This window comes from Sporichthya polymorpha DSM 43042 (assembly GCF_000384115.1).
Classification (GTDB): domain Bacteria; phylum Actinomycetota; class Actinomycetes; order Sporichthyales; family Sporichthyaceae; genus Sporichthya; species Sporichthya polymorpha.
In genome coordinates this window covers 3,422,766-4,329,003 of sequence record NZ_KB913029.1, presented here as the reverse complement: position 1 = coordinate 4,329,003, position 906,238 = coordinate 3,422,766, and the positions used below count along the sequence as shown (strand labels likewise).

The 906,238-nt window shown below is 71.8% G+C and carries 852 protein-coding genes, 9 tRNA genes, 3 rRNA genes, 9 pseudogenes, 2 riboswitches and 1 other annotated feature (2 of these 876 only partly in view); of the genes and pseudogenes, 323 read left to right on the top strand and 550 right to left on the bottom strand.

What is annotated here, in order from left to right:
- On the top strand, window positions 1-63 hold the end of the coding sequence (locus SPOPO_RS30890; RefSeq protein WP_019877051.1) for a glycosyltransferase. Its footprint begins 1,479 nt before the window's first position; 63 of the gene's 1,542 nt are visible here — the last part of the coding sequence; its start codon lies beyond the left edge, outside the window; the stop codon is at window positions 61-63.
- Between the two features lie 19 nt (window positions 64-82).
- On the opposite strand, the gene SPOPO_RS34510 is transcribed toward SPOPO_RS30890, so the two are convergent.
- On the bottom strand, window positions 83-253 hold the full coding sequence (locus SPOPO_RS34510) for a hypothetical protein (RefSeq protein ID WP_019877049.1): 171 nt from the start codon (window positions 251-253) through the stop codon (window positions 83-85).
- Between the two features lie 137 nt (window positions 254-390).
- Here SPOPO_RS34510 and SPOPO_RS0121065 point away from each other — a divergent pair, with 137 nt between their 5' ends.
- Window positions 391-2,139: an ABC transporter substrate-binding protein gene (locus SPOPO_RS0121065; RefSeq protein WP_019877048.1), complete on the top strand. Its 1,749-nt coding sequence runs from the start codon at window positions 391-393 to the stop codon at window positions 2,137-2,139.
- Here the strand turns inward: SPOPO_RS0121065 and SPOPO_RS30885 are convergent.
- A complete protein-coding gene (locus tag SPOPO_RS30885; protein ID WP_019877047.1) occupies window positions 2,076-4,673 on the bottom strand; it encodes an MMPL family transporter in 2,598 nt (865 codons plus the stop codon). The genes SPOPO_RS0121065 and SPOPO_RS30885 overlap by 64 nt on opposite strands.
- A gap of 98 nt (window positions 4,674-4,771) precedes the next feature.
- Window positions 4,772-5,272, bottom strand: a complete 501-nt coding sequence (locus SPOPO_RS0121055) for a GbsR/MarR family transcriptional regulator (RefSeq protein ID WP_019877046.1) — start codon at window positions 5,270-5,272, stop codon at window positions 4,772-4,774.
- Window positions 5,273-5,557: 285 nt separating this feature from the next.
- Here SPOPO_RS0121055 and SPOPO_RS0121050 point away from each other — a divergent pair, with 285 nt between their 5' ends.
- The 6 genes from SPOPO_RS0121050 to SPOPO_RS33110 all read left to right on the top strand — a co-directional run bounded on the left by SPOPO_RS0121050 (window position 5,558) and on the right by SPOPO_RS33110 (window position 15,130).
- Window positions 5,558-6,982 (top strand): hypothetical protein, encoded by a 1,425-nt coding sequence (locus SPOPO_RS0121050; RefSeq protein ID WP_020629235.1) that lies wholly within the window; start codon window positions 5,558-5,560, stop codon window positions 6,980-6,982.
- Window positions 6,979-8,724 carry a type 1 periplasmic-binding domain-containing protein gene (locus SPOPO_RS0121045; RefSeq protein ID WP_019877045.1) on the top strand — a complete coding sequence of 582 codons (1,746 nt, stop codon included), beginning with the start codon at window positions 6,979-6,981 and terminating at the stop codon, window positions 8,722-8,724. The genes SPOPO_RS0121050 and SPOPO_RS0121045 overlap by 4 nt, the downstream gene beginning before the upstream one ends.
- A gap of 34 nt (window positions 8,725-8,758) precedes the next feature.
- Window positions 8,759-10,951 carry an ABC transporter permease gene (locus tag SPOPO_RS0121040; protein WP_028984985.1) on the top strand — a complete coding sequence of 731 codons (2,193 nt, stop codon included), beginning with the start codon at window positions 8,759-8,761 and terminating at the stop codon, window positions 10,949-10,951.
- Window positions 10,948-12,816 carry an ATP-binding cassette domain-containing protein gene (locus SPOPO_RS0121035; protein ID WP_028984984.1) on the top strand — a complete coding sequence of 623 codons (1,869 nt, stop codon included), beginning with the start codon at window positions 10,948-10,950 and terminating at the stop codon, window positions 12,814-12,816. The genes SPOPO_RS0121040 and SPOPO_RS0121035 overlap by 4 nt, the downstream gene beginning before the upstream one ends.
- A 310-nt stretch (window positions 12,817-13,126) precedes the next feature.
- Entirely contained in the window at window positions 13,127-14,095 is a 969-nt protein-coding gene (locus tag SPOPO_RS0121030; RefSeq protein ID WP_019877043.1) for a hypothetical protein, read from the top strand.
- An 81-nt stretch (window positions 14,096-14,176) separates the two neighbouring features.
- Window positions 14,177-15,130 carry a VldE C-terminal domain-containing protein gene (locus SPOPO_RS33110; protein ID WP_156870103.1) on the top strand — a complete coding sequence of 318 codons (954 nt, stop codon included), beginning with the start codon at window positions 14,177-14,179 and terminating at the stop codon, window positions 15,128-15,130.
- Window positions 15,131-15,148: 18 nt separating this feature from the next.
- On the opposite strand, the gene SPOPO_RS0121020 is transcribed toward SPOPO_RS33110, so the two are convergent.
- The 3 genes from SPOPO_RS0121020 to SPOPO_RS0121010 are packed head-to-tail and all read right to left on the bottom strand — an operon-like array spanning window position 15,149 to window position 17,946.
- Window positions 15,149-16,072: a dienelactone hydrolase family protein gene (locus SPOPO_RS0121020; RefSeq protein WP_019877041.1), complete on the bottom strand. Its 924-nt coding sequence runs from the start codon at window positions 16,070-16,072 to the stop codon at window positions 15,149-15,151.
- Window positions 16,073-16,122: 50 nt separating this feature from the next.
- The gene (locus tag SPOPO_RS0121015) at window positions 16,123-17,145 is read right to left on the bottom strand and encodes a polysaccharide deacetylase family protein (protein ID WP_019877040.1); all 1,023 of its coding nucleotides are present in this window, start codon (window positions 17,143-17,145) and stop codon (window positions 16,123-16,125) included.
- 42 nt (window positions 17,146-17,187) lie between these two features.
- The gene (locus tag SPOPO_RS0121010; protein WP_028984981.1) at window positions 17,188-17,946 is read right to left on the bottom strand and encodes an SOS response-associated peptidase family protein; all 759 of its coding nucleotides are present in this window, start codon (window positions 17,944-17,946) and stop codon (window positions 17,188-17,190) included.
- Between the two features lie 405 nt (window positions 17,947-18,351).
- Between SPOPO_RS0121010 and SPOPO_RS0121000 the strand changes: the two genes are divergently transcribed.
- The 5 genes from SPOPO_RS0121000 to SPOPO_RS0120975 all read left to right on the top strand — a co-directional run bounded on the left by SPOPO_RS0121000 (window position 18,352) and on the right by SPOPO_RS0120975 (window position 23,012).
- Window positions 18,352-18,822, top strand: coding sequence for a hypothetical protein (locus SPOPO_RS0121000; protein ID WP_156870101.1), 471 nt, complete (start codon window positions 18,352-18,354; stop codon window positions 18,820-18,822).
- A 413-nt stretch (window positions 18,823-19,235) separates the two neighbouring features.
- Window positions 19,236-19,847: a hypothetical protein gene (locus tag SPOPO_RS33105; protein ID WP_028984980.1), complete on the top strand. Its 612-nt coding sequence runs from the start codon at window positions 19,236-19,238 to the stop codon at window positions 19,845-19,847.
- Window positions 19,844-21,472 carry a PEP-utilizing enzyme gene (locus tag SPOPO_RS0120985; protein WP_019877033.1) on the top strand — a complete coding sequence of 543 codons (1,629 nt, stop codon included), beginning with the start codon at window positions 19,844-19,846 and terminating at the stop codon, window positions 21,470-21,472. The genes SPOPO_RS33105 and SPOPO_RS0120985 overlap by 4 nt, the downstream gene beginning before the upstream one ends.
- On the top strand, window positions 21,469-22,467 hold the full coding sequence (locus SPOPO_RS0120980; protein WP_019877032.1) for an NAD(P)-dependent oxidoreductase: 999 nt from the start codon (window positions 21,469-21,471) through the stop codon (window positions 22,465-22,467). The genes SPOPO_RS0120985 and SPOPO_RS0120980 overlap by 4 nt, the downstream gene beginning before the upstream one ends.
- Window positions 22,464-23,012, top strand: a complete 549-nt coding sequence (locus tag SPOPO_RS0120975) for a DUF1697 domain-containing protein (protein WP_019877031.1) — start codon at window positions 22,464-22,466, stop codon at window positions 23,010-23,012. Before SPOPO_RS0120980 ends, SPOPO_RS0120975 begins: the two co-directional genes overlap by 4 nt.
- On the opposite strand, the gene SPOPO_RS0120970 is transcribed toward SPOPO_RS0120975, so the two are convergent.
- The 21 genes from SPOPO_RS0120970 to rpe form a co-directional block, all read right to left on the bottom strand.
- Window positions 22,999-23,874, bottom strand: a complete 876-nt coding sequence (locus SPOPO_RS0120970; RefSeq protein WP_019877030.1) for a metal ABC transporter permease — start codon at window positions 23,872-23,874, stop codon at window positions 22,999-23,001. The two genes, SPOPO_RS0120975 and SPOPO_RS0120970, sit on opposite strands and share 14 nt — an antisense overlap.
- A gap of 12 nt (window positions 23,875-23,886) precedes the next feature.
- Entirely contained in the window at window positions 23,887-24,657 is a 771-nt protein-coding gene (locus tag SPOPO_RS30870) for a metal ABC transporter ATP-binding protein (protein WP_019877029.1), read from the bottom strand.
- Window positions 24,654-25,673, bottom strand: a complete 1,020-nt coding sequence (locus SPOPO_RS0120960) for a metal ABC transporter substrate-binding protein (protein ID WP_019877028.1) — start codon at window positions 25,671-25,673, stop codon at window positions 24,654-24,656. The genes SPOPO_RS30870 and SPOPO_RS0120960 overlap by 4 nt, the downstream gene beginning before the upstream one ends.
- A 57-nt stretch (window positions 25,674-25,730) precedes the next feature.
- On the bottom strand, window positions 25,731-26,099 hold the full coding sequence (locus SPOPO_RS0120955) for a DUF2203 domain-containing protein (protein ID WP_019877026.1): 369 nt from the start codon (window positions 26,097-26,099) through the stop codon (window positions 25,731-25,733).
- Between the two features lie 32 nt (window positions 26,100-26,131).
- Complete coding sequence (locus tag SPOPO_RS0120950) at window positions 26,132-27,010, bottom strand: L,D-transpeptidase family protein (protein WP_019877024.1); 879 nt, start codon at window positions 27,008-27,010, stop codon at window positions 26,132-26,134.
- Between the two features lie 145 nt (window positions 27,011-27,155).
- Window positions 27,156-29,669, bottom strand: a complete 2,514-nt coding sequence (pheT, locus tag SPOPO_RS0120945) for a phenylalanine--tRNA ligase subunit beta (protein ID WP_019877023.1) — start codon at window positions 29,667-29,669, stop codon at window positions 27,156-27,158.
- Entirely contained in the window at window positions 29,669-30,790 is a 1,122-nt protein-coding gene (gene pheS, locus SPOPO_RS0120940; protein ID WP_019877022.1) for a phenylalanine--tRNA ligase subunit alpha, read from the bottom strand. Before pheS ends, pheT begins: the two co-directional genes overlap by 1 nt.
- 137 nt (window positions 30,791-30,927) lie before the next feature.
- Window positions 30,928-31,989, bottom strand: a complete 1,062-nt coding sequence (locus tag SPOPO_RS0120935) for a sensor histidine kinase (RefSeq protein ID WP_019877021.1) — start codon at window positions 31,987-31,989, stop codon at window positions 30,928-30,930.
- 407 nt (window positions 31,990-32,396) lie between these two features.
- Entirely contained in the window at window positions 32,397-33,215 is an 819-nt protein-coding gene (locus SPOPO_RS0120930; RefSeq protein ID WP_028984976.1) for a TrmH family RNA methyltransferase, read from the bottom strand.
- 11 nt (window positions 33,216-33,226) lie between these two features.
- Window positions 33,227-33,607, bottom strand: a complete 381-nt coding sequence (gene rplT, locus SPOPO_RS0120925) for a 50S ribosomal protein L20 (protein ID WP_028984975.1) — start codon at window positions 33,605-33,607, stop codon at window positions 33,227-33,229.
- A 105-nt stretch (window positions 33,608-33,712) separates the two neighbouring features.
- Entirely contained in the window at window positions 33,713-33,907 is a 195-nt protein-coding gene (gene rpmI / locus SPOPO_RS0120920; RefSeq protein ID WP_019877016.1) for a 50S ribosomal protein L35, read from the bottom strand.
- Between the two features lie 112 nt (window positions 33,908-34,019).
- Window positions 34,020-34,697, bottom strand: a complete 678-nt coding sequence (gene infC, locus SPOPO_RS0120915; RefSeq protein WP_084671381.1) for a translation initiation factor IF-3 — start codon at window positions 34,695-34,697, stop codon at window positions 34,020-34,022.
- Between the two features lie 187 nt (window positions 34,698-34,884).
- Complete coding sequence (locus tag SPOPO_RS0120910) at window positions 34,885-35,598, bottom strand: SseB family protein (RefSeq protein WP_019877014.1); 714 nt, start codon at window positions 35,596-35,598, stop codon at window positions 34,885-34,887.
- 38 nt (window positions 35,599-35,636) lie between these two features.
- Window positions 35,637-36,083, bottom strand: a complete 447-nt coding sequence (locus SPOPO_RS0120905; protein WP_019877013.1) for a PH domain-containing protein — start codon at window positions 36,081-36,083, stop codon at window positions 35,637-35,639.
- A 47-nt stretch (window positions 36,084-36,130) separates the two neighbouring features.
- Window positions 36,131-36,979, bottom strand: a complete 849-nt coding sequence (gene hisG / locus SPOPO_RS0120900) for an ATP phosphoribosyltransferase (RefSeq protein ID WP_019877012.1) — start codon at window positions 36,977-36,979, stop codon at window positions 36,131-36,133.
- 75 nt (window positions 36,980-37,054) lie between these two features.
- Window positions 37,055-37,318 (bottom strand): phosphoribosyl-ATP diphosphatase, encoded by a 264-nt coding sequence (locus SPOPO_RS0120895; RefSeq protein ID WP_019877011.1) that lies wholly within the window; start codon window positions 37,316-37,318, stop codon window positions 37,055-37,057.
- 11 nt (window positions 37,319-37,329) lie between these two features.
- Entirely contained in the window at window positions 37,330-37,815 is a 486-nt protein-coding gene (ribH, locus tag SPOPO_RS0120890; RefSeq protein ID WP_019877010.1) for a 6,7-dimethyl-8-ribityllumazine synthase, read from the bottom strand.
- A gap of 10 nt (window positions 37,816-37,825) precedes the next feature.
- Complete coding sequence (locus SPOPO_RS0120885; protein ID WP_019877009.1) at window positions 37,826-39,133, bottom strand: bifunctional 3,4-dihydroxy-2-butanone-4-phosphate synthase/GTP cyclohydrolase II; 1,308 nt, start codon at window positions 39,131-39,133, stop codon at window positions 37,826-37,828.
- Window positions 39,130-39,789, bottom strand: a complete 660-nt coding sequence (locus SPOPO_RS0120880; RefSeq protein ID WP_019877006.1) for a riboflavin synthase — start codon at window positions 39,787-39,789, stop codon at window positions 39,130-39,132. The genes SPOPO_RS0120885 and SPOPO_RS0120880 overlap by 4 nt, the downstream gene beginning before the upstream one ends.
- 3 nt (window positions 39,790-39,792) lie before the next feature.
- The gene (gene ribD, locus SPOPO_RS0120875; protein WP_019877005.1) at window positions 39,793-40,935 is read right to left on the bottom strand and encodes a bifunctional diaminohydroxyphosphoribosylaminopyrimidine deaminase/5-amino-6-(5-phosphoribosylamino)uracil reductase RibD; all 1,143 of its coding nucleotides are present in this window, start codon (window positions 40,933-40,935) and stop codon (window positions 39,793-39,795) included.
- Window positions 40,936-40,940: 5 nt separating this feature from the next.
- Window positions 40,941-41,648: a ribulose-phosphate 3-epimerase gene (gene rpe / locus SPOPO_RS0120870; RefSeq protein ID WP_019877004.1), complete on the bottom strand. Its 708-nt coding sequence runs from the start codon at window positions 41,646-41,648 to the stop codon at window positions 40,941-40,943.
- Between the two features lie 189 nt (window positions 41,649-41,837).
- On the opposite strand from rpe, the gene SPOPO_RS34505 reads away from it, so the two are divergent.
- Complete coding sequence (locus tag SPOPO_RS34505) at window positions 41,838-43,004, top strand: hypothetical protein (protein WP_019877003.1); 1,167 nt, start codon at window positions 41,838-41,840, stop codon at window positions 43,002-43,004.
- Here the strand turns inward: SPOPO_RS34505 and SPOPO_RS0120860 are convergent.
- The 8 genes from SPOPO_RS0120860 to SPOPO_RS0120825 all read right to left on the bottom strand — a co-directional run bounded on the left by SPOPO_RS0120860 (window position 42,955) and on the right by SPOPO_RS0120825 (window position 54,435).
- Window positions 42,955-43,683 (bottom strand): response regulator, encoded by a 729-nt coding sequence (locus SPOPO_RS0120860; protein ID WP_281168180.1) that lies wholly within the window; start codon window positions 43,681-43,683, stop codon window positions 42,955-42,957. The two genes, SPOPO_RS34505 and SPOPO_RS0120860, sit on opposite strands and share 50 nt — an antisense overlap.
- On the bottom strand, window positions 43,680-45,119 hold the full coding sequence (locus SPOPO_RS30860) for a sensor histidine kinase (RefSeq protein WP_019877001.1): 1,440 nt from the start codon (window positions 45,117-45,119) through the stop codon (window positions 43,680-43,682). The genes SPOPO_RS0120860 and SPOPO_RS30860 overlap by 4 nt, the downstream gene beginning before the upstream one ends.
- Before the next feature lie 21 nt (window positions 45,120-45,140).
- Entirely contained in the window at window positions 45,141-47,105 is a 1,965-nt protein-coding gene (locus SPOPO_RS0120850; protein WP_033387009.1) for an APC family permease, read from the bottom strand.
- Between the two features lie 111 nt (window positions 47,106-47,216).
- Complete coding sequence (locus SPOPO_RS0120845) at window positions 47,217-49,184, bottom strand: APC family permease (RefSeq protein ID WP_019876999.1); 1,968 nt, start codon at window positions 49,182-49,184, stop codon at window positions 47,217-47,219.
- 177 nt (window positions 49,185-49,361) lie between these two features.
- Entirely contained in the window at window positions 49,362-50,825 is a 1,464-nt protein-coding gene (locus SPOPO_RS0120840; RefSeq protein WP_019876998.1) for an RsmB/NOP family class I SAM-dependent RNA methyltransferase, read from the bottom strand.
- A complete protein-coding gene (gene fmt, locus SPOPO_RS0120835) occupies window positions 50,822-51,760 on the bottom strand; it encodes a methionyl-tRNA formyltransferase (protein ID WP_019876996.1) in 939 nt (312 codons plus the stop codon). Before fmt ends, SPOPO_RS0120840 begins: the two co-directional genes overlap by 4 nt.
- A 9-nt stretch (window positions 51,761-51,769) precedes the next feature.
- The gene (def, locus tag SPOPO_RS0120830; RefSeq protein WP_019876995.1) at window positions 51,770-52,315 is read right to left on the bottom strand and encodes a peptide deformylase; all 546 of its coding nucleotides are present in this window, start codon (window positions 52,313-52,315) and stop codon (window positions 51,770-51,772) included.
- 65 nt (window positions 52,316-52,380) lie between these two features.
- The gene (locus SPOPO_RS0120825) at window positions 52,381-54,435 is read right to left on the bottom strand and encodes a primosomal protein N' (protein ID WP_019876994.1); all 2,055 of its coding nucleotides are present in this window, start codon (window positions 54,433-54,435) and stop codon (window positions 52,381-52,383) included.
- A 196-nt stretch (window positions 54,436-54,631) separates the two neighbouring features.
- Here SPOPO_RS0120825 and SPOPO_RS30855 point away from each other — a divergent pair, with 196 nt between their 5' ends.
- Window positions 54,632-55,534 (top strand): poly(ethylene terephthalate) hydrolase family protein, encoded by a 903-nt coding sequence (locus SPOPO_RS30855; protein ID WP_019876993.1) that lies wholly within the window; start codon window positions 54,632-54,634, stop codon window positions 55,532-55,534.
- A 118-nt stretch (window positions 55,535-55,652) separates the two neighbouring features.
- Here SPOPO_RS30855 and metK read toward each other — a convergent pair whose 3' ends face one another.
- The 3 genes from metK to SPOPO_RS33100 all read right to left on the bottom strand — a co-directional run bounded on the left by metK (window position 55,653) and on the right by SPOPO_RS33100 (window position 58,316).
- The gene (metK, locus tag SPOPO_RS0120815) at window positions 55,653-56,846 is read right to left on the bottom strand and encodes a methionine adenosyltransferase (RefSeq protein WP_019876992.1); all 1,194 of its coding nucleotides are present in this window, start codon (window positions 56,844-56,846) and stop codon (window positions 55,653-55,655) included.
- Between the two features lie 63 nt (window positions 56,847-56,909).
- A complete protein-coding gene (locus tag SPOPO_RS0120810; RefSeq protein ID WP_019876991.1) occupies window positions 56,910-57,725 on the bottom strand; it encodes a maleylpyruvate isomerase N-terminal domain-containing protein in 816 nt (271 codons plus the stop codon).
- 33 nt (window positions 57,726-57,758) lie between these two features.
- Complete coding sequence (locus SPOPO_RS33100) at window positions 57,759-58,316, bottom strand: phosphatase PAP2 family protein (protein WP_019876989.1); 558 nt, start codon at window positions 58,314-58,316, stop codon at window positions 57,759-57,761.
- A gap of 101 nt (window positions 58,317-58,417) precedes the next feature.
- Here SPOPO_RS33100 and SPOPO_RS0120800 point away from each other — a divergent pair, with 101 nt between their 5' ends.
- Both SPOPO_RS0120800 and SPOPO_RS0120795 read left to right on the top strand, forming a co-directional pair.
- On the top strand, window positions 58,418-58,873 hold the full coding sequence (locus SPOPO_RS0120800) for a cupin domain-containing protein (RefSeq protein ID WP_028984972.1): 456 nt from the start codon (window positions 58,418-58,420) through the stop codon (window positions 58,871-58,873).
- Between the two features lie 4 nt (window positions 58,874-58,877).
- Window positions 58,878-59,705 carry an esterase/lipase family protein gene (locus SPOPO_RS0120795; protein ID WP_019876986.1) on the top strand — a complete coding sequence of 276 codons (828 nt, stop codon included), beginning with the start codon at window positions 58,878-58,880 and terminating at the stop codon, window positions 59,703-59,705.
- 5 nt (window positions 59,706-59,710) lie between these two features.
- Here the strand turns inward: SPOPO_RS0120795 and SPOPO_RS0120790 are convergent, their stop codons facing one another.
- The 12 genes from SPOPO_RS0120790 to SPOPO_RS0120735 all read right to left on the bottom strand — a co-directional run bounded on the left by SPOPO_RS0120790 (window position 59,711) and on the right by SPOPO_RS0120735 (window position 69,813).
- Window positions 59,711-60,520: an ABC transporter permease gene (locus SPOPO_RS0120790; protein ID WP_019876985.1), complete on the bottom strand. Its 810-nt coding sequence runs from the start codon at window positions 60,518-60,520 to the stop codon at window positions 59,711-59,713.
- Window positions 60,517-61,422: an ATP-binding cassette domain-containing protein gene (locus SPOPO_RS0120785; protein ID WP_028984970.1), complete on the bottom strand. Its 906-nt coding sequence runs from the start codon at window positions 61,420-61,422 to the stop codon at window positions 60,517-60,519. The genes SPOPO_RS0120790 and SPOPO_RS0120785 overlap by 4 nt, the downstream gene beginning before the upstream one ends.
- 8 nt (window positions 61,423-61,430) lie before the next feature.
- On the bottom strand, window positions 61,431-62,594 hold the full coding sequence (locus tag SPOPO_RS30845; protein ID WP_019876983.1) for a hypothetical protein: 1,164 nt from the start codon (window positions 62,592-62,594) through the stop codon (window positions 61,431-61,433).
- Window positions 62,595-62,642: 48 nt separating this feature from the next.
- On the bottom strand, window positions 62,643-63,881 hold the full coding sequence (coaBC, locus tag SPOPO_RS0120775) for a bifunctional phosphopantothenoylcysteine decarboxylase/phosphopantothenate--cysteine ligase CoaBC (RefSeq protein ID WP_019876982.1): 1,239 nt from the start codon (window positions 63,879-63,881) through the stop codon (window positions 62,643-62,645).
- 25 nt (window positions 63,882-63,906) lie between these two features.
- Window positions 63,907-64,182 (bottom strand): DNA-directed RNA polymerase subunit omega, encoded by a 276-nt coding sequence (gene rpoZ / locus SPOPO_RS0120770; protein ID WP_019876981.1) that lies wholly within the window; start codon window positions 64,180-64,182, stop codon window positions 63,907-63,909.
- Window positions 64,183-64,235: 53 nt separating this feature from the next.
- The gene (gene gmk / locus SPOPO_RS0120765; protein ID WP_084671373.1) at window positions 64,236-64,832 is read right to left on the bottom strand and encodes a guanylate kinase; all 597 of its coding nucleotides are present in this window, start codon (window positions 64,830-64,832) and stop codon (window positions 64,236-64,238) included.
- A gap of 2 nt (window positions 64,833-64,834) precedes the next feature.
- Window positions 64,835-65,152, bottom strand: coding sequence for an integration host factor, actinobacterial type (gene mihF / locus SPOPO_RS0120760; protein WP_028984968.1), 318 nt, complete (start codon window positions 65,150-65,152; stop codon window positions 64,835-64,837).
- Window positions 65,153-65,224: 72 nt separating this feature from the next.
- The gene (gene pyrF, locus SPOPO_RS0120755) at window positions 65,225-66,055 is read right to left on the bottom strand and encodes an orotidine-5'-phosphate decarboxylase (RefSeq protein ID WP_019876978.1); all 831 of its coding nucleotides are present in this window, start codon (window positions 66,053-66,055) and stop codon (window positions 65,225-65,227) included.
- A 30-nt stretch (window positions 66,056-66,085) separates the two neighbouring features.
- Window positions 66,086-67,069, bottom strand: coding sequence for a sulfate/molybdate ABC transporter ATP-binding protein (locus SPOPO_RS0120750; RefSeq protein ID WP_019876976.1), 984 nt, complete (start codon window positions 67,067-67,069; stop codon window positions 66,086-66,088).
- Window positions 67,066-67,872: a sulfate ABC transporter permease subunit CysW gene (gene cysW / locus SPOPO_RS0120745; protein ID WP_019876974.1), complete on the bottom strand. Its 807-nt coding sequence runs from the start codon at window positions 67,870-67,872 to the stop codon at window positions 67,066-67,068. The genes SPOPO_RS0120750 and cysW overlap by 4 nt, the downstream gene beginning before the upstream one ends.
- Before the next feature lie 4 nt (window positions 67,873-67,876).
- Entirely contained in the window at window positions 67,877-68,671 is a 795-nt protein-coding gene (gene cysT, locus SPOPO_RS0120740) for a sulfate ABC transporter permease subunit CysT (RefSeq protein ID WP_019876973.1), read from the bottom strand.
- A gap of 71 nt (window positions 68,672-68,742) precedes the next feature.
- Window positions 68,743-69,813 carry a sulfate ABC transporter substrate-binding protein gene (locus SPOPO_RS0120735; RefSeq protein WP_019876972.1) on the bottom strand — a complete coding sequence of 357 codons (1,071 nt, stop codon included), beginning with the start codon at window positions 69,811-69,813 and terminating at the stop codon, window positions 68,743-68,745.
- 138 nt (window positions 69,814-69,951) lie between these two features.
- On the opposite strand from SPOPO_RS0120735, the gene SPOPO_RS30840 reads away from it, so the two are divergent.
- Window positions 69,952-72,669 (top strand): M16 family metallopeptidase, encoded by a 2,718-nt coding sequence (locus SPOPO_RS30840; RefSeq protein ID WP_019876971.1) that lies wholly within the window; start codon window positions 69,952-69,954, stop codon window positions 72,667-72,669.
- Here SPOPO_RS30840 and SPOPO_RS0120725 read toward each other — a convergent pair.
- Genes SPOPO_RS0120725 through pyrR form a run of 6 tightly spaced genes read right to left on the bottom strand, consistent with a single transcriptional unit; the run spans window position 72,653 to window position 81,015 of the window.
- Window positions 72,653-73,693 (bottom strand): quinone-dependent dihydroorotate dehydrogenase, encoded by a 1,041-nt coding sequence (locus tag SPOPO_RS0120725; RefSeq protein WP_019876970.1) that lies wholly within the window; start codon window positions 73,691-73,693, stop codon window positions 72,653-72,655. The genes SPOPO_RS30840 and SPOPO_RS0120725 overlap by 17 nt on opposite strands.
- A gap of 13 nt (window positions 73,694-73,706) precedes the next feature.
- Entirely contained in the window at window positions 73,707-77,015 is a 3,309-nt protein-coding gene (carB, locus tag SPOPO_RS0120720; protein ID WP_019876969.1) for a carbamoyl-phosphate synthase large subunit, read from the bottom strand.
- Window positions 77,002-78,135, bottom strand: a complete 1,134-nt coding sequence (gene carA / locus SPOPO_RS0120715) for a glutamine-hydrolyzing carbamoyl-phosphate synthase small subunit (RefSeq protein WP_019876967.1) — start codon at window positions 78,133-78,135, stop codon at window positions 77,002-77,004. The genes carB and carA overlap by 14 nt, the downstream gene beginning before the upstream one ends.
- Window positions 78,132-79,418: a dihydroorotase gene (locus SPOPO_RS0120710; RefSeq protein ID WP_019876966.1), complete on the bottom strand. Its 1,287-nt coding sequence runs from the start codon at window positions 79,416-79,418 to the stop codon at window positions 78,132-78,134. The genes carA and SPOPO_RS0120710 overlap by 4 nt, the downstream gene beginning before the upstream one ends.
- Window positions 79,415-80,368 (bottom strand): aspartate carbamoyltransferase catalytic subunit, encoded by a 954-nt coding sequence (locus tag SPOPO_RS0120705; RefSeq protein WP_019876965.1) that lies wholly within the window; start codon window positions 80,366-80,368, stop codon window positions 79,415-79,417. Before SPOPO_RS0120705 ends, SPOPO_RS0120710 begins: the two co-directional genes overlap by 4 nt.
- Entirely contained in the window at window positions 80,365-81,015 is a 651-nt protein-coding gene (gene pyrR / locus SPOPO_RS30835; RefSeq protein WP_084671367.1) for a bifunctional pyr operon transcriptional regulator/uracil phosphoribosyltransferase PyrR, read from the bottom strand. Before pyrR ends, SPOPO_RS0120705 begins: the two co-directional genes overlap by 4 nt.
- A gap of 252 nt (window positions 81,016-81,267) precedes the next feature.
- Between pyrR and bldD the strand changes: the two genes are divergently transcribed.
- A complete protein-coding gene (gene bldD / locus SPOPO_RS0120695) occupies window positions 81,268-81,759 on the top strand; it encodes a transcriptional regulator BldD (RefSeq protein ID WP_019876963.1) in 492 nt (163 codons plus the stop codon).
- 83 nt (window positions 81,760-81,842) lie between these two features.
- On the opposite strand, the gene nusB is transcribed toward bldD, so the two are convergent.
- The 3 genes from nusB to SPOPO_RS0120680 are packed head-to-tail and all read right to left on the bottom strand — an operon-like array spanning window position 81,843 to window position 83,961.
- On the bottom strand, window positions 81,843-82,253 hold the full coding sequence (gene nusB / locus SPOPO_RS0120690; RefSeq protein WP_019876961.1) for a transcription antitermination factor NusB: 411 nt from the start codon (window positions 82,251-82,253) through the stop codon (window positions 81,843-81,845).
- A gap of 7 nt (window positions 82,254-82,260) precedes the next feature.
- Window positions 82,261-82,824, bottom strand: coding sequence for an elongation factor P (gene efp, locus SPOPO_RS0120685; protein ID WP_019876960.1), 564 nt, complete (start codon window positions 82,822-82,824; stop codon window positions 82,261-82,263).
- A gap of 42 nt (window positions 82,825-82,866) precedes the next feature.
- Window positions 82,867-83,961 carry a M24 family metallopeptidase gene (locus SPOPO_RS0120680; protein ID WP_019876959.1) on the bottom strand — a complete coding sequence of 365 codons (1,095 nt, stop codon included), beginning with the start codon at window positions 83,959-83,961 and terminating at the stop codon, window positions 82,867-82,869.
- Between the two features lie 193 nt (window positions 83,962-84,154).
- Between SPOPO_RS0120680 and SPOPO_RS0120675 the strand changes: the two genes are divergently transcribed.
- Complete coding sequence (locus SPOPO_RS0120675) at window positions 84,155-84,433, top strand: hypothetical protein (RefSeq protein WP_156870097.1); 279 nt, start codon at window positions 84,155-84,157, stop codon at window positions 84,431-84,433.
- A 22-nt stretch (window positions 84,434-84,455) separates the two neighbouring features.
- On the opposite strand, the gene aroQ is transcribed toward SPOPO_RS0120675, so the two are convergent.
- The 5 genes from aroQ to SPOPO_RS30830 are packed head-to-tail and all read right to left on the bottom strand — an operon-like array spanning window position 84,456 to window position 88,351.
- Window positions 84,456-84,884: a type II 3-dehydroquinate dehydratase gene (gene aroQ, locus SPOPO_RS0120670; protein ID WP_019876957.1), complete on the bottom strand. Its 429-nt coding sequence runs from the start codon at window positions 84,882-84,884 to the stop codon at window positions 84,456-84,458.
- Window positions 84,881-85,990: a 3-dehydroquinate synthase gene (gene aroB / locus SPOPO_RS0120665; RefSeq protein ID WP_019876956.1), complete on the bottom strand. Its 1,110-nt coding sequence runs from the start codon at window positions 85,988-85,990 to the stop codon at window positions 84,881-84,883. Before aroB ends, aroQ begins: the two co-directional genes overlap by 4 nt.
- Window positions 85,987-86,550 carry a shikimate kinase gene (locus tag SPOPO_RS0120660; protein WP_019876955.1) on the bottom strand — a complete coding sequence of 188 codons (564 nt, stop codon included), beginning with the start codon at window positions 86,548-86,550 and terminating at the stop codon, window positions 85,987-85,989. Before SPOPO_RS0120660 ends, aroB begins: the two co-directional genes overlap by 4 nt.
- Window positions 86,547-87,743, bottom strand: coding sequence for a chorismate synthase (aroC, locus tag SPOPO_RS0120655; RefSeq protein ID WP_019876954.1), 1,197 nt, complete (start codon window positions 87,741-87,743; stop codon window positions 86,547-86,549). The genes SPOPO_RS0120660 and aroC overlap by 4 nt, the downstream gene beginning before the upstream one ends.
- 44 nt (window positions 87,744-87,787) lie before the next feature.
- Window positions 87,788-88,351: a prepilin peptidase gene (locus SPOPO_RS30830; RefSeq protein ID WP_019876953.1), complete on the bottom strand. Its 564-nt coding sequence runs from the start codon at window positions 88,349-88,351 to the stop codon at window positions 87,788-87,790.
- A gap of 299 nt (window positions 88,352-88,650) precedes the next feature.
- Between SPOPO_RS30830 and SPOPO_RS30825 the strand changes: the two genes are divergently transcribed.
- Window positions 88,651-89,814, top strand: coding sequence for a L,D-transpeptidase (locus tag SPOPO_RS30825; RefSeq protein ID WP_019876951.1), 1,164 nt, complete (start codon window positions 88,651-88,653; stop codon window positions 89,812-89,814).
- A 14-nt stretch (window positions 89,815-89,828) separates the two neighbouring features.
- On the opposite strand, the gene SPOPO_RS0120640 is transcribed toward SPOPO_RS30825, so the two are convergent.
- From SPOPO_RS0120640 to SPOPO_RS0120610, 7 genes are all read right to left on the bottom strand, one after another.
- Window positions 89,829-90,698, bottom strand: coding sequence for a shikimate dehydrogenase (locus tag SPOPO_RS0120640; RefSeq protein WP_019876950.1), 870 nt, complete (start codon window positions 90,696-90,698; stop codon window positions 89,829-89,831).
- A complete protein-coding gene (mltG, locus tag SPOPO_RS30820; RefSeq protein ID WP_019876949.1) occupies window positions 90,695-91,843 on the bottom strand; it encodes an endolytic transglycosylase MltG in 1,149 nt (382 codons plus the stop codon). Before mltG ends, SPOPO_RS0120640 begins: the two co-directional genes overlap by 4 nt.
- Window positions 91,844-91,853: 10 nt before the next feature.
- Window positions 91,854-92,315 carry a Holliday junction resolvase RuvX gene (ruvX, locus tag SPOPO_RS0120630; protein ID WP_019876948.1) on the bottom strand — a complete coding sequence of 154 codons (462 nt, stop codon included), beginning with the start codon at window positions 92,313-92,315 and terminating at the stop codon, window positions 91,854-91,856.
- A 12-nt stretch (window positions 92,316-92,327) separates the two neighbouring features.
- Window positions 92,328-95,003 (bottom strand): alanine--tRNA ligase, encoded by a 2,676-nt coding sequence (alaS, locus tag SPOPO_RS0120625; protein WP_019876947.1) that lies wholly within the window; start codon window positions 95,001-95,003, stop codon window positions 92,328-92,330.
- A gap of 115 nt (window positions 95,004-95,118) precedes the next feature.
- Complete coding sequence (locus tag SPOPO_RS0120620; RefSeq protein WP_019876946.1) at window positions 95,119-95,382, bottom strand: hypothetical protein; 264 nt, start codon at window positions 95,380-95,382, stop codon at window positions 95,119-95,121.
- Window positions 95,379-95,843, bottom strand: a complete 465-nt coding sequence (locus tag SPOPO_RS30815; RefSeq protein ID WP_019876945.1) for a DUF948 domain-containing protein — start codon at window positions 95,841-95,843, stop codon at window positions 95,379-95,381. Before SPOPO_RS30815 ends, SPOPO_RS0120620 begins: the two co-directional genes overlap by 4 nt.
- Before the next feature lie 96 nt (window positions 95,844-95,939).
- Window positions 95,940-97,220 carry a replication-associated recombination protein A gene (locus SPOPO_RS0120610; protein WP_084671816.1) on the bottom strand — a complete coding sequence of 427 codons (1,281 nt, stop codon included), beginning with the start codon at window positions 97,218-97,220 and terminating at the stop codon, window positions 95,940-95,942.
- 154 nt (window positions 97,221-97,374) lie between these two features.
- On the opposite strand from SPOPO_RS0120610, the gene SPOPO_RS0120605 reads away from it, so the two are divergent.
- Complete coding sequence (locus SPOPO_RS0120605) at window positions 97,375-97,914, top strand: hypothetical protein (RefSeq protein WP_156870095.1); 540 nt, start codon at window positions 97,375-97,377, stop codon at window positions 97,912-97,914.
- Between the two features lie 27 nt (window positions 97,915-97,941).
- On the opposite strand, the gene aspS is transcribed toward SPOPO_RS0120605, so the two are convergent.
- Together aspS and SPOPO_RS0120595 are read right to left on the bottom strand one after the other, a co-directional pair.
- Window positions 97,942-99,675 carry an aspartate--tRNA ligase gene (aspS, locus tag SPOPO_RS0120600; protein ID WP_019876941.1) on the bottom strand — a complete coding sequence of 578 codons (1,734 nt, stop codon included), beginning with the start codon at window positions 99,673-99,675 and terminating at the stop codon, window positions 97,942-97,944.
- A gap of 4 nt (window positions 99,676-99,679) precedes the next feature.
- Entirely contained in the window at window positions 99,680-100,393 is a 714-nt protein-coding gene (locus tag SPOPO_RS0120595) for an MBL fold metallo-hydrolase (RefSeq protein ID WP_019876940.1), read from the bottom strand.
- Between the two features lie 165 nt (window positions 100,394-100,558).
- Here SPOPO_RS0120595 and SPOPO_RS35730 point away from each other — a divergent pair, with 165 nt between their 5' ends.
- Together SPOPO_RS35730 and SPOPO_RS0120585 are read left to right on the top strand one after the other, a co-directional pair.
- Window positions 100,559-101,485, top strand: coding sequence for a peptidylprolyl isomerase (locus tag SPOPO_RS35730; RefSeq protein WP_019876938.1), 927 nt, complete (start codon window positions 100,559-100,561; stop codon window positions 101,483-101,485).
- A gap of 39 nt (window positions 101,486-101,524) precedes the next feature.
- Complete coding sequence (locus SPOPO_RS0120585) at window positions 101,525-102,967, top strand: DUF349 domain-containing protein (RefSeq protein ID WP_019876937.1); 1,443 nt, start codon at window positions 101,525-101,527, stop codon at window positions 102,965-102,967.
- An 18-nt stretch (window positions 102,968-102,985) separates the two neighbouring features.
- Here the strand turns inward: SPOPO_RS0120585 and map are convergent, their stop codons facing one another.
- The 12 genes from map to pdxS all read right to left on the bottom strand — a co-directional run bounded on the left by map (window position 102,986) and on the right by pdxS (window position 114,809).
- Window positions 102,986-103,759, bottom strand: coding sequence for a type I methionyl aminopeptidase (map, locus tag SPOPO_RS0120580; RefSeq protein ID WP_019876936.1), 774 nt, complete (start codon window positions 103,757-103,759; stop codon window positions 102,986-102,988).
- A gap of 33 nt (window positions 103,760-103,792) precedes the next feature.
- Complete coding sequence (locus tag SPOPO_RS30810; protein ID WP_033385129.1) at window positions 103,793-106,132, bottom strand: RelA/SpoT family protein; 2,340 nt, start codon at window positions 106,130-106,132, stop codon at window positions 103,793-103,795.
- Window positions 106,133-106,175: 43 nt separating this feature from the next.
- Window positions 106,176-106,694, bottom strand: a complete 519-nt coding sequence (locus tag SPOPO_RS0120570; protein WP_019876934.1) for an adenine phosphoribosyltransferase — start codon at window positions 106,692-106,694, stop codon at window positions 106,176-106,178.
- A gap of 20 nt (window positions 106,695-106,714) precedes the next feature.
- Entirely contained in the window at window positions 106,715-107,884 is a 1,170-nt protein-coding gene (gene secF / locus SPOPO_RS0120565; RefSeq protein ID WP_019876933.1) for a protein translocase subunit SecF, read from the bottom strand.
- Between the two features lies 1 nt (window position 107,885).
- A complete protein-coding gene (gene secD, locus SPOPO_RS0120560) occupies window positions 107,886-109,616 on the bottom strand; it encodes a protein translocase subunit SecD (protein ID WP_028984964.1) in 1,731 nt (576 codons plus the stop codon).
- A 19-nt stretch (window positions 109,617-109,635) separates the two neighbouring features.
- Complete coding sequence (gene yajC / locus SPOPO_RS30805; RefSeq protein WP_019876931.1) at window positions 109,636-109,980, bottom strand: preprotein translocase subunit YajC; 345 nt, start codon at window positions 109,978-109,980, stop codon at window positions 109,636-109,638.
- A 132-nt stretch (window positions 109,981-110,112) separates the two neighbouring features.
- On the bottom strand, window positions 110,113-111,216 hold the full coding sequence (gene ruvB / locus SPOPO_RS0120550; RefSeq protein WP_019876930.1) for a Holliday junction branch migration DNA helicase RuvB: 1,104 nt from the start codon (window positions 111,214-111,216) through the stop codon (window positions 110,113-110,115).
- Window positions 111,216-111,842 carry a Holliday junction branch migration protein RuvA gene (ruvA, locus tag SPOPO_RS0120545; RefSeq protein ID WP_019876929.1) on the bottom strand — a complete coding sequence of 209 codons (627 nt, stop codon included), beginning with the start codon at window positions 111,840-111,842 and terminating at the stop codon, window positions 111,216-111,218. Before ruvA ends, ruvB begins: the two co-directional genes overlap by 1 nt.
- Window positions 111,839-112,378, bottom strand: coding sequence for a crossover junction endodeoxyribonuclease RuvC (gene ruvC / locus SPOPO_RS0120540; RefSeq protein ID WP_019876928.1), 540 nt, complete (start codon window positions 112,376-112,378; stop codon window positions 111,839-111,841). Before ruvC ends, ruvA begins: the two co-directional genes overlap by 4 nt.
- A gap of 121 nt (window positions 112,379-112,499) precedes the next feature.
- The gene (locus tag SPOPO_RS0120535; RefSeq protein WP_019876927.1) at window positions 112,500-113,252 is read right to left on the bottom strand and encodes a YebC/PmpR family DNA-binding transcriptional regulator; all 753 of its coding nucleotides are present in this window, start codon (window positions 113,250-113,252) and stop codon (window positions 112,500-112,502) included.
- 19 nt (window positions 113,253-113,271) lie between these two features.
- The gene (gene pdxT / locus SPOPO_RS0120530; protein WP_019876926.1) at window positions 113,272-113,901 is read right to left on the bottom strand and encodes a pyridoxal 5'-phosphate synthase glutaminase subunit PdxT; all 630 of its coding nucleotides are present in this window, start codon (window positions 113,899-113,901) and stop codon (window positions 113,272-113,274) included.
- Complete coding sequence (pdxS, locus tag SPOPO_RS0120525) at window positions 113,898-114,809, bottom strand: pyridoxal 5'-phosphate synthase lyase subunit PdxS (RefSeq protein WP_033385128.1); 912 nt, start codon at window positions 114,807-114,809, stop codon at window positions 113,898-113,900. Before pdxS ends, pdxT begins: the two co-directional genes overlap by 4 nt.
- Before the next feature lie 276 nt (window positions 114,810-115,085).
- Between pdxS and SPOPO_RS30800 the strand changes: the two genes are divergently transcribed.
- The gene (locus SPOPO_RS30800; protein WP_019876924.1) at window positions 115,086-117,347 is read left to right on the top strand and encodes an acyltransferase family protein; all 2,262 of its coding nucleotides are present in this window, start codon (window positions 115,086-115,088) and stop codon (window positions 117,345-117,347) included.
- Between the two features lie 24 nt (window positions 117,348-117,371).
- On the opposite strand, the gene SPOPO_RS0120515 is transcribed toward SPOPO_RS30800, so the two are convergent.
- Genes SPOPO_RS0120515 through pgsA (SPOPO_RS0120500) form a run of 4 tightly spaced genes read right to left on the bottom strand, consistent with a single transcriptional unit; the run spans window position 117,372 to window position 120,717 of the window.
- Window positions 117,372-117,911, bottom strand: a complete 540-nt coding sequence (locus SPOPO_RS0120515; RefSeq protein ID WP_019876922.1) for a LemA family protein — start codon at window positions 117,909-117,911, stop codon at window positions 117,372-117,374.
- 12 nt (window positions 117,912-117,923) lie between these two features.
- Window positions 117,924-119,108, bottom strand: coding sequence for a glycosyltransferase family 4 protein (locus SPOPO_RS0120510; protein WP_019876921.1), 1,185 nt, complete (start codon window positions 119,106-119,108; stop codon window positions 117,924-117,926).
- On the bottom strand, window positions 119,108-120,070 hold the full coding sequence (locus SPOPO_RS0120505) for a phosphatidylinositol mannoside acyltransferase (protein ID WP_019876920.1): 963 nt from the start codon (window positions 120,068-120,070) through the stop codon (window positions 119,108-119,110). Before SPOPO_RS0120505 ends, SPOPO_RS0120510 begins: the two co-directional genes overlap by 1 nt.
- Window positions 120,067-120,717 carry a phosphatidylinositol phosphate synthase gene (pgsA, locus tag SPOPO_RS0120500; protein ID WP_019876919.1) on the bottom strand — a complete coding sequence of 217 codons (651 nt, stop codon included), beginning with the start codon at window positions 120,715-120,717 and terminating at the stop codon, window positions 120,067-120,069. The genes SPOPO_RS0120505 and pgsA (SPOPO_RS0120500) overlap by 4 nt, the downstream gene beginning before the upstream one ends.
- A gap of 223 nt (window positions 120,718-120,940) precedes the next feature.
- On the opposite strand from pgsA (SPOPO_RS0120500), the gene SPOPO_RS0120495 reads away from it, so the two are divergent.
- On the top strand, window positions 120,941-123,094 hold the full coding sequence (locus SPOPO_RS0120495) for an elongation factor G-like protein EF-G2 (protein ID WP_019876918.1): 2,154 nt from the start codon (window positions 120,941-120,943) through the stop codon (window positions 123,092-123,094).
- Between the two features lie 118 nt (window positions 123,095-123,212).
- On the opposite strand, the gene SPOPO_RS30795 is transcribed toward SPOPO_RS0120495, so the two are convergent.
- From SPOPO_RS30795 to SPOPO_RS0120460, 7 genes are all read right to left on the bottom strand, one after another.
- On the bottom strand, window positions 123,213-124,589 hold the full coding sequence (locus tag SPOPO_RS30795; RefSeq protein ID WP_019876917.1) for a wax ester/triacylglycerol synthase family O-acyltransferase: 1,377 nt from the start codon (window positions 124,587-124,589) through the stop codon (window positions 123,213-123,215).
- A 102-nt stretch (window positions 124,590-124,691) separates the two neighbouring features.
- Window positions 124,692-125,276 (bottom strand): HIT family protein, encoded by a 585-nt coding sequence (locus tag SPOPO_RS0120485; RefSeq protein ID WP_019876916.1) that lies wholly within the window; start codon window positions 125,274-125,276, stop codon window positions 124,692-124,694.
- Complete coding sequence (gene thrS, locus SPOPO_RS0120480) at window positions 125,276-127,237, bottom strand: threonine--tRNA ligase (RefSeq protein ID WP_019876914.1); 1,962 nt, start codon at window positions 127,235-127,237, stop codon at window positions 125,276-125,278. Before thrS ends, SPOPO_RS0120485 begins: the two co-directional genes overlap by 1 nt.
- A gap of 86 nt (window positions 127,238-127,323) precedes the next feature.
- The gene (locus tag SPOPO_RS0120475; RefSeq protein ID WP_028984963.1) at window positions 127,324-127,758 is read right to left on the bottom strand and encodes a response regulator; all 435 of its coding nucleotides are present in this window, start codon (window positions 127,756-127,758) and stop codon (window positions 127,324-127,326) included.
- Between the two features lie 3 nt (window positions 127,759-127,761).
- A complete protein-coding gene (locus tag SPOPO_RS30790; RefSeq protein ID WP_019876912.1) occupies window positions 127,762-129,357 on the bottom strand; it encodes a sensor histidine kinase in 1,596 nt (531 codons plus the stop codon).
- Window positions 129,354-130,562, bottom strand: a complete 1,209-nt coding sequence (locus SPOPO_RS30785) for a PP2C family protein-serine/threonine phosphatase (RefSeq protein WP_019876911.1) — start codon at window positions 130,560-130,562, stop codon at window positions 129,354-129,356. Before SPOPO_RS30785 ends, SPOPO_RS30790 begins: the two co-directional genes overlap by 4 nt.
- A gap of 148 nt (window positions 130,563-130,710) precedes the next feature.
- A tRNA-Val gene (locus SPOPO_RS0120460) sits at window positions 130,711-130,782 on the bottom strand.
- Window positions 130,783-131,357: 575 nt separating this feature from the next.
- On the opposite strand from SPOPO_RS0120460, the gene SPOPO_RS0120455 reads away from it, so the two are divergent.
- The gene (locus SPOPO_RS0120455; RefSeq protein WP_033385126.1) at window positions 131,358-131,774 is read left to right on the top strand and encodes an SsgA family sporulation/cell division regulator; all 417 of its coding nucleotides are present in this window, start codon (window positions 131,358-131,360) and stop codon (window positions 131,772-131,774) included.
- Between the two features lie 131 nt (window positions 131,775-131,905).
- On the opposite strand, the gene SPOPO_RS0120450 is transcribed toward SPOPO_RS0120455, so the two are convergent.
- Both SPOPO_RS0120450 and SPOPO_RS0120445 read right to left on the bottom strand, forming a co-directional pair.
- Window positions 131,906-132,733 (bottom strand): aminotransferase class IV, encoded by an 828-nt coding sequence (locus SPOPO_RS0120450; protein ID WP_019876908.1) that lies wholly within the window; start codon window positions 132,731-132,733, stop codon window positions 131,906-131,908.
- The gene (locus tag SPOPO_RS0120445; protein WP_019876907.1) at window positions 132,730-133,776 is read right to left on the bottom strand and encodes a chorismate-binding protein; all 1,047 of its coding nucleotides are present in this window, start codon (window positions 133,774-133,776) and stop codon (window positions 132,730-132,732) included. Before SPOPO_RS0120445 ends, SPOPO_RS0120450 begins: the two co-directional genes overlap by 4 nt.
- 124 nt (window positions 133,777-133,900) lie before the next feature.
- On the opposite strand from SPOPO_RS0120445, the gene SPOPO_RS0120440 reads away from it, so the two are divergent.
- From SPOPO_RS0120440 to SPOPO_RS0120420, 5 genes are all read left to right on the top strand, one after another.
- Window positions 133,901-133,973, top strand: a tRNA-Gly gene (locus SPOPO_RS0120440).
- Between the two features lie 38 nt (window positions 133,974-134,011).
- Window positions 134,012-134,083 (top strand) — tRNA-Cys (locus tag SPOPO_RS0120435).
- Between the two features lie 16 nt (window positions 134,084-134,099).
- A tRNA-Val gene (locus SPOPO_RS0120430) sits at window positions 134,100-134,174 on the top strand.
- A 188-nt stretch (window positions 134,175-134,362) separates the two neighbouring features.
- Window positions 134,363-134,503 (top strand): hypothetical protein, encoded by a 141-nt coding sequence (locus SPOPO_RS34500; protein ID WP_156870091.1) that lies wholly within the window; start codon window positions 134,363-134,365, stop codon window positions 134,501-134,503.
- Window positions 134,503-135,135: a Fic family protein gene (locus tag SPOPO_RS0120420; protein ID WP_019876905.1), complete on the top strand. Its 633-nt coding sequence runs from the start codon at window positions 134,503-134,505 to the stop codon at window positions 135,133-135,135. The genes SPOPO_RS34500 and SPOPO_RS0120420 overlap by 1 nt, the downstream gene beginning before the upstream one ends.
- A gap of 229 nt (window positions 135,136-135,364) precedes the next feature.
- On the opposite strand, the gene SPOPO_RS0120415 is transcribed toward SPOPO_RS0120420, so the two are convergent.
- Entirely contained in the window at window positions 135,365-136,000 is a 636-nt protein-coding gene (locus SPOPO_RS0120415) for a class I SAM-dependent methyltransferase (RefSeq protein ID WP_019876904.1), read from the bottom strand.
- 74 nt (window positions 136,001-136,074) lie between these two features.
- On the opposite strand from SPOPO_RS0120415, the gene SPOPO_RS0120410 reads away from it, so the two are divergent.
- Complete coding sequence (locus SPOPO_RS0120410; RefSeq protein ID WP_156870089.1) at window positions 136,075-136,677, top strand: hypothetical protein; 603 nt, start codon at window positions 136,075-136,077, stop codon at window positions 136,675-136,677.
- A 72-nt stretch (window positions 136,678-136,749) separates the two neighbouring features.
- On the opposite strand, the gene SPOPO_RS0120405 is transcribed toward SPOPO_RS0120410, so the two are convergent.
- From SPOPO_RS0120405 to SPOPO_RS0120395, 3 genes are all read right to left on the bottom strand, one after another.
- The gene (locus tag SPOPO_RS0120405) at window positions 136,750-138,195 is read right to left on the bottom strand and encodes an HNH endonuclease signature motif containing protein (RefSeq protein WP_245541733.1); all 1,446 of its coding nucleotides are present in this window, start codon (window positions 138,193-138,195) and stop codon (window positions 136,750-136,752) included.
- Window positions 138,196-138,296: 101 nt separating this feature from the next.
- The gene (locus tag SPOPO_RS0120400) at window positions 138,297-139,952 is read right to left on the bottom strand and encodes an AMP-dependent synthetase/ligase (RefSeq protein ID WP_019876901.1); all 1,656 of its coding nucleotides are present in this window, start codon (window positions 139,950-139,952) and stop codon (window positions 138,297-138,299) included.
- Between the two features lie 94 nt (window positions 139,953-140,046).
- Complete coding sequence (locus SPOPO_RS0120395) at window positions 140,047-140,307, bottom strand: hypothetical protein (protein WP_019876900.1); 261 nt, start codon at window positions 140,305-140,307, stop codon at window positions 140,047-140,049.
- 103 nt (window positions 140,308-140,410) lie between these two features.
- Between SPOPO_RS0120395 and SPOPO_RS30780 the strand changes: the two genes are divergently transcribed.
- From SPOPO_RS30780 to SPOPO_RS0120375, 3 genes are all read left to right on the top strand, one after another.
- Window positions 140,411-140,746 carry a YnfA family protein gene (locus tag SPOPO_RS30780; RefSeq protein WP_019876899.1) on the top strand — a complete coding sequence of 112 codons (336 nt, stop codon included), beginning with the start codon at window positions 140,411-140,413 and terminating at the stop codon, window positions 140,744-140,746.
- 24 nt (window positions 140,747-140,770) lie between these two features.
- Window positions 140,771-141,205 (top strand): hypothetical protein, encoded by a 435-nt coding sequence (locus SPOPO_RS0120385; RefSeq protein WP_019876898.1) that lies wholly within the window; start codon window positions 140,771-140,773, stop codon window positions 141,203-141,205.
- A 374-nt stretch (window positions 141,206-141,579) separates the two neighbouring features.
- Window positions 141,580-141,834 (top strand): hypothetical protein, encoded by a 255-nt coding sequence (locus SPOPO_RS0120375; RefSeq protein ID WP_019876896.1) that lies wholly within the window; start codon window positions 141,580-141,582, stop codon window positions 141,832-141,834.
- A 103-nt stretch (window positions 141,835-141,937) separates the two neighbouring features.
- On the opposite strand, the gene SPOPO_RS0120370 is transcribed toward SPOPO_RS0120375, so the two are convergent.
- The 3 genes from SPOPO_RS0120370 to SPOPO_RS35320 all read right to left on the bottom strand — a co-directional run bounded on the left by SPOPO_RS0120370 (window position 141,938) and on the right by SPOPO_RS35320 (window position 146,050).
- Window positions 141,938-143,593: a molybdopterin-dependent oxidoreductase gene (locus tag SPOPO_RS0120370; protein WP_019876893.1), complete on the bottom strand. Its 1,656-nt coding sequence runs from the start codon at window positions 143,591-143,593 to the stop codon at window positions 141,938-141,940.
- Between the two features lie 121 nt (window positions 143,594-143,714).
- Window positions 143,715-144,758, bottom strand: a complete 1,044-nt coding sequence (gene rsgA, locus SPOPO_RS0120365; protein WP_033386983.1) for a ribosome small subunit-dependent GTPase A — start codon at window positions 144,756-144,758, stop codon at window positions 143,715-143,717.
- Between the two features lie 110 nt (window positions 144,759-144,868).
- Window positions 144,869-146,050 carry a YihY/virulence factor BrkB family protein gene (locus SPOPO_RS35320; RefSeq protein WP_211210934.1) on the bottom strand — a complete coding sequence of 394 codons (1,182 nt, stop codon included), beginning with the start codon at window positions 146,048-146,050 and terminating at the stop codon, window positions 144,869-144,871.
- 407 nt (window positions 146,051-146,457) lie between these two features.
- Between SPOPO_RS35320 and SPOPO_RS0120350 the strand changes: the two genes are divergently transcribed.
- From SPOPO_RS0120350 to SPOPO_RS0120330, 6 genes are all read left to right on the top strand, one after another.
- Complete coding sequence (locus SPOPO_RS0120350; protein WP_019876890.1) at window positions 146,458-148,161, top strand: nitrite/sulfite reductase; 1,704 nt, start codon at window positions 146,458-146,460, stop codon at window positions 148,159-148,161.
- 18 nt (window positions 148,162-148,179) lie between these two features.
- On the top strand, window positions 148,180-148,353 hold the full coding sequence (locus tag SPOPO_RS34490; RefSeq protein ID WP_156870085.1) for a transposase: 174 nt from the start codon (window positions 148,180-148,182) through the stop codon (window positions 148,351-148,353).
- Complete coding sequence (locus SPOPO_RS0120345) at window positions 148,350-149,090, top strand: phosphoadenylyl-sulfate reductase (protein ID WP_019876889.1); 741 nt, start codon at window positions 148,350-148,352, stop codon at window positions 149,088-149,090. Before SPOPO_RS34490 ends, SPOPO_RS0120345 begins: the two co-directional genes overlap by 4 nt.
- Window positions 149,087-149,632 carry an adenylyl-sulfate kinase gene (gene cysC, locus SPOPO_RS0120340; RefSeq protein ID WP_019876888.1) on the top strand — a complete coding sequence of 182 codons (546 nt, stop codon included), beginning with the start codon at window positions 149,087-149,089 and terminating at the stop codon, window positions 149,630-149,632. Before SPOPO_RS0120345 ends, cysC begins: the two co-directional genes overlap by 4 nt.
- A 16-nt stretch (window positions 149,633-149,648) precedes the next feature.
- Window positions 149,649-150,380, top strand: coding sequence for a sirohydrochlorin chelatase (locus tag SPOPO_RS0120335; protein WP_019876886.1), 732 nt, complete (start codon window positions 149,649-149,651; stop codon window positions 150,378-150,380).
- A 63-nt stretch (window positions 150,381-150,443) separates the two neighbouring features.
- The gene (locus SPOPO_RS0120330) at window positions 150,444-151,172 is read left to right on the top strand and encodes a VIT1/CCC1 transporter family protein (RefSeq protein WP_019876885.1); all 729 of its coding nucleotides are present in this window, start codon (window positions 150,444-150,446) and stop codon (window positions 151,170-151,172) included.
- On the opposite strand, the gene SPOPO_RS30770 is transcribed toward SPOPO_RS0120330, so the two are convergent.
- Window positions 151,165-151,680, bottom strand: a complete 516-nt coding sequence (locus SPOPO_RS30770) for a class I SAM-dependent methyltransferase (RefSeq protein ID WP_019876884.1) — start codon at window positions 151,678-151,680, stop codon at window positions 151,165-151,167. The two genes, SPOPO_RS0120330 and SPOPO_RS30770, sit on opposite strands and share 8 nt — an antisense overlap.
- Window positions 151,681-151,874: 194 nt before the next feature.
- On the opposite strand from SPOPO_RS30770, the gene glgX (SPOPO_RS0120320) reads away from it, so the two are divergent.
- Window positions 151,875-153,965: a glycogen debranching protein GlgX gene (glgX, locus tag SPOPO_RS0120320; protein WP_028984957.1), complete on the top strand. Its 2,091-nt coding sequence runs from the start codon at window positions 151,875-151,877 to the stop codon at window positions 153,963-153,965.
- Window positions 153,959-156,388 (top strand): malto-oligosyltrehalose synthase, encoded by a 2,430-nt coding sequence (gene treY, locus SPOPO_RS0120315; RefSeq protein ID WP_019876882.1) that lies wholly within the window; start codon window positions 153,959-153,961, stop codon window positions 156,386-156,388. The genes glgX (SPOPO_RS0120320) and treY overlap by 7 nt, the downstream gene beginning before the upstream one ends.
- Here the strand turns inward: treY and SPOPO_RS0120310 are convergent.
- On the bottom strand, window positions 156,385-157,719 hold the full coding sequence (locus SPOPO_RS0120310; protein ID WP_019876880.1) for a S8 family serine peptidase: 1,335 nt from the start codon (window positions 157,717-157,719) through the stop codon (window positions 156,385-156,387). The two genes, treY and SPOPO_RS0120310, sit on opposite strands and share 4 nt — an antisense overlap.
- 153 nt (window positions 157,720-157,872) lie before the next feature.
- Between SPOPO_RS0120310 and treZ the strand changes: the two genes are divergently transcribed.
- Window positions 157,873-159,624, top strand: coding sequence for a malto-oligosyltrehalose trehalohydrolase (treZ, locus tag SPOPO_RS0120305; protein ID WP_084671342.1), 1,752 nt, complete (start codon window positions 157,873-157,875; stop codon window positions 159,622-159,624).
- Window positions 159,621-160,364 carry a dihydrofolate reductase family protein gene (locus SPOPO_RS0120300; RefSeq protein ID WP_019876878.1) on the top strand — a complete coding sequence of 248 codons (744 nt, stop codon included), beginning with the start codon at window positions 159,621-159,623 and terminating at the stop codon, window positions 160,362-160,364. Before treZ ends, SPOPO_RS0120300 begins: the two co-directional genes overlap by 4 nt.
- Window positions 160,365-160,391: 27 nt before the next feature.
- Here the strand turns inward: SPOPO_RS0120300 and SPOPO_RS0120295 are convergent, their stop codons facing one another.
- Window positions 160,392-161,474 carry an ATP-dependent DNA ligase gene (locus SPOPO_RS0120295; RefSeq protein ID WP_028984954.1) on the bottom strand — a complete coding sequence of 361 codons (1,083 nt, stop codon included), beginning with the start codon at window positions 161,472-161,474 and terminating at the stop codon, window positions 160,392-160,394.
- Between the two features lie 71 nt (window positions 161,475-161,545).
- Here SPOPO_RS0120295 and SPOPO_RS0120290 point away from each other — a divergent pair, with 71 nt between their 5' ends.
- From SPOPO_RS0120290 to SPOPO_RS0120280, 3 genes are all read left to right on the top strand, one after another.
- The gene (locus tag SPOPO_RS0120290; RefSeq protein WP_019876876.1) at window positions 161,546-161,815 is read left to right on the top strand and encodes a hypothetical protein; all 270 of its coding nucleotides are present in this window, start codon (window positions 161,546-161,548) and stop codon (window positions 161,813-161,815) included.
- Window positions 161,815-162,132: a type II toxin-antitoxin system PemK/MazF family toxin gene (locus SPOPO_RS0120285; protein ID WP_019876875.1), complete on the top strand. Its 318-nt coding sequence runs from the start codon at window positions 161,815-161,817 to the stop codon at window positions 162,130-162,132. The genes SPOPO_RS0120290 and SPOPO_RS0120285 overlap by 1 nt, the downstream gene beginning before the upstream one ends.
- Window positions 162,133-162,206: 74 nt before the next feature.
- A complete protein-coding gene (locus SPOPO_RS0120280) occupies window positions 162,207-163,937 on the top strand; it encodes a S8 family peptidase (RefSeq protein ID WP_156870081.1) in 1,731 nt (576 codons plus the stop codon).
- A 3-nt stretch (window positions 163,938-163,940) separates the two neighbouring features.
- On the opposite strand, the gene SPOPO_RS0120275 is transcribed toward SPOPO_RS0120280, so the two are convergent.
- Window positions 163,941-165,005 (bottom strand): DNA polymerase domain-containing protein, encoded by a 1,065-nt coding sequence (locus SPOPO_RS0120275; RefSeq protein WP_033385125.1) that lies wholly within the window; start codon window positions 165,003-165,005, stop codon window positions 163,941-163,943.
- A 75-nt stretch (window positions 165,006-165,080) separates the two neighbouring features.
- On the opposite strand from SPOPO_RS0120275, the gene msrB reads away from it, so the two are divergent.
- The gene (gene msrB, locus SPOPO_RS0120270) at window positions 165,081-165,494 is read left to right on the top strand and encodes a peptide-methionine (R)-S-oxide reductase MsrB (protein ID WP_033386977.1); all 414 of its coding nucleotides are present in this window, start codon (window positions 165,081-165,083) and stop codon (window positions 165,492-165,494) included.
- Window positions 165,495-165,564: 70 nt separating this feature from the next.
- On the opposite strand, the gene hemQ is transcribed toward msrB, so the two are convergent.
- Complete coding sequence (gene hemQ, locus SPOPO_RS0120265) at window positions 165,565-166,332, bottom strand: hydrogen peroxide-dependent heme synthase (RefSeq protein ID WP_019876869.1); 768 nt, start codon at window positions 166,330-166,332, stop codon at window positions 165,565-165,567.
- A complete protein-coding gene (gene hemG, locus SPOPO_RS30765; protein ID WP_211210933.1) occupies window positions 166,329-167,735 on the bottom strand; it encodes a protoporphyrinogen oxidase in 1,407 nt (468 codons plus the stop codon). Before hemG ends, hemQ begins: the two co-directional genes overlap by 4 nt.
- A gap of 64 nt (window positions 167,736-167,799) precedes the next feature.
- Here hemG and SPOPO_RS30760 point away from each other — a divergent pair, with 64 nt between their 5' ends.
- The gene (locus SPOPO_RS30760) at window positions 167,800-169,185 is read left to right on the top strand and encodes a TolB family protein (protein WP_019876867.1); all 1,386 of its coding nucleotides are present in this window, start codon (window positions 167,800-167,802) and stop codon (window positions 169,183-169,185) included.
- Here SPOPO_RS30760 and SPOPO_RS30755 read toward each other — a convergent pair.
- A complete protein-coding gene (locus SPOPO_RS30755; RefSeq protein WP_156870079.1) occupies window positions 169,182-170,240 on the bottom strand; it encodes a hypothetical protein in 1,059 nt (352 codons plus the stop codon). The two genes, SPOPO_RS30760 and SPOPO_RS30755, sit on opposite strands and share 4 nt — an antisense overlap.
- Window positions 170,241-170,276: 36 nt before the next feature.
- Window positions 170,277-171,344 (bottom strand): uroporphyrinogen decarboxylase, encoded by a 1,068-nt coding sequence (hemE, locus tag SPOPO_RS0120245; RefSeq protein WP_028984951.1) that lies wholly within the window; start codon window positions 171,342-171,344, stop codon window positions 170,277-170,279.
- A 146-nt stretch (window positions 171,345-171,490) separates the two neighbouring features.
- Here hemE and SPOPO_RS30750 point away from each other — a divergent pair, with 146 nt between their 5' ends.
- The 3 genes from SPOPO_RS30750 to SPOPO_RS0120230 all read left to right on the top strand — a co-directional run bounded on the left by SPOPO_RS30750 (window position 171,491) and on the right by SPOPO_RS0120230 (window position 174,408).
- A complete protein-coding gene (locus SPOPO_RS30750; protein WP_019876864.1) occupies window positions 171,491-172,144 on the top strand; it encodes a DUF3000 domain-containing protein in 654 nt (217 codons plus the stop codon).
- Between the two features lie 301 nt (window positions 172,145-172,445).
- The gene (locus SPOPO_RS35945; protein WP_084671810.1) at window positions 172,446-172,991 is read left to right on the top strand and encodes a LuxR C-terminal-related transcriptional regulator; all 546 of its coding nucleotides are present in this window, start codon (window positions 172,446-172,448) and stop codon (window positions 172,989-172,991) included.
- A 115-nt stretch (window positions 172,992-173,106) separates the two neighbouring features.
- Window positions 173,107-174,408, top strand: coding sequence for an HRDC domain-containing protein (locus SPOPO_RS0120230; protein WP_019876862.1), 1,302 nt, complete (start codon window positions 173,107-173,109; stop codon window positions 174,406-174,408).
- Between the two features lie 56 nt (window positions 174,409-174,464).
- Here the strand turns inward: SPOPO_RS0120230 and SPOPO_RS0120225 are convergent, their stop codons facing one another.
- From SPOPO_RS0120225 to SPOPO_RS0120215, 3 genes are all read right to left on the bottom strand, one after another.
- A complete protein-coding gene (locus tag SPOPO_RS0120225; protein WP_019876860.1) occupies window positions 174,465-175,922 on the bottom strand; it encodes a protoporphyrinogen/coproporphyrinogen oxidase in 1,458 nt (485 codons plus the stop codon).
- Complete coding sequence (dxs, locus tag SPOPO_RS30745) at window positions 175,915-177,831, bottom strand: 1-deoxy-D-xylulose-5-phosphate synthase (RefSeq protein WP_051098413.1); 1,917 nt, start codon at window positions 177,829-177,831, stop codon at window positions 175,915-175,917. Before dxs ends, SPOPO_RS0120225 begins: the two co-directional genes overlap by 8 nt.
- Window positions 177,832-177,904: 73 nt before the next feature.
- Window positions 177,905-180,715, bottom strand: a complete 2,811-nt coding sequence (locus SPOPO_RS0120215) for an aconitate hydratase (RefSeq protein WP_019876857.1) — start codon at window positions 180,713-180,715, stop codon at window positions 177,905-177,907.
- 255 nt (window positions 180,716-180,970) lie between these two features.
- Here SPOPO_RS0120215 and egtA point away from each other — a divergent pair, with 255 nt between their 5' ends.
- The 6 genes from egtA (at window position 180,971) to SPOPO_RS35315 (ending at window position 188,366) form a co-directional block, all read left to right on the top strand.
- Complete coding sequence (egtA, locus tag SPOPO_RS0120210; RefSeq protein WP_211210932.1) at window positions 180,971-182,254, top strand: ergothioneine biosynthesis glutamate--cysteine ligase EgtA; 1,284 nt, start codon at window positions 180,971-180,973, stop codon at window positions 182,252-182,254.
- A 29-nt stretch (window positions 182,255-182,283) separates the two neighbouring features.
- On the top strand, window positions 182,284-183,711 hold the full coding sequence (gene egtB / locus SPOPO_RS0120205; protein ID WP_051098665.1) for an ergothioneine biosynthesis protein EgtB: 1,428 nt from the start codon (window positions 182,284-182,286) through the stop codon (window positions 183,709-183,711).
- Window positions 183,711-184,472: an ergothioneine biosynthesis protein EgtC gene (gene egtC / locus SPOPO_RS0120200; protein ID WP_019876854.1), complete on the top strand. Its 762-nt coding sequence runs from the start codon at window positions 183,711-183,713 to the stop codon at window positions 184,470-184,472. Before egtB ends, egtC begins: the two co-directional genes overlap by 1 nt.
- The gene (gene egtD, locus SPOPO_RS0120195; RefSeq protein ID WP_019876853.1) at window positions 184,469-185,461 is read left to right on the top strand and encodes an L-histidine N(alpha)-methyltransferase; all 993 of its coding nucleotides are present in this window, start codon (window positions 184,469-184,471) and stop codon (window positions 185,459-185,461) included. The genes egtC and egtD overlap by 4 nt, the downstream gene beginning before the upstream one ends.
- A 178-nt stretch (window positions 185,462-185,639) precedes the next feature.
- Window positions 185,640-186,677 (top strand): hypothetical protein, encoded by a 1,038-nt coding sequence (locus SPOPO_RS0120190; RefSeq protein WP_028984948.1) that lies wholly within the window; start codon window positions 185,640-185,642, stop codon window positions 186,675-186,677.
- 75 nt (window positions 186,678-186,752) lie between these two features.
- Window positions 186,753-188,366 (top strand): multicopper oxidase family protein, encoded by a 1,614-nt coding sequence (locus SPOPO_RS35315; RefSeq protein ID WP_211210931.1) that lies wholly within the window; start codon window positions 186,753-186,755, stop codon window positions 188,364-188,366.
- Window positions 188,367-188,388: 22 nt separating this feature from the next.
- On the opposite strand, the gene SPOPO_RS0120180 is transcribed toward SPOPO_RS35315, so the two are convergent.
- Window positions 188,389-189,690 (bottom strand): class I SAM-dependent RNA methyltransferase, encoded by a 1,302-nt coding sequence (locus SPOPO_RS0120180; protein WP_084671337.1) that lies wholly within the window; start codon window positions 189,688-189,690, stop codon window positions 188,389-188,391.
- 80 nt (window positions 189,691-189,770) lie between these two features.
- Here SPOPO_RS0120180 and SPOPO_RS0120175 point away from each other — a divergent pair, with 80 nt between their 5' ends.
- Window positions 189,771-190,433 (top strand): potassium channel family protein, encoded by a 663-nt coding sequence (locus tag SPOPO_RS0120175; protein WP_019876848.1) that lies wholly within the window; start codon window positions 189,771-189,773, stop codon window positions 190,431-190,433.
- The gene (locus SPOPO_RS0120170; RefSeq protein ID WP_019876847.1) at window positions 190,433-191,098 is read left to right on the top strand and encodes a potassium channel family protein; all 666 of its coding nucleotides are present in this window, start codon (window positions 190,433-190,435) and stop codon (window positions 191,096-191,098) included. The genes SPOPO_RS0120175 and SPOPO_RS0120170 overlap by 1 nt, the downstream gene beginning before the upstream one ends.
- A gap of 16 nt (window positions 191,099-191,114) precedes the next feature.
- Here SPOPO_RS0120170 and SPOPO_RS0120165 read toward each other — a convergent pair whose 3' ends face one another.
- Genes SPOPO_RS0120165 through dut form a run of 4 tightly spaced genes read right to left on the bottom strand, consistent with a single transcriptional unit; the run spans window position 191,115 to window position 193,601 of the window.
- A complete protein-coding gene (locus tag SPOPO_RS0120165) occupies window positions 191,115-191,828 on the bottom strand; it encodes a DUF3159 domain-containing protein (RefSeq protein WP_019876846.1) in 714 nt (237 codons plus the stop codon).
- A complete protein-coding gene (locus tag SPOPO_RS0120160) occupies window positions 191,825-192,211 on the bottom strand; it encodes an OB-fold nucleic acid binding domain-containing protein (RefSeq protein WP_019876845.1) in 387 nt (128 codons plus the stop codon). Before SPOPO_RS0120160 ends, SPOPO_RS0120165 begins: the two co-directional genes overlap by 4 nt.
- A complete protein-coding gene (locus SPOPO_RS0120155) occupies window positions 192,211-193,071 on the bottom strand; it encodes a DUF3710 domain-containing protein (RefSeq protein ID WP_019876844.1) in 861 nt (286 codons plus the stop codon). The genes SPOPO_RS0120160 and SPOPO_RS0120155 overlap by 1 nt, the downstream gene beginning before the upstream one ends.
- 2 nt (window positions 193,072-193,073) lie before the next feature.
- Window positions 193,074-193,601 (bottom strand): dUTP diphosphatase, encoded by a 528-nt coding sequence (gene dut / locus SPOPO_RS0120150; RefSeq protein WP_245541731.1) that lies wholly within the window; start codon window positions 193,599-193,601, stop codon window positions 193,074-193,076.
- A gap of 75 nt (window positions 193,602-193,676) precedes the next feature.
- Here dut and SPOPO_RS30740 point away from each other — a divergent pair, with 75 nt between their 5' ends.
- Window positions 193,677-193,961, top strand: coding sequence for a DUF4235 domain-containing protein (locus SPOPO_RS30740; protein WP_019876842.1), 285 nt, complete (start codon window positions 193,677-193,679; stop codon window positions 193,959-193,961).
- A gap of 58 nt (window positions 193,962-194,019) precedes the next feature.
- On the opposite strand, the gene SPOPO_RS0120140 is transcribed toward SPOPO_RS30740, so the two are convergent.
- The 4 genes from SPOPO_RS0120140 to SPOPO_RS0120125 form a co-directional block, all read right to left on the bottom strand.
- The gene (locus SPOPO_RS0120140; protein ID WP_019876841.1) at window positions 194,020-195,420 is read right to left on the bottom strand and encodes a phosphodiester glycosidase family protein; all 1,401 of its coding nucleotides are present in this window, start codon (window positions 195,418-195,420) and stop codon (window positions 194,020-194,022) included.
- A gap of 119 nt (window positions 195,421-195,539) precedes the next feature.
- Window positions 195,540-195,836 carry a DUF4193 domain-containing protein gene (locus tag SPOPO_RS0120135; protein WP_019876840.1) on the bottom strand — a complete coding sequence of 99 codons (297 nt, stop codon included), beginning with the start codon at window positions 195,834-195,836 and terminating at the stop codon, window positions 195,540-195,542.
- Between the two features lie 68 nt (window positions 195,837-195,904).
- Complete coding sequence (locus tag SPOPO_RS0120130; RefSeq protein WP_425424160.1) at window positions 195,905-196,771, bottom strand: inositol monophosphatase family protein; 867 nt, start codon at window positions 196,769-196,771, stop codon at window positions 195,905-195,907.
- A complete protein-coding gene (locus tag SPOPO_RS0120125; RefSeq protein ID WP_019876837.1) occupies window positions 196,768-197,841 on the bottom strand; it encodes a ferrochelatase in 1,074 nt (357 codons plus the stop codon). Before SPOPO_RS0120125 ends, SPOPO_RS0120130 begins: the two co-directional genes overlap by 4 nt.
- A gap of 18 nt (window positions 197,842-197,859) precedes the next feature.
- Here SPOPO_RS0120125 and SPOPO_RS34480 point away from each other — a divergent pair, with 18 nt between their 5' ends.
- Complete coding sequence (locus SPOPO_RS34480) at window positions 197,860-199,116, top strand: MFS transporter (protein WP_019876836.1); 1,257 nt, start codon at window positions 197,860-197,862, stop codon at window positions 199,114-199,116.
- A 90-nt stretch (window positions 199,117-199,206) separates the two neighbouring features.
- Complete coding sequence (gene sepH, locus SPOPO_RS33095) at window positions 199,207-200,382, top strand: septation protein SepH (protein ID WP_019876835.1); 1,176 nt, start codon at window positions 199,207-199,209, stop codon at window positions 200,380-200,382.
- Between the two features lie 235 nt (window positions 200,383-200,617).
- Here the strand turns inward: sepH and SPOPO_RS30725 are convergent, their stop codons facing one another.
- On the bottom strand, window positions 200,618-201,604 hold the full coding sequence (locus tag SPOPO_RS30725; RefSeq protein ID WP_156870075.1) for a polysaccharide deacetylase family protein: 987 nt from the start codon (window positions 201,602-201,604) through the stop codon (window positions 200,618-200,620).
- Between the two features lie 336 nt (window positions 201,605-201,940).
- On the opposite strand from SPOPO_RS30725, the gene SPOPO_RS30720 reads away from it, so the two are divergent.
- The gene (locus tag SPOPO_RS30720; protein WP_156870073.1) at window positions 201,941-203,980 is read left to right on the top strand and encodes a putative glycoside hydrolase; all 2,040 of its coding nucleotides are present in this window, start codon (window positions 201,941-201,943) and stop codon (window positions 203,978-203,980) included.
- Window positions 203,981-204,051: 71 nt separating this feature from the next.
- On the opposite strand, the gene kynU is transcribed toward SPOPO_RS30720, so the two are convergent.
- Both kynU and SPOPO_RS0120095 read right to left on the bottom strand, forming a co-directional pair.
- The gene (gene kynU, locus SPOPO_RS0120100; RefSeq protein ID WP_033386962.1) at window positions 204,052-205,323 is read right to left on the bottom strand and encodes a kynureninase; all 1,272 of its coding nucleotides are present in this window, start codon (window positions 205,321-205,323) and stop codon (window positions 204,052-204,054) included.
- Window positions 205,320-206,198: a sulfurtransferase gene (locus tag SPOPO_RS0120095; protein WP_019876831.1), complete on the bottom strand. Its 879-nt coding sequence runs from the start codon at window positions 206,196-206,198 to the stop codon at window positions 205,320-205,322. The genes kynU and SPOPO_RS0120095 overlap by 4 nt, the downstream gene beginning before the upstream one ends.
- Window positions 206,199-206,324: 126 nt before the next feature.
- Here SPOPO_RS0120095 and SPOPO_RS0120090 point away from each other — a divergent pair, with 126 nt between their 5' ends.
- Window positions 206,325-207,449 carry an alpha/beta fold hydrolase gene (locus SPOPO_RS0120090; RefSeq protein WP_019876830.1) on the top strand — a complete coding sequence of 375 codons (1,125 nt, stop codon included), beginning with the start codon at window positions 206,325-206,327 and terminating at the stop codon, window positions 207,447-207,449.
- 22 nt (window positions 207,450-207,471) lie between these two features.
- On the opposite strand, the gene SPOPO_RS0120085 is transcribed toward SPOPO_RS0120090, so the two are convergent.
- Genes SPOPO_RS0120085 through SPOPO_RS30715 form a run of 3 tightly spaced genes read right to left on the bottom strand, consistent with a single transcriptional unit; the run spans window position 207,472 to window position 209,793 of the window.
- Window positions 207,472-208,626, bottom strand: coding sequence for an alkaline phosphatase family protein (locus tag SPOPO_RS0120085; RefSeq protein ID WP_019876829.1), 1,155 nt, complete (start codon window positions 208,624-208,626; stop codon window positions 207,472-207,474).
- On the bottom strand, window positions 208,623-209,201 hold the full coding sequence (locus SPOPO_RS0120080; protein ID WP_019876828.1) for a DUF5998 family protein: 579 nt from the start codon (window positions 209,199-209,201) through the stop codon (window positions 208,623-208,625). Before SPOPO_RS0120080 ends, SPOPO_RS0120085 begins: the two co-directional genes overlap by 4 nt.
- Before the next feature lie 4 nt (window positions 209,202-209,205).
- On the bottom strand, window positions 209,206-209,793 hold the full coding sequence (locus tag SPOPO_RS30715) for a GNAT family N-acetyltransferase (protein WP_019876827.1): 588 nt from the start codon (window positions 209,791-209,793) through the stop codon (window positions 209,206-209,208).
- Window positions 209,794-209,936: 143 nt separating this feature from the next.
- On the opposite strand from SPOPO_RS30715, the gene SPOPO_RS0120070 reads away from it, so the two are divergent.
- On the top strand, window positions 209,937-211,670 hold the full coding sequence (locus SPOPO_RS0120070) for an AMP-binding protein (RefSeq protein WP_019876826.1): 1,734 nt from the start codon (window positions 209,937-209,939) through the stop codon (window positions 211,668-211,670).
- Window positions 211,671-211,799: 129 nt separating this feature from the next.
- Here the strand turns inward: SPOPO_RS0120070 and SPOPO_RS0120065 are convergent, their stop codons facing one another.
- A complete protein-coding gene (locus tag SPOPO_RS0120065; protein WP_019876825.1) occupies window positions 211,800-212,060 on the bottom strand; it encodes a hypothetical protein in 261 nt (86 codons plus the stop codon).
- 362 nt (window positions 212,061-212,422) lie between these two features.
- On the opposite strand from SPOPO_RS0120065, the gene SPOPO_RS0120060 reads away from it, so the two are divergent.
- Window positions 212,423-214,864 (top strand): DNA gyrase/topoisomerase IV subunit A, encoded by a 2,442-nt coding sequence (locus SPOPO_RS0120060; protein WP_019876824.1) that lies wholly within the window; start codon window positions 212,423-212,425, stop codon window positions 214,862-214,864.
- A gap of 29 nt (window positions 214,865-214,893) precedes the next feature.
- On the opposite strand, the gene SPOPO_RS0120055 is transcribed toward SPOPO_RS0120060, so the two are convergent.
- Window positions 214,894-215,538: an SAM-dependent methyltransferase gene (locus SPOPO_RS0120055; RefSeq protein ID WP_019876823.1), complete on the bottom strand. Its 645-nt coding sequence runs from the start codon at window positions 215,536-215,538 to the stop codon at window positions 214,894-214,896.
- Between the two features lie 88 nt (window positions 215,539-215,626).
- Window positions 215,627-217,744 (bottom strand): DNA gyrase/topoisomerase IV subunit B, encoded by a 2,118-nt coding sequence (locus tag SPOPO_RS0120050; protein ID WP_028984941.1) that lies wholly within the window; start codon window positions 217,742-217,744, stop codon window positions 215,627-215,629.
- A 364-nt stretch (window positions 217,745-218,108) separates the two neighbouring features.
- On the opposite strand from SPOPO_RS0120050, the gene SPOPO_RS0120045 reads away from it, so the two are divergent.
- From SPOPO_RS0120045 to SPOPO_RS0120020, 6 genes are all read left to right on the top strand, one after another.
- Window positions 218,109-218,339, top strand: coding sequence for a DUF7455 domain-containing protein (locus SPOPO_RS0120045; protein ID WP_019876821.1), 231 nt, complete (start codon window positions 218,109-218,111; stop codon window positions 218,337-218,339).
- A gap of 169 nt (window positions 218,340-218,508) precedes the next feature.
- Window positions 218,509-219,405, top strand: coding sequence for a DUF4394 domain-containing protein (locus SPOPO_RS0120040; RefSeq protein WP_019876820.1), 897 nt, complete (start codon window positions 218,509-218,511; stop codon window positions 219,403-219,405).
- Between the two features lie 118 nt (window positions 219,406-219,523).
- Window positions 219,524-220,315, top strand: coding sequence for an aldo/keto reductase (locus SPOPO_RS30710; protein ID WP_019876819.1), 792 nt, complete (start codon window positions 219,524-219,526; stop codon window positions 220,313-220,315).
- 62 nt (window positions 220,316-220,377) lie between these two features.
- On the top strand, window positions 220,378-220,533 hold the full coding sequence (locus SPOPO_RS34475) for a hypothetical protein (RefSeq protein WP_019876818.1): 156 nt from the start codon (window positions 220,378-220,380) through the stop codon (window positions 220,531-220,533).
- A 22-nt stretch (window positions 220,534-220,555) separates the two neighbouring features.
- Window positions 220,556-221,044, top strand: a complete 489-nt coding sequence (locus SPOPO_RS0120025) for a DUF456 domain-containing protein (RefSeq protein ID WP_019876817.1) — start codon at window positions 220,556-220,558, stop codon at window positions 221,042-221,044.
- A 151-nt stretch (window positions 221,045-221,195) separates the two neighbouring features.
- On the top strand, window positions 221,196-221,603 hold the full coding sequence (locus SPOPO_RS0120020; protein WP_019876816.1) for a VOC family protein: 408 nt from the start codon (window positions 221,196-221,198) through the stop codon (window positions 221,601-221,603).
- Between the two features lie 102 nt (window positions 221,604-221,705).
- Here SPOPO_RS0120020 and SPOPO_RS0120015 read toward each other — a convergent pair.
- The 4 genes and pseudogenes from SPOPO_RS0120015 to SPOPO_RS30705 form a co-directional block, all read right to left on the bottom strand.
- Window positions 221,706-223,070 (bottom strand): annotated as a pseudogene (locus tag SPOPO_RS0120015) (RNA polymerase sigma factor); the annotation flags it as partial.
- A gap of 203 nt (window positions 223,071-223,273) precedes the next feature.
- Entirely contained in the window at window positions 223,274-223,843 is a 570-nt protein-coding gene (locus tag SPOPO_RS0120005; protein ID WP_019876813.1) for an HhH-GPD-type base excision DNA repair protein, read from the bottom strand.
- Window positions 223,844-223,988: 145 nt separating this feature from the next.
- On the bottom strand, window positions 223,989-224,798 hold the full coding sequence (locus SPOPO_RS0120000; RefSeq protein WP_019876812.1) for an ABC transporter permease: 810 nt from the start codon (window positions 224,796-224,798) through the stop codon (window positions 223,989-223,991).
- Between the two features lie 3 nt (window positions 224,799-224,801).
- Complete coding sequence (locus tag SPOPO_RS30705; RefSeq protein ID WP_019876811.1) at window positions 224,802-225,929, bottom strand: ABC transporter ATP-binding protein; 1,128 nt, start codon at window positions 225,927-225,929, stop codon at window positions 224,802-224,804.
- 112 nt (window positions 225,930-226,041) lie between these two features.
- Here SPOPO_RS30705 and SPOPO_RS0119990 point away from each other — a divergent pair, with 112 nt between their 5' ends.
- Together SPOPO_RS0119990 and SPOPO_RS0119985 are read left to right on the top strand one after the other, a co-directional pair.
- Window positions 226,042-229,680 carry a hydantoinase B/oxoprolinase family protein gene (locus SPOPO_RS0119990; protein WP_019876810.1) on the top strand — a complete coding sequence of 1,213 codons (3,639 nt, stop codon included), beginning with the start codon at window positions 226,042-226,044 and terminating at the stop codon, window positions 229,678-229,680.
- 74 nt (window positions 229,681-229,754) lie between these two features.
- Window positions 229,755-230,186, top strand: coding sequence for a hypothetical protein (locus tag SPOPO_RS0119985; RefSeq protein ID WP_019876809.1), 432 nt, complete (start codon window positions 229,755-229,757; stop codon window positions 230,184-230,186).
- Window positions 230,187-230,257: 71 nt separating this feature from the next.
- On the opposite strand, the gene SPOPO_RS30700 is transcribed toward SPOPO_RS0119985, so the two are convergent.
- Together SPOPO_RS30700 and SPOPO_RS0119975 are read right to left on the bottom strand one after the other, a co-directional pair.
- Window positions 230,258-231,469 carry a hemerythrin domain-containing protein gene (locus SPOPO_RS30700; RefSeq protein WP_019876808.1) on the bottom strand — a complete coding sequence of 404 codons (1,212 nt, stop codon included), beginning with the start codon at window positions 231,467-231,469 and terminating at the stop codon, window positions 230,258-230,260.
- Window positions 231,469-232,125, bottom strand: coding sequence for a TetR/AcrR family transcriptional regulator (locus tag SPOPO_RS0119975; RefSeq protein ID WP_019876807.1), 657 nt, complete (start codon window positions 232,123-232,125; stop codon window positions 231,469-231,471). Before SPOPO_RS0119975 ends, SPOPO_RS30700 begins: the two co-directional genes overlap by 1 nt.
- 78 nt (window positions 232,126-232,203) lie before the next feature.
- On the opposite strand from SPOPO_RS0119975, the gene SPOPO_RS0119970 reads away from it, so the two are divergent.
- From SPOPO_RS0119970 to SPOPO_RS0119950, 5 genes are all read left to right on the top strand, one after another.
- Window positions 232,204-233,535 carry a DNA polymerase IV gene (locus SPOPO_RS0119970; RefSeq protein ID WP_019876806.1) on the top strand — a complete coding sequence of 444 codons (1,332 nt, stop codon included), beginning with the start codon at window positions 232,204-232,206 and terminating at the stop codon, window positions 233,533-233,535.
- A gap of 5 nt (window positions 233,536-233,540) precedes the next feature.
- Window positions 233,541-234,233, top strand: a complete 693-nt coding sequence (locus tag SPOPO_RS0119965) for a response regulator transcription factor (protein WP_019876805.1) — start codon at window positions 233,541-233,543, stop codon at window positions 234,231-234,233.
- A 14-nt stretch (window positions 234,234-234,247) separates the two neighbouring features.
- Window positions 234,248-235,723, top strand: a complete 1,476-nt coding sequence (locus SPOPO_RS0119960) for a sensor histidine kinase (protein ID WP_019876804.1) — start codon at window positions 234,248-234,250, stop codon at window positions 235,721-235,723.
- A gap of 82 nt (window positions 235,724-235,805) precedes the next feature.
- A complete protein-coding gene (locus tag SPOPO_RS0119955) occupies window positions 235,806-237,152 on the top strand; it encodes a S1C family serine protease (RefSeq protein ID WP_019876803.1) in 1,347 nt (448 codons plus the stop codon).
- 117 nt (window positions 237,153-237,269) lie between these two features.
- Window positions 237,270-239,303, top strand: coding sequence for a penicillin-binding transpeptidase domain-containing protein (locus SPOPO_RS0119950; protein ID WP_084671325.1), 2,034 nt, complete (start codon window positions 237,270-237,272; stop codon window positions 239,301-239,303).
- 29 nt (window positions 239,304-239,332) lie between these two features.
- Here SPOPO_RS0119950 and SPOPO_RS30695 read toward each other — a convergent pair whose 3' ends face one another.
- From SPOPO_RS30695 to SPOPO_RS0119935, 3 genes are all read right to left on the bottom strand, one after another.
- A complete protein-coding gene (locus tag SPOPO_RS30695) occupies window positions 239,333-240,115 on the bottom strand; it encodes an ROK family protein (RefSeq protein ID WP_019876801.1) in 783 nt (260 codons plus the stop codon).
- A gap of 42 nt (window positions 240,116-240,157) precedes the next feature.
- Window positions 240,158-240,463 carry a hypothetical protein gene (locus SPOPO_RS0119940; RefSeq protein WP_019876800.1) on the bottom strand — a complete coding sequence of 102 codons (306 nt, stop codon included), beginning with the start codon at window positions 240,461-240,463 and terminating at the stop codon, window positions 240,158-240,160.
- Window positions 240,464-240,551: 88 nt separating this feature from the next.
- Window positions 240,552-242,036, bottom strand: a complete 1,485-nt coding sequence (locus SPOPO_RS0119935) for a CoA-acylating methylmalonate-semialdehyde dehydrogenase (RefSeq protein WP_019876799.1) — start codon at window positions 242,034-242,036, stop codon at window positions 240,552-240,554.
- A gap of 257 nt (window positions 242,037-242,293) precedes the next feature.
- Here SPOPO_RS0119935 and SPOPO_RS34470 point away from each other — a divergent pair, with 257 nt between their 5' ends.
- The 4 genes from SPOPO_RS34470 to SPOPO_RS0119915 all read left to right on the top strand — a co-directional run bounded on the left by SPOPO_RS34470 (window position 242,294) and on the right by SPOPO_RS0119915 (window position 245,615).
- The gene (locus SPOPO_RS34470) at window positions 242,294-242,758 is read left to right on the top strand and encodes a hypothetical protein (protein ID WP_019876798.1); all 465 of its coding nucleotides are present in this window, start codon (window positions 242,294-242,296) and stop codon (window positions 242,756-242,758) included.
- Window positions 242,759-242,866: 108 nt separating this feature from the next.
- Window positions 242,867-243,673 (top strand): hypothetical protein, encoded by an 807-nt coding sequence (locus tag SPOPO_RS0119925; protein WP_156870067.1) that lies wholly within the window; start codon window positions 242,867-242,869, stop codon window positions 243,671-243,673.
- On the top strand, window positions 243,670-244,164 hold the full coding sequence (locus tag SPOPO_RS0119920) for a hypothetical protein (RefSeq protein WP_211210930.1): 495 nt from the start codon (window positions 243,670-243,672) through the stop codon (window positions 244,162-244,164). Before SPOPO_RS0119925 ends, SPOPO_RS0119920 begins: the two co-directional genes overlap by 4 nt.
- Before the next feature lie 8 nt (window positions 244,165-244,172).
- Window positions 244,173-245,615 (top strand): hypothetical protein, encoded by a 1,443-nt coding sequence (locus SPOPO_RS0119915; RefSeq protein WP_156870065.1) that lies wholly within the window; start codon window positions 244,173-244,175, stop codon window positions 245,613-245,615.
- Window positions 245,616-245,737: 122 nt separating this feature from the next.
- Here SPOPO_RS0119915 and iolD read toward each other — a convergent pair whose 3' ends face one another.
- From iolD to SPOPO_RS30685, 8 genes are all read right to left on the bottom strand, one after another.
- Window positions 245,738-247,618, bottom strand: coding sequence for a 3D-(3,5/4)-trihydroxycyclohexane-1,2-dione acylhydrolase (decyclizing) (gene iolD / locus SPOPO_RS0119910; RefSeq protein ID WP_019876795.1), 1,881 nt, complete (start codon window positions 247,616-247,618; stop codon window positions 245,738-245,740).
- Between the two features lie 61 nt (window positions 247,619-247,679).
- On the bottom strand, window positions 247,680-248,549 hold the full coding sequence (gene iolB / locus SPOPO_RS0119905) for a 5-deoxy-glucuronate isomerase (RefSeq protein ID WP_019876794.1): 870 nt from the start codon (window positions 248,547-248,549) through the stop codon (window positions 247,680-247,682).
- Window positions 248,546-249,490 (bottom strand): 5-dehydro-2-deoxygluconokinase, encoded by a 945-nt coding sequence (gene iolC, locus SPOPO_RS0119900; protein WP_019876793.1) that lies wholly within the window; start codon window positions 249,488-249,490, stop codon window positions 248,546-248,548. The genes iolB and iolC overlap by 4 nt, the downstream gene beginning before the upstream one ends.
- Window positions 249,491-249,500: 10 nt before the next feature.
- Window positions 249,501-250,415, bottom strand: coding sequence for a TIM barrel protein (locus SPOPO_RS0119895; protein ID WP_019876792.1), 915 nt, complete (start codon window positions 250,413-250,415; stop codon window positions 249,501-249,503).
- Entirely contained in the window at window positions 250,412-251,461 is a 1,050-nt protein-coding gene (locus SPOPO_RS30690; protein WP_019876791.1) for a Gfo/Idh/MocA family protein, read from the bottom strand. The genes SPOPO_RS0119895 and SPOPO_RS30690 overlap by 4 nt, the downstream gene beginning before the upstream one ends.
- A 218-nt stretch (window positions 251,462-251,679) precedes the next feature.
- Window positions 251,680-252,234, bottom strand: coding sequence for a rhodanese-like domain-containing protein (locus tag SPOPO_RS0119885; protein WP_019876790.1), 555 nt, complete (start codon window positions 252,232-252,234; stop codon window positions 251,680-251,682).
- Between the two features lie 98 nt (window positions 252,235-252,332).
- Window positions 252,333-252,923 (bottom strand): nucleotidyltransferase family protein, encoded by a 591-nt coding sequence (locus SPOPO_RS0119880; protein ID WP_019876789.1) that lies wholly within the window; start codon window positions 252,921-252,923, stop codon window positions 252,333-252,335.
- Entirely contained in the window at window positions 252,924-253,637 is a 714-nt protein-coding gene (locus tag SPOPO_RS30685) for a histidine phosphatase family protein (protein ID WP_019876788.1), read from the bottom strand. It abuts the gene before it with no gap.
- Between the two features lie 158 nt (window positions 253,638-253,795).
- Here SPOPO_RS30685 and SPOPO_RS0119870 point away from each other — a divergent pair, with 158 nt between their 5' ends.
- A complete protein-coding gene (locus tag SPOPO_RS0119870) occupies window positions 253,796-254,998 on the top strand; it encodes an acyl-CoA dehydrogenase family protein (protein WP_019876787.1) in 1,203 nt (400 codons plus the stop codon).
- 23 nt (window positions 254,999-255,021) lie between these two features.
- On the opposite strand, the gene SPOPO_RS0119865 is transcribed toward SPOPO_RS0119870, so the two are convergent.
- Window positions 255,022-255,318 (bottom strand): hypothetical protein, encoded by a 297-nt coding sequence (locus SPOPO_RS0119865; protein WP_156870063.1) that lies wholly within the window; start codon window positions 255,316-255,318, stop codon window positions 255,022-255,024.
- Window positions 255,319-255,350: 32 nt separating this feature from the next.
- A complete protein-coding gene (locus tag SPOPO_RS34895) occupies window positions 255,351-255,554 on the bottom strand; it encodes a hypothetical protein (RefSeq protein WP_169577128.1) in 204 nt (67 codons plus the stop codon).
- Between the two features lie 68 nt (window positions 255,555-255,622).
- Between SPOPO_RS34895 and SPOPO_RS0119860 the strand changes: the two genes are divergently transcribed.
- Window positions 255,623-256,414 carry a GNAT family N-acetyltransferase gene (locus SPOPO_RS0119860; protein WP_019876785.1) on the top strand — a complete coding sequence of 264 codons (792 nt, stop codon included), beginning with the start codon at window positions 255,623-255,625 and terminating at the stop codon, window positions 256,412-256,414.
- A 16-nt stretch (window positions 256,415-256,430) separates the two neighbouring features.
- Here SPOPO_RS0119860 and SPOPO_RS0119855 read toward each other — a convergent pair whose 3' ends face one another.
- The 10 genes from SPOPO_RS0119855 to SPOPO_RS0119810 all read right to left on the bottom strand — a co-directional run bounded on the left by SPOPO_RS0119855 (window position 256,431) and on the right by SPOPO_RS0119810 (window position 264,755).
- Window positions 256,431-257,024 carry a TetR/AcrR family transcriptional regulator gene (locus SPOPO_RS0119855; RefSeq protein WP_019876784.1) on the bottom strand — a complete coding sequence of 198 codons (594 nt, stop codon included), beginning with the start codon at window positions 257,022-257,024 and terminating at the stop codon, window positions 256,431-256,433.
- Window positions 257,025-257,220: 196 nt separating this feature from the next.
- On the bottom strand, window positions 257,221-257,835 hold the full coding sequence (locus SPOPO_RS0119850) for a TetR/AcrR family transcriptional regulator (protein WP_019876783.1): 615 nt from the start codon (window positions 257,833-257,835) through the stop codon (window positions 257,221-257,223).
- Window positions 257,832-259,124, bottom strand: a complete 1,293-nt coding sequence (locus tag SPOPO_RS0119845) for an AMP-binding protein (protein ID WP_019876782.1) — start codon at window positions 259,122-259,124, stop codon at window positions 257,832-257,834. Before SPOPO_RS0119845 ends, SPOPO_RS0119850 begins: the two co-directional genes overlap by 4 nt.
- Window positions 259,121-259,585, bottom strand: coding sequence for a hydroxyphenylacetyl-CoA thioesterase PaaI (paaI, locus tag SPOPO_RS30680; RefSeq protein ID WP_019876781.1), 465 nt, complete (start codon window positions 259,583-259,585; stop codon window positions 259,121-259,123). The genes SPOPO_RS0119845 and paaI overlap by 4 nt, the downstream gene beginning before the upstream one ends.
- Window positions 259,582-260,673 (bottom strand): 1,2-phenylacetyl-CoA epoxidase subunit PaaE, encoded by a 1,092-nt coding sequence (gene paaE, locus SPOPO_RS0119835; protein ID WP_019876780.1) that lies wholly within the window; start codon window positions 260,671-260,673, stop codon window positions 259,582-259,584. Before paaE ends, paaI begins: the two co-directional genes overlap by 4 nt.
- On the bottom strand, window positions 260,673-261,173 hold the full coding sequence (paaD, locus tag SPOPO_RS0119830; RefSeq protein ID WP_019876779.1) for a 1,2-phenylacetyl-CoA epoxidase subunit PaaD: 501 nt from the start codon (window positions 261,171-261,173) through the stop codon (window positions 260,673-260,675). Before paaD ends, paaE begins: the two co-directional genes overlap by 1 nt.
- Window positions 261,167-261,919, bottom strand: a complete 753-nt coding sequence (gene paaC / locus SPOPO_RS0119825; RefSeq protein WP_019876778.1) for a 1,2-phenylacetyl-CoA epoxidase subunit PaaC — start codon at window positions 261,917-261,919, stop codon at window positions 261,167-261,169. The genes paaD and paaC overlap by 7 nt, the downstream gene beginning before the upstream one ends.
- A complete protein-coding gene (paaB, locus tag SPOPO_RS0119820) occupies window positions 261,916-262,197 on the bottom strand; it encodes a 1,2-phenylacetyl-CoA epoxidase subunit PaaB (RefSeq protein WP_019876777.1) in 282 nt (93 codons plus the stop codon). Before paaB ends, paaC begins: the two co-directional genes overlap by 4 nt.
- Window positions 262,198-262,270: 73 nt before the next feature.
- Window positions 262,271-263,203, bottom strand: coding sequence for a 1,2-phenylacetyl-CoA epoxidase subunit PaaA (gene paaA, locus SPOPO_RS0119815; RefSeq protein WP_019876776.1), 933 nt, complete (start codon window positions 263,201-263,203; stop codon window positions 262,271-262,273).
- 385 nt (window positions 263,204-263,588) lie between these two features.
- Window positions 263,589-264,755, bottom strand: a complete 1,167-nt coding sequence (locus SPOPO_RS0119810; protein ID WP_019876775.1) for an aromatic ring-hydroxylating oxygenase subunit alpha — start codon at window positions 264,753-264,755, stop codon at window positions 263,589-263,591.
- Window positions 264,756-264,873: 118 nt separating this feature from the next.
- Between SPOPO_RS0119810 and SPOPO_RS0119805 the strand changes: the two genes are divergently transcribed.
- The gene (locus tag SPOPO_RS0119805) at window positions 264,874-265,440 is read left to right on the top strand and encodes a thioredoxin family protein (protein WP_019876774.1); all 567 of its coding nucleotides are present in this window, start codon (window positions 264,874-264,876) and stop codon (window positions 265,438-265,440) included.
- Complete coding sequence (locus tag SPOPO_RS0119800; protein ID WP_019876773.1) at window positions 265,437-266,402, top strand: lipase family alpha/beta hydrolase; 966 nt, start codon at window positions 265,437-265,439, stop codon at window positions 266,400-266,402. The genes SPOPO_RS0119805 and SPOPO_RS0119800 overlap by 4 nt, the downstream gene beginning before the upstream one ends.
- A 9-nt stretch (window positions 266,403-266,411) precedes the next feature.
- Here SPOPO_RS0119800 and SPOPO_RS30675 read toward each other — a convergent pair whose 3' ends face one another.
- Window positions 266,412-267,284: an esterase/lipase family protein gene (locus SPOPO_RS30675; RefSeq protein WP_019876772.1), complete on the bottom strand. Its 873-nt coding sequence runs from the start codon at window positions 267,282-267,284 to the stop codon at window positions 266,412-266,414.
- Window positions 267,285-267,389: 105 nt separating this feature from the next.
- On the opposite strand from SPOPO_RS30675, the gene SPOPO_RS33090 reads away from it, so the two are divergent.
- Window positions 267,390-268,040, top strand: a complete 651-nt coding sequence (locus tag SPOPO_RS33090; protein ID WP_019876771.1) for a TetR/AcrR family transcriptional regulator — start codon at window positions 267,390-267,392, stop codon at window positions 268,038-268,040.
- A 95-nt stretch (window positions 268,041-268,135) separates the two neighbouring features.
- Here the strand turns inward: SPOPO_RS33090 and SPOPO_RS0119785 are convergent, their stop codons facing one another.
- The 10 genes from SPOPO_RS0119785 to boxC all read right to left on the bottom strand — a co-directional run bounded on the left by SPOPO_RS0119785 (window position 268,136) and on the right by boxC (window position 279,160).
- Window positions 268,136-268,807: a potassium channel family protein gene (locus tag SPOPO_RS0119785; protein WP_019876770.1), complete on the bottom strand. Its 672-nt coding sequence runs from the start codon at window positions 268,805-268,807 to the stop codon at window positions 268,136-268,138.
- Window positions 268,800-270,188 (bottom strand): TrkH family potassium uptake protein, encoded by a 1,389-nt coding sequence (locus tag SPOPO_RS0119780; RefSeq protein ID WP_019876769.1) that lies wholly within the window; start codon window positions 270,186-270,188, stop codon window positions 268,800-268,802. The genes SPOPO_RS0119785 and SPOPO_RS0119780 overlap by 8 nt, the downstream gene beginning before the upstream one ends.
- A gap of 87 nt (window positions 270,189-270,275) precedes the next feature.
- Window positions 270,276-271,913, bottom strand: a complete 1,638-nt coding sequence (locus SPOPO_RS30665; RefSeq protein WP_051098651.1) for an MFS transporter — start codon at window positions 271,911-271,913, stop codon at window positions 270,276-270,278.
- Between the two features lie 109 nt (window positions 271,914-272,022).
- On the bottom strand, window positions 272,023-272,601 hold the full coding sequence (locus SPOPO_RS35310; RefSeq protein WP_211210929.1) for a DUF6158 family protein: 579 nt from the start codon (window positions 272,599-272,601) through the stop codon (window positions 272,023-272,025).
- A 39-nt stretch (window positions 272,602-272,640) separates the two neighbouring features.
- Complete coding sequence (locus SPOPO_RS0119765; RefSeq protein ID WP_019876767.1) at window positions 272,641-273,174, bottom strand: gamma carbonic anhydrase family protein; 534 nt, start codon at window positions 273,172-273,174, stop codon at window positions 272,641-272,643.
- On the bottom strand, window positions 273,171-274,043 hold the full coding sequence (locus SPOPO_RS0119760) for an amidohydrolase family protein (RefSeq protein WP_019876766.1): 873 nt from the start codon (window positions 274,041-274,043) through the stop codon (window positions 273,171-273,173). Before SPOPO_RS0119760 ends, SPOPO_RS0119765 begins: the two co-directional genes overlap by 4 nt.
- Before the next feature lie 9 nt (window positions 274,044-274,052).
- On the bottom strand, window positions 274,053-274,394 hold the full coding sequence (gene fdxA / locus SPOPO_RS0119755; RefSeq protein WP_019876765.1) for a ferredoxin: 342 nt from the start codon (window positions 274,392-274,394) through the stop codon (window positions 274,053-274,055).
- A 13-nt stretch (window positions 274,395-274,407) separates the two neighbouring features.
- Window positions 274,408-276,012 (bottom strand): benzoate-CoA ligase family protein, encoded by a 1,605-nt coding sequence (locus SPOPO_RS0119750; RefSeq protein ID WP_019876764.1) that lies wholly within the window; start codon window positions 276,010-276,012, stop codon window positions 274,408-274,410.
- A 24-nt stretch (window positions 276,013-276,036) separates the two neighbouring features.
- The gene (gene boxB, locus SPOPO_RS0119745; protein WP_019876763.1) at window positions 276,037-277,452 is read right to left on the bottom strand and encodes a benzoyl-CoA 2,3-epoxidase subunit BoxB; all 1,416 of its coding nucleotides are present in this window, start codon (window positions 277,450-277,452) and stop codon (window positions 276,037-276,039) included.
- Between the two features lie 19 nt (window positions 277,453-277,471).
- Window positions 277,472-279,160: a 2,3-epoxybenzoyl-CoA dihydrolase gene (boxC, locus tag SPOPO_RS0119740; protein WP_019876762.1), complete on the bottom strand. Its 1,689-nt coding sequence runs from the start codon at window positions 279,158-279,160 to the stop codon at window positions 277,472-277,474.
- Window positions 279,161-279,281: 121 nt separating this feature from the next.
- On the opposite strand from boxC, the gene SPOPO_RS0119735 reads away from it, so the two are divergent.
- The 3 genes from SPOPO_RS0119735 (at window position 279,282) to SPOPO_RS0119725 (ending at window position 282,794) form a co-directional block, all read left to right on the top strand.
- Window positions 279,282-280,703: an aldehyde dehydrogenase family protein gene (locus tag SPOPO_RS0119735; protein ID WP_019876761.1), complete on the top strand. Its 1,422-nt coding sequence runs from the start codon at window positions 279,282-279,284 to the stop codon at window positions 280,701-280,703.
- A gap of 10 nt (window positions 280,704-280,713) precedes the next feature.
- The gene (locus SPOPO_RS0119730) at window positions 280,714-281,571 is read left to right on the top strand and encodes a PaaX family transcriptional regulator (protein WP_019876760.1); all 858 of its coding nucleotides are present in this window, start codon (window positions 280,714-280,716) and stop codon (window positions 281,569-281,571) included.
- 83 nt (window positions 281,572-281,654) lie between these two features.
- Window positions 281,655-282,794 (top strand): acyl-CoA dehydrogenase family protein, encoded by a 1,140-nt coding sequence (locus tag SPOPO_RS0119725; RefSeq protein WP_019876759.1) that lies wholly within the window; start codon window positions 281,655-281,657, stop codon window positions 282,792-282,794.
- Here SPOPO_RS0119725 and SPOPO_RS0119720 read toward each other — a convergent pair.
- Both SPOPO_RS0119720 and SPOPO_RS0119715 read right to left on the bottom strand, forming a co-directional pair.
- Window positions 282,775-283,767, bottom strand: a complete 993-nt coding sequence (locus SPOPO_RS0119720) for an AraC family transcriptional regulator (RefSeq protein WP_019876758.1) — start codon at window positions 283,765-283,767, stop codon at window positions 282,775-282,777. The genes SPOPO_RS0119725 and SPOPO_RS0119720 overlap by 20 nt on opposite strands.
- Window positions 283,768-284,037: 270 nt before the next feature.
- Window positions 284,038-285,225, bottom strand: coding sequence for a lipid-transfer protein (locus SPOPO_RS0119715; protein WP_019876757.1), 1,188 nt, complete (start codon window positions 285,223-285,225; stop codon window positions 284,038-284,040).
- A gap of 90 nt (window positions 285,226-285,315) precedes the next feature.
- On the opposite strand from SPOPO_RS0119715, the gene SPOPO_RS30655 reads away from it, so the two are divergent.
- Together SPOPO_RS30655 and SPOPO_RS0119705 are read left to right on the top strand one after the other, a co-directional pair.
- Entirely contained in the window at window positions 285,316-286,476 is a 1,161-nt protein-coding gene (locus tag SPOPO_RS30655; RefSeq protein ID WP_019876756.1) for a TetR/AcrR family transcriptional regulator, read from the top strand.
- A gap of 96 nt (window positions 286,477-286,572) precedes the next feature.
- A complete protein-coding gene (locus SPOPO_RS0119705; protein WP_156870059.1) occupies window positions 286,573-287,433 on the top strand; it encodes a type IV toxin-antitoxin system AbiEi family antitoxin domain-containing protein in 861 nt (286 codons plus the stop codon).
- 63 nt (window positions 287,434-287,496) lie between these two features.
- Here SPOPO_RS0119705 and SPOPO_RS35305 read toward each other — a convergent pair whose 3' ends face one another.
- The 4 genes from SPOPO_RS35305 to SPOPO_RS0119690 form a co-directional block, all read right to left on the bottom strand.
- Window positions 287,497-287,808, bottom strand: a complete 312-nt coding sequence (locus SPOPO_RS35305) for an alpha/beta fold hydrolase (RefSeq protein ID WP_211210928.1) — start codon at window positions 287,806-287,808, stop codon at window positions 287,497-287,499.
- Window positions 287,805-288,341, bottom strand: coding sequence for an alpha/beta fold hydrolase (locus SPOPO_RS35300; RefSeq protein WP_211210927.1), 537 nt, complete (start codon window positions 288,339-288,341; stop codon window positions 287,805-287,807). Before SPOPO_RS35300 ends, SPOPO_RS35305 begins: the two co-directional genes overlap by 4 nt.
- A 4-nt stretch (window positions 288,342-288,345) precedes the next feature.
- Window positions 288,346-289,194 carry a 3-hydroxyacyl-CoA dehydrogenase family protein gene (locus tag SPOPO_RS0119695; RefSeq protein WP_019876754.1) on the bottom strand — a complete coding sequence of 283 codons (849 nt, stop codon included), beginning with the start codon at window positions 289,192-289,194 and terminating at the stop codon, window positions 288,346-288,348.
- A gap of 127 nt (window positions 289,195-289,321) precedes the next feature.
- Entirely contained in the window at window positions 289,322-290,485 is a 1,164-nt protein-coding gene (locus SPOPO_RS0119690; protein ID WP_156870057.1) for a hypothetical protein, read from the bottom strand.
- A gap of 71 nt (window positions 290,486-290,556) precedes the next feature.
- Between SPOPO_RS0119690 and mobA the strand changes: the two genes are divergently transcribed.
- The 4 genes from mobA to SPOPO_RS0119670 all read left to right on the top strand — a co-directional run bounded on the left by mobA (window position 290,557) and on the right by SPOPO_RS0119670 (window position 294,296).
- Entirely contained in the window at window positions 290,557-291,417 is an 861-nt protein-coding gene (gene mobA / locus SPOPO_RS30645; RefSeq protein ID WP_019876752.1) for a molybdenum cofactor guanylyltransferase, read from the top strand.
- On the top strand, window positions 291,410-292,600 hold the full coding sequence (locus SPOPO_RS30640; RefSeq protein ID WP_245541729.1) for a molybdopterin molybdotransferase MoeA: 1,191 nt from the start codon (window positions 291,410-291,412) through the stop codon (window positions 292,598-292,600). Before mobA ends, SPOPO_RS30640 begins: the two co-directional genes overlap by 8 nt.
- Before the next feature lie 46 nt (window positions 292,601-292,646).
- Window positions 292,647-293,660: a methyltransferase gene (locus SPOPO_RS0119675; RefSeq protein WP_019876750.1), complete on the top strand. Its 1,014-nt coding sequence runs from the start codon at window positions 292,647-292,649 to the stop codon at window positions 293,658-293,660.
- A gap of 69 nt (window positions 293,661-293,729) precedes the next feature.
- Window positions 293,730-294,296 carry an NADPH-dependent FMN reductase gene (locus SPOPO_RS0119670; RefSeq protein ID WP_019876749.1) on the top strand — a complete coding sequence of 189 codons (567 nt, stop codon included), beginning with the start codon at window positions 293,730-293,732 and terminating at the stop codon, window positions 294,294-294,296.
- A gap of 3 nt (window positions 294,297-294,299) precedes the next feature.
- Here the strand turns inward: SPOPO_RS0119670 and SPOPO_RS0119665 are convergent, their stop codons facing one another.
- Both SPOPO_RS0119665 and SPOPO_RS30635 read right to left on the bottom strand, forming a co-directional pair.
- Window positions 294,300-295,379: a carbon-nitrogen hydrolase family protein gene (locus SPOPO_RS0119665; RefSeq protein WP_019876748.1), complete on the bottom strand. Its 1,080-nt coding sequence runs from the start codon at window positions 295,377-295,379 to the stop codon at window positions 294,300-294,302.
- The gene (locus tag SPOPO_RS30635; RefSeq protein WP_019876747.1) at window positions 295,376-296,896 is read right to left on the bottom strand and encodes an NAD(P)/FAD-dependent oxidoreductase; all 1,521 of its coding nucleotides are present in this window, start codon (window positions 296,894-296,896) and stop codon (window positions 295,376-295,378) included. Before SPOPO_RS30635 ends, SPOPO_RS0119665 begins: the two co-directional genes overlap by 4 nt.
- 130 nt (window positions 296,897-297,026) lie before the next feature.
- Between SPOPO_RS30635 and SPOPO_RS0119655 the strand changes: the two genes are divergently transcribed.
- From SPOPO_RS0119655 to SPOPO_RS0119645, 3 genes are all read left to right on the top strand, one after another.
- Window positions 297,027-298,604 (top strand): PucR family transcriptional regulator, encoded by a 1,578-nt coding sequence (locus tag SPOPO_RS0119655; RefSeq protein WP_019876746.1) that lies wholly within the window; start codon window positions 297,027-297,029, stop codon window positions 298,602-298,604.
- A gap of 102 nt (window positions 298,605-298,706) precedes the next feature.
- Window positions 298,707-299,252: an MEDS domain-containing protein gene (locus SPOPO_RS0119650; protein ID WP_019876745.1), complete on the top strand. Its 546-nt coding sequence runs from the start codon at window positions 298,707-298,709 to the stop codon at window positions 299,250-299,252.
- A gap of 10 nt (window positions 299,253-299,262) precedes the next feature.
- Window positions 299,263-299,985 (top strand): alpha/beta hydrolase, encoded by a 723-nt coding sequence (locus SPOPO_RS0119645; protein WP_019876744.1) that lies wholly within the window; start codon window positions 299,263-299,265, stop codon window positions 299,983-299,985.
- A gap of 7 nt (window positions 299,986-299,992) precedes the next feature.
- Here SPOPO_RS0119645 and SPOPO_RS0119640 read toward each other — a convergent pair whose 3' ends face one another.
- The gene (locus tag SPOPO_RS0119640) at window positions 299,993-300,571 is read right to left on the bottom strand and encodes a TMEM165/GDT1 family protein (RefSeq protein ID WP_019876743.1); all 579 of its coding nucleotides are present in this window, start codon (window positions 300,569-300,571) and stop codon (window positions 299,993-299,995) included.
- A gap of 222 nt (window positions 300,572-300,793) precedes the next feature.
- On the opposite strand from SPOPO_RS0119640, the gene SPOPO_RS0119635 reads away from it, so the two are divergent.
- Window positions 300,794-301,012, top strand: coding sequence for a hypothetical protein (locus tag SPOPO_RS0119635; RefSeq protein WP_019876742.1), 219 nt, complete (start codon window positions 300,794-300,796; stop codon window positions 301,010-301,012).
- Window positions 301,013-301,122: 110 nt separating this feature from the next.
- Here the strand turns inward: SPOPO_RS0119635 and SPOPO_RS0119630 are convergent, their stop codons facing one another.
- Window positions 301,123-302,415 (bottom strand): ISL3 family transposase, encoded by a 1,293-nt coding sequence (locus SPOPO_RS0119630; RefSeq protein WP_028984897.1) that lies wholly within the window; start codon window positions 302,413-302,415, stop codon window positions 301,123-301,125.
- 170 nt (window positions 302,416-302,585) lie between these two features.
- Between SPOPO_RS0119630 and SPOPO_RS0119625 the strand changes: the two genes are divergently transcribed.
- The 9 genes from SPOPO_RS0119625 to SPOPO_RS0119585 all read left to right on the top strand — a co-directional run bounded on the left by SPOPO_RS0119625 (window position 302,586) and on the right by SPOPO_RS0119585 (window position 311,293).
- Window positions 302,586-302,771, top strand: a complete 186-nt coding sequence (locus SPOPO_RS0119625) for a hypothetical protein (protein ID WP_019876741.1) — start codon at window positions 302,586-302,588, stop codon at window positions 302,769-302,771.
- Between the two features lie 51 nt (window positions 302,772-302,822).
- Window positions 302,823-303,713, top strand: a complete 891-nt coding sequence (locus tag SPOPO_RS0119620) for an AAA family ATPase (protein WP_019876740.1) — start codon at window positions 302,823-302,825, stop codon at window positions 303,711-303,713.
- Window positions 303,713-304,888, top strand: a complete 1,176-nt coding sequence (locus tag SPOPO_RS0119615; RefSeq protein ID WP_019876739.1) for a vWA domain-containing protein — start codon at window positions 303,713-303,715, stop codon at window positions 304,886-304,888. Before SPOPO_RS0119620 ends, SPOPO_RS0119615 begins: the two co-directional genes overlap by 1 nt.
- A gap of 102 nt (window positions 304,889-304,990) precedes the next feature.
- Window positions 304,991-305,476: a (2Fe-2S)-binding protein gene (locus SPOPO_RS0119610; RefSeq protein WP_033385116.1), complete on the top strand. Its 486-nt coding sequence runs from the start codon at window positions 304,991-304,993 to the stop codon at window positions 305,474-305,476.
- Window positions 305,473-307,848, top strand: a complete 2,376-nt coding sequence (locus SPOPO_RS0119605; RefSeq protein WP_019876737.1) for a xanthine dehydrogenase family protein molybdopterin-binding subunit — start codon at window positions 305,473-305,475, stop codon at window positions 307,846-307,848. Before SPOPO_RS0119610 ends, SPOPO_RS0119605 begins: the two co-directional genes overlap by 4 nt.
- Complete coding sequence (locus SPOPO_RS0119600) at window positions 307,845-308,702, top strand: FAD binding domain-containing protein (RefSeq protein ID WP_019876736.1); 858 nt, start codon at window positions 307,845-307,847, stop codon at window positions 308,700-308,702. The genes SPOPO_RS0119605 and SPOPO_RS0119600 overlap by 4 nt, the downstream gene beginning before the upstream one ends.
- A gap of 143 nt (window positions 308,703-308,845) precedes the next feature.
- Entirely contained in the window at window positions 308,846-309,628 is a 783-nt protein-coding gene (locus SPOPO_RS35940) for an SRPBCC family protein (RefSeq protein WP_019876735.1), read from the top strand.
- A 433-nt stretch (window positions 309,629-310,061) separates the two neighbouring features.
- Window positions 310,062-310,601 (top strand): RNA polymerase sigma factor, encoded by a 540-nt coding sequence (locus SPOPO_RS30630; protein ID WP_051098649.1) that lies wholly within the window; start codon window positions 310,062-310,064, stop codon window positions 310,599-310,601.
- Window positions 310,598-311,293, top strand: a complete 696-nt coding sequence (locus tag SPOPO_RS0119585) for a hypothetical protein (protein WP_019876733.1) — start codon at window positions 310,598-310,600, stop codon at window positions 311,291-311,293. The genes SPOPO_RS30630 and SPOPO_RS0119585 overlap by 4 nt, the downstream gene beginning before the upstream one ends.
- A gap of 14 nt (window positions 311,294-311,307) precedes the next feature.
- On the opposite strand, the gene SPOPO_RS0119580 is transcribed toward SPOPO_RS0119585, so the two are convergent.
- From SPOPO_RS0119580 to SPOPO_RS0119570, 3 genes are read right to left on the bottom strand one after another with little or no spacing between them, the layout of a single operon-like run.
- Window positions 311,308-311,700 carry a type II toxin-antitoxin system VapC family toxin gene (locus tag SPOPO_RS0119580; RefSeq protein ID WP_019876732.1) on the bottom strand — a complete coding sequence of 131 codons (393 nt, stop codon included), beginning with the start codon at window positions 311,698-311,700 and terminating at the stop codon, window positions 311,308-311,310.
- The gene (locus tag SPOPO_RS0119575; protein WP_019876731.1) at window positions 311,697-311,921 is read right to left on the bottom strand and encodes a type II toxin-antitoxin system Phd/YefM family antitoxin; all 225 of its coding nucleotides are present in this window, start codon (window positions 311,919-311,921) and stop codon (window positions 311,697-311,699) included. The genes SPOPO_RS0119580 and SPOPO_RS0119575 overlap by 4 nt, the downstream gene beginning before the upstream one ends.
- A 41-nt stretch (window positions 311,922-311,962) precedes the next feature.
- Window positions 311,963-312,553, bottom strand: coding sequence for a hypothetical protein (locus SPOPO_RS0119570; protein ID WP_156870055.1), 591 nt, complete (start codon window positions 312,551-312,553; stop codon window positions 311,963-311,965).
- A gap of 135 nt (window positions 312,554-312,688) precedes the next feature.
- Between SPOPO_RS0119570 and SPOPO_RS0119565 the strand changes: the two genes are divergently transcribed.
- Entirely contained in the window at window positions 312,689-313,342 is a 654-nt protein-coding gene (locus tag SPOPO_RS0119565) for a hypothetical protein (RefSeq protein ID WP_019876729.1), read from the top strand.
- 79 nt (window positions 313,343-313,421) lie between these two features.
- On the opposite strand, the gene SPOPO_RS0119560 is transcribed toward SPOPO_RS0119565, so the two are convergent.
- Window positions 313,422-313,973, bottom strand: a complete 552-nt coding sequence (locus SPOPO_RS0119560) for a Uma2 family endonuclease (protein WP_019876728.1) — start codon at window positions 313,971-313,973, stop codon at window positions 313,422-313,424.
- A gap of 155 nt (window positions 313,974-314,128) precedes the next feature.
- Between SPOPO_RS0119560 and SPOPO_RS0119555 the strand changes: the two genes are divergently transcribed.
- The 3 genes from SPOPO_RS0119555 to SPOPO_RS0119545 are packed head-to-tail and all read left to right on the top strand — an operon-like array spanning window position 314,129 to window position 317,200.
- Complete coding sequence (locus SPOPO_RS0119555) at window positions 314,129-314,695, top strand: hypothetical protein (RefSeq protein WP_019876727.1); 567 nt, start codon at window positions 314,129-314,131, stop codon at window positions 314,693-314,695.
- A gap of 30 nt (window positions 314,696-314,725) precedes the next feature.
- Window positions 314,726-315,925, top strand: a complete 1,200-nt coding sequence (locus SPOPO_RS0119550; RefSeq protein WP_019876726.1) for a S8 family peptidase — start codon at window positions 314,726-314,728, stop codon at window positions 315,923-315,925.
- A gap of 6 nt (window positions 315,926-315,931) precedes the next feature.
- On the top strand, window positions 315,932-317,200 hold the full coding sequence (locus SPOPO_RS0119545; protein ID WP_028984933.1) for a WXG100 family type VII secretion target: 1,269 nt from the start codon (window positions 315,932-315,934) through the stop codon (window positions 317,198-317,200).
- 82 nt (window positions 317,201-317,282) lie between these two features.
- Here the strand turns inward: SPOPO_RS0119545 and SPOPO_RS0119540 are convergent, their stop codons facing one another.
- Both SPOPO_RS0119540 and ypfJ read right to left on the bottom strand, forming a co-directional pair.
- Entirely contained in the window at window positions 317,283-318,383 is a 1,101-nt protein-coding gene (locus SPOPO_RS0119540; RefSeq protein ID WP_019876725.1) for an ABC transporter substrate-binding protein, read from the bottom strand.
- 356 nt (window positions 318,384-318,739) lie between these two features.
- Window positions 318,740-319,627: a KPN_02809 family neutral zinc metallopeptidase gene (gene ypfJ / locus SPOPO_RS0119535; protein ID WP_019876724.1), complete on the bottom strand. Its 888-nt coding sequence runs from the start codon at window positions 319,625-319,627 to the stop codon at window positions 318,740-318,742.
- A 139-nt stretch (window positions 319,628-319,766) separates the two neighbouring features.
- Here ypfJ and SPOPO_RS0119530 point away from each other — a divergent pair, with 139 nt between their 5' ends.
- The gene (locus tag SPOPO_RS0119530) at window positions 319,767-320,102 is read left to right on the top strand and encodes a DUF8129 domain-containing protein (RefSeq protein WP_156870051.1); all 336 of its coding nucleotides are present in this window, start codon (window positions 319,767-319,769) and stop codon (window positions 320,100-320,102) included.
- Here SPOPO_RS0119530 and SPOPO_RS30625 read toward each other — a convergent pair.
- The 5 genes from SPOPO_RS30625 to SPOPO_RS0119505 all read right to left on the bottom strand — a co-directional run bounded on the left by SPOPO_RS30625 (window position 320,099) and on the right by SPOPO_RS0119505 (window position 322,608).
- Entirely contained in the window at window positions 320,099-320,650 is a 552-nt protein-coding gene (locus SPOPO_RS30625) for a nuclease-related domain-containing protein (RefSeq protein WP_019876722.1), read from the bottom strand. The genes SPOPO_RS0119530 and SPOPO_RS30625 overlap by 4 nt on opposite strands.
- 72 nt (window positions 320,651-320,722) lie before the next feature.
- Window positions 320,723-321,337, bottom strand: a complete 615-nt coding sequence (locus tag SPOPO_RS0119520; protein WP_033386937.1) for a M23 family metallopeptidase — start codon at window positions 321,335-321,337, stop codon at window positions 320,723-320,725.
- A 39-nt stretch (window positions 321,338-321,376) separates the two neighbouring features.
- Window positions 321,377-321,847, bottom strand: a complete 471-nt coding sequence (locus tag SPOPO_RS0119515; RefSeq protein WP_019876720.1) for a GNAT family N-acetyltransferase — start codon at window positions 321,845-321,847, stop codon at window positions 321,377-321,379.
- A 62-nt stretch (window positions 321,848-321,909) separates the two neighbouring features.
- On the bottom strand, window positions 321,910-322,311 hold the full coding sequence (locus SPOPO_RS0119510; RefSeq protein WP_019876719.1) for a PIN domain-containing protein: 402 nt from the start codon (window positions 322,309-322,311) through the stop codon (window positions 321,910-321,912).
- A 3-nt stretch (window positions 322,312-322,314) separates the two neighbouring features.
- Entirely contained in the window at window positions 322,315-322,608 is a 294-nt protein-coding gene (locus SPOPO_RS0119505; protein WP_019876718.1) for a hypothetical protein, read from the bottom strand.
- A 229-nt stretch (window positions 322,609-322,837) separates the two neighbouring features.
- Between SPOPO_RS0119505 and SPOPO_RS0119500 the strand changes: the two genes are divergently transcribed.
- The 4 genes from SPOPO_RS0119500 to SPOPO_RS0119485 all read left to right on the top strand — a co-directional run bounded on the left by SPOPO_RS0119500 (window position 322,838) and on the right by SPOPO_RS0119485 (window position 325,107).
- Window positions 322,838-323,713 (top strand): hypothetical protein, encoded by an 876-nt coding sequence (locus SPOPO_RS0119500; protein ID WP_156870049.1) that lies wholly within the window; start codon window positions 322,838-322,840, stop codon window positions 323,711-323,713.
- A 29-nt stretch (window positions 323,714-323,742) separates the two neighbouring features.
- Window positions 323,743-324,378, top strand: coding sequence for a hypothetical protein (locus SPOPO_RS0119495; protein ID WP_019876716.1), 636 nt, complete (start codon window positions 323,743-323,745; stop codon window positions 324,376-324,378).
- A gap of 73 nt (window positions 324,379-324,451) precedes the next feature.
- Window positions 324,452-324,706: a type II toxin-antitoxin system VapB family antitoxin gene (locus SPOPO_RS0119490; protein ID WP_019876715.1), complete on the top strand. Its 255-nt coding sequence runs from the start codon at window positions 324,452-324,454 to the stop codon at window positions 324,704-324,706.
- Between the two features lie 2 nt (window positions 324,707-324,708).
- Window positions 324,709-325,107 carry a type II toxin-antitoxin system VapC family toxin gene (locus SPOPO_RS0119485; RefSeq protein ID WP_019876714.1) on the top strand — a complete coding sequence of 133 codons (399 nt, stop codon included), beginning with the start codon at window positions 324,709-324,711 and terminating at the stop codon, window positions 325,105-325,107.
- Between the two features lie 149 nt (window positions 325,108-325,256).
- Here SPOPO_RS0119485 and SPOPO_RS0119480 read toward each other — a convergent pair whose 3' ends face one another.
- The 6 genes and pseudogenes from SPOPO_RS0119480 to SPOPO_RS33900 form a co-directional block, all read right to left on the bottom strand.
- Complete coding sequence (locus tag SPOPO_RS0119480) at window positions 325,257-326,531, bottom strand: vWA domain-containing protein (RefSeq protein WP_019876713.1); 1,275 nt, start codon at window positions 326,529-326,531, stop codon at window positions 325,257-325,259.
- Window positions 326,532-326,605: 74 nt separating this feature from the next.
- Complete coding sequence (locus SPOPO_RS33085) at window positions 326,606-327,286, bottom strand: DUF4190 domain-containing protein (protein ID WP_019876712.1); 681 nt, start codon at window positions 327,284-327,286, stop codon at window positions 326,606-326,608.
- Window positions 327,287-327,417: 131 nt separating this feature from the next.
- Window positions 327,418-327,783: a PIN domain-containing protein gene (locus SPOPO_RS30615; protein ID WP_084671304.1), complete on the bottom strand. Its 366-nt coding sequence runs from the start codon at window positions 327,781-327,783 to the stop codon at window positions 327,418-327,420.
- 524 nt (window positions 327,784-328,307) lie between these two features.
- Window positions 328,308-331,406, bottom strand: coding sequence for a DUF3427 domain-containing protein (locus SPOPO_RS0119465; RefSeq protein WP_019876710.1), 3,099 nt, complete (start codon window positions 331,404-331,406; stop codon window positions 328,308-328,310).
- Window positions 331,403-331,543, bottom strand: a complete 141-nt coding sequence (locus tag SPOPO_RS34465) for a hypothetical protein (protein ID WP_019876709.1) — start codon at window positions 331,541-331,543, stop codon at window positions 331,403-331,405. Before SPOPO_RS34465 ends, SPOPO_RS0119465 begins: the two co-directional genes overlap by 4 nt.
- Window positions 331,544-332,290: 747 nt before the next feature.
- Window positions 332,291-333,522: pseudogene (locus tag SPOPO_RS33900) on the bottom strand (IS3 family transposase); the annotation flags it as partial.
- Window positions 333,107-333,220, bottom strand: a sequence feature (AL1L pseudoknot). It overlaps the preceding pseudogene by 114 nt.
- A gap of 142 nt (window positions 333,523-333,664) precedes the next feature.
- Here SPOPO_RS33900 and SPOPO_RS0119445 point away from each other — a divergent pair.
- Window positions 333,665-334,597: a phosphorothioated DNA-binding restriction endonuclease gene (locus SPOPO_RS0119445; protein ID WP_156870047.1), complete on the top strand. Its 933-nt coding sequence runs from the start codon at window positions 333,665-333,667 to the stop codon at window positions 334,595-334,597.
- Between the two features lie 211 nt (window positions 334,598-334,808).
- Here SPOPO_RS0119445 and SPOPO_RS0119440 read toward each other — a convergent pair whose 3' ends face one another.
- Window positions 334,809-335,666 (bottom strand): helix-turn-helix domain-containing protein, encoded by an 858-nt coding sequence (locus SPOPO_RS0119440; protein WP_028984932.1) that lies wholly within the window; start codon window positions 335,664-335,666, stop codon window positions 334,809-334,811.
- Between the two features lie 184 nt (window positions 335,667-335,850).
- Between SPOPO_RS0119440 and SPOPO_RS0119435 the strand changes: the two genes are divergently transcribed.
- Both SPOPO_RS0119435 and SPOPO_RS35295 read left to right on the top strand, forming a co-directional pair.
- On the top strand, window positions 335,851-336,156 hold the full coding sequence (locus SPOPO_RS0119435; protein ID WP_019876705.1) for a hypothetical protein: 306 nt from the start codon (window positions 335,851-335,853) through the stop codon (window positions 336,154-336,156).
- 29 nt (window positions 336,157-336,185) lie between these two features.
- A complete protein-coding gene (locus SPOPO_RS35295) occupies window positions 336,186-337,319 on the top strand; it encodes a plasmid pRiA4b ORF-3 family protein (protein ID WP_019876704.1) in 1,134 nt (377 codons plus the stop codon).
- An 8-nt stretch (window positions 337,320-337,327) separates the two neighbouring features.
- On the opposite strand, the gene SPOPO_RS0119425 is transcribed toward SPOPO_RS35295, so the two are convergent.
- From SPOPO_RS0119425 to SPOPO_RS0119405, 5 genes are all read right to left on the bottom strand, one after another.
- Window positions 337,328-338,260, bottom strand: a complete 933-nt coding sequence (locus SPOPO_RS0119425) for a hypothetical protein (protein ID WP_019876703.1) — start codon at window positions 338,258-338,260, stop codon at window positions 337,328-337,330.
- A 15-nt stretch (window positions 338,261-338,275) separates the two neighbouring features.
- Window positions 338,276-339,166, bottom strand: a complete 891-nt coding sequence (locus tag SPOPO_RS0119420) for a hypothetical protein (RefSeq protein ID WP_019876702.1) — start codon at window positions 339,164-339,166, stop codon at window positions 338,276-338,278.
- A gap of 319 nt (window positions 339,167-339,485) precedes the next feature.
- The gene (locus SPOPO_RS0119415; RefSeq protein WP_019876701.1) at window positions 339,486-339,839 is read right to left on the bottom strand and encodes a DUF3140 domain-containing protein; all 354 of its coding nucleotides are present in this window, start codon (window positions 339,837-339,839) and stop codon (window positions 339,486-339,488) included.
- Window positions 339,839-340,030 carry a hypothetical protein gene (locus tag SPOPO_RS0119410; RefSeq protein ID WP_019876700.1) on the bottom strand — a complete coding sequence of 64 codons (192 nt, stop codon included), beginning with the start codon at window positions 340,028-340,030 and terminating at the stop codon, window positions 339,839-339,841. Before SPOPO_RS0119410 ends, SPOPO_RS0119415 begins: the two co-directional genes overlap by 1 nt.
- Window positions 340,031-340,099: 69 nt before the next feature.
- Window positions 340,100-342,043: a hypothetical protein gene (locus SPOPO_RS0119405; protein WP_019876699.1), complete on the bottom strand. Its 1,944-nt coding sequence runs from the start codon at window positions 342,041-342,043 to the stop codon at window positions 340,100-340,102.
- Between the two features lie 174 nt (window positions 342,044-342,217).
- Between SPOPO_RS0119405 and SPOPO_RS30600 the strand changes: the two genes are divergently transcribed.
- Window positions 342,218-342,622, top strand: coding sequence for a DUF2267 domain-containing protein (locus SPOPO_RS30600; RefSeq protein ID WP_019876698.1), 405 nt, complete (start codon window positions 342,218-342,220; stop codon window positions 342,620-342,622).
- Here SPOPO_RS30600 and SPOPO_RS35290 read toward each other — a convergent pair whose 3' ends face one another.
- Entirely contained in the window at window positions 342,623-343,261 is a 639-nt protein-coding gene (locus tag SPOPO_RS35290; RefSeq protein ID WP_019876697.1) for a dienelactone hydrolase family protein, read from the bottom strand.
- Window positions 343,258-343,887: a phosphoribosyltransferase gene (locus tag SPOPO_RS35285; RefSeq protein ID WP_019876696.1), complete on the bottom strand. Its 630-nt coding sequence runs from the start codon at window positions 343,885-343,887 to the stop codon at window positions 343,258-343,260. The genes SPOPO_RS35290 and SPOPO_RS35285 overlap by 4 nt, the downstream gene beginning before the upstream one ends.
- A gap of 118 nt (window positions 343,888-344,005) precedes the next feature.
- Here SPOPO_RS35285 and SPOPO_RS0119385 point away from each other — a divergent pair, with 118 nt between their 5' ends.
- Entirely contained in the window at window positions 344,006-344,242 is a 237-nt protein-coding gene (locus tag SPOPO_RS0119385; protein ID WP_156870045.1) for a hypothetical protein, read from the top strand.
- 5 nt (window positions 344,243-344,247) lie between these two features.
- On the opposite strand, the gene SPOPO_RS0119380 is transcribed toward SPOPO_RS0119385, so the two are convergent.
- Window positions 344,248-344,646: a four-helix bundle copper-binding protein gene (locus SPOPO_RS0119380; RefSeq protein ID WP_019876694.1), complete on the bottom strand. Its 399-nt coding sequence runs from the start codon at window positions 344,644-344,646 to the stop codon at window positions 344,248-344,250.
- 205 nt (window positions 344,647-344,851) lie between these two features.
- Between SPOPO_RS0119380 and SPOPO_RS0119375 the strand changes: the two genes are divergently transcribed.
- Both SPOPO_RS0119375 and SPOPO_RS30595 read left to right on the top strand, forming a co-directional pair.
- On the top strand, window positions 344,852-345,520 hold the full coding sequence (locus SPOPO_RS0119375; protein WP_019876693.1) for a VC0807 family protein: 669 nt from the start codon (window positions 344,852-344,854) through the stop codon (window positions 345,518-345,520).
- Between the two features lie 122 nt (window positions 345,521-345,642).
- Window positions 345,643-346,062: a hypothetical protein gene (locus tag SPOPO_RS30595; protein ID WP_019876692.1), complete on the top strand. Its 420-nt coding sequence runs from the start codon at window positions 345,643-345,645 to the stop codon at window positions 346,060-346,062.
- Window positions 346,063-346,133: 71 nt separating this feature from the next.
- Here the strand turns inward: SPOPO_RS30595 and SPOPO_RS35935 are convergent, their stop codons facing one another.
- The gene (locus SPOPO_RS35935) at window positions 346,134-346,265 is read right to left on the bottom strand and encodes a hypothetical protein (protein WP_019876691.1); all 132 of its coding nucleotides are present in this window, start codon (window positions 346,263-346,265) and stop codon (window positions 346,134-346,136) included.
- Between the two features lie 90 nt (window positions 346,266-346,355).
- Entirely contained in the window at window positions 346,356-346,838 is a 483-nt protein-coding gene (locus SPOPO_RS0119360; protein WP_019876690.1) for a hypothetical protein, read from the bottom strand.
- Between the two features lie 243 nt (window positions 346,839-347,081).
- Between SPOPO_RS0119360 and SPOPO_RS0119355 the strand changes: the two genes are divergently transcribed.
- Complete coding sequence (locus SPOPO_RS0119355; protein ID WP_019876689.1) at window positions 347,082-348,224, top strand: 2'-deoxycytidine 5'-triphosphate deaminase; 1,143 nt, start codon at window positions 347,082-347,084, stop codon at window positions 348,222-348,224.
- Between the two features lie 242 nt (window positions 348,225-348,466).
- Here the strand turns inward: SPOPO_RS0119355 and SPOPO_RS0119350 are convergent, their stop codons facing one another.
- The 3 genes from SPOPO_RS0119350 to SPOPO_RS0119340 form a co-directional block, all read right to left on the bottom strand.
- The gene (locus SPOPO_RS0119350) at window positions 348,467-348,847 is read right to left on the bottom strand and encodes a hypothetical protein (protein WP_019876688.1); all 381 of its coding nucleotides are present in this window, start codon (window positions 348,845-348,847) and stop codon (window positions 348,467-348,469) included.
- Window positions 348,848-348,945: 98 nt separating this feature from the next.
- Window positions 348,946-350,139, bottom strand: a complete 1,194-nt coding sequence (locus tag SPOPO_RS0119345) for a DUF2786 domain-containing protein (protein WP_084671298.1) — start codon at window positions 350,137-350,139, stop codon at window positions 348,946-348,948.
- 44 nt (window positions 350,140-350,183) lie between these two features.
- Window positions 350,184-350,987, bottom strand: a complete 804-nt coding sequence (locus tag SPOPO_RS0119340; RefSeq protein ID WP_019876686.1) for an ERCC4 domain-containing protein — start codon at window positions 350,985-350,987, stop codon at window positions 350,184-350,186.
- A gap of 150 nt (window positions 350,988-351,137) precedes the next feature.
- Between SPOPO_RS0119340 and SPOPO_RS30590 the strand changes: the two genes are divergently transcribed.
- A complete protein-coding gene (locus tag SPOPO_RS30590; RefSeq protein WP_019876685.1) occupies window positions 351,138-351,797 on the top strand; it encodes a PadR family transcriptional regulator in 660 nt (219 codons plus the stop codon).
- Between the two features lie 647 nt (window positions 351,798-352,444).
- On the opposite strand, the gene SPOPO_RS30585 is transcribed toward SPOPO_RS30590, so the two are convergent.
- The 3 genes from SPOPO_RS30585 to SPOPO_RS34455 form a co-directional block, all read right to left on the bottom strand.
- A complete protein-coding gene (locus tag SPOPO_RS30585) occupies window positions 352,445-354,205 on the bottom strand; it encodes a coiled-coil domain-containing protein (RefSeq protein ID WP_156870043.1) in 1,761 nt (586 codons plus the stop codon).
- A gap of 123 nt (window positions 354,206-354,328) precedes the next feature.
- Window positions 354,329-355,204 carry an RNA polymerase sigma-70 factor gene (locus SPOPO_RS0119325; RefSeq protein WP_028984930.1) on the bottom strand — a complete coding sequence of 292 codons (876 nt, stop codon included), beginning with the start codon at window positions 355,202-355,204 and terminating at the stop codon, window positions 354,329-354,331.
- Complete coding sequence (locus SPOPO_RS34455) at window positions 355,201-355,770, bottom strand: carboxymuconolactone decarboxylase family protein (protein ID WP_019876682.1); 570 nt, start codon at window positions 355,768-355,770, stop codon at window positions 355,201-355,203. The genes SPOPO_RS0119325 and SPOPO_RS34455 overlap by 4 nt, the downstream gene beginning before the upstream one ends.
- 136 nt (window positions 355,771-355,906) lie before the next feature.
- Between SPOPO_RS34455 and SPOPO_RS0119315 the strand changes: the two genes are divergently transcribed.
- On the top strand, window positions 355,907-356,476 hold the full coding sequence (locus SPOPO_RS0119315; protein WP_019876681.1) for a DUF4839 domain-containing protein: 570 nt from the start codon (window positions 355,907-355,909) through the stop codon (window positions 356,474-356,476).
- Here SPOPO_RS0119315 and SPOPO_RS0119310 read toward each other — a convergent pair.
- Window positions 356,473-357,198, bottom strand: a complete 726-nt coding sequence (locus SPOPO_RS0119310) for a VOC family protein (protein ID WP_019876680.1) — start codon at window positions 357,196-357,198, stop codon at window positions 356,473-356,475. The two genes, SPOPO_RS0119315 and SPOPO_RS0119310, sit on opposite strands and share 4 nt — an antisense overlap.
- Window positions 357,199-357,219: 21 nt before the next feature.
- Window positions 357,220-358,383, bottom strand: coding sequence for a YbfB/YjiJ family MFS transporter (locus SPOPO_RS0119305; protein WP_211210925.1), 1,164 nt, complete (start codon window positions 358,381-358,383; stop codon window positions 357,220-357,222).
- A 92-nt stretch (window positions 358,384-358,475) separates the two neighbouring features.
- Here SPOPO_RS0119305 and SPOPO_RS35930 point away from each other — a divergent pair, with 92 nt between their 5' ends.
- Window positions 358,476-359,393, top strand: coding sequence for a LysR family transcriptional regulator (locus tag SPOPO_RS35930; protein WP_019876678.1), 918 nt, complete (start codon window positions 358,476-358,478; stop codon window positions 359,391-359,393).
- A gap of 7 nt (window positions 359,394-359,400) precedes the next feature.
- Here the strand turns inward: SPOPO_RS35930 and SPOPO_RS0119295 are convergent, their stop codons facing one another.
- Window positions 359,401-360,159, bottom strand: a complete 759-nt coding sequence (locus SPOPO_RS0119295; RefSeq protein ID WP_019876677.1) for an SAM-dependent methyltransferase — start codon at window positions 360,157-360,159, stop codon at window positions 359,401-359,403.
- A gap of 71 nt (window positions 360,160-360,230) precedes the next feature.
- On the opposite strand from SPOPO_RS0119295, the gene SPOPO_RS0119290 reads away from it, so the two are divergent.
- Genes SPOPO_RS0119290 through SPOPO_RS0119280 form a run of 3 tightly spaced genes read left to right on the top strand, consistent with a single transcriptional unit; the run spans window position 360,231 to window position 362,853 of the window.
- Window positions 360,231-361,265, top strand: coding sequence for a TIGR03617 family F420-dependent LLM class oxidoreductase (locus tag SPOPO_RS0119290; protein ID WP_019876676.1), 1,035 nt, complete (start codon window positions 360,231-360,233; stop codon window positions 361,263-361,265).
- 26 nt (window positions 361,266-361,291) lie between these two features.
- The gene (locus SPOPO_RS0119285) at window positions 361,292-362,113 is read left to right on the top strand and encodes an enoyl-CoA hydratase/isomerase family protein (RefSeq protein WP_019876675.1); all 822 of its coding nucleotides are present in this window, start codon (window positions 361,292-361,294) and stop codon (window positions 362,111-362,113) included.
- Window positions 362,113-362,853, top strand: coding sequence for an SDR family NAD(P)-dependent oxidoreductase (locus tag SPOPO_RS0119280; RefSeq protein WP_019876674.1), 741 nt, complete (start codon window positions 362,113-362,115; stop codon window positions 362,851-362,853). Before SPOPO_RS0119285 ends, SPOPO_RS0119280 begins: the two co-directional genes overlap by 1 nt.
- A gap of 11 nt (window positions 362,854-362,864) precedes the next feature.
- Here SPOPO_RS0119280 and SPOPO_RS34450 read toward each other — a convergent pair whose 3' ends face one another.
- Genes SPOPO_RS34450 through SPOPO_RS0119260 form a run of 4 tightly spaced genes read right to left on the bottom strand, consistent with a single transcriptional unit; the run spans window position 362,865 to window position 365,514 of the window.
- Window positions 362,865-363,236 carry an Rv3103c transmembrane domain-containing protein gene (locus SPOPO_RS34450; protein ID WP_019876673.1) on the bottom strand — a complete coding sequence of 124 codons (372 nt, stop codon included), beginning with the start codon at window positions 363,234-363,236 and terminating at the stop codon, window positions 362,865-362,867.
- The gene (locus SPOPO_RS0119270; protein ID WP_019876672.1) at window positions 363,233-364,156 is read right to left on the bottom strand and encodes a mechanosensitive ion channel family protein; all 924 of its coding nucleotides are present in this window, start codon (window positions 364,154-364,156) and stop codon (window positions 363,233-363,235) included. The genes SPOPO_RS34450 and SPOPO_RS0119270 overlap by 4 nt, the downstream gene beginning before the upstream one ends.
- Before the next feature lie 7 nt (window positions 364,157-364,163).
- Complete coding sequence (locus tag SPOPO_RS30580) at window positions 364,164-365,189, bottom strand: NAD-dependent epimerase/dehydratase family protein (protein WP_019876671.1); 1,026 nt, start codon at window positions 365,187-365,189, stop codon at window positions 364,164-364,166.
- Window position 365,190: 1 nt separating this feature from the next.
- The gene (locus SPOPO_RS0119260) at window positions 365,191-365,514 is read right to left on the bottom strand and encodes a hypothetical protein (protein ID WP_019876670.1); all 324 of its coding nucleotides are present in this window, start codon (window positions 365,512-365,514) and stop codon (window positions 365,191-365,193) included.
- Between the two features lie 187 nt (window positions 365,515-365,701).
- Between SPOPO_RS0119260 and SPOPO_RS0119255 the strand changes: the two genes are divergently transcribed.
- From SPOPO_RS0119255 to SPOPO_RS0119245, 3 genes are read left to right on the top strand one after another with little or no spacing between them, the layout of a single operon-like run.
- A complete protein-coding gene (locus SPOPO_RS0119255) occupies window positions 365,702-366,118 on the top strand; it encodes a CBS domain-containing protein (RefSeq protein WP_019876669.1) in 417 nt (138 codons plus the stop codon).
- A 2-nt stretch (window positions 366,119-366,120) separates the two neighbouring features.
- On the top strand, window positions 366,121-366,870 hold the full coding sequence (locus SPOPO_RS0119250; RefSeq protein WP_019876668.1) for a DUF72 domain-containing protein: 750 nt from the start codon (window positions 366,121-366,123) through the stop codon (window positions 366,868-366,870).
- Window positions 366,867-368,360, top strand: a complete 1,494-nt coding sequence (locus SPOPO_RS0119245; protein WP_019876667.1) for an FAD-dependent oxidoreductase — start codon at window positions 366,867-366,869, stop codon at window positions 368,358-368,360. Before SPOPO_RS0119250 ends, SPOPO_RS0119245 begins: the two co-directional genes overlap by 4 nt.
- A gap of 149 nt (window positions 368,361-368,509) precedes the next feature.
- Here the strand turns inward: SPOPO_RS0119245 and SPOPO_RS0119240 are convergent, their stop codons facing one another.
- A complete protein-coding gene (locus tag SPOPO_RS0119240) occupies window positions 368,510-369,694 on the bottom strand; it encodes a zinc-dependent alcohol dehydrogenase (RefSeq protein ID WP_028984927.1) in 1,185 nt (394 codons plus the stop codon).
- Window positions 369,695-369,808: 114 nt separating this feature from the next.
- On the opposite strand from SPOPO_RS0119240, the gene SPOPO_RS0119235 reads away from it, so the two are divergent.
- The 5 genes from SPOPO_RS0119235 to SPOPO_RS0119210 all read left to right on the top strand — a co-directional run bounded on the left by SPOPO_RS0119235 (window position 369,809) and on the right by SPOPO_RS0119210 (window position 372,966).
- Window positions 369,809-370,624, top strand: coding sequence for a SigB/SigF/SigG family RNA polymerase sigma factor (locus tag SPOPO_RS0119235; protein WP_019876665.1), 816 nt, complete (start codon window positions 369,809-369,811; stop codon window positions 370,622-370,624).
- A gap of 18 nt (window positions 370,625-370,642) precedes the next feature.
- Complete coding sequence (locus tag SPOPO_RS0119230; protein ID WP_019876664.1) at window positions 370,643-371,653, top strand: DNA topoisomerase IB; 1,011 nt, start codon at window positions 370,643-370,645, stop codon at window positions 371,651-371,653.
- Between the two features lie 114 nt (window positions 371,654-371,767).
- On the top strand, window positions 371,768-372,016 hold the full coding sequence (locus SPOPO_RS0119220; protein WP_156870041.1) for a hypothetical protein: 249 nt from the start codon (window positions 371,768-371,770) through the stop codon (window positions 372,014-372,016).
- A gap of 85 nt (window positions 372,017-372,101) precedes the next feature.
- Window positions 372,102-372,728 carry a HemK2/MTQ2 family protein methyltransferase gene (locus tag SPOPO_RS0119215; RefSeq protein ID WP_019876662.1) on the top strand — a complete coding sequence of 209 codons (627 nt, stop codon included), beginning with the start codon at window positions 372,102-372,104 and terminating at the stop codon, window positions 372,726-372,728.
- Window positions 372,712-372,966, top strand: coding sequence for a CDGSH iron-sulfur domain-containing protein (locus tag SPOPO_RS0119210; RefSeq protein WP_019876661.1), 255 nt, complete (start codon window positions 372,712-372,714; stop codon window positions 372,964-372,966). The genes SPOPO_RS0119215 and SPOPO_RS0119210 overlap by 17 nt, the downstream gene beginning before the upstream one ends.
- Before the next feature lie 53 nt (window positions 372,967-373,019).
- Here SPOPO_RS0119210 and SPOPO_RS0119205 read toward each other — a convergent pair whose 3' ends face one another.
- Window positions 373,020-374,030: an iron-containing redox enzyme family protein gene (locus SPOPO_RS0119205; protein ID WP_156870039.1), complete on the bottom strand. Its 1,011-nt coding sequence runs from the start codon at window positions 374,028-374,030 to the stop codon at window positions 373,020-373,022.
- Between the two features lie 51 nt (window positions 374,031-374,081).
- On the opposite strand from SPOPO_RS0119205, the gene SPOPO_RS0119200 reads away from it, so the two are divergent.
- Complete coding sequence (locus SPOPO_RS0119200; RefSeq protein ID WP_019876659.1) at window positions 374,082-375,674, top strand: phytoene desaturase family protein; 1,593 nt, start codon at window positions 374,082-374,084, stop codon at window positions 375,672-375,674.
- 19 nt (window positions 375,675-375,693) lie between these two features.
- Here SPOPO_RS0119200 and SPOPO_RS30575 read toward each other — a convergent pair whose 3' ends face one another.
- Genes SPOPO_RS30575 through SPOPO_RS0119185 form a run of 3 tightly spaced genes read right to left on the bottom strand, consistent with a single transcriptional unit; the run spans window position 375,694 to window position 378,132 of the window.
- Window positions 375,694-376,140 carry an SRPBCC family protein gene (locus SPOPO_RS30575; RefSeq protein WP_019876658.1) on the bottom strand — a complete coding sequence of 149 codons (447 nt, stop codon included), beginning with the start codon at window positions 376,138-376,140 and terminating at the stop codon, window positions 375,694-375,696.
- A 35-nt stretch (window positions 376,141-376,175) separates the two neighbouring features.
- Window positions 376,176-377,633, bottom strand: a complete 1,458-nt coding sequence (locus tag SPOPO_RS0119190) for an aminotransferase class I/II-fold pyridoxal phosphate-dependent enzyme (RefSeq protein WP_019876657.1) — start codon at window positions 377,631-377,633, stop codon at window positions 376,176-376,178.
- 28 nt (window positions 377,634-377,661) lie between these two features.
- Window positions 377,662-378,132: a CinA family protein gene (locus SPOPO_RS0119185; RefSeq protein ID WP_019876656.1), complete on the bottom strand. Its 471-nt coding sequence runs from the start codon at window positions 378,130-378,132 to the stop codon at window positions 377,662-377,664.
- Between the two features lie 254 nt (window positions 378,133-378,386).
- Between SPOPO_RS0119185 and SPOPO_RS0119180 the strand changes: the two genes are divergently transcribed.
- Window positions 378,387-379,280 (top strand): magnesium transporter CorA family protein, encoded by an 894-nt coding sequence (locus SPOPO_RS0119180; RefSeq protein WP_019876655.1) that lies wholly within the window; start codon window positions 378,387-378,389, stop codon window positions 379,278-379,280.
- Entirely contained in the window at window positions 379,277-379,807 is a 531-nt protein-coding gene (locus tag SPOPO_RS0119175) for a flavin reductase family protein (RefSeq protein WP_019876653.1), read from the top strand. Before SPOPO_RS0119180 ends, SPOPO_RS0119175 begins: the two co-directional genes overlap by 4 nt.
- Before the next feature lie 94 nt (window positions 379,808-379,901).
- Here the strand turns inward: SPOPO_RS0119175 and SPOPO_RS0119170 are convergent, their stop codons facing one another.
- Window positions 379,902-380,816, bottom strand: coding sequence for a S1 family serine peptidase (locus SPOPO_RS0119170; RefSeq protein WP_019876652.1), 915 nt, complete (start codon window positions 380,814-380,816; stop codon window positions 379,902-379,904).
- A gap of 176 nt (window positions 380,817-380,992) precedes the next feature.
- Here SPOPO_RS0119170 and ku point away from each other — a divergent pair, with 176 nt between their 5' ends.
- Window positions 380,993-381,991 carry a non-homologous end joining protein Ku gene (ku, locus tag SPOPO_RS0119165; RefSeq protein WP_019876651.1) on the top strand — a complete coding sequence of 333 codons (999 nt, stop codon included), beginning with the start codon at window positions 380,993-380,995 and terminating at the stop codon, window positions 381,989-381,991.
- Between the two features lie 32 nt (window positions 381,992-382,023).
- Window positions 382,024-382,500 carry a pyridoxamine 5'-phosphate oxidase family protein gene (locus tag SPOPO_RS33080; protein WP_019876650.1) on the top strand — a complete coding sequence of 159 codons (477 nt, stop codon included), beginning with the start codon at window positions 382,024-382,026 and terminating at the stop codon, window positions 382,498-382,500.
- A 60-nt stretch (window positions 382,501-382,560) separates the two neighbouring features.
- Here SPOPO_RS33080 and SPOPO_RS34885 read toward each other — a convergent pair whose 3' ends face one another.
- The 4 genes from SPOPO_RS34885 to SPOPO_RS0119135 all read right to left on the bottom strand — a co-directional run bounded on the left by SPOPO_RS34885 (window position 382,561) and on the right by SPOPO_RS0119135 (window position 385,196).
- Entirely contained in the window at window positions 382,561-383,670 is a 1,110-nt protein-coding gene (locus tag SPOPO_RS34885) for a MauE/DoxX family redox-associated membrane protein (protein ID WP_084671286.1), read from the bottom strand.
- A 47-nt stretch (window positions 383,671-383,717) separates the two neighbouring features.
- Complete coding sequence (locus SPOPO_RS0119145; RefSeq protein WP_019876647.1) at window positions 383,718-384,395, bottom strand: hypothetical protein; 678 nt, start codon at window positions 384,393-384,395, stop codon at window positions 383,718-383,720.
- A gap of 78 nt (window positions 384,396-384,473) precedes the next feature.
- Window positions 384,474-384,692, bottom strand: coding sequence for a hypothetical protein (locus SPOPO_RS0119140; protein ID WP_019876646.1), 219 nt, complete (start codon window positions 384,690-384,692; stop codon window positions 384,474-384,476).
- A 63-nt stretch (window positions 384,693-384,755) separates the two neighbouring features.
- The gene (locus SPOPO_RS0119135; RefSeq protein ID WP_019876645.1) at window positions 384,756-385,196 is read right to left on the bottom strand and encodes a MarR family winged helix-turn-helix transcriptional regulator; all 441 of its coding nucleotides are present in this window, start codon (window positions 385,194-385,196) and stop codon (window positions 384,756-384,758) included.
- Window positions 385,197-385,302: 106 nt separating this feature from the next.
- Here SPOPO_RS0119135 and SPOPO_RS0119130 point away from each other — a divergent pair, with 106 nt between their 5' ends.
- From SPOPO_RS0119130 to SPOPO_RS0119120, 3 genes are all read left to right on the top strand, one after another.
- Window positions 385,303-385,641, top strand: coding sequence for a rhodanese-like domain-containing protein (locus SPOPO_RS0119130; protein WP_019876644.1), 339 nt, complete (start codon window positions 385,303-385,305; stop codon window positions 385,639-385,641).
- A 28-nt stretch (window positions 385,642-385,669) separates the two neighbouring features.
- Window positions 385,670-386,509, top strand: a complete 840-nt coding sequence (locus tag SPOPO_RS0119125; protein WP_019876643.1) for a PhzF family phenazine biosynthesis protein — start codon at window positions 385,670-385,672, stop codon at window positions 386,507-386,509.
- A 163-nt stretch (window positions 386,510-386,672) separates the two neighbouring features.
- Window positions 386,673-387,122 (top strand): CHRD domain-containing protein, encoded by a 450-nt coding sequence (locus tag SPOPO_RS0119120; RefSeq protein WP_019876642.1) that lies wholly within the window; start codon window positions 386,673-386,675, stop codon window positions 387,120-387,122.
- A 3-nt stretch (window positions 387,123-387,125) separates the two neighbouring features.
- On the opposite strand, the gene SPOPO_RS0119115 is transcribed toward SPOPO_RS0119120, so the two are convergent.
- Window positions 387,126-387,434, bottom strand: a complete 309-nt coding sequence (locus SPOPO_RS0119115) for a hypothetical protein (protein WP_156870036.1) — start codon at window positions 387,432-387,434, stop codon at window positions 387,126-387,128.
- 61 nt (window positions 387,435-387,495) lie between these two features.
- Between SPOPO_RS0119115 and SPOPO_RS0119110 the strand changes: the two genes are divergently transcribed.
- Both SPOPO_RS0119110 and SPOPO_RS0119105 read left to right on the top strand, forming a co-directional pair.
- Window positions 387,496-387,684, top strand: coding sequence for a hypothetical protein (locus SPOPO_RS0119110; protein WP_019876640.1), 189 nt, complete (start codon window positions 387,496-387,498; stop codon window positions 387,682-387,684).
- Between the two features lie 26 nt (window positions 387,685-387,710).
- Window positions 387,711-388,202: a CinA family protein gene (locus SPOPO_RS0119105; protein ID WP_019876637.1), complete on the top strand. Its 492-nt coding sequence runs from the start codon at window positions 387,711-387,713 to the stop codon at window positions 388,200-388,202.
- Here SPOPO_RS0119105 and SPOPO_RS0119100 read toward each other — a convergent pair.
- Both SPOPO_RS0119100 and SPOPO_RS0119095 read right to left on the bottom strand, forming a co-directional pair.
- The gene (locus SPOPO_RS0119100; protein ID WP_019876635.1) at window positions 388,189-389,325 is read right to left on the bottom strand and encodes an RNA polymerase sigma factor; all 1,137 of its coding nucleotides are present in this window, start codon (window positions 389,323-389,325) and stop codon (window positions 388,189-388,191) included. The genes SPOPO_RS0119105 and SPOPO_RS0119100 overlap by 14 nt on opposite strands.
- A 2-nt stretch (window positions 389,326-389,327) precedes the next feature.
- Window positions 389,328-389,735 carry a YciI family protein gene (locus SPOPO_RS0119095; protein ID WP_019876634.1) on the bottom strand — a complete coding sequence of 136 codons (408 nt, stop codon included), beginning with the start codon at window positions 389,733-389,735 and terminating at the stop codon, window positions 389,328-389,330.
- Window positions 389,736-389,891: 156 nt separating this feature from the next.
- On the opposite strand from SPOPO_RS0119095, the gene SPOPO_RS30555 reads away from it, so the two are divergent.
- Together SPOPO_RS30555 and SPOPO_RS0119085 are read left to right on the top strand one after the other, a co-directional pair.
- Window positions 389,892-390,479: a DUF305 domain-containing protein gene (locus SPOPO_RS30555; protein WP_019876633.1), complete on the top strand. Its 588-nt coding sequence runs from the start codon at window positions 389,892-389,894 to the stop codon at window positions 390,477-390,479.
- A 43-nt stretch (window positions 390,480-390,522) separates the two neighbouring features.
- Entirely contained in the window at window positions 390,523-392,121 is a 1,599-nt protein-coding gene (locus SPOPO_RS0119085; protein ID WP_156870034.1) for a hypothetical protein, read from the top strand.
- Window positions 392,122-392,124: 3 nt separating this feature from the next.
- Here SPOPO_RS0119085 and SPOPO_RS0119080 read toward each other — a convergent pair whose 3' ends face one another.
- Entirely contained in the window at window positions 392,125-392,787 is a 663-nt protein-coding gene (locus SPOPO_RS0119080; protein WP_019876631.1) for an alpha/beta fold hydrolase, read from the bottom strand.
- A 199-nt stretch (window positions 392,788-392,986) separates the two neighbouring features.
- Here SPOPO_RS0119080 and SPOPO_RS0119075 point away from each other — a divergent pair, with 199 nt between their 5' ends.
- Complete coding sequence (locus SPOPO_RS0119075; RefSeq protein WP_156870032.1) at window positions 392,987-393,181, top strand: hypothetical protein; 195 nt, start codon at window positions 392,987-392,989, stop codon at window positions 393,179-393,181.
- A 73-nt stretch (window positions 393,182-393,254) separates the two neighbouring features.
- Here SPOPO_RS0119075 and SPOPO_RS30550 read toward each other — a convergent pair whose 3' ends face one another.
- Complete coding sequence (locus SPOPO_RS30550; protein ID WP_019876607.1) at window positions 393,255-394,253, bottom strand: AraC family transcriptional regulator; 999 nt, start codon at window positions 394,251-394,253, stop codon at window positions 393,255-393,257.
- A 119-nt stretch (window positions 394,254-394,372) separates the two neighbouring features.
- Here SPOPO_RS30550 and SPOPO_RS0119065 point away from each other — a divergent pair, with 119 nt between their 5' ends.
- The gene (locus SPOPO_RS0119065) at window positions 394,373-395,611 is read left to right on the top strand and encodes an acyl-CoA dehydrogenase family protein (RefSeq protein ID WP_019876606.1); all 1,239 of its coding nucleotides are present in this window, start codon (window positions 394,373-394,375) and stop codon (window positions 395,609-395,611) included.
- A 10-nt stretch (window positions 395,612-395,621) separates the two neighbouring features.
- The gene (locus tag SPOPO_RS0119060; protein ID WP_028984921.1) at window positions 395,622-396,362 is read left to right on the top strand and encodes an SDR family oxidoreductase; all 741 of its coding nucleotides are present in this window, start codon (window positions 395,622-395,624) and stop codon (window positions 396,360-396,362) included.
- A 60-nt stretch (window positions 396,363-396,422) separates the two neighbouring features.
- On the opposite strand, the gene SPOPO_RS0119055 is transcribed toward SPOPO_RS0119060, so the two are convergent.
- Window positions 396,423-397,748, bottom strand: a complete 1,326-nt coding sequence (locus SPOPO_RS0119055; RefSeq protein ID WP_084671280.1) for an HNH endonuclease signature motif containing protein — start codon at window positions 397,746-397,748, stop codon at window positions 396,423-396,425.
- Window positions 397,749-397,957: 209 nt separating this feature from the next.
- Here SPOPO_RS0119055 and SPOPO_RS0119050 point away from each other — a divergent pair, with 209 nt between their 5' ends.
- From SPOPO_RS0119050 to SPOPO_RS30545, 4 genes are all read left to right on the top strand, one after another.
- Window positions 397,958-398,632, top strand: coding sequence for a nitroreductase family protein (locus SPOPO_RS0119050; protein ID WP_019876603.1), 675 nt, complete (start codon window positions 397,958-397,960; stop codon window positions 398,630-398,632).
- Between the two features lie 285 nt (window positions 398,633-398,917).
- On the top strand, window positions 398,918-400,210 hold the full coding sequence (locus tag SPOPO_RS0119045; protein WP_019876602.1) for an ABC transporter substrate-binding protein: 1,293 nt from the start codon (window positions 398,918-398,920) through the stop codon (window positions 400,208-400,210).
- A 22-nt stretch (window positions 400,211-400,232) separates the two neighbouring features.
- Window positions 400,233-402,926, top strand: coding sequence for a branched-chain amino acid ABC transporter permease/ATP-binding protein (locus tag SPOPO_RS0119040; protein WP_019876600.1), 2,694 nt, complete (start codon window positions 400,233-400,235; stop codon window positions 402,924-402,926).
- Window positions 402,923-403,603 carry an ABC transporter ATP-binding protein gene (locus SPOPO_RS30545; RefSeq protein WP_019876599.1) on the top strand — a complete coding sequence of 227 codons (681 nt, stop codon included), beginning with the start codon at window positions 402,923-402,925 and terminating at the stop codon, window positions 403,601-403,603. Before SPOPO_RS0119040 ends, SPOPO_RS30545 begins: the two co-directional genes overlap by 4 nt.
- 6 nt (window positions 403,604-403,609) lie before the next feature.
- Here SPOPO_RS30545 and SPOPO_RS0119030 read toward each other — a convergent pair whose 3' ends face one another.
- The 3 genes from SPOPO_RS0119030 to SPOPO_RS0119020 are packed head-to-tail and all read right to left on the bottom strand — an operon-like array spanning window position 403,610 to window position 407,005.
- Window positions 403,610-404,311, bottom strand: coding sequence for a hypothetical protein (locus SPOPO_RS0119030; protein ID WP_156870030.1), 702 nt, complete (start codon window positions 404,309-404,311; stop codon window positions 403,610-403,612).
- 17 nt (window positions 404,312-404,328) lie between these two features.
- Window positions 404,329-404,979, bottom strand: a complete 651-nt coding sequence (locus tag SPOPO_RS0119025; protein WP_019876597.1) for a helix-turn-helix domain-containing protein — start codon at window positions 404,977-404,979, stop codon at window positions 404,329-404,331.
- Window positions 404,980-405,034: 55 nt separating this feature from the next.
- A complete protein-coding gene (locus SPOPO_RS0119020) occupies window positions 405,035-407,005 on the bottom strand; it encodes a S9 family peptidase (protein WP_019876596.1) in 1,971 nt (656 codons plus the stop codon).
- 101 nt (window positions 407,006-407,106) lie between these two features.
- On the opposite strand from SPOPO_RS0119020, the gene SPOPO_RS0119015 reads away from it, so the two are divergent.
- Entirely contained in the window at window positions 407,107-407,928 is an 822-nt protein-coding gene (locus SPOPO_RS0119015) for an SCO6745 family protein (protein WP_019876595.1), read from the top strand.
- Window positions 407,929-407,935: 7 nt separating this feature from the next.
- Here the strand turns inward: SPOPO_RS0119015 and SPOPO_RS0119010 are convergent, their stop codons facing one another.
- Window positions 407,936-408,280 carry a metallopeptidase family protein gene (locus tag SPOPO_RS0119010; protein WP_019876594.1) on the bottom strand — a complete coding sequence of 115 codons (345 nt, stop codon included), beginning with the start codon at window positions 408,278-408,280 and terminating at the stop codon, window positions 407,936-407,938.
- A 46-nt stretch (window positions 408,281-408,326) separates the two neighbouring features.
- A complete protein-coding gene (locus SPOPO_RS0119005; RefSeq protein ID WP_019876593.1) occupies window positions 408,327-408,776 on the bottom strand; it encodes a type II toxin-antitoxin system PemK/MazF family toxin in 450 nt (149 codons plus the stop codon).
- Between the two features lie 103 nt (window positions 408,777-408,879).
- On the opposite strand from SPOPO_RS0119005, the gene SPOPO_RS0119000 reads away from it, so the two are divergent.
- From SPOPO_RS0119000 to SPOPO_RS30535, 3 genes and pseudogenes are all read left to right on the top strand, one after another.
- The gene (locus SPOPO_RS0119000) at window positions 408,880-409,101 is read left to right on the top strand and encodes a type II toxin-antitoxin system VapB family antitoxin (protein WP_084671276.1); all 222 of its coding nucleotides are present in this window, start codon (window positions 408,880-408,882) and stop codon (window positions 409,099-409,101) included.
- 642 nt (window positions 409,102-409,743) lie between these two features.
- Window positions 409,744-410,073: pseudogene (locus SPOPO_RS30540) on the top strand (type II toxin-antitoxin system RelE/ParE family toxin); the annotation flags it as partial.
- Window positions 410,070-410,432 (top strand): helix-turn-helix domain-containing protein, encoded by a 363-nt coding sequence (locus SPOPO_RS30535; RefSeq protein ID WP_019876590.1) that lies wholly within the window; start codon window positions 410,070-410,072, stop codon window positions 410,430-410,432. The pseudogene SPOPO_RS30540 and the gene SPOPO_RS30535, both read left to right, overlap by 4 nt.
- 118 nt (window positions 410,433-410,550) lie before the next feature.
- Here the strand turns inward: SPOPO_RS30535 and SPOPO_RS30530 are convergent.
- Window positions 410,551-411,231: pseudogene (locus SPOPO_RS30530) on the bottom strand (IS1380 family transposase); the annotation flags it as partial.
- A gap of 457 nt (window positions 411,232-411,688) precedes the next feature.
- On the opposite strand from SPOPO_RS30530, the gene SPOPO_RS34440 reads away from it, so the two are divergent.
- Window positions 411,689-411,907 (top strand): hypothetical protein, encoded by a 219-nt coding sequence (locus tag SPOPO_RS34440; protein ID WP_156870028.1) that lies wholly within the window; start codon window positions 411,689-411,691, stop codon window positions 411,905-411,907.
- 112 nt (window positions 411,908-412,019) lie between these two features.
- On the opposite strand, the gene SPOPO_RS0118975 is transcribed toward SPOPO_RS34440, so the two are convergent.
- The 8 genes from SPOPO_RS0118975 to SPOPO_RS0118935 all read right to left on the bottom strand — a co-directional run bounded on the left by SPOPO_RS0118975 (window position 412,020) and on the right by SPOPO_RS0118935 (window position 419,341).
- Window positions 412,020-412,922 carry a hypothetical protein gene (locus tag SPOPO_RS0118975; protein WP_156870026.1) on the bottom strand — a complete coding sequence of 301 codons (903 nt, stop codon included), beginning with the start codon at window positions 412,920-412,922 and terminating at the stop codon, window positions 412,020-412,022.
- 1,094 nt (window positions 412,923-414,016) lie between these two features.
- Window positions 414,017-414,910: a nucleotidyl transferase AbiEii/AbiGii toxin family protein gene (locus tag SPOPO_RS30525; RefSeq protein ID WP_019876585.1), complete on the bottom strand. Its 894-nt coding sequence runs from the start codon at window positions 414,908-414,910 to the stop codon at window positions 414,017-414,019.
- Window positions 414,907-415,491, bottom strand: a complete 585-nt coding sequence (locus SPOPO_RS0118965; RefSeq protein WP_028984918.1) for a type IV toxin-antitoxin system AbiEi family antitoxin domain-containing protein — start codon at window positions 415,489-415,491, stop codon at window positions 414,907-414,909. Before SPOPO_RS0118965 ends, SPOPO_RS30525 begins: the two co-directional genes overlap by 4 nt.
- A 54-nt stretch (window positions 415,492-415,545) precedes the next feature.
- A tRNA-Ile gene (locus SPOPO_RS0118960) sits at window positions 415,546-415,619 on the bottom strand.
- Between the two features lie 74 nt (window positions 415,620-415,693).
- Entirely contained in the window at window positions 415,694-416,572 is an 879-nt protein-coding gene (locus SPOPO_RS0118955; protein ID WP_211210921.1) for a hypothetical protein, read from the bottom strand.
- Window positions 416,573-416,688: 116 nt separating this feature from the next.
- Complete coding sequence (locus tag SPOPO_RS30520; RefSeq protein ID WP_019876580.1) at window positions 416,689-417,261, bottom strand: GerMN domain-containing protein; 573 nt, start codon at window positions 417,259-417,261, stop codon at window positions 416,689-416,691.
- Window positions 417,258-418,637 (bottom strand): sensor histidine kinase, encoded by a 1,380-nt coding sequence (locus SPOPO_RS0118940; protein ID WP_028984917.1) that lies wholly within the window; start codon window positions 418,635-418,637, stop codon window positions 417,258-417,260. The genes SPOPO_RS30520 and SPOPO_RS0118940 overlap by 4 nt, the downstream gene beginning before the upstream one ends.
- On the bottom strand, window positions 418,634-419,341 hold the full coding sequence (locus SPOPO_RS0118935) for a response regulator transcription factor (RefSeq protein WP_019876578.1): 708 nt from the start codon (window positions 419,339-419,341) through the stop codon (window positions 418,634-418,636). Before SPOPO_RS0118935 ends, SPOPO_RS0118940 begins: the two co-directional genes overlap by 4 nt.
- A gap of 123 nt (window positions 419,342-419,464) precedes the next feature.
- On the opposite strand from SPOPO_RS0118935, the gene SPOPO_RS30515 reads away from it, so the two are divergent.
- Genes SPOPO_RS30515 through SPOPO_RS0118920 form a run of 3 tightly spaced genes read left to right on the top strand, consistent with a single transcriptional unit; the run spans window position 419,465 to window position 421,660 of the window.
- Window positions 419,465-419,866 carry an STAS domain-containing protein gene (locus SPOPO_RS30515; RefSeq protein WP_211210920.1) on the top strand — a complete coding sequence of 134 codons (402 nt, stop codon included), beginning with the start codon at window positions 419,465-419,467 and terminating at the stop codon, window positions 419,864-419,866.
- Entirely contained in the window at window positions 419,863-420,066 is a 204-nt protein-coding gene (locus tag SPOPO_RS0118925; protein WP_019876576.1) for a hypothetical protein, read from the top strand. The genes SPOPO_RS30515 and SPOPO_RS0118925 overlap by 4 nt, the downstream gene beginning before the upstream one ends.
- Before the next feature lie 28 nt (window positions 420,067-420,094).
- Window positions 420,095-421,660: an FMN-binding glutamate synthase family protein gene (locus tag SPOPO_RS0118920; RefSeq protein WP_051098408.1), complete on the top strand. Its 1,566-nt coding sequence runs from the start codon at window positions 420,095-420,097 to the stop codon at window positions 421,658-421,660.
- 73 nt (window positions 421,661-421,733) lie between these two features.
- On the opposite strand, the gene SPOPO_RS0118915 is transcribed toward SPOPO_RS0118920, so the two are convergent.
- The gene (locus tag SPOPO_RS0118915) at window positions 421,734-422,231 is read right to left on the bottom strand and encodes a hypothetical protein (RefSeq protein WP_019876573.1); all 498 of its coding nucleotides are present in this window, start codon (window positions 422,229-422,231) and stop codon (window positions 421,734-421,736) included.
- A 242-nt stretch (window positions 422,232-422,473) separates the two neighbouring features.
- Between SPOPO_RS0118915 and SPOPO_RS0118910 the strand changes: the two genes are divergently transcribed.
- From SPOPO_RS0118910 to SPOPO_RS0118885, 6 genes are all read left to right on the top strand, one after another.
- Window positions 422,474-423,073, top strand: coding sequence for an RNA polymerase sigma factor (locus SPOPO_RS0118910; RefSeq protein WP_033386904.1), 600 nt, complete (start codon window positions 422,474-422,476; stop codon window positions 423,071-423,073).
- Complete coding sequence (locus tag SPOPO_RS33075) at window positions 423,073-423,969, top strand: hypothetical protein (RefSeq protein ID WP_019876570.1); 897 nt, start codon at window positions 423,073-423,075, stop codon at window positions 423,967-423,969. The genes SPOPO_RS0118910 and SPOPO_RS33075 overlap by 1 nt, the downstream gene beginning before the upstream one ends.
- Before the next feature lie 7 nt (window positions 423,970-423,976).
- A riboswitch (cobalamin riboswitch) is annotated at window positions 423,977-424,175 on the top strand.
- Between the two features lie 105 nt (window positions 424,176-424,280).
- On the top strand, window positions 424,281-425,822 hold the full coding sequence (locus SPOPO_RS0118900) for an ABC transporter substrate-binding protein (protein ID WP_019876569.1): 1,542 nt from the start codon (window positions 424,281-424,283) through the stop codon (window positions 425,820-425,822).
- Between the two features lie 12 nt (window positions 425,823-425,834).
- Window positions 425,835-426,773, top strand: a complete 939-nt coding sequence (locus SPOPO_RS0118895) for an ABC transporter permease (protein WP_019876568.1) — start codon at window positions 425,835-425,837, stop codon at window positions 426,771-426,773.
- Window positions 426,770-427,585, top strand: a complete 816-nt coding sequence (locus tag SPOPO_RS0118890; protein ID WP_019876567.1) for an ABC transporter permease — start codon at window positions 426,770-426,772, stop codon at window positions 427,583-427,585. The genes SPOPO_RS0118895 and SPOPO_RS0118890 overlap by 4 nt, the downstream gene beginning before the upstream one ends.
- Window positions 427,582-429,123, top strand: coding sequence for an ABC transporter ATP-binding protein (locus tag SPOPO_RS0118885; RefSeq protein ID WP_019876566.1), 1,542 nt, complete (start codon window positions 427,582-427,584; stop codon window positions 429,121-429,123). The genes SPOPO_RS0118890 and SPOPO_RS0118885 overlap by 4 nt, the downstream gene beginning before the upstream one ends.
- On the opposite strand, the gene SPOPO_RS0118880 is transcribed toward SPOPO_RS0118885, so the two are convergent.
- From SPOPO_RS0118880 to SPOPO_RS0118860, 5 genes are all read right to left on the bottom strand, one after another.
- A complete protein-coding gene (locus SPOPO_RS0118880) occupies window positions 429,083-429,340 on the bottom strand; it encodes a hypothetical protein (RefSeq protein ID WP_019876565.1) in 258 nt (85 codons plus the stop codon). The genes SPOPO_RS0118885 and SPOPO_RS0118880 overlap by 41 nt on opposite strands.
- Window position 429,341: 1 nt before the next feature.
- On the bottom strand, window positions 429,342-429,950 hold the full coding sequence (locus SPOPO_RS0118875) for a superoxide dismutase (protein ID WP_019876564.1): 609 nt from the start codon (window positions 429,948-429,950) through the stop codon (window positions 429,342-429,344).
- Between the two features lie 54 nt (window positions 429,951-430,004).
- Window positions 430,005-432,020, bottom strand: a complete 2,016-nt coding sequence (locus tag SPOPO_RS0118870; protein WP_028984916.1) for a bifunctional copper resistance protein CopD/cytochrome c oxidase assembly protein — start codon at window positions 432,018-432,020, stop codon at window positions 430,005-430,007.
- Window positions 432,017-432,574, bottom strand: coding sequence for a copper resistance CopC family protein (locus SPOPO_RS33070; protein WP_084671271.1), 558 nt, complete (start codon window positions 432,572-432,574; stop codon window positions 432,017-432,019). The genes SPOPO_RS0118870 and SPOPO_RS33070 overlap by 4 nt, the downstream gene beginning before the upstream one ends.
- A 67-nt stretch (window positions 432,575-432,641) precedes the next feature.
- Window positions 432,642-433,700, bottom strand: a complete 1,059-nt coding sequence (locus SPOPO_RS0118860; protein ID WP_211210919.1) for a helix-turn-helix domain-containing protein — start codon at window positions 433,698-433,700, stop codon at window positions 432,642-432,644.
- A gap of 171 nt (window positions 433,701-433,871) precedes the next feature.
- Here SPOPO_RS0118860 and SPOPO_RS30500 point away from each other — a divergent pair, with 171 nt between their 5' ends.
- Window positions 433,872-434,618, top strand: coding sequence for a hypothetical protein (locus tag SPOPO_RS30500; RefSeq protein ID WP_019876559.1), 747 nt, complete (start codon window positions 433,872-433,874; stop codon window positions 434,616-434,618).
- A 66-nt stretch (window positions 434,619-434,684) separates the two neighbouring features.
- Here SPOPO_RS30500 and SPOPO_RS30495 read toward each other — a convergent pair whose 3' ends face one another.
- Window positions 434,685-435,335 (bottom strand): TetR/AcrR family transcriptional regulator, encoded by a 651-nt coding sequence (locus SPOPO_RS30495; RefSeq protein WP_019876557.1) that lies wholly within the window; start codon window positions 435,333-435,335, stop codon window positions 434,685-434,687.
- 51 nt (window positions 435,336-435,386) lie between these two features.
- Between SPOPO_RS30495 and SPOPO_RS0118845 the strand changes: the two genes are divergently transcribed.
- Window positions 435,387-436,883, top strand: coding sequence for a carotenoid oxygenase family protein (locus SPOPO_RS0118845; RefSeq protein WP_051098406.1), 1,497 nt, complete (start codon window positions 435,387-435,389; stop codon window positions 436,881-436,883).
- Between the two features lie 35 nt (window positions 436,884-436,918).
- Here the strand turns inward: SPOPO_RS0118845 and SPOPO_RS0118840 are convergent.
- Window positions 436,919-436,991, bottom strand: a tRNA-Asn gene (locus SPOPO_RS0118840).
- Between the two features lie 199 nt (window positions 436,992-437,190).
- Between SPOPO_RS0118840 and SPOPO_RS35280 the strand changes: the two genes are divergently transcribed.
- A complete protein-coding gene (locus SPOPO_RS35280; RefSeq protein ID WP_019876555.1) occupies window positions 437,191-437,577 on the top strand; it encodes a YtxH domain-containing protein in 387 nt (128 codons plus the stop codon).
- A gap of 71 nt (window positions 437,578-437,648) precedes the next feature.
- Here the strand turns inward: SPOPO_RS35280 and SPOPO_RS0118830 are convergent, their stop codons facing one another.
- Together SPOPO_RS0118830 and dnaG are read right to left on the bottom strand one after the other, a co-directional pair.
- The gene (locus SPOPO_RS0118830) at window positions 437,649-438,716 is read right to left on the bottom strand and encodes a sigma-70 family RNA polymerase sigma factor (protein WP_019876554.1); all 1,068 of its coding nucleotides are present in this window, start codon (window positions 438,714-438,716) and stop codon (window positions 437,649-437,651) included.
- Between the two features lie 301 nt (window positions 438,717-439,017).
- Window positions 439,018-440,916 carry a DNA primase gene (gene dnaG, locus SPOPO_RS0118825; protein WP_019876553.1) on the bottom strand — a complete coding sequence of 633 codons (1,899 nt, stop codon included), beginning with the start codon at window positions 440,914-440,916 and terminating at the stop codon, window positions 439,018-439,020.
- 64 nt (window positions 440,917-440,980) lie between these two features.
- On the opposite strand from dnaG, the gene SPOPO_RS0118820 reads away from it, so the two are divergent.
- Window positions 440,981-441,481: a mycothiol transferase gene (locus tag SPOPO_RS0118820; protein ID WP_019876551.1), complete on the top strand. Its 501-nt coding sequence runs from the start codon at window positions 440,981-440,983 to the stop codon at window positions 441,479-441,481.
- A 91-nt stretch (window positions 441,482-441,572) separates the two neighbouring features.
- Here SPOPO_RS0118820 and miaB read toward each other — a convergent pair whose 3' ends face one another.
- Window positions 441,573-443,021, bottom strand: a complete 1,449-nt coding sequence (gene miaB / locus SPOPO_RS0118815) for a tRNA (N6-isopentenyl adenosine(37)-C2)-methylthiotransferase MiaB (protein WP_028984915.1) — start codon at window positions 443,019-443,021, stop codon at window positions 441,573-441,575.
- Window positions 443,022-443,294: 273 nt separating this feature from the next.
- Here miaB and SPOPO_RS35925 point away from each other — a divergent pair, with 273 nt between their 5' ends.
- The 5 genes from SPOPO_RS35925 to SPOPO_RS0118790 all read left to right on the top strand — a co-directional run bounded on the left by SPOPO_RS35925 (window position 443,295) and on the right by SPOPO_RS0118790 (window position 447,237).
- A complete protein-coding gene (locus SPOPO_RS35925) occupies window positions 443,295-443,825 on the top strand; it encodes a hypothetical protein (protein WP_019876548.1) in 531 nt (176 codons plus the stop codon).
- 171 nt (window positions 443,826-443,996) lie between these two features.
- Window positions 443,997-444,746, top strand: coding sequence for an ATP-binding cassette domain-containing protein (locus tag SPOPO_RS0118805; protein WP_019876547.1), 750 nt, complete (start codon window positions 443,997-443,999; stop codon window positions 444,744-444,746).
- A 30-nt stretch (window positions 444,747-444,776) separates the two neighbouring features.
- Complete coding sequence (locus SPOPO_RS0118800; RefSeq protein WP_019876546.1) at window positions 444,777-445,655, top strand: glutamate ABC transporter substrate-binding protein; 879 nt, start codon at window positions 444,777-444,779, stop codon at window positions 445,653-445,655.
- A gap of 32 nt (window positions 445,656-445,687) precedes the next feature.
- Window positions 445,688-446,335 (top strand): amino acid ABC transporter permease, encoded by a 648-nt coding sequence (locus SPOPO_RS0118795; protein WP_019876545.1) that lies wholly within the window; start codon window positions 445,688-445,690, stop codon window positions 446,333-446,335.
- A complete protein-coding gene (locus tag SPOPO_RS0118790; protein ID WP_019876544.1) occupies window positions 446,332-447,237 on the top strand; it encodes an amino acid ABC transporter permease in 906 nt (301 codons plus the stop codon). The genes SPOPO_RS0118795 and SPOPO_RS0118790 overlap by 4 nt, the downstream gene beginning before the upstream one ends.
- Window positions 447,238-447,321: 84 nt before the next feature.
- On the opposite strand, the gene SPOPO_RS30480 is transcribed toward SPOPO_RS0118790, so the two are convergent.
- The 8 genes from SPOPO_RS30480 to SPOPO_RS0118750 form a co-directional block, all read right to left on the bottom strand.
- Window positions 447,322-447,963 carry a regulatory protein RecX gene (locus SPOPO_RS30480; protein ID WP_019876543.1) on the bottom strand — a complete coding sequence of 214 codons (642 nt, stop codon included), beginning with the start codon at window positions 447,961-447,963 and terminating at the stop codon, window positions 447,322-447,324.
- A 20-nt stretch (window positions 447,964-447,983) separates the two neighbouring features.
- Window positions 447,984-449,024, bottom strand: coding sequence for a recombinase RecA (gene recA, locus SPOPO_RS0118780; RefSeq protein ID WP_019876541.1), 1,041 nt, complete (start codon window positions 449,022-449,024; stop codon window positions 447,984-447,986).
- A gap of 238 nt (window positions 449,025-449,262) precedes the next feature.
- Window positions 449,263-449,457 carry a DUF3046 domain-containing protein gene (locus SPOPO_RS0118775; RefSeq protein WP_019876539.1) on the bottom strand — a complete coding sequence of 65 codons (195 nt, stop codon included), beginning with the start codon at window positions 449,455-449,457 and terminating at the stop codon, window positions 449,263-449,265.
- A 97-nt stretch (window positions 449,458-449,554) separates the two neighbouring features.
- The gene (locus SPOPO_RS0118770; protein ID WP_019876538.1) at window positions 449,555-449,881 is read right to left on the bottom strand and encodes a hypothetical protein; all 327 of its coding nucleotides are present in this window, start codon (window positions 449,879-449,881) and stop codon (window positions 449,555-449,557) included.
- A gap of 91 nt (window positions 449,882-449,972) precedes the next feature.
- Window positions 449,973-450,542, bottom strand: coding sequence for a TIGR03086 family metal-binding protein (locus SPOPO_RS30475; protein WP_019876537.1), 570 nt, complete (start codon window positions 450,540-450,542; stop codon window positions 449,973-449,975).
- Window positions 450,539-451,351 carry an ABC transporter permease gene (locus tag SPOPO_RS0118760; RefSeq protein WP_019876536.1) on the bottom strand — a complete coding sequence of 271 codons (813 nt, stop codon included), beginning with the start codon at window positions 451,349-451,351 and terminating at the stop codon, window positions 450,539-450,541. The genes SPOPO_RS30475 and SPOPO_RS0118760 overlap by 4 nt, the downstream gene beginning before the upstream one ends.
- Window positions 451,348-452,133, bottom strand: coding sequence for an ABC transporter permease (locus SPOPO_RS0118755; RefSeq protein WP_019876535.1), 786 nt, complete (start codon window positions 452,131-452,133; stop codon window positions 451,348-451,350). The genes SPOPO_RS0118760 and SPOPO_RS0118755 overlap by 4 nt, the downstream gene beginning before the upstream one ends.
- The gene (locus tag SPOPO_RS0118750) at window positions 452,133-453,119 is read right to left on the bottom strand and encodes an ABC transporter ATP-binding protein (RefSeq protein WP_019876534.1); all 987 of its coding nucleotides are present in this window, start codon (window positions 453,117-453,119) and stop codon (window positions 452,133-452,135) included. The genes SPOPO_RS0118755 and SPOPO_RS0118750 overlap by 1 nt, the downstream gene beginning before the upstream one ends.
- Window positions 453,120-453,261: 142 nt before the next feature.
- Here SPOPO_RS0118750 and SPOPO_RS30470 point away from each other — a divergent pair.
- Window positions 453,262-453,459 (top strand): annotated as a pseudogene (locus SPOPO_RS30470) (DinB family protein); the annotation flags it as partial.
- Between the two features lie 60 nt (window positions 453,460-453,519).
- Here SPOPO_RS30470 and SPOPO_RS0118740 read toward each other — a convergent pair.
- Window positions 453,520-454,320 carry a class I SAM-dependent methyltransferase gene (locus tag SPOPO_RS0118740; RefSeq protein WP_019876532.1) on the bottom strand — a complete coding sequence of 267 codons (801 nt, stop codon included), beginning with the start codon at window positions 454,318-454,320 and terminating at the stop codon, window positions 453,520-453,522.
- Between the two features lie 103 nt (window positions 454,321-454,423).
- On the opposite strand from SPOPO_RS0118740, the gene SPOPO_RS0118735 reads away from it, so the two are divergent.
- The 3 genes from SPOPO_RS0118735 to SPOPO_RS0118725 are packed head-to-tail and all read left to right on the top strand — an operon-like array spanning window position 454,424 to window position 463,030.
- Window positions 454,424-459,061 carry an ATP-dependent helicase gene (locus SPOPO_RS0118735; protein ID WP_019876531.1) on the top strand — a complete coding sequence of 1,546 codons (4,638 nt, stop codon included), beginning with the start codon at window positions 454,424-454,426 and terminating at the stop codon, window positions 459,059-459,061.
- A 6-nt stretch (window positions 459,062-459,067) separates the two neighbouring features.
- Window positions 459,068-459,934 (top strand): Fpg/Nei family DNA glycosylase, encoded by an 867-nt coding sequence (locus tag SPOPO_RS0118730; RefSeq protein WP_019876530.1) that lies wholly within the window; start codon window positions 459,068-459,070, stop codon window positions 459,932-459,934.
- Between the two features lie 3 nt (window positions 459,935-459,937).
- Entirely contained in the window at window positions 459,938-463,030 is a 3,093-nt protein-coding gene (locus SPOPO_RS0118725; protein ID WP_084671259.1) for a GAF domain-containing protein, read from the top strand.
- A 35-nt stretch (window positions 463,031-463,065) separates the two neighbouring features.
- Here the strand turns inward: SPOPO_RS0118725 and SPOPO_RS0118720 are convergent, their stop codons facing one another.
- The gene (locus SPOPO_RS0118720; RefSeq protein WP_019876528.1) at window positions 463,066-463,905 is read right to left on the bottom strand and encodes a class II aldolase/adducin family protein; all 840 of its coding nucleotides are present in this window, start codon (window positions 463,903-463,905) and stop codon (window positions 463,066-463,068) included.
- A 143-nt stretch (window positions 463,906-464,048) separates the two neighbouring features.
- Between SPOPO_RS0118720 and SPOPO_RS0118710 the strand changes: the two genes are divergently transcribed.
- The 4 genes from SPOPO_RS0118710 to SPOPO_RS30465 all read left to right on the top strand — a co-directional run bounded on the left by SPOPO_RS0118710 (window position 464,049) and on the right by SPOPO_RS30465 (window position 466,911).
- Window positions 464,049-464,726, top strand: coding sequence for a VOC family protein (locus SPOPO_RS0118710; protein WP_019876526.1), 678 nt, complete (start codon window positions 464,049-464,051; stop codon window positions 464,724-464,726).
- A 30-nt stretch (window positions 464,727-464,756) separates the two neighbouring features.
- A complete protein-coding gene (locus tag SPOPO_RS0118705; protein ID WP_019876524.1) occupies window positions 464,757-465,365 on the top strand; it encodes a hemerythrin domain-containing protein in 609 nt (202 codons plus the stop codon).
- Window positions 465,362-466,171, top strand: a complete 810-nt coding sequence (locus SPOPO_RS0118700; RefSeq protein ID WP_019876522.1) for a family 1 encapsulin nanocompartment shell protein — start codon at window positions 465,362-465,364, stop codon at window positions 466,169-466,171. Before SPOPO_RS0118705 ends, SPOPO_RS0118700 begins: the two co-directional genes overlap by 4 nt.
- Before the next feature lie 161 nt (window positions 466,172-466,332).
- Window positions 466,333-466,911 carry a hemerythrin domain-containing protein gene (locus tag SPOPO_RS30465; RefSeq protein WP_019876521.1) on the top strand — a complete coding sequence of 193 codons (579 nt, stop codon included), beginning with the start codon at window positions 466,333-466,335 and terminating at the stop codon, window positions 466,909-466,911.
- Between the two features lie 53 nt (window positions 466,912-466,964).
- On the opposite strand, the gene SPOPO_RS0118690 is transcribed toward SPOPO_RS30465, so the two are convergent.
- From SPOPO_RS0118690 to rimP, 25 genes are all read right to left on the bottom strand, one after another.
- Entirely contained in the window at window positions 466,965-467,441 is a 477-nt protein-coding gene (locus SPOPO_RS0118690; RefSeq protein WP_019876520.1) for a Dps family protein, read from the bottom strand.
- A 96-nt stretch (window positions 467,442-467,537) separates the two neighbouring features.
- Window positions 467,538-467,858, bottom strand: coding sequence for a helix-turn-helix domain-containing protein (locus tag SPOPO_RS30460; protein ID WP_084671798.1), 321 nt, complete (start codon window positions 467,856-467,858; stop codon window positions 467,538-467,540).
- A 127-nt stretch (window positions 467,859-467,985) separates the two neighbouring features.
- Window positions 467,986-469,218: a CinA family nicotinamide mononucleotide deamidase-related protein gene (locus tag SPOPO_RS0118680; RefSeq protein WP_019876518.1), complete on the bottom strand. Its 1,233-nt coding sequence runs from the start codon at window positions 469,216-469,218 to the stop codon at window positions 467,986-467,988.
- The gene (gene pgsA, locus SPOPO_RS30455; protein ID WP_019876517.1) at window positions 469,215-469,883 is read right to left on the bottom strand and encodes a CDP-diacylglycerol--glycerol-3-phosphate 3-phosphatidyltransferase; all 669 of its coding nucleotides are present in this window, start codon (window positions 469,881-469,883) and stop codon (window positions 469,215-469,217) included. The genes SPOPO_RS0118680 and pgsA (SPOPO_RS30455) overlap by 4 nt, the downstream gene beginning before the upstream one ends.
- Before the next feature lies 1 nt (window position 469,884).
- The gene (gene rimO, locus SPOPO_RS0118670) at window positions 469,885-471,336 is read right to left on the bottom strand and encodes a 30S ribosomal protein S12 methylthiotransferase RimO (protein WP_028984910.1); all 1,452 of its coding nucleotides are present in this window, start codon (window positions 471,334-471,336) and stop codon (window positions 469,885-469,887) included.
- 154 nt (window positions 471,337-471,490) lie between these two features.
- Window positions 471,491-471,655 carry an MFS transporter small subunit gene (locus SPOPO_RS34435; protein WP_019876515.1) on the bottom strand — a complete coding sequence of 55 codons (165 nt, stop codon included), beginning with the start codon at window positions 471,653-471,655 and terminating at the stop codon, window positions 471,491-471,493.
- The gene (locus SPOPO_RS30450; protein ID WP_019876514.1) at window positions 471,652-473,166 is read right to left on the bottom strand and encodes an OFA family MFS transporter; all 1,515 of its coding nucleotides are present in this window, start codon (window positions 473,164-473,166) and stop codon (window positions 471,652-471,654) included. Before SPOPO_RS30450 ends, SPOPO_RS34435 begins: the two co-directional genes overlap by 4 nt.
- Before the next feature lie 225 nt (window positions 473,167-473,391).
- Entirely contained in the window at window positions 473,392-473,565 is a 174-nt protein-coding gene (locus tag SPOPO_RS34430; RefSeq protein WP_019876513.1) for a hypothetical protein, read from the bottom strand.
- Entirely contained in the window at window positions 473,565-476,177 is a 2,613-nt protein-coding gene (locus SPOPO_RS0118650; RefSeq protein ID WP_019876512.1) for an FtsK/SpoIIIE family DNA translocase, read from the bottom strand. Before SPOPO_RS0118650 ends, SPOPO_RS34430 begins: the two co-directional genes overlap by 1 nt.
- Before the next feature lie 165 nt (window positions 476,178-476,342).
- The gene (locus SPOPO_RS0118645) at window positions 476,343-478,028 is read right to left on the bottom strand and encodes a ribonuclease J (protein ID WP_019876511.1); all 1,686 of its coding nucleotides are present in this window, start codon (window positions 478,026-478,028) and stop codon (window positions 476,343-476,345) included.
- A 6-nt stretch (window positions 478,029-478,034) separates the two neighbouring features.
- A complete protein-coding gene (dapA, locus tag SPOPO_RS0118640; RefSeq protein WP_019876510.1) occupies window positions 478,035-478,958 on the bottom strand; it encodes a 4-hydroxy-tetrahydrodipicolinate synthase in 924 nt (307 codons plus the stop codon).
- A 223-nt stretch (window positions 478,959-479,181) separates the two neighbouring features.
- Window positions 479,182-479,955, bottom strand: coding sequence for an FAD-dependent thymidylate synthase (gene thyX / locus SPOPO_RS0118635; protein WP_019876507.1), 774 nt, complete (start codon window positions 479,953-479,955; stop codon window positions 479,182-479,184).
- 133 nt (window positions 479,956-480,088) lie between these two features.
- The gene (locus SPOPO_RS35275; protein WP_028984908.1) at window positions 480,089-481,624 is read right to left on the bottom strand and encodes a choice-of-anchor P family protein; all 1,536 of its coding nucleotides are present in this window, start codon (window positions 481,622-481,624) and stop codon (window positions 480,089-480,091) included.
- A gap of 240 nt (window positions 481,625-481,864) precedes the next feature.
- On the bottom strand, window positions 481,865-482,623 hold the full coding sequence (gene dapB / locus SPOPO_RS0118625) for a 4-hydroxy-tetrahydrodipicolinate reductase (RefSeq protein WP_019876506.1): 759 nt from the start codon (window positions 482,621-482,623) through the stop codon (window positions 481,865-481,867).
- A gap of 37 nt (window positions 482,624-482,660) precedes the next feature.
- The gene (locus tag SPOPO_RS0118620) at window positions 482,661-484,034 is read right to left on the bottom strand and encodes a M16 family metallopeptidase (RefSeq protein ID WP_019876505.1); all 1,374 of its coding nucleotides are present in this window, start codon (window positions 484,032-484,034) and stop codon (window positions 482,661-482,663) included.
- Window positions 484,031-486,256 carry a polyribonucleotide nucleotidyltransferase gene (locus SPOPO_RS0118615; RefSeq protein WP_019876504.1) on the bottom strand — a complete coding sequence of 742 codons (2,226 nt, stop codon included), beginning with the start codon at window positions 486,254-486,256 and terminating at the stop codon, window positions 484,031-484,033. Before SPOPO_RS0118615 ends, SPOPO_RS0118620 begins: the two co-directional genes overlap by 4 nt.
- A 191-nt stretch (window positions 486,257-486,447) precedes the next feature.
- Window positions 486,448-486,717, bottom strand: a complete 270-nt coding sequence (gene rpsO / locus SPOPO_RS0118610) for a 30S ribosomal protein S15 (RefSeq protein WP_019876503.1) — start codon at window positions 486,715-486,717, stop codon at window positions 486,448-486,450.
- A gap of 166 nt (window positions 486,718-486,883) precedes the next feature.
- Window positions 486,884-487,813 (bottom strand): bifunctional riboflavin kinase/FAD synthetase, encoded by a 930-nt coding sequence (locus SPOPO_RS0118605; protein ID WP_019876502.1) that lies wholly within the window; start codon window positions 487,811-487,813, stop codon window positions 486,884-486,886.
- A gap of 73 nt (window positions 487,814-487,886) precedes the next feature.
- Window positions 487,887-488,798: a tRNA pseudouridine(55) synthase TruB gene (truB, locus tag SPOPO_RS0118600; RefSeq protein WP_019876501.1), complete on the bottom strand. Its 912-nt coding sequence runs from the start codon at window positions 488,796-488,798 to the stop codon at window positions 487,887-487,889.
- 78 nt (window positions 488,799-488,876) lie between these two features.
- Window positions 488,877-489,332 carry a 30S ribosome-binding factor RbfA gene (rbfA, locus tag SPOPO_RS0118595; RefSeq protein WP_019876500.1) on the bottom strand — a complete coding sequence of 152 codons (456 nt, stop codon included), beginning with the start codon at window positions 489,330-489,332 and terminating at the stop codon, window positions 488,877-488,879.
- Window position 489,333: 1 nt separating this feature from the next.
- Window positions 489,334-489,627 (bottom strand): DUF503 domain-containing protein, encoded by a 294-nt coding sequence (locus tag SPOPO_RS0118590; RefSeq protein ID WP_019876498.1) that lies wholly within the window; start codon window positions 489,625-489,627, stop codon window positions 489,334-489,336.
- A gap of 23 nt (window positions 489,628-489,650) precedes the next feature.
- On the bottom strand, window positions 489,651-492,545 hold the full coding sequence (gene infB / locus SPOPO_RS0118585; protein WP_019876496.1) for a translation initiation factor IF-2: 2,895 nt from the start codon (window positions 492,543-492,545) through the stop codon (window positions 489,651-489,653).
- Between the two features lie 170 nt (window positions 492,546-492,715).
- Entirely contained in the window at window positions 492,716-493,000 is a 285-nt protein-coding gene (locus tag SPOPO_RS33875) for a DUF448 domain-containing protein (protein ID WP_084671256.1), read from the bottom strand.
- 87 nt (window positions 493,001-493,087) lie between these two features.
- On the bottom strand, window positions 493,088-494,242 hold the full coding sequence (nusA, locus tag SPOPO_RS0118580) for a transcription termination factor NusA (protein WP_019876495.1): 1,155 nt from the start codon (window positions 494,240-494,242) through the stop codon (window positions 493,088-493,090).
- Complete coding sequence (gene rimP, locus SPOPO_RS0118575) at window positions 494,242-494,715, bottom strand: ribosome maturation factor RimP (RefSeq protein ID WP_019876494.1); 474 nt, start codon at window positions 494,713-494,715, stop codon at window positions 494,242-494,244. Before rimP ends, nusA begins: the two co-directional genes overlap by 1 nt.
- Window positions 494,716-494,860: 145 nt before the next feature.
- Here rimP and SPOPO_RS0118570 point away from each other — a divergent pair, with 145 nt between their 5' ends.
- Both SPOPO_RS0118570 and SPOPO_RS0118565 read left to right on the top strand, forming a co-directional pair.
- Window positions 494,861-495,373 carry a hypothetical protein gene (locus SPOPO_RS0118570; RefSeq protein ID WP_028984906.1) on the top strand — a complete coding sequence of 171 codons (513 nt, stop codon included), beginning with the start codon at window positions 494,861-494,863 and terminating at the stop codon, window positions 495,371-495,373.
- Window positions 495,370-495,831: a ferritin-like domain-containing protein gene (locus SPOPO_RS0118565; protein ID WP_019876492.1), complete on the top strand. Its 462-nt coding sequence runs from the start codon at window positions 495,370-495,372 to the stop codon at window positions 495,829-495,831. Before SPOPO_RS0118570 ends, SPOPO_RS0118565 begins: the two co-directional genes overlap by 4 nt.
- A 135-nt stretch (window positions 495,832-495,966) precedes the next feature.
- On the opposite strand, the gene SPOPO_RS0118560 is transcribed toward SPOPO_RS0118565, so the two are convergent.
- The 16 genes from SPOPO_RS0118560 to SPOPO_RS0118485 all read right to left on the bottom strand — a co-directional run bounded on the left by SPOPO_RS0118560 (window position 495,967) and on the right by SPOPO_RS0118485 (window position 513,594).
- Window positions 495,967-496,701, bottom strand: coding sequence for an HAD family hydrolase (locus tag SPOPO_RS0118560; RefSeq protein ID WP_019876491.1), 735 nt, complete (start codon window positions 496,699-496,701; stop codon window positions 495,967-495,969).
- Window positions 496,702-496,763: 62 nt separating this feature from the next.
- Window positions 496,764-498,404 carry a YbaK/EbsC family protein gene (locus SPOPO_RS0118555; RefSeq protein ID WP_019876490.1) on the bottom strand — a complete coding sequence of 547 codons (1,641 nt, stop codon included), beginning with the start codon at window positions 498,402-498,404 and terminating at the stop codon, window positions 496,764-496,766.
- 37 nt (window positions 498,405-498,441) lie between these two features.
- Entirely contained in the window at window positions 498,442-498,972 is a 531-nt protein-coding gene (locus tag SPOPO_RS0118550; protein WP_019876488.1) for a hypothetical protein, read from the bottom strand.
- Between the two features lie 87 nt (window positions 498,973-499,059).
- A complete protein-coding gene (locus SPOPO_RS0118545) occupies window positions 499,060-499,611 on the bottom strand; it encodes a GNAT family N-acetyltransferase (protein ID WP_156870020.1) in 552 nt (183 codons plus the stop codon).
- Between the two features lie 55 nt (window positions 499,612-499,666).
- On the bottom strand, window positions 499,667-500,539 hold the full coding sequence (locus SPOPO_RS0118540; protein ID WP_019876485.1) for a GNAT family N-acetyltransferase: 873 nt from the start codon (window positions 500,537-500,539) through the stop codon (window positions 499,667-499,669).
- A 49-nt stretch (window positions 500,540-500,588) separates the two neighbouring features.
- Entirely contained in the window at window positions 500,589-501,725 is a 1,137-nt protein-coding gene (ispG, locus tag SPOPO_RS0118535) for a flavodoxin-dependent (E)-4-hydroxy-3-methylbut-2-enyl-diphosphate synthase (RefSeq protein WP_019876484.1), read from the bottom strand.
- A 31-nt stretch (window positions 501,726-501,756) separates the two neighbouring features.
- On the bottom strand, window positions 501,757-502,974 hold the full coding sequence (locus tag SPOPO_RS0118530) for a M50 family metallopeptidase (protein ID WP_019876483.1): 1,218 nt from the start codon (window positions 502,972-502,974) through the stop codon (window positions 501,757-501,759).
- Entirely contained in the window at window positions 502,968-504,218 is a 1,251-nt protein-coding gene (dxr, locus tag SPOPO_RS30445; protein ID WP_019876482.1) for a 1-deoxy-D-xylulose-5-phosphate reductoisomerase, read from the bottom strand. The genes SPOPO_RS0118530 and dxr overlap by 7 nt, the downstream gene beginning before the upstream one ends.
- Window positions 504,219-504,238: 20 nt before the next feature.
- On the bottom strand, window positions 504,239-505,174 hold the full coding sequence (locus SPOPO_RS30440; RefSeq protein WP_084671253.1) for an META domain-containing protein: 936 nt from the start codon (window positions 505,172-505,174) through the stop codon (window positions 504,239-504,241).
- Between the two features lie 77 nt (window positions 505,175-505,251).
- The gene (locus SPOPO_RS0118515) at window positions 505,252-506,715 is read right to left on the bottom strand and encodes an NAD-dependent succinate-semialdehyde dehydrogenase (RefSeq protein ID WP_019876478.1); all 1,464 of its coding nucleotides are present in this window, start codon (window positions 506,713-506,715) and stop codon (window positions 505,252-505,254) included.
- 9 nt (window positions 506,716-506,724) lie between these two features.
- Window positions 506,725-508,173 carry a gamma-aminobutyraldehyde dehydrogenase gene (locus SPOPO_RS0118510; RefSeq protein WP_019876477.1) on the bottom strand — a complete coding sequence of 483 codons (1,449 nt, stop codon included), beginning with the start codon at window positions 508,171-508,173 and terminating at the stop codon, window positions 506,725-506,727.
- A 55-nt stretch (window positions 508,174-508,228) separates the two neighbouring features.
- The gene (locus SPOPO_RS0118505) at window positions 508,229-509,068 is read right to left on the bottom strand and encodes an ABC transporter permease (protein ID WP_019876476.1); all 840 of its coding nucleotides are present in this window, start codon (window positions 509,066-509,068) and stop codon (window positions 508,229-508,231) included.
- Between the two features lie 10 nt (window positions 509,069-509,078).
- Entirely contained in the window at window positions 509,079-510,002 is a 924-nt protein-coding gene (locus SPOPO_RS0118500) for an ABC transporter permease (RefSeq protein WP_019876475.1), read from the bottom strand.
- Window positions 510,003-510,031: 29 nt separating this feature from the next.
- Complete coding sequence (locus tag SPOPO_RS0118495) at window positions 510,032-511,246, bottom strand: ABC transporter substrate-binding protein (RefSeq protein ID WP_156870018.1); 1,215 nt, start codon at window positions 511,244-511,246, stop codon at window positions 510,032-510,034.
- A gap of 33 nt (window positions 511,247-511,279) precedes the next feature.
- A complete protein-coding gene (locus SPOPO_RS0118490) occupies window positions 511,280-512,308 on the bottom strand; it encodes an ABC transporter ATP-binding protein (RefSeq protein ID WP_019876473.1) in 1,029 nt (342 codons plus the stop codon).
- A complete protein-coding gene (locus SPOPO_RS0118485; protein ID WP_211210918.1) occupies window positions 512,308-513,594 on the bottom strand; it encodes an aspartate aminotransferase family protein in 1,287 nt (428 codons plus the stop codon). The genes SPOPO_RS0118490 and SPOPO_RS0118485 overlap by 1 nt, the downstream gene beginning before the upstream one ends.
- Window positions 513,595-513,709: 115 nt before the next feature.
- On the opposite strand from SPOPO_RS0118485, the gene SPOPO_RS0118480 reads away from it, so the two are divergent.
- Complete coding sequence (locus SPOPO_RS0118480; protein ID WP_019876471.1) at window positions 513,710-514,450, top strand: FadR/GntR family transcriptional regulator; 741 nt, start codon at window positions 513,710-513,712, stop codon at window positions 514,448-514,450.
- Between the two features lie 56 nt (window positions 514,451-514,506).
- Window positions 514,507-515,274, top strand: coding sequence for a cache domain-containing protein (locus SPOPO_RS0118475; RefSeq protein WP_019876470.1), 768 nt, complete (start codon window positions 514,507-514,509; stop codon window positions 515,272-515,274).
- A 29-nt stretch (window positions 515,275-515,303) separates the two neighbouring features.
- Here SPOPO_RS0118475 and SPOPO_RS0118470 read toward each other — a convergent pair whose 3' ends face one another.
- Entirely contained in the window at window positions 515,304-517,184 is a 1,881-nt protein-coding gene (locus tag SPOPO_RS0118470; protein ID WP_019876468.1) for a propionyl-CoA synthetase, read from the bottom strand.
- A gap of 131 nt (window positions 517,185-517,315) precedes the next feature.
- On the opposite strand from SPOPO_RS0118470, the gene SPOPO_RS0118465 reads away from it, so the two are divergent.
- Window positions 517,316-519,025, top strand: a complete 1,710-nt coding sequence (locus SPOPO_RS0118465; RefSeq protein ID WP_156870016.1) for an AMP-dependent synthetase/ligase — start codon at window positions 517,316-517,318, stop codon at window positions 519,023-519,025.
- 36 nt (window positions 519,026-519,061) lie between these two features.
- On the opposite strand, the gene SPOPO_RS0118460 is transcribed toward SPOPO_RS0118465, so the two are convergent.
- The 5 genes from SPOPO_RS0118460 to rlmN form a co-directional block, all read right to left on the bottom strand.
- On the bottom strand, window positions 519,062-520,354 hold the full coding sequence (locus SPOPO_RS0118460; protein WP_028984897.1) for an ISL3 family transposase: 1,293 nt from the start codon (window positions 520,352-520,354) through the stop codon (window positions 519,062-519,064).
- Between the two features lie 152 nt (window positions 520,355-520,506).
- Complete coding sequence (locus tag SPOPO_RS30435; RefSeq protein WP_019876463.1) at window positions 520,507-521,784, bottom strand: DUF1501 domain-containing protein; 1,278 nt, start codon at window positions 521,782-521,784, stop codon at window positions 520,507-520,509.
- Window positions 521,781-523,232, bottom strand: coding sequence for a DUF1800 domain-containing protein (locus SPOPO_RS30430; RefSeq protein ID WP_019876462.1), 1,452 nt, complete (start codon window positions 523,230-523,232; stop codon window positions 521,781-521,783). The genes SPOPO_RS30435 and SPOPO_RS30430 overlap by 4 nt, the downstream gene beginning before the upstream one ends.
- Window positions 523,233-523,295: 63 nt before the next feature.
- Window positions 523,296-523,877 (bottom strand): suppressor of fused domain protein, encoded by a 582-nt coding sequence (locus SPOPO_RS0118445; protein ID WP_019876461.1) that lies wholly within the window; start codon window positions 523,875-523,877, stop codon window positions 523,296-523,298.
- Window positions 523,874-525,016: a dual-specificity RNA methyltransferase RlmN gene (gene rlmN / locus SPOPO_RS0118440; protein ID WP_019876460.1), complete on the bottom strand. Its 1,143-nt coding sequence runs from the start codon at window positions 525,014-525,016 to the stop codon at window positions 523,874-523,876. The genes SPOPO_RS0118445 and rlmN overlap by 4 nt, the downstream gene beginning before the upstream one ends.
- 49 nt (window positions 525,017-525,065) lie before the next feature.
- Window positions 525,066-525,150, top strand: a riboswitch (ZMP/ZTP riboswitch).
- A 34-nt stretch (window positions 525,151-525,184) separates the two neighbouring features.
- Here rlmN and SPOPO_RS0118435 point away from each other — a divergent pair.
- Window positions 525,185-526,441 (top strand): serine hydroxymethyltransferase, encoded by a 1,257-nt coding sequence (locus tag SPOPO_RS0118435; protein WP_019876459.1) that lies wholly within the window; start codon window positions 525,185-525,187, stop codon window positions 526,439-526,441.
- Entirely contained in the window at window positions 526,441-526,722 is a 282-nt protein-coding gene (locus SPOPO_RS30425; RefSeq protein WP_019876458.1) for a hypothetical protein, read from the top strand. Before SPOPO_RS0118435 ends, SPOPO_RS30425 begins: the two co-directional genes overlap by 1 nt.
- A gap of 85 nt (window positions 526,723-526,807) precedes the next feature.
- On the opposite strand, the gene SPOPO_RS0118425 is transcribed toward SPOPO_RS30425, so the two are convergent.
- The 5 genes from SPOPO_RS0118425 to rpsB all read right to left on the bottom strand — a co-directional run bounded on the left by SPOPO_RS0118425 (window position 526,808) and on the right by rpsB (window position 530,951).
- Complete coding sequence (locus tag SPOPO_RS0118425; protein WP_019876456.1) at window positions 526,808-527,653, bottom strand: phosphatidate cytidylyltransferase; 846 nt, start codon at window positions 527,651-527,653, stop codon at window positions 526,808-526,810.
- A gap of 9 nt (window positions 527,654-527,662) precedes the next feature.
- Window positions 527,663-528,220, bottom strand: a complete 558-nt coding sequence (frr, locus tag SPOPO_RS0118420) for a ribosome recycling factor (protein WP_019876454.1) — start codon at window positions 528,218-528,220, stop codon at window positions 527,663-527,665.
- A gap of 36 nt (window positions 528,221-528,256) precedes the next feature.
- Complete coding sequence (gene pyrH / locus SPOPO_RS0118415; protein ID WP_019876452.1) at window positions 528,257-528,955, bottom strand: UMP kinase; 699 nt, start codon at window positions 528,953-528,955, stop codon at window positions 528,257-528,259.
- Between the two features lie 152 nt (window positions 528,956-529,107).
- The gene (gene tsf, locus SPOPO_RS0118410; RefSeq protein WP_019876451.1) at window positions 529,108-529,929 is read right to left on the bottom strand and encodes a translation elongation factor Ts; all 822 of its coding nucleotides are present in this window, start codon (window positions 529,927-529,929) and stop codon (window positions 529,108-529,110) included.
- Window positions 529,930-530,084: 155 nt separating this feature from the next.
- Window positions 530,085-530,951 carry a 30S ribosomal protein S2 gene (rpsB, locus tag SPOPO_RS0118405; protein WP_019876449.1) on the bottom strand — a complete coding sequence of 289 codons (867 nt, stop codon included), beginning with the start codon at window positions 530,949-530,951 and terminating at the stop codon, window positions 530,085-530,087.
- Between the two features lie 144 nt (window positions 530,952-531,095).
- Here rpsB and SPOPO_RS36080 point away from each other — a divergent pair.
- Window positions 531,096-531,695 (top strand): annotated as a pseudogene (locus tag SPOPO_RS36080) (peptidoglycan DD-metalloendopeptidase family protein); the annotation flags it as partial.
- 127 nt (window positions 531,696-531,822) lie between these two features.
- Here the strand turns inward: SPOPO_RS36080 and whiG are convergent.
- The 36 genes from whiG to recG form a co-directional block, all read right to left on the bottom strand.
- Window positions 531,823-532,719 (bottom strand): RNA polymerase sigma factor WhiG, encoded by an 897-nt coding sequence (whiG, locus tag SPOPO_RS0118400; protein WP_019876448.1) that lies wholly within the window; start codon window positions 532,717-532,719, stop codon window positions 531,823-531,825.
- Entirely contained in the window at window positions 532,694-533,650 is a 957-nt protein-coding gene (locus SPOPO_RS0118395; RefSeq protein WP_051098400.1) for a tyrosine recombinase XerC, read from the bottom strand. The genes whiG and SPOPO_RS0118395 overlap by 26 nt, the downstream gene beginning before the upstream one ends.
- 93 nt (window positions 533,651-533,743) lie before the next feature.
- Window positions 533,744-534,883, bottom strand: a complete 1,140-nt coding sequence (dprA, locus tag SPOPO_RS32040) for a DNA-processing protein DprA (RefSeq protein ID WP_019876446.1) — start codon at window positions 534,881-534,883, stop codon at window positions 533,744-533,746.
- Window positions 534,880-536,427 carry a YifB family Mg chelatase-like AAA ATPase gene (locus SPOPO_RS0118385; RefSeq protein WP_019876445.1) on the bottom strand — a complete coding sequence of 516 codons (1,548 nt, stop codon included), beginning with the start codon at window positions 536,425-536,427 and terminating at the stop codon, window positions 534,880-534,882. Before SPOPO_RS0118385 ends, dprA begins: the two co-directional genes overlap by 4 nt.
- Window positions 536,424-536,780, bottom strand: a complete 357-nt coding sequence (locus SPOPO_RS0118380; RefSeq protein ID WP_028984893.1) for a YraN family protein — start codon at window positions 536,778-536,780, stop codon at window positions 536,424-536,426. The genes SPOPO_RS0118385 and SPOPO_RS0118380 overlap by 4 nt, the downstream gene beginning before the upstream one ends.
- Window positions 536,781-536,886: 106 nt before the next feature.
- Window positions 536,887-538,725, bottom strand: a complete 1,839-nt coding sequence (locus SPOPO_RS0118375; RefSeq protein ID WP_019876443.1) for a heparinase II/III domain-containing protein — start codon at window positions 538,723-538,725, stop codon at window positions 536,887-536,889.
- A gap of 153 nt (window positions 538,726-538,878) precedes the next feature.
- Entirely contained in the window at window positions 538,879-539,394 is a 516-nt protein-coding gene (locus SPOPO_RS0118370) for an LURP-one-related family protein (protein WP_051098632.1), read from the bottom strand.
- Between the two features lie 80 nt (window positions 539,395-539,474).
- Entirely contained in the window at window positions 539,475-539,783 is a 309-nt protein-coding gene (locus tag SPOPO_RS0118365) for a DUF2469 domain-containing protein (RefSeq protein ID WP_019876440.1), read from the bottom strand.
- Window positions 539,780-540,502 (bottom strand): ribonuclease HII, encoded by a 723-nt coding sequence (locus tag SPOPO_RS30415; protein WP_425424159.1) that lies wholly within the window; start codon window positions 540,500-540,502, stop codon window positions 539,780-539,782. The genes SPOPO_RS0118365 and SPOPO_RS30415 overlap by 4 nt, the downstream gene beginning before the upstream one ends.
- Window positions 540,499-541,662: a signal peptidase I gene (gene lepB / locus SPOPO_RS33060; protein ID WP_019876438.1), complete on the bottom strand. Its 1,164-nt coding sequence runs from the start codon at window positions 541,660-541,662 to the stop codon at window positions 540,499-540,501. Before lepB (SPOPO_RS33060) ends, SPOPO_RS30415 begins: the two co-directional genes overlap by 4 nt.
- Window positions 541,643-542,647, bottom strand: coding sequence for a signal peptidase I (lepB, locus tag SPOPO_RS30405; RefSeq protein ID WP_245541726.1), 1,005 nt, complete (start codon window positions 542,645-542,647; stop codon window positions 541,643-541,645). Before lepB (SPOPO_RS30405) ends, lepB (SPOPO_RS33060) begins: the two co-directional genes overlap by 20 nt.
- Window positions 542,640-543,494 (bottom strand): signal peptidase I, encoded by an 855-nt coding sequence (gene lepB / locus SPOPO_RS33865; RefSeq protein WP_019876436.1) that lies wholly within the window; start codon window positions 543,492-543,494, stop codon window positions 542,640-542,642. Before lepB (SPOPO_RS33865) ends, lepB (SPOPO_RS30405) begins: the two co-directional genes overlap by 8 nt.
- A gap of 79 nt (window positions 543,495-543,573) precedes the next feature.
- Window positions 543,574-543,933 (bottom strand): 50S ribosomal protein L19, encoded by a 360-nt coding sequence (gene rplS / locus SPOPO_RS0118340; RefSeq protein WP_019876434.1) that lies wholly within the window; start codon window positions 543,931-543,933, stop codon window positions 543,574-543,576.
- 66 nt (window positions 543,934-543,999) lie between these two features.
- Complete coding sequence (trmD, locus tag SPOPO_RS0118335) at window positions 544,000-544,812, bottom strand: tRNA (guanosine(37)-N1)-methyltransferase TrmD (RefSeq protein ID WP_019876433.1); 813 nt, start codon at window positions 544,810-544,812, stop codon at window positions 544,000-544,002.
- A complete protein-coding gene (gene rimM / locus SPOPO_RS0118330; protein ID WP_019876432.1) occupies window positions 544,812-545,333 on the bottom strand; it encodes a ribosome maturation factor RimM in 522 nt (173 codons plus the stop codon). The genes trmD and rimM overlap by 1 nt, the downstream gene beginning before the upstream one ends.
- Window positions 545,334-545,336: 3 nt before the next feature.
- Window positions 545,337-545,573, bottom strand: coding sequence for an RNA-binding protein (locus SPOPO_RS0118325; RefSeq protein WP_019876431.1), 237 nt, complete (start codon window positions 545,571-545,573; stop codon window positions 545,337-545,339).
- 2 nt (window positions 545,574-545,575) lie between these two features.
- Complete coding sequence (gene rpsP, locus SPOPO_RS0118320) at window positions 545,576-546,049, bottom strand: 30S ribosomal protein S16 (RefSeq protein WP_019876430.1); 474 nt, start codon at window positions 546,047-546,049, stop codon at window positions 545,576-545,578.
- A 126-nt stretch (window positions 546,050-546,175) separates the two neighbouring features.
- Window positions 546,176-547,264, bottom strand: coding sequence for an amidohydrolase family protein (locus SPOPO_RS0118315; RefSeq protein WP_245541725.1), 1,089 nt, complete (start codon window positions 547,262-547,264; stop codon window positions 546,176-546,178).
- A 9-nt stretch (window positions 547,265-547,273) separates the two neighbouring features.
- Window positions 547,274-548,848 carry a signal recognition particle protein gene (gene ffh, locus SPOPO_RS0118310; RefSeq protein WP_019876428.1) on the bottom strand — a complete coding sequence of 525 codons (1,575 nt, stop codon included), beginning with the start codon at window positions 548,846-548,848 and terminating at the stop codon, window positions 547,274-547,276.
- 135 nt (window positions 548,849-548,983) lie between these two features.
- Window positions 548,984-551,302, bottom strand: a complete 2,319-nt coding sequence (locus SPOPO_RS0118305; RefSeq protein ID WP_019876426.1) for a [protein-PII] uridylyltransferase — start codon at window positions 551,300-551,302, stop codon at window positions 548,984-548,986.
- Window positions 551,303-551,333: 31 nt separating this feature from the next.
- The gene (locus SPOPO_RS35270; protein WP_019876425.1) at window positions 551,334-551,672 is read right to left on the bottom strand and encodes a P-II family nitrogen regulator; all 339 of its coding nucleotides are present in this window, start codon (window positions 551,670-551,672) and stop codon (window positions 551,334-551,336) included.
- Between the two features lie 33 nt (window positions 551,673-551,705).
- A complete protein-coding gene (locus SPOPO_RS0118295; protein WP_019876424.1) occupies window positions 551,706-553,040 on the bottom strand; it encodes an ammonium transporter in 1,335 nt (444 codons plus the stop codon).
- A gap of 234 nt (window positions 553,041-553,274) precedes the next feature.
- Window positions 553,275-553,613 (bottom strand): P-II family nitrogen regulator, encoded by a 339-nt coding sequence (locus SPOPO_RS0118290; protein WP_019876423.1) that lies wholly within the window; start codon window positions 553,611-553,613, stop codon window positions 553,275-553,277.
- Complete coding sequence (locus SPOPO_RS0118285; RefSeq protein ID WP_019876422.1) at window positions 553,610-554,998, bottom strand: ammonium transporter; 1,389 nt, start codon at window positions 554,996-554,998, stop codon at window positions 553,610-553,612. Before SPOPO_RS0118285 ends, SPOPO_RS0118290 begins: the two co-directional genes overlap by 4 nt.
- A gap of 276 nt (window positions 554,999-555,274) precedes the next feature.
- Window positions 555,275-556,453 (bottom strand): signal recognition particle-docking protein FtsY, encoded by a 1,179-nt coding sequence (ftsY, locus tag SPOPO_RS0118280; RefSeq protein WP_019876420.1) that lies wholly within the window; start codon window positions 556,451-556,453, stop codon window positions 555,275-555,277.
- 87 nt (window positions 556,454-556,540) lie between these two features.
- Window positions 556,541-557,131, bottom strand: coding sequence for an HAD family hydrolase (locus SPOPO_RS30395; RefSeq protein ID WP_019876419.1), 591 nt, complete (start codon window positions 557,129-557,131; stop codon window positions 556,541-556,543).
- A complete protein-coding gene (gene smc / locus SPOPO_RS0118270) occupies window positions 557,131-560,703 on the bottom strand; it encodes a chromosome segregation protein SMC (protein ID WP_019876418.1) in 3,573 nt (1,190 codons plus the stop codon). Before smc ends, SPOPO_RS30395 begins: the two co-directional genes overlap by 1 nt.
- 867 nt (window positions 560,704-561,570) lie before the next feature.
- A complete protein-coding gene (locus tag SPOPO_RS0118265; RefSeq protein WP_028984890.1) occupies window positions 561,571-561,765 on the bottom strand; it encodes a hypothetical protein in 195 nt (64 codons plus the stop codon).
- Window positions 561,766-562,093: 328 nt separating this feature from the next.
- Complete coding sequence (mutM, locus tag SPOPO_RS0118260) at window positions 562,094-562,963, bottom strand: bifunctional DNA-formamidopyrimidine glycosylase/DNA-(apurinic or apyrimidinic site) lyase (RefSeq protein ID WP_019876415.1); 870 nt, start codon at window positions 562,961-562,963, stop codon at window positions 562,094-562,096.
- A gap of 21 nt (window positions 562,964-562,984) precedes the next feature.
- Complete coding sequence (gene rnc / locus SPOPO_RS0118255; protein ID WP_019876414.1) at window positions 562,985-563,737, bottom strand: ribonuclease III; 753 nt, start codon at window positions 563,735-563,737, stop codon at window positions 562,985-562,987.
- A 22-nt stretch (window positions 563,738-563,759) separates the two neighbouring features.
- Window positions 563,760-563,936: a 50S ribosomal protein L32 gene (rpmF, locus tag SPOPO_RS0118250; protein ID WP_019876413.1), complete on the bottom strand. Its 177-nt coding sequence runs from the start codon at window positions 563,934-563,936 to the stop codon at window positions 563,760-563,762.
- A gap of 76 nt (window positions 563,937-564,012) precedes the next feature.
- Entirely contained in the window at window positions 564,013-564,600 is a 588-nt protein-coding gene (locus SPOPO_RS0118245; protein WP_019876412.1) for a YceD family protein, read from the bottom strand.
- Between the two features lie 96 nt (window positions 564,601-564,696).
- Window positions 564,697-565,365 (bottom strand): hypothetical protein, encoded by a 669-nt coding sequence (locus SPOPO_RS0118240; protein WP_019876411.1) that lies wholly within the window; start codon window positions 565,363-565,365, stop codon window positions 564,697-564,699.
- A 14-nt stretch (window positions 565,366-565,379) separates the two neighbouring features.
- Window positions 565,380-565,877 carry a pantetheine-phosphate adenylyltransferase gene (gene coaD, locus SPOPO_RS0118235; protein ID WP_019876410.1) on the bottom strand — a complete coding sequence of 166 codons (498 nt, stop codon included), beginning with the start codon at window positions 565,875-565,877 and terminating at the stop codon, window positions 565,380-565,382.
- Window positions 565,878-565,881: 4 nt separating this feature from the next.
- Window positions 565,882-566,475 (bottom strand): 16S rRNA (guanine(966)-N(2))-methyltransferase RsmD, encoded by a 594-nt coding sequence (gene rsmD, locus SPOPO_RS0118230; RefSeq protein WP_019876409.1) that lies wholly within the window; start codon window positions 566,473-566,475, stop codon window positions 565,882-565,884.
- Window positions 566,472-568,757, bottom strand: coding sequence for an ATP-dependent DNA helicase RecG (gene recG / locus SPOPO_RS0118225; RefSeq protein WP_019876406.1), 2,286 nt, complete (start codon window positions 568,755-568,757; stop codon window positions 566,472-566,474). The genes rsmD and recG overlap by 4 nt, the downstream gene beginning before the upstream one ends.
- Before the next feature lie 166 nt (window positions 568,758-568,923).
- On the opposite strand from recG, the gene rpmB reads away from it, so the two are divergent.
- Complete coding sequence (gene rpmB / locus SPOPO_RS0118220) at window positions 568,924-569,109, top strand: 50S ribosomal protein L28 (RefSeq protein ID WP_028984888.1); 186 nt, start codon at window positions 568,924-568,926, stop codon at window positions 569,107-569,109.
- 690 nt (window positions 569,110-569,799) lie between these two features.
- Here rpmB and thiD read toward each other — a convergent pair.
- On the bottom strand, window positions 569,800-570,609 hold the full coding sequence (gene thiD / locus SPOPO_RS0118215) for a bifunctional hydroxymethylpyrimidine kinase/phosphomethylpyrimidine kinase (RefSeq protein WP_019876404.1): 810 nt from the start codon (window positions 570,607-570,609) through the stop codon (window positions 569,800-569,802).
- Window positions 570,606-571,580 (bottom strand): thiamine-phosphate kinase, encoded by a 975-nt coding sequence (locus SPOPO_RS0118210; RefSeq protein WP_033385103.1) that lies wholly within the window; start codon window positions 571,578-571,580, stop codon window positions 570,606-570,608. The genes thiD and SPOPO_RS0118210 overlap by 4 nt, the downstream gene beginning before the upstream one ends.
- Before the next feature lie 38 nt (window positions 571,581-571,618).
- On the opposite strand from SPOPO_RS0118210, the gene SPOPO_RS0118205 reads away from it, so the two are divergent.
- Window positions 571,619-571,852 carry an Lrp/AsnC ligand binding domain-containing protein gene (locus SPOPO_RS0118205; protein WP_019876402.1) on the top strand — a complete coding sequence of 78 codons (234 nt, stop codon included), beginning with the start codon at window positions 571,619-571,621 and terminating at the stop codon, window positions 571,850-571,852.
- Window positions 571,831-572,445, top strand: a complete 615-nt coding sequence (locus SPOPO_RS30390) for a DUF3515 domain-containing protein (RefSeq protein WP_019876400.1) — start codon at window positions 571,831-571,833, stop codon at window positions 572,443-572,445. Before SPOPO_RS0118205 ends, SPOPO_RS30390 begins: the two co-directional genes overlap by 22 nt.
- Here the strand turns inward: SPOPO_RS30390 and SPOPO_RS0118195 are convergent.
- Together SPOPO_RS0118195 and SPOPO_RS0118190 are read right to left on the bottom strand one after the other, a co-directional pair.
- Window positions 572,442-573,569, bottom strand: a complete 1,128-nt coding sequence (locus SPOPO_RS0118195; RefSeq protein ID WP_019876399.1) for a D-alanine--D-alanine ligase family protein — start codon at window positions 573,567-573,569, stop codon at window positions 572,442-572,444. The genes SPOPO_RS30390 and SPOPO_RS0118195 overlap by 4 nt on opposite strands.
- Before the next feature lie 45 nt (window positions 573,570-573,614).
- The gene (locus SPOPO_RS0118190; RefSeq protein WP_019876398.1) at window positions 573,615-574,361 is read right to left on the bottom strand and encodes a lysophospholipid acyltransferase family protein; all 747 of its coding nucleotides are present in this window, start codon (window positions 574,359-574,361) and stop codon (window positions 573,615-573,617) included.
- Between the two features lie 63 nt (window positions 574,362-574,424).
- On the opposite strand from SPOPO_RS0118190, the gene cofC reads away from it, so the two are divergent.
- Window positions 574,425-575,081, top strand: coding sequence for a 2-phospho-L-lactate guanylyltransferase (gene cofC, locus SPOPO_RS0118185; RefSeq protein WP_019876397.1), 657 nt, complete (start codon window positions 574,425-574,427; stop codon window positions 575,079-575,081).
- A gap of 87 nt (window positions 575,082-575,168) precedes the next feature.
- Here cofC and SPOPO_RS0118180 read toward each other — a convergent pair whose 3' ends face one another.
- The 3 genes from SPOPO_RS0118180 to leuC all read right to left on the bottom strand — a co-directional run bounded on the left by SPOPO_RS0118180 (window position 575,169) and on the right by leuC (window position 578,165).
- A complete protein-coding gene (locus SPOPO_RS0118180; protein WP_019876396.1) occupies window positions 575,169-575,861 on the bottom strand; it encodes an HU family DNA-binding protein in 693 nt (230 codons plus the stop codon).
- 270 nt (window positions 575,862-576,131) lie between these two features.
- Window positions 576,132-576,743: a 3-isopropylmalate dehydratase small subunit gene (gene leuD / locus SPOPO_RS0118175; RefSeq protein ID WP_019876395.1), complete on the bottom strand. Its 612-nt coding sequence runs from the start codon at window positions 576,741-576,743 to the stop codon at window positions 576,132-576,134.
- 12 nt (window positions 576,744-576,755) lie between these two features.
- Window positions 576,756-578,165 (bottom strand): 3-isopropylmalate dehydratase large subunit, encoded by a 1,410-nt coding sequence (gene leuC / locus SPOPO_RS0118170; RefSeq protein WP_019876394.1) that lies wholly within the window; start codon window positions 578,163-578,165, stop codon window positions 576,756-576,758.
- 124 nt (window positions 578,166-578,289) lie between these two features.
- On the opposite strand from leuC, the gene SPOPO_RS30385 reads away from it, so the two are divergent.
- On the top strand, window positions 578,290-579,093 hold the full coding sequence (locus SPOPO_RS30385) for an IclR family transcriptional regulator domain-containing protein (protein ID WP_084671247.1): 804 nt from the start codon (window positions 578,290-578,292) through the stop codon (window positions 579,091-579,093).
- Entirely contained in the window at window positions 579,093-580,208 is a 1,116-nt protein-coding gene (locus SPOPO_RS0118160) for a trans-sulfuration enzyme family protein (RefSeq protein ID WP_019876391.1), read from the top strand. The genes SPOPO_RS30385 and SPOPO_RS0118160 overlap by 1 nt, the downstream gene beginning before the upstream one ends.
- A 21-nt stretch (window positions 580,209-580,229) precedes the next feature.
- Here SPOPO_RS0118160 and SPOPO_RS30380 read toward each other — a convergent pair whose 3' ends face one another.
- The 3 genes from SPOPO_RS30380 to SPOPO_RS30375 are packed head-to-tail and all read right to left on the bottom strand — an operon-like array spanning window position 580,230 to window position 582,152.
- On the bottom strand, window positions 580,230-580,658 hold the full coding sequence (locus SPOPO_RS30380) for an ester cyclase (protein ID WP_019876390.1): 429 nt from the start codon (window positions 580,656-580,658) through the stop codon (window positions 580,230-580,232).
- A gap of 25 nt (window positions 580,659-580,683) precedes the next feature.
- On the bottom strand, window positions 580,684-581,544 hold the full coding sequence (locus SPOPO_RS0118150) for an oxygenase MpaB family protein (RefSeq protein WP_019876389.1): 861 nt from the start codon (window positions 581,542-581,544) through the stop codon (window positions 580,684-580,686).
- Window positions 581,541-582,152, bottom strand: coding sequence for a TetR/AcrR family transcriptional regulator (locus tag SPOPO_RS30375; RefSeq protein ID WP_156870014.1), 612 nt, complete (start codon window positions 582,150-582,152; stop codon window positions 581,541-581,543). The genes SPOPO_RS0118150 and SPOPO_RS30375 overlap by 4 nt, the downstream gene beginning before the upstream one ends.
- A gap of 109 nt (window positions 582,153-582,261) precedes the next feature.
- Between SPOPO_RS30375 and SPOPO_RS0118140 the strand changes: the two genes are divergently transcribed.
- On the top strand, window positions 582,262-583,161 hold the full coding sequence (locus SPOPO_RS0118140) for a haloalkane dehalogenase (RefSeq protein WP_019876387.1): 900 nt from the start codon (window positions 582,262-582,264) through the stop codon (window positions 583,159-583,161).
- Window positions 583,162-583,198: 37 nt separating this feature from the next.
- On the opposite strand, the gene SPOPO_RS0118135 is transcribed toward SPOPO_RS0118140, so the two are convergent.
- Window positions 583,199-583,651, bottom strand: coding sequence for a hypothetical protein (locus SPOPO_RS0118135; protein WP_156870012.1), 453 nt, complete (start codon window positions 583,649-583,651; stop codon window positions 583,199-583,201).
- Window positions 583,652-583,917: 266 nt separating this feature from the next.
- Between SPOPO_RS0118135 and SPOPO_RS0118130 the strand changes: the two genes are divergently transcribed.
- The gene (locus tag SPOPO_RS0118130; protein ID WP_019876385.1) at window positions 583,918-584,529 is read left to right on the top strand and encodes a restriction endonuclease; all 612 of its coding nucleotides are present in this window, start codon (window positions 583,918-583,920) and stop codon (window positions 584,527-584,529) included.
- A gap of 19 nt (window positions 584,530-584,548) precedes the next feature.
- Here SPOPO_RS0118130 and SPOPO_RS30370 read toward each other — a convergent pair whose 3' ends face one another.
- The 7 genes from SPOPO_RS30370 to SPOPO_RS0118095 form a co-directional block, all read right to left on the bottom strand.
- Entirely contained in the window at window positions 584,549-584,992 is a 444-nt protein-coding gene (locus SPOPO_RS30370; protein ID WP_169577218.1) for a HepT-like ribonuclease domain-containing protein, read from the bottom strand.
- Window positions 584,993-585,024: 32 nt separating this feature from the next.
- The gene (locus SPOPO_RS0118120; protein WP_019876383.1) at window positions 585,025-585,498 is read right to left on the bottom strand and encodes a nucleotidyltransferase domain-containing protein; all 474 of its coding nucleotides are present in this window, start codon (window positions 585,496-585,498) and stop codon (window positions 585,025-585,027) included.
- Between the two features lie 166 nt (window positions 585,499-585,664).
- Window positions 585,665-585,737 (bottom strand) — tRNA-Glu (locus tag SPOPO_RS0118115).
- An 81-nt stretch (window positions 585,738-585,818) separates the two neighbouring features.
- A tRNA-Gln gene (locus SPOPO_RS0118110) sits at window positions 585,819-585,890 on the bottom strand.
- Between the two features lie 65 nt (window positions 585,891-585,955).
- On the bottom strand, window positions 585,956-587,431 hold the full coding sequence (gene gltX / locus SPOPO_RS0118105) for a glutamate--tRNA ligase (protein WP_019876382.1): 1,476 nt from the start codon (window positions 587,429-587,431) through the stop codon (window positions 585,956-585,958).
- The gene (locus SPOPO_RS0118100) at window positions 587,428-588,204 is read right to left on the bottom strand and encodes a fumarylacetoacetate hydrolase family protein (RefSeq protein ID WP_019876381.1); all 777 of its coding nucleotides are present in this window, start codon (window positions 588,202-588,204) and stop codon (window positions 587,428-587,430) included. Before SPOPO_RS0118100 ends, gltX begins: the two co-directional genes overlap by 4 nt.
- 61 nt (window positions 588,205-588,265) lie before the next feature.
- Window positions 588,266-589,288 (bottom strand): DUF7064 domain-containing protein, encoded by a 1,023-nt coding sequence (locus tag SPOPO_RS0118095; protein ID WP_156870010.1) that lies wholly within the window; start codon window positions 589,286-589,288, stop codon window positions 588,266-588,268.
- 81 nt (window positions 589,289-589,369) lie between these two features.
- Between SPOPO_RS0118095 and SPOPO_RS0118090 the strand changes: the two genes are divergently transcribed.
- Both SPOPO_RS0118090 and SPOPO_RS0118085 read left to right on the top strand, forming a co-directional pair.
- Window positions 589,370-590,260 (top strand): hypothetical protein, encoded by an 891-nt coding sequence (locus SPOPO_RS0118090; RefSeq protein ID WP_019876379.1) that lies wholly within the window; start codon window positions 589,370-589,372, stop codon window positions 590,258-590,260.
- 89 nt (window positions 590,261-590,349) lie between these two features.
- Complete coding sequence (locus SPOPO_RS0118085; protein ID WP_019876378.1) at window positions 590,350-590,796, top strand: hypothetical protein; 447 nt, start codon at window positions 590,350-590,352, stop codon at window positions 590,794-590,796.
- 73 nt (window positions 590,797-590,869) lie between these two features.
- Here the strand turns inward: SPOPO_RS0118085 and cimA are convergent, their stop codons facing one another.
- The 8 genes from cimA to SPOPO_RS0118045 form a co-directional block, all read right to left on the bottom strand.
- Entirely contained in the window at window positions 590,870-592,477 is a 1,608-nt protein-coding gene (gene cimA / locus SPOPO_RS0118080) for a citramalate synthase (RefSeq protein WP_019876376.1), read from the bottom strand.
- Between the two features lie 183 nt (window positions 592,478-592,660).
- Window positions 592,661-594,046, bottom strand: coding sequence for a hypothetical protein (locus SPOPO_RS0118075; RefSeq protein ID WP_156870008.1), 1,386 nt, complete (start codon window positions 594,044-594,046; stop codon window positions 592,661-592,663).
- A gap of 153 nt (window positions 594,047-594,199) precedes the next feature.
- A complete protein-coding gene (locus SPOPO_RS0118070; protein WP_019876374.1) occupies window positions 594,200-595,294 on the bottom strand; it encodes a branched-chain amino acid aminotransferase in 1,095 nt (364 codons plus the stop codon).
- A gap of 158 nt (window positions 595,295-595,452) precedes the next feature.
- Complete coding sequence (locus SPOPO_RS0118065) at window positions 595,453-596,487, bottom strand: 3-isopropylmalate dehydrogenase (RefSeq protein WP_019876373.1); 1,035 nt, start codon at window positions 596,485-596,487, stop codon at window positions 595,453-595,455.
- A 100-nt stretch (window positions 596,488-596,587) separates the two neighbouring features.
- The gene (gene serA, locus SPOPO_RS0118060) at window positions 596,588-598,180 is read right to left on the bottom strand and encodes a phosphoglycerate dehydrogenase (RefSeq protein ID WP_028984886.1); all 1,593 of its coding nucleotides are present in this window, start codon (window positions 598,178-598,180) and stop codon (window positions 596,588-596,590) included.
- Between the two features lie 129 nt (window positions 598,181-598,309).
- A complete protein-coding gene (ilvC, locus tag SPOPO_RS0118055) occupies window positions 598,310-599,302 on the bottom strand; it encodes a ketol-acid reductoisomerase (RefSeq protein WP_028984885.1) in 993 nt (330 codons plus the stop codon).
- A gap of 83 nt (window positions 599,303-599,385) precedes the next feature.
- Window positions 599,386-599,910: an acetolactate synthase small subunit gene (gene ilvN, locus SPOPO_RS0118050; protein ID WP_019876370.1), complete on the bottom strand. Its 525-nt coding sequence runs from the start codon at window positions 599,908-599,910 to the stop codon at window positions 599,386-599,388.
- Window positions 599,910-601,691: an acetolactate synthase large subunit gene (locus SPOPO_RS0118045; protein ID WP_019876369.1), complete on the bottom strand. Its 1,782-nt coding sequence runs from the start codon at window positions 601,689-601,691 to the stop codon at window positions 599,910-599,912. The genes ilvN and SPOPO_RS0118045 overlap by 1 nt, the downstream gene beginning before the upstream one ends.
- A gap of 317 nt (window positions 601,692-602,008) precedes the next feature.
- Between SPOPO_RS0118045 and SPOPO_RS0118040 the strand changes: the two genes are divergently transcribed.
- The 4 genes from SPOPO_RS0118040 (at window position 602,009) to fahA (ending at window position 609,712) form a co-directional block, all read left to right on the top strand.
- A complete protein-coding gene (locus SPOPO_RS0118040; protein ID WP_019876368.1) occupies window positions 602,009-603,169 on the top strand; it encodes a PQQ-dependent sugar dehydrogenase in 1,161 nt (386 codons plus the stop codon).
- 454 nt (window positions 603,170-603,623) lie between these two features.
- A complete protein-coding gene (locus SPOPO_RS30365; RefSeq protein ID WP_019876367.1) occupies window positions 603,624-605,780 on the top strand; it encodes a beta-propeller domain-containing protein in 2,157 nt (718 codons plus the stop codon).
- A gap of 97 nt (window positions 605,781-605,877) precedes the next feature.
- Window positions 605,878-608,001, top strand: a complete 2,124-nt coding sequence (locus SPOPO_RS30360) for a beta-propeller domain-containing protein (protein ID WP_084671241.1) — start codon at window positions 605,878-605,880, stop codon at window positions 607,999-608,001.
- Between the two features lie 481 nt (window positions 608,002-608,482).
- Window positions 608,483-609,712, top strand: coding sequence for a fumarylacetoacetase (gene fahA / locus SPOPO_RS0118025; RefSeq protein WP_019876363.1), 1,230 nt, complete (start codon window positions 608,483-608,485; stop codon window positions 609,710-609,712).
- Here fahA and SPOPO_RS0118020 read toward each other — a convergent pair.
- The gene (locus tag SPOPO_RS0118020; RefSeq protein ID WP_019876362.1) at window positions 609,657-610,241 is read right to left on the bottom strand and encodes a DinB family protein; all 585 of its coding nucleotides are present in this window, start codon (window positions 610,239-610,241) and stop codon (window positions 609,657-609,659) included. The two genes, fahA and SPOPO_RS0118020, sit on opposite strands and share 56 nt — an antisense overlap.
- 84 nt (window positions 610,242-610,325) lie before the next feature.
- Here SPOPO_RS0118020 and SPOPO_RS0118015 point away from each other — a divergent pair, with 84 nt between their 5' ends.
- Together SPOPO_RS0118015 and SPOPO_RS0118010 are read left to right on the top strand one after the other, a co-directional pair.
- The gene (locus tag SPOPO_RS0118015; protein WP_019876361.1) at window positions 610,326-611,084 is read left to right on the top strand and encodes a MerR family transcriptional regulator; all 759 of its coding nucleotides are present in this window, start codon (window positions 610,326-610,328) and stop codon (window positions 611,082-611,084) included.
- Window positions 611,085-611,115: 31 nt separating this feature from the next.
- A complete protein-coding gene (locus SPOPO_RS0118010; RefSeq protein ID WP_019876360.1) occupies window positions 611,116-611,937 on the top strand; it encodes an Fpg/Nei family DNA glycosylase in 822 nt (273 codons plus the stop codon).
- 18 nt (window positions 611,938-611,955) lie between these two features.
- On the opposite strand, the gene SPOPO_RS0118005 is transcribed toward SPOPO_RS0118010, so the two are convergent.
- The 4 genes from SPOPO_RS0118005 to gatC form a co-directional block, all read right to left on the bottom strand.
- Window positions 611,956-612,867 carry a DUF7065 domain-containing protein gene (locus SPOPO_RS0118005; RefSeq protein ID WP_019876359.1) on the bottom strand — a complete coding sequence of 304 codons (912 nt, stop codon included), beginning with the start codon at window positions 612,865-612,867 and terminating at the stop codon, window positions 611,956-611,958.
- 131 nt (window positions 612,868-612,998) lie between these two features.
- On the bottom strand, window positions 612,999-614,516 hold the full coding sequence (gatB, locus tag SPOPO_RS0118000) for an Asp-tRNA(Asn)/Glu-tRNA(Gln) amidotransferase subunit GatB (RefSeq protein ID WP_019876358.1): 1,518 nt from the start codon (window positions 614,514-614,516) through the stop codon (window positions 612,999-613,001).
- Entirely contained in the window at window positions 614,513-616,006 is a 1,494-nt protein-coding gene (gene gatA / locus SPOPO_RS0117995) for an Asp-tRNA(Asn)/Glu-tRNA(Gln) amidotransferase subunit GatA (RefSeq protein WP_019876357.1), read from the bottom strand. Before gatA ends, gatB begins: the two co-directional genes overlap by 4 nt.
- Window positions 616,006-616,302: an Asp-tRNA(Asn)/Glu-tRNA(Gln) amidotransferase subunit GatC gene (gene gatC / locus SPOPO_RS0117990; RefSeq protein WP_019876355.1), complete on the bottom strand. Its 297-nt coding sequence runs from the start codon at window positions 616,300-616,302 to the stop codon at window positions 616,006-616,008. The genes gatA and gatC overlap by 1 nt, the downstream gene beginning before the upstream one ends.
- 114 nt (window positions 616,303-616,416) lie before the next feature.
- Here gatC and SPOPO_RS0117985 point away from each other — a divergent pair, with 114 nt between their 5' ends.
- The gene (locus SPOPO_RS0117985) at window positions 616,417-617,076 is read left to right on the top strand and encodes an ACT domain-containing protein (protein WP_019876354.1); all 660 of its coding nucleotides are present in this window, start codon (window positions 616,417-616,419) and stop codon (window positions 617,074-617,076) included.
- A gap of 9 nt (window positions 617,077-617,085) precedes the next feature.
- Here SPOPO_RS0117985 and SPOPO_RS30355 read toward each other — a convergent pair whose 3' ends face one another.
- Genes SPOPO_RS30355 through SPOPO_RS0117970 form a run of 3 tightly spaced genes read right to left on the bottom strand, consistent with a single transcriptional unit; the run spans window position 617,086 to window position 621,423 of the window.
- Window positions 617,086-618,264 carry a CapA family protein gene (locus tag SPOPO_RS30355; protein WP_019876353.1) on the bottom strand — a complete coding sequence of 393 codons (1,179 nt, stop codon included), beginning with the start codon at window positions 618,262-618,264 and terminating at the stop codon, window positions 617,086-617,088.
- Between the two features lie 24 nt (window positions 618,265-618,288).
- Complete coding sequence (gene ligA / locus SPOPO_RS0117975) at window positions 618,289-620,397, bottom strand: NAD-dependent DNA ligase LigA (protein ID WP_019876352.1); 2,109 nt, start codon at window positions 620,395-620,397, stop codon at window positions 618,289-618,291.
- Window positions 620,398-620,400: 3 nt separating this feature from the next.
- Window positions 620,401-621,423 carry a methionine synthase gene (locus SPOPO_RS0117970; RefSeq protein ID WP_019876351.1) on the bottom strand — a complete coding sequence of 341 codons (1,023 nt, stop codon included), beginning with the start codon at window positions 621,421-621,423 and terminating at the stop codon, window positions 620,401-620,403.
- A gap of 120 nt (window positions 621,424-621,543) precedes the next feature.
- Between SPOPO_RS0117970 and SPOPO_RS0117965 the strand changes: the two genes are divergently transcribed.
- Window positions 621,544-622,113 (top strand): hypothetical protein, encoded by a 570-nt coding sequence (locus SPOPO_RS0117965; protein ID WP_019876350.1) that lies wholly within the window; start codon window positions 621,544-621,546, stop codon window positions 622,111-622,113.
- A gap of 42 nt (window positions 622,114-622,155) precedes the next feature.
- Here the strand turns inward: SPOPO_RS0117965 and SPOPO_RS0117960 are convergent, their stop codons facing one another.
- Complete coding sequence (locus tag SPOPO_RS0117960; protein ID WP_019876349.1) at window positions 622,156-622,590, bottom strand: MarR family winged helix-turn-helix transcriptional regulator; 435 nt, start codon at window positions 622,588-622,590, stop codon at window positions 622,156-622,158.
- A gap of 71 nt (window positions 622,591-622,661) precedes the next feature.
- On the opposite strand from SPOPO_RS0117960, the gene SPOPO_RS0117955 reads away from it, so the two are divergent.
- Complete coding sequence (locus SPOPO_RS0117955; protein ID WP_019876348.1) at window positions 622,662-623,294, top strand: maleylpyruvate isomerase family mycothiol-dependent enzyme; 633 nt, start codon at window positions 622,662-622,664, stop codon at window positions 623,292-623,294.
- A gap of 125 nt (window positions 623,295-623,419) precedes the next feature.
- Here SPOPO_RS0117955 and SPOPO_RS30350 read toward each other — a convergent pair whose 3' ends face one another.
- From SPOPO_RS30350 to SPOPO_RS0117925, 6 genes are all read right to left on the bottom strand, one after another.
- A complete protein-coding gene (locus tag SPOPO_RS30350) occupies window positions 623,420-624,214 on the bottom strand; it encodes a PDDEXK family nuclease (protein WP_156870002.1) in 795 nt (264 codons plus the stop codon).
- A gap of 346 nt (window positions 624,215-624,560) precedes the next feature.
- Window positions 624,561-625,628, bottom strand: coding sequence for a tRNA 2-thiouridine(34) synthase MnmA (gene mnmA, locus SPOPO_RS0117945; RefSeq protein WP_019876346.1), 1,068 nt, complete (start codon window positions 625,626-625,628; stop codon window positions 624,561-624,563).
- A 21-nt stretch (window positions 625,629-625,649) separates the two neighbouring features.
- Window positions 625,650-626,837 carry a cysteine desulfurase family protein gene (locus SPOPO_RS0117940; RefSeq protein ID WP_028984881.1) on the bottom strand — a complete coding sequence of 396 codons (1,188 nt, stop codon included), beginning with the start codon at window positions 626,835-626,837 and terminating at the stop codon, window positions 625,650-625,652.
- Window positions 626,838-626,986: 149 nt separating this feature from the next.
- A complete protein-coding gene (locus SPOPO_RS0117935; protein ID WP_019876344.1) occupies window positions 626,987-627,946 on the bottom strand; it encodes an electron transfer flavoprotein subunit alpha/FixB family protein in 960 nt (319 codons plus the stop codon).
- Window positions 627,947-627,966: 20 nt separating this feature from the next.
- Complete coding sequence (locus SPOPO_RS0117930) at window positions 627,967-628,752, bottom strand: electron transfer flavoprotein subunit beta/FixA family protein (RefSeq protein ID WP_019876343.1); 786 nt, start codon at window positions 628,750-628,752, stop codon at window positions 627,967-627,969.
- Between the two features lie 139 nt (window positions 628,753-628,891).
- A complete protein-coding gene (locus tag SPOPO_RS0117925) occupies window positions 628,892-629,671 on the bottom strand; it encodes an enoyl-CoA hydratase/isomerase family protein (protein WP_019876342.1) in 780 nt (259 codons plus the stop codon).
- Between the two features lie 72 nt (window positions 629,672-629,743).
- Between SPOPO_RS0117925 and glgX (SPOPO_RS0117920) the strand changes: the two genes are divergently transcribed.
- Window positions 629,744-631,918: a glycogen debranching protein GlgX gene (glgX, locus tag SPOPO_RS0117920; RefSeq protein WP_033385100.1), complete on the top strand. Its 2,175-nt coding sequence runs from the start codon at window positions 629,744-629,746 to the stop codon at window positions 631,916-631,918.
- A gap of 1 nt (window position 631,919) precedes the next feature.
- Here glgX (SPOPO_RS0117920) and SPOPO_RS0117915 read toward each other — a convergent pair whose 3' ends face one another.
- Both SPOPO_RS0117915 and glgP read right to left on the bottom strand, forming a co-directional pair.
- Window positions 631,920-633,653 (bottom strand): serine/threonine-protein kinase, encoded by a 1,734-nt coding sequence (locus SPOPO_RS0117915; protein WP_019876338.1) that lies wholly within the window; start codon window positions 633,651-633,653, stop codon window positions 631,920-631,922.
- A 146-nt stretch (window positions 633,654-633,799) separates the two neighbouring features.
- The gene (gene glgP / locus SPOPO_RS0117910) at window positions 633,800-636,415 is read right to left on the bottom strand and encodes an alpha-glucan family phosphorylase (protein ID WP_019876337.1); all 2,616 of its coding nucleotides are present in this window, start codon (window positions 636,413-636,415) and stop codon (window positions 633,800-633,802) included.
- A gap of 147 nt (window positions 636,416-636,562) precedes the next feature.
- Between glgP and SPOPO_RS0117905 the strand changes: the two genes are divergently transcribed.
- From SPOPO_RS0117905 to glgB, 4 genes are read left to right on the top strand one after another with little or no spacing between them, the layout of a single operon-like run.
- On the top strand, window positions 636,563-638,572 hold the full coding sequence (locus tag SPOPO_RS0117905) for an alpha-1,4-glucan--maltose-1-phosphate maltosyltransferase (protein WP_028984880.1): 2,010 nt from the start codon (window positions 636,563-636,565) through the stop codon (window positions 638,570-638,572).
- Window positions 638,569-640,326, top strand: a complete 1,758-nt coding sequence (gene treS, locus SPOPO_RS0117900; RefSeq protein ID WP_051098396.1) for a maltose alpha-D-glucosyltransferase — start codon at window positions 638,569-638,571, stop codon at window positions 640,324-640,326. Before SPOPO_RS0117905 ends, treS begins: the two co-directional genes overlap by 4 nt.
- Window positions 640,327-640,335: 9 nt before the next feature.
- Window positions 640,336-641,799 (top strand): maltokinase N-terminal cap-like domain-containing protein, encoded by a 1,464-nt coding sequence (locus tag SPOPO_RS30345; protein ID WP_019876334.1) that lies wholly within the window; start codon window positions 640,336-640,338, stop codon window positions 641,797-641,799.
- On the top strand, window positions 641,796-644,006 hold the full coding sequence (gene glgB / locus SPOPO_RS0117890) for a 1,4-alpha-glucan branching protein GlgB (RefSeq protein ID WP_019876333.1): 2,211 nt from the start codon (window positions 641,796-641,798) through the stop codon (window positions 644,004-644,006). The genes SPOPO_RS30345 and glgB overlap by 4 nt, the downstream gene beginning before the upstream one ends.
- A gap of 243 nt (window positions 644,007-644,249) precedes the next feature.
- On the opposite strand, the gene SPOPO_RS0117885 is transcribed toward glgB, so the two are convergent.
- Together SPOPO_RS0117885 and SPOPO_RS0117880 are read right to left on the bottom strand one after the other, a co-directional pair.
- The gene (locus SPOPO_RS0117885; RefSeq protein ID WP_019876332.1) at window positions 644,250-645,278 is read right to left on the bottom strand and encodes a tetratricopeptide repeat protein; all 1,029 of its coding nucleotides are present in this window, start codon (window positions 645,276-645,278) and stop codon (window positions 644,250-644,252) included.
- A gap of 4 nt (window positions 645,279-645,282) precedes the next feature.
- A complete protein-coding gene (locus SPOPO_RS0117880) occupies window positions 645,283-645,606 on the bottom strand; it encodes a DUF3817 domain-containing protein (protein ID WP_019876330.1) in 324 nt (107 codons plus the stop codon).
- Between the two features lie 174 nt (window positions 645,607-645,780).
- Here SPOPO_RS0117880 and SPOPO_RS0117875 point away from each other — a divergent pair, with 174 nt between their 5' ends.
- Genes SPOPO_RS0117875 through SPOPO_RS0117865 form a run of 3 tightly spaced genes read left to right on the top strand, consistent with a single transcriptional unit; the run spans window position 645,781 to window position 648,796 of the window.
- Window positions 645,781-646,758, top strand: coding sequence for a hypothetical protein (locus SPOPO_RS0117875; protein ID WP_028984878.1), 978 nt, complete (start codon window positions 645,781-645,783; stop codon window positions 646,756-646,758).
- A gap of 11 nt (window positions 646,759-646,769) precedes the next feature.
- Window positions 646,770-647,816: an ABC transporter permease gene (locus SPOPO_RS0117870; RefSeq protein ID WP_019876329.1), complete on the top strand. Its 1,047-nt coding sequence runs from the start codon at window positions 646,770-646,772 to the stop codon at window positions 647,814-647,816.
- Window positions 647,816-648,796 (top strand): ABC transporter ATP-binding protein, encoded by a 981-nt coding sequence (locus SPOPO_RS0117865; protein ID WP_019876328.1) that lies wholly within the window; start codon window positions 647,816-647,818, stop codon window positions 648,794-648,796. The genes SPOPO_RS0117870 and SPOPO_RS0117865 overlap by 1 nt, the downstream gene beginning before the upstream one ends.
- A 40-nt stretch (window positions 648,797-648,836) precedes the next feature.
- Here the strand turns inward: SPOPO_RS0117865 and meaB are convergent, their stop codons facing one another.
- Both meaB and SPOPO_RS0117855 read right to left on the bottom strand, forming a co-directional pair.
- A complete protein-coding gene (gene meaB / locus SPOPO_RS0117860; protein WP_019876327.1) occupies window positions 648,837-649,793 on the bottom strand; it encodes a methylmalonyl Co-A mutase-associated GTPase MeaB in 957 nt (318 codons plus the stop codon).
- Between the two features lie 27 nt (window positions 649,794-649,820).
- Entirely contained in the window at window positions 649,821-651,005 is a 1,185-nt protein-coding gene (locus tag SPOPO_RS0117855; protein WP_019876326.1) for an acetyl-CoA C-acetyltransferase, read from the bottom strand.
- A 156-nt stretch (window positions 651,006-651,161) separates the two neighbouring features.
- Here SPOPO_RS0117855 and mce point away from each other — a divergent pair, with 156 nt between their 5' ends.
- The 4 genes from mce (at window position 651,162) to SPOPO_RS30335 (ending at window position 656,455) form a co-directional block, all read left to right on the top strand.
- Window positions 651,162-651,590, top strand: a complete 429-nt coding sequence (mce, locus tag SPOPO_RS0117850) for a methylmalonyl-CoA epimerase (protein WP_019876325.1) — start codon at window positions 651,162-651,164, stop codon at window positions 651,588-651,590.
- 218 nt (window positions 651,591-651,808) lie between these two features.
- Window positions 651,809-653,146 carry a crotonyl-CoA carboxylase/reductase gene (gene ccrA, locus SPOPO_RS0117845; protein ID WP_019876324.1) on the top strand — a complete coding sequence of 446 codons (1,338 nt, stop codon included), beginning with the start codon at window positions 651,809-651,811 and terminating at the stop codon, window positions 653,144-653,146.
- Window positions 653,147-653,430: 284 nt separating this feature from the next.
- The gene (locus tag SPOPO_RS30340; protein WP_033385097.1) at window positions 653,431-655,257 is read left to right on the top strand and encodes a DivIVA domain-containing protein; all 1,827 of its coding nucleotides are present in this window, start codon (window positions 653,431-653,433) and stop codon (window positions 655,255-655,257) included.
- Window positions 655,258-655,480: 223 nt separating this feature from the next.
- The gene (locus SPOPO_RS30335; RefSeq protein ID WP_156870000.1) at window positions 655,481-656,455 is read left to right on the top strand and encodes a coiled-coil domain-containing protein; all 975 of its coding nucleotides are present in this window, start codon (window positions 655,481-655,483) and stop codon (window positions 656,453-656,455) included.
- A gap of 87 nt (window positions 656,456-656,542) precedes the next feature.
- Here the strand turns inward: SPOPO_RS30335 and SPOPO_RS0117825 are convergent, their stop codons facing one another.
- A complete protein-coding gene (locus SPOPO_RS0117825; protein WP_019876322.1) occupies window positions 656,543-656,815 on the bottom strand; it encodes a hypothetical protein in 273 nt (90 codons plus the stop codon).
- A 118-nt stretch (window positions 656,816-656,933) separates the two neighbouring features.
- On the opposite strand from SPOPO_RS0117825, the gene SPOPO_RS0117820 reads away from it, so the two are divergent.
- From SPOPO_RS0117820 to SPOPO_RS0117810, 3 genes are all read left to right on the top strand, one after another.
- The gene (locus SPOPO_RS0117820) at window positions 656,934-657,683 is read left to right on the top strand and encodes an SIMPL domain-containing protein (protein WP_019876321.1); all 750 of its coding nucleotides are present in this window, start codon (window positions 656,934-656,936) and stop codon (window positions 657,681-657,683) included.
- 126 nt (window positions 657,684-657,809) lie between these two features.
- A complete protein-coding gene (ygiD, locus tag SPOPO_RS0117815) occupies window positions 657,810-658,694 on the top strand; it encodes a 4,5-DOPA-extradiol-dioxygenase (RefSeq protein WP_019876320.1) in 885 nt (294 codons plus the stop codon).
- 95 nt (window positions 658,695-658,789) lie between these two features.
- On the top strand, window positions 658,790-659,020 hold the full coding sequence (locus tag SPOPO_RS0117810) for an FmdB family zinc ribbon protein (protein WP_019876318.1): 231 nt from the start codon (window positions 658,790-658,792) through the stop codon (window positions 659,018-659,020).
- 2 nt (window positions 659,021-659,022) lie between these two features.
- Here the strand turns inward: SPOPO_RS0117810 and SPOPO_RS0117805 are convergent, their stop codons facing one another.
- Both SPOPO_RS0117805 and SPOPO_RS0117800 read right to left on the bottom strand, forming a co-directional pair.
- A complete protein-coding gene (locus SPOPO_RS0117805; protein ID WP_019876316.1) occupies window positions 659,023-660,237 on the bottom strand; it encodes a cytochrome P450 family protein in 1,215 nt (404 codons plus the stop codon).
- 86 nt (window positions 660,238-660,323) lie between these two features.
- Entirely contained in the window at window positions 660,324-662,099 is a 1,776-nt protein-coding gene (locus tag SPOPO_RS0117800) for a 3-hydroxyacyl-CoA dehydrogenase family protein (protein ID WP_019876315.1), read from the bottom strand.
- Between the two features lie 191 nt (window positions 662,100-662,290).
- Here SPOPO_RS0117800 and nucS point away from each other — a divergent pair, with 191 nt between their 5' ends.
- The 3 genes from nucS (at window position 662,291) to SPOPO_RS30330 (ending at window position 667,123) form a co-directional block, all read left to right on the top strand.
- Window positions 662,291-662,965 carry an endonuclease NucS gene (gene nucS / locus SPOPO_RS0117795; protein WP_019876313.1) on the top strand — a complete coding sequence of 225 codons (675 nt, stop codon included), beginning with the start codon at window positions 662,291-662,293 and terminating at the stop codon, window positions 662,963-662,965.
- 211 nt (window positions 662,966-663,176) lie between these two features.
- Window positions 663,177-666,530 carry a DEAD/DEAH box helicase gene (locus SPOPO_RS0117790; RefSeq protein WP_019876312.1) on the top strand — a complete coding sequence of 1,118 codons (3,354 nt, stop codon included), beginning with the start codon at window positions 663,177-663,179 and terminating at the stop codon, window positions 666,528-666,530.
- Window positions 666,531-666,577: 47 nt separating this feature from the next.
- Window positions 666,578-667,123 (top strand): AMIN-like domain-containing (lipo)protein, encoded by a 546-nt coding sequence (locus tag SPOPO_RS30330; RefSeq protein ID WP_019876311.1) that lies wholly within the window; start codon window positions 666,578-666,580, stop codon window positions 667,121-667,123.
- A 112-nt stretch (window positions 667,124-667,235) separates the two neighbouring features.
- Here SPOPO_RS30330 and SPOPO_RS0117780 read toward each other — a convergent pair whose 3' ends face one another.
- Window positions 667,236-669,257, bottom strand: coding sequence for a protein meaA (locus SPOPO_RS0117780; RefSeq protein ID WP_019876308.1), 2,022 nt, complete (start codon window positions 669,255-669,257; stop codon window positions 667,236-667,238).
- Window positions 669,258-669,320: 63 nt separating this feature from the next.
- On the opposite strand from SPOPO_RS0117780, the gene SPOPO_RS30325 reads away from it, so the two are divergent.
- Complete coding sequence (locus tag SPOPO_RS30325; RefSeq protein ID WP_019876307.1) at window positions 669,321-669,632, top strand: hypothetical protein; 312 nt, start codon at window positions 669,321-669,323, stop codon at window positions 669,630-669,632.
- A gap of 57 nt (window positions 669,633-669,689) precedes the next feature.
- Here the strand turns inward: SPOPO_RS30325 and murA are convergent, their stop codons facing one another.
- The gene (gene murA / locus SPOPO_RS0117770; protein ID WP_019876306.1) at window positions 669,690-670,970 is read right to left on the bottom strand and encodes a UDP-N-acetylglucosamine 1-carboxyvinyltransferase; all 1,281 of its coding nucleotides are present in this window, start codon (window positions 670,968-670,970) and stop codon (window positions 669,690-669,692) included.
- Between the two features lie 115 nt (window positions 670,971-671,085).
- On the opposite strand from murA, the gene SPOPO_RS0117765 reads away from it, so the two are divergent.
- The 3 genes from SPOPO_RS0117765 to SPOPO_RS0117755 are packed head-to-tail and all read left to right on the top strand — an operon-like array spanning window position 671,086 to window position 673,099.
- On the top strand, window positions 671,086-671,982 hold the full coding sequence (locus SPOPO_RS0117765) for an AMIN-like domain-containing (lipo)protein (protein ID WP_019876305.1): 897 nt from the start codon (window positions 671,086-671,088) through the stop codon (window positions 671,980-671,982).
- Between the two features lie 10 nt (window positions 671,983-671,992).
- Window positions 671,993-672,484, top strand: a complete 492-nt coding sequence (locus tag SPOPO_RS0117760; protein ID WP_019876304.1) for a hypothetical protein — start codon at window positions 671,993-671,995, stop codon at window positions 672,482-672,484.
- 45 nt (window positions 672,485-672,529) lie between these two features.
- The gene (locus tag SPOPO_RS0117755; protein WP_019876303.1) at window positions 672,530-673,099 is read left to right on the top strand and encodes a cob(I)yrinic acid a,c-diamide adenosyltransferase; all 570 of its coding nucleotides are present in this window, start codon (window positions 672,530-672,532) and stop codon (window positions 673,097-673,099) included.
- An 81-nt stretch (window positions 673,100-673,180) separates the two neighbouring features.
- Here the strand turns inward: SPOPO_RS0117755 and SPOPO_RS0117750 are convergent, their stop codons facing one another.
- From SPOPO_RS0117750 to SPOPO_RS30300, 26 genes are all read right to left on the bottom strand, one after another.
- The gene (locus tag SPOPO_RS0117750) at window positions 673,181-674,155 is read right to left on the bottom strand and encodes a serine hydrolase domain-containing protein (protein WP_019876301.1); all 975 of its coding nucleotides are present in this window, start codon (window positions 674,153-674,155) and stop codon (window positions 673,181-673,183) included.
- Window position 674,156: 1 nt separating this feature from the next.
- Entirely contained in the window at window positions 674,157-674,588 is a 432-nt protein-coding gene (locus SPOPO_RS0117745; protein WP_019876300.1) for a DUF2550 domain-containing protein, read from the bottom strand.
- A 33-nt stretch (window positions 674,589-674,621) separates the two neighbouring features.
- Window positions 674,622-675,008, bottom strand: a complete 387-nt coding sequence (locus tag SPOPO_RS0117740; protein WP_019876299.1) for a F0F1 ATP synthase subunit epsilon — start codon at window positions 675,006-675,008, stop codon at window positions 674,622-674,624.
- A 26-nt stretch (window positions 675,009-675,034) separates the two neighbouring features.
- Window positions 675,035-676,468: a F0F1 ATP synthase subunit beta gene (gene atpD, locus SPOPO_RS0117735; RefSeq protein ID WP_019876298.1), complete on the bottom strand. Its 1,434-nt coding sequence runs from the start codon at window positions 676,466-676,468 to the stop codon at window positions 675,035-675,037.
- A 15-nt stretch (window positions 676,469-676,483) separates the two neighbouring features.
- Window positions 676,484-677,428, bottom strand: coding sequence for a F0F1 ATP synthase subunit gamma (locus SPOPO_RS0117730; RefSeq protein ID WP_019876297.1), 945 nt, complete (start codon window positions 677,426-677,428; stop codon window positions 676,484-676,486).
- 3 nt (window positions 677,429-677,431) lie between these two features.
- Window positions 677,432-679,069, bottom strand: coding sequence for a F0F1 ATP synthase subunit alpha (gene atpA, locus SPOPO_RS0117725; RefSeq protein WP_019876296.1), 1,638 nt, complete (start codon window positions 679,067-679,069; stop codon window positions 677,432-677,434).
- A gap of 55 nt (window positions 679,070-679,124) precedes the next feature.
- The gene (locus SPOPO_RS0117720) at window positions 679,125-679,943 is read right to left on the bottom strand and encodes a F0F1 ATP synthase subunit delta (RefSeq protein ID WP_019876295.1); all 819 of its coding nucleotides are present in this window, start codon (window positions 679,941-679,943) and stop codon (window positions 679,125-679,127) included.
- Entirely contained in the window at window positions 679,940-680,536 is a 597-nt protein-coding gene (atpF, locus tag SPOPO_RS30320) for a F0F1 ATP synthase subunit B (protein ID WP_019876294.1), read from the bottom strand. The genes SPOPO_RS0117720 and atpF (SPOPO_RS30320) overlap by 4 nt, the downstream gene beginning before the upstream one ends.
- Window positions 680,533-681,030, bottom strand: a complete 498-nt coding sequence (gene atpF, locus SPOPO_RS30315; protein WP_019876293.1) for a F0F1 ATP synthase subunit B — start codon at window positions 681,028-681,030, stop codon at window positions 680,533-680,535. Before atpF (SPOPO_RS30315) ends, atpF (SPOPO_RS30320) begins: the two co-directional genes overlap by 4 nt.
- Before the next feature lie 6 nt (window positions 681,031-681,036).
- A complete protein-coding gene (locus SPOPO_RS0117705) occupies window positions 681,037-681,303 on the bottom strand; it encodes a F0F1 ATP synthase subunit C (RefSeq protein WP_019876292.1) in 267 nt (88 codons plus the stop codon).
- A gap of 72 nt (window positions 681,304-681,375) precedes the next feature.
- Window positions 681,376-682,215 (bottom strand): F0F1 ATP synthase subunit A, encoded by an 840-nt coding sequence (atpB, locus tag SPOPO_RS0117700; protein WP_019876291.1) that lies wholly within the window; start codon window positions 682,213-682,215, stop codon window positions 681,376-681,378.
- Window positions 682,215-682,616 (bottom strand): ATP synthase subunit I, encoded by a 402-nt coding sequence (locus tag SPOPO_RS30310; RefSeq protein ID WP_019876290.1) that lies wholly within the window; start codon window positions 682,614-682,616, stop codon window positions 682,215-682,217. Before SPOPO_RS30310 ends, atpB begins: the two co-directional genes overlap by 1 nt.
- A gap of 28 nt (window positions 682,617-682,644) precedes the next feature.
- Complete coding sequence (locus tag SPOPO_RS0117690; protein ID WP_019876289.1) at window positions 682,645-682,884, bottom strand: AtpZ/AtpI family protein; 240 nt, start codon at window positions 682,882-682,884, stop codon at window positions 682,645-682,647.
- Window positions 682,885-682,996: 112 nt separating this feature from the next.
- Window positions 682,997-684,118 (bottom strand): MraY family glycosyltransferase, encoded by a 1,122-nt coding sequence (locus tag SPOPO_RS30305; RefSeq protein WP_019876288.1) that lies wholly within the window; start codon window positions 684,116-684,118, stop codon window positions 682,997-682,999.
- A gap of 74 nt (window positions 684,119-684,192) precedes the next feature.
- Entirely contained in the window at window positions 684,193-684,813 is a 621-nt protein-coding gene (locus tag SPOPO_RS0117680) for an arsenate reductase/protein-tyrosine-phosphatase family protein (protein ID WP_019876287.1), read from the bottom strand.
- Entirely contained in the window at window positions 684,810-685,469 is a 660-nt protein-coding gene (locus SPOPO_RS0117675; RefSeq protein ID WP_019876286.1) for an L-threonylcarbamoyladenylate synthase, read from the bottom strand. Before SPOPO_RS0117675 ends, SPOPO_RS0117680 begins: the two co-directional genes overlap by 4 nt.
- 141 nt (window positions 685,470-685,610) lie before the next feature.
- Window positions 685,611-686,450 carry a peptide chain release factor N(5)-glutamine methyltransferase gene (gene prmC / locus SPOPO_RS0117670; RefSeq protein ID WP_033386813.1) on the bottom strand — a complete coding sequence of 280 codons (840 nt, stop codon included), beginning with the start codon at window positions 686,448-686,450 and terminating at the stop codon, window positions 685,611-685,613.
- A 16-nt stretch (window positions 686,451-686,466) separates the two neighbouring features.
- Window positions 686,467-687,531, bottom strand: a complete 1,065-nt coding sequence (gene prfA, locus SPOPO_RS0117665) for a peptide chain release factor 1 (protein ID WP_019876284.1) — start codon at window positions 687,529-687,531, stop codon at window positions 686,467-686,469.
- Between the two features lie 98 nt (window positions 687,532-687,629).
- Complete coding sequence (rpmE, locus tag SPOPO_RS0117660) at window positions 687,630-687,839, bottom strand: 50S ribosomal protein L31 (RefSeq protein WP_019876282.1); 210 nt, start codon at window positions 687,837-687,839, stop codon at window positions 687,630-687,632.
- 154 nt (window positions 687,840-687,993) lie between these two features.
- Entirely contained in the window at window positions 687,994-690,012 is a 2,019-nt protein-coding gene (gene rho / locus SPOPO_RS0117655) for a transcription termination factor Rho (protein WP_028984875.1), read from the bottom strand.
- A gap of 189 nt (window positions 690,013-690,201) precedes the next feature.
- On the bottom strand, window positions 690,202-691,122 hold the full coding sequence (thrB, locus tag SPOPO_RS0117650) for a homoserine kinase (RefSeq protein ID WP_019876278.1): 921 nt from the start codon (window positions 691,120-691,122) through the stop codon (window positions 690,202-690,204).
- A gap of 1 nt (window position 691,123) precedes the next feature.
- A complete protein-coding gene (gene thrC, locus SPOPO_RS0117645) occupies window positions 691,124-692,182 on the bottom strand; it encodes a threonine synthase (protein ID WP_028984874.1) in 1,059 nt (352 codons plus the stop codon).
- A gap of 34 nt (window positions 692,183-692,216) precedes the next feature.
- Window positions 692,217-693,521 (bottom strand): homoserine dehydrogenase, encoded by a 1,305-nt coding sequence (locus tag SPOPO_RS0117640; protein WP_084671238.1) that lies wholly within the window; start codon window positions 693,519-693,521, stop codon window positions 692,217-692,219.
- Window positions 693,522-693,597: 76 nt separating this feature from the next.
- Window positions 693,598-695,001 carry a diaminopimelate decarboxylase gene (gene lysA / locus SPOPO_RS0117635; RefSeq protein ID WP_019876275.1) on the bottom strand — a complete coding sequence of 468 codons (1,404 nt, stop codon included), beginning with the start codon at window positions 694,999-695,001 and terminating at the stop codon, window positions 693,598-693,600.
- A gap of 4 nt (window positions 695,002-695,005) precedes the next feature.
- Window positions 695,006-696,667, bottom strand: coding sequence for an arginine--tRNA ligase (argS, locus tag SPOPO_RS0117630; RefSeq protein WP_019876274.1), 1,662 nt, complete (start codon window positions 696,665-696,667; stop codon window positions 695,006-695,008).
- Between the two features lie 10 nt (window positions 696,668-696,677).
- Window positions 696,678-697,121, bottom strand: coding sequence for a response regulator transcription factor (locus tag SPOPO_RS30300; protein ID WP_211210917.1), 444 nt, complete (start codon window positions 697,119-697,121; stop codon window positions 696,678-696,680).
- A 194-nt stretch (window positions 697,122-697,315) separates the two neighbouring features.
- On the opposite strand from SPOPO_RS30300, the gene SPOPO_RS35920 reads away from it, so the two are divergent.
- The 3 genes from SPOPO_RS35920 to SPOPO_RS0117610 all read left to right on the top strand — a co-directional run bounded on the left by SPOPO_RS35920 (window position 697,316) and on the right by SPOPO_RS0117610 (window position 699,592).
- Window positions 697,316-697,540, top strand: a complete 225-nt coding sequence (locus tag SPOPO_RS35920) for a hypothetical protein (protein ID WP_019876272.1) — start codon at window positions 697,316-697,318, stop codon at window positions 697,538-697,540.
- A 167-nt stretch (window positions 697,541-697,707) separates the two neighbouring features.
- Entirely contained in the window at window positions 697,708-698,163 is a 456-nt protein-coding gene (locus tag SPOPO_RS0117615; RefSeq protein ID WP_019876270.1) for a hypothetical protein, read from the top strand.
- 121 nt (window positions 698,164-698,284) lie between these two features.
- Window positions 698,285-699,592, top strand: a complete 1,308-nt coding sequence (locus tag SPOPO_RS0117610; protein ID WP_084671235.1) for a tyrosine-type recombinase/integrase — start codon at window positions 698,285-698,287, stop codon at window positions 699,590-699,592.
- Here the strand turns inward: SPOPO_RS0117610 and SPOPO_RS35700 are convergent.
- Window positions 699,552-700,301 (bottom strand): annotated as a pseudogene (locus SPOPO_RS35700) (IS3 family transposase); the annotation flags it as partial. The gene SPOPO_RS0117610 and the pseudogene SPOPO_RS35700 overlap by 41 nt on opposite strands.
- 495 nt (window positions 700,302-700,796) lie before the next feature.
- Between SPOPO_RS35700 and SPOPO_RS0117605 the strand changes: the two are divergent.
- The 4 genes from SPOPO_RS0117605 to SPOPO_RS0117590 all read left to right on the top strand — a co-directional run bounded on the left by SPOPO_RS0117605 (window position 700,797) and on the right by SPOPO_RS0117590 (window position 705,759).
- Window positions 700,797-702,911, top strand: a complete 2,115-nt coding sequence (locus SPOPO_RS0117605) for a DNRLRE domain-containing protein (RefSeq protein ID WP_169577217.1) — start codon at window positions 700,797-700,799, stop codon at window positions 702,909-702,911.
- 9 nt (window positions 702,912-702,920) lie between these two features.
- Complete coding sequence (locus tag SPOPO_RS0117600; RefSeq protein WP_019874071.1) at window positions 702,921-703,214, top strand: transposase; 294 nt, start codon at window positions 702,921-702,923, stop codon at window positions 703,212-703,214.
- Entirely contained in the window at window positions 703,211-704,119 is a 909-nt protein-coding gene (locus SPOPO_RS0117595) for an IS3 family transposase (RefSeq protein ID WP_019874070.1), read from the top strand. The genes SPOPO_RS0117600 and SPOPO_RS0117595 overlap by 4 nt, the downstream gene beginning before the upstream one ends.
- Window positions 704,120-704,184: 65 nt before the next feature.
- Window positions 704,185-705,759 carry a hypothetical protein gene (locus tag SPOPO_RS0117590; RefSeq protein WP_019876265.1) on the top strand — a complete coding sequence of 525 codons (1,575 nt, stop codon included), beginning with the start codon at window positions 704,185-704,187 and terminating at the stop codon, window positions 705,757-705,759.
- Between the two features lie 47 nt (window positions 705,760-705,806).
- On the opposite strand, the gene SPOPO_RS0117585 is transcribed toward SPOPO_RS0117590, so the two are convergent.
- Window positions 705,807-706,883: a hypothetical protein gene (locus SPOPO_RS0117585; protein WP_019876264.1), complete on the bottom strand. Its 1,077-nt coding sequence runs from the start codon at window positions 706,881-706,883 to the stop codon at window positions 705,807-705,809.
- A 188-nt stretch (window positions 706,884-707,071) separates the two neighbouring features.
- On the opposite strand from SPOPO_RS0117585, the gene SPOPO_RS34420 reads away from it, so the two are divergent.
- The 5 genes and pseudogenes from SPOPO_RS34420 to SPOPO_RS30290 all read left to right on the top strand — a co-directional run bounded on the left by SPOPO_RS34420 (window position 707,072) and on the right by SPOPO_RS30290 (window position 710,483).
- Window positions 707,072-708,139, top strand: coding sequence for a hypothetical protein (locus SPOPO_RS34420; protein WP_156869996.1), 1,068 nt, complete (start codon window positions 707,072-707,074; stop codon window positions 708,137-708,139).
- Between the two features lie 81 nt (window positions 708,140-708,220).
- Window positions 708,221-709,111: pseudogene (locus tag SPOPO_RS32035) on the top strand (site-specific integrase); the annotation flags it as partial.
- Window positions 709,112-709,193: 82 nt separating this feature from the next.
- Window positions 709,194-709,613, top strand: coding sequence for a TIR domain-containing protein (locus SPOPO_RS0117575; RefSeq protein WP_211210914.1), 420 nt, complete (start codon window positions 709,194-709,196; stop codon window positions 709,611-709,613).
- Window positions 709,614-709,617: 4 nt separating this feature from the next.
- Complete coding sequence (locus SPOPO_RS36175; protein WP_028984872.1) at window positions 709,618-709,920, top strand: DUF7701 domain-containing protein; 303 nt, start codon at window positions 709,618-709,620, stop codon at window positions 709,918-709,920.
- Entirely contained in the window at window positions 709,920-710,483 is a 564-nt protein-coding gene (locus tag SPOPO_RS30290; protein ID WP_019876261.1) for a RipA family octameric membrane protein, read from the top strand. The genes SPOPO_RS36175 and SPOPO_RS30290 overlap by 1 nt, the downstream gene beginning before the upstream one ends.
- A gap of 754 nt (window positions 710,484-711,237) precedes the next feature.
- On the opposite strand, the gene SPOPO_RS0117560 is transcribed toward SPOPO_RS30290, so the two are convergent.
- The 9 genes from SPOPO_RS0117560 to SPOPO_RS0117515 form a co-directional block, all read right to left on the bottom strand.
- Window positions 711,238-711,585 (bottom strand): DUF7674 family protein, encoded by a 348-nt coding sequence (locus SPOPO_RS0117560; protein ID WP_019876260.1) that lies wholly within the window; start codon window positions 711,583-711,585, stop codon window positions 711,238-711,240.
- A gap of 418 nt (window positions 711,586-712,003) precedes the next feature.
- Window positions 712,004-712,840 carry an IS3 family transposase gene (locus SPOPO_RS30285; RefSeq protein WP_019876259.1) on the bottom strand — a complete coding sequence of 279 codons (837 nt, stop codon included), beginning with the start codon at window positions 712,838-712,840 and terminating at the stop codon, window positions 712,004-712,006.
- Between the two features lie 35 nt (window positions 712,841-712,875).
- Window positions 712,876-713,157: a transposase gene (locus SPOPO_RS0117550; protein WP_019876258.1), complete on the bottom strand. Its 282-nt coding sequence runs from the start codon at window positions 713,155-713,157 to the stop codon at window positions 712,876-712,878.
- A 408-nt stretch (window positions 713,158-713,565) separates the two neighbouring features.
- Complete coding sequence (locus SPOPO_RS0117540; RefSeq protein ID WP_019876256.1) at window positions 713,566-714,060, bottom strand: Imm26 family immunity protein; 495 nt, start codon at window positions 714,058-714,060, stop codon at window positions 713,566-713,568.
- Complete coding sequence (locus SPOPO_RS0117535) at window positions 714,060-720,929, bottom strand: RHS repeat-associated core domain-containing protein (RefSeq protein ID WP_019876255.1); 6,870 nt, start codon at window positions 720,927-720,929, stop codon at window positions 714,060-714,062. The genes SPOPO_RS0117540 and SPOPO_RS0117535 overlap by 1 nt, the downstream gene beginning before the upstream one ends.
- A 68-nt stretch (window positions 720,930-720,997) precedes the next feature.
- Entirely contained in the window at window positions 720,998-724,054 is a 3,057-nt protein-coding gene (locus tag SPOPO_RS0117530; RefSeq protein WP_169577216.1) for a LamG-like jellyroll fold domain-containing protein, read from the bottom strand.
- 545 nt (window positions 724,055-724,599) lie between these two features.
- Window positions 724,600-724,854, bottom strand: a complete 255-nt coding sequence (locus SPOPO_RS0117525) for a transposase (RefSeq protein WP_156869990.1) — start codon at window positions 724,852-724,854, stop codon at window positions 724,600-724,602.
- A 177-nt stretch (window positions 724,855-725,031) separates the two neighbouring features.
- Window positions 725,032-725,784 carry a COG1361 family protein gene (locus SPOPO_RS0117520; RefSeq protein ID WP_019876251.1) on the bottom strand — a complete coding sequence of 251 codons (753 nt, stop codon included), beginning with the start codon at window positions 725,782-725,784 and terminating at the stop codon, window positions 725,032-725,034.
- A gap of 451 nt (window positions 725,785-726,235) precedes the next feature.
- Entirely contained in the window at window positions 726,236-726,661 is a 426-nt protein-coding gene (locus SPOPO_RS0117515) for a hypothetical protein (protein ID WP_156869988.1), read from the bottom strand.
- A 465-nt stretch (window positions 726,662-727,126) separates the two neighbouring features.
- Between SPOPO_RS0117515 and SPOPO_RS0117510 the strand changes: the two genes are divergently transcribed.
- On the top strand, window positions 727,127-727,492 hold the full coding sequence (locus SPOPO_RS0117510) for a hypothetical protein (protein WP_019876249.1): 366 nt from the start codon (window positions 727,127-727,129) through the stop codon (window positions 727,490-727,492).
- Between the two features lie 266 nt (window positions 727,493-727,758).
- Here the strand turns inward: SPOPO_RS0117510 and SPOPO_RS0117505 are convergent, their stop codons facing one another.
- Window positions 727,759-728,214 (bottom strand): hypothetical protein, encoded by a 456-nt coding sequence (locus SPOPO_RS0117505; RefSeq protein ID WP_156869986.1) that lies wholly within the window; start codon window positions 728,212-728,214, stop codon window positions 727,759-727,761.
- A gap of 320 nt (window positions 728,215-728,534) precedes the next feature.
- On the opposite strand from SPOPO_RS0117505, the gene SPOPO_RS35915 reads away from it, so the two are divergent.
- Together SPOPO_RS35915 and SPOPO_RS32030 are read left to right on the top strand one after the other, a co-directional pair.
- A complete protein-coding gene (locus SPOPO_RS35915; RefSeq protein WP_281168175.1) occupies window positions 728,535-728,735 on the top strand; it encodes a CbrC family protein in 201 nt (66 codons plus the stop codon).
- Entirely contained in the window at window positions 728,717-729,064 is a 348-nt protein-coding gene (locus tag SPOPO_RS32030; protein ID WP_281168174.1) for a CbrC family protein, read from the top strand. The genes SPOPO_RS35915 and SPOPO_RS32030 overlap by 19 nt, the downstream gene beginning before the upstream one ends.
- A 129-nt stretch (window positions 729,065-729,193) precedes the next feature.
- Here SPOPO_RS32030 and SPOPO_RS0117490 read toward each other — a convergent pair whose 3' ends face one another.
- The 3 genes from SPOPO_RS0117490 to SPOPO_RS0117475 all read right to left on the bottom strand — a co-directional run bounded on the left by SPOPO_RS0117490 (window position 729,194) and on the right by SPOPO_RS0117475 (window position 732,376).
- Window positions 729,194-729,697 carry a hypothetical protein gene (locus tag SPOPO_RS0117490; protein WP_156869984.1) on the bottom strand — a complete coding sequence of 168 codons (504 nt, stop codon included), beginning with the start codon at window positions 729,695-729,697 and terminating at the stop codon, window positions 729,194-729,196.
- Window positions 729,694-730,497 (bottom strand): hypothetical protein, encoded by an 804-nt coding sequence (locus SPOPO_RS0117485; RefSeq protein WP_019876245.1) that lies wholly within the window; start codon window positions 730,495-730,497, stop codon window positions 729,694-729,696. The genes SPOPO_RS0117490 and SPOPO_RS0117485 overlap by 4 nt, the downstream gene beginning before the upstream one ends.
- A gap of 646 nt (window positions 730,498-731,143) precedes the next feature.
- Window positions 731,144-732,376: an IS110 family RNA-guided transposase gene (locus tag SPOPO_RS0117475; protein WP_028984871.1), complete on the bottom strand. Its 1,233-nt coding sequence runs from the start codon at window positions 732,374-732,376 to the stop codon at window positions 731,144-731,146.
- A gap of 818 nt (window positions 732,377-733,194) precedes the next feature.
- Between SPOPO_RS0117475 and mobF the strand changes: the two genes are divergently transcribed.
- Both mobF and SPOPO_RS30270 read left to right on the top strand, forming a co-directional pair.
- Window positions 733,195-736,296 carry a MobF family relaxase gene (mobF, locus tag SPOPO_RS30275; protein WP_019876242.1) on the top strand — a complete coding sequence of 1,034 codons (3,102 nt, stop codon included), beginning with the start codon at window positions 733,195-733,197 and terminating at the stop codon, window positions 736,294-736,296.
- Window positions 736,297-736,396: 100 nt separating this feature from the next.
- Window positions 736,397-736,624, top strand: coding sequence for a helix-turn-helix domain-containing protein (locus tag SPOPO_RS30270; RefSeq protein WP_019876241.1), 228 nt, complete (start codon window positions 736,397-736,399; stop codon window positions 736,622-736,624).
- Between the two features lie 170 nt (window positions 736,625-736,794).
- Here the strand turns inward: SPOPO_RS30270 and SPOPO_RS0117460 are convergent.
- Window positions 736,795-736,866: transfer RNA gene (locus SPOPO_RS0117460), tRNA-Arg, on the bottom strand.
- 88 nt (window positions 736,867-736,954) lie between these two features.
- On the opposite strand from SPOPO_RS0117460, the gene SPOPO_RS0117455 reads away from it, so the two are divergent.
- From SPOPO_RS0117455 to SPOPO_RS33050, 5 genes are all read left to right on the top strand, one after another.
- Complete coding sequence (locus SPOPO_RS0117455) at window positions 736,955-737,326, top strand: response regulator transcription factor (protein WP_019876239.1); 372 nt, start codon at window positions 736,955-736,957, stop codon at window positions 737,324-737,326.
- On the top strand, window positions 737,323-738,768 hold the full coding sequence (locus tag SPOPO_RS33055; protein ID WP_019876238.1) for a histidine kinase: 1,446 nt from the start codon (window positions 737,323-737,325) through the stop codon (window positions 738,766-738,768). The genes SPOPO_RS0117455 and SPOPO_RS33055 overlap by 4 nt, the downstream gene beginning before the upstream one ends.
- 25 nt (window positions 738,769-738,793) lie before the next feature.
- Entirely contained in the window at window positions 738,794-739,489 is a 696-nt protein-coding gene (locus SPOPO_RS0117445; protein ID WP_156870606.1) for a response regulator transcription factor, read from the top strand.
- A gap of 38 nt (window positions 739,490-739,527) precedes the next feature.
- Window positions 739,528-740,364, top strand: a complete 837-nt coding sequence (locus tag SPOPO_RS0117440) for a DUF5602 domain-containing protein (protein WP_019876235.1) — start codon at window positions 739,528-739,530, stop codon at window positions 740,362-740,364.
- Window positions 740,365-740,735: 371 nt separating this feature from the next.
- A complete protein-coding gene (locus tag SPOPO_RS33050) occupies window positions 740,736-742,454 on the top strand; it encodes an HNH endonuclease signature motif containing protein (RefSeq protein WP_019876234.1) in 1,719 nt (572 codons plus the stop codon).
- A 52-nt stretch (window positions 742,455-742,506) separates the two neighbouring features.
- Here SPOPO_RS33050 and SPOPO_RS0117430 read toward each other — a convergent pair whose 3' ends face one another.
- Window positions 742,507-744,117, bottom strand: coding sequence for an acyl-CoA dehydrogenase family protein (locus tag SPOPO_RS0117430; protein WP_019876233.1), 1,611 nt, complete (start codon window positions 744,115-744,117; stop codon window positions 742,507-742,509).
- Window positions 744,118-744,157: 40 nt separating this feature from the next.
- A complete protein-coding gene (locus SPOPO_RS0117425; protein WP_019876232.1) occupies window positions 744,158-744,472 on the bottom strand; it encodes a GNAT family N-acetyltransferase in 315 nt (104 codons plus the stop codon).
- Between the two features lie 44 nt (window positions 744,473-744,516).
- Here SPOPO_RS0117425 and SPOPO_RS0117420 point away from each other — a divergent pair, with 44 nt between their 5' ends.
- The 3 genes from SPOPO_RS0117420 to SPOPO_RS34875 all read left to right on the top strand — a co-directional run bounded on the left by SPOPO_RS0117420 (window position 744,517) and on the right by SPOPO_RS34875 (window position 747,385).
- Window positions 744,517-745,446, top strand: a complete 930-nt coding sequence (locus SPOPO_RS0117420; protein WP_019876231.1) for a pirin family protein — start codon at window positions 744,517-744,519, stop codon at window positions 745,444-745,446.
- A 47-nt stretch (window positions 745,447-745,493) separates the two neighbouring features.
- Window positions 745,494-746,357, top strand: coding sequence for an AAA family ATPase (locus SPOPO_RS0117415; protein WP_019876230.1), 864 nt, complete (start codon window positions 745,494-745,496; stop codon window positions 746,355-746,357).
- A gap of 122 nt (window positions 746,358-746,479) precedes the next feature.
- Window positions 746,480-747,385: a vWA domain-containing protein gene (locus SPOPO_RS34875; protein ID WP_169577215.1), complete on the top strand. Its 906-nt coding sequence runs from the start codon at window positions 746,480-746,482 to the stop codon at window positions 747,383-747,385.
- A gap of 37 nt (window positions 747,386-747,422) precedes the next feature.
- On the opposite strand, the gene SPOPO_RS0117405 is transcribed toward SPOPO_RS34875, so the two are convergent.
- From SPOPO_RS0117405 to SPOPO_RS0117390, 4 genes are read right to left on the bottom strand one after another with little or no spacing between them, the layout of a single operon-like run.
- Window positions 747,423-748,922, bottom strand: a complete 1,500-nt coding sequence (locus tag SPOPO_RS0117405) for an ABC transporter substrate-binding protein (protein ID WP_156869980.1) — start codon at window positions 748,920-748,922, stop codon at window positions 747,423-747,425.
- Between the two features lie 13 nt (window positions 748,923-748,935).
- Window positions 748,936-750,018 carry an LLM class flavin-dependent oxidoreductase gene (locus tag SPOPO_RS33045; protein WP_019876225.1) on the bottom strand — a complete coding sequence of 361 codons (1,083 nt, stop codon included), beginning with the start codon at window positions 750,016-750,018 and terminating at the stop codon, window positions 748,936-748,938.
- A complete protein-coding gene (locus SPOPO_RS0117395) occupies window positions 750,015-751,604 on the bottom strand; it encodes a PEP-utilizing enzyme (protein ID WP_019876224.1) in 1,590 nt (529 codons plus the stop codon). Before SPOPO_RS0117395 ends, SPOPO_RS33045 begins: the two co-directional genes overlap by 4 nt.
- Window positions 751,601-752,599, bottom strand: coding sequence for a DUF7065 domain-containing protein (locus SPOPO_RS0117390; RefSeq protein ID WP_019876223.1), 999 nt, complete (start codon window positions 752,597-752,599; stop codon window positions 751,601-751,603). Before SPOPO_RS0117390 ends, SPOPO_RS0117395 begins: the two co-directional genes overlap by 4 nt.
- Before the next feature lie 145 nt (window positions 752,600-752,744).
- On the opposite strand from SPOPO_RS0117390, the gene SPOPO_RS33040 reads away from it, so the two are divergent.
- Entirely contained in the window at window positions 752,745-753,269 is a 525-nt protein-coding gene (locus SPOPO_RS33040) for a TetR/AcrR family transcriptional regulator (RefSeq protein ID WP_019876222.1), read from the top strand.
- Window positions 753,270-753,294: 25 nt separating this feature from the next.
- Entirely contained in the window at window positions 753,295-754,098 is an 804-nt protein-coding gene (locus SPOPO_RS0117380) for a thioesterase family protein (RefSeq protein ID WP_019876221.1), read from the top strand.
- Here SPOPO_RS0117380 and SPOPO_RS33035 read toward each other — a convergent pair.
- From SPOPO_RS33035 to SPOPO_RS0117360, 4 genes are read right to left on the bottom strand one after another with little or no spacing between them, the layout of a single operon-like run.
- On the bottom strand, window positions 754,095-754,811 hold the full coding sequence (locus SPOPO_RS33035; RefSeq protein ID WP_019876220.1) for a hypothetical protein: 717 nt from the start codon (window positions 754,809-754,811) through the stop codon (window positions 754,095-754,097). The genes SPOPO_RS0117380 and SPOPO_RS33035 overlap by 4 nt on opposite strands.
- Window positions 754,812-754,820: 9 nt before the next feature.
- On the bottom strand, window positions 754,821-755,495 hold the full coding sequence (locus tag SPOPO_RS0117370) for a hypothetical protein (protein ID WP_019876219.1): 675 nt from the start codon (window positions 755,493-755,495) through the stop codon (window positions 754,821-754,823).
- Between the two features lie 20 nt (window positions 755,496-755,515).
- The gene (locus SPOPO_RS0117365) at window positions 755,516-758,902 is read right to left on the bottom strand and encodes an error-prone DNA polymerase (protein ID WP_019876218.1); all 3,387 of its coding nucleotides are present in this window, start codon (window positions 758,900-758,902) and stop codon (window positions 755,516-755,518) included.
- A 17-nt stretch (window positions 758,903-758,919) separates the two neighbouring features.
- Window positions 758,920-760,512, bottom strand: a complete 1,593-nt coding sequence (locus SPOPO_RS0117360) for a DNA polymerase Y family protein (protein WP_019876217.1) — start codon at window positions 760,510-760,512, stop codon at window positions 758,920-758,922.
- Between the two features lie 140 nt (window positions 760,513-760,652).
- Here SPOPO_RS0117360 and SPOPO_RS0117355 point away from each other — a divergent pair, with 140 nt between their 5' ends.
- Window positions 760,653-761,345, top strand: coding sequence for a hypothetical protein (locus SPOPO_RS0117355; protein WP_156869978.1), 693 nt, complete (start codon window positions 760,653-760,655; stop codon window positions 761,343-761,345).
- A 28-nt stretch (window positions 761,346-761,373) separates the two neighbouring features.
- Here the strand turns inward: SPOPO_RS0117355 and SPOPO_RS30240 are convergent, their stop codons facing one another.
- Together SPOPO_RS30240 and SPOPO_RS30235 are read right to left on the bottom strand one after the other, a co-directional pair.
- Window positions 761,374-762,186: a hypothetical protein gene (locus SPOPO_RS30240; RefSeq protein WP_156869976.1), complete on the bottom strand. Its 813-nt coding sequence runs from the start codon at window positions 762,184-762,186 to the stop codon at window positions 761,374-761,376.
- 83 nt (window positions 762,187-762,269) lie between these two features.
- Window positions 762,270-762,788 carry a VOC family protein gene (locus SPOPO_RS30235; protein ID WP_019876213.1) on the bottom strand — a complete coding sequence of 173 codons (519 nt, stop codon included), beginning with the start codon at window positions 762,786-762,788 and terminating at the stop codon, window positions 762,270-762,272.
- A gap of 252 nt (window positions 762,789-763,040) precedes the next feature.
- On the opposite strand from SPOPO_RS30235, the gene SPOPO_RS0117340 reads away from it, so the two are divergent.
- Window positions 763,041-763,247, top strand: a complete 207-nt coding sequence (locus tag SPOPO_RS0117340; protein WP_019876212.1) for a hypothetical protein — start codon at window positions 763,041-763,043, stop codon at window positions 763,245-763,247.
- A 16-nt stretch (window positions 763,248-763,263) separates the two neighbouring features.
- On the opposite strand, the gene SPOPO_RS0117335 is transcribed toward SPOPO_RS0117340, so the two are convergent.
- From SPOPO_RS0117335 to serS, 3 genes are read right to left on the bottom strand one after another with little or no spacing between them, the layout of a single operon-like run.
- Entirely contained in the window at window positions 763,264-764,199 is a 936-nt protein-coding gene (locus SPOPO_RS0117335) for a TIGR03564 family F420-dependent LLM class oxidoreductase (RefSeq protein WP_019876211.1), read from the bottom strand.
- A gap of 28 nt (window positions 764,200-764,227) precedes the next feature.
- Complete coding sequence (locus SPOPO_RS0117330; protein WP_019876210.1) at window positions 764,228-765,067, bottom strand: PPK2 family polyphosphate kinase; 840 nt, start codon at window positions 765,065-765,067, stop codon at window positions 764,228-764,230.
- Window positions 765,064-766,365 carry a serine--tRNA ligase gene (gene serS, locus SPOPO_RS0117325; RefSeq protein ID WP_028984868.1) on the bottom strand — a complete coding sequence of 434 codons (1,302 nt, stop codon included), beginning with the start codon at window positions 766,363-766,365 and terminating at the stop codon, window positions 765,064-765,066. Before serS ends, SPOPO_RS0117330 begins: the two co-directional genes overlap by 4 nt.
- Window positions 766,366-766,505: 140 nt before the next feature.
- Here serS and SPOPO_RS0117320 point away from each other — a divergent pair, with 140 nt between their 5' ends.
- From SPOPO_RS0117320 to SPOPO_RS0117310, 3 genes are all read left to right on the top strand, one after another.
- Window positions 766,506-767,732 (top strand): acetyl-CoA C-acetyltransferase, encoded by a 1,227-nt coding sequence (locus tag SPOPO_RS0117320; RefSeq protein WP_019876208.1) that lies wholly within the window; start codon window positions 766,506-766,508, stop codon window positions 767,730-767,732.
- Window positions 767,733-767,769: 37 nt separating this feature from the next.
- Window positions 767,770-769,983: a 3-hydroxyacyl-CoA dehydrogenase NAD-binding domain-containing protein gene (locus SPOPO_RS0117315; RefSeq protein WP_019876207.1), complete on the top strand. Its 2,214-nt coding sequence runs from the start codon at window positions 767,770-767,772 to the stop codon at window positions 769,981-769,983.
- Window positions 769,984-770,057: 74 nt separating this feature from the next.
- Entirely contained in the window at window positions 770,058-770,825 is a 768-nt protein-coding gene (locus tag SPOPO_RS0117310) for an enoyl-CoA hydratase-related protein (protein WP_019876206.1), read from the top strand.
- Between the two features lie 36 nt (window positions 770,826-770,861).
- Here SPOPO_RS0117310 and SPOPO_RS0117305 read toward each other — a convergent pair whose 3' ends face one another.
- On the bottom strand, window positions 770,862-772,406 hold the full coding sequence (locus SPOPO_RS0117305; RefSeq protein ID WP_019876205.1) for a helicase HerA-like domain-containing protein: 1,545 nt from the start codon (window positions 772,404-772,406) through the stop codon (window positions 770,862-770,864).
- Between the two features lie 275 nt (window positions 772,407-772,681).
- Here SPOPO_RS0117305 and SPOPO_RS0117300 point away from each other — a divergent pair, with 275 nt between their 5' ends.
- Entirely contained in the window at window positions 772,682-773,656 is a 975-nt protein-coding gene (locus SPOPO_RS0117300) for a hypothetical protein (RefSeq protein ID WP_019876204.1), read from the top strand.
- A gap of 269 nt (window positions 773,657-773,925) precedes the next feature.
- On the opposite strand, the gene SPOPO_RS0117295 is transcribed toward SPOPO_RS0117300, so the two are convergent.
- A complete protein-coding gene (locus SPOPO_RS0117295; RefSeq protein WP_019876203.1) occupies window positions 773,926-774,867 on the bottom strand; it encodes an acyl-ACP desaturase in 942 nt (313 codons plus the stop codon).
- A 191-nt stretch (window positions 774,868-775,058) separates the two neighbouring features.
- Here SPOPO_RS0117295 and SPOPO_RS0117290 point away from each other — a divergent pair, with 191 nt between their 5' ends.
- Window positions 775,059-775,238: a hypothetical protein gene (locus tag SPOPO_RS0117290; RefSeq protein ID WP_019876202.1), complete on the top strand. Its 180-nt coding sequence runs from the start codon at window positions 775,059-775,061 to the stop codon at window positions 775,236-775,238.
- A gap of 96 nt (window positions 775,239-775,334) precedes the next feature.
- On the opposite strand, the gene SPOPO_RS30230 is transcribed toward SPOPO_RS0117290, so the two are convergent.
- From SPOPO_RS30230 to SPOPO_RS0117245, 9 genes are all read right to left on the bottom strand, one after another.
- On the bottom strand, window positions 775,335-775,874 hold the full coding sequence (locus SPOPO_RS30230; protein WP_019876201.1) for a hypothetical protein: 540 nt from the start codon (window positions 775,872-775,874) through the stop codon (window positions 775,335-775,337).
- 31 nt (window positions 775,875-775,905) lie between these two features.
- Window positions 775,906-777,162, bottom strand: a complete 1,257-nt coding sequence (locus SPOPO_RS33030; protein WP_019876200.1) for an MCE family protein — start codon at window positions 777,160-777,162, stop codon at window positions 775,906-775,908.
- Window positions 777,159-778,157: an MCE family protein gene (locus SPOPO_RS30220; RefSeq protein WP_084671230.1), complete on the bottom strand. Its 999-nt coding sequence runs from the start codon at window positions 778,155-778,157 to the stop codon at window positions 777,159-777,161. The genes SPOPO_RS33030 and SPOPO_RS30220 overlap by 4 nt, the downstream gene beginning before the upstream one ends.
- On the bottom strand, window positions 778,154-779,230 hold the full coding sequence (locus SPOPO_RS30215; protein ID WP_169577214.1) for an MCE family protein: 1,077 nt from the start codon (window positions 779,228-779,230) through the stop codon (window positions 778,154-778,156). Before SPOPO_RS30215 ends, SPOPO_RS30220 begins: the two co-directional genes overlap by 4 nt.
- Window positions 779,227-780,234: an MCE family protein gene (locus SPOPO_RS0117265; RefSeq protein ID WP_169577213.1), complete on the bottom strand. Its 1,008-nt coding sequence runs from the start codon at window positions 780,232-780,234 to the stop codon at window positions 779,227-779,229. Before SPOPO_RS0117265 ends, SPOPO_RS30215 begins: the two co-directional genes overlap by 4 nt.
- Entirely contained in the window at window positions 780,231-781,223 is a 993-nt protein-coding gene (locus SPOPO_RS0117260; protein WP_169577212.1) for an MCE family protein, read from the bottom strand. Before SPOPO_RS0117260 ends, SPOPO_RS0117265 begins: the two co-directional genes overlap by 4 nt.
- 5 nt (window positions 781,224-781,228) lie before the next feature.
- A complete protein-coding gene (locus SPOPO_RS33025; protein ID WP_019876195.1) occupies window positions 781,229-782,392 on the bottom strand; it encodes an MCE family protein in 1,164 nt (387 codons plus the stop codon).
- Between the two features lie 73 nt (window positions 782,393-782,465).
- Window positions 782,466-783,308 (bottom strand): MlaE family ABC transporter permease, encoded by an 843-nt coding sequence (locus SPOPO_RS0117250; RefSeq protein WP_019876194.1) that lies wholly within the window; start codon window positions 783,306-783,308, stop codon window positions 782,466-782,468.
- Between the two features lies 1 nt (window position 783,309).
- The gene (locus tag SPOPO_RS0117245) at window positions 783,310-784,152 is read right to left on the bottom strand and encodes an MlaE family ABC transporter permease (protein ID WP_019876193.1); all 843 of its coding nucleotides are present in this window, start codon (window positions 784,150-784,152) and stop codon (window positions 783,310-783,312) included.
- Window positions 784,153-784,229: 77 nt separating this feature from the next.
- Between SPOPO_RS0117245 and SPOPO_RS0117240 the strand changes: the two genes are divergently transcribed.
- Window positions 784,230-785,807, top strand: a complete 1,578-nt coding sequence (locus SPOPO_RS0117240; RefSeq protein WP_019876192.1) for a phytoene desaturase family protein — start codon at window positions 784,230-784,232, stop codon at window positions 785,805-785,807.
- Between the two features lie 105 nt (window positions 785,808-785,912).
- Here the strand turns inward: SPOPO_RS0117240 and SPOPO_RS33020 are convergent, their stop codons facing one another.
- The gene (locus tag SPOPO_RS33020) at window positions 785,913-786,431 is read right to left on the bottom strand and encodes an allene oxide cyclase barrel-like domain-containing protein (RefSeq protein WP_019876191.1); all 519 of its coding nucleotides are present in this window, start codon (window positions 786,429-786,431) and stop codon (window positions 785,913-785,915) included.
- A gap of 322 nt (window positions 786,432-786,753) precedes the next feature.
- Here SPOPO_RS33020 and SPOPO_RS0117230 point away from each other — a divergent pair, with 322 nt between their 5' ends.
- Both SPOPO_RS0117230 and SPOPO_RS34870 read left to right on the top strand, forming a co-directional pair.
- On the top strand, window positions 786,754-790,530 hold the full coding sequence (locus SPOPO_RS0117230; protein WP_019876190.1) for a multifunctional oxoglutarate decarboxylase/oxoglutarate dehydrogenase thiamine pyrophosphate-binding subunit/dihydrolipoyllysine-residue succinyltransferase subunit: 3,777 nt from the start codon (window positions 786,754-786,756) through the stop codon (window positions 790,528-790,530).
- 11 nt (window positions 790,531-790,541) lie between these two features.
- Window positions 790,542-790,718, top strand: a complete 177-nt coding sequence (locus tag SPOPO_RS34870; protein WP_019876189.1) for a DUF6104 family protein — start codon at window positions 790,542-790,544, stop codon at window positions 790,716-790,718.
- Between the two features lie 19 nt (window positions 790,719-790,737).
- On the opposite strand, the gene SPOPO_RS30200 is transcribed toward SPOPO_RS34870, so the two are convergent.
- The 3 genes from SPOPO_RS30200 to SPOPO_RS35260 all read right to left on the bottom strand — a co-directional run bounded on the left by SPOPO_RS30200 (window position 790,738) and on the right by SPOPO_RS35260 (window position 794,852).
- On the bottom strand, window positions 790,738-793,413 hold the full coding sequence (locus SPOPO_RS30200; RefSeq protein WP_019876188.1) for a PAS domain S-box protein: 2,676 nt from the start codon (window positions 793,411-793,413) through the stop codon (window positions 790,738-790,740).
- Between the two features lie 105 nt (window positions 793,414-793,518).
- Window positions 793,519-794,484, bottom strand: a complete 966-nt coding sequence (locus SPOPO_RS0117215) for a zinc-binding dehydrogenase (protein WP_019876187.1) — start codon at window positions 794,482-794,484, stop codon at window positions 793,519-793,521.
- Between the two features lie 50 nt (window positions 794,485-794,534).
- On the bottom strand, window positions 794,535-794,852 hold the full coding sequence (locus tag SPOPO_RS35260) for a S24 family peptidase (RefSeq protein ID WP_019876186.1): 318 nt from the start codon (window positions 794,850-794,852) through the stop codon (window positions 794,535-794,537).
- Between the two features lie 82 nt (window positions 794,853-794,934).
- Between SPOPO_RS35260 and sodN the strand changes: the two genes are divergently transcribed.
- From sodN to SPOPO_RS0117195, 3 genes are read left to right on the top strand one after another with little or no spacing between them, the layout of a single operon-like run.
- Entirely contained in the window at window positions 794,935-795,342 is a 408-nt protein-coding gene (gene sodN, locus SPOPO_RS0117205; protein ID WP_019876185.1) for a superoxide dismutase, Ni, read from the top strand.
- Between the two features lie 35 nt (window positions 795,343-795,377).
- Window positions 795,378-795,776: an ATP-binding protein gene (locus tag SPOPO_RS0117200; protein ID WP_019876184.1), complete on the top strand. Its 399-nt coding sequence runs from the start codon at window positions 795,378-795,380 to the stop codon at window positions 795,774-795,776.
- A complete protein-coding gene (locus tag SPOPO_RS0117195; RefSeq protein WP_019876183.1) occupies window positions 795,777-796,607 on the top strand; it encodes an RNA polymerase sigma factor SigF in 831 nt (276 codons plus the stop codon). It abuts the gene before it with no gap.
- A 34-nt stretch (window positions 796,608-796,641) separates the two neighbouring features.
- On the opposite strand, the gene SPOPO_RS0117190 is transcribed toward SPOPO_RS0117195, so the two are convergent.
- On the bottom strand, window positions 796,642-797,085 hold the full coding sequence (locus tag SPOPO_RS0117190; RefSeq protein ID WP_019876182.1) for a hypothetical protein: 444 nt from the start codon (window positions 797,083-797,085) through the stop codon (window positions 796,642-796,644).
- 421 nt (window positions 797,086-797,506) lie between these two features.
- Here SPOPO_RS0117190 and SPOPO_RS0117185 point away from each other — a divergent pair, with 421 nt between their 5' ends.
- Complete coding sequence (locus SPOPO_RS0117185; protein ID WP_019876180.1) at window positions 797,507-797,758, top strand: WhiB family transcriptional regulator; 252 nt, start codon at window positions 797,507-797,509, stop codon at window positions 797,756-797,758.
- A 109-nt stretch (window positions 797,759-797,867) separates the two neighbouring features.
- Here SPOPO_RS0117185 and SPOPO_RS0117180 read toward each other — a convergent pair whose 3' ends face one another.
- Window positions 797,868-799,370, bottom strand: a complete 1,503-nt coding sequence (locus SPOPO_RS0117180) for a sensor histidine kinase (RefSeq protein ID WP_028984865.1) — start codon at window positions 799,368-799,370, stop codon at window positions 797,868-797,870.
- A 151-nt stretch (window positions 799,371-799,521) separates the two neighbouring features.
- On the opposite strand from SPOPO_RS0117180, the gene SPOPO_RS0117175 reads away from it, so the two are divergent.
- The 9 genes from SPOPO_RS0117175 to bsaP all read left to right on the top strand — a co-directional run bounded on the left by SPOPO_RS0117175 (window position 799,522) and on the right by bsaP (window position 807,964).
- Window positions 799,522-800,466, top strand: coding sequence for a DUF2785 domain-containing protein (locus SPOPO_RS0117175; protein WP_019876178.1), 945 nt, complete (start codon window positions 799,522-799,524; stop codon window positions 800,464-800,466).
- A complete protein-coding gene (locus SPOPO_RS0117170; protein WP_019876177.1) occupies window positions 800,463-801,638 on the top strand; it encodes an 8-amino-7-oxononanoate synthase in 1,176 nt (391 codons plus the stop codon). Before SPOPO_RS0117175 ends, SPOPO_RS0117170 begins: the two co-directional genes overlap by 4 nt.
- Window positions 801,635-802,363, top strand: a complete 729-nt coding sequence (gene bioD, locus SPOPO_RS0117165) for a dethiobiotin synthase (protein ID WP_019876176.1) — start codon at window positions 801,635-801,637, stop codon at window positions 802,361-802,363. Before SPOPO_RS0117170 ends, bioD begins: the two co-directional genes overlap by 4 nt.
- 56 nt (window positions 802,364-802,419) lie before the next feature.
- Complete coding sequence (gene bioB, locus SPOPO_RS0117160; RefSeq protein ID WP_019876174.1) at window positions 802,420-803,451, top strand: biotin synthase BioB; 1,032 nt, start codon at window positions 802,420-802,422, stop codon at window positions 803,449-803,451.
- 60 nt (window positions 803,452-803,511) lie between these two features.
- The gene (locus SPOPO_RS0117155; protein WP_019876173.1) at window positions 803,512-803,706 is read left to right on the top strand and encodes a DUF3311 domain-containing protein; all 195 of its coding nucleotides are present in this window, start codon (window positions 803,512-803,514) and stop codon (window positions 803,704-803,706) included.
- A 6-nt stretch (window positions 803,707-803,712) separates the two neighbouring features.
- Window positions 803,713-805,335, top strand: a complete 1,623-nt coding sequence (mctP, locus tag SPOPO_RS30195) for a monocarboxylate uptake permease MctP (RefSeq protein ID WP_019876172.1) — start codon at window positions 803,713-803,715, stop codon at window positions 805,333-805,335.
- A gap of 71 nt (window positions 805,336-805,406) precedes the next feature.
- Window positions 805,407-806,057 (top strand): hypothetical protein, encoded by a 651-nt coding sequence (locus SPOPO_RS0117145; protein ID WP_028984862.1) that lies wholly within the window; start codon window positions 805,407-805,409, stop codon window positions 806,055-806,057.
- Between the two features lie 49 nt (window positions 806,058-806,106).
- Entirely contained in the window at window positions 806,107-807,747 is a 1,641-nt protein-coding gene (locus tag SPOPO_RS0117140; protein WP_019876171.1) for an acetolactate synthase, read from the top strand.
- A gap of 16 nt (window positions 807,748-807,763) precedes the next feature.
- A complete protein-coding gene (gene bsaP, locus SPOPO_RS0117135) occupies window positions 807,764-807,964 on the top strand; it encodes a biotin synthase auxiliary protein BsaP (RefSeq protein ID WP_019876170.1) in 201 nt (66 codons plus the stop codon).
- Between the two features lie 7 nt (window positions 807,965-807,971).
- Here the strand turns inward: bsaP and SPOPO_RS0117130 are convergent, their stop codons facing one another.
- Window positions 807,972-808,202, bottom strand: coding sequence for a biotin/lipoyl-containing protein (locus SPOPO_RS0117130; RefSeq protein WP_019876169.1), 231 nt, complete (start codon window positions 808,200-808,202; stop codon window positions 807,972-807,974).
- A 93-nt stretch (window positions 808,203-808,295) separates the two neighbouring features.
- Here SPOPO_RS0117130 and SPOPO_RS33015 point away from each other — a divergent pair, with 93 nt between their 5' ends.
- Window positions 808,296-808,877: a DUF5317 domain-containing protein gene (locus SPOPO_RS33015; RefSeq protein ID WP_019876168.1), complete on the top strand. Its 582-nt coding sequence runs from the start codon at window positions 808,296-808,298 to the stop codon at window positions 808,875-808,877.
- Entirely contained in the window at window positions 808,853-809,227 is a 375-nt protein-coding gene (locus tag SPOPO_RS0117120; protein WP_019876167.1) for a thiol-disulfide oxidoreductase DCC family protein, read from the top strand. Before SPOPO_RS33015 ends, SPOPO_RS0117120 begins: the two co-directional genes overlap by 25 nt.
- On the opposite strand, the gene SPOPO_RS30185 is transcribed toward SPOPO_RS0117120, so the two are convergent.
- The 4 genes from SPOPO_RS30185 to SPOPO_RS30170 form a co-directional block, all read right to left on the bottom strand.
- Window positions 809,182-810,084: a hypothetical protein gene (locus SPOPO_RS30185; protein WP_019876166.1), complete on the bottom strand. Its 903-nt coding sequence runs from the start codon at window positions 810,082-810,084 to the stop codon at window positions 809,182-809,184. The genes SPOPO_RS0117120 and SPOPO_RS30185 overlap by 46 nt on opposite strands.
- A 7-nt stretch (window positions 810,085-810,091) precedes the next feature.
- Window positions 810,092-810,595: a hypothetical protein gene (locus tag SPOPO_RS30180; RefSeq protein ID WP_019876165.1), complete on the bottom strand. Its 504-nt coding sequence runs from the start codon at window positions 810,593-810,595 to the stop codon at window positions 810,092-810,094.
- A gap of 126 nt (window positions 810,596-810,721) precedes the next feature.
- Complete coding sequence (locus tag SPOPO_RS30175; RefSeq protein WP_019876164.1) at window positions 810,722-811,972, bottom strand: HD-GYP domain-containing protein; 1,251 nt, start codon at window positions 811,970-811,972, stop codon at window positions 810,722-810,724.
- Window positions 811,969-813,333: an HD-GYP domain-containing protein gene (locus SPOPO_RS30170; RefSeq protein ID WP_019876163.1), complete on the bottom strand. Its 1,365-nt coding sequence runs from the start codon at window positions 813,331-813,333 to the stop codon at window positions 811,969-811,971. Before SPOPO_RS30170 ends, SPOPO_RS30175 begins: the two co-directional genes overlap by 4 nt.
- Window positions 813,334-813,779: 446 nt before the next feature.
- On the opposite strand from SPOPO_RS30170, the gene SPOPO_RS36200 reads away from it, so the two are divergent.
- Window positions 813,780-813,854 carry a 50S ribosomal protein bL37 gene (locus SPOPO_RS36200; protein WP_483852918.1) on the top strand — a complete coding sequence of 25 codons (75 nt, stop codon included), beginning with the start codon at window positions 813,780-813,782 and terminating at the stop codon, window positions 813,852-813,854.
- 125 nt (window positions 813,855-813,979) lie between these two features.
- On the opposite strand, the gene rsrA is transcribed toward SPOPO_RS36200, so the two are convergent.
- The 3 genes from rsrA to SPOPO_RS0117085 all read right to left on the bottom strand — a co-directional run bounded on the left by rsrA (window position 813,980) and on the right by SPOPO_RS0117085 (window position 815,684).
- Window positions 813,980-814,252 (bottom strand): mycothiol system anti-sigma-R factor, encoded by a 273-nt coding sequence (rsrA, locus tag SPOPO_RS0117095; protein WP_019876162.1) that lies wholly within the window; start codon window positions 814,250-814,252, stop codon window positions 813,980-813,982.
- A complete protein-coding gene (locus SPOPO_RS30165; RefSeq protein ID WP_033385091.1) occupies window positions 814,249-814,857 on the bottom strand; it encodes a sigma-70 family RNA polymerase sigma factor in 609 nt (202 codons plus the stop codon). Before SPOPO_RS30165 ends, rsrA begins: the two co-directional genes overlap by 4 nt.
- A 173-nt stretch (window positions 814,858-815,030) precedes the next feature.
- Window positions 815,031-815,684 carry an alpha/beta hydrolase family protein gene (locus SPOPO_RS0117085; RefSeq protein WP_211210913.1) on the bottom strand — a complete coding sequence of 218 codons (654 nt, stop codon included), beginning with the start codon at window positions 815,682-815,684 and terminating at the stop codon, window positions 815,031-815,033.
- 39 nt (window positions 815,685-815,723) lie between these two features.
- Between SPOPO_RS0117085 and aroA the strand changes: the two genes are divergently transcribed.
- From aroA to hisN, 3 genes are read left to right on the top strand one after another with little or no spacing between them, the layout of a single operon-like run.
- On the top strand, window positions 815,724-817,034 hold the full coding sequence (gene aroA, locus SPOPO_RS0117075) for a 3-phosphoshikimate 1-carboxyvinyltransferase (RefSeq protein ID WP_019876157.1): 1,311 nt from the start codon (window positions 815,724-815,726) through the stop codon (window positions 817,032-817,034).
- Window positions 817,035-817,081: 47 nt separating this feature from the next.
- Entirely contained in the window at window positions 817,082-818,059 is a 978-nt protein-coding gene (rsgA, locus tag SPOPO_RS0117070) for a ribosome small subunit-dependent GTPase A (protein ID WP_019876156.1), read from the top strand.
- Window positions 818,060-818,090: 31 nt separating this feature from the next.
- Window positions 818,091-818,882 carry a histidinol-phosphatase gene (gene hisN, locus SPOPO_RS0117065; protein ID WP_019876155.1) on the top strand — a complete coding sequence of 264 codons (792 nt, stop codon included), beginning with the start codon at window positions 818,091-818,093 and terminating at the stop codon, window positions 818,880-818,882.
- A 706-nt stretch (window positions 818,883-819,588) separates the two neighbouring features.
- Here the strand turns inward: hisN and SPOPO_RS0117055 are convergent.
- From SPOPO_RS0117055 to SPOPO_RS30155, 7 genes are all read right to left on the bottom strand, one after another.
- Window positions 819,589-820,611, bottom strand: a complete 1,023-nt coding sequence (locus tag SPOPO_RS0117055; protein WP_019876154.1) for an HAD-IIA family hydrolase — start codon at window positions 820,609-820,611, stop codon at window positions 819,589-819,591.
- A complete protein-coding gene (locus tag SPOPO_RS30160) occupies window positions 820,608-821,636 on the bottom strand; it encodes a hypothetical protein (RefSeq protein WP_019876152.1) in 1,029 nt (342 codons plus the stop codon). The genes SPOPO_RS0117055 and SPOPO_RS30160 overlap by 4 nt, the downstream gene beginning before the upstream one ends.
- Window positions 821,637-822,281: 645 nt before the next feature.
- Window positions 822,282-822,398: ribosomal RNA gene (gene rrf, locus SPOPO_RS0117045) — 5S ribosomal RNA — on the bottom strand.
- Window positions 822,399-822,523: 125 nt separating this feature from the next.
- A 23S ribosomal RNA gene (locus SPOPO_RS0117040) occupies window positions 822,524-825,637 on the bottom strand.
- A gap of 354 nt (window positions 825,638-825,991) precedes the next feature.
- Window positions 825,992-827,508 (bottom strand): 16S ribosomal RNA (locus tag SPOPO_RS0117035).
- Together the 16S, 23S and 5S rRNA genes form the textbook arrangement of a ribosomal RNA operon.
- Window positions 827,509-828,139: 631 nt before the next feature.
- The gene (locus SPOPO_RS0117030; RefSeq protein WP_019876151.1) at window positions 828,140-829,171 is read right to left on the bottom strand and encodes a CNNM domain-containing protein; all 1,032 of its coding nucleotides are present in this window, start codon (window positions 829,169-829,171) and stop codon (window positions 828,140-828,142) included.
- Window positions 829,168-830,556, bottom strand: a complete 1,389-nt coding sequence (locus SPOPO_RS30155) for a hemolysin family protein (RefSeq protein ID WP_019876150.1) — start codon at window positions 830,554-830,556, stop codon at window positions 829,168-829,170. Before SPOPO_RS30155 ends, SPOPO_RS0117030 begins: the two co-directional genes overlap by 4 nt.
- A 121-nt stretch (window positions 830,557-830,677) precedes the next feature.
- On the opposite strand from SPOPO_RS30155, the gene SPOPO_RS33010 reads away from it, so the two are divergent.
- From SPOPO_RS33010 to SPOPO_RS30145, 3 genes are all read left to right on the top strand, one after another.
- A complete protein-coding gene (locus SPOPO_RS33010; protein ID WP_019876149.1) occupies window positions 830,678-831,337 on the top strand; it encodes a glycerophosphodiester phosphodiesterase in 660 nt (219 codons plus the stop codon).
- A 251-nt stretch (window positions 831,338-831,588) separates the two neighbouring features.
- Window positions 831,589-832,323 carry an oxygen-binding di-iron domain-containing protein gene (locus tag SPOPO_RS0117015; protein WP_019876148.1) on the top strand — a complete coding sequence of 245 codons (735 nt, stop codon included), beginning with the start codon at window positions 831,589-831,591 and terminating at the stop codon, window positions 832,321-832,323.
- On the top strand, window positions 832,320-833,276 hold the full coding sequence (locus SPOPO_RS30145; protein ID WP_019876146.1) for an alpha/beta fold hydrolase: 957 nt from the start codon (window positions 832,320-832,322) through the stop codon (window positions 833,274-833,276). Before SPOPO_RS0117015 ends, SPOPO_RS30145 begins: the two co-directional genes overlap by 4 nt.
- A 40-nt stretch (window positions 833,277-833,316) precedes the next feature.
- On the opposite strand, the gene SPOPO_RS33005 is transcribed toward SPOPO_RS30145, so the two are convergent.
- From SPOPO_RS33005 to SPOPO_RS0116995, 3 genes are all read right to left on the bottom strand, one after another.
- The gene (locus tag SPOPO_RS33005; protein ID WP_019876144.1) at window positions 833,317-835,257 is read right to left on the bottom strand and encodes a S8 family peptidase; all 1,941 of its coding nucleotides are present in this window, start codon (window positions 835,255-835,257) and stop codon (window positions 833,317-833,319) included.
- 159 nt (window positions 835,258-835,416) lie between these two features.
- The gene (locus SPOPO_RS33000; protein ID WP_019876143.1) at window positions 835,417-837,303 is read right to left on the bottom strand and encodes a S8 family serine peptidase; all 1,887 of its coding nucleotides are present in this window, start codon (window positions 837,301-837,303) and stop codon (window positions 835,417-835,419) included.
- 126 nt (window positions 837,304-837,429) lie between these two features.
- Window positions 837,430-838,491, bottom strand: a complete 1,062-nt coding sequence (locus SPOPO_RS0116995) for an alanine racemase (RefSeq protein WP_028984859.1) — start codon at window positions 838,489-838,491, stop codon at window positions 837,430-837,432.
- 75 nt (window positions 838,492-838,566) lie between these two features.
- Between SPOPO_RS0116995 and recC the strand changes: the two genes are divergently transcribed.
- The 6 genes from recC (at window position 838,567) to SPOPO_RS0116965 (ending at window position 849,998) form a co-directional block, all read left to right on the top strand.
- Window positions 838,567-841,866, top strand: a complete 3,300-nt coding sequence (recC, locus tag SPOPO_RS0116990; protein ID WP_028984858.1) for an exodeoxyribonuclease V subunit gamma — start codon at window positions 838,567-838,569, stop codon at window positions 841,864-841,866.
- A gap of 11 nt (window positions 841,867-841,877) precedes the next feature.
- Window positions 841,878-845,234 carry a UvrD-helicase domain-containing protein gene (locus SPOPO_RS0116985; RefSeq protein WP_028984857.1) on the top strand — a complete coding sequence of 1,119 codons (3,357 nt, stop codon included), beginning with the start codon at window positions 841,878-841,880 and terminating at the stop codon, window positions 845,232-845,234.
- Window positions 845,231-847,096 (top strand): exodeoxyribonuclease V subunit alpha, encoded by a 1,866-nt coding sequence (gene recD, locus SPOPO_RS0116980; RefSeq protein ID WP_019876138.1) that lies wholly within the window; start codon window positions 845,231-845,233, stop codon window positions 847,094-847,096. The genes SPOPO_RS0116985 and recD overlap by 4 nt, the downstream gene beginning before the upstream one ends.
- A 34-nt stretch (window positions 847,097-847,130) precedes the next feature.
- Complete coding sequence (locus tag SPOPO_RS0116975) at window positions 847,131-848,153, top strand: glutathione S-transferase family protein (protein ID WP_019876137.1); 1,023 nt, start codon at window positions 847,131-847,133, stop codon at window positions 848,151-848,153.
- A 125-nt stretch (window positions 848,154-848,278) separates the two neighbouring features.
- Window positions 848,279-849,286 carry a GlxA family transcriptional regulator gene (locus SPOPO_RS0116970; RefSeq protein WP_019876136.1) on the top strand — a complete coding sequence of 336 codons (1,008 nt, stop codon included), beginning with the start codon at window positions 848,279-848,281 and terminating at the stop codon, window positions 849,284-849,286.
- A 34-nt stretch (window positions 849,287-849,320) separates the two neighbouring features.
- Window positions 849,321-849,998 (top strand): DJ-1/PfpI family protein, encoded by a 678-nt coding sequence (locus SPOPO_RS0116965; protein WP_019876135.1) that lies wholly within the window; start codon window positions 849,321-849,323, stop codon window positions 849,996-849,998.
- A gap of 7 nt (window positions 849,999-850,005) precedes the next feature.
- Here SPOPO_RS0116965 and SPOPO_RS0116960 read toward each other — a convergent pair whose 3' ends face one another.
- Window positions 850,006-851,715, bottom strand: a complete 1,710-nt coding sequence (locus tag SPOPO_RS0116960; protein ID WP_084671208.1) for a VanW family protein — start codon at window positions 851,713-851,715, stop codon at window positions 850,006-850,008.
- A 109-nt stretch (window positions 851,716-851,824) separates the two neighbouring features.
- Between SPOPO_RS0116960 and SPOPO_RS0116955 the strand changes: the two genes are divergently transcribed.
- From SPOPO_RS0116955 to SPOPO_RS0116945, 3 genes are read left to right on the top strand one after another with little or no spacing between them, the layout of a single operon-like run.
- A complete protein-coding gene (locus tag SPOPO_RS0116955; protein ID WP_033385089.1) occupies window positions 851,825-852,319 on the top strand; it encodes an SRPBCC family protein in 495 nt (164 codons plus the stop codon).
- Window positions 852,320-852,334: 15 nt separating this feature from the next.
- On the top strand, window positions 852,335-853,564 hold the full coding sequence (locus tag SPOPO_RS0116950) for an APC family permease (RefSeq protein WP_019876132.1): 1,230 nt from the start codon (window positions 852,335-852,337) through the stop codon (window positions 853,562-853,564).
- A 4-nt stretch (window positions 853,565-853,568) separates the two neighbouring features.
- Window positions 853,569-854,594, top strand: a complete 1,026-nt coding sequence (locus tag SPOPO_RS0116945) for a TolB family protein (RefSeq protein ID WP_169577211.1) — start codon at window positions 853,569-853,571, stop codon at window positions 854,592-854,594.
- 40 nt (window positions 854,595-854,634) lie between these two features.
- Here the strand turns inward: SPOPO_RS0116945 and SPOPO_RS0116940 are convergent, their stop codons facing one another.
- Both SPOPO_RS0116940 and SPOPO_RS0116935 read right to left on the bottom strand, forming a co-directional pair.
- Window positions 854,635-855,531, bottom strand: a complete 897-nt coding sequence (locus SPOPO_RS0116940; RefSeq protein WP_019876129.1) for an amidohydrolase family protein — start codon at window positions 855,529-855,531, stop codon at window positions 854,635-854,637.
- Window positions 855,528-856,214 carry a winged helix-turn-helix transcriptional regulator gene (locus SPOPO_RS0116935; protein ID WP_019876128.1) on the bottom strand — a complete coding sequence of 229 codons (687 nt, stop codon included), beginning with the start codon at window positions 856,212-856,214 and terminating at the stop codon, window positions 855,528-855,530. The genes SPOPO_RS0116940 and SPOPO_RS0116935 overlap by 4 nt, the downstream gene beginning before the upstream one ends.
- An 86-nt stretch (window positions 856,215-856,300) precedes the next feature.
- Here SPOPO_RS0116935 and SPOPO_RS0116930 point away from each other — a divergent pair, with 86 nt between their 5' ends.
- Together SPOPO_RS0116930 and SPOPO_RS30130 are read left to right on the top strand one after the other, a co-directional pair.
- Window positions 856,301-857,146 carry a class I SAM-dependent methyltransferase gene (locus tag SPOPO_RS0116930; RefSeq protein WP_028984853.1) on the top strand — a complete coding sequence of 282 codons (846 nt, stop codon included), beginning with the start codon at window positions 856,301-856,303 and terminating at the stop codon, window positions 857,144-857,146.
- A gap of 26 nt (window positions 857,147-857,172) precedes the next feature.
- Window positions 857,173-857,685 carry an SRPBCC family protein gene (locus SPOPO_RS30130; RefSeq protein WP_169577210.1) on the top strand — a complete coding sequence of 171 codons (513 nt, stop codon included), beginning with the start codon at window positions 857,173-857,175 and terminating at the stop codon, window positions 857,683-857,685.
- 6 nt (window positions 857,686-857,691) lie between these two features.
- Here SPOPO_RS30130 and SPOPO_RS0116920 read toward each other — a convergent pair whose 3' ends face one another.
- The 9 genes from SPOPO_RS0116920 to SPOPO_RS0116880 all read right to left on the bottom strand — a co-directional run bounded on the left by SPOPO_RS0116920 (window position 857,692) and on the right by SPOPO_RS0116880 (window position 867,706).
- Entirely contained in the window at window positions 857,692-858,240 is a 549-nt protein-coding gene (locus SPOPO_RS0116920) for a hypothetical protein (RefSeq protein WP_019876125.1), read from the bottom strand.
- Window positions 858,241-858,302: 62 nt separating this feature from the next.
- Entirely contained in the window at window positions 858,303-859,103 is an 801-nt protein-coding gene (locus tag SPOPO_RS0116915; protein WP_028984852.1) for an ABC transporter ATP-binding protein, read from the bottom strand.
- A complete protein-coding gene (locus SPOPO_RS0116910; protein WP_028984851.1) occupies window positions 859,100-859,801 on the bottom strand; it encodes an ABC transporter ATP-binding protein in 702 nt (233 codons plus the stop codon). Before SPOPO_RS0116910 ends, SPOPO_RS0116915 begins: the two co-directional genes overlap by 4 nt.
- The gene (locus SPOPO_RS0116905) at window positions 859,798-861,765 is read right to left on the bottom strand and encodes an ABC transporter permease (protein WP_028984850.1); all 1,968 of its coding nucleotides are present in this window, start codon (window positions 861,763-861,765) and stop codon (window positions 859,798-859,800) included. The genes SPOPO_RS0116910 and SPOPO_RS0116905 overlap by 4 nt, the downstream gene beginning before the upstream one ends.
- Before the next feature lie 31 nt (window positions 861,766-861,796).
- Window positions 861,797-862,702, bottom strand: coding sequence for a hypothetical protein (locus SPOPO_RS35255; RefSeq protein WP_019876124.1), 906 nt, complete (start codon window positions 862,700-862,702; stop codon window positions 861,797-861,799).
- A complete protein-coding gene (locus SPOPO_RS0116895) occupies window positions 862,702-864,006 on the bottom strand; it encodes a hypothetical protein (RefSeq protein ID WP_019876123.1) in 1,305 nt (434 codons plus the stop codon). Before SPOPO_RS0116895 ends, SPOPO_RS35255 begins: the two co-directional genes overlap by 1 nt.
- Window position 864,007: 1 nt before the next feature.
- Window positions 864,008-865,501 (bottom strand): ABC transporter substrate-binding protein, encoded by a 1,494-nt coding sequence (locus tag SPOPO_RS0116890; RefSeq protein WP_245541722.1) that lies wholly within the window; start codon window positions 865,499-865,501, stop codon window positions 864,008-864,010.
- Window positions 865,502-865,545: 44 nt separating this feature from the next.
- Window positions 865,546-866,655 (bottom strand): phosphotransferase family protein, encoded by a 1,110-nt coding sequence (locus SPOPO_RS0116885; RefSeq protein ID WP_051098392.1) that lies wholly within the window; start codon window positions 866,653-866,655, stop codon window positions 865,546-865,548.
- Window positions 866,656-866,659: 4 nt separating this feature from the next.
- A complete protein-coding gene (locus SPOPO_RS0116880) occupies window positions 866,660-867,706 on the bottom strand; it encodes a hypothetical protein (RefSeq protein ID WP_019876120.1) in 1,047 nt (348 codons plus the stop codon).
- 148 nt (window positions 867,707-867,854) lie between these two features.
- Between SPOPO_RS0116880 and SPOPO_RS30125 the strand changes: the two genes are divergently transcribed.
- From SPOPO_RS30125 to SPOPO_RS0116865, 3 genes are all read left to right on the top strand, one after another.
- Window positions 867,855-868,523, top strand: a complete 669-nt coding sequence (locus SPOPO_RS30125) for a TetR/AcrR family transcriptional regulator (RefSeq protein ID WP_019876119.1) — start codon at window positions 867,855-867,857, stop codon at window positions 868,521-868,523.
- Between the two features lie 56 nt (window positions 868,524-868,579).
- The gene (locus tag SPOPO_RS0116870) at window positions 868,580-869,203 is read left to right on the top strand and encodes a TetR/AcrR family transcriptional regulator (protein ID WP_019876118.1); all 624 of its coding nucleotides are present in this window, start codon (window positions 868,580-868,582) and stop codon (window positions 869,201-869,203) included.
- A 78-nt stretch (window positions 869,204-869,281) separates the two neighbouring features.
- On the top strand, window positions 869,282-869,770 hold the full coding sequence (locus SPOPO_RS0116865; protein WP_033385086.1) for a (2Fe-2S)-binding protein: 489 nt from the start codon (window positions 869,282-869,284) through the stop codon (window positions 869,768-869,770).
- A gap of 41 nt (window positions 869,771-869,811) precedes the next feature.
- Here SPOPO_RS0116865 and SPOPO_RS0116860 read toward each other — a convergent pair whose 3' ends face one another.
- From SPOPO_RS0116860 to SPOPO_RS0116790, 15 genes are all read right to left on the bottom strand, one after another.
- Complete coding sequence (locus tag SPOPO_RS0116860) at window positions 869,812-870,624, bottom strand: crotonase/enoyl-CoA hydratase family protein (protein WP_019876116.1); 813 nt, start codon at window positions 870,622-870,624, stop codon at window positions 869,812-869,814.
- Between the two features lie 194 nt (window positions 870,625-870,818).
- On the bottom strand, window positions 870,819-871,517 hold the full coding sequence (locus SPOPO_RS0116855; protein ID WP_019876115.1) for an ABC transporter ATP-binding protein: 699 nt from the start codon (window positions 871,515-871,517) through the stop codon (window positions 870,819-870,821).
- 11 nt (window positions 871,518-871,528) lie between these two features.
- Entirely contained in the window at window positions 871,529-873,082 is a 1,554-nt protein-coding gene (locus SPOPO_RS0116850; protein ID WP_019876114.1) for an acyl-CoA synthetase, read from the bottom strand.
- Window positions 873,083-873,131: 49 nt separating this feature from the next.
- Window positions 873,132-874,625 carry an ABC transporter substrate-binding protein gene (locus SPOPO_RS0116845; RefSeq protein ID WP_156869972.1) on the bottom strand — a complete coding sequence of 498 codons (1,494 nt, stop codon included), beginning with the start codon at window positions 874,623-874,625 and terminating at the stop codon, window positions 873,132-873,134.
- 23 nt (window positions 874,626-874,648) lie between these two features.
- Complete coding sequence (locus SPOPO_RS30120; RefSeq protein WP_051098390.1) at window positions 874,649-876,565, bottom strand: branched-chain amino acid ABC transporter permease; 1,917 nt, start codon at window positions 876,563-876,565, stop codon at window positions 874,649-874,651.
- Window positions 876,562-877,032: a hypothetical protein gene (locus SPOPO_RS0116835; RefSeq protein WP_019876111.1), complete on the bottom strand. Its 471-nt coding sequence runs from the start codon at window positions 877,030-877,032 to the stop codon at window positions 876,562-876,564. The genes SPOPO_RS30120 and SPOPO_RS0116835 overlap by 4 nt, the downstream gene beginning before the upstream one ends.
- Window positions 877,029-877,409 carry a hypothetical protein gene (locus SPOPO_RS34410; protein WP_019876110.1) on the bottom strand — a complete coding sequence of 127 codons (381 nt, stop codon included), beginning with the start codon at window positions 877,407-877,409 and terminating at the stop codon, window positions 877,029-877,031. Before SPOPO_RS34410 ends, SPOPO_RS0116835 begins: the two co-directional genes overlap by 4 nt.
- Entirely contained in the window at window positions 877,397-878,818 is a 1,422-nt protein-coding gene (locus SPOPO_RS0116825; RefSeq protein ID WP_028984849.1) for a hypothetical protein, read from the bottom strand. The genes SPOPO_RS34410 and SPOPO_RS0116825 overlap by 13 nt, the downstream gene beginning before the upstream one ends.
- Before the next feature lie 22 nt (window positions 878,819-878,840).
- On the bottom strand, window positions 878,841-880,007 hold the full coding sequence (locus SPOPO_RS0116820; protein ID WP_019876109.1) for an acyl-CoA dehydrogenase family protein: 1,167 nt from the start codon (window positions 880,005-880,007) through the stop codon (window positions 878,841-878,843).
- On the bottom strand, window positions 880,007-880,531 hold the full coding sequence (locus SPOPO_RS0116815) for a nuclear transport factor 2 family protein (RefSeq protein ID WP_019876108.1): 525 nt from the start codon (window positions 880,529-880,531) through the stop codon (window positions 880,007-880,009). Before SPOPO_RS0116815 ends, SPOPO_RS0116820 begins: the two co-directional genes overlap by 1 nt.
- Complete coding sequence (locus SPOPO_RS0116810; protein ID WP_019876107.1) at window positions 880,528-881,340, bottom strand: PaaI family thioesterase; 813 nt, start codon at window positions 881,338-881,340, stop codon at window positions 880,528-880,530. Before SPOPO_RS0116810 ends, SPOPO_RS0116815 begins: the two co-directional genes overlap by 4 nt.
- A complete protein-coding gene (locus SPOPO_RS0116805; protein WP_019876106.1) occupies window positions 881,330-881,737 on the bottom strand; it encodes an SCP2 sterol-binding domain-containing protein in 408 nt (135 codons plus the stop codon). Before SPOPO_RS0116805 ends, SPOPO_RS0116810 begins: the two co-directional genes overlap by 11 nt.
- A gap of 25 nt (window positions 881,738-881,762) precedes the next feature.
- Window positions 881,763-883,037 carry a cytochrome P450 gene (locus SPOPO_RS0116800; protein ID WP_019876104.1) on the bottom strand — a complete coding sequence of 425 codons (1,275 nt, stop codon included), beginning with the start codon at window positions 883,035-883,037 and terminating at the stop codon, window positions 881,763-881,765.
- Between the two features lie 26 nt (window positions 883,038-883,063).
- Entirely contained in the window at window positions 883,064-883,867 is an 804-nt protein-coding gene (locus SPOPO_RS0116795) for an enoyl-CoA hydratase/isomerase family protein (protein WP_019876103.1), read from the bottom strand.
- A 5-nt stretch (window positions 883,868-883,872) separates the two neighbouring features.
- On the bottom strand, window positions 883,873-884,637 hold the full coding sequence (locus SPOPO_RS0116790; RefSeq protein ID WP_019876102.1) for an enoyl-CoA hydratase-related protein: 765 nt from the start codon (window positions 884,635-884,637) through the stop codon (window positions 883,873-883,875).
- 122 nt (window positions 884,638-884,759) lie between these two features.
- Here SPOPO_RS0116790 and SPOPO_RS32995 point away from each other — a divergent pair, with 122 nt between their 5' ends.
- Window positions 884,760-885,389: a TetR/AcrR family transcriptional regulator gene (locus SPOPO_RS32995; RefSeq protein WP_019876101.1), complete on the top strand. Its 630-nt coding sequence runs from the start codon at window positions 884,760-884,762 to the stop codon at window positions 885,387-885,389.
- Window positions 885,390-885,461: 72 nt separating this feature from the next.
- On the opposite strand, the gene SPOPO_RS0116780 is transcribed toward SPOPO_RS32995, so the two are convergent.
- The 8 genes from SPOPO_RS0116780 to SPOPO_RS0116745 all read right to left on the bottom strand — a co-directional run bounded on the left by SPOPO_RS0116780 (window position 885,462) and on the right by SPOPO_RS0116745 (window position 893,840).
- Window positions 885,462-886,940 carry an ABC transporter substrate-binding protein gene (locus SPOPO_RS0116780; protein WP_156869970.1) on the bottom strand — a complete coding sequence of 493 codons (1,479 nt, stop codon included), beginning with the start codon at window positions 886,938-886,940 and terminating at the stop codon, window positions 885,462-885,464.
- The gene (locus tag SPOPO_RS0116775) at window positions 886,927-888,423 is read right to left on the bottom strand and encodes an ABC transporter substrate-binding protein (RefSeq protein WP_019876099.1); all 1,497 of its coding nucleotides are present in this window, start codon (window positions 888,421-888,423) and stop codon (window positions 886,927-886,929) included. Before SPOPO_RS0116775 ends, SPOPO_RS0116780 begins: the two co-directional genes overlap by 14 nt.
- Window positions 888,420-890,339 carry a branched-chain amino acid ABC transporter permease gene (locus tag SPOPO_RS30110; RefSeq protein ID WP_156869968.1) on the bottom strand — a complete coding sequence of 640 codons (1,920 nt, stop codon included), beginning with the start codon at window positions 890,337-890,339 and terminating at the stop codon, window positions 888,420-888,422. Before SPOPO_RS30110 ends, SPOPO_RS0116775 begins: the two co-directional genes overlap by 4 nt.
- A complete protein-coding gene (locus SPOPO_RS0116765) occupies window positions 890,336-890,818 on the bottom strand; it encodes a hypothetical protein (RefSeq protein ID WP_156869966.1) in 483 nt (160 codons plus the stop codon). Before SPOPO_RS0116765 ends, SPOPO_RS30110 begins: the two co-directional genes overlap by 4 nt.
- Before the next feature lie 26 nt (window positions 890,819-890,844).
- Window positions 890,845-891,138, bottom strand: a complete 294-nt coding sequence (locus SPOPO_RS0116760) for a hypothetical protein (RefSeq protein ID WP_019876096.1) — start codon at window positions 891,136-891,138, stop codon at window positions 890,845-890,847.
- Window positions 891,135-892,409 (bottom strand): hypothetical protein, encoded by a 1,275-nt coding sequence (locus SPOPO_RS0116755; RefSeq protein WP_019876095.1) that lies wholly within the window; start codon window positions 892,407-892,409, stop codon window positions 891,135-891,137. Before SPOPO_RS0116755 ends, SPOPO_RS0116760 begins: the two co-directional genes overlap by 4 nt.
- Window positions 892,406-893,098 (bottom strand): ABC transporter ATP-binding protein, encoded by a 693-nt coding sequence (locus SPOPO_RS0116750; RefSeq protein WP_019876094.1) that lies wholly within the window; start codon window positions 893,096-893,098, stop codon window positions 892,406-892,408. The genes SPOPO_RS0116755 and SPOPO_RS0116750 overlap by 4 nt, the downstream gene beginning before the upstream one ends.
- A 121-nt stretch (window positions 893,099-893,219) precedes the next feature.
- Window positions 893,220-893,840, bottom strand: coding sequence for an FMN-dependent NADH-azoreductase (locus tag SPOPO_RS0116745; RefSeq protein ID WP_019876092.1), 621 nt, complete (start codon window positions 893,838-893,840; stop codon window positions 893,220-893,222).
- A 67-nt stretch (window positions 893,841-893,907) separates the two neighbouring features.
- Between SPOPO_RS0116745 and SPOPO_RS0116740 the strand changes: the two genes are divergently transcribed.
- Both SPOPO_RS0116740 and SPOPO_RS0116735 read left to right on the top strand, forming a co-directional pair.
- The gene (locus SPOPO_RS0116740) at window positions 893,908-894,423 is read left to right on the top strand and encodes a MarR family winged helix-turn-helix transcriptional regulator (protein WP_019876091.1); all 516 of its coding nucleotides are present in this window, start codon (window positions 893,908-893,910) and stop codon (window positions 894,421-894,423) included.
- Between the two features lie 36 nt (window positions 894,424-894,459).
- On the top strand, window positions 894,460-895,428 hold the full coding sequence (locus SPOPO_RS0116735) for an LLM class F420-dependent oxidoreductase (RefSeq protein ID WP_019876089.1): 969 nt from the start codon (window positions 894,460-894,462) through the stop codon (window positions 895,426-895,428).
- 66 nt (window positions 895,429-895,494) lie between these two features.
- Here SPOPO_RS0116735 and SPOPO_RS0116730 read toward each other — a convergent pair whose 3' ends face one another.
- The 5 genes from SPOPO_RS0116730 to SPOPO_RS0116710 form a co-directional block, all read right to left on the bottom strand.
- A complete protein-coding gene (locus SPOPO_RS0116730) occupies window positions 895,495-896,988 on the bottom strand; it encodes an aldehyde dehydrogenase (protein ID WP_019876088.1) in 1,494 nt (497 codons plus the stop codon).
- 160 nt (window positions 896,989-897,148) lie between these two features.
- Window positions 897,149-897,634, bottom strand: a complete 486-nt coding sequence (locus SPOPO_RS0116725; protein ID WP_019876087.1) for a DUF2243 domain-containing protein — start codon at window positions 897,632-897,634, stop codon at window positions 897,149-897,151.
- A gap of 261 nt (window positions 897,635-897,895) precedes the next feature.
- Window positions 897,896-898,141 (bottom strand): hypothetical protein, encoded by a 246-nt coding sequence (locus SPOPO_RS0116720; RefSeq protein ID WP_156869964.1) that lies wholly within the window; start codon window positions 898,139-898,141, stop codon window positions 897,896-897,898.
- 314 nt (window positions 898,142-898,455) lie between these two features.
- Window positions 898,456-898,989 (bottom strand): hypothetical protein, encoded by a 534-nt coding sequence (locus SPOPO_RS0116715; RefSeq protein ID WP_156869962.1) that lies wholly within the window; start codon window positions 898,987-898,989, stop codon window positions 898,456-898,458.
- A 207-nt stretch (window positions 898,990-899,196) separates the two neighbouring features.
- Window positions 899,197-900,156 (bottom strand): TIGR03560 family F420-dependent LLM class oxidoreductase, encoded by a 960-nt coding sequence (locus tag SPOPO_RS0116710; RefSeq protein WP_019876082.1) that lies wholly within the window; start codon window positions 900,154-900,156, stop codon window positions 899,197-899,199.
- Window positions 900,157-900,278: 122 nt separating this feature from the next.
- Between SPOPO_RS0116710 and SPOPO_RS0116705 the strand changes: the two genes are divergently transcribed.
- The 3 genes from SPOPO_RS0116705 (at window position 900,279) to SPOPO_RS30100 (ending at window position 904,101) form a co-directional block, all read left to right on the top strand.
- Window positions 900,279-901,817 carry an AMP-binding protein gene (locus tag SPOPO_RS0116705; RefSeq protein ID WP_019876081.1) on the top strand — a complete coding sequence of 513 codons (1,539 nt, stop codon included), beginning with the start codon at window positions 900,279-900,281 and terminating at the stop codon, window positions 901,815-901,817.
- A complete protein-coding gene (locus tag SPOPO_RS30105; RefSeq protein WP_019876080.1) occupies window positions 901,818-902,774 on the top strand; it encodes a PaaX family transcriptional regulator in 957 nt (318 codons plus the stop codon).
- A gap of 79 nt (window positions 902,775-902,853) precedes the next feature.
- Complete coding sequence (locus SPOPO_RS30100; protein ID WP_084671200.1) at window positions 902,854-904,101, top strand: NAD(P)H-dependent flavin oxidoreductase; 1,248 nt, start codon at window positions 902,854-902,856, stop codon at window positions 904,099-904,101.
- Window positions 904,102-904,175: 74 nt separating this feature from the next.
- Here SPOPO_RS30100 and SPOPO_RS0116690 read toward each other — a convergent pair whose 3' ends face one another.
- Both SPOPO_RS0116690 and SPOPO_RS35690 read right to left on the bottom strand, forming a co-directional pair.
- A complete protein-coding gene (locus tag SPOPO_RS0116690; RefSeq protein ID WP_019876078.1) occupies window positions 904,176-904,682 on the bottom strand; it encodes a MaoC/PaaZ C-terminal domain-containing protein in 507 nt (168 codons plus the stop codon).
- 17 nt (window positions 904,683-904,699) lie between these two features.
- Window positions 904,700-906,070, bottom strand: a pseudogene (locus SPOPO_RS35690) (MFS transporter); the annotation flags it as partial.
- Between the two features lie 34 nt (window positions 906,071-906,104).
- On the opposite strand from SPOPO_RS35690, the gene SPOPO_RS0116680 reads away from it, so the two are divergent.
- Window positions 906,105-906,238, top strand: partial view of a maleylpyruvate isomerase family mycothiol-dependent enzyme gene (locus tag SPOPO_RS0116680; RefSeq protein WP_019876076.1) — the 5' end (the start) only. It continues 586 nt past the right edge of the window; only the first 134 of its 720 coding nucleotides appear in the window; its start codon is at window positions 906,105-906,107; its stop codon lies beyond the right edge, outside the window.

Here is a 906,238-nt window from a genome sequence, read left to right as displayed (position 1 = left end):
GACAAGGCCCACCAGTTCCGGGGCCTGATCCCGGCTCCCGAGCCGGAGCGCAGCCGGGACTGAACCCCGGGGCAGGTGCGGCTCAGGCGTCGCGGTCGTCGACCGCGGTGACGCGGTCGCGCTGGGCGGGGATCAGGGCGGCGGGGAACGCCCCCGCGTCCCCGTTGCCCGTGCCCCGGCGCTGCGCGGCGCGCTTGCCCGCTCGACTGCGTCCCTGTGCCAGCCAGGCTTCGGCTCGCTCCCGACCTGTCATGACGACCCCCCTCGTCCCGGTCGAACAGACCGGACATGAAGTCCGGTACCACTCTTAGCGGACCACTGGTGACACCCGGGGCGCATGTGCCGTACGGGTGAAGAGGGAATCGACGGAGCGTCACCTACGCTTCCGCCATGACCGCGGATGGACCGAAGGCCGGTTCGGGTTCGGGGCAGAGCCGTCCCGCCGACCGGCTCATCCTGCGCGGGTACGGACCGCTCGCGGCCCTCGTGGTGCTCCTGCTGCTGGTGACGATGCTCGTCCCGAGCCGCCCGCAGGAGGACGAGCAGCTCACCCAGTTCGGCGGTGAGACGACCGCGGGCCTCGCCCCGGCGCCCGGGACCGCTCCGCCCGCGGGGAACCTCCCCGCCGGGACCGCGCCCACCGCGACGGGGCCGCAGGCCGCGGCCGGGAGTCCGAACGCCCCCGTGGCCCCCGCGGCCGGGTCGAAGGGCGACCGTTCCGGCACCGCGGCGGTCGCCGGCCGGACCGCCAAGACCTGCTCGGGCGGGGCGAAGCAGGACGGCAACTCCGCGTACTCGCCGCCGTGCCTGGTCTGGGACGGGAAGAACAACGGCGGCGCGACCGCGCGCGGGGTCACGAAGGACACGATCACGATCGCCTACCGGGACATCGGCAATCCGCTCGGCGACTCGGACTCCGAGCTGGCCAAGACCGCGGAGAAGAAGGGCATCGTCGCGAGCCCCGAGGCGACCGAGCGCACCCGCGCGGCCCTGCTCGAGTACTTCAACCGCACCTACGAGCTGTACGGCCGCAAGGTGAAGATCGTGACCTACAAGGGCCGCGGGGACGCCATCAAGGAACTCGGCGGGACGGGGCAGGAGGGCGCGAACGCGGACGGTCTGAAGGTGGCTCAGGAGATCGGCGCCTTCGCCGACATGACCGCGATCAGCCAGCCGTACCTCGACGCGCTCGTCCGGCAGAAGGTCATCGCGTTCGGTGGTCTGCACCTGCCCTCGACCTACTACCGGCAGCGTGCGCCCTACGCCTGGGGCCAGCTCGTCGACTGCACGGCGCTGCTGTCCAGCGCCGTCGACCTGATCAGCAAGCGGCTGCCGCCGTCCGGCAACGCGACCCGGGCCGGCAGCGCCGCGCTGCGCCAGAAGCCGCGCAAGTTCGGGCTCGTCGTCCCCGACGACGCGGTCTACGCGCAGTGCATCAACGAGGCCCGCCCGAAGCTCAAGGCCGCCGGGGTCGACTTCGCCAAGGAGATCCGGTACTCGCTCGAGATCGCGAAGCTGCAGCAGGAGGCGCCGAACATGGCGGCGCAGCTGAAGGCCGCGGGCGTGACGACGGTGGTCCTCGTGACCGACCCGATCCTGCCGTTCTTCCTGTCCGGTTCGGCGACGCAGCAGGACTTCTGGCCGGAGTGGTTCCTCTCCGGCACCGTCCTCACCGACGCCGACGTAGCCGGCCAGTTCTACGACCAGGACCAGTGGCAGTTCACCTACGGGCAGAGCTACCTCGCCGACATCAAGCAGGGTCAGGCGTCGGAGTCCTACCGCGCGTACAAGAAGATCCGCGACGACGAGCCCACGATGACGCGGGACCTCGACTACTACTCCCTGCTGATGTTGTTCATCGGGTTGCAGATGGCCGGGCCGAACCTGACGCCGCAGACATTCGCGCGCGGGCTGTTCTCCTACCCCGGCGCCGACGGCCCGCTGGGCCACTGGAGCTGGGGGCCGGACGACTACACCGCGATCGACGACGCCCGCGAGATCTACTACGACCGGCGGGCGCTGTCGGCGTTCAACAACCAGCCCGGGCGGTACGTCTCCCCCAGCGGCACGAAGCGCTACCGGGGCAGTTGGCCCGCCCAGGCCCCGCCGGTCCCGACCCCGCCGGCCGCCGCGCCCTGACCGTTGGCGCCCGAACCGTTGGCGCCCGAACCGTTCGCGCCGTTGGCGGACCCGTTCAGACCGCCGACGACCTCGCGCGCGAGCACCGCGTGCCGGCGCGTGGGGCCGAGGACGTCGCGCGCCTCGCTGACCCCCGTGCGGTGGCCGGGCGCCGAGGTGATGACGACGACCGTGCTGCCGTCGGCCCCGGCCTCGAGGCGGCACAGGTAGGTCCCGTCGGCGCCGACCTGGCCGGCCCCGATCTGACGCCCCCGCAGATCCGTGAGCGTGACGATCGCACCCGGCAGCGCAGTGCCGTCGCTGGAGCGCACCGTGCCGTAGACCACCGGCCAGTCCGACACCGGCACCATCCCGACCGGCGCGTGCCCGTCGAGCTGCTCGCGCAGCCGCTCCCCCTCGACGTCGACGTCGGGCAGCGCCCGGTCGAGCCAGCGCGGGATCCACCACGCCGACCGGCCGAGCAGCGAGAGCACCGCGGGCACGAGCGTCATGCGGACGACGAACGCGTCGACGAGCACCCCGAACCCGAGCGCGAACCCGAACGACTGCAGGATCGGGTCGGGCGCGAGCATGAAGCCGAAGAAGACGCTCATCATGATCACGGCCGCGGCCGTGACCACCCGGGCACCCTGCTCGAACCCGACCGCGACGGCCTGGGTCGGCTCCGCCCCGTGGACGAACTCCTCGCGCATGCGGGTGACGAGGAAGACCTCGTAGTCCATCGCGAGGCCGAAGACCAGACCGATCATGAAGATCGGCAGGAAGCTGATGACCGGGCCCTCGCCGCCGATCCCGATCGCGTCGAACCAGCCCCACTGGAAGATCGCGACCACCGCGCCGAAGGTCGCGGCGACGCTGAGCAGGAAGCCCAGCACGGCCTTGATCGGCACGAGGATCGAGCGGAACACCAGGAGCAGCAGGACGAACGCGAGCCCGCCGACCACCAGCAGGAACGGTGCGAGTGCGGCGTCGAGCTTGTCCGAGACGTCGATGAGGATCGCCGTCGATCCGGTGACGGCGAGCTCGACGTTGGCCTCGTCGCTGATCGCGTCGCCGGTGGCGCCGCGGATCCGGTTGACGAGGTCGGTGGTCTCGGCCGCCGTCGGGCCGGTCGCCGGGACGACCGTGACGATCGCGGCGTCGGCCGCGTCGTTCAGGTTCGGGCCGGTGACGGCGACGACGCCCTCGAGCTCGCCGAGGCGGTCCCGCACGGTGTTGGCGGCGATCGTCAGGTCGGTGCCGGGCCGCGGCTCGACCGCCACCATCAGCGGGCCGTTGAAGCCGGGGCCGAAACCCGCGGCGAGCTGGTCGTAGGCCTGGCGCTGGGTGGTGTCCGTCGCGCGGGTGTCGTCGCCGGGCATGCCGAGGCGCAGGTCGAGCAGCGGCAGCGCGAGCACGAGCAGGCCGACGACGGAGGCGACGACCGCCACGACCCGGTGACGCAGGGTCAGACCGACCCAGCGGGCGCCGAGGGTCGGCCGGTCGGCGCGCGGCACGCCGAGGCGGCGCAGCTTGCCGGGCAAGCGCCCGGCCTTCACCCGCTCGCCGGCGAAGCCGAGCATCGCCGGCAGCAGCGTCAGGGCGACGACGACCGCGACCACCACGGTCGCGGCGGCTCCGAGGCCCATCGCGGTGAGGAACGGGATGTTGACGACCGAGAGCGCGGCGAGCGCGATGACGACGGTCAGACCGGCGAACACCACCGCAGAGCCGGCGGTACCGGCGGCGCGGCCGACCGCCTCCTCCGGGTCGCGCCCGGCCGTGAGCTCGAAGCGGTAGCGGGACAGGATGAACAGGGCGTAGTCGATCGAGACTGCGAGCCCGAGCATCAGGGCGAGCGAGGACGCGCTCGAGGACAGCTCGACGAAGCCGGTCGCCGTCGTGATCGCCATCATCGACAGCGCGACGCTGACGATCGCGTTGAGCAGCGGAAGGCCCGACGCCACCAGGGATCCGAGCGTCAGCACCAGGACGAAACCGGCGATCACGATGCCGACGACCTCGGCGAGGCTCTCCTCCTGCTCGGCCTCGGAGGCGTCACCGCCGAACGCGACCCCGACCCCGGCGGTGCGCGCCGGTTCCGCGGCCTCGGTCAGCGCCTCGCGCGCCTGTTCGGTGAGCTCCATGCTCTGCACGAGGTACTGCACCTGCGCGTACGCGGTGCGGCCGTCCGGGGAGATCGCGTCAGCCTCGAACGGGTCGACGACCACGCCGACCTGAGGCGCTGAGCGCAGCTCCTCGACGACGCGGCCGATCGCCTCGCGGCGGGAGTCCGAGCGCAGGTCGTCCCCGTCCGGGGCCGTGAAGACCACGCGTGCGGTCGCCCCGTCGACACCCGAGGACGGGAACTTCTCCGCGAGCAGGTCGATCGCCTTCTGGCTCTCGGTGCCGGGGATCGTGAACTCGTCCGACGTCTCGCCGGCGAGCGTGCCGGCTGCGACCCCGCCGCCGAGCAGGGCGACGAGCCACAGCGCCGCGACCCAACGGCGCCGGCGAAAGCACCACCGGCCGAGCCGGTACAACAGCAGCGCCACGGATCCCCGATCTTCACAAGTTTCAGAGAATTGTGAATGAAGACGCCCGTCGCGCACAACTCGGTTCCCGAGATCGCCCCCGGGGGACCCTCACAACGTCAGGACCGGCGCCGTTCCTTCCAACGCTCGGCGATCTCCTTGAGTTCTCCGTCCATGAACCGGACGAAGTCGGCCAGCTCGCCCAGGCGCTCCGCCCCCGGGGAGTCCGACCCGAGCACCTCGGCGCCCTCGTCGGCGAGGTCGGCCAGGTGCGGGTACGCCTCCTGCTTGCGCAGCACCGCGTCGAGGATGCCGCCCGGGGAGAGCCGGTAGTGCTCCTGGCGCGAGCCCGGCACCGCGTCGCGTTCGACCAGGCCGGAGTCGATGAGCTGATTGACGGCGGAGGAGATCGCCGCCGCGCTCACCCCGAGGATCTCGGTGAGCTGGCGCGCCGTGAGCTGCTCGCGCTCGTCGCAGAGCAGGGCCACGTAGACCCGGGCCGGCATGCGGCCCCAGCCGCGCTCGTGGAGCGCGAGCGACATCCGCTCGACGAAGGTGCGCAGGGTGTCCGCCCCGGAGGTCGTGCCGTCCGGCTGGGCCGCCTCGGCGCTGGAGCTCACCCGCGTCCTCCCCACTGACTCGCCCACTGACTCCCTGTCCTGCGGGCCTGGCGACTTTATCGCCGGTTCCAAGCCCAGGTATGCGGTTGGCACCGATCCGGTGGATCTCGTGCGCCCACAGCCCGAAGACAGTGTTCCGGCGCACAATGACCGGAACCGGTAAAGACTTCGCGTCTCCTGGTACCTCGTTCACGAATTTCCGAATAGTGTGAAAGTGGCGGATCGACGGTCCCACTTCGGCCGCCGAACCGTCAATCCACACCCCTGGAACCTGGGGAGGCGCCCATGAGGGCGAGCCGTCGCATCCGGCTCGGACTGCCCCTGGCCGCGGCCGCGCTGATTGCCGCGTCCGCCTCCGGCTACGCCGGCCCGGAGAAGAAGGGGTCGGCGAAGAACGCACCGGCCACCGACGCTCAGGGTCAGTCGCAGGCGGTGCTGGCCCGGGTGGTCCCGTACGTCGGACTCCCCGGCGTCACGACCAGCGTCGGTCTGGTGACCGCGCAGGTCGCCAACGGCACGTCGCAGGCCTCCGCCGCCGCCGCCGACTTCGGTCTGCTCGGCACGCTCGCCGGGGGCGCGGCGTCCGGCCAGGCGCCCGAGGGTCTGCCGGCGCTGGAGATCCCGGCGCCCATCAGCGCGGACAGCGAGGGCGGCGACGCCGGCACCGGCGAGACCGTCGAGCGCGACCCGTTCGCCGCCGCGGGCGCCCCGGCCCTGCCGGCTCCCGGCGGCGCGACCGACCCGCAGGCCTTTCTCGGCAAGGAGTCGGCGTCGGCCACCAAGGACCCGCTCGCCGCGACCGGCACCGTGCAGGGCCCGACGCTGACGCTCCCGGGCCTGTTCGAACTCGCCGGCGGCCGCTCGATCGCCAACGCCACGAAGAACGGGGCCGGGTCCGAGGTCGTCCTCGACAAGCTCGACCTCGGCGCCGGGCAGGTCGTCCTCACCGGACTGCGGTGGGCCGCCGACCAGAAGAACGCGGCGGACGCCACCTCCGGCTTCTCTCTCGGCTCCCTGACCGTCGCAGGTCAGAGCCTGCCGGTGGACAGCCCTGCGGAGCTCGCCTCGAGCCTGGCGCAGGCCAACCAGCAACTGGCGCCGCTCGGCCTCGTGCTCGACGCGCCGACCAACCTCGCCGACGCCGGCGGCGGTTCGGTCGCCCCGCTCGTCCTGCAGATCCGCAACCCCGAGGCGCTCGTCGAGCCGACGAACCAGGCCTCGGCCGCCCTCGCCCCGGTCGTCACGCAGCTGATGGAGGCGGTCATCGCCGCCAACCCGGACGCCGCGGCCGCCCAGATCGTCGCCAACGCCCTCGTGGGCGGGGCCGGCGGTCGCAGCGGCGGTCGCCTCGAGATCGGTGGCGTGAGCGCCCGCTCCGCGCTGGTCGAGCTCGAGAGCGCTCTCGACGCCGCGACGAATTCCGTCGTACCGCTGCTGCCGTCCACGAACTCGGACGTCCCCAGCTCGTCGACCGGGTCCGCCCCGGCCGTCGACTCCGTCTCCGCCGGCATCGGCGACGTCCCCGCCAGTGACGTCCCGGCCGACACCAATCTGGTCCCCGCTCAGTCGCCCGCCACCCAGAACGCCGCCCTCGGATCCTCCGGGGACACGAACAACGGTCTCGCCGTCCTCGCGCTCGCGCTGGGACTCGCCGCCGTCGTCGTGCTGGCGCTCGGCGATCGGCTGCGGATGGCCGCGAGCGCGCGATGAAGCCCCGGCCGAACCGGCTGATCCTGTCGGGCTACGGCCCGCTGGCCGGCGTCATCGCGGTCCTGCTTCTCGTCACGGTCACCGTGCCCAGCAAGGCCCCGGGGGACGCGAACGAGCTCGCGATGGCGGGCCCGGACCCCTACGCCGCGACGAGCCCCGAGCTCGGCGCGGTCGGGGTCGACGCCGCGGGCGCGCCCGTCGTCGCCGGTGCGCCGGGGACGACCGGTGCCGCGCCGGGCACCAGCGCCGCGGCCCCGGGCGCGAAGCCCGGCAAGGGCGGCAAGGTCGTGACGACCGCGCAGGCGGCCGGCGCGCCGCGCGCCCAGGGCGTCGCCGCCGCGAGCAACTGCGCGGGCGGTGCCCTGCAGGTCGCGGGCAGCGCGTACTCCCCCGCCTGCGTGAACTTCAGTGGCAACAACGGCGGTGCGACCTACCGCGGGGTCTCCGCCGACACGATCACGATCGCGATCCGCGAGAGCAGCGCCTCCGACCAGCGTGAGCAGGAGGACGACGAGGACAGCGAGCTCGAGAAGAAGGCCGAGGAGGCCGGGATCTCGGCGAGCCCCGCGGACCGCAAGCGCGAGCTGGACACCCTCGTCGACTACTTCAACAAGAACTACCAGCTCTACGGCCGCAAGGTGAAGCTCGTCCGGTACACCGGTCGCGGGGACGGCCAGGCCGAGATCGCCGGTGGCGGCCAGGAGGGCGCGAACGCGGACGCGGTGAAGGTCGCGCAGGAGATCAAGGCCTTCGCCGACATCTCCGCGCTGACGCAGCCGTACATGGACGCCCTCGTGCGGCAGAAGGTGCTCGCCATCGGTGGCCTGCACATGCCGCAGAGCTACTACCGCCAGCGCGCCCCGTTCGCCTGGGGCCAGCTCGTGGACTGCACGACGCTGATGAACTCCGCGGTCGACCTGATCGCGAAGCGCCTGCCGGCCAACGAGAACGCGACGCGCGCGGGCAGCGCGAGTCTGCGTCAGAAGCCGCGCAAGTACGGCCTGATCTTCCCGGACGACGCCGTGTACTCGCAGTGCATCAACGAGGCGCGGCCGAAGCTGAAGGCGGCGGGCATCTCGTTCGCCAAGGAGATCCGCTACGCGCTGCAGTTCGCCAAGCTGCAGCAGGAGGCGCCGAACATGGCCGCGCAGCTCAAGGCGGCCGGCGTCACGACACTGGTGCTCGTCACCGACCCGCTGCTGCCGTTCTTCCTCACGGGCTCGGCGACCCAGCAGGACTTCTACCCGGAGTGGTTCGTCTCCGGGACCATCGGCACCGACGCCGACGTCGCCGGTCAGTTCTACGACAGCGACCAGTGGCAGTTCGCCCTCGGCCAGAGCTATTTGACCGGCTTCGGCGGGGGCAAGAACACCGAGGCGTACAAAGCCTTCGCCACGATGAAGAACGGCAAGCCGACGTCCCTGGTCGACCTGACCTACCAGACGCTGATGATGCTGTTCATCGGTCTGCAGCAGGCCGGTCCGAACCTCACGCCCGCGACGTTCGCCCAGGGCATGTTCAGCTACGGCAAACGGACCGGCGACTACGGCCAGTGGAGCTTCGGCCCGAACGACTTCACCAGTACCGACGACGCCCGGGAGTTCTACTACGACCCGAAGGCGCTCTCGCCGTTCAACAACCGGCCCGGCCGGTGCGTGCCCCTCAACGGTGGCAGGCGCTACGTCGGGGCGAGTTGGCCGGCGCGGGTGACCATGCCGACGCCGCCGGCCGTGGCGCCGTAGCGGCCCGGCCGGATCCCGGAAGCCGAGTCGAAGGGTGAGCCCGCTGCCCGCCGTTCCCGCCGCCGTCCCCGCCGCACTGGCCGACAAGCGCAAGCGCGCGGTCGGAATGGTGGTCGCCGCCCCGCTGGTCTGGGTGGTGCTGAACGCCGTCCTCCCGTCCGGCCTGCCCCTCGGCGTCGTGCTGCAGGGCGTGGTCCTCGGGTCGCTGACCGGTCTGTCGGCCCTCGGGCTGGTGCTGGTCTACCGGTCCTCGCGGATCATCAACTTCGCGCAGGCCGCGCTGGGGTCGGCAGCGGCGTTCCTGGCCGTGCAGCTCTTCCTCGTCAAGGGCTGGAACTACTACGTGGCGCTCGGCGTGGGCCTGGTGGTCGCGGCGGTCATCGGCGCGCTCTGCGACCGGCTCGTAGTGCAGCGACTGTTCTGGGCCCCGCGGCTGATCCTGACCGTCGCCACCATCGGTCTCGCGCAGATTCTGGCGGCTCTTCAGTTCGCGGTGCCGAGCATCGTCGGGTCCGGGGGCGGGTTCGGCGGGCTGCAGGGGTCGTTCCGCACCCCGCTCGACATCAAGTTCACCTTCGAGGGCCTGGTCTTCACCGGCGCGCACGTGATGATCCTCGTGACCGTCCCGATCGTGCTGCTGCTGTTCGCCTTGTTCCTGCGCAACTCCGCCGTCGGCGTCGGCATCCGTGCGACGTCCTCGAACGCCGAGCGCGCGATGCTGCTGGGCATCCCGGTGCGGCGCCTGTCGACGCTGGTCTGGGCCCTGGCCGGTGCGCTGTCCGCCCTCGCGGCGATGCTCTCGGCCCCGCTGGTGGGGCAGGGCGGCGAGATCGCCGGCGGGCCGGCGCTGCTGCTGCCGGCCCTCGCCGCCGCCGTCATCGCGCGGATGGAGAGCCTGTCCGGCGCGGTGTTCGCCGGCATCGGCGTCGGCGTCTTCCAGCAGGCGGTCTTCTGGAACACCTCGCGCTCGAGCTACGTGGACGTCTTCCTGCTCGTCGCGGTCCTCATTGCGCTGCTGCTGCAGCGGCACCAGCTCACCCGCGCCGCCGACGCGAACACCGCGGGCTGGAACACCGCCGACGAGATGCCGCCGGTGCCCGCGGAGATCCGGCACCTGCCGGAGATCATCTGGGGCCGTCGCCTCCTGCTCGGCGGGGTCATCGCCGCCGCCATCGCGCTTCCCTACCAGCTGAGCCCCAGTCAGATCAGCCTGCTCGGCACCGTGACGGTGATCTACGGTCTGGTCGCGGTCTCGCTCGTCGTCCTCACCGGCTGGGCCGGGCAGATCAGCCTCGGGCAGTTCGCGATCGCCGGCGTCGGTGCGGTCGTCGCCGGCGACCTCGTCGCGAAGACCGGGGCCGACCTGCTTCTCGCCATGCTCGCGGGCATGGGCGCCGGCATGCTGACCGCCGTCGCCATCGGCATTCCCGCGCTGCGGATCCGGGGTCTGTTCCTCGGCGTCACGACGCTGGCGTTCGCGGTGCCGCTCTCGACGTTCTTCCTGAACCCGGCGAACTTCCCCGAGGCGATCCCCACGCAGGTCGACCGGCCGCTGGTGCTCGAGCGCTTCGACCTCTACAACGAGAAAACGCTGTACTGGTTCTGCCTGACGGTGCTGGCCCTGGCGCTCGTGCTGGTGCACGGCATCCGGCACAGCCGCACCGGCCGGGCGATGATCGCGGTCCGCGACAACGAGCGCGCGGCCGCCGCCCGTGGCCTGAGCCCGACGAAGATCAAGCTCGCGGCGTTCGCGGTCAGCGGCGCGCTCGCGGGTCTGGCCGGCTCGATGCACGTCATCGCGCTCGACGGCGTCCGGGCGGGCACATACTCCCCCGCGATCTCCTTCGAGGCGTTCACGATGGTCGTGCTCGGCGGCGCGACGTCGGTCACCGGCGCCCTGCTCGGCGCGATCTTCCTCGCCGTCGCGAAGTACAACCTCTCCGGCGGCATGCAGTTGTTCGTCACCGGCGCGGGCGTGCTGTTCGTCCTGCTCGTCCTGCCCGGCGGTCTGGCCCGCGTAGTGATCTCCGCGCGCGGCTTCTGGTTCCGCACCGTCGCGCGGATGCGCGGCATCACCCTCGCCGGTCCCGGAGGGGAGACCGGCGCGACCGAGGTCGACCTGGCCTCCATCGGCGGACGCCTGTCCGCCGCCGGCCCCGACCCGCTGGCGACGGGCGAGGATGGCCCAGGCCCGCGGCCGACCCAGCGACCGGCAGGTGCGGGATGAGCCTTCTCGAGTGCACGGACCTGCAGGTCTCGTACGGGCGCAACAAGGTGCTCCACGGCGTGGACGTCCGCGTCGACGCCGGCGAGGTCCTCGGCCTGCTCGGCACCAACGGCGCGGGCAAGTCGACGCTGCTACGCGCGATCTCGGGCCTGACACCGCCGCGGCACGGCAAGGTCCGCTTCGACGGCAAGGACACCACCGGCTGGTCGCCGATGAAGATGGCGCGGCTGGGCCTGGCGTACATGCCCGGCGGCCGCGGCATCTTCCCCGACCTGTCGGTCGCCGAGAACCTGCGCATGGCCACCTGGGTCACGCGGAAGGACAAGGACTACTGCGCCGCCGCCGTCACCCGCGCGATCGAGCTCTTCCCCGCGCTGACGACCCGCATGGAGGACCGCGCCGGCCTGCTCTCCGGCGGTCAGCAGCAGATGCTGGCGCTCGCGCAGGCACTCGTGCAGGGTCCCGCCGGCACCGACGGCAAGCCCGGCGCGCGCGTCCTGCTCATCGACGAGCTCTCCCTCGGCCTCGCCCCGGCGATCGTCAGCGAGCTCCTCGACGTCGTCCGGCACCTGCGCGACGAGGGCCTCGGCATCCTGCTCGTCGAGCAGTCCGCCGAGCTCGTGCTCAAGGTCTCCGACCGCGCGATGTTCCTGGAGAAGGGCGAGGTCCGCTTCTCCGGCCCCGCGCAGGAGATCCTCGACCGCGGCGACCTGATCCGCTCCGTCTTCCTCGCCGGCGCTCTTGAGCAAGACAGTCGGGGGGCTCCGCCCCCCGACGACCCCCCGGAAAAGCGCTCCCACGACAGGGAGGAGCTCCCGCACATCGACGAGCTCCACCTGGAGGACTCCCCCGCTCGAACCCCCACTGAAGATGACATCTCCAGTGGGGGTGGGGCGCGGCCGGTCAACGTCACCGGGACCCGGGCCGAGGGGGTCGAGCTCGACGACGAGACCGGAGAGCTGCCCCGGGTCGTGAGGGAGGCTCGGCCGGCGCCGAAGCGCGCGGCCGGGTCCGACGACGAGGACGAGGATTTCGCCGACATCGCGGAGGCGCTCGACGCGGCCGCGGACGCGGCGCCGACGCCCAAGGTCGCGATCGCGACCCGGAACCTGCGGAAGACGTTCGGCGGTGTCGCGGCGATCGCCGGGGTGGACATCGACATCTCCGCGGGCGAGATCGTCGGCCTGATGGGCCCGAACGGCGCCGGCAAGACCACGATCCTCGACGCGATGTCGGGATTCCTGGTCCCCGACACGGGCCGGGTGTACTTCAAGGGCACCGACGTCACCGACCTGACGCCGCAGGCGCGCGCACACCTCGGCCTGGGCCGCTCGTTCCAGGACGCGAAGCTCTTCCCCGGCCTCACGGTCACCGAGACCATCGCGGTGTCCTGCGAACGCTGGGTGACCTCCCGGGAGCCCCTGGCGGCCGCCCTGCGGCTGCCGGCGTCCCTGCTCTCGGAGATCGACGTCGCCGAGCGGGTCGACCGCATCATCACGCTGCTCGGGCTCGGGGTCTTCCAGGACCGGTTCGCCAGCGAGCTCTCGACCGGCTCCCGCCGCCTCGTGGAGTTCGGGTGCCTGCTCGCCCAGGAACCCGACGTGCTCCTGCTCGACGAGCCCGCGGCCGGCCTGGCCCGCGCGGAGGCGGAGCTGATGGGGCCGCTGATGAAGCGCATCCGGGAGGCCACCGGCGGGGCGCTGGTCATCGTCGAGCACGACGTCGGGCTGCTGCGGCGCACCTGCGACCGCATCATCGCCCTGGAGTCCGGCCGGGTGGTCGCGCAGGGTCCGCCGGACGAGGTGCTGTCCGACCCGACGGTCATCGCCACGTACCTTGGAGCGGAGGCTGCCGCGGCGTCGTGACGACGACGTGACGGCGCCGTGAGCGGTCGGCCGACTCCACGACGTCGTCGGGTCGGCCCCGGGGTGGGAACGGAAGAACGGAGCAGGGCGGGCACGAGCGCAGCCGGTGGGGATTCCCCGCCGCGGCCAGTTTCAAACCGGTGTGTTCGGGGGCGCCGAGGTGGCGTGGGCCACCTCGTCCGGTTTTGTACGGTTTCTCGTCGCCTGATCGGACCAACGATTTCTCAGCGTGCGGACACGGCGACCGGTTAAGCCGCACTCTGTACCTGTCAGTGCGCCGAACCTGGCGCAGTACGTCGAGGAGAACGCGATGGCGGCACGAGCGCGGAGCCCACGGGCAGGCTCAGGCCTGTCGCTGCGCGGCGGGCCGGTCGTGCCCCTGGTCGGCGTCTGCGTCGGTGTGGCGGCCCTGACCGCCGCGGTGACCCTCGGGGGCGGGAACTCCTCCTCCACCACCGACGGCAGCCCGGACAAGGGCGTCGTGCAGGCCATGTCGGCCGCCGACCCGATCTCCGCCCCGGCCGTCAACACCTGCTTCCTCCGCGTCGCCGGCAAGCCGTTGGCGACCTCGCTCGCGGACGCCCGGACGCTGACCCAGATCGCCGCCGTCGGCTGGCAGGTCAAGGCACCCGAGGAGATGGTCGCGCGCGTCCTCGACGTCGCGGCCGGCAAGCCGGGCAAGTCCCCGTCGGTTACCGAGGCGCTCGACCTGTTCACCCGCGAGGACTCGGCGGTGCCCACCGCAGCGTCGGTCGCCAAGCTGCGGGCCCTGACCGAGCCGGGCGGGCTCACCTGCGCGTTCGCCGCGCCCGTGGCGGCCGCGGAGAGCCGCGGCAAGTCGGGTCTCACCCCGCGGGCCGACGTCATGCGGCAGGGGATCGTCGACGCGTTCGGCAAGCTGGCGATGAGCACCTTCGGACCCAAGGCCAAGGACAACCCCGCCGGCGCGGCCGGGCGCGCACTCAGCGTCACGGTGCCCGACACGATCTCCCCGGTCGCCTCCCCCGCCTCGTCGCCGGTGGCGACGCCCGAGGCGAACGCCGGCTGGGTCGTGGCGCACTGGCTGACCGCCCGCGGCGCCGACTACAAGCTCGACACCATCGCCTACGGCGACCTGATCTGGGCGCCGACCGTCGGCTGGCGGTCCCCGGACCCCGCCACGACCTCCTCGCCGGCGCGGCCGGGCCGCCTGTTCGTCTCGGTGGCGGCCGGTTCGTCCGCGAAGGACACCAAGAAGTCCGGTTCGGCCAAGAAGTCGAGCAAGAGCAAGAAGTCCTGACCGCCCGTCAGGTCCTCCCGGAGGGCGGCGTGGGCCCCGCGTCCCCCGACACTTCCCGGGAAATCTGAGAGAATGGTGGGGATGAGCAAGCACCGCCCGCCCAGCCAGGCCGTCAATCGGTTCCTCGGCGTCGGCCTCGCCGCGATCCTGCTGGCGGCCGGCGCCGTCACCGTGCAGGCCACGCGCAGTGACGGGTCCGCCACGCCGGCGGCGCCCGAGGCGCCCGCCGGGTCGAGCAGCCTGCTCGACATGTCCGGCCGCGACCGCCCGATCGCCACGCGCTCCGCGGTGCGGACGAAGGGCCCGCGAGTCGTGCCCGCCCCGACCACGAAGAACGCGGAGTGCCGCCTCGACCTCGGCTACGGGGTCTGGGAGATCGACATGACGGCGGCGCGGACGCTCACGATGCTGACCGCGGTGGCCTACCGCGACGGCCGGAACTACGTCCGGGCCGCGCGGGCCTTCGACCGGTCCCTGCAGAAGGAGGGCCGGGTCCCGCTGCGGCCCGACCAGTCCGTCGAGGAGATCAAGCGCAAGCGCAAGGACCCGTCGCCGCGCACGACCTCTCTTGACGCCGTCTACGCCTTGTTCCGCCCGCACGCCCTCACCTGCGTGACCCCCCAGCGCTCCATGCCGGCCCAGCCGATGACGACGACCGGTCTGACGATGCGGTCGCTCGCGCTGATCCGCGGGTGGGCCGAGGCCTACGGCGGCCGGCCGATCGGCGGGTTCGCGCCGGGCGGTGTCACCGGCGGCCACATCGAGAACTCGGCGCACTACGACGGCCGGGCGGTCGACATCTTCTTCAGCCTCGACGACGCCGACAACAAGGCCCGGGGCTGGCTGCTGGCGCACTGGTTGGTCGCGCACGCCGACTACTACCAGATCGCCACCCTCATCTTCGACGACATGCTCTGGTCGAACGTCAACTCACCGCTCGGGTGGCGCCCCTACGTCCACCCGTCCGGCAACGTCACGAATGTGACGCTGCGTCATCTCGACCACATCCACGTGGACGTGGTCCGGGGTTCCTGATCCAGCGCTGACGCTGCTTCAGGCCAGGTGCTTGTCGAACCAGGCGAGCAGCTGCTTCTGCGCGGCGGTGGTGGCAGTCTCGTCGTACCGCTCCCCCGTGTCGTTGAAGAACGCGTGCTGGGCACCGTCCCAGACCTTGATCTCGTAGGTCAGCTTCGCGGTCTGGAGCGCTTCCTCGGCCGCGGCCATCGTGCCGTTCACGCGCTCGTCGTCCCCGGCGAACATACCCAGGACGGCTGCCCTGGACCCGGTGAAGTCGGGCTCGGCCGGGGCCGGTCCGTAGAACGGGATCGCGGCGCGCAGCCGCCGCTCCTGCCCGGGCCCCTTCTGCAGCAGGTTCCACGTCATCCCACCGCCGAAGCAGAACCCCATGGCGCCGAGCTTCAGGTCGTCCCCGGCGCGCTCGAGCAGTTCGTCCGCCGCCGACCTGAGGTCACCCAGCAGTTGCTCGGCCGGCATCGCGGACAGCGCCGCCGTGGCGGCCGCCTGGTCGTCGAAGCCCGCCAGCCCGTCCTTGCCCTCGCGCGAGAGCAGGTCGACGCACAGCGCGCTGTACCCGTTGGCCGCCATCCGTCCGACGAGCTCGAAGAAGTGGGTCGTCAGGCCCTTGTTCTCGTGGATGACGAGCACCGCGCCCTTCGGCTTCGCCGCGGCCTTGTACGCCGCGCGGAACCGCTGGCCGTCCGCGGTGTAGGTGATCAGCTTGCCGACGTCCTTGCCGGGCGGTGGCGTCGCCGCCGGGGTGACCGGGCCGGCGGGCGTCGCCTGCGGCCCCTCGGCCTCGGCATCGTCGTCGTCCCCGCCGCAGGCCGCCAGCAGGGCCGTCGCGCCGGGCAACGCGACGCCGAGCAGACCGAGCCGGCGCACCGCTTCCCGGCGGCTGAGCAGCCCTTCCGCGTACTCCTCGGCAACCTCGCCCACCAGGTACTCGCGCATCGCCATGGCGCGCAACCTAGATCACGAAGCTGGGAATCCCGAGGGGGTTACGGCGGTCAGTAGGCGTGGGCGCGGTCGGCGAGGTCGGGGTTCAGCCGGTCGGCGCGGTCGGCGGGGAAGGTGATCCGGTCCGGGTCCCCGTCGGAGGTGTAGCGCAGGGTCGGGTCCGCGGCCAGCCGCTCGAGCGCGTCCTGCGCGTCGCGCACGCCGAGACCGGTGTCGAGCCGGGGGATGTCGAAGAGGTCGAAGCGGAGCGAGAACGGCGACGGGGACGCGATCTCCGACACCCCGAACACTGCCTCCAACCGATAGGGCACGCCGTCGTGGCTCCCCGCCCGGAGCAGCTCCCGGTTGCGGGGGTGCACACCGAACGGCACCGCGAGCGTCCGGACCGTCAGGCCGGGCACGGCCTCCTCCAGCCACGCGATGTCCTGCCCGATCTCGGCCTGCACGCCGGCGTCGTCCAGCCTGCCGAGGTCCGCGTGCGACCAGGTGTGGGCGGCGATCTCATGACCGTTCTCGGCGAGCCAGGTCAGCACCCGCCGGTCGGTGAACGGCTCGGGCGTGGAGTTGACGAAGAACGTGGCGACGGCGGGAAAGTCCGGGTGCTCCCGCTCGAACTCCTCGAGGATGCCGGCGGCGGACTTCGGGTCGATGGTGCCGTCGGGCCGGAGCCTGGCCTGGTCCCAGGTGGAGTCGTCGAAGGTGAGCACCACCGGATGGCGGCCGGCCGGGAGGTCGATCTCCCCGGCCGCGAGCGCGGCCGCGGTGATCGGGCGGTACCCCGCGTCGTACAGGGTCTGCAGCTGCTCCCGGAACGCGTCCGGGCTCATGTCGTAGATGCGCCGGGGCTTCTCGACGAACTGGTGGTACATGAAGACCGGGATCGCGCCGAGCTCGTTGACCCCGAGGGCGGCGAGGCGGGCGGGGTCCGCGGTCGGGCCCGCGCTCGCCGTCGGCACGGCGGTCGCGGTCGTCGAGCCGGCCGGGGTCGGAGCGGCGCGGTCGGCGTCGTCGGCGCAGGCGGCCGGCAGCAGCGCACCGAGAAGCAGGGCGAGGGCGGGGACGATCGGTCGCACCGACCCATGGTCGCGCACCGCTGGTCAGAACACCGGATGCCGTCAGAAGAGTGTCTGCGGCTCGGCGTGCTCGAGGGGCACGACGAGCTCCGGGCCGTTGTTGCGGTGGTTGTTGACCGCGGTCGAGACGGGGTAGGCCTCGAGCCCGTCGCCCGGGCTGGGGACGAGCAGCCCGCGGAGGGCGTCCGGGTCCGACTGCTCGGGACTCAGCCAATCGGCCCACGCCCCGGGCTCGACGAACATCGGCTGGCGGTCGTGGATCTCGCCGATCGCATCGCTGGCCGTCGTCGTGATGACGGTGCAGGTCCGCCACCACGCGTCGGGGTCGTCGCGGTCCTTGGTGGGGTCGCGCCAGAACTCGTAGAGGCCGGCCATCGCGAGCACCCCGCCGCCACGGCGACGGATGAAGAACGGCTGCTTCTTCGCCGCCCCGTCGGTCGGGGTGTACCACTCGTAGTAGCCGTCGGCGGGGAGCAGGCAGCGCCGCTTCGCGAACGCCTCCCGGAACGCCGGTTTCTCGGCCGCGGTCTCGATCCGCGCATTGATCATGCGGGCGCCGATCTTCGGGTCCTTGGCCCAGAACGGCACGAGGCCCCACCGCAGCGTCGCCAGGCGGCGCGTGGCCTCGGCCTCGGCCGGTTCGTCCCGGCCCCGCCGCGTCACGACCGCGTACACCGGCTTCGTCGGCGCGACGTTGTAGTCAGCCTCGAGGCGCTCGGAGACCGGCACGTCGACCGAGTCCAGATCGAACTCGGCGACGAGGTCGTCCACCCCCCAGCTCGCTCCGTACCTCCCACACACACCCGCCACGGTAGTCGGCCCCACCGACGGACGCGGGATACTGCCGTCATGCCGCAGAGGCCCCGCAGCATCCATCAATGACGTAAAACGCTCGGGCGATCGAGATGGCGTCGACGCTCGCGCTTCCCGGACAGCACTCCACGAGCTCGGCCCCGTCCTGGACGATGTTGGTGGCCTGGACGCCGCCCCCGCAGTAGAGGTGCTGCGCCGGACGCCGACCGTCCGTCAGCTGATCTCCGACTCGCTCCACGGCGAAGAATGGGCCGAGTACGCGCTCGACGAGTCCGAGATGTTCGCCAGGAGGTTCGCGCAGTACGTGGCGTGCCGGTCCTGTTCGGGGTCTGAGTGCCTTTGCCAGATGAAGGTTTAGAAGCCTCACTCAGCAGCGCACAGTGCGCTCAGGAGGTGCCCACCATGCGCCGAAACGTTGCTCTTGCTGCCAGCGCCGCACTGCTGCTGCCGACCGCCGTCCTCGCCTCCCCCGTCGATGCCCGGGACCATTCCGAGCGACTGAAGACGTGCCTGACCGAGCGCCACGGCGTGAAGCTGCGCGCCCTCATGGATGACAACGGCAAGCGGGTCCGCATTCGGATCACGCACCCGAGCGGGTCAGGCAACTTCGACAACAACCGAATCAGGCGCGTCCAGGGCTCGACTTACTCCGTGAACCATCACTCCGAGAAGATCATCTTCACCAAGTGGCGCGACCTGCCGCCGACCTTTTACGCCAAGAGCCGGGACATCGTGGAGTTCGGCGCGAGGTACACCCTTTGGAACGGGAAGGCGATCGTTCTGGATTGCACACTCGGCAAGTACCCGCCGTGCGACGACTGCGAGGTCGCAGGCGGGATCATCATCACCAGGCCACGTCGCTAGAGCCACCGCGGGCGCGGCACCGTTCCACGGCGCGCATGACGGTGCGTCCGCCGTCCGCGCGATCGGCCATGCCCGTTCGTTCCACGCGGGCCGACTGGGGTCAGGTCGGTTCGGGTGTATCCCTACCGCCCGCGGCTCGGAGAGGGTGCGGACCAACGTTGTCGTCAACGACCGGCACTCGTTCGACATGCCGAATTTGGGCCCAGGCATGGGCGTCGGCGTGACCTTCAAGCTGCACAACGGCAAGCGGATCCTTGCCAGCTGCAGGGACGACAGATTCCGCTGATCGGAGCGGCTGCGGGGGCCGACGTGCGCCCAGTGCGCAGATCGGCACCACGAACGCGGGGTCGACCAGTGCCGAACTGCGCACTCGGTGCAGGCCGGCACGTGGCCCCGTCGGGGATACTGCCGTCATGCCGCAAAAGCCCCGCAGCATCCACCCGGACGACGCGCAGGACGAGCGACTCGCGGCGCTCGACCTGGAGACGGCGTTCACCTACGCGTACCTCCCGACGGTGCTGGACGACGAGGGACGGGCGAAGGACGCCCCCGCCGTGCTCAACGGGTTCCTCTGGCCGTTGCGCGCGGACGCGCACCCGACGGCGGCGATGGAGCGCGACCTGGCGGCGCTGGACGAAGCCGGACTGGTCTGCCGCTACGAGGTCGCGGGCCGGCCGTACCTGCACGACCCGCGGTGGAAGACCCGCCACAAGCTCGTGCGGCCGACCCCGTCGACGCTGCCCCCGTGCCCGGAGCACGAGAAGTCGTTCGACGAGGTCGTCACCGAGACCGTCGGCCGGATCGCCGAGGGCGTCACCGCCGCGGTCGAGGTCGCCGGCAGCCGGATCGACCAGAAGCGGATCTCGGACTCCCTCGCCCGTCTGGTCGAGGACGTCACCTACCTCGTCGACCCGGAGAAGGCCGTCGTCAACGGCCAGAAGGTCCGCAAGATGTTTCAGCGCAAGAACGGCGAGGTTGAGGACACCGGTCCCGAACCCGGTGCGCTCGCGGGCGAGACGGAGTGAGCGAGCCGGCGAACGTCCTGCACTGCGGTGGGTCCTCGCCCACCGTCGCCTGGTCGACGATCAACGCCGGCGAGGCGATCCCCGGTGTCGTGACGACCCTGACGTGGAGCGTGTTCGGCGAGCGGACCGAGCGCGGCCTGCGGGGCGCGTTCGCCGACCTCGGTGTCCTGACGGAGAGTCAGGTCGCGCGCCCGGCGCACCCCGACGACCGCGTCTGGGACATTTTCCACGGCCGCGCCGCCGCGAACCTGGAGACGTTCCGCTCCCTTGCCGACCGCATGCCGGGGACCAGCGGCGACGCGATGGAGTCTCAGCTGTTCGGTACCGTGCGCCCCGGGGTCTCCAGCCGGCCCCGGTACCAGCGCTATCCCGTCGTGGCCGCCAAGGCACCGATGGCGATGTGGGGCGTCGCCGGACGACTGGAGCGGGCCGCCGAGCACATCGCCCCCTGGTGGCGGAACACGATCGTGGCCGCGCCGGAGATGACGGCCGATCAGGCCCGGCGCTCCCTGGACGCCGCGATGCGCAAGTTCGCCGGCGTCATGCGGCCCCACATCGTGGCCGCGATGTTGTGTCAGGGCGTCTACGAACAGGTGCGAGCCGCGGCCGAGCGTGCGGACCGGCCCGGGCTGGAGATCGCCGTCCTCACCGGGTACGGCGAGATGGCCGAGACCGCGTTCGTCGGGGACCTCTGGGACGTGTCGCGTGGGCGTATCGAGCTGTCCGAGTTCCTCGCCCGGCACGGGTACCACGGCCCCAACGAGGGTGAGCTCGCCGCGCGGGTCTGGCGGCTGGACCCCACGCCGTTGGAGAAGCTGCTCGGACACTACGCGGGCATGGCCGAGAGTGCCGGCCCGCGGGCGCTGGAGACGACCCGCGCCGCGGAGCGGGAGGCCGCCGAGCGGGAGCTGCTCGCCGCGTCCCCGCGGGGGGCCCGCACCCCGGCGGGCATCGTGCTCAAGGTCGCGCGGCGCTTCTTCCCGCTGCGCGGCGTCGGGAAGGGCGCGTTCCTGCAGTGCGTCGACGCCGCCCGCGCCGCCGCCCTGCGGTTGGGTGAGCTGCACACCGAGGCGGGCGTCCTGTCCGCGCCCGAGGACGTCTTCCACCTGACCGTCGAGGAGCTGGCGGCGCCGCAGCTGCCGGCCGGGGTCACCGACCTCGTCACCGCCCGCCGGGAGCTGCACGAGCGCTACCGGGCGATCGAGCTCCCGGAGTTCTGGCTCGGCTCCCCCGAGCCCGTGACCGCGCCGCCGGCCGCGGCGGAAGGTCCGGTGGTCGTCACCGGCATCCCGGTCACGCCCGGCGTCGCGGCCGGAGTGGCCCGGGTCGTGCGCGACCCGGAGGTCGACGAGGGCCCTGCCCCTGGCGAGATCCTGGTCTGCCGCACGACCGACCCGAGCTGGGCGGCGGTGCTGATCGTCTCGGCTGCGCTGGTCATCGACATCGGCGGCCCGATCAGCCACGGCGCCATCGTCGCCCGCGAGCTCGGCATCCCGTGCGTCATCGGCACCCGTGACGGCACGGTGCGGATTGCCGACGGCGACCTCATCGAGGTGGACGGATCCGCGGGCACGGTGACGGTGCTTCAGGCGGGCGATGCAAGAGGTGACGGAGGATCCGTGTGACCGAACCCTGGCGGTTGCTCTCGCTCCTGCCGTTGCCGGACGACGCAACCCTCGCCGCGCTCGGTGATCTCGCGGAGCGCACGAAGCTGACGCTGCTCCCGGCGTCCTCGGTCGCGGACCTGCACGCCGCTCTCGCCGACGCGGAGATCGTGCTCGGCGCGTGGCAGAGCGCCGGGGCGCATCACTTCGACAGCGCGGCGGTCGCGGCCACGGGCCCCGACCTCGTGTTCGTGCAGCAGCCGAGCGCCGGGGTCGACGTGCTCGACGTGCCCGGTCTGACGGCCCGTGGGGTACCGGTCGCCAACGCGGCCGGCGCGAACGCACGCGGGGTCGCGGAGTGGGCGGTGGCGGCTGCGCTGGCGCTGTCGCGCTCGATTCCGTTCGCCGACGCCGGCGTGCGCGCGGGCGGCTGGCCGCAGATGGACGTCGTCCGCCGCGGGCACGGCGAGATCGGCGGCCTGCGCGTCGGGATCCTCGGCTTCGGCCCGGTCGGCGCGGTCGCCGCGGACCTGTTCGCCGCGTTCGGCTGCGAGGTCGCCTACTGGTCGCGGACGCCGCGCGACGTCCCGTACACCTGGCTGGAGCCGGCGCCGCTGTGCGCGCGCAGCGACATCCTCGTGCTCGCCCTTCCGCTGACGCCGGACACCCACCACCTGATGTCCGCCGACCTGCTCGCCGCGCTGCCCGCCCGCGCGTACGTCATCAACGTCGGCCGCGGGAACCTGCTCGACAGCGCCGCGCTGATCGCTGCGCTCGACTCCGGCCACCTCGGCGGCGCGGCCCTCGACGTCTTCCCCGTCGAACCCCTTCCGGCGGACGACCCGCTGCGGCACCACGACCGGATCCTGCTCTCCCCGCACGCGGCGGGCGCGACGCGGCAGTCCGTCGGGCGGATCGTCGAGAAGTCCGTCGCGAACCTGCGCCGCGTCCTCGCCGGCGAACCGGTGCTCGACGTCGTCAACGGCCTGGACCCGCGAATCCGGCGCCGCCGGTGAGGTACGCGCTGTTGTTCCGTGGCGTGAACGTCGGTGGCCGGACCCGCTTCCCGATGTCCGACCTGCGCGCCGCGCTCGAGGGCGCGGGGTTCTCCGACGTCTCGACCTACCTGCAGAGCGGGAACGCGGTCGTGTCCGCGGCGGGCCGGACCACGGCCGTCAAGGTCGCCGAGCGGGCCCGGGAGGCCATCGCCGCGCACCTGCCCTGGACGCCGGAGTTCCTCGTGCGCAGCGGAAAGGAGCTCGCGGCGGTGGTCGCGGGCAACCCCTGGCCCGAGGCGGTCGCGGAGCCGAAGTTGCTGAACGTGGCCTATGCCTCCGCCGCGCCGGACCCGAAGGCCGCCCTCGACCCGGCGACGTGGGCGCCGGACGAGTGGATGTTCGGCGAGCGGTGCGTCTACCTGCACTACGTGGCGAGTTCGCCCGGCCGCAGCCGGCTCGCCGAGGTGGTGTGCCGCGAGGCCTTCCGGTCGGACCCGGACGCCGTCGTGACGGTCCGGAACTGGAACACGGTCGTCGCGCTCGCCGAGCTCACGGCAGGCTGACGGTCTCCTCCGGCCGGACCGGCGCCGGCGCGCTGCGGGCGGTCCGGGAGAGCCGGCGGCCACCGGTGGCCGCGAGCACGAGGAGGAACAAGGCCGCTCCGGTCAGGACGATCGTCGTACCGGACGGGACGTCGAGGTGGTAACTCAGGTTCATCCCGACGAACCCGCACAGGGCCCCGACCACCGTCGAGAGCACGAGCATGTGCGTGAAGGAGTTCGTGAGCATCCGTGCCACGACGGCGGGGATCACGAGCGTCGCAGCCACCAGCGTCACGCCGATGACGTTCAGCGTCGTGAGGATCGACAGCGACAGCACCAGCATCAGCAGGGCGTCGGTCCGCGCGACCTTCACGCCGCTGGCGTCCGCGACCTCGGGGTCGAAGGTGGTGAACAGCAGAGCGCGGTAGCGCAGCACGACCACCGCGACGGTGAGGACGGTGACGCCAGTCAGCACCCACAGGTCGGTCCGCGAGATGCCGAGGATGCTGCCGAACAGCGCCGCGTCGAAGCTCGCGCCCCGTGACCCCCAGATCGAGATCATCGCCACCCCGAGCGCGAACGAGGCGGTCGTGACGACACCGATCGCGGCGTCGGCTCCGATCCGCCGGCTCCGGGAGATCGCGTTGATCGCGAGCGCCGACCCGAGACCCCACGCCCCGGCGCCGAGGTAGTAGTTCGCCCCGACCACCGAGCACGCCGCGAAGCCGCCGAAGATCGCGTGCGAGAGGCCGTGGCCGATGTAGCTCATCCCCCGCAGAACGATGAAGACCCCGACCAGCCCGCACAGCGCCCCGGCGAGCGTCGCGGCCACGACTCCCTTGACGAAGAACTCGTAGGAGTACGGGTCCAACAGGTCCCACACCGCGCGCCTCCGTCAGCCCGCGCGGTGCCCGCGCGCGACGGCCAGGTGCGGCCCCGGGTCGAGCACGACGGGCAGACCGAGGTGCTGGAGCACCTCCATCGGAGCACCGAACGTCCGCTCCAGCACCGGCCCCGAGATCACCTCGACCGGCGAGCCCGCCGCGATCACCGTGCCGTTGAGGGCGACCAGCGACGGCAGGTGCGCGGCCACGCCGTTGAGGTCGTGCGTGGTGAGCAGGATCGTCGTGCCCTCGGCGTTGAGGTCGCCGAGCAGGTGAAGCACCTCGTGGCGGCTCGTGAAGTCGACGCCGGTGGTGGGTTCGTCCATGAGCAGCAGGTCCGGCTCCCGCAGCAGCGCGCGGGCGAGGAACATCCGCTGCTGCTGGCCCCCCGAGAGAGCCCGGATGTGACGGTGCGCCAGATGGCCGATGCCCAGCCGGTCGAGGACCCGCGCCACGTCGCGGCGCTCGGCCCGGGTCGGCCACGGCAGACCCCGCCCGGGGCGGGCCATGAGCACGCACTCCGCCACCGTCACCGGGAAGTTCCAGTCGACGGTCTCAAGCTGCGGGACGTACCCGATCCGCACGTCGGGCGCCCGGTCGACCACCCCGCCGAGCGGCCGGATCGTCCCGAGCAGGATCTTCAGCAACGTCGTCTTCCCGGAGCCGGACGGCCCGACGACGCCGACGAAGTCGCCCCGACCCACCGTCAGGTCCACGCCCCACAGGACGTGGTCGTCGCCGTAGGAGTGGACGACGTCGGAGAGCCGGAGCAGGGCGCTCACTGGGGATAGTGCGCCGTGTCGGGCACTGCCGGCGTCGTGTCGAGCGCCTCAAGTGCGTCGGCCGTGCCGCCGAGCCGAGTCAGGATCGTGACGTAGTTGCTGCGCATCAGACCGAGCCAGGAGTGCTCCGGCTCGCCGGGCGCCCCGGGCAGGTCGTCGTCGCGGAGGGTGTCCTCCCAGTGCACGCCGGTCGCCTTGCCGATCTCGGCGAGCGCGTCGGAGGGGAACACCTCCGAGCCGAAGATCGCCTTGACGTTCTCGGCGCGAATCTGGTCGATGAGGCGGGCGATGTCCTTCGGCGTCGGGTCGGCGAAGTCGCTCGGCTGGATCGCGCCGACGACCTTCCAGCCGTACGTCTTCGCGAAGTAGGCGTACGCGTCGTGGTAGGTCAGCAGCTCGCGCTCGTCCGCGTCCAGGCTCTTCTGATCCTCCTTCAGGGCGTCGGACAGGGCCGTCGCCTGCTTCTCGAACGAGGCGTAGTTCGCCTCGTACACCGAGCGCCCCTCGGCGTCGGCGTCGACGAGGGTGTCGCGGACGACCTCGGCGTAGGAGATCGCGTACGTGGGGTCGGTCCACAGGTGCGGGTTCGGCTTGCCCTCCTTCTCCGGGAAGGAGAAGTCGTAGATCCAGTCCGACTCCGGCAGGACCTCGTCGCCGAGCTCGACCAGCCGGGCGTCGTCGGCCAGGTTCCGCTCGGCCAGCTTCTTGGTCGGCTCCTCAAGCTTGAGGCCGTTGATGAAGACGACGTCGGCCTCGGACAGAACTCTCGCGGCGCTCGGCGGGGGCTCGAACGTGTGCGAGTTGGTGCCCTCGGGCACCAGGCCGTCGATCCGGGCCCGGTCCCCCGCGACGGCCGCGACGATCGAGGTGATGGGCGCGACCGTGGTCACGATCCGCAGGGCGGGCTCGGCGGCGGCGGTCCCGGCCGGAGCGGCGGCGTCGGCGTCGTCGTCCCCGCACGCGGCGAGCGGCAGGACGAGCAGGGTGAACACGAGCAGGGCGGGGAGGCGGCGCATGACGCCACCTTAATCCCCAGGATCTCGTTGTTGCGAAGGGGTCGCAACAAGGGGGGCTCAGGCGTCGAAGCGCAGTGGCCGGCGCCCGGCGAACCCGGCGTCGGGGCGGTGGTACCAGGCGAGCCCGAGGTCGCCCTCCAACCAGCAGAGCAGGACGTGCTCGCCGTCGAGGTCCGCCGGGAAGTCCATCAGCAACGGAGCCCAGCCCTTCACCTGCACGCCGGTCTCCTGCACCGTGCGCATGAGGCCTTCGAGTTGCGCGTTCAGATCACGCAGCTCCATCGCACCGCCGATCGAGTGCCCGCGGATCGACGCGCCCAGCTCGGCGGCGTCGGCGCGGAGCTCGATGAAGCGCTGCAGCGTCGGATGGAGCTCGAGGAGGACCTCACGTGCCTCGGTGATCGAGAAGAGGGGCAGCGACGCCATGAGGGCAGCGTGCCACCTCGGTGGCGTCGGGCCTAGCGATTGTTGACGATTCGCGGATTCGCCTCGGGCCGGAGCCAGCGGACGACCCATTCCATGTCCGCGGGGTTGCCGAGCTGGACGCACCCGGCGGTCGGGACCCAGGGGGCGCCGGCGTTCGAGGTGTGCATGAAGATGCCGCTCCCGCGCCCGGGCACCGGGGCCAGCCCCTGTCCGACCGCCAGCCGCGGGTTGTTCCAGTCCATCCAGAGGCCCCAGCTCATCATTCGCCGGTCACCGCCGCGAGCGCCCTTGACCTCGATCCACGTGTTGTACGTCCTGCCGCGGGCGTCGCTGACCACCGACGTTGGCAGCCGCCGGCGCCACGGCATCGCCGTCGGGCTGTGCTTGGTGGTGGAGAACGTCGTGACGACCCCGTAGACGCCGCTGGGCGTGCGCATGTCGCCCTGGCGCCGCACGCCGGGCGAGGCGAAACCGTTCTGACCGATCTGGGAGCGCACGACCATCGGGCGCGCGTTCTCCCCGCTGCCACGGGTCGCGATGCGCCAGACGCCGTCGACCCGCTCCCAGGCCTCGGTCCGGGCGCACCAGATCTGCTTGCACCAGCGGTCGGTCCGGACGGTCCGCAGGACCTGCGTGGTGTCCTGCGGGAGGCCCTGCGCCCAGGCCGGGGTCGCGGCCGCGGCGTCCCGGGCGCCCTTGGCCACAGCGGCCTTCAGCGGGCCCGGCTGGACGCCGAACGTCGTCGGGGTGATCGCGGTGGCCTCGGAGACGTGCGTGGACGGGTCCAGCGCCCCGGTGACCCCCAGCGCGCACACGATCGCCGCTCCCCCGGTCAGCAGGAACCGGCCGGCCCGCGCGCCGAACCGGCGTCGGCGGGGGGCGGCGTGCCTGGTGGGTGGGCGTCCGTCCATCCCGTCCAGGTTCCGTTGCGAATCTTGGAAAGGTGCGCAGGATCCGTGCGACGAGACTCACACTTGACCGGGTCCTGACGGCCTTTTCCGCGAATCGGGCAAGCCGGCGGGCGCGTGTTCCGCGGTCCTGGGCGGGTCGGCCGGCTCAGCCGCGCAGCACGGCTCCGGTCGCCGCCGCCGCCGCGGCGACGGCGGCGTCACGCGCTGCGGTCGCCTCCTCCACGGTGAGTGTTCGGTCCGGGGCCCGGAAGCGCAGGGCGAACGCGAGCGACTTGCGGCCCTCGCCGATCCGCTCGCCGGTGTAGACGTCGAAGAGCCGGATCGACTCCAACAGCCCCCCGGCGCCGGAACGCAGCGCGGCCTCCACCTCGGCGGCCGGCACGGCCGCGTCGACGACGAGCGCGACGTCCTGGCTCGCGAGCGGGAAGGAGGAGATCGCCGGGGCCTCGACGACCCCGCCGCCGGCGGCCAGCAGCGCGTCGAGGTCGAGCTCCATCGCGACGGTGCGTGCCGGGAGTTCCAGCGCCCCGATGACGCGCGGGTGCAGTTCCCCGGCGTGGCCCACGAGGTGCTCCCCGCCCGGGGTCCGCACGGCCAGGGCGGCGCAGCGGCCGGGGTGCCACGGCGCCGACGCGCCCGACCGAACGATCAGTTCCGCACCGGCGGCCGCGGCGGCGATGCGCGCGGTCTCGATCGCGTCCTCCCAGCCGGCGGTGCGACCCGGGCCCCACCAGCCGGCCGGCTCGCGCAGGCCGGTGAGCACGGCCGCAAGGTGCCGCGGTTGCGCCGGCAGGGCCGCCTCGATGGCGGCGAGCTCGTCCGGCGTCGCCCGGCGGGTGACCGGCGGCCGCGGCGCCGGCGGTGCGCCGCGGGTGGGCAGGTAGACACGGCCGATCTCGTACAGGGCGAGGTCGACCGAACCGCGGCCCAGGTTGCGCCGGGTGGCGGAGAACAGGCCCGGCAACAGCGAGGTGCGCATGTCCGGCTCGGCGTCGGAGAGCGGGTTCGCGAGACGCACCGCTACGCGGCGCGGGTCGTCGGCCTCCAGCCCCAGCTGGTCCCACACCCCGGGCGCGACGAACGGGTAGCAGAGCACCTCGACCAGGCCCGCGCCCGCGAGCGCACGACCGACGCGGCGCCGCTGCTGCTGAGCCACCGTCAGACCACGGCCGGCCGGGGCGGCGGGCAGCGCCGCGGGGATCGAGTCGTAGCCCTCGAGGCGGAGGACCTCCTCGGCCACGTCGGCCGGGTCGGTGAGGTCCGGCCGCCAGGTCGGGGCGGTCACCGTGAGCGTGGTGCCGTCGACGGACGTCTCGGCGCCGACCTGGGCCAGGCGCCGCAGCACGGTGGCCTGGTCGAGCTCCCGGCCGGCGACGCGGGTCGGGTGGTCGACCGCAAGGGTGATGGTCGTGGGAGCGGGCAGGCCGCCGGCGTCCGTGCCGGTGGCCGCCGCGGTGCCGCCACCGAGCTCGGCGAGCAGCTGCGCGAACCGCAGCGCCGCCACCGGGCCGAGGGCCGGGTCGACCCCGCGCTCGAAGCGCCGGGAGGCCTCCGACGGCAGCTTGTGCCGACGGGCCGCGCGGGCGATCGCAACCGGGTCGAAGTGCGCCGCCTCGAGCAGGACGTCGGTGGTCGTGCCGGAGATCTCCGTCGAGGCGCCGCCCATGACTCCGGCGAGACCGATCGGGCCGGAGTCGTCGGTGATGAGCAGGTCCTCGGGATCGAGGTCCCGGGTGGCGCCGTCGAGGGTCTCGAGCTTCTCCCCCGCGCGGGCGCGGCGGACCACGATCGGGCCGCGCAGCTTCGCGAGGTCGTAGGCGTGCGTGGGCTGCCCGAGCTCGAGCATCACGTAGTTCGAGATGTCGACGGCGAGCGAGATCGGTCGCATCCCGCACTGCTGCAACCGCTGCCGCAGCCAGTCCGGTGACGGCGCCTCGGGGTCGACGCCGGTGATCGCGAGCGCGGCGAACCGGTCGCAGGCCGGGTCCCCGAGGCGGATCTCGTAGCCGTCGCCGGCCGTCATCGCGCCGCGCCCCGCGGGGTCGACGAACTCGACGTCGTAGGCGGTCGCAACCTCGCGGGCGACGCCGCGGATCGAGAGCGCGTACCCGCGGTCCGGGGTGACGGCGATGTCGAGCACCTCGTCGTCGAGACCGAGGACGCCCTTGGCGTCCGCGCCGATCGGCGTGCTCGCGGGCAGCACGATGATTCCGCTCGCGTCGCCGGCGATGCCGAGCTCGGCCTCGGAGCAGATCATCCCGTCGGAGATGTGCACGTAGGTCTTGCGCGCCGCGATGGAGAAGCCTCCGGGCAGGACGGCGCCGGGCAGTGCGACGACGACCACGTCGCCCTCGGCGAAGTTCCGCGCACCGCAGACGATGCCGCGCGAACCCGCGCCGTCCCCCTCGGTCTCGTTGTGCTCCGGCCCGACGTCGACCCGGCAGTACCGGATCGGCTTCTTGAGCTTCAGCTTCTCCTGGAGCTCGACGATCGAGAGGACACGGCCGACCACCAACGGGCCGGTGACGGCCTCGCCGGGGGCGTCGACGGTCTCGACCTCGAGGCCGGCCGCGATGATCCGCTCCGCGACCTGACGACCCGTCACGTCAGCGGGCAGGCCGGGGACGAACTCGCGGATCCAGGACAGGGGTGCGCGCATCAGACGTCCGCCCCGAACGGCAGGCTGAAGCGCACGTCACCCTCCACCATGTCTCTCATGTCCTCGGCGTTGTTGCGGAACATGACGGTCCGTTCGATGCCCATGCCGAACGCGAACCCGCTGTAGCGGTCGGGGTCGACACCGCACGCCACCAGGACGCGCGGGTTGACCATCCCGCAGCCGCCCCACTCGATCCAGCCCTCGGAGCGGCAGGTCCGGCACGGGCCGGAGTAGTCCGCGGCGGCCGGGCTGACCGACCGCCCGCGGCACACGAAGCACTGGAGGTCGAACTCCGCGCTCGGCTCGGTGAACGGGAAGTACGACGGCCGCCAGCGCGTCTGCGTACCGGCGCCGAACAGCGTCGACGCGAGGTGGTCCAGCGTCCCCTTGAGGTGGGCCATCGTGATGCCCTCGTCGACCGCGAGGCCCTCGATCTGGTGGAACACCGGGGTGTGCGTCGCGTCGAGCTCGTCCGTGCGGAACACCCGGCCCGGGTGGACGACGTAGACCGGCAGGTCGCGCTCCATCAGCGCGCGGATCTGCGTCGGCGACGTGTGCGTGCGCAGCACGAGGCCGTTCTCCGGCGGGTCGACGAAGAACGTGTCCATCATCGAGCGCGCGGGGTGGTCCGGCCCGATGTTCAGGGCGTCGAAGTTGAACCACTCGGTCTCGATCTCCGGGCCCTCGGCGATCTCGTAGCCCATCGAGACGAAGACGTCCGCCAGGTACTCCTGAGTGGTCGTCAGGGGGTGCCGGGCACCGCGTGGGCGGCGCGTCGTCGGCAGCGTCACGTCGACGGCCTCGGTGACCAGGACGCGGGCGTCGCGCTCGGCCTCGAGCTCCGCGGTGCGGGCGGCCAGGGCGTCGGCGACCGTCTTCCGCGCCGTCCCGACCCGCTTCCCGGCCTCCGCCTTCGCGGCCGGCGGCAGCGCGCCGATCTCCCGGTTCGCGAGCGCGAGCGGCGACCGGTCGCCGGCCACGTCGAGGCGCACCTGCTTGAGTTCGGCGAGGTCGGACGCGGCCGCAATCGCGGCCAGCGCAGCGTCCACCGCGCCCTCGATCGCCTCGGGCTTCAGCGCGCTGACCTCGACGGGGTCGAAGTTGGAGTTCGGTGCGGACACTCGCGGGAGTCTAGGCGGCGCCCTCCCGCCCGCTGAAACCGATAACGCCCTCCCGCGGGATGACGTCCCGCAGCAGTGCCCTGTCAGCCCGCGTGCGGGCCGACACGTGTCCGTACGGGACGTCATCCCGGGGAAGGTCAGGCGCCCTCGGGGAGGTACTCGGGGAGGGTGAAGCGGAACGCGGCGCCGCCGCCGGGGGCGCGGCCGACGCCGATCGTGCCGCCGTGCGCCTCGACCAGACCCTTGGCGATGTAGAGGCCGAGACCCGTGCCGCCGTGGCGACGGTCGCGCCAGAACCGGTCGAAGATCTGCCCGACGAGCTCGGTCGGGACGCCCGGGCCCTGGTCGCTGACGGTGATCGCGACGCCGTTGGCGATCGGCTCCAGGCGCAAGGTCGTGACGCCGTCGCCGTGGCGCTGGGCATTCTCGAGCAGGTTGCCGATGACCTGGTCGACCTTGTCGGCGTCGACCCACATCTCGGCCACCGGCGCGGGCAGCTCGATCCGGAAGTCCTGCGGGGCGGCACCGGCGGCGACCCGGGTCGCGACGTGGCGCCGCAGCGCGGCCGCGAGGTCGGTCGGCCGGCGGTAGAGCTCGAGACGGCCCGAGTCGATCCGGGCGATGTCGAGCAGTTCGGTGATCAGGCGGGCGAGCTTGTCCGCGTCCGCGTCGACGGTCGCGAGCATCTCCTTGCGCTGGGCGTCGGTGAACCGGTCCCAGCGGTTCAGCAGCGTCGAGGTGAAGCCCTTGACGCCGGTCAGCGGGCTGCGCAGCTCGTGGGCGACCATCGCGACCAGTTCGGCGCGGTCGCGGTCCCAGCGCTCGCGGGCGGCGCCGCTGCGGAGCGTCACGACGACGCGGACGACCCGGCCGAGCCGGCTCGCGCGCAGGTACCGGGCGGAGACGAGCACCTCGCGGCCGCCGAGCAGCGTCAGCGCGCGCTCGGGGTGACCGGTGCGGATCGCGAGGCCGCCGTACGGGTCGCAGAGCTCCCACCAGTCGCGGTTGTTCCGGTCGACCAGCGGCAGGACGCTGCCCAGGTCCTTGCCGATCAGTTCGTCGGCGGGGAGGTTCAGAAGGCGCTCGGCGGCGACGTTGACGATCACGACGGCACCGGTGTCGTCCGCGACGACGACCCCGTCCGGGAGGTCGTCGTACGGGATCCGGCCGTCCTGTGCGTCCCCCGGCGCGCTCAACATCACCTCGTCAGGATCTCGGAGCGATCAAAGTCGCGAGAGCTTTTTGCGTTACCGCAACTCGGTTCTGCCCCGGAGAGCGGGTTTCTGTCAGTCAGTTGTGACCGCATTCTGCTCATGCATGAGCGGGCGGTCGATTTCTGTCCGATTTGTCCCGGTTCGAATCGCCACCCGGTCATCCATGAGCAGCGGGACACCTCGTCGGCGGCGGGGCGGCGGCGGGCGCGGGCGGGGTGGATTCGGCGCCTGGGGGCATCTTCACCGGCCGAGCGGAGAGGCCGCGGATGGCTTCACCAGCTGGGCCCCTCCTTCACCAGCCCGGCAGGGCCGGTGAAGGAGGGCTCGGCCGGTGAAGTGCGCGGGGGAACTGGTGAAGCTGGTGCGGGGCTCGCGGCGGAGACCGTGCCGGGTCAGGGGCGGGCGGGGCGACGGTGGGCGCGGGCGGAGGCGTAGAGGCAGACCGCGGCGGCGGTGGCGAGGTTGAGGCTCTCGGCCCGGCCGTGGATCGGGACGCGGACGACGCGGTCGGCGAGGGCGCGGAGCTCGGCGGGGAGGCCCCAGGCCTCGTTGCCGAACAGCCAGGCGGTCGGGGCGGTGAGGTCGCCGGCGTCGTCGAGGGTGTCGAGGTCGTCCGGACCGGCCCCGTCGGCGGCGAGGATCTGCACCCCGGCGGCGCGGAGGGCCTCGACGGTCGCCGGCAGGTCCGCCTCGACCGTCACCGGCAGGTGGAACACGCTGCCGGCCGACGCACGGGCGCACTTGGGGTTGTAGACGTCGACCGAACTGCGCGTCAGGACGACGGCGTCGGCTCCGGCGGCGTCGGCGACGCGGATCACGGTGCCGGCATTACCGGGGTCGCGGACCTCGGCCAGCAGGGCCACGAGCCGGGGCGCCGGGTCGAGGGCGAGCGGGACGTCGAGGAACCGGCACACCGCCACCAGACCCTGCGGGGTGACGGTCTGCGCGATCGACGCCATCACCGAGCCGGAGACCCGGTGGATGGGAAGGTCGGCCGCGGCGGCGCCCTTCAGCAGCTCGGGATGCCGCTCCCCCGCCTCGGCGGTGGCGAACAGCTCGACGACGCTGCCCGGCCGGCCGAGCGCCTCCCGGACGGCCTGCGGCCCCTCGGCGAGGAACCGTCGGTCGGAGTTCCGGAAGCTGCGCTTGGCCAGCCGGCGCGCGGCATTGACGGGCGCCGCACGGACGTTCGTGATCTCGGACAGCGGGATCGGCCGTCCGGTCAGGCGGCCGGGGCGTTCCGGTCCTCGGGCAGGGCGTTCTTCGCCACCTCGACGAGCGCCGCGAACGCGGGCGGGTCGTTGACGGCGAGCTCGGCGAGCATGCGGCGGTCGACCTCGACGCCGGCGAGCTTCAGGCCTTGGATGAGGCGGTTGTAGGTCAGGCCGTTGGCGCGGGAGGCCGCGTTGATCCGCTGGATCCAGAGCTGGCGGAAGTCGCCCTTGCGCTTCTTGCGGTCCCGGTAGGCGTAGACGAGCGAGTGGGTGACCTGCTCCTTGGCCTTGCGGTACAGACGCGAACGCTGGCCGCGGTAACCGCTGGCCTGCTCGAGAACCTCGCGACGCTTCTTCTGGGCGTTGACCGCCCGCTTCACGCGTGCCACGTCGAATTACTCCTCATGCGAGGGACTGCCTGCGGGGCGCAGTCCCGGTCCGGTGGGGTCGAGGGTGCGAGTACGTCTCGCGGGGATGCCGAAGTGCGCGAGGCGCTACTTCTTGAGCATCTTCTTGATGCGCTTCGCGTCGCCGGGGACCATCTCGGCCTCCATGGCGAGGCGACGGGTGCGCCGCGAGGACTTGTACTCGAACAGGTGACGGCGGTTCGCACGCTCGCGCATGACCTTGCCGGTCCCGGTGATCTTGAAGCGCTTGCTCGCGCCGCTGTGCGTCTTGACCTTCGGCATGGTGCCGTCTCTCCTCGATCTCAGCCGTACTCGGCCAGGCAGGATGCCCGGCCGGGCGGGTCGTGCAGGACGCGGGTCGGAACGGGTCCGACCCGCGCGTGCCGGTGGCGTCTCACTCCGCCGGAGCGGTGTCCACCTCGGTCTCGGCCGCCTCCGGCGCGTCGGACTCGCCGTCGCGGTCCTTCCGCGCCGCGCGCTCGGCGCGAGCCTCGGCCATCGCCTCGGACTTCTTCTTCGTCGGGGCCAGCACCATGATCATGTTGCGGCCGTCCTGCCGGGGCGCGAACTCGACGAAGCCGAGCTCCGTCACGTCCTCCGCCAGCCGCTGCAGGAGGCGGTAACCGAGCTCCGGCCGCGACTGCTCGCGTCCACGGAACATGATCGTGATCTTGACCTTGTCGCCGGCCTTGAGGAACCGGACGACATGGCCCTTCTTGGTCTCGTAGTCGTGGGGGTCGATCTTCGGGCGCAGCTTCATCTCTTTGACGATCGTCTGCGCCTGGTTGCGCCGGGCCTCGCGCGCCTTCATGGCCGACTCGTACTTGAACTTGCCGTAGTCCATGAGCTTGGCGACGGGCGGTCGGGCCATCGGGGCGACCTCGACCAGGTCGAGATCGGCCTCGCGGGCCAGCTCCATGGCCTTCTGGATCGGCACGATGCCGACCTGCTCGCCGTTGGGGCCGACCAGCCGGACCTCCGGCACGCGGATCCGGTCGTTGATGCGCGGCTCTGCGCTGATAGTGCCTCCTCGGAAAAACTTCTCGTCTGCGACCCGGGGCGAAAGGCACAAAAAAAGCTTCCGCGCACTCGCGGAAGCCGACGACCCGGCACACGTCCCCACCGGAGCGGGATCGTGCGCAAACAACCCCGAGGGGCTGTTCTGACCGGGACCCGACGACCTGACGCGGTCGATGCGGGTGGGAGTCGGGCTCCACTTGTGCTCCGGACCTGCCGAAACAGGACCGAGTGGGTCGCCGTCAGCGTATCACTGTGCGGTCACTGTGCGATTCGGGCGCCGCCAGGGCGAGTTCCAGGCCGAGGTCGAGTCGTTCGCGCAGGATCGGGTGCTCGGCGAGCGCACCGGCCAGACCCTGGGCCACGGTGACCGGGTCGGAGCCGGCGGTCACCGCGAACACCAGCACGGCGTCGGCGCTCGGCGACGGGGCGAGGCGGAACCGGGTCACCGCGGGCTCGGCCGCGACGACGACCTCGACGGCGGCCGTGACCTCCGGGTCCTCCAGCGGCGGGAGGGGCACGCGGCCCTGCGCCAGCGCGCGCAGCGCCGGGCCCTCGACCGGGAACGTCACCGGCCCCCCGGGGTCGAGGACGAGCAGATCCCCCTGCTCGGCGACGGTCGACAGGCAGGCGGTGGTGGCGGCGACCGGGACGGGACGCGCCTCGGGGTTCCAGTCGACGAGCGCAGCGAGGCTGGTGAAGGCCGGGAGCGCGGTGCGGCCGTCCTCCCCCTGAATGGTGACCAGCATCATGTCGGTCTCCTTGTCCGCCCCGGTGATGACGTCGACGTTCACCGCGCGGGCGACGACCGGAACCAGCACGCGGCCGCCGACCAGCGCCGCGTGGACGGGGCCGGGCGGTCCCCCGGCCGCCCAGGCGGCGAGCGCCGCGGCGAGGGTCGGGTCGGCGGAGCCGTCGTCGCCGAAGAATCCGGGGTCGGGGATGGAGCGCTGCACCGCGCGAGATTAGCGCGGACGCGAAGGCTTTCGCTGTCTCAGAGCCCGTCTCGGGAGCGTTCGTGGACCAGCTCCGCGAGGGCGCGCGCGGCGGCGGGGGCGGCGGCCCCGTCGGAGTTCTGGATGCCCATCGCCGCGATCGTCTCGCCGTTGGAGAGGTCGAGGTAGACCCAGGGGTCGCCGCGGCGCAGGCGGACGCTGAGCACCTCCCCCCAGGCGAGCTGGTGGCGACGGAACAGGTTGACGACCTCAAGCCCCGCGTCGGTGGCCAGAACGCGGACGTTCGCGTGCCGGTGCAGGAACGCGGCCAGCCCGACGCCGACGGCGAAAACCCCGATGCGCGACGGCAGGTTCCAGGCGCGCGCCCCGTCGTCGGGCAGGATCACCGCGACGATGCCGAGGACGACGAGCATGAACGTCGCGATCGCGTAGCACCAGATGCGTGCCTTTCGGGGCCGCCAGGTGTGCGGCAGGGATGTGCTCATCGACTCGGCCCGACCTCAACCTCGACCTGACTGGACCTGACGCAGCGTCAGAGCCGGCAGGCGTGGATGTCGGTCACGAGGATCGCGCGGGCGCCGACCTCCCAGAGGTCGTCCATCAGGCGCTGCGCGTCCCGCTTGGGGACCATCGCCCGGACCGCGACCCAGTTCTTGTCGCGCAGCGGCGAGACGGTGGGCGACTCGAAGCCGGGGGTGATCGCCACCGCCGCCTCGACCGCCTCCACCGGGCAGTCGTAGTCCATGAGCACGTAGCGGCGGGCGACGAGCACGCCCTGCAGCCGGCGCACGAGCTGGTCGTACCCGGTCGCGGCACCGGCGCCGATGCGGCGGACCAGGACCGCCTCGGAGTGCAGGATCGGGTCGCCGATCACGACCAGGCCGGCCTGGCGCAGGGTGGTGCCGGTCTCGACGACGTCGGCGATGACGTCCGCCACCCCGAGCTGGATCGAGGTCTCGACGGCGCCGTCGAGCCGGATCACCTCGGCGCTGACGCCGGCCTCGGCCAGGTGCTTGGCCACCAGGCCGGGGAACGAGGTCGCCACGCGCAGGCCGCCGAGGGCACTGACGCCCGCGTCGGCGGTGCCGGGCAGGGCCGCGAAGCGGAAGGTCGAGCCGCCGAAGCCGAGCTCGAGGACCTCCTCGGCCGGTGCGCCGGAATCGAGCAGCAGGTCGCGGCCGGTGATGCCGACGTCCAGCCGGCCGGAGCCGACGTAGACCGCGATGTCCCGCGGGCGGAGGAAGAAGAACTCGACACCGTTGTCCGGGTCCTGGAGGACCAGCTCACGACCGTCGCCGCGCTGCCGGTAGCCGGCCTCGCGCAGCATGGCGGCCGCGGGCTCGGACAGCGAGCCCTTGTTCGGCACGGCGACGCGGAGCATGGGAAACGGCCCCTTTCCGGGGATCGAGCGACGGGGGCGATGCACGAAAAGGGTGACACCCTTTTCGTACCGCGGTCACAGATGAGCGTATACGTCGTCCAGCGTCAGGCCCGTGGCCAGCATCAGGACCTGGACGTGGTACAGCAGCTGCGAGATCTCCTCGGCGGCGCGGTCGGCACCCTCGTGCTCGGCGGCCATCCAGGACTCGGCGGCCTCCTCGACGACCTTCTTGCCGATGAAGTGCACGCCCCGCTCCAGGGCCTGCACCGTCCCTGACGCGGGGTCACCCTGGGCCGCCTTCGCCGTGAGCTCCGCGAACAGCCCGTCGAACGTCTTCACGGGGGGACAGGCTACGTGAGCGGGTGCGCGCGCAGCGCCGCCGCGGTCTGCACGGCCGCCTGCGCGGCCTCGTACCCCTTGTCCTCGGACGAACCCGGGAGGCCGCTGCGGGCGAAGGCCTGCTCGTCGTTGTCCGTGGTCAGGAGCCCGAAACCGACCGGCACGCCGGTCTCGACCGCCACCTGCGTCAGGCCGAGCGTCGCCGCCTGGCAGACGTACTCGAAGTGCGGGGTGCCACCGCGGACCACGACACCCAGCGCCACGACGGCGTCGTGCGACGCCGCCAGGCGGCGGGCCGCCACGGGCAGCTCGAACGCGCCGGGGACGCGCAGCAGCGTGGTCGCCTCCAGGCCGGCTTCCTTGAGGGCGCGGTGCGTGCCGTCGAGGAGGCCGTCGATCACCTCGGCGTGCCACTGCGCGGCGACGATGGCGACCCGCAGGCCGGCGACGTCGCCGAGCTCGGTCGGGTCGAGCTTGGGTGCTCCTGCTCCGCTCATGCCGACCCGCTCACGTGAACGGCGTCCAGGGTCCGGCGCTGTCGTCGTGCTCGCCGCAGATGTCGGCCTCCGGGATGTCGTGGCCCATGCGCTCCCGCTTCGTCCGCAGGTAGTGCACGTTCTCGGGGGTCGGTTCGATGATCGAGGGGACACGGGAGAGCACCGGCACGCCGTAGTACTCCAGACCGCGGCACTTCGCGGGGTTGTTCGTGATCAGGCGCACCGAGCGGACCCCGAGGTCGAGCAGGATCTGCGCGCCGACGCCGTAGTCGCGGGCGTCGACCGGCAGGCCGAGGTCGAGGTTGGCGTCGACGGTGTCGCGGCCGGCGTCCTGCAGCTCGTACGCCCGCAGCTTGTGGGCCAGGCCGATGCCGCGGCCCTCCTGTCCGCGCAGGTAGACCACGACGCCGCGGCCCTCCTTGTTGATCCGCGCGAGCGCGGAGCGCAGCTGGGGGCCACAGTCGCAGCGCAGCGAGCCGAACGCGTCACCGGTGAGGCACTCGGAGTGCACGCGGACCAGCACGCCCTCGCCGCCCGCGATGTCACCGCGCACGAGGGCGACGTGCTCGTCCTCGGTGTGGGCGGCGCCGGAATCGGCGTACGCGAAGGCCTGGAACTCCCCCAGCACCGTGGGCAGACGGGTCTTGGCCAGGCGGCTCACCTGCGACTCGACGCGACGGCGGTAGTTGACCAGGTCCGCGATGGAGATCAACGCGAGGTCGTGCTCGGTGGCGAACTTCGCGAGCTCGGGCAGGCGGGCCATCGACCCGTCCTCGTTGACGATCTCGCAGATCACGCCCGCCGCGGTCAGCCCGGCCATGCGGGCGAGGTCGACCGAGGCCTCGGTGTGGCCCGGACGGCGCAGCACGCCGCCCTCGACGGCGCGGAGCGGGAAGACGTGGCCCGGCCGGGTCAGCTCCCAGGGCTCGGTGGCCGAGTCGCAGAGCACCTTGATGGTCCGCGCGCGGTCCTTGGCCGAGATGCCGGTGGAGATGCCGTCCCGGGCGTCGACGGAGACCGCGTAGGCCGTCTGCTTGCGGTCCTCGTTGACCATCGTCATCGGGGGCAGGCCGAGCCGGTCGAGCTCGGGGCCGGGCATCGCGACGCAGATGACACCGGAGGTGTACCGGACCATGAAGGCCACGAGCTCCGGGGTCGCCTTGGACGCCGCGAAGATCAGGTCGCCCTCGTTCTCGCGGTCCTCGTCGTCGACCACCACGATCGCCTTGCCGGCCCGCAGGTCGGCGACGGCGCGCTCGATCGAGTCGAACGTGAATCCGGGGTCGGCGGGGGGTGCCCCGGCCTGTTCGGCCGTCATCGGTCACCTCCGCGTCCAGAAACCGTGCCGTCGACCCGGTCCTCGGTGCTGCCCTCGACCGGCTGGTCGAGGTGGAGCAGCCGCTCGACGTGCTTGGCGAGCACGTCGACCTCGAGATTGACCTGGTCGCCGGGCGCTCGTCGGCCCAGCGTAGTCGCCGCCAGGGTGGTGGGGATCAGGCTGACGGTGAACGAGCCCGGACCGAGGGCGGCGACGGTCAGCGAGACCCCGTCGACGGCGATCGAGCCCTTCTCGACGACGTAGCGCTCCAGGGACGCCGGGAGGCTGATCTCGACCAGCTCCCAGTGCTCGGCCGGGCGCCGCGAGAGGACCTCCCCCACGCCGTCCACGTGACCCTGGACGAGGTGGCCGCCGAGGCGGGTCGCCATCGTCACCGCCCGCTCCAGGTTCACCGGCGAGCCCGAGCCCAGGGCGCCGAGCGCGGACCGGTCGAGCGTCTCCTTCATGACGTCGGCGGTGAACGCGCCGTCGACGACGTCGACGACCGTCAGGCAGACGCCGTTGACGGCGATGGAGTCCCCGTGCCGGGCGTCGCCGCAGACCAGCGGGCCGCGCAACGTCAGCCGCGCGGCGTCCTCGCTCAGGTTTTCGAGGCCGAGAACCTCACCGAGTTCCTCGACGATGCCCGTGAACATCGCTCAATTCTCCACTGAATTCTCGACGGCCGGTTCGCGGGGCGGGCTCGGGACCACCGGCCGGGCCACGAGGCGGACGTCCGGGCCCACGGGGGTGATCTCGTCGAGCCGGAAACGGCGGGCGGCCTCGATCGTCGGGGCGCCGGGGCCGGCCAGGGCCGGTAGACCGTCGCCGCCGATCAGGACCGGGGCGACGTAGCCGACGACGCGGTCGACCAGACCGGCCGCCAGGAACGACCCGGCGAGCCGCGGGCCGCCCTCGAGGAGGACCGAGACGACCTGGCGGGAGTGCAGTTCGGCCAGGACCGCGTGCAGGTCGACGCCGGTGCCATCGGGCGCCTGAGGGACCGTCACGATCTTGGCGCCCTCGTACAGGCGCGGGTCGCCGTCCACCGCACCCGGGGCCTTGAAGATCAGCGTCGGCGCCGTGTCGTCGAGGACCTGCGCGGTCGGCGGCGTGCGCAGGGCCGAGTCGAGGACGACCCGCAGCGGCTGGCCGTGGCGGACCGGGGCGTCGCGGACGGTCAGGGCCGGGTCGTCGGCGAGCACGGTGCCGGAGCCGACGAGCACCGCGTCGCACTCGGCGCGGAGCCGGTGCACGTCGGCGCGGGCCGCGGGGCCGGTGATCCATTGACTGGTGCCGTCGGCGGCGGCGGAGCGACCGTCGAGGCTCGCGGCGTACTTCCAGGTGACGAAGGGCCGGCCGGCGCGGACCGAGGTCAGCCAGGCCTCGTTGACCCGCTCGGCCTCGGCCGCCAGGACGCCGACCTCGACCTCGAGCCCGGCCGCGCGCAGGGCCTCGACGCCCCCGGCCGCCGGCGCGAACGGGTCGCGGACCGCGATGACGACGCGCGCGATGCCGGCGTCCAGCAGGGCCTGGACGCACGGCGGCGTCCGGCCGGTGTGGTTGCAGGGTTCGAGCGTGACGACGCAGGTGCCGTTCTGCGCCCGCGAGCCGGCGGCGGCCAGCGCGAGGACCTCGGCGTGCGGGCTCCCGGCCTTCACGTGGAAGCCCTCGCCGACCACGGTGCCGACGATGTCGAGCACCACGGCGCCGACGACCGGGTTCGGGCTGGTCGTCCCGAGCCCGCGCCCGGCCAGCGCCAGGGCACGGCGCATCGCCGCGTACTCGGCCGGTGACGCCATCGGTCCTACTCCGGACCCGCGGACTCGGCGGACTTCGCCCAGGGCGCCGCCGCGGTGGCGGTCTCGGCCTGCGCGCGGAGCCGGCGCACGGCCTCGGCCGGGTCGTCCGCGCCGTAGACCGCGGACCCGGCGACGAACACGTCGGCCCCGGCCTCGGCGCACCGCTCGATCGTGCTCGCGGAGACCCCGCCGTCGACCTGCAGCCACAGGTCGAGGTCGCGGCCGGCGATGAGCTCGCGGGCTCGGCGAATCTTCGGCAGGACGACGTCGAGGAACGCCTGGCCGCCGAAACCGGGTTCGACGGTCATGATCAGCACCATGTCGAGCTCGGGCAGCAGGTCGGCGTAGCCCTCGACGTCGGTGGCGGGCTTGAGCGCCATCCCGGCCCGGGCGCCGGCGGCGCGGATCGCGCGGGCCAACCGGATCGGGGCGTGGGCGGCCTCGACGTGGAACGTCACCGAGCCGGCGCCGGCCTCGGCGTACCCGGGGGCCCAGCGGTCCGGGTCGGCGATCATCAGGTGGCAGTCGACCGGCGTGCTGACGCGCTTGAGGAGCGACTCGACGATCGGCAGGCCCAGCGTCAGGTTCGGCACGAAGTGGTTGTCCATGACGTCGACGTGGAGCCAGTCCGCCGCCCCGGCGACGCGGTCGCACTCCTCGGCCAGCCGGGAGAAGTCGGCCGAGAGGATGCTCGGCGAGATCTGCACACCCATGGGACCGGGAGCGTATCGGCAGACCGGTCGCGGGCGAGGCCGCGACCACAGCCGGATCTCACCGCGCCGCCGGATCACCGTGCGGACTTCTTGACCGGAAATGCCCTTACCTGGTGGCGAATCGCTCGTGTGGACCCTGATGACACGGGCACGTCTCGACTAGCTTGAGCGCCACCGGGGAGGATCGCCATGGCACAGCGGGTGATGCGGGGCAGGGTCGGTGGGTCGTCCCGGCCGTGGATTCTCGGTCCGCTGCTGGTACCGCTCCTCGTGGCCACGACCGCTCCCCCGGCCGGCGCCGCACCCCGCGCGCCGCTGCCCGCCGAGTGCACCGCGAGCGGGCGGGCCGTCCAGTGCCTGTTCACCGAACCCTCGGCGATCGCGACGGTCTTCACCGTCCCCGCCGGCGTGGTCAACCTCGTCGTCGGGGCCCGCGGTGGTTCCGGCGGACCGGGCGATGCGGACCAGCAGAGCGACTGCACCGAGGGCACGCTCTCGCTCCCCCGTGCCCGGACCGTGACCGGCGCGCCGGGCGGCCTCGGCGGTACCGCTCGAGCGGTCCTCAACGTCGAACCCGGGCAGGTGCTCGACCTCTACGTCGGCGGAATCGGCTCGTCCGCGAACGGCATCACCGGTGGAGCCGGTGGGGTGAACGGCGGGGCGCCCGGCGGCACCGTGCAGCTCGACCCGAGCACCGATGTCTGCGACCCGTTCAACCAGTTCGGCGGCGGCGGGGGCGGCGGCGGAGGCGGGTCGTTCGTGATGGCCCACACCACGCTCCCGCAGGTCGCGGTGCCGCTGCTCGCGGCCGGTGGCGGCGGCGGGGGCGGGGGCACCTACAGCGGGACGCCGGGCGGCGCCGGTGGCGGCGGTGGCGGTCCTGAGGGCGACCCCGGCAACGGCGGACCCAACCGGGGCCAGGGCGGGCTGACCTCGGGCGGCGGCGCCGGCGGCCCCGGCGGGCGGGACGGTGAGCAGGGGGTCGGCGGTCTCGGCGCCGCGTCGCTGTCCGCCCCCGGTGGCGGGGGCGGTGGCGGTGGCGGCTTCTTCGGCGGGGGCGGCGGCGGGACGAGCGTCCCCACCGATGCGATCTCGCCGGCCGACCTGCAGATGGTCAGCGGCGGCGGGGGCGGCGGCAGCGGCTTCGTCGCCAGCGCCGGACCCGGGGTCCGGCTGAGCAAGGCCGAGATCGGGCCGGGCTCGGTCTCCGGTCCGGGCGAGATCGCGATCTCGTTCACCCTCCCGGGCGCCAAGAACCGCGACTCCGCGACGACGGGCGGGGCCGCGACGAAGCGGGCGGCCCGGATCAGCGCGGGTCGGCGGGTGCGAAGTGGTATCCCATCCCCGGGTCGGTGATCAGGTACCGCGGACGGGCCGGGTCGGGTTCGAGCTTGCGGCGCAACTGCGCCACGTACACGCGCAGGTAGTTCGTCTCGGTGCCGTACGCCGGCCCCCAGACCTCCTGCAGCAGCATGCGCGACGGGACGTGGCGGCCGGGGTGCCGGACCAGGACCTCGAGCAGCGCCCACTCGGTCGGGGTCAGGCGGACCTCCTCGCCCCCCGCGGTGGTCACCCGCCGGGCCGCGAGGTCGACGGTGAAGTCCGGGGTGGTGACGACCGGCGCGCTCTCGTCCGCCGGGACGGCGGGGCGGCGCAGGGCCACCCGGATGCGTGCGAGCAACTCGTCCATGCCGAACGGCTTGGTGACGTAGTCGTCCGCGCCGGCGTCGAGCGCCGCGACCTTCTGCGCCTGGTCCTCCCGGGCCGAGAGCACGACGATCGGCGCGTGGCACCAGCCGCGCAGGCCGTGGATGACCTCCACGCCGTCGAGGTCCGGCAGCCCGAGGTCGAGAATCACCACGTCGGGCGGCCGGCGAGCCGCGACGGCGAGGGCGGTTGTGCCGTCGGCCGCGTCGAGCATCTCGTAGCCGCGGGCCCGCAGGTTGATGCCCAGCGCCCGGCGCAGGGTGGCGTCATCGTCGATCACGAGCACGCAGGCCCGACCCGTTCCCGCTGATTCCTGACGCTGCGTCACGTCTGCTCCGCCCGGTTCTGCGTCGCCGGGAGCGTCAGTGTCATCGTGAGGCCGCCGCCCTCGGTCGCGGACGGTTCGAGGGTGCCGCCGACCGCCGCCGCGAAGCCGCGCGCGATGGCGAGCCCGAGGCCGACGCCGGGACCGTGCCGGTCGTCGAGCCGCTGGAACGGGGTGAACATCTCCTCCCACCGCTCGGACGGAACGCCGGGCCCGTGATCGGCCACCGCCAGGTGCAGCGCGCGGCGGTCGGCCGTGGCACGTCCGACGACGCGCACCGTGGTACCGGCCGAGGCGAACCGGCACGCGTTGTCGACGAGGTTCGCCACCACCCGTTCGAGGAGCCCCGCGTCCGTGGAGGCGTGGGGCAGGTCGTCGGGGACGTCGACGTCCACCGGTGCGGTCCGCGGTCCGTCGAGGAGCACCCGCGCGACGACCTCGTCGAGGGCGACGGGGGCCAGCTGCACCGACAGCACGCCCGCCTGGAGCCGGCTCATCGCCAGCAGGTTCGCAACGAGCCCGTCGAGGCGGTCGGCGGATTCCTCGATCGAGGCGAGCAGTTCCGCGCGGTCGCCCTCGTCGAACGCGACGTCCGGCGCGCGGAGGCTGGACACCGCCGCCTTGATCCCGGCCAGCGGGGTGCGCAGGTCGTGCCCCACCGCGGCCAGCAGTGCCGAGCGGAGCTGGTCCACCTCGGCGAGGTCCCGCGCCCGGGCCGCCTCCTGGGCGGCCTCCTCCGCCAGCCGCTGGGCGTCCCAGGCCCGCGCCGCCGCCCCGGCGAGGCGGCCGAACAGGCGGCGGTCGGCGGCGAGGTGCTCCGGGCCGGCGGCGACCAGCCGCAGCCCGTCCCCGGCGTCGGCCGCGATGACCGGTGGTCCGGTCAGCGCCGGGCCGACCAGGCCGACGGTTCGGGCCGACTCGGTCCCGGCGCCGGCGACCAGTGCCACCGAGGTCATGCCGAAGGTGTCGCGGACCTGGGCGAGAAGATCCGTCAGCGAGGTCTCCCGGACCGGGCCGGAGGTCACGCGCGAGAGCAGATCCGCCTCGACGCGCTCGCGGACCGCCGCGACGCGCGCCCGGGCCGCGAGCTCGACGGTCACGCTGACTCCGACGGCGACGAGCGCGAACGTGACGAGCGCGATGGCGTCGAGGCGGTGTGTGACGTCCCAGTCCCCGTACGGCTCGGTGAACCAGTGGGTGGCGAGCAGCAGGGCGGCGCCCGCCGCGAGCACGGCCGGCAGCACGCCCCCGAGGAGCGAGGTCAGCACGACCGCGAGGACGTAGAGCAGCAGGACGCTCTCGAGGTCCAGGTTCTCGCGCACCCGGACCATGACGGCCGTCATCGCCGGCAGCACCGCGGCCGCTGCGGCGAGGGCGGCCCACCGCCGAGTGCGGGGCAGTCCCGCTCCCGCGCTGCTCGCGGGTCCGTCGTCCGGCACGGGAATCAGTCTCACACCCCGTCAGGCAACCGGCGCACGGCGCGCCTCGCGACCCTCCGCCGACCCGAGTTGCCACGGGACGCTCGTGACCATCACCCCCGGCTGGAACAGCAGCCGAGCCTTGAGTCGCAGCGCGGTCTGGTTGTGGAGAAGTTGCTCCCACCAGTGACCGACGACGTATTCGGGGATGAACACGCAGACGACGTCACGCGGGCTCTCGCGGCGTTGCGCCCGGACGTACTCGACGATCGAGCCGATGACGTCGCGGTACGGCGAGTCCAGCACCGTCAGCGGGACCGGGATGTCGCGGCGGGCCCAGTCCTCGAGCAGCGCGCGCGTGGCCGCGGGCGAGATCTGCACGGTCAGCGCCGTCAGGGTGTCCGGCCGGGTGGCGCGGGCGAAGGCGAGCGCTCGCAGCGCGGGTGTGTGGAGGCGCGAGATCAGGACGATGCTGTGGATCCGGCTGGGGAGCGTCACCCCGGCGGGTGGGGGCGTGAGCTCGTCGACGAGCTGGTCGTAGTGGCGCCGGATGCCCTTCATGCCGGCGAACAGGATCGGCATCGCGATCAGCACCAGGTACGCACCGTGGGTGAACTTCGTCACGAGCACGATGACGAGCACCGCTCCGGTGAAGAACAGCCCGACGGAGTTGATCACCCGCGCACGGACCATCCGCGACCGGCGGGCGGGCTTCGTCTCGGTGCGGAGCAGCCGCGTCCAGTGCCGCACCATCCCGGTCTGGCCGAGGGTGAACGAGACGAAGACGCCGATGATGTACAGCTGGATCAGGCGTGTGACGTCGGCGTCGAAGGCGTAGACCAGGGCGCCGGCCGCCACCGCGAGCAGGACGATGCCGTTGCTGTACGCGAGGCGGTCCCCGCGCTGGCGGAGCTGCCGTGGCAGGTAGTGGTCGTGCGCCAGGACCGAGGCGAGCAGCGGGAAGCCGTTGTAGGCGGTGTTCGCGGCGAAGAACAGGATCAGCGCAGTCACGGCCGCGAGGTAGACGAAGGCGAAGGACCCGTCGCCGAAGACCGCCGCCGCGACCTGGGCGATGATCGGGTCCTGGTGGTAGTCCGGCCCCGCGGGCGCGCCGTCGATGAGGATCTCCGTCGCCGGGTGCTCGGCGACCCGCAGGTCCGACTGCTGCCCGAGCAGGATCAGGCCCGCGAACATCGAGACCGCGAGCGCACCCATCACCAGGAGCGTGGTCGCGGCGTTGCGGCTCTTCGGCTCCCGGAACGCGGGGACGCCGTTCGCGATCGCCTCCACGCCGGTCAGGGCCGCGCAACCGGAGGCGAAGGTGCGCATCAGGAGGAACACGAGCGCCAGGCCGGTCAGTTCGCTGTGCTCGGCGACGATCTCGTACCCGGCCGTCGGCGCCCGCAGGTCGCCGCCGAGGACGAAGGCCTTCGTCAGCCCGACGGCGATCAGCGTCAGGACCCCGGCGATGAAGGCGTAGGTCGGGAGCGCGAACGCGAGACCGGCCTCCTTCACGCCGCGCAAATTCACCAGCGTCAGCAGCGTGATCACGCCGAGCGCCACGGCGACCTTGTGCTCGCCCACGGCCCCGACCGCGGAGGCCAGGTTGTCGACGCCGGCCGCGACGGACACCGCGACCGTGAGGACGTAGTCGACGAGCAGCGCACTCGCGACGGTGAGACCGCCGGCCTCCCCGAGGTTGCGCCTCGCCACCTCGTAGTCACCCCCGCCGCCCGGGTAGGCGTGCACGTTCTGCCGGTAGGACGCGACGACGGTCGCCATCAGGACCGCGACCGCGACGGCGAACCAGAAGCTGTACGAGTAGTAGGTGACTCCCGCCACCGACAGCACCAGGAAGATCTCCTGCGGGGCGTACGCGACCGAGGACAGCGGGTCGGAGGCGAAGATCGGCAGCGCGACCCGCTTGCGCAGCAGGGTCTCCCCCAGGCGGTCCGAACGCAGGGGCGAACCGAGCAGGAGCCGTTTCGGGGACTGGAGCAGCGTCACGTCCTCAACCAACACCCCAGGGCCGACCCCGCGGGCCGCCCTTGACGGCTCCCTGGCGGGCGAGCGGTGGATCCTGACGGGTTCTTAACGCCCAGCGCGGGCCCGGCCGGATCAGCGCGGCTTGTAGGTCCGGCGGGCCTCGAGCTGTTCGGCCGAGCCCAGCTGCCAGGGGACGCTGGTGACCATCACGCCCGGCTGGAACAGCAGGCGGGCCTTGAGCCGCAGCGGGGTCTGGTTGTGGAGCAGTTGCTCCCACCACTTGCCGACCACGTACTCGGGCACGAAGACGCAGATGACGTCGCGCGGGCTCGCGACGCGCACGTTGCGGACGTACTCCAGCACCGGGCGCGTGACCTCCCGGTACGGGGAGTCGAGGACCGTGAGCGGCACCTCGATGTCGTGTGCGGCCCACTCCCGCAACAGGTCGGCGGTGCTCTCCGGCGAGGTCTGCACGGTCAGCGCGACGAGGGTGTCCGGCCGGGTGGCGCGGGCGAACGCGAGCGCGCGCAGGGTCGGGGTGTGCAGCTTGGAGACGAGCACGATCCCGTGGATCCGGCTGGGCAGGGTGACGCCGCCCGCGGTCGGGGTGAGCTCGGAGTTCAACTGGTCGTAGTGCTTCGCGATCTTGTGCATCATCGCGAAGAACACCGGCACCGCAGCGACGACGACCCAGGCCCCGTCGAGGAAGTCACTGACGAGGACCACCGCGAGGACTGCTCCCGTGAACACTGCCCCCACGACGTTGACGGCGCGGTCACGCTGCATCCGACGGCGCGCCACGGCTTCGGTGCCGGCGCGCAGCAGTGTCGTCCAATGCTTCGCGAGCCCGACCTGACCCAGCGTCAGTGAGATGAAGACCGCGACGATGTACATGCCGACAAGGCTCGAGACGTTCGCGTCGACGACATAGACGAGCAGGCCCGCGGAGATGGCGAGGGCGACGATGCTGTTGCTGTAGCTGAGGCGGTCGCCGCGCTGGCGCAGCTGCCCCGGCAGCCAACGGTCGCGCGCGAGGATCGACCCGAGTTGGGGGAACCCGTTGAACGAGGTGTTCGCGGCGAAGAACAGGATCAGCGTCGTGGTGACGGCGAGGGCCACGAACGGCCACGATCCGTCGCCGAAGACCGCTTCGGCCATCTGGGCGATGATCGGGTCCTGCTCGTAGCCCGGCCCCGCCGGCTGCCCGTCGATGAGGATCTCGGTGGCCGGGTCGTCGGCGACCTTGAAGTCCGTCAGGGCCGCCAGCGTGACCAGGCCGGCGAACATGGTGATGGCCATGCCGCCCATGAACAGCAGGACGCTTGCAGCGTTGCGCCCCTTGGGCTCGCGGAACGCCGGGACACCGTTCGCGGACTGCTCGACGCCGGCGAGCGCGACGCCGCCGGCGCAGAACGCGCGCACGACCAGGAACGCGAGCGCGAGGCCGGTGACCTCGCCGGAGCTCGCGACCACCTCGTAGTCGGCGCTGGGCGCCTTCACGTCGTCGTCGAGGACGAGGATGCGGAACAGCCCGATGCCGATCAGGGCCAGAACCCCGACCACGAACGTGTAGGCCGGGATCGCGAACCAGAACCCGGACTCGGCCATCCCGCGCAGGTTGAGCAGCATGAGGACGGCGATGACCGCGATCGCCGTCTGCACGCGGTGCTCGGCCACGAAGGGGACGGCGGCCCCGAGGTTGTCCACGCCCGCGGAGACCGAGACCGCGACGGTGACGATGTAGTCGACGATCAGCGCGCTCGCGACCGTGAGCCCTCCGGTGCGGCCGAGGTTGTCCATCGCGACGTCGTAGTCACCGCCGCCGCCGGGGTACTCGCGCACGCTCTGCCGGTAGGAGGAGATGACGACGACCATGAGGACGCCGATCGCGAGCGCGAACCAGACCGCTTCCTGGAAGTACACCGCTCCGGCGACCGAGAGCACGAGGAAGATCTCCTGCGGCGCGTAGGCGACCGACGAGAGCGGGCCGGAGGCGAAGATCGCCAGTCCGACCCGCTTCCGCAGGAGGGTGTCCCCGAGCTTGTCGCTGCGCATCGGGGTCCCCAGCAGGATCCGCTTGGGGACCCGGGCGAAACTCACGGGGAGAATGGAACACGACCGCTCAGCTGCGGCGCAGGCGACCCCACGGCTTGACCACCGACACGCTCCCCCGCGGCTCTGCCGCGTCCGCCCCGGATCGGCTCCCCGCTACGCAGATCCGCGTACCCGCCCCTCCTGGGGGCCGACACGGGGGCCCTGCGGGATGACGGGGCGGGGTCAGACGCGGCGGAGGAGGGCGAGGAACATCGCGTCGGTGCCGTGGCGGTGGGGCCAGAGCTGGACGTGGGGGCCGTCGGCGAGGTCGGGGACGCCGGGCAGCAGCGGCCGGGCGTCGACGGGCTCGACGGGGCGGCCCGCCCGCGCCGAGTCGGCGACGGCGGCGGCGACGACTCCGCGGGTCTCCCCCGGGTGCGGGGAGCAGGTGACGTAGGCGATGAGCCCGCCGGGCCGGGCGGAGCCGATCGCCGACAGCAGGAGTTCGCGCTGGAGGTCGAACAGCCGGCCGACGTCGCCGGGCTCGCGGCGCCACCGGCTCTCCGGGCGGCGGCGCAGGGCGCCCAGGCCGGTGCAGGGGGCGTCGACGAGGACGCGGTCGAAGGTGTCCGCGGGCCAGGCCGGGGCGCGGCCGTCGGCGACCACGGGGGCCGCGGCGCGCTCGCTCCCGAGCGCGGCGGCGACCAGGCGGGCGCGGTGCGGGGCGACCTCGGCGGCCACGAGGCGGGCGCCGCGTTCGCCGGCCAGCCCGGCCAGCAGCGCGGCCTTGCCGCCGGGGCCGGCGCACAGGTCCAGCCAGCGGGCGTCGGGGCCGTCGAGGGGCGCGTCGGCGAGAGCGAGGGTGACGAGCTGGCTGCCCTCGTCCTGGACCCCGGCCGCCCCGGAGCGGACGAGCGCGAGCCCGCCCGGGTCGCCCCCGGGGAGGATCGCGCCGACCCGCGAGTACGGGGCGGCTTGCGCTCCGGTGGCGACGAGGTCGTCGACGGTGGCCCGACCGGGGCGCGCGACCAACGTGACCCGCGGCGGGGCGTTGTTCGCGGCGAGCGCGGCCTCGACCTCGTCCCAGTCGGCCCGGCCCCCCGCACCGAGCGCGTCCGCGACGGCGGAGATCACCCAGCGCGGGTGTGCGTGCCGCAGGGCGAGGTGGCCGGCCGGGTCGGCGTCACGGGCCGGACCGAGCTCGGTGACCCAGGCGTCGAGGTCGCGGGCGGAGACCTTGCGCAGCACCGCGTTCACGAGGCCGGCCGGACCGGGCCCGACGGCGGCGCGGCACAACGCCACCGTCGCCGAGACCGCGGCGTGCGGCGGCGTCTGCAGGCCGAGCAGCTGGTGCGCACCGAGTCGCAGGACCTCGACGACGCCGGGGTCGAGCTTCTCGAGCGGACGGTCGACGCAGGCCGCGAGGACCGCGTCGTAGGTGCCCTGCGCGCGCAGCGTGCCGTAGCCGAGCTCGGTCGCGAACGCGGCGTCGCGGCCGGTCAGCCCGCGCTCGCGGAGCAGGCCGGGCAGGACGAGGTTGGCGTAGGCGTCGCGATCGGCGACCGCGCGCAGGAGGTCGAGCGCGGCCCGGCGAGCGGGGTCGGCCGGCTCGTTCCGCGGGCTGCGTGGGGCCGAGCGCGGACGGTCGCCGGAGCGCGATGCCGGTCGGCCGCCCCGCCGTGATCGGCCGCGGGGGTCGTCGTTCACGACGCCTCGCCGCCGAGCAGCTCCCCGGAGGTCGGGCGGGCGCCGCGCGCCCAGTCGGCGGCGCGCATCGGCTTCTTGCCCGGCGCGGTCACGTCGCCGAGGGCGACACCGTGGGTCCCGGTACCGACGAGCACCCCGTTCTTCTCGACGAGCAGCTCGCCCGGCGCGAGGCCGCGGCTGTCCTGACGGAGCGTCACGGGGCCGAGGCGCAGGCGCTCTCCGCGGAAGATCGTCCACGCCGCCGGGGCCGGGGTGCACGCGCGGATGAGCCGGTCGACGTGCATCGCCGGCGCACGCCAGTCGACCTCGGCGTCGGCCGGGTTCAGCTTCGGCGCGAGGGAGACGCCGTCGGCCGGCTGGGGCACGGCGTCGACCGTCCCCGCCTCGATGCCGTCGAGGGTGGCGAGCAACAGCCCGGCTCCGGCGTCAGCGAGGCGGCCGAGCAGGTCGCCGCTGGTGTCGGTCGGCCGGATCGTCTCGGTGAGGACGCCGAAGACCGGCCCGGCGTCGAGCTCACGGACGATCCGGAAGGTCGTCGCGCCGGTGATCTCGTCGCCGGCGAGCACGGCCCGCTGCACCGGAGCGGCGCCGCGCCACGCGGGCAGCAGGGAGAAGTGCAGGTTGACCCAACCGTGCGGCGGGATCGCGAGCGCGTCGTCGGGCAGCAGGCCGCCGTAGGCGACGACCGGCGCGCAGTCCGGCGCGATCTGCTCGAGCCGCGCGAGGAACTCGGGATCCTTCGGCGAGGGCGGCCGCAGAATCTCCAGCCCCGCCTCGCCCGCGAGCTCCGCGACCGGGCTGGGACGCAACGCGCGGCCGCGCCCGGTCGGGGCGTCGGGCCGGGTCACGACGGCGACGACGTCGTGATTCGAGTCGAGCAGCGCGCGCAGGCTGGGGAGCGCGACCTCAGGGGTGCCGGCGAAGACCAGACGCATGAGGCGCCGTCAGGTCGCGCGGCCGGCGGTGGCGTGCGGCGAGATCCTGATCTGGGGCGGAGCCTCGTCGGCCCACGCGGACTCCCGGATCGCCCGCAGCGCGGCGCGGCGGGTCTCGTCGTCCAGGCGGTCGACGAACAGGATGCCGTCGAGGTGGTCGGTCTCGTGCTGGACGCACCGCGCCAGCAGATGGGAGCCGACGAGCTCGACCGGCTCCCCGTACATGTTCTGCCCCTTCGCGACGACCCGCAGCGCCCGCGTCGTCGGGAAGCTCAGACCGGGGATCGAGAGGCAGCCCTCCTCGCCGTCCTGCTCCTCGTCGGAGAGGTCGAGGACGGGGTTGATCAGGTGCCCGAGCTCGTTGTCCACCCAGTACGTGAACACGCGCAGGCCGACGCCGATCTGGGGCGCGGCGAGGCCGACGCCGGGGGCGTCCTGCATGGTGTCGGTCAGGTCCGCGACCAGCTGCCGGAGCTCGCGATCGAACTCGGTGACCGGGGCCGCCGGGGTGCGGAGGACGGGGTCGCCGAACAGGCGGATGGGCTGGATCGCCACGCGGTGGAGCTCCCGATTCTGTTGGTGCGGAGGGCCGCCGTCAGTCTAGGTGCCGCGCGACGGGGTCAGCCGAGGGCGGCGGGGTCGATCTGGATCCGCACGGACCCGGCGGCCTTGCGGGCACTCCGGACCCCGGCGCCGGCCCGCAGGGCGGCGGCGAGCTCACTCCCCGAGGCCCGGGGGACGCGCACGACGGCCCGGGCGGCGTCGTCGGTCCCGTCGCGGCCGGTCGGGACCGGGCCGAGTTGGGACGCCGCGGCGGGCAGCCGCGCCGCCTCGAGCAGCTCGGAGATCGCGGCCGCCGGACCGGTGAGGACCGCGAGCCGGACGGCGGGCGGGAAGCCCAGTGCCTGACGATCCGTCAGTTCCCGCTCGGCGAAGCCGAACGGGTCCCAACGGACCAACGCCTGCACGGCCGGGGCGGCGGGGTCGGCCATCAGCACGACGTGCCCGCCGGGGCGCACCAGCGCGGCCGCGTTGGCCCACCGGCGCACGGCCTCCTCCGCGGCACGGAGGTCGGCACGGGCGAGCAGGGCATCGCCGTCGAGCAGCAGGGCCGCGGCGTAGCCGTGCGCAGCCTCGGGCTCCGCGCCGGGCGTCGCAAGGATCAGCGCCGGGGTGTCGTCGACGGCGGCCAACACGGTGCCGTCGGCGCTCGAGTGCCGGACGGGCACGTTGGGGAACGCGCGACCGATCTCCTCGGCCGTCCGCGCGACCCCGACCACGACGGAGCGGAAGGCCGTCGCCCCGCAGGCCGGGCACGCCCACTCCTCGGCCGGCTGGGCGCACAGCCGGCAGGTTGCGCTGCGCTCCCCCGCGGCCAGCCCCAGCGGCCCCGAGCAGGCCCGGCAGCGCGCGACCTCCCGGCAGCGGACGCAGGCGAGGATCGGCAGGTACCCGCGCCGGGGCACCTGCAGCAGCACGGGCCCGTTGGCCAGGGCCGCGCGCGCGGTCTGCCAGGCGACGCTGGGCAGCCGGGCGGCCCGGGCGGCGGGGTCGCGCTCCAGGTCGGTGTCGGTGCCGGCCGGCGCGACGCGGGGGCCGCGGGCCCGCACGATCTCCCGGGGCGCGGCCAGGGACCGGGCCCACCCGGTCTCCACCAGCGCGGCGCCCTCCGCCGTCACGGCGTACCCGCCGATCAGCGCCGCGGCGCCCGCGAGATGCGCCCGCAGGCACAGCACCTCCCGCACGTGCGGGTACGGGGCCCGGGGCTCGGCGTGCAGGTCGTCCCCGTCGTCCCAGACGACGACGAGGCCCAGGTCGGCGACGGGGGCGAACATCGCGGCGCGCGTCCCGATCACCGCACGGGCGGCCCCGCGGCGGACCGCGAGCCAGCGGCGGTACCGCTCGGCCGGCCCGAGGTCCGCGGTGAGCTCGAGGTGGCCGCCGGGCCCGAGGGCGGCGTCCAGAGCGGCGCCCAGGCGCGCCAGGTCGCGGGCGTCCGGCACGACGACCAGCGCCCCGCGCCCGCCCGCGAGGGTGGCCGCGACCGCCGCCGCGACGGCCGGGGCCCACGGTGCACCCGGCAGGGCGGCCCAGACGGCGCGGGCGGGGCGGCCGTCGGCCAGGGCGGCCAGGAACGTCTCCCCGTCCGGATAGGCCTCCCAGGGCCCGGGGTCGAGGCCGCCGGCGGGCCGGATTCGCTCCGGGGGCGGCTCGGCCTCGACGCGGGCGTGCCGGGGCGGGACGGCGAGGCGCAGGACGTCCGCGACCGTGCCGGCGTAGCGGTTCGCCACGGCCCGGGCGAGATCCGCGATCTCCGGGGCGAGCACCGGTTCCGGCGACACGACCTTGGGCAGGCGGGCCAGCGAGCCGGTGTGCTCGCTGCGGTCCTCCCGCGCGAGGACGAACCCGTCGACGAGCTGGCCGGCGAACCGGACACGCACGCGCGCCCCGGGCACGGCGTCCGCGTCGAGCTCGGCGGGGACGAGGTAGTCGAACGGCCGGTCCAGGTGCGGGAACGGGACGTCGACGGCGACGCGCGCGACCGGCCGGTCCGCGGCGACCGGGGCGGGCTCACGTTCTTTCTTCCGGACCGACTTCGTGGTGCGGCGCGCGGTCTCGCGCACGAGCTCCAGCTGCTCGACCGCCGCCTCGGGCGGTCCCCCTCCGGAGCTCACCCGCCTGTCCTACCAGAGATCCCCCACCTCCCCGGCGGGCCCTGTGGAAAGGTCGGCCTTCCCGAACGGTCAGCGCCGATCGGGCGGAATCCGGCCCGCGCACCCGCGATCGCTGCTAGAAACGGCGGCGGTCGGTGATCTCGGGGGGGATCAGGTGCCGCTGTCTCCGCAACGGTCTCTGCCGCGCGCTGCGCGGATGCTCACGTTCGGATTGGCCCTGGCGGTCGCCGGGCCGGTCATCGCCACGGGCGTCGCCGTTCCGGCGCCCTCGTCGTCGCCGTCGTCGCCCCCGTCGGTGGAGGTCGAGCCGCGATCTCCGGTCGAGGACCGGTACCGGGCCACCGGACCGTGGGCGGTCACCACCAGCGAGGTCGCGATCCCCGACGGGCTGTCGTTCTCCATCGCCCACCCGCGCGCGCTCGGGCGCGACGGGACGCGGCACCCGATCCTGGTCTGGGGCAACGGGACCAACGCGACGCCCGACCAGTACGGCGGGGTGTTCCGCCACCTCGCGTCGTGGGGCTTCGTCGTCATCGGGTCGTCCGACACCCAGCAGGCCGACGGCCGCACGATGCTCGCGGCGCTGCGCCACCTGCTGGGCGCGAACCTCGACGGGACCAGTCCGTTCTTCGGCGTCCTCGACCCGACGCGGGTCGGGACCCTGGGCCACTCGCAGGGCGCCGGCGGCGCGATCAACGCCGCCAACGGCTCCGGCGGACTCGTCGACACCGTCGTCCCGATCAACCTGCCGGACGCCCGCTACGTCGAGCGCCGCGGCCGGTTCTCCGTCTCGGACCTGACGACCCCGACGTTCTTCCTCGGCGGCGGAACCGACGGCCTGATCTCCACGCCGGGGGGCCTACGCGGCTACTACCAACGCGTCCCGCACGGCGCGCTCGGCGTCCTGCGCGGCGCTGACCACCTCGCGATCCAGCGGAACCGGAGCGGGTACCTCGGGTACCTCACCGCCTGGCTGCGCTGGCACCTGCTAGACGACGCCTACGCCGCGTCCGCGTTCCTCGGCGTCGATCCGAAGCAGACCGAGTTCCGCCGCAACTCCCGCTGGCAGAACCAGCAGGCGAAGGGCCTCGCGCCCTGACGCGCCCGCCGTCAGAACCCGGCGTCAAAAAAGGGTGACACCCCTTACTGCGCAGTAAGGGGTGTCACCCTTTTTTCACACTGTTTTCACGAGGCGGGACGCGGCCGCCGGAGTTGCGTCAGACGCCGCAGGCGCTGCGGAGGGCGTCGACGCGGTCGGTGCGCTCCCAGGTGAAGTCCGGGAGGTCGCGGCCGAAGTGCCCGTACGCCGCGGTCGGCGTGTAGATCGGGCGGAGCAGGTCGAGGTCGCGGATGATCGCGGCCGGACGCAGGTCGAACACGGTCGTGACGGCCGACTGGATCTTGGCCGGGTCGACGCTCTCGGTGCCGAAGGTCTCGACGAAGACACCGACCGGGTGCGCCTTGCCGATGGCGTAGGCGACCTGGACCTCGCAGCGGCGGGCGAGCCCGGCCGCGACGACGTTCTTCGCGACCCAGCGCATCGCGTAGGCGGCGGAGCGGTCGACCTTGGACGGGTCCTTGCCGGAGAACGCGCCACCACCGTGCCGGGCCATGCCGCCGTAGGTGTCGACGATGATCTTGCGGCCGGTCAGACCGGCGTCACCCATCGGACCACCGACGACGAACTTGCCGGTCGGGTTGACCAGCAGGCGGTAGCCGGCGGTGTCGATGTCGATGTTCGCGAGCTCGGGGGCGACGACGTGGTCGGCGACGTCCGGCGCGAGCAGGGTCTTGAGGTCGATGTCGTCGGCGTGCTGCGAGGAGACGACGACGGTGTCGAGGCGGACGGGACGGTCGCCGTCGTACTCGATGGTGACCTGGGTCTTGCCGTCCGGACGCAGGTAGGGAACCGTGCCCGACTTGCGGACGGCGGTCAGGCGCTGCGAGAGCCGGTGAGCGAGCTGGATCGGCAGCGGCATGAACTCGGGGGTGTCGTCGCAGGCGTAACCGAACATCAGGCCCTGGTCGCCGGCGCCCTGCTTGTCGAGCTCGTCGGTGCCCTCGCCCTCACGGGCCTCGTAGGCCGCGTCGACGCCCTGCGCGATGTCGGGCGACTGCGAGCCGATCGAGACCGAGACGCCGCAGGACGCGCCGTCGAAGCCCTTCTTGGACGAGTCGTAGCCGATCTCCAGGACACGGTCGCGGACGATCGTCGGGATGTCGGCGTAGCCCTGGGTCGTGACCTCACCCGCGACGTGGACCTGGCCGGTGGTGATCAAGGTCTCGACGGCGACCCGGCTGCGCGGGTCCTCCTTGAGGAGGGCGTCGAGGATGGAGTCACTGATCTGGTCCGCGATCTTGTCCGGGTGGCCCTCGGTGACGGATTCCGAGGTGAACAGACGACGCGACACGGCACACTCCAGGCTGGCGGGGCTGGCCCGATCCGCGGGCCGACAACCCGGAGATCTTATCGGTCAGGGTGGGTCGAACAGGCTCACCAGGCGGAACGCGAGCCACGGTTTGGTCCCCCAGGCCACCATCTGCCCCCGCGAGATCGGATTCCACAGGCCGATCCGGCGGTGGATCACGAGGATCATCGACGCGGGCGCACCGACGATCGTGCAGTCCACCCGGCCCTGCGGCTCGGCCTCCACGGTCAGGTGCCCGTCCCGGAACGCGAACACCGCTCGCGCCTCGGGGAACTTCCGGACGCGGACGTCGAAGCGCGCGTTCACCCCGTGGGCGTTCTCCGGGTGGACGAACCGAGGCAGGAACGGCAGGAACGAGCGGAAGATCAGCGCCGCGTCGGACGGCTCGATCCACCACATGCGCTGCGCGGCCGTCGCGATGTCCCAGCCGTGGACCACCGCCTCCCCGAGAATCCGCGCCACCGCCGTCGACCGCAGCAGCGGGACGCCCTCGTGGCCGGGGCGGTAGCCGTCCGGCTCGTCGCCGATCGCCGCGGCCAGCGCCGGCCGCAACGCCTGGATCTGCTCCGCGAGCAGGAACGGCGTCCGGTCGGTGACGCGGGCGAGCAGCTCGGTGTTCGTCGCCGCCACGTTGCGGATGTCGGTGTACGGCGAGCCCTGGCCGGCGGCGATGTCGATGTACGCACCGACGACGCCCGTCAGGTGGGCCGCGGTCTGCGCGATCGTCCACTCCGGCAGCGCCTGATCACTCTGCTCGGGGATGCCGCGGACGAGCTCGGCGACCCGGTTCAGTGCGCGGTCGGCGGCCGCGGCCACGGTGGGCAGGTCGATGGGCGGCGGGGAGTGCTCGGGGGCGGTCACGCCGCCGATGATCCCGGACCCGGTCGGGTCCTCCTACGCCGCCCGGGCGTCGACCGGGAAGCGGGTCGCCAGCAGCCGCGCGACGGGACCGGACCGGGCCGCCAGCGCCACCGCACCGACCGCGATCCCGGCGAAGGCGGCGGCGCCGACGATGTCGGCCGGGTAGTGCACGCCGACGTAGATGCGGGAGAACCCGACGAGTGCCGCGACGGCGAGGAGCGCGGCGCCCCAGCGCACGGACAGGAAGGCGAGGACCGCGAACGCAATGCCGAACGCGGCCAGCGAGTGGTCGCTCGGGAACGACTGGCCCGGCTCGTGGTGGACGAGTTGCTTCACCTCGGGGTGCTCGGTGAAGGGCCGCTCGTTCGGGAACAGCTCGGCGGCCCCGCGGCCGAGCGCGAGCGCCAGCACCAGCGAGGTCCCGATCAGGATCAGACGGTCCAGGCGACGGGCCATCAGCTGGAGCACGCACAGCACGGCGAGCACGACGAAGACGCCGTAGATCATCGTCCCGGCGGCGAACTTCATGACCTCGTCGACGACCGAGTTGCCCGACCACCCGTTGATCTCGAGCAACAGATCCGTGTTCATGCCGCGTCCACCCTCAGCCCCCTCGGCGCCCATCACAGCATGGCGCGCGCCCGCGCCCCGTGGTGGTCAATTGGATCACCGAATCTGCGACGCTGCCCGACATGACCGGATTGCGTCCACCGTTGGCCGAGCTGCTCGACCTGGCACCCCACCCGGAGGGCGGCTGGTACCGGGAGACCTGGCGGTCGCCGCTGGAACTGACCGGGCTGCCGGGGTACTCCGGGCCGCGGAGCGCGGGCACGGCGATCCACTACCTGCTCGGCCCCGGCGAGTCCTCGGTCTGGCACCAGGTCCGATCCGCCGAGCTCTGGTTCTGGCACCGGGGCGGCCCGCTCGTTCTGACCCTCGGCGGGGACGAGGACGCCCCCACCGGCCCGGCCGAGCACCTCCTCGGCGCGGACGTCGAGGCCGGCGAACTCCCCTCGCTGCTCGTCCCGCCCGGCGTCTGGCAGTCCGCCCGGCCCGCCCGCGACGCCGAGGTCCTCGTCTCGTGCGTGGTTGTCCCGGGTTTCGACTTCGCCGACTTCCGCCTCGTGGGCTCGCTCGAGCAACGATGACCCGGTGCCGGCCCTCCCCGCCCCGTTCCGCAACCTGAGCCCGCCCCGCCGCCGCGTCGCGCGCGTGGTCACCGCGGCCGTCGTCGTGACGCTGCTCGCGGCCGGGTCCGCGGCCCTGACGTCCGGCGACGACGACGCGACCTCGGCGCCGACCGCCGTGGCGGCCCCGGACCGCCCGGGCCCGGTCGTGCTCGTCCCCGGCTACGGCGCGCCCAGCGCCAACCTGGAGCGCCTCGCGGCCGCGCTGCGGGCGGACGGGCGGGACGCCGCGGTCGTCGCGGGTGCCGCCGCGCTCAACACCGGGGACCTCCGGAAACAGGTCGACGCCGTCGAGGCGGCCGTGACCGCCGCCCTGCGCGCCGGGGCGCCGTCGGTCGATCTCGTCGGCTACTCCGCCGGCGGCGTGGTCGCGCTGCTCTGGGCCCAGGAGCACGACGGGGCCGCCCGCGCGCGCCGGATCGTCACCCTCGGCTCGCCGTTCGCCGGCACCCAGATCGCCGCCGCGGGCGCCGCGCTCGGTCCCGTCCTCTGCCCCGAGGCGTGCCAGCAGCTCGTCCCCGGCTCGGATCTCGTCCGCAGCCTCGGCCCGGACGGCGTCGCCGCCACCGACCACCCGGCCTGGATCTCGATCTGGACCCGCTTCGACACCACCGTCACCCCGCCGACCTCGTCCCGCCTCGCCGGCGCGACGAACATCGACCTCCAGGAGCTGTGCCCCGCCGTCACCGTCGGCCACGGTGGGCTCCCCACCGACCCCGTCGTCCGCCGCATCCTCGACCGCGTCCTCGCCCCGGCCCCCCTCGCCGCCCCGACCGCCGCGGTCTGCTCCTGACGGATCTACGCGGTGATGTCCTTCGACGCGAGGTTCGCCCAGGCGAGGGCGAGGAAGACCGCGGCGTAGACGATCTGGATCCCGACGCCGCGTTCGATCTCGCGCCAGAGGATCGGGTCGCGGAACAGGTCGACCCACGCGAGCCAGTAGCGGGTCGGGAGGTATGGGGCGACCGGGGAGGACGCCTGGAGCGAGACGAGCACCTGGCTCCCGACGAGCCCCGCCAGCGCGCCGAGGGCGGCGCCGGAGGGTGAGTCGCTCACCGTCGACAGGAAGAGCGCGACCGCGGCGACGCCCACCATCGAGAACCCGATGAACCCGACGGCGAGGATCATGCGACCCGCCACCTGAGTAGGCGTCAGCTCCGCGCCGGAGACCGAGACCACCGAGCCGCGTTCGTTGCCGAGCAACGTCAGACCGACGACGAGTGAGACGAGCGCGACGATCACCACCGCGCCGAGGACGAACACCACGACCGCGATCAGCTTCGCGACGAGCAGGCGGGTCCGGCTGACGGGCCGGATCAGCAGGTAGCGCAGGGTGCCGGCGTTCGCCTCGCCCGCGATGGCCTCGCCCGCCATGAGGGCGACCGACACCGGCAGGAAGATCGGCAGCACGATGGCCAGCGCCGCCGCCGGGTACAGCGCCCCGTTGTTCAGGACCGCGGACAGGAACGCCGGTCCCTCCCCCGGCCGCGGACCGATGTCACGCACCGACACGAAGATCGCGACGACCGTCGGCAGCAGGCAGAGCAGAAACACGCTCACCCACGTCCGCGGGCGGCGGAGCATCTTCACCAGCTCGACGCGGATCATCGGTCGACCCGATCGCTGCCGGCACCGACCATGGAGAGCACGACGTCCTCGAGCGTCCGTCGCTCCACCGCGACGCCGATGACCCGGACCCCGCGCCCGACCAGATGAGCCGTCAGTTCCGCCGGGTCGTCGGCGCGGACCGCGAGCCGGTCGCCGATCCACTCCTCGACCCGGCCGTCGAGGGCGGCGACCGCCACGTCCGGGTCCGGCGTCTCGACGATCACGCGCCCCGTCGGAGCCCGCAACGCCGCCAGCGAGTCCTCGACGAGCAGCCGCCCGCGGTCGAGGACGCCGACGCGGTCGCAGGTCGCCTCGATCTCCGCGAGCAGGTGCGAGGACATGAACACCGTCGTCCCGGCGGCGTGCAGCTCCGCGAGCAGCGAGCGCACCTCGCCGATGCCGCCCGGGTCGAGGCCGTTGGTCGGCTCGTCGAGGACGAGCAGTTGCCGCGGCACCAGCAGCGCCGCCGCGAGGCCGAGCCGCTGTCGCATACCGAGCGAGTACGCCCGCACGGGCCGGTTGTCGATGCCGCCGAGCCCGACGCGGGCCAGTGCGTCGTCCACCCGGCCCGCCCGCGACGCGCGCCGGCTGCCCGGCCCCGCCGCGTCCAGCAGCGCGAGGTTCCGCCGCCCGGACAGGTGCCCGTAGGCCGCCGGCCCCTCGACGAGCGCCCCGACGGCGGGCAGCACCTCACGCACCCGGGCCGGCACCGGAGCGCCCAGCACCTCGATCTCCCCCGCGGTCGCGTGGACGAGGCCGAGCAGCATCCGCACGACCGTCGTCTTGCCGGACCCGTTGGGGCCGAGGAACCCGTAGATGTCGCCCTCACGGACGTCGAGGTCCACCCCGTCGACGGCGGCAAAGCTGCCGAATCGCTTCGTCAGCCCGCGGGTGCGGATCACGGACGCCGTCACGACGTGACCGCCAGCAGGTCGAGCGCCGCCTCCGCGAGCAGGTCCCGCCCCACCGGGCCCGCGACGACGAAGCCGGGGCCGCGGTGCGCCGAGACCACGAGCAGGTTCAGCAGCGGCGTCGTCAGCAGGACGGCATCACCGCCCTCGAGCTCCACGGCCACCCCGCCCGCGGACCGGGCGGTGTCGTAGACGCGGAACCCCAGCCCCGGCGGCAGCGCGAGCGCGCCGAACGTCGAGAACCCCTGCCCGTAGGTGCGCACCGACCGCCCGGCGTCGACGACCTGGGAGCTCGCCCGGCCCGCGAGCCGGTCCGGCAGGACGTCGGGTGCGAACTGGTCGATGCGACCGATCGAGCTGACCAACGCCTCCGCCCGCCGGCCGCCCTCCGGGTGCGGCGGTTCGAGGACGTCGGTCGGGACCGCGCCCGGACCCTGCGTCAGATCGAGGAACCGCGTGCGCAGCCCGGGTGCGCCGCCACCGCGACCGACGACGCGGACCTCGAGGGGCAGTCCGGTCCGCGGATCCGCCCACACGTCCACGTGGCCCACGGTCGTCTCCGGGTCCGTGACGACCAGGCGCACCCCGGCTGCCGCGACCCCGGCCACGCGCCGGTCCGGCAACGCCTCCAACCGCTCCGCGCCGCGCGGTCCGCCGAGCAGGCGGCGGGCCAACCGCGGCGGCGCCAGGTCGGCGGCGCGGGGCAGCCGCAGGCCGGGCTCACCGAAGAGCGCCGTCGTCGTGTTCTCCTCGAAGTCCCACGAGAACAGGCCCGTCCCGACCGGTCCGGAGCCCGACGGCCCCACCGGGCGTCCCGGCCGGGCGGGCTCCTCGTACAGGCCGCGCTCCCCGGTCGGCGTCAGGACGTCGACGCGCGAGCCGTCCGGCGACTCCCACACCCGCAGCCGCGTGACGCTGCCGAGCAGCGCCCCCACGTTGTCGATCGCCGGCAGGTCGGGCATCCCGAGGGAGCCGTCACTCTCGGCGTACCCGGCGTAGGCCACGTCGGCCGATGCCAGGATCCGCTCGCGCAGCTCCGCCGGCTCCACGTCGGGGGCCGAGACGGGCCAGGCCCCGATCAGCGCCGGCAGCGAGGCGAGCACGGCGAGGCCGCCGGCGACCAGCGCCCATCGTCCACGCGTCTGTCGCGCCGCGACGCCCACCGGGCCACGGTACGTGGCGAACGGCCGGCGCGCTCTCCTGAGGGAGCGTCAGGTCAGACGCGCGAGCGCCAGGTCCCAGATCGCGTCGGAGAGGACGGCCTTGGGGCCGCGCGCCACGGGCGTCTCGCTGCCGTCGGCACCGAGGATCACGGCGGCGTTGTCCGGTGACCCGAATGCCTTGCTTCGTCCGTCCGCGTCGGCCCCGACGTCGTTGACCACCAGCAGGTCGCAGCGCTTGCGGGCGAGCTTGGCCCGGCCGTGGTCGAGGACCGTCCCGTCGGCGTCGCCGGTCTCGGCGGCGAACCCGACGATGATCTGCCCGGGGCGCGGGCGGTCCGCGCACAGCTCCGCGAGCACGTCGGGGTTGCGGACCAGCGCGAGGGGTTCGGGATCGGCGTCGGACTTCTTGATCTTGGCGTCGACCCGCTGCGCCGGGCGGAAGTCGGCGACGGCGGCGGCCATGACGACGACGGCGGCGTCGGACGCGGCCTCGAACACCGCGGTCCGCAGCTCCTCGGCGGTGCCGACGCGGACGACCTTCGCCCCGGCCGGGTCGGGTAGTTCGACGTTCGCGGACACGAGCACGACCTCGGCGCCGCGCGCGAGGGCGGTCTCGGCGAGCGCGTACCCCTGCAGACCGGTCGAGCGGTTCCCGAGGAACCGGACGGGGTCGAGCGGCTCACGGGTTCCGCCGGCGGAGATCACGACGCGGCGGCCGGCGAGGTCGGGAACGGCCGGACCGCGCTCGAGCAGCCGGATCGCGGCGGCGTAGATCTGGGCGGGTTCGGGCAGCCGGCCGGGCCCGGTGTCGGCGCCGGTGAGCCGGCCCGAGGCGGGGTCGAGGACGATCGCCCCGCGGCGGCGCAGCGTCGCCACGTTCTCGACCGTGGCGGGGTGCTCCCACATCTCGGTGTGCATCGCCGGCGCGTACAGCACCGGGCACCGGGCGGTGAGCAGCGTCCCGGTCAGCAGGTCGTCGGCCTGCCCGTGGGCGGCCTTCGCGAGCAGGTCCGCCGTCGCCGGCGCGACAACGACGAGGTCGGCCTGCTGGCCGATGCGCACGTGCGGGACCTCGTGGACGTCGTCGAAGACCGACGTCGAGACGGGCTGCCCGGACAGGGCCGCCCAGGTGGCGGCGCCGACGAACTTCAGGGCCGACTCGGTCGGCACGACGCGCACCGACGCGCCGCCCTCGGTGAGGCGGCGTAGCAGCTCGCAGGCCTTGTACGCGGCGATGCCGCCGGTGACCCCGAGGACGACCCGGGGACGACCCTGCGCGTCGGGCATGGCCGGCGGGTACGTTCGACCGCGGTCAGACCGCGGTCGGGGCGGGCTCGAGCGGCTCGGACGTGAGCAGGCCGGCGTTGATCTCGCGCATCGCGATCGAGAGCGGCTTCTCGTGGACGTGGGTCTCGACCAGCGGCCCGACGTACTCGAGCAGGCCCTCGCCGAGCTGCGAGTAGTACGCGTTGATCTGCCGGGCCCGCTTGGCGGCGTAGGACACCAGGCTGTATTTGGAGTCGGTGGCCTCGAGCAGCTCGTCGATCGGCGGGTTGGTGATGCCCTCGCCGGTGGCGGAAGCGGACACGTGGTGCCTTTCAGCAGGGGTCTGGAGCGATTCGCGACCCGCATCGGTGCAGGTCAGGGGGCGGGTCGTGGACTCGGCGCCCGGGTCAAGGCTACCAGTTCGGCGGCCACGTCCTCGACCGACGTGTTGACCAGCGACACGTCGAACTCGGACTCGGCCGCGAGTTCCTCCCGCGCACGGGCCAGGCGGGCGTCGATGACGTCCTGCGGCTCGGTGCCGCGGTGGGTGAGCCGGCGGACCAGCTCGTCCCAGCTCGGCGGCTTGAGGAAGACCAGCAGCGCCTCCGGCATCGCCTGCCGGACCTGCCGGGCACCCTCCAGCTCCAGCTCCAGCAGGACGGACTGGCCGGAGGCCAGCCGGTCCTCGACCGGCAGCCGCGGTGTGCCGTAGAGATTGCCCGCGAACTCGGCCCACTCCAGCAGGTCGCCGGCGGCAGCCATCGCCTCGAAGTCGGCCCGGCTGACGAAGTAGTACTCGACACCGTGCCGCTCTCCCGGGCGCGGGAAGCGAGTCGTCGCGGAGACCGACAGCCACCACTCCGGGTTGTGCGTGCGCAGGTACGCCAGGAGCGTCGACTTGCCCACCCCTGACGGCCCGGAGAGCACGATCAGGCGGGGGGCCGGAACCGACGCCCCGTCAGATGCGGACAAGCTCAGCTCGAGCCGAAGTCGCGCTCGAGCGCCGCGATCTGGTTCGTGCCGAGGCCGCGGACGCGACGCGTCTCGGAGATGCCCAGGCGCTCCATGATCTGCTTCGCGCGCACCTTGCCGACACCCGGCATGGATTCGAGCAGGGCCGAGACCTTCATCTTGCCGATAATCTCGTTCTCCTGCCCCTCCTTGATCACCTGCGCGAGGGAGGCCCCGGAGTGCTTGAGGCGGTTCTTCACCTCGGCGCGCTCCCGCCGGGCAATGGCGGCCTTCTCAAGTGCTGCGGCACGCTGCTCGGGAGTCAGCGGGGGAAGGGCCACGGCAGGGTCACCTCGACTTACTCGTTCGGACTCGACTTCGTGATGGCATCCGCCGTGCCACCAGCGGCGACGCTACCGCAAAACGGCTGCGTACAGGTCACCGGCCCGGGCGGCGGCATCCGCCAGCGCCGCCGGATCCGGGCCCGCCCCGAGGATCTCCCGGGAGACGCTCGGCAGGACGTGCGGGGCGACGGGACCGAAGAGCCGGCGCAGGTCGTCCGCGCCGCCACCCTGCGCACCCAGGCCGGGCACGAGGAGCGGACCGTTGATCGCCAGGTCCTCTGCCGTGTCACCGATCGTGGCGCCGACGACGACGCCGATCGAACCCTGCGGAGCCTGCCCCGCGTTCGCGGCCGCGACTGCGGAGAGCATGCTCCCCGCCACGGTGCGTCCCTCGGCGGTACGCGCGTGCTGCACCTGCGGCCCCTCCGGGTTGGAGGTCAGGGCGAGCACGAAGACGCCGCCGCCGTGGGCCGCCGCGGCGTCGAGGAAGGGCTGCAGCGAGCCGAAGCCCAGGTAGGGCGAGACGGTCAGGGCGTCCGCGCAGAGCGGACTGGCGGGGTCCAGGTAGGCCTGCGCGTAGGCGGCGGCGGTCGTCCCGATGTCGCCGCGCTTGACGTCGAGCAGGACCAGCAGACCGGCCGCCCGCGCGTCCGCGACCGTGCGCTCCAGCGCCGACACCCCGGCCGCGCCGAACCGCTCGAAGAACGCCGACTGCGGCTTCACGACGGCTACGCGCCCGGCCAGCGCCTCGACCACGGTGCGGCCGAACCGCTCCGCCCCGCCGGCGTCGTCCGGGAGCCCCCAGGCCGCCAGGAGCGAGGCGTGGGGGTCGATCCCGACGCACAGCGGGCCGTGCGAGGCGACCGCGTTCCAGAGCCGCTGACCGAAGGGTTCCGTCATGGTCTCGACCCTACGACCCGCGGAGCACTCTCAGACGACCGCGATCGGGTCGTGCGCGCCCGTGCCGGGGCGCCGCGGGGCCGTCTCGGCGGTGATGTGCACCTCGTCCCCCGCCTCGATCCCGAGGTGCCAGGCCTCGCCGCGGGTCAGCTGCGCGGTGACGATCTCCTCGTCGTGGGTGCGCACCTCGACCCGCACCTCGAACCCCAGATGCGTGACGCGGTTGACCTTGCCCGCGACCGAACCCGCCGACGCGTGCCGCGACAGAACGAGGTCGTGGGGGCGGACGAGGCGGCCGCGCAGGGTCGCCACCGGCCCCAGGAACCGCAGGACGAACTCGGTCTGCGGGTTCTCGTAGACCTCGCGGGGCGTGCCGACCTGCTCGATGCGGCCGGCGTTCATCACCACGATGTGCCCGGCGACGTCCATCGCCTCCTCCTGGTCGTGCGTGACCAGGACGGTGGTGACGTGCACCTCGTCGTGGAGGCGGCGCAGCCACGCGCGGAGCTCCTCACGGACCTTCGCGTCCAGGGCGCCGAACGGCTCGTCGAGCAGGAGGACCTTCGGGTCCACCGCGAGCGCCCGGGCGAGCGCCATGCGTTGGCGCTGACCGCCGGAGAGCTGGTTCGGGTACCGGTCGTGATACCCGGCGAGACCGACGATGCCGAGCAGTTCGTCGACGCGGGCGTCGATCTGCGCCTTCGGCTTCTTTCGGATCGTCAGACCGAAGGCAACGTTGTCCCGCACCGTCATGTGCTTGAACGCCGCGTAGTGCTGGAACACGAAGCCGATGTTGCGGCCCTGCGGACGGACGTGGGTGACGTCCTGACCCGAGATCACGACCGCACCCGCGTCGGGCTCCTCGAGCCCCGCGATGACGCGCAGCAGCGACGTCTTGCCCGAGCCCGACGGCCCGAGCAGCGCGGTCAGCGACCCGTCCGGGACGACGAGCGAGACGTCGTCGAGGGCCTTGAAGTCCGAGTAGAACTTGGTGACGTTGGAGACGGTGATCACTGCTTCGTCCTCCGGCGGTTGACGAGGGTCATCAGGAGCAGGGTGAGCAGGGCCAGACCCATCAGCACGGTCGCGGCCGAGTACGCCCCGAACGTGTTGCGGTCGTCGGTGTAGCGGGCGTGCACGAGCAGCGTCAGCGTCTGCGACTCCCCGGGGACGCCGCCCGCGACGACCGTCAGCGCACCGAACTCCCCCAGCGAACGCGCGACGGTGAGCACGACGCCGTAGACCAGGCCCCAGCGGATGGCCGGCAGCGTGATGCGCCAGAACGTCTGCCAGCGCGAGGCCCCGAGGGTGGCGGCGGCCTGTTCCTGCTCGTCGCCGATCTCGTGCAGCACGGGCTCGACCTCGCGCACGACGAACGGCAGCGTCACGAAGATCGTCGCCAGGATCATGCCGGGCAGCGAGAAGATGATCCGGAAGCCGTTCTCGGCGAGCGCGCCGAACCAGCCGTTGACACCCCAGAGCAGGATCAGCGAGACACCGACGACGACCGGCGAGACCGCGAACGGCAGGTCGACGATCGCCTGGACGATGCCGCGGCCCGGGAACTTCCCGCGGGCCAGGGCCAGGGCGGTGATCACGCCGAACACGACGTTGATCGGCACGACGATCGCCACGATCAGCAGCGAGAGCTGGATCGCCGACTGGCACGCGGGCGTCGTGACGGAGTCCCAGAACGGGCCGAAGCCGTTCTCGAACGTGCGCCAGAAGATCATGCCCAGCGGCACCGCGAGCAGGATCCCGAGGTACCCGAGCGCGAGCAGACGCAGCGTCAGTTTGGTGGAGGTCCTGGTCTGCACGGCGTCAGTGCCTCCGCGCCGCGCGGGCGCCGACGACCCGCAGCACCAGCAGGACCAGGAACGAGATCGCGAGCAGGGCGACCGACACCGCGGCCGCGTTCACCGGACGGTCCACCTCGATCTGCGTGGCGATGTACTGCGACGCGACCTCGGTGTCGCGCGGGATGCCGCCACCGATGAGCACGACCGAGCCGAACTCGCCGATCGCCCGGGCGAACGCGAGCCCCGCGCCGGAGAGCAGCGCGGGCGCGAGCGCCGGCAGGATGATCCGGCGGAAGATCACGACGTTGCTCGCCCCGAGCGACGCCGCGGCCTCCTCGGCCTCGGCGTCGAGCTCCATCAGCACCGGTTGCACCGTGCGCACGACGAACGGCAGCGTCACGAACAGCAGCGCGAGCACGACGGCCGGCTTGGTCGCGACGAGGTTGACGTCGATCGGGCTGCGCGGGCCGTACAGGCTGAGCAGCACGATGCTCGCGACGATCGTCGGCAGGGCGAACGGCAGGTCGATCAGGGCGTTGACGACGCCCTTGCCGGGGAACTCGTCGCGCACGAGGACCCACGCGATCAGCGTCCCGACGAGCACGTTGATCAGCGCCACGAGCACCGAGACGCCGAGCGTGAACGTCAGCGCCGCTTTGGCCGACGGCGCGGTGACCGCGTCCCAGAACCCGTCCGGGCCCTTCTCGAAGGACTTCGTCGCGACCGCGGCGAGCGGCAGCAGCACGATCAGCGACAACCACAGCGTGGCGACCCCGAGGCCGACCGGCCCGATCCCGCCGACCGGCGGCGCGAACATCCGCCGCCGGGAACGCCGGGGCGCCGGCGCCGGAGCGGCCGCCGGCGTCCCCGGAGAGTCGAGGGCCAGACTCACGAGTTGATCTCGGTGTAGATCTTCGTGATCAGGCCGTTGTCGGCGTCGAAGAGCTCGGCGTTGATCTTGTCCCAGCCACCCAGCTCGTCGATCTTCCAGAGCTTCTCGGGCGACGGGTACTTGTCCGAGAACTCGGAGAAGATGTTCGACTTCACCGGGCGGAAGCCGGCCTCGCCCCACAGGCGCTGACCCTCGTCGGAGTACAGGAAGTCGCGGAAGGCCTCGGCGGCCTCGCGGCTCTTGGTCTTGTTGACGATCGCGAACGGGTTCTCGATCAGCAGGGTCGACGGCGGGGTGACGTACTCGACGTCCTCGCCGTCGTTCACGAGGAGGATCGCCTCGTTCTCGTAGCTGAGCAGGACGTCGCCCGTGCCGGCGGTGAACAGCTCGGAGGCCTCGCGGCCGGACTTCGGCTGGCCCTTGAGGTTGTCGACGATGCCCTTGACCAGGTCCAGACCGGCCTGCTGGTCCTCGCCGCCGTTGCTCTTCCAGAGGTACGGCGCGAGCAGGTTCCACTTGGCGGAGCCGGACGAGAGCGGGTTCGGGCTGACGATCTCGATGTCGTCGCGGACCAGGTCGTCCCAGTCCTTGATGTTCTTCGGGTTGCCCTTGCGGACGACGAGCGTGACGACGGAGCTGGCCGGGACGCCGTGGAACTCGCCGTCCTTCCAGTTCGCGTCGACGAGGCCGGCCTTGACCAGGCGGGTCATGTCGGGCTCGAGGGAGAACAGGACGATGTCGGTCGGCAGGCCGGCCTCGACCTTGCGGGACTGGTCGCCGGAGGCGCCGTAGGACTGCGAGAAGAAGACGCCGGACCCGGCCTCGGTCGCGTTGAACGCGGGGATCAGCTTGTCGAAGCCGACCTTCGGCACCGCGAACGCGACCAGGGCGAGAGTGCCCTTGCCGCTCTGGGGCGCCGAGGAGCCCTCCGTCGAGGACGAGCTGCCGACGGTGTCGTCGGAGCCACCCCCGCACGCGGAGAGGAGGACGGCTCCGGCGGTGCCGGTGAACAGGGCCGTGAACTGACGGCGGGACAGAACGGAGCCACGCGGGCGGGCGGTAAACATGACATGGAGTATCGACTTACTGGAGTTCATTGTCCAGCAACTCGCTAGAGATTGTCATCTCACACGAGTTTCTGTCCAGACCCCGGCGCGCGCCTAGGGTGGAACGCAGGCGCCGGTGCGAAGTCCTGGGGGGTATTGGTGGAGATCTCGATCCCGGTCGAGAAGTACGTCCTCGACAACGGACTCGAGGTGATCCTCTCCCCCGAGCCGGCGGCGGCCACGGTGGCGACGAACCTCTGGTACCACGTCGGTGCGGTCGACGAGCGGCCCGGTTCGACGGGGTTCGCCCACCTCTTCGAGCACATGATGTTCGAGGGCTCCGGGCACGTCCCCGGCGAGCTGATCGACATCCTCACCGAGTCGGTCGGGGCGTACACGAACGCCTCGACGCACAACGACTACACGAACTACGTCATCCCGAACCTGCCGCCCGAGCAGCTCGAGCTGGCGCTCTGGATCGAGAGCGACCGGATGGCCTACCTGCTCGACTGCCTGGACGCCCGGAACCTCGCGAACCAGATCGCGGTGGTCCGTAACGAGCGGCGGCAGAACTGGGAGCAGGCCCCGTACGCGCTGACCTACCAGGCCGTGAACGAGATCCTGTTCCCGGCGCCGCACCCGTACCACGCGTCGATCATCGGCTCGCACACCGACATCGCGTCGACCCAGCTCGACGACGTCCGCGACTTCTTCCGGACCTACTACGTCCCGAACAACGCGACGCTGGCCATCACCGGGAACTTCGACCCGGCCCGTGCCCGCGAGCTCGTCGAGAAGTACTTCGGCACGATCCCGCGCGGTGCCGACGTCCCGCGGCAGGTGCACCGGGCCCCCGACCTGACCGAGGAGCGCCGGCTCACCCTCACCGACGACGTCGTGCTGCCGAAGCTGACGCTCGCCTGGCCGTCCGCGCTCGCCTTCGCGGAGGGTGACGCCGACGCCGACGTGCTCGCCCACGTCCTCGCCGGCGACGCGCACAGCCTGCTGCGGACGCGCCTGATCCGCGAGCTCAAGGTGGCGACGTCGGTCTACGCCTACCAGGACTCGCACGGTCAGGGCTCGGCCTTCCAGATCGAGGTCGTCGCCGCGTCCGGGCACACCACCGCCGAGCTGCTGCGGGAGGTCGACGACGTCCTGGCGCAGGTGCGCGCGGCCGACCTCGACGCCGACCGCGTGGAGGCGGCGAAGACCAACGCCCTCGTCGCGACGATCCGTTCCGTTGAGGCGATCGGCGGGTTCGGCGACCGTGCCGACAAGCTCAACCTCTACAACCACTACACGGGAACGCCGGACTACCTGGCCCAGGACCTCGCGGCCTACCGGGCCGTGACCGCGCAGAGCCTGCGCGAGTTCGCGAACCGCTATCTGACCGACCGTCGGCTGGTGATCGAGACCCAGCCCGGGCCGCGGCACCTCCCGCCGGACCCGCCGGAGCCGACCGTCCTGCCCGCGGAGTCGGAGCCGGTGGTCTCGGCCGAATCCTGGCGCGACGCCGTCCCCGGCCCCGGTCCGCAGGTGCCCACGACACTCCCCCGCATCGGCGGCTTCACCCTGCCCAACGGGCTGCGGGTCTTCACCGTCCCGATGGGGCGCCTCCCGCTCGTCACGGCCTCGGTCGTCGCCCTCGGCGGCAGCGCCGCCGATCCGCACGACCGCGCCGGGGCGACCGAGCTGCTCGGCCGTGTCCTTCGCGAGGGCGACGCCGGCCGCACCCCCGACCGGACCGCGGCCGAGGTGTCCGCGCTCGGCGCGAGTCTGCGCTCAACGGCGGAGATGGACGCCCTCACGCTGAGCATCAACCTGCTCAGCGACAAGGCGTCGGACGGCCTCCACCTGCTCGCCGACCTCGTCCAGCGCCCCGGCCTGCGCGAGGAGGACGTCGCCCGGCTGCGCAAGCAGCAGCAGGACGAGATCCGCGGCGCCCGCGCCGACGTCGGCGAGGTGGCGCGCTCGGCGATCCTCCCGCTGATCTACGGACCGGCCCACCCCTACGACCACCGGTCGGTCGGCAATCCCGACGGCGTGGGCCGGGTGACCGTCGACGATCTGACGGAGCTTCACGGCAAGACCTTCACCCCGGCGACGTGTGCGCTGATCCTCACCGGTGACGTCGACGAGGCGCGGGCGCGCGAGCTCGCGCAGTCCGCGTTCGGGTCGTGGGAGGGCGCCGGCGAGACGCCGCCGACGCCGGGTCCGGCCCGGCGCTCCGGCCCCCGGCTGGCCTTCGTCGACATGCCGGGCGCGACGCAGACCGCGCTGCGGCTCGGCCTGCCGGGTCGGCCCCGCGGTGACGCGCGGTTCGACCCGCTGGCCGTCGGCAACCTCGTGCTCGGCGGCCTGTTCACGAGCCGGCTCAACGGCAATCTCCGCGAGGACAAGGGCTACACCTACGGCGCGTTCTCGTTCTTCACCGGCGGCCGCGGACCGACCCCGTTCCTCATCGACACCGCGGTCGACGCCCGCCAGACCGGGCCGGCGATCCGCGAGATCTTCGTCGAGCTCGAGCGGATCATCGGCGAGCCCGTGACCGACGAGGAGCTGACCAAGGCGCGGCAGTCACTGGTGGCGTCGATCGCGCAGCTGTTCCCGACCACGTCCGCCGCCGCGCGGACGACAGCGGGGCTCTTCCAGTGCGGTCTGCCGACCGACTTCTACGACGGCCTGCCCGGCCGGGTCGCCGACCTGACGCCGGCCTCACTGCGGCAGCTCCTGGCCGACTTCCTCGACCTGGACGAGATGGTCCTGGTCGTCGTCGGCGACCGCGGAACGGTCACGCCGCAACTCGGCGAACTCGCGCTCGGCGAGTTCGTCGAGGTGGACGCGGACGGGCGGGTGCTCGTCAGCGAGCGCGCTTGACGATGCCGCGGACCAGGCCGGGACCCCGGTAGACGAAGCCGGTGTAGAGCTGGACCAGCTGAGCGCCGGCATCGAACATGCGGGTCGCGTCGTCGGGGTCGAGGATCCCGCCGACGCCGATGACCGGCAGCGAGTCGCCGGCCTCCTTCACGACGAACGCGACGGTCCGGACGGACATCGCGTGGACCGGCCGGCCCGACAGGCCGCCGGCCTCGTCGGCCAGGTAACGGTCCGCGGGAGCGAGTCCGTCCCGCGAGATCGTCGTGTTCGTCGCGATGATCCCGGCGACACCGCGGGCGGTGCAGACCTCGAGCACCTCGGCGATCGCGGAGTCGGTGAGGTCGGGAGCGATCTTCACCAGCAGCGGCACCGGACCGGCCGGTCCGGCGGTCGACACCGTGTACCCGCGCAGCGCGGCGAGCAGCTCGTCGAGCGCGCCCTTGTCCTGCAGCGAGCGCAGGCCGGGCGTGTTCGGCGAGGAGACGTTGACCGCGACGTAGTCGGCGTACGGCAGGAGCACCTTGAGGGAGTTCAGGTAGTCCTCGGTCGCGTCCTCGACCGGCGTCACCTTCGACTTGCCGAGGCTGATGCCGATCGGGATCGGCGCCGGGCCGAGCGCACCGAGGCGCGCGGCCATCGCCTCGGCGCCGCGGTTGTTGAAGCCCATCCGGTTCACGATCGCCTCGGAGGAGACCGCCCGGAACAGCCGCGGCTGCGGGTTGCCCGGCTGCGCGTGCCAGGTGACCGTGCCGACCTCGGCGAAGCCGAAGCCGAGCGCGCCCCAGGCCGGGATCGCCACCCCGTCCTTGTCCATCCCGGCCGCCAGGCCGACCGGATTCGGGAACCGGATGCCGAACACCGTCGTCGGCGCGGTGGGCCGCGGCAGGCGGGCCAGGGCGGCCCGTCGGCGCGGTGTGCTCCCCGCCTCCTCCAGCAGGCGGATCGTCCGGTGGTGCGCCGCCTCCGGATCCCCGCCGCCGGAGGCGAACAGGGCCTTGCGGGTCAGTGCGGTGTAGAGCTTCATGCGTGTGCGTCCCTCACCGGCGCGACTCCCACAACCGGTCGGCGTACTCCTGCAGCGGACAGACGCCGATGTCGCCGCGCAGCAGCGACTCGATCCCCTGCACCGCGGCCGCCAGACCCGGCACGGTCGTCACGCACAGCGTGTTCGAGCCGACGGCGGCGGTGCGGATGTCCCAGCCGTCGACGCGCGACCCCACGCCGAAGGGCGTGTTGACGATGAGCGCGACCTCGCCGTTCGAGATCCGCGTCACGATCGTCGGCTCGCCCTCGGGCCATTGCGCGGTCGCCGGGCCGGGGCCGTGGTGGCCCTTGCGGACGACCGTGGCCGGGACGCCGTTGCGGCGCAGGACGTCCGCGGTGCCGGCCGTCGCGAGGATCTCGAAGCCGAGGTCGTGGAGCCGCTTGACCGGGAAGATCATCGAGCGCTTGTCGCGGTTCGCGACCGAGACGAACGCCGCTCCCTTGGTGGGCAGCGCGCCGTAGGCGCCGGCCTGCGACTTCGCGAAGGCCGTCCCGAACGTGGTGTCGATGCCCATGACCTCGCCGGTGGAGCGCATCTCCGGGCCGAGGATCGTGTCGACGTGCGTGCCGTCGGCGGTGCGGAACCGGTTGAACGGCATCACCGCCTCCTTCACCGCGACGGGGGCGTCGTACGGCAGATCGGCGCAGTCGCCGGTCGGCGGGAGAATCCCCTCGGCGCGCAGCTCGGCGATCGTCGCACCGAGCATGACCCGCGCCGCGGCCTTGGCGAGCGGCACGGCCGTCGCCTTCGACACGAACGGCACGGTGCGCGAGGCCCGCGGGTTCGCCTCGAGGACGTAGAGCACGTCCGCGGCGATCGCGTACTGGACGTTGAGCAGACCGCGCACACCCACCCCGCGGGCGATCGACTCGGTGGCCTCGCGGATCCGCTCGATGTCGGTGTTCCCGAGCGTGATCGGCGGGAGCACGCAGGCCGAGTCGCCGGAGTGGATGCCGGCCTCCTCGATGTGCTCCATGACCCCGCCGAGGTAGAGCTCGTTGCCGTCGTAAAGCGCGTCGACGTCGATCTCGACGGCGTCGTCGAGAAAGCGGTCGACCAGGACCGGCCGGTCGGCGGAGATCTCGGTCGCGCGGGAGATGTAGTCGGCGAGCATCTCCTCGCTGTAGACGATCTCCATGCCGCGCCCGCCGAGGACGTACGACGGCCGCACCAGGACGGGGTAACCGACCTCGTCCGCGATGGCCTTCGACTCCTCGAACGAGAAGGCGGTGCCGTGCTTCGGAGCGGTCAGGCCCTCCTGCGCGAGGACGCGCCCGAAGGCGCCGCGGTCCTCGGCGAGGTGGATCGCCTCGGGCGAGGTCCCGACGATCGGGACGCCCTCCGCCTTCAGCGCGCGGGCCAGGCCGAGCGGGGTCTGCCCGCCGAGCTGCACGACCACGCCCACGACCTCACCGGTCGCCTGCTCGGCGTGCACGACCTCGAGAACGTCCTCGAGCGTCAGCGGCTCGAAGTACAGGCGGTCCGAGGTGTCGTAGTCGGTCGAGACAGTCTCGGGGTTGCAGTTGATCATCACGGTCTCGTAGCCCGCGTCGCGCAGCGCGAACGAGGCGTGGACGCACGAGTAGTCGAACTCGATGCCCTGACCGATGCGGTTCGGCCCGGAGCCGAGGATGACGACCTTCGGCTTCGACCCCGGCCGGACCTCGGTCTCCGTGTCGTAGGACGAGTAGTGGTACGGCGTGTGGGCCTCGAACTCGCCGGCGCAGGTGTCGACGGTCTTGTAGACCGGCCGGATGCCCAGCGCGTGACGCACACCGCGGACGACGGGCTCGGGGATGCGGCGGATCTCCGCGATCTGGCCGTCGGAGAACCCGTGCCGCTTGGCCCGGCGCAGCAGCTCGGGGTCGAGCTGCTCGGCCGCGGCCACGTCGGTCGCGACCTCGTGCAGCAGCAGGAGCTGGTCGAGGAACCAGGGGTCGATCTTCGTCGCCTCGAAGAGCTCCTCGGGCGTCGCGCCCGCGCGCATGGCACGGACGACGTCCCGCAGCCGACCGTCGTAGGGGACGGTGATCCGTGCCAGCAGCTCGGCCCTGTCCCCGGGCTCCCCGGCCCAGGACAGCGTCGCGTCGCGCTTCTCCAGCGATCGCAGCGCCTTCTGCAGCGCCTCGGTGAAGTTGCGCCCGATCGCCATCGCCTCGCCGACGCTCTTCATGTGCGTCGTCAGGCGGGCGTCGGCCTGGGGGAACTTCTCGAACGCGAACCGCGGCACCTTGACGACGACGTAGTCGAGCGTGGGCTCGAAGCTCGCCGGCGTCACCTGGGTGATGTCGTTGCGGATCTCGTCGAGGGTGTAACCGATCGCGAGCCGAGCGGCGATCTTCGCAATCGGGAAGCCGGTGGCCTTCGACGCCAGCGCGGAGGACCGCGAGACCCGCGGGTTCATCTCGATGACGATCAGGCGGCCGTCGTTCGGGTTGACCGCGAACTGGATGTTGCATCCGCCGGTGTCGACGCCGACGGCGCGGATGACGGCGATCGCGACGTCGCGCATCCGCTGGTACTCACGGTCCGTCAGGGTGAGCGCCGGCGCGACGGTGATCGAGTCACCGGTGTGGACGCCCATCGGGTCGAGGTTCTCGATCGAGCAGATGACCACGACGTTGTCGTTGCGGTCGCGCATCAGCTCGAGCTCGTACTCCTTCCAGCCGAGGATCGACTCCTCGAGGAGCACCTCGGTGGTCGGCGAGGCCTGCAGACCCGAGCCCGCGATGCGGTACAGGTCGGCCTCGTCGTAGGCCATGCCGGAGCCGGCGCCGCCCATGGTGAACGACGGGCGCACGACCACGGGATAGCCGAGGTCCTCGACGGCCTTGAGGCAGTCGTCCATCGAGTGACAGATCGCGGACCGCGCGGACTCCGCGCCGATGTCGTCGACGATCTGCTTGAACTTCTCGCGGTTCTCCCCCGCCTCGATCGCGTCGACGTTCGCGCCGATCAGCTCGACGCCGAACTCCTCGAGAGTCCCGTCGGCGTGCAGGGCCATCGCGGCGTTGAGCGCGGTCTGGCCACCGAGCGTCGCGAGCAGCGCCTGCGGACGTTCGCGCTCGATGACCTTGCGGACCATCTCCGGCGTGATCGGCTCGACGTAGGTGGCGTCGGCGATGCCCGGGTCGGTCATGATCGTCGCCGGGTTGGAGTTGATCAGCGCGACGCGCAGACCCTCGGCCTTCAGCACCCGGCAGGCCTGGGTCCCCGAGTAGTCGAACTCGGCCGCCTGGCCGATGACGATCGGTCCCGAGCCGATGACGAGGACCGATCGAATGTCCTCACGACGTGGCATGAACGCTCCTGGTGCTCATCAGCTCGGAAAACCGGTCGAACAGGTAGCCGGCGTCGTGCGGCCCGGCCGCCGCCTCCGGGTGGTACTGGACGGAGAAGGCCGGCACGTCGAGGCAACGCACACCCTCGACGACGTCGTCGTTGAGGCACACGTGGCTGACCTCGGCGCGACCGTAGGGGGTCTCGGCTGTCCCCTCGCGCGGTGCGTCCACGGCGAAGCCGTGGTTGTGCGCGGTGATCTCGACCTTGCCGGTGGTGCGGTCCATCACCGGCTGGTTGATGCCGCGGTGACCGAAGCGCAGCTTGTAGGTCCCGAAGCCGAGCGCCCGGCCGAGGATCTGGTTGCCGAAGCAGATGCCGAACAGCGGCACCCGCTCGGCGAGCACGCCCTGCGCGATCTCGACGGCGTAGTCGGCGACCCCGGGGTCGCCCGGGCCGTTCGAGAGGAAGACACCGTCGGGGTCGCGGGCGAGCACCTCGGCCGCGGTGGCCGTCGCCGGGACGACGTGCACCTCGATGCCGCGCTGCGCCATGCGGTGCGGGGTCATCGACTTGATGCCGAGGTCGACGGCGACGACGGTGAACTTCTTCTCGCCGATCGCCGGGACGACGTAGGCCTCCGGGGTCGTGACCTCCTTGGCCAGGTCGGCGCCGAGCATGCTCGGGCTGGCCAGGACGCGGGCGCGCAACGCCTCCGGGTCGGTCTCGACGCTGGAGACGCCGACGCGCATCGCACCCGCGTCGCGCAGGTGCCGGGTCAGCGCGCGGGTGTCGATGCCCGCGATGCCGACGACACCGTCGTCGTCGAGCTGGTCCTCCAGCGGCTTGCGGGACCGCCAGTTGCTCGGGATCCGGGCGGGGTCGCGGACGACGTAGCCCGCGACCCAGATCTTCCGCGACTCCGGGTCCTCGTCGTTCACCCCGGTGTTGCCGATGTGCGGGGCCGTCATCACGACGACCTGCTTGTGGTAGCTCGGGTCGGTCAGGGTTTCCTGATACCCCGTCATGCCGGTGGAGAAGACCGCCTCGCCGAAGGTCTCCCCGACGTGACCGTAGGCCTCCCCGCGGAAGGTTCGGCCGTCCTCCAGGACGAGCAGCGCGGGACCGCGCCGGCGCGTCACGCCAGCTTCCCGTCGAGCACGGTGGCATTGCCACGCAGGAACGTCGCGTACACGGATCCGGGCAGGGTCATCCTCCGGTAGGGCGTGTTGGAACTCTTGGATGCGAGGGCGTGCGGGTCGACCGTCCACGTGGTGCTCGGGTCGACCAGGGTCACGTTCGCCGGGGCACCGACCTCCAGGCCGCGGCCGTGGCCGTCGACCCGGCCGATGCGCGCCGGGCGGGTGGACATGCGGTCCGCCACGTCGGCCCAGGACATCAGCCCGGTGTCGACCATGACCTGCTGCACGACCGACAGCGCGGTCTGCAGACCGAGCATGCCCATCGCGGCGGCGGCCCACTCGCAGTCCTTGGCCTCGTCCGGGTGCGGGGCGTGGTCGGTCGCGACGGCGTCGATGGTGCCGTCGGCCAGGCCGGCGCGCAGCGCCTCGACGTCGGCGGCGGTGCGCAGCGGCGGGTTCACCTTGTAGATCGGGTCGTAGCTGCTGACCAGGTCGTCGGTCAGGAGCAGGTGATGGGGCGTCACCTCGGCGGTGACGTCGCAGCCCTTGCTCTTCGCCCAGCGGATCAGCTCGACCGAGCCGGCCGTCGAGACGTGGCAGACGTGCAGCCGCGAGCCGACGTGCGCGGCCAGCAGGCAGTCGCGGGCGATGATCGCCTCCTCGGCCACCGCGGGCCAGCCGCCGAGGCCGAGCATCGCGGACATCTCGCCCTCGTTCATCTGCGCGCCCTCGGTGAGCCGGGGCTCCTGCGCGTGCTGGGCGATGACGCCGTCGAACGCCTTCACGTACTCCAGCGCCCGGCGCATCAGGACGGCGTCGGAGACGCAGTGCCCGTCGTCGGAGAAGACGCGCACGCCCGCCGGGCAATCAGCCATCGCGCCGAGCTCGGCGAGCTGCTCCCCCGCGATCCCGACGGTGACCGCGCCGACCGGGCGCACGTCCGCGTGGCCGTACTGCTGGCCGAGCCGCCAGACCTGCTCGACGACGCCGGCGGTGTCGGCGACCGGCGAGGTGTTCGCCATCGCGTGCACCGCGGTGAAGCCACCGAGCGCCGCGGCCTGGGTGCCGGTCTCGACGGTCTCGGCGTCCTCGCGGCCGGGCTCACGCAGGTGCGTGTGCAGGTCGACAAGACCGGGCAGGGCGATCAGCCCGCCGGCGTCCACGGTGTGGGCGCCGGCCACGGAGCCGACCACTCCCACCTCGGTGATTCGCCCGTCGGCGAGCAGCAGGTCGACCGGGTCGCCGCCGAGGGGCCGAACCCCCCGCAGCAGGAACGAACTCACGCCGACTCTCCTTCGATCGAACCGATTGCTGATTCGCTACCCGAGAGCAGCAGGTAGAGCACCGCCATCCGGACGCTGACGCCGTTGGTCACCTGCTCGACGATCGTCGAGCGCGGGGAGTCGGCGACCTCGGCGGTGATCTCCATGCCACGGTTCATCGGGCCGGGGTGCATGACGATGGCGTGCTCGGGCATGGCCGCGAAGCGCCGGCCGTCGAGGCCGTAGCGGCGGCTGTACTCGCGCGCGCTGGGGAAGAACGCCGCGTTCATCCGTTCGTGCTGGACGCGCAGCATCATCACCACGTCGCTCTTCGCCACTTCCGCGTCGAGGTCGTAGGAGACCGCGCACGGCCAGGTCTGCACCCCGACCGGCAGCAGCGTCGGCGGCGCGACCAGCGTCACCTGCGCGCCCAGGGTGTGCAGCAGACGGACGTTCGAGCGCGCGACCCGGCTGTGGAGGATGTCGCCGACGATCGTCACCCGACGCCCGTCGAAGGACCCGAGCCGGCGGCGCATCGTGAACGCGTCGAGCAGGGCCTGCGTCGGGTGCTCGTGCGTGCCGTCGCCGGCGTTGACGACACAACCCCGGATCCAGCCCGAGGTCGCGAGCCGGTGCGGGGCCCCCGAGGCCGAGTGGCGGACGACGACCGCGTCCGCGCCCATGGCCTCGAGCGTCAGCGCGGTGTCCTTCAGGCTCTCGCCCTTGGAGACCGAGGACCCTTTGGCCGCGAAGTTGATGACGTCCGCCGACAGACGCTTGGCCGCGGCCTCGAACGAGGTCCGGGTCCGGGTGGAGTCCTCGTAGAAGAGGTTGACCACCGTGCGGCCGCGCAGCGTCGGCAGCTTCTTGATCGGCCGGTCCGCGACGCGGGCGAGCTCCTCGGCGGTGTCGAGGATGAGCAGCGCGTCGTCCCGGGACAGGTCCGCCGTCGAGAGCAGGTGGCGCTTCATGCGCGGTCCCCCTTCTTCGCACTCTCCGGCTTCGGCTCCGGGTGGGTCCCCTTCTGGCTCGCCTTCTGACCGAGGAGCACCACGTCGAGCCCGTCGAGCTCGGCGACCCGGACCGCGACCGTCTCGGCCAGCGAGGTCGGCAGGTTCTTGCCGACGAAGTCGGCGCGGATCGGCAGCTCGCGGTGCCCGCGGTCGACGAGGACCGCCAGCTGCACCGCGCGGGGCCGGCCGAGGTCCTTGATCGCGTCGAGCGCGGAGCTGATCGTGCGGCCGGACATCAGCACGTCGTCGACGAGAACCACCACCCGGTCGTCGACGTCCCCGGGGATGTCGGTGCGGCCCAGGCCGCGGGCGGGACGCAGCGCGAGGTCGTCGCGGTACATCGTGACGTCGAGCGAGCCCGCCGGCGGTGTGACGCCCTCGACCTCACCGATGCGCGCGGCCAGCCGCTGCGCGAGCGGGACGCCGCGCGTCGGGATGCCGAGCAGGACCAGGTCCCGCGCACCCTTGTTGCGCTCGACGATCTCGTGGGCGATGCGCGTCAGCGCGCGCCGGACGTCGGAGGCCTCCAGCACGGGGCGGCCGAGCGCGGTGGGATCGCCGGAGGGACTTGCGGGGACTTCTGACGAGTTTTCGGACGTGTTCATACGCCGATCTCGGACCTCCTTACCCGCCTCTCGGGACGGGTGTTAAAGGACGCCTGGACGCTGCCGACATTAGCAGTGAGACCGACGTGCGCCGTGGGCGGCCACGCGCTCTCGAGCAAGCCCACGATCGGGTGATGGATATTGACTCACATTCTCACTCTGCGTAACGTTACACTGCGTAGTTCTCTCAGCAGACGCCCGGTACGCCCCGTAACGACCGGGGTGACCGTCCGTCCCGGTCAGGAGTAGCCCGTGCCCACCGAGTACGCGAAGGCCCTGGGTGCGCGGCTGCGCGCGATCCGCACCCAGCAGGGTCTGTCCCTGCACGGGGTCGAGGAGAAGTCCAAGGGCCGCTGGAAGGCGGTCGTGGTCGGCTCGTACGAGCGCGGCGACCGCGCCGTGACCGTCCAGAAGCTCGCCGAGCTCGCCAGCTTCTACGGCGTCCCCGTCGCCGAACTGCTGCCCGGCGGCGCCCCCAGCGGCGCGGCCGAGCCCCCGCCGCGTCTCGTCATCGACCTGGAGCGGCTCCAGCAGGTCCCGACCGAGAAGGCCGGCCCGCTGATGCGCTACGCCGCGACGATCCAGTCCCAGCGCGGCGACTACAACGGCAAGGTCCTCTCGATCCGCCAGGACGACCTGCGAACCCTCGCCGTCATCTACGACCAGCCCCCGTCGAGCCTGACCGAGGAGCTCATCAACTGGGGCGTCCTCGGCTCCGACGCCCGCGGCGCCCTCGACGTCTGAGTCGCGCCTCTCTGTCAAGAAAGGGTGTCACCCCTTACTGCGCAGTAAGGGGTGACACCCTTTTGTGACATCGGCCTCGCAGATCAGAGGGCGAGGGTCGGCTTCAGGTCGAGGATGCGGCCGAGGAGGCCGTTGACGAACCCGGGCGACTCGTCGGTCGAGAGGTCCCGGGCGAGCTCGACGGCCTCGCTGACCGCAACCGCGTCGGGGACGTCGGGGGCGAACAGCAACTCGTAGACCCCGACACGGAGGACGTTCCGGTCGACCGCCGGCATCCGCTCGAGCGGCCAGCCGACCGAGTAGGTCGCGAGCAGCTCGTCGATCCGGGCGCGGTGCTCGGTGACGCCCTCGACGAGGGTGCGCGTGTACTCCGCGACCGGCGGATCGCCGACGGTGACGCGTTCGGTCAGCGTCTCCAGGACCCCGCGACCGCGGAGCTCGGCCTCGAAGAGGATGTCGACCGCGCGCTTGCGAGCCTTGCTTCGGGCGCTCAACAGCAGCTCAGTTGTTGATGCGGCCCAGGTACTCGCCGCTACGCGTGTCCACCTTGACCTTCTCGCCGGTGGTGATGAACAGCGGGACCTGGATCGAGGCGCCGGTCTCCAGCGTCGCCGGCTTCGTGCCGCCGGTGGAGCGATCGCCCTGCATGCCGGGCTCGGTGTACGAGATCAGCAGTTCGACGGCGGCGGGGAGCTCGACGTAGAGCGGCGCGCCCTCGTGGGTCGCGACGACGGCGACCTGGTTCTCCAGCATGAAGTTCGCGGCGTCGCCGACGGTCGCCGCCGGCACGTGGATCTGGTCGTAGGTCTGCGTGTCCATGAACACGAAGTCCTCGCCGTCCTTGTACAGGTACTGCATGTCGCGCTTGTCGACGTTCGCGGTCTCGACCTTGACGCCGGCGTTGAAGGTCTTGTCGACGGTCTTGCCGGACAGGACGTTCTTCAGCTTGGTCCGCACGAAGGCCGGGCCCTTGCCTGGCTTGACGTGCTGGAACTCGACGACGGTCCACAGCTGGCCCTCGATGTTGAGCACCAGGCCGTTCTTCAGGTCGTTCGTGGTCGCCACGGCGGAGTCTCCCCGGTTCTTCCTTGGTCGAGCGCCGCGCAGTCAGTCCAGGACCAGCAGCTCTTTGGTCGTCACGGTCAGTAGCTCAGGGCCACCGTCAGCGGCGTCCCGGACGACGAGGGTGTCCTCGATGCGGATCCCGCCGACCCCGTCCAGGTAGACCCCGGGTTCGATGGTGACCGGCGTGAGCGCACGAAGTCTACCGGTGGCCGTGGCCGCGATCAGCGGAGCCTCGTGGATCTGCAGGCCCACGCCGTGCCCCAGGCCGTGCGGGAATTGGGGTCCGTGGCCGGCCGCCTCGATCACCGAGCGTGCCGCCGCGTCCACCGCGGCGATCTCGACGCCCGGCGTGAGCGCCTCCCGCCCCGCACGCTGCGCGGCGAAGACGAGGTCGTAGAGCTCGACCTGCCAGGACGCGGGCTCGGACCCGACCACGAAGGTCCGGGTCATGTCCGAGTGGTAGCCGGCGACGCGGGCGCCGAAGTCGATCTTGAGCAGGTCGCCGTACGCGATGCGCCGATCGGTGGGCCGGTGGTGCGGGACCGCGGAGTTCTCCCCCGCCGCGACGATCGTCTCGAACGCCGGCGCCTCGGCGCCCTTGTCGAGCATCCGCCGCTCCAGCTCGCGGGCGACGTGCCGCTCGGTGCGCCCCATGACCAGACCTTCGAGGATCTCGGCCAGCGCCGCGTCCGCGATCGCCGCCGCCTCCCGCAGGGCGGAGATCTCGACCTCGTCCTTGACGGTCCGCAGCTCCTCGACGACCGGCCCCAGGGAGACCAGCTCCGCCTGCCCGCCCAGCTGGCCGTGCAGGTCGACGGTCACGTGGTGCGACTCGAACCCGAGCCGGCGGACGCGCAGCTTGTCGGCGCGGTTCGCCAGCGCGACCGCGCACGCCCGCTCGACGACCAGCTCGACGTCGGGCGCCTGCGCCCCGGCCTGGTTGACGTATCGACCGTCGGTGGCGAGCAGCACCCCGGACGTGCGCGCGTCGGCGGTGAGCAGCAGCGCCGCGTTCGACCCGGTGAACCCCGTCAGGTACCGGACGTTGACCAGATTCGTGATCAGCGCCGCGTCGATGTCCGCCGCCCGGATCGACTCCCGCAACCGCTCCCGGCGAGCCTCGTGGATCTCCGGCATGTCTGCCAGCGTAGGCCGATCTCCCCCGCCCGATCCGGCGATCGCGCCAGTCGGCCGAATCGTGACCGGCGCGCCCGGCGGGTGCGCATGAAGCCACTGGACGAGTTGAAAGACCGGTGAACTCGTGAGGCGGCCAGATCACCTCACCCGTTGCAACTCGTCCACTGGGTTCATGCGAGGCACAGTGGACCGGATGGCTGTTCCGACGACTCCCGAGAAGGCCGGCTCCCTGGTCGGTGCCGCGTTCGGGCTCGCGTTCGTGGTCGCGAACAGCGGGTCCCTGCCGGACGGGGTGGCGCTCGCGCTGCGCGGTCTGGCCGTGGTGCTGTTCCGCGTGGTCGCGGTGCGGGCGGTGACGACCCGTTCGTCCGCGCCCGGCCCCACGAACGGACACGCCCCGCGGCCGGATTGCGGGTTCCTGCTGACCGCGGCGCTCTGGGGCGTCGGGGTGCGGCCGCGTCAGTTGGCCTGACGCCCCGGCGCCGACCTACGCCTCAGAGCCTCGCGAGGGCCCGGAGGGCGAGGCGGTACGAATCGATGCCGAACCCGGCGATGGTGCCGGTGGCGACGCCGGCGACGACGGAGGTGTGGCGGAAGGCCTCGCGGGTGGCGGGGTTGGAGATGTGGACCTCGATGAGCGGGGCGCGGAGCTGGGCGCAGGCGTCGCGGACCGCGTACGAGTAGTGGGTGAACGCCGCGGGGTTGAGGACCACCGGGATCGCGGCGTCGGCGGCCTCGTGGAGCCAGCGGACCAGCTCGGCCTCGTCGTCGGTCTGGCGGACCTCGACCTCGAACCCGAGCTCCTTGCCGGCCTCCTGACAGGCCGTCACCAGGCCGGCGTGGTCCATCGAGCCGTAGACGTCGGGCTCACGCGAACCCAGGCGGCCCAGGTTCGGCCCGTTGAGCACCCAGACCGCGCTCACGCCGACACCCGCCGGAACGCCTCGGTCAGCTCCTCCGGCGTCGGGGACTCCGCGATGACGGGGACGCCGAGACCGTCGAGCACGACGAACCGCAGCCGATCGCCGCGGGCCTTCTTGTCGACGCGCATCGCGGCCTGCAGCACGTCCCAGCGGTCGGCGCGGTACTGCGTCGGCAGGCCGAGCGCGGCGAACACCGAGCGGTGCCGCGCGACGAGGTCGGCGGAGATGCGGCCCTGGATCTGCGCGAGCTCCGCGACGAACACCATGCCGACCGCGATGGCCTCGCCGTGCCGCCAGCGGTAGTCCTCGACCTTCTCGATCGCGTGGCCGAGGGTGTGGCCGTAGTTGAGCATCTCCCGGCCGATCGAGCCGCCGGCGCCGGTCTCCCTGAGGTCGACCGCGACGACGTCGGCCTTCACCTGAATCGCGCGGGTGATCAGCTCGCGCGTGTGCGGGCCCGACGACACGGCCGCGCCGGCCGGGTCGGACTCCACGAGCTCGAGGATCGTCGGGTCGGCGATGAAGCCGGCCTTCACGACCTCGGCCATGCCGGAGACCCACTCGGGCCCCGGCAGGGTGTCGAGGGCCGCCAGCCCGCACAGCACACCCGCGGGCGGGTGGAAGCTGCCGACGAGGTTCTTGCCGGCCGCGGTGTTGATCCCGGTCTTGCCGCCGACCGCGGCGTCCACCATCGCCAGCAGTGTGGTGGGGACGTGGACGACCTTCACGCCGCGCAGCCAGGTGGCGGCCACGAACCCGGCGAGGTCGGTGGTCGCTCCCCCGCCGACGGAGACGATCGCGTCGGAGCGGGTGAAGTTGGCCTCGCCGAGGGCCTCCCAGCAGGCGGCGGCGACCGTGGCGGTCTTGGCCTCCTCGCCGTCGGGGACCTCCATCAGCCGCACCGCGTAGCCGGCCTCGGTGAGTTTCTCCGCGACGCCGGCGCCGAAGTCGTTCAGCGACTGCGACGCGATGACCCCGACCTGCGCGACGCCCGGGCCGAGCAGCTCGGCGAGCTCGCGCGTGACGGCGTGGCCGACGAGGACGTCGTAGGGGGCCGCGCCGCCGACGGTGATGCGCGCGGCGGCCGCGTGCGCGCCGCCGCTCACGAGTCGGCTCCGGGGCCGCCCGTGAAGCCGGACTGACGAGCTGTCAGTTCGGCGAGCACGGCGTCGGCGACGTCGTCCGCGGCGCCGTCGGCGGGAACGGTCACGGTGGCCACCTCGAGGTAGAAGGAGCGGCGGGCGTCCATCAGCTGCATCAGCTGCGCGCGGGGGTTGCTCAGCAGCAGCGGACGGTCGCGGTTGAAGCCGACGCGGCGGGTCGCCGAGGCGAGGCCGACGTCGAGGAAGACGACTGCCCCGCCGGCATTCGCGTACTCCCCCAGCCGGGCCCGGGTCTCCTCCGCGAGGATCGCGCCACCGCCGAGGGCCAGCACGCCGGCGTGGGTGGTCAGGGCGGTGGCCACGGCCTCACGCTCGAGCGCGCGGAACGCAGCCTCGCCGTCGTCGACGAAGATCTCGCTGATCGGCTTGCCGGCGGTCGCCTCGACGTCCGCGTCGGTGTCCCGCAGCGCCAGGGCGAGGCGCTCGGCCACGAGCCGCCCCACGGTGGACTTCCCGGCGCCCGGCGGACCGACCAGGACGACGCGGGGGCGAACCCCGCTCACGACAGCCCGCGCCGGGCCAACTCGTCCCGGTACGCGGCGACGTTGCGGGCGGTCTCGGCGACCGAGTCGCCGCCGAACTTCTCCAGTACCGCGTCGGCGAGGACGAGCGCGACCATCGCCTCGGCGACGACGCCGGCGGCGGGGACCGCACAGGCGTCGGACCGCTGCGCGATCGCGGTGGCCGGCTCCAGCGAGCGGACGTCGACGGTGTCGAGCGCGCGTGGCACGGTCGAGATCGGCTTCATCGCCGCGCGGACGCGCAGGACCTCACCGGTGCTCATGCCACCCTCGGTGCCACCGGCCCGGCCGGTGCGGCGCCGGACGCCGTCGGGGCCGGTCTCGATCTCGTCGTGGGCGGCCGAGCCGCGGGTGGCGGCGAGCGCGAAGCCGTCTCCGACCTCGACGCCCTTGATCGCCTGAATGCCCATCAGCGCGCCGGCCAGCCGCGAGTCGAGACGCCGGTCGCCGTGGACGTGCGAGCCGAGACCCGGCGGCAGGCCGTGGACGACGACCTCGACGATCCCGCCGAGGGTGTCGCCGTCGGTCTTCGCGGCGTCGATCTCCGCGACCATCGCCGCGGACGCCGCGGGGTCCAGGCAGCGCACGGGGTCGTTGTCGACGCGCTCGGAGTCGTCCGGGCCCGGGATCACGCCGTCCGGCGCGGCCGCGGTGCCGATGCGCACGACGTGGCTGATCACCACGGCCTCGACGGTCTGGGCGAGGAGCGCCTTCGCGACGGTGCCGAGCGCGACGCGGGCCGCGGTCTCCCGGGCGCTCGCGCGCTCCAGGACCGGGCGGGCGTCGTCGAACCCGTACTTCTGCATGCCGGCCAGGTCGGCGTGCCCCGGGCGGGGACGGGTCAGTGGCGCGTTGCGGCCGGAGGTGCCCAGGGCGTCCAGCTCGTCGGCGGCGAGGGGGTCCGCGGCCATGACGCGCTCCCACTTCGGCCACTCGGTGTTGCCGACGCGGATCGCGACCGGGCCGCCGAGAGTGTTGCCGTGCCGCAGCCCGCCGAGAAACTCCACCTCGTCGGCCTCGAACTTCATACGGGCGCCGCGGCCGTACCCGAGCCGGCGGCGCGCGAGCTCCGCGGCCACTTCCTTCGTGGAGGTGCGCACGCCGGCGGGCAGCCCCTCGAGGATCGCGACGAGGGCGGGGCCGTGGGACTCCCCGGCGGTCAACCAGCGCAACATGGGCCGAATTCTCCCACGGCGCCGCCTGCTCCCCGTCCAGGCGCTCAGTCCACGTACCAGTCCGCCAGGTCCCCGCCCGCGACGATGCCGACCACGGCTCCGACCAGCATGAACGGCCCGAAGGCGATCGAGGAGGACAGTCGCGCCCGGCGGGTGGCGAGCAGCACCAGGCCGGCGAGGGCGCCGGTGCTGAAGGCGGCCAGGGTGCCGACGACGAGCGCGTCCCAACCCGCCCAGCCCAGGTACAGCCCGAGGACGCCGGCGAACTTCACGTCCCCGTAGCCCATGCCGGCGGGGTTGATCCGGACGACGAGGTCGTAGAAGGCGATCAGGATCACCATCCCGCCCAGCGCCCGCCAGGCGGCGGCGGAGTCGTCCTCCGCGATCGACGCCAGCCCGAGCAGGGCGCCCGCGACGGGATAGGCGGGCAGCGTCAGCCAGTTCGGGAGCCGGTGCTCGGCGAGGTCGATGACCACGAGCGGCGCCCCGACGGCGGCCAGGAACAGGTGCGCGGGCAGGGCCGCGGAGGTGCCGAGATGGCCCCAGAAGACCAGGGCCAGAGCCACCGCGCCGGCTACCGCCGTGTCCCACCGGAACCGCGTGGTCACGGCGAGGTGGCAAATCTCGAGTCAGGACCGTTCAATTTAGTCCCATCCGTCACTCGCGTGTCTTCCGTATTCACAGGTTCGCCAGCCATAGTGATCAAGGAGGCTCGTGCGGATACTGGTCCACAGAAGCTGACAAATCCTTACGATTCGGACAGGCCCCGCTCCGGCGGGACCGAGGCCGATCTGTGAGGACTGTCAGGTTCTGCCGACCCGTCAACCGCATCACGGGGGTCGGCGTCTTTTGTACGCGGCAACGGGGGCCGCGGAACAGGGCGCTACGAGGGTCGAGGACGGACCGGATGAACGAGATCTCGCGACGAACGGCACTGCTGGGCGCCGCGCTGCTCGCACTCACGGCCTGCGGGGGCGGCGAGGACAAGCTCGCCCCGGTGGCCGCGCAGCGCACCATGGGCATCACGGTGTTCCCGTCCTACGACGCCACCGACGTCAAGCCGGACAGCATCGTCACCGTCAGCGGCACCTACGGCCGCCTCAACGACGTGCAGGTCTTCGACTCCGAGGGCACCGTCATCACCGGCGCCTTCAGCGACGACCGGACGGTCTGGGTCGCCGACCGTCGGCTCTCCCCGAACGAGAAGTACACGGTGATCGTCCGCGCGACGAGCGAGAAGGGCGCCGCGGTCAGCCAGACCAGCAGGTTCTCCACGCTCGAGGTCACGGGCAAGGACGCCGTCGGCAGCACCCTGATCAGCCCGCCCGACGGCAGCACCGTCGGCGTCGCGCAGCCGGTCGTCATCGCCTTCAACCAGCCGGTGCTCAACCGCGAGGCCGCCCTGGCCGCCTTTCAGGTCGAGACCTCCGAGCCCGTCGAGGGCGGCTGGTACTGGATCGACTCCCAGGAGGTCCACTGGCGGCCCAAGGAGTTCTGGCCCTCCGGCGTGGAGGTCAAGGTCTCCGAGAGCCTCGTCGGCATGGACCTCGGCGACGGGCGCTGGGGCGTCAGCCGCCGCGAGAACACCTTCAAGGTCGGCCGTGAGCAGATCATCAAGGTCGACGTCCGCCGGCACCGCATGCAGGTCGTCCGTGACGGCAAGGTGATCAAGACCTTCGCGGTCTCCACCGGCAAGCGCGGCTGGGAGACCCGCAACGGCATCAAGGTGATCATGGAGAAGGTCACCAACAAGAAGTGGACCAACACCGCGATCGACGCGCCGGAGAGCTACACGCTCTACTCCTCGTACGCGATGCGGATGACGAACTCCGGCGAGTTCATCCACGACGCGACCTGGAACGGCCGCATCGGGTCCGCGAACACCAGCCACGGCTGCGTCGGCATGCGACTGTCGGACATGCGCTGGATGTTCAACAACACGATCATGGGCGACCCGGTCGTCACCACCGGCTCCCCGCGCAGGTTCCGCGAGCTGTGGAACCGGTACCAGGACTGGAACGTGGACTGGGACCAGTGGCAGACCGGGAACTTCGACCTGTCCGACGGCTGATCACCGAGGGCTGATCACCGACGGCTGAGTTCCGCCTCGCCGGCCGCGGTCATCGCCGTGACGACCGCGGCCCGGTCGACGGTCGAACCAGTCATCAGTTCCACCTGGAGCACGGCCTGGTGGACGAGCAGGTCGAGCCCGCCCAGGACGAGGCCGCCGGCGGCCGACCAGGCCGCGGCGAGCGGGGTCGGCCACGGGTCGTAGAGGACGTCGAACAGGACGCCCGGCGACTCCGGCACCTTCGCCCCGAGCGCGTCGGCGGCGCCCTTGGGCGTGGTGGCGACGACGAGCGGGGCGGCCAGGGAGTGCGCGGCGTCCTCCCAGGAGCGAACCTCCAACCGCAGCCCGTAGTGGTCCGCCACCGGGCGCAGCTCGGCGGCGCGGTCCGGGGTGCGGACGTACACCTCGACCGTGCCGCGGCACAGCGACCCGAGCGCGGCGACCGCGGCCGCGGCGGTCGCTCCCCCGCCGAGGACGGCCGCGCGCTCGACGCCGCCGACACCGGCCGCGGCGAGCGCGTTACGCATCCCCGGGACGTCGGTGTTGGCGCCATGCACCTCGCCGGGCGCCGGGAACGTCAGGGTGTTGGCGGCGGTGGTGACCCGCGCGACCTCGTCGAGTTCGGTGCACAGCGGGATCGCCGCCCGCTTGAGCGGCATCGTCAGCGACAGCCCGGCCCAGGTCCCGGGGAGCTCCGGACCGCCCAGACGGCCCAGGAACGCGCCCAGACCGTCCTCAGCGACCTCGTGGGCGTCGTAGGTCCAGTCGAGGCCGAGGACCTCGTAGGCGGCGGCGTGCAGCACCGGCGAGAGCGAGTGGCGGATCGGCGAGCCCAGAACGGCCGCCCGGCGAACCGGAGCGGGAGGGCGGGACAGCACGGTCACCGGCCGGGGTTCGCCCGCAGCCAGGCGCGGAACTCCTCGACGTTCCGGGCGTGATCGGCGGCCGTGACGCCGTACTTGGTCTCCCCGGTGTCCGGGTTCACCGCGACGAAGTAGATCCACGGGCCCTCGGCGGGGCTGAGCGCCGCCTCGATGGCCGCCTCGCCGGGCGAGGCGATCGGCCCCGGCGGGAGCCCCTCGTAGCGGTAGGTGTTGTACGGCGAGTCGATCGCGCGCTGCTCCGCCGTCGTCGTGACGACCTCGGCGCCGCCGACCGCGTAGTGGACGGTGGAGTCGAGCTGCAGGCGCATGTTCTCCTCGAGGCGGTTGTAGATCACCCGCGCGACCTTGGGCTGGTCGTCGGCGAGCTTCGCCTCCTTCTCGATCAGGCTCGCGATCGTGAGCACCTCGAGCGGCGTCCTCCCGACGATCGCCGACCGGGCGACCAGGTCCGTGGCGGTCGCGGCCACGTTGAACCGCGTCACCATCTGCTTCAGGATCGACTCCGCGCTCGCGTTGGGCTCGACGTCGTAGGTCGCCGGGAACAGGAAACCCTCGGCCTTGTTGCGTGCCCAGCCCGGGAGGCCCAACGCCTTCGGGTTGTCGAGGACCTTCTCGAAGTCCTCCTTGGGGATCCCGGACTCCTTGCTCAGCTTGGCGATCGCCTGCGCGGCGCTGCGGCCCTCGGGGATCGCGATCCGCGCCAGGATGCGGGAGGCGGGGTCGAGCATCTTCGTCAGCGCCTCGCGGGCCGGCATGTTGAGGTTCAGCCGGTAGAATCCGGGCTGGAGCGACGCGGCGCGGGAGTCCTTACGCGCGGCGGCGACGAAGGACCCCTCCGTTCGGACCACGCCGGCCTCCTCGAGCATCCGGCCGATCGCACGGATGCTGGAGCCCTGGGTGACCTGGACGACCTTCTCGGCCCCGGGCGGGCCGGAGAAGTCGGCCGTGCCCTCGGTGAGACGTTCGTAGATCCGGTTGATCCCCACCGTCGCGCCGACGCCGATCGACCCGAGGACGACGAGCGAGATCACGACCGCGATCAGCGCCTTCCGGCGCGTGCGACGGTGCGCCTTGCGGGGTCGGCGCGCAGGCCCCGGGACCGGCTCGTCGGCAGGGGGGTACGGGGGCGGGCTGGAGTCACTCACTGCTTTCGCATTATCCCAGATCCGGGCACTGGACCGGCTCTCCCGGCGCGTCGCCGGTCGCCCGTTCGGCGTCCAGCGCCGTCTGCAGGAAGACCACGGCGGCCGCCTGGTCGATCGCGGACCGCCCCTTCCGGCTGTTCACCCCGGCGGCCCGCATCTGGGACCCGGCCGTGACCGTGCTCAGGCGCTCGTCGACCAGGCGCAGCGGGCACGGCAGCACCGTCGCCAGGCGCTCGGCGAACGCCCGGACGCCCCGGGCCGCCTCCCCCTCGCGCCCCGACAGGCCCCGGGGCAGGCCGAGCAGGACCTCCAGCACGTCGTGCTCGACCGCGAGGGCAGCCAGCCGCTCCACGTCCCCGGCGCCCCGGCGGACGGTCTCGACCGGGAACGCCAGCAACCCTGACGGGTCGGACGCGGCCACCCCGATCCGTACCGACCCCAGGTCGACCGCGAGCCGGACCCCGGACCTCATCTCCGGTCCGCGTCAGCCGGCAGTGTCGGCGACGGCCTTGGCGACCGCGGCGAGGGCGTCGTCGATCTTGGAGGCGTCCTGGCCGCCGCCCTGGGCGACGTCGTCCTTGCCGCCACCGCCACCGCCGAGGACGCCGGCGGCGACCTTGACCAGCGCGCCGGCCTTGAGCCCGCGGGCCCGGCCGGCCTCGTTGGTGGCGATCACCAGCGCGGGGCGGCCGTTCGCCGCCGCGACGGCGACGACGACCGACGGGCGGGACTCGCCGAGGCGGCCACGGACGTCGAGGACGAGCTTGCGGAGGTCGTCGGCCTTGGTCTCGTCCGGCAGGCGGGTGCCGACGTACGCGACGCCGTTGACGTCGGCCGGGTTCGCCGCGAGCTCGCCGGCCGCGGCCAGCACGGCCCCGGCGCGGACGCCCTCGAGCTCCTTCTCGACCTCCTTGAGGCGCGCCAGCACGCCGGCGATCCGGTCGGGCAGTTCCTCCGGACGGGCCTTGAACGTGTCCGCGAGCTGCGAGACCAGCACGTGCTCGCGCGCGAGGAACCGGTACGCGTCGGTGCCGACCAGCGCTTCCACACGGCGCACCCCGGCGCCGATCGAGGACTCGCCGAGCAGCTTGATCAGACCGAGCTGACCCGACCGCGCGACGTGGGTGCCACCGCAGAGCTCGCGGGAGTAGTCGCCGACCGAGACGACGCGGACGGTGTCGCCGTACTTCTCGCCGAACATGGCGATCGCGCCCGAGCGCTTCGCCTCCTCCTGGCTCATCAGCTCGGCGACGACCGGGTGGTCCTCGATCAGGACCTGGTTGACGCGGTCCTCGACGTCGTGAAGCACGGACGAGGGCACCGCGGTCGGGGAGGAGAAGTCGAAGCGGAACCGGCCGGCCGAGTTCTCGGACCCGGCCTGGGCCGCGGTCTCCCCCAGCGCCTCGCGCAGGCCCTTGTGGACCAGGTGCGTCGCGGTGTGGGAGCGCGAGATCGCGCCGCGGCGCGCGACGTCGACCTCGGCGCGCACGGCCTCACCCACCGTCACCTGACCCGCAATCACGCGGGCCCGGTGCACGATCAGCCCGGTGAGCGGGGACTGCACGTCGTGCACCGCGATGCGCGCACCGTTCGCCGTCACGATCACGCCCTGGTCGGCGAGCTGGCCACCGCCCTCGGCGTAGAACGGAGTGCGGTTCAGGACGACCTCGACCTCGTCGCCCTCGCTCGCCGCCGGCACCGGGGTGCCGCCGGAGATCAGACCGAGGACGGACGCCTCGGAGACGACCTCGGTGTAGCCGAGGAAGTCGACCGGCGAGCCCGCCGCCGCCAGCGCATCCCGGTAGACCGAGACGTCGACGTGGCCGGTCTTCTTCGCCTTCGCGTCCGCCTTGCCGCGGGCGCGCTGCTCGGCCATCAGGCGCGTGAACGCGTCGCGGTCGACCTCGATCCCCTGCTCCGCCGCCATCTCCAGCGTCAGGTCGATCGGGAAGCCGTACGTGTCGTGCAGGGTGAACGCCTGCTCGCCCGACAGCTTGGTCGAGCCGGCCTTCTTCGTGTCGGCCACTGCCGTGTCCAGGATCGTCGTGCCGGCCCGCAGCGTCCGCAGGAACGCCGCCTCCTCGGCCTCCGCGACCGCGTGGATGCGGCTCGCCTCGGTCAGCAGTTCCGGGTACTGCGGCGACATCGCGGCGATCGTCGCGTCGATCAGCTCGCGCATGTTGGTCTCGGGTCCGCCGAGGATCCGCATGTTGCGCGTGACGCGGCGCATGATCCGGCGCAGCACGTACCCGCGGCCCTCGTTGCCCGGGGTGACCCCGTCACCGATCAGCATCGCGGCCGTCCGCGAGTGGTCGGCGATGACGCGCAGCGAGACGTCCCGGCGCTCGTCCTGGCCGTACTTCACGCCGGTGAGCTCGGTCGCGCGGTCGAGGATCTTGCGCGTCGTGTCGATCTCGTAGATGTTCTCGACGCCCTGCAGGATCGCCGCCATGCGCTCGCAACCCAGTCCGGTGTCGATGTTCTTCGCCGGCAGGTCGTTGTGGATGTCGAAGTCGACCTTCGTGCGGACCTCGGACAGCTCCGACTGCATGAAGACCAGGTTCCAGACCTCGAGGTAACGGTCCTCGTCCGCGACGGGCCCGCCCTCCTTGCCGTACTCCGGGCCGCGGTCGAAGTAGATCTCCGAGCACGGGCCACCGGGGCCGGGAACGCCCATGTGCCAGTAGTTGTCGGCCAGGCCGCGGCGCTGGATGCGGTCGAGCGGGACCCCGACGCTTCGGTGCCAGATGTCGATGGCCTCGTCGTCGTCCTGATAGACCGTCACCCAGAGTCGGTCGCCGTCGAAGCCGTAGCCGCCGTCGGCCACCGCGGACGTCAGCAGCTCCCACGCCAGCGGGATCGCGCCGGCCTTGAAGTAGTCGCCGAAGGAGAAGTTGCCCGCCATCTGGAAGAACGTGGCGTGCCGCGTCGTCTTACCGACCTCGTCGATGTCCGGCGTCCGGACGCACTTCTGCACGCTCGTCGCCCGCTTCCAGGGCGGCGTCTGCTCGCCCAGGAAGTACGGCTTGAACGGCACCATGCCGGCCGGCACCAGCAGCAGCGTCGGGTCGTCGGCGATCAGCGAGGCCGACGGGACGATGGTGTGCCCGTTCTTCTCGAAGAACTTCAAGAAGCGGTTGCGGATGTCAGCGGAGTCCATGGGAGCCAGTTCCTGTGAGCGTGTCTGCGTCGTTCGGGAGCGACGCGCGAGGGCGACAAATCGAGGGTACGTGGGCGACGCGCCGACCCTCGACGCAGTAACTCCCGGTCGAGGATCAGCGCGCGGTAGCTCGCGAGCCGGGCTCGGGCTCGGTGTCGTCGTTCAGTCCGAACGCGTCGCGGATCTCGTCCTCGCGGTCCCACATCGCCTCGCGGACGTCCATCCCGAACTGCCGGACCGCGTCCCCCAGGTCGGTGATGCTCTCCGCCAGCCGGTCCGAGATCCCCGCCGGCGTCAGCTGCTCCAGCGCCCGCGAGGCCTTCCGCGTCACCATCACGCCGGCCGCCACCCCCAGGCCGGTCCAGAACATCCGCTTCACTTCGTCGCCGTCCGCCGGGCCTTGCCGGCCGCCTTGGTCGCGCGCCGCTTCCCGCGGCGCTTGCGGTGCGCCTCGCGGCGCATCTCGTCCCGCACCCGCTTCTGGACCTCGCGCTGCTTCTTCGAGCCCATCGCCCGGCGCACGCCGTAGGTGAAGGACACCGCCTTGATCAGCGGGTTCCCCATCCCGACCGTGGCGATCGCCGTCAGCGCCTTCGCGTTCCGGGTGATCGAGGAGACGTTGTCCGTGATCTGCTCCACCGACGACAGCGTCACGTTGGTCGTCGCCACCGTCGCCGTCACCTCGGTCAGCACCGGCACCGTCGAGTCCCCGACCTCGCCGACGACCCGTGTGAGCTCCTTGAGCGCCCCACCGAGCTTGACGAGCACGTACGACAGGAACAGGACGAGGACCGCCCACGCGACGGCCACGATCAGGCCCGCGAGCTCTCCAGCTGACACCTGGGTCCGCCTTCCTCTGGTTCGACGGCGACCTTATCGGGAGCTTTCGGTCCTCGCGGTGGGTGCCCCGTGGGCCCCGCCGCGCCGGCTCACCCGTCAGCCCTGATCGCCCCGGAGGATGGCGCGCAACTTCGCCAGGCGGTCGGACAGACCGCGCTCGCCCCCGTTGTCGGTGGGCGCGTAGTAGTCCTTGCCGTGGACGGCGTCGGGTGCGTACTGCTGCTCGACGACGCCGTGGGGGTAGTCGTGCGAGTACTTGTAGCCCTTGCCATGGCCCATGCCCTTCGCACCCGGGTAGTGCGAGTCGCGCAGGTGGCCCGGGACGGGGCCCGCGACGCCGGCCCGGAGGTCGGCCACCGCAGCGCCGAGGGCGGTCGTGACCGCGTTGGACTTCGGCGCCAGGGCGAGGTGGACGGTCGCGTGGGCCAGGTTCAGCTGGGCCTCGGGCATGCCGATGAGCTGGACCGCCTGGGCGGCGGCCACGGCGGTCTGCAGAGCGGTCGGGTCGGCCATCCCGATGTCCTCGCTCGCGAGGATCACCAGGCGCCGGGCGATGAACCGCGGGTCCTCCCCGGCCTCGACCATGCGCGCCAGGTAGTGGAGCGCCGCGTCGACGTCGCTCCCCCGCAGCGACTTGATGAACGCGCTGATGACGTCGTAGTGCTGGTCCCCGTCGCGGTCGTAGCGCGCGGCGGCCTGGGCGACGGCGTGCTCGACGAGCTCGAGCGACACCTCGGTCCGGTCCAGGTCCAGGGCGGCGCCGGCGGCCGCCTCCAGCGCCGTCAGCGCGCGCCGGGCGTCACCGCCGGCGATCCGGAGCAGGTGCTCGCGCGCCGCGGAGGCGAGCGTCACCGCGCCGGCCAGGCCGTGCTCGGCGGTCAGCGCGCGGTCGATCAGCGCGCCCACGTCGGCGTCGGTCAGGGGCCGCAGCGTCAGCAGCAGCGAGCGCGAGAGCAGCGGCGAGATCACCGAGAAGTGCGGGTTCTCCGTGGTCGCGGCGACCAGCGTGACCGTCCGGTCCTCCACGCCGTGCAGCAGGGAGTCCTGCTGCGCCTTGGAGAAGCGGTGGACCTCGTCGAGGAACAGCACGGTCTCCGGGCCCCCGACCGAGAGGTCCGTCTTCGCCCCGGCCAGGGCGTCCCGGACATCCTTCACCCCGGCCGTGACCGCCGACAGTTCGACGAACTTCCGCCCGGTCGCCGCCGAGATGATCCGGGCCAGCGTCGTCTTCCCCGTCCCCGGTGGACCCCAGAGCAGCACCGACGACGGCGCCGCCGGGCCCGACCTCCCCGCGTGATCGACGAGGCGGCGCAGCGGGGCCCCTGGCTGAAGCAGGTGGTCCTGGCCGACCACGTCGTCGAGCGTCCGCGGCCGCATGCGGGCCGCCAGCGGCGCGGGCCGGTGGGCCTTCCCCGCCGACTCGAACAGGGTCTCCGGTTCGCTCACGCCGCCGACCTTAGTTCGCGCCCGCCGTTAGGCCGCTCGGGTGACGCCGGGTATCGCCGCGCGTCCGCTCGGGTATGCGGCGGGCGTGAGCGGGTCCAACCGGCCGGGCCGCGTTCCCGTCGCGGCCGCCGCCGTTGCCCTCGTCGTGGGCATCGTCGGCGGCCTCGGCGCGGGCGCGGTCTCGGCGCGCGCCCGGTCCGGGCCGGCCCCGGCGGCGGAGCCCGCCCGGCCCGTCACCGACTGGGCCGAGGCGAACGTGACCTGCCGCTTCCAGCAGGTCGGCGACCCGGTCCGGCTCACCGGCGCCCCGGGGTCGGTCGCGGTTGCCCGCGGGACCTGGCGCTCGGGCACGTGCCCGCTCCCCCGCGCCGAGGTGACGATCCGGCTCCAGGCCCGGCACGACGGCGAGTGGTACGACATCGACGAGACCGTCGACCTCGTCCGCAGCGGCACCCGCGCCCAGGCGACCTTCTCGTGCCACAACACGCTCGCCACGAAGTGGCGCAGCGTCATCGACGTCGACCTGCCTGACGCCTCCGACGACCCGGAGCAGCTGATCACCCCGACCCGGACCCTGAAGTGCTGTCCGGACCCGGCCGAGCTTCAGCGGAGCCGCCGGGCCTGACCCGGCCGCCCCCGAGCCGAGCGACCGTCAGACCGGCGGCGGTGCGTCGATGCCGGCGTCCTTGCGCTGCGCCGGCGTGATCGGCGACGGGGCCCCGGTGAGGGGGTCGCCGCCCGAAGCGGTCTTCGGGAACGCGATGACGTCGCGGATCGACTCCGCGCCGGTGAGCAGCGCGCACATGCGGTCGAGGCCGAGCGCGATGCCCCCGTGCGGCGGCGGGCCGAACTGGAAGGCCTCGAGGAGGAACCCGAACTGGTCCTCCGCCTGGTCCTTCGTCAGCCCGATGAACTCGAAGACCCGGGACTGGACGTCGCTGCGGTGGATACGGATCGACCCGCCGCCCAGCTCGGTGCCGTTGAGGACGATGTCGTAGGCGTCCGAGAGCGCGTGCTCGGGGTCGGTGTCGAACGTGTCGACGTACTCCGGCGTCGGCGAGGTGAACGGATGGTGCACGGGGCTCCACCCACCCGCGGTGGTCTTCTCGAACATCGGGGCGTCGACGATCCAGACGAACTCCCAGCGGGAGGTGTCGATCAGGTCGCAGCGGCGGCCGATCTCCAGGCGGGCCGCGCCGAGCAGGGCCAACGTCGCGCTGCGCTCGCCGGCCCCGAGAAAGATGCAGTCGCCGGGGTTCGCGCCCACGGCGGCGGCGAGGCCGTCACGCTCGGAGTCCGACAGGTTCTTCGCGACGCCGGCGAGCGTGCCGTCCTGACCCACCGTCACGTACGCGAGGCCCTTGGCGCCGCGCGCCTTGGCCCAGTCCTGCCAGTTGTCGAGCTCGCGCCGGGTCTGCGCCGCGCCACCGGGCATCACGACCGCACCGACGTGCTCGGCCTGGAACACGCGGAACTGGGTCCCCGCGAAGTACTCGGTCAGGTCGACGAGCTCGCAGCCGAAGCGCAGGTCCGGCTTGTCGGAGCCGAAGCGCCGCTCGGCCTCGTGCCAGGTCATCTGCGGGATCTCGGCCGGGATCTCGTAGCCGACGACCTCGGACCAGACGGCGCGCAGCACCTTCTCGGTGACGGCGCGGATGTCGGCCTGGGTGCAGAACGACATCTCGACGTCGAGCTGGGTGAACTCCGGCTGCCGGTCGGCGCGGAAGTCCTCGTCCCGGAAGCAACGCGCGATCTGGTAGTACCGCTCGAGCCCGGCGACCATCAACAGCTGCTTGAACAGCTGCGGCGACTGGGGCAGCGCGTACCAGGTCCCCGGCTGCAGACGCACCGGCACGAGGAAGTCGCGCGCACCCTCCGGCGTGGACCGGGTCAGGTAGGGGGTCTCGACGTCGAGGAAGCCCTCGGTCTCCATCACCGAGCGGATGATGTGGTTGACCTTCGACCGCAGCCGCATGTTCTCGGCCATGGTCGTGCGGCGCAGGTCGAGGTAGCGGTACTTGAGCCGCGCCTCCTCGCTGATGTTCCCCGCCCCGTGATCGTCGATCGGGAACGGCAGCGGCGCGGCCTCGGAGAGGACGAGCACCTCGCTCGCGATGACCTCGATCTCGCCGGTCTGCAGGTTCGGGTTGGCGTTGCCCTCCGGGCGCAGCGAGACCTCGCCGGTGACCTTCAAGCAGTACTCGTTGCGCAGCCCGTGCGCGACGGACTCGTCGCGCACGACGACCTGCACGACGCCCGAGGCGTCCCGCAGGTCGAGGAAGGCGACCCCGCCGTGGTCCCGTCGGTGCGCGACCCAGCCGGCCAACGTGACGGTGGTGCCGGCGTCGCTCGCGCGCAGCGAGCCCCCGGTGTGCGTGCGGATCATCGGGCTACATCCCACGGTTGGGGCCGACCAGCGGAGCTGCCTCGGCCAGGTACGGGTTGGTCGCGCGCTCGGTGCCGATCGTCGTCGCCCCGCCGTGACCGGGCAGGACGATCGTGCCGTCGTCGAGCGGCAGGATCTTGCGGGCCAGGCTCTCGAGCATCTGCTCGTAGCTGCCGCCGGGCAGGTCGGTCCGCCCGATCGAGCCCTGGAAGAGGACGTCGCCGGAGAGCAGGACCTGCTCGGGGACCGCCCACTGCCCGGCGTCGGGGTCGGGCGGCAGGCGGAACATCACCGAGCCGCGGGTGTGACCGGGCGCGTGGTCGACGCTGAACGTCAGCCCGGCCAGCTCGATCGCCACCCCGTCGGTGAGCAGCCTCACGTCGTCGGGCTCGGTGTACGTCCGCCGCCCGCCGAACAGCTGGTCCAGCGACACCGACAGGGCCTTGCCCGGGTCGTGCAGCAGCTCCTCGTCGTCCGGGTGGATCCAGGCCGGGATCCCCCGGGCGCCGCAGACCGGCTGCACGGAGAAGGTGTGGTCCAGGTGCCCGTGCGTGAGCAGGACGGCCACCGGTTGCAGCTTGTGCTCGGCCAGCACGGCGTCCAGCTGGGGGATCACGTCGATCCCGGGATCCACGACGACGCACTGCTCCCCCGGCGCCGGGGCCAGGACGAAGCAGTTGGTCGCGAACATCGCGGACGGGAACCCCGTGACGAACAAGCGACCTCCCCAGCGGATCTGACGCCGCGAGACTACCCGTGCGGGCGTGTCGCCCCGGCGCGTGCGGTGCGGGATGCTCCAAGGCCACTTATCTAGACTGTGCGACGCCGACGCCGCGAAACGGGCGGGGATCGACCAGGAGCAAGGACCGACGAGGAGCAGTGCGTGGCCGGGCAGGGGAAGAAGACCAGCGCCGAACGGCGGCGTGAGCTGCAGGCGCAGCGCCGGGCGGCGGCCGCCGCAGCGGCACGCAAGCGCCGGATGCGCATGATCGCGGGCTTCACCGCCGTGGTCCTGGCGGGTGGCGCCATCGTCGGCGCGGTGATCGGGCTCCAGCAGCTCTTCGACGACGACGCGACCGACGTCGCCGCGGAGGCGACCCCGACGCCGTCGCCCACGCCGGAGCCGGCACCCGAGGGCTTCGCGAACTGCACGTACACGCCCGACGGCAGCCCGGCCTCGAAGGAGATCGACCCGCCCAAGAGCCTGGCGGTCGCCAAGGGCAAGTTCACGGCCCAGCTGATGGTCAACAACAAGCCGGTCGTGATGGAGCTCGACGCCGCGAAGGCACCGTGCGCCGTGAACAACTTCGTCCACCTGGCGAAGAACAAGTACTTCGACAACACCGAGTGCCACCGGGAGCTCAACAGCCCGGGCACCTACGTGCTGCAGTGCGGCGACCCGGACGCCACCGGCCGCGGCGGCCCCGGCTGGTCGTTCCCCGACGAGAACCTCGCCGGCGCGACCTACGAGGCCGGTGTCGTGGCGATGGCGAACGCCGGCCCGAACACCAACGGCAGCCAGTTCTTCATGATGTTCAAGGACTCGGACTTCCAGCCGAACTACGTGCCGTTCGGCAAGATCGTCTCCGGGCTCGACGTGCTGACCGAGATCGCCAAGGCGGGCACCAAGGTCAACCCGGACACCGGCGCGAACGACGCTCCGAAGAACAAGGTCAAGCTGAACAAGGTGACGATCACCAAGGAGCCCAAGGCCGCCGCGCCGAGCCCGAGCCCCAAGGCCTCGAGCACGCCGAGGGCGACCAGCAGCCCCAAGGCGACCAGCACCCCGAAGGCGACGAGCACCCCGTAGCTTCGGCTGCACCACAGCCGGCGACGGCGAGGAGGAACCGTGACTGAGACGCCCGAGCAGGTCGACGGCGATCAGCCCGGTGACGTGACACCCACCCCGGCCGCGGAGGCAGCGCCCGCCGAGGCCCCGGCGGTCGAGACGCCCGCGGTCGAGGTGCCGGCGGCCGAGGTGCCGGCGGCCGAGGCGCCGGCAGTCGAGGTGCCGGCGGCCGAGGTCCCGACCCCGGCGGAGGTGCCCGCCGCGGCGGTGGCGCCGGTCGACCGGTCGGCGTGGGGGTACGTGGACGCGGAGGGGACGGTCTTCGTCCGGACCCCGGCGGGCGACCGGGCCATCGGGTCCTGGCAGGCCGGGACGCCCGAGGAGGCGCTGGAGTTCTACGGGCGCCGCTACGACGGTCTCGTCGTCGAACTCGACCTGCTCGAGCACCGGATCCGTGAGACCGACGTCCCGGAGAAGGAGGCCCGCAGCGCGATCGAACGGCTGAAGTCCTCGCTCGTCGACGTAGCCGCGATCGGTGACCTCGCCCTGCTCGACACGCGCGTCGCCGCGCTGGAGGAGCTCGCTCAGGAGCGCGCCGTCGCGGCCCGGGCCGCCCGCGCGAAGGCGCAGGCCGAGGCCCGCACGCTCAAGGAGCGCATCGTCGCCGACGTCGAGGCGATCGGCGCCGGCACCGAGTGGCGCGTCGGCGGCGACCGGATCCGGGCGCTGCTCGACGAGTGGAAGGCCGCGCCCCGCCTGGACCGCAAGTCCGACGACGAGCTCTGGTCACGCTTCTCCGCGGCCCGCTCGCAGTTCAGCAAGCGGCGCAAGGCGCACTACGCGGAGCTGTCCGCGACCCGCAACGCCGCGAAGGCCGCCAAGGAGGCCCTGGTCGCGAAGGCCGAGGCCCTCGCGAGCTCGACCGACTGGGGCGCCACGTCGGACGCGTTCCGCAATCTGATGAAGGAGTGGAAGGCCGCCGGCCGCGCCGCGCGCGACGTCGACGACGCGCTGTGGGAGCGCTTCAAGGCCGCGCAGGACCAGTTCTTCTCGGCCCGCAACGCGACGTTCGCGGCCAAGGACGCCGAGTTCGCCAACAACGCGAAGGCCAAGGAGGCCCTCGTCGAGGAGGCGGAGCGGCTGCTCCCCGTCACCGACGCCGGCTCCGCCCGCAAGGCGCTCCGCGGCATCCAGGAGCGCTGGGACAGGATCGGCTCGCTCCCCCGCGACTCCCGCGGCCGGATCGAGGGCCGCCTGTCCGCGGTCGAGTCCGCCGTGCGCGAGGCCGAGGACGTCGCGCGCCAGCGCAGCAACCCCGCCGCCAAGGCCCGCGCGCAGGAGACGGTGGATTCACTCCTCGCGGCGATCGCCAAGTACGAGAAGCAGGCGGAGAAGGCCCGCGCGGCGAACAACGCCAAGGGCCTCGCCGACGCGGAGGCCGCCGTGGCGGCGCGCCGCGAGTGGCTCGTCGAGGCCGAGAAGCTCCTCGCCGAGTTCACCTGATCCCGGCTCGACGGGCCGTCAGCTCCGGGGCAGGGTGAGGATCTCCGCCCCGTCCTCGGTGATCGCGACGGTGTGCTCGCTGTGGGCCGTCTGGCACCCGGTGGCGCTCCGGAGCGTCCAGCCGTCGGCGTCGAAGACGAGCTCGTCGGTGTCCGCCATCACCCACGGCTCCAGGGCGAGCAGCAGGCCCGGGCGCAGCCGGTAGCCGCGGCCCGGCTCCCCGGTGTTCGAGATGTGCGGGTCCTGGTGCATGGTCGTCCCGACGCCGTGTCCGCCGAACTCGGTGTTCACCGGGTAGCCCGCCCCGCTCAGGACGGTGCCGATCGCGTGGGAGATGTCGCCGACCCGCGCGTCCGGCTTCGCGGCGGCGATCCCGGCCGCGAGGGCGCGCTCGGTCGCCTCGATCAGCGCGACCTCCGCCGGCGGACGGCGCTCCCCCACGTGGAAGCTGATCGCCGAGTCCGCCACGACGCCGCCGAGGGACACGGCGAGGTCGAGCGAGAGCAGGTCACCGTCAACGAGCGTGTAGTCGAACGGCCGCCCGTGCAGCACGGCGTCGTTGACCGACGTGCAGATGTAGTGGCCGAAGGGGCCGCGGCCGAAGGACGGGGCGTAGTCGACGTAGCAGGAGACCGCGCCGGCGTCGCGGATCATCTCCTTCGTCCAGGCGTCGATCTCGAGCAGATTCACACCGACCGCTGCGCGGCTGCGCACCGTCTGCAGGATGTGCGCCACGAGAGCGCCGGTCTCCCGGGCGCGCGCGATCTCGGACGGGCTGAGGATCTCGATCATGCGGTCAGTTCAGGCTTTCCGAGTTCAGTGCGTTCAGGATGCCGAGCCGTTGTTGGTGCCGGTGACGCGGTAGGCGTCGAAGACACCGTCGATCCCGCGCACCGCCTTGAGAATGTGGCCCAGGTGCTTCGGGTCGCCCATCTCGAAGGTGAACTTGCTGATCGCGATCCGGTCCCGCGTGGTGGCCACGGTCGCGGAGAGGATGTTGACGTGCTGGTCGGACAGCACCCGCGTGATGTCCGAGAGCAGCCGGGCGCGGTCGAGCGCCTCGACCTGGATCGAGACCAGGAACACCGACGACGAGGTGGGCGCCCATTCGACCTCGACCATGCGCTCGGTCTGCGTGCCGATCGACGCGACGTTCGTGCAGTCCGTGCGGTGCACCGACACGCCGCTGCCGCGGGTGACGAAACCGAGGATCTCGTCGCCCGGTACCGGGGTGCAGCAGCGCGCGAGTTTCACCCAGACGTCGTCGACGCCCTTGACCACGACGCCCGGGTCGCCGTGCGGCCGGATCTTGCCGCGGGCACGGGTCGGGGTGGTCGCCTCGGCGACGTCCTCGGTCGTGGAGTCGGTGCCCCCGAGCGATTGCACGAGCCGCTGCACCACGGCCTGCGCGGAGTTGTGCCCCTCGCCCACCGCCGCGTACAGCGCCGAGATGTCCGCCAGCCGCATCTCGTGAGCGATGGCAGTGAGCGACTCCGAGGTCAGCAGGCGCTGGATCGGCAGGCCCTGCTTGCGCATCGCGCGGGCGAGCTGTTCCTTGCCCCGCTCGATGGCTTCCTCGCGGCGCTCCTTCGAGAACCACTGCTTGATCTTGTTGCGGGCGCGGGGGCTCGCGACGAAGTCGAGCCAGTCCCGGCTCGGGCCCGAACCCGACCCGGTGCCCTTGGCGGTGAGGATCTCGACGACGTCGCCGTTGGCGAGCTTGCTCTCCAACGGGACGAGCCGGCCGTTGACGCGTGCCCCGATGCAGCGGTGGCCGACCTCGGTGTGGACGGCGTAGGCGAGGTCGACGGGGGTCGAGCCCTGGGGCAGGGCGATCGCGTCGCCGGCCGGGGTGAAGACGTAGACCTCGGCGGTGCCGAGGTCGAAGCGCAGCGTCTCGAGGAACTCGCCCGGGTCGGCGGTCTCCTTCTGCCAGTCGAGCAACTGACGCAGCCACAGCATGTCCTCGCCGGCGGTCTTCTCGCCGCTCGAGGCGGCCAGCGTGCCCGGCGCGCCGGACTGCTCGCCGTTGACCTCGGCCTTGTACTTCCAGTGCGCGGCGACGCCGTACTCGGCGCGGCGGTGCATCGCGTGCGTGCGGATCTGCAGCTCGACGGGCTTGCCCTCCGGGCCGATCACCGTCGTGTGCAGCGACTGGTACATGTTGAACTTCGGCATCGCGATGTAGTCCTTGAACCGGCCCGGGACCGGGTTCCACCGCGCGTGCACGGCGCCGAGGGTCGCGTAGCAGTCCCGGACCGACTCGACGAGGATGCGGATGCCGACGAGGTCGTAGATGTCGGCGAAGTCGCGGCCTCGCACGATCATCTTCTGGTAGATCGAGTAGTAGTGCTTCGGACGACCCGTCACGCGCGCCTTGATCCGGGCCGTGCGCAGGTCGGCGGAGACCTGGTCGATGACGACGGCGAGGTAGTCGTCCCGCGAGGGCGCCCGGTCGGCGACCAGGCGCACGATCTCGTCGTACATCTTCGGGTAGAGCGTCGCGAACGAGAGGTCCTCGAGTTCCCACTTCACGGTGTTCATACCGAGGCGGTGGGCCAGCGGGGCGTAGATCTCGAGCGTCTCCCGCGCGGTGCGCTCCTGCTTCGCCTGCGGCATGTACCGCAGCGTCCGCATGTTGTGGAGCCGGTCGGCGAGCTTGATGACGAGGACCCGGATGTCGCGCGCCATCGCGATGACCATCTTGCGGACGGTCTCGGCCTGCGCGGCGTCGCCGTAGTGGACCTTGTCGAGCTTGGTGACGCCGTCGACCAGCGAGGCGATCTCCGAGCCGAAGTCCGCCTCGACGGCCTCGAGGGTGTAGTCGGTGTCCTCGACCGTGTCGTGGAGCAAAGCTGCGCACAGGGTCGGCGGCTCCATGCCGAGCTCGGCGAGGATCGTCGCGACCGACAGCGGGTGGGTGATGTACGGGTCGCCCGAGCGCCGCAGCTGCCCGCGGTGGCACTCCTCGGCGACCTGATAGGCGCGCTCCAGGATCCGCAGGTCGGCCTTGGGATGCGACTGCCGCACACTGCGGAACAGCGGCTCCAGGACCGGATTGCCCGAGGGCGCCCGCGTTCCACCGAGACGCGCCAGCCGCGCCCGCACGCGGCGGGTGGGCGGTGGGGCGTCCGGCGTCGTGGTGGGTACCGCCGGGTCGCTCATCGATTCATGTTAACCGTGTTGAGCGGCCCCGTCTTACCGCTGGTCAGACGCCTTCGAGCGCGGTCAGCGGCAGGTCGGGCAACCGGCCCCGGCCGCCGAGCGCACCGAGCTCGAGCGCGACGAGGGCCCCGACGGGCGTTGCGCCGGCCTCGCGGACCAGCTGGGCGGTCGCCGCGAGGGTCCCGCCGGTCGCGAGGACGTCGTCGACGATGACCACCCGTGCGCCGGGGGCGAGCGCGTCGGTGTGCATGTGCAGGACCGCCTCGCCGTACTCCAGCGCGTACGCCACGGAGCGGGTCGTGAAGGGCAGCTTGCCGGGCTTGCGGACCGGGACGAACCCGACGCCGAGCGCCAGCGCGAGCGGCGCTCCGAGGATGAACCCCCGCGCCTCGATCGCGACGACGACGTCCGGACTCATCGCCCGGGCCGCCTCGGCGAGTTCGTCGGTGACCGCGGCGAGCGCGCCGGCGTCGGCCAGCACCGGGGCGATGTCCTTGAACTGGATCCCCGGCACCGGGAAGTCCGGCACGTTGCGGACCAGCGCCCGCCAGTCGCTGCCCATGGCACTGCCCACGCTGCTGCTCACTTCTTCTTCGGCCGCGAGTTCCGCGCACCCCGCGGCCCGCCGCGCTTGGGCTGCACCCGTGCGCCCGGCGGCCGCGGCGCCGTCGAGCCCTGCGTCGCCGCGGCGCGGGCGACCGGCTCCGGGGTACGATCGTCCTCGTCCGCGGTCACCGGCGCACCGTTGGCCCCGCCGGAACGCTTGCCGGCCGGTGCCTTCTTGCGCTGCGCGGCCTCGCGGACGGCGACGCGCTTGGCCAGCTCCTGCATCTCGGGCTCGCGCTCCTTGAGGAACGCGACGATCGGGGTGGCGAGGCAGATCGAGGAGTACGCACCCACGGCCATACCGATGAACAGGACCAGCGAGAGGTCCTTCAGCGTGCCCGCGCCGAGCAGGCCGGCCCCGACGAACAGCAGACCGCTCACCGGCAGCAGCGCGATCACCGTCGTGTTGATCGAGCGGACCAGGGTCTGATTGACCGCCAGGTTCGCGGCCTGGCTGAACGTGTACCTGTTCGTCTTCTTCAGGTCCGCCGTGTTCTCGCGGACCTTGTCGAACACGACGACCGTGTCGTAGAGCGAATAGCCGAGGATCGTCAACAGACCGATCACGGTGGCCGGCGTGACGACGAACCCGACGATCGCGTAGATGCCGACCGTGATGATGAGGTCGTGCAGCAGCGCGAGCAACGCGCCGATCGCCATCTTGAACTCGAACATGATGGCCAGGTAGACCGCCACCAGCGCGAGGAAGATCAGCAGCGACGTAAGCGCCTTGTTGGTGACGTCGTCACCCCAGCTCGGACCGACCACGTTCGTGGTGATCTCCGCGGGCGGCACGTTGAGTTCCTTGGAGAGCGCATCCATGATCGGCTGCGCCTCCTCGGTGCTGACCGCGGTCGTCTCGATCCGGTAGCGGTCGCTGCCGAGCTTGTGAACCTTGGGCTCCTCGGCGCCGGCGCCCTCGACGATGTCGCGCACCTCGCCGACGCTCGTCGTCGCGGACGACACCTCGAACACCGAACCGCCGTCGAACTCCACGCCGAGGTCGAGCTGACGAAAGCCCAGCCCGAGCGCGGACACGACGATGACGACGCAGCTGATCAACAACCAGAGCCGCCGGCGACCGACGAAGTCGATGGAGCGCTCGCCACGCTGCAGCTGACCACCGAGGTCGGCAAGGCGCGACATGTCAGGCCTCCCCGCCGGCCGGCGCGGCCACGGCCGGGCGCATGCCGAGGCTCGCCCGGTTCACCCCGGAGAACCGTTCGGCGCGCGCGAAGTACGGGTGCCGAAAGGCCAGGCTGATCAGCGGCTTGGTGAAAAGCACGATCACGATGACGTCGATGATCGTCATGACGCCGAGGGTGAACGCGAAGCCTTTCACGTCCGCGACCGAGAAGTAGTACAGGACGCCGGCCGCGAGCAACGAGACGAAGTTCGCCGACAGGATCGTGCGCCGCGCGCGGAGCCAGCCGTACTCGGCGGCGGTCCGTGGGCTCCGGCCGTCGCGGATCTCGTCACGCAGTCGCTCGAAATAGACCACGAACGAGTCCGCGGTGATGCCGATGGCCACGATCAGGCCGGCGACACCCGCGAGCGAAAGCCGATAGCCCATCGCCTCTCCGAGCAGCGAGACGGTGATCCAGGCCATCGCCGCCGCGACGAGCAGGCCGGCGAGCGCCATCAGCCCCAGGCCCCGGTAGTAGAAGGTGCTGTACACCACGACGAGCACCATGCCGATCGCGCCGGCGATCAGGCCGCCCTGAAGCTGGTCGTCGCCGACCGTCGCGGAGATCGTGGTGACCGTGCTCTTCTCGAAGGCCAGCGGCAGCGCACCGTACTTGAGCACGTTCGCGAGGTCGTTCGCCGTCTGGGAGGTGAAGTTGCCGGTGATCTCGGCCTGACCGGTCGGGATCTCGTTGCTGACCTGCGGGCTGGAGTAGACGACGCCGTCCAGGACGATGGCGAGCTGGTTCGCCGGCGGAGTCTGCCCGGCCAGCGAGCGGGTCAGCCGTGCGAAGGCGGACGTGCCCGCGCCGTCGAACTCCATCTGGATCAGCCAGTTGCCGACGCCCGCACCCTGCGGGAGCCCGGCCTCGGCCTTCGTGATCTGGGTGCCCTGCACCTCGCTAGGGCCGAGGATGTACTTGGCGGTGCCGTCCTTGTCGCACGCAACGACGACGGCCTCGGCGGGCGCCTGGTCACCACCCTGCCGGGCCGCGGGGTCGAGGCAGTTCAACGCGGCAAACTCGTCCCGGACCGCCTGCGTGATCGTGCCGGGCGTCTCGTCTGACGCACCATCAGACTTTCCGTCAGTCTTGCCGCCGGCCTTGGGTGTCTTCGACGGCCGGGCCGACGCGGTCGGGGAGGGCGACGGGTCGTCGGCCGCCCGCAGAGCACCGGCGACGGCGCGGTTCGACTCGGCGGAGGGGTTGGGACTGGGCGTCTGGCCGAGACCCTCCGTGAGCTCGCCGAGGTCCGGGAGCCCGGGGAGCCCGGTCGACGGCTGGGCGCCGCCCACCTGGAGCACGGGCCGGAAGCGCAGCAGCGCCGTCTGGCCGACCTGCTCGACGATGCGGCTGTTGTTCTGGCCCGGGACGCTGACGACGATGTTGTCGGAGCCGAGAGTGGTGACCTGTGCCTCCGAGACGCCGAAGCCGTTGACGCGCTGGCGGATGATCGAGACCGCCTGGTTCATCGCCTCGCCGGTGATACCGCCGCCCTTGCCGCCCTCGGCCTCGGGCAGGGGCTTCGCCGTCAGGGTGACGCTGGTGCCGCCGGCGAGGTCGATCGCCAGCTTGGGGCTCATGGCGCCGACACCGAACATCGTGATGAGGCCGCCGACCAGCAGGGCCAGGGTCAGTGCCAGGGCGCGCAACGGGCTCATCCCGCCGCGCGCCGCACCCTTGGAAGTCGACACTGTCGAATGGTCTCTCTCGTCAGTTGGACGAGGACGGGCCGGAACCCGAACCGCTCTCGTCGGTCTTCTCGCCCGGCAGCGCGGTGCTCGCCGACCCGTCGGTCCCGCCCGCGTCCGGGTCGAGGAACTTGCCGATCGCACCCTTGAGGAGGCGGATCTCGACGCCGGGGGCGATCTCGAGGCGCACCTCCTCCTCCTCGACCCGGGTGACCGTGCCGAAGATGCCGGAGGTGGTGATGAGCTCGACGCCCGGGCGGAGGTTCTTCTCCAGGTCCGCGGCGCGGCGCGCCTGCGCGCGGCGCGGTCCGAGGATCAGCAGGTAGAACGCCGCGAAGATGAGGAGGAAGGGCAGGATCAATTCCACGGGAACGCGAGGTCCTTCCGTCACATCGGGGCGGGAAACACTGGCCCGGCCGGAGCCGCGCCGAGTCTAATCCCGTGTTCTTTGCCGCCCCGTTAACGCCGACCCCGCGACGCTCCCGGCCTCACGTACGGCTCAGGGGTTGTTGTCGAACAGCACCGGCTGCGCCGCGCTGCCCACGACCCCGCCGACGCTCCCGAGCGCGGGATTTCCCGGCGGCGGAACGAGACCAAGATGTGACCAGGCGGCGGTCGTCGCGACCCGGCCCCGCGGCGTGCGGGCGAGCAGGCCGGCGCGGACCAGGAACGGCTCGGCGACCTCCTCGACGGTCTCGGTCTCCTCGCCCACGGCCACGGCGAGCGTCGACAGCCCGACCGGGCCACCGCCGAACCGGCGGACCAGGGCGTCCAGCACGGCGCGGTCGAGCCGGTCCAGCCCGGCCTCGTCGACGTCGTAGAGCGTCAGCGCGGCCGCGGCGACGTCGGCGGTGACGACGCCGTCGGCCCGGACCTGGGCGTAGTCCCGCACCCGGCGCAGCAGTCGGTTCGCGATGCGTGGGGTCCCCCGCGACCGCCCGGCGATCTCGGTGCCCCCGTCCCGGTCGAGCGGGACGTCGAGCAGCCCGGCGGACCGGCGCAGCACCTGCTCCAGCTCCGCCGGGGAATAGAAGTCCATGTGCGCGGTGAAGCCGAACCGGTCGCGGAGCGGCCCGGGCAGCAGACCCGCGCGCGTCGTCGCGCCGACGAGCGTGAACGGCGGGATCTCCAGCGGGATCGCGGTCGCGCCCGCGCCCTTGCCGACGACGACGTCGACGCGGAAGTCCTCCATCGCCATGTACAGCATTTCCTCGGCGGGGCGGGCCATCCGGTGGATCTCGTCGAGGAACAGGACCTCGCCCTCGCTGAGCGAGGACAGCAGGGCCGCCAGGTCGCCGGCGTGCTGGATGGCGGGGCCGCTGGTGACCCGCAGCGGCATGCCGAGCTCGGCGGCGACGATCATCGCCAGCGTCGTCTTGCCCAGCCCGGGCGGGCCGGAGAGCAGCAGGTGGTCCGGCGGGCGGTTGCGCAGCTTGGCGGCGTCGAGGACGAGCGAGAGCTGTTCGCGGACGCGCTGCTGGCCGACGAACTCCGCGAGCCGCTTCGGCCGCAGCGCCGCCTCGATCTCCTGCTCGTCGATCGCCGCCTCGGCGGCGACGAGGTTCTCGGCCCCGTCGAGGTCGTCACGGTTCTGACGCGCCATCAGGTGGCCCGGCCGAGCGTCTTGAGCGCCATTCGCAGCAGCACCGCGACCTGGGTCGAGGTGGTGTCGAGGCCGGTCTCCTCGGCCTCGGCCTGCACGACGTCGAGCGCCGACTCGGCCTCCCGCGCCGACCAGCCGAGGTTGAGCAGCGCACCGTGCACCTGCTCGCGCCAGCCGGACGCCGGCGGGCCGGCCTGCGCCGGCACGGACGCCGCAGCGCCGCGGGGCGGCCCGAGCCGGTCCTTGAGCTCCAGCACGATGCGCTGCGCGCCCTTGCGCCCGATGCCCGGCACCTTCGTCAGGGCGTTGAGGTCCTCGGTGGAGACCGCCCGGCGCAACGCGTCCGGGTCGTGGACGGCGAGCATCGCCTGGGCCAGGCGCGGCCCGACGCCACTGACCGACATCAGCTGCTCGAAGACGACCCGCTCGTCCTCGTCGGCGAAGCCGAACAGGGTCAGCGAGTCCTCCCGCACGATGAGCGCGGCCGGCAGGTGCGCGCGCTCCCCGAGCCGCAGGTTCGCCAGCGTGTTCGGTGTGCAGCTCAGTGAGAGCCCGATGCCCCCGACCTCGACCACGGCGGCGTCCGGGCCCAGGGCGGCGACCCGCCCGGCGACGAAGCTGATCATCTGGTTCCCCTCGGCAGTCGGGACACGGGCACCTTCGCAGCCGCCGCCGACAGGCGGGAATTGGCCGCGCCGCGCCACAGGTGGCAGATCGCGAGCGCGAGGGCGTCGGCCGCGTCGGCGGGCTTCGGAGCGGCGTCGAGGCGCAGCAGGCGGGTCACCATGACCCCGACCTGGTCCTTGTCCGCCCGGCCGCTGCCGGTGACCGCGGCCTTGACCTCGCTCGGGGTGTGCAGGGCGACGGGGATCCCGTGCCGGGCCGCGGCGACGATCGCCACCGCCCCGGCCTGGGCGGTCCCCATCACCGTCCGCACGTTGTGCTGGCTGAACACCCGCTCCACGGCCACCGCGTCCGGCTGGTGCGTGGTGAGCATGCGCTCCAGCTCGCGCTCGACCCCGAGCAGCCGGGCGCCGATGTCGTCGGTCGGCGGGGTGCGGACCACGACGACGTCGACGAGCGAAATGGGCCGGCCCGGCTGTCCGTCGACGACACCGATGCCGCACCGGGTCAGCCCCGGGTCGACCCCCAGTACGCGCACGTCCCTCCCGCCACCGAACACGCCACCGAACACACTGCCCGAACATACGTTCGGAACCAACGGTACGGGGCGGGCGCCCCGATTCCGGCGGCGACGCGCCGAGACCGGCGCGGTGGAAGCGTCAGGCGTCGATCAGCGCGAGGACGTCGTCGCTGACGTCGAAGTTCGCGTAGACGTTCTGGACGTCGTCGAGATCCTCGAGGGCCTCGATCAGGCGGAAGACCTTGCGGGCGCCGTCCTCGTCGAGCGGGATGGTCATGCTCGGGAGGAAGTTGGCGTCGGCGGAGTCGTAGTCGATCCCCGCCTCCTGGAGCGCGGTGCGGACCGCGACCATGTCCGTCGCCTCGCTGATCACCTCGAACGCCTCGCCGAGGTCGTTGACCTCCTCGGCGCCCGCGTCGAGGACCGCGCCGAGGACGTCATCCTCGGTCAACGAGCCCTTCGGCACGATCACGACGCCCTTGCGGGAGAACAGATAGGCCACCGACCCGGGGTCGCCCATCGACCCGCCGTTGCGGGTGACCGCGACGCGAACCTCGGAGGCGGCGCGATTGCGGTTGTCGGTGAGGCACTCGATCAGCACCGCGACGCCGTTCGGGCCGTAGCCCTCGTACATGATCGTCTGGTAGTCCGCGCCGCCGGCCTCGGCGCCGGAGCCGCGCTTGACCGCGCGGTCGATGTTGTCGTTGGGAACCGAGGACTTCTTCGCCTTCTGGATGGCGTCGTAGAGCGTCGGGTTGCCGGCGGGGTCACCGCCACCCGTGCGGGCCGCGACCTCGATGTTCTTGATCAGCTTGGCGAACATCTTTCCGCGGCGGGCGTCGATGACGGCCTTCTTGTGCTTGGTCGTCGCCCACTTGGAATGACCCGACATGTTGCGTCTCCCGGTTGGCTCAGCTGGTTCGCACCAGGTCGACGAAGTACCGGTGCACGCGGTCGTCCCCGGTCAGTTCCGGGTGGAAGGACGTGGCCATCAGCTCGCCCTGACGGACGGCGACGATCCTATCGGCGCGGGGTTCGCGGGCCAGGACCGTGACGTCCGGCCCGACCTCCTCGACCCAGGGCGCCCGGATGAACACGGCGCGGAACGGACGCTCCGGCTCGGGGAGCTCGGGGGCCTCGAGGTCGGACTCGAACGAGTCGACCTGGCGACCGAAGGCGTTGCGCCGGACGAGGACGTCCAGGCCGCCGATGGTCGGCTGACCCTCGATCCCGTCCGCCCCTCCCCCGTTGGTGAGCCGATCGGCGAGCAGGATCATCCCGGCGCACGAGCCGTAGACCGGCAGCCCGCCCTTGATCGCGGCCCGTAGCGGTTCGAGCAGATCGAAGGCGACCGCCAGCTTGACGATCGTCGTCGACTCCCCGCCGGGGAGGACCAGCCCGTCGACGGCGGCGAGCTCGGACTCCCGGCGCACGGGGACCGCCCGGGCGCCGAGGGAGTCCAGGATCCGGACGTGCTCGCGCACGTCACCCTGCAGAGCGAGGACCCCGATGCGGGGTCCGCCGGCCGGGTTCGGGCTCACCAGCCCCGCTCGGCGAGCCGGTGCGGCACGGGGATGTCGGCGACGCTGATGCCGACCATCGCCTCGCCGAGCCCGCGCGAGACCTTCGCGAGAACGTCCGGGTCGTCGTAGAAGGTCGTGGCCTTCACAATCGCCTCGGCCCGCTGGGCCGGGTTGCCGGACTTGAAGATGCCGGAGCCGACGAAGACGCCGTCCGCGCCGAGCTGCATCATCATCGCCGCGTCGGCCGGGGTCGCGATGCCGCCGGCGGTGAACAGGACGACGGGCAGGCGGCCGGCCTCGGCCACCTCGCGGACCAGCTCGTACGGCGCCTGGAGCTCCTTGGCGGCCACGTACAGCTCGTCGGGGCGCAGGGAGCTCAGGCGGCGGATCTCCGCGGTGATCGTGCGCATGTGGGTGACGGCGTTGGAGACGTCCCCGGTGCCGGCCTCGCCCTTGGAGCGGATCATCGCCGCGCCCTCGGTGATGCGGCGCAGCGCCTCGCCCAGGTTGGTCGCCCCGCACACGAACGGCACGGTGAACTGCCACTTGTCGATGTGGTGGGCGTAGTCGGCCGGGGTGAGGACCTCGGACTCGTCGATGTAGTCGACGCCGAGGCTCTGCACGACCTGGGCCTCGACGAAGTGCCCGATGCGGGTCTTGGCCATCACGGGGATGGAGACCGCGGCGATGATCCCGTCGATCATGTCGGGGTCGGACATGCGCGCCACGCCGCCCTGGGCCCGGATGTCGGCGGGCACGCGCTCCAGCGCCATGACCGCGACCGCGCCGGCGTCCTCGGCGATCTTGGCCTGCTCCGGCGTGACGACGTCCATGATCACGCCGCCCTTGAGCATCTCGGCCATGCCGCGCTTCACGCGCGCGGTGCCGTGCACAGGAGTGGTCGGGGGGTTCTCGGGGCTGGACAACGCGGGTCCTTCGTGTCGCGGTGGGGCTTGCTCCCTGATCGGCTGATCGGCGTCATTCTAGGCGCGCTGATCAGGCCCGACGTCCGCGCGGCGGGCAGGGCCGCCGTGACGGGCAACGCTTTCGGTTAGCGTGGGTCTGGCCACCTTGTCCAGGAGCGGCAAAAATGCGTTCGCGAAATGCTGAACGCCCTGCGGCGGCGCTCCCGGCCACGGTTACCGTCGATCTTCGGGAGTCCGCTCGGGTCCCGGTCCGTCCGACGAGAGGTTCCTGCCCCGGTGTTCGCGTCCGAGCGCAGCTTTCGCCCGGACATCGAGGGGCTCCGGGCTGTCGCCGTCCTCCTGGTCCTCTGCTACCACGCGGATCTGCTGTGGATGACGGGCGGCTTCGTCGGCGTCGACGTGTTCTTCGTCATCTCGGGCTTCCTGATCACCCGCCTGCTCTTCGAGTCCCAGCGCAAGCACGGGCGGGTGCAGCTGGTCGAGTTCTACGTACGCCGGATGAAGCGGCTGCTGCCGGCGGCCGCGCTGGTGACGCTGTCGGTGCTGGTGGCGGCCCGGCTGTGGAGCAACTCGCTGCACGCCGAGGACATCTCCACGGACGCGATCTTCAGCGCGCTGTACGTCATGAACTTCCACCTCGCCGCCGAGGGCGAGGACTACCTGCGCTCCGACAACGCGGCGTCCCCGCTGACGCACTACTGGTCGCTGTCGATCGAGGAGCAGTTCTACATCGGGCTCCCGCTGCTCGTGCTCGCCCTCGTGCTGGTGAACCGGGCGTACCGCCGCGTGGCGCTGATCGGCGCGTTGTGCCTGGTGGTGGCGGTCTCGCTGCTGCGCTCGATCACGATGACGCCGGACAACGCCGTCGACGCCTACTACTCGCTGAGCACCCGGGCCTGGGAGTTCGGGATCGGCGGCCTGATCGCCCTCTTCGCCCCGGCCATGCTCAAGGTGCCACGGACGGCCGCGGTCGCGGGTTCCTGGGCCGGCCTGGCGATGATCGCCGCCGCCGGGTTCCTGTTCGACGACCGCACGGAGTTCCCGGGCAGCGCGGCGCTGCTGCCGGTGCTCGGCGCGGCCCTGGTCATCGCCGGCGGCGCGCGTCAGCACGCCGCGGGCGCCGAGGCCCTGCTCGGGACCCCGCCCGCGCAGTGGGTCGGCATGCTCTCGTACTCGCTGTACCTGTGGCACTGGCCGGTGCTGGTCTTCCTGCCGCTGGCCATCGACAAGCCGCTGACCACGCAGTGGACGCTGGTGGCAATCGTCATCGCCGTTGCCCTGTCGGTGGTCTCGTTCGTGCTGGTCGAACGGCCGATCCGCCAACTCTCGCTGCGCAAGCCGATCTGGCTCGCGCCGGGGCTCGGTCTGTCGGCGGCCACCGCCCTCGCCGCGGTCGTGTTCGCCGCGACGTTGCCCGCGCTGAACGGCTCCGGTGAGCCCGCCGAGGCCGCCCCGGTGACGGCGTCCGCCGGGAAGTCCCAGGCGACGACCGTGACCGCGGCCCTGGAAGCCGGGCTTGGCGTCCAGCAGGTGCCGAGCAACCTCACACCCCGCCTGGAGAAGGCCGAGGCCGACAACGACTACGCCAACGGCTGCCACCTCGACTTCCGCACCGTGGCGCACCCGGCGAACTGCTCGTTCGGCAAGACCGACGCCCCGGCCGCGCGCACGATGGTGCTGCTCGGCGACTCCCATGCCGCCCAGTGGTTCGCACCGCTGAACGACCTGGCCACCGCCCGCGGGTGGAAGCTGCTGCAGCGCACGAAGTCCGCCTGCCCGGTCGCCGCGGTCACCCCGCACTCCGACGTGCTCCGCCGCGCGTACACCGAGTGCCCGACCTGGCGGAAGGAACGCGTCGAGGAGATCGTCAAGCTCGGCCCGGCGCTCGTGGTCGTCGGCCAGGCGGACCTCAACGTCGGCGTCAAGGAGAACGACGCCGAGTGGGCCAAGGCCACCGTGGAGACGCTGACCGCGCTGCGGGCCAGCGGTGCGCTCGTCGTCGTCCTCGGGGACAACCCGACCGCCCCGCACGACCCGGTGGAATGCGTCGCGGACAACCTCAAGGACGTCCGCCGCTGCGTGTACACCCGCGACGCCGGGTACAAGGCGACCGCGACGCGGGCGAGCACGCTCGCCTCCGCCCTGCGGACCTCCGGGTTCGACCTGCTGCCGACCACCGACTGGATCTGCGCCCGCGAGAAGTGCCCGGCGATCGTCGGCAACATGCTCGTCTACCGGGACGACAACCACATCACCAAGACGTTCTCGAAGTGGCTGGCGCCGTTGCTGGAGCCGATCGTCGTCTACGCGGAGGCACGCAGCCCGGTCGCGGCCCCCGCGCCGACGCCGACACCCGCCCCGGCGACGCCCACGCCCGCGCCGGGCACGCCGGTACCCACCCCGGCCCCCGAGACCCCGGCTCCCCCGCCCCCGGCCGACCCGACGCCGACCCCGGCACCTCCGCCGCCGCCGCCGCCGACGCCGACCCCGGTCCCGACGATCGAGTCCGACGTCCCGGCGGGCGGATCCGCGGACTGACCGCAGCGCCCGGGGCTCCGCGGGTCAGAGCACGCGCGCGAGGCACTCCGGCGGGGCGTCGTCACACTCGAACGTCAACGGCGGCGGCGCGTGGCCGGCCAGGCGCAGGTACCGGACGTGGCGCTTACTCCGCAGCGCCCGGGCCGCGGCGACGGCGTCGTTGTGGAACCGCCGCGCCATCCCGACCCGGCGGGCGGCGGCCTCGAGCTCGTCGACGAGCTGGCGGCCGTCGGCGGTGCTGGTGAGCTCCTCGAACTGCTGCGGCTGGTCGAGGGCCGCCCGCAGGGCGCGCGAGAGGTCGCTCTCGGCCGGGGGCCGGTCCTCGCCCTCGGCCTGCCGGGCGGCGTGGGCGGCGTCGGCGATGAGCAGCGCGGAGGCGGGGTCGAGCAGGCCGGAGGTGGCCAGTTCCATCGCGACCGCCGACCGGCGGACGAGCTGGGCGTCGAGGGCGGCGCGGGAGGCGTCCCCGCGGGCGTGCAGGCGGTCGAGCCGGCCCGCGGTCCAGCTCAGGTAGACCCCGGCCAGGACGAGGGCCAGGACGAACCACAGGACGTCGGGGTGCACGGCTCCCCCGCGTCAGCTGGTGGAGAGCCCGACCAGGCGCGCGAGGCGCTGGGTCCGGGTGTCCTCGACGACGCCGGTCGTCCCCGCGGTGACCGTCTCGTAGACGGCGACGACGTCCGCCGCGACCTGGGCCCAGTCGTAGCGCGCCACGGTGCGGGAGGCCTCGCCGGCGATCACGGCCCGGCGCGCGGGGTCGTCGAGGAGGTCGGCCAGCGTCGCGGCCAGGGCGTCGGCGTCCCCGACCGGGAACAGCGCGCCGCAGGTGCCGTCCTCCAGGACCCGGCGGAAGGCGTCGATGTCGCTGGCGACGACCGGCGTCCCGGCCGACATCGCCTCGGTGAGGATGATGCCGAAGCTCTCGCCGCCGGTGTTCGGAGCGACGTAGAGGTCCACCGAGCGCAGCATGCGCTCCTTCGCGGGCTCGTCGACCAGGCCGAGCATCGTGACCCGCTCGCGGACCGCCGGGGACATCGCCGCGAGCGCCGCGTCGGCGTCGCCGGGGCCGGCGACCAGCAGCCGCAGACCGGGCCGGGAGACCACCAACTGTTCCATCGCCGCCACGAGGATGTCGAAGCCCTTGCGCGGCTCGTCGAAGCGGCCGAGGAAGCCGATCGCGCCGCCCTCGCCCGGCCAGCCGGGCATCGGCTCGGCGCGGGCGAAGCGGGCGAGGGCCACGCCGTTGGGAATCAGCACGGGGTCGCCGCCGAGGTGCTCGACGAGGGTCTGCCGGGCCGGCTCGGAGACGGCGATGCGGGCCGAGATCTTCTCCAGCGTCGGCTGGAGCACGCCGTGGGCGGCGGCCATCGCGCGGGAGCGGCCGTTGCTCATGTGGAAGGTCGCCACGATCGGGCCGCTCGCGCCCCAGCAGGCCAGCGCGGAGATGCTCGGCACGGCCGGCTCGTGGACGTGCAGGACGTCGAACCCGCCGTCGCGGACCCAGCGCCGGACCCGCGCCTTGGTGACCGGGCCGAACGCCACCCGGGCGATGGAGCCGTTGTAGGGCACCGGGATCGCCCGGCCGGTCGGGACGAGATACGGCGGGAGGTCCGAGGGCTCCCCCGGTTCGGGGATGTCGGCAGGGGCGAGTACCGACACCTCGTGACCCAGCCCGAGCAGGGCCTCGGCGAGGTCGCGGACGTGCGCCTGCACCCCGCCCGGGACCTCCCAGGCGTAGGGGCAGACCAGGCCGACGCGCATCAGGCGGGCCTCTCCCGGCCGGAGGCGGCGTGCTGGCGGCGCGGAGTCGCCGCGTGATGACGCAGCCTCAGATCGTCGACCCACAGGCGTTGCAGCATGTGCCAGTCGGCGGGGTGGGCGCGGATCGCGGCCTCGAAGACACCCGCGAGCGACTGGGTCATCGCGGCGACGCGCTCCGGCCGGCGGCCGTGCGTGGGCTGGTGGATCTTGGGGTGGATCCGCAGGTGCATGACCTTGCCGTCGTACCACTGGGTCACGGGGACCAGGCCCGCGCCGGTGCTGACCGAGAGCGCCGCCGGGCCGCCGGGCATCCGCGCGGTGTGGCCGAAGAACTCGACCTCGATGCCCGATTCGGTCAGGTCGCGGTCCGCGACCAGCGCGACGAGCTTGCCGTCCCGCAGTCGGCGGGCGAGGGTCGCGAACGCCTCGACGCCGGAGTTCTTGTCGAGCGGGAGGACCTCCATGCCGAGGTTCTGCCGGTAGGCGACGAAGGCGTCGTAGAGCTGAGGCGGATTCAGCCGCTCGGCGACCGTGGTGAACGGCATGCCCGCACCGACGACCCAGGCGCCGGCGTGGTCCCAGTTCGCGCAGTGCGGGAGGGCGAGCACGACCCCGACGCCGAGGTCCAGCTCCGCACGCAGGCTTTCCTCGCCCTCGACCCGGATGCGGCGCAGGACCTCGTCGGCGTCCCACGACGGCATGCGGAAGACCTCGGACCAGTAGCGCAGGTACGAGCGCATCGCGTCCCGGGACAGCTCACGCACGGCCGGTGTCTCCGGCGCGACGCCGAGCACGCGGGCCAGGTTGCGCTCCAGCTGCACCACGCCGCGGCCGCGGCGCCGCCACGCGACGTCGGCCGCACGACGGAAGCCCGCACGGACCACCGGCTCGGGCAGGTGGCGCACGACCCGCCATCCCGTCAGGTAGGCCGCGGCGCCGACACGTTGCGCCAGCCCGGTCACGCGGGGCCCGGGTCGGTCGCCAGCGGGGCCGAGGCGTTCGCCGCCCCGGCCAGGGCCTGCTTGCGGACCATCAGCATGCGCTGGAACAACGTGATCGTGCTGGCGACGGCGAGGATGATCAGCGCCGCCCGCTGGACGCCCGGCACGCCGACGCCCTGGAAGCCGGTGGCGACGAGGATCAGCACGAGCCGGTCCGAGCGCTCGGCGATGCCGACGTTCGCCGTCATCCCGAGGCCCTCGGCCCGGGCCTTGGCGTAGGAGACAACCGATCCGGCGGCCAGGTTGTACAGGCACAGCGCGCAGAGCAGGTCGTTGTCCCCGCCACCGGCGAACCACATCGCCAGGCCGCCGAAGACCGCGGCGTCGCCGAACCGGTCGAGCGTCGAGTCCAGGTACGCGCCCCAGGTGGACGAACGGTCGGTCATCCGGGCCATGAGCCCGTCGAGAATGTCCGAGAAGACGAAGGCGGTGATCACCATCGTCCCCCAGAAGAACTCTCCCCGGGGGAACAGGAGGAGGGCACCGGCCATCACGCCGAGCGTACCGACGATGGTCACCACGTCGGGGCTCACGCCGAGGCGCACCAGACCGCGCGCGATCGGCGTGAAAATTCGGCCGAACAACGCTCGCGCGTACTTGTTGAGCATCGTTCTCCCGGTCCTCCGCTGCCGCAGGCAATGCTAGTCAGCGGACCCCGGGCCGCCCCGCGGGCCACGCGGACCGCCCGGAAATCCCACGGGTCCCCCTTGTCCCGCCGCCGGACTCGGAGGAAGCTGCCAGGACGCACGGGCGCGTGATCCGGACCGGAAACTGCCCCGAGAGCGACTTGCGGAAGGACTGCGCGCCCCCTGGGTCACGAGGAGGTGGCGCATGGCCGACAAGTCCAACACTCCGAACGCCGGCAGGGCACCGGAGGCCGACCAGCCGGGACGCATCCGCAACGTGGTGCTGGTCGGCCACACGGGAGCCGGCAAGACGACGCTCGTGGAATCCCTGCTCCTGGCAACTGGCAATCTGACCCGGCTCGGCCGGGTCGAGGACGGCACCACCGTCAGCGACTTCGACGAGGCCGAGATCCGGCAGCAGCGCTCGGTCAACCTCTCGCTCGAACCGATCGTGGTCTCCGAACCCGACGGGCCCATCAAGGTCAACCTGCTCGACACCCCCGGGTACGCCGACTACGTCGGCGACCTGCGTGCGGGTCTCCGGGCGGCCGACGCGGCCCTGTTCATCATCTCCGCGGCCGAGGACATCGACGGCACCACGAAGATGCTCTGGGACGAGTGCGCCGCCGTGGGCATGCCGCGGGCGGTGGTCGTCACCAAGCTCGACAACGGGCGCACGGACTTCGACGGCGTCATCGCCATGTGCCAGGACGCGTTCGGCGACAACGTCCTGCCGGCGTACCTGCCGCAGCTCGGCGCCGACGGCGTCCAGACCGGTCTCGTCGGCCTGCTCTCGCAGTGCGTCTACGACTACTCCTCGGGGTCGCGGAGTGAGTCGAAGGCGTCCGAGGAGCTTCGGATGGAGATCGAGGACGCCCGCAACACGTTCATCGAGGGGATCATCGCCGAGAGCGAGGACGAGACCCTGATGGACCGTTACCTCGGCGGCGAGGAGATCGACCTCAAGGTGTTCATCGACGACCTCGAGACCGCGGTCGCGCGCGGTTCCTTCTACCCGGTGCTGCCGGTGAACCCGATGAACGGCGTCGGGATGACCGAGCTGCTCGAGATCATGACCCAGGCGTTCCCGTCCCCGCTCGAGCACCCCGTGCCCGCGGTGACCACGATCGACGGGCAGCCCGGCCCGGCGCTCACCTGCGATCCGGACGGGCCGCTGGTGGCGGAGGTCGTGAAGACGACGTCGGACCCCTACGTCGGAAAGATCTCGCTGGTGCGCATCTTCTCCGGCACGATCCACGCCGACCAGACCGTCCACGTGTCGGGGCACTTCCTGGCCGACCGTGGCCACGACGACCACGACATCGACGAGAAGATCGGCGCCCTCACGTGCCCGCTGGGCAAGACCCAGCGCGCGATCCAGTCCGCGGTGGCCGGCGACGTCGTCGCGGTCGCGAAGCTGACGAAGGCCGAGACCGGCGACACCCTCTCCAGCAAGGACGCGCCGCTGCTGATGCAGCCGTGGACCATGCCGGAGCCGCTGCTGCCCGTCGCGGTCGTCGCGAAGTCGAAGGCCGACGAGGACAAGCTCTCCCAGGGCCTGAACCGGTTGCTGGCCGAGGACCCGACGTTGCGGCTGGAGCACAACACCGACACCCACCAGCTCGTCCTGTGGTGCATGGGCGAGGCGCACCTCGACGTTCTGATGGACCGTCTGACGAACCGCTACGGCGTCGCCGTCGACAGCGTCCCGCTGAAGGTGTCGCTGCGAGAGACCTTCGCGTCCACCGGCGAGGGCCACGGCCGGCACGTCAAGCAGTCCGGCGGCCACGGCCAGTACGCGGTCTGCGACATCACCGTGGAGCCGCTGCCCTCGGGCTCGGGGTTCGAGTTCGTCGACAAGGTCGTCGGCGGCGCGGTCCCCCGGCAGTTCATCCCGTCGGTGGAGAAGGGTGTGCGCACCCAGATGGAGCGCGGCGTCATCGCCGGATACCCCGTGCAGGACATCCGCGTGACGCTGCACGACGGCAAGGCCCACAGCGTCGACTCCTCCGACATGGCGTTCCAGACCGCGGGCGCGCTCGCGCTCAAGGACGCCGCGGAGAAGGCGCAGGTGACCCTGCTCGAGCCGGTGGACGAGGTCGCCGTTCTCGTCGCGGACGACTACGTCGGCGCGATCATGGGCGACTTCTCGACCCGCCGGGGCCGCGTCCTCGGCTCCGAGCCGGTCGGGTCCAGCGGGCGGACGAAGATCCTGGCCGAGGTGCCGCAGATCGAGATCTGCCGCTACGCCATCGACCTCCGCTCCCTCTCCCACGGCACCGGCACGTTCAGCCGCAAGTACGTCCGGCACGAACCGATGCCCAGCCACATCGCGGAGAAGGTCCGCGCCGCGGAGTAGCACCCGCTTCGGCACCGACGTCAAGAAAGGGTGACACCCCTTACTGCGCAGTAGGGGGTGTCACCCTTTCTTGTTACTGCGCAGTAGGGGGTGTCACCCTTTTTCGACATGGAGGGCGTCAGCGCGGGGCGGGGACTCGCGGGGCGGGGGCGCGGAGGCCGGCGACGGTGCGGAGGGCGGCGAGCTCGGCGGGGACGGCGGCGGCGAGCTGCTCCGGGTTCGGGACGACGATCGGGTCGACGCTGAAGCCGACGTGCATCCGACCGGCGTAGCTGGAGCAGCCGATCGCGAGCGGCTGGTTCGGGCCGAGCGGGGCGAGGGGGTAGACCTCGACGATCGGGACGCCGCCGAGGCGCAGGGGGCGCGGGACCGGCACGGTGGTGATCAGCATGTCGAAGAGCTTGGACGCGGCCTGGGCGACCGTCGGGCCGCCGAGCCGGACGGCGGCGGGCGGGAGCAGATTCGTCAGACCGGCCAGAGCACCGGCGCCGCCCTCAGGACCGACCGCGCGGTGCCGGCACATCTCCTCGGAGACGGCGCGGATGCGCTCCACCGGATCGTCGACGTGGACGGGCAGTTCGAGCAGGAAGGCCGAGAACGAGTTGCCCGATCCGCTGCCGGGCTCGCGCTCGCGGGCGACGGGGACGAGGGCGCGCAGGCGCAGGTCGTCGGGTCGGTAGTGGTGGTTCTGCAGCCAGGTCCGCAGCGCGCCGGCGACGACGCCGATCCCGATGTCGTTGACGCTCCCCCGTGCGACCGCGCGCAGGCCTCGCAGGTCCTCGAGCGCCACGGAGGTGGTCGCGAACGCGCGCGCCGGGGAGACGACGGTGTCGAACGGGAAGCCCGGGCCGGCGGTCGTCATGTGGGTGATCACGCCGGTCGCGGTCGAGAGCGCCCGGGCGGCGGTGCGGGCCAGCGCGGGCGGGTCGGCGAGCCCGGCCAGGGGACCGAGCAGGCGCCGGGGGTCCAGACCGGGCCGCGGCGACGTGCCCGGGCCGGGCGCGGGGGCCGGGACGTGGTCCGGCGAGCCGCCGTCGGAGAGCGCGTAGGCCAGCCCGCCGGTCCCGAGGCCGTCGAGGAACGCATGGTGGACCTTGAACAGCAGCCCGGCGCGTCCCCCGGCGAGGCCGTCGAGGAGGTGGATCTCCCACAGCGGGCGGTTGCGGTCCAGCTGCGTGGCCATCGTGCGCGCGACCCAGGCGTTGAGTTCCGCGGGCTCGCCCGTCCCCACCGCGTGGTGCAGCCGGACGTGGTGCTCGACGCGGAACTCCGGGTCCTCGACCCAGCTGGCGCCGACCACCGGGAACAGCTCCGAGCGCAGCCGGCGGCGCAGGCGCGGGATGATCTCGGCCCGCTCCCGCAGCAGCGCAAGGAGGGCGGCCGAATCGGCGTCGGCGGCGTCCAGCACGGCGACGGCGCCGATGGTCATCGGCGTCGCGGGCGACTCCAGGCTCAGGAACGAGATGTCGAGCGGACTCAGTGTCCAGGCGGCCACGGCGGCTTTCCCCCTTCCGTCGTCGTCGGCGTCAGCCTAGGACCGCGCCGTGACGGCGCCGTAACGGCCGCATGAACGTCGGCCGGATCTCACCCGGACGGGTCAGACGCCCCAGGACGTGGTGTCGTCGGTCGGCCAGGCCTCGGTGAGCACAGTCCGCGTCTCGCCGAGGAGCTGCGGCAGCACCTTGGTGTGCCCGACGACCGGCATGAAGTTCGTGTCGCCGCCCCAGCGCGGGACCACGTGCTGGTGGAGATGCGCCGCGATGCCCGCGCCCGCCACCGTGCCGAGGTTCATGCCGACGTTGAAGCCGTGCGCCCCCGTGGCCGTCCGCAGCGCGACCAGGGCCTGCCGCGTCAGCTCGGCGACCTCGGCGGACTCCTCGGCGGTCAGGTCCGCGTAATCCGCCACGTGCCGGACCGGGACGACCATCAGGTGGCCCGGGTTGTACGGGTACAGGTTGAGGACGACGTACGCCGACTTCCCCCGCCGCAGGATCAGGCCCTCGGCGTCCCCGAGGGTCGGAATCCGGCAGAACGGGCAACCCGCGGACTCGGTGCCGTCCGCCCGGTTCTCGCCCTTGATGTAGGCCATCCGGTGCGGGGTCCACAGGCGCGCGAACGAGTCGTCGATGCCGACGCCGTCCTGTTCCTCCGGCGCTGGCCCGCACTGTTCCTGACCCCCCATCAGACCTGAATACGGTCGCGGACCGCGGCGACGATCTCGGCGACCGCGTCGGCCACCGGGACGGTGTTCTTCTGCTCGCCGTTGCGGTAGCGGAACGAGACCGCACCCGCCTCGACGTCCTCGTCGCCGGCCAGGAGCATGAACGGGATCTTCTGCTTCTGCGCGTTGCGGATCTTCTTCTGCATCCGGTCGTCGGCCTCGTCGACCTCGGCGCGGATCCCCTGGGCCCGCAGCTGCGCGACGACCTCGCGCAGGTGCGGGACGTGCGCGTCACCGATCGGGATGCCGACGACCTGGACCGGCGCGAGCCAGGGGGGGAACGCGCCCGCGTAGTGCTCGACGAGGACGCCGAAGAAGCGCTCGATCGAACCGAACAGCGCGCGGTGGATCATCACCGGACGCTGGCGGGTGCCGTCGCCGGCCTGGAACTCGAGCTCGAACCGCTCGGGCAGGTTGAAGTCGAGCTGGATGGTGGACATCTGCCAGGTGCGGCCGATCGCGTCCTTGGCCTGGACGGAGATCTTCGGGCCGTAGAACGCCGCGCCGCCCGGGTCCATCACGAGTTCGAGACCCTCGGAGAGCGCGACCTCGCGCAGGACCTCGGTCGCCTCCTCCCAGTCCTCGTCGGTGCCGACGAACTTCACCGGGTCCTTGGTCGAGAGCTCGAGGTAGAAGTCGTCGAGGCCGTAGTCGCGCAGGAGGTCGAGCACGAAGCGCAGGGTCAGGATCAGCTCGTCCCGCATCTGCTCGCGGGTGCAGTAGATGTGCGCGTCGTCCTGGGTGAAGCCACGCGCGCGGGTCAGGCCGTGCACGACGCCGGACTTCTCGTTCCGGTACACGGTGCCGAACTCGAACAGCCGCAGCGGCAGCTCGCGGTACGAGCGCCCGCGGCTGCGGAAGATCAGGTTGTGGAACGGGCAGTTCATCGGTTTGAGGTAGTAGTCCGCGCCGTCCATCTCCATCGGCGCGAACATGCCCTCGGCGTACCAGTCGAGGTGCCCCGAGACCTCGAACAGATGCCCCTTGGTGATGTGCGGGGTGTTGACGAACTCGTAGCCCGCCTCGACGTGCCGCTGCCGCGAGTAGTCCTCCATCACGCGGCGGATCACGCCGCCCTTCGGATGGAAGACCGCGAGGCCTGAGCCCACCTCGTCCGGGAACGAGAACAGGTCGAGCTCGGCGCCGAGCTTGCGGTGGTCGCGCTTGGCGGCCTCCTCGAGCCGGGTCTGGTAGTCCTTCAGCGCCTCGCGGGTGTCCCACGCGGTGCCGTAGACGCGTTGCAGCTGCGGGTTCTTCTCACTCCCCCGCCAGTACGCGGCGGCGCTGCGCATCAGCTTGAACGCCGGGATGTGCCCGGTGGTCGGGACGTGCGGACCCCGGCAGAGGTCCTTCCACGCCAGCGAGCCGTCCTTGCGGTGGTTGTCGTAGATGGTGAGCTGGCCGGCGCCGACCTCGACGTTCGCGCCCTCGGCCGCCTCGCCGCCGCTGCCCTTGAGGCCGATCAGCTCCAGCTTGTACGGCTCGTTGGCCAGCTCCGCGCGCGCGTCGTCGTCGGAAACCTCGCGTCGACCGAAGGTCTGACGCTCCTTCACCAACTCCTGCATGCGCTTCTCGAGGCGCTTGAGGTCCTCCGGGGTGAAGGGGTTCTTGACGTCGAAGTCGTAGTAGAACCCATTCTCGATCGGCGGACCGATGCCGAGCTTCGCCTCGGGGAACAGCTCCTGGACCGCCTGGGCGAGGACGTGCGCGCACGAGTGCCGGACGATCGCGAGACCCTCCGGGGAGTCGTTGCGGATCTCCTCGACCTCGTCCCCGGCGTCGACGACGTGGGTGAGGTCCCGCGCGACGCCGTTCACCTTCGCCGCGATGACCGCCCGGTCCTCGGCGAACAGGTCGGCGGCCGTCGTCCCGGCCGGCACCGATCGCTGCGCTCCGGCAACGGTGATGCTGACCTCGGACACGGGAACTCCTGACCTGTTGATGAGTACGGATCTCAATGCGCCCACGACGGCCGCGGGCGGCCACCGATGCTATCCAGCGGGGACCGTCACGGCCGAGGCAGTTTCACCACGCCCACGAAGAAGTCGTCGATCTGCCGGACGACGCGGATGAACTGCTCGAAGTCGACCGGTTTGGTCACGTACGCGTTCGCGTGGAGCCGGTAGCTCGAGAGGATGTCCTCGTTCGCGCCCGAGGTGGTGAGGACGACCACCGGGATGTGCGCGAGTTTCTCGTCGGCCTTGATCTCGGCGAGGACCTCCCGCCCGTCCTTCTTCGGCAGGTTGAGGTCGAGCAGGATCAGGTCGGGGTACGGGGCGTCGGCGTACTTGCCCTCCCGGCGGAGGAAGGCCAGGGCCTCCACGCCGTCGGTGACCACGTTGAGGTTGTTCTTCACCTTGTTGTCGGCGAAGGCCTCGCGGGTCATCAGCACGTCACCGGGATCGTCCTCGACGAGCAGGACCTCGATCAGGTCGGCCACCATCACTCACACCTCTCCGTTGGCGGCTGCGATCGCAGCCGCCGTGCTGACGGGCGCCGGCTCCACCGGCAGGGTCCAGTGCACGACGCTGCCCGGGGCACCGTTGCGCTCGGTGTCCAGCCAGATCCGCCCACCGTGGTACTCGACGATCTTCTTGCACAAGGACAGGCCGATGCCGGTCCCGGTGTACTGATCCTTGCTGTGCAGCCGCTGGAAGATCACGAAGATCCGATCGGCGTACTGGGGGTCGATCCCGATCCCGTTGTCCTCGCACCGGAAGTGCCAGAACTCCCCCTCGGGCTCGGCGCTGACCCGGATCCGGGCCGGCCGCTCGGGCGAGCGGAACTTGATCGCGTTGCCGATCAGGTTCTGGAACACCTGGGTCAGCAGCGCCTCGTCGCCGGGGACGGTCGGCAGGTCTCCGATCTCGATCTCGGCGCCGGCCTCCTCGCGGGTCTGGTCGAGGGCGTCCGCCGCGCGCCGAGCGACCTCGGCGGTGTCGACCGGGACCATGGCGTCGGTGAACCGCCCGACACGGGAGAAGGCGAGCAGGTCGTTGATCAGCTGCTGCATGCGCTTCGCGCCGTCGACCGCGAACTCGATGTACTGGTCGGCGCGTTCGTCGAGCTGCCCCTGGTACCGCCTTTGCAGCATCTGACAGAAACTCGCCACCTTGCGCAGCGGCTCCTGCAGGTCGTGCGAAGCGACGTAGGCGAACTGCTCGAGCTCCTCGTTCGAGCGCCGGAGGTCGTCGGTCTGCAGCGAGAGCACCTCGGCCTGGGCGCGGACCTCGTCCTCCGCGCGGCGCGCCTCGGCGAGGGCCTCGGCGAGTTGGCGCCGCATGTCCTCGACGTCGGTCCCGAGCCGACGGATCTCCGCCGGACCGCTGACGCTGACCGGCCGGCCGAACTCGCCGCGAGCCACCACGCGGGTCTCGGCCCCGAGACGGTCGAGCGGGGTGAGCACGAGCCGGCGCAGCGCGAGCCACACGGCGAACCCGGCGAGCACTGCCGCCCCCAGGGCCAGCAGGCCGAAGACCCGCAGCCGGTTCATCTCGTCGGTCACGCGGTCGCGGGCGAGGGCACGCTCGGCGCTGAGCGAGGCGTTCAGCGCGTCGAACTGCCCGCGGATGTCGTCGAAGCGCGCCTGTCCGACGTCCTCGTCGGGACGCTGCCCGGGACGGTCGCTCCGGACGGCGGTGACCGCCGGATCCGCGTACTCGGTCCGCCACCGGTCGCCCGCCTGCTGAATCGCGTCGAGCGCGGCGATCACCTGCGGCCGGTCGCCGAGCAGGCGACGGATCTCGGCGTCGTCCGTGGCGGCCGTCCGTCGGCCTTCGGCGTACGGCCGCAGCGCGGAGTTCTCGCCCGAGAGCACGAACCCGCGGATCCCGGTCTCCTGGTCCAGGTACGCCGCCGCGAGGGACTCGGCGCTGATGCGAGCGGGTGAAATCTCGTCGACCAGGGTGTCGACGTCGTCGTCCACCCGGGTCAGCTCCCCGGCGACGACCGCCGCGCCGGCGAGGAGCAGCAGGAGCAGGGACAGCAGGACGATCCGGAGCCCGGCCCGCAGCGTGCGCGGCCGGAGCCGGCGGGGGATCACGGAGCCCCCTGGGGCGCGCCGTCGTCCGCGCACTCCGACAGCACGAGCACGGCCAGGTCGTCGGCGAGCGCTCCCCGGTTCAACTCGCGGACGCGGTCGAGCAGGGCGGTGAGCCACTCGGCGGGCGGGCGCTCCCCCGCGCGGGCGTCGGCGAGGAGCGTCTTCAGGCCCTCGACGCCGAGGCGTTCGCCGTCGGAGCCGGTCAGGCCCTCGATGAGACCGTCGGTGAAGAGCATCAGCCGCCAGCCGGGGTCGAGCGCGAGATCGCCGGGCGTCCAGTGCTCGCCCTCGAGGACGCCGAGCGGTGCCCCGACGGGGAGCTCGACGGGCGCGCCGCCGAGCGGGACCGGCGCCGGATGGCCGGCGAGGTAGACCCGGGCGCTACGCCGGTCGGGGGTGATGCACACCATGCAGGCGGTCGCGAAGACCTCCTCGGCGGACCGCTCGTGGATCAGCACCTCGGCGGTCAGCGGGAGGATCCGGTCCTCGTCGGTGCCGGCCAGGACCAACGTCCGCCACGCGACGCGCAGGCAGACCCCGAGCGCGGCCTCGTCCGGGCCGTGGCCGCTGACGTCGCCGATCATCGCGAACAGGGAGCCGTCCTCGCACTGGACGATGTCGTAGAAGTCGCCGCCGAGCAGGGCCCGGTCGCGGCCGGGCCGGTAGCTCTGGAGGACCTCGACGGAGCCGTCGTGCAGCAGCGGCGTCGGGAGCAGGCCGCGCTCCAGTCGGGTGTTCTCTGCGGCGCGGGCCTCCGCCTGCGCGAGCTCGCGGGCGGTGTCCTGCGCGGCGCGCCGCTCGATCGCGTACCGGACCGCCCGCCCGAGCAGCTCGGGGTCGACCTGGCTCTTGTTGAGGTAGTCCTGCGCGCCCCGGGAGACGGCCTCGCTGCCCTTGGCCGAGTCGGAGAAGCCGGTCAGCACGATCACGGCCGCCCGCGGGGCGGCGGCGAGCACGCGCTCGAGGCCGTCGAAGCCGGACGCGTCGGGCAGCACCAGGTCGAGCAGCACGCAGCGGGTGTCCGGGGAGAGGACGTCGACGGCCTCGCCGATCGAGCGCACCCAGTGCACGGAGAGGTCGGGCTCGACCTCGTCGAGCATGTCCCGGACCAGCGTCGCGTCGCCCGGATCGTCCTCGACCAACACCAGTTGCATCTTCGGGTCGAAGGCCGGCGCGGCGGTCGGCGGAGTCAGCGCCGCGTCCACGTCATCTCCCGAGCCCTTCGATCCAGACAGCGGTCAACGACCGGAGCCCGGGGCGGTCCTGGTGACCGTCGTGCTCGTTCGCGCGCCTCGGAGCCGGGCCCCGGGGCGGAACCTCGAACAAACAGCGTCACGGGGACGCTGCGTTCCGTGGGCGATACTGGGTTCGAACCAGTGACCTCCCCGGTGTGAGCGGGGCGCTCTCCCGCTGAGCTAATCGCCCGGGATGAGGAGCGCCACCATACCGGAGCCCGGCCCACCCGCCGATGCCCGCCCGGGACCACCGCCGGTGGTGGTCCGGGCGGCCAGCAAGTGTCGGTCGGGCCCTCGCTGCTCATGACAATGGCACTGGATTCCACACGCCAAGCGGAGTTCAAACTTCGCTGGACCATGATCGACAACGGCCCTGGCCAAGTGCCCTATTAGCGCGATGCGGGGGTGTTCGACCGCACGCCCCTCCGGCACCCTCTGCGAGCCCGTCATGCCAGGTGCGTCCGCATTCACGCAGGACAATGGGGCACAAATCGGACACGTTCGATTCCGGCCCGTAGCGGGAATAGATCTTGCTCGGGCCGACGCCGCCCGACGTTGCCCGGACATTGCGTTTCCGCGCGGCCGTTGCCCTCGAAGAATCATGGCGATACACAGTGACCTGAGGTTGCGACGGACGTTGTACAGCGTGAACCACCACAGCACGGCGAGGTTTGACTCCCTGGGTCCGGCAGCGGCAACGCAGCCGGTGTCCCGGAGAGGCCGGGCAAACCGCCGAGCACCATTCGAGAGAGGTACGGCACGCAGATGAAGGCAGAGTCTTCGGTCACCTGCGAGCTTCGCTTGCGCCTTCTGGTCGCAGGCGACGCAGCCCTGCCGGTCCCCGCGGCGCTGCGGTACGACCTTGCAGATCCCTACGCCATCCACGCCACGTTCCACGCGGCGGGCGACACGGTCGAGTGGGTCTTCGCCCGCGACCTGCTCGCCGCTGGTCTCCGCGACGACGCCGGTCTCGGCGACGTCCGCGTGTGGCCCTCCAGCGAGGCCGGTGTGCAGGTCGTCTACATCTCCCTGAGCTCGCCCGAGGGCGAAGCTCTGCTGGAGGCCCCCGCGCCCGAACTGTCCACCTTCCTGGACCGCACCTACGCGACGGTGCCGGCCGGCTCGGAGTCCATGCACCTGGACATCGACGCCGCGCTCACGCAGCTGATCGCCGAGAGCTGAGGCTCCGCGGGTCCGGCCCCGCGCGCAACGAACCCACGGTGGGGCGTCCTTCGGGACGCCCCACCGTCATTGTGCCGGGACAGATGATCTTGAGCAGTCGCTCTTGTGACGAATGATCAGATAATGATCTTTCAGATCGGATCGGGATCGTTCGCCGCATTTCGCGCGAACACCTCCGCAACGGAGGTCGTGACCGGCCCGGGCGCATTCGCCAACTGACGGTCGTTCACGGCGGCGACGCCCTGGACGTCACGCGTCGACGAGGTCAGGAAGACCTCGTCGACGGTGGCAAGGTCGGCGGGCGTCAGGCGCTCCTCACGGACCTCTGGGCACCAGGCGAGCACGAGTGCGCGCGTGACGCCGGCGAGGCAGCCGGAGGTCAGCGGAGGCGTGCGCACGACCCCGTCGTGGACGAGGAAGACGTTCGTCCCGGTGCCCTCGCAGAGCTCGCCGATCGTGTTGGCGAACAGGGCCTCCCCGGCCCCCGCGGAGTGCGCGTGGGCGAGGGCGACGACGTTGTCGCCGTAGGAGGTCGTCTTCACGCCGGCGACCGCCGAGCGCTCGTTGCGAACCCACGGGACGAGCACGACGGACTCGGTCGCGGGCCACGGCGACATGGGTGACGCGGCGACGACGAGGGTCGGTTCGGCGTCTCCGCGACCGGACCCGAGCGGGGCCTCGCCGGCGGTGAGCGTGATGCGCACTCTGCCCGGATTCGACCCGAGTTGTGCGCAAACGTCGGCCACCGCGGTGCGGACCACGGTGTCGTCGGGGACGGGCAGTCCCATCGCCGTGGCCGACGCGGCCAACCGGGTGAGATGCCGGGTGAGCGCGAAGGGCGTTCCGTCGACGACCTTTGTCGTCTCGAACACACCGTCCCCGACGGTGAAGCCGTGGTCGAAGACCGACACCGTCGCGGCGTCGCGGTCGACCATCGCGCCGTTGACCCAGACCTTCACGTGACTCCTCCGCGGCTCGTGCTGACGACCTCCGGCGCGCCCGACGCCAGGCCCAGGAGGCGCTCGGCCTTGAGTTCGGTCTCGGCCCACTCGGCGGCCGCGTCGGACCCCCAGGTGATGCCGGCGCCGGTGCCGAAACGGAGGACGTCGCCGGTGCGCCAGAACGTCCGGATGGCGACCGCGAGGGACCCGGTGCCGGCGTCGGCGTCCACCCAGCCGAGAGCACCGCAGTAGGGCCCGCGGGGCACCGGCTCGTAGTCGCGGATGACGTCGAGGGCGGCCAGCTTCGGGGCGCCGGTGACCGAGCCCGGGGGGAAGGTCGCCGTCAGGAGGTCGGGCCACCCCGCGTCGGCCCGGAGACGGCCGCGGACGGTCGAGACGAGGTGGACGAGCCCAGGGTGCGGTTCGACCGCGCAGAGTGCCGGGACGGTCACGGAGCCGGTCTCGCAGACGCGGCCGAGGTCGTTGCGGACGAGGTCGACGATCATCACGTTCTCGGCCCGGTCCTTCTCGCGGAGGTCCCCGCTCCCCCGGCCGGTGCCCTTGATCGGGCTGGACTCCACGATGTCGCCGGAGCGGCGCAGGAACAGTTCGGGCGAGGCACCGGCGACGTGCACGTTCCGGGCGGGCAGCCGGAGCAGCCCGGCGTGGGGGGCGGGGTTGCCGGCCGCGAGGCGCGCGGCGAGGCCGGTGACGTCCGCCCGGGCGGGGTCGGGGAGGGGCGCGGAGACGATCCGGCAGAGGTTGGCCTGGTAGACCTCGCCGGTCGCGATGCGCGCGCGGATGGCGTCGACGGCCGCGGTGTAGGCCGGCTCGTCCAGCGAGGTGGTCCAGTCCTCGCGGCGCGGCCCGATCCACGGGCCGGCCTCCGGGGCCCCGGGCCGGACGTCGGAGAACCGGGCGCAGATGATCTCGCCCTCGAAGGTCGCGAGCACCGCCCAGAAGCCCGCGGAGTCGAGCGCGGCCGGGTCGTCGGTGACGTCCACCAGCCCTTGGGCGACGACTCCACCACCGCTGAACAGCGGCTCGTCCGCGGCGCTCACCTGCGGCAACCTACCCCGCTCCCCCGACCGCGCGACTCAACGTGGAGGTTGTTGAGAACCAGTGCGACGGATGGGCTATTGTTCTGACTCGCACCGCAGAGATCCCCGGATCGAAGCGGACCGCGCGGACGTGGCTCAGTTGGTAGAGCATCACCTTGCCAAGGTGAGGGTCGCGGGTTCGAATCCCGTCGTCCGCTCGAAGGTGGCCGACGGGCTACCCCAGGGCAACACCCCTGGCCGGATGGCCGAGTGGCTTAGGCAAGGGCCTGCAAAGCCCTGTACGCGGGTTCGATTCCCGCTCCGGCCTCGCACCCACCAAACCCGGGCGTTTAGCTCAGCGGGAGAGCGCTTCCCTGACACGGAAGAGGTCACTGGTTCAATCCCAGTAACGCCCACCAGTAAAACCCCAGTCAGCCCCGGTTTTCGCCGGGGCTGACGTCATTTCTGGAACATATCTGGAAGATCCCGTTCCATTCCTCGCTCGCGGCGTGCTCGACTCCTGCAGTGCTGCGGTCGGCCGGCGCTACCATCGATTCGCAGGCCTGATCGTGTGGCCGAGAGGAGGCGAGTCGTGAACCGTCGCATCGTGAGTAAGGAAGCCGTGGAGCGGTTCGCTGCCCGGTCCACGAAGGCGTCCGCAGCCCTGGAACGCCGGACGGTGCCTGACGGCTTCATCCGGTCGGCCAAGGTGCAGAAGTTCCTCAACGAGCGGCGCCCGCGAGTCTGATGTCGCTGACACCGGCGTACGGAGAGACGCCGGTCTCTGCTGAGGATGAAGCGGCCCTCACGGCGTGGGCGCGCGAGCTGCTCGGGGAACCACTGATCAAGGCAGCGGTGTTCGACCTCGAGCAAGGCATCCAGGTTCAGGAGACCCGCGAGTACCTGGTGCCCGCGGTGCTCGACGGGACGCTGACCCTCGATGAACTCCTGTCGGACCGGTTCCTCCGGGAGCTGCACGAGCGGCTCTACGGCGAGATCTGGGATTGGGCGGGCGTGTTCCGCACCCGGGAACTGAACATCGGCGTCGCTCCCTGGAACATCAGCTCCGACCTCGTCCAGTCGTTCGATTCGATTCGGTACCGGTGGTCGCTGGGGCACTGGTCGCCCCGCCAGCTCGGGATGGCAGCTCACGCTGAGTCGGTCCGGATCCACCCGTTTGCTGACGGCAATGGGCGCACGACGCGGCTCCTCGGCGACCTGGTGTTTCTCGCGGCGCAGACCGGCGACCTCGAAGAGTACGACTGGCAGTTCGACGGATTCGACAAGCGCCGATACGTCGAACTCCTGCGACAGTTCGACGTGCACCGCGAGCCCGACGACCTGGCCACCTATCTGCGGGTCCGCCCCTTCGGTGAGTGACTCCCGTCAGCCGCTGCCGTAGCGGCGGAGCGTGCGTTCGCTGCAACCGGTGTACGCCGACGCCTCGGCCATGGTGAGCCGGTCATGTGCGGGACGCTCATTCGAATCTCCTGGATGCGGGCGAGCGAAGCGGTGATCCAATCCGCCCGCTAGAAATTCAAGCCTGCGACGCCCACCAGGAAGATGCAGTCAGCCCCGGTCCTCGACCGGGGCTGTCGCATTTCCCGGGTCAGTCGCGGCGCGAGAGCAGGACGTCGTCGGGGATGTCGGGGCCGTCGTAGCCGGGTGGTTGTCGGCGGGGGCGGAGGCCACGGGTCTCGACGGTCCAGCCCGCGTCCACAGCAGCGGCGAAGTCGGCCGGCAGCAGGTAGTCGTCGGGGTCCATGCCTTCCGGCAGTCGGTTGTGGGCACGGACGGCGGCCAGGTCGTGGCCGACGACCAGGAGGCGGCCGCCTGGGGCCACGAGGCCGAGGATCGTGCCCAACAGCGAGCCGTCGGCGGAGTCCTTGCGCAGTGCCGGGTACTGGAGCGAGACGAGGTCGAACGGGCCCGGCGGCGGGTTCTCGGCGAGGTCCGCCACCACCCAGGTGACCGGCAGGTCGCCGGCCTTCTCCCGGGCCCGCGCGATCGCGACCCCGGAGATGTCGAGGGCGGTGACATCCCACCCGCGCGCAGCAAGCCAGATGGCGTCGGCGCCTTCGCCGCACCCGACGTCGAGGACGCGGCCGGGCGGCAGGTCGGACACGAGGTCGACGAGCGCGGAGTTCGCGCGGCCGCTCCACCGCTGCTCGACCTCGCCGTACCGGGCGTCCCAGGACTCCGCGGTGTCGTAGCTCTCCGGCGCCTCGCCATGATGGGTGCTCATGCCGTTGACGGTAGGAACCGCACCGGCACGCGGCAACGGATGTTGCGGGAACAGCAACGCGACCAGGAGGACCAGTGTCAGAGGCTCGACCCCGGTACACCGTGTGGATCGACGCCCCGGCCGGTTGGGTCCCGATCCCCGCCGTCGGCACCGACCCCGGACCCTGGGCCGCCGAGACCGCCCAGCAGTTCTGGGACGCCGCCGCCCCGGTCCGCGCGACGCCGGGCGCGATCGCCGACACCGCCGCCGTCCTCGCCGCCCGCGCGCGGGACTGCCAGACCCGCACCTGGATCCACGCCCTCTTCCGGCTCACCAGCCCGGACGCACCGCCCGCCATGACCGCCGAGCTCCAGCTGCTCGTCCCCGACGGGCCCGACGACCCGTTCACCGTCGAGGCCTTCTCCGCCGCCCTCGCCAAGCGCAACCGCCGCGCAGTCGTCAACCGCGAGCAGCTCCCGGCCGGCCCCGCCGTCCGGTGCCTGCGCCCGACCCGCGGACCCCGCGAAGGACTCCGCCGTCCGACCCTCACCCAGGTCGTCCACGGCATCTTCCCGCCGCAACTGCAGCGCGAAGGGCTCGTCCTCGTCACCACCGGCACCGGCCTGACCAGGGGCTCCCCCGCCCTCGCCGAGGTCGACGAGCTCGCCACCCGCATCAGCGTCGAGATCCTCGCGTAGGCGTGCCGTTACGTCCGACGATGTGGCTGCAATAGCGACCACTTCTTCGGACACAACGCCGGCAGGGCGGGGCTACTCGCGGCGGGGCGATTCCGGTGACGGTGGATCCGGATCCTCGGGCGGAACCTTGAGGCCGTCGCGGATGAGTTGCCAGTGCGCGTTGCGTCTTGGCTTCTGTTCGGAATCAACCCACTTCGGGGGGATCATTTCGGGGTGGCCGTCCTCGGCCATCCGCACGCCCCAGCCCTTCCCTTGCAACGCGGTCAGTGGTTGCGGTGGGTCTCTGCGCGGTGATGATCGGATCAGATAGTGTTCGTGGGAGCAGACCAGGGCCATCTTGTCGACGTCGGTCGGGCCGTCGTCCCGGTCCCACCACTCAATATGGTGCGCTTCGCACCACGCCGCCGGGCGGGTACATCCCTCGCCGATGCACCCGATGTCCCGGGCGACCAGCGCGGCCCACTGGGCCGGGGTGGCGGTGCGGACCTCGCGGCCCATCGCCAGCGGCACTCCGAGGGTGTTCGCCACGATCGGGGTGATCCCGGCGTCGCAGGCGATCCGCTGCACGGTCGCGATGTCCAGATCCTCACCGGTGGCGGTGCGGGCGAAGGGGTGCCCGGTGTCTCCGGCCATCGTCTCCACGCTCGCGGTCACGTGCAGGTGCGGACGCACGCCGTGGGACGGGGGCAGATCCCCGAAGCGCAGGAACTGGCGGAACACGTCCCCGAGCGCATCGTGGCGGCGCTGCGGCGCGCTGCGTTCATCCCGGACGCCGTTCACCGCGGGTCGCGGGGCGGCCAGCGGGTCGAGCGCGGCTTTGACCAGGGCGGCGACCTCGTCAGTCAGCTCGCCGCGGATGCGGTGCGACCCGTTGCCGAGGTCGGTGATGGTGAGCGACCGCTTGCGCTGCGCGCGGGCCGCCCGCTTGGACTCTGCCGGCGCGTCACCGGTCGGGTCGTCCGGGTCCGGTGCCGGGGGTTTGCCGTCCTCGTCGATGACCTCTTCGATGTGCTTGCCCAGGCGCAGGATCGCCCCGGGGTCCGCCCCGTGGGACTTGGCCAGCAGGAACGTCTCCGCCTTCGCGAGCTCCGAGGCGGAGCCGACCGGTTCGATCTTGCGCAGGCTCCGCGCGACTGCCCGGGCCTGGTCCCGGTTGAGCTTGCCGTCGGCGAGAGCTTCGACGGTGGCGGTGCCCTTGCGGGAGAGGATGTCGGCGTCCTTGACGCGCTGCCGCGCTTCGGCCGGGTGCAGGTTCAGCTTCTGTCCCAGCCAGACCGCGGTCGAGATCTTCCCGTCCTGCAGAGAAAGCCCGCGGACATCGGCCTCCCGCACCGCCCGCACCCCGACCGCCGCGACCGCGGAGTCGAGTTCGGACTGCGCCCGGACCATCAGTTCCAGATCAGCGTCGGTGAGCGTCCAGACCTCGTCCGCGGTGAGCATCGCCGCGACCTTGCGGACGTCCTCCACAGCACTGGCGACCAGTCCCAGTGCCGGATGCATCCCCACCCCTGCGGACATACCACGATTCTACCCGCATTCGAACACATGTTCTAGTGCTGTCAAGACCTCATTAGTCCCTACTGTCACTACTTTCTGACCCACCGTCACCCCAGTAGTCCTCACCCGTACAGCGCCTCGATCTCCGACGCGTACTTGGCCGCCACTCCCCGCCGCTTCAGCTTCATCGTCGGGGTCAGTTCGTCCCCGTCCGGCAGCCAATCCACCGGCAGGACCGTGAAGTTCTTGATCTGCTCCACGCGGCTCAACCGCGCGTTGGCGGCGTCGACCGCGGCGGTGATCAGCTCCAGCGTCCCGGGGTCCTCCGAAACCACCGCCGGGGACGGGTCGAGCCCACAAGCCGCGGCGTGCGCGGCGGAGGCGTCGGGATCCAGGACCAGCAACGCGACGTTGTACGGCCGCCCGTCCCCGATCACGCAGGCCTGGCCGATCAACGGACTGGACGCCTTGAGCTTCTGCTCGATGTTCGCCGGCGACATGTTCTTGCCGGCGGCGTTGATGATCAGCTCCTTCTTGCGGTCGACGATGCGCACGTAGCCCGCGTCGTCGATCTCCGCGATGTCGCCGGTGCGCAGCCACCCGTCCGGGTCGATCGCCTCGGCCGTGCGTTCCGGGTCGTTGCGGTAACCGACCATGATGTTCGGCCCACGCACGAGCAGTTCGCCGTCGTCGGCGAGCTTCGTCTCGAGCAGGTGCATCGGCCGACCGACCGAACCGACCCGCACCGCGCCGAGCGGGTTCACCGTGCCGGCGCACGCCGTCTCCGACATCGCCCACCCCTCGACGACCGGAAGGCCCAGCGCCATCAGGTACTCCAGCGTCTCCGGCGCGATCGGGGCGGCACCCGAGAGCACCCAGTCCGCCTGGTCGAGCCCGAGGCCGGCGCGGGTCGCGGCCTTGACCTCCTCCGGCAGCGCGGCCGGGTTCGTCAGGCCCTTGGCCTCCAGCGCCGCGCGGATCTTCTCCCAGATCCGCGGGACGGCGAGCCAGCTCGTCGGCCGCGCGTCGACGAGGCCGGCGAGCACACCCTTCGGGTCGTCGACCGACGTGATCGACGACCCCGTCGCGATCCCGATGTAGTACGCCAGGAACCGGTCCGCGATGTGCGCGCACGGCAGGTACGACACCAGCCGGCCGCGGGGCTGCAGCGGCAACGTCCCGCAGCACCCCTGCAGGGCGGCCATCAGATTCGCGTGCGAGAGCTGCACGCCCTTCGGCGGCCCGGTCGTGCCGGAGGTGTAGATCAGCGTCGCGAGGTCGCTCGGCTCCACCGCGCGCCACGAGGCCTCGAAGTCCCGGTGCGGTGCGTCCGGCAGCTCGTCCTCGATCAGGAGGATTTCGACGTCCCCACCCGCCGCCCGCACCGACCCCGCGAACTCCCGCTCGGTGACGACGATCCGGTTGCCCGCGTTCGAGAACAGGTATGCGATCTGCTCCGGCGAGGACGTGTTGTAGATCGAGAACGGCGTCGCCCCCAGGTGCAGGACCGCCATGTCGAGCAGGTGGAACTCCGGACGGTTGCGCAGCATCAACCCGACGGTGTCGCCCCGCCGCACACCGCGCTGCGCCAGGCCCCCGGCGATGCGCTCCACGCGCTTGCCGTACTCGGTCCACGTCAGTGCCGCCGGATCGCCTACCGCCCGCAGGGCCGGCGCCTCGCCGTGGAGCCGCACCGTGGTCTGGAACGCCTCGCACACCGTCGCCGCGTCGAACGCGGGGCTGCGGTCCGTGTGCACCTGCGGGGACGTGAGCGTCATCTCCGGGCCCCTCATCGTCGAGGTGGTACGCGTGGCGCGACCTTAGCCCTACCCGAACGTCGCTGACGAGGCCTCAGTCCCTCCTGGCCGGCGCTCAGTCGCCGAGCGGTTCGAAGTGCTGCCACGCCCCGGACAGCACACCCCACCGGGGCGCGACGGCGAGGCACCGCTCCGCGACGAAGCACGGCGGCCGCTGCTCGCGCTCCAGCGCCTGCCGGATCCGCGCCACCGCCCGGGCGTGCCCGACCAGCGCCCGGGGCCAGTCGTCGTACGGCCCCGCGAGGACGACGCCCTGATCGGTGGCGACCCACCATGACGGCGGACGCTCCGGCGTCCGGGACGGATCGGCGGTCATGGGTCGGCGGCTCCCGCGCAAAACGGAACGGCTCGACCCTCGGCGCACACCGTAGCTCCGGCCGGTCGGCGACCGCACCAGGAGGCCCGCGAAGAATGGGCCCATGGACACCCTGCGCTCGATCGGCCTGTTCGTCTTCGCCGCCGTCGCCGAGATCGGCGGCGCCTGGCTGGTGTGGCAGGGCGTCCGCGAGCACAAGGGCTGGGTGTGGGCCGGCCTCGGCGTCGTCGCCCTCGGCCTCTACGGTTTCGTCGCCACCCTGCAGCCCGACCCGAACTTCGGCCGGATCCTCGCGGCCTACGGCGGCGTGTTCGTCGCGGGATCACTCGCCTGGGCCATGACCCTCGACGGCTTCAGGCCCGACCGCTGGGACCTGATCGGCGCCGGCCTCTGCCTGCTCGGCGTCGCGGTGATCATGTACGCCCCACGGGACGCCTGAGCTGCGGCGGGTACCGTCGCGCGGGTGACCACCAGCAACGACGCGGATCTCCTCCTGGCCGTCCTGGTCCAGGCCTCGAACTCCTCCGCCGACCCGGAGACCTCGGTCTCGATCACGCTCACCGTCGGCGGGCTGGTGGTCAGCGGCGACCTCGTCCCCGCGTGGGTGTGGCTCCGCGAGGTCCGCGGCCTGCTCGTCGAGGGCAGCGGAACGGGCGCTGACGGCATGGCCAACGTCTTCGGCATGCTCGCCGACGACGCCCTCGGCGACGCCCTCATCCGCGACGCGACGGGTTCGCTCGAGGACGAGGAAGCCCCCGCCCAGGCCCTGCCGACCACCATCCACCTGGCTCGCGCCGTGGTCCTCGGCGCACACCACCACCAGGAACTCGCCGGCGGACTCTGGCGCGGCCGGCTCAGCCACGTCACCGGATGGACGTTCGGCCGCTTCGAGCCGTAGCCCGCCCCCATTCCTCGAGCGGCGCCCCGCGCGACGCCTTCGCGCGCACCTGACTCACCCCGACTGTCCCGATATCGCCTACCCGGACGGGGGTTTCCATTCGGACAGGTGCCGGGGTGGGTCGATAGACCTGACGTCGTCGCACGTCAGGCCGAACCGAAGTCCGACATCCGGGGGGATGCGATGACGACTCCGGCGAGCACCCGCTCCAGCAACGAACCGACCGACATCACGCCCACGAGCACCGGACCGCTCGAGATCCTGCCGACGGCCAACGGCCGCGGCCGGAGCGAGTGGCCGATGCCGGGAAGGACCGGGTTCGGGGGGACCGGTCCGTCCCTTCACCGTCCGCGATTCGGGGGGACCCGGACGGTGTGATCAAGTCCGGCGCGGCCGGTGCCGATGTTCCCTACGGCGCCGGCCGCACCGGCCTACTCGGGGGATGGAACATGTTCGGAGATGACCGGTACTACCGCCGCTCAGCCGTGCCGCTGGTGCCGACGGGGTGGCGCCGCAACGGCGTCATCGGGATCACCGCGACGGTGCTGATGGCCGGTGGTCTGCTCCTCGCCGCCGCCACCGCGGACGACGCCGACGCGGCCACGATCGAGACCGTCGGCCAACCCTAGGCTGACCTGACGCACCGTCAGCAGTACCGATGGCGCAGTTGAGCACCGGTCTCAGGGCGGGGACCGGTGCTCAACTGCACCATCGGGCCGGCTACCGGGCCCGCTATCGGGCCGAATCGGGCACGGTGAGCCGGACGGTGTGCCAGCCGGTCGCGCCGTCAGGGTCCGGGCGCGCCCTCTTCGCGGTCTGCACCTCGCCCGAGGCGTCGGTCGCCCGGACCGCGATCGTGTGGTCGCCGGGGGTCGCCTCCCAGCCGCGCAGCCGCCACTGCCGCCACGTGTCCGGGTTGTCCCACGGCGCGAGCTCGGCGACGTACGGCTCGCCGTCGATCAGCACCTCGACCTTGCGCACGCCCCGGTGCACGGCCCAGGCCATGCCGGCGAGCTGCGTCGACCCGGCCGCGACATCGCTGTACGGCGTGGGGAGCTCGATGCGCGACTGCGTCTTGACCGGCGCCTGCTCCGACCACCCGCGCGAGGTCCAGTACGCCTCGAACTCGTCGAAACGCGTCACCTCGAACTTGGTCAGCCATTTCGTCGCGGAGACGAACCCGTACAGACCGGGGACCACCATCCGCACCGGGAAGCCGTGGTCGACCGGCAGCGGCTGGCCGTTCATCCCGATCGCGAACATCGCGTCCCGGCTCGGGTCGGTCAGCGCCGACAACGGAGTCCCGCAGGTCCAGCCGTCGGCCGAGGTCGACTTCACCGCTTCCGCCTCGGGCCGGATCCCGACGGAGGCGAGCACGTCCGCGACCCGCACCCCGAGCCAGCGCGCGGTGCCGTTGTAGTAGCCGCCGACCTCGTTCGAGACGCACATCAGCGTGACGTCCCGTTCGATCAGCGGCGCCGTCAGCAGGTCGTCGAAGGTCAGCGTGACGGGGCGATCCACCATCCCCGTGATCGTCAGCTTCCAGGTCTCGTGGCTCAGCCGCGGGACCACGAGCGCGGTGTCGATCCGGTAGAAGTCGTCGTTCGGCGTGAAGTACGGCGTCAGGCCGGGGATGGAAAAGTCGGCGCGCCGCACCGGCGGGGCCGGGCTCGCCGGCCGGGGCAGGGCGAACAGCCCGGACGTCGCGTAGCTCTCCTCGCCGAACTTCCACAGCGCTCCGCCCGCGACGCCGACGGCGGCCACCCCGCCCGCCGCGGTGAGGAAGGTCCGCCGGTCGAGCCCCGCCGCGAGGGCGAGCGGCCGCCGGGTCGGGATCATGACCGCCGGCCGTTGGGGTTCGTCGACCGCGACCACGGGTGCGCGCGGCGTCACCCGCGCCCCGAGGCCGACCGACGCGGGTTCGACCGGCGGCGTCTCGCCGGCCTCCGCCCGGTCCAGCGCCCCGAGCAGGAGGATCAGTCCCCCGGTGCTCACGATCAGCGCGACCAGCGCCGGCGTGACGCGCACCAGCGCCGGGTCGTCGACACCGCGGAAGGTCGCCACGGCGAGGACGCCGACCAGCCCCACCCCGATGGACATCCCGACGGCGAGCGCACGGCGGGTCACCCCGACCGCGCCGGCGACGGCGGCGAGGAGCGCGATCGTCGCCAGCATCCCCGCGACCAGGACCTGCTTGTCGTCGACGCCGAAGGTCCGGATCGCCCACTCGCGGAGCCAGGCCGGGGAGGTGTCGATCGCCCACGTCCCGACCGCGACCACGGGGGAGGGCCCCGCGATCGCGGTCGCGACCCCCTCGGCCGTGCCGACACCGGCGAAGGCGGCCAGGACTCCCCCGGCCGCCCCTTCCGCCCGTGCCCGCAGCGTCACCCGACGTCCCCTCGACCACTTCCGACTTCCCAGCCAGCCTGACACGCCGGACCCGCCCCGGACCCGCTCGCGGCCTTACGGTCCGGCTACGGGATTCGGGGCGGGCGCGGGGCCGGATCGGTCAGCGACCCGGCTTGGGGTTCCGGCGCATCTCGAGGTGGATCTGCTTCCACGCCTTGGTCCGCTCCTGCCGGAGGCGGTGGTCGGTGCGGGAGGCGATCCACTCCGCCTCGCGGAGCAGCTTGCGGTAGCTCTGCCAGCGACGATCCTCGAGGCGGCCGTCGGCCAGCGCCGCCTGGACGGCGCAGCCCGGTTCGGACTCGTGGCCGCAGTCGCCGAACCGGCACTCCGAGGCGAGGGCCTCGATGTCGCCGAAGACGCGCTCGACCCCCTCCTCGGCGGACCACAGCCCGGCGGCTCGGAGCCCCGGGGTGTCGAGGACCGCCCCACCGCCCGGGACCGCCACCAGCTCGCGACGGACGGTGGTGTGCCGCCCGCGGCCGTCCTCACGGATCGACTGCGTCGCGAGGTCGGCGCCGGTGAGCCGGTTGGTCAGCGAGGACTTCCCCGCACCCGAGCGGCCGAGCAGCGCGAGCGTCCGACCGAACCCGACGTAGGGCTCGAGCCCGGCGTAGCCGTCGCCGGTCGCCGAGCTGACGACGTAAACCTCGACGCCGGCCGCGACGCCCGCGACCTGGTCGGCGATCGCCCACGGGTCCGGGACGAGGTCGGCCTTGGTGAGGACGATCAGCGGCGTCGCGTCGGTCTCCCAGAGCAGGACGAGCAGGCGCTCGATCCGGCTCAGGCTCGGCGTCGGGTCGAGGCCCTCGACCAGCGCGATCGCGTCGGCGTTCGCCGCGAGCGGCTGTGCCTGGGACTCGCCGCCGGCGACGGCGCGGGTCAGCAACGTGCGCCTGGGCAGGACGGCGTCGACGAACGACGGCCCGTCCGGCGTCCGCCGTAGCACCACCCAGTCGCCGGTGCAGGGGGCGTCGCGGGACTCCGCGGCGAGCCCGGGGGTGGGGAGGGCGTCGGTCGGGCCGGCGGCGGTCAGAACGAGCAACCGGCCGCGGTCCACCCGCGTCACGCGGGCGGGGACGACGGCGGGGTCGCGGTAGCGCTCGAAGGCGGCGCCGAGGTCGGCGCCCCAGCCGAGGGCGAGCAGAACGTCCGGGTCGGACGCGGGGTCCGGAACCGGGGTGGAGACAGGATCAGAGGCAGACGGATTCAACGCGGCACCTTGAGTTGGAGGAAAGGGAGCGAGAAAGCGCGCGCTCAGAGACGGCCATGTCGCTTCACCTCCTCCGGTGCCGGGGCCTCGGGCTCGTCCTGCGCCGGGGCCGTGTGTTCGCCGAAGACTACGGGCAGGACGGTCACGTCGTCGCCCGAATTTCCGCCGGTCGCCGGGCCGGCGTCCGCGGACGGGTCCCCCGCCGCCTCGACCGGTGCCTCCGGGGTCTCCGGGGCGTCCGTGGTTGAGGAGGGGACCGGGGCCGGCGGGGTGATCTGCTTCGTCGCGCGGAGGACGGGGATCCCGTCCAGGGTGTGGTCGTCGTGCCGCTGCGGCCACTGCCGGTCGACCGCGGCGTTGAAGGCGGCGCCGATGAGCATCGCGATCGACAGGACGTAGAGCCAGATCAGCACGACGATCGAGGCGGCCAGCGGGCCGTAGATCGACGTGCTGCCGACCGACCAGTCGATGATCTTGCGGACGAGGTAGCTGCCGAGCAGCCAGCCGACCAGCGTCAGGCCCGCACCCGGGAGGCAGCGGCGCCACGCGTTGGGCACCGGGACCGCGATCCAGTACAGGGTCGTCAGCGACGCCATCGTCAGCACGATGACCAGCGGCCAGTACAGGACCATGACCCAGTGGGCCTGCTCCGGGATCGCCTCGGAGACCAGGTCCGGCCCGGCGAGGATCGGCGGCGCCAGCACGATCGCGATGACCAGGCCGACGATGTAGAGCGAGAACGACAGCGCCCGGGTGGCGATGATCCCGCGGTGGCCGCCGAGGCCGTACATGATCGCGATCGTGTCGATCATCGTGTTCAGCGCGCGCGACCCCGACCACAGGGCGAGCAGGAAACCGAGCGAGACGATGTCGAACCGGCCGCCGTCGAGGACGTCGTTCAGCGTCGGGACGATGACGTCGCTGACCGCCTGGTCCGAGAGCGCCTCGCGGGACAGGTCGATGATGTTGCTGCGGATGTCCTCGACCGTGTCCGGGCCGATGACGTCCGCGAAGTAACCGAGCGTGCCGACCAGCCCCAGCACGAGCGGGGGCAGGGACAGGATCGCGAAGAAGCCGATCTCCGCCGCCAGACCCGTGACGCGATGACGCAGACAGATCGAGAACGTGGTCCGGGCGAGCCGCCGTAGATGCCCGACTGCGGAGAACACCCGCCGGGGGCGCGGCGCGGCCGGGCCGGTCCCGGCCATGGAGCTGCCACGGGCCATGTCCCTACGGTAGCCATCCACACGTGTCGCACACGTCTCCGACGCCCCCGGACGCGCCGGAACCTTGCTTTAATTGGACTTAGTCGATAGAGTTTCGAGTTGGCCGGACAAGCGCTTCTGCAAATGTCCTGACAACCCCGGAGACGGGTGTCCAGATGCTGGACGCGCCGTGGTTTTCGCGCGTTCTCGTGCCACCCTGACCGCGTGAACATCGAGCGGATCGCCCTCGTCGAGCGTCGTCACATCGACCTCGGCCGCGTCTGCACGATGTCCTGTCTGGCCGGCTGACCACTCCGCCCCCGCCTCTTCCCGCGCGGGCGCGCCGGTCCCCTCTCGACACGCCCTGCCCGCTGCGGCGTGTCCGGGGTTGCGGCGTGCTCGCTGTCAGCCGAAGGACCAGACTTCCCGTGAAGAACGCCGACCGCACCACCACGCCCACCGCCGGTTCCCGCGCCCCGAAGCAGGGCCGCGCCAAGGGGCAGGGCCAGTGGGCCCTGGGCCACCGCGAGCCGCTCAACGCGAACGAGCAGTTCAAGAAGGACGACAACCCGCTCAACGTCCGGGCCCGCATTCTCGACCGCTACCAGTACACGGGTTTCGACTCGATCGACCCGAACGACCTGCGCGGCCGCTTCCGCTGGATGGGCATCTACACCCAGCGCAAGCCCGGGATCAGCGGCGGCCAGACGGCCGTCCTCGACCCCAACGAGCTCGACGACAAGTACTTCATGATGCGCATCCGCTCGGACGGCGGGCAGCTGTCCGGCGAGCAGCTCCGCGCGATCGCCGAGGTCTCCACGACCTACGCCCGCGACACGGCGGACGTGACCGACCGTCAGAACATCCAGCTCCACTGGGTGCGGATCGAGGACGTCCCCGCGATCTGGGAGCGCATCGAGGCGGTCGGCCTGTCCTCGCTCGAGGCCTGCGGCGACTCGCCCCGCGTCGTGCTCGGCTCCCCCGTCGCCGGGATCGCGGCCGACGAGATCGTCGACGGCACGCCCGCGATCCGCGAGATCGTCCGCCGGTACATCGGCGACCCCGAGTTCGCGAACCTGCCCCGCAAGTTCAAGTCGGCGGTCTCCGGCTCGCCGGCGATGGACGTCGCGCACGAGGTCAACGACCTCTCGTTTCTCGGCGTCGTGCACCCCGAGCACGGCCCGGGCTTCGACGTCTGGGTCGGCGGCGGGCTCTCGACCAACCCGATGCTCGCCCAGCGCCTCGGCGTGTGGGTGCCGCTCGAGGAGGTCCCCGACGTCTGGGCCGCGGTCATCTCGGTGTTCCGCGACTACGGCTACCGCCGGCTCCGCAACCGCGCCCGGCTGAAGTTCCTCGTCGCCGACTGGGGAGTCGAGCGCTTCCGCGAGGTCGTCGAGACCGAGTACCTGCACCGCAAGCTGATCGACGGACCCGCGCCGGAGACCCCCGGCCCCGGCTTCCGCGACCACCTCGGCGTCCACGCGCAGCGGGACGGCAACTTCTACGTCGGGTTCGCCCCGCTCGTCGGACGCCTCAACGGGACGCTGCTGAGCAAGATCGCCGACCTCGCCGACGAGTACGGCACCGGTCGCGTCCGACTGACGGCGGAGCAGAAGGTGCTCATCCTCGACGTCGCCGAGGACAAGGTCGAAGCCCTCGCGGGCGCGCTGGAGGCACTCGACCTGCAGGTGCGGCCGTCGCCGTTCCGCCGCCAGACGATGGCCTGCACCGGCATCGAGTACTGCAAACTCGCGATCGTCGAGACCAAGGGCCGCGCGGGCGCGCTGGTGCGTGAGCTCGAGCGCCGGATCCCGGAGTTCACCACCCCGCTCACGATCAACATGAACGGCTGCCCGAACTCCTGCGCCCGCTCGCAGGTCGCGGACATCGGCCTCAAGGGCGTGCTCGTCCCCGGTCCGGACGGCGAGATGGTCGAGGGCTTCCAGATCCACCTCGGTGGCAGCCTCGGAATCGACGCCGGCTTCGGCCGGAAACTCCGTGGGCTCAAGGTCTCCTCGGCCGAGCTCGACGACTACGTCGAGCGCGTCCTGCGCCGCTACCTGGCGCAGCGCACCGAGGGCGAGCGGTTCGCCGCCTGGGTCGTGCGGGCCGACGAAGCCGACCTGGCCTGAGCCGCCGGGAGTCGGGCCATGAGTGAACGGGCTGTCCCGTTCCACTGCCCGTACTGCGCCGAGGAGACCCTGCGTCCCCTCGAGACCCACGGGCAGTGGGCGTGCGCGTCGTGCCGACGCGCGTTCGCGTTGAAGTTCCTCGGCCTGGCCGGGGACACATCGAATGGATCCAGTGAGGAGGTGTCCGGATGACGATCGTCGACCTGTCCTCGCCCCGCGTCCGGCGCCGCCGGGACGAGCGGGCACCCGCCGACCTCGCGCACCTCGCCGACATCGCCGGCAAGGAGCTCGAGGAGGCGTCGGCGACCGAGATCGTGCGTTGGGCTGCCGAGACCTTCGGAGACCGCGTCGCGGTGACGTCGTCGATGGCCGACGCCGTCGTCGCGCACCTGGTCTCGGCGGTGAAGCCGGGCGTCGACGTGCTCTTCCTGAACACCGGCTACCACTTCGCCGAGACGATCGGCACCCGCGACGCGGTGGCCGCGATGTACGACGTCAATGTGCTCGACGTCGCACCGACGCTCAGCATCGCGCAGCAGGACATCGCGTTCGGGAAGGACCTGTGGGCCCGCGACCCGGATCAGTGCTGCGCGCTGCGCAAGGTCGCCCCGCTGAACAACGCGATGCGCAACTACGACGCGTGGATCACCGGCATCCGTCGGGACGAGACCCCGGCGCGGGCGAACACGCCCGTCGTGTCGTGGGACGCGAGCCGCGGCAAGGTGAAGATCTGCCCGATCGCCCGGTGGACGCAGACCGACGTCGACGCTTACGTCGCCGAGCACGGGGTGCTGCTCAACCCGCTGCTGATGGACGGCTACGACTCCATCGGTTGCCGTCCGTGCACCCGTCGCGTCGCGGCGGGAGAGGATTCCCGTGCCGGACGTTGGTCCGGGTCCTCCAAGACGGAATGCGGGCTGCACACATGAGCACTTCCTCCACGGGCGCCACCATCTGGCTGACCGGGCTGTCCGGCGCGGGCAAGTCGACCATCACCGAGGCGCTCGCGCCGCGGCTGCGGGCGGCGGGCCACCGGGTCGACATCCTCGACGGCGACGAGGTCCGTCAGGTCCTCACCGCCGACCTCGGGTTCTCCCGCGAGGACCGGATCACCAACGTGCGCCGCATCGGCTACGTCGCCGAGGTGCTCTCCCGCAACGACGTGCTCACCCTGGTGCCGGTGATCGCGCCCTACGCCGAGGCGCGCGACTCCGTGCGCGAGCGCCACGAGAAGGCCGGCACCCCGTTCGTGCTCATCCACGTCGCGACCTCCGTCGAGGTCTGCGCCGAGCGGGACGTGAAGGGCCTGTACGCGAAGCAGAAGGCGGGTCAGATGACCGGGCTCACCGGCGTCGACGACCCGTACGAGGAACCCACCAACGCCGACCTCCGCCTCGACACCGCCGGCCGCAGCCTCGACGAATCCGTCGACGCCGTGTGGGCCGTGCTGTCGGCGCGGGGGCTGATCTGATCGGACGAACTCCCTCATGATCGGCACCCCCGAGTCGCTGCTGCTCGTCGCCCACGGAAGCCGGGACCCCCGGCACGCCGCGACCATCGAGCGGCTCGCGGGTGCGACCCGGGCGGCCCGGCCGGACCTCTCGGTGCGGGTCGGGTACCTCGATCACAACGGCCCCCGGGTCGCCGAGGCGCTGACCGGGCTCGGTTCCGTCGTGGCGGTCCCGCTCCTGCTCGGGCACGCGTTTCACGGCAAGGTCGACGTCCCCGCCGCCCTGGCCGAGGGCGCGGCGCGCACCGGGGCCCGGGTCTCGCTCGCCGGCGTCCTCGGGCCGGACCCGCGCCTGCTGCCCGCGGCGCTCCGCGCGGTGACGGACGCGGCCGGCGTCGCCCCCGGCCCCGGGACCGGGCTCGTGCTCGCCTGCGCCGGGACCACCGACGCCGACGCCAAGGCCGCGCTCCGCCGCCTCGCCCTGCGGTGGCGGCGTCAGCTCGGCGCGGACGTCCGCGTCGCCGATGCCGCCAACACCGGTCCGGGCGTCGGGGAGAGCGTCGCCGCCCTCCGCGCCGCCGGTGCGACCCGCGTCGACGTCGCAGCCTGGTTCCTCGCCCCCGGCCTCCTGCTCGACCGCGCCTCCGCGGAAGCGTTTGCCGCCGGGGCCGACTCCGTCGCCGCCCCCCTCGGCCCCGCCCCCGAGGTCGTCGCCACCGTCCTCGCCCGCTTCGACGCCGTCACCTCCCGCCGAACGGCCGTCGCCTGACCGGCACACCCGACCGGCGCGCAGTCTCGCCTTACCGGCGGGCCGCGTGATTGCCTGCGACCCGTGAGTGAGGACAGCGCCACCGAGCATCCGGGCGAGGCCCATCCCCCGCACGGGGCGACCAGTGACCGGCTCAACCGGCTGCGGGCGGCGGTGCTGGGGGCGAACGACGGGATCGTGTCGCAGGCCGGGCTGGTCGTCGGCGTCGCCGGGGCGACGACCGACCGGACCACGCTGCTGACCGCCGGGCTGGCGGGGTTGGTCGCGGGGGCGGTGTCGATGTCACTCGGTGAGTACGTGTCGGTCAGCTCCCAGCGGGACGCCGAGCAGGAGCTGCTCGCGCAGGAGAAGCGGGAGCTCGCCGAGCAGCCCGAGGCCGAGCTCGCGGAGCTGGCCGAGATCTACGAGCAGAAGGGGCTGCGGCCCGAGACCGCGCGCACGGTGGCGCGAGAGCTGACCGAGGCCGACGCGCTCGGGGCGCACGCGGAGGCCGAGCTCCACATCGACCCGGACGACCTGATCAACCCGTACACCGCGGGGCTCGCGTCCGCCGTCGCGTTCGTCCTCGGCGCGCTGCTCCCGCTGCTCGCCATCACCCTGCCGCCGGTCACCGCCCGCGTCCCGACGACGGTCGCCGTGACGCTCGCAGCGCTCGCCCTGCTCGGCTGGCTCTCGGCCCGGGCGGGCAACACCGACCCGCGCCGCCCGGTACTCCGGGTCCTGATCGGCGGTTCGGCCGCCCTCGCCATCACCTACGCGATCGGCAACGTCACCGGCGCGGCCATCAGCTGACCCGGCGAGCCGTGGCCCCGAAGCCGAGCGGGCTGCGGTGGGCGATCACGTCGGCGAACCCGGCGGCGAGGCGATCGGTCAGGATCGGCAGCAGCCGTTCCGGGTCCTGCGGCCCGTGGCCGAAGACGAGCACCAGCCGGCCGTCCGGCCGGAGGACCCGGCGCAGGACCGCCAGCTCCGGCGCCGGGTCGCGGATCCAGAACAGGTTGACGTCGATCGCGAAGGCGACGTCCACCGAGGCGGCCGGCAGGTCAAGGTCGGCCAGGGCGACCTGGCGCACGGACATCCGGCCCGCGGCGATCGCGGCGGCGTTGCGCCGGGACGTCCGGGCGATCGCGGCCGCCGACCGGTCCGTCGCCACCAGCGACCCCGTGGTCAGTCGGGCGCAGACCTCGGCCGCCGCGACCCCGGGCCCGCAGCCGACCTCCATCACCCGTTCGGAGCAGCCGAGGTCGAGCAGGTCCAGCGCGAGGCGGACCCGATCGGGAACTGCGCTGGTCAGAGCCATGTTTCTCCGTCCCGGCGATGCTCCGAGCCCCGCCGCCGAACCCGCCAACTCGCTGGGAGTCCGCGGGATAACACCTGTGCAATCCGGGGTAGGGACCTCCGGTGAGACAGGATGACGTGACAACGGCCTTGCCAGCCGTTCCGGCCCCGCGCCGAAACCCCACCGATCGGAAGAGCCGCACACTGATGGAAGACCTGGAGATCTGGCCAGGCAGCGCCTACCCCCTCGGGGCGACCTACGACGGGGCGGGCACGAACTTCGCAGTCTTCTCCGAGGTCGCGCAGAAGGTCGAGCTCTGCCTGATCGACGAGCGCGGCCGCGAGACCCGCCTCGACATGAACGAGCACGACGCCTTCGTCTGGCACGCGTACATCCCCGGGATCGAGCCCGGGCAGCGGTACGGGTTCCGTGTCCACGGCCCGCACGACCCCGGCCGCGGGCACCGGTGCAACCGGAACAAGCTCCTGCTCGACCCGTACGCGAAGGCGATCGATGGTGAGATCGCCTGGAACGAGGCTCTCTACGGGTACCGGTTCAACGCGCACAACCAGCGGAACACCGCCAACAGCGCCCGCTACACGATGCTCTCCGTCGTCTCGAACCCGTACTTCGACTGGGGCGACGACCGACACCCGCGGACCCCGTACCACGAGACCGTCATCTACGAGGCTCACGTCAAGGGTCTGACGATCGCCCATCCGGAGATCCCGCGCCGCATCCGCGGCACCTACGCCGGCCTCGCGCACCCGGTGATGATCGACCACCTGCGGTCCCTCGGTGTCACGGCCGTCGAGCTGATGCCGGTGCACCAGTTCGTCCACGACCACACGCTCGCCGACCGCGGGCTGCGCAACTACTGGGGCTACAACACGATCGGGTTCTTCGCCCCGCACAACGGCTACGCCTCGCGCGGCACCGACGGCCAGCAGGTCCAGGAGTTCCGCGGCATGGTCAAGGCGCTGCACCGCGCGGGCATCGAGGTCATCCTCGACGTCGTCTACAACCACACCGCCGAAGGCAACCACCTCGGTCCGACGCTCGCCTTCCGCGGCATCGACAACGCGAACTACTACCGCCTCGGCGACGACCCCCGGTACTACTACGACACCACCGGCACCGGGAACACGTTGCACATGCGCAGCCCCCACGTGCTGCAGATGATCATGGACTCGCTGCGGTACTGGGTCACCGAGATGCACGTCGACGGGTTCCGCTTCGACCTCGCGGCGACCCTGGCGCGCCAGTTCCACGAGGTCGACCGCCTCTCGGCGTTCTTCGACCTCGTGCAGCAGGACCCGGTGGTGTCGCAGGTGAAGCTGATCGCCGAGCCCTGGGACCTCGGCGAGGGCGGGTACCAAGTCGGCAACTTCCCGCCGCTGTGGACCGAGTGGAACGGCCAGTACCGCGACAACGTGCGCGACTTCTGGCGCGGCGAGCCGCACAACATGGCCGAGTTCGCCTCCCGGCTCACCGGGTCGTCCGACCTGTACCAGAACGACGGACGCCGGCCCTGGGCGAGCATCAACTTCGTCACCGCCCACGACGGGTTCACCCTGCGCGACCTCGTCTCGTACAACGACAAGCACAACCACGCCAACGGCGAGGACAACCGCGACGGCGAGAGCCACAACCGCTCCTGGAACTGCGGCGTCGAGGGTGAGACGGACGACCCGAACATCCTCGCCCTGAGGGCGCGTCAGCAGCGCAACTTCATCGCGACGTTGATGCTCTCGCAGGGCGTTCCGATGCTCCTTCACGGCGACGAGCTCAGCCGCACCCAGCGCGGAAACAACAACACCTACTGCCAGGACAACGAGATCGCCTGGGTCGATTGGGCCTCGATCGACACCGAGCTGCTCGCCTTCACGCGGGCGGTCGCCCAACTGCGTTCCGAGCACCCGGTCTTCCGTCGCCGCCGGTTCTTCGCCGGCCGCGGCCAGGGCGACCCGCTCGGCGACATCGCCTGGTTCACCCCCGGCGGCGAGCACATGACCGAGCAGGACTGGACCGCCGGGTTCGCGAAATCGCTCGCGGTGTTCCTCAACGGCGGCGCGATCTCCGAGCCGGGTTCGCACGGCGAGCGGGTCGTCGACGACTGCTTCTACCTGATGTTCAACGCGTACCACGGGGAGCTGGAGTTCACCCTCCCGTCCGAGGCGTACGGCGAGGCCTGGGAGGCCGTTCTGGACACCGCTGACCCCGACGTCGGCAGCCGAAAGCCCTACCGCAGCGGCGAGCAGATCACGATGATCGACCGGTCACTGATGGTGCTGCGCCGATGCTGACCCCCGGCCCCCTCACCGCGACGTACCGTCTGCAGCTCAACGCAAACTTCACCTTCGCCGATGCCGCGCGCGCGGTCGACTACCTCGCCTCGCTCGGGATCAGCCACCTGTACCTGTCGCCGATCCTGCAGGCGACGCCCGGGTCGGGCCACGGCTACGACGTGGTCGACCACACCCGCCTCTCCGACGACCTCGGCGGCCGCGAGGCCTTCGACCAGCTCTGCGCCGCGGCGCGCGAGGCCGGCCTCGGCATCGTCGTCGACGTCGTGCCGAACCACATGGCGATCCCGACCCCGGCGTCGCTCAACGCGCCGCTCTGGTCGGTCCTGCGCGACGGGCCGGGCTCGCCGTTCGCGCGCTGGTTCGACGTCGACTGGACCGTCCCGGACCGCGCCATCCTGATGCCGCTGCTCGGCCGGCGCATCGGCGAGTGCTTGGCCGACGGTGACATCACCCTCGACCGGTCGGGGCCGGAACCCATGATCCGGTACTACGACCACGTCCTGCCCGTGCGGCCCGGGACGGAGGACCTTGACCTCCCGACGCTGCTCGACCGGCAGTGGTACCGCCTCGCGTACTGGCGCGTGGCCGACGAGGAACTCAACTATCGCCGGTTCTTCGACATCGACACCCTCGCCGCGCTCCGGGTCGAGAACGACGAGGTCTTTCACGAGTCGCACCGGCTGATCGGGGACCTCGTCAAGGACGGTCTGATCCACGGCCTCCGGATCGACCACCCGGACGGTCTCGCCGACCCGACCGGCTATCTGACGAAGCTTCAGGAGCTCACCGGCGGCTGCTGGGTCGTCGTGGAGAAGATCCTCGAGGCCGAGGAGGAACTCCCCCGCGACTGGGCGTGCGCCGGCACGACCGGCTACGACGCGCTGCTGCGCGCAGGGGGCGTGTTCGCCGACCCGAACGGCCTGCAGGCTCTGACCGAGGTCTGGGGTCGGCTGATCACGGCCGAGGGCGACGAGGACGCCGCCCCGTACCCCGCGGTGGTCGAGGACGCGAAGCGGACGATCGTCCGCGACCACCTCTACGCCGAGGTGGAGCGGCTGGTCTCGCTGCTCGCCGACATCTGCCACGACGACATCAACCTCCGCGACCACACCCGCCGCGGCCTGCACGAGTCCCTCGTCGAGCTGCTCGTGGCCATGGGCGTCTACCGCGCGTACGTCCCCGTCGGCGGCCCGGCGCCGGAGGTCTCGGAGCGACAGCTGGAGGCGGCCGCTGCGGTCGCGATCCAGAACCTGCCCGAGGAACGGCACGCCACCGTCGAGCTGATCCGCGACCTCGCCCTCGCGCGCCGCGGCCGCGACGTGCGCCGCGACGAGTTTGTCGTCCGCTTCCAGCAGACGACCGGCCCGGTGATGGCGAAGGGCGTCGAGGACACGGCGTTCTACCGTTGGTACCCGCTCGGCTTCGCCAACGAGGTCGGCGGCACGCCCGACCGCGCCGGCGTCGAGCCCGCGGAGTTCCACGCGTTCTGCGCGCGCCTTGCGGCCGACTGGCCGGAGACGATGACCACGCTCTCGACGCACGACACCAAGCGCGGTGAGGACGTGCGGGCCCGCCTCGCGGTGCTCACCGAGATCCCCGAGGAGTGGGGCCGCGCGGTCACTGCCTGGCGGGCGATCGCCGCGGCGTACCGCTCCTGGGAGGGCTGGCCCGACCCGGCGACCGACTACCTCCTCTGGCAGACCCTGGTCGGGGCCTGGCCGATCTCGGCCGACCGCCTCGTCGCCTATCTGGAGAAAGCAACCCGGGAGGCGAAGCTCCACACCTCGTGGACCTCCCCCGACGCAGACTACGACGCCGGGGTGAAGGCGTTCGCCCAGGGCGTCTGCGCCGACGAGAACCTGCGTGCCGCGATCGAGGCGTTCGTCGGGATGATCGCCCCGCACGCCCGCGCGGTGAGCCTGGGTCAGAAGCTCGTGCAGCTCACGATGCCGGGCGTCCCCGACGTCTACCAGGGCGCCGAGTTCGAGACGCTCACGCTCGTCGACCCCGACAACCGACAGCCCGTCGACATCGACGCCCGCCGCGCGGTCCTCGCCGAGCTCGACGCCGGGAACCCGCCGAAGGACCTCGACGCGGAGAAGCTGCTCGTTACCTCGCGTGCGCTGCGCGTGCGCCGCGAGCACCCCGAGTGGTTCGGGCCGGGCGCGCAGTACACGCCGCTCGACACCCCCGACCACATCCTGGGGTACCTGCGCTCGTCCGGCGGCCCGGGCGGAGCGCTGGTCCTGGCGCTGCGGCTCACCGTTGCCCTCGAGCGCTCCGGCGGTCTCGGCGACACCGCGATCAGCCTCCCGCCGGGAACCTGGACCGACGCCCTGACCGGGCGTCAGTTCACCGGCATCGTGCGGTGCGCCGAGCTGCTGACCGATCTCCCGGTCGCGCTGCTCGTCAGCGGTTAGAGCTTCGAGACGTCGAGGAGCCGGTCGGGGCGGCCGTCGGGGTCGGTCCGGCTCACCCAGTCCGACGACGCGGCGGCGAGCAGGGCCGCGCGAACCTGGGCGGGCGTCGCCGACGGGTGCGCGGCGCGGTAGATCGCGGCGGCGCCGGCGACGTGCGCCGCGGCCTGCGAGGTGCCGGTGAGCTCGACGTAGCGGCCGCCGTGCCAGGTGGACAGGATGCAGACTCCCGGCGCGATCAGGTCGACGTCCTCGCCGTAGTTGGAGAACTCGGCGAACTCGTCGTCCTCGCCCAGACAGTCCAGCGGCTGCGGGTTGGTCCCGAGACCGCCGGGCTTGCCGTCGTAGTCGGCCAGGGCGGAGACCGTGACCACCTCGGCGTAGGAGGCGGGGCTGTAGTCCTCGGCGTCGGCGGAGGCGTTGCCGGCCGCGACGGTGTACGTGACGCCCGCGGCCACCGACCCGCAGATCGCCTCGTGCAGGGCGCCGTCCCGGCAGCCGAGGTCGGGGTCGAGGCCGCTCAGACTCATGTTCGCCACGTCGATGGTGCCCGCGTTGGCGGTGACCCACTCGATCCCGCAGATCAGGGTGCCGAGGCTGCCGTTGCCGGCGGAGTCGAGGACGCGCACCGCCCACAGCCGCGCTCCCGGCGCGACGCCCACGACGCCGACGCCGTTGTCCCGCGCCGCCGCGATGCCGGCGATGTGGGTGCCGTGACCGCGGGGGTCGTCGTAGCCGGCGGGGTCGGTGGACGGCTCGGACGGGGACGTCCCGAGCAGCGCACCGTCCGAGACGCAGTCGACGCCGCCGACCACGTGAAGGTCCGGGTGGTCGACGTCGATGCCGGTGTCGAGGATCGCGATGTCGGCGTCCACGTCGCCGGCGCCGTCTCCGGCCTGGGTCTGGCTGCTCGGGGCGCCGACGCGCGCGATGCCCGGCGGCAGCAGCTGGGAGGCTGCGCTGACGCGGCGGTCGAGCGTCACGGTGCGCACCCGCGGGTCGGCGGCCACCCGGCGGGCCAGGGCGGCCGTCATGCGAGCGCTGTAGCCCCGCAGGGCGCGGGTGAAGACACGGTCGACCGTGACGCCGAACTCGGCGTGCTCGGCGGCGACCGCGGCCGGCTCGCCCTCGGCGAGGCTGACCAGGTAGGCGTCCGGGATGACCGTGGTGTCGGCGGGGGCGCTCAGGCGGAGCTTGGTCTCGGGCGCAGCGGCGCGGGACGCCTCCGACGTGGCCGGTGAGGCCTGCAGCGCGACGGCACCGAGCAGCCCGACGACGGCGAGCGCGGCCACGCCCAGCGCCGCGCGGCGTGTGCGCCGCTCGCTGCCCAGCACCCGGACCGGCCTCCCCGTCGCCCCGCCCAAACCGGACAAAACCTCATGTTTGTCCCGATCCGGTCGATTATTGCGGGAACTGGGCCCCGGATGTGGGCGATTCGACCAGTCGGGTGGGGTTTCCCGGGGCGGCGATTGCGACAGGGTTCGGGCATGGTGCGCGGTATGGAGGGGTGGCCGGTCTGGGCGCCCGGGGCGGAGACCGTCGAGCTCGAGCGAAACGGGGCGCGGCACGCCATGCGCCGCGGCGAGGACGGGTGGTGGACCGCCCCGGACGTGCCCGTCGAGCACGGGGCCGACTACGGGTACGTCGTCGACGGCGACGGGCCGTTCCCGGACCCCCGGTCGCGCTGGCAGCCGGCCGGCGTCCACGGGCTGAGCCGGGTCGTCGACCACGACCGCTTCGACTGGACCGACGCGAGCTGGCCCGGCCGGGGGCTGCCCGGGTCCGTCACGTACGAGCTGCACGTCGGCACGTTCACCTCGGGGCGGACGTTCGAGGCCGCGATCGAGCGCCTGGACCACCTGGTCGAGCTCGGCATCGACCTGGTCGAGGTTCTGCCCGTCGCCGCCTTCCCCGGCCGGCACGGCTGGGGCTACGACGGCGTCGCCCTGTACGCGGTGCACGACGCCTACGGCGGCCCGGAGGGGCTCAAGCGCTTCGTCGACGCCTGCCACGCCCGTGGCCTCGGCGTCATGCTCGACGTCGTCTACAACCACCTCGGCCCGAGCGGGAACTACCTCTCCAGCTTCGGTCCGTACTTCACCGACAAGCACCACACACCCTGGGGCGCCGCGGTCAATCTCGACGACGCGGGCAGCGACGAGGTGCGCCGGTTCATCATCGACAGCGCGCTCGCCTGGCTCCGGGACTACCACGTCGACGGTCTGCGGCTCGACGCCGTGCACGCGCTCGCCGACGACCGGGCGACGCACCTGCTGACGGAGCTTCAGCTCGCGGTCGACGAGCTGGCCGCGGAGACGGGGAAGCCGCTGTTCCTGGTCGCGGAGTCGGACCGCAACGACCCGCGGACCGTCACCCCGATCGAGGCGGGCGGGATCGGCCTGACCGGGCAGTGGGCCGACGACATCCACCATGCGTTGCACGCGCTGCTCTCCGGCGAGCGGCAGGGCTACTACGTCGACTTCGGGTCCTACGAGTGCCTCGCGAAGACGCTGACCGAGGCGTTCTTCCACGCGGGGACCTACTCGACGTTCCGGGGCCGGACGCACGGCGCGCCCGTCGACCGTTCCCGGATCCCCGGGCACGCCTTCGTCACCTACCTGCAGAACCACGACCAGGTCGGCAACCGCGCGACCGGCGACCGGCTCTCGGCGTCGGTCTCCCCCGGCCGGATGGCGATCGGCGCGGCGCTCGTCCTCGGTTCGGCGTTCTCCCCCATGGTGTTCATGGGCGAGGAGTGGTCGGCGTCCACGCCGTGGCAGTACTTCACGGACCATCAGGAGCCCGAGCTCGCCGACGCCGTCCGTGAGGGCCGGCGCAACGAGTTCGCCTCGCACGGCTGGGACCGCGACGACATCCCGGACCCGCAGGACACCGCGACCGTCGAGGCTTCGACCCTGGACTGGGCGGAGCTCGACAAGGAGCCCCACGCGACGATGCTGCGTTGGTACCGGGACCTGATCGCGCTGCGCCGGGCCCACCCGGAGCTGAGGGACCCACGGCTCGACGCCGTCCACGTCGAGTACGACGCCGACGCCCAGTGGCTCGTGATGCACCGCGGCCGTATCCGGGTCGTCACGAACCTTGCGGACGCCCCGCAGACCGTGCCGCTCGACGCACCGGCCGGCGAGGTCCTGCTCGCGTGGTCGGAGGCGGAGCCGCAGGATTCGGCCGTGGCACTCGGAGCCGAGTCCGCGGCCCTCGTTACGGTGCGGGAGTGATCTCTGCCGTAACCCCCGGCCCCGAGCTCGACGTCGAGGCCCTCGCCGCCGCGTACGCCTACCCCTCCGAGATGCCGCGCGGCCGCTGGCTGCGCGCCAACATGGTCGGCACCGCCGACGGCGCGGCGATGGGCGGCAGCGGCGTCACCCGGCAGATCTCGAACCCCAACGACCTCGGCCTGCTGCTCCTGCTGCGCTCGCTCTCCGACGTCGTCCTCGTGGGCCCGCGGACGGTCCGCGCCGAGAGCTACGGGCCCGCGCGTACCCGCGCGGACCACGCCGTCGTCCGCGGCGACCGGCCCCCGCCGCCGATCGCGGTCATGACATCGAGCCTCGACCTGGATTTCACCACGTCGCTGTTCACCGAGCCCGCGGTCCCGACGATCGTCTTCACCGCCGAGACCGCCCCGGCCGAGGCGCTCGCCGCCGCGCGCAAGGTGGCCGACGTCGTCATCGTCGGGGAGGACTCGGTCCCGCTGCCCGCGGTCGTGGACCACCTCGTCGACCGCGGCCACGCCCGCCTGCTCTGCGAGGGCGGGCCCGGAATCCTCGCGAGCATGGCCGCCGACGGGCTCCTCGACGAGCTCTGCCTGGCGCTGTCCCCGATCCTCGCCGGCGGCCGCGCCGGCCGCATCATGCGCGGCCCCGACCTCGGCGGCGGCCTCCCCCTGACCCTCGCCCACACCCTCACCGACTCCGACGGGTTCCTGTTCCTCCGCTACCTCGTCCAGAACGCTTAGGCGGAAAGCACCCGACCGGCGGCCCCGCTACTGCGGGATGACGCGACCGGCGAAGACCTCGTCGAGGTCGAAGTTCACCGGCTCCTCGAGCTGGGCGTAGGTGCAGGACTCGGGCTCACGGTCGGGGCGCCAGCGGACGAACTGCGCCGTGTGCCGGAACCGGACGCCCTCCATGTGGTCGTAGCGGACCTCGACGACGAGCTCCGGGCGCAGCGGGACGAACGAGAGGTCCTTCTGCGCGTTCCAGCGGCTCCCGGCGGCGGCCTCGGGGGTGCGGGTGCCGGCCTCGGTCTGGGCCCAGTTCCACGGGTGGTCGTCGAACTCGGTGACGAACTCCTGAAGCAGCTCGAACAGTTCCTTGCGCTTGGCCATCGGGAACGCGCCGATGACGCCGACGCTGGCGAGCCGGCCCTCGTCGTCGTAGAGCCCGAGCAGCAGCGACCCGACCGCATCCGGGCCCGACTTGTGGACGCGATACCCGGCGACGACGCAGTCCGCGGTGCGGTCGTGCTTGATCTTGAACATCGTCCGCTTGTCCGGCTGGTAAGTGCCGGTCGCGGGCTTGGCCATGACGCCGTCGAGCCCGGCGCCCTCGAACTGCGTGAACCACTGCGCGGCCTCGGCCGGGTCACGGGTGGCGGGCGTCAGGTGGATCGGCGCCTTCACCCCGGTTAGGGCCTCCTCCAGCGCGGCACGGCGCTCGGCGAACGGCCGGCCGGTGAAGTCCTCGTCGCCGAGGGCGAGCAGGTCGAAGGCGACGAAGCGGGCCGGCGTCTGCTCGGCCAGCAGCTTCACCCGGCTCGCGGCGGGGTGGATGCGCTGCAACAGCGCCTCGAAGTCGAGGCGGACCCCGGCCTCGTCGGGGATGACGATCTCCCCGTCGAGCACGATCCGCTCCGGCAGCCCCGCAGTGAAGGCCTCGACCAGCTCCGGGAAGTACCGGGTCATCGGCTTGGTGTTCCGGCTGCCGATCTCGACCTCGTCGCCGTCGCGGTAGACGATCGCCCGGAAACCGTCCCATTTCGGTTCATACAGGAAATCCCCCGCCGGGATCTCCGGCACGGACTTCGCGAGCATGGGGGCGACCGGCGGCAGCACGGGAAGATCCACGGTGCCGAGTATCTCGGTGGCCGGCCCGGTCGGCCGAGGCGGCGTACCCGGGAGGGCGGTATGGTCCTGGTATGCTCACCAAACCAGGGGCGAAGACGCAGGTCACCATCCGGGTGAGCGCGGAGTTGGTCGCGTTCGTGGACGATCTCGTCGCAAACGGCGACGTCGCGTCCCGCGCCGCCTACTTCGACCGGGCGGGCGAGCGGGAGCGTCGGCACTGGTTGGCCCTGAACGACCTCCGCATCCTCGAACAGGACCGTCTCGAACAGGACCGGGCGGACACCGGCGACCTGGGCGATCTGGCGGCCTGGGCCGCGAAACAGGCGACGGACCTGGACTGATGCGTGCCCTGGTGTGGGTCCACCTGGACAAGGTTCGGCCTGCGGTGGTCCTCACGCGCGAGACCGTGCTCCCGCGGATGGCCAACATCACCGTCGCCCCGGTCATCAGCACGATCCGAGGGCTCAGCACGGAGGTGCTGGTCGGCCCGGAGAACGGCCTGGATCACGAGTGCGTGATCAGCTGCGACAACATCACCACGGTCCCGACCTCCGCCGTCCAGGGCCGAATCGGCTATCTGATGGCAGATCAGGAAGATCGACTCGCCGACGCGATCAATCTGGCCTTCGACGTGTACCCCTCCTCGGGCGTGAGGTGAGGACATACTGGACGCGGCGGGGCGATCTCCGCTGATCCGCGTAATCGGGAGGGCATGACGTGCAGGGCTTTCGCGTGACAGGTGCCGTGGGCATCGCCGGCCTGGCCGCCGCGGTGACGGCGGCGCTGCTCCCGGTGGGCACGGACGCCCGCGCGGACTCCACCGGCAGCCCCGTCGAGTACGTGACGCTGTTCGCCGGCACCGACGCGAAGTCCCGGGACGCGGCGCGCGACGCGATCGAGGCCGCGGGCGGGCGGATCCTGTCGGAGAACGAGGCGATCGGCACCGCGCTGGTCCGCACCGACCGGACGCAGTTCCGCGCGCTGGTGCGCCGCGGCGGCGCGGTCCTCGGCGCGGTGCCCAACCGCGTCATCGGCCAGGCCCCGGAGCTCACCCGCACCCGCGACGTCGTTGAGCGCCTCTCCCCCGCCGACCGCGCCGAGGCCACCAAGCGCTTCCGCGCGGCGGCCCCGAAGCAGACGCATCGCGCCGCGGCCGTCGCCGGCGCCGAGCCCCTCGCCGACCTGCAGTGGAACATGCAGATGATCGGCGCGACCCCGACCGGCTCCTACGCCTCCGAGCTCGGCGACAAGCGCGTCCGCGTCGGGGTCATGGACACCGGCATCGACGGCTCGCACCCCGACCTCGCGCCGAACTTCGACGCGCGCCTGTCGAAGAACTTCACCACCGACATCCCCGAGGCCGACGGTCCGTGTGAAGTGACGACCTGTCAGGACCCGGCCGACGTCGACGACAACGGCCACGGCACCCACGTCGCCGGCATCATCGGCGCGGCGATCAACGGCGTCGGCATCGCGGGCGTCGCGCCCGAGGTCACGCTGGTCAACGTCCGCGCCGGGCAGGACTCCGGGTTCTTCTTCCTGCAGTCCGTGACCGACGCGCTGACGTACTCGGCGGACATCGGCCTCGACGTCGTCAACATGAGCTTCTACGTCGACCCGTGGCTCTACAACTGCACGGCCAACCCCACCGACTCGCCCGAGGAGCAGGAGCAGCAGCGCCTGACGGTCGAGGCCGTCCAGCGCGCCGCCGACTATGCACGCGGGCACGGCGTGACGCTCGTCGGCGCGCTCGGCAACGAGAGCACCGACCTCGGCAAGGTCGACGCCGACGACTCGAGCCCGAACTTCCCCGAGGGCAACGAGCGCGAGCGCGTCGTCGACAACTCCTGCCTGACGGTGCCGGCCGAGACGACCGGCGTTCTCTCCGTCGCCGCCCTCGGCCCGTCCGGCCGCAAGGCGTACTACTCGAACTACGGCACCGAGCAGAACGACATCTCCGCCCCCGGTGGCGACGCGTTCGACACCCCGGACTTCAAGGTCGACCCGAAGGGCCAGGTCCTCTCCGCCTACCCCGAGGCCCTCGGCCGCGCGGAGGGTGAGATCGACTCCAGCGGCGAGCCGACCTCCCCGTTCACCGTCAAGGACTGCTCGGGCGACGTCTGCGCGTACTACCAGTACCTGCAGGGCACCTCGATGGCCGCACCGCACGTGGCCGGCGTCGCGGCGCTGGTGATCAGCCGCCTCGGCTTCCCGCAGGGTCCCGGCTTCGGCCTCGACCCGGGCATCACCGAGAGCGTCCTGTTCCGGACCGCGACCGCGCAGTCCTGTCCGAACCCGCCGGACTACGCGTACACCGTCAACGGCGCGAGCGGAACCCGCGAGTTCACCCACACCTGCGAGACGACGAACTCCAGCAACGGGTTCTACGGCCGCGGCGTCGTCAACGCTCTCGCCGCCGCGAACCTGCTCCCGCTCGCGGATCTGACGGCCCCTCCGCGGTAGCCCTCAGTCCTCCGCGTCGGGCTCCTTCTTCGCCCGGCTCGGCTGGACCCGCTTGGGCTCGCCGGCCATCTTGGGGTACTCGGGCGGGTAGGGCATGTCGGTCAGGCCGTGGTCCCGCTCGTCGCGTTCGTACCACTCCAGCAGCGGGGTGAGGTCGTGGGCGACGTCGTCGATCGCGGCGTGGAGGTCGCCCTGCTCGGCGAACCGCGCCGGCATGGTGCGGACCGTGAAGTCGGCCGGGCTCACCGACGGCAGCTCGTCCCAGGTCACCGGCGCCGAGACCGGCGCGTGGGCGAACGGGCGGATCGAGTACGCCGAGGCGATCGTCCGGTCGCGGGCGTTCTGGTTGTAGTCGATGAAGATCGTCTCGCCCCGCTCCTCCTTCCACCACTTGGTGGTGACGCGGCCGGGCAGGCGGCGCTCGAGCTCGCGGCCGAAGGCGATCGCGGCGTGCCGGACGTCGGTGAACGACCACCGCGGCTCGATGCGGACGTAGATGTGGATCCCCCGCCCGCCCGAGGTCTTCGGGAACCCGACCCAGCCGAGGTCCGCGAGCACCTCGCGGGCGCAGCCGGCGACCTCGACCGCGTCGGCGAAGTCGGTCCCGGGCTGCGGGTCGAGGTCGATGCGGAGCTCGTCCGGGTGGTCGACGTCGAAGCGGCGCACCGGCCACGGGTGGAAGGTGATGGTTCCCAGGTTCGCGCAGTACGCCACGGTCGCGGGCTCGGTCGGGCAGATCTCGTCCGCGGTCCGGCCGGAGGGGAACGCGATCTCGGCGGTCACGACCCACTCGGGAGCGCCCTTGGGCACGCGCTTCTGGTAGAACGCGTCGGCCCCGCGCGGGTCGGCGCGCGTGGCCCGCTTCGCGCCCTCGAAGACCCCGCCCGGCCAGCGCTCGAGCGTCGTGGGCCGGTCCCCCAGCGCGCGCAGGATCCCCTCGGAGACCGCCAGGTAGTACTCGACCATCTCGCGCTTGGTGATCCCGACGGCCGGGAAGTAGACCTTGTCGGGGTTGGTGAGCTTGACCAGCCGCTCCCCGACCTCCAGCTCCACGAAGGGCGATGCCATGATCCGCACGCTATGTCACAACCCGGTAAGGACCGGTCGGGAAACACCCGGGCAGGCGGATCGGTTGGAGTGGACATGACGACTTCGAAGCAGTACCCCGTCACCAAGACCGAGGCCGAGTGGCGCGAGCAGCTCAGCCCCGAGGAGTACCACGTCCTGCGCGAGGCCGGCACCGAGCGGCCCTGGTCCGGTGAGTACAACGACACCAAGACCGTCGGCATCTACACCTGCCGCGCCTGCGGGGCGGAGCTGTTCCGCTCCGAGACCAAGTTCGACTCGCACTGCGGCTGGCCGTCGTTCTACGACCCGGCGGACTCCGACGCGGTCGAGGAGATCGAGGACCGCTCCCACGGCATGGTCCGCACCGAGGTCCGGTGCAAGAACTGCGGCGGCCACCTCGGCCACGTCTTCCCCGACGGGTACGACCAGCCGACCGGCCTCCGCTACTGCATCAACTCGCTCTCGATCCGGCTCGAGCCGGCCGAGTAGCGGCGCAACTTCTCCTGCGCGGCGCGCCCTTCCCGACCCCGGGATGGGCGCGCAACGCCGGAGAAGATGGTTACGGCAGGGCGGCGACGAGGTCCGCGGGCTCGCGGCGACGGCCGGTGTAGAACGGCGTCTCGTGCTTCGTGTACAGCCGCGCCTCGCTGCCGCGGAGGTGGCGCATCAGGTCGACGATGCGGTGCAGCTCGTCGGCCTCGAACGCGAGCATCCACTCGTAGTCGCCGAGCGCGAAGGCCGGGACCGTGTTGGCCCGGACGTCCGGGTACTCGCGGGCCATGCGGCCGTGCTCGGCGAGCATCCCGCGGCGCTTGTCGTCCTCGAGCAGGTACCACTCGAGCGTGCGGACGAACGGGTACACGCAGACGTAGTCGCGCGCCCGCTCGTCGGCGAGGAACGCCGGGATGTGGCTCTTGTTGAACTCCGCCGGCCGGTGCAGCGCCAGCTGCGACCAGACCGGGTCGCAGGCGCGGCCCAGCGCGGTGCGGCGGAACTCCGAGTAGGCCTGCTGCAGGTCGTCGGAGTTCTCGGCGTGCCACCAGATCATCAGGTCGGCGTCGGCCTTGAGGCCGCTGACGTCGTAGAGCCCGCGGACGACGACGTCCTTGGCCGCCAGCTGGTCGAGGAGGGCGACGAACTCCTCCGTCAGCGCCGTCCGGTCGGTCTCGCCGAGCGGGCGCGCGACCCGAAAGACCGACCACATCGTGTAGCGGATGACCTCGTTGAGCTCGCGGGCGGACATCTCCGACCGCGGACGCTCGCTCGCCGTGGGATTCGCCGTGGGATTCGCCGTGGGGTTGGACGCGGGGGTCTCGGGGGCGCTCATGCTTCCATTGTGCCGCCGGGCCGAACCGCGCCGACAATCCGCTCCGCCGCCAGGCGGGCCGTGGCCACGCACGCGGCGATGCCGACACCGTCGTAGGCCGCCCCGCAGACCGCGAGGCCGGGGACGGCGTCGACGGCCGCCCGGATGCGCCGCACCCGGTCCAGGTGCCCCACCGTGTACTGCGGCAGCGCACCGCCCCACCGCTGCACGGCGGCGTCGACCGGCGAGCCGGCCAGGCCCGTCGCGTGCGCGACGTCGACGGCGACGCCGTGGATCAGGTCCTCGTCGTCCCGCTGGAGGTCCGCCTCCTCGCCGAGGCGGCCGATCGAGGCGCGCAGGACGGTCCCGGAGCCCGCGCGGGCCGCGGCCTGCGCCGTCCACTCCCATTTGAGCGAGGAGACCGTGACGGCCTTGATCAGCCGCCGGTCGACGGCCGGGACGAGGAACCCGCTGCCGGCCAGCGGCGGCTCCCCCGCGCTCGGCGGGTACACCAGGGTCACGATCGCCATCGAGGCGTACTCGATCCCGGCGAGCTCGCTCGCGGCCGCGGGGGCGGCGTCGGTCAGCAGCCGCGCGGCCGCCGGGGCCGGGACCGCGACGACGACCGCGTCGGCCTGGATCAGCTCGTCCGTCAGCCCCGAGCGGGTGCGCAGGGTCCACCCGCTCTGCGTGCGGGTCAGGGCCTGGACCGTCACGCCCGTCCGCACGTCGGCCCCGGACGCGGCGGCCACGGCACCGGGCAGGCGCGAGACGCCGCCGGCGATCCCGGCGAACACGGGCCCCGGTTGCGCCGCCGCCTTGATCTCGGCCGCGGCCTTGGTCAGCGGAACGCCCTCGGTCACGGCCCGCGCGAACTGCGGCAGCGTCGCGAACATCGAGAGCTGGTCGGCGTGGCCGGCGTAGACGCCGCCGAGGAGCGGGTCGACCATCCGCTCGACGATCTCCTGGCCGAGCCGGTCGCCGACGTAGGCGGCCACCGAGACGTCCTCGGTCCGCGGCTCGACCGGCATCACGGGCTCGGCCATCGCCCGCGTCACGCCGGCGGTGGAGACGATCCCGGAGCGCGCGAGCGCCGCGAGGTCGCTGGGGACACCCATGACCTGCTCCGCGGTCAGCGGCCGCACGTGCCCGCGGCTCCACATGCCCGCCGACGACGTCACCGGATGCACCAGGTCGTCCCCGAGGCCGACCGCACGGATCAGGTCCACCGCCTCCGGCCGCCGGGCCAGCACGGACTCGGCGCCGGTCTCGACGGTCACGCCGCCGACCTCGGCAGCGCCGAGCTTCCCGCCGAGCCGGGGCGAGCCCTCGAGCACGACGACCTCTCCCGACGGCTCCAACTGCCGCAGGAACCACGCGGCGGACAGGCCCGCGATCCCGCCTCCGACGACCACGACTCGCACGGGGCCAGACTTCCACGTCGCAAAGCGGGCCTTTGCCCCCAGGGCGGACACGTATCGTCGCCCCATGTCGGTCGCTGCCCACCTGTGCGGGGGGCTGGTCGGCGCGCTCGTCCTGACCGCCGCGGTCGGGCCGGCTCCCGCGGTCGCGGCGCCCGGCGAGATCACCCGCGTCAGCGTCGACAGTCAGGGACGGCAGGGCTCGGACGACAGCTACGCCCCCGCGATCAGCGCCGACGGCCGCTTCGTCGCCTTCGACTCGGAGGCTCCGGACCTGATCGGCCGCGACACCAACCGCGCTCCCGACGTCTTTGTCCGCGACCGGAGGACCGGGCGGACCACCCGCGTCAGCGTCGCCGGCACGGGCACCGAGGGCAATCGGGGCTCGTACACGCCGGCGATCTCCGGCGACGGCCGCTGGGTCGCGTTCGTGTCCGAGGCGACCAACCTCGTCCCCGGTGATACCAACGGCGACCCGGACGTGTTCCTCCACGACCGGCGGACGAAGCGGACGGTGCGGCTGTCCGTCGCCACCGACGGCCGGGAGACCACCGGCGGCACCTCGCCGGTGATCAGCCGCAACGGCCGGTACGTCGTCTACAACGTCGGGACTCCCCTGCGCTCGGTCGGCGACGACTCCGACCTCGCCGGGATGTTCCTCTACGACACGAGGACCGGGAAGCGCACACGCCTGCCCGGAGTCGCGGGCGTCGACCCGTCGATCTCCGCGGACGGCCGGTACGTCGCGTTCTCCTCCGAGGTCCGCGACCTCGTGCCGGGCGACACCAACCACGTCTTCGACTGCTTCGTGCTCGACCGGCGCACGGGCCGCATCTCGCGCGTCAGCGTCGGGCCGAAGGGCCGGCAGGGCAACGGCGAGAGCAGCGGCGCGGTGATCTCCGCGAACGGCCGCTACGTCGCGTTCGCCTCGACGGCGTCAAATCTCGTGCGCGGGGACACCAACCGCGTCGACGACGTCTTCGTGCGCGATCTACGCGCCGGCACCACCCGGCGCGTCAGCGTCCGCCCCGGCGGCGGCCAGGCCGACGGCATCTCCGGCGGCCCGGTGCTGTCGGCGAGCGGCCGGTACCTGCTGTTCCTGTCGGCCGCGGGCAACCTCGTCCGCGCCGACCGCGGCGGGGCGGACTTCCACATCTACCGGGCCGACCTCCGCACCGGCGCGCTCGTCCGCGTCACCTCGAGCCCCACCGGGCGCCCTGCGAACGCCGAGAGCACCTCGTTCCCCGCCCTGAGCGCGGACGGCCGCACCGTCGCCTTCGGCTCCCGCGCCTCCAACCTCGTCCGCGGCGACACCAACGGCCGCGACGACATCTTCGTCCGCGAGTTCTCGCGTCCGCCGGCCCGGACCGGTGGAGTTGCGTCCGTGGAATCGAGCGCTCCGACAGCCGATTCCCCGGACGCAACGAGCGTTCCGCGACGCATGGGGATCTAGGACGCGCGGCGCCGCTGACGTCGTGCGGGCTCCCACCCACCGGCTCGGAAGACCGCCTCCATCTGGTCGAGGAACGGGTCCTCGTTCGTCCGGAACGCGAAGTTCGGAATCTGCAGGGTCACCTTCCCGGCCAGTACCGCAGCGTTCTGTTTGAGCGTGTCCCGCATCGCGAGCGCCGCGTCGAGGTGCTGAACGCCGTGGATTTCGACGGTGAGGTCGTACTCGGCCCAGACGCTGTCGTAGCGGACTCGGCCGGAGGGCAGGTTGACCACGACCTGGCGGTCCGGCTTCGGGAACCCCCGCCGGCGGCAGGCGCGGGCGAAGTTCCGCTCGTCGATCGACTCGACACCGTCGCTGACGTCGCTCAACAGGCCATGAAGCAGCGCCCGGCGTGGGTGGCGCTGGACGCGCTCCACCGCCGCAGCGAGATCCGCGACGCGCACGCGGCGCTGTTGCACCGCCGCGACGACGATCAACGAGGCTTCGCTGTCACTCCGCGCCCAGAGTGCGGCGTGGACCGCGGCCGTCGCCGGCCTGGTCCGCGGAATCCCGTTGCGCAGCACGTCCTCCTCACGGAGCCGCCGAGTCTCGTGGACGCGAACCCCGCTCGGACGGCGATGCCACGCCCGCGGCGGGACGGCAATGTGGATCCGGTCGGAGGCGACGGTGCGCAGGCCCGCAAGCAACAGGGCGCTGATGCCGTCGACCACAGCGGACGGCCCGACCTCCAGAACTGCCCACCAATAGGGCGTGCGATCGTCCGGGTCCCCGACCTGCAGAGCTTCCGCGCCCACCGCTTTCCACCGCTGCGCGGCGAGCTCGGCACGCAGTTCGCTCCGGGTCCAGCCCAGGGCGTAGACCTGGTGACGGCCCAGCAGATTCCCCTGTCGTGCGGCGATCTGCATCGTCTCCGCGCGGCGATGCGCGTGCTGAGGGTCCCTTCGCGACACCGGAGAATCTTCGCCCTTTTCGGCGGTCTTCGCGGGCGCCTGTGGATGACCGCCTCCCGAGGCCGTTGGGTCCGGGAAATCGGTCGTTCGAGCGACCGATTCCACGGACGCAAGCCGCGCCGGGGAGGACGGTGGAGCGGGTCAGCGGGCGGTGCGGGTGTGGACGCGGTCGACGACGCGGGCGAGGACGTCGGGGTCGGTGTCGGGGAGGACGCCGTGGCCGAGGTTGAAGACGTGGCCCGGGAGGTCCGCGGCGGCGGCGAGGACGGCGTCCACCCCGGCGTCGACGGCCTCGGTGCCGGCGAACAGGACGGCGGGGTCCAGGTTGCCCTGCAGGGCCCGGCCCGGGCCGACGCGGCGGGCGGCCTCGTCGAGCGGAACCCGCCAGTCGACGCCGACGACGTCGGCGCCGGCCTCGCCCATCAGACGGAGCAACTCGCCGGTCCCGACGCCGAAGTGGATCCGCGGCACCCCGAGGTCCGCGACCGCATCGAAGACCTTCGTGCTCGCCGGCATCACCGAGCGGACGTAGTCGGCCGGGGCGAGGGCGCCGGCCCACGAGTCGAACAGCTGCAGCGCCGACGCCCCGGCGCCCGCCTGCACGCGCAGGAACACCGACGTGATGTCCGCGAGGCGGTCGAGCAGGGCAGCCCACAGGTCCGCGCGGCCGAGCATCATCGCCTTGGTCTTCTCGTGGTTCTTCGACGGCCCGCCCTCCACGAGGTAGGACGCGAGCGTGAACGGCGCCCCGGCGAACCCGATCAGCGGCGTCGCGCCGAGCTCGGCGACGAGCAGCCGCACGGCCTCGTCGACGTAGGACACCTGGGCGGGGTCGAGGACCGGCAGGCGGTCGAGGTCGGCCCAGTCCGCGAACGGCTGCGCCACGACCGGCCCGACGCCCGGAACGATGTCGAGGTCGACGCCGACAGCCTTGAGCGGCACGACGATGTCCGAGAAGAAGATCGCCGCGTCGACGCCGTACCGGCGGACCGGCTGCATCGTGATCTCGGTGATCAGCTCGGGGCGGGTGCAGGACTCCAGCATCCCGATGCCCTCGCGCACCTTGCGGTACTCGGGCAGCGACCGTCCCGCCTGCCGCATGAACCACACGGGCGTGTGCGGGACGGGTTCCCGACGGCAGGCCCGGACGAACGCCGACCCTCGCGGATCGGCGACAGGTGGACCAGACTCGGAGGGCGCCAGGGACATGGCGCCGATCGTCCCATGCGACACGCCGCGTTCGATCCACGGTTGGGTAGGACCGTCGTGTCACCGTGCGACGACGGGTGCGCGAGCACCCGCCGCGACAGCACGGCCCGAGCGCGCCCGCTCGGGTGGACGGCAAGGAGGCCCGAGTGACGCGACTCCAGAAGGACGGCCCCCCGCCGACCCGGCTGCTCGACCTGCCCCCCGACTTCGTCGAGGCGCTGAACGGCATCCAGGCCGCCCGCGTACGGCCCGAGGTGCGCCTGGTGGAGTGCCCGGCACCCCAACAGCTCGCGCCCTACGCCGCGGCGGTTCTGGCGACCGTGACGATCGCGGGCGAGGACGTCGCGACCGGTCGTTTGATCCTGCTTTGCGATCCCGCGGGACAGGAGGCCTGGGAGGGGCGCCTGCGGTTGGTGACCTACCTCCGCACGACGCTGGAGGCGGAGTTCATCACCGATCCCCTTCTCCCCGAGGTCGCGTGGGGGTGGTTGGCCGAGACCCTGGCGGGCCACGACCTGTCCCTGGTGGCCGCCGGCGGGACCGTCACCCGGGTGCAGTCGCACCCCTTCGGCGAACTGGCCGACGACGACGCCGAACCCGGCGGTGAGCTGGAGATTCGTGCTTCCTGGAGCCCGCTCGAGGGCGACCTGGCCGGCCACGTCGAGGCCTGGATCGAGGTGCTCTGCACGGCCTGCGGACTGCCCCCCACCCCGCCCGGCGTGGTCCAGATGCCGGGAACCTCTGGCGCACCGCGTAGAGCTGGGGTAAAACGGGGCGCAACCGGACGCAGAGGGCGCTGATACCTCCTGTCACTCCCGCCTCTGTGACGTCTCAAACGTAAAGTTCGGTAAAGAAGGATTCAAGGAATTTCCCGGATCGGCCGATGGGCTCATAAAGGCCACAACACCGGGAGGTTCCGTGACGCTCCTCGAATCCGCGCCTCGGGCGGCGAATTCCGTCCTGACGCGACCGAACCGCACGGTTCCGCCCCCGCCACGGGTGCCGTCCCCGCTGGTCCGCGAGTCGCGCGAACTGCGCGAATCGCGTTTCGCTCCGGACGACCTGCCGCTCGGTGCCGAACGCACCGGGTGGTTCACCGCGATGGTGGTGGGCGCCGATCCGTACCGCCGTGCGCTTGCCGTACGCCGCCTCCGCGCCCTGGGCGCCAAGGACGTGACCGAGGCCGGCACGGTCCTGCAGGCCCGCGCCTGGGCCCGTACGGCCGGTCCGCGGGATGTCTGCCTCGCCGAGGCGGCCCTGCCGGACGGCTCGGGCATCCTGCTCCTCGCCGAGCTCCAGCGGGCCGGCTGGGCGGGCTGCGCGGTCGTGCCGCTCGCGGATGGCGCCCGCGCCGCGCGGGCCGCGCTCGCCGCGCGCGTGCGCAGCTGCGTGCTGGCGGGTCGCGTCACCGGCGGGGGGCCGGACTCCGACGCCGCCCGCGCCGCGACGCGCCTGGGTCTGTCCGCGCGCGAGGTCGAGGTGCTCCGGCACGTGGCCGAGGGCCGCTCGAACCGCGACATCGGCGAGGCCATGGGCCTGTCCGCGCTCACGGTGAAGAGCCACCTCGCCCGCATCGCCCGCAAGCTCGGGACCGGCGACCGCGCGGGCATGGTCGCCACGGCCATCCGGGCGCGCGCGATCGACTGAGCGGCTGCACCGCACCACGCACGACCAGGGGGGCCGGACCGCTCGCGGTCCGGAAGACACGACAAACGTGCAGGCTGACGGCGCGCGCCGGGCGCGACGCCGTAACGTAAGGCCCGTGACCAGCCCCGCCGACGACACGCGCGACGGCGACGGACCGGTCCCCCTGCTCGAACCGGCCGGCGGAGTACCGCCGGTGATCGAAACCGCCGAGAGCCTGGCCGCAGGAGCCGCCGCGCTGGCGGCCGGCAGTGGGCCGGTGGCCGTCGACGCCGAGCGCGCGTCCGGTTACCGCTACGGCCAGCGGGCGTACCTGATCCAGATGCAGCGCCGCGGCTCGGGGATCCTCCTCATCGACCCCATCGCCTGCCCGGACCTCACCCCGATCATCGACGCCGTGAGCGGGCTCGAATGGGTCTTGCACGCGGCCAGCCAGGACATCCCGTGCCTGGCCGAGGTCGGGCTCCGCCCGGAGCGGATCTTCGACACCGAGCTCGCCGGACGTCTCCTCGGCTATCCCCGCGTCGGGCTCGGGAGCATGGTCGAGGGCGTCCTCGGCCTGACGCTGGAGAAGGGCCATTCCGCGGTCGACTGGTCGGTCCGGCCCCTCCCCGAACCCTGGCTGCGCTACGCCGCCCTCGACGTCGAGGTCCTCGTCGAGCTCCGCGACGCACTCGAGGACCAGCTCCGGGCCGACGGGAAGCTGGAGTGGGCCCACCAGGAGTTCGCGGCGATCGTCGCCAACCCGCTGCCGGGACCCCGGGTCGACCCGTGGCGTCGGGTCTCCGGCCTGCACCGGGTCCGCCGGGCCCGCCAGCTCGCGGTCGTGCGCGCGCTGTGGGAGACCCGCGACCGCATGGCCGCCACCCGCGACATCGCCCCCGGGCGGATCCTGCCGGACAGCGCGATCGTCGAGGCGGCGCTCGCGATGCCGACGTCGGTCGAGCAGCTCTCCGCGATGCCGGTCTTCGGCGGCCGCTCGACCCGCCGCGCGGCCGGGACGTGGTTCGCCGCCATCGAGGCCGCCCGGGCGCTCCCGGACGACCAGCTCCCGCCCGCCCACCTGCCCTCCACGGGCCCCCCGCCGCCGCGCAGCTGGGCCGAACGCGACCCGGCCGCCGCAGCCCGCCTGGCGGCCCTGCGCGCCGCCGTCGGGGCCGTCGCCGACGCCAACAAGCTCCCGGCGGAGAACCTCCTCGCCCCGGACTACGTCCGGCGCATCGCCTGGTCCCCGCCGGAGAACCCGACGCTCGAGGTCATCACCGTAGCCCTCGAGGGCTACGGCGCCCGCCCCTGGCAGATCGCCCTGACCGCCGAGGTCATCGTCTCCGGCCTCCAGACCGCGACCCAGGCCGCCGCGGACGCCACCGAGGCCACCGAGGCCGCCGCCACCGCTGCCGCGGAGCCCGACGCCTCCTGAGGTCGCAACGTCCGAAGAAGTGGCTGCAATTGCGGCCACATCGTCGGACGCAACGGTCAGTCGAGCAACGCCTCGACGCGTTCGCGCCCGCGTTCCCATTGGAGGTGGTCGAACGCGCCGTCGGGGCCGAGGGCGTTGACCGCCTCCCGGGCCAGGAGCAGGGCGTGGTGGGTGTTGTCGTGGAAGAACAGCCCGAACCGCCCGAACGAGGTGACGGACGGGATGCCGCGCAGCCAGGAGTCCAGGCCGTGGAGGTCGCGGTCGTAACCGAGGGTGTAGGTCGGGTAGTACATCGCCGAGCGGTGGACCTGGACCTGCGCCACCCGGATCGCCGGCAGGTCGGTGCGCGCCGCCGCTTCGACCACGAGGTCGGCGAGGTCGGCCTCGCTCGCGGTCCAGATCTCGTCCCCGACGGCGCAGGGCAGTTCCGCGCAGAGCACCGTGTGCCCCGTGGGGTCCTCGGCGTTGTCGCGGTAGTTCGCGGGCTCGGAGATCCGGAGCACCGGGGTGTCGTCGCCGGGGAGGTGGTGGCAGTCGTGCGGGGTCCACCGGCCGCCCTCGTGGACGAGGAAGACCAGCACCATCGCGCGGAAGCGCAGGCGCGTCGCGGTCTCGATCGCCCCCAGCGGCGGACCGGGTCGCGTCGAGCGCGCAAGCCGGGGCAGCGGCAGCGTCGAGAACGCGTGACGACCCGTCAGACTTGCGCCCTCCAAGGTTCTCACGGTCACCGAGCCGAACGCGGGCTCGACGGCGTCAATCTCCGTGCCGAGCCGGATCTCCGCCCCCGCCTCGACGGCGGCGTCGGCCAGCGCGGCCGCGATCTGCCCGAATCCGCGGCGCGGGTACCGGTACTCCGAGCCCGCCGCGCGGTACTTGCGACCGGCCCGCCAGGTGATGTCGGCGCCGACGATCCGGCCGGTCGCGTCGGCGTCGAGCCGGGAGCCGGGCTGGTTCCAGATCTTGCGGGCGTAGGGCTCGTGGACGGCGTCGTAGATCCGCCGGCCGACCCGGGCGCGCATCGCGTCGGCGTAGTCCTCGCCACCGCGGCGGTGCAGGGCGGTGCGGGTCGCGTCCCAGATCATCGCGGTGACCATCGGGTGCGGGAGCAGGCGCCGCAGGTCCGACGCGGGACGCTCGAGCGGCACCCAGCGGTCGGCGACCCGCACGCGGGCGGTGCGCCGGCGGGTCTGCAGGTCCGGCCCGAGCAGCTTCTCCAGGTCGGCGAGGACGTCCGGGGCGAGGCGGGCCGGGAGCCGGTGGCTGCCGTAGTCGACGGACATCCCGGCGAGGTCGAAGCTGGCGGCGAGACCGCCGACGTGCTCGGCGTGGTCGAGGACCAGGACGCTGCGCCCCCGGCGGGCCGCGCGGGCGGCGGCGGCCAGGCCGGCGGTCCCGGCCCCGAGGACGAGCAGGTCGACGGACGTGCGTTCACGCGAGGTGCGCTCGATCAGCGCGGGCTCGGGAGCGCCCGTCGGCCCGTCGGCCGGAACAGGCTCGGAATGAGCCTCAGGCACGTGGGGCGGGACGGTCGGCGGACTCGGGTACGTCCGACAGGCCGGCGACGATCTCGACGACCTCGCGGGAGATCTCCTGCGGCGTCAGGCCGATCTCCGCCAGGACCTCGATGCGCGTCCCGTGGGGCAGGAACTGCAGCGGGATGCCGAAGTCGCGGACCGGCGTGCGCACCCGGGCGTCCCGCAGCGCCTGCGCGATCGTCGCACCGACACCGCCGACCCGGCCGGAGTCCTCGACGGTCACCACCAGGCGATACCCGGCGGCGAGCTCGACGAGCGCCGGGTCGACCGGCTTGACCCAGCGCGGGTCCACCACCGTGACACCGACGCCCTGGTCGCCGAGGCGCTCCGCGACGTCGAGGCAGGTCGTCGCCATGGCACCGACGGAGATGAGCAGGACGTCCGGCTCCCCCGCGCGGTGCAGCACGTCGACGCCGCCGACACGGTCGATCGCGGGGACCTCCTCCGGGGCCGTCCCCTTCGGGAAGCGGACCACGGTGGGGGCGTCGTTCACGTCGAGCGCCTCGCGCAGCTGCGCGCGCAGCTGGGTCGCGTCGCGCGGGGCCGCGAGGCGCAGGCCGGGGACCGGCTGCAGCATCGCGAGATCCCACATGCCGTGGTGCGAGGACCCGTCCTCGCCGGTGACCCCGGCGCGGTCGAGCACGAACGTCACACCGCAGCCGTGCAGCGCCACGTCCATCAGGACCTGGTCGAAGGCGCGATTGAGGAACGTCGAGTAGACCGCGACGACGGGGTGCAGCCCGCCCATCGCGAGACCGGCCGCGGAGGTCACCGCGTGCTGCTCGGCGATGCCGACGTCGAAGACGCGGTTCGGGTGCTTGTCGGCGAAGTGGTGCAGACCGACCGGGATCAGCATCGCCGCGGTGATCGCGACGACGTCGGGCCGCTCGTCGGCGACGGCGACCATCTCGTCGGCGAAGACCGACGTCCACGACGGGCCGCTCTTGGCCGCGAGCGGGCGGCCGGTCAGCGGGTCGTGGACGCCGATGCCGTGGAAGTGGTCGGCGAGGTCGTTCTCGGCGTGGGCGTAGCCGGCACCCTTGCGCGTGATCGCGTGGACGATCACGGGCCCGCCGAAGTTGCGCGCCCGCATCAGAGCGGCCTCGAGGGCCCCGATGTCGTGGCCGTCGATCGGGCCGACGTACTTGAGCCCGAGGTCCTCGAACATCCCCTGCGGGGCCAGCCAGTCCTTGAGGCCCTTCTTGAGCCCGTGCAGGGCGTGGAACGCCGTGCGCCCGACCACCGGCGTCTGCTGGACGCGGGTGCCGCTCCAGCGCAGGAACCGCTCGTAGTTCGGCTTGGTGCGCAGCACCGAGAGGTGGTTGGCGAGCCCGCCGATCGTCGGCGCGTACGAGCGCTCGTTGTCGTTGACGACGATGACGACCGGCCGGTCCGGCGCGGCGGCGATGTTGTTCAGCGCCTCCCAGGCCATGCCGCCGGTCAGGGCGCCGTCACCGACGACCGCGACGACCGCGCGGTCGGTCTCCCCCTGCAGCGCGTACGCCTTGGCCAGGCCGTCCGCGTAGGACAGGGCGGTCGACGCGTGGGAGTTCTCGATGACGTCGTGGTCGGACTCCGCCCGGCACGGGTAGCCCGACAGGCCGCCCTTCTGGCGCAGGGTGGTGAAGTCCGCCGCCCGCCCGGTGAGGATCTTGTGGACGTAGGCCTGGTGCCCGGTGTCCCAGACGATCCGGTCCCGCGGGGAGTCGAAGACCCGGTGCAGCGCGATCGAGAGCTCGACCGCGCCGAGGTTCGGCCCGAGGTGGCCCCCGGTGCGCGAGACCGCCTCGACGAGGAAGTTCCGGATCTCCGCGGCGAGCGTCTCGAGCTCGGCGGGCCTCAGGCGCTTGACGTCTGCCGGCCCCGAGATCTCCTCGAGCAACCCCACCCAGTCCTCCAGAACTTTCGCGTGCGTCCGGCCAATTGTGGCCTACAGCCCTCAGTTGGCCGGACGCAACGAATCAAATGAGCTTGCGGAGCACGTACTGCATGATGCCGCCGTGGCGGTAGTAGTCCGCCTCGCCGGGGGTGTCGATCCGGACCTTGGCGGCGAACTCCACATTCCCGGCGCGCACCGTCACCTCGGAGGGGATCTCCCCGCCGTTGAGGGTGTCCACGCCGACGATGTCGAACGTCTCCTCGCCGGTCAGGCCCAGCGAGTCGGCCGTCTGGCCCTCCGGGAACTGCAGCGGCAGAACGCCCATGCCGATCAGGTTCGAGCGGTGGATGCGCTCGTAGGACTCGGCGATGACGGCCTTCACACCCAGCAGCGCGGTGCCCTTGGCCGCCCAGTCACGGGAGGACCCGGAGCCGTACTCCTTGCCGGCCAGGATCACCAGCGGGATGCCGGCGGCCTGGTAGTTCACCGAGGCGTCGTAGATCGTGCTCTGCTGGCCGGCCTCGGCAGCGAGGGGGCTGAAGTCGCGGGTGAAGCCCCCCTCGACGCCCGGCACGAGCTGGTTGCGGAGCCGGATGTTCGCGAACGTGCCGCGGATCATGACCTCGTGGTTCCCGCGGCGCGAGCCGTAGGAGTTGAAGTCGGCCCGGGCGACGCCGTTCTCGGTCAGGTACTTGCCCGCGGGCGAGTCGGCCTTGATCGAGCCGGCCGGCGAGATGTGGTCGGTCGTGACCGAGTCGCCGAGCTTCGCGAGCACCCGCGCGCCGGTGATGTCGCTGACCGGCGACGGCTCCATCGCCATGCCCTCGAAGTAGGGGGGCTTGCGGACGTAGGTGGAGTTCGCGTCCCACTCGAAGGTCGAGCCGGTCGGCGTCGGCAGCGACTGCCAGCGCTGATCGCCGGCGAAGACGTCCGCGTAGTCCTTGAGGAACATGTCCTGCGTCACCGCGCCCGCGAGGACCTCCTCGACCTCGGCCGTCGACGGCCAGATGTCGCGCAGGTAGACCGGCTTGCCCTCGGGGTCGGTCGCCAGCGGGTCGTTGAGGATGTCGATGTCCATGGTCCCGGCGATCGCGTAGGCGACGACGAGCGGCGGCGACGCGAGGTAGTTCATCTTCACGTCGGGGTTGATCCGGCCCTCGAAGTTGCGGTTGCCGGAGAGCACTGCGGTGACGGCGAGGTCCGCGTCGTTGATCGCCTGACTGATCTCGGGCAGCAGCGGGCCGGAGTTGCCGATGCAGGTCGTGCAGCCGTAGCCGACGAGGTTGAAGCCGACCTTGTCGAGGTACGGCGTCAGACCGGCGCGGTCGTAGTAGTCCGAGACGACCTGCGAACCCGGGGCCAGGGTCGTCTTCACCCACGGCTTGCGGGTCAGGCCACGCTCCACGGCCTTCTTCGCGACGAGCGCCGCGCCGATCATGACCGACGGGTTGGAGGTGTTGGTGCACGAGGTGATCGCGGCGATCGTGACGACGCCGTGGTCGATCTCGAAGGTGGAGCCGTCGGCGAGCGTGACGGACGTCGACTTCGACGGGCGGCCGCTGCCGGCACCGACCGGGACGCGCGGGGCGCCGTTGGTCTCGTCGGCGTGCTCGTCGCCGGGCGCCGCGCCCGCGGGGTCGCTGGCCGGGAACGAGGCGGCGGAGGCGTGGTCGACCTCGCTGCAGTCGCGCTCGTCGAAGTCGGTGTGGTCGACGTAGTCCCGCAGGCTGGTGCGGAACGCGGCCTGGGCGTCGGTCAGCGCGATGCGGTCCTGCGGGCGCTTCGGGCCGGCGATCGAGGCGACGACCGTCGAGAGGTCGAGCTCGATGTGCTCGGAGAACCGCGGCTCCGCGGACGGGTCGTGCCAGAGGCCCTGCTCCTTGCAGTACGCCTCGACGAGCGCGATCTGCTCGGCCGGACGGCCCGTCAGCTCGAGGTACTTCAGGGTCTCGCCGTCGATCGGGAACATCGCGGCGGTCGAGCCGTACTCCGGGCTCATGTTGCCGATGGTGGCGCGGTTCGCGAGCGGCACGGCGGAGACGCCGGGGCCGTAGAACTCGACGAACTTGCCGACGACCTTGTGCTCGCGCAGCATCTCGGTGATCGTCAGAACGAGGTCGGTCGCGGTGACGCCGTCCGGCAGCTCACCGGAGAGCTTGAAGCCGACGACGCGCGGGATGAGCATCGACACCGGCTGGCCGAGCAGGGCCGACTCCGCCTCGATGCCACCCACGCCCCAGGCGAGGACGCCGAGGCCGTTGACCATCGTCGTGTGCGAGTCGGTCCCGACGCAGGTGTCCGGGTACGCCTTCCCGTCGCGGACCATCACGACGCGCGCCAGGTGCTCGATGTTGACCTGGTGCACGATGCCGGTGCCGGGCGGGACGACCTTGAACTCGTCGAAGGCCGTCTGGCCCCAGCGCAGGAACTGGTAGCGCTCGAAGTTGCGCTCGTACTCCAGCTCGACGTTGCGCGCGAAGGCGTCGCCGGTGCCGAAGAAGTCGGCGATCACGGAGTGGTCGATGACGAGCTCGGCCGGGGCCAGCGGGTTGACCTTGTTCGGGTCGCCGCCGAGGTCGCGGACGGCCTCACGCATGGTCGCGAGGTCGACGACGCAGGGGACGCCGGTGAAGTCCTGCATCACGACGCGGGCCGGGGTGAACTGGATCTCCGTGTCCGGCTCCGCCGTAGGGTCCCAACCGCCGAGCGCGCGGATGTGGTCGGCGGTGATGTTCGCGCCGTCCTCGGTCCGCAGCAGGTTCTCGAGCAGGACCTTCAGACTGAACGGGAGGCTCGCCGCACCCTCGACCGCGCTCAGCCGGTAGATCTCGTAGCTGTTGTTCCCGACCGCCAAGGTCCCGCGGCTGCCGAAGCTGTCCACCGAAGCGCTCACGACGTCTCCCTCTCTCCGCACACCTCGTCATCCTCCCGCCCGTGCCGCGGGCCGAAGTTTGTGAGGTAAGCCTTACTTCTGTCTCGATCCGAAGTATCTTGATGTCGAGACACAATGGTAGCGCACCCGATCGTCAGCTGATCATCAGATTTGGCGGTCCCGGAATGTCGGTGGGGGTGCCTAGGGTTCGAAGAACGTGCGGACGGGCAGTTCGCGCGCACCTGCTCGAGCCGAGGGCGACCGGAGGTGGCGGCCATGGACGAACGCCGGGGCCGACGCATGGACCGGGGGTACGCCGCGGAGCGGTTCTCCGAGGTCGCCGCGGAGACCTACGTCGCGAGCACGTGCTTCAAGACCGGGCCGCCGCGCCTCGTCGGCATCGAACTCGAATGGCTCCTGCGCCACCGTGGCGACCCGGCTCGCCAGCTCTCCCCCGTCGATCTCGACCTCGCCCGCTCCGCCGCCGCCCATCTCCGCGACACCGGCAGGCTGACGACCGGCCGCCTCACCGTCGAACCCGGCGGCCAGCTCGAACTCTCCAGCGACCCGTTCCCGGACCCCGTCGAGGGTCTGCGCCGCATCACCGACGACGTCACCGCCTTCCGCGCGGCCCTGGCGCGCACCGGTCTCGAACTCGTCGGCCTCGGTCTCGACCCGCTCCGACCGCCCGTTCGCGTCCTCCGGCAACCGCGCTACGCGGCGATGGAGGCGTACTTCGACCGGCAGGGCGCGGCCGGCCGCTCGATGATGTGCTCGACCGCCGCCGTGCAGATCAACCTCGACGTCGGCGAGGACGTCAACGCGCGCTGGGACCTCCTGCACGCCCTCACGCCGGTGCTGGTCGCGGCCTTCGCCAACTCCCCCGTGGCGGCCGGCCCCGGAGGCGGCACCCGCTCCGGGCGCGCGGCGGTGTGGGCGGCGCTCGACCCGGCGCGGACGCGGCCCGTACCCGTCCCCGTCCCCGGCCTCGACCCGCGCACCGCGTGGACCGAGTACGCCCTCGCCGCGCCGGTGCTGTGCATCCGGACCGAGGGCCCGGACTGGAGCGCCCCGCCCGGCCTGACGTTTCGCGACTGGCTCCGCGGGCGCGGGCCCCGGCCGGTGACCGAGGCCGACCTGGCCTACCACCTGACGACGTTGTTCCCGCCGGTCCGTCCGCGGGGGCACCTCGAGCTCCGCGTGGTCGACGCCCAGCGGACCGAGGCCGACGCCGGCGCCGCGCTCGCCCTGGTGTGGGCACTGTGCTCCGACCCGACCGCGGCCGACCGCGCCCGGGAGGCGCTGGAGTGCGTCCCGCCCGACCCGTCCGTGCTGGCCCGCGCCCGCCGGGACGCCCTCGCCGACCCCGAACTCGCCGTCGCCGCGAAGGGCTGCTTCACCGCCGCCCTCGGCGCCCTCGGCCGCCTCGAAGCCGCCGGGCTCGCCCCCGCGCTCAGTTCGTTCACCGACCGCTACGTCGAACGGGGCCGCTGCCCCGCCGACGACACCCTCGACGCCTGGTCCACCGGGACTGTGCCGCTCGGGAAGGAGATGCCGTGACCACGGCCGCACGACCGGACGCCACGCCGCTGTCAAGAAAGGGTGTCACCCTTTTTGAACAGGCGGGGACGGAGGAGGGGCTGCGGGAGCGGATCGCGGCCGACCTGGAGCGGGCACGGGGGCGGACCCGGGCGCTCACGGACGCCGTCGACGACCGGGATCTGACGCGGCAACACTCGGAGCTGATGTCGCCGCTGGTGTGGGACCTCGCGCACATCGGCAACCAGGAGGAGCTCTGGCTGCTCCGGCAGGTCGGGCAGCGCGACGCGATCCTGCCCGCGACGATCGACGAGCTCTACGACGCGTTCCGGCACCCCCGGCGGGACCGGCCGGCACTGCCACTGCTCGACCCGAGCGAGTCGCGCCGGTACGTCCACGAGGTCCGCGGGCGGGTGCTCGACCTGCTCGAGTCGGCGGCCCTCCAGGGGGCGGATCCCCTGACCCGCAACGGGTTCGTCTTCGGGATGGTCGCCCAGCACGAGCAGCAGCACGTCGAGACGATGCTCGCGACGCATCAGCTGCGCGAGGGCCAGGCGGTCCTGACCGCACCCCCGGCCCCGCGCCGGTCGCGCGACCTGCCCGCCGAGGTGCTCGTCCCCGGCGGCGAGTTCGAGATGGGCACCGACCTCGAACCCTTGGCGCTCGACAACGAGCGGCCCGCGCACCGGGTCTACGTCCCCGCGTTCTTCCTCGACACGACGCCGGTGACCAACGCCGCGTACGCCGAGTTCGTCGCCGCCGGCGGGTACACCGACGAGCGGCTGTGGCACCCCGACGGCTGGGCGCACATCCGCTCCGCCGGGTGGGACGCCCCGCAGTTCTGGCGGCGCGAGGGTCCGGGCTGGGTGGTCCGCCGCTTCGGCGTCGAGGCCGAACTCGTGCCGGACGAACCGGTGCAGCACGTCTGCTGGTACGAGGCCGACGCCTACGCCCGCTGGGCCGGACGGCGCCTGCCCACCGAGGCCGAGTGGGAGAAGGCCGCCCGTCACGATCCCGCGACCGGCCGCTCGCGGCGCTACCCGTGGGGCGACGACGACCCGACCCCGGACCGCGCCAACCTCGGCGGCCGGCACCTCGGCCCCGCCGGAGTCGGCGCCTACCCGGACGGCGCCTCCCCCGCCGGTGTGCACCAGCTGATCGGCGACGTCTGGGAGTGGACGAGCAGCGACTTCACCGGCTACCCCGGCTTCCGCGCGTTCCCGTACCGCGAGTACTCCGAGGTCTTCTTCCCACCGCCGGGCGGCCGTAGCGAGTACAAGGTGCTCCGCGGCGGCTCCTGGGCCGTCGACCCCGTCGCCTGCCGCGGCACCTTCCGCAACTGGGACTACCCGATCCGGCGTCAGATTTTTGTCGGCTTCCGGACCGCGCGAAGCGCGGGTCCGGAACATGGGCACAGTCGTACCGCGCGCGACGTTGTTGGGGGGTGCTCGGGGGGCGGAGCCCCCCGAGGGTTCTGATGTGCCGTCACTTCGCCTACCTCGGACCGTCGGCGTCGCTGCACGACCTCGTGTACGCGGCCCCGTTCGGGCTGGAGCGGCAGTCGTACGCCCCGCGGCGCCAGCAGCACGGGCTGCTCAACGCCGACGGGTTCGGGTTCGGGTGGTACGTCGACGGCCAGGCCGAGCCGGTCCGGTACCGGCGGGCGGTCCCGCTCTGGGGCGAGGAGAACGTCCGCGGCCTGGCGAGGGTGACGCGGTCGCACGCGATCCTCGGCGCTGTGCGGTCGGCGACCCCGGGTCACCCCGTGCAGGAGGGCGCGGCCGCGCCGTTCACCGCAGGGCGCTGGCTGTTCAGCCACAACGGAGCGATCGCCGGCTGGCCGGACAGCGCGGCGTCCCTCGCCGCCGACCTGCCGTTCGCCACCCTCGCCCGGCAGCAGACGCTGACCGACTCGACGCTGATCTGGGCGCTGCTCCTCACCCGGCTCGAAGCGGGCGAGGACCCGGGCAAGGCGGTCGCCGCGGTCACCACGCAGGTGCGCGAGGCCACCGGCGCCCGGACGAACCTCCTGCTGCTCGACGGCGAGCAGATCGTCGCCACCACCGCCGGCGACATCCTGTGTCACCGCCAGGGCGGTGTGCCGACCCCCGGCGGCGACGTCGCCCCCGCGGTGATCGTCGCCTCCGAGCCGTTCGACGACGCCGACGGCTGGGTCGACGTCCCCGACAACTCGCTGCTCGTCGCCACCGCCGAGAACCTGACCCTGGAGAGCTTGTGACCATCGTCGAGACGTCCGACCGCTTCGTGCTCACCGAGCACCTGCCGCCGGACTTCGCCGAGCAGGCGCTGCGCGCCGACGTCCGCGCCGGACTGACGGCGACGCCGAAGACCCTGCCGCCGAAGTGGTTCTACGACGCCCGCGGCAGCGAGCTCTTCGAGCAGATCACGCGGCTGCCCGAGTACTACCCGACCCGCGCGGAGCGGGAGATCCTCGCCCGCGAGGCTGCCGACATCGCGGCGTCGACCCGGGCGTCCACGGTCGTCGAGCTCGGGTCCGGGTCGTCGGAGAAGACGCGGCTGCTGCTCGACGCCCTCGCCGCCGCGGGCACCCTGCGCCGGTACGTCGCCATCGACGTGTCCGGCGCCGCCCTGACCGACGCCGCCGGCGCGCTGCTCCGCGACTACCCCGAGCTCGAGGTCCACGCAGTCGTCGGGGACTTCGACTCCCACCTCGACCGGCTCCCCGACTCCGGCGATCGGCGCCTGTTCGTGTTCCTCGGCGGGACGATCGGCAACTTCGCCCCGCCCGAGCGCCGTCGGTTCCTCGCCGCCGTCCGGGCCGAGATGCGCCCGGGCGACGCGCTCCTGCTCGGGACCGACCTGGTGAAGTCGCCCGAGGTCCTCGTGCCGGCCTACGACGACGCCGCCGGCGTGACGGCGGAGTTCAACCGCAACGTGCTCCGGGTGATCAACCGGGAGCTCGGGGCCGACTTCGCCGTCGAGGCGTTCGAGCACGTCGCGGTCTGGGACGCCCGGAACGAGTGGATCGAGATGCGCCTGCGCTGCCGCGACGCGCAGCAGGTGCACATCGCGGCGCTCGGGCTCGACGTCGCCTTCGTCCCCGGCGAGGAGATGCGGACGGAGATCTCCGCAAAGTTCCGCCGCGCCGGCGTCGTGGCGGAGCTCGACGGCGCCGACCTGACCCTCACCCGCTGGTGGACGGATGCCGCGGGACGCTTCGGGCTGTCCCTCTCCCGACCCGACTGAGCGTGGGATTATTTCGGTTCGGTCACATTCGTCTCGCGAGCCCCATCCTTCCCAATTCATGGGGCCGTTTCGCCCCGAACTTGGCGGGCATCGCCCTAAGGTCTGCGTTGCCTGGGAAGACGCCGTGAACGCCCCACGACGTCGCGCGCCCGGTCACGAACCCGGAAGGAAACCGCGCATGTACACCCCGAAGCGGCGTCTGCTCGCCGCCACCGCCGCTCTGGCCTCGGCCCTGTTCCTCGCCGGGTGCGCGGACGACGACGACCCGATCGCGTCCCCGAGCGAAGCGGTGAACACCCCGACCCAGTCGGCTGCTCCCTCGATCGACGACTTCTGCGACGCGAAGGTGGCCATCGACGCCGCCTTCCTGCAGGGCGGCCCGCCCGAGGAGGGCGGCGAGGGCTCCGAGACCGCGAGCCCGGACCCGAAGGTCGTCGGCGAGGGCATCTCCGCGACCTACAAGAGCCTCTACGACGAGTACGTCCGCACCGCGCAGCCCGAGGTGAAGGCGGACGTCGAGAAGCAGGCCGCCGCGCTCGACAAGGCGATCTCCGACGGCAACCCCGAGTTCTTCATGGACCAGGAGTTCGCCACCGCCGACAAGGCCGTCGACGACTTCCTGGCCGACCGCTGCGACGTCCAGGAACTCTCCGCGACCGCGGCCGACTACGAGTTCGAGGGCCTGCCCACGGTCAGCCCCGAGGGCCTGACCGCCCTCACCCTCACCAACGAGGGCGAGGAGTTCCACGAGATGGTCCTCATGCGGATCGGTGACGACGTCACCGAGTCCATCGAGGAGCTGCTCCAGATGGACGACGAGGAGGTCGAGGGCAAGGTCCAGCCGATGGGCGTCGTTCTCGCCGCCCCGGGCCAGACCGCGATCAACTTCTTCGAGCTGACCGCCGGCCGCTACGCGGTGCTGTGCTTCATCTCCGAGGGTTCGGACGCCGAGCACGAGTTCCAGGGCGACGGTCCGCCGCACTTCACCAAGGGCATGATGGAGGAGCTCCGGGTCGTCGGCCCGAACGAGAGCGCCAGCCCGAGCACCACCTCCGGCTCGGAGTCCTCGTCCGGCTCGGAGTCGTCGTCCGGTTCGGTCGCCGAGGAGCCGACGTCGAGCTCCTCGTCCGGCTCGTCCTCCAGCTCGGGGTCGTCCTCGTCCTCGACCGCCTCGGACGAGACCGCGTCTCCGGAACCGACCTCGACCTCCGGCTGACGCACGTAACATTTCGCTCTACGACGGGGCCCGGCTTTCCGCCGGGCCCCGTTTCGCGCGCTCCAAGGAGACCTGGTGACCGGACCCGGACGGCCGATGCCGCGCCGGCGCTTCCTCGGCGTGGCCGGAGGCGTCGGTCTCGGTGCGCTGGCCGGGTGCGCGAACGACGACCGGCCCGGCCTGATCCCGGCCCCGCCGACCACCACCGGCCCGACGGCGGACCCGAGCCCCACCGGCATCGGCCTGCTCCAGCCCGGCAACGCCGCCGGCACGCTGGCCGCCTCGCCGATCGAGATCGACCTCGCGGGCACCGTCGTGACGACCTGGGGCTACAACGGCGCCGTGCCGGGGCCGGAGATTCGGCTCAAGCGCGGCGAGACCGTCCGCGCCCGGCTCACCAACGCCCTGTCCGACGAGACGACGATCCACTGGCACGGGGTCAACCTCGTCAACGCGATGGACGGCGTCCCCGGCGTCACCCAGGAGGCGGTCCGCCCGGGCGAGCTGTTCGAGTACGAGTTCCGCGTCCCCGACGCCGGCTCGTTCATGTATCACGCGCACGTCGGTCACCAGCTCGATCTCGGCCTGTACGGGCCGTTGATCGTCACCTCCGACGTCGACGAGCCGGTGCCGTACGACCGCGAGTACACGGTGATGATCGACGACTGGCGCGACGGTCTCGGCGTCACCGAACCGGGCGTGCACTCCGGCCATGCGACCGGGTCCCCCGGCCGCGGACCGGCCGGGGGCTTCGACTTCCTCGGCGGGTTCGGCGCGAACAAGGGCTCCTCCCCGAGCCAGGCCGACTCCCCCAGCCCCTCGCCCACCGCGGACGACGACCTCGAGGGTGAGCCCGAGGAGGACGCGCCGCCGCCACCCGGCGCGAACCCCGGCGAGCGACTCGGCGGCAAGGTCTACCCGATGTACCTGATCAACGGCCGACCCGCGGCGGACCCGCAGACGCTCGAGGTCCGGTCCGGCGAGCGGGTGCGCCTACGGCTGATGAACATCGGCGCCGACACCGGCTTCCTCGTCGCGATCGCCGGGCACCGCATGACGATCACTCACACCGACGGGATGCCGATCGAGCCCGTCGAGGTCGAGGCCGTGCGTCTCGGCATGGGCGAGCGGTACGACGTCGTCGTCACCGCCGACAATCCCGGCGTCTGGCAGCTCGCGGCCATGCCGGAGGCGAAGAAGGGTTTCGCCCGCGCGGTGCTGCGCTACACCGACGCGTCGGCCTCGACCCCGCCGCCGGTCGACGAGCGCCCCGCCGAGCTGAGTGGCCGTCAGGCTTCTTACGACGAGCTGCACTACGCCGGTGAGCGCACCCGCCCCGCCACCCCGCCCGACCGGACCTTCGACCTGACCCTGACGTCGAACAGCCGCATCAACGGCCAGCGGTACCCCGACGCCGACCCGCTCGAGATCGACGCAGGCGAGCTGGTCCGCTTCCGGCTGACGAACACCGCGGACCTCGCCCACCCGATGCACCTGCACGGGCACCCGTTCTGGGTGGCGACACCCTCGGGGCGCGGGCCGGTCAAGGACACCGTGCTCGTCCCGCCCCACGGCGGGGTCGTCGAGTTCGACTTCGTCGCGGACAACGCCGGTGCGTGGCTGTTCCACTGCCACAACCACTACCACATGGAGAACGGCATGAACCGCGAGGTTCGCTACCTCACCTGACGCTGAGCATACTGACACCCCGTCAGGTTACTTGCTCAGCGGTGGGTTCCAGCGTCGCCACGGCTTCGAGGTGGTGGGTGTGCGGAAACAGGTCGAACGCGCGCAGGCCGACGAGGGCGTACCCCCGCTCGGCGAAGTACGCGAGGTCGCGGGCCAGCGCGGCGGGGTCGCAGGCGACGTAGGCGATCCGCCGCGGTGCGAGGGCCGCGACGCCGTCGACGACCTCGCGGCCCGCGCCCGTCCGCGGCGGGTCGAGCACCACCAGGTCCGCGGGGCCGACCTCGGCGAGCAGGGCCGCGTCGACCCCGGCCTCGATCACGCGCGCCCCGGGGACGTCGGCGAGGTTGTCGCGGGCGGCGGCGACGGCGGCCGCGTCGGACTCGACCGCCACGACCGGCCCCGGCGCGACGGAGGGCGCCAGCATGCCGGCGAACAGGCCCGACCCGGCGTAGAGGTCGAGCAGCGTCTCCCCCGGCCGCGGCGCCAGTGCCTCGGTCACCGCGCGCGTCAGCACCGTCGCCGCCGCGGGGTGCACCTGCCAGAACCCGTCGGCCGGCACGGAGAACTCCCGTCCGTCGACCGTTTCGACCACGCGCTGATCGGCCACCGGGGAGACCACGACGTCGCCGGTACCCGCCGCCGGGACGGTCACCGCGATCTCGGCGCCTCGCGGCCAGGCGGCGCTCAGCACGCCGGAGGTGTTCACCGCCGGCGCGGCGATCAGACAGGCGTCGAGGGGCTCGACGTCGTGCGAGCGGTGCCGCCGGAGTCCGGCGCGCCCGGTCGGATCGACCGCGAACCGGACGCGCGTCCGCCAGCCGGAGCCGTCCGTTGCCCCCGGGACCGCTTCCACGACCGGCTGCCGGTCCAGCCCGGCGAGCCGGCGCAGCTGCTCGACCAGCACGGCGGCCTTGAGCTCCCGCTGGGCGTCCAACGTCGCGTGCTGCCAGTCGCACCCCCCGCAGCGACCCGGCCCCGCATAGGGGCACGGCGGGACGACGCGGTCGGGCGAGGCATCCAGCACCTCCACCGCGTCGGCGCGCAGGAAGCGGTCGGCCGGTCGCCCCTCGGTGACGCGCACCCGCACCCGCTCGCCGGGCAGCGCGTGCCGCACGAAGACGACACGGCCCTCGTGCCGGGCGACGCAGAAGCCGCCGTGCGCGACCGGCCCGACCTCGACCTCGTACTCCGTGCCGACCAGACTCCCCGGCCCGGAGCGACTCGGCCGCCCGGTCCCCCGGCTCCCCGGCCGGCTCCCCGACCGGCGGCCCTTCCGGCGGCCGGGTCGAGGTGGCCGCTCGGAGTGCGACTCGGACGGTGCCATGGCGGAGCCGAGACTATGCGGTGCGGGCGTGTAGCGTCCGTGCGGGACGCCAGGAGGCTGGCCGAGGAGGACGTCGACACGTGCACATCGTGATCATGGGCTGCGGGCGCGTGGGGTCGACGCTGGCACTCGCGCTGGAGGCGAAGGGCCACGACGTGGCTGTCGTCGACCAGGAGTCCGACGCGTTCCGCCGCCTCGGGACCGGCTTCGCCGGTCGCCGCGTCACCGGGGTGGGCTTCGACCAGGAAACGCTGCTGGAGGCCGGCATCGAGCAGGCCGGCGGCTTCGCGGCCGTCTCCAGCGGTGACAACTCCAACATCATCTCCGCGCGCATGGCGCGTGAGCAGTTCGGCGTCGAGAACGTCGTCGCCCGCATCTACGACCCGGCCCGCGCCGAGGTCTACGAGCGGCTCGGCATCCCGACGGTCGCGACCGTGAGCTGGACCGCCGACCAGATCCTCCGCAAACTCCTGCCGCCCGGTTCCGAGCCGGTCTGGCGTGACCCGAGCGGCTGCGTGGCTCTCGCCCAGGTCAGTGTCCACCCGGGCTGGATCGGCCTGCCGATGGCGAAGCTGGAGGTTGCGTCCGGCGCGCGCATCGCGTTCCTGACCCGTCTCGGCGAGGGGTTCCTCCCGACCGCCGAGACCGTCCTGCAGGAGGGCGACCTCGTGCACGTGCTGCTGCGTGAGGACACCGCCGACGCCGCGGAGGCCGTGTTCGGCGCCGCGCCGGAGGTGCACTGATGCGCGTCGCCATCGCCGGGGCCGGCGCCGTCGGCCGGTCCATCGCGCGCGAGCTGCTGGCCAACGGCCACGAGGTCCTGCTCATCGACAAGAGCCCCTCGGCCATCAAGGTCGAGCGGGTCCCCGACGCCGAGTGGCTGCTGGCCGACGCGTGCGAGATGTCCTCGCTGCAGGAGGCCCAGCTCCAGCGCTGCGACGTGGTCATCTGCGCCAGCGGCGACGACAAGGTCAACCTCGTCGTCTCCCTGCTGGCCAAGACCGAGTTCGCCGTCCCCCGCGTCGTCGCGCGCGTCAACCACCCGGGCAACGAGACGCTGTTCAACGAGTCGTGGGGCGTCGACGTCGCGGTGTCGACGCCGCGCCTGCTCTCGGCGCTGGTCGAGGAGGCCGTGACCGTCGGCGACCTGGTCCGCCTGTTCTCCTTCAAGCAGGGTCAGGCCAACCTCGTCGAGCTGACGCTGCCGGAGGACTCACCCCAGATCGGCAACCGCGTCGGCGACGTCCCGTGGCCGACGGACACCGCGCTGGTCGCGATCATCCGGCAGAGCCGGGTCCTCGTCCCCTCCCGGGACGACCCGCTGGAGGCCCTCGACGAGTTGCTGTTCGTCGCCTCGGCGGACCAGGAGCGCCGCCTGCAGAACCTGCTGTCCCCGCACGACGACTGACGGTCCGCGGCCGGGGTCATTCCTCCGCGGGCTGCTCCGCGGGCTGCTCCGGGGGGTCCGCCAGCGGCGTGCGGCCCTTGGCGAGCAGCGCGGCCATCGCGAGCAGCGCGGCGACCTGGAGCGGCCAGCCCATGATCACCTTCGCCGTGCCCAGCAGGCCCACCTCGCCCGCTTCGTAGAGCGGGTACTGGACGACGACGCGCAGGATGCACGGCGCGGCCAGCAGCAGCGTCAGCCGGTTGCAGAGCTTGACCATGGCGGGGTCGGACCGCCACGCGGTCGGATCGCCGGTCACGGCGCCCACCATGAACCCGACCAGCGGCCAGCGGATCAGCACGGTCAGCAGCAGGACCGCGGCGTAGCCGGTGTTGTAGAGGATCCCCGGCAGGAAGTAGGCGAGCGCGCCGTCGTCGCCGTCGCCGCTCCGGTCCGCGCGCAGCGCGAAGGCCGCGCCGATCGCGATGCCGAACGCGGCGTTGAGCACGAACTGGACGGTGCTGCGCTGGACCAGCCGCACGACCAGCGCGAGCGCGGCGAGCCCGGCCGCGATCGCCAGCGACAGCTGAAGCTCGTCGGTGACGACGTAGGCGAGGGTGAACGCCGCGGTCGGGATCGCGGCCTCGAGGACGCCGCGCGGACCGCCCAGCGCCGTGGAGAGCTGCTGGCGGACGAGCTGTTCGACGGTCTCGACGTTCGGGGGACGCTCCCCCCTCAGGCGCTCATCGGTCACCCGACGCCGGGCCGGAGCTCGTAGCGGGGGTTGTAGACCACGGGACGGCCCTCGACCATCGCCACCCGGCCGGTCACCTTCATGCCCCGCCCGGGCTCGACGCCGGCGATCTGGCGCCGGCCCAGCCACACCAGCGAGACCGTGCCGGAGCCGTCGTAGAGCTCCGCCTCCAGGGCGGGGACGCCCGCCCGAGGGCGCAGCGTCACGGTGCGGAGCGTGCCGCACATCGTCACGATCTCGCGCGCACAGCACTGCTGGATCGGGGTGCCGCCGGCGTCCGCGACGTCCTCCTGCAGCTCACGGGCCTCGACCTCGTGGGGCGGCGCCGTGATCCGTCCGATCATGCGCTTGAGCAGGCCCTTGGCCGGAGCGTCGGTGGTCATCAGCGGACCTCGGTGATCTCCGGACCGCGCTCGAACGGCTTGAGGTCGTCGGTCCGGCGCCCGCCGTCCTCGTCGCCCTCGTCGGTGTCCTCGTCGACGAACTGCTCGCCGTGCTCGCCGATCTCGACCTCCTGCGGGAGCTGCAGCGGGATCGGGTCACGCGGGGCCATGGCGTCCTGACCGCGGACGACGACCACGTCGGCGAGCAGGTCCTCGAGCGCGCGACGCAGCGAGGCGTCGGTCGCGGCCTCGCCGGTGATCACGGCGCGCAGGAACCAGCGCGGTCCGTCGACACCGAGGAAGCGCGCGGTCTGCAGGCCGGTCGTGCCGTCGGGCAGCGCGACGCCGACCTCGGCGACGAGTTCGGTGCCGAACCGGCCCTCCTCCTCGGTGGACCGGCCGCCCGAGGCGACGATCCCTTCGGCGATCTCGCCGCGGACCTCGTCCCAGATGCCCATCGTGCGCGGCGCGGCGAACGGCTGGATCTGCAGCGCGCTCCGCTCGATGATCAGCGTGACCGCGACGACCTGGTCCTCCGCGAGCTCGGCCCGCAGCTCCATGCCGTTGAGGATCGGGATGCGGACCCCGCCGAGGTCGACGCGCTCGATCTTGTCCTCGGGCGCGCTGTCCGCGTCCCACGGACCGCCGTCCCGATCGCGGATCGAGCCCACCGGCCACGACGGGTTCTGGTCCACCTCCGCGGCGGGGGTGTCCCCGAGCGCGGCGAGCACCTCGTCGACCTCACCGGGGTCGGCGTCGACCTCGGTCCCGGTCTCGGCGCCCGCCTCGTCGCTCTCGGTGTACGAGTCCAGCTCGGCGCCCGCGTCGGGCTCGCCCTTCTTGCGGCGTCGGAAAGCCACGTTCAGTTCCCCTCGTCGATGGGGCCATTCTCGCGCGCGGTCGACTCGCGCGTGGAAAAGCCGCCGGTGGATCCGTGCCCGCCGGTGCCCCGGGCCGAACCTGGCAGCAGCTCCACCTCGTGGAACCGCGCGAGTTCGACCCGCTGGATGACCAACTGGGCGATCCGGTCGCCCCGGCGCAGCACGACCGGCTGCGCGGGGTCGTGATTGACCAGAATGACCTGAATCTCGCCGCGGTAGCCCGCGTCGACCGTCCCCGGAGCGTTGACGATGCTGACGCCGAACCGGGCGGCGAGCCCCGAGCGCGGGTGCACGAACGCCGCGTACCCGGCCGGCAGCGCGATCGCGAGGCCGGTGGGGACCTTCGCCCGCTCACCGGGTGCGAGCTCGACGTCGACAGCCGTGCAGATGTCCGCCCCGGCGTCGCCGGGGTGGGCGTAGGCGGGGACGGGCAGCTCGGGGTCGAGGCGCTGGACGAGAACGTCGACCCGCTCGCCCACGGCCAGGGCCCCCTGCAGGTCAGCGGTCACGGTGCCCGACACTACCCGCCTCTGGCAGGCTTGCCCGCGCAGCCGGGAGATCGGCGAATCAGAGCGGAGTTCGGCGTGGCAGAGAGCAACAACGTGGCCTGGAAGGCGGTGGCCACGGGCGGCGCGGTCGCCGCGACCTTCGTGACCCGGAAGGCCGTGGCCGGGGTCTGGAAGGCCGCCACCGGCGGCGCTCCCCCGGAGCACCCCGAGAACCCCGACACGACCTGGGCGCAGGCGCTGGCCTGGGCCATGCTCACCGGCGCGATCGCCGGCGCGGTGCGCCTGCTGATCACCCGCAAGGCCGCCTCGTCCTGGCGGTCCGCCACCGGCCAGCTGCCGCCCGGCCTCACCGCGAGCTGACCCTCCGGACGTCCGACGATGTGGTCGCTGTTGCAGCCACATCGTCGGACGCAACGGGTCAGTCCTTCGACGCCAGCCAGACCAGGGCGTCGGCGACGGCGCGCTCGGAGCCGACCGGGCGGTTCACGACCTTGCCCCGGACGGCCATGGTCGTCGAGCCGCCGCCGTCGAGGTTGAGCGCGTCGTCCATCCCGAGGGCCTGAGCCACGCGGGCGGCCTCCCACAGGGTCGCCCCGACGCTGCGGGGCTGCCGCCCGTCGATCGTGACGAACATCAACCGGCCCGCGGCGTCCGTGCCCGCGATCGTGCGCGGGTTGCGCCCGAACAGGCTGCTGTCGCGCCGGTGAAGGATCGTTTTCCCGTCCCGCACCAGGCGGTAGCGGCCGGTCACGGCCGAGACGCCCTCCCGTAGCGGCAGCCGCCGGCCGTCGGGGCGGTTCACGACCGACTGCTCGACGTCGAGGCAGCCGCCGCGCGCGAACCGGCGCAGGCGCAGCGCGGTCGCGCCGGTGCCCTGCAGCGACGTCTGGGAACCCGTCAGCCGGACGCCGCGGTGCCCGAGGATCCGCACCGGGCAGCCCGCGCGGTCGAGCACGACCTCGACGCCCGGCCCCTTCGGCGTGCGGCCGGCGAAGTCGCGGGTGAACTCGGCGAGCTGCCCCGAGCCTGCGCAGCGCTGCTTGCGCGCGGCCTTGTGCTTCGCGCAGCCCTTCGGCAGGTTCGGCGGGCTGTTCACGCGGTTCAGCGTCAGCACGCCCATCCCCTCGCGGGAGCGGACCTTGCCGGTCCAGTCGAAGCGGCCGATGCGCAGCGCGTTCTGCTCGGAGTCGAGGGCGAGCGTGACCTCCTGCGACGTCCCGGTCGGCTTGGAGAGCACGCGGCCGTCGGAGATCGTCAGGCCGACCGGCAGACCGCGGTAGCGCTTGTCCGACTGCAGCGAGAAGAACGACCCGTTGACACCGACGAGCGCGCTCGCCCGGCGGGCGAGGGCGGTGGTGCGGTCCGGGTCGGCGAGGGTCTTGCCGTACGTGCGCTGCAGTCGGCCGTCGGCCTGCTCGGGGTCGATCGTCAGGACGTTGACCACCCACGGGCCCTTGGACGTGGAGGCCCAATGCTTGCGCTTGGTCTTCCCCTCGCCACGGTGAATCACGGTCAGCGTGACGCCGGGCGCGAGCGTCTTCGTCGTGCGGCGCTCCGGCAGGCCGGCCCGGCCGAGCGGCAGCGCGGGCTCGCGGGGCACGCGCGGGACCTCACCCGCCTTCGGCGGGGCCGACGCGGGCTCGGGGGTGTGCGGAGTCGCCAGGTCCCCGATCAGCGACGACAGCGGGTCCGGCTCCGGAGCCGGACCCGCGGCGGAGGCGTCAGCGGAGTCGGGGATCCCGGCCGTGGCCACCGCGGTCGCCGTGACGATCCCGGCGAGCGCGTAGGAAGCCGGACGAACTCGGCAGAGGAACGTCATGGCCGCACATCATGATCACCGTTTCTGTGTGCGCTCCCAGGGTGCGCTCCCAGGGTGCGCTCACCGGTGTGCTCACCGGTGTGCTCACCGGGTGATCGTGACGTGCGGAAACGCGTGCGTCAGGCGCAGTCGCGGCAGATGAGCTGGCCGCCCTTCTCGCTCGCCAGCTGACTGCGGTGGTGCACCAGGAAGCACGACGAGCAGGTGAACTCATCGGCCTGGCGCGGGAGCACGCGGACGCTGAGCTCCTCACCGGAGAGGTCGGCGCCGGGCAGTTCGAGGGACTCGGCGAGGTCGGCCTCGTCGACGTCCACCGTACTGGCGCCCTTGTCCACCCGCCGGGACTTGAGCTCCTCGATGCTGTCCTCGCCGAGCTCGTCGTCCGTCTTGCGGGGGGCGTCGTAATCAGTCGCCATGTAGGTCCGGGTCTCCTCGTGCTGATTGGCGGGACCGCAGTATGCCTGCCCGGGGCGGGAATTGTGCCTTAAGGCAGGGCGGAGGTGGCGACGGGGTCCGTCAAGCCGGTCTCGTGGCCCGCTCCGGCGGCGAGCAACAACGCCTCCAGCGGGTCGAATAATTCCGGCGGTGCGGCGAGCAGGAACCGCGAGGAGGGGGCCTCGCCGCCCAGGCCGGCCACGCGGGCGCCCGCCTCGGACGCGATCAGCCCGCCCGCGGCGAAGTCCCACGGGTTGACCCCCCGCTCGAAGTACGCGTCGACGCGCCCGGCGGCGAGCGCGCACAGGTCCACCGCGCACGCGCCGTGGCGGCGGATGTCCCGGACGGCGGGCAGGACGTGCCGCAGGATCTCCGCCTGGTGGGCCCGGCGCCGCGGGTCGTAGCCGAATCCGGTCGCGACCAGCGCGCGGTCCAGCGGAGCGGCCGGGTTGACGCGCAACGGTCGGTCGTTGCAGGTCGCGCCCTGACCCCGGACGGCGGCGAACGTCTCCCCCGTCGCCGGGACGTGCACGACCCCCACCACCGACTCCCCCTCGACCTCGGCCGCGAGGCTGACCGCCCAGCCGCCCAGGTCGTAGAGGTAGTTGACGGTCCCGTCGAGCGGGTCGACCACCCAGCGCACCCCGGAGGTCCCCGGGTGGTCCGTGCCCTCCTCGCCGAGCATCCCGTCGTCCGGCCGCAGCCGGGCGAGGGTCTCGGTGATCAGCGCCTCCGCGGCGTGGTCCATCTCGGTGACCACGTCGGTCGGTGTCGACTTCGACGTCACCCGCAGCGGGCCGCTCGGACGCCCGGCAGCAAGCAGCGTGCCCGCCTCCCGGGCCACCTGCAGCGCGACCTCGAGGAGTTCCTTGGTGGGGAGATCCGTGTGCACCCCGGACGAGCCCGGCACCCTCAGTCCCGCCCCGCGACCGCGGGCCGAGGTCCCTTCGGGTTCGGGCAGCACCCGGCCGGACACAGGTCGTAGGAGGCGCCGAGCTCGCCGAGGGTCGCGCGCTGGTCGGGCATGACGCTGTTGGCCCGCTCCAGCACGAGGTCGCGGATCGCGGCGACGAACTCGGGCGCCGCGCCGACCGTCCCGGCGCGCGCGAACGCGACGCCGAGCTTGTCGGCCTGCGCCTTGAGCTCGACGTCGAGGTCGTACACGACCTCCAGGTGGTCGGAGGTGAAGCCGATCGGGACGACGACCACCGCGGCCGTGCCCGCCTCGGAGAGCGCGGTGAGCCGGTCGCCGATGTCCGGCTCCAGCCACGGGACCTGCGGCGGGCCGGAGCGGGACTGGTAGACGAGCTCGGAGGGACGTTCGACGCCCGTCGCCTCGCGCACGCCCGCCGCGACCAGGGACGCGACCTCCTCGTGCTGCTGCACGTAGAGCCCGCCCTCGGGGCCCGCGCTGTAGGCCATCGCCATCGGGATCGAGTGGGTGGTGAACAGGATGGTCGCGGTCTCGCGCAGGTCGGCCGGGAGCTGCTCCAGTGCGGCCACGGTGTTGGCGACCATCGGCCGCACGAAGCCGGGGTGGTTGAAGTAGTGCCGGATGCGCGCGAAGTTCGGCGCCTTCGGGATGCCGGCCTTGGCCGCGAAGATGTCCTCGCGGTACTGCCGGCAGCCCGGGTACGAGGCGTACGCCGAGGTCAGGAGGACCAGGGCGCGGCGGCGGCCGTCGTCGGCCATCTGCGCGATGGCGTCGCGCAGCGACGGGTTCCAGTTGCGGTTGCCCCAGTAGATCGGCAGATCGATCCCGTTCACGGCGAAGTCGGCCTCGAGCGCACCCAGCAGTTCGCGGCAGTGGCCGTTGATCGGGCTGACCCCGCCGAAGTGCTGATAGTGCTCGGCGACCTCGGCGAGACGCTCGGGCGGGACGTCCTTGCCGCGCGTGACGTTCTGCAGGAACGGCATCACGTCGTCGGGGCCCTCGGGTCCCCCGAACGACACCAGCAGGAAGGCATCAAAAGGACCGGCGCTCATGTCGGTCATCCTGTCAAAGTGCTGGCCCCCTACCGCGACGTGCTCACGCAACCCGGTGCGCTGCGGTTCAGCCTGGCCGGATTCCTCGCCCGGCTGCCGATCTCGATGCTCACGCTGGGAGTCGTGCTGCTGGTCTCCGGGACCGGTCGCTCCTACGCCCTGGCCGGCGCCGCGGCGGGCGCGGTGAACCTCGGTTTCGTGGTCGCGGGACCGCGTCTGGCCCGCCTCGTCGACGGCTACGGGCAGGCCGCGGTGCTCCGCCCGGCCGCGCTCGCGCAGGCCGTCGCGCTGGTCGCGCTGATCGTCGCCGGGACCTCCGAGGCGCCCGGCCCGGTACTGGTCGCGCTCTCCCTGCTGAGCGGGATGACGATGCCGAGCATCGGCGGCCTGGTCCGTGCGCGGTGGACGACCCTGCTCGGCGGGCCGGACCCGGCGCACGCGACGCCGGTGAGCAGGGCGCGGCTGCACACCGCCTTCTCGTTCGAGTCGGTCGTCGACGAGGTCATCTTCGTCGTCGGGCCGATCGCGGCGACCCTGCTCGCGGTCGGGGTCCACCCGGCCGCCGGGCTCGCCGCGGTCCTTGCCGTCGGGCCGACCGGGGCGCTCGCGCTCGCGGCCGCCCGGGCGACCGAACCGCCCGGAACACCCCGGACCACCGACACCGGGCCGCGGCCGGCGCTGGCCTCACCCGGGCTCGTGGTGGTCGTCGGCGTGTTCGTCGCGCTCGGCGCGCTGTTCGGCGCGGTGGAGGTGGCCGTCGTGGCGTTCAGCGAGGCCGAGGGGTCGCGCGGGGCCGCCGGCGGCATCCTCGCGCTCTACGCGCTGGGCAGCCTCGTCGCCGGCGTCGTCTTCGGCACCGCCCGGCGCCACGCGCCCCCGTGGCAGGGATTCCTCGGCGGAGCCGTCGGCATCGGCGCTTCGGCCCTGGCGATGCCGTTCGTGCCGTCCCTGGGCGTCCTGGCCGGCCTGGTCGTCCTGGCCGGGATCTCGATCTCCCCGACGCTGATCAGCGGCATGGCGCTGGTCCGCCACCTCGCACCGCCGACGCGCCTGACCGAGGGCTTCGCCTGGGCGACGACCGGGCTGTCCGTCGGCCTGATGGCCGGATCGGCGGCGGCGGGCTGGCTGGCCGAGCACGTGAGCCCCGCGGACGGGTTCTGGGCGGCGACGGTCGCCGCCGTGGGCGCCGCGACGCTCGCCGCTGCGGGCGCCCCACGCCTGCGCCGGGGGCCGGGCGTTCACCCGTTCGGAGCAGTTCCCGGCACAGTGCCCTGAGTCACGGGCGCGCCTCCACGGCTTTGGCCGCTCGAACGGACAAACTCGTAACCGACCTCAGGTGCCGTCGGCAGCAGGAGGACTTCGGTCATGCAGGATCTCCGTCTCGTCGCGGCGAATGAACGCGGCACCCATCTGGTGCTCCGTTCGCCGGACGGCGAGAAGTTCGTGGTTCCCATCGACGAGCGCCTGCGCGCCGCGATCCGCGGCGACAAGACCCTCCTGTCCCAGCTCGATGCCGGCGTCGGCCAGCTGCGGCCGCGCGAGATCCAGGCGCGCATCCGGGCCGGCGAGTCGGCGGAGCAGGTCGCGGCGGCCGCCGGGGTGCACGTCGACCGCGTGCGCCGGTTCGAGGGCCCGGTCCTCGCGGAGCGCGAGCACATGGCGCAGATGTCGCAGCGTGCGTCGGTCCGCCGGCCCGGTCAGGCCGAGCTGCGCCCGAACACGCTCGCCGAGTCGGTGCCCGCCCAGCTCCAGCACATCAGCCTCGCGCCGACCGACCTGTCCTGGGACTCGTGGCGTCGCGACGACGGCCGCTGGCTCGTCCAGGTCAGCTACGAGCACGACGCGCTGACGCAGCGGGCGACCTTCCTGTTCGACCCGCGCGCCCGCACGGTCGTCGCGGAGAACGACCAGGCCCGCTTCCTCACCGGCGAGCTCGAGCAGCACCCGGCCCGGGAGCCGTTCCGGCCGCGGATCGCCGCGCCGGTCCCGCTGCGCGCCGCCGAACCCGTCACCGCGGTGGAGGACGACGAGGACGTCGAGATCGAGGCCGAGGAGCAGGCCGCCCCGCCCTCGCTGCGCCGGCCGGACCCGACGCTGAACCGCCGTCCGCCGGACGTCATCGCGCGCCGTCCCGAGCCGGCGCCCGCGCCGGCCCCGGCCCCGCGCCCGGCGACGGTGGTCACTCCCCCGCCGCCCGCGCCGAGTGTGGTCCCGCCGCTCCCGGCGGCCGCCCCGGCTCCGGCCCCGATGGCCCCGGCCGCCAAGGCTGCTCCGGCTCCGGCTCCGATGGAGGAGCGTGCCCCGGCTCCGCCCGCCCCTGCCGTCGAGGCCCCGCCGCGTCGGTCGGTCATCGACACCCCGACCCTGCCGATGGACCCGCCGCCGACCCCGGCCGAGGCGATGCCCGCCCGGCGGACCGGCACCCACGACGCGTCCGCGGACGACGCGCCCGCCCCGACTCCGACCCGCTCCGGCGGCCGTCGCCGCGCCCGGGTCCCCAGCTGGGACGACATCCTGATCGGCACCCGCCCGAAGGAGTAGGCCCAGCGACTCGCCGTCGCTCGACCGTTCGCTCGACAGATGGCTCGACAGATCGAGAAGGGCCCCCGCACCGTCAGGTTGCGGGGCCCTTCTCGCTGCGCTGCGGGACGTCATCCCGCAGGAAATGTGGGGCCGGGACGGCCTCGGCCCGACCCCCGCGAACGGGGATCGGGCCGAGGTGAGCCGAGACTTGCTGACCAGCAGTCAGACGCGACGGCCGGCCCTCAGCCGATCGTCACGAGGTGGAGGTGGCGGTCGCCGACGGGGTCTCCTCCGGCGAGGAGGACGGCGGGGTGCTCGCGGTCGCGCTGGGCGAGGGGGACGAGCTCGAGCCACTGCCCGACTCACCCGCGGGCTCGTAGGGGTTGGCCTTGTCGGCCCACTTCGACCCGAGCTTCTTCGACGTCGTCGACGGGTACGAGATCTTGTTCGGGTCGCCGTCGGAGGTGTACGCGGCCCACTTGCCGTCGTCGAACTGGTCGAGCCAGTACGTCGAGTCGGTCTCGACCGGCTTGTTCTTCGGGCCGGAGCGGATGCGCGCGATCTTGTACGGGTCGAAGTCCGCGTCGAAGACCGACTTGGCCGGGTTCGACCCGACCAGCAGGGCCGCGTCGAGGGTGTAGGACTTGCCCTCGAACTCACCCGCGCGGAGCAACTGCGGGTTCGCCGGCGCGATGCCGAACGGCAGCGCGATGGTGTTGACCTTCGCGTCCGGCGCCTGGGCCTTGATGTCCGCGATGTTGTTCGCGATCTCCTTCTGGACCGTGGACTCGCTGCTCTGCTTGAGATTCGCGTGGTTCACGGTGTGGACGCCGACCTCGTAGCCGTTCTCCACCAGCCAGGGCAGCGCCTTCGGGTCGGTGAATGAAGTCCCGTTCACGTAGAAGGACCCGATTGCCGGGAAATCCGGGTTCTCCGCCTCGAAGGCCTCCATGATTCCGACGGCGGAATCCGCGGTCGGCTTTCCGTCGGGGCCGATCTGAATCTGGCTCGCGGACGAGTCGTCGAACGTGAGGACGACCGGGTGCTTGCCGGCCGGGATGTCGATCTCACCGGCGACCATCTGCGCGGTCGTGATCGGGACGAACCCGGCCTTGTGGAGCCGCTCGAGCTCGGCCTTGAACTCGGCCGGCGTCTGGTCGTAGACGCAGGCGCTGCAGACCTCGGCCTTCACCTGGTGGTACATCATCACCGGGATCGCCGCGAGCTCGTTGGCCTTCACCGAGGCCGGGTCGACGGACGACGGTTCCGGAGTCGCGGAGGGCGTCGGCGTGGTGGTCTCACCCGCCGTCGGCGCCGGGCTCTCCGTGGCGTTCGGCTCGTCGTCATCGCCTCCGCAACCGGAAAGCAACAATCCGGCAACGAGAGCCGCCGCCACTACATCGCGTGGGCGCATTTTCCCCCCAAAGTCGTTTGGTACTGCCACTCTGTGTCTGCGTGATCTTGCGACCAGGATCAGTTCGCTGATCATTAACGTGATCATGGCGTATCCGTGCGGGCGAGGGTGGGGAAATCAGCGCGCCGCTTCGGCTTCAACTCGGTAAAGGTGGATGGGGATATGACGGGCTCTGATGGCATGCCGCCCGCCCCGTGGGGGGCATCGGGCGACGGCGGCGAGGGCACGCCGGCCGTACCGCCGCCGGTCGTGCCGGCGGCTGTGCCGGCCGCTGCGCCGGTCGCTGCGCCGGTCGTGGCGAAGAAGCGCAAGACCGGTCGGAACGTCGCCATCGTCGGTGGCGTCGCGGCTCTGCTGCTCGTCGTCGGGGCCGCGGCCTCGCCGCTCGGTGCGGGCTCCAAGGTCGAGCTCGTCGCCAGCTCGACGGGAATGCTGAACGCTGACGCGGCGAAGAACCTGGTCTTCACCATCAACGGCGCGAAGATGTCCGACGTCACCCTGAAGCTGGACGGCCAGGAGGTCCAGGGCTCGCAGGAGGGCGACAACATCGTCTACCGCGCCCCGTCCGACCTCGCCGACGGCAAGCACACCTTCTCCGCCTCCAAGGACGGTCGCCTCCCGGGCCGCACCGCGACCTCCTCGCAGACCTTCGAGATCGACACCGTCGCGCCCGTCGTGACGTTCGAGATCCCCGAGGAGCCGGCGAAGATGGACGAGGCCTTCACCCTCAAGGGCAAGATCGAGGGCGCCAAGACCGCCGAGATCAACGGCGAGCAGCTCGACCTCGCCGACGACGGCTCGTTCTCCAAGGAGTTCGCGGCCCCGCCGCGCGGCGCGATCCTCAAGGCGACCGACGAGGCCGGCAACGTCACCGAGCAGGCCGCGCAGATCCCGGTCTTCAACCCGGCCGTGCGGTCGGTGCACATCACTGCCTTCGGGTGGGCGTCCTCGACGCTGCGGGAGCCCGTCCTGCAGCTGCTCAAGGACAAGAAGATCGACAACGTCCAGCTCGACATCAAGGACGAGGACGGCATCATCGGCTACCAGTCCGAGGTCCCGCTGGCGAAGGCCGCGGGCACGGGCACGGACCGCTACAACGCCGCCGACGCGCTGAAGCAGATCCACGACCTCGGTGGCACGGTCACCGGCCGCATCGTGGCCTTCCGCGACCCGAAGATGGCCGGCTGGGCCGTCAAGAACGGCAAGATGGACCTGGTCATCCAGAACACGTCCGGCGGCGCGTACGACGCCGGCAAGTACGGCCAGGCGTCGTTCACGAACTTCGCCAACTCCGAGATCAAGGACTACAACATCGGTCTGGCCGAGGAGGCCGCGAAGCTCGGCTTCGACCAGATCATGTTCGACTACATCCGCAAGCCGGAGAACTCGGGCCAGGTCTACCCGGGCATCGGCGACCGTGACGCGATGACCGCGATCGTCGACTTCGTTGCCGAGGCGGCTCCCCGCGTCCGTGCGGCCGGCGCCTTCGTCGGCGCCGCGGTCTACGGCATCTCGGCCTTTACGCCGGTCTCCGTCGCGCAGGACATCCCCGGCATGGCGAAGCACCTCGACTTCCTCGCGCCGATGGTCTACCCGTCGCACTGGGGTCCGGGCGAGTACAGCGTCGCCTCGCCGAACAGCCAGCCGTACGACATCGTCAACCGCTCCGTCATCGAGTTCAACCGGCTCGTCCTCGGTACGGACTGCGCGGTCGTCCCGTGGCTGCAGGACTTCTCGCTCGGCGTGCGCTACGGCGTCGCGGAGGTCAAGGCCCAGATCAAGGCCGCGGCCGACGCCGGCGTCAACGGCTTCTACCTGTGGAACGCGTCCAGCAAGTACACGGCCGCGGCCCTCGAGGCCATGGAGCCGGGCGACGCCCAGCCGGGTGAGCTGATCTACTCGATGGTCCGCCCGGGCGTGAACCCCGGCGAGGGCACCAAGGACGCCAAGGCGGCCGAGGAGTACATCAAGGCCTACCTCGAGGCCAAGAAGAACGGCACCACGTTCGTGCCGCCGGGCTCGCAGACCACCACCGACCCGGCCACGACCGAGGGCAGCGAGTCGTCCACCGAGACCGAGGGCACGGAGTCGTCCACCGACTCGTCCACGGATTCGTCGACTCAGTCGGAGGGCACCGAGTCCGAGAGCACCGAGTCGACGGACGGCGCCACCGCCTCCCCGTCCCCCTCGGCCACCTCGTAGCAACTCCAGCACCTGCACCACCGGAGCCCCGGTCCTCATCGGAGGGCCGGGGCTCCGCCCATTCCCGCAGGTCAGGTGACGCGGCGGTCGGCGGGGGACGGGTCGGCGTGGGCGCGGTGGCGGCCGGCGGCGACGAGGGAGCGCAGGCGGTCGAAGGCGTCCCAGACCTCGGTGAACCGGGTCGAGATCGGGGCCGGGCCGAGGCGGAGGCAGTCGGGGGTGCGGAAGTCCCCGATCACGTCCGCCTCCGCGATCAGCGCGCGGCTGATCGCGAACGCCTCGGGGTGACGCAACGTCAGATGTGAGCCACGAGCGGCCGGGTCCGCCGGGCTCGCGAGCTCGAACCCGAGTGGGAGGAGCCACTCCGCGGCGAGGACGCGGGCGAGTTCCGTCATCGCCATGCCCTTCGCCCGGAGCAGGTCGAGGCCGGCCTCGGCGAGCAGGCGGACGCCCTCCTCGAGCGCGGCGAGACCGACCACTGCGGGCGTCCCGGTGAGGAATCGGCGGACGTCGGGCTCGGGGTCGTAACGCTCGCCCATCGCGAACTGGTCGCGCTGACCGAACCAGCCCCAGATCGGCTGACGGAGCGTCGGTTGCAGGTCGCGCCGGACGTAGAGGAACGCCGGGGCGCCCGGGCCACCGTTGAGGTACTTGTAGCCGCACCCGACGGCGAGGTCGACGCCGGCGTCGGCCAGCCCGACCGGCACGGACCCCGCCGAGTGGCAGAGGTCCCAGAGCATCAGCGCGCCGACGCCGTGCGCCGCGGCGGTGATCGTCGGGAGATCGAGCAGCGCGCCCGACCGGTAGGCGACGTGGGAGAGCGAGAGCACCGCGACGCGGTCGTCGAGCGCCGCCAGCAAATCCGCGGGGTCGGGTCCGGTGACCGGGTCCGAGGCCACCACCCGCACCGTCATCCCGCGCGCTTGGGCGAGCCCGGCGAGCGTGTAGCGGTCGGTCGGGAAGTTGTCGTCGTCGGTGACGATCACGTCCCGGCCCGGACGCGCCGAGCAGGCGGCGTGCGCGAGCTTGTAGAGGTTCACGGTCGTCGAGTCGCTGACGACGACTTCGCCCGGATGCGCCCCGACGAGATGCTCGCCGATTCGGTCGCCGACGCGGGTCGGCAGGTCGATCCAGTCGTGCCAGGAGCGGACCAGACCGCCGGCCCACTCCTGCTCGACGACCTGGCGGAGCCGGTCGACGGTGGCGCGCGGGAGCCGGCCGAGGGAGTTGCCGTCGAGGTAGATCAGGCCGGGCTCGGGTTCGACGAACCGGTCCCGGAACCCGGCGAGCGGGTCGGCGGCGTCCAGCGCCTCCGCCGCGGCGCGGTCGGTTCCCGGGCTCATCCGCGTGCGGACCCGATCGCGACCGGCCGGGCCGGGTCGGCGATCCACTCGCTCCACGACCCGACGTAGACCGCCGGCGTCGGCAGCCCGGCGACGGTCATCGCGAGCGCCGCGTGGGCGGCCGTGACCCCCGATCCGCAATAGACGCCGACCTCCTCGTCCTCGGCGCCGAGGATCGCGAACCGGGTGCGCAGGAACGTCGGCGGATGCCATCGGCCGTCGACGTCGACGCTGTCGAACGTCGGCGCGCTCACCGCCCCGGGGACGTGGCCGCGGACGGGGTCGGCGCTCGACTCGCCCCGGTACCGCTCGGCGACCCGGGCGTCGAGGAGCAACCCCAGCCGGGCGTGAGCGGCCGCGCCGCGGGCGTCGAGCATCGGCAGGTGACCGGGGTCCGCGGTGAAGTCGCCGGGTGGCGGGAGCGGCGGCTCGCCCGACTCGGTCGGCCGGCCGGCGGCGCGCCAGGCAGCGATCCCGCCGTCGAGCACCCGCACGTCCCGGTGCCCGAAGTACCGCAGGCACCACCACGCGCGGGCCGCGGCGAAGCCCGGGCCGTCGTCGTAGGCGACGACCGGCCCGGAGCCCACGCCGAGCCGGCGCATCGCGGAGGTGAACGCGGCGGCGTCGGGGAGCGGGTGCCGCCCGCGGGAACCGTCCCCGGGCGGGGCGGCCAGATCGGCGTCGAGGTCGACGAAGACGGCGTCCGGCAGGTGCGCGGCCCGGTACGCGGCCGGGTCGGCCGGACCCGGCCCCGCCGTCACCTGACCGGCCGGCCACGGCACAGGCCACCGGACGTCCAGCAGGCGCGGGGGCCGCGGGCCGGCCAGTTCGGCGGCCAGCGCCTCCACCCCGACGAGGCTGTTCGCGCCACCCATGGGCTCACCTCCCGGACGTGTTTGCGGTCACAATCCCACCGCAGGTAGGCACGCCGGGACAGGACCGGCACGCCCGAACGTGGGTGTCGGTGTTTCGGAACCGCCGCAAATGGGCTCCAATTGCCTATGCCGATTCCCACGTCCCGGGCCCGTCGCTGGGGGGCGACGCTGCGGATCGCGCTCGCCGGAGCACTCACCGCCACGGCCGTCGCCGCCCTGGGGTCCTCCCCCGCCACCGCGGCCGCGAACGGTCCCGCCGTGGTCGGCTCCGCCGTCGAGATCCCGGTCAAGTTCACCGTGGTCAACCGGAACACCACGGGCATCCCGTGCCAGACCGAGCCCGACGGCAAGACCTACACGGTCCACGCCAACCTGGTCGCCCCGCGCGACCTGGTCCGGGCCTCCAGCCCGGCTGTCACGATGTACCTGCACGGGCTCGGCTACTCGAGCTTCTTCTTCCACCTCACCGAGGTGCCCGAGTACGACTACGCCCTCAACCAGGCGACGCAGGGCCACGTCTCGCTGGTCATCGACCGCCTCGGCAACCCCGCCCACGACGACCTGCCCGACGGCATGGCGACCTGCCTGCCGGCCCAGGCGGACATCGCCGACCAGATCGCCGACGCGCTGCGCGCCGGCAACTACAAGGCCGGCGGGAATGTCCTGCCGCGGTTCGGCCGGGTCATCCTCGCCGGCCACTCGGCGGGCGGCCTGATCGCCGAGCTCACCCAGGCAATCTTCGGCAGCGCCGAGGCGCTGGCCGTGATCGGCTACACCCACTACCCCTCGACGCTCGCGCTGCAGACCCTCTTTGCCTCCGGACAGGACTGCCTGACGGCGCCTCAGCACGCCCGCGGTGACGCCGGGGCCCCGAACTACGCACCGTTCGGGCGCACCGACGCCGAATTCGCGGCGGCCCACTTCCACGACGTCGAGTCCGCGGTGGCGGAGCTCGTCCTCCGCAAGCGCAACCGCGACGCGTGCGGCGACCTGCTCAGCGCGACCCAGGGGTACCTCGCCACCAACCTCATGACGCCGGCGATCAACGTGCCGACGCTGTTGATCCTCGGCACCAAGGACGCACTGTTCCCGCCGCCGGGGCCGGAGTTCCAGGTCCAGACCGCCTACCCGCAGGCACCGCGGCTCTCCTTCGTCCAGCTCGAGGCGACGGGCCACGCGATCACCTTCGGCCGCACCGCGGAGAAGTTCCGGTCGATCATGGCCCAGTGGCTGGCGGAGAATCAGGCCTGACGCCTCGTCAGTTGCTCGAACTTCAGGCACGCACGCGCAGGAGCGGAACGAGGAGTTCGTCCTCGGACAGCGATCCGTGCATGCCGATCAGCTGGGCGAAGAACGGGTGCTCGGTCTTCGTCGCCACCAGGCTGCCGGCCCCGGTGGCGACGGCGAGAACGTCGCCGATCCGGTCGGCCATCGCCGGGTCCAGGTTCGGGCCGAACCACCCGGCGGCGACGGCCTCCTCACGGGACAGGACGATCCAGCCGTCGGTCAACCGCGCCCGCCAGGCGGCCAGCACATCGCCGGCGGCACCCGGCCGGGCGTGGACGTAGCGCGCCCGCGCCTCACCGGAGAGCAGCTCGACGCCCTCACGCAGCTCGGGCTCGGCGTCGACGTCGATGCGGAGGTCCTCCGCGAGGTCGACCATGCCGTGGTCGGCGGTGACCAGCAGCGCCGACCCCGGCGGCAGCGCCGTGCCGATCTGCTCGGCGAGCCGGTCGACGTGGGCGAGCTGGTGCCGCCACGCGGCGGAGCCGACGCCCTTGCGGTGGCCGGTCGCGTCGAGGTCGCCGTAGTAGGTGTACGCGAGAACGCGGTCCCGGCCGGGGGCGTCGGCGAGGGCGTCGAGGGTGGCCGCGACAAGTTCGCCGGCCGACTCCGACGGGTCGAGCGGGACACCGCGGAAGGCCGCGCCGTTGAGCCCGGTGCCGCGGAAGCGCCCCGGCCCGAAGGAACGCACCTCGACCCCCGCCGCAGCGGCCCGCTCGAACGCGGTGAGGTGCGGCTGCCACTGCTGCGGGTCGACCTTCGTGGCGTCCCAGTGCAGGGCGTTCAGCACGGTCCCGTCCGGCCCGCGCATGCTCAGACCGAGCACGCCGTGCGCGCCGGGCGGCAGGCCGGTGCCGAGCGAGGTCAGCGACGTCGCGGTCGTCGACGGGAAGCCCACGGCGAGCGTGCCCGCGTCGGGCAGCAGCGAGCTGAGGTACGGGGCGAGGTCGGCGTGGCGGCGGAGCAGGTTCAGACCGAGTCCGTCGACGAGCAGCACGGCGACCCGCGGGGGCAGGTCGAGCGCGAGCGGCCCGGACTCCCCCGGCACCCCGAGCTCGCCCAGGACCGACGGCAGCAGGTCCGGCAGCGCGGCGCTGCCGTAGGCGAGCTCGCCGATCGCAGCGGTCGGCGAGGCCGCGCTCACCGCGTCCCCACGGCGGCGGAGAGCGCCGTGGCGAAGACGAGCATCTCGGCGACGGTCTCGCGGCCGTCCCCGGCCTCGCTGACGCGGACCGACAGGTCGTCGGCGGTCACCGAACCGGTGTAGCCGTGGTCGGCCTCGCAGTTCGGATCGCCGCACGTCGCCGGCTCGAGGTCCAGACGGCTGACCGCGCCCCAGCCGACGGTGAGCACGAGCTCGGTCGGCGGCGCCCCGACCTCGTAGCGCGCCGGGTCGGCGACCGTCCGGGACAGCACGACGGTGGAGATCCGGCTCAGCGCGATGCTCTCCGTGGACGTCGTGGCGTAGGCGACGGGGTTGTCCTCGTCCGCGCTGTGCTCGTCGGTGTGGCCGACGATCAGGCGCGTGGGCGTGAGCGCGAGGACGGTGACGTGGCGCCGCACGGTCTCGACGTCGAGCGTCGTCTCCTGGTGGACGAACCACGACTTGATCGCCTCCGCACCGACGGCGAACTCGATGCCCTCCGCGACCAGCTCGGGGTAGTACCCGCTCCGCTGGATCGCGTTTCGCAGGGTTCGAGTGGTGCCGGTGTCCGCCATGCCGTCATCCTCGCACCGGCGCCCACTCGTGCTTCCACACCACCCAGGCCACGTGTCGCTCGTCCTCCCGGCCGGGCGGCCCGGGGACGAGGTCGGGCAGCTGCGTGAAGCCGAGCCGCGCCGGGACCCGGCCGCTCACGACGTTGCGCGGATCGTGGTGGATCCGCACGCACTCCACGCCCGGCAGCGCGAACGCGGCGTCGGTAAGCGCCGCGGTGGCCGTCCCGGCGACGCCACGGCGGACGGCGGCGGCGTGCACCCAGTAGCCGATCTCCAGCACGCCCGGCCCCTGGCGCGCCATCAGCCCGACGCCGGCGAGCACGCGCCCGGGCGCGACGGCAGGCCCGCTGACCCGGTAGTTGAACTCGCTGCGGATCTCCCAGCCCTCGGTCGCCTGGTTCAGGAACCACTCCGCGGAGGCGGGCTCGTACCCGGCCGCCCAGGGCATGAAGGGCTCCAGGTGGGCGCGGGAGGCGTCCACCGCCGCGTAGAGGTCGTCGCGGTCGGCCGGGCGCCAGCGGTCCAGGCTCAACGCGCCCGCGACGAGCGTCTCGGGCGGGGCCGCCGGGGGCGCCCAGGTCGGCGTCGTCATCCACCCAGCGTGAGCATGCTCGTCCACGGTCCGCAACCGGGTTTGGCCGTACCGCCGTCCGTTGGGAAGGGAATTGACCCGCCCTGGTGGGGGGATGAGGCTGCGAAGATCCCCCGCCCCTTCGAGCCTGCTGGAGCCCGCAGATGAGCACGAATCCTGCCGCGACGGCGGCGTTCCGCGCCGCGCGCGACCACCTGCTGTCGATCCGCACGGACTACGCCGCCGCGCGCGACACCTTCGCCTGGCCCGAGTTGGAGCAGTTCAACTGGGCGCTGGACTGGTTCGACGTCCTCGCCGCCGAGAGTCCGGACGCCAAGGCGCTCTGGATCGTCGAGGAGGACGGATCCGAGCAGATCCTGAGCTTCGGAGACCTGCGCGACCGCTCGAACCGCCTGGCGGCCTGGCTGCGCGGCCAGGGCGTGGCGCGGGGCGACAAGGTCATCGTCATGCTCGGCAACCAGGTCGAGCTGTGGGAGACCGCGCTGGCCTGCATCAAGCTGGGCGCGGTCATGATCCCGTCGACGACGCTGCTCGGCACGCCGGACCTGACCGACCGCGTCTCCCGCGGCGAGGCCCGCCACGTCATCACCAACGGCCGCGACGCCGGCAAGTTCGACGAGGTGCCCGGTGACTACCGCAAGATCGCGGTCGGCGGGGCGGCCGGGTTCGAGACCTACCCCGACACGACCAGCGGCCCCGCCGAGTTCGCGCCCGACGGCGTCACGAACGCCTCGGACCCGCTGCTGCTGTACTTCACCTCGGGCACGACGGCGAAGCCGAAGCTCGTCGAGCACACGCACGTCTCGTACCCGGTCGGCTGCCTGTCGACGATGTACTGGATCGGCGTGCAGCCGGGCGACGTGCACCTGAACATCTCCTCGCCGGGCTGGGCGAAGCACGCGTGGAGCAACCTGTTCACGCCGTGGACCGCCGGCGCCTGCGTGATGATCTACAACTACGCCCGCTTCGACGCGGCCGCGCTGCTCGCAGTGATGAAGCGCGCCGAGGTGGACACCTTCTGCGCCCCGCCGACCGTGTGGCGGATGCTGATCCAGGCGGACCTGTCCGCGTGGCAGCTGCCGCTGCGCGAGTGCGTCGGCGCCGGTGAGCCGCTCAACCCCGAGGTCATCGAGCAGGTCGAGAAGGCGTGGGGCATCACGGTCCGCGACGGCTTCGGCCAGACCGAGACGACCGCGCTCGTCGGCAACCCGCCCGGCCAGCCGATCAAGGCCGGGTCGATGGGCCGTGCCCTGCCGGGCTACACGATCGCGATGGTCGACCCGGTCAGCGGCGAGGAGGGCGACGACGGCGAGATCTGCATCGACCTGTCGAAGCCGCACCTCGGCCTGATGGTCGGCTACAAGGGCGACCCGGAGCGCAACGCGGACGTCACCCGCGGCGGGTACTACCACACCGGCGACGTCGGGACCCGGGACGCGGACGGCTACATCACCTACGTCGGCCGCGCCGACGACGTGTTCAAGGCGTCCGACTACCGGATCTCACCGTTCGAGCTGGAGTCGGTGCTGATCGAGCACGAGGCGGTCGCCGAGGCCGCGGTCGTGCCGTCACCGGACCCGCTGCGGCTCGCGGTGCCGAAGGCCTACGTCGTCCTCGCCGCCGGCCACGAGCCGAACCGCGAGACGGCGCTGTCGATCCTTCGCCACTGCCGGACCGAGCTCGCCCCGTACAAGCGGATCCGGCGCATCGAGTTCACCGACCTGCCCAAGACGATCTCGGGCAAGATCCGCCGCGTCGAACTGCGGCAGTCCGAGGACCAGCGGCACTCGGCCAAGATGACCGGCGCCGGCGACTACGCACCCCGCGGTGAGGCCGAGTTCTGGGAGGAGGACCTCCCCGAGCTCCGCGCCGAGTAGCTCTCCCCGGGCCGCCTCGGCGGCCCAGCGGACGCCGCCCACCGCGCGTCCGTCCCTGCGCGACCCCGCGGTTCCCCCGTGCCGCGGGGTCGCGCCCTGTCCGGGCGCGATCTACGTTCCTGGGGCTGGTCAGCCGCCGTGCGGGCGGAACCAGCGGGCGGAGGCGTCGGAGCCCCCGGTGTCGGGCAGGACGTCCGAGTCGGACGCCGCCGGGACGTCGGAGACGATGGCGTCGGACGCCGAGCCTCCGCGGTCCTGGAGCTGCTGAGACGCCGGGCGGCTGCCCGGAGCCGTGCTGCCACCGTCGAAGGCGAGCGCGCTGGCGCCCCCGGCGAGCGCCAGGACGCCGAGCACCGTCGAGCCGATCGCGAACCGCTTGATGACGCCCATGACGTCCGAACCTCCCCTTCATCGCCCGAACCGGGCGATCCCCCCGCTCTGGGACGCCGGCCGCCCGTCTCCGGTTCCCCTCGGACGCCCGGGAACGATCATGAGCGGCTTTTCGGACCCCCGTCATCCGCCCTGCGCCGCCCGGGTACCCACCCCGGACGTCCGAAATTGTGGCTGCAATAGCGACCGGATCTTCGGACGTCCGCCTCGCCTGTTGCTCATGCATGAGCAGGGTGTCGAAAATCGGGCGCGCGGTGTCCGAATTTCGACCACCCGGTCATGCATGAGCGGAACGTCACGCGGGCGGGGGCGGTGGGCGTGCCGGGGCGGGGATCGTCGACGGGGGAAGGGAAAATGGGCCCATGGCCAAGACCCCTCCCCCGCCCGCAGCCCCCGACGAGCGCATCATCGAGACCGACGTCTCGGAGGAGATGCGGGGCTCGTTCCTGGAGTACGCGTACTCCGTCATCTACTCCCGGGCCCTGCCGGACGCGCGGGACGGGCTCAAGCCGGTCCACCGCCGGATCCTGTACCAGATGGCGGAGATGGGGCTCCGGCCGGAGAACGGGCACGTCAAGAGCGCCCGGGTCGTCGGCGAGGTCATGGGCAAGCTCCACCCGCACGGCGACGGGGCGATCTACGACGCCCTGGTGCGGATGGCGCAGCCGCTCGCGATGCGCCTGCCGCTGATCGACGGCCACGGCAACTTCGGCTCCTACGCCGACGCCCCCGCCGCGATGCGCTACACCGAGTGCCGGCTCGACGCCGCGGCCATGGCCATGGTCGAGGCGATCGGCGAGGACACCGTCGACCTGATCCCGAGCTACGACGGGTCCGAGGTCGAGCCGATCGTCCTGCCGTCGGCCTTCCCGAACCTGCTGGTGAACGGCGCCGCCGGCATCGCGGTCGGCATGGCGACGAACATGGCGCCGCACAACCTCGGCGAGGTCATCGCCGCGGCCCGGCACCTGATCAAGCACCCGAACGCCGACCTCGACGACCTCATGCGGTTCGTCCCCGGCCCGGACCTGCCGACCGGCGGCAAGATCATCGGCCTCGACGGCATCCGCGAGGCCTACGAGACCGGCCGCGGCACCTTCCGCACGCGCGCCACGACGCACGTCGAGAACCTGACGCCGCGTAAGAAGGCCGTCGTCGTCGACGAGCTGCCGTTCGGCGTCGACCCCGAGCGCGTGGTCGCGAAGATCTCCGAACTCGTTCGCGCCAAGAAGCTCGCCGGCATCGCCGACGTCGCCGACCACACCGACAAGGACAACCCGCTCCGGCTCGTCATCGAGATCAAGTCCGGGTTCCACCCCGAGGCCGTGCTCGAGCAGCTCTACAAGCTGACGCCGATGGAGGACTCCTTCGGCATCAACAACGTCGCGCTCGTCGACGGGCAGCCGCTGACGCTCGGCCTCAAGGAGCTGCTGCAGGTCTACCTGGACCACCGCTTCGAGGTCGTCCGCCGGCGCAGCCGCTACCGCCGCGGCAAGGCCGCCGACCGACTCCACCTCGTCGACGGTCTGCTGATCGCGCTGCTCAACATCGACGAGGTCATCCAGGTCATCCGGACCAGTGACGACGCCGCGACCGCCAAGACGCGGTTGATGGAGATCTTCGAACTCACGGAGATCCAGGCGACGTACATCCTCGACACCCCCCTGCGCCGTTTGACCCGCCTCGACAAGCTCGAGCTCGAGCGCGAGGCCGAGAACCTCCGCGAGACCATCGCCGGCCTCGACGCCCTGCTCGAGTCCGACGAACTGCTGCGCAAGACGGTGTCGGACGAGCTCGCCGAGATGAGCAAGAAGTTCGCCACCCCGCGCCGGACGGTCCTGCTGGAGTCGGCCGGCACCCCGGCCGCCGCGGTGCCGCTCGAGGTCACCGACGACCCGTGCTGGGTGCTGCTCTCCTCGACCGGCCTGCTCGCCCGCACCCCGACCGACGAGGCGCTCCCGGCCGAGGGCGGACGCGCCAAGCACGACGTCATCGTCTCGGCGGTTCGGGCCACGGCCCGCGGTCACGTCGGTGCGCTCACGAGCGCCGGTCGGATGATCCGGGTCCCGGTGATCGACATGCCGGCGATCCCGGCGACGGCCGGTCCCCCGGCGCTGTCCGGCGGCGGCGCGCTGAGCGAGTTCGTCCGCCTCGAGAAGGGCGAGAAGGTCGTCGCGCTCGCCAGCCTCGACCCCGACGGCCCCGGTCTCGCCATGGGCACCGCGCAGGGCGTGGTGAAGCGCCTCAAGCACGACATCCCGTCGAACAAGGACGACTGGGAGGTCATCGCCCTCAAGGACGGCGACCGCGTCGTCGGCGCCGCGTCGGTGACCGGGCCGGACGACGACCTGGTCTTCATCACCTCCGACGCGCAGCTCCTGCGCTTCCCGGCGGCCAAGGTCAGCGCCCAGGGCCGGTCCGCGGCGGGCATGGCCGGCATCAACCTCGGCAAGGGTGCGAAGGCGCTGTGGTTCGGCGTCGTCGACCCCACCCGCGACGGCGCGGTCGTCACCATCGCCGGCAGCTCCGGGACCCTCGACGTCGGCGGCGGCTCGGTGAAGGTCACCCCGTTCGCGGAGTTCCCGCACAAGGGCCGCGCGACCGGCGGCGTCCGGTGCCACCGGTTCACCAAGGGCGAGGACGTCCTCACCCTCGGCTGGGCCGGCCCCGCCCCGGCGAAGGGCGCCAGCGGCAACGGCGCCCCCGTCGAGCTCCCCGAGATCGACCCCCGCCGCGACGGCTCCGGCGTCAAGCTCGCCAAGCCCGTCACCGCGGTCGGCGGACCCGTCGGCCCGGTCGCTTGATCTGACAGCTCGTCAGTCCAAGCCCGCCGTCAGCGGCGGCGGGCCCGGATTACGACGTCAGCGAGGCGCTTGGTCGATCCGTCGGGCCGGGGAACCGTCCGCTCGGTCTCGACGGCGGTGACGATCTCCCACGCCGCCGGGTCCAGCCGCGCCGTGATCGACGCCGCGGTCACCGTCGCCTCCGGGGGCGGTTTCTCGCCGTCGTGACCGTGCCCGTGACCGTGGCCGTTGCCGTGCCCGCCGAGGTGGCCCACGATCAGCAACGTCCCGCCCGGGGCGACCCAGGCCGCGATGCGGTCGTAGAACTCCAGTTGCGGGATCGCGGGGTGGGCGTAGTGGGTCATCACGAGGTCGAACGAGCCGGCCGGCTCCCACGTGCTCAGGTCGGCCTGAACCCAGTCCACTCGCCCGTCGACCCCGGCCGCGGACGCACGCGCGGCGGCCCGGGCGAGCGCCTCGGTGGCGATGTCCGCGGCGGTGACCTGCCAGCCGCGCTCGGCGAGCCAGATCGCCTCGGCCCCGGCCCCGCAGCCGGCGTCGAGGGCGGTGCCGGGCGACAGGTCGCTGAGCTCAATCACCAGGTACGGGTTGGGCGGCGCCGTCCCCATCGAGGAGGCGGCGCCCGCGCCCCAGTGCCGTTCCCAGTACTGCTCGTCGAACGTGTGTGTTGTCATCGGCTCCCCCACGGCGATCGGCCCGGGGAACGATGGTGCGCACCCGTCGGTGTTCCGGCAACCTTTGTTGCCGAAACCGCAACGCCGGTCAGGCGTCGATGCGCGAGCGGTCCAGCGAGGCGGCCGAGCTGACGATGAATTCCTTGCGGGGCGCGACGTCGTTGCCCATCAACAGATCGAAGACGCGCTCGGCCTCGTCGAGCTCCCCGCCGGTGATACGGCGCAGCGTGCGCGTGGCGGGGTTCATCGTGGTGTCGGAGAGCTGGTCCGCGTCCATCTCACCGAGACCCTTGTAGCGCTGGATCGGGTCCTTGAGCTTGCGGCCCTTCTTCGTCAGCTCCGCGACCGTCCGGCGCATCTCGGCGTCGGTGTAGGTGTAGATGAACTCGTTCGCCTTGCGGCCCGAGTTGACGACCTCGATGCGGTGCAGCGGCGGCATCGCCGCGTACACGCGCCCCGCCTCGACCAGCGGCCGCATGTAGCGGTGAATGAGCGTCAGCAGCAGGGTCCGGATGTGCGCGCCGTCGACGTCGGCGTCCGTCATCAGGATGACCTTGCCGTAGCGCGCGGAGTCGATGTCGAACGTGCGGCCCGAGCCGGCCCCGATCACCTGGATGATCGAGGCGCACTCGGCGTTCTTCAGCATGTCGCCGAGCGTCGCCTTCTGGACGTTGAGGATCTTGCCGCGGATCGGCAGGAGCGCCTGGAACTGCGCGTTGCGCGCGCGCTTCGCGGTACCGAGCGCGGAGTCACCCTCGACGATGAACAGCTCGCTGCGGTCGACGTCCTCACTGCGGCAGTCGCACAGCTTCGCCGGCAGCGACGAGGTCTCCAGCGCGTTCTTCCGGCGCTGGGTCTCCTTGTGCTGCCGTGCCGCGACGCGGGTGCGCGCCGCGGAGACGACCTTGTCGATGACCGTGCGCGCGGCCTGCTTGTTCGCCCCGCGGCTCGCGGTGAGGAAGGTCTTGAGCTCGCGCGCGACGACGTTGTTCACGATGCGCGTCGCGGCCGAGGTGCCAAGGATCTCCTTGGTCTGACCCTCGAACTGCGGCTCGGCCAGACGGACCGTCACGACCGCGGTGAGGCCTTCGAGAACGTCGTCCTTGACCAGCGGCTCGTCGTTCGCCTTGAGCGCCTTCGTGGCCTTCGCTACGTCGCTGAGGGTCTTCACCAGAGCGCGTTCGAAGCCCTGGACGTGCGTGCCGCCCTTGGGCGTGGCGATGATGTTCACGAACGAGCGGACCGTCGTGTCGTACCCGGTGCCCCACCGCAGCGCGATGTCGACGCCGAGCTCGCGGGTCACCTCCGTCGCGGTCATGTGGCCGGCCTCGTCGAGCACCGGCACGGTCTCGACGAACGTCTCCGACCCGGACAGCCGCAGCGTGTCCATGACGGCCTGGTCGGGGGCGAGGAAGTCGCAGAACGCGCTGATGCCGCCGTCGAAGTGGAAGGTCTCCTCGGCGGGGCCACTCGCCTCGCCGGCGACCTTGCGCGCGTCGGTGACCCGGATCGTCAGACCGGGAACGAGGAACGCGGTCTGCCGCGCGCGGTTGTGCAGCTCATCGCGCGAGATCTTCGCGTCGGGCAGGAAGATCTGCTTGTCGGGCCAGAAGCGCACGCGCGTGCCCGTGACGCGCTTGGCGACGCGGCGGACCTTGGTGAGCCCGCCCTCGCCCTTGAACTTCGCCTTCGGCCCGTCGCCGTCGAACGTGCCCGCCGTGCCGCGGCGGAAGCTGATGGCGTGCGTCGCGCCGTCCCGGTCGACCTCGACGTCGAGCCGCTCGGAGAGCGCGTTCACGACGGAGGCACCGACACCGTGCAGACCACCGGTCGCGGCGTAGGAACCGCCGCCGAACTTGCCGCCGGCGTGCAACTTGGTCATGACGACCTCGACACCGGACAGACCGGTCTTGGGCTCCTTGTCGACCGGGATGCCGCGGCCGTCGTCCCGCACCTCGACCGAACCGTCGGCGTGGAGGAACACCTCGATCGTCGAGCAGTAGCCGCCGAGCGCCTCGTCGACGGCGTTGTCGATGATCTCCCACAGGCAGTGCACGAGACCGCGGGAGTCCGTCGATCCGATGTACATGCCGGGGCGCTTGCGCACCGCCTCCAGCCCCTCGAGAACGAGCAGGTGGCGTGCGGTGTAGCCGGAGTCCGGGGCCCCGGACAGTGCAGTCGTCTGGGCAGTCACAGGGCCTCGCATTCGCTCACAGCGGAAGGCTACCTGCGGGCGCTGACCGGCAATTTGGCGGCGCGCCGCATGTGTTCCACATCGTCCGTACGGTGGAGGGGAAGCCGCCGAACGGGTGATTACCGGAACTGTCGCAAGTCCGGGAGGAACCGGACACGCCTGTGAACCCATCCAAGGTTCCGTCCCGCACGAACGACTTCAGGCAGACTCGAAAGAGATCTCGGAAGAGGTCGAGCAGGACCGCAGTCGCCAACAAGTGGCTTCTGTGATTCACAACATGCGTGATCGGAAAGACCTAGCGGGTAACGTCCAAGGACGGGAACCAATCACGTCGGAGGATTGTTAGCCCGGGTACCACCGATCGAGAGGGGCGACCGTGACCACACTGCTTGCCACGACCACCTCGCTGACGGCTGCCGACCGTTGTGACCGCTGCGGCGCCCAGGCTTACATTCGCGTCGTGCTGTCGGAGGGCAGCGACCTGCTCTTCTGCGCCCACCACGGCCGCCAGTACGAGCTCAAGCTGCGCGAGATCGCCACCGAGTTCCACGACGAGACCGACCGGCTCGCGGGCACTCCGGCGACCGCTTCCGCCGACGAGCGGTAATTCCCAGCCGATTGCCAGCCGACGACTTTCGACGGCGGCCACCTGTGGGTGGCCGCCGTCGTCGTCTCTCGGCACGGCACCTGAGGACCGGGTCCGCCTCGGTCCAATCCGGAGTCCGCTCGGCGGCGTATAGGGGGTGATTCCGCCCCCGACGTACGGAGACTCCCCCATGAAGGCCTTGATCGCTGCGCTCGCCGCCGGCGCCGCCGTGAGCACGCTGACCCTCACCGCGATGCCGAGCGCGAGCGCCGCACCCACCGGCCCCACGAAAGCCTGCGGCGCGGACCGGAGCGCGGGCTTGGAGGCGGTGGCGATCGCCGCGAGCGGCACGCTGCTCTGCCTCGACGTCCGGAACCCCGGCGACGCCCGCGCGATCGGCAAGGTGACCGGGCTCGACTCCGGTAGCCGGTTGATCGGCATCGACTACCGGCCGGAGAACGGCAAGCTCTACGGCGTCGGCACGAACGGCGGGTTGTACACGATCCACACCGGCACCGCGAAGGCGACCAAGGTCGCGACGATGAGCATTACGCCGTCCGGGGCGACCTTCGGGGTCGACTTCAACCCGGTCGTCGACCGGCTCCGCATCGTGAGCGACACCGGCCAGAATCTGCGTGTCGACGTCGCCACCGGCGCCACCACCGCGGACACCGACCTGACCAACCCGGTGCCGGCTCCCGGCACCGGCACCCAGGGCGCCCGGGGCGTGACCGGTGCCGCGTACACCAACAACGACAAACTGGCCCGGACCGACACCGCCACCACGCTGTTCGACATCGACACGGTGCTCGACCGGGTGGCGCTCCAGTCCCCGGCCAACGCCGGGACCCTGGCACCGACCGGCAGGCTCGGCATCGACGTCGCCGCGGAGAACGGGTTCGACGTCTACTCCTACCTCAGCAAGGGCGTGGCGACCCGCAACGTGGCGTTCGCCGCCCTGCGCACCGGTTCCCGTACCGCGCTGTACCGGGTGGACCTCCTCGACGGGAGCGTCGTCTCCCTCGGCCGATTCGCGGCCAAGCGAGGCGAGATCATCGGTCTGGCGCTGCCGTTGAATCAGCGCTGACGCGTCGAGTCGACCCCGGAATGCATCGGGCCGGCCGGGTAGTTTCCTGATCGTGAGCGATCGAGGAGCAGCCGGCCGCGCCGGCTCGGTGCAGCTGGGGTCACTGTCCGTTTCTCGCATGGGCTACGGCGCCATGCAGATCACCGGCGAGGGGGTCTGGGGCCCGCCGGCGGACCGGGACGGGGCGATCGCCGTCCTGCGCCGGGCTGTCGAGCTCGGCGTCGACTTCGTCGACACGGCCGACTCCTACGGCCCGTACGTCAGCGAGGAGCTGATCCGCGAGGCGCTGCACCCCTACGACGGCGTCACGATCGCGACCAAGGGCGGTCTGCTGCGCACCGGTCCGCGCGAGTGGCACCCGTGCGCGCGGCCGGAGTACCTCCGCCAGGAGGTCGAGATGTCGCTGCGCCGGCTCGGGCTCGAGCAGATCCCGCTCTACCAGCTGCACCGCGTCGACCCGCTCGTCCCGCTCGAAGACTCCGTCGGCGAGTTGGTCGCCCTCCAGAAGGAGGGCAAGATCGTGCACATCGGCCTCTCCGAGGTCGACGTCCCGCAGATCCAGGCCGCCCAGGCGGTCGCGGAGATCGTCAGCGTCCAGAACCGCTTCAACCTCGCCGACCGCGTCCACGAGGCCGTCCTGGACCACTGCGAGGCCGCGGGCATCGCGTTCATCCCCTGGTACCCGGTCGCCACCGGCGCCCTCGCGCGTCCGGGCGGGATCCTGGACAAGTTCTCGAAGAGCCACGGCGCGACGCCCGCTCAGCTCGCGCTGGCGTGGCTGCTGCGCCGCTCGCCGGTGATGCTCCCGATCCCGGGGACCAAGTCGGTCGCCCACCTCGAGGAGAACGTCGCCGCCGTCGACGTCACCCTCAGCGACGAGGAGTTCACCCGGCTCAGCGCCGCGGCCTGACGCGCCCTAACACGGCCGAAGATCGTTCGGATCCAAACGGACACTTCGGACGTCCAAGGCCCATGTCGGTGGTCGAGTTCACGTACACCCTCGCGGTGCGCTTCGCGCTGCTGATGGTGCTGCTGGGCGTCGTCGGCGGCCTGAGCTACGGCGCGACCCACTGGGAGCCGCGCGTGGACGCCGGCACTTCCGAGACCCGGAACTTCCAGGACCCCTGATCGGCTCGGCTAGGTTCGGTGCGTGGACACCCTCGCGCTGAACCTGCTGGTCGGCGCGGTCATCCTGGTCGGGCTGGTCGGGGTCGTCGTTCCCGCGCTGCCGGGCGTGCTCCTGATCTGGGGCGCGGTGCTGGTCTGGACCCTCGCGTCCGAGGGCGACGGCCGGTGGGTCGTCCTCGCGCTGGTCAGCGCGGTCGCGGCCGCGTCGCAGGTGATCAAGTTCCTCATCCCGGGCCGCCAGATGCAGGCCGCCGGGATCCCGACCCGCACGCTGCTGCTCGGCGCCGGGCTCGGCGTCGTCGGGTTCTTCGTGATCCCCGTCGTCGGCGCGCTGATCGGCTTCGTCCTCGGCGTCTACCTGGCCGAACGCTCCCGCCTCGGCGCGCACGACCCCGCCTGGGCTGCCACGAAGACCGCACTCCGGGGCGCCCTGCTCTCGATCGCGATCGAGTTCGCCGCGGGCGTCGTCTGCGCCGGGATCTGGCTCGCCGGCGCGATCGCGACCGCCTGAGGGCTGTGGACAACAAGGGGTGACACCCCTTACTGCGCAGTAAGGGGTGTCACCCCCTTCTTGACCGCGCAGAAGTTCCTTCGACCCGGCCGATGAGTTCTGTCGGTCCCTGCCGTCAGGATCGGTGTCACCCACTGACCCGGAGGTCTTGATGAGCTTCGACCCGTACCTGTTCTTCACCGGCAACTGCCGCGAGGCGATGTCCCGCTACCAGGAGATCTTCGGCGGCGAGCTGTCGATCATGACGAACGGCGAGGCGCCCGAGGGCGAGGGCATGCCCGGCGCCGGCGCGGACGCCGTCCTCCACGCCGGTCTGACGATCGGCGACCGTTACCTCATGGCCTCGGACGACCCGACCGGCAACGACGGTCCGAAGGTCGGCGTCGCGGTCTGCCACACCGCCCCGGACGCCGGCGAGGCCAAGCGCATCTTCGACGCGCTCGCCGAGGGTGGCGAGGTCCAGATGCCCCTGGGTGAGACGTTCTTCTCCCCCGCCTTCGGCGCCTGCGTCGACCGCTTCGGCGTCAGCTGGATGGTGATGGTCGACCAGGCGCACTAGCCCGTGCCTTAACCCCGAAAGCGCAGTACGGCACCCGGATTTTGCTTCCGGACGTGCTGTACTGCGCTTTCGGGAGTCGGCGGCGCTACGCGCGCAGACGGATCAATCGAGGTAGTCGCGCAGGACCTGCGAGCGCGACGGGTGGCGCAGCTTCGACATCGTCTTCGACTCGATCTGGCGGATCCGCTCGCGGGTCACGCCGTAGACCTTGCCGATCTCGTCGAGGGTCTTCGGCTGGCCGTCGGTCAGGCCGAAGCGCATCGAGACGACGCCGGCCTCGCGCTCGGAGAGCGTGTCGAGGACCGAGTGGAGCTGCTCCTGGAGCAGCGTGAACGAGACGGCGTCCGCGGGGACGATCGCCTCGGAGTCCTCGATCAGGTCACCGAACTCGGAGTCGCCGTCCTCACCGAGCGGGGTGTGGAGCGAGATCGGCTCGCGGCCGTACTTCTGAACCTCGATGACCTTCTCGGGGGTCATGTCGAGTTCCTTGGCCAGCTCCTCCGGGGTGGGCTCGCGGCCCAGGTCCTGGAGCATCTGACGCTGGACGCGGGCGAGCTTGTTGATGACCTCGACCATGTGCACCGGGATACGGATGGTGCGGGCCTGGTCGGCCATCGCGCGGGTGATCGCCTGGCGGATCCACCACGTCGCGTAGGTCGAGAACTTGTAGCCCTTGGTGTAGTCGAACTTCTCGACCGCGCGGATCAGACCGAGGTTGCCCTCCTGGATCAGGTCCAGGAACAGCATGCCGCGGCCGGTGTAGCGCTTGGCGAGGGAGACGACAAGGCGGAGGTTCGCCTCGAGCAGGTGGTTCTTCGCGCGGCGGCCGTCCTCGGCGATGATCTGCAGCTCGCGCTGCAGCTTCGCGTTGAGCTTCTCCTCGCCGTTGATCTTCTCCTCGGCGAACAGGCCGGCCTCGATGCGCTTGGCGAGCTCGACCTCCTGCTCCGCGTTCAGGAGCGGGACCTTGCCGATCTGCTTGAGGTAGTCCTTGACCGGGTCGGCCGTGGCGCCGGCCTGCGCGACCTGCGCGGCGGGCTCGTCGGCGTCGTCCTCGTCGGAGATGACGAACTCTTCGGCCTCGAGCTCCTCGCCCGCGGGCTCCTCGGCCAGGGGCTCGGCCGTGAGGTCACCGGCGAGCTCGCCCTCGGCCACCTCCTCGCCGGGCGCACCGGCGAGCTCGGCCTCGGTGGCCTTGCCGGCCTTCTTGGTCGCCGCCTTCTTGGCAGTGACCTTCTCGGCGGGTTCCTGGGCGGCCGCCTTCTTCGCCGGGGCCTTCTCGGCGGCCTTCTTGGCGGCCGGGGCCTTGGCGGCGGTCTTCTTCGCCGGGGCAGCCTTCGCAGGCGCCTTCTTCGCCACGCTCGCCGAAGCGGTGGTGCGCGCGGTCGCCGCACGGGCGGCAACGGTGCGCGCAGTTCCGTCTGCGGCGGACAAAGCGGACTCAGGTGGCATGGGGGTGGCCGACACGAACTACCTTCCGACGATCGAGGCGCGTCCGGAGGGAGCGCCGGTCGAGCTTGGCGCGGTCACGTTCCGGCGCACGGCATTTTGACACGTGATCCGTGTTCGTGTCGGAGCGGGTCCTGCCGCACGGCCCCGGACACTCGCCGAACCCGGGCCGCATCCCTGTATAGCGCGCGGACGGGCGACACGCCGGGAGGCCGCTCCGGCTATTTCGATCCAGCTTTCGCGGCGGCCTTGGCGGCCTGCTTGAACTCCCGGACCTTCACCGCGGAATCGGCGTCGACGATGTCGGCGGCGGAGCGGTAGCCGTCCAGGGCGTAGTCGCCCGCAGCTTTCTCCCAGCCCTTCGGCCGCACGTCCATCTGCTTGGCGACCAGCGCGACGAGGATCTTCGCCGTCTGCGCCCCGACGCCGGGGAGCTCCTGGAAGCGCTTGAGCAGGTCCGCGCCGTCCTTCGCCTCGGTCCAGAGGCGGGTGACGTCGCCGTCGTACTTCTCGACGACGAGGGCCGCGAGCTCCTGGATGACCTTCGCCTTGGCCCCGGGGAACCGGTGGATCGCCGGCGGGGTGCTGCACAGGTTCTTGAACGCCTCCGGGTCGGCGGCGGCGATCTCGGCCGGGTCCAGCGACCCGAACCGGGTCAGCAGCTTCCAGCCACCCTTGAACGCATCCTCGACCCGGTACTGCTGGTCGAGCTGCATCCCGATGACCACCGCCAGCGGGTACTGGTCGAGAACCGCGTCAGCCTCCGGCACACCGGCGATCTGGAATCCCATGAGCGCGATCCTGCCACGCGCAACGGCCCCGCTTCACCCGCCGGATCCGCGCTCCACCGGACGGGTGGGACCGGTGAAGCGCAGGTACGACGGGTGAAGCGGGGCCGTGCTCCTACAGCGGGTGTGACAGCGGGCGGAATCGAGGTCAGGCGTCCCGGCGGGCGAAGACCGCGGACGAGACGAGGGTGGTCGCGGCGACGAAGGCCAGGAACGTCAGGCCGCCGGCCAGCGCGCCGAGGGCGACGAGGTCGAAGCCGGGGCCGTCGCCGCCGGGCAGGTTCACCATCTGCGCGCCGGCCGTGAAGGGCAGGTGCGCGGCGATGTCCTCGCCGAGGCCGGACTTGGGACCGGTGAGGGCCCAGATCGCGAGCGGCTCGACCAGCGCCGGGAGCGCGACGAGGACGATGCCCGCCGCGGTCGCGCTACGCAGGAGGGCGCCGAGGCCCACGCCGAGGAGCGCGGTCAGGACGACGAGGGCGACGAAGCCGGCCAGCGCCCGCTCGGTGTCCCCCGCGGTGAGCAGGCCCGTGCCGAAGCCCGATCCGATCTCCGCGCGGCCGACCGCGAACGCGGCCCCCAGAGACAGGACCGCGGTCAGGGCGGCGAACAGCCCGACCACGATCAGCTTCGCGAACAGCAGCACCCCGCGCCGCGGGACCGCGGTGAGCGTCGAGTGCATCAGGCCGTGGCGGTACTCGGTGCCGAGGGCGGCAACGCCGATCAGGCCCGCGAACAGCGCCGGGAACGAGAGCGGGCCGACGCCGGAGGAGCCGGTCAGCAGGCTGACGATCGTCTCGGGCTCGGACAGGAACTCCTCGCCCCGGAGGATCTCGCGGGCGACGATCTCGGCCACCAGGGCGGCCGACGCGATCGCGGCGAGCACGAGCACCCACGTCGAGCGGATCGACCGCAGGCGGATCGACTCGTAGCGCAGAGCGCCGATGAACGTACGCATTGCTCAGCCCTTCCCGGCGGCGGAACCGGCGGCGGCGCCGTCGGCCTCGATGGCGGACTCGGTGTCGGACTCGGTGTCGGACTCGGAGTCGGAGGCGGAGTCGGCGGCGGCGGCGCCGTCCCGCTCGAACTCGCCGACGACGTCGAAGGTCTGCGTGTCCCAGTCCGCCGGGCCGCTCGAGGTGGCCTGGGCCGGGATCCGGGGCCCGGCGGCGTGGGCCGGAACGACCGCGCGGGCGGTGAACTGCGATCGCGGGGCGGTGAGCTCAAGGAACGCGTCCTCCAGCGGAGCCGACCGCAGCGTCAGCTCGTGCAGGACGATGCCGTTGCGGAACGCGAGCTCGCCGATGATCGCGCGGTCGACGCCGCCGACGGCCAGCTCGGAGTTCTCGCCGCGCTCGACGTCGGCGCCGACCTCGGCGAGCAAACGGCGCAGCCGCTCGACGTGCGGGGTGCGGACCAGCACCCGGCCGGCGGTCGAGCTGCGGCCGGCGAAGACGTCGGCGGGCTCGTCGGCGATGAGGCGGCCCTGGCCGATGACCACGAGGTGGTCGGCCATCTGGGACATCTCCGCCAGTTGGTGGCTGGAGACGAAGACCGTGCGGCCCTCGGCGGCGTAGGCGCGGAGGAAGCCGCGCAGCCACTGGATGCCGGCCGGGTCGAGGCCGTTGGCCGGTTCGTCGAGAATCAGGACGCGGGGGTCACCGAGCAGCGCGGCGGCGAGGCCGAGGCGCTGCACCATGCCGAGCGAGTACGCCCGGGGACGCTTCCTCGCGACCGTGGTCAGGCCGACCCAGTCGAGCACCTCGTCGACGCGCTTGCGGCCGATGCCCTGCGAGGCGGCGAGCATGCGCAGGTGCGTACGCGCCTTGCGCCCCGGGTGCAGCGCGCGGACGTCGGAGACGTACCCGACCTCGCGCAGCGGCTGACGCAGCTTCCGGTAGGGCACGCCGTCGAAGAGGGTCTCGCCCTCGCCGCGGTCGAGGCCCAGCATCAGGCGGATCGTCGTGGACTTGCCGGCGCCGTTCGGGCCGAGGAAGCCGGTGACCACGCCGGGACGGACGTCGAAGGACAGGTCGTCGACGGCGGCCACGCCGCCGTACTTCTTGCGCAGGTTCCGCGCCTGGATCATTGCGGGGCCCTCTCTGGTCCGGTCACGCGTGGTACTGAAGTTACCTAGCGAGACAGGAGAAACCTCGGAGGCTCGCGGTACCGCGATTTGCGTGATGCGAGAACCTGTTCCGGTGGACGTGCGCGACGGGGGCTGGCGGTTCTGGATCGACCGCGGCGGGACCTTCACCGACGTCGTCGCCCGCCGGCCCGACGGACGGGTCGTCACGCACAAGCTGCTCTCGTCGAACCCGGAGCGGTACGCCGACGCCGCGGTGGCCGGGATCCGCTTCCTGCTCGGCCTGGGGGCGGACGAGGAGATCCCGCCGGGCGCCGTGGCGGAGGTCCGGCTCGGGACGACGGTGGCAACCAACGCGCTGCTGGAGCGGCGCGGGGCGCGGACGGCCCTGGTCATCACGGACGGGTTCACCGACGCCCTGACGATCGGCTACCAGAACCGGCCGCACATCTTCGCGCGGAGGATCGAGCGCGCGACCCCGCCCGCGGAGCGGGTGATCGCCTTCGCCGAGCGGATCGCCGCCGACGGGACCGTCGTCCGCGCGCCCGACCTGGCCGCGCTGCGGACCGAGCTCGAGGCCGCCCGTGCGGATGGCGTCGAAGCCGTCGCCGTCGTGACGCTGCACGCACCGTTGCACCCGCAGCACGAGGCCGCCGCCGCGGAGCTCGCCCGGGAGCTCGGGTTCGGCGAGGTCGCCGCCTCCGCGGAGGTCAGCCCGCTGCGCAAGCTCGTCCCGCGCGGGGACACGACCCTGCTCGACGCGTACCTGTCCCCCGGACTGCGCCGCTACGTCGACGCCCTGGCGGCCGAGCTACCCGGCGTCCGGCTGCTGTTCATGCGCTCGACCGGCGGGCTGACCGACGCCGCGACCGTGCGCGGCAAGGACGCGGTCCTCTCCGGCCCGGCCGGCGGGATCGTCGGCATGGCGCGGTCCTCGGCCGCGGCGGGGTTCTCGGCCGTGATCGGCTTCGACATGGGCGGGACGTCGACGGACGTCTCGCACTACGCCGGCGCGTACGAGCGGGTGGTCGACTCCGAGGTCGCGGGGATCCGGCTGCAGGTCCCGATGCTCGACATCTCGACCGTCGCCGCCGGGGGCGGGTCGATCCTGCGCATCGTCGACGGTCGCTTCCGCGTCGGCCCCGAGTCGGCGGGCGCGCACCCGGGCCCGGCCTGCTACCGCCGCGGCGGTCCCGCGACCGTCACCGACGCGAACGTCGTGCTCGGCCGGATCTCGCCCGCGCACTTCCCCGCGGTCTTCGGCCCCGACGGCGACCAGCCCCTCGACCCTGACGCCGCCCGCGCCGCGATCGCCGCCCTCGCCCCCGCAGTGGAGAGCGGGGTGGAGGAGCTCGCGGCCGGGTTCCTCGCGGTCGCGGTCGACAACATGGCGAACGCGATCCGGCGGATCACGGTCGCGAAGGGGCGGGACCTGAGCCGGTACGCGCTGGTCTCCTTCGGCGGCGCCGGCGGGCAGCACGCGTGCGCGGTCGCCGACGCGCTCGGGGTGACGACGGTCCTCGTGCCGCCGCTGGCGGGTCTGCTCTCCGCGGTCGGCATCGGGCTGGCGGATCTGACGGCCCGTCGGACGCAGGCCGTCGAGCGGGCGCTGGACCCGGCGTCGGAGACCGAGCTGGAGACACTCGCCGACTCCCTCGCCGCCGAGGCGACCGCCGAACTCACCGAGCACGGGGTGCCGGTCGACGGCATCCGCGTCGACCGGGTCGCGCACCTGCGCTACGACGGGACCGACACCCTGATCGAGGTCCCGCTCACCGACGCGGCGACGATGACGAAGGCGTTCGTCGCGGCCCACGAGAAGACCTACGCCTTCCGCCTCGACCGCCCGCTGGTCGTCGGATCGCTGACGGTGGAGGCGATCGCCGCCGGCCCGGTGGAGATGTCATCTCCACCGTCGTCGGCCGAATCGGTGGAGACGACATCTCCACCGACGGTGCCGCTCCATGCCGGCGACGCCTGGCACGAGGTCCCGCTGCTCACGCGGTCCGCGGTCGTCGAACCGGTCGCGGGACCGGCGCTGATCGTCGAGGACGGGGCGACGACCGTCGTCGAGCCGGGCTGGGCGGCGGAGTCGGTGCCGAGCGGCCACCTGGTGCTGCGCCGCACGGAGCGCCGGGCCGATCGACTCGAGTCGCGGGACGCGACCGCTGCACACCCGGTGCGACTGGAGATCTTCGCGAATCTGTTCGCCTCGATCGCCGAGCAGATGGGCGCGCGACTGCGGGCGACGGCGCAGTCGGTGAACATCGCCGAGCGGCTCGACTTCTCCTGCGCGGTCTTCGACGCCGCGGGCCACCTGATCGCGAACGCGCCGCACATGCCGGTGCACCTCGGGTCGATGGGCGCGAGCGTCGGGGCGGTGCTCGCCAAGCACGGGACGGCGATCCGAGCCGGTGACGTCTACGTCGTCAACGACCCGTACCGGGGCGGGACGCACCTGCCCGACGTCACGGTCGTGACGCCGGTCTTCCCCGCCGACCTCGGCCCGGCCCCGGCGCCGCACGTGCCGGAGGTGCCGCTGTTCTTCGTCGCGTCGCGCGGCCACCACGCGGAGATCGGCGGGATCTCCCCCGGCTCCATGCCGGCCGACAGCCGGACCCTCGACGAGGAGGGCATCCGCTTCGACGCCGACCTGCTCGTGCGCGACGGGGACTTCCGCGAAGTGAGCATCCGTCAGCTCTTGACGTCCGGGCCCTACCCTTCGCGTAACCCGGACCTCAACCTCGCCGACCTGCGCGCCCAGGTCGCCGCCAACACCAAGGGCGTGACGGAGCTGGCACGGGCCGTGCACGAGCACGGCCTCGACGTCGTCACCGCGTACATGGACCACGTGCAGGACAACGCAGCCGACGCGGTGCGCCGAGTGATCGACGCCCTCGACGACGGCGAGTACCGGTACGAGATGGACACCGGGGCGGTCATCGCGGTGCGCGTGACCGTCGACCGCGCGGAGCGCACTGCGACGCTGGACTTCACCGGCAGCTCGCCCCAGCGCGACGACAACTTCAACGCGCCCTCCTCCGTCGTCACCGCCGCCGCGCTGTACGTGTTCCGCACGCTCGTCGGCGAGGACATCCCGATCAACGACGGCTGCCTGCGCCCGTTGCGACTGGTGATCCCACCCGGCAGCATGCTCGCGCCGACCTACCCGGCGGCCGTCGTCGCCGGCAACGTCGAGACCTCGCAGGCGGTGACCGGCGCGCTGTACGCCGCCCTCGGCGTCGCGGCCGAGGGCAGCGGGACGATGAACAACGTCAGCTTCGGCAACGCCCGGGCGCAGTACTACGAGACCGTCGCCTCCGGCTCCGGCGCGGGCCCGGACTTCGACGGCACCGACGTCGTCCAGACCCACATGACCAACTCCCGGCTGACCGACCCCGAGGTCCTCGAGGCCCGGTTCCCCGTCCTCGTCGAGGAGTTCTCGATCCGGCGCGGCAGCGGCGGGGACGGCGCCCACCGCGGCGGGAACGGTGCCGTCCGCCGGCTGCGGTTCACCGAGCCCGTCAGCGTCAGCCTGCTGAGCAACCACCGCCGGATCCCGCCCTACGGCCTGGCCGGGGGCGAACCGGGAGAACTCGGGCGAAACGCCCTCGTGCGCGCGGACGGCACCGAGGTCCCGCTGGGTGGCTGCGACCGGATCGAAGCAGGGCCCGGCGACGTGCTCGTCGTCACAACCCCGGGTGGCGGTGGTTACGGTCCACGCTCCGGCGTGGCGACGGAAGGTAACGGGTAAGCAGCACCACGTTTCTGTCGCGCTTTCTGCTGCTTATCCTCTGCCAGTCCCCTCGGAAGTTGCAGGAGTTCACCATGTCCCTCCAGCCGCGTCACGCCGTCGCCGCTCTCGCGTGCGCGTTCATCGTCGGCACGGTCGGGGGCGGCATCCTCCTCGGCGGTGGCGGCGATGCCGCGAACGGGACGACGATCCCGTTCAACCCCACCTCCGACGAGGAGACCACGACCCCGAGCCCGACACCGAAGGCGAAGGGCAAGGGCGGCTTCACCGCCGAGGCGATCTCGGAAGGCAAGCGGATCGTTATCACCGGCACCGGTGCCGAGCCGGGCGCCAAGCTCGTCGTCCAGCGCAAGGAGTCCGGTGGCTGGCAGGACTTCCCCGCCCGCGCCACCGCCGCGAGCGACGGCAGCTACTCGACCTACATCATCACGTCCCGCGCCGGCACCTACCGACTCAAGGACACCGGCTCCGACGCCGCCTCCGCCCCGGTCCAGATCGACCCCTGACACCCCACCCGCCGGCCGTCCGGCCCCGTCGTCAAGAAAGGGTGACACCCCTTACTGCGCAGTAAGGGGTGTCACCCTTTTCTGACAGGGGTGGCGGCGGCGGGCGGCGAGGGCGCCGAGGCGCTCGAGGTCGCCGGCGAGGGCGGCGGTGCGATGCGGTGCGGCGGCAGGGTCAGCCAGATCAGCCGCTCGACGGGGACGGGCAGGCTCAGGATCCGGAACGTCTGCGTGATGCGGGTGCCCCCGCCGGGGACGGGCTCGAGGGCGAAGGTCCACTCCGAGCAGTCGCGAACCAGCCGCGGGCCCTGGGTGCGGAACGCGAAGAGCCGGCCCGGCTCCCAGGCGGTGACGACGCAGGGGCGCTTCCAGCGCGACCAGGCCGCCTGATTCGCGCCGACGAAGCGGGCACCCACGCCACCGGACCCGGCGAGCCAGCGGGCGCTGCGGCACTCGTGGCTCCACTCACCGACGCGGGTGACGTCGGTCAGCACGGCCCACACCTGCTCCGGTGACGCGGAGACGGTGACGCTGTTGCTGCCGCCGCACGCGACCTTCCACGGGGAGTACTCCTGGGTCCACCAGCGAGCGAAGGCGCGCTTGCGGTGGCCGCGGCCGGAGACGTTCAGCAGGATCCAGCGCATGGGCCCGGGGACGAGGGCGAGCATCAGGTCGACCTCGTCCGGGGTCGCCCCGTCGAGGATCCAGTGCCCCTCGGTGGCCAACTCGCCCAGCGAGCGGCCCTTGGCGATGCCCTTCTCCCAGGCGTCCCACTCGGCCTTGCTGACGGTCCGTTCGACGACCGGCATGAGGAGTTGCTCCTCCCGGTCCAGGTGCGGCATCAGCACCGGGTTGAGCAGATCGAGGGCGGCGATCACGGCCTCGCGCGCCGCCGCGTCGAGCCGGTAGGCCCGAGCGGCGCTCTCCACCGCGGCGATGCCGGGGTCGAGGGCGTCGTGGTCGGCCTCCATCTCGTCGAGCAGCGCGGCGGCCGCCGGGTCGCGCCGGACCAACGGGTAGAGCCCGATCTCCTCGGCGGAATGGTGCTTGTGCAGGAACGCCATCATCATCAGCAGGTGGTCGGCGAGCGCCACGCGCTGACGGTCGTGCGGGTACGGCAGGGTGTCGAGCACGGCCCGGACGCGCGGCAGGTCGCGTCGCAGGGCGTTGTGGACGGTGCCCATCGTGCGGGTCTCGGCCGGCACGAAGTCGGCGGGGACGCGGTACGCGGGCGCGGGGTCGGTCGGCACGGTCGGGGGCTCGGCGGTGGTGGGGGCGCCGGTCATCAGGAATCTCCAGGTCGCGGGGTGTGGTCGAGGTCGAAGAGGCGGAGAACGCTCTCGGTCACCCAGGTCCGGTAGGTCTCCAGGCTCCAGCCGGCGTACTCGGTCAGCTGGAGGAACACGATGTTGCTGAACAGGGCGTGCACGCCGTCGGCCTCGAGGTCGCTGGGCTCGCGATCGAGGACGAGGGCCAGGGCCTGCCGCGCGGACTCGCGCTGACTGCCGAGCGCCCAGGCGTACATCTCGGCCAGGGCGGGGTCGGCCGCGGCGCCGTGCTCCAGGGCGCGGAAGAGCGGCGCCGTGCGAGGGAACATCCCGGCCAGCAACCCGGCGACCGCCTCGGCCCGCTCCCGTGGGCTCCCGGCGGCGAGCGCCCGGAACTCGGGACGGTCCGCCAGCGGCACCGGCTCGTTGTCGCCGACGACGCTGACGTCCAGCGCCGCCCGCAGGATCTCGGCCTTCGACCCGACCGCGGAGTACACGGTCTCGACCGAGACCCGCGCCTCCTTGGCGACGTCCCGGACCGAGGTGCGCGCCCACCCCCGCTCGGTGAACAGCCGCGTCGCGGCGGCCACCACGTCGAGGCGGGTCGCGGCCGCCGCCTCCCGCCGACGGCGGGAGTCGTAGGTGCGGGTCGCGGAGTGGACGGGAGGGGCCACGGCCGGAAGATTAGAACAGCCATGTATTCGATACAAGTCCGTTCCATCGAAAATCTCCGACCGCACTGACCGGCCACAATGACGCCCGTGCGCACCGAACCGTCCGTCCTCCACCTGGACCTGGACGCTTTCTTCGCGGCGGTCGAGCAGCGGGACAAGCCCTCGCTGCGGGGCAAGCCCGTCGTGGTCGGCGGCATCGGCCCCCGCGGGGTGGTGGCGACCGCGTCCTACGAGGCGCGGGCGTTCGGGATCGGGTCGGCGATGCCGACGGCCCAGGCCCGCGCGCTCTGCCCCAACGCTGCCTTCCTCGGCGGCCGGTTCGATGCGTACCGCGCGGTCAGCGAGATCGTCATGGGCCTGCTGCGCGACCTCTCCCCCGCCGTCGAGCCGCTCTCGCTCGACGAGGCGTTCGCCGACCTCGCCGTGACCGGCTCCGGCTGGGACGTCGAACGGGTCCGGACCGTCGCTGCGGACCTCAGGGCTGCCGTCCACGACGCCACGGGCCTGACCGCCTCCGTCGGGGCCGGCACGTCGAAGCTGCTCGCCAAGATCGCCTCCGACCTCGACAAGCCCGACGGGCTCGTCGTCGTCGAACCCGGCACCGAGCTGGACCTGCTGCACCCGATGCCGGTCCGCAAGCTCTGGACGGTCGGCCCCGCGACCGCCGAACGCCTGCGCCGGGCGGGGGTGCACACGGTCGCGGACCTCGCCGCGGTCGACGAGTCCGAGCTCGTCGGGCTGCTCGGACAGGCGCACGGCAAGCTGCTCGCCCGCCTCAGCCGCGGCGAGGACGACCGTCCGGTCTCCCCGCACCGGGAGTCGAAGTCGGTCAGCGTCGAGGACACCTTCGAACGCGACGTCGTCGAGCGCGCCCTGCTGACCGAGACCTGCGACCGGATGGCCGCGACGGTCTCGCGCCGCCTGCGCGCCGCGTCCCTGTCCGGACGGACCGTCACGGTGAAGATCCGCCGCCACGACTTCCAGTCCCACACCCGCTCGACGACCCTGCCCGGCCCGACCGACGACGCCCGCACGATCTCCGCGACCGCGCGCCGGCTCCTGGCCGAGATCGACACCTCCGACGGCATCCGGCTGCTCGGGGTCGGGGTCTCCGGACTGGTCGACTGGGCCCAGGAGGACCTGTTCGCCGAGGACGCCGAGGACGAGGCGCCCGAGCCCACCCCCGAGCCCGCGGGGCCGACGGTCCGGCGCTGGACGCCGGGTCAGGACGTCCGCCACGCCGTCCACGGCGACGGGTGGGTGCAGGGCAGCGGGGTCGGCCGGGTGACGGTCCGGTTCGAGACCCGCTGGACCCCGCCGGGCCGGGTCCGGACGTTCGCGATCGACGACCCGGACCTCACCGAACGCCCCGCGGTGCTGCCGGGAGGCGGTACCCCTGGGGCAGGATGAGCGCCATGCGCATCCTTGTGGTCGACGACGACCGGTCCGTGCGGGAGTCGCTGCGTCGGTCGTTGACCTTCAACGGGTACGACGTCGACGTCGCGGCGGACGGTGAGGAGGCCCTCACCCAGGTCGCGACGAGCCGGCCGGACGCCCTCGTGCTCGACGTGATGATGCCCCGCATGGGTGGGCTGGACGCGTGCCGCCAGCTCCGCGCGGGCGGCGACGACGTCCCGATCCTCGTGCTCACCGCACGGGACTCGGTCGAGGACCGGGTCGCGGGGCTCGACGCGGGCGCCGACGACTACCTGCCGAAGCCGTTCGCCCTCGAGGAGCTGCTGGCCCGGCTGCGCGCCCTGCTCCGCCGCAGCGCGACCGCGACCGAGGGCGCCGCGACCAACGCGCCGCTCGTGTTCTCCGACCTCTCCCTGAACGCGATCACCCGGGAGGTCCGCCGCGGCGAGCACCACGTCCGGCTGACCCGCACCGAGTTCGCCCTGCTCGAACTGTTCATGCGTCACCCCCGCGAGGTCCTCAGCCGCGAGCGGATCCTCGAGGAGGTCTGGGGGTTCGACTTCCCGACGACCGCCAACTCGCTCGAGGTCTACGTCGGCTACCTGCGCCGCAAGACCGAGGCCGAGGGCGGGTCCCGCCTGGTCCACACGGTGCGCGGCGTCGGATACGTGCTGCGCGAGTCTCCCCCCTGAGCACGGGCCTGACGATGCGTCAGAACGGCCTCCCGCCGGAGAAATCGCCGGCTCCGGAGCCGGGTCACCGCCGCCACCGCCGGGCCGCGGGGCAGATCGTCCAGCGGACGTGGGGCCGGCTGACCCTCCGGGTCCGCGTCGCCGCGTTCATCTCACTCGTCGTCGGCCTCACGGTCGCCATCACCTCGCTCGCGGTGTGGCTCACCGCGCGCGTGCAGTACTACGACAACTTCGACGACACGCTCGTCGGCCGCGCGCGAGCACTGCTGCAGACGCCGGCCGCGGACCCCACGCAGGTCGTCCGCTTCCCCGAGGGCACGTTCGCCGCCGCCGGCACCCGGCTCGCGATCGTCTACGCCGACGGGACGCCGTTCTCCTCCAAGGGCCCCGACGACCAGCCGCCGGTCGGCCAGCCCGAGATCGCGGTCGCGCTCGGGGCGTCGGACTTCTCCCTGCGGACCGCACGGACGATCGACGGCGAGCAGTTCCGCGTCGTCGCGATCCCGTCGGAACGGGGCTCGGAGCCGCGGACCGCCTTCGTCCTCGCCCAGACCACCAAGGACATCGACCGCACGCTGCGCTCGCTCGCCACCGCCCTGCTCGTCATCGGCGGCGTCGGGATCGGGCTCGCGGCCTACGCCGGGGTCTACGTCGCCCGGCAGGGCCTGCGCCCGGTCAGCCAGCTCACCGAGGCCGCCGAGCACGTCGCGCGGACCGGCGACCTGCGCCGGATCGAGATCCACGGCAACGACGAACTCGCCCGGCTCGGCACGAGCTTCAACGAGATGCTCACCGCCGTCGAGCGGTCCCGGGAGCTGCAGCGCCGCCTCGTCGGGGACGCCGGCCACGAACTGCGGACACCGCTGACCAGCCTGCGCACCAACCTCGACCTGCTGGCCCAGGCCGAGGGCCGGGCGGGGCTCTCCGACCAGGACCGGTCCGAACTGCTCGACGACGTCCGCGCCCAGGTCGAGGAGCTCACCGGCCTGGTCGGCGACCTCGTCGAGCTCTCGCGGGACGACGTCGACCGGTTCGAGGGCCGCGAGCTCGACATGGCCGAGATCCTCGGCACCGCCGTCGAGCGCGCACGCCGACGGGCCCCGACCGTCGACTTCGACGTCACACTCCGGCCCTGGACGGTCTTCGGCGACGCCCGCGCGCTCGAACGGGCCGTGCTGAACCTGCTGGACAACGCGGGCAAATGGAGCCCGCCGGGCGGGACCGTCACCGTCCGGTTGACGGATGGTGTGATCACCGTCGCCGACCAGGGTCCGGGCATCGCCGAGGGGGATCTGCCGTTCATCTTCGACCGCTTCTACCGGGCCGAGGAGTCGCGCAACATGCCCGGCTCCGGGCTCGGGCTCGCGATCGTGCGCCAGGCGGCCGAGCGCCACGGAGGGTCGGTGACCGCGGATAAGGCCCCCGGGGGCGGGGCACTACTGACATTACGGCTGCCACACTCTTCCTCGGTGACGCACACGGAGCTTTAAGCCGACGCATAGTGAGGGTCGGCACCGTGATCACATGACGCGAACAGGACCCGGGTGGGGTCGTGAGGGAGACAGGGCGACGGTGAGCGACGAACGCGGGGGGACCTTTCCGCCGAACAACCCACCCAGCGAGGACTCCTGGGCCTCGGGCGCGGTCTACGGGCAGTCCAGCTACGGGACCGACGACAGCGCCGCGGGCCCCTACGGCACCCAGCCCGTGTACGGCGCGTACACGCCCCCGGCGTCCACGCCGCCCCCGTCGTCGTGGGACTACGGCTACTCCCCGCCGGCGGCCGACCCGGCCCCGGCGGCGGGCAGCGGCTGGCCCACCCAGCCGCCCGTCTACACGCCGGCCCCCGAGCCGCGGCGCAACTACGGGGCGCTGGCCGCGATCGCGGTCGTCGCGGCGCTGATCGGCGGTGCCGTCGGCGGCACGATCGCCTCCAGCGACGACGGCCCCAGCCCGGCGATCAGCTCCCTGAGCACCAACGCGAACGGCGAGGTCAAGCCGGTCGCCGCCGCGCCTCAGGGCACGATCGAGCAGGTCGCGGCGAAGGTGCTGCCCAGCGTCGTCTCGATCGACGTCTTCCAGGGCGCCGGCCTCGGCTCCGGCAGCGGCGTCGTCATCAGCTCCGACGGCCTGATCCTGACCAACAACCACGTCGCCGGCCAGGGTCAGCTCTCGGTCGTGTTCTCCGACGGCCGCTCCGTGCGCGCGCGCCTGGTCAAGGCCGACCCGAGCACCGACCTCGCCGTCATCAAGGCCGAGGGCGTCACCGACGCGGTGCCGATCACGTTCGGCAGCTCCGGTGATCTGCGGGTGGGTCAGGAGGTCGTGGCGATCGGCGCCCCGCTCGGTCTGGCCGGCACGGTCACGACCGGCATCGTCAGCGCGCTGAACCGGCCGGTCATCCCCCAGGAGGGCCAGGGCGGCGACGACAGCGTCATCGACGGCATCCAGACCGACGCCCCGATCAACCCGGGCAACTCCGGCGGCGCGCTGGTCGACCTCAACGGCAACCTGATCGGCATCACGTCGGCGATCGCCTCGCTCGGCAGCGCGTTCGGTGGACAGTCCGGCTCGATCGGTCTCGGCTTCGCGATCCCGATCGACCAGGCCAAGATCATCGCCGAGCAGCTGGCGAAGGGTCAGACCGTCAAGCACGCGCTGCTCGGCGTCCAGGTCACCAGTTCGACCAACGCGACCCAGCGCGGCGCGCTGATCCGCGCGGTCACCCCCGGCGGGGCGGCCGAGAAGGCCGGCCTGCGCAGCGGCGACGTCGTCACCCGCATGGACAGCCGCGTCATCTCCGACGAGGCCGCCCTCGTCGCGGGCGTCCGGTCCCAGCAGCCGGGCACCAAGGTCAAGCTGACCTACGTCCGGGACGGGGAGACCCGCACGGCCGACGTCACGCTCGGAAGTGACTGACCGTCGCGCCAACCGTCCGGTCGCAGTGCCGAGCTTGACCCGATGCGCTTGCTTTTTGGTCACACCCCGGGGATTCGGATGATCATTTCTCCGCCCCGGCGGGTTGAATAGAGCGCGATGCCTGCTTCTACGACCCGGTCGGTCCGCAGCGCCGCCGCCACCCTGGCGGCGGCGTTGCTGATCAGTGGCTGCGGTGTGTTCGGGGGCGGCGGAGAAGGCGCCGGCCCGGGCGGCAGCGGCCCCCGCGGGGCCGGCGAGAGCTTCCTCGCCGACTGGGCCGCCGGCAAGTACCCCGAGGCGGGCAGGCGGACGACGGAGCCGACCGCCGCCTCCGGCGCCCTGACCGACATGCAGGACACGCTGCGCCTCGGCAAGCGCGAGTTCGACGCCGGCGGCCTCTCGGGCGACTGCGACAGCGCCAACGGGTGCCGGCTCGACTTCGACGCCGCCGTCGAACTCGGCGGCCTCGGCGAGTGGCGCTACGAGTCCTCGCTCCAGATCGTGAGCGTGCAGACCTCCGCGGGCGAGAGCGAGTGGAAGGTCCGCTGGGCGCCGAGCATCCTGCACCCCCGGATGACCGAGCAGACGGCCTTCAGCCGCCTGCGTGCCCTGCCGCCCCGGGCGCCGATCCTGGACCGCAACAACACTCCCCTGGTCCGTCAGGAGCCGGTCGTGCGCATCGGCGTGCGGGCGGGTTCGGTGCCCGACGGCGCGATCGAGGACATCGCCGAGATCACCAACGTCAACGTCGACGGGTTGCGGATCCGTACGGCCCAGGCCGAGGAGGGCGACCTCGTCGAGGCGGTCGTGCTGCGCGAGCCGCAGTTCAACGCGCTCCGCTCCGAGATCGAGGCGGTCGACGGCGCGGTCATCGTCCGCGACACCCTCACGCTCGCTCCGACGCGGCAGTTCGCGCGCGAGGTCCTCGGCACCGTCGGCAACGCGACGCCGAACGCCCTCGCGAACGCCGGCCCGACCGCGAGCGACGAGGACTCGCTCGGCCTGTTCGGCCTGCAGGCGCTGTACCAGAAGCAACTCGCCGGCCGGGCGAGCGGACGCATCGACCTCGTCGACATCGACACCGGCGAGCCGGTCGAGACGCTCATCGAGTTCGTCGGCGTGCCCGGCAGCCCGGTGCACACGACGTTGGACACACGGATCCAGACCGCGGCCGAACAGGCCGTCGCCCTGACCGATGAGAACTCCTCGCTGGTCGCGATCGACACGACGACCGGCCACGTCCTCGCCGTCGCGAGCGGCCCGCCCGACAAGGCCGGGGAGGACCGTGCGCTGAACGGCCAGTACGCGCCCGGCACCGCGTTCAAGATGGTCGGCGCGCTCGCCCTGCTGCAGAGCGGGCTGACGCTGCGCGACCCGATCGGCTGCCCCGCGTCGGTGACGATCGAGGGCAAGAAGTTCGAGAACTACGACGGTCTCGGCAATCGCGGGCAGCTCTCGCTGGAGCAGAACTTCGCGCAGTCCTGCAACACGTCCTTCGCCCGGCGCATCGCCGACCTCGACACCGACGCCCTCGCCGACGCGGCCGAGGCGTTCGGCGTCGGCGGCAACTGGGACCTGCTGGTCAACACGTTCTCCGGCGACGTGCCCCCGGCCCGCGACCGCCTCGACCTCGCCAACGCCGCGATCGGCCAGGGCCGCGTGCTGATGAGCCCGCTCGCGATGGCCGTCGTCGCCGCCGCGATCGCGGACGGCACCCCGCGCTACCCGCGCCTGGTGCTCGACGACCGGCCCCCGCGCACCTCCCCGCCGGCGAACCCGGCGATCGTGCCCCAGCCGGGCACGGTCCCGAGCACCGAGCCGCCGGTGCCGCCGTCCCCGTCACCGACGCCCGAGTTCGTCCCGGCCGAGGACGACCGCCCGACGCTGCCGCCGCTCCCCTACGCCTCGGAGCTGCGCGAGCTCCTCCAGGTCGGCGCGAGCCACGGCACCGCGAAGCCGGCCCACGTGCGGCCGACCGTCGGCGCCACCACCGGCACCGCCCTCTACGGCAGCGACACCGAGCCCGGCCGCCACGCCTGGCTGGTCGGGTACAACGGGAACATCGCGTTCGCCGTCATCGTCGAGCGCGGCACCAGCGGCGCCGCGACCGCCGGCCCGCTCGCGCGGGCGTTCCTGAACGCGATCCTCTGACCGATCCTGACGGCTGGTCAGCAGGCCGCTCAGTCCCAGCTCTGCTGCCAGAGCTGGAAGCCCCCGCGGAGCCCGGCCTCGTTGCCGACGCGGGTGTGCTCGAACGACAGGTCGCCGACGAGGTGTTTGGCGTTGCCGCCGCCGACGTAGAGCCGGTCCCACCACAGGACCGCGTGCCAGCGGGCCAGCGCGCGATCGAAGCGGCGGGTCCAGGAGCGGTTGCCGATGGCCCGGCGGGCGTGGTCGCCGAGCTGCTGGTCGTAGGTCTCGCCGCGGCGGAACGGGGCCTGGGAGAGCTCGAGTTTGGGCAGGATCCGGCCGTTGTCGAACAGCGCCGCGCCGAGGCCCGTCCCGAGCGCGAGGAGCACCTCGAACCCCTGACCGGTCACGACCCCGAACCCGGCGAGCTCGGCGTCGTTGACGACGCGGACGGGGCAGGCGAACGCCTTGTGGATCGCGGTCGCGGCGTCGTAGTTGCGCCAGGCCGCGAGCAGGTCGGGCCGGACCGGGGTGAACGGGCCGGCCTCGGTGACGAAGTGCGGGGTGGCGAGCACGCACCCGCCGCGGATCATCCCGGGCAGGCCGACCGAGATCCGGTCGAAGGCCGGCAGCTGCTCCGCGACGTCCTGCAGCGTGCCGATCAGCCGCTCGGGCGGGCACGGGTAGGGCGTGCGGACGCGCACGCGGTCGACGAGCGGAACGCCCGCGCCGTCGAGCACGGTGGCCTTGAGACCGGTCCCGCCGACGTCGAACGTGAGGGTCCGCTCACCGGGCGCACCCGGTCCCCCGGCAGGTTGCTCCGGATCGTCCACGTGAGGAGACGATACGCGGCCCGGTCGGGCGGAGTTCGCAGGTCAGGCCCCGGAACCGCCGAGGGGCGTCAGGCCGGTGGAGAGCTCCGCGAGGAGCGCGGCGTAGGTCTCCCGGATCTCGTCCAGCGTCGCGGGGTCGGCCTGAGCCAGGGTCCGGCAGAGGGCGACGGCCGCGTCGCGGGCGTTCTGCAGCTCGGCGATCGCCGCGCGGTCCGGACGGGGGCGGGCCTGCTCCCGGGCGATCCGGGTGCCCTGAAGGGCGATCACCCGGCCGACCAGGGTGATGGTGGAGGTGAAGTCGCCGGTGCGGTCGAGCGGGTGTTCCAGGGTTTGAGCGGGGGCGTTCATTCTCGACACGGTAAGGAAGTACGGGGCCGTACAGGTTTCGCGAATGTTTAACCTGTGGGCACCCCGGCCCCCCGGTAACCCGTTCGGCCTAACGCGCGGTCGGGAAGTGCAACGCAGCGTCGGAGGCGGCGCTCTCCGGCCACCGGCTGGTCACCGCCTTGGCCCGTGTGTAGAACCGGACCCCCTCCGCTCCGTGCACGTGGGTGTCGCCGAACAGCGAGTCCTTCCAGCCGCCGAAGCTGTAGAACGCCATCGGCACCGGGATCGGCACGTTGACCCCGACCATCCCGACCGAGACCTCACGGGTGAACCGCCGGGCCGCCGCCCCGCTGCCGGTGAAGATCGCGACGCCGTTGCCGTACGGGTTCGCGTTGACCAGCGCGACCGCCTCCTCGAAGCTCCCCACCCGGACGACCGAGAGCACCGGGCCGAAGATCTCGTCCGCGTACGCCTCGCTGGCCGGGCTGACGCCGTCGAGCAGTGTGGGGCCGACCCAGAAGCCGCTCTCGTGCCCCGGGACGACCACGGCGCGGCCGTCGACGACGACCCGGGCGTCGGTGCGTTCCACGTACCCGCGGACGCGATCGGCGGCCTCGGCGGTCACCAGCGGGCCCATCTCGGAGCCCGCGGCCCGGCCGGGACCGACCGCGATCGCGGACGCGCGGGCGGCGAGGCGCTCGACGAGCCCGTCGGCGGCGTCGCCCACCGCGACGACGACCGAGATCGCCATGCAGCGCTGGCCGGCCGACCCGTACCCGGCGGCGGTGAGCTCGGCGGCGGCGTTGTCGAGGTCGGCGTCGGGCAGCACCACAGCGTGGTTCTTGGCCCCGCCGAGGGCCTGCACGCGCTTGCCCGCCGCGCTCGCCCGGCCGTGCACGTACCGGGCGACCGGCGTCGAGCCGACGAAGGAGACCGCCGCGACGTCCGGGTGGTCGAGCAGGGCGTCGACCGCGGTCTTGTCGCCGTGGACGACGTTGAACACGCCCGCCGGCAGTCCGGCCTCGGCGTAGAGCTTCGCGACGAGCATCGACGCCGACGGATCCCGCTCGCTGGGCTTGAGGACGAACGTGTTGCCGGCCGCGATCGCGATCGGGTGCATCCACAGCGGGACCATCGCCGGGAAGTTGAACGGCGTGATCCCGGCGCAGACGCCGAGGGGCTGGCGGAACGAGTACGCGTCGACGTTGGTCGAGACCTGGTCGGAGTACTCGCCCTTGAGCAGGTGCGGGATCCCGCAGGCGAACTCGACGACCTCGAGGCCGCGCGTCACCTCGCCCCGGGCGTCGGCGAGGGTCTTGCCGTGCTCGTCGGTGATCGCCTCGGCGACGGCGTCGAGATTGCGGTGCAGCAGCTCCCGGAACGCGAACAGGATGCGCGCCCGCGCGACCAGGGACGTCTCCCGCCAGCCGTCGGCGGCCTTGACCGCCGCCTGGACGGCCGCGTCGGCCTCGGCGGGGTCCGCAAGCGCGACCGAGGCCTGGATCTCCCCCGTCGCCGGCTGGAACACCGGACCCCGGCGGCCCGAGGCCCCGGGCGTCTGGGCGCCACCGATCCAATGGCCGATCTCGCGCACCGGGCCTCCACGGGAGTTCGAAGTGGATCACCAGTATCGGGGCCCGGGACCGCCCGCCGTGCTCCATTCCCCCGACCGGTTCGGGCCGACCCGTTCGTACTTAGGTCCTCCTTGGCTTGGTGTCTTTGGTTGCCCGGTTTCGGGACTTTGGTCTCGTCACCCGATGGGCCCCTTTCGTCGAAGTTGGTGTCAGCCCGCACGGAGCGGGCGCCCGCAGGGAGCACCTGCGAAACACGAACTCAAAGGGGACTCCCGAGATGCGCATCGTCACCAAGAAGAAGGCCGCTGTTGTCGTCGCCGTCGCCGCTGTTGCGATCGCCGGTGCGGGTGGCGCGTACGCCTACTGGACCACTTCCGGTGAGGGCTCCGCGACCGGCGCCGCCGGCACCAACACCGCCTTCACGATCACCCAGGTGGGCAACGTCACCGGTCTCGTCCCCGGAGTCCCGCAGACCGTGAACTTCAAGGTGAACAACGGCGCCAACTTCGCTCAGTACCTCACCGGCGTCACCGCCTCGGTCGCGGGCACGACCACCGGCAACGGCAGCGGCCCGGCGTGCACCGTCGCGGACTACCAAGTCGACCAGGTCGCCATCGCCGCCGGTCAGATCGCTGGGAACTCGAGCCAGACGGGCACCGCCGTCGTGATGCTCAAGAACACCAACGCGAACCAGGACAACTGCAAGGGCGCGACGGTCACCCTGGCCTTCACGTCCAACTAAGGATCGACCCGGGCCGGCGGAGCGAGTTCCGCCGGCCCTCGCACGCCCGGGCGTCAGGTCCGGACCGACACCGCCGAAGTGAACACCACGGGGACCGAGGGGAACGCGATGACCGAGCAGACGGAGGAGCGGCGCCGACGCCGCGGAGCCGTTCTTCTCGGTCTGCTCGCGTTGCTCCTCACCGGCGTGTTCGCGTTCCTCGCCTCGCTGGCGACCGGTGCCGCGGCGCCGCCGCTGCGGATCGCGGTCGAGCCGGGGGCGGTCGTCCTCGGGGACCAGCGGTCCGCCGAGTACGCCCTCACGCTGCTGCGTGGTTCGGAGGTGGGCCCGGTGACCTTCACCGCGGCCGCGCTCCCGCCGTTCGCCTCGGCGCAGTTCACGCCGGCGACCACCAGCGGCGTCAGCTCCACGCTCGTCGTCACCGTCGACGAGAAGTTCACCCCGGCCGGCGACTACGACATCGTCGTGCGCGCCACCGGGAACGACGCCGTCGCGGGTACCACCGTCCGCCTGACGCTGCGCCCCGCCGCCTCCGCGGCGCCCGGCCTTCCGCTCACGCTGACCGGCCTGCCGGCGACGACCCTGCGCCCCGGCATCACCGCGCCCATCGACGTCGAGCTGACGAACAACAACGCGACCGACCTCGCCGTCGAGGCGCTCGGCGTGGACCTCGCCATCGCGGCCGCCCCGAACGCGACCGGCCGCCTGGTGTGCACCGTCGCGGACTTCGACGTCACGCCGTACACCGGCCCGACGCTGACGCTGCCGGCCGGCACCACCCGGACGCTGTCCGAGCTCGGGATTCCCGCCGCGCAGTGGCCGCGGGTCCGCATGCTCAACACCCCGGTGAACCAGGACGGCTGCAAGAACGCCGCGCTGCGCTTCACCTACGGCGCCACCGGGCGGGCCTCGTGAGCCGCCACGCCGCGCCGAAGACGCGCGTCCGCCGAGCCGCGGTGACCGCCGCGCTCGTCGTCGGCGCCGTCACGCTCCCGACCGGGGTCGCGCAGGCGTACTGGCGAACGACCGGCTCAGGCACCGGCTCCGCGACCGCGGGCAACCTCTCGCCGCTGACCGGCGTGGCCTCGACGGCCTCCGTCGCCGGCACGCTGGCTCCGGGTTCGGTCGGCACGCTGGTGCTCGCCGTGCGCAACCCGAACTCGATGCCGATCACCGTCACCGCGGTGACCGCCGGCGCCGGCGCGGTCGGCGTCAGCGGCTCGCTCGGCACCTGCACCAACCCCGCCGTCACCGTCGTGCCCCAGACCGGGCTGTCGACCGTGGTCGCCCCGGGCGCGAGCGTTTCGATTCCGCTTCCCGGCGCAGTGACCATGGGACAGGCCGACAACGGGTGCCAGGGTGCAAACTTCTCGGTGCCCGTCACCGTGACCGGACGGATCTCGTGACTCTGCGCATGCCACGGCGGCGTTCCCGCTACCTCGTGCCGCTGGCGCTCGCGGCCGCGGTCCTCGGGCCGACGGCGGCGTACGGGTTCTGGACCGTCACGTCCTCCGACGTGAACGGCTCCGCGCGCGCCGACGTGATCGGCTCGCCGTCGGTCCAAGCCAGCCTCAGCGGGGGCGAGGTCCGCATCGCGGTGACCGCTCCCGGGTCCGGGCCGGTCCCCACCTCCTACCGCGTCGACCGCACGTCGCCGTCGGCGAAGTCGGGCGTCTGCACGATCACCGCGGACTCCGCCGGCGTCGGGACCTGCCTCGACAACGACCCGTCGGTGCTGGCGACCAACACCTACCGCGTCTTCGCCGTCGCCGGCCCGTGGACGGCGCTGCCCGCGAACGCGCCGACGACGAGCATCTTCGTCCCGGTCGTCGACCGGGCCCTGACCGTCGCGGTGTCCCCCGCGACGGCCGGATCGAGCACGACGCTGGAACTGACCGCCACCACCGCCGGCCTGCGGGACCTGCTCTACAACGGAACCAGGAACCTGCTGATCACCGGCGCCGCGGACAGCCCCAATGGCACCGCGCCGACCTACCCGGTCACCGCCACCTTCTCCGCCGGCCGGGCGACGGTCTCGGTCGTGCTGACCAACGCCGCGCCGACGGTGCTGACCGTCGTGAGCGAGGGCCGCTCCGGCTCGAGCTCGTCGTTTCCCGTCGCTCCCGCGAGCGCGGCGACCTACGCCCTCACCGGGCCGGCGACGGCGCAGGCCGGCGTCACGTACACGCTCGCCAAGGTCACCGCGACCGACGCGTACGGCAACCTCGCCACCGGGCACACCGGCAGCCGGGTGCTGACCTGGTCCGGCGCCGGCACCGCGGCCAACGGGGCCACCCCGACCGCGTCCACGACCGCGACCTTCACGGGCGGCGTCGCGACCAACGTCGCCCTGACGCTGGTGAAGGCCGAGACCGCGATGCTGCGGGCGACCACCGGCGGCATCACCACCCCGAGCGCGCTGCGGATCACCGTCGGGGGTGGCCTGCCGACCTCCGCCGCCTGGGCCGGGATCTCCTCCGTCGTCCCCGGGACCGGACTCGTCAACTGCGCCGGGCAGAACTGCTCCGCGTTCCAGCTGGGCAACGAGGGCGGCATCGAGGGCACTATCGCGCTCACCGACGCCTACGGCAACCCCGCCGCGAACCCAGGCACCGGTTGGTCGCTCACCTTCGTCGCCGTCAAGACCAAGGGCCAGGGCACGGGCGACTTCACCGTCGAAGGCCGGGCCGGCAACCCGCTCACGCACACGATCCCCGCGACCGGCGCCAGCTCCGTCACCTTCCGGTACATGCACCCCGGCAACGCGGACTGGAAGGACGACGTGACGATCACCCTCAGCCGGCCGAACGGCACCGTCGCCGCGACCCTCACCGCCGCCCTGTACAAGACCCAGTAGCGCCGTCCCCCCGTTCAACAAGGGGTGACACCCTTTTCGAACGCGGGAGTGGTCAAGAAAGGGTGACACCCTTTCTTGACATCCGGCCGCGTCGAAAAAGGGTGACACCCTTTCTTGACGGCTCAGAGCAGGGGGCGCTGGGCCTTCTTCGCGCCCTCGTAGGCGGACCGGGCGGCCTGGGTGCTCTCCAGCGCGGAGACCTCGGCGACGGGGACGTCCCACCAGCAGCCCGAGGACGGGGCCGGCGCGAGCGGGTCGACCTGGACGTAGACGACGCTGACGGCCGGTGAGGCGAGAGCCTTGTCGAGGTCCGCGCGGAACTCGTCGAGGGTCTTCGGACCGAACACCTCCGCGCCGAGGCTCGCGGCGTTGGTGGCGAGGTCGACCGGCAGGTGGTCGCCGTCGAGCCGTCCGGACGCCGGGTTGCGATAGCGGTAGGCGGTGCCGAACCGCTGACTGCCGAGGGACTCCGAGAGCGCGCCGATCGAACCGAAGCCGGCGTTGTCGACGAGGACGACCGTGAGCGGAATGCGTTCCGAGACCGCGGTGACGATCTCCTGACTCATCATCAGATACGAGCCGTCGCCGACCAGGGCGACGACGTCCCGCTCCGGGGCCGCCATCTTCACCCCGAGCGCGCCGGCGATCTCGTAGCCCATGCAGGAGTACCCGTACTCGACGTGGTAGCCCTTCGGCGTCCGGGCGCGCCACAGCATCTGGAGCTGGCCGGGCATGCTGCCGGCGGCCGCGACCATCGTCCCGCTCCGGGCGTTCAGAGCCTCGTTCACGGCGCCGAGCACGGCCGTCTGCACCGGGGCTGATCCCCCGTTCCCGGTGAGCGCGGCGTCGGCGACCGGCGTCCACGTGGCGCGGGCGCGGTCGAGCCGGGCGGTCCACTCCGCGGGCGCGCGGTGGCCGGCGAGCGCCGCGGTGAGGGCCTCCAGCCCGGCGCGGGCGTCGGCGGTCAGCATCAGCGCGCCGTGCTTCGCGGAGTCGAAGGCCGCGACGTTGAGGTTCACGAATCGGGTCGCCGGCCCGAACACCGTGCGGGAACCGGTCGTGAAATCGCTCCACCGGGTGCCGACGCCGAGCACGACGTCCGCCTCGGCGGCGAGCGAGTTCGCGACCGGGGTGCCGGTGGCGCCCAGCGGTCCCGCGCTCAGCGCGTGGTCGAACGGCAGCGTCCCCTTGCCGGCGTGGGTGTCCGCGACGGGGATGCCGGTCGCCTCGGCGAACGAACGCAGCGCCGACTCCGCGGCCGCGTACGTCACGCCACCGCCCGCGACGACCAGCGGTCGCCGGGCGCCGCGCAGGAGCTCGGCGGCGCGGGCGAGCGCGGTCGTGTCCGGCGCCGGACGCGGGACCAGCCACGTGCGCTCGGCGAACAGCTCGTCGGGCCAGTCGTAGGCCTCGGCCTGCACGTCCTGCGGCAGCGCGAGGGTGACGGCGCCGGTCTCGGCCGGGTCGGTCAGCGTGCGCATCGCACCGAGCAGCGCCTGCGGCAGCTGCTCCGGCCGCTCGATGCGCGCGAAGAACCGGCTCACCGGCCGGAAGGCGTCGTTGACACTCGTCCCGGGCTCGCCGGGCCGCTCGAGCTCCTGCAGCAGTGCACCGGCCGCGCGGGTGGCGAAGACGTCGCCGGGGAGCAGCAGGACCGGGAGCCGGTTGATCGTCGCGAGGGCGGCGCCGGTGACCATGTTCGTCGCGCCCGGGCCGATGCTCGTGGTGCACGCGAGCGTCTGCAGCCGGTCGCGCATGCGCGCGTAGCCGCACGCCGCGTGGACCATCGCCTGCTCGTTGCGCGCGAGGTGGTACGGCAGCACCGGCTCGCCGGTCGTCGGCGCCTGGGCCGCGTTCTCCAGCAGCGCCTGCCCGACGCCGGCGACGTTGCCGTGGCCGAAGATCCCGAAGCAGCCGGGGATCAGCCGCTGCCGCGTCCCGTCCCGCTCGGAGTACTGGACCGCGAGGAATCGCACCAGCGCCTGGGCCACCGTCAGCCGCATGCCGTCTTACCTTTCCTTGCGTCCGAAGATGTGGTTGCAATAGCAGCCACATCGTCGGACGTTAGTGGGTGATCCGCCCGGCGGCGGAGGTCATCGGGACCCGCGGGTCGCACTCCTGCGACAGCCAGGTGCCGCGGACCCAGGTGTGGGCGGGGTCGTCGCAGATTCGCCAGGCGCGCTCGGGGCCCGGGCCGGCCATGACGTTCAGGTAGTACAGGTCGACGCCGGGCGCGGCGATCGACGGGCCGTGCCACCCGTGCGGGACGAGGACGACGTCGCCGTCGCGGACCTCGGCGAGGACGTCGATCGGACGGTCCGCGGTGCCGTAGACGCGGTGATACGCCAAACCCGGTCGGGAGAGCTCGAAGTAGTAGATCTCCTCGAGCTCGGACTCCAGGCCCGGCCGCTCGCAGTCGTGCTTGTGGGGCGGGAACGAGGACCAGTTCCCACCGGGCGTGAGGACCTCGCACGCAATGAGTCGGTCGGCCTCCAGCACCCCGGGGACGCCGAAGTTGTTGACCTGCCGCGTCGCACTGCCGGCCCCGCGGACCTCGACGGGGACGCTCTCGGCGGGCAGGTAGGCCGGGGCCAGGCGGCGCTCGCACCGCGCTCCGGCGACCGCGAACCGGCCGCCCCGGATCGAGTACACCGACACCGCGGAGTCCCGCGGCACGTACGCCAGGTCGCTGACGCGCTCGAACACGCTCTGACGCCCTGTCAGTTCAAAGCTCTCCCCGTCGCAGCCGACGGTCCCCGAGCCGGCGAGCGGAAGGACGACCGCCTCCTCGTCCCCGGTCTCCCACCGGTGCGAGCCGCCCGGGGGCAGGTCGAGGATCCGGAGCGAAGTGTGCGTCCACTCCGGACGCCCGGAAGGGATCTCGAGGGCCCAGGGGTGGGTCGCCGTCGAGCCGGCCGGCAGGTGCAGGTTCACGAGCGGGCCGCCAGGTGAGCCTCGACCTCCGCGGTGGTCGGCATCGCGTCGGAGCACGCGATCTGGGCCGCCACCAGCGCCCCGGCGACGTTCGCGAAGTGCAGGATCCGCTCCAGCGACCATCCGGCGAGCAGGCCGTGGCAGAACGCCCCGCCGAACGCGTCGCCGGCACCGAGGCCGTTGAGCACGTCGACCCGGTACGGCGGGACCTCGACGAAGCCGTCGTCGTCGAGCCCGAGCACCCCGGCGGGGCCCATCTTCACGACCGCGATACGGACCCCGGCCTCGCGCAGTTCCTCGGCCGCCGCGCGCGGGTTGCGCTCCCCCGTCGCGACCTCACACTCGTCGAGGTTGCCGATCGCGACGGTCGAGCGCGCCAGCGCGGCGCGGATCCACGGATACGCCTCCTCGGGCGAGGGCCAGAACATCGGACGCCAGTCGAGGTCGAGGACGGTGTGCCCGCGGCGTTCCCGCGCCGCCAGGGCCGCCAGCGTCGTGGCGCGGCTCGGCTCACGGGACAGGCCGGTCACGGTCGTCCAGCACAGGGCCGCGCTGCGCACCGCAGCGAGCATCGCGTCGTCGGCCGAGATCTGCAGGTCCGGAGCGTCGTCCCGGTAGAAGTACAGCGGGAAGTCGTCCGGCGGGAACATCTCGCAGAAGGTCACCGGCGTCCGGCCGCCGGGGACGGTCGCGACGTGGTCGTCCGCGACCCCGAAGCCCGCGAGCGCGCGACGCAGGAAGCGACCGAACGGGTCGTCACCCACGCCGCTGACCAGCGCCGCCCGCCGGCCGTGCCGGGCCGCCGCGACCGCGACGTTGGCCGCGCTCCCGCCGAGGTACTTGCCGAAGCTCGTGACGTCCTCCAGCCCGACGCCCACCTGCTGCGGGTAGACGTCGACGCCGAGCCGACCGATCGTCAGAACCTCTGCAGGCATGCTCATCGCGACGCACTCACACCGGCAGGGCAGCCCGCAGGTGGGCGAGGCTGGCGTCGACGTCGGCGCGGATCGCCGCGGCCGCGTGCAGGTTGGCGTCCATCGGATCGGCCTCGCCGCCGCGGGGCGCGGGCAGGATGCGGTCCTGCTCGAGGACGTACCAGCCGCTGTAACCGCCGGCCTCGAGCGTCGCGACGATGTCGGCCACCCGGGCGTCGCCGGCGCCGAGCGGGCGGTACATCCCCGCGGCCACGGCCTCGGTGTAGGTGAGCTCCCCGGTACGGACGCGCGCGGCCAGGGCGGCGTCGACGTCCTTCAGGTGCACGTGGCGGATCCGCCGCGTCGCGACCTTCGCCAGGGCGAGCGGGTCACCGCCGCCGGCCAGGCAGTGGCCGGTGTCGAGGCACAGACCGATCGTCGCGCCGAGCAGAACGCGGTCGATCTCCTGCGGCCGCTCGACCAGCGTGCCGACGTGCGGGTGCAGCGTGCCGACGAGGCCGAACGCCGCGGCGCGCTCGGCGAGCCGGTCGAGGTTCATGCAGAGCAGCGTCCACGCGTCGTCGTCGAGCTCGGGGCGGGAGTCGTACCCGTCCTGCCCGCTGACGGCGGCGAACACGACGACCCCGGCACCGGCCTCGGTGAACGCGCCGAACAGCGGGTCGAAGTCCGCCGCCTCGACCTCGCCGGCGTGCACGACGACGGGGACGAACCCGCCCACCGCGCTCATGCCGAACCGGTGCAGCACCGCAGCGCGTTCTGAGCCACCGTCAGGCAAAAAGCCGTCCGGGCCGAACTCCGCCGCGCGCAGACCGGCCGCTGCCATCTCGGAGAGGACGAGGTCGGCCGGGAGCTGATGTCCCCAGCCCGGCACCTCGCAGACACCCCAGGAGATCGGGGCCCCCGCCAGCCGGTGGATCCACGGAGCGGTCATGCCACACCTTCCAGACTGACGCGACCCTGCTGGCCGGGCAGGACCCCGGCCGCCTCGATGTCGGCAACGGCCACCGGCCGACGCTCCCGACGGGAGATCTCGCACGCCTCGGCGAGGACGAACGCGGCCAGCGCGTCCGCGACGGTGCACCGGCTCGCTCCCCCGCTGCGGACGAGCGAGACGAATGCCGCCATCTCCGCGGCGTAGGCGGCGCCGAAGCGCTCCAGGAACCCTGGGAACGCGGGCTCCGACGGGTAGGTCATCGGCTCCATCGACCGGATCGGCGTCCGCGGCTCCAGGCCGACGGCCACCGAGTCGCGGTGCCCACGGACCTCCATGCGGACGTCGTACCCGGCACGGTTGTACCGGCTGGCCGAGAGCATCGCGAGCGAGCCGTCGGTCATCGTCAGCGTCACCGCGACGGCGTCGACGTCGCCGGCGGCGCGGATGTAGTCGTCGCCGAGGTTCGCGCCGGTCGCGTAGACCTCGACCGCCTCCTGCCCGGTGACCCAGCGCAGGATGTCGAGGTCGTGCACCAGGCAGTCCCGGAAGATGCCGCCGGAGACCGCGACGTAGGCCGCGGGCGGGGGCGACGGGTCGAGCGTCTGCCCGACGATCGTGTGGACCGGCCCGAGCACGCCGGACGCGACGGCCTCGTGCGCCGCCACGTAACCGGGGTCGAACCGGCGCTGGAACCCGACCTGCACGAGCCCGCCCGCCGCCTGCACCTGCGCGAGCACGGCCCGGGTCGAGGCGATGTCCGGGGCGACCGGCTTCTCGCAGAACACCGGGATCCCGGCCGCGACCGCGCGCAGCACCAGCGCGGCGTGCGTGTCGGTCGGCGTCGCGACGACCAAACCGTCGACCCGGGCGGCGAGAAGGGTCTCGACGTCAGCGGCGGTCGCGACACCGAGGCCGGCCGCGGTCGCGCGGGCGCGCGCGGGGTCGGCGTCGGCGATCACGACGTTCGCCGCGCCGATCGCGGCGACCAGATTCTGGGCGTGCAACGCACCGATGCGTCCGACGCCGGCTACCCCGATCCGCACGCTTCCCCCCACCAGATGAGTCCAGGAGGCAAAGCGTCCCGCTTCCGCCCCGGTCGGCGCAGCACGAACCGCCCAACCGTGGCCGTACGGATGATCCTGAGCCCGGCAATTCGGGCGAATCGGGCAGCGGTTGGCCCCTCCGGGGCCAACTACAGCGGCGCGGCGCGCCTTTCCCGGGTCGGGGAAGGGCGCGCCGCGCCGGAGAAGTTGCGGGGAACCTAGGTGTTGAGCGCCACGATCGCAGACTCGATGTCGGCCGAGGCGGCCCGGTTGAAGGGCAGCTTGGCGAGCAGCGAGCCCATCATGCAGGTGTTCGACAGGGCCGCGAAGGTGAGACCGCCGCCGATCGCGCCGGAGAGGAACTTGGCCTTCGGGTACTTCAGGCTGGCGAGGATGCCGGTCAGGACCAGCGAGCCGGCGACGAGGCGGACCTGCCGCTCGATCGTCCACGCGGACGCGCCGCCCTCGGTGTCGCCGCCCGCGGACTCCCAGGCGCCGAGGCCACCGTCGAGGACGGAGACGTTGCTCCGGCCCTTGGCGCGGAGCGCGTCGGCCGCGAGCTTGGCCCGGCCACCGGACTGGCAGACGACGACGAGCTCGGTGTCGGCCTTGGCGAGGGCGTCGGCGTAGCTCTCGAGGTCGCCCAGCGGGATGTTGTGCGAGCCCGGGATCCGCGACGCGGCGAACTCGCCGGGCGTGCGGACGTCCAGCAGACGGACGGAGCCGTTCTTCTGGCGCAGCGTGGTGGGGCTCAGGGTGTCGGGCAGGCTCATTCCGCGCTCCTCGTTCGGGTGCCAGGCGAGCAAGTCTACGCCTGACGGCCTCAATGTAAACCGCGTGGGTCGACTTTGGCGACCGTCACATTCGGGACCTAACGCCCCGGGGCCCCGTCTGCTTCCCCGCGGGCCCGGGCCAGGTCGGCCGGGGTGTCGATGTCCGCCGGGGAGCCCAGGTCGTCGCAGGCGACGGGGGTGATCAGCTCCGGGTGCGCGGCCAGGAACGGCCGGGCGCCGGCGTCCCCCTCGGCCAGGCGGGCGACCTCGTCCCACGTCGGCCGGGCGAACAGGACGGGGTTGCGCCGCTTGCCCTCGTAGGTGGCGGTGGCGACGCTCGCGCCGGCGGCGAAGGCGTCGATCACCCGCCGGACCACGTCGGCCCCGATGTCGGGCTGGTCGACCAGCGAGACGACGACCGCCGCGGCGTCGGTCGCCGCCAGCGCGCCGAGCCCGACGCGCAGGGACGAGCCCATGCCGGTTGCCCAGTCCGGGTTCGGGACGACCGTGGCGCCCGCGACGGTGAACGGCGCGGCGCCGGAGACGACGACCAACGGGTCGCACCCGCCGTCGCGCAGGACGCGGACCGCGCGGTCGACGAGCCGCTCTCCCCCGAGCTCGACAAGCGCCTTCGGGGCGCCGAGACGGCTGCCGGATCCCGCCGCCAGGACGAGGCCCGCAACCGCCATCTACATCACCGGTTCGTCGGTGACCGGGGCGAACGCCGGGCCCAGGTGCGCGGTGTCGTTGACACGGCGGACGATCCAGAGGTCGTCGACCAGAAGCATCTGGGTGATCGAGGCGTTGTCGACGTGCATGAACGCCATCGGCGAGCAGCCCGTGGCGAGCGCGATCGCGATCCCGATGACCCCGCCGTGGCAGACGACCGCCACGCGCTGCGCCGGGTGCGCGGCCTGGATCTTCTCCAGCGCTCCGCGGACGCGGGCGCCGAACGCCTCGTTGTCCTCCCCGCCCGGAACAACGCCCCAGTCGCCCTTGCGCATCATCTCGAGGAAGGAGGCGTCCTTCTGCTGCGAGCGCTTGCGGAACTCGCCGCCCTCCCACTCGCCGAGCTCGACCTCGCGGAGCTCGGGGACCACGACCGGGTCCAGGCCCGTGAAGTTCGCGAGCGGCGCGGCGGTCTGCTGGGTCCGGACGAGCGTCGAGCAATAGATGGCCTGGATCCCGACGGCGGCGAGCCGCTCCCCCATGAGGGCGGCCTGCTGGTGGCCGAGCGGCGAGAGCGCCGGGTCCGCCTGCCCGCTCGGAAGCCGCGGGTAGGTGGACGAGCTCATCCCCTCGGACTGACCGTGGCGGATCAGCAGGAGGTCGGTCGCGCCCTCCGGGGCCTCGAACGCCTTCTGGGCGTAGGCGACCTTCGGGTCGACGTCGTCGTTCGACATGGCCGTCTCCTGCCGTCGGTGCTCTCGGTACTGCCGGTCGCAGCAGGGCTCCCGACCCGTCGGTCGGTACCCGGTCGTACGCCCCCTCGACCGTAGCGGGAAGCTGTACTCCGATAATCCGCCAGGACTGTGACACCGCTGACAGGGAGTACCGCACGATGGGCCGGCTCGCGCAGACCGAGAACCTGACCGATGTCCAGCAGGAGATCCTGCGCACGGTGGCCGACTTCGTCGAGAAGGAGATCATCCCGAACGCGCAGGAGCTGGAGCACGGCGACATCTACCCGCAGGAGATCGTCGACGGGATGAAGGAGATGGGCCTGTTCGGGCTCACCATCCCCGAGGAGTACGGCGGTCTCGGCGAGTCCCTGCTCACCTACGCCCTCGTCGTCGAGCAGATCGCCCGCGGCTGGATGAGCGTCTCCGGCATCATCAACACCCACTTCATCGTCGCCTACATGCTCATGCAGCACGGCACCGACGAGCAGAAGCAGAAGTACCTGCCCCGCATGGCCGAGGGCGAGGTCCGCGGCTCGTTCTCGATGTCCGAGCCCGGCTGCGGTTCCGACGTCTCGGCGATCAAGACCAAGGCCAAGGAGGACGGCGAGGACTTCGTCGTCAACGGCGCCAAGATGTGGCTGACCAACGGCGGCTCGTCGAACCTGACCGCGGTGCTCGTGCGCACCGACGAGGGCGCGGAGTCGGTCTACAAGAACATGACCGTCCTGCTGGTGGAGAAGGAGCCGGGCTTCGGCGAGGTCGCGCCCGGCCTCACGGTCCCCGGCAAGATCGAGAAGATGGGCTACAAGGGCGTCGACACGACCGAGATGGTCTTCGACGACTTCCGCATCGCCCAGGCCCAGGTCCTCGGCGGCGCCGCCGGCCGCGGCCGCGGTTTCTACCAGATGATGGACGGCGTCGAGGTCGGTCGCGTCAACGTCGCCGCCCGCGGCTGCGGGGTCGCGATCCGCGCCTTCGAGCTCGGTGTCCAGTACGCCCAACAGCGCGAGACGTTCGGCAAGAAGATCGCCGACCACCAGGCCGTGATGTTCCGGCTCGCGGACATGGCCTGCAAGGTCGAGTCCGCCCACCAGATGATGGTCATGGCCGCCCGCAAGAAGGACTCCGGCGAGCGCAACGACCTCGAGGCCGGCATGGCCAAGTACCTCGCGTCGGAGTACTGCCGCGACGTCGTCGAGGACTCGTTCCGCATCCACGGCGGCTACGGGTTCTCCAAGGAGTACGAGATCGAGCGCCTCTACCGCGAGGCCCCGATGCTCCTGATCGGCGAGGGCACCGCCGACATCCAGCGCATGATCATCGGCCGGCGCCTTCTCGAGGACTACAAAATTCGGGTCTGACCTCTACCCTTACTGACGCTCCGTCAGGCCTCGTCGCTCATGACGTAGCAGGCCTCGTGGAGGAGCACCGCGTAGATCGCGGAGGCGAGCTTCTCGTCGACGGTGATCTGCGCGGTGCGAAACCGCTTCACGATGATCGGGATCACCTTGGTCTCGAACATCCCCGTCGCCATCTGGTCGCAGGTGGCGCGGACCTTCCGGATCGTTGCGGGGCGGTCGGTCACCAGCCGCTGGTCGAGCTGCCGGAGGGCGGCGACGACGCGGGCCTGCCAGCCGGTCAGGGCAGCTGAGGACCGGACGTCAGTCTTCGTCGGGACCACGACCTCCGGAGCAACGGTGGACCGACCGGGCTTCACCTGCTTCCCGGCGGCCGGGAGCGCGGCCGCGGACGTCGTGGGGGCGGGGCTCGCGGCGCGGAGGCCGCGGGCGGGGCGGTCCCGGCGGCCGCGGTCGGGGTGGTGTCGTCACCGCCGCCGCAGCCGGCCAGGGCGAGGGTGGCGGCAAGGCTGGTGGCCAGGGCGAGCGCGGGCAGCGCGGTTCGAGCGTGCAGGGGCATGTCCGGACGGTAGATCCGTAATGTCACCGCTATATGAACGCGCGTTGCGTTTGTGGTTGGTTCAGCCCATGAGTGACGAGCACCTCGCCCACGGCTGGGAGGCCGCGGCTCCCGACGAGCGCTCGGTGCTGCGGTCGTTCGTGCTCAGCACGGCCGACACGACGGCCTGGGTGACCGAGCGGGTCGGCGGCCGGGTCGGCCGCTGGGACGACCTGGCGGCGGCGGACCCCGCGTCGCCGATCTTCTTCGACAACTTCGCCGTGCTGCTCGCGCCGCCGGCGTACGGGGACCTCGACGACGTCCTCGCGCGCCTGACGGCCTTCTACCCGCCGGACCGGCACTTCGCGCTGCTCTCGGTCTGGCCGACCCCCGATTTGACCGCCGACGGCTTCGCGCTGATGGGTCACCCGCCGTTCATGGTCCGCGCGGCGGGCGGGGTGCGGCCGCCGGTGCCGGACGGGCTGACAATCGTCGAGGCGACCGACGCCGCGACGCTGGCCGACGCGCTCACGGTCCTCGGCGAGGGCTTCGGCTTCCCCGCCGACGGCAGCCCCGCCGGCGACCCGCGCGTCCTCGGCGGGCCCGTCCGGGTCTGGGTCGGCTACGCCGACGGCCGCGCGGTGAGCACCGCGGCGGCGCGACTCGGGCACGGGATCGTCGACGTCGAGGCCGTCGCGACGCTCCCCGACTGCCAGGGCCGCGGCTACGGCGAGGCGCTCACCTGGGAGGCCACGCTCGCCGATTCGTCGCTGCCGGCGGTGCTGTACTCCAGCGACGCCGGCCGCGCGATCTACGAGCGCATGGGCTACCTGCCGTTGTTCCGGCTGACGCTCTGGCACCGCCCGCCGGCTGAGGCGTAACAGTCCTGAGGGTGCGTCAGGGCGCGAGGCCGCGGACGATCGTGTCGAGCAACCGCTCGTAGGTCGCGCCGGGGTCGGCGGTCAGGACCAGCGAGTTGAGCTCGAGGGCGACCGCGCCGTGCACGGCGTCCCAGATCTGCTGGGCGACTTCGGTGATGTCCGCGCGAGCCAGGACCCCGCCGTCCATGGCGTACTCGACCCGGGCGAGCAGTTCGCCGAACGCCCGCATCGAGGCCTCGGCGACCTCGTCGGACCCGAGCCCGATCCGCGCCAGGAAGATCGCCTCGTAGTGCTGACGGTTGGCGAGCGCCCACTCACGGAACCGGCGCCCGCCGGCCATCAGACGCTCCCGCGGGTCCGGCTCGCTGTTGCGGCCCACGGCGGCCTGGAAGTCCTCGATCGCGCGGATCAGCAGCGCGTCGACGAGACCGTCCTTGCTGCCGAACCGGCTGTAGACGCCCATCGGGGCGACGCCGGCCTCCGCCGCGACGGCCCGGACCGTGACGCCGGCGAGCCCGTCGCGGCGCAGCACGTCGTCGGCGGCCCGCAGCAGCGAGGTACCGACGTCCGAACTGGGCGTCCGCTGCGGCGCGACCCGGGAGGTGCTCACCCCGTCATCCTGCCCGCTCCCGCAGCGGTGGAACAACGTTCCACAGCTCGTTTCGGCCGCGCCCCCGCCGCCCCTCCGTCTGCTCATGCATGAGCGAGTGGTGGCTCTTGCATGACTGGGTGGTCGAAATTCGCCCCTGGAGTGTCCGATTTTCGACCTTCTGCTCATGCATGAGCGAGTGGAGGGGGCCCGACGGTCAGGCCGGGCGCACCCGCAGCCCGCTCAGGGCGAGGTCGACGACGGCGTCGGCGAGCTCGCGGTCCCCGAGCCCCCCGCCCGGGCGGTACCACTCGGTGAGGGAGTTGATCAGGCCGAACAGGAGCCGGGCGGTCAGGCCGGGGTCGGCCGCGGAGCGGAGGTCGCCCTCGGCCTCGGCCGCGGCCACCAGCGCGGTGACGCGGTGGTCGAACTCGCGCCGGCGGGCCAGGGCCGCGCGCTCGGTCTCGGTGTTGCCGCGGACGCGCAGCAGCAGCCGTACGTGCGGGAACTCGCGGACCAGCACCTGCACAGACCCGCGGAGCAGGCCCTCGAGCCGCTTCACGGCCGGGCCGTCGTCGGACTCGGCGGTCTCCAGCGCCGCGAACAGTCCGCCGAGCGCGCGGTCCAGCGAGCGCCCGAGCAGCTCCTCCTTGCCCTTGACGTGGTGGTAGAACGACGACTTGGTGATCCCGGCGGCGCGGGCGAGGTCGTCCATGCTCGTCCCGTCGTAGCCGCGCTCGCCGAAGACCTCGACGGCGACCGCGAGCAGCGACTCGACGTCGTACCGGCTGCGCTTCTCCGCGGGCCGCGCGGGTCGTTCGGCGGTGCTCATCGCAGGTCCAGCACCCGCTTGGCCTTGCCGACCGACCGTTCGATGGCGCCGGGCTCCCCCACCTCGACCCGCGCGCCGAGGCCGAGCTCGGCGAGCAGGAGCCGTTCGAGCTGGCCGGCGAGGTCGGCGTAGCGCGAGGACTCGACGTCGGGCCGGGCCTCGGTGCGGACGGTGAGGACGTCGAGCCGCTCGGGCCGGGTCAGGACGCAGAGGAAGTGCGGCGAGAGCCCGGGCACCCGTAGCACCATCTGCTCGACCTGCGAGGGGTAGGCGTTCGCGCCGCGGACGATCATCATGTCGTCGGCGCGGCCGGTGATGCGCTCGATGCGCGGGAAGCCGGGACGCGCGGTGCCGGGCAGCAGCCGCGTCAGGTCCCCGGTGCGGTAGCGGATGACCGGGAAAGCCTGCTTGGTCAGCGAGGTCAGCACGAGCTCGCCGCGTTCGCCCTCGGGCAGCGGGTCACCGGTCTGCGGGTCGACGATCTCCGGCCAGAAGTGGTCGGCCCAGATGTGCAGGCCGTCCTTGGTCTCACCGCACTCCTGCGCGACGCCCGGGCCCATCACCTCCGACAGGCCGTAGATGTCGACGGCGGCCATGCCGAACCGGGACTCGATCTCCGCGCGCATCGCCTCGGTCCACGGCTCGGCGCCAAGGATGCCGACCCGCAGTGAGGTCGACGCCGGGTCGACGCCCATCCGCTCCATCTCGTCCCCGATCGCGAGCAGGTAGGACGGCGTGACCATGATGACCTGGGGCTGCAGGTCGCCGATCAACTTGATCTGACGCTCAGTCAGGCCACTGGAAACCGGCACGGCGGTGCAGCCGAGCTTCTCCGCGCCGTAGTGCGCGCCAAGGCCACCGGTGAACAGGCCGTAGCCGTAGGCGATGTGGATCGTCTGCCCCGGCCGGCCCCCGGCCGCGCGGATCGAACGGGCCATCAACGCGGCCCAGGTGTCGATGTCGTCACGCGTGTAGCCGACCACGGTCGCGAGGCCGGTCGTCCCGCTGGAAGCGTGGATGCGCGCGAGCTGCTCCCGCGGGACCGCGAAGCGGCCCCAGTTGTCGGCGCGCAGGTCGGCCTTGGTGGTGAAGGGCAGCTTGGCCAGGTCGGCCAGGCCGGAGATGTCGTCCGGATGGGCGCCGGCCGCGTCGAACGCGGCCTGCGTCGCCGGGGCGTTGGAGTACGCGTGTCGCACCGACCAGCGCAGTCGCTCCTCCGCGAGGGCGGCCACCTCGTCGGCGGAGGCGGTCTCGATGGGGTCGAGGACTGCGTGGGCGGTGTCAGTCATGTCAGTCGCTCCGTGATTCGAACGCCGTCCGAGCCGGGCTGGGTCTCGCCGATAGTGCGCGACCGGCCGCGGAACTCGGCGACGATCTCGCCGTCGTCCCGCGTCACGGTCACGTCGTACACGCCGCTGCGGCCGAAGCGCGTCCGTTCCACCGCACGCGCGGTCAGGACCTCGCCGACGGACGCGGGCCGGCAGAAAGTGATTTCGCCGCCGGAGGCGACAGTCTGAGGGCCGTGACTGTTGCAGCACACGGCGAACGCGGTGTCGGCGAACAGGAACAGCACGCCGCCGTGACAGATGTCGAAGCCGTTGACGTGATCCTTCGTCACCGTCATCCGCAGGGTGACCTTACCCGGCGCGACGGACACGAGTTCGATGCCGGCCGCGTTGGACGCCCGGTCGTTGAGCATCATCGCGTGGGCGACGGCGTCCGCGACCTTCAGCGGATCGGGCGCGGTCATCGGTCGTAGTCCACGGTCAGCTCGGGGCCGGTCGGCCGGGCCTGGCACGTGAGCACGAAGCCGCGTTCGAGTTCGTCGTCCTCGAGGGCGAAGTTGGCGTCCATGGCAGCCGTGCCGGAGGTGACGGTGGCGCGGCAGGTGCCGCAGACGCCGCCCCGGCAGGCGTACGGGGCGTCCGGGCGCAGGCGGAGCACACCGTCGAGCACGGTCTCCTCCGGGCCGATCTCGACCTCGCCGCTGCGCCCGTCGAGCGTGAAGTACACGGTGCTGTGCGGGCCGTCGACGTGCGTGGTGTCGACCTTCGCCGGCGACACCGGCGCCCCGCGGTGGAAGATCTCGCGGTGCACCCGCTCCGGGTCCACCCCCCGCGCCTGCAGGACGCCGGCCCACGTGCCGACCGCGTCGTTCGGGCCGCACAGGTACCAGGCGTCGGCGTCGAGCGGGACCAGCGGGCCGAGGACGCTGTTGAGCTTGTCGGCGTCCAGGCGACCGGCCCGCAGCGGCGACGCCTGCGGCTCCCGGGAGAGGAAGTGCAGCAGCTGGAACCGCGACGGGTACGTGTCCTTGAGGTCCGCGAGCTCCTCGCCGAACATGATCTGCGCCGACCCGCGGCTGCCGTAGAGCAGCGTGACGGTGCTCCTCGGCTCCCCCGCCAGCACGCTCGCCACGATCGAGAGCAGCGGCGTGATGCCGGACCCCGCTCCGAGCGCGACGTGGTGCCGCGCGGTGTCGGGCGAGATGTCGGTGCCGAAATTGCCCTTCGGCGTCATCACCTCGAGTTGCATGCCGGGGCGCAGGTCCGAACACGCCCACGTGGAGAACGCTCCGCCGGGCAGCCGCTTGATGCCGATGCGCAGCGGACCGCCGACGGGCGTGGCGATCGAATAGCTGCGGCGCGCGTTCGCCCGCCCGTGGTCGCTGCGGATCGTCAGGTGCTGGCCGGGCCGGAACCGGTACGCCTCCGCGAGCTCGGGCGGGACGTCGAAGGTGACCGCGACCGAGTCCGAGGTCAGCGGTTCGACCGCCGCCACGGTCAGCGTGTGGAACGCGGCGCGGACTCCCGGCGCCGTCTCCTCGACCACCGTCATCAGTGCGCCTTCATCCGCTCGAAGGGCTCCTTGCAGTCGTTGCAGGCGTGCAGGGCCTTGCAGGCCGTCCCCGAGAACCGCGAGAGCTCGCGGGTGTTCAGCGACCCGCACTGCGGGCAGCGCACGGAGAGCGCCAACGCGACCGGGCCGTCACCGCGGCGCGGGCTCGGCGGCGCGATGCCGTGCGCGGCGAGGGTCGCGCGGCCGGTCTCGGTGATCCAGTCGGTCGTCCAGGCCGGGGCGAGGACGGTGCGGACCTCGACGTCGGTCGCGCCGGCGGCGGTCGCGGCCGCGCGGACCTCGTTCGCGATCGCCTCCATCGCGGGGCAGCCGGAGTAGGTCGGGGTGATGGTGACGACGGCGGCGGTGCCGTCCATCTCGACGTCGCGGAGGATGCCGAGGTCGGCGATCGTGATCAGCGGCAGCTCGGGGTCGAGGACCCCGGCGACGGCGGCGCGGATCGCCTGCTCGGTGGAGCGAACATCGGCGGCGGTCACCATGTCGCCCCCGGGTGGGCGCGGTGCAGCGAGGTCATCTCCTCGATCAGCGCGGCGAACTCCGGCGTCCGGACGCCCGCGCGTCCGCCGCCGGGCGCCGACTCGACCTGAGGCACCGTCAGCGTCGCCTCGGACAGGACGGCCTCGACGTACTTCGACCACGCGGGCCGCAGCGACGAGGCGTCGACGGCCGCCCCGAGGCCGACCAGCCCGGCGGTGGCCGAGTCCGGCGCGAACAGCTCCTCGGCGAACGACCACATGGCCTCCAGCCCGGCCTGCATGCGTCGGTGCGACTCCCCCGTGCCGTCCCCGAGGCGCAGCGTCCACATCGTCGCGTGGTCGCGGTGGTACGCGACCTCCTTGACCGCCTTGCCCGCCACGCCGGCGAGCGTCGGGTCGGAGCTGCGGGTCAGCGCGGCGTAGAGCTCGTACTGGTAGGCCGAGAACAGCAGTTGGCGCGCGACGGTGGCGCCGAAGTCGCCGTTGGGACGCTCGACGAGGTGGACGCAGCGGAACTGCTCCGGCGCGCGCCGGTAGGCCAGCGCGTCCTCGTCGCGACCGTCGAACGACCCGGCGTAGGTCAGCAGCGCACGGGCCTGACCGAGCAGGTCGAGGGAGATGTTGGCGAGCGCGACCTCCTCCTCGAGCTCGGGCGCGTTGGTGATCCACTCGAGCAGCCGCTGCCCGAGGATCAGCGCGTCGTCGCCGAGGGCGAGGGCGTAGGCCGCGACGGCGTTCGGCGACGTCACAGGTGATCCACCTCGGGCGGCAGCGTGTAGAAGGTCGGGTGCCGGTAGACCTTGTCGCCGGCGGGGTCGAAGAACGCGTCCTTCTCCTCCGGGCTCGACGCGGTGATCGCGTCGGCGGGGACGACCCAGATCGAGACGCCCTCCTGCCGGCGGGTGTAGAGGTCGCGCGCGTTGCGCAGCGCCAGCTTCGCGTCGGGCGCGTGCAGACTGCCGACGTGCGCGTGCCCGAGGCCGCGCCGGGGCCGCACGAACACCTCCCAGAGAGGCCAGTCGCTCACCCGGCCACCTCGCTTCGCAGCGGTGTCCGGCTTCGCCGGGGACCTGTGCCAATCGGTCGCTCGCTGCGCTCGCTCATGCCGCGTCCACCGTCGCGGCCCGCTTCCTCGCGTAGGCCAGCGCGGCCTCCCGGACCCACGCCCCCTCGGTGTGCGCGGCGACGCGGCGCTCGATGCGCTCGGCGTTGCACGGGCCGTCACCCTTCACGACGCGGGCGAACTCGTCCCAGTCGATCTCGCCGAAGTCGTAGGACTTCCGCTCCTCGTTCCACCGCAGATTCTCGTCGGGCAGCGTCACGCCGAGCACGTCCGCCTGAGGGGCCGTCATGTCGACGAAGCGCTGCCGAAGCTCATCGTTGGTGTGACGCTTGATCCGCCACGCCATCGACTGGGCGGTGTTGGTCGACGCGGCGTCCGGCGGGCCGAACATCATCAGCGACGGCCACCACCAGCGGTTGACGGCGTCCTGGAGCATCTCGCGCTGAGCGTCGGTCCCGTCCCGGAGAGCGAGGAGCATCTCGAAGCCCTGCCGCTGATGGAAGGACTCCTCCTTGCAGATGCGGATCATCGCGCGGGCGTACGGCCCGTAGGAGCACCGGCACAGCGGGACCTGGTTCACGATCGCCGCGCCGTCGACCAGCCAGCCGATGACGCCGACGTCGGCCCAGGTGAGCGTCGGATAGTTGAAGATCGTCGAGTACTTCTGCGCGCCCGTGTGGAGCCGGTCGAGCAGATCCGCGCGGTCGACGCCGAGCGTCTCCGCGGCGGAGTACAGGTACATCCCGTGGCCGGCCTCGTCCTGCACCTTCGCGAGCAGGATCGCCTTGCGTCGCAGCGACGGGGCCCGCGTCAGCCACGCCCCCTCGGGCTGCATCCCGATGATCTCCGAGTGGGCGTGCTGCGCGATCTGGCGGATCAGCGTCGCCCGGTACTTCTCGGGCATCCAGTCCCGGGGCTCGATCCGCTCGTCCGCGGCCAGGACCGCCTCGAAGTGCGCCTGCTGCTCCATGCTGGGGCCTCCGCAACCCGACCGAATGTTCGGTTGGATAAGCCTAGGCAGCTCCGCGGGCCGCCGTCAACCGTCCGCGCTCCCCCGTCGTCGCCCCCGCCGCCCCCGTCGCGCCCCCGCCCGATCCCGCTTCACTCGCCAGGACCCCGCCTCACTCGCCGGACCTGGCGAGTGAAGGCGGGCTCTGGCGAGTGAAGCGGTGCGACGGGGCGAGTGAGGCGGGTTGCGCCGAGGGAAGCGGTGCGACGTCGGCCCGGAGCGCCACGGGACGCTGCGCGCGGCCCCGGCCAGGTGCTCACCTCCGCTCAGTGCGCAGATCGGCACCAGTTCCCCCGCGAACACCGGTGCCCAACTGCGCACTCAGTGCACCTCGGCCCGGCCGGGCCTAAGCCCCGAGCTCGGCCGCCAGCCCGTCGTGGAAGTGGGTCAGGGCCGACTCGAACCGGCCGAAGACGACGTCCTCGATCCGAGCCTGCATGCCGCGCTGCACGGCCTCGGCCATCGCGCGGTCCTCCAGCAGGCCGTTCTCGACGAACTCGATGTCGCGGTGCACGGCGTCGGCGATGGAACCGTCCGGCTCCGGGATCGCGACCTTCGTGATGTCGAGGATCGTGCGGGTCTGGCTGACCGGCTCGATCGCGACGAAGGCGCTGTGCGCGGTCAGGCGCGCGATAACGGCGTTCGGGAAAATCTGGTCGACGATCGTGAGCGCCTTGCCCAGGTGCCACTCGACCGGCGGGGTGTCGCGGAAGCTCTCGATGCGCCGGAACGGGAACGCGACGCGCGAGTGCCGGCCGGCGTGCTCGACGACGGTGAGGTTGTCGTAGCCCATCGGGAAGAACGTCGAGCGGTGCGTCTGGCGGATGTGATAGCCCTCGAGGAATCCCTCGACGAGCACCTTCCAGTTGCCCTCGACGGGAATGCGCTCGCGGACCACGACGACCTGATCGTCCGTCAGGCCGGGGACGTCCGCGACGAGATCGAAGCGCGGCTCGCCCTCCTGCTGGACGAAGACCAGCCCGCCCTGCTCGAGGCAGGCGACGGGGGTCAGCGCGCGGGTCGTCAGGTCAATGCCCTCGAACCCGTAGGCGTCCGGGACGTGCGAGAGCGAACCGTCGAGTGCGTAGACCCAGCCGTGGAACGGGCACACGAACGAGTGCGCGCACCCGGCACCCTCGGCGATCGCCGTGCCCCGGTGCCGGCAGGCGTTGCGGAACGCGCGAACCGTGCCGTCCTTGCCGCGCACGACCAGCAGGGGCACGCCGGCCGACTCGCGCGCGACGTAGGACCCCGGCTCCCGCACTGCCGCCGCCGGGCAGAACGCGACCGGCGTCCGCCGCAGCAGGTCCAGCTCCGCCTGCATCCGCGCCGGGTCGGTGTAGTGCGCGACGGGGACGCGGCCGACCCGCGGCCCGAGGTCGGTGGTGCCGGCGTCGATGTGCGCCAGCAGCGCGCCCACGAGCGCGACCGGGTCGCGGTAGGGCGTCACGCGGCCGGACGGGTCGGGCAGGGTCTGCGCCCCGAACTCGATCGGGGTGTCGGTCTGCGTCATTGCAGGCTCCTCCGCCGGGCGGGTGGCGACGCTCTCCAGGCTAGGTGAGATTCACATAGCGGGCAACGGGTCGACCCGGATCCCTTGCCCTGCGCCCCGGATCGGCGATGATGCGGACATGCCCATCCCGTCCCACATGGTCCCGCTCGGTACGCCGGCGTCCGACTTCTCCCTGCCCGCGCTCGACGGGCGCACGGTCTCGCTCGGCGACTTCGCCGCCGCCCCGGCGCTGCTCGTGGCGTTCCTGTGCAACCACTGCCCGTACGTGAAGCACGTCGAGAGCACCCTCGGGCCGCTGCTCGACAAGCTCGCGGACCAGGGGCTGGCGAGCGTCGGCATCTGCAGCAACGACACCGACGCGTACCCCGACGACGGGCCCGAGGGCCTGGCTGAGCAGGTCGCGCGCGCGGGGTTCACGTTCCCGTACCTGATCGACGCGACCCAGGAGGTCGCGAAGGCCTACCGCGCCGCGTGCACGCCGGACTTCTTCCTCTTCGACGCCGACCGCCGGCTCGCGTGGCGCGGGCAGTTCGACGAGTCCCGCCCGAGCACCGGTGGACCCGTCACCGGCGACACCCTGCGCGAGGCCGTCGAGCTCGTTCTCGCCGGGCAGCCGGTGCCCGAACCGCACCAGCCGAGCGCGGGCTGCGGCATCAAGTGGAAGCCCGGGAACTCCCCCGCATGAGGCGCTCGCTGGCCGCGGGCCTGCTCAGCGCGGCGCTGCTCGTGGGCGCGCTCCCGGCCCCGGCGGCGGCGGTGCCGGCCGACACCGGTCCCGCGCTGTCGGTCGACAAGAGCAAGCTCATCGCCGCCCTGAAGTGCAACGGCGGCGAGGCCGGGCGGACGCCGGTGCTGCTCGTCCCCGGCACGACGCTGAACCCCGAGCTGAACTTCGACTGGAACTGGACGCAGGCGTTCCTGCTCGAGAAGCGCGCGTTCTGCTCGATCGAGCTGCCCGAGCAGGCGATGGCGGACGTCCAGGTCGCCGCGGAGTACGTCGTATTCGCGATCCGCACGATGCGGGCGCGCACCGGCGGGAAGATCTCGGTGATCGGCCACAGCCAGGGCGGGATGATCGGGCGCTGGGCGCTGAAGTTCTGGCCCGACACCCGGCGCATGGTCGACGACCTGATCGGGCTCGCGCCGTCCAACCACGGGACGCAGGCCGCGAACGTGCTGTGCAACCCGGACTGCGCGCCCGCGATCTGGCAGCAGCGGGAGGGCTCGGAGTTCAACCGCGTCCTCGACGACGGCCCGGAGACGTGGTCGGGCATCAGCTACACGGTGCTGTACACCTCGACCGACGGCGTCATCGTCCCGCCGGAAAACTCACGTCTGACGACGGGTCAGGGCGAGATCGCGAACGTGCTGCTGAGCGACGCGTGCCCGGGCCATCTCTCCGACCACCTCGCGATCGGGACCTACGACGCGGTCTCGCACGCGCTCGCGCTCGACGCCCTCGACCACCCGGGCCCGGCCCGCGTGGACCGCTTCGACCGCGCCGCCTGCACCGAGCCCACTCAGCCGGGCGTGAACCGGCAATTCATGGCCGTCCACTACACCCGGATGGTGGCCGCGATCGCCGGGACGATCGCGGGCACCCCGCACGTCAGCGCCGAACCGGAGCTCGCCCCCTACGCACGCTGAGCTCTCGGCTCAATGGGCGTGCGCCTGCAGGGCCTTGAGGGTCAGGTCGAAGGTGAGGGCATCGGCGGCCATCGAGGCGTGGCCGGCCCAGTTCATCGGGTCGACCTCCTGGAGGACGAGGTTCTCCGCGCCCTCGAGGAAGCTCGTCTGATACGGCGTCACGATCTCGTCGTACTTGGTGACGATGACCGTGTAGTGGGTCGAGCCCGGCGTCTCGTCGCCGGCGTTGAGCTTGGTGAGAAAGTCCGAGCCCGGCATGAACTGCGGGCACGGGCCGCAGTACGCCCCCATGTAGGTGTCCCAGCCCGGGACCAGCGCGCGCAGTTCGGTGATGCCCCAGATGTCGGTGCCGTGGTTCGGGCCGGCCCAGCCGACGAAGTGCTCGACCTTCTTGCTCCCGCCACCGAACTTCAGGTACCAGCGGGGCATGATCGCGCCCTCGGAGTGCCCGACGATGTCGACCTTCTTCGCGCCGGTGGCGGCCAAGACCTCGTCGACGAACGCGGCGAGCTCGGCGGCGGAGCGCTCCATCGGCTGCACGCCGCCGCGGCTCGGGTAGCGCGCGTCCTGGCCGTAGGTCTTGGCGAAGACGCAGTAGCCCTGGGCCGCGAGGTGCGGGGCGAAGAAGTACCAGTTCTCGCTCGCCGTCGCGCCGAAGCCGTGGACGAGGACGACCGGGTTCGGCTTGTCGGCCGTGGGCTTGCAGGAGAAGTCGTTGGCCCCCCGCAGCGCGGGTTCGGGGAGGAACAGGGCGTGGTCCGGGGGCACGTCGGCCGCCGCGGTGCCGAGACCCAGCGGGCCGGCCACGGCCAGGGCGACCAGGGCGGCGGTGGCGGACGCGGCGGCGGTGGCTCTGACGGCTGCGCGGCGAACGAGCTTCACGGGACGCCCCTTTCGGTCAACTGGCCCTAGGAAAGCACCATTCGGGCGCCCGACGGAAGGGAAATCTGGAAGAACTTCCAAGAAACTTGTGCAAGACTGCCCGGTATGGCTCCCCTCCAGCCCCGCCGGAAGGCGCAGCCCCGTCGCGAGGCGCTGCTGAACGCCGCCGTCGAGGTCGTCGGGACGCACGGGCTGGCCGGGACGACGCACCGCACGGTCACCGAGGCCGCGGGCGTCCCGCTCGCCACCGCGAGCTACTACTTCTCCTCGATCGGCGAACTCGTCGCCGAGGCGTTGCAGACCTTCGTCCAGCGCCGCGCGGCGGAGATGGCGTCGATGGACCTCGGCGAGCTCCACGGCGTCCTCACCCCCGGCGACATCGCGGGCTGGTACGCCGCGAAGGTGATGGAGCTCGACGTCCCGCACCGCCTCGCGTTCTACGAGGTGCTCGTCAACGCGCCGCGCTCCCCCGAGCTCGCCGGCCCCGCCCGCGAGGCGCTCGCGACCTACCAGCAGGCGACCGAGGCGGGCCTCGCCGCCGTCGGCGCCCCCGCCGACCCGCGCCAGTCCCGGGCGTTCGTCGCCCTCGCGGTCGGGTTCGGACTGCTCCACCTCGTCGACCCCGGCGACGACGACGCCGACCAGCTCGTCGAGGGGATCCGCGACCTCTTCCTCGGCCAGGAGCGCTCCGCCGCCGACCCCGAGGGCGTCGCCGAACGCCTCGCCACCCCCGCCCAGGCCCCCGCCGACCGCTGAGTCGTGTCAAAAAAGGGTGACACCCCTTACTGCGCAGTAAGGGGTGTCACCCTTTCTTCACAGCGGCAACCGCCGGCGGGGCGGGGCGGGACGGGTCAGCTGATCTCGGAGTTGAACTTCTCGATCTGCTCGGTGCGACCGAAGACGTAGATGACGTCGCCGGCCTGGAGGACGGTCTCGGCGGTGGCGTAGGTGAAGTCCTCGTCCCCGCCGGCGTGCTTCACGGCGACGACCGTCAGCCGGTACTTCTTCCGCAGCGGGGAGGCGTTCAGCGGAATCCCGACGAGGGACTTGGGCGCGACCATCTTGATCATCGCGAAGTCCGCGTCCATCTCGATGTAGTCGAGCATCGTGCCCTGGACGGTGTGGGCGACGCGCTGGCCCATCTCGTGCTCGGGGAAGACGACGTGGTGGGCTCCGACGCGCTCGAGGATCTTCCCGTGCTGACCGGTCATCGCCTTGGCCCAGATGTCGGGGATGCCGAGCTCGACCAGCAGGGACGTCGTGAGGATGCTCGCCTCCATGTCGCTGCCGATCGCGACGACGGCGCGGCGGAACTCCTGCACGCCGAGCTCGCGGAGCGCCTCGAGATCGGTGGAGTCCGCGGCGACGACGTGCGTGAGCCGGCCCGCCATGCGCTGGACGATGTCTCGGCGGCTGTCGATGGCGAGGACCTCGGTACCCTCGCGCACCAGTTCGAGCGCGAGTGCGCCGCCGAACCGGCCGAGGCCGACGACCACCACCGCGTCCTTGCGTCGGTCACCCAACGATCGTCCTCTCCTCGGGGTACTCGTACCGGCGGTCGCGCTCCCGCAACGCCAGCGCGGACGCCAGCGTCAACGGCCCGATGCGGCCGACGAACATCAGCGCGACCAGAACCAGTTGCGCGGCCCGGTCGAGGTCGGGCGTGATCCCGGTCGAGAGCCCGACGGTACCGAAGGCGGACGTCGCCTCGAACAGCACACGGTCGAGCGGGTAGTCGCTCAGGCCGAGCAGGACGAGCGTCCCGGTCATCACGAGCCCGATCCCCAGCAGGGCGACGGCGAGCGCCTGACGCTGGTTCGCCTCCGGGATCGCCCGGCGGCCGATGACCACCTTCGCCTCGCCGCGCATCTCGGCCCAGATGACGAACGCGAGCAGACCGAACGTCGTGACCTTGATGCCACCGGCGGTACTCGCGCTGCCGCCGCCGATGAACATCAGCGCGGTCTGGACGAGCAGGCTCTCGTCGCTCATCCCGCCGATGTCGACGCTGTTCAGCCCTCCGGAGCGCGGCATCACCGAGGCGAAGAACCCGGCGATCAGCTTGTCAGGGACGTCGAGCGGGCCGAAGGTGCGCGGATTCTTCCACTCCGCGACCGTGAGCAGCGTGGTGCCGAGGACGACGAGCACGGCGGTCACACCGAGGGTGAGCTGAGTGAAGACCGACCACTCGCGGGGCCGCCTCCAGTTCCGGCGCAGCTCGAAGAAGACGAGGTAGCCGAGACTGCCGAGCAGGACGGCCAGACTGACCGTCAGACTCACGATCGGGTCGCGCACGAACCGCGACATGCCGTCGCTGTAGAGCGACAGGCCACCGCTGTTGAAGGCCGAGATCGCGTGGAACAGCCCGTCGTACGCGGCCCGCCCCCACGACATGTCGTAGTGCGTCGCAAAACGGACCGTCAGAATCGCCGTCACGACGACCTCGACGCACAGGCTGTAGAGGATGATCCCCCGCAGGACGACGCGTACGTCCTGCAGCCGCAAGGTGCGGGTCTCGGCCTGGACCAGGAGACGGGCCCGCAGCCCGAGCCGCCGGGACAGGATCATCGCGACGATCGTCGCCAGCGTCATGATGCCGAGGCCGCCGACCTGCATCAGCAGCATGATCACGACCTCGCCGAAGGTCGACCACTCGCCGCCGGTGTCGACGATCGCGAGGCCGGTGACGCACACGCTCGAAGTCCCGGTGAACAGCGCGTCGACGAACGAGGCGCGTTCGCCGCGCTCCGTCGCGAACGGGATGGACAGCAGCACGGTGCCGGTGAACACCGCGAGACCGAAACCGACGGCGATGAGCCGCGCGGGATGCGCGAGCTGCTCCCGGGCACGCCGTTCCCGGCGGGCCCGGCGTTCGTCCGCCGCGCTCCGCTCCGGGTCGCTCACCGTGCCTCCTCGCCGCCTGCGTCCGGGCCGCCGCGGGGCCGAGTATGACTCACGGGGCGGACGGGGACGTGCTGCCCCGCCGCGGGGTCAGTCGCCGTCGGAGGCGCGGTGGAACTGCCCGACGGGCACCGGCTCGGCCGGGCGCATCCCGCCGACGACGCGGCGCGGCTCCGGGGGCGCGCCCGGGGCCGGGGCCGGGGGCTCCGGGGCCGGCACCGCGGCCGCGGGTCGACCGCCGGGCGGACCGGCGGGCGGGCCGTCCTTCGCCGGGCGGATCAGGATCAACGCGAGGACGCCGGCCACGAGCCCGATGACGCCGGCGACGCCGAGCGTCCACTGGACGCCCTCGACCGCGGCGGCGTGGACGGCGTCGGACAGCATCGGGTCGGCGGCGAGGAGTTCACCCGAGCGGCCACCCGCGACCGCGCGGCCGGCCTCGCCGGTGTCGACGCTGCCGACCCCCAGGTCCCGGAACACCTCCGCGGCCCGGGCCGAGAAGACCGACCCCAGGGCCGCGATGCCGAGGGCGAAGCCGAGCTGCCGGGCGGTGTTGACGGCACCGCCGGCCATACCGCCGCGCTGCAGCGGCACCGCCGCCATCGCGGCCGACCCGACCGTCGGGGTCGCGAGCCCGACGCCGACACCGATGACGAAGTAGCCCGGGATCAGCGCCTCCCAGCCCGCGTCGCCGTGGACCATCAGTGCGCCGACGATGCCGCCGCCACCGATGAACAGCAGCCCGTAGGCGATCGCCAGCCCGACCCGCCGCCCGTGCAGGAATCGGCCGAAGATCGCCGAGACGCCGAAGGCCATCGCCGACATCGGCAGGCTGGTCAGACCGGCCTCGATCGGGCTCAGCCCGAGGACGGACTGCAGCCAGATCGAGGTGTAGGTGAAGGCCGAGAACGCGCTGAACGTCAGCAGCAGCGCGCAGATCATGATCCCGACGAACGAGGCCCGCCGGAACAGGGCGAGGTCGAGCATCGCGCTCGGGGAGGCGCGCTCGACCAGGACGAAGACGACGAGCAGCACCGCCGCGGCGGCCAGCAGCCACCACACCAGCGCGTCCGACCAGCTGTGCTCGTTGGCGCGGATCAGCGCGTACACCAGCGCCGAGATGCACGCCGTGAAGGTGACGATGCCGGGGACGTCCACCCCGGCCTGCCGGCGCTCGGTCGCGTCGGAGAGCCGCGTCAGGCACAGGACGATCGCGACCGCACTGAGTGGGATGTTGACGAAGAAGATCCAGCGCCAGGAGACGCCCTCGGTGAGGACGCCGCCGACGATCGGCCCGACCGCCGCGGCCGCGCCGGCGACCGCGCCCCACATGCCGAAGGCCGTGCCGCGGTCCCGGCCGGAGTAGTTGCTGTTGATCAGCGCGAACGTGGTCGCGAACATCGCCGCGCCGCCGAGGCCCTGCACGGCCCGCGCGGCGATCAGCGTCTCGACGTTCGGCGCGAGCCCGCACACCAGCGACGAGACCGCGAACAGCGTCAGGCCCCAGATGTACATCCGCCGGTGGCCGATGAGGTCCGCGATCGACCCGGTGCCCAGCACCAGCGCCGCGAGGGTCAGCGCGTAGGCGTCGACGACCCACTGCAGCGAGGTGAAGGACGCGTCGAGGTCCCCGACCATGTCCGGCAGCGCGACGTTCACGACGGTGACGTCGATGAGCAGCATGAACGTGCCCAGACACACCGTCAGCAGGGGCAGCCACTTACGCACCACCGCACGGTAGTACCCGGCGGGGACAGTCACACCCGCCCCAGCCGTAACCTTGCCCGCTCGTTGGAGATGTCATCTCCATGGAGATGACATCTCCACCGGATGCGGGCTACGCGTACTCGATCCGGGCGCGGCCGGCGGCTGTGATCTGGCGGTACTCGCCGACGGTGACGAGCAGCGGCGGGTCGGCCCGGTAGAGGTCGGCGACCGCGGCGGGCGGGAGTCCGATCTCCCGGGCGGCCTGGTGGGCCTCCAGCTTGTGCAGCCGACCGTCCGGGGCGGTGGCGTAGCGGCGGAGCAGCTCGCGGGCCCGCTCCTGGACGTTCGGCGCCTCCGCCGGCGGGTGCTCGGGCTGCGGCACGCGGGCGAGCAGGGACTCGACCGCCGTCGCGTACGTACGGGTCAGGAAACGGACCTGCGCGAGGACGTCCAGCTCCGCCAGATCCAGCTGGTCGCCGTCGGCGCCGCCGGTCCCCTGCCACGTCCGCTTCGGGTGGCGGCGCAGGTACTCCTGCTCGAGCTCGAGCATCCGCTCGGTGTGCCGACGGAACTGCTCCGCCGTCCCGTGCAGGAACACCCAGTGCCGGGTGGCGTGGGCCTGGTTGCCCTGGTGCTCGAGCTCGGCGTCGGAGAGCTCGGACGCAGGCACACCGTAGGAGATGTGGAGGTCAACCGGGGCGGCGCTCATGGGGGCGGTCCTTTCGCGCGAGTGGTCGCTGAGGGTGCGTCAGTCGAGGCGGCGCAGGTTCTTGGCGAAGTTGGCGCCGTTGTCGACGTAGAAGTCGACGGCGTAGTCGATCCAGTCGCCGTTGTTCTTGCCCTCGGGCAGCGGCCGCAGCTTGGCCGGCACGCCGAGCGCCATGTGGCCGCTGGGCACGACCATGTCCTCGGCCACCAGGGCGGCGGCACCCACGATCGACCCCGGCTCGACGACCGCGCGGTTCAGCACGATCGAACCGGACCCGACCAAGCAGCGGTTGCCGATGCGGCAGCCCTCGAGATGGACGATGTGCCCGACCACGCACTCGTCGCCGACGATCGTCGGCCACTCGTCGGTCGTGTGGACGACGGAGCCGTCCTGGATCGACGTCTTCGCGCCGATCTGGATCAGCCCGTGGTCGCCGCGCAGCACGGCGCCCGGCCAGATCGAGGACTCCGGGCCGAGAACGACGTTGCCGATCACCACCGCCTCGGGCGCGACGTACGCCGACGGGTCGATCTGCGGCGTCAGGTCGCCGAGTGCGTAGATGGCCATGCTCATTCCCCTCCGGAGAGGTCGGCGAGCGCCGGGAAGACCCGTTGCGCGTTGCCGGCCCACACGTTGCGAATCGTCTCCTCGTCCCACCCCAGCGCCGCGACCGCGCGCGCGTTGCGGGCGACGCCGGGCATCCCCGGCCAGTCGGTGCCGAAAATGAACTTGCGCGCCAGGCGCGCGAGGTCGTACTTGGCGTAGTACTCCCCCAGCTTTGACGGCGGCAGCCCGGACAGCTCGATCCAGACGTTGTCCCGGCTCAGCGCCAGGAACGCCGCCGCGTCGTACCACCAGCCGCGCCCGCCGTGGGCGAGCACGAAGTTCAGGTCGGGGAAGTCGCGCAGGACGTCGTCGAGCAGCGTGGGGTCCGCGTACTTGCTGGAGCTGCCGGGGAACGTCGAGGTCCCGCAGTGGATCGTGATCGGGATGTTCGCCTCCCGGCACGCCTGGTACGCCGGGTAGAGCATCGGGTCGTTGACCGCGAAGCCGGCGTGCACCGGGTGTAGCTTGAGCCCGACGGCGCCGAGGTCCACCTGCCGGGCGACCTCGTCCCCGAGCGGGTGGTGCAGGTGCGGATTGACGTTGGCCATCAACCGGAAGCGCGTCGGGTTGTACTTGACCAGCGGCAGGTAGTCCTCGATCGGCTGGATGCCGGTCGCCTTCGGGCTGTACTCCGCGAAGAGCAGCAGCGCGTCGACGCCCTGCTCGGCGAAGTGAGCATCCATCAGTTCCGGGACGGGCGCGCCGTCGTCGTCGAAGAGCGCGGGCCACGGGTTTCTCGCGCCGAACTCCTCCGCCCACTCGACCCACGCCGGCCGGAGCGTGCTCAGCTTCGGGGCGTGGACATGGGCGTCGATCAGCAGGCGTCCGTCGAGCATGCGACCTTCCTACCCGTTCGGGGGCAGGCTCGCGACGAACGGGGTGTCCACCTTGAGGTCCCCGACGTTGTGCGAACCGCCCGGCGACCCGATGGGCTCGTCGCGGCCGGGCAGGACCTCGTAGAAGAACTTGGTGGCGTCGTCGATGTGGGGTTCGTCCTCGGCGTCGAGCATGCGGTCCTGGGCGATCGCCTCGACCGGGCACACGGGCTCGCAGGCGCCGCAGTCGATGCACTCGCGGGGCTGGATGTAGAGCTTGCGGTCACCGACGTAGATGCAGTCGACCGGGCACTCCTCCATGCACGACTTGTCCATGACGTCGATGCAGGCACCGCCGATCACGTAGGGCACGGCAGGGTTCCTCTCACGAAGCTGGGGGCTTGAGCCGGATCAGCGCCTCGTCGCGCACTGCGAAGCGTCGCAGTTTGCCGGTTGCGGTCGTCGGCAGGGTCGCGAATTCCAGAATCGCGCGCGGCCGCTTGAACGCCGCGAGCTCGGCGCGGCAGGCCTCGATCAGCGCGTCGGGGTCGATCGTGTGCCCGGGGGCAGCCACGACGCACGCGACGGGTTTGTCCAGCCCGGCCTCGTCCGGCACCGCGACGACGGCGGCCTGCGCCACCGACGGGTGCTGAAGCAGGCAGGCCTCCACCTCCGCCGGCGAGACCCAGATCCCGCCCGCCTTGATCATGTCGTTGGACCGGCCGAGGCAGACGTAGTTGCCCTCCTCGTCCTGGACGTAGGTGTCGCCCGTCCGCATCCACTCGCCGACGAACGCGTTGCGCGTGGTCTCCGTGCGGCACCAGTAGCCGGTGGTCAGCGACCCGCCGCGGATCTGCAGGTTGCCCGGCGTCCCCGGGGGTACGACGTTGCCCTCGTCGTCGACCAGGCGCAGGTCGTAACCGGGGACGGCGCGGCCCGTCGTCCCCGGCCGGACCTGGCCCGGGTAGTTCGACAGGAAGATGTGCAACGCCTCGGTGGAGCCGATGCCGTCGAGAATGTCGACGCCGAACCGCGAGGTGAACCGGTGGTACAGCTCGGCCGGCAGGGCCTCGCCGGCACTCGTCGCGAGACGGACCCCCGCGAACGTGTCCGCCGGCAGGTCAGCGGCCAGCACCGCGGCGTAGAAGGTGGGGACGCCGTAGAACAGCGTCGGCCGGTGCTCGGCGATCCGCGTCGCCACGGACTGCGGCGTCGGGCGCACCGGGTCGAGCACCGCCGTCGCGCCGACCGAGAGCGGGAACAGGGCGGAGTTCCCGAGCCCGTAGGCGAAGAACAGCTTCGCGACGGAGAAGCAGCGGTCCTCCGGGGTGATGCCGAGGACCTGCTGCCCGTAGTGCTCGGCGACGTACCGGACGCTGCCGTGCCGGTGCATCGCGGCCTTCGGGATGCCCGTCGTCCCGGACGTGTAGAGCCAGAAGGCCGGCGACTCGGTCCAGGTGTCGTAGACCGGCGAGTCCTGGCCCTGCCCGACCCCGACCAGCTCGCTCCACGTCACCTGCGGGCACCACCCACCAGGGGGTGTCACCCTTTCGTCGGGGTTTGCCACCGGGGGGACGTCGTCGGTGACGATCAGCGTCCAGACCGAGGGCACCTTCGCCAGCGCCGACCGGGCGGTGTCGACGAACTCGGGCGAGGTGAACAGCAGCCGGGCGCGGGAGTCGTGGAGCAGTTCGGCGAGCTCGGTGTCGAGGTACATCGTCGAGACCGGGACGGGGACGGCCCCCATCCGCAGCCCGGCGAGGAACATCGCGAGCAGCTCGACGCGGTCCGCGCTGAACAGCACGATCCGTTCCTCGGGCCGCAGACCGAGCTCGGCGAGCCCGGCCGCAGCGGCCTGCACCAGCGTCGCGAGCTCGGCGTACGTGACGTCCCCCGCGGGACCCGTCACCGCGAGGTGGTCCCCCCGACCCGCCTCGACCTGACGGTCCAACAGGTAGACGCCGGCGTTGAAGTTCTCCGCAGCAACCATGCCGACTCCCGTCATCCCGCAGAACTAGGCCAGGTGGACGTACTCGTAGTCGAACGGCTGGCCGTTGATGCCGGACTTCGGCGGGGCCACCCAGCTCGCAATCTTGCCCGGCTCGTAGACCGGCTGCATCAACGAGGCGACGTGGGCCTTGTCGTCGGCATCGGGCAGGTAGTCGTCGACGCGGGCGTCCCACTCCTCCTGGGAGACGACCTTCCCGTCCGGGGTGATCCGGTGCTGGGAGAACGTCCCGACCTGCCGGTTGAACCCGACGTGCGGGAGGGAGAACTGGGTGTCGATGCCGGCGTCGGCGAGGATCGCGTTCCAGCGCTTCACGCCGTTGCTGCAGTCGCTGATGTACTCGTTGCGGAGGTCGACGTTCAGGGCGGTGAGCGCCGGGATCTCCTTCTCCACCAGCCGGTCCCCCTCGATGAACGGGATCGACGCGATCGCGTCGCGGAGCTGGTGGTCGTCGCTGCGCCGCTCCTCCATCCAGCGGCCCTTGAGGCCGGCGGTGAAGTAGTTCGCGACGTTGGTGGAGGTGTCGCCGCCGAACAGGTCGAGCGAGACCGAGTAGTGGAAGTTGATGTACTTCTGGATCACGTCGAGCGGGATGCCGCCGTGGCGGGCGACGTCGTCGGTGTCGTGCTCGCGCATGATCTCCGCGGTCCGGGTGACGACGCGGTCGACGCCGGTGGTGCCCACCATCATGTGGTGGGCCTCCTCCTTCAGCATGAACTCGCAGGTCCGCGACAGCGGGTCGAACGCCGACTCCTTCAGCGTCCCGAGCTGGTACTTGCCGTCCCGGTCCGTGAAGTAGGTGAACATGTAGAACGAGAGCCAGTCCGGCGTCTCCTCGTTGAACGCGCCGAGGATGCGCGGGGCGTCGTCGGAGCCGGAGTTGCGCATCAGGAGCTGCTCGGCCTCCTCGCGGCCGCCACGGCCGAAGTACGCGTGGAGCAGGTAGACCATCGCCCAGAGGTGCCGGCCCTCCTCGACGTTGACCTGGAACAGGTTCCGCAGGTCGTACAGCGACGGGGCGGTCATGCCGAGCTGACGCTGCTGCTCGACGGACGCGGGCTCGGTGTCGCCCTGGATGACGATGAGGCGCTGCAGGTCGGCGCGGTGCTCACCGGGCACCTGCTGCCAGGCCGGTTCGCCCTTGTGGTCGCCGAAGGCGATCGTGCGGTCGGGGTTCCGCTCGGAGAGGAAGATGCCCCACCGGTACTCGGGGAGCGCGACGTGGCCGAAGTGCGCCCACCCCTCGCGGCCGACGTCGACGGCGGTGCGCAGGTAGACGTCCTGGGTCGGCAGCGCCGGGCCCATCTCCTGCCACCAGTCGAGGAACTTCGGTTGCCAGGACTCCAGCGCGCGCTGCAGACGGCGGTCCGAGGCCAGGTCGACGTTGTTCGGGATGCGCTCGGAATAGTCGATCGTGGTCATGCGTCAGACCCCATCTCTCTCAGACTCGCCGCCGGTCGAATACTGCCTTCTGGCCGGTGCCGTACTTGCGCAACGCGCCCTCTTCGCCGACCGCGTTCGGACGGATGAAGATCCAGTTCTGCCACGCCGTCAGACGGGCGAAGATCTTGCTCTCGATCGTCTCGGGACCGACGAAGCGGTGATTCGCCTCCATGCCGGTCAGGGCGTCCGGACTCATCGACGCGCGCTCTTCGAGCGCGATCCGGACGTCGTCCTCCCAGTCGATGTCGTCGAGGGCGTAGGTGATGAGGCCGATCTCCTCGGCCTCGGTGGCGTCGATCGGCTCACCGATCCGTCCGCGGACCGCCGCCAGGCCCTCCTCGTCGCCCCAGAAGCGGGAGTGCAGCCGGCTCAGGCCGTTCCCCATCGGGAACGCGCCGAAGTTGACCTCGGTCACGACCAGCGTCGGAGCGACCTGGGAGTCCGCATCGTCAGCGTCGTTGAAGACGCCGTCGAGCATGTACTGGCGGTCGCACGCGAGCAGGATCTCGAGGAACGGGCCGACGAAGCACGACCCCGGCTCGACGAGGGCGATCAGCGAACGGCTCGTCACGTCGAGGCGTTTGAGCACCCGCTTGTAGAAATGCCGGACCTCGTTGACGAACCAGTCGTCGAGGTGGGCGGCGATCTGCTCCGAGTACGCCAGCAGCTTCGCGGCGTCGCCGGCCGTGCGGAACACCCAGGTGCCCGCCTCGAGCTCGTTGGTGCGCAGCCGCAGGATCGCGTCGTCGAGCTCACGGGTCACGGCCAGCGGGTAGTAGTCGGCGCCCTGGGCGTGGATGCCGGCGACGTCGGCGGGCGGCTCGTCCACCGGACCGCGGACCGTGATCTCGACCCAGCCGTTGGCGCGGTCGATCTTCGCCGAGACGTGGGGATACTCGAGCGCGTCGGCGGTGACCTCGCGCGACAGCGGCGTCAGGGTGATGCCGCGGGCGTCGGCCGGACGGTGCGAGGACTCGGCGCGGGCCAGGGCGCGCTCGCGGACGACGTCGGCGAACTTGCTCCGCGGGATCGAGGCGTCGACGAGTTTCCAGTCGACGGCGGTCTGGCCGCGCATCCCCTCGGCGCGGGTGGCGAAGACGTCGGCGCGGTCCTTGCGGACCTTGCGCTTGTCGACGACGCGCGTGAGGCCACCGGTTCCCGGCAGCACCGCGAGCAGCGGCACCTCGGGCAACGAGACGGCCGACGAGCCGTCGTCGATCAGCAGGATCTCGTCACAGGCCAGCGCGAGCTCGTACCCACCGCCGGCCGCGGTGCCGTTGACGGCGGCGAGGTAGGTCTGGCCCGAGTTCTCGGTGGCGTCCTCGATGCCGTTGCGCGTCTCGTTGGTGAACTTGCAGAAGTTCACCTTCCACGGGTGGGACGACTGCGCCAGCATCCGGATGTTCGCTCCCGCACAGAAGACCTTGTCGAGCCCTCCGGTGATCACGACCGACCGCACCTCGGGGTGCTCGAACCGCAGCCGCTGGATCGCGTCGTGCAGCTCGATGTCGACACCGAGGTCGTAGGAGTTCAGCTTGAGGTCGTAGCCGGGGACGAGGCCGCCGTCCTCCGCCGTGCGCAGCTCGAGGGTCGCGATCGGCCCGTCGAACTTCAGCGCGAGGTGCCGGTACGAGTCCGGGCTGGCGTCGAAGGAGACGACCGGGGGCTGTGTATCCGCGTTCGACATGGCAATGTCCTAGGGCAGAGGACGGGCGTCGTCCTATTGTTGACATAGATCCGGCGCGCCGTCAATAAGTTGTAGAGTATCGAGCCAGAACCGGCCACACCCGAAGCCCTCAGGAGGCACCGTGCGGACCTACGAGAACCTCTACCTCGACGGCGCCTGGGTAGCCCCGACCGTCGCCGCTCCGCCGACGCCGGTCCACAGCGCGGCCGACGGCTCCGTCGTGGCCACGGTTCCCGCGGGCAGCCCCGCCGACATCGACGCGGCCGTCAGCGCCGCCCGCCGGGCCTTCGAGAGCTGGTCGCAGACGACGCCGGCCGAGCGCGCCGCGCTTCTCACGGCCATCGCGGACGCCCTGGAGGCCCGCGCCGACGAGCTCGCCGAGATCACCGCCGTCGAGGTCGGGATGCCCCGCAAGCTCGCGCGCCGCGTGCAGATCGGCGGGCCGCTGACGGTCCTGCGCAGCTACGCGGACCTGCTCGGCACGTACGAGTTCACCAAGGAGGTCAACAACTCCCTGGTGGTGAAGGAGCCGGCCGGTGTGGTCGGCGCGATCACGCCGTGGAACTACCCGCTGAACCAGGTGATCGCGAAGGTCGGCCCGGCGCTCGCGGCCGGCTGCACGATCGTCCTCAAGCCCTCGGACGAGGCCCCCTCCCCCGTGTTCGCCTTCGCCGAGGCGTGCCAGACGGCCGGGCTACCCGCGGGCGTGTTCAACCTCGTCTCCGGCGGCGACGAGGTCGGCAAGGCGCTCGCGTCCCACGCGGACGTCGACGTCGTGTCCTTCACCGGCTCGACCGCCGCGGGATCGTCGGTGGCCCAGGCCGCGGGGCGGCACATCAACCGGGTCGCGCTCGAGCTCGGCGGCAAGTCGGCGAACGTCATCCTCGACGACGCGGACCTGGAGAAGGCCGTCACCGCCGGCGTCAACAACGCGATGCTGAACTCGGGTCAGACGTGCGCCGCGTGGACGCGCATGCTGGTCCCGGCCTCCCGGCACGACGAGGCCGTCGAGATCGCCCAGCGCGCCCTCGCGAAGCTGACGCTGGGTCACCCACTGGAGGAGACGACGCGCCTCGGCCCGCTGGCGTCGGCGGAGCAGCAGACGCGCGTGCGGTCCTACATCGAGGTCGGGGTCGCCGAGGGCGCCCGGCTCGTCGCCGGCGGTCCCGAGGTGCCGGCCGACGTCCCCGAGGGCGGCTACTACGTCCAGCCGACGATCTTCGCCGACGTGAAGCCGAGCATGCGGATCGCGCGCGAGGAGATCTTCGGCCCGGTCCTGTCGATCATGCCGTACAGCGACGAGGAGGAGGCCGTGGCGATCGCGAACGACACCGACTACGGCCTGCACGGCGCGGTGTGGTCGGCCGACTCCGAGCGCGCCCTGCGCGTCGCGCGGCGGCTGCGCACCGGCCAGGTCGACGTGAACGGCGGCGCCTGGAACCCGCTCGCTCCGTTCGGCGGTTACAAGAAGTCCGGGCTCGGCCGCGAGTACGGCGAGGCGGGCCTCGACGAGTACCTGGAGATCAAGTCCATCCAGCGGTGAAAGTGCTTGGATGGCGTCGATGAACGCCATGCCCGCCACCCCGGTGCTCTCGCGCCGGCACAGCGTCAGTCCGCGCAGCGCCCGCTCGCTGCTGCTGACCGTGCTCGGCGAACTGGTACTGCCCAGCAAGCGCCCGGTCTGGACGTCAGCGCTGCTGCACGTCCTGGCCGGGCTGGACGTCGAGGAGAAGTCCGCGCGGCAGGCGATCGCGCGGACCGCCTCGGACGGCTGGATCTCCTCCGAGCGCGACGGCCGGCGGGTCCGGTGGGTGCTCGCGCCCCCGGGGCGGAGGCTGCTGACCGAGGGCGCGGAGCGCATCTACTCCGTCGGCAACCGGCAGCGGGCCTGGGACGGACGCTGGCTCGTGGTGATGGCTTCGGTGCCCGAGTCGCAGCGCAAGCTCCGGCACAAGCTGCAGACGCGGCTCGCGTGGGCCGGCCTCGGCAACCCCGTCGGCGGCATGTGGGTCAGCCCGCACCCGGAGCGGGCCGAGGAGGTCCGGCGGATCATCTCCGATCTCGGCCTCGAGGGCTCGGCGCTCTCCTTCGTGGGCCCGTTCGGCGAGATCGGGTCCGAGCGCTCCCTGGTCAGCCGCGCGTGGGACCTGGCGCAGGTCGGGGAGCACTACGAGCAGTTCCTCGCGATGGTGGCCGCCGACCGGTCCCCCGCGCCCGGTGACGAGACGCTGTTCGCGCAGGTTCGGCTCGTGCACGAGTGGCGCCGCTTCCCGTTCCTGGATCCGCAGCTGCCGGACTCGCTGCTCCCCACCAAGTGGATCGGCCACCGCGCCAAAGCGGTCTTCGACGCCAAGCACGACGCCTGGGCCCCCGGCGCTCGCGCCCGCTGGGCGGAGCTCACGGCGGATTGACGCCGGTCACGTTGCGCCATATGTGAATACCGCCTAGTCTTCCAAGTGAATCCGTATTAGGCATGGACGCTTGGAGAGCCGCCGTGACTTACCCCTGGGCCGACGACGAGACCCTCGCGCTGATGGACATGGCGAGGAAGTTCTTCCTCACCGAGTCGGTTCCGCACCGCGAGAAGGCCGAGGCCAACAAGCACGTCGACCGGGAGCTGTGGCGCAAGGCCGGCTCGGTCGGGCTGCTCTGCGCGGGCATCTCCGAGGAGTACGGCGGCGGGGGCGGCACGCTCGCCCACGAGTTCGCGATCCTCACGGCCCAGGCGTCGACCGGCGACACGGGCTTCGGCAACTCGGTCCACACCGGCATCTGCGCGCACTACATCGACGCCTACGGCACCGAGGAGCAGAAGCAGCGCTGGCTGCCCGGCATGGCCTCCGGTGACCTCGTCGCCGCGATCGCGATGACCGAGCCCGGCTGCGGCTCGGACCTCAAGGCGCTGCGCACCACCGCGATCCAGGACGGCGACGAGTACGTTCTCAACGGCAGCAAGACCTTCATCACGAACGGCGGCCAGGCCGACCTCGTCATCGTCGTCTGCAAGACCGACCCGGCCGCGCCGGGCGTCTCCGGCGTCTCGCTGGTCGTCGTCGAGACTCAGGATCAGCCGGGCTACTCGGTCGGCCGCCTGCTCGACAAGATGGGCATGCACGCCTCCGACACCGCCGAGCTGTTCTTCGACAACGTCCGCGTGCCGGTGACGAACCTGCTCGGCCAGGCCGGGCGCGGCTTTCACCAGACGATGCAGCAGCTCCCGCAGGAGCGGCTGATCCTCGCCGTCATCGGTGTCGCGGTGATGGAGGCCGCGCTGGCCGAGACCGTCGAGCACACCAAGAATCGCGAGGCCTTCGGCGGCACGCTGTTCGACCTGCAGAACACCCGCTTCGTCCTCGCCGAGTGCGCGACGCTCGCCAAGGTCGCCCGGACGTTCGTCGACGACTGCGTCGTCAAGCACTGCCGCGGCGAGCTCGACAACTCCACCGCCTCGATGGCCAAGTGGTGGGTGACGGAGACTCAGGGCCAGGTCGTGGACAAGTGCCAGCAGCTCTTCGGCGGCTACGGCTTCATGTGGGAGTACCCCATCACCCGCATGGCGGCCGACGGTCGCGTCCAGCGCATCTACGGCGGCGCGAACGAGTTGATGAAGGAGCTCATCGCGCGGTCGCTCTGACGACCCCTCGGCTGGGCGGGTACCCCGTCCAGCTGCGGTACGCGCGGGAGAAGTGCGCGGTGTCCGAGTAACCGAGCTCGACGGCCGTGCTGGTCACACTGTGGCCGGCCGCCAGCAGCTCGTCCGCCCGTCGGTGGAGCGTGCGCCGCAGCAGGGAGTCGAACGACTCCCCGGCTGCGGCCAGCCGGCGCTGCAACGTCCGCGGCGTCGTCTCCAGCCGCTCGGCGAGGTCCTTGAGCGTCGGGCGGCCCTCGAGCAGCGCAGCGTCGAGCAGTCGCTCCGCGCAGGCGACGAGGTCGTCGGTCCGGGGCACCGGGTCCTCCACGGGTCCGTCGTCGGGAGCGGTCCGGCCGGGGTTGACCAGGGACAGCACGGGGACACCGAAGACGATCCCCGCGACCTCGCCGGGCACGACCTCGCAGCGGAACGCCTCCGACGCCGCCGTGCAGACCGGCCGCCGGGCTGCAGGGAGGTCGATGCGCACCGGCTTCCACCGCGCGCCCGCGAACCCGCGCAGCATGCTCAGCTGGTACCCGAGCGCGAGCAGTTCGTTCTGCTGCCGCCCGAGCTCGACCCGCTCGGTCACGCGGTAGCACCACTTGATCTGACGCCCGGTCCGTTCGACCCAGGTCGCGGTGGCGGACTGCAGGTCGACGGCGATCGTGGTGTGAATCCGGGCGATGGCCTCCGCGACGGTCCGGCTCCGGGAGATGCGGCGCGCGTAGCCGCCGAGGCCGCTGAACCCGACCTCGGCCGACAGCCGCGCCCCGAAGCCGTCGTCGCCCACGGACCGCGCGGCTGCCTCGATCAGCCGGAGCTGATCGCGCAGCAGGATCAGCCGCTCCGGCTCCTCCGCGAGCCGCGGCGAGAGGCCGAGGTGCCGGAACAGCGGGTCGGGCCGCCCGCCGCTGCGGCGCACGAGGTCCGCGACGGGTCCCATCGTCGCCGCCCGTGTCAGCCCGCGCGCCTCCATGCCCGCAGTCTCGCCGCGACCGGGCCGTCCGTCACCCTCCTCGCCCGGAACTGGCGCCAGATGGCAAGCGCGCCCGTCCCGGCCCGCCTAACGTGCGCCGCCGACGGCCGCCGGCGGTCGACGTCGTCCTTGGTGGCCCGACCTCGACCGCTCGTCACCGACGTGGCCTCGGCTCCCGTCCCGGGGAGCCGAGGCCACGGCGGATGTAAAGAAAGGGTGACACCCCTTACTGCGCAGTAAGGGGTGTCACCCTTTTTTCGCACGCCGGGGTCAGGCGACCTTCTCGTAGAGGGAGACGACGGCGGCGCCGCCGAGGCCGAGGTTGTGCTGGAGGGCGACGTTCACGCCCTCGACCTGGCGGGGGCCGGCCTCGCCGCGGAGCTGCCAGACGAGCTCGGCGCACTGGGCGAGCCCGGTCGCGCCGAGGGGGTGTCCCTTGGAGAGCAGGCCGCCCGACGGGTTCGTGACGACCCGCCCGCCGTAGGTGTTGTCGCCGTCGAGGATGAACTTCTCCGCGGTGCCCTCGGGCGTCAGACGCAACGCCTCGTAGGTGAGCAGCTCGTTGGTGGTGAAGCAGTCGTGGAGCTCGACGACGCGGATGTCCTCGGGCGCGACGCCGGCGGTCTCGTAGACCTGGTCCGCGGCCTCGCGGGCCATGTCGAACCCGACCAGGCGCATCAGGTCGGTCTCGAACGAGGACGGCCGGTCGGTGGTCATCGCCTGGGCGCTGATCTGGACGTTCGCGCGCAGGCCGTGCTTGGCCGCGTACGCCGGGCTGACGAGCACCGCGGCGGCCGCGCCGCAGGTGGGCGGGCAGCACTGAAGGCGCGTCAGCGGGCCGTAGATCTGGGGCGAGCCCAGGACGTCGTCGAGGGAAATCGGGTCGCGGAACACCGAGTACGGGTTGTTGGCCGCGTGGGTGCGGGCCTTGACCGCGATACGCGCGAAGACGTCGTCACCGAGGCCGTACTTCTCGCGGTAGGCCTCGCCGGCGCCGCCGAAGTAGCGCGGCGCGAGCGGGGTGTTCTCCGGCGCCGGGCCCTGAACGCGGTTGAGGGTCTCGTCGAAGCGGCCGAACGGCGAGGGCCGGTCGTCCCAGTGCGAACCGAGCGCGCCGCGCTGCATCTGCTCGAACCCGAGCGCCAGCACGACGTCCGCCGCGCCGGACTCGACGGCCTGGCGGGCGAGCCACAGCGCCGAGGAACCCGTCGAGCAGTTGTTGTTGACGTTGACGACCGGGATGCCCGTCAGGCCGACGTTGTACAGCGCGTTCTGCCCACAGGTCGAGTCGCCGTAGACGTAGCCGACGTAGGCCTGCTGGATCGCGTCGTAGTCGACCCCGGCGTCGGACAGCGCCGCCTTCACGGCTCCGGTCGCCAGCACGTCGTAGGGCGCTGCCTTGCTCGGCGTCGCGAAGGGCACCATGCCCACGCCGGCAATCCGTGCCTTGCCGCTCATACCGGAGCCTCCGTTGGCTAGTATTGATTCACTTAGGATCGTGATCCTAGGTGTCCGGCGACCAGGTTCCAAGGGGGTGCGGCGTTGTCCTTGAGCGCGACCCCACCGCCCCGCGGCACCCGTCCGCGCAACCGGCGGGCCCTGATCCGGGACGCCGCCACCGAGCTGTTCGCCCAGCGCGGCTACGCCAACGTGGCGGTCTCCGACATCGCCGCGGCGGTCAACGTCGGGGCGTCCGCGGTCTACCGGCACTACGCCGGCAAGGCCGACCTGCTCTTCGACGCGATCGACACCGCCCTCGAGACGACGCTCGGCGCGCTGCCCACCGACGACGCCGCAGACCTCTCGCAGATCGCCGCCGTTCTCGCCCGCGCGACGCTCGACACCCGCGAAGCCGGGGTGCTGATGCAGCGGGAGTCCCGCAACCTCTCCCCTGACGCCGCCGCGCAGATCCGCAAGAAGCGCGTGCAGATCTCGGGCTGGCTGACGACGGAGATCGCCGCCCGTCGCCCCGAGCTGACGACCGAGCAGGCCGAGCTCCTCGGCGTCTGCGCCTCCGACACGCTGACGAGCATCTCGTTCCATCGGCAGGTGCTGCCGCGTCCGGCGTTCGACGACCTGCTCACCGACCTCGCGACGCGGATCCTGCGGATGGACCCGCCGGCCGACACCACCCGCGAGACCCGCGCCCGCCGCCCGAAGCCGGCGACCCGGGCCGACGAGATCCTCGACGCCGCCACCGACCTGTTCGCCGAGCGCGGCTACGCCGAGGTGAGCATCGACGACATCGGCGCCGCCGTCGGCATCGCGGGCCCGAGCGTCTACAACCACTTCGCGAGCAAGCAGGACATCCTCGTCGACGCCCTCGCCCGCGGCCTCCGCGGCCTCCGCGCCGCCATGGACACCGCCCGCGACGAGGGCCGCACCCCCGCCGAGGTGCTGCGCCATCTCTCCGACGCCTACGTGGATCTGACGCTGGATCACCCCAGCCTCGTCACCGCGATGATTACCGAGCTGATCCACCTCGGCGGCGAGGCCCGCGCCGCCGAGGCCCGCCAGATGCAGCGCGAATTCATCCAGGACTGGGTCGCTCTCGCCGGCGCCCACCACCCCGACGACCCCGTCGTCACCCGCATCAAGGTCCAGGCCGCCCAGATGATGGCCAACGACGTCGCCCGCACCCCCCGGCTCCGCCGCATCCCCGGCCTCCGCGCCACCGCCCGCGACGCCGCCTGGCTCCTCCAGCAATAGCCGCCTGGTCCACGAGCCGGTTGTCCACAACTCCCGTTGTCCACAGCGCGGCGCGCACGCCCAGCACAGCGGGCGGATCTGCACGAAGCTCCGGCCGTGGACATCGAGGCAGTGCTCGCGACCCGGCAGGGTGTAGCGCGGCGGGCTGACCTGCGGGCCGCGGGGGTGAGCGACCGGGAAACGGCTCGCGCGGTGGCCGACGGACGCGTGCTCCGGGTGGGCGTCGGCGGGTACGCGCTACCCCAGGCCGACCCAGCCCTGGTCGCGGCGGTGGCCGTCGCCGGCGTCGCGTCCCACGCCAGCGCGGCGCGGCTGCACGGATGGGACCTGCACCGCGATCCCAAGCTGCATCACGTCACCGTCTCTCGCGGGCACATGAAAGCGAACTGGCCAGGGGCGCACGTCCATCACGCCGAGTTGGCGCCCGAGGACCGCGGCCTCCGCGTCCCGGTCACCAGCGTCGACCGGACCCTGCTGGACTGCGGCCGCTCTCTGCCCTTGCTCGACGCCGCGGTCATCCTCGACAGTGCGGTCCGTCGGCGCGATGCGACGATCGCCCGTCTCCACAAGCTCGCCGGCGCTACCCGCGGCCCGGGGTCAGCGGTCTTCCGCCGAGCCGTGGCACATGTGGACGAACTCAACGGATCGCCGCTGGAGACCCGGCTTCGCCTGTTGCTGTCGCTGCTGCCGGCGGAGGTCCGCACCCAGGTCTTCATCCCGGACGTGGGCTGGGTCGACTTCCTGCTCGACGGATGGCTGGCGATCGAGGTCGACGGCTTCGAGTTCCACGCGGACCGCCGCTCGTACCGCAACGATCGGCGCCGGGGGAACGTGCTCGCGGCCGGTGGCTACGTCCTGCTGCGGTTCAGCTGGGAGGACGTGCGACTGGAGCCGGCGCGGGTACTCACGCAGATCGCAGGGGTCCTGGCCCGCGGCCCGTGGACCAGGCATGCCTAATGCAACGTCAGATGCGTGCGGGGCGGCTCCGGTGTCCCACGCGTTGCAATCGGCATGCCTGCTTCACACCTGGGAGGCGAGGAACTCCTGGACGAGGGCGGCGAACTCGGGGGCGCGTTCGATCTGGGGCATGTGGCCGGTGTCGGGGAACAGGTGGGACCGGGCGTCGGGGAAGGCGCGCTTGGCGGTCTCGAGGTGACGGTGGGGCAGGATCTTGTCCCGGTCGCCCCAGACGATGAGCATCGGCTTCGGGTGCTTGCGGGCGGCGATCAGCAGGTCGCGGCGCCAACCCTGGTCGACGCCGCGGATCGTGCCGAGACCGAGCGCGGTCTCGGCCAGGAAGGCGGCGGCGTCGGGCTCCCGGCCGAGCTTCAACGCGTGGTCGATGCGCTCCGGGGTCGCGTACAGCGGTCGTGGTAGAGCGCGCGCTCGATCAGGCGGGCCGAGGCGCGGGTGGGCCGGCGCAGCATCTGCTTGCCGAGCCCGGGGACGGCGAGCATCCGCAGCAGGTACGTGACCTCACGGCCGAAGCCGCCGCTGTTCACCAGCACGACGGACGCGACGCGGTCCGGCGCGGCCCCGAGGACGCCGAGGGAGACCGCCCCGCCGAGGGAGTTCCCGATCAGGTGGACCGGGCGCGACTCCCCCAGCGCGTCGAGCGTCTCCAGCACGCCCGCGGCGAACGACGGCAGCGACGAGGGCTCCGGCCGCCGCTGGGAGTACCCGAAACCGGGCAGGTCCAGCGCGATCAGCCGGTTGCTGGACCGCAGCAGCTCGAACTGCGGGTCCCAGTCCTCCAGCGAGCGCCCGATGCCGTGCAGGAGCACCACCGGCCGCCCGGCCGGGTCGCCGGAGAGGCGGACCCGGGTGCGGCGGCCGGCAACGTCGACGAACTCGGGCGCGGCCACGAGGTCAGCTCCAGTCGTAGAAGCCCTTGCCGGACTTCTTGCCGAGCTCGCCGGCGGCGACCTTGTCGATCAGGATCTGCGGCGGCTCGAACCGCGGGCCGAGGTCCTTGGACAGGTTCCGCGCGATGTCGAGCCGGACGTCCAGGCCGACCAGATCGGTCAGGCGCAGCGGACCCATCGGGTGCTTGTAGCCCAGCTCCATCGCCTTGTCGATGTCCTCGGCCGAGGCGACACCCTCCTCGAGCATCCGCATGCCCTCCAGGCCGATCGCGACGCCGAGGCGAGAGGTGGCGAAGCCCGGCATGTTCCTCACGACGATCGGCTCCTTGCCGATCCGGACCGCCAGCGCCCGCGCGGACTCCAGCACGGCCGGATCGGTCCGCTCACCGCGGACGATCTCCAGCAGCGGCATCACCCAGACGGGGTTGAAGAAGTGCAGACCGAGGAACCGCTCGGGCCGGGTCAGCACCGTCGCGAGCTCGTCGATCGAGAGCCCGGAGGTGTTCGTCGCGAGGATCGCCGGCGCGCAGTGGGTCTCGATGCGCGGGAGCAGGTCCTTCTTCAGCTCCATCCGCTCCGGGACGGCCTCCACGACCAGCTCCGCGGTCCCGGCCGGCAGGTCCTCCACCGCCGCGACGACCGAGATCCGCCCGATCAGGTCCTTGGCCGCGTCCTCGGAGAGCTTGCCCCGCTTCACCGCCGACTCGGCCACCCCGGTCAGTGTCGCGACCGCGTTCGCGGCCCGGCCCGCGTCCGGCTCCACCAGGATCGCCGTGTCCCCGGCCGCCGCCAGGACGTAGGCGATGCCCAGCCCCATCGTCCCGGCCCCGATCACCGCGCTGTACTCGCCCATGCCCGGCGCACTCCCGTCGCTGTCAGGATTCGTCTGCGCACAGCCAACCCGATCGCGCGAGGCAACCCTGCGCCGGGCCGATCGGACACCGTGTCAGACACTCTGGTCGGACAGAGTGTCCCACACCTCAGACGCCGAGGTCCGGGCCGGGAGTGAGGCCCTCCGGGACGGGGTCGAACGACGTGGGCGAGCCCGCGCAGGTGAGAGTGATCTGCTGAATCCGGGCCTGAATGTGCGGCGGCGCCGGCATGCCGCGGTTGAGGCTGAGCTGCTTGATCTCCTCGTCCGAGAGCCCCGTCCGCATGCCGAGGACGATGCACTCGGTGATCTGCTCCGGCACCTGCACGCTCGCGCGGAAGCCCTTCTCGAACAGCGCCCGGAGCGCGGAGACGCCCTGGGTGTCGCTCGGGCACTCGGCCATAAAGCCGAGCAGCTTGGCCGAGCTCTCCTGGCTGTTGCGGAACAGCTGGTACGCGGTGTCGAGGAACGCCGGGTCGTCCTGGCCGAGCAGGCGGTCCTTCACGCAGCTGCGGACGTTCGGGTTGTCGAACGGGTCGTCCGGGCCGTCGGAGTCGTACGTCTCGCCGAAGGTCTTCTCCAGGCTGGAGCGCAGGTAGTCGGCCCGCCACTCCGAGACGCGCCAGACGTCGTCGTCGCCGCGCCGGAAGGCCCAGGTCCCGGTCGCGCCGTCGGTGTTCCCGCCCTGCACGGTCACGATCGCGGTGGCGTCCGCGTCGTCGAGCTGGATGTCGCTGACCAGTGCGCCGGTCGCGTCGCCGGAGTCCCCGTCGGTGTCGTCGTCCTGCTCACAGGTGGCGACGTCACCGAAGATCGTCCGGACGAAGTCCTCCGTCAGGTGGCTGGTGCAGACGTCCTCACCCTTGTCGACGGTGGTGACGTAGTTGACCAGCGCAGTGATCTCCTCCTTGTGCTTGCTGTCGTCGCCGCCGGAGAACGCGAGGGCACCCCCGGCCGCGGCGGCGGCGAGAACCACGACGGCGCCCCCGATCGCGAGCGGGACCTTCTTCGACCGCTTCGGGGTCGCGATCGGGACGCTCGTCCCGGCGCTCGAAATCCCGGTGCTCTGGAACAGCAGCGGCGGGGGCGGGGCGGGCAGCGGGTTCGTCGGGAACCACTGCCACTGCCCGACCTCGGTGCCCGACCCGCCGACCACGTGCCACCGGCCGGGGCTGCCGTCCGGGGAAGGCGGCTGCTCATGGGGCACGAAGTCCCACCGGTCCGGCTGACCCGGGACCGGGACTGCGACCCACTCGCCACCTGAACTCGTCATAACCCCACCATTCTCACCGGTACCGCCCCGGTCCGAGGAGAAATCGGACAACTCCCGGTACGGTCGGGGCCGTGCAGTCGACACCTCGTCTCTTCGGCGCGGGCGGCGTCGTCCTGGCCGGCGGCCGCTCCTCGCGCATGGGCACGCCCAAGGCGGCCCTGGACTGGCACGGCTCCACGCTGCTCTACCGCACGACCGCGCTGCTGCAGCGGGCGGTGAGCGGGCCGGTCGTGGTCGTGTCCGCCCCCGGCCAGGAACTCCCCCCGCTGCCCGACGGCGTCCGCGTCGTCGAGGACCCGGTCGAGGGCCTCGGCCCGCTCCAGGGCATCGCCGCCGGCCTCCAGGTCGTCGGCGAGACCGTGCCAATCGCGTTCGTGACCTCCACCGACCTGCCCTTCCTGCACCCGCGGTACGTGCACCGGGTGATGACGTCGATGGACGACGTCGAGGTCGCGCTGCCGATCCTCCACGACCACCGGCAGCCGCTCGCCGCGGGTTACCGCACCGAGCTCGGCGAGCGCGCGACGGAACTGATCGAGAAGGGCGCCCGGACGCCCGGCGAGCTGTTCGCCGAGTCGAACGTCCGCGTGCTCGACGCCGCACACCTGCTGGCGGACCCGGTGCTGGAGCACGTCGACCCCGACCTCGCCTCGGTCCGCAACATCAACACGGCCGAGGAGTACGAGCAGGCGCGCTCCGAGCCGGAGCCCGAGATCACGATGCACATCCACGGCACGTGGATGGATCAAGGCAAGACGCGCATCGAGACGGTCCGCGCGGCCAACATCGGCAGCGCGACGCGGACGATGCGCATCGGCATCTCGGCGGCCCTGCTCGTCACCGTCAACAGCGAGAAGGTGGCGAAGGAGCCCGACGTCCCCCTGTTCCAGGGCGACTCGGTGGCGATCCTGACCTCCAACGTCGGTGTCTGACGCCTCGATGCCCCCGGAGCCCGCACACGACCTTCCCGCCGCCGAGTCCCTGGCGATCTGGCTGGGGGCCTGCCGCGCGGCGGGGTGCCCGGAGCGCACCCCGGCGGAGGTGGTCCCGTTGGACCGGGCCGTCGGCCGCGTCACCGCCGAGCCCGTGCTCGCCCGCCGGTCCTCCCCCGCCTACGACGCCGCCGCGATGGACGGGATCGCCGTCCACGCCGCGCAGGCGACGGCGGGGGCGGTGCTGACCGATTTCGTCGTCGTCGACACCGGCGACCCGATGCCCGCCGGCTACGACGCGGTCGTCATGCGCGAGGACGTCACGTTCGTCGACGACAAGGCCGAGATCGGCAAGGCGGCCGAGCCGGGCAAGCACGTGCGCCCGATCGGCGAGGACGTCCGCGCGGGCGAGACGCTCCTGCCGGCCGGGCTGCGCCTCCAGGCCTGGGACGTCGCCGCCGCGGCGGCCGCCGGCCACGAGCACCTGACGGTGCATCAGGCCCCGCGGGTGGCGATCGTCCCGACCGGGGACGAGATCCGGCCGCTCGGCTCCGAGCTCTCCCCCGGCGACATCCTCGACACCAACTCGCTCATGCTCGCTGCCCAGGCGCAGGACCTCGGCTGCCGGACGCGGATCCTCGACATCGTCCCCGACGAGCCCGCGCAACTGCTCGCCGCGATGCGCGACGCGGCCGCCACGTCCGAGCTCGTGATCTTCATCGCCGGGTCGAGCCAGGGCCGCGGGGACCACACCGCCGACGTCGTCACCGCGGCCGGGACGCTGGCGGTGCACGGGGTCGCGGTGCGGCCGGGTCACCCGGTCGTCCTCGGCGTCGCGGGCCGGACGCCGGTGCTCGGCGCGCCCGGCTACCCCGTCTCCGCGGCGCTGACGTTCGAGGTCTTCGCCGCCCCGATGCTCGCTGCCCTGATGAACACCGCACCGCCGCGGCGCGCGGTGGTCGAGGCCCGGCTCGCCACCGACCTGAACTCGACCGAGAGCAGCGAGGACTGGATCCGCGTGCAGCTGTCCACCGAGGGTGAGGACCTGGTCGCCACGCCGCTGACGAGGCGCGCCGGCGTGCTCACCTCGCTGGTCCGAGCCGACGGCATCGTCGTGCTGCCGGCCGGCACACCCGGCCCGAAGACCGGCGACCGCGTCCCGGTCCGTCTGCTCCGCACCTGAGAGGCTGACCCGAGCCCGTCCCGAGCAAGCCCCGAGGAGAGTCCCGATGGACCGGAACGTCACGCCCGACGCGATCCTGCAACTCGGCTTCGGGTTCTGGGGCGCGAAGACGCTGCTGAGCGCGGTCGAACTCGGGGTGTTCACCGCGCTGGCCGACGGGCCCAAGCCGCTGCCGGCGTTGTCCGCGGAGTTCGGGCTGCACCCGCGGTCCGCGGTCGACTTCTTCGACGCGCTCGTCGCCCTCGGCATGCTCACTCGGGACGAGAACGGCTACGCCAACACTCCCGCGACCGGGGCGTTCCTGGACCGCAACTCCCCCACCTACGTCGGCGGCATCCTCGAGATGGCGAACGCCCGGCTGTACCACCACTGGGGCAACCTCACCGAGGCGCTGCGGACCGGCGAGCCGCAGAACGAGGCCAAGGGCGGCGACGAGGATTTGTTCGGCGCCCTGTACTCCGACCCCGACCGGCTCCGGCAGTTCCTGCGGGCGATGACCGGCGCGAGCCTGGGGCCCGCGCACGCGCTCGCCGGGGCCTTCCCGTGGAAGGACTACGCCAGCTTCCTCGACGTCGGCTGCGCCCAGGGCGCGGTCCCGGTCGCGCTCGCGCGGGCCCATCCGCATCTGACCGGGAGCGGTTTCGACCTGCCGGCGGTCGAGTCGATCTTCACCGAGTACGTCACCGAGCACGGCGTGGCCGACCGGGTCACGTTCTCCGGCGGGGACTTCTTCACCGACGACCTGCCGACCGCCGACGTCCTCGTGATGGGCCGGATCCTGCACGACTGGCCGTTCGAGACGAAGTTCGAACTGCTCGGCAAGGCGTACGACGCGCTGCCCGAGGGCGGCGCGCTGATCGTCTACGACACCCTGATCGACGACGACCGGCGCGAGAACGCCTTCGGTCTGCTGATGAGCCTGAACATGCTCATCGAGACCAAGGGCGGCTTCGACTACACCGGCAAGGACTGCACCGGGTGGATGACGCTGGTGGGCTTCACCGAGACCCGCGTCCAGCACCTCGCCGGACCCGTCTCGATGGTCGTCGGGATCAAGTAGGGGCGTGGAAGGTCGGCCGCGGGGTACCGGGATGGGGTCCGGACACCCCTCCCGAGAAGAGGAACCAGCATGGCCACCCGCGTGGGGTACTTCGTCGGCAGCCTGTCGTCGACCTCGATCAACCGGGTTCTCAGTCGCGCGCTGATCCGCCTGGCCCCGGACGGCCTCGAGTTCACCGAGATCCCGATCGGGAACCTGCCGCTGTACAGCCCCGACCACGACGCGAACTATCCGCCCGAGGCGCTCGCGCTGAAGGAGGCGATCGCCGGCTCGGACGCGGTCCTGTTCGTCACGCCGGAGTACAACCGGTCGATTCCCGGTGCTCTGAAGAACGCCATCGACTGGGCGTCCCGACCGTGGGGGCAGAACTCCTTCCACCACATGCCGGCGGCGGTGATCGGGGCTTCCCCCGGTGCGATCGGCACCGCCGTGGGTCAGCAGAGCCTCCGGGCGGTGCTGAGCTTCTGCAATGCGCGGCAGATGACGTCGCCGGAGGCGTACATCCACTTCCAGCCCGGGTTGTTCACCGACGACGGCGAGGTCACCGACCGCTCGACCGCGGAGTTCCTGACCGACTACATGCGGGAGTTCGCGACCCACATCGAACGCGTCCTGACCGTCATCCCCCGGCGGTGACGGTCAGGCCTTGACCACCTGCGGATCTGACGGGGCCTCGGCCGGGACCACGGCGACCGGGGCGTCCGCCGGGGCCCCGGCCGGGGCGAGGCCGGGGTTGTAGTTGGGCAGGTCGGTGTCCGGGAACTCGTCGACCCAGGGGAAGCGGCCGAGCTTCTTGTCGACCTGGTAGCGCAGTCGGCCGTGCTGCTTCATGTAGTGCCAGACGAAGTGCATCGTGACCGGCTGGGGCCGGATCCAGAACCCGGACGGGATCAGGTCGACCGGCTGCGGGTCGGCGATCTTCACGTCGGCGGCGACCGATCCCTCGCCGTCCTCGTAGATCATGCGGGCCAGGACGGTGCCGTCGCGCTCGCAGATCTGGGACTCGCCGGTCATGATCGTGTTCCACGGGATGCCGGGCATCGCGGGCGTCTTGCCCTTGACGTTGCCGACGTGCCACGCCAGCGCCGCGGGGGCGCCGACGGCGCGGGCCAGCGTCCGCGTCGTGTCGGCGGCCCAGACGCGGTAGTACTCCATGTCGCGGTTGAACCAGCCGCGCGGGAACGCCCACGTCGGGTACGACGGCCAGCAGCAGCCGCCGAGGATCAGATTCACGCGCGCCGCCGCCATGCGCCGGGCGGTACGGGAGCGACCGGTCTCGAAGCCGCACGCCAGCCCGACCGTTCCGAACCGGTGACTGAAGACGCCGGGGTCGGTGCCGGGCGTGTAGTAGCAGTACTCCCAGACGCTCGGCTCGTCCTTGTCGTGCAGGTTGGTCGTGCCGTCCGGGTCGGCGAGGACGAACGTGTTGCGCGTGTCCTTCCCCCGCTTGGCGAGGAAGCCGCCGCCGACGGTGCAGTCGAGCTCACGCGCGAGGCGCTTGAGCATCTGGTACGGCGCCCCGTCGACGGGCATCGCGCAGTTGCGCAGCCGCTCGTCGTAAACGTTGGGCGAGGTGAAGGCCTCGGGCAGCACGATCACCTGCGGGTTGTGCTGCCGATGCGCGTCGCGGACGAGAGCCTCGCAGCGCGCCATGTTCGCCTCCACCTCCCCGATCTTCAGGGCAGGCTGGACGACGGCGATGCGGACGGAGTTGCTCACGAGGCCTGCTCCAGGGTCGGTGCGGGGTGGACGCCGTTGGCGGAGGCGCGCGCGAGCTCGCCCTCGTCGCGGGCGAGGTCACTGCGCTGCGGCTGACGCGGCGCCACATGATCTGCCGTCAGCTTCTCCGGCGGGATGGGCTTGGTGCCGCCCCACGCCTCCCAGTTCCGCGGCAGTAGCCGCTTGCCCCGTTGGATGCGGGCGAGGTCGCGGTACAGGCGGGCCTTGGTGCTCAGCTCGCGGGTGACGTCGCCGAGGACATCACGGTTCGACTGGCGCCGGTCGAGGAAGCCGCGGGCCGTCCAGGTGATCAGGTCCGGGTAGTTGAGGAACTTCTCCGGCGAGAGCGTCCGGCCGAAGGCGTCGCCGAGGCGGCGGGCGCGCTCCGGGTCGTGTTCACTGGCCTTCCAGATCTCCAGTTCCACGGGCGAGATCGAATGGGTCTTCGAGAGCCGGAGCGCGAAGTGGTAGCTGATCACGCACTCGCGGTCGCGGGCTAGCTCCCAGTCGAAGAGCGCCCGGTCGAGCCAGCGCGGGTCGTCGAGCGCGGCCGCCGCGGCCTGGCCGAGCTTGCGGCCGTAGTGGACGCCGTCGCGGATGCCCTGCGCGATGACCGGGTCCTTGAAGTGCCCGGCGTCGCCGACCAGCGCCCAGCCGGGGCCGGAGGACTTGCGGAAGTAGGAGAACGGGTCGGAGGCCTTGCGCAGCTTGGTGCGCGGGGCGCCGCCGGCGATGCGCTCCTTGAGCATCGGGTACGCCTCGAGTCGCTCGTTCCAGTGGACGAGGTCCTGGCCGAACCAGTTCACCTGCTCGCGGGGCGGCATGAACAGGACGACCGCGCCGTTGTCGCACGTCGGGAAGTACATGCCGAGGGTGTCGCCGACGCGCCACTGGAACAGGTGCGACCGCTCCTCGCTCTCGGCGGGGTAGGGGTCGTCGACGTACATAAAGACGAGACCGCGGCCGTTCTCGTCGCGGCGGTACGGCACCGCGGACCCGACGAGCGAGGCGACCGTCGAGCGGCGGCCGTCGGCCCCGATGACGAGCTTGCAGCCGATGGTCCCGGTGTTGCCCTCGCGGTCCTTGTAATGGACGCCGGACACGCGCCCGGCCGTCCATTCCAGCCCGGTGACCTTCGTCGCCTCGCGGATCTCGGCGCCGGCCTCGCGGGCCACGCCGACCAGGACCCCGTCGAGCGTCGTGCGCCGGGGGCACATGCCGAAGTCGTAGCCGTCGACCGGGGTGTAGTCCCAGTGGACGTCGATCCCGCCGTGGTTGATCAGCACCTTCGGCTGCTTGGGGGTCCCGGTCGCGAGCAGCGGCTCCAGGGCCCCGAGGGCGGCGAGCTCCGCGGTCAGCGCCGGGAAGACGACGTGGGTCGAGAGGGTGTCCGAGGGGAAGGTCGAGGAGTCGAGCACCACGACCCTCCGGCCGCGCCGGGCCAGTTCGATCGCCGCCGGGGATCCGGCCACCCGGGCACCCACCACCACGACGTCCGCCTGCTCACGCCTGTTCATCCGCGTCCTCGCCTCGAGCGTCCTGTGTCCGGGCTCACACACCCTGCCGTGCTCCGGTCCCGCACAGCACCGTCCGAGAGCACGAAGTTCCCTGGCGATCGTCGGCCTGTCAGGTCTAAGGTCGGGCGCGATGACGGACGAGGACGAGGTCGCGCGGCTGCGCCGGCAGCTCTCGGACCTGCACGGACTGTTCGTCCTCGGGATGCTGATGACCGAGACCCGGGACGCCGACGAGATCGTCGCCCTCGCGCTCGGGTCGGCCCCGGCCCTCGGGCCGTGCTCGTCGGTGGAGGCGCAGCTGGCGGCGGGGTCGGAAGCCGAGGTCGTTCACCCCGTCACCGCGTGGAGCGCGGCCTACCCGCTGCACGGGCCGGGCGGGCTCCGCGGGCATCTGGTGGTGGGGGCGGACGCGGCTCCCCCGGCGGAGGCCGAGTTCCTCTGGCGGGTGCTGGCGCACCAGACCGGGACGTCGCTGGCCAACGCCGAGCTGCACCAGCAGGCGCTCGCCGAGACCGCCGCCGCGGACGCCGCGAAGGAGCGGCTGGCCGCGACGGTCTCCGACCTGGAGCGGACCGTCGAGATCCACGAGGCCCTGGCCCGGGTCAGCGCGGCGGGCGGCGGCGAGGCCGGGATCGCGGCGGCGGTCGCGGAGCTGACCGGGCGGGGCGTCGCCGTCGAGGACCGGTTCGGCAACCTGCGCGCCTGGGCCGGTCCCGGCCGCCCGGACCCGTACCCGAAGCCGGACCGCCGGGGCCGCGCCGAGCTGATCCGCCGCGCCCAGGCCGAGGGCCGGCCACTGCGCGCCGACGGTCGGCTGGTCGCGCTGGCCCAGCCGCGGGACGACGTCCTCGGCGTCCTCGTCCTCGCGGACCCGGACGGCGACGCCGGGCCGCTCGACACCGTCGCGCTGCAGCACGGCGCGGTGGTGCTGGCGATGGAGCTCGCCCACGTCCGGACCCTGGCCGAGACCGAGCTGCGGCTGCGGCGGGACCTGGTCTCGGACCTGACGACCGGCACCGACGAGGCCGGCGCGCACCTGCGCGCGCAGGCCCTCGGGCACGACCTGCACCAGCCGCACCAGGTCCTCGCGCTCGGCGGGGCGGAGACCGACGAGCTCGCCGACGCCGTCGACGCGGCCGTCACCCGGCTGAACCTGACGGCGCTGACCGGGAGGCGCTCGGACACGGTGCTCCTGCTCGCGGCAGCGCCGGTGGCGACGACCGACCTGCTCGCCGCCGTCGGTGACCGGCTGGGCCGCGCCGTGGCGATCGGGGTGGGCCGGATCTGCTCCTCGCCGGCGGACTACCCCGAGTCGTGCCGGGAGGCGCTGCTCGCCCTCGACGTGCGACTGAATTCCGCGGACCCCCACGGCGCGACGACCTACGCCGACCTCGGGATCTTCCGGCTCCTCGCCGCCGGCGGGCCGAACCCCGAGCTCCACGCGTTCGTCCAGCAGTGGCTCGGCGCGCTGCTGGAGTACGACGCCCGGCACCGGTCCGACCTGGTCCGGACGCTGATCGAGTACCTCGAGCGCGGCGGCAACTACGACGAGACCGCCCAGGCCGTCGCGGTCCACCGGAGCACGCTGCGCTACCGGCTCCAGCGGATCCGGGAGATCAGCGGCTACGACCTCGCCGATGTCGACAGCCGCTTCAACCTGCACGTCGCGACCCGGGCCTGGCGGATCCTCCAGGGCACCCCGCGCTGACGCTTCGGGGGGACGGCCCTGGCCTGGGAGGCGAGTTCCGCGGCCGGACTCTTGTGCTGCCAGGCCCAAGCTTCCGGTGCTCGCTGCTGCCAGACTCCGCCCATGAGCGCCCCGACCCTGCCCGCGGAGCGGTTGACGACCGCCCCGGGCGACCACGCCTGCGCCTTCTACCGGGGCGAGGCGGAGCGGCGGGAGATCCTGCGCGAGTTCCTCGGGGCCGGGCTCGCGGCGGGGGCGCCGTGTCTGTGCATCGCCGGCGACGCCGACCGGGAGTGGCTGGCGGAGGAGCTCGGACCGTCCGAGCTGGCCGTGGACTCCTACGCCGCCACCTACACCCACGGCGGAGGGTTCGACCGCGAGCACATGCTCGGGTACTGGCAGGCCTGGGGCGAGGCGCACGGGCGCGGTACCCGGACCGCGAGCGACATGAGCTGGGCCGAGGCCGCCTTCGGGACGCCCGTCCTCTCCGAGTTCATGGCCTACGAGGCCGAGACCACCGCGCTGGCCCGCCAGCTCGACGCGACCGCGCTGTGCCTGTACGACCTGGAGCGGCTCGGGCGTCACGTGATCATTCCGGCCCTGCGGGCGCATCCCGTCGTCCTCGTCAGTGGTGTCCTGGTTCGCAACCCGTACTGCGAGGCGCGGTAACGTCCGCCACATGGCAGCGACTGTTGTTCTCGTTCACGGCGCCTTCCACGGCAGCGGTTACTGGGCCCCCACGCTCAAGGGGCTCGCGGACCTCGGTATCAACGCCCTCGCCCCCGACCTCCCCGGTCGCGGCGCCGACACCCGGCCCCAGCCGGACCTGCTCGGCGACATCGCCGCGCTGACCGAGGTCCTGGACGGCGTGCCGGGTCCGATCGTCCTCGTCGGGCACTCCTACGGCGGCGCGGTCGTCACCGGCGCCGGTGTGCACCCGAACGTCGAGCACGTCGTCGTCCTCGCCGGCTACCTCCTGGAGGAGGGCGAGACGGTGAACACCGCCGGCGTCGTCGGCGAGGTGGAAGGCATCGACCACACGGGACGGCCCAACCTACGCGACGCGCTGTCGATCGAGGACGGCGTGGCGACGATCCTCCCCGAGCCGGCCCGGCAGATCTTCCACTCGGACTTCGACGACGAGCAGTACGCCGAGATCCTCACCATGCTCAGCCCGCAGCGGCTCGACTCGTTCAACCAGCACCCCGGGCGTTACGCGCAGTACGAGAAGAAGACGACCTTCCTCGTGTGCAACCAGGACATGGTCATCCACCCGCACATCCAGCGGATCATGGCCCGGCGCACCACCCGGGCCGCGGCCTGGGACTGCGGCCACTTTCCGATGATCACCGAGGCGGACAAGACCGTCCGTTTCCTGGCGAAGATCGCCGAGCAGGTCTGACGCTTGCTCAGCTGAACGCCTGCGCCAGCGACCAGAGCGAGAGCGTCACCATCACGCCGGCGGCGACCCGCCGGACGACGAGCAGCGGCACCTTGGTCGCGATCGTCCGTCCGGCGGCGAGCGCCAGCCCGGAGACGGCACAGAGGGCCACGAACGCCCCGATCCCGACCGCGACCGCGCTGTTGTTCGCGGCGAGGTTCGCGGTGGTGATCTGGGTGAGGTCACCCCATTCGCTGACGAACACGGCGATAAAGCCCGCGCTGTAGGCGGGCCAAAAGCGCTGCGTGGCGTCGAAGCCGGACTCGTCGACGGTCTCCGACGACCCGCGCAGGATCAGCAGCGCGCCGAGGGCGAACATCGCCGCCGAGGCGAGCTTGACCGGGCGGTCCGGGAGCTGGGCGAGCGCGCCGCCGACGAGGGCCGCGAGCGTCGCGTGGACGGCGAACGCCGACGACGTCCCGAGCCAGACGTAGCGCGCCCGCATCCGGGCGCCCATCGCGAGCGAGGCGAACATCGTCTTGTCCGGGAGCTCGGCCAGGAAGATGACCCCGAAGGCCGTCCCGGCCACCACCGCTGCGTTCGCCACCGCGCCATCCTCCCCGCCGGTGGGGGTCGCTTCGGCGCGGGGCGGGTGTGGGTCCCGTCACCCGAGAGGCACCTCACAACGGCGAATTTGCCGGCCAGAACGGGCGCGTCGACGTGAGATCCTCCATTCGTACGACCAAGATCGATCCGAACGGCCCCGTCAAGATCGTTGTGATCTCCGTCGAAGTGTGGCCGGGGAAGTACCGCGGTAGACGGAGTGACCATGAGCGTCATTGACACGAACAACGCCTCGCGAGCTGCCGAGCTCGAGGCCGAGAACGCCCGCGCCGACGCGCGCGGCATCGCCTTCCTCGCCGTCATGGCCGTCGCCGGTGCCCTCACCGTCGCCGCGACCCTGACCCTCGCCACGCCCTCCGGCTCCCCCGCCGGCGCCTCCGCGAAGCCCGGGACCCCCACCGCCCCCGTCGCCGCCGCCCGCTGACGCCGCGCCCGCTGACGCCGCCGCCCGCCGCCACTGTCAAAAAAGGGTGACACCCCTTACTCCGCAGTAAGGGGTGTCACCCTTTTTGGCTCTCCTGACTGATCCGTGGGTCATCGGCCAGGCAGAGCGGGGCGGTGGCCGCCGAGGTTGAGCATCGCGAGTGCGATGAGAGCGTCGGGGCCGGCGAACCCGAAGGCCATGCGGGTGATGAGTCGGATCTTGGTGTTGACCGACTCGATGAGGCCGTTGGACAGTCCGTGCTCGATCGAGGCGAGGATCTCGGCTCGGTAGCGCACGATCCGGCTCTGGAGCCGGACGAACGATTCGATGCGGGACCTGCGTGCCCAGGAGACCCACCGGTCGAGCGCTTCGGCGGCCTGGTCGGCCGGCAGCTTGAACACGGTCCGCAGGCCCTCCTTGAGCAGGTAGGCCCGGTAGAGCCGCGGATCGGTCTTGGCGATCCATTCGAGCTTGACCCGCTGGCGGTCGGTGAGGTTCTCCGGGTTCTTCCACAGCGCGAACCGCGCGTGCTTGAGCGCACGGGCGGGGCCGGTCGCGACGGTGACACGGCGCCCTTCGGCCCAGCCGTGGTTCCTGGTGTTGCCGGCCCGACGAGCCTCGTTCCACGCCTCGCGGCGTACCGCGTCGAGGGCATCGGTGGCCCAGCCGACCACGTGGAAGGGGTCAGCGCAGCGCACCGCGTTGGGGCATCGTGTGCTGACTACCTCGGCAATCCACTCGGCGCCATCGGCGCTGACGTGGGTGATCTGGGCGCATCTGCCTTCGCCGGATGCCTCGAGTGCGTCGAAGAAGGCGTGGACGGTCGCGCGTTCTCGTCCGGGACTGGCCCACACCAAACGGCCCGAGTCGTGATCGACCACGACGGTCAGGTACTTGTGGTGCCGCTTGTAGGAGATCTCATCGATCCCGATCCGCCGCAGCCCGGCGAACGCGTCCACGCCAGCAGCTGTGTCGGCCCAGACCCGGGCGATGATCGCGCCCACGGTGCGCCAAGCGATCCGCATCAACTCGGTGATCGCGGTCTTGGAGCACTGGGTGGCCAGCCAGGCGACTTGCTGGTCGAACACGTACGTGTGCCCGGCGCTGTGGCGCGCCCACGGGACCTGCCGCACCGTCGGTCCGTGGACGGCACAGTTCACCCGGGGCGCGTCAGCTTCGATGAAGACCGGCACCGTCCCCATGTCGAGCGCTCGCCACCTGCGTCGCCCTTCGCCGCGATCGAACCAGGGAGCCCTGTCCCCGCAGCGCCCGCACCGTCCACGCCCAGCCCGTCGCGGCCGGACATGAGCCACCACAACCTCGGCATCTTCGTCGAACTCGACGTCCTCGATCACCGTGTTCTCGACGCTCAGCAAGGTGCGCCATACGCTGGCGTTCCGCACGCCGTTCTCCGCTCTGCAGTTTCTGACCTTCGACAAGCCAGAAACCTAAGGCTGGGAACGGCGTGTGGCCGTTTCAGGGCGATCAACGACCCACGGAAGCGTCAGTGGAGCCCCCTTTTTTGACAGCCCCGCTCGGGTAGCGCCTCGGTACCCGATCCGAGGAGAACGAGATGGACGGCTTTCTGCCGATCATGCTGATCATCGTCCTCGTGGCGACGCTGGCGATCGTGGCGCGCGTCGTCGTCGTCGCGGCCGCCGCCCGCGGGACCGGGAGGAGCCGCGAGCGCGCCGAGCGCGAGGGCGACCTGGGTGCCGAGGGCCTGCGGCGCGCGGAGGAACGCCGCCACGTGCGCTGACCCGCACCGCTGACGCAGCCCGGACCAAGGCGCGGCGGGTACGGTGCGAACGTGAGCGACGGCACCCTCGCGACGCAGTTCGCGAACCCGGAGGAGCTGGCCCGGGCCCTGGACGGGGTCGACTACCTCGCGGACCCGGGCATCGCGACCGCGGCGTTCCTCGCCCTGCGGCTGGGGCGGCCCCTGTTCCTCGAGGGTGAGGCCGGGGTCGGGAAGACGGCGTTGGCGCACGCGCTGGCGAAGCTGTCCGGCACGCCCCTGATCCGGCTCCAGTGCTACGAGGGCATCGACGCGGCCCAGGCGCTCTACGACTGGGACTTCCCCCGCCAGCTGCTCCACCTCCGCGCGGCCGAGGCCGCCGGCGGCGCGGACGCGGCGCGGCTGGAGGGCGAGCTCTACGACCGCCGGTTCCTGCTGGCGCGGCCGTTGCTGCAGGCGATCGAGACCAGCCCGGCCGTCCTCCTCGTCGACGAGCTCGACCGGGCCGACGACGAGTTCGAGGCGTTCCTGCTCGAGGTGCTGTCGGACTTCACGATCTCGATCCCCGAGCTCGGGACGATCCACACCGACACTCCCCCGGTCGTCGTCGTCACCTCGAACCGGACGCGCGAGGTCCACGACGCGCTCAAGCGGCGCTGCCTCTACCACTGGCTGGACCACCCGCCGTACGAGCGCGAGGTCGAGATCCTGCGACGCCGGCTGCCGGGCGTCACCGAGGAGCTCGCCGACCAGGTCGCCTACGCGACGGGTGTGCTGCGGGAGCTGAACCTGCTCAAGCCGCCCGGGATCGCGGAGTCGCTGGACTGGACCGCGGCCCTGCTCGCCCTCGGGGCGCGACGGCTCGACGTCGACGCGGCGGCGCGGACGCTCGGCGCGGTGCTCAAGTACCGCGAGGACACCGACCGCGTCACCACCGCCGGCCTGGCGCAGCTCGTCCGCTGATGACCCACGGCGGCCAATCCGGGCCCGACCGGGACATCGTCGTCACGATGGCCGGGTTCGTCCGGACGCTGCGGGCCGCGGGGATGGTCGCCGACACCGGACGGTTCGAGGCGATGCTGCGGGCGCTCCACGCCCTCGACATCCGGCGCGGGGCCGACGCGTACTGGGCCGGCCGGCTGACGCTGTGCACCGGCCCCGACGACATCGCCCGCTACGACGCGGCATTCGCGGCGTACTTCGGCGGCGAGATCCCGCGCAACGCGGCGATCGGGCTGCAGAAGGCGCCGAGCCGGGTCGTCGGCATCACCGCCCTCGACGGGCTCGACGGCGAGACCGACGCCCCGACCGAGACGCAGGAGCTCGCGACCCAGGCCTCGGAGGTCGAGCTGCTCCGGCAGGCCGACTTCGCGACGCTGAGCGACGAGCAGCGGGAGGAGGTCCGGCGGATGCTGGCCCAGCTGCACACCGTCGGGCCGACGCGACGGAGCCTGCGCACCGAGGCCGCCGCCCGCGGGGACGTCGACCCGCGTCGGGTGATCCGGGCGATGCTGCGCCGCGGCGGGGAGACCGTCGAGCTCCCGCGGAGGAACCGGCGCGACCGGCCGCGGCGGATCGTCCTGCTCCTTGACGTCTCGGGATCGATGGAGCCGTACGCCGAGGCCTACCTCCGATTTGCGCACACGCTGAGTCGGCGCCGGCCACAGGTCGAGGTCTTCACGATCGGGACGCGGCTGACGCGGATCACCCGGGCGATGTCCGCCCGCGACCCGGATGCGGCGCTGAAGGCGGTCGCGGCCGCGGTGCCCGACTGGTCCGGCGGCACCCGGCTCGGAGAACTGTTGCAGGCCTTCCTCGACCGCTGGGGTCAGCGGGGCATGGCGCGGGGCGCCGTCGTCGTCGTCGCCAGCGACGGGTGGGAGCGGGGCGAGGTGGACCTGCTCGCCGACCAGATGGCCCGGCTGCGCCGGCTCGCCCGAGCCGTCGTCTGGGTCAACCCCCACGTCGGCAAGGACGGGTTCGCGCCGACCGCGGCCGGGATGTCGGCCGCACTACCCCATATCGACCGACTTGTCTCCGGCCATTCGGTGGAGGCGTTCGCCGAACTCGCGAAATTGCTGTCCGAGGACTTTCTCCGGGCCGCTCGCCTCTGGCCGGTTCCAAGGTCCGCTGCCTAGGGTGGCCAGGTGTCGGTGACGCCCCACTGACGCTGCGACACCTGACCGTCCCATCACAACTTCATCTGCCCGTCCTCCTGTACCGCCCGGTTGGAGAAGACCTTGGTAGCGATCAATGTCAATGTCGACGGACGATCCGCGTCCCACGACGTCGAGCCCCGCCTACTCCTCGTCCATTACCTGCGTGACGTGCTCGGCAAGGGCGGAACGCCCGTCGGGTGCGACACCTCGAACTGCGGGGCCTGCACGGTCTCGCTCAACGGCCAGTCGGTGAAGAGCTGCACCGTGCTGGCGGTCCAGGCGGACGGCGCCGACGTCCTCACCATCGAGGGCCTGGCCGACACTGTGGACAGCGAACTGCACCCGGTGCAGGAGGCGTTCCGCGAGTGCCACGGGCTCCAGTGCGGTTACTGCACGCCCGGCATGATCATGGCGGCGGTCGACCTGCTCAAGGAGAACCCGAACCCGAGCGAGACCGAGATCCGTGAGGGTCTGGAGGGCAACCTCTGCCGGTGCACGGGCTACCACAACATCGTGCGCGCGGTGCAGACCGCCGCCGCGGCGATGGGCTCGGGGGTGACGGCATGACCGTCACCGACAAGGGTTACGAATCGGCGTTCGGTCAGCCGCTGCGTCGCAAGGAGGACGCGCATTTGATCACGGGTCAGACGCGCTGGACGGACAACCTCTCCGCCCCCGGGATGCTGTACGCGGCATATCTGCGCAGCCCGATGGCGCACGCGAAGATCCGGGTCAGCACCGAGCCGGCGAAGTCCTACCCGGGCGTGGTCGCGGTCTACAGCGCCGCCGACTTCGGTGAGGCGCAGGCGGTCATCCCCGACGCGTGGACCGTCCACCCGGAGATGAAGAAGCCGGTCATGACGCCGCTGGCGACCGACGAGGTCCGGTACGTGGGCGAACCGATCGCGGTCGTCGTGGCCGAGACGCGCTACCAGGCCGCCGACGCCCTCGAGGCGATCGACGTCGACTACGAACCGCTGACCGCGGTCGTCGACCTCGAGGAGGCCGTCAAGGACGAGGCGCTCGTGCACTCCTCGATCGGCACGAACACCTGCTTCTACATCGAGTCCCCCGGCGAGGACTACCAGGCCGCGAAGGCCCGGGCCGAGGCCGAGGGCGGCGTGGTGATTCAGCGCCGGTTCCGTCAGCAGCGGCTGCTGCCGACGCCGATGGAGCCGCGCGCGGTGCTCGTCGTCCCGACGATCGACGATCTGACGGTGTATGCGGCGACGCAGATCCCGCACGTCCTGCGCCTGCTGCTCGCGATGCTGACGGGGCATCCGGAGCACAAGCTGCGCGTGGTCGCCCCGGACGTCGGCGGCGGCTTCGGCGGGAAGATCAACTGCCTGACCGAGGAGATCATCGGCGTCCACCTGGCCAAGCGGCTGGGCCGGCCGGTGAAGTGGACCGAGTCGCGCAGCGAGAACTTCCTGCAGATGCACCACGGCCGCGCGCAGATCCAGGACATCGAGATCGCCGCGACGCGTGAGGGCAAGCTGCTCGGTCTCAAGGTCGACCTGATCGCGGACCTCGGCGCGGGCCTGCGCCTGTTCACCGCCGGGGTGCCGATGTTCGGCGCGGCGATGTTCAACGCGATCTACAAGATGGACGCCTACCAGTTCAACTGCCGGACCGTGTTCACCAACCTGACCCCGACCGACGCCTACCGCGGTGCCGGCCGGCCGGAGGCGACGTACGCCATCGAGCGGATGATGGACGAGCTCGCCGCCGAACTCGGCATGGACCCGATCGAGGTGCGGCGCAAGAACTGGATCGAGCACCACGAGTTCCCGTACACGACGATCTCGGGCTCGATCTACGACTCCGGCAACTACGAGGCCGCGACCGACCGGGCCGTCGAGCTGTTCGACTACGACGCGCTGCGCGCCGAGCAGAAGGCCCGCCGCGAGCGCGGCGACCGCAAGCAGATCGGCATCGGCGTCTCGACCTTCACCGAGGCGTGCGGGCTCGCGCCCTCGCGGGTGATGGGCCAGCTCGGTGTCGGCGCCGGCGGGTGGGAGCGCGCGGAGATCCGCGTGACGCTCACCGGCAAGATCCAGGTCGTCTCCGGCTCGACGCCGCACGGCCAGGGGCACTGGACGGCGTGGTCGCAGCTGGTGTCGGACAAGCTCGGGGTGCCGTTCGAGGACGTCGAGCTCCTCGCCGGCGACACCGCGACCGGGCCGCAGGGCATGGACACCTACGGCTCGCGCTCGCTGGTCGTCGGTGGGTCGGCGATCGTGAAGGCCTGCGACAAGGTCATCGAGAAGGCGAAGCGGATCGCCGCGCACACCCTCGAGGCGAACCCGGACGACCTGGAGTTCTCGGGCGGGGTGTTCACCGTCAAGGGTTCGCCCGGGCCGCAGATGGCGTTCGTCGAGGTCGCGGCGGCTGCGCAGCTCGCGCACAACATCCCGGACGGGATGGAGCCGTCGCTGAACTCGGCCTACACCTTCGACCCGGTGAACCTCTCGTACCCGCACGGCACGCACCTGTGCGCCGTCGAGATCGACACCGAGACCGGGTGGACCGAGATCTACCGCTACGCCTGTGTGGACGACGTCGGCACCGTCGTGAACCCGATGATCGTCGAGGGCCAGATCCACGGCGGTCTGGTGCAGGGCATCGCGCAGGCGCTGTTCGAGGAGGCCGTCTACGACGAGGCCGGCAACCTCATCACCGGCACACTCGTGGACTACCTGGTCCCGTCCGCGGCTGACGTCCCGTCATTCCTGACGGACCGTACGGAGACGCCGTCGACGGACAACCCCATCGGCGCCAAGGGCGTCGGCGAGGCCGGGTGCATCGCCTCGACCCCGGCGGTCGTGAACGCCATCGTCGACGCGTTGCGGCCGCTGGGCATCAACGACGTCCAGATGCCGTGCACACCGGAGCGCGTCTGGCGAGCCATCCAGTCGGCGAAGGGCGGTGCGGCATGATCCCGGCGAAGTTCGACTACGTGCGGGTCAGTTCCGCGGCGGACGCGGTGGCGGCACTCGGCACGAGCGAGGACGCGAAGATCCTCGGCGGCGGGCAGTCTCTGATCCCGATCCTGCGGCTGCGGCTCGCCGCACCGGAGCTGATCGTGGACGTCTCGGGCTGCTCCGAAATGACGGGCGTCTCCGAGGACGGCGACGCGATCGTCATCGGGGCGGCGACGACGCACCACGACGTCCTGAACAACCCGCTGGTCCGCGAGCACGCGCCGCTGCTGGCGCAGGCGACCGCGACGGTGGCGGACCCGCAGGTCCGGCACCGCGGCACCTTCGGCGGCGCGATCGCGCACGCCGACCCGGCGGGTGACCTGCCGGGCGTGACGCTCGTCCACGGCGCGACGATGACGATCGCGGGGCCGAACGGGGCGCGGGAGGTGGCGGCGTCGGACTTCTTCGTCGACTACCTGACGACGACGCTCGCCGAGGACGAGGTGCTGGTCTCCGTGCGGCTCCCGAAGCTGGGCGCCGGGTGGGGCACGCACTACGAGAAGTTCAACCGCGTGGCGCAGGCCTGGTCGATCGTCGGCGTCGCCGCGGCGGTCCGGCGCGAGAACGGCAGCATCGCCGAGGCCCGGATCGCCCTGACCAACATGGGCCCGACCCACCTGCGGGCGGCGGCGACCGAGGGCGCGCTGGCCGGCGCGCCCGCGTCGACCGAGGCCATCGCGGCCGCGGCGGCGTCCGCGGCCGAGGGCACCAACCCGACCAGCGACCTCAACGCCCAGGCGGACTACCGGGCCGAGCTCGCCCGCGTCCTCACCGGCCGCGCGGTCGCAAAGGCGGCGGGGCTGTCCTGACCGCACTGAAATTCACCTGAGCCGACGGCCCGTCCCGGATGCCCCCGGGGCGGGTCGTCGCCTCTGACGTCCGAAGAAGTGGCTGCTATTGCGACCGGATCTTCGGACGTCACGTCGAGATCTGCGCGTGAGAGGCTGAGGTCATGGAGTTGCAGCACGAGTTCACCGTCCCCGTCCCGGTCGAGCGCGCCTGGGAGATCCTCAACGACGTCGAGGGCATCGCGCCCTGCATGCCGGGTGCGGCGGTCGACGAGGTGCGGCCCGCGCAGGACGGCGGGCAGGTCGAGGTCGACGGCCGGGTGAAGGTGAAGCTTGGCCCGATCTCGGTGACGTACTCGGGGACCGCGACGTTCCTCGAGGTCGACGAGGCCGCGCGGCGCCTGGTCGTGAAGGCGGCCGGCAAGGAGACCCGCGGCTCCGGGACCGCGAATGCGACGATCACCGCGGTGCTGACCGACAAGGGCGAGTCGACGACCGTCGCCGTGACCACCGACCTCGCGATCACCGGCAAGCCGGCCCAGTTCGCGCGGGGCGTCATGGTCGACGTCTCGAACAAGCTGCTCGGCCAGTTCGTCGACTGCCTCTCGGCGAAGATCACCGCGCCCGAGACGCCGGAGCCCGCTCCCTCGATCCCGGGTTACTCCACCCCTGCCGGCGAGGCCGACGACGCCGACCCGACGGGCGTCTCCGCCGCCGGTGCCGCCGGCCGCGCCCCCGCGTCCGCCCCGGAGTCGGGGTACTCCCCCGGCGGGTCCGCCGGTGCGAACGGCACCCGCGCCACCCCCCGCACCATCCCGCCCCAGCGCACCGAACCGGAGGCCATCGACCTCCTCGGCACCGCCGGGACCCCCGTCCTCAAGCGCCTCGCCCCCCTCGCCGGGGTGGTCGTGGTCCTCCTCTTCCTCCTCGCCCGCCGGCGCAAGTAGCTCGCCCACCGGCGCAAGTAGCTCGCCGGCTTCGGGTCGCTCGGCCCGGCGGCCCGGCGGTCGCGGGGGCTCATCTTCTCCAGCCTGGCGCGCCTATCCCCCGGCTCGGATAGCCGCGGCGCGCCGGAGAAGACGAGCACGCGCCCCCACTTCTGCTGCGGGGCGCGCCCATCCCGGGCCCTCGATAGGCGCGGCGCGCGGGAGCAGTTGCGACCCCGCGCCCGGCCGCGGGGGGCTCATCTTCTCCAGCCTGGCGCGCCTATCCCCCGGCCCGGATAGGCGCGGCGCGCCGGAGAAGACGAGCACGCGCCCCCCACTTCTGAGGCGTGGCGCGCCCATCCCGGGGCTCGGATAGGCGCGGCGCGCGGGAGAAGTTGGAAAGCCAGGCGTGGCGCGGCGAAAGAATCGCCGCCGAGCCGGACATTCTGTGGCCGTGAGCCCTGTCCAGGACGCGCGGCGACGCGCCAAGTTCGAGGAGCTCGTCGCCCAGGCGTACGAGCCGCTGCAGCGGTTCCTGCGTCGGCGGACCGACCCGGCGACGGCGGACGACGTCCTCGGGGACGTACTGCTCGTGCTCTGGCGACGGGTCGACGACATCCCCGCCGAGGCGCCGGTGGCGTGGTCCTACGGGGTGGCGCGAGGGTGCCTGGCGAACCACGTCCGGGGGTCGGTGCGGCAGGACCGCCTGGTCGAACGCCTGAAGCAGGAGCCCGCCGGCGGCCCGGAGCTCGGGGCCGAGCACGAGGCCCTCGACGAGGCGCTGGCTCAGCTGCCGGAGAACGACCGTGAGCTGCTGCGCCTGTGGGCGTGGGAGCAGCTCGCGCCGCGGGAGATCGCGACGGTCCTGGAGATCACGCCGAACGCCGCGAGCATCCGGCTCCACCGGGCGATCGGCAAGCTGAAGGAGCTGATGGGACGCCCCGCCACCGGCGGCACGGCGCGGAGCGAGAAGGAAAGGGGTGCGGGCGCATGAGCAACGAGAACGTCCCCTCCGACGAGTTCCCCGCTGACCTCCCGGCCGACTTCGACTTCGCCGCCGACGACGACCTCCGCGCTCTCCTCGCGGACCTGGACCCGATGGCCGAGCGCGTCCCGGTCGAACCGGTCACGAGCGCCCGGGCCCGGGAGCAGGTCGAGCGGGTGCTGGCGTCCGAGGCCCCGGTGGCCGCTCCGGCGGCGCGGTCCCGCTGGGCCCGGCCGTCCTCGTGGCTCGCCGCCGCGGCGGCGGTCGCCGCGATCGCGGTCGGGACGACCGTCGCCGTCACCGCCGGCGGGGGCGACGACAGCCGCGACGTCGTCGCCGCCCCCACCGTCCTGGCGCTGCAGGGCAACCCGAGCGACCCGATGACCTCGATGTGCCTCGCGTTCGAGGTTCAGCAGCTCGCCAAGGCACCGGTCGCGTTCGCGGGCACGGTCACCGAGATCGGCGCCGAGAAGGTCACCCTCGACGTCGACCGCTGGTTCACCGGCGGGACCGCGGAGGTCGTCACCGTCGCGACCCCGGAGGGCATGCCGACCGCCGCCCTCGACGGCGTGAACTGGGAGACCGGCAAGCGGTACCTGATCAGTGCCACCGACGGCATGGTCGACGCCTGCGGCTACAGCGGCCCCGCCACCCCCGAGTTCGAGAAGCAGTTCGAGCAGGCCTTCCCGACCGCTTCCTGACGGCCGATCAGGAACTACCAGAGCACCGGCAGTCCGGGGAGCTCCGAGAACACGTTGTCCCGGGTGACCAGCGTCGCCTGCGCGAGCATTGCCTGCGCAGCCAGCATCCGGTCAAACGGATCGGGGTGTGCCCAGGTCATCGTCCCGGCGCGAATCGCGTCGGCCGCGGTGATGGGCCTGTGGTGCGCACCGAGCCGACGGCAGTACATGTCGTGCTGACTGACCAACGCCTCTGCCTCCGGCCACTTGCCGCTGTGGAACTTGATGGCCAACTCCCACGCCGTCACGGCGGAGACGAGCACGTCGTTGCCGATGTCCGTGATTGCCCCACGGGCGCGGTCGGAGAGTCGGTCCGGTGCACTGACCGCCCAGGCGTACGCGTGGGTGTCCAGCAGCAAAGTGCTCATGTCCAGCGGGCCAGGTCTGCCTCGTTCAAAGGGTCGAACAGGTCGTCCGGAAGATCGAGCGGGACGAACCCGAGCTCGCGACCAGGCGGCGGTGCGACCGGGACCAAGCGCACGAGTGGCCGACCGGCGCGTGCCACGACGACGTCCTCGCCCGCGAGGGCGGCATCGAGCAAGCGGGAAAGATTCGCCTTCGCCTCGGCCACGTTGTAAGTGCTGGTCATGATGGTCAGACTAACATGACCAACTCGGGTCGGCCCGCCTGTCATGCGCACCTCACCAAAGGGGTCGGCGGTGTCACTATCACGGGCAACGGCGGCAGCCCGCGCAACGCGGCGATCACCAGCAGGATGTTGCGGAGTCCCGCACGAGTGAAGGGGTCGACGTCCAGGCCGGGCGGCAACTCATCGATCTCCTCCTGCCACTCCGGATCGACGCCCTGTGGGCCCGCCCGGTGAGCTTGGTAGCGGAGGGCCGACGCCACGACTGCCGCAGCCTCGGCGTCCGCACGTCGGGAGACCACGCGAATGAGATCTGATGGCAGCCATCCCGCCGTGGTGTGCCCGTCGACGAGCAGGTCCATCGTGCGCGCTAGCCGAATGCTCAGCCGCTCCGCGCGCGAGCCCGTCCGGGTGAGCAGGGCTTCAGCGAAGCGACCTGCGTGCTCCGGATTGGCGACAACCAAACTGACCAGGACGGAGGCCCAACACATCAAGTCGTGATCGGCCCGTTCCAGGAGCATCGCGGTCTCGCCGGTGCGAGTGGGGACGCGCCGGCCCGCTTTCTGAGGACGACGAGTGGCGGTGCGGTTCTTCCTGCGCCGATTCCGGCGGCGCTGCCGGGTTCGAGTGGTCATGGGCGAACCCTGGACCCGGCCACCGACAGTCGGCTTCTGCGCAGGTCAGAGGCCCACGAAGAATTTCTGTGCCCCGACGAAAGAGCTCCAGGGGTGCCGGACATCCAGTGTGTGACAGGAGAGGGGGGATGGCGGATGAGCGAGTCCTTCGGTGGGACCTCGGACGAGGACCGACGGCTGCGGGCGCTGCTCACCGGCCTCGACCCGATGTCCGCTCGGGTCCCTGTCGATCCACACACCAGTCCGCGGGCCCGCCAACAACTGGAGCAGATCATGTCGCAGAACACCGAGTTCGAGACCCCCGTCGCTCAGCGCGCGGGGCGGGGCAAGACCTGGCTCGCCGCCGCGGCGGCCGTGGCCGCGATCGCGGTGGGCACCACCGTCGCCGTGACGTCGAACGGGGGCGAGGACGGCGAGCAGGTCGTCGCCGCCCCGACCGTGATGGAGCTGCAGGGCAACCCCAGCGACCCGCTGATGTCGATGTGCCTCGCCTTCGACGTTCAGCAGCTCGCCAAGGCGCCGGTCGCGTTCGGCGGCACGGTCACCGAGATCGGCAACGAGAAGGTCACTCTCGACGTCGACCGCTGGTACAAGGGCGGCAACGCGGACGTCGTCACCGTGAAGACCCCGGAGGGCATGCCCACCGCGGCGCTCGACGGCGTCAACTGGGAGAAGGGTCAGCGCTACCTGATCTCCGCGAACGACGGCATGGTCGACGGCTGCGGCTACAGCGGCCCCGCCTCCGCCGATTTCGAGAAGCAGTTCGAGAAGGCCTTCCCGGCTTCCTGAGTCGGCGTCAGACACACTAACGTCAGCGGGATCGTGCGCTATAGCGCGCGATCCCGCTGACGTTACGAGGGATTCGGCGTCAGGCGAGAAGCGCGGCCGGCGAGAGCGTCACCGGGTACGGCGCCTCGACGTCGATCTGCTCCTCACCGACGGCAGCAGCGACGAGTCGGTAGGACCCTGCATCGAGGGTGAACACCTCGATCGCCCCGGGAACGCTCGGGTCCAGCAGCCAGTACGAGGAAACGCCGATGCGCGCGTAGTGCGCCTTCTTGAGGTTCCGGTCGTACAGGGAGGTGCTCCGCGACAGGACCTCGGCCGCCATCAGCGGAGCGACGGTCAGGTTCCGCTCCCCGATGTCGGAGCGCCGGGCAACCAGCACGTCGGGCTGCACGACGCTGTCGGTTGCCGACTGGACGTCGAAGGGCGCGATCACCACCTCGAGCTCCGGCGGACAGGCCGCGTGCAGGGCCATGCCGAGGCGGAAGAGCATGCGCTGGTGCGCATGCGTCGGCGACGGGTTCACCAGCAACATCCCGTCGATGAGCTCGTACCTGCGACCGTCATCCGGCATCGACTCCAGGTCAGCCACCGTGAGGGGCCGACTTCGAAGCGCCGTGAACTGATCGGTCATAGCTCCCATGGTCCCCCGCTTTCTCCCCGAGGGCGAGCCTGTCGCACCTTCGTCCCGTTCGGGCGGCCGGTGGACAACCGCGGCAGGTACTTGCCGAGTCCGGACTCGGTTCGGTTGGCTGGTCCCCCCACCCGTCGCGGCCGGAGGGACCTGCCGTGGCCAACGCGCCGACACCCAAGCCGGGCGAGCCCGGGTTCATCGGACCCATGCTGACCCCGCCCGGTCACACCGCCACGCCGTTCGACGTCGTCCAGGTCTCGACGTCCGAGCTGCGCGACTACCTGAGCGCGGTCCTGATACCCCTCGAGGAGGCAGCCGGTCGGCTGGTCGGCGACTTCCGCGGGGCACCGATCGAGGAGGATCTTTTCGGTCCGATCCCGGAGGCGCAGAACCTGGCTCGCGTCCACCGCGCGGCGCACGAGATCTACGACGCGACGCTGCTCGGCCTGCAGGCGGACATCACCGGCCTGGTCGAGAAGCTCCGCGCCTGCATCGACGCCTACGACTGCCGCGACGCCGACGTCGAGGCCGACCTGATCCGGATCTCCCAGGGCTACGTCGGCGCCAGCGGATCCGGCTTCCGCTCCGAGACCGCGTACCAGCAGGCGGTCGCCGCCGCCCAGGCCTCTCCCGCTCCCCCGCCCCCGGCTCCCCCGCCAACCCAACCGGATCCGGAACGCGTCGCACCACCCCCGCCGGCCACCGGCAGGCCAGGATTCTGAGTGACGGTCAGCGAGCGAGTGGAGTAACGAGTGGGTCTGTCACGAGTCCGAGCCGGCACCGCGGCGCTGACTGTCCTCACCCTGGCAACCCTCGCCGGGGGCCCGGCGCTCGCCGCTGACGCGGACGACGGCTTCGGCAAGAACGCCTGGTGGTACCAGGCCATGAAGATCGACGACGCCCACCAGATCTCCACCGGCAAAGGCGTCACCATCGCCGTCATCGACGGCCCGATCGACCCCTCCGTCCCCGAGTTGAAGGGACAGGACGTCACCCCGGTCAAGAACTTCTGCGGCGGCAAACCCACCGCCACCGGTCCACTCGCGTCCCACGGCACTGGGGTGGTGGTCAAGATTGTCGGCAACGGGAAGGGCACTGCCCCGGGCGGAGTCGGTGTCGCTGGCATAGCGCCCGAAGCCACGGTCCGTGCGTACGCCGTGGACGTCGACGCCGCCCCTGGATTGCAGTGCCCGACGAAGACAATGAACCAAGGCTTCGCCGACGCCATCGAGGCGGCCGTCAAAGACGGCGCGCGCATCATCAGCATGTCTGTCGCAGGGGATCGCCCGGCTGCAGCTGAGCGCGCAGCCGTCGAGCAAGCGTTCGCCGCGGGCGCGGTAGTCGTGGCCGGTGTCGGTAACGCACCCGAGGCGACGTCCACGAACTACCCCGCGGCCTACCCCGGCGTGGTCGCTGTGGCGGCAGTAGACCGAGAGGCCCGCCCCTGGAGCGGCAATCCCCCTGCTAATCGAGAAGCCTTCGTCATCGCCGCCCCTGGAGTACGGGTGACGACCGGCGGATTCGATGGGGTCACCTGGTCGAGCGCCGGCTTCGCTACGGGCACCTCGGAAGCTACGCCGCTGGTGGCAGGCGCGCTCGCACTCGTGGCCTCGAAGTACCCCAACGCGACGGGGAACCAACTCATCTCCCACCTCATCCACAACCCGGGCGGGACCCAGACTTTCGGCCGTACCCCCGACCTCGGCTACGGGATCGTCTCCCCGACCAAGATGCTGGCTTCCGACCCCACCCAATGGCCGGACACCAACCCCCTGCTACCGCCGTCGACCCCGAGTCCCGATTCGTCGTCGAGCCCGCCGGCACCGACCGCGACCGTGGCATCCGAGGACGGCGGCAGCGGCGGGACTGCACTGTGGGCAGTACTCGCTGCCCTGATCGCCGTACTCGGGATCGGGGCCGCTGTGCTCGCCCGTCGACGGCAGGCGAGATGAGGTGCGATGAACCAACCCGCTGACGCCGACCCGCAGGTCCTGCTCGACCTGCTCGTGCGAACACGTGAGGACGTCGAGCGCGACCGGGTCGCGCTCGCCGCCGCCACGTGGGAGAAAGTCGTCGCCGAGCTGAACCGGATCGCCGACGGGCTCGATCCGCACCAGGGCGAAACCTTCCGCCACTCCTGGCAGGGCCGCGCCGCGGACGCCGCAACCGCCGCCTTCGACCGGATCGCCACTGCCGCCCGAGAACACGCCCGCCAGGCGCAGTCGGTCGCCGACGCCCTCCGGTCCGGCGAGGCGGCGGTCAACGACGTCTCCCACAAGGTGTTCACCGAGATCGGGACCAAGCTCCAGGCCAAGAAGCGCGGCGGGCTGTTCGGCGGAGTCGCCGACTGGGTCGAGGACCGCTTCGACGACCAACCCGACGTCGACCGCGACGAACAGATCCAGCGCATTCACGCGGCCTACGGCGAATTCATCGGTGCCATGCAAACCCACACGCACTCCGTTGCCGCGGAGTTCTCCACACACGCAAGATCAGACAACCAGATCAACGAGGGTTTCGTTGCCGCGAATGTGTCGCAACCTGCCAGTACCCCGGCGACCGAACTCGGCGCGACCACTCGTCCTTCCTACCGGGCAAGTTCGTCATCCAGTCCTGCGCGTAGCGCCGTAGGTTCGACAAATCTGAGTCCAGTTGCCATCACCCAACACGTTGGACCCGGCCCCCTCTCCGAAGCATTCTCGGCGGCGAGCTCCCTTCGCGTCCCCACATCGGCTGACCCCTCTGCCGACTCGAACTCGCACCTCGGACTCCTCGGCGGCGGGGCGGCGGCGCTGGGGGCGGCGGGGATCGCGGCGGGGGCGGCGTACGGGCTCGCCCGGGGTCAGTCGAACGCGGCGAGACCCGCTTCCGCGGGAGCGTCCCCACCCGGAGTTCTCGGCGGCTCGTCGGCGCGGTCCACCGCCGGCCCCGTCCTCGGCGGCGCGACCGGATCGTCCCCCGGCAACGTCCCCGTGACCGGTGGCACGACGAGCGGGGCGTTTGGCCCCGGCGCCCGGACCCCCGCCTCACCCGGAGCCGGGATGGTAGGCGCCATCGGCGGATCGCCTCCGGCCGGCGGCGGAGCCAAGGGGCCGAGTACGCGCTACGGCCCCGCGCCCACCCTCGCCGAGGACTCGTCGCGCCCGGCGCCGCAAGCGCGGCGAGGGCCGCGACGTCCTCTCCGCCGGATCCCGTGGCGATCCGCCGCTGCCCGGCGAGCCGGATGACGAGGAAGGGCCATAGCGTCCGGGAAAGTGGTCGTCGGGACAACCACTTCCACGGACGTAAGCGGCGTCAAGGCGGCAGGGATCAGGACTCCGGGGACGCCGTTGACGTCGAGGTCCCGGTCGGGGCCGGGGAAGCAGCGGCGAGCTTGCCGAGGGAGTGGTCGATGTCGGCGATCACCTTGCGGGCGGCGACGGCGCCGCCGAACTCCCAGTGGTTCCCGACGATGACGACGTTGCCGTCCTCGACGACGTCGAGGGTGTCCCACAGCGGGCTCTCCTCGTGGGCGGTGGAGCCACCGCGGACCTCGAGGAAGAGCAGGTCGCACTCGAGCAGGTCGACGCGCTCGCGGGAGAGCTCGATGGTGCCGTACTCGTCGACCTCGACGTCGTCGAGGACGTCGGGAGCCTGGAAACCGAGCTCACTGAGGAGAATCGTCCCGAGGACACCGCGCTCCCCCGCGGCGGACAGGACGTTGATCGCGACGAAGTCGGGCGTCGACTTCGCCTCGGTGACGCCGAGCGAGGAGATCAGCGAGCCGTACTCCGCGCTGAGGGCGGCGAGCATGCCGTCGGTCTCGGTGATGTACTCCTCCGCCTGGGTCTCGCGGCCGAGGAGCTTGCCGTAGGCGCGCAGGGTGGCGCGCCAGTCCTGGAACGAGGCGGTGCCGCCGTAGCGGGTGCCGGGGTCGCGGGTCTCGGACGTGGGGACGACGAGCAGCGGCGCGATCTGGCGGAGGTCGTCCTCGAAGCCGGAGCCGTCGATCTGGTCGAAGGGGAGCAGGATCAGGTCCGGTTGCGCGGCCGCGACGATCTCGACGTTCATGTCGTACTGGAAGCCGGGGTCGGCGAGCTCGCGCGTCGCGAAGTACGTGTGCAGGTAGTGCTGCGGGTCCTCGCGGTAGGACGTGGCGTCGAAACAGCCGATGACCTTGGTCGTGTCGTAGCCGAGCGCGGTCAGGTAGTCGACGGTCATGAGGTCGGCGAAGATGCGCTGCGGGTCGGTGGGGATCTCGACCGGGCCGTACGCGCCGTCGACGGTGCGCCGCGTCGCGGTGGGGGTGCTGCTGGCGCTGGGGCCGGCGTCATCGTCGTCGTCGGCGCAGGCGGCGAGGAACCCGGCGGCGGCGATCAGGGACAGGAACTGACGACGCGTCGCGGCGTCGTCGATCTCGTGGACGAGCACGGGTGACCTCCGAGGGTCCGGCAGGTTAGGTGAGCCTGACCTTAGACCCTGAGGCAGGGGTTGCGCTGCAGGTCAGGGACGCGCCGCGGCGGGCGAGGGCCTCGAGCATCGCGTCGCTCGCCCCACCGGGCCGGTGTCGACGAGCGTCACGCCGTCGGGGTCGGACCAGACGTAGAGCTAACTGTCACGCCTTCCAGGGATTGACGAGCTCGATACCCTGTCTCAGCGAAGTCGGCCGAGTCCCGCGTGTCGATGGAACTGCGCCGCGTGCGCAGTTCAGCACCGCGCCGGAGCGCACGGCCGGGGCCGATCTGCACACCCGGCGCAGGAGCGCCCACCCAGGACCTGACGCGACGTCAGGCGAAGGTGTCGCAGGAATCGAGGTCGCCGCTCTCGCGGCCGGTGGTGAACCAGCGCTCGCGCTGGGCGGCGCTGCCGTGGGTCCAGGACTCGGGGTCGACGCGGCCGGTGGACTTCTGCTGGATCCGGTCGTCGCCGACGGCCGCGGCGGCGGCCTGGGCCTCGCGGACCTCGTCCTCGCTGACGGAGACGTTGCCGGCGTCGTCGGCGAGGCGGCTCCAGATGCCGGCGTAGCAGTCGGCCTGAAGCTCGAAGGCGACGGAGAGCTGGTTCGCCTTCCTCGGGGATGAGCGCTGGGCGTCGCGCATCTCGTCCTCGGTGCCGAGGATCGTCTGCAGGTGGTGGCCGACCTCGTGGGCGAGGATGTAGGCCTGCGCGTAGCGGCCGGCCGCGCCGAACTCGCGCTGCAGCGCGGCGAGGAAGCCGATGTCGATGTAGATCGACTGGTCACCCGGGCAGTAGAACGGCCCGACCTGCGAGGAGGCGCGCCCACACCCGCCGGTGCTGACGGCGGACTCGAAGAACGTCAGCGCGGGACGCTCGTAGCGTTCGCCGCGGCGGGCGAACTCGGCGGACCAGACCTCGTCGAGCTCGTTGTAGACCTTGACGAGGTAGCAGTCGTCGTACCGGTCGATGGCGCCCTCGGTGTTGCAGCGCGTCTGCAGGTCGCCGGAGGTGTCGGCCTGACTCTGGACGCTCCCGTCGGCCGGGAACAGCAGCGACGGGTCGATGCCCCCGCCTCCCCCGCCGAGGACGCTGATCAGGGCGTAGACCAGCAGGCCCACGATCCCGACCCCGCCGCCGCCGATGGCCGCGGCGCTGCCCTTGCCCCGGCGGTCGCGGACCCCGGAGGCGTCGACGGAGCTGTCGTCGAACTTGATCACCGTCCGGACGCTACTCCCACCCCGCCCGCCGCCTACGCTCGGCCGCGCCACGGAAACTCCCGGTAAGCGGACGGACGGCGCCGGCCCAAGCCGGGGCGCGCGGGGTGGCAAGGCCGCCGGTCGCGGTTAAGCTGCCGCTGTGGTGCGACAACGAGTGCTCCTCGTTCTTCTGGCCGGCGCGGTGGCGGTTCTGCTCGCCCGGGTGATGCGCCGGTCGGCGCCGCCCCCGACGGCTGCGCGGACTGACGTCCCGTCAGTTCCCGCGGAGACCCGCGCGCCCGACCCGCTCCCGATCGAGCAGTACGACGAGCTGCGGGCCGTCGACATCGCCGCGTCGATCAAGACCCTCGACGACCCCGCCGAGGTACAGCGCGTCCTCGAGTACGAGGAGGCCCACAACAAGCGGGTGACGGTGTTCAAGGCCGCGAAGGCCCGTCTGCGCGCGCTCGAGCAGCAGAAGACCGTCGAGGTCTAGGCCGGCACGCAGCGGGAGTTCAGGACGGCGCGGACCTCGGCCCGGTCGTGGTCGTCGAGGTCCCCGTCCGCGGTCAGGAGCGTCGTCAGGCCGCGGAGGTCGACGAGCGCGATGCCCGTGATCGACTCGCTCACCCACGGGAGCGGCGTGTCGACGAAGCACAGGGCCCCGTGGACGCCGACGGTGTGGCCGGCGTCGACGAGGACGCGCTGGAGCGTCACGACCTCGCGGCGGAGGTCGTCGACGAGCTCGGTGCGGTCGCGGTAGTTGATGAAGAGCCGCTCGTCGCGCGGGGTGATGATCCCGCCGGTGCGGCGGACCTCGTGCGGGCCGTAGTGCGTCTTCGCGTCGACGAGCCAGACCCCGGACCGCGCGACGACGAGGTGGTCGACGGTCTCCCGGCTCGGCCGGCCGTTCGACCCGACCAGCCGGCGGTTGTGCAGGACGAGGACGTCCGGGAGCGCGGTGATCGCCACCGTCGCGGGATCGAGCTCCCGCCGGCGGTCCGTCTCCCGTCGCGCTCCGCGGCGGAGGGGCAGTCCGATCACGACTGATGTATCGGCACCTGGTGACCGAACGTGAGGGTGAACTGGGACGCGTCGGCGACCCACAGCGGGTCCTCAGCAGGCCGCGTCGCAGGGTGGGATCTCGCCGCGGTCCTTGCGGAGCTCGCGGATCGCTTTCGCCGGGGAGCGGTCCTTGCCGTCGCGCCAGGCGTCAAGGTAGGGGGCGGGGGCGAGCATGCCGCGGCGGACCCACCAGGCCCGGTGGGGTGTCGGCCAGGACAGGCCGAAGTGCACGTGGGGACTGGTGCCGCGGGCGCTGCCGGTCCGGCCGACCTGGCCGAGCCGCCGGCCGGCGGTGACGCGCTCCCCCGACTCGATGCGGCGGTTGAGAACCGACAGGTGCGAGTAGTAGTAGCGGACCCCGTCGTCACCGAGAATCGAGACCGACAGCCCCCCGCGGGTGGCGCCGTCGTTCCTCCGCGGGTTCCAGCGGTCGCGCCGGCTCACCTCGTCGATCACCCCGTCGGTGACCGAGACGATCGGGCATCCCTCGCGGGCGAACACGTCACTCGCCGGGTAGTCGTGGTGGGTCCGGCCGTAGCTCGCGTCGCAGTCCCGGATCGGGAAGACGTACGACGGCGAGGGGGACGCCACCGACCCGGCTGTCGTTGTCCCGCCGGCCCACGTCATCGCGAACGCCACGCCGATCGCCACCAAGATTCGCACCATGTCCTCCCCCGTGCCCACGTCCACGTCGGCGAACCCCGGTCAGATCTCCCGGTGGAAGTAGAACGCCCGCTCCCCGGTCTCGGGGTACTCGATCTCGGTGAACCCGTGGGAGCGGTAGAACCGCTGGGCGTCGACGTCGCCCTCGTCGACGTTGATCTCGAAGGTCGTGACGCCCCGTTCCTTCGCGGCGGCGATCGCGCGGGTGAGGACCGCGGCCCCGATCCCGCGACTGCGAAGCTCGGGGCGGACGTAGAGCTCCTCCAGCAGGGCCACCGGCCCCGGGCTCCACAGGCTCGGGCGGAACGTCGTCACCGCGACCGCGACCGCCGGCTCCCCCGCGAGCAGGATCTCGAAGTCGGACCGGGTCACCAGGGTCCGGATCCGCTCCGCCAGCTCCGCGACCGGCGGGGTCGGGCAGTCGAACTCGACGTTGAAGTCGTGGAGCAACTGGGCCGCGCTCTCCGCTTCCGCGGGCCCGCACACCCGGACGACGTGGTTCGCATCGGTCATGATCCGAGCATGCCAAAGGCTCGCCAGCCCGACCCGCGGATGCCCCTGACGCAATCGGCTGCCTAGAGCGCCGCCACCGAGACGGCCTCGGCGTGGGCGACCAGGCGCCGCAGATCCTTCGGGTCTCCCGTCGCGATGATGGCGCCGGCGGAGAGGTCGGCCACCGCGACGAGGAACGCGTCGATCGCCAGCGTGGAGTCCGCCCTGCAGGCCCCGAGCAATTGACCCGCACGAACCGCGACACGGCTGTCGACCGCGTGCACCTCGACGCGTTCGCGGCGGAGACCGGCGAAGACGGCAGCGTCTTGGGAACGTCCGCGCACGACCTCCGCGAGGACCGCAGCGACGGTCGCAACGGGAAGTTCGCGGCGGCGCATCTCGCCAACAAGCGCACGAACGCGGTCGCGCCGGTCGGCCGGGCCGTTCGCGATGGACGAGAGGGCCTCGCTGTCCAGCAGGAGCACCGCTCACCCGGCCCGGCGGCGACGGCGAGGGGCGGTCTTCGACGCGGACGCCCGCGAGGCGTCCCATGCTTCGACAAGGTCCGCGGCCCAGGCGAGAGTCTCGGTCGGGACGGGCCCGTGCTCCCGTTCGAGCTCGACGAGCCAGTCGTCGACGGCCGCGAGGTGCCGGACCCGCGTCAGGTACGCGGCGACGGCCGAATCCACGGCGGCCGACAGACTCCTTGCTCCCACCAGAGCGCGCAGTTCCTCCAGCTGCTCCGAGTCGAGCGTCAGCGTCACCTTCGTCTTGGGTGCCATGGCCGTATGGTAGTACCTTCATACGACTAACTGGTCGCCCCGGCCGTCTCCTGGTCCGGCGGCCGACGGTTATCCACAGCTCTGCCGACCCCCTTCCCCTCGCCCTCTCCCCCGGGCACAGTTGCGCCACTTCACACCACTGGGGGGACGGATGGACGAGCGGACGGTCAGATCGTTCGAGGCACTGAATCGTCGGGAGACGCCGACCGATGCGCTGACACCACGTCAGTTGCGGAAGGTCCGGTCACTGACGCGGGCAGCTCTCGCCGATCGCGGGATCGAGGCGGCGATCTACGCCGACCACCTGAAGACCTTGGACGGGCGAACGTTCGGGCTGCACAACCTGATCTCGAAGTGCCGGACGAGCGGGCTGCCCGTCGAACTCTGGGACGAGGTCGTGCGGCTCCACTTCGACGCGCTGCTCGACGCGTTCCCCGACGGGGCCGACCCGGGCGTGGTGCCCGCCGACGAGTTGGAGGCGAACACCTTCGTCCGGCTGCAGGTCGAGGAGGCGCTCCCCCGCGACTGGCACCCGCACTACCGCTACGTCCGACGTATCGGGGGCGGGTTGATCGAGCTGCTCGCGCACCGGAGGGACGACATGGTCCGCTGGCTCCGGGACGAGGACCTGGAGCCCCACGGCGCCGAACGGCTCCGTGAGGTCGGACTGGCCAACGTCCGAGCCGTCGAACCGGACGAGCACGTGATCGTGGAGGAAGGCAAGCTGCGCTTCCACGTGGTCCGCGGGGAGTCGGGCTTTATCGCGTCGAAGTTGCTCGTCCTCCCGGACCTGCTCGCCGACGTCCTCGGTCGGCGGTCCTGGCCCGAGGGGGTCGCCGTCGCGGTGCCGTCCCGCTACGAGATCGCGTTCGCGCCCGTCGGCCCCGGGATCCTCGGCGGCACCGCGGGGCTGTGGTCCTACGCGGCGTGGGCCTGCGCGCACCGCGCCGGGCCGCTGAGCCCGTACCTGTACTGGTGGCGGGACGGTCGGGTCACCCAGCTGAGCTACTTCGGGCCCGACGGCAACGGCCACCTCTACCCCAACCCCGCCTACGAAGCCCTTGTGGAGCGCTACGACCCCGACGGGATCACCGGCGCCGCCTGACTCCTCCAACCAACTACCGAAGGATCGCCATGCCTGAGACCACCGCTCTGACGCCGCGTCAGCTCCGCGACCACACCTATCCGCTGCTGCTCGCCGTGACCGACCGCGGGACCAAGGGCCGCCCCGGGTTCACCTACGCCCGCCCGGTCGGCGAGGACCTCGTCGAGTTCCTGGCGCACCGGGACGGCGACGACCTGCGGCTGCTGCACGACGACGAGGTCGCGACGGTCGGTGCGGCCGAGCTGTTCACGCTGGCCCGCGAGCGGCTGCGGCTGCTTCCGTTCGAGAGCTCCGAGTGCGTGCAGCAGGACGGCGGGGAGTTCCACGTCCTCCGCGGGGCGACGGAGCTCACCGCGGGCAAGCTCGTCCTGCTGCCCGAGGTCCTGCGGTCCGTGCTCGGCGTCGCGACCGAGACCCCCGCCGGGCTGCTCGTCTCGGTGCCGACCCCGCACGAACTCGTGTGCGCCCCGGTCGCCGGCGACCTCCCCGCGACCCTGCTCTACCTCGCCCGGTACACCCTGATGACCTACGAGCAGAGCCGCCGGCCCCTGAGCCCGGTCACCTACTGGTGGCACGAGGGCGTCCTCACCCCGGTCGTCACCATGGACGAGGACGGGATGGTCGATTTCCACCTCCCACCCGCCTTCCTCGACGCCGCGTCGTGACGCGACGCATCGCGGTGCCGAGCCGCCCGATATCTACCTGGACAGGAAGAAGGAAAGAAGGCAATCTTTATCCATGGTGTTGAACATCAAGGACGCCGGCACCGACCGCGTCGTCCGCGAACTGGCCGCCGCGACCGGAGAGTCGATCACGGTCGCCATTCGGGTGGCCGTGGAGGAGCGGCTGGCGCGTGTCCGTCGGCGCAACGCGGCCGCAACGACGTCCGACGTCCTCACCGAGATCATCCGCCGGGGACGCGCACGTGCGGTGGTCGACAGCCGCGGCGAGGACGAGATCCTCGGGTACGGACCCGACGGCATCCCGGCCTGACCGTGGTCGTCGACACCTCAGCGCTGGTGGCCGTCGTCCTCGGCGAGGCCGACGCCGAGCGCTACGTCCAGGCGCTCCAGACGAGTGCGGAATCGTGGATCTCGGCCGTCAACGCGGTCGAAGCGAGCATCGTGGTGGAAGCGCGCCACGGCCCGGAAGCGGCACGCGACCTCCACCTGTTGCTCGACACGGCCGAGGTCGGGGTCCGGCCCGTCGGTCCTGACGACGTTCGATTCGCCGTCGACGCCTGGCGCCGATTCGGCAAGGGTCGCCACCCTGCCGGTCTGAACCTCGGCGACTGTTTCGCCTACGCACTCGCGCACGCCACGGGCGACGTGCTGCTGTTCAAGGGCGAGGACTTCCGCCAGACCGACATCACGCCGGCAATCCTCGGGCCCTAGGAGGAAGCAGACGGCCCCCGACGACCAGGTCTCCCAGTCGGTCGTGATCAGACAGCTTGGGCCCGGCGATCGAATCCGCAGGCGAGGCCAGCTGACCCACCGTCACCAGTACCAGAAATCGGTCGACGTTCTGTCCAGCAGAAGTGGACCTACTCGGAAGACCCCATCCGCGGGGCCCGACCACGCTTGCGGTTCATCTGGTGGTGGGAGTCGCGGCTGAGCTTGGCGACGTAGGCGGAACCGAGGTCGTGGACCATCCCGCCCATCGCGTCGACGGTGTCGAGCTCGGCGCGGATGTCCCGGTCGAGGCCGGCGGGGGCGATCGGGAGCGCCTCGTGGAGCCGGGCCCGGGCCTCCTCGAACAGCGCCTCGCCGGCGCCGACGTCCCCGCGCTCGAGCGCCTCGGAGGCGCGGCGCTTGCTCTCCTGCGCCTCCTGGAACAGCGCCTCGGAGCGGACCGTCGGGTGCGGGACCCGGCCGGCGGCCTCGTCCCCCGGGACGACGTTGACGCTGATCGGCAGCGTCACGACGTGCTCGATCAGGCCGGGCAGCTCGACGTACGCGAGCTCCAGGGTCGCGATCCGGGCCGGGCCGAGCGCGGCCATCCCGGGGACGCGGAACTTCATCAGCACGCGGCGGCCCTCGGCGCCGAAGAAGTCGCCGAGCTCGATCATCAGCTGGTTGGCCGAGATCTGACGCGTCGGCAAGTCGTTGTACAGGTGGGCGAGGACGACCGGATCCTCCACGGTGACGATCAGCGACGCCGCCTGGACGACCTTGTTGAGCAGTCCGTCGACCTCGCCGGCGATCGCCGCACCCGCGGCGTCGGGGTTGTCGGCGAAGACGTGGTTGCCGCTACCCGCGCGGGCGATCGCCGCGAGCAGCGTCTCGTCGTAGCCCCGCCCGTAGCCGAGGGTCGAGGTGACGACGCCGTCGGCGTAGGCCTTGGCGGTGACGGCGGCGAACTCGTCGACGTCGCTCAGCCCGGCGTTGACGTGCCCGTCGGAGACGACAAGCACGGTGCCGCTCGCGGCGACCCGCCGGAGCTCGCGGAGGCCGCGCAGGTACCCGGCGGACAGGTCGGTGGTGCCGCCCGAGTGGACGGACTCGACGGCGCGGATCGCGCCCTCCTTGTCCGTCAGCGGGCCGGCGGCGACGACGACCTGCGCGGAGTCGTCGAAGGTGACCAGCCCAAAGTTGTCGGTCGGTTCGAGGCGGCGGATCAGCGCCACGAGCGCGGCCTTGGCCCCCTCCAGCGGCGGGCCCGCCATCGAGCCGCTGCGGTCGAGGACGACCTGCAGCGAGGCCGGGGCGCGGGTGGTGTCGACCGGCGCCGCGGGCGCCTCGAGGTCGACGAGGACGGTGACCTCGTCCTCGGCCTCGTGCGCGACCACCGCGACGTCGAGCATTGCGTTGAGCTTCATGTGATCCTCCATCACGTCACGGTGGGTCGGCAGGGCGCCCGGTCCGCGGATCGGGCCGGGCGCCGTCGCGGGTCCTAGTAGGCCGAGGCCTGGATGACCCGGAAGGTCGCGCGCTTGAGCTGCGCGGCTTCGTCGCCGGAGACGAACTCGAACATCGCGACCTCGTCGGACTGGCCCGGACCGAGAGCCGAGACGAACGCGGTGTCGGTGGCGATGCGTGTGCCGGACGGCGTGAGTGCCTCGGCCTTGACGTCGAAGGACTGACGTTTGCTCGACTTGTTGGTCAAGGTCACCGTCAGCTTGCCGTCGGTCAGACCGAAGCCGAGGTCCTTGGCCGTGTACGTGCCGATTGCGACGCCGAGGTCGTTCGCGAGGACGTCGTCGGTCGCGTTGCCGACGGCCCGGTCGATGGACTTGCCCGCCTCGTCGACCGCGGTCGCGACCGCGACGGTGGAGGCGATCGCCCCGATGCCCGCGAGGATCGCGAGCACCACCCCGGCGATCGCCTTGCCCTTGCCGGCCCGGCGTCCCACGGCGGCGCCGCGCCACCCGACGACGCCGAACACCAGCCCGATCGGGGCGAGGACGAGCGAGATCATCCCGACGATCGGGATGAGGCAGAACACCGCCGCGACGATGCCCAGCACCAGGCTGGTGATCGCCGGGCCCTGGCGGCCGGGTCCGTTCATCACGACGACGGGCTGGACGTACCCGGCCTGCGGCAGGCCGGCGGATTCGACGTTGGTCGTGCTCATGGAAGACCCCCCGGGTCAGTGGAAGACATCGGCACCCGGAGCGGCTCCCCACCACGTCCGGTGCCCTGATGAGCAAGACCGTAGAGAGGGGGTCTGACAGTTTGGGGTCTGCGCAGTGACCTGAGGGCCGGTCAGACCTTGATCACGCGGAGCGGGCGGTGGGCCTCGGCCATCCGGTCGTAATCGTCGTCCTGGGTGACGACGGGTAACCCGAGGTCGATTGCGGTAGCGGCGATGAGGGCGTCGATCAGCTTCACGGTGCGGGTGATCCCGCCCTGGCGGCAGTCGGCGACGAGCCGGGCCCAGGCCCCGATCACCGACTCAGTGATCGCGATCGGGTCGGCCGCGCGGGCCAGGGCGAGGGCTTCCGCCCGATGACCGTGAAGCGTCACGCTCCTCTGGAGTCCTCGACCACCATGTCGGCCTATGGCGACGAACGGATCTTCCCCGTCCCAGCGATTGTCGACCCGTCGTGCAAGATCGAGATGCAGGCGCATTTTAAGCTAGGAAAGCACGGGATGGTCACCCCGCGACTCTACTACCTCGACCACTGGGCCAAGTCCGGCGCTGTGTACATCGGATACATCGGCCGCCACCTGACGAACACTCAGACCAGACTGGCTGCAGCCCCGGCGTGTCCGTGGACTCCGTCTTGTCAGAGACGTGGAGTTCACCGTTGTTAGCAGTGGCACGCACTAACCCGCTGAACTGCGGGAGCGCGCGGTTCGGAGCGTCCACCCGATAGACAACGGCGGTCGTCCGGGATCTCGCCGGCCTACCGACCCTGCGCCCGCAGCGCGGCGAGTAGTCGGCCTCGCGCTCCATGCCGAGGCGGAAGATCAGCTCCAGCGCCTCGTCGTCCGCTTCGGGGGCGTCGACGATCCTGCGAGCGGCGGCCAGATCCAGGGCCGTGAGATGCGCGCACGCGAGGTGCTTGGTGACGTCGGTCGGGCTAAGCACGAGCTGCCAGCCGTCGAGGTGCATATACCCACTCTGCCCTGGCGCCGCGGCCGGCCGCGACCTACGCCACAGCCGAGGCGAAGCTCGCGTACAGGTCACCGGGCAGGGGGTATTCCAGCTCCCATGTGATGGCCATCGGTCGCTCCCCCTCGTGGGAGCGATAGGTGGCGGGTCCGAGAAACCAGAACGCCCGGTCGGTCTCCTTGAGCCGGGCGAAGACGAAGATCGAGCGCCCCATCTCCGCGTGCTGCTGGTAGCGCCTGCCCGTCGGGCTGTCCGCACGGGTAACCGATTGGCTCTCCCAGTGCAGCAAGGTCCGGCTGATCGCGTAGTCGCGGTATCGGGTGGTCGGGGAAAACGATTCGCCGCTCTTGTCCATCGTGATCGCGAGCAGGTCGGCGGCGATGTCTTTGGCGTCGTAGACCCCGGTCTGCCACGGCGGCATCTTGGCCGACTCGCTGACCCCGGTCGCCGCGAAAATTTCGATCCGGCTGTACCGCGCGTGAATCTCCAACGGGACGTCAGGATGGCTCGGAATTGGGAACGACACGTGATCCACACGCTGGTCAAGCACGGACAACAACTCGCGCGCCTCAGCCCGAACCTGCGGATGTTGCCACAGCAGGTCGACCCCGGCTTGCAGCGACGCATCCTTGGCCAAAACCGACTCACCCACCACGGCGACCACCATCGCCAACAACCGGCGCCGACGCGCCGGCAGCTGGCTCACGTCGGGCGGCTCGGCGTCAGCAAACAGCTCCCGGTAGGCATCAAGGCGCTCAGCATCGTCAACGTGCAGGAGACGCCCGATCGCCCGGCGCAACGCAGTCTCGTGCGGACCGTCGTGTTCGAGGACGACTCCGGCGGCAGCTTGCAGGTCAGACCAACCCCGTCCGCCCTGATACACGTCGTCGAGGTCCAGCCCAGACTCGTCGAGAAAGCCGGCCAGACCCAGATCCGGTCGCTCGACCCGCAGCGAGCGAAGCTCCTCGACTTTCGCTGGCCACCGCGACGGCAACGCATTCCGCAAACTCGCCAGCACGACGTCGGTGGCAACCCGATCCAGGTGCATGTGACAACCCGCCGGGAGGTAGGGGAACCCCTGCTGAACGGCCCGTTCGACGTCCTTGCGGGATCCACCGAGCAGCGCCCGGAAGCGCCGATCAAAGCGGAACTCGCGCCGATGCGTGCCGACGAAGTCAAGCACCGTGCACGCTGCCTTGTTCGGGGCCTTGCGCAGACCACGCCCCAGCTGCTGCAGGAACAGGGTGGGGCTCTCGGTCGGGCGCAGCATAAGCACCGTGTCGACGACCGGGACGTCCACGCCCTCGTTGAACAGGTCGACGGAGAACACCGCACGGACCCGGCCGTCGGCCAGATCACGCAGGGCGGCCTGCCGCTCAGCGGGTGGGGTACTCGCGTCGATCGCCACCGCGTCGATGTCGTGGGCGCGGAAATGTCGGGCCATGAAGTGGGCGTGCTCGATGTCGACGCAGAAGCCGAGACATCGCATAGCGGTCACGTCAGCGTGGGCCATGACCTGTTTGATGACCAACCGCGCCCAGGAGTCGGCCGAGGTGTAGATCGAACTCAAGGCATGCGTGTCGTAACCGCGCCCACGCCTCCAGGGAACATCCCGCAGGTCAACGCCATCGTGGATGCCGAAGTAGGTAAACGGCGCCAGGTACTGCTGGTCGATGGCGTCCCAGAGCCGCAGTTCGGCGGTGATGCGGTCGCCGAACCAGTGCAGGATCGGAAGCCCGTCACTGCGCTCCGGCGTTGCCGTGAGACCCAGCAGCTCGGCCGGCTGGATGCGGTCGAGCAGGCGCGCGTAGGACGGGGCCGCGCCGTGGTGGATCTCGTCGACGATGACGACGTCGAAGTGCTCGGTCGGCAGCCGCTCGAGGTCCGCGGCGTTGAGGCTCTGGATGGAGGCGAACACGTGCTCGAACGCGACGGGCCGTGACCCGCCCACCCACTTCTCCCCGAAGCTGGCATCGCGCAGCGCATGCCGAAAGGTCGCCATGCTCTGGTCGAGGATCTCCTGCCGGTGCGCGACGAAGAGCAACCTGGCTCGCGGCAAGACCGCGCGCAGGCGGGCGTAGTCCAGCGCCGCCATCACAGTCTTCCCGGTCCCGGTCGCCGCGACCAGTAGGTTGCGGTGCTGCCCGCGGCTTCGGGCCAGTTCGAGCAGCTCCAGCAGCCGATCTTGAAACGGGGTCGGCGTGATCTCCACCGGGCTGAGGAACACGTGCGGACCGGCGTCACGGCGAGCGTGGGCCATTTGATCGTCGAACTGGGCCGGGTCGTAGGGCAGAAAGTCGCCGCTGTTCCAGTAACCGTCGAACATCGCGGCGAACTTCGCGACTACGTCAGGGTTGCGGGCACCGGAGAGACGCACGTTCCACTCCAGGCCGGTGACCTGGGCCGACCGCGTGAGGTTCGACGACCCGATGTAACCGGTGGAGTAGCCACCAGGTCGGTGAAACATCCACGCTTTGGCGTGCAGCCGGGTCGTCGTGAGGTCGTAGGAGACGCGCACATCCGCGCCGAGGTCGGCCAGCAGGTCCAGGGCCTCGGCCTCGGTGGAGCCGGTGTACGTGGTGGTCAGGACCCGCAGCGGCTTCCCCGACTCACAGTGCCGGCGCAGCGGCTCCAGCAGGGGCGCGATGCCGCTGCGCCGGATGAAGGCCATCACGACGTCAATGGCGGCGGCGGAGTCGACCTCGGAGATCAGCTGGGCCCACAGGTTGGGTTCGCCGGGGGCGTTGGTGAGCAGGGTGGTGTCGAGCAGCGGGACCAGCGGGGAAGCGACCTCTCTGGCGGTCCCGTCCAGGTTGCGGGCCCGGATGGCCCGCAGGACGTCGCCGGTCTCTACCGGGAGGTCGGCCGCCTCGGCCCCGGCCGTGGCCGCTAACTCCTGAAGCAGAGCTCGGACGGTCGCTACGCCAGTGCCGACCCGCTCGGTATCCGGCACGTGGGCGATCGCGCGCTCGACTTCGCGGGCGACATGCCAGGCAAGCCGGTCCGGCGCCTCCGCAGCGAGCAGCGGCCCTGTCTGCTGTACAAGGTCATCGGCGAGGTCGCGGAGGCGGGCGGCCAGCCGCTCGGTGACCAGGGCTTCGTACAGGCCGACCGGGAGGTCATCCACAGAGGTCACCGCTCATGGCGGAGGTTGGTGATCCGCCTGTCATCCGGACGCATCTGGGTCTTGAGCGCTTGCAAGGCGGCCTTCCCCGCATGCGCCGTGACCTTCGGCTCCGTGGGCAGGCACAGCACCATCGCGATCGCCTCCAAGACTCAGGTCCATCCCGGCGACCGCCGGGCAATCACGTTCACGTCGACGTTCCTACACCACGGCGCTGGTGACCGTTAGCCTGCTCGACCCGACGGTCGACGGGGCGTCGATGGATCACCCGCAAGCCACGAAAGTGTCGGTGTCGAGCCCTACGCTGCTCCCATGTCATCCGCCCCGTTCGTCGTCGTCTACGGCTACGTCGAGTACCACGACAGCTTTGCCTTGTACGAGGCCGAGCGGGCCCGCGAACTCGCCGCCGAATGGCGTGCGATCTACGCCTGCACGACCCTGGACGAATTCCTCGCTTTCCAGCCCTCGTTGAAGCACAACTTCGTCGGGTTTGAGCCGGAGGACTTCGAATACATGACCGATCCGTTTAGCCCCACTGACTTACCCGGCGTCGCGGATGGGGACTGGCCGCCGATGGCCACCGCCAACACCCTGGAGCTGTTCGATCCGAAGGGTCCGATCATCGCCGCACTCCGGACCGACGCCGGGGCCACCCTCGAGGACACGACGCTCAACGGCTGGTACCTGCAGATCCCGCCGGCACGCGAGTCCGACATGCTCGCCGTCCTGGCCCGGCACGGCATCGCCGCGAAGCGCGACGACGACTTCGTTGCGCTGGCGCTGGTGCCACATGAATAGGCGAGACAGCTGCACGGCGACCTAAGCCCGGATCCACCGACCGGTGAATCGCCCTGGGTCTGATGGCGGCTCTTCTTATTGGATTCCAATCCGACCGGGTTGGAGTCTTGGCCAGCGTAGAACGCTGCTTCGTACTCCGCCGGCGGAAGGTCGCCGCAGTGCCCGTGCAGCCGCTGTTCGTTGAACCAGTGCACCCAGGACAGGGTCGCCAGTTCGAGGTCCTCGACGTCCTCCCAACCACGGGTATCAGGCCCGTAGACGCACTCGGTCTTGTAGAGCCCGTTGGTCGTCTCGGCCAGAGCGTTGTCGTAGGAGTCGGCGACGGTCCCGATCGAGGGCCTGGCACCGATCTCGTCCAGCCGCTCGGTGAAGCGCACCGAGGTAAATTGTGATCCTGCATCAGAATGTGTCACCAGGCCGATGAGCCGGTGCCCGCCGCGCGAGGCCCGGGCCATCTCCAAAGCGTCGAGGACCATCTCGGTCTTCATGTTCGACGCCACCCGCCAGCCCACGATGCGCCGGCTGAACGCGTCGACGATGAAGCACACGTAGGCCATCCCCGACCGGGTCGGGACGTAAGTGAGGTCGGTGACCCACAGGGCATCGGGACGGTCAGCCTTGAAGTGCCGGTTGACCAGGTCCGGAGCCCGGGTGGCGTCCGGGTCCGCTCGGGTGGTGAAGACCTTCTTGCGCAGCCGGGAAACGCCCTCGATGCCGAGTTCCCGCATGAGGCGGGCGACCTGGTCACGGCCGATGTCGTGGCCGGCGCGGCGGGCGGCCTTCCAGAGCTTGTGGGCCCCGTAGACCTTCCGATTGGCGATCCACAACGCGAGCAAGATCTGCATCATCACCGCGTCGCGAACCGCCCGCGCACACGGTTGGGACTGGCGCTTCTTCGCGGCGTAGTACGTGCTCGGAGCCACCTGCATGTGCTTGCAGATGAACTCGACTCCGAACTCTGCACGGTTGTCGTCGATGAACGCGACGATCACTTCGATGGGCGGTCGAGCTCCGCCGCGAAAAAAGCCGAGGCCCGCTTCAACAGGTCATTGGCCCGGCGCAGCTCACGGTTCTCCTGCTCGAGCTCCTTGATCCGCGCCGACTCCGCCGAGGTCAGGCCGGGCTCGATGCCCTCATCGATGTCAGCCTGGTGGACCCACTTACGCACCGACTCCGAGCCGTACCCGAGCTGGGCCGAAACCCGCGAGATCGCCCCCTGCGTGCCGCCGAGCTCCTTACGAAGCGCGCGGACCAAGCGCACCGCGCCCTGCTTCTCAGCCTCGGTGTAGCGACGCTGCGACGGCTTACCCGACGCCCCCTTGTTCTCCATGGCCCCATCCTCGTTCCAAGGTCAGGAGCCTCCAAGGAACCCAGGGCGATTCATTTAATCGTGCACTCCCTGCGCTTGCCGGCGTTCTCGCAACATCCAAGCAATCCACTGCTACAGGTACGAGCCGCCGTAGGCTCGAAACATGTCGTTACATGACGATCGCGGAGCGGAGTCTCCCGCTCGTCAGCGCAGCGCACCAACCGACGCCATCGCACGATTGATGCGGCTGAACCAGAACCGCCGCTCCGACGGTTCGAGGTCTCCGCACAAGCGTCTACTGACGCTCCTCGCCCTTGGGCGGCTCGCGCGAACCGGGAGCAGCCAAATCGTCTGGTCTGACGCGGCCAGGGAACTGCCGCAACTTCTAGCGGAGTTTGGTCCCCCTTCGACGGCCGCTTCCGTCAAGTCCGCGGCGTATCCCTTCACCCGGCTCCGGAACGATGGTGTCTGGACCCTCAGTGCAGCGGTCCCAGACGACGACGTCACTCCCCTCCGCGATTCGAACCCGGTCGGCCGCTTCACCCCAGAGCTCGAAGTCGCAATCATCACCGCCGGCGACATTGCCGGTCTGGCGCGGCGGCTCGCGGAAGACGAGTTCCCCCCGACCGTCGTGCCGGATCTCCTCATCGCGGTTGGATTCGATCCGGATACATCTGCTCCTGCTCTCATGAATCAAGCACGGCGCCGGTCCTCAGACTGGCCAAGGGCGGTCCTGGCCGCCTGGGACCGCCAGTGCGCCTTCTGTGGGTTCGACGGACAACTCGGTGGACAGGCGGTGGGCATCGATGCCGCGCACGTCCGGTGGTTCACGCACGACGGGCCAGACGAGCTCGACAATGGGCTCGCTCTGTGCACGCTTCACCACAAGCTGCTGGACCGGGGCGTGCTGGGTCTGGACGAGGGCGCTTCGATCGTCGTGTCCACGCACTACTCGGCCCGGACCGAGGCCGGCCGTCACCTCTACGACCTGCACGGGCGAGCCCTGCAGCCCCGACCGGGCAGCCCCCTACCCGCGGCGGATCACCTCGCCTGGCACCGGCGTGAAGTGTTCCGCCACCCAGCCATCGCGTCCTAAACACCTCGCCGCTCGACGTTGACGGCAGCGACCCGCATCCAAGCTCGGCAGTACACGCGAGCGCGCGACCTCGACCGCCGCACGGCATACCCGAGCTAGCGAGCTCGCCCTTTCTCGACCCCAGGAATTCAGCCGCCCCCAGCCCTCGGCGTCCTGCCGAGCTTCACGATCTACGGCGCGGCCTGGGTTAAACGGGCCGGCTGACGATCGGTCAGGAACGACCCCGCAGCGCCGGGCACTGGGGTGTCCCGGGGTCTGGGTCGAGGACGGTGTCGAGGTAGTGAGCCGCGACGAAGCCCCACGCCCGGCGGTCGCGGTGGTCGGGGTGGGAGACGTCGCCCTGGGTGTAGTACCAGATCCGATTCCCGCCGGAATGCAGGCGGCCGGTGGTCCAGCAGACGAACCAGCTCTCGGTGCTGTACAGCGTCCCGGCCTGGGCGCCCGGGTCGTCCTCCCGGGCGAGCGGGGTGAGGAACACCGGCACGTTGGGCTGGTTCGGGCAGAGCTGATCGGCGGTCCAGGTGGCGTCGAACGCCCCGGTCGGGCCGTCGGCCCGGCGGACGTCGGAGCGGTTCACGCACACGTCCTCCCCCGCCGCCCCGGTCGGCCCCGCCGACGCCGGCGCGTCCCCGCCCCGGACCGCGACGACCACCGCCCCGGCGAGGACCACCACCGCGAGCCCGGCCGCCGCCATCACCGCCCGGCGCCGCGAGCGCCGCGGGGCGGGCCCGTCCGCCTCCGCTCCCTCGGACTCGACCGGCGCCGCGGCCGGCTCCTCCGGCTCGACGTCCGCCGGGACCGGGCGGACCGCCCCCGATTCCCGGTCCGCGAGGGCGGTCTTCCACCGCCGGACGAGGTCGTCGAGCTCGCCGGCATCGGCGCCGCAGGCCTCCCCGAGGCGGAGCACGACGTCGTCGTCGACCGGCAGCCCCGCCCCCGTGCAGTACCGGTGCAGGGTGGAGCGGCTGGTGAACGTCGCCCGGGCGAGGTCCTCGTAGCTGCGCCCTGAGCGGACGCGCAGCTCCTGCAGCAGGTCGGCGAAGCCGTCCGCACCCGCCGGTCGGTCCATCGCTCACCTCACCCCACGTCCCCGCGCGGGCCCCAGCGTGCCACGGCGGCCGGGCCACCCGCGAGACGCCGTCCCACGGGACGCCGCGGCGTCCCACGGGACGTCCCACCCCTGGTCAGCGCCCTGCGCCACCGCCCAGGCTCGATCCCGACACCGCACACCACGCTACCGATCGGGGGACCTCATGACCGCGCTCCGGGCGACCACTGCCCGCCTCGCCGCCGCAGCCGCCGCCGCGGCCCTGCTCACCGGCCTGCCGCTGCTGACCGCGACCCCGGCCCAGGCCGGCGGCTACTGCCGGGTGATCCCGCACGCGGCGCCGGTCCACGAGCACCCGGACCCGAACAGCCGCATCGTCCGCCAGCTCGACGCCGGCACCGTCGTCGCCGGGTCGCACGGCCACCCGTGGGAGATGGTCCGCGTCGCCACCGAGCACGACCACGCGTTCCTCGGCTTCATGAAGCCCTACAACCTGGACTGCTCCCTCTGACCGGCCCGCCGCCCTGGCAGGCTGGGGCCATGGCGCGGCGGACGATGAAGGTCGGGGACCCGGTGGTCCGGATGACGGTCCAGCTTCGGGACGTGGATCCACCCGTCTGGCGACGCATCGAGGTCCCGGCCGCTGCCACCCTCGCTGAGTTGCACACGGTCCTGCAGGCCGCGATGGGCTGGACGGACAGTCACCTGCACGATTTCCACGTCGACGGCGCTCGGTACGCGGTCCCCGAACCCGATTGGGACGTCGGGGAGGTCGGCGACGAGGCCCGCGTCCACCTCCAGCAGTTCGCGAGACCCGGCACGCAGCTGGAGTACCTCTACGACTTCGGGGACAGCTGGGAGCACGTCCTCACCGTCGAGAGCGTCCACCCCGCCGAACCGGGCGTCCCCTACCCCCGCTGCCTGGACGGGGCGCGGGCGTGCCCGCCCGAGGACGTCGGAGGAAGCCCGGGGTACGAGAACTTCCTCGAGGCACTGCGCGACCCCGAGCACGAGGAGCACGAGTTCTACACCGATTGGGGCGGATCCTTCGACCCGCACAGCTTCCACCTCGCCGCGACCAACGCCGCGCTCGCCCGCATCGCGTGGAAGACCGCCGCCCTGCACGTCGTGCCCGACCCCGAGCCCGCCGGGCCAGGCCTCACCCTGCGCTGCACCGGCAAGCTGCTGAAAGCGATCGGCGTCCGCCCGGCCGACCTGCCCGAGCTCCCACCCTCACCCCAGGACTGGTACCTCAACCTGGTCTGGATCGACGGGCGCAAGTGCCTCGTCGCCATGCACGCCGGCACGCTGTTCTCGCTCTTCCTCCCGGACGTCCGCGTCGCGGACCTCCGGCCCCTCGGCGCCGCCGTCGTCCCCGCCCTCGCGGCCGAGCTTCAGCGCGAGGACCTCCCCGCTGACACCTTCGGCCCGCTCGACCCCGCGGCGGTCCAGCTCGCCACGACCGCGGACCGCAGCGTCCTCGGCTCTCTCACCGACCTCGCCAACCGTTGCGACTGGATCGCCCGGAACGACGGCGGCCTGGCCCAGCTCGATCTCGACAAACTCCACCACCACTTCCAGCGCACCCCCTACAGCGCCCGGGGCTTCGCGTACCCGATCGACCTGGTCCGCCGTCAGCTCGGCGCCACCGACGTCCCCAGCCACCAGTCCTGACCCGGCGTTCAGAGGGCCTCGCCGCTCACCCAGGCGCCGCTGTACAGCACCAGGGCCGGGACCACGCCGACCTGCGTTACGTCCTTCGGGCGACGAGCATCGAGGAGACCGAGTTCCGTCTCCATCTCTCCGGCCGCCGGCCGACGCTTCACCAGCAGTCGGGTGCGGTCTGGGCTCCACGCGAGCGGGGACCAGCCGCGGACCACGACAGCCTTCCCCGTCGTCGTGTCCAGCAGACTCGTGTCCGTCGGCTCCGCGGTCGGATCGTCGACCGGGTAGACGCGGGCAGCGACGTAGCCGGTGCCGACGAGAGCATCGCCGATACGGGGCGCGATCCGGAAAACCCGCCGCGCGCCGTCGCCGACGATCGCGACCTGGTCGTCGGCGTTGTCCCGATGGACGAGTTCGAGAAACCCATCCGACAGCGTCCCCGCCAGATTGATCTCCCGGCGCGAGGAGAACAGCACCCGCGTCCGCTCGGTCTGCGGGTCGTACTCCAGGAGCCGACCAAGGACCCTCCGGTCGTTGTCGGGCCCGTCGTCCTCAAACCGGATCCGACCGTTCGGCCGCACCTCCGGAGAGAAGCCGTGCGGACGGCCAACTCCTGGCAGCGGAACAAGTTCGCCACCTTCGGTCACGAGCGCGAGTTTGTCCAGCTGCTCGTCGGCCGCCACCACCACGACGGTCGACCGGTCCGCGGCGAGGTTCGAGATCCGCTTGTCCGTCGTGATCCGATGGACAGTCAGCGGATCGAAGGTGATCCCGTACAGATCCGCGGACAGGACGTCCCCGTCCGCACTCGCTGCCACGTAGAGGTCGAAGCTATGCAGCGTCGGTGCTGCCGCCGACGCACGGTCCGAGGGCGAGTCCTCATCCCCGCAGCCGCCGACCACGATGAGCGCGAGCACCGCCAGCACGGCGCCGACCGGCCAGCGACGCATCCCGGTTCCCTTCACTCAAACCCCGGCGTAGAGAACAAAGTAGAAGGCGACGTCCGAAGGCTCGGTTCCGGCCGGGAACTCCCACAGACCGTGCGCGATGGCGCCCTGGAAATCGTGGCTACCGCTCTTCGGCCAGCAGCGGTACCAGCGACCGATGCAGTTGTCCTGCCACCACGCGTTGACTGCATTGCGGTCGTATGTGTCCATGAATGTGTTCCACGGACCGCGATGAGAGCCCAGCAGCTTGTCCGCCGGCTTCTGCGTCAGCGACGCTGATATCCCGACGGGTCCCTTCTTGACCTGGAAACCCAGGCCGAGGGTGTAGTTCTCGGGCGTGGACCCTGTGCGCCAGGAATAGCCAATCCGGCGGAAATTCTCGGAATCGGCAAGCGCGATCCCGGTGCCCATGCGGCGCAGGCGGTGGTCGGCCAACTGACCACCACCGACCGAGCAGACCTCCCACTGAGTTGTCGGCGCCCCCTCAACCTCGCGAGCCGCGGTAATGCGATACGGGTGGTACTGGAAGTGGATGCTGCCGCGTCTTGTGTTGGCATACCGATCGAAGTGGTCGTAGGTCTGCAGCTTCCGGTTGTCCCCGTTCTTGATGCAGCTCCGGAGATCCGCGGGGCCCTCGGTAGAAGCGTCCAGACGCAGGGTGCCCGGGCCCAGTACATCGTCAGTAGCCGCATCGACAAGGCTGCGCACTGTGCGCAAGGGTCCGAGCTCTCGCCCTTGACCGGTTCGCGTGTTGATCGCGGCCTTGCCCCCGACAACCACCGAGTTGATCGCCGAGATGACGTCCTGGTCATCACTCTGCCGCGCCGCGGCCTGAGCGGTGCCTTCCGGAACGGATAGCACGCCGGCGATCAAGCTGATGACGAGAAGATTCCGTCGCAGTCGGCCCATGATGTGCCCCCCAGCACCTCGCCGCGCCACCCCCCGGCGACGCCCGCGAGGGCACACACTAGACAAACCGGACGGCCTTGTCACCACCCCTCTGCGGTTGTGGATGACACCATTGAATGCCGCGAGGGCGAGGCGCCGAGTTCGCGTTGAAGATGCACCACCGGGCGCGACGGCCTCGGCCCGGCGAGTACGGACTGCCGTTCACCTTCGGCGCCTGTTCGGCGGTCGTTCCCGGTCAGTCCGCGTCGATCTCGCCCGGCCTTCGCGGACACGCCGTTCGAGGACGCGACCGCCTCGTTCAGCCGCTGACCGACGAGAGCTACGCCGGCTTCAGCGGGTCGTGGCCGATGTTCATGAGCCGGCGCCGCCAGCGGTCGTTGCCGCCGGGGGTGGGTTCCTCGGACTCCCCACGGAGGGAGTCGACCCGGTCGACGACGCGGCGCATCACGACGAGGTCGTCGTCGGTGAGGTCGGTCTTCCGTTTCCCCAGCACCGCGAGGACGCCGCGGCCGAGGTCGGTGCCGGATTGGTCGGCGAACTCATCCGACCCCTCGGAGGCGCTCTGGGTCTGGAGCCAGTCCCGCAGCTCGCGGGAGGTCATGTTCACGGCGTCGTGAAACGCCTGCCAGAGAGTGTCGAGGTCGACGTCGGAGCTTGCGGAGACGCGGGCCATCACCGCTCCCCCTTCGGACCGCGGGCACGGTCGGTGTCCTTGGCCGGGTCGGGACCGCCGCTGATCCCCGCGTCGGCGAGTTCCTGCTTCGCGACCTCGTTCGCCTTCTGGTCCGGGATCCCGCGGTTGTCCGCCTCGTCGCGGCGGCGCGCCCGCTGGGTGTCGTAGGCACGGCTTCCGGGATTCGGCATGTGTCCTCCTCGACGATCGGGCCTTGCTCTCAGAGCCCTACCCGATCGCCCGCGCGACGCACACACGCGTCAGACTCGCGCCGCCTCCTGGCCGAGCCGGGTGCGGAGCTTCACCGCGGCGCGGCGGGCCCGCTTCGCGGTGGCCTTGTCCGGGTGCCGGGCCCCGAGGACGTCGAGGACCTCCTCCACCCGCGGATGGTCCAGCCGCCACATCTCGTCCAGCAGCTCGTTCCGCTCCGGCACGCACTCGATGCCGAACGAGCTCACCAGTTCCTCCTCGCCACCGGCGTCGAGGCTGACGGACAGGATGTCGACCATCGCCCCGCTCCACCGCTCCTTCGCGACGTCGGAACGCCCCACCGCCCCACGCTCCCGCAGCCACAGCAGCGCGAACCCGTCCCCGGGGCCGTCGAGCAAGCTCCGCATCGCCTCCACCGCCGGTTTCTCCGGCACGGTCTCGTCGACGGCGTCGATCGCGAGCATCAGCGTCAGCCGGTCCGCCCCACCGTCGACCACGGCTGTGAGCAGGTCCCGCGCCGCCGACGGATCTGACGAGGCGTCAAGCCACGCACACGCGTCGGCCAGCCAGTCCTCCGGGCGTCCGACACCGGCCAGCGCCACCAGCTCCGCCGCGCTCGCCCCGACCGGGTCCGGCCGCTCCGGGATCTCGAACCCCTGACCCCGCAGCAGCTCCACCGCCGCCGCGACGCCCGCGGGCGTGAGCAGCGCGATGAAGTGCTCGTCGTCGCAGTCCGGGCACGGCTCGTCGTCCGGGACGATCTCGACCAGACCGAGCTCGTCGAAGTCGCCCAGAACCAGGTCCACACAGACCGGCAGCATCTCCTCGACGAGTTTGGCCGGGTCCGGCAGCCGCTCGGCGACGTAGCGCTCGAGGATGTCGATCAGCTCGGCACCATCGAGCCCGTCCTCGCCGGTGTGCAGGAGAGCGGCCAGCAGCAGGACGCTCGACCCCAGCCGCAGGTCGTGCAGCCAGTCGACGACTCCCTCCCGCGGCGGCACCGACACCAACGCGGCCTCGACGATGCGCTGATGGGCCGTCAGGATGTCGAGCTCGCCGAAACTCTTCACCTCGACGAGCTTCTTCTGGTACCGCCGTACCGCCCCGGCGGTGACCGCAATCCGCACGACCCGGTCCAGGTACTCCAGCTCCGTCGCGGACCGGACGCCCTCGAGCTCGTCCCCCGTGGCCAACATCTGGACCAGCTCGCGGGCGTCGGCCAGGCGCAGGTGGCCCTTCTCGGTCAGCGAGGCCCCGGGCGCGGCGCAGAACTCGGCCAGCGCCTGCACCTGGAGCAGCAGCGGCGCCGACTGCACGTCGTCGAGTCGCTCCTCGATGTCCGGGATCCGGACCGGGTTGAACGTGTTGGGCACGCCCGCGTTGCGACGCTCCACGCGGCCGAGGATCCCCGCGACCGTGTCGTCGTCGAGCTCCAGCACGCGCTCCGCGAGGTCGGCGAGTGCGGCGTCGTCCAGCTCCGGCCCGGTCTGCAGTCCCCCGACGCCGGCGAACAGGCTCTTCGCCATGCCGAAGTTGTCCGGGTCGGACATCTCGCGCAGGAACTCCGCCTGGTTGCGCTCGCACCACGAGCGGATCGTCGAGGGCCGGTCCGAGGCCGGGTCCAGCCGGCCCGTCTGCGCCAGGAACTCGACGAACGCCGCCACGTTGCCCGGCATGTCCGCGCACAGCTCCGCGGTGGCGGACAGCTTCCGCGGGCACCAGCACAGCAGGAACTCCTGCACCCACGCGACTGTCCACACGTCCAGCACGCCGTCGTCGTACTGGAAGCGCCAGTCGAGCAGCAGCCGCGCGTCGTCGACGTCGACGCTCAGCCCGTGCTCGGCGACCCAGGTCCCGAACTCCGCGACCAGCGCGTCGGACGTCTTCTTGAACTCCTTCTCACTCGCCGGCCGCATCCGCAGCTTCGGCCGGTCCGGCGCCCCCGCCTCCCCGACCACCGCGAGGCGACGGCGCTTCGACGGGCGGTTCGACATCCGGTCCTCCTCCGCTCCGGGCGCCGGAGGTGACGCCCGGGTGAAGCCCCATTCTGGACCGTCGCACACCCCGCGGACAGCTCCCGCGCCCGGCACCCGCTGCAGGGCGGCTCGGCACGGCGGCATGTCCGGCCCCGGTCCGGGTAGCCCTCCGGCCTCAGGACCGGAGGCGGCGTGGACCAGGACGAGTTCATCGAGCAGGTGCGGATCCGGGCGCGGCTGAGCTCCCGGTCCGAGGTGGAGCGGGCGATCGCGGCGGCGCTGGAGACGCTCGGGGAGGCGATGGCGAACTCGGCGGCGGTGAGTCTGGCGTCCAAGCTCCCCGGCGAGATCGGGGATCACCTGCGCCGGACCGCCGCGGACCCGGAGGTCCCGCGGATCCCGATCGAGCAGTTCTTCGCGCGGGTCGCCGAGCGCGAGGGCGTGCCCCGCCACGCGGCGATCACGCACTCGACCGCGGTGCTCAAGGTCGCCGGGGAGGCGCGGCGCTCCGCCCCGACCTACGTCTCCGCCGAATCCGGGCTCAGCTTCGCCAACCTGTTCAGCGGGTTCTTCGGGGCCGCGGCGCGCAGCGCCTGATCACACGACCTCGCCACCCGGCGTCAGTAACGTCGCGAACCAGTCCGCCGCGAGCCCGGCGACGGCCTCCAACGCGCCCGGCTCAGCGAACAGGTGCGTCGCCCCCTCGACGATCTCCACGCGCCGCGGACACAGCATCAGCGTCGCCGCACGCTCGTTCACCTCGCGCACCGGGATGTCCTCGCCCCCGACGATCAACAGCGTCGGCGCCGCGACGCGGACCAGCGCCTTCCCCGCCAGCTCCGGCCGCCCGCCGCGGGAGACCACCGCCCCGATCCGCCCCCGGGCCTGCGCCGCCGCGACCAGCGCGGCCGCCGCACCGGTGCCGGCGCCGAAGTACCCGACCCGCGCGGGCCCGATCTCCTTGCTCAGCCAGCGTTCCGCGTCGTAGAGCCGGTCCGCGAGCAGCCCCACCGGGAACGCGCTCTCCGCCTCGGCCGGGGTGAGCAGGTCGAGCAGCAACGTCCCGATCCCGCGCTCCTGCAGGACCGACGCCACCATCCGGTTCCGCGGACTGTGCCGGCTGCTCCCGCTCCCGTGCGCGAAGACCACCACCGCGTCGGCGCGCTCGGGCAGGACGAGGTCACCCGCCACCGCGGCCCGATCCGTGACGATCGAGACCTGCTGAGCCACCGTCACGACGCGGCTCCCGCAAGCAGTGCGAGCACCTCGTCGTCGCCCGTCTGCCGGTAGTCCTCGTACCAGATCCCGACCGCTTCGAAGTGACGGGGCGTCAGGATCGCGATCAGGTCGTCCACCTCCGCGGCCAGCCGCTCCGCCGTGTCCGGCGCCGCCACCGGGACCGCGAGCACCACCCGCGCCGGCCCGTACGACCGCAGCCCACGCACCGAGGCCTCGGCCGTCACCCCCGTCGCGAGCCCGTCGTCGACCAGGACGACCTCCGCCCCGGCCAGCGGCGGCAGGGCGCGATCGCCCCGGTACCGCGCGACGCGACGCTCCAACTCGGTGCGCGCGGCCGCGGTCAGCTCCCGCCACGTCCGCTCGCGGATCCGCGGCGCGTGCGCGTACACGACGGGCTCGGCCAGCCCCTCCGCGATCGCGCCGATCCCGAACTCCGGTTGCTCCGGCAGCCCCACCTTGCGGGCCACGAACACCTCCAGCGGAGCGGCCAGTGCTGCCGCGATCGGGGCCGCCACCGGCACCCCACCCCGCGGCAGGGCCAGCACGACCGGGTCGGTCAGGTTCAGGGCCGCGACGCGTGGAGCCAACCGGCGTCCCGCGTCGCGGCGGTCCGTGAAGCGCATCGGTCCTCCCGAGGACGCTCTGCCGCTCCCCCTACCCACCTGGCGCGCCGGAAAGACCGGGGCATGCGCCACGCCCGGCGGGGCAGTGTCGGAGACGACCACGCAGGAAGGGACCGCGATGGACCTCATCACCGCCGAGCACGTCCGCGCTCTGAGCACCGCCCCCGAAGGGTCCGCGCTGGTCATCAGCAAGGGCCGGGCGCTCGTGCTGCCCGGTCCGTTCAGCGAGGTCAACGGCTACCTCGTCATCGGACGTGAGGATCTCTCCGGCCTGCTCGGCAACGTCCGCGACGACCACGCCGTCGAAGAACTCGCCCAGCGCCTCAACAGCGCCGTCGTCGAGCTCGGCGGCTAGTTGGCTCAGCCCAGGTTCAGCGCAAGGCACGCCTGCTCGCACCGCCGGCACGCCTCGGCGCAGATCCGGCAGTGCTCGTGCATCTCCGCGTGCGTCGCGCACTCGTCCCCGCACATCCGGCACGCGTCCGCGCAGGCTCGGACGGCCGCGCGCAGCAGCCCCGGCGCGGTGTCGGGCCCCCGCGTCAGGATGCGGGCGAGGGCGTCGCACAGGTCGGCGCAGTCCTGGTTGAGGCGGATGCAGCGCCGCAGGTCGGCGACCATCTCCTCGTGCAGGCACGCGTCCGCGCACGAGGTGCAGGCCTGCGCGCAGGCCAGGCACGCCTCGATGCACTCGGCCAGCGCGTCGGCGTCGATCCCGACCAACGGACGGGGATGGGCTTCCTGCATCTCGGCGACGAGCACGACGACCTCCGATCGATCCGCGGCCGCGGTGGCCGACGGCTCTGACGTACCCGTCCGGAGAGATCGATCACGTGTGGGCTCAACCACGGCGCCACGCCGACCGATGCCTCTACCGTGGAGGAACGTCCTTCGCGTCGATGCGGACGCGGCGCCGTGCGCACCACCTGACCTGCACGACCCGCGCTGATCCCGTCCCGGAGACTCTGTGCCGCTCGAGGCTGACCCCGCTGTACCCACCGACGCCCCGGAGCGCCCGTCCCTCGGCGCCGTCGTGAAGCACCTGACTCTGGCGATCCTGACCGCCAACATCATCCCGGGGCTGCTGTTCTACTCCTGCATGCTCGCGAGCAACATCTGGCTCGCCCTGACCGTCGCCCTCTGCTGGTGCTACGGCGCCGCCGCCTGGCGTTCGGTCACCAAGCGCCGGGCGTCGATCCTGCTGTACCTGACGATCATCGGCCTGACGGGCAAGACGATCTTCGCCTTCGCCACCGGTTCGACGTACTTCTACTTCCTGCAGCCGGCGCTCTCGGACGTCGTCGTCGCGACGCTGTTCCTCGGCTCCCTGCTGACCGCCCGTCCCGTCGTCGCCCGCCTCGCGAACGACTTCTATCCGATGGACGACGACCTCCACGGCCGCGCCCGCGTCCAGCGCCTGTTCTGGCGGCTGACGCTGCTGTGGGCCGTCATCGTCGGCATCAAGGCGACGCTCTCCCTCTACCTGCTCCACACCCAGCCCACCGACGACTACGTCGCGATGAAGACCGTCTTCGCCCCCGCCCTCATCGCCGGCGGCGCCGCCGTGACCGTCTGGCTCAGCGCCAAGGTCGCCCGCCACGAAGGTCTGCTCGGCGGTTCGCTCCGCACCGCCTGACCCACCCTCATTGGAGATGACATCTCCAACGGGGGTTGGGTCGCGGCGTTGTCCACAGGCCCGGAGCGGAAGCGCGCGAATTCCGGCAGTCTCTGCCCTCCACACACGGGAGGGGACATCCGATGGCGTATCAGCTCTACGTCTGGGAAGGGGAGCGCCCGGCCGACGACGCCGCCGGCGGGCGCGAGTGCCGGGAGATGGTGTGCCGGCACCTGGTCGGCGACAAGACCGCGCCGACGGCGAGGATCCGCGCCTTCGTCGACGCGCTGACCGCGCAGTGGTCCGACGACGCCGACGACCCGGCCTCGATCACCTCGCCCTGGGTCTGGACCCCGCTCCTCGACGACGCGTCGGGCCCGATGCTGCTGCTGACCCTCGACGACGACATGGCTCTGATCGGGAGCGTGATCATCGCTTCGATGGCCGAGGAGCGCGGACTCGTCGTCTACGACCCCCAGGTCGAGCTGCTGCGCCCGGTCTCCGAGGCGACCGCCGCCGAGTACTGGAAGCAGCGCTACGGCACCGGGGCCTCGCTGAACTGAGAAACACCCGTAGCGTCAGCGGGATCGCGCGCTATTGCGCTCGATCCCGCTGACGCTACGAGGAAATTCGGTCAGGCGGCTTCGGTCGACATCCGGCCGAGGAGCACGCCGACACCGACGTGGAGCTCCGGCTGCTGCGGGGCCGGAGCGATCGCGCCCTCGGTCCCCGGGGTGGCCTGCGTGGTCTCGTTCTTCTCAGTCATGGCAATGAGACGAATCGACCCGCCCGTCGGACGTGGTCCGTTCGGACCAATTTCACTAGTCCCTTCGGCCCGTTCCACCTGACCCAAGCGCTACCGCCGCTTCGGCCGGACCCAGCGGTAGGTGATGGTGACGTCCTCGCGCTCGTCCAGCAGCACCCGGGCGACGTGCGAGTTGTGCCTGAACGTCACCTTCGTCCCATCCGTCTGCTTCACGGTCACCGATTTCAGTCGGAACGGTGACTTCACCCGGTAGAACGCGGTGACCCGCGTGCGCTCCTCGACTCCGCGGACCAGCGCCCGGCAGCCGCGGGCGCGCCGGTATTCGGTCGAGGTGCCGCTGATTGCGGTTCCTGACTCCAGGGACTCGATGCCCACTCCGGAGTTCAGAGCCTTGTGCTTGCCCAGGCCCTGATGGCACACCACCACCGCGCCCGAACCGGCGGCGGCTACCCGGGCCTCCGTGCGGGCCGTGGCCTGAGCCCCGGCGGACCCGCCGGCGACGAGGAAGCCGGTGACCCCGACCGCGGTGGCGACGAGGGCGGAGCCGGTGGACAGGGCGAGTGAGCGCTTCATGCGGGCCTCCCAACGCATGGACCGGCGCAGTCGTCGGCCACCTTCCCTTGATACGAGCGACGCCCCCGCGGACCGGTCCACTTGGAACGGATTTGGCCCGGCCCGAGCACCCGGGACCCCACGAACAACGCCTGTCACAGGCGGGTCATCACGGAGCGACGCGGCGCGCCGCCGCGCTGTGGCGTCCCGCGGGCGAACCCGGAGCGGTCGATACCATCGGCCATTGTTCCGACGAGGCACGAGGTGGCCGTGCTGCAGCTCCCGACCGGCGAGGGTGTCCTCCCCGACCAGTTCCTCCGGGCCGCGATCGCCGAGGGCGTGATCGACGCCGGGCGGTTCACGATCCCCGCGACCAACATCCAGCCGGCGAGCCTGGACCTGCGGCTCGGCGAGGTCGCGTACCGGATCCGGTGCAGCTTCCTGCCCCACCGCGACACCGTGGAGCACGGGCTCAAGGATTTGATCGTCGACGAGCTCGACCTGCGCCGCGAGGGCGTCGTCCTCGAGACCGGGCGCCCGTACTTGATCCCGCTCAAGGAAGCCCTCAGCCTCCCGCCCGGGATTCGCGGCAAGGCCAACCCGAAGAGCTCGACCGGCCGCGCGGACGTCTTCACCCGCGTCATCACCGACGGCTCGGACCGCTTCGACGAGATCGCCCCCGGCTACTCCGGCCAGCTGTACCTGGAGGTCGTGCCGCTCTCGTTCCCGATCCGGGTGCGCGAGGACCTCACGCTCAACCAGCTGCGCCTCGCCGTCGGCCGCGCGGAGCTGAGCGACGCCGAGCTGCAGGAGTACCACGGCATCGAGCCGATCCTGTTCGCGGACGGCGCTCCCGTCCCCGCCGAGCAACTCGTCCTCGGCAACGGCATGTTCCTCGGCCTCGACCTGCGCGCCAACAACGTCGGCCGCGTCGGCTACCGGGCCCGGCCGAACGCGCCGCTGCTCGACCTCAGTCGCGTCGGCGAGGCCGACCCCGAGCAGTTCTGGGAGCCGGTCAAGCCCGAGCCGGGCAACCGCATCGTGCTCACGCCGAAGGACTTCTACCTGCTGATGTCGTACGAGGCGGTCCGCATCCCGTCCGGCCTCGCGGCCGAGATGACCGCCTACGACCCGACCTCCGGTGAGCTCCGCACCCACTACGCAGGGTTCTTCGACCCCGGCTTCGGCGTCGACCCCGCCGGCGCGCTCACCGGTTCCACCGCCGCGCTCGAGGTCCGTGCCCACGACGTCCCGTTCATGATCGAGCACCGCCAGGGCGTCTGCAAACTGACCTTCGAGCGCATGCTCGCCGAGCCCGAGCGCCTCTACGGCCAGGGCATCGGCTCCAACTACCAGAACCAGGTCGAGACCCTCGGCAAGCACTTCCGGCTTCCCACCACGGGGTAAGGCGGCGCGCAGGGGCTCCGGGGGCGGGCCAAGCTGCGCCGAGTGCGCAGATCGGCCCCGGTCCGCGCCCCGAAACCCGTGCCGATCTGCGCACTCGGTGCAGTTCAGCGCGGCCCGCGACTCGGCGACTCGGTCAGGCGACGGCCGCGGACGGCGTAGCGGTCCGGTGTTGTCGAACCGGTGGCCGGGTGAGGTGAGCGCTGGGCCCCGCCCGCCGCGCGCGGGGCCCAGCTGATGGTGCGTCAGGCCAGAGAGCCGGAGAGGACGAACGACGCCGGGCTCGCGCCCTGCTCCGCCGCGTCGCCCCGCTCGCCAGGCGGAACGCCGCGACGGCTCTCCCCACCCGTCCCCTGCCCGCGGCCGCCGTCCTCGTCGTCCGGGCACGGGTGCTGCCGGGCCGCCCCTTCGGGCGCCACCCCGCCGCGGGCCCCCGGGGTCGCCGTCGGGGTGGTGCCCCCCGACGGCTCCGACGACTCCGACGACTCCGACGGCGAACTGCTCGGCGCCGGTGTCCCGGCCGGCTCGTCCGCCGCGACGGCCCCGACCGCCGAGAACAACACGCCCCCGGCGACCAGGCCGGCCGCCACCAGCCCGACCGAACGGCTGTACTGACCGATCTTCATGTGCCCTCCTCCTCGGGCCGCCCTGGCCCACGAGGATCAGGGAACCGACCGTGGCTTCACCTGGCCTTGGGGGACGATTCGGAGTCGCTTCCGACCCCTCAGCCCGCGATCTCGCCCCGGACGTCGAGGCGGGCGAGGTCGGCGGCCGCGCGGCCGGCGGCCCAGCCCTCGACGTCGCTGACCTCGGTCGACTTGGTGCGCAGCCGCGGGAACACGCGTTGAAACTCGCGCTCGACGTCCGCACTCACCGCGCGCAGCACCGGCAGCAGGCGCTCCCGGTCCGGCGCCTCCGCCAGCGCCGCGCGGTCCGCGGCCTGGAGCCGCTCGCCGATGCGCTGCGCGTACGAGATCAGGAAGGAGCGCCGGAACGAACGCGTGCGCGACGTCCCACCCCCGTCCTGACGGCGGCCGTGCCGCAGCATCGCCGCGTCGGCCTGCACGAGGAGCGAGGTGGCCAGCAGTTCGACCGCGTCGAGGTCGTGCGGATCCCCCACCAGCGACGCGAAACCGAGTCCCTCGCTGACCGCCACGCGGCACCGGTTCGCCCGCGCGACGGATGTGACGAGCAGGGCCTTCGCCCAGACGTACGGGGCGTCGATCCAGATGCGCCGCGTCGTGACACCGCCGGTCGCCGGGCCGTTCTGACTCTGCGTCAGCAACCGGTCGAGAGCGTAGCGCGCGATGAGTTCCTGCGCCTTGGCGGTCAGGGCTTCGGCCTCCGCCTCGAACTGCGTGGACTCGGCCTTCGCGAGCAGGGCGCGGACCTTCGCCAGTTGGCGCGCGGCGTCGGGCCCGGTCGATGCTCCGCGGGTGGCCCGGGCCTGGCCGGGCGGCGACACGGTCACGGCGATGTGCGGGACGAAGCGCAGGACCGCCACCACGCGCAGGGTCAGTGCCAGGTCGACGGGGTCACCGAGGTCGGGCACGAGGGTCGGGGGCAGGTCGTCGAGGCCGCGTTGCCAGCGCTCGTCGATGCGGGACGGGTCGAACGCCTGGGCCTGCGCCCGCAGCAGCCCGGCGATCAGCGCCGGACCGCCACAGCCGACCCGCCGGCGCAGGACCTGCCCCAGATCGTCCGGATTCCAGCCGTTGCAGGTCAACGGTTCGACCAGCGCGCTCAGCGCGTCGGCCACGACCGTCGCCACCCGGCGTGGCTCGCGGCGCATCAGATCCGCGACGGCAAGGTCGACCGCCGCCGGATCCACCATGACGCGCACCAGCCATCGCTCGACCGCTGCGCGCTCGTCCTCCGGGCCGGACAGGCCCAGTTCCGCCAACCGATTTCTCCCCATGCCCGGATCGTTGCCGTCCCCACCGACAGTTGGATTTCGCGCCCTCACCCCGGCTGCTCGGCGGTCCAGATCAGGGCCGCGGCGAGGTAGCGGTAGGTCCACTCCTCCGCGAGTTTGCGGGTCTCGCAGAAGACGATCGGCACCTCGGGGTAGCGGACCTGTAGTTCAGCGATCCCGTCGGCGACGGCGGACGGCCGCTGGTGCGCCAGAGTGAAGACGCGGGAGTAGCGGTCCTCGACGACGACCGCCGCGCGGGGAACGGCGGCCAGCTCGCCGAGCGCGAAGCGGAGCTTGCCGTTCATCACGCTGCTGACGAGGTCGTCGAGGGACTTGCGCTCGACCACCGCGAGCAGCTTGCCGTCGGCCTCGACGCCGTAGTCGCCGCAGGGCAGGGCGCGCTTGGTCGTCGTCACCTGCTGGTTCGCGAACTTGTAGGCGTACCGCTCGTGGGCGTCGACGACGATCTCCATCGTCGCGAGACCCGAGGCCCGCGCCGTCGGGGTGCTGACAGCCGGCCGGGCCTGCTTGCGCGTCCGGGGCGACTGCCAGAAGACCATCTCGCGCCCCCGGGCGCGGGTGAAGACGATCTGCGAGCGAGACTCCCGGGTCCGGTCGGCGACGACGTCGATCGCCGCGCCGCGACGGGTGCAGGCGGTGAGCGGGACGGTCTCGACCAGGTCCGGCTCAACCGGCCACTCCGCGAGCGGGACGGGATAGCAGAACAGCGCGTTCGTCCGCGGCCACGTGTCCTTCGTCCGGAAGACGAGGTCCTCCCGGCCGGCCGGGACCCGGATCAGGAACGGCAGGGAGCTGTCGGTGTCGGGGTTGCGCGCGATCAGCAGCTCCACCCGCCCTTCCTACCGGAGAACGCTTCCGCGGAAGCGTTTCGGCTCGCTACGGCGTCGGTGTTCCGTGCACCACGCCGTTGCATCGCGATACGTTTCGATATATCGTGAGTGCATCGACCCCAGGGAGGGGTCGGAACCAAGGAGAATCGAATGCATGACGTCCACGACGGCCGTTCCTACGGCCACCCGGGCCGGCGCTACCGCGCCGAGGACCCGTCCGAGCGCGGCTACGGCCGGCGCGGCGGACGGGGCGCCATGAGCCCCCGCGGCCGCGACGGCGACGTCGAGCGCGGCGAACCGCGCGCACGCCGGGACGGGCGACCCGATCTCGGCCACCCGCACGTCCGCGGCCACCGCGGCCGCGCGCAGCGGGGCGACGTCCGCGCCGCGGTGCTCCGCCTCCTCGCCGAGCACTCGATGCACGGCTACCAGATGATGAACGCGATCGCCGAGCGCACCGACGGCAGCTGGCGGGTCTCCCCCGGCGCCATCTACCCGACGATCGCCCAGCTCGAGGACGAGGGCCTCGTCCGCACCGAGTCCGAGGGCGGCCGCAAGCTCGTCGTCCTCACCGACGCCGGCCGCGCCTACGTCGAGGACGAGACGACCGCCCCCGCCGACCCCTTCGCCGCCATGACCGACGAGAAGGGCACCGGCCTCCGCGACGTCTTCGAAGGCCTCGCCGTCGCGAGCAAGACCCTCGGCCGCACCGGCACCCCCACCCAGATCGCCGCCGCCCGCGAGGTCCTCGAGAAGGCCCGCCGCGACCTCTACCTGATCCTCGCCGACGACCCCGGCGCGACGACCTGACCCGTCGCCGCCCCGCCCCGCCGCCCTCACCAGCCGTCCCGACGCCGACTTCACCAGCCGTCCCGACGCCTTCACCAGCTGAGGCCCTGCTTCACCCGTCAGGCAGGGCTGGTGAAGACGGTCTCAGCCAGTGAAGCTGCACCCGCCACCGCGCGGCCACACTGCCCGCGCCGGGCGACCGCTTCCTCGCCGCAGCACCACTTCGCCCGCCGGATCGGACGAGGGAAGCCGCACCCCGCCGACGGAAGCTGCGCCCCGAGGCCGCCGGCGCTCCGACGCCGGCTTCACCAGGCGTCCCGACGCCTTCACCAGCCGAGGCCCTGCTTCACCCGTCAGGCAGGGCCGGTGAAGACGGTCTCAGCCAGTGAAGCTGCAGCCGCCGCCGCACGGCCACTGCCCGCACCGGCGGCGACCGCTTCCCTCGCCGCAGCACCACTTCACTCGCCGGGACCAGCTTCACCAGCCCGGCCCGGCGAGTGAAGCGGGGGCTCAGCCAGTGAAGCTGCGGGGAGAAGCGGCGAGAAGAAGCTGGGGCCCGGGACCGGACGCGCGTCAGCCGGCGGCCCAGGGAGGGGGGCCGCCGGCTGACCGGGATGGCTCAGGGTTCTGGCCGGCCGCCCGGAGGGGGCCCGGGCGGCCGGTCAGGTCTAGGAGTCCGCGGCGGCGGTGTACTGAGCCCCGCCGAGGACGGCGGTGGTGACCGCGAACTGGGACCGGAGCTCGACGACCTGCTCCCGCATCCGCTCGATCTGAGCCTCCGCGGCGGTGACGCGGTCCGCGGACTTGACCAGTTCCGACTCCAGGCCCTTGGCGCGGGCCTCGGCGGCGCCGCGGGCGCGCTCGGCGAGAGCGAGCTTCGCGGCCATCTCCTCGAGCTTCGCGGCGAGGGCGTCCTTCTCGCCGTCGACGGCGGCCTTGGCCTGGTCGGCGGCGTCGCGCTCGGCGGTGAGGAGCTCGATGCGCTCGCGGATCGCGGCCGCGGTCGCGGCGGACTCGCGGGCGGCGGCGCCGGACTCGGTTGCGGCGGCCTCGGCCTCGAGCGCCCGCTGCTTGAACTCGGTGATCGTCTTCTCCGCGGCCTCGCGGCGGGCGATCTCGGCGTTCAGGGCGGCCTCGGCGGCCGCGGACTCCTGCGCGTGGGCCGTCGCCGCGGCGAGGGTCTGTGCCCGGGCCGCGTCGACCTTCGACGCCGCGTCGGCGCGCGCCGCCTCGATCAGGCGGGCCGTCTCCATGCGAGCGCCCTCCATCTTCGCGGCGGACTCCTTGCGCACCGCGTCGATCGCGGCCGCGGCCTCGGTGCGCGCCTGCTCGACGGTGCGAGCCGCCTCGGTACGCACCTCCTCGGCGCGGGTCTCGGCCACCGACTTGGCCTGCTCGCTCGCCACCACCGCGGCCTTGAGCTCGGAGATCTGGGCCAGCAGGCGCTCGGCCTCAGCCTCGGCGGCCGCCGTCGAACGCTCGGCCTCGGACTTCTGCGCGGCGAGCTGCGCCGTCAGCGCCTCGACGCGGTGACGGGTCGACGCCAGCGACGCCGCGGCACGACGCGCCTCCGCCTGAGACTCCGTCAGAGCGGCGGTGGCCTCGTCGGCGCGGGCCTTGTCCGCGGCCGCGGCCTCGGTCGCCTTCACGCGACGCTCCACCTCGGCGAGGCGCGCGGACTCCGACGCCTTGCGCGCCATCTGCTCGGCGGTCAGGGCCTTCTCGGTCGCGTCCAGCCGGCCGGTGAGCTCCTCCACCGACTTCAGCGCCGCGACGAGCGCCTCGTTCTGCGCCGAGAACTCCTTCTGCATCGTGTCGCGCTCGGCCGACATCAGCCGCACCGCGACCTGGGCCTGCTCGACCTTCTCGGCCAGCGCGGCCGCCTGCGCCGCGGCCTCCACCGCGGCGGCGTCGGCCTGCGCGCGCTCGTTCTCCGCCTGCAGCTGCGCGCGCTCGGCGCGGGCGACGCGGGCGTTCGCCTCGGCGACCTTCTCCGCGGCCTCGGCGGAGACGGCCTCCATCTGGGCGGCCGCGGCCTCGGGGTCGGCGGTCTGCTTCAGCGCCTCGTTCAGCTCGCCGAACTGGCCGAGCAGGTGCTCCACCATGCCGGTGACCTGACGGCGGATCTCGGACGCACGCTCACGCGCGCTGTCGACGGGACGCTCGTCGATCGGAGCACCCGTCAGTTTCGACTTCAGCTCCTGGCGGGCCTTCCAGGCCGCGGCCGGGTTGTGCTCGGGGTCGCCGCAGTAGCGGGCCACCCCGTTGGCGCCGTCCGCGGCGCTCGGGACCGGGGTCCGCATGCAGTTCGGCATGGCGCAGACCGGACGCGTCTGCGCCGGGACCGCCTCAGCGGCCACGGGACGGGCCGGCGTACGCGCGGCCCGGTTCAAGGGAGCGGAGCTGCGGGAGGTCGTCTGCTCGGTCATGCGTGTGATCGTTCCGAAGTCGATCACCGGACGCGGCGAACATTGCGAATCCTTGAGAGCGGAGCATTCGGACATCCGCGACATCCCCGGACGATCATGGTCATCTGACTGGGACTCAGTCGATCACCGCCGCAGCTCCGCCGGCTCCTCCAGTCGCTCGAGCTTCTGCGGGTTCCGGACGGCGAAGATCCGCGCGATCCGACCGGACTCGAACGCGAAGGAGACGACGGTGTCGAGCCCGCCCGCCCGCTCGATCCGCACCGCGACCGTGCCGTTGACCAGCGCCGTCACCAGGTCCGCATCGGAGACCACCCGCGTGAAGTTCTTGAGCAGTGTCGCGACCGTCTCCGCCCCCGACACCGGCTGCTTGAGCGCCGGCGCGATGCCCCCGCCGTCGGAGACCATCACGACGTCGGGCGCGAGGACGTCCATCAGCCCGAGGACGTCCCCGGTCCGCAGCGCCGCGAGGAACCGCTCGACGACCTGCTGCTGCTCGCGCCGGCTCACCGCCACCCGGGGCCGCCGGGCCGCGACGTGCGCCCGCGCGCGGTGAGCGATCTGACGCACCGCCGCGGGCGACTTGCCGACGGCCGGCGCGATCTCCTCGTAGGGGACGTCGAAGACCTCCCGCAGCACGAACACCGCACGCTCGACCGGGCCGAGGGTCTCCAGCACCGTGAGCATCGCGAACGAGACGCTCTCCGCGAGCTCGACGTCCTCCGCCACGTCGGGGCTGGTGAGCAGCGGCTCCGGCAGCCACTCGCCGACGTAGTCCTCCCGACGCCGGGCCAGCGTCCGTAGCCGGTTCAGCGCCTGCCGCGTGACGGTCTGGACGAGATAGGCCCGCGGGTCGCGCACCCCGGCCCGGACCGCGTCATCGAGTCCAGCCCAGCGCAACCACGTCTCCTGCACCACGTCCTCGGCGTCGGCCGCGGAGCCGAGCATCTCGTAGGCGACGGTGAACAGGAGGTTCCGGTGGTCGAGGAACGGATCGTTCATCGCGCCGAGGCTACGGCCAGCGGCGGCAGGCTGCACGAGGCCGCGAGCCCCGCCGACTCGACGCCGAGCGCCACATTGTTGCGGCTGTAGAAGTTGGCCAGCGCGATCCACGCCGTCAGCTCGACCAGCCCCGGCGCCCCGAGCGCGCTCAGCAGCCGCGCGGACAGCTCGTCGGTCACGGTGGGCGGGGTGGCGGTCATCGCCTCGGCGTAGGTCAGGACGTCCCGCTCCAGCGGCGAGAACACGTCCGAGGAACGCCACCGCGGCACCTCGCGTGCCTTGGTGAGATCGACCCCCTCGTGGTGCGCGGTGTAGTAGCCGAGGTCGAGGCAGAACGCGCATCCGATGTGGGACGCCACGGCCATGTGCGCGAACGCCTTGAGGCTGTCGTCGCAGGCGTTCCACTTCCTGCTCTTGCGACCGAGCCCGAACGCGAAGTTCAGGACCTTCCTGTGGTGCCACGCGACCCCGATCGCGTCCGGCACCTCCCCGGTCAACTTCCGGGCCATCCGTTTGACGAGAGCCCCGTACGGTCCGGTCAACTCGGCGGGCGGGATGCGGGTCATGTCTCCTCCTCGGTGGTTGCTTCGGCATGGAGACACCCCCCGCCCGGCGTTTGTGACACGTTGCGTCCGACGATGTGGTCGCTATCGCAGCCACTCCTTCGGACGTTGCGGGGCGCGGACCTGGCAGGGTGGGCGGGTGAACCGACTGTGGGTACGAGCCATTGCCGTCGCTGCGCTCCTCGGCGGCCTGGCGGCCTGCGCCGACGACGAGGACACGCGCACCCCGACCCCGGCGGCCTCGGTCGCGACGACGGCGAGCCCGACGGCGACCGCGACCGGCACCGCGTCCGACGGCCCCACCGTGACGGTCCAGAACGACCCCACGTTCGCCTCGGTCCTGCGCGCGACGGACTCCTGCAACGACGAGGTCGGGGCGTTCGCATCGGCGTACGCGGGGCGGACGATCGAGTTCGACGCCTCGGTCGCGGCGATGGCGGGCGGGCTCTCGATCCTCGACCGAACCGATCCCGACGACGGGCAGGGGTTCTACGACATCCTCGTCGTCCCCGGTGACCGGGGGCCCGCCACCGAGATCGGACCGTCGTTCCAGTTCCACGACGTCACGCTCGACGACCTGAACCTGGTCGGCGACAACGTGCCCGACTCGATCGGCAACGGCGACCGGCTCCACGTCGTCGCGCAGGTCGGCGAGTACACGATGGGCTGCCTGATCCGGCTCGCGCCGGTGTCGACCGAACTCCGCTAGGACGTCCGCGCCGCCAGCGCGCAGAACTCGTTGCCGGACGGGTCGAGGTAGTACCGCCACGGCAGGTCTCCCCACTCCGGGTGGAAGACCTCCCGGCCCCCGCGTTCGGTGATGTCGGCCGCGACGGCGTCGGCGTCGTCGCCGGCCTCGAGGCGCAGGTCCAGGTGCAGCCGGTTCTTCCGCTCGTCCTTCGGGTCGCGCTCCGGGATCCACTCCAGCCACGGCCCGAGCCCGGAGGGGTGGCGCACCGACGCGAACTCGGTGTCCTCGACGAGCGTCCAGCCGCTCAGCTCCGCCCAGAACTGCCCGTCGCGCAGCGGGTCCGCGGACCGGAGCACCACCGCCGCCAGCGGGCCGGTGTCCGCGTACACCGCGCGGTCCTCCAGGACGCAGAACGCATTGCCCTCCGGGTCGCCGAGCACCACCCACGGCACGTCGCGCTGGCCGATGTCGAGCGAACGGGCCCCCAGCGCCAGGACGCGCTCCACCTCCGCGTCCCGCTGCGTCCCGCCCCGCAGGTCGAGGTGGACCCGGGGCGAGGGGAACGGCGGGTCCGCGACCCGTTGGAAGCACAGGTCGAGCGCCGGCCCGCCCGCGACGGCGAGGCGGGTCTCGAAGATGTCCGGCTCGTCGGTCAGCCGCTCGCAGCCGAGCGCGGCCTCCCAGAAGGCACCCAATCGCTGCGGCTCCTGGGCGTCGATGACCAGGTTCTCCAGGTACATGCCGTCAACCTAGGCGCCGGGTCAGACACCCGAACGGCGCATCCCGGTGCTCGCGACCGCCGCGGCGACGACGATCCCCACGCTGACGAACAGCGCCGACCGGTAGCCGGAGTCGAGCATCGGCGTCACGACGAGCGGCCCGAGCATCTGCCCGATGCTGTAGCCGGTGGTGAGGATCGCGACCGCGCCCGGGATCCGCATCTGGTTGCCGATCGCGAGGGCCATCATCGCGATGCCGAGGAACGTCGCACCGAACAGCACCGCGGCCACGAGCGCCGCGACCGCTCCCCCGAAGATCGGCGGCTGCGCGACGCCGATCGCCTGCACTGCCAGGGCCGCGACGAACAGCGTCGAGCGCGGGCTGAACCGGGCCAGCCACGCCCACAGCGCCGCCGACGGCGCGGCGGCGAGGCCGACCAGCACCCACGCCCACGTGCCGACCGAGCCCGGGGTGTTCTGCTCGATCGCGGCGACCAGGAACGTGCCCGCGATGATGTACCCGACGCCCTCCAGCGCGTATCCCGACGCCAGCGCCACGAACCACCGCCGCGGCACCGCGGGCTGCGCTGACCCACCGTCAGCACCGTTGCCCCTCGGCACCGGCAGGGCCCACGCAATGACCGCGCAGACCGCCGCCGCGACCGCCGCCCACCACCAGGCCTGCTCCCACGTCCCGCGGGTCCGCAGGGCGAGGACGAGCGCGCCGGACAGCGCGATCCCCGTCCCGACGCCGCTGAACACCCAGCCCACCCAGTGGTGCGCGTGCTCGCGGAGGGTGTGCAGCACCGCGCCCGCGCAGACGATGAAGATGACCGCGCTGCACGCACCGGCGACGAAGCGGAACACCAGCCACGGCCCGACCTCGGGCCAGGCCGGCATCAGCGCGAGCGACGCGACGAGCGCGACCAGTGCCGCCCGGTACGCCCACAGCGAGCGGGCCAGGCCCGGGACGAGCATCGTCGCGAGGGCGCCGACGAAGTACCCGGCGTAGTTCGCGGTCGCGAGGTGCGCGCCGTCGGTCGGCGAGAGCCCGGCCTGGGCGTTCATCAACGGCAGGATCGGCGTGTAGACGAACCGTCCGATCCCCATCGCGGCCGCCATCGCGGCGGCCCCCTGGGCGACGAGGAGCCAGGGCCGCACGGTGGCCGCGGTCGCGACCTGCTCGCGCTCCACGGTCAACGCCACGCTCCCGATGGTGGGGCCGGTCGCCCCCGACGGCCACGACACGTCTGCTCCTGGCTGATAGGCCCAGCCTCTCAGGGCGTTAGCCTGCGCGGATGGAGCTCCGTCAGCTGCGCTACTTCGTGGCCGTCGCCGAGGAGCTGAACTTCGGCCGGGCCGCGGCGCGGCTGCTGATCGCCGGACCGTCCCTGTCCCAGCAGATCAAGGCGCTCGAGCGCGACCTCGGCGTCCGGCTCTTCGACCGCGACCGCCGCTCGGTCGCCCTCACCCCGGGCGGCGCCGCGCTGCTCCCCAAGGCCCGCGCGCTGCTGGCCCAGGCCGAGGACCTGCGCCGCTCGGCGGCGGGCCTGGCCGCGAGCGCGCCCGTCCGGCTCGGGTACGTCCACTGGCTGCCGGCCGACCTCACCGCGCGGGTGTTCGGGTTGGCCGACGTCCACGTCGACACCTGGGTCCTGCCCTCGCACACCCAGGCGCGGCGGGTGGCCGAGCACAGCCTCGACCTCGCGGTCTGCTGGATCCGCACCAGCGACCTCGCCGACCTCGGCCTCGCCGCGCGGCTCGTCGGCGCGCACCGGCTGCACGCGATCGGCCCGGCCCCGGAGGCCGGTGAGGTCCGCGCCGCCGACACCATCGTCCTCGTCGACGCCGACACCGCCAACTGGGAGTCGTGGAACGTCTTCGTCTCCGAGTTCGGCGCCGACACCGGGGCCGAGGTCGTCCGCATCGACGACGGCGGCATCACCGGCCCGGCGTACTTCGCGCACGTCCGCCGGCTCGGTCGGCCGGTGCTGAACTCGCCGAAGGGCGACGGCGTGCCGCTCCCGGCCGACCTCGCCGCGCGCCCGGTCGTCGACCCGACCCCGTACTACACGTGGTCGCTGGTCTGGCGGGCCGACGAGACCCGGCCCGCGGTTCTCGCGACCGTCGACGCCCTCGCCGTCGACCCCGCCACCCTCGGCCTCGACTCCCCCGCCGCCTGGCTCCCCGCCGAGGAGCCGAGCCGGAAGAACTGACCGCCCGTCAGGCCTTCTTTCGGGCCGTCAGAAGAGTGAAGGAGAGCATCTGGCCGCCGTCGGCGGCGAGCATCCGGCCGACGGAGCCGGCGTGAGGGTCCTCGCCCCGGAGCGAGCAGGTGACGTCGTGCCAGAGCCACCAGTCGGCCCAGCCGTCGGGCTGGAGGCGGGCCTGAACGTCCTCGACGAGCCCGGTGAGCTCCCAGCTCCGCCTCCACCAGTCGGGGGTGTGCCAGGCGAGCGCCTCCCAGCCGACACACTCGGCGATGTAGTGCGGGATCGCCCCGAGCTCCCGGATCTCCTTCGTCATGCCCGGCGTCGCGACCGCGAGGATCCCGCCCGGTCGGAGGAACCGCGTCAGGTAGCCGAGGTAGTGGTCGTCGGTGCCGAAGTACTCGAAAGCGTCGACGCTGACGATCGCGTCGAACGACTCCGGCTCGAACGGCAGGTCGTGGGCCTCCGCGCGGACCGCCGTCACCGACTCCCCCACGCCGGCGGCGTGGAGGACCTTCTGCACCTCCTCGGCCGGCGTCCACCAGTCGGCGGCGACGACCTCGGCGCCGTATTCCTGGGCGAGGAACACCGACGTCGCACCCCGGCCCGCGCCGAGGTCGAGGACCCGGGCGCCGGCGGGCAGGTCGAGGTCGAGGTTCTCCAGGAGCCAGAGCGGGTGCGGCCCCATGTCGAGGGAGACCACCCACGCCGGGTCGTAGTTCAGCGAGCGCGGGTACCGCTCCGGGCGGATCAGGTCTTCGAGGGACGCCACGCAGGCATCCCACCACGCCGCGGGCCGCTCGGCATTGGTTGACTGGCCCCGTCCCCCCGGAAGGAGTCCGCGTGCAGATCGACGTGATGGTCGGGCCGACCCCCTGGAACGAGGTCGCGCAGCTCGCGCGCGACCTGGAGGGCGCCGGCTTCACCGGCATGACCTTCACCGACACGACGCAGACGCCGTGGATGTCGATCGCCGCCGCCGCGACCGCCGCCCCGACCCTGCACTTCACGACGGGCATCGCGGTCGCGTTCCCCTCGAGCCCGATGGTGCTCGCCGGCATCGCGTGGGAACTCGCGGGCAACACGGGCGGCCGGTTCCGCCTCGGACTCGGGAGTCAGATCAAGGCTCACATCGAGCGCCGCTACGGCGTCGACTACGACCCGCCGGGGCCGCGGCTGCGCAGCTACGTCCTCGCGGTGCGCGACATCTTCGCCGCGTTCCGGGGCGAGACGAAGCTCGACCACCACAGCGAGTACCACGACCTGACGCTCCTGCCTCCGGCGTGGGCGCCGCCGTCCCACGAGCACGGGGACATCCGGATCGACGTCTCCGCGGTCGGGCCGTGGATGTGCCGGATGGCCGGCGAGCACGCGGACGGCATCCACGTCCACCCGCTGCACTCGATGCACTACATCGCCAACCGCCTGCTGCCGCAGGTGCGGGAAGGCGAGGCGAAGGCGGGCGCGGGCAAGACGACGGACCTGCTCATCCCGGTCTTCATCGTCCCCGGCGACACCCCCGAGGAGCGGGCCGCGCTGACCGCGAAGGCCAAGCAGCAGATCGGCTTCTACGGCTCCACGCCCAACTACCACTTCCAGTTCGACGACCTCGGCTACGAGGGGACGACCGAGAAGGCCCGCCTCGCACTCCGCAACAACGACATGGAGGCGCTGCGGGCCTGCATCACCGACGAGATGCTGGAGCACTACGCCGTCGTCGGACCGTGGGACTCGATCGCCGACACGCTGATCTCCCGCTACGGCGACCTCGCCGAGCGGGTCATCTCCTACCTGACCGTCGACGACCTCGCCGCCCACCCCGAGAACCTCGGCCGCTGGGGCGAGATCGCCCGCGCGGTCCGCGACCACAAGAACTGACGCATCCTCACATCAGGAGACACGCCGTGCCGTTCGACTACGCCGCCGCCTACCCCTCGCTGCGCTTCGACCGTCCGGGCGACGGCATCCTGCGCGTCACCCTCGACGGCCCCGGGCTCAACGCCGTCGGGCCCGACGGGCACCGCGAGCTCGGCGAGGTCTGGGTCGACGTCGACCGCGACCCCGAGACCCGCGTCGCGATCCTGCAGGGCGCCGGCAAGGGCTTCTCCGCCGGCGGCAGCTTCGACCTGATCGATTCGATGATCGCCGACTACGGCACCCGCATCCAGGTCATGCGCGAGGCACGCGACCTCGTCATGAACGTCATCAACTGCTCGAAGCCGATCGTCTCGGCGATGCACGGGCCGGCCGTCGGCGCGGGGCTGGTCGCGGGTGTGCTCGCGGACATCTCGATCGTCAACCGCAGCGCCAAGATCATCGACGGCCACACCCGCCTCGGCGTCGCGGCCGGCGACCACGCCGCGATCTGCTGGCCGCTGCTGTGCGGCATGGCGAAGGCCAAGTACTACCTGCTGACGTGCAAGCCGCTCACCGGCGAAGAGGCCGAGCGGATCGGCCTGGTCTCCCTCTGCGTCGACGACGACGAGAACGTCCACGACAAGGCCCTTGAGGTCGCGACCGAGCTCGCCGCGATGGCCCAGCCCGCGTTGCGGTTCACCAAGCACGCGCTCAACCACTGGTACCGACAGGCGGGCCCGATCTTCGACGCCTCGCTCGGCCTCGAGTTTCTGAACTTCACCGGACCCGACGTGCTCGAGGGCGTCGCCTCCCACCGCGAGAAGCGCGCCCCGAACTTCCCGAGCGTCTCCGACACCCGGCGGATCTGATGAACCTCGGCGACCGCCTCGCCGTCGTCACCGGCGGCGCCTCCGGCATCGGCCGGGCGATCGCGCAGGCGCTCGGCGAGGCGGGCGCGAAGGTCGCCGTCCTCGACCGCGACGAGGCGGGCGCCCGCGCGACCGCCGAGACGCTTCCCCACGGCGGCGACGCCTTCGTCGTCGACCTCGCCGACCCGGCCGCGATCCTGCGCGTCCGGGACGAGGTCGTCGCCCGGTACGGGCTGCCCGACGTCCTGGTCAACGCGGCCGGGTTCGACCGCATCGAGCCGTTTCTGGCGAACGACGACGAGCTCTGGCAGTCGCTGACCGCGGTGAACTACCTCGGCCCGGTGCGGATGTGCCACGCGTTCCTGCAGCCGATTCTCGCGGCCGATCGGCGCGCAAAGATCGTCAACATCTCCTCCGACGCCGGCCGCGTCGGCTCGATGGGCGAGACCGTCTACTCCGGGACCAAGGGCGCGGTCATCGCGTTCACCAAGTCCCTCGCCCGCGAGATGGCCCGGCACCGGATCAACGTCAACTGCGTCTGCCCCGGCCCGACCGACACGCCCCTGTTCGCCTCGGTCCCGGAGAACATCCGGACCGCCCTCGTGAAGTCGATCCCGTTCCGCCGCCTCGCCGAGCCGAAGGACATCGCCGACGCCGTCCTGTTCTTCTGCTCCGACCGGTCGGACTACATCACCGGCCAGGTCCTCTCCGTCAGCGGCGGCCTGACGATGGCGGGCTGAGGCCGGCCGCGTCAGAACAGTCCGACCGGGGACGGGGTCGGGGTGGGCTCCGGGGTCGGTTCGGGGGTGGCGAAGAGGTCGCCGACGCCGCCGGCGGGGGTCGGGACCGGGGTCGGGGTGGCCCGGGGGGCGCCGGAGGGGCGCGGGGTCCGGGGCGGGGCCGGGGTCGGGCGCGGGGTCGCGGCCGGGACCGGGGTGACCGTCGGCTCGGGCCGCGGGGTCGGGGTGGCGCGCGTCTTGCGGACCGTCACGACCTCCTCGGTGTAGTCGAGGGGCTCGGGGCGGATCAGGATCCACAGCGTCAGGACGGCGACGAAGGCAGCCATCAGCCCCACCGTCGAGGTGCGGACGCGGCCGCCGAACAGCGTGGGGGGCAGGTTCACGGCGTCCCCGGGGCCGAGCTGGCGATGATCGTGTCCGTCGGCAGCGAGATGCCCTGCTCCCGGAACGCGGTGATGACCCGCGCGCGCAGGGCCCGGCCGACCTCGTACTGCCGGTCGGGCAGGGTGCGCGCCACCATGCGGACCTTCACGAAGCTGGTGCTGATCGTCTCGACGCCCATGACCGTCGGCTCGTCGAGCAGCAGCGGCCGCAGCTTCGGGTCGCGGTAGACGTCCGCGCCGACCTCACGCAGAATCCGCTGCGCCTCGACGAGGTCGGAGTTCGGCCACAGCGGGATGTCGATGACGGCCCGGGCCCAGTCGCGCGAGAGGTTCGTGACCTGCACGAGCTGCCCGTTGGGCACGATGACGAGCTCCCCGGTGAACGTCCGCATCTTGGTGATGCGGAGCGAGACCTCCTCGATCGTGCCGGTGACGCCGGTCTCCGAGCCGAGGGTCGAGATCCGGACGAGGTCGCCGAAGCCGTACTGCCGCTCGGCGATGATGAAGAACCCGGCCAGCAGGTCCTGCACGATCCGCTGCGCGCCGAAGCCGAGCGCGACGCCGAGCACGGCCGCCGGCGCGACGAAGCCGGTCAGCGAGAACCCGAGCAGCGTCAGGCACCGCACGATCGCGATGCAGACGATGGTGACGTTGCCGAGCCAGATCAGCACCTGCACCAGCGCGTGCTGGTGCTTGCCCCGCTCGGTGCGGACGACGTCGTCGAGTTCCCCGCCGGCGGCGTCGATGCGCCGGGTCGCGTAGTGCCCGACCGCGGCGACCGCGCGGCAGGCCAGGATCGCGCCGAGCACGACGAGCACGATCTCGAGGCCGTCGCCGCGCGCCCAGGTGGTCAGGTCGTCGGTCTGGGCGGCCGCGGTCAGCTGATCGGCGTTCCGGGCCGGGGAGGAGCCATAGCGCACGCGTCGATCAAACCAGTTGGAGTGCGGGCGTCGGGCCCTGGGCACCGTCGGCGAAGCCGTCGAGCAGCTCGGCCGCGGCCTGGGCCGAGGAGTACCGCGGCTCCCAACCGAGCTCGGCGCGGGCGCGCGTGGAGTCCAGCGAGGCGCCGGTGACCAGCATGTCCAGCCAGCCGGGCGAGGTCGGGATCGCGCGGGCCTTGTAGGCCACACCGACCGCGGCGCGCGTCACCTGACGCGGGACCCCGATCGGACGCGCGCCGCCCATGACCTCGCCGAGATCGTGCGGGCCGAGCACCTCGGCCGCGAGGTTGAACGGGCCGGCGGCCTTCTGCTCCAGGATCCGGACGATCGCGTCCGCCACGTCGTCGGCGTGGACCAGCTGCATCTGCAGACCCGCGGGCAGCGGCAGCAGGGGCAACCGCCCCCGGAGCGCGGCCAGCGCCTTCATCGGCAGCCGCGCACCCACGAACAAGGACGCGATCTCCGCCGCGGCGTTGCGCTGGACGACCAGCGTCGGCCGGACGTAGGCGAACGTCATCTCCGGGTTCGCGCGCTCGGCCTCGGCCACCAGCCGCTCGGCCTCCACCTTCTGCCGGCTGTAGGAGGACGTCTTCACACCGGTCGTCGGCCAGGTCTCGTCGACCGGGCTCGTCTCGTGCGGCGCGTACACCGCGAGCGAGGAGCCGTGCACCACGTGCGGCACCTTCGCCGCCGCGGCCGCGCGCAGCATCCGCGCCGTCCCACCGACGTTGACGGCGTACAGGCGCTCCTCCTCACGGACGGGCTGGATCGCCCACGCCAGGTGGACGACCGCGTCGACCCCGTCGAACGCGGCCACGAGCGCCGGCTCGCACTCCGGCCTCGACAGGTCGATCGCGCGCCAGTCGACGGCGCCGAGCGACTCCCCCGCCGGCCCCTCGGCCGGCGGGCGACGGCAGATGCCGACGATGTCGAGGCCGGGGTCGGTGCCGCGCAGCGCGCGGATCAGCGCCGTCCCGAGATTGCCGGACGCTCCGGTGATGGCGATTCGCACGTCAGCGACCGACCGCGCGCTCGAGTTCCGCCTTGTTCATCGACGAGCGGCCCTTGATGTTCTTGCGCTTGGCCTCGTTGTAGAGCTGTTCCTTCGTCCGGCCGCCCGAGCCGCTGTGCGACCGCAGGCCACCGCGACGGCTCGACGAGATGTCCTTCGTCGAGCTCCGGCTCGCCTGCTTGGACTCCCCGGAGCGGGCACGCTCCTTGTTGACCGTCCGCGCCGCGATCTCCTCGGCGACGTCGGTCGACTTGCCGCGCTTCTTCAGACCGGCCTTGATGTGCTCGTACTGCCGCTCACGCTTCGGGCTCGAACCTGCGGGCATGGCGCACCTCCTCGGTGGTGTCCTCGTCCCCGGAGGTCTGCCCCGCCCGCAGCGGCTCGAACGTGCCGTCGATCTACCTGCAGGGCCGAAGACAGACCGGACGGATTCAGTCGTCGCCCGTTTCCGGCCCTGGTGCCGGGTAGTCCGAGATCAGGCCGATCTCCATCCACGGACGAGGGAGGACCGCATGACCAAGGCACGCGACATCATGACGCCGAACGCGGAGTGCATCCGCGAGAACCAGACGGTCGCCGAGGCCGCCCGCAAGATGGCCGAGCTGGGGGTGGGCGCGCTGCCCATCTGCGGCGAGGACAACCGGCTCAGTGGCATGATCACCGACCGGGACATCGCCGTGAAGGTGGTCGCGGCCGGCAAGGACCCGAACTCCTGCCTGGCCGGGGAGTTCCAGCAGGGCGAGGCCGTGACGATCGGCGCCGACGACTCCATCGACGAGCTGATGAAGACGATGGGGCAGCACCAGGTCCGCCGGGTCCCGGTCATCGACGGGCACACGCTCGTCGGGATCGTGGCGCAGGCCGACGTCGCCCGGGCGTTGCCGGACCAGCGCGTCGGCGACCTCGTCGAGGCGCTCTCCGCGCCGTAGGGATGCCCGTTCTCGTCGGCACCTCGGGCTGGCAGTACAAGGACTGGCGCGGCGTGCTCTACCCGCCGCGCTGCCCGACGCCGCGCTGGCTCGCGGAGTACTCCCGCCAGTTCGGCACGGTGGAGAACAACAACGCGTTCTACCGCCTGCCCGAGACCGAGACGTTCGCCCGGTGGCGCGAAGCGACGCCACCGGGCTTCGTCATGGCCGTGAAGGCCTCGCGGTTCCTCACCCACATCAAGCGTCTGAAGGAGCCGGAGGAACCGGTCGCGCGGATGATGGACCGCCTCACCGGCCTCGGCGACCGCCTCGGGCCCGTCCTGCTCCAGTTGCCGCCGAACCTCAAGGCCGACCTCGACAAGCTCGACGCCTGCCTGCGCCTGTTCCCCACCGAGATCCGGGTCGCGGTCGAGCCACGCCACGAGACGTGGTGGACGCCCGACCTGCGCGACCTCCTGACGGAGCGTAAGGCGTGCCTGGTGTGGGCCGACCGCAACTCGAAGCCCATCAACCCGTTGTGGCGCACCACCGACTGGGGCTACGTCCGGCTCCACGAGGGCCGGGCCAAGCCGTGGCCGAACTACGGCCGGCACTCGCTGCACTCCTGGGCCGACCGCGTCCGCGGGACCTACGGCGTGGACGAGGACGTCTACGTCTACTTCAACAACGACCCCGGCGGCGCCGCCGTCCGCAACGCCCGCACCTTCGCCCGGCTCGTACCGACGGCCGACGTACCGACAGGATCGCCATGACCACCGTCTCCGCCACCGGTTCCCCGTGGCTCGCCGACACCACCCGGACCGCTCCCCCCGCGTCCGGGGCGATCGCCTGCGACGTCCTGGTGATCGGCGCCGGGATCACCGGCGTCACCACTGCGCTGCTGCTCGCCCGCGCCGGGCTCGACGTCGTGATCTGCGAGGCCGCGACCGCGGTCAGCGGCACCTCGGGGCTGAACACCGCGAAGGTGTCGGCACTGCAGGGCACCATCTACACGACCCTGACGCGCCGTCACGGCGCCGACACCGCGGCGTCGTACGCGGCCGCCAACCTCGCCGGCGTCGCGACCGTGGCCGAGCTCGCCGAACAGTTCGCCCCCGACGCCGGGCTGTCCCGCCGGCCCGCCGCGACCGTGGCCGGCTCCGTCGACGACGTCCCCTCGATCGAGCAGGAGCTGCAGGCCGCCCGGGCCGCCGGGCTGCGCGTCACCCGCGCGGACTCGGTCGACGCTCCCCTGCCCTGCTACGGCGCCGTCGTGCTCGAGGACCAGCTGACGCTGCACCCGGTCCGGTACGTCCGCGGTCTGCTGCGCGCCGCCCAGGCCGCCGGGGCGCGCCTGTTCGAGGACAGCCGCGTCGCCGGCCTGCGCGGCGGCGACCCGTACCGGGCACGCACCGAGCACGCCGAGATCACCGCGCGCCACGTCGTGGTCGCCGCGCACTACCCGATGTTCGACCGCGGCCTGTACTTCGCGCGACTGGAGGCCAAGCGCTCCTACTGCGTCGCCGGTCCCCTCGCCGGGGACACCGGACAGACCCTCGCCATCACCGCCGGCTCCCCGACCCGCTCGTGGGCGCTGGTGGACGGGATCGCCGTCCTCGGTGGCGAGGGCCACGCCGCCGGTGACCGCGGGGTCGGGCCCGACCGCTTCGAGGCCCTGGAGGACGACCTCCGCGCCTGGACCGACGTCCGCGACGTCCCGTACCGCTGGTCGGCCCAGGACCCGGTGTCCGCCGACCACCTCCCGATGATCGGGCCGTACGTCCCCGGCTCGAACTCGCTGTGGGTCGCGACCGCGTACGGCAAGTGGGGGCTGAGCAACGGCACCGTCGCGGCCGGCATCCTCACCGATCTGGTGATGGGGCGTCAGAGCCCCTACGGGGAGACGTTCCGGCCGACCCGCTTCAACCTCCGCTCCGCGCACAGCTTCGCCCGGCTGCAGGCGAAGGTCGGCGCGGACATCGTCGGCGACCGTCTCCGCCCGGGCGAGGTCTCCTCCCCCGACGCCGTGGAGCCCGGCACCGCTGCCGTCGTCCGCTCCGGCCACAAGCAGGTCGGGGTCTACCGCGACGAGGCCGGCGCCGCCCACTGCGTCTCGCTGCGGTGCACCCACCTCGGCTGCCTGGTCCGCTTCAACGCCGCCGAGACCAGCTGGGACTGCCCGTGCCACGGCTCCCGCTTCGACGTCGACGGCAACGTCCTCGAGGGCCCCGCCGTCCACCCGCTGGCCCGGGAATCCCTCTGACCCCACCCGTTTCACCAGGGGTGACACCCCTCCGTTGCGGCGTCAGAAAAGGGTGACACCCCTTACTTACGAGTAAGGGGTGTCACCCTTTCTTGACAGCGGGAGCGGCGGCCGGCCGGCCGGGGTGTCAGCGGCCGGCCGGATGGGCGTCAGGGTTTGAGGACGACCTTGAAGCAGTTGTCGGTCTTCTTCTGGAACATCTCGTACGCGGCGGGGGCGTCCTCGAGGGGGACCCGGTGGGTCGCGAAGTCCTCCAGCCCGAGCGGGTCACCGTCGGCCTCGACGACGGGGAGGATGTCGTCGATCCAGCGCTTGACGTGGCACTGGCCCATCCGGAGCTGGATGCCCCGGTCGAACATCTCCATCAGCGGCATCGGGTCGGTCTCGCCGCCGTAGACGCCGGACAGCGAGACGGTTCCCCCGCGCCGGACGGACTTGACCGCGGTGTGCAGCGCGGCGAGGCGGTCGATGCCCATCTTGTCCATCATCGGCTCGGCGAGTTTGTCCGGGAGCATGCCGACCATCGTGTGCGCGGCCTTCTCCAGCGGCGAGTGCGCGGCCTCCATGCCGACGCCGTCGATCACCGCGTCCGGGCCGCGACCCGAGGTCATCTCGATCAGCGCGACGGCGACGTCGTCGACCTCCCGCGAGTCGACGACCTCGATGCCGTCGGCCTTCGCCCGCGCGAGCCGGTCGTCGACGAGGTCGACACCGATGACCCGCTCGACGCCGAGGTGCTTGGCGATCCGGGTGCACATCAGGCCGATCGGGCCGAGGCCGAGGACGGCGAGCGTCCCGTCCTTCGGGACGTCCGCGTACGCGACCGCCTGCCACGCCGTCGGGACGACGTCGGAGAGGTAGAGGTACCGCTCGTCCGGGACGCCCTCGGGGACGACGATCGGACCGAAGTGCGCCTGCGGCACCCGCAGGTACTGGGCCTGCCCGCCCGGCACGGAGCCGTAGAGCGAGGTGTAGCCGAACAGCGAGGCGCCCTTGCCGGTCGCGGTGTTCTGCGTCGTCTCGCACTGGGCGTAGAGCGCCTTGCTGCACATCCAGCACGTGCCGCAGGAGATGTTGAACGGGACGACGACCCGGTCGCCCGGTTTGATGTGCGTCACCTCGGGGCCGACCTCCTGCACGACGCCCATGGGCTCGTGGCCGAGGACGTCGCCGGGCTCCAGGAACGGGCCGAGCACCTCGTACAGGTGCAGATCGGAGCCACAGATCGCGGTGGAGGTGATCTGGATGATCGCGTCCGTGGGGGCCTCGATCCGGGGATCGGGCACGTCTTCGACGCGTACGTCACGTTTACCTTGCCAGGTGAGTGCTCTCATGGACGGACACTGCCCGTGCCGAGCGTGGGGATGCCGAAACCCGCTTCGGATTGCTTGTCCTGAATCACAGTCACCCCTCGTTTCGGTGCTGGTCAGACACGGAATCCTCCGGTCATGAACGCGACCCCCACGATGACCTCCGCCCCGGCGGCCACCCTGACCCGCGCCGCCGTGAACGCCGACAGCACTGACGACGACCTCTTCCGCGCGCTCCGCGCCGCCACCCAGGACGCCGAGCGCGAGCGCATCCAGGAGTTCATCGCCGTCCGGTACGCCGGACTGGTCAAGTGGCTCGCGAGCCGCTACGCCGGCCGCGCCGTCGAGACCGACGAGCTCGAGGCCGTCGGGTTCGTCGGCCTCGCCCTGGCGATCAGCCGCTTCGACCCGGACCACGGCTCCGACTTCGCGGCGTACGCGAAGCCGACCATCCAGGGCGAGATCCGCCGCTACTTCCGCGACAAGCGTCGTTGGATCCGCCTCCCCCGCCGTCTGCAGGAGACCAAGGCGGTCCTGCGGGACGCAACCGAGGCGCTCGCGCACGAGCTCGGTCGCGCCCCGACGGTCAACGAGCTCGCCGAGAAGCTCGCCGTCAGCCCGGACCTGGTCCTGGAGGCCATGACCGCCGAGGACCACTTCTCGGTCACGTCGCTGGAGTCCCCGGTCAGCGGCAGCGACGAGGACGGCCAGACCGTCGCGGACACCGTCGCCTTCACCGACGGCCGCTTCGAGCTCTTCGAGGACATGGAGGCCCTCCGACCGCTGATCGAGCAGCTGAGCGAGCGCGACAAGCGCATCCTGCACCTGCGCTTCTACGAGGAGAAGACGCAGTCGCAGATCGGTGAGGAGCTCGGCATCTCCCAGATGCACGTCTCGCGGCTGCTGGCCCGCACCCTCGCGCAGCTGCGCCAGGGCATGCTGGCCGACGCCTGAACCCTCGGGAGCGCCGCGGTGGAACTGCGCCGCAGTGATCCCGCGGCGCCCGGGATCCGGCGGGTCCGGTGCGGAAAGGGGTTCCGTTACCGCCACGACGACGGATCCGCCGTCAGCGCCGAGGACCGCGCCCGCATCCAGGCCCTGGTGATTCCGCCGGCCTGGACGGACGTCTGGATCTGCCCCGACGCCCGCGGCCACCTGCAGGCCACCGGCCGGGACGCTGCCGGACGCCTGCAGTACCGCTACCACGACGAGTGGCGGACGGTCCGGGACGCGGCGAAGCACGACCGGATGTTCGCCTTCGCCAAGGCGCTGCCGCAGATCCGGAAGACCGTCGCCGAGCACCTGGAGCAGCGGGGCTTCCCGCGCGAGCGCGTGCTCGCGGGGGCCGTCCGGCTGCTGGACCTCGGGTTCTTCCGGTCCGGCAGCGACGCGTACACCGTCGAGCACGGGACGTTCGGGCTCGCGACCGTCCGGCGGGAGCACGTCACGTGCCGCCGCGGCGTCGTCGAGTTCGACTACCCCGCCAAGCACGGGATCCAGCGCGAGCAGGCGGTCGCCGACGAGGCGGTCTGCCGCCTGATCACGGGGCTCCGCCGCCGCCGGGACGCCAACCCCGAGCTGCTCGCCTGGCGCGACTCCGACGGCTGGCACGACGTCAAGGCCGCCCACATCAACGCCTACCTGCGGGAGATCTCGGGCGGGGACTTCACCGCCAAGGACTTCCGCACCTGGCACGCGACCGTGCTCGCGGCCGTCGGCCTCGCGGTCTCGGACCAGGTCTCGTCGCCGACCGCCCGCAAGCGCGCCGTGGCCCGGACCGTCCGCGAGGTCGCCGAGTACCTCGGCAACACCCCCGCCGTCGCCCGGCGGTCCTACATCGACGCCCGGGTCATCGAGTGCTACGACGACGGCCGCACCGTCACCCGCGCCCTCGACGTCCTCGGCGAGGGCGTCGAACCCGGCTCGCTCGCGACCGCCGGGCCCGTCGAGGAAGCCGTCACCAAGCTGCTGCGCTCGGTCTGACGCGCGGTCCGGAAGTCGCCGGCGCGGACAGGGTTGAAACGGCGTTCCGGCGGGTAACTCACGTTAGCCACCTCCAGAACCGGGGTTGCTCGACGTCTCGGAAATCGGAGTCCCTTGGCCCCCACGCCTCGCTCGCGCGCCGACATGGTCGCCGTGCTCTCGACGGAGTTTCCCGCCCTGGACGCGGAGACCGTCGCGCACGCCGTCGACCACGCGGTTCACGTCGCCCAGCAACTGAACGGCGGGTCCGAAGACCTGGTCTGGGTCCGGGCCGGAGTTCTCGCGCGCGACCACCTCGACGTCGCCCTGCACCGGGCCCGGCGCGGCCTCGAGCTGCCGCCCGGGGCGCCACTCGCGGTCTGAGTCACCCTCAGACACAGCTGGCGTCCAGCATTTCCGGCGCGTTTGCGGGTAGTCCGGCCTCGTGCTGCTGCTGAGACTTCCGGGTGTGTACGCCCCGCAGGAAGACACCCTCCTGCTCCTCAACTCCGTCCTTGCCGAGCCGCTGCCGCCCAACGCTCGCGTGTGCGAGCTCGGGACCGGCAGTGGCCACATCGCCCTCGAACTGGCCGCCGCCGGCGCCGGTGAGGTCGTGGCCGTCGACATCGCGCGCCGCGCGATCCTCGGCACCCGCATCAACGCCATGCTGCGGCGCCTCCCCGTGCGGGCGCGGCGCGGCGATCTGCTCTCCGGCGTCGCCGGTCTGTTCGACCTGATCGTCGCCAACCCGCCGTACGTGCCGACCTGCGACGGACCCCCACCCGCCCACAGCCGGGCGCGCGCGTGGGACGCGGGCCGGGACGGCCGCGCGCTCCTCGACCGGATCTGCCGCGACGCCCCGAGTCGGCTCGCGCCGGGCGGATCGCTCTGGCTGGTCCACTCCGCCCTCTGCGACCCGGGCCGCACCGTCGCACTCCTGAGCGAGCAGGGCCTGACCGCCGAGGTCGTGAAGAAGGACGAGATCCCCTTCGGGCCCGTCATGCGCTCCCGCGAGGCGTGGCTGCGCGCCGAGGGCCTCATCGGCCCCGGCGAGAACACCGAGACCCTGGTGGTCGTCCGTGGCACTCGCGCCTGAGGCCCTCCCGGACTCCGCGTCCGGCGAGACCCTGGCGTCCGAGGCGTTCCCCCGCCGCGGCGCCGAGGTCCGCCGCGTCACGTGCAACCGCGGCGGACCGGTCCTCGTCGACGGCCCGATCGAGGTCTGCGTCGGCGACGGACCACCCGAGCGGATCGACCGCTTCCGCGTCGCGATCTGCGCCTGCGGCCAGAGCGGCCGCTACCCCCTTTGCGACGGCACCCACCGCCGCCTCTGAGCGCCGTTCGTCTCTGATCGCGCCAGTTTCTGCGGGACGTCATCCCGCAGGAGTCAGATCGGGCCCAGGAGGCTGGAGCGGCCGGCGGTCCAGGAGCTCAGCAGGTGCTCGTCGAGCCGGGTGTCGAGGTACCCGGCGGCGCAGATGCCGAAGACGACGTCCTCGGCGAGGTGGGGTTCGTGCTCCAGCAGGGTGCCGAGAACGTCGGCGCGCATCACCTGCTCGTGGACGGAGTCGGCGACGACGTGCTCGGCGTAGAACTCCTCAGCAATCTCGCAACCCCCGGCGCGGCGGATCGCGGCGACCATGCGCATCGACCCGGGCGGGGACGTGATCTCGACGGCGGCCAGCTGACCCAGCAGCGCGCCACGGCGCGCGCGGTGCAGGCCGCACAGCGACATGAAGTTGACGACGGCGAGCATCGGCGCCGGCACGACGTCGATGTAGACGCCGTACCGGGCGTCGAGGTCGAAGGCGCGCATCAGCGACGCGAACAGCTCCGCGTGCATGCGCGCAGCGCGGCCGCCCCCGTACTCGTCGAACTCGACCGCGGCGACGCCCGCCTTGGTGGCCCCGGAGAGCCGGGGCAGCACGAACGCCTGCGGGTCCGCCTCCTTGAGGTGGTACATCGAGCGGTGGACGAGCATCTCCCGCACCTGAGCGCGGGTGCCGTTGCGGGCGAGGAAGTCCGAGACCCCGCCCTCGCCGTCGACGGCGAGCAGGTCGGCGATCGCGGCGTCCACGTCGGCGCTCGGGGTGATCCGGTCGCGCAGCGCGCCGGAGAAGCGCCGCTCCAGCGCGGTGCGCAGCGCGAGGACGTCGGCGTCCCACTCCCGGTCGTCGTCGACGCCCGCAAAGCCCCGGTAGTGCAGCTCGTAGGCCATGTACAGCGCGAGCTGCAGGTCGTCGCCGTAGGGATCGGCGTCACCGACAGCGCCGGAAGGCGGGTTCGCGGTCGCGCGGCCGCAGATCAGGTCGAGCATGCGGGCCGAGATCGGCCCTCGGGCGGCGGGCAGCGGCGGGCCGACGGCCTCCGGGCGTGCGGGAAGCTCAGTAACCGTCATGACGCGCATCTACCCAGGTAAACGTGCGGAAAGCGTGGGTAGGGCCAGGACATGAACTCCTCCTTGGACGCCGTGGTCATCGGCGCCGGCCCGAACGGACTCGTCGCGGCCAATCTGCTCGCCGACGCGGGCTGGGACGTCCTGGTCCTGGAGGCCGAGGACGAACCCGGCGGCGCCGTCCGCAGCGGCGAGTACGTCGCCCCGGGGTTCGTGAACGACCGGTTCAGCTCGTTCTACCCGCTCGGCGCGGCCTCCCCGGCCCTGGCGGCGCTCGACCTGCCCGCCCACGGCCTGCGCTGGACCCACGCCCCCACCGCGCTCGCCCACCCGCTGCCGGACGGACGCACGGTCGTCCTGAACCGTGACGTCGACATCACCGCCGAGTCCCTCGCCGCCTTCGACCCCCGCGACGCCGCCGCCTGGCGCGCGCTCGTCGACCAGTGGACCGAGCTCGGCCCGACGCTGATGGACGCGCTGCTCAAGCCGTTCCCGCCCGTCCGCGCGGGCGCCCGGCTGGCCCGGCAGCTCAAGGTCCACGGCGCGCTGAGCTTCGCCCGGTTCGGCCTGCTCTCGGTCCGCGCCTACGGGCGGGAACGCTTCGCCGGTGAGGGCGGTCCGCTGCTCATCGCCGGCAACGCCATGCACACCGACCTCGGCCCCGAGGAGGCCGGCAGCGCCGTCTTCGGCTGGCTGCTCGCGATGCTCGGCCAGGACGTCGGGTTCCCCGTCCCCGTCGGCGGCGCCGGCGAACTGACGGCGGCGATGGTCCGCCGCCTGAACTCCCGCGGCGGACGGGTCCGCTGCGGGGTCCGCGTCGAGCAGGTGCTGGTGCGGGACGGCCGGGCCGTCGGCGTCCGGGCCGGCGGCGAGACGTTCTCCGCCCGCGCCGTCCTCGCCGACGTCACCGCGCCGGACCTCTACCTGAACCTCCTCAGTCCGGACCTCGTCCCGACGCGACTCCGCGACGACCTGCGCCGGTTCTCCTGGGACGACGCGACGATCAAGATCGACTGGGCGTTGTCCGGCCCGATCCCGTGGAAGAACCCCGACGTGGTCGGGGCGGGCACCGTCCACGTCGGCGGGGACTTCGACGCGCTCTCGGAGTTCGCCCACGAGCTCGCGATGGGCCGCGTCCCGCGGGACCCGTTCCTGTTGCTGGGTCAGATGACCACCGCCGACGCGACGCGCTCGCCCGCCGGCACCGAGTCGGCGTGGGCGTACACGCACGTCCCGGCGCGGCCGGGCGGCATTGACGGCTGGCGCGACCCCGACCTGCAGAAGCGCGTGCTCGCCGCGGTCGACCGCCGCATGGAGGAGTACGCCCCCGGGTTCACCGACCTCGTGATCAACCGTTCCGTCAGCTTCCCGCCCGACCTCGAGGCCGAGAACGCGAACCTCGTCGAGGGCGCGATCAGCGCCGGGACCAGCGGCCTGCACCAGCAGCTCGTCCTGCGTCCGCTGCCCGGTCTCGGCCGCCCGGAGACGCACATCCGCGGGCTCTACCTCGCGTCGGCGTCCGCCCACCCGGGCGGCGGGGTCCACGGCGCCCCCGGCGCCAACGCCGCCCACGCCGCCCTCCGGGCCGGGACCTCCGGCCGCCTCGCGACCGCCGTGATCCGCGCCATCGCCTCGGGCCGCGCCTGACCTTCTCCTGCGGGATGCGCTAGCGGTGGACGACCATCTGGCGGATGCGCTGCTCGAGGCGGCGGAGGGTCTCGACGTTGCGGACCTTGATCAGGAGATCCAGCACCGGGTTGTGGAGGGTCGCGGCGATGCCGCGCAGGGGGTGCTCGTCGATGTGCACGACGCACCCGCCGTCGACCTCCTCGACGGTGAAGGCGATCCGCGCCGTCCCGGCCGGCCAGGCGTGGGCCTCGAGTTCGAGCTTGACGTCCGGCTCGTAGGAGCAGGCGACGGTCTTGTCGTCCTTGCGCAGCGGGGCGTAGCCGATCGTGTAGTGGATCTCCGTGCCCGGCGCCGGCCACCCGGGGTCGGCGGAGCGGATGTTCCGCGTCCCCACCACCCAGCGGTCGTAGGTGTAGCCGTCGCGAAACGCGAGGAAGACCTGGGCCGGGCTCAGGCCGTTCATCGTCCGGGAGGTGCGTGCCATGCCCTCGATCTGCCCCGCTCCCCGCCCCGCAACCGTCAGGCGACCACGCGCAGGGTCTGCAGGGAGCCGTCGACGGTGTCCGGGACGAGCGCGCCGGCGTCCACGGCCGCGCGGAGGTAGGCGAGGACCTCCTCCTCGATGCGCTCGCCCGGCACCAGCACCGGGACGCCGGGCGGGTACGGGCTGACCATCTCGGCGACGATCCGGCCCGCGGCTTCCTCGACCGCGACCTGCTCGGCCGGGGCGAAGAACGCCTCGCGGGGCGTCATCGTCGGCTGCCGGTCGAAGACGGCGGGGTCGGGCATCGGGATCTCCGGTCGCGGGTCGAGCTCGTCGCGGTGCTTGACCAGCGCCTGGAACGAGTGGATCAGGCGCGCGACGGTGCGCTCGTCGTCACCCAGGGCGATCTGCACGTTGACGCGACACGAGTCCGACGACCCGACGTCGACGTGGCACCGCGCCCGCAGCCACTCCGCGGCCGCGTAACCGGTGGTCCCCAGCCCGCGCACGTCGACGGTCAGGCGCAGCGGGTCGAGGTCGAAGGCACCGTCGTCGCGCACGACCTCACGCCCCATCACGTCGAGGCCGTCGAATTGCGCGAGCCCGGTGCGGGCGTGCTGCGCCAGCTCGAGCAGAACGCCGATGAGGTCCCGCCCGTGCTCGACCATCTGCCGCCGCCAGCCGTCGAGGGTGGCGTAGACGAGCCCGGACGAGCTGGTCGTGCCGAGCATGTCCTCGCGCAGGGTCAGGACGTTCTTGTCGATCAGGTCACCCTGCAGGTGGAACACCGAGCTCTGCTCGATGGCCGCGCCCATCTTGTGGACGCTGGTGACGACGAGGTCGGCCCCGGCGTCCATACCCCACGAAGGGACCTCCTCATGGAACGGCAGGTGCGCTCCCCACGCCTCGTCGACGAGTAACGGCATGCCGTAGGCGTGGGCGGCCTTCGCCGTTCCGGCGAGGTCGGCGCAGGAGCCCCAGTCGGTGGGGCTGATCATCAGGACGCCCTTGGCGTCGGGGTGTTCGGCGAGCGCCTGTTCCACCTCGGTCAGACCGGGCGGGTGGGCAAGGTGGCGCTCGGTGTCGAAGCGGGCGGGGATCCAGACGGGCTGGATGCCCGCGACGATCAGGCCGCCGACGATCGACTTGTGCGTGTTCCGGGCGACGAGAAGCTTCTCCCCCGGCCCGGCCACGGAGATGATCGCGGTCTTCACCGACAGCGAACTGCCGCAGGTCGAGAAGAACGCGTGCTCGGCGTGCACGGCGTCGGCCATCAGCTCCTCGGCCTGGGTGATGACGCCCTGCGACTCGCGCCGGTCGTCGAGGCCGTTCAGCGAGAGGACGTCGGAGGCGAACACGCCCTCGCCGACGATCTCGACCACCCGCTGGTCGGCCCCGGCCCCCTGCTTGTGTCCGGGCGGGCCGAAGACGGTGTCCCCGCGACGGCGGAACTCTTCGAGTGCTTCCAGAACGGGCGCGCGTGAGTGGTCCATCAGTCCGGGATACCCGGGGTCCCGCGGGTCAACCGATGTGCATCCGGTCCCGGACCGCCTGCAGCGCGGCCTCGCAGGCCTGCTGACAGATCTCGTCGGGGTCGCCGCCGAACTTGTACTCCCAGGCCTCGATCGGGATGCCCTCCCACGCCAGGCCGATCCACACCGTGCCCGGGGACTGTCCCTCCTCCTCGCCAGGGCCGCCGACCCCGGTGGTGGAGACGCCGATCCGGGCGCCGAGCACCCGGCACGCGCCGGAGGCCATGGCCATCGCGGCGGGCTTGCTCACGACAGGCCCGAGCGGGACGTCGAGCACGTCCCGCTTCACCTCGGAGCTGTAGGCGACGACGCCACCGCGGAACCAGCTCGAGGCGTTCGGGGCCGCGGCGAGCTGCACCGTCAGCTGACCGCCGGTCAGGGACTCGGCGGTGGCGACGGTGTGGCCGTGCTCCTCGGCCAGGGCGGCGATCTCTTCGGCAAGCTTGTTGGTGGGCGACACGCCTGGTACCTACCGCGGTTACCACCAGTTCAGTCCTGGGTGAATCGCCCCCGGGCGGGTAGGACGACCTTCCGGAGATCTGGAGGTGTCCCATTTCCCGTCCCGCCCCACCGAGACCCGACGCCGCCGACGCCTCCGAGCGCCGCGCCGGTAACGCCCTGCGCGCGTACCTCTACGACAAGAACGGCCTGGACCACGAGGTCGACCCCGAGCAGGACCGCCTCGGCCGGATCAGCAGGAACCAGCTGCTCTGGGTGGACCTGTGCCTCGGCGACGGCGGGCTCGAGGACTCCACCACCAAACTCCTCAGCGAACTCCACGACGGCCTGCTCGACGACGAGGAATTCCAGTGGCTGCAGGAGCGGGACGAGGCCGCCCTCGCCGAGGACGCCGAAGGCCACATCCTGATCAGCGCCCTCGCCTACGCCGACGGCCCGGACCCGGTCGCGATCCGCTGCGTGGTCGGACGGGGCTGGATCGTCACCGCGCACACCGAGCAGGTCAACCTGATCGAGCTGCTGAACGAACCGATCAGCTCGCAGTCGGACCTCGGACGGATGGACGGCCCACGCTTCCTCGCCGTCCTGATGGACTGGCACCTGAGCACGTTCTTCGAGCGGGTCGAACAGCTCGACCGCGAGGTCGACGACCTCGACGAGAAGCTCATCTCCCCGGAGTTCAACCGCCAGGACCGTGAACTGATGGACCGTCTGATCGACCTACGCCACCGCGTGGGCCGGCTGCGGCGGACGGTCGTCGACCATCGCGAACTGCTGACGCGGCTGGCCGACCCGGAACTGATCGTGCTCTCGAACTCGGAGTCGGCGCATCGTTTCGCCGAGCTGACGAACCGGCTGGAGACGGCCGTGGGCTCCATCGACAGCACACGGTCCGCGATCACCGGTTCGCTCGACGTCTTCATGAGCCGGACCGCACAGCGGACCAACGACGTCATGAAGATCCTGACGGTGATCTCCGCGGTCCTGATGCCCTCGACGGTCATCGCCGGTGTGATGGGCATGAACTTCGAACTCGGGTTCTTCACCAACGTCATCGTGTACTGGATCGTCCTCGGCACGATGTTCGCCATCGCCGCCGGGACGGTCTTCGCCGCCCACCGCCGCGGCTGGATCGGAGGACCGCAGTGAGCACCGAGGCGATCCCGGGGAGCGCCGTCGAGGACTTCCACGCCGTCATGGGCCAGCTGGACTGGCCGATGCACCTCGTGACCGCGGTCTCCCGCGACGGCGAGCGGAACGGGTGCCTGCTCGGGTTTGCGACGCAGTGCGCGATCCACCCGCCGCGCTACTTCGTCTTCCTGTCGAAGAACAACCACACCTTCGACGTCGCCGAGCAGGCCGAGGCGCTTGGGGTGCACCTCCCCGACCCGGGCCAGATCGACCTCGCGATCCGCTTCGGCACCCGCACCGGCGACGAGGTCGACAAGCTCGCGCCCGAGACCTGGCACGACGGCCCGCTCGGCGTCCCGATCCTCGACGAGGTGACCCGCTGGTTCGTCGGGCGCATCCTCGACCGCCTCGAGGTCGGCGACCACATGGGCTACCTGCTCGAACCGGTCGCAGCGTCGTCCGCCGGCCACCCGATGGGCCAGCTCGGCTTCCAGTCCGTCAAGCACCTCGACGCCGGGCACGACGCGGACCCCGACGAGGACTGAGCGACCCTCGGAACGGCTGGCGGACAAGGAACGGCCGTCACCGCTGGGGGGAAGCGGTGACGGCCGTCGGATGGGCGCCGGGCTGTCGGGCGGATCAGCCCACCGGAAGCGCGCCCGGGAGGAAGGGTTCGGTGCCGGCCACGACGCGCAGGTCGGACAGCTTGCTGTCGTGGGCGCGGGCGTAGTCGAGCTCGTGGGCGAGGTCGCTGACCTGGTTGCTCAGCGGCATCGGCGCGAACGACAGCGTCGAGAGGTCACCCAGGGCGTAACCGTTGCTGTCGAGGAAGGCTGACCCGGAGTCACCCGGGACGCCCGGCGTCAGCGTGTAGACGGTGTGCGACCAGCCGTCGCCGACGGTGCCGAAGCTCGTGCCGGTCTTGGGCGAGACGATCGACAGGCCCTGACGCAGCGACGAGTTGCCGTACGAGACGACCTTCTCACCGTTGCTCGTGCCCGTGGTGTTGACGCCCACCGGACCCCCGAAGACCGGCACGGACGGGTTGACCTGGTTCAAAGCGTCGGCCGGGAGCTCGATCAGCGCGAGGTCGTTGTACGCGCAGGCGTTGGGGTCCTTCTCGCCGCTGCGCTGCATGGTGATCCAGGAGTTGTAGACCATCGTGCCGACCACGTCGGAGCCGACGATCTTCACCGGCGTCCCGAGCGGAAGCGACTCGGACGTGCAGCCGTCGGTCTCGGTGGCCTCACCGGTACCGGAGCAGTGCGCCGCCTGGCCGAGGACCGTCTTGCTGCCGGCGGTGTAGACGAAGTTCGCCGTGCACTGGCCGGCGCCCTCGGTCTGCGTCATGACGCCGGGGTGCACGCTCGCCGTCGCGGCCGGCGCCCAGGTGCCGGCGGTGTCGAACAACGCGGCACCCGCAGCGGGCTGCTCGGCGGTCTTGTCGGCCGGCTTGTCGGAGGCCAGCGCCGGGGAAATCGTCAGGGCCCCGGCGAGCACGACGGCGCTGCCGGCGGCGGCACAGGTGGACAGGACGTGCGTTCGGAACGTCATGAATACTCCACACGATTGTCGTCAGATATCCGTTGCAACGCCCTCTATGCCGTAGAACTTCCCGTTTCGGGGAACTTTCGAGGTCGAATCTGCTGTCACGGGTGAGCACGTGTGTTCGTGGGCACTTCCCACCTATCAACGGCCCGTTCGGAGGGCCTGGCAGCGGGAGGTCGTCCGTGGCACGCGCGATCTGGTCCGGCTCGATCGGCTTCGGTCTGGTCAACGTTCCGGTGGGGCTGTACTCCGCCACCGAGGACAAGACCGTCCACTTCAACCAGTTCGAGAAGGGGACCGACGACCGCGTCCGCAACAAGCGGGTGAACGAGGACACCGGCAAGGAGGTCAAGTACTCCGACATCGTCAAGGGCTACGACCTCGGTGACGGACGCCACGTGATCGTCACCCCCGACGAGCTCGAGGAGGTCGAGCCCGGCCGCAGCTCGACGATCGAGATCACCGACTTCGTCGAGGCCGCCGACATCGACCCCGTGTTCTACCGCAAGTCCTACTACCTGGCCCCCGCGAGCGACGACGCCGCGCGCCCGTACGGCCTGCTGCTGCAGGCGATGGAGAAGGCCGGGCGCATCGGCATCGCGACGCTTGTCATGCGCAGCAAGCAGTACCTCGCCGCGATCCGCCCGCAGGACCGCGTGCTGGTGCTGGAGACCATGTACTTCGGCGACGAGGTCCGCGACCCCGCCGATGAACTGCCCTCGATCCCCCGCAAGGCGAAGTTCTCCGACAAGGACCTCAAGACCGCGGTCGGACTCATCGAGGCCCTGACCACCGAGTGGAAGCCGGAGAACTACGCCGACACCTACCGCGACCGCGTCCTGCAACTGGTGAAGGCCAAGGCCAAGGGCCGCGAGGTCGTGCACGACGACGACGCCGAGCCCGAGGCCGAGGTCCTCGACCTCATGGAGGCCCTCCGCCGTTCCGTCGACGCCGCCAAGTCCCGCAAGGGCGCCGGCAACACCGACACCGGGAAGCTGAAGACCCGTAAGGCCGACGAGGACGACGAGAAACCGGCGAAGAAGTCGTCGTCGAAGACCGCCGCGAAGAAGACCGCGGCGAAGAAGACCACGGCCAAGAAGACCACGGCCAAGAAGTCGGCCGCGAAGAAGACCACCGCCAAGAAGAGTTCGAGCAAACGTCCCGCCCGCAAGGCGTCGTGAATGGCGGGGTCCATGGCGGGCAGTTCTTCGGTATGACTGCCACCGACACTCAAGCCCGGAGCCTGTCCGAGGTTCTCGAAGAACTGCACTTCGCGATGGTCGGCACGCCGGACGGGGACGTCTGGAAGTCCCGGCCGCTGACGCTGGCCGGTCTGGACTCCTCGACGATGCACTTCCTCGTCGCCGCCGACGCCGACTGGGTGCAGGCCCTCGGGAACGGCAGCGCTCCGTGCACCACGACGTTCTCCGACCCGAGCAAGAACGACTACGTCGCCCTGCAGGGCTCGGCGCGCGTGCTCAACGACCGCGCGCTGATCGAGTCGCTGTGGACCGCCCCCGCCGGGGCGTACTTCGACGGCAAGGACGACCCGAACATCCGCGTCCTCGCGGTCGACGTCGACTACGGCGAGTACTGGGACTCCCCCGGCGGCGCCATCGGACGCCTCCTCGCCCTGACGAAGGCTGCCGCCGGCGCCGAGGCCGGCTCCGAGGGCCCCGTCCGCGTCTGACAATGCCCGAACGTCCGAAGAAGTGGCTGCAATAGCAACCACTTCTTCGGACGTTGGCCGTCAAGCGAGCGCGCGGGCCAGGGCGGCGGCGTCGAAGGCGACGGCCGGGTCGACGGGGTGGCCGTCGAGGAACAGCGCCGGGGTGCCGGTGTTGCCGTCCTTGCTGGCGCGGTCGTCGACGGAGCGGGCCCACGGGGCGTAGACCTGGTCGCGGACGGCGTCGACGAACGCCGCGTCGGTGAGCCCGACGGACGCCCCGAGCGCGAGCAGCTGGTCGACGCTGTAGCCGCCGCCGGTCAGCAGGTGCGCGAACATCGCGGTGCGGAGCTCGTCGAACTTTCCGGCGTCCTGGGCGGCGCCGAGGGCGGCGACGGCGCGGACGCTGTCCGGCCCGAGGAAGCTGCGCATCCGGTACTCGACCTTCACGCGCCCCGCCTCGACCGCGTCGTGCAGGGCGACTCCCCCGGTGCGCTCGAACTCCGCGCAGTGCGGGCACTGCGGGTCTTCGTAGACGACGACGGTGCGCGGCGCGTCCGGTGACCCGACCACGATCCCGCCCGCGACGGTGACGCCGACCGGAATCTGCGTCGGCGGGGCCGGCTCGGTCGCCTCCGCGACCACGACGCCCGCACCGCCGGCGACCAGCAGGGCCGCAGCGACCACGCCGGGAACCACACGCTGACTGATCGTCAGACGCGAGCGGCCGAACCAGGCGAGCGCCACGGCGACGACGAGCACCGCGAGGTCCCGGGCGATCTCACGCCCGTACTGCGGGTCGTCGGTGACGCCGCCGCCCCCGAAGCAGCCGCAGTCGATCTGCAAGCCGCGGGCCCAGGCCGTCGAGATCCCGACGACAAAGACCGTCAGCAACCCGGCCGCCACCCCGGCGGTCAGACGGAGCGCGACGCCGAGCAGCAGCGCGACCGCGAGGGCGAGCTCGAACGCGGGCAGACCGCGGCCGACGACCACGGCGAGCCAGTCGGGCAACAGGTCGTACGCGCGGACCGCGCGGACCGATGCCGCGGGGTCGTCGATCTTGAGCGCACCGGCGACGCCGAAGACGCCGGCGAGCAGCAACCGGGCGGGCACGGCGGCCCACGCGGCGGCCCCGGCGAAGCGGGGCGGGAGCGAACGAGGAGCAACGGGACGTGCTGGGACAGAAACGGACATGACCAACTCCGACGAGAAGGGGCGGCACGGCCCCGCACGTCACGCGGTCAGCCGGCAGCCAGGGAAAGGACCGGGGCGGGCCGGCGCGGCGGGCCCCGGCGGCCGGTGCAGCGCGCGAGGAGCGCGCCCGGGTCGCGGAGTCGGGAAGGTCGGGCGTAGGGCGCGGGTCGCACCCAGGCCGGTGCGGTCGGGGCGCCGAGCAGGCGCAGCCACCGCAGGACGCGGCCGGCGAGCACGCCGGCGACGGAGAACACGGACGTGACGAGCGCGAACGCCGTCGCGAGGAGGTCGGCACCGGCGCGGCTGCCGCGGATCACGGCGGCAAGCAGCAGGCACGCCAGCGCCTGGACGGCGACGAGCGTCCAGCCCGCCTGCGCGGTGAGCCGGCCGACCAGGCCGTCACTGGTCGCCTCGGTCGGCGGACAGCAGATCAGCCCGCGGGGGTTGCCGACGGGCGCGCCCGCCGCGAGCAGCGTCAGCGCGTGCGTGCCGAACTGGGCGACGAGCAGCACCGCCGCCAACGTGACGACGCCCGTCGACCGCGCCGCCAGCGGCCACAGCACGGCGGTGAGCACCGCGCCGCCGATCACCAGCGTCGACAGTGCGGGAGCGGGCCCCACACTGTCGGCGCGCAGCGAGAGGTGCGTCAGCAGCCCGGACACGGCGGCGACGAGGGCCAGCGCGGCCCCCGATCCCCACCGTGCGTCAGAACGCCAGACGTCCACGGCACCATCAGAACATCGGCGTTTGTGAACAGGCTGTGCCCCGGGTGTGGGATCCGGGTGGAGGTGACGCGGTCGGCGTCAGACTTCGAGCGGCTGCCGCGGGGCGACGACGAAGCCGGCGCCGCGCGCCTCGACGGCGGCGAGCGCCGCGCGGGACTGGGTCGTGATGTCCTCGGCGAGCGCACGGAGCGCGGAGTCCACCTCGGCCATCTCGGCGTCGACGTGCTCACGCAGGACCTCGGCAGCCTCGCTCAACTGGGCCTCGAGCTGGGTCCAGTCAATCTGAGTCGTTGTCATATTCGAAAGGATCGGGCATCCGCCTCCGGAATCGACGGCGACACGCCGCGTGGACCTGCACGTTCACTCCTCCGCCGCAACGACCTTCGCGAGCGCGGACCCGACCGCGGCGATCTCCGCGGCGGTCAGGTGCTGGGTGAAGTGCGCCTCGATCGCGGCCACGTACGTCGGCGCCGCGGCGCGCAGCCGCTCGCGGCCGGCGTCGGTGAGTGTCGCGAACGACGAGCGCTTGTCGTCGGGGTTCGGGACGCGCTGCACGAGTCCCGCGCGCTCGAGTTCGCTCACGACGCGACTGATCTGCTCGCGGCTCAGCACCGCGGCGGCGCCGAGGTCCGACATCCGCAGCTTCCGTTCCGGCGCCGCGTTGAGCACGAGCAGGACGTCGTACCAGGAGATCGGCAGCCCCGCGGCCGCGACCTCCTTCGCGAGCTTCGGCACCACGGCCGCGTGGGCCCGCAGCAGGGCCGCCCAGGCGGTGACTCCGACGCTGTCCTTCCGAACCATGTGACCACCCTAACTGATCCGTGCGTGTGCACGCACATTGACAGGACGAACCCTCGGCCGCTACTAATTTGCGTGTACACGCACATACCCACCGAAGGAACGTGACATGGCTACGAACATCTCCCGCACCGAGCTGCTGCTCCTCCTGGCCTCGAACCGGCCGGTCCACCTGGTCGACGCCCTGCCGTCCGGCTACTTCGACCAGGAGCACCTCCCCGGGGCGGTCAACCTGGTGGAGGACGACGTCGCGGCGCTCGCCGCGCAGCTCCTCCCCCAGCGCGACGAGACCGTCGTGACGTACTGCGCCAACACCGCCTGCCCGAACAGCCGGGCCGTGGCGCGCGGCCTCGAGGCGCTCGGGTACACCGACGTCCGCACCTACGAGGCCGGGATCCAGGACTGGGTCGAGGCCGGCCTGCCGACCGAGTCGGCACTGGTCGCCTGATCGCCCGGACGACCGGGAGGATGGACGCATGACCGAGGTACTGCACTACGCCGCCTTCACCACCGACGGAGTCGGGGGCAACCCCGCCGGGGTGGTGCTCGACGCAACCGGGCTGACCGAGGCTCAGATGCTTGCCGTCGCGGCGGAGGTCGGTTACTCGGAGACGGCGTTCGTCCTCCCGGGCGACGGCGAATCGCGCCCGATCCGCTACTTCAGCCCGCAGGCCGAGGTCGCGTTCTGCGGGCACGCGACGATCGCCACCGCCGTCGCCCTCGCCGACCGGGACGGGTGCGGGCCGCTGCGCTTCGACACCCCGGCCGGTCCGGTCGCGGTCCTGACCGAGGCGAGCCCGACGGGGGTGACGGCGACGCTGACCTCTCCCCCGGCCTCCAGCCGGCCCGCCACGGCAGCGGAGATCGACGCCCTGCTTGCCTCGTTCGGGTGGAAACGGGACCAGCTCGACGGGGGCTGGCCGGTGCACGTCGCGTTCGCGGGCAACACGCATCCCGTCCTCGCCGTCGCGGCGCGCGAGACCCTGGCCGACTTCGACTACGACTTCGACGCCCTCGCCGCCGTCATGGCGGACGCCGGGTGGGGGACGGTGCACGTCTTCTGGCCACGCGGCCCGGCCGAGTTCGACGTCCGCAACGCGTTCCCGCCCGGCGGGGTGCGCGAGGACCCGGCCACCGGCGCCGCCGCCGCCGCGTTCGGCGGTTACCTCCGCGCCCTCGGCCGCCTGGCCGTCGGCGACCGCGTCGTCCTCCACCAGGGCGAGGACATGGGCCGCCCGAGCCGCCTCGTCGTCGCCCTCGACCCCGCCTCCGACGGCGTCCGCGTCACCGGCACCGCCGCCCCGATCCCAGCCTGACGCCCCACCTATGTTCAAAAAGGGTGACACCCCTTACTGCGCAGTAAGGGGTGTCACCCTTTCTTGACATCACGGCGACATTCCTTGGCGGCGAAGGGAACTCGACACCTCGGCGTAACGACTGGCGTTCCCGATCCTCGGTCTCCCCCTGGCCGTCGCGCTGGTGGCGACGCTCGCCGGCCCGACGCTCGCAGCGGGCACCGCGGCCCCGAAGAGCGGGTTCTTCGAGCTGACGCCGACCGCCGAGGCGGTTCCCGGCGGCGGCGACCCGCGGGGCGAGGTCCGGGCGTTCCTCTCGCTCGACGACCCGCGGAACTCCGTCTGCTACCTGATCACGTGGAGCGGGCTGAAGGGCAAGGTCGTCGCGGCGCACCTGCACCGGGGCGCGGCCGGCAAGACCGGGCCGCACCACGTCGACCTTGTCAACGACGTGAAGGTGCCCGGCAAGCGTGGGTCGCTCGCCGACTGCGTCGACGCCGACGACGCGCACGGCCACAGAATGAAGCCGAACCCGCGGGCGGTCTCCCGCGTCCTGGCGAAGCCGGAGCGGTTCTACCTGAACCTCCACACCACCGCGTATCCCGACGGGGCGCGGCGGGCGCAGCTCGGCTGACGGTCAGTCCGGGACGCCCCAGGGCAGCATGAGGTCCAGCTCGAGCTCGTTGCCGGCGACCGGGATCTCGGTGATCTGACCCGTCGTCTTGTCCACCAGGAACGCCGTGCCGCTCAGATCCGGCGGCGGCGGGGCGTCGGCCGGGTCGTCCTCGATCGGCTCCGCGTGCGCGACCACCCGCCACCGGGTGGTGTCCGTGAAGCCCTGCTTCGCGATGACCAACCGGCCGTCGGTGGAGGTCCAGCGGTCGAGCAGATGGTCGCGGACCAGGCGACGGGCGTCGTCGAAACTCACTGCGGGACGTTGGGCCATGTGGCCATCATCCCCGACCCCGCCCGGCTTACGCCGGCACCGACGGGGCAGGCTTGGGGCCATGTGGGTGTTCCTGACGCGTCGGTTCCGCCGTTGGCTGATCATGGCGATCGCCGTGCCCATCCTCGGTGCCGTGGCGCGGCGCCTGAGCGAGCGGATCGAGAAGAAGCACGCCGGCCCGACGAAGACGTCCAAGGCCCTCGGGCACGCCGGACGCTTCGCGCAGTCGACCCGCAAGAAGGGGCGCTGACGACGGGTCAGCCTTAGCATCACCCCGTGCTTCCCACCACCCTGACCGAACCCGCGCACGCCGCCGCCGAGCGACTGGTCGCGCGGGGTGAGTCGATTGCCGTCGCCGAGTCCGCCGCGGGTGGGCTCATCTCCGCCGCCCTGGTGGCGGTCCCCGGCTGCTCGGCGTTCTACCGGGGCGGGCTCGTGGTCTACACCCTCGACGGCGCGCGGGCGCAGTTCGCGGGGGCGCCGCGGCCCGCTGACCTGCGCGGGGCGACCGAGCCCTTCGCCGCCTGGCTCGCCACCACTGTCGCGGCGTCGTTGGGGACGACCTGGGGCATCGGCGAGACCGGCGCGTCCGGTCCGACCGGCAATCCCTACGGCGACCCGCCCGGCCACTCGTGGGCCGCGGTCTCCGGACCGAACGGCGTGACGGCCCGCAACCTGCGCACCGGCTCCGACGACCGGGCCGCGAACATGGAGGCCTTCGCCGCCGCGGCCCTCACCTTGCTGGTCGAGGCACTCACCCGCGATTGAGCCGCGCCGCCTGACGGGTCAGGTGGTCGCGCTCGGCGGCGTTGGTCGCCCGGGCCGCCGCCTCGGCGTACAGGCGGGCCGCGAGCGCACGCTCGCCCGCCTTCTCGTGCAGGTACGCCGCCGCGGCGGCGTGCCGCGGAAGGGATTCGTCGAGCCCGGCGAGCGCGGCGAGACCCGCGTGCGGGCCGTCGGCCTCCCCCAGCGCGACGGCGCGGTTGAGCCGGACCACCGGGCTGTCGGTGAACCGCAGCAGCTCGTCGTACCACTCGACGATCTGCACCCAGTCGGTCTCCTCCGCCTCCGGAGCGTCGGCGTGCAGCGCCGCGATCGCGGCCTGAGCCTGGTACTCCCCCAGCCGATCCCGGGCCAGGGCGGTCTGCAGGATCTCGACGCCCTCGGCGATCAGCGCCGTGTCCCAGCGCGAGCGGTCCTGCTCGGCGAGCGGCACGAGGCTGCCGTCGGGCCGGGTCCGCGCGTCGCGGCGGGCGCGGTGCAGCAGCATCAGCGCGAGCAACCCGGCGACCTCGGGGTGGTCGAAGGCCGCCGCGAGCTGGCGGGTCAAGCGGATCGCCTCGTCGGCGAGGTCGACGTCGCCGGAGTAGCCCTCGTTGAACACGAGGTAGAGCACCCGCAGCACCGTGCCGACGTCCCCGGGCTGATCGAACCGGACGTCGGACACCGTGCGCTTGGCGCGGCTGATCCGCTGCGCCATCGTCGCCTCGGGGACGAGGTAGGCGTCGGCGATCTGACGTGTGGTCAGACCGCCGACCGCCCTCAGCGTCAGCGCCACCGCCGAGGCCGGGGTCAACGACGGGTGCGCGCAGAGAAAGTAGAGCCAGAGCGTGTCGTCCGTCGCCGGGATCGGGCCGGGCTCAGGTTCGGCGTCAACGACGTCCTCACGCCGTCGCCGGGCCGCGTCGGCGCGGGTGGCGTCGAGGAACCGTCGCCAGGCGACGGTCACCAGCCAACCCTTGGCGTCCCGCGGCGGGTCGGCCGGCCAGGTGCGGACGGCCTCGATCAAGGCGTCCTGGACCGCGTCCTCGGCCGCCGCGAAGTCGGCCCCGCGGCGGACGAGAACGGCCAGGACGCTCGGGACGAGGGCCCGAAGGGCGACGTCGTCCACACTCAGTCCGTGATCGTCGGCGCGACTCCGTAGAACGGGCGGAGCTCGAGCCACTCGTGGATCGGCTGCCCGTTCGCTCCCGGCGCGGCGGACAGCTCCCCGGCGAGCTCGACGGCCCGCTCCCAGCTCTCGACGTCGATGATCATCCAGCCGGCGATCAGGTCCTTGGTCTCCGCGAACGGGCCGTCGGTGACCGGCGGGCGCCCCTCGCCGTCGAAGCGCACCCACGTGCCCTCGGATGCCAGCGCCGCCTCGGCGACGAACTCGCCGGTCTCGGTGAGTCGGTCCGCGAAGTCGCGCATGTACTGGATGTGCGCGTCGATCTCCTCGGGCGTCCACTTCTCCATCGGCACGTCGTTCACCGCCGCCGGCGCGCCGCGGTAGTGCTTGAGCAGGAGGTACTTCGCCATGGTGGTTCTCCTCGGTGTCTGCCGACCCATCTTGGTCGCCTTCACCCCGGGGACGGAGCCGCCGGACCGTTCTCGACATCCCGGAGGAGAAATTTCGGTAGGTCCTCGTAACGCGGACGTCCACGACCGGAAACACGCCCGGGCGACCGTCGAGGGGTGTGGACGCGGACGGCTCTCATCGGCGTCGCCGCCTTCGCCTCGGGTGCGCTGACGTTCGCGCAGCTCGACCGCGGGGAGGCCGCGCCGACCTACCCGGCGACGACCAGCGCCGAGGCTGGGTTCACCCGCGAGATGCAGACCCACCACGCCCAGGCGATCGAGATGGCCACCTTCGCCCGGGACCGTTCGCCCGACACGCAGATCCAGGAGATCGCGTTCGACCTCGCCCTCAGTCAGCAGCAGGAGATCGGCCAGATGCGGGCCCTGCTCGCGGTGTGGGGCCTCCCGCCCACCGGGCCCGCCGCGACCCCGGGCGCCGAGGGCCACCACGCCGGGGCGGTCATGCCGCAGGCGGACATCGAGGTCCTCGGCACCATCCCGCCGAAGGACGTCGGCGTCCGGTTCCTCCAGCTGATGATCCCCCACCACGAGGCCGGCGTCGCGATGGCGCGGGACATCCTCGCCCGCACCGACGACCCCACCCTCCGCGACCTCGCGACCACGATCCTCCAGGTCCAGCAGCACGAGATCACCCTGATGAAGGACCTCCTCCGCCAGCGCGGACTCAGGTCGCCGGCCAGCTGACCGCGCCGGCGAACGTTTCGTCCGCTTCCGCCGTCCAACCCGTGTGAACCGGGTATTGCGCTACGCCGCGGGCGGCGGCGCCGCGACGGCATGCGCCGCCGTCTCGATGCTGTTCGCCGTGCCCGCGCACGCCTGCTCCTGCGCCCAGGGGTCGGCAAAGGGCGCGCTCGAAGCCGGCGGGACGGTCGTGATCGTCACCCGGACCGACGAGACCCCCAACGACGCCAACCGCCCTGGTTCCGAGCCGCCGATCGGCACTTTCCGGGTCGAGGACTTCGCGGGACCCGAGCCTCCGAAGGTCCTCCGCGGAGCGCTCGACACCGGCGCCAGCTGCCTTCCCTACGTCGCCCCGGGCGCGGCGGCAGCCCTGTCCGCCGGCCGGGGCCCGGACGGCGAATGGACGGTCAGCGGCTGCGGGAACGGCTACCCGCTCGGCGAGGCGCTGCAGCTGATGGACGGCGACCCCGAGCCCGCGGAAGGCGGCCGACCCGTCGCCTTCGTGGCGGGCAACTTCGCCTCCGGAAGGCTCGCGGCCGTGGACTCCGCCGGCACCGTCGTCGCCTGGGACCGGACGCCCGGCTCCGCCACGCTGGCGGCCGTCTGCCCGGGCGGGGAGACGGTCGTCGCGGCGGGACGCGCCCCGCGGCACACCCCGGCCGGCGCCGACCCGAGAACCTTCCGTGAGGGTCGCACCGAGCTCACCGTCCACGACGCGGACGGTCTCGCTCTGCGCCGCCAGGTGGCGCTCGGAGTTTCACCCGAGGAGACCGTTCGCGCACTGCGGTGCCTCGATCGGGCCGGCCGGGACATCGATCTCGTGGCGACCCGGAACACCGATCAGGGGCGTTACGAGGGGCGCCTCGTGCAGGTGCGCGGGACCGGGGTGTCGTCCCGGCCGATCGGCGACGTCTCCGAGGGCTACGCGGTGAGCGACGGCTTCCTCGTGCGGGACGGAGACATGCGCCGCGGGGCGACGTTCTCCCGGCTGGACGCCGCCGGGCGGCTGACGGCCGTCGCGAGCCTGGACGAGAGCGTCGAACTGTGGAAGCCGTCGTCGGACGGCCGCACCATTGCGGCGTCCGCGTACGTCGGTGGCGACGGCCGCTACCGGGTGATCGTCGTCGACGTCGAGACCGGACGTCGGCTGGGTGAGACACCCGAGGGCGACTGGGCCACGGGCCTCGCCTGGACGTCGTCGAGCGAACTGCTCGTGCGGGAGGAAGCCGGTTACCGCACACATCACAACCGCGTCGCGGTCTACGACCGCTCCGCGAATCCGCAGGGTGAACGGCCGGCCGTGCCGGGCGAATGGAGCGGTCAGTTCGACGCCCTCGGCGAGATGGCGCTGGTGTACGGCTCCGGAACGCGTCTGACGGCGTATCCGAAGTCGGGCGGCCCGGTCGTCGCGGACTCCCTCCGCACGGCCGCCGCGACCCACGTCGTTGCCGCGTTCCCCGACGCCGCATTCACGGCTACCGACCAGTCGCCGCCCACCACGACACCGACGCCGCAGCCGATCGTCCACACGCAAGCCGACGACGCGAGCGGCATTTCCGGGACGGCGCTCACCCTCGCGGCCGCCGGCGGGATCGGCGTCGGGCTGCTCGCCGTGTTCGGTTGGCGGCGCCGCGTCCGCGGCTGACGGTCAGACCCCGAAGCGGGCTGAGAGCCAGGCGCCGAGGGCGTCGAGCTCCTCGGCGCAGGCTTCGTGCTGCATGGGGTAGGAGTGCCACTCGACGTCGTGGCCGAGGCTGCGGACGTGTTCGGCGGCCTGCAGGCCGGCCGGGTGCGGGACCATCGGGTCGTGGAGGCCGTGGGCCATGAACACCGGGAGGGTGCCGTCGCGGTTGGCCTCGTCGAGGACCTTCTTCGCCATCGGCAGGTAGGTCGACATCGCGACGAGTCCGGCGAGGGGCTCGGCGCGGCGCAGGCCGAGCGTCAGCGTCACGGCACCGCCCTGGGAGAACCCGGCCAGGATCAGCCGCGAGGCGGGGATGCCGCGCTCGGCCTCACGGGCGATCAGCGCCTCGACGGCCTTCGCCGACTCCGCGAGCCCGGCCTCGTCGGCGCGGCGGTCGATGTCGCCGAGGTCGACGATGTCGTACCAGGACCGCATCTTCATCCCGCCGTTGATCGTCACCGGCTGGACCGGCGCGTGCGGAAACAGGAACCGCACCGACGGCCAGCCGGGCCGGACGATGTGCGGCGCGACCGGCGCCCAGCCGTCCCCGCTGTCGCCGAGTCCGTGCAGCAGGATCACGGTCCACTCGGGGTTCGGCCCGGTCTCGAACTCGACGGCGTCCAGCATCGGTGCAGAAGTCATGCCCGGATTCTTCCCTGCGTCGACACCGGCGCCGCCGGGCGGTGGCCCGGCACCTCGCTGACCTGCGCACGAGCCGTTGCAGACCGTCCGCCGACCGCGACGCCGAGCACGATCGCGAAAAGACTGCGATCATGGAGGTGGGCGTCCTGCGTTCAGGGCGCCCGCACTCATTGAGGAGAAGTTTTTGTCAGTCAAGATGCGGGCGGTCAAAGCCGCCCGGAACTCGGACCCGTCGAAGCTCGTTCGGACGCCTCCGTTCGACAAGAGCACCATCAAGCCCCACAAGCACGGCACGGGCTTCAGCACCTGCGCCCCGTGCGCCGCTGCCGGCACCGCCGCGGTGTGCGCGCACGTCGACGAGTGGGTCACGCAGGCCTGATTCCGATCGACACCCGGGCCGGCTCGACGTTTCGAGCCGGCCCTGCTGTTTGTCCGGCTGGTGACGTGCCCGGCTATCGGCCGAGATCGGGGAGTTCGGCCGCCGGTCGCTGCCGGAACTCCGAGGGCAGGCAGCCGAACCGCGCGCGAAAGACGCGGTTCATGTGCGAGAGGTCGGCGAAGCCCCACCTCATCGCGGTGTCGGTCAGCGTCCCGGCGCCGCCGGCGGGCAGGTCACGTGCCGCCGCCTCGACGCGCAGGGTCATGACGGTCTGTGCGAACGTCTGCTCGCTCGTGGCGTAGAGGCTGTGCAGCTTGCGGACGGAGATCCCGAAGCGCGCCGCGACCGACGCCGCCGTCAGCTCGGTGTGCAGACTGCCGGCGAGGTAACGGTTGATGGACGCGCGCAATGCGGCGCCCGTCGTCTCGCCCCGGACCTCCCGGCCGACGGTGTCGCCGGCCGCGGCGGCGAGCAGCGTCAGCAGTGCGGTCTCCGAGGACTGCGCCGCGACGTCGTCCAGCGTCTCGACGTTGCGCCAGATCGACGTCATCGTCGACGCGACCAGCGCCGCGATGCCACCCTGCGTCGCGTCGTGCACGACCGCGGTGAAACCACCGGGGTCGGCGACCAGCGGCACCAGCCGCGACCGCGGGACGCGGAAGGACAGAACCTGCCACTCGCCGGCGTCGTCACCGGAGTACGCGAGCCGGTAGGTGTCGGTGGTGTCGAACATCGCGAACGAGCCGGGGCCGATGTGGCAGACACGGTCGCCCTGCCCGGCGATGCAGTGCCCGCGCAGCTGCAGCGAGACGAACACGTCGTCAGAACTCATGCGCCGGATCTCGCCGGGGCCGTGGACGAGGACCTGCGTCCTCGAGCTGACCTCCGCGCAGTGCGAGGTGCCGACGGTCGAGGACCGCGCCCAACCGGTCATCCGCTCCAGGGCGGGCTCGCCGCCACGGTGCTCGGGCTCGCGCTCGGCGGCCAGCGGGGTGCACACCTGGCAGATGACGTCGCGCCAGTAGCTGAACTGCTCGGCCGGCGGATGATCCGCCACCGTCAGGTACCGCACAGGCCACCTCCGCGGGGCTGGTGCGGTCAGGGTAACCGCGGACGGCCCTGCACGCTCGTCCCAATCGACGCGCAGTCACGTTCGAGCGCCGACCGGGCGGTGCCGCCGAGACTGCGGGCGTGACGTTGGATTTCGCCCTGACGCCCCGGCAGCGCGACCTCCGCGCCCGCACGCGCTCGGTGGCCCGGAACGTACTGCGGGACGCGCGGTCCGCGGAGCGCCTGGCCACCCCCGAAGAACGTTTCCTTGCGACCCGGCCCGCCTACGAACGCCTCATCTCCGAGGGGTTCCTGCGCGCCTGCCTCCCCACGGCGGTGGGCGGGGACAACGAGAGCCTGGTCGACACCGCCGTCGTGGTGGAGGAGCTGTTCGCCGAGAACGGCAGCGTCGCGCTGACGCTGCTCGGGACGGTGCTGGGCGTGACGCCGGTCGTCGTCGGCGGGACGCCCGAGCAGCACAAGCAGTTCCTGGCGCCGTTCCTCGAGACGACCGGTGCACCGCTCGCCGCGTTCTGCTCCAGCGAGCCCGGCGGGAGCGCGAACGCCGCGTCACCGCCGCCCGGTGAAGGCGTGCGCACGCGGGCCGTCCGCGCCGACGGCCGGTGGGTGATCAACGGACGGAAGAAGTGGGTCTCCTCCGCGACCGGGTGGGAGCGCGACGGGGCGGACCTGCTCTGCGTCGTCTGCCGCACCGACGAGGACGCCCCGCCCGAGAGCGCGATCTCGATGATCGCCGTTCAGAACCCGTCCGGCGTCGAGCTGGACCGCGTCATTGCCTCGCCCGGCTACCGTGCCCATCTGCTGCCGGAGATCACCCTGCGGGACGTGACCGCCCCGGAGGAGAACCTGCTGGGCGCGGGGGGCGCGGGCCTGCGGCTGAGCGGCGCGAGCTTCGCGGGGGCGTCGGCGCTCGTCGGGCTGATGGGCGTCGCGCTGATGCGGTCGGCGTTCGTGCACGCGTGGGAGTTCGCACGGACCGAGCACCGCGGCGGCGCCGCGCCGATCCTGACCCACCAGGCGGTCGGGTACGCGCTCGCCGACGCGAAGATCGCGATCGAGGCGGTGCGAGCGCTGAGCCTGCGGGCGTGCTGGTCGGTCGACCACCGTGAGCCTGCCGCGGCCGAGCTCGCGCACTCGGCGAAGGTGTTCGCCTCCGAGACCGCGGTGCGTGTGATCACCGACCTGATGCGTGTCGTCGGCGTCGACAGCTACGACGACGTCGACCCGCTCGGCGGCCTGCTGCAGGACGCCCTGGCCCTGCCGATCTTCGCCGGCGGCAACGTCGGCGTGCGCCGTCGCGCGCTGCACGCCCTGCTGATGTCCCCCGACTACGACCCCCTGGCCACGAGCGAGACGTGAGGAACCTGACGTGACGTCACCCAAGACTGTGATTGTGACCGGCGCTTCGAGCGGCATCGGTCTCGCCGTCGCCGAGGCGTACCTCAAGCGCGGCGACAACGTCGTCGGCAACGCGCGCACGTTGGCGCGGCTGCAGGAGGCCGCGACCTCGATCGGCGATCCGGAGAACTTCCTGCTCGTCGAGGGCGACATCGGCAGGCCAGAGACGACGCAGCGCATCTTCGAGCGCGCGCTCGAGGCGTACGGGCGGGTCGACGTCCTCGTCGCGAACGCGGGCCAGTTCCTCGGCAAGCCGACCGTCGACCTCACCGAGGACGAGATCGAGTCGATGATCGACGTCAACCTGCGCGGGTTCCTGTACCCGGCGCAGGCGGTGGCGCGGCACATGAGCGCGAACGGGTCGGGACACATCGTCGCGATCACGGCCTGCATCGCGATGCAGCCGCAGGCGAAGCTGCCCGCTCTGCTGCCGGCGATGCTCAAGGGTGGCCTGAACCACGCGGTGCGCAGCCTGGCCCTGGAGCTCGCGCCGACCGGCGTTCAGGTCAACGCCGTCGCCCCCGGCGTCATCGACACCCCGATGTTCCCGCGAGACGAGCAGACGTGGGCCTTCCTGCGCACCTTCTCCCCCACCGGGAAGACCGGCGTTCCCCAGGACGTCGTCGACGCGGTCCTGTACCTGACGGGGTCGAACTACGTCACCGGCTCGATCATGACCGTCGACGGGGGCTCCACCGCCGGCGTCTGGTAACTCCCCGTTGCGTCCGAACATGTGGCTGCAATAGCGACCACTTCTTCGGACGCACGGTCTCTACTCGCGGCGGGGGGCCGCCGGCGGGGGTGGTTCGGGTTCCTCGGGCGGAACTTTGAGTCCGTTGCGGATGAGTTGCCAGTGCGCGTTGCGTCTTGGCGTCTGTTCGGAATCAACCCACTTCGGGGGGATCATTTCGGGGTGGCCGTCGGCGGCCATCCGCACTCCCCAGCCCTTCCCTTGCAACGCGGTCAGTGGTTGCGGTGGGTCTCTGCGCGGTGATGATCGGATCAGATAGTGCTCGTGGGAGCAGACCAGGGCCATCTTGTCCACGTCGGTCGGGCCCTCGTCCCGGTCCCACCACTCAATATGGTGCGCTTCGCACCACGCCGCCGGTCGGGTACAACCCTCGCCGATGCACCCGATGTCCCTCGCCACGAGGGCGGCCCACTGGGCGGGTGTGGCGGTGCGGGCGAACGGGTGCCCGGTGTCGCCCTTCATGGTCTCCACGCTCGCGGTCACGTGCAGGTGTGGCCGGACCCCGTGGGAGGGCGGGAGGTCCCCGAAGCGCAGGAACTGGCGGAACACGTCCCCGAGCGCGTCGTGGCGCCGCTGCGGCGCCGACCGCTCGTCCCGGACCCCGTTCACGGCGGGTCGCGGGGCGGCGAGGGGGTCGAGGGCGGCTTTGACCAGGGCGGCGACCTCGTCGGTCAGCTCCCCGCGGATGCGGTGCAGCCCGTTGCCCAGATCCGTGATCGTCAACGATCGCTTGCGCTGCGCGCGGGCCGCCCGCTTGGACTCCGCCGGGGCGTCGCCGGTGGGGTCGTCCGGGTCGGGTGCCGGGGGTTTGCCGTCTTCGTCGATGACCTCTTCGATGTGCCGACCCAGGCGCAGGATCGCCCCGGGGTCGGCACCGTGGGACTTGGCCAGCAGGAACGTCTCCACCTTCGCGAGTTCCGATGCCGAGCCGACGGGTTCGATCTTGCGCAGACTCCGCCCGACCGCACGGGCTTGGTCGCGATTGAGCTTCCCCTCGGCCAACGCCTCGACGGTGGCGATGCCCTTGCGGGACAGGATGTCGGCGTCCTTGACGCGCTGCCGCGCCTCGACCGGGTGCAGGTTCAGCTTCTGGCCCAGCCAGACCGCGGTCGAGATCTTCCCGTCCTGCAGCGAAAGCCCGCGGACATCGGCCTCCCGCACCGCCCGCACCCCGACCGCCGCGACGGCGGAGTCGAGCTCGGACTGCGCCCGCACCATGAACTCGAGATCCGCGTCGGTGAAGGTCCACACCTCGTCCGCGGTGAGCATCGCCGCGACCTTGCGGACGTCCTCAACCGCACTGGCGATCGTCGCCAGTGCCGGATGGATCCCCACCCCTGCGGACATGCCACGATTCTACCCGCATTCGAACGTCTGTTCTAGTGCTGTCAAGACCTCATTAGTCCCTACTGTCACTACTTTCTGACGACCCGTCAGCGGTTGCCGCGCCCCAAGCGGTCCGCGAGGGCAGACGACACGCGGCCGACCTCCTTAGGGTGCTCGTTGTGACTGAGACTGAGCTTTCCTTCGGGGCGGAGGCGCCGCTCCTCCACGTCATGTCGACGATGCGGGCGATGCGGAGACTGAAGCCCGATCCCGTCCCACAGGAGCTGCTCGAGGAACTCATCACCGCCGCGACCTACGCCCCGAGCGGGGGCAACGAGCAGACGTTCTCGTTCGTGGTCGTGACGGACCGGGCGCAGATCGCGCGGCTCGCGCCGGCCTGGCGGGAGGTCGTCGACTGGTACATCAGCACCCAGACCCCGCCGGAGCACATGAACGACCGCAAGTGGACGGGACACCTCGCCGCACTGAAGTACCAGGCCGATCACTTCGACGAGGTTCCGGCGCTGATCGTCGCCTGCTACGACATGAGCGGCCCGGTCAAGCGGATGATGCGGACGCTCGACAAGCAGCGCGCCGGCATGCGGGCCCTGGGCCGACGGCGAGCGCTGATCGCGGCCCGGAACGTCCTGAAGATGCTCCGCACCGGCGAGGCGGCCTCGATCTACCCCGCCGTCCAGAACCTGCTGTTGATGGCCCGCGCCCGCGGGCTCGGCGCGTGCCTGACGACCTGGCACCCACTGTTCGAGCCCGAGCTACGCGCGATCCTCGGGATCCCCCGGTCCGTCCGGGTCTACGCCCTCATCCCGGTCGGATACCCCGCCGGCCGGTTCGGCCCGGTCTCCCGCCGCCCCGCCGCCGAGCTCATCCACTGGGACCGCTGGTAGCCCCGACATTTCGGGACGACTGCGCACGTTCAGCCACTCGTTGTCAACATGACCGTTGAATTGCAGTCAACACCTACGTAGACTCCGCGGCTAGGGCGTGTCTCTCAACTCCCGGCGGATGCGATCGGCGGCTCGGACGGTCTCTGGCAAGGCGGAGGAGGAGCCCGCTACGGAGTAGCGGGCGACGACGACAACGCGGCCAGAGGGCGTCCGAGGCCCCGAGCGCGCCGCAGAGGAGTTGGGAGACATGCCCTAAGTCCCCGCCGCCGTGCCCTTGGAGTCTCGATGTCGTTGCGTGGCCCTGTCCTCGTCCTGTGCGCCGCTCTCTCGGTCCTCGGCCTCGGCGCGTGCGCCGATGACGACGAGGAGACCGCGAGCCCGGTGTCCGACAACCCGCGAGCGACGTCCCCGGCGTCCGACCCGAACGCGACCGCGGCGCCCGGGTCCTCGATCAAGCTCATGACGCTGACGTCGGAGACCGGCGCGGTCACGTTCAAGGAGATCCCGCCCTCGGCGCGGGCCGCCGCGAAGGCGATCAACGACGCCGGCGGCGTCAACGGTCACCCGATCGAGATCCTCAACTGTGACACCCGCTTCGACCCGAACGGCACCGGCGACTGCGCCCGCCGGGCGGTCTCGGAGAAGGTCACCGCCGTCATCGGCGCGGCCTCGCCGGACGGCTCGATCTACCAGCCGATCCTCGACGCGGCGGGGATCCCGCTCGTCGGCAACAACCCGAACAGCCCGCAGGAGGGCAGCGGGAAGAACAGCTTCCCGATCTCCGCGACGGCCCTGCAGTTCGTCGCCGGCGGCGCGCTGCTCAAGGCCACCGGCGCGACGTCCGTGCAGTACCTCGGCCCGAACGTCCCCGCGTACGTCGGCCTGCTCGACCTCGTGAAGCAGTTGCTGCCCCAGGTCGGCATCGAGTTCAAGGGCTCGACGCTGTACCCGGTCGACGCCACCGACTACACGCAGTACGTCACCTCGGCGTACGAGTCCGGTGCGGACTCGGTGAACGTCACCTTCGTGACCAGCGCGGGCATCCCGGCCTTCGTCAACGCGATCGAGGGTGGCGGCTACAGCCTGGACGAGACGCCCACGACGACGTTCGGCAGCACCTTCTCCCCCGACGTCCTCGACGACTCGCGCGTCGCGAAGGGCATCGAGGGGATGTACGTCATCAACTCCGGCAAGACCCCGACGGACGACTCGCTGCCGGGCGTCAAGCGGTTCCACGACGAGATCGAGGCGGCCGGGACCGAGGTCGAGTACACCGACGCGGCCCTGTCGGTGTGGGTGAGCGTGCACACGATCGCCGACCTGCTCTCCAAGGCCGAGGGCGACGTCACCGCCCCGGTGACGCTGACCAAGGCGCTCGAGACCGCCGGACCGATCGAGCACGACGCGTGGACGCCCTTCGACTGGAGCAAGCCCGCGCTCGACGCCCCGCTGTCGGAGAAGTTCCCCCGCTACTTCAACCCGCACTTCTGGGCCTCGCGCGTGGTCAACGGCAAGGCGGTCGCGGCGGTCGAACAGCCGGCCCGGTTCACCGGTCCGGTCACGCTCAAGGACAACTGACCCGGCGTCAGGGCGGCCAACGGTGGAGACCTACGCGCGCTTCGCCATCCTCGGGATGGCGACGGGATCGCTCTACGCGCTGACCGCGCTGGGCATCGTCCTCGTGTACCGGGCGTCCGGCGTGCTCAACTTCGCCGCCGGCGCCACCGGGGCACTCGGGGCCTTCGTCGCCTACGACCTGCGCGACACGCACGACGTCCAGCGCGAACTCGCGATGGCGATCGGCATCGCGGCCGGTGCGGTCATCGGCGTCCTCACCCAGATCATCGTGATGACGCTGCTGAGCCGGGCCGCGCCGGTCGCCAAACTCATCGCGACGCTCGGGATCCTGACGATCCTCGTCGGCGCCATCGAGCTGATCTGGGGCGAGGAGAGCCGGGGCCAACCGCGCTCCCTGCTCGTCACCACCCGCCGCGAGGTCCTGCCGGACGTCTTCGTCCCGCAGGACCGGCTGGTGCTGATCGGCATCGCGCTGGTCGCGGCCGTCATCCTGCGGCTGCTCTACTCCGCCACCCCGTTCGGCCTCGCGACGGCGGCGGTCGCGGAGAACCGCCGCGTCGCAGCGATCTCGGGACTGTCCGCGACCCGCATCGAGCTCGCGAACTTCGCCATCGCCGGCGCCATCTCGGCGGCGGCGGCGATCCTGCTCGCGCCCGTCCTCGGGCTCGACATCAACGCCCTCACCGCGGTGGTGATCCCGGCGCTCGCGGCCGCGTTGATCGGACGGTTCGCCTCGTTCGGCGTCACCGTGCTCGCCGCACTCGCCATCGGCGTCGTGCAGGCCGAGATCCCGCAGCTCGGCTTCGTGAAGGACCACCCCGAAGAGCTCGCCGGACTCCCGACCGCGGTGCCGGTCCTGCTGATCGTGCTCGTCACCGCGATCCGCGGCCGCGGGCGCCTGCAACGCGGCGAACTGATCGCGCGACTCCCCCTGCCCGGGACCGGCCGCATCCGGCCCGAGCTCGTCGCCGCCGCCCTGGTGGTCGGACTGCTCGCGACCTCGACCGCGAACGCGGCCTGGGCCGGCGCGCTCACGATCACGGTGGCGATCGCGATCGTCATCCTCTCCGTCGTCGTGGTCACCGGGTACGCGGGGCAGCTGTCGCTGGCGCAGTTCGCCATCGCCGGATTCGGGCTGTGGGTGGCGGCGCGGCTCTACGACACCCAGGGCCTGCTGTTCCCGTTCGCGCTGCTCGCCGGCGTCGCCCTCGCCGTGCCCCTCGGACTGATCGTCGCCCTGCCCGCGCTGCGCGCCCGCGGCGTCGACCTGGCCGTCGCGACGCTCGGACTTGCCATCGCGGTCCAGGCCATCGTGCTCGGCAACACCGAACTCACCGGCGGGTACTCGGGCACGACCGTCGCGGGCGCGGACGTCTTCGGCTGGAGCATCGACGGCGTCGCGCACCCGAACCGCTACGCCTCGGTGGCCTTCGTGCTGCTGCTCGTCACCGGTCTCGTGGTGGCGAACCTGCGCCGGGGCCGCAGCGGACGCCGGCTGCTCGCGGTCCGCAGCAACGAGCGCGCGGCCGCGTCGCTCGGGGTCGGCGTGTACGGGGCGAAGCTCTATGCATTCGGCCTCTCGGCCGCGATCGCCGGCCTCGGCGGCGTGGTGCTCGGGTTCAAGGACCAGGCCGTCCGGTTCGACCAGTTCAACATCTTCGGCTCGATCAACGTCGTGCAGTACGCCGTCATCGGCGGGCTCGGCTCGATCGGCGGCGCGGCGATCGGCGCGACGCTCGCGGTCGGTGCCGTCGGCTCACGACTGCTGACCGACCTCGTCACCGACCCGGACACGGTCACCTGGATCACGATCCTCGCGAGCCTGCAGGTGATCGTGCTGATCCGCCACGCCCCCGACGGTCTGGGCGCGCAGATCGCGGACCTCGGCCGCCGGCTGCCGGGCCTCCCCTGGGGCCGCGCGACCACCTCGGCCGCCGACGTGGCGCGCCGCGAACGCGAGTTCCGCGCCCTCGACGTGCAGAACCTGACGGTCCGTTTCGGCGGTGTCGTCGCCCTGGACGGCGTCAGCTTCAGCGTCCTGCCGGGCGAGGTGGTCGGACTCATCGGGCCCAACGGCGCGGGCAAGACGACGTTGCTGGACGTCGTCACCGGGTTCACGAAACCCGCCGCAGGGTCGATCAGCCTCGGCGGTCAGCCCATCGACCGCTGGTCCCCCGAACGACGCGCTCGCGAGGGCATCGGCCGCTCGTTCCAGGCCGTCGAGCTCTTCGAGGAGCTGACGGTCGAGGAGAACCTGCTCGTCGCCGCGGACCGACAGGCGTCGTGGCGGTACCTCACCGACCTGGTCCGCCCGGGCCGCCAGGTGCCGAGCGACGCGATGCCGGGCATCGTCTCGCTGTTCGAACTCGGTGCCGTCCTGGCGCACCGGCCGGCGGAACTGTCGCAGGGTCAGGCGCGGCTGGTCGGCATCGCCCGCGCGATGTGCGCGGAACCGACACTGTTGTTCCTCGACGAACCGGCGGCCGGGCTCGACTCCCACGAACGCGAGGAACTCGGGCAGGCGATCCGGTCGCTCGCCGCCGCGAACGGCATCGGCGTCGTGCTGGTGGAGCACGACGTTCCGCTGGTGATGGCGACGTGCGACCGCATCGTCGCCCTCGACTTCGGCCGGGTGATCGCCACCGGGACGCCGGACGAGGTCCGCGCGCACCCCGACGTGGTCGCGTCCTACCTCGGCGAGGAGGCCCACGCATGACCGCGGTGCTCGAAGCGCACGACCTCGCCGCCGGCTACGGGTCGACGGTCGTCGTCCGCGACCTGAACCTGGCCGTCTCCCCCGGCGAGGTGGTCGCCCTGCTCGGACCCAACGGCGCAGGCAAGACGACGACGCTGATGACGCTCGCCGGCGCGCAGGCCCCACTCCGGGGCGAGGTACGCGTGGACGGCGCCGCCACGACCGCGCCCCTGCACCGTCGGGCCCGGTCGGGCCTGGGTCTGGTCACCGAGACCCGGTCGGTTCTGATGACCCTGACGGTCGCTCAGAACCTCGCCGTGGCGAAGGTGTCGAAGGACCGGGCGCTGGAGCTGTTCCCCGAGCTCCGGGAGCACCTCAACCGCCGCGTCGGCGACCTCTCCGGCGGCCAGCAACAGATGCTGGCGCTGGCTCGGGCCCTGGCCGGCGGGCCGCGCGTCCTCCTCGCCGACGAACTCTCCCTCGGCCTCGCCCCGATGGTGGTCGACCGCCTCCTCGGCGCGGTCCGCGCCGCCGCCGACGACGGGGTCGCCGTCCTCCTCGTCGAGCAGCACGTCCGGAAGGTCCTCGCCGTCGCCGACCGCGTCCTCGTCATGCAGCGCGGCCGGATCGAGATGTCCGGCACCGCCGACGAGATCGGCTCCCAGCTCGTCGCCGTCCAGCAGCGCTATCTGTCCTGACCGCGCTCAACCCACGATGCGGGCAAGGACCTCCACGCCGCGGTCGGCTCCGGCGATCGAAGCGACCACGTCGGGGCGAGCGTCGAGATCGGCGAGCGTCCGGCGCAGGTAGTCGATGTCCCGCGGACGCAGAATCGCCGCGAGGTCGTCCGTCCGCTGCACCATCGCGGCGAGGACCGCGAAGTCGTTGAGGTGCCGGTCGCGGTACCGGTCGGACTTGTTCTGCTGCGCGGCCGCCTTGATGACCAGCGCGCCCGCCATGCTCGGCCGCGGAACCTCGCCGACCACTCCCCGGACCTCGACGCGGACGAGCTCGGCCCGGTCGATGGCCTGCTGCCCGCCCGGGGCCTGGACCGTGGTCCCACCGGTGGCGCCGCGCCGACCGGCTGCTCGGGGACCGACGTGGGTGGGGATGAGCACGTCGAGCTGGGCCGCTCCTCTCGTCCACCGGTGCTGGTGCCCGTCCGGCGATTCACCCGCGGAGGCCCAGCCGAGATCAAGCAGGGCGCTGGTGAACCGCCCGACGATGTCCGGCTGCCCACGGACGTCGAGCACAGTGTCGGCGTCCTCGGTGGGACGGTTCGGCGTGAACCCGCGCTCGGCGCAGTAGAGATGCACCATCTGACCGCCGACCAGGCACCACGTGCGGTCCAGCCGTTCGGAGAGCCGAAACAGCGTCAGCCAGGCCTGCTCCTGCGCCTCCGTCATCGGAGGCATCACCACGGTCACGGGAGATCCCGCAGCAGCCGCGCCACCGCCGCTCTCTCACGCGGGCCGTCATGGTCGGCCAGGTCCGCCAGCAGGAGGGGAAGCGGAACGGGCGCCGCGACGGGCCGGTCTTCCTGGAGGACGTGCAGGATCACGTTGGGCTCCCCCCGCTCCGAGAGCAGGAAGTCCGCGACCAGGTTGTCGACCTCATCGTCCCCGACGTACCCCTCGACCACCCCTGCTGCTGCCATGCCACTACGCATATCGCTCACCCCCGACAACGCGATTCGCGCGTCCTCGCGGAGCGCGGGCAGGTCGGCGTCGGCGGCCGAGTAGCGACGGACCTCAGCCCGGGCGGGGAGCCAGGACCGCAGCAGCGATGCCGGATCCGACGCTTCGAGCAGAAGCGAGCGCTTCTTGCGAAGCCGCGACTGCTCGGGCTGACTGACGCCTTCGCCAACGCCACCGGCGAGGAGATCCAGGAATGCCCAGGCGACCCGGCGCGACATCGGCCGACCAACCCGCGGCGAGCGGCCGAGTTGCGCCTCGTCCACCACCCAGGCCCGCCCGATCCGGCGCGCTCGCAGGTCTCCGGACGCGATCCGCTCCCGCACCCGTCGCCCGCTCACCCCGAGCCGGACCGCCGCCTCGCCGACCGACACCTCCATAGCACAACCATACCGCTATCGGAACGATAGTGCTATGGGAAGACGGTGCCGGTTGTTACCCCGCCAGGTTCTCGATCAGCACCGGGTCGATGCCCTCCTCCTCGGGGAGGTCGAAGCCGAATACCTGGGCGTAGAAGGAGAGCTCGGACTCGACCGCGCGGCGGATGTTCTCGGCCCGACGGAAACCGTGCTGCTCGCCTTCGAACAGGAGGTAGGCGACCGGGACCCCGCGGGTTCGGAGGGCGTCGACGATCACCTCGGACTGGGCGGGCGGGACGACGGCGTCCTCGCTCCCCTGCAGCACGATGAGCGGCTTGCGGAACTTCTCGACCTGGCTGATCGGCGAGCGCTCGCGGTAGATCTCCGCCGCCTCGGGGTACGGGCCGACGAGGCCGTCGAGGTAGCGGCTCTCGAACTTGTGGGTCTCGGCGGCGAGTGCCGCGAGGTCCGAGACCCCGAAGTGGTCGGCGCCCGCGGCGAACGGGGTGTCCTCGCGCACCAGGGCGGCGAGCGTGGTGAACCCACCGGCCGACCCGCCGCGGATGCACAGCCGGTCCGGGTCCGCGCGATCGCTCTCCGCGAGCCAACGCGCCGCCGCGAGGCAGTCCTCGACGTCGATCACGCCCCACGCGTCCTTCAGCAGATCCCGGTACGGACGGCCGTAACCGGTCGAGCCGCCGTAGTTGACGTCGACGACGGCGAAGCCGCGGCTGGTCCAGAACTGCAGACCGAGCTGGAGCACGGGGATCGCTGCCGCGGTCGGGCCGCCGTGGATCACCACGAGCAGCGGCGGGCGCTCCCCCGCGGCCGCTTCGAACGCCGGGTTGGTCGGCGGGTAGTACAGCGCGTGGGCAGTGCGCGCGGAGCCGTCCACCCCGCGGCTCGGGAACGAGACGTGCTCGGGCAGCGAAATGAGCGCCGGATCGAGGCCGAGGGCCCGCGGCGCCCGCAGCTCCGTCACGACGGGCTTTCCGTCGGTCAGATCGATCCGCGCGACGATCTGCTCGCTCGTCGGACTCCCGGCAACCACCACGACCGAGGACGGGCCCGCGAGCCGCAGGTCCGAGTAGATCGAGAACGGCAGGTCGAGATCGACGATCTGACCATCGGTCAGACGCAGCGCCAGCCCGTCGTACCCACCGCGGACGCGCGCGAACACCACCGTGCCGTCGGCCAGCACCGCGTAGCGGGCCGCGCCGAACATCCAGGCGGGCCAGCCGATCTCGGCGTCGATCTCGACCACGGACGCGACGGTGCCGTCGGGCTCGGCGCAGTAGAGATTCCACCAGTCGGTGCGGTCGGAGAGGAAGAGAAGCCGCCCGTCCTCGGTCCACCGCGGCTCGCCGACCGACTCCCCCGGTCCGCCGGCGACCACCGTCTCGGCCCCGGAGTCGAGGTCCAGTCGCACGAGCTCCGTGTCGTCCCACGGCATCGACGGGTGATTCCACCGGACGTAGGCCAGGGTGCGTCCGTCCGGCGACAACCGCGGTGAGGACACGAAGTCGGTTCCGGTCGCGAGGATCTCCGGCGTCGACGGGGCATGGGCCGCCAGGCGGACGATCTCGTTGCGCACCGCCGCCGCGCCGCCCTCGGCCGCGTGCTGCTCGCGCACGCAGACGATCCACTCCCCGTCGGGCGAGATCTCCCCGTCCGCCCACCGGTCACCACGCGGCACCGCCGGCTCCTCGGTCAGCGGTTGCGGCTCCCCGCCGGGCTCGAGCCGGTACAGCCGCTGGTCGACCCAGTTCACGAACCAGACGACGCCGTCGCGCACCCACCACGACCCGCCGCCGTACTCGTGCACGCCGGTGCGGGCGTTGAATCCGTCGGGCAGCAGGTCGGTCCGGTTGCCCGCGGCGTCGAGCCGGACGAGCTGCGTCCGGCCGCCCTCGGCGGGCCGCCCTTCCGCCCACACCACGCCGGTGTCGTCGTCGACCCGCACCTCCCGGAGCTGAACCGCCGCACTGAGCAGCAGCTCCGACGTGATCGGCGTGGACCAGGATCCGTACGGTGCGCGAACGATCATGGCGCCACCCTACGAGCCGACGACGCCGCACGACGCCGATGACTTCGCCGCCGCGCTCCGGTCTGCACCGGTGAACGACCGAGCAGGAGGAGGATCACCCCATGAACGCGACGGCACGGCGGATGTTCGAGCTGGTCGAGCCGATCGGGGTGATCCCCTACGCCTTCGACGAACCGAACGAGGCACTGTTCGCCCTCGGGTTCACGGACTTCTGGGACACCTACTTCGCCGGCCGCGCCGCGCCGCTCGGCCGGGTCCCGGCGGAGGTCGTCGACGCCCTGTTCTACAACTTCGCCGCGGGCGAGGTGGCGCGGCACATCCCGAAGGTCTGGGACACCACGACCCCGGAGGCGGCCTTCGCCGCTCGACAACACGGCTGCGTCGCGACGATGCGACGGATCCTCGGCGAGCACGTCGACTCCCCCGCGTTCGTCCGCGCCGGACACCTGCTGACCAAAGCCGCCGTCAGCGCGCCGTACGAGGGCCGCCCGATGTACGCCGCCCTACGGGCGCTGCCGCTGCCCGAGGGTGCGGCGGCTCGCCTCTTCCACGCCGCGACGTTGCTGCGCGAGCACCGGGGTGACGGCCACATCGCTGCACTGATGACCGAGCGCATCAACGGTCTGGAGGCGCACATCCTGGTCGCGCTCGACATGGGCATGCCGGCCGAGAAGTTCGGACGGACCCACCACCTCCCGGCCGCGCACCTCGCCGCCGGCGTCGAGGGTCTGCGCCGGCGCGGCATCGTCGGCGAGGACTGCCTGCTCACCGAACGAGGCCGTGCGGTCAAGCAACGGATCGAGGATCTGACGGACGATCTGGCCGCCCCGCCCTACGACGCCCTGGAGCCGGCGGAGATCGACGAGCTCGTCACCGCGCTCGAACCCCTCGCCGCCCCGCTCGTCGCCGCGCAACCCTGGTGACGACCCGTCAGGCGTAGCCGAGCTCGTGCAAGCGTGCGTCGTCGATGCCGAAGTAGTGACCGACTTCGTGCTTGACGACCTTCTCGATCAGCGCGACCACCTCGTCCCGCATCCAGCAGCGGATGAGGATTGGCAGGCGGTAGATCGTGATGCGGTCCGGCAGGGCGAAGGCGTACTGACTGGTGCGCTTGGTCAGTGGGACGCCTTCGTAGAGGCCAAGCAGATTGAGGTTCTCGAACCCGTCGTCGACACCGAACGACACATTGGCGATCCGGCTGCTCAATCGCTGCGGCAGGTTCTCCAGAACCCGGCCGACCTCGAACTCGAACTCGTCCCGCCCCATCGCGTACATGACGGGAGAACCGAGCCGCGCTCGTGTCCATTCCGCGCCGCGCCGGCTACGTCCAGCCGTAGGACCGGCGCAGCTCGGCCGCGACCTTGTCGAACCGCGCGCGGTCGAGGATCGCGCCCTCGCGCCGGACGCCGTTCTCCTGGACGTCGAGCACCCGGTCGAGCCGGATCCACGACGGCCGCTGCTGACCGTCCCACGCCCCGGCGCCGAGGTGCATCCAGTGCCGCTGTCCCTCCCGGTCCGCGTTGCTGGAGAGCATGAGGCCGAAGAGTCGGTGCCCGTCCCGCCCCACCACCAGGAGTGGTCGGTCCTTGCCCCGGCTCGGGTCGTCCTCGAACGGCACCCACGCCCACACGACCTCCCCCGGGTCCGCGGCGCCGTCGAGGTCCGGCGAATAGGTCAGGATCCGTCCACCGGGCGGCTTCGGGCGCGTTCGGCGCGGTCGCGGCTCCAACAGCCGGGCGAGCAGTCGCGAGGAGATCCGGGCCACGTTCACGGAGCAAGCCTGCCTGGTCCGGTGCCCGGGGGCGAGCCGGCACCCCGTGCCGCCGCACCATGAAGCGCAGGAAGCTCCGTCCGCTTGGACCTACCTTCTACACATGCGAGTGCACATTGAAGTGGACGACGACCTCGTGGCCGCGGTCGGCCGGCTCGCCGGGCCCCGCGGGCGGAGCGAGTTCGTCCGCGACGCGCTGCGCGCCGCCGTCGATCGCCAGTTGCGGGCCCAGTCGTTACGGCGGGCCGCCGGCACAGTCGACGCCGGTCACGACTGGGACAAGGACCCCGCCGGCTGGGTGGAGCGTCAGCGCCAGGTCGGTTGAGTAGGGCCGGTTGCGTCCGTGCTCGTGTGCTCGGCAGCACCGTGCTGATCGACTCTCCGTGGACGTCCGCTGTGGGGTGCGTGGCTTGCGGCCAGGGGACCCTCCCCCGCCGAGGCGCCTATCGACGGTCTGGTTGTCCTGCCCATCACCACGGACGTTGCGAAGGTGGCCGGCACCTGGCGCCGGAATTTCACCGGTCGGAGCCTGAGACCGGCTCCGGGCGCGATGCCGATTCCTTCTTCGGGGGTCGAACGGAACCCCCCGCTCAGCGAGCCCCTTTCCGGGCTCGCGGGCAACTGTTTCCCGGATACTCAGGGCGATCGGCCCCTGTTGAGTAGGAGCGTGTGTGGGCCGCCTTCGACGCCTGCGGGCTACTAGTCAGCCGGCGGTTCGCGTCAGAAGACTGGCCGACGCTGCTCGTCGAGGTGTCCTAGGCAGTCGGTTCGAGTCCGACCCGCCCCAGCACCTGTGCGCATTTGGCTCGCCGACGTTCTGTCGGTGCCTCGGCGGATCGTTGGCACCGCCGGCTGATGGTTGACACGCGGGGGCGGAGGCGGGGCTGATATCGGTATCGTTATCATCTGGTTGGACCGTCGAGTGCCATCCGGCTTGCGGGGAGTGGGCTGACAGCTCGACCAGGCAGACGCGGAGGCACTGCTGGCGGCGATCAGGGTGCTCCGCGACGTCGGTCCTGCACTCGGGCGACCGCTGGTGGAAAGCGTGGTGGCAAGCCGGCACAAGAACATGAAGGAACTGCGTCCGGGTTCGACAGGTCGCACGGAGGTGCGGGTCCTCTTCGCCTTCGATCGGGTGCGGAGGGCGATCCTCCTGGCCGGCGGAGACAAGAGCGAGGACTGGAAAGGGTGGTACGTCCGCAACATTCCGGTCGCAGATGAGCGCTTCGAGGCACACCAGGCGGCCCTGGCCAACAAAAGGGCCAGCGGACGAGAGGAGAAGGGGAGGAAGCGATGAGTGACATGGAGCGCTTCGAGAAAAAGGTCCTCGAGGCTCCCGGTGCCGCTGACCGGCTCAAGGAGATCGAGGACGAACTGCGACTCGCTGCGGGGCTGACCGCGTTGCGGGAGCAGGCTGGGTTGTCACAGCGGGAGCTCGCGAAGCGGATTGGTGTGAGTCAGCCCCGCATCGCGGCCATTGAACGGGCCCGGAACGTCACACTCGATGTGCTCGAGCAATACATCACCGCCGTGGGCGGGCGACTTGAGCTGACGGTGGTCAAGGGCGACGAGACGATCGCGCTGACGGGCCTAACTCCGGCGAAGAAGCGTCGTGCCCGGAGCGCTTCTCCCAGGAGGACGATCAAGAGCGCATAACTCGTCCAATCGAAACGCGACCCGTGAGGCGTCTAAGCGATCGGCTGTTTGGTCGACTGGATCATGGGTCGGACGGCAAGTCCTCGGTCCAGAGCCCGCCGGGGCGCTAATCCAGGGCGCGCACCAGCACCCGGCCCCGCACCGCTTCGGGCAGTTGGGCGAGTGCGGCATCGAGGACTGCGATCTGATCGGCGGCGTTGTTGGCATTCGCACTGCCGGGGCGCAGCAGCGCGGCCAACGGCTCGCCGGTTCCGGTCGGGCCGTGATCGGCGAAGGCCAGGAGCGGGTGGAACCCGAACCCGCGCTTGAAGGTCGGCGCCGCTCCTTCCTTCTCCGAATGCGCCCCGACCAGCGTGGCGTCCAGATCCAGCACCGGGCGGTCCTGACCAGCCCACGGATCGACCCGTGACCACACCCACGCCCGGGCCTGCGCGCGGGCGGCACGGATCGCGCCGAGTGTGGCTTTGGCCGTGTCCGGATCTGCGGCCAGGGTTTCGATAAGTCGGCTGACCGTCGGGTCCGAAGCCACCGGGCCGAACAGCTCCGGCTGCGCGCGCACCAACGCCAGATCGGCCAGACAGTCCCCACCCAACGCGATCGCGACCACCAGATCGAGCACCGTCTTACCTGGGTCGTGCACCGCCCGGTGCGCCCGCCACGGCGCCAACCCCCGGGACAGGGCACCGGCCAAGCCGCTGGCCACCGCGGTCTTCAAAAGCAACGCCCCACCCGCTGAAGAGATCAGCGACTCGCCGCCAGCCTCAACACGGGGCACAGAACGAACCCGGCTACCCTTCACCTACGGAGTGCCTTCCGGCTCGGCGATCTTGGACCTTCGACAAGCCCAGAATCCCGTGCCAGACAGGCACTTCCGTGTTTAACGCGCCGAACTCAACCGCTCACACGCGAAATGTCGAGGTTAGTGCGGGCAGAAGCGGCCGAATCGGCGCCCCCCACTTCGTTCGAAGACGTGGATCCACAACCAGTGACCACAGCGAGGACCGCGAGCGACAGGCTCGTTCTCACGCCCGGGCGGCGGCGCTTCCACGCAGTAGTGCATCGCCCGCCGCGTTTCGCCCCTGTCATGCGCCGAGACTACTGACGGGCACGAATTCAGCCCGTGTGCGCGCATCCAACTCAACCTGTTGACGGTGATACCTGGGCGGTCGTAGGGCGATTGATTCGTCAGCGCCTCGGACCCGACCCGAGGCGCGCCGCCGGCGCGCTCCCCCGCCGGGGGCGGCTCCTATCGCCTGGTGGTGTGGCCGAAAGGCACGCAACCAACGGAATCGAGCGCAGTACCCGCCGTCCGGATCGGCAAGGACATCGCCCGAAGCGGCGACACCGTGCAGCTCGGCGGCGGCAACGACGACGGCCGGGCACTTGCCGACCTGCTTGCCGACCTCGTACCTGCCGCCTGCCCCTTCGACGGCGTGTTCATCGTCGGCTCGCCCGAAGCCGCAGTGGACCGCTGAGACCCGCCGCCAGCCACCCACGCACCGCCGACGGTGTCGGGCCTCCCTGCAATGTCCTGCATTCGATGCGCGGGGACGACGGGCCCCGAGCCCACCGCGGCGGTGTTCCCCCTCAGACCCAGCCGTGGCGGGCCAACAAGGCCCGGAGCTCAGCGTGCTCCTCACGGAGCTTGTCGTACTCGGAGCGGGGCAGGCGGCGCCACTGCATGTCGAGCACGGGCAGTGCGAATTCCGTTGAGACCTCCAGCAGGGTCGCGATGGCCTCCAGCGCCGCCTCGGTATCGCGAGCCGTAGCGAGCTCCGCAACCAACTCTCGGCAGCGCTCCGAGGCATGCAACAGAACCTCGATCACGGCCAGGCGCTGGTGTACGCGCTCCAGGTAGTCGGACGCGATCTCGCCCTCGGGATCGACGACCGATTCCCACGCCTCCCGGCGTTCTCTGTACGGCCCGGCCCACTCGAAAGAGAGCGGGTCCAACTCCACGTGCGGGGTGAATTCGGTCAGCTCGGCGAGCCACACGCCGCCCCCGCCCGACTGCCGCAAGCACGTCCCCGTCAGATCGTCGATCACGATCACCAGCGGGTGTGCCTTGTGCGCCGGAGGTGCCAGTTCGATCTCCCAAGCCCGTCGACCAGCGACCTCGACCGGCTTCGCCGGGCCGGTCGGATAGAAGAAGTCGGTCTCCGTGGTGAACAGGTCACCGCGCATCAACGGGTTCCCGAACAGCGACCAGGGATGACCGTCCGGGACGTCTGGGGAGGGGTCCACCGACCGGACGAGGACCCCATCGCTGTCCCGGACGTAAGCGATCGAGCCGTTCTGGATGTGCAGCAGGCGCTGATCGTCCTCCACCCGCCAGCGCTCACCCCGGGCATGCGAGAACCGGCACGTCCCTCGACGGGGCTGGTGGCCGTAGAACTCGTCATCCTCATCGGCGACCCAACGCATCACCCCGGCAGCGGTCTCGTAGCCGGGCGCGTTCAGACGAGCCCTCAGCTGCTCCCAGCTCGGCACCTCACCAGCCACGGTCAAACCCTACGGTCCCCGGCGGGGCCTGAACGCGCACGCGTCACGGCCTCCACGCCGCCACCCGCGGCCTCGTACCTGTCACGCATGGTTCCTCGTTTTCACTGGAGCACCGCTCTTGGCTGAACTTAGGGCGTCAGTGCACCGCCTGCTCGCCGTTCCTGACGCGGGGTCAGGACGGTAGGTTAAGCCACAAATCGAAGTACGGGACGTCGTCCGATACCCGCCGTCGATGCGCACGTCGGCACCAGTCAGACCGGCACCTCGAGAGGTCCCCCGCCACGCGTCGACCTCGGCGCGCGCTTCTGCTTCCGAACCCACCCGTGCGACATGCACCCAAGCGAACCCAGCGGCCTCCAACCCTTCGGTGGCGGTTCGACCGAACCACCCTTCGCCCCCAGTTGAAGTCTCCACCGGGCGCGAGACGAAAGAGCGCCCCCGACGGGGCGGCAACCCGACGTCGAAGTCGTCGTCCGCCGGCAGATCCAGGTACTCCTCCCTCAGATGCGAGTACACGACCCAACGCGCGGCCGGGCAGCTCCGAGCCCAGGCCAAGACCTCGACCTTCGTCCCCTCAACGTCGTCGCAGTCGCTCGCCTCGGGATCCTGCCAACTGCCCTGCCATTCGCCCTCGCTGAGCCGGAGGACGAACACTGTCCCGTGACCGGGACGCGGCCGGGCTGGGCTCGGCGGTGCCAACGTCGCGTCGAACCAGGGCCGGCCGGAGGCATCCCACTCCTCGCGGTAATTTTCGAACGAGCAGGCAACCCCGGTGCCGGGGTTGTTGTTCCTGCCGAACTCGAACCCGCACCGCGGGCAGGCTTCGTACGACGGCCGGCCGAGCACACGCTCGTACGGAGGCGACAGCGCGAGATGAGCCGGCGGCGGCCACAGCTCGTACGGCTTCGCCGTCAGCCCGTCGTACTCGCACACAGGACAGGTGATCACGGGCTGCCGATCCTCGTTTGTACGGCCGACAGACGAGATCGATTAGGAGTACCCCAGGGCAACACCCCTCGAATCATTTGGAGCTCGGGAGAGTCTTTTGCAGGACTTGTCATGACAGCTCCCGCTCCTGCGGACTAGCCATTCCATGACCGCCTGTGCGGATCCCACGTGCCGCTGCCCGCACGCCGCAGGATCACCGGATCGGCGAAGGCTGCGACAGCCTGCAAGACCTGCCCGAGATCCCGCGGCAAGCGATCTTCGAAGCCCACTTTGCTTCGCCAGGATTCCCACCGGCCCTGCCCGACCTCTTCGAGACCTGCGACGGCATCCGCCAACGTTGTCAGACGCGCTCCGCGATGTGACGCTACCTCAGCCAAACTCTCGTACATCTCAGCGGCATCTAGCGAGGCGGCGTCGGACAGAAACAAGATGTCTGCGAAATCTCGCCATCGGGTCGTCGCGAGGCCGCGCTCCAGCGCCGTCACGATCTTCTCCGCAAGGACCATCGACTGCGAGTATCCCAACAGGTCGATACTGCCTCCGAGGACGCGCGGCAGCGCGATGATCGCCGGAGGCGGCAGGATCGGGTCGCCAACATTGAAATCCACGTGGAAGGACACGGAGGCCGTCGCGAGCTTGCACGGCATCGTGATCCGGACGCCGGGATATGCATCGCTCTCACGGATCAACTCGGCTCGTGCCCTGTCTGGGTCCAGTAAGAGTCCATCGTCCAGTTCGACGCGCGCAATCTGCCGCGCTGCACGCAGCAGATGTTCGGCGTCACCGTCCATGTCCTGCGCAGCTAGGTCGACGTCGCGGGTCGGCCGGCGCGCTCCGAACGCAGCCAGCAGAACACCACCCTTGAGGACCAAACGTTTCGCATGGGGGCTAGACACGAGGCGGGCGAGGAAACCCTCGAGGGCGTAGAACTGCATGAGTTCCGCGCCCGGGCGTCCGGTACGTCGACCCAGGTTCTGAAGGTCGAGGTACGCGCGGCCCGCGACCGAGTCGCGGCTCACCTTCGTCACAACAAGACCTGCAGGACCCCGCGGATCTTCGCCTCGGTCCGCGGGAAGTTGCGCGCCATCTCCATCAATGACGCCGGACTGTTCCCTCCCCCGCGGAGCCAACGTCGAAGCGCCTCGACAGCTGCCTCGGGCCCGATCTGGTAGTCCAAACGGAACGCATCCACGATGCTTCGGCGCGGCCCGTACACCCCGATCGAGGTCGACGAGTCGAGCTCGATCTGCCCGCGTTCGAGCTCGAACGTCGCGACCGCGAAGGAGTGCCAGCGCACCGGGGCACTGACCTTGGGATGCCAAGCCCCGCGCGGCAAAGCAATGTCGATCACCGCCGGGATGTCATCGCTCAACTCGTGATGAACCAGGGCGCTCGTCAAACACAAGGTGGCCATCGGCGCTTTGCTCGCGATCTCGATCTGGTCGAGATCGGCCAGCTGTGCGTTCGCTCGCCGGAACAGGCCGCGGGCGACCTGCTCCAGCCGCCCGAGCTCGACGAGCTCGCGCAGCGCCGGCTCGCTCAACCCAGCCGCGAGCGCCTCGGTGAAGCGGAAGGTCTCACCGAGCGCCCGAGGCAGGACCGGAGCCATGGGGAAAGTCTCCACACCACCGGGCCAGGTGTAAAGGTTTTCCTGCCGAATCGGTAGGGCGGGTCGGACTCGAACCGACGGCCCAGGGATTATGAGTCCCCTGCTCTAACCAGCTGAGCTACCGCCCCGTGTGCTTTGCGCCGGTCCGAGGGTAGTGCTCGGCCGGCCGGTTGCTGTGCGAAGGCGGGTGCTCAGGCGGCGATCAGTCCAGCGCGGTGCTGTTGTTGTCGAGGGTGACGATGCGGACCATGCCGTCCGCGACGTAGGTCGACCCGGGGTTGTCGGGGTTCGGGAAGAAGCAGATCAGCGCGTAGGTGCCCGGCTCGACGGAGTAGGTCAGGAACTGCTCCCGGCCCGGCGACAGGGTGTCGCCGCCGACGTAGCCGGAGAGCACGAACGCGCCGTCACCGGTGCCGCGGAAGAGGGAGGAGACCTGCTCCGGAGTGGTGCCCTGCTTCACCTGCAGAAAGGCCACCTGCAGCCACCGGTGGCCCTTCGAGACCCGGTTGCGGATCAGCACGGTGCCGGTCGCCTTGAGCTTGCTCGCACCCTGGTACCGGTTCTTGTCGTTCATCGTGATCACCGGCGTACCCGTCGGCATCGCCGCGGTGTTCCGGCCCGGCACGATCTTGAGCTTGTAGAGCCGACCCCCGGGCGGACCGACGTTGTCCGAGAGGTAGTACTGCCCCGGCGTCAAATTCACCGTCGCCGTCGCGATGGCCCCGAGACTCGGGTTCGCGCCGCCGTAGGTGATGACGTTGCGCTGCATTCGCTTGACGGCCGCCGCGTTGTCCTGGCCGCCGTCGTAGTACAGCCGCGTCAGCGCGCGGGTGTCGCGGCGCAACTGCTTGACGGTGTAACCGGGCTTGAGCCGGAACAGCGAGAGCAGGTGGTCCTCGTCCTCGGCCAGCACGCGCAACCGGAGCGGCCCGGCGACTTGGGTGAGACCGCCGGAGATCTCGGTGCGGTCCTCCGCGATCGTCACGCTGATCATCGGAATGCGCGCGGTTTCCCGCGCCGGAGCGGCGCCGGCCGGGACCGCCGCGACCAGCACGGCGCAGGTGGCCGTCGCACACGTCAAGCGCAACCGGTGGAACATCGCGGACCCAACGTAAGCCTGGTCGGCGACTCCTCAGAAGACCCGGCGCGGGAGCGCAACCAAGCCGCAGTCCGACGCGCACACAACCGCAATGTTCGTCAGCTCGGACGCACAATCCGCACGTAGTCGGAGCGGGTCAGCGGACGGTCGGTCTGCGCCCCGTTGGCCAGCGGTGCCTGCAGCGGCGCGCCCTCGATCGTCAGCAGGAGGCGGTTCACCTCGGGCAGCGAGGTCGCCGTCAGCACGATCTGGGCGATCGCCGTGGTCTGGTCGGGCGGCACCTGACCGAAGCTCAGGTCCACCGTCGCGAGGTCCCCCTCCAGCCCGGTCACCGTCAGCCGGGTGGTCGGAGGCAGCGCGGTGCTCACCCCGCGCTGTCGGTCGGTCCCATCGGGACCGGCCGCGAGACTGTTGAGCAGCTCCTGGAGCGCCGGCACCCCTGTCCGCGCCGTCAGGGTCCGCACCGCCGGCCGCAGCGTGGTGTCCCGCAGGAAGTACACGGCGGCACCCGAGCTGTCCGGGTCCCTCGAGGGCACGGCGGTTGGCGGGGCGTCCGCCAGCAGACGCGGCGGCAGGCTGAGCGGGTCGATGTCCTTGACGCCGCCCGACGGCCCCAGACCACACCCCGTCAGCATCAGGACCGACGCAACCGCGGCCGCCCACCCCCTCACAGCTCGTCCTCTGGAAGCGCAGGCATCCGCACGACGAAGCGCGCGCCGCCGGACGGGTTGGCGGTGCACCAGACCATCCCCTCGTGCGCGGTGACGGTCTGCGCGACCAGCGCCAGCCCGAGACCGGTACCGGACGACGATCCGCGCGCCGCACGGTTGGTCGCGAACCGCTCGAAGATGCGCTCGCGCTCACTGACCGGGACGCCCGGCCCCTCGTCGTCGACCAGCACGGCCACCTGGTCGTCCCGCCGCTCGACCCGCACCGCGCTCACCCCGCCGCCGTGGCGCTCGGCGTTGTTGACGAGGTTGAACAACGCACGCTCGAGCAACGCCTTGTCGCCGAGGACCAGACCAGGATCGACGGCCGACACGATGTGGGCGCCTGCCCCGGCGCGGTCGGCCACCTGCGCCGCCAGCTCCGTCATCGAGACCGCTTCCAACCGGTCGCGCTCGAGCCCGGCCTCGGCGCGCGCGAGCGTGAGCAGACTGTCGACCAGCTGCAGGAAGCGGTCGAGCTCGGCGTGCACGAGGTCCAGCGCCTCCCGCGAACGGTCGGGCAGTTCTTCGCGCCGACGCTGCATCACATCGACGGCGGCGACCAACGTCGTGAGCGGCGACCGCAGCTCGTGCGCGACGTCCGCCGCGAACCGGCTGTCCCGCTCGATGCGGCGCCGCAGGGTGTCCACCATCGCGTTGAACGAGCCGACGATGGTCGCGAGATCCGGGTCGTCGGTCGGCGGCAACCGAGTGTCCAGCAGGCCGCCCGCCACCTCCGCCGCGGTCGCCGCCACCAGGTTCAGCGGCTGCACCACGCGCCGGCTGGCCCAGATCCCGAGCGCGATCCCACTGACGCCGGCGACGGCGGCACCGGTCGCCAGCACGGCCTGCAGCGTGCGGATCGTCTCGTGCAGTTCCCGCAGCGGGACGACGCGGTAGAAGGTGGCCCCCGGCCGGGTCAGCGGGATGCCGACCACGACGGTCGGGACCCCGTCCCGGGTGACGGTGGTCCGCGCCGCGCGGCCGGAGTTCACCCGCTCCGCCAGGGCGGGCGGAATGACCTCGCGCCCCACGCCGAGCGAGGAGGAGTACCACTCCCCGTCGCGCTCCACCACGACCGTGCCCGACTCCGGAGCGCCCGCGGCGGACAGGATCGCGGGGATGTTCGCGTCCGCGCTGTCGAGCTGGTCCGCGACGAACACCGCGTCGAGCGCGGCCTGCCGGACGACCGTGCGCTCCCGCTGGTCGTACAGGTAGGCGCGCGAGAAGAAGAACGTGGAGCCCGCCAGCGTCCCGGCGATGAGGAGCGCGCCGGCGCCGAACGTCAGGGCGATCCGGCCACGGAGTCCGCGGGGCCGCCGCACCAGGAGCTTCCTCATCGCCGGTCGAGTCGGTAACCCATCCCGCGGACCGTCACGACGAGCTCGGGGTTGGCCGGATCCCGTTCGACCTTGGTCCGCAGCCGCCGCACGTGCGCGTCCACGAGCCGCTCGTCGCCGAAGAAGCCCTGGTCCCACACGCGTTCGAGCAGCGTCGTGCGGCTGAGCACGATGCCCGGGTTCGCCGCCAGCTCGCTGAGCAGCTGGAACTCGGTCAGCGTCAGCGAGACCTGCTGCCCGCCGAGCCGCACCATGCCCGCCGCGGTCGAGAGCACGAGGTCCCGGCCCGAGTCGAGGACGACGTCCGTCGGGTTCGCCTCCTCCGGCTGCATCACCGCGCTGGTGGCGCGCCGCCGCAGCGCGCGCAGCCGCGCGCTGATCTCCTTGATCTGGAACGGCTTCGTGACGTAGTCGTCGGCGCCGGCCTCCAGGCCCGCGACGATGTCGTGGGTGTCCGCACGCGCACTGACGACGATGATCGGGACGTCGCTGAACTTGCGCACCTCGCGGATGCAGGTGAATCCGTCGACCGCGCCCAGCATGAGGTCGACGATCATCACGTCCGGCGTGCGGGCGTGCATCTCGCTCAACGCCGTCTCGGCGCGATCCGCCTCGATGATCTCGTAACCCTCGTCCTCGAGACCGAGGCGCATCGCGGCACGGATACGGTCGTCGTCCTCCACGATGAGCAATCGCGTCGGCATGGGGCCCATCGTGGCAGAGGCACCCAGAGCGGCCTCCTTCAGCACGCCCCGACAACCCGATCGTCACACGATCACAAAGTTCGCAGTCGGAAGGTCGCAACAGGACCCCGGCACGCTGAAGAGGTGAGCCGCCGAGGGGACGTGATGCACGCAGACGCCGCGACCGACTGGACCGGTGACGACGACGTCGCCGTCGTTCTGCTGCACCCCGACGTCGAGCCCGACGGCATGCCCGACCTGCGGTTCGAGCTGCACGAGCTGGTCCTCGCCGGCGTCCGCACCATCGTGGTCGACGCCTCCTGCCTGGACGAGCTCCCCTCCCCCGTCATCGGCGCCCTGCTGACCGCGCACCGCGCCTGCCGCGCGCGGGGCGGCGCCGTCGCGATCCGCTTCCCCAGCCGTCGCGCGCTCGACCAGCTGCACCGCACCGGCCTCTGGCGCGTGTTCGACGTCGACGCCGTGTCCCCACGTCTGACCTACCCCTCCGCCCGACGGCGATCGAGCCGCGGGACGGCGCCCGCATGACGCGGTCGCCCACGTCCGTCCTGGAGATCCGGGACCAACTGCAACGCGAATACGCCGATCGCCTGCCCGCCGAGACCGTGAACGAGGTCGTCCTGCGGCTGAGCGCGAACGGAGCCGTGTCCCTGCCCGTGCTCGCGGCCATGGCGCGTCGGGAGCTCGACACGCACACACCGCGACGGGAGGACGCCGCCGAGCGGTAGACGGCCGCGGAGTGGGTACGTCTTCGACGTGCCTGCAAAGAAGTTGCTCGGAGCCGCCCTGCCCGTCGCCGCCCTGGCCGCGCGCGACCTGACGCAGCGTCGGCACGCCCTCCTGCGGAACTACCCGGTGCTCGGCCACGCCCGCTACCTGCTGGAGGCGCTCGGACCCGAGCTGCGGCAGTACATCGTCGCGGGCAACTCCGAGGAGCGCCCGTTCACGCGGGACCAGCGCCGCTGGGTCTACGCCTCGGCCAAGCTGGAGAACAACTACTTCGGCTTCGGGACCGACAACGACATCGAGTACACCGAGGGCTACCCGGTACTCAAGCACGCGACGCTCGGCCGCCTCACCCCGCCGTCCGAGCCGACCGCGGCCCACGAGGCGTGGGTCCCCTGCGGCAAGGTCCTCGGCGCTGCCCGGGACCGGGCTGGCGCCTTCCGGCCCGACTCGGTCTTCAACATCTCCGCGATGAGCTTCGGGTCCCTGTCCGGCCCTGCGGTCGAGGCGCTCAACCGGGGAGCCGCGTTGGCCGACTGCCTGCAGAACACCGGCGAGGGCGGCCTTTCCGACCACCACCGCCACGGGGGCGAACTGATCTTCCAGATCGGCACCGGCTACTTCGGGTGCCGCGACGAGCACGGCCGGTTCGACCTGGCCCGGCTCAAGGACCTCGTCGCCTCGGCCCCGGTGCGCGCGATCGAGATCAAGCTCAGCCAGGGCGCGAAGCCGGGTCTCGGCGGCCTGCTCCCCGCCGCCAAGGTGAGCGAGGAGATCGCCCGCGTCCGCGGGATCCCGGTCGGTCAGGACTGCGTGAGCCCGTCGCGGCACGCGGAGTTCTCCGACGCGGACTCCCTCCTCGACTGGGTCGAGATGGTCGCCACCGAGACCGGGCTGCCCGTCGGCATCAAGTCCGCGGTCGGCCAGGACCACTTCTGGAACGAACTCGCCGAGCTCATGGTCCCCGGCACCCGCGGGGTGGACTTCATCACGATCGACGGCGGCGAGGGCGGCACCGGCGCCGCACCACTCGCGTTCTCCGACCACGTCTCACTGCCGTTCCGCCTCGGGTTCACCCGCGCGTACTCGGCCTTCGCCCGTCGCGACCTGACCGAGCGGATCGTCTTCGTCGGCGCCGGCAAGCTCGGCCTGCCCGACGCCGCGGTGACGGCCTTCGCGCTCGGCGCCGATCTCGTCAACGTCGGACGCGAGGCGATGCTCGCGGTCGGGTGCATCCAGGCGCAGAAGTGCCACACCGACCGCTGCCCGACCGGGGTCGCCACCCAGAACCGGTGGCTGACGCGCGGGCTCGACCCGACGCTCAAGTCGGTCCGCCTCGCCAACTACGTGAAGACGCTGCGCCGGGACGTGCTCAAGCTTGCCGAGGCCTGCGGGGTCCACCACCCCGCCCTGATCGACGCGGACATGATCGAGCTGCTCGACCGTGGCCAGTCGGCCGGCACGCTGCGCGAGATGGCCTGCTACGAACCCCACTGGGGCCGGCTGAGCGCGGCCGACCGCGACGAGCTGGAACGAATCATGACCGTGACCGCTCCGGTCGGCGACGCCGCGCCCGCGTCCAAGCACGCGCGCTGACGTCCGCTGAACTCAGAACGGAGCGGCCACGCACCTGGAGGAATGCGCGACCGCTCCGTTGCCTGAGGGTGCGTCAGCTCTTGGCGGGCTTCGCCGGCTTCGCGGCCGCGGAGACGCGGGTCGCGGTGTAGGTGACGTCACCGGTGGTCGCGTCGCGGCTCGTGGTGCCCTTGACGTTGACCTGGTCGCCGGCCTCAAGCTCGACGAGGGTCGCCGCGCCCTTGTTCAGGTTGATCTTCGTGGTCGGGGTGACGATGACGGTCAGCGTGCAGCCGCGCAGCGCCTTCACCTGGCCGCCGCGGACGACGAACGTGAGCGTCGCCGCCTCGGCGTCGACGGCGGTGACCTTGCCGTTGTGGACGAAGGTCGGCTTGCTGTGGCCCTTCTTCTTGCCCTTGGCCTTCGCGTCCTTCGCCTTGGCGTTGGCGCGGTTGACCTTGTGGTCCTTGACCTGCGCGGCCTCGCCGCAGGCCTTGACCTTCGGGGCGGCGGCGACCGAGGAGGCGCCGGCGACGGGGGCCAGCAGGCCCAGGGTGAGAACAGCGGCGGCAGCCAGACGGGTGCGGTACATCGGGAGCTCCTGACGGGAAGGGTGGGCGCGCTCCCCGGGCGGTTGGGGATTGCGACGTCACCCGGTACAGCGCACCGGTCCCCGGCTCTGTCACACCCTGCGCGGGATCAGTTCGCGACAGTCACCGATGGGGTCGGCAATGCCCCGCCGGGTCCGTAATGTGAGCGACCGGAACGGAACCGTCGGCGTCCGTCGGACGTCGGAGCGTGGACCTGGCCGCCGAGCGTTGGGACCTTCGGGACGTGACGAACGACGATCTCGCCGTCGTTCTCGCCCGCGCCCAGCGCGGTGACGAGGAGGGCTTCCGCGAGGTCTACCGCACGGTCCACCCGGGCCTGCTGCGATACCTGCGCGCGCTCGTCGGCGACGAGGCGGAGGACGTCGCGTCCGAGGCCTGGCTCCAGATCGCCCGCGACCTCGCGACGTTCAGCGGCACCGCCGACGGCTTTCGCGGCTGGTGCGCCACCATCGCCCGAAACCGGGCGATGGACCTGGTCCGCCGGAAGAAGGCGCGCCCGGTCGCGGCGGACGAACCGGTCGAGATCCTCGAGCAGATGTCCTCCCCCGACGACACCGCCGACGCCGCCATCGCGCTCGTCGACGGCGACGCCGCGCTCGCCCTGATCGCCACGCTCCCGCCGGACCAGGCCGAGGCCGTGATGCTCCGCGTCATCGTCGGCCTGGACGCGGAGGCCGCCGCCGAGGTGCTCGGCAAGAAGTCCGGCGCGGTCCGCACCGCGGCGCACCGCGGGCTGAAGAACCTGGCCAAACGGCTCACGAAGCCGGAAAGTGACCCTGACGGTGTGACATCCGCGCAGCCCTCTGCGCTGAAGGACATGTGATGACGAGCCAGGACCGCACCCGCGGCGAGCGCGAGGAGATCCTCGCCCTCGCGCCGGACGCGACCGCCGCCGAGGCGGACGCGCTGCTGGCCCTGTTCGCCTCCGCCGCCGGCCCGGCCGCCACCGGCAAGCTTCCCGGCGAGGACGCCGCCGTCGCGGCCTTCCTCGAGGCGCAGCCGGCCCCGGCCGCCGCCGGCGCGACCGCTCGACGCGCCAAGGTCCTCGCGGCGCTCACCGGCCTCTTCACGCTCAAGACCGCCGCCGTCGCCCTGGCCGTCACCTCGGTGGGCGGCGCCGCGATCGCCGCGTCCACCGGCGTGCTCCCGACCCCGCTGACCGACAAGAAGACGACCGTCGAGCAGCCGGACCCGCCCCGCGCGGACGCCGAGGCCGTCCGCGACGCCGCGAAGACCGCTGCCGCGGCGGACCGCGCCGACGCCGACGCCGGCCGCACCGCCGAGGCGTCCTACTCCGGTCTGTGCCAGGCGTTCACCGCCGGCGCGTGGACCAACGAGCGCGCCGCCGGCAACCCCGCGTTCTCCCGCCTCGTCGAGACCGCCCCGGCCGGGGACGTCACCGCTTTCTGCACCGCGCTCGACGCGGAGACCACGAGCCCGAACGGGAAGACCCCGCCCGGCCGGGCGAAGTCCGACGCCGCGAAGGATCGTCAGGGTCCGTCAGAAAAGGGCACCGAGGCCCGCGAGCGCAGGGCCGACAACGGGAAGGCTCCCGCGGAGAAGGCGGGCGGTCAGCCCGCCGACCGCGGCCCTGGTCAGGCGGCGGAGAAGAAGTCCGGCAACGCCGCGGGCAAGGACCGCGCGCCGAAGAAGAAGCCGATCGCCGGGGAACGCGGCCACCGCCCCACCGGCGTGGGCTCCGTCACGTCCGGCCCGTGATCATTCCGGGAACCGCAGCGCGTCTGGTTGGCTGAGCGCTGTCACTTCCGCGACGGGAACCAGGAAGCCGGTGCGAATCCGGCACGGTCCCGCCACTGTGACCGGGGAGCGAACCCCACGCACGGCCACGGTCCCACCCGGGACGGGAAGGCCGGGGTGAGCGTCGATCCGGGAGTCAGGAGACTGACCTGTCGCGGATCCGTATCCGAGGGGCGAGGAAACCCCAGGATGGAGATCCCGGCATGGTTGCCGTCCGCCGATTTCGGCATCGTTCTTTTCCCCGCGCTCGCGCCCTCGTGGCCGTCGCTGCTGTGGCGCTCAGCCTCACCGCCTGCGCGGCCGAGGACGACGACGGCCTCGTCGCCCGCAGTGGTCCCAGCCCGAGTACGGCTGCCGGCCCCGGGCCGCTGACGATCGCGACCAGCTTCCGCATCGACAACCTCGACCCGCTGGAGAACGCGTTCTGGGGGCCGGAGTTCGGCTACGTCGAGCTGCTGATGCGCCCGGAGCCGAACGGTGTCCCGTCGCCCTGGGTGCTACAGAGCCTGAGCGCCGTCGACGAGACCACGTGGAAGCTGGCGCTCCGTGAGGGGATCACCTTCGAGAACGGCCGTGCCCTCGACGCCGAGTCGGTCGTCGACCTGATCGAGTTCTGCGCCGAGGAGAACGAAGGCTTCGCCGCCGCGGTGAACCTCGACGACGCCGAGGTCACCGGGCCGCTCGAGGTGACGGTGACGACGACCCAACCGGTGCCCGGGATGGCGAACATCCTGGCCGACGAGGCGAACGTGCCCGTGTTCGACGTCGACGCCTACGAGCAGCACCGCGAGGCCGACGAGCCCGTGGAGGACCTGCTGAGCGCCGGCCTCTACACCGGTCCGTACGTCATGAAGACGCTGACCTCGGAACGCGCCGAGCTCGAGCCGATGCCCGGGTACTGGGACGGGACACCGGGCCTGTCGCACCTCACGATCAAGTTCGTCCCCGAGGCGACGGCGCGGGTGCAGGCGGTGCAGGCCGGGGAGGCCGACATCGCGCTGTACATGCCGACGACGATGCAGCGGAATCTGCAGGGCCGCAGCGATGCCTACTTCGTCACCGGGCCGCCGAACGGCACGACCTTCGCGCTGCAGATCAACAATGCACGCGCCCCGTACGACGACCCGAGAGTACGGCAGGCCCTCCTGTCGGCGATCGACTACCGCGCGCTCGCCGAGGACGTCCTGAACGGTCTCGCCGAGGTCGCGACGAGCAGCATGACCGCGGACGCCGACTACGTCCTCGACCTGCAGGCCACCGACCTGGACAAGGCGAAACGTCTGCTCGACGAGGCCGGCTGGACCGCCGAGGGCACCGGCCCCCGCACCAAAAACGGCCAGAAGCTGACACTCGACGTCCTGACGTACCCTCAGCAACCGGACAGCAACACGATCGGCGTCGCCCTGCAGGCGCAGCTCAAGGACCTCGGGTTCGAGGTCAAGGTCTCGCAGGTCCCGGACATCACCGAAGCCCGGAAGGGCTCGGACTGGGACGTCGCCATCGTCGGCGACTCGATTCTCTCGTTCACCCTCAGCCCGGTGGACGGACTCCGCCAGTCGCTGCACAGCGACTCCCCCGAGAATTACTCGAAGGTCGACAGTCCCGCGCTCGACGCGGTGATCTCCGAACTCGGCCGCGAGTTCGACGCCACGAAACGGACCGAGCTGCTCCGCCGGGCGCAGCAGATCATCGCCGACGAGGGCCTGTGGGCCGCGTCTGTCCGCCGCAAGGGCATGGTGGTCACGAACGCGAAGTGGCGGAACTACCCGCTGCCCGTCGCGAACCTCTGGGTGACGGCCCGGACCGCCCCCTGACCCGGGACCGTCGTGGTCCGCACCGTGCTCCACCGGCTCGGGCAGGCCGCCCTCACCCTCCTGGGCGGCGCGCTGATCGTCTTCGCCCTGCTCCAGGCGGCCCCAGGCGATCCGGCGCTGCGGATCCTGACCGCCCGGGGACAGCAGGACGTGGCGCCCGAGGCAGTCGCAGCGATGCGCGCGGAACTCGGGCTCGACGACCCGTTCTTCGTCCGGCTCCGGGACTTCCTGCACGGCCTGCTGACCGGCGACCTCGGCACGTCCTGGCAGACGGGTCGGCCGGTGACCGACGAGTTCGCCGGCCTTGTGGAGGCGACGGCGATCCTCACCGTCAGTGCGCTCGCTCTCGCCGTCCTCGGGAGTCTCGCCCTCGGCCTGCTGGCCGCGGCCTGGCCAGGCCGACTCCCGGATCTCGCGTCCCGTTCGGTGACCCTGGTGTGCCTGGTGGTCCCGAGCTTCGTGTTCGGCATCCTGCTGCTCGACGTGCTGGTCGTCGAGCTCGGCTTCGGTCGCGTGATCGCAGACGGGACCTGGGGCACGGTGGGACTGCCGGCGCTGACGCTCGCCCTCGGGTCGATCGCGGCGTGGTCACGCATCCTGCGGGCGGGTCTGCTCGAAGCCGGGTCGGCGCCGTACCTGCGGGTGGCGCAGGCGCGCGGCGCCGGCCCGGCGCGCCGGCTGTTCGTGCACCAGCTCCCCAACGCCCTGCCGGCCTACCTCACGTTGATCGGGATGGAGAGCGCCTTCCTCCTGGCCGGCGCCCCGGTGGTGGAGAGCGTCTTCACCTGGCCCGGCATCGGGCGCTACACCGTGCAGGCGGTCGAGGCGCGGGACATGCCGGTGGTCACCGGGTTCGCCCTGCTGGCGATCGGGTTGTTCGTCCTCACGAGCCTGCTCGTCGACCTGTTCAACCTCTGGCTCGATCCCCGGCTCCGGCAGGAGGCGACGTGAGCGCGCTGTTCGGGCACCGCGGCGCCCGGGTGGGGCTCGTGCTCGCCGGGTTGCTGACGTTGCTCGCGCTGCTCGGGCCCTTCCTCACGCGCGACCCCGATGCCCCGGACTACCGCAACCAACTCGCCGGCCCGAGCTGGGAGCACTGGCTCGGCACCGACCGGGCGGGACGGGACCTGCTCGCCCGCACCGTCGCCGGGGCGCAGACCTCCCTCGGGGCCGCGCTGCTGGTCACGGTCATCGCCACCGCGATCGGTCTGGTCGTCGGGATCCTGGCCGCCACCGGGGGCCGCGCCGTGGACGCGGTGCTCACCCGCGTCACCGACGTGCTGCTCGGCCTCCCCGGTACCGTCCTCACCCTCGCGATCGTCGGCGTTCTCGGGCCGGGCTTCCTCAACCTGGTGCTGGCCATGTCGGTCACCGGTTGGGCCGGCCTGGCGAAGCTCGCCCGTGCCTACGCCGGGGGCGCCCGCGCACGCCCGGACGTCCTCGCCGCCCGGATGGCGGGGGCGACCCGGACGCGGATCGCGCTCGGTCACGTCCTGCCCGGCACCGCGGCGCTGGTCGCCGTCGCGGCCACCCTGCGGATCGGCCACACCGTCATGGAACTCGCGGCGCTGTCCTTCCTCGGCCTCGGCGCCCAGCCCCCGACCGCGGAATGGGGCAACATGCTCGCCGAGAGCCGGGAGACTCTCACGGCCGCGCACTGGCAGATCCTCGGCCCGGGCATCGGGCTCGTCCTCACCGTCCTCGCGGCGACGCTCATTGCGGACGCCCTCCGGGACGTCGTCGACCCCGGGAACCGGACATGACGCCCCCGGCTCTGCAGGTCGAGAAACTGACGGTCCGTTATGCCAACGGCCATCTCGCACTGGACGGCGTCGAACTCACCGTCCCGGCCGGGGCCCGGATCGGCGTCGTGGGCGCCTCCGGCTGCGGCAAGACGACGTTGCTTCGGGCCGTCCTCGGTCTGCTGCCCCCGTCCGCGGAGGTCACCGGCCGCATCCTGGTCGGCGGCCGGGACGTCCTCGCCCTCTCCGCACGGGAACGACGCGCCCTGCTCGGACCCGTGATCGGCTACGTCGCCCAGGACCCGTTCGCCGCGTGCGACCCGCTGCGCTCGGTGCGCCACCACGTCGGCGAGGCGTGGACCGCTCACGGGCGGCGGCCACCGCCCGGGGCGATCGTGGACGCGCTGGCACGGGTCGGCATCCCCGCGCCCGAGGTCCGCGCCGGTCAGCGCCCGCACCAGTGGTCGGGCGGGATGCTCCAGCGGGCCACCACGGTCGCCGCCACGGCGCACCGGCCGCTGCTCACCCTCGCCGACGAACCGACCAGCGCGCTCGACGCCGACCTCGCCGACGACGCGCTCGAGTTGCTGGAGCGAACCTCTTCGGCCCTGCTCGTCGTGAGCCACGACCTCGCCCTGGTGGCGCGGCACACCGACCACATCGTCGTCCTGAGTGACGGTCAGATCGTGGAGGAGAACCTCTCCCACACGGTGCTGCGGTCGCCGGCCCACGACGTCACGCGGGCGCTCGTCCGCGCCGCGGCCCCACGGCCGCTGTCACCGCTGTCCGAACGGCCCGACGCCCCGGCGGTGGCGCGCGTCCACCAGGCGCGTCGGAGCTACCGCGTCGGGCCCGCGACGACGACCGCCGTCGACGGCGTCTGCCTGCGGGTCCGGGCGGGCGAGGTGGTGGGCATCGTCGGAGCTTCCGGGTCCGGCAAGTCGACCCTGCTGCGCATCGTTGCCGGGATGGAGCGACCCGACGCGGGAACGGTGCTCCTCGGCGACACCCCCGTCTGGGGCCGATCGCGCGCACCGCAGACGCCCCGGCCCGGCTACGCCATGCCGGTCTTCCAGAACCCGGTTAGCAGTCTCGATGCGCGCTGGTCGATCTGGCGCAGCGTCACGGAACCCCTCGTGCTGCGCGGCGCCCGGCTCACCCGCGCCCAGCGACGGGACCGAGCCCGGGCGGAGCTCGTCGCCGTGGGGCTCGACGGGCTGGACGTCGACCGCCTCCCGGGTTCGCTGTCGGTCGGCCAGTGCCAGCGGGTCGCCGTCGTCCGCGCGCTGATCGCCGACCCCGCCCTCGTGGTCGCCGACGAACCGACCGCGAGCCTGGACGTCGAGGCCGCCGCGACGGTCGCCGCGTTCCTGCGTTCTGCGGCCGACCGTGGCGTGGGCGTGCTCGTCGTCAGCCATGACGAACCGCGGCTGCGCTCCTACGCCGACCGGGTACTGCGGATGCGGGAGGGGAAGCTCTGCGGGGCGCCGGGGCCGGTCGATCCCAGGCTCTCCGGCGCTACCGGCTCCCCCCGGGAGCCTCGGACACCTCCACGATGAGGGCGAGTTCGCGCACCAGTTCGTCCGTGGTCTGACCGGTCTGCGTGCGGACCAGCCCGAGCGCCAGCTCCGCCAGCATCCAGAAGGCCCGCGCCCGCGCTGCGTCGGAGTCGAACGCCCCGAGCAGCTGCTCGGCGCCGCCGAGATCGCCGCGCGAACGCGCGGCGATCACCCCGGCGGCGAGTTGAACGTCCTCGGCGAGGGTCGGTGACGGCACGTCAGCCCTTCCGCGCAGCGGAGAATCGCTCGGCGACGGTGGCCCAGTTGACGATGTCCCAGAGCTTGGTGCCGTAGTCGGGGCGAACGTTCTTGTACTGCAGGTAGTACGCGTGCTCCCACGCGTCGAACACGAGCAGCGGCGTGGAACCGATGCCGACGTTGCCGTGGTGGTCGTAAACCTGCTGCACGACGAGGCGCTGGCCCACGGGCTCCCAACCGAGTACGCCCCACCCGGATCCCTGGACGCTGACGGTGGCGGTCTGCAGCTGCTTCGCAAACGCGGCGAACGAACCGAACTCGTCGTCGATCGCCGCCGCCAGCTCACCGTCGGGCTCGCCCCCACCACCGGGCGTCAGGTTGGTCCAGAAGATCTCGTGCAGGATGTGGCCGGACAGATTGAAGGCGAGTGTCTTCTCCAGTCCGACCAGGGCGGCCGGCGGAATGGTCTCCTTCTCGCGCAGCTCGGCAATCGCGTCGATCGTGTCGTTCGCGCCCTTGACGTAGGTCGCGTGGTGCTTGGAGTGGTGCAGCTCCAGGATCTCGCCCGTGATCGCCGGCTCCAGTGCGCCGTAGTCGTAAGCGAGGTCGGGAAGGGTGTACGCAGCCATGAGCCCTCCTTATTGCGAATATCTTGCAACAAGGAACCTAGTGCAGGACCTCGATCAGCCCCGGCCGCCCCGGTTGAGGCGTTCGAGCATCTCGTTGTAAGCCTCGAGCTCGGCCCCGCCGTCGCGCGCGGCCTGCCGGTCGTAGCGGCGGGCGGCGTTCTGGTCGTCGCGCAGCCAGGACCGCGCCATCGACAACATCAGGAACGCGATCGGGATGTCGCCGAGCGCCCAGGCGATACCGCCGCCGTTCTGCTGGTCGTCGAGCAACCCGGCGCCCCACTCCCGCGGGAACTGGCTGAACCACGAGGCAGCGAGCACCTCCGACCCGCTCATCATCGCGAGCCCGAAGAAGGCGTGGAACGCGAAGGTCACGAGCAGCAGGAGCAGCCGGAAGATGTGCGGCGGCCGCGCCGGGCCCGGGTCCGTCCCGCAGATCAGCCAGCAGAACACGTAGCCGACGATCAGGAAGTGGACCGTCATCAGCATGTGGCCGAGGTGCGTGCGCATCGCCAGCTCGAACAGCGGCGAGTAGTAGAAGACGACGAGGCTGCCGGCGAAGTTCACGGCCGCGACCAGCGGTGACGCGAGCACCCCGAGTACCCGGTTGTGGGTGAGCGCGAGCACCCACTCGCGCGGGCCGCGGCTGCCGTCCGACCGTGGGGTGAGTGTCCGCAGCGCCAACGTCACCGGCGCCGCGTGGACGAGCAGCAGCGGGACGACCATGCCGATCGTCATGTGCTGCAGCATGTGGAGGCTGAACAGGAACCGGCCGTAGACGCCGGGCGGCCCGCTCGTCGCGTAGACCAGCAGCCCCCAGCCGGCGACCCAGACGACCGCGCGCCAGATCGGCCACGCGTCACCGCGCCGCCGGAGGCGGACGATCGCGCGGACGTACCACCCGCTCGCGACGACGGCGAGCACCGCCCAGAGCACGTCGAGCCGCCACGTCGTCAGCCACGCCGACCCCTCGGGCGGACCCGGCAGCGCGAAGCCGAGGACCGCCTCCGCGACCGTCGGCGCCACGCCCTCGGTCGCCGAGGGCTGCGTCGGCGAGGTGCGCGACAGCGCGACCGCGACGCCGAACGTCGTCGCCATCAGCGTCAGCTCCGTGAGCGCGAGGCGGACGAAGACGCCCGGCAGCTGCCCCGACTCCGCCCGAGAGATCAGGACGCCGCGCAGCGTGCGCCCCAGCAGCCCGATGATGACGACGAGACCGATCTTCAGGACGATCAGCGAGGCGTAGGTGGCGCCGATGTCCCCGTCGAGGCGCACGAGCAGCGCCCCGAGGCCGGAGAGCACGATCAGCGCGTAGCACCAGGTCGCCAGCACCGAGTAGCGCGCGAGGATCGCCGCGAGGTTGGTCCCGAGCGCGCGCCGCACCACGACGAGCGCGGCGAGGCCACCGACCCAGACTCCCCCGCCGAGGAGGTGGAGGAACTGCAGATCCACGGCCGGGCCGTGCAGTTCGGCGCCGGCCGAGTGACCGAGCAGAGCGGTCGGGACGGTGGCCGCGATCGCGAGCACCGCCAGCGCTCCCGCGGCCCACGTTCGCTGCGCCGCCAGGGCGCCGATCGCGACCAGCGCGGCGATGACGATGCCGCCGGCGTGGGCGCGGCCGAGGTCGAAGGACTGGACGAACTCGATCGTCGCGCCACCCGCCCCAGGGTCCCAGGGCGAGAGGCCGGACAGGTCGGCGTAGGTGAGCACGAGGACGACGAGGCCGACCACCGCCCAGGCCGCGGCGGCGAGACCGCCGAGCAACACTGCGCGAGCGCGCGCCCCTTCGAGCCGGTCGGGGTCCCCGCCCGGCCGCGGCGGCAGCACGACGGCCGCGAGCACCAGCGCGCCGATCGTCAGCGCGGCGGCGACGTCGCGGAACGCGAGTGCAATCGGCAATCCCCACCGCACGGTCGCGCCGGGGTCCGAGAGATCGCCGGCCGGCGTCTCGATGCCGCCGGTGCTGCCGAGCGCGATCACCGCGACCGCGGGCGCGCAGAGCACGAGGGCTGCCCCGTAGGCAGCGCGCCGACGCGACGGTGCCGGACGAGTCGTGGTGGCCGAAGACGTCATGCCGCGAGCACCCGTCGCCGGATCACGGCGACCGCGACGCCGAGCACGAGCAGGATGCCGCCGGTCACCGCGGCCGCCTTCGCGACGCCCGAGTTGCCGCCGGATCCCGCGCACGCCGCGGAGACCTCGCCCGTCGCGGCCGGCGCGGCCGGGTCGGTCGCGAAGCGGAGCGTGCCGTTGATCGGGTGCCCGTCGGACGCGACGACGCGGTACGCGACCGTCCATTCCCGCGGCGTCGTGTCCGCGGGGACGGCCGAGGTGTCGACGCGCACGACGGGACCCGCCACGACCGGCCGGGTCCCGGGCACGGCCGTCCCGTCCACCCGCACCGTCATCTCGACGAACTCCGACCGCACGGGTTCGGAGAAGGTCAGACGGACGTCCTTCGGTGCGGCCGCGAGGGTGGCGTCGTACGCAGGGGCGCAGCCGACGAGACCGGTGTGAGCCACGGCCCCGGTCGCCAGCGCCAACTGACCCACCGTCAGCAGAACGAGCGTCACCAGGAACCGGGCCCGCACCGCGGCCCCGACTCTTGTGAACCCGTTCACAAACATGCCTCCATTGTCGCTCCCGCCGGGGCGAGGCCGACGTCCGGGGTGGAGCCGTGCATTCGCACGGGTCTCAGCGTGCCCAGGCTTCGGAGAATCCGTAAGGCTTGGAGGTCGTCCCGCTGGTCCGGAACGGCCGGCCGGCGTCGTCGATGCGCAGGATCCCGGAGCGTCCGCCGGACGCCCACGGCAGCTCCAGGTACCAGTCGCAGTCGCAGCCCGCGGTCGTCGCGACGACCCGCAGCACCACCGGGTCCGTCCGCGAGACGCGCAGCGGGAAGGTCACCGCGGGCAGCCGGTTCTCCCCGTCCGCGCCCGAGCGCGCCCGCGCCACCGGACGGGGCTGATCGAGGTCGACGGCGAACGACGCCGGCGTCAGGGCCCCGCCGCAGCCGAGCGACATCGCGTAGACGTTCCAGCCCAGCGGGTCCCGCCGCTGATCGACCCGCACCGTGAGCCCCTGGAGCACGACCGGCTCGTCCCCCGGCCCGGCCAGGGTCACCTCGACGATCGTCCGCCCGGCGTCGACCGCTCCCAGCGGCTGCGCCCAGGCCGCGGCGTCCGCCTCGACCGGGGGCTCCGGCACCTGAGCCGGCGGCCGGTCGACCAGGTAGCTGTGGTCGCACCCGGCCTCCCAGATGTCGCTGCGGACAGTCGCGCTCAGCACCCCCTCCGCGGAGGACGTCCCCGCCGAGTTTCCCGTCTGCTCCGTCGGGTCGTCGTCCCCGGCCAGCGCCGCCGCGAGCGCGACTCCCCCGCCCGCGACGAGCACCGCGACCGCGACCGCCGCCGCGACCAGCCGACCCCGGGACCGGCCGGACGTTTCCGCGGAAGCGTCGGGGGCCGGGGTCGGGGCCTCCTCCGCGGGCGGCGGCTCGGCGCCCCGGGTCCGGGCGGCGTCGGCGATCAGCCAGGCGCGGTGGAGGGCGAGCATCTCCTCCCGGGTGGCGCCGCAGACCCGGCCGAAGCGGTCGAGCACGGCGAACTCGGCCGGGACCGCCTCGCCGGAGCAGTACCGGTGCAGGGTCGAGGTTCCGACGTGCAGCCGCTGCGCGAGCGCGCCGAAACTCAGGCCCGAGCGGTCCTTGAGCTCCCGGAGCCGACCCGCGAGATCCTGCGCCGCCTCGGTCACCACTGCCCTTCCTCGTCCCGCTCCGGCGTCCCACCCCGGGCACATCCCTGCAGCTCAGCGGCCCGGAACCGTCCCGGTGTCCCGTCCCGGCCGTGATCCGTTGCGGGCCGCCCGCGGCCTGCCGACGCTGATCTCACCGCACCATTCGACACCACCTCTGGGGGGAATCCCGTGAACCAGCTCCGCCGCCGCGTCCTGCCGCTCGTGATCAGCGCCGCCGCCCTCACCCTGCTCGTCGGGTGCGGCGACGACGCCGTCGACACGGCCACCGACCGGCCGGCGGCCTCGGCCTCCGCGAGCGTCGAGCCAACCCCGACCGCGTCCCCGTCGACCACTCCCTCGGCGACCCCGACCACCACTCCCTCGACGAGCCCGACCACGACCTCCTCGCCGACCGCGGCCGCGGGCGTCCCCGGCTTCCTCCTCGGGACCGACCTGCCGAAGCACCCGACCTCGGCCTGGTTCGCCGGGAAGGTCACCGCGGGCATGCCCGAGTTCGGTCCGTTCTGCGTCGAGGACGCCCTCAAAACGCAGCAGAAGGTCTGGCACCGCCAGTTCGGGACCGAGTTCGACACCAACGCGACGCAGGTCGTGGTGCGTCTGGAGTCCGAGGACGACGCGATCGCGTTTCTGGACGTCCTCGCCCACGGCGCCGCGCTGTGCGCCGAGGACTGGCTGACCGGGTTCCCCGGCGGCAAGTCCGACTCGAAGGACTACGGCGCCCCGAGCGCGAACACGCACGTCTACGGGGTGTACACCTCGGTACCCGAGTCCGAGGACGGCGCCCACCTGTACGGCATCGGCCGCGACGGCAACCTCGTGACCGTCCTGTCCTGGGGCCAGATGGGCAACCTCGACGACGCCCCGGTCTCGGCGTTCAAGCAGACGACCCTGACCGCGGTCGCCAAGCTCGCCTGACCGCCGCCCCTGTCAAGAAAGGGTGACACCCTTTCTCGACAGCGTTCGGACCCGACGCAGAACCCGTCAGCCGCCCGAGCCCAGCGCTCGGGCGGCTCGCGGCGTCCGGCGCGGGTGGGCCTGCAGCGCCCGGGTCACCGCCCGGTGGTCGGCACCGAAGCCGAGGAACAGGGTGCGCCAGCTCGCGGCGACCATCTCGAGGGCCAGCTCCGGCGCCAACAGCCCGGAGAGCTGGAGCGAGACCACCCCGTGCAGCGCCGCCCACAACTGGACGGCCAGGTCGAACGGGTCGCCCGCGGCGAGCTGGCCCTGTTCGACGCACCGGCCCACGAGCGCGACAAGCCGGTCGAAGGTGTCCAGGCCGACCGTGTCGTCGGCCGGCTCGTGGTGGTCGAGAAACATGACGCGGTACAGGTGCGGGTTCTCGACCGCGTTGTCGTAGTACTCCCACCCGGCGCGCACCAGGTCGGCGAGCGGATTGCGGGTCGGGGTCACCGACTCCAGGTGCTCCCGGAGCCGGGCGAAGCCCTCGCGGCGGATCTCCTGGCGCAGGTTCTGCATCCCGCCGAAGTGGGTGTAGACGGCCATCGTCGACGTCCCCACCTCGTCGACGAGCCGCCGCAGCGTCAGGCTGGCCGAACCCCCGGTCGCGATCTGCCGCGCCGCCGTCTCCAGCAGCGCGGTGCGCACCGACGGGTCGGCGGCCTTCGGACTCATGCTTGGCATCTTTCCATAACAGTGCTATGAAGTGCTCCACATAGCACTGTTATGCGACGGCGAGCCCCGGAGGCGACCGTGACCGCAACAGCCGAGAACCCGTACCTCACCGACAACTTCGGCCCGGTCGCGACGGAGACGACCGCCGTCGACCTCCCGGTCACCGGCAGCCTCCCCGCCCATCTCGACGGGCGGTACCTGCGTAACGGGCCGAACCCGGTCAGCCCCGTCGACCCGACGCAGCACCACTGGTTCCTCGGGACCGGCATGGTGCACGGCGTCCGGATCCGCGACGGCAAGGCCGAGTGGTACCGCAACCGCTTCGTGCGGTCCGCCGACGTCGCCGCCGCCCTCGGTGAGCAGCCGCGGACCGGCGCCGAGCCCCACGTCGGCTGGGACTTCCCCGCCAACACCAACGTCGTCGTCCAGGGCGGGCGGACGTTCGCGGTCGTCGAGGCCGGCGGCCGGCCCTACGAGCTGACCGACGAGCTCGAGACCGTCGGCGCCTGCGACTTCGACGGCACCCTGCCCGGCGGGTACACCGCCCACCCCAAGCGCGACCCGGCAACCGGCGAGCTGCACGCCGTCTCGTACTACTGGGGCTGGGGCAACCAGGTGCAGTACACGGTGCTCGGTACCGACGCCCGGGTGAAGCGCGTGGAGAACATCGCCGTCACGGGCAGCCCGATGATGCACGACTTCTCCCTGACCGAGAACCACGTCGTCCTCTACGACCTGCCGTGCGTGTTCGACCTGGACCCGATCCGCGAGCTGTGGCCCCGCCCGTTCGGCGACCTCGCCCGCTGGAACGCGTCGATGTTCGTCGGCAAGCGCCGCACCCCCGACCCCGTCGCGGCGTTCTTCACGCGCAAGGTGCTCGGGGCCAAGGCGCCGAAGTTCCCCTACCGGTGGGACCCGAACTATCCGGCGCGCGTCGGCGTGATGCCGCGGACCGGGACGGCGAAGGACGTCCGCTGGTTCGAGATCGAGCCCTGCTACGTCTTCCACCCGCTGAACGCCTACGACGACGGGGACAGCGACGGTCGGAGAATCGTGCTCGACGTCGTCCGGCACCCGCGGATGTTCGACGAGGCGCCGCTGGGCCCGGACGAGGGCCCCTCGACCCTCGACCGCTGGACCGTCGACCTCACCGCCGGCAAGGTCCTCACCGAGCGCCGCAGCGACCTGAGCCAGGAGTTCCCCCGGGTGGACGAGCGTGTCGTCGGCCGCCGGCACCGCTACGGCTACGCCGTCGGGTTCCGGGGCACCCGCGCCGACGCGCTGATCCGCCACGACCTCGTCACCGGGGACGCCACGACCCGGACCTTCTCCCCCGGCACGAACCTGAGCGAGTTCCTCTTCGTCCCGGACGCCGCCGACAGCCCCGAGGACCGCGGCACGCTGATGGGCTTCGCCTACGACCCCGCCCGGGACGCCAGCGACCTGCTCCTGCTCGACTCCCAGACCCTGGAGACGGTCGCCGCCGTCCACCTGCCCGCCCGCGTCCCCGCCGGGTTCCACGGCAACTGGGCCCCCACCGTCGAATAAGAAAAGGCGCCCCGGAGGGCGCCTTTCGTGACGAGCTCCCGCATTTGGACTCGAACCAAAAACCTGCCGGTTAACAGCCGGCTGCTCTGCCAATTGAGCTATGCGGGATCGCGGTGCAGTTGCTCGGCCGGGAGGGTCGCCCCCGGGACCTCGGAAAGATTAGCGCACCCCGCGGGGCGTCCGTGGCCGGTCTTGATCGTTGACGCGCGGGTGGTGTGCCCCACACCGGGACGAACCAGGTATCCCGCCCCCAGGCAGGGGTAGTGCCCCCTCAGCGAACGGACCAACGCGGAGGAGGCACAGGACGATGGGTAAGACGATGTTCCTGACGGGGGCAGCCGTCGGATACGTGCTCGGGGCCCGCGCCGGGCGCGAGCGGTACGAGCAGATCTGCCGGGCCACGGATCAACTCCGGGCGAACCCGAAGGTCCAGCAGGCGACGGAGATGGCGACCGCCCGCGGCGGCGAGATCGCCCACAAGGTTGCCGACACCGCCACGGAGAAGGCGCACAGCATGGCCGGCGCCGTGGCCGACAAGGCGCCGGGCTGGATGCCCGGGTCGCGTGACTCGGGGATGAGCGAGTCGACCCAGAGCGACACCGGGATGCCGACGCCGGTCACCCCGGCGACGACGTCCATGGACAGCACGGTGGGCGGCTCGATGATGAGCAACGGTCGGTCGACCGGGCGCTGAGCCCGGCGGGAGACCACCCGGACGTCCGAGGATGTGGCTGCTGTTGCAGCCGCATCGTCGGACGTTCGCCGTTAAGCCAGGTACTCCCGCAGTTCTGCGGCCGCGGGGCGGTGGCGGAGCTTCGCGAGGGTGTTGGCCTCGATCTGGCGGACCCGCTCGCGGGTGACGCCGAAGATCTGGCCGACCTCCTCGAGCGTGTGCGGGTTGCCGTCGTCGAGGCCGTAGCGCATCGTCACGACGCGCTTCTCGCGCTCGCCGAGGGTGTCGAGCAGGGCGTCGAGGTCCGAGCGGAGCATCGACACCGACGCGGCGTCGGCCGGGCAGGCCGCGTCGACGTCCTCGATGAGGTCACCGAACTCCGACTCCTCCGCCTCGCCGACCGGGGTGTGCAGGGAGACCGGGTCCTGGGCGTAGCGCAGGGCCTCCATGACGCGCTCGGGCGTCATGTCCAGAACGACGGCGAGCTCCTCGATCGTGGGCTCGGTGCCGTGCTCCTGGTGCATGCTCCGCTGCAGCCGGATGATCTTGTTGATGATCTCGACGACGTGCACGGGGACGCGGATCGTGCGGGATTGGTCGGCGAGCGCGCGGGTGACCGCCTGGCGGATCCACCAGGTCGCGTAGGTCGAGAACTTGTAGCCCTTGGTGTAGTCGAACTTCTCGACGGCGCGGATCAGCCCGAGGTTGCCCTCCTGGACGAGGTCCAGGAACGGCAGGCCACGGCCGGAGTACCGCTTCGCGATCGAGACGACGAGCCGCAGGTTGGCCTCGATGAGCTTCTGCTTGGCGACCATGCCGTCGCGGGCGATGATGTCGAGCTCGCGACGCAGCTGCAGGTCGGGCGCCGGCTCGGCGTCGAGGCGGGCGGTGGCGAACACCCCGGCCTCGATGCGACGGGAGAGCTGCACCTCCTCCTCGGCGGTGAGCAGCGGGACGCGCCCGATCTCCTTGAGGTAGTGGCGCACCAGGTCGGTGACCGGGACCGAGGTCTCGGCGACGACGGGCGTCTCCTCCTCGTCCTCCCCGTCCTCCTCGATGACCGGCTCGAGCTCGGCCTCGACGGGCCCGGTCGGCTCGGCGACCTCGACCGCGTCGACCGTGTCAACCTCCGCCGCGACTCCGGCGTCGGACGGGGACACGGGAGACGCCGGTGCGGGAACCCGCACGTCGCTGCCGGCCTCCGGTGCGATCGTCAGCGCACGGGTGCGACGAGCACGTCCCGACGCGGGCGATACACCGGTCACGTCGGTCGACGTAGTGCGAGCCACGACACCCCCCGGGGCCTTCACCGAGCTGGACCAGGGTGATCTCCCTGGCATCGGGTCTCAGTGTGGAGGGGTGGCCGCAGGGCGCACCGGCACTTGGTGAAACGTGGAAGTTCTTGCGTACCGGAGCGACCCGATTACGCCCGGTATGTCTACCCGGACGGGCCAAGGAGTCTCACAATCCGTCAATGACGCGCTCACGCAGCGCGTGCCGGTACTGCTCCAGCGCGATGACCTCGCCGAACTGCCGGTTGTAGGCCTCGGTCTCCTCGACCGGGTTCATGCGCTGGAGCTTGCCCTTGAGCACGTCGATCTTGCGGGAGACGGCCGCGACCTGGATCGCAGTGAGCTGCTCCCACGCGTAGCGGCGGTTCGGCTCCCCTGCGGCTCGCAAAGACTCGACCGCGAGTTCGGCGATCAGGCCCCGGAGCATCTCGTGGGTCACCGCGGCCCGGATCTTGCCCACCCAGGTGTCCCCCGCCGCGGCCGAGGACGTCCCGCCCGCCCCGACGATCGCCTCGTGGATCGCCCGGTACGCGGGGGCGGTGAAGGTCTCCGGCTCCAGGCCGTCGTAGGTCGGGCCGGCCAGTTGGGGGTACTGCAGCGCGACCTTGAGCAGCTCGCGCTCGACCATGCTTGACGGGTCCCGCGGGTCGGGCCTCGGCATCTTCTCCTTCGGCGGCGGCTCGACGGCCTCCGGCGCCGCGGCGGGCGCACCGTTCGGGCCGCTCCGGGCCCCGCGCCGCGCGATCTCGGACAGCGTCGACATGACCGCGTCGACCTCCATCCCGAGCCACCCGGCGAGCAGACGCCCGTACTCGTGGCGGCGCGCGCGGTCGCGGATGCTGATCACCTTCGGCGCCGCGGCCTGCATCGCGGAGACGCGACCCTCGGCGGTGTCGAGGTCGTAGCGCTTGAGCTCGGCGCGGATCGCGAACTCCACCAGCGGCACCCGCGACGCGACGAGCTCGCGCACGGCCTCGTCGCCCTTTTGCAGGCGGAGGTCGCAGGGGTCGAGGCCATCGGGCTCGACCGCGACGAACGTCTGCGTCATGAAGCGCTGGTCCTGGTCGTCGTAGGCCTTCTGGGCCGCCTTCTGACCGGCGGCGTCGCCGTCGAAGGTGAAGATGACCTCGCCGCGGAACTCCGACGCGTCCATCAGCAGGCGGCGCAGCACCTGAACGTGGTCGCTGCCGAACGCGGTGCCGCAGGTGGCGATCGCCGTGGGGACGCCGGCGATGTGACAGGCCATCACATCCGTGTAGCCCTCGACGATCACGGCCTGCCCCCGGCGCTTGATCTCCTTCTTCGCCAGGTCGAGGCCGTAGAGGAGGTGGCTCTTCTTGTACAGCGACGTCTCGGGGGTGTTGACGTACTTGGCCTCGATGCGGTCGTCGTCGTAGAGCCGGCGCGCGCCGAAGCCGACGACGTCGCCGGTGATGTCGCGGATCGGCCAGAGCAGCCGCCCCATAAACCGGTCGATCAGGCCGCGCTGACCCTCGCGCGCCAGGCCCGCCCCGATGAGTTCCTCGCCGGTGAACTGGCGGCCGCGCAGGTGCTTGGACAGTTCGTCCCAGCCGCGGGGCGCGTAGCCGACGCCGAACGTCTGCGCGTGCTCGAGCGTGAACCCGCGCTCGTCGAGGAACCGGCGCGCGACGACCGCCTCCGGACTGTCGACGAGCAGCGCGGCGTAGAACTCGGCGGCCGCGGCGTTCGCCTCGACGAGCCGCGTGCGCCGTCCGGCCGGCTGGCGCGGGGCCGACCCGCCCTCCTCGTACCGCAGCGTGATGCCCGCCCGGGACGCCAGCCGCTCGACCGACTCGGCGAACGTGAGGTGGTCGGTCTTCATGACGAAGTCGATGACGTCACCGCCCTCGCCGCACCCGAAGCAGTGGAAGAAGCCCTTGGCCGGGTTGACGTTGAACGACGGCGTCTTCTCGTCGTGGAACGGGCACAGGCCCTTGAGCGACCCGCCCCCGGCGTTGCGGAGGCCGACCTGTGCGCCGATCACGTCCTCGATGCGGGAGCGTTCGCGGACCAGCGCAATGTCCTCGTCCTTGATGCGCCCGGCCACGCGGCGGAGTCTAGGCGCTTTCCCCGACCGTGGGTCCGCGGGTGTGGACGCCTAGATTTTCGCCATGAGCGACCGCGAGCGCAGCGACCTGCTGGACACCCTCCGCCACCACCGGCACCTGCTCCGCCACACCGCGTTCGGGCTCCGCGACGACCAGGCCCGGACCCGCTCGACGGTCTCGGAACTGACCGTCGGCGGGCTGATCCAGCACGTCACGCGCATGGAGTCGCGCTGGGCCGGGTTCCTCGAGCGGGGCACCGAAGCCTTCGGCACCGACCCCGAGGCCGCTCTCGCCGCCCACCGGGCCAGCTTCGTGATGCGCGAGGACCAGACGCTGGAGGAGATCCTCACCGCCCACGCCGCCCAGGCCGCCCGCACCGACGACCTCATCCGCACCGTCGACCTCGACGCCGACCACGCCCTCCCCGTCACCCCCTGGTGGCCCGAGGGCACCCGCTGGACCTGCCGCCGCGCGATCCACCACGTCCTCGCCGAGACCGCCCAGCACGCCGGTCACGCCGACATCATCCGCGAGTCCCTCGACGGCCAGAAGTCGATGGGCTGACCTCCGCACCCAGTGGAGATGACATCTCCACTGCAAACCGCCCGTTTCGTTGGAGATGACATCTCCACCGGGGGCGGTCAGGCGGGGGCGGTCAGGCGGGGGCGCCGAGCGAGGGCATGCCGAGCGAGACCGCCCGCGAGGTGTCGGCGGGGCGGGCCTGGGCGGCCTCCCAGGCGTCGCCGCCGCGGGTGCGGCGCGGCACCGAGGCGGGGCCGTCGGCGACGAGGTGGTGGGGCGCGGCGTAGGTGATCGTCGTCCGGACGATGTCGCCGGGCCGGGGCTCGGGGGCGTCGGGGCTCGGCACGAAGTGGACGAGCCGGTTGTCCCGGGCCCGGCCGGACAGGCGCCGGGTGACGGCGTCCTTCTTGCCCTCGCCGGTCGCGACGAGGACCTCGACCTCGCGGCCGACCTGCTTCTTCGCCTCGTCCCAGGAGATCTCCTCCAGGAGGGAGACGAGCCGGCCGTACCGCTCGGTGACCACCTGCGGCGGGACCTGGTCCGGGTAGTCCGCGGCCGGGGTGCCGGGCCGCTTCGAGTACTGGAACGTGAACGCCGACGCGAAGCGCGCCTCGCGCACGACGTCGAGGGTCGCGGCGAAGTCGGCCTCGGTCTCCCCCGGGAACCCGACGATGATGTCGGTCGTGATCGCGGCGTCCGGCATCGCGGCGCGCACGCGCTCGATGATGCCGAGGTAGCGCTCCGCCCGGTAGGACCGGCGCATCCGGCGCAGCACCTCGTCCGAGCCGGACTGCAGCGGCATGTGCAGCTGTGGCATCACGTTGGAGGTCTCGGCCATCGCGGCGATGACGTCGTCGGTGAAGCTCGCCGGGTGCGGCGAGGTGAAGCGGACGCGCTCCAGCCCCTCGACGTCCCCGCACGCGCGCAGCAACTTGCCGAACGCCAGCTTGTCGCCGAACTCGACGCCGTAGGAGTTCACGTTCTGCCCCAGCAGCGTGACCTCGAGGACGCCGTCGGCGACGAGGGTCTCGATCTCGCGGAGGATGTCGCCGGGCCGGCGGTCCTTCTCCTTGCCGCGCAGCGCCGGGACGATGCAGAACGTGCAGGTGTTGTTGCACCCGACCGCGATCGCGACCCACGCCGCGTAGGCCGACTCCCGCCGCGCCGGCAACGTCGAGGGGAAAACGTCCAGCGCCTCGAGGATCTCGACCTGCGCCTCCTGCTCCACCCGCGCCCGCTCCAGCAGCACGGGGAGCGATCCCACGTTGTGCGTCCCGAAGACGACGTCGACGTACGGCGCCTTGCGCACGATCTCCGCCCGGTCCTTCTGCGCCAGGCAGCCGCCGACCGCGATCTGCATCCCCGGCTTCGCCGCCTTCACCGACGCGACGTGCCCGAGGTTGCCGTAGAGCCGATTGTCCGCGTTCTCCCGGACCGCGCAGGTGTTGAACACCACGACGTCCGGGGCCTCCCCCGCGGGCACGCGGGAGTAGCCCGCGTCTTCCAGCAGCCCCGCGAGGCGCTCGGAGTCGTGGACGTTCATCTGGCACCCGTAGGTGCGCACCTCGTAAGTCCTGCTCACAGCCCCTCCAGGGTACGGCGCTCCCGCCCCTCCCCCGTCCCTCGCCCACCCGCCGCCTCCCTTGCCCACCCGCCGCCTCCCTTGCCCACCCGCTTCACCAGCCACCCCGCGCGCTTCACCAGCTGAACCCCCGCTTCACCAGCCGGGCCGGGCCGGCGAAGCAGGGCTCAGCCGGTGAAGACGCAGCCGGCGCACCGGGCGCACACCCGACTCTCCGGCGCGCGGGCGGAAACTGCGGCGACAGAGCCCGACCGGAGCGGCAACACTGCTCGGGTGGAGGTGGAGTTCACGCGACGGGCGGACTCCGGAACCGTCGCCGAGTTCACCCGGCCCGACGGGGTCCGGGTGCGGGTCAACTCCTACGACCGGACGGGGCTGGTCCCCCACGACGCGTCGCACCTGCTGATCGAGCGGGCGTTCCGGCTCCGTCACGGGTTCTGGGGCTGCGTCTTCGAGGGCGCGGTGTTCGCGACGGTCGAGATCGTCGCCGGCCGGACCAAGCACGACCACCGGGCTCGCTCCGCCGCACTGGTCAAGGAGCACAGCGCGGAGCTGGGACTTGCCGAGCGGGTCCTCGGCACCGTCCTGAATGCCCTCGCGGGCGAGCAGCCGAACCTGGTCCGCGACCTGACCTCGACCTGGGCGATCAGCTCCCTGCCCCCGCCGTCCGGCGACGCCGCCGCGGCCGCCACCGAGACCGCCCTCGCCGATCTCCGCGATCTTCAGCGCCGCTGGGCCGCCCTCCCCACCGGCGGCACCTTCACCCTCGACTGGCCGGCCCTCCGTCCCGCCCGGCGCCGCTGACCCGTCCCTCGCCTCGCCTTCACCAGTTCCCCCGCGCACTTCACCGGCTGAGCCCCTGCTTCACCGGGCGGCCCGGCCCGTGAAGCGCGGGTTCAGCTGGTGAAGCTGAAGTAGCGCCGGGGCCGGGGCGGCGACGGGCGCGAGGGGCCTGAGTTCGCTAGGTTCTCGAGAATGATCGACACGGCTCCACCCCTGGTGGAGATGCTGCAGGTCAACAAGCACTTCGGGACCCTGCACGTCCTGCGGGACATCGATCTCAGCGTCGCGCGGGGCGAGGTGGTTGTCGTCATCGGGCCGTCGGGCTCGGGCAAGTCGACGCTGTGCCGCGCGATCAACCGGCTGGAACCCATCGACTCGGGCACGATCCGGGTCGACGGCGTCCCGCTCCCCGCGGAGGGCAAGGAGCTGGCCCGGCTCCGTGCCGACGTCGGAATGGTGTTCCAGTCGTTCAACCTCTTCGCGCACAAGTCCGTGCTGGACAACGTGACGCTCGGCCCGATCCAGGTCCGCCGGATGCCCAAGGCCGCGGCGGAGACGAAGGCTCGCGCGCTGCTCGAACGGGTGGGCGTCGCGGACCAGGCGAACAAGATGCCGGCCCAGCTCTCCGGCGGGCAGCAGCAGCGGGTCGCGATCGCCCGCGCGCTGGCGATGGACCCCAAGGTCATGCTCTTCGACGAGCCGACCTCCGCACTGGACCCGGAGATGATCTCCGAGGTCCTCGACGTCATGCGCGAGCTCGCCGCCAGCGGCATGACGATGATCGTGGTCACGCACGAGATGGGCTTCGCCAAGGCCTCGGCCAACCGCGTGGTCTTCATGGACCACGGCCAGATCGTCGAGCAGGCGGCACCGGCGGAGTTCTTCGCGAACCCGCGCAGCGACCGTGCCCGCGACTTCCTCGGAAAGATCCTTTCCCATTAGAGAGGCGAACCGCCCATGAGATTGCGCCGCTTGACCACCTCCGCCGCCGCCCTCGCGCTGGCGCTGTCGCTGACGGCCTGCGGAGGCGATGACGACGACGACAGCGCCTCGCAGGGCAACTCGCCGAGCGGCGACGCGAGCGCGTCGGCCTCCGCGGTCACCGGCACGCTCGCCCGCCTGCAGGGCGCCGACAAGCTCGTGGTCGGCGTGAAGTTCGACCAGCCGGGCGTCGGCGAGAAGGACCCCGCGACGGGCGAGATCGCCGGTTTCGACATCGAGATCGCCAAGATCATCGCCGAGGCCCTTGGGATCGACGAGGACGACATCGAGTTCAAGGAGACGGTCTCGGCCAACCGCGAGCCGTTCATCAAGGCGCGCACGGTCGATCTCGTCATCGCCTCGTACTCGATCACCGACGAGCGCCGGAAGGTCGTCAGCCAGGCCGGGCCGTACTACGAGACGGGTCAGCAGCTGCTGGTCCGCTCCGACGACAGCTCGATCAACGGCCCCGACGACCTGACGGGCAAGAAGGTCTGTTCGGTGAGCGGATCGACGTCGATCAAGACCGTCGAGGAGAAGTACGGCGCCGCGCCGGCACCGTTCGCCACCTACACCGAGTGCGTGCAGCAGCTGATCAACAAGAGCGTGGACGCGGTCACGACCGACGGCGCGATCCTGCTCGGTTACGTCGCCAAGCAGCCCGACAAGCTCAAGGTCGTGGGCGACCCGTTCAGCCAGGAGCGCTACGGCATCGGGTTCGCGTTCGGCGACACGCAGATGTGCGAGTTCCTCATCGACGCCCTGCAGGCCGCCTTCGACGACGGCAGCTGGGCGCAGGCCTTCGCCGACACCCTCGGCAAGTCCGGGGTCTCCGCGCCGCCGGTCCCCCAGCTCGACGACAAGTGCTGACCGCCCGTCACCTGCGGACGGACTGACCTGACGTGAACGTTCTGGCGGACAACGCCGGAGAGATCCTCGAAGGCTTCTGGCAGACCATCCAGCTCTTCGTGCTCTCCGGCGTTGCCTCGCTGGTCCTCGGGACCGTGCTCGCCTCGATGCGGGTCAGCCCGGTCCCGGTGCTGCGGGGCGCGGCGACCGCCTACGTCCACGTCGCCCGCAACACCCCCCTGGTGCTGATCTTCATCATCTTCGTCTTCGGGTTCCCGACGGTCGGCATCCAGTTCTCGTTCTTCACCTTCGCGGTACTCGCCCTGACCGCCTACACCTCGGCCTTCATCTGCGAGGCGATCCGGTCGGGCATCAACGCCGTCAGCGCCGGCCAGGCCGAGGCGGCCCGCGCCCTGGGCATGACGTTCCGCCAGAACCTGACGCTGATCGTGCTGCCGCAGGCCACCCGCAGCGCGATCCCGCCGATCACGAACATCCTCATCGCGCTCGTCCGCAACACCGCGGTCGCGGAGGCGTTCGGGGTCACCGAGGCCTCGTACGTGATGTCGGGCCTGCTCCGCGACCACGCCGACTCGCTGTACTGGATCTTCTTCGGCATCGCCGGCGGCTACATGGTCATCGTCTTCGTCATCACCGCGTTCGCCGCCTGGTTCGAGCGCCGAGTGGCGGTGCTCCGATGAGCCTGGTCCTGTTCGACGTCCCCGGCCCGCGGGCGCGCCGCCGGGCGCGGATCTTCGGTGCCCTCGCCATCGCTGTCTTCGCCGCGCTCGTCGGCTGGGTGATCTGGCGCCTTGACCAGCGCGAGCAGTTCGACTCCACCCTCTGGGACCCCTTCACCGACCGCGGCATCCAGAAGGCCATCGCCCGCGGCCTGGGCGCGACGATCCGCGCCGCGCTGTTCGCGATCGTCCTCGCGCTGCTCCTCGGCATCCTGCTCGCCGCCGGACGACTGTCGACCCGGCGCTGGCTGCGCTGGCCCTGCGTCGCGTTCGTCGAGTTCTTCCGCGCGACGCCGGTCGTCATCCTCATCCTGTTCCTGTTCATCGCCTTCTCCGGCGACTTCGAGCCGGTCGGCGACGACCTCTCCGACGCCCTCCCCGAACGCCTCGCCGCCATCCTCGGCACCGACCAGCTCGGGACGCTCGCCCCGCTCGTGATCGCGCTGACGCTCTACAACGGCGCTGTTCTCGCCGAGGTGTTCCGCGCGGGCATCCTCGCCGTGCCGAAGGGGCAGCGCGAGGCCGCCGCGGCCGTGGGCCTGACCGAGCGTCAGATCATGCGGCAGGTCCTGCTGCCGCAGGCGACGAGGATCATGCTGCCCTCGATCGTCAGCCAGGCCGTCGTCGCCCTCAAGGACACCTCGCTCGGATTCATCATCGCCTACCCCGAGCTGGTCCGGGTCGGCCGGAACATCTACGACACCCGGTACAACATCATCCCGACGGTCATCGTCATCACGATCATCTACGTCGCGCTGAACATGGCGGTCGACGCCTTCGCCCGGTGGCTCGAGCGCCGCCAGGCCCGGCGCTACAGCCGCGCCGCCGTCACCCAGGCCGCCGCCGTCACCGACGCCACCTGACCCGTCCCACCCGAAAGTGCAGCACAGCACCCGGCCACCCTCCCGAAAGTGCAGCATGGCACGCGCTTATTACCTTCGCGGGTGTCAGAGTGCGCTTTCGGGGAGAAACTCCTCGTCCTCACCCTCGGCCTCCAGCGCCTCGCGGATGACGCGGTAGGCGACGGCCTCGGAGTAACCCTTGCGCGCGAGCAGGGCGGCGACGCGGCGGAACCGGACCTGGGTGTCGAGACCACGGGTCGCGGCGAGGCGCTTGGTCGCGAGAGTGCGCGCGGTCTCGAGCTCGCGCTCGGGGTCGAGCTCCGCGACGGCGACGGCCACCACAGCCGCGTCCACCCCGCGGGTCCGCAGCTCGTGGGCGAGTGCGCGACGGGCGAGGCCGCGGCCGGTGTGCCGACTCTCCACCCACGCCTCGGCGAAGGCCTGATCGTCGATCAGGCCGACGTCGGTGAATCGTTCGAGGACCTCGTTCGCGACGTCCTCCTCGATGCCCTTGCGGGCCATCGCGGCTGCGAGCTGCGCAGCCGTCCGTGGCCCGCGCGAGAGCTGCCGCAGGCAGATCTCCCGCGCGAGCGCCGAGGGCTCGACCGGTTCCGCGGGCGGCTTCTCTCGCTTCTCGCGGCGGCCAAGCGGCTCACCACGCGAACCGCCGGGGGCCCCGACGGACGACGGTGGCGCGTCCGGGTCGAATTCCCGCCGGCTGCGGGATCGCCGTGAACGCGCCGCCATCGTTGTTCTCCCCGGACCGCTCAGAAGTCGGTCGGGGTGTCCTCGTCGACGGGCTTGTCGAGCTGCGCGCCGATGCCGAGCTTCTCCTTGATCTTCTTCTCGATCTCGTTCGCGAGATCGGGGTTGTCCTTCAAGAAGTTGCGGGCGTTCTCCTTGCCCTGGCCGAGCTGGTCACCCTCGTAGGTGTACCAAGCGCCCGACTTGCGGACGAAGCCGTGCTCCACGCCCATGTCGATCAGGCCACCCTCGCGGCTGATGCCCTGCCCGTAGAGGATGTCGAACTCGGCCTGCTTGAACGGCGCGGCCATCTTGTTCTTCACGACCTTGACGCGGGTCCGGTTGCCGACCGGCTCCGTCCCGTCCTTGAGCGTCTCGATCCGGCGGACGTCCAGCCGCACCGACGCGTAGAACTTCAGCGCCCGGCCACCGGTCGTGGTCTCCGGTGACCCGAACATCACGCCGATCTTCTCGCGGAGCTGGTTGATGAAGATCGCGGTCGTCTTCGAGGAGTTCAGCGCACCGGTGATCTTGCGGAGGGCCTGGCTCATCAGGCGGGCCTGGAGACCGACGTGGCTGTCGCCCATCTCGCCCTCGATCTCGGCGCGGGGCACGAGGGCCGCGACCGAGTCGATGACGATGATGTCGAGCGCGCCGGAGCGGATCAGCATGTCCGCGATCTCCAGCGCCTGCTCGCCGGTGTCCGGCTGGGAGACCAGCAGCGCGTCGGTGTCGACGCCGAGCTTGCGGGCGTACTCCGGGTCGAGCGCGTGCTCGGCGTCGATGAAGGCCGCGACACCGCCGTTCCGCTGGGCGTTGGCGACCGCGTGGAGGGCCACGGTCGTCTTGCCGGAGGACTCGGGGCCGTAGACCTCGACGACGCGCCCGCGGGGCAGACCGCCGATGCCGAGGGCCACGTCGAGGGCGACCGAGCCGGTGGGGATGACGTCGACCGGTGCGCGCGTGTCGTCACCGAGCCGCATCACCGAGCCCTTGCCGAACTGCCGCTCGATCTGCGACAGGGCGTTGTCGAGTGCCTTGTCGCGGTCTGGTGCCTGAGCCATGTCTTGCCCCCACCTCGGGTCGTCGGATCTCGTCGGCGGCGACATTTCCATGCGGGTCCGACAACCGGCCCCGCCGTGCTCGGATCTGTGGATGCCGCGGCGTGTGGAAAACGCTAGCTCGAACACCCGTTCGACGAAACGCGCCACGCCGACGGTTCGAACAAATTTTCGTCCCACCCGTCACACCGGGGGTGACACCCCCACCGCGCCGGAAGGGTCAGCAGTCAGCGAGAGCCGCTCAGCGCCGCGACGGCGGGAGCTCCAGCGCGGCGCAGACGGCCCGCCAGACGGTCTTGGTGTCCTCGCCGGCGTCGAGGGCCTCCATCACGGTCCGGCCACCGAGGCCGGCGATCACCGTGTCTCGGGCGTAGGACTCCGCGTACCCGGCCCCGAGTTCGGTCCGCATCCGGTCCCAGAAGTCCGACAGCCGCATGCGGGCCAGTGTGCCCGGTCGGGGCGCACGCGCCGGGCCCGGGAACGACGAACCGCCCCACGCCGGGCGGCGCGGGGCGGTTCGGGAGCAGCGAGAACTAGCTGAGCGCCTCGGCGTCGACGAGTCGCTGCAGGGCGGCGTCCCAGCCCTGGCCGGGGAACTCGGTCGCGAGGGCCTCGAGCTCGGCCTTGATCTTGGCTCCGTGGCCGGCGGCGGCGAGGGTGCGGATCTCCTCGACGAACGCGTCGGAGTTCGTCCGCACGTTCGGGGTGCGCCCGGTGGTGATGTTGCGGATGTACGCGTTCTTGCCCTGGTTCAGCGGGATCACGTACTTGACCTCGCCGAGGACGTTGACTGCGCCGGAAGCGGCGCCGGCACCGGCGCGGACTGACGCGCGTGAGGTCTTTGACTGCTTGCCGGACACGTGGCTCTCCTGCGGAAAAGATCGGGATGTGGCGGCCCATCGTACCCAGCACTCCGGGGTGCCCGTGCCTCCGCGGGGGGCGCGGGACCCGTCAGGGCGTCCGACCGGCCAGCCGGAGCAACGTCTCCAGGTCCGAGCCCGGCGCGTCGCCGGGGGCCGGCGGGTCGAAGAACGGGACTCCCCCGAACCCGAGCGGCAGGGCGTTCTCCGGCCAGACGCGCAGCGCGAACGCCGCCAGGTCCGGCTCGCAGGACTCGTCGAGCCCGAGCGCGCGGGCCAGGTCCCAGGTGTGGACGACGACCTCGACGACCCGGATCTGCAGCAGGATCCGCCCTGGGATGTCGCCGGTCGAGAACGGGACGATCCGCTCCAGCGCCCCGGGCTCGGCGAACGCCGCGGCGCACAGCGACCGGTTCTCCTCCCAGGCCGGCAGCGCGCCGGTGACGAGGGCGTCGATCTGCCGCTCGGCAAGGAAGTCCTCCCGTGTGCCGCCGCGGACGAGGCGGCCGTACCGACCGCCGCCGATGACCACGTGGTTCACCAGGCGGTAGGTGTCCCAGTCGGTGCACGGGGTGGGCCGGTGCCAGTCGGACTCCCCGACCTCCCGCAGCCGCCGGTCGAAGCCGCGGTCCGCGGCGCTCAGGGCCCCCAACACGTTCATGTGATCAGCTTCGCCTCCAGCCGCCGGATCGCGAGCCAACAGGCTCCCGCGCCGAGCGCAATCAGGTACAGCAGGTGCAGCAGCAGCGAGGCGTCGACGGCACCCGTGGTGAGCCCCCGCAGCAGCGCGACGCCGTGGTACAGCGGCAGCACGCGGGCGAGCCAGGCGACCGGGTCCGGGTAGGTCGACAGCGGGGCGAAGGTCGCCGAGAACAGGAACATGGGCAGGACGCCGGTCATCACCCACTCGAAGTCCTGCCATCCGCGGATCAGCGACACCGCCGCCAGGCCGAGGGCCGCGAAGGTGAACCCGACCAGCAGCGCCGCCGGGAGCGCGAGGACCGCCCACCACGACGAGCACAGCCCCAGCGCGGCCATCACCGCGAGGAACGCCGCCGAGTAGGCGCCGCCGCGCATCAGCGTCCAGGTGATCTCGCCGATCGCGATGTCCCGAATGGTGATCGGGGTCGCGAGCACCGCCTCGTAGGCCTTCGACAGGTGCAGCTTGGCCATGATGTTGAAGCTCTCCATGACCGCGCCGTTCATCGCCGACGCCGCGAGCATGGCCGGCGCCACGAATTCGGTGTACTCCAGCGTCCGGCCGCCGGGACCCTCGACGTCGCCGACGAGATCGGCGATCCCGACACCGATCGAGAGCAGGTAGAACAGCGCCTCGAAGAACCCCCCGAGGATCACGAGCACGTGGCCGCGGAAGAACAGCGCGTTCCGCTCGACGACGTGCCGACCCGCCCCCAGCGCCGGCCGGCCGACGCGCGGAAGCGGCGGCAGCACCCGCCCCACCGTGGTCACGGCGCCAACCTCCGCCCGTACATCCGGACGGCGACGACGAAGCCGCCGATCGTCCACGCGAGCAGGTAGGCGACGTGCCCGAGACCCCCGGCGAACGACCCCTGCTCGAGCGCCAGGTCACGGCACAGGTCGACCCCGTGCCAGAGCGGCGTGAGGTACGCCAACTGCTCCACGCCCACCGGCAACTGCGATACCGGGAAGAACGCCCCGGAGAACAGCGACGTCGGCAGCACCACGAAGCGGTAGAACGCGGCGACGCTCATCTCGGTCCGCCGCGTGATCGCGAACGCTGCGACCGGCGCCGCGTGCGCCAGCCCGCAGAGCACCGCCGCCGGCACCGCCGCGAGGACCCACGGCGAGGAGAACGCACCGAACGACGCCGCCACCGCGGTGAAGACGCACACGGACGCGGTCAGCTTCAACGCGACGAACAGCAGGTGCCCCGTCAGCAGATCGCGCACGCGCAGGCGCGTGACCTGCTGCGCGGGGTAGGTCCCCCACCACCGCAGCGCACCGATGACGGGCCAGGAACTCTCCTCGAACCCCTGCTGCATCGCGGTCACGGCGAGGATGCCCGGCGCCAGGAACACCAGGTACTCGACGCCCTGCACACCGCCGGCCCCGACGTTGTCGTCGACCAGCGTCCCGACGCCGAATCCCAGCGCGGTGAGGTACAGCAACGGCGTCACGGTCATCGCGGTGAGCTGGGTGCGCCAGTGCCGCCGGTTGCGCAGCAGCCAGTACTCCATGGCCGGGACGGCCGGCCCGAGCAGCGTGCGCATCAGTCCACCAGCGTCCGGCCGGTGAGACGGAGGAACACGTCCTCCAGCGAGGAGCGCCGCACGAGGACAGAGGCGAGGTTGAGCTCGTGATGGTGCGTCACGGCCGCGGCGGTCGCGTCCCCGTCGTCGGTGTAGAGCAGCACGCGGTCCGGGAGGACTTCGATCCGCTGCGCCAGCGGTGCCAGCACCTCCGCGGGGCGGGCGGTCTCGCCGTCGGCCGGCCGGGCTTCGACGACCTCCCGCGTCGAGTGCGTCGCGATCAGCTCCCGCGGGGATCCCTCGGCCGCGATCCGGCCGCCGTCCATCACGACGAGCCGGTCACACAGTTGCTCGGCCTCATCCATGTAATGGGTCGTCAGAATCAACGTCACACCCGAGCGTTTGAGCTGGAAGAGCCGCTCCCACACGACGTGCCGCGCCTGCGGGTCGAGCCCGGTCGTCGGCTCGTCGAGCAGCAGCAGCCGGGGTCGGTTCACCAGCGCCCGCGCGATCGTCAGGCGCCGCTTCATGCCGCCCGAGAGGGTGTCGACGCGCGAGTCGGCCCGGTCGGCGAGCTGGACGAACTCCAGCAGCTCGTCGGCCCGCGAGCGGCACTCCTTCCACGGCAGCCCGAAGTACCGGCCGTAGATGACGAGGTTGTCCCGGACGGTCAGCTCGCCGTCGAGGCTGTCCTCCTGCGGGACGACGCCCAGCCCGGCCCGGATCGCGGACCCCTCGACCGCCGGGTCCCGCCCGAGCACCCGGAGCAGCCCCGCGGTCGCGGGCGACGTGCACCCGATCATCCGCATCGTCGAGCTCTTGCCGGCCCCGTTCGGCCCGAGGAAGCCGAACGCCTCGCCCGCCCGGACCTCGACGTCGATCCCCGCCACGGCGACCCGGCGCTTCTCCCCCTCGCCGAACGCCTTGACCAGGCCGCGGGCGAACACCAGCGCCCCGGGCTGCGCGTCGACAGCGACCGCCGCCCGCTCGTCCCTGGTCCCGCTCACCGGGGCACGCTACCCGCGGCCGCCGAGACCCTGCTCCTCTGTTCCGCCGTCCGCCGCATGACCGGCCGCCCGCCGGGGGTAAGACCGGCGCATGGAGTGGAACGAGCAGCTGCGTGAGCAGCTCGAGTGGCACTGGAACGCCCAGCTCGACGAGACTTACGCCGCCTGGGTCGCCGGCGTGCGCACGTGGTCCACCGAGCAACTCGCCGCCCCCTGCGGCGAACCCGGGTACGAGGACTTCCCGTGCGCCGCCCTGGTCCTCCACATCAACCGCGAGGCGATCCACCACGGTGCCGAGATCGCCCTCCTCCGCGACCTCCACATCCGCCTCGGCTTCTGATCCCCGCCCACCACTGGAGATGTCGTCTCCATGGAGATGTCATCTCCACCGGAGCGCTGGTCAGGCGCGCGCGACGATCTCGCCGTGGGTGATGGAGAGCCAGCCGTCACCGGCGGCGGCCCACTCGGTCCACCCGGCGGAGATCGACTGCAGGTCCCGCTCGGTCGCGTAGCCGGAGTCCAGCGCCTGGGTCGCCATTGCCGAGGAGAGGATCCGGTCGGCCCACATGCCGCCCCACCAGGCGCGGTCGTCGGGGGTCGCGAAGCACCAGACGCTCGCGGTCGGGGTGATGTCGGCGAACCCGGCCGTCCGGGCCCAGGAGAGCAGGCGCCGGCCGGCCTCGGGCTCCCCGCCGTTCGCGACCGCGCAGCGCAGGTACAGCGCCATCCAGTCGTCGAGCGCCGGCGGTTTCGGGTACCACGCGAACGCCGGGTAGTCGCTGTCGCGCACGGCGACGATCCCGCCCGGCCGGGTCACCCGCCGCATCTCCCGCAGGGCCGCGACGGGGTCGGCGACGTGCTGCAGCACCTGGTGGGCGTGGACGACGTCGAAGCTGTCCTCCGCGAACGGCAGCGCGTGAGCGTCCCCGACGGCGAACTCGACGGCCACCTCGGCGCTGGGGAACCCGCGGCGCTCCGCCTCCGCCCGGCACAGGTCAAGCGCCTCGGGGGTCCGCTCCAACGCGGTGACCGACCCGACCCGCTCGCCGAGGTCGAGCGTCAGCGTCCCCGGACCGCAGCCCACGTCGAGGAGGAGCTGCCCCGGTTCCAGATACGGCAGCAGGTACGCGGCCGAGTTCCCCGCGGTCCGCCAGCGGTGGGAGCGCAGCACCGACTCGTGGTGGCCGTGCGTGTAGGTCATCGCGTCTCACTTTCTGAGATTGTTGTCTTACATTCTAAGACCCCAGGGGGCGGACCGCAGCCGGACCAGGCCTAGTGTCGGTGCCGCGGGGCAGGATGGAGCGGTGCCCCCCACCTCCGACCCGTTGGCCGGATTCGCGCCGGCGACCGCGGCGTGGTTCTCCGGTGCCTTCGAGGCGCCCACGGCCGCCCAGATCGGCGCGTGGGAGGCGATCACGTCCGGCCGGCACGCCCTGGTCGTCGCCCCGACCGGGTCCGGCAAGACGCTCGCCGCGTTCCTCTCCGCCCTGGACCGCCTGACGTCCACCCCGCCCCCCGCCGAGCGGGAACGACGCTGCCGCGTCCTCTACGTCTCGCCGCTCAAGGCGCTCGCTGTCGATGTCGAGCGCAACCTGCGCGCGCCGCTGGCCGGCATCCGGCAGGCCGCGCACCGCCTCGGGCTCCCGGAGCCGACGGTCGAGGTCGGCATGCGCACCGGCGACACCCCCGCCGACGAGCGCCGCAGGTTCGCCACCCGGCCGCCGGACATCCTCATCACCACGCCCGAGTCGCTCTTCCTGATCCTCACCTCGCGCGCCCGGGAGTCCCTCGCCGGCGTCGAGACCGTCATCGTCGACGAGGTCCACGCGGTCGCCGCCACCAAGCGCGGAGCCCACCTCGCCCTCTCCCTCGAACGCCTCGACGCCCTGCTGGAGAAGCCCGCCCAGCGGATCGGCCTGTCCGCCACCGTGCGACCGGTCGAGGAGGTCGCGCGCTTCCTCGGCGGCGCCGCCGAGACCGTCGTCGTCAAACCCCCGGCCGACAAGCAGTTCGACATCTCGGTCGTCGTCCCGGTCGAGGACATGCGCGAACTCGGCGTCCCCACCGCGGAGTTCGAGGGCTCCGCCGCGGGCGCCGAGCCGCGGACGTCGATCTGGCCCCACGTCGAGGAGCGCATCACCGACCTGATCGAGGCCCACCGCTCGACGATCGTCTTCTCCAACTCCCGGCGGCTGGCCGAACGTCTGACGCAGCGTCTGAACGAGGCCGCGCTCGAACGCGAGACCGGCGAGACGCTGCCACCCCCGGGTGAGACGAAGCCCCCCGCCCAGCTGATGGCGCAGAGCGGGGTCTCCCGCGGCGCTCCCGAGATCCTGGCCCGCGCCCACCACGGCTCGGTGTCCAAGGAGCAGCGGGCGATCATCGAGGACGAGCTGAAGACCGGCCGCCTCAAGGCGGTCGTCGCGACCTCGAGCCTGGAGCTCGGCATCGACATGGGCGCGGTCGACCTCGTCGTCCAGGTCGAGTCCCCGCCCTCGGTCGCGAGCGGTCTGCAGCGCATCGGTCGCGCCGGCCACCAGGTCGGCGCCGTCTCCCGCGGCGTCGTCTTCCCCAAGCACCGGGGCGATCTCGTCCAGACCGCCGTCGTCGCCGAGCGCATGATGGCGGCTCAGATCGAGGCCATCCGGATCCCGCGCAACCCGCTCGACGTCCTCGCCCAGCACGTCGTCTCGATGGTCGCGCTGGACGAGTGGTCCGCCGACGAGCTGCTCGCTCTCGTGCGCCGCGCCGCCCCGTTCGCCTCGCTCCCGCAATCCTCGTTCGACGCGGTCCTCGACATGCTCTCCGGCCGCTACCCCTCCGACGAGTTCGCCGAGCTACGACCGCGGCTGGTCTGGGACCGGGTCACGGGCACCCTGACCGGCCGCCCCGGCGCGCAGCGGCTCGCGGTCACCAGCGGCGGCACCATCCCCGACCGTGGCCTGTTCGGGGTGTTCCTCGTCGGGGAGAAGGCCTCCCGGGTCGGGGAGCTCGACGAGGAGATGGTCTACGAGTCCCGCGTCGGTGACGTCTTCACGCTCGGCTCCTCCAGCTGGCGGATCGAGGACATCACCCACGACCGGGTCCTGGTTTCGCCCGCCCCGGGCCAGCCCGGCCGGCTCCCGTTCTGGAAGGGCGACTCGATCGGCCGCCCCCTCGAGCTCGGCCGTGCCCTCGGCGGCTTCCTCCGCGAGCTCGCGCGCCTCGACGACGCCGCCGCTCGCGAACGCCTGGCGCGCTGCGGCCTCGACGACTGGGCGACGGACAACCTGCTCGTCTACCTCGCCGAACAGCGGGAGGCGACCACGCACGTCCCCGACGACCGCACGATCGTCGTCGAGCGCTTCCGCGACGAGCTCGGCGACTGGCGCCTCTGCGTGCACTCTCCCTTCGGCGCGCAGGTCCATGCGCCCTGGGCGCTGGCGATCGCCGGTCGGCTGCGCGAGCGCTTCGGGGTCGACGTCCAGGCGATGCACGCCGACGACGGCATCGTCCTGCGCCTGCCGGACATCGAGCTCGACGACCTCGACCTCCCGCACGGCCAGAGCCCGTCGGTGGTCCTCGACTCCGCCGAGGTCGACGCGCTGGTGACGGCCGAGGTCGGCGGCTCCGCACTGTTCGCCTCCCGCTTCCGCGAGTGCGCCGCCCGCGCCCTGCTGCTCCCGCGCCGCGACCCCGGCAAGCGGTCGCCCCTGTGGCAGCAGCGGCAGCGATCGGCCCAGCTGCTGTCGGTTGCATCTGAGTACGCGTCATTTCCTATCCTGCTCGAGACGATGCGCGAGTGCCTGCAGGACGTCTTCGACGTCCCCGGCCTCGTCGAGCTGATGACCGACATCGAGAACCGCAAGGTGCGCGTCGTCGAGGTCGAGACCTCGTCACCCTCCCCGTTCGCTCGGTCGCTCCTCTTCGGCTACGTCGCCGCGTTCCTCTACGAGGGCGACTCCCCGCTCGCCGAGCGCCGCGCGGCCGCCCTCGCACTCGACTCCGCGCTGCTCGCCGAACTCCTCGGCCAGGCCGACCTGCGCGAACTGCTCGACGTCGGCGCGGTCGAGACCGTCGAGATCGAACTGCAGCGCCTCACCGCGGAGCGCAAGGTCAAGGACCTCGAGGGCATCGCCGACCTGTTGCGCCTGCTCGGCCCGCTGACGACCGCCGAGGTGATCGCGCGCGTGGTCGACGGCAACGAGGCCGAGGTCCCCCGCTGGCTCGCCGCGCTCGAAGAAGCCCGGCGCGCCATCCGGGTCCGGATCGCCGGCGCCGAGCAGTGGGCCGCGATCGAGGACGCCGGCCGCCTGCGCGACGCCCTCGGCGCCCCGCTGCCCGTCGGCGTGCCCGAGGCGTTCACCGAGCCCGTCCGCGACCCGCTCGGCGACCTGGTCGCCCGCTTCGCCCGCACCCACGGCCCGTTCCCGGTGGCGGACGTCGCCGCCCGCTTCGGCCTCGGCAGCGCCGTGGCCCGCGGTGCCCTCGCCCGGCTCGCCGCGACCGGCCGCGTCGTCGAGGGCGAGTTCCGCCCCGGCGGCAGCGGCACCGAGTGGTGCGACGCCGAGGTGCTGCGCCGCCTGCGCCGGCTCTCGATCGCCCGGCTGCGGCAGGAGATCGAGCCCGTCGAGCACACCGCGCTCGCGCGGTTCCTCCCCGCCTGGCAGCACGTCGGCGCCGACTCCCTTCGCGGGGTCGACGGCGTGCTGCGCGTCGTCGAGCAGCTCCAGGGCGCCGCGGTGCCGGCCTCGGCGCTCGAGCGGTTGATCCTGCCCGCCCGGGTCGTCGGCTACTCCCCCGCGATGCTCGACGAACTCACCGCCGCCGGCGAGGTCCTCTGGGCCGGCCACGGGTCGCTGCCCGGCGACGACGGCTGGGTCTCCCTGCACCTCGCCGACACCGCCGAGCTGCTGCTGCCCGAGCTCGACCCGGAGACCGAGGGAGGCGAACTCCACCGCGCCGTCCTCGACGCCCTCGACGACGGCCACGCCCTGTTCTTCCGTCAGCTCTCCGATCGGGTCGGCTCCACCGACACAGGGCTCGTCGACGATGGCGCGCTGGTCGCCGCGATCTGGGACCTGGTCTGGTCCGGCCGGCTCACCAACGACACCCTCGCCCCGCTGCGGACGCTGATCGGCGGCCGCGGCGCGCACCGCGCCCGCAAGGCCCCGACCCCGCGGGCCCGTTATGGACGGCCCGGCCGCGCGGCACTCGGCAAGCCGGCGATGCCGACGCGCACCGGTCCCCCGACCGTCGCCGGCCGGTGGTCGCTGCTGCCCAACCGCGAGCCGGACCCGACCCGCCGCGCGCAGGCCGCCGCCGACGCCCTGCTCGACCGCCACGGCGTTCTCACCCGCGGCGCGGTGGTCGCCGAGCGGACGCCCGGCGGGTTCGCCGCGACCTACCGCGTGCTCGCCGCGTTCGAGGAGGCCGGCCGCTGCCGTCGCGGCTACTTCGTAGAGGGCCTCGGCGCCGCGCAGTTCGCGATGACCGGCGCCGTCGACCGCCTCCGGGCCACCCCGCGCGAGGACGCCAAGCGCCGCGGCCAGGCCCTCGTCCTCGCGGCGACGGACCCCGCCAACCCGTACGGCGCCGCACTGCCGTGGCCGGAACGTCCGACCGCCACCGCGCACGGGGAGGTGGCCTCCGGTCACAAGCCCGGCCGCAAGGCGGGAGCGCTCGTCGTCCTCGTCGACGGGGAGCTCGTCCTCTACGTCGAGCGCGGCGGGAAGTCGTTGCTGTCGTGGATCTCCCCGGAGGCCGACGGCTCCTACGACGGCGCGGCCGAGAAGCTGCAGCCCGCCGTCGACGCCCTCGCACTCGCTGTGCGGGAGGGCGCACTCGGCAAGCTCACCGTCGAGCGGGCCGACGGCGCCTCGGTGCTGAACTCCCCGCTCGGTTCCGCCCTCTCCGCCGCCGGGTTCTCCGCGACCCCGCGCGGGCTGCGGCTGCGCGGGTAGGCGCGCGTGCCCGAGGGCGACACCGTCTTCCTCGCCTGCAAGCGCCTTCACCAGGCGCTCGCCGGGCAGCCGGTCACCGCGAGCGACTTCCGCGTCCCCCAGCTCGCCACCGCGGACCTGTCCGGCGCGACCGTCCTCGAGGTCGTCCCCCGCGGCAAGCACCAGCTGCTGCGCTTCTCCCCCGCCGACCGCGACGCCGACGGCGAACCGCTGACCCTGCACACCCACTTCAAGATGGACGGGACCTGGCACCTCTACCGCCCGGGTGCGACGCGCAAGGGCGGGCCCGACTTCCAGGTCCGCGTCGTGCTGACGACGCCGGACTGGGAGGCCGTCGGGTACCGGCTGCCGGTCGTCGAACTGATCCCGACCGCCCAGGAGCACACGGTCGTCGGGCATCTCGGGCCCGACCTGCTCGGACCCGACTGGGACCTCGACGAAGCGTTACGCCGTTTGGGTAGTGCGCCCGAACGCACGATCGGCGAGGCCCTGCTGGACCAACGCAACCTCGCCGGGATCGGCACGCTCTATCGCGCCGAGACGCTGTTCCTGTCGGGCATCCACCCCCGCACCCCGGTCGCCGCGGTCCCCGACCTCCGCGCCGTCGTCGAGCGCGCGCGGCGACTGCTCGAAGCCAACAAGGACCGGCCGGACCAGTCCACGACCGGCGACCTGCGCCGCGGCCGCACCGCCTGGGTGTTCGAGCGGGCCCGTCAGCCGTGCCGGCGGTGCGGCACGCGGATCCGCGAGGAGGCGTTCGGCCCCCGCGGTCAGGAGCGCAAGGCGTACTGGTGCCCACGTTGTCAGCCACAGAAAGTCGCCGAACCTTCCCGGAGCGTCACTGGCGATCACGGGCCTTCCTTGAGACCCTGAGGCATGCGGTGGGTGGTCGACACAGCGGACCCTCACCAGGTCCGAGCCGCCCAACGGGCGTTATGTGACCTTTTGCGTCGTGCCGACGGTGAGGACGACGATCTCGACGCCGCCCAACTCATCCTCTCCGAGCTCGTCGGCAACGTCGTCGCCCACGCCCCCGGGCCGGCCGTCATCGAGCTCGACTGGCAGCCGGCGCACCCGACGCTGACGATCGCCGACTCCGGCGCCGGGTTCGTCGCGGTGCCGACCCTGCCCGCCGATCCCCTCGCCGAGGGCGGGCGCGGGATGTTCATCGTGAACTCCCTCGCCCAGGACGTCCGGATCCACTCGAACGGGTCGGGCACACGGATCGAGGTCGACCTGCCCTGGTCCGCGCCGCCGCGGGTGCCGGGCCCCGGCTCCGCCGAGGGATCCCTCGGCCCGCTGCGCGCGGCGCACCGCCTCGCGCTCGCGCTCCAGCAGGCCGACGGCCCGCCGGCGTTCTACGACGAGGCCGTGGCGACCATCGTCGAGCTGCTCGGCGTCGACCGCGCCTCGCTGCTGCTCTTCGACGACGACGGCGTCTGCCGCTTCAAGGCCTGGCGCGGGCTTTCGGCCCAGTACCGGCAGGCCGTCGAGGGCCACAGCCCGTGGGGTCCCGAGGACGTCGACGCCCGGCCGATCCTGGTGCCCGACGTCGTGGCCGACCGCGCCTGGGACGCCTACCGTCCGGTGTTCGACGCCGAGGGCATCCGGGCACTTGCGTTCGTCCCGCTGGTCCACCGCGACCGGGTGGTCGGCAAGTTCATGCTCTACTACCGCAACGCGCACGAGTTCGACTCGGCCGAGCTCGCGGTCGCGGAGGTCCTCGCCTCGCACGTCGCCCTGGCGCTCGAGCGGCGCGCGGCCGAGAGAGATCTGACCCGGCAGCAGGAACACCTGCAGCTCGCACTCGCCGCCGGCGACCTCGGCACGTGGGACTGGGAGATCCCGACCGATCGCCTGGAGTGGTCCGCGTCGCTGGAAGCAATCCACGGCCTGTCCCCGGGCGCCTTCGCCGGGACGTTCGAGGCCTTCCAGGCCGACGTGCACCCCGAGGACCAGCCCCTCGTCCTCGCGGCCGTCCAGGCCGTCCTCGCCGGCGAGAGCGACGATCAGTACGCGGTCACCTACCGGATCGTGCTCCCCGACGGGACGCACCGCTGGGTCAGCGCCACCGGTCAGTTGCTCCGCGACGCCGACGGTCGGCCCGAGCGCCTCCTCGGCGTCTGTGGCGACGTCACCGAGCAGCGCCGCCTCCTCGCCGCCGAACGCGCCGCGGGCGCCCGGCTCGCGACCCTGCAACGCATCACCGCCGAACTGTCGCGGGCCGTCGGCGTCGACGACGTCGCCGACGTCGTCCTCGGTCTGGCCCTCGAGGAGCTCGGCGCCTCGACCGGGTCGCTGTGCATGATCGACGGCGACCACCTGCGGATCGCCCGCGCCGTCGGCTACGGCACCGAGGTGCTGGACTACTGGGAGCGCTTCTCCCTCGACGACGACCTGCCCGCCGCGCAGGCGGTTCGCACCGCGCGGCCGGTCTACCTCGGCGGCAAGCTCGACCAGCAGTCGCGGTACCCGGCCTTCGACGACGCCCCGCTGGTCGGAGCCGGCTCGCTCGCCGTGCTGCCGCTCGTCATCGACGGCATCCCGCTCGGGGCCCTCGTCATCGGGTTCACCGACACCCGCGATTTCTCGACCGACGACCAGGCCCTGTTCTCCTCGCTCGCCAGCCAGTGCGCCGCGGCGATCGCTCGTGCCGACCTCTACGAGGAACGCGAGCGCGCCCGCGCCGCCGCCGAACGGTCGCGCGCCCGGCTGTCGTTCCTCGCCGAGGCTTCCGCCGAGCTCGGCACCTCGCTCGACTACCAGGCCACGCTCAAGCGCGTCGCCGAGCTCGCGGTGCCGCGCCTGGCCGACGTCTTCACCCTCCACCTGCTCGAAGGCAGCCGCATCTCGCTCGTCGGGCTCGCGACGTCCGAGGCCGACCACCTCGAGCCCCTGCGCGAGGCGCTGTTGACCCGCCCGCCCGCCCTGGAGGACGAGACCGGCACCGGGGCCGTTCTGCGCACCGGCGAGCGCGTGGTCTTCCGCCCCGTGTCCGACGACCTCTGGCAACGCTTCCGCGGCGACCACCCCGACCGGTTCCGGGCCCTCGAGCTCTCGGCCGGTGCGGTCGTTCCGCTGGTGGCGCGGGGCCGCACGATCGGCGCGCTCGGCTTCGCGGTGCGGGCCGGCCGCGAGTTCGACGACGAGGGTCTGCTCCTCGCCGAGGAACTCGCCGCCCGCGCGGGTGCCGCGATCGACAACGCCCGCCTGTTCCACCAGCGCACCACGGCCCTGCGCACCCTGCAGTCGAGCCTGCTCCCGCCCCAGCTGCCGCGCATCGCCGGCCTCGACCTCGGCGCGTGTTACTCGGCCGGCAGCGCCGGCCTCGACGTCGGCGGCGACTTCTACGACGTCTTCCCGCTGTTCGGCAACCGCCACCTCGTCCTGCTCGGCGACGTGTGCGGCCGCGGGGTCGAGGCGGCCAACACCGCGCTGCTGATCCGGCACGTCACGCGCGCGGCGGCGGTCAACCTCCGCAGCCCGGCCGCGATCCTCAACCACCTGAACGAGGTGCTGCTCCGCCACGGCGACGCCGACGGCGACGACCCCCGCTTCTGCACCGTGGTCGTGGCGGTCGTGCACCCGCGCCCGGACGGGACGGTCTCGGTCACCCTCACCCTCGGCGGGCACCCCGAGCCGCTGCTCCGCGACGGCGCCGGCGACCTGCGGCCCGTGGGCGAACCCGGCTCGGTGGTCGGCGCCACCGAGGACGTCTCGTTCACCGACACCCGCGTCCTGCTCCGCCCCGGCGAGAAGCTGATCTGCTTCACCGACGGCGCCACCGAACGGCGCCGCGGCAACGAGTTCTTCGGCGACGACGGCCTCGCCGCCGTCCTGCGCACGGTGACCGGAAACGCCGACGCCGTCGCGTCCGGGGTCGTCGACGCCGTCACTGGCTTCGCCCCGACCGAGCTCGGCGACGACCTCGCCGTGCTCGTCCTCGGGCCGGCGTCACCGGAAGCCTGACGGCCGAAATCCTGACAGTCCGTCAGGCTCTCTGCTCAGTCGAAGATGTCCGGCTGCTCGCGGGAGATGCGTTCCCAGATCGGCTGGAACTGGAACCAGCCGGCGAACTCGTAGCCGACGACGTCGTAGGTCTGCTTGGCCGCCTCCGGGGAGATCTGACGGGGCGGACGGCCGAGCCCGGCCGCCGCGGCGTAGGCGTTGAGCTGGCACTGCGCGGTGCGCTCGAGGGTGAGGAACCACCACGCGGCGCTGTCGACGCTGGTCCCGACGGTCAGCATCCCGTGGTTGCGGAGGATCACGGCCTTGCGAGTCCCGAGCGCCGCGGCGATCCGGCGTCCCTCCTCGGAGTCGAGCACGACACCGGTGAAGTCGTCGTAGACGCCGATGTCGTCGTGGAACGCGCAGGCGTCCTGCGTCAGCATCTCGATCGACATCTCCAGCGACGACAGCGTCTTGCCCGCCGGACCGTGGGCGTGCGCCGCCGCGAGGACGTCCGGCCGCGCCGCGTGCACGGCGCAGTGGATCGCGACCGCGGCGCCGTTGACCATCCGGCCGCCCTCGACGACGCGGCCGTCCTCGTTCACCCGCACGAGGTCCGAGCTGCGGATCTGCGAGAAGTGCGTTCCGAACGGGTTCACCCAGAACGTGTCCGGGGCCTCGGGGTCGCGCACGGTGATGTGCCCGGCAACGCCCTCGTCGAGCCCGGCGCGGGAGAACATCCGGAACGCCGCCGCGAGCTTGGCCTTGCGGTGGGCGCGTTCCTCCGCCGGCGTCGCGAAGCTCGGCGGCCGGGCGACCGAGAGCGGATTGCCGTGGACGTCGGTGGTCGCGGCGTTGGTCGGAACCTGCTCGGTCGTGGTCTCGGTCGCCGTCACGGTGCCTCCTCGCAGCAGAGGCCTCCCATCCTCCCCCGATTCCGCGGCGCCGTCACGGTGCGTCCCGGTCGGCGTTCGGGGCGGCGTTCGGGGCGGCGTTCGGGGCGGCGTTCCGGGCACGCTTCCCCGGGTACGGTCCGACCATGGCGCTCGCGACGTGGAAGGACTTCTGCATCGACGCGGTCGACGCGCACCGCCTCGGCGCGTTCTACGCGGCCGCGCTCGGGCTCGACCTGGAGCTGGAGGAGACCGACGCGGTGCTGCGCGGTCCCACGCCGGCGCACACGGTCTGGATCAACCAGGTCCCGGAGGGCCGGGCCGCGAAGAACCGGGTGCACCTCGACGTGCACACCGGCGACGTCGCCGAACTCGTCGCCCGCGGCGCGACGGTCGTCAACGACACCGACTTCCGCTGGACCGTGATGCTCGACCCGGAGGGGCAGGAGTTCTGCGCCTTCGTCCGCGAGGAGCCGCCTGCGTACCGGCTCTACGAGATCTGCGTCGACACCACGCCCGGCCCGCCGACCGCGGCCATCACGCGGTGGTGGGCGAACGTCTTCGGCGTCGAACCTCAGACTGAGGACGGCCAGGACTGGTCGTGGCTCGGCGACGTCCCCGGCCTGCCCTGCGAGGGGTTCTGCTTCGTGGACGTCCCCGAGCCCAAGACGGTGAAGAACCGCGTGCACTGGGACGTCGTCGGCGACACCGGGGCGCTCCTCGCCGTCGGCGCGACGCTGGTCCTGCCGAAGGGCGAGGGCCGCCGCTGGGACGTCCTCGCCGACCCCGACGGCAACGAGTTCTGCGTGTTCGCGCAGGGTTGACCGGCATCGGCCCGGGTAAGCCGAGCATGCGTGAGCGATTCCCCACCCGACACCGAGCATCCCAGCGGTGACGCCGACAGCGTCGACATCACGTCGCTGATCCTCGACGACCACAACACGTTCCGGCGCGCGTTCGCGGCGCTCGACGACCTGCAGGGTCCCGACGTCGATTCCGCCGGGTTGGAGCAGCGCCTGGCCGAGGTGTGGCAGCCCCTCGCGGACCTGCTCGACGTCCACGCCGTCGCGGAGGAGCAGATCTTCTACCCCGCGCTGCTCCGCAAGGGCGACGAGGGCGTGCCCGAGACCGTCGACGCGATCGGCGACCACAACGACATCCGCGATCCCGTCCGCGAGGCCGCGCAGTACCGCGTCGGCAGCACCGAGTGGTGGGACGCGGTGAATCGCGCGCGGGCGGCCAACACCCACCACATGGGCGAGGAGGAGGACGAGGCCCTCGCCGACTTCCGCCGGAACTCGACCCGCGCGCAGCGCGCCGACCTCGGCCGCCGCTTCGCCGAGTTCAAAGCCACCCACACGGTCGACGACCTCGACACCTCCGACCAGGACCCCCAGCGCTACGTGGCCGAGCACCTGCCCGGCCCGCCCGACGTCTCCCTGCGGATTGGCAGCCTTCGATGACCGACCATCTCCTCCGGAATCTCGCGCCGATCCCGGACACCGCCTGGAAGCTGATCGACGACGAGGCCAAGGAGCGCCTCACGCCGAAGCTCGCGGCCCGGCGACTGGTCGACTGGAAGGGCCCGAGGGGATGGGGCCACTCGGCCACCAATCTCGGTCGCGTACGCCGGCTCGCGCCCGCCGGCGACGCCGCGCGGGGCGAGGAGGTCGACCAGCGAATGGTGCTGCCGGTGACCGAGTTCCGGGTCCCGTTCACCGTGAAGCGCGCCGAGATCGCCGACGCCGCCCGCGGCGCCGTCGACCTCGACCTCGACGACCTGGCCCGCGCGGCCGCCCGGGCGGCGGAGTGCGAGAACACCGCCGTCCTGCACGGGTGGGCGACCGCCGGGATCGTCGGCCTCACCGAGGCGAGCACGCACGACCCGCTCCCGCTCGGCGAGGACGCGATGAGCCTCCCGCACACCGTCGCCGTCGCGGTCGACCGCCTGCGCTGCGCGGGCATCGAGGGCCCGTACGCACTGGCGATCGCGCCGGCCGGGTACACGCGCATCGTCGAGACCACCGAGCAGGGCGGACACCCGCTTCTCGACCACCTGCGCCAGATCCTCGGCGGGGACGTCATCTGGGCGCCCGGCGTCGAGGGCGCCGTGGTGCTGTCCCGCCGCGGCGGTGACTTCGTCCTCGACGTCGGCCAGGACCTCGCGATCGGGTACCGGACGCACGACGCGGAGACCGTCGAGCTCTACCTGGAGGAGAGCTTCTCCTTCCGCGTCATCGAACCCGACGCGGCACTCGCCCTGCGCTGACCGCCGGCCAGGAGCGGACGAACACCCTCTGAGCAGGGACGATCACGCTCCGCGGACCGGTTTCACCGTCTGCAGGCGACGGTGCCCCGATCGGGTGAATTATCCTCGGCTGTTCGCGTGGCGGGCTCGCCGCGCACCGGATCCAGTGGTTACCTCGCGCCGTGAACAGTGCCCGCCAGCCTGCTGACGACCTGGTCGACATCACCGACCTCATCCTCACCGAGCACGACTCGTTCCGCCGGGGCTTCGCGGCGCTCGACAAGGTGGTGGGTCCGGACGTCGACCCCGTTCTCCACGCGCGTCGCCTGACCGAGGTCTGGCTTCCCCTCGCCGAGCACCTGGAGCGGCACGCCGCCGCCGAGGAGGAGGTCGTCTTCCCGGCCCTGCTGCGGTTCGGCAGCAACGCCGAGCACGAGACGCTGGACGCCGTCGGCGATCACAACGACATCCGCGACGCCGTCCGCGAGGCGGCCCGGCACCCGGCGGGCACCCCGGACTGGTGGAAGGCCGTCGATCGGGCCCGGGCCGAGAACTCCCACCACATGACCGAGGAGGAGGACGAGGCGCTGCCCGACCTGCGTCGTCACACGACGCGCGAGCAGCGCCTCGAGATCGGCCTCGCGTTCATCGAAGCTCTGGCGCGGTTGCGGGACCGCCCGCCGGCCGGGAACACCGACCCCCGCGAGTTCCTGGCCCGGCACCGCCAGCGCGGCAGTACCGAGCCCGCCCGGCCGAGCTGAGCCGGCAGCGGGTTCAGCGCCAGGCCCAGCGTCAGGCCAGCGTCAGGCCAGCGTCAGGACGCGTTCTCCGCCTGCCACATCCACGCGGACTTCTCGAGCTCCGCGAGCAGCTGGATCAGCAGGTCCTCGCTGACCGGGTCGGCCTCGCCCACCTCGGGCAGCCGGGTGCGCACGCGATCGATCAGCGCGGTGTGGAGCTCGACGATCTGCCCCACGAGGGCGTCGTCCTTCAGCCAACCCTCGTCGAGCTGGGGCAGGCCGGTCTCCCGCGCGACCGTGGCGGAACGGCCGTCGGGCGAGACCCCGATCGCGGCGAGCCGCTCGGCGACGAGGTCGGTGTAGTTGCGGGCGGTCGTGACGACCTCGTCGAGCTGGAGGTGCAGCGGGCGGAAGCGCGGACCGATCAGGTTCCAGTGCGCCTGCTTCGCGAGCAGCGAGAGGTCAATGAGGTCGACAAGGGTCTCCTGCAGCGCCTCGCCCACGGTCTTCCGGGCCTGGTCGGGCAGGGCACTCGCAATGGCGTACGACATGGTTGGACGTACTCCTTCCGGTTTCGCGTTGTCCCGATACAACGCTTCCCGGACCGGCGATAGTCCACGCCCGGAGGTACCGGGTCGTGTCTTTGGTCACGCGGCGGCGACGACCTCGGGACGGTCGCTGGCGACGGGCGCGGAGACGGACTCGAGCGAGCGGACGTTCGCCGTGGTGGCGAGCTCGGCGGCCGCGAGCGAGTCGCTGACCTCGCGCATGAGGTCGGACATCCGGACCCCGAGGGCGTCGCAGATCGCCGCGAGCAACTCGGACGAGGCCTCCTTCTGGCCGCGCTCGACCTCGGAGAGGTAGCCCAGCGACACCCGGGCTTCCGTGGAGACCTCACGCAGGGTCCGGCCCTGGTCCTGCCGGCGCTGCCGCAGAACGTCCCCGAGAAGGCGACGAAGGAGGATCACACGCTCACGGTACCCGCCGAGGGCCGGTCCAGGCGACGTGTCGTGCACGTGTTCCTCCCAGGGCCGAATTCGCCCCCCGGTCCGGTCCTCCCGTCCGTCCGCTCCTTCGTCACGGAGCGTGAACGGCTCAGGCGTCCCGGGGAAGTCCGAGCAGCTCTCGCCGCAGCAGGTCCAGCGCGGCGAGCACGGTGAGTCGCCGGACGAAGTCCCGCCGTGGCGGCAGGTCCCGGCGGCGGGCGTGCGCCCCGTTCGGCCCCGCCAGCGCCAGGAAGACCGCTCCCGGCGGGTAGTCGCCGACCGGGTCCGGCCCCGCCACCCCGGTGGTCGCGAGGCCGTAATCGGCGCCGAACTTCTCCCGCACCCGCTCGGCGAGCTGGATCGCGACGTCCGCGTCGACCGGACCGCGCTCGGCGAGCAGCGCGGCGTCGACACCGAGGTCCGCCTTCGCCGCGGTGGCGTAGACCAGCACCCCGCCGAGGAACACCGCCGACGAGCCCGGCAGGTCGGTCAGGGCGGCACCGAGCAGCCCGCCGGTGAGGGACTCGGCGACCGCGACCGTCGCGCCCGCCTCCAGCAGCAGCCGTTGCGTCACGGCCTCCAGGGGCGCTCCGTCGCGCGAGTACACCGCGTGTCCCACTGCGTCGACGATGGCGCCCTCGGTGGCCGCGACGGCCTCGGCCGGGCCGCTGAGGCGGACCCGGACGTCGCCGCTGTCGGCGAGGTAGGCGAACCGGACCCCGGTCGCCTCGCCCGCGCGCTGGATCTCCGCGAGCGCGGCCGCGATCGCCGACTCCCCGACCAGCGCCACGCGCAGCGTCGCCGTGACCGGCCGGGGGCCGGGCGCGAGATCGGCCAGCAGCGGCGCGACGGAGGCGTCGAGCATCGCCTGCAACTCCCCCGGCACGCCGGGCAGCGCGAGGACGAGTGCGCCGTCGATCCGCAGCTGCAGCCCGGGGGCGCTGCCCCGCGGGTTCGGGATCAGCGTCGCGCCGTGCGGCACGTCGGCCTGCCGCAGCGCGAGCTCCGGCATCGGGATGTTCCACTCCGCGTACCGGTCCGCCAGCGACTGCACGACCCCGGCGTCGACGTCGAGCCCGACGCCGGCCGCCCGCGCCAGCGCGTCCCGCGTGAGGTCGTCGGAGGTCGGACCGAGACCGCCGGAGCAGAGCACGACGTCCGCGCGGGCGGCGGCGGCGCGCACGGCCGCGACGATCTCGTCGAGGTCGTCGGAGACGTCGCAGACCACCGACAGACCCAGCCCGACCGAGGCCAGGGAGTCCGCCACCCGCGCGACGTTGCTGTTGAGCACGAGCCCGGACAGCAGCTCGTCGCCGACCGTGATGAGCTCGACGCGGGTCACCGGCGCTCGTCCGCCCCGGATCGGGCGGCCCGCCCCGCCCGTGCCTCGGCGCGGGACTCACGGCGCAGACGCAGCGCCCGGAACACGTAGTCCGCGCCGGTCGCGAGGGCGATGACCACCGCCGCCGTCATCAGCGCGGTGGCGAGGTCCTGCAACAGCCCGGTGAACGGCAGCACGTACAGCCCGATCGCGACACCGAGCACGAGCGATTTCAGCTTGCCGCCGCGGCTGGCGGGGATCACGCCGTGCCGGATCACCCAGAAGCGCAGCAGCGTCACGCCGATCTCGCGGACGAGGATCACGATCGTGACCGCCCAGGGCAGCTCGTCCATCGACGAGAGCACGATCAGCGCCGAGCCGGTGAGCGCCTTGTCGGCGATGGGGTCGGCGATCTTCCCGAAGTCGGTCACGAGCCCGTAGCGCCGCGCGAGCTTGCCGTCGAGCGAGTCGGTGAACGACGCGACGGCGAACACGCCCCAGGCCGCCCAGCGCCAGCCCTCGGACTCCCCGTCCTCGTGCAGCAGCACGACGAGGAAGACCGGGACGAGCAGCAGCCGCAGGAGCGTCAGGAGGTTCGCGATGTTCCACGTGCCGGCGGGCGCGACCGGGTCGGCCAGATGATCCGGGCGACCGGGCTCGACCTCGGCCGGCGTGGGTTCGAACATGTCAGGAGGCCTCGGTCACCGTGGCGATCAGGTCGACGCCGTCGGTCCCCACGACCGTGGCCGTCACGATCTGCCCGACCTCGGGCTCCCCTCCGATCAGGACCGTGCTGCCGTCGACCTCCGGGGCCTGGTGCGCGGCGCGCCCCTCGGCCGAGGCCTCGCCGTGCTCGTCGGCCCCCGGGTAGCGGAACGCGTCGTTCTCCTCGACCAGCACGGAGACGACCTCGCCGACGCGGTCCTCGGCGCGGGCGTTGGTGAGCTCCTCGACGAGCCGCGTGATGTGCTCGACGCGTGCGCGGACCTCGTCGGGGTCGACCTTGCCGTCGAAACCGGCGGCCTCGGTCCCGTCCTCGTCCGAGTACCCGAACACCCCGACCGTGTCGAGGCGCGCACCGAGAAGGAACCGCTCGAGCTCACGAAGGTCGGCCTCGGTCTCGCCCGGGAAGCCGACGATGACGTTGGTGCGGATGCCCGCGTGCGGCGCGCGGGCGCGGATCTGCTCGATCAGGCCGAGGAACCGGTCCGTGTCGCCGAAGCGGCGCATGCGCCGCAGCACGTCCGCCGAGGAGTGCTGGAACGACAGGTCGAAGTACGGCACGACCTTCGGGGTCGCCGTGAGTGCCTCGACCAGCGAGGGCCGCATCTCCGCCGGCTGCAGGTAGTTCGCGCGGATCCGCTCGATGCCCTCGACCTCGGCCAGCTTCGGCAGCAGCAGCTCGAGCAGGCGCAGCTCGCCGAGGTCCTTGCCGTAGGACGTCGAGTTCTCCGAGACCAGCACGAGCTCGCGGACCCCGGACTCGGCGAGCCAGGCGGCCTCGGCGAGCAGTTCGGCGGGCCGGCGGGAGACGAACGCGCCGCGGAACGACGGGATCGCGCAGAACGAGCAGCGCCGGTCGCACCCGGACGCGAGCTTGAGCGGGGCGACCGGGCCGCCCTCCAGGCGGGCGCGCAGCGGGCGCGGGCCGGACGCCGGGCCGGTCCAGGCCGAGAGCTCCTCGACCGCGGTCGTCGGGGCGGCGGCCTGCCGCTCGACGGGCGAGATCGGCAGCAGCGCCCGGCGGTCGCGCGGGACGTGGGGGGCGTGCGTGTCGCCGCGCATCGCGGCCTGCAGCCGCTCGGAGATCGCGCTGTAGTCGTCGAAGCCCAGTACGGTGGCCTCGGGCAGGGCGTCGGCCAGTTCGGTGCCGTAGCGCTCGGCCAGGCACCCCACGGCGACGACGGCCCGGGCCTTGCCACCGTCCTTGAGGTCGGCGGCGGCGAGCAGGGTGTCGATCGAGTCCTTCTTGGCCGCCTCGACGAAGCCGCACGTGTTGACCATCACCACGTCGGCGTCCTCGGCCTCCGCGGTCAGCGTCCAGCCGTCGGCGGCGAGGCGGCCCGCGAGCTCCTCGGAATCCACCTCGTTGCGCTGGCAGCCCAGTGTCACGAGGGCGACGGTGGGGGCCGCGGGCAGCGGCGGGCTCTCCGCCCGCGACGCGCGGCGACGCCGGGCGGCGCTCGGGCGGGGGCCCGCGTCGGCCGGTCGCGGGCGGCGCGAGCGGGGGGTCACGGGCTGCAAGTCTAGGCGGCGCAGCACCGTGACCCGCCCAGGCGAGCCGTGGGATGCCCTACGTGAAGAGCGCGTCGATCTTCTCGAAGAGCTTCCAGAGGCCGTAGGTGAACGGCGCCGCGACCCACAGCCACGCGAACACCATCACCGGCTTGAGCTTGGGGTCGATGCCGTTGGAGACGTTCTGCTCGGCCTGTTCCGTGGTGTTCGTCGCGGCGTTCACGATGCGCTCCCGCTCTTCTCGGCGGCCCCGGCGACCTCGGCCACCTCGGCGTCCTCGATCTCCGCTGCGGCCTCGACGTCGCCGACCGGGGCCGGCTCGGCCGCGTCCACGGTCGCGGGCTCGTGCCACTTCGCGTCGACCGGCCGGATCAGCTCGTTGCAGACGAACGCGATGACCAGCAGGACGATGACGATCATGAACGACGGCGTGTAGATGTCCGGGCCGGTCTTGCCGTCGGCGATCCGCTCGTCCGCGATGTTGTTGATGATGAACGGACCGAGCACGCCCGCGACCGACCACGCGGTGAGCAGCCGGCCGTGGATCGCGCCGACCTGGTAGGTCCCGAACAGGTCCTTCAGGTACGCCGGGATCGTTGCGAAGCCGGCGCCGTAGAAGGACAGGATCAGGATGCAGGCGATCAGGAACAGCGGCTTGTTCGCGTCCGTCGTCAGCAGGACGTAGGTGTAGAGCAACGCCCCGACGCCGAGGTACATCCGGTACATGTTCTTGCGGCCGAGGTAGTCCGAGGTGGACGACCACAGGATCCGGCCGAGGGCGTTCGACAGCGACAGGATCGCGACGAATCCCGCGGCGGCCGCGGCCAGTGACGCCGCGTCACCGTCACCGGAGTCCGGGAAGAAGTCGCGGAAGATCGGCGCCGCGCGTTCGAGGATGCCGATACCCGCCGTGACGTTGAAGCACAGGACGACCCACAGGAACCAGAACTGCGGGGTCCGGATGGCGTTCTTCGCCGACACGTTCGCCCTGGACTGCAGGACCCGGTCCTGCCGCGGCGGCTCCTTGCCCGGGTGCCAACCCGGAGCCGGGACGCGGACGAGCGTGTAGCTCATCGTCATGAAGACCGCGTAGAAGACCGCCATCACGAGGAAGGTCTTGGCGATGCCGTCCTGGGCGGTGTCGAGCACCGCTCCGGACAGCGGGGCGGCGCCCTGCGCCGGCGGGGTGATCAGCGCGTCGAACTTCTTGAGCAGCTCGGTGCTGAACGGCGAGGCGAACAACGCGCCACCGCCGAAGCCCATGATCGCGCAGCCGGTCGCCAGACCCGGCCGGTCGGGGAACCACTTGATCAGCGTCGAGACCGGTGAGATGTAGCCGATGCCGAGACCGATGCCGCCGACGAAGCCGTAGCCGACCACCACGAGCCAGTACTGGTCGATCAGGACCGCGAAGGCCGCGATGGCCAGACCCGAGCAGAAGCACAGCGACGACACCGCCATCGCCCAGCGCGGCCCGCGGCTCTCGACCTTGGTGCCGAACAGGGCCGCGGAGACGCCGAGCATGACGATGCCGAGCTGGAACGGCAGCGCCGAGAGCGTCCCGGGGTGGCCGCTGTCGGTCAGCATCGTGGCTTCGAGCGGTTTCTTGAACACCGACCAGGCGTAGGCCTGTCCGATCGCCAGGTGCACCGAGAGCGCAGCGGGCGGGATCAGCCAGCGACTCCACCCCGGCGGTGCGATCGTCCGTTCGCGGTCGAGAAATCCGAGAGCCATACCGCCTCCTGCCGTGCCTGGGCCAGGCTGCGCCGGACGCTACTCGCGGGTCCCGGGCGTTTTACGAACAAACTTCCGAGAAAACGACGGGCGGCGGACAGCTGCGCCGAAAGGGCAGGACGTGCGGGCGAACGGCGCATTTGGAACGCCGAGCGGCCGAAAAGTGACCTGCGCTACTCGCGCGTAGGGCCGTTCGGGTGACCGGCCCGGCCTCCGGAGACGCCTTCACCCACCCGCGCGCCAGGCGTCGACGACCACCGCGACGACGAGCGCGACGCCGTAGAGCAGGGGCAGCAGGAGGCCGATCCCCATCCACAGCGTCAGGTTCACCCGGCCCGGCCGGTTGGCGGCGGCGTAGGCGTCGGGGCGGGGGGCGGTGCCGGTCCGGAGCAGCGCCATCACTCACCACCCCGCAGGCCGGCGAGGACCTCGTCGACGTCGTCGGGGACGACGAGCACGTCGCGGGCCTTCGAGCCCTCGGACGGGCCGACGATGCCGCGGCTCTCCATCAGGTCCATCAGGCGGCCGGCCTTGGCGAAGCCGACCCGGAGCTTGCGCTGGAGCATCGACGTCGAGCCGAACTGCGTGGTGATGACGAGCTCAGCGGCCTGGCAGAGCAGGTCGAGGTCGTCGCCGATGTCGGCGTCGATCTCCTTGCTCGGGCCGGCCGGTGCGGTGACGTCCTCGCGGTACTCCGCGGTCATCTGCTCCTTGCAGTGCTTGACGACCGCCTGGATCTCCTTCTCCGGGACGAAGGCGCCCTGGATACGGATCGGCTTGGACGCGCCCATCGGCAGGAACAGACCGTCGCCCTGGCCGACGAGTTTCTCGGCGCCGGGCTGGTCGAGGATGACGCGGCTGTCGGCGAGGGAGGAGGTCGCGAACGCCAGCCGCGACGGCACGTTGGCCTTGATCAGACCGGTGACGACGTCGACCGACGGCCGCTGCGTCGCGATGACCAGGTGGATGCCGGCCGCGCGGGCGAGCTGGGTGATGCGCTGGATCGAGGCCTCGACGTCGCGCGGGGCGACCATCATCAGGTCGGCGAGCTCGTCGACGATCACCAGCAGGTACGGGTACGGCGTGTAGACGCGTTCGCTGCCGAGCGGAGGCTGGAGCGTCCCGGCGCGGACCGCGGCGTTGAAGTCGTCGACGTGCTTGAAGCCGGACGCCTCGAGGTCGTCGTAGCGCATGTCCATCTCACGCGCGACCCACTGCAGTGCCTCGGCGGCCTTCTTCGGGCTGGTGATGACCGGCGTGATCAGGTGCGGGATGCCCTCGTACCCCGTGAGCTCGACGCGCTTGGGGTCGATGAGGATCAGCCGCACCTCCTCCGGCGTCGCGCGCATGAGGATCGAGACGATGAGGGAGTTGATGCAGCTCGACTTACCGGCACCGGTCGCACCGGCGACGAGGATGTGCGGCATCTTCGCGAGGTTCGCGCAGACGAAGCCGCCCTCGACGTCCTTGCCGAGCGCCACGACCATCGGGTGGTGGTCGTTCCGCGCGGTGTCGGAACGCAGGACGTCGCCGAGCGTCACCCACTCGCGGTCGGTGTTCGGGATCTCGATGCCGATCGCGGACTTGCCGGGGATCGGGCTCAGGATCCGCACGTCCGCGCTGGCGACGGCGTAGGCGATGTTCTTGCTCAGCGCCGTGACGCGCTCGACCTTCACACCCGGCCCGACCTCGACCTCGTAGCGCGTCACCGTCGGGCCGCGGGTGAACCCGGTGACGGCGGCGTCGATGTCGAACTGCTCGAGAACGCCGGTCAGGGCATCGACGACGGCGTCGTTGGCCTTGGTGCGCGCGGCGTGCATCGTGCCGGCGGACAGGGCGTCGGACCCGGGCAGGTGGTAGGTGATGTTCCCGGCCAGGGTGAGCTGCTCACCCCGCAGCGGGACGGCGCCGGCCGGCGGCGGCAGCAGGTCCGGCTCGCCGCCGGGGCTGACGACCGCTCCACCGACGCCACCGACGCCGTCGATCGGCCCGGTCGGCTGGTCGTCCGAGGCCGCGGCCGGCTTCGGGAGCTTCTTGCCGGGCAGAACGACCGGGGTCTCGAACGGCTCGTCGCCGGTGAGCGGGTCGCCGGCCGTGGTCCGGCGGCGCCGCTTGGGCTTGGGCGCGTCCTCGATCTCCTCGCCGTACGGGGCGCCGGCGGCGTCGATCGCCACGTCGCCGCGGCGGCGCTTCTTCGCCGCGGCGGCGACCTCGTCCTCCTCGCGGCCCTCGGGCGGGCCGATGATCGGCGTGGCCAGGGCGCGCAGCCGCTGCGGCAGCTTGTTCAGCGGGGTCGCGGTGACGACCAGCAGGCCGAAGATCGCCAGCAGGCTGAGCAGGACCGTCGCGACGGGCGGCGTCAGCGCCTCGACCAGCGGGCGGGAGACCAGGTAGCCGACCATGCCACCGGCGTCGCGCAGCGCGGCCTCGTCCTCGGGCCGCGGGACGTCCTGGGCGACGGAGACCAGGCCGCAGATGCCGACGGTCAGCGCGGTGGCGCCGATGCCGATCCGCCCGCGCTCGGTCGTCTCGGCGCTGTTGCGCAGCACGTAGAGGCCGAGGACGGCGAGGGCGACGGGCAGGGCGAGGCCGGGCGCCCCGAGGCTGCCGGCGACGACGGCGCGGATGCCCCGGCCGAGGTGGCCCTGCAGGCTCCACCACTCCCCCGCCGCGACGATGACGGCGAAGCCGACCAGCGCGAGGCCGAGGCCGTCCCGCCGGTGCGCCGGATCGAGCTCGCGGGCGGTGTGCCCGATCCCGCGGACGACCGTCCCGATCCCGCGCGCGATCGCGAGGTACAGGCCCTCGACGATCGCCCAGAACCCGAGGATCAGCCCCGTGATCGGGTTGACCTTGAACTGGCTGACCGTCGCTCGGCGGATCGCGGTCTTCTGCATCGCGTCCTTGGGCGCCTGAACCACCTTCGCGGCCCGGCCACCGCCCTTGCTGCGGGCCGCCGGGACCGACTCCTTGCGGGTAGCGGTCGCGCCACGGGAGGAACGAGATGCCATGGGTCGCAGGGTATCTCTGGAGTCCCACCAGTCCCGTGCGCCACGCGGCGCCCGGCCCCGTCAAGAAAGGGTGACACCCCTTACTGCGCAGTAAGGGGTGTCACCCTTTCTTGACAGGATCGTCGGCCGGGGCGGCCGGGGCGGCCGACCGACTGGACCGGCGGGTCAGACGGAGACGACGACCGGGAGGATCATCGGCCGGCGGCGGTAGGTCTCGTTGACCCACTTGCCGACGACGCGGCGGACCATCTGCTGGAGCTGGTGCGGGTCGGTCGTCCCGTCCGCGGCGGCGTTCTGCAGCACGTCGACGATCCGCGGCACGACCGCGACGAGCGCCTCGTCGTCGATGCCGGACCCGCGGGCGGTGACCTCCGGGCCGCCGGTGATCTTGCCGGTGTTGGCGTCGATGACGACGAACACCGACACGAAGCCCTCGTCGCCGAGGATGCGCCGGTCCTTGAGCGAGGCCTCGGTGACGTCGCCGACCGAGAGCCCGTCGACGTAGACGTAGCCGCACGGGACCGACCCGACGACCTGCGCGAGCCCGTCGGCGAGGTCGACGACCACGCCGTCCTCGGCCATGACGATCCGCTCGTCCGGGATGCCGGTGAGCTTCGCGAGGTCCGCGTTGGCCCGCAGGTGCCGCGGCTCCCCGTGCACCGGCATGACGTTGCGCGGCTTCACCAGGTTGTAGAGGTAGATCAGCTCGCCCGCCGACGCGTGGCCGGAGACGTGCACGAGGGCATTGGACTTGTGCACGACGTCGGCGCCGAGGCGCGTCAGGCCGTTGATGACCCGGCCGACGTCGTTCTCGTTGCCCGGGATCAGCGACGACGCGAGGATCACCGTGTCCTGGTCGGTGATGCGGATGGCGTGGTCGCGGTTGGCCATCCGCGAGAGCGCCGACATCGGCTCGCCCTGGGACCCGGTCGAGAGCAGGACCACCTGGTCCTCGGGCAGGTCGTCGATCGCCTTCGGGTCGACCATCACGCCCGGTGGGACGGTGAGGTAGCCGAGGTTCTGGGCGACACCCATGTTCCGCACCATCGAGCGGCCGACCAGCGCGACCTTGCGCCGGTGCGCGACCGCGGCGTCGATGATCTGCTGCACGCGGTGCACGTGGCTCGCGAAGCAGGCGACGATGATGCGCCCCTTCGCCCCCGCGAACACCCGGCTGATGACCGGGCCGATCTCGCGCTCCGCGGGGATGAAGCCGGGGACCTCGGCGTTGGTGGAGTCGACCATGATCAGGTCGACGCCCTCGGTGCCGAGCCGGGCGAAGCCGGGCAGGTCGGTGAGCCGGCCGTCGAGCGGCAGCTGGTCCATCTTGAAGTCGCCGGTGTGGAGCACGACCCCGGCCGGGGTGCGGATCGCGAGGGCGAGCGCGTCCGGGATCGAGTGCGTGACCGCGAAGAACTCGCACTCGAACGGACCGAGGCGCTCGGTCGTGCCGCCGTCGACCTGCAGCGTGTACGGGCGGATCCGGTGCTCCTGCAGCTTCGCCTCGATGAGCGCGAGGGTCAGCTTGGAGCCGATCAGCGGGATGTCGTCCTTGCGCTTGAGCAGGTACGGGACCGCCCCGATGTGGTCCTCGTGCGCGTGCGTCAGGACGATCGCGTCGATGTCGTCGAGCCGGTCGGCGATGTAGGTGAAATCGGGCAGGATCAGGTCGACGCCGGGCTGGTGCGCCTCCGGGAAGAGCACCCCGCAGTCGACGATCAGCAGCCGTCCGCCGTACTCGAAGACGGTCATGTTCCGACCGATCTCGCCGAGACCGCCGAGCGGGACGATACGCAGCGCGCCGGGGCTCAGCGGCGCCGGCGAGGGCAGTTCCGGGTGCGGATGACTCATCGAGCTCTACAGGGCGAGGCCGCCGGCCGCGAGATCGGCGCGCAGGCGCTCGATCTCGGCGGTCGTGGCGTCGACGAGGGGCGAGCGGACCGGGCCACCGGGACGCCCCTGCAGGCCCAGCGCGGCCTTGACGAGGATGACGCCCTGGGACCGGAAGATGCCTTCGTAGATCGGCAGCAGGCCCTGGTGGATCTCCTTCGCCCGCGCGACGTCGCCGGCCACGTACGCGTCGACGAGCTCGCGCAGACGCGGGCCGACGATGTGCCCGACCACGGAGACGAATCCGACCCCGCCGACCGACAGCAGCGGCAGGTTGAGCATGTCGGTGCCCGAGTAGTACGCGAGGTTCGTGTTGGCGAGCACGGTGCTGGCGGCGCCGAGGTCGTCCTTGGCGTCCTTGACCGCGACGATCCGGTCGTGCTCGGCCAGGCGCAGCAACGTGTCCGTGGCGATCGGCACCCCGGAGCGGCCCGGAATGTCGTAGAGGATCACCGGCAGGCCGGTGCTGTCCGCCACCGAGCGGAAGTGCGCGGCCAGCCCGCTCTGCGGCGGCTTGTTGTAGTACGGCGTCACGACCAGCAGGCCGTGCGCTCCGGCCTTCTCGGCCGAGCGCGCCAGCTCCACGGTGTGGCGGGTGTCATTGGTGCCGACGCCGGCGACGATGCTCGCGCGGTCCCCCACGGCCTCGACGACGGCCCGCAGGACCTGCTCCTTCTCGGCGTCCGAGGTCGTCGGCGCCTCGCCGGTCGTGCCGTTGATGACGAGTCCGTCGTGCCCGCCCTGGTCGACCAGCTCGGCGGCCAGACGCGCCGCGCCCTCGAGGTCGAGCGCGCCGTCGCGCGTGAACGGGGTGACCATCGCGGTCAGCACCCGGCCGAAGGGGGTCTCGGGCGTGACGCCGGGCGGAGCGGAAGCGGACGAGGCAGCCATGGTCGTCAACGTACCGTTCCCACCTGCGCCGCGAGGCGCGGGTTGCGCAGTTCCGGCCGCCCGTGCCCGCGGCACAAGCCAATTGCCGAATTGGCTGATCGCGTCGCCGCCCGCTCGGGGGTTTCGGACGGCAACGCGATCTGACCGACAATCGCGCCGGACGGCCCCGGCGTTACGGGCGTGACACCAGCCACTCGCCGGGACGCAGCGAGCGTTCTGCGGCTCAGGGGGCGACGCGTCCGTTGGCGTCGAAGGCCTGGTGCGTCAGCGGCATCAACTCCGCCCAGCGGGCCTCCATGACCTCGGCGACCATCTCGATCTCCCGCTGGGGGAACGAGGGGAACGTCGAGTCCTCCCGCTTGGTCCGCAGCGACAGGAAGTTCATCAGCGCGCGGGCGTTCATCGTCACGTACATCGAGGAGTACGTCGTGACGGGCAGGACGATCCGCGCGACCTCGCGGGCGACGCCGGCGGCGAGCATCTCCTGGTACGCCGCGTAGGCCGTCCGGCAGGCGTCCTGCGTCGCCCGCGTGACGAGCTCGTGCTGCTCCGGCGTCCCGTCCTCGAACGTGTACGCCCCGGGCTTGCCGACCTGGCGCAGCTTGCGCTCGGGGCCGGGGACGTAGAACACCGGCCGCAGCTCGCGGTAGCGGCCGCTCTCCTCGTTGTACGAGGCGATGCGGTGGCGCATGAACTCGCGGAAGACGAAGATCGGCGCCTGCACGTAGAAGGTCATCGAGTTGTGCTCGAACGGGCTGCCGTGCCGGTCCCGCATCAGGTAGCGGATCAGCCCGACCGACCGGGAGGCGTCGGCCTCCACGTCCTCGAGCGACTGCTCCCCCTTGGTCGACACCCGCGCCGCGAACAGCACGTCCGCGTCGCTGGCCGAGGCCTTGACGAGCTCGACGGTCACGTCGCTGCGGAACACCACACCGTCGTCACCGGCGGCACCCGATCCTGCGGTCACGTCCGGCTCCTGCGCGGTGTCCAGCGTCATGGGAATCCCTTCTCGTTGCGGCCTGCCCCAGAATGCCGCACCCCCCTGACAGGCCGACGGCGCCGCTCCCGGTCGGGAGCGGCGCCGTCGCTGTCTCGTGCTGTCTCGTGCTGTCTCGGGCCGAACGCGGGCGTCAGATCGCCGCGTGGCGCCCGCGGCCGCGGCGACGGGTCACGTAGACCGCCGCACCGCCGGCGGCCAGCAGGCCGAGGCCCGCGATCGCGACGTCGCGCGTGGCGTCCCCGTTGCCACCGGTGCCCGGCAGCTGGTTGACCTTGGCGACCTCCTTGCCGGGCTTCCCGGCGCAGGTGACCTGGCTGACGACGATGTCCACACCGACCGCGCCGGCGATGTCCGCCGCGGACGGGACGGCCTTGCGGACCGTGTCGAGCGCGGCCAGGTCGGACCCGGCCTTCTGGCCGGCCTTCTCACCCTTGGCCTCGGACTTGGAGTCGGTCGGCTTGACGTCGGCCGGGGCGGCCGGAGCCGGCGCGGCCACCGGAGCGGCCTCGGCGGGCGCCGGGGCGACCGCGGGGTCGGTGGAGGTCTCCTCGGCCGGCTTCGCGGCCTTGGCGCCCTTCTCCGACCGCTCGGCGCGCTCGGCGGCGGCCGCGGCGTCGGTGTCCTCGGTGACGGTCGCGTCCTCGGTCGCCGTGACGTCCTCGGTGGCGGTCGTGTCCTCGGCCTCGGTGGCCTCCTCGGCGACCGCGGTCTCCTCGGCGGCGTCGACCTCGGCATCGTCCGTCTTCTGGACCGGAGCGGCCTGCTCGGCCTCGGCGGCCGGCGCCGCGGCCTCGGTGCCGGCCTCGGTCTCCGTGGCCGCCTGCGGGGCGGCGGGGGCCGCGGCGGAGGCGCGCACCTCGGCGCGGTCCGCGTCCTGGGCGCCCTTCTTCGGCGTCTTGGCGGCCTTCTGGTCGCCGGTCTTGTCGCCGGTGCTCTTGTCGACGTTGCCGATCAGCTGGTCGAGCGTCTTGCCGGTGACCTCCTCGAGCACGACCTTGACCGACTGGGCGGCCTCACGCACCGAGGCGATGACCGAGTTCAGCGCGTCGTCGAGCGCGGTCGGGGCCACGACCAGGTTGATGTGCAGGGCGGTGACCTGCAGGCCGCCGTCGTCGGTCTTCACCTGCTCGTCGATGACGATCGAGCCCTGAACGAAGGCCGCGAGCGCGTCGGGCAGCTCGATGCGGACGTTGGGACCCGGGTCGACCGGCACCTTGGTGCCGGCGATGGTCAGCCCGGCGATCTGGCTGTCGCCGGTGTTCTGGCCGGCGTCGGAGAGGCAGTCCGCGTTGATGACCTTGGCGCCGATGACGTCACCGAGGACGCCGAGGTTCGCGGTGCTGACGTTGGAGACCAGCTTGCCGTCCTGCACCTCGGAGGAGGCGTTCAGGACCTTGAGGGTGACGAGCTGCGAGAGCTCGGCGGGGAGCTCGAGGAGCGACTGCGTCGCCCCCGGCGGGTAGGTGATGAGCCCGGGAAGAACTTCGTCGAGGATCGTGGAGCCGGCGATGCCGACCTTGGCGCTCACGGCGAGCGCGGAACCCTGGTAGGTCGGCTCGGTGGTGGCAGCGGCGTCGGCGCCCGGAGCGGCCGCAGCCACACCGGCGGCGACGAAGGCCGGAGCGGCGAGGAGAGCCGCAATGCGGCGGGGAGCGCGGAGAGTCATGCGTACCTCGTCGTGACGTCGGCAGGGCGGGCGAATCCGGAGACGATACGCCACATTCCTGCGAAGGAGTCCCATCTGGAGCGGGTTCCGGACGGAATGCTCAGAATTCTCTGCTGTGCGTAGTGGCAACCCGGGGCCGCGTCAAGGCGAAAGTGACACTCAACACCCGTTTTCCACCCTGCGCAAGCGGGCGACCGACCGGACGCCGTCGTGTCAATCACCCAGAAGAGTTTCAGGTGTCTACGGTCGGTCGAGGTCCAGGAAACGCTCGAGACCGACCGTCAGACCGCCGCCCGCGTCGACGATCCGGCGCACCCCGAGCAGGACGCCCGGCATGAACGAGGAGCGGTGCAGCGAGTCGTGGCGGATCGTGAAGGTCTCCCCCTCGTCGCCGAAGATCACCTCCTGATGGGCCACCAGACCCCGGAGGCGCACCGCGTGCACCCGGACGCCGTCCACATCGGCCCCCCGGGCGCCCTCCAGCCCGGTGCGCGTGGCGTCGGGCATCGCACCGAGACCGGCTTCGCGCCGCGCCGCGGCGATCAGCTCGGCCGTCCGCCCGGCCGTCCCGCTCGGGGCGTCGGCCTTGTTCGGGTGGTGCAGCTCGACGATCTCGCACGACTCGAAGAACCGCGCCGCCTGCGCGGCGAAGCGCATCATCAGGATCGCGCCGATGCCGAAGTTCGGGGCGATCAGCACCCCGACGCCCGGCTGCGCCTCGAGCCAGCCCCGGATCGTCGCCAGGCGTTGGTCGGTGAATCCCGTCGTGCCGACGACGGCGTGGATGCCGTTCCGGACGCAGAACTCGAGGTTGTCCATGACCACACCCGGGTGGGTGAAGTCGACGACCACCTGAGCGCCGGCGTCGACCAGTCCCGCGATCGGGTCGTCCTGGTCGATCCGCGCCACCAGCTCCAGACCCTCGGCCGCCTCGACCGCCTCGCAGGTCTGCGCACCCATCTTCCCGGCCGAGCCGAGCACCCCAACCTTGATCGTCATGCGCCCATCCAAGCGCAGAACTGCGCAGGCCTGACGCTCAGGCGGCGAAGGCGGAGGCGTCGTCGAAGGGGCCGATGACGGCGAGGGTCTCGGGGCGGTCGAGGAGGTCGGCGGCGAGGGCCGCGACGTCGTCGAGGGTGATGGCGTCGACCCGGTCGAGGATCTCGTCGACCGGGAGCAGCTCGCCGTAGACGAGTTCACTCTTGCCGAGCCGGCCCATGCGGGAGCCGGTGTCCTCCATGCCGAGGACGAAGTTGCCCTTGAGCTGCCCGCGGGCGCGGTCGAGCTCCTCGGGGGTGATGCCGTGGGCCGCGACGTCGGCGAGCTCGGCCCGGCAGACGTCGAGCACCTGCTCGACCTTCTTCGGCAGGCATCCGGCGTAGACGCCGAACATGCCGACGTCGGCGTAGTGGGCGGCGTAGCTGTAGACGGAGTACGCCATGCCCCGCTTCTCGCGGACCTCCTGGAACAGGCGCGAGCTCATGCCGCCGCCGAGGGCGGTGTTGAGGACGTCGAGCGCGTACCGGCGCTCGTCGGTGCGGGCCAGGCCCGGCACCCCGAGCAGGACGTTGGCCTGCTCCGTGGGACGCGACAGCAGGCGCACGCCGCCGGCGGCCCTGAGGGGCTTGCCGCCGATGCGCGCCGGGGCGGGCGCGTCGTCCGGGTCGCCGAGGGCCCCGGCGGCCCGAAACGCCGCCTTGGTCAGCTTCACGACCTCGGCGTGCGAGACGTTGCCGGCGGCGGTGACGACGAGGTTCGGCGCGGTGTAGCGCCGCCGGTAGTGACCCGCGATGGCGTTGCGGCTCATGCCGGTGATCGAGTCGACCGTCCCGAGGATCGGCCGGCCCAACGGGGCGTTCCCGAGCAGGGCCGCCGCGAACTCGTCGTGAACGGCGTCGGTGGGGTCGTCGGCGTGCATCGCGATCTCTTCGAGGATCACGTTGCGTTCGCCGTCGACGTCGGCCTTCGCGATCAGCGAGGAGGTGACCATGTCCGAGACGACGTCGATCGCCAGCGGCAGGTCGCGGTCGAGCACCCGCGCGTAGTAGCAGGTGTACTCCTTGGCGGTGAACGCGTTCAGCTCGCCGCCGACGGCGTCGAGCGCCGCCGAGATCGCGAGCGCGTCGCGCCGCGGGGTGCCCTTGAACAGCAGGTGCTCAAGGAAGTGGGTGGCGCCGGCGAGGCTGCGGGACTCGTCCCGCGAACCGACGCCCACCCAGATGCCGAACGACGCGGAGCGCGCGCCCGGCATCTCCTCGGTCAGGATCCGCAGGCCACCGGGGAGCACGGTGCGTCGCACCGCGCCCGTCACCGAGCCGTTGGAGCTCCCCGCCGGGAGCAGCGTCCGGGTCGACCCGGGGCGCTGCTCCGCGGCGGGAAACCACTCCTGCCGTTGGGGACGAGAGGTCACTCGGCGTCGCCGGCGGAGTCGTCGGACGACTCCCCTTCCTCGCCCTCGACGACCGGCACCAGCGAGAGCTTGCCGCGCTGGTCGATCTCCGCGATCTCGACGAGCAGCTTGTGCCCGACCGAGAGCACGTCCTCGACGTTCTCGACGCGCTTGCCGCCGGACAGCTTGCGGAGCTGCGAGATGTGCAGCAGCCCGTCGCGGCCGGGGACGAGCGAGACGAACGCGCCGAACGTCGTCGTCTTCACGACGGTGCCGAGGTAGCGCTCGCCGACCTCCGGCATCGTCGGGTTGGCGATGGCGTTGATCTGGTTGCGCGCCGCCTCCGCCGCCGGGCCGTTGGTGGCACCGACGTAGATCGTGCCGTCGTCCTCGATGCTGATGTCGGCACCGGTGTCGGCCTGGATCTGGTTGATGATCTTGCCCTTCGGCCCGATCACCTCGCCGATCTTGTCGACCGGGATCTTGATCGTGATGATGCGCGGCGCGAAGTCGCTCATCTCGTCGGGGCGGTCGATCGCCTCGTTCATCACGTCGAGGATGTGCAGCCGGGCCTCGCGGGCCTGGGTCAGCGCACCGGCGAGGACCGAGGCCGGGATGCCGTCGAGCTTCGTGTCGAGCTGAAGGGCCGTCACGAACTCCTTGGTGCCGGCGACCTTGAAGTCCATGTCGCCGTAGGCGTCCTCGGCGCCGAGGATGTCGGTGAGCGTGGTGTACTCGCCGCCCTCGTAGACCAGGCCCATCGCGATGCCGGCGACCGGCGCCTTGAGCGGGCAGCCGGCGTTGAGCAGCGACAGTGTCGACGCGCAGACCGACCCCATCGACGTCGAGCCGTTGGAGCCGAGCGCCTCGGACACCTGACGGATCGCGTAGGGGAACTCCTCACGCTTGGGCAGGACGGGCAGCAGGGCCCGCTCCGCCAGCGCGCCGTGGCCGATCTCGCGGCGCTTCGGCGACCCGACGCGACCGGTCTCACCGGTCGAGTAGGGCGGGAAGTTGTAGTTGTGCATGTAGCGCTTGGTCTTCTCGGGGTTGAGCGTGTCGATCATCTGCTCCATGCGCAGCATGTTCAGGGTCGTCACGCCCAGGATCTGGGTCTCGCCGCGCTCGAAGAGCGCCGAGCCGTGCACCCGCGGGATGACCTCGACCTCGGCGGTGAGCTGACGGATGTCCTTCAGCCCGCGACCGTCGATGCGGATCTTCTCCTTGGTGATCCGCTCGCGGACGACCTTCTTGGTCACCGAGCGGAACGCCGCGGAGATCTCCTTCTCGCGACCCTCGAACTGGCCGACGAGCTTCTCCATCGTGACGGCCTTGACGCGGTCCAGCTCGGCCTCGCGCTCCTGCTTGCCGGCGATGGTCAGCGCGGCGGCGAGCTCCTCACGGGCGGCGGCCGTCACGGCCTCCAGCACGTCGTCGCTGTAGTCGAGGAAGATCGGGAACTCCGCGACCTCCTTGGCCGCGCGGGTCGCCACGTCGCTCTGCGCGGCGCACAGGACCTTGATGAATGCCTTGGACGCCTCGATGCCCTCGGCGACGACCTCCTCGGTCGGCGCGGTCGCGCCGACGGCGATCAGGTCGATCGTCTCGGTCGTGGCCTCGGCCTCGACCATCATGATCGCGACGTCAGTCTCACCATTGGCGGACTCGAGGACGCGACCGGCGACCACCATGTCGAACACGGCGCGCTCGAGCTCGGAGTGCCGCGGGAACGCGACCCACTGGTCCTCGATCAGCGCGACGCGGACGCCCCCGATCGGGCCCGAGAACGGGATGCCGGAGATCTGGGTCGACATCGAGGCCGCGTTGATCGCGACCACGTCGTAGAGGTCGTCCGGGTCCAGCGCCAGGATGGTCTCGACGATCTGGATCTCGTTGCGCAGGCCCTTGGCGAAGCTCGGGCGCAGCGGACGGTCGATCAGGCGGCAGGTGAGGATCGCGTCCTCGGACGGGCGGCCCTCACGACGGAAGAACGAGCCGGGGATCCGGCCCGCGGCGTACATGCGCTCCTCGACGTCCACCGTGAGCGGGAAGAAGTCCAGGTTCTCCCGCGGGCTCTTCGCGACGGTGGTCGCGGACAGCACCATCGTGCCGCTGTCGAGGTAGACGGCGGCCGAGCCGGCCGCCTGCTTGGCGAGACGACCGGTCTCGAACCGGATGGTGCGCTTGCCGAAGCGGCCGTTGTCGATGGTGGCTTCGGCGAAAGTGATCTCGGGACCCTCCACGGGCTCCCCTCCTCTGGGTCGAGGAGAGGCCGGGTTCGCGCGACGTTCTCGACCGGTCTTCGATCGAGGCCTACGGAGAGTTCGTCGAACCTGGAAGGCTCAGCGCGGCTCCGGGGGCCACTACCGAGGACCGGCGGCGGAGATGTCCGCTTACCGACCGCTCCTACGGTTTGGTTGTTCCCGGACCTGCGCTATCGACGCAGGCCAAGCCGCTCGATGAGCGAGCGGTAGCGGTTGATGTCGGTCTTGGCCAGGTACTGCAGGAGCCGGCGGCGCCGACCCACGAGCAGGAGCAGGCCACGACGGCTGTGGTGGTCGTGCTTGTGCACCTTCAGGTGCTCGGTCAGGTCGCTGATGCGCTTGGTGAGCATCGCGACCTGGGCCTCCGGGGAACCCGTGTCGTTCGGGCTCAGGGCGTACTCGGAGAGAATCGCCTTCTTCTGTGCACTGTCGAGCGGCATGAACTGCTCAGGGCTCCTGTCGGGGGTCGCTGCGCGGCGCGCCGGGGCAGGTCCACCCGGGCTCTGTCTCTCCGCGGCCGTTTCACGGCGTCCGTCAGGCTATCAGCGCAGGTGTCGGTGCCCGAAATCGTCCCCCGGCTGCCCCTCGGCACCCCGTCGCGGGGCGTCAGGCGCCGAGGACGCGCCGGGCCTCCTCGACGTCGGCCTTCATGGCCTCCTTGAGGGGCTCGATGCCCTCGAACGGGACCATGTCGCGCAGCCAGGCGACGAACTCGACCGAGACCTTCTTGCCGTAGAGGTCCAGGTCCGTGCGGTCCAGGACGTAGGCCTCGACTCGATGGGACGCGTTCGCGAACGTCGGGTTGTCCCCGACCGAGATCGCGGCCGGGTACCGCTCGGTGCCGTCCACCAGCCAGCCGGCGTAGACGCCGTCGAGCGGGCTGGCCAGCTCGTCCGGGACCTCCAGGTTCGCCGTGGGGAAGCCCAGGTCGCGGCCGCGCTGCTCGCCGCGGATCACCGGGCCCGTGACCGTGTAGGGCCGGCCGAGGATGCCGGCGGCGCCGGCGACGTCCCCGACGGCGAGCAACTCCCGGACCCGGGTCGAGGAGAACCGGTCGGTGTCGTCCGACTGCAGCTCGACGGCGTCGACGACGAACCCGTGCTTCTCCCCCATCGCGCGCATGAACGACACGTCGCCCGCGGCTCCGGAGCCGAAGCGGAAGTCCGCGCCCACGACCACGACCTGCGCGTTGAGCCCGTCCGAGAGCACGGCCCGCACGGCCTGGTCGGCCGTGATGGCGGCCAGCTGGGCGGTGAAGGGCACGACGAGCACCGCGTCGGCCCCGTGCGCGGCGAGGCGCTCCAGGCGGTCGGACAGGGTGCCCAGCATCTTCGGCGCCACCTCGGGCCGCAGGACGACGGCCGGGTGCGGGTCGAAGGTGACCACGTACATCGGCAGGTCGCGCTCGTCGGCGTGCTTGCGCGCGCGGGCGAGGACCCGCTGATGCCCGCGGTGGACGCCGTCGAACTTGCCGATCGCGACGACGCACGGACCGGACGGGCGCGGCAGGTCGCCGAGACCGTGCCAGATCTGCACCCGATCTCCCTCGTCTCTTGCCACGCCGTCCCTGGCCACGCCCTGGCCGCGGCTCATCGTACGCAGGAGCCCGTCAGGAGTCGCCGAACACCGCGACGGGCCGCGCCCGCCCGCTCCGGACCTCGACCAGCCCGCAGAACCAGTCGTCGGGCCCGAACACCGCGGTCGGGCCGGTCTCCCCCGGCACACCGGCCAGCTCGGCCGGCAGCCAGCCGCCGTGGACGAGGATGCGCGCCGCGTCCGCGTCGACGTCCCGCGACGGGAACACCGCGCGGGCCGCCCGGCTCAGCGGGACGAGCGTGAGCTCCTCGGCCAGCTCCTCGAGCGAACGCGCCTCGTCGACGCCGAACGGGCCGACCCGGGTGCGCCGCAGCGCCGTCAGGTGTCCCCCGACGCCCAGGTCGGCGCCGAGGTCGCGGGCCAGGGCCCGGATGTAGGTGCCGGTGGAGCAGTCCACCTCGACGTCGAGGTCGACGAGCCCGTCCACCCGCCGGGTCGCGAGCACGTCGAACCGCTCGACCCGCACGGCGCGGGCCGCGAGCTCGACCTCCTCGCCGGCGCGCACGCGGCTGTAGGCCCGCTTGCCGTCGACCTTGATCGCACTGATTGCCGACGGGACCTGCTCGATGTCCCCGGTGAGCGCGGCGATGCCCTTCGCGATCGCCTCGTCGGGGACGCCGGAGGCGTCTCCGGTCGCCGTGGGCGTCCCCATCGCGTCGTCGGTGTCGGTGGCGACGCCGAGGCGGATCGTCGCCGCGTAGGTCTTGTCCCCACCCGCGAGGTGCCCGAGCAACCGTGTCGCGCGCTCGATGCCGACGACCAGCACGCCGGTCGCCATCGGGTCCAGCGTCCCGGCGTGGCCGACCTTGCGCGTGCCCGCGAGCTTGCGGATCCGCCCGACCACGTCGTGCGAGGTCATCCCCGCCGGCTTGTCGACGATCACCAGCCCGCCGAGCCCCGGCTTGCCCCCGTCGCCCTTACCCACGGCCGACCTCCGCGGGATGACGTCCCGCACGCGCACATGTCAGCCCGGGTGCGGGCCGACACGGACCCCCCAGGGACGTCATCCCTCGTCGTCCTCGTCGTCCGGCTCCGGGGGCTTGCGGTACGGGTCGGCGTCGCCGGCGTACTGGGCGCCCTCGGCCCGGCGGTGGAGCTCGGCGTCCGCGGCGGCGGCCTTGGCCAGCAGGTCCTCGATCGACTTCGAGGTCTCGGGCAGGGCGTCGGCGACGAACGTGAGCGACGGGGTGTGCTTGACGCCGGTCTGGCGGCCGACCTCGGAGCGCAGGACGCCCTTCGCGCTCTCGAGCGCGGCGGCCGTGCCCGCGCGCTCGTCGTCGGTCCCGTAGACGGTGTAGAAGATCGTCGCCTCGCGGAAGTCACCGGTCACGCGGGTGTCGGTGATCGTCACGAACCCGAGGCGCGGGTCCTTGACCTTGAGCTCCAAGGTCTCGGCGACGATGACCTTGATGCGGTCCGCCAGCTTGCGCGCGCGGGCCTGCGCACCGGGGCTCGGCATCTCAGTCGTCCTCTCCGTAGAGCTTCTGACGTGTGCTCAGAATCTCGATCTCAGGGTGATTCGCCACCAGGCGCTCGCACGCGTCGAGCACCTCGCGGCAGTGCGCGGCGTTCGCCGCGACGACCGCCACCCCGATCAGCGCCCGACGGTGCAGATCGTGGTGGCCGACCTCAGCGGCCGAGACCGCGAACTTGCGTGCGATCTCGGCCACGATCGGCCGCACGACGGCGCGCTTCCCCTTGAGGGAATGCACGTCGCCGAGCAGCAGATCGACGCTGAGGCTGCCGACGAACATTCGGTCCTACTGGTTCCGGTGCCTCAGACGCGCGGCTTCTCCCGCATCTCAAAGGTCTCGATCACGTCATCGACCTTGATGTCGTTGAAGTTTCCGAGGTTGATACCGCACTCGAAGCCCTCGCGGACCTCGGTCGCATCGTCCTTCTCGCGCCGGAGCGAGTCGATCGTCAGGTTCGGTGCGACGACCGCACCGTCCCGGATCAGGCGCGCCTTCGTCCCGCGGCGGATGAGGCCGCTGCGCACGAGGCAACCCGCGATCGTGCCGAACTTCGACGAGGAGAAGGTCGCCCGGACCTCGGCGGTACCGAGCTGGATCTCCTCGTACTCCGGCTTGAGCATGCCCTTGAGCGAGGCCTCGATCTCCTCGATGGCTTGGTAGATGATCGAGTAGAAGCGGATCTCGACGCCGGCCCGGTCCGCCGCCTCGCGGGACTTGCCCTCCGCGCGGACGTTGAAGCCGAGGATGACCGCACCCGAGGCCGACGCGAGGTCGACGTCGGACTCGGTGATCGCACCGACGCCCCGGTGGATGACGCGCAGGTGCACCTCGTCGTCCGGGATCTCGATCTTGTACAGCGCGTCCTCGAGGGCTTCGACCGAACCGGACACGTCGCCCTTGATGATGAGCAGGAGCTCGTCGCGCTGACCCTTCTCCAGGGCCTCCTTGAGGTTCTCGAGCCCGACGCGCGGACCGCGAGCCCGAGCCAGCTGCGCGTTGCGCTCGCGCGCCTCACGCCGCTCGGCGATCTGCCGCGCGACCCGGTCCTCGGGGACGACCAGGAAGTTGTCGCCGGCGCCCGGCACCGAGGTCAGACCGACCACGAGGACCGGACGCGCCGGCCCCGCCTCGGTGACCGTGTTGCCGTGCTCGTCGAGCATGACGCGGACGCGACCGAACGCGTCGCCACAGACGATCGAGTCGCCCGCGCGGAGCGTGCCGCGCTGGACCAGCACCGTCGCGACCGGGCCGCGGCCACGGTCGAGGTGGGCCTCGATCGCGACACCCTGGGCGTCCTGGTCGGGGTTGGCCCGCAGGTCCAGGGAGGCGTCGGCCGTCAGCGTGATGGCGTCGAGCAGCTCGTCGATGCCGACCCGCTCCTTGGCGGAGATGTCGACGAACATCGTGTCGCCGCCGTACTCCTCGGCCACCAGCCCGTACTCGGTGAGCTGACCGCGCACCTTCGCCGGGTCGGCGCCCTCCTTGTCGATCTTGTTGACCGCGACCACGATCGGCACACCGGCCGCCTGGGCGTGGTTCAGGGCCTCGATCGTCTGCGGCTTCACACCGTCGTCGGCCGCGACCACCAGCACCGCGATGTCGGTGACCTGCGCGCCACGGGCACGCATCGAGGTGAAGGCCTCGTGACCCGGGGTGTCGATGAAGGTGATGGGCCGCGCGCGGTCCTCGCCCTCAGCGGCGTGCGCCAGCACCTGGTAGGCACCGATGTGCTGCGTGATCCCACCGGCTTCGCCGGCCACCACGTTGGCGTTGCGGATCGCGTCCAGCAGCTTCGTCTTGCCGTGGTCGACGTGACCCATGACGGTGACGACCGGGGGCCGGATCACCAGGTCGGACTCGTCGCCCTCGTTCTCGCCCCAGGAGAGGTCGAACGTCTCCAGCAGCTCGCGGTCCTCGTCCTCCGGGGACACGATCTCCAGGACGACGTTGAGCTCCTGCGCGAGCAGCTCGAGCGTGTCGTCACCGACGGACTGCGTCGCGGTGACCATCTCGCCGAGGTGCATCATCACGGCGACGAGCGACGCCGGGTTCGCGCCGATCTTCTCGGCGAAGTCGGTCAGCGACGACCCACGCGGGAGCCGGACCGTCTGGCCCATGCCGCGCGGCAGCTGCACGCCACCGATCGACGGGGCCTGCATGTTGTCGAACTCTTGACGCCGCTGCTTCTTCGACTTGCGGCCCTTGGCCGGCCGGCCACCGGGACGACCGAACGCACCCGCTGTGCCGCCACGACCGCGGCCACCGCCGCCACCGGGACGACCACCGAAGCCGCCGCCCCCACCGGGGCCACCGCCGGGACGACCGGCGAAACCGCCGCCGCCCCCACCGGGGGCACCACCGGGACGACCGGCGAAACCACCGCCACCGCCGCCACCACCGGGACGGCCGCCGAAGCCGCCGCCACCGGGACGACCACCGGGACCGCCCGGACGACCGCCGCCGGGGCCGCCGCCGCCGGGGCCGCGGAAGCCGCCGGGGCCCGTGCCGGGCGCACGACCGGGCATCATGCCCGGGCTGGGCCGGGGCCCACCCGGACGCGGGCCGCCGGGACCGCCGGCGCCCATCGGACGCGGACCGCCCGGACCGGGCTGCGGCGGACGCGGAGCGCCCGGCACACCGCCCGGCGTCGGGCCGGGCCGGGGAGCGTTACGGGCCGGCGGGCGCGCCATGCCGCTGGCCGAGGAGAACGGATTGTTGCCCGGCCGGATGGTCGGGCGCGGCGCGGCCGGGCCCGGACGCGGCCCCGGAGCCGACGGTGCGGGCGGCGGAGTGTTCGCCGCGGGAGCCGCGGGCGCCGCGGGCGCGGGGGCCGGCGTGGCCGGCGTGGGCGGCGCGGGGGCCGCCGGAGCCGGCGGGGTGTCGACCTGCGGGGCCGGCTTCGCCGCCGGAGCGGGCGCCGGTGCCGCCGGTGCGGGGGTGGGCGCGGCCGGTGCGGCCGGCGCGGGCGCTGCCGGCGCGGGCGCCGGAGCAGGGGCCGCCGCCTTGGCCGGAGCCTTCTTGGCGGGGGCGGAGGACGCTCCCTGGGGGAACGCGTCCTTCAACTTGCGGACGACGGGCGCCTCGATGGTGGACGACGCGGAGCGGACGAACTCGCCCATCTCCTGGAGCTTGGCCAGCACGACCTTGCTCTCGACGCCGAACTCTTTCGCGAGTTCGTAGACCCGGACCTTGGCCACTTTTCTCCTTCTGGTCCGAGCCGGGGCGGCGCGGACCCTTAACCGAGGGAAGTGCTCATCGCTGCGTGCTCATCGAGCGCTCATCGCAATTCGACCTGCTTCCGACATGGCTGAAACGGTGCGTCACGCGCTGTGACGTCCTGCTGAAACGTCCCTGCGGAGGGACGTTCTCACACACTGGTCTCACGCTGCGCGAGGAAAGCCGTCAGGCTCTCCGTGTCGAGCGGACCCGCAACCCGGAGGGCTCTCGGGAACGCCCGGCGGCGCAGGGCGAGGGTAAGACACTCGGGTCGTGGGTGCAGATGCGCTCCACGTCCCGGCAACCGGCCGCGAGGATCGGGGACACACTGGCCCTCGACCGCCACGACCCGCAGCAGGTCGGTCTTGGGAGCCCGTTCCCGGCACCCCACGCACGTGCGCAGGGGAACAGAAGGGGCATCCACGCGATCGACCACCGGACAGTCTAGTACCCCGGCGGGTGCATCGCCGTCGCGCACGTCACCCTGCGCGACAACCCACCTGCGACCTGCGGCGACGTCCGGTCAGGGCGCGCCGGCGGGCGCCGATTCGGCTCCGGGGGCGCCGCTGTCCTCGCTCGTTCCGCGCTGCGTCGCGTCACCCTCGGTGCTCACGGAGGCCTCGTGCTCCTCGCTCGTTCCTCGCTGCGTCGCGTCGGCCTCGGTGCTCACGGAGGCCTCGTGCTCCTCGCTCGTTCCTCGCTGCGTCGCGTCGGCCTCGGTATCGGGCCGGATGTCGATCCGCCACCCCGTCAGCCGTGCGGCGAGGCGGGCGTTCTGGCCCTCCTTGCCGATGGCGAGCGAGAGTTGGTAGTCCGGCACGATCACGCGCGCGGCGCGGCCGGCGAGGTCGACGATCTCGACGCGGCTGACCCGGGCGGGCGAGAGCGCGTGGCCGACGAGCTCGGCCGGGTCGTCGGACCAGTCGACGATGTCGATCTTCTCGCCGTGCAGCTCGTTCATGACGTTCCGCACCCGGGCGCCCATCGGCCCGATGCAGGCGCCCTTGGCGTTGACGCCGGACTTGGTGGACCGGACCGCGATCTTCGTGCGGTGCCCGGCCTCACGGGCGATGCCGGCGATCTCGACGGTCCCGTCGGCGATCTCCGGGACCTCGAGCGCGAACAGCCGTCGGACGAGATTCGGGTGCGTCCGCGAGAGCGTGACCGACGGGCCCTTCATGCCCTTCTTCACGCCGACCACGTAGCACTTGATCCGTGCCCCGTGTTCGTACTTCTCCCCCGGGACCTGCTCCTGCGGGGGCAGGATCGCCTCGACCTTGCCGAGGTCGACCAGCACCGCCTTCGGGTCCCGGCCCTGCTGGATGACGCCGGAGACGATGTCGCCCTCCCGGCCCAGGTACTCGCCGTAGGTGAGCTCGTCCTCGGCGTCGCGCAGACGCTGGAGGATGACCTGCTTCGCGGTCGTGGCCGCGATCCGGCCGAAGCCGGTGGGGGTGTCGTCGTACTCGCGCAGGACGTTGCCCTCGGGGCCGAGTTCCTGGGCATGGACGACGACGTGCCCGCTCTGCCGGTCCAGCGACACCCGCGCGTGCGGCTGCGAACCCTCGGTCCGGTGGTACGCGATCAGCAGGGCGGCCTCGATGGCCTCGACGAGCAGCGAGAACGAGATCTGCTTCTCCCGCTCCAGTGCGCGCAGGGCGCTCATGTCGATGTCCATCAGTCCTCCTCTCCCTGCAGCTCGTCCGACTTTCCGAATTCCACTTCGACCCGGGCCCGCCGCACTTCGCCGTACGCAAGCGGGCCGTCCGCGAGGACGGCGACGTCCTCACCGGCCTCCAGCACGCGGGCGGTGCGGGTGCTCCCGTCGGTGAGCTCGGCCTTGACCAGACGCCCCACCGCGCGCCGCCAGTGCCGCGGCGCGGTCAGCGGCCGGTCGGTGCCGGGGCTGGTGACCTCCAGCACATAGGCCTGACCGCCCATCACATCGGAGGCGTCCAGGGTGTCGGAGACCGCGCGGCTCACCTCGGCGACGCCGTCGAGGTCGATCCCGCCGTCGCGGTCGACGACGACCCGCAGGACCCGCCGGCGTCCGGCCGGGGTCACCTCGACGCCCTCCAGGTCGAGACCGGCGGCCGTCACGACGGGCGCGACCAGGCGCTCGATGCGCACGGGGAGCGTCTCCGCGGCCATTGCCCTGACCTCCCGTCACCGGCTGTCCTGTTGGAAAAATCGCGCCTCGCTGTGTCCGTGCGCGAACGACCGGTGTTTCACACGGCGGGGCGTGTCACGTGGCCCATCACCATAGCCGGACCCGGGCGCGAGGTAGCGTCGCCCGGTGCCACCCGTACCGCCTTCCCGCCGCCAGGTCCTCTCCGGCCTGTCCGCCGTGACGGCCTTGTGGCTGCTCCCCGGCTGCACCGGGGACGACGGCGACGACGGCCCGGACGCCGGCCGCGCGCCGGATCCCGACCTGGACCTGCTGACGCGCGCCATCGCGGACAAGCAGAACCTGCTCGCCGCCTACGCCGCGACCACCGCGCGCCACCCCGGGTTGGCCGCGCGTCTGGATCCGATGCGCGCCGATCACACCGCCCACCTGGCCGCGCTCACCGGCTTCCGCTCCGACGTCCCGGTCCCGGAGGCCTCGGCGACCGCGGTCCCGACCGCCCCGGCGGTCCCCGCGGAGCCGCAGCGGGCCGTGACCGCCCTCGCGTCCGCCGAGCACTCCGCCGCCGGCCGCCGCGTCAGTCAGTGCGAGGCCGCCCGCGACCGGCAGCTCGCCCGGCTGATCGCCTCGATCGGCGGCAGCGAGGCCGCCCACACCGCCGTCCTGCGAGCGGGTTCATGAGCGCCGACCTGGAGGTCCTCGGCGAGGTGCTGGCCGCCGAGCACGCGGCCGTCTACGGCTACGGGGCCGCCGCGGCCCAACTCAGCGGCATCAACCGCGCCGCGGCGCTGCAGGCACTCGACGTCCACCGCGACCGCCGCGACCAGCTGCGCCGCAAGATCCTCGACGGCGGCGGCAAGCCGGTCGAGTCCCAGGCCGCCTACCAGCTCCCCCGCCCGTTCACCGGCCTCGCGACGGTCGTCGACGTCGTCGCGGGCATCGAGCGGGACGTGGCGCTCGCCTTCGGCGCCCTCGTCGCCGCCTCCGACGGCGACGACCGCGGCTTCGCCGCCCGGGCTCTGCAGGACGCCGCGATCCGCGAGTCCGCCTGGCGCAGCGAGGCGGCCCGCTTCCCCGGCCTCGAGGACCCGGGCCTCGCTCCCGAGGCCCCGACCCCCGGCCCGTCCTCCCCCTCCTGACGCCCCTGACCCCCCGTCACCGTCGCGACGTCAAAAAAGGGTGACACCCCTTACTGCGCAGTAAGGGGTGTCACCCTTTTTTTGACAGCGCGCGCCGGCGTCAGAGCCAGGGGTCGGGTCAGAGCCAGCGGTCGGTCAGAGCCAGCGGTCGACGAGGTCGAGGACGTCGAGGAGGCGATCGAGGACCGCGTCGGCCTCGCCCTGGACCGGGCCGCGCTCGTGGTCGCCGATCACGGTGAACGGGACGAGGGCCGCGCGCATGCCGACCTGCTTCGCGCCGTGGATGTCCTCGAACGGGCGGTCGCCGACGAACAGGACGCGCTCGGGGTGGGCGTCGACCGCGTCGGCCGCCGCGAGGAAGGCCTCGGGGTGCGGCTTGGTGCGGGCGATCTCGGAGGAGTAGACCGCGCCGTCGATCAGGTCGAGAACGCCGTCGCGGGCGAACCAGGCCTCGTGCTGGGCGCGGGGCCAGATCGTGTTCGACAGGACCCCGACCCGGAGGCCGCGCTCCTTCAGCCCGGCGAGGACGGCGGGGGTGTCCGGGTCCAGCGCGGTCGCGGGCTCCCACTCCCCCAGGTGCGCGGCGAGCAGGTCCGGGTGGTCGTCGAGACCGCACTCGGCGAGGACGTCGACGAACCGGGTGCTCTCACAGTCACCGTTGCGGCAGCGGGACCACAGCCGCTCGTCGACCTCGGCGAGCCGGACCGCGAGGTCGGCGACGTCGTGCGCCGGGTCCACTGCGACGGCCGCGGCCGCGACCGCCTTCCAGGTGCCGGGGATGTCCATCGGACGCCAGCGCGTCAGCGTCCCGCCCCAGTCGAAGATGACGGCATCGAGCCGGGCGGGCGCCCCGTTCGGCGCGGCGGTCATGCGGTTCCCTCCCCGGAGCCGGTTTCCCTGTGCGGATCCCCCCACGATCATGCCCCCACGAATCATGCCCCGACGATCGCGCGCATGGCGGCGACGGCGGCCGGCAGCGCGACCTCGCTCCGGGTCCCGGCCCGCCGGTCCCGGATCTCGACCGTGCCCCCGGCCAGCCCCCGGCCGACGACGACGATCACCGGCAGCCCGAGCAGCTCGGCGTCGGCGAACTTCACCCCGGCCGAGACGGCGGCCCGGTCGTCGAGGAGGACACGAAGACCGGCCGCGCCGGCCTCGTCGGCGAGACGCTCCGCCGCGGCGGCGACGTTCTCGTCGCGGCCCGCGGCCACCAGATGGACGTCCGCCGGTGCCGCGACCGGCGGCCAGCAGATGCCCGTGTCGTCGTGGTGCTGCTCGACGATCGCCCCGATCAGGCGGGTGACGCCGAGGGCGTAGCTGCCCACGGCCACGCGCTCGTTGCGCCCGTCGCGGCCGAGCACGACCACGCCGGTCGGCCCCGCGCGCCGGCCCAGCCGGGCGATCCGCGCCACCGCGATCCCCGAGTGCAGGCGCAGCCGGCCGCCGCAGGCCGGGCAGGGGTCGTCGTCGCGGACGTGGACGAGGTCGACGTACCGCTCCGGGCTGAAGTCGCGCCCGGCGACGAGGTTGCGGACGTGCCGCCCCGGGGCGTTCGCACCGGTCACCCACGCGGTGCCGCGCGCGATGCGCGGGTCGGCGAGGTAGCGGAACGCCTTGCCCGCCAGACCCTGCGGCCCGATGTAGCCCCGCACCAGGTCCGGGTGCTCGGCGAAGTCCGCGTCGGTGAACAACTCCACCCGGGCCGGGGCCAGCGCCGCCTCGACGCGGGCGAGGTCGACCTCGCGGTCGCCGGGGACCCCCACCGCGACGACCTCCCGCGTCCCGTCCGGGGCCGTCGCCGTCAGGAGCAGGTTCTTCAGCGTCGCCGACGTCGGGACGCCGAGCCGGTCGGCGAGGGACTCGATCGTCGGGGTGTCCGGGGTGTCGACCTCCTCGGGCGCGGGCGCCGGCCCCCGGGACGGGGTCGCCTCCACCGGCAGCGCCCCGGCCCGCACGGCGGCCGACGCCGCGGCGTAGTCGCAGGCGCCGCAGGTGACGTAGACGTCCTCGCCGGTCTCGGTGGCCGCGAGGAAGTGCTCCGCGTGCTCGCCGGCCCCGGCGGGCGCCGCCACGATCCGGTAGTCGAGCCCGACCCGCTCCAGCAGGCGCATGTACAGCGCCCGGTGGCGGTTGTACGCGGACTGCAATCCGTCGGAGTCGATGTCGAACGACCAGGCGTGGTGGGCCACGTACTCCCGGGCGCGCAGCAGCCCGCCCCGCGGACGCGACTCCTCGCGCACCACCGGCTGGATCTGGAACAGCGTCACCGGCAGGTCGCGGTAGGAGGAGATCTCGGCACGCAGCAACGCGAGGACGCCGGCGAGCCGATCCGGGTCGGCGACCGGCAGGGCGACCTCCTGGCCCCCGATCGCGGCCAGCTCGGCCCGCAGCGCTTTCTCGACCGCGTCGAGGACCCGGCGGCCGAGCGGCAGCCAGGCGTGGACGCCGGGAGCGGCGCGGCGCAGGTACCCGGCCCGGACGAGCAGCCGGTGGTTGGCGGCCTCGGAGTCCGAGGGGTCCTCGCGGAGCGTCCGGAGAAAGAGCTGCGAGAGCCGCAGCGGCGGGGCGTTCACCGCGCGCGGGTCCGGGCGGGCCGAGCGAACGACCCGGTTACGGGCGCAGGCCCGTGATGGACGACGGCGGCGTCGGCGGCTCGTGCGAGCCGGTGTCGTGGCGCGCCTCCTCCTCGGCCCGTCGGCTGGCGCGGGTCCAGCGGCCCGGCATCGCCGGCGGGAGGTTGTCCTCCTCCAGCGCGGTGCCGTCGGCAGCGGCCGGGCCGGCCTGCGTCGGGCCGGAGTCGACGACGATCGGCTTGGGGTGCTTCTCGGCCCACCAGGAGCCGATCCAGTCGCCGAGGTAGACGCCGACGATCGTGTAGCCGAGCAGGAGCACGGCGGTCCAGCCGTCCTCCTGGGACAACCGGATCACCACGGTCGGCCAGGCGAGGGCGACCGCCCACAGGATCGGCACCGAAGGCCGGATCAGGCCGAACGGCAGGGACGCGGCGATCAGCAGCGTCCCGAGCAGGTAGGCGTTCGGGGTGTCGTCGATCAGCGGCACCGCCGCGACCAGCAGGCCGACCGACGCCGCCGCCAACCACAACAGGGCGAGCATCGTCTTGGGGTTCATGCCCTCGCGCACCGGAAAACTCCCACCGCCGGTCGTCGAACCAGCCTCGAACTGCTGTACCGCCTCAGCCTAGGCGTGCGGCGCGGGTTCCGGGCGGATCTAGGCAGAACGGGCCGGGTCGGCCGTCCGGACCGCGAGCGGCAGCGGGGCGGCCATCAGCGCGTAGCCCTGCGAAGAAGTCCCGAACCGGAAGCCGGTGATCAGGTCGACGAAGCCCAGGCCCCGGTACAGCCGCCGGGCTCGGGTCTCCCCGTCGTAGGTCGACAGCAGCGCGGTCGGGTTGTCGACCCCGGAGAGCAACCGCGTCAGCAGTGTCAGCCCCAACCCCTGGCCGTGGTACTCGGGATGGACGTGCAGTTCGGTGACCGCGTAGGCATCGGAGATCCACGGGCCGTAACCGGCCGCCCGCAGCGACGGGCTGATCTGGTCGAACCACCACTGGCCGCTGCGGCAGGCAGCGCCGTACGCGAACCCGACGAGCTGCTCGTCGCCGTCTGAGGTCTCGAACGCTCCGAACGCCCGGAAGCCCGGGTGGGCGGTGTGCCGTGCGTAGACCGCGACCCGGTCGGGCGAGACCGGCCCGAGCGCCACGGACTGGACGGCCGCCGCGTCCGCCGCCCGGACCCGTAGGTCCAGCGGCGCGATCGTCACCACCACACGGTCCTCCCGGCCGACCTCGGAACAGCCTGTCTCAGAGCAATCTGTCTCAGAACAACACCGAGGCGAAGGTACCGATCTGGCGGAACCCGACGCGCCGGTACGTGGCCAGCGCCGCGGTGTTGAAGTCGTTCACGTAGAGGCTGACGGTCGGGGCGATGCCGGCCCGGGCGAGCTCGACGACCGCCGCGACGCCCGGTGCCGCGAGCCCCTGACCCCGGTGCGCGGGGTCGACCCAGACCCCCTGCACCTGGCAGACCTCCGGGGTCGCCGCCCCGACCTCGGCCTTGAACACGACCCGGTCGTTCTCGATCCGGGCGAACGCGCGGCCGGCGTCGACGAGCTCGGCGATGCGGCACCGGTACAGCAGGCCGCCGTCCCCGCCGAGCGGCGAGACGCCGACCTCCTCGGTGAACATCGCGACGCAGGCCGGCAGAACGATGTCCAGCTGCGCGCGCGTCACCGGCCGGACGCCGGGGTCGGGGGTCAGGCTGCGGTCCGGAGCGTCGACGGCCATCAGCGGCTGCGCGGGCCGGACCTCACGGGCGGGGCCCCAGACCGGGGCCACCCGCTCCCAGAACGGGAGCACCGCGTCGGCCGGTCCGACGATCGAGGAGCAGCGCCGCACCGTGCGCGCGGCCCGGTCGGCGAAGGCCGCCACCGCCTCGGCGTCGGCTTGGACCGGAACCACGTTGGCGCCGACGTAGAGCATCGAGCGCAGGACGCCGTCGACCGAATAGCCCCACACCTCCGCGGCCCCGCGGGTGGGGCCGAGCCCGCCGCTGCGCAGCCGGGACAGGACGAAGACGTTCGCGACCGGGTTCTGCTCGGCCAGCCGCAGGGCGGCGGGCAGGTCCGCCAGGGTCAGGACGCGGAGCTCCGCGGCGCCGGCGGCCGTGTCGCGATCGACCGGGACTGCCACGCACGCTCCTCGGTTGCCGGAAGAGGAATGCCGGATCAGGGACGCCGGATCAGGACACCGAGACGACGGGTTCGCCGGGGCCGGCCCCGGCGGCCGACATCTCCTCGGCCAGACGCAGTGCCTCGTCGATCAGTGTCTCCACGATCTGGTGCTCGGGCACGGTCTTGATGACCTCACCCTTGACGAAGATCTGCCCCTTGCCGTTGCCCGACGCCACCCCGAGGTCGGCCTCGCGGGCCTCGCCGGGTCCGTTCACCACACACCCCATCACGGCGACGCGCAGCGGGACGGTAAGTCCGTCGAGACCCGCCGTCACCTGATTCGCGAGCGTGTAGACGTCCACCTGGGCGCGGCCGCAGGACGGGCACGACACGATCTCCAGGCCGCGCTCACGCAGACCCAGTGACTCCAGGATCTGCATCCCGACCTTGACCTCCTCGACCGGAGGCGCGGAGAGCGAGACGCGGATCGTGTCGCCGATGCCCTCGGAGAGCAGCGCGCCGAAGGCGACGGCCGACTTGATCGTCCCCTGGAAGGCCGGCCCGGCCTCCGTGACGCCGAGGTGCAGCGGGTAGTCGCACGCCGCGGCGAGCTGCCGGTAGGCGTTGATCATCACGACCGGGTCGTTGTGCTTCACCGAGATCTTGACGTCGTGGAAGTCGTGCTCGGCGAAGAGCGACGCCTCCCACAGCGCCGACTCCACGAGCGCCTCCGGGGTGGCCCGGCCGTACTTCGCCAGCAGCCGCTTGTCGAGGGACCCGGCGTTGACGCCGATCCGGATCGAGACGCCGGCGTCGGCGGCCGCCCGCGCGATCTCGCCGACCTTGTCGTCGAACTGCTTGATGTTGCCCGGGTTCACCCGCACCGCGGCGCACCCGGCGTCGATCGCGGCGAAGACGTACTTGGGCTGGAAGTGGATGTCCGCGATCACCGGGATCGGGGACTTCTTCGCGATCGCCGACAGCGCGTCCGCGTCGTCCTGCGACGGGCACGCGACGCGGACGATCTGGCAGCCGGCCGCGGTCAGCTCCGCGATCTGCTGCAGGGTCGCGTTCACATCGGCCGTCAGCGTCGTGCACATCGACTGCACCGACACGGGTGCGTCGCCGCCGACGAGGACGTCGCCGACCCGGATCTGCCGGGACCTGCGCCGTTCGGCCAGCCGAAGGGGCGGCGGAGCGGGCATCCCGAGCGAAACAGCGGTCACGGGATCGAAATTAGCTCACGGTGATGGGGTTGACGATGTCGGCAGCCAGCAGCAGCACCGTGAGTGCGATCAAGACCACGACGAATGCGTACGTGGCGGGCAGCAGCTTGGTGATGTCGACCCGCCCCGGATCGGGCTTCCCGAAGAGCCGGAACAGGCGCCGCTTGCCCGCCTCGTAGGTCGTGACCGCGACGTGGCCGCCGTCGAGCGGGAGCAGCGGGAGGGCGTTGAACAGCGCCAGGAAGATGTTCAGCCCGCCGACGTTGAGCAGCACCAGCGAGAGCCGTTCGGTGGTCGAGCTGTTGTCCAGGCTGAAGAACTCGCCGGAGACGCGGGCCGCGCCGACCACGCCGGACAGGCCCTCCTGGTCGCGCTCCTCGCCGCCGAGGGCGTCGAAGAGCTCGCCGATCTTCTCCGGGAAGTCCGCGACGAGCCGCCCGGAGGCCTTCACGACCTCCCACATCAGGTCGACGGACCGCCCGGCGGCCGCGATCGGGCCGTCGTGCTCGGCCTGGAAGGACGGCCCGACGCCGAGGACACCGACGGCAACGACCTGGTCCGGATTGTCCAGGTCCGCCCGTTCCCGGGTGACGAGGTCCGCGGTGAGCGTCACGAGCTTGCCGTCGCGGAGGACGGTCACGGCGAGGGGTCCGGCACCGGCCTCGCGGATGAGCCGCGAGGCGGTGTCCCAGTTCCCGCCGACCCGGTCGGCCCCGACGGCGAAGATCTCGTCGCCCTCGAGCAGCCCCGCGGCCTTCGCCGGCGACGGAGCGTCCTGGGGTCCGCAGGCGGCCGTGGTGGCGGTCGCGGCCGGGATGCACTCGGACACCGACTGCACGGTGGTGGTCGGCGTGTACCGGCCGATGCCCATGAAGGCGATGACGAAGAGGAGGAACCCGATCACGAGGTGGAGGAAGACGCCGGCGAGCAGCACGACCGTCTTCTTCGGGGCGGAGTACCGGTAGAACGCCCGGTCACGGTCCGCCTCGTCGACCTCCTCGAGGTCGGTCATCCCGATGATCTTGCAGTAGCCCCCGGCGGGGATGGCCTTGAGCCCGTACTCGGTCTCCCCCCGGCGGAACGACCAGATCTTCGGGCCGAATCCGACGAAGTACTCGGAGACCTTCATCCCGTACATCTTCGCGGTCACGCAGTGGCCGAACTCGTGGATCGCCACCGAACCGAGCAGCAGCACCACGAACAGGACGATCCCGAACAAGGTCAGCATGCAGGCCCGTTCTTCCCCGTCGTGCGATCCCGCGCCACCGTGCCCCCCAGCAATTCCGCGACCCGTGTCCGGGCCCAGGACTCCGCGCCGAGCACGTCGTCCAGGGTGAGTGTGCCGTCCCGCCCGAGCACGCCGGAGTCGGTGTGGTCGGAGACGACGGCAGCGACCGTATCCACAATCCGGTTGAAGTGCAGGGATCCGGCGAGGAACGCCGACACGCACTCCTCGTTGGCGGCGTTGAACACGGCCGGGGCCGTGCCGCCGGTCCGCCCGCACTCGCGCGCGAGCTCCACCGCCGGGAAGGCGACGCGGTCCAGCGGCGCGAACTCCCAGGTGGTGGCCGTGCTCCAGTCGCAGGCCGGGGCGACGGCGGGCACCCGGTCGGGCCAGCCGAGCCCGAGCGCGATCGGCAGCCGCATGTCCGGCGGCGACGCCTGCGCGATCGTCGAGCCGTCGGTGAACGTGACCATCGAATGGACGATCGACTGCGGGTGGACGACGACCTCGATCGCGTCGAAGTCGATGCCGAACAGCAGGTGAGCCTCGATCAGTTCCAGGCCCTTGTTGACCAGCGTCGCCGAGTTCACGGTGATGACCGGACCCATGTCCCAGGTGGGGTGCGCGAGCGCGTCGGCGACGGTGACCGACTCCAGCTCCTCACGCGTCCGGCCGCGGAACGGGCCGCCGCTGGCGGTGAGGACGAGCTGAGCGACCTCGGTCGGAGCGCCGGCGCGCAGACACTGCGCGAGCGCGGAGTGCTCGGAGTCGACCGGGACGATCTGCCCCGGCGCCGCGGCCGCGGTGACCAGCGGCCCGCCGACGATCAGCGACTCCTTGTTGGCCAGCGCGAGCGTGCGCCCGGCCGCCAGGGCGGCCAGCGTCGGCGCCAGCCCGACCGAGCCGGTCATCCCGTTCAGGACGACGTCGGCCGACCAGGCGGCGAGCTCGGTCTGCGAGTCCGGCCCGGCCAGGATCTTGGGGAGCGCGAACTCCCCCGCGTTCCAGCCGCGCTGCTGAGCCTCGGCGTAGAAGGCCAGCTGGAGGTCCTGGGCCGCGCCCGCCCGGGCGACGCCGACGACCTCGACGCCGAACTCCAGCGCCTGCGCGGCGAGCAGATCGACGTTCCCGCCCCCGGCCCCGAGTCCGACGACGCGGAACCGGTCCGGGTTCGCGCGCACGACGTCGAGGGCCTGGGTGCCGATCGATCCCGTGGAGCCCAGGACGACAACAGAACGCGGGGTCACCCGGTCATTCTCCCTGGGACTCAGGAGTCCGCATTGCCGACCGGTCCGGGCGCGCTCTTCTTGTCTCCCGCCGGCATCTTCTCCGCCTCGAGTTGCAGGCCGTCGCCCGCCGCGTTGGTCAGGGTCAGGATGCGGTGGTCGATCTTCCAGGTCACGTCACCGGTGAGGACGGCCAGCACCCGGTCGGTCCCCTCGACGCCCGGGCAGGCCATCTTGGTCGTGGCGATCGGCCCGAAGGTGATGGTGTCGCCGGAGACCGTCGCGTCACCGAAGAGGCGGTTGCAACCGTCGTTGCCGGTGACCCGGCCGTCGGCGAACTCCAGGAACGCCTTGGGCGGGGCCATGCCGGCCGAGACCGCGGCGTTCGGGTCGTCCGCGGCGTCGCGGGCCGGGCCGGAGGTCAGGTGGGTGACGTTCCACCGGGTGCCCTCCAGCGGGAGGTCGGGCTGGACCTGCTCGCGGGGACCGAACACCATCCGGACCGAATCGGTGCTGAGGTCGAGGGTCGTCCCGTCGTAGGTGTAGGCCGGGCGAGCGGTCAGGAAGGCCGCGACGAACTGGTCCTGCTCGTGCCGGCCCTCGCCCGGGCAGCCCATCTCGGTCATCGCGAGGTCGTCGACGACGAGCTTCCCGTCGGCGAAGCGCACCGGGCCGCTCATCGTGTTGCAGCCCGCCTGGGCGCTGACCGCGCCGTCGGCGAAGCGGAGCGAGACGCTCGTGCCCTTGACCAGCTTCTTCGGCTTTCCGTTCTCGGTGACCGAGGTGGACAGGAACTCCCCGTCCGGGGTCCCGGCCGACGGTCCGGGGCCGCTGCCGCCGGCCGCCGGGTCGGGCTCCGAGGACGCCGCGTCGCTCCCGCACGCCGCCAGTCCCGCCACCAGCAGCACCGCCAGCGGCAGCATCAGCCCGCGCCGAACCCGCCCCCGCCGGGCCCAGGTCGTCCCCGTGCGTGCCATCTCGTTCCCCCGTTCGTCACCGTTCTCTCCAGCAGGACGCGCGAGGGGGCGAAAACGTTCACCGCGGTCCGGTGCGCTCAGGTCGGCAGCGCGACGTACTTCGTCTCCAGGTACTCCTCGATGCCGACCGTGCCGCCCTCGCGGCCGAGGCCGGACTGCTTCACCCCGCCGAACGGGGCGGCCGGGTTGGAGACGAGCCCGACGTTGAGGCCGACCATGCCGGACTCCAGTCGCTCCGCGACCCGGAGCGCCCGGTCGAAGTCGGCGGTGAACGCGTAGGCGACCAGGCCGTACTCGGTGGCGTTGGCCTCGGCGATCGCGGCCTCGTCGTCGTCGAAGGTGCGGATCGCGGCGACCGGGCCGAAGATCTCCTCGCAGGTCAGCCGCACGTCGTCGGGGATGTCCGTGAGAACGGTCGGGGAGTAGAAGTAGCCCGGCCCGTCGCCGGCCTTGCCGCCGAGCAGCAGCTTCGCGCCCCGGGAGACGGCGTCGGAGACGAGTCCGTCGACCTTGTCGATCGCGGCCTGGTCGATCAGCGGCCCGAGCGTCACGCCGTCCTCGGTCCCGCGGCCCGGCACCAGGGCGGCCATCTTCTCGACGAGTCGCTCGGTGAACTCCCCGGCGACGGCGGAGTGCACGAGGAACCGGTTGGCCGAGGTGCAGGCCTGCCCCATGTTCCGCATCTTCGCGATCATCGCGCCCTCGACGGCCTTGTCGAGGTCGGCGTCGGCGAAGACCAGGAACGGCGCGTTGCCGCCCAGCTCCATCGAGGTCCGGAGCACCTGGCCCGCCGACATCTCGATCAGCATCTTGCCGATCGCGGTCGAGCCGGTGAACGAGAGCTTGCGGAGCCGGTCGTCGGCCAGCAGCGGCTCGCTCACGACGCTCGGGTCCTTAGCAGTGACGACGTTGAGCACGCCGTCCGGAAGGCCGGCCTCGCGGAGGATCTGCGCCAGCATCAACATCGACAGCGGGGTCTGCTTGGCCGGCTTCATCACCATCGTGCAGCCGGCGGCGATCGCGGGGCCGATCTTGCGGGTGCCCATCGCCAGCGGGAAGTTCCACGGGGTGATCAGCAGGCACGGCCCCACCGGCTGCTTGATCGTCAGCAGCCGGAGGTTGCCGGCCGGGGCGGTCGAGAACGAACCGGAGATCCGCGCGGCCTCCTCGGAGAACCAGCGGAAGAACTCGGCCGCGTACGCGACCTCGGCCTTCGACTCGGCCACCGGCTTGCCGTGCTCGAGGGTCATCAGCAGCGCGAGGTCGTCGGCCCGCTTCGTCATCGCCTCGAACGCGCGACGCAGGATCTCCGCGCGCTCCCGCGGGGCCGTGACGGCCCACGTCGGCTGCGCCTCGACGGCGGCGTCGAGCGCCGCCCGGGAGTCCTCCGCGTTCGCGTCCGCGACCGTCCGCAGCTCGGCGCGGGTGGCCGGGTCCTCGACGCCGAACTCCCGGCGACCCGTGGCCGGTCGCCACTGGCCCCCGATCAGCAACCCGTCGGGGACCGCGTCCAGGACCCGCCGCTCCGCTGCTTCACCCATGGATCCTGCCTACCACTTGACCATGACGTGCTTGAGCTCGGTGTAGTGCTCGACGGCGTACAGAGACATGTCCTTGCCGAAGCCCGACTGCTTGAACCCGCCGTGCGGCATCTCGGAGACCAGCGGGATGTGGTCGTTGACCCAGACCGTGCCGAAGCGCAGGGCGGCGGAGGCCCGCATCGCCTTGCCGACGTCGGTCGTGAAGACACTCGCGGCCAGGCCGTAGTCGACGGCGTTCGCCGCCGCGATCGCGGCCTCCTCGTCGGCGACGCGCTGCACGGTGACGACCGGGCCGAACACCTCGCGCTGCACGATCTCGTCGTCCTGGCCGACACCGACGATCACCGAGGGCTCGAAGTAGTAGCCCGGCCCGTCCCCCGGGCGGCCGCCCGCGGTGGCCTCGCCCGACCCGGCCAGCGCACGCTCGACGAACCCGGCCACCCGCTCGCGCTGCTTCGCGGACACCAGGGGGCCGAGCTCGGTCTCCGCCGCGCCCGGATCACCGGAGATCAGGGTCTTCGCCCCGTCGGTGACGCCGGCGACGGTCGCCTCGTAGGCCCGCTCGGTCGCGATGACGCGGCAGGCGGCGGTGCAGTCCTGGCCCGCGTTGAAGAACGCCCCGAGCCGGACCGCCGCGGCCACGGTCTCCGGGTCCGCGTCGTCGAGGACCACGACCGGCGCCTTGCCGCCGAGCTCGAGGTGGACGCGCTTGAGGGTGGACGCCGCCGCGGCCATGATCGCCTTCCCGGTCGCCACCGACCCGGTGAGCGAGACCATCGCGACGGCCGGATGCTCGACGAGCGCGGCCCCGGCCTCGCCGGTCCCGGTGACCACGTTCAGCACGCCGGGCGGCAGGACGTCGGCGAGAAGTTCGGCCAGCCGCAGCACCGACAGCGGGGTCAGCTCGCTCGGCTTGAGCACGACGGTGTTGCCCGCCGCCAGGGCCGGCCCGATCTTCCAGGCCGCCATCATCAGCGGGTAGTTCCACGGCGCGATGCTGCCGACGACGCCGAGCGGCTCCCGCCGGAGCATCGAGGTGTAACCGCTCAGATACTCCCCCGCCGGCTTCGCCTCCAAAGTGCGGGCGCCACCGGCGAAGAACCGGAAGTTGTCGATGGTCAGGTCCATCTCGTCCGGCAGCGCGGACACCGGCTTGCCGACGTTCGCCGACTCGATCGCGGTGAACTCGTCGGCGTGGTCCTCGATGACCTGCGCGATGCGCAGCAGCGCCTCCGAGCGCTCGCGCGGCGTGGTCACCGACCACGACTCGAAGGCCTTCGCGGCCGCTTGCACCGCCCGGTCGACGTCCGCCGTCCCGGAGGAGGCGGCGCGGAACAGCACGTCACCGGTCGCGGGGGCGTACACGTCGTCCAGTCGGCCGGACTCCGGGTCGACCCAGGCCCCGTCGATCCAGTTCTGAGCCGGCAGGTCGACCGGGAGAGACGTCAGGTTCGGCACGTTCCACCTCGCTTGCGATCGGTTCGGGTGGGTGAGAGATACGAATGAAAGGGCGTCAGTTCGCAGCAGCCGGCGCCGCGGCGGTGGACGACCGGGCGATGTCCTCACCCTCGGTCAGTCGCTGCGCGAGATAGACGGGGATGATCGACAGGAGGATCGCGAACAACCCCACCGCGTTGACGATCGGTCCCTGGTTGGGCCGCGAGTAGTTCTGGAGGATCCAGATCGGCAGCGTCTGCGTCGATCCGGCGGTGAAGATCGTGACGATGATCTCGTCGAAGGAGAGCGCGAAGGCGAGCAGGCCGCCCGCGAGCAGCGCGGACCGGATCGTCGGGAAGGTGACGTAACGGAAGGTCTGGAGCGGGTGCGCCCCGAGGTCCGCCGACGCCTCCTCCAGGTGGCCCGACATCCGCCGCAGCCGGGCGATGACGTTGTTGTAGACGAGCACGATGCAGAACGTCGCGTGGCTGATGACGATGGTCAGCAGGCCGAGATTGACGCCCCCGATGAGCGGCGCCTCCCGGAACGCGGAGTTCAGCGCCATGCCGGTGACGATGCCCGGCATCGCGATGGGGATGACGACCAGGAACGAGATGGTGTTCCGGCCGAAGAAGCTGTAGCGCGCGACCGCGAACGCCGCCAACGACCCGAGGACCAATGCGACGCCGGTGGCCATCAGCGCCACCTTGACCGACGTGGTGAGGGCCTCCCGTGCGCCCGGGTTGTGCAGCGCCGCGTCGACCCACTTCGTCGACAGGCCGTCGATCGGCCAGCGCTGGACCCGCGAGGAGTTGAACGCGTACAGCGCGATGATCGCGAGCGGGAAGTAGATGAACGCGAGGGTGATCGCCGTGCCGGACCAGTGCAGTGCGCGGGCGCGCCGGGAGAAGTTCAACGCGACCCCCTCACAGGTTCTCGAAGGCGCCGAGGCGACGCGCGACCAACAGGTAGGCCGTCATGACGACCAACGGGAAGGAGGCGTAGGCGGCGGCGAACGGCAGGTTCCCGGCCACGCCGAGGTTGTCGTAGATGACGTTCCCGATGAACTGGCTCGAGGAGACGAGCCGCGGGGTGATGTAGTCCCCCATCGTCAGCGAGAACGTGAAGATCGAGCCGGCCACGACCGAGGGGAACGCCATCGGCAGGATCACCTTGCGGAACGTCGTCACCGGCGACGCCCCAAGATCTGACGAGGCGTCGAACAGCGAGTCGGGGATCCGCTCCAGCCCGGCGTAGATCGGCAGGATCATGAACGGCAGCCACAGGTAGGTGAAGGTCAGCCAGATCCCGATCAGACCGTTGCCGCCGGTCCCCGGGCCGGACATCCCGAACGGGTCGAGCATCCAGTTGAGGACGCCCTCCTCGGCGAGGATGGTCCGCCAGGCGTAGACCTTGACGACGTAGCTGGCCCACAGCGGCAGCAGGACCGCGACGAGCAGCAGCCGACGCTGCCGCGGCGTCGCGACCTTCGCCATCGTGAACGCGATGGGGAAGGCGAGCACCGCGCAGGTGAGCGTGACCGCGAAGGCCATGCCCACCGTGCGCAGCGTGATCGTCCAGTAGGTGTCACTGGTCAGCAGTTCACGGAAGTTCTCCGTGCTGATGTCCTCGATCACGACCTGGTTGCCCAGGTCGAAACGCCACAGGCCGTTGAAGAGCATCACGGCCAGGGCGCCCAGGTACGCCACCACCAGCCATGCCACGGGCGCGGCCAGCAGCAGCGAGACCTGGAGCCACCGGCGCCCACGCAGCACCCGGGCGATCGGGTCGAGAACCCAATCGGTCCGGGTGCGCGTGGCCGTCCCCGCGGAGGCGCCGGTGTCGATCACCGTTCAGTCCTGCTTCTCGGTCCTGCGTCTCAGCCCTTGATCTCGGTCCAGGCCTTGACCCATTCCGAGTAGTCCTTGCAGACCTCACCGCGGGCGTCGCCGCAGTCCTTCACCGGGGTCGTCCAGTACGCGACCTGCTCGAAGTAGGCCTCGTCGGTGGCGTGGTAGGTGTCGCAGTGCTTCTTGTCGGCGGTGAAGTTGCACGCCTTGCGGTTGGACGGCGCCTCGCCGAAGTACTCGGTCGCGGCCGCGTTCGCCTTGGGCGAGGCGATGTGGTCCATCCACATGTACATGCAGTTCGGGTTCTTCGCCTGGGACGAGAGCATCCAGGTGTCGGACCAGCCGGTCGAACCCTCCTTGGGCAGGATCGCCTTGATCGGCGCCTTGTCGGCCTTCAGGACGTTGGCGATGACCTGCCACGTCGTGCCCGCGACCGAGTTGCCCTTCGCGAAGGCGTCGATCTCCTTGGTGTAGTCCGACCAGTACTCACCGATGATGCCGCGCTGCTGCTTGAGCAGGTCGACGGCCGCGGTGAACTGGGCGTCGTCGAGCTCGTAGACGTTCGTGATGTTCAGCTCGGGCTTGGTGGCCTTGAGGTAGAGCGCGGCGTCTGCGATGTAGATCGGGCTGTCGTAGGCCGTGATCTTGCCCTTGTACGGCGAGTTGGTGTCCCAGACGACGCTCCAGCTGTCGGGCGCCGGCTTGACCTTCTCGGTGTTGAACATCAGCAGGTTCGCGCCGCGGCCGTGCGGGATGCCGTAGTGCACGCCGTCGACGGTGTTGTGCGGCTTGTCCTTCAGCCCGTCGAAGATGTCCTTGTAGTTGGGGATCAGGTCGACGTTGACCGGGGACACGTCGCCGGCCCCGATGAGCCGCAGGGAGGCGTCGCCGGAGGCGGAGACACCGTCGTACTTGCCGCTCTTCATGAGCGTGACCATCTCGTCGGACGTGTTGCCCAACGTCACGTTCACGTTGCAGCCGGTCTTCTTCTCGAAGTCGGACACCCAGTCGACCTTGGGGTCGGTGGAGCCGTCCTCGACGTAGCCGGCCCAGGCGACCAGGTTCAGCTTGCCCTCGCCCTCCCCGAGCGACGTGGCCATGCCTTCCGTGCCGGTGCCCGTGCCCGTGGTGGCGCCGGCGCCCGGAGTCGCCTGCGCGACGTCGTCGTCGTCATCTCCACCGCAGCCGGCGAGTACCAGGGCCAGGGTCGCAACCCCCGCCAGCGCCGTTCGGCGATACCGCATCCACATTGTGTGTCCTTCCAAGGGGTGGGGGTGTCAGCCGGGGAGCAGCCGGTTGTGCTGCTCCCCCCAGATGAGGCGCACCGGCCGGTCCCGGGCGGCCAGCGCGTCGGTGGACTTCGTTGCGAGGTTCTGCTCGGTGACCACCAGCTCGTCGCCGGCGTCGAGCGTCACGGTGTAGCGGGTCTCCGCCCCCAGGTAGGACACGTCGGTGACGACGCCGGTGGCGCTGCACTCCCCGTCACCGGCGCCCGGACCGTCGATGTCGACGAGGCGGATCTTCTCCGGGCGCACGGTGAACGTGCCTTCGCGCCCGAGGATCTTGCGGGCCGACTCCGGCCCGAGGAGGTTCGACGTGCCGACGAACCCGGCGACGAAGGCGTCCGCCGGGTTCTCGTAGAGCTCGGCCGGCGGCGCCACCTGGACGATCCGACCCTCGTTGAACACCGCGATCCGGTCACTCATCGACAGGGCCTCGGCCTGGTCGTGGGTGACGAAGATGAACGTGATGCCCACCTCGGCCTGAATGGCCTTCAGTTCCTTCTGCATCTGCTCGCGCAGCTTGAGGTCGAGCGCACCGAGCGGCTCGTCCAGAAGCAGCACCCGCGGGCGCTTCACCAGCGCGCGGGCGAGCGCCACGCGCTGGCGCTGACCGCCCGACAACTGCGTCGGGCGCCGCTTCTCGTAACCCTCCAGTCGCACCATGGCCAGCGCCTCGGAGGCCCGCCGGCGGCGCTCCGCCTTCGGCACCTTCTCGACCATGAGGCCGTAGGCCACGTTGTCCCCGACCGACATGTGCGGGAACAGCGCGTAGTCCTGGAAGACCGTGTTGACGTCCCGCTGGTACGGCGGCCGGGCGGTGACGTCCTCGCCGTGCAGGAGCACCCGGCCCCAACTCGGCTCGACGAGGCCGGCGACGATCCGCAGGCAGGTCGTCTTGCCGGACCCCGACGGTCCGAGCATCGAGAAGAACTCGCCCTCGTCGACCTCGAGGTCCACGCCGGTGAGCACGTCGACGTCGCCGTAGCGCTTGCCGATTCCCTCGAGCCGGACCGCCGCTCCCATCAGCCGCGCGTCTTCCGCAGGGCGGCGGCGAAGGCGTCGACCGCGCGGTCCACCTCGGCCTCGGAGACGATCAGCGGTGGCATGAAGCGGACGATGTTCCCGTAGCTGCCGGCCCCCATGAGGATCAGTTGGCCCTCCTCCAGACAGGAGCGCAGTACCGCGCTCACCCGTGCCCCGTCCGGTCGGCCCGTTGCCGGGTCGACGAGTTCGACCGCCACCATCAGCCCGAGGCCACGAACCTCGGCCACCCCGGCGTCGTCGGCGGCGGCCTTCTCCAGTCCGGCGCGCAGCTGCTGCCCGCGCGCCTCGACGTGGTCGAGGAAGCCGGGCTCGGTGAGGACGTCGATCGTGGCGAGCGCGGCCGCGCAGCCGATCGGGTTGCCGCCGTAGGTCCCCCCGTGGGACCCACGCGGCCAGCGGCTCATGACCTCGGCCGAGGCGCCGATCGCCGAGATCGGGAAGCCGGACGCGATGCCCTTGGCCATCAGCAGGATGTCGGGGCGGACGCCGGCGTGCTCGACGGCGAACATCCGGCCGGTGCGGGCGAACCCGGTCTGGATCTCGTCCGCGACGAAGAGGATGCCGTGGTCGCGGCAGATCTCCTCGACCCCGCGCAGGAAGCGCGGCGGGGCCGCGTAGTAGCCACCCTCACCGAGGACGGGCTCGAGCACGATCGCGGCGGTCTCGGCCGGCGCGGTCTGACTGACCAACAGATGCCGCAGCGCCGCCAGGCAGTGGTCGGTGGCGGCCTCGATGTCGCCGCCGAACTTCAGCGCGGTGGGGAACGGCGCCACAAAGATGCCGGCGGGCAGCGGCTGATAGCCCGCCCGGTAGCCGGACTTGGACGTGGTCATCGCCATCGCGAGCATCGAGCGGCCGTGGAAGCTGCCCTCGAAGACGATGACGTTCTGCCGCCCGGTCGCCTGCCGGGCCAGCTTCACCCCGCCTTCGGTGGCCTCGGCGCCGGAGTTCGCGAGGAAGAAGACCTCGATCGGGTCCGGGGTGATCTCGGCCAGCCGATCCGCCAAGGGATTCATCAGGTTGTGGCGGTAGACGTTCGCCTGGGCGTGGAGAAAGCGCCCCGCCTGATCGGCGATCGCCGCGACGACCTTCGGGTGGCAGTGGCCGGTGCTGGTCACGGCGATGCCGCTGGAGAAATCGAGGTACTCGGTGCCGTCCCCGGTGGTCACCACACAGCCCGAACCGGAGACCACCTCGAGGTCCGTCACGGAGAACCACACGTCCGACAGGTGCGAGGTCGGACCCGAGGTCATCCCCGAAGCCATCGGCGCTCCCTGGTGGTCGAGACTTGTGCGAACCCGCCGGAATGAGAGATAACCTATGAGTTCAGATGTTTAAGGTCAACGACTGATGGACCTTCATCCGGATAGGGCGGACGCGATGCATCGGTGGGCACCGGACGCCCGGGCCGCCGTGTTCGCGCCGCTCGACACCCTCAGCCGTACCGAGCTCGTCGCGGGGCGACTGGCCGACGCGATCGTGCTCGGCCTGCTCGCCGACGAGGAGCAGCTGCCGAGCGAGGCCGACCTCGCCGCCCAGCTCGCCGTCTCCACCGTGACCGTGCGCGAGGCCCTCACCGTCCTGCGCGAGCGCGGCCTGGTCGAGACCCGCCGGGGCCGGGGCGGCGGCAGCTTCGTCCGAGCCCCGGCCGACCCCACGGCCGCGGAACTCCGCGAGCGCCTGGCCCGGATCTCGCTCATCGAACTCCGCGACCTGTTCGACCACTACGCCGCCGTGGGCGGCACCGCCGGCCGGCTCGCCGCTGAGCGAGCCTCAGCCGAGGACATCGAACGGCTGGAACGGGCGGCCGACCAGCTCGCCGCGGCGACGGACGCCGGCGCCCGCCGCCGCGCGGAGGGCTACTTCCACCTCGAGATCGCGGCGGCGGCGCAGTCCGCCCGGCTCGCGCGCGAGGAGCTCGCGCTGCAGAGCGAGCTCGGCGCCCTGCTCTGGGCGCCGTTCGAGGGCGAGGCCGTGCAACGACGCGCGGCCGCGCAGCACCGCGAAATTATCGCCGCCATCGCCGACGGCGACGGCCCGCTGGCCCGCGATCTGGTCGAGGCCCACGTGCGCGCGGCGGCGGAAAGAGTGACCGAACTGCGACTGAATTTGCTGACCTGATCGAAATAGGCGCGTAGTACGTTGGGCGCCCCAACCGGGCAATCACGGGGGCTGCCGTGGCGCTGCACCAGATGATCGAGACCTCCGAGTCGGTGGGCCAGCACGTCGCGACGGCCGCCGAAGCCGTCTTCGAGCTGGTCTCGAACCTGCGCCGCACCACCGAGAACCTCTTCGCCGAGGCGCACCGCGACGGCCGCCCGGTCGGAGTCGCGGACCTGGCCGCCATCGACGCCATCGCGATCGGCATGCTCGGCGAGGTCGACGGCATCATCCCCGGCGCCGGCTTCATCGCCGCCCCGAACACGCTGAGCGACGCCCCGCGCTGGCTGCAGTGGTGGCAGCAGGGCCGCAACGGCACCGCGTCGCGACTGGTCGTCGAACTCGACCCGAGCCGGGACCGCTTCTACGACTACGTGCCCCTCCCCTGGTTCGCCGTCCCCGCGGCGACCGGCCGCCGCCACGTCACCGGCCCGTACGTCGACTACGTGTGCAGCGACGAGTACGCGCTCACCTTCACCGAGCCGATCTTCGTCGGCGGGACCTTCGTCGGCGTCGCCGGCGCGGACGTCTTCGTCAACCGCTACGAGTCGCTCGTGCTCCCGCCGCTGCGGTCGCTCCCGAGCGCCGCTGCCCTGGTGAACACCCAGGGCCGCGTGATCGTGTCCAACACGGCCCGACTCGTCACCGGCTCCCTGGTCCGCCGACTCGACCTCGCCGGCTTCGTCGCCGGCGGCGAGGCGACCAGCAGCCGGCAGGGGCTGACCCTGCAGCGCTGCGGCGACGTCCCGATGGTCCTGCTCGTCGGGGACCGCCTGGTCGCCTGACGTCCCGTCAGGCCCGCTCGGTCAGGGGATCAGGACTCCTTCGTCAGGATCGGGCGCAGCTTGTCGAGCACGCTCGCGTCCTCGATCGTCGAGGGCACGGGCTCGTCGCGACCGTCGGCGATCCCGCGCATGGTGCGGCGCAGGATCTTGCCCGAGCGGGTCTTCGGCAGCGCCGGGACGACGTCCGCCCGCTTGAACGCCGCGACCGCGCCGATCTCGTTGCGCACCGCGGCGACCAGTTCGGCGGAGAGCGCCTCGGGGTCGACGTCCATGCCGGCCTTGAGCACGACGAACCCGCGCGGGACCTGGCCCTTGAGCGAGTCGTGGACGCCGATCACCGCGCACTCGGCGACGGCCGGGTGCGCGGCGAGCACGGCCTCCATCGAGCCGGTCGAGAGTCGGTGGCCGGCGACGTTGATGACGTCGTCGGTCCGCCCGAGCACGTAGACGTAACCGTCCTCGTCGACGTACCCGCCGTCGCCGGAGAGGTAGTAGCCGTCGAACGCCGACAGGTAGCTCGCGACGAAGCGGTCGTCGTCGTTCCACAGCGTCGGCAGGGCCCCGGGCGGGAGCGGGAGCTTGATGCAGATCGCGCCCTCGGTGTTCGGGCCGACCCGGTTGCCCTCGGGGTCGAGGACCTGGACGTCCCACCCCGGCACGGGCACCGACGGCGAGCCCGGCTTGATCGGCATCGGCTCCAGGCCGCGGAGGTTCGCGCAGATCGGCCAGCCCGTCTCGGTCTGCCACCAGTGGTCGATGACCGGCACCCCGGACTTCTCGGTCGCCCAGTGGTAGGTGTCGGGGTCGAGCCGCTCCCCCGCGAGGAACAGCGCGCGCAGTTTGGAGATGTCGTACTGCGCCAGCAGCTTCGCGTCCGGGTCCTCCTTCTTGATCGCGCGGAACACCGTCGGGGCGGTGAAGAGCGTGACCGCGCCGTGCTCGGCGATGACCCGCCAGAACGCGCCCGCGTCGGGGGTTCCGACCGGCTTGCCCTCGTAGAGGATCGTCGTCGCGCCGAGCAGCAGCGGGGCGTAGACGATGTAGGAGTGGCCGACGACCCAGCCGACGTCGGACGCGGTCCACCACACCTCGCCCGGCTCGAGACCGAAGACGTTACGGATCGACCACAGCAGCGCGACGGCGTGACCCCCGTTGTCGCGGACGATGCCCTTCGGCTTCCCGGTCGTGCCCGACGTGTAGAGGATGTAGAGCGGGTCGTTCGCCCCGACGGGGACGCACTCGACCGGCTCGGCGGCCGCCATGGCCTCGGTCCAGTCGACGTCGTCCGGACCCAGCTCGGCCCGCGCCTGCTCACGCTGGAGCACCACGCACGTCTCGGGCTTGTGCGCGGCGATCTCGATGGCCGCGGCGATCATCGGCTTGTACTCGACGACCCGCGTCGGCTCGAGACCGCACGAGGCGGCGACGATGACCTTGGGCTGGGCGTCGTCGATCCGGGCCGCGAGCTCGCGGGGCGCGAAGCCGCCGAAAACCACCGAGTGGACCGCCCCGATCCGCGCGCAGGCCAGCATCGCGACCACGGCCTCGGGGACCATCGGCATGTAGATCACGACCCGGTCGCCCTTCTCGACGCCGAGCCTGCGGAGCACGCCGCCGAAGCGGGCGACCTGGTCGCGGAGCTCGGCGTAGGTGAAGCGCGCCTGACGGCCGGTCATGGGGCTGTCGTAGATCAGCGCGGTCTGGTCGGCGCGGCCGCCGTCCACGTGCCGGTCCAACGCGTTGTGACAGGTGTTCAGCTCTCCGTCAGGGAACCAGCGCACGAACGGGGCCCGACTGTCGTCGAGCACCGTCGTCGGTGCCCGGGTCCAGTCCACGGCCTGCGCGGCCTCGGCCCAGAAGCCGGTCGGGTCTTCGATACTGCGGCGGAACGCGTCGGAGTAGGCACCCATGGGCTCATCCTGTCTTCCACGTGCGGGAACGGCCAGCCCCGTCCCAACCGTTGGAGGGCCTGACAAACCGGGTGCGACCTGATTGGCTGCCCCGAGTCCCGGCATGCGAGCCCCTGACGATGGAGAACGGCATGGTTCAGCTCATCCCCAGCAGCAACCGTCCCATTCAGGAGGGCGTGCCCGCGTTGCGCGCCGCGACGATCTGCGAGGCGTTTCAGCTGACCGCGGCCGAACACACCGACCGCGTGGCCCTCCGCACTCCCGACGACTCGATCAGCCTGACGTTCGCCCAGTACGCCGAACAGGTGCGGAAGATCGCCGCCGGCCTCGCCGCTCTCGGGGTCGGCCACGGTGACACCGTCGCGCTGATGATGCGCAACCGGCCCGAGATGAACCTGGTCGACATGGCCGCGCTGCACCTGGGTGCCGTGCCCTTCTCGATCTACAACACCTCGTCGCCGGAGCAGGTCGAGTACCTGTTCTCCAACGCCGGCAACCGCGTCGTGGTGTGCGAACAGGCCTTCCTGGAGACCGTCCGCAAGGCGGGCACCGCGGTCGCGCACGTCGTCTGCATCGACGGCGGCGACGCGAGCACCTCCACCCTCGACGAGCTCATCGCCCGTGGCTCGGACGACTTCGACTTCGACGCCGCCTGGCGCGCGGTCCAGCCGGACGACGTCCTGACGCTGATCTACACCTCCGGCACCACCGGCCCGCCCAAGGGCGCCCAGCTCACGCACGCCAGCATGATGGCCCAGATCCGCGGCATGTCGGCGATGACCCCGACCCCGGTCGGCGGGTCGATCGTGTCCTACCTGCCGTCGGCGCACATCGCCGACCGGTGGAGCCACCACTACCACTGCTCCGCGACGTTCGGGGCCACCGTCACGACGGTCGCGGACCAGACCCAGCTGATCCCGGCACTGGTCAGCGCCCGCCCGACGTTCTGGGGCGGCGTACCGCGCGTCTACGAGAAGATCATGGCCGCGCTGCAGGCCGGCGGTCTGACGGACCCGGCCGCGCTGCCCGCGGAGGTCCGCGCCGGGGCGCGGGCGAAGATCGGTCTCGACCGGGTCGTGTGGTCGATCGTCGGCGCCGCCCCGATCGCGGTCGAGACGCTCAAGTACTTCGGTGACCTCGGGCTGCCGGTCCAGGAGGTCTACGGCATGTCCGAGACCTCGTGCTGCATGACGTGCGTGCCGGCCGACGACATCCGTCCCGGCACGGTGGGTCAACCGATCCCGGGCTCCGAGATGGCGCTCGCCGACGACGGCGAGATCCTGGTCCGCGGTCCGCTGCTGATGAAGGGGTACCGCAACGACCCCGAGCGCACCGCCGAGGCGATCGACGACGAGGGGTGGCTGCACACCGGCGACGTCGGCGTCGTCGAGGACGGGTTTCTCCGCATCGTCGACCGCAAGAAGGAACTGATCATCAACGCGGCCGGCAAGAACATGTCGCCGGCCAACATCGAGCAGCGGCTCAAGGCCTCCCACGCCCTGATCGGGCAGGCGGTCTGCATCGGCGACGGGCGGCGCTACAACGTCGCGCTGCTCGTCATCGACCCCGACGCCGCCGCGGCCTACGCGAAGCAGGCCGGCCTGCCCGACTCCTCGGCCCGGACCCTCGCCGCCGACCCCCAGGTGCAGCAGATCGTCGGGGCCGCCGTCGCGTCCGCGAACGAGAAGCTCTCCCGCGTCGAGCAGATCAAGAAGTGGCACCTGCTCGACGTCGACTGGCTCCCCGGCGGCGACGAGCTCACGCCGACCATGAAGCTCCGCCGCAAGCCGATCGCGGAGAAGTACGCCGACGCGATCGAGGCCCTCTACGCCGAGGACTGATGTCAAGAAAGGGGGCTCTCCTGACTGATCCGTGGGTCATCGGCCAGGCAGAGCGGGGCGGTGGCCGCCGAGGTTGAGCATCGCGAGTGCGATGAGAGCGTCGGGGCCGGCGAACCCGAAGGCCATGCGGGTGATGAGTCGGATCTTGGTGTTGACCGACTCGATGAGGCCGTTGGACAGTCCGTGCTCGATCGAGGCGAGGATCTCGGCTCGGTAGCGCACGATCCGGCTCTGGAGCCGGACGAACGATTCGATGCGGGACCTGCGTGCCCAGGAGACCCACCGGTCGAGCGCTTCGGCGGCCTGGTCGGCCGGCAGCTTGAACACGGTCCGCAGGCCCTCCTTGAGCAGGTAGGCCCGGTAGAGCCGCGGATCGGTCTTGGCGATCCATTCGAGCTTGACCCGCTGGCGGTCGGTGAGGTTCTCCGGGTTCTTCCACAGCGCGAACCGCGCGTGCTTGAGCGCACGGGCGGGGCCGGTCGCGACGGTGACACGGCGCCCTTCGGCCCAGCCGTGGTTCCTGGTGTTGCCGGCCCGACGAGCCTCGTTCCACGCCTCGCGGCGTACCGCGTCGAGGGCATCGGTGGCCCAGCCGACCACGTGGAAGGGGTCAGCGCAGCGCACCGCGTTGGGGCATCGTGTGCTGACTACCTCGGCAATCCACTCGGCGCCATCGGCGCTGACGTGGGTGATCTGGGCGCATCTGCCTTCGCCGGATGCCTCGAGTGCGTCGAAGAAGGCGTGGACGGTCGCGCGTTCTCGTCCGGGACTGGCCCACACCAAACGGCCCGAGTCGTGATCGACCACGACGGTCAGGTACTTGTGGTGCCGCTTGTAGGAGATCTCATCGATCCCGATCCGCCGCAGCCCGGCGAACGCGTCCACGCCAGCAGCTGTGTCGGCCCAGACCCGGGCGATGATCGCGCCCACGGTGCGCCAAGCGATCCGCATCAACTCGGTGATCGCGGTCTTGGAGCACTGGGTGGCCAGCCAGGCGACTTGCTGGTCGAACACGTACGTGTGCCCGGCGCTGTGGCGCGCCCACGGGACCTGCCGCACCGTCGGTCCGTGGACGGCACAGTTCACCCGGGGCGCGTCAGCTTCGATGAAGACCGGCACCGTCCCCATGTCGAGCGCTCGCCACCTGCGTCGCCCTTCGCCGCGATCGAACCAGGGAGCCCTGTCCCCGCAGCGCCCGCACCGTCCACGCCCAGCCCGTCGCGGCCGGACATGAGCCACCACAACCTCGGCATCTTCGTCGAACTCGACGTCCTCGATCACCGTGTTCTCGACGCTCAGCAAGGTGCGCCATACGCTGGCGTTCCGCACGCCGTTCTCCGCTCTGCAGTTTCTGACCTTCGACAAGCCAGAAACCTAAGGCTGGGAACGGCGTGTGGCCGTTTCAGGGCGATCAACGACCCACGGAAGCGTCAGTGGAGCCAGAAAGGGTGACACCCTTTCTTGACGACCGAACGGTCGGTTCAGCCGGTCGGGCGGCGGAAGGCGCCGACCGGGCGGGGCCGGTAGTTGGGAAAGACCACCGACACCGCGTCGCGGCCGAGGCCGGCGCGCCGGACGAGGAACTCGGCGAGCACGTCGCGGTAGTCGGTCGTCGCGGCGAGGTCGCCCTGGTCGAGGTCGTCCTGGCCGAGCCCCGGCCACCGGCCGTGGACCTTGCGGCCGACGAGTCCGCCGCCGGCAAGGAGCATCGCGTTGCCGTGGCCGTGGTCGACGCCGCCGCTGCCGTTCTGGCCGGCGCGGCGACCGAACTCGCTCATCGTCACGACGTTGACGCGGTCGAAGTCCTTGCCCAGGTCGGCGCCGAACGCGGCGATCGCGGCGGCGACCTGCCCGGCCAGGGCCGCGAACTGGCCCTCGCCGGCGTTGCCGAGCGCGATGTGCATGTCCCAACCGCCGATCTCGACCGCCAGCGCGGCCAGTCCGACGTCCGCCCGGATCAGCGCGGCGGCGTCGGCGAGCGCCGCACCCAGGGCGCTGTTCGCCGGGTAGGCGGTCGCGGGGGCGCCCGCCTCGGCCCGCTGGGCGTTGATGGTTCCGACGGTGTCGAGCGCCTTCAGCGTCGCGACCGCGCCGGCGGTCTGCGGTGCCTTCGGGTCGCTGTGCAGGGCGCGCAGCGCCCGGATCATCCCCGGGCGGAGGGCCTCCGGACCGGCGAGCGTGAAGCTCGACAGCGAACGCATCGTCAGGACGTCGCTCTCCCCGACGAGGTGGCCGGGACGGCCGCCGGTCCCGAGGGCAACCCCCTCGAACGACGAGGTGCGGCCGTTGACGCGCAGCACGCGGTCCAGCCAGCCCGAGTGCACGTTCGTCCAGGGCGCCGACCGCTCGAGTTCGGCGGTGGCGTTGAAGTGGCTGCGCGAGGTGTCCGCGGACGCGACGGCGTGGACGAACGAGAGCCGGCCGGAGTCCCAGAGCGGACGGAGCGGCGCGAGCGCCGGGTGCAGGCCGAAGCGCGGGTCACCGGTCGGGATCGCGGTCCGCTGCGGGACGGCGATGGACGGCCGCAGCTTGGCGTAGTCCGGGTCGCCGACCGGCGGGACGAGCGAGAGCCCGTCCATCCCGCCGCGCAGGGAGATCACGACCAGCACCGGCCCGCGGTGCGGTCCGGCGGCGAAGGCCGCCTGGGCCGAGAACATCGACGGTGCCGCCACCGCCGCGCCGGTCACCCCGATCGCCTGCAGGAAGCGACGTCGGCTCACCGGCCGGGCGCCGGTGCACTCCGGGCACTCGTCCGTCATCGCACGCTCCAGTACGGGCTGTCGAGCACGAGCGCGACCAGGACCGGCAGCAGTGCCTTCAGGTCCTGCGGGCGCAGCGCGGCGGGGTCCGCGGCGTCGGCGGCGTCCGCGAGGAAGGCCAGGAACGCCGCCCGGTGCGCGGGAGTCACCCGCTGACCGGGTAGCAGACGGGCCGTCAGAGTGTCGACGAGGCCACCCCAGCTCGTCGGGACGGCGCCGTCGAGCAAGTGCGTGACGAGGTCCGGCCACAGCACGCCGTTGTTCAGGCGGTGCGAGGCGGCGGTGAGATGCGCGTTCCACGCGGTCAGCGTCAGACCCGCGCCCTTCCAGGCGGCGGCGACGTCCGGGTAGCCGTCGGGTGCCGGCCACCCCAGCGGGGCGTTGCCCATCTCCGACAGCGTCCAACGCAGCTGCGCGACGGCATTGTTGCGATTGAGCCAGCCCGGGATCGGCTGCGCCCCGAGCGCGCGCCAGCCGGCGATCACGATCTCCGCGGGCCGGCGCACCTTCGCCCCGACCGAGCCGGCGAACTCGTCCGAGGTGAACAACGCGCGCAGCACCGGCACGATCTCGGTGTCGGAGTCGAGGTACACCCGGGCCAGGCGGCGCACCAGCGCCGCGGGCGGCTTGTCGCGGACGAAGCGGACCGCGAGCTTGCGGGCGATCCGCTCGGCGGTCGCCGGGTGGCGGGCGAGGTACGTGATCAGGGACCGCGCGACCTCGACTCCCCCGGCGGCGTCGCCGTTGGGGTGCGACCAGCCCAGGACCGAGACCGGACCGACGTAGTGCCAGTCCGCCCGGTAGCGGAAGGTGCCGAGCGAGATCGCCGCGGCCTTGTCGCTGCGCTCCCACACCGACAGGCCGCTCAGGGCGCGGGCGGCGTTCACGATGTCGCGGCGGGAGTATCCCGCGTCGAGGCCGACGGTGTGCAGCTCCAGCAGTTCGCGGGCGTAGTTCTCGTTCACCGCGTCGCCGCGCGACTGCGCGTTGTTCAGGTAGAGCAGCATCGCCGGCGACGTGACCGACGCCTGCAGCATGTCCTCGAACCGGCCGAGCGCATGAGCGCGGACGACGTGGACGTCGTCCCAGGCCTTGGTGGCCCAGACCGTCCCGCTCGGGCAGGTGATGTTCAGGTGGTTCGACCAGAAGTCGACCATCACCTCGAACAACTGACGCCGTGACCAGATCTGGCGGGCGAGGGTCGCGCGGACCAGGTCCTCCATGGACGTCGCGTTGCCCGCGCCCATCGTGGCGTGGTTGACCTGCGGGTCGGTGGTCGCGAACGGCCAGGCGGCCAGGGCCGCGGCACAGGTGCCGTCGTCGATCGAGCCGGGATCGAGCTGCTGCTCCAGCCAGGCCGTCGCGCCGCCCGCGTCCTCGACGTCGACGAGCAGTTCGGGGGTGATCCCGAACGTCGTCCGGCGGAGGAGGTGGAGGACGGACCGCATCCTCGCAGTGTCGGAGGACGCCGAAGGCGGCGATGCGCGGCTTTACGCAATCATTCCGCGGGCTCAGACCGCTGAGGAGCGAGCGGGATCGGCGAAATTGACGCCAACCTCCTCAAACCGGGCCTCGAGCGCCTCGACCCCGTCGAGGGCGACCATCGCGGCCTCGGCCGCGGTGATCGGCATCAGCCACAGCACACGCGCGGTGCAGTTCTGACCGCGGACCTTCCAGCGGCAGTACTCGAGCTCGGGCCCGTACGGGTAGGGCAACGTGACGAGCAGTCGGTCGCACTCCGACCCCGGCAGCCACGGCCGGTCGAGCTGCACGACCGAGCCCCGGTCGAGCCGGCTGTCCGGGGTGCCGCAGTGCGCGATCGCCGCCGCGGCGAGGGACTTCAGGTGCGCCTCGTTCGGCTCCCGCGCGGACAGGACGAACTCGGCCCCGACGCCGAGGCTCTGCACCGCCTCCCAGCAGCCGAGGGTGAAGTAGCTGACGACGTCGACGCGCTTGCCGGCCGTCGCCTCCAGCATCCGCAGCCCGGGGACGCGGTCGGTCGCCTCGGCCGGCGGATCCATCTCGAAGATCGAGTGCCCACGACCGAAGTAGTCGGTGTAGTGCTTGCCGATCAGTTCGTTCGGCGTCTTCACGCCCCCGCCTCCTCGGCGATCGCCTCCAGGTCGGCCGCCGCGAGCTGGCCGCAGGCGCCGTCGATCTCCCGGCCCCGGGTGTCCCGCACCGTGACCGGGACGCCGGCGGCCTCCAGCCGGCGCACGAACGTCCGCTCGTCCTTGGCCCGGGAGGCCGTCCACTTCGAGCCCGGCGTCGGGTTGAGCGGGATGAGGTTCACGTGCGCCCAGGCGCCGGGCCCCGCGAACGCGAGCACCCGGGCCAGTTCGTCCGCCCGCCACGCCTGGTCGTTGATGTCGCGGATCAGCGCGTACTCGATCGAGACCCGGCGCCCCGTCGTGACGAAGTAGTCGTGCGCGGTGCCCACGACCTCCGCCACCGGGTACCGCGTGTTGATCGGGACGAGCGTGTCCCGCAGCTCGTCGTCGGGGGCGTGCAGCGAGAGCGCGAGCGTCACGCCGAGCCCCGAGTTCGCCAGCTTGGCGATGCCGGGCACCAGGCCCACCGTCGAGACCGTCACCGAGCGCCGGGACAGGCCCAGCCCGTCCGGCGTCGGGTCGATCAGCCGGGCGACCGCGGCGGAGGTGGCGGCGTAGTTCGCGAGCGGCTCCCCCATGCCCATGAACACGACATTCGAGACGCGGCCGGGCCCACCCGCCACCTCGCCGCGGTCGAGGGCCCGCGCCGCCGCCACGACCTGATCGACGATCTCGGCCGTCGACATGTTCCGGGTCAGCCCGCCCTGGCCCGTCGCGCAGAACGGGCAGTTCATGCCGCAACCGGCCTGGGACGAGACGCAGACCGTCACCCGGTCGGGGTAACGCATCAGGACGCTCTCGACCAGCGCGCCGTCGAACAGCCGCCACAGGGTCTTGCGCGTGGTGCCCTCGTCGCAGGTGATGTCGCGGACGGGGGTGAGCAGCGGCGGGAACAGCGCGCCCGCGAGCGCCTCGCGGTCCTTCGCGGGGACGTCGGTCCACGTCTCCGGGTCCGCGTTGTGGTGGGTGAAGTAGTGCGTCGCGAGCTGCTTCGCGCGGAAGCCTTTGTGCCCGAGCTCCTCGACGGCGGCCTTGCGCTCGCCGGGAGCGAGGTCGGCCAGGTGCCGCGGCGGCTTCGCGCGGCGCGGGGCGACGAGGGTGAGCTCACCGGGTGCAGGCATTGCGCCCATTCTCGCAGCCGATCCGGGAGGCGTCGGCTCCAGGCGGTACTTTGGGACCTGCGACTGGCGCGTTCACAGGCGGAGTTCACCGCCGGGGAGCTTGCAGTGCGGGGCCGTGCGCCTGGGCTCCGTGACCACCGAGGTGTGCCGTACGGCACAGGAGGACCCGTGGCCAACGACCCCGCGCTGTCGGTTGCCGACCCCCAGATCGCCGAGCTCATCGCGGCGGAGGAACGGCGCCAGGCGGACACGATCAAGCTGATCCCGTCGGAGAACTACGTCTCGAAGGCCGTGCTCGAGGCCACCGGGACGGTCCTGACCAACAAGTACTCCGAGGGTTACGCCGGCAAGCGGTACTACGAGGGCCAGCAGGTCATCGACCAGATCGAGACGCTCGCGATCGAGCGCGCCAAGGCCGTCTTCGGCGTCGAGCACGCGAACGTGCAGCCGTACTCCGGCTCCCCCGCGAACCTCGCCATCTACATGGCGTTCCTCTCACCGGGCGAGAAGGTGATGGGCCTCGGCCTGCCGAGCGGCGGCCACCTCACGCACGGCTGGTCGGTCTCCGCGACCGGCGCCTGGTTCACCGCCGTGCGCTACGGCGTCCGGCAGGACACCGGCCGCATCGACATGGACCAGGTGCGCGACCTCGCGCTCGCCGAGCGTCCGAAGCTGATCTTCTGCGGCGGCACCGCGGTCCCCCGCACCATCGACTTCCCGGCGTTCGCCGAGATCGCGAAGGAGATCGGCGCCGTCCTCGCCGCCGACATCGCGCACATCGCCGGCCTCGTCGCCGGTGGCGCCCACCCCTCGCCGGTCGGGCACGCCGACGTCATCTCCACGACGACGCACAAGACCCTGCGTGGCCCGCGCGGCGCGATGCTGATGAGCACCGAGGAGCACGCGAAGGCCCTCGACAAGGCCGTCTTCCCCGGCCTGCAGGGCGGCCCGCACAACCACACCACGGCCGGCATCGCGGTCGCGCTGAAGGAGGCGTCGACCGACGAGTTCCGGACCTACGCGGCCCAGGTCGTGACGAACGCGAAGGCGCTGGCCGAGGGTCTCGCCTCCCGCGGTTTCAACCTCGTCTCGGGCGGCACCGACAACCACCTGGTGCTGATCGACCTCACCAACAAGGACATCGCCGGCAAGCCCGCGGCACAGGCGCTCGACCGCGCGGGTCTGGAGACGAACTACAACAGCGTCCCGTTCGACACCCGTAAACCGTTCGACCCTTCCGGCGTCCGTATCGGCACCCCGGCCGTCACCTCGCGCGGCATGGGCCCGGCGGAGATGGACGCCATCGCGGGCTGGTTCGACGAGGTCGTCGAGGCCGCGAAGAAGGGCGACGAGCAGACCGTCGAGCGGGTGCGCAAAGAGGTCCTCGACCTCACCGCGCAGTTCCCCGCCCCGGGTCTGGGCTGATGACGGGCACACCGGCTCCTCGCACCGCCGAGGAGCGGGAGGCGCTCGCCCTGCGGGCGGAGATCTTCGAGGCGCTGATCGCCCTCGGCGACCAGACCGACGCCGTCCTCGCCCTCGTCCGGTCCGGCGCGCCGGAGTTGCGGACCCAGGTCCGCACCCTGCTCGACTGCAGCGACGCCGCCGCCGAGCAGGTCCTGTTCAACCTGCGCGTCCTGCACCCCGAGCAGCAGGCGAAGTACCGCGCCGAGGCCGCCGAACTCCGCGAACTCCTCGACGCCTGACCGCTGTGCAAAAAAGGGTGACACCCCTTACTCGCGAGTAAGGGGTGTCACCCTTTTTTGACGAGAGTCCGAGGGGGCCGCGGCGTCAGGGCGTCGGGTCGACGAAGAACGAGAGCAGCAGCCAGCAGATCGGGGCGGCGATCAGCAGCGAGTCGAGGCGGTCCATGATGCCGCCGTGGCCGGGGAGCAGGGTCCCCATGTCCTTGACGCCGATGTCGCGCTTGAGCACCGACTCGCCGAGGTCCCCGACGGTCGCCGCGACGGCGAGCGCGAGGCCGAGCACGACGCCCTTCCAGGCCGCGTCGTCCATCAGCGTCGCCATGCAGATCGCGCCGCCCGTGGCGCAGGCGACGAGGGAGCCGGCCATGCCCTCCCACGACTTCTTCGGGCTGATGCGCGGCGCCATCGGGTGCTTGCCGAACAGCACCCCGGCGGCGTAGCCGCCGACGTCGTTGCAGACGACGACGAGGATGAACGTCGCCACCCGCTCGGCGCCGTCGTTCGGCGCCGCGACCATGAGGATCGCGAAGCCGGCGAGGAAGGGCAGGTAGACGCTGGTGAAGACGCCGGCGGTGACGTCCCGGACGAAGCCGTCGGGACCCTCGGCGATCCGCCAGCCGATGACGCCCAGCACGGTCAGCAGCAGGCCGACCATGAGGGACTCGGTGCCGGCCTCGTAGGCGGCTGCGAGCATCGCGACCGTGCCGATGCCGAGCGGCACGAGCGGGATCCGCACCCCCGTGGTGGCGAGGGCGTTGCCGAACTCCCAGAGCGCGATGAGGATCGCGACGGCCACGACGCCGACGAAGACCGCGGGCTCGAAGATCAGCGAGGCCGTGGCGATCGAGCCCATGCCGACGCCCACGCCGATGGCGGCGGGCAGATTGCGCCCGGCCCGGCTCTTCCTGGGCTCCTCGGTCGCAGCGGTCACCGGAAGTCCTCAGACCTCGAGGAGCTCGGCTTCCTTGTGCTTGAGCAGCTCGTCGACGGTGCCGACGTACTTGTGGGTGACGTCCTCGAGGTGCTTCTCCGCGCGGCGGACGTCGTCCTCGCCCGCGTCGCCGTCCTTCTGCATCTTGTGCAGGGCCTCCATCGCGTGGCGACGGATGTTGCGGATGGAGATGCGCGCGTCCTCGGCCTTGCCCTTGGCGACCTTGATGTACTCCTTACGCCGCTCCTCGGTGAGCTGCGGCAGGACGACGCGGATGATCGAGCCGTCGTTGCTCGGGTTCACGCCGAGGTCGGAGTCACGGATCGCCTTCTCGATGGCGGCCAGCGAGCCCTTGTCGTAGGGGCTCACGATCACCATGCGCGCCTCGGGCGTGGTGAACGAGGCGAGCTGGTTCACCGGAGTCAGGGCGCCGTAGTAGTCGACCATGATCTTGGAGAACATCGCCGGGTTGGCACGGCCGGTGCGGATCGCGGAGAAGTCCTCCTTGGCGACCTCGACGGCCTTCTCCATCTTCTCCTCGGCCTCGAGCAGGGTGTCGTCGATCATGTGCGTGCTCCTATCCCGTTTCGCAGCGGGGGCCGATCAGATCTCGCCGCCGATGAGGGTGCCGATCTTCTCACCCCGGACCGCTCGGCCGATGTTGCCCTCAGCCAGCAGGTCGAAGACGACGATCGGCAGCGAGTTGTCTCGGCAGAGCGCGATCGCGGTGGCGTCGGCGACCTTCAGGCCTCGGGTGAGGAATTCCGAGTAGGTGAGGTGGTCGAACCGGACCGCCTCGGGGTGGTGCTTGGGGTCGGCGTCGTAGACGCCGTCCACGCCCTGCTTGCCCATCAGGACCGCCTGGGCGCCGACCTCGAGCGCGCGCTGCGCGGCCGTGGTGTCGGTGGAGAAGAACGGTGCGCCGAGGCCGCCGCCGAAGATGACGATGCGGCCCTTCTCCATGTGCCGCACCGCCCGCCGCGGGATGTAGGGCTCCGCGACCTGACCCATGGTGATCGCGGTCTGGACCCGTGTCTCGACGCCCTGCTTCTCGATGAAGTCCTGCACGGCGAGGCAGTTCATGATCGTGCCGAGCATGCCCATGTAGTCGGCTCGGCTGCGGTCCATCCCGGCGAGGGAGAGTTCCTTGCCGCGGAAGTAGTTCCCGCCGCCGAGCACAACGGCGATCTGCACCCCGGTGCGGGCCGCCTCGGCGATCTGACGAGCTATCAGGCGGACGACGAGCGGGTCCACGCCGATGCCCTTCTCGCCGGCGAGCACCTCGCCGGAGAGCTTGAGCATCACGCGGCGGAAAGAAGCGCTCTGCGGCGGGATCCCGGGGGGCGGAGCCCCCCGGGTGTAGGCACCCGCGCTACCAGGATCCTGATCCACGCGGGTGCTTCCCTTCGCCGTTGTCGAACTCTTCTCGTCGGTGCCGCGGTGAGCGGTGGCCGTCAGGCCCCGCCGACCGAGAGGCGCGCGAACGCCTTGACGGTCACGCCCGCCTCGTCGAGGACGGCCTTGACGTTCTTCTTGCTGTCCTGGACCGACGCCTGCTCCAGCAGGACGACGTCCTTGAAGAAGCCGGTCACGCGACCCTCGGTGATCTTGGGCAGCGCCGCCTCCGGCTTGCCCTCCTCACGCGCGGTCGCCTCGGCGATGCGCCGCTCGTGCTCGACGACCTCGGCCGGGACCTCGTCCCGCGAGAGGTACTGCGGCTTCATCGCGGCGATCTGCATGGCCGCGCCACGGGCCGCGTCCTGCGAGCCGCCCTCGTAGGAGACGAGCACGCCGACGGCCGGAGGCAGGTCCGCGCTCTTGCGGTGCAGGTAGATCGCGACGTCGCCGTCGTACCGCGCGACCTGGCCCAGGTCGAGCTTCTCGCCGATGACCGCGCTGGCGGCGTCGATCGACTCGCGGACCGTCTTGCCGTTCGGCAGCGCGGCCGCGAGCAGCTCCTCGCGGTCCGTGATCTTGCTGGAGTCGACGAAGTCGGCGATCTCCTGCGCGAGGTCCTGGAACTGCTCGTTCTTGGCGACGAAGTCGGTCTCGGAGTTCAGCTCGACCAGGGCGTTGCCCGAGGCCGCGACCAGACCCGAGTTGGCGCTGCGCTCGGCGCTGCGCTTCGCGGCCTTGGCCGCACCCTTGGTACGGAGCAGGTCGACGGCGGCGTCGAAGTCGCCACCGGTCTCCTCCAGCGCCCGCTTGCAGTCCATCATCCCGGCGCCGGTCAGCTCGCGGAGCTTCTTGACGTCCGCCGCGGTGAAGTCGGCCATCTCGTTGTGCCGTCCGTTCCTTCGAAGTGGTGTGTTCGTTCGGGGGCGCACCCCCTGGGGGGTCGGCCCAACGCGCGCGGCGGCCTTCTGATTCCGGCGGGTTCCCGCGGTTCCCGAGGGACCCCGGACACCCGGCCGCCGCGCGGCGGCGGGTCCTACTCGGCCGCCGGAGCCGCCGGAGCCGCGTCCGCAACCGGGGCCTCGGCGGGGGCCTCGGCCGGAGCCTCGGCACCGGCCGCCTGGGTCGCGAGCAGCTCGCGCTCCCACTCCGCGAGCGGCTCGTCGGTGGCCAGCTGACCGTCCGCGGGCTTCTCGTCGCCGGCGCGCGCGCCGGAGCGGGCCATCAGGCCCTCGGCGACGGCGTCGGCCACGACGCGGGTGAGCAGGCTGATCGACCGGATCGCGTCGTCGTTGCCCGGGATCTTGTAGTCGACCTCGTCGGGGTCGCAGTTGGTGTCGAGGATCGCGACGACCGGGATGCCCAGCTTGCGGGCCTCGCCGACGGCGATGTGCTCCTTCTTGGTGTCGACGATCCACACCGCGCTCGGCACACGGGACATGTCCCGGATACCGCCCAGGGTCTTCTCCAGCTTCTCCTTCTCCCGCTGCAGACCGAGCAGTTCCTTCTTGGTCATGCCCGAGCCGGCGACGTCGTCGAAGTCGAGCTCCTCGAGCTCCTTCAGACGCTGCAGCCGCTTGTAGACGGTGGAGAAGTTGGTCAGCATGCCGCCGAGCCAACGCTGGTTGACGTACGGCATCCCGACGCGGGTCGCCTGCTCGGCGATGGCCTCCTGGGCCTGCTTCTTCGTGCCGATGAACATCACCGTGCCGCCGTGGGCGACGGTGGCCTTGACGAACTCGAACGCGCGGTCGATGTAGGAGAGCGACTGCTGCAGATCGATGATGTAGATGCCGTTGCGCTCGGTGAAGATGTAGCGCTTCATCTTCGGGTTCCAGCGGCGCGTCTGGTGCCCGAAGTGGACACCGCTCTCGAGCAGCTGGCGCATCGTGACGACGGCCATGGGTGGTTCTCTCCTTCGCCCGGCCGCCGAACGCGGCCGTGCTTCACTCGGTTTGTTGCGCCGGCCGGTCGGCCGACGCCCTGACGTCCTGGGCGCACCGAACGGCTGTCTGGACTCGACGTTCTTCGAGACGGCCGACCGAGAGTGCGCGCACCGGGTTTCCGAACGCTGACGCGCTGGAGTCGCCGGAGGACGTGCGAAGTACGACCCCGGGGGGGTCGCCGCCGGGCAGTCTACCTGGCGCGCGGCGTGGGCCGACGCCGGGATATCCACAGGCCAGGCACCCTGCGCCTCGTCCACAGGCGGCCGTCCGCCCCGCCCGGACCCGGCGACGATGCCCGGGTGCCGATCTTCGCCCTTGTCCCGCTCCCGACCGCGCTCACCCTGGTGGCATCCCTCGCCGTCTCCCCCGGCCCGGACCCGGGCCCGGACCCGGGTCCGTCGGCGGGCCCCTGGACCGCTCCGTTGGCCGGTCCGGTGAGCGTCGTGCGCCCGTTCGACGCCCCCGCCGGCCCGTACGCCCCGGGGCACCGCGGGGCCGACCTGGCGGCCGGGCCCGGGACCGGGGTGCGGGCGGCCGGCGCCGGTGTGGTGACCTTCGCGGGCCCGGTGGCCGGACGCGGGGTGGTGGTCGTCCTGCACGCCGGTGGCCTCCGGACGACCTACGAACCGGTGCGGGCGGACGTGCACGCGGGCGACGCGGTGACCCGCGGGGCGGACCTGGGCCGCCTGGAGCGGTCCTCGCACTGCCCGCGGGCGTGCCTGCACTGGGGCCTGCGCGCGGGGACGGAGTACCGGGACCCGATGACGCTGCTGGCCCCGCCATCCGGGTCGGCGCGGCTGCTGCCGCTCGACGACCGCGCCGGGCGGGTCAGCGCCGGCCGGCCAGCTTGGTGCGCAGGGCGAGCATCGCCTTGGAGTGGATCTGGCACACCCGGCTCTCGGAGACGCCGACGTGCTCGCCGACCTCGGCCAGCGTCATGCCCTCGACGTAGTACAGGTGGATCACGCGACGCTCACGCTCGGTGAGCTCGGCGATCGCGTTCAGCAGCAGCGCGCGCGTCTCCTGGTCCTCGAACACGGCGACGGGGTCGTCGGCGGTGAGGTCGGCGAGGGTGTCACCGAAGTTCATCTCCCCCGGCTCGTCGGTGGCCGCGAGCAGCTCGTCGAGGGCGAGGACGTTCACGACGGAGATCTGGCTGAACGTCTGCTGCAGGTCCTCGACGCTGATCCCGAGCTCGCCCGCGAGCTCGGCCTCGGTCGGGCTGCGGTGCAGTCGCGCCTCGAGCGCCTGGTAGCCGCGCTCCACCGAGCGGGCCTTGGCGCGCACCGAGCGCGGGATCCAGTCCAGGGCCCGCAGCTCGTCGAGGATCGCCCCGCGGATGCGGCTCATCGCGTACGGCTCGAAGCGCACTCCGCGGTCGGGGTCGTACTTCTCGATCGCGTCGATCAGCCCGAACATCCCGTAGGACGCGCAGTCGCCCATGTCGACGTTGGGCGGCAGGCCCACCGCGACGCGGCCGGCCACGTGCCGGACCAGCGGCGAGTAGTGCAGGATCAGCCGCTCGCGGGTCGCCTCGTCCCGAGCCTCGCGGTAGCGCCGCCACAGCGCCGGCAGCTCGTCCGTCGGGCCCGGGTGCCCGTCCCGACCCTGCGCCGGGACGTGCGCGACCGTGCCCGCCGTCGGGTGCTCCACCACCACGGACGGCACGGGCCCGAGCGTGTCCGCCGCCGCGGCGGCGTCAGGCTCGCGGGTGCGCTCGCTCATAGGAGGCCCTGAGTCTCTCGACGGATACGTGCGTGTAGATCTGGGTCGTGGTGAGCGTTGCGTGACCGAGCAACTCCTGCACGCTACGCAAATCTGCTCCGCCCGCAAGTAGGTGGGTGGCCGCACTGTGCCGCAGACCGTGCGGACCGAGGGCCGCCGCGCCGGCGACGTCGCCCAGGTACCGGGTCACCATCGTGCGGACCGCGCGCTGGTCGAGCCGGCCGCCGCGGGCGCCGAGGAACAGCGCGGGGCCCGAGGTCGGGGTCGTCAGCGCCGGCCGGCCACGGGTCAGCCAGGCGTCGACGGCGTCCATCGCCGGCCGGCCGAGCGGGACACTGCGTTCCTTGTTGCCCTTGCCGACGGCGCGCACGAGGCGTCGGCTCCGGTCCAGGTCGTCGATGTCGAGCCCGACGAGCTCACCCACCCGCAGGCCGGTCGCGTAGAGGACCTCGAGCACCGCGCGGTCGCGCAGGCCGACGGGGCCCGCCTCCGGGTCCGGGACCGCCATCAGCGTCGCGGCCTGGTCCTCGGTCAGCACGCCCGGCAGGGCGCGGCGCACCTTGGGGCTGGCCAGCCCGGCCCCGGGGTCGGTGCTCGCGCGACCGGTCCGCAGCGCGTGGGCGGTGAAGGCGCGCGCGGCCGCCGCGCGGCGCGCGAGCGTGGAGTCCGCATGGCGCGTGGTGCGCTCGAGCGCCAGCCAGCTGCGCAGGATCGGCAGCGTGATGCCGTCGGGCTCGCGGACCCCCGAGCGCGCCGCGTGCCGCAGCAGCCGGGTCACGTCCCCGAGGTAGGCACGGACGGTGTGGGCGGAGAACGCCCGTTCGTCGCGCAGGTAGGTCTCGAACGCCGCGAGGGCGTCGTCGAGGGCGGGCGGCAGCTGATCGGGCACGGGCGCGTGCGCCGGTGCCGCAGCCACCCCCCGATCGCCCATGCAGCCACGGTTCCGCCCCGGCGGGCGTGGCGCAAGCACCGGCGCGCCGAACGGGTGTGGAAGTCCCCACGTGTGGGTATGCCGTTGCGCCGCTCAGCTCGCGCGTCCCCGCCCCCGGCGGGTGGGCCGCCACCCGCCGTCGATGCGCTCGACCATCCCGAGCAGGGCGAGCTGCCCGAGTTCCGCGCTCGCGGCGGCCGGGTCGAGCCCGCAGCGGCGGGCGACCTCGTCGACCGCGACCGGCCGCCGGGCCGGCAAGGCCCCGATGACCTCCGCCTGCCGCCGGGAGAGCGCGTCGTGCGGTCGCTGCTCGGCGGGCCGCGTGGGCAGCAGGTCCGCCCCGATCCGGCCCAGGTCCTCGATCACCTCCCCGGCGCAGGTCACCGGGACCGCCCCGCGGGTACGCAGCAGGTCGTTCGACCCGGCGGAGACGGTCGAGGTGACCGGCCCGGGGACCGCCAGCACCGGCCGGTTCAGGTCGGCCGCGTAGCGGGCGGTGCTCAGCGCCCCGCTGCGCATCGCGGCCTCGACGACGACCGTCCCCCGGGTCAACGCCGCGATCAGGCGGTTGCGCGTGAGGAACCGGTGCCGCATTGGCGCCGCCCCGAGCCCGGACTCGCTGATCACGATCCCCTCCTCCGCGATCTGGTCGAGCAACCGGGCGTGCGCGACGGGGTACGGCACGTCGAGACCGCCGGCCAGGACGGCGACCGTCGGCCCACCCCCGGCGAGCGCCCCGCGGTGCGCCGCGCCGTCGATGCCGAGCGCCGCGCCGGACACGACCGTCCAGCCGTGCTCGGCGAGGTCCGAGCCGAGGTCGGCGGCGACGCGCAACCCGTAGGCCGACGCGGTGCGCGAGCCCACCACCGCCGCGGAGCGCAGCAGCGCCGGGCGCAGCGCGGCCGAGCCCCGCAGCCACAGTGCGAGCGGGCGGCTGTCCCCCAGGTCGTCGAGCTGCGTCGGCCAGTCCGGGTCGCCGCGGGCGACGAGGACGGCGTCCAGTGCCCCCGCCCGGCCGAGCTGCTCGGCGCCGTCGACGGTCTCCAGCCGCCGGCGCAGCGCCGAGGCGCCGGGGAATCCGCCGCACCCGCTCCGGACCCGATGGACCAGCTCGGCCGGCCCCCACCGGTCCAGCTCGGTCCCCAGCCGGGCGTCGCCGGGCTCGGCGGCGGCGAGCAGCGCGGCCAGCGCCTCCTGCTCCGGGCCCACCGGGAAGTTCAGTTGCGCGCTCATGCCCAGCTCCCCCCGGCGCCGGCCCGCAGGGCGAGCGCCTGACCGACCTCGTCGAGCCCGGGCCGGTCGTGGCCGGCCAGGTCGGTCAGCGTCCAGGCGAGCCGGAGCACCTTCGCGAGGCCGCGGGCGGACAGGGCACCGCGGTCGAGCGCCGCCTCCACCAGCGCCATCGCGTCGGCGGCGGGCGCGAACCGCGTCCGCATTGCACGGGCCGACACCGAGGTGTTCAGCGACCACGGGGTGTCCCGCAGCCGGTGGGCCGCGCGCTCCCGGGCCAGGGCCACCCGGTCGGCCACCACCTCGGTGCCCTCCCCGTCCGGGGCGTTGACGAGCTCGTGCCGGCTCGGCCGGTCGACCATCACCTGGATGTCGATCCGGTCGAGCAGTGGCCCGGAGAGCCGGGCCGCGTACCGGCGCCGGGCCTCGGACGAGCACGTGCAGCTCCGCGGGCCGGACGGGGAGCCGCACGGGCACGGGTTGGCCGCCATCACGAGCAGGAAACGGGCGGGGAAGCGCGCCGTCACCCCGGACCGGGAGAGGACGACCTCCCCGCCCTCCAGGGGCTGGCGGAGCGCGTCGAGCACCGACGGCTTGAACTCGGCCACCTCGTCGAGGAACAGGACGCCGTGGTGCGCGACGGACGCCGCCCCCGGCCGGAGGTCCTTGGCCGCGCCGCCCCCGACCATCGCCGCGAGCGAGGCGGAGTGGTGCGGCTGGCAGTACGGCGGCTGCTCGACGAGCGGGGCGCCGGGCGGGAGCAGACCGGCCACCGAGTGGATCTCGCTGACCTCGAGCGCCCGTCGGCCCTCCAGCCGCGGCAGCAGGCCGGGCAGGCGACTCGCCAGCATCGTCTTGCCCGAACCCGGCGCGCCGTGCAGCAGGAGATGGTGACCGCCGGCCGCGGCGACCTCGAGGGCCCGCCGGGCCTCGGACTGGCCCCGGACGTCGATCAGGTCCAGCACCTCGGCAGGGCCGGGTCCCGGCGGCGGCTCGACGCCGGGCACGGGCGGCGCGTCCGGGATCTCGTCACCGCGGAGGAACGCCAGGAACTGCGCCAGTGAGCGGATCCCGAGCACCTCGACGTCGTCGACGAGCGCCGCCTCCTCCGCGTTGGGCTCGGGCACCACCACGCGCTTGATCCCGCTCCGGACCGCGGCGGTGACGGCCGGGAGCACACCGCGCAGCGGGCGGAGCCCGCCGTCGAGGCCCAGCTCCCCCAGCAGCACGCGGTCGGCCAGCCCCTCGGCCGGTACCTCACCGGACGCCGCGAGCACGATCGTGGCCAGCGCGAGGTCGAATCGGGACCCGCGCTTCGGCAGGTCGGCGGGCGACATCGAGACGGTGACCTTGTGCTCCGGCCACGGCTCACCACTGTTGATCACCGCGGCCCGCACGCGGTCCCGCGACTCGTTGAGCGCGGCGTCCGGCAGTCCCAGCAGCGAGAACTTCGGCAACCCGAAACCGATGTCGGCCTCGATGCTCACCAACTGCCCGGTGACCCCGACCAGGGCGACCGACCACCCCCGGGCGAGCCCGCGGGTCACTGGACGCCCCGCAGGTGTTCGACGCGGGCGGCGCCGCGCCCCGAGGCCCACACCGCGACGACGTCGACGCGGATCTCGGGCACGTGCACGCCGAGCGCACGGACGTACGTCGCGGCCAGCCGCCGCAGCCGCTGCAACTTCGCCGGGGTGATGCCGGCGTAGGGACCGCCGAACAGGTCGTTTCGCCGCGTCTTCACCTCGCACACGACGAGCGCCCCGCCGTCCCGCGCGACGATGTCGATCTCCCCCGCCGGGCAGCGCCAGTTGCGCTCCAGCACCACCAGCCCGGCCTCGGTCAGGTACCGGGAGGCCACGTCCTCCCCGTACCGCCCCAACGCGTCCTTCGCCCGCACCGCGACCACCTCCGCCCGGCAGCTTCTGCCATGACGGAGCGTCAGATTTCGGAGGAGCCCGAATCTGTGGACAACTTCGGACGTGTTCGACCTGTGGACAACCCGGTCAGACCCGGGTGAGGGCCCCGCTGGAGGCGACGCGGAACGTGTAGGCCTTGCCGTCGATGCGGACGGTCAGGAGCTTCGCGCCCTTGCCGAGGTTCTTCACGGACGTCCTGACCTTCGCCGACTTCGCGGCGGGAACGATCACGGTCAGCATCCGTGCCGAGCGGCCCTTCGACGTCATCTCCACGACCGGGGCCTTGCGGGCCTGGAGCACCTGCTCCGAGACCCAGCCCTGGCGCGGGCGGGTGCGGCCCTTGACGACCTGAGTCTTCCCGCCACTGCCGAGGCGGACCGGGATCAGCCACAGCCGCGCGTCCGTGCCGTTGCGCGGGGTGGCCTTGGCGACGCCGTTCCGGGCGCGCCGGACGTCCATGGTCGGAGCCAGGTGCCAGAGCTGCCGGAAGGTCCGCGAACGGTCCGCCGCCCCGGTGCTGTCGTGCACGACCGCGATGTCCGGCCCCTGGGTGAACAACACGTTGCGGGTCCGGGAGAACCCAAACGCCCGGTCGGTCATCGTGTACGACTGCCAGCGCGTGCGGACGACCTTGCGGGTGAGCGCGGTGGCGACGTCCCGGGCCTGCACCCCGGCGACCTCGAGCACGTTGTGCGCCGCCGGCGACCGCAGGAACGACCGCTGCGCGCCCGCCTTGTAGCCGTTGTGCCCGGAGTCGACGAGCATCGGCAGGCCGCGGGCGAAGTAGGTCATCGAGGTGTGGTCGAGGTGCCCGTGCACCTGCAGGTCCGGGCCGAAGCGCAGGCTGTAGAACGACTCCTGCGTGAACGGGCGCGTGGTCCCCCACCCGCTGCGGCCGAAGACGTAACCCCGCTTGAACACCGAGACGAGCTTGGTCGGACGCGGGCCCTTGGCGCCGAGCGTCGCGGCGTACTCGATCGTCGTGCCCGGCTCGATCTCGACGGGCCGCGCGAACGTGTCACCGAGCTGGACGAGGTTCCCGTCCGGCTGGATGGCGGCGGTGACGAACGCCTCCGCCTTCGCGACGCGCGTCCGCATCACCTTCGGGACGCTGTCGCCGCAGGTGCGGAACGTCCGCATCACCTCGTGCCAGAGCTGGTAGGTGAACTCGGCGTACCCGACGGCCTGCTCGTTGGTCACACCCTGGTTGTCGAGGGCGGGCCCGAAGCGGTTGTTCCTGCTCTCGAACGAGCCGACCAGGCGCGAGCGCCCGATCCGCAGCGCCTCGCGGTTCGACTCCAGGCACCCGATCCGGTAGAGCGCGAGCGCCTCCATCGTCCCGTGGTTCCAGGCCCCGGACCAGTGCTTGCGCAGGAAGGTGGCGTGGTCGTCGATCGTCTTGTGCAACCAGGCCGAGCCACCCAGGGACCGCTTCGCGCACAGCAGGAAGGCGCTGCGCAGCGCCACCGCGGTCGGGTCGTCCCAGAGAAACCGAACCTTCTGCTTCGCGTTCGGCGGGTTGTCCTTCACCCAGTCCTGAATGATCTTCTGCGCGTGCTCCCGGAAGCGTGACCGCTCGGCCGCGGAGCGCTCCGGGTTCAGCGACTCGTCGATCAGCGGCTCCACCCAGCGCAGGCTGCGGTAGCGCGAGGCCCACGACGGGTGGTCGAACGGGTCGAGAGCCCAGTTGAAGTTGCCGTCCTTGCGCACGGACACGGGTCCGAACGGGGACAGGTGCAGCGTCCCGTTCAGCAGCCGGTCGGCCGCGCCGGGCTTGCTGTCGACGTCGTCCTCGCAGCCGAGCACGTCGGCACCGAAGACGGTGACCGGGTCCTCAGCGAGGATGTTGACCGGCTTGTCGTCGGCCACCGCCGGCTCGGAGACGGCCAGGCCTCCCAGCAGCGCCAGCGCCACCGTGCCGGCCACTGCCCCGCGCCGAAACCTCACTCCGTGCCCCCCGTGCGTACGCCGAACGCCCCGTTCGGGCGATATGACCCGTGGGGTCGGACGGCCCCCGTCCCAGCGTGGTTCCGTTCCGCGACGGTCTCCACCCGGAATCAGCCGAACGGGTGAGGCCGATCAGCGCTGCTGCAGCGCGTCGAGGGCGACGCCCATCGCGATCGCGAGGCGGCGGTCGAGGCCGGGGACATGGATTCGGACGAGGTAGCGGTCCCGCAGGGTGCGCTGGCGCTCGACGGTGAGGATCGGCTGCCCGTTCGCGGTGAAGTCGAAGTGGAACGGCAGCGGGATCAGGTCCTGGGCCCGCCGCAGGAGCGCGATCGGCATGCTGCGCTCCTGACCGATCACGTCGGGCTGGCCGGGCTGCGAGAGCCGCCAGGTGGAGCGCAGGAGGGACTTCATCCCCTCCTTCTTGAACGTCCCGATCGGCGTCCCGTCCGCGGCGGTGACGTCGTAGGTCGCACCGAGGTCGACGACCGAGCGCGCCTGAAAGCGGAACAGCGAGGTCTGCCCGTCGGGCAGCCGGAAGTCGACCTGCTCCCGGAACGCGAGCCGCTTCTGCTCGACGAAGCAGACCGGCTCGCCCGGGCTCATCCCGTCCGGCCCCGGCAGCGAGACGTCGTAACGGTTCACCATCGCGGTGAAGCGCTGGGCGATGACGAACCGCTCGGCGGCGGCGACGCGGGCGTAGTCGATCGGAGCGGTCACGGACGTGCTCAGTCCTTCGGCAGTTCGAGCTCGGCCTTGGCGAGCTCCTCCACGTTGACGTCCTTGAAGGTGACGACCTTGACGTTCTTCACGAACCGCGCCGGGCGGTACATGTCCCAGACCCAGGCGTCGGTCATCGACACCTCGAAGTAGGTCTCCCCGGCGTCCGCGCGGACCTGCAGGTCGACGTGGTTGGTCAGGTAGAACCGGCGCTCGGTCTCGACGACGTAGGCGAATAGCCCGACGACGTCGCGGTACTCCTTGTAGAGCTGGAGTTCCATCTCGGTCTCGTACTTCTCGAGATCCTCGGCGCTCATCGGTACTCCCCCTCCCCCATCTCCTCGGCGATCAGCGCATTGTCGTCGACCGTCCCGGCGGTCACCCGCAGGCCCGCCGCGGTCCGGACGTTCACGTACGAGAACCGGTGGTGCGCACAGGGCCCGTGGGCCGCGAGCGCCGCGTTGTGCTCGGCGGTGCAGTAGCCCTTGTGCTCGTCGAACCCGTACTGCGGGTACTGCTCGTGCAGCTCCGCCATCATCCGGTCGCGTGTCACCTTCGCCACCACCGACGCCGCGGCGATGCACGCGGCGACCCGGTCGCCCTTCCAGACCGCGAGACCGGGGACGCCGAGCCCGGCGACCGGGAACCCGTCGGTCAGCACGTAGCCGGCCGGGAGCGTCAACCTGGCCAGCGCGCGGCGCAGCGCCGCGACGTTGGACCGGTGCAGCCCGACCCGGTCGATCTCGTCCGGCGGGATGACGACGACGCTCACCGCGGCGGCGCGACGCCGCACCTGCTCGTAGACCTTCTCGCGGGCCGCCGGACGCAGCAGCTTCGAGTCGGCCAGGCCGGGAACCTCGCCGCGCTTGCCCTCGGGCAGGATCACGGCCGCCGCGACCAGCGGCCCCGCGCAGGCGCCCCGCCCGGCCTCGTCGGCACCGGCGACCGGCGCGAGGCCGCAGCGGGCCAGCGCGCGTTCGTAGCCGTAGAGCCCGGAGTCCCTCCGGACCGCGGTTCCTCGCGGGAGCACGATCAGCTCCCGCCCCGATCTTCGTCCACCGCCGGGCGTCGTCGGCGGGCGAACGCCAGCGGGCCGAGGACGGCGAGGCCGACGGCCGAGGTGGCGAGGCCGGCGTCGTCGATCTCGGGCCGCTGAAACGTCGACGGGACGCTGAGCACGTCCCAGCGGTTGATCGGCCACACGAGCACGAACGCGCGGCCCACGACGTTCTCGGTGGGGATCGTGCCGTTGCCGGGGCCGTCCATGTGCGAGCGCGAGTCGGCGGAGTCCGAGCGGTGGTCGCCCATCACCCAGAGCCGGTTCGGCGGCACGGTCACCGAGAACTCCCGGTCCGAGGGCCGGTCCCCCGGGTACAGGTACGGCTCCTCGAGCGGCACGCCGTTGACGGTGACCCGGCCCTCGGAGTCACAGCACGCGACCTTGTCACCCGGGACGCCGATGACGCGTTTGATGAGGTCCTTCTCGCTCTGCGAGGGCAGCAGTCCGACGAACGAGAACACGTCCTTGAGCCCGCGCACGATCGGGTTGCCCGTGGTCTCGTCCTGGCCGGAGTCCAGCCAGCCGCCCGGGTCCTTGAAGACGACGACCTGCCCGCGCTTCACGTCCCCGCCGAAGCGGTCGGCGAACTTGTTCACCAGCACGCGGTCGCCGGTCAGCAGGGTGTTCTCCATCGACTCCGACGGGATGAAGAACGCCTGCACCAGGAACGTCTTCACCAGCAGCGCGATGCCGAGGGCGACGGCGACGAGGATCGGGATCTCGCGCAGCCACGCGGACGGGCGGCCCACCTCGGGACCGTGCTCGACCGGCTCCGGCAGCGGCTCCTCCGGGGCACGGCGCACCGCCCGGCGCTGCGTGGGCCGGCGCGGCATGTCGTCGCCCGGGTACGCCGGCGGGGCAGCCGGCGGGGCAGCCGGCGGGGGCACCGCGTACCGCGAGGCCGGCGGCGGGTCCGGTGGGGCGGCGTACTGCGGCGCCGGGACCACCGGCGGCAGGGCCGTCGGCGGGACGTTCGGCGGAGGCAGGTTCGGCACCGGCGGGATCGGGACGTACTCGGAGTTCGGGTCGCCCGCCCCGAAGATGCTGGGCGCGGGCGTACCGCGGTCCGGCCCCGGGGTGGCGGGGTCGGTGCCAGGGTTCGGGTGCTCGCCCCCGTCAGGCGGCGTCGACGTCATGGGTCACTCGATCCGGGCGTCCCACCCGGCGCCGGCGGACCAGCGCCAGCGGTACCAGCGTCACGAGCCCGAGCGAGGAGACCGCGACCGCGGCGTCGTCGAGCTCCTTGCGCTTGAACGTGTCGGGCACCCCGAGGGTCGACCAACGGTCCAGCGGCCAGACGAGGACGAACGCACGGCCGACCACGTTGTCCGCGGGGATCGTGCCGTTGCCGGGGTCGGACATGTGGACGCGCGAGTCGGCGGAGAGCGAGCGGTGGTCGCCCATCACCCAGAGCCGGTTCGGCGGGACCGTCACGCTGAACTGACGGTCCGACGGTTTGTCGCCCGGATAGATGTACGGCTCGTCGATCGGGATCCCGTTGACCGTGATCTTCCCGTTCGTGCAACAGGCGACCTTGTCGCCCGGCACGCCGACCACCCGCTTGATCAGGTCCTTCTCGCTGCTGGAGGGGAGGAGGCCGACGAAGACGAAGACGTCCTTGATGCCCTTGAGGATCGGGTTGCCACCCTCGTCCTCCGCGCCGGCGGGCAGCCAGCCGCCGGGGTCGCGGAACACGACGACCTCGCCCCGCTTCACGTCGCCGAAGTGTGACGCGAACTTGTTCACCAGGACCCGGTCCCCCTGCAGCAGGGTGTTCTCCATCGAGTCCGACGGGATGAAGAACGCCTGCACGAGGAACGTCTTGATGAGCAGGGCGAGCGCCAGCGCCACGAAGACCAGGATCGGCAGCTCGCGCATCAGGCTGGAGGACTGCCCGACGCGACGGCCGGCGGTCGGCTCGGTGCCGTCGTCGGCACCGTCCCCCGCCCGGCGGGCGGCCCGGCTCGGCGGCGGCGGGAGCGCATCGCCGTCACCGGCAGCGGCACCGTCGGACACACCCTCGGACGCAGTGCCCATGGGCTCCACGCCCTCGACCGGCTCGTTCCCGCCCGGGCGGCCGGTCGGGTCGCCGGGCCTGCCCGGATCGACCGGCTCAGTCACCGGCGGCCCCTCCATTCGTCAGCCCTTCGAAGCTCTCGGGAACGGGTAACCACCCCGCCCGGCCGAGAGGCCAGACGATCGCCACGGCGCGTCCCACGATCTTGTCGATGGGAACAGTACCGCCGCCGGGGTCCGCAAGGTGGGCACGTGAGTCAGCGGAGCGGCTCCGATGGTCACCCATCACCCAGACGCGCCCGGGCGGAACCAGGACATCGAACTTGTCCCGGGACGGAAGGTCCATCGGGAACAGGTAGGGCTCGTCGAGCGAAATGCCGTTGATCGTCAGCCGGCCCTGCGCGTCGCAGCACGCGACCCGGTCCCCCGGCAGCCCGATCACTCGCTTGACGTAGTCGTCCTGGCCGTTGTTCAGGCCGAGCGCGCCGAGGATGCGGCCGAAGAAGCCCGGGTCGTCCCGCTCGGGGACGAAGCTGCCGGCGCCGTCGAACACGACCACCTGGCCGCGCTGCACGGACCCCACGTCGTAGGAGAGCTTGTTGACCAGGACCCGGTCACCGACGTGCAGCGTCGGCTCCATCGACACCGACGGGATCGAGAAGGCCTGGAACAGGAAGCCCCGGACCGTCGTCATCAGCACCAGCAGGCCGACGACGACCGCCGCCTGGACCCGGCGGAGCTGGCGCCGGCGGGCCGCCCGCAGCTCGGCGCGCCCGAGCGGAGGCTCCGGCTCGGGGCCGGCCCGTCGGGAGGACCGTGACCCCGCCGGCGCACGCCGCGGCGGGGCGGCGCGGCGGTGCGAGGTGGGCCGGCTGCGGACCGCGGTCAACGCGTCCACGTCAGCGTCCGCCGGGCGGTCGTCGTCGCGGTCGGTGTCGCTGTCCGTGTCCATCGTCCGGTCGAGGGTAACCGCGCGCCCTGAGTACCCCGGCCGATCCGTCGGGATCGGCCGGCGAGGCCGGCGCGGCGAGCTACTTGGCGGGAACGGCGTCGCGCTTCTCCTTGATCTTCGCGGCCTTGCCACGCAGATCGCGGAGGTAGTACAGCTTCGCGCGCCGGACGTCACCGCGGGTGACGACCTCGATCTTGTCGATCGACGGGGTGTTGACCGGGAACGTGCGCTCGACGCCCACGCCGAAGCTGAGCTTGCGGACGGTGAAGCTCTCCCGCAGGCCGCTGCCCTGGCGGCGGATCACGACGCCCTGGAACACCTGGATGCGGGACCGGTTGCCCTCGACGACGCGGACGGACACCTTCAGGGTGTCGCCGGGTCGGAAGTCGGGGATGTCGGAGCGCAGGTAGGCGGCATCGACGTCATCGAGCGTGTGCATGATCGGTCGCTTCCTTCGGCCAGCAGGCGTACAGATCGCCCGCGGCGGGGCGTGAAAATCCAGCGGTCAGTCTGACACACCAGGGGTCGACGGACGAAACCGGCCGTCCTCCCCCGGTTCCCAGCCCGCCTCCGCGAGCGTGGCCAGGTCGGCGCGGTCGAGGGTAACCGGTTCCAGCGCCCGGATCAGGTCGGGCCGGACCGCAGCGGTCCGGCGCAGCGCGGAGTCCCGGCGCCAGCGGGCGATGCGCCCGTGATCGCCCGAGCGCAGAATCTCCGGGACCTCCCGGCCCCGCCACGCCGGCGGCTTGGTGAACACGGGGTACTCCAGCAGCCCGCCGGTGTGGGACTCCTCCGCCAGCGAGGCCGGGTTACCGAGGACACCCGGCAGGAGGCGGGCCACCGCCTCGACGATCACCAGGACAGCGACCTCACCGCCCGCGAGGACGTAGTCACCGAGCGAGACCTCGTCGACGGCGTCGACCTCGACCCGGTCCGCGGCGTGCGCCGCCACCCGGGCGTCGATGCCCTCGTAGCGGCCGCAGGCGAACACCAGCCAGGGCAGGGCCGCGTAGGACTCCGCGAGCTCCTGCGTGAACGGCCGGCCGCCGGGCGTCGGCACCACGAGCCGGGCGCGGGCGTCGGGCGGACCGCCGGCCAGCACGGCGTCGAGGGCCTCGCCCCACGGCTCGGGCTTCATCACCATGCCGGCACCACCGCCGTACGGCGTGTCGTCGACGGTGCGGTGCACGTCGTGCGTCCAGTCCCGCAGGTCGTGGGCGACGACGTCGAGCAGGCCGGCCGTCCGCGCGCGTCCGACGATCGAGAGGTCCAGGGGAGCCAGGTACTCGGGGAAGATGCCGATCACGTCGACGCGCATCAGTCCTCCGGCACGTCGGCGAACAGCCCGGGCGGCGGGGTCACGCGCACCCGCTTCGCCGCGAGGTCGACCTCGGGGACGATCTCGAGAACGAACGGCACCAGCACCTCACGGCCGTCCGGGGTGCGGACGGCGAGGAGCTCCTGCGAGGGCAGGTGCAGCACCTCGGTGACCGTGCCCAGGTCGGTCCCGGCGTCGTCGACCACGCCCAGCCCGACGAGCTGGTGGTCGTAGAAGTCCTCGGGGTCCTCGGGCGTCTCGTCGTCCGGGATCTCGACCACGAGCCGGACGTTACGCAGCCTCCCGGCCTCGGTGCGGTCCCCGACGCCGGCGAACGTGAGCAGCAGGCGCCCGCTGTGCCAGCGGGCGCCGGTGACCTTCAGCGGGCCCGCGGACTCCGGGTCGGTCAACAGCGAACTCCCCGGCGCGAAACGCCGTTCCGGGGAGTCGGTGCGGACCTCGACGGTGAGCTCACCGCGCACGCCGTGCGGGCGCCCGATGCGCCCGACGACGAGCTGCATGCCTTACCGACCGCGCTGATCGACCAGATCGACGCGGATGTTGCGGCCGCCGAGGGCGGAGATGACGGTGCGCAGGGCGGTCGCGGTGCGGCCGGAGCGGCCGATCACCTTGCCGAGGTCGTCGGGGTGGACCCGGACCTCGAGGACCTTGCCGTTGCGCTGGTTGCGCTCGCGGACGCGCACGTCGTCGGGGTGCTCGACGATGCCGCGCACGAGGTGGTCGAGGGCGTCCTCGAGCACCGTCAGCTCTCCTCGGTGGCCGGTGCCTCGGCGGCGGGCTCCTCGGCCGCGGGCGCCTCAGCAGCAGCCGCGGCCGCGGGGGCCTCGGCCGGGGCCGACTCGGCCTTGGCCTCGCGGGCCTTCGCGCCGGCGTTGGCGTCCAGGCCGGTGGCGACGAACTCGTTGCCCGCCTGCTTGTCGACCTTCTCGGCGACCTTCAGTGTGCCCTCGGCGCCCGGCAGGCCCTTGAACTTCTGCCAGTCGCCGGTGATCTTGAACAGCGCGAGAACGGCCTCGGTGGGCTGCGCGCCGACCTTCAGCCAGTGCTGCGCACGCTCGGAGTCGATCTCGATGACCGAGGGCTCGTAGGTCGGGTGGTACTTCCCGATCTCCTCGATGGCGCGGCCGTCCCGCTTGGTCCGGGAGTCCGCGACGACGACGCGGTAGTGCGGGGAGCGGATCTTGCCCATCCGCTTGAGCTTGATCTTGACGGCCACGAGCCTGGTCTCTCCTGAGGTCATCGAATGCAGCGGCCGATTATGCCACCTGGAGCACGTTCGGCCGAATCGGGCGGTCCCCCGGCGGGGACGGGGACGGGGACGGGGCGGGGGAAGGGGACGGGGTCAGGCGATCACGCGGCCCCGCAGGACGATCCGGGCGGGGGCGGCGAGCGTCGCGAGGTCGGCGCGCGGGTCCGCGTCGAAGATCACCAGGTCGGCCGGGTCGCCCTCGGCCAGTCCGGGGCGGCCGAGGAACTCCCGGGCCCGCCAGGACGCCCCGCCGAGCACGTAGTCCAGCGGCAGGCCCGCCCGGGTCAACGTGGCGATCTCGTCGACGATCCGGCCGTGGGCGATCACCCCGCCGGCGTCGGTCCCGACGAAGATCGGCACCCCCGCCTCGTAGGCGGCGGCGATGCGGGCCGGGGCGGTCTCCCACAGCCGACGCATGTGGTCGGCGTAGGCCGGGAACTTGGCCGCGCCGGAGTCGGCGATGCCGGGGAAGTTCTCGACGACGTTGAGCAGCGTCGGGACCAGGGCCGTCCCCGCCGCGGCCATGCGCGCGGTGAGCTCGTCGTCGAGGCCGGTGCCGTGCTCGATGCAGTCGAACCCGGCCTCCAGCGCCTCGGCGAGCGCCGCCCGGCCGAAGACGTGGGTCGTCGCGCGGGCCCCCGCGGCGTGGGCGGCGGCGACGGCGTCGGTCAGCGCGGCCACGGGCCAGAGCGGGGTGAGGTCGCCGGCGTCGCGGTCGATCCAGTCCCCCACGATCTTCACCCAGCCGTCGCCGCGCTTCGCCTGCTCGGCGACGGCGGCGGGAAGCTCCGGCGGCTCGACGTCGACGCTGACGTCCCGCATGTACCGCTTCGGCCGGGCGACGTGGCGGCCGGCGCGGACGATGCGCGGAAGGTCCTCGCGGTCGTCGATCCAGCGGGTGTCGGCGGGCGTGCCGCAGTCACGTGCGAGCAGCACGCCGGAGTCGCGGTCCCGGACCGCCTGGGCCTCGGTGGCCTCGCGGTCGGTCTCGCCGCTCGCGGCCAGCCCGATGTGGCAGTGCATGTCGACCAGGCCGGGCGTGATCCAACCCGTCCCGATCGTGACCGCGTCCGGCACCGGTTCGTAGGTGACGACGCCGCCGGTGATCCAGAGGTCGACGGAGGTCTCGTCCGGCAGGCGCACGCCCCGGACGTGCAGCGCTTCTGTCGGGGCTTCACTCACGGCCGCGGGTCACTTCTGGTCGGGCGGCAGCAGGCCCTTGAGCTCGGCCGGCAGCTCGAAGTTGGCCGGGTCGAACGCGGCGTCCGCGCCGGCGGCCGCCCGGGCCTCGGCGGCGGCCTCCTCCTGCGCCCGCTTGGCGGGGTTGCCGGAGCGCTGCTTGCCCTTCGACTTGCCGGGCCGGGTCTGCTGCGCCTTGCCGCGCGATTTCTTGCCGCCGCCGCCGAGACCGGGGAAGCCGCCCATGCCGGGCATGCCGCCCTTCATCCCGCCGAGGCCGCCCGCCATCTGCTTCATGACCTTGCGGGCCTCGAAGAAGCGGTCGACCAGCTGGTTGATCTCGCCGACCTCGACACCGGAACCCTTCGCGATGCGGGCGCGGCGCGAACCGTTGATGATCTTCGGGTCCTCGCGCTCCGCGGGCGTCATGCCGTTGATGATCGCGACGACGCGGTCGAGTTCCTTGTCGTCGATCGAGTCGATCTGGTCCTTCATCTCCCCCATGCCGGGGAGCATCTTGAGGATCTTGCCGAGCGAGCCCATCTTCCGGACCTGCAGCATCTGCTGCTTGAAGTCCTCGAGCGTGAACTCGTTGCCCTTGCCGCCCTTGAGCAGCTTCTCGGCCATCTTGGCCGTCTGCTCGGCCTCGAAGTGCTGCTCGGCCTGCTCGATCAGGGTGAGGACGTCACCCATGCCGAGGATGCGGGACGCCATCCGGTCCGGGTGGAAGGCGTCGAAGTCGTCGAGCTTCTCGCCGTTGCTCGCGAACATGATCTGACGGCCGGTCACCTTCGCGACCGAGAGCGCCGCACCACCGCGGGCGTCACCGTCGAGCTTGGTGAGCACGACACCGTCGAACCCGACGCCGTCGAGGAAGGCCTGCGCGGTGGTGACCGCGTCCTGACCGATCATCGCGTCGACGACGAAGAGGATCTCGTCGGGCGAGACCGCGTCGCGGATGTCCGCGGCCTGCTGCATCATCTCGGCGTCGACGCCGAGGCGGCCGGCGGTGTCGACGATGACGATGTCGTGCTGCCGGCGGCGGGCCTCCTCGATGGAGTCCTTCGCGACCTTCACCGGGTCGCCCACGCCGCTGCCGGGCTCGGGCGCATAGACGACGACGCCCGCGCGCTCGCCGACCACCTGCAGCTGCTGGACCGCGTTCGGCCGCTGGAGGTCCGCGGCGACGAGCATCGGCTGGTGGCCGTTCTTCGCCAGCCACTTCGCGAGCTTGCCCGCGAGGGTCGTCTTACCGGCACCCTGCAGACCGCAGAGCATGATCACGGTCGGCGCGGTCTTCGCGTACCGGAGCCGGCGGGTCTCGCCGCCAAGGATCCCGACCAGTTCCTCGTTGACGATCTTGATGACCTGCTGCGCCGGGTTCAGCGCCTGGCTGACCTCCGCCCCGCGGGCCCGCTCCCGGACCGAGGCGATGAAGTCCTTGACCACGGGCAGCGCGACGTCCGCCTCGAGCAGGGCGATCCGGATCTCGCGCGCGGTGGCGTCGATGTCGGCGTCGGAGAGCCGGCCCTTGCCCCGCAGGTTCTTGAACGTCGCTGCGAGGCGGTCGGAAAGAGTGTCGAACACGAGAAACGGATCCTCTTCTGAGCTGGCTCGGGGCTCCCCCCAGCCTATGTCCTGCGGGATGACGTCCCTGGTGGACGCGTGTCAGCCCACCTGGGGGCTGACACGGGGGGTCTGCGGGACGTCATCCCGCAGGAGTCAGTCCAGAGCGTCGAGGACGGACTTACGGACGGCCTCGGCGCGGCCGTCGTCGAGGGCCCGGCCGGTCGCGGGGTCGACGACGTAGAAGACGTCGACGGCCTCGGCGCCCCAGGTGCTCACCTTGGCGGACCGGATGTCGACCTCGGCCGCGGACAGCGCCCGGCCGACGCGGTACAGCAGGCCGGGGCGGTCGTGGGCCCGGACCTCCAACACGGTCGCCGTGTCGGAGGCGTCCGCCACGACGTGCACGCTCGGCGGCGGGACCGCGATCCCCGGCTTCTGCACCTGGGCCTGCTCCCGGCGCGCGAGCCGTGCACTCACGTCGAGCGCCCCGTCGAGCGCGCGGACGATGTCGCCCCGCAGGACGGCAGCGTCCGGCGGCGCGCCGAAGTCGGGCTGCACGGTCCAGACGGTCACCGCGGCGGAGTCGATCGTCTCGGTCACGGCCGACCGGACCCCGAGCCGGTGCACGCCGAAGACCCCGGCGACGGTCGCGAGCAGTCCGAGCCGGTCGGGCGAGACGACGGTGACGATCGTGCCGGAGTCACCGGAGTCGGCTCCCCCGATGTGGACGTCGATGACGCCGGCGCGGGCGAGCGCGCGTTGGTCCTCGGTCAGACCCGAGGAGACCGGCACCGGCTTGCCCGACAGCGTCGCGCGGGTCTTCTCGACCAGAGTGTTGATGAGGTTCACGCGCCACGGCGTCCAGGCGGCCTCACCGGTCGCGAGGGCGTCGGCCTCGGTGAGCGCGTGCAGGAGGTCGAGGTTCTCGACGGTCCCGACCGCGTTCGCGACGGCCTCGATCGTCTTCGGGTCGTCGAGGTCGCGCCGGGTCGCGACGTCCGGGAGCAGCAGGTGGTGGGTCACGAGCAGAACGAGGACGTCGACGTCCGGCTCCGGGAACCCGAGCCGCGGCGCGAGGTCGCGCACGATGGTCGCGCCGACGACGCTGTGGTCGCCGGGCCAGCCCTTGCCGATGTCGTGGAGCAGGCAGCCCACCAGCAGCAGGTCGGGCCGGGCGACCCGGCGGGTCAACGCCGCGGCGTTGGCGGCGGCCTCGACCAGGTGCCGGTCGACGGTGAACCGGTGCACCGCGTTGCGCTGCGGACGGCAGCTGACGCGGGCCCAGTCCGGGATCAGGGTCGTCATGACGCCGGCGAGGTCGAGCGCCTCCCAGACCGCGACGGCGGGGCGGCCGGCACCGAGCAGGCGGACCAGTTCCTCGCGGGCCGCGTCCGGCCACGGTTCCGGCAGCCGCTTCGCGGTCGCGGCCAACCGGTCGACGGTGCCGGGCGAGAGCGGGATGCCCGCCTGCGCGGCCGCGGCGGCCGCGCGGAGCACGAGGATCGGGTCGCGCGCGGGGTCGGCGTCCCGGGCGAGCACCGCTTCGCCGTCGGACTGCACGACGCCGTCGGCGAGCGGCGTGCGCGGCGCCGGCTTGCCGGCGTTGCCGCGGATGCGGAAGCGCCGGGTGCGCGACTCCAGCACCTGGTCGACGCGGCGCCAGGTGATGTCCGAGGCGTAGGCGATCGTGCGGCCGACCTCGGCGAGCGAGCGCATCAGCGCGATCGCGTCGAGCAGGCCGAGCGCGCTCGCGACGTTCTCCTGCTCCTGCAGCACCAGCCGGTCGGTGCTGCGGCCGGTGACGGTGTGCAGGGCGTCGCGGACGTCGAGGAGCCGGTCGTGGGCCGGGCCGATCCGGGAGTGCGGCACGTCGGCCACCCAGGAGGCCTGAACCGCACGCAGCGTCACCAGGTCGCGCAGGCCGCCGCGGCTCTCCTTCAGGTCGGGCTCGAGGAGGAAGGCCAGTTCCCCGTTGCTCTGGTCCCGCTCGTGGGCGGAGGCGCGCAGTTCGGGCAGACGCTTGGTCGCGGCTGACCGCCAGTCCGCGAGCACGGTGCTCCGAAGCTGCTCGGTGAGGCCCACGTCGCCGGCGACGTGGCGCATGTCGAGCAGCCCGAGCAGCGCCTTGAGGTCCTCCCCCGCCACCGCGCGCGCCTCGGCGACGGTGCGCACGGAGTGGTCGAGCTTCACCCCGGCGTCCCAGATCGGGTACCAGACCTGGTCCGCGACCTCGGCCAGGCCGCGCCTACGGGCGTGCAGGAGGAGGACGTCGAGGTCGCTGCCCGCGACCATCTCGCGTCGGCCGTAGCCGCCGACGGCGACGAGGGCGAGCCCGCTCTCGTCACCCCCGGACGCGGCCCGGAGCAGCTCGCCGAGCCAGGCGTCGGCGGCGTCGGAGAGCGCCGTCCGGCGGTCCGGCCCGAAGGGCGTGTTCCGGGCCAGCAGCGCGGCCCGCTCCTGCGCGTACGTCACCGCGTGCGGGAACCCAGGTCGGCCATGCGGATCAGAGCGCCTCGGCGTCCCGCTCGCCGGTGCGCACCCGGACGACGGACTCGACCGGGGTCACCCAGACCTTGCCGTCACCGATCTTGCCGGTCTGCGCGGCGGAGATGATCGCGCCGATGACCGCCTCGGTGTCGGCGGCGTCGACGAGCACTTCGAGACGCACCTTCGGGACGAGGTCGACGACGTACTCGGCGCCGCGGTAGACCTCGGTGTGCCCGCGCTGGCGCCCGTAGCCACTGGCCTCGGTGACGGTCATGCCGTGCACCCCCAGCTGCTCCAGGGCCGTGCGGACGTCGTCGAGCTTGAACGGTTTGATCACCGCGGTCACGAGCTTCATGTCGCCTCCTGGTGGGTGGGGTGTGACGCCGGGTCAGGCGCCGTCGGCGCTGGACGACCCGGCCATGCGGCCGGTCGAGGAGACCGTCGCGCCGAGCTCGTAGGCGGTCTCGGCGTGCATCGCCTGGTCGAGGCCGCTCAGCTCGGCCTCGGGGTCGGCCCGGAAGCCCATCGTCTTGTGGATCACCCAGCCAATGATGAAGGTGACCGCGAACGCGTACAGCGTCGCCGCGCCAACACCGACCAACTGCTTGCCCAACTGGTCGAGGCCGCCGCCGTAGAAGAGTCCGTCGATGCCGTCGGTCGGGTCGTCCGCGGTGAGGATGCCGGTCGCCTGCGCGCTGGCGAACAGGCCGATGCCGATCATGCCGACCACACCGCCGACGAAGTGGACACCGACCACGTCGAGCGAGTCGTCGTAGCCCAGCTTGTACTTCCAGGCGATCGCGAGCGCACAGATCGCGCCGGCCAGGAACCCGATCGCGGCCGCCCCGATCGCGGCCGCCCCGATCGGGGTGACCGCCGCACAGGAGGGCGTGATCGCGACGAGGCCGGAGACGGCGCCGGACGCCGCACCGAACGAGGTGAAGCTCTTGTCGCGGATGCGCTCCACGACCATCCAGCCGCAGATGGCGACCGCTCCGGCGATCATCGTGTTGCACAGGACGAGCGCGGCCTGCGCGTTGGCCGACAGCGCCGAGCCCGCGTTGAAGCCGAACCAGCCGAACCAGAGCAGACCGGCGCCGAGCATGACCATCGTGAGGTTGTGCGGACGCATCGGGTCGCGCTTCCACCCCATCCGGACGCCGATGACGAGCGCCAGCGCCAGACCGGACGCACCCGAGTTGATCTCGACCACCGTGCCGCCGGCGAAGTCCAGGACACCGAAGTCGACCATCCACCCGGGCTCGTCGGTGTCCGAGCCGAAGAAGAAGATCCAGTGCGCCATCGGGGCGTAGACGAACGTCGCCCAGGCGACGATGAACACGCACCACGCACTGAACCGCGCCCGGTCGACGATCGAGCCGCACACCAGGCCGCAGGTGATGAGCGCGAACGTGAGCTGGAAGGTCGCGAACAGCAGCGTCGGGACGGTGCCGGAGACCTCGTCCATCGCGTCGGTCATGCCGACGTAGGAGAAGTTCCCGATGACGCCGCCGTTGTCGCCGCCGAAGATCAGGCTGTAGCCCCAGCCGAACCAGACCACGGTCAGCACGGCGATGGTCGCGACGACCATCATCATCGTGTTCATGACGTTCTTCGCCCGGACCATGCCGCCGTAGAAGGTGGCCAGACCGAACGTCATCACCACCACCATTGCGGTGCTGGCGAGCAGCCAGGCGGTGTCCGCCCCGTTGATCTCCGTCATCGTCGACCCTTCGCGTCCGCGGTCCTGCGCCGACCGTGGGGACACGGTCGGCGCGACGGTTCCGGGACGCGGTTTCGACCGCGTGACGCAAGCGTTTCCGGATCATCACCAATGTTGCGCGCGTGTTACGTCTGTGTTGCGTGGTCCTCCCGGCCACTCCCCCACCGGCGCGCGAAAGGGGCCCGATCCGCCGCGCGGATCGGGCCCCTCCCACGTCGTGCCTTGCCTGTGCCCTTACAGGGCGTCAGTGTCGCGTTCGCCGGTGCGGACCCGAACCACGGTGTCGACGGGGGTCACCCAGACCTTGCCGTCACCGATCTTCCCGGTCTGCGCCGACTTGAGGACGACCTCCACGACGTCGGCGATGTCGGCGTCGTCGACCAGCACCTCCAGCCGCACCTTCGGCACCAGGTCCACGGTGTACTCCGCGCCCCGGTAGACCTCGGTGTGACCGCGCTGGCGGCCGTACCCACTGGCCTCGCTGACCGTCATGCCCTGCACCCCGAACTTCTCCAGGGCGCCGCGCACGTCGTCGAGCTTGAACGGCTTGATGACCGCGGTCAGGAGCTTCATGCGTCCACCCTCGGGGTCGTGCCGGGAGCTGAGCTGGGAGAGATGCCCCCGACCGTCGGCGCGGCGTGGGCGGCGAGGCCGGCGCCGCCACCGGTCGGACGGGCCAGCGGCGACCCGACCGAACCGAGCTCGTACGCGGTCTCACCGTGCTCGTTGACGTCGATGCCCTCGACCTCGGCGTCCTCGTCGATCCGGAAGCCGATCGTCTTGTGGAGGATGAGGCCCAGGATCAGCGTGACCACGAAGGAGTAACCGAGAACCGCGAACGCGCCCACGGCCTGCTTGCCGAGCTGCTCGGCGCCGCCGCCGAAGAGCAGACCGTCGACCCCGGCCGGGGCGTCGGCGGTGGCAAAGACACCGATGAGCAGGGTGCCGACGAGGCCACCGACCATGTGGACGGCCACGACGTCGAGCGAGTCGTCGAACCCGAACTTGAACTTGATCGACAGCGCCGCGCAGCAGATCGCGCCGGCAATGGCGCCGATGCCGATCGCACCCATCGGGTTGACCGTGTTGCAGGAGGGCGTGATGGCGACCAGGCCGGTCACCATGCCCGAGGCCGCGCCGAGCATCGTGAAGTGCCCGTCACGGATGCGCTCGACGATCAGCCAGCCGATCACCGCGGCCGCGGTGGCGACCTGGGTGTTCAGGAAGGCGACGCCGGCGGTGTTGTTCGCCGCGACGGCCGAGCCGGCGTTGAAGCCGAACCAGCCGAACCACAGCAGGGCCGCGCCGAGCATCACGAACGGCACGTTGTGCGGGCGCATCGGGTCCTTGCGCCAGCCGCGACGCTTGCCGAGAACCAGGCAGAGCGCGAGAGCCGCCGCACCGGAGTTGATGTGCACCGCGGTGCCGCCGGCGAAGTCCAGCACCCCGAGGTCGACGATCCAGCCCGGGTCGACCAGGTTGCCGTCGCCGTTGCGGTCGTCGCCGAAGTGGAAGACCCAGTGGGCGACCGGGAAGTAGACGATGCTGACCCAGATCGCGACGAAGACGCACCAGGTGCTGAACTTCGCGCGGTCGGCGATCGCGCCCGAGATGAGCGCGACCGTGATGATCGCGAACATCATCTGGAAGGCGACGAACACCGTCTCGGGCAGCGCTGCCCCGGTGTCCGCGATCGTGTCGTCGAGCCCGGCGGCGTCCAGGCCACCGATGAGGCCCCCGCCCTCGTCCCGCGTCAGTGCGAGGCTGTAGCCGTAGAGCACCCAGAGGATGCTCACGATGCCGAGTGCAGCGACCGACATCATCATCATGTTGAGGACGCTCTTCATGCGGACCATGCCGCCGTAGAAGAACGCGAGTCCCGGAGTCATGAGCAGCACGAGCGCGCAGCTCATCAACATCCAGGCGGTGTTGCCCGTGTCGAGGGCGGATTCCGGCATCTGGGTGGTGCCTCCCTTCCTGTACCGCGGCGGGACCGCCACGGTCCGCGTCCTGGACGGAAGGGTTCCGAGAGCGCGTTTCGCCCGGGGGCAGCACGTGTTTCCCCCGGATCACCGATGGCGCACCGGTGTTACGTCTCGGTGAACTCGATCTACCCGATCGGGCGCATCCGGACGACGGACGCAAGACGCCGTCAACCCGCCCGATCGCGACCAAGATCAACGATCAGAGCCCCCGTCGGGTTCCCGGCGGGGGCTCTGATCGCGGCGCGGAGGTCAGTCGGCGAGCAGCGCGTCGACGAACTGGGCGGGGTCGAACGGCGCCAGGTCGTCGGGTCCCTCGCCGAGGCCGACGAGCTTGACGGGCACGCCGAGCTCGCGCTGGACGGCCACGACGATGCCGCCCTTGGCGGTGCCGTCGAGCTTGCTCAGGACGATGCCGGTGACGTCCACGACCTCGGCGAAGACGCGGGCCTGCATGAGCCCGTTCTGACCGGTCGTGGCGTCGAGGACGAGCAGCACCTCGTGCACCGGGGTCTGCTTCTCGATGACGCGCTTGACCTTGCCGAGCTCGTCCATCAGGCCGGTCTTCGTGTGCAACCGACCCGCGGTGTCGATGAGGACGGCGTCGACGTCGTCCCCGGCGGCCTGCTTGACCGCGTCGAACGCCACGCTCGCGGGGTCACCGCCCTCGGGGCCGCGGACCGTGCGGGCGCCGACGCGCTCGCCCCAGGTCTGGAGCTGGTCGGCCGCCGCGGCGCGGAAGGTGTCCGCCGCGCCGAGCAGCACGGAGCGGCCGTCGGCGACGAGCACGCGCGCGAGCTTGCCGGTCGTCGTGGTCTTGCCGGTGCCGTTGACGCCGACGACGAGGGTCACGGACGGACGCTCGTCCGGCTGCCGGACCGCGTGCAGGCTGCGGTCGGTGTCGGCGCCGATGAGGTTGATCAGCTCGGTCCGGAGCAGGGTCCGGACCTCGTCGGGCGTGCGGGAGCCCTGGACCCGGACCTCGGTGCGCAGGCGCTCGACCAGCTCCTGCGTCGGCCCGACGCCGAGGTCGGCGCCGAGCAGCGTCTCCTCGATCTCCTCCCACGTCTCCTCGTCGAGGGTGTCGCGGGACAGCAGCGTCAGCAGGCCCTTGCCCAGGCCGGACTGCGAGCGGGCCAGCCGCGCGCGCAGGCGCGTCAGGCGGCCGGCGGTCGGCTCCGGGACCTCCAGGGCCGGCGCCTCGACCGGAGCCTCGACCGGCTCGGCGACCGGAGCCTCGGCCGGTGGGGCCTGGGCGGTCTCCTCCGGCGCCTCGACGGTGTCCGGGGGCGCGGGGGCCGCGATCGTGCCGGGCGGCGGCACCTCGGGCTTGCGCGGCGGGGCCTGGCGCTTGAGCGCCGGGACCACCAGGCCGGCGATGGCCGCACAGACCAGCAGCACGACCACGGTCGTGACGATCAGGACTTCCACTTCACACCCCGGGATCGGCGGACGTCGGCGCAGGCGGCGCCGCTCCGCGTAGTTTCTCCTGTCCCACCCGTGCGGGGTGGAGCGGGTCTAACCCGCGGACAACTCCGCGACCACGGAGCGCAACGCCGCGGCGGAGTCGAACAGGTGCCCGGTCATACCGATCCGCTCCGCGCCCGCGACGAGCTCGGGCCGTCGACCGACGTACGCGCACCGGGGCACGGGCACGGCGAGGATGCCGGCCGCGATCTCGTACATCGCGGCGTCGGGCAGCGCGATGCCCGTGCGCGCGGAGTTCACGATCGTGTCGAACGACTCGTCCAGCCCGAGCGCGACGAGCTCGCGCTCGAGGCGGTCGGTGGCGTTGACCACGAGCGCGACCTGCCGGCCGCCCGCGCGGATCTCCTCGACCACGGCGAGGACCTCGCGGTCTACGCGGCCCATCGGCTCGCTCCAGTCCAGCACCGCCTGCACCGCCGCGTCGGAGGCGAGGCCCTCCGCGATCAGCGCGCCCGCCACCGAGAAGCGCCACTGGTCGTCGCTGATCTCGCCGAGCAGCGCCGGGCCGTACCGGTCGAGGTCGTAGGCGAGTTCGGTCAGCCGCGCCGGTGGTTCGTGCTCCCGGACCCGGAGCACGCCGTCGAGGTCGAACAGGTACGCCGCGGTGGGCTCCCCCGGCATCAGGCGGGCTGCTCCTCGCGCAGCCGCTGACTGATCACCGTCGTCACGCCGTCGCCGCGCATGGAGACGCCGTAGAGCGCGTCGGCGACCTCCATCGTGCGCTTCTGGTGGGTGATGACGATGAGCTGGCTGTTGTCGCGCAGCTCCTCCATGATCTGGATGAGCCGCCCGAGGTTGGTGTCGTCGAGCGCGGCCTCGACCTCGTCGAGCACGTAGAACGGGCTCGGCCGGGCCTTGAAGATCGACACCAGCAACGCGACGGCCACCAGCGACCGCTCGCCGCCGGAGAGCAACGAGAGCCGCTTGACCTTCTTGCCGGGCGGCCGGGCCTCGACCTCGACGCCGGTGGTGAGCATGTCGTCGGGGTCGGTGAGGAGCAGTCGGCCCTCGCCCCCCGGGAACAGCCGGGAGAAGACGCCCTCGAACTCGCGGGCGACGTCCGCGTACGCCTCGGCGAAGACCTGCTGGACGCGGTCGTCGACCTCCTTGATCACCGTGAGGAGGTCGCGACGGCTGTTCTTGAGGTCCTCGAGCTGTTCGGAGAGGAACTGGTGGCGCTCCTCCAGCGCCGCGAACTCCTCGAGCGCCAGCGGGTTGACCTTGCCGAGCAGGGCCAGCGCGCGCTCGGCGGCGCGCAGCCGCTTCTCCTGCTCCTCGCGGACGTACGGGATCGTCTGCAGCGGCGTGTTCTCGTCCATCGGCGGCAGCTGGCCGTCCGGGCCCGGCTCCGGGAAGACGGGGACGGACTGGTCCGGCCCGTACTCGGCCACGAGGATGTCGGGAGCGACGCCCAACTCCTCCAGCGCCCGGTTCTCCAGCACCTCGATGCGCATGCGGTGCTCCGCGCGGGCGACCTCGTCGCGGTGCACGGAGTCGGTCAGGCGCTCCAGCTCGGTCGCGAGCTCGCGGATCGACCCTCGCTGGGCCGCGAGCGCGGTCTCGGCGGCCGTGCGGCGCCGGTCAGCGGCGTCCCGCTCGGCGCCGGCCGCGGTCAGCGAGGTCTCCAGCATCGCCAGGCTGTGCTCGGCGGCGATCATCACGGCCCGGGCGACGCGGGCCCCACGCTCACGCTCGACGCGGCGGCGCTCGGCCCGCTCCCGGGCCGCGCGCTCCTGCTGCGCCGCGCGGGCCAGCGACTCGGCCCGGCCGGACAGCGCGCGCTGACGCTCCTCGCCGGTCCGCAGGGCCAGCCGGGAGTCCATCTCGGCCTGGCGGGCCGTGGTGCAGGCCGCGGCGAGCCGCTCCCGCTCGGTGGGGTCGTCGTCGCCCTCGTCGGGCTCGCGCTCGGCCTCGGCCAGGCGCGCCTCGAGCTCGGCGAGGCCGGCCTGGTCGGCGTCGCGGGACTCCTCGGCCTTGCGGATCGAGGCGGCGAGGCGCTCGGCCTCGGCCTCGGCGCTGCGCACGGCCGCCCCGAGCTGGCCGAGCTGCTCGGCGACCGCCGCCATGCTCGCGTCGGACTCGTGCAGTCGCGAGAGCGCGGCCTGCTCGGCCGCCGCCGCGGCTGTCTTCGCCTCGCGGGCGGCAGCCAGATCGGTGCCGAGCTGGGCGGCGGCCCGGTCGAGTTCCTCGATCTGTTGCGCCAACGCGTCGACCGCGGCCTGGATCTCCAGCAGACTCGGGGCGCTCGCGGAGCCGCCGCGGGCGCGGTCGGCACCGAGGGTGTCGCCGGAACGGGTGACCGCGCGCAGCCGCGGGTGGGCCGCGACCAGGGCGCGGGCGTCCTCCAGCGTGTCGACCGCGACGCAGGTCCCGACCATCCCGACCAGGGCGCCCGCCAGGGCCTCCGGGGCGCGGATCACGTCGAGGACGTAGCGCGCGCCCGCCGGCAGGGCCGGCCGCTCGAGCGAGTCGGCCGGCGCTCCCCCGACGACGAAGTCGGCCTGGCCGCCGTCGGCCTCCTTGAGGTGCTGCAACGCAGCGACCGCGGCGTCGACCGACTCGACGGCGACGGCGTCGGCGACCCCGGCCAGCGCCGCGGCGACCGCGGTCTCGTAGCCGGCCTCGACCGTCAGCAGCGCGGCCACCGAACCCAGGACGCCGGGCAGACCGTCCGCGCCGAGGACGACCGCGGCGCCGTCGCGCCGGGCCAGGCCCAGTTCGAGCGTCTCCTTACGGGCAACCAGCCCGGTCCGCTCGCGCTCGACCTCGCGTTCGCGGGCCTGGAGCGCGGTGACCTGCTCCTCGGCGGCGGCCAGGGCGTCCGCGGCAGCCTCGTAGGCCTCGTCGAGCCCGACCTCGCCCTCGTCGAGCCCGGCCGCGGCCTGCTCCAGCGAGGTGAGTTCGGCCCGGGCCGTCTCGGCGCGCGCCCGGGCGCCTTCGAGCGCCTCGGCGAGCCGGCCGAGCTCGGCCTCCGCGGCGCTCGCGCGGCTGCGGATCGCGTTGACCTTGCCCTGCAGGCGCGCCAGGCCCTCGCGGCGGTCGGCCGCGGCGCGCACGACGGCGGCGAGCCGCTTCTCCTCGGTCGCCAGCGCCTGCTCGTGCTCCTGCCGCGTCGCCACGGACTGGGCGAGGGTCTGCCGGGCGGCCTCGACGTGGTCGCGGAGCTCGGCCTCCTGGGCCCGGACCTGCGCGGCCTCGCGCTCGAGGTCCTCGGGGTCGCGGCCGCCGCGGGCCTCCTCCGGCTCGGCGGCGAGGTGGCGCGCCCGCTCGGCGGCGAGGCCGGCGGTGCCGCGCAGGCGCTCGCGCAACGCGGAGAGGCGGTACCAGGTCTCCTGGGCCCGGGTGAACGCCGGCGCCGCCTCGGCCAGCGCGGTCTCCAGGCGCGCCTCCTCGGCGCGGCCGGTGCTCAGCGCCTCCTCGACCTCGGCCTGCCGCGCCCGCAGCGCGGTCTCGTCCGCGACCTCGGCCTCCAGCGAGCTGCGGAGCGTGATCAGGTCGTCGGCCAGCAGCCGCAGCCGGGCGTCACGCAGGTCGGCCTGGACGACCGCGGCCCGGCGCGCGACCTCGGCCTGCTTGCCCAGCGGCTTGAGCTGGCGGCGCAGCTCGGTGATCAGGTCGGAGACGCGGGTGAGGTTCGCCTGCATCGCCTCCAGCTTCCGCAGCGCCTTCTCCTTGCGCTTGCGGTGCTTGAGAACGCCGGCGGCCTCCTCGATGAACCCGCGCCGGGCCTCCGCGTCCGCGCTGAGCACGGCGTCGAGCTGGCCCTGCCCGACGATGACGTGCATCTCGCGGCCGATGCCGGAGTCCGAGAGCAGTTCCTGGATGTCGAGGAGCCGGCAGGAGTCGCCGTTGATGGCGTACTCGGAACCGCCGTTGCGGAACAGCGTCCGCGAGATCGTCACCTCGGTGTAGTCGATCGGCAGGGCACCGTCGCTGTTGTCGATCGTCAGCGCGACCTCGGCGCGGCCGAGCGGCGGCCGCCCCGACGTCCCGGCGAAGATGACGTCCTCCATCTTGCCGCCGCGCAGCGACTTCGCGCCCTGCTCCCCCATGACCCAGGACAGCGCGTCGACGACGTTCGACTTGCCCGACCCGTTCGGCCCGACGACGCACGTGATGCCCGGCTCGAGTCGGAGCGTCGTGGCCGACGCAAAGGACTTGAAGCCTTTGATCGTCAGGGTTTTCAGGTACAACGCTCGTCCCCCAGGGCTCCGGATTCCCCGCGACGATAGCGCCGATCCCCCACCGTTTCGCACGCCGCGCGGCCCCGATACACATGGGGCGGTTGAGGTCTCGACGGCGGGCCTGGGGACACCCGGTGGACAGCCTGTGGAGCACGCCGAAACCCAGGCTCCCACCCTGTAGACAACCCGGGGCGTCGCCCCCACCCCCTTGTGGACAGGCGGCGGAAAGCGGTCGCGGGGCCCAGAAAATTTTGCCGAGGGCCCGCGGCCCGGCGGCCCGGGCCCAGCTGCGCTGAGTGCGCAGTTGAGCCCCGGTTCTGCGGCTCCCACCGGGGCTGATCTGCGCACTCGGGTGACGTGAGCACTGCGCGCACCTGCGACGCCCGCGGGCCGGCGGCCGCCGTTGACCCAGCGCGACGCGGCCGGAGGTCGCAGTTAAACAATGAGCGACGGGGTGCTCGCGCCCGCCTGCGAGCACCCCGTCGCGCTTTGGGGGTGGTCAGGCCCGCCGACCGACCACCCGGGGCGACCCCCGTCCGGAGACGGGTGCCGCGTGAGAGGTTCGCGGTGGTGCCCTGTTCCCCGCGCGCCCGCCAGCGCGATTGGGGGCAGAACCAGAACCGAGGTCCTCCACCGTGAGCAGTCGATGCCGTGGTGGCCATCAACTCCCCTCTGCTGCTCTCAACGAGTGACCGTCGAATAGGTCACGCGAGATTTCGCGGCCGACGGCGAACTCGTCAGAATTTGTTCGGCCGAACAAAAGCCGGAGCCCCCGGCGGGTCGCCGGGGGCTCGGGCCAAAGAACAGGCCCCGGCGCGGGCCGGGGCCAAAAAGAGGGGGACGCCTCGCGGCGCCCCCGAAGTAGAACCAAGGAGCTCAGGTCAGAGCCGGCTCCTGCAGCGAGACGGTGAGCAGCTCGTCCCGGTTCAGTTCCGCCGCCAGGGCGTCGTTCTCGGCACGCACGCGCAGCAGCTCTGCCTCGAGTTCGTCGATGCGTCGCTGCATCCGCCGCATCTCGTTCAGCATGCGCGGGTCCGGACCGCCTACGTTTCCGAAGAGCGCTTTTGCCATCGTGGGGTCCTCCACGCTGAGAAACCAGCTAGTAACCGACAGATACATCCGCCGACGTCCGAGCACCATGGTGTAGGGCCAGAGCAGGGCGGGGTGTCTCTAGGGTCGCACCAGAGCCTCTTGAGGTCAAGCCATCGGTGCCGGTCGACCCGAGCGGCGCGTCACTGCAGGTCAGAGGACCTGAGCCGGGGGGACTGAAGTCCCGTGCATCGCGCCGGGGGACGGCTTGATGCGGCGATCATGACCGAGCGCCGCGAAGGGCGCAAGGGGAAATGGACGACCGGGTCGTCACAACCTCATTTCCCCACCGAACGGACGGGTGCCCCGGTCACCAGTGCGCGCGGCGGGGCCGGGGCTGGCAGCGGGGACACGAGAACGAGGACCGGTTCATGAACGCGTCGCGCCGGATCGCCGACCCGCAGCGGCTGCACTCGCGTCCCTCGCGGCCGTAGACGTCGAGCGAGCGGTCGAAGTACCCGCTCTCGCCGTTGACGTTCACGTAGAGGCTGTCGAAGGAGGTCCCGCCGGCGGCGAGCGCGGCGGTCATCACCGCGGTGGCCGCGGCCAGGACGCGGTCGACCTCGGACGCGCGGAGCGTCTCGGTCGGCCGGGCGTAGTGCAGCTGAGCCCGCCAGAGCGCCTCGTCGGCGTAGATGTTCCCGATGCCGCTGACCAGCGTCTGGTCCAGCAGGGCGCGCTTGAGCCCGGTGCGCTTGGCGCGCATCGCCGTGCGCACGGCGCCGGCGTCGAACTCCGGCTCCAGCGGGTCGAGGGCGATGTGGGCGACCGAGGCCGGCACGGTCCGGTCGCCGCGGCCGGGAACGAGGGGCTCGACGGACACGCCGCCGAAGGTGCGCTGGTCGACGAAGCGCAGGTCGGAACCGTGGTCGGCGAACGCGAGGCGCACCCGCAGATGCTTCTCCGGCGGCGCGGTCGGCGGCTGCACGCGCAGCTGACCGCTCATGCCGAGGTGGACCAGCAGCGCCTCGCCCGAGTCCAGCGGCAGCCAGAGGAACTTGCCGCGGCGCTCGGCGCCGGTGACGGTGACGCCGGTCAGGCGCGCCGCGAGGTCCGCTCCCCCGGCGGCGTGGCGGCGCACCGCACGCGGGTGCAGGACCTCGACGGCCGCGATCGTGCGGCCGACGGCGAAGTTCGCGGTGCCACGACGGACGACCTCGACCTCAGGAAGTTCGGGCACGTGCGGGCAGGGTCGGACGGGTCAGGCGGAGGCGGCGGACTGGTCGCCGGCGAGCTGCTCGGCGTAGGCCTTGCTCAGGTAGGTCCAGGCGGCCTCGGCGGCCTGCTGCTCGGCCTCTTTCTTGCTGCGGCCGGACCCGGTCCCGTAGTCGGCCCCGCCGACGCGGGCGGTGGCCTCGAAGGTCTTCTCGTGGTCCGGGCCGCTCTCGGTGACGACGTACTCGGGGACGCCCAGCCCGATGGTGGCCGTGAGCTCCTGGAGGCTGGTCTTCCAGTCGAGACCGGCCCCGAGGTGCGAGGACGTCTCGATGAGCGGGTCGAACAGCCGGTGGACGAGCTCGGAGGCCTCGTCGAGGCCACGGTCCAGGTAGACGGCGCCGATCAGGGCCTCGAGGGTGTCCGCGAGGATCGACGACTTGTCGCGGCCGCCGGTCCCCTCCTCACCCCGGCCCAGGCGGAGGAACTCCCCCAGCTGCAGGCTGCGCCCGACGTCCGCGAGCGCGCGCATGTTCACCACCGCCGCGCGCAGCTTCGCGAGCTGGCCCTCGGGCAGGTCCGGGTGGCGGTGGTACAGCGCGTCGGTGACGACCAGGCCGAGCACGGAGTCCCCGAGGAACTCCAGGCGCTCGTTGGTGGGCAGCCCGCCGTTCTCGTAGGCGTACGAGCGGTGCGTGAGCGCCCGCGTCAGGAGCCCCTCCGAGAGCGGGACCCCGAGTCGCTCCGGCAGCGCCTGCGCGGACGTACCGGGGTCCGGCACCGCCGGGGCTGCGCTCATCGCTCGGGGGCTCCTGAGGGTGTCAGTCGGCGAACCGGACCTGTCGGCGGTTGTAGGTGCCACACGCGTGGCACGCGGTGTGCGGGAGCTTCGGCTCGCGGCAACGCTCGCAGGAGACCAGCGTCGGAGCCGTGGCCTTCCAGTTCGCGCGCCGGCTGCGCGTGTTGCTGCGCGACATCTTGCGCTTGGGAACCGCCACTGTCCTGCTCCTGTCCAGTCCTGCTTACCGGGCCGTGCTCTTTCGGTCCTGCGTGTTCGGTCCTGCATGCCGGTCGTCAGTCGCCCGGCTGCTCGTCCTTGCTGACGAGCCCTTCCAGCGCTGCCCACCGGGGGTCGACCTCGCTGTGGTCGTGATCGGGGTCGTCCCGCAGCACGGCGCCGCACTGGGCGCACAAGCCGGGGCAGTCCTCCTCGCACAACGGCTGGAGCGGCAGCGTGAGCACCACCGCGTCCCGTACCACCGGCTCCAGGTCGATCAGATCGTCCTGCAGCCAGCGGGTCTCGTCATCGCCGTCAGTCTCCTGAGCACTGCCGGGTGCCACGAACAGCTCCGCGAAGTCCACCTCCACCTCGTCGGTGAGGGGGTCCAGGCAGCGCACGCATTCACCCGCCAGCGGCGCCCGTGCCGTTCCCGACACGAGCACGCCCTCGACCACCGCTTCGAGCTTCAGGTTCAGCTCGACGTCGGCACCCTCGGGCACGCCGATGACCTCTAGACCGAGATCCGCCGGTGCCGGAACAGTTCGGACGACCTTGAGCATCGACCCCGGCCGCCGGGCGAGCCGGTGGGCGTCGAGCACGAACGGATCGTGCGGGTCGAGGTGCTGATTCTTCAGCTCAGTCTTCTGATTCTCTTCGGGCATGGCGCATCGTGGTCGTCAAGACCGTCCGGAAGGTTACCCGAGCACAGGGTGTGACCCCAAACCGCCACCGGGCCGGACGGGCCCATCGCCTCCGGGTCAGCGTTCCGGGAGCGGCTCGGTCAGGGGGTCCGGGTCGGCGAACGGGTCGGCGGTCGGATCGGCGGTCGGATCGTCTTCGAGGGCCCGCAGGTGCTCGCCGAGTTCCTCCATGTGGTGCTTGCCGGCCAGGCGGTCCCGGCCGCGGCGCACGGCCGTCAGCGTGCGGTCCAACGACGCGGTGAGCTCGGTGAGGTGGGCGACCGGGTCCGCGACGGCGTCCTCGGGGGCCCGCCGGGCCAGCTCGAGGGTCTTCTCCAGGATCACCTCGAAGTGGGCGAGGCGGGAGTCGACGTACTCGTCGGCCTCGGTGATCCGGGCGGTGGCGTCGGCCTCGGCCTCGGCGCGCACCTGGGCGGCCCAGGCGACGGCCTCGGAACCCTCGGGGGTCAGCTCCAGCCGCCGGTCACGTTCGACGGCGGCCTCGGCCAGCACCGCGACGGCCTGCTCCTGGGCCTCGGCGATCACGGCGTCGACGTCCGCGAGGACGCTCTCGGCCTCCGAGAGCTGCCGCGGCAGGGCGCCCTCGATCTCGGCGATCCGCGCGAGCACGTCCGCCCGGTTGACCAGGCACGATGCGGACAGGGGCATGGCACGCGCGTCCGCCACCAGCGTCTGAAGCTCGGCGAGCTTGGCGTGCACGTCGACCGGTTTGCCCCGCGAGGCCATGGCGCTCCGGTCCCCTAGCGACCCTGCTCCGCCCGGCGCTCGGCCAGGCGCTGCAGGAGCGGGTCGACGACCACGTCCGGGACGAACCCGGTGATGTCGGCGCCGTTGTTCGCGACCTCCTTGACCAGCGAGGAGGACAGGAAGCTGAACGACGGGTTGGTCGCCACCAGGAGCGTCTCGACGTCGGTGAGCGAGTGGTTCATCTGCGCCATCTGGATCTCGTAGTCGAAGTCGCCGACCACGCGCAGGCCCTTCACGATCGCCGGGATGTTGTGGTTCTTGCAGTAGTCGACGAGGAGGCCGTCGAAACTGTCGATCCGGACGTTCGGGTAGTCCTTGAGCGCCAGACGCAGCAGCTCCATCCGCTCCTCGAGCGTGAAGAGGCCCTGCTTGTTGCGGTTGACGAGGACGCCGACGACGACCTCGTCGGCGAGCTTGGCCGCTCGCGTGATGACGTCGAGGTGGCCGTTGGTCACCGGGTCGAAGGAACCCGGGCAGATGCAGCTGCGCACGCCCTCAGTCTGCCCCCCGTTGGCCTGACCGCCGAATCGGGGTCGCTCGGCCGTACCAGAGCGTGGCCTCGCCGTACTTCCGATCGCGGTCCGGTTCGATGCCCGTCGGCCACTCCCACGCGGGGTCCCGGGTCGCCCGTTCGACGACGACGACGGCGTCCTCGCCGACCCAGCCGCGCTCGATCGCGCCGGCCAGCAGCGCCGCCAGGTCCGGGCCCGGCAGCACGTAGGGCGGGTCCGCGAAGACGATGTCGAACGGCTCCGGGGCGGACTCGGCGAGCACCGCGGCGACGGACCGGCCGAGGACGGTCGCCCCGGGCAGGCGCAGCGCCGCGACGTTCTCCCGCAGCACCCGCAGCGCGCCGGCGTCGGACTCGACGAGCACCGCGGCGGCCGCGCCCCGCGAGAGCGCCTCGAGGCCGACCGCCCCGCTGCCGGCGTACAGGTCGAGGACGCGGCACCCCGTCAGACCGCCGGTGCGGGCCTCCAGCGCGGAGAACAGCGCCTCCCGGGCCCGGTCGGAGGTCGGCCGCGTCCCGCGCCCGGGTGGGACCGCCAGGCGCCGCCCGCCGGCGGTGCCGCCGACGATCCGGGTCACGCCTTCTCCAGGTACCCGGCGCGCTCGTCGTCGAGGAAGTCGGCCAGCGCCGACGCCAGGGCGGGGTGGCGGGTCAGCTCGGGGTCCTCGTCGATCACCGCGGTCGCCGCGAGACGAGCGTCGGCGATGACGTCGGCGTCCTTCACGACCCGCAGCATCCGCAGGCTGGAACGCTTGCCGGACTGGGACGTGCCCAGGACGTCACCCTCCCGGCGGGCCTCGAGGTCGAGCTGGGAGAGCTCGAAGCCGTCGTTGGTCGAGGCGACCGCGGTCAGGCGCTCCCGGGCCGGGCTGCCCTCCGGCGCGAAGGTGACGAGCAGGCACAGACCGGGCGCGCTCCCCCGGCCCACCCGGCCGCGGAGCTGGTGCAGCTGGGAGATCCCGAAGCGGTCGGCGTCGAGGACGGCCATCACCGTCGCGTTCGGGACGTCGACGCCGACCTCGATGACGGTGGTCGCGACGAGGACGTCGAGGTCGCCCTTCGCGAAGGCCGACATCACCGCGTCCTTCTCGTCCGGCGGCATCCGGCCGTGCAGCTGCGCGACCTTCAACCCGGCCAGCGGCCCCTCCGCGAGCAGCGGGGTGACCAGCGCGACCGCCGCGGACGGGCGGCGGTCCCCGTTCCCCTCCGAAGGCGGGGGCGGGTCGTCGAGGTCCAGGTCCTCGGCGTCGTCCGGCTTCGCCCCCGATGCACTCGGCCGGGGTGCGACCAGGCCGAGGTCCGCGGCCTCGTCGGGGTCGTCGCCCCCGATCCGGGGGCACACGACGTAGGCCTGATGGCCGTTCGCGACCTCCTCCTGAATCCGCGCCCAGGTGCGCTTGAGATACTTCTCGTTGTCCGCCGGCACCAGGTGCGTCGTGATCGGCGAGCGGCCGGCCGGGAGCTCGGACAGCGTGGAGACGTCGAGGTCCCCGAACACCGTCATCGCCACGGTGCGCGGGATGGGGGTCGCGGTCATGACGAGCACGTGCGGCGGCGTCGCGCCCTTCGCACGGAGGGCATCGCGCTGCTCGACGCCGAAGCGGTGCTGCTCGTCGACGACGACCAGCCCGAGGTCGAAGAAGTCGACCTTGTCCTCCAGCAGGGCGTGCGTGCCGACGACGATCCCGGCGGTGCCGGAGGCGGCGTCGAGCAGCGCACGTTTGCGCGCCGCCGCGGACATCGAGCCGGTGAGCAGGGCGATCTGCGTGCCTTGGTCGGCGCCGCCGAGCTGGCCGGCCTCGGCGAGGGGGCCGAGCATCGCGGTCAGCGAGCGGTGGTGCTGCTGGGCGAGGACCTCGGTCGGGGCGAGCAGCGCCGCCTGGCCGCCGGCGTCGACGACCGCGAGCATGGCCCGCAGCGCCACGAGCGTCTTGCCGGAGCCGACCTCGCCCTGGAGCAGGCGGTGCATCGGGTGCTCGCGGGCGAGGTCCATGAAGATCTCGTTGCCGATCTCGCGCTGCCCGGCGGTCAGGGTGAACGGCAGCGCCGCGTCGAACTCGGCCAGGAGGCCGCCGGAGCGCGCGACCCGGCGCACCGCGGGCAGCGCCTTGGCGGCGGCCCGGCGCCGCGCGAGCGCGATCTGCAGGACGAAGGCCTCGTCCCACGTGAGCCGGGTGCGGGCGAGCTGCACCTGCTCGTAGCTGCGCGGCCGGTGAATCAGGCGCAGCGCCTCCCCCAGCGGCAGCAGGCGGTTCAGCGTGCGCACGCACTCCGGGAGCGGGTCAGGCACCGGTCCGGGCAGGTCGTCGAGCGCCTTCAGGGCAGCGTGGACCACCTTCACGATCTGCCAGCTCGGCACCGCGCCGGTCGCCGGGTACATCGGGATCAGCTCGTCGGTGAACGCCGAGGCCGCGTCCTCGTCGTCGGGGTCGGCGTCGAGCAGGACGTAGGCGGGCTGCGTGAGCTGGCGCTTGCGCTGGAACGTGCTGACAGTCCCGGAGAAGAGCCCGCGCATGCCCGGGAGGAGCTTGTCGCCGGTCGTCCAGGAGCCCTTGCCGAAGAACGTGAGCTTGAGGTCGTCCCGCCCGTCGGTGACCGTGACCTCCCGGATGACCCCGGGCCGGTTCTTCATCCGCCGCGTCGACGCGGCCTTCACCTCAGCCTGGACGGTGACGTTCGCGCCCTCGTCGAGGTCCCGCAGCCGCGTCAGCTCACCCCGCTTCTCGTACCGGCGGGGGTAGTGCCGCAGCAGGTCCCCGACCGTGTGGAGGTCGAGGTGTTTGGCCAGCTTCTTCGCCGTGCCGTCGGCCACCACCCGGTGCAGGGACTCCGAGAGCGGGGAGTGTGCGTTCAGCGCCACGGCCCAAACCGTAGTGCGGCCCTCCGACGACGCCCCCACGACGCCCGGGCGGTACGCGCGAACGGGCCGATTGGCGTCGCCCGCGGGCGCTCGACTACCCTGTCTCCTCGGTCCGGGTCTCCGGGCCCGACTTCGATCGTCCGCACCAGCTGTCAGGAGCATGACCGTGGCTGCCAACTGTGACGTCTGCGGCAAGGGCCCGGGCTTCGGGAACAGCATCTCCCACTCGCACCGCCGCACCTCGCGCCGCTGGAACCCGAACATCCAGCCGGTCCGCGCCATGATCGGCAACACCCGCAAGCGGATCAACGCCTGCACGTCCTGCATCAAGGCCGGCAAGGTCGTCCGCTAAGCGCGACCCCGCACTTCCCGAGACCGCCCGGCGCTCCCGCCGGGCGGTTTTCGTTCGTCCGGCCCTGACCGCAGCCGCCCCACCAGCACCAGTGGGGGTGACACCCTTTGTGGCGCCAAAAAGGGTGTCACCCCCACTCGGCCGCGCGGGAGAACCAACTCACCCGAGTGCGCAGATCAGCACCGCCCGGCGCGGCCGAACCGGGGCTCAACTGCGCACTCGGCGCAGGCGAGCTCGCCCGGGGCCCGGCGGCGGAGGTCGGGGTGTCCTCAAGGAGCGTCAAGCCGACCCGCGCGGCCGAAGGACGCGCGAGCAGGACGCGCGGCCGCACCGCCGCAGCCACCCACCCCCGACTCCCGCGCGTCCGGGAGGCAGCGACGGAGGACACCCCGACCGCAGCCGCCCCGTCACCCGCAACGCCCCTGCACTGGAGATGCCATCTCCACCGGGCTGCACTGGAGATGTCATCTCCACCGGCCTGCACTGGAGATGTCATCTCCACCGCATTCCACGCCCCGCACTGAAGATGACATCTCCATCACAGGCAGCGCGGCACAGGCGAGCCCCGTGCCCACCTCACCCGAGTGCGCAGATCAGCACCGCCCGGCGCGGCCGAACCGGGGCTCAACTGCGCACTCGGCGCAGGCAAGCCCGCCGGCGGCCCCGACCGCAGCCCCGCAGACGGCAGCGTCAGGGGCGGAGGGGCCAGCCGTGGTCGACGGGGCCGATGCCGGTGCCGAGGGCGAAGCCGCGGGCGAGGGCCTCGGTGACGTAGGTCTTCGCGGCGGCCACGGCGGCGACGGGGTCCGAGCCGGCGGCGAGGCCGGCGGCGATGGCGCTGGCGAGGGTGCAGCCGGTCCCGTGGGTGTGGCGGTTGTCCAGGCGCGGGGCGCGGAAGCGGTGCTCGGCCCGGCCGTCGTAGAGCAGGTCGACGGCGTCGCCGGGCAGGTGACCGCCCTTGACGAGGACCCAGGCCGGGCCGAGGGCGTGGACGGCCTCGGCAGCGGGGCGCAGGTCCGCCTCCTCGGTGTACTTCTGACCGGTCAGGGCGGCCGCCTCGTCGAGGTTGGGCGTGACGACGGTGGCGAGCGGGATCAGCCGGGTGCGGACGGTCTCGACGGCCTCGGGGGCGAGCAGGGCGTCGCCGTGCTTCGAGACCGCGACGGGGTCGACGACGATCGGCACGCCCGCCTCGGACAGCGGCCGCAGCAGGTCGGCGACGGTCTCGACGAGAGCCGGCGAGGAGAGCATCCCCGTCTTCACCGCGTCGACGCCGATGTCGTCGACGACCGCCCGGAACTGGGCGACGACGGCCTCGGTCGGCAGGTCCCAGACGCCGTGCACCCCGACGGAGTTCTGCGCCGTGATGGCCGTCAGGACGCTCATGCCGTGCGTCCCGAGGGCGAGCATCGTCTTGAGGTCCGCCTGGATCCCGGCGCCGCCGCCGGAGTCCGAGCCCGCGATCGTGAGGACGCGCGGTGGCGCGGTACGGCCGGTCACCGGAAGTGGTCCCAACCCGCGACGCCGGTCGGCGCGGAGCCGTCGACGGTGACGCCGGTCCCGGCGTGGACGCGACCGACGCGCACCCACCCGTCGGGCAGGTCGACGTCGGGTGCGAAGCATCCGGCCAAGGCGTGGTCCTCTCCCCCGGTCAGCATCCACTGCGTCGCGGACGCGCCGAGCTCGTCGGCGGCGGCCCGCAGCTCCTCCGAGGGTACGAAGGCGCTCAGGTCGAGGTCGACGGCGACGCCGCTGCGCTCGGCGACGTGACCGAGGTCGGCGAGCAGTCCGTCGCTGACGTCGATGAGGGCGTGCGCCCCGAGTCGCGCCGCGGCGGGCCCGGCGGCGTACGGCGGGGTGGGCGCCCGGTGGGCCTGCACAAGACTCTGATGACCCCTCACGCCCGCGGAGAGGACCGCGAGGCCCGCCGCCGAGGCGCCGAGCGTCCCGCACACCGCGACGACGTCGCCGTCCCGCGCGCCGTCACGCGTCACCGCGGGGACACCGCCGAGGTCGCCGAGGGCCGTGATCGCCACCAGCAATTGCTCGGCGCGCACGACGTCGCCGCCGACGACCGAGGCCCCGACGGTCGCGCACTCCGCCGCGAGGCCCGCAGCGAACTCCTCGGCCCAGGCCGCGGGGAGGTCGGCAGGCGCCGCGAACCCGACGAGCAAGGCCGTCGGCACCGCGCCCATCGCCGCGACGTCGGCGAGGTTGGCCGCGGCCGCCTTGCGGCCGACGTCGTGCGGTGCCGACCAGTCGCGACGGAAGTGACGGCCGGCCACGAGCAGATCGGTGGTCGCGACGACGCGACCGTCGGGCGCCGCGACGACCGCCGCGTCGTCACCCGGTCCGAAGAGCACACCCGATCCCTGCGGCAGGCGTGCAATGAGGGCGGCGATGAGTCCGAACTCCCCGAGGTCGCCCACCGACGGCGTGCCCAAGCCTGGTCCTTCCGATAAGTTCGCCATCACGGCACAGCCCCCGCCACCCCGCACGGAGGTCGACCATGATTCACGCCTACATCCTCATCCAGACCGAGGTGGGCAAGGCCGCCGTGGTGGCGCAACAGATCTCCGGCATTGCCGGCGTCACCTCGTCCGAGGACGTCACCGGACCCTACGACGTGATCGTCCGCGCCGAGGCGTCGTCGGTCGACGAGCTCGGCAAGCTCGTCGTCGCCAAGGTGCAGTCGGTGTCCGGCATCACCCGCACGCTCACGTGCCCCGTCGTCAATCTCTGACGCGGCCGGCGCCGTCCCGAACCCGCTCCGCGGGCACCGCGGCGCTGCTGACCGCTGCGCTCGCGCTGACGACCGCGTGCGGCGAGGACGGGCTCAGCGCCGTCGACGTGTCCGTTCCCGTCTCCAGCGGTGACGTCGGCGCGATCTGCGCCCGTCTGGAGCAGGCGCTGCCGGCGACGGTCGACAACGGCGAGCGCCGCGACACCAGCCCGCGGTCGGACCGCACCGCGGCGTGGGGTGAGCCGCCCGTCCTCCTGCGGTGCGGCGTCGAGCGTCCGACGGCGCTGACCTCCACGTCGATGCTCAACACCGTCAACGGCATCGACTGGCTCGCCGAGACCCGCGACGGGGCGAACGTGTTCACCTCCGTCGGCCGGGCGGCCTACATCGAGGTCGTCGTGCCCTCCACGCTGCAGCCGCCGGTCGGTCCGCTCGCGGACCTCGCCCAGGCGTTGCAGTTCGTCCCCGCGCGGCCGGAGTTCTTCCCGACCCCGACGGCGGAGCCCACCAAGCCGACGAAGGACCCGACGAAGAACCCGACGAACAATCCGGCGAAGAAGAAGCAGACCCCGAAGCCGACGCCCGCGAACTAGCGCAGCCCGGAGCGGCGCTGGAGCGCGGTGCGGAGCAGCCGGTCGACCAGGGTCGGGTAGTCGACGCCGGACGCGGCCCACATCCGGGGGAACATCGAGACCGGGGTGAACCCGGGCATCGTGTTGACCTCGTTGACGAGCACCGAGCCGTCGGCGCAGACGAAGAAGTCGACGCGCGCAAGGCTCTCGCACGACAGCGCCTCGAACGCCTGGACCGACAGCGCGCGCACCTTCGCGGCGACGGCCTCGTCGAGGTCGGCCGGGACGGTGAGCTCGGTGGAGTCGTCGAGGTACTTGGCCTCGAAGTCGTAGAACTCGCGGTCGCCCAGCACGCGGATCTCGGCGGTGACGCTGGCCTCCGGAGGGCCCTGCACACCGTCGGGGCCGACGACGCCCTCGAGGACGCCGCACTCGATCTCACGGCCGATGACCGTGGCCTCGACGATCACCTTCGGGTCCCACTCCTGCGCGGCCGCCATCGCCGCGTCGAGGTCCTCGGGACGCTTCACCTTGCTGATGCCGACGCTGGACCCGGCGCGGGCCGGCTTGACGAACACCGGCCACCCCAGGGCGGCGATCTCGTCGCGGACGGCGGCGTTCTCCGTCTTCCACCGTCGCGCGGTGACGACGACGTAGTCGCACACCGGCAGACCGGCGCCGGCGAGCGCAACCTTCATGTGCGCCTTGTCCATGCTGACCGCGCTGGAGAGCACACCCGAACCGACGTAGGGCAGGTCCGCCATCTCGAGCAGACCCTGAATCGTGCCGTCCTCGCCGTAGGGCCCGTGCAGGACCGGGAAGACGACGTCGATCTCGCCGAGCGCGCCGGAGGGCTGGCTCTCGTCGAAGACGGTCAGCGCGCGGGCGGTCGGGTCACCCGGCAGGACGACGGCCGGCCGCGTGGCGTCCACCTGCGGCAGCTTGCCGTCGCGGATGACCAGCTGGTCGGGGTCGTCGACGGCGAGCACCCACCCGCCCTCGGTCGAGATGCCGATCGGCACGACCTCGTAGGCGGTGCGGTCGATGGCGCGCAGCACGCTGCCGGCTGACACGCATGACACGGCGTGCTCGGAGGACCGGCCACCGAAGATCACAGCGACCCGGGTCTTGGTGTTCGCGCTCATCGATCATGACGGTACAGCGGAAAGCGGGGCCGGACGGGCAGAAACTCACGCTCGTGGATCGGTGTGCGGATTGCCGTACTCAGCCACACCCGCCTTGCGCGGGTCGAATCGTTCCTTCGGTGCACGTTCTCCGCGAATCGTCTCGAGCTCGGCGGTGATCGCCGCCATCACCCGCTCCGTCGCCTCCGCGAGCAGTTCCGGCGTCGCTTCGCGGCCGGCGAGATCGTCGAGCCGCACCGGTGCGCCCGCGCGCACGTGGACGGTCTTGCGCGGGAACAGCGAGAGCCGGCGCGAGTACGGCGGCAGGATCCGGTGCGGTCCCCACTGCGCGACCGGGATGATCGGAGCACCGCTCTTCAACGCGATGCGCGCCGCTCCCGTCTTGCCCACCATCGGCCACAGGTCCGGGTCCCGGGTGATGGTTGCCTCGGCGTACACGACGATGCAGAAACCGTCCTGGACGGCCTGCACGGCCGCGTCCACGGACGCGTTGGCGCTCTGCCCGCCGCGGTAGACCGGGATCATGTCGGTCCCGCGCAGCACGCGGCCGAGCAGCGGGTGCCGGAACAGTTCGACCTTCGCGAGGAAGTGCGGCACGCGGCCGGCGCCGTGGACGAAGTGCCCGAACGTGATGGGGTCGATCTTGGAGATGTGATTGGCCACCAGGATCGCGCCACCGGTGCGAGGGATGTGCTCCTGCCCGCGCCACCGACGCCGGACCAGCAGCAGCAGCGGCGGCAGCAACGCGGCTTCCGCGGCCCGGAACCACGGACGTTTGCGATCGCGGGGCACGTCTCCATCCTCGCGCGCGGACCTGCTCGTCGCGAACTCTCCCGGCCTTGACAGGATCGGCCGGTGAGCACGACGGGAGAGCAGGCGCGGGACGGCGAGAGCGACGCCGGGTGGTGCCTGGTCGTCCCGGTGAAGCTGCTGCACCTCGCGAAGTCGCGACTGAGCACGGACGCGTCGCACCGCTCGGCACTCGCCCTCGCGTTCGCCGCGGACACCGTTGCGGCGGCGCTGCGGACCCCGTCGGTGGTCGAGCTCGTCGTCGTCACCGACGACCCCACCGCGGCCGCACTGGTCACCGAACTCGGTGCCGCGGTGGTTCCCGACGCCCCCGACGCGGGCCTCAATCCGGCATTGCGACACGGCGCCGAGTACGCCTCGAGCCGGCATCCCGGATGTGCGATCGGCGCGCTCTCGGCGGACCTGCCGGCACTGAAATCGACCGAACTCGCGACCGCTTTGCAACGAGCCGAGAAAGTCGGCCGGGGCGTTGTCGCGGATGCCGTGGGAACGGGAACGACGGCCTATCTCGTCGCCGCCGGGGAATTCACGCCGCTATTCGGAGCGGACTCGCTGCAGGCGCATATCGCTGCCGGCGCCGCGGCGATTCGTGCCGACGACCTGCCCTCGGTGCGGCGCGACGTCGACACCCCGGCCGACCTCACCGAGGCACTTGCGCTCGGGGTCGGCGAGTACACGCGGCGCACGCTCGACCGCCTCTGACCTGCGCGCTGACCTGCGCACTGACCTGCGCACACAGCACGACGCCGCCCGGTCGAGCGACCGGGCGGCGTCGTGGACGTGCTGGTGTCAGGCCTTCTTCGCAGCGCGCTTGGCCGGAGCCTTCTTCGCCGCAGCCTTCTTGGCGGGAGCCTTCTTCGCCGCAGCCTTCTTGGCCGGGGCCTTCTTCGCCGCAGCCTTCTTGGCGGGAGCCTTCTTCGCCGCAGCCTTCTTCGCCGGGGCCTTCTTCGCCGCAGCCTTCTTGGCGGGAGCCTTCTTCGCCGCAGCCTTCTTCGCCGGGGCCTTCTTGGCCGCCGCCTTCTTGGCCGGGGCCTTCTTGGCCGCAGCCTTCTTCGCCGGGGCAGCCTTCTTCGCCGCGGCCTTCTTCGTCACGGTCTTCTTGGCGGGCGACTTCTTCGCAACCGCAGCCGCAACGCGCTTCACGGTCGGGCGGGCGGTCTCACCCACCGACTCGATGGCGGTCACGGTGACAGCAGGAAGCTTCTTCGCCCCACTGACGACGTCCTTGAAGCCCGTGCCCGCCTTGAAGCGCGGAACACTGGTCTTCTTCACCTTCACCTGAGCACCGGTGGCTGGGTTACGAGCAATTCGAGCGGGACGCTCGACCTTCTCGAACACACCGAACCCGGTGATGCCGACCTTCTCGCCACGGGCAACCGCGCGGGTGATGGTGTCGACGACGGCGTCGAGAGCCTGCGAAGCCGCCTTCTTGTTGCCACTGAATCTGGTAGCCAGCTCATCGATCAGCTGCGTCTTGTTCATTGCGTCCCTCCGACGCCGGATACGGGCACCACTAGGCCCGGCTCAACGGGAAAGTTAGAGCTATAGGGCGATGTAAACAATCACCTGGCGTTTGAAACATCGTTGTGTCGCAAGGAGTTTTCCCTCGGCGTGAGGTAGTGCAGGGACGTCTTTGCATCGCGAGCGCGCCCTTTCGCCCCGGCCGACGTCGAAGATCGCCTCAACGACGGAGCCCTCAATTCCCTTGTTTTCCAAGGGAATTGAGGGCTTCTACAGGTGGTGCGAAGAGGCCTACGACGAGAGCGAGGACGGGATCGGCAACGTCTTCGGGAGGTACGGAGGCCGTTTCGTCTCGAATGCGGCGACATCCCCCTCGTGGCGCAACGTGAGACCAATGTCATCAAGTCCCTCGAGCAGACGCCACCTCGTGTAGTCGTCGATCTCGAACCCGACGGACAGGTCGCCACACGTCACGGTGCGGGTCTGGAGGTCGACGGTGACGGTGGTCGAGGCGTCAGTTTCGGTCGCCTCCCAGAGCCGGTCGACGACGTCCTGCGGCAGCTGAACGGTGAGCAGACCACCCTTGAGCGAGTTGCCGCGGAAGATGTCGGCGAAGCGCGACGAGATGACGACCCGGAAGCCGTAGTTCTGCAGTGCCCAGACCGCGTGCTCGCGGGAGGAACCGGTGCCGAAGTCGGGGCCGGCGACGAGCACCGTCGCGCCCGCGCGCTCGGGCGCGTTGAGGACGAACTCGGGGTCCTTGCGCCACTCGGCGAAGAGCCCGTCCTCGAAACCGTCGCGCGTGATCCGCTTGAGGTAGACGGCGGGGATGATCTGGTCGGTGTCGACGTTGCTGCGCCGCAGCGGGATCATCCGGCCGGTGTGGGTGGTGAAGGCTTCCATCGGGCGATCTCCCTACTTCGCGGCGGCCAGGTCGGCCGGGGACGACAGGTGGCCGGTGACCGCGGTGGCCGCGGCCACGAGCGGCGAGACCAGGTGCGTACGACCGCCCTTGCCCTGCCGGCCCTCGAAGTTCCGGTTGGACGTGGACGCGCTCCGCTCCCCCGGCGACAACGTGTCGGGGTTCATGCCGAGGCACATCGAGCAGCCGGCGAAGCGCCACTCGGCACCGGCCTCCTTGAAGATCGTGTCGAGTCCCTCGGACTCCGCCTGCAATCGCACCCGCGCCGAGCCGGGCACGACGAGCATGCGGACGCCGTCGGCGACCTTGTGACCCTTGATCACGTCGGCGGCGGCGCGCAGGTCCTCGATGCGGCCGTTGGTGCACGACCCGAGGAACACGGTGTCGACCGAGATGTCGCGCAGCGGCTGACCCGCGGTGAGTCCCATGTACTCCAGCGCCCGCTCCGCGGCGGTGCGCTCGCTCGGGTCGGCGAAGCTCGCCGGGTCGGGCACGTTCGAGCCGAGCGGTGCGCCCTGGCCCGGGTTGGTGCCCCACGTCACGAACGGGGTCAGCGTCGAGGCGTCGAGCACGACCTCCTTGTCGAAGGTCGCGTCGTCGTCGGTGTAGAGCTCGCGCCAGGCGGCGACGGCGGCGTCCCACTCCGCACCGGACGGCGCGTGCGGCCGACCCTTCACGTACTCGAAGGTGACGTCGTCCGGCGCGACGAGACCGGCACGCGCGCCCGCCTCGATCGACATGTTGCAGACCGTCAGGCGGCCTTCCATCGACAGGTTGCGGATCGCCTCGCCGCGGTACTCGATGACGTAGCCCTGCCCGCCGCCGGTGCCGATCTCGGCGATGACCGCGAGGATGATGTCCTTTGCCGTCACGCCGGCGGGCAGCGTCCCGTTCACGGTGACCGACATCGTCTTCGGCCGGTCGAGGGGCAGCGTCTGCGTCGCGAGCACGTGCTCGACCTGGCTGGTGCCGATACCGAAGGCGAGGGCACCGAAGGCACCGTGCGTCGAGGTGTGCGAGTCGCCGCACACGATCGTCATGCCGGGCTGGGTAATGCCCAGCTGCGGGCCGACGACGTGGACGATGCCCTGGTCGATGTCGCCGAGCGAGTGGATGCGTACGCCGAACTCGGCGGCGTTGCGACGCAGCGCCTCGATCTGGGCGCGCGACACCGGGTCGGCGATCGGCTTGTCGATGTCGAGCGTCGGGGTGTTGTGGTCCTCGGTCGCCAGGGTGAGGTCCGGTCGACGGACCGGACGGCCGGCAGCCCGGAGACCGTCGAAGGCCTGCGGGCTGGTCACCTCGTGGACCAGGTGCAGGTCGATGTACAACAGATCGGGCTCGTTGTCCGCACGACGTACGACGTGCGCGTCCCAGATCTTCTCGGCGAGGGTGCGCCCCATCCGGTCCTCCTCCGCAGCGTGCCGGTCACGTCCCGAGAGGCTTCCCCACCGACGGGCCGGGAAATTTGCATCTCAGAATGCGAGACGGCAATATCAATCCATGGACAACGATAGCTCACCCGGTTTGGTCGATGCCAGCGGAGTTGGCGTGCTGGACAAGGCCGCGGCCGTCCTGAACGCCCTGGAGGCCGGGCCGGCCACGCTCGCCTCGCTGGTGGCCGCGACCGGGCTTGCCCGTCCGACCGCGCACCGGCTGGCCGTCGCGCTCGAGCATCACCGGTTGCTGTCGCGGGACATGCAGGGCCGGTTCGTCCTTGGTCCGCGGCTCGGTGAGCTCGCCGCCGCGGCGGGTGAGGACCGTCTGCTGGCCGCGGCGCCCGCGGTGCTCGCGCACCTGCGCGACATCACCGGGGAGAGCGCGCAGCTCTACCGGCGCCAGGGCGACCACCGCATCTGCGTCGCGGCGGCAGAGCGCCTGTCCGGTCTGCGCGACACCGTGCCCGTCGGGGAGTCGCTGCCGATGACCGCCGGCTCCGCCGCGCAGGTGCTGCTCGCGTGGGAGGAGCCCGAGCGTCTGCACCGCGGACTGCAGGGCGCGCGCTTCGAGGCCACGACACTCGCCGCGGTGCGCCGCCGCGGTTGGGCGCAGAGTGTCTCCGAGCGCGAGGCCGGCGTCGCGTCGGTGTCCGCGCCCGTGCGCGGTCCGAACAACCGCGTCGTCGCCGCCGTTTCGGTGTCGGGCCCGATCGACCGGTTGAGCCGGCAGCCCGGGCGGCTGCACGCCGCCGCCGTCACCGCCGCGGCCGAGAAACTCAGCGAGGTGCTGCGCCGCGCGGCGGGCGGCGACCTCTCCCCCGCCCCGGAACGCACGCCCACTCGTCCCGTCGGTCGTCGACCCGCGCGGCCGGGCCGAACCGGGGGCCGCTGATGCCGGGGCCGCAGGAGCTCTCGCGCGAGACGCTCGCCGTCGTCGCGGGCCGACCGGACCGCACCCCGGACGCTCCGCTCAACCAGCCGCTGGTGCAGGCATCGGTCTTCCACGCCGGCGGCGACATCGAGTACGGCCGGCACGGCAACCCGACGTGGTCGGCGTTCGAGACCGCGATCGGCGCGCTCGAGGGCGGACTCGGACTCGTGTTCCCGTCGGGGCTGGCCGCCGCCGGCGCGATCGTGAGCCTCGTGCCGGCCGATGCGGTCGTCGTCGTGCCGCGCCACGCGTACCTCGGGACGCTCGGGCAGCTGGGCGTCGCGGAGGGCCGCACCGGCCTGACGCTGCGCCAGGTCGACGTCGCCGACACCGACCAGGTCGTCGCGGCCTGCGACGGCGCGGACCTGGTGCTGATCGAGTCGCCGACCAACCCGGCCCTCGAGGTCGCCGACCTGCCCGCGGTGTGCGCGGCCGGCCGCGCCGCCGGCGCGCTGGTCGCCGTCGACAACACGTTCGCGACGCCGTTCGGGCAGAACCCGCTCGCGCTCGGCGCCGACGTGGTCATGCACTCCGCGACGAAGTTCCTCGCCGGGCACAGCGACGCCGTCGTCGGCGCGGTCGTGTGCACCGACGCCGGTCTGCGCGACCGGATGAAGGAGCACCGCCGACTCTCCGGCACCGCGGCCGGCGTCCTCGAGACGTGGCTCGCGCTGCGCGGCATGCGCACCCTGCACCTGCGCCTGGAACGCGCGGCGGCCAACGCGGCGGTTCTCGCGCCGCGGCTCGCGGCCCACCCCGCGTGCAAGCGCGTCCGCTACCCCGGGCTGCCCGACGATCCCGGCCACGCCCGCGCGGCCGCGCAGATGCGCACCTTCGGCGCGATCCTGTCCGTCGAGTTCGCCGACGGCCCGACCGCCGAGGCGTTCTGCGCCGCAACGAAGCTCTGGGTGAACGCGACCAGCCTCGGTGCGGTGGAGTCGACGCTCGAACGCCGCCGGCGCTGGGCCGGTGAGTCGCCGTCGATCCCGGAGGGGCTGGTCCGCCTCTCCACCGGTGTCGAGGACGCCGAGGACCTGTGGGCCGACCTGGAGCAGGCGCTCGACTCCCTGGGCTGACCGCGCCGGCGTGACCCGGGTTCAGCCGGTGCTGGTCGCGCCCGGGGTTGGGATGACGCCGATCTGGTTGAGGAACGACAGCTCGTCGATCCGGTTCACGCGGTGCAGAACCTTGCCGTCGACGAAGTACAGGATCGTCAGGCCCTCGACGGAGACGCCGTGCTTGGTCGGTGCCGCGCCGAGAAGTTCCTCGTTGTGGAAACCGGAGAGGGTGAACCGGGCGACGACGCGCTCACCGGCGGCGAAGAGGTCGATCGGTTCGACCTCGAGCTGGCCGAGGGCGCGGAGCAGGTCGGCGTAGAACGCCTTGACGCCCTCGTAGTTCGGGGGAACCTCGGCGGGATAGCCGACGAACTGCGCGTCGGGGCTGTACATCGACATGTAGCCGTCGAGGTCGCCGTTGTTGAGGCACTCGATCGCCTGCTCGACGATGGCCACGTTGCCGCTCATGCGTCCGTCCTGCCTTCCGGTGCGATCAGGCCGCCTCGGCCCGCTTGATCGCATCGTATGCGCGGGGGTTGAGGCGCACCTTCGCCGGGAGCAGCGGCCACGTCCGGCGGACGACCTCGCCCATCACCCGCAGCGCGACCTGGTCGCGGGTCCGCCACTCGAGGCCGAGGATCTCCCGGGCCTTCGGCGGCATCAGGCCGGCACCGAGCCAGCGGTTGAACCGGGACGTCGGCCACTCCAGGACCTTCCAGACCGGGCCGGGGATGCCGGGCGGCGCCGGGATGGACTGCTGGTCCGCGGTCACCGCCCAGCGTGTGGTCGCGTTGTGCTCGAGCTCGTGGTCGAGCATGTGGTGGAAGTAGGCCTCGAAGTCGGCCCAGTTGTCGATCACCGGGCGCTCGGAGAGGCCGTAGCGGCGCCACCACGTGACGCCCTCCTTGACCAACTGGTCCTTCTCCTCGTCGGTCAGCGGAGTCCCGAAGAACTCGTTGATCGCGAGAATGGTCTCGACGAAGGTGACGTGGGTCCACCAGAACGTGTCGGGGCTCAGCGCGGACCAGCAGCGGCCGTGCCCGTCGTCGTCGCCCTTGATCTCGCGGTGGAAGTCGCGCACCTGCGCGCCGGTGTCGTCGGGCCGGTCGTCGTAGACGACGCCGAGGATCGGCGGGATCGACCGGAACAGCCGGTCCCACGGGTTGTCGAAGAAGTTCGACTTCTGCTGCAACGCGGAGTTCACCGCGGGGTGCATGTTCTGCAGCGTGCCGGTGCGCCACAGAAACAGGAGACCGCGGCGGTCGCCGTGGTACTTCCACGTCAGCGAACCGGGACCGAGCGGGGCCCCGACCTTCGCCTCGGACTTCGCTGCGCGGGGTTCGGTGGTCGTCATCGGCGGGCCCTCCTCGTGTGCGCCGCGAAGGTGCCGGTGGCGCTCTCGCGGATCTGACGGACCATTCGGGTCAGGGGGTAGCGCTCGGGGTCCCGCACGTGGAGGCGGACCAGTTCCTCGCCGAGCATCTGATGGATGTGCGCGGCGAGTTCGGGGTCGGCGATCTCGTCCGGCAGTCGGCTGATCAGCAGCGCCTGCACGTGGGCGCGCGCCAGGGCGCGGCCGGCGGCGATGCGCTCGTGGAGCTCGGGTGGCCCGCCCTCGGGCGGGTTGAGCAGGATCGCCCAGCTGCGCGGGGCGCGCTGGACGGCGGCCACGGTCGCGCGCAGCAGCGCCTCGGCCACCTCGACGAAGTCGGCGTCGTCGGGCAACGGCGCGAGGGCCTCCGCCAGGCCGAGCATCGCGGTCGCGGTCTCGCGGTCGACGAGGGCGGAGACGAGACCGGGCAGATGACCGAACTGGGAGTAGATCAGCGTCCGCGTCACGCCGGCCTCGCGGGCGACGCGGTCGATGGTGGCGGCGTAGAACCCCTCGGCGCGAACGACGTCCAGCGTCACGTCGAGCAGCTGCTCCCGACGGTCCGCGGCGGACATCCGACGACGGGTCACGGGCCTCCCTCCCGGCTAACTTACATTTTGTAACTTACTCGACGTTACGAACCGCGGACGACCCCGTCAAGGGCTGGTTCCGGCCACGCTGCGCTGAAACGATTCCCGTATGGAGCTGCTGCGCACCCCGGACGAGTGCTTCGCCGGACTGGTCGGGTTCGACCACGAACCGCGCTACGCGGAGGTCCCCGCCGGGGACGGGCAGGCGTTGCGGATGGCCTGGGTCGAGGCCGGCCCGGCCTCCGGTCCCCCGGTGCTGCTCCTGCACGGCGAGCCGACGTGGTCCTACCTCTACCGCGGGTTGTTCGCGCCGCTGGTCGACGCGGGCCTGCGAGTGATCGCCGTCGACCTCGTCGGGTTCGGCCGATCGGACAAGCCCGCCGCGGTGTCCGACCACACCTACGCCCGTCACGTCGAGTGGACGCGCGCATTGCTGTTCGACGTCCTCGACCTGCGCGACGTGACGCTGGTCGGGCAGGACTGGGGTGGGCTGATCGGGCTGCGCATCGTCGCCGAGCACCCCGACCGGTTCGCCCGGGTCGTCGCGTCCAACACCGGCCTGCCGACCGGCGACCAGGACATGCCGGCGGTCTGGCACCGGTTCCGTGAGTCGGTGCAGTCGGCGCCGTCGCTCGACATCGGGCGGTTCGTCGCGGCCGGGTGCGTGCGCGGCCTCTCCCCCGAGGCCCGCGCCGCCTACGACGCGCCGTTCCCGGAGGAGCGCTTCAAGGCCGGTCCGCGGGCGATGCCGGGCCTCGTGCCCTACCGCCCCGACGACCCGGCATCGGAGGCCAACCGCGCCGCGTGGAAGGTCCTGACGGCGTGGGAGCGCCCGTTCCTGACCGCGTTCTCCGACAGCGACCCCATCACCGGCGCGATGGGCCCGATCCTGCGCCGCGCCGTCCCCGGCGCCACCGGCCTCGACCACCCGACGATCGCCAACGCCGGCCACTTCGTCCAGGAGGACGCCCCCGCCGACCTCGCCGCTGCGGTGCTCACGCTCTTCTGAAGCGCGGCTGCGCCGATCGGCGCTCCAACTGGCTTCGCTAGTCGACGAACGCTGCTTGGAAGAACCCACGGTCCGCCTGAGGGATGAAGACAACCTCGACCGTGTGATCCAGTACGTCGCGGGCGAACCCGACGGCGTCAGCGTGGCCGTACCCCCGCAGAGCGGCGGCGGACATGCGTGCCCAGCCCGCATCGGCATAAAACCCGAACGACTCAGTCGGTGCACCCATCGGAACCCACGACACGGACGGGAACCCGCCGGAGTCGCAGCCTGAATCAGCTGACGCTCGCGACCGCAGCCCAGCCGGAAGCGGTGTGACGGCAACCTCGGTCAGGGCACGAATCTGCTCCGATGCCCTCTCGCTGCAGGCCTGCTGTCCCGACACGTACGTGCCGATTGCCAACGCGCCAACGCTGAGCGCGGCGATTGCGGCGCCCAAGGCTGACCAGCGCACGGTCGCCCGCCGCATCGACAACACTTCCACCCTCACGACGGACAGGATGCCGCCGCTCGGCAACCCCAGGCATCAACCGAACGCACCGCGCTCTGCGACGGACAGCCAGACCTTTTCTGACACAGCGATCATTTCGTCCACCAAGACACATGCGCGGGCGATGCGATGGCCGTCCTCATCAGGACGGAGTAACGCGCGCGAACCTAACCGGATAGCGAGTACGCAGCGCGCCCCCGCGTCGGCCAGGATCGAGGCCTGCGGCTTTCCGGGGGGGAAAAGTGACGCAGCACAACGATCCAGCGGTGTCCGCCGACGTCCTGGTCCGGTTCGCGGACTGGATGGTGCGCGCGGTCGTCGTCGTGGTCCTGCTGTTCGCCTATCTGGCGTGGATGGAGCGCGACCCGATCGCGGCGCTGCCGGCGGGCGGCGTCGTCCTGATCGCGGTCAGCGCCTGGCACCGCGTGACCCAGGCGCCGGAGCCGGAGATGAGCTGCGCCGCCGGGCCGGCGCCGATCTCGATCGCCGACGTCGACCGAATGACCTGTCGGGAGCTGCAGCTGCTCGTCGCGTCGCTCCTGCGCCGTGACGATGTCGGTGGTGTCCACGCCCCGACCTCGCGCGTCGACCTGAGCAGCGAGGTCCTCGGGCACACCTCGACGGGCCGGTCGCTCCTCGTGCGGTGCCACCGCGACGCCCCCCGGCGCCGGGTCGGCGCCACCGCCGTGCACCGGTTCCTCGACGACACCCACGGAGCCCGCGCCACCGACATCCCGGTCCTCGTCACCACCGGCCGGTTCACCCGCTCCGCCCTCGCCCTCGGCGACTCCCGCGGCCTCGTCCTTCTCGACCGCACCCAGCTCGCCGCCTGGCTGACCGGCCGGCCCACTCGGCTCTCACCGCACCTCGCGGTCTGATTCGCCTGCACGGGAGGTGTCATCTCCAGCGCATCGCGGTCCTGGAAACAGACAAACCCGCCCGAAATGTGGCTCTTCCGGCCCTAGGTGATTTAGCGGGCGATCCCCCTTCGGGACGGTCGGCCAACTGGCGTTCGTCGCGCTCAGCCGCCGAGTAGGCATCGGCTGACGCGAAGGTCGACGCCAGAGCTTCGCGCCAGGCGAGCAGGTCGGTCTCCAGGGTGGCCCAGGTGATGTCGCGGTCGATGTGGTCGTACTGGTGGATCAGCCAGTTGCGGTTGGCGACCGCGTCGCGCCAGCGCACTCCTTCGGGGCTGGCGATGTTGGCGCGGTCAAGCCGGTTTGCCGCCTCGCCGAGCTTCATCATCAACGAGTCACCGGCCTCCTGCCGGAGCTCGTCGGCGTCGTAGGCCGCCCGCCCGCCCTCGACGATCATCTGCGCCCTGTCCAGCCAGTCGCGCACATGGAGGAACTCCTTGGCCGTCCGACGATCCATTACAACCGGACTGCCTCGCGCCGGACGTCATCGTCGATTCTCGGCTTCAGTCCGCCGTAACTGACGAGGTCGACACTGCGGCCGAGAATCTGCTCGAACGTCTCCTGCAGGTCGCGCATCGCGCTGATCGAGGTGCCGCGCGGCGGCTTGACCAGCAGGTCGATGTCCGAATCCGCTCGCGCACTCTTACGCGCGACAGATCCGAACACCGCGAGGTCGCGGAAACCTCGGCTCTCGGCGAGCTCCCGGAGGATGGGTGACGCCGCATCGAGCAGCGTCTGCGGGTGCACCGTCCGCAGATCCGGTGCTGCCTTGTACTGCTGACTGACCGCCGACTGGCTGATCCCGAGCGCGGCCGCTATCTCGCGCTGACTCATGCCGGTAGCGGCCATCGCGCGGAGCGCCAGCACGCGCCGGAGCCGCGCCAGGTCTTCGTCGCGACGGGCGAGCCGGTACTCGGCCAGGAACTGCATAAGGTTACCTTATCACCAGGGCCGCCTAGGGCCCCGCTGCGGATACCGACGTCCGACGTACCCGCACCGCGGACTCTGCGGCCCATGCACTGGAGATGTCATCTCCAGTGCATCCCGGTCTCAGAAACAGACGAACCCCCTGCCGAAGCAGGGGGTTCGCTCGCTGTAGCCCCGACGGGATTCGAACCCGCGCTACCGCCTTGAGAGGGCGGCGTGCTAGGCCGCTACACAACGGGGCCAGGTGGTGCTCACGGCTTGCGCCGCGTGGTGCGCACGGGACCTTACCGGAGGGTTGTTCCGGATCGGAAATCCGCACTGCGCTGGGGTACCAGGACTCGAACCTAGACTAGCTGAACCAGAATCAGCCGGGCTGCCAATTACCCCATACCCCATGGGTGGTGGCTCGCCGATCGGGCTCGCGCACCGAGGGTCGATGATACCGGGTCCGCGCCCGTGGTCAGGACAGGGCGGCCAGTCCGGCACGGAGGCGGGCCAGGGTCGCGTCGCGACCGAGGAGCTCCATCGACTCGAACAGCGGCGGAGACACCTTCCGGCCGGTCAGGGCGACCCGCAGGGCCCCGAACGCGACCTTGGGCTTCAGGCCCAGTCCGTCGATCAGCGCCGCACGCAGGGCGGACTCGATGTCGGCGGCCGCGAAGCCACCCAGCCCCTCCAGCGCGTCGATGCCGGCCTTGAGGACGGCCTCGGACTCCGGCCCCCGCATCGAGGCGGCGGCGTCGGGGTCGATCGTGACCTCGGACACGAACAGGTACCGGAGCATGTCGACGGCCTGCCCCAGCGTGACCAACCGCTCCTGGATCAGCGGCACGGCGGCGGCCAGCATCTCCAGCTCCGCGGGCGTCGCCGGGTCCGCGATCACTCCGGCCGCCGCGAGGAACGGGGCGACGCGGTTCGCCAGCTCGGCCGTGTCGAGGCGGCGGATCCAGGCGGCGTTGATCGAGTCGAGCTTCTTCGGGTCGAAGCGCGCCGGGCTGGTGTTGACCCGGTCGAGGGTGAACGCCTGCGCGAGCTCCTCGAGGGAGAACTCCTCGCGGTCGTCGCCGAGGGACCAGCCGAGCAACGCCAGGTAGTTGCACATCGCCTCGGGCAGGTAGCCGTCGGCGCGGAACTGACCGATCGTCACGGCGCCGTGCCGCTTCGAGAGCTTCGAGTTGTCGTTGCCCATGACGAACGGCAGGTGCGCGAAGGTCGGGATCTCGTCGTCGGCCACGCCCATCGCGCGGTACACGGCGATCTGACGCGGGGTCGAGGACAGCAGATCCTCACCGCGGACCACGTGCGTGATCTTCATCAGCACGTCGTCGACCGCGACCGCGAGCGTGTACAGCGGCGACCCGTCGGCCCGCACCAGGACGAAGTCCGGCACGGTGCTGTTCTCGAAGGTGACCTCGCCGCGGATCAGGTCCGTGAACGTGGTGGTCCCCGCCGGCATCCGGAGCCGGATGACCGGCTTGCGGCCCTCCGCCTCGTAGGCGGCGCGCTGCTCGGGAGTGAGGTCGCGGCTGTGCCCGTCGTAGCCGATCGGTTCGTTGGCGGCCTTCTGGCGCGCGACCCGCGCCTCGGCCTCCTCGGGGCTCTCGTAGCAGTAGTAGGCGTGCCCGGAGTCGAGGAAGCGCTGGGCCCACTCGCGGTAGATCTCCAGGCGCTGCGACTGCTGGTACGGCGCGTGGGGGCCGCCGACCTCGGGGCCCTCGTCCCAGCTCAGGCCGAGCCACCGCATCGACTCCACCGCCGCGGCGATGTACTCCGGCGTGACGCGGCTCTGATCGGTGTCCTCGATCCGGAACACGAACGTGCCGCCGGTGTGCCGGGCGTACGCCCAGTCGTAGAGCGCCGTGCGGATGTTGCCCACGTGCAGGTCACCGCTCGGGGACGGGGCGAACCGGACCCGCACGTTGCTGTTCGCGCTCATCGCGCCACCACCGAGTTCGTCAGGGTGCCGATGCCCTCCACCGTCACCGCCACCGCGTCGCCAGGCTTCATCGGGCCCACGCCGGCGGGGGTCCCGGTCAGGATCACGTCGCCGGGCAGCAGCGTCATGACCGACGTGATGTAGGCGACGAGGTCGGGGACCTTGTGCACCATCTGCGAGGTCCGCCCGGCCTGCTTCAGCTCGCCGTTCAGGGTCGTCGTCACCGCGAGGTCGCCGACGTCGAGGTCGGTCTCGATCCACGGGCCGAGCGGGCAGAAGGTGTCGAAGCCCTTCGCGCGCGTCCACTGGTCGTCGCTGCGCTGCAGATCCCGCGCCGTGACGTCGTTGCCGACGGTGTAGCCGAAGATCACCTCGGGCACCCGCTCGACCGGGACGTCCCGGCACAGCCTCCCGATGACGATCGCGAGTTCGCCCTCGTAGTGCACCTCGGTCGACTGCGACGGGTACCCGATCGCGTCGCCGGGCGAGACCACCGTGGTGTTCGGCTTGAGGAACAGCAGCGGCTCGGCCGGCACGTCGTTGCCGAGCTCGGCCGCGTGGTCGGCGTAGTTCCGCCCGATCCCGACGACCTTGCTCCGCGGGATGACCGGCGCCAGCAGCTTCACCTCGCCGAGCGGCACGTGCTGTCCCGTCGGCTTGACCGGCGTGTACAGCGGGTCGCCCTCGACGACGGCCACGACCTCGGCGCCGGGGTCGCCCTCGATCACGCCGAAGTGCTGGGAATTCTCATAGGTGAAACGGGCGATTCGCACCCAGGGAGGCTACCCGCGGGGACCTCGACCTCGTCGGGCGCGTGTCGATGACGCGCCCCGCTCACCGGAAGGCGGCGCGCACGAAATCCGTCCACATCGCGACCTGGCTGTCGCCGTGCCCGACCCGGCCGTCGGCCTCCCACCGCGCCAGCCCGATGCTCATGTGCACGTTCGACCAGGTGTGCCACGGCGCGGCCGCGCGCAGCTGACCGTGCAGCACGTGCTCGGCGCCGGTCTCGTCGACCGCGACGACCCGGTGCGCCGCCTGCCGCCGCGCGCCGATGTCCCACTCGGTCTCGATGCGCGCCTCGGTCACGGTCAGCAGGCGCCCGTCCCGCCACACCCAGCCGCGGTTCATGGCCTGCGCCCGGGCCGGGTCCTCGGGGAAGACGTCACGCCAGTGGGCGGTCTGCGGGTCCTGCAGGCCGGTGACGTGGACGGCGTAGTCGTCGCCGAAGACCGCGACCAGCCAGTGAATCGCGGACGCACCCGCCGGGTCCTCGGTGCGCGCCTCGCCCCAGGAGCGGTCGCGCACCGCGTAGGAGTTCACCTCGAACTCCTCGCCGCGCAGGCGCAGCGTCCCGGTCGAGCGCATGACCTGGTCGAAGTGCCGGTTCGACGGCAGCATCGCCGGCGGCATGATCGCCGTCTGCGTGACGTCGAAACTGTTGCCGCGGGCCGGGTCGTCGTAGGTCATCCGGATCGACTGCAGCGGCTCGAGCACCTGGTACCGGTAGCCGTTGGGCAGGGTGACGTCGGTCAGGTCGCCGCCGTCGTCGGTGATCGCGGTGTCGGGAACGAAGTCGCGCATGTCGAACAGGTCGGCCTCGAGCTGGGTGCGCACGAAGCCGCGCCAGCACCAGGCGCCGCCGCTCATCAGGTGCAGGTTCGGGTGCAGCCAGATGTAGTTCAGGCAGTGGATGTCCGCCTCGGGGACGTGAAACCCGGCGAAGACCGTCTCCACGAGTGCGGGGTCGGGGTTCTCCGCGAGGGCGGCGCGGTGCATCCCGTCGTCGTGCGGCTGCGCGTCGCCGAAGCTGTCGGCGACCTGCGCGTTCATGAAGTACGACGTGTTACTACTCATGCGAGCAGCCCTTCCGCGCTCGGGACGGCGACAACGGCGTCCGGCCATCATCGCCCACCGAGGTCCGCCTACCGTGGGACTGTGCCGGACGTCCTGCTGAGCCCCGCCGAGTGGCGGGCGTGTGCCGCGGCCCACGAGGCCCGGGTCGCGCCGTGGGTCGACCCGCACCTCGACCGGGCCCGGCGCCACGAGAAGCACCCCGTGCTGGACTTCCTCTTCACCTACTACAACCACTCCCCCGGGGCGCTGCGCCGCTGGCACCCCGGCGCCGGCGTCGTGCTCGCCGGGGACCCGCCGCACCGGCGGTGGAGCGGCTACATCGAGGCCGACGGCGGGGTGACCGCGGACCTGACTCTCACCGGCACGCGGGCTCGTATCGCCCGGGACACGCTCACGCTGCTGGAGGCCACCGCCGCGCGGCGGCCGGTCTTCGGCTGCCACGGCATGCACGAGTGGGCGATGGTCTACCGACTCTCCCCGGACGAGGTCCGGCACTCGGCCGTGCCGCTGCGACTGCCGTCGGCCGAGGTCGACGCCGTCGTGGAGTCCGCGCCGCTGCGCTGCACCCACTTCGACGCGTTCCGGTTCTTCACCGACCCGGCCCGGCCGCTGAACCTGCTCACCCCCACCCGGGCCGCGATGCCCGACCTGGAGCAGGGCGGCTGCCTGCACACCAACATGGACCTCTACAAACACGCGTACCGGCTCAGCCCGCTGGTGCCGTCCGAGCTCGTCGCCGACTGCTTCGCCCTCGCCCGCGAGATCCGCGCGGTCGACATGCGGGCCTCCCCGTACGAGCTCGCCGACCTCGGCTACGCTCCGATCCCGATCGAGACCATCGAGGGACGCCGCCAGTACGTCGAGCTCCAACGCGACTTCGCCGACCGCGCCGCCGTCCTGCGGGGACGGCTCATCGAGGCCATTCGTCCGGTGGTGGACGCGGTCCGGCCCGCCGGGACCGGTGCCCGATAGGATCACCCCACCCGCCGCACCAGCCACGCCGCACACCCGCACGCGACCCTTCGGTGGCGCGTGAAAAACACCGAACGGATCTCGCGTAGATGGCCAAGGAAGTCGTCCCCTTCACCGTCACGTGTTCGGGTGGCGAGGAGGCCAACGGCATCGCCAACATCATGCAGGCGTTGCTCGCGCAGAACTTTGCGAACAAGCCGCACCTGGTCAAGACGGCCCGGAAGATGCGGCACCCCGTGACGATCGTGAACACCGACACCGAGACCGAGTGCACGCTCGACTTCGCGAGCAACGGGATCACGATCTACAACGGGATCGTCGGCGAGCCCAACATCGCGGTCTACGCGAGCTCGGACCAGCTGCTCCAGCTGTCCCAGATGAAGGTGAAGGCCGGCGGCAAGCTCCCCGTCGGGCTGCTCTCCCCCCGCAGCCCCGTCCTGCGCCAGCTGATCGCACGCCAGATCATCATCAAGGGCCTGTTCTCGCACTACTTCGCGTCGATGCGGACCCTCGCGCTCATCTCCCTCGCCGACTGAGCGCCCGACAGGCGCTTGCGTCCGAAGATGTGGTCGCTATGGCAGCCACATCTTCGGACGTCCGCGGTCGCGCTCAGTCGAGCGGGAGCCCGGCGGTGCGGAGCAGGCCGTAGGTGACGCCGTCGGCGAGGGCCTGCCAGGAGGCCTCGATGATGTTCTCGTGGACGCCGACGGTGTCCCACTCGGTCTCGCCGTCGCTGGTCTCGACGAGGACGCGGACGACCGCGCCGGTGCCGTGGGCACCTTCGAGAATGCGGACCTTGAAGTCGACGAGCTCAAGGCGGGCGAGGTCCGGGTAGACCTGCTCGAGGCCCTGGCGCAGCGCGCGGTCGAGCGCGTTGACCGGACCGTTCCCCTCGCCGGTGGCGACGAAGCGCTTGCCGGAGGCGTGGAGCTTCACGGTCGCCTCGGTGCGGACCTCGCCGGTCGCGTCGCGGTCGACGATGACGCGCCAGGACTCCAGCTCGAAGACGCGGCTGTTCTCCGGCTCCAGCTCCTCGCGGATCAGCAGGTCGAACGAACCGTCGGCGGCCTCGAACGAGTAGCCGCGGGCCTCGAGGGTCTTCACCTTCTCGACCACGTTCGCCAGGGCGGTGGGGTTCGTGGCGAGGTCGTGGCCCAGCTCCTTGCCCTTGAGCTCGACGCTCGCGCGGCCGGCCATCTCCGAGATCAGCATGCGCATGTCGTTGCCGACCAGGGTCGGGTCGATGTGCTGGTACAGGTCCGGGTCGACCTTGATCGCCGAGGCGTGCAGACCGGCCTTGTGCGCGAACGCGCTCATGCCGACGTACGGCAGGTGGTGACGCGGCGTCATGTTCGCGATCTCCGCGATCGCGTGGCTGACGCGGGAGAGCTCCTTGAGCTTGCCGGGGGGCAGGCACTGGATGCCGAGTTTGAGCTCGAGGTTCGCCACGACCGTCGCCAGGTTCGCGTTGCCGGTCCGCTCGCCGTAGCCGTTGGCGACGCACTGCACGTGCGTCACGCCGGCCTCGACGGCGGCGATGGTGTTGGCGACCGCGCACCCGGTGTCGTCCTGGCAGTGGATGCCGAGACGCGCGCCGGTCGCGGCGAGGACCTCGCTGACGACGCGGTTGACCTGCGACGGCAGCATGCCGCCGTTGGTGTCGCAGAGCACGACGACGTCGGCACCGGCGGCCGCGGCGGTGCGGACGACCTCGACCGCGTAGATCGGGTCCAGGTGGTAGCCGTCGAAGAAGTGCTCACAGTCCACGAACACGCGACGGCCTTCTGCACGGAGGAAGGTGACGGTGTCCGTGATCATCTCCAGGTTCTCCGCGAGGGTGGTGCGGAGTGCCCTTTCGACGTGGCCGACGTGGCTCTTCGCGACCAGGCAGATCGTGCCGGCCCCGGAGTCACGGAGCGCGAGGACCTGTAGGTCCTCCGACGCTCTGCTCTCGGCCTTGCGGGTGGACCCGAAGGCCACCAGCTGTGCGTGACGCAGATTCAGTTCGGTCTGTGCGCGGGCGAAGAACTCGGTGTCCTTCGGCAGCGCACCCGGCCAGCCGCCCTCGATGAAGCCGACGCCGAGGTCGTCGAGGTGCTTGGCGATGGCGAGCTTGTCCGCCACCGTCAGCGCCATGCCCTCGCCCTGCGCGCCGTCGCGCAGAGTCGTGTCGTAGACGTGGAACGCGTCCGAGAGACCGTTCTGCTGGGTCGTCACGAGGTGCCGTCCTTCATCAATCGCCGTGCTGCGGGTGGTGCCGGACAAACAAAAAACCCCTCGTCAGCAGACGAGAGGTTTGCGCATCGACGTGGTGCCGTGTCGATGCGCCTATCCAATAATCAGGGCCTGTGCCACGGGGTCAGTGTGACACAGGCCCTGGATCGGAGCCAAACGCGCACGTCAGGCCGCGGTTGCACGGCCCTTCGAGGTCACCGCGGCGGTGCCCGACTTCGAAACCGTCACCTTGGTCGTCTTCTTGCCGGCCTTCGTGTACTTGTGCTTGCCGGTGACCTTGTAGGTGCCCTTGCCGGTGCGGACGACCTTGCCCGTGCTGGTGGTGCCGTCGCCCCACGTGATCGTGACCTTGTAGTTCGCCGCGGGCAGGTCGGCGCGGTCGGTGAAGGTCGCGACCGTGTAGGTCTTCGACTTGCCCTTCTTGGCCTTGAACGTCTTGGCCGTGATGGAGATCGCGGACGAGGCCGTCGGCGGCTTGGCCGCGCCGTTGGTGACGAACGAGACCGGGCCGTTGCTGGTCGTGGTGCCCGCGCTGTTCGTCGCCTGGATCGCGCAGACGTACTTCGTGCCCGCGCTCAGCCCGGTGAGCGGGACCGACACCGTCACCGGCGCCGTCCCGGAGCCCGCGAACGCTCCGCCGGCCGTCCACGCGCCGCCGGTGCAGGACGCGGTCGCCGCGGTCGCGGCGCCGTTCGGCGTGACCGACCCGGTCAGCGTCGCGGAGTCACTGGTCACCCCGGCAGCGGCCGTCGGGCCGACGGTCGGGACACCCGCGTCCGGGGCGGGGGTCGGGTCCGGCGTCGGCGACGGCGTGACCGTCGGGGTCGGCTCGGGCTCGCCCGCGCCCGTGGTCGTGAAGACCGCCGGCGAACTCGTCTCGGTCGTGCCCGCGCTGTTCGTGGCCGTGAGCCCGCAGGTGTACTGCGTGCCCGGCTTCAGCTCGGTCAGGTCCGCGCTCGCCAGCGCGGTGGTGTTCCCCGACGCCGGGCCGGTCGCCGTCCACTTGTACGTGCCGCCGGTGCAGGTGACGCCGAGAGTCGTCGCCCCGCCGCCGGGGTTCACCGGCGCGCTCAGCGTCGCCGTGGTGTCAGTGACGTCGGTCGCGGTCGTGTCACCGACGGTCGGGGCCGTGACCTCCGGGCCCGGCTCGGTGGACTCCAGCGTCGTGAACGCGACGTCCGCGCTCTTCGTCGCGCCCGCGCTGTTCTCCGCGGTGAGCGTGCAGGAGTAGTCGGTCTCCGCGGTTAGCGAGGTCAGCGAGGCGGTGACCGTGCTGGCCGTGCCGCCCGCCGCCAGGCCGTTCGCGGTCCAGGCGTAGGAACCGCCGGTGCACGCCACCGAGATCGACGTCTTCGCGCCGTTCGGGTTGACCTTCGCTGTCAGCTTCGCCGTCGTCGCGGTGACGTCCTTCGCCGCCGGGTTCTCGATCGCGGGCTTGGACGCCGTCGCGGTCGCTCCCGCCCCGGTCGCACCCAGCACGCCCGTTGTTCCCGCCACCAGGGCGGCCGCCCCGGCCCACACCAGCGCGCGCCGTACTCGCCCGAACTCCATGCCCACGTCCCCGTCCTGCTCCACCGACACCGGCGCGGGGGCCGGTGTTCTCTCCGGCCCCCGCGACACTCGGTGGTTATTACTTCACAATCCGGGGATTTTGGGCACCCCGCCACGCGGCCGTTCAGGGGAACGGCAGGTGGCGGTAATCGCTCAGACGACCTTGTGCAGCCAGCCGTGCTTGTCCTCGGCGTGACCGTGCTGGATCGCGAGGAGCGCGTTGCGGATCTTGCTCGTGACCGGGCCGGGCTCGCCGTCGCCCATCGCGAGCTCGCCGCCCCGCCACGCGAGCTTCCCGACGGGCGTGACGACCGCCGCGGTCCCGCAGGCGAAGACCTCGACGATCTCGCCGGAGCTCACGCCGTTGCGCCAGTCGTCGATCGCGATGCGGTTCTCGGTGACCTGGTGCCCGAGGTCCGCGGCGAGGGTGAGAATCGAGTCGCGGGTGACGCCCTCGAGGATCGAACCGGTCAGCGTCGGGGTCTCGATGTGCCCGTCGGCGTGGACGAAGTACAGGTTCATCCCGCCGAGTTCCTCGACCCACTTGCGCTCGACGGCGTCGAGGAAGACGACCTGGTCGCAGCCGTTCTCGATCGCCTCCTGCTGCGCGACGAGGCTGGCCGCGTAGTTGCCGGCGCACTTGGCCGCGCCGGTCCCGCCGAGGGCGGCGCGGGTGTACTCCTCGGAGATCCAGATCGAGACGGGCTTGAGGCCCTTCGCGAAGTACGCGCCCGCCGGGGACGCGATCACGTAGAAGCTGACGTGCGAGGCCGGCTTCACCCCGAGGAACACCTCGGAGGCGAACATGAACGGCCGCAGGTACAGGCTCTGCTCGGCGCGGGTCGGCACCCACGCGGCGTCGGTGCGGACCAGCAGGTCGATCGCGTCGACGAAGATCTGCGTCGGCAGCTCCGGCAGCGCGAGCCGCTTGGCGGAGCGCTGGAAACGTGCCGCGTTCTGCTCCGGCCGGAACGTGACGATCGAACCGTCCTCGTGGCGGTAGGCCTTGAGGCCCTCGAAGATCGACTGCGCGTAGTGGATGACGGCGGTGGCCGGGTCCATCGAGATCGGCCCGTACGGACGCAGGCTCGCGTCGTGCCAGCCCTGCTGCGGCGTCCAGGTCACCGAGACCAGATGGTCGGTGAAGTACTTGCCGAAGCCCGGGTCGGCCAGGATCTCGGCCCGCCGCGCCTCGGGCGCGGGAGCGGGGTTCGGCGTGATGTGAAAGTCGAGTCCCACCGTCGTCATGGGCGGAACGCTACCTGCCGGGCCTGAGCCCGGGGCAGAGTCGAGCCCAGTTGCGGGGGTCGTGCGCAAAGTCCTTGCAGTGGGGGTGGCAGAAGACATGTCGGCCTCCTTCGGCCGTCGTCGGAGTAGGGGGCTGCGCGACGGCCTCGGAGGACCGCCTAGCCGGCTACTCGGGCGGCGATCGCGTCGCCGATCTGGGCGGTGCTGCGCGCGGCCGAGCCCCGCTCGGCCAGGTCGGCCTCGACGGCGGCGGTGATCTTCGCGGCCGCCTCGGCGTGACCGAGGTGCTCGAGCATCAGCGCGACGGACAGGATCGTCGCGGTCGGGTCCGCCTTGCCCTGGCCGGCGATGTCGGGGGCCGAGCCGTGCACGGGCTCGAACATCGACGGGTTGGTCCGCGAGACGTCGAGGTTGCCGCTCGCGGCCAGGCCGATGCCGCCGGTGACCGCCGCGGCGAGGTCGGTGAGGATGTCACCGAACAGGTTGTCGGTGACGATCACGTCGAAGCGGCCAGGGTTCGTGACCAGAAAGATCGTCGCGGCGTCGACGTGCAGGTAGTCCCGCTCGACGTCGGGGAACTCGGGCGCGACCTCGCGGACGATCCGCTGCCACAGACCACCCGCGTGGACCAGGACGTTGTCCTTGTGCACCAGCGTGAGCTTCTTGCGCGGGCGGGCCTGGGCGCGGGCGAAGGCGTCGCGGACGACGCGCTCGATGCCGAACGCGGTGTTGAGGCTGACCTCGGTCGCGACCTCGTGCGGCGTGCCGGTCCGCAGTGAGCCGCCGTTGCCGACGTACGGGCCCTCGGTGCCCTCGCGGACCACGACGAAGTCGATGCTCGGGTCGCCGGCCAGCGGGCTGACGTAGCCCGGGTACAGCTTCGACGGGCGCAGGTTGACGTGGTGGTCGAGCGCGAAGCGCATCTTGAGCAGCAGGCCCCGCTCGAGGACGCCGGACGGAACCGACGGGTCACCGACCGCGCCGAGCAGGATCGCGTCGGCGCCGCGGATCTCCTCCAGCACCGAGTCCGGCAGCGTCTCCCCCGTCGCGTGCCAGCGCCGGGCGCCGAGGTCGTACTCGTGGGCCTCGATCTTCACGTCGCTCAGCGCCGCGTCGAGAACCTTGCGGCCCTCGGTCACCACCTCGGTGCCGATGCCGTCGCCCGGGATGACTGCGAGTTTCAGGCTGCTCATGGCGGCAGTTTAAGCCGCCGTCTCACACCTCGGCCCACCGATATCACTATGTGGACATCGGTGGGCCGATTCGTGTCTGCGGGATGCAGCTCAGGTCAACTCAGGTGAGGTCGACGGCGCGGGCCCAGTCGGCGGCGATCGCCGTCTGCAGCTCGCTGAGGGCGTCCGCGGGGATCGCGGTGTCCACGGTCAGCGCGACCAGCGCCTGACCACCCTTGGCGTCACGGGCGACCTGCATGCCGGCGATGTTCACGCCCGCCTCACCGAGGATGCGGCCGACGGTGCCGACGACCCCCGGGCGGTCGGTGTAGCGGAAGAACGCGAGGTGGTCGGCGAGCTCGACGTCGACCTCGTAGCCGTCGATCTCGACGATCTTCTCGACCATGCGGCGGGCGCCGGACAGCGTGCCGGACACCGAGACGACCTCACCGGTCGCCATCGTGCCGCGGGCGGTGACGAGGTTGCGGTAGCGCGGGCTCTCCGGGCTCGTCGTCAGGTGCACCTCGACGTTGCGCTCCTGCGCGAACAGCGGGGCGTTGACGTAGGAGACCGACGCCTCCTCGGCGATGTCGGTGAACACGCCCTTGAGCGTCGCGAGCTCCATCACCTTCACGTCGTGCTTGGTGATCTCGCCGCGGACCTCGACGTCGAGCCGGTCCGCGACCCCGCCCGCGAGGGCGGTGAAGATACGGCCGAGCTTCTCGCACAGCGGCAGACCCGGCTTGACGTCCTCGGCGATGGTGCCGCCCTGGACGTTGACCGCGTCCGGCACGAGCTCGCCGGCCAGCGCGAGGCGGACCGACTTGGCGACGGCGATGCCGGCCTTCTCCTGGGCCTCGTCGGTGCTCGCCCCGAGGTGCGGCAGGGCAACGACGTTGTCCAGTTCGAACATCGGCGAGTCGGTGCACGGCTCCTTGGCGTAGACGTCGAGGCCGGCGCCGGCGACCCGGCCCTCCTTGAGCGCTGCGTAGAGCGCGTCCTCGTCGACGATCCCGCCGCGGGCGGCGTTGATGATGTGCACGCTCGGCTTGACCAGGCGCAGCTGCTCCTCGCCGATCAGGCCCGCGGTCTCCGGGGTCTTCGGCAGGTGCACGGTGATGAAGTCCGACTCGCGCAGCAGCTCGTCCAGGCTGACGAGGCGGACACCCAGCTGCGTCGCGCGGGCGGCCGGCACGTACGGGTCGTAGGCGATGAGCTCGACCTCGAAGGCGGCGAGACGCTGCGCGACCAGGGCACCGATACGGCCGAGGCCGACGACGCCGACGGTCTTCTCGGCGAGCTCGACGCCGGTGAACTTCGAGCGCTTCCACTGCCCCTGCTTGAGCGAGGCGTGGGCTGGCGAGACGTGGCGGGCGCTGGCCAGCAGCAGGGCGACCGCGAGCTCGGCGGCGGAGGTGATGTTGGAGGTCGGAGCGTTGACCACCATGACGCCGGCCTTGGTGGCCGCGGCGACGTCGACGTTGTCGAGGCCGACACCCGCGCGGGCGACGACGCGCAGCTTCTTCGCGGCGGCCAGCGCCTCGGCGTCCACCTTCGTGGCGGAGCGGATCAGGATGGCGTCGACGTCGGCGATCGCGGGGAGCAGCTCCTCGCGGTTCGCGCCGTCGCAGTGCCGGATCTCGAAATCGGGGCCGAGCGCCTCAACGGTGGCGGGCGACAGTTCCTCGGCGATCAGGACCACAGGCTTGGTCACAGGAGGATCCTCACGGAATCAGAAGGCGGGGGCTGGAGAGGAACACCACACTGTGCCCGCAACATGAGTGTAACGAACGCGAACGGCCCCCCGGACCGGGCCGGGGGGCCGTTCGCGTGAGAGGTGAGGTCAGCCGGAGATCCAGCTCATCAGCGGACGGAGCTTGGCGCCGGTCTGCTCGATGGGGTGGTTCTGGCCCTCGTCGACGTACTTCTTGTAGTTCGGGAGACCGGCGTCGTACTCGGCCATCCAGTTCTTCGCGAAGGTGCCGTCCTGGATCTCGCCGAGGATCTTCTTCATCTCGGCCTTGGTCTGCTCGGTGATGATCCGCGGGCCGGAGACGTAGTCGCCCCACTCGGCGGTCTCGGAGATCGACCAGCGCATCTTGGAGATGCCGCCCTCGTACATCAGGTCGACGATGAGCTTCACCTCGTGGAGGCACTCGAAGTACGCGACCTCGGGCTGGTAGCCCGCCTCGATCAGGGTCTCGAAGCCGGCCATGATCAGGTGGCTCAGACCGCCGCAGAGGACGACCTGCTCACCGAACAGGTCGGTCTCGGTCTCCTCGGTGAAGGTGGTCTTGATGATGCCGGCGCGCGTGCCGCCGATGCCCTTCGCGTAGGACTTCACCAGGTCCCAGGCCTTGCCGGTCGCGTCCTGCTCGACGGCGATGATGCAGGGAACGCCCTTGCCCTCCTGGAACTGACGACGCACCAGGTGGCCCGGGCCCTTCGGCGCGACCATGCAGACGTCGACGCCGGCCGGCGGGGTGATGAGGCCGTAGCGGATGTTGAGGCCGTGGCCGAAGAACAGCGCGTCGCCGTCCTTGAGGTTCGCCTCGACGGACTCGGCGTACAGCTTCCGCTGCACGGGGTCCGGCGCGAGGATCATGATCACGTCCGCCTCGGCGGCCGCCTCGGCCGGAGTGACGACCCGCAGGCCCTCCTCCTCCGCCTTGGCGCGGCTCTTCGAGCCCTCGGGCAGGCCGACGCGGACGTCGACCCCCGAGTCACGCAGCGACAGCGCGTGCGCGTGGCCCTGGCTGCCGTACCCGAGCACCGCGACCTTGCGGCCCTGGATCACCGACAGGTCGGCGTCGTCGTCGTAGAACATCTCTGCCACGTGGAACTCCTCATGTCGTTACGTCCGAAGATTCGGCTGCTATAGCGACCGCTTCTTCGGACGCTACGGGGTGGGCGAAAAGGCTAGGCGCTGCGCTCGACGGGGCGGAGGCTGCGGTCGGTGATGGAGCGGGGGCCGCGACCGATCGCGACCATGCCGGACTGCACGAGCTCCTTGACCCCGAAGGGTTCGAGCATCCGCAACAGGGCGGCGAGCTTGTCGGCGCTGCCGGTGGCCTCGATCGTGACGGCGTCGCTGGAGACGTCGATGACCTTGGCGCGGAACAGCTGCACGACCTCCAGGACGTGCGAGCGGCTCTCGAGGTCGGCCTTCACCTTGACCAGCACCAGCTCACGCTGGACGGAGCTCGACGGCTCGAGCTCCACGATCTTGATGACGTTGACCAGCTTGTTCAGCTGCTTCGTCACCTGCTCCAGCGGGTTGTCCTCGACGTTGACCGCAATCGTCATCCGGGAGATCTCCGGGTGCTCGGTCGGGCCGACGGCGAGAGAGTCGATGTTGAAGCCCCGGCGCGAGAACAGCGACGCGATGCGCGCGAGCACACCGGGCTTGTTCTCGACCAGGACCGAGAGGGTGTGAACGCTCATCAGCTTTCCTCTTCCTCGCTGCGGTCCCAGGACGGGGCCAGGTCACGCGCGTACTTGATGTCGTCGTTGGAGGTGCCGGCGGCGACCATCGGCCACACCATGGCGTCGGCGTGGACGACGAAGTCGATCACGACGGGAACGTCATTGATCTCCATCGCCTTGCGGATCGTGGCGTCGACGTCCTCCGCCTTCTCGCACCGCAGACCCACGCAGCCGTAGGCGTCGGCGAGCTTGACGAAGTCGGGGATCCGCTTGGACTGCAGGTCGGTGTTCGAGTAGCGGCCCTCGTAGAACAGGGTCTGCCACTGGCGCACCATGCCGAGGTTGCCGTTGTTGATGACGGCCACCTTGATCGGGATGCCGTTGATGGCGCAGGTGGCCAGCTCCTGGTTGGTCATCTGGAAGCAGCCGTCGCCGTCGATCGCCCACACGACCTTGTCCGGCGCGCCGGCCTTGGCGCCCATCGCCGCCGGGACCGAATAGCCCATCGTCCCGAGGCCACCGGAATTCAGCCACGTCCCCGGCTTCTCGTACTTCACGAACTGCGCGGCCCACATCTGGTGCTGGCCGACGCCCGCGACGTACAGCGCGTCCGGGCCGGCGATCTCGCCGATCCGCTCGGTGACGTACTGCGGCGACAGGCCACCGTCCTCCGGGACGTCGTAGCCCAGCGGGTAGCGGGCCCGCAGGTCGAAGGTCATCTCGCGCCAGGCGGCGTAGTCGCCCTTGCGGCCGGCGTCGTGCTCGGCCTGCAGCGCCACGACGAGGTCGGCGATCACCTCACGTGCGTCACCCACGATCGGGACGTCCGCGTGGCGGTTCTTCCCGATCTCGGCCGGGTCGATGTCGGCGTGGATGACCTTCGCCTCGGGGGCGAAGGACGGCAGGTGACCGGTGACGCGGTCGTCGAACCGCGCGCCGAGGCAGACCAGCAGGTCCGACTTCTGCAGCGCACCGACGGCGGCGACGGTGCCGTGCATGCCCGGCATTCCCAGGTGCAGCTCGTGGCTGTCCGGGAACGCGCCGCGCGCCATCAGGGTGGTGACGACCGGGATGCCGGTCAGTTCGGCGAGCACCTTGAGCTCGGCCGCGGCCCCGGCCTTGATGACACCGCCGCCGACGTAGAGCACCGGCTTGCGGGACTCCACCATCAGCTTCGCCGCCTCGCGCACCTGCTTGGCGTGGGGACGGGTCACCGGCCGGTAGCCCGGCAGGTCGAGGGTCTCGGGCCAGGTGAAGGAGGTCATCGCCTGCAGCGCGTCCTTGGACACGTCGACGAGGACGGGGCCCGGCCGGCCGGTCGAGGCGATGTGGAAGGCCTCGGCGATCGCGCGCGGGATCTCGGCGGGGTCCGTCACCAGGTAGTTGTGCTTGGTGATCGGCATCGTGATGCCGCGGATGTCCGCCTCCTGGAAGGCGTCGCTGCCGATCGCGCTCGAGGGCACCTGGCCCGTCACGGCCACGATCGGCACCGAGTCCATGTAGGCGTCGGCGATCGCCGTGACCAGGTTCGTCGCGCCCGGGCCCGAGGTCGCCATGCAGACGCCGACCTTGCCGGTCGCCATCGCGTAGCCCTGGGCCGCGTGGCCCGCGCCCTGCTCGTGGCGCACGAGCACGTGCGTGACGTACTGCGAGTCGAACAGCGGGTCGTACGCGGGAAGGATCGCCCCGCCCGGGATGCCGAAGATGATCTCGACCCCGACGGCCTCCAGGGAGCGGACGAGCGACTGCGCGCCGGTCAGCTGCGCGACGGGCGCTTGGGAGGGGTGCGGATCTGCCATCGGGATTCTCTTTCCGGGAACGTGCGCGGGGTGGTGCGGGGACACAGGTGCGGTGACACAAGGCCGGGAGGCAACAAAAAACCCCCCGCGCCCTTAGCGGGCGGATCGAGGGGTGGCGTGCCTGACCGAGTCGGCGCTCAGACGGCACGCTCGACGAGTACTACGGTCAGACGAAGACACATGCACGAACCGTCGCCGATCGGTGACCACCGTGTCAAGTTGAGACCGCCCCCGGTCCACGATCCGAGACGGGCACGTCCGGGATCGAGACAGCGTTGTCCGGGCAGACGAGAGAACACGGACCGGGGAGGGCACAGATGCGGATCGGACGACTGGGGGCGGGCACCCTCGCGGTGACGCTGGGGCTCGGGCTGGCGGCGTGCGGGGACGACGACGATCCCGCCGCGATGCCGCCGGTCTACACGGACTCGCCCACCGGACCGGCCGTGGCCGCGAGCCCGGACCCGACCGCGTCCCCCGGCCGGTCCCCCGGCCGGTCGCCCTCCGCCGGCAAACCCACCGTCACCGGGGACGTGGTCACCGGGCTGACCTCCCCCTGGGGGCTGGCGTTCCTCCCGGACGGCTCTGCGCTGGTCTCCGAGCGGGACACGGCGAAGATTCAGCGCGTCTCCCCCGGCGGGAAGGTCAGCACCGTCGGCACCGTCCCCGGCGTCGACCACGGCGGCGAGGGCGGGCTGCTCGGCATCGCCGTCGGGCCGGACTTCGAGACGAATCCCCGTCTGTACGCCTACTTCACCGCGAGCGACGGCAACCGGATCGTCCGGATGTCCTACGCCGCGGACAACCTCGGCCGGCCCGAGGTGATCCTCGACGGGATCGACGCGTCCGGGATCCACAACGGCGGGCGGCTGGCGTTCGGCCCGGACGGGATGCTTTACGCCTCGACCGGCGACGCCGCCGACCGGCCGACCTCGCAGGACCGCGCCGACCTCAACGGCAAGATCCTGCGGATGACGCCGGACGGGAAGCCCGCTCCCGGCAACCCGGACCCGGACTCGGTCGTGTGGTCCTACGGCCACCGCAACGTCCAGGGCCTCGCCTGGGACGACGCCGACCAGCTCTGGGCGTCCGAGTTCGGCCAGAACACCTGGGACGAGCTCAACCGGATCCAGGCGGGCCGGAACTACGGCTGGCCGGAGGTCGAGGGCGACGAGGGCGGGTCCGAGTTCACCCGTCCGGCCCGCGTGTGGCCGACCTCCGAGGCGTCCCCGAGCGGGCTCGCCTTCGCTGGCGGCTCCCTGTGGATGGCCGCCCTGCGCGGCCAGCGGCTGTGGCAGATCCCGGTCACCGGCACCGGGACCGGCAAGCCCGTCGCCCACTTCGAGGGCGAGTACGGCCGGCTCCGGACCGTGGCCCTCGCTCCCGACGGGTCGCTCTGGCTGATCACCAACAACACCGACGGCCGCGGCCGCCCCGCGGACGGCGACGACCGGATCCTGCGGATCACGCTCGGCTGAGGCCCATCTTCTGCGGCGTGGCGCGCCTTTCGCGCCGCGTCTTCTGCGGCGTGGCGCGCCCATCCCCACCCCCGGACAGGCGCGGCGCGCAGGAGAAGACGCGGGGGGAAGACGCGTTAAACGCAGAGGGCGAGCACGGGATCCGGACCGACCGCCAGGCGGGGCGTTCCGATCGGATCCCCTCCGATCCCGACCTGAACTCGGTTCGGTGTTCCTCGTGCTCGCACCTCGACGAGCAGCCCGTCCCGTCGTCCCCTCCACGACGGGGCGGACTTGCGCGCTCGCTGGGGGCTTGGACGCAGTCGAGTACGGCGCGGTTCCCCCGACTCCGACGATTTCGTCCCCAATTTCCGCCGAATTTCGGGAGATGGGGCTCCTGGGGCGAACGTTTCGACGCACCACCCCGTCCTCGATCCGAGACACGCCCCACGGGGCCCGGGTCCAGGAGGAGCAGATGGACGTCACCGGCGACGGTCAGCCCGGCACGACGACGGGCACGACGAGCACCGGGCGGCGGCGCCGCGCCTGGCCCGCGGCCTTGATCGGCACCGGCGTCCTGGGGGCCGCGGCGCTGACGTTCACGCTGGTCAGCCCGCTGGGGGCCTCCTCCGCCGACGCCAGTGAGCTCCCCGCGTTTCGCGACTGCGACGCCCTCGCCGAGCACATGAGCGACCTCGCCCTGGACCGGCTCGCCGACTCCCGGCGCCGGGCGTACGACGAGTACACGGCCACCGACGACGTCGCCGCCGACCTGGCGCTCCCCGTGCCGCCTCCGATGCCCGGGGTCCCGGCCCCGCAGGCGGTCCCCGGGTCGGGACCCCTGGCCGCCACCAACGCGCAGAAGGCCGACGCTTCGACGGCCGGGGCCGCAGGCGCGGAGGCACCCCGGGCGATGGACGCTCCCGCGGCCGCCCCAGCGGCACCCGCGCCGGCGGCCGGTCGGTCCGCCGGGGCGGACCCGTCGGACGCGGTCGGCAGCTCCGCGTCCGGGACGAACACACAGGAGGCCGGGGTCGACGAGGCGGACCTCGCGAAGACCGACGGCCGCCTGCTCGTGACCGTACGGGACCGCAGCCTCGTCGTTCTGGACGTGGCCGGGCAGACGCCGCGGCGGCTCGGGTCCGTCCGCCTGACCGGCCAGCGGGCGCTGGAGCTCCTGCTCGCGGGGGACCGGGCGGTCGTCGTCGGCACCGCGGACTCCCGGGAGCGGTACCTCGACGACGAGGCGGGTGCCCGCAGCCGCGGGGCGGCGGCGCTGACGACGCTGTCGGTCGTCGACCTCTCCGACCCGGCCCGGCCGCGCGTCGTGAGCACCGAGGAGATCACCGCGCGCTACCTGTCGGCGCGGATGACCGGGGACACGGTTCGCGTGGTCCTCTCCAGCACGCCCGACGTCCTGCGGGGCCTGAGCGGCCTGACCGACGGGTGGCGCGGGCGCGACGACCGCGGCCTGGAGGACGCCCGCGAGCGCCTGGCCCGCGTGCCCGGTGAGGACTGGCTGCCGATGCGCCGGAACGTGGACCGGGAGGCGCGGTCGGTCTCGGAGACGCCGCTGCTCGACTGCTCCGACGTCCGCTACCCGGTCACCGACTCCGGGCTGGACCTGCTGACGGTCCTCTCTCTCGACACCGGCCTCGACGACGCGATCGAGCAGGCCGCCGCGACCGCGCTCGTCGGCAGCGGTGACCTCGTCTACGCGACGACCGAGAAGCTGTTCGTGGCCACCACCGACGGCGGCTGGGACGACGGGTGGGACGACTTCCGCGGCGGGCGCAGCGGCGTGACCACGCGCGTGCACTCGTTCGACATCACCGGCGACGGCGCGGAGTACCTCGCCAGCGGCCGGGTCGACGGCTACCTCTACGGCCGGTGGGCGATGTCGGAGTCCGGCGGCCTGCTCCGGATGGTCACGACCAGCACCGCTCCCTGGCGGCGCGGGGGCAGCACGGAGACCGGCGTCGTCGTTCTCGACACCGACGGCAAGCGCATGCGCGAGATCGGCCGCGTCGACGGGATGGGCCTGACGGAGACCGTCCGCGCGGTGCGGTGGTTCGACGACGTCGCCGCGATCGTGACGTTCCGTCAGACCGACCCGCTGTACCTGGTCGACCTCTCACGGCCGGAGAGCCCGCGGGTGCGCGGCGAACTCAAGATCCCGGGGTACTCGGCCTACCTGCACCCGATCGGCGACCACCGACTCCTCGGCGTCGGGCAGGACGGAGACAACTGGGGCGCGACCCGCGGTCTGCAGGTGTCGAACTTCGACATCCTCGACCTCACGGACCCGCGGCGCACCGACGCGCTCGGGTTCGGGCCGGGGACCTCCTCGCCGGTCGAGCAGGACCCGCGCGGGTTCGTGTACCTGCCGAGTGAGTCGCTCGCCGTGCTACCGGTCTTCTCCTACCGGGAGGGCCGCAACGGCCTGGCGGCCATCGGGGTGACGGACAACGGCCGGCTGCGGCGGCTGGCGACCTGGTACGACTCCGACCGCCGGCGGGTGATCAAGGTGATGCCGCTGGGCGACGGTCGGATCGTGGCGCTTGATCACGAGGGGGTTCGGATCTTCGACGCGGAGTCACTCCGCCTGCACGGCTCGGCGTACTACCGCTGAGCCCCGGTCGTGCGGGGACCGTCTGCACCGGCGGTTTCCACGCAAAGACCAGCGAAAACAGCTGACGAGCACAATCACACATTGAGACGGTGGGGACATGAGCGGTCGAACCGGCACGCGCACGACGAAGACGCGCAGAACTCGGGCCCGGGCGGTGCGCGCCACGGCCGGGACGGGGGCGGCGCTCGCCCTCGTCCTGAGCTACGGCACGGTCACCGGCGGGGTGGGGCATGCGGCGGCCGACGAGCTGCCGCAGTTTCACGACTGCGACGAGTTCACGAAGTACATGCGCTCGACCGCGGAGTCCGAGGTCACCGCCTACGGCCTCGGCGGCGGCCCGCGAATGTACAAGACCGCGCCGGTGGCGGCCGAGGGCGACGCGTCGCGGGCGGGCTCCGCCCCGAGCGCCGCCGTGGGGAACGGTCCGACCGGGACCAACACCCAGGAGCGCGGCGTCGACGAGCCCGACATCGCGAAGATCGACGGGACCCGCGTCCTCAGCCTGGTGAACGGCAAGCTCACCGTCGTCGACGCGGCGGGCCCCAAGCCCAAGCTGCTCGCGACCCACTCGTTCGCCGAGAACGAGTACCCGGGCGAGCTGTTCGTGCTCGACCAGAACCGCGTGATGGTGCTCGGCTCCGGGTGGAAGCAGCACGACCCCGTGGACTCACCCGCGGGCAAGCGCGCCCCCGGCTTCGCGCCCGACCGCTACCGCCCGGCCGAGTCGTACGTCGTGCTGACCGTGCTCGACCTGTCCAACCCGACCCGGCCGAAGCTGGTCCGCACCGAGAGGATCACCGGCTCCTACGTCACCAGCCGGCTCACCGACGGCGTCGCCCGCATCGTGCTGACGAGCTCGCCCCGCATCGCGTTCAGTTCCCCGCGCGAGGGCGAGCCCGAGGCGCTGGCGCTGGCGCGCAACCGCCAGGCCGTCCGCGACGCGAAGGCCGAGGACTTCCTGCCCGAGCGCACCGTCCTCGACAAGGCCGGCGAGGTCGTCCGCTCCGGCCCGCTGATGGGCTGCGGAGCCGTGCGGCACCCGTCGGTCCGCTCCGGGCTCGGGATCATCTCTGTCCTCACGCTCGACACCGCCGACGGCGGGACCCGACTCGACAAGGGCAAGGCCGCCGGCGTCGTCAGCAACGGCGAGCTCGTCTACAGCTCCACGGATCGGCTCTACGTCGCCACCACCGACGGCGGCTGGAACTCGCCGCGCCCCATCGACAGCCGGCGGCCGCGTGAGCAGGAGATGCGGACGCGGATCCACGCGTTCGACGTCACCGGCCGCAACGACAGCCCGTACGTCGCGACGGGGTCGGTGCCCGGCTTCCTCCTCGGCCGCTGGGCGCTCTCGGAGCACCAGGGCAAGCTGCGCATCGCGACGACGACCGGCCAGCCGTGGGCGCCCCCGGAGCAGACCCCGAACTCGCAGTCGAGCGTCGTGGTCCTCGCCGAGCGCGGTGACGAACTGCGGAAGATCGGCTCGGTCTCCGGCCTCGGCAAGGGCGAGACGATCCGTGCCGTCCGGTGGTTCGACGACATCGCGGCAATCGTGACGTTCCGTCAGACCGACCCGCTGTACCTGGTCGACCTCGCCGACCCGGCCAACCCGGCCGTGCGCGGCGAGCTGAAGATCCCGGGCTACTCCGCCTACCTCCATCCGGTCGGCGGGGACCGTCTGCTCGGCGTCGGCCAGGACGCGGACTCGACCGGCCGCCTCACCGGGCTGCAGGTCTCGTCGTTCGACCTGCGCAACCTCGCGAAGCCGACCCGCACCGCCGCGGTCGGCTACGGCCGCGGCTGGACCGACGTCGAGCACGACTCCCGCGCGTTCACCTACCTGCCGGGCCGCCGTCTCGCGGTCCTGCCGGCCTACGTGACGCAGAAGGTCCCGTGCCCGCCTGACGCCCAGTGCTTCACCTCCGACGGGCGCCCGGGCTTCGTCGGGGAGATTCAGGTCCCCGCCGCTCTCGGCATTCAGGTCGGCGCCGACGGCACGCTCCGCAAGGCCGGCAAGTTCGTCGCGGACTCGTACATCCTTCGCGTCCTGCCGGTCGGCAACCGGCTGGTCGCGATCACCGGCAACGCCGTCGTCCTCCTCGACCCGGAGACCTTCTCTCCCACCGGGTCGGTCAGGACCGCCCCGGACGAGCCGAAGAACCGCCCGATGCCGGTCGAGGACGGCGCTGCCACCCAGGTCGCGCCCCCGCCCGCCGGCTGAGCCCACGCCCTGGGCCCACCCCCTGGGCCCGCTTCACCAGCTCCCCCGCGCACTTCACCAGCTGAGCCCCTGCCTCACACGCTGGGCCTGGCGGGTGAAGCAGGCTGGGGCTGGTGAAGGCGCGAGAGGGGACGCGGCACAGCTGGTGAAGACGAGGCCGGGGGCGGCGCGGCTGGTGAAGACAAGATCGGAGCGCGCGGCACGGCTGGTGAAGCAAGGTCAGCCCGGGTCCGCGCTTCACCAGCCCTACCCCGCTTCACCGGCCCGGCCAGGCCGGTGAAGCAGGGGCACAGCTGGTGAAGACGACGCCGGGGCGCGGCACGGCCAGTGAAGACGAGGGCCGGGGCGCGGCACGGCCAGTGAAGACGAGGGCCGGGGCGCGGCACGGCCAGTGAAGACGAGCCGGGGCGCGGCACGGCCAGTGAAGACGACGCCGGGGCGCGGCACGGCTGGTGAAGGCGCGATGCGGGGGCGCGGGAGGATGCTCGGCGTGGCGACGCGATCCTGGGTGCCGGTGCCGGAGGGCTCGGACTTCCCGCTCCAGAACCTGCCGTTCGGGGTGTTCTCACGGCCGGGTGAGGCGCCCCGGTGCGGGGTCGCGATCGGGGATTCGGTCCTCGACCTCGCGCCCGTGTTCGGTGACCCGGCGTTCGGCGAGCCGTCGCTCAACCGGTTCCTGGCGGCGGGGCGGGCGCGCTGGGACCATGTCCGGCGGGCGCTGACGTCGTTCCTGTCCGACCCCTCGCACGCGATCGATGTCGAGCCGCACTTGATCCCGCGCTCCGCAGTGAGGTTGCATCTGCCCTTCGACGTCGCGGACTACGTCGACTTCTACGCCTCGGAGCACCACGCGACGAACCTCGGACGCATGTTCCGACCGGACGGCGAGCCGCTGACGCCGAACTGGAAGCCCCTGCCGATCGGCTACCACGGCCGGGCGGGCACGGTGGTGGTGTCGGGCACCGACGTCGTGCGGCCCTGCGGCCAGCGCCGGAACGCGGACGGGCCGCCGACGTTCGGGCCGACCCAGCGCCTCGACATCGAGGCCGAAATCGGGTTCGTCGTCGGCGCCGGGACGACGATGGGGACGCGGGTGCCGGTCGAGGACTTTGCCGAGCACGTCTTCGGCGTCGTCCTGCTCAACGACTGGTCGGCCCGTGACGTGCAGCAGTGGGAGGCCCAGCCGCTCGGGCCGTTCCTCGGCAAGTCGTTCGCGACCTCGATCTCGCCGTGGGTGGTGCCGCTCGCGGCGCTCGAGAGTGCGCTCGTCGTTGCCCCGACGCCGGACCCGGAGCCGCTTCCCTACCTGCGGACCAGCGGGCCGAGCGGGCTCGACATCGCGCTAGAGGTCGAGCTGAACGGCACCGTCGTCTCCCGTCCGTCCTTCGCCGACATGTACTGGACCGCGCCGCAGCAGCTCGCCCACCTGACCGTGAACGGGGCGTCGCTGCGGACCGGCGACCTCTTCGCGTCCGGGACGGTGTCGGGCCCCGAGCGGGAGCAGCGCGGCTGTCTGCTCGAACTCAGCTGGAACGGAACCGAACCGATCCGCCTCGCTGACGGGTCCTCACGCACGTTCCTCGCCGACGGGGACACCGTCACGATCCGCGCCACCGCGCCCGGGGCGGAGGGTGTGCGGATCGGGTTCGGGGAGGTCAGCGGAACCGTGCTGCCAGCGTCTCCAGCCGGGCGTGGTACTCCGGCCAGTTGATCTCGTCGGGCAAGTTGGAGTTGTCGGCGCGAATGCCGATCTGACCGTCGATCAACTCGCGGACGATGTCCACCTGACCCGCGTGCCGGTTCGCCTCGGCGATCATGTGGACGAGGATCACCTGCAGCGTGACGGGATTGCGGTCGCCCCACCACGGCACGTGCCCCGGCGCATCCAGCGGCAGCTCGGTGATCGTCGCGTCCGAGATCTCGCGCACGCGGCGCCAGAAGGCGATGATTTCCTCCTTCGACTCGGACTCGGTGGCGAACATGTCCGCGTTGGGTTCGGCGTCGTCGTCGTACCACGGCAGCGTGATGTCGGTGGCCCGGCCGAACGTCCAGCCGAAGTAGCCGAGCTCGACGCAGGCCAGGTGCTTCGCCACGCCCAGCACGTTGGTACCGGTCGGGGTCAAGGGCCGCCGGGCGTCGTACTCGGAGAGGTCCTCGAGCTTCCACAGCACGGCGTCCCGCACGCCCGTGAAGTACCGGTGCAGGACAGTCTTGGGCTCGTTCAGGGGATTCTCGGCCATGCCCTCACCCTGCCACCGGCCACCGACAGACACACCTCGAAATGGCTTGACCCTGACGCCACGTGAGGCCTCACGATCGGAGGCGTGAACGGTTACACAGTCGGTGAGGTGGCCAAGCTCGCGCACATCTCGGTGCGCACGCTGCACCACTACGACGAGCTGGGGCTGCTGACTCCGGCGGGGCGCTCCCCCGCCGGTTACCGGCTCTACTCGACCGGGGACCTGCGTCGCCTGCAGCAGATCCTCTTCTACCGCGAGCTGGAGTTCTCGCTCGAGGAGATCGCGTCCATGCTCGCCGACCCGGACGTCGACGTCGACGACCACCTGCGCCGGCAGCACCGGCTGGTGCGCGAACGGCAGGCCCGCAACGCCGCGCTGCTGGCGGCGATCGAGAAGGAGATGGAGGCCCGGAGCATGGGCATGGCCCTGACGCCCGAGGAGCAGTTCGAGATCTTCGGCACGGACAAGATCGCCGAGTACCAGGAGGAGGCGAAGGAGAAGTGGGGAGACACCGACGCCTGGCGTGAGTCACAGCGCCGGTCGGCTCGGTACACGAAGGAGGACTGGATCGAGATCAAAGAGCAGGCCGGAGCGAACATCGAGGGCTTCCTCGCAGCGATCCGAGCGGGCGAACCGGCCGACGGCCCCGTCGCGATGCAGCTGGCCGAGGAGCACCGGCAGCACCTGATCCGCTGGTTCTACGACTGCGGCGGGGACATGCACCGTGGGCTCGGCGATCTCTACATCTCCGACCCGCGGTACCTGGCGGAGTACGACAAGCTCGCCCCGGGGTTCTCCCAGTACGTCCGCGACGCGTTCCACGCGAACGCCGACCGGCTCTGACCGATGGAGAGGGCATCAGCAGAATTGGCCGGTGCCCGAACTGCCTGAGGTCGAGTCCGCCCGCCGCGTCATCGAGTCCTACGCCCTCGGGCGGCGGATCGTGGACGTCGACGACAGCGACACCTACGAGTGCCGCCCGCACTCCCCCGGCCAGATCCGCGACGCGCTCGTCGGGCGGACGTTGACCGAGGCCTGCCGCCGCGGGAAGAGCATGTGGTGCCACACCGGCGGGGTCGGGCGCAGCCGCACCCCGGGCCCGGAGCTCGGTATCCACCTCGGGATGTCCGGCAAGATCGTCGTCGCCGACCCGAAGGGCGACGAGACCGACGGCGGTGACTACTGGGCCCGCGGCCGCGCCGCCGGCGACCACCGGTTCACCCGCTTCGCGCTGCGGTTCGACGACGGTGGTTACCTGCTGCTCGTCGACCCGCGACGGCTGGGCCGGGTGCGCCTCGACCCGCCCCACGAGGACCTCGGGCCGGACGCGCAGACCATCGCGCCCGCCGAGTTCCGCGCGATGCTCGGCCGGAGCATCGCGCCGGTGAAGGCCCGCCTGCTCGACCAGAACGCGATCGCCGGCATCGGGAACCTGCTCGCCGACCAGGCGCTCTGGTTGGCGAAGGTCAGCCCGAAGCGCCCCGCCAAGGACCTGACCCGGGCCGAGGCGGACCGGCTCCACAAGGGCGTGCGCAAGGCGATCACCGACGCGATCGCCGGCGGCGGGGTCCACACCCTGTCGGTGATCCCGCACCGGAAGGCCGGGGCCGAGTGCCCGCGCGACGGGGCCCCGATGACCCGCGGCACCGTCGGCGGCCGGACCACCTGGTGGTGCTCGGAGGAGCAGAAGCTCTGACGGACTTCTGACAGGGCGTCAGTACAGCTGGCGCGTGATGCCCTGCTCGAGGAGGCCGAAGCCCTCGACCCCGTCGGCCCGGCGCAGGGAGTGCCACTCGTCGTAGGCGCTCAGCGTCGGACCGGCCTGCTCCTCCACACCCATCGGGCACCAGAACGTGCCGTAGCGCTCGACGAGCGAGACCTCGAGCGGGTCGCCCTCCTTGCGGTCGATCCGCGTGGACCGGAACAGCCCGGCGGCGTCGCGGACGATCGTCATGCCGGTCACGGGGACAGTGCCGTTGGCGTCGCAGACGTGGCCGATCGTCGCGGTGTGCCCGTCCTGGCCGAGCAGCCGGATCGCCGAGACCGAGACGTCGGGGAACACCCACATGCAGCCGTAGTACTCCTGCACGCTGGCCGACTCCTCACGGAAGCCCCAGGTGCGGTCGCGGTACCCGAAGCCGTCGACCTCGACGGTGCGTCCGTGGACGGTCAGCGAGCCGATGACCCGCGCGCTGCGCTGGTAGTGGTGCAGCGGGTGCTCGGAGTCGAGGCTGAACGCCTTCGGCGCGTGTTCTCCGAGGAAGACGGCAAGAGCGTGGTGCGGGGTGAAGGTCAGACTCCCGGACAGCCCCGGTCCGTCGACGGTGAAGCCGGTCTGGGGGTCGAAGGTGATCGACTCGCTGTTCCAGGTGGCGAACCCGAGGGACTCGACGACCTCGACGGTCGTGTTCTCCAGGCGAACGCTGACGCGGGCCCGGCGCCCGCCGGCCGCATTGGGCGAGGCGGAGATGTGCATCACACCGGTGACCCGGGTGGCAGGGTCCCAGAAGCAGAGGAACGCGTTGTCCCGCCACGGCCGCGGGTCGTCCGGGACCTCGGCGTGCAGCGGCTGGGCCAGCGGCCCCCACTCGGTGTCGATCGCCGTCCCGCTCGCCGTCCCGCTCACGTCGCCCGCCTCCGTCGCCGTTGCCGATCCACCCTGCACTGGAGATGTCATCTCCAGTGCACGCCAGTGGAGATGTCATCTCCAAGGTGTCTGGACAGGTTATATGGACACGGCGTCCGGGAACAGCCCGGCTACTCGGAGACGCCGAGCTTCTCCAGGATCAGCGCCTTCACGGCGGCGGCGTCGGCCTGGCCCCGGGTCTCCTTCATGACCGCACCGACGAGGGCCCCGACGGCCTGGACCTTGCCGCCGCGGATCTTGTCGGCGACCGCGGCGTTGGCGGCGATCGCGGCGTCGACGGCGGCGGTCAGGGCCCCGGTGTCGGAGACGACCACGAGCCCGCGGGCCGCGACGACCTGCTCGGGCGTCCCCTCCCCCGCCAGCACGCCCTCGATGACCTGCCGGGCGAGCTTGTCGTTAAGCTTGCCCGCGTCGACGAGCGCGCAGACCTCGGCGACCTGCGCCGGGGTGATCGGCAGCGCCGCGACCTCGACGCCCGCCTCGTTCGCGCGCCGGGCGAGCTCCCCCAGCCACCACTTGCGCGCCGCCTCCGGGGACGCGCCCGCAGCCACGGTCGCCTCGACCGAGTCGAGCGCGCCGGCGCCGGTGAGCGCCTGCATGTCGAGGTCGGAGAGGTCCCACTCGGCCTGCAGCCGCTTCCGGCGCGCGGTCGGCAGCTCGGGCAGGGCCGCCCGGAGCTCCTCGACCCAATCCGGGGCGGGGGCGATCGGGACGAGGTCCGGCTCCGGGAAGTACCGGTAGTCCTCCGCGGTCTCCTTGCTCCGGCCGGGCGTGGTCGTGCCGGAGTCCTCCTGGAAGTGCCGGGTCTCCTGGATCACGCGACCGCCGGCGTCGAGCACGCCCGCCTGCCGCGAGATCTCGAAGCGGACGGCACGCTCGACGGAGCGCAGCGAGTTGACGTTCTTCGTCTCCGAGCGGGTGCCCCACTCACTCGCGCCGCGGGGCGCGATGGAGACGTTGGCGTCGCAGCGCAGCGAGCCCTCCTCCATGCGCACGTCGGAGATGCCGAGCGTGCGGCAGATGTCCCGCAACTCGGTGACGTAGGCGCGGGCGACCTCGGGTGCAAGTGATCCGGTGTCAGTCACGGGCTTGGTCACGACCTCGACGAGCGGGATGCCGGCGCGGTTGTAGTCGACGAGCGAGTGCGAGGCGCCGTGGATGCGACCGGTCGCGCCGCCGACGTGCAACGACTTGCCGGTGTCCTCCTCGAGGTGCACGCGCTCGATGCCGATGCGGAAGGTCCGGCCCTCGACCTCGACGTCGAGGTGCCCCTCGAAGCAGATCGGCTCGTCGTACTGGCTGATCTGAAAGTCCTTGGGCATGTCCGGGTAGAAGTAGTTCTTCCGCGCGAACCGGCACCAGGACGCGATCGAGCAGTTCAGCGCGAGACCGAGCCGGATGATGGACTCGATCGCCTTCCGGTTCGCCACCGGCAGCGAGCCCGGCAGGCCGAGGCAGGTCGGGCAGACCTGGGTGTTGGGTTCGGCACCGAAGGCCGTCGGGCAGCCGCAGAACATCTTCGACGCGGTGCCGAGCTCGACGTGGACCTCGAGGCCGATCACCGGCTCGTAGGTCTGGAGCGCCTGCTCGAACGGAACAATCGCGGGGGTGGCGAGAGTCTCGGTCACAGCTGCGGAGCCTCCTCGATCAGCAGGTGCCCGGTGCGCTCCACCAGTGCCTTCTCCAACGCCGCGCCGACGCGGTAGAGCCGGTCGTCCGCCATCGCCGGCGCCATGATCTGCAGGCCGACCGGCAGGCCGTCCTCCGGCGCGAGGCCGACCGGCACGGACATCGCGCAGTTGCCCGCGAGGTTCGACGGGATCGTGCAGAGGTCCTGCAGGTACATCGCGAGCGGGTCGTCGACCTTCTCGCCGAGCGGGAACGCCGTCGTCGGCGCGGTCGGCGAGACGAGGACGTCAACCTGCGAGAAGGCGGCCTCGAAGTCGCGCGCGATCAGCGTGCGCACCTTCTGCGCCGAGCCGTAGTACGCGTCGTAATAGCCGGCGGACAGCGCATACGTGCCGAGAATGATGCGACGCTTCACCTCGGGCCCGAAGCCTGCGGCGCGCGTCCGGGACATGACCTCCTCGACGCCGGCGGTGCCGTCGTCGCCGACCCGCAGGCCGTAGCGCATCGCGTCGAACCGCGCGAGGTTCGACGAGCACTCGCTCGGCGCGATCAGGTAGTACGCGGGCATCGCGTACGTGAAGTTCGGGCAGGAGACCTCGACGACCTCCGCACCGAGCGAGGTCAGCAGCTCCACCGCCTCGCGGAACCGCTGCTCGACCCCGGCCTGGTAACCGGCTCCGCTGAACTCCCGCACCACGCCAACCCGCAGCCCGCCGACGTCGGCCTGGCGGGCCGCCGCGACGACGGGCGGGACGGGGGCGTCGATCGACGTGGAGTCGAGCGGGTCGTGCCCCGCGATGGCTTCGTGCAGCAGCGCCGCGTCGAGCACGGTGCGGGCGAACGGGCCCGCCTGGTCGAGGCTGGAGGAGAACGCGACGAGCCCGTAGCGGCTGACGCCGCCGTAGGTCGGCTTGGTGCCGACGATGCCGCAGACCGCGGCCGGCTGCCGGATCGAACCACCGGTGTCGGTGCCGATCGCGAGCGGCGCCTCGAACGCCGCGACCGCCGCCGAGGAGCCACCGGACGAGCCGCCCGGAATGCGCGTCAGATCCCACGGGTTGCGCGTCGGGCCGTAGGCCGAGTTCTCGGTGGACGAGCCCATCGCGAACTCGTCCATGTTCGCCTTGCCGAGGATGACGACGCCGGCCGCGCGCAGCTTGCGCACCACCGTCGAGTCGTACGGCGGCCGCCAGCCCTCGAGAATCTTCGACCCGCACGTGGTCGGGACGCCTTCCTGGGTGAGGACGTCCTTGAGCGCGAGCGGGACGCCGGCGAGCGGACCGAGCGGTGTGCCCGTCGACCGCGCCGCGTCGACGGAGGCCGCGGCCGCCAGCGCTCCTTCGGTGTCGAGGTGCAGGAAGGCGTGAACGGACTCGTCGACCTTCGTGATCCGGTCCAGGTGAGCCTGCGTCACTTCGACGGCGGACGCCTCGCCCGCGGCGATGAGCGCTGCGAGCTCGGCGGCAGTCAGCCTCGTCAGGTCCCCCATTACGGCGCCTCCCCCAGGATCCGCGGCACCCGGAACCGACCGTCCTCGGCGGCGGGGGCGCCGGAGAGCGCCTGCTCGGGCGTCAGACCGGGACGCACCTCGTCCTCACGGAGAACGTTCGTCAACGGGACGGCGTGGGACATCGGCGGCACGTCGGCATCCGCGACCTCGGAGACGCGGGCCACCGCGTTCAGGATGGCGTCCAGCTGGCCGGCCATCTGCGCGAGCTCGTCCTCGCTCAGATCGAGCCGGGCGAGCCGGGCGAGGTGCGCGACCTCGTCTCGGGTGATGGACATGCGGCTCCGATCGAACGAGCTCCGGCGGACCCCGGCAATCCTAGGAGCCGACGAAAACACGGCCGAAACCTGCCGTCGACACGGCTGAAGCCGCGCTCGAGGGACAATGGGCACATGTTCCTGCTCCGTGTCGTCCTGCCCGACCGCCCCGGTTCCCTCGGTGCGCTCGCGACGGCGCTCGGCAAGGCCGACGCCGACATCGTCGGGGTCGACGTCGTGGAGCAGCGCGGGGACGGCCGCGCGGTCGACGACATCCTCGTTCAACTGCCGCCGGGCAAGATGGCGGACGCCCTGGTCACGGCGTGCAACTCGGTCGAGGGCGCGCAGGTCGACTTCGTCCGGTTCTACCCCTCGCGCGGTGGACTGCAGCGTGACCTGCAGGTCGTCGAGGCGATGACGGCTGACCCGCCGCACGCCGAGGCGGTCCTGGTGCAGCTGAGCCCGAACGTCTTCCGCGCCGACTGGGCCGTGCTGATCGAGGCCCGCGACGAGGGCGACTCCGAGCCGCGGCTGCTGGACCGCAGCCCGGCCGCGCCGGAGGAGATCGGCGACGTCACGACGCCGTGGCTCCCGTTGACGCGGCCGATCAGGCTGCCCGACCCTGCGCAGTGGGCGCCGAGCCTGGCGCAGTCCACGACCGCCGCCGTGATGACCTCCGGCGACCGGGTGCTGATCCTCGGCCGCCGCGGTGGTCCCGAGTTCCTCGACTCCGAGCTCGCGCGACTGGGCCACCTCGTCGCCCTGGCCCGCACGATCTCCGCCGCCGGCGCCTGATCCGGCCGGTCAGCGCACCCGCACCACGGCGTCGTCCACCCCACGGCTGTACACCGTGGCGACGGTGCGGTCGCGGGCGCGCGTCAGCCGGGCGAGGTCCTCCCCCGCGGGCCTGCGCTCGAGGTCGGTCGCGACGTCGGCGGTGTGGAGGCCCCCGACGGGCGAGACGTACGTAGGCGTCACCTCGATGTCGGTGACCTTCCAGCGTTCGCCGTCGCGCGTGAAGGTGAACTTCGGGACGATCCCTTCGCGGGACGCGCCGTTCGCGAAGTCGTGGCTCAGCGCCGAGATGACGTTGCCGAGCCCGTAGACGACGAATCGGTCGCCGAATGCCTCGATCGGCTGGACGACGTGGGCGTGGTGGCCGATCACGAGGTCGATCTCGCCGGAGTCCATGAGCTCGGTCGCGAGCGAGATCTGATCCGGCGTCGGATTCGTGACGAACTCCACGCCCCAGTGCAGGCTCGCGATAACGACCTCGGCGCCGGCGGCCCGCGCGGCGCGCGCGTCGTCGAGGATCGAGTCGTCCGCGAGGGTGTTGATCAGCCACGGCTTGTCGGCCGGACGGGCGTTGTTGTGCCCGTAGGTGTAGGACAGGTGAGCTACCGTCACACCGTTGGCGTCGAGCAGGACCGGCTTGTCCTCGTCGGCGTTGCGCGCCGTCCCGACGTGCGCGACCCCCGCGGCGTCGAGTGCGGCCAGCGTCGTGTTCACGCCCGCCTCGCCCTGGTCGATCCCGTGGTTCGACGCGGTGGAGCAGGTGTCGTAGCCCAGCTTGGCCACCGCAGCCGCGAGCTCCGGCGGGTTGTTGAACAACGGGAAGCCCTTGGGCTCCGAGCCGGCCGCGCCCATCGCCCCTTCGAGGTGGCAGATCGCCAGGTCGGCGCCGGAGATCAACGGCTCCAGCGCGGACAGCGCCGGGAAGAAGTCGTAGCGCGCGGAGGTGTTCTTCGCCTCCCGCTCGGCCCGCCACCACACGCCGGGGTGGATCAGCAGGTCACCGCTCGCGACGACGGTGAACTGGTGCGGGGCCGGTGTGGGCGTCGGGGTCGGGGTCGCCGACGGGGCGGCCGTCGCGACCACGTCCGCCGCGGGCAGCGGGCCGGAGTCGTCGTTCGAGCACGCCGACGCCGACAGCACCAGGGTCATACCGACCAGGGCCGCCCCCGCCCCCCGCACGAAGCTCACGCGGGCATGGTGACAGGCGCGGCGTCACTCCGCCGGGATCTGCGCCTTTTCGCGGGCGGCGTCGGGTCCGTCGGACAGGAGCACCGCGAACCCCTCCTCGTCGAGGACCGGCACCTTGAGCGAGACCGCTTTGTCGTACTTCGACCCGGGTGAGTCGCCGACCACGACGAAGCCGGTCTTCTTCGACACCGAGCCCGAGACCTTGCCGCCGAGGTTCTGCACGGCCTCGGTGGCCTCGTCGCGGGACCAGCCCGTCAGCGAGCCGGTGACGACGACCGTCACGCCCTCCAGGGGCCGCGGCCCGTCGTCGGTGACCTCCTCCGCCAGCCGGACGCCGGCGGCGCGCCACTTCTCGACGACGTCGCGGTGCCAGTCGACCGCGAACCACTCGCGCAGCGCCGCGGCGATCGTCGGACCGACGCCCTCGGTGTTCGCGAGCTGCTCCTCGGACGCCGCGGCGATGGCGTCGACCGAACGGAACTCCCGCGCGAGCGCCTGCGCCGCCGTGGGACCGACGTGGCGGATCGAGAGGCCGACGATCACGCGCCAGAGCGCGCGGTCCTTCGCGGCGTCAAGGTTCGCGAGCAGCTTCGCGCCGTTCGCGGACAGGTTTCCCGCCTTGGTCGTGAACAGGTCGACGCCGAGCAGCTTGGACTCGTCGAGGGTGAAGATGTCGCCCTCGTCGGTCAGCACGCCGGCGTCGAGCAGCGCGGTCGCCGCCTTGAAGCCGAGCACCTCGATGTCGAGGGCGTTGCGGCTGGCGACGTGGAAGATCCGTTCCCGCAGCTGCGACGGGCACGACCGCGAGTTCGGGCAGCGGAGGTCGACGTCGGCCTCCTTCTCCGGCCGCAGCTCGGTGCCGCAGGACGGGCAGTGCGTCGGCATCACGAACTCGCGCTCGGTGCCGTCACGCAGGTCGAAGACCGGCCCGACGATCTCGGGGATGACGTCGCCCGCCTTGCGCAGCACGACGGTGTCGCCGATCAGCACGCCCTTGCGCTTGACCTCGCTCGCGTTGTGCAGCGTCGCCATCTCGACGGTGGAGCCGGAGACCTTGACCGGCTCCATCACGCCGAACGGCGTCACGCGGCCGGTGCGCCCGACGTTGACCTGGATGTCGAGGAGCTTGGTGTTGACCTCCTCGGGCGGGTACTTGAACGCGATCGCCCACCGCGGCGCCCGCGAGGTCGAGCCGAGACGCCGCTGCAGGTCGCGCTGGTCGACCTTGACGACGACGCCGTCGATCTCGTGCTCGACGGAGTGCCGGTGCTCGCCGTAGTGGTCGATGAACTTCTGGACGCCCTGAAGGTCTTTGACGACCTTGGCGGTCGTGGCGATCGGCAGGCCCCACGAGTGCAGCAGGTCGTAGACGCCGGACTGCCGCTCGTAGGTGACGCCGGTGGAGGCGCCGATGCCGTGCACGACGAGCCGCAGCTTGCGGCTGGCCGTGACGCGCGGGTCCTTCTGCCGCAGCGACCCCGCGGCCGTGTTGCGGGGGTTCGCGAACGGTGCCTTGCCGGCGGCGACGAGCGAGGCGTTGAGCTCCTCGAAGCCCTCGACCGGGAAGAACACCTCGCCGCGGACCTCCAGGAGCTCCGGGATCTCCCCGCCCTCGGGGACCCGCAACCGGTCCGGGACGTTGTCCAGCGTCCGGACGTTCGGGGTGACGTCCTCGCCGGTCGATCCGTCGCCGCGGGTGGCGGCGCGGACCAGACGGCCCTTCTCGTAGACGAGCGCGACGGCCAGCCCGTCGACCTTCAGCTCGCAGAGGTACTCGGCGCCGGCGCCGACCTCCTTCTCGACCCGTGCGGCCCAGGACGCGAGCTCGTCGGCCGAGAAGGCGTTGTCGAGGCTCATCATCCGCTCGAGGTGCTCGACCGGGGCGAAGTCGGTGCTGATCGCCGCACCCACCCGTTGTGACGGGGAGTCAGGCGTCCGGAGCGACGGGTACTTCTCCTCCAGACCGACCAGCTCGCGCATCTTCGCGTCGTAGTCGGCGTCGGACAGCGTGGGCCGGTCGAGCACGTGGTAGCGGTAGAGGGCGTCCGAGAGCTCCTCGGACAAGTCGGCGTGCCGGGCGCGCACCTCGGCCGGCACGTCGGCCATCTCGGGAACGTCGACCTCGTCGGCCATCCGTCACTCCTGTCCGAGGTCGGCGAGTTGGCGCGCCGCGTCGGCGCACCGGGTGGTCACGGCGCGGACCCAGGCCGGCGACGCCCCGGCCAGCCCGCACGCGGGCACCGGCACGACCTGCCCCAGGCCCGCCCGCGGCAGACCGAGGCGGTGCCAGAGGTCCTGCACCGGGGAGACCGTAGTCGCCAGCGGTGACAGTCCGCCGGGCGCGTCGACGGCGGGGACGACCCCCGCCAGCAGGACGCCGCCGGCCTCCAGGAACTCCCCGAGGGCCTCGTCGGAGGCTTGGCCGGTGACGGCGAGATCGAGCGCCAGCCCGGCCGCGCCGGCCCGGTGGAGCAGGGCGACGGGAGTGCCGGCGGCGCACGAGTGCACGACGGTCGGCACGCCGTCGGCGGCCAGCACGTCGACCACCCCGCGCAGGGTCGCCTCGACGACTGACTCCTCGACGGCGCGAAGCGTCCCGAAGCCGCTGGCGGTGCGGACCGTGCCACGCAGGACGCCCGGCAGCGTCGGCTCGTCGAGCTGGACGACGACGGTCGTCGCCCGCGGCAGCCGCTTGCGGACCTCGGCGACGTGGCCGCGCAGGCCCTCCGCGAGGCTGGCGGCGATGTCACGGCAGGCCCCGGGATCGGAGAGCGCCTTGTCGCCGTGCCGAAGCTCCACGGTGGAGGCGAGCGCCCACGGCCCGGCGACCTGGACCTTGATCGCGCCCTCGTAGCCCTCGCCGCGCTCCTCCAGCGCGTCCAGGTCCTGGCCGAGGTGACTGATCGCCCGGCGGGTGTCCCGCCCGGGGTGCTCGGCGAAGCGCCACCCGCTCGGCGCGAGGTCGGCGTAGAGCTCGACGAGGATCGCGAACGCCCGGCCGATCATGTCGGCGCCGGGCCCGCGGGCCGGAAGCTCGGGCAGATAGGGCAGGCCGGGAAGGTCGAGGACGACCGGCAGCACCTCCAGCGGCGCGGTCCCCGGCAGGGAACCGACGCCACTGGCGGAGCCCGGCGGAAGGTCGAGCGGGAGGGCAGGCACCCCCGCAGGTTATGCCGCGGCCGTCACCACGCCGGGCCCGGCTTGACGGCGGGGCAATCTCGGATGACTCTCGCATTCCGGGTGCACGTCGGGTGCCCCCTTGCAGATCCGGGAGCCCCCATGCACGCCCTCGTCCGCCGCGCCGGCGCCGCGTCCGCCGTCCTCGCCCTGGCGCTCTCCCCCACCGCCGCCCACGCGGCCGGGCCGAAGCCGGTTACCCAGGGCGACGGCATCCTGATCGCGGACGGCGCGGCCGTGCGTCTGCCCGCGACCTTCGTGTGCCCGGCCGGCTGGACGGCCTACCTGGCCGCGCAGGTCGTCCAGGCGGTCGGCGACGAGTTCGCCGGCGGTTTCGACTCGGTGGCGAAGGACTGCACCGGCCAGCGGCAGAAGGTGACGTTCTTCGTGCAGGCCGTCCCGGCGGGCGACAACACGCACCCGTTCCGGCCGGGCGCCGCGTCCTCCCGCGTCATCATGGACGCCGTCGACCCGGCGGCCGAGCAGCCGCCGTACTACGAGGGCGACGAGGTCCCGGTCGAGGAGGAGGGCTCGCCCCTGCTTCCGCTCCCGCCCCTGATGACCACTCAGGACACCGTTGCGGACGACCCGATGCCCACCGAGCCTGCTCCGCAGACCGTGCACGCCGAAGCTCGCGGGGTCATCAAGCTGAAGGAAAAGGCTCGCTCCTGACGCACCCTCATCTCCTCCGACCTCGCCTTCTCCCGAAGGTCATCACCGCCACGGGTCGGTGATCTCGCGCAGGTCCGCCAGGGCGCGGCGCAGCTGCGTCATCCGGCGGTCGCCGAGATGGGCGGTCCACTCCGCCTCGACCGCGGCCACGATCGGCCGGGACGCCTCGACGGCCCGGACGCCGCGATCGGCCACCTTCACCAGACGGGCACGGCCGTCGGTGGGGTCGGGGACGCGCTCGACGTACCCGGCGCGCTCGAGCTGGTCGACGAGGAAGGCCGCCGTCGGCTTGGTGATGCCGGCCTGCTCGGCCAGCTCGGTGAGCCGGGTGCCGCCGGGCCCGATCCGCTGGAACACGCGGGCCTGGGCCGGGGTGAGGTCGTCGAAGCCCGCCGCGGCCAGTTCCCGGAAGACCCGGGTCTCCAGCGCGCGGTACGGGAGGAACAGCAGCAGTCCGACGTTCAGCGGCTCCGTCACACTTGACGACGGTACCGGATGGTTAGAGACTCGAATAAATTGGTTCGAGACTCGAACAACTGGGGATCGGGATGGACCGCGACGAGAAGTGGACCGTCATCGCCGACCAACGGCGCGTCCTGGCCGACGTGCTGGCGTCGCTGAGCCCGGAGCAGTGGGAGCACCCCTCGCTCTGCGAGGCGTGGCGGATCCGGGACGTCGCCGCGCACGTCGCCTTCACCCCGCGGTCCCCGGGATTGCCGCGGATCCTCGCCATGGCCGTCCGCGCCCGCGGCGACTTCGACCGCATCAACCGGGACCTGGCGATCCGGCACGCGGGCCGCATCCCTGACCTCGTGGCCGAACTCCGCGACGTCGCCGACATCCGCCGCAAGCCCGCGATCACGACGCTCGACAACCTCGTCTTCGACACCCTCGTCCACGTCCAGGACGTCACCCGGCCGCTCGGCCGGTCCGTCCCGATGCCGCCCGTCGCGGCCGCGGCCGGCCTCGAGCGGGTCTGGCGCATGGGCTGGCCGTTCTGGGCCCGCCGGCGCCTGCGGGGCCTCCGCCTGCAGGCCACCGACCTCGACTGGTCCGCCGGCGCTGGTGAGGACGTCTCCGGCCCCGCCGCGGACCTGCTCCTCCTGCTGACCGGCCGCACCGCCGCCGCCCTCCCCGCCCTCTCCGGCCCCGGCACCGCCCGCCTCGCCGCGGCGGTCTGACCCCCACCTCCCCGGCTCGTGCGCGCCGCGGCGGCTGTTCTCCCGAAAGCGCAGTGCGACACGTCCGAAAGCAAAATGCGGGTGCTGCGCTGCGCTTTCGGGAGTCGATGGCACCTGGCCGTGCGTCACCAGCGCATGCCGCGGGCGCGGAGGGCCGCGATGACCTGCTCGACGATCCACTGCGGCCGGAAGTAGATGTCCTCCCTCGTGACCTTGATGAGGATCCAGCCGTTGTCCCGGTAGGCCGCGTCGCGTCGGATGTCCCGCCGCCACTGATCGCGATCGGTCTGGTGATGGCTGCCCTCGATCTCGATCGCGACCAGAACCGTGTGCTCCCCCAGGTCCGGTTCGGCGAACGGCCGACCGTCCCGGCCGATCGCGGGCTCGTTCACCGCCAGCGGCGGGACGCCGGCGAGGGTGAGCAGCACCCGCACCCGCGTCTCCTGCGGAGACTTCGCGGCCGGGTTCAGCAGTGCCCGCGCCTCCCTCGCCAGGCGTATCCCCCGGCGGGCGACGCCCAGCGCGATCGCGCGGTCGATCTCGTCCAGGCTGCTGCGGGCCCCGAGGACGTCCCCGGCGACGCAGAGCGACGTCAGATCCAGCTTCGACGCGAGGTCGACGAAGGTCCGCCCCGGAGAGGTGACGGGAAAGCCGCGCACGTGCCAGACGTTCCCGAGGTCCAGCACGCGATGCGCGACCAGCCCCCGCATCCGCGGCTCGATCTCCGAGCGGACACTGATGTGAATCTTCTGGTCCGCATCGATCGGGACGTTGTAGAGCTCCGCGGCGGTGAAGTGGCTGAACACGAACGGGATGTCGACGGCCTTCCCGAACGCCGCGCACCGCGTCGGGAGATCGAGCGGCGTCTCCGCGGCGACGTGGACGTCCTTCGTGATCAGCCGGAAGCGCGATCCGTTCACCTGACGCGCCGTCAAACCAGCTTCCAGGCCCTCGCAGCGGCGAAACGGCCCGTGGAGAAGTTCTGCATCGGTCATGGGCGGAAGCTTCGGTGACTCGGCTGTCCCGTCGGCCCGACCTGTGGACAACTTCGGGGGTGTGCGCGCTGTGGACAACTCCGCCCCGCTCCCCCGAAAGCGCAGGACAGCACCCCGCCCCGTCTCCCGAAAGCGCAGTCCAGCACCCGGATTTTGCTTTCGGAGGTGCCAGAGTGCGCTTTCGGGAGAACGGCGGGGCGGGGAACGGCGGGGGGCGGGGAACGGCGGGGGCGGGGAACGGCGGGGGCGGGGGCGGGTCAGCCCCGGGGGCCTAGCGGACGGTGGCGGCGATGGTGGCGGAGCCGAGGACGCGGGTGCCGTCGTAGAGGACGGCGGCCTGGCCGGGGGCGACGCCGCGGACGGGGGTCGCGAACGCGATCTGGAGGCCCCCCTCGATGGCGGTGACGGCGGCGGGGACGGGGTCGCCGTGGGCCCGGAACTGGACGAGGCACTCGCTCGAGCCCAGCAGTGCGTCGCCGCACCAGCGGGGGCGGTCGGCCGTCAGGCCACGGACGTCGAGGGCCTCGGCGGGCCCGACGGTGACGCGGTTGTCGACGACGGAGACGTCGAGGACGTAGCGGGGGCGGCCGTCGGGGGCGGGGGTGCCGATGCGCAGGCCCTTCCGCTGCCCGACCGTGAAGCCGTACGCGCCGGAGTGCTCCCCCAGCACCGCGCCGGCGGTGTCGACGAGCTCGCCCGGCCGCTCCCCCAGCCGCTTGCGCAGGAACCCGGCGGTGTCGCCGTCGGGGATGAAGCAGATGTCGTGGCTGTCCGGCTTGGCCGCAACGGCGAGCCCACGGGCCTCGGCCTCGGCGCGGACGTCGCCCTTCACCGAGTCGCCGAGCGGGAACATCGCGTGCGCGAGCTGGTCCGCCTCCAGCACGCCGAGCACGTAGGACTGGTCCTTGTCCGGGTCGACCGCCCGGTGCAGCTCGCGACCTGACGGACCGTCAATCAGGCGCGCGTAGTGCCCCGTGCAGACCGCGTCGAACCCCAGCCCGATCGCGCGGTCCAGCACCGCGGCGAACTTGATCGATTCGTTGCAGCGCAGGCACGGGTTCGGGGTGCGGCCGGCGGCGTACTCGGCGACGAAGTCGTCGACCACGTCGGCGCGGAACCGCTCGGCGAGGTCCCAGACGTAGAACGGGATGCCCAGGACGTCGGCGACGCGGCGCGCGTCCCGGGCGTCCTCGGGGGTGCAGCAGCCCTTGCCGCGCGGGTTGTCCGGCGCCTCGGCCAGCGCGAGGTGGACGCCGGTGACGTCGTGGCCGGCCTCGACGGCGCGGGCCGCCGCGACGGCGGAGTCCACGCCCCCGGACAGTGCCGCCAGGACGTTCACGGAACCGCGAGGACGGGCATCTCAGGCCCGCTTGTGCCGGGCGGCCGCGATCTCACCGGCGCGGCGGGCGCGCTCCACCACCGGGGGCAGCGCCTCGAGCAGGTCGGCGACGTCGGCCTCGGTCGAGGTGTGGCCGAGGGAGAACCGCAGCGAACTGCGGGCCGAGGGCTCGTCGTGCCCCATCGCGAGCAGCACGTGTGAGGGCCGCGCGACGCCGGCCGAGCACGCGGAGCCGGTCGAGCACTCGATGCCCCGGGCGTCGAGCAGCATCAGCAGCGAGTCGCCCTCGCAGCCGGGGAACGAGAAGTGGGCGTTGCCGGGCAGGCGTCTGTCGGGGTCGCCGTTGTAGCGGGCGTCGGGCACCGCGGCCAGCACGCCGTCGACGAGGTCGGAGCGAAGGCGCAGCAGCGTCGCGGTGTGAGCCTCGAGGTTGCGCACCGACGTCTCGACGGCGGCCGCGAAGCCCGCGATCGCGGGCGTGTCCAGCGTCCCGGAGTGGACGTCGCGCTCCTGACCGCCGCCGTGCAGCAGCGGCGTCGGCACCGTCCCGCGCGCGAGCACGAGCGCCCCGATACCGAGGGGCCCGCCGAGCTTGTGGCCGGTCAGCGCCATCGCGGACACCCCGGACCCGGCGAAGTCGACCGGCAGCTGCCCGACGGCCTGCACGGCGTCCGAGTGCAGCGGGATCTCGAACTCCCGCGCGATCGCGGCGAGCTCGGCGATCGGCTGAACCGTCCCGACCTCGTTGTTGGCCCACATCACCGAGACCAGCGCGACCGACTCGGGGTCGCGCCCGATCGCTGCCCGCAACGTCTCCGGCTGCAGCCGCCCGAGCTCGTCGACGGGCAGGATCTCCAGCTCCGCGCCCTGGTGACGTGCGAGCCACTCCGCAGGGTCGAGCACCGCGTGGTGCTCCACGGCGCTGATCAGGATCCGCCGGCGCGCTCCGTCCTCCGCGGACCGGGCCCAGTACAGGCCCTTGAGCGCGAGGTTGTCGGCCTCCGTGCCGCCCCCGGTGAACACGACCTCACCGGGCCGGCACCCGAGCGCCGCGGCGACGGTCTCGCGCGACTCCTCGACCACCCGGCGGGCCGATCGGCCGCTGCCGTGCAGCGACGAGGGGTTCCCGACGCGCCCGAGCTCGGCCGTCATCGCGGCCAGCGCCTCGGGAAGCATCGGCGTCGTCGCCGCGTGGTCCAGGTACGTCATCGCCACAAGAGCCTAATCGCGACCCGCGGGCGCGTTGTTCCCGCGGCTCCCCGAAAGCGCAGGACAGCACCGTTGAGCTTCTCCGAAAGCGCAGAATGGCACCCGCATTTTGCTTTCGCGGGTGCCATAGTGCGCTTTCGGGGAAATGCTTACTTGCGCTTCGTGATCTCGTCGGTGGCCTGCGGCAGGACCTTGTGCAGGTCGCCGACGACGCCGTAGTCGGCGAGCTCGAAGATCGGGGCCTCGCGGTCCTTGTTCACCGCGACGATCGTCTTCGAGGTCTGCATGCCGGCGCGGTGCTGGATCGCACCGGAGATGCCCGCCGCGATGTACAGCTGCGGCGAGACGGTCTTGCCGGTCTGACCGACCTGCGAGTTGTGCGGGTACCAGCCGGCGTCGACGACGGCGCGGGAGGCGCCCACGGCCGCGCCGAGCGAGTCCGCGAGCTTCTCGACGACCGACATGTTCTCGGCCGAACCGACACCGCGACCGCCGGAGACGACGATCGAGGCCTCGGTGAGCTCCGGACGCTCGCCCTTCTCCTCGATGACGGAGTCGACGATCTTCGCGCCCTTGGCGGCGGCCGAGAGCTCCACCGAGACCGGGACGCGGTTGCCGGCGGCCGGCGCGGCCTCCGGCGGGGTGGCGTTCGGGAGCACCGCGATGATCGGGGTGCCCTTGGTGGCCGAGGACTGCACGACCGTGGCGCCACCGAAGATCGACTGCTCGGCGACGACGGAACCGCCCTCGCTGGTCAGCCCGGTGGCGTCGGTGAGGACACCGGAGTTGGTCTTGATGGCCAGGCGACCGGCGATCTCCTTGCCGGTGGCGGTGGCGGCGACCAGGACGGCGGCCGGGGACTGCTCCGCGACCAGCTTGGCCAGCACCTCGGCGACCGGGGCCACGACGTAGCCCGTGAGCTCGGCGTCGTCGGCGACGTAGATGGTCTCCGCGCCGTACTCGGCCAGCTTGTCCGCGGCGTTGTCGATGCCGGAGCCGACGAACACGGCCGCCGGCTCACCCACGGCCTTGGCCATGGTCAGCAGCTCGAGGCTGACCTTCTTCAGCGCACCGTCGGTGTGCTCGACGAGAACGAGAACCTGCGACATTTCCGTATCTCCTTCTCGCCTTAGACGAACTTCTTGGACGCGAGGAAGTCCACGAGCGCGGTGCCACCGTTGCCGTCGTCCTCGACGATGGTGCCGGCCGACCGCGGGGGCCGGTCCGCGCTGGAGTTGACCTGGGTCCAGGAACCCGCCAGTCCGACCTCACCGGCATCGATGCCGAGGTCGCCGAGCGACACGGTCTCGACCGGCTTCTTCTTCGCGGCCATGATCCCCTTGAACGAGGGGTACCGCGGCTCGTTCATCTTCTCGACGGCCGAGATCATCGCGGGCAGCGAGGCCTCGACGACCTGGTAGCCGTCGTCGGTGATGCGGTTGGCCTTGAGGGTCTTCGCGTTCGGGTCGACCTCGACCTTGTTCACGAAGGTGACCTGCGGGATCCCGAGGCGCTCGGCGAGCATCGCCGGCACGACCGAGGTCCGGGCGTCGGAGGCCTCCGACCCGGCGATGACCAGGTCGTAGTCCCCGATGCGCTCGAGGGCCTTGGCGAGCACCAGCGACGTCGTCGCGGCGCACGAACCCTTGAGGGCGTCGTCGACGACGTGCACGGCGTCGTCGGCACCCATCGAGAGCGCCTTGCGAATGGCCTCCGTGGCCGAGTCCGGCCCCATGCAGAGCACGGTCACCGAGCCACCGTGGGCCTCGGTCATCTGGAGCGCCTCTTCGATGGCGAACTCGTCCATCTCGTTGAGGATGTTGTCGACCGAGACGCGGTCGAGCGTCTTGGACGCGTCGAGCTTCTTCTCAGCCCACGTGTCCGGCACCTGCTTCACGCAGACGACGATCTTCATGTTCGGCTCAGACCTCCTGGTCGAAAACGTCGCGCCGCAGCTCACGCTGGCCCTCGGTGCCCGAGGACGGGGTCACCGGGAACTATTACTGGCGAGTAGCGATCCTAGCGGGTCGTGCAGTGGCGCTCGAAACGGGGCGTCAACGCCCGACGAAAGATGCCTTCCCCGGACCGTTCTCCACGAACGAGCGCATGCCGTTCTTCTGGTCCTCGGTGGCGAACAGGGCCGCGAACAGGACCCGCTCGATGTCGAGGCCGGTGGGGAGATCGACCTCCAGACCGCGGTCGACGGCCTCCTTGGCCGCGCGGAGAGCGGCGGCGGGCCCGCCCACGAAGGTCCGGGCCCAGGCGACGGCGGCGTCGTAGACCTCGGCGTCGGGGACGACCTTGTCGACCAGGCCGATCGCGAGCGCCTCGGCGGCGTCGACGAAGCGGCCGGAGAAGATGATGTCCTTCGCCTTGGCCGGGCCGACCAGGCGCGGCAGGCGCTGGGTGCCACCGGCGCCGGGGATGATCCCGAGCAGGATCTCCGGCTGGCCCCACTTGGTGCTCTCGCCGCTGACGCGGAAGTCGGCGCACATCGCGAGCTCGCACCCGCCGCCGAGCGCGTAGCCGGTGACAGCGGCGATCGTCGGCTTCGGGATCGCCGCGACGGCGTTGAAGCAGCGGTGCAGATCCATCGACTTGACGGCCATCTCGGCGTAGGAGAGTTCCGACATCTCCTTGACGTCCGCGCCGGCCGCGAAGACGCGCTCGCCGCCGTAGATCACGACCGCGCGGATGTCGTCGTCCTTGCGCGCCGCCTGGGCGGCGTCGTGGAACTCCTCCTGCACCTGCGCGTTCAGGGCGTTCATCTTGGGCCGGTCGAGCCGAATCGTCGCGACCCCGTTGTCGACCTCAAGCCGCACAAACTCCGCCATACCGACCTCCTCGTCGAGTTCTTCCGCACGGGCACGTTATCGGCCGGGCCCGCCAGGCGGGATCATGGCCGGATGTGTGCTGATCAGGTGGTCCCGTGGCCGGGGCGTTCCGCCCCGCTCGGGGCCACCTACGACCCGGTCCGCGGCGGGGTGAACGTCGCGGTGTTCTCGCGGCGCGCGGAGTCCGTCGAGGTCTGCCTGCTCGACTCCACCGGCGCCGAGACGAACCGGATCGGGCTGCACGAGCGGACCGGGCACGTCTGGCACGCGTTCCTGCCCGGGGTCGAGCCCGGCACGCGGTACGGCTTCCGGGTCCACGGGCCGTGGGACCCCGCGCGGGGCCTGCGCTTCAACCCGACGAAGCTGCTGCTCGACCCGTACGCCCGCGCGATCACCGGCGGCTGGGGCGGCCACCCGGCCGGCTACGCGCACGTCCACACCGGGCCCGGCTCGGACGACACGGTCCGCGACGAGCGCGACTCGGCGCCCCACGTCCCGCACGCGGTGGTCGTCGACCCGGCCGACGACCCCGACTCCCCCGCCGACGCGCGGCCGAACACCGCGTGGACCGACACCGTCCTCTACGAACTGCACGTGCGCGGCTTCACCCGCAGCCACCCCGACGTCCCGCCGCACCAGCGCGGCACGTACGCCGGGCTCGCGCACCCCGCGGTCGTCGAGTACCTGACCGGTCTCGGCGTCACCGCCGTCGAGCTTCTGCCGGTGCATCACTTCGTCTCCGAGGAGCACCTGCTGCGCGGCGGCCGGCGCAACTACTGGGGCTACAACTCCATCGGGTTCTTCGCCCCGCACGCCGGCTACTCGTCGGCGGGGACGCTCGGCGGGCAGGTCCGCGAGTTCAAGGAGATGGTCCGGACCCTGCACGCGGCCGGGCTCGAGGTGATCCTCGACGTCGTCTACAACCACACGGCCGAGGGCGACGAGACCGGCCCGACGCTGTCGTTCCGCGGCCTCGACAACATCGAGTACTACCGACTGCGCGACGGGCGGCGCTACGCGGACGTCACCGGCTGCGGCAACACTCTCGACGCCCGGTCCCCGCAGGTGATCGCGCTGATCGCGGACTCGTTGCGCTACTGGGTGACCGAGATGGGCGTCGACGGCTTCCGCTTCGACCTCGCCTCCGCGCTGATCCGCGGCCCGGTCGGCGCGGACGCCCCGGACCCCCGCGCGGCCCTGCTCACCGTGCTGGCGCAGGACCCGGTCCTCTCGGGCGTGAAGCTGATCGCCGAGCCCTGGGACGCGACCGCGGCGGGCTACCTGCTCGGCGGCTTCCCACCGCCGTGGGCGGAGTGGAACGACCGCTACCGCGGCTGCGTCCGCGACTTCTGGCGCGGTGCCCCGGCCGGCGTCGACGACCTCGCGTACCGGCTCTCGGGCTCCTCGGACCTGTTCGCCCACCCGGGGCGCGGACCGATCGCCTCGATCAACTACGTCACCTCCCACGACGGGTTCACCCTGCGCGACCTCGTCAGCTACACGACCAAGCGCAACCAGGCCAACGGCGAGAACAACCGCGACGGGACCGACGACAACCGATCCTGGAACTGCGGCGAGGAGGGCGAGACCGCCAACTTCGGCGTTCTGCTTCTGAGAGAGCGTCAGATGCGCAACCTGCTGATGACGCTGCTGCTCTCGGTCGGCACGCCGATGCTGGTCGCCGGCGACGAGCGTGCCCGCACCCAGCAGGGCAACAACAACGCCTACTGCCAGGACAACGAGATCTCCTGGGTCGACTGGACGCCCGACCCGACCGCCGAGCGCCTCACGGAGTTCACGCGCACCCTGCTCGCGCTGCGCCGCGCGCACCCGGTGTTCCGTCAGCAGGGGTTCTTCACGGGCGCCCCGATCGGCGCGCACGGCCAACCCGACCTCGAATGGTTCACCGAGGCCGGCGAGCGCCTGACCAACGACGACTGGCACGACCCCCAGCGCTCCGCGCTCGGCGTCCTGCTCTGCGGCGACGCGATCCACCAGCGCGGACCCCAGGGCGAGACCCTCACCGACGACAGCTTCCTGCTGCTGCTCAACGCCGGCGCCGAGGCGGTCGAGTGGACGATGCCGACCACGACCTTCGCGACCGGCTTCGTCCCGGTGCTCGACAGCGACCCGGGTCACCCCGTCGACGGGCGGACCGTCCTCGCCCCCGGCGACACCCGGACCCTGACCGGCCGCTCCGCCCTCCTGCTCCGGGTCCTCGGCGAACCCGACCCGCTGATCGGCTGAGCTACGCCGCCGGCTCCGACTCAACTGCCGGCGGCGACGGGGTCGGCTCCGGGGTCGGCGTCGGCTCCGGTGTCGGCGTCACGACCGGCGTCGGCGTCGGCGGCGGGGTGACGGTCACGACCGGGATCGTCGGGGTCGGGGTGGGAACCGGGGTGGGGGTCGGGGTGGGAGTGGGTTCCGGGGTCGGCCGGGGGGTCGTGCCCGGGGGCGCCGGGGTCGGGGTCGGGGTCGGCTCCGGGGTCGGGGTCGGGGACTCCTCCGGCGTCGGGGTCGGGGACTCCAGGTCGCCCGGGAACACCGGGGTCGGCAGGACGATGCCGGGATCGTCGACGCCGGGGTCGTCTCCGTCGCCACCGCCGTCGCCGCTGCCGATGACCGCACCGATCGCGACGCCGACGCCGATCACCGAGAGCAGGACGACGCCCGCGATGATCGCGAACCGCCGGCGGCGGTCACGCTCGTACATGGCGAGGTAGGCCGCGTTGCGGGCGCGCTCGGCCTCGGGGTCCGCGGCGGCCGCGACCTCGACCGGGTCGGAGCCGACCGGTCCGTACCCGGCCCCGCCGTAACCACCCGCGCCGTACCCGGCCGCGGCGGCGTAGGTCCCGGCGTCGTACCCACCGGACTCGCCGTACGACGAACCCGACGACGGGTAGGGGTCGTAGGCCGCGGCCTCGACCGGCGGCCGCTCCCACGGCGCGGGGTCCGCGGGCGGCGGCGTCCACGCGGGCGGTTCGGCGACCGGCAGGACGTCGGTCTCCGCGGTCGGGCTGACGTCGGCGATGGGAACGTCGGCCGGCGCGTCGAACACGGGGGCGGCGTCGCCCACGCCCGCGCCGAACGCCGAACCCGGGGCGCTGATGTCCGGCAGCGGGGCGAGGGCCACCGCGGCGGCGATGGGTCCGATCGGTGCGGCCGGGGGCACGCGGTCGACGTCGGCCGCGATCGCGTCGAGGTACCCGGCCACGGCCGCCGCGGGACCGACGCGCGCGGCGCCGTCCTTGGCGAGCAGCGCGGCGATCAGGACCCACAACTGGTCCGGGATGCCGGCCGGGCGCACCGGCACCTCTTCGACATGACGGCGCGTCACTTCTGCCGGGTCGCCGGCGAACGGCGGCACCCCGACGCACATCTCGTGCAGCAGCACACCGAGCGCATAGAGGTCCGCGGACGCCCCGGGCACGCCCCCGGCGGCCACCTCGGGCGCCGCGTAGGCCGCCGCCGCGACCGGGATCCAACCGCGGCCGAGCCCGGCGAGCCATCGCGTCAGGCCGGCGTCGGAGACGCGCACGGCCGGGCGGCTGCCCGAGTCGTTGAACAGGATGTTGGTCGCGGTCAGGTCGCCGTGAACCAGGCCGGTCGCGTGCAGCGAGGCCAGGGCCCGGGCGATCTGCGCGCCGAGGCGGCACGCCTCGGACGGGGGGAAGGTGCGGACGACCTCGAGGGCCTGACGCAGGTTGCCGCCCTCGGCCCGCTCGGTGACGACGGCGAGCAGACCGGTGTCGGTGAGCACGATGTCGTACACCGGCATGAGGTGCGGGTGCCGCAGCGAGGTGAGCGTGTCCCGCTGACCCGCGAACTCGCGCGCGGAGGCGTCACCCCCGGACAGGTCCGGCGTGAGCACCTTGACCGCGAGCCGACGCTCGGCCGCGTCCTGCGCCACGAACACCGCACCGTGGGGACCGCGCCCCATGACCTCACCGGCCAGATAGGGCGTGCCCGGCAACCGTTCCACGCCACTTCTCCTACCGGTCCCGCTGCAGTTCTCGTGCAGCCGCCGAATCTACGGCGACGGGGTCAAGGATTGCACCCGGAACCGCTGATTGTTCGGGATAGTTCGCTGCGCGTGTCCTGCGACTGCAGACCGCGAGCTTCTCGCGGTCAGCGCACCGGGCCGTCGGTCATCCCCGCCGGCGCCATCGGCACCGCGACCAGCCCGAGCTCCGCCGGGCCGGCGAGCAGCCGGTGGGCCGGAAGGACGCGCACCGAGTACCCGAACGGTCCGCTGTTGCGCAGGGCGACGGTGCCCTCGTACCGGCTGCGGCCGCTGTCGAACTGTTCCGCGACGGTGAGCGAGAGGGTCTGCGGCCCGAGGATCTGGTCGGACTCGTCGACCCGGCCGTACACCAACTGCACGTCCACGTCGGACGGGTCGAGCGACCCAAGAGAGACCAAACAGGAGACCGAGACCTCGTCACCCACTGACGCGACGTCAACCGCGCCGGAGACCTCGACGTGGTCGACGCGGACGGCCTCCCAGCCGGCGCGGACGCGCGACTTCCAGGACGCCAGCTCGCGGGCGAGCGCGAGCTTGTCGTCGGCGAGCTCACGGGAGGACACGGCGGCCGGCGCGTAGAGCTGATTGACGTAGTCCTGGACCATGCGCGAGGCGAGCACCTTCGGACCCAGCGAGCCGATCGTGTGCCGGACCATCTCCAGCCAGCGGGCGGGCAGACCGGACTCGTCGCGCTCGTAGAACCGCGGGGCGACGGAGGTCTCGATCAGGTCGTAGAGCGCGCTCGACTCGAGCTCGTCGCGCCGCTCGGGGTCCTCGACACCGGTCGCGGACGGGATCGCCCAGCCATTGGCGCCGTCGTACCACTCGTCCCACCAGCCGTCGAGCACGGAGAGGTTGAGGCAGCCGTTCAGGGCCGCCTTCATCCCGGACGTGCCGCACGCCTCGAGCGGGCGCAGCGGGTTGTTCAGCCAGACGTCACAGCCGGGGATCATCTCGGCGGCGAGCCCCATGTCGTAGTCGGTGAGGAAGACGATGCGGTGCCGCACCGCGGGGTCGTCGGCGAAGCGGACGAGCTCCTGGATCAGGCGCTTGCCTCCGTCGTCGGCCGGGTGCGCCTTGCCCGCGATCACGAGCTGGATCGGGCGCTCCGGGTGCAGCAGCAGGTGCTTCAGCCGCTCCGGGTCCGTCAGCATCAGTGTCAGGCGCTTGTAGGAGGGCACGCGGCGGGCGAACCCGATCGTCAGCACGTCGGGATCGAGCACCGTGTTCACCCAGCCGAGCTCGGCCTCGCTCGCCCCGCGCTGCAGCCACTGCGCACGCAGCCGGCGCCGGACGGACTGGACGAGCCGCTCGCGGAGCAGGCGGCCGACGTCGAACAGGGCGCGGTCGGAGACGTCGTCGAGCGCGCCCCAGTCCTCGGCCGTGGCGATGAAGGCCGGCCCGGCCTCGCGCCGCGCGAGCTCGATCGCCTCGGGCGCGGTCCAGGTCGGGGCGTGGACGCCGTTGGTGATCGAGGTGATCGGCACCTCGTCCGGGTCGAAGCCCGGCCACAGCCCGCCGAACATCTCGCGGCTGACCGCGCCGTGCAGCAGGCTGACGCCGTTGGCGCGCTGCGCGAGGCGCAGGCCCATGACTGCCATGTTGAACACGGTCGGGTCGCCACCGGAGTACGTCTCGGCCCCGAGTTCCAGGATCCGCTCGACCGGCACCGAGGCGATCGCGTTGTCGCCACCGAAGTAGGTCGCGATCAGCTCGCGCGGGAAGCGGTCGATGCCGGCGGGCACCGGGGTGTGGGTGGTGAAGACGGTCCCGGCCCGGGCCGCCTCGAGCGCGGCGTCGAACGGCAGGCCGTCCTCCTCCGCGTACTCGCGGATGCGCTCGATGCCGAGGAAGCCGGCGTGGCCCTCGTTCGTGTGGAAGACCTCGGGGTCCGGCGTGCCGGTCAGGCGGCAGTAGGCCCGGACGGCGCGGACGCCGCCGATGCCCAGCAGCAGCTCCTGGTGCAGCCGGTGCTCGGTGCCGCCGCCGTAGAGCCGGTCGGTGATCTCCCGCTCGAACGGGCCGTTCTCCTCCACGTCCGAGTCGAGGAGCAGCAGCGGCACGCGCCCGACCTGCGCCTTCCAGACCTGCGCGGACAGCGTCCGGCCACCGGGCAGGCCGATGCGGACGCGCAGCAACGACCCGTCGGCCTCGCGCAGCGCCTCGATCGGCAGCTCGTGCGGGTCGAGGACGGGATACCGCTCCTCCTGCCACCCCTCGCGGGACAACGACTGGATGAAGTAGCCCCGCCGGTAGAGCAGCCCGACGCCGATGATCGGGACGCCGAGGTCGCTGGCCGCCTTGAGGTGGTCGCCGGCGAGGATGCCGAGGCCGCCGGAGTACTGCGGCAGCACCGCGGTGATGCCGAACTCGGGTGAGAAGTACGCGATGGCGCGCGGCAGCGGGTGCTCACCGGCGTTCTCGTTGCGCTGGTACCACCGCTCGTCGGTGCGGTAGGAGCGCAGGTCCGCCACGGCGGCGTCGAGCCGGGACCGGAACTCGGAGTCGGCCGCGAGCTCGGTGAGCCGCGCCGTGGAGACGGCGCCGAGCAGCTTCATCGGGTCCTGCCCGACCGCGTCCCAGGTCGTGGGGTCGACCGCGGCGAAGATCGCCCGCGTGTCGGCGTGCCAGCTCCAGCGGAGGTTCGTGGCCAGCTCCCCCAGGGGGAGCAGCTCGGTGGGCAGGGCGGCGCGGACGGTGAACCGACGGATAGCTCTCACCTGACTCAATCTATCCGGGAGACGTTTCGGCAATGCATCGCGCGCGGAGCCATTCGAGGGAGGCGTCCGGTGGCACCCCGAACCGCTCGGTCGGAGCACTCGCCCGGTGCCTGGTTGCGGCCCGGACAGCCGGGTACGTTCGCCAACGTGAGCGCTCGAATTCCGATCACGGACGTCCATCCCGTCGTGGACTGCACGGCCCGCCCCGCGAAAGCGGCCGCCGGCGAGCCCTTCGAGGTGCGCGCGACGGTGTTCCGCGAGGGTCACGACGCGGTCAACGCGAACGTGGTCCTGCGGGACCCGCGCGGCAAGGTCGAGTCGTGGGTGCCCATGCGGCTCCTCGCCCCCGGCACCGACCGGTGGGCCGCCACCGTCACGCCCACCCGCCCGGGCAAGTGGACCTTTCAGGTCGAGGGGTGGAGCGACCCGTACGGCACCTGGCACCACGACGCCCCGATCAAGATCGCGGCCGGCGTCGACGTCGAACTGATGCTCGAGGAGGGCGCGCGGCTGATGGAGCGCGCCGCCGAGGCGCTCGCCGCGAACTCGGCGGTGGCCCCCGAGGAGGTCGAGGTCGGCCTCAAGCTGCTCCGCGGCACCGCCGCGGACCTCCGGGACGAGCGCTACCCCGCGCAGGTCCGCCTCGCGGCCGGGCTCGCCCCGGAGGTGGAGCGGCTGCTCGCCCGCCACCCGCTGCGCGACCTGGTGACCGCGACCAAGCGCTTCCCGCTGCAGGTCGACCGCCGCGAGGCGTTGTTCAGCTCCTGGTACGAGTTCTTCCCGCGCAGCGAGGGCGCGACCCTGGACCCGCCGCGGTCGGGCACGTTCACCGCGGCGGCCGAGCGGCTGCCGGCGATCGCGGCGATGGGCTTCGACGTCGTCTACCTCCCGCCGATCCACCCGGTCGGCCGCTCGTTCCGCAAGGGCCCGAACAACACGCTGACCCCCGGCCCGGACGACCCCGGCTCACCGTGGGCCATCGGGTCCGAGGACGGCGGGCACGACGCGGTGCACCCGGACCTCGGGACGCTCGCCGACTTCGACCGCTTCGTCGACGCGGCCCGGGCGAACGGGCTTGAGGTCGCACTGGACTTCGCGCTGCAGTGCTCCCCCGACCACCCCTGGGTCAAGGAGCACCCGGAGTGGTTCACCACGCGCGCCGACGGGACCATCGCCTACGCCGAGAACCCGCCGAAGAAGTACCAGGACATCTATCCGATCAACTTCGACAACGACTTCGACGGCCTGTACGCGGAGTGCCTGCGCGTCCTGCGGCACTGGATGGACCACGGCGTCCGGATCTTCCGCGTCGACAACCCGCACACGAAACCGGTGTCGTTCTGGGAGCAGCTGCTCGCGGACATCCGCCGCACGGACCCGGACGTGCTCTTCCTCTCGGAGGCCTTCACCCGGCCGGCGATGATGCACGAGCTGGCGAAGGTCGGGTTCCACCAGTCCTACACGTACTTCACGTGGCGGACGACGAAGGCAGAACTGACCGAGTACGCGACGGAGCTCGCGCAGGAGAGCGCGCACTTCCTGCGGCCGAACTTCTTCGTCAACACCCCGGACATCCTCCACGCGTTCCTGCAGTACGGCGGGCCGCCGGCGTTCAAGATCCGCGCGGTGCTCGCCGCGACGCTCTCCCCCGCCTGGGGCGTGTACTCCGGTTACGAGCTCTACGAAGGGGTGGCCGTGCGCCCGGGCAGCGAGGAGTACCTCGACTCGGAGAAGTACCAGTACCGGCCCCGCGACTACGCGGACGCCGAGGCGGAGGGCCGCAGCCTCGCGCCCTACCTCACGACGCTGAACAACTTCCGCCGCGCACACCCGGCGCTGCAGCAGCTGCGCAACGTCGCCTTCCACGACGTGGACGACGAGAACGTGATCGCGTACTCGAAGACCGCGTCCGGGCCTGACGGGTCGTCGGACACCGTTCTCGTCGTCGTCAATCTCGACCCGCATGCCACGCGGGAGACGATGGTGCACCTGGATCCCGCGGCCCTCGGACTGATCCCCGGGGAGTCCTGCCTGGTGACCGACGAGTTCACCGGCGAGACCTGGACCTGGGGCGCCTCGAACTACATCCGCCTGGATCCGCACCGCGAACCGGCGCACCTGCTGACCCTGCGTCGATCGGGGACCGCGGGCCGATGAGCGACGAAGTGTCCCTCGCCTCCGAGGCGATCTCCGGCGAAGTCCCGATCGAGTCCAACGCCCCGATCGAGTCGTACTCGGACACACCGGCGAGCCCGCCCGACCCCGAGTGGTTCAAACGCGCGGTCTTCTACGAGGTCCTCGTCCGGTCGTTCTACGACAGCAACGACGACGGGGTCGGCGACCTGCGCGGCCTGACGGAGAAGCTCGACTACCTCGCCTGGCTCGGCGTCGACTGCCTGTGGCTGCCGCCGTTCTTCGCCTCCCCGTTGCGGGACGGCGGGTACGACGTCGCGGACTACACCTCCGTGCTGCCCGAGTTCGGCACCCTCGGCGACTTCGTCGAGTTCGTCGACGCCGCGCACCAGCGGGGCATCCGCGTGATCATCGACTTCGTCATGAACCACACGTCGGACGCGCACCCGTGGTTCCAGGCCTCCCGCACCGACCCGGACGGTCCCTACGGGGACTTCTACGTCTGGGCCGACGACGACAAGGGCTACGGCGACGCCCGCATCATCTTCGTCGACACCGAGACCTCGAACTGGACCTACGACCCGGTCCGCAAGCAGTACTACTGGCACCGCTTCTTCTCGCACCAGCCCGACCTCAACTTCGAGAACCCGCGGGTGCGCGAGGCGATCATGGAGGCGCTGCGCTTCTGGCTCGACGTCGGCATCGACGGATTCCGGCTCGACGCCGTGCCCTACCTGTTCGAGGAGGAGGGCACGAACTGCGAGAACCTCCCGCGCACGCACGAGTTCCTGCGCGAGGTCCGCGCCGAGGTCGACCGCCTCTACCCGGACCGCGTCCTGCTGTGCGAGGCGAACCAGTGGCCCGAGGACGTCGTCGAGTACATGGGCGACGGCGACGAGTGCCACATGGCGTTCCACTTCCCCGTGATGCCGCGGCTGTTCATGGCCGTGCGACGCGAGACGCGCTACCCGATCTCGGAGATCCTCGCGCAGACGCCGAAGATCCCGGACAACTGCCAGTGGGGCATCTTCCTCCGCAACCACGACGAGCTCACGCTCGAGATGGTCACGGACGAGGAACGCGACTACATGTACGCGGAGTACGCCAAGGACCCGCGGATGAAGGCCAACATCGGCATCCGCCGGCGGCTGGCCCCGCTGCTCGACAACGACCGGCGCCGCCTCGAACTGTTCACCGCCCTGCTGCTCGCGCTCCCCGGCTCCCCCGTCCTGTACTACGGCGACGAGATCGGGATGGGCGACAACATCTGGCTCGGCGACCGCGACGGCGTCCGGACTCCGATGCAGTGGGACCCGGACCGCAACGCGGGCTTCTCGAACGCGACCCCCGGCCGGCTCACGCTGCCCGTCATCATGGACCCGATCTACGGCTACCAGGTGACCAACGTCGAGGCGCAGATGGCGTCCCCGACCTCGCTGCTGCACTTCACGCGCCGGATGATCGAGGTCCGCAAGGCGAACCCGGCGTTCGGTCTCGGCACCTTCACCGACCTCGGCGGGTCGAACCCGAGCGTGCTGTCGTTCCTGCGCGAGTACTGCCCGGACCCGGAGAACCCGGCGCAGTGCGACATCGTCCTGTGCGTGAACAACCTCTCGCGGTTCGCCCAGCCGGTGGAGCTCGACCTGCGCCGCTTCGAGGGATACCGGCCGGTCGAACTGCTCGGCGGCGTCGCGTTCCCGCTCATCGGTGAGCTGCCTTACCTCCTGACGGCACCACCGCACGGCAGCTACTGGTTCCGCCTCGACCCGCCCGGGTAAGCGATCGTCATGGACAGAAGTGACGAGCTCGCCCGCTGGTTGACCGGCCAACGGTGGTTCGCGGGCAAAGGGCGCGGGATCGCGCGCGCGGAGGCCTCGCGAATCGGCCGCCTGCACGACGATCCGCCCGCCGACCTGCTCGCGGTCGCCGTGGCCTACACCGACAGCGCCGACGACGCTGCCGCCGGCGGTGAGACCTACTCGGTCCCGGTGAGCTACCGGCCCGAGCCGGACCCGAACCTGGCCCACGCGCTGATCGGGCACTGGCCCCCCGCCGAGGGCGAGTCGCCGCAGTACGCCTACGACGCGCTGCACGACAAGGAGACGACCGCGGCCTGGCTCACCGGCATGAGCGCCGGGAAGTACGCGGGCAGCCTGTCCTTCCATCGCGACTCGACGGCGGTCCCGCTGCCGGCGAACGAGCCGTCGCGGGTGATCGGCGGCGAGCAGTCCAACACCTCGCTGGTGTTCGGCGACCTGTCCGACGGGCCGAAGGCGATCCTCAAGGTCTTCCGGCGCCTCGTCGCGGGCACGAACCCGGACGTCGAGTTGCTGCACGCCCTCGGCCAGGCCGGCAACACGAGCGTCCCCGCCCTGCTCGGGTGGGTGGACGGCGAGTGGACCGGGCCCGGCGGCGACCCGCAGCGCGGGACGCTCGCGATCGCGACCGAGTTCTACCCCTCGGCCACCGACGGCTGGGACCTCGCGCTCGCCAGCGTCCGCGCGCTCTACGCCGAGGACGACCCCGACCCGGCCGCGTCCGGCGGCGACTTCGCCGGCGAGGCGTACCGGCTCGGGCAGGCGACCGCGTCGGTGCACGCCGACCTCGCGCGCGTCCTCGGCAGCGTGACGTGGTCGGCGGCCGAGATCGCCGAGCTCGCGGCAACGCTGCGCAAGCGGCTCGACGCGGCCGTGGCCGCGGTGCCCGACCTCGCGCCGTTCGCCGAGGAGATCGCCGCCCGGTACGCCGAACTGCCCGCCGCGGAGCGGAGCCTGGTCGGCCAGCGCGTCCACGGCGACCTGCACCTGGGGCAGGCGTTGCGGACCGACACCGGGTGGAAGATTCTCGACTTCGAGGGCGAGCCCGCGCGCCCGATCGCCGAGCGCTCCGCTCCGCAGACGGCGCTCAAGGACGTCGCCGGCATGCTGCGCTCGTTCGACTACGCGGCCCGGCAACTGTTCTCCGGCGCCGACCCCGCAGACCCCGCGAATCGGCCCGGGGTCGAGGAGCGGGCGGCCGCGTGGGCCGCACGCAACTCCCGCGCGTACTGTGCCGGCTACGCCGACGTCGCGGGCGCGGACGCCCTGGCCGACCCCGTTCCCCTGACAGCTCTCGTCCTCGACAAGGCGGTCTACGAAGTGGTGTACGAGACGCGCAACCGACCGGACTGGGTCGACGTGCCCCTGGGGGCGATCCGCCGCATGCTGGCGGCTCCCGTCCTGGACGACGTCCTGACGGGAGGCCGCTCATGAGCAGGATCCAGGAGAAGGCCCTGAGCCCGATGCCCGTCCCCCGCGAGGTCCTCAGCCGGCTCGTCGCGGGTGAGCATCACGACCCGCACTCGATCCTCGGCGCGCACCCGGATGGTCAGGGCGCGGTGACGATCCGCGCGCTGCGTCCCCTCGCCGACCGGGTCACGGTCGTCGTCGGTTCGGGCCCCGACGCCGCCCGGTACGAGCTCACCCATGAGCACGAGGGCGTCTTCGCCGGCGTCGTCCCCGGCGAGCACGCGCCGGACTACCGCCTCGAAGTCGTCCACGACGGCAGCACGACGCTGCTCGACGACCCGTACCGCTACCTCCCGACGCTCGGCGAGGTCGACCTGCACCTGATCCGCGAGGGCCGCCACGAGCAGCTCTGGGAGGTGCTCGGCGCGCACGTGCGCCGCTACGACGGACCGACCGGGACCGTCGCGGGGACGTCGTTCGCCGTCTGGGCGCCGAACGCCCGGGGCGTACGGCTGATCGGCGACTTCAACTACTGGGACGGCCGCGCGCACCCGATGCGCTCGCTCGGCTCCTCCGGCGTCTGGGAGATCTTCGTTCCCGACATCGGCGTCGGCACCTGCTACAAGTACGAGATCCTCGGCCGCGACGGCGGCTGGCGGCAGAAGGCGGACCCGATGGCGGCCGCCGCCGAGGTGCCGCCCGCGACCGCGTCCGTGGTCTACGAGTCGTCGTACACCTGGAACGACGAGCAGTGGATGACCACGCGTACCTCGACGGCGCCGACCGAGCGGCCGATGAGCGTCTACGAGGTCCACCTCGGCTCGTGGCGTCCTGGCCTGACGTACCGTCAGCTCGCGGAGGAGCTCGTCGGCTACGTCCAGGAGATGGGCTTCACCCACGTCGAGTTTCTGCCGGTGGCCGAGCACCCCTTCGGCGGCTCGTGGGGTTACCAGGTCTCCTCGTACTATGCGCCGACGTCGCGCTTCGGCTCCCCCGACGACTTCCGGTACCTCGTCGACCGGCTGCACCAGGCCGGCATCGGCGTCATCATCGACTGGGTCCCCGCCCACTTCCCGAAGGACGAGTGGGCCCTGGCGCGGTTCGACGGGACGCCGCTCTACGAGCACAGCAACCCGCACCGGGGCGAGCATCCCGAGTGGGGCACGCTGATCTTCGACTTCGGCCGCAACGAGGTCCGCAACTTCCTCGTCGCGAACGCGTCCTACTGGCTCGAGGAGTTCCACGTCGACGGACTGCGCGTCGACGCCGTCGCCTCGATGCTCTACCTGGACTACTCACGCCCCGAGGGGCAGTGGACGCCGAACCAGTACGGCGGTCGGGAGAACCTCGACGCGGTGCAGTTCCTCCAGGAGATGAACGCGACCGTCTACCGGCGCGCGCCGGGTGCCTTCACCGTCGCCGAGGAGTCCACGGCCTGGCCGGGCGTCACGCGGGCCACGCATCTCGGCGGGCTCGGCTTCGGCTTCAAGTGGAACATGGGCTGGATGCACGACTCGCTCGGCTACGTGAGTCACGATCCGATCCACCGGCAGTACCACCATCACCAGATGACCTTCTCGATGATGTACGCGTACTCCGAGAACTACGTCCTGCCGCTCTCGCACGACGAGGTCGTCCACGGCAAGGGCTCACTGCTCGGCAAGATGCCGGGCGACCGGTGGCAGAAGCTCGCCAACCTCCGCGCGTACCTGGCCTTCATGTGGGCGCACCCCGGCAAGCAGTTGCTGTTCATGGGCGGCGAGTTCGGCCAGGAGTCCGAGTGGTCCGAGGCCCGGGCGCTGGACTGGTGGCTGCTCGAGCACCCCGAGCACGCCGGGCTGCACCGGTTGGTCGGCGACCTCAACCGCGTCTACGTGGCCTCGGCCGAGCTGTGGGAGCGCGACCACGACCCCAGCGGCTTCGCCTGGATCGACGCCAACGACACCGGCAGCAACGTGTTCTCGTTCCTGCGCTTCGCGGCCGACGGCTCCGCGCTGGCCTGCGTCGCGAACTTCGCCAACACGGTCCACGGCGAGTACAAGATCGGCCTGCCCTTCGCCGGCCGGTGGACCGAGGTCCTCAACACCGACGCCGAGGTCTACACCGGCAGCGGCGTCGGCAACCTCGGCGGCATCGACGCGGCCGAGGAGCCGCACCACGGCCTCCCGGCGTCCGGGTGCCTGACCCTGCCCCCGCTGGGCACGGTCTGGCTCCGCCACGGCCCCGCCTGACCCACCAGCCCCCGCGTCCCCGTGGGGGTGTCACCCCTTGTCGACGCCTGGTGGACAAAGGGTGTCACCCCTTGTCGACGCCTGGCGCCTGGTGGACAAAGGGTGTCACCCCTTGTCGACACCTGGTGGACAAAGGGTGTCACCCCTTGTCGACGCCTGGCGCCTAGTGGACAAAGGGTGTCACCCCTTGTCGACACCTGGTGGATAAAGGGTGTCACCCCTTGTCGACACACGCGCGTGGGATCAGAAGAGGGCGCTCGCGAGGGCGCGGCGGGCGGTGACGACGCGCGGGTCGTCGGCGCCAAGGACGGCGAACAGGCTGAGCAGGTGCTCGCGGAGGGCATCACGGTCGTCGCCGCTGGAGACGCGGATCGCCTCGACGAGTCGGGAGAACCCGGCCTCGGGGGTGCCGGAGGCCACCTCGACGTCCGCGGCGAGGCGGACCGCCGCGAGGTCGGACGGGCTGCCCTGCGCGGTCTTGAGCGCGACGTCGGGGTCGACGCCCTGCACGCGCTGAAGCAGCTGCACGCGCGCGAGGCCCTCGGCCGCGTCGCGGTCCGCGGGACGCTCGGCGAGCACCGCGGAGTACTTCTGCTCGGCCTCGTCGAGATTGCCGGCGACCATCGCCTCGTAGGCGTCGGCGTGCGGGACGACCGGCTCGGTCGACGTCGCCGTCGCCGTCGCGGCCGGCACGCTCCCCCGCGGGGCCGCGCGGCCGGAGACGCCGTTCATCGCCGAGACGCGGAGCAGCTCCTCGATGTACTGACGGACCTGCGCCTCCGGCAGCGCGCCCTGGAACAGCGGCACCGGCTGCTGCCCGACGACCGCGAGGATCGTCGGCAGGCTCTGGATGCCGATCTCCTGCGCGAGGCGCTGGTTCGCGTCGGTGTCGATCGTGGCCAGCAGGAAGCGGCCCTCGTACTCCAGCGCCAGCTTCTCCAGGATCGGCGCGAGTTGCTTGCACGGCTGGCACCAGCCCGCCCAGAAGTCGATGACGACCGGGACGGTCATCGAGGTCGTCATGACCTCGGTGCCGAAGTTCTCCTCGGTGACCTCGACGACCCAGGGGTTGCCGCCGTGGCCGCCCGCCGAGCCGGCCCCGGCCCCGCCGGTGTGCTCCGGGCCGACGCCGAGGGCGGAGCCGGCCGCGACCGGCGGAGCGGAGCGGGCCGGTGGCTCGGGAATCTCCCCCGGCCGGGTCGGACGCGCCTTCAGACCGGACAGGTCGACGGCGCCATGGGTCGGGATACGGGGCGAAGGAGGCTGAGCCATGAGTTCATCCTGCCTGACGGGAGGCCGCGCGGCCGGGCTCCGCGGGCTCGTGCTGCGTCCGGAGCCAGCGTTCGACGAAGAAGGTGGCGAACGGGATCGAGGAGGCGACCAGGAGCTTGACGAGCGTGACGTTGTCCCAGCGCATCCGCCGCTGCAGGTCGAGCACGCCCAGCACGTAGGCCACGAACAGGATCCCGTGGATCGGCCCGAGCACGGCGACACCCGCGTGCCAGTCGAGCACCCACTGTGAGATCAGGAGCAGCAGGACGTAACTGACTCCCTCGACCAGCGAGACCACCCGCAGCCGACCGATCCGCGTCGCCAGCATTTCGCAGCACCCCTCGTTCCTGTCCGCGCCCGTCCGGGCTCGCCTCCATCTTGCCTGGTGGGGGTTTCACGCCCGCCGCACGCCCGGTCGCAGTCCGCCACCGGTAGGCGACGAACACGTCACGGAGCGGCGGTTCGGCTTTCCGGGTCCGGAAACCGGGACAAGGATGGAGACATGAGACGGCGAGGCCGCGGTGCCCGGGGTGCGACCCTGCTCGCCGTGGCCCTGTCGGTCACGGCGCTCGCGGCCTGCGGTGGTCAGCCCGAGGTGACGCCCGCCGGCGACGCCGGGCTCGACGTCCCCTACGACGACAGCGCGCCCCGCGCGACCGGACAGCCGCGTCCCGCGGCGAGCGTCTCGCCGCTGCCGAGCGGTGCGACCCCGCCGCCCGCGATCCCCCTGCCGGGGGGCACGTTCCAGCCCCCGAAGCCGGTGAAGTCCGGCAAGCCCGGGGGCCCGACGCCGACGCCCGCGCCGGGCCGGCCGGCCCCGCCGCCCGAGGGCGGTCTGACGCTCCCCGCGCCGGGCGAGTACGTCTACGCGCTGACCGGCACCTCCAGCCTCGGTAAGCCGCCGTCGACGATGAAGGCCACGGTCGCCGCGGCCGGCGGTGAGGACGAGCAGGTCTGGACGCTCGACGCCCGCCGGCCGGACGGCGCCGGGATCATCGAGGAGATGACGCTCGCCCGGCAGTCCGACGGCGTGTACCTCTCCGCCTACCGCATCGACGCCTCCACCGGGCTGGCGGCGATCGTGCTGGAGTTCGCCCCGCCGACGCCCGTGCTGCTCGAGCCGGACGATGCGAAGGCCGGCCAGACCTGGGAGTTCGACCTCGAGTCGAAGGACGGCTGCGCGGCCGCGCACACCGCCGCGGTGCTGGTGTCGGAGGGCAAGCCCGGCGCGGACGGCGTCAACTCCGTGCGGCACGTCCGGATGACGACGACGCTGCGGACGATCGGCCCGCCGACCTGCCCGGCGATCAACGCCAAGCGGGTGCAGGACACCTACCACCCGGCCGGCGTCGCCCTGCCCGCGCGGATCGACAACAACCTCTCCGGCTCGCTCGGCGCCGTCCCGGTCAAGTCCGACACCCGCGCCACCCTCACCGCCCCGACGCCGAAGTCAGCGGCCCGCCGGCCCGAGGCGGGCTAGGTTCTCCCAGCATGTGGCTGATTCCGCTGCGGGACCTCCAGTGGCGCCACCGGCGGTTCGTGCTCGGCGCCGTCGCGACGGCCGTCGTCTTCACCCTCGCCCTGCTCCTCGGCGGCGTCGGCTCGGCGCTGCGGGGCGAGGCCGACCGTGCCGTGCAGGCCGTCGGCGCCGACGCGTGGCTGGTCCGTGAGGGCGCGAGCGGACCGTTCTCCACCCTCGCGGCGATGCCCGACACCGTCGTGGACCAGGTCGCCCGCGCCCCGGGCGTGGTCTCGGCCGACCCGTTCGTCGCCGCGTCCGCCACCACCGGCGGCGCCCGCACGGTCGACGTCACCGTGATCGGTTACCGGCCCGGCGGCCTCGGGCCGCCGGTGCCGACGGCAGGCCGGCAGCCCAGCCGGCCCAACGAGGCGTTGGTGGACCGCTCGACCGGATACGCGGTCGGCGACACCGTGAACCTGTCCGGGATCAACTTCGCCGTCGTCGGCCAGGTCGAGCACATGACGATGCGCGGCGGTGCCGGCAACGTCTACCTCAACATCCGTGACGCCCAGTCAGTTCTGTTCAAGGGCAACCGGTTCGTCACGGCCGTCCTGGTTCGGGGCGCGCCCGAGGTCCCGGCGGCGCTCGGTCTTCGCGTCCTGGACACCGTCGACGCCCGCAGCGACGCGCTCCGGCCGGTCGACCAGCAGATCGACGCCGCGCACGCCCTGCGCCTGCTGCTGTGGGCGGCGGCGATCCTCGTCGTCGGCGCGACCGTGCACCTGGCCGCGGCGGAGCGGCCCCAGGACCTCGCGGTGCTCAAGGCCCTCGGCGCGAGCACCTCGACGCTCGCCGCCGGCCTCGCGCTGCAGGCCGTGGTGGTCTCGGTCGCCGCCGCCGGCGTGGCGGTGCTCGCCGCTCCGGTGTTCGCGCCCGTCCTGCCGCTGCCGACGCACTTCTCGCTGGGCTCGACCATCGGCCTGGTCGCGCTCGCCGCCGTCGTCGGGATGCTCGCCGGGCTCGCGGGGCTGAGCCGCGCCGTCCGGGTCGAGGCGATCGAGGCGCTGGACGCCTGATGGAGCAGCTGCAGATCCGCGACCTCACCGTCGAGCACGCGAGCGGCGACTACCTCGTGCGCCCCCTCGACGGGTTTCACGGGGAAGCCCGCTCCGGCGAACTCGTACTCCTGCTCGGCCCGAGCGGCAGCGGCAAGACCACGTTGCTCGCGTGCCTGGCCGGGCTGCGGTCGCCCACCTCGGGCGAGATCCGGCTCGACGACGAGGTGGTCACGGACCTGACGGGCCGGGACCTCGCCGAGTACCGCCGCCGGTCCGTCGGGCTGGTGCTTCCCGGCGCCAAGCTCCTGCCCGGGCTCACGATCCGCGAGAACGTCGAGGTCCCCCTGCGTCTGGCGCACGTTGCCGGGCGCACGGCCCGGACCCGCGCCGCCGAGCTGCTCGACCTCGTCGGCCTCGGCGAGCACGGGCACGAGCGCCCCGCCGCCCTCTCCGGCGGGCAGCAGCAACGCGTCGCCATCGCGCGGGCGCTGGCGCACGAGCCCCCGCTCGTCCTCGTCGACGAGCCGACCGTCGGGGCGGACTACGTGCAGGTCGAGATCGTGCTGCGCACCCTGCGCGACCTGGCCGTCCCCGGCCGCGCGGTGATCGCCGCGACCCACGACGAGCGCCTGGTGCCGCTGGCCGACCGCGTGATCGAGATGCGCCCGCAGACCCCGGAGGCGGAACAGCTGGGCACCGTCGACCTGAAGGAGGGTCAGGCCCTGTTCGAGCAAGGCGACAACGGCGAGCTCGTGTACGTCGTCGTCAAGGGCCAACTGGACGTCTTCCGTGCCCTCGCCGACGGCGGGGACGCCCTCGTGCACACCTGCCAGCCCGGCGACTACGTGGGCGAGATCGGCCCCCTGCTCGGGCTGCCCCGCTCCGCCACCGTGAAGGCGAAGACCGACGCGGTCGTGCAGGGCATCACCGTCGAGGAGTTCTGCGAACGCGTCGGGCCCGAAGGGGTCCGCTCCGCCCTGGGATCGACGTCCCCGTGACCCGCCCCGCCAGAAGGGGTGACGCCCCTTCTGGTTGCCGTCAGGTGGTCAGCTGCTCCGCGAGGGCGTCGGCCGCGGCGTAGGGGTCGAGCTCGCCGGCGGCGACCCGCTCGGCCAGGGCCTCCAGGCGCCGGTCCCCGCGCAGGTTGCCGATCCGGCGCCGCATGCCCTCGAGCGTGACGGCCTCGACCTCCCCGGCGGCGCGGCGGCGCCGGCGGGCGACCAACCGGCCCGAGTCCACGAGGTGCTGCCGGTGCTTGGAGATCGCATCGACGACCTCCTCGACGCCGTCGCCCCGGGACGCGACGGTCTTGAGCACCGGCGCGGTCCAGTCCCCCTCGCCGCGGCCGGGGCCGAGGGAGAGCATGTGCGTGAGCTCCCGTGCGGTCTGCGCGGCGCCCTCGCGGTCGGCCTTGTTGACGACGTAGACGTCCCCCACCTCGAGGATCCCGGCCTTCGCGGCCTGGATCCCGTCGCCCATGCCGGGGGCCATCAGCACGACCGTCGTGTCGGCCTGGCCGGCGACCTCGACCTCGGACTGCCCGACGCCGACGGTCTCGAGCAGGATCACCTCGCACCCGGCGGCGGCCAGCACGCGCAACGCCTGCGGCGCCGCCCACGAGAGCCCGCCGAGGTGCCCCCGCGCCGCCATCGAGCGGATGTAGACGCCGTCGTCCTCGGCGTGCGCACCCATCCGGATGCGGTCACCGAGCAGCGCCCCGCCGGAGTACGGCGACGACGGATCGATCGCCAGCACGCCGACGCGGACGCCGCGGCCCCGGTACGCGCCGATCAGCGCCGCGGTCGACGTCGACTTGCCGACACCCGGCGGGCCGGTCAGGCCCACCACGTAGGTGTCCGCCGGACCGGCCGCCACCAGGGCGGCCATCACCTCGCGCAGCAACGGCGAGGCGTCCTCGACCAGGCTGATCAGTCGGGCGACCGCGCGTCGGTCACCCGAGCGAGCCCGCCCGACGAGATCGGCGACGTCGGTCACGGAGTTGCTGACGATTCTGACGAAGTGTCAGGACCCGACCTTGATGATCAGGGCGTCGCCCTGGCCACCGCCGCCGCAGAGCGCAGCCGCGCCGTACCCGCCGCCGCGGCGGCCGAGCTCGAGGGCCAGGTGCAGCACGATGCGGGCGCCGGACATCCCGACCGGGTGCCCGAGCGCGATCGCGCCGCCGTTGACGTTGACGATCTCCGGGTCCACGCCCAGCTCGCGGGTGGACTGGATGCCGACCGCGGCGAAGGCCTCGTTGATCTCGATCAGCCCCAGGTCCGAGGCGGCGATGCCCTGCTTGGCCAGCGCGGCGTTGATCGCCCGCGACGGCTGGGACTGCAGCGAGGAGTCCGGGCCGGCGACCATGCCGTGCGCGCCGATCTCGGCGATCCAGGACAGCCCGTTCGCCTGGGCCTTCTCCTTGCTCATCACGATCACCGCGGCGCCACCGTCGGAGATCTGCGAGGCCGAGCCGGCAGTGATGGTGCCGTCGGAGGTGAAGGCCGGACGCAGCTTGGCCAGCGACTCGGCGGTGGTGTCCCCACGCACGCCCTCGTCGTCGGCGAAGGAGATCGGGTCACCCTTGCGCTGCGGCAGCTCGATCGGCGCGATCTCGTCGGCGAACAGGCCGTTCTTGTGCGCCGCCGCCGCGCGCTGGTGCGAGCGGGCCGCGAACTCGTCCTGCTCCTCGCGGGAGATGTTCAGCCCCGCGTTGGCCTTCTCGGTCAGCTCGCCCATCGGCACGTCGGTGAACTGGTCCCACAGTCCGTCGTAGGCCATCGAGTCGACCAGGGTGGTGTTGCCGTACTTGACCCCGACCCGGGAGTTCGGCAGCAGGTGCGGCGCGTTGGTCATCGACTCCATGCCACCGGCCACGACCGTGTCGACCTCACCGGCGCGGATCAGCTGGTCGGCCATCGCGATCGCGTTCAGGCCCGACAGGCACACCTTGTTGATCGTGATCGCCGGGACGTCCATCCCGATCCCACCCTTGACCGCGGCCTGGCGAGCGGTGATCTGCCCGGCGCCGGCCTGCAGCACCTGACCCATGATCACGTACTGGATCTCCGAGGCCGGCACCCCGGACCTCGTCAGGGCCGCCGAAATCGCATGACCGCCCAGGTCCGCCCCGGAGAAGTCCTTCAGGGAGCCCAGCAGGCGTCCCATCGGCGTGCGCGCGCCGGCAATGATCACGGAGCTGGTCATGGGGGCCTCCACGGGTCCTCGGACGTGCCCTGGTCTCGGGCATCTGCCACGATAGTCAGCAGGCGCAAATCGACATCTCCCCGGCGTCCGTGCCGTCGGCCGGGAGGACCGCTCGTCGCGCCGAACGGCCCGTCGGACGCCCGCCAGGAGCACCTCATGATCAACCGGATCGACCACGTCGGCCTCGCCGTCCAGGACCTGGACGCTTCGATCGCCTTCTACGAGCGGACCTTCGGGATGCACGTGGTGCACGAGGAGGTCAACGAGGAACAGGGCGTTCGCGAGGCGATGCTGGCCGTCGGGGACTCCGGCTCCTACATCCAGCTGCTCGCCCCGCTGCGCGAGGACTCCCCCATCGGCAAGTTCCTCGCCCGCAACGGCGAGGGCATCCAGCAGATGGCGTACAACGTCGACGACATCGACGCGATCTCCACGCACCTGCGCGACGCCGGCGTGCGCCTCCTCTACGACGAGCCCAAGCGCGGCACCGCCAACTCCCGCATCAACTTCGTGCACCCGAAGGACGCCGGCGGCGTCCTGATCGAGCTCGTCCAGTCGGCCCCGGAGGGCGAGTCCGGCCACTGAGCCGACTCCTCGGGGCGGGCCGTGCGGCCCAGAACACGGTTTAGCGTCGCGGTTTCCCGGTCACTGAGCCGGAAACCGCACGCCGCCCCTGCTCGCCGCTCGGCGACAGGGTCGACCGTCCGGCGACCAGCTCGACCAGGCGAGCGGCGGCCGGTCCGGGGGACATTTCGGGCGTCGGTATCGTCTACCAGCCGCTCGCACTACCCGGGAGTAACGCCGTGAAGGACATCCTCGAGGCCATCCTCGCCAGCGACACCGAACGCCCGGACGTCGCCGGGCTCCCGATCCCGGAGTCCTACAAGGGCATGGTCGTCCGCAAGGACGAGCAGAACATGTTCGAAGGCCTCCCCTCCAAGGAGAAGGACCCGCGCAAGAGCCTGCACCTCGACGAGGTGGCGACCCCCGAGCTCGGCCCGGGTGAGGCCCTCGTCGCCGTGATGGCCTCGTCGGTCAACTACAACACCGTCTGGACCTCGATCTTCGAGCCCGTCTCGACGTTCGGCTTCCTGGAGCGCTACGGCCGAGTCTCCGAACTGACCAAGCGCCACGACCTGCCGTACCACGTGGTCGGCTCCGACCTCGCCGGCGTCGTGCTCAGGGTCGGCCCGGGCGTGAGCAAGTGGAAGGCCGGCGACCGCGTCGTCGCGCACTGCCTGAGCGTCGAGCTCGAGGACGCCATGGGCCACGACGACACGATGATGGACCCGCAGCAGCGCATCTGGGGCTTCGAGACCAACTTCGGCGGCCTCGCCGAGCTGGCCCTGGTCAAGGCCAACCAGCTGATGCCGAAGCCGGACCACCTCTCCTGGGAGGAGGCCGCGTCGCCGGGCCTGGTGAACTCCACCGCCTACCGGCAGCTGATCTCGCACAACGGCGCGAACATGAAGCAGGGCGACGTCGTCCTGATCTGGGGCGCCTCCGGTGGCCTCGGCTCCTACGCGACGCAGATGGCCCTGGCCGGCGGCGCGATCCCCGTCTGCGTCGTCTCCTCCCCCGACAAGGTGGAGATCTGCAAGTCCCTCGGCGCCGAGCACGTCATCGACCGCAACGCCGAGGGCTACAAGTTCTGGAAGAACGAGAACGAGCAGGACCCGAAGGAGTGGCAGCGCTTCGGCAAGAAGATCCGTGAGCTCACCGGTGGCGAGGACATCGACATCGTCTTCGAGCACCCGGGCCGCGAGACCTTCGGCGCCTCGATCTACGTGACCCGCCGGGGCGGCATCATCACCACCTGCGCGTCGACCTCGGGCTACATCCACCAGTACGACAACCGGTACTTCTGGATGAACCTCAAGCGGATCATCGGCTCGCACTTCGCGAACTACCGCGAGGCGTGGGAGGCCAACCGTCTCATCGACAAGGGCATCATCCACCCGACCCTGTCGAAGACCTACGCCCTCGCCGACACCGGCCAGGCCGCCCTCGACGTCCACCGCAACGTCCACCAGGGCAAGGTCGGCGTCCTGTGCCTCGCCCCCTCCGAGGGCCTCGGCGTCGCCAACCCCGAGAAGCGCGCCAAGTTCGAGGACAAGATCAACCGCTTCCGCAACGTCTGAGCCTCCGCGCTCCGGCGCTCCGGCGCCCCCGCGCCGCCCCGAACCACCCCGATCCACCCCGAACCACCCCGACAGCCCGCTCATGCATGAGCGGGCTGTCGATTTTCGGGCGATCGGTGTCCGAATTTCGACGCTCCGCTCATGCATGACCGGGCTGTCGATTTTCGGGCGATCGATGTCCGAATTTCGACGCTCCGCTCATGCATGAGCGACGAGCGTGAGCGCGGACGTGAAGATTTGTCCGTTTCATTCCCGGGCCGGGTCCGCCGTGGGAACATGCCGGGGTGACGTCGGACGCCAATCGGGCGCCCGGCCGCGAGCTGTCGCGGCCGGGGACGACGGCACGGTTCGAGACGGCCCTGCGCGGCTACGACCGGGCGCAGGTCGACCTCTACGTCGACGAGCTCAGCTCCCGGCTGGAGGCGCTGCGCGCCGCGATCGCGGACGCCGAGCAGGTCGCCCACGACGCCCGTGAGGACGCGCTGGTCGCGCACGCGGAGCTGACCCGGACCCGGGCCCGGCTGGCGGACACCGAGGCGCGGCTGGCCCAGGTCGAGGCGTCCCCCGGGCTGCCCGGGGAGGACAGCGCCGGCCGGCTCATGCGGCTGGCCGAACTGACGGCCGAGGCGCTGCGCGCGGAGGCGGCCGAGGCGGCCGCCGCGGTGCAGCGCGAGGCCCACGAGGCGTTGGAGGCGGCGCACCGCCGGCACGCGGAGCTGCTGGAGGCGGCGGCGGTCGAGAAGACCGCGCTGCTCGCCGAGGCCAGACGGGTCGCCGTCGCCCTGGCCGAGGCCGGCCGCGTCACCGGCGAGGCGCGCCGGACCGAGGGCGCGAGCTCCCGCAAGCGGGCCGAGCAGGCCGCCCGCCGGGAGGGCGAGCGCAGCGTCGCGGCGGCGCGCGCCCGGGCCGCCGAGATCGAGCGGATCACCGAGCGCCGCGTCACCGAGGCCGAGACCGCCGGGTTCGGGGCCCGCGCCCGCGGGCACGCCCGAGCGGCGGCGACGGCCGCCCGACTGCGGACCCGGGCCGCGGACGTCCTCGCCCGCGCCCACGAGCGTGCCGAGACCCTCCAGACCACCGCCGCCCGCGAGGCGGACGCCCTGATCTCCGAGGCGACCGCGAAGTCCGAGGCGATGCTCGCCGCCGCGCGGACCGAGAGCCAGCAGCTGATCACGGACGCCGAGACCCGCCTCGCCGCCGCGCAGGCCGCGGCGGCCGCGCTCACCCGCGTCGCGACCGCCGAGGCGCGGGAGCTCTCCACGTCGACGAAGGCCGAGGCCGCCCGGCTCGCGGAGACCTCCCGCGAGCAGGCCACCCGGTTGCTCCACGAGGCCCGCGCCGAGGCCACCCGCCTGACCACCGCCGCCCGCGCCGAGGCCGAGCGGGTCTCGCGTTCGGCCGCCGACGAGGCGACCGCGCTGCTCACCGCGGCACGCAGCGACGCCGAGGCCACGACCGTCGCGGCCCGCGAGGCGGCCGGGAAGCTGACAACCACGTCGACGGCGGCGGCCGAGGCCCGCGAGTCCAGTGCCCGGGCCGAGGCCGAACGCGTGCTGCGCGAGGCCCAGGAGGCCGCGGACGCCCTGACCGCGCGATCGAGCGGCGAGGCGGCGAAGGTCCTCGCCGACGCCCGGCGCGAGGCGCACTCGATCGCCGCGGCGTCGCGGTCCCAGGTCGAGCAGATCACCAGCGAGGCCCGCGCGACCGCGGACGCCGTCACCGCCCGCGCCACCGCGGAGGCCGAGCGCCTGTCGTCCTCGACCCGCGCCGCGGCCGCCGAGCTCGCCGCCGCGGCCGGCGCGGACCGTGAGGCGGCCGCCGAGATGCTGGCCGAGGCGGAGCGCAAACTCGACGACGCCCGCCGGCGGGCCGAGGGTCTGGCGACCGCGGCCCTGGAGGCGATCGCGGACGAACTGGCCGCCCGTCGGGCCGAGGTACGCGCCCTCGAAAACGAGAGGGATTCGATTCTGGCGCAGCGTCAGGACATCGGTGCGCACTTGATCAACCTTCAGGCAAGTCTGGATCTTCTGGCCGAGCTCGGCGTCGATCCGAGCGGCTCCGGAACCGACTCCACCCGCGAGAACGGGCCGAACTCGACCGACAGGTCCTGAGAAATCCCTTTCGACCGGCGCCCACGGTCCCTCGGTTTGCCCAGAGGGCGGACGCCGGGACCCGCCTCGAGAGATGATCACTGCAGGCTCGCGCCGGGCCGAGGCAAAGCGGGACCATGAAGATTGCACAGATCCCGCGTCGCACCCGAACCGGCTGCGAGGATGGACAACAATCAACGCAGGACGATCACCGCAGACCTTGAGGACAAGTGTCGCAATGACGATGAACGAGACCCCTCCCGCCTTCGACATCGTGCTGCGTGGGTACGAGCGCCGCCAGGTCGACGAGCACCTGTCCACCCTCGTGAACGACCGCCTCGCTGCCGAGCGCAAGGCCCAGGAGCTGGAGAAGCAGGTCCAGCGGGTCCGCGCCGAGTTCGAGGCGAGCGACGTCAGCGAGCCGAACTACGCCAGCCTGGGCGCCCGGGTCGAGAAGATCCTGCGCCTGGCCGAGGAGGAGGCCCGCGACGTCCGCGCCGAGGCCGACGCCGCCGGCCAGCAGGCCCGCACGAAGGCCGGCGAGGACGCCGAGGCGATCCGCAAGTCGGCCGAGGCCGAGGCGGAGCGCCGCCGCACCGAGGCGGAGGCCAAGACCGAGCAGATGCTCGAGCAGGCCAAGGCCGAGGTCGAGCGGATCCAGACCGAGGCCCAGAACGAGGCCCAGGCGAAGATCACGAGCGCCGAGAACATCGTCGAGGAGGCCCGCGCCAAGGCCGCCCAGATCGCGACCGAGGTCGAGGCCAAGCTCGCCAAGCGCCGCGAGCAGGCCGAGCGCGACATGGCCACCCGCCAGGAGGTCGCCGAGCGCCGCCTGATGGAGACCGGCGAGAAGGCCGACGCCCTCCGCATGGAGGCCCAGAAGATGCGGGACGACGCCGAGCGTCGCGCCAAGCAGCTGCTCGAGGCCGCCCGCCGCGAGGCCGAGGACCTGGTCGCCGACGCCCGCGCCAAGGCCGAGCGGATGCGCCTGGAGTCCGAGCGCGAGCTCGCCGCCCTGACCCACCGCCGCGACAGCATCAACGCCCAGCTGAGCAACGTCCGCGAGATGCTCGCGACGCTGACCGGCTCGGCGGCGGCCCTGATCGGTGGCGGCGCCCCCGCCGCCGGCGCCGAGGCCGGGGCGATGCCCGCACAGTCCCCGCGTCCCGACGCTCCGCAGCAGCCGCAGTCGGCCGACAACGGCACCGCGGCCTCCTGAGGCAGCTCGCCCAGACAGTCCCGAAGGGGCGGCACCGGATCGGTGCCGCCCCTTCGGCGTGTCCGGGGGTGGCGTGGGCCCGCTGCCTCAGCCCAGCGGCCGGCGCCGGGTCCGGGCCTCCCAGCAGGCGGTGTGCCAGTGGCGACGGTCGGTCCCGTCGGAGTCGGCGGGCCAGGCCACGACGTGGGGCCGCGACGCCGGGAGCTCCTGCGCGCAGCCCGGGCACCGGTAGGACCGCCCCGACGGAGAGCCCGAGAGCCGCCGGACGTTCCACTCCCCGTCCGGCCCGGACTCGTACGACTGCGTCTCACGCACCGGGCGCACCGGGCGCCCGGCCGGACGCGGCTTGCGGCGCGGCATGGGTCCATTCTCCCGGGCCGCGAGATTCGTCCCGGTCCCGGCGAACGTTCCGCCCGACTGCGCCGTCCTCCCCCCGAACAAGGCCACGGCCGCACGGCCACCCTGAAGGGGAGACACCATGAACATCTCGCTCCGTCGGACCTGGGGGCCGCTCGCCGCGGCCGGCGTCGTCGGCGCCGTCCTGACCGGCGTCCTGCTGGGCAGCGGATCCGGCGCGAGCGTCGCCGCGATCGGGTCGGACGGCGCACGGGACACCGTTTCCGTCGCCGGCACCGGCAAGGTCAGCGGCGTGCCGGACGTGCTGCGCCTCGACCTGGGGGTCGAGCACACCGGCAAGGACGTCAACGTCGCGCTGAACGCGGCCAACCGCGACGTCACCGCGATCAAGAAGGCGCTCGGCCGGTTCGACGTGAAGGACGCCGACATCCAGACCTCGCAGCTCTCGATCAACCCTCACTACGAGAACAACGGCAAGGTCAACGGCTACGAGGTCTTCCAGGGCCTGACGGTCAAGCTGCGCGACCTGCCGAAGGCGGGCGAGGCGATCTCCGCGGCCGCGCAGGCCGGGGGCAACGCGACGCGGATTCACGGCGTCGCCTTCGACATCGAGGACAACGCGAAGCTCGTCCAGGCCGCCCGTGACGCGGCGTTCGCCGACGCGAAGGCCAAGGCCGAGCAGTACGCGAAGCTCGCCGGCCGCCGGCTCGGGAACGTGACGACGATCAGCGAGCAGACCTCCTACGACGGCGAGCCGATCCCGTACGCCGTCATGGCCGAGGACACCGCGGCCGCCGGCAGCTCGGTGCCGCTCGAGGCGGGCAGCCAGCAGGTGTCGGTGAACTCGAACGTCGCCTGGGAACTCGTCTAGGACCCGTCGGCACGTCAGGACTGCTCTGTCGGGGGAAGGGGCCGGCCGGGCGCGCTGGTGGGGCGCGCCCCGCCGGCCGTCGCACGTCGGGGCGGGCCGGGGCAGGATGGAGCGATGGCTCCGCGAATGCCCGCGGCCTTCCTCGGCCACGGCAACCCGATGAACGCGCTCGACACCAACCGCTACACCGAGGCGTGGCGCGCGTTCGGGGCCGCGGTCCCCCGCCCGCGCGCGATCCTCGTGGTCTCCGCGCACTGGTACATCCACGCGACCGCCGTGACGGCGATGCCATTGCCCCGCACCATCCACGACTTCTACGGCTTTCCGCAGGCCCTGTTCGACATCGCCTATCCCGCGCCCGGGCTGCCGGAGCTCGCGACGGAGATCGCGGACGTCGTCCACCCGACCTGGGTCGGCGCCGACCGGGACTCCTGGGGCATCGACCACGGGACCTGGTCGGTGCTCGTGCACGCGTTCCCCGACGCCGACATCCCCGTCGTGCAGCTCTCGCTCAAGGCCGACGCCTGCCTCGACTACCACCTCGCCCTCGGCGCCCGCCTCGCCCCGCTGCGCGAGCGCGGCGTGCTGATCGTCGGCAGCGGGAACGTCGTGCACAACCTGCGCGCGGTGGACTTTCAGCAGCCGGACGCCGGCTTCGACTGGGCGCAACGGTTCGACGCGGCGTTCACCGCGGCGGTCACCGGCTCCGACCCGGCCGCCACCGCCGCTCTCGACGGCCACGCCGATTTCCCCGTCGCCGTCCCGACCCCGGACCACTACCTGCCCGCGCTCTACCTCGCGGGCCTCGCCGACGCCGCCGGTGAGTCCGCCGAGGTCCTGATCGACGGCTGCGCCTACGGCTCCCTCTCGATGACCGCGTACACCCTCGGCCTCCCCGGCGGTGCCTCCGGCGAGCCGGAGGCGGCGGCAGCGGGCGCGGCCACGACCGCCCCCGCCGCCGAGACCGCCCCCGACGCCCCCGACGCCCCCGCGGACTGCGCGAACATCTGACCCTGCCCTGGAGATGACATCTCCACTGCACAGGCCCCAAACCACTGGAGATGACATCTCCACTGCGGGGCGACACGCCGACCTACAATGGGCGCGTGCCCCGATACGAGTACCGCTGCCGCGACTGCGAGCACACGTTCGAGCTGAACCGACCGATGGCCGACTCCGGCGCGCCGGCGCCGTGCCCGTTCGGCCACACCGACACCGTCAAGCTGCTCTCGACGATCTCGGTCGTCGGTGCCGCCGCCGGCGGTGGCGGGGCTCCGCGGCCCGCCGCTCCCCCGCCCGCGATGGGCGGCGGCTGCTGCGGCGGCGCCTGCCACTGACGTCAGGTCACCTGTACGGGCAGCCGATCGAGCCCGTGGAAGATGAAGCTCGGCGTCCAGGTGAGCTCGTCCGGGTCGACCGCGAGGCGCAGGTCCGGGCACCGGCGCAGCAGGGTCTCGAACGCGATTCTCGCCTCGAGCCGCGCGAGCGCGACACCCAGGCAGTGATGGATCCCGTGGCCGAAGCCGAGGTGCGGCCGCGGCTCCCGGGTGACGTCGAGGACGTCCGGGTCCTCGACCTGGGCCGGGTCCCGGTTCGCCGGCAGCAGCGCGACGATCACCAGCTCCCCCGCCCCGATCGCTGCGCCGCCCACCTCGAGGGGCTCGGCGGCGATCAGCGGGAACGTCACCTGGACCGGGCCGCACCAGCGGAGCAGTTCCTCGACCGCGGCGGGCACCCGCTCCGGTTCGGCGCGCAGCAGGTCCCACTGCGGCCGGTGGGTCAGCAGGGCCTCCACGCCGTTGGCGATCAGGTGCACGGTCGTCTCGTGGCCCGCGGCGATGAGGATGAAGGCCATCGACAGCAGCTCGTCCTCCGAGAGCCGGTCTCCGCCGTCGTCGCGGACCTCGATCAGCGCGCTGATCAGGTCGTCACCGGGTTCGCGGCGCTTGGTCGCCACGAGCTCGGTGAGGCTGCGTTCGAGCAGCTCGAACTTCTCCGACCACTCCTCGTCGGCCATGCCCATGCCGCGGAAGGTCGGCTCCATCCCGACCTTGATGTCGTCGCGCAGGTGCGCCGGCACGCCCATCAGCTCGCAGATCACGGTCATCGGCAACGGGAACGCGAACTGCGCGAGCAGGTCGACGGTCGAGCCGTCCTTGCCCGCGATCAGCACCTCGTCGAGCAGCGCGTCCGTGACGACCTGTATCGACGGGGCGAGGGCTTCGACGCGCCGCCGCGTGAACGCGGCCATCACCAGGCGACGCAGGCGCTCGTGCTCCGCGCCGTCGCGAACCAGCATGTGGGTGGTGATCCAGGGCGCCCGCGCGAGGCGTTCCCGCCGCAGCGGCGTCACCGGCGGCGGCGGAGCCTTCACCAGCCGCGCGTCGTTGAGGACGGCCCGCGCCTCGGCGTAGCCCGTCACGAGCCACGCCTCCCCGCCCCCGGGCGACGGGATCCGCAGCACCGGTCCGGCGGACGCCATCGCGGCGTACGCCGCGACGCGGTCACCACGCGCGGTGGCGAGGAACGGGTTGAGGCCGGCTGGTGCGCTCATGGCGACTCCCGGGCGGAGGTGGCACGTCGAGTCTGACGCGGGCCACCCCCGCCCGGGAAGAGCGCAGCGCTCAGCGGTCGGGCGGCTCAGCTGTAGTCGCGGAACCCGCGGCCGGTCTTGCGGCCGAGGTAGCCGGCGGTGACGAGGTGCTCGAGAAGCGGGGCCGGGGCGAACCCGGACTCGCGGAACTCGGAGAACAGCGTCCGCTCGATGGCCAGCGACACGTCGAGGCCGACCACGTCGAGGAGGGCGAACGGCCCCATCGGGAGCCGGCAGCCCTCCTTCATCGCCAGGTCGATGTCGTCGGCGGTCGCGTAGTGCGCCTCGAGCATCTTCACCGCGTCGTTCAGGTACGGGAACAGCAGCGCGTTGACGATGAACCCGGCACGGTCGCCGCAGGTGACCGCGACCTTGCCGAGCTTGGCGCACAGCGCCTGCGTGGTCTCGGTGACCTCGGGCGAGGTGGCGACGGTGTGCACGACCTCGACGAGCTTCATGATCGTCGCCGGGTTGAAGAAGTGCATGCCGACGACGTCGCCCGGACGCTTGGTCGTCGCCGCGAGCTCGATGACCGGCAGCGACGAGGTGGTCGTCGCGAGGATCGCGCCCGGCCGGCAGATCTCGTCGAGGTTCTCGAACAGCGCGCGCTTGACGTCGATGTCCTCGACGACGGCCTCGACGACGAGGTCGACCGACGCGAGGTCGTCGAGCTTGGTGGTGCCGGTGACCTTCGCGAGCGTCGCGTCGCGGGCCTCCTCGGTGAGCTTGCCGCGCTGGACGGCCTTCTCGAGCGACTTGGCGATCGACTTCTGGACGCCCGCGGCCTTCTCCTCGCTGCGCGCGACGAAGACGACGTCGTACCCGGCCTTGGCGAAGACCTCGACGATGCCGGTCGCCATGGTGCCGGTGCCGATGACGCCGACGCGGCTGATCTCGTGCCGCAGCTGCGGGAGGCGGTCCTTGCTCGGGGTCTGCTCGTCGGCGACGACCTCGTGGGACTCCTGGCCCGCGTAGGTGTAGAAGCCCTTGCCGGTCTTCCGGCCGAGCAGACCGGCGGTAATCATCTGCTTGAGGATCGGCGCCGGCGCGTGGACGCGCTTGCGGTCCTGCTTGTACATCGAGTTGAGGATCTCGTAGGCCGAGTCCAGGCCGATGAGGTCGAGCAGCGCCAGCGGGCCCATCGGGTAGCCGCAGCCGTACATCATCGCGGCGTCGATGTCCTCGCGGGTCGCGTAGCGCGACTCGTACATCTGCACGGCGTGGTTGAGGTAGCCGAACAGCAGCGCGTTGGCGATGAAGCCCGCCTTGTCGCCGCAGACGACCGGAGTCTTCCCGAGCTTCTCGGCGAGGTTCTTCACCGCGTCGACGGCGCTCTGGTCGGTGACGACCGTCCGCACGACCTCGACGAACGCCTGCACCGGCGCCGGGTTGAAGAAGTGGAGGCCGAGCACGCGGCGCGGGTTCGCCGTCGAGACCGAGATCTCGGTGACCGACAGCGACGAGGTGTTCGTGGCGAGCACGGCCTCGGGGCGCGTGATCTGGCCGAGCTCGGTGAAGATCTGCTGCTTGAGCTCGAGGTCCTCGGGGACGGCCTCGATGACCAGGTCGACCTCGGCGACGGCGGTCAGGTCGGTGCCGATCGTGATCCGGCCCAGCAGGTCGGCCCGCTCGGACTCGGTGAGCTTCTCGCCCGCGACGGCACGGGCGGTGGAGGCCTCGATCGCGGCCTGGGCGCGGGCGGCGGAGTCGGCGTCCTTCTCGACGCCGATCACGGAGACCCCGCTGCGCGCGAGTACCTCCGCGATCCCCGACCCCATGGTCCCGATCCCGACGACCCCGGCGGTGGCGAACTCTGCGGACACGGCGAATCTCCTTGGTTCCAGCTGAAATCCCGCGCTGCCTGGGCCGGCGGCGCGTTGCGTGGGTCACGCTACCGCCCGGTAAAGATCGCCTGCTCAGGACGGCGGTTCGGCGGCCGTTCGGCGCGACGGGCGGTGGTGCGAATCGACGGGCGGCACGCGTCCGCGCCGAGCGGACCCGTAGCGTTGCGCCCGTGCGCCTCGTCATCGCCCGCTGCTCCGTCGACTACGTCGGGCGGCTGACCGCCCACCTCCCCCTGGCCACCCGGCTGCTGCTGATCAAGGCCGACGGGTCGGTCCTGGTCCACTCCGACGGCGGCTCCTACAAGCCGCTGAACTGGATGAGCCCGCCCTGCACGCTCAAGGAGGCCCCCGCCGACGACGGCACCGCCTCCTGGGTCGTCACCAACAAGGCCGGCGAGGAGCTGCGGATCTCGATCGAGGAGGTCCTGCACGACTCGTCCCACGAACTCGGCGTCGACCCGGGCCTGCAGAAGGACGGCGTCGAGGCCCACCTGCAGATCCTGCTGGCCGAGAACGCCGAGGTCCTCGGCGAGGGCTGGCGCGTCGTCCGCCGCGAGTACCCGACCTCGATCGGCCCCGTCGACCTGCTCTGCAAGGACGCCGCCGGCGCCTCCGTCGCCGTCGAGATCAAGCGCCGCGGCGAGATCGACGGCGTCGAGCAGCTCACCCGCTACCTCGACCTGATGAACCGCGACCCGCTGCTCGCCCCCGTCTCCGGCGTCTTCGCCGCCCAGGAGATCAAGCCCCAGGCCCGCGTCCTCGCCGAGGACCGCGGCATCCGCTGCGTCGTCCTCGACTACGACGAGCTCCGCGGCCTGGACGACAAAGAGTCCCGGCTGTTCTGACGCTGCGCGCCAGCGTGTACCGAAAGGACGAGTTGCAACGGGTGTGACGGTTGAGTCGCCACATCCGTCCCAACCGTTGCAACTCGGATGCTGGCTTCACGCGCCCCTTCCGGACCAGGCCCGCCCGGGGCTCCGTCGTCCACAGCCGACGCTGTCCACAGGGTGCGGGCGAGGTCAACGGGATGTGGGTCCGGCGGGTTAGCGTCAATCCGTGCCCGCCGCCCTGTTCACCCTCGACGTCGCCAGCCTGCGTGCGGTCGTCGGGATGGCGACGTTCCAGCGGGGCGTGGAGTATGCCGACCGCGGGGCGGTCGAGCAGCTCACCTGGAGCAAGGCGGCCCGGGTGGTGCTCGGGTCGGTGGCGGGCGGGTCGACGACGCCGTACGTGACGACCGTCCACGTCTTCCCCTACGACTCGGGCGGGCCGTACGTCTTCATCCGGGGCGAGTGCAGCTGCCCGGTCCACTTCAACTGCAAGCACGCGGCCGCGCTCGCGCTCGTCGCCGGCGGGCACGCGGCGCCGCCCTCGCCGAAGCCCAGCCCGCCGAAGGAACCGACGTGGGAGGACCGCTGGCGTTCGGCCCTCGACCCGGCGGCGCCGTCCCCGGTTCAAATCGAGCCGCGCACGCTCGCGATCGAGCTGACGCTCAAGCGCCGCCTGCCGAACCGGTGGGGTGGCGGCGACGCCATGCAGAGCGAGCCGGTCGAGCTGTGGGCGCGGATCGTGCGCGAGGGCAAGAAGGGCTGGGTCGCGGGCGAGCTGTCCTGGGGCCGCCTCGGATCGCTGACGAACCGCACCGCCTACCCCGAGGACCAGGTGCGCGTCCTGCACGACCTGCACGCCCTCTACCGGGCCCGCACCGGCGCCGGCTACGCGGAGCACCTTCGCTACGGCGACGAGCGCTCCATCGAGCTCTCCGCCGTCACCTCCAGCGCTCTGCTCCCCCTGCTCCGCCAGGCGGTCCGCGCCGGGTTGCGCCTGATCCACCCGGACCTCGGCGACCTGCCCCCGATCGAGACCGCGGACCTGTGCCTCGACGTCACGGCGGCTTCCGACGACACCGACACCGACGCCGCGGCCGGCCTTGAGGTCACGCCCGTCCTGCGGACCGAGACCGGGTTCGGCGAACTGACGCCGATCGCGTTCCTCGGCAGCGGATCCGGCGCGCTCGTGCGGTCGCGGGACGACGAGGACGGGCTGCCCGGCAACCCCGCGGACTGGCCGATCCGGCTCGTCGAGCTCAGCACTCCGGCCGCGCTCCCCCTGCGCCGCATGGTGTTCGCGGTCGAGCCGCTCGCGGTGCCGGCCGCGCACCGGGACCGGTTCACCGACGAGTACCTCCCGCAACTGCGGCGCATCGCCGAGGTCGTCAGCTCCGACGGCTCGTTCACCGTCCCCGAGGTCTCGCCGCCCGAGCTCGTGCTCCGCGCGGACTTCGGCGACGACCATGCGCTCGCGCTGTCCTGGCACTGGTCGTACCGGGTCGGTGACGAGGATCGGCGGCTCACGGTCAACTCCCCCGAGGGCGCGGCGTTCCGCGACCCCCAGGCCGAGGCCGCCCTGATGTCCGGTCTCGACCCGGACCTGAGCGCCTACGGGCTGGGCCGCCCCGACGGGCCCGGCGTCGACGCCCCGCTCGAGCTCTCCGGCGTCGACACCATGCACTTCGCCACCGAGTGGCTCCCGCGGCTCAGCGAGCGGGACGACCTGCGCGTCGAGGTCGGCGGCACGCCGGTCGAGTACCGCGAGGCCGGCGACTCACTGCGCATCGCGGTCTCCACTCAGGCCCTGGAGAACGACGGCGACTGGTACGACCTCGGCGTCTCGGTGACCGTCGACGGCGAGACCGTCCCGTTCCTGCAGCTGTTCGTCGCGCTCGCGCAGGGGCGTTCGCACCTGCTGCTCCCCGGCGGTGCGTACTTCTCGTTGGAGAAGCCCGAGCTGATCGCGCTGCGCGCGCTCATCGACGAAGCCCGCCGGCTCGCGGACGCCCCGCCCGGTCAGCTGCGGATCAGCCGGTACCAGACCGGCCTGTGGGAGGAGCTCGCCGGCCTCGGCGACGTCAGCCACCAGGCCCCGGCCTGGCAGGCGCACGTCCAGGCCCTGCGCCGGCTCGACTCCATCGGCAGCACGCCCGTTCCCGCCGGCGTGCACGCCGATCTGAGGCACTATCAGGTCGAGGGCTTCGAGTGGCTCGCGTTCCTCTGGGAGCACCGCCTCGGCGGGATCCTCGCCGACGACATGGGCCTGGGCAAGACGCTGCAGTCGCTCGCCCTGATCGCCCACGCCCGCGCCACCGAGCCCGACGCCCCGCCGTTCCTCATCGTCGCCCCCACGTCAGTGGTCTCGAACTGGGCCGCCGAAGCGGCGCGCTTCACCCCGGGCCTACGCGTCGAGACCGTCACCGAGACCGCCGCACGGTCCCGCCGCTCCAAGTCGGCCCCGCTGCACGAGAAGGCCGAACGGGCGGACGTCATCGTCACGTCCTACGCCCTGCTGCGCATCGACGCCGCGAGCTACCTGGAGCGCCCGTGGGCCGGGCTGCTGCTCGACGAGGCGCAGTTCGTGAAGAACCGCAAGGCGCAGGTGCACCGCGTCGCCCGGCACATCGACGCCCCCTTCAAGCTCGCAATCACCGGCACTCCGCTGGAGAACTCGGTGATGGAGCTGTGGGCGCTGCTGTCGGTCGCCGCGCCCGGGCTGTTCCCGCACCCCGAGGCGTTCAAGGAGATCTACAGCGTCCCGATCGAGCGCAACGGCGACTCCGACCTGCTCGCCCGGCTGCGCCGCCGGATCCGCCCGCTGGTCAAGCGGCGCACCAAGGAGGAGGTCGCCCCCGAGCTCCCGCCCAAGCAGGAGCAGGTCCTGTCGGTCCAGCTCGACCCGAAGCACCGCAAGATCTACGACCTCACGCTCCAGCGCGAACGCCAGAAGGTGCTCAAGCTGCTCGACGACCTCGAGGGCAACCGGTTCGAGATCCTGCGCTCCCTCACCCTGCTGCGTCAGCTGAGCCTGCACCCCGGGCTCACCGACGACGAGCACCTCACCGTCCCGAGCGCGAAGCTCGACGCCCTGCTCGAGCACGTCCAGGCCGTCGAGGGCACCGGGCACCGGACGCTCGTCTTCAGCCAGTTCACCCGCCTGCTCGACCTCGTCGAGGCCCGCCTCGACGCCGAAGGCATCGAGCACGTCCGGCTCGACGGGACGACCCGCCGCCGGGCCGAGGTCATCGAGCGGTTCAAGACCGGCTCCGCGCCGGTGTTCCTGATCAGCCTCAAGGCCGGCGGGTTCGGCCTGAACCTGACCGAGGCCGACTACTGCTTCCTCATGGACCCGTGGTGGAACCCCGCCGCGGAGCTGCAGGCGGTCGACCGCACGCACCGCATCGGGCAGACCCGCACGGTGCACGTCTACCGCCTGATCGCGGCGAACACGATCGAGGAACGGGTGCTCGATCTGCAGGCCCGCAAGGCGAAACTCTTCGCCCGGGTCGTCGACGGCGGCGAGGGCGAGGGCTTCGGCCGGGCGCTCTCGGCCGAGGACATCCGCGGTCTGTTCACGTAAAGACCAAGCCGCTCGATTTCGGTCCTGCGCTGCGGTACACACGAGGCATGCCCACCACCGCTGCACGTCGTCGTCTGGCCGGTCTGCTGACGGCCGTCTCGCTGGTCGCCGCCGGCGGCCTCGCCACCGAAGCGGTCGCCGCTCCTGCGGCCCCGCCGTCGGACACCAGCCCGAAGGTGAAGACCCGGAACCCGTCGAAGATCCCGCGGGTCGTCGACGCCCGGTTCGGCAAGCACGCGCAGTTCGACCGCGTCGTGTTCGACCTGACCGGGAAGGCGTCGGGCTACAACGTCCGGTACGTCAGCACCCTGCGTCAGTGCGGCACCGGCAACAAGGTGACGATCCCCGGCAAGAAGTTCCTCAGCATCACACTCGAGCCCGCGCAGGCCCACGACAACCGGGGCCGGGACGTCTACCGCGGGCCGGGCCAGAACTCCACGGCCAACCCCAAGCTCCCGACGCTGCGGAGCATGCGCATGCTCTGCGACTTCGAGGGCCAGGTCGTCTTCGGGCTCGGGCTGAAGCGCAAGGCCGGCTTCCGGGTCGGGACGCTGTCGAACCCGACCCGGATCTACGTCGACGTCGCGCACTGACGCCCCGGCGGCGCATCTTCTCCTGCGCGCCGCGCCCATCCCGCGGCCGGGAAAGGCGCGGCACGCAGGAGAAGTTGGGTTCGGGTGGGGCGGCGGGCAGGAGAAATTGAGCTCAGGCGAGCGGGTCGAGCCCGTTCGCGGTGCGGATGACGTCGACGATGCGGGCCATGATCTCGGTCAGGCCGTAGTCCTTCGGTGTGAACACCGCGGCGACGCCGGCCTCACGGAGGGCCCGGGCGTCACCGTCGGGGACGATGCCGCCGACGATCACGGGGACGTCGGAGGCGCCGGCGTCCCGCAGTCGGTCCAGGACGTCCGGGATCAGCTCCATGTGTGAGCCGGACAGGATCGAGAGCCCAACGCAGTGGACGTCCTCCTCGACCGCGGCGGCGACGATCTGAGCCGGCGTCAGACGGATGCCCTGGTAGATGACCTCGAAACCGACGTCGCGGGCGCGCACCGCGACCTGCTCGGCGCCGTTGGAGTGCCCGTCGAGACCGGGCTTGCCGACGAGCAGCCGCAGCCGGCGGCCCAGCTCGTCGCCGGTCCGTTGCACGGCGGCGCGCACCTCGGCGATCGCGGCGCCGTCGGGGGCGGAGCTCACGCCGGTGACCCCGGTCGGCGCGCGGTACTCGCCGAACTCCTCACGCAGGGCACCGGACCACTCCCCCGTCGTGACGCCGGCGCGGACGCACTCCAGCGTCGCCGGCATCAGGTTGTCGTTGCTCTTCGCGACCTTGCGCAGGTTCTCCAGCGCGGCCGAGACGGCGTTGTCGTCCCGCTGCGCCTTCCAGGCCCGGACGGTCTCGATCGCCGCCGACTCCGCGGCGGGGTCGGCGGTCTGGATCGCGGCGTCGAGGTCGGCCAACAGCGGGTTCGGCTCGGTCTCGGTGAACGAGTTGACGCCGATGATCTTGTCCTCGCCGGTCTCGATGCGCTTGCGGCGCTCGGCGTGCGAGGCGACCAGGGCGGACTTCATGTAGCCCGACTCGACCGCGGCCACCGCCCCGCCGAGTTCGGCGATGCGATCCATCTCCGCGTAGGCGTCGCGGACCAACTGGTCGACCTTGGCCTCGACGACGACCGAGCCGCGGAAGAGGTCGTCGTACTCGAGCAGGTCGGACTCGAACGCCAGCACCTGCTGGATCCGCAGCGACCACTGCTGGTCCCACGGGCGCGGGAGACCGAGCGCCTCGTTCCACGCCGGCAGCTGGATCGCGCGGGCCCGCGCGTCCTTCGACAAGGTCACGCCGAGCATCTCGAGCACGATGCGCTGGACGTTGTTCTCCGGCTGAGCCTCCGTCAGACCGAGCGAGTTCACCTGGACGCCGTAGCGGAAGCGCCGCTGCTTCGGGTCGGAGACGCCGTAGCGCTGCTCGGTGACCTCGTCCCACAGGCGCACGAACGCGCGCATCTTGCACATCTCCTCGACGAACCGCACGCCGGCGTTCACGAAGAAGGAGATGCGGGCGACGACGTCACCGAACTTCTCGGCCGGCACCTGGCCGGAGTCGCGGACCGCGTCGAGGACGGCGATCGCCGTCGACATCGCGAAGGCGAGCTCCTGGACCGTGGTGGCCCCGGCCTCCTGCAGGTGGTAGCTGCAGATGTTGATCGGGTTCCACTTGGGGACGTTCGTGACCGTGTACGCGATGGTGTCGACGGTCAGGCGCATCGAGGCCGCCGGCGGGAACACGTAGGTCCCGCGAGACAGGTACTCCTTGATGATGTCGTTCTGCGTCGTCCCGGAGAGCTTGCGCAGCGTCTCGGCCGGGTCGGTGCCGGCGGCGATCGCCTGCTCCTCGGCGACCACCTGGTACATGGCGAGCAGCCACATCGCGGTGGCGTTGATCGTCATGGACGTGTTCATCTCATCGAGCGGGATGCCCTCGAACAGCTTGCGCATCTCACCCAGGTGCGGGACGGGGACGCCGACCTTGCCGACCTCGCCCTTGGCCAGCACATGGTCGGGGTCGTAGCCGGTCTGGGTCGGGAGGTCGAACGCCACCGACAGACCGGTCTGCCCTTTCGCGAGGTTGCTCCGGTACAGCGCGTTCGAGCCCGCGGCGGAGGAGTGCCCCGCGTAGGTCCGAATCAGCCAGGGCTTGTCCCGGGTGCTGCCACCGTCTGCCATCGCGGCCCTCCAGTCTTGTGGGTGCGATGGTAACGACGCCGTAACCGGGGGCAGAATCCGACCGTGGGCTACGCCACGGAGCAGATGCTGGTCGTCGCGATCGTTCTCGGCCTGCTCGTTCTGGTCCTGCGCTGGGCCTTCTCACCCCGGCAGACATCATTGCTCTCCCGCCGTCCGCGGACCGGTTCGGAGCACGACTACGGCCTGATGACCCCGCTCGCCGCGCCCGAGGACGCGGCGGAGGGCGCACAGATCTCTGCGCTGCTCGCCCGCTCGGGCATCCGCAGCCGGGTCGTCGAGACCGAGGACGGGCTGCGCGTCATGGTGTGGGACGACGACCTGCAGCGGGCCCGCGAGTTGCTGCTGGGCTACTGACCGGCACCGGTGGGCGACGGGGCGAACGCGCTCAGCGACCGGCGCGCGTGACCGAACTCACTCGGAAAAGTGATCCGGGTCGGGCTCGCGGACGACCTCGGCGCCGAGGGAGTTGAGCTGCGCGACAAAGTCGGCGTACCCGCGGTCGATGTGGTGGACGTCGGTCACGATCGTCTCGCCCTCGGCCACCAGGCCCGCCAGCACGAGCCCCGCGCCCGCGCGGATGTCGTGCGACCGCACCGGGGCACCGGACAGGTGGGGACGTCCGCGGATGACCGCGTGGTGGCCGTCGGTCTTGATCTCGGCGCCGAGGCGGACCATCTCGTCGATGAACATGAACCGCGCCTCGAAGATGTTCTCCGTGACCATCGCGGCGCCCTCGGCGACGGTGTTGAGCGCGATGTAGGCCGGCTGCAGGTCGGTCGGGAACCCCGGGTACGGCAACGTCATGATGTCGACCGCCTCGGGACGGCGGTTCATCTCGACGCGGAAGCCGTCCGGCAGCCACTCGACGTCGGCGCCCGCGGTCACGAGCTTGTCGAGCGGGAGCTCGAGGTGGTGCGGGTTCGCGTTGAGGATCGTGACGTCGCCGCGCGTCATCGCCGCGGCCACCGCCCAGGTGCCGGCAACGATGCGGTCCGGCACCGTGCGGTGCGAGGTCGGGCTCAGCGACCCGGCCGGGACGCCCTCGATCTCGATCGTCGAGGTGCCGGCGCCGGAGACCTTCGCGCCCATCTGGATCAGCATGTCGGCGAGGTCGACGATCTCGGGCTCACGCGCCGCGTTGTCGATGACCGTCGTCCCGTTGGCGAGCACCGCCGCCATGAGGATGTTCTCGGTGGCGCCGACGCTCGGGAAGTCCAGCCACACCGACGCTCCGGTCAGGCCCTTCGGAGCCTCCGTGAGGATGTAGCCGTGCTCGGACTCGCTCGTCGCGCCGAGCTTGGCCAGCCCGCCGATGTGCATGTCGAGCGCGCGCGAGCCGATGTTGTCACCGCCCGGCAGCGCGACCTTCGCGCGCCCCAGCCGCGCGACCAGCGGGCCGAGGACGCAGATCGAGGCCCGGAGCCGGCGCACCAGTTCGTACGGCGCCTCGTGGGACAGCTCGGCCGGTACGTCGATCACCACGGTGCCGGGCCGCTGCTCGACCTCGCAGCCCAGGCGCCGCAGCAGCGCCGACATGAAGTCGATGTCCAGGATCTCCGGGACGTTCGTGAGCGTCGTGCGCCCCTCGGCGAGCAGCGCGGCCGCCATGAGCTTGAGGACGCTGTTCTTGGCGCCGTCGACGCGGACCTCGCCCGCCAGACGGGCCCCACCCGTAACCCGGAACCGTTCCACGTCTAGATCGTAGGGCGCGGCGCGTCAACCGGACGGGCGCTTCGCGCGTCTAGCGGGTGTCAGGAACCCCCTGCACCGTCCTGCACCCCCCTCGGCAGGCCCCCTGGAGGCCGACATGTTCCGTCGGAAGAAGCCCCGCACCCGTTCCGTCCTGCTCTCGCTCGCGCTGCTGGCCGGAGCGTCGGCCACGCTGGCGGTCCCGACCCTCGCCGACGCGGCGGGCGGGTCGAGCGGGACGAGCAAGCTCGTCGCGATCCGCACGGCCACCCATCCGGGCTACGACCGCCTGGTATTCGAGTTCTCCGGCAAGCTGCCGTCGCACACGTTCGTGCAGTGGGCACCGAAGATCGCCCGGGACGGCTCCGGCGACACCGTGCCCGCCGGCGGCAACGCCTTCCTGCAGATCGGGCTCGGCGGCGTCACGGGCTACACGAAGAACTACGCGTCCACGTTCGGCCCGCTGCGCCGCTCCACCGGCAACCAGAACCTCAACGAGGTGGTCCACGCGGGTGAATTCGAGGGCATGGTCTCCTTCGGCGCGGCGATGATGGCGCGCACCTCCTACAGCGTGCTGAAGCTGACGAACCCGAGCCGCGTCGTCATCGACATCCGCAACGACTACGCGCGGACCCGGGTCCCGGTGTACTTCACGAATCGGGCCACCGCCGAGACCCGTTCGGTCTGGCGGTACGTGCCGGCCGGCGCCCCGGCCACGGGCGCGCTGCACCGCATGTTCGCCGGCCCCACGCCGGCGGAATCCGCGGCGGGCGTGGGCAACACGCTGTCGAAGGCCACCGGGTTCACGAACCTGTCGATCAGCAACGGGATCGCGCGCGTCCGCCTCACCGGCGGCTGCTCCGCCGGCGGCGGCGCCTTCAGCGTCGCGAACCAGATCGACGCGACGCTCTCCCACTACCCGACCGTCCGCTGGGTGAAGATCTACTCGCCCACCGGCCAGACGGGCGCCCCGACCGGAAACTCGGACTCGCTCCCGACCTGCCTGGAGCCGTAGCTTTCAGTCCATGACGACGAAACGACGCCTCTCCCTCGCCGCCGGCGCCTCGGCCGTCGGCCTGACCGCCGCACTGCTGCCGGCGGCGAGCGCGACCGCCGCATCGACGGCCGGTGGCGAGGGCGAGCAGGCGACGGTCGCCGCCGCGGGCACGATCACGAAGCGCTGCACGAGCGAGGTCCGCGGGCGCACCGCGCGCATCCAGATCCGGGTCAACGTCGGCGACAACGGCCGGGACGTGCAGGCCGTCAGCCTGCGCATCACCGACAACGGCGAGACCGGGATCTACCGGAACAAGAAGATCAACATCAAGAAGGTCCGCCTCTTGATCAAGGACCAGGACGGCAAGACCCAGCTGAGCCAGCTCGTCGCCCCGTCCTCCCCCGGCGGCTACGACATTCCCGCCTCGGCGGGCGAGGGCGCGGGCCTGGTCCGCACGCGGGTGGAGTTCCGCTCGAACGGCCACACCGTCGTGCGGAACTGCAGGATGGTCATCGACTGATTCCCGGCAGGATCCGGCCCGCGGGGCTCGCCTAGGCTGCACCGCATGGTCAACCTGACGCGGATCTACACCAAGACGGGCGACGACGGGACGACGGCGCTCGGCGACTTCAGCCGGACGTCGAAGAACGACCCGCGCCTGGCCGCCTACGCCGACTGCGACGAGGCGAACTCGGCGATCGGCGTCGCCATCGCGCTGGGCGACCTCGCGCCCGACCTCGTCGAACTGCTGACCCGCATTCAGAACGATCTGTTCGATGTCGGCGCCGACCTGTGCAACCCGATCGTCGAGAACCCCGCCTACCCACCGCTGCGGATCGGCGAGGCCGACATCGAGCGCCTCGAAGCGGCGTGCGACCGCTACAACGAGGACCTGCCGAAGCTGAAGAGCTTCATCCTGCCCGGGGGCACGAAGGGCGCCGCGCTCCTCCACGTCGCGCGGACCGTGACCCGGCGGGCCGAACGCTCCGCCTGGGCCGCCTACGACGCGCACCCGGACAGCACCAGCAAGCTCCCGGCGAAGTACCTCAACCGGTTGAGCGACCTGTTGTTCATCCTCGGCCGGGTCGCCAACCCGGAGGGCGACGTCCTCTGGGTGCCCGGCGCCAACCGCTGACCCAACTTCTCCTGCGCGGCGCGCCTGTCCCGCGGCCTGGATAGGCGCGCCGCGCCACAGAAGTTGAGATCCCGGACGCGCTCACGGCGTCAGGAGCGAGAACCCGGCCCGGTCGACCGAGACGGACCGGGCCGAGAGGACGACCGCGCCGACGCCGGCCTCCCGGTCGAGTCCGATCCAACTGCGGAAACCACCGGTCCCGCCGTTGTGCCAGGTGATCCGACGACCGCGCAGCTCGACCGTGATCCAGGCGGCGCCGATGCGCGCCCCGCGGCCGAGGTCGGCCACCGGGTCCAGCGCCGCGCGGCCGGGCGCCGTCCCGTCGAGCAACGCCGTCAGCAGCCGCACCATCGCCGGCAGGCTCGCCCGAATGCCGCCGGCGGGAGCGATCGCCTCGCCGGTCCACGGCTCCCGAACGCGCCCGCCCCGGCCGTGTCCGCGCACCGACGCCGGCCGCAGTTCGGCCGGCGTGGCCGGGCAGTAGAAGACGTCGAGCCCCAGCGGATCGGCCACGCGCGTGCGGATCAGGTCCGCGTAGGTCGTTCCGGCGGCCGCGGCGACCGCGTGACCGAGCAGGGCGAACCCGAAGTTCGAGTAGTGCGGCCGCGACGAGCGCCGGAACTCGACCGCCGGCGCCTGCGCGAGGAGCTGGTCCAGGCTCTCCCCGTACGGGTTGGTCCCGTGCCGCACCAGGTCGATCGAGCCCCGGACGACGGGCGTGCCGGGCGCGGAGCGCGGGAGCCGCGAGCGATGGGTCGCCAGGTCGGAGAGCCGGACGCCCGCGAGCGGTGTCGCGGCCACCGGCAGCACGTCGGCCAGCGTCGTGTCCGCACCCACCTCGCCGCGTTCGAGGGCGTCGACGTAGAGCAGCCCGGTGACGCCCTTGGACACCGAGCCGATCTCGAAGCCGGCGTCCCGGTCGGACCCGGCGCCGGCGAGGCGGGCGCCGTCCGGCGTCACCACACCGATCGCGAACGGCGCCGACCGGCCGGCGAGCGCCGCGCGCATCCGGTCCGCGCGTGCGTCGTCCCCGAGGACCGCCAGCGATGTGGTCACGTCAGGCGACCATGGGGTCCTTCGGCGGGGCGGCCTCGACCCAGGAGAGGAAGCCCGTCAGCGCGTCGTGGGTCATGGCGAGCTCGAGGGGCTCGGCACCCAGTGCGCAGACGAGAACCACCGAGCCGACCGAGACCGTGTGGGTCTCGGCGGGGGTGGCGTCGCGGCGGCTGCGGACGCGGAGCTGACGGCGGGTCATGACGTGCCGCGGCCGCCAGCGGAGGCTGAAGATCGGGAACCACTCGACCCGGTCCCCGTGGTACCGGCCGATCCCGTAGGACCAGCCCTCACCGTCGGGGTGCTCGCCGAGCCGGAGGCTGCAGGCGAACGTGCCGACCGGGCGGGAGAGGACCATGCGACGCACGGTCAGCGCCAGGAGCGACAGGCCCACGAAGGCGAGCAGGCCGATGACGATGTCGAGAAACAGCATCATCGGCCCTCCCCTGCCGCGCAGTGCCCTTGCGGGTCAGGCCTCCCGGCCCGCGGCGCGCAGACGCGTCTGCGCCCGCTTGGCCGCGTCGCCCTCGGGGTCACCGTCGGACTTGGCCCGGTCCAGCGCACGCTGGGCGCGGGCCACGTCGATGTCCGAGCCGAGCTCGGCGACCTCGGCGAGGATCGACACGACGTCGTCCGCCACCGAGATGAAACCGCCGTGGACGGCCGCCGTGACGGTCTCGCCCTCCGGGGTACGGATCGTCACCGGGCCGGACTCCAGCACACCGAGCACCGGTACGTGGCCCTTGAGGATGCCGAGCTCGCCCTCGAGGGTGCGCGCGATGACGATCGTCGCCGGACCGCGATAGACGTTGCGGTCCGGAGCGACGACGTCGACGGAGAGCGTGTCAGTGGCCATGGTCGCGCTCCACTCCGTTCCGCTGCTCAGCCACGAGCCAGTTCCTTGGCCTTCTTCTCGACGTCCTCGACGCCGCCGCACATGAAGAACGCCTGCTCGGGCAGGTGGTCGAACTCGCCGGCCACCAGCGCCTTGAACGAGGCGACGGTCTCGGACAGCGGAACGAACACGCCGGGCTGGCCGGTGAAGGCCTCGGCCACGAACATCGGGTGCGAGAGGAAGCGCTCGATGCGGCGGGCCCGGTTGACGGCGACCTTGTCCTCCTCGGACAGCTCGTCGATACCGAGGATGGCGATGATGTCCTGCAGCTCCTTGTACTTCTGCAGGAGTCGCTTCACCGACTGCGCGACCTGGTAGTGCTCCTCGCCCACGATCTGCGGGTCGAGGATGCGGGAGGTCGAGTCGAGCGGGTCGACGGCCGGGTAGATGCCCTTCTCGGTGATGGCCCGGGAAAGCACGGTCGTCGCGTCGAGGTGGGCGAACGCGTTGTGCGGCGCCGGGTCGGTGATGTCGTCGGCGGGGACGTAGATCGCCTGCATCGAGGTGATCGAACGACCACGCGTCGAGGTGATGCGCTCCTGGAGGAGGCCCATCTCGTCGGCCAGGGTCGGCTGGTACCCGACGGCGGACGGCATACGACCGAGCAGGGTCGACACCTCGGAACCGGCCTGGGTGAACCGGAAGATGTTGTCGATGAACAGGAGCACGTCCTGCTTCTGCACGTCGCGGAAGTACTCCGCCATCGTCAGCGCGGTCAGCGCGACGCGAAGACGGGTGCCCGGCGGCTCGTCCATCTGACCGAAGCAGAGCGCGGTCGAGTTGATGACGCCGGACTCGGACATCTCCAGGAAGAGGTCGTTGCCCTCACGGGTGCGCTCGCCGACGCCGGCGAAGCAGGACACGCCACCGAACTCCTGGGCGACGCGGCGGATCATCTCCTGGATCAGAACGGTCTTGCCGACACCGGCACCACCGAACAGACCGATCTTCCCACCCTTCACGTACGGGGTGAGGAGGTCGATGACCTTGATGCCGGTCTCGAGGATCTCGGTGCGCGACTCGAGCTGGTCGAAGGGCGGCGGGTCGCGGTGGATCGGCCAGCGCTCGGTGATCTGCAGGCTGTCCGCCGGCACGTCCAGCGGGTCGCCGATGGTGTTCCAGACGTGACCCTTGGTCACGTCACCGACGGGCACCGAGATCGGGGCGCCGGTGTCGAGCACCTCGGCCCCACGGGTCAGGCCGTCGGTCGGGTTCAGCGAGACCGCGCGCACCAGGTTGTCCCCGAGGTGCTGCGCGACCTCAAGGGTGAGGGTCGAGGTGACGCCGCCCATGGTCACGTCGACCTTGAGCGCGTTGAAGATCGCGGGCATCGAGCCGACGGGGAACTCCACGTCGGCCACGGGGCCGATGACGCGGGCGACCCGGCCGGTGGCGGTGGTGGGCTCAGCGGTAGCAGTCATGTCGTCTGTAGTCCCTTATTCGCTTCCTGCGGTCGCGTCGGCGAGCGCGTTCGCGCCACCCACGATTTCGCTGATTTCCTGGGTGATCTCGGCCTGCCGGGCCTGGTTGGCCGACCGGGTGAGGATGTCGACCAGCTCGTTCGCGTTGTCGGTCGCGGACTTCATCGCGCGACGCCGCGCGGCGAACTCCGAGGCGGCCGACGTGAGCAGCGCGTAGTAGAAGCGGCTCTCGACGTACCGCGGCAGCAGCGCGTCGAGCACCTCCTCCTCGTCCGGCTCGTAGTCGTACTGGGGCAGCGGACCGCCGCCCTGCGCGGCCGCGGCGGCCGCCGCCGCGGCGCTGCCCTCCTCGACCTCCTCGACCTCGAGCGGGAGGATGCGGCGCACCACGACCCGCTGGGTCAGCATCGAGACGAACTCGGTGTAGACGAGGTGGATCTCGTCGACACCGCCCTCCTCGGTCGGCGTCTTGAAGGCCTCGATGACCACGTCGGCGATCGCCTTGGCGTCGTCGTAGGTCGGCCGGTCCGAGAACCCGCTCCACTCCCCCGCCAGCGCGCGGTTGCGGAACTTGTACCAGGTGACGCCCTTGCGCCCGGAGACGTAGGGCACGACCTCGCTGCCCTCGTCGCGGAGGAGGCTGGTCAGCGCCTCACCCTCGCGGAGCACGTTGGCGTTGAAGCCGCCCGCGAAGCCGCGGTCGGAGGTCAGCAGCACGACCGCCGAACGGGTCGGGCTGGCCTTCTTCTCGGTCAGCAGCGGGTGGTCGACGGTGCCGGCCTGGCTCACCAGTGCGGTGACCGCGCGCGTAATCGCACGGGCGTACGGCTGTGCCGCCACCGTGCGCTGCTGCGCCTTGATGATCCGGGACGAGGCGATGAGCTCCTGCGCCCGCGTGATCTTCGCGGTCGACTTCACCGACCGAATCCGCTGCCGGAAGATCCGGAGTTGAGCGCCCATTCGTCAGGCCTTCTTCACCTTGGTGATCTTCTCCTGGTCGACGTCCTCGTCGGCCATCGCCGCCACCGCCGCCTCCTTGGCCAGCGACTGGCCCGAGGAGGTCGTGAAGCCCTTCTTGAACTCCGCGATGGCGTCCTTGAAGACATTGAGGTCATCGTCGCCGAGCTTGCCGGTCTCCCGGATGCCGTCGAGGGTGCCCTTGTGCTTGAGGCTCAGGTAGTCGAGGAACTCCTCCTCGAAGCGGCGGATGTCCGCGACCGGGACCTCGTCGAGCTGGCCGGTGGTGCCCGCCCAGATCGAGGCGACCTGACGGTCGATCGAGAACGGGGAGAACTGCGGCTGCTTGAGGAGCTCGATCATGCGGGCGCCGCGCTCCAGCTGGGCGCGGGAGGCCGCGTCCAGGTCGGAGGCGAAGGCCGCGAAGGCCTCCAGGTCGCGGTACTGCGACAGGGCCAGACGCAGCGTGCCGGCGACCGCCTTCATCGCCTTGACCTGCGCGGCACCACCGACGCGGGAGACCGAGACACCGACGTTGATGGCCGGCCGGACACCCGCGTTGAACAGGTCCGACTCGAGGAAGCACTGGCCGTCGGTGATCGAGATGACGTTGGTCGGGATGTACGCCGACACGTCGTTGCCCTTGGTCTCGATGACCGGCAGGCCCGTCATCGAACCGGCGCCGAGGTCGTCCGAGAGCTTCGCGCAACGCTCGAGGAGCCGCGAGTGCAGGTAGAAGACGTCACCCGGGAACGCTTCGCGGCCCGGCGGGCGGCGGAGCAGAAGGGAGACGGCGCGGTACGCGTCGGCCTGCTTGCTCAGGTCGTCGAAGACGATGAGGACGTGCTTGCCCTGGTACATCCAGTGCTGGCCGATGGCCGAGCCGGTGTACGGGGCGATGTACTTGTAGCCGGCCGGGTCGGACGCCGGAGCCGCGACGATCGTCGTGTACTCCAGCGCGCCCGAGTCCGCCAGGACCTGGCGGATGTTCGCGATCGTCGAGCCCTTCTGGCCGACGGCGACGTAGATGCAGCGGACCTGCTTGCTCGGGTCGCCGGACTCCCAGTTGGCCTTCTGGTTCAGGATCGTGTCGACCGCGATGGTGGTCTTGCCGGTCTGACGGTCACCGATGATCAGCTGGCGCTGGCCACGACCGATCGGGGTCATGGCGTCGATGGCCTTGATGCCGGTCTGCAGCGGTTCGGTGACCGGCTGGCGCTGGACGACCGAGGGGGCCTGCAGCTCGAGGATGCGACGCTCGGTGGTCTCGACCGCGCCGAGGCCGTCGAGCGGGTTGCCGAGGGAGTCGACGACGCGACCCAGGTACGCGTCGCCGACCGGCACCGAGAGAACCTCACCGGTGCGGCGGACCGACTGACCCTCCTCGATCTTCGAGAAGTCACCGAGGACGACGACGCCGATCTCGCGGACGTCGAGGTTCTGGGCGAGGCCCTTGGTGCCGTCCTCGAACTCGAGGATCTCGTTGGCCATCGTCGAGGGCAGGCCCTCGACGCGGGCGATGCCGTCGCCACACTCGATGACCGTGCCGACCTCGTCGCGGGTGGGGGCGTCGGGCGAGTAACCCGAGACGAAGCGCTCCAGCGCCTCCCGGATCTCGTCCGGCCGGATCGTCAGCTCCGCCATGTCCTTCGTCTCCCTGTGTCTGCGTGTTGCTGGGCGTTCGAGTTGCTTGCGTTGCTCAGCGCTCGAAGCGCCGCTTGAGCCGGTCGACACGACCGACGATCGTCCCGTCGACGACCTCGTCGCCGACCTGGACGGTCATCCCGCCCAGCACGGACGGGTCGACCTCGGCCTTGACCTGGACGTCATGTCCGTAGATGCCCGCCAGCGCACGCGCGAGGCGGTCCTTCTCGTGGGGCGCCAGCTCGACCGCGGAGCGGACGAACGCCACCAGGCGGCGGCGCCGGTCGCTGACGGCCTTGCCGAGCTGCGCGATGCTGCGCTCCGGGTTCCGGCCCCGCGCGTTGAGCACGACCTGCCGCACGAGGCGGACGGTCGAGTCGTTGGCGCGGCCGCCGAGGAGGCTGCCGACCAGCTCGGCCTTGCGCTCACCGGGGACGTTCACGTCCGCCAGCGCGTTGCGCAGGGCCGGCTCGCCCTCCACGATCCGCCCGAACCGGAAGAGCTCGTCCTCCAGGTCCTCGATCCCCCCGAGGGAGTCCGCGCGGGCGATCTCGGCGATCACGGCGAGGTTCTCGATGCCGTCGGCCATCTCGCTCGGGCGCGACCAGCGCTGCCCGACCACGGCCTGGACGAGCTCGAGCGCCTCGGGCGAGATCTTGCCGCTGAAGAGCACCTGAGCGACCTCGGCCTTCGCCGAGCCGGGCCGGCTCGGGTCGGACAGGGAGCGCCGCAGGATGTGCTCGGAGTCGACGACGCCCAGGACCCCGAACAGCTCGTCCGAGAGCCGCCCGAGCGCCGTGGCGTCGAGGCCCCGGCTCAGTTCGTCGAACTTGGTGATGGCCGCGCCGAGCGCGGTCCGGCTGGCACCCCTCACGCGGACCGCCCTCCCGTCGAGCCGGCCGGCGCGGAGCCGGCGTTGGAGATGCCGCCCTCGAGCTCACCGAGGAAGCGGTCGATCACCCGACGCTGGACGGCGTCGTCCTGCAGCGCCGTCCGGACCTGCTGCTCGGCCAGGTCGACCGCCATCGTCGCGATCTCGGCCTGCAGCGAGCGGACCGCACTGATCCGCTCGGCCTCGAGGGCCTCGGTGGCCCGCTGGGTGATCTCGTCGGCACGCGCCTGCGCGGCCGCCGCGGCCTCGGCCACGATCTGCTCGTTCTGCGCCCGGGCGTCGGCCCGGAGCTTCTCGGCCTCGGCCCGCGCCTCGGCGACCGCGTTGTCGTACGCGGCCTGCGCCTCGGCGAGCTTCTGGCCGGCGGCCTCACTGTCGGCGAGCTGCTTGGCGATGCGCTCCTGAGCCTGAGACATCATCTTCAGGATCAGCGGAACGATCCACCGCGCGAGGATGGCCACGAGCACGGCGAAGCCGATCAGCTCGATGACCAACCCCTTGGTGCCGCCCGAGGCGAGGAGAAGGTCACCCGTCGGGGACCCGGTCAGTTGACCAGTCAGTTCAGCGGAAGTCATACCTGCTCCCCCACGACCCGGCCGGCCAGCTGACCGGCGAGGGCGGAGACGTCGGACTGCAACGAGGCGAGCGCACGCTCGCGCTCCTCGGTCAGCTGGGCCCGGGTGGCAGCGGTGATCTCGTCCGCCCGGGCCTGCGCCGCCGCGGCGGCCTCGTCGACGATCGCCTTGTGCTGCGCGCGCGCCTGCTCCCGCAGACGGGTGGCCTCGGCGCGAGCCTCGGCCATCGCCTCCTCATAGGCCGCCTGGGCCTCGGCCAGCTTGCGCGTGGCGGCCTCGGTGTCCGCCATCTGGCGAGCGATCTTCGCCTGCCGCTCGGCCATGGCCTTGGCCACCGGCGGGACGACGAACTTCCAGACGACGAACAGGATGACGGCGAACAGGACGAGCTCGACCAGCATGGTCGCGTTGGGGAGGAGGAAGATGTCGTCTTCCTCTTCCTCGACGCCCTCGGCGCCTTCCGACGTCAGGATGCTAGTGGCGAGTCGCAGCACGGTCGGCTACTTACCGATGACGAAGACGAACAGGGCCATGAAGGCGAGGTTGATGAAGTACGCCGCCTCACACAGACCGACCGTCAGGAAGAAGATCGTGAAGAGGCGGGACTGCGCCTCGGGCTGACGGGCGACACCGGAGATGGTCGCCGAGCCGGCGAGACCGTCACCAATGGCCGCGCCGATGGCGCCGCCGCCAAGTGCCAGGCCACCGCCGATAAGGCCGCCCGCGACCTTGATGGCCTCGGCCGAGAGCTCTGCATCGGTTGCCATGTATCTGATCCTTCGCTGTGTGGGTGCGTTGTCCCGGGGGTCCCGGTACGTCTGAGGGGATGTGCGGGTGGGTCAGGCGGAAGCGAGTTCCTTCTCGGATGCGTTGTCCGGCGAGGTGGCGTGACCGGCCTCGTCCCGGGGGTCGTGCGCGTCGTGGCCGTGCGCGTCGTGCTCGTCGTGGTCACCGTGGCCGGCCGACGCCATCCCGAAGTAGAGGATGGTCAGCAGAGCGAAGATGAACGCCTGGATCAGGCCGATGAACATGTCGAACAGCTTCCAGGCGGTGTTCGGCGCCCAGGCGATGTAGGTCGGCATGAGACCGATCAGGGCGATCATGATGCCGCCGGCGAAGATGTTGCCGAAGAGTCGCAGCGCGAGCGTGAACGGCTTGACGAGCTCCTCGATCACGTTCAGCGGGAGCAGCGCCTTGTAGGGCTGCACGAAGTGGCCGAAGTACTCGCCCGCGCCCTTCTGCCGGACCGCGTTCACGTGCACCCAGATGATGACGACGAACGCCAGCGAGTACGTCAGGTTGACGTCGGAGGTCGCCGGGGGCAGCCACTCGTGGGCCGGCAGGAGCGCGACCCAGTTGCAGAACAGGATGAAGAAGAACAGCGACACGGCCAGCGGCACCACGAACGGCGCCGTCTTGCCCATGGCGTTGTTGACCTCGCCCTGGACCCAGCCGACGACGGCCTCCCAGAACAGCTGAATCTTGCTCGGCACACCGCTCGTCGCGGTCTTCGCGAGCCACAGGCCCATGCCGATGACGATCAGACCGGCGATGCAGGTCGTCGCGATGGTGTCGATGTGGAACTCAATGCCACCGATGGTGACCTTGTGGTGCTTGCCCACCTCGATGTCGGCGGCGACCACCACGTCGGTTGACCGATCGAGAAGCGTGCGGGTCATCAGGAGCGCACCTCGCGATAGAGGACACCGGCGCTGCTGCCGATGATCGTGAACTGGAAGAAGGCGAGCCCGAAGAGGACCGCCAGGCCGTCAGGCCGGAACGCGAACATGATGTAGCCGGCGATCAGCGTGATGAGCGCGAGGCGCTTGACGACCGCCGCCATGAACTTGCGCTTGTTGGGGTTCTCCTCGCCGGCGTTCTCGGCGGCGAACTTCGCGGTGGCGGAGACCACCATCGCGGTGTTCAGCCAGCCCAGCAGCAGGCCGACGCAGACGAAGATGCCGATCTTGGGCTCGCCGACCGCGATGCAGAAGATCAGCCCGAGCAGACCGACCACGGCACCGAAGCGGACGGAGAACTTGTAGCTGGAGCTCGCCTTCATCAGACCGACGCGTTCCATGCCACCTCGCTCTCTCGCACTCGCCGGTTCACTCACTGGCCTTCAGGTAGTCCGCGACCTCGCGCCAGGTGGCGAGGACTCCGCAAGTCAGGCCCAGCACCAGGCCGATCAGGATGAAGACCGGGGTTGTGTCGAGCAGAGAATCGACGAGCCATCCGAGGGCGCACCCACCGACGGCAGCAACCGCGTTCAACATCCCGATCCCGGCCAGCGCGAGCGCTGTCTGACGAATCGAACGTTGGTCTGAGGGATTTTCGTCGGAGGCCACGCCGCCTCCTTCCGGGCACTGCACAAACGGGCGCCGGCAGGGGCTAGGCGTCCGTTCGGTGTGGAAACTACCACCCGTACGGAGGAGTCCCGGACGGCGGGTCCCTGCTACGTCAGCGCGTCGGTTTTCCGGTCGGTGCACCGACCCGCTGGATGACCGGCAGACGGAGCAGGACGACGCCGACGACCACCAGCAACGCCACCGCCACCAGGGCCCACGCCTGCGCGCTGACCAGCGACAAGGCCACAACACCGAAGGCGATCAGCGCCGACCAGAAGTACATGATGAGCACGGCCCCGCGGTGCGAGTGACCGATCTCCAGCAGCCGGTGGTGCAGGTGCTGCTTGTCGGGGGCGAACGGGGACCGGCCGGACATCGTGCGCCGGATGATCGCGAGGACGAGGTCGAGGAACGGCGCCGCGATCGCCGCGAACGGCAGGATCAGCGGCAGCAGCGCGGGTGAGACGTCCTCGGATTCGACCGCGCCGAAGTCGATCTGGCCGGCGAAGCTCACCGTGGAGGCGGCCAGCACGAGCCCGATGAGCATCGAGCCGGAGTCCCCCATGAAGATCTTCGCCGGGTAGAAGTTGTGGGGCAGGAAGCCCAGACAGATCCCGGCGAGCAGGGCCGAGAACAGCGACGGCGAGATCGCGCGGTCGAACTGCTGCTCGATCGAGAGCAGGTACGTGTAGCTGAAGAAGGCCAGCGCCGCGGTCAGGGCGATGCCGGCGAGCAGCCCGTCGAGACCGTCGACGAAGTTCACCGCGTTGACCGTCGCGACGACGATGAGCACCGAGAGCAGGAAGCCCGAACTCGCGTCGAGCACGATCGTGGTGCCGGGCACCGGCAGGTACGTCATCTGGATGCCGAGGACGACCATCACGCCGGCGGCCAGGACCTGCCCGGCGAGTTTGGTGACCGCGTCCAGGCCCCACTTGTCGTCGACGACACCGAGCGCGCAGATGATCGTCGCCCCGGCCAGCAGGGCCCAGGGGTCGTGCGAGTTCGCGAACAGCTCCCGGGACAGGAACGGCAGTTCCGCCGCGACCACCAGCCCCGCCGCGAGGCCGACCAGCATCGCCAAGCCCCCCATGCGGGGGGTCGGAACGGCGTGCACGTCCCGGTCGCGGACCTCCGCCATGACCCCACCGGCCAGGGCGGCCCGACGGACGACCCCGGTGGTCAGGTAGGTGGCGGCGGCGGCAACCAGCAACGTGAGCAGGTACTCGCGCACGGCCCTATGGAATCAGTCGCGGGCACGCGTCGCCGACGACGACCCGCTCGGAGGGTTGTTCGAACGCGCGCGGCTCAGACCGCGGAGGAACTCCGACTCCCGGCCGCCGAGGCCGGGGTGAGGTGCCCGACGAGCGCGGCCAGGCCCTCGGCGATGCTGTCGGCGCACAACCGGAAGACGTGCAGCGGCGCCCCGAACGGGTCCGCGATGTCGTCGTCCGGTCGGCCGGGACCCGGACGCGGGGTGCGGAGCATCGCGACGCGGTCGACCAGGGCCCGGGCCCGCACGGCCGGGTCGGCCTCGGGCAGCGTTGCCGGATAGACGCGGCGTGCGAAACGTGCGAACTCCCGGATCGTGAACGTGCGCCCGGCGGCGTAGGGATCGAGCAGGTGCACCTGCTCGCGGTGGTCCCGGGTCGCGCCGAGGATCAGGTCGGCCTCCAGGACCTGATCCGGGTTCAGCTCACGGGCGACGAACGAACCCGGCTCGATCCCCCGCTCGGCGAGGACGGCGGCGGCGTGCGACTCCATCCCGGCACCGCTGTGCCCCCAGGTGCCGGCACTCTCGCACCGGAACGCCCGGGCGTCGGGACCGATCGTCGCGGCCAGCTGCGCGCGGAGCAGTTCCTCGGCGATCGGGGAACGGCACACGTTCCCGGTCGAGACGATCAGGACGCTGAAGCGCGTCGCGCTCACGCGCCCGTGCCCGTGGCCAGTTCCACGTCGGCGACCACCGACCGGATGTCGTCGACGCTGATGTGACCCGCGCGCAGAATTCGCGGGCGGCTCCCGGTCACGTCCACGATCGTGGACGGCACATTGTCGTCGGTGGGCCCGCCGTCGAGGTAGACCTCCACGGAGTCGCCGAGCTGCTCGCGGGCCTGCGCGACCGTAGTGGCCGCCGGGTAACCGGTGCGGTTCGCACTGCTCACCGCCATCGGGCCCGTGGCCTTGAGCAGGTCGAGCGCGACCGGGTGCAGCGGCATGCGGATCGCCACGGTCTGCGCGGAGTCTCCGAGGTCCCACGCCAGCGAGGGCTGCTGGTGGCACACGATCGTGAGGCCGCCGGGCCAGAACGCGTCGGCGAGCTCGCGTGCGGCGTCCGAGAGGCGCGCGGCGATCCCGTCCAGCGTGCGCATCGTGCCGATCAGCACGGGGACGGGCATGTCGCGGCCGCGGCCCTTCGCGGCCAGGAGCGCCTCGACGGCCGACGGGGTGAACGCGTCCGCACCGATCCCGTAGACGGTGTCGGTGGGGAGGACGACGAGCTGACCGGCTCCGACAGCCGCACCGGCAGCGGCGAGACCCGCCGCCCGCGCATCGGGGTCGGCGCAGTCGAAGGACTGCGGCAAGGGTCTTACCTCTCGCTGGTGGTTCGGGGACGGAACGGCCGCTGCGCTCACGGCGCTGTGAGCGGCGCAGGGGGCCACGCTAGATCCCCCGACGGGGGCCTGCCAATGCGGGTGGACCGAATTCGTGACGGTTGCGGCGAATCAGGCGCGTGTGGCGGTCACGAACCGGTCCCGCTCCGTGAGGTCCTGGTGACTGCGCACCTGCGTCCACCGCCCGGTGCGGGCGAAAACCTCGACCACGGCGGCCCCCTGGACGTCGGCGTGTTCCACCGCGACGCGACCACCCGTGCGGAGCAACCGCCCGGCGGTGCGTTCGACCGCGCGCACGACGTCGAGCCCGTCGTCCCCGCCCCAGAGCGCCGCGGCGGGATCGTGGTCACGGGCCTCGACGGCGACGGATTCCCAAGCGTCCAAAGGAATGTACGGCGGATTCGACACGACAAGATCGACCTGCCCGTCAAGCTCGGGCAGCGCGTCCGCGGCGTCGCCCGCGTGCAGCGTGACGCCGCTGCCGTCGAGGTTTCGCCGCGCCCAGGCAAGGGCATCAGGATCAAGTTCGACGGCGTGCACGGTCAGGCCGGGAACCTCCGTCGCGAGGGCCAACGCGATCGCGCCGGAGCCGGTGCACAGGTCGACGGCCACCGACCCGGCCGGCAATGATCTTGCTGCATCGATCATCTGACCTACCATCACTTCAGTCTCGGGTCGTGGGACGAAGACCCCTGGGCCGACCGCGAGACTGACGTGACGGAAGTGCGCAACACCGGTGAGGTGCTGCAGCGGCGTGCGCGCGGCCCGGGCCTCGACCAGCTTCGCGTAGGCGCCGGCGTCGATCTCGTCGAACCGCACGAGGTCGCGGCGTTCGGCACCGAGCACGTGCGCGGCCAGTTCCTCCGCATCGGTGCGCGGTGACGCCACCCCGGCCGCACGCAACTGCTCGGTCGCCGCCGCGAGGGCGGCACGGAGCGACTCCCTCGTCACCGGCCCCGTCACCGGGTCAGTCGTCACCGGCGAGGGCCGCGGCCTGGTCACCGGCGATGACCGCGTCGATGACGGCGTCGAGGTCACCGTCGAGCACCTGGTCGAGGTTGTAGGCCTTGAAGTTCACGCGGTGGTCGGAGATGCGGTTCTCCGGGAAGTTGTAGGTGCGGATCCGCTCCGAGCGGTCGACCGTGCGGATCTGGCTCTTGCGCAGGTCTCCGGCCTCCTTGTCGGCCTCCTCCTGAGCGACGGCCAGCAACCGGGCGCGCAGGATGCGCAACGCCTGCTCCTTGTTCTGGAGCTGGCTCTTCTCGTTCTGGCAGGAGACGACGATGCCCGTCGGGATGTGCGTCAGCCGCACGGCCGAGTCGGTGGTGTTGACGCTCTGCCCGCCCGGGCCCGAGGAACGGAAGACGTCGACCCGCAGGTCGTTCAGGTTGACCTCGACGTCGACCTCCTCGGCCTCAGGGAGCACGAGCACGCCGGCGGCGGAGGTGTGGATGCGGCCCTGGGACTCGGTCACCGGCACACGCTGCACACGGTGCACGCCGCCCTCGAACTTCAGCCGGTCCCAGACCCCCTCGGGGTCGGTCCCGCGCATCTTGATCGCCACCGAGACGTCCTTGTAACCGCCGAGGTCGGAGTCGGTGGCGTCGAGGATCTCGGTCTTCCAGCCGCGCCGCTCGGCGTACCGCAGGTACATGCGCAGCAGGTCGCCGGCGAACAGCGCGGACTCCTGCCCACCCTCGCCGGCCTTGACCTCGAGGATGACGTCCTTGCCGTCGTTGGGGTCACGGGGCAGCAGCAGCTGCCGCAGCTTCTCCCCCAGCTCCTCACGCCGCGCGGTCAGCTCCGGGATCTCGGCCTTGAACGACTCGTCCTCGGCGGCGAGCTCGGTCGCCGCGGCCAGGTCGTCCCCGATCTGCTCCCACGCGCGGTGCGTCGCCACGATCGGCCCGAGCTCGGCGTACCGGCGGCCGAGCTTGCGCGCCGCTCCCGCGTCCGCGTGCACCGCCGGGTCGGCCAGCCTCTTCTCGAGATCGGCGTACTCGTCGATCAGCTCCTGCACGGTCTCGAACACTGTGGCCTCCTTCCGAACGGCGCTGCTGAAGCGGGATGGTCCCGAACACAGAGACGCCGGCGAGGCGACCTATTGGTCGCCCGCCGGCGTCAGGAGAGCTACTTCTTCTTGCCGAAGCGCTTCTCGAACCGGGCCACGCGGCCGCCGGTGTCGAGGATCTTCTGCTTGCCCGTGTAGAAGGGGTGGCACTGCGAGCAGACGTCGGCGTGGATGATGCCGTTCTTCGCGGTGCTGCGGGTGACGAACGTGGCGCCGCAGGTACAGGTGACCTCGGTCTTGCCGTACTGCGGGTGGATGTCGGGCTTCACGACGCGCTCCTGATTCTCATGGCTCCGGGTCGCCACCGCTGGTCACGGGGCGTGAACCGGAACCGGGTCAGTCTGCCAGGTCCTGGCGCACCTGCCCAAACGCAGGTGCGCCTCCGAACATTCCGGGCGATTTCGGGGGTCTCGGGGTGGCGCCCTACTCCTCCCCCTCCTCCTCGCCCGGGGTCGTCTTCTGGACCTGCATGAGGAACTCGATGTTCGACTTGGTCTTCCGCAGGCGCTCGAGCAACAGCTCGATGGCCTGCTGGTCGTCCAGGGCGGCGAGCACACGACGGAGCTTCCAGACGATCTGGAGCTCGTCCTTGCTCATCAGGATCTCTTCCTTGCGGGTGCCGGACGCGTCCACGTCCACCGCCGGGAAGATCCGCTTGTCCGCGAGCTTGCGGTCGAGCTTGAGCTCCATGTTCCCGGTGCCCTTGAACTCCTCGAAGATCACCTCGTCCATGCGGGACCCGGTCTCGACCAGGGCCGTGGCGAGGATCGTCAGGGAGCCGCCGTTCTCGATGTTGCGCGCGGCGCCGAAGAACTTCTTCGGCGGGTAGAGCGCGGTCGAGTCGACACCGCCGGACAGGATGCGCCCGGAGGCCGGCGCGGCCAGGTTGTACGCGCGGCCGAGGCGGGTGATCGAGTCGAGCAGGACGACGACGTCGTGGCCGAGCTCGACCAGGCGCTTGGCGCGCTCGATCGAGAGCTCCGCGACCGTCGTGTGGTCCTCGGCGGGGCGGTCGAAGGTCGAGGCGATGACCTCACCCTTCACCGACCGCTGCATGTCGGTGACCTCCTCGGGCCGCTCGTCGACGAGGACGACCATGAGGTGGCACTCGGGGTTGTTGCGGGTGATCGCGTTGGCGATCGCCTGCAGCACCATCGTCTTGCCGGCCTTGGGCGGGGAGACGATGAGGCCGCGCTGGCCCTTGCCGATCGGCGCGACGAGGTCGATGACGCGGGTGGTCATCGAGGTGACGTCGTGCTCCAGGCGCAGACGCTCCTGCGGGTACAGCGGCGTGAGCTTGCCGAACTCGACGCGCTCGCGCGCGGCGTCGGGCTCCATGCCGTTGACGGTGTCGAGCCGGACCAGCGCGTTGAACTTCTCGCGCCGCTCCCCGTCCCGGGGCTGGCGCACCGCGCCGGTGATCGCGTCGCCCTTGCGCAGGCCGTACTTGCGGACCTGGGCGAGCGAGACGTACACGTCGTTCGGCCCGGGCAGGTAGCCGCTGGTCCGGACGAAGGCGTAGTTGTCGAGGATGTCGAGGATCCCGGCAACGGGGATGAGGACGTCGTCCTCGCTGATCTCGATGTCACCCGGCTCGTAGCCGCCCGGGCCCCGGGTCCGGCCGCCACGCTGGCGGTCCCGGTACCGTCCGCGGCGCCGACGGCGACCGCCGCCCTCGCCGTCGTCATCGTCGTCGTCACGCGGACCGTTGTCCCGGTCGCGCTGGTCCCGCAGGCCGCGGTCGTCCCGCATGCGGTCCTCGCGCGGGCCCCGGTCGTCGCGCGGGCCCCGGTCGTCCCGCGGACCCCGGTCGTCGCGGGGACCCCGGTCGTCGCGCGGACCCCGGTCGTCGCGGGGGGCGCGGTCCTCGCGGGGGGCGCGGTCCTCGCGCGGACCCCGGCCGCCGTCGCGGTTGTTCGGGCCCGAGCCGTCGGCGCGGTCGTTGCGGTTGCGCTGCCGGTCGCGCTGACGCTCGCGGCGCTCGCCGCGGTCGCGCGTGTCGGTGCCGCTGTCCGCACCGGAGTCGGCGTCGGAGTCGGCGGCAGCCGCGGCCGCGGCCGCGGATTCACCCGAACGGGTGTCGGCGGCCTCGTCGGCGGGCGCGGCCGCGGGGCGCTGGGCCCGGCGCGAGGTCCGCGCGGGCGCCTCGCTCGTGCTCTCCGGCTTGCTCTCGGCCTTGCTCTCGGATTTGCTCTCCGGCTTGCTCGCCGACGCGTCCGCGGGGGCCGTGGCCCCACCACCGGCGCGGCCCGCGGTGATCGCCTCGATGAGCTGGCTCTTGCGCATCCGGCCGGTGCCGGTGATGCCCATGCCCGCGGCCATGGCCTGCAGCTCGGAGAGCACCATGCCGTTCAGGCCCTCGCCACGGCGCCGGCGGGTCGTTCCGCCGCCGTTCCCCGACGACTCCGGCGTCGAGGAAGCGAGTTCTGTGGTTTCTGTCACTGGGTCGTGTCCTTCCGGACCTCACGTCGCACAGGACGTGGCAGGTCGGTAACTGACGGAACGCACCACGGCGCCGGGGGATCCGATGTCAGGCAGGAACTCGGCGGACCAGCGCACGCTTCGGGAGGATCTTCACCCGGAGATTCGACACGGCAAGCGCCACAGATTCCGGCGCGCCTAGGTGCGGGCTCACGATAACACGGTGGCTCCGGCAGGGTCGACGGACAGGCGATGGACACGCCAGCCCTCCCCCGCCAGTCCGGCCACCTTCTCGACGGTGTCGCGGGTCGCGAGAGCGAGCACGCTGGGCCCGGCTCCGGACACCGTCGCGGGCACCCCGTCCGCCCGCAGACGCTGGATCAGTTCGAGGCTCGCCGGCATCGCGGGCCCGCGGTAGTTCTGGTGCAGGCGGTCCTCGGTGGCGACCAGGAGAAGCTCGGGATTGCGCGTGAGTGCCTCGACGAGCAGCGCAGCGCGGCCCGCGTTGGCCGCGGCGTCGGCGTGCGGCACCGTGCGCGGCAGCAGCCCGCGCGCCTTGCGTGTCGACAGCTCCGTCGACGGAACGAAGACGACCGGCGACACCTCGGGCGACGCCTCGAGCCGGATCAGGTGGGGCCCGTCCGCCTCGGTCCACGCGAGAGTGAACCCGCCCGCGAGCGCGGCCGCGACGTTGTCCGGATGACCCTCGAGTTCGGTGGCGAGGCGGAGCAGGGCCGCGTCGTCCATGCGCTGCTCCCCGTCGACGCAGAGCGCGCGGGCCGCGACGACGCCGGCGACGATCGCCGCGGAGCTCGAGCCCATGCCCCGACCGTGCGGAATCGCGTTGCGGCACGCGACGCGCAGTCCCGGCGGCGGCCCGCCGAGCCGCGCGAAGCACTCGTTCATGGAGCGCACGACGAGATGCCGGCCGTCGCGGTTGACGGTGTGCGCGCCTTCGCCCTCCACGGAGAGCGCGAGGCCCTCCGGCTGGACCTGCGCCTCGACGACGTCGTGCAACGTCAGCGCCAGGCCGAAGCAGTCGAAGCCGGGGCCCAGGTTCGCACTGCTGGCCGGGACCCGGACGCGGACGGCCTCGGAGCGGTAGGTCGGCGGCGAGAGTTGCTGCGACAAGTCAGGCCAGACCGAGCTTCTCGGCCGCCGCCGCGGCGTCGATCGGCACGGTGACCGGTGCGGGTGCGCCCGCGATCGCCCACTCCGGGTCCTTCAACCCGTTGCCGGTGACCGTGCAGACGACCTGCTGACCGGCAGGCAGCCAGTCGTTCTCGCGCGCCATGAGCAGACCCGCGACGCTGGCCGCGGAGGCCGGCTCGACGAAGACGCCCTCGCGCGAGGCGAGCAGCCGGTACGCCGCCAGGATCTGACGGTCCGTCACTGCCTCGATGCGGCCGCCGGACTCGTCGCGCGCGGCCAGGGCCGAGTCCCAGGAGGCGGGGTTGCCGATACGGATCGCCGTCGCGATCGTCTGCGGCTGCTTGACGACCTCACCGGTCACCAACGGAGCCGCGCCGGCGGCCTGGAAGCCGAGCATCCGCGGGCGTCGGGTGGCCGGCCCGTCCGCCTCGTACTCGGTGTAGCCCTTCCAGTACGCGGTGATGTTCCCGGCGTTGCCGACCGGCAGCATGTGCACGTCGGGGGCGTCACCGAGGGCGTCGACGATCTCGAAGGCGGCGCTCTTCTGACCCTCGAGCCGGAACGGGTTCACCGAGTTCACCAGCGCGACCGGGTAGTGCTCGGAGAGGTCGCGGGCGAGGGTGAGGCAGTCGTCGAAGTTGCCGTCGACCTGCAGGATCCGCGAGCCGTGGACAAGCGCCTGGCTCATCTTGCCGAGCGCGATCTTGCCCTGCGGGACGAGGACGGCGCAGACCATGCCGGCGCGCACCGCGTAGGCGGCGGCGCTCGCGCTGGTGTTGCCGGTCGAGGCGCAGATGACCGCCTTCGCGCCCTCCTCCGCGGCCTTCGAGATCGCCATCGTCATGCCGCGGTCCTTGAAGGACCCGGTCGGGTTCGCGCCCTCGACCTTGAGGTGGACCTCGCAGCCCGTCATCTCGGACAGCACCGGCGCGGGCACGAGCGGCGTGCCGCCCTCCCGCAACGTGACGATCGGGGTCGCGTCGGTGACCGGCATCCGGTCGCGGTACTCGGTGATGACCCCGCGCCACTGGTGGGTCATGGCCCCACGGATCGAGTCGGTGCTCACGACGCTCTCACGATTCCAAGTCTCCTTCGACCCGCATCACGCTGGCGACCGCCCGGACGGCGTCCATGGTCCGCAGGTGCGCGACGGTCGCGGCCAGGGCCGAGTCCGGGGCGCGGTGGGTGACCACGACCAGGGTCGCGTCGTCGGCGTGGCCGTGCTGACGGACCGTCTGGATCGAGACGTTGTGCTCGGCGAACGCGGCGGCGACCTGCGCCAGCACGCCCGGCTTCTCCGCCACGTCGAGGCAGATGTAGTAGCGGGTGGTCGTGTCGCCCATCGGCCGCACCGCGAGCTGCGCGTAGGCCGACTCTCCCGGCCCGCGGCCGCCGACGACCTTGTGGCGCGCGACGGCGACGAGGTCACCGAGGACGGCGCTCGCGGTCGGGCCGCCACCGGCACCGCGGCCGTAGAACATGACCTGCCCGGCCGCCTCGGCCTCGACGAACACCGCGTTGAATGCGTCGCCGACCCCGGCGAGGGGGTGGGACCGCGGAATCATCGCCGGGTGCACCCGCACACCGATCGTCGAGCCGTCCGGGGCGAGCTCGCAGATCGCGAGGAGCTTGATGACCGAGTTCATCTCGCGGGCGCTCGCGACGTCGCCGGCGCTGACCTCGGTGATGCCCTCGCGGTACACGTCCGCGGCCGTGACCCGGCTGTGGAACGCGAGGCTCGCGAGGATCGCGGCCTTGGCCGCGGCGTCGAAACCCTCGACGTCCGCGGAGGGGTCGGCCTCGGCATAGCCGAGCGCGCTCGCCTCCTCCAGCGCCTCGGTGAAGCCGGCGCCGGTCTCGTGCATCCGCGACAGGATGAAGTTGGTGGTGCCGTTGACGATGCCGAGCACACGGTGGACCTGATCCCCGACCATCGACTCGCGCAGCGGGCGCAGCAGCGGGATCGCGCCGGCGACCGCGGCCTCGTAGTAGAGGTCCACGCCGTGCTTCTCGGCGGCGGCGTACAGCGTCGCGCCGTCCTCGGCGAGCAGGGCCTTGTTGGCGCTGACCACGGACGCGCCGTGCTCCATCGCCGACAGGATCAGCGAGCGGGCCGGCTCGATGCCGCCGATGACCTCGACGACCACGTCGCAGCCGCGCGTGACCAGCTCGGCGGAGTCCGTGGTGAACAGCGACTCGGGGACGCCGAGCTCGGCCGCCTTCTCCGGGATGCGCTTCGCGCGGCGGACGGCGATGCCGACCAGCTCCAACGGGGCGCCGACCCGCTGCGCGAGGTCGTCGGCCTGCGTCTGGAGCTGCCGGACCACCTCGGTGCCGACCACTCCGCACCCGAGAAGTCCTACGCGGATCGGGGCCATCACCGGCCGCCCTTGCGGCGTTGCGCACTCATACCGCGGATTCTTCCATCCGATGCGGAGAGCACCGGGCCCGCGCTCACCCGACGTCCAGTCGGGCCAGGTCCTCGTCGGTCTCCCGGCGGACGATCACGCGGGCCTGGCCGTCGCGCACGGCGACGACCGGCGGCCGGCCCAGCAGGTTGTAGTTGCTGGCCATCGACCGGCAGTAGGCCCCGGTCGCGGCCACCGCGACGAGGTCGCCGGCGGCGATGTCGGCCGGCAGGTACAGGTCGCGCACGACGATGTCGCCGCTCTCACAGTGCTTGCCCACCAGCCGCGACAGCGCGGGCGGGGCGTCGGAGGCGCGCGAGACCAGGGCCGCGGTGTAAGCGGCGTCGTAGAGCGCGGTCCGGATGTTGTCGCTCATCCCGCCGTCGACGGAGACGTAGGCGCGGGTCGCTCCCCCGCTGCCGACCGCGACCGGCTTGACGGTCCCGACCTCGTAGAGGGTCACGGTGCCCGGGCCGGCGATCGCGCGGCCGGGCTCGACCGACAGCCGCGGCACCGCGAGGCCGGCGCTCGCGCAGGCCCGCTCGACGATCGCGACCAGCGACTTCGCCATCGCGGAGACATCGGCCGGGTCGTCGTCGGAGGTGTAGGCGATGCCCAGCCCGCCGCCGAGGTCGAGCTCGGGCAGTTCGACGCCGTGCTCGTCCCGGATCGCCGAGGCCAGCCCGACGAGCCGGGAGGCCGCGACCTCGAAGCCGTCGGTGTCGAAGATCTGCGAGCCGATGTGCGAGTGCAGCCCGACCAGCTCCAGCGAGGGGAGCATGAGGATGCGCCGGACCGCCTCGGCCGCCGCGCCGCCGGCCAGGGAGAACCCGAACTTCTGGTCCTCGTGCGCGGTGGCGATGAACTCGTGCGTGTGCGCCTCGACGCCGACCGTCACCCGGACCTGCACCCGGGCGCGGACGCCACGCTCGCGGGCGAGGTCGGCCAGGCGGACGATCTCGGCGAAGGAGTCGACGACGATCCGGCCGACCCCGGCGTCGAGCGCGGTCGCGAGCTCCGCGCTGGACTTGTTGTTGCCGTGGAAGGCGATGCGCTCGGTCGGGAACCCGGCGCGCAGCGCGATCGCGAGCTCGCCGGCGCTGCACACGTCGAGCCCGAGCCCCTCCTCCGCGACCCAGCGCGCCACCGCGCTGCAGAGGAAGGCCTTGCCCGCATAGAAAACGTCGGAGCCGGCGAAGGAGTCGGCGTAGGCGCGGGCGCGGGACCGGAAGTCAGCCTCGTCCAGCAGATAGGCGGGGGTGCCGAACTCGGCCGCGAGGTCGCGGACGTCGAGGCCGGCGAGCGTGCAGACGCCGTCGTCCCGGCGGCGGAAGTTCTGCGGCCAGACCAGCGGGTCGAGGGCGTTGAGGTCCGCGGGCGCCGAGCCGACGCCGTCCGTGGGCAGGACCTCGGCGTGGCGCGGCCCCGCGGGGTGCGCGGAGCGGCTCATGCGCTCACATCCGCTCCGGGGCGGAGACGCCGAGCATCGCGAGGCCGTTCGAGATCACCGTGCGGGTGGCGTCGTTGAGCCAGAGCCGAGCCTTGTGCAGGTCGGAGACCTCTTCCTCCCCGCGGGGCAGGATCCGGCAGCCGTCGTAGAACCGGTGGTAGACGCCGGCGAGCTCCTCCAGGTAGCGGGCGATCCGGTGCGGCTCCCGCAGCTCCGCGGCCGAGGCGACGACGCGCGGGAAGTCACCGAGCACCGCGAGCAACCGGGCCTCGCGGTCGTCGGCGAGCAGCTCCGGCCGGAAGGACTCCGGCGCCGACCAGTCGATGCCGAGGTCCCGGGCGTTCGCGGCGACCCGGAAGGTCCGCGCGGCCACGTACTGGACGTAGTAGACCGGGTTCTCCGGCGCCTGCCGCGTGATCTCCTCGACGTCGATCGTCAGCTGGCTGTCGGTCGAGGACCGGGCGAGCGTGTACCGCGCCGCGTCGACGCCGACCAGGTCGACGAGGTCGTCGAGCGTGACGATCGTGCCCGCCCGCTTCGACATCTTCAGTTCCTGGCCGCCCTGCAGCAGCTTGACCAGCTGCCCGATCAGGACGAGCACCGCGGTGTCCGGGTCGTCACCGGCGCAGGCCGCGAGCGCCTGCAGGCGTCCGATGTAGCCGTGGTGGTCCGCGCCGAGCATGTAGATGCAGGTGTCGAAGCCCCGGCCGCGCTTGTCGAGGTAGTAGGCGGCGTCGGCGGCGAAGTAGGTCTTCTCCCCGTCCGCCTTGACCAGGACGCGGTCCTTGTCGTCGCCGAAGTCGGTGGTCCGGAGCCAGACCGCGCCGTCGAGGTCGTAGACGTGACCCTGCTCGCGCAGGGTCTCGATCGCCCGGTCCACGCGACCCGACTCGTGCAGGCTCCGCTCCGAGAACCAGACGTCGTAGTGGACGCCGAACTTCTCCAGGCTGGCCGCGATCTCGGCGAGCATCAGCCGGTAGCCCCGCTCGCGGAACTCGGGCAGCGCCTCGGCGTCCGGGGCGTCGGCCAGGTGGGGGGCCGACTCCAGGATCTTGGCGGCGATGTCGGCGATGTACTGCCCGCCGTAGCCGTCCTCGGGGGCGGGGAGGCCGCGGGCCGCCGCGAGCAGCGACTGCGCGAACTTCTCCATCTGCACGCCGGCGTCGTTGATGTAGTACTCGCTCGCGACGTCGGCGCCCGCCGCCTCCAGTATCCGGCGCAGGCTGTCGCCGACCGCGGCCCACCGGGTGTGGCCGAGGTGCACCGGACCGGTCGGGTTCGCGGAGACGAACTCCAGGTTGACCCGCTGCTTGCGCAGGGCCTCGGACCGGCCGTAGGCGGTCCCGGCCAGCACGATCTGGTACGCGAGGCGGCCGGCGGCGCCCGAGTCCAGGGTGATGTTGAGGAAGCCCGGCCCGGCCACCTCGACCCGCTCGATGCCCGAGGCGCGGCGCAGGTGCTTGGCGAGGATCTCGCCGATCTCGCGCGGGGGCTTGCGGGCCGGCTTGGCCAGCTGCATGGCGACGTTGGTGGCGTAGTCCCCGTGCTCCCGGGTCTTGGTCCGCTCGACGTGGACCTCCCGGGGGACCTCAGCCTCGAGTTCACCGGCCTGCACCGCGGTGTACACGGCGATCTGGACGGCGTCAGCAAGCTCGGCGGGAGTCACCCGCGGAAGCCTAGTGGCCCGTCGAGGTGCGCTCTTCCGACTTACGCGCGGGCTCGGCCGGGAGCGGCGGACGGACCGTGGCGCCCGCCACTCGCCGGATCGTCGCGACGAGGTCCTGGGGCGCAAAAGGCTTGGTCAGGACGGCGTCGATGCCGATCTCGTCCGCCCGGACCCGGTCCCGCGGCGTCGCGGCGGCGGTGATCAGCACGAGCGGGATGTGCCGACTGTGTTCGGCCTCACGCAGCCGCGCGGCGGCGGTCAGCCCGTCGATGGCCGGCATCACGAGGTCGAGCGTGATGACGTCCGGGGGGTTCGTGCGGACCATCGTCAGGCACTCCCGACCGTCGGCCGCCTGCTCGACCTCGAACCCCTCCAGCTCGAGGTTCAGGCGAATGAGGCGCCGCACGGGCTCGTCGTCGTCGACGACCAGCACGCGGAGGGTGGGTGTCCGCACTCTCGGAGACTATCGACGGCCGCACCCCCGTCCGGGCGTTTTGCCCGATTTATGAGATCGGTGCATTCTGCGGAAAAGCTGCAAGGACATCCTGGAAAAACCCGGACAGTCCCGGCAGTATCCACAGCAAGGACCGTCGCGCCCCCGCCACGGCCCTGTTTCCCCGTACGCACATCTCTCCCACGGAGTGGCTCATGCAGAGCAACAGCCCCGGTCGCCACCGCAAGCCCACCCGGACCGCCAAGTTCGCCGCCCGAACCGCCCTCACGGCCGGCGCCGCTGTCACCGCAGTCCTCGTCTCCGGTGGGGCCGCCACGGCCGCCACCCCCGACGCCGCCCCGATGAACCCGCTGCCCTGCACCGGGTACCCGATCGACTCGGTCGGCAAGGCCATCCTCGGCTCCTACTGCGGGAGCTGACGTTCGTCCCGCCGTTTGTCGTTCACGCCAAAGACCCCCGGTTTCGACCGGGGGTCTTTGCGTGTCCGGGCCCGCGCCTCGCGCCCCCGGCCCGGGCTTGGCCCGCCCTTGATTGATGCCGGTCGTCTCCGCGCGTGTGCTGGAGGGAGGTCGGCAAGGGAGGTCTCATGGCTGGTCGTCACCATCGCGCCGTCGTCGCCACCACCTCGGCGGCGCTGCTGATCGGGGGCCTCGCAGTCGTCGCCGCTCCCCCGGCCTCGGCCGCCTCCCGCGTGACGTTCTGCTTCACCTGGGAGGGCAACGGCTTCGACGGCGTGCAGCGCTCCGGGACCCCGTACGCCGACGAACCGGTGTACCTCGTCCGCGTCGTGAACGGGAAGAAGACGACGCTGCGCTCGGCGCGCACCGACCGCAACGGCTGCGGTGAGTTCCGCACCCCGCGCAACGTCCGCGTCTTCGTCCGGGCTGCGACCGAGATCGGCCACACGAAGACCGGAGGTACAGCCGTCGACTTCTGGTCCGGCCGCACCCGCTCGGCCGCCCCCGGTGACTTTCCCGCCGTCCGCCGCGCCACCGTCACCCATCGGAGCAGCATCAGCGCGATCAGTGGGCCACGGCGGTAGGTGGTTCGGCGCATCCGCGCCAAGGAAGAGATGTGTGCCCCCGGCAGGATTCGAACCTTACTTTCGGCTGCTAGCACACTCCTTGGCCGAAGTGGGAGAAAACCGCCTCTGACCAGCCAAGATGCCGATTCGCACGGTGAACCACGACGAACCCAGGGTTCTTCAAAGTGCGTTGCTTAGGGCACAATTAGGGCACGCGGCACCCCCGGCAGGATGGCTCCTGTCCCCAACCTGCCGCCGGGACGGAGCCCCGCGGATGACCGAGCAGAAGCGCCGCCCGCGCCGCACGAGCGGAAGCATCCGGAAGCTGCCCTCGGGGCGGTTCCAGGCCCGCGTCGTCGCGGACGGCGTCCGGTATCCCGCCCGCACCGCTGATGACCAGCCCCTCACATTCAGCACGCGCAAGGCGGCGGACGCCTGGATCGCCCGCGAGCGAGCCGCGCTGGAGGCCGGTACCTGGACGCCCCCGGTGGAGCGTCGGGCCGCCCGCGAGGCCGCCGAGAACAAGGCGCTGACCTTCGGGACCTACGCCGACAAGTGGCTGGCCGATCGGCATCTGGCCGCGCGCACGGCAGATCTGTACCGCTCGCTGCTGGATCGGCACCTGCTGCCGTCTTGGGGCGAGGTGCCCCTCGCCGAAATAACGGCCGCCGCCGTGCGCGAGTGGCACGGGAGCATGGACAAGAGCAAGCCTCGGGCCGTCGCGAACGCCTACAGCCTGCTGAAGACGATCCTGGCCACCGCCGTCACCGACGAAGTGATTCCGGCCAACCCCTGCAAGGTGAAGGGCGCGAGTCAATACCGGCGTGCGAAGGAACCGAGCACCGCGACGCTCGCCGAGATCGAGGCGCTGAGGGAAGCGATGCCCGCGCACTATCGAGCCGCCATCGACCTCGGCGTATGGGCGAGTCTGCGTATTGGGGAGGTCATCGGGCTGCAGCGCGCGGACGTCGACCTGAGCGACCTCGCGGATCCCGACCCTTGGGTTGTTATCCACGTTCGCCGCTCGGTCGGGCGGACCCGCTCCGGCCGGGAGGTGAAGCTGCCCAAGAGCGAGGCCGGCATCCGGTCCGTCCCCGTCGATCCGGACATCCTTCCCACGTTGCGCGAGCACCTGGAGAGCTACAGCGCCCCGGGCCGGAAGGGATGGGTCTTCCCCTCGGCCACGGATCCGACGACCAACGTCTCGGCCGATGTACTCCGGGAGGCATTCGAAACCGCCCGGCACAAGATCGGCCGGGACGATCTGGTGTTTCATCATCTGCGGGGCATCGGGGCGACGTGGGCGGCTCTCGCGGGCGCTACCGTGCGCGAACTCCAAGACCGTCTCGGGCACACCACCCCGAACATGGCTCTCGCCTACCAGCGCGTCGCTCAAGACCGACCGAAAGAGATTGCCCGGCGAATGAGGAGAGCCGCTCTTCAGTAAGGCCCAGAGCTCCCACGCTTGCCTCGCCGGTGGCGTGCTCGGTGATGTCGGTCAGCCAAGCCTCATCGGGCCGTTCTGGGTTGAACTGACGGTGCATCAGGTCCTCGTGCACCGGCGGCCCGGGTCGGCGGTTCAAGCTCCGCTTCTCCGAGTGCAGCGAGAAGATCCGCTCCTGCGAGCAGAGCCGTGCGGCCCGGTGCTCCCCTGCGCTGATGCCCTTGGGCGGGCAGCTCGTCGGCGACGAACCGATAACCGAAGGTCGGGTCGTCGTGATGGATGTTCCTTGCGGCCTCGATCAGATGCGTCAGACCATTCCCGATCGGTGACCGGGTTAGCACGCCAGGCGTAGAAGGCCTGTTGGAGAAGCCCAGCAGCCGGCAGGTCACCGCGACGGCAATGCCGGCCGCGGCGGAGGTCAAGGACCAGCGGGTACATCATTCTGGGAGCGACTCACGTGCGAAAAACGCCGCCGCCCGACGCAGGATCTCCTGCTCGAGCAACTTGTTGCCTTCTTCGGCTCCCGCAGCTCGGCCGAGTCCGCGGCGGTCGTTCCTGGGCGGACACCGGTCTCGATGTTATCGAGCTTGAGCCAGCGGTGCAGGCAGGACTCGGAGATTCCGAAGTCCTTGGCGATCTGGGACAGCGGGGCCTCGCCCTTGCGGGCCACCGCGACGACATCGTTCCGGAACTCGGTTGGGAAGGGCTTTGGGCATGGTGATCAGCCTTCCGGTGAGGACGCATCCTCACAGGCAAGGAGTCAACCGTGTCGGGGCAGACCCGTTCGTTGGAGCAAGATGCGTGAGCCGTCGGGCTGCGCTCGGGCACAGCGGAGACCGGAACGGACGGTGGCCGCGGTCGCGGAGGGCGGCGAGCAGCATGGGCAGCCGGAGTTATGGGTGGATGCGGCGGTCCGTTCGCTGGAGACGGGAGCGAGCGAGTGGGCGCGCCGCAAGGCACAGGGTGCGGGCATCAGGTCCCCCTCCGAGCCGCGGACCTTCTCCATCTTGGCGATCGTCCGAGGTGCCCGCCCCATGCCTCGCGGCGCCTTGGGTGGGCCGTTGGTCCTGACCAGATTTGGGTCTTTCGGCCCAGGGCAGCGGCTCAAGGGCGTGGGTAGGCGATGCCGATCTTCCTCTGAGTTGTGATTCCGCTGAGAGGGACATCGATGGCGCGTCGTCAAGCCAGCCTGTTCAAGCCTGGGACGGTGGTGCTAACCGCTGCTGCCCTGCTTGCTTCGATGGCGCAGGCGTCCTCGGCCTCGTCCCCAGCCGAGGCCACGACGATCGTGGCGCCGTCGCCGGTGAGTGAGCCGGTGACCGAGGCGGCCGACCGAGCGGCGGCGGCTGAGGCTGCTGCGCGTCAGGGCGGCCCCGTTGAAAGCTTGGCCGACCGGACGGAAACCTCGACGACCTGGGTCAACGCGGACGGCACGACGAAAACTGACTACTTCGGCGCGCCGATCCGCTTCCGTGATTCCGCCGGGCAGTGGCGCGATGTCGACATCAGCCTGGTCCAGCGGCCGGACGGCACGATCGCGCCCAAAGCGCACCCCGAGTCGTTGAAGTTCGCCCCGGCCGGGGGGACCGCGGACACCGTGCACAAGCTCGCCTCCCTCGATGGCGGCGAGGTCGTGCTGGGCTGGAAGGGCACCCTGCCGACACCGGTCATCGACGGGTTCACCGCGACCTACCCCGAGGTCCAGCCCGGCGTCGATCTCGTGCTGACCGCCACCCGGACCGGGTTCGAGCAGTACTTCATCATCAAGGAGCGACCGGAGCCGGGCGAAGCACCGACGTTCCGGCTGCCGGTGACCGGCGACGAGGTCAGCGTCAAAGAGACCACCCAGGGCGGGCTCGCGGTGGTGGACGACACCGGTGCCAAGGTCGCCGTGGCGCCGGTTCCGATGATGTGGGGCGACGAGATCAGCGCCACCAGCGGTGAACCGGCCGAGCAGGCCGTGGTCGACATGACCGTGAACCCAACGGCCAGCGGCGGCGAGGTCGTGCTCAAGCCCGACCCGGCGTTCTTGGCCGACGCGGACATCACCTATCCCCTGATTGTCGACCCCGCCGTCGTGGTCTACACGTCCTCGGACACCCTCATTCAGAACGACCTCAACTCGAACCAGAACGGCGGCGTCGAGCTCAAGGCCGGGTCATACAACGGCGGTTCCACCAAGGCGCGGTCGCTGATCAAGTTCCACGTAGCGGACCTGCGATCGGACGCCGGCACCGAGGTCCTCGAAGCCGATTTCTACCTGTACAACACTTACTCCTCCTCGTGCACCAAGACCCCGGTCGGGCTGCACCGCATCTACGAGACCTGGTCACCGGCCAACGTGACCTGGACCTCCGGGGCGCCGGCGCACATCCAGACCCCGTTCGTGTCCGTGACCGATGCCAACGGCTACAACGCGAACTGCCCGGCCGATTACATCCACTTCAACAACGAAGGCCTGCGCAGCCTGGTCGAGCAGTGGATCAGCGGCGCGACCCCGAACTACGGGTTCATGATCAGGGCCGGCAACGAGAACGACTCCCTGTCCTGGAAGCGCTTCCACTCCGCCGACTACGGCGGCACCCGCGTCCCTCGTCTGTCCATCACCTACAACAAGGTCCCCTACCAGCCGGTGGGGCGGAAGGTCAGCACCTGCCAGACGTGCGCCCACACCACCGTCGTGAACGTCCCCCGGCCGTTGCTGTGGGGCAACGCAAAGGACGACGACGGCGGGAGCGTCCGCATGGACTTCGAGATCTGGGACGGCGGCACTCAGAGCCCAACTGCGCGCCGCACCTATGGCAGCAAGACCGTCACCGTCACCGCCGGCGCCGCCACCCCAGTCGCCTGGACACCCCCCATCGACCTGCCCGACGGCACCTACGCCTACCGCGCCCGCGCCTGGGACGGCCAGCACTACAGCGCCTGGTCCGACGGCTACGTCATCTTCGTCGTCGATACCCCGGGAACCCCGACGGGGCTGGCGCCCACGTGGAACGCCGAAGTTGACGGCCTCGAACCCGAACTAAGCGGTGTGGTCTCGGGCAGCGGCGAACTCCGCGGCGAGTTTGAAGTTCGCGACTCCCTGACCGGGGAGATCCTCGTGAACAGCGAGCTCCCCAACGAGGACTCGGACATTATCGGATCCTCGGTCGTAGCATCGGGCCAGCTTTCAACGTATTCCGTGCCCGCAGACCATCTCCTTTCTGGACACCCCTACGAGTGGCGAATGCGGACGGTGGACAGCCTCGGGGCCAAGAGTTCCTGGACGCCGTACCAGCGCCTTGGAAATCCCCCACTTCCGTGGAGGCATGAGCTATGAGGAGTAGCCATGTCAGAGACGAGAAGGAAGTTCGACGCCGAGTTCCGTGAGGGGGCGGTGCGGCTGGTCCGGGAGAACCCGGGCAAGTCCATCGCGGCGATCGCGCGGGACTTGGGCATCAACGAGGGCACGCTGGGGAACTGGGTCGCCCGGGACCGGGCCAGCGAGGGCGGGAACGGGCAGCTCACGGCCGATGACCTGGCCGAGCTCAAGCGGCTGCGCGCGGAGGTCGCCGAGCTGCGGATGGAACGTGATGTCCTCAAGCGCTCCGTGGTCCTGTGGGTGAAGGAGGCGACGAAGTGAGCGTGGCGGGCTTCATCGCCGACCAGAGGACCTCCTATCGGGTGCCCCACGCGGTCTGCTGCGCCATCCTCGGGGTGAGCGTGTCGTGGTTCTACAAGTGGCTGGCGCGGGTCGGGAACCCGGCCCCGACGGTGCGGGCCCAGCGCCGGGCCCTGCTCGATGCTGAGGTGCGGCGGTGCTTCGAGGCCTCGGGGGGCATTTACGGATCGCCGCGGATCCATCTGGATCTGGTTGAGGCCGGCTGGCAGGTCAGCGTGAACACCGTCGCGGACTCGATGCGCCGCCAGTACCTGTTCGGGCGCAAACCCAAGCGGTATAAGGGATTGACGCGCCAGGACAAGGCCGCGCCGAAGTTCCCGGACCTGCTGGGCCGTGACTTCAGCGCAGCGGCGCCGAACCGCAAGTGGTGCGGGGACATGACCGAGGTCCCGACCGGGGAGGGCAAGCTCTACCTGGCGACCGTGATCGACCTGTACTCGCGGCGGCTGCTGGCCGCGGCGATGAGCGAGCACCCGGACGCGGTGCTGGCTGCGGATGCGATCAAGATCGCCGCTGCTGTGCGCGGTGGCCGGTCGGTGATCGAGGGTGTCATCTTCCACACCGACCGCGGCTCGACCTACACCGCCAAGGACTTCCGGCGCCTGTGCGCCGAGCAGCTCGGGATCCGCCAGTCGATGGGCAGGGTCGGGTCGTGTTTCGACAACGCAGCCGCGGAATCGTTCTTCTCCACCCTTGAACACGAGGTCCTGTCCCGGCACACGTTCGCGACAAAGGCCGAAGCCCGCGCGGTCATCGGACCTTGGTGCTACGAGTTCTACAACCATCGCCGCCGGCACACCACCGCGGCTGGACTGCCACCGGTCCGATACGAAATGATGCTCACTGACGCACCATCAGCTGCATAACGGAACCCTCCACGAAATGAGGGGATTCTCACCTAGTCACCTGGAACGAGATCCCCGTCGAGGACATGGGTCAGGAAACGCCGGAGCTGACCAGTGATTGCATTAGCGGGTCGGGGCGGCCGGCCTTCCCTACGGTCAGCCCGACACTGAGCGCGGTTATTCAAGACCTGGACACAGCCGGCGGCGCAGAGTCCTCCAGCTTCGACGCCCAGGTATACGAACTGAACGGCTCCGTGCCCCTCGACGACCTCGCGTCCAACCCGGCCCTGGTTGCATCGGGACGCTCAGGCACGGTCCCTGAAGGCGCAGCGGGCGCATGGCAAGTCCCCATAGCCCTGACGGAGGGAGTCACCTACAAGTGGCGAGCTCGGAGCACGGACTCCACAACCAGCCCGGTGTGGTCCGAGTTTTGCGAGTTCACCATCGCCGGACTTGAGGACATGCCACCGCTGCCCGTTGAGCAGTATTCCGAATCGATGGACGGCCCGATCCTAGTTCTTCCCGGCCAACTGGCGCCGGAGGAGGAGACCGTCGGCACCCTCAGCCTCGCCGACTGCACCGATAGTTGCTGGACTAAAGGCTGGGAAAACCTGCCCGATGCGAACGAGCCCGAGGACGAAATGATGTCGGCGGCCGGCGTTGCGATGCCGACCAAGTGGGACGACGCGTGTGATCCCACCAGGCTGGAGGAGCAAGCCGCTCACTTCCGCGGCTTCGTGCAGTTTGACCGTCGAAAGGCCTGCGAATTCGAGTATTGGACATACCACGCCTCACCCTCACGCGCGAAGGCGTTGGGTAAGTTCAAGACCAAGATGTGGGCCAAGGGCACCAAGTGGTACGTGGACTTCGACGTCCGCTTCGATCCCGGCCGAAGCCAGGCGCCTGCCATTCCGAGCGTCCTCAAGATGACGGTGCAGTGCCCTCAATGCAGCTCGGTCAAGCAGGCCTCCATGCATTGGGCTGATGACAACGTGCCGAGCCCGTACCACTGGGAGGGTCGCGCGGAGCTTTCCGTTAGCGTCAGCGAACGCCAAGCCAAGACGTTCAGGCCGCAGGTAGTCGTCGACGCCTCCGCGCCTGGCCAGCTTCCGGCGGCGTTCCTCGACACCATGCCGCGTACGCGCTGCGATGACATCTTGTACACGACGCGCAATCCTGGTTGCATCCTCCCGGACTACGTCCCGACCTTCCGCATCCGGTTGGATCGGTACAAGGCAGTGGCCGATCATGTTGACTGGGCTCAGCAGGCTGGGTTGCCCGGCTCGCCGGCTGAGGGTCGACCGCTCACCCGCTTGAAGAACAAGAGGAAGCGGGAGAACAATCGGGATATCGCCTGTCCCGACAGCTTCGGGGCCCTTGTGGTGGATGGCGTGAAGTACTGGTGCGACGAGTACCCGTTCGCGGCTACCTACCAAGGTGCCTCGAGTGGCGGCGGTGGGCGTACCTTCCCTGGCTGCAGGGTGCCGCCTACGACCAGCGTTCCTTATGCCCTTGCGGAGCACGCGTACCGGCGAGAGGGCTGGACACGCTGCTACGTTCCCGCGAAGCAAAACGCCGGCGAAGGCGCTGCCCGACGAAACTGGCAGGATAACGAACGGGTACTGGACGGAGACGGCTTCTACGTCGCGTTCAAGGACTGAACTGCGCGTCACGTGGGTGGCATCAGCAACGGTGCCACCCACGGACGCTAACTCGGTCCTATCGCGACGAACGACCGCAGAGCGTCCTGTCTCAGGTTGTCGAGCGCATCCGGGGTCGCCCCGCTTCTCGACAAAGTCAGAGCGGCCCGCCACAGGACGTCAAGCGACCCACCCACGGTGGACGCACGGAAGGCGTGATGCAGGGCAAGGAACGCGTGATACGACGGCGGCTCATCGACATCGTCCGGCAGTTCCGTGTGACGCCTCACCAGGCGCAGAGTGGCGGCAGAGGGTTCCGGGTGCTCGGCCTCGAGTTCGATGATGCCCGCTCGGACGTCTTCGTCGTCACGTAGCCCAACCGCCTCTATTGCAACTTCCAAGGCGCATCGGGCCGCGCGGCGCCGACCCCCTTCGGTCGCGCTCTTCGCGGCGTGAGTGAGCTCAACCATCTGGTGCAGCGTGAAGGCAGTCGTCCCGACATTCCACTCACTGGAATGGGCCGCAATCTCCTCGATCGCCTCCACGTCCTTCTCGTTGAGCGCTGTCATGGAGAGCCGAGTTCGCGGCGACGGCGCCGGCGTAGACGCGGAGGACTGCACCCTCGGAGTCGCCATTTTCACGCGGTGGGTGCTGGTCGCAACCAGACCCCTTTGCTCAACTGTCACGCCAACGAACCGCTCCAGGAGCCGCAGGCCGTGCTCAACTATGTCGTCGGTCGCGGGTGGGCGGTCCCAGGGCCGGCCATCAATCAGAATCGCGCCGTACAGCGACCGGATGTCAGCCGCGTCCACGACCATCCGACCATTTGCCGCGAGAGAAATGATCCGTTCACCGTCCGATGTCCAGCAGAAGGAACTCGCACGCCTGCCGCAAGAGAGCTCCCGAAGAAGTGAAGACGTCAGCCCGAGCGTGCTGTGGGGCTCGACTGTCACCACACCTGCGACGAACTGGTGGCAGATGAGCCCCAGGCCGCCCGCCGTCGAGCCTTCCTCCAAGGGGGAGGATTCTGGTTCCGCGTCGAACCCTGCGAGCACCTCTAACACTTCCGCATCGGCCACGATTGTCAGACAAGACGCCTCGGGGTCGCAGCCAGTTGCCGCGACCACTCGCTCGACGACAGACATCAGGGGGCTCCTTCCGTGAAGTGATTCTCGAGATACTCGTTGGACAACCAGCGGTACGTGGACGGGCCATACGGGCCGTCGCCTGCGCGCGTACGGATTGACAAGATCTTCCGCGAACGCGATCCCGCCCGTGGATTGTGGCCGAACGGGCCATCGCCAGGGCCCATCCCAACGTCGATCATCCTTCCGTGAGCATCTCGGTCCGCACCCGGCCTGCTAGCAAGGTTCTCGCCGTCGCCTGCGCAGCGCTCCTTACTGGGCTTGGGCTTGTGGGCTGCGGTGGCGCGAGCAGGGGGGCCGCCGAACAGTTGGCCCAGCACCCTGGGCACGGAGAGGCTGCCGAGCTCGGATTGCAGGGACTGTGGGGCTTGCAGGCCGAGGCTGAACCGGACGGGACCGTTCTAAATCTGAGTGGCGGCTACCTCAGCGTCCTCAGACCCTGCGCCACCTTCGGCGGCACGTGGGCAGCGCGCGGCGGACTGTTTCTCGGCAATGCCGCGCGTGTAAGCAGTCTCGCGAACCTCGCCTGCCCGGCGTCCGAGCGTGCCCAGCCCGCATGGCTCGATCGTGTTGCTGCTTACCGCAAAGACGGCGCGGACTGGGATCTGCTCGACTCCAATACCAAACCGATCGCTCATCTGAAGGCGGGGGCGTCCGTGCCGGCAGATCGTCCGCGCGAATCCTCGTATTTCGAGCAGGAAACTGGCCCTTACCCCTCCCGCGACGATCGCGCTCAATCGAACACTCAGCCCGCTTTACCGTTGCCCTCCGGAGTGCAGGCTCCATCCCGGGCCGACGTTCTGGGCCGTTGGAAGCTGGTTGCCCCGCGGGCCAAGGGATGCGACCAGCCGTTCGTCGAGTTCCGCTCGGACGGCACGTGGCGGGGCCACGACAGTGGATCGCCCGCGAAAGGCCGGTGGGTTATGGGCGAGGACGGTTTGGCGCTCGGCGCCGGGACGCCGGAGGACGCGGCCCCGTGCGCCAACCTTTCCCCCGCCACAAAGCCGAGTCGCGGAGAAACATCTGTGGACCTGTGGATGCTGCGACTGGCCCGACTCGGCCTGCAGGGTGGCGAGCTGATCTTCTACGACTTCGCTGGAGCGGAGTTGCAACGTGTTGAACGCGCCACCGCGCCAGCCCCGGGTGACGACATCGACCATGACGGTCTGGCTGATTCATCTGAAGACGGTTACGTCGATAAGTACACTCCCGTAACGCGAGAGATTGAAGGAAGTAGACGCGATCCCGTTGGCTGATGGGCGGGTCGAGCAACCCTGAGGTGTTCGCTCCGCCTCGGGTTGAGCGACCGCAACCAGGCGACCCGCGACAAGTAGAAGTTCCTGGCCGATGGCCACGTGATTCCGGCGCTCGGAAAGCGCAAGCTGGTCGAGCTTTCAGCCGACGACGTGGACAAGTGGTTGGCGGCGAAGGCCTCCGAGCTGAGCACGAGCTCGCTGCGGAACCTCCGGTCGATCCCCAAGCGATCTGTCGATCGTGCCCAGGCCCGGGACCAGGTGAAGCGCAACGTGGTGCTGCTCGCCGAGCTGCCGACCGGCAAGGAGGGCGGGCGTCGAAAGCGCTGACGCTGGCGCAGGCCGAGGCGCTCCTCGATGCTGCGGCACACAGCTACCTTCACGCCTACGCCGTCCTGTCCCTGCTTGTCGGGGCACGGACCGAGGAGCTACGCGCGCTCACCTGGTCGCACGTCGATCTGTTCGGCAATCCGGACTCGTGCCAACCTGTCCCACCGACCGTGATGTTGTGGCGGTCCGCCCGGGCCGGGGGAGACACCAAAATGCGGAAGTCCAGGCGGACGCTGGCGCTCCCCCGAAGATGCGTGGACGCGCTGATCGAGCACCGCCCTCGGCAGGCCGCGATCCGCCTGGCCGCGGAGAGCCGGTGGCAGGACCTGGACCTGGTCTTCGCCTCCGCCCTCGGGACCCAGCTCGATGCCCACAACGTCCGTCGAGCCGTCCGCCGGGTGGCCAAATTCGCCGGGCTCGACCCCGCGGAATGGACTCCGCGGGAACTGCGCCACAGCTTCGTCTCCTTGCTGTCCGACGCCAGCGTTCCGCTGGAGAACATCTCCGGCCTCGTCGGGCACAGCGGCAGCGCGGTGGACCGAACTGGTGTATTGCAAGCAGATCCGTCCCGTGATCGCCGATGGCGCGCAGGCAATGCACCGCTTCTTCGAGACCGTGACCGACCCTGACGTTGCAGGTGGCTAACCCGGATTCGACGGCACACGCGACGAGCGCTGCGCCTCCGTCAGTCGGCGGGGATAAGCTCTTCCACAGGAACCGGGAGTACGTGAATTTCCTGCATCGGCCCGACGGAGGAATGCAAAACATGGCACCGCGAGCCTTCATCAGCTTCGAAATGGAAGATCGCTGGGCGCGGGATTTTCTGGTTCAGCACGCCAAAGACAAGAAGAACGATATCGAGTTCGTCGACTATTCGGTTCAGGATCCGTTCGACAGGGCCTGGAAGACTAAGTGCAAAGAACGTATCGCCCGTACGACAGGCACGATCGTCCTTGTCGGGCCGACAACGCACAAATCCGAGGCGGTGCTATGGGAGATCGCCGAGACAGCCCGACAGAATCACTACATGTTCGGGATCCAGATCAGCAAGGACCAGACTCACCCTAACCCGCTGGGCCTTCCTGCCACCAACGTAATCCGATGGGACTTCGACCAGATCGTCGCTTGGTTGAAGACTTGGACCTAAGGCCGTGACATCCAACTATCTGGAAGAGATTGCGGCGCGAATCCGGCGCGCAGTTCCAGAGTCCCGAATGCCGAGCGGCGATACGGCTGAGCTGTTCCGAATTTACGCCGTTCTTCTGTTAGCGCGCGGTCAAGAAGTCTCACCCGCCGATGTGCACAACGCTTGGGTGGCCTGGATGTCGGGTCTCGATAAGAGCCACGAGGCTCTCGTGCCCTACACGGACTTGGCAGCGGACGTAGCAGCGCAGGACCGGCCATACGTGGAGGCCATACGAGCGGTCGCCAGGGCCATGCCGGGGAAGCCCTGATGGGTGGGATTTTTCGATGGCTGCGCTCGGGTGAAGATACCGACGAATCCGATCAGGAGAAGCAGGACCGGCTAACCGCCGCGAAGTCTGCTCTCGCCTTTCCTCCCGAAAACGCGCCTCAATACTTCGAACTCTACAAGTTGATGGTACAGAGCAGTGAGGCCCTGGTCTCGCGTCGAGGATCGGCGAACACCTACTTCGTTACACTGAACGGCGCCTTGGCCACAGCAGTCGGTCTTATCTTGCAACGCGGCGAGGGGGCGGTATTGGCCGCCGCGTCCATACTGGTGCTGTCCATTGTCGGAGCTGCGGTATGCATCGTTTGGCGGCTTCTGCTGATCAGCTTCGGCCAACTAAACCGCGGCAAGTTCGTGGTGATTAATAGCATGGAGGAACACCTAGCAGCGGCGATCTACAGGGCCGAGTGGATTGCTCTCGGAAAGGGTGAGAAACCCTCCCTGTATAAATCGTTCACCGAACGGGAGGCGCTGGTTCCTATCGCACTCGCCGTCGTCTGGGGGTTCGCCGTGATCGGAAGTCTGATGGTGATGGCAGTTGCATGACGTCTGGCTCGCGGGTTGGACGAAACGCGCCCCAAGTCTGCCGACTCGCTCTCAGCCTGTTGACGACAACCGATGCTAGTCACTCAGTGAGTCACTCAGTGACGACGACGCCCTCACCGACGGATCGGGGAGGGCCGTTCACCTGGGCTTTTCGGGGCGGAGCTGAGGGGACTCGAACCCCTGTGCGTCATCACCAACGGCGACAGCTACCGGATGCGCGAAGCCCGAACCGCCGTCACACCGGCAGCGGGAAGGAGCCGCCAAGCGAGCTGATCAACCGCGAGGGGTGGGGACTTTTAGTTGGCCACCAGTGGGGACCGCGAACTGGCCGTTGACAAGTTGCCCTGGTGATGCCCGAAGGCCCGCACGATCGCCGAGACGACGAGCCCGGCGACGCAGGCGATCGGACCCCCAGGTGAGGAGAGCTCCGACCATCTCCTGCAGGACGTCAAGGCCTGGCAGTCCGTTGTTGTTCGGCGTGGTCCCGGGGTCACCAGCCCGGCGCTGCACCCGGCTCTTCCCTTCGGCTGCGCCAGCCACGCATAGGTCGCCCACGTCATCGCGTCACCCCTGAGTGCGGCGCCCACGCGATCCGCGGGCGCTCACCTCAATGAGGGTGTGAAGGCCCACCTATTCGGGCGCTGCTGCAGTCCACTCTCGGGATACTCCGAAGGCCGGCCACCGGAGGTTCGTTGGAGCAAGATGCCTAGACAGGCGAGGATCGGTTTCGAGAGCGTCCCACGAACCGGTGTCGTCAAGAACCGTGCCAAGGGTCCATTACTCGAAGGTCCTCGCCAAGGAGGTGCCGCAGCTCCGATCCTGCCTCACCAGGATCCGGGATCATTTCGACACCGCTGACCACGATCAGCTCCTGGGTGGCTTCGTCGCCGCAGGCGTATGCGTTGTCTATCCACCTCATGATGCTGGCGGCCATCGCCGGTTGACTCGACCAGTTAGCAGCTGCAAAGCGGATTACATCGGACAGCAGCAAATGCGGCAGGACCTCACCGTCGTTGGCTTCGAGATGGTCCTCCAGAATCGGCAGTAGCTGCGGGTGGTGGTAAACCAGCGCACACGCAAAGGAGACCGTCGTCGCGCTCATGAGTTGAGCGCCGATCGCAGTTCGTCCGCCAAGCTCTCTGCTACGCGCCGGTCGTGGAGACCAGCGTTCGGATTTCTGTCCAGCCATTTCTCCAAGCCCCGAAGTGACTCCCTTCCTTTTGTGGCGTGGAACTTGCCGCCGACCGAATTGCCGGTGGCTCGTTCATGCCGAATCGCGTCCATCGTTGTGCCGTCGCCCACGCGATTCGGGCTCGTCGTGCCCTTATAGAGGTTGTTGACGATGTTCTGAAGCCTGTCACTGGAAACTGACGGCGTGGGGAGGACGTCGCAGTTGTGGTGGATGAGCAGCCCCCGTCGCCTGGTCCACCTGCAGTTTGAGCTTGGGGTTCGGACCACCTGTCTCGGTGGTCGGTTCGGGCAAGATCGAACTGGTCCACGTCGGGTGGTGGTAGGCACTCTCAGCCACCCCCACCACTGCACTCGTCGCGACCCTGGTTCCGCATCATCTTCGCGTAGGCGGCTGGGGTCTTGCCACCTAGCGAGCGGTGCGGCCGGCGGGTGTTGTACTTCTCGAGCCATTCGTCCACGACGACCTGGACCTCGAGCACCGAGTGGTAGACCTCGTGGCCAAACACCTCGGTCTCCATCGAGCCGTTGAACCGTTCGCAATAGCCGTTCTGCTGCGGGCTGGCCTTGGCAATGAACACCCCGCGGACCCCCTGCTCAGCGAGCCAGTCCTGCAGGCGGTCGGCGATGAACTCCCGCCCGTTGTCGGCGCGGATGATCCGTGGCTTGCCGTGCGCGGCGAACACGGCCTCCAGGTGCTTCTGGACCTGTTGAGCGCCGATCGCCCGGGCGGCGAAGGACCCGACACCGATGCGGGTGAACTCGTCCATGACGTTGAGCACCCGCACCGGCCGGCCGTCACTGGTCCTGCGCTTGATGAAGTCATAGGACCAGATGTGGTTCTGATACCGGGGCGGCAGGCGCCAGATGCTGTTCTCGTCGTTCCCGATCGCCTTCTGGCCATGAGGTTTCGGGCGCCGTGGGGGCAGCTGGAGCCGCTCGGCCCGCCATAACCTTTCGATGCGCTTTTTGTTGACCGGCCAGCCCTCCTCCACGAGCAGGGCGTGGATCATCCGGTAGCCCCATTTGGGGTTCTCCTCAGCCAGCACGATCATCCGATCGACCAGCTTGAGCTCGAAGTCCTCGGGCACCGCGACGTAGCGATTGGACGACCTGTGCTGCCCGACCAGCCGGCAAGCGCGCCGCTCACTCACCTTGTACCGCTTCATCAGGTGCGCGACCGCGTCCCGCCGCCGGGCCGGGCTTAGAAGTTTCCCTTGCTCAAGTCCCGGAGCATCGAGATGTCCAAAGCCTGCTCGGCGACGATGCGTTTGAGCCTGGCGTTCTCCTGCTCCAGCTGCTTGAGCCGGATCGCCTCGTCTTCCTTCAGCGCCCCGTACTTGGTCCGCCACCGGTAGAACGTCTGCTCGCTGCAGCCGAGCTTCTTACAGACCTGCGGGATCGTCGCGCCCTGGCCCTGGAGGCGCTCGGCCTCTCTCAACTTCGCGACAATCTGCTCCGCCGTCAGTCTCTTAGCCGCGGCCATTTACCTCACACCGGTCCTCTCACTTGTCGACACACTCTCAAGTGAGATGGACCAGATATCGGGGGGCCGCACAGGCCGAAATTCATGTCGACGCTGGGGCCAGATCACTTGACTAGACGCAGACCCCCACCCAACCTCGACGCCCTGCGCAACCCTCTCCCTCGCGCTGTCGGTCAGCACCGGACGCGCTCGTCTTCGACCCCGAAGAACGCGACCCCGACGACGACCTACTCCTGCAATTCGAAGCCACCAACCGCCTCGACGAAGAAGGCAAGACCCTCGTCAAAGCCCTCCTCGAAGCCGTCCTGCTCCGCCACGAAGCATGCCGCTGGAGCCAAGTCGCCGGCTAAACCGAACGCGGCGAGAAGATCCGCATGCCAGCCAGAGCTGCGGGAGCAAACTCCCGACTCAGGGAGCCCGGCAGATACCCATGGCATCGCTCACCTGATCGTCTATCGTCCGAAAGCTATGCAGCGCGTGGTCGCCCACCGGCTCGACCGGGCCGGGCAGCTCCCGGCCGTGCTCGTCGAAATAGCGGCCCCGGCTGGCGCTGAGGAAGCAGTGCCGTGGAAGCACCTCGGCAGCCTCCAGCGGCAGGTTGGCCAGGGTTTGGAAGTACCCCATCGACCACGGTCGCTGGTTTGTCATGATCGGCGACACCAACAACCGGTCGGGCCGCATCGCCGCCCGATCTGGCAAGTCCACCGTCACTGAACGTCCGCGGTAGATGTAGATCAGGTTCGCCGGGTCCGCACCGGCAGCCAGAGTCCACTGCGCCTGTGTCGAGACGACCCGCCCGAACAGGAAGCTCTCGTCGGGAAGTTGCATCGCGAACACGTCGCCCGGCTGCGGTTTCTTCCTGCTGGGCTTGAGCACTCTCAGGTTCGTCTGGGCCGCGGTCATCAATACCCGTTCCGTGTGAGCCAGTCCTCGCCCCACCTGACGGCATCGTCGTAGTAGGAGTGGGCGGGCGAGATGCTGTTGCGGACGTTCTCGAAGCCGGGATTGCGCACCATCAGCGCCTGTTCGATCGCGCGAGCCTCGCCCCGGGTCACCGGGGACGTGGTGAGCGGATCGAGAGCGAACCGATCACCATGCTGGGCCTGCCGTCGTTTCAGGTTGTTCGTGATCCCGGCGTAAACGTTCTTGCCATCACGTACACCGAAGTACACGTGCACGTCCGCCGTGCCACCGGTCAGCGCCTTCGGCAGGCCAGGTGCAACGCGGGTTGCGGTTTCTGCGGCTTTCGATGCGCGCCACGCGGAACCTGCGCGAGCTACGGCTCCGGCTCCGGCGCGAATGGCGCCCGCTCCGCCTAGGGCGAGCGAGCCGACCTGGCCGATTGTGGAGCCTGCGCTGCCTTGCGTTCCGTGGAAGAAGCCGTAGAGGGCGCCTGTGGTGTCGAGTTCGGGGATCGCGACGCCGCACAGGTTCAGGTATTGGCTCGAGCCGGTGACCGCGCAGGCCGCGTTTTCGATCTGGGTAGCGGCTGCGTTGACGCCGAGATCGAGCAGTTGCGTACCCGCGGAACCAACGCCCGCCGCGATCTCGCCGAGCTGATCCACGCCAGGGCTGTAGGCGTCTTTGGCGAATCCGCCGGCAGCGCCGAGCACGTCACCCACTGACGGCAGGCCGAACCTGCTCCTGCTTTTGCTGACCGGAGCGGCCTGCGCGGGCTCGGGGCTGATGGGGTTGCCGGTGGTGAGTCCTTGCATGCCGCACCAGGGGTCGGCACCGCAGTCCCAAGCAATCATCCCGGTGGGGTCCGCGAAGGAGATTGGGTTGTTGTCGGCGTAGCCGTAGGGGTTGACCTGGATCGGGTCGGCCGGGTCGAGGATCGGGTCGACGGACAGGAAGCGTCCGAGGGTGGGGTCGTAGTCGCGGGCGCCGACGCGGAGCAGGTCGGTGGCGGTGTCGGTGGTGGATCCGACAAACCCGCGGGTGCTGGCCCAGCCGGCGGGCGGATCGATCCCGGTGGGGCCGTTGGTGCTGCGGCCGGCGCCGTAGGGCAGGGTGCGGCGGCTGGTGACCTGGCTGCTGGCGGTCTTGATCGCATGCTGGGCGGTGTTCTGCGGGTCGGTGAGCAGGATGTCCGCGTCGGTCATCTTGTTGCCGTAGCGGACCGCGACGCTCTGGCCGCCGAGGGCGTAGTGCCGCTGCCAGCTGCCCGCGGTCGCGGCCGAGTTCACGGTGATCTCGGTGTCGCCGAGGTAGAGCGTCGTCCCGGTCGGGTCGCGTTTGATCAGGCGCTGCCCGTCCGCGGTGTAGAGGTGGCGGGCCAGTTCCCCGCCGGTCCCGGTGACCTTCTCCAGCCGTCCCTCGATGTCCCAGTCCAGGTTCTGGGTGGTTCCGTTGAGCGTTCGCGTGGTGGTGTTGCCAGCGGGGTCGTAGGCGAAGGCGCCGCTGCGGGCGCCGTCGAGTCCGGTGAGTTGGTGCGGCCCGGGATCGGGCTCGGGCGCGGGTTCGGCGAGGGTGCCCGCGTAGCTGTAGGTGGTGGTGGCCGGGGCGGCGCCGTTGGCGTAGCGGGTTTCGCTGGTGCGGTTGCCGAGCCGGTCGAAGGTCCAGCTGAACCCGTAGGGCGCGATCCCGCCCAGGGCCGGGCTCGGGTTCGCGGACGGGTCCGGAGCCGCGGCGCACCCACCCGCGGACGGGGTCCAGGCGGCGGTGAGTTGGCGGTAGGCGTCGTAGTCGAAGCAGCGGGTTTCGGTCCCGAGCAGCCCGGCGGTGGCGATCGTGGTCGGGTTGCCGGCCGGGTCGTAGCCGTAGGTGAGGGTTTCCAGGGCGCTGGCGTCGATTTCGCGGTCGATGCGGGTCTGGTTCAGCCGGCGGGTGCCGGGCTGGTAGGTGAAGCGCTGCCAGACCTCGCGGCGGAAGGTGTTTCCGTAGGAGTAGCGCAGCACCTCACCGAAGGCGTTGCGCACGGTGTCCGCCACGTAGGCGCCGGCACCGGCCAGCGCTTGCGGGCGGCCGTACTCGTCGTAGAAATGCCGCAGCTTCTCCGACTCGATCCGCGCGAACGAGGGCCCGTACCCCCCGAGCGTCGTCGACGCCAGGGACCCGTCCCCGTTGTAGGCGCTGCCGGTGACGTAGGTCCCGGCCAGCGCCTCGGGGATCAAATCAGCGACCTCGGGAATGGTCGTGGTGACCTCGGTCGGGCGGGCCAGCGCGTCGTAGCCGGTGACCTGCTGCACCACCTGCTTCAACCCCGTGCCGCCAGTGCCGCCGGTGCCGTCGTTGATGTACCGGATGGAGGCGTCCGGCAGCCCTGGGCGGGGGTTGCCGGCGATGACGGGGTCGTAGGTCCATTCGGCGAGCTTGTTGCCCGGGGCCTCGGATCCCGCGTAGCGGACGCGCTGGCGGTCGAGGTTGTCGTAGCTGTAGGTGAGCACCTGACCGCGGGCGTCGGTGACCGACGCGAGCTGCCCGGTCTTGGTGTAGGTGCGGGTGGTGGTCCCGGCGTCCGGGTCAGCGGCGATGAGCTGACGGCCCATCAGGTCGTAGGACCAGGTCCAGGTGTTACGCCCCACGCCGGGAGCAGTGCCGGGGTCGGTCATCGAGGCGAGCTGCCCGGCCGGGGTCCAGGTGTAGTCGGTGCGCCGCGAGTCGCTTCCCTCGCCGTGCTGGATCAGTGCAGCGGTGCGCCCGCGGGCGTCGGAGATCGTGGTCGTCTTGACCGCCCCGTCGGGCGGGGTGACCACGACCCGGTCGCCGCGATACTCGGTCTCGGTGTCCCAGGTGATGTCGGGGTCTTCTTCGGGGCCGGCGGCGAAGGTTTCCTGGGTGGGGCGCCCGACACCGTCGTAGACGGTGGTCGTGATCGCCGGCGGGGCGCTGGTGGCGGCCCAGTAGGCCTCCCCGGTGGGCGCACCGGTGGTGAAGGCGGGCGCGGTGGCGATGACGGGCAGGCCGCGGGTGTCGTACCCAGTGGAGGTGACCACGCGCCCGTCCCGCAGGTCGCCTTCCTCCTCCCGGCCCGGCGTCTGGGTCTGCACGGGACGGCGCAGGTCGTCATGCAGCACGATCGAGCTCAGGACGGTCCGGACCCCGAGATCGTCATCAAGACGCGTACGGGTGGTGACCGCCTCCGGCCCAGCGGCGGTGTCGTCGTAGGCGTACTGCACATCAGCGCCGGCAAGATTCGCGGTCACCGCGCGGTTGTTGCGCCACACGCCGACCAGGCGCCCGAGCGCGTCGTAGGCGCCCCGGGTGCTCACCCCGGCCGGGTCGGTGGCGGCCAGGGTCAGCCCCCGGCGGGGGTCGAGCACAGTCGTGCTGACGTGCGGGGCCTGGGGGCCACCGCCCAGGCCGGCGCCGTCGGGGTCCGGGCTGGTGACCGTGACCGCGGTGACCGGACCGGTGGCCGGGGTGTAGGCGGTGGTGGTGACGCGCCCGAGCGCGTCGGTGCTGGTCAGCGCCCTGCCGTAGGCGTCGTAACTCGCTTCGCCGGTGACGACCTGCTCGGCCGGGGTGCCGTAGCCGGTAGAGGTCTCGACCTGCTCGGTGCGGGTGACCAGGCCCCGGGTCGGGGCGGCCGTCGGGGTGGTGGCGCCGTCGTAGAAGGAGCGGGTCTCGGACACCAGGGCGGCCGCGATCCCGGCCGAGCTGGTGCAGTCGGCCCGGGACAGGGTGCGCGCGATCGCGACCCGGTCCAGGATCCACGGCCCGTCCTTGCCCAACGAGGGTCTGGCGTAGGTGAGTGCGGTGCACAGGTCGTCGGCCGGCCCGACCGCGGTGGCGAGGTCGCCAAGGTTCTGATTGACCGTCAGGAAGCCGTAGGCGTCGTAGGTGAAGGTCGCCTTGGTGCGCCGCGGCTCCGCCTGGCCGGTGATGGTGGTCCGACCGTGCACCGTGGCTGGGGCGGCGAAACTCGGGGTGCGCTGCGCCGCGCCCGGGTCGGACAACCACGGCACGGTGATCGTCGCCGATACCTCGTTGGCCCGGACGTCGGCCGGGTCGATGAGGCCGTTGAAGACCTGGGTCTCGCGCACCGTTCCGGCCAGGCGCCAGTGGTCCTCGATGCCGGTGTTCTCGGTGTCGTCGAAGGTGGTGTGGCGCCGGTCGTCGCTGCTGGCGTTCTTCCGGTCGTGCCACATGCCCTGGTAGTACGTGGTCCGCGTTCGTTGCTGCGTTTGCGTGCCCTCGCCACCCTCGCCGACGGTGGTGGTGACGGTGCGGAAGCCGCGCCAGTCGTTCCAGGTCCGGTCCTCGGTGCGCACGAACGGGGTGCGGTCATAGGCCCAGGCGGCGCCGTCGAAGGAGTAGCGGGTGACCACGCGCGCCGACGCGCCACCCAGGGCTGCGGCGAATCCGGAGTTGTCGGAGCGGATGACCTCGCGCACGACGTACTTGTGGAACCAGTGCGGCTTGGCGTCTTCGTCATACGGCTGACCGGGTGGGGTGTACTTGGCCGGGAAACACAGCGAGGTGTTCTGCCACGGGTTGACGTCCTTGATCGCGGCGGTGCACTCGGGGGCCTTGTAGGTGAAGGCCACCTGCCCGCCGGTCTCGTCCACCACCGTGGTCAGGCGGTGCCGGCTCAACCCGGACGCTCCATCGCCGATGGTGTCGATCCGGTTCTCCATCGCGACGCTGTCGAACTGGATCGGCGGCCGGGTCACGTCGACGTCGTCGTGCCCATGGGTGTTCGTGGTGTTCCCCAGCGCCGTCCGCGTCAGCGTGGCAGGAAAGAGCACGCCGCGGTTGGTGTAGGTGAACACCCACCGGTCCACGTCCTGCAGGGCCCCGCCCACGCTCGGGCGGGACCGGGTCGTGACCTCGTTCAGACGCTTGCGGGTGAAGAACGTCGCCACATTGTTCAAACACGTCCCCCCGGCACTGCACAACTGGTCGGCCGGCAGGTCGCCCCACCACTCCTTGTGCTCAGTGATGTCGCCAGCCACGCAGGTCGCGCCCGGGTCGTCGGGGACGCGGCAGCGCTCGGCGACGGTGAAGGCCACCTGCGCAAGCGGGTTTCCCGGATCGGCGACGGCCCCGCCCGCAGGTGCGCCCTGAACCCGCAGGCCGTAGTCGATCCGGGTCAGGAATCCGCCGCGCTGGTACTGCGTGCGCGTGCCGGCGCTGTCATGGTCGTAATCGGTGCCGCGGTTGTAGTGGTTGTTCTCCGCCGTCCAGACGTAGGTGGCGGCATTGCCGGTCAGGTCGCGGACGTGGTCAAGGTTCCAGCGCCAGGCCTGCTGCCGGTACGAGCCGGCAAAGTCGCCGCCCTGATAGCCGGGTTCGCCCGGGTGGTTGCCGTAGACCGGGACGGTCCAGGTCGAGTCGGTGTCGATTCCGGCCGCGGTCGACAGGTTCTCGGCGCCGAAGTAGTACGCCAGCCCGTCGGGGGTGGACACCACCCAGTACTCGCCGTTGTCATCCCCGTTCTCGGCCCCGGTGTGCCGGGTGATGCGGGTGCCGTCGTCGAAGACCTTGCGCCAGTACTGCTTGGCCTCGTCGTAGACGATCTCCGAGGTCCCCCCGCCGAAGGACAGGGTGGCGTTCAGGCTCTTCCAGCACAGGTCGCCCGTGGGTGCGACCCCGCCCGGTTCGCCGACGGCGGGGTTGTTCGGTGCCTGCCCGCCCTGCAGGCCTTGGTCATCGATGCAGGGCCGGTACTTGCGTTCGATGAATCCCGGGGCCAGGTCGAAACCGTCCCCGACCCAGGAGGCCTGGTTGTTCCGTCCCGAGGTCCGCCCGTCGACGGCTTGGGAGTTGTAGCCGAGCACCACTCGCGGGACCAGCCCACCCGGCACCGGCGGGGCCGGGAACGGGTGTGACCACATGGCGGCGCCGGACTGCCCACCCGCGGTCCAGGTCGCCGATTCCGACAACGGCGTGGCTGCCCAGTCATCGGTCTCCGCCGCCGCCTCCGCCTGCACCGCGAACACAGCGCCCTCGCCGGTGGCGGCCGATCTCGCGTCGGTGCGGGGCGTGCGGGCGCTCAATGTCCCGCTATTGACGTGCCCCGCCGCCGGATCGGCCACCGTTCCCTCGGGGGTGACAGGGTCGCCGCCCGCGTCAGGGCCGGCGAGGTCGAGCACGGCCGTGACGGTGCCGGCGTCGGCGTCATTCGTGGTCGGCAGCGGCCGGCCCGCGGTGCACTGCGGCTGCTCCGGCGTGGTGAGCACACACGCCGGGTAAACGAACGCGCGTAAGCGCTGACCCCATCCCCCGCCGTAGGCACCGGCGAAGTCCGTGTACTTCACCCGCACCGCGACTGGCCCGGCCGAACTCGCCCCCGCCGGGCGCACATGCACCAACAACCCAGGGATGCCGGCCGCCTCCGAAGAACTCCGGTCTGCGACGGCAACCGTGACCGCTGCCGGGGCGCGACGGCCCCGCGCCGCGGGGGCGCCGGTCTTGCGGGCCGCCTTGCTGTCCGGGTCACCCACCCAGACCGGCCAGTCGCCCGCTCGCGTGAATGCGGGCCCCGGCGGTGTGGGCGCGTCCGAGTTCTTCGCATCCTCCTGGGTCTTACTGCTGGTGTCCGCACCGGCATCCGCCTCGGGGACGGTGACCTGGCGTTGCCCCGGTTGCGGCCACGTGGTCCGTGGTGCCGGGTCCGCGACCGGGCGGATGACCGGTGCCTTACCGGTGACGCTCTTGCCCTTGGCCGGGGTGGTGCGCTGCACCGCCGGTGCGTCGCGGCCCGGCTTGTCCTCCTCCAGAACGGCGCGGGCCGGGTCGGTGAGGGTGGCGAACAGCGCGAGCGCGAGCGCGGCTGCACCGACCCGGGCCGCGCCCGAGGTCGCCGCCGTGCCGATCCTGCTCATCCTGGCTCTCCCCACTTACCCGGTCGCGATGACGCTCAGTCAGAACTGCGTGATGCTGAAGTGCCTGCTCATAGTGGCCGACGTTCGCTGGCGATGCGGATGACCTGGCCGCGGTCGAGGATGCCGGGGAACACGCGCACGTCATCGATCCCGCCGCGCCAAAACCCCTCAGGGGAGCCGACCGTGCGTCCGATAAGCAACCCCGGCCGGTTCAGGAACACCGTTTCGGGCAGGCGGGGGTCACCGACCGCGGCGACCTTGCGTCCGTTGACCCACAGGCTGATCTCGGGCGGTCCGAGATCTGACTCGTCGGAGGACCGATCATCGAACATGGCGACCAGGTGCACCCAGTGGCCCGTGACGCTCTGACCGTCCGGGCCGGTAGCCGGGACGCTGATCTGATACGAGTCGGGCGGTGGCGTCGTTGGCGGCGGCAATAGCTGCGGCTCGGACGGTCCGGCGTAGTCGACCAGTCTTCGGTCGTCCGGGTCCGCCAGCGGCACCACACCGGTCGGCGTCCTGACCCGGAAGATCCAGTTTCCGTTGCTGTAACCCAGACCCATGACGGCCGCGTTCGCGGCCGGGCCTGCGGCGTCACCCTGCGAACTTGCCACCCACGCGTCCTGGCCGGTGTCATCCAGTCGGACCCAGGCCGAGAGCGCGAAGTCTCGGTCGGTGCGCAGATCGAACCCCTCAGCCGTCGGGGCGCCGGCAACGCTGTTACCGGTAGCGGCCCAGTCGTTGCCGTCCAGGTTCAAGGCCCGGTCGGACCCGTCGAGCTCCATGGCAGTGTCGTCGCGCCATCCCGGGCTGCCGTAGAAGGTCAGCGGATAGGTCTTTGCCGGGTTCCCGCCGTGCTCGCCGGAGTCGGCGCCGTCACCGTCGAGGTTCCACTTATGAGCCAGCCGCGAGCTCTCGACCCGGACGTCCGCCACCCTCGGCGCGGACACGTTGCCAGCTTTGTCCAGGGCGTAGGCGGTGAACCAACCCGGCCCGAAAGTGGCCGGGGTCGGGGTTACGGTCTTGAGCGCGCCGCCGCTCGTAGCGACCTTGGTGACCGGGGTGTCGGTGTTGATCCCGTACTGGAATGCGACCACATCCGACCCACCGCTCATCGTGAACGAGCAGGCGTGCCCGATCACGCACTTCTGCGCAGGGTTCGCCTCGGCCGGGGTCGTCACCGTGGGCGCCGCCGGGGCTTGGGTGTCGACGCGGAAGTTCAACACCGCAGGGGTCTTGGACTCGATCGTGGCCTCGCCGGCCTCGGAATCCAGCCCGTACGCGCGCAGCTGATACACTCCGCCGTTTTGCAGCCCCGCCGTAGCGGGAACGGTGCGGGAGGACCACTGCGGGGCGGTGCCCTCGTTGACCTTGTACTCCCAGCGCTTGGTGGCGCCCTGCCAGATCTCGAACCGGGAATGCACCGGTCCGGCGTTGGGGTTGGTGAACAACGCCACCACCGCCGGCGTGGTGCGCCGCGTGTACCAGCCCTCGGCTCCCCAGTTGTTCGAGTGCGTGATCGACAGGTTCGTCGGGGTGGCCGGATAGTCCCGGTAGTCCACCCGAAGCGCGGGACGCAGTCCGCCGTTGTTGTAGACCCGCCAACCGTTGCGGTTGGTCTCATCCTCTGAGCGAATCCGCAGGTTCAGCGTTCCGATGCCGGTCTCGAGGGCGCCCGCGAGGCTACCCAGGCTCCACTCTTGATTCTTGGTTCCCGAGCAGTAGCTGTCGTGCCCCATGGCCTGGTTGTTTGCCGCCAGCAGCCCACCTATCGCGCCCGGCTGATTCGCCCACGTCGTCGTGGTCGTGAACCCGTCGCTACGGTGAATCTCGACCTTCGGGCCGTAATAGTCCAGGCTGCAGTCCTGGTTGACCGTGTGGTCGAGTTTGTGCGTGAGCTGGACGGAGTCGATCTTCTTTCCAGTCAGCGTCGACGTGCTGAACCGGTAGAACACCCGCGACTTCTTCGTCGCCGACGACCACCCGTCGTAACCCACCCGCGGGTCCTGCGTCGTGCTGTTGAACCACTGCTGCCCGTTCGACCAAACCATCGCCCACGCCGGCTGACGGTCGTTGTCCGGGTACGCCTGCCAGACCGGGTCCAAGACCAGCGGATAAACCGTCGAAGCATCGGTGAGGAGTGTTCCGGGGCGTAACGTGATCGTCTTCGCCGTCGCTTCCACCGCGATCGGTCGCGGCGGGCGGTTCCCGCGCGGGGACAATGGTGCCGCCGCTGCTGCCTCCTCACGGGTCGCCCCACCCGGGATCTTCCGGCCGCCCGGGCCGGACATCTCCGGGCCCGCCATACCCGGGTCTTTGCCCGGCCCCTTGGCGGTGCTCCGGGCGCTGTCGGACTCCGATTCGGACTCGACATCAGTCGCGGTTCCGGCCAAGCCGGCTGAATCCCAAGCCATCGCGGGCTCGGCGCGGAAGACCGGGCCACGGTCGTTGCGGACGGTGATCTCCCCGTCCTCCCCGCTGGTGACCTGCGCGCCCGAGACATTGAGGTCGAACGTGATGGCCCGCAGCCTCGGATTGCGGGCCGCGGCGGCGTCGTGGATGACCAGATAGGTACTCAGCCCGAGCTCGGTCGCTTTCGCAACCAGGTCCACGCCCGGCTCCACCGACCGGTACACCGCGACCGACCCGGACAGCACCGGGGCAGGCAACGAGCCCCGCCAGCCCAACTGCAGCGACCCGCCCGCGTGCGACATCCGGGCCAGACCAGCCCCGTCGCCCCCGCCCGAAAAGCTCATCGGCACCGGCGCCACCGCGGGCCCGACCGACCCGTCCGGCCGCGCCACGATCGTCAAATCGACCGGGTCCCAGCCCCCCTTGGTGTTCTTCACCCGCGCCGGGTACAGCGAGAGCTCGGCCGAGAATGCCCCGCTGGGCGTCGCCATGACCACACGGCGTTCGTCGGTTAGCGCCGTGGCCTCGACCGGCGCGCCGCGCTCGGCGGCCAGCTGGGCCGCCTCCCGCTCCGACAGCGGCCCCGGGTCCTCCCCATCCGGCTCTGGAGCCCGTTCGGAACCCTCCGAAGTGAGCCGCGCCGCGATCTCGGCCGGGGCCCCCAACGTCGCGAAACCGAGCGCCGCGGCCGCAAGCACCGCCACCGCAGGCATGAGCCCGATTCCGAACCGACCCTGACCGGGCACACCACGCCCACCCCGCCGAGCCCGCCCGCTCATCCGCTCCCCGCTCACTCGACGGTGACGAACCAGTCACGCGCGGTCATCTTGGAACACCGACCCCGGAACAGGCAAGTAGCCCGCGGAAGAACAACTCATGGCAACCCGGAAGGCGCGGTCGGGCTCGCCTCGCGCTGAGCGAACTGTAATGTGGGCACGACGGCGTATTGATGGGTCGTCAGAATCCTTCCGCTAATCAATCCCCGATTGACGGCGTTGCGGACCCGGTGATGTCCCGCCTTGCTCCCCCGCGTTGACCACCGCTCGCAGCAGTCGTCAAGCATTGAGCCGGACGTGGCGGCGACTCTGGGCGTGGGCCCACAGCAGACCGCCTGCGGGGCCACGGGTCCGCGGCACGATCTGGTGACAGGTCGGGTCATGCGCCGGGAACGGTCGCGTTCGTAGTGTGCGTGAGACCTCTTGCGCAACTCGCACAGTAGCCAGATGCAGGTCCGCAAGTGCCGCCAGCCCGGCGCGGATCAGCACGCGCTGCCACGGTCGAGGGGCGCCATGCCTAACCGGCGCGCCATCTTCGCCTCGAACGTGCCGGTCCGATCGTAAGGGGCCCGGATGGTGACTTCACCGACCTCGATGCGGACTACCTTCGGGCTCGCCCCGTTCCGTTTTTCCCGGCCGATCAGGTCAGCCTCGGCGCGATTCGTGTTCGGCATCACCGAGGTGAGCTGCCACCTCGCCTTCGAGCGCATTCTGCGCCGCCGGCGAACCTGCACCACCGCACTCCTAATTCGGCCCCCGCCGTCCGCGGCCGCCCGCCCGGGTTTTGCTGCCCAAGCCAGAGGTTGCTGGTAGTGCTCAGTGGTCGGCGGTCTACTGATTTTCTGCTGACTCGAGCTCGAAGATCTGACTATGCGTCACCGCGAGTGGCATGCCGTATACCTCAGCCATCGTCTTTAGTCGTCTGATCGGAGGCGTCGGACCCAGTCCTCCTGATGTTCCGTGACGTCCAGATCGAGGTTTGTCGACGGCTCCAGCCCGCTGCGTCGGGCAGCCATTTCACCAGCGAGCTTGTGGATCTCCTTGGTCAACACGTGCAGGGACCCATCTGGTAGTCCGTGCGCCAGCTCATAGTCAGTCATATCGACGGTGTATCGCAAAGTGGGCACGGGCCGACCATCGGGCCCGTTGGCGTCGACCGTGACGGTGTAGGCCTTCGGCACGCTGATGTCGCTGAGCAGATTGAAGCTTCTCCCCACCACCCAACGCAGCTCACGTCCGGGTGGCATTGATGGGATGCCATCCCGCAGACGTCCCTCCACTGGGGCGAGGCTGCGCAGACCGGGCTCCTCCTGCAAAGCCGGCTCGAAGGTAACTCGGACGTTCGTCGCGACCGTGGGGCCCTCGTTTCGCAACACGAGCCGAAGCAGGACCCCCTGGGCCATGTCGGGGCGAACGTCCACCCACACATAAGGGAGCGTTGCGTCCTCCGCGAGCTTCCGGTGCAACCGGGTCTGCTCTTCGGCTTGTTCGGCTTGCCGCTTGGCGTACTCGGCTTGGTCTCTAGCCGTACCGGCCTCGCGCGTTGCCACGATCGCCTGCCACACGGTGACGGTCAGCGCGACCAGCGCAACGATTGCAGCGGCCACGGACACCCAGTCCGCGTCAATGCCCAGAAAGGTGTTGTCCTCGAGAGCGATCTGCACCATGCCGCGAAAGTAAGACGTAGGAATGAATGCTCAAGGTCGGCGCGCCGGAGGTCCTTGGCAGACCGAAACCGTCTCGGACCCATGCGACCATCCGATTACAAAGTTCCGTCACAAGCGGTCACTAGCGTCGATTGCGGTCCGCCGCGGTCCGGCGATCTGCCTGCTGACCTGGGTGTTCGTTCCGCTGACGTCGAGCGAGATCCAGCGGCGTCCGGTGAGAATGGGCGGGCGATGTGACATCGGCCTGACATCGGGAAACGCGACGTTGCCCGCCCGCTCCGCCCGGCCTTGCAAAATCGCCGCGGCTTGTCCATGTGCGTCCACCGCGTCAGCCGGACCGCGCCTCCAGTGTGCTCACGTGCGACACAGTCCGCCGGGGCCCGGCCTGTAGGCAACCGCTTGGCAACCGTTCAGCTAGTGCGGGGACGAGTCCGCGCAGTTAGCTTGGCCCTTATTGCGTCGGGCCCTCGACCGGTGCGACGCCCTGGTTGAGGCCCTTTGCGTAATCCTCGTCGGCCCTCTTCGCCAGTTCGGCATCCTTCTCCAGGTCGGCTTCACTCATGGGGTGGCAGCTCGGATCCGGCTCGCCTTTGGGCGCCGGCGTGGGCTCGGGTGCACCCTTCGGCCGACCGAAGCCGAAGTCGTCACCACAGCTGAGGGCGATCAGTCCCTCCGCGTCTTTGTGGAACGCGGACATGGGGTAGTTCCCCGGGCCGCAGGCGTCCGGCCCGGTTACCTGCTGGCCGTCGGTGGACGGAACACAGCCAACCGAGTTCTTCTTGCCCGGCGTCGGCGACGGGTCGTCCTGGGTGGCGGCGACGGCGACACCGGCGCCGCTCAGCACGACGATCGCCGCAGCGGCGATCCACATCCTCATCGGTCCACCCCCTCGCGGGGCGCTGTCAATCGTCTGTCCACAGGTTCCCTCCATGGATCCCAGTACGCAAGGTCGGCCAGGGCGCTCGCGCTGCCAGTGAACAAGACCAGCGCGCGCACCGCGCCGTGTTACGCCCTTCGCTGTACGCGCGCTGGGCCGCTTCCTCATCAGGCCGGTTCCGTCCTCACGGCTAGGTGACCGCGAGCAAGCGTGCAGTCCATAGGCGTCCGGGGTCGATGTCATTCGACCCCGGGACGTTGCCGTCAGGGTTGCCGTCACCTCGGCGCTCAGACCGTTCTTGCGCCCAGATGTCGAAGTCGCAACGCTCACCGCACCGCACGACGTCGCCCGTTCGAGACCCCGGATGCGCCTCCGTAATCGCAGCTAATTGCACGGCTGGAGGGCTGCTCGAGGTTGCGGGATGGACCTGGTCGGCCCGGGCCGATCAGGAACTAGGGTTCTGACGTGTCCGAGCCTGGGTCCCCGATCTGCCGGCGATGCGGCCGCGCCGTCGTCACCTACGCGGCCGACTACAGCATCTTTGAGGGGATGCACTACGTCTGCTTCCACTACGAGTTCGAGCACGAGCTGGGGGCCGCTGCCGACCCCGATGTCGACTGCGGCGTTCCCGGCTGCCCTTCCGGACCGCTCCCGACGAAGGCTCCGAGCGAGGTGGCGGAAGGTTTGCTCCGAGAGATCGCGGAACTGCTCCGCGATCCCCACTCGGCGTCCGGGCGCGAGGCGACAATGGAAAGGCCAGGCGTCCTAATCGTGCACGGCGCCGAGGGCGGCGTGCGACTCCTGGCGTTCGACGTTCCGCCGCAGACATAGCTTGCGGCGCGGTGGTCGCCCGCGCTGATCGGCTGCTTAGAGAAGGCAAGCTCCGGGCACTGGGTCTGAGCTGCAAGTTGGGGCCCCGCCGGTCGTGGACTTGCTCACCCCGCGGGTGTCCGTAAGTGACCCGTCGATTCGCGCCAAGGTCGTTGGCCGCCCACTCCACGCTCGGGGCGCGTGTCTGATACGCACGCGACTTCGACAACCCCTCAGCCGAGCGAGCGCACCGCAGACAACGGAAACCACTTGGGTCGTTATGAGAGTCAGCTCGGCTTGTGCCGACGGTGCGACTTAGCGAACGGCACGTCGCCGAGGCTTACGAGGGGTGCAAAGACAGCGAGGTAGTTCCGCTCGAGTAAGAGTGTTGCGAACGCCTCGGGGCCGGTCCGGACCCGCCAGCCGTGCGCGGGGATGTTGCCAGTTATCGATCCCCACCGGATGTGATCTGGGAAGCCCTTGCCGCCCAGAAGCATCAGCTCCACCTCAGGCCGCCCCCACCGCGGCCATCGCGTCCAAGTGGCCTCTTCGGTCCCAGGGCTGACGCGCAACCGACCGCGGCGTGAATGCTCTCCGTCGAACCTCAGGTGCGCCCGGAACTGGACCGTCTCCCCGGCGAGGAATCGCCGGGCCTTGCGTTTGGCCCGACCACGTGCGACGCCCACGGCGATTCCCTCACCGATCATTCCGCCGATCAGGGCGCCGGCTAGGTCGTCGAGCACCACTCCAGGCTAGGCCGACAGACGTCCCTACTCGTTGCGGCGGGCATCAGGTCGCCGAGGCGACCTCGGAAGCGGCGCTGCCCGGATGCAGAGTGACGGGACCGCGACCGCCGACGGCGGAGGTGGGGAGCAGTTCCATGCCATCTACAGAAACTGGTGCAACTACCTGTGAGAACCACAAGTCAGGTCCCGGTTGGCCTGTCCTCCGGCGTGCGTGATTGTGCCGGGTCGGACGGGGCGATTGTCACTCAGTTCGTCACTCAGCCCGTGAACCGAAATTGCTCGCCCACGTGGGCCCGGCGGTGCGACAACATTGGCAAATGAGCGAGTTGCCGGTATTCCGCTACCACCCCGATCCCGTCGGCACCGGGTCGATCGAGGCCACCGAGGACACCTGCGAGTTCTGCGACCTCCCGCGGGGTTGGCGGTACACGGCGAACATCTACGCCGAAGAGGAGTTCGAGACGGTGTGCCCGTGGTGCATCGCCGACGGCCCCTCGCCATGCACGACGCATCCCTGACCGACGCCTACGGGGCGCCGGCCGGGGTCGCGCGGGAGATCGTCGACACGATCACCGTGCGCACGCCGGGCTTCTCGGGTTGGCAGCAGGAGCGGTGGCTATACCACTGCAATGACGCGGCAGCGTTCCTCGGCGTCGTCGGATGGGCGCAGGTCGCGGATCTGCCGGACGCGGTGCAGTCGCTCCGCGCGGACATTGCCGGGACGGGCTGGTCGGAGCAGCAGCTCGACGGCTATCTACACGCGTTGAGCGCCGACGGCCAACCGGCTGCGTACCTTTTCCGGTGCCTGCACTGCGGCGAGCACCTCGCCTACTCGGACTTCACCTAATCGGCGCGGAGGGTCAGCGGGACTCGCCGTCGATCCGCCGGCGCAAACCTCGGAGCGCGAACATCCGCGAAACCTCCGGGAACAGAAGACGCGTGATGCACGAGGGCAGCGGCCTAGGAGATCGGTCTTCTAACGCGATTTTCCCGGGAGGTTGTCGAGTTCCCTCGCGAGCTGATCGGGGGCACCGACGGCGTCCAAGGTCACGCCGCCGAAGCGCACGAGCACCCTCACGCCGGCAGTGTCGATGCTCGATCCTGGGGGCACCGAGATGGGCCGCGGAGAGGAGCCGCGGAACACGCAGACATCGACGAGGTCGTCGGACCTGATCGTGGGCGAGGCTGTCTGGGCGGGCCCGGCCGCGCCGTGGCGGACGACGAGCCACGCGCGAAGACCTTTCCCCGTCGTCCTCTCTGCTCGCACGAGCTCGACCCGGTCGCCAAGTCCGATCGCCTCTGAGTGAGAGGCGGCCTCGTTGCATGCGATTGTGGGCGTGAGTTCCAACCGCAAGTTCGCGTCATCGTTTGAGCAGGCGGCGCTGCCGAGTAGGAGCATTGCGAGCGGCAGGGCGAGCTTCGGGGTCGAAGCTCTAACCGCTGTCACCTTCCGCGCCCCACGATCCGCTGCGCTACTCACGACTGCACGCCAGCTCGTCGAGCCTGACGTTCCTGACCTTCCTGAATCTCGCGTTCGGGGTAGGCGCTCGCGTCGATGAGCAGGCGGTTGCCCAGCGGCTCGGGCAACTCCAGGACGTAAGGGGTGGGCGGGTGGCCGGGGCAGGTCTGGCCGCCCTGCTGCGTCGCAACGCCGATCGCCACGCGCACCTTGTCAGCAGACAGCTCCAGAACCGGGACGCGAACCCGGCCTGTGGCCTGTTGACCGCTGGCGCACGCACGCTCGTCGACGAGCAGCCGGACGACCCGGTCGCCAGGCTGCGGCAGCGCACTCGGGTCGAGCGTGATTGTCGCGTCGTTCAGCCCCTCGAAGGCTCGCTTGAGCACACACGACGTCGCGCCACCGAAGTACATCCAGTCCGTCGTGGCTCCTGGAGCGTCCGCAACGTACTCCCAGGACGCGAAGTCGTAAGTGACCTCCGTCGACGGCTGACCCTCCCCGCGAACGTGTTCTCGGATGATTGACACGCGCTCGGGTTCGTCATCCACGATCCAGTAGTCGCCGAGGTCGCCGATGTCTCCCGGCTTGAACTTGTAGAGGACACGCTTAGGTGCGCTCTCCGCGCTCGTCGCGGGCCTCGGGTTCGTCAAGCGGTCAAGCGGAACCTCATCGTTCCCACATCTGAGCACGGTGTCCGCGCGGAGCGACGGTTCTGTGGTCGGGGAACTAACCCCTCCGGCCGCAACCTGCGAGCTCGATTCCGCGCCGCACCCGGTCGCCGCAGCCAAACCGAGCAATGTCAGCACGATCTCCGTCCGCACAAACGCCTCCCGGTTTCGCCAACCGATCCTTATCGAAGACGCGTGGGCGCCCATGAACGTTCACTTCGCCAGGCGCGGATCAGGTCTTCCTGCGCGGTCAGCTCCGGCAATCCGAAGGGGGATGTCCCCTGTACAGCCGCCCCATCGGTCCTCCTCGGGAGTAGTCCTCCAAAGGAGTGCGCCTCGAGCGACCTAACTCCGCTGACGAGCGCCGCCCGGAGGGCAAACCGAAAGATGCCAGACGAGGCGATGCTGAGGCTCCGCTTGACCCATGCGCGGCTTCTCGTGCTCAACCACCTCCAGGGTGCGCAGAATCGGCAAGGCGACGTTGGCGTCACTCGGGGGTCGGTTGAGCGTGAGCTCGAGTTCCGGCGCACCGCCAGCCGCTGGCAGCGTCTGAAGCGGATCCGCAAGAATCTGCCAACCCCGTAAGCGCTGGCCGCGACTGGCGGTCGCACGTCTTCCTCTACAGAGCGGGCTCGGCGAATCACGCCTCACAGGAACAGCGTCAAGTCGCACTGGCCCGTGAATAACCGGAACCAGACGCGCGGCAGCGTCCGGGCGCAGCCTGGACGGTCTCTCAGCGGTGGTGCTGCCGCCGGTCCGTTCTCGTCCGCCGCCGCCCCGGGATGTCCTTGATGGTGTGTCAGCTCGCGGGCTGAAGTGAGACGGAGTGGCCGAGGCGTTCGAGCTGCGCCACCAGCCGGCGGGTCTGGACCTGCGGGTCGACGGGCCGGGTGAAGTAGTCCGACCCGAGGTCGCGGTAGGGCTCATCACGTTCGAGCATGTAGTAGGCCGAGACCACCATCGAGTGCGCGACGGCCATGATCGCCCGCTTGATGCCACGGCGCGGGGCCAGGTGACGGAACTGCGCGCCCAGATAGTTGGTCTTCATCCGGGAAGCGGATCCAGCCGCCTCGACCATCGCCGAGCACAACCACTTGTTGCCCTTGCGCGATCCCATCGACCAGGACCTCCCGGCGGACTCGTGCACCGAGGGCGCGACCCCGACCCAGGCCGCCAGATGCGCCGCGCTCGGGAAGCGGGACATGTCCGCGCCTGTCTCGGCGATGAAGATCTGCGCGGTCTTGGGCCCGATCCCCGGCATCGTCTGCAGCAGTTCGTACTCGTGCTGCCAGGGTGCGATCTCGGCCAAGATCTGCGCGTCGGCCTGGGCGAGGGAGGCCTCGGCCTGGCGCAGCCGTTCGAGCATCCCGCCGATCAGGAGCGCGTGATGGTCATCGAAGTGCCCGGTCAGTGACTCGGTCAGGGCCGGGATCTTGACCCGCAGCCGTTTCTGCGCCAGATCCGCCAGGACCGCCGGGTCCCGCTCCCCAGCCACTAGCGCGTCGAGCATGTCCCGCGCCGAGACCCCGGCGATATTTGAGACCACCGCGGAGAGCTTGATCGAGGCATCCTCGAGCAACTTTTCCACCCGGGTGGCTTCCCGGGTTCGGTCGCCCGTCAACTGCAGGCGGTAGCGGGTCAGGTTCCGCAAGCGGCGGATCTCCGGGGGCGGAACGAACGACGGGGAGACCAGCCCGTGCTCGACCAGGCGCGCGATCCACTCCGAGTCCCGGACATCGGACTTGCGTCCGGGCACGGCCTTGATGTGGGCGGCGTTGAGCAGCCAGGTCTCGGTGTGTTCTTCCAGGCAGTAGAACACCGGCTTCCAATACGTCGCGGTCGATTCCATCGCCGCCAGCTCCACCCCGCACTCATCCAGCCACTCCGCCATCCGCTGGATCTGACGGGTCATCGTCGAATAGGTGCGGGTCTCACTGACGCGCCGGGCACCCGTCCCCGGCACCCGCACGCACACCGTCACCGAGTCCTTGCCGATGTCCAGTCCGGCGACCCGGTCCACCACCACGTCCACGCCGTTCACCTCCACCGAGGTTCCGACGGCCGCGCCGGCCGGCGCGGTCGGCGTGCCGCCCGCAGGGCCCTCTGCGAATGGACACAGGCCCGCGTGCTCGATGGCAACAATCCGACGCACCCGAGGACCCCACGCCATACTCGCTCTGCGGGCTCGAACCACAGCACCAGAGTGCAGCGACGTCGCCGGGCGACACCCCGCCATGATCGCCCCGACCGCCACCACCAGCGACCCGCAGCTGACCGCCAATTCTCAGGCCCCGACACAGGCGATCGAAGAGCGCCAAACGATTACTGGTCCTGAATGACACCGACCACCGCGCAGCAGCCAGAGCGCGCCCGAAGGGTGCGCTGACGCCGCATCAGGCGCGATTCCAGCGTGACCCAGGGCGGGCTCCGCCGTGTTCGCGCTGCGCGCGGACAGGGCGGAGCGTGCCGTCCGGTAGCGACCTCAGCCAGTGGATACAGGTCCACGCGCTCTATGGCAGCAATCCGGCTCACCCAACGGTCGCCGCGCTCACACTCATCTGCGAGCTGTACCCGCAGCATCAAAGTAATGACGACGTCCACCGGACGGCACACGCGCATTCAATCCCTACGGCCAAGCGATCGCAAGATCGCCAGCGAGCCACTCCTCTTGCTCGTGCCGAGCCGGGGCCTGCGGCGGCCGCGAATCTGGCGTTGAACGCGCACACAGGACAACGTGCGACGAGCGCGGCGAAACTCGACCGGACAGGTTACGTATGCCCAAGTCACCCACATAGAGGGTGACGCCGGGCGGTCCGGCGTCCCCGCAGGCGCGGGTGAACACCGGGTGGGGTGGCCACGGTGATGTCGCTGGCGGTCATGTCCGCCGGGTCGGGCTACCGGTATTTGCTGCGCCACACCGCCACCGGGGACATCGCGCGCGAGCCTGGTCAGGCGCTGGTCGACTACTACGCCGCGACCGGGCTGCCGCCGGGCCGGTGGACCGGCGCCGGGCTACCCGGCCTCGGCACCGGCGACGGCACCGACATCACGCCTGGCACGCTGGTGACCGAGGAGGCGATGGGCCGGTTGTTCGGGTCCGGGCACGACCCGATCACCGGCGGGCGCCTCGGGCTGTCCTACCCGAAGTTCAAGACGGTCGAGGAGCGGATCGGTGAGCGCGTTGCCCGGTTGCCGCAGAACCTGTCCGCCGCAGAGCACGCGGCAGCGGTCGCGGAGATCGAGTCCCAGGAGAGGGCCCGTCCGCAGCGGTCCGCGGTCGCCGGCTACGACCTGACCTTCACTGTCCCGAAGTCGGTGTCGGTGCTGTGGGCCCTCGGCGACGCCGCCGTCCGTCGAGCGGTCGAAGACGCCCACCGGGACGCGGTCGCCGCCGTGCTGGGCCTGATCGAGGAGCGGTTCCTGCACACCCGTATCGGCGAGGGGTCGAAGATCCGCGTCCCGGCCCGGGGCGCGGTCGCCGCGGCGTTCGATCACTGGGACACCCGCGCCGGCGATCCGAACCTGCACACCCACCTGGTTCTCGCCAACAAGGTCCAGGGCCCAGACGGGCGCTGGCGAGCCATCGACGGCCAAGTCCTCTTCGCCGCAGCGGTCGCGTGCTCGGAGATCTACGACTCCACGATTGCCGACACCCTTGCCACCCGGTTGGCAGTCCGCTTCGGCTACCGCGACCGCGGACCCCGCCGCACCCCGGCCTTCGAGATCGAAGGCATCCCCGACCCACTCCTGCACGCCTTCTCTTCCCGCTCCCAGGCCATCGGAGTGCATCTGCAGGACCTGGTCGCGGCGTTCACCGACACCCACGGCCGCGAACCCAACCGCGTCGAGGTCGTGCGGCTACGCCAGCAGGCCACCCTCGCCACCCGCCCGGACAAGCACGTCACCGCGCTTGCCCAGCTCCGGCAGCGGTGGCGGGCAACCGCCGAAACCGTGACCGGGCAACCGGCCGAAGCGATCGTCCGCGGCGCCCTGACCAGCACCGACGGCGGCGGGGCAAGCATCCTGACAACCGACCCCACACCCCCTCCAGTCGACGTCTCCGGCGCGCTCCTGGCCCGCTACGCCGACGCCACCGTCGCCGGCGTGTCCACCCGGCGGGCAACCTGGACCCACGCGAACCTGCTCGCTCAGGCTGCGCGCGCAACCCGCGCCCTGCGCCAGCCCGACCCCGCCACTCGGATTGCGCTGCTCGACCGGGTCGTGACCGCCGCGCTGGAGCGGTGCGTCGCGCTCGACCCACCAGCGACCGGCTCGGCCCTGATGACCACCGCGACGGACGGTGTCACATCCACGCCGACCACCGCGACCGCCGCAGCAGGCGCGCGTCGCAACGGCCTACAGCAGGCGGGCGAAGCGCCTCAGGTGGTACGTCCGGATGCAGACGCGCCCGAGCCCGCCTACACCACGTGGGAGATCCTCGCCGCGGAAGCGCGACTGCTCGCCGCCCACGACGACACCACCGCCCCGACTGCGGATCCCGGCCCGCTCCACGCGACCGCGGCGCGGCCCATGCCCGGCACGCGCCGGATCTCAGCCGAGCAACTCGCCGCAGCCACGACGATCATCGCGTCCGCGCGTCGTCTCGACGTTTTGGTCGGGCCGGCTGGCAGCGGCAAGACAACGACCTTGGCCCTCGTCCGGGGCGCATGGGAGTACGCCCATGGCGCCGGATCGGTGATCGGGCTCGCTCCCTCCGCCACCGCCGCCGCACAACTCGGTCTGGCGCTGCGGATTCCGGCCGAGACCGTCGCCAAATGGATCCACCACTCCCAGCCCGGCGTCGTCTCCGGATCCGCCGCCGACACGGGTGCTGGCGCCGCGGCCGGTGAACGGTGGCGCTTCCGCGCCGGGCAGCTCGTGCTGATCGACGAGGCCGCCATGACCGCCACCACCGACCTCGACCACCTCATCACCCAGGCCGGCGCCGCGGGCGCGAAGGTCGTCCTGATCGGAGACCACGCCCAGCTCGGCGCCGTCGACGCCGGCGGCGCGTTCGCCCTACTCGCCGGCGAAGGCCACACCGTCGAACTCGACACCCTCCACCGATTCACCCACGTCTGGGAAGCCACCGCCACCCGCCAGCTGCGCGTCGGCGACCCCGCCTGCCTCGACGCCTACACCGCCCACGGGCGGCTGCACGACGGCCCGACCGAAGCCATGATCGAGGCCGCCTACCGCGCCTGGGCCACCGACATCACCGCCGGACGGCACAGCCTTCTCCTCGCCTCTGATCACGCCACCGTCACCGCACTGAACACCCGCGCCCGCACCGACCGTGTCCGCGCCGGGTACGTCGACTTAGGACGCGAAGTCCGGCTCCACGACGGCACATCGGCGGCCCAGGGCGACGTCGTCTTCACCCGGCGCAACCAGCGTCACCTTCAGCGCCCCGGCGGTGGATACGTCCGCAACGGCGACCAATGGCACGTCATCGCCGTCCATCATGACGGAGCCCTCGACGTGGCACCGACAGCCTCTGCCGGCGGGTCAGCCCAAGGTTTGGTTCGCCTGCCCGCTCACTACGTTCGCGATCACGTCGAACTCGGCTACGCCTCCACCATCCACCGTGCCCAAGGCGCCACCGCCGACAGCGGGCACCTCATCGCCGACGCCCGCATGAGCCGGGAAGCCCTCTACGTCGGCCTCACCCGCGGCCGCCACGCTAACCACGCCTACATCGCGACGGATGCGGCCGCGGCAGAGCACGTGCCGACCGACGACCTAACTGCACGGCAAATTCTCGAAGCGGTTCTGCGGTCGCCAAGCTCCGACACTTCGGCGATGAGCGCGTGGCGCCGGCGTCAGGCTGCGCACATCCACCCTCCCCACCGCATCGATCAGTGGCAGACCTCACACGCTCCCCGTACACGGTCGGCCGCTCGGATCCACCCGCCGGACCGACCACCGAACGCCGGCGGTATCACGCGATGATCCCCGACCTCTCGACTGCACGGCCTCGAGGCTGCCGGGCACCTCCGATCGGCGCCATACCCGCCTGTCGACCAGCGAACAGAGCCCAGAGGGGGACCCCGTGAGTAAGGCGCGAGACCGCAACAGCGGAAGTGAGCTTGAGCCAGACCCGCTGCTGACGAAGCAGGAGATCGCCGAGTTGTACGGCACGACCGACCGGTTCGTGGAGAAGCTGATCGCCTCCGGCGAACTACCCGCCTACAAGCTGGGCGGAAAGCTTGTCAGGATTCGCCGCAGCGACGCACTCGCTCTGCTTCGCCCCATCCCTACGGTGCGCGACGCGCTCTGACAGACGCCCGGGGCCCACGCGCCGATTCTCGGTGGGGAGCCAGGAGACCTACCCAAGCGGCGCGAACAACGCGTCATCAGAGTGAACCGAACTGAACCGTTCTAGGGCACATGGAGGGCACGAACACGGTTACGAGGGAAGCAATATGACTCTGACCTGCATAAATATTGTGCCCCCGGCAGGATTCGAACCTGCGCACCCGGCTCCGGAGGCCGATGCTCTATCCCCTGAGCTACGGGGGCTCGGGAACCCGGAGAGGTTATCGCACGCCGGTGGGTGGTCCGTGCGGGCACGGATGCATGGGCCGGACGGGCCGACCACGATGACCCGATGGGGTTGCGCGTCCTGCTCGTCGACGACGACGAGCGCTTCCGGGCGGCGGCGTGCCGAGCGCTCGCGGCCGACGGCGTCGAGGTCGTGGCGGAGGTGGACAACGGCCTCGACGTGGCAGCCGCGGCTGCCCAATGGCGCCCCGAGGTCATCCTGCTCGACATGAATCTGCCGGACATCGACGGCCGGGAAGTGGCGCGGCGGCTGCAGACGGAGGAGTCTGAGGCCGTGGTCATCCTGATCTCGACGCGCGACGCGGCTCACGGCCGCCGCCTCGCCGCGGGGCTGGCGGCCGGGTATCTCCCCAAGGATCAGTTGTCGCTGGGGGCGATCCTCGAGCTCGTCCCGAACGGTCCTCCCAGCCGGCGATGACGACCGCCCGGGCGCGCCTGGTCAAGGAGGCCGTATCGCTGCTGCGCGATGCGGCACGGCGCACCCCGGTGGATCCGACCGTCGAGGTGATCTACACCCGGGTCGGCAGCGCCGCCTTCCTCGACGCGCTGGGCTCCCACCCCGAGAACGGGCGGATGCGGACGCCGATCGAGCGGGACGGCAAGCCGATCGCCGCGCTGCTGCACCCACCCGGGCTGGCGCGCGACGCCGAGCGGCTGCGGGCCGCCGTGGAGGCCGCCTCCCTCGCGATCGAGAACGAGCGGCTGCGGGCGGAGCTGCGCGACCAGCTCGGCGACGTCCAGGCGTCGCGGACCCGGCTGGTCCAGGCGGCGGACCGCGAGCGGCAGCGCGTCGAGCGCAACCTGCACGACGGTGCCCAACAGCGGCTCGTCGGACTGGCCCTGACGCTGCGTCTGGCGGAGCGGGAGAAGCTCGACCCCGCGGTGGCCCACCTGCTCGAAGACGCGCTCCACGAGCTCCACGACGCGCTCGACGACCTCCGCCGGCTCGCCCGAGGAGTCCACCCCGCGATCGTGTCCGAGGCCGGCCTCCCGGGCGCGCTGGAGTCGCTGGCGGAACGATCGGTGCTGCCCGTCGACCTGGCGGTGGACGTTCCGACCCGCCTGCCCGACGCCGTCGAGGTCGCCGCCTACTACTGCGTCGCCGAGGCGCTGGCCAACACCCGCAAGCACGCGCAGGCCACCGGCGTGACCGTTCGGGCGGCGATCGTGGACGACGCGCTGGTCGTGTCGGTCGCCGACGACGGATGCGGCGGCGCCGTCCCGGCCGCCGGCTCAGGGCTGGAGGGTCTGGCCGACCGAATCAGTGCCCTCGGAGGCCGGTTCGCGGTCGAGAGCCCGCCCGACCACGGCACGACCGTTGCGGCGTGGCTCCCGGTCGTCCTCACCGAGGCCCCCGGCCGGCCGGCGCGGCACCTCGCCGCGATCCGGTGGATGGGGTGGGAGAACTGGGAGATCCCCGCCGAGGTCTATCTGCAGATCACCGACGAGGACAACCTGAATTTCGCGAAGGGGACGCTGCTCTGTGCCGGCGGTCGCGCCGTGCTCACCGAGCGGGAGCGGGACTGGTACGACGGCTACCGCGCCGCCTGCGGGGACGCGGACTGGGTGCTCGACGCGGTCCGCAACTACGACGACACCGACCGGATCGAGGACGTCGGTGCGCTGCCGAGCATGCAACTGACGGTGCGCGGGATGGTGCACGACGCACTGCGGCTGTGCGCGTCCGACGGAGCCCTCACCACCGAGGAGCACGACCGGATCACTGACGGGGCCGCCGGCCTCGGCATCGCGCGCGAGGTCGTCGAGGAGATCCGCGGCATCGTCGAGGACGAGCACGCTCTCCGTCGTCGGCGCTACGCGACAATCTCCGGCCCGATGTTCCTGCTCGGGTCGCCATGACAATCGGCGGTGCTCCGTGCGGGTGATGCTCGCCGACGACGCGGGCCTGGTCCGGGAGGGCATCGCCCGCCTGCTGACCGCCGACGGGGTCCACGTCGTGGCCCAGTTCCCCGACGCCACGGGCCTGCTGGCCGCGGTCGGTGTGGAGCGGCCGGACGTCGCGATCCTCGACGTCCGGATGCCGCCGACGCGGACCACCGAGGGGCTGGCGGCCGCCGTCGAACTCAAGCGGGCCTATCCGGATCTGGGCGTGCTCGTGCTCTCGCAGTACGTGGAGACGCGCCACGCGGTCGACCTGCTCGCGCAGGGCCGGACCGGCGTGGGCTACCTGCTCAAGGAGCGCGTCGCCCGCTCCACCGACCTGGTCGACGCGCTGCACCGCATCGCGGCCGGCGGAACGGTCGTCGACGCCGAGGTCGTCGAGGCGGTATTCGCGACCCCGCGGCGCGCGGACCCACTCGACCGCCTGACCGCCAAGGAGCGCGAGGTGCTGGCACTTGTCGCGCAGGGGTACTCGAACGACCGCATCGCGGAGCGGCTGATGGTCACCGCCCGCACCGTCGAGACGCACACCAGCCGGATCTTCAGCAAGCTCGGGCTGGAGACCGACCCCGCGACCCATCGCCGGGTCCTCGCCGTCCTCGCCCACCTGCGCGCGAGCGCCGGGCCGACCGCGGAATCCGTGCCAACACGGACGACGGCCGGTCACGGACCGGCCTAGGTTCGCCGCAGCGTCCACTGCTTTCGAAGTGAGGACCCATGAACCGCACTGCCACCCTGGCGGCCGCCGCAGTGCTCGTGCTGGCGGGCTGCGGCAACGACGATGACGACGATCTCGAGAGCCTCGTCCCCGCTGCGGCGGACAGCCCCGCCCCGGTTGTGTCCGCCGGCGACGGGCCGAGCCAGACCCTCGGGAACGGCAAGGTCTGGACGTACGTCACCTCCTCGGCCGGGCAGCCCGTCGAGGTGGGCGTCCGGTTCTCCGCCGCCGCGCTGGAGGGCCTCGCCTCGGACACGCACGGGGACCTGCACCCGGTCGGGATGGTGCTCAGCTTCCCGACGAACGTGGCCACCGGCGTGCTCGACCACGTCGAGCTCTACTGGAATCCGCAGGGGCACGAGCCGCCGGGCGTGTGGGACAAGCCCCACTTCGACTACCACTTCTACCTGACCGACGAGGCTGCGGTGAAGGAGATCGTCCCCACCGCACCGGACTTCGCCACAAAGGCGGCGAACATCCCGGACGCGAAGTACATCGCCGCCGACTTCGTCGCCCCGCCCGGGACCGCGGTCGACAACACGATCCCCGGTATGGGGCTGCACTGGCTGGACGGCACCGAGCCGCCGGTGCCCGGGCAGTACACCTTCACCGAAACGATGATTCACGGCTCCTACGACGGAGCCGTCACCTTCATCGAACCGATGATCACGCGCGAGTGGTTGCTGACGAAGCCCACGCTGAACGAGGCGATCAAGCAACCGCAGGCCTACCAGCGCACCGGCCTCTGGCCGACGACCTACAGCGTCCGGTTCGACTCCGCGACCAACGAGTACTCCGTCGCCCTCGGCGGCTTCGTCCAGCGCGCATCGTCCTGAGCCGTCGCCGCTTCGCCCGCGGCGTCCGCGGCGTCCGCCGTCAAGAAAGGGTGACACCCCTTACTCGCGAGTAATGGGGTATCACCCTTTCGACGGGGTTATCCACAACCCACTGGAGATGACATCTCCAACGGGGGCGCGTGGTGTTGATGGGGCGTCAGAGGCGTTGTGACACCGCGGATTCCGCTCCTCCGCTCCTCCGCTCCTCCACGCCGCCGCGCCTCGATCCCGGCGATAATGGACTGTCGGTGGTGCCCGCTAGGTTCATCGTGATGACGGGGACATCGACAGCAGCAGCGACACCGCCGCCCACGCCGAGTGCGTGGCAGGTCTCGCTCGGCCTGACGCCGAGTGAGGCCGAGTGCGCGTCGATGACCGGGGCCGAGTCGGTCGCGGTGCTGCGCGCCGGCCAACGACAACTGAACGCCGCGAACGCGGTCTGGTTGGGCATGGTGGCCGAGGTCGGGTCCCGGGGGCTGGATTCCGAGGACGAGATCGTGCGCCTGGCGGCCCCGGACCGCTGGGGCGCCGATGAGGTCCGCACCGCGCTGCGGATCTCGGCCTACACCGCGAACGAGCTGCTCGACTTCGCCTGGGCCGTCGTGCGGCGCTTCCCCAAGCTGCACGCCGCGATGACCGCCGGCGAGTTGAGCATCGAACGGGCCCGGGTCATCCACTTCTGGGTCCGGGACATGAGCGATGAGCACGCCAACACCGTGATCGATGAGGTCCTGGGGCACTGCTCGATCGACGCCGAGCGCCCGTGGACCAGTGAGCAGATCGGGGCGCGGTGCCGCAAACTCGGGATCCAGCTCGACCCCGACTGGGCGCTGCGCCGGTTCGCCGAGGCCCACCGGGAGCGGCGGGTGATCTCCTGGCGCAACGAGGACGGCACTGCCACCCTGGCCGCGCAGAACCAGGACCCCGCCCGCGTCGCCGCCGCGATCGCCCGGGTGCGGAAGCTCGCTGATGACGCGAAGCGTGCGGGTGATCCGCGGCCGCTGGATCACCTGCGCTCGGAGATCGCGCTCAACCTGTTGGACGGCACCTACGCCGACTTCACCGACGACCAGATCCTCGCCCACCTCGCCGCCACCCGCCCGACCGACGTCGAGGGCGACGAGGGCGACGAGACCGACGCGGGCGACGAGACCGACGCGGGCGAAGAGTTCCCGCCGGAACCCGAGCAGGAACCCGAGCCCGAGCCCGAGCCCGAGCCCGAGCCCGAGCCGGAGGCAGCGCCCGAGCCGGAGGCAGCGCCCGAGCCGGAGGCGGCGCCCGAGCCGGAGCCCGCCCCGAGCGCGGTGTCTCCGCACCACGGGGTGCAGCTGACCGCGAAGGTCTCCACCCTGCTCGAGTTGGACCGGGACCCGGCCGAGCTGGCCGGGCAGGGCCCGGTGCACGCCGAGTACGCCCGCGACCTCGCCCACCGACTGGCGGCGGGGCAGTGGCGGTTCGCGGTCACCGGCCCCGACGGGTACGCGATCTCCTCCGGGCTCGTCGGTGCGCGGCCGATCGACTGGCCCAAGCGCTGCGCGGAAGACCACGGCATCGTCGACCTGCTCATCCCCGCCGACCTGCTGCAGGCCCTGCTCGACGGCACCCTCACTGGCGAGGACGTCCCTACCTGGCGGGCGGTGCTGGTCGAGATCGGCCGCCACCACCTCCTCGCGACCGCCGGCGCCGAGAACGAGACCGCCCCGGAAGACCCGGACGACGACACCCGGCGGTTCCCCCGCCAAGGACTACGCCGGGACACCCAACTCCGCATGACGACCTGCCAGGCCCCCGGCTGCCGGCTCCCCGCCGCCCGGTCCGAGATCGACCACACGATGAACCACGCCCGCGGGGGCCTCACCCTGGCCGGGAACCTCGGCCCGCTCTGCGAGCACGACCACGACCTCAAGACCAAAGGCGGGTGGCAACTCATCCGGCTCGGCCACGACCGAGTCCGCTGGATCACCCGGCTCGGTGTCGTCTACGACGTCGAAATCCCACCCCTGATCGACCCCGACCCACCCGGCCGGCCCCGCGCCCCCGAACCCGAACGACCAGCACCCCGCCCCGCACCCGACGAGCCAGCAGCCTGAGGCTCCCGGGGCGAACAAGGCCGCCCCGGGGCCGGAATCCGGACCGGAGGGATCAGCCCGCGAGGGCGCGGTCGAGGATCGGGCCGACGTCGACGGAGCCGGGGAGCATGCCGTAGGTGTGACCACCCCCGCCGAGGCGGGAGGCGCAGAAGGCATCGGCGACGGCGGACGGGGCGTGGCGGACCAGCAGGCTCCCCTGCAGCGCCAGGCACAGGTCGGCGACGACGCGGCGGGCGGCGAACTCGGCGTCACCCTCCCCCAACCCGGCGAGTCGGGAGCGGGTCTCGGACAGGTGGGCGTCGAGGCGGCGGTCGGCGCCGACGGCGAGGTCGCACTCGGCGAGGAACGCCGGCAGGCACTCGGGCTCCCGGGTCAGGGCGCGCAGGACATCGAGCGCGGCGACGTTGCCGGAGCCCTCCCAGATCGAGTTCAGCGGGGCGTCGCGGTAGATCCGCGGCAGGCCCGACGCCTCGATGTACCCGTTGCCGCCCAGGCACTCGAGCGCCTCGGCCGCGTGACCCGGCGCGCGCTTGCACACCCAGTACTTGGCCACCGCGGTCGCCAGGCGACGGAAGGCGTTCGCGCCCTCGACCCCGGCCGCACCCTCGTCGTACGACCGGGCCACGCGCATCGCCAGCACCGTCGCTGCCTCGGACTCGACGGCGAGGTCCGCGAGCACGTTCCGCATCGCCGACTGCTCGACCAGCGCACGTCCGAACGCCGAGCGGTGCCGCGCGTGGTGAACGGCCTGCGTCAGGCCGGCGCGCATCGTCGCCGACGAGGAGATCAGGCAGTCGAGCCGGGTGTGGTTGACCATCTCGATGATCGTCGGGATCCCGCGACCCTCGACGCCGACCATCCGCGCGGGAACACGGTCGAACTCGACCTCCGAGCTCGGCAGGCTTCGCGTCCCGAGCTTGTCCTTGAGCCGCTGCACGCGGAAGCCCGGCGCGGCGCGCTCGAGAAAGAAGCACGACACACCGGCCTCGGTCTGAGCAAGCGTCAGAAACGCGTCGCAACTGGGGTACGAGCAGAACCACTTGTGCCCGGTGATCTCCCACCAGCCGTCGCCGATCGGCTCCGCCCGGGTGGTGGACGCCCGCAGGTCGGACCCGCCCTGCTTCTCCGTCATCGCCATGCCCAGAAGCGCGCCGTCGGCGTAGCTCGTCGACGTCAGGCGGGGCTCCCACTCCGCCGCGATCTCCGGCTGCCGCCGCAACGCCGGCACGCCCGCGTACGTCATCGAGACCGGGCACAGCACGCCCATGTCGAGCTCGATCCACATCCGCAGCAGCGCCGCGCGGACGACGTGCGCGCCCGGACCCGGCGAGCGCCAGGGCAGGGACGTGATCTCGCGTTCGACGGCCTGCCCGAGCAGCCAGTGCCACGACGGGTCGAGTTCGACGGTGTCGACGCGGTTGCCGTAGCGGTCGTGCGTGTGCAGCACCGGCTCGTGGCGCTCCGCCCGCTCGGCGTGCGCCTGCGCCTCGGCGCTGCCCGCCGCCGCGCCGGCCGAGAGCAGCCGGTCGGTCCCCCACTCCCCGCCCTCGCGGGCGATCGCCTCGGCCAGGGCCGGGTCACCGACGTAGAGGTTGTGCCCCACCAGCGGCGGGACCTGGTTGAGAACCTCGTGAGTGGAGCGGGACCGGTCGAGCGTCGTCACGGCGAGCCTCTCGGGTCGGGAGAGCGTACTCGCCGGTAACTTAGCTCGCGTCCTCGGCGGTGTCCACGAGATCGGCCCAGTCGTCGTTCTTCTCCAGGAAGCGTTGCACGTAGGGGCAGGTCGCGCGGATGCGCAGCCCGTCCTCCCGCGTCGTGTCCAACGCCGCCCGGACCAGGACGCCGGCGAGGCCCTGCCCGGAGAACGCGTCGTCGACCTCGGTGTGGACGAAGGTCCGGTGACCGGTCTCCTCGGTGTACTCGGCCACGCCGGCGAGCTTGCCGTCCACGTGGATCTCGAACCGCCCCTCCTGCGGGGCGTTGCGAACGGTGACGTCGGGGCTGCTCTGCTCACTCATCCACGCAGGCTACTCGCGGGCTGGCCGCGAGCTACGCTGCGGCGATGACTGAACCCGTCGTACTCGGCCAGCGCGAGGTGCCGCTCGGCGGCCCACGGGCGATGACGGTGCGCCGGGCGCTCCCCCAGCGGGCGCGGTCGCTGATCGGGGCCTGGTGCTTCGTCGACCACTACGGGCCCGACGACGTCGCCGTCACCGGCGGCATGGTGCTGCCGGGCCATCCGCACACCGGGCTCCAGACGGTCTCGTGGTTGTTCGCCGGCGAGCTCGAGCACCGCGACACCACCGGCGCGCACCAGGTCGTCCGGGCCGGGGAGCTCAATCTCATGACGGCCGGCTCCGGCGTCGCCCACTCGGAGTTTTCGACGCCGGACACCTCGCTACTGCACGGCGCCCAGCTGTGGGTCGCCCTGCCCGCCACCCACCGGGACACCGACCGCAACTTCGACCACTACGCCCCGACGCCGTTCGATGTGGACGGCGCGCGCGTCAGCGTCTTCCTCGGGTCGCTGTTCGGGACGAGCTCGCCGGTGCCCACGTTCACCGCGTTGACCGGCGCCGAGGTCGTGCTGCCGGCCGGCGCGACGCTGGAGATCCCGGTCCCCCGCACCCACGAGCACGGCCTGCTCTGCGACACCGGCACCGTCACGGCGCAGGCGCCGGGCGGCACCGTGACCGCAACGCGCGGCGAGATCGCCTTCGTGCCGACCGGCGCCGACGCGATCCGCGTCCGGGCCGGCGACGTGCCCACCCGGTTCCTCGTCCTCGGCGGCGAGCCGTTCGGCGAGCAGATCGTCATGTGGTGGAACTTCGTCGGCCGCAGCCACGAGGAGATCGTCTCCTTCCGCGAGGAGTGGCAGCGTCAGCACCACCACCCCGCCGGCGACGGCCGGTTCGGCCGCTTCCCCGCCGCGTGGACGCACACGCTGCCCGCCCCGGACCTGCCGAACGTGCGGTTACGCCTCCGTGGCTAAACCCATTAGGTAACGTGCCACGAGGACCGTTGACGAGGAGGTACGCGTTGATCGACCAGGCGCGCCGGGACGCGATCGCGGCCAAGGTGGTGGGACGGTCCCGCGAGCTCGATCTCGTGCTCGCCGCGGTCTCCGCGGGCCGCGACATCCTGCTCGAGGGCCCGCCCGGCACGGGGAAGTCCACGCTGTTGCGGGCGATCACCGCGAACTGGGGCGTTCCGTTCGTCCTGGTCGAGGGCAACGCCGAACTCACCGCGGCCCGCCTGGTCGGGCATCACAACCCGGCGCGGGTGCTCAAGGAGGACTACAGCGCGGACAACTTCGTCGCGGGTCCGCTGCTCGAAGCCATGCAGGGCGGCGGCTTCCTCTACATCGAGGAGTTCAACCGCGCGCCCGAGGACACCGTCAACGTCCTCCTCGCCGCCATGGCGGAGCGTCAGATCGCCGTCCCGCGTGTGGGTTTGATCACCGCGAAGGACACCTTCCGCGTCGTCGCCTCGATGAATCCGTACGACTCCGTCGGAACCGCCCGCATCTCCGACTCGGTCTACGACCGCTGGTGCCGCCTCGCCGTCGGCTACCAGGACGCCGCCGAGGAGGAGGCGATCGTCGCCACCCGCACCGGCTGCACCGACGCCCGCCTGGTCGCCGACGCCGTCGCGATCACGCGCGCCACCCGCGGGCACAAGGAACTGCGGCGCGGGTCTTCGGTGCGCGGGGCGATCGACCTGACCGCGATCGCGTCCGAGCTCACGGGCCTGGCCGCCGGCGCGGACGCCGAGGAGGCGCACCGCAACCGCGTCCTCGACGCCGGGCTGCTCGCGCTGTCGGCGCGCATCTCGCTCGACGAGGCCAGCGACCGCACGCCCGAGGACGTCATCCGGGACATCTGGGAGCGCCATTTTTTCTGAGGGCCCGGCGTAGCCCGGGCGGGAACAGCGTTCTCCTCGACGACCCCGACGGCCTCCCGTCCGACAATCCACCGCGGGAGGGGCTCGGGCCGTTGCGGCGTCGGCCCAAGAAGCTGACGGAGATGCCGTCGCTGTTCGGCGGCGGCGGGCAGCCGTTGGTGCTCGACCTCGGCGCGGAACGCGACGCCGAGACCGGCGGCCCTCCCCCGCCGGGGTCACAGCGCACCGTCGTCACCGCGCAGTCGGGTTCCTGGCGGGACGTCGGCGACCTCCTCGAGGAGCGCGAACCCGACCCCGAGATCGATCGGATGGCCCGTCAGATCTCACGCAACCTGGCGCTGCGCCGGACCTGGCGGGACGCCGACGTGGCCGCGGGCTCGGGCCGGCCGATCTCCGTGCCGTACCACTACCGCTCCGACGAGATCGACCTCGACCGGACGCTGGAGGTCCTCACCGAGCACCCCGTGCCCGAGGACACCGACATCATCGTGCGCGAGTCGGTCCGCCGCAGCATCGACGTCGTGCTCATGGTCGACGTGTCCGGGTCGATGCGCGGAGAGAAGGTGCGGGTCGCCGCCGCGACCGTCGCGGCCCTGTCGAGCGCTCTCTCCGGCCCGGGGGCCGGGCACCGCCTCGCCCTCGTCGGGTTCTGGTCGGACGCCGCACTCCTGGAGCCGCTGACCGGCAACACCTCCCCCGTCGTCCTGCTCGACCGCCTGCTGCGGATCCCCGCACGCGGGCTGACGAACGTCCACTTCGCCCTCACCGTCGGCGACGCGGTGCTGAAGACCTCGGGCGCCCGCCGGCAGGTCGGCGTGCTGCTCACCGACGCCGTGCACAACGCCGGGCCCGACCCGCGGGACGTGGCCCGCCGGTTCCGGGAACTGCACGTCCTGCTGCAGACCGACGGTGAGCACGACCGTGACCTCGCCCGGGACATGGCCAAGCTCGGCAAGGGCATGACCGCCCCGATCCGCACCCACCGCGACGTCGCACCGGCCCTCAACCGGGTGCTGGGTCGGGGCTGACGCAGAGTCAGCACCCCGCGGTCGGCGGTCCGGGAGCTCAGTAGTCGTCGAGCGACGCGAGCGGTCGACCGTTCTTGACGCAGTCCAGTGACGGGCCGGGCGCGGTGGTGAACTTCTTCCCGGAGATGGCGACCAGGCCGTAGCAGAGGTGCCGCGGCGCGGGCTTCCCGCGCGTCAGGGTGATCGGGTACGTCATGCCCTTGAGGTCGTTGTTCTGAAGTCGGTAGAGACCGTCAGCCAGGTCGGCCCGCGTCGGGTTGTCCGGGAGATCCTTCGCCGCCTGGGCGAAGAACTCCCCGATGATCCAGCCGTTCACCATGCCGCCCGTGACGACCTGTCCGGGCAGGAAGCGCGTGAACGCGCGGTGAGCCTCCGCGACGCCCGGCACGCGGAGGTCGGTGAACGGGGCCATCTTTGTGGCGACCAGCAGGCCGTCGACGGTGGGGTCCAGCGGCAGGTCCCGGGTCACGACGATGTCCGCGGTGGCGAACTGCGGGCGGTAGTTCTGCCGGGCGCAGTTGCCGGCGAAGCGGCGGATCGAGGCGCTGTCCATCCCGAGCAGGATCGTCGTTGCCCCGGCCTGCTCGGCCGCGAGGCACTGCGAGGTGAAGTCCGGCTGCGTCAGGGAAGGCCGACCGCGCGCGACGAGTTCGAATCCGCTCTTGCGCAGGACGTCGGGGTTGCTCCACCGCCGGTCGAAGTTGTCACACAGCCCGAAGTCGCTGCAGGCGAACGCGGCCAGCTTCACCGGTCCCTGCGACCGACCCTTCGCGTTCAACGCCTTGCTGAGCGCGAGCATCATCCCGTCGGCAAGAGTCAGGCCCGCCGGCGTTGCCGTCAGCACGTACGGATTCGTGTACGGCAGCTCGAGGCCGCCGTCGGTGCCGAAGGTGTAGATCTTCTCGGTGTCCAGGTACTTGTTGTTCCCGGCCGGGGCGTAGGCGACGGTGTTGAACAGGAACGCGAGCACACCCTGTTGCTCCACGAACTGCTTCTGCATCGCGTAGTAGCGCGCCGGGTCGCCGCCGTCGTCGCCGACGAGCAGCTCGATCGGGTGGCCGTTGACGCCACCCGCCGCGTTGACGGCCTGCGACCAGACGCGCAGCCCGGTGACGGTGTCCTTGACCAACGACCCGACCGGGCCGGAGAAGGTGCCGACGGCACCGAGGCGCACGACCGACTTCGGGCCCGTCGCGGTGCGGCCTTCGGACGGCCGCGCCGCCGGGCGACCCGCTGCCGCGATGTCGCCCCGGGTGGCGGTCGTCGCCGCTGCGCCCGTCGGTGCGACCGGGTCGGCGGTGTTCGGGGCCGAACCCACGTCGACCGCGTCCGGAGCCGCGGGAGCGACGGCGACGTCCGGCGCGGGGGCGGCTGCCCCGGCAACCGCGGCCGGGACGGGAGCCTCGTCGGCCCGGATGCCGACGGCGGCCTGAATGGCCTCGTCGGTGACCCGGGTCCCGCCGCAACCGCTGAGCACCAGGGCGCCCGCGACCACTGCGATCACCGCGCGGCGCCCTCGCGAGAGTGATCTCGACACGGAACGTCTCCTCTCAGAGCGCGTGCATCAGTTCCACGAGTCGGGGCAGCTGACCGCCGAGGACGCGGGCGGTCTCCTCCGGGGCGTAGGTGGTTCCGGTGACGTCACCGAGGACGATGTGCTCCAACCCGACCTCCGCGTACGGCTTGAGCCGCGCGGCGATCTCGTCCGCGTTGCCGAACCAGGCAAGTTCCTCGACGAGCTCGACCGGGATGCGCTTGGCCGTCTCGCGCAGGGCCTTCGGGTCGAGGTCGTGCGGGATCAGGTCGATCTGGCCACGGCAGTTCGGGCCGCCGGGGTGCTCGACGCCGTAGCGGTCCCACACGTACGCCGGCAGGTAGTACGCGATCAGCTTGACGACCGGCACGTCCTCCAGCACGCCGAGCACGGAGTCCCGGGAGTCACCGAAGATGACGGCGGGAACCATCGACGCGGTCGGCGCCGGCCGGCCCGCGCGCTCGGCGGCCGCGCACACGGCCTGATACTGCGCCGCGTACTCCTCGGGCGGGCTGGGCAGCGGCAGCCACCCGTCGGCGTAACGGCCCGTCAGCTCGAGCATCCGCGGCATCTTCGCGGCGACCCAGACCTCGGGCACTCCCTTCGGCCCCGAACGGTCGAGACCGATGCGACCGGAACCGGTCGGCATGTTCCCGGTGTCGAGCAGCGACCGGATGTCGCGCAGCGCCGCCTCGAGCCGGTCGACCGGGCGCCGGTAGTCGTAGCCGTAGGGCACGAGCGACTCGGCCTCGCCGGAGCCCAGACCGAGGACGAACCCGCCCCGACAGGCGTCGTTCACGGTCAGGGCGGCGCGGGCCAGGTCCGGCCCGGCACGGCGGACGGCGTCGGTGACGGACAGCCCGAAGCGCAGGTCCGTGCCACCACCGAGGGCGGCCGCGACGCAGAACGGGTCGAGGAACGCGTCCGGGTCGGGCAGCGCGGAGGCGGCCGGGAACTCGGACCACAGGGCCGGGTGGGTCAGGCCCATCATGTGGTCGAGCACCCAGACGTCGTCGACCCCGAGCGCCTCCGCGCCACGGAGGGCCATCTCGTTGAGCGCGATCGAGTGGACGGTCGGCATCAGCAGTCCGAGCTTCACGAAGTTCTCCCGAGGAGTTCGACGGTGCCGGCGTTCCCGTCGACGCGGATGCGGTCGCCGGTACGCAGGGTGTGCATGGCCGTGCGGGTGTTGACCACGCACGGGATTCCGAGCTCGCGGGCGACGACCGCGGTGTGGCTCATCAGGCCGCCGATGTCGGAGACCAGGCCGCCGGACAGGAACATCAGCGACGCCCACGCCGGGTCGGTGTGACGGGCGATCAGGATGTCGCCGTCCTCGATGTCGGCCCCGGCGGGGTCCTCGAGAACGAGCGCTCGGCCCTCAATCACACCGGGGCTCGCGCCGATGCCGGTGATGGTGCCCGTCGTCGCCTCGGGCGCCGGGGCCGGCTCGGGCTCCCCCACCCAGAACTCGGGCAGGTCGAGCGTGCGGTACTTCTCGTACGCCGCCCGACGCTCGGCGACCAGCTCCATGGCGTGCGCGGGCCAGCCGGTCCGAAGCTCGTCGAGGGTGAAGAAGAAGATGTCCTCGCGGTCGAGCAGGCGGCCGTCCGCGACAGCCAGCTCACCGAGCCGGCGGGCCGCCATGCGGGTCACGTCGACGCCCTGCAGGAACGCCACCTTGCCGACGCCGCGCAGCGGCAGGTACTTGCCGGCGAGCTTCAGCGCCGTGCGGGCCAGCGGCTTGCGCGCGGCCGACGTCGCGGCCAGCAGCTTCGCCTCCAGCTCGTGCCGCCGCCGTTGCTGGGCCGCTTCGACGGCCTCGGGGTTCTCGGACTCCGGCTGCGCCGCGTAGGCCTCGACCAGCTTGTGCACCGGCGTCGGGTCCTCGCGCCACGTCGTGATCGAGATGTCACCCTCGCGCGGCCCGTGGTAGCCGTAGTCGGCCACGAACCGCTCGACCGGCAGGCGGCCGCGCGAGCACGCCCACAGGTCGCGCACCATCGCGGTCTCCTCGTGCCCGCCGTGTCCTCCGGCGAGGTCCTGCGGCGTGAGGTCCGTGCCGGCGCAGATCTTGGCGAGCAGGTCGTACACCGGCTGCACGGCGCCGAGGGTGAGCACCGTGTGGTGGTAGATGACCTGCCGGAACTCGTCCGCGCCGGTGACCAGGAGCGCCCGGGCCCCGGCCTCGTCGAGACCGTTCACGCGCGCGACCGCGTCGGACCACACGCCCTGCATGCGGGTCCGGCTGGCGCGGATCGCCTTCGGACCGCGCACCCACGGGACGCCGGCGCGAGCCGCGACGCGGGGGTAGTACCGCCGCTGCGGACGCGAGACGTAGCCCGGTGGGACGAAGGTGAAGATCTGACGGGCCATCGCATCGCCGCTGGTGCCGGGGATGCGGTCGGCCCACGCGCAGAGGATGTCCAACTGCAGCGCGATCCGGCCGTAGAACGCGGAGAACAGCCGGTCCTCCGACGCCGTCGGCACGGCGGTCTCGTCCCGGTTCAGCGCGCCCAGGGTGTGGAACGCGCGGCGCAGGCCCTCCTCGCCGGCGGGACCCCAGATCGACCAGCCCAGCGGCGTCTGCACACCGGGCACCGCCTCGCCGACGTTGGTCGTCGTCCAGGACGAACCCGGCCGCGACCGACCGTGGAGCGGGTCCTCGACTCGCGGGCTCGTCATCGGGCGGCGCCCAGGTTCTCGCGCTGGTGACGGCGGATCACGTTGATGTCGAACCAGTCCTGGTTCTCGCCCCACCCGTGCTCGCCGTCGATCTCCCACTCGGCCAGGCACCACTGCATGTGCCAGAGGCTGTGCCACTTCAGGCAGTTGCGGACGCGCGAGACGGCACGCATCTCGCGACCGTGCTCGTCTTCCAGGAGCAGCTCGACGCGCCGCGGACGGCCGTCCGGCTCCCGCTCGAGCACGACCCGCTGACCGCCGGTGATCTGGCCGAGCTTGCCGTCCTGGATGAAGTGGCCGTAGCCGATGCGGTCCACCGACCGCGCGGTGACGGGAGCGGTCGGGTCGGGCCGCGCCGAGGTGACCGCGAACGAGGTCCGCTCCGACGCCCAGCCGTAGTCGAAGCCGCCGCCGGACTGGTTGCGCGCCGGCCCCGGCCGCAGGCCACGGGAGTGGTCACGGAACGCGTGGCAGTCCACGGGGATCGTCTCGCCGCGCAGCGTGATCGTGCCGGTGACCGAGCCGAGCTGCTCGTAGTGCACCGAGCCCCAGACCTCGAAGCCGTCGGCGTCGCTGTTGGAGTAGTGCAGGTTCGGCGGGTGGTACGCGCCCTCCCACAGCAGGTCGAGCTGCAGCTCGTCACCCGCGTAGCCGAGGCGGTACCGCTTGAGCGGCTCGAGCAGCTCGCAGCTCATCCCGTTGCCCAGCCGGAAGTTGAACAGATCGGTGTCCGGCGCCATCGGATTGAAGTGGTACCACTCCGAGTACAGGCAGTTGTGGGTCTCCGTGCCGACGGCATCCCACAGCGCCACCCCGGCGGAGGTCAGCTTCATGTTGGGCCGGTGCCAGACGTAGAAGTACCCGTTGATGTCCAACTCGGGGACCATGAAGGTGAACAGGCCGGACTCGTTCCAGAACGGGTCCTCCGGACGCGGGTGGTGTGCCCAGGAGTCGTCCTCGGGAACGATCTCGCGGGTGCGGTCAGCAGTGGTCATGTCGCGGGCACCGTCTTCGACTCGGGGGTTGTCGGCGGGATTTATTTACGCTGTATCAATAAATCTGTTCGTACCGTAGGCTCGCAGGGTGACGGTGTCAACGACGGGTTCGCGCCGGCCACGTGGCCGACCGAAGAAGGTCACCGTGGCCGAGATCGCCGACGCCGCCCTGACCCTGCTCGACACCGAAGGTCTCGACGCCGTCAGCTTCCGCCGGGTCGCGGGCGAACTCGGCGTCAGCCACATGACGCTGTACAGCTACCTCGACTCCAAGGAGGCCCTGCTCGACGTCATGGTCGGGCGGGCCCTGGAGGTCCCGGAGCTGACGCACCCTCAGGGAGACTGGGCCCAGAGCCTGCGCGAGGTGCTGGTCGAGATCCACGACGCGCTGGTGGCCCGGCCCGGGATCGCGCAACTGATCATCACGACCTCCCTCGACGGACCGTGGGTGATCGCGGTCCGCGACCGACTGGTCGGCCTGCTGCGGCCGGCGGGCTTCACCCGCTCCCAGTCCGTGGACGCGATCAGCGTGCTGGTCAACTACGTCCTCGGCACCGCACTGGTCGAGGCGAGTCGCGGCAGCGGCGCCTCACCCCGCGCCTTCACCACGGGTCTCGACCTGCTCATCGAGGGTCTCCACCGGCGCGTCGAGGACTCCGCGTCGGGCTGAGCGAGGCTGGGTACTCTTCGACCCCATGACCTTCGCCGAGGCCACCGCCGTCTCCGCCACCGGCCCCGGCCGCTACACCGCCGAGCTCACTCCGTACTGGAGCGCGTTCGGCAACCCCAACGGCGGGTATCTGGCGGCGATCACCGCGCGGGCCGCCCTGGCCGAGACCGGACGCGAGCACCCCCAGTCCGTCTCCACGACGTTCTTCAAGGCCTCCCGCCCGGGGCCGGCCGAGCTCGAGGTGACCGTCAACGGGACCGGCCGGACGCTGTCCAACGCCCGGGTGCTGCTCCGGCAGAACGGCGTCATGATCCTGGAGTCGACGGTCGTCTGCACGGACACCCCGACCGACGACGTGCCGGCGGACCCGTCGGTCCTCCCGGTCGACGAGAGCCAGTGCACACCGCCCGGCCTTCGCCCCGGAGCAGGCCCGTCGATCCTCGACAGCGTCTCGGTCCGCTACCCACTCGGCTTCGGGCCGCGCGACGTCGTCGGACCGGACCGTCCGGACGCCGTCGTGACGGCCTGGGTCCGGCTGCTCACCGGCGAGGACCCCGACCCGTTCATCGCGATCGTCGCGGCCGACGCCCTGGTCCCGACACCGTTCCAGCTCGGCTACGTCGGTTGGTCGCCGACGGTCTCGATGACCTGGCACCTGCGCACGCAACCGGCCCCCGGCCCGCTCGCGGTGACCGTCTCCGCCGGCCAGGTGACACCCGCGGACGGGTGGTTCGACGAGCGCGCCGTCGTCCGGGACAGCGCCGGCCGGACCGTCGCCCACGCCTGGCAGATCGCGCGCCTGACGAAGGGCATGCCGGAGGGCACCTAGACCGGAACGGCCTCCCGGGCCTCGAGCCCGGCCCCGGCCTTCGCCTCCGCCTGCGCGGTCAGCACCGCGATCATCCCCATGACGGCCATCCAGCCGCCGAAGGTGAACAGCGGGATCCAGTACGAGATGACGCCGTGGTAAGCGAACGGGCCGTCGTGGAAGAAGAGCAGCAGCACGCCGGGCAGGAGCAGGACGCCGATCCAGAGGTTGAGATACCCGAACCAGCGCGGGTGCACCGCGGTCCGGGCGCCGAGCACGGTCGCACCGAGGGCGAACGCCTGAGTGGCGAACGCCGGGGCGGTCAGGAACGCCATGAACCAGCCGACGTCGTGCAGCAGCTGGATGTCCTCCCCCGAGCGTTCCGGCCGGAACGCCGCCGCCGTCAGGAAGACACCGAACAGCGTGAGGAGCACATAGGTGGTGATGCCGGAGAGGGCGAACAGCGCGGTCAGCACCGGACGCCGGCCCTCGTACCGCAGCATCTGGACGGTGATGACGGCGACCACCGCACCCCAGCCGACGACCGCGAGCAGCAACATCAGCAACCCGGCCCGGATCCGGTCCGTCTCCCCGCGGTAGAAGTCGGAGAACTCCTGCGGGGTCCAGTCCGCGGCCGGCGGCACGAAGTAGTCCGCGATGAGAAAGGCGGGGAGGATGACCAGCACCCCGAGGATGCCCGCCAGGCCACAGACGATCTGACTCCGCGTATTCATGACCGGAACCTACTGGGCCAGGGCGGCTCGGCGGCACCCCCAAGCCAGGCCGAGTACCCAGGTTCCGAAGGCGACCAGGGGAATGAGGTACGGGATCACGCCCTGATAGGCGAACACCCCGTCCTGGAAGAAGACGAGCAGGATGCCCGGGACGAAAAGCGCCCCGGCCCAGCAGCCGAGGTAGCCCAACCAGCGCGGGAACTCCGGCCCGGCCTCGGCTCCCCCGCCGGTCAGGATGGCCAGCCCGGCCGCAATGGCCTGGGTGGCCGGCGCGACGACCGTGAACAGCAGGCAGAACCAGGCCAGGTCGTGCAGCGCCTGAGTGGTGTCCGGAGCCCGGTCGGGACGGAACGCGGCGACGCCCAGGCAGGTGAAGGTCAGGATCAGCGCGACGTAGGTGACCGCCCCGGCGATGCCGTGCAGCGCGGCCAACGTCGCGGACCGGGCCTTCAACTGCATCCAGGCCACGGCCATCAGCGCACCCCAGCCGGCGGTCGAGAGCACCCCGAGCACGGCGCCGGTCCGGATCCGGTTCCGGTTCTCGGTGTACCAGGCCGCGAGTTCCTCGGCGCTCCAGGCGGCCGCGGGGGCCGGCAGCAGGTCGGCGGTCAGCAGGGCGACGAGGGTGAGGCTGATGCCGATCGCCCCGGCCCAGGCGCAGGCGACCTGCGCGCGCGTGTTCATGGGCGGAACCTAGCGGTGCGTCAGCGGAAATCGCGGGATCTGGAGCCGACGGCCATCTCGAGGCGGACGAAGTTCTCCGCGACCAGGCTGATGACCCCCTCGGAGCGCTCCAACCGACCGCGGATCACCAGCGCCGCGGAGTCGCGCGCGATCCGCCGGTGCCGGGCCCACGCCCCCGGGGAGCAGATGACGTTGAGCATGCCGGTCTCGTCCTCGAGGTTGAGGAAGATCGTGCCGGCCGCGGTCTGCGGCTGCTGACGGTGCGTCACCACACCGGCCACGCGAACCTTCGAGCGGTCGGGCGTGGTGGCGAGGGCGGAGATCGGGAGGATGTCGGGGTTCAGGTGCGCCCGCATGTTCTCCATCGGGTGCCCGTCCGGGGTGATGCCGGTGGCCCACAGGTCGGCCATCGTCAGTTCGACCTGCTCCAGCTCCGGCAGCCGCGGGGCCCGGTGCCCGACCACCGTGCCGGCGATCTGATCCGGCCCCGTCTGCGCGACGGCCCCCGCCGCCCACAGCGCCTCGCGCCGGGCGAGGCCGAGACTGTCGAACGCCCCCGCGGTGGAGAGCGCCTCGATGTGCGCGGCGCCGGCCGACGTCCGCCGCGCGAAGTCGGCGAGGTCGACGTACGGGCCGTTCGCGCGGCGTTCGGACTCGATCCGCTCGGCGAGATCGTCCCCGATCGAGCGGACCCCGGAGAGCCCGAGCCGGATCGCGGCCCTCCCCCAGGAGGTCTCCGGCTCACGGTTCCCCGGCCCGGCCGGCTCCAGACTCGCCCCGGCGGCGGAGAGGTTGACGTCCGGCCGCCGCACCTCGACCCCGTGCCGACGGGCGTCGGCGACCAGCGACTGCGGTGAGTAGAACCCCATCGGCTGGGCGTTGAGCAGCGCGGCGCAGAACGCGGCCGGGTAGCGCAACTTCTGCCACGAGCTGGCGTAGACCAGCAGCGCGAAGCTGATCGAGTGGCTCTCGGCGAAGCCGAAGTTCGCGAACGCCGCGATCAGGTTGAAGATCGTGTCCGCCGTCTCGCCGGTGATGCCGTGGGTGCGGCGCATGCCCTCGTAGAGCTCGGCGCGCAGTTCGGCGACCCGCTCCGGCGACCGCTTCGACCCGACCGCGCGCCGGACCCGGTCGGCCTGCTCGGGCGTGCAGCCGGCAGCATCGACCACCATCTGCATGAGCTGTTCCTGGAACATCGGGACGCCGAGCGTGCGTTTCAGGCAGTTCTCCAGCGACGGGTGCGGGTAGGTGATCGGCTCCTTGCCCGCGCGGCGACGGATGAACGGGTGCACCGAGCCGCCCTGGATCGGCCCGGGCCGGATCAGCGCGATCTCCAGCACGAGGTCGTAGAAGCAGCGTGGCTTGAGCCGCGGCAGCGTCGCCATCTGCGCCCGGGACTCGACCTGGAACACCCCGACCGAGTCCGCCCGGCAGAGCATCTCGTAGACCTCGGGGTCCTCCTTCGGCATCGACTGCAGCGTCCACTCCGTGCCGTGGACGTCGCGGATCAGGTCGAAGCAGCCGTGCAGCGCCGAGAGCATCCCGAGCCCGAGCAGGTCGAACTTGACGAGGTTGACCAGCGGCGAGGCGCAGTCGTCCTTGTCCCACTGGATGACGGTGCGGTTCTCCATCCGCGCCCACTCGACCGGGACGACCTCCACCACCGGACGGTCGCAGATCACCATCCCCCCGGAGTGGATGCCCAGGTGCCGCGGGAAGCGCGCCACCTGCCCGGCCAGTTCGAGCACGTCCGCGGGCATGTCGTCGGTGTCGGAAACGTCACCGCTGTAACGGTGCACCTCCTTCGCGAAGGCGTCCTGGGCACCGGTCGAGTACCCGAGCGCCTTGGCCATGTCGCGCACCGCCGACCGCGGCCGGTAGGAGATGACGTTCGCGACCTGCGCCGCGTGCCGGCGTCCGTAGCGCTCGTACACGTGCTGGATGACCTCCTCCCGGCGGCCGGACTCGATGTCGATGTCGATGTCCGGCGGTTCGCCGCGTTCCGGCGAGAGGAAGCGTTCGAAGAGCAGTTGGTAGTAGACGGCGTCGACGGCGGTGATGCCGAGCGCGTAACAGACCGCGGAGTTCGCGGCCGAGCCGCGGCCCTGGCAGAGGATGTTCTGGCTGCGCGCGAAGTCGACGATCTCGTGGACGATGAGGAAGTAGCCCGGGAAGTCCAGCCGCTCGATCATCGCGAGCTCGTGGTCGATCTGCGCCCAGGCGCCCGGCTGGGTCTCCGCCTCCCGCGGGCCGTAGCGCTCCCGCGCCCCGCGGTAGGTGAGCTCGCGCAACCAGCTCATCGCGGTGTGCCCGGCCGGGACCGGGAAGTCCGGCAGCCGGGGACGGATCAGCGAGAGGTTGAAAGCGCACTCCTGCCCGAGGGCGTGGGCGCTCGCGACCGCGCCGGGGTACCGCGCGAACCGCGCCGCCATCTCCGCCCCGGAGTGCAGGTGCGCCGTCCCGGCCGCGGGCAGCCAGCCGGCCAGCTCGTCGAGACTGCGCCGCGCCCGCACCGCCGCGAGGGCGGTCGCGAGCCGGCGCCGCTCGGGCGTCGCGTAGTGGGCGTTGCCCGTCGCGACGGCCGGGAGCCGGAAGCGGCGAGCCAGGCCGGCGAGCGCATCGAGCCGCGCGTCGTCGTCCGGGTAGCCGTGGGCGGTCAGCTCGACGGCGACGTGGTCCCGGCCGAACAGCGCGACCAGGCGGTCGAGCTCACGCGCCGCCGCCTCCTCGCCGCCGTGCGGCCCGGGCCTGGTCAACGCGGCCGGCACCGCGCCCTTCCGGCACCCGGTGAGGATCAGCCAGTGCCCGTCGGCCGCCGCGGCCACCTCCTCGAGGTGATGGATCGGTCGGCCCTTCTCCCCACCCCGCGCGTGACCTTCGCTGATCACGGTCGAGAGGCGGGCGTACCCGTCCGGATCCCGCGCGAGGACGAGCAGGTGCGTCCCCTCCGGATCCGGCACGCCGTTCTGAGCCTTCGTCAGACCGAGCGAGAGCTCCGAGCCGAAGATCGTCGACAGGCCGTGCTTCTCGGCCGCCTCCGCGAACCGGACGACGCCGTAGAACCCGTCGTGGTCGGTGATCGCGAGCCCGGTCAACCCGAGCCGCACCGCCTCCTCGACCATCTCCTCCGGGTGGCTCGCCCCGTCGAGGAAGCTGAAGTTCGAGTGCGCGTGCAGCTCGGCGTAGGGCACGACGTCGGTCGCGCGCTCGATCTCCTTCGGCCGGTACGGCGCCCGCCGGTAACTCCCCGGCCGCTCCACCTCCGGCCCGAACGCCAGCTTCTGCCCGTTGGGTGCCCGGTTCTCAGCCTGGTCCTCAGGGGCCCGGTTCTGGCCAGTCGGCGGGAACTTCCCCGACAGCCGCTTCTCCAGCTCCCGCCACGGCATCGGCGGGTTCTCCCACCCCATCTCAGCCCCCGCCCGCGTCAGTCATAGACCGCCTCGACGAACCAGCGGCCGCCCTGGCTGATCAGCAGCCAGCCGGTGCCGTCGGCGGTGGCGACCTGGACGCGGACCTTCACCCCAGCGGTCCCGTCGGCCCGGGCGGCCGGGTCCCACCAGCGCTCCTCGGCGGGCCAGGGACCGGCCCAGGACAGCACGGGCCGCGGGGACTCCTCGCCCACGCGGAGCTTTGCGGGCGGGGCGGAGATCGCATAGCGGGAGCTGATCGCGACCGGGAGCCCACCGTCGTCGACGAGCTGGGCCGGGACCGGGGACGGCGGGACCAGGGCCGGGCTGGGGGCGGGGATCCGCCCGGGCCACGGGCCCGTCTCCTCGGCCTCGCGCTCGAGCGGGCCGCGCGGGTCGCCCCACGCGACGTAACGGATCCGCTCCCCCGGGCCCCGGCCGCCGGCCAGCACCGCGGTGAGGACGGCCGGCTGGCCGAGCATCCCCTGCACCCGGGCCAGCGCCCGGCCGGCGCGCTCGGCGGCCTCGGCGTCGGCGCCGTGCGTCCAGAACCCGAGCTGGTCACCCCCGTGCGGGATCACCTCGTCCGGCGCCAGGCGCAGGACGGCGATCCCACCGCGAGGCCGGTGCTTGACCTGACCGGCACGACTCTGACTGGCCGTCAGCCACCCGTCGAGCTGCCAGCGGACGCGCTCGGCGATCGCCGCGGCGTCCAGCACGCCCTCGTAGCGCCAGATGCGTTCGTAGCGTTCGCCGGTCTCGGTCTCGGCCTCCACCACGAGCCGGGTGCAACCCAGGCCGACCGCGGTCAGCCGGGCGTGCAACTGGTCGGCGAGCGGGCGGGCGGCGAACGCGGCGCGCTCCACCTGCTCGGCGGGCGGGTCGAGGTGGGTGGTGACGACGAGGTCCGGCGGTGGGGTCCGCCCGTCCGGCGGCAGGGGGTCCTCGCCCCGGGCCAGCCGATGGGCGAAGCCGCCGTCGGCCCCGAACCGGGCCGTGACGTCGGCCGGCGGCAGCCCGGCGAAGTCCCCGAGGGTCCGCAGGCCGAGCCGGCGGAGCAGATCGGCGAGGTCGGGCCGGTCGAGGACGTCGACCGGGTAGGGGGCGAGGAATTCCGGGGTCTGCCCCGCCGGCACGATCCGGCCCACCCGCGCGGCCAGGGCGGCGGCGAACGCGCCCTCGGCGACCCCGGCCCGGCACAGGTCGCCCGGGCCGGCCGCGGAGGCCTCGTCGGCCAGGCGCGCGGCGGCCGCCTCGTCGCCCCCGAAGTACCGGGCGGGCCCCCGGGCGGAGACCGTGCACAGCCCCGGCCGGACGATCTCGACCCCCGGCGCCAGCGACTCGACGGCGACGACGATCGGCTCGAACGCGCGGGACTCCTCGGCGAGGTCGCGGGGGAGAATCGCCAGGTTCGGGCAGCGGTACTGGGCCTCGCGCCGCCGCAACCCGCGCCGCACCCCGGCCTCCCGGGCCGAGGCCGTGCAGGCGAGGACGCGCCCGGACGCGAGCACCGCGGCGGGGGCGGCCGGGTCCAGCCCCGCGGCCGCGGCGGCGGTCACCACCGGCCAGTCCGGCGACCAGATCGCGATCGTCCGCGCCGCACGTCCCATACCTCGATGTTCGAACGCATGTTCGAGCAAGTCAAGCGGTTCGGCGAGTCGGGACGCGCCGCACAGTGGCCACACGCGGGAACCTCGCCCTAAGGTGACCGACACTTGGGCCCAAATCGGGCACAACCGGAGGTGTCGTGTTGGGCGATCGTCGACTGGTCGTGGTCGAACGCATCGACGACGTACTGCACACCCTCGGCACCCGAGGTCTGCATCCCGGCGACTCGGTGACCGTCGGCCGCGCCGCGGAGCTCCCGATCGGGCACACCCACGACGCCCGGATCTCCCGACTGGCGCTCACGGTGACGTGCACCGAGGACGGCTGGGCGTTCGAGTCCACCAACCGCAACGGGGTCCTCATCCACCCCTGGGGCCAGCCCCCGCGGTACGCCCAGCGCGAGGAGACGACCTCGGCGCCCCGGGTCGCCCTGCGGGTCGTCGGCTCGATCGTGCGCGAGCACTGGGTGCTTCTCGAGGACGACACCCGGCTCGCCTCGGCCCGCCCCGGCCGCTCGAACTCCTCCGGCGGCCTCCCCGGCGACCCGACGCATGCCGAACTGGAGGCCCTGCGCCTGCTGTTCCCCGACCTGCTCGAGTGGCCCCCGCTGCTGACGGAGTGGCCTCCAGGCATCGAGCAGGTCGCGCGGGAGCTGCGCGTCACCACCGAGACGCTTCTACGCCGCCTCGAGGAGGTCCGCAACCGCGCCGTCGCCCTCGGCCTGCCGCCGGAGGTCACGATCGCCGACCCCGAGTACGTCCACCTGCTCGTCCAGGCCGGCTGGCTGCGCCCGGAGCTGTTCCCGGAGGCCGGAGCCCCCTCGCCCGGCAGCTGAACCCCACCCGACCGCGCCCCGCCACGCCTCACCCGGCCGCCTCGACCGGCGGGACGAACGCCGCCTCCAGAGCGGCGGGCGTGCCGTCGGCGGCCGGGAGCCAGAGCTCGGCACTGCGCGTCCGGCCGCCCGCGGTGCCGCGACCGGTGGCGGAAACCCGGAGCCGGCGCGCACTCAGGCGGCCGTGCCCGTTCCCCAGGCCCTCCCACCGCGAGTGGACGGGCGTGAGCCGCACCTGGGCACCCGGCCACGGACCGAGCGAGACCAGGACGGTCCCGTGGTGGCGGGCCCGGGCGGTCAGCGCCCGCGCCTCGGCCGGGGCCAGGTCCGCCGGCGGCCGGGCGACGACGAGGTCGAAGCCGTCCAGCAGCGCCCCGACCGCGCGGGCCCAGTTCTGCCCCGGCGCCGGGACCAGCGCGAACCGGCTCAGGTCGATGCCCACCTCGGCGGCCGCGGCGAGCCCGAGCCCGGGTGCCCCGACCAGCACGCACCACGAGCCCGCGGCCGAGGCCTCCGCGAGCAGCGCCAGCACCAGCGAGCACCCGCCGGCCCCGGGCCGCTCGTCGTACCCGCCCGACGGCGAACCCGACGGCGAACCCGACAGCGAACCCGACGGCGAACCCGACGGCCGCCGACCGCGCGGGCCGACCGGGACCGCGTCCTCACGGACCCCGATCTCGACGGCGGTTCCCCGCCGCAGCCCGCCACCCGGGAACAGCGGCCGCAGCGCCGCCGCGACCGGCAGCACCCCACTCGTCGCCTGCGTCTCCGTGGCGACGCGCACCGCTCCGGGCTGTGCCCGCTCGAGCAGGGCCCGCAGGTCGGCGACGGTGGCACTCACCCCACCATTGTCGAACACGCGTTCGAACTGTGCAACCGGATCCCCCGGGTCCGGGTCAGTCCACGAGGGTCAGCCCACGAGGGTCAGTCCACGAGGTGGACGTCCTCGAACCAGCCCTGGCGCTCCCGGTAGAACTCGATCCCGGTGCCGTTGGGGTCGCGGATGTACAGGCTGTTGTGGACGCCGCGGTCGGGGCCGAGGTAGTCGACGCCGGCGCCGTCGAGCTTGGCCCGGATCTCGTCGAAGCGCTCGGGGGTGACGGAGAGCGCGATGTGCTGGACGTTGCCGAGGGTCTCGGTGAACTCGGGGTGCTCGTGCCCGGGGAAGTCGAAGAACCCGAGCAGGGTCCGGTTGCCGAGGTCGAAGAAGAAGTGGCTCGACCCGGCGTAGTCGCGGTTCTCCACGAGTTCGACCAGCGGGAAGCCGAGGAACTCCTGGTAGAAGCGGATGGTCTCCTCGACATCGCGACAGATCAGCGCAAGGTGGTGGATCCCGCCCGTCGGCGGCGCCGGCCGCTCCGCCCGGGGGCGCACGTACTTGGCCTTCAACTCCTCGCGACGGGCGCGGACCGCCTCGAGTTCGGCACCTTCGGGCTGCGGCATCAAAGACTCCTGACCTGACGTTCGACCGGCGGGTCCAGCACACCGTGCTTCCGACGCCAGGTCCAGCCGCCGGCGGCCCGATTTTTCCGGGTACGTCCCCGCGAAACCGGCCGTTCGGCTGACTCAAGGCCGGTCGACCGGTGGATTTCCCCTCCCCAGGAAACCGGTTTGGATGCGCGCCCGTCTGAGTTGGGGAATGGAGCGACCCGCACCACACCGCCTGCACCGGCGACCCTTTGCACGGAGGACGACATGCACACCTGCTCCTGGTTCAGCTCGAACGAGCACCCGGAGTGCGGCGCCCCGGCGCCTCACCAGGTCACCGTGACCACTCCCCTCTACCGCGCGACGATGTGGTTCTGCACCGAGCACAAGCTCCTGCAGGAGGCCAACTTCGCGCGGCGCATCCCCGGTCAGCGCCGGTCCGTTCTCACCTCGACCACCGGTCCGGCCAACTGACGGGAAGTCAGTCGACTCAGAGCTCTGGAGCGAGTGACGCGAGGAACGTGACAGTCCGCGCGATGCCGGCGGCCGGGTCGGGCCCGGCCCCGAACGGCACCGCCCACAGCTCGGTGGCGCCGGCGTCGCGCAGTTCCCGCAGCCGGCGGAGCACGGTCTCCTCCGGCCCGTAGATCGTCTGGTCCACGACACCTGACGACCCTTCGCGGTCGTACTGGGCGCGGTAGTTGTCGAGGGTGTGGTAACGCGCGAACGTCGCCAGCGCGGCCGCCCGACCGGCGTCGACGTCGTCGCACACCGCCACCGGGACGCCGACGACGATCCGGGGCGCCGGGCGACCCGCCGCCTCCGCCGCCTTCGCCAGCCCCGGTGCGATCTGCTCGCCGATCCCCCGCGCCCCCGTCATCCACGTGACGGTCCCGTCGGCGTACGTCCCGGCGACCTCGACCATCTTCGGCCCGAGCGCGGCGACGAGGACCGAGGGCGTCGTCGCACCGACGACGGTGAAGCTCGCCTCGACGCGGTAGAACCGGCCGGAGTGGCTGACCTCGCCGGTGCTGAGCAGCGCGGTGAGCACCTGCAGGTACTCGCGCATGTGGGCGGCGGGGCTGGCGTACTCCAGGCCGAGCGCGGTCTCGATCACTGGTCGATGCGAGGACCCGATCCCGAGCGTGAAGCGCCCGCCGCACAGCGACTGCACGGTCGCGGCCGTCTGCGCGAGGGCGTGCGGGTGCCGCGGGTAGGTCGGCACGACGCCGATGCCGAGCTCGACCGACCGGGTCTGCGCGCCGGCGACCGCCATCGCCGCCAGGGTGTCGGTGCCCCGGGCGACGTGCGTCGTCCAGACCGCGGGAAAACCCGCCTCCTCCGCCGTCTGCGCGTCCGCGGCCATCTGGATCGGGGCGACCGGCGCCCCGAGCACGTCTCCTCCGACGTTCATCGCGATCCGCATGCCGTCACCCTCCTTCGACCGACACCCGTCAACCAGGCTTCTCGTCCTGCAACCGGGCGCGCAACGCCGGAACGTCGAGTCCCGGGTCGGGCCAGGTCGGGCCCATCGCCGTCAGCGTCTCGTGCAGCAGGGTCGCGACCGCCCAGTTGCGGTACCACTTCCGGCCCGCGGGGACGACGTACCACGGGGCGGAGTCGGGGTTGCAGCGCGTCAGCACGGCCTCGTAGGCCTCCTGGTAGGCGCTCCAGTACCGACGCTCGTCGAGGTCGGCCGAGTCCCACTTCCAGTGCTTCGCCCGCTCCTCGAGCCGAGCCGCGAGGCGTTCCTCCTGGTCGGTCGCGGAGATGTGGAGGAACACCTTGATCACGGTGGTCCCGGCCTCGGCGAGCTCGGCCTCGAAAGCGTTGATGGCGTCGTAGCGCCGCTCCCAGGCCTCGCGCGGCACGAGGTCGTGCACCCGCACGATCAGGACGTCCTCGTAGTGGGACCGGTTGAACACCCCGATCAGCCCGGGCTCGGGCAGGCGCCGCCGAATCCGCCACAGGAAGTCGTGCGCGAGTTCCTCGGAGGTGGGCCGCTTGAACGAGAAGATCCGCACGCCCTGCGGGTCGACCATCCCGACGACCTTGCGGATCGTCCCGTCCTTGCCCGAGGTGTCCATGCCCTGGAGCACGACCAGCACCGAGCGCCGACCCCCGCTGACCCCCTCGGCGAAGAGCCGCTCCTGGACGTCGGCCAGGGGCGCCGCGAGCGCGGCGAGCGCGGCTTCCCCCGCCGCCTTGTCCCCCGCGAATCCCGGCGTGGACCGGGAGTCGATCGCGGCGAGGTCGACCGTCGGCGCGGCGCGCAGCAGGGACGAGAGCGTCACGACACGAGCGAGCCGTCGGCCGCCAGCGCGGAGAAGCCGAGGTAGGGCACGAGCGCCTTCGGCATCTCCACCGATCCGTCGGGCTGCTGGTAGTTCTCGAGGATCGCGGCCAGCGTCCGGCCGATCGGCAGGCCCGAGCCGTTCAGGGTCGCGGCCGGCTGCCGCGAGTTGTCCGCCCCGCGGACGCGGATCCCGGCCCGGCGGGCCTGGAACGTCCCGCAGTCCGAGCAGGACGAGATCTCGCGGTACCGGTCCTGGCTCGGCAGCCAGACCTCGAGGTCGTAGGTCAGCTGGGCGGAGAAGCCCATGTCCCCCGCGGCGAGACGGACGACGCGGTACGGCAGCTCGAGCTCGGCGAGGCACGCCTCGGCGTGAGACACCATCAGTTCCAGCTCGGCGTTGGACGTCTCGGCCGTGCTGATCCGCACGAGCTCGACCTTCGAGAACTGGTGCAGCCGGAGGATCCCGCGGGTGTCGCGGCCGTAGGAGCCGGCCTCCGAGCGGTAGCACGGCGTGTGGGCCGTGTAGGCCAGCGGCAGCGCGGACGCGTCGAGGATCTCGTTCGCGTGCAGGTTGGTCAGCGGCACCTCGGCGGTGGGGATCAGGAACAGCTCCCGGTCGCCGGCCGCGGTCGCGAACAGGTCCGCCTCGAACTTGGGCAGCTGGCCGGTCCCGGTCATCGTCTCCCGGGTGACGAGCGTCGGCACCGAGAACTCGGTGTAGCCGTGGCGGCGGGTGTGCAGGTCGAGGAACAGGGTCGCGATCGCACGCTCCAGGGCGGCGCCGGCGCCGCGGGCGACGGCGAACCGCGGGCCCGAGAGCTTGGTCGCCCGGCCGAAGTCGAGGATCCCGAGGGCCTCGCCGAGGTCGACGTGGTCGCGCACCTCGCCCTCGAGGGGCGGCGGCGTGCCGACCCGGCGGACCTCGACGGCGTCGTCCTCGCTGAGCCCGTCCGGCGCGTCCGGCGACGGCAGGTTCGGGATGCCGAGCATCAGCTCGTGGAGCTCGGCGCTGAGCCGGTCGGCCTCCTCCTCGGTCTCGCGGACCCGGTCCTTGAGCGTCCGCGCCTGCTCCTTGAGCGCCTCGACCGCGTCGCGGTCCGCGCCGGACTTGGCCGCCTTCCCGACCTCGCCCGCGATGCGCTTGGACTCCGCGCGCATCTCGTCCCCGGTGCGGATCGCCGCATTTCGGGCGGACAGCAGCTCGGCGACGGGGCCCGGATCCAGGGTGTACCCCCGGCGGGCCAGGGCGGCGACCGCCGCGTCGCCGAGGGAGATCAACTCGCGCGCATCATGCATGCGCCGAACCTAGCCCGCCGCGGAAATTCGGCGACCGATGTGGGTGTTGCACGGCACAGGCAGTCAATGCTGACCGGTGGCGGGCCGCCCACGTCGGGCCGCTAAGCTACTGGCGAGTCACTTATCGTTCGGAGGCAGCCGTGAGCACCGAAGCGTTCGTGTACGACGCGATCCGCACCCCCCGCGGGCGCGGCAAGAAGACCGGTTCCCTGCACGGCGTGAAGCCGATCTCCCTGGTCGTGGGCCTGATCGACGCGCTGCGCGAGCGTTACCCCAACCTGGACGAGCAGCGGATCGACGACCTCGTCCTCGGCTGCGTCTCCCCCGTCGGGGAGCAGGGCGCCGACATCGCCAAGACCGCGGCGCTGCTCGCGAACCTGCCGGAGACCGTCGCCGGCGTTCAGCTCAACCGCTTCTGCGCCTCCGGCCTCGAGGCCGTGAACCAGGCCGCGCAGCGCGTCCGCTCCGGCTTCGAGGACCTGATCCTCGCCGGCGGTGTCGAGTCCATGTCCCGCGTCGCGATGGGCAGCGACGGCGGCGCGTGGGCGATGGACCCCGAGACCGCGTTCGAGACCTACTTCACGCCCCAGGGCATCGGCGCGGACATGATCGCGACGATCGAGGGCTTCTCCCGCACCGACGTCGACCGCTACGCGCTGCTCTCCCAGGAGCGCGCGGCCAAGGCGCAGGCGTCCGGCTACTTCAACCGCTCGCTCATCCCGGTCCGCGACCGGAACGGCGTCGTCCTGCTCGACCACGACGAGCACGTGCGCGCGGACTCCACCCTCGAAGGCCTCGGCCAGCTGTCGCCGAGCTTCGAGATGATCGGCGAGATGGGCGGCTTCGACGCCGTCATCCAGCAGAAGTACCACTGGGTCGAGAAGATCGACCACGTCCACACCCCGGGCAACTCCTCCGGGATCGTCGACGGCGCCTCGCTGACCCTGATCGGCAACGAGCAGGTCGGCAAGGACCTCGGCCTCACCCCCCGGGCGCGCATCCTCGCCACCGCCGTCAGCGGCGCCGACCCGGCGATCATGCTCACCGGCCCCGCCCCGGCGACCCGCAAGGCGCTCGCCAAAGCCGGCATGACGGTGGACCAGATCGACCTGTTCGAGATGAACGAAGCCTTCGCGGCCGTCGTCCTGCGGTTCGCCAAGGACATGGGCCTGAACTCGGACGACATCGAGAACAAGGTCAACGTCAACGGTGGCGCGATCGCGCTCGGCCACCCGCTCGGCGCGACCGGCGCGATGCTGGTCGGCACGATCATCGACGAGCTGGAGCGGCGCGACCAGCGCTTCGGCGTCGTCACCCTCTGCGTCGGCGGCGGCATGGGCATCGCCACCGTCCTCGAGCGCCTCTGACCCCGGTACGGACTGCCGAGAAGGAATTGTTGAACCCATGACGCTGCAGGACACGATCGGCACGTTCAAGATCGCCAAGGACGCCGACGGGATCGTCACCCTGACGATGGACGACCCGGCCGGCTCGGCGAACACCATGAGCCAGGACTTCCAGACCTCGCTCGGTCAGGTGGTCGACGCGCTCGAGGCCGAGTACAAGGCCGACAAGAACTCGATCAAGGGCATCGTGCTCGCGTCGGCGAAGAAGACCTTCTTCGCCGGCGGCAACCTCGGCGAGATCCTCGCCGCGACGCCGGACCGCGCCGCGGCCTGGACCGCCGAGGTCGACGAGATGAAGCGCAACATGCGCCGCCTCGAGCTGCTGCCCGTACCGAAGGTCGCGGCCATCAACGGCGCGGCCCTCGGTGGCGGGTACGAGATGTGCCTGATCATGAACCGCCGCATCGCCCTCGACGCCCGCGGCAGCCAGATCGGCCTCCCCGAGGTGGGCCTCGGCCTGCTCCCCGGCGCCGGCGGCGTCGTGCGCAGCACGCGGCTGCTCGGCATCCAGGACGCGCTGCTGAACGTCCTGCTCCAGGGCCAGCGGTACTCCCCCGCCCAGGCGCTGGAGAAGGGCCTGGTCGACGAGGTCGTCGCCACGCCCGAGGAGCTGATCGCCAACGCGAAGGCCTGGATCCAGGCGAACCCCAACGGCGGCGTGCAGCCGTGGGACGCCAAGGGCTTCAAGATCCCCGGCGGCGGCCCGAACAACCCGGGCTTCGCCGCGAACCTCCCGGCGTTCCCGGCGACCCTGCGCAAGCAGATCAAGGGCGCCCCGATGCCGGCCCCGCGCAACATCCTCGCCGCCGCGATCGAGGGTGCGCAGGTCGACCTCGACACCGCGCTGAAGATCGAGACGCAGTACTTCATCGACGTGGCCACCAGCCAGGTCGCGAAGAACATGATTCAGGCGTTCTTCTTCGACATGCAGTACGTCAACTCCGGCGGCGCCCGTCCGCAGGGGTACGACACGTGGAAGGCGAAGAAGGTCGCCGTCCTCGGCGCCGGGATGATGGGCGCCGGCATCGCGTACGTCTGCGCGAAGGCCGGCATCGAGGTCGTCCTCAAGGACGTCTCGCTCGAGGCCGCCCAGAAGGGCAAGGCCTACTCGGAGAAGATCGTCGGCAAGTCCGTCTCCCGCGGCAAGATGACGCAGGAGCAGGCCGACTCCTTCCTCGCCCTGATCACCCCGACCGACCAGGCCGAGGACGTCGCGGGCGCCGACCTGGTCATCGAGGCGGTCTTCGAGTCCGTCGAGCTCAAGCACAAGGTCTTCGGCGAGATCGAGAGCCTGGTCGCCGGCGACGCGGTACTCGGCTCGAACACCTCCAGCCTGCCGATCACCGAACTGGCGAAGGGTGTGCAGCGCCCGCAGGACTTCATCGGTCTGCACTTCTTCTCGCCGGTCGACAAGATGCCGCTGCTGGAGATCATCGCCGGCGAGCAGACCTCCGACGCCACGCTGGCGAAGGCGCTCGACCTCGCCAAGCAGATCAAGAAGACGCCGATCATCGTCAACGACTCCCCCGGCTTCTTCACCAGCCGCGTGATCGGCACGTACCTCAACGAGGCGCTGGCGATGGTCGGCGAGGGCATCGACCCGCAGACGATCGAGCAGGCCTGCCTGCAGGCCGGCTACCCGGTCGGCGCGCTCGCGCTGTCCGACGAGCTGACGCTCACCCTGATGCGCAAGATCCGCGAGGCGAACAAGGACAACTCGGTGATGGGCGGCCACGGCCACCCGGCCGACGCGGTCGTCGACAAGATGATCGACGAGCTCGACCGTCCCTCCCGCGCCGCCGGCAAGGGCTTCTACGACTACGAGAACGGTCAGAAGGCCGGCATCTCGCAGGTCGTCCGCGAGGCCTTCGACACCGGCCGTGAGAAGGTCGTCGGCACCGAGGTCCTGCGCGAGATGCAGGAGCGGATGCTGTTCATCGAGTCCATCGAGACGGTTCGCTGCTTCGACGAGGGCGTCCTGCGCTCCGACGCCGAGGCCAACATCGGCTCGATCATGGGCATCGGCACCCCGCCGTGGACCGGTGGCGTCATGCAGTACATCAAGGGCTACACCAACGCGGCGGGCGAGACCGGCCCGGCGGCGTTCGTGGCCCGCGCCGAGGAGCTGGCCGCCAAGTACGGCGAGCGTTTCACCCCGCCGGCGTCGCTGATCGAGGCGTCCAAGCAGGGCAAGGCCCGCCTCGAGGGCTGATCCTCTCCGCTGAAAGACTGATGGCCTCGCCTCCGGGCGGGGCCATCAGTCTTGTGTGCGCGGAAGGAACTTGCGTGAGCGACGAGCCCCTGGTTTTGGTCAGCACCGCCGACGGCGTCGCCACCGTGACGCTGAACTCCCCCGGCAACCGCAACGCGCTGTCCGTGGCAATGCTGACCGCGCTGACCGAGGCGATGGACGCGGTGGAGGCGGATGACGCCGCCCGCGTCGTCAAGCTCACCCACAACGGCCCGGTGTTCTCCGCGGGCATGGACCTCAAGGAGGCCGTCGTCGTCGGCCTTGAGTCGACCTCGGGCCTGATCCTCAAGCTGCTCAAGCAGCTCGTGACGCTGTCGAAGCCGGTCGTGGTCCGCCTCGACGGCCCGGTGCGCGCCGGTGGCCTCGGCATCGTCGGCGCCGCCGACGTCGTGATCTCCAACGACACCGTCACGTTCGCGTTCAGCGAGGCCCGGATCGGCGTCGCGCCGGCGATCATCTCGCTGACGACGCTGCCGAAGATGGACCCGCGCCTCGCCCACCGCTGGTGCCTGTCCGGCGAGACGTTCACCGCCGCGCAGGCCGCCGCCGCGGGCCTGATCTCCGAAGCCGTCCCGCCGACCGAGCTCGACGCCGCCGTCGACGGCGTCATCGCCCAGCTCAAGCTCGCCTCGCCGCAGGGTCTCGCCGAGACGAAGAAGCTCCTCGGCCGCGACATCGCCGACCTGATCGACGCCAAGGGCGAGGCCATCGCCAAGCTCTCCGCCGGACTCTTCGACTCCGAGGAGGCCAAGGAGGGCATGAACGCCTTCATCGAGAAGCGCAAGCCCCGCTGGCAGGTCTGAGCCCGGCTGCCCGGGGTCCGGCTCAGCGCTTCTTCTTCAGCGCTTCTTCTTGAGCATCCCGAACACGCCCTTCACGACCGTGTTCATCATGCTGCGGCCCTCGCGGCTCTTCAGGTAGTCGACAACGGCGTTGTCACCCTTGCCGGGCTTGCTGCGCTTGCCCTGCGGTTCCGCCTTCGGTTCTGCCTTCGGTTCGGCCGGGGCGGCCGGCGCGGGCTCGGTCGCGGCCGCGACCTTGGCCTCGAGCCGCTCGCGCGCGGACTCGCGGTCGACCTCCTCCGCGTAGCGGGCCCAGAGCTGCGAGGCCTTGGCCGCGTTGGCCACCGAGTCGGTCGGGATCGCGGCCATCAGCGAGGTCGGCGGGCAGAGTTTGGTCCACACCACCGGTGTGGGCGCGCCCCGCTCGGACAGGATCGTGATCATGGCCTCGCCCGTCCCGAGCTGGGTGAGGTCCTCCTCGAGGTCGTAGTCGCTGGTCTTCGGATACGTCGTCACGGCCGCCTTGAGCGCCTTCGCGTCCCGGGGCGTGAAGGCGCGCAGCGCGTGCTGCACCCGGTTGCCGAGCTGCGCCAGGACCTCGCCGGGCACGTCGTCCGGCAGCTGCGTCACGAAGAAGACGCCGACACCCTTCGACCGGATCAGGCGAACGGTCTGCGCGATCTGGTCGAGGAAGTCCTTCGACGCGTCCTCGAACAGCAGGTGCGCCTCGTCGAAGAAGAAGACCAGCTTCGGCTTGTCGAGGTCGCCGACCTCGGGCAGCGTCTCGTACAGCTCGGCGAGCAGCCACATGAGAAACGTCGAGAACAGCTTGGGCTTGTCCGCGACGGCCGCGAGCTCCAGGCAGCTGATGACGCCCTTGCCGTCCGGCGTCGTGCGCATCAGGTCCGCGACCACGAGCTCGGGCTCACCGAAGAACGCCTCCCCGCCCTGCGCCTCGAGCTCGACGAGCTTGCGGAGCAGCACGCCCGCGGTCTGCGTCGACAGCCCACCGATGGTCTTGAGCTCCGCCTTGCCCTCGTCGCTGACGAGGTACTGCAGCGTCGCCCGCAGGTCCGCGAGGTCGAGCAGCGCGAGTTCTTTCTGCTCGGCGTAGGCGAACACCAGCGTCAGCGACGACGCCTGCGTCTCGTTGCAACCCAGCACCTTGGCGAGCAGCTGCGGGCCGAAGCTCGCCATCGTCGCGCGCACCGGCACGCCCGGCCCGAGCCCGCCGAGGGCGAGGAACTCGACCGGATACCCCGTCGGCGTCCACTCGACCCCGAGCTCCGTCACCCGGGACTTCACCTTGTCGTTCTCCTCGCCGGGGGCCGAGAGCCCGGAGAGGTCGCCCTTCATGTCGGCGGCGAACACCGGCACCCCGATCGCCGACAGCTGCTCCGCGAGCAGCTGGAGCGTCTTGGTCTTCCCGGTCCCCGTCGCCCCGGCGATCAGCCCGTGCCGGTTCGCCATCGCGGCCGGCAGACGCACCGTCGCCCCCGGGTGCGTCGTCCCCCCGAGCATCCCGCGCCCGAGCTCGAGCGCCGGTCCGGAGGAGGTGTACGCGGCCGCGATGCGCGCGGCGAAGTCTTCGGTCTCGGCCATGCGCCGAACCTAGTGCAGCCCCACCCCGCCCCAGCGGCACCGCCACTGCCGTCTCCCCGCCCCCGCCCCCCGCCCCGGCCCCGGCTTCCGGCGCCCCCGCCCGCTGCTCCCGAGGCCCGTCGCTCTGCTCATGCATGAGCAGAGTGTCGATTTCCCGGCTCCCGATGTCCGAATTTCGACCACCCGCTCATGCATGAGCAGAGCGACAAGGGCGGGCGGGGCGGGCCTGTGGATAAGTCGGGGTCGTCGACAGGTCGTTATGGCACCCTCGCCCGATGCTGGAGCCCTTGGTACCCCTCGGAACCGGGCCGTTCCTGCGCCGGCGGGCGGCCGAGTTCGGGTTCACCCACGCGACGCTGCGGACGGCGGTGAAGCGGAACCGCATCGTCGTTCTGCGGCGGGGCGTGCTCGTCTCCGCCGAGGACCGCGCCGCGGCTGCGGCGGGGTCCGAAACCCTGCACGCGCAGGACATCCAGGCACTGCGCCTGGCGCTGCACCGGCAGAACGTCGTGGCGGCGGGGACGTCGGCGGCGCAGATCCTCGGGCTGGACTTCCTCGACCGTCCGCCGCCCGCGCTGATCGTCTGCACCGACGACCCCGGCGTCTCCGGGACCCACAAGAACGACTACTACCTGCGCTCAGCGCCCTTGCCGGCCGAGCACGTGATCCGGCGTCACGATGTCCCCCTGACCTCCCCGGCGCGCACGTTGCTCGACCTGTCGTCCGCGCTGCCGTTCAACCGATCTGTCGTGTTCGCCGAGTCAGCCCTGCGGAAAGGGCTCACCACCAAGCCCGAGTTGGACGCCATCCTCGAGGCGTCGGAGGGACGCCCCGGCATCGAACAGGCCCGAAAGGCGCTGACGTTCGCCAGCCCATGGACGCAGTCGGTCCTGGAGTCGGTGTCCCACGTCGGCATGTACGCGAAGGGCGTGATCCTGCCCAAGTGGCAGCAGGCCGTCATCGTGAACAACGGCGAGGACGCCTACCTCGTGGACTGCCTGTGGGACCACCTCCCGATCCTGGTGATCGGGGAGGCCGACGGCACCGAGAAGTCCGTCGGCGTCAACCGTCTCGACACCGTCCGCCGGATCCGCGCCGAGCGGTACCGGCATCAGCAACTCCTCGACACCGGCGCCGAGATCATCCGCTGGGGTTGGTACGAGGCGAACAACCCCGAGATCCTCGCCGCCAAGATCAACGCTGGACTCGCCCGCGCCCTCGAACGCTGCCGCGGCCGCTACTTGAGCTGACCCGTCCCCGCTGACCCGTCCCCGCTCGCCCGTCCCCGTTCACCCGTCCCCGCTGGCACCGTCCCGCCCGGGACGCGCTGCCCGAGCCCGCAGTCCGCTCATGCATGAGCGAGTGGTGGCTCTTGCATGACCGGGTGGTCGAAATTCGGACAGCGGATGCCCGAAAATCGACACTCCGCTCATGCATGAGCAGAACGGCACGGCCCGGGGAGGGGCGGCGGGATACAGGCCGAACCCGGCCGCGGTCCCCGGCAGGGGCGGGCCGAGAGCTAGCCCTGACGGGCGGCCTGGCGGGCGAGGCGGGCCTCGCGGCGCTCGGTGAAGCGGGAGGCGGCGGCGTCGATCTCACTCAGGTACGCGTCGAGCTCGAGGCGGGCCTTCTCGCCCTCGGCGCCGAGGTCGCGGTCCCAGACCCGCCACTGGTTCAGGACGGGCATGACGACGTTGTCCCGGTGCTGGCGGAGGTCGTAGATGCCGGCCATGGCGATCTCCAGGGCCTTGCGCTGGAAGCCGGGGAGGTCGTAGCCGGGCATCTGGAACTTCTTCACGACCTGGGTGATGGCCTGCATCGTCCGGTCGGGGGCGAGCTCCAGCGACGCCTCCAGCAGGGCCCGGTAGAAGACCATGTGCAGGTTCTCGTCGGTCGCGATCCGCGCGAAGAGCTTGTCGCCGATCGGGTCCCCGGTCGCCTTGCCGACGTTGCGGTGGGACACGCGGGTCGCGAGCTCCTGGAACGAGACGTAGGCGATGGAGGCGATCGCGTCGCCCGGGTTGTCGTTCTGGAAGCCCTGGGCCATGTGGACCATGCGCTCGCGCTCGAGCGCGACGGGGTCGCAGGCGCGGGTCACGAGGAGGTAGTCGCGGATCGCCTGGCCGTGCCGGCCCTCCTCGGCGGTCCAGCGGTGGACCCACTCGCCCCAGGCGCGGTCGCGGCCGAACAGGACGGCGATCTCGAAGTGGTAGCTGGGGAGGTTGTCCTCGGTCAGGAGGTTGACCGCCAGGGCCGTGGCGACGGCGGACGGAACCTTCGACTGCTCCGGTGCCCAGGCCTCGCCCTCGAGCAGGCCGTCGTAGTTCCGGCCCTCGCTCCACGGGACGTATTCGTGGGGGAACCACTCCTTCGCCGTCTTCAGGTGGCGTTCGAGCTCTCGTTCCACGACGGGTTCGAGCTCGCGGAGGATGGCCTCGTCGGAGAGTGCTTCGACCGTCATAACTTAAGGTTACGTAACCGTAGGTACCGTGTCGATCCCCGCCCCGAGTGAGGCGTGTCTCGTTCCCCTGCGTCAGGGCGGATCGACGCTCGGTTATCCGAGATGATTCCGACGAAAACGGGATGTCAAACCTCGTCCATGACTGGGCGCGCCGCGTTCCGCAGCGTGTCTTTTCGGGCACGATTCCCGCCATGTCGCGCCACCGCACCGCGTCGCTGACCGTCCTCGGCAGCTACGACGCCGAGGTCGAGTCCCGCCGTGTGAACCGGGGCTCCGCACTGCTGTTGGGCCTCGCGGTCGTCTGCGCGGCGGTCACCGTGGTCTTCGGGATCTGGATGGCCGGCGTCGTCCCCGCCGCCTCCATCGGCTGACGTCCCGCACCCCCGACATCAAGCCAACAACAGCCCGCCGGTACGCAAAAGGACCGACAACCCGCTCGGACCTGACGGTCCGCCACTTCCGTTGCTCTAGACCAGATCCAACTTGTTGATCAACCAGCGCCCCGACTGTTTCTCCAGTCCCATGCGCATCCGGAGGCGGTCGATCTTGGGCTGGTCCGAGTTCGTGTTGGTCACCGTCTGATCGACGAACAGCACGACCTCGCCGCGCCCGCCGTCGAGGCTCAGGACGGCGCGGGCGAGCACCTTCCCCGTCGCCTTGCCCTGGTACTTCACGATCAGCTCGCGCAGGGAGTCCTGCGCGACCTCGTACTCGCTGCGGAACTGGCCCGTCGCCACGTCCATGACGCGCGCGAAATCCGCGTCCAGCCGGGCGGAGTCGTAGGTCGTCAGATTCACCGCGTAGGTCTCGGCGATCGCGAGCAGCTCGCCGCGCTCGCCCTCGTCGTCCTCGCTCCCCCGCAGCAGCAGGAACGCCGAGAACAGCAGGCTCGCCACCAGGGCCAGCGACAGCAGGGGAATCGGCCGGCTCGCCCGCGCGAGGCGCCCTGCGGGCCGCGACGGCTCGACCTCGGTCGGGACGGCGGGCGTCGTGGTGTCGTCGGTCATGGCGTGCCGATCGTAGGGGTCACGGGGCCGCTCAGGTCCGCAGCAGCGCGACGAGCAGCGCGATCGCGGCGGTCATCGAGCCGTCGGCGCGAACCGGACCGAGCGAGTAGCGCGTCCCGTCCGGGAGCGTGACGAGCCCGTTCGCCGGCTGATAACCCAGCACCACCGCGGGATAGCCGGGCGCGCCCGGGCCGGACGGCGCGGGCCTGGGCGCGTTCTGCGACCCGCGCACCTGGACGCCCGGCAACCGACTCGTGCAGGTGCGCTTCCGGTCCGGCTCCACGCGCGTCGGGTCGACGGGGGTGCGCCGCGGCCCGGCGTAACTGCACGTCGGGTTGTTCGTCAGGTGCAGGTCGATCGCGAGCTTGCCGTTCCGCACGGTGGTGCGCAGCGCCCCGGTGGCGTCGGGGAACGCGATGACGAGCGCCTCCAGCGCCGGCAGCCGCGCCGTGATCAGGTCGCCGGGCACGACGAGGTTGCCGAGCAGTGCGCCCACCGGGGAGGTCAACGCGGTGACGAAGGTGTCGAGGTCCGCGACCGCCGCCGGGCCGGTGTCGAGCAAACGCCGGACGTTCGGGTCCGTGCCGCGGAGCTCGCGCGTCAGGCGCCGCAGCTGGGTCGTGAACGTCTCGAAGTCACCGGAGAGGGCGTTGGCGGTGTCGAGGTTGCGCCGCGCGTTGGCGAGCAGGCGCACGGTCTGCGGCAGGCTCCCGCGCAGCGCCTCGATCAGCTCGCTCGACGACGAGACCAGCCGGCCGAGCGCGTCCCCGTTACCGTCGAGGGCGATCGCCAGTTCCTCCACGACGGTCGCCAGGTCGTCGGAGTTCACCTGGTCCAGCAGTTTCGTGACGTCCCGGACGACGGCCGCGGTCGAGATCGGCACCGACGTGCGCTCGACGGGGATGACGTCGCCGTCGCGCAGGATCGGCCCGTCGTTACGGCGCGGCCGAAGGTCGACGAACTGCTCCCCCGCCGCGGACAGACTCGCGACGACGACGTCGGTGTCCGCGGGGATCCTCGTGCCCTCGTCGAGCCGCAGGTCGGCGACCGCACCGCCGTCCCGCAGCCGCACGGCGGTCACCCGGCCGACCAGCTTGCCGCGGTAGTTGACCTCGGAGCGCTCGTAGAGGCCCCCGGCCGCGGTGAGCTCGACGCGCACGGTGAACGGGTCGCGCCCGATCTGCAGCCGCAGGACGTTGATCCCGACGTGGTAGACCCCGACCACCAGCACGACGAGGACGGCGAGATTCGCCAGCAGCGTCCCGTGCCGGCGCAGCGCGGCGGTCACGGCCGACCCCCCGTCCGTCCCTGAGCGGACGACGCCCCCACCGAGCCGTCGGTCAGCTCCATGTCCCCGGTCAGGTAGTCGCCGGGGGTGGCGTCGTCGAGGAACTCCCCGAACCGGACGAGCTGACGCAGCGTCGGCTCGACGTCGTCGGAGATCGAGATCAATGCGTCGAGCACGGGCTGGATCTCCCGCAGGGTGGCGACCAGGTCGGCGCGGGTGCGCCGGACGACGCGGTCGGAGACGCGGGCGAGCTCCTCGAGCCGGGAGAGCAACTCGGTCAGCCGGGAGGTCGAGTCGGCGAGCAGCTTCGCGGCGGGGGTGGCGTCGCGCAGCGCGGCGAGGAGCGTGTCGCGGCGGGTTGCCAGCGTCCCGGAGAGCCCGTCGAGCGCGGTCAGCGTGCGGTCGATGTCCGCGGAGCGGTCGTTGAACGCGTCCAGCACCGTGGTCAGCGAGCGCAGCAGCTGCCCGGCGTCGCCACGCTTGGTGTCCAGCGCGGCGTTGAGCTCGGTGATCACCGTGCGCAGCTGCCCGAGCCCGCCTCCGGTCAGCAGCAGCGAGGCCGCGCTGAGCATGTCCTCGACGCCGGCGGTCGTACTCGTCGCCGTCAGCGGCAGGACCGCCCCGTCGGCGAGCGTGCGTTTCCCGCGACCCGGGTCGAGGTCGACGAACCCCTCGCCGAGCGGCGTGGTGATCCGCAGCTCCGCCGTCGCCCGGTCGGTGAGCACCACCCGCGTCGGCAGCCGTAGGCGCACCTGGGCGAGGAAGTCGCGGGTCTCGATGCCGACGACCCGGCCGACGTCGACGCCGTTCACCCGGACCCGCGCCCCGTCCGGCAGGTTCAGCACGTCGGAGAACACCGCAGTGATCTCGTACGTCGGACCCGCGACGCCGGCCCCGGGCTGCGGCAGGTCCGAGAGCGTGACGCTGCAGCCCGCCGGCCCCGCGGCCACGAGCACACCGGCGAGCAGGGCGCCGACCACCCGCGCGCGCCTCATCGCGGACCCCCGGGCGCGCGGGCGGCGGCGGGCCCGAAGACGTCGGACAGCGCCCCGATCGGCTTGCCGCGATTCGGGCACAGCGCACCGACGGCGTCGCACAGCTGCTGCAGCACGACCGGGTTGAGCAGGTTCGCGGCGGCGGAGGCGTTGAACCGGACCCGGCGCTGCTCCGGGTCCACCGCCCGCGCGAGGTTCTGCAGCGTCAGCGGCAGCACGTCGAGCGCCTCGGTCAGCTCGACGCGGTGGTCGACGAGGACGTCGAGCACCGCGGTCAGGTCGCGCACCCCGGTCCGCACCGCTCCGGCGTTCGTGTTCACGAACTGCCGCACGTCGGCGAGCGCGGTCGTGAGCGCGTCGAGGGTCTGCCGCAGCAGCGCCCCGTTGTCCGCGAGCACGGTCGTGGCCCGCGCGACGTTCCGGCCGAACCGGCGCAGCGTCGCGTCGTTCTGCGCGAAGGTCGCGGACAGGGAGTCCAGGCTGCGGATCAGCGCGGTCAGGTCGCCGCGGTTCTCGGCGACGGTGTCGATCACCGCGGACAGCCCGGCGATGCCCTTCGCCATCTCGGCGCCGTTGCCCCGAACGTTCTTCGCCGCCACGCCGAGCGCGTCCTGGATCGCGCCCAGGGTCCGGGAGTCGGCCGTCAGCGAGTTCGCCAGCGTGTCCAGCGCCGCGATGACCCGGTCGAACTCCACCGGTGTGCGCGTGCGCTCCAGCGGGATGACGCCGCCGTCCGCCATCACCGGGCCGGACGTCCACACCGGGGTCAGCTCCACGTACCGGTCGGTGATGACGGTCGGCGGGATGATCAGCGCCCCCGCGTTCGCCGGCACCTTGAGATCGGCCGGGATGCGCAGCGTGACCGCGACGCTCGTGCCCTGCGGCTCGATGCGGGTCACGGTGCCGACGGGCACCCCGAGGACGTCGACGTGGTTGCCGGGGAACAGCCCGACGGAGTCGGTGAAGTGCGCGGTGATCGTGATCGAGTCCTCGCCCAGCACACCGCAGCCACCGCCCGCGAGGAGCGCGGCGGACGCGGTGGCGGCGGCGAGCGCGCACCGCAGGCGGCTCAACACGTCCCCTGCGGCTTGCAGAGGGCGGCGTCGGGCAGGACGGCGTTCGGCCCGTTCGCGTCGACGTAGGGCCCGTTGCCGGCGGCGTTGCCGAAGTACCGGGCCGCGGGTCCGAGCAGCACGGCCACCCGGCGCAGCGCGGCGTCGTTCGCCCGCAACGTCTCCAGCACGACGTTGAGGTTGCGCAGGAGCGGTGTCATCTGCGCCGAGTTCTCCCGGACCAGCGCACTGAGCACCCGCGCCAACGCCCGGGTGTCCGCGAGCAGCTCCCGCAGCACCGCCCGCCGGGTGGAGATCTCCGCGAAGATCGCGCTCGCCTGCTCCAGCAGGTCGACGAGGGTGTCCCGGTTCGCATCCAGGTTCGCCGTCACCGCCGCGGTGCGCGACACGAGCTCGCCGAGTTGCTCGCGCCGCGTCACGACCACGTCCGAGAGCCGCGCGATGTTCTCCACGGCCTCGCGCGTCAGCGCCGGTGTGTTCCGGAACCCGTCCGCCAGCACGCGCAGGGCCCGCCGCAGCCGGTCGCCGTCGAGCTGTTCCAGTGCCGGGGCGCCGGCCTCGATGATGTCCTGCACCTCGAACGGCACGCTGGTCTGCGTGATCGGGATCGTCCGGTTCGGCAGCGGCTCGGCCCCGGACGGGGTCAGCCCGAGGTAGTGCGTCCCGAGCAGCGTCGCGATCTTCACGTCGGCGCGGGTGTCCCGACCCAGCTTCACGCTGTCGCCGACGCGGAACGTGACCCGGACCTTCGCGTCCCGGATCTTCAACGACGTCACCTGCCCGACCGAGATCCCCGCGATGCGGACCGAGTCGCCCGGCAGCAACCCGCCCGACCGTGCGAGCTCCGCGGCGAAGGTCTGCTTGCCCAGGGCCAGCCCGCTCGGGACGAACAGCAGCCCGGCCAGCACGGCGAGGACGGTGACGGTCGCGATGCCGGTGGCCCGCGGGGTGCGGGGCACGAGCCGGCCCACGAGGCCGCGCAGCGCACCGGGAAGTTGCTTCACGCGCACACCTCCGAGTTCGCCCCGGAGTCGAGCACCCGTTGCTGACCGGCGGTCAGGTTGCAGATGTAGATGTTGATCCAGGAGCCGTACTGCATCTGGCGGGCGAACGCCGAGAGCGCGACGGGCAACCCACGCACCGCCTCCCCGAACGGCTGGCTGGCCCGGGCGTAGGTGCCGAGCACCCGGTTCAGCTTCGCGACGTCCTCCCGCAGCAACGGCCGGATGTCGGTCAGCAGGCCGGTGGTCGCGTCGGTGAGGTCGGCGAGGGCGGCGATCGAGGACCCGATCCGGGTCCGGTCCTTCGCCGCCGCGGCGGACAGGCGCTGCAGCTGTCCGACGAGGGCGTCGACCTCGGTGTCCCGCTGCGCGATGTCACCGGCGACCTGGGCGAGATTCTCGACGACCCGGCCGATCACCTCGTCGCGGTCGGCGAGCCGGCCCGAGAGTTCCGCGGTCGTCCGCAGCAGGCTGGTGATGCTCCCGCCCTCCCCCTGGAGGACCTGGATCAGCTGCGCGGCGAGCCGGTTGATGTCGGCCGGGGACAGCACCTCGAACAACGGCTGGAACCCGTTGGTGACGACCGTGAGGTCGAACGCGTCCTGAGTCTGCGTCAGGGGAATCTCGCTGCCGGGCGGCAGCGGGTCGGCGGAACCCGGGCCGGGCAGCAGCGCGAGGTACCGCTGGCCGATCAGGTTCTGGTAGCGGATCGCCGCCCCGGTGCTCCGCAGCACGGGCTGCTCGGAGCGCACCGTGAACTTCACCCACGCGACGTTCTCGCGCAGCTTCACCGCGTCCACCCGGCCGACCCGGACCCCGGCGACGCGGACGTTGTCGCCCGGGTGCAGTCCGGAGGCGTCGGTGAACGTCGCGGAGTACGAGGTGGTCGGGCCGCCGAGGCGGTTGGTCAGGGTGTTGTGCAGCAGCATCCCGATGGACGCCGCGACGACGGCGAACACTACGAGGCGGACCACGGCACCCCGCACGCTCATGGCGTTCATCCCGGCATCACCACCGTCGACCCGCGCACCATCGATCCGGCGAGCAGCAGGCCGATGTCACCGCTCGACCCGCGTCCGGCCTCGAGCGCGGCGAGGATCTGCGAGAGCACCAGGCGGTCCGAGACGCTGCCGACCGACCCGATCCCGCCGTAGTCGACGTTGCGCGCGCCGCCGCCGGGGCAGTTCGGACCGTCGAGCCCGGGGTACCGCGGGCAGTCCGCCGCGGTGTAGGTCGGCAGCGGCGTCGTGGTGAGGCGGGTGTCGAGCCCGATCCGGCCCGCGTCCGTGGTCGCGAGCCCGCCGAGGAACGCGCCGAGGTCGACGAACCCGCGGGAGAACGCGGTCGGGTGCCGGCCGAGGACGTCGACGATCTGCCGGGTCTGCCCGCTCACCCGGATCAGCCGCGTCTCGTTCTCGCCCACCAGCGTGCGCGCGTTCGCGGTCAGGCCGAGCCCGCCGCCGAGGAGCGCGAGGAACTGTTCCTGACGGTCCACCAGGGTCCGGGCGAGGACCAGCACGTCGTCGACGGAGTCGAGCAGCGACGGCGCCCGCCGGTTGAGGTCCGTGGCGAAGCGGCTGAACGCGGTGAGGTCGGCGCGCAACGCCGGCAGCGACGGCGCCAGCGCCCGGAGGTAGGCGTCGGTCCGGCCGACGAGCTGACCGATCTGCGCGCCGCGGCCGTCGAGGGCCTCGGACAGCGCCCCGATCACCGTCGCGAGCTTCGCGGGCTGCACGGCCGACAGGACGCGGTAGAGCTTGCCGAAGACGTCCTGCAGTTCGACGGTCGCGGCGGAGGTGTCGGCCGGGATCCGGGCGCCGCCGCGGATCGGGCCGGCGGAGCGCTGCGGCGGGACGAGGTCGACGAAGGACTGCCCGAAGAAGTTGGCGGGCAGGCTGCGTGCCGTCACCTCGGCCGGGATCCGGTCGACCGTGCCCGGGTCGAGCCGTAGTTCCACCTCGGCCCCGCCCCGGCCGAGCTGCCGTGCGATCGAGCCGACGCGGCCGACGAGAACGCCGCGCATCTTCACATCCGACCCGGGCGCGAGGGCGTCGCCCGGTTCGGTGAGCAGGGCGATCACGGTGACGCGGTCGGCGAAGGCCCCGGAGAACCGCGCGAGCACGAGCCCGATCGCCAGCGCGATCACGACGACATAGGCCACGCCGCGAACGATCAGGTCACCGCGGCTCGCTCCGAGCCGTCCCCGTCTCAGACCCGGCCTCACGAGGGTCCCCTCATCCCGAGATCCGGACCCCGGGGTCGTAACCCCAGAACGCGAGCGTGAGGAACATGTCCGAGACGATGATCAGGATGATGCTGGCGCGGATCGCCCGCCCGGTCGCGCGGCCGACGCCCTCCGGGCCGCCCGAGGCGTAGAAGCCGAAGTAGCAGTGGATCAGCGTCGCGAGCACGATGAAGATCGCGACCTTCACCGTGGAGAGCACGATGTCGAACGGGTTCAGGAACGCCAGGAAGTAGTGCTGATAGGTCCCGGCCGACTGCCCGAAGAACGTCGTCACCACGAGTTGCGTGGCGAAGTAGGACCCGAACAGGCCGACGACGTACATCGGCAGGATCGCCAGCATCGAGGCGATCAGCCGGGTGCTCACCAGGTACGGCACCGGGCGGACGGCCATCGCCTGCAGCGCGTCGATCTCCTCGGAGATCCGCATCGCGCCGAGCTGCGCGGTGTAGCGGCAGCCGACCTGGGCGGCGAACGCCTGGGCCGCGATCAGCGGGGCGAACTCGCGGGTGTTCGCCAGCGCCGAGACGAAACCCGCGAACGGCGCGAGGCCGATGATGTCGAGCCCGGTGAACCCGGCGATGCCGACCGACGTCCCGACGAACGCCGACAGCAGCAGCATCACGCCGAGAATTCCGCCGCCGACGAGCAACGCCTTGCCCCAGCTGATGTCCGAGAGCAGCCGCCAGATCTCGCCGCGGTAGTGCCGTACGGCGTAGGGCAGGTAACCGACGGCCTTGGCGAAGAACGTCGCCTGCTCGCCGAGGTTCGCGAACGAATCACCGACCCGCTTCGCGCCGCGGCGAGCCCGCGCCGCGGGCGAGAGCACGACCACCTCAGACCACCACCGGCGGCGAGATCAGCAGGTACGCCTGGGTGATGAGGATGTTCGTACTGAACAGCAGCAGGAAGCTCAGGACGACGCACTGATTCACCGCGTCGGCGACGCCCTTCGGCCCGCCGCGCGCGTTCAGCCCCTTGTGGGCGGCGACGATCGCGGCAAGGAACCCGAACACGGCGGCCTTGATCTCCGCGACGACGAAGTCGCCGGCGGTGGCGAAGTCGGTGAACGAGTTCAGGTAGGTCCCGGGCGTTCCGTGCTGGACGTAGACGTTGAAGAAGTAGCCGGCGAGCACCCCGGTCATCGCGACGATCGAGCAGAGCAGCACGCCGACGACGACGAGAGCGGCGACGCGCGGCGCCACCAGACGGCGGACGGGCGAGATGCCCATGACGCGCATCGCGTCGATCTCCTCGCGGATCGTCCGCGACCCGAGGTCGGAGCAGATCGCCGACCCGGCCGCGCCGGCGAGCAGCAGCGCCGTCACGACCGGCGCGCCCTCGCGGATGACACCGAGTCCGTTGACCGCGCCGACGAACGAGGACGCCCCGACCTGCTGCGCGAGGCTGCCGACGTTGATCGCGACGATCACGCCGAACGGGATCGCGACCAGGATCGCCGGCAGCAGCGAGACACTCGCGACGAACCAGGCCTGCAGCAGGAACTCCCGCCACGGGAAGCGGCCGCGCACCAGGTCCGTGACGAGGTACCGGACGCTCGCGATCGCCAGCGTCGTCAGCCGTCCGACGGTGACGAGACCCGCGTCGACCGGCCCGGGCAACCGCACCGGCGCCCGCCGGCGCGCCCGCCGGACGGCGGTCACCGGGATCTCGGCCATGGCATTGCCTCACGGGGCTTCGCGTCCCGCGCGGGACGTCCGAACGCTGCGACCCTAGTCCTGCCAGACTCGGCCGGGTGACTGCACGCGCCGACGTCGTCGTGATCGGAGCCGGGCACAACGGGCTGGTCGCCGCGACCCTGCTCGCCCGGGCCGGACTCGACGTCGTGGTCTGCGAGACGGCCGATGTCGTCGGCGGTGCGGCGCGCACCGAGGAACCCTTCGCCGCTGTGCCGGGACTGCGCCACTCGACGGGCGCGTACCTGCTCGGGCTGATGCCGCCGGAGCTGATCGCGACCCTCGGCCTCGACCTGCCCGTGCTGCGCCGGAACCCGCACTACGCCCTGCCCGCCCCGGCGGGATCGTCACTGCCCTCGGTGCTCCTCGGCGCCGATGCAGCCGCGAACGCCGCGGCGATCGAGGCGGCCTTCTCCCCCGCCGACGCCCGCGCCGACGCCGCCCTGAACGCCGAGCTCGACCAGTTGCGCACCGACCTGGCGCCGGCCTGGCTCGCCGAACCGCTGTCGGTCGAGGACACCGCCGAGCGGTACATCCGCCCCGCGCTGCGCGAGATCTTCGTGGCGCTCTGCCGCGGCTCGGTCGTCGACCACCTCGCCCGCTTCGGCTTCACCTCCGAACGTCTGGTCGCCATGTACGCGGTCACCGACGGGATCTCCGGGCTGACCGCGGGCGTCGACGATCCCGGCACCGGCCACAACTTCCTCGCCCACAACATGGGCCGGCTGCCCGGGTCGGACGGGACCTGGATGATCGTCCGCGGCGGTATGGGCACCGTCACCGGCGCGCTCGCCGAGACCGCCCGCGCGGCCGGGGCGCAGGTGCGGACGTCGGCACCGGTCCGCGCGATCGACACGACAGGCGGCGTCGTCCGCGGCGTCGAGACCGACCGGGGCCGGATCGACACCGCCGTGGTCCTCGCGGCCTGCGACCCGTTCCGCCTCCCTGACCTCGTCGGCGACGCGTTGCCCGCGGACCTGTCCGACCGGCTGGAACGGATCCGCCGGCCGGGCGTCACGCTGAAGCTCAACCTCGCGCTGCGCGAGGTGCCGCACTTCCCGGCGCTCGCGAACGCCCCCGGCGGCGGCGCGACGGGCGGGGCGACCGTGCACCTCCTGCCCGGCGAGGACCGCCCGCTCGAGGCGGTGCGCGCGATGTGGGCCGACGTGCAGGCCGGGCGGCTGCCGCGATACCCGACGTTCCCGACGATCGAGTGGTACGTGCACACGACCGTCGACCCGAGCCTGCACGACGCGGCCGGGCACCACTCGTCGGCGCTGTTCGTGCAGTCGGTGCCGCACGTCCCGCAGGGCTCGGACTGGGACGCCGAGCTACCCGGCTACGTCGCGCACCTCCTCGAGGTCTGCGACCGGTTCGCCCCGGGGACGTCGGCGAGCGTCGCCGACACCCTCGCGCTCCCCCCGCCGGGCATCGAGGCCCGGTTCGGCATCACCGGTGGGCACATCCACCACGTCGACAACACCGTGGCGTTCGCCGACCGGGTGCCGTACGCGACCGGGCTGCCCGGGCTGTACGCCGGATCGGCCGGCTGTCACCCGGCCGGGTCGGTGATCGGGGCGGCGGGACACAACGCCGCCGTCCGCATCCTGGCCGACCTCGGCCGGGCACTCGCCTGACCGACCCACGTCCCCAGTCGTCGACGTCGACCGGGGGTTGTCACCCCTTGGTCGACCGGTGTTGACAAGGGGTGTCACCCCTTGTCAACACACTCAGCCGATGTGTCAGCCGACGATCGTGCCGCCGCCGTTGTTCTCGAAGTCGAAGTCGTAGTCCGTCCGCTTGTCGTTGACGAATCTGAGTCCGACCTCGCCCTGGGCGTCGTCGTAGCGGCCGGTGCCGCCGGTGACCGCCAGGACCGCGCTGTTCGCCGTCCGGGTGATCGTGCCGGCGACGGTGATCTGGCCGTCGTCCAGGCGGAAGGTGCCCGTGCACTGCGTGAGGACGTTCTTCACCCGACCGCTCGAGCTCCGGTTGACGTACGTGACGTCGCACGTCGCCGCGAGGATGCCGACCCGCTTGTTGTCCTCGTTGAACAGCCGCTCCGAGAAGACGTACCGGTCACCGACGCTGGGGCCGTTGCGCCCCGTGTCGACCGTGTAGTCCTGCAGTGCGCGGCCGCGCAGGTCGTCGTCGGCCACGGCCGCGCCGGCGCTCGGCGCGCCGGCCATGAACAAGGTGACGCCCACCGCGGTGGCGACCCCGGCGGCCAGAGCGGCCGAGGTGAAACGTCGAGTAACCATGAGTCCTCGCCCCATCTCCCGAGAACCCCCCAGGGGTCTCGAACGGATTTCACGTGCCCGTCAGGATCCGCCGAAACCTGACAAATGCCCCCAAAACGGTGGCAAACATCCACGCCGAACGGGTGAGCGGTAGACCACGAAGGTCAGGCGGCACATCCAATTCGCAGGGCCGGAACGCGCGGAAGCGGGCAGGTGAGTTGGGCCACCCATACCGACCTGTGACCGGACGAACACGGCGACTACGCTGGTCAGAGCGGCGGAACCAGTGGTTCGAGGTCCCGTCTGGTCCCTGTGCGCAGCCCGGAAGAGGTTGATCAAAACCGTGTCGTCACCGCAGTCCAATCCGCTGTCCGGGTTCGGGACCAACGAGTGGCTGGTCGACGAGATCTACCAGGCGTATCTGCGGGACAAGAACAGCGTGGATCCCGCCTGGTGGGAGTTCTTCGCCGACTACACCCCGAGTTCCGACACCGGAATTCACCGAATCTTGACCCGGCCCGCCACCCCGGCCGGTGGTGAGAGCGCCTCAACCGGCGCTCCGGCCGCCTCCGCCGCCCCCGCCGCGGCTCCCCCGGCCCCCGCGCCGGCCGCCACCCAGAGCGCACCGGCCCCCGCCCAGGGCGCACCGGCCCCCGCTCCCGCGGCCCCCGCTCCGGCTCCGGCGGCCCCGGCTCCCGCGGCCAAGTCCGCCGCGCCCGCGGCTCCGGCCCCGACGAAGAGCGCGGCCCCCGCCCCCGCGAAGAGCGCGGCCCCGGCGGAGAACGTCAGCCCGCTCAAGGGCCCGGCGGCGCGCGTCGTCACGAACATGGAGGCGAGCCTCACCGTCCCGACCGCGACGTCGGTGCGCGCGGTCCCGGCGAAGCTCCTCATCGACAACCGCATCGTCATCAACAACCACCTGAAGCGGGCCCGCGGCGGGAAGGTCTCCTTCACCCACCTGATCGGCTTCGCGGTGGTCCGCGCGCTGGCGGACGTGCCGGCGATGAACTGCGGCTACACCGAGATCGACGGCAAGCCCGCCCTCGTCACGCCGGAGTCGGTGAACCTGGGTCTCGCCATCGACGTGACCAAGGCCGACGGTTCGCGGTCGCTGCTGGTCCCCTCGATCAAGAAGGCGGAGACGCTCGACTTCGCGCAGTTCTGGCTGGCCTACGAGGACATCGTCCGCCGGGCCCGGAACAACAAGCTCACCGTCGACGACTTCGCCGGCACGACGATCAGCCTCACCAACCCGGGCACGATCGGGACCGTCCACTCGGTGCCGCGTCTGATGCAGGGTCAGGGCACGATCATCGGCGTCGGCGCGATGGAGTACCCGGCCGAGTGGCAGGGCGCCTCGCCCGAGACGCTGGCGAACATGGCGGTCAGCAAGATCATGACGCTGACGTCCACCTACGACCACCGGATCATCCAGGGCGCGCAGAGCGGTGAGTTCCTGCGCCGCCTGCACCAGCTCCTCCTCGGCGAGGACAACTTCTACGACGACGTCTTCGCGGCGCTGCGGATCCCGTACGAGCCGATCCGCTGGGAGACCGACATCGCGACCAGCCACGAGGACCAGGTCTCCAAGCAGGCCCGCGTCCACGAGCTGATCGAGGCCTACCGCACCCGCGGCCACCTGATGGCCGACACGGACCCGCTCGAGTACAAGCAGCGCAGCCACCCCGACCTCGACATCGTCAAGCACGGTCTGACGCTGTGGGACCTCGACCGCGAGTTCGTCTCCGGCACGACGTTCTCCCTGTCGGGCCTGATGAAGCTGCGCGACATCCTCGGGGTGCTGCGCTCCTCGTACTGCCGCACGGTCGGCATCGAGTACATGCACATGGCCGACCCGAAGGAGCGGCTCTGGATCCAGGAGCGCGTCGAGCGCGCCCCGGACCGGCTCCCGCGCAACGACCAGCTCCGCGTGCTGCGCAAGCTCAACGAGGCCGAGGCCTTCGAGACCTTCCTGCAGACCAAGTACGTCGGCCAGAAGCGGTTCTCGCTCGAGGGTGGCGAGTCCGTCATAGCGCTGCTCGACGCGCTCCTCGTCGCCGCGGCGCAGTCCCGGCTCGACGAGGTCGCGGTCGGCATGCCGCACCGTGGCCGCCTGAACGTGCTCGCCAACATCGTCGGCAAGAGCTACGGCCAGATCTTCCGCGAGTTCGAGGGCAACATCGACCCGAAGTCGATGCACGGCTCGGGCGACGTGAAGTACCACCTCGGCCAGGAGGGCGTGTACACGGCACACGACGGCTCGACGGTCAAGACCTACCTCGCCGCGAACCCGTCGCACCTGGAGGCGGTCAACCCCGTCCTCGAGGGCATCGTCCGCGCGAAGCAGGACATCATCGACCGCGGCGAGAGCGGCTTCACCGTCCTGCCCGTCCTCCTCCACGGCGACGCCGCGTTCGCCGGCCAGGGTGTCGTGGCCGAGACGCTGGAGATGTCGCAGCTGCGCGGTTACCGCACCGGCGGCACCGTCCACGTCGTCGTCAACAACCAGGTCGGGTTCACGACCTCACCGACGTCCAGCCGTTCGAGCCTGTACGCGACCGACGTCGCGCGCACGGTGGCAGCGCCGATCTTCCACGTCAACGGTGACGACCCGGAGGCCTGCGTGCGCGTCGCGCGGTGGGCGTTCGAGTTCCGCCAGGCGTTCAAGAAGGACGTCGTCATCGACATGATCTGCTACCGGCGACGGGGCCACAACGAGGGCGACGACCCCTCGATGACCCAGCCGTTGATGTACGACCTGATCGACCAGAAGCGCTCGGTCCGCAAGCTCTACACCGAGGCGCTAATCGGGCGCGGCGACATCACCTTCGAGGAGGCCGAGGAGGCCCTCAAGGACTACCGCGAGCAGCTCGAGAAGGTCTTCGCCGAGACGCGCGGCAGTTCGAGCACGCCCGCGACCGTGGCGCAGCCCGTCAGCAACGACCAGGCGCCGGCCACCTCGGTGAACACTGCGATCAGCAGCGAGTCGCTCAAGCGGATCGTCGAGAGCCAGGTCAACGTCCCCGAGGGCTTCTCCGTCCACCCCCGCGTCGCGCCACTGCTGCAGAAGCGCGCCGCGATGATCGAGACCGGCAACATCGACTGGGGCTTCGGCGAGCTGATCGCCTACGGCTCCCTGCTGCTGGAGGGCCGTCCGGTCCGCCTGGCCGGGCAGGACAGCCGCCGCGGGACGTTCACCCAGCGCCACGCGGTGCTCGTCTGCCGCAAGACCGCGGCCGAGTACAACCCGCTGCAGAACCTGTCCCCCGACCAGGGCACGTTCTACGTCTACGACTCGCTGCTGAGCGAGTTCGCCGCACTCGGCTTCGAGTACGGCTACTCGGTGGCGCGGCCCGACGCGCTCGTGTGCTGGGAGGGCCAGTTCGGCGACTTCGTCAACGGCGCCCAGACGATCATCGACGAGTTCATCTCCTCCGGTGAGCAGAAGTGGGGCCAGACGTCGGGCGTCGTGCTCCTGCTCCCGCACGGCATGGAGGGTCAGGGTCCGGACCACTCGTCCGGCCGCCCGGAGCGCTTCCTGCAGCTGTGCGCGCAGGGGAACATGACGGTCGCGATCCCGACCACGCCGGCGAACCACTTCCACCTGCTGCGCTGGCAGGCACTGGGTCCGTTCCACCGGCCGCTGGTGATCTTCACGCCGAAGTCGCTGCTGCGGCATCGCGCCGCGGTCTCGGCCCCGGGCGAGTTCACCTCCGGGCACTTCCAGCCGGTTATCGCGGACGACACCGTCGACCCGTCGGCGGTCACGCGGGTGATCCTGTGCACCGGCAAGGTCTTCTACGACCTGTCGGCGCAGCGGGAGCAGCACGGGTCGGCGCAGGACACCGCGCTGGTCCGGGTCGAGCAGCTCTACCCGCTGCCGGTCGAGGAGCTGAAGGCGGCGCTCGCGAAGTACCCGAACGCGGGCGAGGTGCGCTGGGTCCAGGAGGAGCCGGCGAACCAGGGTGCGTGGCCGTTCATGGCCCTGCACTTCGCCGAGCAGGTCGGCCGCGTGCTCTACCGGGTCTCCCGCCCGGCGTCCTCGGCGCCGGCGGTCGGCTCGCACTCCGTCCACGAGTACGAGCAGCAGCTGCTCATCGAGCAGGCGTTCGCCCGGTAACGGCGGAGCAGATGTACTTCACCGACCGCGGGATCGAGGAGCTGGCCGCGCGCCGGGGCGAGGAGGACGTCAACCTCGCCTGGCTCGCGGACCGGCTCTCGGAGTTCGTGGACCTTCACCCCGAGTTCGAGGTCCCGATCGAGCGCCTCGCCACGTGGCTCGCGCGACTGGACGACGACGAGGACTGACGGACCCCGTCGTGGTGCGTCAGTCCCTGAGTGCGACCGCCGCGCGGAGTTGGTCGTCGAGGGACTGCCGCTGCCCGACGACGCGGCCGACGAGGCGGGTCAGGGTCGCCCAGTCCTCCTCGGCGGCGCGCTGCTCGAGGTCGTGGAGCATTTGTCCGAGCGCCTCGGCGCCGAGAGACCGCGCGGGTGACTTGAGCTTGTGGGCGGCCGCCGCCAGCGCGGCCCGGTCCTGCGCCTGGCAGACCGCCTCGAGGTCCGGCAGCGAGACGTCGAGGTCGGCGAGGAACTCCTCGGCGAGCTCGCGGACGACCTCCGGTCCGATCTCCTCACGCAGCCGACTCACGACCTCGGGGTCGACGACCGGGTCCTCCCCGGCGGGAGTGCTGAGCAGTCCGCTCAGCATGCGGCCGAGCGAGGCGACGTCAATCGGCTTGGGGAGGAAGGCGTCCATGCCGGCCTCGTAGCAGCGGCGGACGTCCTCGGTCGCGACGTTCGCGGTCATCGCCACGATGTGCAGCCCACGGTCGGGCCACCGGGCACGGATCCGCCGGGTGGCCTCCAGGCCGTCCATCTCGGGCATCTGAATGTCCATCAGGACCAGGTCGTAGGCCCGCTGGGCGAGGGCGTCCAGGGCCTCCCGGCCGCTGGCGGCCACGTCGGCGCGGAAACCGAACCGGGCCAGCAGGTGCTGGGCGACCTTCTGGTTCACCGGGGTGTCCTCGACCACGAGGATCGAGAGCTTGCGGGCCGGCACCGGCAGGTCGAAGACCGAGGACGGGGACGAGGTGACGGTGTCGCGGACCCGTCCGGTGCGGATCAGCTCGAGCAGGAGCTCGGTCAGCTTCTCCGCGCGGGCCGGCTTGGCCAGCACGAGGTCGAACAACCCCGGCTCCACGACCCGCGCCGGGGCGGTCGAATGGAGCAGCACGAGTCGGATCCCGGGGCTCCGCTGCCGCAGCGCGCGGCCCAGCTCGTGACCGTCCATGCCGGGCATGTCCAGGTCGAGCAGGGCGAGGTCGAACCTCCGGTTGCGCCCCTGGTCGAGGTCGACGAGGTCGAGCGCCTCCTCGCCGCCCCCGGCGGTGACGGTGTCCATCTCGTGCTGCTGCGCCCACGCCTCCAGAATCTGACGGTGCGTCGCATTGTCGTCCACAATGAGAACGCGCTGCCCGGCGAGGCCGGCCGGAGCGACACTCTCCACGGCGTCGCGCCCGATGACGGGGAAGCGGAAGGTGACCGTGGTGCCCGCTCCCGGGCTCGACGTCATCTCCATGACGCCACCCATGGACTCCACCAGCCGGCGGCTGATCGCAAGGCCGAGACCGGTGCCGCCGTAGATGCGGGTCGTGGTGCTGTCGCCCTGGGTGAAGGGCTCGAAGAGTGAGTCGATGCGGTCGGCGGCCACACCGATGCCGGTGTCGGCGACCTCGAACCGCAGCCAGGTCTCAGGCGTCCCGTCGGGGCGGTGGTCGACACGCTCCACCTCGACGCGGACCACCACCTCGCCGGCGTGCGTGAACTTCACGGCGTTCGCGAGCAGGTTCACCAGCACCTGGCGGGTGCGGGCCGGGTCGCCGATGACGATCGCCGGCACCTCGGGCGCCACGTCGCAGGCCAGCTCGAGACCCTTCTCGTGCGCCTGGAGGGTGACGAGGTCGACGGTCTCCCCCAACCAGTCGCGGATCTCGAACGCGACCTCCTCGAGCACGAGCTTGCCCGCGTCGATCTTCGCGTAGTCGAGGATGTCGTTGATGATCGTGAGCAGGTGCTCGCCCGAGGTCCGCATCGTCTCGACGAAGTCGCGCTGCTGACGGTCCATCGGCGTGTCCAGCAGCAGGCTGGTCATGCCGATGATCGCGTTCATCGGGGTGCGGATCTCGTGGCTCATGTTCGCCAGGAACTCCTGGCGCGATCGGGCAGCTCGTTCGGCGGTGTCGCGGGCGCGGGCGACGACGCCCTCGAACGCCTTGCGCTCGGTCACGTCTCGGACGGCCGCGGTGACGAGCAGACCGTCCTCGGTCTCGATCGAGGACAGCGAGATCTCGACCGGGAACTCCGAGCCGTCCTTGCGGCGGGCGGACAGGTCGATCCCGGCACCCATGGACCGCACCACGGGCTCGGCGAAGTATCCGGTGCGGTGCTTGCGGTGCGCGGTCCGGGCCTGGTCGGGCACCAGCGTCTCGATCGGCCGGCCGAGCAGTTCGTTGCGCGACCAGCCGAACATGACCTCGGCCTGGGTGTTGACCAGTTGGATCAGCCCGGAGTCGTCGACGCCGAGCATCGCGTCGGGGGCGGCTTCGAGCAGGCCGGAGAACTTGGCCTGGGTCTTGAGCCGGTCGGTCGCGTCCCGGACGACAGCGGTGACGAGCCGGCCCTCCTCGGTCTCGATCGAGGACAGCGAGATCTCGGCCGGGAACTGGGAACCGTCCTTGCGGCAGCCGAACAGGTCGAGCCCGGCACCCATCGGCCGCACCTGGGGTGCGCCGAAGTACTGCGCGCGGTGCATCGGGTGCGCGGCGCGCGCGGTCGGCGGGACGAGCGTCTCGATCGGTCGCCCGATCAGCTCCTCACGGGTCCAGCCGAACAGGGTCTCGCCCTGCCCGTTGACGAACAGGATCTTTCCGGACGAATCGACCACGAAGACCGCGTCCGGCAGCTGCTCGATGAGCTGCTCGCTGATGCCCAGCTTCTCCACCGGTGTCCCTTGCTCCCGCCGCCATCCGGTTGTCGGCAGCCTAAAGCCGGGACATGACCCTCCGAACGTCCCAACTGGACCGGACGATCCAGGTCGGCCGGTGGGTCAGACGGTGAAGACGATCTTCCCGAACAGGTCGCCGGAATGCATCTTCTCGAAGCCGCGGCGGGCGTCCTGGAGCGGCAGCACCTCGTCGATCAACGGCTTCACGCCGGTGGTCGCCATAAACTGAGCGAGGCGCTCCAGCTCGTCCCGGGAGCCCATCGTCGAGCCGACGACGGAGAGCTGGAGGAAGAAGATGCGGGTCAGCTCGGCCGGCGGGGCGTCGCCGCTGGTCGCGCCGGAGATGACGATGGTGCCGCCGGGCTTGAGCGAGCGGACCGAGTGCGACCAGGTCGCCTCGCCGACCGTCTCGAAAACCGCGTCGACCCGCTCGGGCAGCCGGGCGCCGGAGGCGAAGACCTGGTCGGCGCCGAGGGAGAGGGCGCGCTCGCGCTTGGCCTCGTCCCGGCTCGTGGCCCACACACGGAGGCCGGCCGCGCGGCCGAGGCTGATCAGCGCAGTCGCGACACCGCCGCCCGCGCCCTGGACCAGGATCGTGGCGCCGGGCGAGATGCCCGCGCGGGTGAAGAGCATCCGGTAGGCGGTCAGCCACGCCGTCGGAAGGCAGGCCGCCTCCTCCCAGGAGAGCTGCGCCGGCTTGGGCACCAGGTTGCGCCGCGGGACGACGACCTTCTCCGCGAACGTGCCCTGGTAGCGCTCGGAGAGCAGCGAGCGCTTCGGGTCGAAGGTCTCGTCGCCCTTCCACTCCGGGTCGCCGATCACCGCGTGCACGATGACCTCGTTGCCGTCCTCGTCGGTCCCGGCCGCGTCGCAGCCGAGGATCATCGGGAGCTGCTCCTCCTTCAGCCCGCGCCCCCGCAGGCTCCACAGGTCGTGGTGGTTGAGAGAGGCCGCCTTGACGTCGACCGTCACCCAGCCGTCCTTGGCGATCGGGTCCGGCCGCTCACCGAGGTCGAGGGCGGACAGCGGGTCGGAGTCGGAGAAGCGCGCAGCGCTGACAGCGAACATGGTCCGACCCTAGTGGCGAGAAGTCCGGTTTGCCTCCGCCCCGTTTCGTGTCAGGTCCGTCGGAGGAGGGGCCACAGCCGGGCGACGACGACCGCGACGACGTCGGCGTCGGGGATCGCCCCCACCAGCCAGGAGTCGACCCCGGCCCGTGGGTTGTCCCGCTCGACCCACCAGCCGTCGGGCTCGCGCCGGGTCACGCGTTTGACCGCGAGGCCGCGGTCCGGCAGCCGGACGATCGCGGCGCGCCCGACCCGCGGTCGGGCGCGGTAGCGGATCAGCAGCAGGTCACCGGGTCGGTAGGTGGGCCGCATCGAGTCGCCGGAGACGCGCGCGGTCCCCCAGCCCTTCCGCTCTCGGTCCGTGCCCACAGGGGTAGTGTCGCGACCGACGCGGACGTCACCCGACGTCCACCCCCTGACACTTTCCGAAAGCAACGAAGGGACCGCTCTGATGCCGTTGCTGCGCACGATCACCCGGCCGATCGAGGTCTCCGCCCACTGCGACCTGCCCTGCGGCGTGTACGACCCCGCCCAGGCCCGCATCGAGGCCGAGTCCGTCAAGGCGATCTGCGAGAAGTACGTCGGTAACGAGGACCCGGTCTTCCGCGAGCGCGCTCTGCAGATCAAGGAGCAGCGGTCCGACCTGGTCAAGCACCACCTCTGGGTGCTGTGGACCGACTACTTCAAGCCGCCGCACTTCGAGGCCTACCCGAACCTGCACCAGCTGTTCAACGAGGCCACCAAGCTCGCCGGCGCCGGCGGCACGAAGGGCTCGGTCGACGTCGAGGTCGCGGACAAGCTGCTCGCGAAGATCGACGAGATCGCCGAGATCTTCTGGGCCACCAAAAAGGCCGCGTGAGCTCCTCGGAGCCTGATGGCGCCGTCGGCAGACCGATGGACGACTTCGACCGACCCATTGACGACTTCGTCGAGGTGCGGCTCCCCGCCGACGGCGCCTATCTGTCCGTGCTGCGCACCGCCACCGCGGGTCTGGCCGCGCGCCTGGATTTCACGATCGACGAGATCGAGGACCTGCGCATCGCCGTCGACGAGGCCTGCGCGATGCTGCTCGCGCAGGTCGTCCCCGACACCGATCTGCTCTGCCGGTTCACGCTGGACGCCCCGACGCTGACCGTCGAGGTCACCGCGCCCACGCGGGACGGCGCCGTGCCCCCGCGGAACACCTTCGCCTGGACGGTCCTGTCGGCGCTGGCCGGGGACGTGACGGCGACCGTGGACTCGGACCAGCACCTCACGATCACCCTGCGCAAGACCGCCGAGGGGGCGGCATGAATGGCGCGGGGCGGGGACGCGGCTGACGTGGCCGAGGAGATCCAGGGCGAGACCGTCCGGGACTCGGCCCGCGAGGTGGAACGGGACCGGGCGCGCGCGATGCTCACCGAGCTCGCCGCGATGGCTCCCGACGACCCCCGCCGTCCCGCGCTGCGCGACGCGCTCGTCGAGCTCCACCTGCCGCTGGTCGAGCACCTGGCCCGCCGCTTCCGCAACCGCGGCGAACCCCTCGACGACCTCGTGCAGGTCGCGACGATCGGGCTGATCAAGTCCGTCGACCGCTTCGAGATCGACCGGGGCGTCGAGTTCTCCACGTACGCCACCCCGACCATCGTCGGCGAGATCAAGCGCCACTTCCGCGACCGCGGTTGGGCCGTTCGGGTTCCCCGTCGGCTGCAGGAGCTGCGGCTGCACCTCTCGACCGCGACGGCCGAACTCTCCCAGCAGCTCGGCCGCGCCCCGACCGTCTCCGAGCTCGCCCAACGGCTCGGCCGGTCCGAGGAAGAGGTCCTCGAGGGCCTGGAGTCGGCGAACGCCTACAGCACCCTCTCGCTCGACGTCCCGGAGCAGGGCGAGGGCGACTCCCCCGCGGTCGTCGACTCCCTCGGTGGTGAGGACGAAGCGCTCGAAGGCGTCGAGTACCGCGAGTCGCTCAAGCCGTTGCTGGAGCGGCTGCCCCCGCGCGAGAAGCGCATCCTGCTCCTCCGCTTCTTCGGCGGGATGACCCAGTCGCAGATCGCGACCGAGCTCGGCATCTCCCAGATGCACGTCTCCCGGTTGCTCGCCCGAACCCTCGCGAAGCTGCGCGCGGACCTCCTGATCGAGGAGTGACGTCGGACCCGGCCGGCGACCGGAGCCCAACGGGTCAGTCCTGCAGCGCCGCGCCGGTCGACGGGGCGAACAGCGCCGCGAGGATGACGATCGCCGAGGTCAGGAGCGCGTAGCCGGCCGCCGGCAGGTCGTCCATGGTCGTGAACGCGATCGGCAGCGTGATCAGTTGCCAGACCAGCGCCGGGGCGCGGGACCAGCCCTGCGCACCGAGCAGTCCCCGGGCGACGGCGAGCAGACCGACCCCGCCGCCGGTGGCGAGCGCCCCCACCAACAGGCCGTCGACGAGGCTCCCGCCGCCCGTGATTCCCACCACGAGCGTGACGACGCCCACGCCCAGCAGCGCCAGGGCCTGAAGGGCCTGGGCGAGGGCCGCGACGACCAGCAACCGGGGGTGGCGACGGGCGTCGAAGATCATCGCCGGGACGTCGAGCGGACCCGCGGAAGGGTTCGCGCCCCCATCCTCACCTGCCGGTTTCACCGCTGTATTCCCTACCCTTTGCCGGACTGTGACCGGATTTCCCGGTTCAAGATCGTGCGCCGCGGTGCATACCACAGCTACGGTGCGGAAGCTCTGTACGTATGCGTCGTCCCGGCCCTCCGCACCGACCGACCGACGGGCCGCCCGATGTGTGGCGCAATTCCCTGATTCGAGGTCTTGTGCCGACGCTAGCGGGTGGTTCAAGGTGGTCCACGGTTCGGGGCGAACTGGCTCGAAATATCGCTCTGACCAGGACCGAAGGTCCCTGGACCCGTGCTTCATCTCACACAAATATCTCTCGTGTTGGGGGACCGTTAACGCTCGTGAAACGGTTCACTAGTTAGCGAAATCCCCCAGGCACACATTCGCCGGGGCCGGAGCTCGCCCGAGTCCGGAGCCCACCACTGAAGGAGCTACACCCATGGACTGGCGCCACCGCGCAGTCTGCCGGGACGAGGATCCCGAGCTGTTCTTCCCGATCGGGAACACCGGCCCCGCCCTGATGCAGATCGAAGAGGCCAAGGCCGTGTGCCGGCGTTGCGACGTCGTCGAGACGTGCCTGCAGTGGGCCCTCGAGTCCGGCCAGGACGCCGGTGTCTGGGGCGGTCTCTCCGAGGACGAGCGTCGCGCTCTCAAGCGCCGCACCGCTCGCGCCCGCGCCCGCGTCGTCTGAGCAGATCGTCGGATCGGTCCAGCAGACCCCTACGAACCCCGGCCGATCGGCCGGGGTTCGTATGTGACGGGACCCGCTGATCAGCTGAGGCGGAGCAACTGAGACGCCGTCAGTGGGCCCGCGTACGCAGCGGAATCGTCAGCGCGACCCGCGTCCCCCCGCCGGGCCGGGCGCCGATCTCGAGGTCGCCCGACAGCTCGCCGGTGACCAGCGTCCGGACGATCTGCAGCCCGAGGTTCGACGAGGACACCGGGTCGAAGTCCGGCGGCAGGCCGCGCCCGTCGTCGTCGACCTCCACGTAGAGGGTCTCCCCCGGGCCGTCCTCGTTGGGTGTGCGCCGGGCGCGCACGACGAGGACCTGCGAGCCCGGAAGAATCCCGTGCTCGAGCGCGTTCTGCAGCAGCTCGGTCAGCACCATCGACAGCGGGGTCGCAAGCTCGCCGGCGACCGTGCCGAACTCCCCCTCGCGCCGGGGCAGCAGGCCGGCCTCGACCGACGAGACGTCGGAAAGCATCGCAAGCACCCGGTCCACGACCTCGTCGAACGCGAGGTTCTCGTCCGGGGACAGCGAGAGCGTGTCGTGGACGATCGCGATCGACCCGACCCGGCGCACCGCCTCCTCCAGCGCGGTCCGCGCGCCCGGCTCGGTCAGCCGGCGGGCCTGAAGGCGCAGCAGCGCGGCCACCGTCTGCAGGTTGTTCTTCACCCGGTGGTGGATCTCGCGGATCGTCGCGTCCTTCGTGATCAGCTCCCGCTCGCGACGGCGGACGTCGGTGACGTCGCGCAGCAGCACGATCGCGCCGAGATGGGCCTCGGGCGAGTCCAGCGGGATCGCGCGCAGGCCGACGACGACGTCGTCGGTCTCGATCTCCAGACCCCGCGGCTTGCGGCCGCCGGCGACCACGGCGAGCGCCTCCTCCACCGGGCCGTGCGTCGGGGCGAGCTCGGCGGTGACCGTGCCGAGGTGGGTCCCGACGAGGTCGGTGGCCAACCCGAGCCGCCGGTAGGCGGACAGGGCGTTGGGGCTCGCGTAGGTGACGACGCCGTCGGGGTCGAGCCGGATCAACCCGTCACCCACGCGCGGCGAGCCGTCCTGCAGCACGTTCGACACCGAGCCGGTCGACGCGACGTGGGGGAACAGGCCGGCCGCGATCATGCGGGCCAGGTCCGCGGCGCACTGGATGTAGGTGAGCTCCAGGCGGCTGGGCGTGCGCACCGAGATGAGGCTGGTGTTGCGCGCGATGACTCCGAGGACGCGGCCGGCCCGCCGGACCGGGATCGCCTCCATGCGGACCGGGACGTCGCTGCGCAGCTCGGGGTCGCCCTCACGGACGATGCGCGCCTCGTCGTGGGCGATGTCGAGCAGCGGCCGGTGCCCGCGGGCCGTGAACGACCCGACGAGGTCGTCGTGGAAGGCCGTCGGCCCGGTCGTCGGGCGCATCTGGGCGGCGGCGAGGTACCCGGTGCCGTCCCGCACCGGCAGCCACAGGACCAGGTCGGAGAAGGAGAGGTCGGCGAGCAGCTGCCAGTCCGCGACCAGCACCTGCAGCCACTCCCGGTCGGCGGCGTCGAGATCCGTGCTCGCCCGGACCAGTTCGGTGAGAGACGCCACGTCCGCAGCGTACGGGCCGGGCACGGGCGGCCCGGCGGTCGGCTCCGGCAGGTAAATTCAACGCGACCCGCACGGCTATCCAGTCCCCATCCCCTGGCCCAGCCCCGCCGGCCCGCTCCTTCGGACCGGCTCCCGATCGCGGAGGTACGCGGTGACCGACCCGGACCGGCGCGCGCGCGCCGGTGCCGCGTTGGACCCCGGCTTCTGGGAGGACGTCCTGGCCCGGGGCGGGATCGTCCCCACCGACCGCCGTCTCGACGACATGACCGTCGAGCTCGTCGAGCTGCTCGGGGACCTCGACCCGCACCTGCGGGACGACCTTGCGCTGACGGTCCTGCTCCGGTGGATCGCCGCGGGCGTCTACGACGACCTGCTGCCCGCGATGGGCGACGGGATCAGCGAGGGCCTGCGGCCCGGCCTGGGCGAGGACGGCACGCCCTCGGTCCTGCGGCGCTCGTTCTCGGCGCGGGTGCTGGCCGCGGTGATCGACCGCGACAACGTCCTGCACGGCATGCACCGCGAGGCCGTGCTCCGCTGGGGTGACCGCGGGCTGAGCTGGCTGCTGGCCGAGCGCGACCTGCGCGGGCACGTCCCCGGTGCCGGCCGCGCGGCCGCGATGGAGCACGGCGCGGAGCTCCTGCGGGCGATGGCGGAGTCGCGCCACCTGCAGGGTGAGGGGCTGGGCGTCCTCCTCGACGCCCTCGCCGAGCGCCTCCTGCGCCCCACCCCGCACGCCTTCTCCGGCCAGGAGGCGGACCACCTCGCCTACAGCGCCATGACGGTGCTGCACCGCGACGCCGTCGAGCCGGTGTTCCTGCAGGCCTGGATCGACCACCTCGCCGTCGCCTGGCGGCCGCACTCGGAGGACGACCCCGGCGAGCCGAACGGACTGGTGCCGCCGCAGGTCCGCAACACGGTCGCCTTCGCCCGGGCGCTGCACCTGCAGCTGCTGCTCGGCGTCCGTCCGAGCGCGGGGCGTGAGCCGTTCCCGGGCCCGCCCGCCGCGCGGGTCGAGGTCCTCGGGGCGCTGCAGGCGGCGCTGCGCAGCTCCGGGCCCCACTTCGAGCCCGGCCGACTGCCGGGGAGCCGGCGATGACCGCTCGACCCGCGAACTCGGCGAATCCCTTCGACTGGCTCGACGCCCACGCCGCGCGGCGGACCGCGGCGGGCCTACGCCGCCGCCTGCGCCACCGCGTCTCCGACGACCCCGTCCTCGACCTCGCCTCCAACGACTACCTGGGCCTGGCCCGACACCCCGAGGTGGCCGAGGCCGTCGCCGCGGCCGCGAAGGAGTGGGGCGCGGGCTCCACCGGGTCGCGGCTGGTCACCGGGTCGACGACGGTGCACCGCGACCTCGAGGCCGCCGCGGCGGCCCACGTCGGCGCCGAGGCCGGCCTGGTCTTCTCCTCGGGTTACCTCGCCAACCTCGGGGCGGTCACCGCGCTGGCCGGCGCCGGGTCGCTGATCGTCTCCGACGCCCGCAACCACGCCTCGCTCGTCGACGCGTGCCGCCTGTCCCGGGCCCGGGTCGAGATCGTGCCCCACCTCGACGTCGCCGCCGTCGAGAACGCGCTCGGCGCCCGCACCGAGGAGCGAGCGCTCGTGATCACCGACGGCGTCTTCTCCGTCGACGGGGCGATCGCGCCGGTCGCCGAGCTGGCCGCCGTGGCCCGACGGCACGGCGCGGCCCTGCTCGTCGACGAGGCCCACGCGCTCGGCGTCGTCGGCGAGGGCGGCCGCGGGACCGTGCACGCCGCGGGCCTGGCCGGCGCTCCCGACGTCGTCATCACGTCGGTGCTGTCGAAGTCGCTCGGCAGCCAGGGCGGGCTCGTCCTCGGCCCGACCCGCGTGGTCGAGCACCTGGTCGACACCGCCCGGAGCTTCATCTTCGACACCGGTCTGGCCCCCGCGACGGCGGCCGGCGCGCTGGCCGCCCTGCGGCTGCTGACCGGCCACCCCGAGCTCGCTGCCGAGGTCCGCGACCGGGCCCGGGAGATCTCGGCCCTCGCGCGATCGCTCGGCCTCGACTCCCCCGAGCCTCACGGCGCGGTGGCGGCGGTGCTGATCGGCGAGGCCGACGCGGCGGTCGCGGCCGCCGAGCTCTGCCTCTCCCGCGGCGTGCGGGTCGGCTGCTTCCGGCCCCCGTCCGTGCCGGACGGCGTCTCCCGGCTGCGGGTCACGGCCCGCGCCGACCTGACGGACGCCGACGTCCAACGGGCCCGCGCTGCGCTGGCCGCGGTGGCCGCACGGTTGAATTCGCAAGCATGAGCGCACTGATCGTCACCGGCACCGGCACCGGCGTCGGGAAGACCATGGTGACCGCGGCCCTGGCCGCCCTCGCCGCGGACCGCGGGGTCCCCGTCGCCGTCGTGAAGCCGGCCCAGACCGGCATGGGCTTCGGCGAGCCCGGTGACCTGTCGGAGATCGAGCGCCTCTCCGGCGTCACCGACACCCACGAGTTCGCGCGATTCCTCCGCCCGCTCTCCCCGGCCGCCGCAGCGCGCCAGGCCGGGAAGCCACCGCTCGACCTGACGGCCGCCGCCGAGCAGATCCGCGAACTGCGGGGCACCCGGCGCCTCGTCCTCGTGGAGGGCGCGGGCGGTCTCCTGGTCCGGTTCGACCCCGACGGCCGCACGATCGCCGACCTGGCGCGGATGCTGGACGCGCCGGTGCTGCTGGTGGCCGAGCCCGGGCTCGGGACGCTCAACCACACCGCGCTGACGCTGGAGGCGATGGCGCACCGCGGGCTGGACCTCGCCGGGCTCGTCCTCGGTTCCTGGCCGGCCGAGCCGGGTCTGGCCCACCGGACGAACCTGATGGATCTGGAGACCCTCGCGGCCCGGCCGTTGGCCGGTGCGCTCCCCGAGAACGCGGGCTCCCTGAGCCGCGCCGCCTTCCTCGCCGCCGCGAAGGCGGGCCTGTCCCCGCAGTTCGGCGGGACCTTCGACGCGGCGGGCTTCAAGGCGAAGCACCTCTCTACTCTCCACCGCTGACGGGGCCCGGCGGCACGCTGGGTACCGTGCTTTCACCCCCGAACGACAGGATTTCCATGACCACGCTCGAAGACCGCCCGCTGGCGACCGACCCGGCCGACCTCCTCGCGACCGCGCGGGAGCAGGTGCTCGAGCGTGGCGTGGGGCTGGACGAGGCCCAGGTGCTGGCCGTGCTGAACCTGCCGGACGAGCACCTGGAGGACCTGCTCGCGCTGGCGCACGAGGTGCGGATGCGCTGGTGCGGGCCCGAGGTCGAGGTCGAGGGCATCGTCTCGCTCAAGACCGGTGGGTGCCCGGAGGACTGTCATTTCTGTTCCCAGTCGGGCCAGTTCACCTCCCCGGTCCGCTCGGTGTGGCTGGACATCCCGGCGCTGGTCGAGGCGGCGAAGGCCACGGCGGCGACCGGGGCGACCGAGTTCTGCATCGTGGCCGCCGTCCGGGGTCCGGACGAGCGGTTGATGAAGCAGATGCGCGAGGGCGTCGCGGCGATTCAGGCCGCGGTCGACATCCAGGTCGCCGCCTCCCTGGGGATGCTCACCCAGGCCCAGGTCGACGAGCTCGCCGCCATGGGCGTGCACCGCTACAACCACAACCTGGAGACCGCCCGCTCCTACTTCCCGAACGTGGTCACCACCCACACCTGGGAGGAGCGCTGGGAGACCCTGACCATGGTCCGCGAGGCGGGCATGGAGGTCTGCTGCGGCGGGATCGTCGGCATGGGCGAGAGCCTGGAGCAGCGGGCCGAGTTCGCCGCCCAGCTGGCGACGCTGACCCCGGACGAGGTCCCGCTGAACTTCCTCAACCCCCGCCCGGGCACCCCGTTCGGCGATCAGGAACCCCTGAGCGCGCAGGACGCGTTGCGCACCATCGCCGCGTTCCGGCTCGCGATGCCCCGCACGATCCTGCGCTACGCCGGCGGCCGCGAGATCACCCTCGGGGACCTGGGCACCCGCGAGGGTCTGCTCGGCGGGATCAACGCCGTCATCGTCGGCAACTACCTGACCACCCTGGGCCGAGACCCCAAGGAGGACCTGGCCCTCCTCGACGAGCTGAAGATGCCGATCAAGGCCCTCGCCGACACCTTCTGATCATGGGAACCCGCCGGTAGGTTCTGACATCACGTCAGCCCCCGGGCCGGAAGGTTCGCCATGCGTCAACGCAGGCTCTCGATCCCCGTCCTGCTGTCCCTGCCGCTGCTGGGCACGCTGCTTCCCTGGGTCTACAACAAACGGGACCCGCAACTCCTCGACGTCCCGTTCTTCTACTGGTACCAGTTGCTCTGGATCCCGCTCTCGGTGCTGTGCACGCTCACCGTCTACCGGCTGACGCGGGACGAGGGGTAGTCGGCGATGCCGGTCCCCGACACCGAGATCGACGTCCAGGGCGTCCAGCTCACGATCTTCATCCTGATCTTCGCGCTGGTCACCGTCCTCGGCTTCGCGGCGAGCCGCTGGCGGGCCGCGAACCTCGACCACCTCGACGAGTGGGGATTGGGTGGGCGCAGCTTCGGCGCGTGGATCACCTGGTTCCTGATCGGCGGTGACCTCTACACCGCCTACACGTTCGTCGCCGTCCCCGCCCTCGTCTACGGCGCCGGCGCCCTCGGGTTCTTCGCGGTCCCCTACACGATCGTGGTCTACCCGATCGTCTTCTTCGTCGCGCTGCGGCTGTGGTCGGTCTCCCGCGCCCGCGGCTACGTCACCGCGGCGGACTTCGTCGAGGCGCGGCACGGCTCCCCCGCGCTGGCGCTGATCATCGCGCTCACCGGCATCGTCGCGACGATGCCGTACATCGCGCTGCAGCTGATCGGCATCGAGGCCGTGCTGAAGACGATGGGCCTCGGGACCCAGGAGTTCCTCGGCACCGACGAGTGGCCGGTGATCATCGCGTTCGCGATCCTCGCCGCCTACACGTACCAGGCCGGACTGCGTGCGCCCGCGCTGATCGCCTTCGTCAAGGACACACTGATCTACATCGTCGTGATCGCGGCGATCATCGTCATCCCCTACAAGCTCGGCGGGTTCGACGAGATCTTCGCGGCGGCGGACGCCAAGTTCGAGGCGAGCCCGAACCCCAACGACGGCATCACGCTCGCCGACGCGCAGATCCTCGGGTACTCGACGCTCGCCTTCGGCTCCGCGCTCGCGCTCTTCCTCTACCCGCACTGCGTCACCGGCCTGCTCGCCGCGCGCAGCCGCGACACCATCAAGCGGAACATGGCGGCGCTGCCGGCCTACAGCCTGGTGCTCGGCCTGCTCGCCCTGCTCGGCTACATGGCCATCGCGGCCGGGGTGAAGCCGATCGTCACGGACGGCAAGCCCGACCCGAACACGATCGTGCCGCAACTGTTCGACTCGCAGTTCCCGGCCTGGTTCGCCGGCATCGCGTTCGCGGCCATCGGGATCGGCGCGCTGGTCCCGGCGGCGATCATGTCGATCGCCGCGGCGAACCTGTTCAGCCGGAACGTCTGGAAGGCCTACGTGCGCCCGCAGGCCGACGACCTCGAGCAGGCCCGGGTCAGCAAGATCACCTCGCTGGTGGTCAAGGCCGGCGCGGTGGCGACGATCCTCGTCCTCGACCCGCAGTTCTCCATCGACCTGCAGCTGATCGGCGGCGTGATCATCCTGCAGACGCTGCCCGCGATCGTGCTCGGGCTCTACAGCGGCTGGTTCCACCGCAGCGCCCTGATCGCAGGCTGGGTGGCCGGCATGGTCGTCGGACTGTCGATGCTCTACACGACCGAGAACCCCGCGACGGGCAAGGCGCACTTCGGCGGCTCGCTGTACCGGTGGTCCGACCTCGGGTTCGACACCGACAAGACCATCTACCCCGGCCTGGTCGCCGTCCTGGTCAACCTCGCCGTCTGCATCGTCGGCACCTTCCTGTTCCGTGCGGTGAAGGTGCCCGCCGGCGTCGACCGCACCGCTCCGGAGGACTACCGGGCCGACGCCGTCCCGGCGCGCCCCCACTAATCCCATACGTCACTCGTGCTACAAGGGAATCACCCGTAACAGGCATAACTCGCAAACAGGGGGATCCCGCCATGTCGCACGCGCACGAGTCCGCTGCCGCCACCGAGGCCGACCGGCGCACCGTGCGGCGGGTGGCCGCCGTCGGGGCCGCGGCGATCGCCGCCACGGCGCTCGCGACCGCCGGCGTCGCCTCGGGCGCCGGCTCCGGCGCGGGAGGCACCGCCCCGGTCGCCTACGACCGGCCGATGACCGTCGCGACCACCTCCCCCACCGCGCCCACCTCCCCCAGCGCGACCGCGTCCCCCAGCGCGACCGCGTCCCCCAGCGCGACCGCGTCGTCGTCCGCGCCCCAGCTCAAGATCCAGATCGCCTACCAGCGCGTGGGCCGCGAGCTCACCCTGACGTTCACCTTCGCCGGCCACGTGGTCGAGCCGCTGGCCGAGGACGGCACCGCCCTGACGTTCCCGACACCCGCGACCCGGGACATCGGCATGGGCGAGACGCTCGCCTGGGGCGACGGCAACACCGCCGACGTCCCGGTCACCGGCCGCCGCTGCCCCACCGGCCCGGAGACCCGCACCGTGCACGAGGTCGCGGACACCTACTCGGTCACGAACACCTACGCCGGCCCGGGCACGTACACGATCAACTACAGCTACGCGGCCTGCGGCCTCAAGGACGGCAAGATCGCCGGGTCGTTCGACATCACGATCCCGAAGTAGGCCGGCTCCGGGACCGGTGCGGCCGCCGGACGCGCAGTAGGTTCGCCGGATGGAGCTCTCCGGTTCCGGCGGCGACCTCGCCCTGCCCGTCCTGCGCGCCCACGGCGTGCGGGAGATGTTCACCCTCTCCGGCGGGCACGTCTTCCCGCTCTACGACGGAGCGGTGAAGGCGGACCCGCCGATGCCGCTGTTCGACGTCCGGCACGAGCAGAGTGCGGTCTTCGCCGCGGAGGCGGTGGCGCGGCTCGAACGGCGTCCCGGCCTCGCGGTCCTGACGGCCGGCCCGGGCGTCACCAACGGCGTCTCGGCGATCACCACCGCGCACTTCAACGGCTCCCCCGTCCTCGTGCTCGGTGGCCGCGCGCCGGCCGGACTGTGGGGCGCGGGATCGCTCCAGGAGCTCGATCACCCGCAGATCCTCGCCCCGGTCACCAAGCTCGCCACGACCGCGCCGACGACCGCCGACGTGCCCGCCTACCTCGACCGGGCGCTCCGCCTGGCGACGACGCCGCACCGCGGGCCGACGTTCGTCGACTTCCCGATCGACGAGTTGTTCGGCGACGCCGAGGCGGCACTGCCGCCACCGCCGGAACGGACGCGCCTCGCCCCCGACGGCGGCGACCTGGACCGGGTGGCCGACCTGCTGCGCTCGTCGGTGCGGCCGGTGCTGATCCTCGGCTCCGACGTCTGGACCGACGGCGCCGAAGAGTCCGCCCGCCTGTTCGCGGAGACGTTCTCGATCCCGACGGTGACCAACGGGCAGGGCCGCGGCGTCCTGCCCGCCGGCCACCCGCTGTTGGTCACGAAGGCCCGCGGGCAGGCCCTCGGGGGCGCCGATCTGGTGCTCGTGGCCGGGACCCCGCTGGACTTCCGCCTGGGCTTCGGCCGCTTCGGCAGCCCGGACGCCGACGACCCGACGCCGGTCGTCCACCTCGTCGACGCCCCGGACCGACTCGGCGGCGGACTGGTGCAGCCCGCGGCGACCGCCGCCGGCGATTTGTCGGCGATCTTCTCCGGCCTCGCCGACGCCCTCGGCGACCGGCCCGGCCGCCCCGAGTGGGCCGCCCACCTGCAGGGCCTGGTCGCCTCCCGCGCGGCCAAGGACACCGATCTGCTCGCGACCGACACCCCGGACATCCACCCGGCCCGCATCCTCGGCGAACTGCTCCCCCGGCTCGACCCGGACGCCGTGATGATCGGCGACGGCGGCGACTTCGTCTCGTGGGCCGGTCGCCTCGTCGAGCCGCGCCGTCCGGGCTGCTGGCTCGACCCCGGCCCCTACGGGTGCCTCGGCACCGGTCTGGGGTACGCCTTCGGGGCGCGGGTGGCCCGCCCCGACGCACAGATCGTCGCCCTGCTCGGGGACGGGGCCGCCGGGTTCTCGCTGATGGACGTCGACTCCCTGGTCCGGCACCGGATGCCGGTGGTCCTGGTCGTCGGCAACAACGGCATGTGGGGCCTGGAGAAGCACCCGATGCAGGCGCTGTACGGCTACGACGTGGTCGCCGACCTCGCCCCGCAGTGCCGTTACGACGAGGTGGTGACGGCGCTCGGCGGCGCAGGTGAGATCGTGACCCGGCCCGAGGACATCGGACCCGCCCTCGACCGGGCCCTGGCGGCCGACGCCCCCTACCTGGTCAACGTGGTCACGGACCCGACGGTGGCCTACCCCCGGACGACGATGTTGTGAGACCAGAGCTGTGAGCGTGACCGTGACCACCCCCACCTACTGCGACCGCTGCGGCGACGAGCTCGGCCCCTCCCCGGAGTCGACGCACGAGGCCTGCCGGAGGTCGCGCGAACTCGAGCCCCCGCGCTACTGCCCGCAGTGCAAGCGCCGCCTGGTCGTCCAGGTCGTGCCGAACGGCTGGAAGGCTCACTGCTCCGCGCACGGCCCGGTCACCTGAGGGCACGTCAGGGCAGGTCGAGCACCACCGCGAGATCGCCCTGCTGGAGCCGGTCGCCGACGCCGACGAGGACGCGGCGGACGGTCCCGGCTTGCGGCGCCCGGACCGGGATGTCCATCTTCATCGAGTCCAGCCGGAGCAGTTCGGCGCCGGCGGCGACGGCCGTCCCCGGCGTCACGGCGACCGCGGCCACCGTGCCGGGCAGCTCGACCCGGACGCCGAGCGTGCCCTCGGTCATCCGATCCTCCCTCCGCTGACGGGCTGCTGACGAACTCGTGACCACCTGTGTCGCTCCCGCGACGACCGGTCCTGCGTTGCGACACTAACCCTCGTGGGGTTGACCGTCCTCGTGCTCGTCGCGGCCTTCGCCTTCGGCCGGCTGGCCGGGGGCCCGGGTCCGCTGGCCGCGCCGCCGTTGCGCCGCGTCAGCCTGCTCGTCGCGGCGCTGGGCGTGCACTTCGCCGAGCCGCTGGTGGCCTCGGAGGTCGCCTACTCGTACCCGCTCTGCCTCGCGATCTCGGCGACGTTGATGGTGCAGTTCGCGGCCGGGAACCTGCGGACGCCCGGGGTCGCGCTGGCCGCGGCCGGGGTCTGCGCGAACGCGCTCGTCGTCGTGGTGAACGGCGCGATGCCGGTCTCGGAGGCGGCGGCCGTGCGCGCCGGGATTCCGGTGGAGCGACTCGCCCTCGACACCGACGGCCGCCACGAGCCGCTCGACGGCGCGACGCGGATGGCGCCACTCGCCGACCGCATCCCCGTCCCGATCCCCGGCCACCGGGAGGTCGACAGCCTCGGCGACGTCGCGATCGCCGCCGGCGCCGGGCTGTACGCGTTCTCGGCGGCCTATCGCCGTCGGGGCATCTTCACCGAGTCCGGCATCATGAACCGATGGGAACCGGCCGAGCGCTGCTGATCTTCGACGGGGACTGCGGTTTCTGCTCCCGGTGCGCGCGCTTCATCACCCGCCGGATGCCCACCTCCGCCGAAGTCCGGCCCTGGCAGCGCGTCGACCTGGCCGCGTACGGCGTCCGGCCGGAACAGGCGCAGTACGAGATCGTCTGGGTCGGCGCCGACGGGCGGATCGACGGCGGCGCGCAAGCCGTCGCCCGGCTGCTGCTGGACTGCGGCCGGCTGTGGGCCGTCCCCGGGGCGGTGCTCCGGATCCCGCCGTTCCGCTGGATCGCCCACGGGGTCTACCGCCTGATCGCCGCCAACCGCTACCGGCTCCCGGGCGGCTCCGCGGCCTGCCGGTTGCCGGACTGATCCGACCGGGCCGGCCACCCGCCCCGGACCCGCGGGACGAGGACGCCGGGCCAGCGCTGGGCGACCTTCTCCAGCGGGGCGAAGGCGAGCCAGCACACCACCAGCGGCAGGAAGTGGATCGAGATCACCGCGTACGTGGTGAGGTGGAAGCCCAGATAGAACCCGGCGGCCAGCCCGAGGGCGCGGCCACGCAGCACCAACGCCAGCGGGGCGGCGAGCTCGGCGACGACCGTCACCCACTGCGCGACCACGAGCAGTTCGGGGACGTGCACGAGGTGCTCGCCGAGGAACGTCCCCCGGCGCTCGACCGCCCACAGCAACGTCGCGCCGCTCGGCCAGTCCCAGCCGCCGTAGCGGACCTTCGCCCAGACCGAGAGCGTGTAGGTCGCGACGACGGCGATCTGCACGCACCGCAGCGCCCACCCGGCCCGCTCGTCCGCGCGGTGGTCGTGGGGGTGGGCGCGCCCCACGGTCGGCAGCACGAACAGCGCGACGACGAGCGCGAGGTGGTCGTGGTCGACCTTGCCGTAGGACATGCCGTAGAGCACCCAGACCAGGTGCCCGACGGCGATCGGCCACCCGAGCAGGCGCGGCAGGCGCCCGGTGGCGGCGACCAGGGCCGCGACGACCAGGAACGCCCGCAGGGCCTCCAGCGGGCCCTCGGCCGGCGCCGGGAGCTGGAGCAGCCGGGCCAGCAGCACGGGCTGGAAGAACTCGTCGCCGGCCGCGGCCTTGGGCACGACGTCGTTCACCATCACGAGGACGTCGACGACGACGAACAGGTAGATCGCCGCGCGCAGCACGACGATCCGCGAGTTCGGGACCAGCGGGAAGAACCACCGCTCCGGGGACCTCATGCGCCGCTCACCCCGGCACCGGGTCGATCGGGGCCGCGCCGGGCACGACGTCCCAGGACGTGAACACGTCCTGGCGCCGGTCGGCCTGGCGTCCGTCGCGCAACTCGACGACGTCCTGCCCGACCACGATCCGGCGCAGCTCGGGGCGGTCCGGGTGCAGGCGTTGCCAGGCCTCGGCGAGCGTCGCGAGCCGCTGCGGCTCGGCGATGATCAGGTGCAGTTGTCCCTCGAGCTCGGCCCGGGCCACCCCGACGTCGTCGGAGTTGGAGATGTCGAGGCGACGGTGCGAGCCGTCGGCCAGGTCGGCCTCGACCCAGAGCGCGCGGATCTCGCCGTTCGGGTCGATGCGGAAGGAGTACTGGGACATCGGCCCGAACGGGAACAGGTCGTCGTCGCCCCAGCCGGAGCCGTGGATCAGCAGGCCGAAGGCGACCGCGAGCGTCCCCAGCCGCCAGCTCCGGCCCAGCCGGGACAGCGGCTTGCGCTTGGGTGCGCCGGCCTGCAGATCCATGCCGGGGACCCTATGCGCCCGCCGAATGCGCCCGCCGAATGCGCCCGCCGAATGCGCCCGCCGAATGCGCCCGCCGAATGCGCCCGCCGAATGCGCCCGCCGAATGCGCCCGCTGAATGCGCCCGCTCAGACCGAGCTCTTCAGGGACCGCTCGACCACGCGGGACAGCGCCGCGACGACGCGCGGGTCGTACTCGTAGGCCATGCCGAGGCGCAGCCGCTCCAGGGCGTCGAGGCGGACCCGGGACGACGTCGACTCACCGACCAGGTCGTCGAAGGCGTTCGCGGCCTTGATCACCGACGCCCCGAGCGGGAGCGTCGGGTCCATCGCCTCGTGCGGACGCCGGTACGGCTCGGTCGAGCGCTCCACCATGTCGGCGACCCGGTCCAGCACGCCGGTGGCGCGGATGACGCGGGCGCCCTCCTCCGCGATCCGGCGCTGCTCCCCGGCGTCGACCATGATCGTCGCGCCGCCCGGGATCGGCTCGGCGAGCGAGAGCTGCCCGAGGTCGTGCATCAGCGCCGCGTACTCCAGGTCGCGCAGGTCGTCGCCGGCGAGGCCGAGCTCGCGGCCGACCGCGAGCGCGAGCTCGCTGACCCGGCGCGCGTGGCCGGTCTCGGTGTACCCGCCGAGCTCGGTGACGCGGGACAGCGATCGGACGGTCTGCAGGTAGGTCTCGCGGATCGCGACGAAGCGGCGGAAGGAGAACTGGGTCAGCAGCAGCGGGGCGCAGAAGACCGGGATCGCCCACAGGTCCATGACGCCGACCGCGAGCGCGATCAACATCCCGGTGGCGCCGATCGCCGAGCCGATGCTCAGCTCGGTGCGGAGCTCGTCCCGCCACGTCGCCCCGAGCCGGGCTCGCTCGGTCGAGGCCCGGCTCAGGGCCGCGAGCAGGGCGTCCAGGATCAGGACCCCCAGCAGCACGCCGATCATCACCGCGGCCAGCCCCGGGCCGGGGTCCAGCCCCACCGCGTCGGGGTCCACCACCGGTCGGAAGGCCGCGGCCGCGGCCGCGACGACGAGCAGGCGCCGCGCCGCGTCCTCCAGCCCGACGACCCGGCCGGCCGCGGCGTGCGGCAACCCGCCGACGAGGATCCCGATCGCGGCGACCGCGACGACCTGGGACGCCCCGTGCTCGGCCGGGGTGCCGGCGACCTCGGGCAGCAGGCAGTAGGCCAGCGCGCCGGCGACGCCGAGCGGGGCGGCGTCCCGCTCCCCCGGCAGCGTCAGGCGGACGAGTTCGCCGAAGCCGACGAAGGCGGCGAACGCCAGGGCCACCCATGGGTCGACGACCCCGACGGCGGCCGTGTGCGCGACCGCGGCGACGACGACGACCGCCGCGACCGGGATCAGCGGCCCGACGTGCGACCTCACCGGTCCTCCCGGATCGGCCGGGCCACCGGCGGCGGCATCGGGGCGGAGGTCGGGTCGTCGTGGTCGTAGCGGACGGCGGGCGTCGCGGCGCCGGCGGCGGGCTCGGGCACCTCGGCGGCGGTCCAGCCGTACTCGGCGATCGCGGCGGCGAAGGCCTCGACCATCCGGGCGTCGAAGTGGGTCCCGATGCACCGCTCGAGCTCGGCCATCGCCTCCGCGGTCCGGCGAGCCGGCCGGTAGGAGCGGGTGGACGTCATCGCGTCGAACGCGTCGGCGACCGAGATGACCCGAGCGAACTCGGGGATCTGATCGCCCTTCAGGCCCATCGGGTAACCGCGCCCGTCGACCCGCTCGTGGTGGTGCATGATCCCGTCGTAGGCCTCGCGCAGGAACTCGATCTCGCGCACCATCTCGACGCCCCGGACCGGGTGCAGCGCGATGATCTGCAGCTCCTCCGGCGAGAGCGGTCCGTCCTTCTGCAGCAGGCGGGTCGGGACCCCGAGCTTGCCCATGTCGTGCAGCAGACCGGCGAAGCGGACGAGCTCCACCCGGTCCTCGGACATGTTCAGCCGGCGGGCGATCAGCTCGGCGCCGGTGGACACGCGCTCGGAATGGCCGCGGGTGTACAGGTCCTTCGTCTCCACGGCGGCGACCAGAGTGCGGACGGTGCGCTCGTACGCCTCCCGCTCCGCGGCGTACTGGCCGAACGCCCACCGGGCGACGAGCAGGGGCAGCAGGACGAGGACCGCGGCCAGCGCACCGACCTCGGTGCTCCACAGCACCGCCATCATCAGGCCGAACAGCCCGTAGAGCAGGTAGCCGACCAGACCGGTCGACAGGGTGGTCCGCAGGCCGTGCGCGAACGGCACGCCCTGAGCCAGGGTCAGAACGCCGGCCACGAGTCCGGCGTTGACCGCGCAGTAGACGGCGGTCGTCGCGACGACGACGAGCAGGACGAGCGGGAAGTCGTCGCTACCGAGCTTCTCCTGGCCGCCGAGGGCCGTGTAGACCACTCCGGCGCAGGCAGCGGAGACCGCGAGCTCGGCGGCGTTGAACAGCCGCTTGACCAACGGCGGCCGCGACGGCTGGTAGGCGGCGCTGGCCAGCGAGACGATCGCGGCGCCCGCCGGCCCGAGCAGGATCACGGCGGCGAGCGACACCGGGAAGCTCGCGGACAGCGTCACCCCACGGCCGCGGCCGAGGGAGACGGTGGACAGGGGGTCGAGCACGGCGAACAGCAGGCCGATGACGACCAGGGCCACCGGATCGGTTCCGGTGACGATCACGGTGGACGCGGCCGCGAGGGCCGCGACACACACCGCGACGACGTAGATCCGCGCACGCCAGGGAAGAGCCGACATCTCCTCCCCGTCCCGTTGGCCGAACCGATTCGGACTCTAACCCCGAATCGCCCGTCGGGAAGGGTGCGGATCTCACTTTCCGGCTGTTACTTCGGTGGGTTCAGCCCCACTTCCAGTTCTCCTCGCGCATGACGACCGACACCTCCTTCCGGGGCTCGGAACCGGGCACGTCTGACCGCGCATTGCGGTGGGTTCCTACTCCCACTTGGCGGTGGAGCCGGCCGACAGGAACTGCTCGAGAACGGAGCGGAGCTTGCCCATGGAATTGCCCTCTCTACGGCCGAGAACCTCCGGACGGCTCTCGGAGTTGATCTTGAGAACGTTCGCACATCAAGACGCCGAATAGGAGCCTTGGATCGCCCGAACGGGTTGCGGATACCCGCGCCTCGTTGCGCCAGACATCCGTGGGACGATGGCTACCGAACCGAGGACGAAATGAGGTCTCCATGGGCAAGAAGGCTCGGCGCCGCAAGGCCCGGAAGAAGTCGAAGTCGAATCACGGTCGGCGTCCCAACGCCTGAGGCCGAACCAACACGCGAAAGGCCCCTGCCGCAATGGCGGCAGGGGCCTTCGTGACTTATTGGAGTGGAGTGTCACTCATTCGTCGGCGACGGTTCGTGCGACATTCACCGGACGGTGAGATTCGTCAATCCTCGACGGTGATTTGTACCTGTACCTCGCGGATACGAATCATCACCTTCGACCGCAGGTCCTGCGGCGGCGTCTCGCACCCGCAGCTGCGCTTCACGACGTCCTTGACGAGCTGGTCGAGCCCGAACTCCCGCAGGCACGGCTCGCACTCGTCGAGGTGCTCCTGGATCCTCGTGCAGTCCGCCTGATCGAGCTCGTTGTCGAGAAACTCGGCCACGCGCGCGATGACGTCCGCGCAGGAGGTGAAGTGAGGCAGGCCGGACGTCATGACGCTTCTCCCGTGCCATTGGTGTCGCCGGCCGGGACCAGACCCCGATCGCGGGCGTAGTCGGCGAGCAGGTCCCGCAGCTGGCGGCGACCCCGGTGCAGCCGCGACATCACGGTGCCGATCGGCGTGCCCATGATCTCGGCGATCTCCTTGTACGCGAACCCCTCGACGTCGGCGAGGTAGACCGCGATCCGGAAGTCCTCGGGCAGCTCCTGCAGCGCGTCCTTGACGTCCGAGTCGGGCAGGTGCTCCAGCGCCTCGACCTCGGCCGACTTCAGGCCCGACGACGTGTGCGACTCCGCTCGCGCGAGCTGCCAGTCCTCGATGTCCTCGGTACCACTCTGCTTCGGCTCCCGCTGCTTCTTGCGGTAGGAGTTGATGAAGGTGTTGGTGAGAATGCGGTAGAGCCAGGCCTTGAGGTTCGTGCCTTCCTCGAACTGGTGGAACGAGGCGAAGGCCTTCGCGAACGTCTCCTGCACCAGGTCCTCGGCGTCGGCGGGGTTGCGCGTCATGCGCATCGCGGCGGCGTAGAGCTGGTCCAGGAACGGCAGCGCGTCGCGCTCGAAGCGCCCCACACGCTGCTCCTGGGTCTCCGTAGCGGTCATCGCCTGCGAGCCTATGCCACCCCGGTCGGGGTGTGGACGGCATGCAGGGCGATCGAGCACGGCGGCGGTCATGCGGGCCTCCTTCTGCTCAGCACAACCACCGCGGCCCGGGAGGGATTCCCCGTGGCGCTCGCCCACGTTCAACAAGGGGTGTCACCCCTTGTTGAACGGGCCTACCGGCGATCGAGCCAGGCGGCGACCCCGGCGACGATCAGCTCCAGCGCCCCCGCCTGCCCCAGCCCCGACCGGGCGGGCACCTTGAAGCCGTGGTCGGCGTCGGGGACCTCGACGATCTCGGTCCCGGGCGGGAACTCGGGCGGGCCGCCGAAGCTGTCCTTGGCCCCCTGCACGACCAGCGTGGGGACGCCGGCCCCCGTGAGCTCGTCGACGCGGCTGCGCTCGGGCCGCCCGGGCGGGTGCAACGGGAACGACAGGGCGAGGACGGCGGTGGCCCCGACGGCGGTGGCGGTCCGGCAGGCCACCCGGGCGCCCGCGGAGCGGCCCCCGACGACCAGGCGCGGGGTCAGCAGGCCCTCGGCCCGCAGATCGGCCAGCACGGCCGTCCAGGCGACGTCGAGCGTCGCCGGCGGAGACGCCACCTTGCGGCCGGCCAGCCGCCAGGGCTGCTCGACGAGCACGACCGTCGTCCCGCGCTCCGGGAGGGCGGCCGCCAGCGCCTGCAGGTCGCGCGCGTTCGTGCCGCCACCGGCGCCGTGACCGAGCACGAGGGTGCGCGCGGCGCGCTTCCGCCCGCGTGTGACGGCGGGGAACACCTCGGCGCTCGCCGGCCCGACCGGGGTCTCGATCCTCCGCACTGGCTCCGGCACCGGCCGACCTCCCGAACTCGCCGACTACGCTCACGCACTGTGACAGCTCACGGTGCCGAGGGGCTCTGGGCGGCTCCGCTCGCGGCGGGGCCGGTCTCGGCGACCGTGCAGGTGCCCGGGTCGAAGTCCATCACCAACCGCGCGCTGCTGCTCGCCGCCCTCGCCGACGGACCCAGCACGATCCGGCGGCCGCTGCGCTCCCGCGACACCGACCTGATGCTCCGCGCCGTCCGCGCCCTGGGCACCACCGTGCGCGAGGAGCCCGGGGCGGGCACCGGCCCGGACTGGGTCGTCGAACCGCAGCCGCTGCGCGGCCCCGCGGCGGTCGACTGCGGGCTCGCCGGCACCGTGATGCGTTTCGTCCCGCCGGTCGCGGTGCTCGCCGACGGCGAGATCGCCTTCGACGGCGACCCGCGCGCCCGGGAACGCCCGATGGGCCCGGTGCTGGAGGCGCTGCGTCACCTCGGCGCGGGCATCACCGTCGCCGGCGGCGGGCCGGACCGGTTGCCGTTCACGGTCGCCGGCCGCGGCTCCCTGCCCGGCGGCAACGTGCAGATCGACGCCTCGGCGTCCTCGCAGTTCGTCTCCGGGCTCCTGCTGGCGGCCCCGCGCTACGACAAGGGCGTCGACGTCGTGCACGTCGGTCCGCCGGTCCCGTCGCTGCCGCACATCCGCATGACGATTCTGATGCTCCGTCAGGCGGGCGTGGACGTCGAGGACGAGACGCCGCAGCGGTGGCGCGTGGGCCCGGGCCCGATCCGCGCCCGGGACCTCGACGTCGAACCCGACCTGTCCAACGCGGCCCCGTTCCTGGCCGCCGCGCTCGTCACCGGCGGCGAGGTGACGGTGGCCGGGTGGCCGTCGACCACGACGCAGCCGGGCGACTCCCTGCGCGACCTGCTGGCCCGCATGGGTGCGGAGTGCCGGCTCGGCCGTTCCGGCCTGGTCGTCCGCGGCCGGGGTCGGATCCTCGGCATCGACGCGGATCTGCGCGAGGTCAGCGAACTCGCGCCGACGATCGCCGCCGTCGCCGCGCTCGCCGACACCCCGAGCACCCTGCGCGGCATCGGGCACATGCGTGGGCACGAGACGGACCGCCTCGCGGCGCTCGCGACCGAGATCAACAACCTCGGCGGCGACGTCTCCGAGACCCGCGACGGGCTCCGCGTCCACCCGCGTCCGCTGCACGGCGGCGTCTTCCGCACCTACGCCGACCACCGCATGGCGACGACCGGCGCCCTTCTCGGCCTGGTCGTGTCCGGGATCCAGGTCGAGGACGTCGGCACGACCGCGAAGACGCTGCCCGAGTTCGTCGACCTCTGGACCGGGATGCTCGGGGGCGCAGGCTGAACGACCGACGGAACCCACGTCCGGCCCGTCGCTTCGACGAGGACGACGTGCGGGTGCGGCCCGGGCGCGGAAGTCGCCCCCGCAGCCGGCTGCGTCCCCGGCACGACGAGGCGGTCGACGGGCGCGTGATCACCGTCGACCGGGGCCGGTTCACCGTGCGCCTCGACTCCCCCGGCAGGGGCCCGTCCGTGGTCGGTGCGGTGAAGGCGCGCGAACTCGGCCGGCGCGGGATCGCGGTCGGCGACCGCGTCGCCCTGGTCGGTGACCTGTCCGGCGGTCCGGACTCCCTCGCCCGCATCGTGCGCCTGCACGAGCGCACCTCGGTCCTGCGGCGCACGGCCGACGACACCGACCCCGTCGAGCGCGTCCTGGTCGCGAACGCCGATCAGCTCGTCGTCGTGGTCGCGCTCGCCGACCCGCAGCCGCAGGCGCGCCTCATCGACCGCTGCCTGGTCGCGGCCTACGACGCCGGTCTGGAACCCCTGCTCTGCCTGACGAAGGCCGACCTCGCCTCCCCCGACGAGCTGCTCGCGACCTACGCGGCGCTGGACCCGCCGTACGTGGTCACGACGCGTGGCGAGGAGCCCGCGGCGCTGCGCGAGCATCTGCGCGACCGCGTCAGCGTGCTGGTGGGCTCCTCCGGCGTCGGCAAGTCGACGCTGGTCAACGCCCTGGTACCCGGCACCGACCGCGAGACCGGGGTGGTCAACGCGGTCACCGGCCGCGGCCGGCACACCTCGAGCTCGGCGGTCGCGCTCGAGCTCCCCGAGGGCGGCTGGGTCATCGACACCCCGGGCGTGCGCAGCTTCGGGCTCGCCCACGTCACGCCGGACCGCATCCTGAGCGCGTTCACCGACCTGCTCCCGGGCACGGCCGAGTGCCCGCGCGGCTGCACCCACGACGAACCCGACTGCGGCCTCGACCAGTGGGTCGCCGGCGGGCACGCCGACCCCGCGCGACTGGACTCGCTGCGCCGCCTGCTCTCGGTGCCGCAGCGCGGCGACGAGGCGGACCCCACGACCTGACGAAACGTCAGCCCCGCTACGGTGTCGAGTGATGAGCGATTTCCAGGACAAGTACGCGGACGATCTGAGTCTCGCCCTCTCCCTCGCCGACGCTGCGGACGCGATCACCACCGCCCGGTTCCGCGCCCTCGACCTGCGGATCGAGTCGAAGCCCGACCTGACCCCGGTCACCGACGCCGACCGCGACACCGAGCAGCACCTGCGGGACCTGCTCGCCGACGCGCGACCCGTCGACGCGGTCCACGGCGAGGAGTTCGGGGACGCCGGTTCCGGCGCCCGCCGCTGGGTGATCGATCCGATCGACGGCACGAAGAACTTCGTGCGCGGCGTCCCGGTCTGGGCGACGCTGATCGCGCTCATGGACGGCGACGACGTCGTCGTCGGCGTGGTCTCGGCCCCCGCGCTCGGCCGGCGCTGGTGGGCGAGCGCGGGTGGCGGCGCCTGGACGCGCAGCGGTGCGGCGGAGCCGGCGCGCTGCCAGGTCTCCGCGGTCGCGACGCTCGCCGACGCGTCGCTGTCGTACTCGAGCCTGTCCGGCTGGGAGGAGCGCGGCCTGCTGCCGGGGTTCCTCGACCTGACCCGCGCGTGCTGGCGGACGCGGGCGTACGGGGACTTCTGGTCCTACGTGCTGCTCGCGGAGGGGACGGTCGACCTGGCCGCGGAACCCGAGGTCGCGTTGCACGACCTCGCCCCGCTCGCGCTGATCGTGTCCGAGGCCGGCGGGACGTTCACCGACGTCTCCGGACGGCCGGGCCCGGACGGCGGCAGTGCGGTCGCGACCAACGGCCTCCTCCACAGCGCGGTCCTCGCCCACCTGACGTAGGCGAGCACGAACGGCGCCGACCACAACGCGGCCAGGTCGAACCAGCCGTAGCCGCCGGCCGCCCCGCTGGGCGGGTTGCCGATCGGGATCAGCCCGGTCGGGTCGTGCGTCGACCACGTCCACGTCCCGGCCCAGGTGCCGACGAGCTCCAGGTAGGTGACGATCGCGAAGGCGCCGAGGTACAGCGTCTGCGACCGGCCGAACCAGCAGAACCCGACCAGGCAGAGATACCAGAAGGCGCCGAGGACGTCGGTCTGCTCGGCCAGGAACAGACCCCAGCCCGCGAACGCGCCGCCGGCGAGGACGACGCCGGCCCGGAGACGGCGGTGGTGCCGGTGCACCCAGGCCGTGCGGCCGAGCGCGAGCGCGCAGAGGTAGACCAGCCCGTGCCCCGGCGGCACGTACGCGGGGACGTTGTCGAGGCGGTAGGTGTAGACGCCGAGCAGCGGCGAGAACGTGTACTCGACCGCGGTCGCGAACGCGACGACCACCCCGACCTGGGCGCGGACGAGCGCGCTCTCCCCCGCCAGGAAACCCAGCAGCAGCGCCCACGTCGCGAGCCCGAACAGCCGCTGGGTCGCCAGACCGCCGTCGCCGAGCACACCGTCGAGGACACCGCCGAGGGCACCGTCGAGCACACTGCCGCCGTCCGCGCAGAGGACGAGCGCGGTCCAGGCGAAGACCGTCGCCGCGATCAGTCCGTTCCTCACACGGAGCCCGCCGCCAGGCGCACCACGACCTCGGAGGTGTCGACGTCCCCCGGGAACGACCAGGTGGCCACGCAGGCGACGCGCAACGCGTCGACCGGGTCTCCCTCCCCGCTCAACCGCAGGCGTCCGCCCGACACCCGGGCCGTCCAGCCGCCGAGCGCGGCGCCCCCACCGGCGGCGTCCACGTCGGGGTGCGCCGTGAGCAGCCCCCGCAGATCGGCCGCGAGGTAGGTGGGTCGACGGGTCGGCGGCGCGGCGAGCAGGTCGGCGGCCCCGGTCACGCCGGTGAGCACGAGCAGGCTGTCGGTGCCGGCGCGCACGGCGCCCTCGATGTCGGTGTCGAGCCGGTCGCCCACGATCAGCGGACGCTGCGCCGCGACGCGGTCGATCGACTCCCGGTGCAGGGCGAGCTCGGGCTTGCCGGCGACGAGTGGCTCGGCCCCGCTCGCGAGGCGGATGACGTTCACGAGCGTCCCGTTGCCCGGGCCGATGCCTCGCGGGGTCGGGATGGTGAGGTCGGTGTTGCTCGCGACCCACGGCAGGCCGGCGCGCACGGCGAACGTGCCTTCGGCGAGCGCCCGCCAGTCGACGGTCGGGTGGTACCCCTGCACGACGGCGCTGGGTCCGTCGTCGGCGGACCGCACCGGACGCAGACCCCGTTCGAGCAGCGCGTCCTCCAGCGCGTCCCCGCCGACCACCAGCACGGCCGAACCCGGGGCGACCAGCCCCGCGACCAGCCGCGCGGCCGCCTGCGCCGAGGTCGCGACCTCCGACGCGTCCGCCGTGACGCCGAGGTCCGTGAGGTGCTCCGCCACCGCCTTGGGTGAGCGCGAGGCGTTGTTGGTGACGAACGCGAGCCGCATCCCCCGCGCCCGCGCCGCGGTCAGGCTCTCCGCCGCGTGCGGCACCGCGTGCGGGCCGATGTAGACGACCCCGTCGAGGTCCAGCAGCCCGGCGTCGTACCGCTCGACGAGCGGCTCCGCACATCCCGCGGCGAGCGGCACCCCGGCGGCCGTCACGCGCCCTCCCGGCGCGATCCCCCGCTGTCGTCGGAGAAGAACAACGCGATCTGGCTGAACTCCTCCTCCGCCGCCGCCGGCTCCGCGGCCGGCGCAGCGGGCTCCTCGACCGGCGCCTCCGCCACGGTCTCGGGCTCCACCACGGCCTCGGGCTCCACCACGGCCTCGGGCTCCACCACGGCCTCGGGCTCCACCACGGCCTCGGGCTCGGGCGTCGGCTCCGGAGTCGGCTCCGCCACCGGCTCCACGACCACGGGCGCGGCGACCTCGACGACCGGCTCGACGACCGACTCGACGACCGGCTCGTCGATTTCACCCTCGTCGAACTCCTCGCCCTCCTCGTCGGGCAGGAAGACGATCCCGTCGAGCTCGGCGACCCGCTCCGCGGCGTCGGTCAGCCCCTCGGGGTCGGCGTCGGCGGCGCGGCCGTACCAGACCCGGGCCTCGTCGTCGCGCCCGACGGCCTCGAGCGCGGCGGCGTAGGCGAACTTCAGCCGGGCCGACCACTCCGAGGGCCGAGGGTCCGTCAGTTCCGGACTCTGCAACGTCACCACGGCGGCGTCGAGCTGACCGAGGTCGCTCCGTGCACCGGCCGCCACGATACGCATCTCAACCTTGCCGGCCTTGCTGAGCTTCGCGACCTCGGGCGCCGCGGCCATCTGGAGAGCCTTCTCGGGCCGTCCCAGCGCGCGCTCGCAGTCGGCCATCATCGGCCAGTGCTCCTGGTCGCCGGAGATCCGTCGCGCGGCGCGCAGCTCAGCGAGCGCCTCGGCGTACTTCTCGCAGCGGTAGGCGGCGATCCCGAACGCCTCGCGGATGACGGCCACGCGCGGCCCGTGCTTGCGCGCCGCTTCGGCGTGCGCGTACGCGGCCTCCGGCTCCTCGTCGAGCAGCCGCGCCACCATCACCAGGTGCTTCGCCGCCGACTCGGCCGCCTCCGCGCGCAACGTCGACAGCTCGCGCACCACCGCCTTGTCGAGCTCGGCGCCGGTGACGTCCGCATCGACGGGCGGACCCGTCGGCACCGGCGGACCGGTCCGACCTTCAGGGCGTGCAGCCCGTGGACGGTCAGGGCGAGGCCCACGCGCGCCGTCGGGCCGCGCACCGCGGGGATTGGTCGGACGCGCTCCCCGCGCGGATTCCGCATGGGAATCCGGCCGGCCCGAGCGCGGAGCGTCCGAGCGCGAATTACGCGGAGAATCGGAACGGGAATTACGCGGAGAATCAGGGCGCGAACTACGCGGAGAATCAGGGCGCGAACTACGCGGAGAATCGGAACGGGAATTTCGCGGAGAATCAGGGCGCCGCTCACCCCGCGGGGCATCGCCCTCGGGCCTCGGCTTTCGTGGGCCGTCGAAGCGCGGCTTGTTCTCGCCGGCGCGCGGCTTGTTCCCGCCGGCACGCGGACCGTCGGCGTTCCGGGTCGAGTCGGAGCCGGGACGTGGAGTGCGGCCGGGCTTGCGGTCGCCCGTGGCCTTTCCCGGAGGTTTTCCGGTCGGGCGCTGCCCCTGGCCCTGAGGCCCGTTGCCGCGCCGGGCGCCACCGCCCGGCTTCCCGCCTCCGCGGGCCGGGCCGTCATTCGCAGCCACTACGACTCCTCGATCTCACAACTCGACATCCCCGTTAAGCGATAAGGGCCACCCCGCTGGGGTGGCCCTTATCGAAAGAATGTCCGGCGGCGTCCTACTCTCCCACACCGTCTCCAGTGCAGTACCATCGGCGCTGAGGGGCTTAGCTTCCGGGTTCGGAATGGAGCCGGGCGTTTCCCCCTCGCTATGACCGCCGAAACTCTATTGAGATGTATGGGCGCTCTCCTCAAACTTCGAGGGAGCGGCGACCGTATCTCGGGAACCGCACAGTGGACGCGTAGCAAAATTCTCGATCTCACGCCGTTGCCGGCGGAGAAGAGTGAGTGGTCAAGTCCTCGGCCTATTAGTACCGGTCAGCTTCACACGTTGCCGTGCTTCCACATCCGGCCTATCAACCCAGTCGTCTAGCTGGGGGCCTTACCAGGTTAACCCTGTGGGAGACCTCATCTTGAAGCGAGCTTCCCGCTTAGATGCTTTCAGCGGTTATCCCTTCCGAACGTAGCTAACCAGCCGTGCTCCTGGCGGAACAACTGGCACACCAGAGGTTCGTCCGTCCCGGTCCTCTCGTACTAGGGACAGCCCTTCTCAAGTCTCCTGCGCGCACAGCGGATAGGGACCGAACTGTCTCACGACGTTCTAAACCCAGCTCGCGTACCGCTTTAATGGGCGAACAGCCCAACCCTTGGGACCTACTCCAGCCCCAGGATGCGACGAGCCGACATCGAGGTGCCAAACCATGCCGTCGATATGGACTCTTGGGCAAGATCAGCCTGTTATCCCCGGGGTACCTTTTATCCGTTGAGCGACGGCGCTTCCACAAGCCACCGCCGGATCACTAGTCCCAGCTTTCGCTCCTGCTCGACATGTCTGTCTCACAGTCAAGCTCCCTTGTGCACTTGCACTCGACACCTGATTGCCAACCAGGCTGAGGGAACCTTTGGGCGCCTCCGTTACATTTTGGGAGGCAACCGCCCCAGTTAAACTACCCATCAGGCACTGTCCCTGATCCGGATCACGGACCGAGGTTAGATAATCAGTACGATCAGAGTGGTATTTCAACGTTGACTCCACCCGAACTGGCGTCCGAGCTTCACAGTCTCCCACCTATCCTACACAAACCGAACCAATCACCAATACCAAACTATAGTAAAGGTCCCGGGGTCTTTCCGTCCTGCTGCGCGTAACGAGCATCTTTACTCGTAGTGCAATTTCGCCGGGCCTGTGGTTGAGACAGTCGAGAAGTCGTTACGCCATTCGTGCAGGTCGGAACTTACCCGACAAGGAATTTCGCTACCTTAGGATGGTTATAGTTACCACCGCCGTTTACTGGCGCTTAAGTTCTGAGCTTCGCCCCGAAAGGCTAACCCGTCCCCTTAACGTTCCAGCACCGGGCAGGCGTCAGTCCGTATACATCGTCTTGCGACTTCGCACGGACCTGTGTTTTTAGTAAACAGTCGCTTCTCGCTGGTCTCTGCGGCCGTACGGAGCTCAGGGAGTAAATCCCATCACCCCACGCGGCCCCCCTTCTCCCGAAGTTACGGGGGTATTTTGCCTAGTTCCTTAACCACAGTTCGCCCGATCGCCTTGGTATTCTCTACCTGACCACCTGAGTCGGTTTGGGGTACGGGCCGCCATGACACTCGCTAGAGGCTTTTCTCGGCAGCATAGGATTATCCACTTCGCCTTACGGCTCGGCATCAGGTCTCAGGCTGTGTGAGATGCGGATTTGCCTACATCTCGCCCTACACCCTTACCCCGGGACAACCATCGCCCGGGTTGGACTACCTTCCTGCGTCACCCCATTGCTTGCCTACTACCGAATTGGGTCGCCGTCTCCACCATTGACTCCGAAGAGTCGCCGGCTTCAAGGGCTTAGCATCAACGGGTTCGGCATTGGCGCGTCATAGCGGGTACGGGAATATCAACCCGTTGTCCATCGACTACGCCTGTCGGCCTCGCCTTAGGTCCCGACTTACCCTGGGCGGATTAGCCTGGCCCAGGAACCCTTGGTCATTCGGCGGAAGGGTTTCTCACCCTTCTTTCGCTACTCATGCCTGCATTCTCACTCGTGTGGCGTCCACGGCTGGGTCACCCCGCCGCTTCACTCGCCACACGACGCTCCCCTACCCATCCAGCCACCTGGACCACGAAGGCCTGGCTAACGGCTGAATGACACAGCTTCGGCGGTGTGCTTGAGCCCCGCTACATTGTCGGCGCGGAATCACTTGACCAGTGAGCTATTACGCACTCTTTCAAGGGTGGCTGCTTCTAAGCCAACCTCCTGGTTGTCTCTGCAACTCCACATCCTTTCCCACTTAGCACACGCTTAGGGGCCTTAGCTGGTGTTCTGGGCTGTTTCCCTCTCGACTACGGAGCTTATCCCCCGCAGTCTCACTGCCACGCTCTCACTTACCGGCATTCGGAGTTTGGCTGATTTCAGTAAGCTTGTGGGCCCCCTAGACCATCCAGTGCTCTACCTCCGGCAAGAAACACGTGACGCTGCACCTAAATGCATTTCGGGGAGAACCAGCTATCACGGAGTTTGATTGGCCTTTCACCCCTACCCACAGCTCATCCCCCAGGTTTTCAACCCTGGTGGGTTCGGTCCTCCACGCGGTCTTACCCGCGCTTCAACCTGGCCATGGGTAGATCACTCCGCTTCGGGTCTAGAGCATGCGACTATGGCGCCCTATTCGGACTCGCTTTCGCTACGGCTTCCCCACACGGGTTAACCTCGCCACACACTGCTAACTCGCAGGCTCATTCTTCAAAAGGCACGCGGTGACGGCCGTACAGCAAGCTGTACGACGACGCTCCCACGGCTTGTAGGCACACGGTTTCAGGTACTATTTCACTCCCCTCCCGGGGTACTTTTCACCTTTCCCTCACGGTACTTGTCCGCTATCGGTCACCAGGGAGTATTTAGGCTTAGCGGGTGGTCCCGCCGGATTCACACGGGATTTCTCGGGCCCCGTGCTACTTGGGATATCACTCCGGAGTCACAAACATTTCGGTTACAGGGGTGTTACCTTCTGTGCCGGCCCTTTCGCATGGCCTTCACCTATGAATGTGATTTCTTACTCCGTGTCAGACCGGCAGATCTGACCGAATGGTCCCACAACCCCGGATACGCAACGCCTGCCGGCTATCACACGTATCTGGTTTGGCCTGTTCCGCGTTCGCTCGCCACTACTGACGGAATCACTGTTGTTTTCTCTTCCTGTGGGTACTGAGATGTTTCACTTCCCCACGTTCCCTCCGACTGCCCTATGTGTTCAGGCAGTGGTGACAGGACATGACTCCTGCCGGGTTTCCCCATTCGGAAATCCTCGGATCACAGCTCGGTTGGCAGCTCCCCGAGGCTTATCGCAGCCTCCTACGTCCTTCTTCGGCTCCTGGTGCCAAGGCATCCACCGTGCGCCCTTACTAACTTGGCCACAAAGATAAGATGCTCGCGTCCACTGTGCAGTTCTCAAGGTACGGGCGATCCCGCCGGCTTCCTCGCCGTGTACTCCGACCTGCGGAGCCTTACGTGCGTGCCTGGCGGCCCGAAAAGGAGTGGGTGAAGACCCGCCCCTTCAGGACCCAACAGCGTGCCTGGGCCGGCTTCCTCTCCGACGCCCGTTCCACTCCTCGCGCTGCACGAGGCAGAGCGGGGTTGTACTTGGGGGTTGGTGAGGTCACCGGCCGACTGGTCAATGTTCCACCCTTGAGCAAACCACCGTGGGACGTGCGCCCACTGAAGTGGCTCTGGCCGGCCACCCAAGGGGTGGTCGGCAGATGCTCCTTAGAAAGGAGGTGATCCAGCCGCACCTTCCGGTACGGCTACCTTGTTACGACTTCGTCCCAATCGCCAGTCCCACCTTCGACGGCTCCCTCCACAAGGGTTGGGCCACCGGCTTCGGGTGTTACCGACTTTCGTGACGTGACGGGCGGTGTGTACAAGGCCCGGGAACGTATTCACCGCAGCGTTGCTGATCTGCGATTACTAGCGACTCCGACTTCATGGGGTCGAGTTGCAGACCCCAATCCGAACTGAGACCGGCTTTTTGGGATTCGCTCCACCTTGCGGTATCGCAGCCCTTTGTACCGGCCATTGTAGCATGTGTGCAGCCCAAGACATAAGGGGCATGATGATTTGACGTCATCCCCACCTTCCTCCGAGTTGACCCCGGCAGTCTCCTATGAGTCCCCGCCATTACGCGCTGGCAACATAGAACGAGGGTTGCGCTCGTTGCGGGACTTAACCCAACATCTCACGACACGAGCTGACGACAACCATGCACCACCTGTATACCGCCCTTGCGGACCTGACATCTCTGCCAGTTTTCGGTATATGTCAAGCCTTGGTAAGGTTCTTCGCGTTGCGTCGAATTAAGCCACATGCTCCGCCGCTTGTGCGGGCCCCCGTCAATTCCTTTGAGTTTTAGCCTTGCGGCCGTACTCCCCAGGCGGGGCGCTTAATGCGTTAGCTGCGGCACGGAGATCGTGGAAAGATCCCCACACCTAGCGCCCAACGTTTACGGCGTGGACTACCAGGGTATCTAATCCTGTTCGCTCCCCACGCTTTCGCTCCTCAGCGTCAGTATCGGTCCAGAGACCCGCCTTCGCCACCGGTGTTCCTCCTGATATCTGCGCATTTCACCGCTACACCAGGAATTCCAGTCTCCCCTACCGCACTCTAGCTAGCCCGTATCCACTGCAGGCTCGGGGTTGAGCCCCGAGTTTTCACAGCAGACGTGACAAGCCGCCTACGAGCTCTTTACGCCCAATAATTCCGGACAACGCTTGCACCCTACGTATTACCGCGGCTGCTGGCACGTAGTTAGCCGGTGCTTCTTCTGCAGGTACCGTCACTTGCGCTTCGTCCCTGCTGAAAGAGGTTTACGACCCGAAGGCCTTCGTCCCTCACGCGGCGTCGCTGCGTCAGGCTTTCGCCCATTGCGCAATATTCCCCACTGCTGCCTCCCGTAGGAGTCTGGGCCGTGTCTCAGTCCCAGTGTGGCCGGTCGCCCTCTCAGGCCGGCTACCCGTCGTCGCCTTGGTAGGCCGTTACCCCACCAACAAGCTGATAGGCCGCGGGCCCATCCCTAGCCGAAAAACTTTCCACACCGAGCGATGCCGCTCGGTGTCATATCCGGTATTAGCTCCGGTTTCCCGGAGTTATCCCAGAGCTAGGGGCAGGTTGCCCACGTGTTACTCACCCGTTCGCCACTGATCCCCACCCGAAGGTGGTTCACCGTTCGACTTGCATGTGTTAAGCACGCCGCCAGCGTTCGTCCTGAGCCAGGATCAAACTCTCCGTTGATGTCTTTTAGTTGTGGCTTCCCGGCGAAGGGGAGCCACTGACACAACAAAGTGTCCTGGCAGTCGAGATCTGACCCACTGACGAAGTCAGCTCGACAACCAAAGGAATCCGTTTTCGCTTCAGATCACCAGGGCCGGATGGACCTGGAAGAGCCTGAAGCCAACGGGGTTATTTGGCATTGACTTTCGGCACGCTGTTGAGTTCTCAAGTTGCGGATGCTCACCGAGTTCGGTCTCTCGACCGGCGTCAGGGCAACTCGCCTAACCTACACATCGATTGGATTGCCGTCAAATTGGCGACTTCCCAATCCCTCCTCGCGCGCCGAAAAATGACCGGCTCCGGTTTTCCCGGATCGGTCTGGCGACGTTCGGGGAGGTTCACCCTGCGGACCGGCCACCGAGACCCGGTGTCCGTTGCTCCGTGCGGGGCGACGTCGAGAACATTAGGGGGGCCCTCCGGGGGAGTCAAATCGGGAAGCCCGTTTCCGGTGTGACGCGTGTCGTGCGGCGCGTTTGCGCAGGTCAGAGGCCACTTCTCGAGATCATTCAGCTGACGGATCGTCAGCGTTTCGGAGCTCGACACCGCGCCCGGGGCGCCGATCCGGGCCCTGGACACCGACGAGAATTTCGGGTTAAGCCGGACGAGTCGGGGCGCCGGCCCGGATCAGGGCGACGACGACGTCGTCGAGGGTCAGCACTCCCTCGACTCCCCCGGCCCCGACGACGGTGGCCATCGGGGCGCGATCGCCCCGCAGCTGGGCCAGGACGTCGGGCAGGGGGGTGTCCGACGCGACCGAGGGCATCGGGCGGACGGCGGGCGCGATCGGGACGCCGCCACCGAGGTCGCCCGCGACGAGCAGGTCCTTGGCGTGGACGTAGCCGACCGGGACGCCGGCGCCGTCGAGCACCGGGAACCGCATGTGCCGGGTGCGGGCGGCCAGGGCCTCGAGTTCGGCCGCGGACGCGCCCTCGGCGAGCGTGTGGAGGCGGTCGCGCGGTATTCGGACGTCCGCAGCGGTCATCGACGTGAAGTCGAGGGCGCGGGCCATCCGCCCGTACTCCTCGTCGTCGATCAGTCCCTCGCGGTGGGACTCGGCGGCGATCTCCGCGACCTCGTGCAGGCCGTAGGCGCTGTCCACGTGGTCGGACGGGCGGATCCGCAGCGCCCACATCACCCCCGCCGCCATGCCGCGGACCAGGGCGAGCACCACCGAGAAGGCGCGCGAGAACGTCGCGAGCGGTGGCCCGAGCAGGACCGCGGCGCGGTCGGGCAGGGCGAGGGTGAAGTTCTTCGGGACCATCTCGCCGATCAGGACGTGCGCCAGCACGACCAGCAGCAGCGCGACGGAGAACGCGACCGGATGGACCGCCCCGTGCGGCAGGCCCGCGTCCTCGATCGGGCCCTCCAGCAGGTGCGCGATCGCGGGTTCGGCGAGGGCGCCCAGGCCGACCGAGCAGATCGTGATTCCCAGCTGGGCGCCGGCCATCATCTGCGGCAGGCGGTCCATCGCGGCGAGCGTCCGGACGGCCCGCCGGGAGCCGGCGTTGGCGGCCGGCTCGACCTGCGAACGCCGGGCCGAGACGAGGGCGAACGAGGCGCCGACGAAGAACGCGTTGGCCAGCAGCAGCACGACGGCGGCGACGATGCCCCACGTCCCACTCATGAACGCGCCCCCTCACGGCCGGCCGGCGTTGCGCCCGACGCGTCGCCGGGGTCGGGCGGCGCGTCGGGGTCGACCGGCTCGGCCGGCCGGATCTCGACGCGGTCGACCCGGCGCCCGTCCATCGCGACGACGGTGAGCTCGACGTCCGCGACCGTCACGGAGTCCCCCGCGTCGGGCACGCGGCCGAGCGTCGCGAGGACGAGGCCGCCGAGGGTCTCGTAGACGATCCCGCCGTCGGGGATCTCGACGCCGGTGAGCTCGCGCACCTCGTCGGGCCGGAGCAGGCCGGAGACCACCCACGGCTCGCCCGGGTCGTGGGGACCGTTCTCGGGCTCCCCGCCGCTGTCGGGGTCGTGCTCGTCGATCACGTCGCCGACCAGCTCCTCGACCAGGTCCTCGAGGCTGACGACGCCGTCCAGGCCGCCGAACTCGTCGAGCACGATCGCGAGCTGGGCGGACTCCCCCAGCAGGCCCGCGAGCAGGTCGTCGACCGGCAGGACGGACGGCACCAGGTGCGGTTCGGTGGCGATCCGGCCCACCGGGGTCGTGTCCCGCGCCGCCGCGGGGACGGCGAGGGCGTCGAAGAGGCTGACGACGCCGCGGACGTCGTCCACGGTCGCGCCGACCACCGGGTAGCGGGTGCGGCCGGTCTCGCGGGCGGTCTCCAGCAGCTCGGTGACCGTCGCCGTGGCCGGCACGGTGGAGACGCGCGTTCGCGGGGTCATCACGTCGGAGGCGCGCAGGTCGTCGAAGGTGAGGACCTTGCGCAGCAGGTCCGCGGTGGGCTCCTGGAGCGTCCCCTGCTCGGCCGAACGCTGGACGAGGAACACCAGCTCCTCGGGGTTACGGGCGTGTGCGAGCTCCTCGGTCGGCTCCACGCCGCACGCGCGGACCACGCGGTTGGCGACGACGTTCAGGCCGCCCGACAGCGGCTTGGTCGCCAGCGTGAAGATCCGGATCGGGCGTTGGACGAAGCGCGATACCCGTTCGGGGTGGGCGAGCGCGATGTACTGCGGCACGAGTTCGCCGAGCACCATCGTCACGATCGTCGCGAGCGTGAGCGCGATCACCGCGCCGAGGCCCTCGGCCGCCTTCTGGGACAGGCCCGCGTCGGTGAGCGGGCCGTCGAGCAGCTCGGAGATCGCGGGTTCGGCGAGGAAGCCGATCGCGAGGTTGGTCAGCGTGATGCCGACCTGGGCGCCGGACAGCTGCGTCGTCAGCCCCTGCAGCGCGGCGAGGACGCCCTTGGCGCCGCCGTCACCGGCGCGGGCCTTCTGCTCGATCGCCGTGCGGTTGACCGAGAGGAAGGAGAACTCGGCGGCGACGAACACCCCGCAGGCCAGGACGAGGGCGAAGGCAGCCAACAGCGCGAGCGTCTCGTTCACGCCGCGTGCTCGCCTCCCGTGCCACGACCCGGATCCCGGGTGCAAGTCTGTCCTACCCGGTCGTCCCGCACGCGCGGCGCGCGGGACGACGGCGGATCTCACCCCTCGCGGAGGTTGCCCAGTGCTCGCGATCGCCCACCGGACCCCACCCGCCCCCACGGGCATCGCCGCGCTCGTCGCGGCCGGGGCGACGGTGTTCGAGATCGACGTCCAGGAGATCGGGGGCGAACTCGTCTGCTCGCACTTCCTGCCGGTCTCGCCCCTGCTCCCCCGGCTGCGCCGGGACCGGGTCCGGTTCACGGTGCGCCGGCGGGGGCCGTCGGAGGTGGCACTCGCCGCAACGGTGGCCGCCCTGCCCCCGGAGGCGGAGGTGCTGATCGACCTCAAGGTCGACCGGGGGGCGGCCGCGCACGCGCTGGTCGAGCGGCTGGTCGAGGTCGGCCCGGACCCCGCGCGGTGCTACGCGAGCACGAAGGGCTGGGAGACCCTGTCCGCGCTCGCGGCGGGGGGCTACCGGACCTGGCGGACGATCGGCGACCCCGCGGCGCTGCGGGCCGCACTGGAGATGGACCGGATCCCGGACTACGCCGTCACGGTGAAACACGGCCTGCTCACCGCGCAGGTCCTGGCCGCCCTGCGGGACCGCGTCGACCGCGTCATGTGCTGGACCGTCAACGACGTCGCCCGGGCGCGCATGCTGATCGACCTCGGCGTCGACGGCATCACCTCGGACTCGCTCGACGTCCTGCGGCTGGTCGGGACGCACGGCCGGCACGCCTGAACCCGCGCGCCTGAGCCCGAAGAAGAGCTGCTCCCGGGCCGAGGCCCGGGAGCAGCAGGTCCGCCGTGGCGCGATGGTCGCCTCGCGGCGCGCGGCACGAACGCGGCCCCAGCCGAACTGGGTTCCCGCGACGGCCTCTCTAGTTGGGACCCGGGGACACATGGCGCGCCCGTGCGGACCTGGGTCCAGACTAATGGCGCTGCGACCGCGAGTGAGCCCAATCGCCCAGGAGGGGCGGCCAGGAGGGCACCATGGAGAGCACGCCCGGCACCACCATCGACGAGATCGCCGACCGGATCTACCGGATCGCCACGTTCGTCCCCGAGATCGGGCCGACCGGCTTCACGTTCAACCAGTTCCTGATCGACGCGGACGAACCCGCGCTGTTCCACACCGGCCCGCGCGGGATGTTCCCGCTGGTGACGGCCGCGATCGAGACCGTGCGTCCGGTCGCCGAGCTGCGGTGGATCACGTTCGGGCACCTCGAGGCCGACGAGAGCGGGGCCATGAACAGCTTCCTGGGGGCGGCGCCCCGGGCCCAGGTCGCGCACGGCGCGCTCGGGTGCATGGTCTCGCTCAACGACCTGTGCGACCGGGAGCCGCGTCCGCTGGCCGACGGCGAGGTCCTCGACCTCGGCGGGCGGCGCCTGCGCCACCTCGACACCCCGCACGTGCCGCACGGGTGGGACGCGCGGGTCCTCTACGAGGAGGAGACCGGGACGCTGTTCTGCGGCGACCTGTTCTCCCACCTCGGCAGCGGGCCCGCCGTCGTCTCGTCCGACGTCGTCGAGCCGGCCGACCAGGCCGAGACGATGTTCGCCTCGACCTGCCTGACCCCGGCCACGGCGCCGACGATCCGCCGGCTGGCCGAACTCGAGCCGCGGACGCTCGCGATCATGCACGGCTCGTCCTTCACCGGGGACTGCGCCGGGGCCCTGCGCGAGCTCGCGGACCGGTACGCCACCCGGCTCGCCGCCGCCGGGTGAGGCAACGCTTCGAGGTTCACGCCCCGCACGGGGTCCGGCTGGCGGCCTGGGCCGAGGGACCGGCCGAGCGTCCTGCCGTGCTGCTCGTGCACGGCTACCCGGACACGCACCGGGTCTGGGACGTCGTGGCCGACGCGCTGGCGGCGGACTGGCGCGTGCTGCGGTACGACGTGCGTGGGGCGGGCGAGTCCGACCGGCCGGCGGACCGGGAGGCCTACGCGCTGTCCGCGCTGGTCGCGGATGCGCGCGCCGTGGTCGCGGCGGCCGGCGTTCCCGGGCGCGTCCACCTGGTCGGGCACGACTGGGGGTCGATCACCGGCTGGGACGCGGTCACCGCACCGGACGCCGCGGAGTGGATCGCCTCGTACACGACGGTGTCCGGACCCGGGCTGGACCAGGTCGCCGCCTGGACGCGGGCGCGGTGGAGCCACCCGACCCCGCGGCAGCTGGCGCCGCTGCTGCGGCAGCAGGCCCGCTCCTGGTACGTCGGGATGTTCCAGGTCCCGAAGCTGCCCGAAATCGCCTGGCGCCGGACGCTCGGGCCGCGGTGGGTGCGGCGCCTCCGGCGCACGGAGGACATCCCGCCGGCCGCGGTCCACGTCGCGCCGACGCTCACCGAGGACGCGGTCGCCGGCCTCAACCTCTACCGGGCGAACCTGCCGACCCGCCTCGGCCGCCGCACCCGCCGCGACCCGCAGCCGGCGGCGGTGCCCGTGCAGTTCGTCGTCCCGCTGCAGGACCGCTACGTCAGCCCCACCCTCGCCGCCGCCGGCCTCGACTCCGCCGACGCGGCGTGGTGGCGCACGATCGACACCGGGCACTGGGGCGCCCTGCTGACCTCCGGCTCCCGCCTCGCGACCTGGGTGGACGAGTTCGCCCGCTACGTCGACGGCGGCCCCGAGACCGCCGGCCTCGCCGCGACGAAGGTGCTGCGGGACCGGCCCGCCGGCTGACCGCCGGCTGCCCGCCGGCTGATCGCGTACTGACTGGTCGTCAGGAGATCGACGCCCAGCCGTCGACGTCGATCCGCTGGCCCTTCGCCGCCTTGCGCTTGGTGCCGAGGGCCACGATCTTCACTGTGTGCTTCCCGGCCTTGAGGCCGTGCACGTAGAAGGCGGTCCGGCGCGAGGTGGACGACTTCGAGTACAGGTCGATCACCGCGATCCTCCTCCCGTCGACGTACACCGCGGCCTTGCCCCGGTTGCGGGCCATCGTCGCGATCCAGCTCGCCGACGTGCCGGTGAACGTGAACGTCGCCGTCCCGCCCTTGCGGCTGGTCTGCTTCACCGAGCCGCCGAGGGCGGCGGAGCTCCGCGCGGTCTTCCACTTCCCGGCCTTCGGGAACGTGGCCCCGCTGGTCTGGGAGCGCACGGCGAGGGACCGCGTCGGGCCGGTCACCCAGTCCCCCAGGTTGCCGGCCGCGTCGGTGAGGCGGATCCGGAAGCGCAGCGCCTTCGTCGCCGGGACCCGGATCGTGGCGGCGGTGGAACGGGGCGAGGGCAGCGCGATTTCCGTCCAGGTGTTGCCGCCGTCCCGGCTCACCTGCAGCTGCGAGCCGCCGAGCTTGTCACCCTCCGGGTCGAAGACGTCCGCCGCGGTGACGCGGACGGGTACCGCTCCGGCGGCGGTGACCTGACCACCCGTCAGCGCGGGCACGGGCCCCCGCGAGGTCGGGCCGCGGTTGGCGAGGCCGCCGAGCGCAGGCGCGTAGAGCAGCTTGTTCGGCGAGCCCGATCCGATCTTGGAGAGGACGCCCGAGGTCGCGGTCGACACGATCGCCTCGCGCACCTGGGCGGGCGTCGCGCCCGGGAAGCGTTCCAGGTGGAGGGCGGCGGCCCCGGCCACGTGCGGGGCGGCCATCGAGGTTCCGGACAGCGTGAACGTCGCGGAGTCCGAGGCGTTGTCGGCGGACCTGATCGCCGCGCCCGGGGCCCAGACGTCCACGCAGGAACCGGCGTTGGAGAACGACGCGCGCTGGTCGTCGGCGGTCGTCGCGCCCACGGTGATGACCTCGCCCACCCGGGCCGGCGAGGGCGTGCAGGCGTTCCCGCCCTGGTTGCCGGCGGCCGCGACCACCGGGATGCCGGCGGCGACGGCGGCCGTGACCGCCGCGTCGATCGCTGCGGACCCGTTGTCCTGGCCCAGGCTCATGTTGATGACGGCGTTGCGCGGGAGGCTCGTCAGTTGCTCGACCACCCAGTCGATCCCGTCGACGAGGTTGATCGCGCTCCCCCCGCCGGAGCACCCGAGGACGCGGACCGGCACGAGCGTCACGTCCTTGGCGACGCCGAAGGTCCGCCCGCCGACCGTCGCCGCGGTGTGCGTGCCGTGGCCGTTGCAGTCCTCGGTGCCGCGGCTGTCCGAGATCACGGAGTACCCCGTGCCGATGCGTCCGGTGAACTCCCGGTGCGTACTGCGGATGCCGGTGTCGACGACGAAGACGGTGACGCCGCGGCCGGTCGCCTCGTAGCCGTACCGGTTGTCGAGGCGGCGCGGGCGCTGGTCGACGCGGTCGAGGCCCCACGACGGGACCGGGGTCTGGGTCGCCGCGACCTGCAGGGTGCGGTCGGGTTCGACGAAGCGGATCGCGGCGTCGGCCCTGACCGCGGTCAGCGCGGCCTTGGGCAGGGTCGCTCCGAAGCCCTTCAGCGCCTGGGTGTACTCGGCGTGGATGCGCCCGCCCTTCGCGACGGCCATCCGCTGGACCTCACGGATGTGGTCGAGGTCGGTCCCCCGCTGAAAGACCACCAGGTACCGGTCCGGGATGCGCTCGCCGCCACCGCCCTCGCCGGCCGCCACCTCGGGGGTCGCCGGGTTCGGGCCGTCGCCCGCGACCGCGGGCAGAGCCGACGACCCCACGGCCACCACCGTGCTCAGCGCGACCACCGACGCCCGCCGGGCCCACGCCGAGCACCCGATCCGACGCTCCGCCATCCGGACTCCCCCCGTCCGTCTCACCGGTTCAGGCTAGGAACCCGCCGAATGCGTCCGCCACCTTTTGGATCAAGCTTTCCCGAGCGCGCGGGGCGACCATTCCGACATACCGGGCAAGTCGTCTGACGCTTCGTCAGGAATATCCTTTACGCCCGGGAATCAGTTCGTGACGACGAAGGCGTCGAGGTCCACCCGATTGCCACCGGACTTCGCACCGTGCTTGCCCAGCACCACGATCTTGAGCGTGTGCTTACCCGGCTTCACCGTCTTGGCGAACAGCACGCGGCACGTCTTCCGGGTCGCCGAGTAGGTGTCGACCGTCGCGACCAGCATGCCGTCGAGGTAGACCTTCGCCTTGCCGTAGCTCGCGTCGGTCGTCCCGATCCAGCGGATCGTGCGGCCGCTGAACTTGTAGATCGCCGCGCCGCCCCGGTTCGCCGAGCTCCGACTCGAACCGCCCATCAGGTCGGGCGCGGAACCGGACGTCCAGGTCTTGCGGAACTTCGCCGACCCCTGCTGCGCGATCGAGACGCGCAGCTTGTTCGAGGTCCGCCAGGCGCCGCGGCGGCCGAGGTCGTCGACCGCGCGGACCCGGAAGCGGTGCCCGCCGCTCTTGCCGAGGTTCAGCGTGATCGAGCGCGCCTTCTTCGTGGGCAGCGCGACGGAGCGCCAGGTACGGCCGCCGTTGGTGCTGCGCTGCACCTCGTACCGCACGACGGTGCCGTCGGGGTCCGAGCCCTTCCAGCTGACGTGGACCGGGACCGATCCGGTGTTCACGGACCGCCCCTTGCCCGGCAGCGCCGCCCCGAGGGAGCTGACCTTCGGCGAGCGGTTCACGACCCGAAGCTTCGAGTAGAGCAGGCGGTTCGGCGACGAGCCGATGCCACGCAGCTTGCCCTTGGTGGTGGCGTCGAAGAGCGCGGCCCGGACCTTGGACACGCTCGCCGTCGGGTACCGCTGCAGGAAGCTCGCGACGACGCCCGTCACCAGCGGCGCCGCCATCGAGGTGCCGTCCTTGACCGCGGTGTCGGAGGTCGAGCCGATGCCCGCGGAGAGCACGGCGACGCCCGGCGCGAACAGGTCCACGCACTTGCCGTAGTTCGAGAAGCCGGCCCGGCGGTCGCTCCGGTTCACCGCTCCGACCGTGATGGCCGGACCGACCCGCGCGGGCGACTGCGCGCAGGCGCTCCCGCCTTCGTTGCCGGCCGCGGTGACGAACGTCAGGCCGGAGGAGATCGCGTTCTTCACCGCACGCTCGAGCCCGCGGCCCATGCTCCGGTCGACGCCCGCGCTGAGGTTGGCGACGGCCGGACCCGGCCGCTTCTTCGCGTCGGCGGTCGCCCAGTCGATGCCGGCGATGACCGTCGAGACGCTGGCGGCGCCGTCGCAGCCGAAGACCTTGACCGGGACGATCGTGACCGACTTGGCGACGCCGTAGCGCCGGCCGCCGATGAGCCCGGCGACGTGGGTGCCGTGGCCCTCGCCGCAGTCGGTGGTCGCCGGGGAGGAGGTGAACGACCGGCCGGCCTGGACGCGCCCGCCGAACTCCGAGTGCGAGGCCATCACGCCGGTGTCGATGACGTACGCCGTGACGCCCTTACCGGTCGTCGCGTACCTGAACGTGTTGTTGAGCCTGGTCGCACGCTGATCGATCCGGTCGAGACCGGCGGTCGGGTTGTTCTGGGTCGAGTTGATGCTCATGACCTCGTCCGGCTCCACGGACGCGACGGACGGGTCGGTGACGAGATCGGCGCGCGCGCTGTCCGGGAGCACGGCGGCGAACCCGGCGAGCGCGGTGCCGTAGTCGTAGCGGATCTGCGCGCCGGCGGCGACCGCCCGCTCCCGGGCGGCCGCGACGTCAGCGTCCGTCGCCGCCTCGGTGAAGCTGACGATGTACCGGCCGTCCGCGACCGTCGAGGCGGCGGTGGGTGCGGCGGCCGCGGGCGGAAGGCCGACGGTCAGGCCGGTCGCCAGGGCGCCGACGAGGCCCACGACCGCGAGCCCGGTCGTCCCGATCGACGGCGTGGTCGTACGGACACGGATCACGATGGCAGGCCCCCGTCACGTGCAGGCCCCCCGGCCTGTCCTCGTTGTCCCGGTTGGGACGCACCGCAGCGCGTGACGGTTCAGTTTCGGCCCGAAATCGGGCCCAGCTCACAGGCCGCTGCCAGGTCAGGTGTTGGCGCCTCGGGCCGCCACGGGCCAGGTGTCCGCGACTGCGCCGTTGCGACAGACGACCAGGTCAGCGGCCAGATTCACGGCCGCGCACACGTGGTTCGGCGCGACCGGGACGATCTCACCCAGGTCGGGCGGCGGACCGGTCGGCCAGGTCACGGTCGCGTGGTGCTCCGAAAGAGCGACGACCCGCGCGTCCGGGTGACCGGGCACCCGGCCGAACCCACTCGCCCACGCGGGGCGGTCGGCCCCGAGGACCTTGCTGCCGGCGTCCAGGACGACCCGGCCGGGAGCGCGGCTCACCACGGTTCCCGCGGCGACCAGCGCGATCCCGTCCTCGCCGATCGTGCCGAGTTCGAGCTGCTGAGCGTCGCCGAAGACGTAGACGCCGGGCCGGAGCTCGGTGACTTCCGCTCCGGTGTGGGCGGCGCTGGGCGTGGACCCGCCGCTGCGCTCCCCCGCCTCGATCCCGGCCCCACCCAGGGCGTCGGCCGCCGCGCGCAGCGCCGTGGCCTCGTCGGCCGCGGCCGCGCCGGGCGCACCGGGGGCGTAGGAGTGACCGGGGAAGGTGAAGACGCCGCGGACCCGCAGGCCCGCCCGCTCGGCCGCAACCGCGACGGCCCCGGCGTCGGCCGGCGCGACGCCGGTGCGGTGGTGGCCGCTGTCGATCTCGACGAGTACCTCGAGGCCAGGGACGGCGCGGGCGAGCGCCGCCGCGCCCTCGGCGGAGTCGACGCCGACGCGCAGCGCGGTCCGTTCGGCCAGCGCGGCCAGGCGCGCGCCCCGGGCCGCGTCCGCCCAGACCGGGTAGGCGACGAACAGGTCGGCGGCGCCCCCGTCCGCGAAGATCTCGGCCTCGGCGACGGTGGCGACCGTGAGACCACGTGCGCCGGCAGCGAGCTGCTGGGCGGCGATCGGCAGGCACTTGTGGGTCTTCGCGTGGGGCCGCAGGGCCAGTCCCCGCTCGGCGGCGAGGGTCGCCATCGCGGCGATGTTCGCCGCCATCCGGTCGGCGTCCACGACCAGAGCGGGGGTGACGAGGTCCGCCGGCAGCCGCATCCCGGCATCCTGCCAGCGCGGGACCGACCGGCGCGGTTGGGCGCTGTCGGTGCCGGCTGAGAAGGTAGGCCCGCGATGCTCCACGTGCACCGGTCCGCGAGCGCGGACGTCCTCGTCACCGAGCTGGGCCGGCATCTCGCGGTGCCCGCCGGCGATCCGTTCGCACCCGAGATCGTCGCGGTGCCGGCGAAGGGCGTCGAGCGCTGGCTGGCCCAGCGGCTCTCCCACGTCCTGGGGGCAGGTCCGGACGGCGCGGGCGACGGTGCGGGCATCTGCGCGAACGTCGTCTTCTCCTCCCCCACCCGGCTGCTCGACGACGCCCTGCGGGCCGCGGGCGGTGGGGTGCCGGCCGGCGTGTCCACCGGCGACGACGGCGCGTCCGCCGACCCGTGGGCGCCGGAGCGGGCGGTGTGGCCGCTGCTGCGGATCCTCGACGGGGGCGGGGCCGGTGACCGCATCGAGGCCCACCTCGCCGGTGGCGACCGCCGGTACGCGGTCGCGGCGCGCCTGGCCGCGCTGTTCGCCACCTACGGCCAGGAGCGCCCCGAGCTCATCCAGCGCTGGGCGGCCGGCCGGGACGAGACCGACGACGGCACACCCGTCCCCGCGGACCTCGCCTGGCAGCCGCCGCTGTGGCGGCGGCTGCGCGAGGAGATCGGCGTGCCCTCTCCCGCCGAACGGTTGGAGGAGGCGCTGGCCCGGCTCGCCGACGAGCCCGGGTGCGCCGCGCTGCCCGAGCGGTTCTCGGTGTTCGGCCTGAACCGGCTCTCCCGGACGCGCCTGCGCGTGCTGGCCACCCTGGCGCAACGACGCGAGATCCGGCTCTGGATCCAGCACGCCTCGCCCGCGCTGTGGGCAGCGGTCGCCGTCGGCGACGGGCCGCGGCACCCGCTGGTGCGCTCGATGTCGCGCGACGTGCGCGGGCTGCAGGCCCGCCTCGCGCAGGTCGCGCCCGGGCACGGCGACATCCAGCACCCGGCTCCCCCGCGTCCGGACACCCTGCTCGGCCGGCTGCAGGTCGCGCTGGCCGCGGACGAGGTCCCCGCCCCGGCGGAGCGCCCGCTGCTGGCGGCCGACGACCACTCCGTCGTCGTGCACTCCTGCCACGGCCGGGCGCGGCAGGTCGAGGTCCTGCGGGAGACCGTGCTCGAGCGGCTCGCGGCCGACCCGACGCTCCAGCCGCGGGACATCCTCGTGATGTGCCCGGACATCGAGCAGTTCGCCCCGCTCGTGGCCGCGGCCTTCGCCGAGCGCGACGCCGGCGAGGGGGCCGAGCGCGGCCCGGGGCATCCGGCCGCGGGGCTGCGGGTCCGCCTGGCCGACCGGGCGCTGCGGCAGGCGAACCCGCTGTTCGGGACGCTGGCCACCCTGCTCGAGCTCGCGCGGGGCCGCGTGACCGCCGCAGCGGTGCTCGACCTTGCCGCCACGGCGCCGGTCCGCCGTCGGTTCGGCTTCGACGCCGAGGACTCCGAGCGCCTGGCCGACTGGGTCGCGGACGCCCGGATCTGCTGGGGCGTCGACGCCGCGCACCGCCGGCGCTACGCGCTGCCGACCGCGCAGGGCACGTGGCGGGACGGCCTGGACCGCCTGCTGCTCGGGGTGGCGATGGAAGCCGGGCAGACCTGGCTAGGCGAGGCCGTGCCGCTCGACGACGTCGACTCCGCGAAGATCGGCCTGGCCGGGCGGTTCGCCGAACTCGTCGACCGGCTCGGGCACGCGCTGACCGCGATCGCGCAGCCGCACCCTCTCGACGAGTGGGTGGACCTGCTCCTCGACGCCGTGCTGTCGCTGGCCGCTCCCGGCCCCGGCGAGGCGTGGCAGACGGTCTCGCTGGCCTCCGAGCTCGAGGACCTGCGCGACGCCGCGGGCGGCTCGGACACCCCGCTCACGCCCGGCGACGTCGCGGCATTGCTCGCCGGGCGCCTGGCCGGGCGGCCCACCCGCGCCAGCTTCCGCACCGGCACGCTGACCGTCTGCACGATGGTGCCGATGCGCTCGGTGCCGCATCGGGTGATCGTGCTGCTCGGCCTCGACGACGGCACGTTCCCGCGCGCCGGCGTCGTCGACGGGGACGACCTGCTCGCTCGCGCCCCGCGCCCCGGTGAGCGGGACCCGCGCAGCGAGGACCGGCAGCTGCTGCTCGACGCCGTCGGCGCCGCTGGTGAGCACCTGATCGTCCTGTACACGGGCGCCGACGAGCGCTCGGGTGCCCCCATCCCGCCCGCGGTGCCGGTCGGCGAACTGCTCGACGCCCTGGACGGGGTCGCCCGGACCGCGGACGGTCGTTCGGTGGCGGCGCACGTGACGGTCCGTCATCCGCTGCAGGTGTTCGACCCCCGCAACTTCGGCGTCGACCTGCCCGGCGCGCCGGCGCCGGCCCGACGCCCCATCAGTTTCGACCGCGCCGCCCTGGCCGGCGCCCGGGCGCTGCTGGCCCCGCGGACGGCCGCGCGCGAGCTCGTCGACGGCGCCCTGCCGCCCTGCGCGCCGGGGCCGGTGGAGCTCACCGACCTGATCCGGATGCTCACCCACCCGGCCCGTGGGTTCCTCCGCCAGCGTCTGGAGATCGGTTTCCCGGACGAGGACACCGACCCGCCGGACGCGCTGCCGGTCGAGCTCGACGGGCTGAGCGAGTGGGCGATCGGCGACCGGTTGCTGCGACAGCGGCTGCGGGGCATCCCGATCGACGTCTGCTGCGCGCTCGAGCTGCGCCGCGGCGCGCTGCCGCCCGGCGCGTTGGGCCGGCGGGTGCTGAGCAGGGTCGGGGCGCGGGTCGACGCGATCACCGCGATGGTCGCCGACGAACTCGGCACCGAGCCGCGGATCGTCGACATCGACGTCGAGCTCCGTGTCGCCGGCGTCCCGCGGCGGCTGACCGGGACCGTGGGCGGCGTCCGCGGGGTCGACTTCCTGCGGGTCGAGTACTCGTCGCTGAAGGCGAAGCAGCGGCTCTCGGCGTGGATCGAGCTGCTGGCCCTGCTCGCGATGCACCCGGACGAGAAGTGGCGCGGCACCGTCGTCGGCCGGCGCAGCGACCGCGCCGCCCGGCGTGTGCTCGGGCCCGTGGAGCCGGACGCGGGGTCCGCGGTCCTCGCCGACCTGATCGCGCTGCGGGACGAGGGCCTGCGCCGTCCGTTGCCGTTGCCGGTCGCCACCGCCGAGCGGTACGTGAGCAAGCTGCTCACCGGGTCCGACCACCGCTTCGCCCTCGACGAGGCCGAGGAGAAGGAGTGGGCGGGCAAGTTCGCCGAGCGCGCCGACGACGCCTACTGCCTGGTCTACGGTCCGAACGCCCCGCTGGGGACGCTGGACGTGCAGGAGTTCTCCGAGCTCGCCGTGCGGGTGTGGCAGCCGCTGCTGGCGGCGGAGAGCTGACGGTGATTCAGATGCGACGGACCTCCGCGACCGCCCACGACCTGCTCGGCCCGCTGCCGAGCGGGACGACCCTGCTCGAAGCCAGTGCCGGCACCGGGAAGACCTACACGATCGCCGCGCTCGTCACGCGCTACGTGGCCGAGGGCGTCACGTCGCTCGGTGACCTGCTCGTGGTCACGTTCGGCCGGGCCGCGACCCGCGAGCTGCGGGAACGGGTGCGGGAACGGCTCACCGGCGCGCGGGACGCCCTCGCCGACCCGGCGGCGGCGCGGGCGAGCGGTGACGACGTGCTGGTGCACCTCGCGACCGGCGACGCCGACGAGATCGAGGCGCGCCGGGAGCGGTTGATCGCGACGACCGCGGACTTCGACGCCGCGACGATCACCACGACGCACGGGTTCTGCCAGCTCGTCATCCGCGGGCTCGGCACGGCGGCCGACGCCGACCCGGACACCGAACTGCTCGAGGACCTGACCGACCTGCGCGGCGAGGTCGCCACCGACCTGTACCTGCGCAAGTACGCCCCGGTCGACGAACACCCGGCGTTCGGGTTCGGCGTCGCGCACGAGGTCGCGAAGGCGGCCACGCTGGACGCGCACGCCCAGATCGCGCCGACCGACGGCGAGGGCCCGGCGCGGGACCGCGCGCGGTACGCCGGCGCGGTCCGGAACGAGCTGCGCCGGCGGCTGCGCGCGCGGCGGGCGATGAGCTTCGACGACCTACTCGTCGTCCTGCGCGACGCCCTGCGCGGCGCGGACGCCGAGGCGGTCCGCGCCCGGCTGCGCGAGCGCTACCGCGTCGTGCTCGTCGACGAGTTCCAGGACACCGACCCGGTGCAGTGGGAGATCCTCGAGTCGGCGTTTCACGGCCACGCGACGCTCGTCCTGATCGGCGACCCGAAGCAGGCCATCTACGCCTTCCGCGGTGGGGACGTCCAGACCTACCTGCGGGCGGCGGAACTCGCCGGCACGCACGCCACGCTGCCCCGCAACTTCCGCAGCGACGCCCGGGTGCTGACGGGTTTGGAGGCGTTGTTCGGCGGTGCCCCGCTCGGCGACGAGCGGATCCGCGTCGAGCCCGTGGAGGCCGGCCGGCCGGAGCCGCTGCTGCACAGCCCGGACGGCCCGACGGCGGCGGTGCGGTTGCGCGTGCACCCCGGCCCGACCGGGAGCAGCCCGAAGGTCGCGAAGGCCGACCCGCTGCGCGAGTCGGTCGCGGCCGACGTGGTGCGGGACATCGTCCGCGTGCTCACCGACGGCAGCACCCTGCGCGAGAAGCCGAACGGCCCGGCACGCGCCGTGCACCCCGGCGACATCGCCGTGCTAGTCCGGCGCAACAGCGACGGCGAGCGGATCCGCGACCTGCTGGTGAAGGCCAAGGTGCCGACGGTCCTGCGCGCGGCCACCAGCGTCTTCAGCACGCCGGCGGCGATGGACTGGCTCGTGCTGCTCGAGGCGCTGGAGCAGCCGCACCGGATCGGCCGGGTCCGGCGGCTCGCCGTGACCGACTTCGTCGGGCGCACCGCCTCGCAGGTCGACTCGGGTGGCGAGCGCGCGCACGACGCCCTGGCGCAGCAGGCGCGGACGTGGGCGAACGTGCTCGCCGAGCGCGGGCCGGCCGCTCTGCTCGCCGCCGTGGACGCGGATCACGGCACCTTCGCGCGCCTGCTCCGCGAGTCCGGCGGCGAGCGCCGCGCCACCGACCTCCGGCACATCTGCGACATGCTCCACACGGCCGCGACCAACGAGCGGCTCGGGCTGGTCGCGCTGCTGACCTGGCTCCGTCGCCGGATCGCGGAGGCCGACCGCGACCCCGACGCCGAACGCAGCCGGCGCCTGGACTCCGACGCCCGCGCCGTCCAGATCGTCTCGATCCACATGAGCAAAGGCCTGGAGTTCCCGCTGGTCCACGTGCCCTTCGCCTGGGCGCGCTGGGTCTGGGACGACGCCGAGGTGACGCTGTTCCACGGGCCGGACGGCACCCGCATCCGCGACGTCGGCGGCCGCGGCGGACCGGGCTGGACCGAGGCGCTGCGGACCGGCCAGGAGGAGGACGCCGGCGAGGAGCTGCGTCTGCTCTACGTGGCGGCGACCCGGGCGCGGTCGCAGTTGACGCTGTGGTGGGGGCGTTCGACGATCACCGAGCAGGCGCCGCTGCACCGCCTGCTGTTCACGCCGCCCGGTGAGACGCCGCGGCAGCGTGTCCCCGTGCCCGACCTCGACACCGCGGTGGCGCAGCTGGAGCAGCGGGCCGCGGTCGCGGACGGGGCGCTCGGCATCGAGCTCGTCGAGCTGCCGATCGAGCCGGCGACCTGGTCACCGGAGTCGCCGACGGTCGGCGAGCCGCGGGCGCTGGAGTTCCGGCGCACCGTGGACACCGCGTGGCGGCGGACCTCGTACTCCGCGCTCACCGCGGCCGCGCACGAGGCCGGCCCCGCGGCGACCGAGCCCGAGGCGGCGGGGACCACCGACGAACCCGTCGAGGGCGAGCCCGCCCCCGCCGTGGACGGCATGGTGCCTGACGACCCGTCAGCGAATTGGCCGCCCTCCCCGTTCGGCGACCTGCCCGCCGGCGCCGCGTTCGGCAGCCTGGTACACGCGGTCCTGGAGGAGGTCGACCCCACCGCGAGTGATCTGCGGGAGGCGCTGCGGCCCGCGGTCGAACGGGCGCAGCGGTACGTGCCGGTCGGCGGGGTCGAGCCCGACGCGCTGATCGACGCCCTCGAGGTCGCGATGACCACGCCGCTCGGGCCGCTGGCCGACGAGCGGCGGCTCGCCGACTTCGCCCCGACGGACCGGCTGTCCGAGATGGAGTTCGAGCTGCCGTTGGCCGGCGGCGACACCCCGGGCCGCGACGTGCGCCTCGGCGAGGTCGCCGGGCTGCTCACCGCCCACCTGCCCGCGGGCGACCCGGTCCGGCCCTACGCCGACCGCCTGCGCGCGCCCGACCTCGCCGGGCAACCGCTGCGCGGCTACCTCACCGGCAGCATCGACGCCGTGCTGCGCGTCCCGGGCGCCGACGGCCCGCGCTACCTGGTCGTCGACTACAAGACCAATCGGCTGCACCCGGCCGGTGTCGCGGCGACCGCGTGGCACTACCGCCCGGAGGTGCTCGGCCCGGCCATGCGGGCATCGGACTACCCGCTGCAGGCGCTGCTGTACCAGGTCGCGCTGCACCGCTACCTGACGTGGCGTCAGCCCGGTTACGAACCCGCGAAGCACCTCGGCGGCGTGCTCTACCTGTATTTGCGAGGCATGTGCGGGCCCGGCACGGCGGGGCCCGACGGTGTCCCCGGCGTGTTCGCGTGGGCACCGCCCGCGCAGCTCGCCGTGGCCGTCTCGAACCTGCTCGCCGGAGGTGCGCCGTGACCGTCGACGTCGGCGCCCTGGGCGCGTACCTGCCGGAGCGGGCCCGCCACGCCACCGGCGTGCTCGGGCAGTTCAACGCGGCCGGCGTGCTCGCCGCGGCCGACGTGCACGTCGCGCAGACGCTCGGCCGCCTCGGGGGCGAGACCGACGAGGCGGTGCTGCTCGCCGCCGCCCTCACGGTCCGCGGTACGCGGTCCGGCTCCGTGGTCCTCGACCTCGCGGCGGCGGCCGAGACGATCGTGCCGGAGGCGCTGGAGGCCGCGGGCTTCGAGGCCGCGGGCGGCAACGCCGACGCCGACGCGCCCGACCCCGCGGCGCTGCCGTGGCCCGAGCCGGCTGAGTGGATCGCGCGGTGCGCGGCGAGCCCGCTGTGCGGGGGCGAGGACGACCCCGCCGGACCGCCGCTGCGCCTGGTCGGCGGCTCGATGTGGCTGGACCGCTACTTCGGCCAGGAGCGGTTCGTCGCCGCGGCGCTGCTGGAACGTGCGAGCGAAGGGGGCCCGCCGGTCGACTCGGTCCGCCTGGCCGCCGCGCTCGACCGGCTGTTCCCCGCCGCCGAGGACGCGGACCAGCGGGCCGCCGCCGCGAGCGCGGCGCTGTCGCTGCTCACCGTCGTCGCCGGTGGACCGGGCACCGGCAAGACCACGACGGTCGCGCGGCTGCTCGCGGCCCTGGCCGACCAGCCCGGTCCCCGGCCGCGGATCGCGCTGGCGACGCCGACGGGCAAGGCGGCGGTCCGGCTCGAGGAGGCCGTTCGTGCCGCCCTCGCCCAACTCGACCCGGCGGACGCGGACCGGGTCGGGGACGTCACGGCGTCGACCATCCACCGGCTGCTCGGCAGCCGGCCCGGCACGCGCAGCCGGTTCGCGCACGACCGCGAGAACCGGCTCCCCCACGACGTCGTCATCCTCGACGAGACCTCGATGGTGTCGCTGACGCTGATGGCGCGGGTGCTCGAGGCCGTCCGGCCCACGGCGCGGCTGATCCTGGTCGGCGACCCGGACCAGCTCGCCTCGGTCGAGGCGGGCGCGGTGCTCGGCGACATCGTCGGCCGCTCCGGAGCGGGCCCGTCCCGGCTGGCCACGCACGTCGTGACGCTGCAGCGCTCGCGCCGGTTCGCCGACGCCGGGCCGATCGCGCGGCTCGCCGCCGCGGTGCGCGACGGCCACGGCGAGGAGGTCCTCACCCTGCTGCGCTCCGGCGAACCCGGGCTGGAGTTCGTCGAGGTCGCGGACGACGTCCTGATCGCCGACGACGCCGTGGCCGGGCTCCGCGCCGACGTCGTCGCGGCAGGGACGGACATGGAGGCCGCCGCCCGGGCCGGCGACGTTCCCGGCGCGCTGGACGCCCTGGAACGGCACCGCCTGCTGTGCGCGCACCACCTCGGTCCCCGCGGGGTGCGCTTGTGGACCGACCGCGTCGCCGCGTGGCTCGGCGCTCCGACCGCCTTCCGCGCCGACCGTCGCTACGTCGGCGAGCCGCTGCTGGTCACCGCCAACGACCGCGACGCGAAGCTGTTCAACGGCGACACCGGCGTCGTCGTCGACTGCGACGGCGAACCCATGGCCGCGTTCCGCCGCGGCGGGGCCCCGCAGCTCGTGCCGCTCGGGCGGCTGCCCGAGGTGCGGCCCGTCCACGCGATGACCGTCCACAAGAGCCAGGGCAGCGAGTTCGTCGGTGTGACGCTGATGCTGCCGTCGGCCACGTCCCCGCTGGCCACCCGGCAGACCCTGTACACCGCGATCACCCGCGCCGCCGCCGGCGTCCGCGTGATCGGGTCGGAGGACGCCGTCCTCCGCTCCGTCGGCCGCCCCGCCGCCCGGGCCAGCGGCCTCGGGGAACGGTTGCGGACGTCGGACTGAGAGTCGGAGTGAGCCCACCGGGTACGGCTCCCGTATGGCCTACGTGACCGATTCCGACTTCGAGCGCGACACCACCTACATCCCCGACCGGATCACCCGGGACGGGACTACCCCCGACGGGCGGCCGGGCTGGCCGGTGGAGCCGGGCCGGTACCGGCTGATCGTCGCGCGGGCGTGCCCGTGGGCGAACCGGTCGATCATCGTGCGCCGCCTGCTCGGGCTGGAGGACGTCCTCTCGATGGGCATCGCCGGCCCCGAGCACGACGAGCGCAGCTGGACGTTCACCGAGGACCCGGGCGGCCGCGACCCGGTCCTCGGGATCGAGCGCCTGCAGGAGGCGTACTTCGCGCGCGACCCGAACTACGACCGCGGCATCACCGTCCCGGCGATCGTCGAGATCGCGACCGGGAAGGTCGTCACCAACGACTTCCCCCAGATGACGCTCGACCTGTCGACCGAGTGGCGCGAGCACCACCGCCCCGGTGCTCCCGACCTGTATCCCGCGGACCGCGCCGACGAGATCGACGAGGTCATGCAGTGGATCTACACCGAGGTGAACAACGGGGTGTACCGCTGCGGCTTCGCCGGGACGCAGGACGCGTACGAGAAGGCCTACGACCGGCTGTTCACCGCGCTGGACCGCCTGACCGACCGCCTGCGCGACCAGCGCTACCTCGTCGGGGACACGATCACCGAGGCCGACATCCGCCTGTTCACGACGCTCGCCCGGTTCGACGCCGTCTACCACGGCCACTTCAAGTGCAACCGGTCCAAGCTGTCGGAGATGCCGGTGCTGTGGGCCTACGCCCGGGACCTGTTCACCACCCCGGGCTTCGGCGACACCACCGACTTCGACCACATCAAGCGGCACTACTACCGCGTCCACACCGACATCAACCCGACGCAGATCGTCCCCGCCGGCCCGGACCTCTCCGGCTGGCTGGAGCCGCACGGTCGCGAACAGCTCGGCGGCCGCCCCTTCGGCGACGGCACCCCGCCCGGTCCCCCGCCCGCCGACGAGCAGGTCCCGCCCGAGCACCGCGCCCTGGCGGCCTGAGCCCCCGGACGTCCGACGATGTGGCTGCTATTGCGACCACATCGTCGGACGCAACGAAGGGCGTGTCCTGATCTGAAAGGTGCTTGTCATTGTGGACACGAGCGCGGGGGCCTAGCGTCGGGCCCATGGCCCGGCGGATGCTGCTCGTCGCGCACCCGGGAGCTCTCGGGATGGAGCTCCTGGGCGTGCGCGACATCCTCGAGATGGCGAACGCGGTGGTCACCGCCCGCGGGGAGGCGGCTCCGTACCAGGTCGAGGTCGCGAGCTCCGACGGCGAACCGGTGGAGCTGTGGGGCGGGCTGACCCTGAGCGGCGTGCGCAACCTCGCCGGCTACCGGGCCGCGGTGGACACGCTGATCGTCCTCGGCGGGCCCGTTGCGGCGGACGCCGCGGCTGCGGATGCCACGCTGGTCGACGGGATCCGACGGGTCGCGTCGCGCGCCCGCCGGGTCGTGGGGATCTGCACCGGCGCGTTTCTCCTCGCCGAGTGCGGTCTGCTCGACGGCCGCCGCGCGACCACCCACTGGCTCTACGGCGACTCGCTCGCCGAGCGGCACCCCGCGATCGAGGTCGACACCGAGCCGATCTTCGTCACCGACGACTGCGTCTGGACCTCCGCCGGGGTGACGTCCGGGTTCGACCTCGTGCTCGCGCTCGTCGAGGCGGACGTCGGTGTCGACGTCGCCCGCAAGTGCGCGCAGATGATGGTGCTCTACCTCCGCCGGTCGGGGACGCAGGCGCAGTTCTCCGCGGCGATGACGGCCTCCCGCTCCGCCCAGCGGGCGCAGCGCGCGCCGGTGGCAGAGATCCAGGCGTACATCCACGACCACCCGACGGCGGACCTCTCGCTCGCCGCCCTCGCCGACCGGGTCCACATGAGTCCCCGTCACTTCACCCGCGTCTTCACCGCGGAGGTCGGGGTCTCCCCCGGCCGGTACGTGGAGCGGGTCCGGCTCGAGACGGCCCGCGCCCTGCTGGCCGAGAGCGACGACTCCACCGAGGCCGTCGCCCGCGCCGCCGGGTTCGGCAATTACCAGGCCATGCGCCGGGCGTTCGTCTCCTCGCTCGGCGTCTCCCCCGCCGAGTACCGCCGCCGCTTCGGCGCCGCCCCCGACCTCACCATCGCCGTCTGACGCATCCACCGCACCGGAACGAAGGAGCCCCACCATGACCCGGATCGGCGTCTACATCTGGCCGAGGATGACGATGCTCGACGTGTTCGGGCCCCACCAGTTCCTCGGGCTCGTCCCCGGTTGGGAACTGGTGACGGTCGCCCGCACCACCGACCCCGTCGTCACGGACACCGGGGTGCGGGTCCTGCCCGACCACGACCTGACGTCGTGCCCCGAACTCGACATCCTGCTCGTGGGTGGCGGCGCGGACCCGTCCCCGCAGCTGCGCGACCCCGACGTCATCGCCTGGGTTGCCAAGAAGGGCGCCGAGGTGCAATGGGTGACCTCGGTGTGCAACGGCGCGCTGATCCTCGCCGAGGCCGGGCTGCTGGACGGCTACCGGGCGACCACCCACTGGGGGAACCTCCCGGACCTCGCGACGTACTCCGAGGTCGAGGTCGTCACCGACCAGCGGGTCGTCCGCGACCGCAACCGGATCACCGCCGGCGGCGTCACGTCGGGCATCGACTTCGGGCTGACGCTGATCAGCGAGATCGCCGGCCCCGACGTGGCCGCGGCACTGCAGCTCGTCTGCGAGTACGACCCGCACCCGCCCACGCCGTACGGCCACCCGCGGAACTCGCCGCCGGAGCTTCTCAGCGCCGTCGGCGAGATGCTGGGCCCGCTGCGGACCGACCTCGACGCCTTCTACGCCGCGAAGGCTTCGGCCTGACGACTCGTCAGTCCTTGCGCGGGTTGGTGCAGATGATTCGGTCGGTCGGGATGTAGCGGGTGAAGAACTTCTCCCGCTTCACGACCTTGCCGTCCTTGTAGAACACGCGGGTGACGTCGATGTCGAAGCCGGCGACCGGTGACTGCGGCGTGCAGTCGGCGGCGGCCGAGGTGATCGTCTTCGGCTGCTTGTAGTTGTAGCGATCGGAGCTGACCGACTCGATCTTGTCGTAGTACTTCGTGCCCCAGATCGTCACGCGGATCCAGCCGGGCTGGGTCGTTGCGCGCACCAGGATGCCGGTCGGGGTGTCGTTCTGGAAGCGGAGGTCCTTCGCGCCCCACGCCACGGTGGCCTCGCGACCGGCCGGGTACCGGCTGATGTAGAGGCTGTGGGTGTGGTGCTCGATGTCCTTGAGCCCGGCGAAGAAGACCGCGTTGAAGACGGTCGTCGCGGACTGGGAGACGCCCCCGCCGAGGTCCTCCTTGAACTGGCCCTTGTCGATGATGAAGCCCTTGACGAAGCCGTTCGCCTCGGTGCGCTCACCGACGGTCTTGTTCAGGCTCCAGATCTCACCCGGGAGCACGAGAGATTCGTTGATCAGCTCCGCGGCGCGGCCGATGTTGTTCACGCGGTACGGCGCGATCGGGTAGTTCGTGCGGAAGGACGAGATCTTCTCGGTGATGCCGAGGTTCTGCGCCTCCTCGGTCGTCAGCTCCGGCTCGGCCGGAACGACCTGTGCCTCGACCGTGCGGGGCACCGGCGCGACCAGCGCGGCCCGCATCTGCTCCCCGAAGCTCACCGCCTCGATCTTCTCGCCGTCCTCGCCCGGCACCAGTTTCGGCTTGTTGCGCTCGAACGTGAAGCGCGCGTCCTTCGGCGGGGTGACGAGCTTGGGGTTCTCCTCGGCGAGGTCCTCGACCATGCGGTCGGTGTCGACCGTCCAGTTCAGCGTCGGGCCGGAGGGCGTGATCTTGAGGTAGTCGTCCAGCTTCGCCGTGCTCAAGGTGACGTTCTGGCCGTCGAGTTTGACGGTGATCGGCCCGGCCATCGCCGGCCCCGCGAAGGAGTTCATCACGCGGTCGACCTCGGCCTGGCCGACGACCGGCGGCGTGGTCTTCAGCGCCGCGGTGACCTCGGCCGCGCCGGTCTCGTAGGCCTTCCGGAGCGCCTCGGCGGTCTCGGGGACCAGCAGCGAGCGCCCCTCGCGCGGCTGCACGGCGACGGCCTCGCCGGCGGTGAACTTCACGCGGCCCTCGCGGACCTTCTGGTTGACCTTCTTCGCGATGCCCGTGACGGCGGCGGTCAGGGCCTTGTCGTCGACCGCGAGCACCGGGTCGATGCGGTCCTTGGCGCCGAAGAGCACCGGGAAGAGCACCCCGGGGTTGAGGCTGCGCTCGCCGGCCTTCGCGACCGTGGCAGCGGCGTCGACGGTGATCCCGGACTTCACGGTGTCGAGCTCGAACGACTTCTCGCCCGCCCGGACCGTCACCTTCTTGCTGATGACGGCGGGCAGCTCGGCCGCCAGCTTGGACTCGGCCTCGGCGCGGCTCAGTCCGCCGATGTCGATGCCGAGGACCGTGGTGCCCTTCTTGATGTCCGAGCCCGCCGCCGCGTAGGCGGCCGCGTACAGCCCGAGACCGAGCAGCGCCGCCGCGGCGACGACCACGATCGTGATCCGGCGCGCGAGGAACCGCGACATACCCGAGGTTTCGGGCATCTCAGGCGCCGGGGGCGGCGGAGGTCCAGGTACGGACGGTGTTCCCACAGCACTCTCCCCCAGCTGGTCGCCCCGTTCGGCCGGCCGCAGAGAATCCTAGACTCGCCCCATGCGGGCGTTCACCGAATCGGTCACAGTTCACATACAAGCCCCACCCCGGGCGGTGTGGGACCTCATCACGGATGTGACACGGATCGGGGAATTCTCCCCCGAAACCCTGGAAGGCCGCTGGATCGATGGCGCGACCGGACCGGCGGTCGGCGCGAAGTTCCAGGGTCACGTCAAGCGCAACGGCCGCGGCCCCATGTACTGGACGACCTGCCGCATCACGCGGTGCGAACCCGAGCGGGACTTCGCCTTCGTGGTCGAGGTCCCGGGCATGGGCGCCGGGGTGAACACGTGGCGCTACCAGCTCGCCCCGGCCCCGGGCCCCGACGGCACCGACGGCACCGACGTCACCGAGTCGTTCGAGCTCACGCCCTCGCTGTTTCTCAAGATCTACTGGCTGCTGGCCGGGCCGTTCCGCGCGAAGACGAACATCCGCGGGATGACCGAGACGCTTCACCGCATCAAGGCAGTCGCCGAGAAGTCGCCGACGAACTGACCGCGCCCCCCTGACGTGGATCGCCCGCTGCGCCGGACGCTCGGCACGCCGGACGCGGTCGTCCTGGGCCTCGGCTCGATGGTCGGGGCGGGCATCTTCGTCGCGCCTGCCCCCGCGGCGGCGGCCGCCGGGTCCGGCCTCCTGCTCGCGCTGGTGCTGGCCGGGGCGGTCGCGTACGCCAACGCGCTCTCCTCCGCCCGCCTCGCGGCGGTGTACCCGACCTCGGGTGGCGCGTACGTCTACGGCCGCGAACGGCTCGGGGAGTTCTGGGGCTACCTCGCCGGGTGGGCGTTCGTCGTGGGCAAGACCGCCTCGTGCGCGGCGATGGCGCTCGCGGTCGGAACCTACGCGTGGCCCGAGTACGCCACCGAGACCGGTGTGGCCGTTGTGGTTGCGCTGACTGCCGTCAACTACGTCGGGGTCTCGCGGTCGGCGGCCCTGACCCGTGTGCTCGTGACGGTTGTCGTCGGGGCGCTGCTGGTCGTGGTGGCGGTCGCGCTCGGCGCCGACGCCGCGCAGTCCGACCGGCTGCGGCCGGGCGGCGACACCGATCTGCGGGGCATCGCCGAGGCCGCCGGGCTGCTGTTCTTCGCGTTCGCCGGCTACGCGCGGATCGCGACGCTCGGCGAGGAGGTACGCGACCCCGCCCGGACGATCCGGCGCGCCATCCCGCTGGCGCTGGGGCTCGCGCTCGCGCTGTACGCCGCCGTGCTCGCGGCGGCGCTCGCGGTGCTCGGACCGGACGGGCTGGCCGCGACCGAGGCGCCGCTGACCGACACCGTGCGCGCCGCGGGCGCGGACGGGATCGTGCTGGTGGTGCGCGCAGCCGCGGTCCTCGGCGCGGCGGGGGCGCTGCTGGCGCTCATCCTGGGCGTCTCACGCACGACGCTGGCGATGGCCCGGGACCGGCACCTGCCGCACGTACTCAGCGCCGTGCACCCGCGCTTCGGCGTCCCGCACCGCGCGGAGCTCGCCGTCGGCGCGGTGGTCGTGGTGCTCACGCTCATTGGGGAGATCCGGGACGTCGTCGCGTTCTCCTCGTTCGGCGTGCTCGTGTACTACGCGATCGCGAACGCCGCCGCCTGGACGCTCGCCCCCGGCCGGGCCCGGATCGTGCCCGCGCTCGGGTTCGTCGGCTGCCTCGCGCTGGCGCTGACGCTGCCGCTGGAGGCGGCCCGCGCCGGGGGCGCCGCGCTGGCGATCGGCTACGCCCTGTTCATCCTGCGTGGGGTACTGGCACGCTGAGCCCGTGCGTACCCGGGTGCTCCTCGCCGCGACGGCGGTCCTGTTCGCGCTGACCCCGAGCGGCGCGCGCGCCGACGACGTCCCGCCGCCGCCCAAGCCCCTGCCGACCCCGACCGAGGCAAAGCCGCGCTCGACCGCCCCGTGGGTCGCGTACAGCGCGCTGCCCTACAGCGAGGCCGCCGGGGCGGGCCGCGGGTTCCTCGGGGCGGCCGACGTCCGACTCGTGCGGACCGACGGGGTCGACGACCGCGCCGTCACGACCGGACCCGCCACCGAGTTCGAGCCGACCTTCTCCCCCGACGGCACGTGGATCGCGTTCAGCAGCGACCGGGCCGACGTGCGCGCGGGACGGACCGACATCTGGGTGGTCCGCCGGGACGGCACGGGCCTGCGCCGGCTCACCACGGACCTCAACGCCCGCCGCCCGGCGTGGTCGCCCGACGGCGCACGCATCGCCGCCGGCACCGACTCCGGGATCGTCACCTTCACCGCCACCGGCAAGAAGGCCGCGGACTTCGTGGCGGTGACCACCAACGACGCGACGCACGTCGACTTCGCGCCGACGTGGACCCCGGACGGGAAGCGGTTGCTCTTCACCCGCACGACGCTCGCGAACGGCGCGGCGACCGGGCAGTCGATCTGGACCGCCCCGGCCGCGGGCGGCAAGGCGCGGGCACTGCTCGGGGACTCTGCCCCGTCCGGGTACCTCTCGCAGCCCGACGTCTCCCCCGACGGCAAATACGTGACCTTCCTGCAGGCCGACGCCTCGGGCACCGCCATCTGGCTCGTCGACATGGAGGGCTCGCTGATCGGCCGCCTGGCGCGCAGCGCCACCGGGCTGCTGAACACACCGGCGTTCTCCCCCGACGGTCGGTGGATCCTGTTCACCCACTCCGGCCGCGACGGCAGCAGCCCTTCGTCGATGCGTCTGGTCAGCGTCGACGGGACGAAGACGCGGATCGTCACCCGCATCACCCGCGGCAACTACTACGCCCCGGCGTGGGATCCGTCGGCCACCACGAAACCCTGACGGGCCGTCAGCTCTGGTCAGTCCCCGTCAGTCGCGCCCGTCAGTCGCGCAGGTCCGGCCAGAGCGCCAGGGCGTTCTCCCGGAACACGGCGCGGAGCCAGTCGTCGCCGAGGTCGAGCTCCGCGACCGCCGCGACCTGGGTGGCGTAGGTGTTCGGCATCGTCGGGTAGTCGCTGCCGAACAGGATCCGGTCGCCGAACTCGCGCAGCACCGCCCGGGCCTCGGCTCGCGGGAACGGCCACAGCGCGTCGCCGAACTTGGTGAAGACCCCGGTCACGTCGAAGCGCACCGCCGGGTGGCGGCGCGCGAGCTCGACGAACCCGTCGAACTCCGGCATGCCGAGGTGGGCGACGATCGCCGGGAGCTGCGGGTGCCGGGCGAGCACCTCACCGAACGGGCCGGGGCCGGTGAACTCGGTGGCCGTCGGCCCGCTGCCGACGTGCGCGACGACGGGGATCCGGGCCTCGGCGAGCAGGCCCCACACCGGGTCGAGCAACTCGTCCCGCGGGTCGTACCCGCCGACCTGGACGTGCGCCTTGAACACCCGCGCGCCGGCGTCGATCGCCTCGCGCACGTAGTCGGCCACGCCGTCCTCGGGGAAGAACGTCGCGGTGTGCAGGCAGCCAGGCGTCTGCGCGGCGAACTCCGCCGCCCAGGCGTTCAGCCCCGCCGCCATGTCGGGCTTGTGCGGGTAGAGCAGGCCGGTGAACGCCTGCACGCCCATCGCGCGGAGGCGACCGAGCCGGGTCGACATGTCGTCCCGGTACTGCACCGGCCACGGGCGGCCGAGCAGCGGACCGGCCGCGTCGAAGTACTCCCACACCTTCTGCTGCAGCCGGTCCGGCATCAGGTGCACGTGGACGTCGACGATCCCGGGCAGTCCGAGCGCCGCCCAGTACGCGGGCAGCTCCGCGTCCGCCCGCGGCGCCGCGGTCATCCGACCGCCGCGGGCCGGGGAACGAGGGCGGCGCCGGTCGGCGGGAACCAGCGCGGGAGCGCACGGCGCAGGGCGGCGGGGCCGCTCGGCTCGAGCAGACCGGACCGTTGCGCGGCCGCCCAGGTGATCTCGCCCATCCACACATCGGTGAGCGTACGGACCGCCGTCGTGACCGTGACACCGACGTCGTGCCCGGGGTCGTAGTCGCAGACGTCGGCGTCGTCGGGCGTGATCGTCATCCACCAGGCGCTGCCGGCGCCGCGCCGCTCCGGGAACCGGAAGTGCACGACGGTGCGGCCGGGCGGCACCGCGGTGTGGTCGACGTTGCGGTGCATGTCCCACATCAGCAGCTTCGGGTCGTAGTCCCCGTCGGCGGGCTTGCCCGCCCAGCGCACGCCCCAGACGCCGAGCGCCTCGACGACCGGCTCCAGCTCCCGGCCGGCCGGCGTCAGGACGTACTCGACGTCCCGGCCGTGCGCGCGCCGCTCGACGATGCCGGCCTTCGTCAGATGCGTCAGCCGCGTGGAGAGCAGCGCCGGGGACATGCGCGGCACACCCCGGCGGATCTCGTTGAAGCGCGTGCTGCCGAAGAGAAGCTCACGCACGACGAGCATCGTCCACCGTTCGTCGAGCAGCTCCATCGCCTTCGCGACCGGGCAGAACTGCCCGTAACTGGCTCCCATGCGCCGCACGTTAGTACAGATTCAGTACCGGGTCAGATACAGATTCTGAACTAGGGCGCCGCACGCCGCGTTCCTACCGTCGGAGCATGACAACCCCAACTCTCGACAACACTGCCGACACTGCGCTGAAGGCCCGTCACCGGGCTATGTGGGCCCTCGGGGACTACCCCGCCGTGGCCACCGAGGTCATCGCCGAGCTCGGACCGATCCTCGTCGCGGCCGCGGGCATCGGGCCCGGCACCACGGTCTGCGACGTCGCCGCGGGTTCGGGCAACGCGTCCATCCCCGCCGCGCTCGCCGGCGCGGAGGTGACCGCCACCGACCTGTGCCCCGATCTGCTCGAGGTCGGGAAGGCCGCCGCCGAGCAGGCAGGGGTCACCGTGGCGTGGAAGGAGGCCGACGCCGAGAACATGCCGTGCGCCGACGCCCGCTACGACGTGACGATGTCCTGCGTCGGTGTCATGTTCGCCCCGCACCACCAGCGGGCCGCGGACGAACTGCTGCGCATCACGCGCCCGGGCGGCACGATCGCGCTGATCAGCTGGACGCCGGAGGGCTTCATCGGTCGCATGTTCGCGACCATGAAGCCCTACGCTCCCCCGCCGCCGCCCGGCGCCTCGCCGCCGCCGTTGTGGGGCAACGAGGAGCACGTCCGCACGCTGTTCGGGAATGGGGTTTCCACCCTGCACGCGGCCCGGCGGACGCTGAAGGTCGACCGATTCGCCTCCGGCGCCGAGTTCCGCGACTTCTTCAAGGCCACCTACGGACCGACGATCGCCGTCTACACCACCCTCGGCGACGACGCGGAGAAGGTGGCCGCCCTCGATTCGGAGCTCGCCGCGCTGGGTGACGCGGCGCTCTCGGACGGTGCCTCGGCCGACGGCGTCATGGAGTGGGAGTACCTGCTCGTCACGGCGACCCGGAGGTCGTGATGGCCGGAACGGCCACGGTGCCTCGGATGCGGCACGAGAAGGAACGGGTCTCCGAGTCGATCACGATCGCGGCCGAGCCGACGGTGGTCTTCGGGCTCGTCACCGACCTGCCCCGCATGGGCGAGTGGAGCCCGGAGAACACCGGCGGTTCCTGGCAGAACGGCGCCACGGCGGCGGCGGTCGGGGCGCGGTTCCTCGGGAACAACGCCAATGCCGAGGCCGGCAAGTCCTGGGACGCGGCGGTCGTCGTCACCGAACTGGAGGAGCCGCACCGGTTCGCGTTCAAAACCGTGTTCCGCGGTCTCACGCTCGCGCACTGGATCTACGAGATCGTCCCGGGAGGCGTGGACGGCCCGGCCGGGTGCACCGTGACCGAGACGTGGGTCGACACCCGCAACCGGACGATGGCGCGGCTGCTCGGCAAGAAGATCACCGGGATCCCCGGCCTGAGCCGGGCCGAGTTCACCCGGCGGTCGATCGCGACGACCCTCGCCAATCTCAAGCAGACGGCGGAGTCGGCCCGGGCGACCACCGGCTGACCGAGGTCACTTCGCCCGCAGGCTCTCCAGGAAGTCGGCGAACTGCATCATCGAGGTGTCCGCGGGCTGCACGACCGGCCCGAGGGCGTCGGCCGCGGCTCGCGTCCCCTCCGCGAACGCAGTCAGGCCGCCGTTGAACTGCTCGTTGTACGCCGCGAGCGGGGCAGCGGCGGCCCGTCCGCCGTCGAGAAATTGCCGGGTCGGCTCCGCCATCGCCTCGAAGACCTGCGGGCCGGCGGCCTCGGCCGCGAGGACCTGGTTGGTGACCGGCTGCGCCTCGGCCGGGAACTGGGCCAGCGCCAGATTCACCGTCGAGGTGCCAATCCCGTAGAACAGCGGGACCGCGAGCGTCGCGCCCGTCTGGCAGTAGTCGAAGAAGTTCGACAGCCCGGTCACCCGCGGCGGGGCGTCCGCGGTCGGCTCAGCGGCCGCGGCCGGGGACGCGGTCAGTGCCACGGGCAGGGCCAGGCCGACGGCGAGCGTGCCGGACGCGGCGAGCGCCGCGCCGCGACGCGACCTCCGACGCCGATAACGGGGCTGGGAGTGACGGGACATGGGGGCCTCCACCTGCTGATGCAGTTTCAGGTTGCGCTCTGGCCGGGCATCTTTGCGGCGGTTCATGCTGCTTCTTTACCGAGATAAGCCGCTTGGACGTCGGGGCTGTTGCGGACCTCGTCAGCGGTGCCGGCCATCAGCGGCTTGCCGAAGTCGAGGACGAAGATCCAGTCGCAGATCTCCAGGACCAGGCTCATGTCGTGCTCGACCATGAGGATCCCGATGCCGCGCGAGGCCACGAGCTCGCGCAGCTGCCGGCCGAAGTCCCGGCTCTCCGCGGGGTCGAGACCGGACGACGGCTCGTCGAGCAGCAGGATCCGCGGGTTGCGGGCCATCGCCCGGGCCAGTTCGACCAGTCGGCCCTGTCCGGTGGACAACGACCCGACGACGCGGTCGGCCAGCGGCTCCAGCCCGGTCGCGTGCAGCACCTCGTCGGCCTCGTGCCGGATCTGCCGCCGACGCGCTCGGCCGGAGGCGCGCAGGCCCAACTGCGAGACCGGGTCCCACGACAGCCAGCGGGCCTCGACGCCGAACTCGACGTTCTCGCGCACCGTCATCGTGGAGAACAGCTCGAGGCGCTGGAAGGTCCGGCCCAGACCCATGCGGGCGCGGCGCGACGGGCTGTGGCGGGCGAGGTCCTCGCCGTCGAGGGTGACCTTGCCGCGGACGGGTGCCTGCAGACCGCTGCACACGTTGAACAGCGTCGTCTTGCCGGCCCCGTTGGGGCCGATCAGACCGGTGATGCGGCCGGGCGGCGCGTGGACACCGACGCCGTCGAGAGCCGTGAGGCCGCCGAAGCGGACGACCACGTCCTCGGCCCGCAGGCCGTCGCCGGAACCGGGCTCGGTCTTCAGTTCGGTCATGCCACGCCCTCCCCGAGGTACCGCTCGAAGATCGTGCCGCTGCGGCACTGAGCCGGTTCACCGACGAACACGATCCGGCCCTTCTGCAGGATGTAGACGTAGTCCGCGATCGCGAGCGCGCGGTGCACGTACTGCTCGACGACGAGCAGCGAGCGCCCCTCGGCGCGCAGCATCTCGACGGCGGCGAAGATCTCGTCGATGACGACCGGCGCGAGGCCGACCGAGAGCTCGTCGATCATCAGCAGCTGAGGCTGCGTCACCAGAGCCCGGGCGACGGCGAGCATCTGCTGTTGGCCACCGGACATCGTCCCGGCCGTCTGCGACAGGCGCTGGCCGAGGACCGGGAAGTACCGGGTCGCGGTCTCGATCGCCGCCGCCTTGCCCCGCCCGCGGGTGTGCATGGCGAGGTTCTCCGCCACCGTGAGGTTGCGGAAGATCCCGCGGCCCTCGGGGATCAGGCAGATCCCGTCGGCGACGCGGGCGTGCGGGGTGCGGGTCCCCTGCGCCCGGTCGTTCCAGCGCACCTCCCCCGCGGTGGGGTGGACGAGGCCGGCGATCGTCTTCAGCAGCGTCGTCTTGCCGGCGCCGTTGGACCCGAGCAGCGCCACCGCGGCCCCGTCCGGGACGGTGAGGTTGACGTCGTGCAGGACCTGCGCGCGGCCGTACCCGGCCTGCAGGTGCCGGAGCTCGAGGGTCATCGCGCACCTCCGGTCGCGCTGCTCACGGGGGCGAGACGCTGGCGGCGGCGGGCGGCGTGCGCGCCGACGCGGGCCGGACCCTCGTCGGCGAGCCTGCCCCAGAGCCGGGTGTTGGGCAGGTTCGTCACCAGGCCGACCAGACCGTTGGGCGCCTGCGCCAGCAGGATCGCGCCGATGCCGAAGAACATCGTCTGGTAGTTGATGACGTCCGCGTCGGTGAAGAACGCGGGGATCGCGACCATCATCACCGTCGCGAGCGCCGCCCCGCCCAGCGTCGCGGAGCCGGCGGCGACCAGGACAGCCACCCACGTGAGCGACTGGAAGAACGAGTAGCTCGACGTGCCGACGGTGGTCACCTGCGCCGAGAGCAGCGCACCGGCGATCGCCGCGAAGAAACCGCTGACGCAGAACACGACGGTGCGCGCGGCGGTGGTGTTGATGCCGAGGGTCTCGACCGCGACGTTGCTGTCGGCGGTCGCGCGGAGCAGACGGCCGAGGCGGGTGGCCCGGACGAGCTCGATCGTGAGCACCGAGACCACCGCGATCGCGAGCACGAAGAAGTAGAACTCGTTGGTGCCCTCGAGCACGTTGCCGAACCAGGTCGGCCGCTGGATCGCCACCTGACCGGAGGTGCCGAAGACCCAGGAGGTGTTGTAGAGGAGGTTCTGGAACAGGACGCCGAAGCCGAACGTCGCCAGCGCGAGGAACAGGCCCGACAGGCGGATCGCCGGAATCGCGAGCAGCCCCGCGATCGGGACGACGATCAGCCCGGCGACCAGCATCGCCGGCAGGAACGGCCAGCCGTCGGCCTGCAGGTGCCCGAGCGTCGTGGCCCCGAGGGCGACGAACACCGCGTGGCAGAGCGAGATCTGGCGCGAGAGCCCGAGCAGCAGACTGAGGCTGCTGAACATGATGAGCATCGCGAGGGCGGTCGTGGCCGTCGTCGTCCGCGAGTCGGTCGCGATGCTCGGCACGATCAGTGCGACCGCGACGATCGCCGTGAGCACCCCGATCGGGAAGCGCCGCGACCCCGGGGCGAGCGTCGCGGTGGTCGAGCGCGGCTGCACGCTCTTCGTGAGCTCCTTGAAGCTGCCCTTCTTCGAGAAGACCAGCACCGTGAACAGCGCGAGGAACGGCAACGCCTGCGGCAGGCCCGCCAGCCACGTCTGGTCGGAGGCGTACGTGCTGACCCACTTGATCGACAGCTGCCCGAGCACACCGAGACCGAGAGCACCGGCGTAGGCGATCGGCAGACTGACCAGGCGACCGAGCGCGGCCGCGCCGAACGCCTGCACGACCAGCAGGATGAGGACGAGCGCGTCCGCACCGAGCGTCGGCGCGAGCAGGACGCCGGCCAGTGAGGCGAACGACGAGCCGAGCATCCAGGCGAGCGTGGTCGTGCGCGACGCGTTGGCCCCGGTGAGCTCGGCCAGCTGCGGGTCGTCGACGACCGCGCGCATGTCGAGACCGATCTGCGTGCGCTTGAAGAACAACGCGAGACCGAGCCCGAGGCCCGCGGCGATCGTCGTGATGGCGATCTGGTCGTAGCCGACGTTGACCGCGCCCATGTCGACGACCTTCTCGGGGAAGATCGCCGGGACCGGCTTCGACGTCGGGCCGTACAGGATGATGACGAGGCCCTGCAACGCCACCAGCAGACCGATGGAGACCACGACGTAGGCCGCGGAGCCCGCTCCCTGGAGACGGCGGAACAACGCGCGGTCGACGACGATGCCGATCGCCGGGCCGAGGCCGAGCACCACGACGAACACCGCGAGCTCGGGCGGGAGGCCCCAGTCGACGGTCAGCGTGTAGTACGCGTAGGCGCTGACCATCGCGACCGTGCCGTGCGCGAAGTTGAACACGCCGGAGGTCGTGTAGGTGACGACCAGGCCCATCGCAGCCAGGGCGTAGATCGACCCGGTGGTGATCCCCAGGACGAGGAACGGCAGGTAGTCGGACATCAGCGCGTCAGCTCACCCGTGCCGGCGCCGGTCACAGTGCTGCGGGGGTGCAGAGAGCGCAAGGCCGGATGCCCTCGGGCAGGGCCGACGAGCTCACGGTCTCGGTCCGCTCCCCCGTCACCATCGCGCAGGTCGGCACGTGGGCATACCGGCCCTCGGGAATGACAACCAGGTGTTCCGGCATCCGGGTCGCGACCGGGCCATCGGAGGCGGCGGCCGCGCTGCCGACCCCACGCTGACCACGCGTCAGGAAACCGCCGAGCAGCAGGTTGCGCCGGCGCATCAACCGCCGCCGCATCCCGACCATGCCGATCACCCCCACCACCCCGGCGACCGCGAGCACGGTCGCCGCGGAGGCGGTCGCGGTGAACGCCGGCCGGGCCTCGTTGGTGTTCGCGGCCTGCCAGTACGCGACCATCAGCGCCGCGAACGCAAACGCGATCGCAAGCCCGCCGATCCGCAGGTGGGCGAGCATCTCCCGCGGCATCGCGAGCACGTCTCGCGAGGTGGCGCCGTGCTGGGCGCTGCGCTGCGCGACCCCCGCGCCCACGGCACCGTTGGCGTTCGCCGCCGACCCGGCGCGGTGCCGGGAGGCCCGAGCCTCGGCCACCGGTTCGACGAGGTCGTCGAACCGGTCCGGCCCGCCGCTGCCGCCGTCACTGCCCCCGTCGTTGCGGAGGCTGAGGATCGCCTCCTCGATGCGGTCGAGCTTGCGCCACTCGTCGTGCATGTCGGCGGAGATGTACAGCGTGGCGCCGACGCCGAGCAGGAACACCCCACCGAGGCCGCCCGAGATCAGGTAGGCCAGTTCCTCGGCCACGTAGGGCGAGTCCGCGATGCCCTGGTAGCCGACGATCAGCAGGACGACGCCGGCGAGCACGCACACCACGGCGGCGACCCGGTCCCACTGGGACTTCAGCACGGTCAGGACGTCCATCAGGCACGTCCTCCCTTCAGGGCGATCGAGGCGCGCCACAGGAGCGAGCAGAGCACGGCGATGCCCGCGCCGAGGGCGATCACCAAGTAGAAGAAGCGCATCTGGTCGTCGAGGTCGAGCGCGATCGACGCGGAAACCGTCGAGGCCCCCGCCTGCGGGGCGAAGTTCACGGTGGGGACGCCGGTCGTCGGCACGCCCGCGGCGGCGTCGACGCCGGTCGTCGGGAGCGCGCCCGCAGCCACCGGCACGTCGACACCCGTCGCGGCGTCGACCGGTGCCGCCGGGGTGGTCCCGGCCGGCGTGGTGCCCGCGTCGTTGGCGGCCGCGATGTCCAGCAGCGAGGACGACCCGCCGAGGATGAAGCTCGAGGCGTTGCCGATCAGCGTGCGCGCGACGCCCTCGGGCGATCCGGCGAAGGGCATCTTGCCCCGCTGCAGGATCTCGACGCCGGCGTTGGAGGCGCCGCCGTTGACCTCGTTGCCGCCGGCGAGGGCGACGGAGATGCCGCCGTCCTTCAGCGCCTGGTTGAGCTGGTCGAGGATCGGCGCGTACGCCGTGCCCGGGGAACCGCCCGGAGCCATGATCCCGTCGCGCGAGAGCCCGACCGGCTGCCCGAGCACGCTGACGCCGGTGACGTCGGTGACCGACGTCGTCGTCGGCTTCGACTCCCCCGGCTTGAGCACGCTGGTCGTCCGGACGTGCACCTCACCGATCTTCAGCACGCCGTCGACGTCGATGCCGCGGAGGATGCTGTCGGCGATCGAGGTCATCACCCCGTCGTCGCCGATCACGACGCTGGTCTCCTGCAGCGACCCGGCGGTGGAGATGACGCCCGCGACCGGGCCGGCCAGCTTCGCCGTCGAGGACGCGGTCCGGGCGTCGGACTCCGCGTCGAGCTTGAGCGACCCGGTGGCGTCCTGGGCCGACGCCTTCGGCGTCAGGTTGCCGTCGGTCACGACGTAGAGCGGGTAGGTGAACGGGAACGCCTGCCCGGTGCCGACGTTCGCCAGCGCCGGGGCGTTGACCACCGTGTCGCCGGGGTACGGGAACGACGCGAACGACGAACTGCCGCCCGAGGAGTTCACGACCGCCTGGGAGATCGGGCCGCCGGCGTCGTAGAGAGTGTCGACGACCAGGTAGCCCGGGAAGTCGTAACTGGTCCGGATCCCGCTGGCGCTCGCGGTGCCGACGGCCGCGCCGGAGGTGGTGTCGTCCGCCTGAGCGGGCGTCACCATGCCGACCGCGGCGCCCAGCGTTGCGGCGACCCCCGCGAGGCCGGTAGCGACCTTCGTGGTTCGGCGCATGTCAGGTACCCGGCTTCCAGTCGGGGGCGCAGACGAAGCCGCTGCGTTGGACGAAGGCGCCGTTCTCCAGCCTCACCGGCGCGATGCACCGATTCGTCTGGGTGCGGTCGTCGCTCTTGGCGAACGTGATGCCGGGCAGCAGCCCGCCGAGCTTCTCGTTCTTGAGCGAGTAGAGGAGGTCGAGGAAGTCCTGGCTCGTCACGGTCTTCTTGTTGAGGAACTTCCCGGCGTACTTCTCCAGCAGCGCGCCGACCACGAACGCCCCGGCACCGACGTCACCGGTGACCTTGCCGGGCTGGTACCTGGCCATGGCGTCCCGGTAGTCCTTGAGCAAGGGGGACGTCGAGTAGGCCGGCGTCCGGCTCGCGAGCAGGAGACCGTTGAGGATGGGGCCCTGGTCCAGCGTCGCCTGGATGCCCAGGTTGTAGGTGCCGGCGAGGATCGGGGTGTAGTTCTGCTGTGCCGCGTTGCGGGCCACGCGCCCGACGCTCGCGCTGTCGAGCAGCAGCACCATCACCTCGGCACCGGCGTTCTTCGCCTGCAGCAGCTGGGCGGTGTAGTCCGGCTGCACGAGCGAGACCTGCGCCTTGTAGACGATCTCGAGGCCCTTGTGCGGGAGCAGCTTGGAGAAGCTGCTGATCTGCTGGGCGCACGTCGACGCCTCCTGGCAGTACAGGACGCCGAGCTTCTTCTTGTCGGTCTGCGCCGCGATGGTGTTGATGAAGCCCCAGGCCTGCCCGACGTCCGCGCCGTTCATGGGGTTGAAGACCATGATCGAGTGGTCGGAGGAGATCGCACCGCCGATGCTCCCGATCACCGGGACGCCCTTGCTCTTCAGGTACGGGATCGCGCCGTCGAGCTCGCCGAAGCTGTACTCGTTGAAGAACGCGACCGCCTTCTCCTGCTCGACGCACTTCTGCGCGATCGCCTGGGCGTTGGCGGCCGCGCCGCCGGTGTCGGCGATGATCATCCGCACCTTGTGGCCGGCGAGCCCGCCCTTGGCGTTGATGTACGCCTCCCAGGCCTTGTTGGCCACGGGCGCGGGACCGGTGACGGCGCCGAGGACGCCGGAGGAGTTGCCGAACGAGCACATCACGATCTCGTCCCGCGGGCCCGCGGGCACCGGGACGTCGACGTTCGTGCCGGGCACCTTGGCGGTGTTGTCCGTCGTGGCCTTGCCCGGGGCCGCGCTCGCGCCCGCTCCGGGGCCGGCGGCGGGGTCAGTGCCGGCGACCGTGCCGGCGTCCGTCCCGGCGCCCGCGGCGGGGGCTGCCGCGCCGGGGTCGACCGCGCCGGGCACGGCACCGGTTCCGCCGACGTCCCCGGTTCCGGGGGCCGCGGCGACCGCGGTGGGGACGCTGATCGCGCCCTGGGTCGCCGCGAGCTCGGTCTCGGACAGGTGCGAGCCACATCCGGCGAGCAGCGCGATGCCCGTCACCGCCACGACGGCGGCGCGCATCCGGCCGGACGTCCGCGAGCGACGTGTCCTTCGCATGGTCATGGTCTCCTTCGTGGAGTGCTCGTGGTGCGCCCGGGCGGTCATCGGCTCACCGTCCGGGGGATGGCCCACCTCGTGTCCGCGTCCGGGACCGGGGCTCCGATCAGTTCGGCGAGCAGCCGGCTCGCGGGATCGGCCGCTGTCGGCCGCCGGTCGCCCCGCCCGGCCAGCAGCTTCGCCGTGCGGTGCAGCAGAATCGCGAGTCGAAGCGCCGCGAGCGCCTCGTAGTAGTCGGCATAGCGAACCTGATGCCCCGTCAACTCCGTGTAGCGCGCGAGAACCGCCTCGCGGCCGGGGAAGCCGGTCGGCAGCGGCAGGCCCAGACCGTCGGTGTGGTGACGCTGGACGAACAGCCACCAGCCGAGGTCGAGCTCGGGCGAGGCGAGCGCCACCAGCTTCCAGTCGAGGACGCCGGCGACGCTCAGGTCGTCGGCGAAGAGGAGGTTGCCGAGCCGGGCGCCACCCCAGCACACGACCGTCGGCTCCTCGCCCGGGCGGTTCGCCTCCAGCCAGTCGAACGCCGCCTCCACCACCGGGTGCGCGCCCTCCGTCGCCGCCCAGTCGTAGCTCGCGCGCCAGAGTGCGAGCTGCTGGTCCAGCGGCGTGGGGCCGAGCTGCGGCCGGTCGAGGAAGTCAAGGCCGAGTGCGTGCGCGTCCGCGGCGTGCAGCTGGGTCAGAGCGATCAGGCCGTTGTCGTACAGGCGTGCGCGCTCGTCGGCGGTGAGGTCGAGGACCCAGCCGCCGGCCGTGTAGGGCGGGTCGTCGCGCGGCACCCGGCCGAGCAGCCGCTCCATGACGAGGAACGGCGCGCCGAGCACCGACGGGTCGGTCTCGACCCACGGCGCCGGTGGGACGGGCGCGGCGGAGTGCACGGACAGCGCCTGCATCACCCACTGCTCGGTCACGAGGTCGTACCGGGGGAAGACGGCGGGACCGGTCGGCGCGACCTTCGCGACGTAGTACGCGCTCCCCACGGTGCCGTTCCGGACCCAGTCGGCCCGGAACCGGATCATCTCCGTCGCCATCGCGTGGCTCGCCGGCACGGTGACCTCCGCGACGGCGACGTCCGTCACCCCGAGCAGCTTGGTCGCCAACCACCCGCGCAGCGCCTGCGCGGTCTGCACGGGGTCCCGGGGCGGGGCGAGTGACACTACGTCAGCCCACCGCTCCGCGGCTGCGCGCCCGCATGCCGAGCTGGTACTTGTCGGCCCAGAGCTCCTGGTACGTCGAATGGGTGATGCGGCCCTGGGAGTCGGTCCACCGGTAGACGGTGTCGTGGAAGGAAGCGTTCGGCCAGGCCGGCATGACGCAGGTCGCGACCGCCTCGCCGGTGAAGCGGTGGACCACGCCGGTCTCGTCCTCGGCCTCAATCTCCTGCCGGAGCGAGATGAAGGTCTCCGGCTGCTGCTCCAGCACGTTCCGGCGGACGCGGACGATGTCGAGCGTCTTGTCGCCCTGCTGCAACCAGGCGAAGTGGTGCGTCCGGCTCCCCGCGGGGATGTCGTAGATCCCGGCCCAGGTCGGGTCGGTGTCGGGGGCCTCGAACGAGATCTGATTGAAGATCAGGTCCTCGCCGAAGTACATCGGGGACCAGCCCACGGGCGGGGTCGGCGGGCCGCCCTGCGTTTCCTTGCGGATCTGCAGCCAGGACCGGTCGCGCGGGTAGTGGCAGTCCACCGCGTGGCGCTCCCCGTCGACGACACACTCACCGGTCACGTGCATGAACTGCTCGCTGCCGCCGGTGACCCGGGACGGGTCGTCGTGGTGGTCGTCCTCGCCGGGGACGACGTGGCCGCGCGCGAGCAACGGCGTCACGCCGGTCTGGACCACGTCGAACGAGTGCCGGCCGTCCGCGCTCGCGTACGTCACGCGGGCGACGCGGCCGGGTTCGGAGAACTCGATCGTCAGGCCGTTCGCGGTGCGGATCGTGGTGCCGTCCACCTCGGGCCACGGCATCGTCATCTCGTAGTTGCAGTGCGCGGCGTCGATCGGCGACGGGTTGTGCAGCCCCGAGAACATCACGACGCCGCCCTGCGAGAGCGGGAACGCGGGCTGGTAGCGCACGTACGCGAACACCCCGATGGCCGCCTCGGGCACGGCGAACCCGAAGTAGTGGGTGTGGATCGTGTGCGGGTCCCAGACCTCCCCCGGCCCCGGCAGGGGCAGGATCAGGTCACTCTCCGGCGGCTGAACGGGGGGCATCCGGCTCCTCGAATGACGTACGTCACGGTGCTCTCCGCGAAGGTAGCCCCTGGTGAAGCAGCCTTTCAATACTGAAACTTCATTTGATTGCTCGGTCATGTGACCGTTTTTGATTGATCGATCGAGAACGGGGGGCGACAATGGTGGCGTGGTGCAGACGACCCGGAGCCCGTCGGCGCGCGTGCAGCGTCGGCAGCAACGCACCCGCGCCGAGCTGACGCGGGCGGCTGCGCGCATCATCGCCACCAAGGGGGTCGACGGGCTGCGGCTGCGCGAGGTCACCGACGAGGCCGACGTCGGTTTCGGCTCGTTCTACAACTACTTCTCCTCGAAGGAGGAGCTGGTCGAGGCGGTGGTTTCCGACCTCGCCGGCGCCGCGGCCGCCGCGCTCGGCGCGCAGCTGGCGGGCTACGCCGACCCCGCTGAAGCAGTGTGCGTCGCGCACCGGTGGCTCGTCCGCGCGGCGGTCGAGGATCCGGTCGGGGCCCGCCTGCTCGTCCAGCTCGACCACGCGGACGTCCGCCTCCAGGAGCGCCTCCTCCCCCTGGGCGTCGCGCTCATGGAGACAGGGATGACGTCGGGGCGCTTCCGGCCCACGGACTCGCCGGCCACCACCGTGAGCTACCTCGTGGGTGCGACACTGGCCCTGATGCGTGCGGTGCTGGAGGGACGCGTGGGGCCGGAGGCCGAGTCGCAGACCGGCGTCGTCATGCTCCAGGCGCTCGGGCTCGACGCCGCGGACGCCCACGAAATCGCGTACCGCGACCTGCCGAGTGCCGCACTGGTGGACCTTAGCGAGCGAACGCTGTCCAACTGAACGTTCCTTCAATATTGAAAGTTGATTCTAGAAATGAGCCCTGTCATATTGGAGGAGTGACCGAGCAAGAGGTGGCGGAAGTCCGGACCCGGACCGATCGCCGACGGGAACGCACCCGGGGGAAGCTGACCGACGCCACGCGCGAGCTGATCGCCGAGAAGGGCGTCGCGGGCCTGCGCATCCAGGAGATCACCGAACGCGCGGACGTCGCGCTGGGCTCCTTCTACAACCACTTCGACTCGAAGGAAGCGGTCGTCGAGGCCGTCATCGCCGACAGCCTGCAGAACATCGCCGAGACGCTGGCCGCCGACCCGGTCCAGGACGCCGCCGAGCTCGTCAGCATCGCGATCCGACGCTTCGTCGGCCTGGCCTACTCCGACCCGGAGTTCGCGAGCGTCGTCGTGCACCTCAACCACGCGGACGCCCTCTTCGGCGTCGCCGTCCACCCGGCCGCGCGCACCGCGGTCCAGCGCGGCATCGCCGAGAAGCGCTTCGAGGTCCCCGACCTGGAGGTCGCGGTCACCGCGATCCTCGGCGGGGCGCTCGCCGTCATGCGGGCGATCGTCGACGGCCGGCTCGGCAAGGACGCCGAGATCAAGTACGCCGAGGCCGCCCTCCGCTCCCTCGGGGTCTCCCCCGCCGACGCCGCCGAGGTCGTCCGCCGCCCGCTCAAAGGCTGACTCCCTCCCCTCGCACAGGCAAAGGCCCGTTCATGTCGGCGGCGTTTCCGAGTTCCCGCCCTACCTTTCGGTTGAGGAATGGAGACTGCGGTGGCCCGACACTCGTTCGTGCTCAACGGCAAGAAGGTCAGCGTCGACATCGAGAACAACGTCCGCATGCTGTGGGTGCTGCGTGACGTGCTCGGCGTCACCGGCCCGAAGTACGGCTGCGGCATCCGTGTCTGCCAGGCCTGTACCTCGCACCTGAACGGCAAGCACTTCAACCCGTGCTCGGTGCCCGTGTCGGACATCAAGTCCTCCGACCGGATCACCACGATCGAGGGTCTGGCCAAGACGGCCAAGGGCAAGCTGCACCCGGTCCAGGAAGCCTGGATCAAGTTCGACGTCGCCCAGTGCGGTTACTGCCAGCCCGGCCAGATCATGGCCGCGACGGCGCTGATCAACCGCGTGAAGAAGTCCGGCCGCAAGATCTCCGAGGCCGACCTCGACACGCTGCGCAACGTCTGCCGCTGCGGCACCTACCCCCGCATCCGCGAGGCCGTGAAGCACGCCGCCGCCCGCATGTGACAGCCCGCGTTCATCAAGGGGTGACACCCCTTGGTGAACCGTCAGATCTCGGCGAAGTCACCGTGGCGGCCGCGGCCGGCGGCGAAGCGGCCGGCCCCGTCGGCGCCCTCCTGGTAGTGCGCCTCGACCCCGTTGTGCCATTCGCGACGCATCGCCTCGCGCACCGGTTGGCCATAGGTCTCGAGGACCGAGCGCCGGTCGGCGCGGACCGCGGCCTGCGGGAAACGCGCGATCTCGTGGGCCATCTCCTCCGCGGCCGCGCGGGCGTTGCCGCTCGCCGTCACCTGCTCGCACAGACCGATGCGCAGCGCCTCGTCTGCGGGCACCTGGCGCCCGGTCAGGATGATCTCCATCGCACGGCCCTGCCCGACGAGGCGCGGGAGCCGGACGGTGCCGCCGTCCAGCAACGGGATGCCCCAGCGGCGGCAGTAGACGCCGAAGTACGCGTCCTCGGCCAGGACGCGGACGTCGCACCAGAGCGCGAGCTCCATGCCGCCGGCGACCGCGGGGCCCTCGACGGCCGCGATGACCGGCTTCGACAGCTCCAGGCGGGTCGGCCCCAGCGGACCGCGCGGGGCCGGGTTCGCCCCCGTCGGGAACGCGAGGCCCCGGACGATCTCGGCGTCGAACTGATCGCGGTCGGTCAGGCTGCTCGCGTACTTCAGGTCCCAGCCCGCGCAGAACGCCCCGCCCTCGCCCCACAGCACCGCGACGCGCGCCTCGGGGTCCGCGTCGAACTCCGAAAACGCCACGACGAGGTCGTCCGCGCTCCGCGGGTCCATCGCGTTCCGCGCCTCGGCGAACCGGCTGTGCACGATCGTCCAGACGTTGCCGTTCTTCTCCGTGCGGATCACGCGGCTCCCCCGATCGGGTCCTCGGCCGCCGACCCCCGGCCGCCCCGAGCATCCTCAGCGCCCGCTTCCGCGCGGACAACCGGCGGCCGAACTTTCGGCCGGGTCCGGCCCGCCGCCCGCAGTCAAGAAAGGGTGACACCCCTTACTGCGCAGTAAGGGGTGTCACCCTTTCTTTCTTGACGACAGGCGCGGCGTCAGTGGGCGGCGGAGCCGACGTACTGCTCGGCGAGGGCATCGGCGTCGAGTTCGTCGGGTTCGCCGGCGAAGGCGACCTCGCCCTTGTTGAGCAGGTAGACGTAGTCGGCGACGTCGAGGGCGCGGGCGACGTACTGCTCGACGAGCAGGAGGGCGGCGCCGCGGTTCGCCAGCAGCGCGAGGAAGGAGAAGACCTCGTCGACGATCTTCGGGGCCAGGCCCATGCTGACCTCGTCGAGCAGGACGAAGCGGGGCTTCTGGACGTAGGCGCGGGCGAGGGCGAGCATCTGCTGCTCGCCACCGCTCATGGTCCCGGCGACCTGGTTGATGCGCTCGCCGAGACGCGGGAAGGCCTCGACGGCGGAGGAGATCGCCTTCTCCTCCGCCCCCGGCCGGCTGAACGTCACGAGGTTCTCCCGCACCGTCAGGCTGCGGAAGACCCCGCGGCCCTCGGGGATGTGGCAGACCCCGCGGCGCATCAGACGGTCCGGGTCGGCGCCGGTGACGTCGTGCCCGTCGATCAGCACCGAGCCCGACTTCGGGGTCAGCAGACCGCTCGCGGCGCGGAGCAGCGTCGTCTTCCCGGCCCCGTTCGGTCCGAGCAGGGCGACGACCGACCCCGGCGGGACGATCAGGTTCACCTTGCGCAGCACCGTGGTCGCGCCGTACCCGGCGGTCAGGTCACGCAGGACCAGCATCCGACTCTCCCTCAGATCCGGGCGTCCGCGCCGGCCCAGTACTCGTCGCGGATCAAGCGCTTGAGCAGCTTGCCCGTGGGCTCGCGCGGGAGCTCCGGACGGAAGTCGACGCTGCGTGGGCACTTGACGTCGGCGAGCGAGGCGCGACAGAAGGCGATCAGCTCCTGCGCCACCTCCGCCGACGGCTCGGCGTCCGGCGCGAGCTGCACGACGGCCTTGACCTCCTCGCCGAAGTCCGGGTTCGGGACGCCGATGACCGCGACGTCGGCGACCTTCGGGTGCGTGGCGAGCAGGTTCTCCGCCTCCTGCGGATACACGTTGACCCCGCCGGTGATGATCATGTTCGACGCCCGGTCGGTCAGGAACAGGTAGCCGTCCTCGTCCAGATGACCGATGTCGCCCATCGTCGAGGCGCCGTCGGACCGCACCGCCTGGGCGGTCTTGTCCGGGTCGTTGTGGTACCGGAACGTGTTCCCCTCGGCGAAGTACACCAGGCCGTCCTCGTTCGGCCCGAGCACCTCACCCTCGGGCCCGACGATCTCGACCCGGCCGAGCACCGCGCGACCGACGGTGCCCGGGCGGGTCAGCCACTCCTGCGGGGTGACCCAGCACAGGCCCGCACCCTCGGTCCCGCCGTAGTACTCGTGGACGATCGGGCCCCACCAGTCGAGCATCGCCGCCTTGACCGGCCGGGGGCACGGCGCCGCGGCGTGGACGGCCGCCTTCAGGCTGGACAGGTCGTAGCGCGAGCGCACGTCGTCCGGCAGGCGCAGCAGCCGGGTGAACATGGTCGGCACGAACTGAGCGTGCGTCACCTGGTACTTCTCGACCGAGGAGAGCACAGCCTCGGCGTCGAACTTCTCCATGACGACGACCGTGCCGCCGAGACCGATCACGTCCATGCACCAGCGCAGCGGGGCCGTGTGGTACATCGGCGCCGGTGAGAGGTAGACGGTGTCCGGGCCCATCCCGAGGAACGCCTTACCCATCCGACCCGGCACGAGCGTCGTCCCCAGCGGTTGCCCGGTGAACGGACGCAGCACGCCCTTCGGCCGCCCCGTCGTCCCGGACGAGTACGTCAGGTCGCTGCCCTCGAGCGGGTCGACCAGGCGCTCCCCCGCGTGCTTGGCCGCGAGGTCCGCCAGCGCCGGCCACCCGTTGTGCTCCCCACCGACGACCACGACCTTCAGGTCGCCGCCGACCAGGTCGCGGGTCTGCGCGACGCGCTCGGCGTCGAGACCCGCCGAGACGATCAGGACCCGCGCCCCGGAGTCGGAGACGATGTACGCCGCCTCGTCCGGGGTCAGCCGCGTCGACAGGAACGTGTAGTTCAGCCCGGCGTAGTGGGTGCCCCACGACACCTGGAGAAATTCGAGCCGGTTCTCCATCCAGACCGTGACGTGGTCCTGCGGCTGCAGGCCCAGCTCACGCAGCGCCAGCGCGATCCCGTGCGCGGTCGCGTCGAGCTGACCGAACGTCAGCTGCTCCCCCGAACCGGCCATCACGACCGCCGGCTTGTCCGGGGTCTCGGCGACGTACGCACCGGGGTAGAACGGGCCTGTCATCAACTACTCCTCACGGAAATCGGCAGGTCGGAAGGGCGGACGCCCAGGGCTACAGGCAGGTCGCCTTGTTGCCCTGCGGTGCCTGCCAGCCCTTGATGGTGAGCAGCACCGGGAACCAGCACGGGTACGGGCCCGCGCTGTCCTGTCCGTACTTGAAGGTCAGCGGGATGGTGAGACCGCCGAGGTTGTCCTTCTTGATCGTGCCCAGGCCCTTGAGCACGAGCTCGGACGTGATCGGGCCGGCCGCCTCGGCGCCGAGGTTCGAGAGCGCCTTGGCGAAGAGTTCACCGCTGACCCAGGCGACGTTGCTCGCACCGTCCGGGGTGACGCCGGGCGCGTACCGCGCGAACGCCTCGTGGTAGCGCTTCTGCGCCGGCGTCGACTTCTCCGTCCACGGCGCGGTGGCGGAGCCGACCGCGAGCGTGAGCTCCTGGACGTTCTTGTCGCTCGTCACCGACCCGCCGACGGCGATCGGCGAGGTGGAGATGGCCGGCGTGTAGTTCAGCGCCTTGCAGGACCGGACGAGACGGCTGATCGCCGACGCGTCGATCGCGAGCAGGAGCTGGTCCGCGCCGGCGTTCTTCGCGGCCTGGCACTGGGCCGAGTAGTCGGTCGAGGTGATCGAGACCTGGGTCTTGTAGACCTCCTGGATCCCGATCTTGTCCTTGCCGCGGTCGATGACTCCGACGGCGTCGGTGCACGGCTTCGCCTCGACGCAGTAGATCGTCGCGACCTTCTTGAAGCCACGGTCGGCCTGGACCTTGATCGCGCCGAGCACGTCGCCGTCGAGGTCGCCGCCCTGCGGGAACATGTAGGGCGTCCGGTTCCACTCGAAGTTGATCAGGTCGCCACCGACGGCCGGGATCTTGAGCTGGTTGACCTTCGCCGCGAACCCGGAGATCGACACCGGCGCCTGGCTGCCGACGAGCGCGACGACCTTCTTGTTCTGGACGAGGTCCTGGACCGCGGCGGAGGAGCGTGACGGGTCGGAGCCGTCGTCGGCCTGGAACAGCTGCACCGGGTGGCAGGCGATGCCGCCACGGGCGTTGATGTCCTTCACCCACACCTGCATGGCGAGGCGCGTCGGCGAGAGGATGTTGCCGACGATGCCGGTCCACCCGCCGACCTGGCCGATGCGGATCGGCTCCAGCACCTTCGTGCAGGTCTGGCTCTGCGTCGTCGCGCCGCCACCGGCCGCCGCCGCCGGCTTGGCGCCCGCACCGGCGGCGGGCTTCGCGCCCGGCGCGGTGGTCGCGGTCCCCGCGCCCGGGGCGGTTCCGCCCGGCGCGGTCCCCGTGTCGGTCGTGGCGCCGGGGTCGGGAACGCCCGGGTCGACGGCGCCGGGGGCGGCAACCGCACCGGGGTCGGTCGGCACGCCGCCCTCGACGCCGGTCGTGGCCGGCGCGCGGCCCTCCGCGGCGACAATCTCGGCGATCGGCGTACGGGTCCCGCAGCCACTGGTCAGCACCACGGCACCGGCGAGCAGCGTGGCGGCGCCCGCGCGAGCGAGCCGCCTCCGTGTGGTCCGTCGTGCAGTAGTCATGGGTTCTCCCTGGATCGACATGCTCAGTGCGAGGCGAGGGCGGGCTGGCGGCGTTGCCCCTCACCCGCGGGGGTGTTGAACCGGCGGTCGGTGGGCCCGACCTTCCGGTCGGTGTCGGTGACGGCGGCGACGCGGGCCCCGATGTCGGTGGACGAGAGCGCCGCGACCGCGAACGCGATGACGCCGAACCCGATCTGCAGAACCAGGAACGCGTCGGGATTCTCGATGTAACCCGGCAGGACGAACAGCAGCACCGGGGCGAGGAAGGCCGGGATGATCAGGCGGGCACCGGCCACGAACAGCACGGCCAGCACCAGCAGCGACTGGATCGCGGGGAAGCTGAACCCACCGACGCGGCCGAACAGCCCGGCGAACAGCGCACCGCTGATCCCGGCCAGCGACGCCGACATCGTGAAGATGATGACCAGCGTGATGCGCAGGTCGGCCCCGAGCGTGCTCAGCGCGATCGGGGCATCGGCGAGCGCCCGCAGCAGACGGCCCAACCGGCTCCGCTCGACGAGCAGGACGAGGATCGAGCCCGCCACCGCGAACGCCAGCAGCAGGTAGAAGTACTCCTTGTCCGAGGTGAACCCGGACGGGCGCGGTGTCGCCAGCTGCTGCGAGAGCCCGAACATGAAGTCCTTCGTGTAGAAGAACTGGTCGAGCATGATGCCGAAGCCGAGCGTCGCCAGGCCGAGGTAGAGCCCGGACAGGCGGATCGCCGGGATCGCGATCAGCGCCCCGACCGCGCCGGTGATGAGCGCGGACACCACCAGCGCGAAACCCCACGGCAGCCCCTGCTCCAGCATCCGGCCGAAACCCGCCGCGCCGATGGCCGCGAAGCCGAACTGGCACAACGAGATCTGACCCGACAGGCGCACCAGCAGGCTGAGCGAGAGGAACAGGCACACCAGCGCCAGCGCGGTGTTCCACAGCGGCAGGCGGGTCCCCACGAACGCGGGCAGCAGCGCGAGCGCGACGACACCGACGCCGTACCCGATCCCCTGCTGGGTCGGGGTGAAGCGGCTCGGGCCGATCGCGCGGGCCTTCACGTCCCGGCCGATCTCGGCCAGGCTCCCCTTCCGGGCGAAGATCAGGATTGCCAGCAGGACCAGGAACGGCACGTTCAGGTCCAGGCCCTGCAGCCAGGTCGTCGTGCCGGCCTCCTTCGAGACCAGCTTCTGCACGATGCCGACGGCGATACCACCGACGAAGGCCAGCGGCAGGGACGAGAACCGCGCGATGGCGGCGGCGCCGAAGGCCTGCACGATGAGCAGCGTCAGGACGTCGACCTGCACCTGCCGCTGCACCTCGGCGAACAGCACCCCCGAGGCGGCGGTGAAAGTCGTGCCGATGATCCACGCCGCCCGCCGCACCCGCGCCGGCCGGCTGCCCGCCATCGCGAGCAGGCTCGGATCGTCCACGACCGCGCGCATGGCCACACCGAGCCGGGTCAGGCGGAAGAACAGGAACAACCCCACCGCGGCCGCGGTGCCGAAAGCCACGATGATCACCTGCTGCGCGGTGACCCCGACACCGGAAACCGTGAACATCTCCTCCTGCGGCAGGAACGAGGAGAAATCCCGCGACGCGCCACCCCAGATCAGCGCGATCAACGCCCGCAGACCCACGAGCAGCGCCACCGTGCCGACGATCCGGTACGTGATCGAGACCCCGGCCAGCGCAGCGGCGAACCGCTCGAAGACCAGACCACCGAGCACACCGAAGACCCCGACAGCGAGCACCGCCGCCAGCCACGACGGCATGCCCGCCTGGTCGTGCGCCGAGTAGAACAGGTACGCCGCCAGCGCGGACAGCGTGCCGTGGCCGAAGTTGAACAGACCCGAGGTCTTGTACGTGAGCACCAGACCCATCGCCGACAGGCCGTAGATCGCGCCGGTCGTGACGCCGAAGACCAGGAACGGGATGTACTCACTCACGGCTCACACACCCCGCAGGCGCGCAGGTCGGCCAGGTCGGTCGCCGCGACGACCGCCTTGCCCGCCATCAGCAGGCACGACGGTCGGTGGTAGCGGCGCGAACCCGGCCACGTGACGTAGTTGCTGTCCGGCAGGACCTGCGCGGCGGTGCGCTCCGCCCGTGCCTCCCGGCGCTCGAGCAGACCCATCCGGACCGCGCGCTCGGCCGCGACGATGCGGAGCTTCCCGGCCACCAGCCACACCAGCAGCCCCAGGCCGGCCAGAGTCACCGACCCCGTGCCCGTGACCAGCCAGCGCGCGTCATCGCGCCAGTCCGCCTCCTTCGCGCTGCCGTACCAGGCCACGACCAGACCCACCGCACCCAGCGCGTACGGCACCAGCAGCAGCGTCAGGTCGCGCCGGCCCCACAGCCCCGCCCCCAGATACGGGTCACGAGGTTCGGCCGGGAGCGCGTAGCGCTCGTTCAACGCGACCGCCCCACCGACAACTCCGAACGGTCCGCACGCTCACCCGGTCCGCGCACCCCCGGCGCCGCGGGCGTGCCGTTGTCCCCCGCACCCGCCGCGGCCAGCCGCTCGGCGCGCTCCTCCTCCAGCAACACCCGCAGGCGCCGCAGCTCACGCCACTCGTCCCGCATGTCCGCCGACAGCCAGAGCGCGGCCGCCGAGCCCACCAGGAAGATGCCGGTCAGCCCACCGGAGATGAAGTACGGGATCTGGATGGCCAGGTGCGGGGTGTCACTGGCACCCAGCCAGCCCAGACCGAGCGCGAGCAGGCCGAGCAGCGCCAGAGCGACCGCCCCGGCCCGGTCCCACTGCGTCCGCAGCCACGTCAGGAGCTCCATCGCAACCTCGATCCCACGATCTTCGATCCCACGACGGTCGCGAGCGGTGCTCCGAGGAGCACGACCGCCGCGACCACGACGAACACGACGTACAGGTCGGTGAAGGGCGAGCCCGGTCCCCCGGCGCCCGGACCACCGGCGAGCTGGACGGGGCTCGGAGCCCCGACGGGCGCGACGCCCGGAGCGGTCCCGGGCAGGGCGCCCGGGACGGCCCCGGCATCGGTGCCCGGCAGCAGACCAGGGCTCGCCGCCCCGTCGATGCCGTCCGGCAGCACACCGCCCGCGGCACCTGACGAAGCGTCAGTCCCGCCGCTGATCGGCATGCCCGCCTCGTCGAGGACGGAGCCGTCGATCGACGCCGCGGTCAGGCCGAGGTCGAGGGTGAAGGGCGTCGGGCTCTGAACGCCCAGCGGGTTCTCCGGCGGGGCGGGCAGCTCGGACCGGAAGGACAGCAGCGGCGCGATGATGCCGTTCGGAGTCGGCACCGCGGCCTGGTAGGTGACGTCGACGCCGATGGCCTTGAACGCCTCGGCGACGGTCTCGAACGGCACCGGCGAGGAGTGCTGCACGCCGGCGGAGGTGAAGGTGACGACGAACTGGCCGTTGCGGAAGCCGAGCTCGGGGGCGTTGTAGCTCGTGCCGCCACCCGGCAGCGGGACCGGCGGGAACTCCAGCGTCGGCGGCTGCGGGGTGCCCGGCAGCGGGTTCGGCAGCGGCACCTTGGCCGGCGTGCTCTCCGGCATCGCGAAGCTCAGGCCGGGCGCGGTGATGTTGTCGATCCGCAGGTCGGACCTCGTGGACCGCTTGCCAAACGTGTCGAGCAGGGCGACCGCTCGCGACTCGACGCGCCCGATGTGCAGGAAGTCGAGCACCGCCAGCGCCTCGAGGCGGGACCTGCCCTCGGCCTTCACGCCCTCGGTGCTCTCGCGCGTGGCGTCGACCACCGCCGTGGTCTCCGCACCCGTGGCCGCGCTGCCCATGGTGGCGACGGACGCCGCCCGGGTCGGGGCCGCGTCGGCGCGCAGCATCAGGCCCGGGAAGTTGAGCTCGGCGGGGTCGTCACCGGCGTTGGCCTGCGCCACCAGCGGGTAGTTCGGCAGCGCGACGCCGAACAGGCCGCCGACGGCGCCGGGTGTGTTCGCGGCGGTCGTCCCCGGGTACGGCGCGGCCGCGAGGGCCTGCGAGTTGCCGAGCGACGACAGGTCCGCGGTCGCGATCGGGGCGTCGCCCTCGATCAGCAGGTTGAGCGGGATCGCGTCGTTGGTCGTCGTCGCCCGGAAGCCGTAGGCCTCGGCGTGACCGGTGTAGTTGATGTCCGCCTGGGCGGGCGACGACAGCAGGACCAGCCCACCGGTGGCCACCACCGCCAGCGCGGCCCCGGCCGCCAGCGTAGATCTCAGCGAACGCATCTGATGTGTCCTCACAATCCGCTCACAGGCCCAGCGAACGGCCGATGATCTCGCGCATGATCTCGTTCGTCCCGCCGTAGATCGTCTGGACACGAGCGTCGACGAACGCGCGGCTGACCGGGTACTCGCGCATGTACCCGTAACCGCCGTGCAGCTGCAGGCAACGATCCGCGGTCCGGACCTGAAGCTCCGTCACCCAGTACTTCGCCATCGCCGCCTGCTCCGCCGACAGCTCGCGGGCCACGTGCAGCCGGACGCAGTCGTCGAGGAACGTGCGGGCGATCGTCAGCTCGGTGACGAGCTCGGCGAAGGTGAACCGGCTGTTCTGGAAGCTGCCGATCTTCTGTCCGAACGCCTTGCGGTTGGTGACGTAGTCGTAGGTGGACGACAGCACGCCCGCGGCCGCGCCGAGCGCGGTGCAGGCCAGCGACAGCCGCTCCTGCGGCAGGTTCTGCACCAGGTAGGAGAAGGCCTCCCCCTCCTGGCCCAGGAGGTTCGCGACCGGCACCCGGGCCTCGGAGAAGAACAGCTCGCTGGTGTCCTGGCCGTGCAGGCCGATCTTGTCGAGGTTGCGGCCGCGCTCGAAGCCCGGCGTCCCGCGCTCGACGACCAGCAGCGAGAGCCCGCGGTGCGGATGGTCACCCGTGCGGGCCACCACGATCACCAGGTCCGCGTTCTGCCCGCTGGAGATGAAGGTCTTGGCGCCGTCGAGGACGTAATGGTCACCCTCGCGGCGGGCGCGGGTCGTGATGCCGGCGAGGTCGCTGCCGGTCCCCGGCTCCGACATCGCGATCGCGCCGATCAGCTCACCCGACGTCAGGCCCGGCAGCCAGCGCTGCCGCTGCTCGGGGTTCGTCAGCTCGAGCATGTACGCGCCGACGACGTCGTTCTGCAGCGCGAGGCTCAGGCCCGCGCTCGACATCCCGGCGCGCGCGGCCTCCTCACCCAGGATCGCGTTGAGGCGGAAGTCGTCCGTCCCGGCGCCGCCGAACTCGGTCGGCGTCCCGAACAGCAGCAGCCCGGCGTCGCCGGCCGCCGTGTAGAACGACCGGTCGATGATGCCCTTGCTCTCCCACTCCTCGTCGAAGGGGAGGACGGAGCGCTTGAGGAAGGTCCGGACGCTGTCGCGGAACAGCCGGTGGTCGGAGTCGTAGACCGGCCGGTTCACCTCGTCGAGCGGGTTGCGCATCAGGCACCACTCCTGGCGCCCCGGGCGAGGCTCATCAAGTACGCGCCGCCGAGCTTGCCCTCGCGCGGCGGGAGGCCGCCGAGCTGCTGCAGCATCGGGACGATGTCGTACGCGGACAGGTACGAGCCGAGCTGATCGCCGTGGAACTCGAGGAAGATGTCGCACCCGTGGGCGTCGAAGGTGCGCTCCGGGTTCAGCTTCGCCGGGCCGGAGCCGGTCTGGCGGAACAGCACGATGCCGCGGCGGGCGTCGGGGGCGAAGAAGCGCTCGATCTCGGCGAACTGCACGTCGGGCATCGCCTCCCAGATCTTCTCCGAGTACGCGCGCACGCCCTCCTTGCCCGCAATGACCTCGGGCCAGAAGGTGCGGTCGTCCCAGCGGATGTCGTCGGAGAGCAGCTCGAGCACCCGCTCGGTGTCGTGGGAGTTCCAGGCGGCGAGCCAGCGGTCCGCGAAGTCGGCGAGGAAGGCGGCGTCGGTCAGCTCCTCGGGCACTGCGCCGGCGCCCGGCGTGGTCACGGTCATGATTCGACTCCTTCGGAACGGGGACCGGCGGCGGTGAGCAGGCAGACGGTGCGGTCGGCACCGAGATCGCGCAGTTCGCCGATCAGCAGGCGACTCGCGCCGCGGTCGGCGACGGACGTCCGGTCGAACCGGACCGGCCCGACGGTCGCCGGCGCGATGAAGCGAACGGTGAAGTCGTCGAGGTGCGCGATGCCGGCCTCGGCCGCGGCCGGCTCGACCAGCGTCACCAGAAGCGCGCCCTGGCCGAGGCCCCACGGATTGGTGGTGCGCTCGTTGAGGACGATCTCGCCGTCGGTGTGGAAGACGTCGGGCAGCGGGCCGAGCGGCGCCAGACGGTACGGCGCCAGGTCGAAGCTGCCGTCCGGCTCGATCTCGTGCAGGTACATCCACACGCCCTCGCGGACGCCGTGGTTCACGGTCGCCACGGCGACGAGCTCGCCGCGACCGTCCTGCACCTTCACCTCGGCGACCGCGTGCGCCCGGCCCGCGCGCACCATCGTGCCCCGGCAGACCAGGTCGCCCCGGGCGTCGGGGTTCAGCACGTGCAGGACGATGTCGGCGGTCACGGCGCCCTGCGGGGCAACGGCGAGGTTCGCGGCCACCCCGGCCGCGATGTCCACGCCCTGGACCATCCGCGCGAACACCGAACCCCCGGTGCCGGGAGCCGACGCCGGGATCGTCACCGCGGCGGCGTCGGCCCCGACCCGGTGCACGCGCGCGCCGAACCACGCACCGACGGGGTCCGTGACGACGTCGGTGCGCGGCGGCGACGGCAGTGCTGCGACGGAAGCAGCCCGGTCAGCTGACAACGAGGTCCTCGCGTCCGTCGGCCTTCAGCCGCTCGACGTAGCCGGGGAAGAGCTTGCGGGTCAGGGGGGCGAGCTGGAGCAGCTTGGTCAGCTGGCCCTCGACCTTGACCTTGCCGCGCGCCATGGCGAAGGGCAGGTTGACCTTGCCCTGCCAGTAGGCGTTGGCGGTCTCGGTGGACATCGACATGGTCGCGTCGGGCGCGGGGCCGTCGGTGCCGGGGATTACCTTCTTGCTGGGCAGGTCGATAATCAGGTCGCACTCGGGCTCGGTGCAGTGCACGCGCAGCACCAGACCGGTCGCGGCCATCTTGTCGCCGAGGTCGGGGTCGGCCAGGGCGTCCTCGAACACGCTGCCGATGTAGCGGTGCATCTCCTCGGCGCTGGCGAATCCAGGCATGAGTGGTCTCCTGAGAATCCGGCGCTCAGGCCGGCGTGAAGGTGGCCGGCATCCGCTTGATGCCGTGGATGAAGTTCGAGACCAGGTACTCCGGCTCCCCCACCTGCAGGTCGGGCACCCGGAACAGCAGCTCCCGGAAGATCGAGCGCAGCTGCACCTTCGCGACGTGCGCGCCCAGGCAGTAGTGCACCCCACCCCCACCGAAGCCGACGTGGTCGTTGTCCGTGCGCGTGACGTCGAAGCGGTACGGGTCGGCGAACACCGACTCGTCCCGGTTGCCGGACGGGTAGAGCAGCACGACCTTGTCCCCGGCCAGGATCTGCTGACCGCCGACCTCGGTGTCCACGCGGGCGTTGCGGCGGAAGGTCATCACCGGGGAGGTCCAGCGCACGAACTCGTCCACCGCCGTGCCGATGACGTTGTCGAAGTCGGCCACGAGGATCTCGCGCTGGTCCGGGAAGTCGCACAACGCCTTCATCGCGAACGACGTGGTCTGGCGGGTGGTGTCGTTGCCGGCCACGCTGATCAGACAAAAGAAGGCGGCGATGTCCTCGTCGGTCAGCTGCTTGCCGTCGACCTCCGCGGCGAGCAGCGCCGAGATCAGGTCGTCCTCGGGCTGAGCCCGGCGCCGCTCACACAGGTCGAACGCCGCGTTGTGCAGGACGCCCATCGCGTTGAGCATCACCATCAGGTTGTCGCCGTCGACGTCGATCTGCTCGTCGTCGTTCCACCCGACCAGCTCGTTCGCAGCCTTCGTGACCTCCTCGCGGATCTCGGGGTCGATGCCGACCATCTCCGAGACCGTCCACATCGGCAGCCGCGAAGCCACCGCACGCACGAAGTCGACCTCGCCCGGCCCGGCCAGCAGGTCGTCCACGATCGCCTTGGCCTGCCGCGCGATCTGATCCTCGATCAGCGCGATCCGCCGCGGCGTGAACGCCGAGGAGATCAGCCGACGGATCAACCCGTGCCGCGGGTTGTCCATCATCAGGATCGACGAGGTCGCCTCCAACACGTCCGGCGGCATCAGATCGAGCATCACCCCGCCGTACTCCTCCGCCGAGGAGGAGAACACCTCGTGATCCCGGCTGATCCGGCGGATGTCCGCGTGCCGGGTGATCGCCCAGAACCCCGGGTCGTCCGGGTCCGGCATCAGCATCGACTGCACCGGCGCCTGCCAGGACACCGGCCGACTGCGCCGCAACTCGGCGAAGACCTTCTCCCGGTCATCCGCGCTCTGCGCCCAGAACGCCAACGTCGAGACGTCCAGGGGGTCGTAGTCGGTGCGGGTGGTCGGCACGGTGTCCTCCTCTCGGGTCGATCCGGTCAGCGCGCGAGGCGCTCGGTGGCCTTGCTCTGGCCGGCGCGCAGTCGGGCCAGGCCGTCCTCCATGCGCCGGGTGAACAGGTCGCGGCTGACGAGGTCGGCGGTGACGCGCAGCTCGTAGTTGAGCGCGCCGACCGGGTCCATGTGCCCGGCCCGCAGCGCGACCTCCTTGAGGACGGTGAGCAGCTCGGGGCCGGCCTCGGCGATCTGCTTCGCGACGCGCAGGGCGTTCTCGCGCAGAGTGCCGACGGGGACGACCTCGCTGACCAGACCGATCCGCAGCGCCTCGGCGGCGGGAATCGGGTCGCCGGTGAAGTACAGCCGGCGAGCGTTCTGTGCGCCGACCTTGCGCTCGAGCGCGTGGTAGAAGCCGTTCATCGCGTACTTCACCTGCGTCGAGCCGAACGCCGCGTTCTCCGACGCGATCGTCACGTCGCACATGTTGGCGACGTCCATCCCGTAGCCGGGCGCGACGCCGGCGACCGCGGCCACCGTCGGCTTGCGGTAGTCGTAGATCGCGACCATCAACTTCGTCGCGAGCTCGACGAACCGCGTGCGCTCGTCACTGCCGGTCTGCGCGGTGCCCGTGCCTTGGAGGACGTCGAGCGCCCAGCCGGAGCAGAAGTAGTCCTCGTTCCCGATGAACAGGACGGAGGCGACCGCGTCGTCGTAGGCCCACGCGGCGAGCTGGGTGCAGATGTCCTCGTGCAGTTCCCATCCGAGCGCGTTGCGCTTCTCGGGGTGGTTGAACTGGAGGATGCCGACGCCGTCCTCGATGGACACGTTGAGGTACTTGTACGTCATCGGGATCAGGCCTTCTTCGCGCGGGAGCTGATCTTGGAGAACGCCTGCTGGATGCGCTCGTTCACCTCGGGGTGACGGATGACCTCCTTGTAGGCGAGCGTCTCGTAGGTCAGCGCGGAGATCGGGTCCATCGCCGGGGAGCGCAGCGCCATCTCCTTGTTGTTCATCGCGGACGCGGTCGTCGTCTCGGCGATCGACCGGGCCAGTTCGGTCGCCGCCTTGACGACGGTGCCGGCGGGCACGAGCCGGTCGATCAGGCCGATCCGTAGGGCCTCCTGCGGGTCGATGCGGTCACCGCTGAAGGTGAGCAGCTTCGCCTGGGACAGGCCGACGATGCGCCACAGCGGCGAGAAGTACGGCGTCAGACCGAACTTGATCTGGGCGTAGCCGAACAGGCCGTTGTCGGCGCCGACGCGGATGTCGCAGAACACCGCGATGTCGAGACCGCCGCCGAGCGCCGGGCCGCCGACGGCCGCGATGGTCGGCTTGCAGTAGTCGAGCAGCGTCCCGTAGGCGCGCAGGCAGGCGGCGGAGTAGGCCGCCCGGGTCTCGTCGGTGAAGCCCGACTGCAGGTCGAGGTCGAGGCCGGCGCAGAAGACGTCCTCGCCGCCGGTGATCACGACCGCCGCGACGGAGTCGTCGTTCTTCCAGGCGTCCAGGGCGTCCGACAGCTGGCCCAGCAGCTCCAGGCTGAGGGCGTTGCGGCGCTCGGGGCGGGTGAAGGTGATGGTGCCGACCCCGTCGGCCACCGTGGTGCTCACGCTCGACATGGAACCTTCTTCGTTGACCGGCGAATGTAGCGTTCAGTACATTAGAATGTAGTGAACAATACATTTCACGGGCAGTCAAGCAGCGCCGGACGGTTACCCTGAGGCGGGCTCAAGGAGGCACGATGGCGAAGGCGGCACCGGTCGTCGCCCGGCGGGGACGGCCGCCGCGGTCGGACGCTCCCGACGGTCGGGCCCGCCTGATCGCCGCCGCTCGTGACGTGTTCGGATCCCAGGGCTACGGCAGCACGACGGTCCAGGACCTGGTCAAGGCGGCGGGCGTCAACCCCCCGACGCTCTACCACCACTTCGACGGCAAGGCCGGGCTGTTCGTGGCCGCGGCGGAGGACGCGTACGCCCCTGTCCTCAGTCGGTTCCAGGAGGCGGTCGCCGGCGAGACCGAGTTCGCGGCGGCCCTCGAAGCCCTGCTCTCCGCCGCGGTGACGTTGATGGACACCGAGCGCGCACTTGCGCGCATGTTCATGGTGATCCAGTTCGAGTACCCGCGCCGGCCGGAGCTGCGCGATGGTCTGCGGCCGTTGCTGCGGACCTACCGGGAGTTCTTCGACTCGCTCGCCGCGCTCGCGCCCGACTCGCTCGCCCCCACCCCGCGCGCCCGCATCGACCTCAGCCGCGCGCTGGTCACGATCCTCACCGGCTTGAACAACGAGGCCCTGCTGCTCCCCAACGCCCGCGACTTCGCCGGGCTCGTCCGCTCGACCCGCGCCCTGCTGGGTCTGCCGACCGGGGACTGACCGAGCACCAACCGACACTCCTCCCCCGCCTTCAACAGTGGGGGTGACACCCCTTTCTGAACAGCGGGCGCGTCAGATGCAGTCGAAGCGGGCGCCGGCGGGGGCGAAGAAGCCGCGGCTGTCGAAGCCCATCGCGGCGAAGCAGAAGTTCTCCTGGGCGTGGGGCTGGTTCAGGGTGTAGGTCGTGGCCGGGATCAGCCCGCCCAGGGTCTCCTTCTTCACCTTGCCGAGGCCTTGCAGAATCAGGTCGCGGGTGAGCGGGACGTCGCGTGCCGACGGGCCGAGGAGCTCGACCGCGCGCTCGAGCATCTTCGCGCTGGACCAGGTGAGCGCGCTGGCGTTGTTGAACTCCGCCGTCGGGTTGTAGCGCGCCATCGCGGCGCGGTAGTCCTTGATCGCCTGGTTGTCGTCGGTCGAGATGAACGGGAAGATCGGCGTGGCCATCGAGACCGTCGCCTTCTGCAGGTTCTTGTCGTTCGGGTCGAACGTCGCCTGGCTCGCGGTGATGACGATCGGGACGTCGAGCCCAACGGTCGCGCACGAGCGGGCCGTGCGCTGGACACCCCCGGCGTCGCCGGCGAACACGACCGCCTTCGCCCCGGCATTCTTGGCGGCCTGGCAGGCGGAGGTGAAGTCGTTCTGGGTCAGGGAGATCTGCGTCTGGTAGACGATCGACATCCCGAACTTCTTGGCGTAGCCGTCGCGGTCCAGCGTGTCCTTGAACGCCGTGCACGCCGAGGACTCGACGCAGTAGAAGATCGCGAGCTTGTCGACGCCCTTGGACTGCAGCGCCTTGGCCGAGCCGGCGAACTGCGCCTTCTCGATACCGCCCACCGGGTACAGGTACGGCGAGAGGTGCCAGTCCGGGGTGACCTGGTCTCCGCCGACCGACACGATCTTCGCGGACTCGACACCCTTGCGGAATCCGACGATGTCGAGCGGCGCGTAACTGGCGATCAGCGCCACCGCGTTGCGGACCTGGACCATCTCCTTCACGGCGGCCTCCGCCTTGGCGGGGTCCGAGGCGGTGTCCTTCTGAAACAGCGTCACCGGGTGACAGCCGAGGCCGCCACGGGCGTTCACGTCGCGCACCCAGACCGGGAGCGTCTGCACCGCACCCTGGTTGTTGGCCCCGACCAGACCGCTGAACGCCCCGACCTGGCCGAGGACGACCGGCGGCCCCTGCTTCGCGCAGCCGGCGGCGACCGGCGTCTTGGCACCGCCGCTCGCATTGGTCCGGCCCGCCGAGGACTTGGTGCCCGCCGCCGGGGTCGGGGCCGCGCCCGCTCCCCCGGCCGGCACCGTTCCGCCGACCGCGGCGACCGCGCCCGGCGCCGCGGCGACCGCACCCGTCCCGGCGTCGGCCGTCGCGGGAGCGGCGGCGGCCGCACTCGCCTGGGTCTGCGCGAGCTGCTCGGCGAGGCCGCCACTCTCGGCGGCGACCACGGCGGCGTGATCGGTCCGCGCACCGCAGGCGCTCAGGACGAGCGCTGCGGAAGCGACGACGGCGGCGGCACGGAGAGCCCGCCGGGAGAACTCAGATGCAGTCAAATTTCGATCCCTGGGGTGCGTGGAAGCCGCGGTGGTCGAAGGCCATGGCGGCGTAGCACAGGTTCTCGGCGGCCTGCTTCTGGTTGAAGGTGTACGAGGTCGCCGGAATGAGCCCGCCGAGGGTCTCCTTCTTGATCTTGCCGAGGCCCTGCATGATGTGGTCGCGCGTGAGCGGGACCTCGTGCACCGACGGGCCGAGCAGCTCGATCGCGCGCTCCAGCATCTTGGCGCTGGACCACGTCAGCGCGGCGGCGTGGTTGATGTCGGCCGTCGGGTTGTACCGCGCCATCGCGGCGCGGAAGGCCTTCTGCGCCTCGTTGTCCTGCTGGGTGAACGGGAAGATGGCCGACGCCATCGACACGGTCGCCTTCTGCAGGTTCTTGTCGTTCGGGTCGAACGTCGCCTGCGTCGCCGCGATGACGATCGGGACGCTCAGGCCGACGGTCGCGCAGGACCGGGCCGTGCGCTGGACGCCCCCGGCGTCACCGGCGAACACGACCGCCTTCGCCCCGGCGTTCTTCGCCGACTGGCAGGCCGAGGTGAAGTCGTTCTGCGTCAGGGACACCTGCGTCTGGTAGACGATGTCCATTCCGAACTTCTTGGCGTACCCCTCCTTGTCGAGGGTGTCCCTGAACGCCGTGCACGCCGTGGACTCGACGCAGTAGAAGATCGCGAGCTTGTCGACGCCCTTGGCCTGCAGCGCCTTCGCGGACCCGGCGAACTGCGCCCGCTCGATCCCCCCGACCGGGTACAGGTACGGCGACATGTGCCAGTCCGGGGTCACCTGGTCGCCGCCGATCGAGACGATCTTCGCCGACTCGACGCCCTTGCGGAACCCGACGATGTCGAGCGGGGCGTAGCTCGCCACCAGCGCGACCGCGCCGCGGACGTTGACCATCTCCTTGACCGCGGCCTCGGCCTTCGCCGGGTCCGAGGCGGTGTCCTTCTGAAACAGCGTCACGGGATGGCACCCGATGCCGCCGCGGGCGTTCACGTCACGCACCCACACGGGGAGGGTGTTCACCGCGCCCTGGGTGTTCGCGCCGACCAGACCGCTGAACGCGCCGACCTGACCGATCACCACGGGCGGGCCCTGCTTCGCGCACCCGGCCGCCACGGGGGTCTTGCCGGTACTCGCGCCGTTGGTGTTCGCCTTGGCACCGCCACCCGTGGCGGACGCGGCCGGCGTCGGGGTGGCGACCGCTCCCCCGGTGTTCGTCCCCGCCGCGACCGGGGCGTCGACGGTCTGGCCGGGCGCGACCGCACCGACGCCCGCACCCGGGTCGGTGTCCGTCGTCGCGGGTGCGGCCGCGGCGTTGTTCGCCTGCGCCTCGGCCAGCCGCTCGGCGAGTTCGCCGCTCTCCGCGGCGACGACCGACGCGCGGTCCAGGCGGGAACCGCAGCCGGTGAGCACGAGCGCGACAGCGGCGGTGACGGCCGCGGTCCTCAGCAGACGGCGGTGCGAGGAACGGGTACGGATCACGGGGCACTCCTCGTGGTCACGAGCGGCCGGGTCGGGGTGGGCTCCGACGTCCGGCCCGAGATGGGTCCGCCGCGGCCGCGCCGGTACTCGGAGTCGACCGCGCCGCGGGCGATCAACTTCGAGATCCGGGTGGGCAGGTCGACCGCGGAGAGGATGGCCGCGACGCCGAAGATCAGCTGCAGCCACTGGGCGGGAGTCTCGCCGTCGATGTAGACGAGCGGGAGGATGCTGATGATCGGCGCGATGACCGCGGCCGAGAGCGTGCCCCGGCCGGCGAGTGAGAGCACCGCGAGGATCAGCAGCGAGTTCAGGTAGTTGTAGGAGTCGGCGCTGACCGAGCCGAACACGCACGCCCCGAGCGCACCGGACAGCGCGGCGAGCGCGGCCGAGAGGCAGAACACCAGCGTGCGGGTGACGTTGACGCTGGTGCCGAGCGTCGCGAGCGCGATCGGGCTGTCGGCCATCGAGCGCAGCAGCCGGCCGAGGCGGGACCGTTCGAGGGCGGCGACGGCGAGGATCGCGGCGATGCCGAACGCGAGGACGAGGTAGTAGTACGCGGTGTCGCCGGCGAGGCCGTCGGGTCGCCGCGTCGCCTGACCCTGGGTGCCGAAGAACCAGTCCTTGGTGTACGCGTACTGCGCGAGCAGGATGCCGAAGCCGAGCGTCGCAAGACCGAGGTAGAGCCCGGACAGGCGGATCGCGGGGATCGCGATGACCGCCCCGACGGGCACGGCGATCAGCGCCGCGCCGAGGACGGCCAGGCCCCACGGCAGACCCTGGTCGAGCAGCTGACCCACCATCGCGCCACCGATCGCGGCGAACCCGACCTGGCACAGCGAGATCTGCCCGGAGATCCGCACGAGCAGCACGAGCGAGAGGAACAGCAGCACCTGCGTCGCCGCGACCGTGTACGAGGACTGGTGCACGCCCCAGTACCTCGGGGCGAGCAGTGCCGCGATGGCGACGACCGACCAGCCGGTGACCTGTTGCCACGGCGGAGCGGTGCGGGTGCGCCCGGTGCCACGCACCGCCCGGCCGAGTTCGACGAGCTTGCGCCGCGGCAGCACCAGCAAGACGACGAACAGCACGAGGAACGGGGTGTTGACGTCCAAGCCCTGCATCCAGGAGTGCGCACTGGCCTCCTTGGACAGCACCGCCTGCAGGACACCGATCGCGAGGCCGCCCGCGTACGCCAGCGGCAGGTTCGTGAACGCGCCGATCGCGGCGGCGCCGAAGGCCTGGACGACCAGCAACGAGAGGAACGTGACGTCGAGCTGCTGCTGCGCGCTCGCGAGCAGGATGCCCGACACCGCGGCGAACGAGCAGCCGATCAGCCACGCCATCCGCCGTACGCGCGCGGGGCCGACGCCGGTGAGGCCGAGCAGGTCGGGGTCGTCCACGACGCCGCGCATCGCGCGCCCGAGCCGGGAGCGGTTGAAGAACACGTAGAGCGCGACCGCGGACAGCAGCCCGAACACCACGACCACGACGTTCTCGGTCGTGACGTTGACGCCCGAGATCGTGAACGCGGTCTCCTGCTCCAACAGGGGATCGAACCGCTTCGCCGACACCCCGAACAGCAGCGCGACCAGCGCCGGGATCGCGACAACCAGACCGACGGTCGCGACCAGTTTCGAACTGGTCGGCACATGGGCCAGCGACCGGGCGAGTTGCTCCATCAGCAGGCCGGCGACGACGCCGAAGCCGAGGATCGCGATCGCGGCCGCCACCGGCCAGGGCACTCCGTGCTCCTGGCGCAACTGGTGGAAGCACACCGCCGCCGCGGCCGCGACCGCGCCGTGCCCGACGTTGAGTACACCCGAGGTCTTGTAGGTGAGTACGAGACCCATCGCGGCGATGCCGTAGATGGACCCGACGGTGACGCCGATGACGAGGAAGGGCAGGTAGTCGTTCACGCGCAGACCCCACACGGCTTCAGGAGGGTCTCGTCCGCGGCGACGACCGGCTTCCCGCGCACCAGCAGGCAATCGGCGCGGTGGTGGTGCGCCATGCCGGCGACGGTGACCCGGCGGCGGTCGACGGCGTCGTCCGCGCCGGCGGCCGGGGCGGTGCGCGCCGCGATCCGCCGGCCGACCGAACGCCGGACCGCGCGCGCCTCGACACGCACCCGGGCGAAGCCGCGGTACAGCCACCCCCCCACGCCGGCGCAGGCCACGACCACACCGATCATCGCCAGGGCGGTCCACGACATCTGGCTGTCCCAGTCGGTGGTGTCGCTCGCGCCGAACCACGCGAGCACGACCAGCAGCACGCCGGCGGCCAGCAGGACCACGGTCACGACGAGGTCGGCGCGCGTCCACAGCGCGTCCGGCATCTCGCGCGCCGCCCGGGCGGGCCGGGTCCGTGCCCGGGTCCGCACGGCAGGCGTCGTCACCTGAGTACTCGTCATCTCGAGGGGACTCAGACCTCGGCGTCGGACGCGGCGAGCTGCTCGCGCAGGGCGCGCAGCTCGCGCCACTCGTCCCGCAGGTCGGCGGAGACCCACATCATCCCCGCGACCGCGCACAGCACGACGCCGCCGGCGCCGGCCGAGATGAAGTACGGCAGCTGCTCGGCCACGTACGGGGTGTCGCTGATCCCGATGTAACCGACGACGAGCACGATCACCGCGCCGAGGATGCAGGCCAACGCAAGAGCCCGGTCCCACTGCGCCTTGAGGAGGGTCGGCAGATCGTGCTGAGTGGGGGCCTTCATGCGCGTACTCCTCGCCGGACGAGACCGGTGACCAGGACGCCGGCCAGGCAGGCGCCCGCCAGCACGAGATAGATGTCGCCGACACCGCCGCGGCGCAGGTCACCGAAGTCGGGGACGACACCGCTCCCCGCGACCAGGGACGTCGGCACCGCGCCGGGCGCCGCCGCCGGCAGGGCCCCGGTCGAGGGCAGCGCACCGGGGACGCCCGCGGCGTCGATCCCGGCCGGGGTCGTGTCGGTCGGGGTGACGGCGGTGTCCGTGCCTGCGGGCGCGACGGCCGCCGGGCCCTCGGGGATCACCTGCGCCGCGATCGTGGCGAAGGCGTGTCCGATGTCGAGCGTCAGCTTCGTCTGACCGCCGAAGAGCGGGTTGTCCGGCGGCGCGGGCATCAGCGCGGTGAACGACAGGACGGGCGCGATGATCCCGGTGTCGGTCGTTCGGGCCGCCTGGTAGCTGCCCTCGATGCCGGCGGCCTTGAGGCCGTCGAAGAACGCGTCGGTGGGGATCGGCGTCGCCTGACCCTCCCCCGCGGGTGGGAGCAGGTGGAACTGCCCGTCACGGAAGGCGAACTCCGGGCCGACGTAGGTCGAGCCGTCGGGCGCGGCGAACTTCACGCCGGGCAGGCGCAGGGAGTCGATCTCGAGCATCGAACTGCGCGTCAGCTTCGCGTCCGAACTCGACGTCACCTTCGCGATGCTGCGGATCCCGTCGAACGTCGCCAGCCCGGCCAGGGCGAGGGCCGACTGCCGCGCCTCGGCGATCGCAGTCACGCCGCCGTCGCTGAGGCGTTCGACGCGAGCCGTCGCGACGTAGCCGCTGGCGGCGCTCACCGACTGCGCCCTTCCGGCGGCCAGGCGGTCCGAGCTCTCCGCCGCCAGCTCGACGCCGGGCGCGGTGACGGCGCTCGGTTCGTCACCCAGCTCGGTGTTGGCGTAGAGCGGGTAGTCCGGCAGCGGCGGGAAGCCCGGCGCGAGCGCGCCGATCAGACCGGGCAGGCCGACGAGTCCGTCACCCGGGTACGGAAAGCTCGCGAGCGCGGACGAGCGAGGCAGCGCGGACAGGCGGGCCTGGGCGGTGGGGCCCGAGCCCTCGGGAACGACACCGAGCGGGAAGTTCGGGTTGGACGCGGTGACCCACACGCCGTACGCGGCGGCGGTGGCGTCGAACGTCGTCTCGGCGCGGGAGTCCCCGGCGCCGGCGAGGACCGCGCCCGTGCACAGCAACCCGCCGACGAGCGCGCCGGCGGCGGTCCGGCGGAGCCCGGCCCTCACTGCGCCCCCAGGTAGCTGGCGAAGATCGCGGCGGAGTCGAGCTCGCCCGGCTCACCGGCGAAACTGACGGCCCCTCGGTCGAGCAGGTAGACGTAGTCGGCGGCCTCGAGCGCACGGGTCACGTACTGCTCGACGAGCAGCAGCGACGCGCCCGAGCCGGCGAGCATCCGGAGGAACTCGAAGATCTCGTCGACGATCTTCGGCGCGAGGCCCATGGAGACCTCGTCGAGCAGCACCACCGACGGCGACTGCACGTAGGCCCGCGCGAGCGCGAGCATCTGCTGCTCGCCACCGGACATCGTCCCGGCGACCTGGTTCATCCGCTGCCCGAGCCGCGGGAAGGCGGCGACGGCGCGTTCGAGGGCGTCGGCCTCCTGACCGGGGCGAGCCTGGAGCAGAACGTTGTCCCGCACCGTCATCGTCGGGAAGACGCCCCGGCCCTCCGGGACGTGGCACACGCCGCGAGCGACCAGGTCCTGCGGCGGACGGCGCGTCACGTCCTCGCCGTTGAGCAGCATTCGGCCCCCGGTCGACCGGAGCAGACCGGACGCGACGCGCAGCAGCGTGGTCTTCCCGGCACCGTTCGGGCCGAGCAGCGCGACGACCGACGACGGCGGCACCGCGAGGGTCACCCCGCGCAGGACCGTCACGCCGCCGTAGCCCGCAAAGATTCCGTCGAGCAGCAGCACGAGGCGAACCTCCTTCCGACAACGAGAACGTAGACCATTTGGAGTCGACGTTCAAGATTGAAAGTTGGTTCTAAAAAATCGTGTTCCGGTCGGCGTGACGGCCCGGTGGCGGGCCGGGCGCTCAGGCGGCGAGCAGTTCCTCGATCGCCGCGAGAGCGTCGGCGAAGCTCTGGTCCTCCGCGGCCCCGAGGTCCAGCGGGATCATCTGCGGCGACTCGCGGGCCAGGGTGAGCTCGGCGCCGACGAAGGTGACGTCGGTGATGCCGAGGTTGGTGACCGCGTGGCGCAGCCACGGCTCGCGGTGGTCCCAGCCCTCGCGCGGGGTGCCGGGGCCGTAGCCACCACCGCTGGCGGTGACGACGACGAGCTTCGTCCCCGTCAGCTGACCCAGCGTCCGTTCGGAGACGATGCGGTCGAACCAGGCCTTGAAGGTGCTGGGGACGTTGAAGTTGTAGAGCGGCAGCCCGATGACGACGGTGTCGGCCGCGACCAGTTCGTCGATCAGCTCGGTGCTGATCTTGAACGAGTCGTTCTGCTCCGGAGTGCGGTCCGCCTCCGGCGTGAAGGCCGCGGTGAAGCCGGCCTCGTCGAGGTGCGGGATCGGGTCGGCGGCCAGGTCGCGGTAGGCGACCGTGCCGTCGGGATGTGCCGTCCGCCAGAGCTTGGCGTAGTGCGCGGAGAGGCGGCGGCTGCGTGAGCCCTCCGACCGGAGGGACGAGTCGAGGTGTAGGAGGTGAGGCATAGATAGTTTGTAGCACACAAATCATTGTCGTGTCATGGATAGTGGCCCGCCGGCGTACCCTGAGGTCATGGCGACGCCGAAGGTGGTGACCGACGAGCTGCGGGTGCTTCCGCTGCTCGACCACCTCGCGCGCGTCGGGCGCCGCGCCGCCGAGGCCGCGATGACCCCGGGCGGGCTGCGGCCGCGGCACCTCGTCGCACTCACGCTGCTCGCCGACCACGGCCCGGTGGGCCAGCAGACCCTCGCCGAGACGCTGCACCTGGACCCCAGCAACGTCGTCGGGCTGCTCAACGAGCTCGAGGACCGGGACTACGTCGTCCGCCGGCGCGACCCCGCCGACCGGCGCCGCCACATCGTCGAGCTCTCCCCCGCCGGGATGCGCGAGTTGCGCCGCATCCAGCGCCGGCTCCGCACGGTCGAGGAGAAGCTGCTCGCCGGACTCAGCGTCGAGGAGCGCACCGCCCTGCACGGGCTGCTGATGCGCGCGGCCGGTACGCCGTCCTGCGCCGAGGCAGCCGCCGAGGAGATGTGCACCGAGGGGGCGCTCGACCTCTCCTGCACCGAGAGCGCCTGCACCGAGTAGCTGTTTTCGCCGCCGGCCGACGGGCAGTCCCGAGGGATGGAGATCGGATACACGCTGATGTGCGAGCAGGCCGGACCGCAGCAGCTGGTCCGGGACGCGGTCGCCGCCGAAAAGGCCGGGTTCGACTACGCGGTCATCTCGGATCACTACTTCCCCTGGCTTTCCGAGCAGGGGCACTCCCCCAACGCGTGGTCGGTGCTCGGCGCCGTCGCCCAGGCGACCGAGCGCCTGCCGCTGATGACCTACGTGACCTGTCCGATCCGGCGCTACCACCCGGCGGTGGTGGCGCAGCTCGCCGCGACGACGGCGCTGCTCTCGGACGGGCGCTTCAGCCTCGGTCTCGGGGCCGGCGAGAACCTCAACGAGCACGTCGTCGGCGGCGGGTGGCCGCCGGTCGACATCCGGCACGAGATGCTCACCGAGGCCGTCGAGATCATCTCGTCCCTGTTCACGGGCAAGGACGTCAACTACCGGGGCAAGCACTTCGACGTCGAGTCCGCGAAGCTCTTCGACGTCCCCGACACCCCGCCGCGGATCGGCATCGCGGCGTCCGGGCCGCAGTCGTGCGAGCTGGCCGGGAAGTACGGCGACCTGCTGATCGCCGTCGAGCCGAACGACGAACTCGGCAAGGCGTTCGACGCCGCCGGCGGGGCGGGCAAGCCGCGCTACGGACAGCAGCCGCTGAGCTACGACACCGACGCCGACGCGGCCGTGCGCCGGGCCCACGAGCAGTTCCGCTGGTTCGGCGCGGGCTGGAAGGTCAACGCCGAGCTGCCCGGCCCGGCGGCGTTCGACGCGGCGTCACAGTTCGTCCGACCCGAGGACGTCGCGGCCGCGATGCCGTGCGGCGCCGACGTCGGCGCCGTCGTCAAGGCGTGCCGTGCGTGGGCCGACGCCGGGTTCACGCACCTGGCACTGGTCCAGATCGGCGGCGAGGCGCAGGAGGCCTACTTCCCGTGGGCCCGCGACGAACTGCTTCCCGAGCTGCGCCGCGCCCTGGCTTAACCGCTGCGTCCGGCCAACTGTGGCCTATTGCCCACAGTTGGCCGGACGCAAGAAGCTGACGGAACGTCAGGCGTACGGGTTCTCGTCCAGCAGGATCGTCTTGGTCTCGAGGTAGGACCGCAGACCCTCGGTGCCGCCCTCGCGGCCGAGGCCGGACTGCTTGAAGCCGCCGAAGGCGATGCCCATGTCGAGCTTCATGTTGTTGTGGCCGACCGTGCCGGAGCGCAGGCGGGCCGCGACCGCACGGGCGCGCGCGGCGTCCGGGGTGAAGACCGCGGCGTTGAGGCCGTAGATCGTGTCGTTGGCGATGTCGATCGCCTCCTCCTCGCTGTCCGCGGGGATGACCGACAGGACCGGGCCGAAGATCTCCTCCTGCGCGATCGTCTGCTTGTTGTTGACGTCCGCGAAGACCGTCGGCTCGACGTAGTAGCCGCGCTCGAGGTGCTTGGGCCGGCCGCCGCCGGTGACCAGGCGCGCGCCCTCCTCGACACCCTTGGCGATGTAGCCCTCGACGCGGTCGCGCAGGCTGGCCGAGGTCAGCGGGCCCATGTGGGTCGCGGGGTCGAACGGGTCGCCGACGGTGACGGCGGAGAACGCGGCGGCGAGGGCCTCGGCGAACTCGTCGTGCTTCGAGCGCGGGACGACGATGCGGGTCAGCGACGCGCAGACCTGACCGGTGAGCAGGCACTCGGCCCCGGCGAGGGTCTGGGCGGCGGTCGCGATGTCGGCGTCGTCGAGGAGAACGGCGGCCGACTTGCCGCCGAGCTCGAGCGTCACGCGGGCGATGCGCTCACCGGCGATCGAGGCGATGCGGCGGCCCGCGGCGGTCGATCCGGTGAAGGCGATCTTGTCGACGCGCGGGTCGCGGACGAGCATCTCCGAGACCTGGCGGTCCGCGGTGACGACGTTGAGGACGCCCGGCGGCAGGCCGGCCTCCTCCGCCGCCTCGGCGAGCAGGTACCCGGCGGCGGGCGCCTCGGGCGACATCTTGAGGATCGCGGTGCAGCCGGCGATGAAGGCCGGGGCCAGCTTGATCGCGGCGAGGTCGAGCGGGCCGTTCCAGGGCACGATCGCCGCGACGACGCCGACCGGCTCGCGCACGAGCAGCGCGTAGCTCGGCGGGAAGAGCGGGTTCGGCGTCGGCTGGACGTTCTCCTCGAACGGGTACGTGTCGGCCAGGCTCGCGTAGTAGCGGAACAGGTCCGGGATGGACATCGCCATGAACTGCGAGATCGAGTGCAGGACGCCGGACTCACGCGGCCACAGGTCGGCGTAGACCTGCGCCTTCTCGGCGAGCTTGTCGGCGAGGGCGTTCATGTAGCCGGCGCGCTCGGAGTGCGACATCCGCGGCCACGGGCCCTTGTCGAACGCCTGGCGGGCGGCCTCCATCGCGGCTTCCATGTCGGCGGCCTGCGCCTCCGCCACGCTGAAGACGGCACGCTCGGTGCTGGAGTCGATCACCTGGAACGCCGAGTCGGAGCTGGGGGTGACCCACTCGCCGTTGATGAAGAAGCGGTCGGTGCCCTTCAGCGGTACCTGGACGTCGTCGGTCAGGCTCATTGCGGTCCTCTCGTTCGGTGTTCCGGTGCGCGCCCGCGCGACCACGGGGAATCTACCCCTGCGTTGATCCGCGCGTCAGCGGCTTCGGCGTCATCTAAACACCTTAGATAAGGCGGCGGGAGGATGTCGCCGATTCCCAAGCGCGCTCCCAGGTCGCGCGTCAGCGGGCGGCCGGGAGCCGGGCCGCGGCGGAGCGGTGGAGCGCGGTCCCGACAGCAACGAGCAGCGCGCCGAACGCGAGGAAGCCGAGGTCCCAGCTCAGCGGGGCTCCGAGGTCGTCGCGGACGTGGTGGACGCCGAGGATCTGGTGGTCGACCAGGCCTTCGACCAGGTTGAACAGCCCCCAGCCGGCGAGCAGCAGCCCGACGTGGAAACGCCAGCTCGGCGCGAGCCGGCGCTGCTGCCAGCCGCGGAGCGTGAGAACCGAGGCCACCAGGACGCAGACCCAGGTCGCGAGGTGGAACATCCCGTCGGCGAGGGTGTTCGCCTCCAGGCCCGCGAGCGTCGTCATCGGGTAGTCGTCGACGTGGCTGACCATGTGGTGCCACTGCAGCAACTGGTGCAGGACGATCCCGTCGATGAAGCCGCCGAGCCCGATGCCGAAGAGAAGACCGGGCGCGATCGGGGCGCCCTCGGGATTGCGCACGGCCCTGCCGCTACCCGACCGGCTCCTGGCCAATCAGGTCGAGCTCGAGGACGTGCCTGCCGAGGGTCGCGGACTCCCCGCGAACGCGTCGACGTCCCGGAACCCGACGGACCGGTAGAGGGCCTGCGCACTGGTCATGGGCCGACTGACCTCGCCGGTCGTGGTCGATCCCGCCCCAATGAGCGACAGGGTTGAAACGGGTGAGGCGACTTCCGGGCCGGAAGTCGCCTCAGTTCTTTCAACCCTGTCGCTGGCTGGGGATCAACGGTCGATCGCGCGGATCGAGACCCAATTGATGGAGCCCTTCTCGGGGAGACAGGGCTGGAACCGGTCGGGAACGTTGCGCCGAGGGACCCCGTCGGCATAACCCCCAGCGCCGCGCACTCGGTCGCCCACCCGGAACGTCCCCATGCCCGCCAGCTCGAAGGTGCGGCCGTCCCCCGTGACCTCGGACCCGTACGGGGCGAGGAGCACGTAACTCTCACCGGGTGCAGGTTCCAGGGTCACGCACCCTTCACGGCTGACCCGAAGGACACCGCCGACGATCGCATCAAGGCCGCCTACGGTCGGGCTGGACTGCGTGATCAGGTTCGGCCAGCCGGCGGGCCGGGGCGTGGGGGTCGGTGCTGCGGCCGTCGGGACGCCCCCGGCACGGTCGTCCTCCCCACCGCCGTCACACGCCCCGAGCACGAGGGCGAGTCCGACCGCTACCGGTCCAGCCAAAATCCGCCGCACCGGACCTCCCCACCTCGACGAGTCGAGACTAGGACGCCCCGCCCGGCGAGAACGTTCACTCCGCCGGAGTGAGCGACACCGCCGCCTTAGCGCTGGGACGTGATCCCTGGGTGGGAGATCCACCGGAAATAGATTGCGCGGTCGTACTCCAAGGTCAGAGCGCCCTCGCTCAGCTCTCGCCAACATCGGTAATAGGCGACGGCTCCCCGAGGGATCGCCTCATCGTCGAGGGCAAGGCGGTACTCCTCGGTCGCTTCGTAGGTCGCCAGGATCTCGGGATCGACGAGGTAAATCCCCGGTACCTGGACCCCGGGGCCATACGGCCAGGACTGATCGATCAACTCCCCGAGTCGCGGAGCGACCATCGACAAAACTTCTGAGTACTCCAGCGGAATCGCGACGATCACATTCACACTCGAACCCATCGCGAGTGCCTCCCTGAAGGCGACGTCGCCGCAGGCCACCGCCGCGGCCACAGCCTTGGGGGGAGGGTCGCTGGCCATCAACTCATCGATGTCTACCTGGGCAGGCAGCCGACGGTCGGCCAGATTCCCAGCCGCCCAGGATCTGGCCGCCTCGACCACGGCCTGCAGTGCCGGGTCACCCGACAGGGGCGTCATGTCGCCCAGCGTAGGCAAGCGCGCTGGGTCGGCGCCGCCGAGGTGAGGACTGGTCACCTCCAGCGGCCCCCACGGCTCTAGGTCCGACGCCATCCGGGCCCAGACCTGCACCGACCGCCCCCAGTCAGAGACAGGGTTGAAACGGGTGAGGCGACTTCCGGGCCGGAAGTCGCCTCAGTTCTTTCAACCCTGTCGCTGGCTGGGGACTCAGCGGAACTGCGGGATCACCTTCTCGGCGAAGAGCCGCATGGTCGTGGTGTCGGGGTAGTCGGAGCACCAGGGGTAGAAGCCCGTGCAGCCCATGTTCCGGTAGGCGGCGATCTTCTCCGCGACCTGGTCGGGGGTGCCGACGAGATTGCCCTCGCGCCAGGAGTCGAACTCCTCGCCCCAGGTGCTGCGGGAGCCGCCGTCGACGATCTCGGCCTCGGTCTCGCGAACGTGGATCTCCGGGGACCAGGTCTTCTCGATCTCGTCGTAGTCGCGGCCGACGTCGCGGCAGTGGCCCTGAAGGATCTCGGCCTTCGCGGCCCACTCGTGGGGCTTGCCGCCCCAGTTGGAGGCGTCGGCGAGGCGAGCGACGATCCGGAGCGTCACCTTCTCGCCGCCCCCGCCGACGAGGACCTGCGGCCGGGCCTGGAGCGGCTTGGGGTCGCACTCGGCGCGGTCGAGCTGGTAGTACTCGCCGTCGTAGGAGAAGGAGGGCTCCTTCCACATCCCGGTCACGATCTCGATGCACTCGCGCATGGCGCGGAGGCGGTCGCGGTTCGACGCGAACTCGTAGCCGTAGCCGGCGAACTCGTTGCGGTACCAGCCCGCGCCGATGCCCCAGATCAGGCGGCCGCCGGACATCACGTCGATGTTCGAGGTGATCTTCGCGAGCAGCGCCGGGTTCCGGTACGGATTGCAGCCGACCATCTGGCCGAGCATGATCCGCGACGTCCGCTGTGAGATCGCGGCCATCGTCGTCCAGCACTCGAACATGGCTTCCTGCGCCGGCTTCGGCACGTTGTGGAAGTGGTCGTAGACCCAGAGGGAGTCGTAACCGAGCTCCTCCGCGAGCTCGGCGATCTCGACCGACTTGGCCCACTTGGCGGCCGGATCCTCGATGGATTTGAGTTCCATCTTCCAGCCCTGCGGGATGAACACCCCGAACTTCATCGCAGTCATGCCCTCATCCTTCCCCGTCACCCCCGTCGTCAGTCGAGCGGTGGGTGGCACGAGACGGCGGCGTCCGGACGGACTAACTTCGGTGGGGCACACCCCCGGTACGACGCCCGTGGAGGCACCGCATGCGCGTTCCCCTGATCGTGTCCGACTTCCTCGACCGGGCTGTGACCGCCTTCGGGGACTCCACCGCGATCGTCGACGAACCCGACCAGCCCGCGGCCCCGGTGGCGACCACGACCTACCGTCAATTCGGCGAGCGGGTGCGGGCGTGGCAGGCGGGTCTGGACGCGCTGGACGTCGAGCCCGGGGCGCGCGTCGCGGTCGTCAGCCACAACTCGGCGCGGCTGCAGGAGCTCCTGCACGCGGTGCCCGGTACCGGGCGGATCTGCGTCCCCATCAACTTCCGGCTGCGGCCGCACGAGGTGCAGTTCATCGTCGACCACTCCGAGGCCGACGTCCTGTTCGTGGACCCGGAACTGGACGCCGACCTCAAGGACGTGAAGGGCGCACGGCACCGCTTCGTCCTCGGTGAGGAGAGCGAGTCGGTTCTGCGCTTCGGCGTCGAGCCGCGCCCGTGGGCCGCGCCCGACGAGGACGCGACCGCCACGATCAACTACACCTCGGGCACCACCGCCTCGCCGAAGGGCGTCCAGCTGACGCACCGCAACATCTGGATCAACGCGGTGACATTCTCGATGCACGTCCGCCTCTACGAGCGCGACGTCCTCATGCACACCCTGCCGATGTTCCACTGCAACGGCTGGGGCATGCCGTACGCGACCGTGGGCCTGGGCGCGACCAACGTCGTCATCCGCAAGATCGACGGCGGCGAGATCCTGCGCCGGGTGGAGAAGCACGGCGTCACGATCATGTGCGGCGCCCCCGCGGTCTGGGCGGCGACGCTCGACGCGGCGCCCGAGTTCGACCCGGTGCCGGGCCGCGACCAGGTCCGGATCGTCGTGGCCGGCGCTCCCCCGCCGTCGCGGACTATCCAGCGCATCGGCGACGAGCTCGGCTGGGAGTTCAACCAGATCTACGGCCTCACCGAGACCGCGCCGCTGCTGACCGTCAACGTCCCCGACCCCGCGGACGACGACGCGCCCGGCGAGGAGAAGGCGCGCAAGATGTCCCGCGCCGGCAAGCCGGCCCTGGGCGTCAAGCTGCGGATCTCCGACGACGGCGAGGTGCTGGCGCGCTCGAACGTCGTCATGGCCGGGTACTGGCGCAACCCCGACGCGACGGCCGAGGCCATCGAGGACGGCTGGTTCCACACCGGCGACGGCGGCTCGATGGACGAGGCCGGCTACCTCACGATCGGCGATCGCAAGAAGGACATCATCATCACCGGGGGCGAGAACGTGAACTCGATCGAGGTCGAGGACACGCTCTTCTCGCACCCCGCGGTGGCGGAGGTCGCGATCATCGGCGTCCCGTCGGAGAAGTGGGGCGAGACCATCAAGGCGCTCGTCGTCCTCGCGCCGGATGCGGACGTCACCGAGGCCGAGCTGATCGCGCACTGCAAGGAGCGCCTCGCCGGCTACAAGGCGCCGACGTCGGTGGAGTTCCGAAAGGAGATCCCCCGCACCGCGACCGGCAAGATCCAGAAGTTCAAACTGCGCGAGCCGTACTGGAAGGAGCAGGGCGGACGCCAGGTGAACTGAATGACGGAAGCTCAGGATCGTTGCGCGCTGCTGGTTCGACGGTTCCGCCGCGAACCGGACGCCAGCGCGCGCTCGCTCCTGGTCACGATCTTCGGTGACTCCGTCGCCCCGCGCGGGGGCGAGGTGTGGCTGGGGACGCTGTCGCGTCTGGTCGAGCCGCTCGGCATCAACGACCGGCTCGTCCGGACGTCGCTGCAGCGGCTCGTCACCGACGGTCTGGTCGGAAACCGGCGCGACGGGCGCCTGAGCTTCTACTCGATCGCCCCCGCCGCCCGGAACGAGTTCCGCGAGGCGGACCGCCGGATCTACCACCCCCGCACCGCGACGCCGTGGGACGGCCGGTGGACGGTCGCGGTCGAGTCGCCGGGCCTGCCGACGGGCGAGCGGACGGCGCTGCGCCAGCAGCTCGCCTGGCTCGGTTTCGGCTCGCTCAACCCGCCGGTGCACGTCTGCCCCCTCGACCGGACCGAGGAGCTGCAGCAGCTGCTCGCCGACCTCGGCCTGGCCGACCACGTCGCGGTCTTCCGCGGCGAGGTCGCCCCGGGCGGCCGCTCGACCAAGGACCTGGCGCGGGCACTGACCGGTGGCCTGCGTGAGCTCGAGCCGGCGTGGAAGGCGTTCCTGCGCCGCTTCGGCCCGCTCGCGGACTCGCTCGCCGCGCTGGACGAAGGAACACCGCCGGACATGGACCCCGAGGACGCGTTTCTGACGCGCACTCTGCTCGTGCACGCCTACCGCCGTGTCGTGCTCCGCGAGCCCGAGCTGCCCGCGGAGCTGTGGCCCACGGGCTGGATCGGCGAGCAGGCGTACGCGGTCGCGGCGACCTGCTACGCGTCGCTCGCCGAGCCCGCGGACGCGCACGTGCAGCGCGTCTGCGCGGTTGCCGGACTGGAGGCCGCGCCGGTCGATCCGGCGTACGCCGGCCGCTTCGCCGCGGCCCGCGCCCTCTTGACATGACCCGCCGCCCGCGGATTCGATACGCAGATCGCACCAACTACGCGGTTTGGTGTGTCACGTCTGCCCGGCGGGAGGCGCCATGGGTGAGATCGGACGACGTCGACTCCTGTCATTGATCGGCGGCGCCGGCCTGGGCACCGGGGCCGGGCTGCTGGGGCCGGGTGCCGCCGCGGCCGCGCCCACGACGGGGTCGGCCCGGCGCCCCGCGTCCTTGCGGACCCGGCTCACGCAGCAGTACGGCATTACGTACCCGATCGTGAACGCCGGGATGGCGTTCTACGCGACGCCCGAACTGGCGGCCGCCGTCACCAACGCGGGCGGACTCGGCTGCCTCGGGCCGATGCCCGAGACGGCGGAGGGGATGCGCAAGCAGATCCAGGAGACTCGCGCGCTGACCAAGGGCCCGTTCGGCGTCGACTTCGTCTACTTCCCGCTCGCGAACACCACGCTGTACTCCCCCGGCTACGAGGCCGACGACGAGCACATGGCGCGGAACGCGACATGGTCGGTCAACGACCTGCACATCGACGTCGTCATCGAGGAGAAGGTCGACTTCGTCGTCTGGTACTGGACCAAGCCCGAGGCGCGGTGGGTCCAGAAGCTCAAGGCCGCCGGCATCCCGCAGTGGGCGCAGGTCGGTAGCGTCGCGGGTGCGCTCGAGGCCGTGGAGTACGGCGCCGAGGTTCTCATCGCCCAGGGCAAGCAGGGCGGCGGGCACGTGCGCGGCTTCCAGGACGGCGACCCGCTGCACCGTTCCGAGCTCGTCCCGATGGTGCGCAAGGCGGTGCCGAAGGACGTCCTCGTCCTCGGCTCCGGTGGCATCGCGGACGGGCGGACGCTCGCGAACGCGCTGTCCGAGGGCGCCGACGGCGGCTGGGTCGGGACCCGCTTCGCCGTCAGCAAGGAATCCTTCGCCCACCCCGAATACATGCGCCGCGTCATCGCGGTGAAGGACGGCTGGAGCGAGACGACCCCGACCGCGATCTTCGGCCCCGAGTTCCCCCACGCCTACACGCGCTCGATCGTCAACCGCGTCCTGACGGAGTGGAAGGGCAAGGAGGATCAGATCCCGGTGCCCCCGCCGCCGGCCCCGTTCGTCGGCACGGCGCGCCTGATGCCGTGGACCGTCCCGGGCGGCATCCCCTACGCGATGCCGAAGTTCAGCGTCATCATCCCGACGCGCCTGTCCGAGGGCGACTTCGACGAGATGTGCCTGCTCGCCGGCTCGGAGTCGAGCGAGATCATCGACTCCGTCGAACCCGCCGGGAAGATCGTCCGCGACATGGCCACCGAGGCCGCCGCGATCCTCGGCCGCAAACGCCGCTGACCCCCTTGCGAAAAAAGGGGCGACACCCCTTACTGCGCAGTAAGGGGTGTCACCCTTTTTTCACAACCGATCGGTCAGGCGGGGCGGCGGGCGACCATGTTCATCGCCTTCATCGACATGACGACGACGTCGTCCTGATTGAGCAGCTCGCCGAAGCTGAAGATCAGGCCGCGGTCGGGCTTGGAGCGGGACGGACGGGCCTCGGTCGTCGTCACGCGCAGGCGGAGCTCGTCGCCGGGGCGGACGGGCGCGGGCCAGCGGATCTCGTCGACACCCGGCGACGCCAGGCTCGCGTTGTGCGTCAGGTAGTGGTCGGCGAACATCCGCATGCACAGGCCGGACGTGTGCCATCCGCTCGCGATGATGCCGCCGAACGGGCCGCGCTTCGCGTAGTCCGGGTCGATGTGGATCGCCTGCGGGTCGAAGCGCATCGCGTACTCGACGATCTCGTCCTCGGTCAGCCCGAGGGAGCCGTAGGTGAAGGCGACTCCGACGGGATAGTCCTCGAAGAACCGGTCGTCGACGGGGGCCTCGAAATCGGGACCGAGGGCGCGGGTGGTGGGGGCGGGGCGGGAGACCATGCCTCCAGTTTGGCGGACCGGTGCAGACACGTGGCGGCCAGGATCACCGCGACGAAGAACGCGAGCCCCGCGACGCCGAGCGCGTACCGCAGCTGCAGGACGGCCTCGTCGCCGGCGCCGACGAGCCCGCCGAGCACCGCGATGCCGACGACGCTGCCGGTCTGCCGCGAGGCGTTGATGACGCCGGCCGCGAGACCCGCGTGGTGCACCGGCACGGCGTCGGTCAGGGCCGCGGTGACGGCGGGCATCGTCAGGCCCATGCCGATGCCGGTGACCGTCAACGTCAGGACCAGCACGGCGTAGGGGACGTCGCCGGCGAGCATCGTCGCGGCGATGCCGGTCCCGGTGAGGAACATGCCGAGGCACGCGGTGCCCGTCGGGCCGCCGGCGCGGGCGCTCCAACGGGCGGACGTCGCCGCGCCGGGGATGATCCCCGCGACCTGGGGCAGCAGCGCGAAGCCCGCCTCCAACGGAGACATCCCCCGCTCGTTCTGGAAGTACAGCGTCAGGACGAACAGCGGGCCGTAGAACCCGAAGTTGATGAGGACGCCGATGACCGCGCCACCCGCGACCGCCGGTTCGCGGAACAGGTGCAGCGGCAGCATCGGCTCGGGGACCCGGGTCTCCACCGCGAGGAACGCCAGCGCGCCCACGACGAACACGGCGGCGGCCGCGACGACGACCGGCTCGATCCCCGCGTGCGCACCCTCGATCAGCGCGACGGCCAGGGCGCCCAGGGTGACGACGGCGAGCAGTTGCCCGGTCAGGTCCAGCGCCCGCGGGATGCCCTGCCCGCGCGGGACGTGACGGGCGGTCAGCGCGAGCACGAGCAGTCCGAACGGCACATTGGCCAGGAACACCGACCGCCACGACCACACCTCGACGCCGAGGCCGCCGACGACGGGGCCGGCGGCCGCGCCGAAGGCGGCGATCAACGCCCACAGCCCGATCGCCCGCCGGCGCAGGCCGGGGTCGGCGTACCCGGCGCGGACCAGGGCGAGCGAGGACGGCACGCACAACGCCGACGCCGCACCCTGCAGCGCCCGGGCGCCGATCAGCGTCCCCGTCGTCGGTGCGAGCCCGCAGGCGAGCGAGGCGAGGGTGAACAGCGCGATGCCGACGCGGAACACCGTCCGCGCGGTGTACCGGTCGCAGAGCGCGCCCCCGGTGAGGATCCCCGCCGCGAGGACGACGAGATAACTGTCGACCACCCACTGCAGGCCGGCGAGGTCGGTGTCGAGGTCGTCGCGGATCGGCGGCAGCGCGACGTTCACGATCGTCGTGTCGAGGATGACCATGAAGTAGCCCAGGCAGGCCGCGACCAGGGCAGGCGTCAGGACACGTTCCGGGCCGGACCTCTCGACACGGCGGTCGGCGGGCGGTTCCATCGCTCTCACCATGACACAGCCCTACGTTGACGGCATGACGCCTGAGCAGTTCGTTCCGTTCTTCCGCGCGGAGGCCGAGGCATTCGCGCGCGTCCTGGAGACCGGCGACCTCGACGCCCCCGTCCCGGCCTGCCCCGACTGGAACCTCACCGCACTGACCGCGCACCT

Coding starts and splice junctions, on each gene's coding strand:
- SPOPO_RS34510 (WP_019877049.1), bottom strand. CDS start 253: ATGACAGGTCGGGAGCGAGCCGAAGCCTGGCTGGCACAGGGACGCAGT.
- SPOPO_RS0121065 (WP_019877048.1), top strand. CDS start 391: ATGACCGCGGATGGACCGAAGGCCGGTTCGGGTTCGGGGCAGAGCCGT.
- SPOPO_RS0121050 (WP_020629235.1), top strand. CDS start 5,558: ATGAGGGCGAGCCGTCGCATCCGGCTCGGACTGCCCCTGGCCGCGGCC.
- SPOPO_RS0121045 (WP_019877045.1), top strand. CDS start 6,979: ATGAAGCCCCGGCCGAACCGGCTGATCCTGTCGGGCTACGGCCCGCTG.
- SPOPO_RS0121035 (WP_028984984.1), top strand. CDS start 10,948: ATGAGCCTTCTCGAGTGCACGGACCTGCAGGTCTCGTACGGGCGCAAC.
- SPOPO_RS0121030 (WP_019877043.1), top strand. CDS start 13,127: ATGGCGGCACGAGCGCGGAGCCCACGGGCAGGCTCAGGCCTGTCGCTG.
- SPOPO_RS33110 (WP_156870103.1), top strand. CDS start 14,177: ATGAGCAAGCACCGCCCGCCCAGCCAGGCCGTCAATCGGTTCCTCGGC.
- SPOPO_RS0121020 (WP_019877041.1), bottom strand. CDS start 16,072: ATGGCGATGCGCGAGTACCTGGTGGGCGAGGTTGCCGAGGAGTACGCG.
- SPOPO_RS33105 (WP_028984980.1), top strand. CDS start 19,236: ATGCCGCAAAAGCCCCGCAGCATCCACCCGGACGACGCGCAGGACGAG.
- SPOPO_RS0120960 (WP_019877028.1), bottom strand. CDS start 25,673: ATGCGCCGCCTCCCCGCCCTGCTCGTGTTCACCCTGCTCGTCCTGCCG.
- SPOPO_RS0120955 (WP_019877026.1), bottom strand. CDS start 26,099: ATGGCGTCGCTGCCCCTCTTCTCGATCACCGAGGCACGTGAGGTCCTC.
- SPOPO_RS0120950 (WP_019877024.1), bottom strand. CDS start 27,010: ATGGACGGACGCCCACCCACCAGGCACGCCGCCCCCCGCCGACGCCGG.
- pheT (WP_019877023.1), bottom strand. CDS start 29,669: ATGCGCGCACCCCTGTCCTGGATCCGCGAGTTCGTCCCCGGCCTGCCC.
- SPOPO_RS0120935 (WP_019877021.1), bottom strand. CDS start 31,989: ATGTTGAGCGCGCCGGGGGACGCACAGGACGGCCGGATCCCGTACGAC.
- rpmI (WP_019877016.1), bottom strand. CDS start 33,907: ATGCCGAAGGTCAAGACGCACAGCGGCGCGAGCAAGCGCTTCAAGATC.
- SPOPO_RS0120905 (WP_019877013.1), bottom strand. CDS start 36,083: ATGAGCACATCCCTGCCGCACACCTGGCGGCCCCGAAAGGCACGCATC.
- hisG (WP_019877012.1), bottom strand. CDS start 36,979: ATGCTCCGCGTCGCCGTGCCGAACAAGGGCTCGCTGTCCGAGCCCGCG.
- ribH (WP_019877010.1), bottom strand. CDS start 37,815: ATGAGCGGAGCAGGAGCACCCAAGCTCGACCCGACCGAGCTCGGCGAC.
- SPOPO_RS0120885 (WP_019877009.1), bottom strand. CDS start 39,133: ATGACGGCCGAACAGGCCGGGGCACCCCCCGCCGACCCCGGATTCACG.
- SPOPO_RS0120880 (WP_019877006.1), bottom strand. CDS start 39,789: ATGTTCACGGGCATCGTCGAGGAACTCGGTGAGGTTCTCGGCCTCGAA.
- ribD (WP_019877005.1), bottom strand. CDS start 40,935: ATGGCGTCACCGGCCGAGTACGCGGCGATGCGCCGTGCCCTGGCGCTG.
- rpe (WP_019877004.1), bottom strand. CDS start 41,648: ATGGGTGTGCAGATCTCGCCGAGCATCCTCTCGGCCGACTTCTCCCGG.
- SPOPO_RS34505 (WP_019877003.1), top strand. CDS start 41,838: ATGGCACAGCGGGTGATGCGGGGCAGGGTCGGTGGGTCGTCCCGGCCG.
- fmt (WP_019876996.1), bottom strand. CDS start 51,760: ATGCGTCTGGTCTTCGCCGGCACCCCTGAGGTCGCGCTCCCCAGCCTG.
- SPOPO_RS30855 (WP_019876993.1), top strand. CDS start 54,632: ATGCTCACGTTCGGATTGGCCCTGGCGGTCGCCGGGCCGGTCATCGCC.
- SPOPO_RS33100 (WP_019876989.1), bottom strand. CDS start 58,316: ATGAACACGGATCTGTTGCTCGAGATCAACGGGTGGTCGGGCAACTCG.
- SPOPO_RS0120800 (WP_028984972.1), top strand. CDS start 58,418: ATGACCGGATTGCGTCCACCGTTGGCCGAGCTGCTCGACCTGGCACCC.
- SPOPO_RS0120790 (WP_019876985.1), bottom strand. CDS start 60,520: ATGATCCGCGTCGAGCTGGTGAAGATGCTCCGCCGCCCGCGGACGTGG.
- coaBC (WP_019876982.1), bottom strand. CDS start 63,881: ATGCCCGACGCGCAGGGTCGTCCCCGGGTCGTCCTCGGGGTCACCGGC.
- pyrF (WP_019876978.1), bottom strand. CDS start 66,055: ATGACGGAACCCTTCGGTCAGCGGCTCTGGAACGCGGTCGCCTCGCAC.
- cysT (WP_019876973.1), bottom strand. CDS start 68,671: ATGTTCGCGCCGCCGGTCGGCGGGATCGGGCCGGTCGGCCTCGGGGTC.
- SPOPO_RS0120735 (WP_019876972.1), bottom strand. CDS start 69,813: ATGTTTACCGCCCGCCCGCGTGGCTCCGTTCTGTCCCGCCGTCAGTTC.
- SPOPO_RS0120725 (WP_019876970.1), bottom strand. CDS start 73,693: ATGAAGCTCTACACCGCACTGACCCGCAAGGCCCTGTTCGCCTCCGGC.
- carB (WP_019876969.1), bottom strand. CDS start 77,015: ATGCCACGTCGTGAGGACATTCGATCGGTCCTCGTCATCGGCTCGGGA.
- SPOPO_RS0120705 (WP_019876965.1), bottom strand. CDS start 80,368: ATGAAGCGCCACCTGCTCTCGACGGCGGACCTGTCCCGGGACGACGCG.
- pyrR (WP_084671367.1), bottom strand. CDS start 81,015: ATGAACACGTCCGAAAACTCGTCAGAAGTCCCCGCAAGTCCCTCCGGC.
- SPOPO_RS0120680 (WP_019876959.1), bottom strand. CDS start 83,961: ATGCCGGAGATCCACGAGGCTCGCCGGGAGCGGTTGCGGGAGTCGATC.
- SPOPO_RS0120675 (WP_156870097.1), top strand. CDS start 84,155: ATGGCTGTTCCGACGACTCCCGAGAAGGCCGGCTCCCTGGTCGGTGCC.
- aroC (WP_019876954.1), bottom strand. CDS start 87,743: ATGTTGCGCTGGTTGACCGCCGGGGAGTCCCACGGCCCCGCCCTCGTC.
- SPOPO_RS30825 (WP_019876951.1), top strand. CDS start 88,651: ATGAACGAGATCTCGCGACGAACGGCACTGCTGGGCGCCGCGCTGCTC.
- ruvX (WP_019876948.1), bottom strand. CDS start 92,315: ATGAGGTCCGGGGTCCGGCTCGCGGTCGACCTGGGGTCGGTACGGATC.
- alaS (WP_019876947.1), bottom strand. CDS start 95,003: ATGGACTCCGCTGACATCCGCAACCGCTTCTTGAAGTTCTTCGAGAAG.
- SPOPO_RS0120610 (WP_084671816.1), bottom strand. CDS start 97,220: ATGCGGCCGCGGACGCTCGACGACGTGGTCGGCCAGGACCACCTGCTT.
- aspS (WP_019876941.1), bottom strand. CDS start 99,675: ATGATCCGCACGCACACCGGGGGCTCGCTGCGCGCGAGCGACGCCGGC.
- map (WP_019876936.1), bottom strand. CDS start 103,759: ATGATCGAGATCCTCAGCCCGTCCGAGATCGCGCGCGCCCGGGAGACC.
- SPOPO_RS30810 (WP_033385129.1), bottom strand. CDS start 106,132: ATGAGCGACCCGGCGGTACCCACCACGACGCCGGACGCCCCACCGCCC.
- SPOPO_RS0120570 (WP_019876934.1), bottom strand. CDS start 106,694: ATGGGCAGCGACTGGCGGGCGCTGGTCCGCAACGTGCCGGACTTCCCG.
- secF (WP_019876933.1), bottom strand. CDS start 107,884: ATGTCGCGCCTTGCCGACCTCGGTGGTCAGCTGCAGCGTGGCGAGCGC.
- ruvB (WP_019876930.1), bottom strand. CDS start 111,216: ATGGCGCGTCAGAACCGTGACGACCTCGACGGGGCCGAGAACCTCGTC.
- ruvA (WP_019876929.1), bottom strand. CDS start 111,842: ATGATCAGCTTCGTCGCCGGGCGGGTCGCCGCCCTGGGCCCGGACGCC.
- SPOPO_RS0120535 (WP_019876927.1), bottom strand. CDS start 113,252: ATGTCGGGTCATTCCAAGTGGGCGACGACCAAGCACAAGAAGGCCGTC.
- SPOPO_RS0120510 (WP_019876921.1), bottom strand. CDS start 119,108: ATGCGCGTCGGCCTGGTCTGCCCCTACGCCTGGGAGGTCCCGGGCGGG.
- pgsA (WP_019876919.1), bottom strand. CDS start 120,717: ATGCTCAACAAGTACGCGCGAGCGTTGTTCGGCCGAATTTTCACGCCG.
- SPOPO_RS0120495 (WP_019876918.1), top strand. CDS start 120,941: ATGGCCGACAAGTCCAACACTCCGAACGCCGGCAGGGCACCGGAGGCC.
- SPOPO_RS0120485 (WP_019876916.1), bottom strand. CDS start 125,276: ATGGGGGGTCAGGAACAGTGCGGGCCAGCGCCGGAGGAACAGGACGGC.
- SPOPO_RS0120475 (WP_028984963.1), bottom strand. CDS start 127,758: ATGGTGGCCGACCTGATCGAGGTCCTGCTCGTCGAGGACGATCCCGGT.
- SPOPO_RS0120455 (WP_033385126.1), top strand. CDS start 131,358: ATGAAGGCAGAGTCTTCGGTCACCTGCGAGCTTCGCTTGCGCCTTCTG.
- SPOPO_RS0120420 (WP_019876905.1), top strand. CDS start 134,503: ATGTCGCTGACACCGGCGTACGGAGAGACGCCGGTCTCTGCTGAGGAT.
- SPOPO_RS0120415 (WP_019876904.1), bottom strand. CDS start 136,000: ATGAGCACCCATCATGGCGAGGCGCCGGAGAGCTACGACACCGCGGAG.
- SPOPO_RS0120405 (WP_245541733.1), bottom strand. CDS start 138,195: ATGTCCGCAGGGGTGGGGATGCATCCGGCACTGGGACTGGTCGCCAGT.
- SPOPO_RS0120400 (WP_019876901.1), bottom strand. CDS start 139,952: ATGACGCTCACGTCCCCGCAGGTGCACACGGACCGCAGCCCCGCGTTC.
- SPOPO_RS0120395 (WP_019876900.1), bottom strand. CDS start 140,307: ATGACCGCCGATCCGTCCCGGACGCCGGAGCGTCCGCCGTCATGGTGG.
- SPOPO_RS30780 (WP_019876899.1), top strand. CDS start 140,411: ATGGACACCCTGCGCTCGATCGGCCTGTTCGTCTTCGCCGCCGTCGCC.
- SPOPO_RS35320 (WP_211210934.1), bottom strand. CDS start 146,050: ATGGCCCGTGGCAGCTCCATGGCCGGGACCGGCCCGGCCGCGCCGCGC.
- SPOPO_RS34490 (WP_156870085.1), top strand. CDS start 148,180: ATGAGTGAACGGGCTGTCCCGTTCCACTGCCCGTACTGCGCCGAGGAG.
- SPOPO_RS0120345 (WP_019876889.1), top strand. CDS start 148,350: ATGACGATCGTCGACCTGTCCTCGCCCCGCGTCCGGCGCCGCCGGGAC.
- cysC (WP_019876888.1), top strand. CDS start 149,087: ATGAGCACTTCCTCCACGGGCGCCACCATCTGGCTGACCGGGCTGTCC.
- SPOPO_RS0120335 (WP_019876886.1), top strand. CDS start 149,649: ATGATCGGCACCCCCGAGTCGCTGCTGCTCGTCGCCCACGGAAGCCGG.
- SPOPO_RS30770 (WP_019876884.1), bottom strand. CDS start 151,680: ATGGCTCTGACCAGCGCAGTTCCCGATCGGGTCCGCCTCGCGCTGGAC.
- treY (WP_019876882.1), top strand. CDS start 153,959: ATGCTGACCCCCGGCCCCCTCACCGCGACGTACCGTCTGCAGCTCAAC.
- treZ (WP_084671342.1), top strand. CDS start 157,873: ATGGTGCGCGGTATGGAGGGGTGGCCGGTCTGGGCGCCCGGGGCGGAG.
- SPOPO_RS0120290 (WP_019876876.1), top strand. CDS start 161,546: ATGCTCACCAAACCAGGGGCGAAGACGCAGGTCACCATCCGGGTGAGC.
- SPOPO_RS0120285 (WP_019876875.1), top strand. CDS start 161,815: ATGCGTGCCCTGGTGTGGGTCCACCTGGACAAGGTTCGGCCTGCGGTG.
- SPOPO_RS0120275 (WP_033385125.1), bottom strand. CDS start 165,005: ATGGCATCGCCCTTCGTGGAGCTGGAGGTCGGGGAGCGGCTGGTCAAG.
- msrB (WP_033386977.1), top strand. CDS start 165,081: ATGACGACTTCGAAGCAGTACCCCGTCACCAAGACCGAGGCCGAGTGG.
- hemQ (WP_019876869.1), bottom strand. CDS start 166,332: ATGAGCGCCCCCGAGACCCCCGCGTCCAACCCCACGGCGAATCCCACG.
- SPOPO_RS30760 (WP_019876867.1), top strand. CDS start 167,800: ATGTCGGTCGCTGCCCACCTGTGCGGGGGGCTGGTCGGCGCGCTCGTC.
- hemE (WP_028984951.1), bottom strand. CDS start 171,344: ATGTCCCTGGCGCCCTCCGAGTCTGGTCCACCTGTCGCCGATCCGCGA.
- SPOPO_RS35945 (WP_084671810.1), top strand. CDS start 172,446: ATGGTGGTGGGCGCCGATCCGTACCGCCGTGCGCTTGCCGTACGCCGC.
- egtA (WP_211210932.1), top strand. CDS start 180,971: ATGGACGAACGCCGGGGCCGACGCATGGACCGGGGGTACGCCGCGGAG.
- egtC (WP_019876854.1), top strand. CDS start 183,711: ATGTGCCGTCACTTCGCCTACCTCGGACCGTCGGCGTCGCTGCACGAC.
- SPOPO_RS0120190 (WP_028984948.1), top strand. CDS start 185,640: ATGTACACCCCGAAGCGGCGTCTGCTCGCCGCCACCGCCGCTCTGGCC.
- SPOPO_RS0120180 (WP_084671337.1), bottom strand. CDS start 189,690: ATGGCACCGTCCGAGTCGCACTCCGAGCGGCCACCTCGACCCGGCCGC.
- SPOPO_RS0120170 (WP_019876847.1), top strand. CDS start 190,433: ATGCGCGTCGCCATCGCCGGGGCCGGCGCCGTCGGCCGGTCCATCGCG.
- SPOPO_RS0120160 (WP_019876845.1), bottom strand. CDS start 192,211: ATGACCACCGACGCTCCGGCCAAGGGCCTGCTCAAGCGCATGATCGGA.
- SPOPO_RS0120140 (WP_019876841.1), bottom strand. CDS start 195,420: ATGACGTTCCTCTGCCGAGTTCGTCCGGCTTCCTACGCGCTCGCCGGG.
- SPOPO_RS0120135 (WP_019876840.1), bottom strand. CDS start 195,836: ATGGCGACTGATTACGACGCCCCCCGCAAGACGGACGACGAGCTCGGC.
- SPOPO_RS0120125 (WP_019876837.1), bottom strand. CDS start 197,841: ATGAGCGCCGGTCCTTTTGATGCCTTCCTGCTGGTGTCGTTCGGGGGA.
- sepH (WP_019876835.1), top strand. CDS start 199,207: ATGCAGGATCTCCGTCTCGTCGCGGCGAATGAACGCGGCACCCATCTG.
- SPOPO_RS30720 (WP_156870073.1), top strand. CDS start 201,941: ATGACGGGCTCTGATGGCATGCCGCCCGCCCCGTGGGGGGCATCGGGC.
- kynU (WP_033386962.1), bottom strand. CDS start 205,323: ATGAGCCCGGGAACCGACCGCGCCGCGGCGGAGGCGCTGGACGCCGCC.
- SPOPO_RS0120095 (WP_019876831.1), bottom strand. CDS start 206,198: ATGGGTGGCGCGAACAGCCTCGTCGGGGTGGAGGCGCTGGCCGCCGAA.
- SPOPO_RS0120090 (WP_019876830.1), top strand. CDS start 206,325: ATGCCGATTCCCACGTCCCGGGCCCGTCGCTGGGGGGCGACGCTGCGG.
- SPOPO_RS0120080 (WP_019876828.1), bottom strand. CDS start 209,201: ATGGCGGACACCGGCACCACTCGAACCCTGCGAAACGCGATCCAGCGG.
- SPOPO_RS30715 (WP_019876827.1), bottom strand. CDS start 209,793: ATGACGACGCCGACCTGGGCGCCCCCGGCGGCCCCGCCCGAGACGCTC.
- SPOPO_RS0120070 (WP_019876826.1), top strand. CDS start 209,937: ATGAGCACGAATCCTGCCGCGACGGCGGCGTTCCGCGCCGCGCGCGAC.
- SPOPO_RS0120065 (WP_019876825.1), bottom strand. CDS start 212,060: ATGGGCGTCATCAAGCGGTTCGCGATCGGCTCGACGGTGCTCGGCGTC.
- SPOPO_RS0120060 (WP_019876824.1), top strand. CDS start 212,423: ATGGCCAAGACCCCTCCCCCGCCCGCAGCCCCCGACGAGCGCATCATC.
- SPOPO_RS0120055 (WP_019876823.1), bottom strand. CDS start 215,538: ATGACAACACACACGTTCGACGAGCAGTACTGGGAACGGCACTGGGGC.
- SPOPO_RS0120050 (WP_028984941.1), bottom strand. CDS start 217,744: ATGCGAGGCCCTGTGACTGCCCAGACGACTGCACTGTCCGGGGCCCCG.
- SPOPO_RS0120040 (WP_019876820.1), top strand. CDS start 218,509: ATGAAGGCCTTGATCGCTGCGCTCGCCGCCGGCGCCGCCGTGAGCACG.
- SPOPO_RS30710 (WP_019876819.1), top strand. CDS start 219,524: ATGGGCTACGGCGCCATGCAGATCACCGGCGAGGGGGTCTGGGGCCCG.
- SPOPO_RS34475 (WP_019876818.1), top strand. CDS start 220,378: ATGTCGGTGGTCGAGTTCACGTACACCCTCGCGGTGCGCTTCGCGCTG.
- SPOPO_RS0120020 (WP_019876816.1), top strand. CDS start 221,196: ATGAGCTTCGACCCGTACCTGTTCTTCACCGGCAACTGCCGCGAGGCG.
- SPOPO_RS0120005 (WP_019876813.1), bottom strand. CDS start 223,843: ATGGGATTCCAGATCGCCGGTGTGCCGGAGGCTGACGCGGTTCTCGAC.
- SPOPO_RS0120000 (WP_019876812.1), bottom strand. CDS start 224,798: ATGCGTACGTTCATCGGCGCTCTGCGCTACGAGTCGATCCGCCTGCGG.
- SPOPO_RS30705 (WP_019876811.1), bottom strand. CDS start 225,929: ATGATCCAGGCGCGGAACCTGCGCAAGAAGTACGGCGGCGTGGCCGCC.
- SPOPO_RS0119985 (WP_019876809.1), top strand. CDS start 229,755: ATGTCCCTCCAGCCGCGTCACGCCGTCGCCGCTCTCGCGTGCGCGTTC.
- SPOPO_RS30700 (WP_019876808.1), bottom strand. CDS start 231,469: ATGACCGGCGCCCCCACCACCGCCGAGCCCCCGACCGTGCCGACCGAC.
- SPOPO_RS0119970 (WP_019876806.1), top strand. CDS start 232,204: ATGACGCCCGTGCGCACCGAACCGTCCGTCCTCCACCTGGACCTGGAC.
- SPOPO_RS0119965 (WP_019876805.1), top strand. CDS start 233,541: ATGCGCATCCTTGTGGTCGACGACGACCGGTCCGTGCGGGAGTCGCTG.
- SPOPO_RS0119960 (WP_019876804.1), top strand. CDS start 234,248: ATGCGTCAGAACGGCCTCCCGCCGGAGAAATCGCCGGCTCCGGAGCCG.
- SPOPO_RS0119950 (WP_084671325.1), top strand. CDS start 237,270: ATGCCTGCTTCTACGACCCGGTCGGTCCGCAGCGCCGCCGCCACCCTG.
- SPOPO_RS0119940 (WP_019876800.1), bottom strand. CDS start 240,463: ATGAACGCCCCCGCTCAAACCCTGGAACACCCGCTCGACCGCACCGGC.
- SPOPO_RS34470 (WP_019876798.1), top strand. CDS start 242,294: ATGCGCATCGTCACCAAGAAGAAGGCCGCTGTTGTCGTCGCCGTCGCC.
- SPOPO_RS0119925 (WP_156870067.1), top strand. CDS start 242,867: ATGACCGAGCAGACGGAGGAGCGGCGCCGACGCCGCGGAGCCGTTCTT.
- SPOPO_RS0119915 (WP_156870065.1), top strand. CDS start 244,173: ATGCCACGGCGGCGTTCCCGCTACCTCGTGCCGCTGGCGCTCGCGGCC.
- iolD (WP_019876795.1), bottom strand. CDS start 247,618: ATGCGGCTGACGGTGGCCCAGGCGCTGGTGCGATTCCTCGCGGTCCAG.
- iolC (WP_019876793.1), bottom strand. CDS start 249,490: ATGAGCATGCCTGCAGAGGTTCTGACGATCGGTCGGCTCGGCGTCGAC.
- SPOPO_RS0119895 (WP_019876792.1), bottom strand. CDS start 250,415: ATGACCGCTCCGTGGATCCACCGGCTGGCGGGGGCCCCGATCTCCTGG.
- SPOPO_RS0119885 (WP_019876790.1), bottom strand. CDS start 252,234: ATGAGCCTGCCCGACACCCTGAGCCCCACCACGCTGCGCCAGAAGAAC.
- SPOPO_RS0119880 (WP_019876789.1), bottom strand. CDS start 252,923: ATGGCGGTTGCGGGCCTCGTCCTGGCGGCGGGATCCGGCAGCCGTCTC.
- SPOPO_RS30685 (WP_019876788.1), bottom strand. CDS start 253,637: ATGTCGAACGACGACGTCGACCCGAAGGTCGCCTACGCCCAGAAGGCG.
- SPOPO_RS0119870 (WP_019876787.1), top strand. CDS start 253,796: ATGGGCCGGCTCGCGCAGACCGAGAACCTGACCGATGTCCAGCAGGAG.
- SPOPO_RS34895 (WP_169577128.1), bottom strand. CDS start 255,554: ATGCCCCTGCACGCTCGAACCGCGCTGCCCGCGCTCGCCCTGGCCACC.
- SPOPO_RS0119860 (WP_019876785.1), top strand. CDS start 255,623: ATGAGTGACGAGCACCTCGCCCACGGCTGGGAGGCCGCGGCTCCCGAC.
- SPOPO_RS0119850 (WP_019876783.1), bottom strand. CDS start 257,835: ATGAGCACCGCCGAACGACCCGCGCGGCCCGCGGAGAAGCGCAGCCGG.
- SPOPO_RS0119845 (WP_019876782.1), bottom strand. CDS start 259,124: ATGACTGACACCGCCCACGCAGTCCTCGACCCCATCGAGACCGCCTCC.
- paaI (WP_019876781.1), bottom strand. CDS start 259,585: ATGACCGCGCCCGATCCGCTGAAGGTCGCGGACGCCGTCGCCCACGCG.
- paaE (WP_019876780.1), bottom strand. CDS start 260,673: ATGACGGTGGTCGAGGAGACGGCGCCGGGAGTCCGCGCCGCGTTCCAC.
- paaD (WP_019876779.1), bottom strand. CDS start 261,173: ATGGTGACCGCCGCCGATGTTCGCTCCACCGAGCAGGCGATCCGCGCC.
- paaA (WP_019876776.1), bottom strand. CDS start 263,203: ATGGAGCAGCAGGCGCACTTCGAGGCGGTCCTGGCCGCGGACGAGCGG.
- SPOPO_RS0119810 (WP_019876775.1), bottom strand. CDS start 264,755: ATGACGCAGACCGACACCCCGATCGAGTTCGGGGCGCAGACCCTGCCC.
- SPOPO_RS0119805 (WP_019876774.1), top strand. CDS start 264,874: ATGCCCATCCCGTCCCACATGGTCCCGCTCGGTACGCCGGCGTCCGAC.
- SPOPO_RS0119800 (WP_019876773.1), top strand. CDS start 265,437: ATGAGGCGCTCGCTGGCCGCGGGCCTGCTCAGCGCGGCGCTGCTCGTG.
- SPOPO_RS33090 (WP_019876771.1), top strand. CDS start 267,390: ATGGCTCCCCTCCAGCCCCGCCGGAAGGCGCAGCCCCGTCGCGAGGCG.
- SPOPO_RS35310 (WP_211210929.1), bottom strand. CDS start 272,601: ATGAGCGCCGCCCCGGTTGACCTCCACATCTCCTACGGTGTGCCTGCG.
- SPOPO_RS0119765 (WP_019876767.1), bottom strand. CDS start 273,174: ATGAGCATGGCCATCTACGCACTCGGCGACCTGACGCCGCAGATCGAC.
- SPOPO_RS0119760 (WP_019876766.1), bottom strand. CDS start 274,043: ATGCTCGACGGACGCCTGCTGATCGACGCCCATGTCCACGCCCCGAAG.
- SPOPO_RS0119750 (WP_019876764.1), bottom strand. CDS start 276,012: ATGGTTGCTGCGGAGAACTTCAACGCCGGCGTCTACCTGTTGGACCGT.
- boxB (WP_019876763.1), bottom strand. CDS start 277,452: ATGACCACGATCGACTATTCCGAGCGCATCCCGAACAACGTCGACCTG.
- boxC (WP_019876762.1), bottom strand. CDS start 279,160: ATGTCGAACGCGGATACACAGCCCCCGGTCGTCTCCTTCGACGCCAGC.
- SPOPO_RS0119730 (WP_019876760.1), top strand. CDS start 280,714: ATGGCGTCGATGAACGCCATGCCCGCCACCCCGGTGCTCTCGCGCCGG.
- SPOPO_RS0119720 (WP_019876758.1), bottom strand. CDS start 283,767: ATGGAGGCGCGCGGGCTGACACGGGCGGCGACGATGGGACCCGTCGCG.
- SPOPO_RS0119715 (WP_019876757.1), bottom strand. CDS start 285,225: ATGAGCGGCAAGGCACGGATTGCCGGCGTGGGCATGGTGCCCTTCGCG.
- SPOPO_RS0119695 (WP_019876754.1), bottom strand. CDS start 289,194: ATGGGCGAGTACAGCGCGGTGATCGGGGCCGGGACGATGGGGCTGGGC.
- SPOPO_RS0119690 (WP_156870057.1), bottom strand. CDS start 290,485: ATGACGAGTTCAGGTGGCGAGTGGGTCGCAGTCCCGGTCCCGGGTCAG.
- SPOPO_RS0119675 (WP_019876750.1), top strand. CDS start 292,647: ATGGACCGGAACGTCACGCCCGACGCGATCCTGCAACTCGGCTTCGGG.
- SPOPO_RS0119670 (WP_019876749.1), top strand. CDS start 293,730: ATGGCCACCCGCGTGGGGTACTTCGTCGGCAGCCTGTCGTCGACCTCG.
- SPOPO_RS30635 (WP_019876747.1), bottom strand. CDS start 296,896: ATGAACAGGCGTGAGCAGGCGGACGTCGTGGTGGTGGGTGCCCGGGTG.
- SPOPO_RS0119655 (WP_019876746.1), top strand. CDS start 297,027: ATGACGGACGAGGACGAGGTCGCGCGGCTGCGCCGGCAGCTCTCGGAC.
- SPOPO_RS0119650 (WP_019876745.1), top strand. CDS start 298,707: ATGAGCGCCCCGACCCTGCCCGCGGAGCGGTTGACGACCGCCCCGGGC.
- SPOPO_RS0119645 (WP_019876744.1), top strand. CDS start 299,263: ATGGCAGCGACTGTTGTTCTCGTTCACGGCGCCTTCCACGGCAGCGGT.
- SPOPO_RS0119635 (WP_019876742.1), top strand. CDS start 300,794: ATGAGCGTCATTGACACGAACAACGCCTCGCGAGCTGCCGAGCTCGAG.
- SPOPO_RS0119625 (WP_019876741.1), top strand. CDS start 302,586: ATGGACGGCTTTCTGCCGATCATGCTGATCATCGTCCTCGTGGCGACG.
- SPOPO_RS0119615 (WP_019876739.1), top strand. CDS start 303,713: ATGACCCACGGCGGCCAATCCGGGCCCGACCGGGACATCGTCGTCACG.
- SPOPO_RS0119605 (WP_019876737.1), top strand. CDS start 305,473: ATGACCGTCACCGACAAGGGTTACGAATCGGCGTTCGGTCAGCCGCTG.
- SPOPO_RS0119600 (WP_019876736.1), top strand. CDS start 307,845: ATGATCCCGGCGAAGTTCGACTACGTGCGGGTCAGTTCCGCGGCGGAC.
- SPOPO_RS35940 (WP_019876735.1), top strand. CDS start 308,846: ATGGAGTTGCAGCACGAGTTCACCGTCCCCGTCCCGGTCGAGCGCGCC.
- SPOPO_RS0119585 (WP_019876733.1), top strand. CDS start 310,598: ATGAGCAACGAGAACGTCCCCTCCGACGAGTTCCCCGCTGACCTCCCG.
- SPOPO_RS0119580 (WP_019876732.1), bottom strand. CDS start 311,700: ATGAGCACTTTGCTGCTGGACACCCACGCGTACGCCTGGGCGGTCAGT.
- SPOPO_RS0119575 (WP_019876731.1), bottom strand. CDS start 311,921: ATGACCAGCACTTACAACGTGGCCGAGGCGAAGGCGAATCTTTCCCGC.
- SPOPO_RS0119570 (WP_156870055.1), bottom strand. CDS start 312,553: ATGACCACTCGAACCCGGCAGCGCCGCCGGAATCGGCGCAGGAAGAAC.
- SPOPO_RS0119565 (WP_019876729.1), top strand. CDS start 312,689: ATGAGCGAGTCCTTCGGTGGGACCTCGGACGAGGACCGACGGCTGCGG.
- SPOPO_RS0119560 (WP_019876728.1), bottom strand. CDS start 313,973: ATGACCGATCAGTTCACGGCGCTTCGAAGTCGGCCCCTCACGGTGGCT.
- SPOPO_RS0119545 (WP_028984933.1), top strand. CDS start 315,932: ATGAACCAACCCGCTGACGCCGACCCGCAGGTCCTGCTCGACCTGCTC.
- SPOPO_RS0119520 (WP_033386937.1), bottom strand. CDS start 321,337: ATGGTGCGAATCTTGGTGGCGATCGGCGTGGCGTTCGCGATGACGTGG.
- SPOPO_RS0119515 (WP_019876720.1), bottom strand. CDS start 321,847: ATGACCGATGCGAACCACGTCGTCCGGGTGTGCGGGCCCGCGGAAGCG.
- SPOPO_RS0119505 (WP_019876718.1), bottom strand. CDS start 322,608: ATGGCACCCAAGACGAAGGTGACGCTGACGCTCGACTCGGAGCAGCTG.
- SPOPO_RS0119495 (WP_019876716.1), top strand. CDS start 323,743: ATGCCTGAGACCACCGCTCTGACGCCGCGTCAGCTCCGCGACCACACC.
- SPOPO_RS0119490 (WP_019876715.1), top strand. CDS start 324,452: ATGGTGTTGAACATCAAGGACGCCGGCACCGACCGCGTCGTCCGCGAA.
- SPOPO_RS0119480 (WP_019876713.1), bottom strand. CDS start 326,531: ATGAAGCTCAACGCAATGCTCGACGTCGCGGTGGTCGCGCACGAGGCC.
- SPOPO_RS33085 (WP_019876712.1), bottom strand. CDS start 327,286: ATGAGCACGACCAACGTCGAATCCGCCGGCCTGCCGCAGGCCGGGTAC.
- SPOPO_RS30615 (WP_084671304.1), bottom strand. CDS start 327,783: ATGCGCCTGCATCTCGATCTTGCACGACGGGTCGACAATCGCTGGGAC.
- SPOPO_RS0119445 (WP_156870047.1), top strand. CDS start 333,665: ATGTCGTTACATGACGATCGCGGAGCGGAGTCTCCCGCTCGTCAGCGC.
- SPOPO_RS0119440 (WP_028984932.1), bottom strand. CDS start 335,666: ATGGACCGACCGGCGGGTGCGGACGGCTTCGCCGACCTGCTGCAGGAG.
- SPOPO_RS0119435 (WP_019876705.1), top strand. CDS start 335,851: ATGACCGCGCTCCGGGCGACCACTGCCCGCCTCGCCGCCGCAGCCGCC.
- SPOPO_RS35295 (WP_019876704.1), top strand. CDS start 336,186: ATGGCGCGGCGGACGATGAAGGTCGGGGACCCGGTGGTCCGGATGACG.
- SPOPO_RS0119425 (WP_019876703.1), bottom strand. CDS start 338,260: ATGCGTCGCTGGCCGGTCGGCGCCGTGCTGGCGGTGCTCGCGCTCATC.
- SPOPO_RS0119420 (WP_019876702.1), bottom strand. CDS start 339,166: ATGGGCCGACTGCGACGGAATCTTCTCGTCATCAGCTTGATCGCCGGC.
- SPOPO_RS0119415 (WP_019876701.1), bottom strand. CDS start 339,839: ATGGCCCGCGTCTCCGCAAGCTCCGACGTCGACCTCGACACTCTCTGG.
- SPOPO_RS0119410 (WP_019876700.1), bottom strand. CDS start 340,030: ATGCCGAATCCCGGAAGCCGTGCCTACGACACCCAGCGGGCGCGCCGC.
- SPOPO_RS0119405 (WP_019876699.1), bottom strand. CDS start 342,043: ATGTCGAACCGCCCGTCGAAGCGCCGTCGCCTCGCGGTGGTCGGGGAG.
- SPOPO_RS35285 (WP_019876696.1), bottom strand. CDS start 343,887: ATGCGCTTCACGGACCGCCGCGACGCGGGACGCCGGTTGGCTCCACGC.
- SPOPO_RS0119385 (WP_156870045.1), top strand. CDS start 344,006: ATGGACCTCATCACCGCCGAGCACGTCCGCGCTCTGAGCACCGCCCCC.
- SPOPO_RS30595 (WP_019876692.1), top strand. CDS start 345,643: ATGGCGTATCAGCTCTACGTCTGGGAAGGGGAGCGCCCGGCCGACGAC.
- SPOPO_RS35935 (WP_019876691.1), bottom strand. CDS start 346,265: ATGACTGAGAAGAACGAGACCACGCAGGCCACCCCGGGGACCGAGGGC.
- SPOPO_RS0119360 (WP_019876690.1), bottom strand. CDS start 346,838: ATGAAGCGCTCACTCGCCCTGTCCACCGGCTCCGCCCTCGTCGCCACC.
- SPOPO_RS0119350 (WP_019876688.1), bottom strand. CDS start 348,847: ATGAAGATCGGTCAGTACAGCCGTTCGGTCGGGCTGGTGGCGGCCGGC.
- SPOPO_RS0119345 (WP_084671298.1), bottom strand. CDS start 350,139: ATGGGGAGAAATCGGTTGGCGGAACTGGGCCTGTCCGGCCCGGAGGAC.
- SPOPO_RS30590 (WP_019876685.1), top strand. CDS start 351,138: ATGCATGACGTCCACGACGGCCGTTCCTACGGCCACCCGGGCCGGCGC.
- SPOPO_RS30585 (WP_156870043.1), bottom strand. CDS start 354,205: ATGACCGAGCAGACGACCTCCCGCAGCTCCGCTCCCTTGAACCGGGCC.
- SPOPO_RS0119325 (WP_028984930.1), bottom strand. CDS start 355,204: ATGAACGATCCGTTCCTCGACCACCGGAACCTCCTGTTCACCGTCGCC.
- SPOPO_RS34455 (WP_019876682.1), bottom strand. CDS start 355,770: ATGACCCGCATCCCGCCCGCCGAGTTGACCGGACCGTACGGGGCTCTC.
- SPOPO_RS0119310 (WP_019876680.1), bottom strand. CDS start 357,198: ATGTACCTGGAGAACCTGGTCATCGACGCCCAGGAGCCGCAGCGATTG.
- SPOPO_RS35930 (WP_019876678.1), top strand. CDS start 358,476: ATGGAGCTCCGTCAGCTGCGCTACTTCGTGGCCGTCGCCGAGGAGCTG.
- SPOPO_RS0119280 (WP_019876674.1), top strand. CDS start 362,113: ATGAACCTCGGCGACCGCCTCGCCGTCGTCACCGGCGGCGCCTCCGGC.
- SPOPO_RS0119260 (WP_019876670.1), bottom strand. CDS start 365,514: ATGCCCGCAGGTTCGAGCCCGAAGCGTGAGCGGCAGTACGAGCACATC.
- SPOPO_RS0119255 (WP_019876669.1), top strand. CDS start 365,702: ATGACCAAGGCACGCGACATCATGACGCCGAACGCGGAGTGCATCCGC.
- SPOPO_RS0119250 (WP_019876668.1), top strand. CDS start 366,121: ATGCCCGTTCTCGTCGGCACCTCGGGCTGGCAGTACAAGGACTGGCGC.
- SPOPO_RS0119245 (WP_019876667.1), top strand. CDS start 366,867: ATGACCACCGTCTCCGCCACCGGTTCCCCGTGGCTCGCCGACACCACC.
- SPOPO_RS0119240 (WP_028984927.1), bottom strand. CDS start 369,694: ATGAGAGCACTCACCTGGCAAGGTAAACGTGACGTACGCGTCGAAGAC.
- SPOPO_RS0119235 (WP_019876665.1), top strand. CDS start 369,809: ATGAACGCGACCCCCACGATGACCTCCGCCCCGGCGGCCACCCTGACC.
- SPOPO_RS0119205 (WP_156870039.1), bottom strand. CDS start 374,030: ATGACGGTTACTGAGCTTCCCGCACGCCCGGAGGCCGTCGGCCCGCCG.
- SPOPO_RS0119200 (WP_019876659.1), top strand. CDS start 374,082: ATGAACTCCTCCTTGGACGCCGTGGTCATCGGCGCCGGCCCGAACGGA.
- SPOPO_RS30575 (WP_019876658.1), bottom strand. CDS start 376,140: ATGGCACGCACCTCCCGGACGATGAACGGCCTGAGCCCGGCCCAGGTC.
- SPOPO_RS0119190 (WP_019876657.1), bottom strand. CDS start 377,633: ATGGACCACTCACGCGCGCCCGTTCTGGAAGCACTCGAAGAGTTCCGC.
- SPOPO_RS0119170 (WP_019876652.1), bottom strand. CDS start 380,816: ATGACGTTCCGAACGCACGTCCTGTCCACCTGTGCCGCCGCCGGCAGC.
- SPOPO_RS33080 (WP_019876650.1), top strand. CDS start 382,024: ATGACTGCCACCGACACTCAAGCCCGGAGCCTGTCCGAGGTTCTCGAA.
- SPOPO_RS34885 (WP_084671286.1), bottom strand. CDS start 383,670: ATGTCCGTTTCTGTCCCAGCACGTCCCGTTGCTCCTCGTTCGCTCCCG.
- SPOPO_RS0119140 (WP_019876646.1), bottom strand. CDS start 384,692: ATGACAACGACTCAGATTGACTGGACCCAGCTCGAGGCCCAGTTGAGC.
- SPOPO_RS0119135 (WP_019876645.1), bottom strand. CDS start 385,196: ATGGTTCGGAAGGACAGCGTCGGAGTCACCGCCTGGGCGGCCCTGCTG.
- SPOPO_RS0119130 (WP_019876644.1), top strand. CDS start 385,303: ATGGCTACGAACATCTCCCGCACCGAGCTGCTGCTCCTCCTGGCCTCG.
- SPOPO_RS0119125 (WP_019876643.1), top strand. CDS start 385,670: ATGACCGAGGTACTGCACTACGCCGCCTTCACCACCGACGGAGTCGGG.
- SPOPO_RS0119115 (WP_156870036.1), bottom strand. CDS start 387,434: ATGGCCCAACGTCCCGCAGTGAGTTTCGACGACGCCCGTCGCCTGGTC.
- SPOPO_RS0119110 (WP_019876640.1), top strand. CDS start 387,496: ATGTGGGTGTTCCTGACGCGTCGGTTCCGCCGTTGGCTGATCATGGCG.
- SPOPO_RS0119095 (WP_019876634.1), bottom strand. CDS start 389,735: ATGGCGAAGTACCTCCTGCTCAAGCACTACCGCGGCGCGCCGGCGGCG.
- SPOPO_RS0119080 (WP_019876631.1), bottom strand. CDS start 392,787: ATGCTGGACGCCGTCGAGTTCGAGACCGGGCCGAACCCCGAGTGGACC.
- SPOPO_RS0119055 (WP_084671280.1), bottom strand. CDS start 397,748: ATGTCCGCAGGGGTGGGGATCCATCCGGCACTGGCGACGATCGCCAGT.
- SPOPO_RS0119050 (WP_019876603.1), top strand. CDS start 397,958: ATGTCGACGATGCGGGCGATGCGGAGACTGAAGCCCGATCCCGTCCCA.
- SPOPO_RS0119045 (WP_019876602.1), top strand. CDS start 398,918: ATGTCGTTGCGTGGCCCTGTCCTCGTCCTGTGCGCCGCTCTCTCGGTC.
- SPOPO_RS30545 (WP_019876599.1), top strand. CDS start 402,923: ATGACCGCGGTGCTCGAAGCGCACGACCTCGCCGCCGGCTACGGGTCG.
- SPOPO_RS0119030 (WP_156870030.1), bottom strand. CDS start 404,311: ATGACGGAGGCGCAGGAGCAGGCCTGGCTGACGCTGTTTCGGCTCTCC.
- SPOPO_RS0119025 (WP_019876597.1), bottom strand. CDS start 404,979: ATGGAGGTGTCGGTCGGCGAGGCGGCGGTCCGGCTCGGGGTGAGCGGG.
- SPOPO_RS0119020 (WP_019876596.1), bottom strand. CDS start 407,005: ATGATCGTTCGCGCACCGTACGGATCCTGGTCCACGCCGATCACGTCG.
- SPOPO_RS0119015 (WP_019876595.1), top strand. CDS start 407,107: ATGAACGCGACGGCACGGCGGATGTTCGAGCTGGTCGAGCCGATCGGG.
- SPOPO_RS0119010 (WP_019876594.1), bottom strand. CDS start 408,280: ATGTACGCGATGGGGCGGGACGAGTTCGAGTTCGAGGTCGGCCGGGTT.
- SPOPO_RS0119000 (WP_084671276.1), top strand. CDS start 408,880: ATGCGAGTGCACATTGAAGTGGACGACGACCTCGTGGCCGCGGTCGGC.
- SPOPO_RS30535 (WP_019876590.1), top strand. CDS start 410,070: ATGAGTGACATGGAGCGCTTCGAGAAAAAGGTCCTCGAGGCTCCCGGT.
- SPOPO_RS0118965 (WP_028984918.1), bottom strand. CDS start 415,491: ATGGCTCCGGTCCTGCCTCGGGCGCTCGGTGAGACCTTCCGCTTCACC.
- SPOPO_RS0118940 (WP_028984917.1), bottom strand. CDS start 418,637: ATGAGGAAGCTCCTGGTGCGGCGGCCCCGCGGACTCCGTGGCCGGATC.
- SPOPO_RS0118935 (WP_019876578.1), bottom strand. CDS start 419,341: ATGCCGACGCGATTGCTCATCGTGGAGGACGACGACCGTATCCGTGCC.
- SPOPO_RS0118925 (WP_019876576.1), top strand. CDS start 419,863: ATGACGCGGTCGCCCACGTCCGTCCTGGAGATCCGGGACCAACTGCAA.
- SPOPO_RS0118915 (WP_019876573.1), bottom strand. CDS start 422,231: ATGTACCGCACCCGTCTGGCTGCCGCCGCTGTTCTCACCCTGGGCCTG.
- SPOPO_RS33075 (WP_019876570.1), top strand. CDS start 423,073: ATGACGAGCCAGGACCGCACCCGCGGCGAGCGCGAGGAGATCCTCGCC.
- SPOPO_RS0118885 (WP_019876566.1), top strand. CDS start 427,582: ATGACGCCCCCGGCTCTGCAGGTCGAGAAACTGACGGTCCGTTATGCC.
- SPOPO_RS0118875 (WP_019876564.1), bottom strand. CDS start 429,950: ATGGCTGCGTACACCCTTCCCGACCTCGCTTACGACTACGGCGCACTG.
- SPOPO_RS0118870 (WP_028984916.1), bottom strand. CDS start 432,020: ATGACGTCTTCGGCCACCACGACTCGTCCGGCACCGTCGCGTCGGCGC.
- SPOPO_RS33070 (WP_084671271.1), bottom strand. CDS start 432,574: ATGTTTGTGAACGGGTTCACAAGAGTCGGGGCCGCGGTGCGGGCCCGG.
- SPOPO_RS30495 (WP_019876557.1), bottom strand. CDS start 435,335: ATGAGTCCGAAGGCCGCCGACCCGTCGGTGCGCACCGCGCTGCTGGAG.
- SPOPO_RS0118845 (WP_051098406.1), top strand. CDS start 435,387: ATGCGACGGCGAGCCCCGGAGGCGACCGTGACCGCAACAGCCGAGAAC.
- SPOPO_RS35280 (WP_019876555.1), top strand. CDS start 437,191: ATGGGTAAGACGATGTTCCTGACGGGGGCAGCCGTCGGATACGTGCTC.
- SPOPO_RS0118820 (WP_019876551.1), top strand. CDS start 440,981: ATGAGCGACCGCGAGCGCAGCGACCTGCTGGACACCCTCCGCCACCAC.
- SPOPO_RS0118805 (WP_019876547.1), top strand. CDS start 443,997: ATGATCGACACGGCTCCACCCCTGGTGGAGATGCTGCAGGTCAACAAG.
- SPOPO_RS0118790 (WP_019876544.1), top strand. CDS start 446,332: ATGAGCCTGGTCCTGTTCGACGTCCCCGGCCCGCGGGCGCGCCGCCGG.
- SPOPO_RS30480 (WP_019876543.1), bottom strand. CDS start 447,963: ATGGCGGCGCGTTCACGGCGATCCCGCAGCCGGCGGGAATTCGACCCG.
- recA (WP_019876541.1), bottom strand. CDS start 449,024: ATGGCTCAGGCACCAGACCGCGACAAGGCACTCGACAACGCCCTGTCG.
- SPOPO_RS0118775 (WP_019876539.1), bottom strand. CDS start 449,457: ATGCGGCTGTCGGACTTCTGGGACCGGATGCGGACCGAACTCGGGGCC.
- SPOPO_RS30475 (WP_019876537.1), bottom strand. CDS start 450,542: ATGAACGTGTTGGGGGCCCTGAGCGCCGCGGACCGCGGCTTCGACCGG.
- SPOPO_RS0118755 (WP_019876535.1), bottom strand. CDS start 452,133: ATGCGCACGCTGCTCGGGCCGGCCGTCCCGGCCATGGAGTACTGGCTG.
- SPOPO_RS0118740 (WP_019876532.1), bottom strand. CDS start 454,320: ATGACCTACACGCACGGCCACCACGAGTCGGTGCTGCGCTCCCACCGC.
- SPOPO_RS0118725 (WP_084671259.1), top strand. CDS start 459,938: ATGCGGTGGGTGGTCGACACAGCGGACCCTCACCAGGTCCGAGCCGCC.
- SPOPO_RS0118710 (WP_019876526.1), top strand. CDS start 464,049: ATGGCGCTCGCGACGTGGAAGGACTTCTGCATCGACGCGGTCGACGCG.
- SPOPO_RS0118700 (WP_019876522.1), top strand. CDS start 465,362: ATGACCGACCATCTCCTCCGGAATCTCGCGCCGATCCCGGACACCGCC.
- SPOPO_RS0118690 (WP_019876520.1), bottom strand. CDS start 467,441: ATGTCGTACGCCATTGCGAGTGCCCTGCCCGACCAGGCCCGGAAGACC.
- pgsA (WP_019876517.1), bottom strand. CDS start 469,883: ATGTTCGAACCCACGCCGGCCGAGGTCGAGCCCGGTCGCCCGGATCAT.
- SPOPO_RS30450 (WP_019876514.1), bottom strand. CDS start 473,166: ATGGCTCTCGGATTTCTCGACCGCGAACGGACGATCGCACCGCCGGGG.
- SPOPO_RS34430 (WP_019876513.1), bottom strand. CDS start 473,565: ATGGCGCTGCTCCGGACCGGCACCGCCCCCCGCCCCGACGCCTACGCC.
- SPOPO_RS0118650 (WP_019876512.1), bottom strand. CDS start 476,177: ATGGCATCTCGTTCCTCCCGTGGCGCGACCGCTACCCGCAAGGAGTCG.
- SPOPO_RS0118645 (WP_019876511.1), bottom strand. CDS start 478,028: ATGAGTCATCCGCACCCGGAACTGCCCTCGCCGGCGCCGCTGAGCCCC.
- dapA (WP_019876510.1), bottom strand. CDS start 478,958: ATGGCTGCCTCGTCCGCTTCCGCTCCGCCCGGCGTCACGCCCGAGACC.
- thyX (WP_019876507.1), bottom strand. CDS start 479,955: ATGACGCTGGACACCGCGCAGGAGCCGGACGTGACCGCAGGATCGGGT.
- SPOPO_RS35275 (WP_028984908.1), bottom strand. CDS start 481,624: ATGACTCTCCGCGCTCCCCGCCGCATTGCGGCTCTCCTCGCCGCTCCG.
- dapB (WP_019876506.1), bottom strand. CDS start 482,623: ATGACGATCAAGGTTGGGGTGCTCGGCTCGGCCGGGAAGATGGGTGCG.
- rpsO (WP_019876503.1), bottom strand. CDS start 486,717: ATGCCGCTCGACAGTGCACAGAAGAAGGCGATTCTCTCCGAGTACGCC.
- rbfA (WP_019876500.1), bottom strand. CDS start 489,332: ATGCCGAGCCCCGGTGCGCAGGCCCGCGCGCGCAAGCTGGCGGACCGC.
- SPOPO_RS0118590 (WP_019876498.1), bottom strand. CDS start 489,627: ATGTTCGTCGGCAGCCTCAGCGTCGATCTGCTGCTCGGCGACGTGCAT.
- nusA (WP_019876495.1), bottom strand. CDS start 494,242: ATGGACATCGACATGAGCGCCCTGCGCGCACTGGAGCGGGAGAAGCAG.
- rimP (WP_019876494.1), bottom strand. CDS start 494,715: ATGGCCGCGGAGACGCTCCCCGTGCGCATCGAGCGCCTGGTCGCGCCC.
- SPOPO_RS0118565 (WP_019876492.1), top strand. CDS start 495,370: ATGAGCGCCGACCTGGAGGTCCTCGGCGAGGTGCTGGCCGCCGAGCAC.
- SPOPO_RS0118560 (WP_019876491.1), bottom strand. CDS start 496,701: ATGACCGCCGCGCCGAACGGGGCGCCCGCCCGGCTCGATGCCGTCATC.
- ispG (WP_019876484.1), bottom strand. CDS start 501,725: ATGCCCGCTCCGCCGCCCCTTCGGCTGGCCGAACGGCGCAGGTCCCGG.
- SPOPO_RS0118530 (WP_019876483.1), bottom strand. CDS start 502,974: ATGCTGACCTTGTTCGGGATCGTCCTGTTCGTGGTGCTGCTGCTCGGT.
- SPOPO_RS30440 (WP_084671253.1), bottom strand. CDS start 505,174: ATGGCACGCACGGGGACGACCTGGGCCCGGCGGGGGCGGGTTCGGCGC.
- SPOPO_RS0118515 (WP_019876478.1), bottom strand. CDS start 506,715: ATGGGTGAAGCAGCGGAGCGGCGGGTCCTGGACGCGGTCCCCGACGGG.
- SPOPO_RS0118495 (WP_156870018.1), bottom strand. CDS start 511,246: ATGCGGTATCGCCGAACGGCGCTGGCGGGGGTTGCGACCCTGGCCCTG.
- SPOPO_RS0118490 (WP_019876473.1), bottom strand. CDS start 512,308: ATGGGAGCGGCGGTCCGGCTCGAGGGAATCGGCAAGCGCTACGGCGAC.
- SPOPO_RS0118485 (WP_211210918.1), bottom strand. CDS start 513,594: ATGGCTTCGGGGATGACCTCGGGTCCGACCTCGCACCTGTCGGACGTG.
- SPOPO_RS0118480 (WP_019876471.1), top strand. CDS start 513,710: ATGCATCGGTGGGCACCGGACGCCCGGGCCGCCGTGTTCGCGCCGCTC.
- SPOPO_RS0118470 (WP_019876468.1), bottom strand. CDS start 517,184: ATGGGTGCCTACTCCGACGCGTTCCGCCGCAGTATCGAAGACCCGACC.
- SPOPO_RS0118465 (WP_156870016.1), top strand. CDS start 517,316: ATGGTTCAGCTCATCCCCAGCAGCAACCGTCCCATTCAGGAGGGCGTG.
- SPOPO_RS30435 (WP_019876463.1), bottom strand. CDS start 521,784: ATGACGGACGAGTGCCCGGAGTGCACCGGCGCCCGGCCGGTGAGCCGA.
- SPOPO_RS30430 (WP_019876462.1), bottom strand. CDS start 523,232: ATGCGGTCCGTCCTCCACCTCCTCCGCCGGACGACGTTCGGGATCACC.
- rlmN (WP_019876460.1), bottom strand. CDS start 525,016: ATGCCTGCACCCGGTGAGCTCACCCTCGTCGCCCCGCGCCGCGCGAAG.
- SPOPO_RS30425 (WP_019876458.1), top strand. CDS start 526,441: ATGACGGGCACACCGGCTCCTCGCACCGCCGAGGAGCGGGAGGCGCTC.
- frr (WP_019876454.1), bottom strand. CDS start 528,220: ATGATCGACGACACCCTGCTCGAGGCCGAGGAGAAGATGGAGAAGGCC.
- pyrH (WP_019876452.1), bottom strand. CDS start 528,955: ATGCTCAAGCTCTCCGGCGAGGTGCTCGCCGGCGAGAAGGGCATCGGC.
- tsf (WP_019876451.1), bottom strand. CDS start 529,929: ATGGCCGACTTCACCGCGGCGGACGTCAAGAAGCTCCGCGAGCTGACC.
- rpsB (WP_019876449.1), bottom strand. CDS start 530,951: ATGGCCGTCGTCACGATGCGCCAGCTGCTCGAGAGCGGTGTCCACTTC.
- whiG (WP_019876448.1), bottom strand. CDS start 532,719: ATGAGCGAGCGCACCCGCGAGCCTGACGCCGCCGCGGCGGCGGACACG.
- SPOPO_RS0118395 (WP_051098400.1), bottom strand. CDS start 533,650: ATGGGCGATCGGGGGGTGGCTGCGGCACCGGCGCACGCGCCCGTGCCC.
- dprA (WP_019876446.1), bottom strand. CDS start 534,883: ATGAGCGCGCAACTGAACTTCCCGGTGGGCCCGGAGCAGGAGGCGCTG.
- SPOPO_RS0118370 (WP_051098632.1), bottom strand. CDS start 539,394: ATGGTGAACCGTTACGACGTCTCGCTGCCGGGGCCGGACGGGATGAGC.
- SPOPO_RS0118365 (WP_019876440.1), bottom strand. CDS start 539,783: ATGAGCGCCGAGGATCTCGAGAAGTACGAGACCGAGATGGAACTCCAG.
- lepB (WP_019876438.1), bottom strand. CDS start 541,662: ATGACGTCGACGCCGCCTGACGGGGGCGAGCACCCGAACCCTGGCACC.
- lepB (WP_019876436.1), bottom strand. CDS start 543,494: ATGGACACGGACAGCGACACCGACCGCGACGACGACCGCCCGGCGGAC.
- rplS (WP_019876434.1), bottom strand. CDS start 543,933: ATGCACACGCTCGATGACGTCGATGCCGCCTACCTGCGCTCCGACATC.
- trmD (WP_019876433.1), bottom strand. CDS start 544,812: ATGCGCGTCGACGTGATCGGCATCTTCCCCGAGTACCTGGCTCCCCTG.
- rimM (WP_019876432.1), bottom strand. CDS start 545,333: ATGCAGCTCGTCGTCGGGCGCATCGGGCGCCCGCACGGCGTGCGCGGT.
- SPOPO_RS35270 (WP_019876425.1), bottom strand. CDS start 551,672: ATGAAGCTCGTGACCGCGGTGATCAAACCGTTCAAGCTCGACGACGTC.
- SPOPO_RS0118295 (WP_019876424.1), bottom strand. CDS start 553,040: ATGACGGAGATCAACGGGGCGGACACCGCCTGGCTGCTCGCCAGCACC.
- SPOPO_RS0118290 (WP_019876423.1), bottom strand. CDS start 553,613: ATGAAGCTCCTGACCGCGGTCATCAAGCCGTTCAAGCTCGACGACGTG.
- SPOPO_RS0118285 (WP_019876422.1), bottom strand. CDS start 554,998: ATGCCGGAATCCGCCCTCGACACGGGCAACACCGCCTGGATGTTGATG.
- SPOPO_RS30395 (WP_019876419.1), bottom strand. CDS start 557,131: ATGCCGGGGGAGCCCACCGCGGCGTACCTGTTCGACCTCGACGGCGTG.
- SPOPO_RS0118265 (WP_028984890.1), bottom strand. CDS start 561,765: ATGGCAAAAGCGCTCTTCGGAAACGTAGGCGGTCCGGACCCGCGCATG.
- rnc (WP_019876414.1), bottom strand. CDS start 563,737: ATGAGCGCAGCCCCGGCGGTGCCGGACCCCGGTACGTCCGCGCAGGCG.
- SPOPO_RS0118245 (WP_019876412.1), bottom strand. CDS start 564,600: ATGCCCGAAGAGAATCAGAAGACTGAGCTGAAGAATCAGCACCTCGAC.
- SPOPO_RS0118240 (WP_019876411.1), bottom strand. CDS start 565,365: ATGGCCTCGCGGGGCAAACCGGTCGACGTGCACGCCAAGCTCGCCGAG.
- SPOPO_RS0118210 (WP_033385103.1), bottom strand. CDS start 571,580: ATGGCGAACTTATCGGAAGGACCAGGCTTGGGCACGCCGTCGGTGGGC.
- SPOPO_RS0118205 (WP_019876402.1), top strand. CDS start 571,619: ATGATTCACGCCTACATCCTCATCCAGACCGAGGTGGGCAAGGCCGCC.
- SPOPO_RS0118195 (WP_019876399.1), bottom strand. CDS start 573,569: ATGAGCGCGAACACCAAGACCCGGGTCGCTGTGATCTTCGGTGGCCGG.
- SPOPO_RS0118180 (WP_019876396.1), bottom strand. CDS start 575,861: ATGAACAAGACGCAGCTGATCGATGAGCTGGCTACCAGATTCAGTGGC.
- leuD (WP_019876395.1), bottom strand. CDS start 576,743: ATGGAAGCCTTCACCACCCACACCGGCCGGATGATCCCGCTGCGGCGC.
- leuC (WP_019876394.1), bottom strand. CDS start 578,165: ATGGGGCGCACCCTCGCCGAGAAGATCTGGGACGCGCACGTCGTACGT.
- SPOPO_RS0118160 (WP_019876391.1), top strand. CDS start 579,093: ATGCCGGGGCCGCAGGAGCTCTCGCGCGAGACGCTCGCCGTCGTCGCG.
- SPOPO_RS30380 (WP_019876390.1), bottom strand. CDS start 580,658: ATGAGCGGCAACGTGGCCATCGTCGAGCAGGCGATCGAGTGCCTCAAC.
- SPOPO_RS0118150 (WP_019876389.1), bottom strand. CDS start 581,544: ATGACGACCACCGAACCCCGCGCAGCGAAGTCCGAGGCGAAGGTCGGG.
- SPOPO_RS0118140 (WP_019876387.1), top strand. CDS start 582,262: ATGGAGCTGCTGCGCACCCCGGACGAGTGCTTCGCCGGACTGGTCGGG.
- SPOPO_RS0118120 (WP_019876383.1), bottom strand. CDS start 585,498: ATGCAGTTCCTGGCCGAGTACCGGCTCGCCCGTCGCGACGAAGACCTG.
- gltX (WP_019876382.1), bottom strand. CDS start 587,431: ATGAGCGCGAACAGCAACGTGCGGGTCCGGTTCGCCCCGTCCCCGAGC.
- SPOPO_RS0118095 (WP_156870010.1), bottom strand. CDS start 589,288: ATGAGTAGTAACACGTCGTACTTCATGAACGCGCAGGTCGCCGACAGC.
- SPOPO_RS0118085 (WP_019876378.1), top strand. CDS start 590,350: ATGGCCAAGGAAGTCGTCCCCTTCACCGTCACGTGTTCGGGTGGCGAG.
- SPOPO_RS0118075 (WP_156870008.1), bottom strand. CDS start 594,046: ATGGAGTTCGGGCGAGTACGGCGCGCGCTGGTGTGGGCCGGGGCGGCC.
- SPOPO_RS0118070 (WP_019876374.1), bottom strand. CDS start 595,294: ATGACGACGGTGGGACTCGACTTTCACATCACGCCGAACCCCGCTCCC.
- SPOPO_RS0118065 (WP_019876373.1), bottom strand. CDS start 596,487: ATGAGCAGCCTGAAACTCGCAGTCATCCCGGGCGACGGCATCGGCACC.
- ilvN (WP_019876370.1), bottom strand. CDS start 599,910: ATGAGCGTTCACACCCTCTCGGTCCTGGTCGAGAACAAGCCCGGTGTG.
- SPOPO_RS0118045 (WP_019876369.1), bottom strand. CDS start 601,691: ATGGCAGATCCGCACCCCTCCCAAGCGCCCGTCGCGCAGCTGACCGGC.
- SPOPO_RS0118040 (WP_019876368.1), top strand. CDS start 602,009: ATGCGGATCGGACGACTGGGGGCGGGCACCCTCGCGGTGACGCTGGGG.
- SPOPO_RS30365 (WP_019876367.1), top strand. CDS start 603,624: ATGGACGTCACCGGCGACGGTCAGCCCGGCACGACGACGGGCACGACG.
- SPOPO_RS30360 (WP_084671241.1), top strand. CDS start 605,878: ATGAGCGGTCGAACCGGCACGCGCACGACGAAGACGCGCAGAACTCGG.
- fahA (WP_019876363.1), top strand. CDS start 608,483: ATGCTCGGCGTGGCGACGCGATCCTGGGTGCCGGTGCCGGAGGGCTCG.
- SPOPO_RS0118020 (WP_019876362.1), bottom strand. CDS start 610,241: ATGGCCGAGAATCCCCTGAACGAGCCCAAGACTGTCCTGCACCGGTAC.
- gatA (WP_019876357.1), bottom strand. CDS start 616,006: ATGGGGGACCTGACGAGGCTGACTGCCGCCGAGCTCGCAGCGCTCATC.
- gatC (WP_019876355.1), bottom strand. CDS start 616,302: ATGTCCATCACCCGAGACGAGGTCGCGCACCTCGCCCGGCTCGCCCGG.
- SPOPO_RS0117985 (WP_019876354.1), top strand. CDS start 616,417: ATGTTCCTGCTCCGTGTCGTCCTGCCCGACCGCCCCGGTTCCCTCGGT.
- ligA (WP_019876352.1), bottom strand. CDS start 620,397: ATGGCCGACGAGGTCGACGTTCCCGAGATGGCCGACGTGCCGGCCGAG.
- SPOPO_RS0117965 (WP_019876350.1), top strand. CDS start 621,544: ATGCACGCCCTCGTCCGCCGCGCCGGCGCCGCGTCCGCCGTCCTCGCC.
- SPOPO_RS0117955 (WP_019876348.1), top strand. CDS start 622,662: ATGGACCGCGACGAGAAGTGGACCGTCATCGCCGACCAACGGCGCGTC.
- SPOPO_RS0117940 (WP_028984881.1), bottom strand. CDS start 626,837: ATGACGTACCTGGACCACGCGGCGACGACGCCGATGCTTCCCGAGGCG.
- SPOPO_RS0117935 (WP_019876344.1), bottom strand. CDS start 627,946: ATGTCGCAGGTTCTCGTTCTCGTCGAGCACACCGACGGTGCGCTGAAG.
- SPOPO_RS0117930 (WP_019876343.1), bottom strand. CDS start 628,752: ATGAAGATCGTCGTCTGCGTGAAGCAGGTGCCGGACACGTGGGCTGAG.
- SPOPO_RS0117925 (WP_019876342.1), bottom strand. CDS start 629,671: ATGGCGGAGTTTGTGCGGCTTGAGGTCGACAACGGGGTCGCGACGATT.
- glgX (WP_033385100.1), top strand. CDS start 629,744: ATGTGTGCTGATCAGGTGGTCCCGTGGCCGGGGCGTTCCGCCCCGCTC.
- treS (WP_051098396.1), top strand. CDS start 638,569: ATGAGCGACGAAGTGTCCCTCGCCTCCGAGGCGATCTCCGGCGAAGTC.
- SPOPO_RS30345 (WP_019876334.1), top strand. CDS start 640,336: ATGGACAGAAGTGACGAGCTCGCCCGCTGGTTGACCGGCCAACGGTGG.
- glgB (WP_019876333.1), top strand. CDS start 641,796: ATGAGCAGGATCCAGGAGAAGGCCCTGAGCCCGATGCCCGTCCCCCGC.
- SPOPO_RS0117885 (WP_019876332.1), bottom strand. CDS start 645,278: ATGGCTCAGCCTCCTTCGCCCCGTATCCCGACCCATGGCGCCGTCGAC.
- SPOPO_RS0117880 (WP_019876330.1), bottom strand. CDS start 645,606: ATGCTGGCGACGCGGATCGGTCGGCTGCGGGTGGTCTCGCTGGTCGAG.
- SPOPO_RS0117875 (WP_028984878.1), top strand. CDS start 645,781: ATGAGACGGCGAGGCCGCGGTGCCCGGGGTGCGACCCTGCTCGCCGTG.
- SPOPO_RS0117870 (WP_019876329.1), top strand. CDS start 646,770: ATGTGGCTGATTCCGCTGCGGGACCTCCAGTGGCGCCACCGGCGGTTC.
- SPOPO_RS0117865 (WP_019876328.1), top strand. CDS start 647,816: ATGGAGCAGCTGCAGATCCGCGACCTCACCGTCGAGCACGCGAGCGGC.
- SPOPO_RS0117855 (WP_019876326.1), bottom strand. CDS start 651,005: ATGACCAGCTCCGTGATCATTGCCGGCGCGCGCACGCCGATGGGACGC.
- mce (WP_019876325.1), top strand. CDS start 651,162: ATGATCAACCGGATCGACCACGTCGGCCTCGCCGTCCAGGACCTGGAC.
- SPOPO_RS30335 (WP_156870000.1), top strand. CDS start 655,481: ATGAACGAGACCCCTCCCGCCTTCGACATCGTGCTGCGTGGGTACGAG.
- SPOPO_RS0117825 (WP_019876322.1), bottom strand. CDS start 656,815: ATGCCGCGCCGCAAGCCGCGTCCGGCCGGGCGCCCGGTGCGCCCGGTG.
- SPOPO_RS0117820 (WP_019876321.1), top strand. CDS start 656,934: ATGAACATCTCGCTCCGTCGGACCTGGGGGCCGCTCGCCGCGGCCGGC.
- ygiD (WP_019876320.1), top strand. CDS start 657,810: ATGCCCGCGGCCTTCCTCGGCCACGGCAACCCGATGAACGCGCTCGAC.
- SPOPO_RS0117805 (WP_019876316.1), bottom strand. CDS start 660,237: ATGAGCGCACCAGCCGGCCTCAACCCGTTCCTCGCCACCGCGCGTGGT.
- SPOPO_RS30330 (WP_019876311.1), top strand. CDS start 666,578: ATGCCCACCACCGCTGCACGTCGTCGTCTGGCCGGTCTGCTGACGGCC.
- SPOPO_RS0117780 (WP_019876308.1), bottom strand. CDS start 669,257: ATGGCAGACGGTGGCAGCACCCGGGACAAGCCCTGGCTGATTCGGACC.
- SPOPO_RS0117765 (WP_019876305.1), top strand. CDS start 671,086: ATGTTCCGTCGGAAGAAGCCCCGCACCCGTTCCGTCCTGCTCTCGCTC.
- SPOPO_RS0117760 (WP_019876304.1), top strand. CDS start 671,993: ATGACGACGAAACGACGCCTCTCCCTCGCCGCCGGCGCCTCGGCCGTC.
- SPOPO_RS0117755 (WP_019876303.1), top strand. CDS start 672,530: ATGGTCAACCTGACGCGGATCTACACCAAGACGGGCGACGACGGGACG.
- SPOPO_RS0117745 (WP_019876300.1), bottom strand. CDS start 674,588: ATGATGCTGTTTCTCGACATCGTCATCGGCCTGCTCGCCTTCGTGGGC.
- SPOPO_RS0117740 (WP_019876299.1), bottom strand. CDS start 675,008: ATGGCCACTGACACGCTCTCCGTCGACGTCGTCGCTCCGGACCGCAAC.
- atpD (WP_019876298.1), bottom strand. CDS start 676,468: ATGACTGCTACCGCTGAGCCCACCACCGCCACCGGCCGGGTCGCCCGC.
- SPOPO_RS0117730 (WP_019876297.1), bottom strand. CDS start 677,428: ATGGGCGCTCAACTCCGGATCTTCCGGCAGCGGATTCGGTCGGTGAAG.
- atpA (WP_019876296.1), bottom strand. CDS start 679,069: ATGGCGGAGCTGACGATCCGGCCGGACGAGATCCGGGAGGCGCTGGAG.
- atpF (WP_019876294.1), bottom strand. CDS start 680,536: ATGACTTCCGCTGAACTGACTGGTCAACTGACCGGGTCCCCGACGGGT.
- SPOPO_RS0117705 (WP_019876292.1), bottom strand. CDS start 681,303: ATGGCAACCGATGCAGAGCTCTCGGCCGAGGCCATCAAGGTCGCGGGC.
- atpB (WP_019876291.1), bottom strand. CDS start 682,215: ATGACCCGCACGCTTCTCGATCGGTCAACCGACGTGGTGGTCGCCGCC.
- SPOPO_RS30310 (WP_019876290.1), bottom strand. CDS start 682,616: ATGGAACGCGTCGGTCTGATGAAGGCGAGCTCCAGCTACAAGTTCTCC.
- thrC (WP_028984874.1), bottom strand. CDS start 692,182: ATGACCCACCAGTGGCGCGGGGTCATCACCGAGTACCGCGACCGGATG.
- SPOPO_RS0117640 (WP_084671238.1), bottom strand. CDS start 693,521: ATGGCCCCGATCCGCGTAGGACTTCTCGGGTGCGGAGTGGTCGGCACC.
- lysA (WP_019876275.1), bottom strand. CDS start 695,001: ATGAGCCGCTCCGCGCACCCCGCGGGGCCGCGCCACGCCGAGGTCCTG.
- SPOPO_RS35920 (WP_019876272.1), top strand. CDS start 697,316: ATGCAGAGCAACAGCCCCGGTCGCCACCGCAAGCCCACCCGGACCGCC.
- SPOPO_RS0117615 (WP_019876270.1), top strand. CDS start 697,708: ATGGCTGGTCGTCACCATCGCGCCGTCGTCGCCACCACCTCGGCGGCG.
- SPOPO_RS0117610 (WP_084671235.1), top strand. CDS start 698,285: ATGCCGATTCGCACGGTGAACCACGACGAACCCAGGGTTCTTCAAAGT.
- SPOPO_RS0117600 (WP_019874071.1), top strand. CDS start 702,921: ATGTCAGAGACGAGAAGGAAGTTCGACGCCGAGTTCCGTGAGGGGGCG.
- SPOPO_RS0117590 (WP_019876265.1), top strand. CDS start 704,185: ATGGGTCAGGAAACGCCGGAGCTGACCAGTGATTGCATTAGCGGGTCG.
- SPOPO_RS0117585 (WP_019876264.1), bottom strand. CDS start 706,883: ATGTCTGTCGTCGAGCGAGTGGTCGCGGCAACTGGCTGCGACCCCGAG.
- SPOPO_RS30290 (WP_019876261.1), top strand. CDS start 709,920: ATGGGTGGGATTTTTCGATGGCTGCGCTCGGGTGAAGATACCGACGAA.
- SPOPO_RS0117560 (WP_019876260.1), bottom strand. CDS start 711,585: ATGAGCGCGACGACGGTCTCCTTTGCGTGTGCGCTGGTTTACCACCAC.
- SPOPO_RS30285 (WP_019876259.1), bottom strand. CDS start 712,840: ATGAAGCGGTACAAGGTGAGTGAGCGGCGCGCTTGCCGGCTGGTCGGG.
- SPOPO_RS0117550 (WP_019876258.1), bottom strand. CDS start 713,157: ATGGCCGCGGCTAAGAGACTGACGGCGGAGCAGATTGTCGCGAAGTTG.
- SPOPO_RS0117540 (WP_019876256.1), bottom strand. CDS start 714,060: ATGACCGCGGCCCAGACGAACCTGAGAGTGCTCAAGCCCAGCAGGAAG.
- SPOPO_RS0117535 (WP_019876255.1), bottom strand. CDS start 720,929: ATGAGCAGGATCGGCACGGCGGCGACCTCGGGCGCGGCCCGGGTCGGT.
- SPOPO_RS0117530 (WP_169577216.1), bottom strand. CDS start 724,054: ATGCCTGCGGTGGCGGTGCTTGCGGCCGCGGCGCTCGGTTTCGCGACG.
- SPOPO_RS0117520 (WP_019876251.1), bottom strand. CDS start 725,784: ATGGTGCAGATCGCTCTCGAGGACAACACCTTTCTGGGCATTGACGCG.
- SPOPO_RS0117515 (WP_156869988.1), bottom strand. CDS start 726,661: ATGAGGATGTGGATCGCCGCTGCGGCGATCGTCGTGCTGAGCGGCGCC.
- SPOPO_RS35915 (WP_281168175.1), top strand. CDS start 728,535: ATGAGCGAGTTGCCGGTATTCCGCTACCACCCCGATCCCGTCGGCACC.
- SPOPO_RS32030 (WP_281168174.1), top strand. CDS start 728,717: ATGCACGACGCATCCCTGACCGACGCCTACGGGGCGCCGGCCGGGGTC.
- SPOPO_RS0117455 (WP_019876239.1), top strand. CDS start 736,955: ATGGGGTTGCGCGTCCTGCTCGTCGACGACGACGAGCGCTTCCGGGCG.
- SPOPO_RS33055 (WP_019876238.1), top strand. CDS start 737,323: ATGACGACCGCCCGGGCGCGCCTGGTCAAGGAGGCCGTATCGCTGCTG.
- SPOPO_RS0117445 (WP_156870606.1), top strand. CDS start 738,794: ATGCTCGCCGACGACGCGGGCCTGGTCCGGGAGGGCATCGCCCGCCTG.
- SPOPO_RS0117440 (WP_019876235.1), top strand. CDS start 739,528: ATGAACCGCACTGCCACCCTGGCGGCCGCCGCAGTGCTCGTGCTGGCG.
- SPOPO_RS33050 (WP_019876234.1), top strand. CDS start 740,736: ATGACCGGGGCCGAGTCGGTCGCGGTGCTGCGCGCCGGCCAACGACAA.
- SPOPO_RS0117425 (WP_019876232.1), bottom strand. CDS start 744,472: ATGAGTGAGCAGAGCAGCCCCGACGTCACCGTTCGCAACGCCCCGCAG.
- SPOPO_RS0117420 (WP_019876231.1), top strand. CDS start 744,517: ATGACTGAACCCGTCGTACTCGGCCAGCGCGAGGTGCCGCTCGGCGGC.
- SPOPO_RS34875 (WP_169577215.1), top strand. CDS start 746,480: ATGCCGTCGCTGTTCGGCGGCGGCGGGCAGCCGTTGGTGCTCGACCTC.
- SPOPO_RS0117395 (WP_019876224.1), bottom strand. CDS start 751,604: ATGACGAGCCCGCGAGTCGAGGACCCGCTCCACGGTCGGTCGCGGCCG.
- SPOPO_RS0117390 (WP_019876223.1), bottom strand. CDS start 752,599: ATGACCACTGCTGACCGCACCCGCGAGATCGTTCCCGAGGACGACTCC.
- SPOPO_RS0117380 (WP_019876221.1), top strand. CDS start 753,295: ATGACCTTCGCCGAGGCCACCGCCGTCTCCGCCACCGGCCCCGGCCGC.
- SPOPO_RS33035 (WP_019876220.1), bottom strand. CDS start 754,811: ATGAATACGCGGAGTCAGATCGTCTGTGGCCTGGCGGGCATCCTCGGG.
- SPOPO_RS0117370 (WP_019876219.1), bottom strand. CDS start 755,495: ATGAACACGCGCGCGCAGGTCGCCTGCGCCTGGGCCGGGGCGATCGGC.
- SPOPO_RS0117365 (WP_019876218.1), bottom strand. CDS start 758,902: ATGGGGTGGGAGAACCCGCCGATGCCGTGGCGGGAGCTGGAGAAGCGG.
- SPOPO_RS0117360 (WP_019876217.1), bottom strand. CDS start 760,512: ATGGGACGTGCGGCGCGGACGATCGCGATCTGGTCGCCGGACTGGCCG.
- SPOPO_RS30235 (WP_019876213.1), bottom strand. CDS start 762,788: ATGCCGCAGCCCGAAGGTGCCGAACTCGAGGCGGTCCGCGCCCGTCGC.
- SPOPO_RS0117340 (WP_019876212.1), top strand. CDS start 763,041: ATGCACACCTGCTCCTGGTTCAGCTCGAACGAGCACCCGGAGTGCGGC.
- SPOPO_RS0117335 (WP_019876211.1), bottom strand. CDS start 764,199: ATGCGGATCGCGATGAACGTCGGAGGAGACGTGCTCGGGGCGCCGGTC.
- serS (WP_028984868.1), bottom strand. CDS start 766,365: ATGCATGATGCGCGCGAGTTGATCTCCCTCGGCGACGCGGCGGTCGCC.
- SPOPO_RS0117315 (WP_019876207.1), top strand. CDS start 767,770: ATGACGCTGCAGGACACGATCGGCACGTTCAAGATCGCCAAGGACGCC.
- SPOPO_RS0117305 (WP_019876205.1), bottom strand. CDS start 772,406: ATGGCCGAGACCGAAGACTTCGCCGCGCGCATCGCGGCCGCGTACACC.
- SPOPO_RS0117300 (WP_019876204.1), top strand. CDS start 772,682: ATGCTGGAGCCCTTGGTACCCCTCGGAACCGGGCCGTTCCTGCGCCGG.
- SPOPO_RS0117295 (WP_019876203.1), bottom strand. CDS start 774,867: ATGACGGTCGAAGCACTCTCCGACGAGGCCATCCTCCGCGAGCTCGAA.
- SPOPO_RS0117290 (WP_019876202.1), top strand. CDS start 775,059: ATGTCGCGCCACCGCACCGCGTCGCTGACCGTCCTCGGCAGCTACGAC.
- SPOPO_RS30230 (WP_019876201.1), bottom strand. CDS start 775,874: ATGACCGACGACACCACGACGCCCGCCGTCCCGACCGAGGTCGAGCCG.
- SPOPO_RS30220 (WP_084671230.1), bottom strand. CDS start 778,157: ATGAGGCGCGCGCGGGTGGTCGGCGCCCTGCTCGCCGGTGTGCTCGTG.
- SPOPO_RS0117260 (WP_169577212.1), bottom strand. CDS start 781,223: ATGAGCGTGCGGGGTGCCGTGGTCCGCCTCGTAGTGTTCGCCGTCGTC.
- SPOPO_RS0117245 (WP_019876193.1), bottom strand. CDS start 784,152: ATGGCCGAGATCCCGGTGACCGCCGTCCGGCGGGCGCGCCGGCGGGCG.
- SPOPO_RS33020 (WP_019876191.1), bottom strand. CDS start 786,431: ATGGTTACTCGACGTTTCACCTCGGCCGCTCTGGCCGCCGGGGTCGCC.
- SPOPO_RS34870 (WP_019876189.1), top strand. CDS start 790,542: ATGTACTTCACCGACCGCGGGATCGAGGAGCTGGCCGCGCGCCGGGGC.
- SPOPO_RS0117215 (WP_019876187.1), bottom strand. CDS start 794,484: ATGTTCGCTGTCAGCGCTGCGCGCTTCTCCGACTCCGACCCGCTGTCC.
- sodN (WP_019876185.1), top strand. CDS start 794,935: ATGCCGTTGCTGCGCACGATCACCCGGCCGATCGAGGTCTCCGCCCAC.
- SPOPO_RS0117200 (WP_019876184.1), top strand. CDS start 795,378: ATGGACGACTTCGACCGACCCATTGACGACTTCGTCGAGGTGCGGCTC.
- SPOPO_RS0117195 (WP_019876183.1), top strand. CDS start 795,777: ATGGCGCGGGGCGGGGACGCGGCTGACGTGGCCGAGGAGATCCAGGGC.
- SPOPO_RS0117185 (WP_019876180.1), top strand. CDS start 797,507: ATGGACTGGCGCCACCGCGCAGTCTGCCGGGACGAGGATCCCGAGCTG.
- SPOPO_RS0117170 (WP_019876177.1), top strand. CDS start 800,463: ATGACCGCTCGACCCGCGAACTCGGCGAATCCCTTCGACTGGCTCGAC.
- bioD (WP_019876176.1), top strand. CDS start 801,635: ATGAGCGCACTGATCGTCACCGGCACCGGCACCGGCGTCGGGAAGACC.
- bioB (WP_019876174.1), top strand. CDS start 802,420: ATGACCACGCTCGAAGACCGCCCGCTGGCGACCGACCCGGCCGACCTC.
- SPOPO_RS0117155 (WP_019876173.1), top strand. CDS start 803,512: ATGCGTCAACGCAGGCTCTCGATCCCCGTCCTGCTGTCCCTGCCGCTG.
- mctP (WP_019876172.1), top strand. CDS start 803,713: ATGCCGGTCCCCGACACCGAGATCGACGTCCAGGGCGTCCAGCTCACG.
- SPOPO_RS0117145 (WP_028984862.1), top strand. CDS start 805,407: ATGTCGCACGCGCACGAGTCCGCTGCCGCCACCGAGGCCGACCGGCGC.
- SPOPO_RS0117140 (WP_019876171.1), top strand. CDS start 806,107: ATGGAGCTCTCCGGTTCCGGCGGCGACCTCGCCCTGCCCGTCCTGCGC.
- SPOPO_RS0117130 (WP_019876169.1), bottom strand. CDS start 808,202: ATGACCGAGGGCACGCTCGGCGTCCGGGTCGAGCTGCCCGGCACGGTG.
- SPOPO_RS0117120 (WP_019876167.1), top strand. CDS start 808,853: ATGGGAACCGGCCGAGCGCTGCTGATCTTCGACGGGGACTGCGGTTTC.
- SPOPO_RS30185 (WP_019876166.1), bottom strand. CDS start 810,084: ATGAGGTCCCCGGAGCGGTGGTTCTTCCCGCTGGTCCCGAACTCGCGG.
- SPOPO_RS30180 (WP_019876165.1), bottom strand. CDS start 810,595: ATGGATCTGCAGGCCGGCGCACCCAAGCGCAAGCCGCTGTCCCGGCTG.
- SPOPO_RS30170 (WP_019876163.1), bottom strand. CDS start 813,333: ATGTCGGCTCTTCCCTGGCGTGCGCGGATCTACGTCGTCGCGGTGTGT.
- rsrA (WP_019876162.1), bottom strand. CDS start 814,252: ATGACGTCCGGCCTGCCTCACTTCACCTCCTGCGCGGACGTCATCGCG.
- SPOPO_RS30165 (WP_033385091.1), bottom strand. CDS start 814,857: ATGACCGCTACGGAGACCCAGGAGCAGCGTGTGGGGCGCTTCGAGCGC.
- hisN (WP_019876155.1), top strand. CDS start 818,091: ATGAGCGATTTCCAGGACAAGTACGCGGACGATCTGAGTCTCGCCCTC.
- SPOPO_RS0117030 (WP_019876151.1), bottom strand. CDS start 829,171: ATGAGTGGGACGTGGGGCATCGTCGCCGCCGTCGTGCTGCTGCTGGCC.
- SPOPO_RS0117015 (WP_019876148.1), top strand. CDS start 831,589: ATGGAGAGCACGCCCGGCACCACCATCGACGAGATCGCCGACCGGATC.
- SPOPO_RS33005 (WP_019876144.1), bottom strand. CDS start 835,257: ATGGCGGAGCGTCGGATCGGGTGCTCGGCGTGGGCCCGGCGGGCGTCG.
- SPOPO_RS0116995 (WP_028984859.1), bottom strand. CDS start 838,491: ATGCGGCTGCCGGCGGACCTCGTCACCCCCGCTCTGGTCGTGGACGCC.
- recC (WP_028984858.1), top strand. CDS start 838,567: ATGCTCCACGTGCACCGGTCCGCGAGCGCGGACGTCCTCGTCACCGAG.
- SPOPO_RS0116985 (WP_028984857.1), top strand. CDS start 841,878: ATGCGACGGACCTCCGCGACCGCCCACGACCTGCTCGGCCCGCTGCCG.
- SPOPO_RS0116975 (WP_019876137.1), top strand. CDS start 847,131: ATGGCCTACGTGACCGATTCCGACTTCGAGCGCGACACCACCTACATC.
- SPOPO_RS0116970 (WP_019876136.1), top strand. CDS start 848,279: ATGGCCCGGCGGATGCTGCTCGTCGCGCACCCGGGAGCTCTCGGGATG.
- SPOPO_RS0116965 (WP_019876135.1), top strand. CDS start 849,321: ATGACCCGGATCGGCGTCTACATCTGGCCGAGGATGACGATGCTCGAC.
- SPOPO_RS0116960 (WP_084671208.1), bottom strand. CDS start 851,715: ATGCCCGAAACCTCGGGTATGTCGCGGTTCCTCGCGCGCCGGATCACG.
- SPOPO_RS0116955 (WP_033385089.1), top strand. CDS start 851,825: ATGCGGGCGTTCACCGAATCGGTCACAGTTCACATACAAGCCCCACCC.
- SPOPO_RS0116940 (WP_019876129.1), bottom strand. CDS start 855,531: ATGACCGCGGCGCCGCGGGCGGACGCGGAGCTGCCCGCGTACTGGGCG.
- SPOPO_RS0116935 (WP_019876128.1), bottom strand. CDS start 856,214: ATGGGAGCCAGTTACGGGCAGTTCTGCCCGGTCGCGAAGGCGATGGAG.
- SPOPO_RS0116930 (WP_028984853.1), top strand. CDS start 856,301: ATGACAACCCCAACTCTCGACAACACTGCCGACACTGCGCTGAAGGCC.
- SPOPO_RS30130 (WP_169577210.1), top strand. CDS start 857,173: ATGCGGCACGAGAAGGAACGGGTCTCCGAGTCGATCACGATCGCGGCC.
- SPOPO_RS0116920 (WP_019876125.1), bottom strand. CDS start 858,240: ATGTCCCGTCACTCCCAGCCCCGTTATCGGCGTCGGAGGTCGCGTCGC.
- SPOPO_RS0116915 (WP_028984852.1), bottom strand. CDS start 859,103: ATGACCGAACTGAAGACCGAGCCCGGTTCCGGCGACGGCCTGCGGGCC.
- SPOPO_RS0116910 (WP_028984851.1), bottom strand. CDS start 859,801: ATGACCCTCGAGCTCCGGCACCTGCAGGCCGGGTACGGCCGCGCGCAG.
- SPOPO_RS0116905 (WP_028984850.1), bottom strand. CDS start 861,765: ATGTCCGACTACCTGCCGTTCCTCGTCCTGGGGATCACCACCGGGTCG.
- SPOPO_RS35255 (WP_019876124.1), bottom strand. CDS start 862,702: ATGGACGTCCTGACCGTGCTGAAGTCCCAGTGGGACCGGGTCGCCGCC.
- SPOPO_RS0116895 (WP_019876123.1), bottom strand. CDS start 864,006: ATGCGCCGAACCACGAAGGTCGCTACCGGCCTCGCGGGGGTCGCCGCA.
- SPOPO_RS0116890 (WP_245541722.1), bottom strand. CDS start 865,501: ATGCGAAGGACACGTCGCTCGCGGACGTCCGGCCGGATGCGCGCCGCC.
- SPOPO_RS0116880 (WP_019876120.1), bottom strand. CDS start 867,706: ATGCCCCCCGTTCAGCCGCCGGAGAGTGACCTGATCCTGCCCCTGCCG.
- SPOPO_RS0116865 (WP_033385086.1), top strand. CDS start 869,282: ATGGAGACTGCGGTGGCCCGACACTCGTTCGTGCTCAACGGCAAGAAG.
- SPOPO_RS0116855 (WP_019876115.1), bottom strand. CDS start 871,517: ATGCTGGTCCTGCGTGACCTGACCGCCGGGTACGGCGCGACCACGGTG.
- SPOPO_RS0116850 (WP_019876114.1), bottom strand. CDS start 873,082: ATGACAGGCCCGTTCTACCCCGGTGCGTACGTCGCCGAGACCCCGGAC.
- SPOPO_RS0116845 (WP_156869972.1), bottom strand. CDS start 874,625: ATGACTACTGCACGACGGACCACACGGAGGCGGCTCGCTCGCGCGGGC.
- SPOPO_RS34410 (WP_019876110.1), bottom strand. CDS start 877,409: ATGGAGCTCCTGACGTGGCTGCGGACGCAGTGGGACCGGGCCGGGGCG.
- SPOPO_RS0116825 (WP_028984849.1), bottom strand. CDS start 878,818: ATGCGTTCGCTGAGATCTACGCTGGCGGCCGGGGCCGCGCTGGCGGTG.
- SPOPO_RS0116820 (WP_019876109.1), bottom strand. CDS start 880,007: ATGCGCAACCCGCTCGACGAGGTGAACCGGCCGGTCTACGACTCCGAC.
- SPOPO_RS0116815 (WP_019876108.1), bottom strand. CDS start 880,531: ATGACCGTGACCACGCCGGGCGCCGGCGCAGTGCCCGAGGAGCTGACC.
- SPOPO_RS0116805 (WP_019876106.1), bottom strand. CDS start 881,737: ATGCCTGGATTCGCCAGCGCCGAGGAGATGCACCGCTACATCGGCAGC.
- SPOPO_RS0116795 (WP_019876103.1), bottom strand. CDS start 883,867: ATGACGTACAAGTACCTCAACGTGTCCATCGAGGACGGCGTCGGCATC.
- SPOPO_RS0116790 (WP_019876102.1), bottom strand. CDS start 884,637: ATGTCGAGCGTGAGCACCACGGTGGCCGACGGGGTCGGCACCATCACC.
- SPOPO_RS32995 (WP_019876101.1), top strand. CDS start 884,760: ATGGCGAAGGCGGCACCGGTCGTCGCCCGGCGGGGACGGCCGCCGCGG.
- SPOPO_RS0116760 (WP_019876096.1), bottom strand. CDS start 891,138: ATGAAGGCCCCCACTCAGCACGATCTGCCGACCCTCCTCAAGGCGCAG.
- SPOPO_RS0116745 (WP_019876092.1), bottom strand. CDS start 893,840: ATGCCTCACCTCCTACACCTCGACTCGTCCCTCCGGTCGGAGGGCTCA.
- SPOPO_RS0116740 (WP_019876091.1), top strand. CDS start 893,908: ATGGCGACGCCGAAGGTGGTGACCGACGAGCTGCGGGTGCTTCCGCTG.
- SPOPO_RS0116735 (WP_019876089.1), top strand. CDS start 894,460: ATGGAGATCGGATACACGCTGATGTGCGAGCAGGCCGGACCGCAGCAG.
- SPOPO_RS0116730 (WP_019876088.1), bottom strand. CDS start 896,988: ATGAGCCTGACCGACGACGTCCAGGTACCGCTGAAGGGCACCGACCGC.
- SPOPO_RS0116715 (WP_156869962.1), bottom strand. CDS start 898,989: ATGACGCCCCTGTCGGGTGACCCGGCACTGCAGGCCGTGGTCGAGGCG.
- SPOPO_RS0116710 (WP_019876082.1), bottom strand. CDS start 900,156: ATGACTGCGATGAAGTTCGGGGTGTTCATCCCGCAGGGCTGGAAGATG.
- SPOPO_RS0116705 (WP_019876081.1), top strand. CDS start 900,279: ATGCGCGTTCCCCTGATCGTGTCCGACTTCCTCGACCGGGCTGTGACC.
- SPOPO_RS30105 (WP_019876080.1), top strand. CDS start 901,818: ATGACGGAAGCTCAGGATCGTTGCGCGCTGCTGGTTCGACGGTTCCGC.
- SPOPO_RS30100 (WP_084671200.1), top strand. CDS start 902,854: ATGGGTGAGATCGGACGACGTCGACTCCTGTCATTGATCGGCGGCGCC.
- SPOPO_RS0116690 (WP_019876078.1), bottom strand. CDS start 904,682: ATGGTCTCCCGCCCCGCCCCCACCACCCGCGCCCTCGGTCCCGATTTC.